827 protein-coding genes, 11 tRNA genes, 6 rRNA genes, 1 other RNA gene, 12 pseudogenes, 1 riboswitch and 2 other annotated features (1 of these 860 running past the window's edge) are annotated in these 922,746 nt (G+C 58.0%); of the genes and pseudogenes, 447 read left to right on the top strand and 410 right to left on the bottom strand.

From position 1 onward, the window contains the following. Positions 1-535 precede the first annotated feature (535 nt). The 13 genes from R0140_RS24200 to dpdD all read left to right on the top strand — a co-directional run bounded on the left by R0140_RS24200 (position 536) and on the right by dpdD (position 22,802). Positions 536-620, top strand: a tRNA-Leu gene (locus R0140_RS24200). Between the two features lie 197 nt (positions 621-817). Continuing rightward, the gene (locus tag R0140_RS24195; RefSeq protein WP_074195728.1) at positions 818-1,051 is read left to right on the top strand and encodes a hypothetical protein; all 234 of its coding nucleotides are present in this window, start codon (positions 818-820) and stop codon (positions 1,049-1,051) included. Between the two features lie 102 nt (positions 1,052-1,153). After that, positions 1,154-2,110 (top strand): hypothetical protein, encoded by a 957-nt coding sequence (locus R0140_RS24190; RefSeq protein ID WP_074195729.1) that lies wholly within the window; start codon positions 1,154-1,156, stop codon positions 2,108-2,110. A gap of 70 nt (positions 2,111-2,180) precedes the next feature. Further along, on the top strand, positions 2,181-3,425 hold the full coding sequence (dpdA, locus tag R0140_RS24185; protein ID WP_064176325.1) for a tRNA-guanine transglycosylase DpdA: 1,245 nt from the start codon (positions 2,181-2,183) through the stop codon (positions 3,423-3,425). A gap of 2 nt (positions 3,426-3,427) precedes the next feature. Continuing rightward, entirely contained in the window at positions 3,428-4,558 is a 1,131-nt protein-coding gene (gene dbpB, locus R0140_RS24180) for a DGQHR domain-containing protein DpdB (protein ID WP_064176326.1), read from the top strand. Positions 4,559-4,992: 434 nt separating this feature from the next. Then, positions 4,993-8,148, top strand: coding sequence for a protein DpdE (gene dpdE / locus R0140_RS24175; protein WP_064176327.1), 3,156 nt, complete (start codon positions 4,993-4,995; stop codon positions 8,146-8,148). 5 nt (positions 8,149-8,153) lie between these two features. After that, the gene (gene dpdF / locus R0140_RS24170; RefSeq protein WP_086512164.1) at positions 8,154-10,721 is read left to right on the top strand and encodes a protein DpdF; all 2,568 of its coding nucleotides are present in this window, start codon (positions 8,154-8,156) and stop codon (positions 10,719-10,721) included. Continuing rightward, positions 10,705-11,610, top strand: coding sequence for a protein DpdG (gene dpdG / locus R0140_RS24165; RefSeq protein ID WP_000022531.1), 906 nt, complete (start codon positions 10,705-10,707; stop codon positions 11,608-11,610). The genes dpdF and dpdG overlap by 17 nt, the downstream gene beginning before the upstream one ends. Beyond that, positions 11,610-14,666: a protein DpdH gene (dpdH, locus tag R0140_RS24160; protein WP_064176328.1), complete on the top strand. Its 3,057-nt coding sequence runs from the start codon at positions 11,610-11,612 to the stop codon at positions 14,664-14,666. Before dpdG ends, dpdH begins: the two co-directional genes overlap by 1 nt. Further along, positions 14,663-15,454 (top strand): hypothetical protein, encoded by a 792-nt coding sequence (locus tag R0140_RS24155; protein WP_064176329.1) that lies wholly within the window; start codon positions 14,663-14,665, stop codon positions 15,452-15,454. Before dpdH ends, R0140_RS24155 begins: the two co-directional genes overlap by 4 nt. A 15-nt stretch (positions 15,455-15,469) precedes the next feature. Then, positions 15,470-19,999, top strand: coding sequence for a protein DpdJ (gene dpdJ / locus R0140_RS24150; RefSeq protein ID WP_317703916.1), 4,530 nt, complete (start codon positions 15,470-15,472; stop codon positions 19,997-19,999). Further along, entirely contained in the window at positions 19,996-20,538 is a 543-nt protein-coding gene (gene dpdK, locus R0140_RS24145) for a phospholipase D-like domain-containing protein DpdK (RefSeq protein ID WP_064176331.1), read from the top strand. The genes dpdJ and dpdK overlap by 4 nt, the downstream gene beginning before the upstream one ends. After that, positions 20,535-22,802 (top strand): protein DpdD, encoded by a 2,268-nt coding sequence (gene dpdD / locus R0140_RS24140; RefSeq protein ID WP_172749414.1) that lies wholly within the window; start codon positions 20,535-20,537, stop codon positions 22,800-22,802. The genes dpdK and dpdD overlap by 4 nt, the downstream gene beginning before the upstream one ends. A 50-nt stretch (positions 22,803-22,852) precedes the next feature. Here the strand turns inward: dpdD and queD are convergent, their stop codons facing one another. Further along, a complete protein-coding gene (queD, locus tag R0140_RS24135) occupies positions 22,853-23,215 on the bottom strand; it encodes a 6-carboxytetrahydropterin synthase QueD (RefSeq protein WP_064176632.1) in 363 nt (120 codons plus the stop codon). Positions 23,216-23,419: 204 nt separating this feature from the next. Here queD and R0140_RS24130 point away from each other — a divergent pair. Next, positions 23,420-23,653: pseudogene (locus tag R0140_RS24130) on the top strand (FosA family fosfomycin resistance glutathione transferase); the annotation flags it as partial. 228 nt (positions 23,654-23,881) lie between these two features. Here the strand turns inward: R0140_RS24130 and R0140_RS24125 are convergent. Continuing rightward, positions 23,882-25,561: a glycoside hydrolase family 43 protein gene (locus tag R0140_RS24125; protein ID WP_101139769.1), complete on the bottom strand. Its 1,680-nt coding sequence runs from the start codon at positions 25,559-25,561 to the stop codon at positions 23,882-23,884. A gap of 58 nt (positions 25,562-25,619) precedes the next feature. After that, positions 25,620-27,059 carry an MFS transporter gene (locus R0140_RS24120; protein WP_074193553.1) on the bottom strand — a complete coding sequence of 480 codons (1,440 nt, stop codon included), beginning with the start codon at positions 27,057-27,059 and terminating at the stop codon, positions 25,620-25,622. Between the two features lie 426 nt (positions 27,060-27,485). Between R0140_RS24120 and xylA the strand changes: the two genes are divergently transcribed. Both xylA and R0140_RS24110 read left to right on the top strand, forming a co-directional pair. Then, the gene (gene xylA, locus R0140_RS24115; protein ID WP_050888119.1) at positions 27,486-28,805 is read left to right on the top strand and encodes a xylose isomerase; all 1,320 of its coding nucleotides are present in this window, start codon (positions 27,486-27,488) and stop codon (positions 28,803-28,805) included. A 270-nt stretch (positions 28,806-29,075) separates the two neighbouring features. Next, complete coding sequence (locus tag R0140_RS24110; protein ID WP_317703915.1) at positions 29,076-30,458, top strand: carbohydrate porin; 1,383 nt, start codon at positions 29,076-29,078, stop codon at positions 30,456-30,458. Positions 30,459-30,588: 130 nt separating this feature from the next. Here the strand turns inward: R0140_RS24110 and R0140_RS24105 are convergent, their stop codons facing one another. From R0140_RS24105 to R0140_RS24060, 10 genes are all read right to left on the bottom strand, one after another. Further along, entirely contained in the window at positions 30,589-31,548 is a 960-nt protein-coding gene (locus R0140_RS24105) for a YbgA family protein (protein ID WP_004178436.1), read from the bottom strand. Beyond that, the gene (locus tag R0140_RS24100) at positions 31,545-32,096 is read right to left on the bottom strand and encodes a DUF3833 domain-containing protein (protein WP_012969055.1); all 552 of its coding nucleotides are present in this window, start codon (positions 32,094-32,096) and stop codon (positions 31,545-31,547) included. The genes R0140_RS24105 and R0140_RS24100 overlap by 4 nt, the downstream gene beginning before the upstream one ends. After that, a complete protein-coding gene (locus R0140_RS24095; protein WP_049009387.1) occupies positions 32,093-32,617 on the bottom strand; it encodes a hypothetical protein in 525 nt (174 codons plus the stop codon). The genes R0140_RS24100 and R0140_RS24095 overlap by 4 nt, the downstream gene beginning before the upstream one ends. Beyond that, positions 32,614-33,099, bottom strand: coding sequence for a DUF2878 domain-containing protein (locus R0140_RS24090; RefSeq protein WP_025714115.1), 486 nt, complete (start codon positions 33,097-33,099; stop codon positions 32,614-32,616). The genes R0140_RS24095 and R0140_RS24090 overlap by 4 nt, the downstream gene beginning before the upstream one ends. Then, positions 33,096-34,316, bottom strand: a complete 1,221-nt coding sequence (locus R0140_RS24085; RefSeq protein WP_317703914.1) for a cyclopropane-fatty-acyl-phospholipid synthase family protein — start codon at positions 34,314-34,316, stop codon at positions 33,096-33,098. Before R0140_RS24085 ends, R0140_RS24090 begins: the two co-directional genes overlap by 4 nt. Further along, positions 34,313-35,035 (bottom strand): DUF1365 domain-containing protein, encoded by a 723-nt coding sequence (locus tag R0140_RS24080; protein WP_016160202.1) that lies wholly within the window; start codon positions 35,033-35,035, stop codon positions 34,313-34,315. The genes R0140_RS24085 and R0140_RS24080 overlap by 4 nt, the downstream gene beginning before the upstream one ends. Position 35,036: 1 nt before the next feature. Continuing rightward, complete coding sequence (locus R0140_RS24075) at positions 35,037-36,296, bottom strand: NAD(P)/FAD-dependent oxidoreductase (RefSeq protein ID WP_032740360.1); 1,260 nt, start codon at positions 36,294-36,296, stop codon at positions 35,037-35,039. Further along, positions 36,293-37,012 carry an SDR family NAD(P)-dependent oxidoreductase gene (locus tag R0140_RS24070; protein WP_022064524.1) on the bottom strand — a complete coding sequence of 240 codons (720 nt, stop codon included), beginning with the start codon at positions 37,010-37,012 and terminating at the stop codon, positions 36,293-36,295. Before R0140_RS24070 ends, R0140_RS24075 begins: the two co-directional genes overlap by 4 nt. Next, positions 37,009-37,443 carry a nuclear transport factor 2 family protein gene (locus R0140_RS24065; RefSeq protein ID WP_008807076.1) on the bottom strand — a complete coding sequence of 145 codons (435 nt, stop codon included), beginning with the start codon at positions 37,441-37,443 and terminating at the stop codon, positions 37,009-37,011. The genes R0140_RS24070 and R0140_RS24065 overlap by 4 nt, the downstream gene beginning before the upstream one ends. A gap of 227 nt (positions 37,444-37,670) precedes the next feature. Beyond that, entirely contained in the window at positions 37,671-38,399 is a 729-nt protein-coding gene (locus R0140_RS24060) for a MerR family transcriptional regulator (RefSeq protein WP_008807075.1), read from the bottom strand. A gap of 116 nt (positions 38,400-38,515) precedes the next feature. On the opposite strand from R0140_RS24060, the gene R0140_RS24055 reads away from it, so the two are divergent. Further along, complete coding sequence (locus tag R0140_RS24055; protein ID WP_008807074.1) at positions 38,516-39,049, top strand: lipocalin family protein; 534 nt, start codon at positions 38,516-38,518, stop codon at positions 39,047-39,049. A 9-nt stretch (positions 39,050-39,058) separates the two neighbouring features. Here R0140_RS24055 and R0140_RS24050 read toward each other — a convergent pair whose 3' ends face one another. The 5 genes from R0140_RS24050 to R0140_RS24030 all read right to left on the bottom strand — a co-directional run bounded on the left by R0140_RS24050 (position 39,059) and on the right by R0140_RS24030 (position 45,694). Next, complete coding sequence (locus tag R0140_RS24050) at positions 39,059-39,406, bottom strand: DUF1294 domain-containing protein (protein WP_023296985.1); 348 nt, start codon at positions 39,404-39,406, stop codon at positions 39,059-39,061. 72 nt (positions 39,407-39,478) lie between these two features. Beyond that, positions 39,479-42,628, bottom strand: a complete 3,150-nt coding sequence (locus tag R0140_RS24045) for a CusA/CzcA family heavy metal efflux RND transporter (RefSeq protein WP_110222489.1) — start codon at positions 42,626-42,628, stop codon at positions 39,479-39,481. Between the two features lie 11 nt (positions 42,629-42,639). Continuing rightward, a complete protein-coding gene (locus R0140_RS24040) occupies positions 42,640-43,902 on the bottom strand; it encodes an efflux RND transporter periplasmic adaptor subunit (RefSeq protein ID WP_032740363.1) in 1,263 nt (420 codons plus the stop codon). A gap of 44 nt (positions 43,903-43,946) precedes the next feature. After that, a complete protein-coding gene (gene cusF / locus R0140_RS24035) occupies positions 43,947-44,291 on the bottom strand; it encodes a cation efflux system protein CusF (protein ID WP_032740383.1) in 345 nt (114 codons plus the stop codon). 17 nt (positions 44,292-44,308) lie between these two features. Further along, the gene (locus R0140_RS24030; protein ID WP_317704064.1) at positions 44,309-45,694 is read right to left on the bottom strand and encodes an efflux transporter outer membrane subunit; all 1,386 of its coding nucleotides are present in this window, start codon (positions 45,692-45,694) and stop codon (positions 44,309-44,311) included. A gap of 172 nt (positions 45,695-45,866) precedes the next feature. On the opposite strand from R0140_RS24030, the gene cusR reads away from it, so the two are divergent. Together cusR and R0140_RS24020 are read left to right on the top strand one after the other, a co-directional pair. Then, the gene (cusR, locus tag R0140_RS24025; protein ID WP_008807068.1) at positions 45,867-46,550 is read left to right on the top strand and encodes a copper response regulator transcription factor CusR; all 684 of its coding nucleotides are present in this window, start codon (positions 45,867-45,869) and stop codon (positions 46,548-46,550) included. Beyond that, positions 46,540-47,973 carry a Cu(+)/Ag(+) sensor histidine kinase gene (locus R0140_RS24020; RefSeq protein WP_077139021.1) on the top strand — a complete coding sequence of 478 codons (1,434 nt, stop codon included), beginning with the start codon at positions 46,540-46,542 and terminating at the stop codon, positions 47,971-47,973. The genes cusR and R0140_RS24020 overlap by 11 nt, the downstream gene beginning before the upstream one ends. A 63-nt stretch (positions 47,974-48,036) precedes the next feature. Here R0140_RS24020 and R0140_RS24015 read toward each other — a convergent pair whose 3' ends face one another. Then, the gene (locus R0140_RS24015) at positions 48,037-49,158 is read right to left on the bottom strand and encodes a ribosomal protein uL16 3-hydroxylase (RefSeq protein ID WP_012542999.1); all 1,122 of its coding nucleotides are present in this window, start codon (positions 49,156-49,158) and stop codon (positions 48,037-48,039) included. 592 nt (positions 49,159-49,750) lie between these two features. On the opposite strand from R0140_RS24015, the gene R0140_RS24010 reads away from it, so the two are divergent. The 6 genes from R0140_RS24010 to R0140_RS23985 all read left to right on the top strand — a co-directional run bounded on the left by R0140_RS24010 (position 49,751) and on the right by R0140_RS23985 (position 56,036). Beyond that, positions 49,751-51,290: ribosomal RNA gene (locus R0140_RS24010) — 16S ribosomal RNA — on the top strand. Positions 51,291-51,375: 85 nt separating this feature from the next. Next, positions 51,376-51,451: transfer RNA gene (locus R0140_RS24005), tRNA-Glu, on the top strand. Positions 51,452-51,642: 191 nt separating this feature from the next. Next, positions 51,643-54,546, top strand: a 23S ribosomal RNA gene (locus R0140_RS24000). Positions 54,547-54,641: 95 nt separating this feature from the next. After that, positions 54,642-54,757, top strand: a 5S ribosomal RNA gene (gene rrf, locus R0140_RS23995). Together the 16S, 23S and 5S rRNA genes with 1 tRNA gene alongside form the textbook arrangement of a ribosomal RNA operon. A 362-nt stretch (positions 54,758-55,119) precedes the next feature. Then, complete coding sequence (locus R0140_RS23990; RefSeq protein ID WP_012542998.1) at positions 55,120-55,395, top strand: DUF2574 family protein; 276 nt, start codon at positions 55,120-55,122, stop codon at positions 55,393-55,395. A gap of 323 nt (positions 55,396-55,718) precedes the next feature. Continuing rightward, complete coding sequence (locus R0140_RS23985) at positions 55,719-56,036, top strand: hypothetical protein (protein WP_012542997.1); 318 nt, start codon at positions 55,719-55,721, stop codon at positions 56,034-56,036. 40 nt (positions 56,037-56,076) lie between these two features. Here R0140_RS23985 and R0140_RS23980 read toward each other — a convergent pair whose 3' ends face one another. The 3 genes from R0140_RS23980 to R0140_RS23970 are packed head-to-tail and all read right to left on the bottom strand — an operon-like array spanning position 56,077 to position 61,009. Continuing rightward, the gene (locus R0140_RS23980) at positions 56,077-57,201 is read right to left on the bottom strand and encodes an ABC transporter permease (RefSeq protein ID WP_012542996.1); all 1,125 of its coding nucleotides are present in this window, start codon (positions 57,199-57,201) and stop codon (positions 56,077-56,079) included. Further along, positions 57,201-59,945: a ribosome-associated ATPase/putative transporter RbbA gene (rbbA, locus tag R0140_RS23975; RefSeq protein ID WP_080923734.1), complete on the bottom strand. Its 2,745-nt coding sequence runs from the start codon at positions 59,943-59,945 to the stop codon at positions 57,201-57,203. The genes R0140_RS23980 and rbbA overlap by 1 nt, the downstream gene beginning before the upstream one ends. After that, a complete protein-coding gene (locus R0140_RS23970) occupies positions 59,942-61,009 on the bottom strand; it encodes an HlyD family secretion protein (protein ID WP_008807610.1) in 1,068 nt (355 codons plus the stop codon). Before R0140_RS23970 ends, rbbA begins: the two co-directional genes overlap by 4 nt. Positions 61,010-61,412: 403 nt before the next feature. On the opposite strand from R0140_RS23970, the gene R0140_RS23965 reads away from it, so the two are divergent. Beyond that, positions 61,413-62,807, top strand: a complete 1,395-nt coding sequence (locus R0140_RS23965; RefSeq protein WP_012542993.1) for a diguanylate cyclase — start codon at positions 61,413-61,415, stop codon at positions 62,805-62,807. Between the two features lie 48 nt (positions 62,808-62,855). On the opposite strand, the gene trpS is transcribed toward R0140_RS23965, so the two are convergent. The 18 genes from trpS to R0140_RS23875 form a co-directional block, all read right to left on the bottom strand. After that, complete coding sequence (trpS, locus tag R0140_RS23960; RefSeq protein WP_012969037.1) at positions 62,856-63,863, bottom strand: tryptophan--tRNA ligase; 1,008 nt, start codon at positions 63,861-63,863, stop codon at positions 62,856-62,858. 200 nt (positions 63,864-64,063) lie between these two features. Then, on the bottom strand, positions 64,064-64,393 hold the full coding sequence (locus R0140_RS23955; RefSeq protein ID WP_004204123.1) for a DMT family transporter: 330 nt from the start codon (positions 64,391-64,393) through the stop codon (positions 64,064-64,066). Between the two features lie 17 nt (positions 64,394-64,410). Further along, positions 64,411-64,824, bottom strand: a complete 414-nt coding sequence (locus tag R0140_RS23950; RefSeq protein WP_046882164.1) for a DMT family transporter — start codon at positions 64,822-64,824, stop codon at positions 64,411-64,413. Between the two features lie 31 nt (positions 64,825-64,855). Continuing rightward, positions 64,856-65,521 (bottom strand): hypothetical protein, encoded by a 666-nt coding sequence (locus R0140_RS23945; protein WP_022065982.1) that lies wholly within the window; start codon positions 65,519-65,521, stop codon positions 64,856-64,858. 12 nt (positions 65,522-65,533) lie between these two features. Beyond that, positions 65,534-66,154: a phosphate propanoyltransferase gene (locus R0140_RS23940; protein ID WP_064166360.1), complete on the bottom strand. Its 621-nt coding sequence runs from the start codon at positions 66,152-66,154 to the stop codon at positions 65,534-65,536. Continuing rightward, the gene (locus R0140_RS23935; protein ID WP_012542988.1) at positions 66,151-66,549 is read right to left on the bottom strand and encodes a BMC domain-containing protein; all 399 of its coding nucleotides are present in this window, start codon (positions 66,547-66,549) and stop codon (positions 66,151-66,153) included. The genes R0140_RS23940 and R0140_RS23935 overlap by 4 nt, the downstream gene beginning before the upstream one ends. Before the next feature lie 12 nt (positions 66,550-66,561). Next, on the bottom strand, positions 66,562-67,509 hold the full coding sequence (cutD, locus tag R0140_RS23930) for a choline TMA-lyase-activating enzyme (protein ID WP_022065980.1): 948 nt from the start codon (positions 67,507-67,509) through the stop codon (positions 66,562-66,564). A gap of 85 nt (positions 67,510-67,594) precedes the next feature. Further along, a complete protein-coding gene (gene cutC / locus R0140_RS23925) occupies positions 67,595-70,981 on the bottom strand; it encodes a choline trimethylamine-lyase (protein WP_072125015.1) in 3,387 nt (1,128 codons plus the stop codon). 131 nt (positions 70,982-71,112) lie between these two features. Continuing rightward, on the bottom strand, positions 71,113-72,294 hold the full coding sequence (locus R0140_RS23920; protein ID WP_117112532.1) for a 1-propanol dehydrogenase PduQ: 1,182 nt from the start codon (positions 72,292-72,294) through the stop codon (positions 71,113-71,115). Positions 72,295-72,311: 17 nt separating this feature from the next. After that, positions 72,312-72,569 carry a EutN/CcmL family microcompartment protein gene (locus tag R0140_RS23915; protein WP_040972713.1) on the bottom strand — a complete coding sequence of 86 codons (258 nt, stop codon included), beginning with the start codon at positions 72,567-72,569 and terminating at the stop codon, positions 72,312-72,314. Between the two features lie 24 nt (positions 72,570-72,593). Beyond that, positions 72,594-74,195 carry an acetaldehyde dehydrogenase (acetylating) gene (locus R0140_RS23910; protein ID WP_117122485.1) on the bottom strand — a complete coding sequence of 534 codons (1,602 nt, stop codon included), beginning with the start codon at positions 74,193-74,195 and terminating at the stop codon, positions 72,594-72,596. Between the two features lie 53 nt (positions 74,196-74,248). Next, entirely contained in the window at positions 74,249-74,527 is a 279-nt protein-coding gene (locus R0140_RS23905) for a BMC domain-containing protein (protein ID WP_004146125.1), read from the bottom strand. A gap of 12 nt (positions 74,528-74,539) precedes the next feature. Then, positions 74,540-74,824, bottom strand: coding sequence for a BMC domain-containing protein (locus R0140_RS23900; protein ID WP_002442227.1), 285 nt, complete (start codon positions 74,822-74,824; stop codon positions 74,540-74,542). A gap of 17 nt (positions 74,825-74,841) precedes the next feature. Then, positions 74,842-75,120 carry a BMC domain-containing protein gene (locus R0140_RS23895; protein ID WP_012542984.1) on the bottom strand — a complete coding sequence of 93 codons (279 nt, stop codon included), beginning with the start codon at positions 75,118-75,120 and terminating at the stop codon, positions 74,842-74,844. 446 nt (positions 75,121-75,566) lie between these two features. After that, positions 75,567-76,085 (bottom strand): FidL-like protein, encoded by a 519-nt coding sequence (locus R0140_RS23890; RefSeq protein WP_004182811.1) that lies wholly within the window; start codon positions 76,083-76,085, stop codon positions 75,567-75,569. Further along, complete coding sequence (locus R0140_RS23885) at positions 76,082-76,885, bottom strand: winged helix-turn-helix domain-containing protein (protein ID WP_012542983.1); 804 nt, start codon at positions 76,883-76,885, stop codon at positions 76,082-76,084. The genes R0140_RS23890 and R0140_RS23885 overlap by 4 nt, the downstream gene beginning before the upstream one ends. A 21-nt stretch (positions 76,886-76,906) precedes the next feature. Continuing rightward, positions 76,907-77,491 carry a TetR/AcrR family transcriptional regulator gene (locus R0140_RS23880; RefSeq protein WP_012542982.1) on the bottom strand — a complete coding sequence of 195 codons (585 nt, stop codon included), beginning with the start codon at positions 77,489-77,491 and terminating at the stop codon, positions 76,907-76,909. Between the two features lie 141 nt (positions 77,492-77,632). Beyond that, complete coding sequence (locus tag R0140_RS23875; protein ID WP_317703913.1) at positions 77,633-78,415, bottom strand: NAD(P)H-dependent oxidoreductase; 783 nt, start codon at positions 78,413-78,415, stop codon at positions 77,633-77,635. Positions 78,416-78,501: 86 nt separating this feature from the next. On the opposite strand from R0140_RS23875, the gene R0140_RS23870 reads away from it, so the two are divergent. Both R0140_RS23870 and fosA read left to right on the top strand, forming a co-directional pair. Next, complete coding sequence (locus R0140_RS23870) at positions 78,502-79,410, top strand: LysR family transcriptional regulator (protein ID WP_012542980.1); 909 nt, start codon at positions 78,502-78,504, stop codon at positions 79,408-79,410. After that, positions 79,404-79,823, top strand: coding sequence for a FosA5 family fosfomycin resistance glutathione transferase (gene fosA / locus R0140_RS23865; protein ID WP_032740393.1), 420 nt, complete (start codon positions 79,404-79,406; stop codon positions 79,821-79,823). Before R0140_RS23870 ends, fosA begins: the two co-directional genes overlap by 7 nt. 72 nt (positions 79,824-79,895) lie before the next feature. Here fosA and R0140_RS23860 read toward each other — a convergent pair whose 3' ends face one another. Beyond that, positions 79,896-81,308 carry an aminotransferase-like domain-containing protein gene (locus tag R0140_RS23860; RefSeq protein WP_012969021.1) on the bottom strand — a complete coding sequence of 471 codons (1,413 nt, stop codon included), beginning with the start codon at positions 81,306-81,308 and terminating at the stop codon, positions 79,896-79,898. Between the two features lie 177 nt (positions 81,309-81,485). Between R0140_RS23860 and R0140_RS23855 the strand changes: the two genes are divergently transcribed. From R0140_RS23855 to R0140_RS23840, 4 genes are all read left to right on the top strand, one after another. Next, positions 81,486-81,650, top strand: coding sequence for a DUF1127 domain-containing protein (locus R0140_RS23855; RefSeq protein ID WP_008807599.1), 165 nt, complete (start codon positions 81,486-81,488; stop codon positions 81,648-81,650). Between the two features lie 165 nt (positions 81,651-81,815). Next, entirely contained in the window at positions 81,816-82,280 is a 465-nt protein-coding gene (locus tag R0140_RS23850) for a MarR family winged helix-turn-helix transcriptional regulator (RefSeq protein WP_008807598.1), read from the top strand. A gap of 6 nt (positions 82,281-82,286) precedes the next feature. Then, positions 82,287-83,354, top strand: coding sequence for an HlyD family secretion protein (locus R0140_RS23845; RefSeq protein ID WP_008807597.1), 1,068 nt, complete (start codon positions 82,287-82,289; stop codon positions 83,352-83,354). Beyond that, positions 83,344-84,408: a DUF2955 domain-containing protein gene (locus R0140_RS23840; RefSeq protein ID WP_008807596.1), complete on the top strand. Its 1,065-nt coding sequence runs from the start codon at positions 83,344-83,346 to the stop codon at positions 84,406-84,408. The genes R0140_RS23845 and R0140_RS23840 overlap by 11 nt, the downstream gene beginning before the upstream one ends. Before the next feature lie 2 nt (positions 84,409-84,410). Here the strand turns inward: R0140_RS23840 and R0140_RS23835 are convergent, their stop codons facing one another. Beyond that, entirely contained in the window at positions 84,411-85,325 is a 915-nt protein-coding gene (locus tag R0140_RS23835; protein ID WP_008807595.1) for a LysR family transcriptional regulator, read from the bottom strand. A gap of 363 nt (positions 85,326-85,688) precedes the next feature. Between R0140_RS23835 and R0140_RS23830 the strand changes: the two genes are divergently transcribed. From R0140_RS23830 to R0140_RS23820, 3 genes are read left to right on the top strand one after another with little or no spacing between them, the layout of a single operon-like run. Next, on the top strand, positions 85,689-86,372 hold the full coding sequence (locus R0140_RS23830; RefSeq protein ID WP_008807594.1) for a nucleoside recognition domain-containing protein: 684 nt from the start codon (positions 85,689-85,691) through the stop codon (positions 86,370-86,372). After that, positions 86,365-86,832, top strand: a complete 468-nt coding sequence (locus tag R0140_RS23825) for a YjiG family protein (protein WP_008807593.1) — start codon at positions 86,365-86,367, stop codon at positions 86,830-86,832. The genes R0140_RS23830 and R0140_RS23825 overlap by 8 nt, the downstream gene beginning before the upstream one ends. 20 nt (positions 86,833-86,852) lie before the next feature. Continuing rightward, entirely contained in the window at positions 86,853-87,956 is a 1,104-nt protein-coding gene (locus tag R0140_RS23820; protein ID WP_023297005.1) for a M20 peptidase aminoacylase family protein, read from the top strand. Positions 87,957-88,090: 134 nt separating this feature from the next. Here the strand turns inward: R0140_RS23820 and R0140_RS23815 are convergent. From R0140_RS23815 to R0140_RS23780, 8 genes and pseudogenes are all read right to left on the bottom strand, one after another. Next, positions 88,091-88,342 (bottom strand): annotated as a pseudogene (locus R0140_RS23815) (DUF3343 domain-containing protein); the annotation flags it as partial. Next, positions 88,339-89,106: a putative 2-hydroxyacyl-CoA dehydratase activator YjiL gene (gene yjiL / locus R0140_RS23810; RefSeq protein ID WP_032756140.1), complete on the bottom strand. Its 768-nt coding sequence runs from the start codon at positions 89,104-89,106 to the stop codon at positions 88,339-88,341. The gene yjiL and the pseudogene R0140_RS23815, both read right to left, overlap by 4 nt. 9 nt (positions 89,107-89,115) lie before the next feature. Further along, positions 89,116-90,267 carry a double-cubane-cluster-containing anaerobic reductase gene (locus R0140_RS23805; RefSeq protein WP_032756143.1) on the bottom strand — a complete coding sequence of 384 codons (1,152 nt, stop codon included), beginning with the start codon at positions 90,265-90,267 and terminating at the stop codon, positions 89,116-89,118. 97 nt (positions 90,268-90,364) lie between these two features. Then, positions 90,365-90,604 carry a DUF2164 domain-containing protein gene (locus tag R0140_RS23800; RefSeq protein ID WP_008807589.1) on the bottom strand — a complete coding sequence of 80 codons (240 nt, stop codon included), beginning with the start codon at positions 90,602-90,604 and terminating at the stop codon, positions 90,365-90,367. A 25-nt stretch (positions 90,605-90,629) separates the two neighbouring features. After that, positions 90,630-91,877 (bottom strand): multidrug efflux MFS transporter MdtM, encoded by a 1,248-nt coding sequence (gene mdtM / locus R0140_RS23795; protein ID WP_012969015.1) that lies wholly within the window; start codon positions 91,875-91,877, stop codon positions 90,630-90,632. A gap of 53 nt (positions 91,878-91,930) precedes the next feature. Further along, the gene (locus R0140_RS23790) at positions 91,931-93,223 is read right to left on the bottom strand and encodes a DUF445 domain-containing protein (protein ID WP_077257851.1); all 1,293 of its coding nucleotides are present in this window, start codon (positions 93,221-93,223) and stop codon (positions 91,931-91,933) included. Beyond that, complete coding sequence (locus R0140_RS23785) at positions 93,216-93,878, bottom strand: LysE family translocator (RefSeq protein ID WP_008807586.1); 663 nt, start codon at positions 93,876-93,878, stop codon at positions 93,216-93,218. The genes R0140_RS23790 and R0140_RS23785 overlap by 8 nt, the downstream gene beginning before the upstream one ends. A 47-nt stretch (positions 93,879-93,925) precedes the next feature. After that, on the bottom strand, positions 93,926-94,741 hold the full coding sequence (locus R0140_RS23780) for an AraC family transcriptional regulator (protein WP_317703912.1): 816 nt from the start codon (positions 94,739-94,741) through the stop codon (positions 93,926-93,928). Between the two features lie 217 nt (positions 94,742-94,958). Here R0140_RS23780 and R0140_RS23775 point away from each other — a divergent pair, with 217 nt between their 5' ends. Beyond that, positions 94,959-95,873 (top strand): Rpn family recombination-promoting nuclease/putative transposase, encoded by a 915-nt coding sequence (locus R0140_RS23775; RefSeq protein ID WP_032740398.1) that lies wholly within the window; start codon positions 94,959-94,961, stop codon positions 95,871-95,873. Positions 95,874-96,031: 158 nt separating this feature from the next. Continuing rightward, positions 96,032-97,402 (top strand): NAD-dependent succinate-semialdehyde dehydrogenase, encoded by a 1,371-nt coding sequence (locus R0140_RS23770; RefSeq protein WP_016160231.1) that lies wholly within the window; start codon positions 96,032-96,034, stop codon positions 97,400-97,402. A 49-nt stretch (positions 97,403-97,451) separates the two neighbouring features. Here R0140_RS23770 and R0140_RS23765 read toward each other — a convergent pair whose 3' ends face one another. From R0140_RS23765 to R0140_RS23745, 5 genes are all read right to left on the bottom strand, one after another. Further along, positions 97,452-97,772, bottom strand: a complete 321-nt coding sequence (locus R0140_RS23765) for a hypothetical protein (RefSeq protein WP_016160232.1) — start codon at positions 97,770-97,772, stop codon at positions 97,452-97,454. Beyond that, a complete protein-coding gene (locus tag R0140_RS23760; protein ID WP_008807582.1) occupies positions 97,772-98,317 on the bottom strand; it encodes a YfaZ family outer membrane protein in 546 nt (181 codons plus the stop codon). The genes R0140_RS23765 and R0140_RS23760 overlap by 1 nt, the downstream gene beginning before the upstream one ends. A gap of 393 nt (positions 98,318-98,710) precedes the next feature. After that, complete coding sequence (gene yjiA / locus R0140_RS23755) at positions 98,711-99,667, bottom strand: GTPase (RefSeq protein WP_022065037.1); 957 nt, start codon at positions 99,665-99,667, stop codon at positions 98,711-98,713. Between the two features lie 11 nt (positions 99,668-99,678). Next, the gene (locus R0140_RS23750) at positions 99,679-99,882 is read right to left on the bottom strand and encodes a YbdD/YjiX family protein (RefSeq protein ID WP_002887451.1); all 204 of its coding nucleotides are present in this window, start codon (positions 99,880-99,882) and stop codon (positions 99,679-99,681) included. 109 nt (positions 99,883-99,991) lie between these two features. After that, positions 99,992-102,142, bottom strand: a complete 2,151-nt coding sequence (locus tag R0140_RS23745) for a carbon starvation CstA family protein (protein WP_317703911.1) — start codon at positions 102,140-102,142, stop codon at positions 99,992-99,994. Between the two features lie 540 nt (positions 102,143-102,682). Between R0140_RS23745 and R0140_RS23740 the strand changes: the two genes are divergently transcribed. The 5 genes from R0140_RS23740 to R0140_RS23720 all read left to right on the top strand — a co-directional run bounded on the left by R0140_RS23740 (position 102,683) and on the right by R0140_RS23720 (position 113,553). After that, entirely contained in the window at positions 102,683-104,365 is a 1,683-nt protein-coding gene (locus R0140_RS23740) for a ShlB/FhaC/HecB family hemolysin secretion/activation protein (protein ID WP_032740399.1), read from the top strand. A gap of 133 nt (positions 104,366-104,498) precedes the next feature. Continuing rightward, entirely contained in the window at positions 104,499-112,361 is a 7,863-nt protein-coding gene (locus R0140_RS23735) for a two-partner secretion domain-containing protein (RefSeq protein ID WP_411555543.1), read from the top strand. Further along, complete coding sequence (locus R0140_RS23730) at positions 112,354-112,572, top strand: hypothetical protein (protein WP_012969007.1); 219 nt, start codon at positions 112,354-112,356, stop codon at positions 112,570-112,572. Before R0140_RS23735 ends, R0140_RS23730 begins: the two co-directional genes overlap by 8 nt. Before the next feature lie 81 nt (positions 112,573-112,653). Continuing rightward, positions 112,654-112,899 carry a hypothetical protein gene (locus R0140_RS23725; protein WP_012969006.1) on the top strand — a complete coding sequence of 82 codons (246 nt, stop codon included), beginning with the start codon at positions 112,654-112,656 and terminating at the stop codon, positions 112,897-112,899. A gap of 21 nt (positions 112,900-112,920) precedes the next feature. Beyond that, a complete protein-coding gene (locus tag R0140_RS23720) occupies positions 112,921-113,553 on the top strand; it encodes a hypothetical protein (protein WP_046878858.1) in 633 nt (210 codons plus the stop codon). Positions 113,554-113,984: 431 nt separating this feature from the next. On the opposite strand, the gene R0140_RS23715 is transcribed toward R0140_RS23720, so the two are convergent. From R0140_RS23715 to R0140_RS23660, 12 genes and pseudogenes are all read right to left on the bottom strand, one after another. Continuing rightward, positions 113,985-114,497, bottom strand: coding sequence for a 4-hydroxyphenylacetate 3-monooxygenase reductase subunit (locus R0140_RS23715; protein WP_012542962.1), 513 nt, complete (start codon positions 114,495-114,497; stop codon positions 113,985-113,987). Between the two features lie 19 nt (positions 114,498-114,516). Further along, positions 114,517-116,079, bottom strand: coding sequence for a 4-hydroxyphenylacetate 3-monooxygenase, oxygenase component (hpaB, locus tag R0140_RS23710; RefSeq protein WP_002887473.1), 1,563 nt, complete (start codon positions 116,077-116,079; stop codon positions 114,517-114,519). 225 nt (positions 116,080-116,304) lie between these two features. Then, a complete protein-coding gene (gene hpaA / locus R0140_RS23705; RefSeq protein ID WP_012542961.1) occupies positions 116,305-117,195 on the bottom strand; it encodes a 4-hydroxyphenylacetate catabolism regulatory protein HpaA in 891 nt (296 codons plus the stop codon). A 9-nt stretch (positions 117,196-117,204) separates the two neighbouring features. Beyond that, the gene (gene hpaX, locus R0140_RS23700) at positions 117,205-118,581 is read right to left on the bottom strand and encodes a 4-hydroxyphenylacetate permease (protein WP_012542960.1); all 1,377 of its coding nucleotides are present in this window, start codon (positions 118,579-118,581) and stop codon (positions 117,205-117,207) included. Between the two features lie 118 nt (positions 118,582-118,699). Next, entirely contained in the window at positions 118,700-119,491 is a 792-nt protein-coding gene (gene hpaI, locus R0140_RS23695) for a 4-hydroxy-2-oxoheptanedioate aldolase (RefSeq protein WP_012969004.1), read from the bottom strand. 10 nt (positions 119,492-119,501) lie between these two features. After that, positions 119,502-120,305, bottom strand: a complete 804-nt coding sequence (gene hpaH / locus R0140_RS23690; protein WP_023339540.1) for a 2-oxo-hept-4-ene-1,7-dioate hydratase — start codon at positions 120,303-120,305, stop codon at positions 119,502-119,504. A gap of 108 nt (positions 120,306-120,413) precedes the next feature. Beyond that, positions 120,414-120,794, bottom strand: coding sequence for a 5-carboxymethyl-2-hydroxymuconate Delta-isomerase (locus R0140_RS23685; RefSeq protein ID WP_008807573.1), 381 nt, complete (start codon positions 120,792-120,794; stop codon positions 120,414-120,416). Between the two features lie 9 nt (positions 120,795-120,803). Then, the gene (hpaD, locus tag R0140_RS23680; protein ID WP_009485358.1) at positions 120,804-121,661 is read right to left on the bottom strand and encodes a 3,4-dihydroxyphenylacetate 2,3-dioxygenase; all 858 of its coding nucleotides are present in this window, start codon (positions 121,659-121,661) and stop codon (positions 120,804-120,806) included. Between the two features lies 1 nt (position 121,662). Then, positions 121,663-123,129 carry a 5-carboxymethyl-2-hydroxymuconate semialdehyde dehydrogenase gene (hpaE, locus tag R0140_RS23675; protein WP_049152942.1) on the bottom strand — a complete coding sequence of 489 codons (1,467 nt, stop codon included), beginning with the start codon at positions 123,127-123,129 and terminating at the stop codon, positions 121,663-121,665. After that, positions 123,126-123,890 (bottom strand): fumarylacetoacetate hydrolase family protein, encoded by a 765-nt coding sequence (locus tag R0140_RS23670; RefSeq protein ID WP_008807571.1) that lies wholly within the window; start codon positions 123,888-123,890, stop codon positions 123,126-123,128. Before R0140_RS23670 ends, hpaE begins: the two co-directional genes overlap by 4 nt. Next, positions 123,887-124,519, bottom strand: coding sequence for a fumarylacetoacetate hydrolase family protein (locus R0140_RS23665; RefSeq protein ID WP_012969003.1), 633 nt, complete (start codon positions 124,517-124,519; stop codon positions 123,887-123,889). The genes R0140_RS23670 and R0140_RS23665 overlap by 4 nt, the downstream gene beginning before the upstream one ends. Positions 124,520-124,577: 58 nt before the next feature. Then, positions 124,578-124,742 (bottom strand): annotated as a pseudogene (locus tag R0140_RS23660) (hypothetical protein). Between the two features lie 64 nt (positions 124,743-124,806). On the opposite strand from R0140_RS23660, the gene hpaR reads away from it, so the two are divergent. Next, entirely contained in the window at positions 124,807-125,247 is a 441-nt protein-coding gene (hpaR, locus tag R0140_RS23655; protein WP_002887503.1) for a homoprotocatechuate degradation operon regulator HpaR, read from the top strand. 3 nt (positions 125,248-125,250) lie between these two features. On the opposite strand, the gene R0140_RS23650 is transcribed toward hpaR, so the two are convergent. Genes R0140_RS23650 through R0140_RS23635 form a run of 4 tightly spaced genes read right to left on the bottom strand, consistent with a single transcriptional unit; the run spans position 125,251 to position 128,807 of the window. After that, complete coding sequence (locus R0140_RS23650) at positions 125,251-126,513, bottom strand: NAD(P)/FAD-dependent oxidoreductase (protein WP_032736633.1); 1,263 nt, start codon at positions 126,511-126,513, stop codon at positions 125,251-125,253. Beyond that, entirely contained in the window at positions 126,494-126,757 is a 264-nt protein-coding gene (locus tag R0140_RS23645) for a (2Fe-2S)-binding protein (protein ID WP_023322030.1), read from the bottom strand. The genes R0140_RS23650 and R0140_RS23645 overlap by 20 nt, the downstream gene beginning before the upstream one ends. Continuing rightward, positions 126,754-127,863, bottom strand: coding sequence for an NAD(P)/FAD-dependent oxidoreductase (locus tag R0140_RS23640; RefSeq protein WP_032736634.1), 1,110 nt, complete (start codon positions 127,861-127,863; stop codon positions 126,754-126,756). The genes R0140_RS23645 and R0140_RS23640 overlap by 4 nt, the downstream gene beginning before the upstream one ends. Further along, positions 127,860-128,807, bottom strand: a complete 948-nt coding sequence (locus tag R0140_RS23635) for a 4-hydroxyproline epimerase (protein WP_048271461.1) — start codon at positions 128,805-128,807, stop codon at positions 127,860-127,862. Before R0140_RS23635 ends, R0140_RS23640 begins: the two co-directional genes overlap by 4 nt. 310 nt (positions 128,808-129,117) lie before the next feature. Here R0140_RS23635 and R0140_RS23630 point away from each other — a divergent pair, with 310 nt between their 5' ends. The 5 genes from R0140_RS23630 to R0140_RS23610 all read left to right on the top strand — a co-directional run bounded on the left by R0140_RS23630 (position 129,118) and on the right by R0140_RS23610 (position 135,272). Beyond that, on the top strand, positions 129,118-129,942 hold the full coding sequence (locus R0140_RS23630) for a helix-turn-helix domain-containing protein (RefSeq protein WP_008807566.1): 825 nt from the start codon (positions 129,118-129,120) through the stop codon (positions 129,940-129,942). Between the two features lie 151 nt (positions 129,943-130,093). Beyond that, entirely contained in the window at positions 130,094-131,014 is a 921-nt protein-coding gene (locus R0140_RS23625) for a dihydrodipicolinate synthase family protein (protein ID WP_008807565.1), read from the top strand. A 14-nt stretch (positions 131,015-131,028) separates the two neighbouring features. Further along, entirely contained in the window at positions 131,029-132,633 is a 1,605-nt protein-coding gene (locus tag R0140_RS23620) for an aldehyde dehydrogenase (NADP(+)) (protein ID WP_064160791.1), read from the top strand. A gap of 15 nt (positions 132,634-132,648) precedes the next feature. Next, complete coding sequence (locus tag R0140_RS23615; RefSeq protein WP_012542949.1) at positions 132,649-134,250, top strand: APC family permease; 1,602 nt, start codon at positions 132,649-132,651, stop codon at positions 134,248-134,250. Positions 134,251-134,261: 11 nt separating this feature from the next. Beyond that, entirely contained in the window at positions 134,262-135,272 is a 1,011-nt protein-coding gene (locus R0140_RS23610) for an Ldh family oxidoreductase (RefSeq protein ID WP_023322033.1), read from the top strand. 28 nt (positions 135,273-135,300) lie between these two features. Here the strand turns inward: R0140_RS23610 and R0140_RS23605 are convergent, their stop codons facing one another. Next, complete coding sequence (locus R0140_RS23605; RefSeq protein WP_032736636.1) at positions 135,301-135,834, bottom strand: GNAT family N-acetyltransferase; 534 nt, start codon at positions 135,832-135,834, stop codon at positions 135,301-135,303. Between the two features lie 32 nt (positions 135,835-135,866). Between R0140_RS23605 and R0140_RS23600 the strand changes: the two genes are divergently transcribed. Further along, positions 135,867-136,703 (top strand): GNAT family N-acetyltransferase, encoded by an 837-nt coding sequence (locus R0140_RS23600; RefSeq protein ID WP_012542947.1) that lies wholly within the window; start codon positions 135,867-135,869, stop codon positions 136,701-136,703. A 3-nt stretch (positions 136,704-136,706) separates the two neighbouring features. Here the strand turns inward: R0140_RS23600 and R0140_RS23595 are convergent, their stop codons facing one another. Further along, the gene (locus R0140_RS23595; RefSeq protein WP_016160246.1) at positions 136,707-138,068 is read right to left on the bottom strand and encodes an MFS transporter; all 1,362 of its coding nucleotides are present in this window, start codon (positions 138,066-138,068) and stop codon (positions 136,707-136,709) included. A gap of 179 nt (positions 138,069-138,247) precedes the next feature. Next, positions 138,248-139,162, bottom strand: a complete 915-nt coding sequence (locus tag R0140_RS23590) for a GntR family transcriptional regulator (RefSeq protein WP_008807558.1) — start codon at positions 139,160-139,162, stop codon at positions 138,248-138,250. Between the two features lie 136 nt (positions 139,163-139,298). Between R0140_RS23590 and R0140_RS23585 the strand changes: the two genes are divergently transcribed. The 10 genes and pseudogenes from R0140_RS23585 to R0140_RS23540 form a co-directional block, all read left to right on the top strand. Continuing rightward, positions 139,299-140,321 (top strand): zinc-binding alcohol dehydrogenase family protein, encoded by a 1,023-nt coding sequence (locus R0140_RS23585; protein WP_032756154.1) that lies wholly within the window; start codon positions 139,299-139,301, stop codon positions 140,319-140,321. Positions 140,322-140,332: 11 nt separating this feature from the next. Then, on the top strand, positions 140,333-141,778 hold the full coding sequence (locus R0140_RS23580; RefSeq protein WP_032740408.1) for a tagaturonate reductase: 1,446 nt from the start codon (positions 140,333-140,335) through the stop codon (positions 141,776-141,778). 134 nt (positions 141,779-141,912) lie between these two features. Further along, the gene (locus R0140_RS23575) at positions 141,913-144,678 is read left to right on the top strand and encodes a sigma 54-interacting transcriptional regulator (protein ID WP_049152931.1); all 2,766 of its coding nucleotides are present in this window, start codon (positions 141,913-141,915) and stop codon (positions 144,676-144,678) included. Positions 144,679-144,777: 99 nt separating this feature from the next. Continuing rightward, positions 144,778-145,200 carry a PTS sugar transporter subunit IIA gene (locus tag R0140_RS23570; RefSeq protein ID WP_012542942.1) on the top strand — a complete coding sequence of 141 codons (423 nt, stop codon included), beginning with the start codon at positions 144,778-144,780 and terminating at the stop codon, positions 145,198-145,200. Positions 145,201-145,214: 14 nt separating this feature from the next. After that, complete coding sequence (locus R0140_RS23565; RefSeq protein WP_012542941.1) at positions 145,215-145,685, top strand: PTS sugar transporter subunit IIB; 471 nt, start codon at positions 145,215-145,217, stop codon at positions 145,683-145,685. A gap of 16 nt (positions 145,686-145,701) precedes the next feature. Further along, entirely contained in the window at positions 145,702-146,481 is a 780-nt protein-coding gene (locus tag R0140_RS23560) for a PTS mannose/fructose/sorbose/N-acetylgalactosamine transporter subunit IIC (RefSeq protein WP_008807552.1), read from the top strand. After that, positions 146,459-147,310 carry a PTS system mannose/fructose/sorbose family transporter subunit IID gene (locus R0140_RS23555; RefSeq protein WP_012542940.1) on the top strand — a complete coding sequence of 284 codons (852 nt, stop codon included), beginning with the start codon at positions 146,459-146,461 and terminating at the stop codon, positions 147,308-147,310. Before R0140_RS23560 ends, R0140_RS23555 begins: the two co-directional genes overlap by 23 nt. A 12-nt stretch (positions 147,311-147,322) precedes the next feature. After that, positions 147,323-148,384 (top strand): SIS domain-containing protein, encoded by a 1,062-nt coding sequence (locus R0140_RS23550; RefSeq protein WP_032740409.1) that lies wholly within the window; start codon positions 147,323-147,325, stop codon positions 148,382-148,384. A gap of 17 nt (positions 148,385-148,401) precedes the next feature. Next, positions 148,402-149,412 (top strand): SIS domain-containing protein, encoded by a 1,011-nt coding sequence (locus tag R0140_RS23545; protein ID WP_008807549.1) that lies wholly within the window; start codon positions 148,402-148,404, stop codon positions 149,410-149,412. Between the two features lie 199 nt (positions 149,413-149,611). Continuing rightward, positions 149,612-150,118: pseudogene (locus tag R0140_RS23540) on the top strand (Rpn family recombination-promoting nuclease/putative transposase); the annotation flags it as partial. Between the two features lie 60 nt (positions 150,119-150,178). On the opposite strand, the gene opgB reads toward R0140_RS23540, so the two are convergent. The 6 genes from opgB to R0140_RS23510 all read right to left on the bottom strand — a co-directional run bounded on the left by opgB (position 150,179) and on the right by R0140_RS23510 (position 155,911). Then, a complete protein-coding gene (gene opgB / locus R0140_RS23535; RefSeq protein WP_012542938.1) occupies positions 150,179-152,470 on the bottom strand; it encodes a phosphatidylglycerol--membrane-oligosaccharide glycerophosphotransferase in 2,292 nt (763 codons plus the stop codon). 257 nt (positions 152,471-152,727) lie between these two features. Further along, on the bottom strand, positions 152,728-153,222 hold the full coding sequence (locus R0140_RS23530; protein ID WP_023297029.1) for a YjjA family protein: 495 nt from the start codon (positions 153,220-153,222) through the stop codon (positions 152,728-152,730). 65 nt (positions 153,223-153,287) lie between these two features. Next, positions 153,288-154,025 (bottom strand): DNA replication protein DnaC, encoded by a 738-nt coding sequence (dnaC, locus tag R0140_RS23525; protein WP_008807545.1) that lies wholly within the window; start codon positions 154,023-154,025, stop codon positions 153,288-153,290. Positions 154,026-154,027: 2 nt separating this feature from the next. Then, positions 154,028-154,567, bottom strand: a complete 540-nt coding sequence (dnaT, locus tag R0140_RS23520; protein ID WP_008807544.1) for a primosomal protein DnaT — start codon at positions 154,565-154,567, stop codon at positions 154,028-154,030. Positions 154,568-154,670: 103 nt separating this feature from the next. Further along, positions 154,671-155,144 (bottom strand): threonine/serine exporter, encoded by a 474-nt coding sequence (locus tag R0140_RS23515; protein WP_012542936.1) that lies wholly within the window; start codon positions 155,142-155,144, stop codon positions 154,671-154,673. Beyond that, positions 155,135-155,911: a threonine/serine exporter family protein gene (locus R0140_RS23510; RefSeq protein ID WP_008807542.1), complete on the bottom strand. Its 777-nt coding sequence runs from the start codon at positions 155,909-155,911 to the stop codon at positions 155,135-155,137. The genes R0140_RS23515 and R0140_RS23510 overlap by 10 nt, the downstream gene beginning before the upstream one ends. Positions 155,912-156,192: 281 nt before the next feature. Here R0140_RS23510 and pobA point away from each other — a divergent pair, with 281 nt between their 5' ends. From pobA to bglJ, 4 genes are all read left to right on the top strand, one after another. Next, positions 156,193-157,377 (top strand): 4-hydroxybenzoate 3-monooxygenase, encoded by a 1,185-nt coding sequence (gene pobA / locus R0140_RS23505; RefSeq protein WP_008807541.1) that lies wholly within the window; start codon positions 156,193-156,195, stop codon positions 157,375-157,377. A 16-nt stretch (positions 157,378-157,393) separates the two neighbouring features. Next, complete coding sequence (locus R0140_RS23500; RefSeq protein ID WP_023297031.1) at positions 157,394-158,275, top strand: helix-turn-helix domain-containing protein; 882 nt, start codon at positions 157,394-157,396, stop codon at positions 158,273-158,275. Positions 158,276-158,539: 264 nt separating this feature from the next. Next, complete coding sequence (locus R0140_RS23495; protein WP_012542932.1) at positions 158,540-159,262, top strand: helix-turn-helix transcriptional regulator; 723 nt, start codon at positions 158,540-158,542, stop codon at positions 159,260-159,262. Further along, complete coding sequence (bglJ, locus tag R0140_RS23490) at positions 159,223-159,897, top strand: DNA-binding transcriptional activator BglJ (RefSeq protein WP_023339553.1); 675 nt, start codon at positions 159,223-159,225, stop codon at positions 159,895-159,897. The genes R0140_RS23495 and bglJ overlap by 40 nt, the downstream gene beginning before the upstream one ends. Positions 159,898-159,902: 5 nt before the next feature. Here the strand turns inward: bglJ and R0140_RS23485 are convergent, their stop codons facing one another. Next, a complete protein-coding gene (locus R0140_RS23485; protein ID WP_008807537.1) occupies positions 159,903-160,361 on the bottom strand; it encodes a YbaK/EbsC family protein in 459 nt (152 codons plus the stop codon). 333 nt (positions 160,362-160,694) lie between these two features. Between R0140_RS23485 and R0140_RS23480 the strand changes: the two genes are divergently transcribed. Beyond that, positions 160,695-162,038: a PTS cellobiose transporter subunit IIC gene (locus R0140_RS23480; protein WP_008807536.1), complete on the top strand. Its 1,344-nt coding sequence runs from the start codon at positions 160,695-160,697 to the stop codon at positions 162,036-162,038. A 48-nt stretch (positions 162,039-162,086) separates the two neighbouring features. On the opposite strand, the gene fhuF is transcribed toward R0140_RS23480, so the two are convergent. The 3 genes from fhuF to R0140_RS23465 form a co-directional block, all read right to left on the bottom strand. Further along, positions 162,087-162,875: a siderophore-iron reductase FhuF gene (gene fhuF, locus R0140_RS23475; protein ID WP_117122479.1), complete on the bottom strand. Its 789-nt coding sequence runs from the start codon at positions 162,873-162,875 to the stop codon at positions 162,087-162,089. Positions 162,876-162,986: 111 nt separating this feature from the next. Beyond that, entirely contained in the window at positions 162,987-164,033 is a 1,047-nt protein-coding gene (locus R0140_RS23470) for a GGDEF domain-containing protein (RefSeq protein ID WP_008807534.1), read from the bottom strand. Between the two features lie 23 nt (positions 164,034-164,056). Then, positions 164,057-164,227, bottom strand: a complete 171-nt coding sequence (locus tag R0140_RS23465) for a hypothetical protein (RefSeq protein WP_012542929.1) — start codon at positions 164,225-164,227, stop codon at positions 164,057-164,059. A 70-nt stretch (positions 164,228-164,297) separates the two neighbouring features. On the opposite strand from R0140_RS23465, the gene R0140_RS23460 reads away from it, so the two are divergent. Continuing rightward, positions 164,298-164,537 (top strand): DUF1435 domain-containing protein, encoded by a 240-nt coding sequence (locus R0140_RS23460; protein ID WP_012542928.1) that lies wholly within the window; start codon positions 164,298-164,300, stop codon positions 164,535-164,537. Positions 164,538-164,558: 21 nt separating this feature from the next. Here the strand turns inward: R0140_RS23460 and R0140_RS23455 are convergent. From R0140_RS23455 to rsmC, 4 genes are all read right to left on the bottom strand, one after another. Next, positions 164,559-164,645 (bottom strand) — tRNA-Leu (locus R0140_RS23455). Between the two features lie 31 nt (positions 164,646-164,676). After that, positions 164,677-164,763: transfer RNA gene (locus R0140_RS23450), tRNA-Leu, on the bottom strand. A gap of 28 nt (positions 164,764-164,791) precedes the next feature. Next, a tRNA-Leu gene (locus R0140_RS23445) sits at positions 164,792-164,878 on the bottom strand. A gap of 171 nt (positions 164,879-165,049) precedes the next feature. Beyond that, positions 165,050-166,078 (bottom strand): 16S rRNA (guanine(1207)-N(2))-methyltransferase RsmC, encoded by a 1,029-nt coding sequence (gene rsmC / locus R0140_RS23440; protein ID WP_012542927.1) that lies wholly within the window; start codon positions 166,076-166,078, stop codon positions 165,050-165,052. Positions 166,079-166,180: 102 nt separating this feature from the next. On the opposite strand from rsmC, the gene R0140_RS23435 reads away from it, so the two are divergent. The 12 genes from R0140_RS23435 to deoD all read left to right on the top strand — a co-directional run bounded on the left by R0140_RS23435 (position 166,181) and on the right by deoD (position 177,251). Continuing rightward, entirely contained in the window at positions 166,181-166,594 is a 414-nt protein-coding gene (locus tag R0140_RS23435; protein WP_004146046.1) for a DNA polymerase III subunit psi, read from the top strand. Further along, complete coding sequence (rimI, locus tag R0140_RS23430) at positions 166,563-167,009, top strand: ribosomal protein S18-alanine N-acetyltransferase (RefSeq protein ID WP_008807531.1); 447 nt, start codon at positions 166,563-166,565, stop codon at positions 167,007-167,009. Before R0140_RS23435 ends, rimI begins: the two co-directional genes overlap by 32 nt. Positions 167,010-167,023: 14 nt before the next feature. Next, positions 167,024-167,701: a pyrimidine 5'-nucleotidase gene (yjjG, locus tag R0140_RS23425; protein ID WP_008807530.1), complete on the top strand. Its 678-nt coding sequence runs from the start codon at positions 167,024-167,026 to the stop codon at positions 167,699-167,701. A 90-nt stretch (positions 167,702-167,791) separates the two neighbouring features. Further along, positions 167,792-169,381 carry a peptide chain release factor 3 gene (gene prfC / locus R0140_RS23420; protein ID WP_008807529.1) on the top strand — a complete coding sequence of 530 codons (1,590 nt, stop codon included), beginning with the start codon at positions 167,792-167,794 and terminating at the stop codon, positions 169,379-169,381. Positions 169,382-169,600: 219 nt separating this feature from the next. Beyond that, positions 169,601-170,221 carry a molecular chaperone OsmY gene (gene osmY, locus R0140_RS23415; protein ID WP_008807528.1) on the top strand — a complete coding sequence of 207 codons (621 nt, stop codon included), beginning with the start codon at positions 169,601-169,603 and terminating at the stop codon, positions 170,219-170,221. Positions 170,222-170,350: 129 nt separating this feature from the next. Then, positions 170,351-170,512, top strand: a complete 162-nt coding sequence (locus R0140_RS23410) for a DUF1328 domain-containing protein (RefSeq protein ID WP_002887716.1) — start codon at positions 170,351-170,353, stop codon at positions 170,510-170,512. Positions 170,513-170,665: 153 nt separating this feature from the next. After that, a complete protein-coding gene (locus R0140_RS23405; protein ID WP_317703909.1) occupies positions 170,666-171,739 on the top strand; it encodes a patatin-like phospholipase family protein in 1,074 nt (357 codons plus the stop codon). Continuing rightward, positions 171,736-172,521: a metal-dependent hydrolase gene (locus R0140_RS23400; protein WP_008807526.1), complete on the top strand. Its 786-nt coding sequence runs from the start codon at positions 171,736-171,738 to the stop codon at positions 172,519-172,521. Before R0140_RS23405 ends, R0140_RS23400 begins: the two co-directional genes overlap by 4 nt. Before the next feature lie 416 nt (positions 172,522-172,937). After that, positions 172,938-173,717 (top strand): deoxyribose-phosphate aldolase, encoded by a 780-nt coding sequence (gene deoC, locus R0140_RS23395; protein WP_002887784.1) that lies wholly within the window; start codon positions 172,938-172,940, stop codon positions 173,715-173,717. Between the two features lie 113 nt (positions 173,718-173,830). Next, on the top strand, positions 173,831-175,153 hold the full coding sequence (gene deoA, locus R0140_RS23390; protein ID WP_022065752.1) for a thymidine phosphorylase: 1,323 nt from the start codon (positions 173,831-173,833) through the stop codon (positions 175,151-175,153). Between the two features lie 52 nt (positions 175,154-175,205). After that, on the top strand, positions 175,206-176,429 hold the full coding sequence (gene deoB, locus R0140_RS23385; protein ID WP_016160264.1) for a phosphopentomutase: 1,224 nt from the start codon (positions 175,206-175,208) through the stop codon (positions 176,427-176,429). Positions 176,430-176,531: 102 nt separating this feature from the next. Next, positions 176,532-177,251 carry a purine-nucleoside phosphorylase gene (gene deoD, locus R0140_RS23380; RefSeq protein WP_004886539.1) on the top strand — a complete coding sequence of 240 codons (720 nt, stop codon included), beginning with the start codon at positions 176,532-176,534 and terminating at the stop codon, positions 177,249-177,251. An 89-nt stretch (positions 177,252-177,340) separates the two neighbouring features. Here the strand turns inward: deoD and lplA are convergent, their stop codons facing one another. Then, entirely contained in the window at positions 177,341-178,357 is a 1,017-nt protein-coding gene (gene lplA, locus R0140_RS23375) for a lipoate--protein ligase LplA (protein WP_117122478.1), read from the bottom strand. After that, positions 178,357-179,004, bottom strand: coding sequence for a YtjB family periplasmic protein (locus R0140_RS23370; protein ID WP_012542920.1), 648 nt, complete (start codon positions 179,002-179,004; stop codon positions 178,357-178,359). The genes lplA and R0140_RS23370 overlap by 1 nt, the downstream gene beginning before the upstream one ends. A 104-nt stretch (positions 179,005-179,108) precedes the next feature. Between R0140_RS23370 and serB the strand changes: the two genes are divergently transcribed. Genes serB through nadR form a run of 3 tightly spaced genes read left to right on the top strand, consistent with a single transcriptional unit; the run spans position 179,109 to position 182,726 of the window. Then, on the top strand, positions 179,109-180,080 hold the full coding sequence (gene serB / locus R0140_RS23365) for a phosphoserine phosphatase (RefSeq protein ID WP_016160266.1): 972 nt from the start codon (positions 179,109-179,111) through the stop codon (positions 180,078-180,080). A 9-nt stretch (positions 180,081-180,089) separates the two neighbouring features. Beyond that, on the top strand, positions 180,090-181,472 hold the full coding sequence (gene radA, locus R0140_RS23360; RefSeq protein WP_002887800.1) for a DNA repair protein RadA: 1,383 nt from the start codon (positions 180,090-180,092) through the stop codon (positions 181,470-181,472). A gap of 21 nt (positions 181,473-181,493) precedes the next feature. After that, complete coding sequence (nadR, locus tag R0140_RS23355) at positions 181,494-182,726, top strand: multifunctional transcriptional regulator/nicotinamide-nucleotide adenylyltransferase/ribosylnicotinamide kinase NadR (RefSeq protein ID WP_002887802.1); 1,233 nt, start codon at positions 181,494-181,496, stop codon at positions 182,724-182,726. Between the two features lie 175 nt (positions 182,727-182,901). Here the strand turns inward: nadR and ettA are convergent, their stop codons facing one another. After that, on the bottom strand, positions 182,902-184,569 hold the full coding sequence (ettA, locus tag R0140_RS23350; protein WP_099216782.1) for an energy-dependent translational throttle protein EttA: 1,668 nt from the start codon (positions 184,567-184,569) through the stop codon (positions 182,902-182,904). 228 nt (positions 184,570-184,797) lie between these two features. Between ettA and sltY the strand changes: the two genes are divergently transcribed. Continuing rightward, positions 184,798-186,735: a murein transglycosylase gene (gene sltY, locus R0140_RS23345; RefSeq protein ID WP_117122477.1), complete on the top strand. Its 1,938-nt coding sequence runs from the start codon at positions 184,798-184,800 to the stop codon at positions 186,733-186,735. Positions 186,736-186,823: 88 nt separating this feature from the next. Continuing rightward, positions 186,824-187,153 (top strand): trp operon repressor, encoded by a 330-nt coding sequence (gene trpR / locus R0140_RS23340; protein ID WP_012542918.1) that lies wholly within the window; start codon positions 186,824-186,826, stop codon positions 187,151-187,153. On the opposite strand, the gene yjjX is transcribed toward trpR, so the two are convergent. Then, positions 187,140-187,655: an inosine/xanthosine triphosphatase gene (yjjX, locus tag R0140_RS23335; protein WP_008807517.1), complete on the bottom strand. Its 516-nt coding sequence runs from the start codon at positions 187,653-187,655 to the stop codon at positions 187,140-187,142. The two genes, trpR and yjjX, sit on opposite strands and share 14 nt — an antisense overlap. A gap of 113 nt (positions 187,656-187,768) precedes the next feature. On the opposite strand from yjjX, the gene gpmB reads away from it, so the two are divergent. Beyond that, positions 187,769-188,416, top strand: coding sequence for a 2,3-diphosphoglycerate-dependent phosphoglycerate mutase GpmB (gene gpmB, locus R0140_RS23330; RefSeq protein WP_008807516.1), 648 nt, complete (start codon positions 187,769-187,771; stop codon positions 188,414-188,416). On the opposite strand, the gene robA is transcribed toward gpmB, so the two are convergent. Further along, positions 188,413-189,282, bottom strand: coding sequence for an MDR efflux pump AcrAB transcriptional activator RobA (robA, locus tag R0140_RS23325; protein ID WP_155007330.1), 870 nt, complete (start codon positions 189,280-189,282; stop codon positions 188,413-188,415). The genes gpmB and robA overlap by 4 nt on opposite strands. Before the next feature lie 209 nt (positions 189,283-189,491). Here robA and creA point away from each other — a divergent pair, with 209 nt between their 5' ends. From creA to creD, 4 genes are read left to right on the top strand one after another with little or no spacing between them, the layout of a single operon-like run. Further along, complete coding sequence (gene creA, locus R0140_RS23320; protein WP_012542917.1) at positions 189,492-189,965, top strand: protein CreA; 474 nt, start codon at positions 189,492-189,494, stop codon at positions 189,963-189,965. Between the two features lie 12 nt (positions 189,966-189,977). Beyond that, complete coding sequence (creB, locus tag R0140_RS23315) at positions 189,978-190,667, top strand: two-component system response regulator CreB (RefSeq protein WP_032731599.1); 690 nt, start codon at positions 189,978-189,980, stop codon at positions 190,665-190,667. Further along, entirely contained in the window at positions 190,667-192,091 is a 1,425-nt protein-coding gene (gene creC, locus R0140_RS23310; protein WP_049153333.1) for a two-component system sensor histidine kinase CreC, read from the top strand. Before creB ends, creC begins: the two co-directional genes overlap by 1 nt. Before the next feature lie 60 nt (positions 192,092-192,151). Further along, entirely contained in the window at positions 192,152-193,510 is a 1,359-nt protein-coding gene (gene creD, locus R0140_RS23305) for a cell envelope integrity protein CreD (protein ID WP_023322048.1), read from the top strand. Between the two features lie 62 nt (positions 193,511-193,572). Here creD and arcA read toward each other — a convergent pair whose 3' ends face one another. Then, positions 193,573-194,289, bottom strand: a complete 717-nt coding sequence (gene arcA / locus R0140_RS23300) for a two-component system response regulator ArcA (protein ID WP_002887843.1) — start codon at positions 194,287-194,289, stop codon at positions 193,573-193,575. Between the two features lie 95 nt (positions 194,290-194,384). Here arcA and yjjY point away from each other — a divergent pair, with 95 nt between their 5' ends. The 7 genes from yjjY (at position 194,385) to R0140_RS23265 (ending at position 201,339) form a co-directional block, all read left to right on the top strand. Continuing rightward, positions 194,385-194,525 (top strand): YjjY family protein, encoded by a 141-nt coding sequence (gene yjjY, locus R0140_RS23295; protein ID WP_001541509.1) that lies wholly within the window; start codon positions 194,385-194,387, stop codon positions 194,523-194,525. Between the two features lie 396 nt (positions 194,526-194,921). Then, entirely contained in the window at positions 194,922-195,608 is a 687-nt protein-coding gene (locus R0140_RS23290) for a tRNA/rRNA methyltransferase (RefSeq protein WP_049011151.1), read from the top strand. Between the two features lie 211 nt (positions 195,609-195,819). Further along, positions 195,820-195,888 (top strand): thr operon leader peptide, encoded by a 69-nt coding sequence (gene thrL, locus R0140_RS23285; protein WP_004222578.1) that lies wholly within the window; start codon positions 195,820-195,822, stop codon positions 195,886-195,888. Then, positions 195,827-195,944: a sequence feature (Thr leader region), on the top strand. It overlaps the preceding gene by 62 nt. A gap of 25 nt (positions 195,945-195,969) precedes the next feature. Further along, positions 195,970-198,432 carry a bifunctional aspartate kinase/homoserine dehydrogenase I gene (thrA, locus tag R0140_RS23280; protein ID WP_008807509.1) on the top strand — a complete coding sequence of 821 codons (2,463 nt, stop codon included), beginning with the start codon at positions 195,970-195,972 and terminating at the stop codon, positions 198,430-198,432. Between the two features lies 1 nt (position 198,433). After that, positions 198,434-199,363 carry a homoserine kinase gene (gene thrB, locus R0140_RS23275; RefSeq protein ID WP_008807508.1) on the top strand — a complete coding sequence of 310 codons (930 nt, stop codon included), beginning with the start codon at positions 198,434-198,436 and terminating at the stop codon, positions 199,361-199,363. Positions 199,364-199,366: 3 nt separating this feature from the next. Further along, positions 199,367-200,647 carry a threonine synthase gene (gene thrC / locus R0140_RS23270; protein ID WP_317703908.1) on the top strand — a complete coding sequence of 427 codons (1,281 nt, stop codon included), beginning with the start codon at positions 199,367-199,369 and terminating at the stop codon, positions 200,645-200,647. A 314-nt stretch (positions 200,648-200,961) separates the two neighbouring features. Next, on the top strand, positions 200,962-201,339 hold the full coding sequence (locus R0140_RS23265) for a hypothetical protein (RefSeq protein ID WP_008807506.1): 378 nt from the start codon (positions 200,962-200,964) through the stop codon (positions 201,337-201,339). Between the two features lie 68 nt (positions 201,340-201,407). Here R0140_RS23265 and yaaA read toward each other — a convergent pair whose 3' ends face one another. Next, entirely contained in the window at positions 201,408-202,181 is a 774-nt protein-coding gene (gene yaaA, locus R0140_RS23260) for a peroxide stress protein YaaA (protein ID WP_049157636.1), read from the bottom strand. Between the two features lie 77 nt (positions 202,182-202,258). Continuing rightward, on the bottom strand, positions 202,259-203,689 hold the full coding sequence (locus R0140_RS23255) for an alanine/glycine:cation symporter family protein (RefSeq protein WP_049157637.1): 1,431 nt from the start codon (positions 203,687-203,689) through the stop codon (positions 202,259-202,261). A gap of 202 nt (positions 203,690-203,891) precedes the next feature. Here R0140_RS23255 and tal point away from each other — a divergent pair, with 202 nt between their 5' ends. From tal to R0140_RS23240, 3 genes are all read left to right on the top strand, one after another. Then, positions 203,892-204,845 (top strand): transaldolase, encoded by a 954-nt coding sequence (gene tal / locus R0140_RS23250; protein WP_004204228.1) that lies wholly within the window; start codon positions 203,892-203,894, stop codon positions 204,843-204,845. Positions 204,846-204,944: 99 nt separating this feature from the next. Then, complete coding sequence (gene mog, locus R0140_RS23245; protein WP_008807503.1) at positions 204,945-205,532, top strand: molybdopterin adenylyltransferase; 588 nt, start codon at positions 204,945-204,947, stop codon at positions 205,530-205,532. A 119-nt stretch (positions 205,533-205,651) separates the two neighbouring features. Next, positions 205,652-206,956 carry an MFS transporter gene (locus tag R0140_RS23240; RefSeq protein ID WP_016160273.1) on the top strand — a complete coding sequence of 435 codons (1,305 nt, stop codon included), beginning with the start codon at positions 205,652-205,654 and terminating at the stop codon, positions 206,954-206,956. Between the two features lie 56 nt (positions 206,957-207,012). Here R0140_RS23240 and satP read toward each other — a convergent pair whose 3' ends face one another. From satP to R0140_RS23225, 3 genes are all read right to left on the bottom strand, one after another. Further along, positions 207,013-207,579: an acetate uptake transporter gene (gene satP / locus R0140_RS23235; protein ID WP_012542907.1), complete on the bottom strand. Its 567-nt coding sequence runs from the start codon at positions 207,577-207,579 to the stop codon at positions 207,013-207,015. Positions 207,580-207,667: 88 nt separating this feature from the next. Beyond that, positions 207,668-208,417 (bottom strand): acidic protein MsyB, encoded by a 750-nt coding sequence (msyB, locus tag R0140_RS23230; protein ID WP_008807500.1) that lies wholly within the window; start codon positions 208,415-208,417, stop codon positions 207,668-207,670. Between the two features lie 27 nt (positions 208,418-208,444). Beyond that, a complete protein-coding gene (locus R0140_RS23225) occupies positions 208,445-208,849 on the bottom strand; it encodes a DUF2541 family protein (RefSeq protein ID WP_008807499.1) in 405 nt (134 codons plus the stop codon). A gap of 386 nt (positions 208,850-209,235) precedes the next feature. On the opposite strand from R0140_RS23225, the gene dnaK reads away from it, so the two are divergent. From dnaK to nhaR, 4 genes are all read left to right on the top strand, one after another. Next, positions 209,236-211,152: a molecular chaperone DnaK gene (gene dnaK / locus R0140_RS23220; RefSeq protein WP_008807498.1), complete on the top strand. Its 1,917-nt coding sequence runs from the start codon at positions 209,236-209,238 to the stop codon at positions 211,150-211,152. 87 nt (positions 211,153-211,239) lie between these two features. Continuing rightward, the gene (dnaJ, locus tag R0140_RS23215) at positions 211,240-212,373 is read left to right on the top strand and encodes a molecular chaperone DnaJ (protein ID WP_008807497.1); all 1,134 of its coding nucleotides are present in this window, start codon (positions 211,240-211,242) and stop codon (positions 212,371-212,373) included. 175 nt (positions 212,374-212,548) lie between these two features. Beyond that, positions 212,549-213,724 (top strand): Na+/H+ antiporter NhaA, encoded by a 1,176-nt coding sequence (gene nhaA, locus R0140_RS23210; protein ID WP_008807496.1) that lies wholly within the window; start codon positions 212,549-212,551, stop codon positions 213,722-213,724. A 54-nt stretch (positions 213,725-213,778) separates the two neighbouring features. Further along, positions 213,779-214,675: a transcriptional activator NhaR gene (nhaR, locus tag R0140_RS23205; RefSeq protein ID WP_008807495.1), complete on the top strand. Its 897-nt coding sequence runs from the start codon at positions 213,779-213,781 to the stop codon at positions 214,673-214,675. 119 nt (positions 214,676-214,794) lie between these two features. Here the strand turns inward: nhaR and rpsT are convergent, their stop codons facing one another. Continuing rightward, a complete protein-coding gene (rpsT, locus tag R0140_RS23200; RefSeq protein ID WP_002887965.1) occupies positions 214,795-215,058 on the bottom strand; it encodes a 30S ribosomal protein S20 in 264 nt (87 codons plus the stop codon). Between the two features lie 116 nt (positions 215,059-215,174). Between rpsT and R0140_RS27840 the strand changes: the two are divergent. From R0140_RS27840 to R0140_RS23165, 8 genes and pseudogenes are all read left to right on the top strand, one after another. Then, positions 215,175-215,380 (top strand): annotated as a pseudogene (locus tag R0140_RS27840) (DUF2575 domain-containing protein); the annotation flags it as partial. Positions 215,381-215,387: 7 nt separating this feature from the next. Continuing rightward, positions 215,388-216,326: a bifunctional riboflavin kinase/FAD synthetase gene (ribF, locus tag R0140_RS23195; protein ID WP_008807494.1), complete on the top strand. Its 939-nt coding sequence runs from the start codon at positions 215,388-215,390 to the stop codon at positions 216,324-216,326. Between the two features lie 43 nt (positions 216,327-216,369). After that, positions 216,370-219,186 (top strand): isoleucine--tRNA ligase, encoded by a 2,817-nt coding sequence (ileS, locus tag R0140_RS23190; RefSeq protein ID WP_032691334.1) that lies wholly within the window; start codon positions 216,370-216,372, stop codon positions 219,184-219,186. Then, complete coding sequence (gene lspA, locus R0140_RS23185) at positions 219,186-219,686, top strand: signal peptidase II (protein WP_008807492.1); 501 nt, start codon at positions 219,186-219,188, stop codon at positions 219,684-219,686. The genes ileS and lspA overlap by 1 nt, the downstream gene beginning before the upstream one ends. A 117-nt stretch (positions 219,687-219,803) precedes the next feature. Beyond that, a complete protein-coding gene (fkpB, locus tag R0140_RS23180; protein ID WP_002887976.1) occupies positions 219,804-220,253 on the top strand; it encodes an FKBP-type peptidyl-prolyl cis-trans isomerase in 450 nt (149 codons plus the stop codon). 1 nt (position 220,254) lies between these two features. Beyond that, on the top strand, positions 220,255-221,205 hold the full coding sequence (ispH, locus tag R0140_RS23175; protein WP_002887979.1) for a 4-hydroxy-3-methylbut-2-enyl diphosphate reductase: 951 nt from the start codon (positions 220,255-220,257) through the stop codon (positions 221,203-221,205). A gap of 67 nt (positions 221,206-221,272) precedes the next feature. Beyond that, positions 221,273-222,187, top strand: coding sequence for a ribonucleoside hydrolase RihC (rihC, locus tag R0140_RS23170; RefSeq protein ID WP_100781480.1), 915 nt, complete (start codon positions 221,273-221,275; stop codon positions 222,185-222,187). A gap of 30 nt (positions 222,188-222,217) precedes the next feature. Continuing rightward, complete coding sequence (locus R0140_RS23165; protein WP_016160277.1) at positions 222,218-222,583, top strand: DUF805 domain-containing protein; 366 nt, start codon at positions 222,218-222,220, stop codon at positions 222,581-222,583. On the opposite strand, the gene R0140_RS23160 is transcribed toward R0140_RS23165, so the two are convergent. Next, positions 222,531-223,460, bottom strand: coding sequence for a LysR family transcriptional regulator (locus R0140_RS23160; protein ID WP_072121937.1), 930 nt, complete (start codon positions 223,458-223,460; stop codon positions 222,531-222,533). The two genes, R0140_RS23165 and R0140_RS23160, sit on opposite strands and share 53 nt — an antisense overlap. A gap of 92 nt (positions 223,461-223,552) precedes the next feature. On the opposite strand from R0140_RS23160, the gene R0140_RS23155 reads away from it, so the two are divergent. Next, complete coding sequence (locus tag R0140_RS23155; RefSeq protein ID WP_110197210.1) at positions 223,553-224,182, top strand: alanyl-tRNA editing protein; 630 nt, start codon at positions 223,553-223,555, stop codon at positions 224,180-224,182. Positions 224,183-224,187: 5 nt separating this feature from the next. On the opposite strand, the gene R0140_RS23150 is transcribed toward R0140_RS23155, so the two are convergent. From R0140_RS23150 to citS, 6 genes are all read right to left on the bottom strand, one after another. Continuing rightward, positions 224,188-224,892, bottom strand: a complete 705-nt coding sequence (locus R0140_RS23150; RefSeq protein ID WP_023339573.1) for a citrate response regulator transcription factor CitB — start codon at positions 224,890-224,892, stop codon at positions 224,188-224,190. Beyond that, positions 224,885-226,513 (bottom strand): citrate sensor histidine kinase CitA, encoded by a 1,629-nt coding sequence (locus R0140_RS23145; protein WP_110197213.1) that lies wholly within the window; start codon positions 226,511-226,513, stop codon positions 224,885-224,887. Before R0140_RS23145 ends, R0140_RS23150 begins: the two co-directional genes overlap by 8 nt. Positions 226,514-226,684: 171 nt before the next feature. Further along, positions 226,685-227,986 carry an oxalacetate decarboxylase subunit beta gene (locus R0140_RS23140; RefSeq protein ID WP_110185335.1) on the bottom strand — a complete coding sequence of 434 codons (1,302 nt, stop codon included), beginning with the start codon at positions 227,984-227,986 and terminating at the stop codon, positions 226,685-226,687. Positions 227,987-228,001: 15 nt separating this feature from the next. Further along, positions 228,002-229,771, bottom strand: a complete 1,770-nt coding sequence (gene oadA, locus R0140_RS23135; RefSeq protein WP_317703907.1) for a sodium-extruding oxaloacetate decarboxylase subunit alpha — start codon at positions 229,769-229,771, stop codon at positions 228,002-228,004. A 15-nt stretch (positions 229,772-229,786) separates the two neighbouring features. Further along, positions 229,787-230,038, bottom strand: a complete 252-nt coding sequence (locus R0140_RS23130; protein WP_012540458.1) for an oxaloacetate decarboxylase subunit gamma — start codon at positions 230,036-230,038, stop codon at positions 229,787-229,789. Between the two features lie 155 nt (positions 230,039-230,193). Beyond that, positions 230,194-231,534, bottom strand: a complete 1,341-nt coding sequence (citS, locus tag R0140_RS23125) for a citrate/sodium symporter CitS (RefSeq protein WP_048964838.1) — start codon at positions 231,532-231,534, stop codon at positions 230,194-230,196. A gap of 256 nt (positions 231,535-231,790) precedes the next feature. Between citS and citC the strand changes: the two genes are divergently transcribed. The 9 genes from citC to R0140_RS23080 all read left to right on the top strand — a co-directional run bounded on the left by citC (position 231,791) and on the right by R0140_RS23080 (position 242,772). Then, entirely contained in the window at positions 231,791-232,819 is a 1,029-nt protein-coding gene (gene citC, locus R0140_RS23120; RefSeq protein ID WP_040972889.1) for a [citrate (pro-3S)-lyase] ligase, read from the top strand. Positions 232,820-232,849: 30 nt separating this feature from the next. Continuing rightward, entirely contained in the window at positions 232,850-233,143 is a 294-nt protein-coding gene (gene citD, locus R0140_RS23115; protein ID WP_012542888.1) for a citrate lyase acyl carrier protein, read from the top strand. Next, complete coding sequence (citE, locus tag R0140_RS23110) at positions 233,140-234,009, top strand: citrate (pro-3S)-lyase subunit beta (protein WP_012968960.1); 870 nt, start codon at positions 233,140-233,142, stop codon at positions 234,007-234,009. Before citD ends, citE begins: the two co-directional genes overlap by 4 nt. Positions 234,010-234,019: 10 nt before the next feature. Further along, entirely contained in the window at positions 234,020-235,546 is a 1,527-nt protein-coding gene (gene citF, locus R0140_RS23105) for a citrate lyase subunit alpha (protein ID WP_023339578.1), read from the top strand. Between the two features lie 18 nt (positions 235,547-235,564). After that, entirely contained in the window at positions 235,565-236,473 is a 909-nt protein-coding gene (gene citG, locus R0140_RS23100) for a triphosphoribosyl-dephospho-CoA synthase CitG (protein WP_317703906.1), read from the top strand. A 228-nt stretch (positions 236,474-236,701) separates the two neighbouring features. After that, complete coding sequence (dapB, locus tag R0140_RS23095) at positions 236,702-237,523, top strand: 4-hydroxy-tetrahydrodipicolinate reductase (RefSeq protein ID WP_008807487.1); 822 nt, start codon at positions 236,702-236,704, stop codon at positions 237,521-237,523. 457 nt (positions 237,524-237,980) lie between these two features. Further along, the gene (gene carA / locus R0140_RS23090) at positions 237,981-239,129 is read left to right on the top strand and encodes a glutamine-hydrolyzing carbamoyl-phosphate synthase small subunit (RefSeq protein WP_012542883.1); all 1,149 of its coding nucleotides are present in this window, start codon (positions 237,981-237,983) and stop codon (positions 239,127-239,129) included. 17 nt (positions 239,130-239,146) lie between these two features. Beyond that, positions 239,147-242,371, top strand: coding sequence for a carbamoyl-phosphate synthase large subunit (gene carB, locus R0140_RS23085; RefSeq protein WP_008807485.1), 3,225 nt, complete (start codon positions 239,147-239,149; stop codon positions 242,369-242,371). Between the two features lie 167 nt (positions 242,372-242,538). Then, positions 242,539-242,772 carry a YgdI/YgdR family lipoprotein gene (locus tag R0140_RS23080; protein ID WP_002888059.1) on the top strand — a complete coding sequence of 78 codons (234 nt, stop codon included), beginning with the start codon at positions 242,539-242,541 and terminating at the stop codon, positions 242,770-242,772. 47 nt (positions 242,773-242,819) lie between these two features. Here R0140_RS23080 and R0140_RS23075 read toward each other — a convergent pair whose 3' ends face one another. Genes R0140_RS23075 through idnO form a run of 3 tightly spaced genes read right to left on the bottom strand, consistent with a single transcriptional unit; the run spans position 242,820 to position 244,594 of the window. Beyond that, positions 242,820-243,287 (bottom strand): NanQ anomerase/TabA/YiaL family protein, encoded by a 468-nt coding sequence (locus R0140_RS23075; protein WP_008807484.1) that lies wholly within the window; start codon positions 243,285-243,287, stop codon positions 242,820-242,822. Next, on the bottom strand, positions 243,284-243,814 hold the full coding sequence (locus tag R0140_RS23070; protein ID WP_016160279.1) for a gluconokinase: 531 nt from the start codon (positions 243,812-243,814) through the stop codon (positions 243,284-243,286). The genes R0140_RS23075 and R0140_RS23070 overlap by 4 nt, the downstream gene beginning before the upstream one ends. 15 nt (positions 243,815-243,829) lie before the next feature. Then, positions 243,830-244,594, bottom strand: coding sequence for a gluconate 5-dehydrogenase (gene idnO, locus R0140_RS23065; protein ID WP_008807482.1), 765 nt, complete (start codon positions 244,592-244,594; stop codon positions 243,830-243,832). A 236-nt stretch (positions 244,595-244,830) separates the two neighbouring features. Here idnO and R0140_RS23060 point away from each other — a divergent pair, with 236 nt between their 5' ends. From R0140_RS23060 to folA, 6 genes are all read left to right on the top strand, one after another. Then, positions 244,831-245,823, top strand: a complete 993-nt coding sequence (locus R0140_RS23060) for a LacI family DNA-binding transcriptional regulator (RefSeq protein ID WP_012542881.1) — start codon at positions 244,831-244,833, stop codon at positions 245,821-245,823. A 210-nt stretch (positions 245,824-246,033) separates the two neighbouring features. Continuing rightward, positions 246,034-246,984 carry a 2-hydroxyacid dehydrogenase gene (locus tag R0140_RS23055; protein WP_022066144.1) on the top strand — a complete coding sequence of 317 codons (951 nt, stop codon included), beginning with the start codon at positions 246,034-246,036 and terminating at the stop codon, positions 246,982-246,984. 70 nt (positions 246,985-247,054) lie between these two features. Continuing rightward, positions 247,055-248,359, top strand: a complete 1,305-nt coding sequence (locus tag R0140_RS23050) for an MFS transporter (RefSeq protein ID WP_032756190.1) — start codon at positions 247,055-247,057, stop codon at positions 248,357-248,359. A gap of 95 nt (positions 248,360-248,454) precedes the next feature. Further along, positions 248,455-248,988 carry a glutathione-regulated potassium-efflux system oxidoreductase KefF gene (gene kefF / locus R0140_RS23045; RefSeq protein WP_047667413.1) on the top strand — a complete coding sequence of 178 codons (534 nt, stop codon included), beginning with the start codon at positions 248,455-248,457 and terminating at the stop codon, positions 248,986-248,988. Continuing rightward, positions 248,981-250,846, top strand: a complete 1,866-nt coding sequence (kefC, locus tag R0140_RS23040) for a glutathione-regulated potassium-efflux system protein KefC (RefSeq protein WP_012542877.1) — start codon at positions 248,981-248,983, stop codon at positions 250,844-250,846. Before kefF ends, kefC begins: the two co-directional genes overlap by 8 nt. A gap of 174 nt (positions 250,847-251,020) precedes the next feature. After that, positions 251,021-251,500, top strand: a complete 480-nt coding sequence (gene folA / locus R0140_RS23035; RefSeq protein ID WP_008807476.1) for a type 3 dihydrofolate reductase — start codon at positions 251,021-251,023, stop codon at positions 251,498-251,500. Between the two features lie 292 nt (positions 251,501-251,792). Here the strand turns inward: folA and apaH are convergent, their stop codons facing one another. From apaH to lptD, 6 genes are read right to left on the bottom strand one after another with little or no spacing between them, the layout of a single operon-like run. Further along, the gene (gene apaH / locus R0140_RS23030) at positions 251,793-252,641 is read right to left on the bottom strand and encodes a bis(5'-nucleosyl)-tetraphosphatase (symmetrical) ApaH (protein WP_008807475.1); all 849 of its coding nucleotides are present in this window, start codon (positions 252,639-252,641) and stop codon (positions 251,793-251,795) included. Between the two features lie 4 nt (positions 252,642-252,645). Next, positions 252,646-253,023 carry a Co2+/Mg2+ efflux protein ApaG gene (apaG, locus tag R0140_RS23025; protein WP_004204274.1) on the bottom strand — a complete coding sequence of 126 codons (378 nt, stop codon included), beginning with the start codon at positions 253,021-253,023 and terminating at the stop codon, positions 252,646-252,648. Positions 253,024-253,025: 2 nt separating this feature from the next. Continuing rightward, positions 253,026-253,847: a 16S rRNA (adenine(1518)-N(6)/adenine(1519)-N(6))-dimethyltransferase RsmA gene (gene rsmA, locus R0140_RS23020; protein WP_008807474.1), complete on the bottom strand. Its 822-nt coding sequence runs from the start codon at positions 253,845-253,847 to the stop codon at positions 253,026-253,028. Continuing rightward, on the bottom strand, positions 253,844-254,833 hold the full coding sequence (gene pdxA / locus R0140_RS23015; RefSeq protein WP_012542876.1) for a 4-hydroxythreonine-4-phosphate dehydrogenase PdxA: 990 nt from the start codon (positions 254,831-254,833) through the stop codon (positions 253,844-253,846). Before pdxA ends, rsmA begins: the two co-directional genes overlap by 4 nt. A 5-nt stretch (positions 254,834-254,838) precedes the next feature. After that, positions 254,839-256,125 carry a peptidylprolyl isomerase SurA gene (surA, locus tag R0140_RS23010; protein WP_008807472.1) on the bottom strand — a complete coding sequence of 429 codons (1,287 nt, stop codon included), beginning with the start codon at positions 256,123-256,125 and terminating at the stop codon, positions 254,839-254,841. Positions 256,126-256,179: 54 nt separating this feature from the next. Further along, positions 256,180-258,528, bottom strand: coding sequence for an LPS assembly protein LptD (gene lptD, locus R0140_RS23005; protein ID WP_008807471.1), 2,349 nt, complete (start codon positions 258,526-258,528; stop codon positions 256,180-256,182). 243 nt (positions 258,529-258,771) lie between these two features. On the opposite strand from lptD, the gene djlA reads away from it, so the two are divergent. After that, the gene (gene djlA / locus R0140_RS23000; RefSeq protein ID WP_008807470.1) at positions 258,772-259,599 is read left to right on the top strand and encodes a co-chaperone DjlA; all 828 of its coding nucleotides are present in this window, start codon (positions 258,772-258,774) and stop codon (positions 259,597-259,599) included. A gap of 32 nt (positions 259,600-259,631) precedes the next feature. Here djlA and R0140_RS22995 read toward each other — a convergent pair whose 3' ends face one another. Together R0140_RS22995 and R0140_RS22990 are read right to left on the bottom strand one after the other, a co-directional pair. Continuing rightward, positions 259,632-260,330, bottom strand: a complete 699-nt coding sequence (locus tag R0140_RS22995) for a response regulator (RefSeq protein WP_008807469.1) — start codon at positions 260,328-260,330, stop codon at positions 259,632-259,634. Continuing rightward, the gene (locus R0140_RS22990) at positions 260,320-261,945 is read right to left on the bottom strand and encodes an ATP-binding protein (RefSeq protein WP_044612680.1); all 1,626 of its coding nucleotides are present in this window, start codon (positions 261,943-261,945) and stop codon (positions 260,320-260,322) included. Before R0140_RS22990 ends, R0140_RS22995 begins: the two co-directional genes overlap by 11 nt. 323 nt (positions 261,946-262,268) lie before the next feature. Between R0140_RS22990 and R0140_RS22985 the strand changes: the two genes are divergently transcribed. Together R0140_RS22985 and citX are read left to right on the top strand one after the other, a co-directional pair. Next, positions 262,269-263,633 carry a 2-hydroxycarboxylate transporter family protein gene (locus R0140_RS22985; protein WP_008807467.1) on the top strand — a complete coding sequence of 455 codons (1,365 nt, stop codon included), beginning with the start codon at positions 262,269-262,271 and terminating at the stop codon, positions 263,631-263,633. Positions 263,634-263,812: 179 nt separating this feature from the next. Then, a complete protein-coding gene (gene citX / locus R0140_RS22980; RefSeq protein ID WP_008807466.1) occupies positions 263,813-264,352 on the top strand; it encodes a citrate lyase holo-[acyl-carrier protein] synthase in 540 nt (179 codons plus the stop codon). 42 nt (positions 264,353-264,394) lie between these two features. On the opposite strand, the gene rluA is transcribed toward citX, so the two are convergent. The 6 genes from rluA to araB all read right to left on the bottom strand — a co-directional run bounded on the left by rluA (position 264,395) and on the right by araB (position 274,721). Continuing rightward, the gene (rluA, locus tag R0140_RS22975) at positions 264,395-265,054 is read right to left on the bottom strand and encodes a bifunctional tRNA pseudouridine(32) synthase/23S rRNA pseudouridine(746) synthase RluA (protein WP_008807465.1); all 660 of its coding nucleotides are present in this window, start codon (positions 265,052-265,054) and stop codon (positions 264,395-264,397) included. Between the two features lie 12 nt (positions 265,055-265,066). Further along, complete coding sequence (gene rapA / locus R0140_RS22970; protein ID WP_012542873.1) at positions 265,067-267,973, bottom strand: RNA polymerase-associated protein RapA; 2,907 nt, start codon at positions 267,971-267,973, stop codon at positions 265,067-265,069. Positions 267,974-268,159: 186 nt separating this feature from the next. Further along, on the bottom strand, positions 268,160-270,517 hold the full coding sequence (gene polB, locus R0140_RS22965; RefSeq protein ID WP_064171255.1) for a DNA polymerase II: 2,358 nt from the start codon (positions 270,515-270,517) through the stop codon (positions 268,160-268,162). A gap of 148 nt (positions 270,518-270,665) precedes the next feature. Next, positions 270,666-271,361: an L-ribulose-5-phosphate 4-epimerase gene (gene araD / locus R0140_RS22960; RefSeq protein ID WP_012968949.1), complete on the bottom strand. Its 696-nt coding sequence runs from the start codon at positions 271,359-271,361 to the stop codon at positions 270,666-270,668. A 137-nt stretch (positions 271,362-271,498) separates the two neighbouring features. Beyond that, the gene (gene araA, locus R0140_RS22955; RefSeq protein WP_008807461.1) at positions 271,499-273,001 is read right to left on the bottom strand and encodes an L-arabinose isomerase; all 1,503 of its coding nucleotides are present in this window, start codon (positions 272,999-273,001) and stop codon (positions 271,499-271,501) included. Between the two features lie 10 nt (positions 273,002-273,011). Continuing rightward, a complete protein-coding gene (gene araB, locus R0140_RS22950; protein ID WP_012542869.1) occupies positions 273,012-274,721 on the bottom strand; it encodes a ribulokinase in 1,710 nt (569 codons plus the stop codon). A 336-nt stretch (positions 274,722-275,057) separates the two neighbouring features. Between araB and araC the strand changes: the two genes are divergently transcribed. Beyond that, positions 275,058-275,903 carry an arabinose operon transcriptional regulator AraC gene (gene araC, locus R0140_RS22945; RefSeq protein ID WP_004204301.1) on the top strand — a complete coding sequence of 282 codons (846 nt, stop codon included), beginning with the start codon at positions 275,058-275,060 and terminating at the stop codon, positions 275,901-275,903. Between the two features lie 128 nt (positions 275,904-276,031). Further along, on the top strand, positions 276,032-276,799 hold the full coding sequence (locus R0140_RS22940; RefSeq protein ID WP_008807458.1) for a DedA family protein: 768 nt from the start codon (positions 276,032-276,034) through the stop codon (positions 276,797-276,799). On the opposite strand, the gene thiQ is transcribed toward R0140_RS22940, so the two are convergent. The 4 genes from thiQ to sgrR all read right to left on the bottom strand — a co-directional run bounded on the left by thiQ (position 276,786) and on the right by sgrR (position 281,985). Beyond that, the gene (gene thiQ / locus R0140_RS22935; RefSeq protein WP_012542868.1) at positions 276,786-277,487 is read right to left on the bottom strand and encodes a thiamine ABC transporter ATP-binding protein ThiQ; all 702 of its coding nucleotides are present in this window, start codon (positions 277,485-277,487) and stop codon (positions 276,786-276,788) included. The genes R0140_RS22940 and thiQ overlap by 14 nt on opposite strands. Further along, positions 277,471-279,081, bottom strand: a complete 1,611-nt coding sequence (gene thiP / locus R0140_RS22930; RefSeq protein WP_012968945.1) for a thiamine/thiamine pyrophosphate ABC transporter permease ThiP — start codon at positions 279,079-279,081, stop codon at positions 277,471-277,473. The genes thiQ and thiP overlap by 17 nt, the downstream gene beginning before the upstream one ends. Further along, positions 279,057-280,040: a thiamine ABC transporter substrate binding subunit gene (thiB, locus tag R0140_RS22925; RefSeq protein WP_032731612.1), complete on the bottom strand. Its 984-nt coding sequence runs from the start codon at positions 280,038-280,040 to the stop codon at positions 279,057-279,059. The genes thiP and thiB overlap by 25 nt, the downstream gene beginning before the upstream one ends. 32 nt (positions 280,041-280,072) lie before the next feature. Further along, positions 280,073-280,292: riboswitch (TPP riboswitch) on the bottom strand. A 37-nt stretch (positions 280,293-280,329) separates the two neighbouring features. Further along, positions 280,330-281,985, bottom strand: coding sequence for an HTH-type transcriptional regulator SgrR (gene sgrR / locus R0140_RS22920; protein ID WP_317703905.1), 1,656 nt, complete (start codon positions 281,983-281,985; stop codon positions 280,330-280,332). Positions 281,986-282,072: 87 nt separating this feature from the next. On the opposite strand from sgrR, the gene sgrT reads away from it, so the two are divergent. Continuing rightward, positions 282,073-282,225, top strand: a complete 153-nt coding sequence (sgrT, locus tag R0140_RS22915; protein ID WP_012542866.1) for a glucose uptake inhibitor SgrT — start codon at positions 282,073-282,075, stop codon at positions 282,223-282,225. Positions 282,226-282,496: 271 nt separating this feature from the next. Next, positions 282,497-283,681, top strand: coding sequence for a sugar efflux transporter (locus tag R0140_RS22910; protein ID WP_008807453.1), 1,185 nt, complete (start codon positions 282,497-282,499; stop codon positions 283,679-283,681). Positions 283,682-283,725: 44 nt separating this feature from the next. Here R0140_RS22910 and R0140_RS22905 read toward each other — a convergent pair whose 3' ends face one another. Continuing rightward, entirely contained in the window at positions 283,726-285,036 is a 1,311-nt protein-coding gene (locus tag R0140_RS22905; protein ID WP_012542864.1) for an MFS transporter, read from the bottom strand. A 231-nt stretch (positions 285,037-285,267) separates the two neighbouring features. On the opposite strand from R0140_RS22905, the gene R0140_RS22900 reads away from it, so the two are divergent. Continuing rightward, positions 285,268-286,164, top strand: a complete 897-nt coding sequence (locus R0140_RS22900) for a LysR family transcriptional regulator (RefSeq protein WP_012542863.1) — start codon at positions 285,268-285,270, stop codon at positions 286,162-286,164. A gap of 37 nt (positions 286,165-286,201) precedes the next feature. Here the strand turns inward: R0140_RS22900 and aroD are convergent, their stop codons facing one another. The 9 genes from aroD to leuL form a co-directional block, all read right to left on the bottom strand. Further along, positions 286,202-286,957, bottom strand: coding sequence for a type I 3-dehydroquinate dehydratase (aroD, locus tag R0140_RS22895; RefSeq protein WP_012968942.1), 756 nt, complete (start codon positions 286,955-286,957; stop codon positions 286,202-286,204). 30 nt (positions 286,958-286,987) lie between these two features. After that, entirely contained in the window at positions 286,988-288,202 is a 1,215-nt protein-coding gene (locus R0140_RS22890; protein ID WP_012542861.1) for an MFS transporter, read from the bottom strand. A 10-nt stretch (positions 288,203-288,212) separates the two neighbouring features. After that, entirely contained in the window at positions 288,213-289,076 is an 864-nt protein-coding gene (locus tag R0140_RS22885) for a shikimate dehydrogenase (RefSeq protein WP_008807448.1), read from the bottom strand. Positions 289,077-289,087: 11 nt separating this feature from the next. After that, positions 289,088-291,121, bottom strand: a complete 2,034-nt coding sequence (locus tag R0140_RS22880) for an oxidoreductase (RefSeq protein WP_016160290.1) — start codon at positions 291,119-291,121, stop codon at positions 289,088-289,090. 397 nt (positions 291,122-291,518) lie between these two features. Then, entirely contained in the window at positions 291,519-292,124 is a 606-nt protein-coding gene (leuD, locus tag R0140_RS22875; protein ID WP_008807446.1) for a 3-isopropylmalate dehydratase small subunit, read from the bottom strand. A gap of 10 nt (positions 292,125-292,134) precedes the next feature. Beyond that, positions 292,135-293,535 (bottom strand): 3-isopropylmalate dehydratase large subunit, encoded by a 1,401-nt coding sequence (gene leuC, locus R0140_RS22870; protein WP_008807445.1) that lies wholly within the window; start codon positions 293,533-293,535, stop codon positions 292,135-292,137. Between the two features lie 2 nt (positions 293,536-293,537). After that, a complete protein-coding gene (gene leuB, locus R0140_RS22865; protein WP_008807444.1) occupies positions 293,538-294,629 on the bottom strand; it encodes a 3-isopropylmalate dehydrogenase in 1,092 nt (363 codons plus the stop codon). Then, positions 294,629-296,200, bottom strand: coding sequence for a 2-isopropylmalate synthase (leuA, locus tag R0140_RS22860; RefSeq protein ID WP_032736661.1), 1,572 nt, complete (start codon positions 296,198-296,200; stop codon positions 294,629-294,631). Before leuA ends, leuB begins: the two co-directional genes overlap by 1 nt. 95 nt (positions 296,201-296,295) lie before the next feature. Next, positions 296,296-296,382: a leu operon leader peptide gene (leuL, locus tag R0140_RS22855; RefSeq protein ID WP_004222662.1), complete on the bottom strand. Its 87-nt coding sequence runs from the start codon at positions 296,380-296,382 to the stop codon at positions 296,296-296,298. A gap of 612 nt (positions 296,383-296,994) precedes the next feature. On the opposite strand from leuL, the gene leuO reads away from it, so the two are divergent. The 23 genes from leuO to mutT all read left to right on the top strand — a co-directional run bounded on the left by leuO (position 296,995) and on the right by mutT (position 324,312). Further along, positions 296,995-297,963: a transcriptional regulator LeuO gene (gene leuO / locus R0140_RS22850; RefSeq protein WP_072121929.1), complete on the top strand. Its 969-nt coding sequence runs from the start codon at positions 296,995-296,997 to the stop codon at positions 297,961-297,963. Positions 297,964-298,357: 394 nt separating this feature from the next. Beyond that, positions 298,358-300,082 carry an acetolactate synthase 3 large subunit gene (gene ilvI / locus R0140_RS22845; protein WP_008807441.1) on the top strand — a complete coding sequence of 575 codons (1,725 nt, stop codon included), beginning with the start codon at positions 298,358-298,360 and terminating at the stop codon, positions 300,080-300,082. A 2-nt stretch (positions 300,083-300,084) separates the two neighbouring features. Beyond that, positions 300,085-300,576, top strand: coding sequence for an acetolactate synthase small subunit (ilvN, locus tag R0140_RS22840; protein WP_002888536.1), 492 nt, complete (start codon positions 300,085-300,087; stop codon positions 300,574-300,576). Between the two features lie 180 nt (positions 300,577-300,756). Next, positions 300,757-301,761 carry a catabolite repressor/activator gene (gene cra / locus R0140_RS22835; RefSeq protein ID WP_004145952.1) on the top strand — a complete coding sequence of 335 codons (1,005 nt, stop codon included), beginning with the start codon at positions 300,757-300,759 and terminating at the stop codon, positions 301,759-301,761. A gap of 640 nt (positions 301,762-302,401) precedes the next feature. Then, positions 302,402-302,860 carry a division/cell wall cluster transcriptional repressor MraZ gene (gene mraZ, locus R0140_RS22830; protein ID WP_012542858.1) on the top strand — a complete coding sequence of 153 codons (459 nt, stop codon included), beginning with the start codon at positions 302,402-302,404 and terminating at the stop codon, positions 302,858-302,860. Positions 302,861-302,862: 2 nt separating this feature from the next. Next, positions 302,863-303,804 (top strand): 16S rRNA (cytosine(1402)-N(4))-methyltransferase RsmH, encoded by a 942-nt coding sequence (rsmH, locus tag R0140_RS22825; protein WP_023297066.1) that lies wholly within the window; start codon positions 302,863-302,865, stop codon positions 303,802-303,804. Next, positions 303,801-304,166 (top strand): cell division protein FtsL, encoded by a 366-nt coding sequence (ftsL, locus tag R0140_RS22820; RefSeq protein WP_002888550.1) that lies wholly within the window; start codon positions 303,801-303,803, stop codon positions 304,164-304,166. Before rsmH ends, ftsL begins: the two co-directional genes overlap by 4 nt. A gap of 15 nt (positions 304,167-304,181) precedes the next feature. Beyond that, the gene (locus R0140_RS22815; RefSeq protein WP_008807437.1) at positions 304,182-305,948 is read left to right on the top strand and encodes a peptidoglycan glycosyltransferase FtsI; all 1,767 of its coding nucleotides are present in this window, start codon (positions 304,182-304,184) and stop codon (positions 305,946-305,948) included. Next, entirely contained in the window at positions 305,935-307,422 is a 1,488-nt protein-coding gene (gene murE, locus R0140_RS22810; RefSeq protein ID WP_008807436.1) for a UDP-N-acetylmuramoyl-L-alanyl-D-glutamate--2,6-diaminopimelate ligase, read from the top strand. Before R0140_RS22815 ends, murE begins: the two co-directional genes overlap by 14 nt. Continuing rightward, positions 307,419-308,777 carry a UDP-N-acetylmuramoyl-tripeptide--D-alanyl-D-alanine ligase gene (gene murF, locus R0140_RS22805; protein ID WP_012968939.1) on the top strand — a complete coding sequence of 453 codons (1,359 nt, stop codon included), beginning with the start codon at positions 307,419-307,421 and terminating at the stop codon, positions 308,775-308,777. Before murE ends, murF begins: the two co-directional genes overlap by 4 nt. Then, positions 308,771-309,853 (top strand): phospho-N-acetylmuramoyl-pentapeptide-transferase, encoded by a 1,083-nt coding sequence (gene mraY / locus R0140_RS22800; RefSeq protein ID WP_008807434.1) that lies wholly within the window; start codon positions 308,771-308,773, stop codon positions 309,851-309,853. The genes murF and mraY overlap by 7 nt, the downstream gene beginning before the upstream one ends. 2 nt (positions 309,854-309,855) lie before the next feature. Then, positions 309,856-311,172: a UDP-N-acetylmuramoyl-L-alanine--D-glutamate ligase gene (murD, locus tag R0140_RS22795; RefSeq protein ID WP_032740424.1), complete on the top strand. Its 1,317-nt coding sequence runs from the start codon at positions 309,856-309,858 to the stop codon at positions 311,170-311,172. After that, entirely contained in the window at positions 311,172-312,446 is a 1,275-nt protein-coding gene (gene ftsW, locus R0140_RS22790) for a cell division protein FtsW (RefSeq protein ID WP_004204337.1), read from the top strand. Before murD ends, ftsW begins: the two co-directional genes overlap by 1 nt. Further along, entirely contained in the window at positions 312,443-313,513 is a 1,071-nt protein-coding gene (gene murG / locus R0140_RS22785; RefSeq protein ID WP_008807432.1) for an undecaprenyldiphospho-muramoylpentapeptide beta-N-acetylglucosaminyltransferase, read from the top strand. The genes ftsW and murG overlap by 4 nt, the downstream gene beginning before the upstream one ends. A gap of 48 nt (positions 313,514-313,561) precedes the next feature. Further along, entirely contained in the window at positions 313,562-315,037 is a 1,476-nt protein-coding gene (gene murC / locus R0140_RS22780) for a UDP-N-acetylmuramate--L-alanine ligase (RefSeq protein ID WP_008807431.1), read from the top strand. Continuing rightward, complete coding sequence (locus R0140_RS22775) at positions 315,030-315,950, top strand: D-alanine--D-alanine ligase (RefSeq protein WP_008807430.1); 921 nt, start codon at positions 315,030-315,032, stop codon at positions 315,948-315,950. Before murC ends, R0140_RS22775 begins: the two co-directional genes overlap by 8 nt. 1 nt (position 315,951) lies before the next feature. Then, positions 315,952-316,782 carry a cell division protein FtsQ gene (gene ftsQ, locus R0140_RS22770; RefSeq protein WP_008807429.1) on the top strand — a complete coding sequence of 277 codons (831 nt, stop codon included), beginning with the start codon at positions 315,952-315,954 and terminating at the stop codon, positions 316,780-316,782. Next, positions 316,779-318,041, top strand: coding sequence for a cell division protein FtsA (gene ftsA / locus R0140_RS22765; protein WP_004204343.1), 1,263 nt, complete (start codon positions 316,779-316,781; stop codon positions 318,039-318,041). Before ftsQ ends, ftsA begins: the two co-directional genes overlap by 4 nt. Before the next feature lie 62 nt (positions 318,042-318,103). Continuing rightward, on the top strand, positions 318,104-319,255 hold the full coding sequence (ftsZ, locus tag R0140_RS22760; RefSeq protein WP_002888628.1) for a cell division protein FtsZ: 1,152 nt from the start codon (positions 318,104-318,106) through the stop codon (positions 319,253-319,255). A 100-nt stretch (positions 319,256-319,355) separates the two neighbouring features. Beyond that, positions 319,356-320,273 (top strand): UDP-3-O-acyl-N-acetylglucosamine deacetylase, encoded by a 918-nt coding sequence (gene lpxC / locus R0140_RS22755; protein WP_002888632.1) that lies wholly within the window; start codon positions 319,356-319,358, stop codon positions 320,271-320,273. A gap of 323 nt (positions 320,274-320,596) precedes the next feature. After that, positions 320,597-321,094, top strand: coding sequence for a secA translation cis-regulator SecM (gene secM, locus R0140_RS22750; RefSeq protein WP_049245540.1), 498 nt, complete (start codon positions 320,597-320,599; stop codon positions 321,092-321,094). Positions 321,095-321,156: 62 nt separating this feature from the next. After that, positions 321,157-323,862: a preprotein translocase subunit SecA gene (secA, locus tag R0140_RS22745; protein WP_032740426.1), complete on the top strand. Its 2,706-nt coding sequence runs from the start codon at positions 321,157-321,159 to the stop codon at positions 323,860-323,862. Positions 323,863-323,919: 57 nt separating this feature from the next. Next, positions 323,920-324,312 (top strand): 8-oxo-dGTP diphosphatase MutT, encoded by a 393-nt coding sequence (gene mutT / locus R0140_RS22740; RefSeq protein WP_012968936.1) that lies wholly within the window; start codon positions 323,920-323,922, stop codon positions 324,310-324,312. A gap of 52 nt (positions 324,313-324,364) precedes the next feature. Here mutT and yacG read toward each other — a convergent pair whose 3' ends face one another. The 3 genes from yacG to coaE are packed head-to-tail and all read right to left on the bottom strand — an operon-like array spanning position 324,365 to position 325,932. Next, positions 324,365-324,559: a DNA gyrase inhibitor YacG gene (yacG, locus tag R0140_RS22735; protein WP_008807425.1), complete on the bottom strand. Its 195-nt coding sequence runs from the start codon at positions 324,557-324,559 to the stop codon at positions 324,365-324,367. Positions 324,560-324,568: 9 nt separating this feature from the next. Further along, complete coding sequence (gene zapD, locus R0140_RS22730) at positions 324,569-325,312, bottom strand: cell division protein ZapD (RefSeq protein ID WP_008807424.1); 744 nt, start codon at positions 325,310-325,312, stop codon at positions 324,569-324,571. After that, positions 325,312-325,932 (bottom strand): dephospho-CoA kinase, encoded by a 621-nt coding sequence (coaE, locus tag R0140_RS22725; protein ID WP_008807423.1) that lies wholly within the window; start codon positions 325,930-325,932, stop codon positions 325,312-325,314. The genes zapD and coaE overlap by 1 nt, the downstream gene beginning before the upstream one ends. 343 nt (positions 325,933-326,275) lie before the next feature. On the opposite strand from coaE, the gene R0140_RS22720 reads away from it, so the two are divergent. Continuing rightward, positions 326,276-327,319 (top strand): GMP reductase, encoded by a 1,044-nt coding sequence (locus R0140_RS22720; RefSeq protein ID WP_012542849.1) that lies wholly within the window; start codon positions 326,276-326,278, stop codon positions 327,317-327,319. 36 nt (positions 327,320-327,355) lie between these two features. Here R0140_RS22720 and hofC read toward each other — a convergent pair whose 3' ends face one another. The 4 genes from hofC to nadC all read right to left on the bottom strand — a co-directional run bounded on the left by hofC (position 327,356) and on the right by nadC (position 331,453). Continuing rightward, complete coding sequence (gene hofC / locus R0140_RS22715) at positions 327,356-328,561, bottom strand: protein transport protein HofC (protein WP_022066124.1); 1,206 nt, start codon at positions 328,559-328,561, stop codon at positions 327,356-327,358. After that, positions 328,551-329,936, bottom strand: a complete 1,386-nt coding sequence (gspE, locus tag R0140_RS22710; protein ID WP_016160298.1) for a type II secretion system protein GspE — start codon at positions 329,934-329,936, stop codon at positions 328,551-328,553. Before gspE (R0140_RS22710) ends, hofC begins: the two co-directional genes overlap by 11 nt. A 10-nt stretch (positions 329,937-329,946) precedes the next feature. Beyond that, positions 329,947-330,378 carry a prepilin peptidase-dependent pilin gene (ppdD, locus tag R0140_RS22705; RefSeq protein WP_002888683.1) on the bottom strand — a complete coding sequence of 144 codons (432 nt, stop codon included), beginning with the start codon at positions 330,376-330,378 and terminating at the stop codon, positions 329,947-329,949. Between the two features lie 181 nt (positions 330,379-330,559). After that, positions 330,560-331,453 carry a carboxylating nicotinate-nucleotide diphosphorylase gene (gene nadC / locus R0140_RS22700; protein WP_002888684.1) on the bottom strand — a complete coding sequence of 298 codons (894 nt, stop codon included), beginning with the start codon at positions 331,451-331,453 and terminating at the stop codon, positions 330,560-330,562. 133 nt (positions 331,454-331,586) lie between these two features. Between nadC and ampD the strand changes: the two genes are divergently transcribed. Then, entirely contained in the window at positions 331,587-332,150 is a 564-nt protein-coding gene (gene ampD, locus R0140_RS22695; protein WP_032732514.1) for a 1,6-anhydro-N-acetylmuramyl-L-alanine amidase AmpD, read from the top strand. After that, the gene (ampE, locus tag R0140_RS22690) at positions 332,147-333,001 is read left to right on the top strand and encodes a beta-lactamase regulator AmpE (protein ID WP_012542846.1); all 855 of its coding nucleotides are present in this window, start codon (positions 332,147-332,149) and stop codon (positions 332,999-333,001) included. Before ampD ends, ampE begins: the two co-directional genes overlap by 4 nt. 119 nt (positions 333,002-333,120) lie before the next feature. On the opposite strand, the gene R0140_RS22685 is transcribed toward ampE, so the two are convergent. From R0140_RS22685 to aroP, 3 genes are all read right to left on the bottom strand, one after another. Then, positions 333,121-334,071, bottom strand: a complete 951-nt coding sequence (locus R0140_RS22685; RefSeq protein ID WP_022066122.1) for a glycoside hydrolase family 43 protein — start codon at positions 334,069-334,071, stop codon at positions 333,121-333,123. Further along, positions 334,071-335,477, bottom strand: coding sequence for a glycoside-pentoside-hexuronide (GPH):cation symporter (locus tag R0140_RS22680; RefSeq protein ID WP_008807414.1), 1,407 nt, complete (start codon positions 335,475-335,477; stop codon positions 334,071-334,073). Before R0140_RS22680 ends, R0140_RS22685 begins: the two co-directional genes overlap by 1 nt. Before the next feature lie 184 nt (positions 335,478-335,661). Next, entirely contained in the window at positions 335,662-337,032 is a 1,371-nt protein-coding gene (aroP, locus tag R0140_RS22675; RefSeq protein ID WP_008807413.1) for an aromatic amino acid transporter AroP, read from the bottom strand. 644 nt (positions 337,033-337,676) lie between these two features. Here aroP and pdhR point away from each other — a divergent pair. From pdhR to R0140_RS22650, 5 genes are all read left to right on the top strand, one after another. Then, positions 337,677-338,456 (top strand): pyruvate dehydrogenase complex transcriptional repressor PdhR, encoded by a 780-nt coding sequence (pdhR, locus tag R0140_RS22670; protein ID WP_002888699.1) that lies wholly within the window; start codon positions 337,677-337,679, stop codon positions 338,454-338,456. Between the two features lie 137 nt (positions 338,457-338,593). Next, entirely contained in the window at positions 338,594-341,257 is a 2,664-nt protein-coding gene (aceE, locus tag R0140_RS22665; protein WP_008807412.1) for a pyruvate dehydrogenase (acetyl-transferring), homodimeric type, read from the top strand. A gap of 14 nt (positions 341,258-341,271) precedes the next feature. Next, entirely contained in the window at positions 341,272-343,164 is a 1,893-nt protein-coding gene (gene aceF, locus R0140_RS22660; RefSeq protein ID WP_012542843.1) for a pyruvate dehydrogenase complex dihydrolipoyllysine-residue acetyltransferase, read from the top strand. 206 nt (positions 343,165-343,370) lie between these two features. After that, positions 343,371-344,795 (top strand): dihydrolipoyl dehydrogenase, encoded by a 1,425-nt coding sequence (gene lpdA, locus R0140_RS22655; protein WP_002888731.1) that lies wholly within the window; start codon positions 343,371-343,373, stop codon positions 344,793-344,795. A gap of 164 nt (positions 344,796-344,959) precedes the next feature. After that, on the top strand, positions 344,960-345,244 hold the full coding sequence (locus R0140_RS22650) for a hypothetical protein (RefSeq protein WP_008807410.1): 285 nt from the start codon (positions 344,960-344,962) through the stop codon (positions 345,242-345,244). A gap of 44 nt (positions 345,245-345,288) precedes the next feature. Here the strand turns inward: R0140_RS22650 and R0140_RS22645 are convergent, their stop codons facing one another. Then, entirely contained in the window at positions 345,289-346,095 is an 807-nt protein-coding gene (locus R0140_RS22645; protein ID WP_016160300.1) for a DUF2950 family protein, read from the bottom strand. An 11-nt stretch (positions 346,096-346,106) separates the two neighbouring features. After that, entirely contained in the window at positions 346,107-347,732 is a 1,626-nt protein-coding gene (locus R0140_RS22640; protein ID WP_046882121.1) for a DUF3300 domain-containing protein, read from the bottom strand. A gap of 431 nt (positions 347,733-348,163) precedes the next feature. Between R0140_RS22640 and acnB the strand changes: the two genes are divergently transcribed. After that, complete coding sequence (acnB, locus tag R0140_RS22635; protein ID WP_008807407.1) at positions 348,164-350,761, top strand: bifunctional aconitate hydratase 2/2-methylisocitrate dehydratase; 2,598 nt, start codon at positions 348,164-348,166, stop codon at positions 350,759-350,761. A 187-nt stretch (positions 350,762-350,948) separates the two neighbouring features. Then, positions 350,949-351,311 carry a protein YacL gene (yacL, locus tag R0140_RS22630; protein ID WP_004204373.1) on the top strand — a complete coding sequence of 121 codons (363 nt, stop codon included), beginning with the start codon at positions 350,949-350,951 and terminating at the stop codon, positions 351,309-351,311. 157 nt (positions 351,312-351,468) lie between these two features. Here yacL and speD read toward each other — a convergent pair whose 3' ends face one another. The 5 genes from speD to R0140_RS22605 all read right to left on the bottom strand — a co-directional run bounded on the left by speD (position 351,469) and on the right by R0140_RS22605 (position 356,240). Continuing rightward, complete coding sequence (speD, locus tag R0140_RS22625) at positions 351,469-352,263, bottom strand: adenosylmethionine decarboxylase (RefSeq protein WP_008807406.1); 795 nt, start codon at positions 352,261-352,263, stop codon at positions 351,469-351,471. Between the two features lie 24 nt (positions 352,264-352,287). Further along, positions 352,288-353,148 carry a polyamine aminopropyltransferase gene (gene speE, locus R0140_RS22620; protein WP_008807405.1) on the bottom strand — a complete coding sequence of 287 codons (861 nt, stop codon included), beginning with the start codon at positions 353,146-353,148 and terminating at the stop codon, positions 352,288-352,290. 146 nt (positions 353,149-353,294) lie between these two features. After that, positions 353,295-354,557, bottom strand: coding sequence for an FKBP-type peptidyl-prolyl cis-trans isomerase (locus R0140_RS22615; protein ID WP_317704063.1), 1,263 nt, complete (start codon positions 354,555-354,557; stop codon positions 353,295-353,297). A 671-nt stretch (positions 354,558-355,228) separates the two neighbouring features. Beyond that, the gene (locus tag R0140_RS22610) at positions 355,229-355,639 is read right to left on the bottom strand and encodes a hypothetical protein (RefSeq protein WP_008807403.1); all 411 of its coding nucleotides are present in this window, start codon (positions 355,637-355,639) and stop codon (positions 355,229-355,231) included. A 253-nt stretch (positions 355,640-355,892) separates the two neighbouring features. Further along, positions 355,893-356,240 carry a YacC family pilotin-like protein gene (locus R0140_RS22605; RefSeq protein WP_002888808.1) on the bottom strand — a complete coding sequence of 116 codons (348 nt, stop codon included), beginning with the start codon at positions 356,238-356,240 and terminating at the stop codon, positions 355,893-355,895. A 146-nt stretch (positions 356,241-356,386) separates the two neighbouring features. On the opposite strand from R0140_RS22605, the gene cueO reads away from it, so the two are divergent. Then, the gene (gene cueO / locus R0140_RS22600; RefSeq protein WP_008807402.1) at positions 356,387-357,997 is read left to right on the top strand and encodes a multicopper oxidase CueO; all 1,611 of its coding nucleotides are present in this window, start codon (positions 356,387-356,389) and stop codon (positions 357,995-357,997) included. Between the two features lie 82 nt (positions 357,998-358,079). Here the strand turns inward: cueO and R0140_RS22595 are convergent, their stop codons facing one another. Further along, complete coding sequence (locus R0140_RS22595) at positions 358,080-360,470, bottom strand: glucose/quinate/shikimate family membrane-bound PQQ-dependent dehydrogenase (RefSeq protein ID WP_032732524.1); 2,391 nt, start codon at positions 360,468-360,470, stop codon at positions 358,080-358,082. 79 nt (positions 360,471-360,549) lie between these two features. Between R0140_RS22595 and R0140_RS22590 the strand changes: the two genes are divergently transcribed. Both R0140_RS22590 and hpt read left to right on the top strand, forming a co-directional pair. Then, on the top strand, positions 360,550-360,669 hold the full coding sequence (locus R0140_RS22590) for a hypothetical protein (RefSeq protein WP_012542835.1): 120 nt from the start codon (positions 360,550-360,552) through the stop codon (positions 360,667-360,669). A gap of 4 nt (positions 360,670-360,673) precedes the next feature. Further along, positions 360,674-361,210 carry a hypoxanthine phosphoribosyltransferase gene (gene hpt, locus R0140_RS22585; protein ID WP_004204384.1) on the top strand — a complete coding sequence of 179 codons (537 nt, stop codon included), beginning with the start codon at positions 360,674-360,676 and terminating at the stop codon, positions 361,208-361,210. A gap of 57 nt (positions 361,211-361,267) precedes the next feature. Here the strand turns inward: hpt and can are convergent, their stop codons facing one another. Then, entirely contained in the window at positions 361,268-361,930 is a 663-nt protein-coding gene (can, locus tag R0140_RS22580; RefSeq protein WP_004204385.1) for a carbonate dehydratase, read from the bottom strand. 184 nt (positions 361,931-362,114) lie between these two features. Here can and R0140_RS22575 point away from each other — a divergent pair, with 184 nt between their 5' ends. From R0140_RS22575 to R0140_RS22560, 4 genes are all read left to right on the top strand, one after another. After that, complete coding sequence (locus tag R0140_RS22575) at positions 362,115-363,041, top strand: ABC transporter ATP-binding protein (RefSeq protein ID WP_008807399.1); 927 nt, start codon at positions 362,115-362,117, stop codon at positions 363,039-363,041. Further along, entirely contained in the window at positions 363,038-363,808 is a 771-nt protein-coding gene (locus R0140_RS22570; RefSeq protein WP_008807398.1) for an ABC transporter permease, read from the top strand. The genes R0140_RS22575 and R0140_RS22570 overlap by 4 nt, the downstream gene beginning before the upstream one ends. Positions 363,809-363,930: 122 nt before the next feature. Further along, positions 363,931-364,371 (top strand): PTS sugar transporter subunit IIA, encoded by a 441-nt coding sequence (locus tag R0140_RS22565; RefSeq protein WP_008807397.1) that lies wholly within the window; start codon positions 363,931-363,933, stop codon positions 364,369-364,371. A gap of 58 nt (positions 364,372-364,429) precedes the next feature. After that, entirely contained in the window at positions 364,430-365,683 is a 1,254-nt protein-coding gene (locus R0140_RS22560; protein WP_008807396.1) for a polysaccharide deacetylase family protein, read from the top strand. A 35-nt stretch (positions 365,684-365,718) separates the two neighbouring features. Here the strand turns inward: R0140_RS22560 and panD are convergent, their stop codons facing one another. From panD to thpR, 9 genes are all read right to left on the bottom strand, one after another. Next, positions 365,719-366,099 carry an aspartate 1-decarboxylase gene (panD, locus tag R0140_RS22555; protein ID WP_008807395.1) on the bottom strand — a complete coding sequence of 127 codons (381 nt, stop codon included), beginning with the start codon at positions 366,097-366,099 and terminating at the stop codon, positions 365,719-365,721. A gap of 93 nt (positions 366,100-366,192) precedes the next feature. Further along, positions 366,193-367,047 carry a pantoate--beta-alanine ligase gene (gene panC, locus R0140_RS22550; protein ID WP_008807394.1) on the bottom strand — a complete coding sequence of 285 codons (855 nt, stop codon included), beginning with the start codon at positions 367,045-367,047 and terminating at the stop codon, positions 366,193-366,195. Between the two features lie 11 nt (positions 367,048-367,058). Then, on the bottom strand, positions 367,059-367,850 hold the full coding sequence (panB, locus tag R0140_RS22545; protein ID WP_012542832.1) for a 3-methyl-2-oxobutanoate hydroxymethyltransferase: 792 nt from the start codon (positions 367,848-367,850) through the stop codon (positions 367,059-367,061). 119 nt (positions 367,851-367,969) lie between these two features. Beyond that, a complete protein-coding gene (gene folK / locus R0140_RS22540) occupies positions 367,970-368,449 on the bottom strand; it encodes a 2-amino-4-hydroxy-6-hydroxymethyldihydropteridine diphosphokinase (RefSeq protein WP_012542831.1) in 480 nt (159 codons plus the stop codon). After that, complete coding sequence (pcnB, locus tag R0140_RS22535; RefSeq protein ID WP_071582539.1) at positions 368,446-369,840, bottom strand: polynucleotide adenylyltransferase PcnB; 1,395 nt, start codon at positions 369,838-369,840, stop codon at positions 368,446-368,448. The genes folK and pcnB overlap by 4 nt, the downstream gene beginning before the upstream one ends. 62 nt (positions 369,841-369,902) lie before the next feature. Then, positions 369,903-370,784 carry a tRNA glutamyl-Q(34) synthetase GluQRS gene (gene gluQRS / locus R0140_RS22530; protein ID WP_317703904.1) on the bottom strand — a complete coding sequence of 294 codons (882 nt, stop codon included), beginning with the start codon at positions 370,782-370,784 and terminating at the stop codon, positions 369,903-369,905. A 59-nt stretch (positions 370,785-370,843) separates the two neighbouring features. Continuing rightward, positions 370,844-371,299, bottom strand: coding sequence for an RNA polymerase-binding protein DksA (dksA, locus tag R0140_RS22525; protein ID WP_007749299.1), 456 nt, complete (start codon positions 371,297-371,299; stop codon positions 370,844-370,846). 162 nt (positions 371,300-371,461) lie between these two features. Then, positions 371,462-372,178 carry a DNA/RNA nuclease SfsA gene (sfsA, locus tag R0140_RS22520; RefSeq protein WP_008807388.1) on the bottom strand — a complete coding sequence of 239 codons (717 nt, stop codon included), beginning with the start codon at positions 372,176-372,178 and terminating at the stop codon, positions 371,462-371,464. Then, positions 372,178-372,714: an RNA 2',3'-cyclic phosphodiesterase gene (gene thpR / locus R0140_RS22515; protein ID WP_008807387.1), complete on the bottom strand. Its 537-nt coding sequence runs from the start codon at positions 372,712-372,714 to the stop codon at positions 372,178-372,180. Before thpR ends, sfsA begins: the two co-directional genes overlap by 1 nt. 72 nt (positions 372,715-372,786) lie before the next feature. Here thpR and hrpB point away from each other — a divergent pair, with 72 nt between their 5' ends. Beyond that, complete coding sequence (gene hrpB / locus R0140_RS22510; RefSeq protein ID WP_032740432.1) at positions 372,787-375,216, top strand: ATP-dependent helicase HrpB; 2,430 nt, start codon at positions 372,787-372,789, stop codon at positions 375,214-375,216. 46 nt (positions 375,217-375,262) lie between these two features. On the opposite strand, the gene R0140_RS22505 is transcribed toward hrpB, so the two are convergent. From R0140_RS22505 to R0140_RS22440, 14 genes are read right to left on the bottom strand one after another with little or no spacing between them, the layout of a single operon-like run. Then, entirely contained in the window at positions 375,263-376,063 is an 801-nt protein-coding gene (locus R0140_RS22505; RefSeq protein ID WP_008807384.1) for a prepilin peptidase, read from the bottom strand. Then, the gene (locus R0140_RS22500; protein WP_086070387.1) at positions 376,060-376,806 is read right to left on the bottom strand and encodes a type II secretion system protein N; all 747 of its coding nucleotides are present in this window, start codon (positions 376,804-376,806) and stop codon (positions 376,060-376,062) included. The genes R0140_RS22505 and R0140_RS22500 overlap by 4 nt, the downstream gene beginning before the upstream one ends. Continuing rightward, positions 376,796-377,281, bottom strand: coding sequence for a type II secretion system protein M (locus tag R0140_RS22495; RefSeq protein WP_317703903.1), 486 nt, complete (start codon positions 377,279-377,281; stop codon positions 376,796-376,798). The genes R0140_RS22500 and R0140_RS22495 overlap by 11 nt, the downstream gene beginning before the upstream one ends. Then, positions 377,274-378,470 carry a type II secretion system protein GspL gene (gspL, locus tag R0140_RS22490; RefSeq protein ID WP_032740434.1) on the bottom strand — a complete coding sequence of 399 codons (1,197 nt, stop codon included), beginning with the start codon at positions 378,468-378,470 and terminating at the stop codon, positions 377,274-377,276. The genes R0140_RS22495 and gspL overlap by 8 nt, the downstream gene beginning before the upstream one ends. Next, positions 378,463-379,443, bottom strand: a complete 981-nt coding sequence (gene gspK / locus R0140_RS22485; protein WP_317703902.1) for a type II secretion system minor pseudopilin GspK — start codon at positions 379,441-379,443, stop codon at positions 378,463-378,465. The genes gspL and gspK overlap by 8 nt, the downstream gene beginning before the upstream one ends. Beyond that, complete coding sequence (gene gspJ / locus R0140_RS22480; protein ID WP_008807379.1) at positions 379,440-380,036, bottom strand: type II secretion system minor pseudopilin GspJ; 597 nt, start codon at positions 380,034-380,036, stop codon at positions 379,440-379,442. The genes gspK and gspJ overlap by 4 nt, the downstream gene beginning before the upstream one ends. After that, positions 380,033-380,398, bottom strand: coding sequence for a type II secretion system minor pseudopilin GspI (gene gspI, locus R0140_RS22475; protein ID WP_004894160.1), 366 nt, complete (start codon positions 380,396-380,398; stop codon positions 380,033-380,035). The genes gspJ and gspI overlap by 4 nt, the downstream gene beginning before the upstream one ends. Then, on the bottom strand, positions 380,395-380,910 hold the full coding sequence (gene gspH, locus R0140_RS22470) for a type II secretion system minor pseudopilin GspH (RefSeq protein WP_008807378.1): 516 nt from the start codon (positions 380,908-380,910) through the stop codon (positions 380,395-380,397). The genes gspI and gspH overlap by 4 nt, the downstream gene beginning before the upstream one ends. Next, complete coding sequence (gene gspG / locus R0140_RS22465) at positions 380,910-381,332, bottom strand: type II secretion system major pseudopilin GspG (RefSeq protein ID WP_002889054.1); 423 nt, start codon at positions 381,330-381,332, stop codon at positions 380,910-380,912. The genes gspH and gspG overlap by 1 nt, the downstream gene beginning before the upstream one ends. 20 nt (positions 381,333-381,352) lie before the next feature. Further along, the gene (gene gspF / locus R0140_RS22460) at positions 381,353-382,567 is read right to left on the bottom strand and encodes a type II secretion system inner membrane protein GspF (RefSeq protein ID WP_317703901.1); all 1,215 of its coding nucleotides are present in this window, start codon (positions 382,565-382,567) and stop codon (positions 381,353-381,355) included. Position 382,568: 1 nt separating this feature from the next. Then, the gene (gene gspE, locus R0140_RS22455; protein ID WP_016160313.1) at positions 382,569-384,062 is read right to left on the bottom strand and encodes a type II secretion system ATPase GspE; all 1,494 of its coding nucleotides are present in this window, start codon (positions 384,060-384,062) and stop codon (positions 382,569-382,571) included. Next, entirely contained in the window at positions 384,059-386,032 is a 1,974-nt protein-coding gene (gene pulD / locus R0140_RS22450) for a GspD family T2SS secretin variant PulD (protein WP_162493344.1), read from the bottom strand. The genes gspE (R0140_RS22455) and pulD overlap by 4 nt, the downstream gene beginning before the upstream one ends. Before the next feature lie 9 nt (positions 386,033-386,041). Continuing rightward, positions 386,042-386,884, bottom strand: coding sequence for a type II secretion system protein GspC (gspC, locus tag R0140_RS22445; RefSeq protein WP_110203864.1), 843 nt, complete (start codon positions 386,882-386,884; stop codon positions 386,042-386,044). Beyond that, complete coding sequence (locus R0140_RS22440; protein WP_004219434.1) at positions 386,869-387,006, bottom strand: hypothetical protein; 138 nt, start codon at positions 387,004-387,006, stop codon at positions 386,869-386,871. The genes gspC and R0140_RS22440 overlap by 16 nt, the downstream gene beginning before the upstream one ends. Positions 387,007-387,190: 184 nt before the next feature. On the opposite strand from R0140_RS22440, the gene pulA reads away from it, so the two are divergent. Both pulA and gspB read left to right on the top strand, forming a co-directional pair. Then, on the top strand, positions 387,191-390,499 hold the full coding sequence (gene pulA, locus R0140_RS22435; protein WP_046882111.1) for a pullulanase-type alpha-1,6-glucosidase: 3,309 nt from the start codon (positions 387,191-387,193) through the stop codon (positions 390,497-390,499). A 256-nt stretch (positions 390,500-390,755) separates the two neighbouring features. Further along, positions 390,756-391,313: a type II secretion system assembly factor GspB gene (gene gspB / locus R0140_RS22430; RefSeq protein WP_317703900.1), complete on the top strand. Its 558-nt coding sequence runs from the start codon at positions 390,756-390,758 to the stop codon at positions 391,311-391,313. Between the two features lie 39 nt (positions 391,314-391,352). Here gspB and gspS read toward each other — a convergent pair whose 3' ends face one another. Next, positions 391,353-391,727: a type II secretion system pilot lipoprotein GspS gene (gene gspS / locus R0140_RS22425; RefSeq protein WP_012968915.1), complete on the bottom strand. Its 375-nt coding sequence runs from the start codon at positions 391,725-391,727 to the stop codon at positions 391,353-391,355. 587 nt (positions 391,728-392,314) lie between these two features. Between gspS and mrcB the strand changes: the two genes are divergently transcribed. The 5 genes from mrcB to fhuB all read left to right on the top strand — a co-directional run bounded on the left by mrcB (position 392,315) and on the right by fhuB (position 401,030). Further along, positions 392,315-394,873, top strand: coding sequence for a bifunctional glycosyl transferase/transpeptidase (gene mrcB, locus R0140_RS22415; protein WP_016160318.1), 2,559 nt, complete (start codon positions 392,315-392,317; stop codon positions 394,871-394,873). A 234-nt stretch (positions 394,874-395,107) separates the two neighbouring features. Next, positions 395,108-397,315 (top strand): ferrichrome porin FhuA, encoded by a 2,208-nt coding sequence (gene fhuA, locus R0140_RS22410; RefSeq protein ID WP_080923755.1) that lies wholly within the window; start codon positions 395,108-395,110, stop codon positions 397,313-397,315. A 45-nt stretch (positions 397,316-397,360) separates the two neighbouring features. Beyond that, entirely contained in the window at positions 397,361-398,158 is a 798-nt protein-coding gene (gene fhuC / locus R0140_RS22405; RefSeq protein ID WP_022065535.1) for a Fe3+-hydroxamate ABC transporter ATP-binding protein FhuC, read from the top strand. After that, positions 398,158-399,051: a Fe(3+)-hydroxamate ABC transporter substrate-binding protein FhuD gene (fhuD, locus tag R0140_RS22400; RefSeq protein WP_080923756.1), complete on the top strand. Its 894-nt coding sequence runs from the start codon at positions 398,158-398,160 to the stop codon at positions 399,049-399,051. The genes fhuC and fhuD overlap by 1 nt, the downstream gene beginning before the upstream one ends. Continuing rightward, positions 399,048-401,030, top strand: coding sequence for a Fe(3+)-hydroxamate ABC transporter permease FhuB (gene fhuB / locus R0140_RS22395; RefSeq protein WP_012542814.1), 1,983 nt, complete (start codon positions 399,048-399,050; stop codon positions 401,028-401,030). The genes fhuD and fhuB overlap by 4 nt, the downstream gene beginning before the upstream one ends. A 136-nt stretch (positions 401,031-401,166) precedes the next feature. Here fhuB and hemL read toward each other — a convergent pair whose 3' ends face one another. Continuing rightward, positions 401,167-402,447 carry a glutamate-1-semialdehyde 2,1-aminomutase gene (hemL, locus tag R0140_RS22390; protein WP_016160319.1) on the bottom strand — a complete coding sequence of 427 codons (1,281 nt, stop codon included), beginning with the start codon at positions 402,445-402,447 and terminating at the stop codon, positions 401,167-401,169. A gap of 180 nt (positions 402,448-402,627) precedes the next feature. Here hemL and clcA point away from each other — a divergent pair, with 180 nt between their 5' ends. Both clcA and erpA read left to right on the top strand, forming a co-directional pair. Beyond that, complete coding sequence (gene clcA / locus R0140_RS22385; protein WP_008807364.1) at positions 402,628-404,046, top strand: H(+)/Cl(-) exchange transporter ClcA; 1,419 nt, start codon at positions 402,628-402,630, stop codon at positions 404,044-404,046. Positions 404,047-404,127: 81 nt separating this feature from the next. Then, positions 404,128-404,472, top strand: coding sequence for an iron-sulfur cluster insertion protein ErpA (erpA, locus tag R0140_RS22380; RefSeq protein WP_008807363.1), 345 nt, complete (start codon positions 404,128-404,130; stop codon positions 404,470-404,472). 85 nt (positions 404,473-404,557) lie between these two features. On the opposite strand, the gene R0140_RS22375 is transcribed toward erpA, so the two are convergent. From R0140_RS22375 to mtnN, 3 genes are read right to left on the bottom strand one after another with little or no spacing between them, the layout of a single operon-like run. Beyond that, positions 404,558-405,181, bottom strand: a complete 624-nt coding sequence (locus tag R0140_RS22375; RefSeq protein WP_002889277.1) for a TRIC cation channel family protein — start codon at positions 405,179-405,181, stop codon at positions 404,558-404,560. Positions 405,182-405,217: 36 nt separating this feature from the next. Further along, positions 405,218-406,018 carry a vitamin B12 ABC transporter substrate-binding protein BtuF gene (gene btuF, locus R0140_RS22370; protein ID WP_012542811.1) on the bottom strand — a complete coding sequence of 267 codons (801 nt, stop codon included), beginning with the start codon at positions 406,016-406,018 and terminating at the stop codon, positions 405,218-405,220. Continuing rightward, positions 406,011-406,709, bottom strand: a complete 699-nt coding sequence (mtnN, locus tag R0140_RS22365) for a 5'-methylthioadenosine/S-adenosylhomocysteine nucleosidase (RefSeq protein WP_008807361.1) — start codon at positions 406,707-406,709, stop codon at positions 406,011-406,013. Before mtnN ends, btuF begins: the two co-directional genes overlap by 8 nt. An 83-nt stretch (positions 406,710-406,792) precedes the next feature. Between mtnN and dgt the strand changes: the two genes are divergently transcribed. The 3 genes from dgt to cdaR all read left to right on the top strand — a co-directional run bounded on the left by dgt (position 406,793) and on the right by cdaR (position 411,201). Beyond that, positions 406,793-408,307 carry a dGTPase gene (dgt, locus tag R0140_RS22360; RefSeq protein WP_008807360.1) on the top strand — a complete coding sequence of 505 codons (1,515 nt, stop codon included), beginning with the start codon at positions 406,793-406,795 and terminating at the stop codon, positions 408,305-408,307. 134 nt (positions 408,308-408,441) lie between these two features. Further along, entirely contained in the window at positions 408,442-409,875 is a 1,434-nt protein-coding gene (degP, locus tag R0140_RS22355) for a serine endoprotease DegP (RefSeq protein ID WP_008807359.1), read from the top strand. 168 nt (positions 409,876-410,043) lie between these two features. Continuing rightward, positions 410,044-411,201 carry a DNA-binding transcriptional regulator CdaR gene (gene cdaR, locus R0140_RS22350; RefSeq protein WP_002889289.1) on the top strand — a complete coding sequence of 386 codons (1,158 nt, stop codon included), beginning with the start codon at positions 410,044-410,046 and terminating at the stop codon, positions 411,199-411,201. 116 nt (positions 411,202-411,317) lie between these two features. Here cdaR and R0140_RS22345 read toward each other — a convergent pair whose 3' ends face one another. The 4 genes from R0140_RS22345 to map form a co-directional block, all read right to left on the bottom strand. Next, positions 411,318-411,704: a DUF3461 family protein gene (locus R0140_RS22345; protein WP_002889292.1), complete on the bottom strand. Its 387-nt coding sequence runs from the start codon at positions 411,702-411,704 to the stop codon at positions 411,318-411,320. Positions 411,705-411,811: 107 nt separating this feature from the next. Further along, positions 411,812-412,636 carry a 2,3,4,5-tetrahydropyridine-2,6-dicarboxylate N-succinyltransferase gene (gene dapD / locus R0140_RS22340; protein WP_002889295.1) on the bottom strand — a complete coding sequence of 275 codons (825 nt, stop codon included), beginning with the start codon at positions 412,634-412,636 and terminating at the stop codon, positions 411,812-411,814. Between the two features lie 30 nt (positions 412,637-412,666). Continuing rightward, a complete protein-coding gene (gene glnD, locus R0140_RS22335; RefSeq protein ID WP_228961067.1) occupies positions 412,667-415,270 on the bottom strand; it encodes a bifunctional uridylyltransferase/uridylyl-removing protein GlnD in 2,604 nt (867 codons plus the stop codon). Positions 415,271-415,387: 117 nt separating this feature from the next. Continuing rightward, a complete protein-coding gene (map, locus tag R0140_RS22330) occupies positions 415,388-416,182 on the bottom strand; it encodes a type I methionyl aminopeptidase (RefSeq protein WP_004204446.1) in 795 nt (264 codons plus the stop codon). Between the two features lie 323 nt (positions 416,183-416,505). Between map and rpsB the strand changes: the two genes are divergently transcribed. The 20 genes from rpsB to tilS all read left to right on the top strand — a co-directional run bounded on the left by rpsB (position 416,506) and on the right by tilS (position 440,182). Then, the gene (gene rpsB, locus R0140_RS22325) at positions 416,506-417,231 is read left to right on the top strand and encodes a 30S ribosomal protein S2 (RefSeq protein WP_008807356.1); all 726 of its coding nucleotides are present in this window, start codon (positions 416,506-416,508) and stop codon (positions 417,229-417,231) included. Positions 417,232-417,350: 119 nt separating this feature from the next. Further along, complete coding sequence (gene tsf, locus R0140_RS22320) at positions 417,351-418,202, top strand: translation elongation factor Ts (protein ID WP_004151930.1); 852 nt, start codon at positions 417,351-417,353, stop codon at positions 418,200-418,202. A gap of 147 nt (positions 418,203-418,349) precedes the next feature. Continuing rightward, the gene (gene pyrH, locus R0140_RS22315) at positions 418,350-419,075 is read left to right on the top strand and encodes a UMP kinase (RefSeq protein ID WP_004098747.1); all 726 of its coding nucleotides are present in this window, start codon (positions 418,350-418,352) and stop codon (positions 419,073-419,075) included. A 150-nt stretch (positions 419,076-419,225) separates the two neighbouring features. Next, positions 419,226-419,783, top strand: a complete 558-nt coding sequence (frr, locus tag R0140_RS22310) for a ribosome recycling factor (RefSeq protein WP_002889308.1) — start codon at positions 419,226-419,228, stop codon at positions 419,781-419,783. 227 nt (positions 419,784-420,010) lie between these two features. Beyond that, positions 420,011-421,213, top strand: a complete 1,203-nt coding sequence (ispC, locus tag R0140_RS22305; RefSeq protein WP_032736672.1) for a 1-deoxy-D-xylulose-5-phosphate reductoisomerase — start codon at positions 420,011-420,013, stop codon at positions 421,211-421,213. A gap of 237 nt (positions 421,214-421,450) precedes the next feature. Further along, complete coding sequence (ispU, locus tag R0140_RS22300) at positions 421,451-422,209, top strand: (2E,6E)-farnesyl-diphosphate-specific ditrans,polycis-undecaprenyl-diphosphate synthase (protein ID WP_012968905.1); 759 nt, start codon at positions 421,451-421,453, stop codon at positions 422,207-422,209. Between the two features lie 12 nt (positions 422,210-422,221). Next, positions 422,222-423,079: a phosphatidate cytidylyltransferase gene (gene cdsA, locus R0140_RS22295; RefSeq protein WP_008807353.1), complete on the top strand. Its 858-nt coding sequence runs from the start codon at positions 422,222-422,224 to the stop codon at positions 423,077-423,079. An 11-nt stretch (positions 423,080-423,090) separates the two neighbouring features. Further along, the gene (gene rseP, locus R0140_RS22290) at positions 423,091-424,443 is read left to right on the top strand and encodes a sigma E protease regulator RseP (protein ID WP_008807352.1); all 1,353 of its coding nucleotides are present in this window, start codon (positions 423,091-423,093) and stop codon (positions 424,441-424,443) included. Between the two features lie 31 nt (positions 424,444-424,474). Further along, positions 424,475-426,904 (top strand): outer membrane protein assembly factor BamA, encoded by a 2,430-nt coding sequence (gene bamA, locus R0140_RS22285; RefSeq protein WP_008807351.1) that lies wholly within the window; start codon positions 424,475-424,477, stop codon positions 426,902-426,904. A gap of 121 nt (positions 426,905-427,025) precedes the next feature. Continuing rightward, entirely contained in the window at positions 427,026-427,511 is a 486-nt protein-coding gene (gene skp, locus R0140_RS22280; RefSeq protein WP_002889325.1) for a molecular chaperone Skp, read from the top strand. Positions 427,512-427,514: 3 nt separating this feature from the next. Beyond that, positions 427,515-428,540, top strand: coding sequence for a UDP-3-O-(3-hydroxymyristoyl)glucosamine N-acyltransferase (lpxD, locus tag R0140_RS22275; RefSeq protein ID WP_008807350.1), 1,026 nt, complete (start codon positions 427,515-427,517; stop codon positions 428,538-428,540). Positions 428,541-428,645: 105 nt separating this feature from the next. Then, positions 428,646-429,101, top strand: coding sequence for a 3-hydroxyacyl-ACP dehydratase FabZ (gene fabZ, locus R0140_RS22270; RefSeq protein ID WP_004145858.1), 456 nt, complete (start codon positions 428,646-428,648; stop codon positions 429,099-429,101). 3 nt (positions 429,102-429,104) lie between these two features. Further along, a complete protein-coding gene (gene lpxA, locus R0140_RS22265) occupies positions 429,105-429,893 on the top strand; it encodes an acyl-ACP--UDP-N-acetylglucosamine O-acyltransferase (RefSeq protein ID WP_032731649.1) in 789 nt (262 codons plus the stop codon). Further along, positions 429,893-431,044 (top strand): lipid-A-disaccharide synthase, encoded by a 1,152-nt coding sequence (lpxB, locus tag R0140_RS22260; RefSeq protein WP_218799525.1) that lies wholly within the window; start codon positions 429,893-429,895, stop codon positions 431,042-431,044. The genes lpxA and lpxB overlap by 1 nt, the downstream gene beginning before the upstream one ends. Then, positions 431,041-431,640: a ribonuclease HII gene (gene rnhB, locus R0140_RS22255; protein WP_023297087.1), complete on the top strand. Its 600-nt coding sequence runs from the start codon at positions 431,041-431,043 to the stop codon at positions 431,638-431,640. Before lpxB ends, rnhB begins: the two co-directional genes overlap by 4 nt. Before the next feature lie 17 nt (positions 431,641-431,657). Continuing rightward, the gene (dnaE, locus tag R0140_RS22250) at positions 431,658-435,140 is read left to right on the top strand and encodes a DNA polymerase III subunit alpha (RefSeq protein ID WP_008807346.1); all 3,483 of its coding nucleotides are present in this window, start codon (positions 431,658-431,660) and stop codon (positions 435,138-435,140) included. 12 nt (positions 435,141-435,152) lie between these two features. Beyond that, positions 435,153-436,112, top strand: a complete 960-nt coding sequence (accA, locus tag R0140_RS22245; protein ID WP_008807345.1) for an acetyl-CoA carboxylase carboxyl transferase subunit alpha — start codon at positions 435,153-435,155, stop codon at positions 436,110-436,112. Positions 436,113-436,225: 113 nt separating this feature from the next. Then, the gene (locus R0140_RS22240) at positions 436,226-438,379 is read left to right on the top strand and encodes a lysine decarboxylase LdcC (protein ID WP_012968903.1); all 2,154 of its coding nucleotides are present in this window, start codon (positions 436,226-436,228) and stop codon (positions 438,377-438,379) included. 46 nt (positions 438,380-438,425) lie between these two features. Beyond that, positions 438,426-438,815 (top strand): VOC family protein, encoded by a 390-nt coding sequence (locus R0140_RS22235; protein WP_002889387.1) that lies wholly within the window; start codon positions 438,426-438,428, stop codon positions 438,813-438,815. A gap of 53 nt (positions 438,816-438,868) precedes the next feature. Further along, positions 438,869-440,182, top strand: coding sequence for a tRNA lysidine(34) synthetase TilS (gene tilS, locus R0140_RS22230; RefSeq protein ID WP_317703899.1), 1,314 nt, complete (start codon positions 438,869-438,871; stop codon positions 440,180-440,182). Between the two features lie 12 nt (positions 440,183-440,194). Here the strand turns inward: tilS and rof are convergent, their stop codons facing one another. Both rof and R0140_RS22220 read right to left on the bottom strand, forming a co-directional pair. Next, positions 440,195-440,455: a Rho-binding antiterminator gene (gene rof / locus R0140_RS22225; protein ID WP_002889424.1), complete on the bottom strand. Its 261-nt coding sequence runs from the start codon at positions 440,453-440,455 to the stop codon at positions 440,195-440,197. Beyond that, positions 440,442-440,642, bottom strand: a complete 201-nt coding sequence (locus R0140_RS22220) for a YaeP family protein (protein ID WP_002889429.1) — start codon at positions 440,640-440,642, stop codon at positions 440,442-440,444. The genes rof and R0140_RS22220 overlap by 14 nt, the downstream gene beginning before the upstream one ends. A 196-nt stretch (positions 440,643-440,838) precedes the next feature. On the opposite strand from R0140_RS22220, the gene R0140_RS22215 reads away from it, so the two are divergent. The 3 genes from R0140_RS22215 to nlpE are packed head-to-tail and all read left to right on the top strand — an operon-like array spanning position 440,839 to position 442,535. Further along, positions 440,839-441,384, top strand: a complete 546-nt coding sequence (locus R0140_RS22215) for a YaeQ family protein (protein WP_008807343.1) — start codon at positions 440,839-440,841, stop codon at positions 441,382-441,384. Further along, on the top strand, positions 441,381-441,794 hold the full coding sequence (gene arfB / locus R0140_RS22210; protein WP_008807342.1) for an alternative ribosome rescue aminoacyl-tRNA hydrolase ArfB: 414 nt from the start codon (positions 441,381-441,383) through the stop codon (positions 441,792-441,794). The genes R0140_RS22215 and arfB overlap by 4 nt, the downstream gene beginning before the upstream one ends. 42 nt (positions 441,795-441,836) lie before the next feature. After that, positions 441,837-442,535, top strand: a complete 699-nt coding sequence (gene nlpE, locus R0140_RS22205) for an envelope stress response activation lipoprotein NlpE (protein WP_317703898.1) — start codon at positions 441,837-441,839, stop codon at positions 442,533-442,535. 131 nt (positions 442,536-442,666) lie between these two features. On the opposite strand, the gene R0140_RS22200 is transcribed toward nlpE, so the two are convergent. The 7 genes from R0140_RS22200 to metN form a co-directional block, all read right to left on the bottom strand. After that, positions 442,667-443,509 carry a YaeF family permuted papain-like enzyme gene (locus tag R0140_RS22200; protein ID WP_032740446.1) on the bottom strand — a complete coding sequence of 281 codons (843 nt, stop codon included), beginning with the start codon at positions 443,507-443,509 and terminating at the stop codon, positions 442,667-442,669. Between the two features lie 59 nt (positions 443,510-443,568). After that, on the bottom strand, positions 443,569-445,287 hold the full coding sequence (gene proS / locus R0140_RS22195) for a proline--tRNA ligase (RefSeq protein WP_012968899.1): 1,719 nt from the start codon (positions 445,285-445,287) through the stop codon (positions 443,569-443,571). A gap of 113 nt (positions 445,288-445,400) precedes the next feature. Beyond that, a complete protein-coding gene (tsaA, locus tag R0140_RS22190) occupies positions 445,401-446,108 on the bottom strand; it encodes a tRNA (N6-threonylcarbamoyladenosine(37)-N6)-methyltransferase TrmO (protein ID WP_032740447.1) in 708 nt (235 codons plus the stop codon). Continuing rightward, positions 446,105-446,512 (bottom strand): Rcs stress response system protein RcsF, encoded by a 408-nt coding sequence (gene rcsF, locus R0140_RS22185; RefSeq protein ID WP_008807337.1) that lies wholly within the window; start codon positions 446,510-446,512, stop codon positions 446,105-446,107. The genes tsaA and rcsF overlap by 4 nt, the downstream gene beginning before the upstream one ends. Before the next feature lie 107 nt (positions 446,513-446,619). Beyond that, the gene (gene metQ, locus R0140_RS22180) at positions 446,620-447,435 is read right to left on the bottom strand and encodes a methionine ABC transporter substrate-binding lipoprotein MetQ (RefSeq protein WP_008807336.1); all 816 of its coding nucleotides are present in this window, start codon (positions 447,433-447,435) and stop codon (positions 446,620-446,622) included. Between the two features lie 43 nt (positions 447,436-447,478). Further along, entirely contained in the window at positions 447,479-448,132 is a 654-nt protein-coding gene (locus R0140_RS22175; RefSeq protein WP_032740448.1) for a methionine ABC transporter permease MetI, read from the bottom strand. Continuing rightward, entirely contained in the window at positions 448,125-449,156 is a 1,032-nt protein-coding gene (metN, locus tag R0140_RS22170) for a methionine ABC transporter ATP-binding protein MetN (protein WP_023297090.1), read from the bottom strand. Before metN ends, R0140_RS22175 begins: the two co-directional genes overlap by 8 nt. 188 nt (positions 449,157-449,344) lie before the next feature. Here metN and gmhB point away from each other — a divergent pair, with 188 nt between their 5' ends. From gmhB to dkgB, 8 genes are all read left to right on the top strand, one after another. Continuing rightward, entirely contained in the window at positions 449,345-449,905 is a 561-nt protein-coding gene (gmhB, locus tag R0140_RS22165) for a D-glycero-beta-D-manno-heptose 1,7-bisphosphate 7-phosphatase (RefSeq protein ID WP_043875778.1), read from the top strand. A 374-nt stretch (positions 449,906-450,279) separates the two neighbouring features. Then, positions 450,280-451,819 (top strand): 16S ribosomal RNA (locus R0140_RS22160). Positions 451,820-451,890: 71 nt separating this feature from the next. Continuing rightward, a tRNA-Ile gene (locus R0140_RS22155) sits at positions 451,891-451,967 on the top strand. Positions 451,968-452,073: 106 nt separating this feature from the next. Then, positions 452,074-452,149: transfer RNA gene (locus tag R0140_RS22150), tRNA-Ala, on the top strand. 177 nt (positions 452,150-452,326) lie between these two features. Next, positions 452,327-455,230: ribosomal RNA gene (locus R0140_RS22145) — 23S ribosomal RNA — on the top strand. Between the two features lie 95 nt (positions 455,231-455,325). After that, positions 455,326-455,441 (top strand): 5S ribosomal RNA (gene rrf / locus R0140_RS22140). Between the two features lie 57 nt (positions 455,442-455,498). Then, a tRNA-Asp gene (locus tag R0140_RS22135) sits at positions 455,499-455,575 on the top strand. 164 nt (positions 455,576-455,739) lie between these two features. Beyond that, positions 455,740-456,543 carry a 2,5-didehydrogluconate reductase DkgB gene (dkgB, locus tag R0140_RS22130; protein WP_023339613.1) on the top strand — a complete coding sequence of 268 codons (804 nt, stop codon included), beginning with the start codon at positions 455,740-455,742 and terminating at the stop codon, positions 456,541-456,543. A gap of 45 nt (positions 456,544-456,588) precedes the next feature. Here dkgB and yafC read toward each other — a convergent pair whose 3' ends face one another. Further along, entirely contained in the window at positions 456,589-457,494 is a 906-nt protein-coding gene (gene yafC, locus R0140_RS22125; protein WP_012968896.1) for a DNA-binding transcriptional regulator YafC, read from the bottom strand. A 104-nt stretch (positions 457,495-457,598) separates the two neighbouring features. Between yafC and R0140_RS22120 the strand changes: the two genes are divergently transcribed. The 3 genes from R0140_RS22120 to R0140_RS22110 all read left to right on the top strand — a co-directional run bounded on the left by R0140_RS22120 (position 457,599) and on the right by R0140_RS22110 (position 460,547). Beyond that, positions 457,599-458,789 carry an MFS transporter gene (locus tag R0140_RS22120; protein WP_012968895.1) on the top strand — a complete coding sequence of 397 codons (1,191 nt, stop codon included), beginning with the start codon at positions 457,599-457,601 and terminating at the stop codon, positions 458,787-458,789. A 102-nt stretch (positions 458,790-458,891) separates the two neighbouring features. Continuing rightward, the gene (locus R0140_RS22115; RefSeq protein WP_002889629.1) at positions 458,892-459,689 is read left to right on the top strand and encodes an endonuclease/exonuclease/phosphatase family protein; all 798 of its coding nucleotides are present in this window, start codon (positions 458,892-458,894) and stop codon (positions 459,687-459,689) included. Between the two features lie 87 nt (positions 459,690-459,776). Further along, positions 459,777-460,547, top strand: coding sequence for a class I SAM-dependent methyltransferase (locus R0140_RS22110; RefSeq protein WP_008805251.1), 771 nt, complete (start codon positions 459,777-459,779; stop codon positions 460,545-460,547). Positions 460,548-460,605: 58 nt separating this feature from the next. Here R0140_RS22110 and mltD read toward each other — a convergent pair whose 3' ends face one another. Beyond that, on the bottom strand, positions 460,606-461,973 hold the full coding sequence (mltD, locus tag R0140_RS22105; RefSeq protein WP_012542801.1) for a murein transglycosylase D: 1,368 nt from the start codon (positions 461,971-461,973) through the stop codon (positions 460,606-460,608). A gap of 71 nt (positions 461,974-462,044) precedes the next feature. Next, positions 462,045-462,800, bottom strand: coding sequence for a hydroxyacylglutathione hydrolase (gene gloB / locus R0140_RS22100; protein ID WP_004145833.1), 756 nt, complete (start codon positions 462,798-462,800; stop codon positions 462,045-462,047). A 32-nt stretch (positions 462,801-462,832) separates the two neighbouring features. On the opposite strand from gloB, the gene R0140_RS22095 reads away from it, so the two are divergent. Next, positions 462,833-463,555: a class I SAM-dependent methyltransferase gene (locus R0140_RS22095; RefSeq protein ID WP_023322094.1), complete on the top strand. Its 723-nt coding sequence runs from the start codon at positions 462,833-462,835 to the stop codon at positions 463,553-463,555. Here the strand turns inward: R0140_RS22095 and rnhA are convergent. After that, positions 463,552-464,019, bottom strand: a complete 468-nt coding sequence (gene rnhA, locus R0140_RS22090; RefSeq protein ID WP_004204620.1) for a ribonuclease HI — start codon at positions 464,017-464,019, stop codon at positions 463,552-463,554. The genes R0140_RS22095 and rnhA overlap by 4 nt on opposite strands. Positions 464,020-464,083: 64 nt before the next feature. Here rnhA and dnaQ point away from each other — a divergent pair, with 64 nt between their 5' ends. Further along, entirely contained in the window at positions 464,084-464,815 is a 732-nt protein-coding gene (gene dnaQ, locus R0140_RS22085) for a DNA polymerase III subunit epsilon (RefSeq protein ID WP_004204621.1), read from the top strand. A 133-nt stretch (positions 464,816-464,948) separates the two neighbouring features. After that, positions 464,949-465,025: transfer RNA gene (locus tag R0140_RS22080), tRNA-Asp, on the top strand. 59 nt (positions 465,026-465,084) lie between these two features. Here R0140_RS22080 and R0140_RS22075 read toward each other — a convergent pair. Further along, positions 465,085-465,966 (bottom strand): LysR family transcriptional regulator, encoded by an 882-nt coding sequence (locus tag R0140_RS22075; RefSeq protein ID WP_012968890.1) that lies wholly within the window; start codon positions 465,964-465,966, stop codon positions 465,085-465,087. 103 nt (positions 465,967-466,069) lie between these two features. On the opposite strand from R0140_RS22075, the gene eamB reads away from it, so the two are divergent. After that, positions 466,070-466,660, top strand: a complete 591-nt coding sequence (eamB, locus tag R0140_RS22070) for a cysteine/O-acetylserine transporter (protein WP_004204623.1) — start codon at positions 466,070-466,072, stop codon at positions 466,658-466,660. Between the two features lie 28 nt (positions 466,661-466,688). Here eamB and R0140_RS22065 read toward each other — a convergent pair whose 3' ends face one another. The 3 genes from R0140_RS22065 to fadE all read right to left on the bottom strand — a co-directional run bounded on the left by R0140_RS22065 (position 466,689) and on the right by fadE (position 471,430). Next, positions 466,689-467,789, bottom strand: a complete 1,101-nt coding sequence (locus tag R0140_RS22065; RefSeq protein WP_032734849.1) for an AI-2E family transporter — start codon at positions 467,787-467,789, stop codon at positions 466,689-466,691. A gap of 248 nt (positions 467,790-468,037) precedes the next feature. After that, complete coding sequence (locus R0140_RS22060; protein WP_016160335.1) at positions 468,038-468,808, bottom strand: amidohydrolase; 771 nt, start codon at positions 468,806-468,808, stop codon at positions 468,038-468,040. Positions 468,809-468,985: 177 nt separating this feature from the next. Further along, a complete protein-coding gene (gene fadE, locus R0140_RS22055; RefSeq protein WP_008805260.1) occupies positions 468,986-471,430 on the bottom strand; it encodes an acyl-CoA dehydrogenase FadE in 2,445 nt (814 codons plus the stop codon). Positions 471,431-471,669: 239 nt separating this feature from the next. Between fadE and lpcA the strand changes: the two genes are divergently transcribed. After that, positions 471,670-472,251, top strand: coding sequence for a D-sedoheptulose 7-phosphate isomerase (gene lpcA / locus R0140_RS22050; RefSeq protein ID WP_008805261.1), 582 nt, complete (start codon positions 471,670-471,672; stop codon positions 472,249-472,251). Positions 472,252-472,325: 74 nt separating this feature from the next. Continuing rightward, on the top strand, positions 472,326-473,093 hold the full coding sequence (locus R0140_RS22045; RefSeq protein WP_008805262.1) for a class II glutamine amidotransferase: 768 nt from the start codon (positions 472,326-472,328) through the stop codon (positions 473,091-473,093). Here R0140_RS22045 and dpaA read toward each other — a convergent pair. Next, positions 473,064-473,804 (bottom strand): peptidoglycan meso-diaminopimelic acid protein amidase, encoded by a 741-nt coding sequence (gene dpaA, locus R0140_RS22040; protein ID WP_008805263.1) that lies wholly within the window; start codon positions 473,802-473,804, stop codon positions 473,064-473,066. The two genes, R0140_RS22045 and dpaA, sit on opposite strands and share 30 nt — an antisense overlap. 411 nt (positions 473,805-474,215) lie before the next feature. Here dpaA and R0140_RS22035 point away from each other — a divergent pair, with 411 nt between their 5' ends. The 7 genes from R0140_RS22035 to nqrM are packed head-to-tail and all read left to right on the top strand — an operon-like array spanning position 474,216 to position 480,276. After that, entirely contained in the window at positions 474,216-475,559 is a 1,344-nt protein-coding gene (locus R0140_RS22035; RefSeq protein ID WP_012968886.1) for a Na(+)-translocating NADH-quinone reductase subunit A, read from the top strand. A 3-nt stretch (positions 475,560-475,562) separates the two neighbouring features. Next, positions 475,563-476,801: an NADH:ubiquinone reductase (Na(+)-transporting) subunit B gene (locus R0140_RS22030; RefSeq protein WP_317703897.1), complete on the top strand. Its 1,239-nt coding sequence runs from the start codon at positions 475,563-475,565 to the stop codon at positions 476,799-476,801. Beyond that, entirely contained in the window at positions 476,794-477,588 is a 795-nt protein-coding gene (locus tag R0140_RS22025) for a Na(+)-translocating NADH-quinone reductase subunit C (protein ID WP_032732553.1), read from the top strand. The genes R0140_RS22030 and R0140_RS22025 overlap by 8 nt, the downstream gene beginning before the upstream one ends. Continuing rightward, positions 477,581-478,219: an NADH:ubiquinone reductase (Na(+)-transporting) subunit D gene (locus R0140_RS22020; protein WP_002889716.1), complete on the top strand. Its 639-nt coding sequence runs from the start codon at positions 477,581-477,583 to the stop codon at positions 478,217-478,219. Before R0140_RS22025 ends, R0140_RS22020 begins: the two co-directional genes overlap by 8 nt. A gap of 6 nt (positions 478,220-478,225) precedes the next feature. Beyond that, a complete protein-coding gene (gene nqrE / locus R0140_RS22015) occupies positions 478,226-478,822 on the top strand; it encodes an NADH:ubiquinone reductase (Na(+)-transporting) subunit E (RefSeq protein ID WP_004177335.1) in 597 nt (198 codons plus the stop codon). Between the two features lie 12 nt (positions 478,823-478,834). Further along, complete coding sequence (nqrF, locus tag R0140_RS22010; protein ID WP_008805267.1) at positions 478,835-480,058, top strand: NADH:ubiquinone reductase (Na(+)-transporting) subunit F; 1,224 nt, start codon at positions 478,835-478,837, stop codon at positions 480,056-480,058. A 2-nt stretch (positions 480,059-480,060) separates the two neighbouring features. Then, positions 480,061-480,276: a (Na+)-NQR maturation NqrM gene (gene nqrM, locus R0140_RS22005; RefSeq protein ID WP_004204638.1), complete on the top strand. Its 216-nt coding sequence runs from the start codon at positions 480,061-480,063 to the stop codon at positions 480,274-480,276. 631 nt (positions 480,277-480,907) lie between these two features. Here the strand turns inward: nqrM and R0140_RS22000 are convergent. Further along, positions 480,908-481,768: a glycerophosphodiester phosphodiesterase family protein gene (locus tag R0140_RS22000; RefSeq protein ID WP_077139055.1), complete on the bottom strand. Its 861-nt coding sequence runs from the start codon at positions 481,766-481,768 to the stop codon at positions 480,908-480,910. 160 nt (positions 481,769-481,928) lie between these two features. Between R0140_RS22000 and dinB the strand changes: the two genes are divergently transcribed. After that, positions 481,929-482,984 (top strand): DNA polymerase IV, encoded by a 1,056-nt coding sequence (gene dinB, locus R0140_RS21995; protein WP_317703896.1) that lies wholly within the window; start codon positions 481,929-481,931, stop codon positions 482,982-482,984. A 2-nt stretch (positions 482,985-482,986) separates the two neighbouring features. Continuing rightward, positions 482,987-483,439 carry a GNAT family N-acetyltransferase gene (locus R0140_RS21990; RefSeq protein ID WP_016160339.1) on the top strand — a complete coding sequence of 151 codons (453 nt, stop codon included), beginning with the start codon at positions 482,987-482,989 and terminating at the stop codon, positions 483,437-483,439. A gap of 42 nt (positions 483,440-483,481) precedes the next feature. On the opposite strand, the gene pepD is transcribed toward R0140_RS21990, so the two are convergent. After that, positions 483,482-484,939: a cytosol nonspecific dipeptidase gene (gene pepD, locus R0140_RS21985; protein ID WP_012968882.1), complete on the bottom strand. Its 1,458-nt coding sequence runs from the start codon at positions 484,937-484,939 to the stop codon at positions 483,482-483,484. A 257-nt stretch (positions 484,940-485,196) separates the two neighbouring features. Here pepD and gpt point away from each other — a divergent pair, with 257 nt between their 5' ends. From gpt to crl, 3 genes are all read left to right on the top strand, one after another. After that, positions 485,197-485,655, top strand: coding sequence for a xanthine phosphoribosyltransferase (gpt, locus tag R0140_RS21980; RefSeq protein ID WP_002889733.1), 459 nt, complete (start codon positions 485,197-485,199; stop codon positions 485,653-485,655). 105 nt (positions 485,656-485,760) lie between these two features. Next, positions 485,761-487,005 (top strand): esterase FrsA, encoded by a 1,245-nt coding sequence (gene frsA / locus R0140_RS21975; protein WP_038422143.1) that lies wholly within the window; start codon positions 485,761-485,763, stop codon positions 487,003-487,005. A 57-nt stretch (positions 487,006-487,062) separates the two neighbouring features. Further along, on the top strand, positions 487,063-487,461 hold the full coding sequence (gene crl, locus R0140_RS21970) for a sigma factor-binding protein Crl (RefSeq protein ID WP_002889793.1): 399 nt from the start codon (positions 487,063-487,065) through the stop codon (positions 487,459-487,461). 85 nt (positions 487,462-487,546) lie between these two features. On the opposite strand, the gene csiR is transcribed toward crl, so the two are convergent. The 6 genes from csiR to glaH form a co-directional block, all read right to left on the bottom strand. Further along, positions 487,547-488,239, bottom strand: a complete 693-nt coding sequence (csiR, locus tag R0140_RS21965; RefSeq protein ID WP_008805273.1) for a DNA-binding transcriptional regulator CsiR — start codon at positions 488,237-488,239, stop codon at positions 487,547-487,549. A gap of 45 nt (positions 488,240-488,284) precedes the next feature. Continuing rightward, complete coding sequence (gene gabP / locus R0140_RS21960) at positions 488,285-489,685, bottom strand: GABA permease (RefSeq protein WP_144265369.1); 1,401 nt, start codon at positions 489,683-489,685, stop codon at positions 488,285-488,287. Between the two features lie 135 nt (positions 489,686-489,820). Further along, positions 489,821-491,104 (bottom strand): 4-aminobutyrate--2-oxoglutarate transaminase, encoded by a 1,284-nt coding sequence (gene gabT / locus R0140_RS21955; protein WP_117120437.1) that lies wholly within the window; start codon positions 491,102-491,104, stop codon positions 489,821-489,823. A 12-nt stretch (positions 491,105-491,116) separates the two neighbouring features. Next, positions 491,117-492,565 (bottom strand): NADP-dependent succinate-semialdehyde dehydrogenase, encoded by a 1,449-nt coding sequence (gene gabD, locus R0140_RS21950; protein WP_072045915.1) that lies wholly within the window; start codon positions 492,563-492,565, stop codon positions 491,117-491,119. Positions 492,566-492,588: 23 nt separating this feature from the next. Then, entirely contained in the window at positions 492,589-493,857 is a 1,269-nt protein-coding gene (lhgO, locus tag R0140_RS21945) for an L-2-hydroxyglutarate oxidase (protein WP_110220143.1), read from the bottom strand. Positions 493,858-493,884: 27 nt separating this feature from the next. Next, the gene (gene glaH, locus R0140_RS21940; RefSeq protein WP_012542782.1) at positions 493,885-494,862 is read right to left on the bottom strand and encodes a glutarate dioxygenase GlaH; all 978 of its coding nucleotides are present in this window, start codon (positions 494,860-494,862) and stop codon (positions 493,885-493,887) included. A gap of 461 nt (positions 494,863-495,323) precedes the next feature. On the opposite strand from glaH, the gene R0140_RS21935 reads away from it, so the two are divergent. Continuing rightward, entirely contained in the window at positions 495,324-495,581 is a 258-nt protein-coding gene (locus R0140_RS21935) for a YjhX family toxin (RefSeq protein WP_008805277.1), read from the top strand. A 57-nt stretch (positions 495,582-495,638) separates the two neighbouring features. Beyond that, positions 495,639-496,388, top strand: a complete 750-nt coding sequence (locus R0140_RS21930; RefSeq protein WP_022065067.1) for an SAM-dependent methyltransferase — start codon at positions 495,639-495,641, stop codon at positions 496,386-496,388. A 40-nt stretch (positions 496,389-496,428) separates the two neighbouring features. Here the strand turns inward: R0140_RS21930 and R0140_RS21925 are convergent, their stop codons facing one another. Then, positions 496,429-497,067, bottom strand: a complete 639-nt coding sequence (locus tag R0140_RS21925; RefSeq protein ID WP_023339626.1) for a glutathione S-transferase family protein — start codon at positions 497,065-497,067, stop codon at positions 496,429-496,431. A 218-nt stretch (positions 497,068-497,285) separates the two neighbouring features. On the opposite strand from R0140_RS21925, the gene R0140_RS21920 reads away from it, so the two are divergent. Next, complete coding sequence (locus R0140_RS21920; RefSeq protein ID WP_004191854.1) at positions 497,286-497,750, top strand: HNH endonuclease; 465 nt, start codon at positions 497,286-497,288, stop codon at positions 497,748-497,750. Positions 497,751-498,091: 341 nt separating this feature from the next. Here R0140_RS21920 and lpdA (R0140_RS21915) read toward each other — a convergent pair whose 3' ends face one another. From lpdA (R0140_RS21915) to R0140_RS21900, 4 genes are read right to left on the bottom strand one after another with little or no spacing between them, the layout of a single operon-like run. Continuing rightward, complete coding sequence (lpdA, locus tag R0140_RS21915; RefSeq protein WP_044613845.1) at positions 498,092-499,489, bottom strand: dihydrolipoyl dehydrogenase; 1,398 nt, start codon at positions 499,487-499,489, stop codon at positions 498,092-498,094. Continuing rightward, the gene (locus tag R0140_RS21910) at positions 499,479-501,014 is read right to left on the bottom strand and encodes a 2-oxo acid dehydrogenase subunit E2 (RefSeq protein ID WP_047665908.1); all 1,536 of its coding nucleotides are present in this window, start codon (positions 501,012-501,014) and stop codon (positions 499,479-499,481) included. The genes lpdA (R0140_RS21915) and R0140_RS21910 overlap by 11 nt, the downstream gene beginning before the upstream one ends. A gap of 3 nt (positions 501,015-501,017) precedes the next feature. Continuing rightward, positions 501,018-502,037 (bottom strand): alpha-ketoacid dehydrogenase subunit beta, encoded by a 1,020-nt coding sequence (locus R0140_RS21905; protein ID WP_002889881.1) that lies wholly within the window; start codon positions 502,035-502,037, stop codon positions 501,018-501,020. 11 nt (positions 502,038-502,048) lie between these two features. Beyond that, on the bottom strand, positions 502,049-503,008 hold the full coding sequence (locus tag R0140_RS21900; protein WP_002889884.1) for a thiamine pyrophosphate-dependent dehydrogenase E1 component subunit alpha: 960 nt from the start codon (positions 503,006-503,008) through the stop codon (positions 502,049-502,051). Between the two features lie 251 nt (positions 503,009-503,259). Between R0140_RS21900 and R0140_RS21895 the strand changes: the two genes are divergently transcribed. Together R0140_RS21895 and R0140_RS21890 are read left to right on the top strand one after the other, a co-directional pair. Continuing rightward, the gene (locus tag R0140_RS21895; RefSeq protein ID WP_317703895.1) at positions 503,260-506,025 is read left to right on the top strand and encodes a LuxR C-terminal-related transcriptional regulator; all 2,766 of its coding nucleotides are present in this window, start codon (positions 503,260-503,262) and stop codon (positions 506,023-506,025) included. Between the two features lie 273 nt (positions 506,026-506,298). Further along, positions 506,299-506,731, top strand: a pseudogene (locus R0140_RS21890) (phage polarity suppression protein); the annotation flags it as partial. A 213-nt stretch (positions 506,732-506,944) separates the two neighbouring features. Here the strand turns inward: R0140_RS21890 and R0140_RS21885 are convergent. The 6 genes and pseudogenes from R0140_RS21885 to proB form a co-directional block, all read right to left on the bottom strand. After that, the gene (locus R0140_RS21885; protein ID WP_023297102.1) at positions 506,945-507,595 is read right to left on the bottom strand and encodes an HNH endonuclease; all 651 of its coding nucleotides are present in this window, start codon (positions 507,593-507,595) and stop codon (positions 506,945-506,947) included. 1 nt (position 507,596) lies between these two features. Further along, the gene (locus R0140_RS21880; protein ID WP_071582556.1) at positions 507,597-508,910 is read right to left on the bottom strand and encodes an AAA family ATPase; all 1,314 of its coding nucleotides are present in this window, start codon (positions 508,908-508,910) and stop codon (positions 507,597-507,599) included. Next, positions 508,900-510,066: pseudogene (locus R0140_RS21875) on the bottom strand (tyrosine-type recombinase/integrase). The gene R0140_RS21880 and the pseudogene R0140_RS21875 overlap by 11 nt, the downstream one beginning before the upstream one ends. Positions 510,067-510,243: 177 nt before the next feature. Continuing rightward, positions 510,244-510,319, bottom strand: a tRNA-Thr gene (locus tag R0140_RS21870). Between the two features lie 113 nt (positions 510,320-510,432). Continuing rightward, entirely contained in the window at positions 510,433-511,686 is a 1,254-nt protein-coding gene (gene proA / locus R0140_RS21865) for a glutamate-5-semialdehyde dehydrogenase (protein ID WP_008805305.1), read from the bottom strand. A 10-nt stretch (positions 511,687-511,696) separates the two neighbouring features. Beyond that, positions 511,697-512,800: a glutamate 5-kinase gene (gene proB / locus R0140_RS21860; RefSeq protein WP_008805306.1), complete on the bottom strand. Its 1,104-nt coding sequence runs from the start codon at positions 512,798-512,800 to the stop codon at positions 511,697-511,699. A gap of 289 nt (positions 512,801-513,089) precedes the next feature. On the opposite strand from proB, the gene phoE reads away from it, so the two are divergent. After that, a complete protein-coding gene (gene phoE / locus R0140_RS21855) occupies positions 513,090-514,142 on the top strand; it encodes a phosphoporin PhoE (RefSeq protein WP_008805307.1) in 1,053 nt (350 codons plus the stop codon). A gap of 44 nt (positions 514,143-514,186) precedes the next feature. Here the strand turns inward: phoE and R0140_RS21850 are convergent, their stop codons facing one another. After that, positions 514,187-514,753 carry a C40 family peptidase gene (locus R0140_RS21850; protein WP_004191825.1) on the bottom strand — a complete coding sequence of 189 codons (567 nt, stop codon included), beginning with the start codon at positions 514,751-514,753 and terminating at the stop codon, positions 514,187-514,189. A 411-nt stretch (positions 514,754-515,164) separates the two neighbouring features. Between R0140_RS21850 and R0140_RS21845 the strand changes: the two genes are divergently transcribed. After that, a complete protein-coding gene (locus R0140_RS21845) occupies positions 515,165-516,034 on the top strand; it encodes a DMT family transporter (RefSeq protein WP_016160356.1) in 870 nt (289 codons plus the stop codon). A gap of 95 nt (positions 516,035-516,129) precedes the next feature. Further along, positions 516,130-516,795, top strand: coding sequence for an HAD family hydrolase (locus tag R0140_RS21840; protein WP_317703894.1), 666 nt, complete (start codon positions 516,130-516,132; stop codon positions 516,793-516,795). Between the two features lie 505 nt (positions 516,796-517,300). On the opposite strand, the gene phnE (R0140_RS21835) is transcribed toward R0140_RS21840, so the two are convergent. The 4 genes from phnE (R0140_RS21835) to phnC form a co-directional block, all read right to left on the bottom strand. Then, complete coding sequence (gene phnE / locus R0140_RS21835) at positions 517,301-518,185, bottom strand: phosphonate ABC transporter, permease protein PhnE (RefSeq protein WP_012968865.1); 885 nt, start codon at positions 518,183-518,185, stop codon at positions 517,301-517,303. After that, complete coding sequence (gene phnE, locus R0140_RS21830; RefSeq protein ID WP_064144228.1) at positions 518,182-519,054, bottom strand: phosphonate ABC transporter, permease protein PhnE; 873 nt, start codon at positions 519,052-519,054, stop codon at positions 518,182-518,184. The genes phnE (R0140_RS21835) and phnE (R0140_RS21830) overlap by 4 nt, the downstream gene beginning before the upstream one ends. Positions 519,055-519,121: 67 nt before the next feature. Further along, positions 519,122-520,060: a phosphonate ABC transporter substrate-binding protein gene (gene phnD, locus R0140_RS21825; protein WP_032691132.1), complete on the bottom strand. Its 939-nt coding sequence runs from the start codon at positions 520,058-520,060 to the stop codon at positions 519,122-519,124. Positions 520,061-520,082: 22 nt separating this feature from the next. Next, on the bottom strand, positions 520,083-520,925 hold the full coding sequence (gene phnC / locus R0140_RS21820) for a phosphonate ABC transporter ATP-binding protein (protein WP_012542738.1): 843 nt from the start codon (positions 520,923-520,925) through the stop codon (positions 520,083-520,085). 843 nt (positions 520,926-521,768) lie between these two features. Between phnC and ecpR the strand changes: the two genes are divergently transcribed. From ecpR to R0140_RS21790, 6 genes are all read left to right on the top strand, one after another. After that, a complete protein-coding gene (ecpR, locus tag R0140_RS21815) occupies positions 521,769-522,311 on the top strand; it encodes an ECP biosynthesis operon DNA-binding transcriptional regulator EcpR (protein ID WP_008805314.1) in 543 nt (180 codons plus the stop codon). Positions 522,312-522,385: 74 nt separating this feature from the next. Continuing rightward, on the top strand, positions 522,386-522,973 hold the full coding sequence (gene ecpA, locus R0140_RS21810) for a common pilus major fimbrillin subunit EcpA (RefSeq protein WP_023297107.1): 588 nt from the start codon (positions 522,386-522,388) through the stop codon (positions 522,971-522,973). Between the two features lie 57 nt (positions 522,974-523,030). Further along, on the top strand, positions 523,031-523,699 hold the full coding sequence (locus tag R0140_RS21805; protein WP_008805316.1) for a fimbrial chaperone EcpB: 669 nt from the start codon (positions 523,031-523,033) through the stop codon (positions 523,697-523,699). A 25-nt stretch (positions 523,700-523,724) separates the two neighbouring features. Continuing rightward, complete coding sequence (ecpC, locus tag R0140_RS21800) at positions 523,725-526,250, top strand: fimbrial usher EcpC (RefSeq protein WP_012542736.1); 2,526 nt, start codon at positions 523,725-523,727, stop codon at positions 526,248-526,250. Then, complete coding sequence (gene ecpD, locus R0140_RS21795) at positions 526,240-527,883, top strand: fimbrial adhesin EcpD (protein ID WP_012968862.1); 1,644 nt, start codon at positions 526,240-526,242, stop codon at positions 527,881-527,883. The genes ecpC and ecpD overlap by 11 nt, the downstream gene beginning before the upstream one ends. Continuing rightward, positions 527,852-528,562: a fimbria/pilus periplasmic chaperone gene (locus R0140_RS21790; RefSeq protein WP_032732575.1), complete on the top strand. Its 711-nt coding sequence runs from the start codon at positions 527,852-527,854 to the stop codon at positions 528,560-528,562. The genes ecpD and R0140_RS21790 overlap by 32 nt, the downstream gene beginning before the upstream one ends. Before the next feature lie 3 nt (positions 528,563-528,565). Here R0140_RS21790 and R0140_RS21785 read toward each other — a convergent pair whose 3' ends face one another. Genes R0140_RS21785 through R0140_RS21770 form a run of 4 tightly spaced genes read right to left on the bottom strand, consistent with a single transcriptional unit; the run spans position 528,566 to position 531,623 of the window. Next, complete coding sequence (locus tag R0140_RS21785) at positions 528,566-529,255, bottom strand: amino acid ABC transporter permease (RefSeq protein WP_008805320.1); 690 nt, start codon at positions 529,253-529,255, stop codon at positions 528,566-528,568. Then, a complete protein-coding gene (locus R0140_RS21780) occupies positions 529,245-529,997 on the bottom strand; it encodes an amino acid ABC transporter permease (RefSeq protein WP_049162151.1) in 753 nt (250 codons plus the stop codon). Before R0140_RS21780 ends, R0140_RS21785 begins: the two co-directional genes overlap by 11 nt. Further along, a complete protein-coding gene (locus tag R0140_RS21775; RefSeq protein ID WP_008805322.1) occupies positions 529,994-530,812 on the bottom strand; it encodes an amino acid ABC transporter ATP-binding protein in 819 nt (272 codons plus the stop codon). Before R0140_RS21775 ends, R0140_RS21780 begins: the two co-directional genes overlap by 4 nt. 1 nt (position 530,813) lies before the next feature. Continuing rightward, positions 530,814-531,623 (bottom strand): ABC transporter substrate-binding protein, encoded by an 810-nt coding sequence (locus R0140_RS21770; RefSeq protein WP_002890106.1) that lies wholly within the window; start codon positions 531,621-531,623, stop codon positions 530,814-530,816. Positions 531,624-531,950: 327 nt separating this feature from the next. Here R0140_RS21770 and R0140_RS21765 point away from each other — a divergent pair, with 327 nt between their 5' ends. After that, entirely contained in the window at positions 531,951-532,127 is a 177-nt protein-coding gene (locus R0140_RS21765; RefSeq protein WP_012542732.1) for a hypothetical protein, read from the top strand. A 116-nt stretch (positions 532,128-532,243) separates the two neighbouring features. Here R0140_RS21765 and R0140_RS21760 read toward each other — a convergent pair whose 3' ends face one another. The 5 genes from R0140_RS21760 to R0140_RS21740 are packed head-to-tail and all read right to left on the bottom strand — an operon-like array spanning position 532,244 to position 536,775. Continuing rightward, positions 532,244-532,939: an ABC transporter ATP-binding protein gene (locus tag R0140_RS21760; RefSeq protein ID WP_004204908.1), complete on the bottom strand. Its 696-nt coding sequence runs from the start codon at positions 532,937-532,939 to the stop codon at positions 532,244-532,246. Then, positions 532,932-533,714, bottom strand: coding sequence for an ABC transporter ATP-binding protein (locus R0140_RS21755; protein ID WP_317703893.1), 783 nt, complete (start codon positions 533,712-533,714; stop codon positions 532,932-532,934). The genes R0140_RS21760 and R0140_RS21755 overlap by 8 nt, the downstream gene beginning before the upstream one ends. Next, positions 533,701-534,750 (bottom strand): branched-chain amino acid ABC transporter permease, encoded by a 1,050-nt coding sequence (locus R0140_RS21750; protein WP_008805324.1) that lies wholly within the window; start codon positions 534,748-534,750, stop codon positions 533,701-533,703. Before R0140_RS21750 ends, R0140_RS21755 begins: the two co-directional genes overlap by 14 nt. Continuing rightward, positions 534,750-535,649, bottom strand: a complete 900-nt coding sequence (locus tag R0140_RS21745; protein ID WP_002890128.1) for a branched-chain amino acid ABC transporter permease — start codon at positions 535,647-535,649, stop codon at positions 534,750-534,752. The genes R0140_RS21750 and R0140_RS21745 overlap by 1 nt, the downstream gene beginning before the upstream one ends. Positions 535,650-535,668: 19 nt before the next feature. Continuing rightward, positions 535,669-536,775 (bottom strand): ABC transporter substrate-binding protein, encoded by a 1,107-nt coding sequence (locus R0140_RS21740; RefSeq protein WP_004147267.1) that lies wholly within the window; start codon positions 536,773-536,775, stop codon positions 535,669-535,671. Here R0140_RS21740 and R0140_RS21735 point away from each other — a divergent pair. Continuing rightward, on the top strand, positions 536,768-536,911 hold the full coding sequence (locus tag R0140_RS21735; RefSeq protein WP_046620417.1) for a hypothetical protein: 144 nt from the start codon (positions 536,768-536,770) through the stop codon (positions 536,909-536,911). The genes R0140_RS21740 and R0140_RS21735 overlap by 8 nt on opposite strands. A 439-nt stretch (positions 536,912-537,350) precedes the next feature. On the opposite strand, the gene eutC is transcribed toward R0140_RS21735, so the two are convergent. The 3 genes from eutC to eat are packed head-to-tail and all read right to left on the bottom strand — an operon-like array spanning position 537,351 to position 540,901. After that, complete coding sequence (gene eutC / locus R0140_RS21730) at positions 537,351-538,127, bottom strand: ethanolamine ammonia-lyase subunit EutC (protein WP_064166043.1); 777 nt, start codon at positions 538,125-538,127, stop codon at positions 537,351-537,353. After that, complete coding sequence (locus R0140_RS21725; RefSeq protein ID WP_044612961.1) at positions 538,124-539,512, bottom strand: ethanolamine ammonia-lyase subunit EutB; 1,389 nt, start codon at positions 539,510-539,512, stop codon at positions 538,124-538,126. The genes eutC and R0140_RS21725 overlap by 4 nt, the downstream gene beginning before the upstream one ends. Positions 539,513-539,521: 9 nt before the next feature. Beyond that, on the bottom strand, positions 539,522-540,901 hold the full coding sequence (eat, locus tag R0140_RS21720; protein WP_008805328.1) for an ethanolamine permease: 1,380 nt from the start codon (positions 540,899-540,901) through the stop codon (positions 539,522-539,524). Positions 540,902-540,963: 62 nt separating this feature from the next. Between eat and R0140_RS21715 the strand changes: the two genes are divergently transcribed. The 7 genes from R0140_RS21715 to tauD all read left to right on the top strand — a co-directional run bounded on the left by R0140_RS21715 (position 540,964) and on the right by tauD (position 547,141). Beyond that, positions 540,964-541,092, top strand: coding sequence for a hypothetical protein (locus R0140_RS21715; protein WP_162494421.1), 129 nt, complete (start codon positions 540,964-540,966; stop codon positions 541,090-541,092). A gap of 82 nt (positions 541,093-541,174) precedes the next feature. Further along, on the top strand, positions 541,175-542,584 hold the full coding sequence (gene mmuP / locus R0140_RS21710) for an S-methylmethionine permease (protein ID WP_008805329.1): 1,410 nt from the start codon (positions 541,175-541,177) through the stop codon (positions 542,582-542,584). Next, positions 542,571-543,503 (top strand): homocysteine S-methyltransferase, encoded by a 933-nt coding sequence (mmuM, locus tag R0140_RS21705; RefSeq protein ID WP_008805330.1) that lies wholly within the window; start codon positions 542,571-542,573, stop codon positions 543,501-543,503. The genes mmuP and mmuM overlap by 14 nt, the downstream gene beginning before the upstream one ends. A 224-nt stretch (positions 543,504-543,727) precedes the next feature. Further along, on the top strand, positions 543,728-544,690 hold the full coding sequence (gene tauA, locus R0140_RS21700) for a taurine ABC transporter substrate-binding protein (RefSeq protein WP_008805331.1): 963 nt from the start codon (positions 543,728-543,730) through the stop codon (positions 544,688-544,690). Between the two features lie 11 nt (positions 544,691-544,701). Continuing rightward, on the top strand, positions 544,702-545,469 hold the full coding sequence (tauB, locus tag R0140_RS21695; protein ID WP_004893960.1) for a taurine ABC transporter ATP-binding subunit: 768 nt from the start codon (positions 544,702-544,704) through the stop codon (positions 545,467-545,469). Beyond that, a complete protein-coding gene (gene tauC / locus R0140_RS21690; protein WP_131024406.1) occupies positions 545,466-546,293 on the top strand; it encodes a taurine ABC transporter permease TauC in 828 nt (275 codons plus the stop codon). The genes tauB and tauC overlap by 4 nt, the downstream gene beginning before the upstream one ends. Further along, a complete protein-coding gene (tauD, locus tag R0140_RS21685) occupies positions 546,290-547,141 on the top strand; it encodes a taurine dioxygenase (protein WP_004144604.1) in 852 nt (283 codons plus the stop codon). Before tauC ends, tauD begins: the two co-directional genes overlap by 4 nt. Before the next feature lie 161 nt (positions 547,142-547,302). Here the strand turns inward: tauD and R0140_RS21680 are convergent, their stop codons facing one another. The 4 genes from R0140_RS21680 to ampH all read right to left on the bottom strand — a co-directional run bounded on the left by R0140_RS21680 (position 547,303) and on the right by ampH (position 552,187). Continuing rightward, complete coding sequence (locus R0140_RS21680; protein ID WP_032734874.1) at positions 547,303-549,021, bottom strand: bifunctional ornithine lipid synthase OlsF; 1,719 nt, start codon at positions 549,019-549,021, stop codon at positions 547,303-547,305. Between the two features lie 178 nt (positions 549,022-549,199). After that, complete coding sequence (locus R0140_RS21675; RefSeq protein WP_072124949.1) at positions 549,200-549,691, bottom strand: REP-associated tyrosine transposase; 492 nt, start codon at positions 549,689-549,691, stop codon at positions 549,200-549,202. 255 nt (positions 549,692-549,946) lie between these two features. Then, complete coding sequence (hemB, locus tag R0140_RS21670) at positions 549,947-550,921, bottom strand: porphobilinogen synthase (RefSeq protein ID WP_002890201.1); 975 nt, start codon at positions 550,919-550,921, stop codon at positions 549,947-549,949. A gap of 105 nt (positions 550,922-551,026) precedes the next feature. After that, positions 551,027-552,187, bottom strand: a complete 1,161-nt coding sequence (gene ampH, locus R0140_RS21665) for a D-alanyl-D-alanine-carboxypeptidase/endopeptidase AmpH (protein WP_023339640.1) — start codon at positions 552,185-552,187, stop codon at positions 551,027-551,029. Between the two features lie 219 nt (positions 552,188-552,406). Between ampH and R0140_RS21660 the strand changes: the two genes are divergently transcribed. The 3 genes from R0140_RS21660 to R0140_RS21650 all read left to right on the top strand — a co-directional run bounded on the left by R0140_RS21660 (position 552,407) and on the right by R0140_RS21650 (position 555,382). Continuing rightward, the gene (locus R0140_RS21660; RefSeq protein ID WP_162493340.1) at positions 552,407-552,919 is read left to right on the top strand and encodes an isochorismatase family protein; all 513 of its coding nucleotides are present in this window, start codon (positions 552,407-552,409) and stop codon (positions 552,917-552,919) included. Positions 552,920-553,036: 117 nt separating this feature from the next. Further along, the gene (sbmA, locus tag R0140_RS21655) at positions 553,037-554,257 is read left to right on the top strand and encodes a peptide antibiotic transporter SbmA (RefSeq protein WP_008805336.1); all 1,221 of its coding nucleotides are present in this window, start codon (positions 553,037-553,039) and stop codon (positions 554,255-554,257) included. Positions 554,258-554,275: 18 nt separating this feature from the next. Beyond that, positions 554,276-555,382, top strand: coding sequence for a DUF1615 domain-containing protein (locus R0140_RS21650; protein ID WP_012968854.1), 1,107 nt, complete (start codon positions 554,276-554,278; stop codon positions 555,380-555,382). On the opposite strand, the gene R0140_RS21645 is transcribed toward R0140_RS21650, so the two are convergent. Next, positions 555,379-555,681 carry a YaiY family protein gene (locus R0140_RS21645; protein ID WP_012542723.1) on the bottom strand — a complete coding sequence of 101 codons (303 nt, stop codon included), beginning with the start codon at positions 555,679-555,681 and terminating at the stop codon, positions 555,379-555,381. The genes R0140_RS21650 and R0140_RS21645 overlap by 4 nt on opposite strands. Positions 555,682-555,934: 253 nt before the next feature. On the opposite strand from R0140_RS21645, the gene R0140_RS21640 reads away from it, so the two are divergent. Next, complete coding sequence (locus tag R0140_RS21640) at positions 555,935-556,138, top strand: DUF2754 family protein (RefSeq protein WP_012968852.1); 204 nt, start codon at positions 555,935-555,937, stop codon at positions 556,136-556,138. A gap of 31 nt (positions 556,139-556,169) precedes the next feature. Here the strand turns inward: R0140_RS21640 and ddlA are convergent, their stop codons facing one another. Continuing rightward, a complete protein-coding gene (gene ddlA / locus R0140_RS21635) occupies positions 556,170-557,267 on the bottom strand; it encodes a D-alanine--D-alanine ligase (RefSeq protein WP_023297114.1) in 1,098 nt (365 codons plus the stop codon). Positions 557,268-557,366: 99 nt separating this feature from the next. Here ddlA and R0140_RS21630 point away from each other — a divergent pair, with 99 nt between their 5' ends. The 5 genes from R0140_RS21630 to R0140_RS21610 all read left to right on the top strand — a co-directional run bounded on the left by R0140_RS21630 (position 557,367) and on the right by R0140_RS21610 (position 561,909). Continuing rightward, complete coding sequence (locus R0140_RS21630) at positions 557,367-558,050, top strand: extensin-like domain-containing protein (RefSeq protein WP_023297115.1); 684 nt, start codon at positions 557,367-557,369, stop codon at positions 558,048-558,050. A gap of 169 nt (positions 558,051-558,219) precedes the next feature. Next, positions 558,220-559,419 carry a multidrug efflux MFS transporter gene (locus tag R0140_RS21625; RefSeq protein ID WP_008805342.1) on the top strand — a complete coding sequence of 400 codons (1,200 nt, stop codon included), beginning with the start codon at positions 558,220-558,222 and terminating at the stop codon, positions 559,417-559,419. Between the two features lie 300 nt (positions 559,420-559,719). Beyond that, on the top strand, positions 559,720-559,980 hold the full coding sequence (gene iraP, locus R0140_RS21620) for an anti-adapter protein IraP (RefSeq protein ID WP_008805343.1): 261 nt from the start codon (positions 559,720-559,722) through the stop codon (positions 559,978-559,980). An 89-nt stretch (positions 559,981-560,069) separates the two neighbouring features. Next, the gene (gene phoA, locus R0140_RS21615; protein WP_012542718.1) at positions 560,070-561,500 is read left to right on the top strand and encodes an alkaline phosphatase; all 1,431 of its coding nucleotides are present in this window, start codon (positions 560,070-560,072) and stop codon (positions 561,498-561,500) included. 91 nt (positions 561,501-561,591) lie between these two features. Then, positions 561,592-561,909: a PsiF family protein gene (locus tag R0140_RS21610; protein ID WP_117106611.1), complete on the top strand. Its 318-nt coding sequence runs from the start codon at positions 561,592-561,594 to the stop codon at positions 561,907-561,909. A 71-nt stretch (positions 561,910-561,980) separates the two neighbouring features. On the opposite strand, the gene proC is transcribed toward R0140_RS21610, so the two are convergent. After that, the gene (proC, locus tag R0140_RS21605; protein WP_008805346.1) at positions 561,981-562,790 is read right to left on the bottom strand and encodes a pyrroline-5-carboxylate reductase; all 810 of its coding nucleotides are present in this window, start codon (positions 562,788-562,790) and stop codon (positions 561,981-561,983) included. 115 nt (positions 562,791-562,905) lie between these two features. Here proC and R0140_RS21600 point away from each other — a divergent pair, with 115 nt between their 5' ends. Further along, positions 562,906-563,364 carry a YaiI/YqxD family protein gene (locus tag R0140_RS21600; RefSeq protein ID WP_008805347.1) on the top strand — a complete coding sequence of 153 codons (459 nt, stop codon included), beginning with the start codon at positions 562,906-562,908 and terminating at the stop codon, positions 563,362-563,364. Here R0140_RS21600 and R0140_RS21595 read toward each other — a convergent pair. After that, positions 563,361-564,056 carry a DUF2076 domain-containing protein gene (locus R0140_RS21595; RefSeq protein WP_023297116.1) on the bottom strand — a complete coding sequence of 232 codons (696 nt, stop codon included), beginning with the start codon at positions 564,054-564,056 and terminating at the stop codon, positions 563,361-563,363. The genes R0140_RS21600 and R0140_RS21595 overlap by 4 nt on opposite strands. 327 nt (positions 564,057-564,383) lie before the next feature. Here R0140_RS21595 and aroL point away from each other — a divergent pair, with 327 nt between their 5' ends. From aroL to ppnP, 4 genes are all read left to right on the top strand, one after another. After that, positions 564,384-564,917: a shikimate kinase AroL gene (aroL, locus tag R0140_RS21590; protein WP_008805349.1), complete on the top strand. Its 534-nt coding sequence runs from the start codon at positions 564,384-564,386 to the stop codon at positions 564,915-564,917. Positions 564,918-564,988: 71 nt separating this feature from the next. Then, positions 564,989-565,180 carry a YaiA family protein gene (locus R0140_RS21585; protein WP_008805350.1) on the top strand — a complete coding sequence of 64 codons (192 nt, stop codon included), beginning with the start codon at positions 564,989-564,991 and terminating at the stop codon, positions 565,178-565,180. 249 nt (positions 565,181-565,429) lie between these two features. Continuing rightward, the gene (locus R0140_RS21580) at positions 565,430-566,110 is read left to right on the top strand and encodes an AroM family protein (protein WP_008805351.1); all 681 of its coding nucleotides are present in this window, start codon (positions 565,430-565,432) and stop codon (positions 566,108-566,110) included. 77 nt (positions 566,111-566,187) lie between these two features. After that, complete coding sequence (gene ppnP, locus R0140_RS21575) at positions 566,188-566,472, top strand: pyrimidine/purine nucleoside phosphorylase (protein ID WP_002890284.1); 285 nt, start codon at positions 566,188-566,190, stop codon at positions 566,470-566,472. A gap of 71 nt (positions 566,473-566,543) precedes the next feature. Here ppnP and rdgC read toward each other — a convergent pair whose 3' ends face one another. After that, positions 566,544-567,455 (bottom strand): recombination-associated protein RdgC, encoded by a 912-nt coding sequence (gene rdgC / locus R0140_RS21570; RefSeq protein WP_002890285.1) that lies wholly within the window; start codon positions 567,453-567,455, stop codon positions 566,544-566,546. Between the two features lie 91 nt (positions 567,456-567,546). On the opposite strand from rdgC, the gene mak reads away from it, so the two are divergent. Next, positions 567,547-568,461, top strand: coding sequence for a fructokinase (gene mak / locus R0140_RS21565; RefSeq protein WP_012542714.1), 915 nt, complete (start codon positions 567,547-567,549; stop codon positions 568,459-568,461). Positions 568,462-568,667: 206 nt separating this feature from the next. Here mak and sbcC read toward each other — a convergent pair whose 3' ends face one another. Both sbcC and sbcD read right to left on the bottom strand, forming a co-directional pair. Continuing rightward, entirely contained in the window at positions 568,668-571,805 is a 3,138-nt protein-coding gene (gene sbcC, locus R0140_RS21560) for an exonuclease subunit SbcC (protein WP_032739175.1), read from the bottom strand. After that, positions 571,802-573,007, bottom strand: coding sequence for an exonuclease subunit SbcD (sbcD, locus tag R0140_RS21555; RefSeq protein WP_117122337.1), 1,206 nt, complete (start codon positions 573,005-573,007; stop codon positions 571,802-571,804). Before sbcD ends, sbcC begins: the two co-directional genes overlap by 4 nt. A gap of 182 nt (positions 573,008-573,189) precedes the next feature. Between sbcD and phoB the strand changes: the two genes are divergently transcribed. Further along, the gene (gene phoB, locus R0140_RS21550; protein WP_002890343.1) at positions 573,190-573,879 is read left to right on the top strand and encodes a phosphate response regulator transcription factor PhoB; all 690 of its coding nucleotides are present in this window, start codon (positions 573,190-573,192) and stop codon (positions 573,877-573,879) included. Between the two features lie 21 nt (positions 573,880-573,900). Next, positions 573,901-575,196 carry a phosphate regulon sensor histidine kinase PhoR gene (gene phoR, locus R0140_RS21545; RefSeq protein WP_012968845.1) on the top strand — a complete coding sequence of 432 codons (1,296 nt, stop codon included), beginning with the start codon at positions 573,901-573,903 and terminating at the stop codon, positions 575,194-575,196. A gap of 80 nt (positions 575,197-575,276) precedes the next feature. On the opposite strand, the gene R0140_RS21540 is transcribed toward phoR, so the two are convergent. Beyond that, on the bottom strand, positions 575,277-575,618 hold the full coding sequence (locus tag R0140_RS21540; protein WP_153242733.1) for a hypothetical protein: 342 nt from the start codon (positions 575,616-575,618) through the stop codon (positions 575,277-575,279). Here R0140_RS21540 and brnQ point away from each other — a divergent pair. The 3 genes from brnQ (at position 575,610) to malZ (ending at position 580,357) form a co-directional block, all read left to right on the top strand. Beyond that, positions 575,610-576,929: a branched-chain amino acid transporter carrier protein BrnQ gene (gene brnQ / locus R0140_RS21535; RefSeq protein ID WP_008805357.1), complete on the top strand. Its 1,320-nt coding sequence runs from the start codon at positions 575,610-575,612 to the stop codon at positions 576,927-576,929. The two genes, R0140_RS21540 and brnQ, sit on opposite strands and share 9 nt — an antisense overlap. Before the next feature lie 86 nt (positions 576,930-577,015). Then, positions 577,016-578,389, top strand: a complete 1,374-nt coding sequence (gene proY, locus R0140_RS21530; protein ID WP_023297118.1) for a proline-specific permease ProY — start codon at positions 577,016-577,018, stop codon at positions 578,387-578,389. Between the two features lie 150 nt (positions 578,390-578,539). Further along, entirely contained in the window at positions 578,540-580,357 is a 1,818-nt protein-coding gene (malZ, locus tag R0140_RS21525; protein WP_008805359.1) for a maltodextrin glucosidase, read from the top strand. Here malZ and R0140_RS21520 read toward each other — a convergent pair. After that, a complete protein-coding gene (locus R0140_RS21520) occupies positions 580,354-581,256 on the bottom strand; it encodes a LysR substrate-binding domain-containing protein (protein WP_038422170.1) in 903 nt (300 codons plus the stop codon). The genes malZ and R0140_RS21520 overlap by 4 nt on opposite strands. A gap of 268 nt (positions 581,257-581,524) precedes the next feature. Between R0140_RS21520 and R0140_RS21515 the strand changes: the two genes are divergently transcribed. The 3 genes from R0140_RS21515 to R0140_RS21505 all read left to right on the top strand — a co-directional run bounded on the left by R0140_RS21515 (position 581,525) and on the right by R0140_RS21505 (position 584,790). Then, positions 581,525-582,166, top strand: a complete 642-nt coding sequence (locus tag R0140_RS21515) for a hydrolase (RefSeq protein WP_012542707.1) — start codon at positions 581,525-581,527, stop codon at positions 582,164-582,166. Between the two features lie 185 nt (positions 582,167-582,351). Further along, entirely contained in the window at positions 582,352-582,897 is a 546-nt protein-coding gene (locus tag R0140_RS21510; protein WP_008805362.1) for an antibiotic biosynthesis monooxygenase, read from the top strand. Positions 582,898-582,921: 24 nt separating this feature from the next. Continuing rightward, positions 582,922-584,790 (top strand): amidohydrolase, encoded by a 1,869-nt coding sequence (locus R0140_RS21505; protein ID WP_117122338.1) that lies wholly within the window; start codon positions 582,922-582,924, stop codon positions 584,788-584,790. Between the two features lie 59 nt (positions 584,791-584,849). Here the strand turns inward: R0140_RS21505 and fba are convergent, their stop codons facing one another. The 5 genes from fba to R0140_RS21480 all read right to left on the bottom strand — a co-directional run bounded on the left by fba (position 584,850) and on the right by R0140_RS21480 (position 588,916). Beyond that, positions 584,850-585,704, bottom strand: coding sequence for a class II fructose-1,6-bisphosphate aldolase (fba, locus tag R0140_RS21500; RefSeq protein WP_162493339.1), 855 nt, complete (start codon positions 585,702-585,704; stop codon positions 584,850-584,852). 35 nt (positions 585,705-585,739) lie between these two features. After that, the gene (locus R0140_RS21495; RefSeq protein WP_008805365.1) at positions 585,740-586,702 is read right to left on the bottom strand and encodes a carbohydrate kinase family protein; all 963 of its coding nucleotides are present in this window, start codon (positions 586,700-586,702) and stop codon (positions 585,740-585,742) included. 65 nt (positions 586,703-586,767) lie between these two features. Continuing rightward, complete coding sequence (locus R0140_RS21490; RefSeq protein ID WP_012968840.1) at positions 586,768-588,159, bottom strand: PTS ascorbate transporter subunit IIC; 1,392 nt, start codon at positions 588,157-588,159, stop codon at positions 586,768-586,770. Between the two features lie 20 nt (positions 588,160-588,179). Further along, complete coding sequence (locus R0140_RS21485; protein WP_317703892.1) at positions 588,180-588,467, bottom strand: PTS sugar transporter subunit IIB; 288 nt, start codon at positions 588,465-588,467, stop codon at positions 588,180-588,182. 5 nt (positions 588,468-588,472) lie between these two features. After that, entirely contained in the window at positions 588,473-588,916 is a 444-nt protein-coding gene (locus R0140_RS21480) for a PTS sugar transporter subunit IIA (RefSeq protein WP_117122339.1), read from the bottom strand. 55 nt (positions 588,917-588,971) lie between these two features. On the opposite strand from R0140_RS21480, the gene R0140_RS21475 reads away from it, so the two are divergent. After that, a complete protein-coding gene (locus R0140_RS21475; protein ID WP_012542702.1) occupies positions 588,972-589,118 on the top strand; it encodes a hypothetical protein in 147 nt (48 codons plus the stop codon). Between the two features lie 144 nt (positions 589,119-589,262). On the opposite strand, the gene R0140_RS21470 is transcribed toward R0140_RS21475, so the two are convergent. Both R0140_RS21470 and acpH read right to left on the bottom strand, forming a co-directional pair. After that, positions 589,263-589,865, bottom strand: coding sequence for a peroxiredoxin (locus R0140_RS21470; protein WP_004178733.1), 603 nt, complete (start codon positions 589,863-589,865; stop codon positions 589,263-589,265). Between the two features lie 127 nt (positions 589,866-589,992). Continuing rightward, complete coding sequence (gene acpH / locus R0140_RS21465; protein WP_008805369.1) at positions 589,993-590,574, bottom strand: ACP phosphodiesterase; 582 nt, start codon at positions 590,572-590,574, stop codon at positions 589,993-589,995. Positions 590,575-590,648: 74 nt separating this feature from the next. On the opposite strand from acpH, the gene R0140_RS21460 reads away from it, so the two are divergent. The 8 genes from R0140_RS21460 (at position 590,649) to R0140_RS21425 (ending at position 597,565) form a co-directional block, all read left to right on the top strand. After that, the gene (locus tag R0140_RS21460) at positions 590,649-590,765 is read left to right on the top strand and encodes a hypothetical protein (RefSeq protein ID WP_004218831.1); all 117 of its coding nucleotides are present in this window, start codon (positions 590,649-590,651) and stop codon (positions 590,763-590,765) included. Positions 590,766-590,829: 64 nt separating this feature from the next. Next, positions 590,830-591,894: a tRNA preQ1(34) S-adenosylmethionine ribosyltransferase-isomerase QueA gene (queA, locus tag R0140_RS21455; protein WP_002890390.1), complete on the top strand. Its 1,065-nt coding sequence runs from the start codon at positions 590,830-590,832 to the stop codon at positions 591,892-591,894. Positions 591,895-592,003: 109 nt separating this feature from the next. Next, on the top strand, positions 592,004-593,131 hold the full coding sequence (tgt, locus tag R0140_RS21450) for a tRNA guanosine(34) transglycosylase Tgt (RefSeq protein WP_060876171.1): 1,128 nt from the start codon (positions 592,004-592,006) through the stop codon (positions 593,129-593,131). A gap of 22 nt (positions 593,132-593,153) precedes the next feature. Further along, positions 593,154-593,486 (top strand): preprotein translocase subunit YajC, encoded by a 333-nt coding sequence (gene yajC / locus R0140_RS21445; protein ID WP_002890398.1) that lies wholly within the window; start codon positions 593,154-593,156, stop codon positions 593,484-593,486. 26 nt (positions 593,487-593,512) lie between these two features. Continuing rightward, complete coding sequence (gene secD, locus R0140_RS21440) at positions 593,513-595,360, top strand: protein translocase subunit SecD (protein ID WP_008805370.1); 1,848 nt, start codon at positions 593,513-593,515, stop codon at positions 595,358-595,360. A 10-nt stretch (positions 595,361-595,370) separates the two neighbouring features. Then, positions 595,371-596,342, top strand: a complete 972-nt coding sequence (secF, locus tag R0140_RS21435; protein WP_008805371.1) for a protein translocase subunit SecF — start codon at positions 595,371-595,373, stop codon at positions 596,340-596,342. A gap of 137 nt (positions 596,343-596,479) precedes the next feature. Continuing rightward, complete coding sequence (locus R0140_RS21430; RefSeq protein ID WP_008805372.1) at positions 596,480-596,845, top strand: VOC family protein; 366 nt, start codon at positions 596,480-596,482, stop codon at positions 596,843-596,845. Between the two features lie 24 nt (positions 596,846-596,869). Beyond that, positions 596,870-597,565 carry a helix-turn-helix transcriptional regulator gene (locus R0140_RS21425; protein WP_117122340.1) on the top strand — a complete coding sequence of 232 codons (696 nt, stop codon included), beginning with the start codon at positions 596,870-596,872 and terminating at the stop codon, positions 597,563-597,565. 42 nt (positions 597,566-597,607) lie between these two features. On the opposite strand, the gene R0140_RS21420 is transcribed toward R0140_RS21425, so the two are convergent. Continuing rightward, positions 597,608-598,492: a nucleoside-specific channel-forming protein Tsx gene (locus R0140_RS21420; protein ID WP_004204836.1), complete on the bottom strand. Its 885-nt coding sequence runs from the start codon at positions 598,490-598,492 to the stop codon at positions 597,608-597,610. A gap of 300 nt (positions 598,493-598,792) precedes the next feature. Next, positions 598,793-599,332 carry a SadB/YajI family lipoprotein gene (locus R0140_RS21415; protein ID WP_008805374.1) on the bottom strand — a complete coding sequence of 180 codons (540 nt, stop codon included), beginning with the start codon at positions 599,330-599,332 and terminating at the stop codon, positions 598,793-598,795. 147 nt (positions 599,333-599,479) lie between these two features. Here R0140_RS21415 and nrdR point away from each other — a divergent pair, with 147 nt between their 5' ends. From nrdR to pgpA, 6 genes are all read left to right on the top strand, one after another. Next, positions 599,480-599,929, top strand: a complete 450-nt coding sequence (nrdR, locus tag R0140_RS21410; RefSeq protein ID WP_002890417.1) for a transcriptional regulator NrdR — start codon at positions 599,480-599,482, stop codon at positions 599,927-599,929. 3 nt (positions 599,930-599,932) lie between these two features. Further along, positions 599,933-601,036 carry a bifunctional diaminohydroxyphosphoribosylaminopyrimidine deaminase/5-amino-6-(5-phosphoribosylamino)uracil reductase RibD gene (gene ribD, locus R0140_RS21405; RefSeq protein WP_008805375.1) on the top strand — a complete coding sequence of 368 codons (1,104 nt, stop codon included), beginning with the start codon at positions 599,933-599,935 and terminating at the stop codon, positions 601,034-601,036. 87 nt (positions 601,037-601,123) lie between these two features. Next, positions 601,124-601,594, top strand: a complete 471-nt coding sequence (ribE, locus tag R0140_RS21400; RefSeq protein WP_001021161.1) for a 6,7-dimethyl-8-ribityllumazine synthase — start codon at positions 601,124-601,126, stop codon at positions 601,592-601,594. Between the two features lie 19 nt (positions 601,595-601,613). Beyond that, positions 601,614-602,033, top strand: coding sequence for a transcription antitermination factor NusB (nusB, locus tag R0140_RS21395; RefSeq protein WP_008805376.1), 420 nt, complete (start codon positions 601,614-601,616; stop codon positions 602,031-602,033). Between the two features lie 73 nt (positions 602,034-602,106). Then, on the top strand, positions 602,107-603,078 hold the full coding sequence (gene thiL, locus R0140_RS21390) for a thiamine-phosphate kinase (protein ID WP_317703891.1): 972 nt from the start codon (positions 602,107-602,109) through the stop codon (positions 603,076-603,078). 28 nt (positions 603,079-603,106) lie between these two features. Next, positions 603,107-603,574 (top strand): phosphatidylglycerophosphatase A, encoded by a 468-nt coding sequence (gene pgpA, locus R0140_RS21385; RefSeq protein ID WP_004204830.1) that lies wholly within the window; start codon positions 603,107-603,109, stop codon positions 603,572-603,574. Between the two features lie 45 nt (positions 603,575-603,619). On the opposite strand, the gene R0140_RS21380 is transcribed toward pgpA, so the two are convergent. The 4 genes from R0140_RS21380 to xseB are packed head-to-tail and all read right to left on the bottom strand — an operon-like array spanning position 603,620 to position 607,679. After that, the gene (locus R0140_RS21380; RefSeq protein ID WP_016160373.1) at positions 603,620-604,594 is read right to left on the bottom strand and encodes an aldo/keto reductase; all 975 of its coding nucleotides are present in this window, start codon (positions 604,592-604,594) and stop codon (positions 603,620-603,622) included. A 60-nt stretch (positions 604,595-604,654) separates the two neighbouring features. Beyond that, a complete protein-coding gene (gene dxs / locus R0140_RS21375) occupies positions 604,655-606,517 on the bottom strand; it encodes a 1-deoxy-D-xylulose-5-phosphate synthase (RefSeq protein WP_008805380.1) in 1,863 nt (620 codons plus the stop codon). 18 nt (positions 606,518-606,535) lie between these two features. Beyond that, a complete protein-coding gene (ispA, locus tag R0140_RS21370) occupies positions 606,536-607,435 on the bottom strand; it encodes a (2E,6E)-farnesyl diphosphate synthase (protein WP_008805381.1) in 900 nt (299 codons plus the stop codon). 1 nt (position 607,436) lies between these two features. Then, on the bottom strand, positions 607,437-607,679 hold the full coding sequence (xseB, locus tag R0140_RS21365) for an exodeoxyribonuclease VII small subunit (protein WP_002891398.1): 243 nt from the start codon (positions 607,677-607,679) through the stop codon (positions 607,437-607,439). A 181-nt stretch (positions 607,680-607,860) separates the two neighbouring features. On the opposite strand from xseB, the gene thiI reads away from it, so the two are divergent. Beyond that, a complete protein-coding gene (thiI, locus tag R0140_RS21360) occupies positions 607,861-609,309 on the top strand; it encodes a tRNA uracil 4-sulfurtransferase ThiI (protein WP_008805382.1) in 1,449 nt (482 codons plus the stop codon). Between the two features lie 70 nt (positions 609,310-609,379). Here the strand turns inward: thiI and R0140_RS21355 are convergent, their stop codons facing one another. From R0140_RS21355 to panE, 3 genes are read right to left on the bottom strand one after another with little or no spacing between them, the layout of a single operon-like run. Beyond that, complete coding sequence (locus R0140_RS21355; protein ID WP_008805383.1) at positions 609,380-609,856, bottom strand: SRPBCC family protein; 477 nt, start codon at positions 609,854-609,856, stop codon at positions 609,380-609,382. A 50-nt stretch (positions 609,857-609,906) separates the two neighbouring features. Further along, entirely contained in the window at positions 609,907-610,500 is a 594-nt protein-coding gene (gene yajL, locus R0140_RS21350; protein ID WP_008805384.1) for a protein deglycase YajL, read from the bottom strand. Next, entirely contained in the window at positions 610,463-611,374 is a 912-nt protein-coding gene (gene panE, locus R0140_RS21345) for a 2-dehydropantoate 2-reductase (protein ID WP_008805385.1), read from the bottom strand. Before panE ends, yajL begins: the two co-directional genes overlap by 38 nt. 217 nt (positions 611,375-611,591) lie before the next feature. On the opposite strand from panE, the gene R0140_RS21340 reads away from it, so the two are divergent. Continuing rightward, positions 611,592-612,083 (top strand): YajQ family cyclic di-GMP-binding protein, encoded by a 492-nt coding sequence (locus R0140_RS21340; RefSeq protein ID WP_002891465.1) that lies wholly within the window; start codon positions 611,592-611,594, stop codon positions 612,081-612,083. 42 nt (positions 612,084-612,125) lie between these two features. On the opposite strand, the gene R0140_RS21335 is transcribed toward R0140_RS21340, so the two are convergent. From R0140_RS21335 to R0140_RS21300, 8 genes are all read right to left on the bottom strand, one after another. Next, positions 612,126-613,490 (bottom strand): MFS transporter, encoded by a 1,365-nt coding sequence (locus tag R0140_RS21335; protein ID WP_012542696.1) that lies wholly within the window; start codon positions 613,488-613,490, stop codon positions 612,126-612,128. Between the two features lie 159 nt (positions 613,491-613,649). Continuing rightward, positions 613,650-614,828, bottom strand: coding sequence for a Gfo/Idh/MocA family protein (locus R0140_RS21330; protein ID WP_008805388.1), 1,179 nt, complete (start codon positions 614,826-614,828; stop codon positions 613,650-613,652). Between the two features lie 329 nt (positions 614,829-615,157). Then, positions 615,158-616,522 (bottom strand): MFS transporter, encoded by a 1,365-nt coding sequence (locus R0140_RS21325; RefSeq protein WP_012968830.1) that lies wholly within the window; start codon positions 616,520-616,522, stop codon positions 615,158-615,160. Between the two features lie 10 nt (positions 616,523-616,532). Then, positions 616,533-617,351, bottom strand: a complete 819-nt coding sequence (locus tag R0140_RS21320; RefSeq protein ID WP_064160672.1) for a sugar phosphate isomerase/epimerase family protein — start codon at positions 617,349-617,351, stop codon at positions 616,533-616,535. Between the two features lie 59 nt (positions 617,352-617,410). Next, complete coding sequence (locus tag R0140_RS21315) at positions 617,411-619,102, bottom strand: FAD-dependent oxidoreductase (protein WP_177341839.1); 1,692 nt, start codon at positions 619,100-619,102, stop codon at positions 617,411-617,413. Positions 619,103-619,112: 10 nt separating this feature from the next. Next, on the bottom strand, positions 619,113-619,433 hold the full coding sequence (locus R0140_RS21310; protein ID WP_004204812.1) for an NIPSNAP family protein: 321 nt from the start codon (positions 619,431-619,433) through the stop codon (positions 619,113-619,115). 13 nt (positions 619,434-619,446) lie between these two features. Beyond that, positions 619,447-621,123 carry an FAD-dependent oxidoreductase gene (locus R0140_RS21305; RefSeq protein ID WP_317703890.1) on the bottom strand — a complete coding sequence of 559 codons (1,677 nt, stop codon included), beginning with the start codon at positions 621,121-621,123 and terminating at the stop codon, positions 619,447-619,449. Continuing rightward, on the bottom strand, positions 621,120-621,941 hold the full coding sequence (locus R0140_RS21300; RefSeq protein ID WP_077139066.1) for a shikimate dehydrogenase family protein: 822 nt from the start codon (positions 621,939-621,941) through the stop codon (positions 621,120-621,122). The genes R0140_RS21305 and R0140_RS21300 overlap by 4 nt, the downstream gene beginning before the upstream one ends. 152 nt (positions 621,942-622,093) lie before the next feature. Between R0140_RS21300 and R0140_RS21295 the strand changes: the two genes are divergently transcribed. Then, entirely contained in the window at positions 622,094-622,852 is a 759-nt protein-coding gene (locus tag R0140_RS21295; protein WP_004177256.1) for an IclR family transcriptional regulator domain-containing protein, read from the top strand. 36 nt (positions 622,853-622,888) lie between these two features. On the opposite strand, the gene R0140_RS21290 is transcribed toward R0140_RS21295, so the two are convergent. From R0140_RS21290 to R0140_RS21255, 8 genes are all read right to left on the bottom strand, one after another. After that, positions 622,889-623,221, bottom strand: coding sequence for a hypothetical protein (locus R0140_RS21290; RefSeq protein ID WP_004177255.1), 333 nt, complete (start codon positions 623,219-623,221; stop codon positions 622,889-622,891). Between the two features lie 250 nt (positions 623,222-623,471). Continuing rightward, positions 623,472-624,359, bottom strand: a complete 888-nt coding sequence (gene cyoE / locus R0140_RS21285; RefSeq protein ID WP_002891629.1) for a heme o synthase — start codon at positions 624,357-624,359, stop codon at positions 623,472-623,474. An 11-nt stretch (positions 624,360-624,370) separates the two neighbouring features. Further along, positions 624,371-624,700 carry a cytochrome o ubiquinol oxidase subunit IV gene (locus R0140_RS21280; protein ID WP_002891634.1) on the bottom strand — a complete coding sequence of 110 codons (330 nt, stop codon included), beginning with the start codon at positions 624,698-624,700 and terminating at the stop codon, positions 624,371-624,373. Further along, the gene (locus R0140_RS21275) at positions 624,700-625,311 is read right to left on the bottom strand and encodes a cytochrome o ubiquinol oxidase subunit III (protein WP_002891635.1); all 612 of its coding nucleotides are present in this window, start codon (positions 625,309-625,311) and stop codon (positions 624,700-624,702) included. Before R0140_RS21275 ends, R0140_RS21280 begins: the two co-directional genes overlap by 1 nt. Beyond that, a complete protein-coding gene (cyoB, locus tag R0140_RS21270) occupies positions 625,301-627,292 on the bottom strand; it encodes a cytochrome o ubiquinol oxidase subunit I (RefSeq protein ID WP_012542690.1) in 1,992 nt (663 codons plus the stop codon). Before cyoB ends, R0140_RS21275 begins: the two co-directional genes overlap by 11 nt. Positions 627,293-627,311: 19 nt before the next feature. Beyond that, positions 627,312-628,256: a cytochrome o ubiquinol oxidase subunit II gene (gene cyoA / locus R0140_RS21265; RefSeq protein WP_008805398.1), complete on the bottom strand. Its 945-nt coding sequence runs from the start codon at positions 628,254-628,256 to the stop codon at positions 627,312-627,314. A 479-nt stretch (positions 628,257-628,735) separates the two neighbouring features. After that, positions 628,736-630,211, bottom strand: a complete 1,476-nt coding sequence (gene ampG / locus R0140_RS21260; protein ID WP_012542689.1) for a muropeptide MFS transporter AmpG — start codon at positions 630,209-630,211, stop codon at positions 628,736-628,738. A gap of 43 nt (positions 630,212-630,254) precedes the next feature. Then, on the bottom strand, positions 630,255-630,833 hold the full coding sequence (locus tag R0140_RS21255; protein WP_004204800.1) for a lipoprotein: 579 nt from the start codon (positions 630,831-630,833) through the stop codon (positions 630,255-630,257). A gap of 302 nt (positions 630,834-631,135) precedes the next feature. Between R0140_RS21255 and bolA the strand changes: the two genes are divergently transcribed. The 9 genes from bolA (at position 631,136) to R0140_RS21210 (ending at position 641,694) form a co-directional block, all read left to right on the top strand. After that, on the top strand, positions 631,136-631,453 hold the full coding sequence (gene bolA, locus R0140_RS21250) for a transcriptional regulator BolA (RefSeq protein WP_002891649.1): 318 nt from the start codon (positions 631,136-631,138) through the stop codon (positions 631,451-631,453). Between the two features lie 345 nt (positions 631,454-631,798). Continuing rightward, positions 631,799-633,097, top strand: a complete 1,299-nt coding sequence (gene tig, locus R0140_RS21245; protein ID WP_008805401.1) for a trigger factor — start codon at positions 631,799-631,801, stop codon at positions 633,095-633,097. A gap of 309 nt (positions 633,098-633,406) precedes the next feature. Beyond that, positions 633,407-634,030 (top strand): ATP-dependent Clp endopeptidase proteolytic subunit ClpP, encoded by a 624-nt coding sequence (gene clpP / locus R0140_RS21240; RefSeq protein ID WP_002891804.1) that lies wholly within the window; start codon positions 633,407-633,409, stop codon positions 634,028-634,030. Between the two features lie 250 nt (positions 634,031-634,280). Continuing rightward, positions 634,281-635,555: an ATP-dependent protease ATP-binding subunit ClpX gene (clpX, locus tag R0140_RS21235; protein ID WP_008805402.1), complete on the top strand. Its 1,275-nt coding sequence runs from the start codon at positions 634,281-634,283 to the stop codon at positions 635,553-635,555. A 183-nt stretch (positions 635,556-635,738) separates the two neighbouring features. After that, positions 635,739-638,093: an endopeptidase La gene (gene lon / locus R0140_RS21230; protein WP_004151336.1), complete on the top strand. Its 2,355-nt coding sequence runs from the start codon at positions 635,739-635,741 to the stop codon at positions 638,091-638,093. Between the two features lie 209 nt (positions 638,094-638,302). After that, positions 638,303-638,575 carry a nucleoid-associated protein HU-beta gene (gene hupB, locus R0140_RS21225; RefSeq protein ID WP_002444653.1) on the top strand — a complete coding sequence of 91 codons (273 nt, stop codon included), beginning with the start codon at positions 638,303-638,305 and terminating at the stop codon, positions 638,573-638,575. A gap of 214 nt (positions 638,576-638,789) precedes the next feature. After that, a complete protein-coding gene (ppiD, locus tag R0140_RS21220; RefSeq protein WP_012968827.1) occupies positions 638,790-640,664 on the top strand; it encodes a peptidylprolyl isomerase in 1,875 nt (624 codons plus the stop codon). 148 nt (positions 640,665-640,812) lie between these two features. After that, complete coding sequence (locus R0140_RS21215) at positions 640,813-641,181, top strand: helix-hairpin-helix domain-containing protein (RefSeq protein WP_008805404.1); 369 nt, start codon at positions 640,813-640,815, stop codon at positions 641,179-641,181. A 111-nt stretch (positions 641,182-641,292) separates the two neighbouring features. Beyond that, positions 641,293-641,694 carry a YbgC/FadM family acyl-CoA thioesterase gene (locus R0140_RS21210; protein WP_008805405.1) on the top strand — a complete coding sequence of 134 codons (402 nt, stop codon included), beginning with the start codon at positions 641,293-641,295 and terminating at the stop codon, positions 641,692-641,694. A 111-nt stretch (positions 641,695-641,805) separates the two neighbouring features. Here R0140_RS21210 and queC read toward each other — a convergent pair whose 3' ends face one another. Both queC and R0140_RS21200 read right to left on the bottom strand, forming a co-directional pair. Continuing rightward, the gene (gene queC, locus R0140_RS21205; protein WP_008805406.1) at positions 641,806-642,507 is read right to left on the bottom strand and encodes a 7-cyano-7-deazaguanine synthase QueC; all 702 of its coding nucleotides are present in this window, start codon (positions 642,505-642,507) and stop codon (positions 641,806-641,808) included. 66 nt (positions 642,508-642,573) lie between these two features. After that, positions 642,574-644,274 (bottom strand): SgrR family transcriptional regulator, encoded by a 1,701-nt coding sequence (locus tag R0140_RS21200; RefSeq protein WP_032753757.1) that lies wholly within the window; start codon positions 644,272-644,274, stop codon positions 642,574-642,576. A 127-nt stretch (positions 644,275-644,401) separates the two neighbouring features. On the opposite strand from R0140_RS21200, the gene cof reads away from it, so the two are divergent. Next, positions 644,402-645,220: an HMP-PP phosphatase gene (gene cof, locus R0140_RS21195; RefSeq protein ID WP_317703889.1), complete on the top strand. Its 819-nt coding sequence runs from the start codon at positions 644,402-644,404 to the stop codon at positions 645,218-645,220. A 44-nt stretch (positions 645,221-645,264) separates the two neighbouring features. On the opposite strand, the gene R0140_RS21190 is transcribed toward cof, so the two are convergent. Beyond that, a complete protein-coding gene (locus R0140_RS21190; RefSeq protein WP_008805410.1) occupies positions 645,265-646,317 on the bottom strand; it encodes a PLP-dependent cysteine synthase family protein in 1,053 nt (350 codons plus the stop codon). 115 nt (positions 646,318-646,432) lie between these two features. On the opposite strand from R0140_RS21190, the gene R0140_RS21185 reads away from it, so the two are divergent. The 5 genes from R0140_RS21185 (at position 646,433) to amtB (ending at position 652,379) form a co-directional block, all read left to right on the top strand. Beyond that, complete coding sequence (locus R0140_RS21185) at positions 646,433-646,891, top strand: Lrp/AsnC family transcriptional regulator (RefSeq protein WP_008805409.1); 459 nt, start codon at positions 646,433-646,435, stop codon at positions 646,889-646,891. A gap of 42 nt (positions 646,892-646,933) precedes the next feature. After that, on the top strand, positions 646,934-648,706 hold the full coding sequence (locus R0140_RS21180; RefSeq protein ID WP_008805411.1) for a SmdA family multidrug ABC transporter permease/ATP-binding protein: 1,773 nt from the start codon (positions 646,934-646,936) through the stop codon (positions 648,704-648,706). After that, a complete protein-coding gene (locus tag R0140_RS21175) occupies positions 648,699-650,477 on the top strand; it encodes a SmdB family multidrug efflux ABC transporter permease/ATP-binding protein (RefSeq protein ID WP_008805412.1) in 1,779 nt (592 codons plus the stop codon). The genes R0140_RS21180 and R0140_RS21175 overlap by 8 nt, the downstream gene beginning before the upstream one ends. A 243-nt stretch (positions 650,478-650,720) precedes the next feature. Beyond that, positions 650,721-651,059 carry a P-II family nitrogen regulator gene (gene glnK, locus R0140_RS21170; protein WP_002891893.1) on the top strand — a complete coding sequence of 113 codons (339 nt, stop codon included), beginning with the start codon at positions 650,721-650,723 and terminating at the stop codon, positions 651,057-651,059. 33 nt (positions 651,060-651,092) lie between these two features. Next, complete coding sequence (gene amtB / locus R0140_RS21165; protein WP_012542680.1) at positions 651,093-652,379, top strand: ammonium transporter AmtB; 1,287 nt, start codon at positions 651,093-651,095, stop codon at positions 652,377-652,379. 51 nt (positions 652,380-652,430) lie between these two features. Here amtB and tesB read toward each other — a convergent pair whose 3' ends face one another. Next, positions 652,431-653,294: an acyl-CoA thioesterase II gene (gene tesB, locus R0140_RS21160; protein WP_008805414.1), complete on the bottom strand. Its 864-nt coding sequence runs from the start codon at positions 653,292-653,294 to the stop codon at positions 652,431-652,433. 221 nt (positions 653,295-653,515) lie between these two features. On the opposite strand from tesB, the gene R0140_RS21155 reads away from it, so the two are divergent. Next, on the top strand, positions 653,516-654,007 hold the full coding sequence (locus R0140_RS21155) for a YbaY family lipoprotein (RefSeq protein WP_032732617.1): 492 nt from the start codon (positions 653,516-653,518) through the stop codon (positions 654,005-654,007). A 37-nt stretch (positions 654,008-654,044) separates the two neighbouring features. On the opposite strand, the gene R0140_RS21150 is transcribed toward R0140_RS21155, so the two are convergent. Together R0140_RS21150 and R0140_RS21145 are read right to left on the bottom strand one after the other, a co-directional pair. Continuing rightward, entirely contained in the window at positions 654,045-654,356 is a 312-nt protein-coding gene (locus R0140_RS21150) for an MGMT family protein (protein WP_008805416.1), read from the bottom strand. Positions 654,357-654,424: 68 nt separating this feature from the next. Further along, entirely contained in the window at positions 654,425-654,832 is a 408-nt protein-coding gene (locus R0140_RS21145) for a dTDP-glucose pyrophosphorylase (RefSeq protein ID WP_317703888.1), read from the bottom strand. 241 nt (positions 654,833-655,073) lie between these two features. Here R0140_RS21145 and ffs point away from each other — a divergent pair. The 3 genes from ffs to R0140_RS21130 all read left to right on the top strand — a co-directional run bounded on the left by ffs (position 655,074) and on the right by R0140_RS21130 (position 655,949). Next, an RNA gene (ffs, locus tag R0140_RS21140) (signal recognition particle sRNA small type) lies at positions 655,074-655,170 on the top strand. Positions 655,171-655,479: 309 nt separating this feature from the next. Continuing rightward, entirely contained in the window at positions 655,480-655,737 is a 258-nt protein-coding gene (locus R0140_RS21135; RefSeq protein WP_002891977.1) for a hypothetical protein, read from the top strand. Further along, a complete protein-coding gene (locus R0140_RS21130; RefSeq protein ID WP_004142688.1) occupies positions 655,734-655,949 on the top strand; it encodes a hypothetical protein in 216 nt (71 codons plus the stop codon). Before R0140_RS21135 ends, R0140_RS21130 begins: the two co-directional genes overlap by 4 nt. A gap of 134 nt (positions 655,950-656,083) precedes the next feature. Here the strand turns inward: R0140_RS21130 and R0140_RS21125 are convergent, their stop codons facing one another. After that, positions 656,084-657,511, bottom strand: coding sequence for a MocR-like transcription factor YczR (locus R0140_RS21125; protein WP_064144240.1), 1,428 nt, complete (start codon positions 657,509-657,511; stop codon positions 656,084-656,086). Positions 657,512-657,599: 88 nt separating this feature from the next. On the opposite strand from R0140_RS21125, the gene R0140_RS21120 reads away from it, so the two are divergent. Continuing rightward, positions 657,600-658,214, top strand: a complete 615-nt coding sequence (locus R0140_RS21120; RefSeq protein ID WP_008805419.1) for a membrane protein YczE — start codon at positions 657,600-657,602, stop codon at positions 658,212-658,214. A 44-nt stretch (positions 658,215-658,258) separates the two neighbouring features. Here R0140_RS21120 and R0140_RS21115 read toward each other — a convergent pair whose 3' ends face one another. Continuing rightward, a complete protein-coding gene (locus R0140_RS21115) occupies positions 658,259-659,116 on the bottom strand; it encodes a nickel/cobalt efflux protein RcnA (RefSeq protein WP_032732619.1) in 858 nt (285 codons plus the stop codon). Between the two features lie 164 nt (positions 659,117-659,280). On the opposite strand from R0140_RS21115, the gene R0140_RS21110 reads away from it, so the two are divergent. Beyond that, complete coding sequence (locus tag R0140_RS21110) at positions 659,281-659,553, top strand: metal/formaldehyde-sensitive transcriptional repressor (protein ID WP_012542675.1); 273 nt, start codon at positions 659,281-659,283, stop codon at positions 659,551-659,553. Between the two features lie 62 nt (positions 659,554-659,615). Here R0140_RS21110 and R0140_RS21105 read toward each other — a convergent pair whose 3' ends face one another. Continuing rightward, complete coding sequence (locus tag R0140_RS21105) at positions 659,616-661,175, bottom strand: EAL domain-containing protein (protein WP_049151911.1); 1,560 nt, start codon at positions 661,173-661,175, stop codon at positions 659,616-659,618. Positions 661,176-661,408: 233 nt separating this feature from the next. Beyond that, a complete protein-coding gene (locus R0140_RS21100) occupies positions 661,409-662,518 on the bottom strand; it encodes an ABC transporter ATP-binding protein (protein ID WP_008805423.1) in 1,110 nt (369 codons plus the stop codon). A 356-nt stretch (positions 662,519-662,874) separates the two neighbouring features. On the opposite strand from R0140_RS21100, the gene R0140_RS21095 reads away from it, so the two are divergent. From R0140_RS21095 to R0140_RS21070, 6 genes are all read left to right on the top strand, one after another. Further along, complete coding sequence (locus R0140_RS21095) at positions 662,875-664,107, top strand: maltodextrin ABC transporter substrate-binding protein (RefSeq protein WP_032739203.1); 1,233 nt, start codon at positions 662,875-662,877, stop codon at positions 664,105-664,107. A 62-nt stretch (positions 664,108-664,169) separates the two neighbouring features. Continuing rightward, a complete protein-coding gene (locus R0140_RS21090; protein ID WP_008805425.1) occupies positions 664,170-665,477 on the top strand; it encodes a carbohydrate ABC transporter permease in 1,308 nt (435 codons plus the stop codon). A 10-nt stretch (positions 665,478-665,487) separates the two neighbouring features. After that, on the top strand, positions 665,488-666,339 hold the full coding sequence (locus R0140_RS21085) for a sugar ABC transporter permease (protein WP_004204761.1): 852 nt from the start codon (positions 665,488-665,490) through the stop codon (positions 666,337-666,339). A gap of 4 nt (positions 666,340-666,343) precedes the next feature. Continuing rightward, entirely contained in the window at positions 666,344-667,546 is a 1,203-nt protein-coding gene (locus tag R0140_RS21080; protein WP_032739205.1) for a glycoside hydrolase family 53 protein, read from the top strand. 30 nt (positions 667,547-667,576) lie between these two features. Beyond that, complete coding sequence (locus tag R0140_RS21075) at positions 667,577-669,634, top strand: beta-galactosidase (RefSeq protein WP_023322151.1); 2,058 nt, start codon at positions 667,577-667,579, stop codon at positions 669,632-669,634. Between the two features lie 64 nt (positions 669,635-669,698). Next, complete coding sequence (locus tag R0140_RS21070) at positions 669,699-670,013, top strand: glucose PTS transporter subunit EIIB (protein ID WP_012542670.1); 315 nt, start codon at positions 669,699-669,701, stop codon at positions 670,011-670,013. A 136-nt stretch (positions 670,014-670,149) separates the two neighbouring features. On the opposite strand, the gene R0140_RS21065 is transcribed toward R0140_RS21070, so the two are convergent. Then, complete coding sequence (locus R0140_RS21065; RefSeq protein WP_008805429.1) at positions 670,150-671,421, bottom strand: maltoporin; 1,272 nt, start codon at positions 671,419-671,421, stop codon at positions 670,150-670,152. Between the two features lie 270 nt (positions 671,422-671,691). On the opposite strand from R0140_RS21065, the gene R0140_RS21060 reads away from it, so the two are divergent. From R0140_RS21060 to ykgO, 3 genes are all read left to right on the top strand, one after another. After that, positions 671,692-672,762, top strand: a complete 1,071-nt coding sequence (locus R0140_RS21060; RefSeq protein WP_008805430.1) for a LacI family DNA-binding transcriptional regulator — start codon at positions 671,692-671,694, stop codon at positions 672,760-672,762. 116 nt (positions 672,763-672,878) lie between these two features. Continuing rightward, entirely contained in the window at positions 672,879-673,142 is a 264-nt protein-coding gene (locus tag R0140_RS21055; protein ID WP_008805431.1) for a type B 50S ribosomal protein L31, read from the top strand. After that, a complete protein-coding gene (ykgO, locus tag R0140_RS21050; RefSeq protein ID WP_002892018.1) occupies positions 673,142-673,282 on the top strand; it encodes a type B 50S ribosomal protein L36 in 141 nt (46 codons plus the stop codon). Before R0140_RS21055 ends, ykgO begins: the two co-directional genes overlap by 1 nt. On the opposite strand, the gene R0140_RS21045 is transcribed toward ykgO, so the two are convergent. Beyond that, positions 673,279-673,977 (bottom strand): GNAT family N-acetyltransferase, encoded by a 699-nt coding sequence (locus tag R0140_RS21045; RefSeq protein WP_016160391.1) that lies wholly within the window; start codon positions 673,975-673,977, stop codon positions 673,279-673,281. The genes ykgO and R0140_RS21045 overlap by 4 nt on opposite strands. 100 nt (positions 673,978-674,077) lie before the next feature. Here R0140_RS21045 and R0140_RS21040 point away from each other — a divergent pair, with 100 nt between their 5' ends. Further along, complete coding sequence (locus R0140_RS21040) at positions 674,078-675,535, top strand: MocR-like pyridoxine biosynthesis transcription factor PdxR (RefSeq protein ID WP_008805433.1); 1,458 nt, start codon at positions 674,078-674,080, stop codon at positions 675,533-675,535. Here R0140_RS21040 and R0140_RS21035 read toward each other — a convergent pair. After that, positions 675,504-675,974 carry a YlaC family protein gene (locus R0140_RS21035; protein WP_008805434.1) on the bottom strand — a complete coding sequence of 157 codons (471 nt, stop codon included), beginning with the start codon at positions 675,972-675,974 and terminating at the stop codon, positions 675,504-675,506. The genes R0140_RS21040 and R0140_RS21035 overlap by 32 nt on opposite strands. 54 nt (positions 675,975-676,028) lie before the next feature. On the opposite strand from R0140_RS21035, the pseudogene R0140_RS21030 reads away from it, so the two are divergent. Next, positions 676,029-676,139, top strand: a pseudogene (locus R0140_RS21030) (hypothetical protein). On the opposite strand, the gene maa reads toward R0140_RS21030, so the two are convergent. The 5 genes from maa to acrA all read right to left on the bottom strand — a co-directional run bounded on the left by maa (position 676,111) and on the right by acrA (position 682,300). Continuing rightward, the gene (maa, locus tag R0140_RS21025) at positions 676,111-676,677 is read right to left on the bottom strand and encodes a maltose O-acetyltransferase (RefSeq protein WP_008805435.1); all 567 of its coding nucleotides are present in this window, start codon (positions 676,675-676,677) and stop codon (positions 676,111-676,113) included. The pseudogene R0140_RS21030 and the gene maa overlap by 29 nt on opposite strands. A 158-nt stretch (positions 676,678-676,835) precedes the next feature. Continuing rightward, a complete protein-coding gene (locus tag R0140_RS21020; protein ID WP_002892050.1) occupies positions 676,836-677,054 on the bottom strand; it encodes an HHA domain-containing protein in 219 nt (72 codons plus the stop codon). Positions 677,055-677,080: 26 nt separating this feature from the next. Next, complete coding sequence (tomB, locus tag R0140_RS21015; protein WP_008805436.1) at positions 677,081-677,455, bottom strand: Hha toxicity modulator TomB; 375 nt, start codon at positions 677,453-677,455, stop codon at positions 677,081-677,083. Between the two features lie 482 nt (positions 677,456-677,937). Then, the gene (gene acrB, locus R0140_RS21010; RefSeq protein WP_008805437.1) at positions 677,938-681,084 is read right to left on the bottom strand and encodes a multidrug efflux RND transporter permease subunit AcrB; all 3,147 of its coding nucleotides are present in this window, start codon (positions 681,082-681,084) and stop codon (positions 677,938-677,940) included. A gap of 22 nt (positions 681,085-681,106) precedes the next feature. Beyond that, complete coding sequence (gene acrA / locus R0140_RS21005; protein WP_008805438.1) at positions 681,107-682,300, bottom strand: multidrug efflux RND transporter periplasmic adaptor subunit AcrA; 1,194 nt, start codon at positions 682,298-682,300, stop codon at positions 681,107-681,109. Positions 682,301-682,442: 142 nt separating this feature from the next. Here acrA and acrR point away from each other — a divergent pair, with 142 nt between their 5' ends. Next, a complete protein-coding gene (gene acrR / locus R0140_RS21000; RefSeq protein WP_008805439.1) occupies positions 682,443-683,093 on the top strand; it encodes a multidrug efflux transporter transcriptional repressor AcrR in 651 nt (216 codons plus the stop codon). Between the two features lie 129 nt (positions 683,094-683,222). Further along, positions 683,223-686,570: a mechanosensitive channel MscK gene (mscK, locus tag R0140_RS20995; protein ID WP_012968812.1), complete on the top strand. Its 3,348-nt coding sequence runs from the start codon at positions 683,223-683,225 to the stop codon at positions 686,568-686,570. A 35-nt stretch (positions 686,571-686,605) separates the two neighbouring features. On the opposite strand, the gene R0140_RS20990 is transcribed toward mscK, so the two are convergent. The 3 genes from R0140_RS20990 to priC form a co-directional block, all read right to left on the bottom strand. After that, positions 686,606-687,505, bottom strand: a complete 900-nt coding sequence (locus R0140_RS20990) for an Rpn family recombination-promoting nuclease/putative transposase (RefSeq protein ID WP_016160397.1) — start codon at positions 687,503-687,505, stop codon at positions 686,606-686,608. 67 nt (positions 687,506-687,572) lie between these two features. Then, the gene (gene rsmS / locus R0140_RS20985) at positions 687,573-687,746 is read right to left on the bottom strand and encodes a pleiotropic regulatory protein RsmS (protein ID WP_008805442.1); all 174 of its coding nucleotides are present in this window, start codon (positions 687,744-687,746) and stop codon (positions 687,573-687,575) included. Between the two features lie 12 nt (positions 687,747-687,758). Beyond that, a complete protein-coding gene (gene priC, locus R0140_RS20980; RefSeq protein WP_016160398.1) occupies positions 687,759-688,286 on the bottom strand; it encodes a primosomal replication protein N'' in 528 nt (175 codons plus the stop codon). Between the two features lie 69 nt (positions 688,287-688,355). Between priC and R0140_RS20975 the strand changes: the two genes are divergently transcribed. From R0140_RS20975 to R0140_RS20935, 9 genes are all read left to right on the top strand, one after another. Beyond that, positions 688,356-688,733: a DUF454 family protein gene (locus R0140_RS20975; protein ID WP_008805444.1), complete on the top strand. Its 378-nt coding sequence runs from the start codon at positions 688,356-688,358 to the stop codon at positions 688,731-688,733. A 150-nt stretch (positions 688,734-688,883) separates the two neighbouring features. After that, complete coding sequence (gene apt, locus R0140_RS20970) at positions 688,884-689,435, top strand: adenine phosphoribosyltransferase (RefSeq protein WP_012542663.1); 552 nt, start codon at positions 688,884-688,886, stop codon at positions 689,433-689,435. 92 nt (positions 689,436-689,527) lie between these two features. Further along, positions 689,528-691,435, top strand: a complete 1,908-nt coding sequence (gene dnaX, locus R0140_RS20965; protein WP_012968809.1) for a DNA polymerase III subunit gamma/tau — start codon at positions 689,528-689,530, stop codon at positions 691,433-691,435. Further along, positions 690,768-690,832: a sequence feature (DnaX frameshifting element), on the top strand. Its footprint overlaps the gene before it by 65 nt. Positions 691,436-691,488: 53 nt before the next feature. Next, positions 691,489-691,821 (top strand): YbaB/EbfC family nucleoid-associated protein, encoded by a 333-nt coding sequence (locus R0140_RS20960; protein ID WP_008805448.1) that lies wholly within the window; start codon positions 691,489-691,491, stop codon positions 691,819-691,821. After that, positions 691,821-692,426, top strand: coding sequence for a recombination mediator RecR (gene recR / locus R0140_RS20955; protein ID WP_008805449.1), 606 nt, complete (start codon positions 691,821-691,823; stop codon positions 692,424-692,426). The genes R0140_RS20960 and recR overlap by 1 nt, the downstream gene beginning before the upstream one ends. A 112-nt stretch (positions 692,427-692,538) precedes the next feature. Then, positions 692,539-694,413, top strand: coding sequence for a molecular chaperone HtpG (htpG, locus tag R0140_RS20950; RefSeq protein WP_012542661.1), 1,875 nt, complete (start codon positions 692,539-692,541; stop codon positions 694,411-694,413). A gap of 222 nt (positions 694,414-694,635) precedes the next feature. Further along, positions 694,636-695,280, top strand: a complete 645-nt coding sequence (gene adk / locus R0140_RS20945; RefSeq protein WP_002892184.1) for an adenylate kinase — start codon at positions 694,636-694,638, stop codon at positions 695,278-695,280. A 128-nt stretch (positions 695,281-695,408) separates the two neighbouring features. Continuing rightward, positions 695,409-696,371: a ferrochelatase gene (hemH, locus tag R0140_RS20940; protein WP_008805451.1), complete on the top strand. Its 963-nt coding sequence runs from the start codon at positions 695,409-695,411 to the stop codon at positions 696,369-696,371. Positions 696,372-696,434: 63 nt separating this feature from the next. Then, positions 696,435-697,739 carry an inosine/guanosine kinase gene (locus tag R0140_RS20935; RefSeq protein ID WP_032739207.1) on the top strand — a complete coding sequence of 435 codons (1,305 nt, stop codon included), beginning with the start codon at positions 696,435-696,437 and terminating at the stop codon, positions 697,737-697,739. 35 nt (positions 697,740-697,774) lie between these two features. Here the strand turns inward: R0140_RS20935 and ybaL are convergent, their stop codons facing one another. Further along, positions 697,775-699,451 (bottom strand): YbaL family putative K(+) efflux transporter, encoded by a 1,677-nt coding sequence (gene ybaL, locus R0140_RS20930; RefSeq protein ID WP_008805453.1) that lies wholly within the window; start codon positions 699,449-699,451, stop codon positions 697,775-697,777. Between the two features lie 225 nt (positions 699,452-699,676). Then, positions 699,677-700,897: an MFS transporter gene (locus tag R0140_RS20925; RefSeq protein WP_008805454.1), complete on the bottom strand. Its 1,221-nt coding sequence runs from the start codon at positions 700,895-700,897 to the stop codon at positions 699,677-699,679. A gap of 269 nt (positions 700,898-701,166) precedes the next feature. On the opposite strand from R0140_RS20925, the gene ushA reads away from it, so the two are divergent. Next, the gene (ushA, locus tag R0140_RS20920) at positions 701,167-702,819 is read left to right on the top strand and encodes a bifunctional UDP-sugar hydrolase/5'-nucleotidase UshA (protein ID WP_012542660.1); all 1,653 of its coding nucleotides are present in this window, start codon (positions 701,167-701,169) and stop codon (positions 702,817-702,819) included. A 105-nt stretch (positions 702,820-702,924) separates the two neighbouring features. Here ushA and ybaK read toward each other — a convergent pair whose 3' ends face one another. The 3 genes from ybaK to copA all read right to left on the bottom strand — a co-directional run bounded on the left by ybaK (position 702,925) and on the right by copA (position 707,032). After that, the gene (gene ybaK / locus R0140_RS20915) at positions 702,925-703,404 is read right to left on the bottom strand and encodes a Cys-tRNA(Pro)/Cys-tRNA(Cys) deacylase YbaK (RefSeq protein WP_004204728.1); all 480 of its coding nucleotides are present in this window, start codon (positions 703,402-703,404) and stop codon (positions 702,925-702,927) included. 201 nt (positions 703,405-703,605) lie between these two features. Next, the gene (locus R0140_RS20910; protein ID WP_012542659.1) at positions 703,606-704,400 is read right to left on the bottom strand and encodes a TraB/GumN family protein; all 795 of its coding nucleotides are present in this window, start codon (positions 704,398-704,400) and stop codon (positions 703,606-703,608) included. 130 nt (positions 704,401-704,530) lie between these two features. Beyond that, positions 704,531-707,032 (bottom strand): copper-exporting P-type ATPase CopA, encoded by a 2,502-nt coding sequence (gene copA, locus R0140_RS20905; protein ID WP_032753779.1) that lies wholly within the window; start codon positions 707,030-707,032, stop codon positions 704,531-704,533. Positions 707,033-707,139: 107 nt separating this feature from the next. On the opposite strand from copA, the gene cueR reads away from it, so the two are divergent. Next, a complete protein-coding gene (gene cueR, locus R0140_RS20900) occupies positions 707,140-707,550 on the top strand; it encodes a Cu(I)-responsive transcriptional regulator (protein WP_002892208.1) in 411 nt (136 codons plus the stop codon). On the opposite strand, the gene R0140_RS20895 is transcribed toward cueR, so the two are convergent. Beyond that, positions 707,547-708,005: an NfeD family protein gene (locus tag R0140_RS20895; RefSeq protein WP_032734897.1), complete on the bottom strand. Its 459-nt coding sequence runs from the start codon at positions 708,003-708,005 to the stop codon at positions 707,547-707,549. The genes cueR and R0140_RS20895 overlap by 4 nt on opposite strands. Next, positions 708,002-708,919: an SPFH domain-containing protein gene (locus R0140_RS20890; protein WP_002892258.1), complete on the bottom strand. Its 918-nt coding sequence runs from the start codon at positions 708,917-708,919 to the stop codon at positions 708,002-708,004. Before R0140_RS20890 ends, R0140_RS20895 begins: the two co-directional genes overlap by 4 nt. 140 nt (positions 708,920-709,059) lie before the next feature. Between R0140_RS20890 and fetA the strand changes: the two genes are divergently transcribed. After that, complete coding sequence (gene fetA, locus R0140_RS20885; protein WP_022065246.1) at positions 709,060-709,737, top strand: iron efflux ABC transporter ATP-binding subunit FetA; 678 nt, start codon at positions 709,060-709,062, stop codon at positions 709,735-709,737. Continuing rightward, entirely contained in the window at positions 709,724-710,506 is a 783-nt protein-coding gene (gene fetB, locus R0140_RS20880; protein WP_008805460.1) for an iron efflux ABC transporter permease subunit FetB, read from the top strand. The genes fetA and fetB overlap by 14 nt, the downstream gene beginning before the upstream one ends. Before the next feature lie 96 nt (positions 710,507-710,602). On the opposite strand, the gene R0140_RS20875 is transcribed toward fetB, so the two are convergent. The 3 genes from R0140_RS20875 to tesA are packed head-to-tail and all read right to left on the bottom strand — an operon-like array spanning position 710,603 to position 712,938. Then, the gene (locus R0140_RS20875) at positions 710,603-711,457 is read right to left on the bottom strand and encodes a co-chaperone YbbN (protein ID WP_008805461.1); all 855 of its coding nucleotides are present in this window, start codon (positions 711,455-711,457) and stop codon (positions 710,603-710,605) included. A 58-nt stretch (positions 711,458-711,515) separates the two neighbouring features. Then, complete coding sequence (locus R0140_RS20870; protein ID WP_162494423.1) at positions 711,516-712,325, bottom strand: SDR family oxidoreductase; 810 nt, start codon at positions 712,323-712,325, stop codon at positions 711,516-711,518. Next, entirely contained in the window at positions 712,315-712,938 is a 624-nt protein-coding gene (gene tesA / locus R0140_RS20865) for a multifunctional acyl-CoA thioesterase I/protease I/lysophospholipase L1 (protein ID WP_012542655.1), read from the bottom strand. Before tesA ends, R0140_RS20870 begins: the two co-directional genes overlap by 11 nt. Here tesA and ybbA point away from each other — a divergent pair. Both ybbA and ybbP read left to right on the top strand, forming a co-directional pair. Further along, positions 712,909-713,595 (top strand): putative ABC transporter ATP-binding protein YbbA, encoded by a 687-nt coding sequence (gene ybbA, locus R0140_RS20860; protein ID WP_008805463.1) that lies wholly within the window; start codon positions 712,909-712,911, stop codon positions 713,593-713,595. The genes tesA and ybbA overlap by 30 nt on opposite strands. Next, positions 713,592-716,006, top strand: coding sequence for a putative ABC transporter permease subunit YbbP (gene ybbP, locus R0140_RS20855; protein WP_022065250.1), 2,415 nt, complete (start codon positions 713,592-713,594; stop codon positions 716,004-716,006). Before ybbA ends, ybbP begins: the two co-directional genes overlap by 4 nt. On the opposite strand, the gene R0140_RS20850 is transcribed toward ybbP, so the two are convergent. Continuing rightward, entirely contained in the window at positions 715,968-716,096 is a 129-nt protein-coding gene (locus R0140_RS20850) for a hypothetical protein (RefSeq protein WP_046620513.1), read from the bottom strand. The genes ybbP and R0140_RS20850 overlap by 39 nt on opposite strands. Before the next feature lie 91 nt (positions 716,097-716,187). Here R0140_RS20850 and R0140_RS20845 point away from each other — a divergent pair, with 91 nt between their 5' ends. Then, positions 716,188-717,333 (top strand): porin, encoded by a 1,146-nt coding sequence (locus R0140_RS20845; protein ID WP_016160408.1) that lies wholly within the window; start codon positions 716,188-716,190, stop codon positions 717,331-717,333. A 107-nt stretch (positions 717,334-717,440) separates the two neighbouring features. Here the strand turns inward: R0140_RS20845 and mnmH are convergent, their stop codons facing one another. From mnmH to ppiB, 6 genes are all read right to left on the bottom strand, one after another. Beyond that, positions 717,441-718,517, bottom strand: a complete 1,077-nt coding sequence (mnmH, locus tag R0140_RS20840; RefSeq protein ID WP_032753781.1) for a tRNA 2-selenouridine(34) synthase MnmH — start codon at positions 718,515-718,517, stop codon at positions 717,441-717,443. Positions 718,518-718,628: 111 nt separating this feature from the next. Then, a complete protein-coding gene (purK, locus tag R0140_RS20835; protein ID WP_008805468.1) occupies positions 718,629-719,696 on the bottom strand; it encodes a 5-(carboxyamino)imidazole ribonucleotide synthase in 1,068 nt (355 codons plus the stop codon). After that, the gene (gene purE, locus R0140_RS20830) at positions 719,693-720,202 is read right to left on the bottom strand and encodes a 5-(carboxyamino)imidazole ribonucleotide mutase (protein ID WP_004151322.1); all 510 of its coding nucleotides are present in this window, start codon (positions 720,200-720,202) and stop codon (positions 719,693-719,695) included. The genes purK and purE overlap by 4 nt, the downstream gene beginning before the upstream one ends. A gap of 96 nt (positions 720,203-720,298) precedes the next feature. After that, a complete protein-coding gene (locus tag R0140_RS20825; protein WP_032753783.1) occupies positions 720,299-720,637 on the bottom strand; it encodes a hypothetical protein in 339 nt (112 codons plus the stop codon). Positions 720,638-720,744: 107 nt separating this feature from the next. Further along, a complete protein-coding gene (lpxH, locus tag R0140_RS20820) occupies positions 720,745-721,467 on the bottom strand; it encodes a UDP-2,3-diacylglucosamine diphosphatase (protein WP_032729472.1) in 723 nt (240 codons plus the stop codon). A 3-nt stretch (positions 721,468-721,470) separates the two neighbouring features. After that, positions 721,471-721,965: a peptidylprolyl isomerase B gene (gene ppiB, locus R0140_RS20815; protein WP_008805471.1), complete on the bottom strand. Its 495-nt coding sequence runs from the start codon at positions 721,963-721,965 to the stop codon at positions 721,471-721,473. Positions 721,966-722,140: 175 nt separating this feature from the next. Between ppiB and cysS the strand changes: the two genes are divergently transcribed. Further along, positions 722,141-723,526 carry a cysteine--tRNA ligase gene (gene cysS / locus R0140_RS20810; RefSeq protein ID WP_023297148.1) on the top strand — a complete coding sequence of 462 codons (1,386 nt, stop codon included), beginning with the start codon at positions 722,141-722,143 and terminating at the stop codon, positions 723,524-723,526. Positions 723,527-723,571: 45 nt separating this feature from the next. On the opposite strand, the gene R0140_RS20805 is transcribed toward cysS, so the two are convergent. From R0140_RS20805 to folD, 5 genes and pseudogenes are all read right to left on the bottom strand, one after another. Then, on the bottom strand, positions 723,572-724,402 hold the full coding sequence (locus R0140_RS20805; RefSeq protein ID WP_244346034.1) for a DUF2145 domain-containing protein: 831 nt from the start codon (positions 724,400-724,402) through the stop codon (positions 723,572-723,574). After that, positions 724,399-724,830 carry an STM0539 family protein gene (locus R0140_RS20800; RefSeq protein ID WP_048267530.1) on the bottom strand — a complete coding sequence of 144 codons (432 nt, stop codon included), beginning with the start codon at positions 724,828-724,830 and terminating at the stop codon, positions 724,399-724,401. The genes R0140_RS20805 and R0140_RS20800 overlap by 4 nt, the downstream gene beginning before the upstream one ends. 33 nt (positions 724,831-724,863) lie before the next feature. Next, positions 724,864-725,142: pseudogene (locus R0140_RS20795) on the bottom strand (metal-dependent hydrolase); the annotation flags it as partial. A 118-nt stretch (positions 725,143-725,260) separates the two neighbouring features. After that, positions 725,261-725,473 carry a ribosome-associated protein YbcJ gene (ybcJ, locus tag R0140_RS20790; protein WP_048267531.1) on the bottom strand — a complete coding sequence of 71 codons (213 nt, stop codon included), beginning with the start codon at positions 725,471-725,473 and terminating at the stop codon, positions 725,261-725,263. A 1-nt stretch (position 725,474) separates the two neighbouring features. Then, positions 725,475-726,341, bottom strand: coding sequence for a bifunctional methylenetetrahydrofolate dehydrogenase/methenyltetrahydrofolate cyclohydrolase FolD (folD, locus tag R0140_RS20785; RefSeq protein WP_244346033.1), 867 nt, complete (start codon positions 726,339-726,341; stop codon positions 725,475-725,477). A 339-nt stretch (positions 726,342-726,680) separates the two neighbouring features. Here folD and R0140_RS20780 point away from each other — a divergent pair. Beyond that, positions 726,681-726,757: transfer RNA gene (locus R0140_RS20780), tRNA-Arg, on the top strand. 15 nt (positions 726,758-726,772) lie between these two features. Here R0140_RS20780 and R0140_RS20775 read toward each other — a convergent pair. Together R0140_RS20775 and R0140_RS20770 are read right to left on the bottom strand one after the other, a co-directional pair. After that, positions 726,773-727,363: pseudogene (locus R0140_RS20775) on the bottom strand (site-specific integrase); the annotation flags it as partial. A gap of 226 nt (positions 727,364-727,589) precedes the next feature. Beyond that, on the bottom strand, positions 727,590-728,744 hold the full coding sequence (locus R0140_RS20770) for a hypothetical protein (protein WP_080923708.1): 1,155 nt from the start codon (positions 728,742-728,744) through the stop codon (positions 727,590-727,592). Positions 728,745-729,162: 418 nt separating this feature from the next. Here R0140_RS20770 and R0140_RS20765 point away from each other — a divergent pair, with 418 nt between their 5' ends. From R0140_RS20765 to uraH, 4 genes are all read left to right on the top strand, one after another. Next, on the top strand, positions 729,163-729,354 hold the full coding sequence (locus R0140_RS20765) for a hypothetical protein (RefSeq protein WP_162822884.1): 192 nt from the start codon (positions 729,163-729,165) through the stop codon (positions 729,352-729,354). Positions 729,355-729,710: 356 nt separating this feature from the next. Beyond that, the gene (locus R0140_RS20760; protein ID WP_071787335.1) at positions 729,711-730,175 is read left to right on the top strand and encodes an outer membrane lipoprotein; all 465 of its coding nucleotides are present in this window, start codon (positions 729,711-729,713) and stop codon (positions 730,173-730,175) included. Between the two features lie 90 nt (positions 730,176-730,265). Beyond that, positions 730,266-730,640: a hypothetical protein gene (locus tag R0140_RS20755; RefSeq protein WP_128205980.1), complete on the top strand. Its 375-nt coding sequence runs from the start codon at positions 730,266-730,268 to the stop codon at positions 730,638-730,640. Between the two features lie 373 nt (positions 730,641-731,013). Further along, a complete protein-coding gene (gene uraH, locus R0140_RS20750; RefSeq protein ID WP_100781071.1) occupies positions 731,014-731,415 on the top strand; it encodes a hydroxyisourate hydrolase in 402 nt (133 codons plus the stop codon). Between the two features lie 78 nt (positions 731,416-731,493). Here the strand turns inward: uraH and R0140_RS20745 are convergent, their stop codons facing one another. After that, entirely contained in the window at positions 731,494-731,664 is a 171-nt protein-coding gene (locus tag R0140_RS20745) for a hypothetical protein (RefSeq protein ID WP_002892370.1), read from the bottom strand. Between the two features lie 324 nt (positions 731,665-731,988). Here R0140_RS20745 and R0140_RS20740 point away from each other — a divergent pair. Both R0140_RS20740 and R0140_RS20735 read left to right on the top strand, forming a co-directional pair. Continuing rightward, positions 731,989-732,129 (top strand): annotated as a pseudogene (locus tag R0140_RS20740) (hypothetical protein). 45 nt (positions 732,130-732,174) lie between these two features. Continuing rightward, the gene (locus R0140_RS20735) at positions 732,175-733,479 is read left to right on the top strand and encodes a citrate synthase (RefSeq protein WP_032734906.1); all 1,305 of its coding nucleotides are present in this window, start codon (positions 732,175-732,177) and stop codon (positions 733,477-733,479) included. A 51-nt stretch (positions 733,480-733,530) separates the two neighbouring features. Here the strand turns inward: R0140_RS20735 and R0140_RS20730 are convergent, their stop codons facing one another. Together R0140_RS20730 and R0140_RS20725 are read right to left on the bottom strand one after the other, a co-directional pair. Continuing rightward, positions 733,531-733,836, bottom strand: coding sequence for a hypothetical protein (locus tag R0140_RS20730; RefSeq protein WP_022064705.1), 306 nt, complete (start codon positions 733,834-733,836; stop codon positions 733,531-733,533). Continuing rightward, positions 733,814-734,476: a LuxR C-terminal-related transcriptional regulator gene (locus R0140_RS20725; RefSeq protein WP_008805477.1), complete on the bottom strand. Its 663-nt coding sequence runs from the start codon at positions 734,474-734,476 to the stop codon at positions 733,814-733,816. The genes R0140_RS20730 and R0140_RS20725 overlap by 23 nt, the downstream gene beginning before the upstream one ends. Positions 734,477-734,947: 471 nt before the next feature. Between R0140_RS20725 and R0140_RS20720 the strand changes: the two genes are divergently transcribed. From R0140_RS20720 to R0140_RS20705, 4 genes are read left to right on the top strand one after another with little or no spacing between them, the layout of a single operon-like run. Beyond that, complete coding sequence (locus tag R0140_RS20720; RefSeq protein WP_012542568.1) at positions 734,948-735,508, top strand: fimbrial protein; 561 nt, start codon at positions 734,948-734,950, stop codon at positions 735,506-735,508. Between the two features lie 58 nt (positions 735,509-735,566). After that, positions 735,567-736,262: a fimbrial biogenesis chaperone gene (locus tag R0140_RS20715; protein WP_040973725.1), complete on the top strand. Its 696-nt coding sequence runs from the start codon at positions 735,567-735,569 to the stop codon at positions 736,260-736,262. Positions 736,263-736,272: 10 nt separating this feature from the next. Then, positions 736,273-738,708, top strand: coding sequence for a fimbria/pilus outer membrane usher protein (locus R0140_RS20710; RefSeq protein WP_317703887.1), 2,436 nt, complete (start codon positions 736,273-736,275; stop codon positions 738,706-738,708). A 1-nt stretch (position 738,709) separates the two neighbouring features. Then, the gene (locus R0140_RS20705) at positions 738,710-739,735 is read left to right on the top strand and encodes a fimbrial protein (protein ID WP_008805480.1); all 1,026 of its coding nucleotides are present in this window, start codon (positions 738,710-738,712) and stop codon (positions 739,733-739,735) included. Positions 739,736-739,757: 22 nt separating this feature from the next. Here R0140_RS20705 and R0140_RS20700 read toward each other — a convergent pair whose 3' ends face one another. Then, a complete protein-coding gene (locus R0140_RS20700) occupies positions 739,758-740,624 on the bottom strand; it encodes a GNAT family N-acetyltransferase (RefSeq protein ID WP_012542565.1) in 867 nt (288 codons plus the stop codon). 510 nt (positions 740,625-741,134) lie between these two features. Between R0140_RS20700 and R0140_RS20695 the strand changes: the two genes are divergently transcribed. The 8 genes from R0140_RS20695 (at position 741,135) to R0140_RS20660 (ending at position 752,206) form a co-directional block, all read left to right on the top strand. Further along, positions 741,135-742,055, top strand: a complete 921-nt coding sequence (locus tag R0140_RS20695) for a Kdo(2)-lipid IV(A) acyltransferase (protein WP_008805482.1) — start codon at positions 741,135-741,137, stop codon at positions 742,053-742,055. A 100-nt stretch (positions 742,056-742,155) separates the two neighbouring features. Next, entirely contained in the window at positions 742,156-742,428 is a 273-nt protein-coding gene (locus R0140_RS20690; protein ID WP_002892402.1) for a YdgH/BhsA/McbA family protein, read from the top strand. Positions 742,429-742,721: 293 nt separating this feature from the next. Further along, positions 742,722-744,302, top strand: coding sequence for a lysine decarboxylation/transport transcriptional activator CadC (gene cadC / locus R0140_RS20685; protein WP_008805483.1), 1,581 nt, complete (start codon positions 742,722-742,724; stop codon positions 744,300-744,302). Positions 744,303-744,667: 365 nt separating this feature from the next. Then, the gene (gene cadB / locus R0140_RS20680; protein ID WP_008805484.1) at positions 744,668-746,002 is read left to right on the top strand and encodes a cadaverine/lysine antiporter; all 1,335 of its coding nucleotides are present in this window, start codon (positions 744,668-744,670) and stop codon (positions 746,000-746,002) included. A gap of 82 nt (positions 746,003-746,084) precedes the next feature. Next, positions 746,085-748,232 carry a lysine decarboxylase CadA gene (gene cadA / locus R0140_RS20675; protein ID WP_012968785.1) on the top strand — a complete coding sequence of 716 codons (2,148 nt, stop codon included), beginning with the start codon at positions 746,085-746,087 and terminating at the stop codon, positions 748,230-748,232. A 60-nt stretch (positions 748,233-748,292) separates the two neighbouring features. Then, entirely contained in the window at positions 748,293-749,768 is a 1,476-nt protein-coding gene (gene dtpD, locus R0140_RS20670; protein ID WP_012542563.1) for a dipeptide permease DtpD, read from the top strand. A gap of 331 nt (positions 749,769-750,099) precedes the next feature. Next, positions 750,100-751,617 (top strand): lysine--tRNA ligase, encoded by a 1,518-nt coding sequence (lysS, locus tag R0140_RS20665; RefSeq protein ID WP_004202393.1) that lies wholly within the window; start codon positions 750,100-750,102, stop codon positions 751,615-751,617. A gap of 157 nt (positions 751,618-751,774) precedes the next feature. Next, positions 751,775-752,206 carry a cell envelope integrity TolA C-terminal domain-containing protein gene (locus R0140_RS20660; protein WP_012968783.1) on the top strand — a complete coding sequence of 144 codons (432 nt, stop codon included), beginning with the start codon at positions 751,775-751,777 and terminating at the stop codon, positions 752,204-752,206. A 44-nt stretch (positions 752,207-752,250) separates the two neighbouring features. On the opposite strand, the gene R0140_RS20655 is transcribed toward R0140_RS20660, so the two are convergent. Continuing rightward, positions 752,251-752,676 carry a hypothetical protein gene (locus R0140_RS20655; protein ID WP_032739933.1) on the bottom strand — a complete coding sequence of 142 codons (426 nt, stop codon included), beginning with the start codon at positions 752,674-752,676 and terminating at the stop codon, positions 752,251-752,253. 572 nt (positions 752,677-753,248) lie between these two features. Here R0140_RS20655 and iolE point away from each other — a divergent pair. The 3 genes from iolE to R0140_RS20640 are packed head-to-tail and all read left to right on the top strand — an operon-like array spanning position 753,249 to position 756,379. After that, the gene (gene iolE / locus R0140_RS20650) at positions 753,249-754,169 is read left to right on the top strand and encodes a myo-inosose-2 dehydratase (protein ID WP_008805488.1); all 921 of its coding nucleotides are present in this window, start codon (positions 753,249-753,251) and stop codon (positions 754,167-754,169) included. Beyond that, positions 754,166-755,338 carry a Gfo/Idh/MocA family protein gene (locus tag R0140_RS20645; RefSeq protein ID WP_008805489.1) on the top strand — a complete coding sequence of 391 codons (1,173 nt, stop codon included), beginning with the start codon at positions 754,166-754,168 and terminating at the stop codon, positions 755,336-755,338. The genes iolE and R0140_RS20645 overlap by 4 nt, the downstream gene beginning before the upstream one ends. Positions 755,339-755,347: 9 nt before the next feature. Further along, positions 755,348-756,379 (top strand): Gfo/Idh/MocA family protein, encoded by a 1,032-nt coding sequence (locus R0140_RS20640; protein WP_032734910.1) that lies wholly within the window; start codon positions 755,348-755,350, stop codon positions 756,377-756,379. Positions 756,380-756,622: 243 nt separating this feature from the next. Here R0140_RS20640 and R0140_RS20635 read toward each other — a convergent pair whose 3' ends face one another. Then, positions 756,623-757,630 carry a Gfo/Idh/MocA family oxidoreductase gene (locus R0140_RS20635; RefSeq protein ID WP_012542555.1) on the bottom strand — a complete coding sequence of 336 codons (1,008 nt, stop codon included), beginning with the start codon at positions 757,628-757,630 and terminating at the stop codon, positions 756,623-756,625. 101 nt (positions 757,631-757,731) lie between these two features. Between R0140_RS20635 and R0140_RS20630 the strand changes: the two genes are divergently transcribed. The 5 genes and pseudogenes from R0140_RS20630 to R0140_RS20610 all read left to right on the top strand — a co-directional run bounded on the left by R0140_RS20630 (position 757,732) and on the right by R0140_RS20610 (position 763,459). Further along, complete coding sequence (locus tag R0140_RS20630; protein WP_317703886.1) at positions 757,732-758,751, top strand: LacI family DNA-binding transcriptional regulator; 1,020 nt, start codon at positions 757,732-757,734, stop codon at positions 758,749-758,751. A 430-nt stretch (positions 758,752-759,181) separates the two neighbouring features. Next, entirely contained in the window at positions 759,182-760,105 is a 924-nt protein-coding gene (locus tag R0140_RS20625; protein ID WP_002892597.1) for a sugar ABC transporter substrate-binding protein, read from the top strand. A gap of 32 nt (positions 760,106-760,137) precedes the next feature. Beyond that, positions 760,138-761,622, top strand: a complete 1,485-nt coding sequence (locus R0140_RS20620; protein WP_004202401.1) for a sugar ABC transporter ATP-binding protein — start codon at positions 760,138-760,140, stop codon at positions 761,620-761,622. 19 nt (positions 761,623-761,641) lie between these two features. Continuing rightward, entirely contained in the window at positions 761,642-762,664 is a 1,023-nt protein-coding gene (locus R0140_RS20615) for an ABC transporter permease (protein WP_004152946.1), read from the top strand. A gap of 185 nt (positions 762,665-762,849) precedes the next feature. Further along, positions 762,850-763,459 (top strand): annotated as a pseudogene (locus R0140_RS20610) (hypothetical protein). 47 nt (positions 763,460-763,506) lie between these two features. Here the strand turns inward: R0140_RS20610 and R0140_RS20605 are convergent. From R0140_RS20605 to R0140_RS20585, 5 genes are all read right to left on the bottom strand, one after another. Further along, the gene (locus R0140_RS20605) at positions 763,507-764,517 is read right to left on the bottom strand and encodes a LacI family DNA-binding transcriptional regulator (RefSeq protein ID WP_162493284.1); all 1,011 of its coding nucleotides are present in this window, start codon (positions 764,515-764,517) and stop codon (positions 763,507-763,509) included. Positions 764,518-764,540: 23 nt separating this feature from the next. Further along, positions 764,541-765,941, bottom strand: coding sequence for a sucrose-6-phosphate hydrolase (locus R0140_RS20600; RefSeq protein ID WP_194391961.1), 1,401 nt, complete (start codon positions 765,939-765,941; stop codon positions 764,541-764,543). Next, positions 765,941-767,311, bottom strand: coding sequence for a sucrose-specific PTS transporter subunit IIBC (locus R0140_RS20595; RefSeq protein ID WP_008805497.1), 1,371 nt, complete (start codon positions 767,309-767,311; stop codon positions 765,941-765,943). Before R0140_RS20595 ends, R0140_RS20600 begins: the two co-directional genes overlap by 1 nt. A 104-nt stretch (positions 767,312-767,415) precedes the next feature. After that, positions 767,416-768,933 (bottom strand): carbohydrate porin, encoded by a 1,518-nt coding sequence (locus R0140_RS20590; RefSeq protein WP_012968775.1) that lies wholly within the window; start codon positions 768,931-768,933, stop codon positions 767,416-767,418. A 166-nt stretch (positions 768,934-769,099) separates the two neighbouring features. Then, positions 769,100-770,023 carry an aminoimidazole riboside kinase gene (locus tag R0140_RS20585; RefSeq protein WP_008805499.1) on the bottom strand — a complete coding sequence of 308 codons (924 nt, stop codon included), beginning with the start codon at positions 770,021-770,023 and terminating at the stop codon, positions 769,100-769,102. Between the two features lie 238 nt (positions 770,024-770,261). Here R0140_RS20585 and R0140_RS20580 point away from each other — a divergent pair, with 238 nt between their 5' ends. The 3 genes from R0140_RS20580 to R0140_RS20570 all read left to right on the top strand — a co-directional run bounded on the left by R0140_RS20580 (position 770,262) and on the right by R0140_RS20570 (position 772,524). After that, entirely contained in the window at positions 770,262-770,903 is a 642-nt protein-coding gene (locus R0140_RS20580) for a helix-turn-helix domain-containing protein (protein WP_072125424.1), read from the top strand. A 134-nt stretch (positions 770,904-771,037) separates the two neighbouring features. After that, entirely contained in the window at positions 771,038-771,382 is a 345-nt protein-coding gene (locus R0140_RS20575) for a DUF3302 domain-containing protein (protein ID WP_008805501.1), read from the top strand. Then, on the top strand, positions 771,382-772,524 hold the full coding sequence (locus tag R0140_RS20570; protein ID WP_012542548.1) for an HlyD family secretion protein: 1,143 nt from the start codon (positions 771,382-771,384) through the stop codon (positions 772,522-772,524). The genes R0140_RS20575 and R0140_RS20570 overlap by 1 nt, the downstream gene beginning before the upstream one ends. Positions 772,525-772,564: 40 nt before the next feature. Here R0140_RS20570 and R0140_RS20565 read toward each other — a convergent pair whose 3' ends face one another. The 3 genes from R0140_RS20565 to R0140_RS20555 are packed head-to-tail and all read right to left on the bottom strand — an operon-like array spanning position 772,565 to position 775,566. Continuing rightward, positions 772,565-773,362 carry an ABC transporter ATP-binding protein gene (locus R0140_RS20565; protein ID WP_032734912.1) on the bottom strand — a complete coding sequence of 266 codons (798 nt, stop codon included), beginning with the start codon at positions 773,360-773,362 and terminating at the stop codon, positions 772,565-772,567. Continuing rightward, a complete protein-coding gene (locus R0140_RS20560; RefSeq protein ID WP_074075518.1) occupies positions 773,359-774,387 on the bottom strand; it encodes a FecCD family ABC transporter permease in 1,029 nt (342 codons plus the stop codon). The genes R0140_RS20565 and R0140_RS20560 overlap by 4 nt, the downstream gene beginning before the upstream one ends. 60 nt (positions 774,388-774,447) lie before the next feature. Beyond that, positions 774,448-775,566, bottom strand: coding sequence for an ABC transporter substrate-binding protein (locus R0140_RS20555; RefSeq protein ID WP_032734913.1), 1,119 nt, complete (start codon positions 775,564-775,566; stop codon positions 774,448-774,450). A gap of 271 nt (positions 775,567-775,837) precedes the next feature. Between R0140_RS20555 and R0140_RS20550 the strand changes: the two genes are divergently transcribed. Together R0140_RS20550 and R0140_RS20545 are read left to right on the top strand one after the other, a co-directional pair. Further along, the gene (locus R0140_RS20550; protein WP_002892699.1) at positions 775,838-776,227 is read left to right on the top strand and encodes a hypothetical protein; all 390 of its coding nucleotides are present in this window, start codon (positions 775,838-775,840) and stop codon (positions 776,225-776,227) included. Positions 776,228-776,395: 168 nt separating this feature from the next. Next, complete coding sequence (locus R0140_RS20545) at positions 776,396-776,851, top strand: RcnB family protein (RefSeq protein WP_008805507.1); 456 nt, start codon at positions 776,396-776,398, stop codon at positions 776,849-776,851. Positions 776,852-776,915: 64 nt separating this feature from the next. Here R0140_RS20545 and R0140_RS20540 read toward each other — a convergent pair whose 3' ends face one another. After that, positions 776,916-777,197, bottom strand: a complete 282-nt coding sequence (locus R0140_RS20540; protein WP_228961033.1) for a lipid-binding SYLF domain-containing protein — start codon at positions 777,195-777,197, stop codon at positions 776,916-776,918. A gap of 540 nt (positions 777,198-777,737) precedes the next feature. Here R0140_RS20540 and R0140_RS20535 point away from each other — a divergent pair. The 3 genes from R0140_RS20535 to R0140_RS20525 all read left to right on the top strand — a co-directional run bounded on the left by R0140_RS20535 (position 777,738) and on the right by R0140_RS20525 (position 780,793). After that, positions 777,738-778,916 (top strand): M20 aminoacylase family protein, encoded by a 1,179-nt coding sequence (locus tag R0140_RS20535; RefSeq protein WP_012542544.1) that lies wholly within the window; start codon positions 777,738-777,740, stop codon positions 778,914-778,916. A gap of 19 nt (positions 778,917-778,935) precedes the next feature. Continuing rightward, positions 778,936-779,712 carry an ABC transporter substrate-binding protein gene (locus R0140_RS20530; RefSeq protein WP_002892707.1) on the top strand — a complete coding sequence of 259 codons (777 nt, stop codon included), beginning with the start codon at positions 778,936-778,938 and terminating at the stop codon, positions 779,710-779,712. A 127-nt stretch (positions 779,713-779,839) separates the two neighbouring features. After that, on the top strand, positions 779,840-780,793 hold the full coding sequence (locus R0140_RS20525) for an aldo/keto reductase (protein WP_032734915.1): 954 nt from the start codon (positions 779,840-779,842) through the stop codon (positions 780,791-780,793). A 669-nt stretch (positions 780,794-781,462) separates the two neighbouring features. Here R0140_RS20525 and R0140_RS20520 read toward each other — a convergent pair. Next, positions 781,463-782,254, bottom strand: a complete 792-nt coding sequence (locus tag R0140_RS20520) for a MoaF C-terminal domain-containing protein (protein ID WP_032734916.1) — start codon at positions 782,252-782,254, stop codon at positions 781,463-781,465. 25 nt (positions 782,255-782,279) lie between these two features. Then, positions 782,280-783,056, bottom strand: coding sequence for an SDR family NAD(P)-dependent oxidoreductase (locus R0140_RS20515; RefSeq protein ID WP_016160425.1), 777 nt, complete (start codon positions 783,054-783,056; stop codon positions 782,280-782,282). A 509-nt stretch (positions 783,057-783,565) separates the two neighbouring features. Here R0140_RS20515 and R0140_RS20510 point away from each other — a divergent pair. From R0140_RS20510 to R0140_RS20500, 3 genes are all read left to right on the top strand, one after another. Beyond that, entirely contained in the window at positions 783,566-784,249 is a 684-nt protein-coding gene (locus tag R0140_RS20510; RefSeq protein ID WP_012968769.1) for a response regulator transcription factor, read from the top strand. A gap of 116 nt (positions 784,250-784,365) precedes the next feature. Beyond that, positions 784,366-785,538 carry an MFS transporter gene (locus tag R0140_RS20505; RefSeq protein WP_317703885.1) on the top strand — a complete coding sequence of 391 codons (1,173 nt, stop codon included), beginning with the start codon at positions 784,366-784,368 and terminating at the stop codon, positions 785,536-785,538. A gap of 16 nt (positions 785,539-785,554) precedes the next feature. After that, positions 785,555-786,670 (top strand): class II histone deacetylase, encoded by a 1,116-nt coding sequence (locus R0140_RS20500; protein WP_032734918.1) that lies wholly within the window; start codon positions 785,555-785,557, stop codon positions 786,668-786,670. A 6-nt stretch (positions 786,671-786,676) separates the two neighbouring features. Here R0140_RS20500 and R0140_RS20495 read toward each other — a convergent pair whose 3' ends face one another. The 4 genes from R0140_RS20495 to R0140_RS20480 form a co-directional block, all read right to left on the bottom strand. Beyond that, positions 786,677-787,270, bottom strand: a complete 594-nt coding sequence (locus R0140_RS20495; protein ID WP_032734919.1) for a DUF3156 family protein — start codon at positions 787,268-787,270, stop codon at positions 786,677-786,679. Next, a complete protein-coding gene (locus R0140_RS20490) occupies positions 787,248-788,747 on the bottom strand; it encodes an APC family permease (RefSeq protein WP_019704885.1) in 1,500 nt (499 codons plus the stop codon). The genes R0140_RS20495 and R0140_RS20490 overlap by 23 nt, the downstream gene beginning before the upstream one ends. Positions 788,748-789,186: 439 nt before the next feature. Beyond that, on the bottom strand, positions 789,187-789,552 hold the full coding sequence (locus R0140_RS20485) for a cupin domain-containing protein (protein ID WP_002892824.1): 366 nt from the start codon (positions 789,550-789,552) through the stop codon (positions 789,187-789,189). 13 nt (positions 789,553-789,565) lie between these two features. Further along, entirely contained in the window at positions 789,566-790,867 is a 1,302-nt protein-coding gene (locus R0140_RS20480) for an NAD(P)/FAD-dependent oxidoreductase (protein ID WP_032734921.1), read from the bottom strand. Between the two features lie 159 nt (positions 790,868-791,026). Here R0140_RS20480 and R0140_RS20475 point away from each other — a divergent pair, with 159 nt between their 5' ends. From R0140_RS20475 to R0140_RS20445, 7 genes are all read left to right on the top strand, one after another. Beyond that, a complete protein-coding gene (locus tag R0140_RS20475) occupies positions 791,027-792,511 on the top strand; it encodes an aldehyde dehydrogenase family protein (protein WP_317703884.1) in 1,485 nt (494 codons plus the stop codon). Positions 792,512-792,908: 397 nt separating this feature from the next. Beyond that, a complete protein-coding gene (locus tag R0140_RS20470; protein WP_022065420.1) occupies positions 792,909-793,991 on the top strand; it encodes a YncE family protein in 1,083 nt (360 codons plus the stop codon). A gap of 59 nt (positions 793,992-794,050) precedes the next feature. Then, complete coding sequence (locus R0140_RS20465; RefSeq protein ID WP_317703883.1) at positions 794,051-796,249, top strand: TonB-dependent receptor; 2,199 nt, start codon at positions 794,051-794,053, stop codon at positions 796,247-796,249. Between the two features lie 106 nt (positions 796,250-796,355). Beyond that, entirely contained in the window at positions 796,356-797,732 is a 1,377-nt protein-coding gene (gene pheP, locus R0140_RS20460; RefSeq protein WP_012968762.1) for a phenylalanine transporter, read from the top strand. 187 nt (positions 797,733-797,919) lie between these two features. Then, entirely contained in the window at positions 797,920-799,125 is a 1,206-nt protein-coding gene (locus R0140_RS20455) for an MFS transporter (RefSeq protein ID WP_012542531.1), read from the top strand. 16 nt (positions 799,126-799,141) lie between these two features. Next, entirely contained in the window at positions 799,142-800,164 is a 1,023-nt protein-coding gene (locus tag R0140_RS20450; protein WP_032729529.1) for a sugar phosphate isomerase/epimerase family protein, read from the top strand. A 1-nt stretch (position 800,165) separates the two neighbouring features. Further along, a complete protein-coding gene (locus R0140_RS20445) occupies positions 800,166-801,317 on the top strand; it encodes a Gfo/Idh/MocA family protein (protein ID WP_012542529.1) in 1,152 nt (383 codons plus the stop codon). A gap of 19 nt (positions 801,318-801,336) precedes the next feature. Here the strand turns inward: R0140_RS20445 and R0140_RS20440 are convergent, their stop codons facing one another. Next, positions 801,337-801,753 carry an Exc2 family lipoprotein gene (locus tag R0140_RS20440; RefSeq protein WP_004183289.1) on the bottom strand — a complete coding sequence of 139 codons (417 nt, stop codon included), beginning with the start codon at positions 801,751-801,753 and terminating at the stop codon, positions 801,337-801,339. Positions 801,754-801,986: 233 nt separating this feature from the next. Between R0140_RS20440 and R0140_RS20435 the strand changes: the two genes are divergently transcribed. Further along, complete coding sequence (locus tag R0140_RS20435; protein ID WP_012968759.1) at positions 801,987-802,967, top strand: LacI family DNA-binding transcriptional regulator; 981 nt, start codon at positions 801,987-801,989, stop codon at positions 802,965-802,967. Between the two features lie 3 nt (positions 802,968-802,970). Here the strand turns inward: R0140_RS20435 and R0140_RS20430 are convergent, their stop codons facing one another. Further along, a complete protein-coding gene (locus R0140_RS20430; RefSeq protein ID WP_004202471.1) occupies positions 802,971-804,215 on the bottom strand; it encodes a mechanosensitive ion channel family protein in 1,245 nt (414 codons plus the stop codon). 70 nt (positions 804,216-804,285) lie between these two features. Further along, complete coding sequence (locus tag R0140_RS20425; RefSeq protein WP_023297179.1) at positions 804,286-805,713, bottom strand: MFS transporter; 1,428 nt, start codon at positions 805,711-805,713, stop codon at positions 804,286-804,288. A gap of 108 nt (positions 805,714-805,821) precedes the next feature. Between R0140_RS20425 and R0140_RS20420 the strand changes: the two genes are divergently transcribed. The 4 genes from R0140_RS20420 to R0140_RS20405 all read left to right on the top strand — a co-directional run bounded on the left by R0140_RS20420 (position 805,822) and on the right by R0140_RS20405 (position 809,043). Next, positions 805,822-806,688, top strand: coding sequence for a helix-turn-helix transcriptional regulator (locus R0140_RS20420; RefSeq protein ID WP_008805530.1), 867 nt, complete (start codon positions 805,822-805,824; stop codon positions 806,686-806,688). 529 nt (positions 806,689-807,217) lie between these two features. Next, positions 807,218-808,261 carry a DUF2157 domain-containing protein gene (locus R0140_RS20415; RefSeq protein WP_016160437.1) on the top strand — a complete coding sequence of 348 codons (1,044 nt, stop codon included), beginning with the start codon at positions 807,218-807,220 and terminating at the stop codon, positions 808,259-808,261. Between the two features lie 184 nt (positions 808,262-808,445). After that, entirely contained in the window at positions 808,446-808,763 is a 318-nt protein-coding gene (locus R0140_RS20410) for a type II toxin-antitoxin system RelE/ParE family toxin (RefSeq protein WP_012542526.1), read from the top strand. Beyond that, the gene (locus tag R0140_RS20405) at positions 808,756-809,043 is read left to right on the top strand and encodes a helix-turn-helix domain-containing protein (RefSeq protein WP_012542525.1); all 288 of its coding nucleotides are present in this window, start codon (positions 808,756-808,758) and stop codon (positions 809,041-809,043) included. The genes R0140_RS20410 and R0140_RS20405 overlap by 8 nt, the downstream gene beginning before the upstream one ends. A 435-nt stretch (positions 809,044-809,478) precedes the next feature. Here R0140_RS20405 and nfsB read toward each other — a convergent pair whose 3' ends face one another. The 3 genes from nfsB to R0140_RS20390 all read right to left on the bottom strand — a co-directional run bounded on the left by nfsB (position 809,479) and on the right by R0140_RS20390 (position 811,201). Beyond that, a complete protein-coding gene (gene nfsB, locus R0140_RS20400) occupies positions 809,479-810,132 on the bottom strand; it encodes an oxygen-insensitive NAD(P)H nitroreductase (RefSeq protein WP_012968755.1) in 654 nt (217 codons plus the stop codon). Positions 810,133-810,251: 119 nt separating this feature from the next. Then, the gene (locus R0140_RS20395; protein WP_008805536.1) at positions 810,252-810,620 is read right to left on the bottom strand and encodes an MmcQ/YjbR family DNA-binding protein; all 369 of its coding nucleotides are present in this window, start codon (positions 810,618-810,620) and stop codon (positions 810,252-810,254) included. Next, positions 810,620-811,201: a TetR/AcrR family transcriptional regulator gene (locus tag R0140_RS20390; protein ID WP_012968754.1), complete on the bottom strand. Its 582-nt coding sequence runs from the start codon at positions 811,199-811,201 to the stop codon at positions 810,620-810,622. Before R0140_RS20390 ends, R0140_RS20395 begins: the two co-directional genes overlap by 1 nt. 179 nt (positions 811,202-811,380) lie before the next feature. On the opposite strand from R0140_RS20390, the gene R0140_RS20385 reads away from it, so the two are divergent. Both R0140_RS20385 and R0140_RS20380 read left to right on the top strand, forming a co-directional pair. Then, the gene (locus R0140_RS20385) at positions 811,381-812,496 is read left to right on the top strand and encodes an MBL fold metallo-hydrolase (RefSeq protein ID WP_162493283.1); all 1,116 of its coding nucleotides are present in this window, start codon (positions 811,381-811,383) and stop codon (positions 812,494-812,496) included. A 30-nt stretch (positions 812,497-812,526) separates the two neighbouring features. After that, positions 812,527-812,868, top strand: a complete 342-nt coding sequence (locus tag R0140_RS20380; protein WP_002893035.1) for a RamA family antibiotic efflux transcriptional regulator — start codon at positions 812,527-812,529, stop codon at positions 812,866-812,868. A gap of 16 nt (positions 812,869-812,884) precedes the next feature. On the opposite strand, the gene R0140_RS20375 is transcribed toward R0140_RS20380, so the two are convergent. Beyond that, positions 812,885-813,133, bottom strand: a complete 249-nt coding sequence (locus tag R0140_RS20375; RefSeq protein ID WP_008805539.1) for a DUF1158 domain-containing protein — start codon at positions 813,131-813,133, stop codon at positions 812,885-812,887. 501 nt (positions 813,134-813,634) lie between these two features. Here R0140_RS20375 and R0140_RS20370 point away from each other — a divergent pair. Genes R0140_RS20370 through R0140_RS20360 form a run of 3 tightly spaced genes read left to right on the top strand, consistent with a single transcriptional unit; the run spans position 813,635 to position 820,597 of the window. Next, the gene (locus tag R0140_RS20370) at positions 813,635-816,358 is read left to right on the top strand and encodes a cation-transporting P-type ATPase (protein ID WP_032734923.1); all 2,724 of its coding nucleotides are present in this window, start codon (positions 813,635-813,637) and stop codon (positions 816,356-816,358) included. A gap of 53 nt (positions 816,359-816,411) precedes the next feature. Continuing rightward, entirely contained in the window at positions 816,412-817,491 is a 1,080-nt protein-coding gene (locus R0140_RS20365; protein ID WP_032734925.1) for an efflux RND transporter periplasmic adaptor subunit, read from the top strand. A 13-nt stretch (positions 817,492-817,504) separates the two neighbouring features. Further along, positions 817,505-820,597: an efflux RND transporter permease subunit gene (locus R0140_RS20360; protein WP_032734927.1), complete on the top strand. Its 3,093-nt coding sequence runs from the start codon at positions 817,505-817,507 to the stop codon at positions 820,595-820,597. A gap of 876 nt (positions 820,598-821,473) precedes the next feature. Here the strand turns inward: R0140_RS20360 and R0140_RS20355 are convergent. Both R0140_RS20355 and R0140_RS20350 read right to left on the bottom strand, forming a co-directional pair. Continuing rightward, entirely contained in the window at positions 821,474-822,193 is a 720-nt protein-coding gene (locus R0140_RS20355) for a phosphodiester glycosidase family protein (protein WP_049153134.1), read from the bottom strand. A 47-nt stretch (positions 822,194-822,240) separates the two neighbouring features. Then, positions 822,241-823,356, bottom strand: coding sequence for a YbdK family carboxylate-amine ligase (locus tag R0140_RS20350; protein ID WP_008805544.1), 1,116 nt, complete (start codon positions 823,354-823,356; stop codon positions 822,241-822,243). A gap of 334 nt (positions 823,357-823,690) precedes the next feature. On the opposite strand from R0140_RS20350, the gene R0140_RS20345 reads away from it, so the two are divergent. The 6 genes from R0140_RS20345 to R0140_RS20320 all read left to right on the top strand — a co-directional run bounded on the left by R0140_RS20345 (position 823,691) and on the right by R0140_RS20320 (position 830,633). Further along, positions 823,691-825,358 (top strand): ABC transporter substrate-binding protein, encoded by a 1,668-nt coding sequence (locus tag R0140_RS20345; protein WP_012542518.1) that lies wholly within the window; start codon positions 823,691-823,693, stop codon positions 825,356-825,358. Positions 825,359-825,376: 18 nt separating this feature from the next. Then, on the top strand, positions 825,377-826,330 hold the full coding sequence (locus R0140_RS20340; RefSeq protein WP_004178910.1) for an ABC transporter permease: 954 nt from the start codon (positions 825,377-825,379) through the stop codon (positions 826,328-826,330). Between the two features lie 2 nt (positions 826,331-826,332). Continuing rightward, positions 826,333-827,226: an ABC transporter permease gene (locus R0140_RS20335; protein ID WP_008805546.1), complete on the top strand. Its 894-nt coding sequence runs from the start codon at positions 826,333-826,335 to the stop codon at positions 827,224-827,226. 3 nt (positions 827,227-827,229) lie between these two features. Continuing rightward, on the top strand, positions 827,230-828,267 hold the full coding sequence (locus R0140_RS20330; protein WP_008805547.1) for an ABC transporter ATP-binding protein: 1,038 nt from the start codon (positions 827,230-827,232) through the stop codon (positions 828,265-828,267). Next, positions 828,257-829,267, top strand: coding sequence for an ABC transporter ATP-binding protein (locus R0140_RS20325; RefSeq protein ID WP_049153136.1), 1,011 nt, complete (start codon positions 828,257-828,259; stop codon positions 829,265-829,267). The genes R0140_RS20330 and R0140_RS20325 overlap by 11 nt, the downstream gene beginning before the upstream one ends. A 97-nt stretch (positions 829,268-829,364) precedes the next feature. Further along, a complete protein-coding gene (locus tag R0140_RS20320; RefSeq protein ID WP_012542516.1) occupies positions 829,365-830,633 on the top strand; it encodes a Zn-dependent hydrolase in 1,269 nt (422 codons plus the stop codon). 103 nt (positions 830,634-830,736) lie between these two features. On the opposite strand, the gene R0140_RS20315 is transcribed toward R0140_RS20320, so the two are convergent. Next, positions 830,737-831,645 (bottom strand): DMT family transporter, encoded by a 909-nt coding sequence (locus R0140_RS20315; RefSeq protein WP_032691344.1) that lies wholly within the window; start codon positions 831,643-831,645, stop codon positions 830,737-830,739. A gap of 123 nt (positions 831,646-831,768) precedes the next feature. Here R0140_RS20315 and R0140_RS20310 point away from each other — a divergent pair, with 123 nt between their 5' ends. Next, a complete protein-coding gene (locus R0140_RS20310; protein WP_049153137.1) occupies positions 831,769-833,103 on the top strand; it encodes an aminotransferase-like domain-containing protein in 1,335 nt (444 codons plus the stop codon). Here R0140_RS20310 and R0140_RS20305 read toward each other — a convergent pair. Beyond that, positions 833,100-834,563, bottom strand: coding sequence for a MocR-like pyridoxine biosynthesis transcription factor PdxR (locus R0140_RS20305; RefSeq protein WP_004176948.1), 1,464 nt, complete (start codon positions 834,561-834,563; stop codon positions 833,100-833,102). The two genes, R0140_RS20310 and R0140_RS20305, sit on opposite strands and share 4 nt — an antisense overlap. Before the next feature lie 241 nt (positions 834,564-834,804). Between R0140_RS20305 and R0140_RS20300 the strand changes: the two genes are divergently transcribed. The 4 genes from R0140_RS20300 to R0140_RS20285 are packed head-to-tail and all read left to right on the top strand — an operon-like array spanning position 834,805 to position 837,779. After that, positions 834,805-835,656 (top strand): transporter substrate-binding domain-containing protein, encoded by an 852-nt coding sequence (locus R0140_RS20300; RefSeq protein WP_002893184.1) that lies wholly within the window; start codon positions 834,805-834,807, stop codon positions 835,654-835,656. A 47-nt stretch (positions 835,657-835,703) separates the two neighbouring features. Beyond that, the gene (locus R0140_RS20295) at positions 835,704-836,345 is read left to right on the top strand and encodes an amino acid ABC transporter permease (RefSeq protein ID WP_004142522.1); all 642 of its coding nucleotides are present in this window, start codon (positions 835,704-835,706) and stop codon (positions 836,343-836,345) included. Positions 836,346-836,359: 14 nt separating this feature from the next. Further along, positions 836,360-837,025, top strand: coding sequence for an amino acid ABC transporter permease (locus tag R0140_RS20290; protein ID WP_012968744.1), 666 nt, complete (start codon positions 836,360-836,362; stop codon positions 837,023-837,025). Continuing rightward, a complete protein-coding gene (locus R0140_RS20285) occupies positions 837,018-837,779 on the top strand; it encodes an amino acid ABC transporter ATP-binding protein (RefSeq protein WP_008805553.1) in 762 nt (253 codons plus the stop codon). The genes R0140_RS20290 and R0140_RS20285 overlap by 8 nt, the downstream gene beginning before the upstream one ends. A 53-nt stretch (positions 837,780-837,832) precedes the next feature. On the opposite strand, the gene R0140_RS20280 is transcribed toward R0140_RS20285, so the two are convergent. Further along, positions 837,833-838,597 carry an SDR family NAD(P)-dependent oxidoreductase gene (locus R0140_RS20280; protein ID WP_008805554.1) on the bottom strand — a complete coding sequence of 255 codons (765 nt, stop codon included), beginning with the start codon at positions 838,595-838,597 and terminating at the stop codon, positions 837,833-837,835. Positions 838,598-838,777: 180 nt separating this feature from the next. Here R0140_RS20280 and R0140_RS20275 point away from each other — a divergent pair, with 180 nt between their 5' ends. Beyond that, positions 838,778-840,115 (top strand): aspartate aminotransferase family protein, encoded by a 1,338-nt coding sequence (locus R0140_RS20275; RefSeq protein ID WP_008805555.1) that lies wholly within the window; start codon positions 838,778-838,780, stop codon positions 840,113-840,115. 1,211 nt (positions 840,116-841,326) lie between these two features. Here R0140_RS20275 and R0140_RS20270 read toward each other — a convergent pair. The 5 genes from R0140_RS20270 to R0140_RS20250 form a co-directional block, all read right to left on the bottom strand. Then, a complete protein-coding gene (locus tag R0140_RS20270) occupies positions 841,327-842,031 on the bottom strand; it encodes an ABC transporter ATP-binding protein (RefSeq protein WP_008805556.1) in 705 nt (234 codons plus the stop codon). Further along, entirely contained in the window at positions 842,018-842,854 is an 837-nt protein-coding gene (locus R0140_RS20265) for an ABC transporter ATP-binding protein (RefSeq protein WP_023297191.1), read from the bottom strand. The genes R0140_RS20270 and R0140_RS20265 overlap by 14 nt, the downstream gene beginning before the upstream one ends. Next, complete coding sequence (locus tag R0140_RS20260) at positions 842,847-843,680, bottom strand: ABC transporter permease (protein WP_008805558.1); 834 nt, start codon at positions 843,678-843,680, stop codon at positions 842,847-842,849. The genes R0140_RS20265 and R0140_RS20260 overlap by 8 nt, the downstream gene beginning before the upstream one ends. Next, a complete protein-coding gene (locus R0140_RS20255) occupies positions 843,680-844,702 on the bottom strand; it encodes an ABC transporter permease (RefSeq protein ID WP_008805559.1) in 1,023 nt (340 codons plus the stop codon). The genes R0140_RS20260 and R0140_RS20255 overlap by 1 nt, the downstream gene beginning before the upstream one ends. Before the next feature lie 119 nt (positions 844,703-844,821). Further along, complete coding sequence (locus R0140_RS20250) at positions 844,822-846,390, bottom strand: ABC transporter substrate-binding protein (RefSeq protein ID WP_008805560.1); 1,569 nt, start codon at positions 846,388-846,390, stop codon at positions 844,822-844,824. A gap of 205 nt (positions 846,391-846,595) precedes the next feature. Here R0140_RS20250 and R0140_RS20245 point away from each other — a divergent pair, with 205 nt between their 5' ends. Next, positions 846,596-847,291, top strand: coding sequence for a GNAT family N-acetyltransferase (locus R0140_RS20245; RefSeq protein WP_012968739.1), 696 nt, complete (start codon positions 846,596-846,598; stop codon positions 847,289-847,291). A gap of 51 nt (positions 847,292-847,342) precedes the next feature. On the opposite strand, the gene R0140_RS20240 is transcribed toward R0140_RS20245, so the two are convergent. The 3 genes from R0140_RS20240 to R0140_RS20230 all read right to left on the bottom strand — a co-directional run bounded on the left by R0140_RS20240 (position 847,343) and on the right by R0140_RS20230 (position 849,631). Beyond that, positions 847,343-847,561, bottom strand: coding sequence for a YgdI/YgdR family lipoprotein (locus R0140_RS20240; protein WP_012542507.1), 219 nt, complete (start codon positions 847,559-847,561; stop codon positions 847,343-847,345). A gap of 611 nt (positions 847,562-848,172) precedes the next feature. Beyond that, positions 848,173-848,973: a PhzF family phenazine biosynthesis protein gene (locus tag R0140_RS20235; RefSeq protein ID WP_012542505.1), complete on the bottom strand. Its 801-nt coding sequence runs from the start codon at positions 848,971-848,973 to the stop codon at positions 848,173-848,175. After that, the gene (locus R0140_RS20230; protein WP_012542504.1) at positions 848,963-849,631 is read right to left on the bottom strand and encodes a helix-turn-helix transcriptional regulator; all 669 of its coding nucleotides are present in this window, start codon (positions 849,629-849,631) and stop codon (positions 848,963-848,965) included. The genes R0140_RS20235 and R0140_RS20230 overlap by 11 nt, the downstream gene beginning before the upstream one ends. A 201-nt stretch (positions 849,632-849,832) precedes the next feature. Here R0140_RS20230 and R0140_RS20225 point away from each other — a divergent pair, with 201 nt between their 5' ends. Continuing rightward, positions 849,833-850,189 carry a hypothetical protein gene (locus tag R0140_RS20225; protein WP_049153671.1) on the top strand — a complete coding sequence of 119 codons (357 nt, stop codon included), beginning with the start codon at positions 849,833-849,835 and terminating at the stop codon, positions 850,187-850,189. Between the two features lie 63 nt (positions 850,190-850,252). On the opposite strand, the gene betA is transcribed toward R0140_RS20225, so the two are convergent. Genes betA through betI form a run of 3 tightly spaced genes read right to left on the bottom strand, consistent with a single transcriptional unit; the run spans position 850,253 to position 854,004 of the window. Beyond that, on the bottom strand, positions 850,253-851,917 hold the full coding sequence (betA, locus tag R0140_RS20220; protein WP_023322202.1) for a choline dehydrogenase: 1,665 nt from the start codon (positions 851,915-851,917) through the stop codon (positions 850,253-850,255). Positions 851,918-851,930: 13 nt separating this feature from the next. Beyond that, the gene (gene betB / locus R0140_RS20215) at positions 851,931-853,403 is read right to left on the bottom strand and encodes a betaine-aldehyde dehydrogenase (RefSeq protein WP_032729569.1); all 1,473 of its coding nucleotides are present in this window, start codon (positions 853,401-853,403) and stop codon (positions 851,931-851,933) included. Between the two features lie 13 nt (positions 853,404-853,416). Further along, the gene (betI, locus tag R0140_RS20210) at positions 853,417-854,004 is read right to left on the bottom strand and encodes a transcriptional regulator BetI (RefSeq protein WP_004151671.1); all 588 of its coding nucleotides are present in this window, start codon (positions 854,002-854,004) and stop codon (positions 853,417-853,419) included. A gap of 128 nt (positions 854,005-854,132) precedes the next feature. Between betI and betT the strand changes: the two genes are divergently transcribed. Further along, positions 854,133-856,166 carry a choline BCCT transporter BetT gene (betT, locus tag R0140_RS20205; protein WP_032753851.1) on the top strand — a complete coding sequence of 678 codons (2,034 nt, stop codon included), beginning with the start codon at positions 854,133-854,135 and terminating at the stop codon, positions 856,164-856,166. A gap of 46 nt (positions 856,167-856,212) precedes the next feature. Here betT and ivy read toward each other — a convergent pair whose 3' ends face one another. Continuing rightward, positions 856,213-856,659, bottom strand: coding sequence for an Ivy family C-type lysozyme inhibitor (gene ivy / locus R0140_RS20200; RefSeq protein WP_023322205.1), 447 nt, complete (start codon positions 856,657-856,659; stop codon positions 856,213-856,215). Between the two features lie 224 nt (positions 856,660-856,883). On the opposite strand from ivy, the gene R0140_RS20190 reads away from it, so the two are divergent. Continuing rightward, the gene (locus R0140_RS20190; protein WP_046622444.1) at positions 856,884-858,140 is read left to right on the top strand and encodes a mechanosensitive ion channel family protein; all 1,257 of its coding nucleotides are present in this window, start codon (positions 856,884-856,886) and stop codon (positions 858,138-858,140) included. Here R0140_RS20190 and R0140_RS20185 read toward each other — a convergent pair. Continuing rightward, entirely contained in the window at positions 858,137-859,030 is an 894-nt protein-coding gene (locus R0140_RS20185) for a LysR substrate-binding domain-containing protein (RefSeq protein WP_023322206.1), read from the bottom strand. The two genes, R0140_RS20190 and R0140_RS20185, sit on opposite strands and share 4 nt — an antisense overlap. Positions 859,031-859,283: 253 nt before the next feature. Between R0140_RS20185 and R0140_RS20180 the strand changes: the two genes are divergently transcribed. Next, on the top strand, positions 859,284-859,889 hold the full coding sequence (locus R0140_RS20180) for a glutathione S-transferase (RefSeq protein WP_023287352.1): 606 nt from the start codon (positions 859,284-859,286) through the stop codon (positions 859,887-859,889). Positions 859,890-859,941: 52 nt separating this feature from the next. Here the strand turns inward: R0140_RS20180 and R0140_RS20175 are convergent, their stop codons facing one another. From R0140_RS20175 to R0140_RS20140, 8 genes are all read right to left on the bottom strand, one after another. Next, positions 859,942-860,727: an SDR family oxidoreductase gene (locus R0140_RS20175; protein WP_023297198.1), complete on the bottom strand. Its 786-nt coding sequence runs from the start codon at positions 860,725-860,727 to the stop codon at positions 859,942-859,944. A 201-nt stretch (positions 860,728-860,928) separates the two neighbouring features. Further along, the gene (locus tag R0140_RS20170; protein ID WP_004191416.1) at positions 860,929-861,726 is read right to left on the bottom strand and encodes an SDR family oxidoreductase; all 798 of its coding nucleotides are present in this window, start codon (positions 861,724-861,726) and stop codon (positions 860,929-860,931) included. 60 nt (positions 861,727-861,786) lie between these two features. Then, entirely contained in the window at positions 861,787-862,854 is a 1,068-nt protein-coding gene (locus R0140_RS20165; RefSeq protein ID WP_044649621.1) for an ABC transporter permease, read from the bottom strand. 17 nt (positions 862,855-862,871) lie between these two features. Further along, on the bottom strand, positions 862,872-864,416 hold the full coding sequence (locus R0140_RS20160) for a sugar ABC transporter ATP-binding protein (protein WP_032734935.1): 1,545 nt from the start codon (positions 864,414-864,416) through the stop codon (positions 862,872-862,874). A 1-nt stretch (position 864,417) separates the two neighbouring features. Continuing rightward, the gene (locus tag R0140_RS20155; RefSeq protein WP_004176927.1) at positions 864,418-865,038 is read right to left on the bottom strand and encodes a DUF2291 family protein; all 621 of its coding nucleotides are present in this window, start codon (positions 865,036-865,038) and stop codon (positions 864,418-864,420) included. A 43-nt stretch (positions 865,039-865,081) separates the two neighbouring features. Further along, positions 865,082-866,017, bottom strand: coding sequence for a D-ribose ABC transporter substrate-binding protein (locus tag R0140_RS20150; RefSeq protein WP_004176926.1), 936 nt, complete (start codon positions 866,015-866,017; stop codon positions 865,082-865,084). Positions 866,018-866,176: 159 nt separating this feature from the next. Further along, on the bottom strand, positions 866,177-867,697 hold the full coding sequence (locus R0140_RS20145) for an FGGY family carbohydrate kinase (RefSeq protein ID WP_008805573.1): 1,521 nt from the start codon (positions 867,695-867,697) through the stop codon (positions 866,177-866,179). Positions 867,698-868,046: 349 nt separating this feature from the next. Next, entirely contained in the window at positions 868,047-868,997 is a 951-nt protein-coding gene (locus tag R0140_RS20140) for a sugar-binding transcriptional regulator (protein ID WP_002893602.1), read from the bottom strand. Positions 868,998-869,371: 374 nt separating this feature from the next. Here R0140_RS20140 and R0140_RS20135 point away from each other — a divergent pair, with 374 nt between their 5' ends. Both R0140_RS20135 and R0140_RS20130 read left to right on the top strand, forming a co-directional pair. Further along, a complete protein-coding gene (locus R0140_RS20135; protein WP_008805574.1) occupies positions 869,372-870,202 on the top strand; it encodes a transketolase in 831 nt (276 codons plus the stop codon). Next, complete coding sequence (locus R0140_RS20130; protein WP_046622438.1) at positions 870,195-871,130, top strand: transketolase family protein; 936 nt, start codon at positions 870,195-870,197, stop codon at positions 871,128-871,130. Before R0140_RS20135 ends, R0140_RS20130 begins: the two co-directional genes overlap by 8 nt. Before the next feature lie 34 nt (positions 871,131-871,164). Here R0140_RS20130 and entD read toward each other — a convergent pair whose 3' ends face one another. Beyond that, positions 871,165-871,794: an enterobactin synthase subunit EntD gene (gene entD / locus R0140_RS20125; protein WP_046882448.1), complete on the bottom strand. Its 630-nt coding sequence runs from the start codon at positions 871,792-871,794 to the stop codon at positions 871,165-871,167. Between the two features lie 66 nt (positions 871,795-871,860). Further along, on the bottom strand, positions 871,861-874,089 hold the full coding sequence (fepA, locus tag R0140_RS20120; RefSeq protein ID WP_022065110.1) for a siderophore enterobactin receptor FepA: 2,229 nt from the start codon (positions 874,087-874,089) through the stop codon (positions 871,861-871,863). A 259-nt stretch (positions 874,090-874,348) separates the two neighbouring features. Here fepA and fes point away from each other — a divergent pair, with 259 nt between their 5' ends. Genes fes through entF form a run of 3 tightly spaced genes read left to right on the top strand, consistent with a single transcriptional unit; the run spans position 874,349 to position 879,680 of the window. After that, a complete protein-coding gene (fes, locus tag R0140_RS20115) occupies positions 874,349-875,557 on the top strand; it encodes an enterochelin esterase (protein ID WP_049153665.1) in 1,209 nt (402 codons plus the stop codon). Between the two features lie 27 nt (positions 875,558-875,584). Continuing rightward, positions 875,585-875,788, top strand: coding sequence for an MbtH family protein (locus R0140_RS20110; protein ID WP_004178967.1), 204 nt, complete (start codon positions 875,585-875,587; stop codon positions 875,786-875,788). Positions 875,789-875,798: 10 nt separating this feature from the next. Next, complete coding sequence (entF, locus tag R0140_RS20105) at positions 875,799-879,680, top strand: enterobactin non-ribosomal peptide synthetase EntF (protein ID WP_049153667.1); 3,882 nt, start codon at positions 875,799-875,801, stop codon at positions 879,678-879,680. Between the two features lie 64 nt (positions 879,681-879,744). Here entF and fepC read toward each other — a convergent pair whose 3' ends face one another. From fepC to fepD, 3 genes are read right to left on the bottom strand one after another with little or no spacing between them, the layout of a single operon-like run. Beyond that, a complete protein-coding gene (fepC, locus tag R0140_RS20100; protein ID WP_012542491.1) occupies positions 879,745-880,539 on the bottom strand; it encodes an iron-enterobactin ABC transporter ATP-binding protein in 795 nt (264 codons plus the stop codon). Next, on the bottom strand, positions 880,536-881,528 hold the full coding sequence (gene fepG, locus R0140_RS20095; protein WP_012968727.1) for an iron-enterobactin ABC transporter permease: 993 nt from the start codon (positions 881,526-881,528) through the stop codon (positions 880,536-880,538). The genes fepC and fepG overlap by 4 nt, the downstream gene beginning before the upstream one ends. Next, positions 881,525-882,532 (bottom strand): Fe(3+)-siderophore ABC transporter permease, encoded by a 1,008-nt coding sequence (fepD, locus tag R0140_RS20090; protein ID WP_023297205.1) that lies wholly within the window; start codon positions 882,530-882,532, stop codon positions 881,525-881,527. The genes fepG and fepD overlap by 4 nt, the downstream gene beginning before the upstream one ends. A gap of 112 nt (positions 882,533-882,644) precedes the next feature. On the opposite strand from fepD, the gene entS reads away from it, so the two are divergent. Continuing rightward, positions 882,645-883,886 (top strand): enterobactin transporter EntS, encoded by a 1,242-nt coding sequence (gene entS / locus R0140_RS20085; protein ID WP_008805583.1) that lies wholly within the window; start codon positions 882,645-882,647, stop codon positions 883,884-883,886. Positions 883,887-884,243: 357 nt separating this feature from the next. Here the strand turns inward: entS and fepB are convergent, their stop codons facing one another. Beyond that, positions 884,244-885,203, bottom strand: coding sequence for a Fe2+-enterobactin ABC transporter substrate-binding protein (fepB, locus tag R0140_RS20080; protein WP_317703882.1), 960 nt, complete (start codon positions 885,201-885,203; stop codon positions 884,244-884,246). 187 nt (positions 885,204-885,390) lie between these two features. Here fepB and entC point away from each other — a divergent pair, with 187 nt between their 5' ends. The 7 genes from entC to R0140_RS20045 all read left to right on the top strand — a co-directional run bounded on the left by entC (position 885,391) and on the right by R0140_RS20045 (position 893,457). After that, positions 885,391-886,566 (top strand): isochorismate synthase EntC, encoded by a 1,176-nt coding sequence (gene entC / locus R0140_RS20075; RefSeq protein WP_012542487.1) that lies wholly within the window; start codon positions 885,391-885,393, stop codon positions 886,564-886,566. 9 nt (positions 886,567-886,575) lie between these two features. Continuing rightward, positions 886,576-888,183: a (2,3-dihydroxybenzoyl)adenylate synthase EntE gene (entE, locus tag R0140_RS20070; RefSeq protein ID WP_012542486.1), complete on the top strand. Its 1,608-nt coding sequence runs from the start codon at positions 886,576-886,578 to the stop codon at positions 888,181-888,183. 13 nt (positions 888,184-888,196) lie between these two features. Next, positions 888,197-889,048 carry an enterobactin biosynthesis bifunctional isochorismatase/aryl carrier protein EntB gene (gene entB, locus R0140_RS20065; protein ID WP_012968725.1) on the top strand — a complete coding sequence of 284 codons (852 nt, stop codon included), beginning with the start codon at positions 888,197-888,199 and terminating at the stop codon, positions 889,046-889,048. Continuing rightward, positions 889,048-889,803, top strand: a complete 756-nt coding sequence (gene entA, locus R0140_RS20060) for a 2,3-dihydro-2,3-dihydroxybenzoate dehydrogenase EntA (protein ID WP_012068428.1) — start codon at positions 889,048-889,050, stop codon at positions 889,801-889,803. Before entB ends, entA begins: the two co-directional genes overlap by 1 nt. Beyond that, positions 889,804-890,217 carry a proofreading thioesterase EntH gene (gene entH / locus R0140_RS20055; RefSeq protein WP_008805589.1) on the top strand — a complete coding sequence of 138 codons (414 nt, stop codon included), beginning with the start codon at positions 889,804-889,806 and terminating at the stop codon, positions 890,215-890,217. 844 nt (positions 890,218-891,061) lie between these two features. Next, positions 891,062-893,167 carry a pyruvate/proton symporter CstA gene (gene cstA, locus R0140_RS20050; RefSeq protein ID WP_008805590.1) on the top strand — a complete coding sequence of 702 codons (2,106 nt, stop codon included), beginning with the start codon at positions 891,062-891,064 and terminating at the stop codon, positions 893,165-893,167. A 92-nt stretch (positions 893,168-893,259) separates the two neighbouring features. Further along, positions 893,260-893,457: a YbdD/YjiX family protein gene (locus R0140_RS20045; protein ID WP_002893903.1), complete on the top strand. Its 198-nt coding sequence runs from the start codon at positions 893,260-893,262 to the stop codon at positions 893,455-893,457. Here the strand turns inward: R0140_RS20045 and R0140_RS20040 are convergent. The 4 genes from R0140_RS20040 to R0140_RS20025 all read right to left on the bottom strand — a co-directional run bounded on the left by R0140_RS20040 (position 893,454) and on the right by R0140_RS20025 (position 896,208). Continuing rightward, positions 893,454-893,858: a helix-turn-helix domain-containing protein gene (locus R0140_RS20040; RefSeq protein WP_008805591.1), complete on the bottom strand. Its 405-nt coding sequence runs from the start codon at positions 893,856-893,858 to the stop codon at positions 893,454-893,456. The two genes, R0140_RS20045 and R0140_RS20040, sit on opposite strands and share 4 nt — an antisense overlap. Beyond that, the gene (locus tag R0140_RS20035; RefSeq protein WP_022065145.1) at positions 893,833-894,135 is read right to left on the bottom strand and encodes a type II toxin-antitoxin system RelE family toxin; all 303 of its coding nucleotides are present in this window, start codon (positions 894,133-894,135) and stop codon (positions 893,833-893,835) included. The genes R0140_RS20040 and R0140_RS20035 overlap by 26 nt, the downstream gene beginning before the upstream one ends. A 183-nt stretch (positions 894,136-894,318) precedes the next feature. Next, positions 894,319-895,062, bottom strand: coding sequence for an SDR family NAD(P)-dependent oxidoreductase (locus R0140_RS20030; RefSeq protein ID WP_012968723.1), 744 nt, complete (start codon positions 895,060-895,062; stop codon positions 894,319-894,321). A gap of 57 nt (positions 895,063-895,119) precedes the next feature. Further along, positions 895,120-896,208: an oxidoreductase gene (locus tag R0140_RS20025; RefSeq protein ID WP_063106225.1), complete on the bottom strand. Its 1,089-nt coding sequence runs from the start codon at positions 896,206-896,208 to the stop codon at positions 895,120-895,122. Positions 896,209-896,371: 163 nt separating this feature from the next. Between R0140_RS20025 and R0140_RS20020 the strand changes: the two genes are divergently transcribed. The 4 genes from R0140_RS20020 to R0140_RS20005 all read left to right on the top strand — a co-directional run bounded on the left by R0140_RS20020 (position 896,372) and on the right by R0140_RS20005 (position 901,299). Beyond that, entirely contained in the window at positions 896,372-897,874 is a 1,503-nt protein-coding gene (locus R0140_RS20020) for a sugar ABC transporter ATP-binding protein (protein WP_032734957.1), read from the top strand. Beyond that, positions 897,871-898,869, top strand: a complete 999-nt coding sequence (locus tag R0140_RS20015; protein WP_002894035.1) for an ABC transporter permease — start codon at positions 897,871-897,873, stop codon at positions 898,867-898,869. The genes R0140_RS20020 and R0140_RS20015 overlap by 4 nt, the downstream gene beginning before the upstream one ends. A gap of 20 nt (positions 898,870-898,889) precedes the next feature. Next, a complete protein-coding gene (locus R0140_RS20010) occupies positions 898,890-899,954 on the top strand; it encodes a sugar ABC transporter substrate-binding protein (RefSeq protein ID WP_008805596.1) in 1,065 nt (354 codons plus the stop codon). 103 nt (positions 899,955-900,057) lie between these two features. Further along, entirely contained in the window at positions 900,058-901,299 is a 1,242-nt protein-coding gene (locus tag R0140_RS20005; protein WP_022065143.1) for an LVIVD repeat-containing protein, read from the top strand. A gap of 298 nt (positions 901,300-901,597) precedes the next feature. Here the strand turns inward: R0140_RS20005 and mtnK are convergent, their stop codons facing one another. Continuing rightward, on the bottom strand, positions 901,598-902,797 hold the full coding sequence (gene mtnK / locus R0140_RS20000; protein WP_016160472.1) for an S-methyl-5-thioribose kinase: 1,200 nt from the start codon (positions 902,795-902,797) through the stop codon (positions 901,598-901,600). A 101-nt stretch (positions 902,798-902,898) separates the two neighbouring features. On the opposite strand from mtnK, the gene mtnA reads away from it, so the two are divergent. After that, the gene (gene mtnA / locus R0140_RS19995; protein ID WP_023322216.1) at positions 902,899-903,927 is read left to right on the top strand and encodes an S-methyl-5-thioribose-1-phosphate isomerase; all 1,029 of its coding nucleotides are present in this window, start codon (positions 902,899-902,901) and stop codon (positions 903,925-903,927) included. Between the two features lie 60 nt (positions 903,928-903,987). On the opposite strand, the gene R0140_RS19990 is transcribed toward mtnA, so the two are convergent. The 7 genes from R0140_RS19990 to codB form a co-directional block, all read right to left on the bottom strand. Next, positions 903,988-905,256 carry a histidine phosphatase family protein gene (locus tag R0140_RS19990; RefSeq protein WP_008805600.1) on the bottom strand — a complete coding sequence of 423 codons (1,269 nt, stop codon included), beginning with the start codon at positions 905,254-905,256 and terminating at the stop codon, positions 903,988-903,990. Positions 905,257-905,281: 25 nt separating this feature from the next. After that, positions 905,282-906,640, bottom strand: coding sequence for an MFS transporter (locus tag R0140_RS19985; protein ID WP_008805601.1), 1,359 nt, complete (start codon positions 906,638-906,640; stop codon positions 905,282-905,284). A gap of 110 nt (positions 906,641-906,750) precedes the next feature. Beyond that, positions 906,751-907,560, bottom strand: coding sequence for an inositol monophosphatase family protein (locus R0140_RS19980; protein ID WP_023287364.1), 810 nt, complete (start codon positions 907,558-907,560; stop codon positions 906,751-906,753). Between the two features lie 121 nt (positions 907,561-907,681). Then, complete coding sequence (locus tag R0140_RS19975; RefSeq protein ID WP_162494476.1) at positions 907,682-908,632, bottom strand: LacI family DNA-binding transcriptional regulator; 951 nt, start codon at positions 908,630-908,632, stop codon at positions 907,682-907,684. 145 nt (positions 908,633-908,777) lie between these two features. Beyond that, positions 908,778-910,016: a cytosine deaminase gene (gene codA / locus R0140_RS19970; RefSeq protein WP_317703881.1), complete on the bottom strand. Its 1,239-nt coding sequence runs from the start codon at positions 910,014-910,016 to the stop codon at positions 908,778-908,780. Next, complete coding sequence (locus R0140_RS19965) at positions 910,013-911,248, bottom strand: PucR family transcriptional regulator (RefSeq protein WP_012542475.1); 1,236 nt, start codon at positions 911,246-911,248, stop codon at positions 910,013-910,015. The genes codA and R0140_RS19965 overlap by 4 nt, the downstream gene beginning before the upstream one ends. Beyond that, complete coding sequence (gene codB, locus R0140_RS19960) at positions 911,245-912,507, bottom strand: cytosine permease (protein ID WP_023339778.1); 1,263 nt, start codon at positions 912,505-912,507, stop codon at positions 911,245-911,247. The genes R0140_RS19965 and codB overlap by 4 nt, the downstream gene beginning before the upstream one ends. Positions 912,508-912,958: 451 nt before the next feature. On the opposite strand from codB, the gene R0140_RS19955 reads away from it, so the two are divergent. From R0140_RS19955 to R0140_RS19945, 3 genes are read left to right on the top strand one after another with little or no spacing between them, the layout of a single operon-like run. Beyond that, the gene (locus R0140_RS19955; RefSeq protein WP_008805607.1) at positions 912,959-913,567 is read left to right on the top strand and encodes a methylthioribulose 1-phosphate dehydratase; all 609 of its coding nucleotides are present in this window, start codon (positions 912,959-912,961) and stop codon (positions 913,565-913,567) included. Positions 913,568-913,579: 12 nt separating this feature from the next. After that, a complete protein-coding gene (locus tag R0140_RS19950) occupies positions 913,580-915,076 on the top strand; it encodes an FGGY-family carbohydrate kinase (RefSeq protein ID WP_317703880.1) in 1,497 nt (498 codons plus the stop codon). Beyond that, positions 915,073-916,101 carry a 2-hydroxyacid dehydrogenase gene (locus R0140_RS19945; protein WP_012542472.1) on the top strand — a complete coding sequence of 343 codons (1,029 nt, stop codon included), beginning with the start codon at positions 915,073-915,075 and terminating at the stop codon, positions 916,099-916,101. Before R0140_RS19950 ends, R0140_RS19945 begins: the two co-directional genes overlap by 4 nt. A gap of 35 nt (positions 916,102-916,136) precedes the next feature. Here R0140_RS19945 and R0140_RS19940 read toward each other — a convergent pair whose 3' ends face one another. Genes R0140_RS19940 through R0140_RS19920 form a run of 5 tightly spaced genes read right to left on the bottom strand, consistent with a single transcriptional unit; the run spans position 916,137 to position 921,604 of the window. Next, positions 916,137-917,078 (bottom strand): carbohydrate kinase family protein, encoded by a 942-nt coding sequence (locus R0140_RS19940; RefSeq protein WP_008805609.1) that lies wholly within the window; start codon positions 917,076-917,078, stop codon positions 916,137-916,139. 11 nt (positions 917,079-917,089) lie between these two features. Continuing rightward, positions 917,090-918,094, bottom strand: a complete 1,005-nt coding sequence (locus tag R0140_RS19935) for an ABC transporter permease (RefSeq protein ID WP_008805610.1) — start codon at positions 918,092-918,094, stop codon at positions 917,090-917,092. Next, entirely contained in the window at positions 918,091-919,080 is a 990-nt protein-coding gene (locus R0140_RS19930) for an ABC transporter permease (RefSeq protein ID WP_008805611.1), read from the bottom strand. The genes R0140_RS19935 and R0140_RS19930 overlap by 4 nt, the downstream gene beginning before the upstream one ends. Next, entirely contained in the window at positions 919,077-920,579 is a 1,503-nt protein-coding gene (locus tag R0140_RS19925; RefSeq protein ID WP_317704062.1) for a sugar ABC transporter ATP-binding protein, read from the bottom strand. The genes R0140_RS19930 and R0140_RS19925 overlap by 4 nt, the downstream gene beginning before the upstream one ends. Before the next feature lie 44 nt (positions 920,580-920,623). Then, complete coding sequence (locus R0140_RS19920) at positions 920,624-921,604, bottom strand: sugar ABC transporter substrate-binding protein (protein ID WP_008805613.1); 981 nt, start codon at positions 921,602-921,604, stop codon at positions 920,624-920,626. Positions 921,605-922,015: 411 nt separating this feature from the next. Between R0140_RS19920 and R0140_RS19915 the strand changes: the two genes are divergently transcribed. Further along, positions 922,016-922,746, top strand: partial view of a molybdopterin-dependent oxidoreductase gene (locus R0140_RS19915; protein ID WP_032734964.1) — the start only. The gene runs 1,579 nt beyond the window's last position; 731 of the gene's 2,310 nt are visible here — the first part of the coding sequence; its start codon is at positions 922,016-922,018; its stop codon lies off the right edge, out of view.

Below are 922,746 nucleotides of genomic sequence, written 5' to 3'. Positions count from 1 at the left end.
TGTTTACCGGAACCCTTCACGCCTGAGGAAAATCCTGGAATAAACGGCAAAAAGAAAACTTTTCATTAATGTAAAGTTATAAAAATATTGATGAAATTAATATTTGGCTGCGGAGGGAGTGAATAACAAAAAGGCATTGGTTAAAACTTTCTGGAATATATGGGAATGGTGGTGGGTAGGGTTAGGGGAATAGTTGGGGGGAATATTGGGGGATTGGATATTGGGGATGCATGGGGAGCGTTGGGTTGTGTTGAGGTATGCGGGTGAGAGTGATGTGAGAACAATTTGAGATGATTTTGAGTGGGGTTTGGGGGATAAAGGGGGAAAGGGGAGTGGCTGGCAGGTGGAGTTGGGGTTGTGGGGGTTGTGAGAGGAGGGGGCGCTGGTGGCCGTCGCGCTATGGAACGGCGGTAAAAGGTGACGCCGCGCAGGATAGCGCTGTTTTTTTCAACACTTAGCGCAATGACGACACGCTGTCGCTTGCATGACCGCCGCCGACAGGTATAATCCAGAACGTTTCCGCATCCCCTTCAGTGCCGAAGTGGCGAAATCGGTAGACGCAGTTGATTCAAAATCAACCGTAGAAATACGTGCCGGTTCGAGTCCGGCCTTCGGCACCAAAGATACAATCAAGTCGCTCAGGGGCGGCTTTTTTTGTGTCTTTGATTTCTATGCGACTTCTGAGAACCTGATAGCCGTGTAGTTGGTATGGCATCGAAGCGAAAGTTGTATAAGTAGTATTTAGTGCCTTGTTCTTGCAAAACTATGATGACTTAATTATACCTTCATTAGATATAAAACCGAGGGAGAGTCATCGATGATGTCATTTGATACGCATGCTGCTATGGATATGATCACCCACTCAAAGGGAGGGTTTAGTTATGATACTCTGGCCAGGGCTTTGATTTCTAATAAAAAGACCAAAACAGGCGGATGTTTGTTAAAAGATTGTCAAGAATTTTGCGAATATTTAGAATCCCAGGGCGTTATCAAACGTAATGCCCCATGTGATAGGGATGAAGATGTTTATTATGAGTATTCTCCACATTAATTCAATTCGTGATAGGTTACGATAAAAGTTTTTTACCTAATTAGGCTTGCAACGAACCCCTACATACGGTAGCTTTGCGGGGGGATTCTTGAGGGTAATATTGTGAGCCGACTAAATCTGATTACAAGTTGCACTAATAGCAAGCATAATAACGGTCATTCAGTACTGAATCTTGCCCCTTTTTCTGAAAAATATAAAACGCCGAAAGGCTTGATTCATGCCTGGGGTGAGGCCGTAAATTCGGCTCTATCGACCAAGTTAGTTGTTCCTGTAGAAAAGTTATATAAGGGGGGGCACTGGTCAACGGCAATGTCAATATATGACGCTCAACCCCTTGAATTATGGGTTCTTTCAGCTGGTTTTGGACTGTTGAAACATGGTGATGCTATAGTTCCTTATCAAGCGACATTTGCTACAGGACATAAAGATTCCATACCTCTTTTTTCCGATAAATATGGAAAGAAATCCTTTCATCAAGAATGGTGGGGGAAATTAAATGAAGCATCCCCATTAAAAAAATCTCATTGTGTATCCTTATCTGACTTAATGATGGATAAGTCCGATGAGTATTTTATTATCTGTGCATCGCCTGATTATATAAACGCAATAAACATGGATTTAATGAAAGGCATCTCTTACTTAAAGGATGTCGATAGACAGTTAATCATTATATCTTCTTCGCAGGCTAAATTTTCTTTGAAAAAAAACCTATTGGTAAGTAATAAATCAATCGCTGAGTTTTTTAACAGTAATATGCTTATGTTAAATATTAAAATAGCTCAGTATGTAATTGAACAGTTTATGAGTATGGATGATGGCCATTTGGGGTTGCTTGCTGAGCATCTTCGTTCAACATTTTCAGTACTGCCTAAAAAGCATACTGTTCGCGGGGTGCGCAGGAGTCCAGAAGAGGTAACTATTTGGATTTCTTCGTATATACATGCAAATCCAGATGGAAGTGCTTCCCGGGCACTTCGGTCATTTCGTGATCAAGGCAATAGTTTTGAAGAGAAGCGATTTCGAACGCTGTACCAGGCAGTTTTGTTGACTAATCGATAATGTCGCAGCAATAAGTCTATGCTAAAATCTCACGTTTTTTGACAGTAAAAGGCGTCACAGGAGATCAGTGTTGTCGAAGCTAAAGTATTTTTTCCCGGATAGTCAGGATTTTATCGATCCTAGTTTCGACTTCCTTCGAGAAACGCGCAATGAACATCGTGTTCGCCAGCGTGACGACCTCTATCCGCATGAGGTTTTCCCCCATCCTTATGATGGAATGCTAGTATCGAAAGCGGTTGTAGATGGCTTAGGTCGCGGTGAAAGTAAATATACGCGAGCACAACGATTACGGTACTTCCGTAATGGAATGAAACATTTCTTTCGTTTGCCAGAGACGATGCAAACAATGGGAGACTGTGGTGCATTTACTTATGTAAATCAAGATGTTCCTCCATATCGCGTCGAAGATGTTATTGAATTCTATGAAACATCCCGCTTTAACTACGGGGTATCACTTGACCATATCATTTTTGGCTACGAAAAACCGGGAGAATCTTTCTCAGGTGAGGTGCTGGCAGAATGTCGTCGTCGCCAGGATATCACCTTGACTCTGGCGCAGGATTTTTTAGTTAAATCGCAGAAGAGTTGCTTCACGCCCTTTGGCGTTGCGCACGGTTGGAACAAGGCATCTTACAGACAATCAGTAGAAGCACTGCTGGCTATGGGGTATAAGAATATCACCATGGGGGGGATGGTGCCCCTGAAAACGGCGCAGATCCTTGAAACCTTGGAAGAGATTAAACCACTTCTCAAAAGTGATACCCGGGTTCATCTGCTTGGTATTGCACGTCCGGAGAGCTTTACGGATTTCATTCGTCTTGGTGTTACCAGTATCGACTCAACAACCCCCCTTCAGCAGGCGTTTAAAGATCGCAAAAATAACTACCATACGCCTGAGGGACGGGCTTATACAGCTGTGCGTGTGCCGCAGTTCGATGCCAACCCTAGTCTCAGTCGTAAGATAAAATCTGGCGTTATTGACCAGGATGTGGCGCGTCTTCTGGAAAAAGATGCCATGCATGCCTTGGTTGAATACGATAAAGACGCGTTGTCGCTAGAAAAAGTTCTGAAGGCTGTAATGGCCTATGAACGTCTACACTCGGGTGAAAAAGAAGCGGAGAAGATCCGTGCCGATTACGAACGTACGCTTGCCGACCAACCTTGGCGGAAGTGCCAGTGCAATATCTGCAAATCCATTGGGATTAACGTGATTATTTTCCGTGGCGCCGAGCGTAATCGCCGTCGCGGATTCCACAATATTCAGGTGCTGTACAGTCGCTTGCAGCACACATTGTCATTACGCTCAGAGGATTAATCATGAGTGAGTTTCGTGTCCCCGCCCTGCGTATTCGTCAGGGTGAGAAGAGACAGCTTTACAGCTTGGCCATTGAAGGCAAACAAATCAGCAAAATTGCTGCGATTTCACGCATTCGACGCGGAGATGAGAACCTGGTTGGTTATCAGCGTCCGGAAGTACGTAGCCATATTAAGGAAATCCAGCGCTATATTGAAAGCGCGAATCCGATGATCCCCAACCCCGTCATTATCGCTTTCGATCAGCGCGTACGCTTTGAACCGCTGCTGGAAAACAGTGATATGGGGCATCTCGTTATTCCGTATTCTGAAGAGGCAAACTTCGACAAACCGGGGTTTATCGTTGATGGACAGCAACGTACAGCTGCGTTACGAGAAGCGGACATCAACTCTTTTATGATGCCGGTATCGGCATTTATCGCCAATGATGCAGAAGAACAACGCGAACAGTTTATGCTGGTGAACTCCACCAAACCGTTGCCTAAAACGCTGTTGTACGAACTGGCTCCGCATACGCATGGCCGCTTGCCTTCCGATCTACAACTGCGCAAATTCCCTTCACTGCTGACACAGCGTCTTAACTTTGGTGAGGGGCCATTGGCTGGGCGAATTAAGACTGCGACCAACCCGGACGGAGTGATTGCTGACAACTCAATGATCAAAATGATCGACTCTAGCCTACGTGAGGGAGCATTGTATCGCTTTCGTGACCCGGCAACTGGACTTGGCGATGAAGCCAAAATGGTCAAGTTGCTGAATAACTTCTGGTCTGCTGTAGAAACTGTGTTTACTGACGATTGGGATAAAAAACCTCGTTACTCTCGCTTGTTACACGGTGTGGGGATTCTTGCTCTCGGTAGCCTGATGGATGAAATTGATCAAGTGCATCAGGAGTACAAAGGGGAACCAGGATGGACCGAGATCCCTTCCTATTCCCGCTTTGTGGAAGAGTTAAATCGTATCAAGCCGCTTTGTGCATGGAGTAGTGGAGTGTGGAACTTAGGCACGGATATTGATGGTCAGCCTATTGTTCGTAAATGGAACGAACTGCAAAATCTTTCAAAAGATATATCTTTGGTTACTGACTATTTGGTAGCTAACTATATGAAAACTGTCAATGCAGATATTAAATAAGGGTGACAACCCAATTGGCATTAGAAGTATCGAGTGCTGATTATCGACGTGGGGGCTGCAGATATGGTGCAGAAGTTCAAATTCTGTGCAAGCGCCAGACAGCCCCCATGCTTTCATTCTTATCATCAAACGCTGACCTTGTTACGATATATGTTCGTAACTGATGAAAAATCAAGATTTTTTTGTTGAGATTTAGTCGTTTCACGAGTTTTGAAAGCCGGTAAATAAGTCATAGGCCGCACCGGATTACCCACCAATCCCCCTAAAAGTCATAGTAGACTAGTAACCGTGATCCCCCTCCTTGACAATCATCTTTACGGGTTGCAATGTATGACATTGTCCTTGTATTCAGTGATATTATACGTATAAAAAATCACCATTAATCAAAGGCTTTTAAAATCACTGTTACGCACAGCAAATTTATGGATGGATATATGCCCCTTGAAGTTGGCGATCTCGTTGACTCGCCTTATGGAATCGGCAAACTTATTCGCATTAACAATAATGATGCTCTAATTAAGTATTTCGATTCTCCCGTAAATTATGAAGGCATAGAGCAAACTGTTGAAGTAAAACACCTAAAAAAAGCCGAACTCCACGCGGAAAGTCTGGTTTATCGCTACGACTACGAGGTTGCACACTGGCAGATTGCACGTGTTGTTGGTGCCGTGCCTGGAGGGGTGCGTTTGCATTTTCCTAACAAGCAGCAGGAAGACGTCAGCTTAAATGATATCTTTGTGCGCTGGGATCGCCCTATCAGCGATGCTGCGGCCCTTCTGGCCGAGCGCATTACCTATACCCCCTTCTGGCAAGATGCCCGTCTAGCTTATCAGCATCAGATGCTGAAACAACGCAACGCTTGTGCTGGGATTACCTCTTCGCTGTCGTCCAGTATTGAACTCGAACCTTACCAGTTGGCCGTCGCGCGTCGGGTGTTATCTGACCCTATTCAACGCTATCTGTTGGCTGATGAAGTCGGCCTCGGGAAAACCATCGAAGCTGGGCTGATCGTGCGTCAACACGTCACGGAAAATCCGCTCACCCACTGCGTGGTGATTGTGGCGCCTGGAGTTCTGCACCGGCAGTGGCAGCAGGAACTTTCTGCACGTTTTCACCTGGAGGAACTGCTTAATAAGTCGATCCATATCATTGATATGGCCGCCTTCAGCACAGCGGACCCCCTGTCGTTCCGCCCCGATATGCTGGTGATTGACGAAGCTCATCAGGTCGGTGCCTGGGCATGGGATGCAGAGTACGAGCAGCGCTACGCTAGTGTGAACTACTTGGCGCAACAAAGTGAAAAATTGCTATTACTATCAGCGACACCCGTAACTGGCAATGAAAAGAACTTCTTGGCCATGCTGCATCTGCTGGATGCTAAAAATTACCCACTGACTGACACTGGCTTACAGAAATTTCAGCAGCGTATCCAGCAGCGCGAAGAAATAGGTTCACTGTTCTACGCGTTTAACTGTGATAACGACAACATGACGCTGGAAGAGAACCTGGAAGCGTTGACTAGGATGTTTCCTGAGGATGAAGTACTAAACGGGATGGCTTCACAGTTGCTTCCCCATTTAGATATGATGCAACCGCTGCGGAGTGAGGCGCGTGATCTGCTGATCAATAAAATCCGCCACTACATTGGTAACCGTTACCGTCTGCACCACCGCCTGCTACGCAACCGCCGTAGCAACCCCGCCATTAGTGTCCTGATGCCTGGCTTGTCCGGCCTATCACTAAAAAAATATGCCACGACGAACGCCAGCAACGACATGATGATCGCCTGGCGCGAATCGGCAATAATGATGCACCCACAAGACCCCACGTTGGCGGCAATTTATCAGTTACTGTTTGAAGCCGCTATCGCTACGCCGGAACTACTGGCCCGGCTTGCAAACTATCGCTTACAGCAGGAGTCACTTGGTGCCGCGCAGGGCTTTCTCTATAGTGATTCACAGCTCGCGCTGTTGCAGCATCCGCTGTTTGATGGCGAGAAGGAGATCCTGCTTGAGCTGATAGACCGCTGCAAAATGGAGTGTGACAGCAAGCGCCAGCGCTTAATTGATGTATTGGAAAAACTTCTGGATAGTAACGTCAGAGAACTCCCTTATATTGTGGTGTTCTGTGACCAGCCATGGGTAGCCGACCAGGTATTTACCGACCTGATGATACCATTTATTGGCAAAATCCAGCGCCATAATCCCGACAAAGAAGTGCGCTTTGGCAAGGGAAGCAAATGCCAGATCTTAGTGTGCGATCGCCGGGCTGAAGAAGGTGTCAATCTGCACGGCGGGCGCAAGATTGCGCTGCATTACGACTTGTTGCTGTCGCCTAACCGTATGGAACAGCGTCTTGGCCGCTTGAATCGCTACTGCGCGACTGAGAGTGCAACTACTATCCTCAGCATGGCGCTGGTGAGTGAAGCAGAGGGTCTGCAAAATCAGTGGCTGACTATTCTCAATGAAGTGTTCAATGTCTTCGAAGAGTCGATTGCAAGCCTACAATACTTGATTGATGAGGAATTACAGCGGCTTATTTCCAATCTTTACCCGCTGGGTGAAGAGAGCATGATGCAACTCAGTGCGCGTCTGGCTGGTGAAGATGGCCGCCTTACGGTGGAAAAGCAGCGCATCGAAATGCAGGAAGTCCTGCTGCAAATTGATGGCGATATCATCGAAGCCAGAGAGTATGCCGATGCACTGGCGGATATAGATGAGAATGAAGAGGAATTCCGCCGCTGCGCTCGTAATCTGATAGGTAATGTACTGAAATTCGATTTTATTCCAGATGAGAAAGATCCATCGATATTCCGCTATCGCTTCAACCCTGGTGATAGAGGGACGGGCACCTTAGTCAGCCCACAGCGCCTACAAAAACACTGCCTGCTGGGCTTTGATCTCAACCAATCTAGCGGAAGTTCGCCCATGACTTGGCCACTTAGCTACTACCGGGCTGATACCTCTCAGGGTAAAATCCGCCCGGCTCGCTTGGGTGAACCTTTCCATGATGCCATCCTACAAATGCTGGATTTTGAAGAACGCGGTGTTGCTAGCGCGATTATCCGCATCACACCAGGCATAGGCGATGAAAATATTTTTTTCCGCTACGATTTTCTGATTGAAGCTGATGTCAATACACCAGCACTGCAACGACTGGCCGACCATCTGATGCCTCCTGAAACCATTACCTTGTGGCTGGACCAGGCCGGCGAGCAGGTCACCAACGCAGAGGTGTTGATGATACTTAATGAAGACTATAAACCGAAGGATAAGGGCGGACGCCACCTAAATCTCAATGAGGAACGCTGGGCGCAGATCTCCCATTGCATCAGCGCTAAAGATTGGCGCACTTGGTGTAACGATAGCTATAGCATAGCCCAGCGACTGGCGGTGGAACAGTTCGCCACACAACAGGCTCTCAGCCTGAGCCGACTGGAACATTATCTAAGCAGCGCCGCGCTGCATCATGCTAACCGGCAGGAGACAGGGCAGATGCTGCGCCAGGGTATTGCACAGCCGAAAATGACCTGCCTGGCGACGCGTGCCTTAATCATTGCATCAGAAGCTATATTGGATGAGGACTCATAAACCGGATGAATCTGGCGCAACTGATTGATAATGATGTTATTTCATCAAGGTTGAGTGAGTGCCTGCTGCCAGAGGCGACTGCCGGACACCTCGACCGCCGGGCGTTGATCCGTGACTGGCTGTACCGGGAAAAACATGCCCACCACAACAATAACGAACTGACCGTCCCTGATGACAGCCACCCTGGTTGGCCAAGACAGGAGGAGTGGGAAGCCAGCGGTATTAACTGTCAACGACTAGGTCAGACCTTTCTGCTCAGCGCTGGCCCTGCTTGGTGTCCGCAGTGGCTGGAGCAGGGAAACGGCATGCCTTTTCTCGCCAGCGATCAGCACCAATTCTGCCGCCAGGACACTCGAGTACCGATGGACTATGTCCTGCGCCGTTACTTCAAGAAGGACAACTATATCAGCTATCAGGCACCGGGCCAGCGCGATGCGGTACGCCGGGCTCTGTTCGCCCCACCGGGCAGTACGCTGTTGGTCAATTTGCCCACTGGCACCGGGAAAACACTGGTAGCGCAAGCATTAGCTCTGACAGCCTCAGCTCCCGGGGCACTTTGTGTACTGATCGCCCCGACCACGGCGCTGGTGTTGGAGTTGGCTAGCCGTTTCCGGAAGTTACTGATTGAAGCAGGGAACAAAGCAGAATCTGTCACCGGCTGGTATAGCGGCTTACCGGCGCAGGATAAATATGATACGTACATGCGTATCCGTGTGGGTGAGCAGCGGCTGATCGTCACCTCTCCTGAAGCGACCTGCAGTTCCCTGCAGTTCGCCTTATTTGAAGCAGCAAAACAGGGAGGGCTGCGCCATGTTATTGTTGATGAAGCGCATATTGTCGCCAGCTGGGGGAACGACTTTCGCCCGCATTTCCAGCAACTTGGTGGCTTAATTCGTGGGCTGAAGCGCATCAGCCGTGAAGCGAATCTTACACCGTGCTCAACACTGCTGATGAGTGCGACTATCACCGAAGCCAGCCGTAAAATCCTGCGCGATACCTTCGATCAGGAGATGAGCGAAGTCCATGCCTGCCATCTGCGCCCGGAACCTGCTTACTGGTGTTATCGGGCAAAAGACCACAGCGACAAACGGGATAAGGTGCTGCAATCGCTGGCTCATGCGCCACGCCCGCTGATCCTCTACGTGACGCGACCGAAAGAAGCTGAAGAGTGGGCGCAACAGTTGCGTTTGCAGGGGTATCAGCGTTTGGCAACATTTACCGGTGATACACCGAGTGAAGTACGCCGAAGCCTGCTGGAAAAATGGGATAAAAACCAACTGGATATCATGATTGCGACCTCAGCATTTGGCGTAGGTATGGATAAAAACGACGTGCGCACAGTGATCCATGCCACAGTGCCGGAAAACATGGACCGCTTCTACCAGGAAGTGGGACGTGGTGGACGCGATGGCTATGCCTGCACCTCACTGCTAATTTACAATCATCAGGATGTCAAACAGGCAGAACATCTGTCCTCACAAAAGTTGATTGGTCTTGAGTTGGGCCTGGAACGCTGGAAAAAGTTATGGGGTAGTGCCGAATCGGTGGGCGACAACCTGTATCGTATTGATATAGAGAGGATCCATAGCGGCCTTAATTTCCGCAGCAAACAAAATAAATTATGGAACTTGCGTACCGTACTGATGATGGTGCGTGCAGGAGTGCTGGAACTGGATGCCGATCTACAAAACCCGCCAGACAAAAAAGACTTTGCCGATGTTAATCGCTACGAAGCGGCAAAAGAGCAAATCATCCGACAGAACGGAAATTCACTGGTAGTACGCATCCTGCGTAGTCACCACACCGGAGAAGAATTGTGGAAAACACGTATTATCCCTTCCCGTGAAGAGACGCTGCAAGCTGCAAGGGCTAACCATAATGCATTAATCAACTGGCTGCATACGCCACTGAGCAGACCGCTGTGCGAGGCACTTGTGGATCTCTACTCCATGGCGGAATTTATTCCGGGTCACGCCTGTGGTGGTTGCCCTGCCTGTCGCGATAATCAGGCGCTTACTAGTAATTATCCGAGCCCACCGACGCTGTTGCTTAACCCGCCAGCGTCGGTGGCACAGCAGGCGTTAAGCCGCTGGCAGGCGCTCAGCGGCCTATCTTACTCCAGTTGCTTTATCACCTATCCGCCAGTTAACGACGATGAGTGGGAACGTGAGAACTGGTATCACCGCATCGCGACGCTACTGGTGCAACTGTATCATAGAGGCATTGTCCAGCGCGTCTGGGCAGATCCTGCCTTGTTGCATAGTATATTTAGCGCCATTCCGCGCGGTGAGCGCCTGATCTTGTTGAGTGACGAATTGCCTGCACGTGATGAGCCAGTGCCGGATAACGATGTAATGGCCGAGTTGGCAGAGTTGGTACTTCCCACTCAAGAGTCCTGCGCCAATGGTTACCTGCCGCCTTTCAACCCAGCACCATTACAACTGACGCTGATCCCGCATGATATGCCCGATCCTCACCATCCTGGCGGGGCGCATTACGTTCTTCTCGATAATCACAATTGGATCACCATCGAACAACTTCAAAGGAAACTAGACAGTGTCGATTATCAATAATGCCCATGGTGGCAGCCAGTATGCCGTGCTGGCCGCATTTTATCAGGTGCTGAAAGCCAGCCCGAAGAACCAACTACCGCGTGAAAAGCTGATGGCGCTCTGTGCACCGGAAACATTGCAAACCGGCGACTCACAAAATGCACGTGGTAAAGCGTCTCAGGAATTAAGAGCATGGCTGGACTTGGGGTTACTGACGGAAGAAAAAGTAGAAGAGACAACACAAATCAGTTTCAACGCGAACTATTTCAGCACAAAAAGTATGCCGCTGCGCCAGGCTGCGCGCCGCTGTTTACAGGCACAGGAAAATAACAGTGACCTGAGCTCACGCGATGAACGCGCCGTCGACCTTACCCTTTTGGCTGCATTGCTGCTGGCGCTGGATGTCTATCAGAACGCAGAAATCAAATCGGGCAACCTTGAAGTGCTGGTGAACACGTTTATACCTGATTTTCGTATCAACAGTAATGAAATTGCTGTCGTTCCGGGGTATCTCAGTTGGCTGGGCTTTGCTCAACAACTCACTCGCGACAGTTACGCCATTGACCCCACCGATTCTATTCGTGAAGAGTTACCGTTCCTTATGCGTGTTGGCGAACAACTTTCCATCGGCGAAGTGCTGCAACGTCTTAATCGGGCGCTCCCGGTGCTAGATGGTGGCAGTTATCGCCAGCAGGTCGAGGAGCGTATCAGTCTGTATGGCTGGCACTCTCTTAGCCCTAACCGCCTTTCCACCTCGCTGTCGCGTGCGCTGCTGCGGCTTCAGCTTTCTGGAGTAATCAACATGAAGGCTGAGTCTGACGCCAGCGGCGCAATGCAGTTAACCGGCCGGAACGGCAGCGTGCTGCGTACCGTAACCCATCTGACCTTAAATGATGTGGGAGTCCACTAATGCCACAACTACAGAGCTACTGGCCCAGCGAGCAGAACGTTACTGCCTGCATCCTAACCGAGGCTGAGTCACTGGCTGACAGCCAGTTGCTGGCGGTGCATGAACCGATGCGTCTCGACCGCATTGAGTTTCAAAGTGGTAAGGTCACGCAGGTGGGAGAGGGGGCGCTGCTGGACTTTCTGCTTGAACATAACCGCCCGCTGCCGCTAATTGGCGCTTCTGGTGTGGGGAAATCCCACTTGGTACGCTGGGTTCATGCTCAGCTCAAACGTCGTGAAGATCATGCGAAATACCACATTATCCGCATCCCCAAAAATGCTTCTCTGCCACGTGTACTTGCCGCCATTCTGGAAGGTCTTGACGGCGAGGAGTATCAGAGTATTCGAGAAAAGGTTAACGGAGTTGGAAAGCAATTAATCCCCGAAAACGTTGCCGAACATATTGCTCTTAAATTGCGTCAAGCGCTAAACGCAGCATATACAGATGCCATTGAAGAGCTTCGCCAAGAAAAAATGGGAAAAATTCAGCTGGAAGAAAGCAGAAAAAAGCAGCTGGAAGAAATTCAACAACACGCAGCATCATCCCGACTGCCCGCGCTGTTTTTTGACAGCGTGATGACGCAGTATTTCACTGCTCCTGGCGCCTGTCTTCACAATATAGCGCAGCGCTTCTGCCAGGGAGCTAACGACGACAGTATTGCCAACTTGCGGTATGAAATGTCTGCGGAAGACTTCACCTTCAAAGGACTGGACTTCAGGCAGGTTTCACCAACAGTGCTTCCCTACCTGCGCAACCAACAGTTGCTTACCAGTGATGAAAAAAAGCAAGCAGCGGCTCGCGTTGTCAACGTGGTGCGCAGCCAGGCGTTAGAAGACACCTTCGTCGAACTATTTAGCTTTAACCGGGCCAATTTCCAGGATCTGATGCGTATGATCCGCCGACAGTTGCTGGCAGAAGGTCGCGACCTGATCCTTCTTGTGGAAGATCTTACCGCCACCTCGGCGATTGAAGATGTCCTGATCGCCTGTCTGATAGAGGAAGATGAGTACGACGGCAAAAAGGTTTTATGTACTCTAAGATCGATTATTGCGGTTACTGAGGGTCACGATAGCTTTAAGCGCCTACGTAATACACTAGGCACCCGCGCCCGCTACGAATGGGTGATCCAGCAGCATGCCAGCGAAAACGATGTCGCGCTGAAAAAACGCGTTATTGACTTTTGCGGCCGCTATCTCAACGCTGCCCGTCACGGCGCTGCTGCTCTGGAAACTTATCACCTCCAGCAGGACGCGCAGTGTTATCAGGAGATTCCTGTATGGCAGGATCAGGAGGTGCTGGAGAACGAATCTGCTGCGCCAGCGCTGGCCAGTTTTGGCAGCAGTAGCATTGGTCATCCGCTGTTTCCCTTCAACCCAGCAGCCATTGGGCAGTTGGTAGAACGACACTGCAAAGTTAAAGAACAAGGCCTAGTGTTTATCCCGCGTAATATTTTGCATGAAATTTTGCGCGAGCCACTGAAAAAGTATCGCCAGAATTATCTGGACGGGCAGTTCCCGCCATCACAATTTGCTGAGATTGTATGTAACCCGGCATTACAGCAGAGGGTACGCCTGGAAGGCCTCAGCCAGCCTGAGCGGATTAATTCACTGCTGGCTGTTTGGGGGGGAAATAGTACAAACCTGGCAGGTCTTACGCCCGCCATCTGTAAAGAGTTTGGTCTGCCGGATGCGGCAGTACTGTTGGGGGGCGGTGGTACGCCACCGGAACCAGCACCGGAACCAGCACCGGAACCTGTACCAGTACCGGAATCAGTACCGGCACCACCATCACCACTTGATGAATGGAAACTCGTGCTGGATAAATGGCACCAGAGCAAGACGCTCGAGCAAACCAGAGCCCGCGACATTCGTAAGTGGCTCCTGGAAGCGCTGAATGCCCGTATCGACTGGTCAACTGAGCTTATCCAGACCTCTCTCATGGCCAGCTCAGCAAAAACTCAGGGTAGGATCCACTTGCCCGGCGTGCTTGTAGGGAATCAGTCACATCCGCTGGTGAAGCTTGAAGATACTCCTGAGTTGCGTAGCGCCTGTCTGGCGATGGCGCACTTCAACCATTATCAGAGTTGGGATTATGACGGCAGTGAGATCGACTACGCCGCCTTTCATAGTTTCATGGATTGCATTGAGCACGAAGTAAAACTCAAGGTGTTGCAGGAAGAACGCGAGGAGCTTTCTAGTATCATCAACGATCTGCAGTTAAGTGGTGCATTCCTTGGGTTGGATGGATTATCAGCATCCCATCCGGCCACGCTGGTGCAGGCACTGTTAACGGAACCGCAAGTCGCAAACAGCAACCATACACTGCTGGATGAGTTCTTAACCCAAGCGCGCGATACCGTGATTGATGAGCATCTGAAACGTCGCGAGCGTTTAATCGCGCTTACGGCGGCGAAAAAACCGGGTGCTCAGCCGTATGCTATTAACGGCTTAATGCTGGTGGAGGCGTCTAAGAAACAACCGCCAGACGCTGGCAAACAACCGGGCAAGATCCATGAAGTCAAAAGTAAGCTCGGTGGCTACCGCACCCTGCTATTGAAGACCCAAGAGAGCATCACTGAACGCCTGAGCGACGGCAACAGCGCCAGCCTGGCAGCGGTGAACCTCTGCGACACCATGAAGGAGATAGTCGAACTGGCGAATAGCGCGGACGTCGCCCGTCCAATGGGTGAAACTGTACCGGTACTGCTGAAGCTGCTGAAGAGCTGGAAAGATCCAGAGCTGAAAAAACTGATCAGACAACTGGAAAAACTGACGTTGCCAGCCGATAACTCGCACATGTTGATGAGAGAGATCCTTGCCATCAATGGCGAGCAGTTTGAGGCGTTTCGACAGTTATTAGAGACTTGGGGCAAGTTCGAAGACGCCACCGACAAGTATGTGCAACAGCGTATAAGCGATAAGGGCGGAGACCAAATTGAGGATGCCGAAAACCAAGTTACAGATACCCTGGCAAACCTGGCTGAACAGTTAACGCTGCTGGAGGCGGACTTATCATGAGTGAAGTAAACATCAATGACGTGGTAACTCCCGTAGCCAGCGTACCGGAAGAACGCGATATTTTTGCACGGCGCAGCGGTGATTTTAAAGCACGCCTTCAACGCTACCAACAAATGGAGAAAGCTCAGGATATCCGCGATAACCTGCTGCGGATAGCAAAAAAAATCGATACTCCGACCCAAACACTAGCACAGGCCCTCTGTAGCTATAGGGTGTTAAGGCAGGTCCGCGACAATGAAACGGGTAAGCCGATTGTTGGTCCGTTTGACAGTGCGACTTTCGGCAATCCACAAATCCTGCTGACGGCCTTTTGCCAGCAGTACGCGACGCATAAACATGATGTTGAGCAAGAGGGTGAACTTGCCCTGCTTACTCAAGAAATTAGGCGCTTAGCCAGCGAACTCAGCACGCACACCACCGCGGCGTGGGTTAACTATATTCGCGGATTAAAAGCGCAGTGGGAAGTGGATCAGAGACTGTTCAGTAACTTGGCGCATCAGGAAGGACAACGAAAAGTACAACAGCACTACAGTGATCTCGTGGAAAAGTTCACCAGCAGTAGCCGGGGGCTGCCGAAAACCATTGAAGAATTTGAGACGGTGGGAGACCTGCATGAGAAACTCTGCAAGCAACGCGGATCACTTAAGCTGGATGTGCCAGAAGAGGTCAATCTCTTCCTCAAAGCCGTAGCCGGGCAAGGTGCCACGCTCGATATGTTGACGCCTAATGTACTCAGTTGGCTGACTGAAGAAGACGACCCGACGCGCTATCGTATAAGACGCCTGTAAGGAGCCGTAGTTTCAATGGAACAGATTATTCGCGCAGTACTTGATGGGCTGGAGTCGCAGGAGGCGGTACTGCTAACTTGGGGTAACACACAAGGTTTTTTCACTGAGACCGAGCTCCGTAATACTATTTCTCAGGTCCTACAGAACCACCCGCTCGACGCCAACGGCCTAACTAGTTTTGGCATAGCGAAAGTTATGATCGATCGCGGATTGCTACTGCGCCACCATCAAAATGGCTTTTCGGTGTTTCGTACCCGCATGGCTGAGTCAGTGCGGCTTTATAGCCAGTTACGGCAGATGTTCCCCAAACATGGCCGAGGTAATAATTGGCGTACTGCGGCGACTCTGGTATCTGACTACCGCTTTCTACGCCGCCAGCGCAAATATCCCAAGCGCAACCTGCAGCCTATAGAGGTGTTTCACCAACTTGATGAAATTGATGGTTTTACTCCTATACACCACCAGTTACTATCGACGCTGATCAGCCATCCGGGGGGAATGTACAACCTTGCGCGTTTTCAGTTGGAATCCTGCAAAAACGTTCTACGTGGGATACAACAAAGCAAGCATCGTTCGACTGCGACCATTGTTTGTGCCGGGACTGGGACCGGTAAAACGCTGGCATTCTATCTTCCAGCCTTGACCTTTATCGGTAGCGAACTGGTCGCTAGGAAGAAAGACTCGGTGAAAGCACTGGCTATCTATCCGCGTAATGAACTGTTGAAGGACCAGTTTATAGAGACATTGCGCCAGACTCGTAAGTTGAACGATGAATTAGCTAAGAATGGAGTGCGCAAGATACGAATCGCCGCACTATTCGGCATGGTGCCAACGAAAAAAGAAACCATCCATCGTGAATATATGAAAAGTGCCTGGAGTCGTCATCGCAATGGCATGGCTTGTCTCTACATTCCCTGTCCAACTGAGAAATGCCGCGGCAAAATGGTTTGGCGCGCCGCCGACTACGATAAGGGCTACGAGCGACTGCATTGCGATAGTTGTAGCCAGACTATTGAGCCTGATGAGGTTATTTTAACTCGCACACGGATGAAGGTTGAACTACCTGATATTCTTTTTACCAGTACTGAAATGCTGAATAAACAGATGGGTAATCCCTTTCTTGCTTCGTTATTTGGTATTGGAAAAAATATTATCCCTCCATCATTGATGCTGCTTGATGAAGTACATACATATTCAGGTATCAGTGGTGCACAGAACGGTATGTTAATCCGCCGTTGGCGGCATCTGTCCGGAGCCACGCCACACTTTGTTGGGTTATCTGCGACGCTAGAACAGGCTACTCGCTTTATGGGGGCTCTGACCGGTCTGGCAGAACATCTTGTGGTGGAAGTTAGTCCGAATGAGGACGATATGGAAACAGAAGGTGCTGAGTATATGCTGGCGCTTAGGGGCGATCCGGCTTCTCGATCCAGTCTTCTGTCCACTACGATTCAGACCTCCATGCTTACCAAACGTATGCTCGATAATGCAACATCAGTTGCCAGCAAAGGTATTTATGGTACGCGCAGTTTCGTCTTTACAGATGATATGGATGTCATTAACCGACTCTACTTTCAACTCCTGGACGCGGAGGGCCGTTACTCAAATGGCAATATTAATGCCAGAAAAGAACCGCTAGCGATGCTGCGCGGTGATGCGCCTAATGAAGAGAAATTTACCTTTGGTCAGCAATGGCCACTATCCAAAGTTATTGGGCACACACTTGATTCTGCTGACCGTAGTAACGTCAAGCGAACCTCTTCGCAGGATGCTGGGGTCGATCTTGTTGCGGATCTTATTGTAGCTACAGCCTCGCTGGAGGTCGGTTTTAACGATCCTAACGTCGGAGCAGTGATTCAGCATAAAGCGCCGCGTGATAACGCTCAGTTTTTACAGCGGAAAGGACGTGCGGGACGTCAACGTGTTATGCGACCGTGGACTGTTGTGGTGCTTTCCGACTATGGACGCGATCGCATAGCATTTCAATGTTACGAAAACCTGTTCGAACCGGTATTGAAAGCAAAACAATTACCTATTGGTAATAGCTACGTACTGCGTATGCAGGCCGCTTATGCAACGATGGACTGGCTTTCAAGTCGTAATAAATATCTCAAAGAGTGGAATAGTGGTATTTGGGATGACCTGTCCATCCCGCAGGATAATGGCAAGATCTCTAACGCCCAGTTAAAACTAGCTGATATTATTGAAGAACTTTTGTGTAATCAAAAAACTCAGCAGGTTTTCAATGAATGGCTGGCTGAAGCGTTGGGCATTAAGGAAAACAACCAGTTGCAATCATTGCTATGGCAACCACCGCGCGCAATAATGACTGCGTTTTTGCCAACGGTATTAAGAAGGCTTCGCTCTAACTGGTCACGTCTTGGTGTTGAACAGGCCGATAATTGCCGTAAAGGCATACCCATGCCGGATTTTATTCCGTCTGCGCTGTTTAACGATCTTTGCTTGCCTGAGTTGCAAATTAACCTGCCAAATGAGGTTGGTAAAGAACCTGAGCCGCAAACTATGCCGATTTTACAGGGAATGAAAGATTTCGCCCCTGGTCGTATTAGCAAGCGTTTTGCCATTAAAAACATTCGAGAACGTCACTGGGTAGTGCCAAAAAATTTAGATCTGAAAGACGGAACGCATCTTTTCCCTATTGATGATTATTGCCCACCAGACAAACGTGAAAGCATGCCAGATGGCCATATTACCACTCGCAGTGGTATGAAGACTATTCCCTGCTTCCGCGCTTGGGATGTGTCGACCAGCATTCCACCGGATGAATTAAAACTTAGTGAAACCTCAAATGCGTTCCTGACTTGGCATAGTGAGATTCGTCCTCCTCAGCGTGGTATCCAGGCAGAAGTGCCATCCAATAATATTTGGGAGAGAATATTCCAGCAGGTGGAGTTTTACACTCATCAACAACACTGCCCTATTGAGGCAGTACGTTTTGCCACCGGTTCAAAAGCCAATATAAAATTCAGCGATCAGCGAGATGATTTGCAGATTAATTTTAAATTTGAACATGAGGGTAAACCTGCTGCCTTTGGCTTCTCATTATGGGTTGATGCGGTGAGATTCCAGTATCAGATACCTAATTTTGATCTTGCCAATATTAGCAATAACTTGGAATTGATGGCTGGGTTACGTACAGCGCGTTTCATGTATGAAGTCAGCAACGATGATGCTATTAGTACTAACTCTTTCTTGGGGGGATGGCTAGCAGAAACTGTACTGGCAGGCATTGGCTGTGAAGCAGTTTTGAAAGATTGTTCGCTAGAACAGGCGTTTTACGCACTGCAACAAAATGTTGCTCAAATTCCTTTATTTGACGTTCCCGCACGAATCTTCCAGACACTCCATGATGTGCAGACGGGAGAGGAAGTTGAGCAGGATCTACAGCATAGTCTGCGTGAATTACTTTCCCAGGCCCCCGTAATGGCAAAAATAGCCGATTGGGCTGAATTACTCTGGCAGCCCTTGGATGATAATTGGCTGGATTGGTTCACCTTTAACTTCACTAACACTTTGGGTGCGGCGTTGCTGCAAACTGCAATGCAACTGTGCCCGGATGCTGACGAGAACGATCTTATCCTTGATCTCAGTGGGGGGCCGATTCGTACTGAGTATTTGGGTCCAGGGATGCATGAAATCTGGTTATCAGAAACCACCGTCGGTGGCGGTGGAATCATTGAAAGAATTCAACATATTTATCGTGAGGATCCGCGCCGCTTTTTTGAACTGTTGGACTTCAATCTTCGCCCAGGCGATTATGAGACAATGGATAATAATGTCTGGCATCTATTGCAGAATTTGGCGATTCCGACATCACCACTGCCTGCTCGTATGGACGAGATGCGTCTTGCGAATAGCCACGTTAGCCAGATTCAGGCACAGCGCAATCTATTGGGAGAGTTGCAGCGCAGTGGGTTTATGACCAGCCATAGCTTCCTGTCAGCGATCAATACCCGCTTACTACGGCCAGGAACCGATGCCAGTAGTGACTTCTTTATGCTGCAATTGCAACAAGAATGGAGAAAGCATGAGAAGCGATTAGGCATTGAATTACCGCAACGCGTGTTTGCTTTTACCTGTAGTCAGTCCAGTTTACTTGATCAGCAATTAAGACAAGCTAGCCAAGGGCAGCACAATCTGGAGAGTTGGCGATTTAATACTTGTAATGGCCTATTGTGGCCACGTGGTTATACAATCCGCGACAACTGGCTTACTTGGTACAATCCCTACAGCTTTGCTGGACCAACTGAGCGCCTACTGTTGGCACATGTGGTGCAGCACAGCTGCGCCCAAGTGGCACTCAGCCAAACCGACTGGATTCAAAAGTGTCACCATCATCTGGAGAATGATGGTAAATGTGAGTTATTGGCTGAACTGGGAGATGCACTTAATGAGGCCATCGCTACTTTATTGGTCACCCCAGTAGAAATGTACGGGTTATTCTTCTATCCCCGCGTTAGTGCCCTGCGCCGACACAATAATGATACCTTCGTCATTATTGAAATCCCGGAGGCTATCCAATGAATACCCGGCGTATTTTTAAATCCAGATCCTCCCGCCAAAGTGAAGTGATGGATGTACTCAGTTCCTTGCTTGTTGCTGAGATCGTTCAGCCAAGCGCGGAGTTGTGGCTTGTCTCGCCTTGGATCACCGATCTTGATCTACTGGATAATCGTACTGGGTGTTTTGATTACCTCGAACCTGCTTGGGGACAGCGTATGGTACAGACTTCAGAACTGCTGGCGCGTGCAGTTGCCAATGGTTGTTCGCTGAAGGTGATGACCAACGAAACCCAGCATAACGCTCGTTTTATCAGACAGCTAACTGAACGCGTAGCTAACTACGGTATGTTGGATAGCCTATTCATTGGTCAGAAACAGGAGTTGCATACCAAAGGGGTTCTGGGTGACCATTTCTTCTTGAGCGGATCGATGAATCTGACGATTGGTGGGATTGTGATTAATGACGAACAGATCAATCTGACCACAGACAAAACCGCGATTGTACAGGCTTCACTGGTATTCAATGACTATTACCAACCTGTACAGGGAGGGGGGGTATGAATATCAAAGGCAGCGAGCAACTACTGCGTAACTTTTTCGATGGGGATGAAAATATCATCTCTTGGGAAAAAATTGAGAGTGAGCAGTTGGAAAAATCTACTTTACGGCGTTTGAAGCCGTGGATTGAGGATGTCAGGAGCGGATGTTTCCCTGTGATCCTGCCGCGCGTCATGAAGGGCTGCAATGATAAAGTTACTTGGTATGCTATAGCCGATGAAGAACGAAACTACGCAGAGCTAGGTGAATTGATAGATTCACATGTAGGTACATCATGGTCGGATTTTAACCGCCAGCGTATTATGCTGAATCCAAATAGTTCAGTAGAAAAAGCATTGATCGAGCACTATGGCGATAGTGTATATAAGTTTAGCTCGCTCTCGCGACCTATGATTCTGGAGGTTTTTAAAGGCATTGAGCGTCTGCGCCTCCAACTTGCTAACCGACCGAGCCATCATCACGCACTTTTACGCCCGCGTGGTCGTATCCTGCGAGACATTAGAGCTGCGCTGCGTCGCCATGATGTGCCGCAAACACGTATCTACTTGCAAGAGTTGCGTGATGCCGGTGGCATCGGCCATATCAACGAGTTATTTATTGAGCTGCGTTGTTTGGCAATGGAAAAGGACGCCAAAAGTTTACTTGAATCGCCTGAGCTACGCAGGGTGATGGATATACCACATCCTTTAGTGCTAGCTGAAGAAGTGATGGCGGTGCTTTATCAGCAGATGCTACTAAAGTATGAACTTGAAGAAGACTTGGCAGCCCAACGCAGGGTCTTTAATGATTATTTGGCAAATAGTGTGCCGCGCTTATTCCTGGTGATACAGGGGATTCGCACTCCAGCAGCGGTTAAAAATACTCTTCTGTGGCTTCTTTCCGATACTCATAGTGCGCCTTCAAGGTTGAAGGAGCAGGCACATCAATTAGTGGCCGGGATGGAGGGAGCATCGGACAATGACCGTTTCTGGATCAGCCAATTGCTGGCAGCCTTCCCTAATGAAATAAATTCTTTTCGGCCTATCAAAGACATTGATGAGTTGCTTGTTTTGGCTGATGAACATCCGGAAAGCACACTGGAAGAATTGGTATTACTGCCTGTTAGCGCACCTGGTGTAGCTATCGCGTTGCAATGCGCTTGGGTTGTGGGCAGTACAGGAGCAGCTGTAAAAGCTATTAGCTATTTGCAGCAGTTGGTGCAACAGGAACGAGATTTGTTGTTGGCAAAACCGACTTTTCAGCGTTACTACGCAGAGTTGCAGACATTTTTACCTGTCACGCTCGCAGTAGAGAATGCAGTTGGGTTCAATAACTGGCAGGACTGGTTACAGAAAGTGCTAGAGGATCCTCTGTGGGTGCGAGCAATTGAAGCCGTAGAACAGACTAGCCATAAATGGCCTACAAGTGCACTCGAGACAGAGGTATTCATTTCGCTACTTGATAAGAGCGATGATCGTACAGGCATGATCTTGCGTGATGCTATCCCTGTTCTACTTGAATGGCTGGATAACCATCAGGGTGAGGCTTCATGGCAACCTGTCAGGTTAGCGTTATTGCAGCAATTAGTATTAGATGACAACAGTTCCCGTGAAGATGTCATTATTGCTTGCGATCTGGCTCGCGGTTACTTAGAAGGGGACATAAATGCGAACGACTATCGTGAATTGATAGAAAACCTACAGGTTATGATTGAGAGTTCCGGCACGAATAGTGCTAGTGCGTGGCTGGATATACTTGAACTCTTTCTTATCTATCCAACCGTTGACAAGCTTGCCAGAGAGCAATTATTCAGCTTGGTATACAGCAAGTTCTATAGTAACCCATTCCGTTATAGCAAATTGCAATGGAATCTATTAGCTCAGTTTTCTGAAGAGTGCGGTCTTGTATTTGAAATTCCTCTTCAGGCCACAGATGAAAATAATGAAGGAATTTCGGGGGAAGTTCAGGCAGGGGCAACGCTGAATAATAAAGTTGTAGGCATTTATACTTTAACTGAGCCGGTAGCACAGCGAGTGAAAAAACAACTTCTAGCCGATTACCCTCATGCGGATATTCGTCTCAATAGTGATAAAGGCGGAACGACAATTCTACGCTCTTTGGCTAAGGAGGCGGATTTATTTGTTTTTGCTTGGCTTAGTTCGAAACATTCAGCTTATTACGCAATAAAAGAAGAACGTGGTGAAAAACCTTTTCTACAACCTTCGGGGAAAGGCAGCACCAGCATGCTAGACTGTATTCGCACCTATCTAAAGGGATTGTCAGCATAAATAATCTTGGGTGGCGTGTTCACGCCACCGTCTACACTTCACGTTCGAGGTTATTCGCCGCGGTAAATGCAACCTGCAGAGCATGTCTCTTTCACGATAACTGCGCTCAGGATCGGGAGTTGTGGTTTAACCTGATTCCAGATCCATTGAGCCAGAACTTCGCTTGTTGGGTTCTCAAGGCCAGGAATGTCGTTGAGATAGTAGTGGTCCAGCCTATCCAGCGTAGGTTTGAAGATCGCTTTTAATTCTGCGAAATCGATAATCCACCCCGTGTGCTTATCCACCTCTCCGGTGATCTCAAGGCGAACAACGAACGAGTGCCCGTGTAAACGTCCGCACTTATGCCCATCAGGTACATTGGGTAGTCGGTGTGCGGCTTCAAATGTGAAATCTTTATACAGCGTCGTTTTCATGAGTACCTCAATTTTTGTTATAATGTAACAAATCAAATCTGAGATAGGAAGTACGTAACTTGAGTATGTTAAATAAAAATCTGGATAGTTTGCCCCATGTGCATTAACTCATTAATTTATAAAACAATTAAGATTGATTAGTTAGATGTATTGTCCTTACCGGCACCTTTCGTACACGTATCACGCAACTACGTGACCCTGTAGGACAGTGACTATACCCACTACGCATTCAGTATCGCGTAAGAAGATTTTGAGCCGTTCTCATATAAGCTGAAACAGTCGGGAGTGACGGTCTGGAAAGACAATAAAAGCGAAGGGCAATCTTTCTATTTTCTTGACCCGGATGGCCACAAGCTGGAGCTGCATGTGGGAGATTTAGCATCCCGACTGACGCAGTGCCGGGAGAGGCCTTACTCTGGAATGCGTTTCGGACCTTGAAAATAATCACGCAACTTTGTGATCTTCCACGCAGTATTCAATTTTATGTCCCATTTTGGGGGCAAAACCCCAAACTAAAACCTAACAATCCATTAATTTTCAATAAATTAAACGAAAAGGCGAGTCCGGCCTTCGCCGCAGGCTGACATCCGACAGCGCTCGCTTTACGTTCATCAAACACACCACAAAACCCACGCTACCTCACCGGTAGCGTGGGCCCGTTCTCTCTTACTTATCCCGCGTCTCGCCAGCCTCCCAGCTGTAACTGCCATCGGCCGCTAACGCATCGCCCAGCTCCTGATACTCGAACTGATAAAACTCAGCCTGGGTGCCGTACCCGGCGTAGTCTACCGCCGCCAGGCCGACGAACGCCCCGGTAAAGAACCCGCCGTAGCTCTGCAATACATAGTCATCGGACAGTACCGCGGCATCCAGCTGAACCGGGATCTCGGTGAAGGTCACGCCATCGAAGCTGTATTCATAGCTGTAGGTCTGCTTGCGTACCTTGGTCCGGAACCAGACGTATTCGACGCCGTCCGGCACCTTGATGGCGTTATCTTTCAGGTACGACGTGTATTTCCCGCGGTTATTTTCGCCGACTTCGATGACCTTGCCGTTAATTTCATTCCAGGTCAGGAAGACAAAGCTCCAGTGGCGGTCGTTATAGTAATTCGTTAACCCGGCCATCTGCTGGTAGCTGAAGGGCTCGAATTTCACTTTCACTGCGGCGTCAAAATAGAAGGCCTGCCAGCGGCGGGCAATCAGCGACAGGTCATGCGTATTGGCTAACGAACCCTGGCCGATTAAGGTTAATTTGCCGTTGCCGGTGGTGCCCATTTTGGCCGTAAACGGCACCCGCAGGGTATTCCAGTTCGGGTCGAGCGCTGGCGACGTAAAGTCATCCTGCTGGCTATTATCGCTGGCGCTTTCGGTGAAGATGGCGTCTTTCGGCCCTTCGACGAAGGTTTTCCCGCCGTGACCGCCTTCAATACGCGGCCAGCCCTCGTCGTCCCAGTACACTTTCTGGATCGCGGTTTCCCGGCCGAGGGTTGACCAGCCGCGCGGGTCGTAGATGGATTCCCCCGGGCGATTCCACGGCCGGGCGCAGAGCGAGGCGTAATACCATTCGCCTTCCGGGGTGGAGACCAGCGCGCCATGGCCCTGTTTCTGGATGTAGCTGTCCGGGGTATCGACGTTGGTTAAGAACACGTCGCCCGGCTCGGTTTCGAAGCTGTCGGCCTCGAGGGTTTTCGACCGCGCCACCACCTCCTGGTGGGTAAACACGGTGCCGCCCTGGGCGGCAAACAGATAGTAGTAGCCGTTCAGTTTATAGAGGTGCGGCCCCTCGACCAGCGCCACAGCGGTGCCGCGGTAAATGGTGCGCGCGGTTTCCGGCATTAACTTCAGCGTGTTGGTATCCAGCTCCGTTAAGGTAATGCCATCGAAGGGGTGATGATACTCCCGGTGATCCCAGGTTTGCTGAACGATATATTTCCGGCCATCGTCGTCATGGAACAGCGAGGCGTCAAACCCGACGCCGTTCAGCTTGATCGGGTCGCTCCACGGGCCCCGAATATCCTTCGCGGTGGTCAGATAGTTGGTCATGTCTTTAAAGGCGCCTTCGGTGACCTTCACATCGGTATACACCAACCAGAATTGCCCATCGGCCCAGGAGAGCGCCGGCGCCCAAATGCCGCCGGAGGAGGGGTTGCCCTTCATGTCCAGCAGGGTGGTGGTGGAGAGCGGCGAAGGCAGCAGGTTCCAGTTTTTCAGGTCTTTCGACTCATGTAAACGCACGCCCGGGAACCACTCAAACGTCGAGTTGGCAATATAGTACGTATCCTCGACGCGAATAATACTGGGGTCGGCATTAAAGCCGCGTAATATCGGGTTTTGAATAAGTGACATTTCATTACACCTTTTAAAATGGAAAGTGACGAATCGGTCTGATTTATAATTTTTTTAACTACACGCGGATCTCATCCAGCTGACGGTTAATGTCGGTAACATGTTTATCGGAGATCGGATAAACCTGAATAATCACCATCGAAATAGCGGCCAGCGCGATCGGGATCCACACCGCGGTCATAATGATCCCGTCGATGGCGCTGGCGCTCTGCACGGCGCCGCTTTCATTAAATCCATACACCGCCAGCAGCCACAGCGGGATCGCGCCGCCGATGGTGAAGCCGATCTTGAAGAAGAGTCCCATAATGGCATTGATAATGGCGGCATTGCGTTTGCCTGATTTTAATTCGCCATACGCGATGACTTCCGGTACCAGCGCCCACATAAAGCCGGTGGCGGAGGTTAAGCCCCACTGTTTAATAAAGGTGGCGATGTAGGCCAGCCACAGGGCGTCGTGCATCCCTTCGCGGGACCAGACGTAGGTCAGCAGTTCGCCGACGATGAACATGGCGAGGAACAGATGGAAGAAGCCTTTTTTACCAAAGATTTTTTTCAGTTTCGGCCAGAACACCGGGAAGGCGATGCCGGGAATAGACGCGACGAGACCCACGGCGCCCATCCATTCGGAATGGCCGACGACGAACTGGTTGAAGAAGCCGTTAACGGTGTTCATGAAGAACATGAAGGTAAAGGCCAGCATAAAGAACATGCCGAGAATAACCAGCGGGCGGTTATGTCTGAGTTCGTGGAAAAGGTCGGTGGTTTTGACGTTGGCGGTCTGCTCGGCGGTCGCGACAACGCGTTCTTTGGTGAATTTATAACAAATAAACAGGGCCACCGCGCCGATGATCATATAGATGGCGTACACGCCAAACCAGGCGTAGTTCGCCGACGGATCGGTATAGTTGCCGAGATTCAGCTCAAGGCCAAAAAAGCCGGTGTCTTTCAGGCTGCGATCTTTCGGCGCCGCCATCTGCACAAACATCGGGAACAGGGTATAGACCAGCAGGTTGGCGCTGTTGGCCAGCATCATGCGGGTACTGGTCAGCTTATCGATCGATTCCGGGTCGCGGGTCAGTGACGCATTCAGCGAGCCATAAGGAATATTGACTAAGGAATAAACCAGGTCCAGCGCCAGATAAATAATAAAGGCGAAAGCCACCGAACCTTTCACCCCAGGGATGGGCGCGAACAGTAATGCCGACAGGATCACCAGCGGAACGCCGGCTCGTAACAGCCACGGACGATATTTCCCCGCTTTCGAGGTTCGTTTATCCACGTAGGTTCCGACCATCGGATCCCAAAACACATTAATGATACGGACAAAAAGAAAAATAAAGCCTGCCGTTGCCGTGCTGATGGTATTTACCGTCAGCATATGCAAAGCCAGAAAACCCCCAATTGTGCCGAAAACCAGGTTTTGCGCAAAGTCGCCCATGCCATAACCAATTCGTTCTCCGCGGGTTAATTTATGATATTCATCATGCCGACTGTGCATTATGTTTTTACTCATTCTAAGCAGACTCCGGTTTGTTTTGTGTAGGTGAAACACTTTCTGACACAGTTGACCTGGAAGAATCTATTACGTTTTTAAATTACGTAATTATGTTTTTTTACTTCTGTGATCCTCGAAGCAAAGGCCTGTATCGCCTGCGTTGAATCGTTATCCGCCGCTAATTTTTTGGCAGGCAGACATTGTGACAAAATCGGCATTTTAATTTGGTATGGATACCTGAAGTCCCCAGGAAGTGTACGCTATACGCGCGCGAAGCGAGATATTTAAAATAGTTTTATTTGCGAGATGGCTCACATTTGAGCATTTTCTCAATCGCTGAGTGAAATAACGTAATTGAGCAACCGACGATGAGAATACACGATGTGTCACAGTTGTTAATTTTCCTGTTTCTCAATTTCGGAGTTCATCATGCAGACCTATTTCGACCAGGTTGATCGCGTTCGCTTTGCCGGACCAAAAACCGATAATCCGCTGGCGTTTCGCCACTATAATCCGGATGAAATCGTGCTGGGAAAACGCATGGCAGATCATCTGCGTTTTGCCGCCTGTTATTGGCATAATTTCTGCTGGAATGGCGCGGATATGTTTGGCGCCGGTTCGTTTGAGCGTCCCTGGCAGGCCGCGGGCGATGCGCTGGAAATGGCCAAACGCAAAGCGGACGTGGCGTTTGAATTTTTCTACAAGCTCAATGTGCCGTATTACTGCTTCCACGATGTCGACGTCTCGCCAGAAGGCGCGTCGCTGAAAGAATATCTGCACAATTTCGCCGTGATGACCGAAGTGCTGGCGGAGAAACAGCAGCAAACCGGCGTGAAACTGCTGTGGGGCACCGCCAACTGCTTTACCCACCCACGCTACGGCGCCGGGGCGGCGACCAACCCCGATCCGGAGGTGTTTGCCTGGGCGGCCACGCAGGTAGTGACCGCCATGAACGCCACCCACCAGCTCGGCGGCGAAAACTATGTGCTGTGGGGCGGCCGCGAAGGTTACGAGTCCCTGCTGAATACCGACCTGCGCCAGGAGCGTGAGCAGATTGGCCGCTTCCTGCAGATGGTGGTGGAGCACAAGCATAAGATTGGCTTTGGCGGCACGCTGCTTATCGAGCCGAAACCGCAGGAGCCCACCAAGCATCAGTACGATTACGATGTCGCGACGGTGTATGGTTTCCTGAAGCAGTTTGGTCTGGAAAATGAGATCAAGGTGAACATTGAAGCCAACCACGCCACTCTGGCGGGGCACTCTTTCCACCATGAAATCGCCAGCGCCATCGCGCTGGGGATCTTTGGCTCTGTTGATGCCAACCGCGGCGATGCGCAGCTCGGCTGGGATACGGACCAGTTCCCGAACAGCGTGGAAGAAAATACCCTGGTGATGTACGAGATCCTCAAAGCCGGGGGATTCACCACCGGCGGCCTGAACTTTGACGCCAAAGTTCGTCGGCAGAGCACCGACAAATACGACATGTTCTATGGCCATATTGGCGCCATGGACGTGATGGCGCTGTCCCTCAAGCTGGCCGCGCGCATGATTGAGGATGGCAAGCTCGATCAGGGTCTGGCAAAACGCTATGCCGGCTGGCAGGGCGAGCTGGGGCAGAAAATTATGACCGGGCAGATGTCGCTGGATAATATTGCCCGGTACGCTGAGCAGCATAACCTGAATCCGCAGCATCAGAGCGGGCGTCAGGAATTACTCGAAAATCTCGTCAATACCTATATCTTTGGTTAAATTTTGCTGACATGCCCCTGCGGGGGCATGTATTACGCCGTCTGCCTGCAGCCGAAAAATAGCGTTTATTTGTTCGTGCTGTGTTTTTTTGTCAGTGGCGAAAGACCGTCTGTCTAATACCAACGAAGGAGGGAAAGTAGCGATAATTGTGTAATGCCTCTGTGACCGTACAAAATAAAAAATAACTTGTTCTGATGATAGCGACATATTCTGTCAGCTCAGAATAGGCTGGTTATTGTCTGAATAAAATTAACCTATATTGAGAAACTCATGACAATGATAAAAAAGCTTCCATTAACCATGGCGGTTATCGCCGCGTTTTTTCCGCTTACCTCTGTAATGGCGCAAGAATTTACTCAGGAACAGATCGACGCCATCGTCGCCAACGCCGTTGATAAAGCGCTGGCCGACCGCCAGGCGAAAATCGACGCCGCGGCCGACAAAAAGGTCGACGTGATCACCAACCCGCAGACCACCGCCGCCTCGCCGGATATGGCCATTCCGTTCGGCCTCAAGTTCAGCGGCTATGCCCGCTATGGCGCCCATTTCCAGACCGGCGACCAGAAATATGTCGGCGTCGACGGCTCCTATAACGGCGCCTCGGCGATCGGCCGTCTCGGCAACGAAAGCAACGGCGGCGAATTCCAGATCAGCAAGGCCTTCAAAAGCGCGCAGGGGGCTATCTGGGATCTCAACGTGATGTTCGACCACTGGAGCGACGAAGTTAACCTGAAGAAAGCCTACGTCGGCGTCACCAACGTCCTCGACTCCAACCCCAACGCCTATCTCTGGGCCGGCCGCGACTTCCACCAGCGTCCGCAACAGGGGATCAACGACTACTTCTGGATGAACCACGACGGCCAGGGCGCCGGGGTGAAGAACTTTGATATCGGCGGCGTGCAGTTTGACGTGGCGACGGTGTCGCAGGTGAAATCCTGTAGTCCGGAAGTGATGGCAGACGAGACCAACCCGTCGCGTATCACCTGTACCGGCAGCTCCGACACCGGCGACAACGGCCACTACGCGCTGACCACCAAAACCCACAACATCAAGGCCGGGCCGATCGACGTCGAGGTGTACGCCAACTACGGCTTTGACTCGAAGGCGGTGGACAGCGACGCGCGCCTCGAAGCCTGGCAGGGCGGCCTGGTGCTGAGCCACACCAACGACAGCGGGGTGAACAAGGTGATCCTGCGCTACTCCGACAACTCGGATAACAGCGTCTACAACAAAACCGACGACCTGACCACGGTCTACGCCAGCTTCGAGGGCAGCCATAAGTTCACCCAGCAGGCGCAGATCGAATACCTGCTGGCTTTCCATGACTACGACAACGGCAAGGACAACACCGACAACCGTAAAAACTACGGCGCCATCGTCCGGCCGATGTACTTCTGGAACGACGTGCACTCCACCTGGCTGGAAGCGGGCTACCAGCGCGTGGATTACGACCAGGGCGGGGATAACCACGGCTGGAAGCTGACGCTGTCGCAGAACATCGCCATCGGCATGGGGCCGGAGTTCCGCCCGATGCTGCGCTTCTATGTGACCGGCGGTCAGGTGGACAACGAGCATACCGCGAAGGTTAACGGCACCCAGGACCAGCAGCTGGATTCACTGAACGTCGGTGGAATGTTTGAGGCGTGGTTCTGATGCGATAGCGTTGTCGAAGGAGCGTTCCCGGCTGGCGCTACGCTTAGCCGGGCTACGACTGAGGAGGCCTGCGGGATCCCCCCGTAGGTCCGGCAAGCGCAGCGCCGCCGGGCAGCTGGCCCTGGTTCCCTCAGTTCACCGTCAGGCGCAGGGCCAGATCCTGCGGGTAGGGGTCAAAATAGTTCTGCGCCTGCAGGTAACGATCCGGATACTCGGCCAGATAGTGCTTAAGCAGCGTCAGCGGGGCGAGGATCGGCAGCAGCCCGGCGCGATAGTTGAGGATCACCTCCCGCAGCTCGCCGCGCTGGCGGCTGTTGAGCTGGTCGCGGAAATAACCCTGAATATGCATCAGCACGTTGGTGTGGTTTTTCCGCGAGGCGGGCTGCTTGAGGATCGCCATCAGCTTTTCGCGATAGACCTCGAAGAAAGCCTCCAGATCCTCCCATTCATGCAGCGAGGCGACGAACGGGCCGATCTCCCGATAGCCCGCCTGGTGGTGAGCCAGCAGCTGCAGCTTGTAGCGGCTGTGAAAGGCCAGCAGGCCGTGACGGGTCAGGCCGCGGGCGCGCAGGGCGTTGAGTTCATGCAGGGCGAAAACGCGCTCGACAAAATTCTCCCGCAGCAGCGGATCGTGCAGCCGGCCATCCTCTTCCACCGGTAGCCACGGGTAGCGCGCCATCAGGGCGCCGGTAAACAGCCCCACGCCTTCCTTACGCCCGCGATTGCCTTTTTCGTCATACAGCCGCACGCGCTCCATCCCGCAGCTCGGCGATTTGGCGCAGACGATAAAGCCCGACAGCTCGCCCAGGGTTGCCAGATGGGCGCTGGCGAAATCGGCCATCTTCTCCGTCACATCCTCGTGCGGGGCGTGGCTGAAGCGCATGCGGATCTCCCCGACCGGGGTCTGCACCAGGCGGAGCGCCGGACGGGGAACGGGCAGGCCGATCGCCATCTCCGGGCAGACGGGTTTAAACGCCACCCACTGCGCGAGCTCATCCATCACAAAGCCCATACGCTTATGCCCGCCGTCGAATCGCACGGCTGAGCCGGTTAAACATCCGCTGATCCCAATGACAGGTTGCGTGTTCATGGCGCTGTCCTCTCTTCTGCTGTGGTTCGGGTAAAGAAAAGGGTCACGGTGGCGACCGTAATGCCGAATTTCTTCATCTCGGTTTTGTTAAATAAATGGCTGCCGTCCTGCAGGAACATCCAGTCGTCAAAGTGCAGCAGCCACCGGCTGCCGCTGGCCTCGACGTTCATGCTGTAGCGCCAGTGAAAGGCATTGCCTGCCGCCTGGCCGCTGGCCACCCCTTCGATATCCCCGGCGGTGCCCTGATAACGGTTATCGCCGGTGCGGCGAATGCGCCACACCCGCTGCTGCTTCTCGCCATCGTCATAGACAAAGCGCTCATGAAGCGTCAGGGTGTCGCCGACGACGTCGCCATCGATCTCAACATGGAAGCGGCGCAGCTGCTTGCCGTTGCGATCCTGCACCATCCCCCACGCCTCGGTTCGCCCCTGAAAATAGTGAAAGATGTCGAGGGCGGGCTGCTGCTGCCGGTACTCCGTGACCTCGGTGCTGCAGCCAGCGAGGATCAGCATCAGCAGCGCCAGGCCAAGGGTCAGAATGCGTTTCATGGTGTACCTCCGATCAACTGCTGACGCAGTTCGGGATAAGTGGTGCGCGGATCGAGCCAGATGGCGAGAAAGCGGGTGCTGAACGCCGCCGACTGGCGCGGGCCGAGCGGGATAAAGGCGGTCTGCGCGGCGCTGGCGCGGTACCAGAACTGCCCCTCGCCGCCGCTGACCACGAACGCCAGCTGGCTGCCCGGCGCGACGTCCGGCCAGATCCCCTGCAGCATGCGCAGCCAGGCTTCGCTGCGCGGCTCCTGCTGCAGAATACCCTGCGCCTGCCACTGATCGCGGGTGGCCTCCACCAGCGCCTCGCGATCGATATCGCGCTGGTAGGTGATGATCAGCGCCCGATCCTGCTGCGGGCCGTCATACCGGCCATTGGGTGTGCGCAGCTGCGAGTGATAGACGGTGAACGGCCCCCAGGTGAGGGTCGCCTCGCCGACGCGGCGCCACGTCAGCCAGTCGGCGGCGTGGGCCGCCGGAGCGAGGGTGGTCAGCCACAGCAGTAACAGGGCGAATCTCATTTTCGCCTCCCCATCCCCAGATGGAATAACAGCATGAGCACCAGCCAGCCGCAGGCCATGGCGGCCACGGCAAGCGCCATCGGCACCAGCAGGGTCATGGCTCCAAGGCGAGCGCCGATCAGGTAGGCCACCGGGCCGCCGAGGGTCGCCACCGTGGCCAGCACCCAGCCGGGAAGCGTCGTGGTGCGGGTCAGTCGGGTCCAGACGACGGCGAACATCAGCCACAGGGCCACCATCCACAGGGGCAGCAGGCTATCGCCGCGAAAATCGATCAGCCCCGCCAGCGCCCAGCAGGCATCCAGGCCGCAGCCCGCCGTGGCCAACAGCAGGGCGGGCGGACGACTGGCCGCCGGCAACCGCAGCCAGGCGAAGATCGCCAGCGTCAGCCAGATCAGCAGGCCGCGCTCGCGCAACATCACCACCAGCGTCCAGTAAACATCGAACGCGAGGGCCATCAGCAGGTGCTGCGCCGGGCGTGTCATACCCGCTCCGCGGTGAGCTGCACCACGCTGATGGTGCGGGCGTTAAATCCGGCTTCGCAGTAGCCGAAGTAGTAGAGCCACATCCGGCGGAAGCGCTCATCAAAGCCGAGCTTCTCAATATCCTGCCAGGCGTGAGTAAAACGCTGCCGCCAGTGGGCCAGGGTGCGGGCGTAGTCCGGGCCCATGTCGAACAGGTTGCGCACCACAAAATCGGTATGGCGGGTCATCAGCTCGCTCATTGCCGTGATGCTGGGCAAAAAGCCGCCGGGGAAGATGTAGCGCTGGATAAAATCGACGCTTTTGCTGTAGTCGCGATAGCGCTGATCCTGGATGGTGATCGCCTGCAGGGCCATTCTGCCGCCCGGACGCAGGCGTGCCTGGCAGGCGCGGAAGAAGGCCGGCAGGTAGCGCTGGCCCACCGCCTCAATCATCTCCACTGACACCAGTTTGTCGTACTCGCCGCGCAGATCGCGGTAGTCGCAGAGCAGCACCTCGACGCGATCCTGCAGCCCGGCGCGGGCCATGCGCTCGGTAGCCCAGCGGTGCTGCTCCCGGGAAAGGGTGGTGGTGGTGACCCGGCAGCCGTAATGGCGGGCGGCGTACTCGGCCAGCGCCCCCCAGCCGGTGCCAATCTCCAGCAGATGATCGCCGGGAGTGAGCGCCAGCTGGTCGCACAGACGCGCCATCTTGGCCCGCTGGGCCTGGGTCAGATCCTGTTGGTCATCGGTAAACAACGCGCTGGAGTAGAGCAGGTCGTCATCCAGAAAGTGGGCATAAAACTCGTTGCCGAGGTCGTAATGGGCGGCGATGTTCTCCCGCGCCTGGGCGCGGGTGTTGCGGCGGGTCCAGTGGCGCAGGCGGGCGACGGGCTTGCCCACCAGACGAAAGCCGCGCTCCAGACGCCCCAGCACCTCGCCGTTGCGCGCGAGGATCTGCAGCAGCGCCGTCAGCTGGTGACTCTCCCAGTCGCCGTCCATCCAGGCCTCGGCCGCCGCCAGGCTGCCGCCGGTCAGCAGACGCCAGTACACCTCCGGCGTGCAGACCCGTGCCTCGGCGCGCAGCGCGGCGGCGGGGTCGCCAAAATGAAACGTCTGCGCCCCTTCGCGCACGGTGAGCGAGCCTTCGCGGAGGCCGCTCAACAGACGAAAGAGCAGCCAGCGCGCGAGCCGCACGTTGCGCGGCACATCGGGTTCAAGCGCAAAGACGGGATCGGTCATGAGCGTTCACTCCTGCTGACAGGATGGTTGTACAGCGGCACGCGCTTCAGCCACAGCCGCAGCGCCTGCCAGTAGATGGCGAGGACGGTTTTCAGGGTCATCAGCGGCAGACGCAGCAGCAGCCCGCGCAGGTTGGCGCGGGTCAATGGCACGCGGCTCAGGGCCAGCGTGGCGTCGAACACCTTGCTGGCCTGATGGTTTTCAATATGCATGTGCAGCGTTTTGCCGGGCGCGTTGAAGCGCCAGTGATAGACCATGTCCATCGGGTTAAACGGCGAAACGTGAAAGGCTTTCTCCAGCGGGCGCGCCTGCTGGCCGTCCACCGCGTAGTAATGACGCTCATTCCACGGCGTGTTACGCACTTCGGCCAGCACCCAGCGCAGGGTGTCGGCCTCGTCATAGCAGTAGTAAAAGTTGACCGGATTAAAATGGAAGCCGAAGTAGCGCAGCTGGGTCAGGAGCATCACGCGTCCCGCCGGGCGGCAGCCGGTCAGGCTCTCCAGCCGGTTCAGCACCTGGGCCTTCAGCGGCGCGCCCAGCGGATAATCGGCGTCGTACCAGGCAGCGGCGGCCAGGCGGTTGCGGCGGATGCCCGCCTCAGGCAGCCTGTCCAGTTCGTCGAGGTCGAGCCAGGCCATAAACAGGCGGTAGACGAAGTGGTGCGCCTTCGGCTGCAGGCGACGGTGGCGCAGGACGCCCTGATAGAGGCAGCTGTTCATCTCAGTTGCCCTCCGCCGCGGCGATGCCCTGCACCACGTCGAGCGCGCTGCGCACCCCGTCCTCATGAAAGCCGTTGTACCAGTAGGCCCCGCAGTACCAGCTCCGCTGCTGGCCGTTAATCTCTTCGCGCCGCAGCTGGGCCGACCAGCTTTGCGGGTTAAACAGCGGATGCTCATAGACGAAGCGCTGCCAGACGTAGCGGTCATCCACCGGCGCGTCCGGGTTCAGGGTGACGCAGAACAGCGGCGCGTCCGCGGGCAGCCCCTGGAGAATATTCATGTTGTAGGTGACGCAGGCCCGGGCCCGATCCCCGTCGCTCAGGCGATAGTTCCAGCTGGCCCAGGCGCGCTGGCGCTCCGGCAGCCAGCGCGGATCGCTGTGCAGCACCACCTCGTTGCGCTGCCAGCCGATATCCCCGAGGACTTCGCGTTCGGAATCGGTGGGCGCCGCCAGCATCGCCAGGGCCTGCGCGGAGTGGCAGGCGAAGATCACCTGGTCAAAATGCGCCTCCCCGGACGCCAGCCGCAGGGTGACCCCCGTCGGGTGACGGTCCACCTGCTGTATCGGCGCGTTGAGCCGCAGATTCAGACGATCGCCGAGCCTGGCGAGCAGGGCGCGAACGTACTCCCGGGAACCGCCGGGCACCACGTACCACTGCGGGCGATCGCGAATATCCAGCAGGCCGTGGTGTTCAAAGAAGCGTAAAAACAGCGGCAGCGGGAAGCGACGCATCTCCTGCAGCGACGACGACCAGATGGCCGCCCCCATCGGCAGAATATAGTGGCGGGCGAAGAAGGGGCTGAAGCGGTGGCGGGCGAGGAAGCTCTCCAGCGTCGCCCCCGGATCCAGCGCCTCGGTCAGCGCCAGTTTCGCCAGCCGGTTAAAGCGGACGATCTCGCTCAGCAGCCCCCAGAAGGCCGGCTTCAGCAGATTGCGCCGCTGGGCGAAAAGCGAGGTCAGGCTGTGACCGTTGTACTCCAGGCCGCTGGTCGGGTTGTGAACCGAGAAGCTCATCTGCGTTTTTTGCCCGTCGATCCCCAGCTCGCTGAGCAGGCCCATAAAGCGCGGATAGGTGCGATCGTTGTAGACGATAAATCCGGTATCGATGGCCCAGGTGCCCTGCGGCGTGGCGACATCCACGGTGGCGGTGTGGCCGCCCGGCGTGGCGCCCGCTTCGAACAGCGTCACCTGATGGTGTCCGGCCAGCCGCCAGGCGCAGGTCAGCCCGGCGATGCCGCTACCGATGATGGCGATGTTCATGAGCGCACCATCCTGCGCAACAGCAGGCGCTGGATACCCGATGGCAGGCTGGCCAGCAGCCGCAGGGCCAGGCTGAAACCGGTGGGGAAGGCAATGTGGTTTTGGCCTTTCGCCAGGCCATGGCGGATCGCCGTCACCGCCCGATCCACGCTCACCCGGCCGGGCATGGCGAAGTCGTTTTTGCGCGTCAGCGGCGTGTCGACGAAGCCCGGAGAGACCACCGTGACGGCGACCCCTTTCGGCTCCCAGTCCAGACGCAGGCTGTTGGCAAACCAGGTCAGCGCCGCCTTGGAGGCGCCATAGGCTTCCGCGCGCGGGAAGGGTAGCCAGTGCGCCATCGAGCTGACCAGCACCACCCGATCGCCTGCCTCCAGCTGCGTCTGCAGCGCCGCCAGGCAGTTCACCGGCCCGAGAAAGTTGGTGGCCATCACTCGCTCCACGAGGGCGGCATCCACCTGCCCGTGGTCGAGGTATTCGCAGGTCCCGGCGCAGAGAATGATCAGGTCGGCAAAACAGCCCGTCAGCGCCTGGCGACAGGCGTCCCTGTCAGTCATATCGAACAGGCGCACAGTGATGTTGGGGCTGAACTGCTGGAGCGTTGCCAGGCGCGAAGCATCGCGCCCGCAGGCGATAACCAGATGGCCATCCGCCGCGAAGGATTTCGCCAGACCGGCGCCGATCCCGGAGCTGGCGCCGGTGATGAGCACCGTCATCATGAGCGCACCCTCCGCTTCACGCCGCGTACCGCCCAGCCCAGCAGGGGAAGATGCTCGTAGATCATCTCCCCTGCGTCGTAGTAGTCGCGCTGATGGAGGATCTGCTCCCCGGCGATGTCCACCACCGAGCAACCCGGCAGGGCCAGGGTTTCTCCACCGGCAATGCGCGGATGCGACCAGTGCATGGTCCAGGTCACGGCGAACCGTTGGCCGTCGCAGAGCGGCGTGTCGATGGTGAACCGGCACTGCTCCACGTTGGCCAGCAGATGGGTAAAGTAGCGCTGAATGGCGAACAGCCCCTGATGCTGACCAAAAGGATCGCTCAGCGTCGCATCCGGATGGTACAGCGCGGCCAGCGCCGCGGGCGGCTGCGCATCCAGCCCGGCGTAGTACTCAACGAAACGACGAATCACAGACGGCGAGGTGCTCATGGATCACATCCTGGCTAGATACGGTAGCGTAATGGCATACTTAAAACTTACACAAATAAAATTATTTGTCCAAGTTTGTAGAAAAATATATTTTATTTGTGTTAAAAATCATGTTGTTATGATTGGTGTTTTAAGGGGGGATCGTGAGTGGTGCGAAGGGCAAGCGTGCGCCCGCCGCGCCACCGGGCGCTGGCGGAACAGAGAGTGGGGTAAGTTAAAACAGGGGGTTAGAGCGGAATCACCTCGAGGGAGACGACCTGCTGCTGCCAGAGTTCGACCTGCCTCTGGCGGGCGGCGGAAAGTTTGCCGCTGGTAACCAGCAGCCAGTTGCGCTGGGGGAAAATCTCCGGCGCCAGGGCGGCGGGAGGCACCGGCAGAACGTCGATGCGATGGCCCTGGCCGGTACGTTTGAGCGCCTCAAGCCAGATTTCGCAGGCGTCGGTCAAGTGCCAGCCGGTGATCAGAAAGTTGTCCCCGGGCGCCTTCTTGTCGCCTTCGAGGCAAAACGAGGTATAGGCGATGATGATGCCGTCGAGAATTTCGCGCAGCGTCATGATGGCCGGCACGTTGGCGGAGACCTGGCTGCGCAGCGGACGCAGCACCTCGGTGACCAGCTCCTGGCGCGGATATTCGCGTCCGGCGTCGTAGATCAGCTGGCGCAGGGACTCGATTTTTCCCTCTTTCAGCCTCTGCAGCATGGTCTCCTGCAACGTCAGCCAGTTGTTGGTGCGCCGTGCGCCGGGGCGCGACAACAGGGGCTTCACCTGGCTGACTGGTACCCCTTTTTTCACCCAGTCGAGGATCTTCAGCGCCTGCTGGACGTCGTCATCGCTGTACTGACGGTGACCACCATCGGTGCGCAGCGGCTTGAGCAGGCCATAGCGGCGCTGCCAGGCGCGAAGCGTGGTCGCATTTATCCCGCATAGTCGGGCAAATTCGCCGATGGAGTAAGGCATGGAGGCCACCTGTTAACAAAGAATATTCTCAATATACTACGAATCACGTCGGCTGGCGTGAAGTGTAGTGGCTTTGCACTACACTTTCCCCTACCGCGTAAATGAAAGGAGTTCTCATGAAGCTATGGCCTGTTGTCACTGGCGTTGCTATCGCGTTGACCCTGGTGGCCTGCAAATCGCCCACCCCGCCGAAGGGCGTTCAGCCGATTAGCGGGTTTGACGCCAGCCGTTACCTTGGAAAATGGTATGAAGTCGCCCGCCTGGAGAATCGCTTCGAGCGAGGCCTGGAGCAGGTGACCGCCACCTACGGCGCCCGCAGCGACGGGGGGATCAGCGTCGTCAATCGCGGTTATGACCCGGTCAAAAAACGCTGGAGTGAGAGCGACGGAAAAGCCTATTTCACCGGCGCCCCCACCACCGCGGCGCTGAAGGTGTCGTTCTTCGGGCCATTCTACGGCGGCTATAACGTGATCCGCCTGGACGACGACTACCAATACGCGCTGGTCAGCGGCCCCAACCGCGACTATCTGTGGATCCTGTCGCGCACCCCCACCATTCCGGCGGCGGTGAAGCAGGATTACCTGAATACCGCGCGCGAGCTGGGCTTTGACGTCGATCGCCTGGTGTGGATCCGCCAGACGCCGCGCTAGCCTCGCCCCTTAGTGGCTGAGCAGGTGGGTATAAACCACGTACAGCCCGGCCAGCGCCGCCACGTTCAGCGCCACGCTGACGAAAAACCACCGCCGGAAGGGCTGCTTTTGCGTTTTATGGCGAAAGCACTGCTGGCCGAGGATGGCCCCCGGCCAGCCTCCCGCCAGGCCCAGCACCAGCAGCGTGGTTTCCGGCACCCGTCGCCAGGCTTTGCGCGCCGCCAGCTTGTCGGCGCCATAGATAAGCCATGTCAGAAGGCTGCTCAGTAAAAACCACATCGCCAGCGGGTAGGGCAGCAGGGCGCTGCCCACGGCGGTGAGCAGCAGCAGGGAATAACACACCAGGTTCAGATTCATAGGGACGTTCACGCCGGCCAGAAGAATGGCGCCACTATAGCCAATTTCCCGGACCGGCGTAAACGCGGCGGGTTATTCGCTACGCTTGCTCCGATGCCGGGACAGCCACATCAGCTTATATGCCGCCGGAATGATAAATAGCGACAGCAGCGGGGCGGTGATCATACCGCCAATCATCGGTGCGGCGATACGGCTCATGACTTCCGACCCGGCGCCGGTACCCCATAAAATCGGCAACAGGCCGGCGATAATCACCGCCACGGTCATCGCCTTCGGCCGCACGCGCAGCACCGCCCCCTGGTACAGCGCCTCGTCGAGCTTATCGACGCTGAAAGTCTGCGGATTCTTCAGCGACGGTTCCGCCTCGATGGCGTGGCGCAGGTACATCAGCATCACCACGCCAAACTCCGCCGCCACCCCGGCCAGGGCGATAAAGCCGGTCCCGGTGGCTACCGATAAATGGAACCCCATCCAGTAGAGAAACCAGATCCCGCCGACGAGGGCGAACGGCACGCTGGTGATAATCAGCAGCGCCTCGCCGACGCGGCGGAACGCCAGATACAGCAGCACGAAGATAATCATCAGCGTCATCGGCACCATCAGCTTCAGCTTCTGATTGGCGCGCTCCAGCAGCTCAAACTGCCCGGAGTAGGACACACTGATGCCCGGCTTCAGCTTCACCTCCTTGCCGATGGCCTGCTGCAGATCGTGCACTACCGACACCATGTCGCGGTCGCGGGCGTCGATGTAGATCCAACTGGTCGGGCGGGCGTTCTCGGTCTTCAGCATGGATGGTCCGGTGACCACCTTCACCTCAGCCACGTCGCCGAGGACGATCTGCTGCTTCAGCGGCGTGAGGATCGGCAGCTGGCGGAGGGTCTCCGGGCTGTCGCGATAGCTCTGCGGGTAGCGGATGTTGATCGGGTAGCGCTCGACGCCCTCTACCGTTTCGCCAACCATCGCGCCGCCGATGGCGGACGAGACGAACAGCTGCACGTCGCCGACGGTCATCCCGTAGCGGGCCGCCTTCTCACGCTGAATATCAATATTGAGGTAGCGCCCGCCGACCAGCCGCTCGGCTAATGCCGACGTGACTCCCGGCACGGTGCGCGCCACCCCTTCAATTTGTTCGGCGATGGCGTCGATATCGGCCAGATTAGTGCCGGAAACTTTAATGCCAATCGGGCTCTTGATGCCGGTGGAGAGCATGTCGATGCGGTTGCGGATCGGCGGCACCCACAGGTTCGCCAGCCCCGGCAGGCGCACGGTCTTGTCCAGCTCCTCGACGATCTTCTCCATGGTCATTCCCGGTCGCCACTGATCCTGCGGCTTAAGCTGAATCGTGGTCTCTACCATCTCCAGCGGCGCCGAGTCGGTAGCGGTTTCGGCCTTGCCGGTTTTGCCGAACACCCGGGCCACTTCCGGCACCGTCATGATCAGCTTATCGGTTTTCTGCAGCATATCCGCCGCCTGCGCAGCGGAGATCCCCGGCAGCGTTGACGGCATATACAGCAGATCGCCCTCGTTGATCTGCGGCAGAAACTCGCCGCCGACCCGGTTAAGCGGCCAGACAACCGTCAGGATCGACAGAAGCGCGATCAGCAGGGTAGTCTTCGGCCAGTGCAGCACCTTCAGCAGCAGCGGGTGATAAATGCGGATCAAAAAGCGGTTCAACGGGTTGCTGCTCTCCGCCGGGATCCTGCCGCGGATCCAGAAGCCCATCAGGATCGGGATCACCACGATCGCCAGCAGCGCCGCCCCGGCCATCGACCAGGTTTTGGTGAAGGCCAGCGGGCCGAACAGTTTGCCCTCCTGGCCTTCGAGGGTGAAAATCGGGATAAACGACAGAGTAATGATCAGCAGGCTGATAAACAGCGCCGGGCCGACCTCCACCGAGGCATCGGTAATGATTTTCCAGCGTGTGTCGTTGCTGAGCTTCTCTCCCGGGTGCTGATGTTCCCACTCCTCCAGCCGCTTATGGGCGTTCTCAATCATCACGATGGCGGCATCGACCATCGCTCCCACCGCAATCGCGATCCCGCCCAGCGACATGATGTTGGCGTTGAGCCCCTGGAAATGCATCATGATAAAGGCGAAGCACAGGCCGAGCGGCAGCGAGATAATCGCTACCAGCGCCGAGCGCACGTGCCACAGGAACAGGGCACAGACCAGCGCGACGACGATAAACTCTTCCAGCAGTTTGTGGCTGAGGTTGTCGATGGCGCGGTCGATAAGCTGGCTGCGGTCGTAGGTGGTGACCACTTCAACCCCTTCCGGCAGGCTGCTTTGCAGCGACGCCAGCTTCTCTTTGACCGCGGAGATCACTTCGCGGGCGTTCTTGCCGGAGCGCAGGATCACCACCCCGCCGGCCACTTCGCCTTCGCCGTTAAGCTCGGCGATACCGCGGCGCATCTCCGGGCCAATCTGCACCCGCGCGACGTCGCCGAGATAGACCGGCACACCGTTGTCACCGGTTTTCAGCACGATATTTTTGAAGTCGTCGAGCGTCTGCAGGTAGCCGCTGGCGCGCACCATATATTCGGCTTCCGCCAGTTCGACGGAAGAACCGCCCGCCTCCTGGTTAGAGACGTCCAGCGCCGATTTCACCTCGCCGAGGCTGATGCCGTACTGGGTCAGCTTCATCGGGTCGACAACAATCTGGTACTCCTTGACCACGCCGCCCACCGACGCCACTTCCGAGACGTTAGGGATGGTTTTCAGCTCATATTTTAAGAACCAGTCCTGCAGGGAGCGCAGTTCGGCGAGGTCGTGCTTGCCGCTGCGGTCGACCAGCGCGTACTCGAAGACCCAGCCGACGCCGGTGGCGTCCGGGCCCATTTCGGCGCTGACCCCGGCGGGAAGTTTGCCCTGCACCTGGTTGAGATACTCCAGCACCCGCGAGCGCGCCCAGTAAGGATCGGTGCCGTCTTCAAAAATCACGTAGACGTAGGAGTCGCCAAACTGCGAGAAGCCGCGTACCGTTTTAGCGCCGGGCACCGACAGCATGGTGGTGGTCAGCGGCCAGGTGACCTGGTTTTCGACGATCTGCGGCGCCTGCCCCGGATAGCTGGTTTTGACGATCACCTGTACGTCGGAGAGGTCCGGCAGAGCGTCCACCGGGGTATGGACGATGGTCCAGGTCCCCCAGATGCTGAGAAACAGCGCCGCCATCATCACCAGGAAACGGTTGGCCACCGAGCGGCGGATAATCCATTCAATCATTGTTCCGTTCCTCAGTGCGCGTGGGCGGCAGGAGCCGTGACATCAGGAGCCTGCGCGCGCATGCGCTCCAGCGCGCCGGAGATATTGGCTTCCGAGTCGATCAGGAACAGGCCGCTGGCGACGACTTTCTCACCCTCCTGCAGCCCGCTGCGAATGGCCGTGACGCCAGCGGATTCATGGAATACCTGCACGCGTTTCGGCACGAAGCGGCCCTCATTATCCACGGTAATCACTCGCTGCTCGCTGCCGCTGTCGATCAGCGCTTTGGAGGGGATCAGCAGCATCGGTTCGCTTTCACTGGTCAGTTGCAGATAGGCATTCATCCCCGGCTTCAGCGCTTCATCCGGGTTGTTGACTTGCAGGCGCAGCTGCAGGGTACGGGTGGCGCTATCGACGCTGGGGAGAAGGGTCCATTTGCTGATGCTGAAGGTTTTTCCCGGCCAGGCGGGAACCTGAATGGCGAACTGCGAGGCGTCTTTAATTAGCCAGACGATGGATTCCGGCACCGCCACGCTGACCCACACCGGGTCCATGCCCTGAATTTTCGCCACCACATTATCTTTGGCGATATTCATTCCGGCACGCAGATCGAAGGCGGTAATCACGCCATCGATCGGCGCTTTGAGGGTAAAGCGGGTCTGGATTTTACGCGTGGTTTTCAGGCGGCGGATATCGTCATCCGGCATTCCGGCGAGGCGCAGGCGCTCGAGGATCCCCTCGACCTGGGTGGCGGTGCCCCCGGTCTCCTGCAACAACAGATATTCGCTCTGCGCTTCCACCCAGTCAGGGATGGTCAGCTCGAGGAGCGGCGTGCCTTGTTTCACCTTGTCGCCGACGGTCAACGGATAGACTTTATTGATAAAGCCCGCCGCCCGCGCCTGCATAATCACATACTGGTACTCGTTATAGCTAATGTTGGCCGGGAAGGTCTGAGCGTAGCGCAGCGGCCCGCGGGTGACCGCGGCGGTTTTTACGCCGAGATTCTGGGTCTGCGTCGGGTCGATACGCACCCCCGACGCACCAGCGGCGGCATGCTCCTCATCGGCGTATTTCGGCACCAGATCCATATCCATAAACGGCGATTTACCCGGTTTATCGAAGCGGGTGTTCGGGTACATCGGATCGTACCAGAACAGCACTTTACGCTGCTGCTCGGCCGCCGGAGCGGCAGCGTGGGGCGGGGAAAGCCGGGCGTACAGCGCCGCAGTAAGCGCGCCGCCAATCACCATGCTGCCGAGGATCAGCGCCGTATTTTTCAGTGTCAGGGATGCCATGTGTCGTCCATTTAGTCGTTGAGGGGCTTACCGTCGCCGGGCCATTAGTGGGCGCGAATATCCTGCAGCAGCGACAGGTTGCCCTGCTGAACGAAGGTGAAGTCCACGCTGTCGCCATCCTTCACATTGTTGAGCTGCGTCTGCGGGGTGATGGTGAAGCGCATGGTCATCGGCGGCCAGTTCACCGCCGGGATGGCCTCGTGGGCGATGGTGATTTTTTTGCTATCCATATCAATAGCTTTAATGACGCCTTTGCCGCTGATGCTTTGCGCCTGCGCGGCGGTGGGCTCCTCGTGCATCGCCATGCCGGCGTGCGGGTCGGCGGCCTGGGCGGCGAACACCGCGCCAGAGAGCAGGGTGAACAGGGCGATTTTAGAGAGTGAATTCATCATCAAGACTCCTTGGGTTATTCCATCCAGCCGCCGCCGAGGGCGGTGAACAGGGTGATTTCATTAGCCTGACGGGAATAGTTGAGTTCCAGCAGGGTTTGTCGGGTGGTAAAAATGTCGCGCTGGGCGCTCAGGACTTCGATGTAGCTGACCGCGCCGTGACGATAGAGCGCAGTAGCGCGCTGCAGGGTGATATTTAGTGAAGCGAGATAGCGCTCCTGGGCGGCAATCTGATCGGCCAGGCTTTGGCGCAGGGCCAGCGCGTCGGCCACCTCTTTAAAGGCGGACTGTATTTTTTGTTCATAGTTGACCACCTGCTGCTGCTGGCGGATCTCCGCCAGATCGAGGTTGGCCTGATTACGCCCGGCGTTGAAAATCGGCAGTTCAATTTTGGGGATGAAGTTCCACATCGCGCTGCCGGCGTTAAACAGGCTGGAGAGCTCGCTGCTGCTGCCGGAGAGCGAGCTGGTCAGGGTGATCGCCGGGAAGAAGGCCGCCCGCGCGGCGCCGATGTTGGCGTTGGCCGCCCGCAGGCTGTGTTCCGCTTCCAGAATATCCGGCCGCTGCAGCAGGATCGCTGAGGAGAGCGATGGCGGCAGAGTGACGCCTTGCAGATCGATGGCGCTGCTGGCGCTATCGTCCGGCAGATGCTGGTAGCTGCCGAGCAGCAGTTGCAGGGCGTTATTGGCCTGCGCCAGCTGGCCCTGACGTTTGGCGATATCGGCACGGGTGCTCTCGATCATCCCGCGCGCCTGCTCCAGCGCCAGCACGGTGGTGCTTCCGGTCAGCAGCTGTTTTTCAACGAAGGCGTAAGACTGCTGATAGTTCTGTAAGGTGTCGTTGGCCACCTGCAACTGCGCTGCCGCCAGCCGCTGGTTGAAGTAGCTTTGTGAAACGTTAGCAATCAACAGGATATGCACCGCACGCCGCGCCTCTTCGCTGGCGAAGAAGTTCTGCCGGTCGGCCTCGCTGAGGTTTTTCAACCGGCCAAAGAAGTCGAGGTCATAGCTGAGATTCAGGCCGGCGGCATAATCGCTGCTGGTGGTGGTGTCGCCTTTAAGCTTGCCGCCATAGGTGGTGCTGCCGTCACCGTTCAATTGCGGGTAGCGGTCGGCGTCGGTAACCCGGTACTGGGCGCGGGCTTCCTGCACTTTCAGCGTCGCCATCCGCAGATCGCGGTTATTTATCAGCGCGGTGCTAATCAGGCTTTTCACCTGCGGGTCGACGAAAAAGGTGCGCCAGCCGGTCTCCTGATAGCCCGCTGTCGCAGTAACCAGCTTGTTCTGGCTGAGAGAGAACTGCTGCGGCACCGGCGCGGCGGGGCGCTGGTAGTCCGGAGCGAGCGACAGACAGCCGGTTAAGGCAAATATCACGCTGAGGGTAAGTAGCTGTATAGAACGCATGGCGGCAGACGCTTTCGACGATTTATCCATGGCAGCTACTTTACGTAGCGGGCTCTGTTCAACGCGTGACAGGAAAATGACAAAGCTGTCATTTTCCTGATATTTCATTGCTATCCGGAGTCGCTTCTCTAAAATTGAATACCCGCACAGAACGCGCGTGAAGGAGCCTGCCGTGAAGATTTTGATTGTCGAAGATGAGAAGAAAACCGGAGAGTACCTGACCAAAGGGCTCACCGAGGCCGGCTTCGTCGTCGACCTGGCCGATAACGGCCTCAACGGCTATCACCTGGCGATGACCAGCGACTACGATCTGCTGATCCTCGATATCATGCTGCCGGACGTGAACGGCTGGGATATCGTCCGCATGCTGCGCGCCGCCAATAAAGGCATGCCGATCCTGCTGCTCACCGCGCTTGGCACTATTGAGCATCGGGTGAAGGGCCTGGAACTGGGCGCCGACGACTATCTGGTGAAGCCATTTGCTTTTGCGGAGCTGCTGGCGCGAGTGCGGACCCTGCTGCGCCGCGGGGCGGCGGTCATCGTCGAAAGCCAGTTTCAGGCGGCGGATCTCAGCGTCGATTTGGTCAGCCGCAAGGTGACGCGCGGCGCGACGCGTATCACCCTGACCAGTAAGGAATTCACTCTGCTGGAGTTCTTCCTGCGCCATCAGGGCGAGGTGCTGCCGCGTTCGTTAATTGCCTCGCAGGTCTGGGATATGAATTTCGACAGCGACACTAACGCCATCGACGTGGCGGTGAAGCGGCTGCGCGCCAAAATTGATAACGACTTCGAGCCGAAGCTAATCCAGACCGTGCGCGGCGTCGGCTATATGCTTGAGGTGCCGGATGGCCGCTAAGCGCCCCTTTTCCCTGGCAACCCGGCTGACCTTCTTTATTAGCCTCGCCACCATCATTGCCTTCTTTGCTTTCACCTGGATCATGATCCATTCGGTGAAGGCCCACTTTGAAGAGCGCGACGTGCACGATCTCAGGCAGCTCAGCACCACCCTGGAGACGGTGCTCAACCACGCCGACTACCCGCAGGCGCGGCGACTGGAGATCGTGAGGAATATCATTGCGGGTTACGCCAACGTCTTTATCTGTCTGGACGACGGCCAGGGCAATATTTTGTTTCAGTCGCCAGACGGGCCGGATCTCAGCCATATGCTGAGTACGCCGGGGCTGGCGATGCAGCTGCGCGACGGGAATGTGATTTCATGGACTGACCCGCAGCCGCGGAAGATGGTTCATGATAATCATCCAATGGAGACCCGCGCCTGGCGGCTGATCATGCTGCCGCTGGGCAAGCAGGCGGACGGCAAACCGGCGTACCACCTGCTGATGGCCTTATCCATCGATTTTCACCTGCACTATATTAATGAGCTGAAAGCGAAGCTGATTTCCGCGGCGACGATAATCAGTTTGCTGATCATCGCCATCGTGCTGTTTGTGGTCTATCAGGGGCATAAGCCCATCCGCCAGATCAGTCGCCAGATCCAGAATATTACCTCGCGGGATCTCGACGTGCGCCTTGACCCGCAGGCCGTGCCTATCGAGCTGGAGCGGCTGGCGCTGTCGTTTAACCATATGCTGGAGCGCATAGAGGATGTCTTTACCCGCCAGTCCAACTTCTCCGCCGATATCGCCCATGAAATCCGCACGCCGATTACCAACCTGGTGACGCAAACCGAAATCGCTTTAAGCCAGAGCCGCAGCCAGCAGGAGCTGGAAGAGGTGTTGTATTCCAATCTCGAAGAGTTCTCGCGGATGTCGCGGATGGTCAGCGATATGCTGTTCCTCGCCCAGGCGGATAATAACCAACTGATCCCTGAGCAACAGGCGCTGGATCTGGCTGATGAAGTGCATAAGGTGTTTGAGTTCTTTGAAGCGTGGGCGGAAGAGAAGGCGGTGGCGCTGCGCTTTGTCGGTAGCCACTGCCGGGTGACGGGCGATCCGCTGATGCTGCGGCGAGCGATCAGCAACCTGCTGTCGAATGCGATCCGCTACACGCCGGCCGGCCAGGCGGTGACCATCCAGTTGAGCGAAAGCGCCGAGACGATCCGTCTGGTGGTGGAGAATCCCGGTACGCCGATTGCCGTCGAGCATCTTCCGCGGCTGTTTGACCGTTTCTATCGCGTCGACCCCTCGCGTCAGCGCAAAGGCGAGGGCAGCGGTATCGGCCTGGCGATTGTGAAATCCATCGTCAGCGCCCACCACGGCAGCGTAGCGGTGCAGTCCGATCGGCGCTCTACGCGGTTTATTATCGTGCTGCCGAAATAGACGCAATAACGGCTGAAAGCCAGCGGGCAGCGCCAGGCGGCCGCCCGCAGTATTGCCGCTCTCTTACTCTTCGAAGTACCAGTAGCCCTGATTAATCAGCCGCGTCAGTTCGCTCACGAACGCCGGATTCTGCAGGCCGCTGCCGAGCTCTTCCTGACCTAATGAGGTATAGCGGCACAGCGCATCCAGCGCTTCGGCATCGGTGGTGTCCAGCTGTTCGCTATGCACGAAGAAGCTGTCGCCGATATGCAGAACGCGCAGGCCGCTCAGACGAGAAAGCTTTTCGCCGCCCAGCAGCGCATCGACCACTTCCTCTTCTTCATACGGTGGTTCCGCCGGCGCAATATCCAGCTCGTGACGCGGGGTGGTCACGAAACTGCCGAACCACTGCTTGAAGTCTTCCGGCTGGCGAATCATGTCGATCATCATGGTGCGCAGACGTTCGAGTTCATACTCCTCAACCCGGCCCGGATGCTCGCGGCAGGTGAGGTCCGGATCGCTGTAGTGCTCGCCGCCAAGATCGTTCTCCAGCACATAGTCGGCGAAGCTGCTGATCAGGTCGCGACCGTTTGGCCCGCGGAAGCCGACGGAGTAGTTCAGTGCGGTTTCGTGGGTCACGCCATCGTGCGGGAATCCTGGTGGAATATAGAGGATATCGCCCGGCTGCAGATCTTCATCAATGATCGGCGGGAACGGATCGACGTGCAGCAGTGCCGGATGCGGGCAGAACTGACGCATCGGCAGCTTATCGCCCACGCGCCAGCGGCGGCTGCCCATGCCCTGAATAATAAAGACGTCATACTGATCGATATGCGGGCCGACGCCGCCGCCGGGGACGGAGAAGGAGATCATCAGGTCGTCCAGACGCCAGTCCGGCAGTACGCGGAACGGGCGCACCAGCTCGGCGGCGGGCATATGCCAGTGGTTTACCGCCTGGGCCAGCAGCGACCAGCCGGTTTCGCCCAGCCCGTCAAAATGTTCAAAAGGACCATTGCTGGCCTGCCATTTGCCGTTGGTCAGGCTGACCAGTCGGCTGTCGACTTCCGGCTCCATGGCTAATCCGGCCAGCTCGTCCGGGGTAATCGGGTCGACGAAGTCCGGAAACGCGTTTTTTAATACCACCGGCTGTTTTTGCCAGTACTTCTCTAAAAACTCGGGCCAGTTAATGTTGAGTTGATAAGCCATCGATTATTACCAGTAAGAAGAAACGGGCCTGATTATAGAAACGGGGGCCAGGTGGGCGCTTTGTCGTGGGTCAAGAGTGGTGCTTAATTCACCATCGGCGCGATAATGGCGTTGGGTAAGAGAGAAAAATCACATTTTTGCCAAAAAACGATCTTAGCGTAAACGGCGCTGCAGGCCGCATGAACACTGGGATGGCGCCTTGAATGGTAAGAAGATGAATAAGCGAAAAGTTCAAATAATGAGCGGTCGATAAGATTTTTCTATTTTAACGCTTGCTACTTCCGGCGAACTCCCTATAATGCGCTCCCACTGACACGGCAGATGTGAATCACTTCACACAAACAGCCAGTTCGGTTGAAGAGAAAAATCCTGAAATTCAGGGTTGACTCTGAAAGAGGAAAGCGTAATATACGCCACCTCGCGACAGAGCGCTAAAGCGCGTCGCAACTGCTCTTTAACAATTTATCAGACAATCTGTGTGGGCACTCAAAGTGACATGGATTCTTAACGTCCTCGGACGAAAAATGAATACCAAGTCTCTGAGTGAACATACGTAATTCATTACGAAGTTTAATTCACGAGCATCAAACTTAAATTGAAGAGTTTGATCATGGCTCAGATTGAACGCTGGCGGCAGGCCTAACACATGCAAGTCGAGCGGTAGCACAGAGAGCTTGCTCTCGGGTGACGAGCGGCGGACGGGTGAGTAATGTCTGGGAAACTGCCTGATGGAGGGGGATAACTACTGGAAACGGTAGCTAATACCGCATAACGTCGCAAGACCAAAGTGGGGGACCTTCGGGCCTCATGCCATCAGATGTGCCCAGATGGGATTAGCTAGTAGGTGGGGTAACGGCTCACCTAGGCGACGATCCCTAGCTGGTCTGAGAGGATGACCAGCCACACTGGAACTGAGACACGGTCCAGACTCCTACGGGAGGCAGCAGTGGGGAATATTGCACAATGGGCGCAAGCCTGATGCAGCCATGCCGCGTGTGTGAAGAAGGCCTTCGGGTTGTAAAGCACTTTCAGCGGGGAGGAAGGCGGTGAGGTTAATAACCTCATCGATTGACGTTACCCGCAGAAGAAGCACCGGCTAACTCCGTGCCAGCAGCCGCGGTAATACGGAGGGTGCAAGCGTTAATCGGAATTACTGGGCGTAAAGCGCACGCAGGCGGTCTGTCAAGTCGGATGTGAAATCCCCGGGCTCAACCTGGGAACTGCATTCGAAACTGGCAGGCTAGAGTCTTGTAGAGGGGGGTAGAATTCCAGGTGTAGCGGTGAAATGCGTAGAGATCTGGAGGAATACCGGTGGCGAAGGCGGCCCCCTGGACAAAGACTGACGCTCAGGTGCGAAAGCGTGGGGAGCAAACAGGATTAGATACCCTGGTAGTCCACGCTGTAAACGATGTCGATTTGGAGGTTGTGCCCTTGAGGCGTGGCTTCCGGAGCTAACGCGTTAAATCGACCGCCTGGGGAGTACGGCCGCAAGGTTAAAACTCAAATGAATTGACGGGGGCCCGCACAAGCGGTGGAGCATGTGGTTTAATTCGATGCAACGCGAAGAACCTTACCTGGTCTTGACATCCACAGAACTTTCCAGAGATGGATTGGTGCCTTCGGGAACTGTGAGACAGGTGCTGCATGGCTGTCGTCAGCTCGTGTTGTGAAATGTTGGGTTAAGTCCCGCAACGAGCGCAACCCTTATCCTTTGTTGCCAGCGGTTAGGCCGGGAACTCAAAGGAGACTGCCAGTGATAAACTGGAGGAAGGTGGGGATGACGTCAAGTCATCATGGCCCTTACGACCAGGGCTACACACGTGCTACAATGGCATATACAAAGAGAAGCGACCTCGCGAGAGCAAGCGGACCTCATAAAGTATGTCGTAGTCCGGATTGGAGTCTGCAACTCGACTCCATGAAGTCGGAATCGCTAGTAATCGTAGATCAGAATGCTACGGTGAATACGTTCCCGGGCCTTGTACACACCGCCCGTCACACCATGGGAGTGGGTTGCAAAAGAAGTAGGTAGCTTAACCTTCGGGAGGGCGCTTACCACTTTGTGATTCATGACTGGGGTGAAGTCGTAACAAGGTAACCGTAGGGGAACCTGCGGTTGGATCACCTCCTTACCTTAAAGAACCTGCCTTTGTAGTGCTCACACAGATTGTCTGATGAAAGTAAAGAAGCAAGGCGTCTTGCGATTGAGACTTCAGTGTCCCCTTCGTCTAGAGGCCCAGGACACCGCCCTTTCACGGCGGTAACAGGGGTTCGAATCCCCTAGGGGACGCCACTTGCTGGTTCGTGAGTGAAAGACGCGTGCCGATGTATCTCAAAACTCATCTTCGGGTGATGTTTGAGATATTTGCTCTTTAAAAATCTGGATCAAGCTGAAAATTGAAACGACACATCTTTAATGGTGTGTTCGAGTCTCTCAAATTTTCGCGACACGATGGTGTTTTACGAAACATCTTCGGGTTGTGAGGTTAAGCGACTAAGCGTACACGGTGGATGCCCTGGCAGTCAGAGGCGATGAAGGACGTGCTAATCTGCGAAAAGCGTCGGTAAGGTGATATGAACCGTTACAGCCGGCGATGTCCGAATGGGGAAACCCAGTGTGATTCGTCACACTATCGTTAACTGAATACATAGGTTAACGAGGCGAACCGGGGGAACTGAAACATCTAAGTACCCCGAGGAAAAGAAATCAACCGAGATTCCCCCAGTAGCGGCGAGCGAACGGGGAGCAGCCCAGAGTCTGAATCAGCTTGTGTGTTAGTGGAACGGTCTGGAAAGTCCGACGGTACAGGGTGATAGTCCCGTACACCAAAATGCACAGGTTGTGAACTCGAAGAGTAGGGCGGGACACGTGGTATCCTGTCTGAATATGGGGGGACCATCCTCCAAGGCTAAATACTCCTGACTGACCGATAGTGAACCAGTACCGTGAGGGAAAGGCGAAAAGAACCCCGGCGAGGGGAGTGAAAAAGAACCTGAAACCGTGTACGTACAAGCAGTGGGAGCACCTTCGGGTGTGACTGCGTACCTTTTGTATAATGGGTCAGCGACTTATATTCTGTAGCAAGGTTAACCGTATAGGGGAGCCGCAGGGAAACCGAGTCTTAACTGGGCGTTAAGTTGCAGGGTATAGACCCGAAACCCGGTGATCTAGCCATGGGCAGGTTGAAGGTTGGGTAACACTAACTGGAGGACCGAACCGACTAATGTTGAAAAATTAGCGGATGACTTGTGGCTGGGGGTGAAAGGCCAATCAAACCGGGAGATAGCTGGTTCTCCCCGAAAGCTATTTAGGTAGCGCCTCGTGAACTCATCTTCGGGGGTAGAGCACTGTTTCGGCTAGGGGGTCATCCCGACTTACCAACCCGATGCAAACTACGAATACCGAAGAATGTTATCACGGGAGACACACGGCGGGTGCTAACGTCCGTCGTGAAGAGGGAAACAACCCAGACCGCCAGCTAAGGTCCCAAAGTCATGGTTAAGTGGGAAACGATGTGGGAAGGCACAGACAGCCAGGATGTTGGCTTAGAAGCAGCCATCATTTAAAGAAAGCGTAATAGCTCACTGGTCGAGTCGGCCTGCGCGGAAGATGTAACGGGGCTAAACCATGCACCGAAGCTGCGGCAGCGACACTATGTGTTGTTGGGTAGGGGAGCGTTCTGTAAGCCTGCGAAGGTGGCCTGTGAGGGTTGCTGGAGGTATCAGAAGTGCGAATGCTGACATAAGTAACGATAAAGCGGGTGAAAAGCCCGCTCGCCGGAAGACCAAGGGTTCCTGTCCAACGTTAATCGGGGCAGGGTGAGTCGACCCCTAAGGCGAGGCCGAAAGGCGTAGTCGATGGGAAACAGGTTAATATTCCTGTACTTGGTGTTACTGCGAAGGGGGGACGGAGAAGGCTATGTTAGCCGGGCGACGGTTGTCCCGGTTTAAGCATGTAGGCGGAGGTTCCAGGTAAATCCGGTACCTTTTAACGCTGAGGTGTGATGACGAGGCACTACGGTGCTGAAGTAACAAATGCCCTGCTTCCAGGAAAAGCCTCTAAGCATCAGGTAACATTAAATCGTACCCCAAACCGACACAGGTGGTCAGGTAGAGAATACCAAGGCGCTTGAGAGAACTCGGGTGAAGGAACTAGGCAAAATGGTGCCGTAACTTCGGGAGAAGGCACGCTGGTGTGTAGGTGAAGTCCCTGCGGACGGAGCTGAGACCAGTCGAAGATACCAGCTGGCTGCAACTGTTTATTAAAAACACAGCACTGTGCAAACACGAAAGTGGACGTATACGGTGTGACGCCTGCCCGGTGCCGGAAGGTTAATTGATGGGGTTATCCGTAAGGAGAAGCTCTTGATCGAAGCCCCGGTAAACGGCGGCCGTAACTATAACGGTCCTAAGGTAGCGAAATTCCTTGTCGGGTAAGTTCCGACCTGCACGAATGGCGTAATGATGGCCAGGCTGTCTCCACCCGAGACTCAGTGAAATTGAACTCGCTGTGAAGATGCAGTGTACCCGCGGCAAGACGGAAAGACCCCGTGAACCTTTACTATAGCTTGACACTGAACATTGAGCCTTGATGTGTAGGATAGGTGGGAGGCTTTGAAGCGTGGACGCCAGTCTGCGTGGAGCCAACCTTGAAATACCACCCTTTAATGTTTGATGTTCTAACGTTGGCCCCTTATCGGGGTTGCGGACAGTGTCTGGTGGGTAGTTTGACTGGGGCGGTCTCCTCCCAAAGAGTAACGGAGGAGCACGAAGGTTAGCTAATCCTGGTCGGACATCAGGAGGTTAGTGCAATGGCATAAGCTAGCTTGACTGCGAGCGTGACGGCGCGAGCAGGTGCGAAAGCAGGTCATAGTGATCCGGTGGTTCTGAATGGAAGGGCCATCGCTCAACGGATAAAAGGTACTCCGGGGATAACAGGCTGATACCGCCCAAGAGTTCATATCGACGGCGGTGTTTGGCACCTCGATGTCGGCTCATCACATCCTGGGGCTGAAGTAGGTCCCAAGGGTATGGCTGTTCGCCATTTAAAGTGGTACGCGAGCTGGGTTTAGAACGTCGTGAGACAGTTCGGTCCCTATCTGCCGTGGGCGCTGGAGAATTGAGGGGGGCTGCTCCTAGTACGAGAGGACCGGAGTGGACGCATCACTGGTGTTCGGGTTGTCATGCCAATGGCACTGCCCGGTAGCTAAATGCGGAAGAGATAAGTGCTGAAAGCATCTAAGCACGAAACTTGCCCCGAGATGAGTTCTCCCTGAGACTATAAGTCTCCTGAAGGAACGTTGAAGACGACGACGTTGATAGGCCGGGTGTGTAAGCGCAGCGATGCGTTGAGCTAACCGGTACTAATGAACCGTGAGGCTTAACCTTACAACGCCGAAGCTGTTTTGGCGGATTTGAGAGAATTTTCAGCTCTGATACAGATTACTCGATGCGTCCGTGAGACGTGTTGAAAACAGAATTTGCCTGGCGGCACTAGCGCGGTGGTCCCACCTGACCCCATGCCGAACTCAGAAGTGAAACGCCGTAGCGCCGATGGTAGTGTGGGGTCTCCCCATGTGAGAGTAGGGAACTGCCAGGCATCAAACAAGTGAAGAGCCCATCCTTACGGATGGGCTTTTTGCGTTTCTGTGGACCGGGCAGCGTGCCGGCATGTCTCCCCGGTGGCGCTGCGCTTACCGGGGCTACGGATTCGCACCCGCCCTGCACGACCTGTAGCCCGGACAAGGTGCGCAGCACCGCCTCCGGGGAAACATCCGGCCCGACCGCCTGGTTCGTTAACATCAGTAATACCTATCACATTAATAGGTTATCCTGCAATTGTCCTTACTAATAATATGGATTATCTTCCCTGCGTGATGAATCAACGCATCATCTCTCCCGAGGGAGAAAAATAGAAAGCAACTCGCTTATTTCTCATCCTGTTAACTGGTTATAAAGTCAATGAAAAAACCGCTAATTGGGATTCTGGCTTTCGCTTATGGACTAAGCTTACCTCTGTTTGCTGCTGATACCGCCACATTAACGCTCTCCGGGCGGGTGGTTTCAGAAACCTGCAGTACCGATATCGTCAATAAACAACCTCAGCAGCGTTGCGGAAAGAATACCTATCTTATTGCTTCGCAAAATAGCGTGACGAATGCTCGCGGCGTGATCACGCGGACGGTGAATTTACCGGATGATGCAAGTCGGAAAATAATTATTAGTAGTTACGATTAATATTATCTCTCTATTTCAGCGCCAGTTTATTGTGCCTCGGTAAAATAATGGCGCTGCCTCTTCCTCCCGCAAAATAACGCACTTACGATTCAGAAAAAATATTTCCGTGACTGAATACTTCGCTCCCGGATGTATTGTGGCAAACGGTATGCTTCTTCCCTGTTTTTGTCTTAATGAGCTACATCATTAACACTTTGTTAACTTGATCTGGTTTATATGGCGGAAAATTTGTTATACAAAGAGGGATGATTGCCTGTATGGATGCTGCCCGAAATACCTTGCGAGACATATGCAGGTTATCGGCTGGCAATATGAGAATAGAAATGAAAATCCTGCTTAACTGGTCGCCACTGCGCCAGCTCTTCACTTACATTCAGGAGCGCTTTACCTTTCTGGTGCTGCTCTGCTGGCCAGCGATTATCTGGCTGTTCTGCCGGGTCGGGGTGTGGCTCACCGATAACGTGTACGAGCTGTTGGGGAAATCACCCGCCCAGTCCTTCACCGTCTACCTGCAGCCGTTTATGACCCCCGGCACGCTGCTGCGTATCTCCATCAGCTGGATTGTCTTATTGTTTATCCTGTTTAGTATGGCGATGGCCTTCACCTGGGGTTTACGTCGCTTTATGAACCGCCACAAATAAATCCCTGGGCCGCCGTAAGTCGACGGCCCTTCTTAAGCCCTTACGCCATCTCGCCAATAGTCTTACGAAAACGCAGCAACGCGATAGTAAAGAACACCCCGCCGATAGCCAGCAAGGTTAAGAACTGCGGCCAGACGATGGCAAAGCTGGCGCCACGGTACAGTATCGCCTGCGCCAGACTGACGAAGTGGGTGGTCGGCATGGTCAACATAATATCCTGTACCAGCTGCGGCATACTTTCCCGCGGCGTGGATCCGCCGGAAAGCATCTGTAGCGGCAGCAGCACCAGAATCATCAGCAGCCCCAGCTGCGGCATCGAGCGGGCGAGGGTGCCCATAAAAATGCCGATTGAGGTCGTGGCGAACAGGCTGAGCGCCACCCCCAGCATAAACAGGGGAATCGACCCCTCAATGGGCACCTGCAAAATCCCCTGCACCATCAGTATCAGCGACAACCCGGAGACCACCAGCACCACCAGGCCCATCGACCAGATCTTGGCCATCATGATTTCAAACGGCGTTACTGGCATCACCAACAAGTGCTCTATGGTGCCATGTTCCCGCTCGCGGATCAGCGCCGAACCGGTGAGGACGATCGCCAGCATGGTGATGTTATTGATGATCGCCATCACCGCGCCAAAGCGCTCCTGCTCAAGGTTAGGGTTAAAACGCATCCTTACCGCCAGCTCTACCGGCAGTACGCTGTTATCCCGATAGCGGGCGACAAAACTGTTGACTTCGCCACTGATAATATTCTGGATATAGCCGTTGCCGGTAAAGGCCTGGCTCATGCGCGTGGCGTCGACATTGACCTGGATTTCCGGCTGCCGACCGGCCAGCACATCGCGCTGGAAGTTAGGCGGGATGTTGATGGCGAAAGTGTAGCGCCCGGCATCCAGCCCGGCGTCCATCTCATCAGCGGTGATCAGCTCCGGCTCAAGAAACCAGGGACGGTAGAAAGCGTTAATGATGCGTGAAGAGAGCTGGGATTTATCCATATCAGCAACCGCGATCGGCGCCAGGTGCAGCGAACCAGGCATCACCGTGGCCGAGGAGTACACCGACACGGTAAAAGCAAACACGATCAGCGCCAGCATGGCTTTATCGCCGAGCAGGCTGCGCAGCTCTTTGACGCCAAGATTATAAATATTGCGTAATCCGCGCATCATTCCTCCTGTTTCTTCAGCAGCAGCACGCTCAGCCCGAGCACCAGCGGCACCGCAATCAATAGCGGAATGAACGAGCCCCACAAATCGCTGAGATTCAGCGCTTTGGAGAAGGTGCCGCGAGCGATAGTCAGGAAGTGGCTGGTCGGATAAATTTGCCCGATCCAGCGCCCGGGCCCTTCCAGCGACGCCACCGGATCGATCATCCCGGAGAACTGGGTTGCCGGGATCAGCGTAATGATCGCGGTACCGAAGATGGCGGCGATTTGGCTCTTCATAAAGGTTGAGATCAGCAGCCCCAGACCGGTGGCGATGGTGACATACAGCAGCGCCGCCAGGGTCAGCGTCAGGAAGCTGCCCTTATGCGCGACGCCAAAGACAAAGACCGACAGCGCGCACAGCAGGAAGAAGTTAAACATCCCCAGTACGATGTAAGGCAGCTGCTTGCCGAGCAGGAATTCGCTGCGGGTGGTTGGCGTCACGTACAAGTTGATAATCGATCCGAGCTCTTTCTCACGGACTACGCTCAGGGCGCTGAGCATCGCCGGGATCATCATCAGCAGCAGCGGGATCACCGCCGGGACGATGGCCGGCAGGCTCTTCACGTCCGGATTATAGCGATAGCGGGTCTCGATGGAGATGAGCGAGGTATCGCGCTGTGGGCTGCTCTGCCGGGCGGCCATCTCCTGCAGCCAGGCGAGATGCATCGCCTGCACGTAGCCGCGCACGGTTTCCGCGCGGTTGGGCATCGCGCCGTCCACCCAGACGCCGATTTGCACCGGTGTGCCGCGGGCGATATCGCGACCAAAGTTCGGCGGGATCTCTATTGCCACCGCCAGTTCGCCGTCACGCATCCGGCGGTCCAGTTCGTCATAGCTGTGCAGCGGCGCCTGCTCGATAAAGTAGCGTGAACCGGCTATATTCTGCGACCAGCCCTGGCTGCTGAGGGTTTGATCGCGGTCGAGGACGGCAAAGCGCAGATCCTCAACGTCCATGCTGATCCCATAACCCATGATAAACATCAGGATCACCGTCCCCAGCAGCGCCAGCGTCGATCGCACCGGATCGCGGCGCAGCTCCAGCGCCTCGCGGCGGCTGTAGCTAAACAGGCGGCGTAGACTGAAGGCCTGCCGTGGGGCCGCGTGTTCCGAATGCAATGCGACAGCAGACGTGGGTTCATCTGGTACTGGAGAGGACGGTTGGGCCTCTTTAAGCCAGGCGATAAACGCCTCTTCGAGGCTGGCGGCTCCGCGCTGCTCGACCAGCGCCTGTGGCGTATCGCTGGCCAGCACCTTGCCAGCATGCATCAGGGAGATGCGATCGCAGCGTTCCGCCTCATTCATAAAGTGGGTGGAGATAAATATAGTAACGCGATCCTGGCGCGCGAGGTCAACCATTAGCTGCCAGAACATATCGCGCGCTACCGGGTCGGCGCCGGAGGTCGGCTCATCGAGGATCAGCATCTCCGGGCGGTGGATGACCGCCACCGCTAACGACAGGCGCTGACGGATCCCCAGCGGCAGATCGGCGGGAAGCGCGTCTTTAACCTCGGTCAGCATAAAGCGCTCGCTCATCTCAGCGACCCGGTGGGCTATTTCGTCGTCCGGGATATGAAACAGGCGGGCGTGCAGCTCGAGGTTTTGCCGAACGCTCAGTTCGCTATAGAGCGAAAAGGCCTGTGACATGTAACCGACCCGCTGGCGGGTGGCGATATCCTTCGGGTCGACCGGCTGGCCGAACAGCCAGGCTTCACCTTCGCTGGCGGGCAGCAGGCCGGTGAGCATCTTCATGGTGGTAGATTTGCCGCAGCCGTTAGATCCAAGGAAGCCAAAGATTTCGCCGCGGGCGATGCGAAAGTTAACGTGGTCGACGGCAACAAAGTTGCCGAAGCGCATGGTCAGGCCGCGCGCTTCGATGGCGATCTCTTCCTCGCGGCTGTCGCGCGGCGGGATAACTACCGTCTTATGCGCTTGACGTTGTGCTTCAGGTAGCAGGGCGATAAACGCCTGCTCCAGGGTCTGGCTGCCGGTCTGGGCTTTGAGCTCCGCGGCGCTGCCAGTCGCCAGCACCTCGCCGGCATTCATCGCCACCAGCCAGTCAAAGCGCTCGGCCTCTTCCATGTAGGCGGTAGCGACCAGAACGCTCATCTCCGGCTGGCGCTGGCGAATACTGTCGATAAGCTCCCAGAACTGCGCCCGGGAAAGCGGGTCGACGCCGGTGGTCGGTTCATCAAGGATCAGCAACTGCGGGTCGTGGATCAGCGCGCAGCACAGGCCGAGCTTTTGCTTCATCCCACCGGAGAGTTTACCGGCGGGGCGATCGCGAAACGGCGCCAGCCCGGTGCTCTGCAGCAGCTCGTTGATGCGCAGTTCGCGCTCGGCTTTATCGTGACCAAACAGGCGGGCGAAGAAGTCGACGTTTTCATACACCGAGAGGGTGTGATAGAGGTTTTTCCCCAGCCCCTGTGGCATCCACGCGATTTTCGGGCACACGTCGCGGCGGTGATGCACATCACGCATATCGCCGCCAAGCACCATCACGTTACCCTGTTCAATGGCCCGCGCCCCGGCGATCAGCGAGAGCAGGCTCGATTTGCCGACGCCGTCCGGGCCAATCAGACCAACCATACGCCGTGCCGGGATCGCCAGGCTGATATCCCGCAGCGCGATGGTGGCGCCATACTGCTGGCCAACGTTTTCCAGCAGGGCGATGGGGGGCGAGGTATCCTGCGGCGTCAGTTTCATTGCGGCAACCTCACCGTTAGCGCCTCAGGCCAGGGTTGTTGTTTATCCACCCGCACGTAAGCCATGCCGGGCAGGCCGGTTTTGACATATTCCAGATGCTGCGCCAGCAGCTCCGGCGGGATGCGCGCTTTGACGCGGAACATCAGCTTAAGGCGCTCGTCGCTGGTTTCTACCGTTTTCGGCGTGAACTGGGCGACGCTGGCGACAAAGCTGATGTTGGCCGGGATCACCAGATCCGGCGCGGCATCAAGGATCAAGCGCGCTTCGCTGCCGAGCGCCAGCAGGCCTGCCTGTTCGGTTGGCAGAAAGAAGGTCATATAGACATCAGCGAGATCGACCATGTTCAGCACCCGGCCACCGGCGGCCAGGACTTCGCCTGGCTCAGCGACGCGATACTGAATGCGACCATCACGGGGTGCTTTCAGCTCGCTATCGTCAATATCGGCAAGGATCCGCCGTTCGGTCGCCTGGGCGGCTTCGACGCGGGTTTGCGCCTGAATAATGCTGGTGCGGGCAGCTTCGATGGCGGCGCGGGCGGCAGAGACCTGGGCTTTTGCCGATTCCAGCGCCGCGCGGGCACTCTCTGCTGCCGCTCGGTCGTCATCCAGCTGCTGGGCGGAGACGGCGCCGCGCTGCGACAGGGCATTCGAGCGGACATGGCGTTTCGCCGAGGAATCCAGCTCCGCCTGGCGCTGCTTCACGACTGCTTCGCTGGCGCGCATTTCACTCTGCCGCTGATCGAGCAAGGCTCTGGCGGCGAGCACCGCGCTTTCCGCCTCCTTGATTTGTGCGGCGGCTTCAAGACGCTGCTCGTTCAGTACGCGGGTATCCATCCTCGCGAGGACTTCTCCCTGACGCACAAACTGGCCCTCTTTGACCAAAATCGTGTCGATACGCCCGGCGATTTTACTGGCAATATCGACTTCGGTGGCTTCGATTCGGCCGTTGCTACTGGCAAAACCGTCCGGGAGACCTGGCGGGCGCAGCAGCCACCATGCGGCGGCGGCGAGCACCACCAGTAAGCCGACAAGATACCCTGCCCAACGTTTCTTTATTTTGTCCATACGCGACTCGCTTGATTCCCTTTGCTGAGTGGTGCGCGTGTTTCCTCCGCCGAGCGGAGCGTCCTCCTTGCGAGGGACGAAAAGGTGGGGGTAAAGGCCGCTGACGCCGCGCTCTGCCGCGTCGATGCGCAGCCGATCGCTGTGCTACTTATGTGGTCATCATCAGCGATCCAGGCCTTAATGAAACACGCATAGTGAGAGCTACCGTCATCGCGATAGTAACATTCGTGGCGATGTTGTCCATACGAAGTGCATGGTCTTGTCGGTGCGTTAACAGAAATACCAACCGTCAGGATAAAACCGCGAAAACAGGGCGCCTGTTTTGTTATCTGGTTGCCCCCCGGTAACTACGATATGATTCCGCTCCTGGCATTGAGAAACATCCGACGAGTGCTTTAATTTCATGAATGAAGAAAGCCAAAAATATATCGCCGTGATTTTTAAGGAATGGCTACCGCTGTATGACAGCCTGACGCCGGACGTCCGTGCATTACTTAAAAAAATGGCCGATGAGCGATCGTCGATGTTAGCGACCCGCTTTTACGATTTTATTTTTCAGGATCCGGATATCGCCAGGCACCTCTCTTATGAGCTGGTTGAGGAACGTCTGAGCCGCTCTCTGGCGGGATGGGTACAGCAGATCCTGACCTGTGAAAAAGAGGATCTTCAGGCTCTTGCGGAGCGCCAGTATCAGATCGGCAGCATTCATTCGCGGATTGGCATCCCGGCAGAGGCGGTGCTGCGCGGCGCGCGGCAGATAAAATCCGGGCTGGTGGAGGCGATTCGTGACAGCCAGGTCGCGCGGGACACCGGGATAGCGGCTATCCATTACGCGATCATGGCGATGAATATGGCGGTGGAGATGATGTGTCACGCCTATACGCTGTCGCATTATCGGGCTACCAAAAATGAAGAAGCTTTTCGTCTGTACAGCCTGATGGATAACGTCCCGATGGAGTATGGCAAGCAGCAGGCATCGCTTTCGGGTTGGGAAAATAGTGCAATTTTTAATATCGTCAGCGAGAACAGGACGGACCTTAACGCAACGTTATTATCTGAATCCGAATTTGGTTTGTGGTTTCGCCATAAATGCGTTCGCTATTTTAACCACAATCCGCAGATGGGGGAGATTACTGAGTTGATCGGTCAGGTGGATGCGCTGATTACCGAATGGCGTACCGCGGAACAGGATGCTGGTTATAAAAATACTCAGAGCCTGCTGCAAAAGATCCATATCCATTGCCAGCACATCAGCAGCCAGCTGGGAGTGTTATTCAGTAGTCTGTCGCAGATGCAAAATGGCAAAGACGCGCTAACCAGCCTGCTTAACCGTCGCTATCTGCCTGTGGTGCTCAAGCATGAAGTCACCCTGGCGATTGAGTATGACCTGCCGCTGACGGTAGCGATTATCGATATTGATTTCTTTAAAGAGATCAATGACAAATGGGGCCATATGGTCGGCGACCGCGCCATTAAGCACGTAGCCGATCTGCTCAGCGATAATATTCGCTCCAGCGACTATCTCTTCCGCTACGGCGGCGAGGAGTTTCTGCTGGTGCTGGTGGAGACCCGCGCGGCAGAGGCTTTCCCTCTCCTTGAACGTCTGCGCAAAAAGATTGGCCAGCTGGCGTTTAACGTTGGCGGCGACACGCAGATCCCGATCACCGCCAGCATTGGCTTTGCCGCCCACACCGGTCACCCCGATTACAACCTGCTGCTGCGCGACGCCGATAACGCGCTGTATGCCGCCAAGCGCGAGGGGCGCAACTGCGTGAAGATGCACAAAGGCGGGGGATAAAACCGCAGCCCCGGTAAGCGTAGCGCGACCTGGGAAGGGCTCTGAAACTCAGAACAGCACCGGCAGCCCCAGCCCGCGCTTCACCTCATGCAGCGTCTGCTGCGTGAGCTGGTGGGCACGTTCGCTGCCCTGGCGCAGCAGCTCAAGCAGCATCCCTTTATCCTGAATATAGGTAGCCCGGCGTTCGCGGATCGGCGCCAGTAGTTCCTGCAAGCAGGTTTCCAGTTCATTCTTACACTGGCGATCGCCCAGCCCGCCGCGCTGATAGTGGGCTTTCATCTCTGCCACCAGCGCCTTATCGCTATGGAAAGCGTCGAGATAGGTGAACACCACGTTGCCGTCGACATGTCCCGGATCGCTGACTCTCAGGTGCGTCGGGTCGGTATACATCGCGCTGACCGCGCGGTGGATCTCCTCTTCACTGGCCGATAACGTCAGCGTATTGCCCAGCGATTTCGACATTTTGGCATTACCGTCGACGCCCGGCAGGCGGCTCACTTCGCTGAGTAGCGCCTTGCAGTGGCGCAGCACCGGCTCGCCGGTGAGGCTATTCATCTTGTGGACGATCTCGTTGGTCTGCTCAATCATCGGTAGCTGATCGTCACCCACCGGCACCAGCTCGGCCTTGAAGGCGGTGATATCGGCCGCCTGGCTAATCGGATAGGCAAGAAAGCCCACTGGCAGCGAACGGGCGAATCCCTTTTGGGCAATCTCATTTTTGACCGTCGGATTACGTTCCACGCGGGCGACGGTGACGATATTCATATACAGCGCGCTGAGCTCCGCCAGCGCGGGCAGAGCGGACTGCAGGCAAATAGTGGTGAGCCTGGGGTCGATGCCGACGGCCAGATAATCGGCCATCACTTCGAGGATATGGTGGCTGATTTTTTGCGGGTTGCTGCCGTTATCGGTGAGCCCTTGCAGGTCGGCGATCAGGATAAACTGCTGGTGGTCGTGCTGCAGCGCGACGCGCTGGCGTAGCGAGCCGACGTAGTGGCCAAGGTGCAGCTGGCCGGTCGGGCGGTCGCCGGTGAGGATGGTTTGTGGATGGTTCATCAGGGACTCCTTATCAGACTGTTCAGCCGAAAGACGTCCTGAAAACACCAAAGCCGCCTTCCGGCGGCTTTGAAAATGGAAACGTGTATCGTGCCGCCTGTTATGCAGGCAGCCACCAACGACGGGGATAGGTAACGATAACGTTTCTGTTCATCTTTTTATCCTGCCACGAAATCACGGCGGGGTAAACCCGCCTCGTATTACATGGTCGAGAAGACGTTCATGATCACGCCGCCGGAGATAATCAGCGCCATGGCGATAATGGCCGCCAGGTCCGGTTTCTGCTTATAGAGGATCATGGAGCAAATCGTCACGCCGACGATACCGAAGCCGCACCACAGCGAGTAGGCTACGCCCACCGGAATGGTGCTCATCGCGCGGGTGAGGGCGAAGTAACACAGGCCGTAGGCGCAGACCACCAGCACCGAAGGCGCCAGTTTGCTGAAGCCGTTGGTTTTTTTGATCATCGAGGTGCCGGTGATTTCGGAGCCGATAGACAGCGCCAGCCATAAAAATCCGAGATTAAACATAGGGTGTTCCTTTCCTGTTAGTTGGCGATTTTCTTATCCATAGAGGCGACTGGCGCGGCGGGTGCGGGCTCTTCGCTCTCTTCGGAACCCATTTTCGAGAACAGGTTCATGATAACGATGCCGCTGGCGATCACCGCCATGCCGATGATGGCGGCGGTATCCGGGTGCTGGCCGTAGAATGCCATTCCCAGCGTCGAGACCACCAGGATACCGGTTCCGGACCAGGTGGCGTACGCCAGGCCGACCGGGATATCTTTCACCGCCCTTGAGAGCGAGTAATAGCAGGTGCAATAGAGCGCAATCAGCAATACGAGCAGCAGCATTTTTGTGCTGCCTTCGCTGCTACCGAACATTTTTAACGTCGAGGTTGCCGAGGTTTCGGAGAGGATAACCAGCAGCATCCATAACCAGCATTTTGTTTTCGAAGACATCGTTAAGCTCCAGGTTCATAGTTGGGTAAGGTCATATCTTTCTGTTTTTTAAATAATCAATGGCCGCATCGGTCAGTTGCGCGTGCGGGGCCGCCGCCAGCGCCGGATTATTCACTATGTCTGTGACGGTGAGATAACGGCGCGGTTCGCTGCTGGCGGCAGGCGCGGTGGGCGCGTCCAGCGTCGTCAGCAGCTCATTCATGGTGCCGAGGAAGACGCCGCAGGCTTCCAGGCGAGTCAGCGTGGCCTGCAGATGTCCGGCGTAGGCGCTGTCGGCCTGCGCCCCGCGCAACTGGTTGAGTTCGCTGAGCGGATCGCAGTGGTAGCGCAGCGCCAGCACGGGAATACCCGTCAGCAGCGCCTCGTGCGCGCAGCGGGCGAGCGGACTGCGCAGCGTGCCGTTCAGCAGATCCGAGGCCAGCGTATAATCGAGAAACGGTAGCAGTACCGCCCGCCACGGCGCTGACGGCAGGGCATCCTGCCAGGCCGATGACGGGATAATCTCGCCCACCTCCCGCCACGCGGCGGCGTCGGCGAGGCCCTCCTCCAGCGCGAGGCGCAGCGGGTAGCCGCAGCTTGCCAGGCGCTGGCGGATTGCCGCGCGGTAGCCGTCAGCGGCGGTCACCATCACCAGTACCGGCGGGCGCAGGCGCTGCAAAACACGCGCAACTAAACCTTCAATCTGTTCGTCGGTCATGGCGGGCCTCCGTTAGCCGATGAGCGTCACCTGCGCGCCGTTTTTCAACCCGGCGGCATTGGCTTCTTCGGTGTCAATGTGAAACTCCAGCGTGAAGTCATCGCGCACCCGCACCACCACTTCATCGAAAGTCAGCTGGCGCTCGCCGTTGCTGCGCACGCTGACCTTCTGGCCATTGCTAACGTTGAGTCGGCGTGCGTCCTGCGGCGACATATGAATATGCCGCCAGGCGCAGATCACCTGCGAATGGAGTTCAACGTGGCCTGCGGGCCCAATCAGCAGCGCGCTACCGGCATTATCCAGCTGGCCGGACTCACGAACCGGCGCCTTAATCCCGAGCGTGAAACAGTCGGCGCGCGATACTTCCAGCTGCGATACCGGGCGGGTCGGCCCGAGGACGCGGACGTTGGTCAGCGAGCCTTTCGGCCCGACAACGGTCACGCACTCCTGGGCGGCGAACTGCCCCGGCTGGCGCAGCGGTTTGAACGGCGTCAGGCTGTAGCCTTTACCGAATAGCGCCTCGACGTCCTGTTGCGCGAGATGGACGTGGCGGTTGGAGATCCCCACCGGGATCGCCGGCGCCGTTGCGCTCAGGCGGGCGGCGATTTTTTCGCGAACCAGGGTGTCGATCATGACTTCTTCCCTTTCTTCAGCGCCGGATGTTTATCTTCCGTTTCGTTCGGGGCGGCAGGGGGGACGATGGGTTCCGGGGCGGCGATAACCACCGGTTCGGCCGCTTTTTTCGCAGGCGGCGGGTTGCCTTTGAGGTTGCTTAACGCTTCAACCACACAGCGCTCCGGGCGGGCAATCACCAGCGACTTCACGGTGTGCTCGGCGCCGGCCACCGCCACGCCGCGTTCAATGGCGGTGTGGATGGCGCTGATCTCCCCTTCAAAGCAGACGCTCACCAGCCCGGAGCCTGGTTTGCGATAGCCAATGCAGGTCACTCCCGCAGCTTTACAGGCGGCGTCGACGGCCTGAATGGCGGCGACCCATCCTCGCGTTTCAATTACGCCTAAACTTTTCATGGTCGGCTCCTGTTAATGGCGGACTAAGCGAATATCAAAATCAAATTGCCGGAAGAAGGTTTCCAGCCGGTCCAGTTCGTCCGGTGAATAAGACGGGTCCTGGGTAATCGGGTAGGGCATATCCAGGCGTTCGTACTTTTTGCGTCCCAACTGGTGGTACGGCAGCATGTCGATGCGGCGGATATTTCCACGCTTCGCCAGCTTCTGTACGTAATCAATGGCGCCGGTAATGGCGTCGAATGAGTCGTTGTAGCCGCGAATGAGCGGCATACGCACAATGACGTTGGCGCCGGAATCCACCAGCCATTCGAGATTGCGGCGGATCCCTTCGTTGCCGATGCCGAGCATCGCCCTGTGGTGATCGCTGTTAATCTGCTTTATGTCGAATAAGAAGGTGTCGGTGACCGGCGCCAGCTTCTGGTAGTTGGCAAGCGGGGTGGTGCCCTGGGTTTCGACGGCGGTGTTAATCATCATCTTTTTGCATTCGCTGAATAAGGCGACGGCAAAATCGGTCTGCAGGCTCATCTCGCCGCCGCCGATGGTCACGCCGCCGCCGGAGGAGATGTAGAAGTCGTAGTCCTGCATGATGATCTCCATCAGCTCGCTGACGGTGACGTCCTTGCCCATAATGTCCAGCGCGTTCTGGGTGCAAATCTCTTCGCATTTGCGGCAGCCGATACAGTCTTTATTGCGGTCGACGAAGTGCTTCATTTCGCCGTTTTCTTCCGCCCGATAATGAATACCCGCCGGACAGACGCTGACGCAGTCGCCGCAGTTAATGCATTTGTCGTGCGAGAACATCACCTGGAACTGGCTGTTCAGCCCTTCCGGGTTGGCGCACCACGGGCAGCGAATGTTGCAGCCCTTAAAAAACACCAGCGTGCGAATGCCATCGCCGTCATAGATCGAATATTTCTGGATATTGAAAATTCGGCCCGTTAATTCTTGTTTTGCGATCACGCTTGCCTCCCGCTCCGTCCCGTTACGGGACGGAGAACTTCCGGTTATTTCTCAAATACGGCTCAAATAATTCCCAATAAGAGATCTAGAACTTCTCAATCACCGTACGGCTGATGATCTCGTCCTGGACCTCTTTGCACAGCTCGACGAAATAAGCGCTGTAGCCGGCGACGCGGACGATCAGGTCGCGGTATTTCTCCGGCTCCTGCTGCGCCTTCTTCAGCACTTCGTTATCGACATAGCTGAACTGCATCTGGCCATTGCCGAGAATCGAGGCGGTACGCAGCAAGGTAATCAGTCCATGGCGCCCCTCCGGGGTATCCAGCAGCCCTTTGAGGAACTTGAAGTTGTGCACCATACCGATGTTCATGGTCTCCACGTTCATCTTGCTGACCGACTTGATAATCGCCGTCGGGCCTTGTTTATCCGCGCCCTGAGTCGGGCTGATGCCGTCGGAGAGCGGCATCCACGCCAGGCGGCCGTTCGGCGTGGCGTTGGTCAGCTCGCCGATTGGCGTATTGTTGGAGATAGACAGGGTGCCGTGGCTGAGGGTCGAGTAGAGCATTTTGTACTTACGGCACTCTTTCTCGGTCCATTCGGTAATATCCAGCGCGTACTGGTCGACGTAGTTATCGTCGTTACCGTATTTTGGCGCGTTCAGGCAGTCGCGGCGCAGCGCTTCGTAACCTTCAAAGTTTGCCAGCAGCGCATCGCGGATCTGCTCAAGGGTGTATTTCTTCTCTTCGAACACCAGCTTGCGGATCGCCGCCATCGAGTCGACGTAGGTCGCCAGACCGGAGAAAATCAGCCCCGGACCGTGGTTGACCATCGCGCCGCCGGCGGCGACATCTTTGCCGCTCTCCATGCAGCCTTCCACCAGCAGCGACATCAGCGGTTTCGGCGCCACATCGCGGTGGACGCGCTGGCTGATGACGGTGCCGATGGCCGACAGGCGCACGATATGGGCGATCTGCTGTTTCACCGCCGCGTCGAATTCGTCGAAGGTGCGCAGGTCGCGCAGGTCGCCGGTGTCCAGCCCCTGATAGCTATCGAACAGCACCATCCGTCCGCGGTTGAGCACGAACTCGATAGCAATAGGCCACTGGGTGTAGCCGGTGGAGGTCCACTGGTAGATGCGCCCGGATTTCTGCGGCTCAACGCAGCCCATCAGGCAGTAATCGCGGGCGTCTTCAAAATCGAAGCCTTTGCGCAGCATCATCTTGATGTGGGAGTCATCGAAGTGGCAGGCCGGGAAGCCCATTCCCGCTTTCACCACGTCGACGATTTTTTCCATGTATTTCTGCGGCGACTGGTTGTGGATACGGCAGGCCAGCGACGGCTGGTAAACCTTCACGAAGCGCACGGCGTCCATAATCAGATAGGTCAGATCGTTACAGGCATCGCCGCCGCTACGTTTCTGGCCGCCAACGGTGAGGTTGATAAACGGCTGATAACCCGCGAAATATTTCGCGCCCAGCTCGCTCGACATCCACATCAGTTCGGCACATTTGATGATGAACGCCTGCAGCAGCTCCAGCGCGCTGTCGTGGGTCAGGCGGCCTTCGCGGATATCGGCTTCGAACATCGGGTAGCAGTACTGGTCGACGCGCCCCAGCGACAGCCCGGTCTGGTTCTCTTCGATTTCAAACAGTGATTCGACGGTCCAGATACTCTGCAGCGCTTCCTGCAGGGTCTTCGGCGGATTGGCCGGCACGTTTTCGTTGACGTCGGCGATGGTCAGCAACTCGGCGCGGCGCTGGGCGTTTTGCTCTTTAGCCGCCAGTTCGCGGGCGTGGGCGGCGATGCGGCGGGCGTAGTTGACCACCCCTTCACAGGTTTCAATCGCCGCTTTGTAGTAGTAGATACGGTCGATATCTTCCGGGTTTTCCATGCTCAGGCTGGCCAGATGCGCTTCGGCATCGGCTTTAATGCCGTTCATCCCTTTGGTGAACAGCAGCACGTCGTAGCCCGGACAGGTATCGCCGCCGCCGTTAATCTGGTGATAGGAGAGGTCGCTGACGAAGGTCTCGCCGCTGAAGGCCCAGACGCCGGCTTCACGGTATTGCGCTTCGCAAATCTCGTCCAGCGAACGGCCTTCCCAGAACGGGACGATCTCTTCGCGAATGGTTTTTTTATCCGCTTCGCTGATCTCAAACGGATCCTGCGGACGGGTGCTCATGGTGTCGAGCTCGTCGCGCACCCAGCGCCAGGCGATATCCGGCGAGAAGGCGCCCGCGCGCGGCTTGCCGCACGGATGGCCGACGATCAGCTCATCATCCTGAATCAGAATCGGCGCGGTTTCGCAGGCGTGGCGGAAAGCTTTCGCCCGCAGCAGAATGGTCGGCATGCCCGGGTTGGCTTTGACCACTTCGGTAAAGGCCAGCGCGCGATAGATAGAGACGCTCGGACGTACCGTCAGGTAGTGGTTACGCAGGCGCTGCATACGCGGGGTTAAGCCTTCCATCGCCGGCGTGTCGGCGCAGGCGGCGAACGGCGCGTGGCTGACCGGCTGTACGCCGCTAAACAGACGTACCGGCAGATTCAGCGCGCTGAGGTTGCGCTGGGCGCTGATAAACATCGCCGAGAGTTCGTTTACTTCGGCGTTGTCAAAAGCGGCGCCGCGCAGCATGGCGTCGAGCATCGGATAGCCGTCAATGGCGCAGGCGGCGCGGACTTCGCTTAGTTCCGCCAGCTTGAACCACAGGCACTCCACGATTTCATAGGCCTGCTGGGTATTGAGCGCGCCGCTGTTGATATCGCGTTGGAAGTAAGGCAGTAGCGCGATATCCGCCCCTTGCGGGTTAACCGCATAGCTGCCGTTGTCCAGCTGTAGCGCCAGCTGGAACAGATAGAATGCCTGGCAGGCTTCTTTGAAATTACGCGCCGGATGGGCCGGAACGTGGTGCAGAATGGCCGCGCTATCGAGCAGCTCGGCTTTGCGATAAGCATTGGTTTCCGCGGCCGCCAGCTGTTCGGCGCTGTTGGCCAGATTTTGCGCCAGCGCCAGCAGGGCGTCGCAGGCGTAGATGGCGGCGCGACAGCCGTTGACTTCATCCATACCGCTGCGGCTAACGGCGCTACCGAGTGCGCGAGTTTTCTCTTCTAACTGGTGTTTAATCGCCAGCACGCCTTTTTCGACCACCAGTTTGTAGTCTGGTGAATCCAGATCGCTGTTGAGGTTGAGGAACTGGAACGCGGATGGGCGATGCGCGGCGCTTTCATCATGGAAAATCGCCCCGTGCGGTTTACGGGTCTGGTTACCGACGATCAGCTCGTCGGCGCTGATGGTCAGCGGCAGCTGGCGCATCAGTTCATAGAAGCGGCGCGCCGGTTTAACGGCGGCGGGAACGCCCGCGATGTCGCCATCAAGAGCGTTCAGTGTGGTGGCATGTTCGGTGCACAGCGTGCTTTTCTGGGCGAGTAAACGGTCTGCCAGCACTTTGACGCGCGGCGTTAAGTTGTAGTGTGCCATGAAGTATTCTCCAGATGTTCTTTTTCCGCGGCTGATGACAACCCGGTTGTGGATACAGTGTCCGTTTCTGCCGGGTGGCGGCTGACGCCTTACCCGGCCTGCAAATAACCCAGCGATCACCCGGTTATCTGTTACCCGTAGGCCCGCGCAAGCGGAGCGCCGCCGGGCGATGTCAGTTGTCCATGCCACGCCTGGCGATAAAGTTCGGTTAACGCGTTAGCGTCTGGCGCGCGTGGGTTGGTCGGAGTACAGCTGTCGCGCAGCGCCTGGCCGACCATCTCCGGCAGGCGGCGGTCGAATTCAGCCGCGGCGATGCCGGTGTCGCTAATGCCGGAGGGCATGCTTAGTTCGTCTTTTAACGCCTGAATGGCGACCAGCAGGCTGGCGACGCCCTGGCGTGGCGAGGCGGCAGGCAGATCCAGCAGATGCGCCAGACGGGCATATTTATGCGCCGCGAGGGTGTCGCACTGGCCGTCGACATCGGCGTTCCAGGCGACGACGTGCGCCATCAGCAGGGCGTTGGCGCGGCCATGGGGCACGCGGAAGACGCCGCCGAGGGCGTGTGCCAGGCTGTGGGTTATCCCAAGCGACGCGTTGGTGAAGGCCATGCCCGCCATGCAGGAGGCGTTGTGCATCTTTTCGCGCGCCAGCAGGTTGTCGCCGCTGCGCCAGCAGGTCGGCAGATAGCGAAATACCTGCTGCACCACTTTCTCCGCCAGCGCGTCGGAAAAGTCGCTGGCGGCGCGGGAGACGTAGGCCTCAAGGGCGTGACACAGCACGTCCATGCCGGTGTCGGCGGTAATTGCCGGCGGTACCGAAGCCACCAGCGCCGGGTCAAGAATGGCGATATCCGGCAGCAGCGATGCATCCACCAACACCAGCTTCTCCGCGTTGGCTTTCACCACCGAAAAGGCGGTGACTTCCGAACCAGTGCCGCTGGTGGTGGGGATGGCGACAAAGCATGGACGCGGCCGGTTAGCCTGCGGACGGGTTTGCGCCAGGGAGAAAATAACCGCTTTGGCGGCATCGATTACCGAACCGCCGCCGAGCGCGATAACCAGATCCGGATAGTGGTTATCCATCAGCTTCATGCCGCGCACCACGGTGGCGATATCCGGATCGGCCACCACGTCGTCCCACACCTGCCAGGCGATCCCGCGCTGGCGCAGCAGGGCGGTGACGCGCTCGGCGAGGCCAAACTTCACCATCGCTTGATCGGTCACCAGCAGCACGCTACGGGCGGAGAGTTCGTTCAGCACCGAGAGGGCGTCCTGACCGAAGCAAATCCGCGGTTTCAGTAAAAATTCACTCATTGGGCTATTCACTCCTGTTAGGCGTCCCGAAACACGTTCTCGACAATGGCGACCACCGACATCGCTTTGTAGCGGTCTTTATTGAGCGCGAAGTACTCTTCCGCCAGCACGATGTCGTGCATACCGGCGCCGACGTTATCGACGGCGACCCAGGTCTGGTCCTTCATCGGCTGCTGATTGTCATCCAGTCGGGTGACCAACAGCAGGTTGCTGCCGCGTAGCTCATCGCATTTCTGCGTGGCGACGACATGGCCGGTTACCTTTGCGAGAATCATCGTTTATCGCCTTATATCAGTGCGTTACTTAGCAAGGCGCTCCAGCACCTGGCGGATAACGCGTTCCACGTTTTGCTCGTTGATTTCGCCTTCCATGCTGGCGGCGCCTGTGCTGGCGAAACGGTCATCGCTGCCTGCGGATCGCGCTGGCGCGGCGTTAGCCGGGGCGTTGAAACGCAGGTCATCAAGAATGCTGCGCTGCGGATCGCTCGCCGGAGAGACGATGGTCGGCTGTGGTTCAGGGCGGCTGCCCGGGGCGCGAAGCTCGTCGATCGACCGCACGCCGTAGCCGACTTTGCGGATATTGAGCAGGTTCATCGGGCCGACGTTGTCGGAGCTGGAACCGCCGCCGACCGCGCCGCAGCCGAGGGTCAGCGCCGGGGAGATGTTGGTAGTCGCGCCGATACCGCCGAGCGCCGCCGGAGTATTAATCAGAATGCGATTGACCGGTTTTTCGAGGCTGAACTGGCGGATGACGTCCTGATTACGGGTGTGGATCACCAGCGTATGGCCGAGTCCTTCATTGGTCAGCAGCTCCACCACGCGGTGGCAGGCGGCTTTCCAGTCCTCTGCCACGTACAGGCCGAGCACCGGGCACAGTTTTTCACGCGAGTAGGGGTTTTTCGGCGACACGGTGGTCTGTTCGGCGATCAGTACTTTAGTGCTGGCCGGGACACAGAAGCCCGCCATCTGGCTGAGGTACAGCGCGGTTTTGCCGACCACTTTCGGGTTGATGGTGCCGTTCGGGCGCAGCAGCAGCGCCGCCATTTTCGCCGCTTCATCTTCATTCATAAAGTAGGTACCCTGCGCTTCCAGCTCGCGGTGAACCTCGTCGTAAATGCAGCCTTCGACGATGATCGACTGCTCGGAGGCGCAGATCACCCCATTATCGAAGGTTTTGCTGGTGATGATATCTTTCACCGCGTGGTGGATATCGGCGCTGCGTTCGATAAACGCCGGGCCGTTACCCGGGCCGCCGCTGATGGTCGGGGTGCCGGAGGCGTAGGCCGCGCGCACCATGCCTTCGCCGCCGGTGGCGAGGATCAGCGACACGTCTTTGCTGTGCATCAGTTCGGAGGTGGCTTCGAGCGTCAGCTGGGTGATGCCGTCGACGCTGCCTGCCGGCGCGCCGGCCGCTTCTGCCGCGCGTTTGACGATTTCAATCGCCTTCCAGCTGCACTGACGCGCGCCCGGATGCGGGGAGAAGATAATGGCGTTACCGGCCTTGAGGGCGATCAGCGCTTTGTAGATAACCGTAGAGGTTGGGTTCGTTGAGGGGACCAGCGCGCAAATCACGCCGAGCGGCACGCCCACGTCCATCACTTTTTTTACCGGGTCGTCATGAATGATGCCAACGGTCTTCATATCTTTGATGGCGTCGTAGACGCGCAGCGAGGCGAAGCGGTTTTTCAGCACTTTGTCCTGCCAGTTGCCAAAACCAGTCTCTTCCGCGGCCATTTTCGCCAGCGCTTCGGCGTGGTGCGCTGCTTCCTGGGCCACGTTTTTCACGATGGCGTCGATTTGCTGCTGCGAAAAGGTGGCCAGCATCGCCTGCGCCTTTTTGGCGTTGCGCACCAGTTCCCGGGCGTTCTGCCGGGACTGCAAATCGTTATCCAGTTCAATCATGAGTCTATCCTTCATCAGACGAAAAGAGTGGGGACGGGGCGCGCCCTGTCAGGTCATGCTTTGTGCTGCGCCGCGATTTTTTCGATGTCGTTATGTGGACGCGCAATGACGCGAGAGCTGACGACTTCGCCGATGCGTTTCGCCGCTTCCACGCCGGAGTCGACCGCTGCGTTGACCGCGCCGACGTCGCCTTTCACCATCGCGGTGACGAGGCCGGAGCCGACGTTTTCATAGCCAATCAATTCGACGTTGGCGGCTTTGCACATCGCATCCGCGGCTTCAATACAGGCCACCAGACCTTTGGTTTCGATAAGACCAAGCGCTTCTTTCATCAGGTTTCTCCGTTAGTCCGCAATTTTGTAATGCGAGACGATTTTGTTGATGTCGTTATGCGGACGGGCGATAACCAGCGAGGTCACCACTTCGCCGATGCGTTGTGCGGATTCAACGCCGGAATCGACTGCCGCTTTTACCGCGCCGACGTCGCCTTTCACCATGGCGGTGACCAGGCCGGAGCCGACGTTTTCATAGCCGATAAGCTCGACGTTGGCGGCTTTACACATCGCATCCGCCGCTTCAATGCAGGCCACCAGACCTTTGGTTTCAATCAGACCTAATGCATCACCCATTTGCGTTCTCCTGGCCTTCAGGCCTTGTGTTTAATGACGATTTTGTTGATGTCGTTATGCGGGCGAGCGATGACCAGCGAGGTCACCACTTCGCCGATGCGCTGCGCGGATTCCACACCGGAATCCACCGCCGCTTTTACCGCGCCGACGTCGCCTTTCACCATCACGGTGACCAGGCCGGAGCCGACGTTTTCATAGCCGATCAGTTCGACGTTGGCGGCTTTACACATCGCGTCCGCTGCTTCAATACAGGCCACCAGACCTTTGGTTTCGATAAGCCCCAATGCATCACCCATCGCGATCTCCTCCAGAACAGGTTTTGTTATTCGGGAAAACCGTCCGCGTAACGGCATCAACACGCGGAAGCGGCGTTCGGGGTTCACTATAGGGAATGGGGAGGTAAGTGAAATTTAAATCCGTGAAGATGAATATTTTAGGTTTTTACTCTGTGATTTAGCCTTATTTAAACTTCTTTTTATCTGTTCGTTCTGTTTTATGCGTATTGATTTTTATGATGATATGGCGCTTTTTTAGGCTATTTATCGGTGGGAGATGAATGTTAATAAGATGCTAATTACTTGCCAGCGGTTAGTAATATAGGCACGTGATAATTGTGGGTATGCTCATGTTTTGGCGACGAAGCTAAATGCAAAACGTGCGCTTTTAGCATCGTGGAAAGAGGGGGCAATAATGGAGCGTGAGCGAGGGCGCATTTTCCTCGCGGCGGTTCAGGGGGGACGGGTTAGTTAAGCGTGCTGCCGGACTTCAGCGTGCAGATGTAGAGCGGCGAGTTGATAGAGCTCAGCAGGATAGCTTTGTCGTTAAGCTTTTGTGCGTTGAGGAACAGGCCGTCATGGCTGTCGGACATTTCGCGCATGAAGTAGTCGAAGATGACATTCGGCGATTCGTCGATGGATGAGGCGCTGGATTCCCACTTTTTGATGCGGTAGTGGCGTTCGGTTGCCGAGATGCGTTGGCTGGTGTAGCTGAATTTGACGTAGCGCTGCAGGTAGAGCCAGCCGGCGGCAGAATCGGTATAGCCTTCCACCACCATCGAACCGTTGCCGTTAGCGGCAAAGTTAAAATGGATATTGCCGTTCACATTCTCTTTTTCCATGTTTTCAAAACGCATGATCGCTTTGGTGGAGCAGCTCATCACGCCATCGTTGGCATCTGGCAGCAGGCGCCAGACGCTAAAACCGGCGGCGGCGACAAACGTCAGAGCGGAAAGGGCGAAAAAGGTGCGGGGCGCGAGTTTCATTGCGGCTTCCAGGAGTAGTAAAAGTAGTTATCGCAATAGCTAAACGGGTTGTCCTCGTGCATCGCGCAGTGGGCGAGAAATACCCGGCCCAGGCCGTTAGTCTCCAGCCGGTCGCCGTAGAAGAAAACGAAACGCTCCCCCGGCTTGCAGCCGAGCTTCAGCCGCTGACGCACCTCATCGAAATTCTTAGCGTAGGCCGTGGCGGAAACCGAACGCAGCATTTCATCGCTGGCCAGCAGTTCGCACTGGCTGTGGTTCATCAGCGTCAGATTGATCGGTCGGGCGACGTGGGTACCGGCAAAAGTGAATGCCACCAGCAGCAGGGCGATGATCAGCAGACAGCCGCCGGCCAGATACCAGCACATTCCGCGCGCATGTGGCGAATCGGTGGGCGGCGTTGTCGCCGCCGGAGGGACGGTTTCAACAGCTCTCTGGGGTGGATTAGCACCCTCGGTAAGCGCCGGCCCGGCATCGAGCAGTTCAATGCTCAGATCCTGATTCAGCTGCAGCATGCCGCGCGATACAGTGACGATAATGTTATCGATATCGTAGTGGCGGAAGGTTTTACGCAGCATGCTCAGGTATTGATTGAGGTTGCTGTTGGAAGAGGTTAAACCATTATCATCCCAGACTTTTTTCAACACTTCATCGCGACTGACGACGCCAGTATGGCGGAGAAAAAAATAGAGTAGCGCGCTGGCGGTGATGGATAGCTGGCTATCCGGTTCATCGCTGCCGGGCAGGGTAAGCGTGCCGTCCGTTGCATCATAAATGAGACGGGCATTGATGTTGTAGCGCATCGCGGCCTCACTCTATTCGCTTCACGCGGGAAGCGTCATTTTGGTCAGATCGTTCACCAGCGACTGGCGGTGTTCACTGCTCATGGTGCGCCCTTCGGTCAGTTCCGATAACCAGATGCCGTCGGCCGCGTAGCGTACCAGCGTGCCGGTCGGGCCGTTATCCAGCGCATCGCCCTGCGCCAGGTGACCCAGCATCCAGTCGCGCCAGCATTTTCGCAGCACCGGCTCGTCCGGCATCGCCAGCGACAGCACCATCAACTGGCGGCTTTCGTGAGTGTCCGTCAGCTCCGGGTTGGACAGATAGCGCAAATAGGCGCGGGTAAAGCGCCCGTAAGCGATGTTATCGGCGGCCATCAGTTCGCTAATCGCCTTTTCCATGATCGCCAGCAGCCGGGCGAACAGGGCGAAAATCAGCGCCTGCTTATTGGGAAAGTGATGCAGGAGGCCACCTTTGCTCACGCCAGCCTCGCGGGCGACGGCGTTCAGCGACAGGGCGGCGATACCATCCCGGCCGGCAATCATCGCTGCCGATTCAAGCAACTGACGGTGGAGACGGACGGGATCTTTTTTACGATGCTGGGCTTCCATATTCATGGCCGGAATCATACCGACCAGACGGTATGATTATTCTTGATCGCTATCAATATGAGAGGTGGCTTCGTGCGACGGGATACCGTTAATGCGTGGAGGCTCACAAATTGTCATATTAATGAACGCGATAACCCGGATGGGCTATCGCGTTGAGGTTTATTTCGTTGCCAGATGCACTGCCAGGCCGCTTTGCCCCGGCGCCAGCTCCGGGCGCAGCGTCAGCGACGGGATCAGATAATCGCCATGATTTTGCCGGCGGAATGGAATGGGCTCGGTTTGCCACAGCGTGTCCAGCCGCTCGGCCAGCGTGGCGCACTGGTCGGCGAATTGCCCGGCATCGGTTTTATCCGTGCGGTAGAACACCAGCGGCGGAAGCACCTCAAAGCCGGGATAGAACAGCATACCGTGCTGAATGGGGAACAGGATGTCGTCGATGGGGCCATTGATCCCGCGCGGTGAATAGTGTTCCGCCCAGCCGCCGGCGGTGACGATCAGCATCGCCCGTTTGCCGACGAAGGTGCCTTCCCCATAGCGATCGCCCCAGTGGCGGTCGCTGTGCTCGCCGACGCCATAGGCAAAGCCCCAGGCGTACACCCGGTCGATCCAGCCCTTCATGATGGCGGGCATTGAGAACCACCACAGCGGGAACTGGAAAATCACCGTATCGGCCCACAGCAGCTTTTCCTGCTCGGCTGCGATATCCGCACTTTGGGTGCCCTGGGCAAAGGCCTGTTTGGAATCGAGGGGCGGCCGCCAGAACTCGCCGACCGGCGGGGCGCCGCTGTCATCGGCGTCATACCCGGCCTTCCAGCGCATGGCGTAGAGATCGGAGACTTGCACTTCATGCCCGGCCTGCTGCAGATGGCGGACGGCAAAATTTTTCAGCGCGCCATTAAGCGAGCGCGGTTCCGGATGGGCGTAAATCAGCAGTACTTTCATAACATCACCTCTGGCGTATGGAGAGCTGCAGAGTAGGAAAGCTGACGTTATAGTAGAAATTAATTACTTAAATTCCAGGTATAGCCGTGATTAATTTACATCGTCTGGATCTTAATCTGCTGCGCACGCTTGATGTGCTGCTCAGTGAAAATAATGTCACCCGGGCGGCGCAGCGGCTGAATCTGTCGCAGCCCTCGGTGAGCATTCAGCTCGCCAGGCTGCGGGAGATTTTCGCCGACCCGCTGCTGATGCCGGGTCCGCGCGGCATGCAGCCCACCGCCCGCGCCGATGAACTTCGCCAGCCGCTGCGCGCAGCGCTAGCCGCACTGGAGCAGGCGGTGGCGCCGGTGGCGCCTTTTGATCCGGCGACGGCGGCGGAGACCTGGCGGGTGGCAGCGACGGACTATATGGCCTCGGCGATCCTCCTGCCGATGCTGGGCAGGCTACGGCTGGCCTCTCCCGGCAGTCGGCTGGCGGTGTTCGAGCTACAGCCAGCGCGGCTGGAGCAACAGGCGGCCAGCGATACAGTAGATCTCTTCTTTCATACCCGCGAGGGCGCGCCGCCGGGGCTACATCAGCGCCTGCTGTTTCGCGAACGCTATGTGCTGGCAGGCCGGGCGGAGCATCCGGCGCTGCGGCCTGGGCTTAGCCTGGAAACGTTCTGTCAGCTGGAGCACGTGATCGTCTCCCCGGACGGGGGCGGCTTCAGCGCGGCGACCGATACCGCGCTGGCGAATCTTGGCCTGGCGCGGCGGGTTGTCCTTTCCGTGCCACATTTCCTGTTTATGCTGGAGACCCTGCGCAATAGCGATCTGGTGGCGGTGCTGCCGGAGCGGCTGGTGCGCGGGCAGAGCGGGCTGGAAGTCGTCGAGCCGCCGCTGGCGGTCGCCGGCTTTGAGATGCTGATGCTGTGGCACGAGCGCTGGCACCGCGACCCGGCGCATCAATGGCTGCGCCAGTTCATCGTGAATTCACTGGAGGAACAGACATGCTGAGTGGACTGAATCACCTGACCCTGGCAGTCAGCCAGCTGGCGCCGAGCGTGGCGTTTTATCAGCAGCTGCTGGGCATGACGCTGCACGCCCGCTGGGACAGTGGCGCCTATCTCTCCTGCGGCGATCTGTGGCTGTGCCTGTCGCTGGATCCGCAGCGGCGCATCACCCCGCCGGAAGAGAGCGACTACACCCATTATGCGTTTAGCATTAGCGAGGCGGATTTCGCCAGCTTCGCCGCCCGCCTGGAGGTTGCCGGCGTGGCGGTCTGGAAGCTAAACCGCAGCGAAGGCGCCTCGCACTATTTCCTCGATCCCGATGGCCACAAGCTGGAGCTGCACGTCGGCAGTCTCGACCAGCGGCTGGCCGCCTGCCGTGAGCAGCCGTATAAGGGAATGGTGTTTTTTGACCAGTGAAGCTGATTTGCGGACGCGGGGTAACCCGTAGCCCCGGTAAGCGCAGCGCCACCGGGGAGAACAGGTTAAACTTCACTCCATCGCCACCTTCACCGCTTCTCCCAGCTTCACCATCACCGCTTTATGTTTCTCGGTCGGCGGCAGGGCGCAGTTGATCCTGACGCAGTTGCGATACTTGCCCGCTGCCGAAAACAGCGAGCCCGGCGCGACCTGGATCTTCAACCGGCACAGCTGTTTGGCGACGCAGACCATATCCACCTGCTCCGGGAGCTCCACCCACAGCATAAAACCACCTTTTGGCCGGGTGACGCAGATCCCGCAGGGGAAAAATTCCCGCAGCCAGCAGGTGTAGATCTCCATATTACGCTGATAGATCTGCCGCATCCGCCGCACGTGACGGTGGTAGTGGCCTTCGCGAATAAAATTGCAGGCCGCCAGTTGGGTTGAAGGGACGTTAGTGCCGCTGGCGGCATACTTCATCTGTAGCAGCTTGTCGTAGTAGCGCCCGGGCGCTATCCAACCGATGCGCAGGCCGGGGGCGATGGTTTTGGTAAAAGAGCTGCAGAGCATCACCCGGCCGTCGATATCCCAGGAGTGAATGGTGCGCGGGCGCGGGTACTCGGTGGCCAGCTCGCCGTAAATATCATCCTCGAAAATCACGATATCGTGGCGCTGGGCCAGGTTCAGCACCGCGCGCTTGCGAGCGTCCGGCATGATAAAGCCCAGCGGGTTATTGCAGTTTGGCACGAGGATCACCCCTTTGATCGGCCACTGATCCAGCGCCAGCTCCAGGGCCTCAATGCTGATCCCGGTTTCCGGATCGGTAGGGATCTCAATGGTCTTTAATCCCAGTCCGCGCAGCATCTGCATTGTGCCGTAGTAGCAGGGAGATTCCACCGCCACGATATCGCCAGGCTGGCATACCGACAGCAAGGCCAGAGACAGCGCGCTATGGCAGCCGCTGGTGAGCACCAGATCGTCAGCCGTCACTATCGAGCCGCCGTCAAGCATCAGACGGGCGATCTGCTCCCTCAGCTCGCGGCGCCCGGCCAGCTCGTCATAGTTCAGCACTTCGCTGAGGTTATGCTGGATCGCCCGGCTCAGTTCGCGCCAGATAGGCTTCAGGCTTGGCTGTGTGACATCCGGCGAGCCGCCGCCGAAGGGGATAATCGATTTATCGTAGCGGGCGTCGAGCATGGTCAGCACCTGATCCCACTGGGTGATCTCCACAGGGCGCTGTACCGGACGCGACATCGGCGGCACCGGCGGCTGGGCCTTGCGCGGGGCAACGAAATAGCCCGATCGCGGCTGCGGCACAATCATCTGTTGCTGCTCAAGCAACTGATAGGCCTGCTGGACGGTGCTGATGCTGACGCCATGTTCCTGGCTCAGGCTGCGCACCGACGGCAGTTTTTCGCCGTGGCGATACAGGCCCTGTTCGATGCGTTCGGCCAGCAGCGTAGCGAGATGTTGGTAGCGGGTCATGCTGTATCCTTAATTTCCGCCATACAGATGGAATAACCAGTACAGATTGGCGTAAAAATTGGGCTCTGGTGTACGTTTTAGCTAATCTGTATGTTAAAGAAAAGCGTTTTGTGAATCTGTATTCCTTGGCCCCAAATCCGTGAAGATAAAGCCTCTGGCAAGGTGAGGAGGTAGAGGATGGAATTTCACGAGAACAGGGCAAGACAGCCATTTATCGGTTTCGTACTGCTGGTGCGGTTTATCAAAAAATGGTGGCTTCAGGAGCAAACGCGCAGAGCTTTGCAGCGAATGAGCGACGAACAGCTGAAAGACATCGGCCTGCGTCGGGATCAGATCAATTAAAAAGTGCGGTTTTTTTCAGGCATCATTCCTTCTTTGCCCCGGTAAGCGCTGGCGACGCCGGGGAATACATTCACGAAATTTATCAATTGATGCGGCGCGTTCGTCCGTTTCTTGATACTTACCCTGATAAGTATTATTTTCTTCTCAACAATGAGAGGAAAACCTGTGACCGAAGACGACCTGTTTGCCCGCCGCCCGTTGGGGATGAGAATGGCCATGGTGGTGCGCCAGTGGCGCGCTATTATTGACTCCGCTATCACCGATACCGGACTCACCCAGTCCAGCTGGACGGTGTTGATGCAACTGCATCAGCTGGGAGACAACGTCTCGGTCAGCGAACTGGCGGAGGTGCAGGGAATTGAACTGCCGCCGCTGATGCGCACCCTCTCGTTACTGGAAAAGCAGGGCTATCTGGTGCGTTCTACATCGCCATATGACAAACGCATTCGCCTGCTGACGCTGACCGCCGAGGGGCGGGCGATTCTGGAAAAACTGAGCTGCGTGATCGAGACCTATCAGGAACGCGTGACTCAGACCATCCCGGAGGCCGACCTCGCCACCTTCAGCGCCACATTAAATCAAATCGCCTGCCGTTTGCGGAATATCCGCGAAGAAGATAACAAGATCTAACACACTATGATGACGCCTGAACAAAAATTTGCCCGCTGGGTACGGGTGAGTATTGCCGCTTTTCTGGGAATATTCGCCTGGTTTATCGTTGCCGATATCTGGATCCCGCTGACGCCAGACTCCACCGTCATGCGCGTGGTGACCCCGGTTTCGTCGCGGGTCTCCGGCTATGTCTCGCACGTTTACGTGCACAACAACAGCCAGGTGAAAAAGGGCGACCTGCTGTATGAGCTCGACCCAACGCCATTCATTAATAAAGTTGAAGCGGCGCAGATCGCCCTCGAGCAGGCGAAACTGAGCAACCAGCAACTAGATGCACAAATCGCCGCCGCCCGCGCCAACCTGCGCACCGCACAGTACACCGCCCGTAACGATAAGGTCACGCTCGATCGCTACCAGCGCCTGAGTACGATGCAGAACGTCTCGCAGTCCGACCTCGATAAGGTGCGGACCACCTGGCAGACCAGCGAGCAGTCGGTCTCGGCGCTGAACGCGCAGATCCAGAACCTGCTGATCCAGCGCGGTGAGCGCGACGATAAGCGCAACGTCACTCTGCAGAAATACCGTAATGCGCTGGAGGAGGCGCAGCTGAACCTGGCCTGGACCCAGGTGCGTGCCGAAACTGACGGTATGGTCAGCAACCTGCAGCTTAACCCGGGGATCTACGCCACCGCGGCGACGGCCGTGCTGGCGCTGGTCAACAACAATACAGATATCGTCGCTGACTTCCGTGAGAAGAGCCTGCGCCACACCGCGGTAAACACCGATGCAGCGGTGGTCTTTGATGCCCTGCCGGGGCAAGTTTTCCCGGCGCACGTCACCAGCAGCGATGCCGGGATTCTGGCGGGGCAGGAGGCGGTGAACGGCCAGCTGTCGCAGCCGGAGCAGTCCACCCGCTGGGTGCGCGACGCACAGCGCATGCGCATTCACGTCGCGCTGGATCAGCCGCTGGCGAAACCGCTGCCGACCGGCGCCCGCGCCACGGTGCAGCTGTACAATAGCGAGGGACCTTTCGCCCGCACCTTCGCCGGCCTGCAGATCCACCTGGTGAGCTGGTTGCACTATGTCTATTAATACCCTGGCGCACGTCTTTACGCCGCACGGCAATATCGTCTACACGGCGAATGATTTTCGCCAGACGGTGCGTATCGCCGTGGCCGGGACGATTGCGCTCAGCATCTCCACCTTCTACGACGTGCAGTACGGCGTATTTTTTGTGGTGTATCCGCTGATGCTGATGTCGCTGGTGCCGGTGTTCAACCGCCATGTCGCCCGCCAGTTTGTGTTCAGCGCGGCGGTGAACTGCGTCGAAATGGTACTGATCGTCGGTTATCTGTCGCAGTGGCCGGTGATCATGACCCTGGTGGTGTTCGCCCTGTACGTGATGCGTTTTCGCTTTATGAGCCAGGGGCCGCTGTTTCTGCTGGGGTCGATGGGCGTGGTGTGCCAGAGCACGATGCTCAACTTTATGAGCTATCCCACCAGCAACTGGCACACCCTGATGTTCTCCAATATGGAAGCCTGCGTGCTGGCGGTGGCGCTGAGCGCGCTGCTGCATTACCTGATCCCGGACGTCGAACCGCGCAAGCCGCCGCCGCGCATTGAAAAAGACGCCGCCCGCATTCGCCACGAGTCGCTGCTCTCCGGTACGGTCGCGACGATCATCTTTGTGGTGTTCCAGATCTGCGATCTCAGTGACTCGCTGTCGGCGCTGATGGCCGGGATCCTGATCCTGTTCCCGATGCACTATCGCGGGGCGGTGATCAGCTCGATCTGGCGCGTCGTCGGGGTGGTGCTGGCCTGTCTCTATATTCTGGTGGTGCAACTGATCATCTATGATTTCAGCAACCACATGATCCTGATGATGCCGCTGATTGGTCTCGGGCTGGCCTTCAGCGCCCGCCTGCACGTGATGGAGAAAGTGGGCGCCGGGGTGGGCTTCGCCAGCATCACCACCATCGGCATTATGTTCGGCCAGAATCTGCATCCCTATCAGGATCTGGTATTCAGCGACCTGTACCGCATCACCTCGGTGACGGTCTCGCTGGTGGTGACGCTGACTCTGGTCTTTCTCATGCACCGTCTGCTGAACTGCTTTGCGGCGACGCGCTTTGTGGTGAGCGAATAGGGTCACACCGTCATCGCCCGCTGCGCATCGCGAAAGGCGTTATGGAGTAAGCGCCACATATGGTGCGCGGCGGGGGGAAAGCGGCGGTTTGAGTTGCGTAATAAGTGGCATTGGGCGCTGCTGGCGATCGGATGGTCGATGGGGACCGCCTTTAGTATGCCGTGAGCGATTGCTTCCCGGGCGGCGAATTCGGTCATGAAAGAGATCCCCAGACCGGCCTGGCTCAGGCTCATGGCGGTGGAAAAGAGGTTGCAGCGATAGGCCGGATGAAACTGCCGCCCGGCGGTTTTAAACATGGCGTTCATATGGCGCTGTAGGCCAAAGCTTTCTGTCAGGGCGATCAGGCGATATTGCGTCAGCTCATCGATGGTCACCATTGACTGTCGCGCGATGGGATGCTGCGGAGAGACCACCGCGCAGATGGGCCCCCACTGGAAGCTGTGGCGTTTAAGCTCCGGATTGCCGATGGGGCCGAAGGCGACCGCCATATCCGCTTCACCGCTGGCGATATCGTTGAGCATCTCCTGCATATTGCCGACGCTAATATCAACGAATACGTTCGGCCACGACTGCGAAAACGTGCTCATCACCGACTCGATAAAGGTCGTCACCAACCCCCCGCCAATTCTCACAGAGATGGTGCCGCCACGCATATGGCGTAAATCCTTTAGATGACTCTCCAGCTTTTCCCGCCGCTGGCGGCTTTCGTGGTAATCCTCGGCCAGCAAACGTCCGGCTTCAGTGAGCGCCACATTGCGCCCCTGTCGCTCCAGCAGAGGGAGTTCCAGCGTTCGCTCCAGCTGCGCTATCTGGCGGCTGATAACCGACGGATTAATCCCCAGAATATCAGCGGCCCGCCGAATGCCCCCCTGGATCCCGACTTCGTACAGATAGCTCATGGGACGTTCGTGTAACATCCTGTCTCCCTCCTTTGTTGACTTCAGGTCAACAATAACATCCTTTACCAGACATTTATCATCCCGGCTAGTTATAGATAATCGTGATTCAGGTACATAACAGACAAGGGGAGTCACGGAACGGATTAACTGCCATGGCAATAAACCAGTACCACCGGTGGTTGCCAATAATAAGATATCGATATGCCAGTAAAAAGATAAATAAGTGAGGTATATGCCTGTTGCCGGCTTTTCGGGAAAAGAGAGGCACCTTATTTATTGATGGGTTTTTTACGTCAAAATAATCAATGCCAAAACCAATACATTGAAAAGCGTCCAAATGGCAAAAGACCAATAAGATATTTCATAATGTGAGGACAGGGTATGAGTGAAAATAAAACGTTGGAACGTTCCTCCGACGACGCGACAAATGAGTGGCGGGTAGGACCTGGAGCATGGATCTCGCTGGTGGTGGTGTTATTAGTCTTCTCCGGGCTGCTGTTTAAAGTGGAAGGGATGGCCTGGCTGGGGGCTTTCGACTTTACCACCCTCGGCGGCGCATTTGGCACGATGAAGACCCCGGAAACTAACACTTTTATCGGCAGCGGCGGCATCAGCGCCAAGGCCGGTTTCTTGTTTGCGCTGTCGCTGGTCCCTACGGTGATGCTGGCGCTGGGGTTGCTGGAAATCTTTACCCATTATGGCGCGATACGTGCAGCGCATAAGCTGCTGACGCCGTTGTTACGCCCGTTACTGGGGATCCCGGGTTATACCGGTCTGGCGTTAATTACCGACCTCCAAAGCACCGATGCCGGGGCCGCGTTGACCAAAGAGCTGTATGACAGCAAAAAAATTAGTCGGAAAGATGTGGTGATTATGGGGGCATGGCAATATTCCGGCGCCGGTCTGATCAATAACTATTTCTCCATTGGCTCAGCGCTTTTCGCATCGTTAACCATCCCTATTATTATTCCGCTGCTGTTAATGTTTGTGTTGAAATTCGTTGGCGCGGCAATCACCCGTCTGGTTTTGAATACGGCCTATAAAGGGGATTTTGATAATGAGTAATTCGGCAAAAGTGGCCAGTAATCCGTTTGATATTTTTGTTATCGGTGCACGTAAAGGATTTAATATTGCCATCAACAACCTGATGCCGAATGTATTAATGGCATATGTGATCGCCGAAATGCTTAATTTGCTCGGGGTGATGCAGTTGATAGGCCAGGTCTGCGCGCCGCTGATGGGCCTGTTTGGCTTACCGGGCGAAGCGATTACCGTGCTGCTCACCTCCTGGCTTTCCGCCTCGGCGGGGACGGGAGTGGCGGTGAGCCTGTTGAGTAAAGGCACCCTCAACGTGGCGGACGTCACCATCCTGATCCCGGCCATCTTCCTGATGGGTTCGCAACTACAGTATATGGGGCGGCTGCTTGGGGTGGCGGATGTACCGAAAAAATACTGGCCGCTGCTGATGGCGGTGAGCATTATCAACGCCGTCATCGCCATGCTGGTCATGCGCGTGATGGCATAATGAAAGGCAAGGAGTCAGTCGTGTCGCGAACGTTAGAGCATTTCAATTACCTGCACCAAATACCTGAGCTGGGCTTTGAGGAGTACAAAACCTCGGCTTACATCGGCGACGCCCTGGCGGCGGCAGGGTTCCGGGTTCACCGCAACGTTGGCGGGACTACCGGGATTGTCGCCGAAATCGATAGCGGGGAACCGGGGCCAGTGGTGGCGCTGCGGGCAGATATGGATGCGCTGGGCCATATTATCGATGGCCGCTTAGAGGCCCGTCATACCTGCGGTCATGATGGCCACTCTTCGGTGGTATTAACCGCCGCCGAAGAGATCCTCGCCGAGGGGCTGGTAAAGCGTGGGAAGTTAAAAGTGCTTTTTCAGCCTGCTGAAGAGCTGGGGACGGGCGCGATCGCTTTAACGGAGGCCGGGGTACTGGATGACGTAGAGATGCTGTTCGGCTTCCATCTCCGGCCGCTGGAAGAGTGTCCGATGGGCCAGGCGGTACCGGCAATGTACTATTCCGCTTCGGCGACGGTGATGGTGGATTTTCACGGCAAAGCCGCTCACGCCGCTCGTCCGCATCTGGGCATTAACGCGCTGGATGCCGCCTCGCATGCAGTACAGGCGGTGAACGGTATCCATCTGGCGCCGTCGCTTACCTGGAGCGCGAAAGCGACGCGCTTTCTTTGCGATGCGGGCGTCACCAATTCGGTGCCGGCGAAAGCGCACGTTTGTTGGGATCTGCGCTGCGAGGAAAATGACGGCATGGCGACACTCAAAGAACGCGTGGTCAGGGCTATCGAGAGTAGCGCAGCAGCATATGGCGCCAGCGTCGACATCCGGGTAGTCAAAGAGATGCCGGCGGCGATTATCGACGCAGAAGCCACGGCTATCATAAGCCAGGCAATATGCGAAACCTTTGGCGAGGCGGGCTTAACGACCGCGAAGAGTACGCCGGGCAGCGAAGATTTTTTCCACTATTTGCGTCTGCGCCCGGCGGTGAAAGGTGGCTTCTGGGGACTGGGCTGCAACCTGCTGCCGGGCCTGCATCATCCGGAAATGCATTTCGATCGCACCGCGCTGGCGGATGGCGTGCGGGTATTCAAATCCTGCGTTCGCCAGCTGTTGGGCTGAAGCTAAGCTGCCAGCCCCCGGGTAGCGGCTTACGCCTTACCCGGGCTACGGTTGGGCATTTTGTCGGTAGCCCCGGTAAGCGTAAGCGCTACCGGGGAAGCGTCCCGGATGTCGGCTAACGCCTCATCCGGGCTACCGCGGTGCGCATAGGTCGCCAACAGGTGATAGTCATTTCCGGCGACGCGAAACAGGGCTGCCGTTTCGCCGGGTATAACCCATCGTTGCTCATCGCCAGGCATGCAGCTCAGGTAAATGCACAGCCCGCAGCCGCTGCGCAGCTGGCGCGGAATATCCTTCACCTCGAAGGTCATTCCCGCCGCCTGCAGGGCTTTGCGCATCCGCACCACCCCCACCGTGGAATGAAATAAAAACAGGAAGGTTGTCATCCGCGCCTCCGCTGGCGCTGGCCGATCAGCGCCGCGCCGATCGCCCCGGCAAACTGGGCGTCGGGATGGGTTGTCACCGTCATGCCGACATGGCTTTCCAGCATCCGGGCAAAGGTGGCGCAGTGGCTGACGCCGCCGGTAAACAGCAGCGGTCCCTGCGCCGATAAACGGCCAATAAAGTTCGCGCTGCGCCGGGCCATGGCGTTAATCACCCCCGCCAGAATCGCCTCCGGCGCGACGCCGGCCGACCGCAGGCTAATGACCTCCGATTCGGCAAACACCGTGCACATGCTGGTAATCGCATGCGGCTCGACGTCTGCAGTGATGCTGTCGAGTTGTTCGACGCTGGCGCCAAGCGTCCGCGAAATGACGTCCAGAAAGCGGCCGGTGCCGGCGGCGCATTTATCATTCATCAGGAAGTCGCTGAGATTGCCCTCGGCGTCCAGCTGGATGACTTTGCTGTCCTGGCCGCCGATGTCAATCACCGTGCGGGTGTCCGGCGCCAGCAGGCGAGCGCCGAGGCCGTGACAAGAGATCTCCGTCACCTGCTTATCGGCAAAATCCACCAGCTGGCGACCATAGCCGGTGAGGGTTAAAAAAGGCGTCTCCGTGAGGCCAGCGCGTAGCGTTTCCCAGGCCTTATGGATGGCGTCGGCGGGGCGAAAGGGAGTGGGGCAGAGGAAGCGGCGTACAATGACGCCGTCCGCCAGCAGGATGCCTTTTGTGGCGGTGGAGCCGGAATCAATGCCAACCGTATAGTTCACGCCAGCTCCTTACAGCATTTCGATAAAGGCGGCGACGCGGGTGCTGAGCTGGCCGAGGTCCGCCGTCGAATAGTCGGTTTCTATCGCCATATAAGGAAGGTCGTGCTGCTGGCGCAGATGGCGTTTAATCGCCAGCGATTCCACGGCATAGGTATGGCAGGCCTGCAGAATGACGTCGATCACCCCGTCGGCCTGATACTCCTCCACCATCTGGCTCAGCAACTGCAGACGCTGGTCGTTGGGGGAGATACAGGAGCAGCCGATGGCGAGATATTTATCGGTTAAGGCGTCGTAGACGTCGCCCTCTTCCGCCACGCAGCGCTCGGTGGCTTTCGCGCCGGTGCAGTTTTCATAGCCGACCACCCAGCCGCCGTTTTCCTCGATGGCGCGGACCACTTTTTCCGCCGCGCCGCCGATCGGACAGCCGGTGATCAGGATCCGCGGACGTGGCTCGAGCCGTTTACCCTGCAGCCACTCCTGATGGATGCGGTCCGCCATGACATGCAGTTCATCAATCAGGGCGGTTTTGTCGAAACGGAAGGTGGCGCCATATACCACTTTCAGGATGTCGCCGCCGCTGAGCGCCGGCGGATTGAGTTGCCCGAGACGATAAAAGTGGGCCAGCGCCCGGCGCTCGCGATTTTTCAACACGATGGCTTCGCGCAGCGCCGCTTCGCTAATCGGCGTGCCAAACCGGGCCTCAATCACCTGCTGCAGGCGCAGGATCTCCGTTTTCCACAGTGCGCGGGAAGCGGCATCGCTGGCGCTGTTCGGCAACTGCATGACGTGGACCGCCTTGAACTCGGCCATGTACTCGTACATCTTCTTTTTACCGTCGCAGGTGGTTTCCCCGACCACCAGGTCAGAGAAATAGAAGTACGGGCATTTATCGGTTTTGCCGAAGCCATAGCTGCTTTTGATCAGCGGGCAGAGGTTGCGAGGCAGATCTTTTTCCGCTTCCTCGATGGTTTCATCGGAGGTGGAGCACAGTGAAACGACAATGGCGCCCGCCGCCATGGCGATCTCCTGAGGCATAAAGGTGCAGTAGGTGCCCACCAGCGGCACGTTCTGCTCTTTAAGATCCATGACGGTGAGAAAGCCCTTCTGGCGAGCTTCTGAGAACTGGTCAAATATGGCGGGTAGATCGGTGATAAGCGACATGATTTTCCTTCCCCGTACACGGGAGATGCTGAAAGAGTCGCCATTATAGCCCTGTTGTTTGTGTGATTTTATTGATCTCCTGCGTCTGCGCGCGGCGTTAATAGACCTTCTTCAAATCCATCTCTTCCTGGATCCGCTCGCTCCACGCCAGATGGGTGCGGATAGCCTCTTCGATACCGGCGTTGTAAAACAGCGGCCCCAGCTCTTTGGCGATAAAGTCGACAAAAAACTCGGCGTCAAACTGCTCCAGCTCGAGGTTGAAGGTCTCTTCGCAGTACTTGCTGAGCTTGTCGCGCAGCAGGTCGCGCTGCGCCGGGCTGAGTTCAATGTCGTTCATGATGGAGCTTTCTCCGTAAAAGGGCTCACGACTGCCGGGCTTCGATCACCGCTTGCCCACACTGGCGCTGATGGCGTAACAGTCCGGCCAGGCAGCAGGCGGCGACGATCCCGGCGGCCACCGCCAACAGGTGGAAGGGGAGTCTGCCGCCATGGAACCACAGCCAGCGCGCGCCTTCAATCGATAACGCGCTGACGCTGAGGATCACGATATTCAGCGAGGCGGAGACCGTGCCTTTCGGCAGGTCGTTGGAAAAGAGGGTAAAGCGAAACAGCGTCGGGAAAATCAGCCCGATGCCGAAGGCGTAGAAGCAGGTGCCGAGCACTGACCACAGCCAGACGTGCGGCCATATCAGATTCCCAACGATCAGGATGGCCAGGCCGAGCATTTGTATCGGGACCGCGCTGAGCACAAAGCGCGGGCGGGTGGGATCTTTTACCCAGCGCGCCACCGACAGGTTAGCGATGATGACGGCGCTAAAGACTGGTACCTGGCTCCAGGCGAACTCGCTGGTGGTCAGCCCGCCGGCGTCCATTAAAATCACTGGCGATACCGCCACCCAGCTCATCAGCGGAATATAGCTCAGCGACAGCGTGGCGGCGCCGAGTAAAAAGATGCGGTTACGAAAGACGGCGCGGAAATCGCGCAGCACGCCGGGCAGGCTGAATGGCACATCGCCGCGGCGCACCGTCTCCGGCATGGTCAACAGCAGGCCGAGCCAGGCCACCAGCCCCATGGCGGCGATGATGCCGAACAGCGCTTTCCAGTGGATGAAATGCATCAGCGCCGCGCCGGAGAGCGGGCCGACGATCGGCGCCACCAGCACGACGGAGGTGATCACCGCCATCAGCCTGATCGATCTTTTTTCCTCAAAGGCCTCCTGTACGGTGACGTAGCCGACGGTGGCGATAAAGCAGATGCTGGTGCCCTGCACGAAGCGGGCAATCAGGAACTGGGTCATGGAGGTGGTGAACAACGTCGCCAGGCACGCGAGGGTGAAAATCAGCGCGCCGGTGAGCAGTACCGGACGCCGTCCGATCCGGTCAGAGAGCGGCCCCAACAGCCATTGCAGCGCCATGCCGCCGGCCATATACAGGCTCACCGAGGCAGGAGCCAGCGCCACATCGGCATTGAAATCCCGCACCACGTGGAGGATCCCCGGCTGGATCAGGTCGGTAGTAAGATAGGCTGAAAAATCATACAGAATGAGCGCCGCCGGGAAGAACAGCGCGGCGGCGTGGCGGGTCAGCCAGTGGGAAATCCGGTGCATCATTTCTCCCTCCCTGTGGAATATTTATCAGCGCTATTGTTCGGATAGTATCATTGCTAACCAATATGCAGATGCAGCAGCGAGGGGATCTGCGAGAACAGCCACAACATCAGGCCGATGGTCCCCCCCACCAGGGTGCCGTTGATGCGGATAAACTGCAGATCTTTACCGATATTGAGCTCGATCTGCCGCGACATATCGCGGGCGTCCCAGCTCTTCACCGTGTCGCTGATATGGCGGGTGAGGAAGGCGGCGAACTCCGGCGCCACCCGGTGCGCCGCCTGTTCCAGGTGTTCGTTAAGCGATTCGCGCAGGGCGTCGTCGCGGAGTAAGGTTTCACCGAACCACTGGCCAGCCTCGGCGATGCGCTGCTTAATACGTGAGTCATCGCTGCTGATATCGTTTTTTACCCAGCTGCGCAGGTCGCCCCACACTTCACCGAGATAGCGGTTAAAGGTCTCATCATTTTTCAGATATGCTTTGATGTTCTCGGCCTTTTGCGCCATGAGCGGGTCGGATTTCAGGTTGTCGATAAGCTTCTGCACCGCGTGGTCGAAGGCCTGGCGGATCTGGTGGGTACGGTCATGGCTCACCTCGTCCAGCAGGGTATTCACCGCATCGGTGACCATCTCGGCGCTGTGCTCGCCGAGCCACTCGGTGGGTAACAGTTTGGCCTTCAGCGGGTGCTCGGTCTCCAGCCAGCGCACGATGCCGCGGGCGATAAAGGTGCGGGAGTTGTCCCGCTGCAGCAGGGCGATAAGCTGGCTTATCAGCGAATCCAGCAGCTTCTGGTGGCGATTGTCGCGGGTCATTCCCTCCAGCATCATGGCGCTGGTCTGCGTCAGGTCGACTTTATCGATCGCCTTATGTACCGCGCGGCGCAGCAGGCGCTGAATGCGCGCGTCGTCGGTCAGTTCAAGAAAACCGCTCATCACCTGCAGCAGATGCTGGCCGACCCGCCGGGCATTCTCCGGCTGGCTGAACCAGTTGCCGAGCATCAGGGCTGGCTCATAGCGGCGGATCAACGCGACCAGCGACGGGGTATCGAGGAACTTCTCCTCGACAAAGCGGCCAAGATTATCGGCGATGCGGTCTTTGTTACGCGGGATAATCGCGGTATGGCGGGCGACAAAGGGCAGCGGAATACGACGAAACAACGCGACCACCGCAAACCAGTCGGCCAGCGCCCCGACCATCGCCGCTTCGGAAATGGCCTTTAGCGCGCTGACCCACGGCGTCGGCGGCAGCAGCAGGGTGGTGATAAATAGCGCGGCGGCGATCAGCAGCAGCGACAGCGCCAGCAGTTTGGCGCGTTTGAGTTCAGCGAGTTTTTCCATAAACTTAAGCATATAACCTGACGGCGAGGTCGTGCAAAAATCGCCAGATAATCCACAGACCGAAGATCATCAGGACCGCCCCTGCCGCCCGCTCGACTCGCCAGACGATGGCGCCCAGGCGGCGCTGTACCTGCGGCAGCGCAATCGCACTCACCAGCAGTAAATCCCAGAAGAACACCACGCTGACCATCCACAACCCGCTCACCGTTTGCTGCAGCAGGGTGACCGCCGGCCCGAGCAGGGAAGTCATCAGCGCCAGATAAAACAGAGCGTTTTTGGGGTTGAGCAGCGATGACCCCAGCCCGAGCAGCAGCTGCCTGCCGAACCCCGGACGCGATGCGCGAATGCTCTCCACCGCCAGCGTCGCGGGACGGCTGCGTATCAGCAGGCTGCCAACCCACAGTAAATAGCCCGCCCCCAACAGCTCAATGAGCAAAAACAGCAGCGGCGCCTGGCGCAGAAGCCCCCAGCCGACGATGGCGAGAACAATATACAGCGCATTGCCGGCGGCGATTCCGAGACACAATCCGATGCTGCCGCGGATCCGGTAGCGCACGGCGTAGCCGACCAGCAGAAAAAAATCAGGGCCCGGGCTGAGCAGAGCGACAAAGTGAGACAGGGCTAGCGCCGGGAAGGCGGCGGGAAAGAGCGTCGATAAGGTATGCATAGTGGCCTCGATAATGGTACTGAGGCCACCCTAAGCGAAGTGCCGTATTACTTATTGTCGGATATTGATCTGCTGTGCGCATATTGCCGCGGCGTGGCGGCGGTATAGCTGACAAAGGTTTTATGGAAATGGCTCTGATCGGCAAAGCCAGCCTGATAGCCGACATCGGCAATAGGGTCCCCGGCGCGTAAGCGCGTTTTCGCATATTCGATGCGCGCCATGTTGATCAAACTGGCGGGTGTCAGGCCGGTATCCTGTTTCACGGCGCGGATAACGGTCTCTTTACGAAGCGCGCTGTCGTGGGCCAGCTTATCCAGCGACGGCGGCGCTGGCAGATCTGTCGCCAGGCGCTGAAACAGCAGGGCGCTGGCGTGATGTGGCTCCTGCGGCGCGGCGGCGCACAGCGGCAGCGCGTGCAGGAGTTGCGCCAGCCGGGCGGGCAGTTGTTCAAGGCTCCCGCGGCTCATCAGGGCGACAACCTGCTGGAAACAGGCAAAGAGAGGGCTGTCGCGCAACAGTGGCTGCGGCGAGGCGATACTGGCGCCAGGGGGAATATCCGGGCGCTGCGCGTGGCACCATGCCGCCTCCAGGTACAGCATATGATAGCTGCGCGGCCTGTCATGCAGCGGATTACAGCTATGCGGCGCGTGCGGGGGGATCACGATCAGATCCCCGGGCTGCAGGAGATATTCCTCACCATTGCACAGGCAGCGCGTTTCCCCCTCGATAATCGCCCCCACCGAGAGCTGCGGGTGGCTGTGGCGTTTGTAGGCCTGGCGGCTGCGCCAGGTGCTGCGCAGCTCCAGCCACGGTAGACGATCGTCTCGCCAGAAGGTTTGGGGGATATCTCGGGTATGGTTCACCGCATCGACCTTTGCTGAGGAGGGAGAGGTCGTTTATAGCATGCTGCGCGGAGGCTGTCGCCCGCCTGGATTTGCGTACCGCCTCGAAAAAGGATGTCGCGCTTGCAGTCCGGGGAAATCTATTTTCGTGGCGGTGCGTAAAGGTTGTATTGCCCGGGTGTCAGAAACATTCCGAGCGCGTAGAGTCCCTGCAGGATAAGCAGGCAGGGATGAGCCGATGGCAAAGGGTACCACCTCGACGCCGCATGATGCGGTGTTTAAACAGTTTCTCACTCAGGCCGACACCGCGCGTGATTTCCTGGCGATCCATTTACCGCCTGCGCTGCGTCAGCGCTGCGACCTCGATACCTTACAGCTGGAATCGGCAAGCTTTATCGAGGAGAGCCTGCGGGCCTGGTACTCCGATGTGCTGTGGTCACTCAAAACCGCGTCTGGCGAGGGCTACATTTATGTGGTTATCGAACATCAGAGCTCGCCGGACGCGCAGATGGCTTTTCGCCTGATGCGCTATGCCATCGCCGCGATGCAGCGCCATCTTGATCGTGGTCATACCAGACTGCCGCTGGTGGTGCCGATGCTGTTCTACCACGGGGCGACCACGCCATACCCGTGGTCGCTCAACTGGCTGGACTGCTTTACCGATCCGCAACTGGCGAGGGAGCTTTATATCTCGCCCTTTCCGCTGGTGGATATCACGGTGATCCCCGACGATGAAATCGTTAGCCATCGGCGCGTGGCGCTACTTGAGCTGATACAGAAGCATATTCGCCAGCGCGATTTAATGAACATCGTTGGGCAACTGACGACGATTTTACTTAGCGGGGACGCTAATGACAGACAGCTAAAAACGCTGTTTAATTATCTGCTGCAGACTGGCAACGCGCGCCGCTTTGGCCGGTTTATCCACGAAGTGGCGCAACGGGTTCCTCAGCACAGGGAGAGCTTAATGACCATCGCCGAAAGATTACAGGAAGTGGGCCGCAGAAAAGGCAAACGGGAAGGCCGGCAAGAAGGACAGCATGCCGAGGCGCTGCGCATTGCACAGAGGATGCTGGACGACGGTATTGCCCGCGAGACGGTGGTGAAAATCACTGGCCTGGCCGCCGACGAGATCGCCACGCTGGCGCATTGATAACGCCGGGGCGGCCTGAAGGTAGCCCCGGTTAGCCTCTTTATGGAATATTCCTGATATACCTAACTTTACCCGCATCGCCAGCCATCTCGACTACCCTTAATATCCTTAACGGCATTTTTGACTGCCTTAATAGCGATAACAAGGAGACATGCGATATGGCCTATCAGACGGTGAATCCTGCGAACAATCAGCTTATTAAAACGTACCCGGCGCACAGCGACGCGGACGTGGAGGCGGCGCTGCAGCAGGCGGATGCGCTCTACCATTCAGCCTGGGCAAAAGGCGATATTGAACCGCGGCTGGCGGTACTGCATAAGCTGGCTGATCTGATCGACAGCCGGGCGGAGGAACTGGCAAAAATCGCCAGCCAGGAGATGGGGAAACTCATTAAGCAGAGCCGCGGCGAAGTGAAACTTTGCGCGCAGATCGCCCGCTATTATGCCGATAACGCCAAATCGTTGCTGGCGCCGGTGAAATATCCCTCCGAACTCGGCGACGCCTGGGTTGAGCATCATCCCATCGGCGTCTTAATGGCGGTGGAGCCGTGGAACTTCCCCTATTACCAGCTGATGCGCGTCCTGGCGCCAAACCTGGCGGCCGGCAACCCGGTTATCGCCAAACACGCCAGCATTGTGCCGCACTGCGCGGAGACCTTTGCCCATCTGGTGCGTGAGGCCGGCGCACCGGAAGGGGCGTGGACCAACCTGTTTATCTCCCAGGAGCAGGTGGCGAAGATTATCGCCGACGATCGCGTGCAGGGCGCGGCGCTCACCGGGTCGGAGAAAGCCGGCAGCGTGGTGGCGGCGCAGGCGGCGAAGCATATTAAGAAATCGACGCTGGAACTGGGCGGTAACGATGTATTTGTGGTACTGGACGATGCCGACCTGGAACGCGCGGTGAAAATCGGCGTCCAGGCGCGGCTGAATAACGCCGGCCAGGTGTGTACCGCTGCCAAGCGTTTTATCCTGCACGAAAATATCGCTGAGTCGTTTCTGGCGAAATTTAGCGAGGCGTTTCGCCAGGTGAAAATCGGCGATCCGCTGGATGAAAGCACCACGCTGGGGCCACTCTCTTCCAAAGATGCGCTGGACACCCTAAGCAAACAGGTGGACGAGGCGGTGAAAAATGGCGCTACGCTGCATCTGGGCGGCAAAGCGGTGGCACGAGAAGGCAATTTCTTTGAACCCACCATTTTGACCGGTATCACCCGTGACAACCCGGCGTACTTTGAAGAGTTCTTTGGCCCGGTGGCGCAGATCTACGTGGTGAAAAATGACGAGGAGGCAATCCAGCTGGCCAATGATTCCCACTATGGTCTGGGCGGCGCGGTCTTCAGTCAGGATATCGAACGCGCCAAACGGATGGCCTCCGCCATTGAAACCGGGATGGTTTATATCAACTGGCTTACCGATACCGCGCCGGAGCTGCCGTTTGGCGGCGTGAAGCGTTCCGGTTACGGACGGGAGCTCTCCGATCTCGGCATCAAAGAGTTTGTGAACCAGAAGCTGGTGGTGGTGCGCCACTAAGCCCGGCCATAAAAAAACCTGCCATTCGGCAGGTTTTTTTATAATAGATTCATTGCACTTCGACTTTATCCCAGCCGCTTTTGAACATACAGCTGTCGACTAAGGTCTCCCGCTGATATTCATTCGCGTCTTCTACCGTATAGCTTGTTTCAACATCCTGTTTCTTATGTTTTTTGTCCGTTTTTTCTGAACTGGACCCGGTCACCACGTTATCCGGAGGGAGATCGACCAGGGCCTGCGCTTCACATTCGGTGAGCTTTTTATGCATTTCGGCATCGCTTAAACCCGGCTTCACCCAGGTATACTGAGTGCAGCCGGTCAGCAGCAACGCCAGGCTCAGCGCAGAGAGCGCGGCGAGACGTGGTTTCATCAGAAGGTGACTCCGCCGCCCACGTAGGCGCCATCAATCAGGGTGTGGTTTGGGCGACCCTCTTTGCCGTCAACGCTCACGTGACGGTAACCCACTTTCAACGTCACTGGACCAATCGGGGACCAGCTTACGCCGCCGTTCGCTTCGACATAGTTTTTTACGCTGTTGTTCAGGCCGTCCGGCGCGACATACCCTTCGCCAAACACGTGGATGCTGTCGGTCAGGGCCACGTTCACCCCGCCGCCGACCGGAAACGCGACGCCGTTATCGCCTTTTTTCGGCCCGAGGTAGATAGCTTTCGCGCCAGCGTTGAGCATAACCGGACCTACTTCCAGATTGTAACCCGCGCCAACGCCGCCGGTCTGGCTACCATCATCGGTATTCTTCAGCCAGTGGCTTTCGGCGTACAGGCCAGAAGAGGATTTACCCATTTCCATATTCAGATTGGTGAAGTTTTTACCTTGTTCAACGGTAAATCCCATCGCCATGGCGGAACCAGAGACCGCGGTCAGGGCAGCAACAATCAGGATGTTAAGCTTTTTCATGGTTTGCTCCTCGTCATTAAATTTGTCTGAGCGCACCTTAACAATCGATGTTTATCTCTGCAAATGTGACTTACGTCAATTTTTTATGCTGGGTTTGTCAGGGAGGTGTTTTGAAAATGTTGTAATGACGTTGGGTTACGGCGAGGTCAATCATCAAATTTGGTCTGTTTAGCCGCGGTTTAATGGGTGGGCTAAACAGAAACTGAACAGGGCGGGCATTAATTATTAAGGATCCTATTCATTTAGTTTCTTATTATTTCCAAAAGTGTTTCTGCTGTTACTTATTAAAACGTTGCTTTACATTTTTCGACGCGCTGCCGACGTTTGGTCCCTGTTTTTGATGAGGTGTCAGAGAGAGGATGGTGCCTGCGCCTTGGGGCGCAGGCGGGCAGGTTAGCGTCGTAACCCGGCAAATGCGGCGCGAATTTCCTCTTCCGGCAGCTGAATGCCGATAAATACCAGCGTGCTGTGCGGCGTTTCATCGCCCCACGGGCGATCCCAGTCGGCGCTGTAGAGGCGCTGCACGCCCTGAAACAGCAGGCGATTTGGCTCGCCGTCGATCCACAGCATGCCTTTATAGCGCATCAGTTGCTCGGCGAAGGAGAGCAACAGGTTTTCCATTACCCGTGAAACTTCACTGATATCCACCGGATAGTCGAGCTCGACCACAATCGACGAGACGTCGTTCTGCTTTTCTGCAACAAAATGAAAACGCGGTGTGGCGCTGACAACCTTTTCTTCCAGCATAAAGCCGCTGGTGTTAAACAGCTGGTTTAGATCGATATCGCCGTGAATGACGGTATAAACCGGCGCCCGCGCATTGATGCGCGCCAGCCGTTCGCGCAGCTTCTCGGTGTCGCCGGCAACATCGGTTTTGGTTAGCAAAATGCGGTCCGCATAGCCGACCTGCGACTGGGCGATGGTGAACTGATCCATCTGCTGGTCGGCATGGACGGCATCCACCAGGGCGATCACGCCGTCCAGCAGATAGCGCTCGCAGAGCACCTCATGGGAGAAAAAGGTCTGGATAATCGGCCCCGGGTCGGCCATGCCGGTGCACTCAATCACCAGCCGGTCAAACTCGATTTCGCCGCGATCGCGACTGTCGAGGAGATCGAGCAGGGCGTCTTCCAGTTCGTTGGAGCGCGTACAGCAGATACAGCCGTTGGTCAGGGTTTTGATCTGCGTGGCGCGGTCGCCGATCAGCTGATCGTCAACGGAGACTTCGCCAAATTCATTTTCAATCACGGCGATTTTGAAACCGTGCTGCTCATTCAGGATATGGCGCAGGAGGGTGGTTTTTCCTGCGCCGAGAAAACCGGTGAGTAGGGTGACTGCAATCGGTGCCATTATTGCCTCCATTAACAGCAGCGTACGCCGCCTTTGCCGTCTCCGCCGTAGCGGGCCTGCTGGCGTTCGCGGAAGAATTCTTCATAAGTCATGTACGGCTGATCCGGATGGTTGGTTTGCATATGTGTGACGTAGTTGTCGTAATCCGGAATGCCAATTAGCATTTTTGCCGCCTGACCGAGATATTTTTTTGCCTGACCTAAGTTACCAAACATTGTAAGTTCCAGATAACGAATAAAGCCGGATGGCGGCTAGCGCCTTATCCGGCCTACGTTAATGCGCTTTTGGTAGGCCGGATAAACGTAGCGCTATCCGGCATCAGGGTTAATGATGTGACGAGGTCTTCACGCCGCCTTCCGGTACCGGCACGTACGGGGTCTCTTTGTCGGTACGCACCTTATTGTTGCGCACGTTGAGCCAGGTTTTGATGCCGTAGAAGATGATGCTGTACACCACCACCAGGAACAGGATACTCAGCCCGGCGTTGGTGTAGTTGTTGACCACGATATGATTCATGTTGGCAATTTGCTGCGCGGTCAGCTCGCCGCCGGCGGCAATCTTCTCTTTATACTGCTGAGCCATAAAGAAGAAGCCTTCCATCTGCGGATTGCTGCTGAACAGCTTCAGACCCAGCGCCCAGGTGGTGCACAGCAGCAGCCACGCTGCCGGGATAACGGTGACCCAGATATATTTGGTGCGCTGCATTTTGACCAGCACCACGGTGCCAAGCACCAGCGCCACGGCGGCCAGCATCTGGTTAGAGATACCGAACAGCGGCCACAGGCTCTTCACACCGCCCAGCGGGTCGACCACGCCCTGATACAGCAGGTAGCCCCACAGCCCGACGCAGCCCGCGGTACCGATAATCCCGGCGACCAGCGAGTCGGTTTTTTTCAGGAACGGCACGAAGTTACCCAACAGATCCTGCAGCATAAAGCGGCCTGCGCGGGTACCGGCATCCAGCGCGGTGAGGATAAACAGCGCTTCAAACAGGATACCAAAGTGGTACCAGAAGCCCATATCCGCCATCGGGATGATTTTATGGAACACATGGGCGATACCGACGGCCAGCGTCGGCGCGCCGCCGGCGCGGTTCAGTACCGAAGGTTCGCCGATATCTTTCGCCGTCTGCAGGATCTGCTCAGGGGAGATCACGAAGCCCCAGGAGCTGACGGTCGCCGCCGCATGGACGGTCACTTCTTTCAACTGCGCAGCGATCATCGCCGCGTTTTCACCGCCCATTTCATGCAGGTTTGGCATGACGATGCCAAGGCCCGCCGGCGGGGTGTTCATCGCGAAGTAGAGACCCGGTTCGATAATCGAGGCGGCGATCAGCGCCATGATGGCCACGAAAGACTCCATTAGCATCGCGCCGTAGCCGATAAAGCGGGCATCGGTTTCGTTGGCCAGCAGCTTCGGCGTGGTGCCGGAGGCGATCAGCGCGTGGAAGCCGGAGACCGCGCCGCAGGCGATGGTGATAAACAGGAACGGGAACAGCGCGCCTTTCCACAGCGGGCCGGTACCATCAATGTACTGGGTCACCGCCGGCATTTTCAGGTCCGGGTTGAGGATAACGATCCCCAGCGCCAGGCCGACGATCACGCCGATTTTCAGGAAGGTGGCCAGATAGTCACGCGGCGCCAGAATCAGCCATACCGGCAGCAGCGCGGAGATAAACGCGTAGCCAATCAGGGTAAAGGTGATGGTGGTGTCTTTAAAGGTCAGCGCCGGGCCCCAGTACGGGTCGTGGGCAATGATGCCGCCAAACCAGATGGACGCCACCAGCAGCACGATACCGATAACCGACACTTCACCCACGCGGCCTGGGCGCAGGAAGCGCATGTAGATCCCCATAAACAGGGCAATAGGTACCGTCGAGCAGACGGTAAAGACGCCCCACGGGCTTTCCGCCAGCGCTTTCACCACGATGAGCGCCAGCACCGCGAGGATGATGATCATAATCAGGAAGCAGCCGAACAGCGCGATAGAGCCCGGAACCGGCCCCATTTCCTGCTTGATCATCTCGCCCAGCGAGGCGCCGTTACGCCGTGAGGAGATAAACAGCACCATGAAGTCCTGTACCGCGCCCGCCAGCACTACGCCGGCCAGCAGCCACAGGGTGCCCGGCAGATAGCCCATCTGCGCGGCCAGCACCGGGCCAACCAGCGGGCCGGCGCCGGCAATGGCGGCAAAGTGGTGGCCAAACAGCACGTAGCGGTTGGTCGGCACATAGTTCAGGCCATCGTTATTAATGACCGCCGGCGTCGAGCGCGTTGGGTCAAGCTTCATCACCTTCTGCGCGATGTACAGGCTGTAATAACGGTAGGCGACGAGGTACACAGAAACCGAGGCGACGACGATCCACAGGGCACTGACGTGCTCACCGCGGCGCAACGCGACGACTGATAGGCAAAATGCCCCGATGATTCCGAGAATCACCCAGGGTATGTGCTTGAATAGTTTTTTGGTATCCATAGTAAAACCTGGCGTTAATTAGATGAATAATTGGCCGAAGCCGTCTGGTTTTAAGTAAGGGTTAATGGAGGTATTGATTAGCTAGGCTGCCTCCGATCTTGCCAGAACAGCGCGTGCGTAAAGTTGGGTAAATCGGTGAGTGGTTGTATGGAAGGTTAAGCGGTCGCTAGCTGAAATAAGCGGTTGGCCATCAAGTGAACAAGAGATAATTATGTGATTGAGATCACGGCATATTTCAGCCCAGTGCGATGGGGGAGCGGCAGAACGTAAAAAGAGGTCGCGCTAATGCTCTCAGTGTGAATCGATATTAATTCATAATCTCATATTCTTATTTCATGATGATTTCATATTGTCTTCGGCAGAACTTAACGGTGATTCATCCATATCATGAAACTGGGGTAATCAACGCGTTTATAATTTTAAGTAATATTTTTTGAAGTGGCTTGAATAATATATGTTGATATTAACATGGGTTTGGTTGTATTAAATGCCACGCTTTGCTTTTTATTACTCAACATGGAACGTTGTGACTTAATTATAATGAATAAATGGAATTTCATTCATAAAGTTTTAATTATCTGTATATTGCCTGCCTGGGCATGGGCTGCGCCTGAGGATACCGTACGTGAGCAGCAGTTCATCAACCAGCAGCAGCGCCAGCAGGCGCTGGAAAACCAGCTCGCGCCGCCGTCACCGGATATTCATTTATCAGCGGAAGAAATAAATACCGATGATGGTTTATTTCCCGTGGAAGAACCTTGCTTTGCTATTTCACAGATTATTTTACAGGGTGCCGATGCCTTACCGCATTGGCTTCCGCTCCAGCGTCAGGCAAATAAAGCGATTGGGCGTTGTCTGGGAGGGAAGGGCATTAACCTACTGATGGCCAAGTTGCAGAATATATTAATCGATCGCGGTTATATCACCAGCCGGATCCTTGCCCCGCAGCAGGATTTAAAAAGCGGTGTTTTGCGCCTGGTGGTGATGCCGGGTTATATCCGTGAAGCCAGGCTTACGGAGGACAGCGATAATTATCTATGGCTGGCGAGCGCGTTTCCGGCGACTGACGGGAAACTACTGGACCTGCGCGATATTGAGCAGGGGCTGGAAAACTTGCAGCGCCTGCCGACGGTACAGGCCAGCATGGAAATTATTCCGGGCGATACGCCGGGGCAAAGCGATATTGTCATTAACCGCCAACAGGAACGCTTCTGGCGCGTTGACGCCTCGCTCGATGATTCCGGCTCTAATGCCACCGGCCGCTATCAGGGTAACCTGACGCTATCCCTGGATAACCCGTTAGCCTTAAGCGACCTTTTTTACCTTTCCGGCTCACATAACCTCGATGGCAATGGCGGTAAATCCTCAAAGAACCTGACCGGCCACTATTCGATTCCGCTGGGTTACTGGCAGCTCGGATTAACCGCCAGCCAGTATGATTACATGCAAACCGTGGCGGGGGCCAACGGCGATTACCAGTACAGCGGTAAAAGCAAGAACGTTGATTTCCAGATGAGCCGCGTACTGCACCGGAGCGGTAGTCAGAAGACCACTCTTAGCGCCGATGTGTTAGCCCGCGAGCAGCGCAACTTCATTAACGACACCGAGATTGCCGTTCAGCGGCGGCAGACGGCGGCCTGGAAGCTTGGTCTGCAGCATCGCCATTACCTGGGCAACGCCACTCTCGATGCCGGAGTGAGCTATCAGCGCGGTACCCGCTGGTTTGGCGCTCAGCCCGCGCCGGAAGAGCAATGGGGGGAAGCAACCGCCCTCAGCAAAATCCTGCAATTCAATGCTCAGCTCAATTTGCCTTTTGCCCTGGGCGGGCAAAATTTTCGCTTTACCAGTCGCTATCAGCGGCAGATGAGCAGCACGCCGCTGACTTCGCCGGATATGTTTTCCATCGGCAACCGTTGGACGGTTCGCGGCTTTGACGGCGAGCGCACCCTGACCGCCAGTCACGGCTGGTACATACGTAACGATATCGCCTGGTCGACCCCGTTACCGGGGCAAGAGTTTTATCTGGGGGCGGATTACGGCGAAGTCGGCGGCGCGGGCAGTGAAACGCTGGTGGGCAAACACCTCGCCGGGGGCGTGGCAGGGCTGCGCGGCCAGTACCACCGCGCCAGCTACGACCTGTTCGCCGGTATCCCTTTAGCCAAACCCGATGGCTTTAAAACCGATCCGGCAACTTTTGGTTTCAGCGTTAGCTGGAGCTACTGATTTTCACTCATGCGCCGTTTGGCGGCGCGTGCTGCGCACAGGGATGATTTTCCGGGCCGCGGTGGACAATGGATGACGAGTAACGGCAATGAATAAACGCTTTTATCGAATCGTATTTAATAAGACTCGCGGGATGCTGATGGTGGTGGCGGAAACGACCCGCTCTCATTGGGCGGGCGTGTCGCCGCAATCCGGCGCCGACGCGCGAACCGGGTCGATGCTGACCTCCACCCTGGCGCCGCTGGCCTTTAGCTTTCTGCTCGCTTTTTCCTGTCTTACCCCGGCTCAGGCGGCGATTGTCGCCGATAACCATGCGCCAGGCGGCCAGCAACCGCAGATCGCCAATAGCGCCAATGGCACGCCGCAGGTCAATATTCAGACACCGAGCGGCGCAGGCGTTTCACGCAACGTCTACAGCCAGTTTGACGTCGATGGGCGCGGCGTGGTGCTGAATAACAGCCGTGCCAACACTTCAACCCAACTGGCCGGGATGGTCGCCGGTAATCCGAATCTGGCGAAAGGGGAAGCCAGAGTGATCCTCAATGAGGTGAATACCCGCGATCCGAGTCGGCTGAATGGCTATATCGAGGTTGCCGGACAAAAAGCGCAGGTGGTTATCGCTAACCCTGCCGGAATTAGCTGCGATGGCTGCGGGTTCATCAATGCTAACCGCGCGACGCTGACGACAGGCCAGGTGCAGTACGGTAACGGGCAGATTAGCGGTTATGATGTTAATCGCGGCGAAATTCTCGTACAGGGCGGCGGCCTTGATGCGAGCTCGGTAGACAGCACCGACCTGCTCGCCCGCGCGGTGAAAATCAACGCCGGGGTTTGGGCGCAGGAGCTAAAGGTCACCGCAGGGCGTAATCAGATCGATGCGGCGCACAGCCGGACGACGGCAAAATCAGCCGACGGCAGTGCGCTGCCTGCGGTGGCGATAGACGTCAGCGCGCTGGGCGGGATGTACGCCCATAAAATTCGTCTTGTCGGTACCGAGCGCGGCGTAGGCGTTCACAATGCCGGCAATATCGGCGCGGCGGCGGGGGACGTAGCAATCAGCGCTGATGGCGCGCTCAGCAACCGCGGCGTGATTCAGTCCGCGCAGAATCTGCAACTGTCCGTTAAGGGCGATCTTCACAACCAGGGCCAGCTGTACGCCGGAAAAGATAGCGTGGTGACGGCCAGCGCGACGCTAACCAATGACGGCATGATCGCCGCGCAAGGCGATACGCGGATTGCCGCCAACGCTTTGCGTAGCGCGCAAAACAGTACGCTCGCCGCCGGATTAAATAGCGATGGCTCTACCGCCAGCAGCGGCGCGCTGACGCTGAATAGCCAGAGCGCGCTGGCGCTGAATGGCCGCAATATGGCGGCAGGAACGCTGACGGCGCAGGGCAGGACGGTGGATCTTGATAACAGTAGAACCTCGGGGGCGCGGATCGTGGTCAGCGCCGCGTCCGGCGATATCACCACCCGAGATGCGGTGGTGGTGGCCAGCGAAAAACTGCAGTTGGCCGCCAGCGGCAAACTCAACAACCACAGTGGCCTGTTGACGGCCAGCCAGCTTGAGCTGAAAGCAATGGCGCTGGATAACCAACAGGGCGTAATCCAGCAGACGGGCGAGGACGATCTACGCCTTGATTTTCGCGCGGGGTTGGATAACCGCGGCGGTGAGATCGCCAGCAACAGCCATGCTTTGACGCTCAGAACCAGCCAGTTGTTCAATCAAAACGGAACGCTGCTGCATACCGGCAGCGGCGGCATGTCTATTACCAGCGAAGGCGCGCTGGACAACGGCGAAGGCACTATTGCCGCTAACGGCAATATCGTTTTGTACTCCGATAACATTAATAATCGCAGCGGTAAAATCAGCACGACGCAGGGCAATGCTCAGCTCACTACGCGGCATGAGCTGGAAAATTCGCAAGGGAATATCGTTGCTGGCGGCAGCCTTTCTCTACAAGTGGCCAGCCTTCGGAACCAGCAGGGGCAAGTGATTGCGGCGCAGGGCGACCTGGCCATGAGCGCTGAAGGAGGGCTGGATAACCGCGAAGGCGTTCTTGCCGCAAATGGCAATATCAAGCTTGACGCCGACAATCTGACCAACCATGGCGGAAAAATCAGCGCGGCGCAGGGCGACATTCAGCTCACTGCGCGCCATGGGGTGGATAACTCGCAGGGGAATATCATCGCCAGCGGCGACATCCAACTACAGGCTGAAAATCTTAATAATCGTCACGGGCAGATAGGCACGGCGCAGCGGGGCAGCGTCAACCTGACGACGAGCGGTTTACTGGATAACCAGCAGGGCACAATCACCGCTTTTGATGCCCTGGGTATTCAGAGCGCCACCGTTGATAACCGGCAGGGAGAACTGCAGTCCGGCGGTAATCTCAACATCACCATTCACAACCGGGGGCTGGATAACCGACAGGGGCAGATCGTCTCCGCCACCGCTCTGGAAATAGCAGGCGTCAACCTGGCGTTGGCTAATACGGGCGGAACGTTACTTGCCGCGAGCAAACTTAGCCTCGATGCCGATTCCCTCAGCGGCGATGGCGAGGTGCTCTCTCAGGGCGATATGTCGCTCACGTTGCGTCAGGCATTTCATAACGCCGGGAGGGTCATCGCCAACGGCAACCTGCAGTGGAATCTCTCCGGCCTGGGGCTGATTAACCAGGGGGTTATCAGCGCCGGCCAGGCGCTCAATCTCTATGCGGCAAAGCTGGATAACCGTCAGGAAGGTGAAATCAGCGCTGGCGAGAACCATTTGACGGTCAGCGGCGAGTTGGTCAATCGGGGGCTGATTGACGGTGGTTTAACCCATATTGTCGCCACGACGTTAACCAATATCGGCAGCGGGCGCCTGTACGGCGACGCCGTCGCGCTGCAGGCGGCAACGCTGACTAACGCCGCAGAGAACGGCGTGGCGGCGACGATTGCCGCACGGGCATCGCTGGCAATGGGCGTCGGCACGCTCAATAACCAGGATCACGCGCTGATCTACAGCGACGGTACGCTCGCCATTGGCGGCCAGCTTGCCGAAGACGGTTCGCTCAGCGGCCGGGCGGGAGTGTTTAATAACCACAGCGCAACGCTTGAGTCCGCCGGTGATATGGCGCTCGATATCCAACAAATCAATAACTACAACGACCATCTGGTGACGAAAGATGTGATGGTCGAGCAGTCATGGCGCCATGAAGCGGCGCTGAAAGGATCGGTACAGCGCTTCGACTGGTCGCTGGTCGATACCAGCTATAAAAACAAATACGGCGTTCACGACGCCATCATGCCGGACGGAAGCCGCGGCGATGAGTTCTATGAATACCAGTACCAGCGTACCGTTGTGGAAACGCAGGTGGTGGAAAGCGCTCCTGGCAAAATCCTCTCCGGCGGCCAGCTCATCATCAACAGCGATAAGCTGAATAACTACGATAGCCAGATTATCGCCGGAGGAGCGCTCGGTGGCGTGATTGGCGAACTAAACAACGTCGCCACGACCGGTAAACGGGTGACCACCGACGTCGGCACCCAGACCCGTTGGTATGAGAAAAAGACCAGCCGCCCGTTTGGCGGCACCAAAACCAGCCAGGGGAAAAAAAGCAGCGAATATGAACCGACGCCGACGGTTCAGACCATCGATTTGCAAACCATGAAGTGGCAGGGCAATACCCAAATTGATGGCCATAGCGGTGTGATTAATCCGCGCGATCGCGCCGATGAAACAGGCGAAATACCCGCCGGACGACTGGCGGAAGTGACGCCGGTTAACGCTGACGGAACGGTTATTCGCGTCGTCACGCCGGATACCCGGCTTCCTGTCAGCAGTCTGTATCAGATCGACCCGCAGGCTAAAGCAGGCTATCTGGTGGAAACCGATCCGCGTTTTACCAACGGTAAAGCGTGGCTCGCCAGCGACTACATGCAAAATCAGCTGGGCGTTGATCAGGCGATGAAGCGGCTTGGCGACGGCTATTACGAACAGCGGCTGGTGCGTGAGCAGATCGTTAAGCTGAGCGGCGGGCGCTACCTGCAGGGCTACAGTAACGATGAAGAGCAGTACCGGGCGCTGATGGACGCGGGCGTCGCCTTCGCCAAACAGTACAACCTGACGGTCGGGGTGGCGCTGACGCCAGCGCAGATGGCGCTGCTGACCAGCGATATGGTCTGGCTGGTCGCCAGAGAGGTCACGCTAACGGATGGCTCCGTGCAGCAGGTGCTGGTGCCGCAGGTTTACGCGCGGATTAAAGCGGGCGATCTCGATGGCAGCGGCGCGTTGCTCGGCGGTGAAAACGTGGCGTTCAGCGTGAGCCGTGATGTGACCAACAGCGGGCACATCCAAAGCCGCGGCGTGACGCAGCTAACCGCGGAAAACATTCATAACAGCGGCTATATCGGCGGCAACCAGCTCACGCTAAACGCGCGTACTGATATCAACAATATTGGCGGAACGCTGCAGGGCGGCGATAGCCTGATCGCGCAAGCCGGGCGTGATATCAACAGCGCCAGCACCCTCGGCGGCGGCCCGGGTAACATCAGCCTCGATCGGCCCGCGGGGATTTATGTCCAGAATGAAAACGGCCAGTTGGGGCTGCTGGCGTTACATAACATTAATCTGACGGCAAGCATGGTGAGTAACAGCGCGGCGGGCAGCCAGACGCAGATTATCGCCGGCAACGATCTCAACCTGCAGACGCTCGCCACCACCCATAGCGAAAGCGGAAACTGGGGGAAAGGCAACGATCGTTCCTTGACCCAGCGTAGCGATATCGGCACGCAAATTAACGGCGGCGCGGTGGCGCTGTCCGCCGGCCACGATATGAATGCCCGCGCCGCCAGCGTGACGGCGACCAGCAGCCTGACGGTTGCCGCCGGCAATGATATTAACCTCAGCAGCGGCGAGTCCTCATGGCACCTGACGGAAAACAGTCATCAAAGCAGCAGCGGCCTGCTGGCTCGCCGTTCGCTCACCACTCACGATGAAGTGTGGGCGCAGAACGCCATCGGCAGCAATTTTAGCGGTGACAGTATTGTGATGCAGGCCGGGCGCGACCTGCTGGTGTCCGGCAGCAGTGTTGCCGGCACCCAGGACGTCAACCTTGCGGCGGGGCGTAACCTGACCATCACCACCGCCGAGGAGCGTCGCCAGGAAAACCATCTACGTAAAGAGAAACATAGCGGCTTTTCCGGCACCGGCGGTGTCGGCTTCAGCGTCGGCAGTTCGTCGCTGAAAGCCACCGATGTAACGACGGCGCTGAGTAGCGCCGCCAGTACCGTCGGAAGCTCACAGGGCAACCTGAGCCTGAGCGCCGGTAATGTATTGACGGTTCAGGGATCTGACCTGGTGGCCGGCAACAATATGGCGTTGACCGGTAAAACCGTGAATATTCTGGCAGCGGAAAACCAGAGCACCCAGACCCATACCGTGGAGCAGAAAACCAGCGGCCTGACGCTGGCGTTATCCGGGATGGTGGGCAGCGCCATTAACACCGCGGTTTCCAGCGCCAACCAGGCCAGCACCGAGAGCAATGGCCGTCTCGCCGCGCTGAGCGGGCTGCAGTCGGCATTATCGGGCGTACAGGCGTATCAGGCATCGCAGATGCAGACTGCGGATTCCAGTCCGGAGAGCATGATAGGGGTCAACCTCTCCTGGGGTAGCCAGTCCTCGAAATCCACTCAGCGACAAACGCAGAACACCAGCCGCGGCAGCAGCCTGATGGCCGGCAACAATCTCAGCATTATCGCCACGGAGACGGATATCAACGTTGAGGGCAGCCAGCTGCAGGCCGGCGGCAGCGCGTTGCTCAATGCCGCGCGCGATGTGAATTTATTCTCTGCGGAGAACGCCAGCACCCTGAGCGGTAAAAACGAGAGCCATGGGAGTTCGTTTGGCGTCGGTATTAACTTCGGTCAGGGCGCGAACGGGCTGACGGTCAGCGCCAGCGCCAACGCCGGGAAGGGCCACGAGAAGGGTAACAGCCTGACGCATAACGAAACGACCCTCAGCGCCGGTGAGCGGGTGACTATCGTCAGCGGTCGCGATACGACGCTGACCGGGGCGCAGGTGAGCGGCCATCAGGTGACAATGGACGTCGGGCGTAACCTGACGCTGACCAGCGAGCAGGACAGCGATAACTACGATTCGAAGCAGCTTAGCGGCAGTGCGGGGGCGAGCGGCAGCATGGGCGGCGGTTCGGGTTCTCTTAACCTGAGCCAGAGCAAAATGCACAGCACCTGGGCGTCGGTGGAGGCGCAGACGGGGATTTTTGCCGGCGATGGCGGTTTTGATGTGAAGGTGGGCGGGCATACGCAGCTGAACGGCAGCGTGCTGGCGAGCACGGCGGCGGCGGAGCTGAACCGGCTGGATACCGGGACGCTGGGTTTCCGGGATATTAAAAACTATGCCGAGTACAGCGTGGAGCAGCAGAGCGAGGGAGTGAGCACGAGCGGTAGCGTGGCGGGGCAGTTCCTCGGGAATGCGGCCAGTGGACTGCTGATGGGGGCGAACGGCAGCGGCAGCGACAGTTCGCTGACGCGGGCGGCGGTGAGCGAGGGCAGTATCGTTATCCGCGACAGCGCGAATCAGCAGCAGGACGTGACGGGGTTAAGCCGGGATGCGGCGCATGCGAACCAGACGCTGAGCCCGATATTTGATAAGGAGAAAGAGCAGAACCGGCTGGCGACGGCGCAGAAGATAGGTGAAATCGGGCGCCAGGTGAGTGATGTGCTGGTGACGCAGGGCAAGCTGAACGCGCAGGCGGCGCAGAGCGACCCGGCGGCGCGGGCAGCGGCGCGGGCGAAGCTGGTAGCGGGAGGGAATGGCAGTCCGAGCGAGGAGCAAATCAACGCGCAGGTGAGCCGAACGGCGACGGCGGACTACGATACGGGCGGAAAGTACCAGAAGGTGGCGCAGGCGGTAACGGCGGCGATGCAGGGTCTGGCGGGGGGCGACCTGGCGCAGGCGGCGAGTGGCGCAGTGAGCCCGTATGTGGCGGAAATCATTCACAGCCAGACGACGGACAGCGCGACGGGCAAGGTGAATGTGGAAGCCAATGCGATGGCGCACGCGGTGTGGGGAGCGATAGCGGCGGCATCGGGAAATAACAGCGCGCTGGCGGGAGCGGCAGGCGCAGTGAGTGGCGAGCTGCTGGGGCGCTGGATAGCGGCGGAATATTATCCGGGTGTTAAGACAGAAGAGCTGTCGGATGAGCAGAAGTCGACGATAAGCGCGCTGAGTACGCTGGCGGCGGGACTGATGGGGGGGCTTAGCGGAGGCAGCAGCGCGGATGCGGTGACGGGTGCACAGGCCGGGAAGAATGCGGTGGAGAATAACTTACTGAGCGGCAGTGAAGATGCGCAGGCGGCATGGTTGCGCCAGCACGGCATCGATATGGCGAGTTGTTCCGATAACCCAGGCGGGTCGGCATGTCAGAAAGCGATAAATGAGCGTAATGCGGTAGGACTTGCGCTGGCATCGGGTAGTGTGGCCCTGTTACCAGGTGGTGCTCAGGCAATGTGGGGACTGGGAGCAAGTGCAAATGCCGGTATCAGTTATCTGGCAGATGGCACGATAGATCCGGCAAATGCGACTATTGCTGGCTGGGTAAACGTGCTCAGTATGGGGAATGGTCTGGCAGGTACGGTAGGCTGGAATGCCGCAGGTGGTGCGCTGGGCAACTGGATAGATGACAAAGATCCACTGTCTGGTGCGCTTATCAATGGTGCCGGTTCGGGTATTGGCTATGGCATTGGTAAAGGACTCTCATGGGGTGTTAATGCCGGGGCAAACTGGTGGAAAGGAGGCTGGGATCCGAAGTTTAACGCTGAATTGAGGCAGTTTACTGAAATTAAGGGGGATTTTGGTATTTCGAAGGAAATGACTCCGAGCCGCGTTCCTGGGGCTTTTGGTGATTTTGGTGGTTCATTCTTCTCGGAAATAACAGGTAAAGGTATAGAGAAGCGCGCGGATTCTATGGGGGAGAGAAAAAATGATTAATGTTCTCTTTTTTATCTTCTCTGTGGTGGCGGGGATTCTCATGGCCGAACTGGCTTATGTGTCCTTACTTATTGTTGATTATGTCATACAGGGTAGCTTCAGTTTTTCTTCCTCTGAAGCTCTGCATAATCTGAAAGTAGGTTTTGGTGGTGGCTGCATTATTGGTGCAGGGATCGTTTTATGTCGTCTTTTTAAGATTAAAGGATTTTAGTGGAGAATAATGCGCTGAGTCTGCAACCGTTTCTGGTCTTTCCAATTATGCTACGAGTGATAAAAATGGGGAGGAAGAGAAATGATGAAAGTACCAACATGGCAATTAGTATTGTTATTTTTTTATTCCTGTACAGCTGTTCCCGCCACTATGTTCATGCTGAGTCTGGTATTTCAGTGGATCCTTGTACCTGGATTTGATGTTGATTTCTTTGGCTATGAACAAGTGTATGTTGCTCTCAAAATGGCAGTTATAGGTTTTTTTGTCGGGATATGTCTATGGCTTTCCTATTACTTGTCTTATAGAAAGCGAATGTTAAATAAGTAAGCTGTTGTTGAGAATAACCTGATGGGTGGGAACGAATGGGGCCAGGGTGAGAAAGCCAGAGAGCATGGCGCAGATGTTCTCTCATGCGCAGATAACCCGTCTGGTGAAGCCTGCCAGCGAGGAATTGCTGAGAATAAAGCTTATGCAGGTGCGTTGGCTTCAGCGGGGCTAATCTATCTGCCGGGAGGAATGCAGATTACTGGCGCGATAGGCGGAACGGCAAATGCAGGTATTCAGTATGCGATTAATGGAACGGTTAATCCAACTGATGTATTAATCGCGACTTATGTTGGAGCATTTACTGCAAATACGGGAGTCTGGGGAACTGTGGGCTGGAATGCGGCAGGTGGTGCAATATCCAGCTATCTGAAAGGGGATAATCCTTTTACAGGTGGCTTAAGTAATGGTTTGGCCTCTGGAGTGGGTTATGGTGCAGGAAAACTCATTGAGCTGCCTATGGATAAAATTTACAACCCGATGAAGCCATGGAAAGACTGGATCTGGACAGATGTCGGGATGGGAATATCCAAACCGCTGCCGATTAATCCAGTACCTGGTATTGCTGGTAATGCCTCGGGTAGTGCGGTGACAGAGATCCTCAATGATCAAGCGGGTAAAACAGGTGTGAAATTCCAAAAAGGGAACCAAAAATGAATAGAAAATCTTGGTTCTTTATTTTTTTCTATCTATTTTTTGCTTGCAATGTAGCAATGATCGTATTGTTTTTAATTATATACGTGCTCATTAGAGGTTACCTCTTATTGGTTTACCACATCCCATTTGAGCTGATTTGGAGTGATACATGGAAGTATACAAAAGCTGCATGTTTCACAGGGGCGTTGATAGCTACTGGTTGTTGGTGGATTTATTACCAGGGCTACAAGAAAAATCGTAATAGGTAGCGGGAGGGAATCCCCATCCGAGCGAGGAGCAAATCAGCGCGCAGGTGAGCCGGACGGCGACGACGGACTACGATACGGGCGGAAAGTACCAGAAGGCGGCGCTGACACAGTTTGCCCAGCAGGAACGCTAACGCGAATCTATGTAGCCCCTCCCCGTTATCCGGGGAGAGGCAGGCGAGGCCATTACACCGCGACTTCCATTTCCATCATCACCGGGTGGAAACGGCGTTTAAAGTAAATCAGGCCGTGCCCTTGCGGGCTCAGGGTAATATTGCGGATCTCCACCAGATACACCAGGTGGGTACCAATGGTTTGCACCTGGCTAATCTCGCCTTCGAGACTGGCCAGCGAACCTTTCAGCACCGGCTGCCCGAGCGCGCCCTGCTGCCAGCCGCTGAGGGCAAACCGCTCTTCCATCGTCACCCCGGTCATCCCGGCGAAATGACGGGCCATGATTTCCTGTTCGTGGTTCAGCACGTTGATGCACAACTTGCCGTTACCCTGAAACACCGGGTTCATCGCGCTGTTGGCGTTGATACAAACCATCACCGATGGCGGCGTATCCGTCACCGAGCACACCGCCGTGGCGGTAATGCCGCAGCGACCGGCTTCGCCTTCGGTGGTGACAACGTTAACCGCCGCCGACAGGCTGGCCATGGCATCGCGAAAACGCAGGCGTTGTTCATCTAATTGCATTATGACCTCCCGCTGTGAATTACTTCAGCAGCTTATCCAACATGTTGATATCAGCGTTATTGTGCAGATGCGGCACCGTCCAGCCGTTCTGGTCGTACTCGGACAGGCAGCGGTCGACCATCGCCATCATTTTGTCCATATTGCCGGAGCTCTGCGCCTGGCGCAGACACTGCAGGCGAATTTCATCCTGGCTACCGGAGTAGTTGATCTCATACAGTTCATGGCGACCGCCGAATTCGCTGCCGATCGCGTCCCACATCAGTTTGAGGATCTTGATACGTTCAACGTGATCCATACCGTTGGAGCCGCGCACGTACTTCGCCAGATACTGGTCGATCTGCGGGTTGTTCAGATCGCGGGCGCTGGACGGCAGATAAATCAGGCCGCTGGTGACGTTGCGCTCGATGATGTTCTTGATCTTGGCGTAGGCCATCGGGGCCATCACGCGATAGGTCTGCAGCGCGGCGTGATCCGGCAGCCATGCGCCATTGACCCACGGCGTCGCTTCCGAGCACATGGAATCGCTAAGCGCCCAGAACATGTTGCGCCAAGCGACTACTTCGCCGAGGTCGGCCTGTACGCCGCGGAACTCGAGGGTGCCGGTACATTCCAGAGAGCGTTTCAGCAGGGCGGTGATAAAGTCCAGTTTTACCGCCAGGCGTACGCAGGCCTGCAGGGGATACATGCGGGCGAAACCACCTTCCATGGTCCAGCGGCGGCAGCGGTCAAAGTCGCGATAAATCAGTACGTTCTCCCATGGGATCAGCACCTTATCCATTACCAGAATCGCGTCGTTCTCGTCGAAACGGCTGGAAAGCGGATAGTCGTACGGCGATCCGGTCGCGCCGGCGACCATCTCATAGGAGGCGCGGGAGATAAGCTTGACGCCTTCGGCATCCATCGGCGCGACGAACATCAGCGCGAAGTCTGGGTTCTCGCCCATCACCTGTGCGGAGCCGAAGCCGATCATGTTGTAGTGGGTCAGCGCCGAGTTGGTGGCGACCACTTTCGCGCCGCTGACGATGATCCCGGCATCGGTCTCTTTTTCCAGCTTGATGTAGACATCCTTCACTTCATCAGCCGGCTTGTGGCGGTCGATCGGCGGGTTGACGATAGCGTGGTTAAAGTACAGGCCGGTTTCCTGAATGCGGGTGTACCAGTTGCGGGCGTTCTGCTCGAACTGGCCGTAAAACGCCGGGTTGGCGCCCAGCGCGCAGCCGAAAGCGGCTTTGTAGTCCGGGGTGCGGCCCATCCAGCCGTAACTTAAGCGCGACCACTCGGCGATGGCGTCGCGCTGCTGGCGCAGGTCGTCGGCGCTTTTCGCCACGCGGAAGAATTTATGGGTGTAGCCGCCGCTGCCGGTATCGGTGCCCCAGCACAGGGAATCCTGCATCTCCGGTTTGTGCAGCGCATCGTACAGCTGAGCGACAGAAGCCGCGGCGTTACGGAAGGCCGGGTGGGTGGTGACATCCTTCACGCGCTCGCCGTAGATATAAATTTCGCGGCCATCCTGCAGGCTTTTTAAATACTCTTCGCCAGTTAACGGGCGTTTCGCGTCGGCGCGGAAATCTTCAGGTTTCATAGGGGCCTCTTCAGTATTTATCGGAAAAATAATGTTAAATATATGTTTTGTTTTTGTTGTTTAATTGAAGCGGTTATTGCGCTTGCCGTGAAGGGACGTTTGCGACAACGGCGGGTACTTTTCAGGCGGGATTAAATTTTGTGATCTCGGCAGCTTTTGGCGGGTGGCGCGGCGCTGACCCGCCCTGTGGTCTGTAGCCCAGGCAAGCGCAGCGCCGCCGGGGTATTACGACACAGGTACTTTTTGCGCCCGGTAGCTGCTGGGCGAGCAGCCGACCTGGCGGCTAAAAAAGCGCGCAAAATAGGCAGGGTCTTTAAACCCCAGCTGCCAGGCAATCTCATTGACCGCGCTATCGGAAAACAGCAGCAGCCGCTTCGCCTCGCGCAGCTGGCGGTCGAATATCAGCCGCTTCGGCGAACGGTTGGCGAAGCGGCGGCAGATATCGGTCAGCCGCGATTCGGTCAGATGCAGCTCCCTGGCGTAATCCGGTACCGTCCAGTGCTGATGGTAGTGGCTGTCGATCATCTGGTTAAAGCGCTGGAATAGCTTCAGCTCGCCGCGCATCCCGCTGGCGGCATGATCGTCGAGCCTGGCGTTGCGCAGCAGCAGGGTAAATACCGCCTGCGCCAGCAGCGCCAGGGTGTGTTCCCGCCCGGGCAACTGGGCGGTAGATTCCCGACGAATCAGCTGCCAGTAGTGGGCCAGCGCCGCCAGCTCGTCGGGTTTATCTGCCAGCGACAGACAGATCCCCGGCAGGCCGAAGGTCTCCCGCGTGCCGGGATAAAGCACCTCCAGCAGCGGCCAGATGAGTTCTTCGTGCACTGTCAACACGTGACCATCGCTATCGGACTCGGTAATAAACGCGTGCGGCACCGAGGGCGGCGTTAACACAAACAGCGGCGCCTGCACCGAATAGCGATGGTCATCAAGCTGCAGCTCAATCTGCCCGGTATCAAGGTAGTGCATCTGGAAATAACGGTCGTGACGATGCGCCTGCATGTCGCGGCCAAAAAAGGCCGCCATGCGGGAAAACGACTGGTAGTGCACCTCTTCGGTGCCCAGGCTCTCGTCGTACTCTTTATTGATATCGATGTTGGCGATTGGGCTTTGGCACATAGCGGCTCCTTACGGTGTCGCGCGAGGGCGCGAGCCCTTCATCGGAATCGCCCAGATGATCACCGCGCCAATCACCAGCAGTGCGGCGACGAACCACAGCCCGCTGCTGAAGCTGCCGGTAATATCCTTCAGCCAGCCGATCATAAAGGGACTGAGCGCCGATCCGATATTGCCGGTGGCGTTGATCACCGCAATGCCGATTGCGCGGGCACGCAGACTGATGGACTGATCCGGCGTGGTCCAGAAGATGGCCATAGCGCTAAACGATCCGGTGGAGGCCATCACGATCCCGAGCAGCTGGATCAGGTTATGATCGGTGGCTGACGCCAGCAGCCAGCCCGCAGCGGCGAACAGGAACGGCAGGGCAGTGTGATGCTTCCGCTCCTGGTATTTATCGGAGTGGCGGCTCCAGTAGATCATCCCGAGAATGGTACAAATTTGCGGGATCGCCGCCAGCAGACCGATGGTGATATTGCTGCTGCTTTCGTTAAAGCTTTTGAGGATCTGCGGCGTCCAGATGCTGATCGCGCTGAGCGTATTGGTCAGGCAGAAGTAGGCGAGGGTATACATCAACACGATCGGGGTGAACACTTCCCGCCACAGGCTGCGCTGCTGCATGGCGTGATGGCTGATGGCCCCTTCCGGCTGCACCAGAGTCAGGCGATCGTTATCCATCATCTCCTGCAGACATTTTTTGTCCTCCGCCGTCAGCCACCTGGCCTTCGACGGAGAATCATCCAGCCAGAACCAGACCATAATGCCGAGCAGCACCGACGGGAAGCCTTCCAGCAGGAACAGCCACTGCCAGCCGTGCAGGTTCAGCAGACCGTCGAGGGACAAGATATAGCCGGAGACGATCGACCCCAGCGCGGTGGTCACCGGCATCGCAATCATAAACAACGCGTTAGCGCGGGCGCGGAAAAATGCCGGGAACCAGTAGGTCAGGTACAGCAGGATACCCGGCAGGAAACCGGCCTCGGTGATCCCCACCAGCATGCGCAGAACATAGAGACTTTTTGGTCCGGTGGCGAACATGGTGGCGGTAGAGGCGATGCCCCACAGCACCATGATGGTAGCGATCCAGCGTCGTGCGCCGACGATGCTGAGCATCACGTTGCTGGGAATGCCAAAAATGACGTAAGTGGCGTAAAACAGGGTGGTGGCCAGGCCAAACATGGTGGCGTTGAGGCCCAGATCCTGCCCCATGGTTAATCCAGCAAAGCCGATATTGATCCGGTCTAAAAACGAAAAGATAAACAGGACGAATAAAAACACGATCAGACGGCGGAAGAGCTTGTTGATAACCGACTGCTGCTGCGCCGTCAGCTGTTTGTGCTGATTCGCCGGATCGAACTTTTCCGGGATGGCAGGTGATGTATCGCTCATTATTATTTTCCTCTAATGGGAATTTTGTAGGGTACTGCGGGTTGCCCGGTAGTGCTGCGCTTACCGGACCTGCGATTCGCTGCTGCTCCGGGCCGGATGAGCGTAGCGCCACCCGGCGTTAGTAGACGCCTGACGAACCCAGGTCGGTTTTTTCCGCGCCAAACCGCGCCGCCAGCGCTTCTGCGCCGCGGGCCAGCAGGGTGGTATCGACGCCGACGGCGACGAACAGCGCGCCCAGTTCGAGATAGCGTTTCGCCAGCTGTTCATTGGCCATCAGGATCCCCGGCGCCTTTCCGGCCTGGCGGATTTGCTGGATGGCATCTTCAATGGCGGCCTGCACTTCCGGGTGTTGTGGGTTGCCGCCGTGGCCCATATCGGCGCTGAGATCCGCCGGGCCGATAAACACGCCGTCCACCCCGTCGACATCGAGGATCTGCGGCAAATTTTTCAGCGCTTCGCGGGTCTCAATCTGTACCAGTACGCACATGGCGTCATTGGCCCGGTGGATATAATCCGGAATGCGATTCCAGCGTGAGGCGCGGGCCAGCGCGCTGCCGACTCCGCGGATGCCGGCAGGCGGGTAGCGGGTGGCGCTTACCGCCAGCCGCGCTTCTTCGGCATTCTGCACCATCGGCACCAGCAGAGTTTGCGCGCCGACATCCAGCAGTTGTTTAATTTGTACCGGATCGTTCCACGACGGACGCACTACCGGCTGGCTGGGGTAGGGCGCAATGGCCTGCAACTGGGTCAGCACCGTTTGTACGTTGTTGGGCGCGTGTTCGCCGTCGATCAGCAGCCAGTCGAAGCCCGCGCCGGCCAGCAGTTCGGCGCTGTAGCTGCTGCACAGCCCAAGCCACAGGCCGATTTGCGGACGGCCGGCCTTGAGCGCCTCTTTAAATGCGTTGTTCATGTTGCTCTCCTCAAACAAAGCGGCAGCTGATGGCGCCCATGTTGCCGTAGTCGACGTGGAAGGTATCGCCCTTGCGCGCCGGGACCGGGCGGGTGAAGGAGCCGCCGAGGATAATTTGCCCGGCTTCGAGCTGGACATCGTACGGCGCCAGTTTGTTGGCCAGCCAGGCCACGCCGTTGGCCGGATGATTGAGTACGCCCGCGGCGACGCCGGTCTCTTCAATCACGCCGTTGCGATACAGCAGGGCGGAGATCCAGCGCAGGTCGAGCTCATCCGGTTTAATCGGCCGGCCGCCGAGGATCACCCCGGCGTTGGCGGCGTTATCGGAGATGGTGTCGAACACTTTGCGCGGACGCTGGGTTTCCGGGTCGATGTTGTGGCAGCGCGCATCGATGAGCTCCAGCGCCGGGATAACGTAGTCGGTGGCGTTGTAGACATCAAACAGCGTGCAGTTCGGGCCGCGCAGCGGTTTGGCCAGCACGAAGGCCAGCTCGACTTCAATACGCGGAACGATAAAGCGGTCGGTGGGAATATCGCTGCCGTCGTGGAAGAACATATCGTCGAGCAGCGCGCCGTAGTCCGGCTCGCTGATCTGCGAACTGGCCTGCATCGCTTTAGAGGTCAGGCCGATCTTGTGGCCTTTGAGCGCGCGGCCTTCGGCGATCTTCATTTCGACCCACTCGCGCTGGACGGCGTAGGCGTCCTCAATGGTGATCGACGGATAATCCAGCGAGATCGCGCGGATCTGTTCACGCTGTTTTTCGGCCTGGTTCAGCCGCTGGGCAATCAGGGTGCGGGTCTGTTTATCGAGCATAGTGATTCCTGTGGCATTGCATTGCCGGATGGCGCTTTGATTATCCGGCCTACAAATTCATGGCCCTTGTAGGCCCGGTAAGCGCAGCGCCACCGGGCAATTTGCACGTTATTTAAATAACGCGTGCACGTTGTTCTGTTTGTAGTTCAGCGTCGGGTCGAGTTCTTCCATGGCGAACGACAGCGCCAGATAGCGGCTCTCCATTAGCGCGGCAAAATGGGCTTTGATCAGTGCGAACAGCATATCTCCCACGTCCTGACGGCTCTCCAGACTGCGCCCGGCGCCGATCTTCAGGGTCATATGCACGAAGGCGTAATCCTGCTTGCCGTCGGCCATCTGCCAGGTATCGAGCCAGTGGGCGCGGCTGCGGATCCCGCCGATCGGAAAGATGCCGGTGGCGGCCAGCGCCTCGTTGACTTTGGCGAACAGGCCCGGTAAATCGGCCTGTTCACGGATATTGTCGGTACACTCGGCGATAAAATGCGGCATGGGGCCTCCTTACGCCTGCGCCGGCAGTGGGAACACGGCGTTGACCTGGCCGGTGCCGGAACTGGCGAATAGCTCGGTGATAAACTCCACCTTGCCGTCGTATTTATCCCAACCCAGCAGACCGAGCAGCATCACCGTGTCGTGCATATTGCCTTCGCCGTAGCAGTAGTCGGCGTACTCCGGCAGCATGGTGCAGAACTCTTTGAATTTGCCCTCCCGCCACAGCTTCACCACCCGCTCATCCATTTGATGGTCAAATTCGCGGGTATAGCTGTTCATCCCCTCTTCGGCGCGCTGGTCGTCGATAAAGCGATGCGACAGCGAACCGCTGGCCAGCACCGCCACGGTGCCGTCATATTTGTCGATGGCCTTGAGGATGGCCTCGCCCAGCTTGCGGCTGTCGGCAAAATCGTGAACGGTACAGAAGGCGGAAATGGACACCACTTTGAAATGCTTATCGCTATTCATGTAGCGCATCGGCACCAGGGTGCCGTACTCCAGCTTCAGGCTCGGAATATTGTGCGCTTTGGCGCGTACGCCAAGCTTGACGGCCTCGTCGGCAATCAGGTGGCCCAGCTCCGGGTTGCCGTCGTAGTCGTAGGTCATGTCGCGAATAAAATGCGGCAATTCGTTACTGGTGTAGACGCCCTGAAAATGGTCGGCACAGTTGATGTGGTAGGCGCTGTTGACCAGCCAGTGGGTATCAAACACGATAATGGTATCGACGCCCATTTCACGGCAGCGCTTGCCGATTTCTTTATGCCCGTCGATCGCGCCCTGGCGGCAGCCGTGGTTTTTCCCCGGCAGCTCAGACAGATACATCGACGGCACGTGAGTGATTTTTGCTGCTAACGCTAACTTACCCATATCAGACTCCCCATTTCGGGATCGGATGGTCGCCCATCGAGATGCAGACGTTTTTCATTTCGGCGAACACTTCAAAGCTGTATTCGCCGCCTTCGCGGCCGGTGCCGGAGGCCTTCACGCCGCCGAACGGCTGGCGCAGGTCGCGCACGTTCTGGGTGTTGACGAACACCATCCCGGCTTCAATACCGCGTGCCAGACGCAGCACTTTGCTGACGTCCTGGGTCCAGATGTACGACGCCAGGCCGTATTCCACATCGTTCGCCAGACGCAGCCCTTCCGCTTCGTCTTTGAACGGCAGCAGGCAGGCGACCGGGCCAAAAATCTCTTCCTGAGCGACGCGCATGCGGTTGTCGACATCCGCCAGTACCGTCGGGCGCAGGAAGTTGCCGGCTTTCAGATGCTCCGGCAGGTCGGACGGTTTATCCGCGCCGCCGGCCAGCAGGGTGGCGCCCTCTTCGATGCCGAGGCGAATGTAGCCGGACACTTTCTCCCAGTGCTGCTTGCTAATCAGCGCGCCGACCTGGGTATTCGGATCGGTCGGATCGCCCACGCGCAGGCGGTTGGCGCGCTCGGCGAAGCGCTTGACGAACTCCGGATAAATACTCTGCTGAATGAAAATGCGCGAACCGGCGGTGCAGCGTTCGCCGTTGATCGAGAAAATGGTGAACAGCGCGGCGTCGAGTGCGCGCTCAATATCGGCGTCTTCAAAAATCAGCACCGGCGATTTTCCGCCGAGCTCCATAGAGTACTTTTTCAGACCGGCGTTCTTCATGATGTTGCGGCCGGTGGCGGTGCCGCCGGTGAAGGAGACGGCGCGCACATCATGATGGCGCACCAGCGCGTCGCCGGCGGTGGCGCCATAGCCCTGCACCACGTTGAGCACGCCAGCCGGGATCCCGGCTTCCAGCGCCAGCTCGCCCAGACGATCGGCGGTCAGCGGCGACAGCTCGGACATTTTCAGCACCGCGGTATTCCCCAGCGCCAGGCACGGCGCCACCTTCCAGGTGGCGGTCATAAACGGCACGTTCCACGGCGACACCAGCGCGCAGACGCCAACCGGCTGCACGAGGGTATAGTTAAGCATCTTGTCATCGACCGGATAGGTCTTGCCGTTCATCTGCTGGCACACTTCGGCGAAAAATTCGAAGTTATGCGACGCCCGCGGGATCAGCACGTTTTTGGTCTGGTGGATAGGCAGGCCGGTATCGGCGGTTTCCATCGCCGCGATCTCCGGGACGTTCTGATCGATCAGATCCCCCAGGCGGCGCATCAGGCGCGCGCGCTCTTTCATCGGCAGGTTAGCCCACTTCGGAAAGGCCTCTTTCGCCGCCGCTACCGCCTGGTGAACCTCGGCTTCGCCGCCAGAGGCGACTTCAGCCAGTACCTCGCCGGTGGCCGGGTTGGTGGTATGAAAATAGTCTGCGCCGGCAACGTTTTTACCGTTGATCCAATGGTTAATCTTTTTCATGACAGTGTCTCCTCATACGCTTGCTGGCTGATGATATGGTTGACCAGGCGGCCCACGCCCTCGACTTCAACGATCACCTCGTCGCCCGGCACCACATCGGATAGCCCTTTCGGCGTGCCGGTGGCGATCATGTCGCCCGGTTGCAGGGTCATAAATTCGCTTAAATAAGCGATGAGGAACGGGATGCTGAAGATCAGATCGGCGGTGGTGCCCTGCTGGCGCAGTTCGCCGTTGACCCAGGTACGCAGGGCCAGATTATGCGGATCCGGGATCGCCTCTTTGGCGACGATCCACGGGCCGATCGGCGTCAGGGTGTCGCGGCTTTTCACCCGCAGGTTCGGGCGGTAGTAGTTTTCCAGATAGTCGCGGATCGCGTAGTCGTTGCACACGGTATAGCCAGCGACATAGTCCATGGCCTCGGCTTCGCTGACGCGGCGCGCGGTTTTCCCGATCACCACCACCAGTTCGGCTTCGTAGTGCATGTATTCGACGTTATCCGGGCGTACCGACTGCTGCTGGTGGCCAATAAAGGTGTTCGGCGCTTTGATGAACACCAAAGGCTCGGTTGGCGGCTTAAATTCCAGCTCGCTGGCGTGGTCGGCGTAGTTCAGCCCCAGCGCGAACAGCGTGCCGTCGGCGGGCGGCAACCAGCGGAATTCGCCTTCTTTCAATACCGTGCCATCGTTCAGGCGCACCTGGTCGCGTTCATCGACCAGCACGTCGCGTACCTGTCCCTGCCATTCAATGCGTGCCTGTTTCATGCCAGCTCTCCTTCTGCGACAACTGGGTTTTCCAGCGCCGGGAATCCGTCGGCGAGAATACGTACGCGGTCGCCGGGGCGCAGCGTGACGCGAGAGTGGGGCGTGCCGATAAGGATCGCGTCGCCGGGATTGAGGGTGGCGAACTCGCTTAAGGCGCTCAGCAGCTGCGCGGCGTTACGCTGCAGATCGCCGGTATGCCAGCTATCCGCCTCGCGGCCGTTGATTTCGGTGATGATGGTCAGGTTATCGACGTTACGCACCGCCGACAGCGCGCCGACGGGGCAGAAGCCATCGCGGCATTTCGCCTTGATCGCCGGGCGATAAAAACTCTCTTCCGGCAGACTCACATCGTTAGCCAGCGCGTAGCCGGCGATATAGTTCGCTGCCTCTGCCGCCGCCACTTTACGCGCGGTTTTGCCGACAATCAGCGCCACCGTCGCGCCGCTTTGTACGGTCTCGCCCTGCGGATAGGGGATCGCCTCGCCGTCGCCAATCACGGTATTGCGCGGCTTGATAAACCAGACCGCGGTTTTCGGCGGCGTCTTGTAGGGGGCCTGTTGAAACGCTTCGCGCCAGGCGTCGAGCTGGCTGCGATGATTGAGCGCAACGGCGAAGATGGTACCTTTCATTCACCACTCCTCTGGTACTGATTTCGGATTTAAATGCATTTCATTAATATGTTAATGATCATCTTTTATGCTTTGCGGCCAGGTTTAGCAACTGGAAGTGAATGTTTTGTGATCGGATTAACACAATATTTACACATCAATAACTTATTGGTTTTTAATCAATGAGTTGACTGTTTTTCAGGAAGAGGCTGGTACTTTTCAGGTGCAGAAACCGGTTGTACATGGCAGGATTAAAGCTAATTATTAAGTTGTTAATAAGTTTTGGATGAGGCTGTAGAGGGGATACTATGCATGATTCATTAACCATTGCCTTGTTGCAGGCGCGTGAGGCGGCGATGGCCTACTTTCGGCCGATCGTCAAACGGCACAATCTCACCGAACAGCAGTGGCGGATCGTGCGAATTCTCGCCGAACGTCCGTCGATGGATTTTCACGATCTGGCCTTTCGCGCCTGCATCCTGCGCCCCAGCCTGACCGGGATTTTGACGCGCATGGAGCGGGATGGGCTGGTGCTGCGCTTAAAGCCGGTTAACGATCAGCGCAAGCTGTACGTCTCGCTGACGCCTGCCGGAACCGCGCTGTATGAAAGCGCTCAGGCCGAGGTGGAAGAAACCTATCGTCTGCTGGAGGCCCAGTTCACCACGGAAAAGCTGCAGCAACTGACCTCGCTGCTGGAGGAGTTTATTGCGCTTGGCGTCCCTGCCGGGCGCGGTGATGAAGAAGAGTAGCGGTTACGGCTCGGCGCTCGGCCGGGCGAGGGTAATAAGCGTTTCCGCGCGGGCGGGGGCCAGCGGTTCTCTTGGCTGCGGCAGCGGCCAGCCGTACAACCAGCGGGCGCTGGCGGCGCAGGTACGCCCCTGACAGGCGCCCATTCCGCAGCGCTGGGTCAGTTTGGCCTGCAGCCAGCCTCCGGCGGCCGCCACATCGCCGCAGCGTACATCCTCGCAGCGGCACAGCAGGCTCTCCGGCGTTGCGGCGTCTTTCAAGGATTCCGTCAGCCGGAAGGTACGGTTGATTGCTTCGGCGAAACGCTGCCAGCGGGCGCGGCGGGTAAATAACGCCTGCGCTTGCTGGCTGGCCCCGGCGGCGGCATACCCGGCGATTTCGCCCTCCGCCAGCGCCAGCTCGCTACCGCCGAAACCGGTACACTCGCCGGCGGCATAGATATCCGTGACGCTGGTCTGCTGCCAGCGGTTAACCTGGATCGCCTCCTGTGCCGTGGCGCAGCCAAACAGCAGCCCCGTCTCGATATTGGGTATCAGCCCGTAGCCGATAGCCAGCCGATCGCAGGCGATAGTTCGCTCGACGCCGCGCTGGCGAAGCGTAACGGCTTCCAGCCGCGTTGCGCCGTGAGCGCGGATCGCCTGCGCGCCGCTCAGATAGCCTTTCGGGGCCAGCGTCGCTAACTGGCGCAGCTTCTGCGGCCAGCGCCACAGCCCGCTGGCGAAGCGCAGCAGCGCCGGGAGCGGCGCTTGTTCAATGATATTCGTCACGTCGCCTCCAGCCTTGTTCACCGTATCCGCCACCGCCAGCAGTAGCGGACCGCTGCCGGCAATCACCACCTTTTCTCCTTTCAGCGACAGGCCCTGTTTGATTTGCGCCTGCAGGCCGCCCGCGCCGGTCACGCCGGGTAAGGTCCAGCCGGGAAAGGGCAGCGACAGCTCGCGCGCGCCGCAGCAGAGGATCAGTTTCTGCCAGCAAACCACGCCGCCGCCGTCGGCGGTTTCAAACAGCACGCTGTGCGCGGAGGGGCGGGCAATCAGCCGCGCGCCGTTCACTACCCGGATGGCGGCAGACGCGGCGATGGCGTCGCGGTAGCGCCGGGCCAGGGCGGGCTGCGTCGCCTGCGGACCCGCGCGCCAGATTTGTCCGCCAGGGGCGGGGTTATCGTCGAGAATAATCACCTGTTTATCGCAGGCGGCGGCGGAGAGCGCGGCCGCCATGCCGGCGGGGCCGGCGCCGAGGATTAAAATGTCACAGCGCAGCGTGTTCATCGTGGCTCCTTTCTATTTGCATACCGGCCCGGCACAGGGTCTGGCAGGCCAGCACCCGAAGGCCATCGACGGTGACCCGGCACTCCTGGCAGACGCCCATGCCGCAAAACGGCGCGCGGAGCTCGCCGTTAACCGCCTGGCGGGTGGTGGGGTCGCCGGTCAACGCCAGCGCCGCCGCCACGCTAATGCCTTCCGGCACCGTCAGCGCTTCGCCATCAATGGTGATAGTGAGCGTGGCCTTCATGCAATCGCCTCCTGTTGACACAAACGGGCCGGGAGCCAGGCGTCGGGCGCCAATGGGCAGCGTTCATCGAGGATCTGCGCCGCCAGCAGTTCAGCTGTGGCCGGAGCGGTGGTGACGCCCAGCCCTTCATGGCCCAGCGCCAGCCATACGCCACGGCGCGTGGGATGCGGGCCGATCAGCGGGTTGCCATCCTGCGAGGCGGCGCGCAGGCCGCTCCAGCAGCGGATGATATTCAACGTCGCCAGCGCCGGCACGAAATGGCGGGCGCGATCGAGCATCTGCGCCAGCAAGGGCAGATCCAACTCGCGCTCACGGTTATCAAACTGACGCGAAGAGCCAATCAGCAGCTGGCCGGTTGGCCGCGGCTGAAGGTTAAACGCCACCGAGGTGCCGCCGCCATGGGCGCTGGCGCCGTAACCCAGCTCAACCAGCTGGTGATGCACCCGCGGCCGGTAGCGATCGGTAATCGCCAGTTGGCCTTTTTTCGGTCGCAGCCAGTTTTCCGCTAACAGCGCGTTGGCTTCAAGTCCGCAGGCCACCACGATGGCCCGCGCCTGTAGCCGTTTGCCGCTGGCGAGCAGCACCTGCGGTTCGGTAATCGCCTGCGCGCTGTCGTGCAGGCAGGTAAGATGGTCTCCGGCATCGGCCATCAGCCAGCGGGCGACGTTTGGCGCGTAAAGGATGCCATCGCCTGGCACCCACAGGCCGCCCGCCAGCCCGCCGCGCAGCAGCGGCTCGCGTCCGGCGATCTGCTGCGGGGTCTGGCGTTCGCTGGGCACCTGATAGCTGGCCAGCCGCCGCTGTTTGTCGCCAGCCACGGCCATCTCTTCTTCGCTTTCCGCCAGCCACAGCGTGCCGCAGCCGCGCCAGGCGCAATGGTCGGGCATCCGTGGCGTGATAGCGCGCCAGCGTTCCAGCGACCATGCCGACAAGGCAAGCTCGGCGGGGTCGTCATCCATGCACACCAGATGGCCCATACCGGCCGCCGTCGCGCCGGGCTGACCGTCATCGATAAGCGTCACGCTCTGCCCCCGCTTCGCCAGCTGCCACGCGCAGGCGGCGCCGATGATCCCGGCGCCGATCACGATGACGTCGCACTGCTTCACGGCGCGATCCCCCAGCAGAAGGGATCGTCAGGGTTGAGGATCAACTGGTTGTCTCCACACACCCAGGCTTCGCCGCGGATCGTTGGGATGATGCCTTCCGCGGTGCGCTGGTAGCTGGCGGTAAACTGGCTGCCGATGATGCTGGCCTGACGCCAGATTTCCCCCGGCTGCAGCTTGCCATCCTGCGCCAGGCAGGCCAGCTTGGCGCTGGTGCCGGTACCGCACGGCGAGCGATCCCAGGCCCTTCCCGGACAGAGTACGAAGTTGCGGCTGTCGGCGGTATCGTCATCGGCGAAGAGTTCGATATGGTCGATAACGCCGCCGTCGTCGCCGCGGATCCCCGCGGCTTCCAGCCCCTCGCGCACTGCCCAGGCGTAGGCGGTGAGCTGTGGAATATGTTCGGGGGTAATGGCGAACGGGTGGTCGTTAATCAGGAAAAACCAGTTGCCGCCCCAGGCAATATCGCCGATGACGGGACCATGCGCGGTCTCAACGCGGATCTGTTTTTTCCAGCGGCGGGCCGGGACGTTTTGCACCGATACGCTGCCATCGTCGTGCAACGTAGCGCTTACGTCGCCGACCGGTGTTTCAATCAGATGTACGCCGGGCTGGATACGCCCAAGCCAGGCCAGCGAGGCGATAAGCCCGATTGTGCCGTGGCCGCACATATTCAGAAAACCGGCATTGTTGAAGAAAATCACGCCAGCGGTAGCCGCCGCCGAGACCGGTTTGCACAGCAGCGCGCCGACCAGTACGTCATTACCGCGCGGTTCGAGAATGGCCGCCTGACGCCAATGGTCGAAGTCGCGGGCGAAGCGGTCGCGGCGCTTCGCCATGCTGCCATCGCCGAGGTCGGGGAATCCGTCAACGATCAGGCGGGTCGGTTCGCCGCCGGTGTGTGAATCAATAGCTCTCAGCGTAACAGGGGGGCGTGGCGCGGTCATCAGGCTCTCCGGAAGTTAACAACATGTTTCATCATGCTGGCGCAACCTTTCCCGGCCTGCTTGAGCGCTTTCGTCAGAGAAAATGACGAAATCTGCACAGTCATGAGCGCGGTATATTTCTATTTCACATAGTTATTTCTTATTAATCATTTGCTTAATGCTGTGGTAAACCGAAAGTGACCATTGCGCCAGTGGCTAAATCAGGGGAAGGCGTAAAGCGGATCCAGGATCGCAAAACCGAGGGATGCTGCTTGAGGTGTTAACGGAAAGTGAATAAATATCCTTCGGTCACTTACCATGAGGAGGCCTTATGATCGGTGTTTCTGATGCGGCGCCGCCGCGCGCGGTTAACCAACCTGAGCTGGCCGTCGATGAGCTGAGCCAGATCTGCGAAGGGCTGGCGCGCCAGCGGCCGGAAAATATGCCAGCGCTGCTGAATGCGCTGGCGCTGATTGCGCCCCTGCTCAATGCCATTCCTAATGTGGTCTTTTTTATCAAAGATCGTCAGGCGCGCTATCTGCTGGCGAACCTGACGCTGGCCCGCCGCTGTGGTTTCAAAAGCGTCTCCTCGCTGCTGGGCAAAACCTCCGCCGATGTCTTTCCTTCCGCGCTGGGTCAGGGTTATACCGAACAGGATCTGCGGGTGTTGCGCGAAGGTGTGACCCTGCGCGATCAGCTGGAAATGCATCTCTACAATGGCCGCGAGCGCGGCTGGTGCCTGACGCAGAAACTGGCGCTGCGCGATGTCCGCGGGCAGGTGATCGGCATGGCCGGGATCTCGCACGATCTGCAGGAGGCTCATGCCCGCCATCCGGCGTGGCAGCGGCTGGCGATCGTCGACGATCATATCCGCCGCCATTATCACCGGCCGATCGCCATGGAAGAGTTAACCGCCTTAAGCGGGATGTCGATTGCGCAGATCGAACGCTACTGCAAACGGATCTTTCATCTCACTCCGCGGCAGATGATCCACAAAGTGCGGCTGGAAAAAGCGACCGAACTGCTGGCTGGCGATACGCCGATTACCGATATCGCCCTGCAGTGCGGGTATACCGATCACAGCGCCTTTAGCCGCCAGTTCAAGGCGATGACCGGCTCGACGCCGCGCGATTTTCGCCTCACGCTGCTCGGATAAACGCTGGCTCACACTTTTGCCGACTGTGCTAATTTCGTCATCGTATTGAGGGAAAACCGACAAGCCGCCGGTTCCGCGACACGTCAATCTGTCAGTGAATATTCACCATTCATTCACTTCGACTTAACAAAATGACGACAAGGAACCGAGCATGAGCAAAAAAGCGATTCACTGGAGCGGCGTATTCCCGGCGGTCAGCACGCAGTTTCGTAGCGATTACTCCCTCGATTTAGACGCCACTCACGCGGTGATGAAAAACCTGGTGAAAGATGGCGTTTCCGGGCTGGTGGTGTGCGGCAGCGTAGGGGAGAACACCTCGCTGAGCACCGATGAAAAACTGCAGATTATCGAGGTGGCGAAGGATGCCGCCGGCGGCAAAATTCCGGTCATCGCCGGGGTGGCCGAGTTCACCACCGCCTTCGCCCAGAAAATGGCGAAAGAGGCGGAGCGCGTCGGCGTCGACGGGATCATGGTGATGCCGGCGCTGGTCTACTCCTCAAAACCGCATGAAACCGCGGCCCACTTCCGCAGCGTGGCGAGCGCTACCGACCTGCCGATTATGGTCTATAACAACCCGCCGATTTACAAAAACGACGTGACGCCGGACATTCTCGCCACCCTGACCGACTGCGACAACATCGTCTGCTTTAAAGACTCCTCCGGCGATACCCGCCGCTTTATCGACCTGCGTAACACCGTTGGCGACCGCTTCGTGCTGTTTGCCGGGCTGGATGACGTGGTGGTGGAAAGCATCGCCGTCGGCGCGGAAGGCTGGATCTCCGGAATGTCCAACGCCTTCCCGCGCGAAGGGGAAACGTTATTCCGTCTCGCCCGCCAGCAGCGTTACGAAGAGGCGATGGCGCTGTACCGCTGGTTCATGCCGCTGCTGCATCTCGATGCGCGTCCGGATCTGGTGCAGTGCATCAAGCTGTGTGAAGAGTTGCTGGGCCGCGGTAGCGCCATTACCCGTCCGCCGCGTCTGGCGCTGGAAGGCGAAACGCGCCAGCAGGTGGTGGCGATCGTTGAACAGGCGCTGGCCACTCGTCCGACGCTGCCGGATGTCGGCCTCTGAGCACAGGAGTCACTATGAATGCATCTCAGACCATGGCGGGACGGCAGTTTATCGCCGGACGCCGTATTGCCAGCGGTGAGGCGACGCTATTGAGCCTGCGGGCGGTGGACGGCGAAGCCACCGGCCACCGCTTTTATCCGGCTTCCCGTGAGGAAGCCGCACTGGCCGCAGAAGCCGCGCAGCAGGCCTTTGCCGTCTATTCACAAACCACGCCGCAGCAGCGGGCGCACTTTCTCTGCGCGATTGCCGATGAACTGGACGCGCTGGGCGAGCCGTTTTTTGCTATCGCCGGGCAGGAGACCGCGCTGCCGCTGGCGCGGCTACAGGGAGAGCGGGCGCGCACCAGCGGCCAGTTGCGGATGTTTGCTGGCGTGATCCTGCGCGGTGATACCTTCGCCGCCCGTATTGATACCGCCTTAGCCGACCGTCAGCCGCTGCCGCGCCCGGACCTGCGCCAGTATCAGCAGGCGTTAGGGCCGGTGGCGGTGTTTGGCGCCAGCAACTTTCCGTTGGCCTTTTCTACCGCTGGCGGCGATACCGCCTCGGCGCTGGCGGCTGGCTGCCCGGTGGTGGTGAAGGCCCATCCGGGCCATATGGCCACCGCCGAGCTGACCGCCGAGGCGATCGTCAGGGCGGTGGTACGGTGCGGTTTACCCGGCGGCGTATTCAATATGATTTTCGGGACCGATATCGGCGCCGAATTGGTCCGTCATCCGGCGATTCAGGCCGTTGGCTTTACCGGTTCGTTGGCCGGCGGTAAGGCGCTGTATCAGCTGGCGCAGCAGCGACCGCAGCCAATTCCGCTGTTTGCTGAAATGTCGGCGATTAACCCATTGATTATTCTGCCGCAGGCGCTGCAGACGCGGGCCGAGGCGCTGGCAAACGAGCTGGTGGCGTCATTCACCCTCGGCGGCGGCCAGTTCTGTACCCGTCCGGGGCTGATTCTGGCGCTGCGCGGCGCCGGGCTGGAACGCTTTAAGTCGGCGCTGTGCGCGGCGGTAGCGGACTCCACGCCGCAGGTGTTGCTCAATGCGCCGACCCTTCAGCACTACCGTCAGGGAGTGGCGGCACTGGCGGCGCACCCGCGTATTGAGAGGCTGGCGAGCGGCCTCGTCGCCGGCGTCGGGCAGGCGCAGACCCAGTTGTGGCAGGCTCAGGTCGAGGATCTGCTGGCGCAGGATACGCTGCTGCAGAGCGAAGTTTTCGGCCCGCTGTCGCTGCTGGTGGAAGTGGACGATGAGGCCCAGCTGCAGGCGGTGGTGAAAGCGCTGCAGGGGCAGCTCACCGCGACGGTGCATGCTGAGGCGGATGATGGCCCGCTGGCGGCGAGCCTGCTACCGCTGCTGTGTGAGAAGGCCGGACGGGTGCTGTTTAACGGGTATCCCACCGGCGTGGAAGTGTGCGATGCGATGGTCCACGGCGGCCCGTGGCCGGCGACCACCGACGCACGCGGGACCTCGGTCGGCAGCCGGGCGATTGAGCGTTTTCTGCGCCCGGTCTGTCTGCAGAACGCGCCGGCTGCCCTGTTACCGCCGGCGCTGCAGGATGCGAACCCTTTGAACCTGCTGCGCCTGGTCAACGGCCAGTGGACCCGGGAAGCGATTTCCTCCTCTCATTGACGCAAGGGCATCACCATGACCATTCACACTACGCATAACAGTCAAACCCGCGTTGCTGAGTCGGGTAAGTTTAAAAAACAGCTGACCCTGACCGATCTCACCTTTATCGGCCTGGGGGCGATATTCGGCTCCGGATGGTTATTCGCCGCCAGCCACGTGGCCTCCATCGCCGGTCCGGCCGGGATCGCCTCGTGGGTGATCGGCGGCTTTGCAGTATTGCTGCTGGGGATTGTCTACTGTGAACTGGGGGCGGCGCTGCCGCGCGCCGGCGGCATTATTCGCTACCCGGTCTTTTCCCACGGTGAGCTGATGGGCTATCTGCTGGGGTTCATCACCTTGATCGCTTTCTCCAGCCTGATCTCAATTGAAATCGTCGCCGCCCGGCAATATGCCGCGGCCTGGTTTCCGGCGCTGACCCAGCCGGGCTCCAGCTCGCCGACGCTGCTGGGGTGGGTGGTGCAGTTCCTGCTGCTCTGTTTCTTCTTCGCGCTTAACTACTACAGCGTTAAGACCTTCGCCCGATCGAACAACTTCATCAGCGTGCTCAAGTTTTTGGTGCCGTTGCTGGTGGTGGTGACGCTGTTCGCCTTCTTTAAACCGGAGAACCTGCACGCGCAGGGGATTGCGCCATTCGGCATGTCCGGGGTGGAAGCGGCGATCAGCGCGGGCGGAATTATCTTCGCTTATCTGGGACTGACGCCGATTATCTCGGTGGCCAGCGAAGTACAAAAGCCGCAGCGGACTATCCCTATTGCGTTGATTTTATCAGTGGTGCTGTCGACGATTATCTACGTGCTGCTGCAACTGGCGTTCCTTGGCAGTATCCCCACCGAAATGCTGAACGGCGGTTGGGCCGAGGTGAGCAAACAGTTCTCGCTGCCGTATCGCGATATTGCCATTACCCTCGGCATGGGCTGGCTGGCCTTTATGGTGATAAGCGATGCGATCATCTCCCCGAGCGGCACCGGCAATATCTATATGAACGCGACGCCGCGGGTGATCTACGGCTGGGCGAAGGCGGGTACTTTCTTTAAAGCCTTTACCCATATCGATAAAGCGTCCGGGATTCCGCGTCCGGCGCTGTGGCTGACCTTCGGGCTTTCAATCTTCTGGACGCTGCCGTTCCCCTCCTGGGAACAGCTGATTAGCGTGGTGTCGGCGGCCCTGGTGCTGAGCTACGCCATCGCTCCGGTGACCGCTGCCGGGCTGCGCCGCAACGCGCCGGATCTGCCGCGGCCGTTCCGCGTGCGCGCCTTCGGCATCATCGGCCCGGTATCGTTTATGATCTCGGCGCTGATTGTCTACTGGTCAGGCTGGAATACGCTCTCGTGGCTGCTGGGGCTGCAAATCGTGATGTTTGTCGTCTACGTGATGTGCAAAGGTAAGGTGCCGGAACATACCGTGAGCCTGGCGCAGCAGGTGAAGTCTTCGCTGTGGCTGATCGTGTTTTATGCGTTGATTATCCTCTTTTCCTGGCTGGGCAGCTTCGGCGGGCTTAATGTTATCGGTCACCCCTGGGATACGGTGCTGGTGGCGGCGATGTCGTTGGGGATTTACTACTGGGGCGCGCGCAGCTGCCTGCCGCAGGCTAACTTTAGCGGAGACGAAGAAGAGTAAAGGAGAACAGTATGGAGTCGGTAACTCTATCGTTACCTGAAGCTTATGACCTGGCGCTGGAGGTACTCAGCGCCAATGGATTTAGCGCCGACCACGCGGCGGCGATTGCCCGCAATGTGACCGCCGGGGAACGCGATGGCTGCGCTTCCCACGGCCTGTGGCGGCTGTTGGGCATTGTCGATACCCTGCGCAAAGGTAAGGTATCGCCCGATGCCGAGCCGCAGATCCATGACCAGGCGCCGGCGATTGCGCGGGCGGACGCCGGGGGCGCTTTTTCACTGCTGGCCTACGAGCGCGCGCTGCCGCTGCTGCTGGAGAAGGCGCGGCAAAACGGCATTGCGGCGCTGGCGATTAACCGCTGCGTCCATTTTTCCGCGCTGTTTGCCGATATTGAGCCGTTGACCGAGGCAGGGCTGGTGGGGCTGGCCTGCACGCCAAGCCACGCCTGGGTCGCCCCGGCGGGCGGCACGCGTCCGCTGTTCGGCACCAACCCTATCGCCTTTGGCTGGCCGCGGCGGGATAAGCCGCCGTTTATTGTTGATATGGCGACCAGCGCCGCGGCGCGCGGTGAGATCCAGCTGTATCAGCGTGCTGGCAAAGCGCTACCGGAAGGCTGGGGAATCGACAGTCAGGGACAGCCAACGACCGATGCCGCGGAGGTGCTGAACGGCGCGATGTTAACCTTTGGCGGGCATAAGGGCTCGGCGCTGGCGGCAATGGTTGAGCTGCTGGCCGGGCCACTTATCGGCGATATGACCAGCGCCGAATCGCTGGCGTGGGATAACGGCGCGGGTGGGCTCCCCTACGGCGGCGAGCTTATCCTGGCGCTGGATCCGCAGCGCTTTCTCGGCGCGCAGGCACAAGAGCAGCTGGCGCGCGCCGAAACGCTGTTCAATGCGATGCAGGATCAGGGCGCGCGGCTGCCGGGCGAGCGGCGTTTCGCCTGCCGTCAGCAGAGTGAGCAGCAGGGGGTTACCATCAGCCGTTCATTGCATGATGAGATTTGCGCCTTGCGGCCATAGTAAAGCGCGGAGCGCGGCGGGCCGACCATCAGAGCGACAGGCGCATGGCGCAGCGCGACTCGGGCGGTAGGCCGTGCCGGGTCTCCTGTTCCCTTTTTGCCGCCAGTCCGGCAGGCAGGGTCAGCTCATCGAGCATGGTGAATCCCAGACGGGTATAAAACGGCGCATTCCACGGCACCTCGCGGAAGGTGGTGAGGGTTACCGCCGGGTAGCCCATCTGCTGTGCGCCCTCAATAACCTGCTTCAGCAGCATCCGGCCGATGCCCTGATGCTGCCAGTCCTGATGGACGGCGACTTCGACGATAAATAACGCATCGTCGAGCGGTTCGGTCAGAATAAAGCCAATCGGCTGCCCGGCGGCTTCCGCCAGCAGGCTATGCTCTGTTTCCAGATAATCATGATGACGCGCAACGCTAATCACCTCGCTGTCCGCCAGCCAGGCGAGAGAGGGGATCTGGCGAAATGCCTGGGCGGCAGAACGTTCAATGGCGGGCAGAAGGGCGATATCGCTCTCCTGAGTCAGGCGTAATACGGCATCGGCAGTTATAGTGTTAGTTTTCATCACCTCAGCATAGCAGCCTTCGGGAGAAAAGTATGGAGCTGACCGCCGTTCCCGCCACGCAGTTCAGCAGCGTGCAGTTAACGGATATTCTCAACGCCTGTTTTGAAGCCTATCTGGTGCCTGTTACCCAGTCGGTGGCGGGATTTGTACAGCGTTTCAGCGCCGAGGGGATGAGCCTGATCGATTCCCGCGTCTGGCTGGCCGGAGATGAACCGGCGGCGATCGCGATTGTCGCCCGCCGGGGAAGTGCCGCTCGCCTGGCGGCCTTTGCCCTGCGCCCGGCCTGGCGCGGCAAAGGCCTGGGCCGGGAACTGATGCAAGATCTGCTAATGCTCCTGCAACAACAGGGGGTTGAGACGGTATCTCTGGAGGTGATCCGCGATAACCATGCGGCCGTCGCGCTATATCAGACGCTGGGCTTTACGCGGCGCTATGGGCTCTGCGGCTACCTGAGCACAGCGCCTCTGGCTGCGACATCGAAGGTGTTACAGCTTTATCCCACCCTGGCCCTGCTACGGCGCGTCATTGACGAGAGTAACAGTCAGCTCCCCTGGCTGCTGGATCCGCTCACCTTCGCCACCCTGCCATGTCAGGTCGTGACGCTGGAACAGCGCGCCTTCGCGGTTCTAACGACGGCGGGCTCACGGCCTGTACTGCAATTTTTGTGGGTGGAGCCCGCCGCCCGCCGTCAGGGGCTGGCGCGTGAGCTGCTGGTGACGCTGGCGCAGCAGTTCCCGGGTGTGGGGACTTCGGTGACGGTCCCGGAAACGTTTACACCGCTGTTTGCCGCGGCGGGATATGCGCCGCTATCGCTGCAGCAGTATGAAATGAGCGCAACGATGAATGCCCTGCGGTCAGCAGGGCGTTAAGATTCAGTCGTTACGCGGGTCACTAATCGGCTGGCGAACCAGGAAAATGTAGGCCAGTGCGCCGAGAGCGGTCACACAGCCGCATATAACCAGTGCCAGCTGGAAGGAATGGGTGGTATCGACAATAAATCCGGTCACCACCGGTGCGAATGAAGCGCAGATAAAGCTGGCGAAATTCTGAATACTGCCGACGGAAGCCGTCATTCTTGATGCTACGGCGACGTGGATCAATCCCCAGCAGGACGTTCCGGCAAAATGAATACAGAACAACGCCATACCGATTAATAGCACCGCCGCGATTGAGGTGGTGGCATGCGGCACGATCAGCGTAAACGCCGCGGAGCAGAACATCCCGGCAATAATGCAGATCTTGCGGCTTTTGATCGGGGCCATGCCGCCTTTGACCAGCCAGTCGGTGACGTAGCCATTGATCAGCATACCGGCGGCACCAAACAGGAAAGGAATGGCGGCCATAAACCCGGTACTTTTCAGATCGAGGTTATACGCCGTTTGCAGGTAACCCGGCAGCCATGCCAGATATAGCCACGCGGTATAGTTGATGCCGCTGAAGCCGAACATCATTCCCCACATGGTTTTGTTTTTAAACAGACTGCGCCATTCGGCAAAGCTCAGCGGGTCGCGGCGCACGTTGACGCTTCCGGCATTAAGGTAGGCCTGCTCATCGGCGGTGAGGGGGATATCCTCCCGGTTGCGATAAAGCATATACCAGCCGATAGCGACAAAGATCCCCAGTACGCCGATGGTAATAAACATCCAGCGCCAGCCCATCATCAGCATCATCGCGGCAAGGATCGGCGGGCTGATCGCCACGCCAATCGTCGAGGCGGCGTTAAAGAAGCCCATTGGGCGACCGCGCTCTTTAATATTAAACCAGTCGTTGATCACCTTGACGCCGCACGGGTTCATCGGCGCTTCGCCGATCCCCATGCCGATACGCACCAGGACAAACTGCGTAAAGCTGTGCACCATCCCGGAGACCGCCTGAAATAGCGACCAGAAAAACATCCCCAGCCCCAGCATGATGCGTGGACCTTTGCGATCCAGCAACGGCCCGCAGGGCAGTTGCGCAATGCCATAGGCCAGAGAGAAAACCGATAACAGCGCCCCGATTTCAGTGGCGGTAAGCCCTAACTCCTCGCGAATCGTTAAGTTCGCAACGGACAATGAACTTCGGTCGAGGTAGTTAATCACCGCCGCCAGAAATAACAGAATCATTGCCGTTGTTTGAATCTTTTTAATACGAGAACTACGTTGTAGTGTATTTTCTAAGGGAACTGAAAGGGTTTCCGCTTCCCCCTTTTTAAAGTCGGTCTGCGGGTCTATGGTTATATTTTGTGATTCCACGCCTGACTCCTGATTATTATGTTTGAATACCAAGTGACAACGAATGGGGTAAACATCATCCACCTGTTTCACAGTAAAGTAAGTCGACTTGTTTTCAGCATAAATAACCTTTTTGAGGGCGCCGGATTACGTTTTTGGATTTGTGCTGTTGCTAATCATTTTCTGTTTTTAATCGGTACTTAATGTGCCAGCGATTCACTTTGCTTGAGAGAGTTAATCATGGATTGCTTCGCGGAGTTCAGGTGGTTACGTAGCGCCAGGTTGGCATCCAGATCGCTGCGACAGATGAGTGCGCTCAGGATCGTCATATGTTCATCAATGGCGATGATATTGCGCTGTTTAAGGTCACTTTCATCCCACTGATAGTGGAAGTGAAAGATCACGGAAATAATTTCAAGTGATTGATTAAAAAATATATTATCAGCAGCGGAAAGCAGCAGCGAATGAAAATCACGATCGAGCTGGGAGAACATACGAAAGCTGTTGCCGATGCTGTCCCGCAGGGTGCGGTGGCGCTCGAGCAGGGTTTTGGCCTGCAGCCAGCGGGCATCGCTGTCCGGCAGATTAAGAAAATGTTGAAGTGCGTGGGTTTCCAGCATTTCCCGCAATTCGAACAGTTGCTCGGCCCAGGATTGCTCAAATTTTTTCATGTTCCACTGGCCGCGCTTTTCGCTTTCAATCAGGTTGTAGCGGCTGAATTTCAGTAAAAATTCTCTGACCACGACCGGGCTGACGCCCGCGGCACGCGCCAGTTGCAGTTCGGAGAACCGCTCCCCGGCGCGTAGCTGACGCTGGTTAATCATGGTAAAAAACGCTTGTTCAAAGAGACGGTTTTGTTCGGTCAGCGAGGCGCTGGAACCATCGAAGCCGTCCTGTACTTCCGGCTGACGAAGGATCTGGTAGTCGTGATTGACCTGGCTCAAGACGCCGCGCTCGCATAAGTGGCAAAGGATATGGCGCACCGTGGTGCGGCTGATGTTATACATCTCCGCCAGTGCGCTTTGCGAGGGTAGCGGCGAGGGGATAAAGCCACGCGCCATATCGTTGATGACCTGGTTAATAACATTGTGACGTAGGTTTTGTGAGCGACTCATAACGTTTTCCTTTTTTATCCATTAAAGCCGGATTTAAAACAGTTTTGTGCGCGACATTTCACAGATTTTGCAATGAGTTTCACTCTGTTTCTATTTTTCATCGATATCTAAGCCAACAAATACGGAGGCAATTATTATGACATCGATGAATACTTTAGTGTGTCAGGAACCTAAAAAACTACACTGGGAAAAACGCCAGATTCCCATTCCCGGCGATGATGAAGTGCTCATTAAAATAAAGGCAGTGGGGATTTGTGGGACAGACATTCATGCATGGGGCGGCAATCAGCCTTTTTTTAGTTATCCGCGTGTTCTTGGACATGAAATATGCGGTGAGATAATTGGGCTGGGTAAAAATATTCTTAATTTGAAGAGCGGCCAACAGGTTGCTGTGATTCCCTATGTCGCCTGCCGCCAGTGTCCGGCCTGTCTGAACGGCCGGACAAACTGCTGCGAGAAGATTTCGGTGATCGGCGTGCATCGGGACGGCGGGTTTAGCGAGTATCTCTGCGTGCCGGTAAACAATCTGCTGGTGGTGGATGACGTTGAGCCGGAAGCCGCAGCGCTAATTGAACCCTTCGCCATCAGCGCCCACGCGGTGCGCCGCGCCGCTATCCGGGCAGGGGAGCAGGTGCTGGTGGTTGGCGCGGGCCCCATCGGCCTTGGGGCGGCGGCGATCGCTAAGGCTGACGGCGCGCAGGTGGTGGTGGCGGATACTAGCCCGGCGCGGCGCGATCATGTGGCACAGCACCTTGGTCTGACAACGCTCGACCCTTCCGACCCGCAGTTTATCGAACAGCTGTGCGCAGCCTTCGGCGGTTCTCTGGCGCAGAAAGTGATTGACGCGACGGGAAATCAGCAGGCGATGAATAACACCGTTAATTTAATCCGTCACGGCGGCAGCATCATTTTTGTTGGTCTGTTTAAGGGAGAACTGCAGTTCTCCGACCCGGAATTTCATAAGAAAGAGACAACGATGATGGGCAGCCGTAACGCGACGGAAGAGGATTTTGCCAAAGTTGGGCGGCTGATGGCCGAGGGGAAAATCACCGCCAGGATGATGTTAACCCACCGTTACGACTTCAAATCGCTGGCGGACATTTACGAAAGCGACGTGATTAACAATCGTCAGCTGATCAAAGGCGTTATTCATTTTTAGCAGGTAAGCTTATGAAATCGTTAAACAGACAAGATTTTCCCGGGCCGCAGTACCCGACGCGCGCGATTCAGTTTGGCGAGGGCAACTTCCTGCGGGCATTTATTGACTGGCAGCTGGATCTGCTGAATGAGCAAACCGATCTGGCGGCGGGCGTGACCATTATTCGCCCGATCAACACCGCGTTTCCGCCGTCGTTAAATACCCAGGACGGACTCTATACCACGATCATTCGTGGGTTGAATGAACGCGGCGAGGCGGTGAGCGAATCGCGGATTATTCGCTCCGTTAATAACGAGCTCAATCCCTGGCAGGATTTTGCCAGCTATCTGGCGCTGGCTCGTAATCCGGCGATCGCGTTCGTATTTTCAAATACTACCGAAGCGGGTATTAGCTATCATGCCGGAGACCGGCCTGACGATAAGCCGCCGGTTAGCTTCCCGGCGAAGCTGACCCAACTGCTGCTTGAACGTTTCCGCCATTTCAATGGCGCTGCGGATAAGGGGTGGACGATTATCCCCTGCGAGCTGATCGACTACAACGGCGAAGCGCTGAAGGCGCTGGTGCTACGCTACGCCAAAGAGTGGCAATTGCCCGCGGCTTTTCGCGACTGGGTTGAGACCGCCAATACGTTTTGTTCAACGCTGGTTGACCGCATCGTCACCGGCTACCCGCGTGATGAAGCAGAAAAGCTGGAAGCGGAGCTGGGCTACCATGATGCTTTCCTTGATACCGCCGAATACTTTTGGTTATTCGTCATTCAGGGTCCGCAGGCGCTGGTGGAAACGCTGCGGCTGGATCGCTACCCGCTTAATATCCGCATCGTAGAGGATATCCGGCCCTATAAAGCGCGCAAGGTTGCCATTCTTAACGGTGCGCATACCGCGCTGGTGCCGGTAGCATGGCTGTGCGGGGTGGATACGGTTGGCGAAGCGATGCGGGACGAAGCCATTCGGCATTATGTGCAGCAAACCATCGGCGAAGAGATTATTCCGGCGCTCGATTTACCGGCCGAGGAGCTTCGTCAGTTTGCCGATGCGGTCACCGGGCGCTTTCTTAATCCCTATATTCGCCATCAATTGCTCGCCATCGCCCTGAACGGCATGACTAAGTTCCGCACCCGGATCCTGCCGCAGCTGCTGACGACAATCCGCCAGCACGGCGCGATCCCGCCGCGGCTAACGTTTGCCCTGGCGGCGCTTATCGCCTTCTATCGCGGCCAGCGCGACGGACAGGTGTATCCGCTGCAGGATGATGACGTCTGGTTAACCCGCTTCTCGCAAGGATGGAAGCAGGTGGCGAACGGGAGCCCGCTGCATGGACTGGTGCTGGAGGTTTTACAGGATAACGCGCACTGGGGTGAGGATCTGACGGCCATTCCCGGCCTTTCCGACCAGGTCACGCGCTATCTGGAAATGATTTTGCGCTCAGGAATGCGGGAGGCCCTGGCGCGGCTGTAACGGTTTTGTTATGCGGCGTCCGCGGATTTGGGCGCCGTTTTTTTTGTGCTCCGAACCGCAAAAAGTGAATTTAGCGCCAACGCCTGGTGGATTTCCCGCATCATAAGCCTCTGTAAGGTGAAGAGGGGGATGTCATGCGTAAAACGGAACTGTTGGCTTTTCTGCAAAATCAGACCGATTTTTTTGATCCGGATAACCTGAGCGAGGTCTTCACCGCTGGCTACCTGGCTCAGCGTTTCGCGATGCAAAGAAATACCGCCAGCCACTATCTGAATCAGTTGGTGGCCCAGGATGTGCTGGTGAAGATCAATACTCGACCAGTCTATTTCCTGCATAAGGCCGCCTTCTGCCAGCAGTTTTTCCCTCTTTCCCGCAGCGAGTACGCCAGCATGGCGGAGCTGCTCGCAGAGAGCGACCGGCAGCCGGAGCAGGCGGATCATTTCTCATTGCTGACCGGCCATGACGGTAGCCTGCGCAAGCCTATCGAACAGATGAAAACCGCGCTGTTTTATCCCAACGGTGGGCTTCCGCTGCTGATCGTTGGCGACAGCGGAACTGGCAAGAGCTATATGGCGGAGCTGATGCATGAGTTTGCTATCGCCCAGGGGCTGCTGCCGCCCGATGCGCCTTTTGTCAGCTTTAACTGCGCCCAGTATGCCAGCAACCCGGAGCTGTTGGCCGCCAACCTGTTTGGTTACGTCAAAGGCGCGTTTACCGGCGCGCAGAGCGATAAAGCCGGGGCGTTTGAAGCGGCAAACGGCGGCGTGCTGTTTCTCGACGAAGTCCACCGCCTGGATGCGCAGGGGCAGGAGAAGCTGTTCACATGGCTGGACCGTAAGGAGATCTATCGGGTGGGGGAAACGGCGCAGGGGATGCCGATTTCGCTGAGGCTGGTGTTTGCCACCACCGAAGATATTCACAGCACGTTTCTGACCACCTTTATTCGTCGTATCCCGATCCTCGTTAGCCTGCCTGATTTACAGACCCGCAGCCGCCACGAAAAAGACGCGCTCACGCTGCAGTTTTTCTGGCAGGAGGCGCGCACGTTGGCTACCCGGCTGCAGCTGACGCCCCGGCTGCTACAGGTGCTGACGCACTATGTTTATCGCGGTAACGTCGGTGAGCTGAAGAATGTGGTGAAATACACCGTGGCGTCGGCCTGGGCCAGGTGTCCGGGCAGCGAGATGCTTACCGTGACGCTGCACGATCTGCCGGAAAATATCATGGCTGCGACGCCAGCGCTCAGTGAAGCGATGGGCCAGCAGGAGCCGCTGCTTATCGAGCCGCAGACCAGCCTGGTCTGGCTGCTGCGCGCGCGCGACCCGATTCAGGGGCTGATTTATGATACTCAGTGCCGCGTTCTCGCGCTGTATGAGGCGGTGCAGAGTAAAAAAACGCTCTGGGATGAGGCGCAAAAAAGCATGGGCGAGGAGATTGAAACCCTCTTCGATCGGCTGATTTTCGATAATCACGATGCCAATAGTTCGCATATGCTGCTACTGATAACGCATCAGGTGCGGGAGGAGTTTTATCGCCTTGAAAAGCGCTTCAATATCCAGTTTAACGGCAACTGTATCTACGCTATAAGCCACTACCTGATACATCGTTCCCGGCAGGGGCCGTCCACGATGAGCAACGAGAAAAGCCGCCTGCTGGAGGATTTTCTGGCGCAGAAATATCCGCTGCTGTATCGCTTTTGCGAAGAGATCCTCGCTGCGCTGGCGCTGAAGCTGGACATTGAACCCCGGCGCATTGACCTGCTGCTGCTGGTGCTGTGGTTACATAAAAATGGCGCCATCAGCCAGCAGCAGGTGACCCGGGCAATTATCCTCGCCCACGGTTACGCCACCGCCAGCAGCATCGCCAACGTGGCGAACCGGTTGCTGAAAAGCCAGCTGTTTGAGTCATTCGATATGCCGCTCGACGTGACGCCGGAGGCTATTGCTAACCAGGTGATGGCCTATATTGAGAGCCACGCTCTGGCGTCAGGGTTGATCATTCTGGTCGATATGGGATCGCTGAACGCCATTCATCGCCATTTTAATCGTCGGCTGAGTACGCCGATGGCGATAATTAATAACGTCTCGACCGGGATGGCGATGTACGTTGGGGAGCGCATTTTGCAGGGCGTTATGCTGGAAGATATCGTCCGCGACATCGGCGATGACCTTGCGGTTGAGCACCAGCTCTATTACCCGCAAACCGATAAACCGCGGGCGATTCTTACGACCTGCGCGACCGGTCTGGGCGCGGCAGCGAATCTGTCGGCGCTGTTAAAAGCCAGCATTCCTGAAGCGCTGGGGATCGATATTGTGGCCTGTGATGTGGAAACGCTCGCCGATCCCGCGCGGCGGCAACCGATGCTCAGCCGCTATGAGGTGCTGGCGATCGTCGGTACCCTGGATCCGCAGCTTGCCGATCTGCCGTGGATCTCGCTGGATTCGCTGATTTCCGGCCAGGGCAGCCGCCCGCTGATGCGTATCTTCGGCGAGCTGACCTCCTCTGAACAAGTCAGCGAGATCAATAACCTGATCCTGAAAAATTTCTCGCTGCGCCGGGTGATCGAGTCGGTGACGATCCTCGATACCGCAAAGGTCATCAATCAGGTCGAGCAGTTTTTACTGCGCTATGAGCATCTGGCCGGCAGCGACGTGCCCAACGATCGCAAGGTGGCGCTGTATGTGCATATCAGCTGTCTGATAGAGCGCCTGATCCGCAACGCGTCGCCATCCCATTATTCCGGAAGGCAGTGTCCGCAGAGCGAGCTGGCGACGCTCCGCGAGGCTTTTAGTGTCATAGAGAGCGGGTATAGTGTCAAAATCCCCGTCGTCGAGCTCTGCTACATTCATGATATCCTGACGCGGGAAACGGAATTTATTCAGGAAGATCAAGAGTTTTAGTTCCCTCAGTCCGTTCGTCTTTGCGCTAACCAGCGCGCCACTGTTTCTGGCACGCCGGTTGCAATTAAGAAAGCAGTGGAATGCGCTTTCGAGGTAAGGATGAAACGACACTATATTTTTGCCAGCCATGGCACCTTTGCTAACGGTTTGCTGAACTCCGTGGAGCTAATCCTCGGTAAACAGCCGGATATTCATACCCTGTGCGCCTATGTAGAAGAGGAGTCCGATCTCACGCAGCAGGTGGAGGCGCTACTGGCGCGTTTCCCGGCGCAGGATGAGCTGATAGTGATTACGGATATTTTCGCCGGTAGTGTGAATAACGAGTTTGTGCGTTTTTTATCACGCCCACACTTCCATTTATTATCAGGTTTAAATCTGCCGTTAATTATTGACTTGCTGATTTCCGCAGCGGAAGAGAATACTGAAAAATTAATTACCGAAGCATTAACCAGCGCCAAAGAGAGCATTCAGTACTGCAATCAAACGATTGCCAGTGCGATGACTATGGATAAAGACTTCTGAAATGAGGAAGCATGATGATTACGTTATTAAGGGTAGACCATCGATTACTTCACGGCCAGGTGGCCTTTTCCTGGACCCAATATGTCGGCGCCGATTGCATTTTGATCGCCAACGACAGTGTCCCTGAAGATGAACTGCGGAAAACCACCATTAAGCTTGCCAAACCGCCCTCGGTAAAACTGGTGATTAAAAATATCAATGATGCTATTGAGGCGATAAAAAGTGGGGTGACCGATAAATATAATTTATTTATTGTCGTGGAATCGGTCAATGACGCCTGGCGTATTGCCTGCGCTATCGGGGAAATAAAAAGCATAAATCTCGGCGGAATTAAGGCTAAAGAGGGCAGTAAAAATATCTCTAAGGCGATTAATTTACTGCCGACAGAAATAGAGCAGCTACAACAACTGGTGGGGAAGGGCGTCGAGGTGGAGATTCGCCAGGTCCCGAACGATCGCAAACAGCTTTTTACGGAATGCGTGTAATTCCGGAGGACAGATTATGGTAGAGGCTCTCTTACTGGGTCTGGTGGCGTTTATCGCGCAATCGGAATATGCCTTAGGGACGTCGCTGATTTCCCGGCCTATCGTCACCGGGCTGCTGACCGGACTGGTGCTGGGGGATGTACAGACCGGCGTCATTATGGGCGCGACGCTGGAGCTGGCGTTTATCGGCTCTTTCTCCGTTGGTGCCTCGATCCCGCCCGACGTGGTGACGGGCGGTATTCTCGGCGTGGCGTTCGCCATCACCTCCGGCGCGGGCACGGAAACGGCGCTGTTGCTCGGCCTGCCTATCGCCACCCTGACCCTGATCCTGAAAAACGTTTATCTGGGGATGTTTATCCCGATGCTCAGCCAGAAGGCGGACGGGTATGCGGAACGGGCGGATACGCGGGGCATTGAGCGGATGCATCTGATTGCCGGCTTCGGGCTGTCGCTGATGCTGGCCACGGTGGTGACCGTTTCATTCCTGGTGGGCAGCAACGCGGTGAAATCCCTGCTCGATACCATCCCGGAATTTATCAAACACGGGCTCAGCGTCGCCACCGGCATGATCCCGGCGCTCGGCTTCGCGATGCTTGCCAGGTTGCTGATTAACAAGAAAGTTGCGCCGTACTTTTTCCTCGGCTTTGTGCTAATGGCTTATTTGAAAATCCCGGTGACCGGCATCGCCATTCTCGGCGCCATCGTGGCGGTGGTCATGGTTAACGTCACCGCGTTGAATTCACCTCGTACGACGACAGAACAAGGAGTCAGCGATGACGACGAAGACGATTTCTGAAGAGACCCTGCAACCGCAGGAGCAGGAAGAAACCCGGATTACGCCACGAGATTTACGCCGGGTGTTCTGGCGCTCCTTCCAGATGGAGTTCTCGTGGAACTATGAGCGGCAGATGAATCTCGCCTTTGTTTACGCGCTGATTCCGGTGCTGAAAAAGCTCTATCCGCGCAAAGAGGAGCTAGCCAGGGCGCTGAAACGTCATCTGGTGTTTTTCAATACCACGCCGCATATCGTCACCCTGCTGCTGGGGATCACCACGGCGATGGAGGAGAAAAACAGCCAGCAGAAAAACATGGATGCCACTGCGATTGATAACGTCAAAGCCTCGCTGATGGGGCCGCTGGCCGGGCTGGGGGACTCTTTCTTCTGGGGGACGCTGCGCCTGATCGCCACCGGGATCGGCACCAGCCTGGCGCTGAAGGGCAACATCCTCGGGCCGATCCTGTTTCTGCTGGTGTTTAACGTGCCGCACATTCTGGTGCGCTGGTGCTTTACCCGCTGGGGCTACGTGCTGGGAACCGGGGTCCTGCAGCGGATCCAGAAGAGCGGAATGATGGAGAGCCTGACCTACGGAGCGTCGATTATCGGCCTGATGGTGGTCGGGGCGATGACCGCCTCAATGATCGATATCACCATCCCTCTCTCCTTTGGTGCCGGAGAAGCCAAAACTCAGGTGCAGGACATTATCAATGACATTCTGCCCTGCATGCTGCCGCTGGTGAGTTTTGGCATCGTCTACTGGCTGCTGGGACGGAAAGTTAAACCGCTCTCAATTATTGGCGGCATGGCGCTGGTGGGCATTCTGGGTTCGTGGATCGGATTGTTTTAACGGGAGTGAGCTATGCGACCAACAATGATGACCTATATCCGTGAAGAGCCGGCCTGCCTGGCGCAGATCCTGCGTGGCTACCGGCAAAAGCTGGCGGCGATTGAGACCTTTGCCCGCCAGCACCCGGTACGCCGAATTTTGCTGCTGGCGACCGGATCGTCGCTGAATGCCGCGCTGTGCGCGCGCTATTTCTTTGAACAACGCTTCGGCGTGCTGGTTGACATTAAAGAGCCGTACAACTTTACCCATTACGAAGCGATCGACCCGCATACCGATCTGGTGGTGGCGATTTCACAGAGCGGGAAAAGCGCGTCAACGCTGGAGGCTATGCGTAAGGTACAGGCCTCAGGATTGCCGGTATTTGCCCTGACCTCCGACCCGCAAAGCCCGATAGCCCGCGCTTGCGATGGCGTTCTGGATATCAATACCGGGATCGAGAGCGTAGGGTTTGTGACCCGCGGTTTTAGCGCGACGGTGCTGAATCTGTTGCTGATAGCGCTGATCATTGCTCGTCAGCAGGGGAAAGTCAGCGAGGTGGAGGAGCAGCACTATCTCGCTGAATTCCAGCGGCTGCTTGCGGCGATCCCGGATGTTATCGCCCGCACCTCGCGCTTTATCGACCGGTATAGCGAAACGCTGCGGAGCGGGGAGCGCTTTGTCGCCACCGGCTACGGTGCGCTGGTTGGCGTGGCGAAGGAATTTGAAACCAAATTTACTGAAACGGTGCGCGTGCCTTCCAGCGGCTTTGAGCTGGAAGCCTATATGCACGGTCCCTATCTGGAAGCCAACGCCCGCCATGTGATGCTGTTTATTGAAGATGCGCCGGATGCGCGAACCCGGGCGCTGCGGGACTATATGGCGCCGTCCATTGCCCGGGCTTTTACGCTAACGCTGAGCGATGACGAGGATGCGCAGACGCTGGCGCTAAACTGTCCGTGCGAGCATCACCTGGCGCCGCTGTTGCTGATTGTTCCCGTCCAGATGCTGGCCTGGCATACCGCCGGACTGAAAGGCATCGATCTGGCTAAACGTATTTTTGACGATTTTGACCACGTATTAAAAAGTAAAGTCTGAATATTCAGGAGAAAACTATGTTGGGTTTTAATCAGGACGAGTACCTGACCAGTGCTCGCGAGATCATCGCTGCGCGTAAACAGGCTGAAACCGTGGCCGATGATATTTATGACAGCGGCTGCAGCGCATTATTTTTTGCCTCGGTAGGCGGTTCTCTGGCACCGATGATGGCCATTAATGAGTTTGCCAAAGAATTAACCAGTGTGCCGGTATATCTTGAGCAGGCGGCCGAATTAATTCATCGCGGACATAAAAAATTAAATAAAGATGCAGTTGTCGTTACGTTATCTAAATCCGGTGATACCAAAGAGTCGGTGGCTATTGCCGAGTGGTGCAAGGCGCAGGGGATCCGCGTGGTGGCTATTACCCGTCATGCCGACTCGCCATTGGCCGCCGCCGCCAGCTGGCATATTCCGATGTGCCACAAGAACGGTGTGGAATATGAATATATGCTGCTGTACTGGTTATTCTTCCGCGTTATTTATCGTCACGGCGAGTTTGAAAATTATGCGCGATTTGCCAGCCAGCTCGAATTACTGCCGGAAAATCTCCTGCAGGCCAAGCGCCAGTTCGATCTCCAGGCGGATAGCATTGCCGCACAATACCATGACTGCGACTATATGATGTGGATTGGCGGCGCGGAAATGTGGGGCGAGGTTTACCTGTTCTCAATGTGTATTCTCGAAGAGATGCAGTGGAAGCGGACGAAATCCGTGAGCTCGGCTGAATTTTTCCACGGCACCCTGGAGCTGCTGGAAAAAGAGGTCCCGCTGTTTCTGGTGAAAGGAGAGGGGAAATGCCGGGCGCTGGACGAGCGCGTCGAACGCTTTGCCGAAAAGATAACTGACCATCTGGTGGTGATCGACCCGCGCGACTATCCGCTGAACGGCATTGATGACGCGTTCCGCTGGATTATGGCGCCGTGCGTGGTGTCCACCCTGCTGGTGGATCGGCTGGCGGCCCACTTTGAACACCATACCGGCCACGACCTCAATATCCGCCGTTACTACCGTCAGTTTGATTACTAAGCTGTGTTGATGGCGGCCAGCCGGGCTGGCCGCCATGCTATTCTCCGAGGCGCTTCCCAGAAAATTATCGTCAAATCCATTCGGGTAAAAACCGGTGGTAGAGTCCGGCTTTCCTTCTCTTTCAGGCAAGCGGATGGCCATGAAAAAACGGATGACCTCGACGCCGCACGATGCGGTCTTTAAACGATTTCTTCGCCACCCGGAGACGGCGAAGACGCTGTATGGCTGTCCGTTTACGTTGATCGACGTTACGGTGATGCCAGATGATGACCTCGTGCAGCATCGGCGGGTCGCCCTGCTGGAGCTGATGCAAAAACATATTCGCCAGCGCGATCTCAGCGGCATAACGGAGTCGTTGGCGGCCGTTGTGATGCTGGGATACACTAACCGTCGGCAGTTGAGAATGCTGTTTCACTATATGCTGCAGTACGGTAATACGGCCGAGCCGGGCGTGTTTCTCCGTCGGCTGGCCCGCCGTCTGCCACAGTATGAGGAGACACTGATGTCTATCGCGCAAAAGCTTAAGCAGGAAGGTCGGCAAGAAGGTCGACTAGAAGGCCGGGAAGAAGGGCACCAGGAGGGCTTGCAGGAAGGAAGCCGGCGCGAGGCGCTGCGCATTGCCGGCAGTATGTTACAAAATGGCCTCGACAAAGAGATGGTACAGAAAATCACTGGACTGTCGGCTGATGAACTACAGCCGCTGTAGGGTTAACGCCCTGCCACGGCAACCGTTGCCCGGCGCGGAAACCCGCCGGGCAGGATGGTTTTAGCCTTCGCTTTTCACCACTTTGATCTCCACCATGCCGATCCCCAGCTGACGTGGGGAGTGACCGAGGATATTGCCCTCGTTGGTGGACTGCGGGTCCGGCGGAGTGATGGTCAGGGTGTTGCTGCGCGACGGGTTGTCGAAATGCAGCGTCGTAGTGGTCACATCATTGGCCAGCGTAAGCACTTGCTCACTTTCACCTACCCGCACCGGGATCGGCTTATTGGCGTTTGGGCCGTAAGCTTTGGCGGTGATCACCAGATCAAATTTTTCCGGTAGCGGCTCTTTATATTCAATCTTCACGTCGCTGCCCAGCTGGGCATTGGACCACCGACCCCAGGACTCGGGACGCGAAATGCCGCTGAACTGCTTGACCTCTTCCGGGGCGCCGGCGACGTTAAACACGAAGCTGTCGGCCTTGTAGCGAATATCGTTGTCGACGACTTTTAGCGTATCGACGTTCCCCTTATAGCGCTCCATATCGATAAGGGTATCCCTGAAAGCGGTTTTGCCTTGCCACTGCGGCTTATCGACGTGCTGAACCTTTTGCTCACCGCCCAGCTGCCCCTGCGAGACGCACCAGTCGGTAGAGAGCGCGAGTTCAGGCGCCCACAGCTGCCCCATTTTATAGCAGCGATCGACCCAGACGAAATTATCCCGCGGCGCGAAATCGGCCAGCTGGAAGCGCAGCGGCGCGGAGTATTCGCTCTCCGGCAGCGGTTCAACGCGCTGGTTTGATACCCTGAGCAGTAGCGGCAGACGGAAATGGCTGCCGGAGAAGGCGATCATGTTCTTCTGCGAATCGATGGTGAAGTTTTTCATCTCTTTCGGGAAGTTCCACAGGCGGATCACGTCCGGTTTCCAGGCCAGGACCTTCTCTTTCATATTCATGAAAATACCGGAGAGCGACTGGCCGGAGAGGCTGCTGCGCCCGAGGCCGATATAGTTATCGCCGCCGAGAATATCGAGCACCGTCGCGCCGTTATCCATGGTGTTGCGTTTCACCGCCAGGGTCTCCTGCTGCGGTTTATCGCCGCGCAGGACGAAGAACAGATTGCTGCGATCGTGCTTGTTGAGGTAATCCCAGGCGCTGTTCTTCATGGCCAGGTGATCGGAAGAGACCACGATGACCGTGTTTTTGAAATAGGGTGAGGCTTTAATCTTCTCTATCAGCGCGGCGATATGTTCCTGGCTGCAGCTAACGGCGCTGAAGGAGAGGTTTTTCTTACCGTCTACGTCATAGCGTTTACGCTCACAGGTGCGCGAGATAAAGCCGTCGGGGTGGTGGGTATCCACCGTCAGGGCGAACAGCGAGAAGCGTTTACCGGAGCGCGACAGCTCTTCGAATTTTTTCCACGTCTCATCGAGCACGGTGTCGTCATAGAAGCCCCAGTCGTTGCGATAGGCGGGATCCGCTACCGTAGTTTTGAGCTCTTCCGCCCCGTACAGGTGATCGAAGCCGTGGGATTTGAGAAACACGTCTTTGCCGGCAAAGCGCAGGTTGGCTCCCTGCACAAAATAGTTTTCATAGCCGGAGTTTTTCAGGATATCGCCAAGGCAGATATTCTGGGGAAAGAAGCTGGAGACCGAGGCCGAGGCGTTGCCTTCAAACGGCGCGAACAGCGGAATGCCGCACTGCGAGGCGACCATACCGGCGATGGTGTAATCCGTCCCCGGGAGCTGCATGGTATTGCTGAAATCGAGGCCCTGATCTTTTATTTTGCCGAGCTCAGGGGTGAGGTTAGGAAAGGCGTCGTTATCAAAATAGGTACGCTCGAGGCTTTCGCCATAGATATAGACCAGGTTCAGCTGTGGATTGTCGATACGCTTCGACGGCTCTTTGTAGTATGCGGCAAAGTCCGGGTCACCTTCCCGTGACTGCGATTTCACCAGCTCGCTGATCTGATGGAAGGCCGGGCTGGCATCCACGGAGGCCAGCGCCAGCAGCAGCGCCGCCAGGCTGTAACCGACGTGATGAGGATGATGCCGACGGCGGCGCAGCACCCAGCCCAGCGCGCCAAAGACGGCAACCAGCGCGACGCCCACCCCGACGCCCGGCAGAATGTATTTGCCGATCCCGGCGCCAGTCAGGCTGTTGGTCAGGGTATAGAGCACCGCGTCGTTGATGCCGTCGCCGGTAAAGTAGTCGCTGGCGTAGAGGGTGATGTTCAGCACCACGAACAGACCTAACACCGTGAGCGTGGCGGCAAACCACCAGGTGTTACGACCCGCTTTCCAGGCATACAGCACCACCGAAGCTAAAAATAAGGCGATGGATAACAACTCTGACACAGCTCATCCTCATTAGCGCCAGTTGTCGGCTGGCAGAATAGATTACTTTTCACGCCACACTGTAATTGCAGCGCCATCTTGCTGCAATTCTAGCGTCATGAAACTGTGCAGTTATTCAGAATTGGTTTAGATGTTGCCTTTTTTGATCGGTGTCGCATCGGGTGTGGCGGGGAAGCGGAGAGGGAAAAAGGGTAAAAAAAACGTTTCAGGCCGCGCTGCCGTCGCGAAGGCGACAAACGCGGCATGAGCAGTACGTATCAGGAGAGGAAGTTAACGCCCTGTTTTAAGACCAGATCGCAGGCTTTGGTTTTCACCTGTTTCGCCAGCGAGCTGTTGCCAAGCGTATTCAGGTCCAGCTGCTGGCCGTTATTACTGTTGAGCAAGCCCTGCAGGCCATCGAGATAGTTGGTGTCTTGTTTCTGTTTTTCCGGCGTGCTGAGTCCCAGTTTATCCAGCACCTGGTTTTTGACGTTATCGGCGCTGGTCACGGAGGCCAGTTTCTGTTGCGCGCAATATGACAGGATCCCGGCCGCATTATTCATGCTGCTGGCGGTCAGAGACTGGCTGCTGCCGCTGAGCAGGCTGGTTAGCGAGGAGACGGACATGCCGCCGCTGCCAGCCTGGGTGCTGCTGCCGCTAAGCTGGCTGGCGGCGCTGTTAAGAGAATCCTGCCAGGAGGCAGCGTGAGCGCCGGCGAGAGTAAATGCACTGGCGGCAAGAGCGGCAAGTAAGCCATTTTTAAACGATTTCATAGACGGACTCATAAGCGTGACTGAATAATCGCTTTAGTATAACGCCGTCATCGTCCGGAAATCTCTTAATACTCCTTGCCAGTGACGCGGTGCCGGTAACTTTCCCAGTTGAAGATAACCCACAGACTGTTCCCCAGCCGCATACGGTCCATTACCCGCTCGCCGAGCAGCTTGTTCATCTCTTCCATATTACTGTTGGTGAGCATCCCGGTAGGCCGTTTGGATGAAGAACGACGGTCAACTATCTGATTGATAATGACCTTCTCATAGCGAGACTCCGTCTGCATACCAATTTCATCAATCACTAACAGGTCGACTTTGCTGAGGTCGCTCAGCAACTGCTCTTCGCTCGTTTCCCGGTTGCCAAAGGTATCTTTCATCGCCGACATAATATCGGCCACGGTGATGATTAAGACCGACTTCCCGCGCAGCAGCAGCTCGTTGCAGATGGCTGCCGCCAGGTGATTTTTACCGGTCCCCGGTTTACCGGAGAAGATAAAGCTGGCGATATTGCCATCGAACTCTTCCACATACTGACGTGCGCGGGCGAGGGCGTTCATCTGTCCTTCGCACTCGACGCGGTAGTTATCAAAGGAACAGTTCTGATGCAGCGGGCGGATCCCTGAGCGGTTGAAGGTGCGCTGCATTTTCATCGCGCGATTCTCCCGCTCCAGCGCTTCGGAACGCAGCCGGCCTTGCTCTTTTTGCCAGGCCAGCAGTTCTTCGCCGGTTTTAAACGCCGGTTCGATATGGGCCGGCATCATTTTCTGCAGACGCTTCATCAGGTCGCCCACGTTTTTCATGCTCATCCTCGGAAACCTCGCGGAATATGACTGTCGGGTTCGCTCACGCTGTTCACATCGCGCTTCGGCTGTCCGCCGTTGCTGGCGCGGCTGATTTGCACGCTACGTGCCAGCTTCTGCTGCCACTGCACGTGGTGAAACACTTTACCTTCCGCCTGCCAGTAAGCGACGAAGGCAGCCAGCTCTTCCGGCGTGACTGGCTGGCTCAGGGCAATGCCCCATAGCGCGGCCAGGCGCTGAAAATCGGCGTCCGGCTGCCAGTCGGCGTACATGGCAAATTTGCCCATTGGCACCGCAACTGGCGCCGCGGATGGCTCCTCGAAAAACTGCGGGTCAAGGGCGATGTCGCTGCCGGGGCGCGCCAGCCTGGCTTCCAGCTCCAGCAACTGCGCCAGCCGCGCTGGCGTCAGCGCATAGAATGCCGGCGCGTTATTGGCAAAAACGGCAACGGTGCCGTCAGTTGATTTCGCCAGCAGCGCCGCGTGCTGCTGGAGGAACTCTTCCAGGCCGCTAAAATGGGAGGTTAAAATTCGCGAAGACATAACTCTATCTCAACTCTGAACTGCAAAGAGTGGGGTGATCTGCACATAGTAGCACAGAGCCCGTCGCGGAAGGAGCGTCGCGGCTGTACCGCGACGCCGGGGGTCAGACGCGAGGGCGCTTACGATACAGCCACAGACCGGGTATCGACAGGCCAATAGAAAGGGCGCCCACAATAGACGATGCCTTTAAAAAATTGCTCAGCAGCAAAATCATCATCTCTTCAGAATAGCCAAAATGGCTGATCTTTACCGCGGAGATCATCGCGGTGTAGGCCGAGATGCCGGGAAACATCGGGATCACGGCGGCGACGGTAAAAATCTTCGGATGCGCCAGATACCAGCGTGACCACTGAATGCCGATGCTGCCCACCAGCAGCGCGGCGAGAAAGGTGGCCCATTCAATGTTAAAACCGGCGCTCATCATGACCATTCGCGAGCCGTGACCGATCGCCCCCAGCAGCGCGCACCAGCGCAAGGCGCGCTGGGGGACATTAAAGACCATGGCAAAACCAACGGCGGGGATTGCCGCCAGCAGCATGTCTTCCGCCAGTGCGAAAATAAACGAGATTATGCCCATCCGCGCAGCCCCCATACGGTCATCGCCATCACCACGCCAATGCAGGTGGCAAGGGTTAACAGGCTCGCGATCGCCCAGCGGGCGAGCCCCGTATTAATATGCCCTTTAAACATATCGGCGACGGCGTTGATCAAAGGAAAACCCGGAACCAGCAGCAGGACGCTGGCGGCCATGGCAATGGTCGGCGTACTGGCAAAGGCCGGGAGGCGCAGCAGCAGCCCGGAGATGGTGGTGGCGACAAAGGCGGTGATGCAGAAGTTGATCTGCGGATGCATGGACCGGTGGGTCAGTACCTGGCGAATGTACATGGCTACCGTACTGGCGCAGAAGCTGACCAGCGCGCCGTCCCAGCCGCCGTTATTCAGTTTGCAGAAACAGGCGCAGGAGAGCCCCACCATGATGACCAGCAGCCAGCGCGGATAACGCAAGGGAACGATCTGCGCAAAGCGCTTCTCGACATCGCGATAGTCGAGCAGCTTATGTTCGGCGAGGATCACAATGTGCTGCACTTCCGTTACCACATGCATATTGATGCCGCGGTCGACATTTTTACGCGTTGAGGTGAGACATTCGCCATCTTTAATGGTGGTCAGCACGATGGCATTAGACGAGATGGCGCTTTCGACGCTATCCATTCCCAGCGCCCGTCCGAGGCGGGTGGATAGCTCTTCCACCAGCGCACTTTCGGCGCCGTGCTGTAACAAAAAAAGACCACACTGGATGCACAATCGTGTGATTGCCCGCTGCTGTGACCGATCAACCTGCATAATTCCTCTGCTGTCCGCGACGTCTGGTTATCTGTCGATACTTTAACCTGAAGCGCCGTAGCGGCTGAGGGGGGCGGGATCAAATAATATGCAAAAATGTCCCGGCTGGCGGGACGGCAGAATTTGAAGCATCCCACAATTTTGCCAGTTTGGTGAAAAGTGCAATTTTTGCCGCCATTCATCCCTTCTTTTTCCCGTCTGACTTATCAAAAATGCAGGAAAGCACTTTTATTAAACAAAAAATATACAAATAATTAACCCTGCAAGAGTGAGACAACCCTATGAAAACACAGGTCGCGATTATTGGCGCAGGCCCCTCCGGGCTGCTGCTGGGGCAGTTGTTGCACAACGCCGGGATCCATACCGTGATCCTCGAGCGTCAAACGCCACAGTATGTGCTGGGGCGCATCCGCGCGGGAATTCTGGAAAGCGGCACCGTCGATCTGCTACGCGAAGCGGGCGTGGCGCAGCGGATGGATGCCGAAGGCCTGGTGCATCATGGGGTGGAGTTTCTGTTTGACGGCCAGCGGGTACCCGTCGCACTGAGCGAGCTGACTGACGGCAAGAGTGTGATGGTTTATGGCCAGACGGAAGTGACCCGCGACCTGATGGCGGCCCGGACCGCCAGCGGCGCGCCAATCGTCTATGGCGTGAGCGAGGTGGCTATTCATGACGCGAAAAGCGACCGACCGACGGTCACCTACCTCAGCGAAGGTGAAACCTGCCGCCTGGAGTGCGACTTTATCGCCGGTTGCGACGGTTTTCACGGGGTGTCACGGCAAAGCATTCCCGCTGACATTCTCAAAACCTACGAGAGCGTGTGGCCGTTTGGTTGGTTAGGCCTGCTGGCGGATACGCCGCCGGTCAATCCGGAGCTGATTTATGCACACCATCAGCGGGGGTTTGTATTGTGTAGTCAGCGCTCACTTACGCGCAGCCGCTATTATCTACAGGTTCCGCTGAGCGATAAGGTTGAAGCCTGGTCGGACGAACGTTTCTGGCAGGAGCTGAAAAGCCGCTTGCCGGAGGACCTGGCATCCAGGTTAGTGACTGGTCACTCACTTGAGAAGAGCATTGCCCCGCTGCGCAGTTTCGTGGTGGAGCCGATGCAGTATGGGCGGCTGTTTCTGGTGGGAGATGCGGCGCATATCGTTCCGCCAACCGGCGCCAAAGGGTTAAACCTGGCGGCATCGGATGTTAACTACCTGTGGCGGATCCTGCGTGAATACTATCATCGTGGCCGCAGCGATCTGCTGGCGACCTACTCGCAACTGGCGCTGGATCGGGTGTGGAAAGGGGAACGCTTTAGCTGGTTTATGACTCGCCTGCTGCATGATTTCCCGGACCAGAATGCGTTTGACGCCAAAATGCAGGCCGCCGACCGCCGCTACTACCTTGGCTCCCGCGCCGGGCTGACCACCATCGCGGAAAACTACGTGGGCTTGCCCATGGAACGCGTTACCTGACTAAAGAGGAGTGATTATGCCGCCCATGCAAGTCGTCCCCGTATTTAAGCTGTATGGCGAAGAGCGCGGCTGGCCAACGCCGGACCTGCTGCACTGCGAGTCGATTTTGCAGCGTAGCAGTCTGTATGAGTGGCATATTCGCGTTCATCAGCATGCGGAAATGGTCCAGCTCCTCTACCTGCATCAGGGCCGGGCGGAGATCGAAATTGAAGGCGCCACCGCGGTGATGACGGCGTCCTGCATCCAGGTGGTTCCCGCCCTTTGTATTCATGGGTTTCATTTTTCACCCGGGACACAAGGGTATGTGCTCTCTCTGGCGCTGCCGCTGCTGAGCCGGTTTGAAAACCAGTTCGGCCGGCCGCTGGATGTGCTTAGCGTACCGCAGTGCGTGCCGGTAGGCCGTTCCCGGGGGCATATGCATACGCTATTTTCGGCGCTTCGCGAGGAATATTGCGAAGAGCATGATGCCCGGGAGATGATGTTGTACTCGTTGCTGGGGACGCTGCTGGTCTGGCTGAACCGGCAGTGCCGCCCCGCACCGCCCGCGGAAGATAAAGCGGAGCGGAAGCGCAGTATGATGCGCCACTTTTCCCGGCTTATTGAGAGCCACTACCGGCAGCATCTCCCGCTGGCGGAGTATGCGAAGCTAATTGGGTTGTCGGTCACGCACTTAAATTATTTATGCCGCGAGTTCTATGGCTGTAGCGCGCTGGGAGTATTGCATCAACGCCTGATGCTGGAAGCGCGACGCAATCTGCAGTACACCCGCATGACGGTAACACAACTCTCTGATTACTTAGGGTTTAGTGATGCTGCCTATTTTTCTCGCTTTTTCCGCCGCTATAGCGGGATGTCGCCTAAAGCATTTAGAGAAACAATCAAAGATAATGCTTTATAACTCACGTGCCTGAAATTACTTTTGCTAAATAATAGTTTTATCTTTTCTAATTTATTAGCGCAGGAGCGTCTGTGCTAATATTAATCGCAAGTATACACAGCAATAATATTTACACGGTATGACCACGGTTCGGTCGTTACGTATACCGTGTACGCAGGCCATGAATATACTTTTTATATTCATTCAGAGAATGATAAGGCGATGATGTTAAGCGCCGATTGTTTGCCGGCAGGCGAAGGAACTTCGACAGGAAGCGGAGGTGTTATGTTACCAGGACAAGGTAAGTTTGGTGTTGTTATTAGTAAAATTCCCGTCATGCAGTCAGGGTTAAAGGTTATCTTCAATGAAAATCTCCCTGATTACGAACTCAGTTTTTGTCGTTCTCATGATGAGCTCACCCTTTTGCAACTGCGGCGGGCAGTGCTGGTCGTCGCGGATATCTCCGGCGAGATTGCGCATCCCCGTGCCGTCTGCGAGCGGTATTACTCTCTGATGACGCAGTATCGTGATATTCACTGGGTTTTTATGGTCAGTGACAGCCTCTATCCATTGGCCGTTGAGCTTTTAATTCGCCCTGAAAGTTCGCTGATCTCGGAGAGTGAGCCGGTTAACCGGTTGATTGAGGTGATTTGCGCCGGCAGTCGTGCCGCTGAGCAAATTAGCCGGACGTTGTTCACCGGAGACGAGGATAGCGATTTCGCAAGCTACCACTCTGCGGCGATGCTGACCCTTTCGGAACGCAAGGTTTTGCGTCTTCTGGCAAAGGGATGGGGAATCAATCAGATCGCTGCGCTGTTGAAAAAGAGCAATAAAACCATCAGTGCGCAGAAAAATAGCGCAATGCGACGCTTATCACTGCGAAGCAATGCTGAAATGTATGCCTGGATCAACAGCGTGCAGGGAATGCAAGAGCTGAATATCAATTCAGCTTACGGGGAGCAAATGGAATGGAAAAAAATAGCACAACCCACCATGTCGCCATCGTAGAGAAATGTGTGATGACGGAAATGGCCTGGCGCTATATCTTTAGTCGTGAAGATAATAGCCGATATCATATTCATCTGTTTAAAAATGTCAGTATGCTCAGGGCGGCGGAAACATCGTTTTCCTGGTCGGCCATTATCTTTTCTCTTTCGGGAAGCCGTTCTTCACGAGCTGAGAGTCTGCTTTTTGTTCATGAAATGGCGCGGTGTCGGCCGGAAGTCCAGGCAATTATTCTGGCTAATAATGAAAGTGAAATGCATCTGATCGGCCATCTTATGCCGGCCTGTCTGCACGGCATACTGAATAAATCCGCGCCGCGACGCGGGTTACAGGAGCGTTTGTTACAGTTGCTGGACAATCATCACCTCAGCGGCAGCGAACAATTTTGCGACAGAGAGGCGTGCAACGATCCGCTAAGTCCAACGGAGCACGCCATCCTTCGGTATATGTCGTGGGGATATTCGCTTTCTGATATTGCGATACAGCTGAACCGGAACATTAAAACTATCCGCGCGCATAAATTTAACGCCATGACCAAGCTCGGGGTTCGCTCAGACATCGGTTTATTAAACGCGGCGGATATCTTGCTGCATTTACCGATGAGCGGCGCGAACAACGCCGTTAAACAGGTGGCGTAACGCGGCTATAAACACACGTCTACCCATGTCGCATCGGTGAGCTGCGCCAATCGTTCTGGTTCAATACGAACGGCGCTGTGAATGGCTCCCGCTGCGGGTAGCACCTCCTGATAGTGCCTGAGCGAGACGTCGCAATAGACGGCCAGCGGGTTTTCCAGACCAAAAGGGCACACGCCGCCTACCGGATGACCGGTCCAGGTCACCACCTCATCGCTGCTTAACATTCTGGCTTTCGCACCAAAGGTCTCTTTCAGCTTTTTGTTATCCAGCCGCGCATCGCCCCTGGCGACGATCAGTACAATCTTATCCTTGATCTTGAGCGACAGCGTTTTGGCGATTTGTCCAGGCTCAACGTTGTGTGCGGCAGCGGCGAGCGCGACGGTGGCGGTACTCTGATTTAACTCAATAATTTCGATATCGGGGGCGTGTTCGGCAAAAAACTGCCGTACAGACTGCAGACTCATTGGATTCTCCTGATTTAAGCCTGGTTAAATCTGTCACAAGCCTGGCGGAGTGTAAATAACAGCGCGGACAATCCAGATTCTTTCTATTTTGTCGATCTCCTTCACATTCACCGTAACCGGTTACTGTAACCGGTTGCGGTTGTGCGCGTAGAGATGAATACTGGAACAGTCACTTCTCACTTTATTTATAACATAAGAGCCGTGTATGAATCGTTGCGTCATGAGCAGTATAGCCGGTAATCCATCAGCGGCCTGCTGCATCAAAAAGCGGTCATCGTAACGGCAGGGTAATCGTTGTTGGGCCAGTATCAATAGCCTGTCAGGAGGGCTACTATGTCTGCTAACCATGCTGCGTTTAATTTGATATTTCGCTTTGTAGAAAATTACATAAGCCCCATAGCAGGGCGAATCTCATCGCAGCGCCACGTCATGGCTATCCGTGACGGTTTTATCTCAGCGATGCCATTTATGATCGTCGGATCGTTCCTGCTGGTGTTTGCTTATCCACCTTTCTCACCGGATACCACCTGGGGTTTTGCCCGCGCCTGGCTGGATCTGGCAAAAGAGTTTGAGGGGCGTATTCTGACCCCCTTTGATATGACGATGGGGATCATGTCGATCTACATCTGCGCGGCGATCTCCTATAACCTCGGTAAGCACTACGAGAAATCCAATCAGCTCGATCCCTTCATGTGCGCAATGCTGTCGATCATGGCCTTTTTGCTGATTGCCGCGCCGAAGACCAATGGCACGCTGCCGGTGGATAGCCTCGGGGGGACCGGGATCTTTACCGCGATTCTGGTGGCGATCTATTGCGTGGAAATGATGCGTTTTTTGAAAGCGCACAACATTGGGATCCGCTTGCCGGACCAGGTTCCGCCGATGATCAAAAACTCCTTTGATCTGTTGATCCCGGTGCTGGTGGTCGTGCTGACGCTGTATCCGCTGAGTCTGTTTATCCAGCACCATTTTGACATGCTGATCCCGCAGGCCATTATGGCCATCTTCAAACCGCTCGTTTCGGCAGCCGACTCTCTGCCGGCAATTCTGCTGGCGGTGCTTATTGGCCACCTGTTGTGGTTCGCCGGGATCCACGGTGCCGCGATTGTGTCCGGGATGCTGCAGATGTTCTGGCTGACCAACCTCGGTATGAACCAGCAAGCGCTGGCCCAGGGGGCGCCTCTGCCGCATATCTTCATGGAGGCGTTCTGGACATTCTTCATAGTGGTTGGTGGTTCCGGGGCGACCATGGGGCTGGTGTTCTGTTATCTGCGTAGCCGCTCAGCGCATTTGCGCTCCATTGGTCGTCTGAGCGTGGTGCCAAGCCTGTTTAACATTAACGAGCCGGTTATCTTTGGGACGCCTATCGTCATGAATCCGGTGTTCTTTATTCCGTTCCTGCTGGCGCCAATGGTGAACGCGGTGCTGGCCTGGGCAGCAATGAAGCTGGATCTGATTGGCCGCGTTATCTCGGTGGTACCGTGGACGGCGCCAGCACCGATTGGCGGCGCCTGGGCGCTGGGCTGGGATTTTCGGGCGGCGGTTCTGGTGATCGTTCTGGCCTGCGTGTCGGCGATTATCTACTTCCCGTTCTTTAAGGTGTATGAGAAACAGCTGCTTGCTCAGGAAGCGGAAGAGGCCGAACGGGCGGAGCAGGAGAGTCAACAGACCGCATAAATAGCAACGGGCGGCAAGGGCCGCCCGTTAATTTTGAGGTAGGGGGCGTTATTTCAGCGTGCAGTCGCCGCACTGTTGGACATCCGGCAGGCGATAGCGCTGGCAGCAGGTGCGTCGGACTAACAGCCCTTCACGCAGCACCACCGTTCGCCACAGCGGGTTATCCTGACCATCGGCGAGCTGTTTTTCAAAGAAGCAGTGCTGACGCAGAGCGGCGACCTGCTCATCGCCCAGCTGCGTGCGCATTTCACCTAAATACCAGTTGATCAGATAGCCGGTATTACTCCAGATAAGTTTGCCAGTGATCTCGCCCGTCGCTTCCAGCGCCTCAACAACCGGCTGCAGGGTACGAATCACCAGGGCATCTATCCGCGCCTGCGGTGAAAGCGCTGCTATCCTGGCATCGCTATGCACATCAATCCAGAAGCAGGCAGCCCGACCGCTCTCGTGAAATTCGACATGGAAATGTTCTGGCGCCAGGCTGAGTCCCTGCGGTTCATTAAGCAGCGCCAGCATCAGCGGCGGCACCAGCAGGCCGATATACCACTGGGCCCAGAGCGAGAGCAGGGGCTTCTGTTCACGCGGCTGCGTGGGCTGATGACGATAGATATGATCGGACCAGATGGCCAGCAGGGAGCGTAACGCGATGGGTTGCGACCACTCGGCGAGCGTTAACGCATGCGGCGGGGCAGGCTCATCCAGACGCAGGAAATCCAGCAGATGAGGGCGCAGGGCAGTGATTTTTGCCCGAAGACTCTCCGCCAGCGCGCGTTCAGCCGTCGGGAAGGGAGCCCGCCAGATGAGTTCGTCGCTAAGAGAAAGGGAGCGCCAGGCCATTTGATTTCCAGATACAAATCTAAATGATAATGATTCCTGATATTAGTTGTTTGCAGGCGGCATGGCAAGGAGTTTGTCGGCGCCGCGATACCGCGGCGCGCGAAGGAAAAGCTAACTGGCAAGAATAATATTGCGTCCTTTATTTTTGGCCTCATACAGTGCGCCATCGGCTCGTGCCAGCGCTTGCTCAATGTTGTCATCAATGAGCGGCGTCAGGCCAATGCTGATGGTCACGTTGGTGGCGACACTTTCATTAAACATATGCGGGATCTTCAGATCATAGACCCGCTGGCGAATGCGTTCGGCAGCCTGCCAGGCGGTTTCCTCGCTGCTGTTGGTCAGCAGGACCATAAACTCTTCCCCACCAAAACGAGCGACAATATCGCGTGAGCGCACGGCGTTGCGGATCGCGGCAGAGACGCGAATCAGCGCCTGGTCGCCCATCATATGGCCATAGTGGTCGTTATAGGCTTTAAAGTGATCGATATCGAGGAGCAGCACAAAGTGGTTGTCGCCGTCCAGCGCCAGCAGGGTGTCGAGGCGGTTCTGTAGCCCGCGGCGATTATACAAACCGGTCAGGGGATCCAGCATACTGAGATCGTTGAGAGTGTTGCGTTCCTGCATCAGTTTATCCATTAATCCTTGCGTGAAGGCATCGTTGCGCTTCTGGATAATATTTTGCAGGGTAATACCGGCAATAGGCAGCACAAAACAGTAGGTCATGCGCAACCATTGTTCCCCCTCTGACATTATCAGGCAGATAAGGAAAGTCGGTAAAGAGTGAAGGGTAAAGGCAGTGATATTATTGGAAAAAGCGATGGTGCCGATAAACAGAATGCTTAATAGGGCGATTACCAGATAGTTAAAATGCGGCGGTGTCAATAGCATCGCTTTTGCCACCACGTGCCATGCCCAGAGCATGCCAAATAACAACGAGATAGCCGGAATATTTATTTTCGCTTGCGGCCATTTCCAGTGCCAGAGCAGCAACAGCCCGCTGCAGGCCACGATCAGGGCGCAGGGCAGCGTAAAACGAACTACCGTAAATAGTGGGCTGACCAGCGACAGAGAGGAGGAAATGAAATTAAGCAGTAAAAAAAGCCGTAAGGAATATTGATATTTTTGTGCGTAGTGTGCTCGCCAGGTTTGTGCAGTCATATCGGAAGAATCATTATTAGTCGTTAAATTTCAAAATGATGAAAGCCAAAAATGAAGAGTCTGATAACAATGTGCAAAAAAAGGTTATTTGCAAAATAAGCAAAATATTTAATATATATCGATAATCCGCTTAATTTATCACCTTCATGAATGTATGTCATTACCGCGAACGTAAAGAAAAAGACGCAAAGCACATCGCAAATGACAAATGATAAATGTTATCATATGATATTGGTTATCATTATCGTTTTGAGAGGTGAAACCATGTTGCAGCGGGCATTAGGGAGTGGTTGGGGTGTGGTGGTTCCCGGCGTGCTGATTGCCGCTCTCGGGTATGCCGGAGTCTCGGCCGATGTGTGGCGGGCGCTGGTCACGGTGGGCATGCTGATGTCCGCAGCGATGATATGGCATCGTCAACTGCGCCATTTTATCCTGCTGCCATCTTGCGTTGCATTGATTGGTGGAATAATGCTGATGATTCTGGATTTTAAACTGGGGGGATAATGCCGGAAGAGAAAAGAATATTGGTGCGAGGGGGGGGACTTGAACCCCCACGTCCGTAAGGACACTAACACCTGAAGCTAGCGCGTCTACCAATTCCGCCACCTTCGCACAGTATTCTTTCTTTAGGATATTGCCTCGTTGGTGCGAGGGGGGGGACTTGAACCCCCACGTCCGTAAGGACACTAACACCTGAAGCTAGCGCGTCTACCAATTCCGCCACCTTCGCCCAGTGCGAGCAATATCTTTGTGGATTATGGTGCGAGGGGGGGGACTTGAACCCCCACGTCCGTAAGGACACTAACACCTGAAGCTAGCGCGTCTACCAATTCCGCCACCTTCGCATACCATCGACACTATGAAAGTATCGTTACCACGGAGGCGCATTCTAGTGGTTTTCGGCGGCACGTCAATAGTTAATTATGCAGGTTGTATCGATTGCTGCAAAAATGGTCGGGTTTGCCGCGAAGAAGAGCCAGCGGCACCGCAAGTGGGCCGCTGGCGCCAGAAGACGATTATTTTTTCGCCTGGCGGGTCATGATGGTGCGATAGACCTTAAAGCGTCCTGTTTGGGCGATCACTTCATGGAAGCCAAATGTCTCATCCAGTACCTGGGGATACGGCAGGAAGGCGTTGGCGACAATGCGCAGTTCGCCGCCGCTGTTCAGATGGCGAACCGCGCCGCGGATCAGCGCCTGGGCCGCTTCGAGGCTGGTCTGCAGCCCATCATGGAATGGTGGGTTGGAGATGATCATGTCGAAGCGACCATTGACCTCCGAAAAGACGTTGCTGGCAAACACATCGCCTGCAAAACCATTAGCGGCAAGCGTCGCGCGGCTGGCTTCGACCGCCGGGGCGCTGACGTCGCACAGGGTCAGACGCACCTTCGGCGAATGGCTGGCCAGCACTGCGGCCAGCACGCCCGCGCCGCAGCCGACATCCAGCACTTTCCCTTTGGTATGCGGCTCGAGAGTGGACAGCAGCAGCTGACTGCCGACGTCCAGACCGTCGCGACTAAACACGCCAGGCAGCGTTTTAATCGTCAGATTATCCAGCGCATACTCGCCCCAGAATGCTTCGGCGTCGAAGGTCGGCTGCTTTTCCAGACGACCATGGTAGAGGCCACAGCGACGGGCGCTGTCGATTTTATTCAGCGGGGCATATTCGGCCAGCATTTGCTCTGCGCTGCGAACGCCGCTACGGTTTTCCCCGACGACGAAAATATCGATTCCCACCGGCAGCAGAGAGAGCAGGTTCATCAGCTGGAACTGCGCCTCGGGTTTGTTCTTCGGCCAGTAGTAGATCAGGGTGTCGCAATCGGCGACGTCGGCGGCCTCGGCCACTAAGCTAAAACGGACGTTGTCACCCATCTGACGGTTCAGCACCTGCCAGTGGTGGAACTGTTGGGTATGAGCGCGGCTGGCCGCGGTATCCAGACGCGCAGGCAGGTCATCCTGCAGGTCACCGGCAAACAGAACGCGGGCGGACTCGAAATCATCACTGTGGCGCAGCAAGACTTCACTTGCCGGGGTAAAAGCGGACATGAAACACTCCTTCATTAAGACTGGCGCCGATTATAGTAGTTTGTTGGCGCAGATACGACGGATTTGCTATATTGCGCGCTTGTTTACCAGGAGTGTTTCGCTATGACATCCCGACGAGACTGGCAATTACAGCAGCTGGGCATTACCCAGTGGTCGCTGCGCCGACCGGGGGCGTTGCAGGGCGAAATCGCTATCTCGCTTCCTGAACATATTCGTCTGGTGATGGTGGCAGAAACCCCGCCGTCGCTGACAGAGCCGCTGATTGGCGACATATTACGCGCGCTGGCCGTGACGCCAGATCAGGTCCTGCAGCTTACCCCCGAGCGGGTGGCGATGCTGCCGCAGGACAGCCGTTGCAACAGCTGGCGGTTGGGCACAGAGGCGTCGCTGCCGCTGGCGGGCGCCCAGGTGTCCACCCCCGCTTTTGATGAACTTCAGACCAGCGCGCCTGCTCGCAGGGCGCTCTGGCAACAAATCTGCGCACATGAACACGATTTCTACCCTCAGCACGGCTGATTTATCCAACGCCTGGCAAATCGAAAAACGCGCCCACGCTTTCCCGTGGAGCGAACAGACCTTTGCCAGCAATCAGGGTGAACGTTATCTGAATTACCAACTGGCAGTGGATGGGGAAATGGCGGCATTTGCCATTACTCAGATTGTCCTTGATGAAGCGACGCTGTTTAACATCGCCGTCGACCCCGCATACCAGCGCCGTGGCCTGGGACGGGAACTGCTGGAACATGTTATTGATGAAGTTGAAAAACGCGGCGTCGTCACGCTGTGGCTGGAGGTGCGCGCTTCCAACGCTGCCGCCATTGCGCTCTATGAAAGCGTGGGTTTTAACGAAGCGACCATCCGCCGCAACTACTATCCGACGGTCGACGGGCGCGAAGACGCCATCATTATGGCTCTGCCAATCAGTATGTAAGACAAGGTGATACGATGAAATGGGACTGGATTTTCTTTGATGCCGATGAAACGTTGTTTTCGTTTGATTCTTTCAGCGGCTTACAGCGGATGTTTCTCGACTACAGCGTGACATTTACCGCCGAAGATTTTCAGGACTATCAGGCCGTGAATAAGCCGCTGTGGGTGGATTATCAAAACGGCGTCATCACCTCGCTGCAGCTGCAGCACCAGCGCTTTGACAGCTGGGCGGAACGTTTGAATGTTAAGCCGGGTGAGCTCAACGACGCGTTTATGAATGCGATGGCGGAAATCTGTGCCCCGCTGCCGGGGGCGGTCTCGCTGCTTAACGCGCTGCAGGGCAAGGTCAGGATGGGCATCATCACCAACGGTTTTACCTCGCTGCAGCAGACTCGTCTGGAACGCACAGGTTTACGCGATCACTTTGATTTACTGATTATTTCTGAAGAAGTCGGCGTCGCCAAGCCGGATGCGCGCATCTTCGATTACGCGCTGGCGCAGGCGGGTAATCCACCGCGCTCGCGAGTACTGATGGTCGGTGATACCGCTGAGTCGGATATCCGCGGCGGCGTGAATGCCGGCCTGGCGACCTGCTGGCTGAATGCGCACCAGCAAACGCTGCCGGTAGACCTGCAGCCCGACTGGACGGTGACCTCGTTAAGCGAACTGGAGCAGCTCCTGTGTAAACACTGATTGCCTCCCCCCCATTGATGGGTAAAATAGCCGCAATTTTTCGTATTCCACATGCGCAGCCCGTTGCTGCGTTTACTTAGAAGATTAATTATGACGTTGTCTCCTTATCTGCAAGAGGTGGCCAAACGCCGCACTTTTGCCATTATTTCTCACCCGGATGCCGGTAAGACCACCATCACCGAAAAGGTGCTGCTGTTCGGACAGGCGATTCAGACCGCCGGTACCGTAAAAGGCCGTGGCTCCAGCCAGCATGCAAAGTCCGACTGGATGGAGATGGAAAAGCAGCGTGGGATCTCAATCACCACCTCGGTGATGCAGTTCCCGTATCACGACTGCCTGGTGAACCTGCTGGATACGCCGGGGCACGAAGACTTCTCCGAAGATACCTACCGTACTCTGACGGCGGTTGACTGCTGTCTGATGGTGATCGACGCGGCGAAAGGCGTTGAAGACCGGACCCGTAAGCTGATGGAAGTTACCCGTCTGCGCGACACGCCGATCCTCACCTTTATGAACAAACTCGACCGTGATATCCGCGATCCGATGGAGTTGCTGGATGAAGTTGAGAATGAGCTGAAAATCGGCTGCGCGCCGATTACCTGGCCTATCGGCTGCGGCAAGCTGTTCAAAGGCGTTTATCATCTCTACAAAGATGAAACCTACCTGTATCAGACCGGTAAAGGCCACACCATTCAGGAAGTGCGCATCGTGAAGGGGCTCAACAACCCGGAACTCGACGCAGCGGTGGGGGAAGACCTGGCGCAGCAGTTGCGCGACGAGCTGGAGCTGGTGCAGGGCGCGTCAAACGAGTTCGATAAAGATCTGTTCCTGGCGGGCGAAATCACCCCGGTGTTCTTCGGGACCGCGTTAGGTAACTTCGGCGTTGACCATATGCTGGATGGCCTGGTGGAGTGGGCGCCGGCGCCGATGCCGCGTAACACCGACACGCGTGAAGTCACCGCCACGGAAGAGAAATTTACCGGCTTCGTGTTTAAAATTCAGGCCAACATGGACCCGAAACACCGCGACCGTGTGGCTTTCATGCGCGTGGTGTCCGGCAAATATGAAAAAGGCATGAAGCTGCGTCAGGTGCGTATCGGTAAAGACGTCGTGATTTCCGACGCGCTGACCTTTATGGCCGGCGACCGTTCTCACGTTGAAGAAGCGTATCCGGGCGATATTATCGGCCTGCATAACCACGGCACCATTCAGATTGGCGATACCTTCACCCAGGGCGAGATGATGAAGTTCACCGGTATTCCGAACTTCGCACCGGAACTGTTCCGTCGTATTCGCCTGAAGGATCCGCTGAAGCAGAAACAGCTGCTGAAAGGGCTGGTTCAGCTCTCTGAAGAGGGCGCGGTACAGGTCTTCCGTCCGATCGCCAATAACGACCTGATCGTCGGCGCCGTTGGTGTGCTGCAGTTTGACGTGGTGGTAGCGCGTCTGAAAAGCGAATACAACGTGGAAGCGATTTACGAATCGGTCAACGTGGCCACCGCGCGCTGGGTTGAATCCACGGATGTGAAGAAATTCGAAGAGTTCAAACGTAAAAACGAAGTTCAGCTGGCGCTGGATGGCGGCGATAATCTGACCTATATCGCCCCGACAATGGTCAACCTGAACCTGACGCAGGAGCGTTATCCTGACGTGGTGTTCCGCAAAACGCGCGAGCACTAATCCCTGATGAAGCGCGGCATAGCCCGCGCTTTTTTCTTTCCAAGCTCGCGTTTCCCTCCTTCTGGAAAGTTCTTAAAACACCGCTAATTCGTCTGTTTTTTGTCCATATCATCCGCAACCCCTTCGTCTGTCTACTATATTTAATTCGTGATTTTAAAAATGCTGGCGTAATTCACTGCTTTCAGACGCCAGCGCTGGTGAAAAAACGAGGACATCACGATGACCAGACTAAAGAATGCCAATATGTTGCTGGCGCTCTTCTTAGGCTTAGCCGCGTTGAACGCCTCGGCAGAGACGGAAAAAACAACGGTAGACAGTGCGAAGTCGGCTGCCAGCAATGCGGGAGAGGCGGTAGACAATTCGATTAATAAAGTCGGCGATTTTATGGATGACAGCACCATTACCGCGCGGGTAAAAGCGGCGTTGATCGACCATAAAGATATTAACTCCGGCGATATTTCGGTGAAAACAGAGAATAAAGTGGTCACCCTCAGCGGCGACGTCACCAGTACTGAACAGAAAAGTCAGGCACTGAGCGTAGCGAAAGGGGTCGAAGGCGTCTCGCACGTTAACGACAAGCTGACGGTCCATCATAAATCATCGAGCGAGACGGCGACGCTGAAAGGCTATGCCGGGGATACCGCCATTACCAGCGAAGTGAAAGCCAAGCTGCTGGCGGATGACATTGTCCCTTCGCGCAATGTGAAAGTCGAAACCAACGCCGGTGCGGTGCATCTGACCGGTACGGTGGCTTCCGCGGCGCAGGCGGAGCGTGCGGCAGAGATTGCGAAAGCGGTCTCCGGCGTGAAAAGCGTCCGCAACGATCTTAGCGTTAAGTAAATCGAGTTATTAACAAAAGTGTTGTCTGGCCAAGGTTGCCGAACGAATAGCAGCATCCTCTGAGCGATGAGCTATACAGAAAGGGTGCGCAAACCGCTGTTCACCGTCCATTATGGTAAGGAGAAAAGTATGTTTCGATGGGGAATTATTTTTCTGGTCATTGCATTAATTGCTGCGGCCCTGGGCTTTGGTGGTCTGGCGGGTACTGCCGCTGGCGCCGCGAAAATCGTCTTTGTCGTCGGGATTATCCTGTTCCTGGTGAGCCTGTTTACAGGACGCAGACGTCCTTAGGTGGCCCGCGATGCGGGCGATGCTGAAGCCTGAGCATTTTTACTGACACGTCATCTTACACAAAGCCAGTCCTGCGGACTGGCTTTCGCGGTTTAAGCGGTGGGCAAATTGCGTTACCTTGTCAGGAGAAGACCAATCGAACAGGAAAGCAGGGTGGGGCAACGCATTCCCGTCACGCTGGGCAATATCGCCCCGCTGGCGGTTAAACCCTTCCGACCAGGTAAGCTGGCGCTGGTATGCGAAGGCGGGGGACAGCGAGGGATTTTTACTGCCGGGGTGCTGGACGAATTTATGCGCGCCGGATTTAACCCCTTTGATCTGATGTTGGGGACCTCCGCCGGCGCGCAAAACCTCTCCGCCTACATGTGTAATCAGCAAGGCTATGCCCGCAAAGTTATCACCCGCTACACCACCTCACGCCAGTTTTTCGATCCGATGCGCTTTGTGCGCGGCGGCAACCTTATCGATCTCGACTGGCTGGTGGAGGCCACTTCGCAGCAGATGCCGCTGGCCATGAATTATGCTGAAGCGCAGTTCGCGTTGGGGAAAGAGCTGTGGCTGTGCGCCTGCCGCGGTGACGATTACTCTGCCAGCTATTTTTCGCCGACGCCGCAAACGTGGCTGGACCTGATCCGCGCCTCCAGCGCCATCCCCGGCTTTTATCGCAGCGGCGTGTTGCTCGACGGCGTCAGCTACCTTGACGGCGGCGTCAGCGATGCGATCCCGGTGCAGGAGGCGGCCCGCCGCGGCGCGCAGACCATCGTGGTGATCCGTACCGTCCCCTCGCAGATATTTTATACCCCGCAGTGGTTTAAGCGGATGGAGCGCTGGCTGGGGGAGAGCAGCCTGCAGCCGCTGGTCAATCTGGTGCACCACCACGAAAACACTTACCGCGCTATCCAGCAGTTCATCGAGAAGCCACCCGGCAAGCTGCGGATCTTCGAAATCTACCCGCAGCGGCCATTGCGCAGTATGGCGCTTGGCAGTCGATTGCCGGCGCTGCTGGAGGACTACAAAACCGGACGTCAGTGTGGCCGCTATTTCCTGGCGACGGTGGGTAAACTGCTGGCCGACCAGCCGCCGCTGCTGCGCCATGCGCCGCGTATTGCCCGGCCTGCGCCGGTGGTGGTGCCGCCCGTACCGGTGGCCAATGAAGCGCCTCAGGCGACTGTCATTCCTGCACCGCAGGCGAATGACGCCAGCTTTGATCATGAGGATCTGGCATGAGCCACCGTTTTATCGATACCCACTGCCACTTCGATTTTCCTCCCTTCGCCGAGGATGAAACCGCCAGCCTGGCGCGCGCGGCCCAGGTCGGTGTCGGGCAGATCATTGTCCCGGCCATCTCCGCTGCGCGTTTTAACCGGGTGCTGGCGCTGGCGGCGCAGCATGAGGCGCTGTACGCCGCGCTGGGCATGCATCCGATCGTCATTGAGCAGCATGCCGATGAGGGGCTGGCGCAGCTGGAGAGGTGTCTGTCCCTGCGTCCGCCAAAACTGGTGGCGGTGGGGGAGATTGGCCTCGATCTCTATCGCGACGATCCGCAGTTTGACCGCCAGCAAGCGCTGCTGGAGGAGCAACTGAGGCTGGCGAAGCGTTACGATCTGCCGGTGATCCTCCACTCCCGACGTACCCACGATAAGCTGGCGATGCTGCTGAAAAAACATGCCCTGCCGCGCACCGGCGTGGTACATGGCTTCGCCGGCAGCCTACAGCAGGCCGAGCGCTTCGTTCAGCTCGGCTATAAGATTGGCGTTGGCGGCACTATTACCTATCCGCGCGCCAGCAAAACCCGCGAAGTGATGGCGCGTCTGCCGCTTTCCGCGCTGCTGCTGGAGACCGATGCGCCGGATATGCCGCTGAATGGTTTTCAGGGGCAGCCCAACCGCCCTGAACAGGTGGCGCGCGTATTTGACGCGCTATGTGAACTGCGCGCGGAACCGGCACCGACGATTGAAGCCGCGGTGATGGCGAATACAAAAAGCCTCTTTTCCGCGCTCGCGGGCTAAGCCTCTCCTTTTCCGCCTGAGACGAAGCAGGCCTCGATTTTGGCCTGCTGTGATAATTCCATCATTTTTTTGTCCATCTAAAATTCTTTATATCTCAATAATAAACTGTTGTTTATGGCGACGATGTGCACAAATTGTGCGCCATGGCGTCGAGAAACCTTAGTAGGATATGTTAGAATAATAACATCATCACTCACTGCGCTTTGCCGGTTATGCTTAAACAGGACGTAAAGGTAAGCGTCGCGATGACGGATGATTAATTGTGACTTACATCACATCACAGTAATGCAAATTAGTAAGTAGTTTTCATTAACTGTGATGAATGTCGAAGTGTAACAGCGAGTGGATGTTACAATAGTAACAGACTCGCAAGGTGAACAAACTATTGATCCGGCATGACGCCGGCGGAGTATGAAATGACTGATTTAAAAGCAAGCAGCCTGCGCGCGTTAAAACTGATGGACCTGACCACCCTGAATGACGACGACACCAATGAGAAAGTCATTGCCCTGTGTCATCAGGCGAAAACCCCGGTGGGTAACACTGCGGCGGTGTGTATCTACCCGCGCTTCATCCCGATTGCCCGTAAAACGCTGAACGAGCAAGGAACGCCGGATATTCGCATCGCCACGGTCACCAACTTCCCGCACGGTAATGACGATATCGACATTGCGCTGGCGGAAACCCGCGCAGCGATCGCTTACGGTGCCGATGAAGTGGACGTGGTCTTCCCGTACCGCGCGCTGATCGCCGGCAACGAGCAGGTCGGTTTCGAGCTGGTGAAAGCCTGTAAAGAGGCCTGCGCGGCGGCCAACGTGCTGCTGAAAGTGATCATCGAAACCGGTGAGCTGAAAGAAGAAGCGCTGATCCGCAAAGCGTCTGAAATCTCTATCAAGGCAGGCGCTGACTTTATCAAGACTTCGACCGGTAAAGTGCCGGTGAATGCGACGCCGGAAAGCGCGCGCATCATGATGGAAGTGATCCGCGATATGGGCGTTGAGAAAACCGTTGGCTTCAAGCCTGCCGGCGGCGTACGCAGCGCGGAAGATGCGCAGCAGTTCCTGGCGATCGCTGATGAACTGTTCGGCGCCGACTGGGCCGATTCTCGTCACTATCGTTTTGGCGCATCCAGCCTGCTGGCTAGCCTGTTGAAAGCGCTGGGTCACGGCGACGGCAAGAGCGCCAGCAGCTACTAATCCCTTGATTTGCCGGATGGCGCTGCGCTTATCCGGCCTACGAATGGATGCCTGTAGGCCGGATAAGGCGCTCGCGCCGTCATCCGGCAATTTATTCTCTTTGGGAGGTTACCGTGTTTCTCGCACAAGAAATTATTCGTAAAAAACGTGATGGTCATGCATTAAGCGATGAAGAGATCCGCTTTTTCATCAACGGCATCCGCGACAATACTATCTCAGAAGGGCAGATCGCCGCGCTGGCGATGACCATTTTCTTCCACGATATGTCCATGCCGGAGCGTGTTTCGCTGACCATGGCGATGCGGGATTCCGGCACCGTTCTCAACTGGAAAAGCCTTAACCTCAACGGCCCGATCGTCGATAAACACTCCACCGGCGGCGTGGGTGACGTGACCTCGCTGATGTTGGGGCCAATGGTGGCCGCCTGCGGCGGTTATGTACCGATGATCTCCGGGCGTGGCCTCGGCCATACCGGCGGTACGCTGGATAAACTGGAAGCGATCCCGGGCTTCGATATCTTCCCGGACGACAACCGCTTTCGCGAGATTATTAAAGATGTCGGCGTGGCGATTATCGGGCAGACCAGCTCGCTTGCTCCGGCCGACAAACGTTTCTATGCCACCCGCGATATTACCGCGACGGTGGACTCCATCCCGCTGATTACCGCCTCGATTCTGGCCAAGAAACTGGCGGAAGGGCTGGACGCGCTGGTGATGGACGTCAAAGTCGGCAGCGGCGCCTTTATGCCGACTTATGAACTCTCTGCCGCGCTGGCCGAAGCGATCGTGGGTGTTGCCAACGGCGCCGGCGTGCGTACCACCGCGCTGCTGACCGATATGAATCAGGTGCTGGCATCCAGCGCCGGCAACGCCGTTGAAGTTCGCGAAGCGGTGCAGTTCCTGACCGGCGAATATCGCAACCCACGCCTGTTCGACGTGACGATGGCGCTGTGTGTGGAAATGCTGATCTCCGGCAAGCTGGCGGCGGATGACGCCGAGGCGCGCGCGAAGCTGCAGGCGGTGCTGGAGAACGGTAAAGCGGCGGAAGTCTTTGGCCGCATGGTCGCGGCGCAGAAAGGGCCGACCGACTTTGTCGAGAATTATGATCATTATCTGCCGACGGCGATGCTGAGCAAAGCGGTCTATGCTGATACCGAAGGTTTTATCAGCGCGATGGATACTCGCGCGCTGGGAATGGCAGTGGTTTCTATGGGCGGCGGCCGCCGCCAGGCATCAGATACCATTGACTATAGCGTTGGCTTTACCGATATGGCGCGTCTGGGTGACCACGTTGACGGACAGCGTCCGCTGGCGGTGATCCATGCCAAAGACGAGAACAGCTGGCAGGAGGCCGCGAAAGCGGTCAAAGCGGCCATTAAACTGGACGATAAAGCCCCGGAAATTACACCGACAGTCTATCGCCGCATCACTGAATAGCGATATACTGATCTGATCGCTTTTTTGCAGCGCAAGATGTATGGAGAACAAGATGAAACGTGCATTTATCATGGTGCTGGACTCCTTTGGGATTGGTGCAACGGAAGACGCAGACCGCTTTGGCGACGTCGGCGCCGATACGCTGGGCCACATTGCGGAAGCCTGCGCCAAAGGCGAGGCTGACAATGGCCGCAAAGGCCCGCTGAATTTACCGAACCTGACCCGTCTGGGTCTGGTGAAAGCGCATGAAGGTTCTACCGGTAAAATTGCCGCCGGAATGGATGGCAATGCCGAAGTGATTGGTGCCTATGCCTGGGCGCATGAACTCTCTTCTGGTAAAGATACGCCGTCCGGTCACTGGGAAATCGCCGGTGTGCCGGTGCTGTTTGACTGGGGCTACTTTAGCGACCATGAAAACAGCTTCCCGCAGGAGCTGCTGGATAAGCTGGTGAAACGCGCCAACCTGCCGGGCTACCTCGGCAACTGCCACTCCTCCGGGACGGTGATCCTCGATCAGCTCGGCGAAGAACATATGAAAACCGGGAAACCGATCTTCTATACCTCCGCTGACTCGGTGTTCCAGATCGCTTGTCACGAAGAGACCTTTGGCCTCGACAAGCTGTATGAGCTGTGCGAAATTGCGCGTGAAGAGCTGACCGAAGGCGGCTATAACATTGGCCGCGTCATCGCCCGTCCGTTTATCGGCGACAAAGCCGGTAACTTCCAGCGTACCGGCAACCGTCACGATCTGGCGGTCGAACCGCCGGCGCCGACCGTGCTGCAGAAGCTGGTTGACGAGAAGAACGGCCACGTGGTGTCCGTGGGTAAAATCGCCGACATCTACGCCAACTGCGGCATCACTAAGAAAGTGAAAGCCACCGGGCTGGACGCGCTGTTCGACGCGACCATCAAAGAGATGAAGGAAGCGGGCGACGAGACCATCGTCTTCACTAACTTCGTCGACTTTGACTCCTCCTGGGGCCACCGTCGCGATGTCGCCGGCTACGCGGCGGGTCTGGAGCTGTTCGACCGCCGTCTGCCGGAGCTGATGGAGCTGGTTGGCGAGGACGACATTCTGATCCTCACCGCCGACCATGGCTGTGACCCGACCTGGACCGGTACCGACCATACCCGCGAGCATATTCCGGTGCTGGTGTACGGCCCGAAAGTGAAACCGGGTTCGCTCGGTCACCGTGAAACCTTCGCGGACATCGGCCAGACTATTGCGAAATACTTTGGTACGTCTGACATGGAATATGGCAAAGCCATGTTCTGAGGTCATTGCCCGGTGGCGCACAGCGATCCGGGCCTACGATTTGTAGGCCGGGTAAGGCGTAGCCGCCACCCGGCAAAAACAACAATGTAAAAGGAACTGAAGATGGCAACTCCTCACATTAACGCAGAAATGGGCGATTTCGCTGACGTCGTTTTGATGCCGGGCGACCCGCTGCGCGCGAAGCACATTGCAGAAACCTTCCTTGAAGACGTGCGTGAAGTGAACAACGTGCGCGGCATGCTGGGCTTCACCGGTACTTATAAAGGCCGCAAAATCTCCGTGATGGGCCACGGTATGGGTATCCCATCCTGCTCTATCTACACTAAAGAGCTGATCACCGATTTCGGCGTGAAGAAAATCATCCGCGTGGGCTCCTGCGGCGCGGTGCGTGAAGATGTCAAACTGCGTGACGTGGTGATCGGCATGGGCGCGTGCACCGACTCTAAAGTGAACCGTCTGCGTTTCAAAGACCATGATTTCGCGGCGATTGCCGATTTCGGCATGGTGCGTAACGCGGTAGACGCGGCGAAAGCGCTGGGCGTTGACGCGCGCGTAGGCAACATCTTCTCCGCTGACCTGTTCTATACGCCAGACCCGTCCATGTTCGACGTGATGGAAAAATACGGCATCCTGGGCGTGGAAATGGAAGCGGCCGGGATCTACGGCGTGGCGGCAGAATTCGGCGCGAAAGCGCTGACCATCTGCACCGTCTCCGACCACATCCGTACTCACGAGCAGACCACTGCCGCTGAGCGTCAGACGACCTTCAACGATATGATCAAAATCGCGCTGGAATCGGTACTGCTGGGCGACCAGGAGTAAGCGTGGTATAGCCCGGTGGCGCTTTGTTTACCGGGCTTGCATCAAATCTGTAGGCCGGATAAGGCGTAGCCGCCATCCGGCTTTTTTTATCAGCGCACCGCGCCGGCTATCCACGCCGACAGTTCTTTGAGTTCCGCTTCCTGCTCCGGGAAATCGCCGACCAGCGCCTCACACTGCTGCTGCAAGACTTCCGCCCGATACTGACAGCCAACTAAGCGTGCCGCCAGGGCCTCCAGCGGCGCCGGGTTCAGGCTATCGGTAAAGGCTTGTGCGCGGGTGATATGGCCTTTCTCGACATCAAAATGCAGCTCAACGCCGCCCCAGCGAAAGCGCTCGTCCAGCAGATGAGAGAAGGCCGGCGCCTGGCCGAAGTTCCACTCCCAACTGCTCTGGCGGGCGAAGGTCTCGGCAAAATTCGGCAGGTCCGGCGTGTTGTCCGGGGAGATCACCTCGGCGTCCACCCGTTCGCCGTAATGGCTGAAGAACGCCTCCTGAATCGCCTCGCAAATGTGCTGATGAGTAATACCCGGCAGCAGCTCAACCAAGTTCGCCACGCGACCGCGCACCGAGGTAATGCCTTTGGCCTGTAGCTTTTTTTGGTCCGGGTTAAGGTAGTTAGCGAGGCGACTTAAATCGGCATTCAGCAGCAGGGTGCCGTGATGGAAACCGCGGTCGATGGTCTCGCGATAGGCGGATCCAGACACTTTGCGGTCGCCGCTGTCGGTTTTGACCACCAGATCGTTGCGCCCGGAGGCTTCGGCGGTTACGCCGAGTGAATTGAGCGCCGCCAGCACGATAGCGGTGGAGACGGTTTTGTCGTACTCCGGTTTGCCTGCCATAAAGGTAAAGCAGGTATTGCCGAGGTCGTGGAACACCGCGCCGCCGCCGCTGCTGCGACGGGCCAGCCGCACGTGATCTTCCTCCATGCGGCGAGTATTACACTCCTTCCACGGATTCTGCGCGCGGCCGATGACCACGGTATCGGCATTGCGCCACAGGAACAGCACCCGCTGGGTGGCGGGCATCTGGCGGAAAATACACTCCTCGACCGCCAGGTTGAACCACGGGTCGTAAGAGTCAGAGAGCAGGAGGCGCAATGTGGACATTATAGATTTCCTTTCTTTTCATCGTCTTCATCCTCAACCGGCTTGTTGGCGGTGAGCAGGAAGGGCGATTGCTGCCAGCGGGTGCGTTTACCCTGCAGCAGCGTGCGGGTTAGCACCACGCCGATAGCCAGGGACAGTAACAGCATCAGGCGTAATATATTGGTGGTATTATCCACCTGCTTCGCCTCGGTCGCCAGGGTATGAGTATCGAGGGTCAGACGCAGGTAGCCCAGCGGGCCGTTTTTTCCCGGAACCGGCTCGACAATCTGCTGGTTGAAGTAGCCGCCGGCTTTTTTGCCATCCAGCGCCAGCCGGTCGCGAACCTCGACGCTTTCGCCAGAGCGTGCCACCAGGTCGCCCTGTTCGTCATACACGCCGGCGTCCAGTACGCGGCTGTTATGGGTCAGCTGCGTCAACAGTTGATTAATGCGCTTCTCGTCCGGTGTTTCGCTGCGCATCAGCGGCACGAGATTCAGTACCACCTGCTGCGCCAGCGTGCGGGCCAGCTCTTCCAGCTGCGGATTGCGTTGTTTCTGACTGTTCTGACTGAACCACGAGGCGCCCTGCATCAGTGCGACGAGCAGCGCCAGACAGATAAGGACAATGACCGCACGATGCAGCCGGAATTTCAGTTTTGCGCGAACCATATTCCACCTTTGAAAATTTGCAGCTTAATGTTGCCAGAAGCGCTGGTTACAAGGTAGCCTCATGCGTTATTTTCCTCGCCTGAATGAAGAGATGTGGAGCCGTAATGCCTAACAGTTTGACCTGGTGCGACCTGCCTGAAGACGTTTCCCTGTGGCCTGGGTTGCCGCTTTCCCTGAGCGGCGATGAGGTCATGCCGCTGGATTATCACGCCGGGCGCAGCGGCTGGCTGCTGTACGGGCGTGGGCTGAATAAGCGCCGTCTGACGGACTGGCAGCGCGAGCTGGGCGCCGCGTTAGTGATCGTTGCCTCCTGGGTGGTCGAGGATTACCAGGTGATCCGCCTGGCCGGTTCGCTGACTCCCCGTGCGACGCGACTGGCGCATGAGGCGGGGCTGGACGTCGCGCCATTGGGTAAAATCCCCCATCTGCGCACCCCGGGCCTGCTGGTGATGGACATGGACTCCACGGCGATCCAGATCGAATGCATCGATGAGATTGCGAAACTGGCTGGCACCGGCGAGCTGGTCTCGGAAGTGACCGAGCGGGCGATGCGTGGGGAGCTGGACTTCACCGCCAGCCTGCGCCAGCGCGTGGCGACGCTGAAAGATGCGGATGCCAGTATTTTGCTGCAGGTGCGCGACGCGCTGCCGCTGATGCCGGGCCTGGCACAGCTGGTGCTCAAGCTGGAAACGTTAGGCTGGAAAGTGGCGATCGCCTCCGGCGGCTTCACCTTCTTTGCCGAGTACCTGCGCGACAAGCTACATCTCGACGCGGTGTTCGCCAATGAACTGGAGATCCGCGACGGCAAGCTCACCGGCAACGTGCTCGGCGATATCGTCGATGCGAAATATAAAGCCAATACGTTGCGCAAGCTGGCGGAAAAGTATGAGATCCCAACGGCGCAAACTGTGGCTATCGGTGATGGCGCCAACGACCTGCCGATGATTAAGGCGGCAGGCCTCGGCATCGCCTATCACGCGAAGCCTAAAGTGAATGAACAGGCGGAAGTGACTATCCGCCACGCTGACCTGATGGGGGTATTCTGTATTCTCTCGGGCAGCATGAACCAAAAGTAAGAGGTAAACGTGGCGAAAGCTCCAAAACGCGCATTTGTCTGTAATGAATGTGGTGCGGATTATCCGCGCTGGCAGGGGCAGTGCAGCGCCTGCCATGCCTGGAACACCATCACCGAGATGCGCATCGCCGCGTCGCCGCAGGTGGCGAGAAACGAGCGTCTTTCAGGCTATGCCGGTAACGCCGGCGTGTCGAAGGTGCAGAAGCTGTCAGACATCAGCCTGGAGGCGCTGCCGCGTTTCTCCACTGGCTTTAAAGAGTTTGACCGCGTGCTGGGCGGCGGCGTAGTGCCGGGCAGCGCGATCCTGATTGGCGGCAACCCCGGCGCCGGGAAATCGACGCTGCTGCTGCAAACCCTCTGCAAACTGGCGGAGGGGATGAAAACCCTGTACGTCACCGGGGAGGAGTCCCTGCAGCAGGTGGCGATGCGCGCCCATCGTCTCGGGTTGCCGACGGCCAACCTGAACATGCTCTCGGAAACCAGCATTGAGCAGATCTGTCAGATCGCCGATGAAGAAAAGCCGCAGCTGATGGTGATCGACTCCATCCAGGTGATGCATATGGCCGACGTGCAGTCGTCGCCGGGCAGTGTCGCCCAGGTACGTGAAACCGCAGCCTATTTGACGCGCTTTGCTAAAACTCGCGGCGTGGCGATTGTGATGGTCGGCCACGTCACCAAAGACGGCTCGCTGGCCGGTCCGAAGGTGCTGGAGCACTGTATCGACTGCTCGGTGCTGCTGGACGGGGATGCCGATTCCCGTTTCCGCACGTTACGTAGCCACAAAAACCGCTTTGGCGCGGTCAATGAACTCGGCGTTTTCGCCATGACCGAGCAGGGCCTGCGCGAAGTCAGCAACCCCTCCGCTATCTTCCTTAGCCGGGGAGATGAAATCACCTCCGGCAGTTCGGTGATGGTGGTCTGGGAAGGGACCCGCCCGCTGCTGGTGGAGATCCAGGCGCTGGTGGATCACTCGATGATGTCCAACCCGCGCCGCGTGGCGGTGGGGCTGGAACAGAACCGTCTGGCGATCCTGCTGGCGGTGCTGCATCGTCACGGCGGCCTGCAGATGGCCGATCAGGACGTCTTCGTCAACGTGGTTGGCGGGGTGAAGGTCACCGAAACCAGCGCTGACCTGGCGCTGCTGCTGGCGATGGTTTCCAGCCTGCGCGATCGCCCGCTGCCGCAGGATCTGGTGGTCTTTGGCGAAGTCGGGCTGGCCGGGGAAATTCGCCCGGTGCCGAGCGGTCAGGAGCGTATATCCGAAGCGGCGAAGCATGGTTTCCGCCGCGCCATCGTCCCGGCGGCCAATGTGCCGAAAAAAGTACCGGAAGGCATGCAAATCTTTGGTGTGAAAAAGCTTTCAGACGCGCTAAGCGTTTTTGACGACTTATAATAAGTTAAAAGGAGATTAGCGATGTCGTCATTTGACTATTTAAAAAGCGCCATTAAGCAGAAAGGCTGTACCCTGCAGCAGGTGGCGGAAGCCAGCGGAATGACCAAGGGGTATCTCAGCCAGCTGCTGAATGCCAAAATCAAAAGCCCGAGCGCGCAGAAGCTTGAAGCGCTGCATCGTTTCCTCGGGCTGGAGTTTCCCCGCCGGCAGAAAAGCGTCGGGGTGGTGTTTGGTAAGTTTTACCCGCTGCATACCGGGCATATCTACCTGATACAGCGCGCCTGTAGCCAGGTCGATGAGCTGCATATCATTATGGGCTATGACGATACCCGCGACCGCGAGCTGTTTGAAGAGAGCGCCATGTCGCAGCAGCCGACGGTGCCTGACCGCCTGCGCTGGCTGCTGCAGACCTTTAAATATCAGAAGAATATTCGCATCCACGCCTTCAATGAAGAGGGGATGGAGCCCTATCCGCATGGCTGGGACGTCTGGAGCCATGGGATCCGCGCTTTTATGAGTGAAAAAGGGATCGAGCCGAACCGGATCTATACCTCGGAAGAGGCCGATGCGCCGCAGTACCTTGAGCATCTGGGGATCGAGACGGTGCTTATCGATCCTAAGCGGACCTTTATGAATATTAGCGGCGGGCAGATCCGCGAGAACCCGTTCCGCTACTGGGAATATATTCCGACGGAAGTGAAACCGTTCTTTGTGCGGACGGTGGCGATCCTCGGCGGCGAGTCGAGCGGTAAATCGACGCTGGTCAATAAGCTCGCCAATATCTTCAATACCACCAGCGCCTGGGAGTATGGTCGGGATTATGTCTTTTCGCATCTTGGCGGCGATGAGATGGCGCTCCAGTATTCGGATTACGATAAAATTGCCCTCGGACATGCGCAGTATATTGATTTTGCAGTGAAATACGCCAACAAGGTGGCGTTTATCGATACCGACTTCGTCAGCACTCAGGCCTTCTGCCTGAAGTACGAGGGGCGTGAGCACCCGTTCGTGCAGGCGCTGATTGATGAATACCGTTTCGACCTGGTGATCCTGCTGGAGAACAATACCCCGTGGGTGGCCGATGGGTTACGCAGCCTTGGGAGTTCGGTGGATCGTAAAGAGTTTCAGTCGCTGCTGGTGTCGCTGCTGAAAGAGAACGAGATCGAGTTTGTCCATGTTAAGGAGTCGGACTACGATGCCCGGTTCCTGCGCTGCGTTGAGCTGGTGAAGCAGCTGATGGGCGAGCAGGGGTAGGTCCTCTGCGGGCTGTTGCCCTCACCCCAACCCTCTCCCGGTGGGAGAGGGAGCAAACCCTAAAAAAGGCAACTTGCGTTGCCTTTTTGCATTTACCTTGCCCTCACCCCAACCCTCTCCCAATGGGAGAGGGAGCAAACAATAAAAAAGGCAACCGAAGTTGCCTTTTTGCGTTTTATTTCGCGATACGCTTGTACTTGATTCGCTTCGGCTCCAGCGCGTCGGCGCCGAGGGTGCGTTTCTTATACTCTTCGTATTCGGTAAAGTTACCTTCGAAGAACTCAACCTTACCTTCATCCTGGTAATCCAGAATGTGGGTGGCAATACGGTCAAGGAACCAGCGGTCGTGCGAGATAACCATCGCGCAGCCCGGGAACTCCAGCAGGGCGTTTTCCAGCGCGCGCAGGGTTTCGATATCCAGATCGTTGGTTGGTTCATCGAGCAGCAGGACGTTACCGCCGACCTGCAGCAGTTTCGCCAGGTGCAGACGACCACGCTCACCGCCGGACAGCTCGCCAACGCGTTTACCCTGGTCGACGCCTTTGAAGTTAAAGCGGCCCACGTAGGCGCGGCTCGGCATCTCGGTGTTGCCGATCTTCATGATATCCAGGCCGCCGGATACTTCTTCCCACACGGTCTTGCTGTTGTCCATCGCGTCGCGGAACTGATCGACGGAGGCCAGCTTAACGGTTTCACCCAGGGTGATGGTGCCGGAATCTGGCTGCTCCTGGCCGGACATCATACGGAACAGGGTGGATTTACCCGCGCCGTTCGGACCGATGATGCCGACGATAGCGCCTTTCGGTACCGAGAAGCTCAGATCGTCAATCAGCACGCGGTCGCCGTAGGATTTGCGCAGATGGCTGACTTCCAGAACTTTATCGCCCAGACGCGCGCCTGGCGGAATGAACAGTTCGTTAGTCTCGTTGCGTTTCTGGTATTCGACGTTGTTAAGCTCTTCAAAGCGCGCCAGACGGGCTTTGCCCTTAGACTGACGGCCTTTCGCGCCCTGGCGAACCCACTCGAGCTCTTTCTCGATGGATTTACGACGCGCCGCTTCCTGAGAAGCTTCCTGCGCCAGACGCTGATCTTTCTGCTCCAGCCAGGAGGAGTAGTTGCCTTCCCACGGAATACCTTCGCCGCGGTCAAGTTCGAGGATCCAGCCGGCGACGTTATCGAGGAAGTAACGGTCGTGGGTAATCGCCACCACGGTGCCTTCGAAATCGTGCAGGAAGCGTTCCAGCCAGGCGACGGACTCGGCGTCCAGGTGGTTGGTCGGTTCGTCGAGCAGCAGCATATCTGGTTTTTCCAGTAGCAGGCGGCACAGCGCGACGCGGCGGCGTTCACCACCGGAAAGATTCGCGATTTTCGCATCCCAGTCCGGCAGGCGCAGGGCATCGGCCGCGCGCTCCAGCTGCACGTTCAGGTTGTGGCCGTCGTGCGCCTGGATAATCTCTTCGAACTTGCCTTGCTGGGCGGCAAGCTTATCGAAGTCCGCATCCGGCTCGGCGTATTTGGCATACACTTCGTCCAGACCCTTCAGCGCGTTAACCACTTCGGCGACCGCTTCTTCAACGGACTCGCGCACGGTGTGTTCCGGGTTGAGCTGCGGCTCCTGCGGCAGGTAGCCGATTTTGATGGCTGGCTGCGGACGCGCTTCACCTTCGATCTCGGTGTCGATACCGGCCATGATGCGCAGCAGGGTAGACTTACCGGCGCCGTTCAGACCGAGCACACCGATTTTCGCGCCAGGGAAGAAGCTGAGGGAGATATTTTTCAAAATATGACGTTTCGGCGGAACCACTTTGCCGACACGATGCATGGTATAAACGAATTGAGCCACGTTGGACTTCGCCTCTTTCTATTTTGATAGATAGTTCAAAGCCGAAGTGTAGCCTTTTTCGCGCGCTAATCCCAGCGAGGCGACAGGATTCACAGAAGCGTAAAAAAATGTCCAGGACATGGCGCGTTTAGCGTTGTCTGATTAGCATAAGTAAAGCTGCCTGCCGAACCGGCGGGGGCTTTTAAGCGGCACGATGCTGCGAAAATGCACCGGAAAGAGGAAGAGCTTGTGGAAAAAGCCAAAAAAATGGCGTGGCATCTTTTGGCTGCCAGCGTTGGTCTGTTGACGTTGAGTCAGCTGGCGCATGCGGATTCACTGGATGAACAGCGCAACCGCTACGCACAAATTAAGCAGGCGTGGGATAACCGGCAGATGGATGTGGTCGACCAGCTGATGCCCACGTTAAGCACCTATCCCCTGTACCCCTATTTGCAGTACCGGCAGATCACCGACGATCTGATGAACCAGCCGGCGCTGGTGGTGAAAAACTTTATTGACGCCAATCCGACGCTGCCCCCGGCGCGTTCATTACGTTCGCGCTTCGTGAATGAGCTGGCCCGGCGCAGCGACTGGCGCGGCCTACTGGCGTTTAGTCCCGATAAGCCGACCAGCACCGAGGCACAGTGCAACTATTACTACGCCAAGCTGAGCGTGGGGCAGTCGCAGGAAGCCTGGAGCGGGGCGAAAGACCTGTGGCTGACGGGCAAGAACCAGCCTGGCGCCTGTGAGCCGCTGTTCAACGCCTGGCGCGACTCCGGACAGCAGGATCCGCTGGCCTATCTCGAACGGATCCGCCTGGCGATGAAGGCCGGCAATATAGGGCTGGTCAAATCGCTGGCTCAGCAAATGCCCGGCAACTATCAGAGCATCGCTTCCGCCGTCGTCGCCCTGGCTAACGATCCAAATAGTGTTCTGACCTTCGCCCGCACCACCGGGGCGACGGACTTTACCCGCCAGATGGCCGCCGTCGCCTTCGCCAGCGTCGCCCGTCAGGATGTGGAAAATGCCCGCCTGATGATCCCTTCGCTGGTGCAGGCTCAGCAGCTCAACGAGGATCAAACTCAGGAGCTACGTGATATTGTCGCCTGGCGCCTGATGGGTACCGATGTAACCGAAGAGCAGGCTATCTGGCGCGATGACGCGATCATGCGCTCACAGTCCACGCCGCTGGTGGAGCGGCGCGTGCGGATGGCGCTGGGGACGGGCGATCGCCATGGTCTGAACACCTGGCTGGCGCGCCTGCCGATGGAGGCGAAAGAGAAAGACGAATGGCGCTACTGGCAAGCGGATCTGCTGCTTGAGCGCGGCAGGGACGAGGAGGCGCAGGCGATCCTTCGCTCGTTGATGCAACAGCGAGGCTTCTATCCGATGGTCGCTGCGCAGCGACTTGGCGAGGAGTATACCTTCCGCATCGATAAAGCCTCGGGAACGATCGATCCGGCGCTGGCTTCCGGTCCGGAGATGGCGCGGGTACGCGAGCTGATGTACTGGAATATGGATAACACCGCGCGCACCGAATGGGCGAACCTCGTCACCAGCCGAACCAAATCCCAGCAGGCGCAGCTGGCGCGTTACGCTTTTGATCAGCACTGGTGGGATCTGAGCGTGCAGGCAACGATCGCCGGCAAACTGTGGGATCAGCTGGAGGAGCGCTTCCCGCTGGCGTATAACGATCTGTTCGCGCGTTACATCAGTGGCAAAGATATCCCGCAGAGCTATGCGATGGCGATTGCCCGCCAGGAGAGTGCCTGGAACCCGAAAGTGCGCTCGCCGGTTGGCGCCAGCGGACTGATGCAGATTATGCCGGGCACCGCGACGCATACCGTCAGCATGTTCAGCATTCCCGGCTACAGCGGCCCGTCGCAGCTGTTGGATCCGGAAACCAACATCAACATCGGCACCAGCTATCTGCAGTATGTCTACCAGCAGTTCGGCAATAACCGTATCTATGCCTCGGCGGCCTATAACGCCGGGCCGGGCCGGGTTCGTACCTGGCAGGGGAACAGCGCCGGACGGATCGATGCGGTGGCGTTTATCGAGAGTATTCCGTTCTCTGAAACCCGCGGCTACGTGAAGAATGTCCTCTCCTATGACGCCTACTATCGCTACTTTATGGGGCAGCAGGATAAGCTCTTCAGCGATGCGGAGTGGCGGCAGCGTTACTGATCGCCGGGAAGTATGTTATGCTTTGTACTCGTTGAAGAGTACATTCGACGGGCAGCGTAAGCTGCCCGTCTCAATATGGTGGCGCGATATGACCCAACAATCTCCTTATTCCGCGGCCGTTGCCGAACAACGTCATCAGGAGTGGCTGCGCTTTGTGGCGCTGTTACAGCAGGCCTATGCTGAGGATCTGCATCTGCCATTGCTGCAGCTGATGCTGACCCCCGACGAGCGCGAAGCGCTGGGCACCCGGGTGCGCATTATTGAAGAGCTGCTGCGCGGCGAGATGAGCCAGCGCGAACTGAAAAATGAGCTCGGCGCCGGGATTGCGACCATTACCCGCGGGTCGAACAGCCTGAAATCAGCGCCGGCCGAACTGCGTCAGTGGCTGGAACAGACGCTGCTGACTAGCGATAAATAGCGTTATGAAACGGGCTTAACGCCAGCACGACCGCCTGATGGTAAACGCTGCTGCGGGTTAATTTTCCACCGGTGAAAACCCCAATCGCTCCCTCTTTACGACCGATCTGGTCGATGCCGGTATACTGCGACATGACCGGTCCCAGGGCTTCACCAGCGCGAACCTGCTCAAGAATTACCTCAGGTAACGGCAGTGTGGCTGAGCGCGCTTCTCCGCGCCGATCAGCGCTTTCAATGACCACCCAGCTAAAGGTGCTGCCATCGTCGATACCGGCCTCAATGGCCACCCAGAAATCGGCACTGGGTTGGACAAGACGCGCATTGGCGACGCGATTTCGTGCGCCAGCGCGCGTTTCCTCGCTGCCGAAGGGCTGTTCCGGCACGCCGCTCTCGACGGAGACGGACTCAATATGGCAGGATCCTTCGCCGAAAATCTCGTTAAAAGCCTGCAGAATTGCCTGAATTTTGGCGGGATTAGTGGTCGCTGAGACAACATGGTGCATAATCAAAACAACTCAGAATAAACTAACGTCATCGCAGTATACTCTAAATCACCCTCAGGGCAGGCGGTAATGCCCAAACCCGGTTGATAACGAGTCCAGAACGGAAAAAAAGCATGTTACAGGTATACCTTGTTCGCCACGGTGAAACGCAGTGGAACGCCGAGCGACGTATTCAGGGTCAGTCCGATAGCCCGCTGACCGCACACGGTGAGCGCCAGGCCTGGCAGGTTGGCGAGCGCGCCAGAACGCTGGGGATCACCCATATTATTACCAGCGATCTGGGACGAACCCGCCGCACAGCAGAGATTATCGCCGAAGCCTGCGGCTGCAGCGTGATCGCCGATGCGCGTCTGCGCGAGCTGGATATGGGGGTGCTGGAGAAGCGCCATATCGACTCGCTCAGCGACGAAGAAGAGGGCTGGCGTCGCCAGCTGGTCAACGGCACGCCGGATGGCCGTATTCCGCAGGGCGAATCGATGCAGGAGCTTAGCGAGCGGATGCATGCGGCGCTGGCATCCTGTCTGGAATTACCGGCCGGTAGCCGACCGCTGCTGGTGAGTCATGGGATTGCGCTGGGCTGCCTGGTGAGCACGATTTTAGGGCTGCCGGCATACGCTGAGCGTCGTTTGCGACTGCGCAACTGCTCTATCTCGCGCGTTGACTATCAGCAAAGCCCGTGGCTGGCTTCCGGCTGGGTGGTGGAAACGGCGGGCGACGTCTCGCATCTTGACGCCCCCGCGATGGACGAGCTGCAGCGTTAACGACGAATCGGGATCAGATACTCGCAGCGTAACTGAATCGGCGTAGCCTGATCCCGGTTTTCATCTTCAGGGTAGAAGCGTTCAATATCCAGCCCCTTGCGACGGGTCAGGTTTAGCATCGGCATGCAGGTACCGTAGACCGTCAGGATGAATTCCTGCAGGCCGGTGCCCAGTCCTTCATACGTGAACATGACATACTCGCCGCCCTCCAGAGTGACCGGGTGGGCGTTCTGCAGATGGCCATTAGCCATCTCCGGCGTCAACGCGGTGGTATAGAACACTTCCTGCTCATCGTCTTTCTCCAGGCTCGGACGCGGCTCATGCAGCCCGTAGAGCACCGGGGGGATAGACGGCGAATTGCCGAGGAAGTCCCGCCAGAACTGGACGCGCATCTGGTTGCGGAAATCGGAGATTTCCTCGAGCTTACAGGTATAGCTCTGGGTGACGCCGAGTAGTTGAGTGGTGGGCAGGGCGATAAATGCATGTTTTGGCAGCGTGAATTCGCCAAGACGCAGCGGCGGACGCATACCGAACGAGCTCCAGTCCGGGGAGCGGCGGTAGAGCGCCGGCGTCAGCGAGAACTGCTTTTTAAATGCCCGGGTGAAGGTCTGCTGGGAGTCGAAACGGTACTGAAGCGCAATATCAAGGATTGGACGGGCGGTTAGACGTAATGCGACAGCAGATTTCGATAACCGGCGCGCGCGAATATAGGCACCGATGGCATGGCCGGTGACATCCTTAAACATTCGCTGTAAATGCCACTTGGAATAACCTGCCTTCGCCGCCACATTGTCCAGAGAAAGCGGCTGATCCAGGTGACCTTCCAGCCAGCTAAGGAGATCGCGAATAATCCCTGCTTGATCCATAAAATGTCCCCATCCTTAAACACAGGTGCCTGATATTAAAGTAGCGGATAATAGCATTTTTTGATGTTTTAGCATTCAGTGTTTTTTTTGCTTTTAAATGCGGAAGGTCAGTGGAGCTGAACGATAATTTTGTAAAGCTGTGATCTATAAACCTTTTCTGCTAAGTGCGTGATAATCACTCAGCTATATTTTTTAATAATGGTAACAATATGAAATACAAGAAGTTTGCGATGGGCCTGCTGCTGCTGGCCGGCTGCCAGATGGCTCAGGCGGAGCAGATTGGTTCCGTGGATACGGTCTTCAAATGGTTAGGGCCGGATCACAAAATTGTCGTCGAAGCCTTTGACGATCCGGATGTGCAGAACGTGACCTGCTATATCAGCCGGGCGAAAACCGGCGGGATTAAAGGCGGGTTGGGGCTGGCGGAAGATACCTCTGACGCGGCCATCTCCTGCCAGCAGGTCGGGCCGATTGAGCTGACGGACAAAATCAAAAACGGCAAAAGCCAGGGTGACGTGGTGTTCCAGAAGCGCACCTCGCTGGTGTTTAAAAAACTGCAGGTCGTGCGTTTCTATGATGCCAAGCGCAATGCGCTGGTCTATCTGACCTACTCGGATAAAGTGGTTGATGGCTCGCCGAAGAACGCCATCAGCGCCGTGCCGATCATGCCATGGAATAAATAAACGGGAGCGCGCATGCAGCAGCCACGGATTTGGTTAGTCGAGGATGAACAGAGTATCGCTGATACCCTGGTTTACATGCTGCAGCAGGAGGGCTTCCAGGTCACCGTCTTTGGCCGCGGGTTGCCCGCGCTGGAGGCGGCGGCGCATCAGGCGCCCGATGTCGCCATCCTTGACGTCGGCTTGCCGGATATCAGCGGCTTTGAGCTCTGTCGGCGCATGCTGACGCGTTATCCGGCGCTGCCGGTGCTGTTTCTGACGGCGCGGAGCGACGAGGTCGATAAGCTGCTGGGGCTGGAAATCGGCGCTGACGATTATATCGCCAAGCCGTTTTCGCCGCGCGAAGTCTGCGCGCGGGTGCGAACCGTGCTGCGGCGACTGCAGAAGTTTGCCGCGCCTTCGCCGGTGGTGCGCGTCGGCGAGTTTGTGCTCGATGAGCAGGCGGCGTCGATAAGCTGGTTCGGCCAGCCGCTGAACCTGACGCGCTACGAATTCCTGCTGTTGAAAACCCTGCTTCACGCGCCTGGTCGCGTCTTCTCCCGTCAGCAATTGATGGAGCTGGTGTGGAGCGATGCCTGGGAAAGCCTCGACCGTACCGTCGATACCCATATCAAAACCCTGCGCGCCAAGCTGCGGGCCGTGAATCCCGAGGTTACGCCGATCAATACCCATCGCGGCATGGGCTACAGCCTGGGGCGTGGCTGATGCGTATCGGCATGCGCCTGCTGCTGGGCTATTTTCTTATCGTCGCTATCGCCGCGTGGTTTGTGCTGTCGATCTTTGTCCAGGAAGTGAAGCCAGGCGTGCGCGGGGCGACGGAGGGGACCCTCAACGATACCGCCACGCTGCTGGCGGCGCTGGCGCGTGAGGACCTGCTGGCGGCAAATCCGCAGCAGGGCAGGCTGGCTCAGGCCTTTCAACAGCTCAACCAGCAGCCGATCAACGCCCATATTGGCGGAATTAAAAAGGTGCGTAATGAGTACCGTGTCTATCTGACCGATGCCAGGGGCAAGGTAGTGTTTGACTCCAGCGGACAGGCGACAGGGCAGGACTATTCGCGCTGGAATGACGTCTGGCTCACCCTGCGCGGCCAGTACGGCGCGCGCAGTACGCGCAGCGATCCGCATGATGAAACCAGCTCAGTCATGTATATCGCCGCGCCAGTGATGGATAAGGGGCGGATTATCGGGGTGTTGAGCGTCGGTAAACCCAACCTGGCGATGACGCCGGTCATCAAGCGCAGCGAACGGCGGATCCTCTGGGCCGGCGGCGCCCTGCTGGGCATTGCGTTGTTGATTGGCGTCGGCGTCGTCTGGTGGATCAATTTCTCTATCGGCAAGCTGGTGCGCTATGCGGACTCGGTGACCGCTGAGCGCCCGCTGCCGCTGCCGGAGGTTGGCAGCAGCGAATTGCGCAAGCTGGCCCAGGCCCTGGAGAGCATGCGGGTAAAGCTCGAAGGTAAGAATGCCATCGAAAACTATGTCTATGACCTGACCCATGAACTGAAAAGCCCGCTGGCGGCCATCCGCGGCGCGGCGGAGATCCTGCGCGAAGGGCCGCCGCCTGAGGTAGCGGCGCGGTTTACTGATAATATCCTCGCGCAAAACACCCGGATGCAACTGCTGGTGGAGCGGCTGCTCCAGCAGGCGCGACTGGAAAGCCGGCTGGAGATAAAGCCGCAGCCGGTGTCGATAGATGCGCTATACCAACGGCTGACGGAGGAGCGTGACATCGCTCTGGCGGCGAAAGCTATCACCCTGCGCTGGCGGGAGAGTGGGATGCTGGTCAATGGCGATGGCGAGCTGCTGGCCCAGGCGCTGGGTAATCTGCTCGACAACGCGATTGACTTTACCCCCCAGGGCGGCGAGATCGCCCTGGCTGCGGAGAAGCGAAATGAAGAGGTGCAATTGAGCGTTATCGACAACGGGTGCGGTATTCCGGACTATGCCCTGGAACGAATCTTTGAGCGATTCTACTCGCTACCGCGCGAAGACGGCCATAAGAGCAGCGGCCTGGGACTGGCGTTCGTTCGTGAAGTCGCGCGCCTGCATCACGGCGATATCAATCTGCACAATCGGCCCGAAGGCGGCGTGGTCGCCACGCTGCGACTTCACCGTCCCTTCACATAGCTTCAAATTCCCCCCACATAGCCGTCCTACAGTGACGTCATCACGATAGGGAGAAAGGCTATGTTGAAATCACCGTTATTCTGGAAAATCACCACGTTAATCGGTTGTGTTGTGCTGTTATCTTTGCCGTTAATGATGGTCAGGGAGCTTATTAATGAGCGGGCGGATTATCGTAGCGAAGTGGTGGACGCCATTGAGCAAAGCACCAGTGGTTCGCAAAAACTTGCCGGGCCGCTGATCGCTATTCCGGTGACCGAGACCCTGACCCGCATGGAGAACCAAAAAGAGGTCAACTATCAGCGGAGCTGGGTGTATTACTGGCTGCCGGAGTCGCTGGCGGTCACCGGCAAACAGACCGTGGAGTCGAGGAGGGTGGGCATCTACAGCGGCCAGGTCTGGCATAACGCCTTGCAGATTAAGGCCTCGTTTGATCCGCTGCGTCTGGCGGCGCTGAGAAAAACGAATATCGTCTTAGGCCCGCCGCGGCTGGTGGTGAGCGTCGGCGATGCCCGCGGCATTGGCGCCATCCATGCCCCGGAGGTCAACGGTAACGTATTAAGCGTGGAGCCGGGGCTGGGGATAAGCGGCGATGGCGCAGGTATTCATATGCCAATGCCTGCGCTGGCGGAGGACAACAAGCCGCTTGAGATTGCCTTTTCACTCGATCTGAACGGGACGGGAGAGTTTTCACTGGTGCCGATCGGGCGTAACAGCGAGCTGCAGTTAACCAGTAACTGGCCGCATCCCGGCTTTCTCGGCAGCTTCCTGCCAACGCAACGGGAAGTGAGTGCTGCCGGCTATCGCGCCCACTGGCAAAGCAGCTGGTTCGCCAACGATATGGGGAGCTATTTTAAGGATGATATGGAGATCCCGTGGTCGCGACTGCCGGCGTTCAGTGCCGATGTGATGTCCCTTGCCGACCAGTACCAGCTAACCGATCGGGCGACAAAATATGCCATCCTGTTAATCGGGCTCACCTTTATGGCCTTTTTCGTGTTCGAGAGCCTGACCCGTCGTCCCCTGCATCCGATGCAATATCTGCTGGTGGGCCTGTCGCTGGTGCTGTTTTACCTGGTGCTGCTGGCGCTCTCGGAGCATGTTGGATTTACCGCCGCCTGGCTGGCGGCCAGCCTGTCCGGCGCGGTGATGAACGGGGTCTATTTACAGGCAGTGCTCAGGGGATGGCGTAACAGCCTGCTGTTTGTCGCCGCGCTGCTACTGCTGGATGGGGTGATGTGGTTTCTGCTGCATTCCGAGGACAGCGCGCTGCTGCTGGGTACCGGGGTACTGGTACTGGCGCTGAGCGTCCTGATGTTTTTGACCCGCCGGGTGGACTGGTATGCGTTATCGTTACCGAAAGGCAGTGCACCTCCGCCGCCGGCTGCCGATGATGACAAGCTGCGCCTCTGGAAAGAGTGACGGCATAAAAAACGGCGCCCTTGGGGCGCCGTTTTCATATCATGACTGCGGAATAAAACGCATTATTCCTGCAGATCGCCACAGAAACGGTAGCCTTCACCGTGAATGGTGGCGATGATTTCCGGGGTATCCGGAGTGGATTCGAAGTGTTTACGAATCCGACGAATGGTCACGTCAACGGTACGGTCATGCGGCTTCAGCTCACGACCGGTCATTTTCTTCAGCAGCTCGGCGCGAGACTGAATTTTGCCCGGGTTTTCGCAGAAGTGCAGCATCGCGCGGAATTCACTGCGCGGCAGCTTGTACTGCTCGCCGTTCGGGCTCACCAGTGAGCGGCTGTTGATATCGAGTTCCCAACCATTGAACTTGTAGCTCTCCACGCTGCGGCGCTCTTCGCTCACGGTACCGAGATTCATGGTACGGGAGAGCAGGTTGCGCGCGCGGATGGTCAGCTCACGCGGGTTAAACGGTTTAGTGATATAGTCGTCAGCGCCGATTTCGAGGCCAAGGATCTTATCCACTTCGTTGTCGCGGCCGGTTAAGAACATCAGCGCGACGTCAGCCTGCTCACGCAACTCGCGCGCCAGCAGAAGACCATTTTTACCCGGCAGGTTGATATCCATGATTACCAGGTTGATATCATTTTCAGACAGGATCTGATGCATTTCCGCGCCATCGGTCGCTTCGAATACATCGTAACCTTCTGCTTCGAAAATACTTTTTAACGTGTTGCGTGTTACCAACTCGTCTTCAACGATAAGAATGTGCGGGGTCTGCATGTTTGCTACCTAAATTGCCAACTAAATCGAAACAGGAAGTACCAAAGTCCCTGACCTGCCTGCTGCATGTCGCAAATTAACATGCGCGGCGTAACATGACTAAAGTACGTAATTGCGTTCTTGATGCACTTTCCATCAACGTCAACAACATCATTAGCTTGGTCGTGGGTACTTTCCCTCTGGACCCGACGGTGTCAAAAACGGCTGTCATCCTAACCATTTTAACAGCAACATAACAGGCTAAGAGAGGCCGAACACCCAATAAAACTACGCTTCGTTGACATATATCAAGTTCAATTGTAGCACGTTAACAGTCTTGTGAAATCATTGCATCGTCATGCTCTTTATAGTCACAATCCTTACACAGCTCAACTAGTTGCGTGGATAAATTAATAAATACAGTGAATCCAATGCATGGAACGATGGCTCAGATGAAATTTCATTGCCCATCATATGGATAAATGGGTTCTGTTAACATACTCCTCGTCATGGCCTCCTGAGAACAGTTTAGATTTTTTTATGGGTTAGCAAACGCAATTTTAGTGATTTTTGTTGCAAATTTGTAAATTTTCACCGCGTAAAATGGTGGGGCCAGCGCTTCGCCAACGCCTGAGAGAGAGAAAGAAACCGCAATGCGTTTAACGATTATTTTAGTCGCCCCAGCCCGGGCAGAAAACGTCGGTGCCGCTGCCAGAGCAATGAAAACGATGGGATTTCGCGATCTCAGGATCGTGGACAGTGAAGCCCACCTGGCGCCAGCGGCACGCTGGGTGGCGCATGGTTCAGGTGATATCCTCGATGGCGTCACTACCTATCCAACCCTTGCTGCGGCGCTGCACGACGTCGATTTTACCGTCGCCACCACCGCCCGCAGTCGCGCGCGGTTTCACTACTACGCCACGCCGCAGCAACTGTTGCCGCTGCTGGAGGAGAAGGCGCAGTGGATGACGCACGCGGCGCTGGTTTTTGGCCGTGAAGACTCCGGGTTGAGCAATGAGGAGCTGGCCCTGGCCGATGTGCTCACCGGCGTGCCGATGGTAGCGGATTATCCATCGCTCAATCTCGGCCAGTCGGTGATGGTCTACTGTTATCAATTAGCATCGCTTATACAACAAACGGCCCCCGCCGCCGCCGCGGCAGATCATCATCAGCTGCAGGCGTTACGCATCCGCACCGAGGCATTGCTTTCGCGTTTAGGCGTGGAAGAGGATGCCAAACTGGCCGACTGGCTGGCGCAACGAATGGGGCTGCTGCAGCAGCGCGACACGGCAATGTTGCATCGATTGCTGCATGATATTGAAAAAAACCTACCAGAATAAAGCTCTATCATATTTTTTAGTTATAGTTATCTGTGCTGTTTTTGTGGGCTGAATTCCGCCGAACTGGATGTTTTTTCTTGCCATGACGGCGCAATACGTAAGCTGGCTGAAATGGGGTTAATTGAGAAATTCATTGACTTAAGAAGGCAGATACTTTAACCAATATAGGCAGGACACACAGACAGATAAAAATACAGAGTACACAACATCCATGAATCGCATCGGCATGATTACCACCATTATCACCACCACCATTACCACAGGTAACGGTGCGGGCTGACGCGTACAGGAAACACAGAAAAAAGCCCGCACCTGAACAGTGCGGGCTTTTTTTTTGACAAGAGATCAAGGGGTAAGAACCATGCGAGTGTTGAAGTTCGGCGGTACATCAGTGGCAAATGCGGAACGTTTTCTGCGGGTTGCCGATATTCTGGAGAGTAATGCCAGGCAGGGGCAGGTAGCGACCGTACTGTCTGCCCCGGCGAAGATCACCAACCACCTAGTGGCGATGATTGAAAAAACGATCGGTGGCCAGGATGCCCTCCCGAATATTGCCGACGCTGAACGCATTTTTGCCGAACTTCTCCAGGGCCTTGCCGATGCCCAGCCCGCTTTCCCGCTTGCCCAACTGAAAGCCTTCGTTGAGCAGGAATTTGCTCAGATTAAGCATGTCCTGCACGGCATCAGCCTGCTGGGCCAATGCCCGGATGGGGTTAATGCCGCGCTGATCTGCCGTGGCGAAAAGCTCTCCATCGCCATCATGGCGGGTCTGCTGGAAGCCCGTGGACATAAAGTCAGTGTGATTAACCCGGTCGAAAAACTGCTCGCCGTGGGCCACTATCTGGAATCCACCGTCGATATCGCCGAATCCACCCGCCGCATTGCCGCCAGCCAGATCCCGGCAGACCATATGATCCTGATGGCCGGATTTACCGCCGGCAATGAGAAGGGCGAACTGGTGGTGCTGGGGCGTAACGGCTCCGACTATTCGGCGGCGGTACTGGCCGCCTGCCTGCGCGCGGACTGTTGCGAAATCTGGACCGATGTCGACGGGGTGTATACCTGCGATCCGCGCCAGGTGCCAGATGCGCGTCTGCTGAAATCAATGTCTTATCAGGAGGCGATGGAGCTCTCCTACTTTGGCGCGAAAGTGCTGCATCCGCGCACCATTGCCCCTATCGCTCAGTTTCAGATCCCATGCCTGATCAAAAATACCGGCAACCCGCAGGCGCCGGGAACGCTCATCGGCGCCAGTCGCGATGAAGACGACCTGCCGGTGAAAGGCATCTCTAACCTCAACAATATGGCGATGTTCAACGTCTCCGGTCCGGGGATGAAAGGTATGGTCGGCATGGCGGCACGCGTCTTCGCCACCATGTCCCGCGCTGGCATCTCGGTGGTATTGATCACCCAATCCTCTTCGGAGTACAGCATCAGTTTCTGCGTGCCGCAGAGCGATTGCGCGCGTGCCAAACGGGCGATGGAAGATGAGTTTTATCTCGAGCTGAAAGAGGGGCTGCTGGAGCCGCTGGCCATTATGGAGCGTCTGGCCATCATCTCCGTGGTGGGCGACGGGATGCGTACCCTGCGCGGTATCTCGGCGAAATTTTTTGCGGCGCTGGCCCGCGCCAATATCAATATCGTGGCGATTGCCCAGGGCTCTTCCGAGCGCTCTATTTCGGTGGTGGTCAGCAATGACGACGCCACCACCGGCGTGCGCGTGACCCATCAGATGCTGTTCAACACCGACCAGGTGATTGAAGTGTTTGTCATCGGCGTCGGCGGCGTCGGCGGCGCGCTGCTGGAGCAGATCAAGCGCCAGCAGGGATGGCTGAAGAACAAACATATCGATCTGCGCGTCTGCGGTGTAGCCAATTCTCAGGCGCTGCTGACCAGCGTTCATGGCCTGAATCTGGAGAACTGGAGTGAAGCGCTGGCTGAGGCGAAAGAGCCGTTTAATCTTGGCCGTCTGATCCGCCTGGTGAAAGAGTACCACCTGCTCAATCCGGTGATCGTCGACTGTACCTCCAGCCAGGCGGTCGCCGATCAGTACGCCGACTTCCTGCGCGAAGGTTTCCATGTGGTGACGCCGAACAAAAAGGCCAATACCTCTTCGCTGGATTACTATCACCAGCTGCGCCATGCGGCCAGCAGCTCGCGCCGTAAGTTCCTCTATGACACTAACGTTGGCGCTGGCCTGCCGGTGATTGAGAACCTGCAGAACCTGCTCAACGCCGGCGATGAGCTGCGCCACTTCTCCGGGATCCTTTCCGGCTCTCTGTCCTTTATCTTCGGCAAGCTGGACGAGGGGGTGAGTTTCTCAGCCGCGACGGCGCTGGCCCGTGAGATGGGGTATACCGAGCCGGATCCGCGCGACGATTTATCCGGGGTGGATGTCGCGCGTAAACTGTTGATTCTGGCCCGTGAGACCGGGCGTGAACTGGAGCTGTCAGACATTATCGTGGAGTCGGCGCTGCCGGCGGACTTCGACGCCAGCGGCGACGTCGAAACCTTTATGGCCCGTCTGCCCTCGCTGGACGATGGGTTTGCCTCGCGGGTTGCTAAGGCACGTGATGAAGGTAAAGTCTTGCGCTACGTCGGTAACATCGAAGAGGATGGTACCTGCCGCGTGAAAATTGCCGCCGTTGACGGCAACGATCCATTATTCAAAGTCAAAAATGGTGAGAACGCGCTGGCCTTTTACAGCCACTATTATCAGCCACTGCCGCTGGTGCTGCGCGGCTATGGCGCCGGGAACGACGTCACGGCGGCCGGCGTATTTGCCGACCTGCTGCGCACCTTGTCCTGGAAGTTAGGAGTTTAAGATGGTCAAAGTATATGCCCCGGCTTCCAGTGCCAATATGAGCGTCGGGTTTGATGTGTTGGGCGCGGCGGTCACGCCGGTGGATGGCACGCTGCTGGGCGATAACGTCACTGTTGAAGCGGCAGAGCAATTCAGTCTGCACAATCTGGGACGCTTCGCCAGCAAACTGCCGACGGCGCCGCAGGAAAACATTGTTTATCAGTGCTGGGAAAGCTTTTGCCGGGAGATCGGTAAGACGGTACCGGTGACGATGACCCTGGAAAAAAACATGCCGATCGGCTCCGGGCTCGGCTCCAGCGCCTGCTCGGTGGTCGCCGCGCTGGTGGCCATGAACGAGTTCTGCGGTAAGCCGCTCAACGAGACGCGGATGCTGGCGCTGATGGGGGAGATGGAAGGGCGTATCTCCGGCAGCATTCACTACGATAACGTGGCGCCGTGCTATCTTGGCGGCATGCAGTTGATGATCGAAGAGAACGGGATTATCAGCCAGCAGGTGCCGGGGTTTGATGAGTGGCTGTGGGTGTTAGCCTATCCGGGGATTAAAGTATCCACCGCCGAAGCGCGGGCGATTCTGCCGGCACAATACCGCCGCCAGGATTGTATCGCCCATGGTCGCCACCTCGCGGGCTTTATTCATGCCTGCTACACCCGCCAGCCGCAGCTGGCGGCAAAATTGATGAAAGATGTCATTGCCGAACCGTACCGTACCAAACTGTTGCCGGGCTTTAGCGAAGCGCGCCAGGCGACAATGGAGATCGGTGCGCAGGCTTGCGGCATCTCCGGCTCTGGCCCGACGCTGTTTGCGTTGTGTGATAAACCGGACACCGCACAGCGCGTCGCCGACTGGCTTGGCGCGCACTATCTGCAGAATCAGGAAGGCTTTGTTCATATTTGCCGGCTGGACACGGCGGGCGCACGCGTAGTGGGATAACCAATGAAACTGTATAACTTAAAAGATCATAACGAGCAGGTCAGCTTTGCGCAGGCCGTCACCCAGGGACTTGGCAAGCATCAGGGTCTGTTCTTTCCGCACGATCTGCCGGAATTCAGCCTGACTGAAATCGACGACATGCTGGCGCAGGATTTTGTCACCCGCAGCGCCAAAATTTTATCGGCCTTTATCGGCGATGAGATCCCGCAGGATGTCCTGCAGCAGCGGGTGCGCGCAGCGTTTGCGTTTCCGGCGCCAGTAAGCAAGGTTCAGGACGATGTCGGCTGCCTGGAGCTGTTCCACGGCCCGACGCTGGCGTTTAAAGATTTTGGCGGCCGCTTTATGGCGCAGATGCTGACCCATATCGCCGGCGATAAGCCGGTCACCATTCTCACCGCAACCTCTGGCGACACCGGGGCGGCGGTGGCGCATGCCTTCTACGGTCTGCCGAACGTCAAGGTCGTGATCCTCTATCCGCGCGGTAAGATCAGCCCGCTGCAGGAGAAGCTGTTCTGTACCCTCGGCGGCAACATTGAAACCGTGGCGATTGATGGCGACTTTGATGCCTGCCAGGCGCTGGTGAAGCAGGCGTTTGACGATGAAAAGCTGAAGGCCACGCTGGGGCTCAACTCGGCTAACTCCATCAACATCAGCCGCCTGCTGGCGCAGATCTGCTACTACTTCGAAGCGGCGGCGCAGCTGCCGCAGGAAGCTCGCAATCAGCTGGTGATTTCCGTGCCAAGCGGCAACTTCGGCGATCTGACCGCTGGTCTGCTGGCCAAGTCGCTGGGTCTGCCGATTAAGCGCTTTATTGCCGCCACCAACGCGAACGACACCGTTCCCCGTTATCTGCAGGGTGGCGAGTGGGCGCCAAAAGCCACCCAGGCGACGCTGTCTAACGCCATGGACGTCAGCCAGCCGAACAACTGGCCGCGCGTCGAGGAGCTGTTCCGCCGTAAAATCTGGCGCCTGAGCGAGCTGGGTTACGCCGCGGTTGATGATGAGACCACCAAAGCGGCGATGCGCGAGCTGAAGGCCATCGGCTACATCTCTGAGCCGCACGCGGCGATTGCCTGGCGCGCGCTGCGCGATCAGCTGCAGCCGGGAGAGTACGGCCTGTTCCTCGGTACCGCGCATCCGGCGAAATTCAAAGAGAGCGTGGAAGAGATCCTGCAGGAAACCCTGCCGCTGCCGAAGGAGCTGGCTGACCGCGCCGACCTGCCGCTGCTGTCCCACAATCTGCCGGCGGATTTCGCCGCGCTGCGTAAGCTGATGATGGGTTAAGCCAGGCAATAATATCGGCAACCTGATCGATCAAACCGGGCAGCTATTGCCCGGTTTTTATATTTAAAGCACCTTTTCCATATCAAAAAACTTCTCTCCATTAAATTCCCCACACTATTTTATTGTCAGCGCACTGCTTTTATTGCAAACTCGTTTCCGGATTGTCCTCTTTGCAGGGTATTTTCACTGGATTATCTTTTTTATTTATTATTTCATGTTGGTTATATTTATGCTGCTGATTTTATTATGATGCGGCTATAGATATAATTTGTTATAGATGCATTGTTAATGCACAAGGTTTTCAAGGAGGAAACATGCGTATTTTATCTCTTCTCTTCGTGGTGTTCGCTTTAATCGGGTGCTCCGGAACAACGATTGGCGGTAATGAAGATAAATTAACGCCAGCCTATCTGAAACAACATCTCATTGTCGGGAAAACCACCAAAGCCGAGGTTCGTCAGTATTTTGGTGCCCCGGATTCTGGTCATACGACGGTGACGGCGTCGGGTAAAGAGAGCTGGTATTATTCAGTAGATAAAGGGATCAACCTGGTCAGCCTCGCGGGTTCCATGATCCCGGTAACCGGGGCATCGCAAGCTGCCGATGCGGTCGATAAGTCCAGCCAAAAAGATTCGAACTCGTTGATGATTTTCTTCGATGAAAAAGGCGTAGTGGAAAACTGGGTGCGTTAAAATAAGTAATAATCTGTTTAATTATATTGAAAAGGGGAATGACTCCCCTTTTTTTTTACCGTAACGTGTTACTGCTCGTGGCGTTTAAACACCAGCTCACCTTTCTCCGAGGCGTCCGCATCAAAGAAATAGCCTTCGCTATTAAAGGCTTTGAGCTGCTCCGGCTGGGTTAAGCGGTTTTCGATAATGTAGCGACTCATCAGACCGCGCGCCTTTTTCGCATAGAAGCTGATCACTTTGAATTTACCGTTTTTCTCATCGAGGAAGACCGGCTTGATCAGCTGACCCTGCAATTTTTGCGTTTTCACCGACTTAAAATACTCATCGGAAGCCAGATTGATGACGATATCGTCGCCCTGAGCCTGCAGCGCCTGATTCAGCTTCTCGGTAATGGTCTCGCCCCAGAACTGGTACAGATCTTTGCCGCGCGGGTTTTCCAGACGGATCCCCATCTCCAGGCGGTAGGGCTGCATCAGGTCCAGCGGGCGCAGCACGCCATACAGGCCGGAGAGCATGCGCAGGTGTCGCTGGGCGAAGTCAAAGTCGTCCTCGGTGAGCGTCTCTGCCTGCAGGCCGGTGTAGACATCGCCCTTAAAGGCAAGGATCGCCTGGCGGGCATTTTGCGGCGTAAAGTCAGGATGCCAGTCGTGGAAACGGGTGGCGTTCAGATCCGCCAGCTTGTCGCTAATGCTCATTAGCTTGCCGATTTGCGGCGCGGTCAGCTTACGAGCGATGCCGATAAGCTGTTGAGAGTACTCGAGGAGTTCGGGCTGGGTATAGCGAGTCGTTGCCAGCGGGCTTTGATAATCGAGCGTTTTAGCAGGTGAAATCAGAATCAGCATATCCAGTCCTTGCAGGTAATTTCGACGAATTTTAACAAAAAAAGTGCATGGTGGGATCGATAGCTGCGATTGCCGCGCTATTCGCGCGGCAGTTCATTCCAGGCGCCCGGGGCCAGTTGCTGGTGAATATCCGGGTAGCGGGCGGCATCGAAAGTGGGCTGGATACCCAGCCGCCGCTGGCGCAGATAATCGCTGGCGATAATCCGCACCGTCGGGGAAAGCAGCAGAATGGCCGTCAGGTTGGTCATCGCCATCAGCGCCATGATGATATCCGCACTCTGCCAGACGACGGGCAGGCTAACCAGGGTTCCCAGCAGCACCATCAGGACGGTGAGTAATCGCAGCCCCCAGATGTAGCGAGGCTTATCCAGACGCAGAAAGACCAGATTATTTTCCGCATACACGTAGTTGGCCACAATAGAGCTAAAGGCGAACAGCAGCACGATGAAGGCGATAAAATCGGCTCCCCAGCCGCCGACCAGCACGCTCATCGCGTGTTGTAAGTCCTGAATGCCATTGAGCGTATATTCATTGTCGGGGCGCGGCGCCAGCATGACGATAATCGCGCTGGCAGTACAGATTACGATGGTATCGATAAACACGCCAATCATCTGCACGATCCCCTGCGCTGCCGGGTGCGGCGGCCAGGAGGCGGCGGCCGCGGCGGCGTTAGGCGAAGAACCCATCCCTGCTTCATTGGAGAACATGCCGCGCTGGAAGCCACTGGTCAGTGCCTGGCTGATGGAGTAGCCCACCGCGCCGGCGGCGGCTTCATGCCAGCCGAAGGCGCAGCGAAAGATGGTGGCAAAAATGGTCGGCAGGGCGGTGACATGCCACAGGCCGATGAGCAGGCTGGTGGCGATCCACAGCAGCGCCATGATGGGCACCAGCCACTGCATCAGGCGCGCCACGCCGCGCAGGCCACGGAGAATGGCCAGGAAAACGAAAATGGCCAGCACGCCGCCGCTGACTGCCGCTGGCAGATCGAACGCATAGTGCAGGGCATGGGCCACCGAGTTGGCCTGCACGGTGTTAAAGATAAATCCATAGGCCAGTAGCAGAAGGATCGAAAACAGGACACCCATCCAGCGCATGCCGAGACCGCGCGCCATATACCACGCCGGGCCGCCGCGAAACTGCCCCTGGCTGTCGCGCTCTTTGTATAGTTGCGCAAGAGAACACTCAGCGAAGCTGCTGGCCATGCCGAGCAGGGCGGAAACCCACATCCAGAATACGGCCCCAGGCCCGCCGGCAGCGATCGCCAGCGTCACCCCGGCAAGGTTGCCGCTGCCGACCCGGGCGGCAAGACTGGTACAGAGCGCCTGGAAGGACGTTAAACCGCCCGGCTGCGGGTGCAGGCTTTTTTTCAGACTGCGGCCGAATTTGCGCACGTAACGAAACTGAATACCCCGGGTTTGCCAGCTAAACCAGATCCCCGCCCCCAGTAACAGATAAATCATCACTGAGCCCCAGAGTATTTCATTGATAAATGAGAGAAAATCAGGCATTAAACATCCTCTTGTCCATGCCGGTACGCTTGTGTAAGCGTTACCAATTAAGTGACAATCCTTTCGCTTTCAGCAAATTAAGCGGCACAGTTTATCACACTCTGCGCTCTTCTCTCGTCGGCGGTTGCGCTGACCCGGCAGCGTGTTATCATCTGGGCAGACCGGTTACATCCCCTTAACTGCTGTTTAAGAGAAATATATCATGACGGATAAATTAACTTCTCTGCGTCAGTACACCACTGTCGTCGCTGACACCGGAGATATTGCGGCAATGAAGCTGTATCAGCCTCAGGATGCCACCACCAACCCTTCCCTGATTCTCGGCGCGGCTCAGATCCCTGAGTACCGTAAGCTGATTGATGACGCTGTGGCCTGGGCACGTAGCCAGAGCAGCGATCGCGCGCAGCAGATCCTCGATGCTTCCGACAAGCTGGCGGTGAACATCGGTCTCGAAATCCTGAAACTGATCCCGGGCCGTATTTCCACTGAAGTGGATGCACGCCTCTCCTATGATACTGAAGCGTCTATCGCGAAAGCCAAGCGCATCATCAAGCTGTATAACGACGCGGGCATCAGCAACGATCGTATTCTTATCAAGCTGGCTTCCACCTGGCAGGGCATTCGCGCCGCTGAACAGCTGGAAAAAGAAGGCATCAACTGTAACCTGACGCTGCTGTTCTCCTTCGCTCAGGCTCGCGCTTGCGCCGAAGCGGGCGTCTTCCTGATTTCGCCGTTTGTTGGCCGTATCCTCGACTGGTACAAAGCTAACACCGACAAGAAAGAGTACGCGCCGGCAGAAGATCCGGGCGTGGTTTCCGTCAGCGAAATCTACGAATACTACAAGCAGCACGGCTATGAAACCGTGGTGATGGGCGCCAGCTTCCGTAATGTTGGCGAAATCCTGGAACTGGCCGGCTGTGACCGCCTGACCATCGCCCCGGCGCTGCTGAAAGAGCTGTCTGAAAGCGAAGGCGCCGTTGAGCGTAAACTGGTTTATACCGGCGAAGTGAAAGCGCGTCCGGAACGTATTACCGAATCTGAGTTCCTGTGGCAGCATAACCAGGATCCGATGGCGGTAGACAAACTGGCGGAAGGTATCCGTAAGTTTGCGATCGACCAGGAAAAACTGGAAAAAATGATCGGCGAACTGCTGTAATCCCGCAGGTGGCCGACGCCCGTCGGCCACATTACACTGTCTGTCCCGCCTCCGGCAGTGTATCATTTCGTTTAACGCCACAGTTTGAACGGAATAACCATGAATACCTTACGAATCGGCTTAGTTTCCATCTCCGATCGCGCCTCCAGCGGCGTCTATCAGGATAAAGGCATCCCGGCACTGGAAGAGTGGCTGGCGCGTGCCCTCACCACCCCTTTCGAACTGCAAACCCGCCTGATTCCGGATGAGCAGGTGATCATTGAGCAAACGCTGTGCGAACTGGTTGACGAGATGGGGTGCCATCTGGTGCTGACCACCGGCGGAACCGGCCCTGCGCGTCGCGATGTGACGCCTGACGCAACGCTGGCGATTGCCGATCGCGAGATGCCGGGCTTCGGCGAGCAAATGCGCCAGGTTAGCCTACACTTTGTGCCGACGGCTATCCTTTCCCGGCAGGTCGGGGTGATCCGCAAGCAGGCGTTGATCCTCAACCTTCCCGGCCAACCGAAAGCGATTCAGGAGACCCTGGAAGGGGTAAAAGATGCTGACGGCAAGGTACTGGTGCACGGTATTTTTGCAAGTGTACCTTATTGTGTACAGTTGCTGGAGGGGCCTTATGTGGAAACCGATGGCCGTGTGGTAGAAGCATTTCGTCCTAAGAGCGCCAGGCGCGAAACTTTATCCTGAATTTAATGCATTTGTGACATAACCTGCATCGCTGATGGTGTGCCGTTTTATTTACGATATAGTGCTGTTTACTTTACACGCTATAAATCACGCTGCACACCTCAGGATGAAATCGCGTTATGTCATATGCAAACCGACCGCTAAACCGCCAGGATTATAAAACGCTGACGCTGGCCGCCCTGGGCGGCGCGCTGGAGTTTTATGACTTTATCATTTTCGTTTTCTTTGCCGCCGTCGTCGGTGAGCTCTTCTTTCCCGCAGATATTCCCGAATGGCTCCGTCAGGTACAAACCTTTGGCATTTTCGCCGCCGGTTATCTGGCGCGCCCGCTGGGGGGGATCATCATGGCCCACTTTGGCGATCTGGTGGGACGCAAGAAAATGTTCACCCTCAGCATCCTGCTGATGGCGCTGCCGACCCTGGCGATTGGCCTGCTGCCAACCTATAGCTCGGTGGGCATCGTCGCGCCGTTGCTGTTACTGCTGATGCGTATTCTGCAGGGGGCGGCGATCGGCGGGGAAGTTCCTGGCGCCTGGGTGTTTGTCGCCGAGCATGTCCCGGAAAAACGCATTGGTATCGCCTGCGGTACGCTGACGGCCGGCCTGACGGTTGGCATTCTGTTGGGGTCGGTGGTGGCGACGCTTATCAACACCAGCCTGACGCCGCAGGGGATCCACGACGGCGGCTGGCGGATCCCCTTCCTGTTGGGCGGTGTATTTGGTCTGATTGCGATGTATCTGCGTCGCTGGCTGCAGGAGACGCCGATTTTTCTTGAGATGCAGCAGCGTAAAGCGCTGGCGCAGGAGCTGCCGGTAAAAGCGGTAGCGCTGAAGCACCAGAAGGCGGTGGTGATCTCTATGCTGCTGACCTGGCTGCTGTCGGCAGGCGTGGTGGTGGTGATCCTGATGTCGCCGGTCTGGCTGCAGAAACACTATGGCTTCGCGCCGGCGATTACCCTGCAGGCCAATAGCATCGCCACGATTATGTTGTGCATCGGCTGTCTGCTCGCCGGGCTGGCGGCGGATCGCTTTGGCGCCAGCCGGACTTTCATCGTCGGCAGCCTGCTGCTGGCGGTTGCCAGCTGGGCATTTTACCACCTGTCCGGCGCCAGCCCGCAGCGGCTGTTTCTGCTCTACGGCACGGTGGGGCTCTGCGTCGGGGTGGTAGGGGCGGTGCCTTATGTCATGGTGCGGGCCTTCCCGGCTGAAGTGCGCTTCACCGGCATCTCATTTTCCTACAACCTGTCGTACGCGATCTTTGGCGGCCTGACGCCGATTGCGGTCACCATGCTGATGGGCGTGTCGCCGATGGCGCCAGCCTGGTATGTGCTGGCCCTCTCGCTGATGGGGCTAGGATTAGGTATCTGGCTGCGTCAGGGGATGACGGCGTCGGCGGGATTGCCGGAAGGGGAACTGCAGCGTTGAGTCTGGTTTACCGATGATGACCTGCCGCCGCCCTGTGACAGGACGGCGGCGGACGATTAACGTGGTTCGCCGATCGGCAGCACGGTGCGGCCGAACTGCTCGTTCAGCACTTCACCCATCGCCAGGTAAATAGCGCTGGCGCCACAAACCAGGCCGACCCAGCCAGCGACTTTCACAATGCCTTCGTTATCCACCAGATGACCAATCGCCAGCAGCGCGAACAACACGGTCAGGCTCAGGAAGACAAACTGCAGCATGCGTGCTGCTTTCAGGGTGCCAAAGAACATAAACAGGGTAAAGACGCCCCACAGGCCGAGGTACATGCCGAGGAAGTGCGCGTTAGGCGCTTCCGCCAGACCCATTTTCGGCATCAGGAGGATAGCCACCAGCGTCAGCCAGAAGCTGCCGTAGGAGGTAAAAGCGGTTAAGCCAAAGGTGTTGCCTTTCTTGTATTCAAGCAGGCCGGCAAAAATTTGCGCAATGCCGCCGTAAAAAATGCCCATCGCCAGGATAGCTACATCGAATGCGAACAGGCCGCTATTCGCCAGGTTAAGCAGAATAGTGGTCATGCCGAAGCCCATAAGGCCCAGCGGTGCCGGATTAGCCAACTTAGTGTTGCCCATAATTCCTCAAAATTATCATTAAAAGGGAAGCATTACCCCGCGACTTGGCGGCGGGGCGCGGCATAATAATGAGGCGCTGAAGGGCTGTCTATGATCTGGCGGGGTATTTTTCACCAATTTCTGTTGCGCCCGACGGCGGCTGGATCATTTGCCGTAAACAGGCAATATGCAGGACCGCAGGGATGGTGACCCGGTAAGCGCTGCCGCTCACCGCTTTGACGCTGTTCAGCGCGGCGCCGAGCGGCCCGCCCAGCCCGGCGCCGCGCACCAGACCATGACCAATAACGCTTACGGCGGCATGGGTGCGCAGAATGGCGGTTAAGCGCTCGTCCAGCAACAGGGCGACCCCTTCGCTTAGCTTGCGGTGCCTCAGCAGATGGGGCAACAGATTTTCCAGCTCATGGCTCCGGCAATCCACCGCGGCAAGAAATTGTGCCTTTTGCTCCGCATCCAGCTTATTCCAGCTGTGCTGCAGGAAATGTTCCAGTAACTGCTGTTCGATCTGCGGCGTCGTCATCTGTTTGTCGACCTTCGCCTTCAGCCGTTTACACACATCCAGCAGGATCGCGCGATAAAATTTGCCGTGGCGGCGTAGGGTGTTGGCGATGCTGTCGCCGCCAAAATGCTGTAGCTCTCCGGCAATCAGCTGCCAGTTGCGGCGATAGCGTTCAGGGTGGCCCTCCATTGCTAAAAAGGTCTCGTTGCGCAGCAGCGTGCTGGAGAGGCGGGGTTTGCCGTTTTCGCCGTGGGTCAGAATACGGGTAAAAGCTTCCAGATGCGCCTCGCTGCACTCAGGAAGAAAGGCCAGATCGTCATCTGCCAGATAGTTAATATGCATAAATCATCCCTCCTCAGGATAACGAGGTTAGTCGTCGCCGATAATTTTTAATGAGGCCATATCTGAGGAGTGGACCGTGTGGCCGGAGAAGGCGATTTTCTTCACACAGCGTTTGCTGTCGTTATCGCTATTGATGTTGATCCAGCCGGAGGTGCTGCCCTCTTTTATCCCGGCGGGGACGTTCAGCGTATGGCTGGCGCCGCGGCTGGCCTTAAAGTAGACCGTCGCCCCGGAGAGCTGTACATCGCCGCGCTCGGCGCTGAGCTGAATGCGTTTGACGACCCGACAGACCGGGAGTTTCAGCGTCAGGTCGTTGGTTTCATTGCGCGGCATGGCTACCACACCGAGGATTTTATGGTCGTTGGCGGCCGCCGAGGTGATAAACGATAAGCCGAGGATAAGCCCCGCGGAAATCCGGAATAGTGGTTTCATCAATCTGTCCCCTGAATAAGTAAAGTGCGACGGCGAGGGATATTATCACCAGGGGCGTGGGGCCATTAGCGCGCAAGTATTGCGGGTTATGTCAATGATATTATGAATATATTTTGTTTTTACATTCATCATTTATATATGCATTTCGCTGCCTCTTTTGGCGCCTGACAATGTCGCTCGGGACGCTTTTCACGACTCAGGTCGGGGCCCGGTGCAAAAAATTTTTAGGCTTGCCCCTTGATGCCGGGGTGGGCGACCCCATCTTGTAGTCAACCGCAGTGAAGAACCTGAAAAAAAATGATGTCTGGGCAGTTGAAACCGCACGTTTCGCCCTTATTACAGGTTCACAACCACATGTTGATCGAATTTTTAGTGGAGACGTTTAGATGGGTAAAATTATTGGTATCGACCTGGGTACTACCAACTCTTGTGTAGCGATTATGGATGGCACTACTGCACGCGTGCTGGAGAACGCCGAAGGCGATCGCACCACGCCTTCTATCATTGCCTATACCCAGGATGGTGAAACTCTGGTTGGTCAGCCGGCTAAACGTCAGGCAGTGACAAACCCGCAAAACACCCTGTTTGCGATTAAACGCCTGATTGGCCGCCGCTTCCAGGACGAAGAAGTTCAGCGTGACGTTTCTATCATGCCATACAAAATTGTTGCCGCAGACAATGGCGACGCATGGCTGGATGTGAAAGGCACCAAAACTGCACCGCCGCAGATCTCTGCTGAAGTGCTGAAAAAAATGAAGAAAACGGCTGAAGATTACCTGGGTGAACCGGTAACTGAAGCGGTTATCACCGTACCGGCTTACTTCAACGATGCGCAGCGTCAGGCAACCAAAGATGCCGGCCGTATCGCCGGTCTGGAAGTCAAACGTATCATCAACGAACCAACCGCAGCCGCGCTGGCTTACGGTCTGGATAAAGAAGTCGGTAACCGCACTATCGCGGTATACGACCTCGGTGGTGGTACTTTCGATATCTCTATTATCGAAATCGACGAAGTTGACGGCGAGAAAACCTTTGAAGTACTGGCGACCAACGGTGACACCCACCTGGGCGGTGAAGACTTCGATACGCGTCTGATCAACTACCTCGTTGATGAGTTCAAGAAAGATCAGGGCATTGACCTGCGTAACGACCCGCTGGCCATGCAGCGCCTGAAAGAAGCCGCTGAGAAAGCGAAGATTGAACTGTCTTCTGCTCAGCAGACCGACGTTAACCTGCCGTATATCACTGCAGATGCGACCGGTCCGAAACATATGAATATCAAAGTGACTCGCGCGAAACTGGAAAGCCTGGTAGAAGACCTGGTTAACCGTTCCATCGAGCCGCTGAAAGTGGCCCTGCAGGATGCCGGTCTGTCCGTTTCCGATATCAACGACGTGATCCTCGTTGGTGGTCAGACTCGTATGCCGATGGTGCAGAAAAAAGTCGCTGAGTTCTTCGGTAAAGAGCCGCGTAAAGACGTTAACCCGGATGAAGCTGTGGCGATCGGCGCAGCGGTTCAGGGTGGTGTACTGACGGGTGATGTGAAAGACGTTCTGCTGCTGGACGTAACCCCGCTGTCGCTGGGTATCGAAACCATGGGCGGCGTGATGACAGCGCTTATCAACAAAAACACCACTATCCCGACCAAGCACAGCCAGGTGTTCTCTACTGCAGAAGACAACCAGTCTGCGGTAACCATCCATGTGCTGCAGGGTGAGCGTAAACGCGCGTCTGATAACAAATCACTGGGTCAGTTCAACCTGGATGGTATTAACCCGGCGCCGCGCGGTATGCCGCAGATCGAAGTCACCTTCGACATCGATGCTGACGGTATCCTGCACGTTTCCGCGAAAGACAAAAACAGCGGTAAAGAGCAGAAGATCACCATCAAGGCGTCTTCCGGTCTGAATGAAGAAGAAATTCAGAAAATGGTTCGCGAAGCAGAAGCTAACGCCGAATCTGACCGTAAGTTCGAAGAGCTGGTACAGACCCGTAACCAGGGTGACCATCTGCTGCACAGCACTCGTAAGCAGGTTGAAGAAGCAGGCGATAAACTGCCGGCTGATGACAAAACCGCTATCGAGTCTGCGCTGACCGCTCTGGAAACTTCCCTGAAAGGCGAAGACAAAGCGGACATCGAAGCGAAAATGCAGGCGCTGGCGCAGGCTTCTCAGAAGCTGATGGAAATTGCTCAGCAGCAGCACGCTCAGCAGCAGGCGGGTTCCGCTGACGCTCAGGCGAGCAACGCGAAAGACGACGATGTTGTCGACGCTGAGTTCGAAGAAGTGAAAGATAAAAAATAATCGCCCTTTGAACGGGTAAAACACTGGCACGGGCGAAGAGGTTTCCTCTCCGCCCGTGCACGCATGTTAAGGGGCTGAAAAACACCGATGGCAAAGCAAGATTACTACGAGATTTTAGGCGTCTCCAAAACAGCGGAAGAGCGTGAAATCAAAAAGGCTTACAAGCGCCTGGCCATGAAGTATCACCCGGACCGCAACCAGGGTGATAAAGAGGCCGAAGCCAAATTTAAAGAAATCAAAGAAGCGTATGAAATCCTGACTGATGCCCAGAAGCGTGCGGCCTACGATCAGTACGGCCACGCGGCCTTCGAACAGGGCGGCATGGGCGGCGGCGGCGGTTTTGGCGGCGGTGCGGATTTCAGCGATATCTTTGGCGATGTTTTCGGCGATATCTTTGGCGGCGGACGTGGTCGTCAGCGCGCGGCGCGCGGCGCCGATCTCCGTTACAACATGGAGCTGACGCTGGAAGAAGCGGTGCGCGGCGTCACCAAAGAGATCCGTATTCCGACGCTGGAAGAGTGCGACGTCTGTCACGGCAGCGGCGCCAAGGCCGGCAGCAAGCCGCAGACCTGTCCGACCTGTCATGGCGCAGGCCAGGTGCAGATGCGTCAGGGCTTCTTTGCGGTACAGCAGACCTGTCCGCACTGTCAGGGACGCGGTACGCTGATTAAAGATCCATGCAACAAATGTCATGGTCATGGGCGTGTAGAGAAAACGAAAACCTTGTCGGTTAAAATTCCGGCAGGTGTGGACACCGGCGATCGGATCCGTCTGGCGGGCGAAGGCGAAGCTGGCGAGCATGGCGCACCGGCAGGCGATCTGTACGTACAGGTCCAGGTGAAGCAGCACGCTATCTTTGAGCGTGAAGGTAATAACCTGTACTGCGAAGTCCCGATCAACTTCACGATGGCGGCGCTGGGTGGTGAGATTGAAGTGCCGACGCTCGACGGTCGCGTCAGTCTGAAAGTGCCGGGTGAAACCCAGACCGGCAAGCTGTTCCGTATGCGCGGCAAAGGTGTGAAATCCGTTCGCGGCGGCGCCCAGGGCGATCTGCTGTGCCGCGTGGTGGTGGAGACGCCGGTAGGGCTGAATGAGAAGCAGAAGCAGCTGCTGAAAGAGCTGCAGGAGAGCTTCGGCGGCCCGACCGGGGAAAACAACAGCCCGCGTTCGAAAAGCTTCTTCGACGGTGTGAAGAAGTTCTTCGACGACCTGACCCGCTAATTCCGCTTTTCCTGATATCCGGCCCGGGCCTTGCTGCCCGGGCTTTTTTTGCCTTACGCCTCCTCTTTTATTCGTAAAAAACGAACTTTAAAGCAATTTAAATCTGATTTTTTCGAGTTATCAGTGTGTGTATTATGCTTTTATCGAGTTATTCACCAACAGGATGAAAGTAAAAGTGAAACATCTGCAACGATTCTTTAGTAGCGATGCTTCCGGCGGCATTGTCTTAATCATTGCCGCCGCGCTGGCGATGGTGATGGCCAATACCAGCGTGACCAGCGGTCTGTATCACTCCTTCCTGGAGACGCCAGTTCAGCTGCGAGTGGGGGCGCTGGAGATCAATAAGAACATGCTGTTATGGATCAATGATGCCCTGATGGCGGTGTTTTTTTTACTGATTGGCCTGGAGGTCAAACGTGAGCTGATTCAGGGGTCGCTGGCGAGCCGTCGTCAGGCGGTGTTTCCAGTGATTGCCGCGCTCGGCGGGATGATTGTGCCGGCCCTGGTCTATCTGGCTTTTAACGCCCAGGATCCTGTCGCCAGAGAGGGGTGGGCGATCCCCGCGGCGACGGATATTGCCTTTGCGCTCGGTGTGCTGGCGCTGTTAGGTAGCCGGGTACCGACGGCGCTGAAGATTTTCCTGATGGCGCTGGCGATTATTGATGACCTCGGGGCTATCGTGATTATCGCGCTGTTTTATACCCACGACCTGTCCATGCTTTCGCTGGGCGTGGCGGCGGCGGCAATTGCGGTGCTGGTGGCCCTGAACCTCAGCGGCGTGCGGCGTACCGGGATCTATATTCTGGTTGGCGCGGTGCTGTGGACGGCGGTGCTGAAGTCTGGCGTTCATGCGACCCTTGCCGGGGTGATCGTCGGCTTTATGATCCCGCTCGAGGAAAAGCATGGCAAGTCACCGGCCAAAGCGCTTGAGCATGTCCTGCACCCGTGGGTCGCGTTTATGATCCTGCCGCTGTTCGCCTTCGCCAACGCTGGCGTTTCTCTGCAGGGAGTCACCCTGGCCGGACTGACGTCGCTTCTGCCGCTGGGCATTATGGCCGGGCTGTTTATCGGCAAGCCGCTGGGGATCAGCCTGTTCTGCTGGCTGGCGCTGAAGCTGAAGTGGGCCTCGCTGCCGGAGGGGACCACCTGCAAGCAGATCATGGCGGTGGGTATTCTGTGTGGGATTGGCTTTACGATGTCGATTTTCATCGCCACTCTGGCCTTCGGCAGCGTCGACCCCGCGTTGATCAACTGGGCCAAGCTTGGCATCCTGATTGGCTCAGTGCTATCAGCAGTCATCGGATATCTCATACTGCGTCAGCGCGTGACGGAGACTCGCCTCGCGGTATAACCTTTCTGCAGGAGAGCCTGCGTGGCTCTCCTGGACATTATCAGGGAGAGAAGCATGTCACATATCAACTACAACCATCTGTACTACTTCTGGCACGTGTATAAAGAAGGGTCCGTCGTTGGCGCGGCGGAGGCGCTGTTTCTGACGCCGCAGACGATTACCGGGCAGATCAAAGCCCTGGAAGAACGCCTGCAGGGTAAGTTGTTTAAGCGAAAAGGAAGGGGACTGGAGCCGAGTGAGCTGGGCGAGCTGGTCTTCCGCTATGCCGACCGCATGTTTACCCTCAGCCAGGAGATGCTCGACATCGTCAACTACCGCAAAGAGTCGAATCTGCTGTTTGATGTCGGCGTCGCTGATGCGTTATCCAAGCGGCTGGTCAGCGGCGTGCTGGATGCCGCCGTCGTTGAGAGTGAGCAGATCCATCTGCGCTGTTTTGAATCCACCCATGAGCTGCTGCTGGAGCAACTGAGCCAGCATAAGCTCGATATGATTATCTCTGACTGTCCGATCGACTCGACACAGCAGGAAGGGCTATTTTCGGTGAAGATTGGCGAGTGCAGCGTCAGCTTCTGGTGCATGAATCCGGCGCCGACGAAGCCGTTTCCGGCCTGTCTGGAAGAGCGGCGGCTGCTGATCCCCGGTCGGCGTTCGATGCTGGGGCGTAAACTGCTGAACTGGATTAACGTGCAGGGCCTGAAGGTGGAGATCCTCGGCGAATTTGACGATGCGGCGCTCATGAAAGCCTTCGGCGCCGCGCATAATGCGATATTTGTCGCGCCGACGCTCTATGCGCATGATTTCTACTATGACGAATCGATTATCGAAATTGGCCGCATGGATAGCGTGATGGAGGAGTATCACGCTATTTTTGCCGAGCGAATGATTCAGCATCCCGCGGTTCAGCGCATCTGTAATCGCGATTACTCGTCACTGTTTACCGAACCCCGATAGCCTGCCGGCGTGGGCTGGCGTGGCGCTGGCCGCGCCAGCGCGCGTTAGCGGGGGAAGATGGCGGGCATAAAAAAACCCGCTTTCGCGGGTTTCTTTAACAAAGTTCAGCAAGCAGGCGATTAAGCCAGTTTGTTGATCTGTGCAGTCAGGTTTGCTTTATGACGCGCAGCTTTGTTTTTGTGGATCAGACCTTTAGCAGCCTGACGGTCCACGATTGGTTGCATTTCGTTAAATGCTTTCTGTGCAGCAGCTTTGTCGCCAGCTTCGATAGCTGCGTATACTTTCTTGATGAAAGTACGCATCATAGAGCGACGGCTTGCGTTGTGCTTGCGAGCCTTTTCAGACTGAACGGCGCGCTTCTTAGCTGATTTGATATTAGCCAAGGTCCAACTCCCAAATGTGTTCTATATGGACAATTCAAAGGCCGAGGAATATGCCCGTTTAGCCTTCTTTTGTCAATGGATTTGTGCAAATAAGCGCCGTTTAACACCACAGCGCTTCATTACGTAGTGATGGCGCAAGATTCTACCAGCTTGTTGCAGGCGAATACAGCTTTTCCACCATAAAAATCGCCGGGCGCGGCCAGTTTTCCCGCTTTCTCGCGCTGAGTGAATGAATTCCTGAGAACTTTCGTTGCCGAGGTGCAATCGCTGGTTAACGTTGACAGTTGTACAAGGTATACTCGGACGATTTTCACTGTTTTGAGCCAGACATGAAGCTGATACGCGGCATACATAATCTCAGTCAGGCCCCGCACGGGTGCGTGCTGACCATTGGTAATTTTGACGGCGTGCATCGTGGGCATCAGGCACTGCTGCAGCGCTTGCGCGAAGAGGGCCGCCAGCGCGGTTTACCGGTGGTGGTGATGATTTTCGAACCCCAGCCGCTGGAGCTCTTTGCCGCCGATAAAGCCCCGGCGCGGTTGACCCGCCTGCGTGAAAAGCTGGGCTATCTGGCTGAAAGCGGGGTCGACTATGTGCTGTGCGTTCGCTTTGACCGCCGTTTCGCCGCGCTGACGGCGCAGGATTTTATCAGCGAACTGCTGGTGCGCCGCCTGGGTGTGCAGTTCCTTGCCGTCGGTGATGATTTCCGCTTTGGCGCTGGTCGCCAGGGGGATTTCTTGTTATTACAAAAGGCCGGAGCGGAATACGGCTTCGACGTGACCAGCACCCAGACTTTCTGCGAAGGTGGGGTGCGTATCAGCAGTACGGCGGTGCGTCAGGCGCTGGCGGATGACGATCTCCTGCTGGCGGAGACGCTGCTGGGCCATCCGTTTAGCATCTCCGGACGCGTCGTTCATGGTGATGAACTGGGCCGTACCATAGGTTTTCCGACGGCGAACTTACCGCTGCGTCGTCAGGTTTCCCCGGTTAAAGGGGTCTATGCGGTAGAAGTGACAGGGCTGGGCGACAAACCCATAGCGGGCGTCGCCAATATTGGCACCCGTCCAACGGTCGCGGGCGTGCGTCAGCAGCTTGAAGTACATCTGTTGGACGTTGTAATGGACCTCTACGGTCGCCATATCAATGTAGTACTGCGTAAAAAGATACGTAACGAGCAGCGGTTTGCGTCGCTGGACGAGCTGAAGGCGCAAATCGCACGTGATGAGTTAACGGCCCGCGAATTATTTGGGCTGACCAGCCAGGCCTGAGCCGCTGGTGTTTATCAAACCGAAATACGGAACCGAGAATCTGATGAGTGACTATAAATCGACCCTGAATTTGCCGGAAACAGGGTTCCCTATGCGTGGCGACCTCGCCAAACGCGAACCGGGAATGCTGGCGCGTTGGACCGATGATGACCTGTACGGCATCATTCGTGCAGCCAAAAAAGGCAAAAAAACCTTCATTCTGCATGATGGCCCTCCTTATGCGAATGGCAGCATTCATATTGGTCACTCGGTTAACAAGATTCTGAAAGACATTATCGTTAAGTCCAAAGGACTGACGGGCTATGACTCGCCGTACGTTCCGGGCTGGGACTGCCACGGTCTGCCGATCGAACTGAAAGTCGAGCAACAATACGGCAAGCCGGGTGAGAAATTCACCGCCGCAGAATTCCGCGCCAAGTGCCGCGAATATGCCGCGGAGCAGATCGACGGTCAGCGTAAAGACTTTATCCGCCTGGGCGTGCTGGGCGACTGGTCGCGTCCGTACCTGACCATGGACTTCAAAACCGAAGCCAACATTATCCGTGCGCTGGGTAAAATCATCGGCAACGGTCATCTGCATAAAGGCGCTAAGCCGGTGCACTGGTGCGTTGACTGCCGTTCCGCGCTGGCGGAAGCGGAAGTGGAGTATTACGACAAAACCTCTCCGTCTATCGATGTGGCGTTCCACGCGGTAGACAAAGCCGCGGTACTGGCGAAATTCGGCGTAGCCGACGTCAACGGCCCGGTTTCCCTGGTTATCTGGACCACCACGCCATGGACCCTGCCGGCTAACCGTGCCATCTCTCTGTCGCCGGAATTCGACTACGCGCTGGTGCAGGTTGACGGTCAGGCGCTGATCCTGGCGAAAGACCTGGTTGAGAGCGTAATGAAGCGCGTTGGCGTTACGGATTACCGTATCCTGGCGGCGGTACAAGGTTCAGAACTTGAACTGATGCGCTTCCAGCATCCGTTCCTCGATTTCGACGTGCCGGCGATCCTTGGCGACCACGTGACGCTGGACGCGGGTACCGGCGCGGTGCATACCGCCGGCGGCCACGGTCCGGACGACTACACCATCAGCCAGAAATACGGTCTGGAAATCGCCAACCCGGTTGGCCCGGACGGTGCTTACCTGCCTGGTACCTATCCGTCTCTGGATGGCATCAACGTCTTCAAAGCCAACGACATCATCGTTGAGATGCTGCGTGACAGCGGCGCGCTGCTGCACGTGGAAAAAATGCAGCACAGCTATCCGTGCTGCTGGCGACACAAATCGCCGATCATCTTCCGCGCCACCCCGCAGTGGTTCGTCAGCATGGATCAGAAAGGCCTGCGCGCGCAATCGCTGAAAGAGATCAAAGGCGTGCAGTGGATCCCGGACTGGGGCCAGGCGCGTATCGAATCGATGGTCGCTAACCGCCCTGACTGGTGTATCTCCCGTCAGCGTACCTGGGGCGTGCCGATGTCGCTGTTCGTGCACAAAGAAACCCACGAACTGCACCCGCGTACCCTCGAACTGATGGAAGAAGTGGCGAAACGCGTTGAAGTTGACGGCATCCAGGCGTGGTGGGATCTCGATTCCCGCGACATCCTTGGCGATGACGCCGACAGCTACGAGAAAGTGCCGGATACCCTCGACGTGTGGTTTGACTCCGGGTCGACCCACTCTTCCGTGGTTGATGTGCGTCCGGAATTCGCCGGTCACGCCGCGGACATGTATCTGGAAGGCTCTGACCAGCATCGCGGCTGGTTCATGTCTTCACTGATGATCTCCACGGCGATGAAAGGCAAAGCGCCATATCGCCAGGTACTGACCCACGGCTTCACCGTCGATGGCCAGGGCCGCAAAATGTCCAAGTCTATCGGTAACACCGTTAGCCCGCAGGACGTGATGAACAAGCTGGGCGCCGATATCCTGCGTCTGTGGGTGGCTTCCACCGACTACACCGGCGAAATGGCGGTCTCCGATGAGATCCTCAAACGCGCCGCGGACAGCTATCGTCGTATCCGTAACACCGCGCGCTTCCTGCTGGCGAACCTGAACGGTTTCGATCCAGCGAAAGACATGGTTAAACCGGAAGAGATGGTGGTGCTGGACCGCTGGGCAGTCGGCTGCGCGCAGGCGGCACAGGAAGATATCCTGAAAGCCTACGAATCCTACGACTTCCATGAAGTGGTACAGCGCCTGATGCGCTTCTGCTCCATCGAAATGGGCTCGTTCTACCTCGACATCATCAAAGACCGCCAGTACACCGCGAAAGCGGACAGCGTGGCGCGTCGCAGCTGCCAGACCGCGCTGTTCCATATCGTGGAAGCGCTGGTGCGCTGGATGGCGCCGATCATGTCCTTCACCGCGGACGAAATCTGGGGCTACCTGCCGGGCGATCGTGAGAAATATGTCTTCACCGGCGAGTGGTATGAAGGTCTGTTCGGCCTGGCCGACGATGAAGCGATGAACGACGGTTTCTGGGATGAATTGCTCAAGGTGCGCGGCGAAGTCAACAAGGTGATCGAGCAAGCGCGTGCGGATAAGAAAGTCGGTGGCTCTCTGGAAGCAGCGGTCACGCTGTATGCCGATGCCGACCTGGCGGCCAAGCTCAACGCGCTGGGCGATGAATTACGATTTGTCCTGTTGACCTCCGGCGCCAACGTTGCCGATTATGCGCAGGCGCCGGCTGATGCCTGGCAGAGCGATCTGCTGAAAGGGCTGAAAGTGGTCCTGAGTAAAGCCGAGGGCGAGAAGTGCCCACGCTGCTGGCATTACACCAGTGACGTCGGCAAGGTAGCGGAACACGCAGAAATCTGCGGTCGCTGTGTGAGCAACGTCGCCGGTAACGGCGAGCAACGTAAATTCGCCTGATGAGTAAATCGATCTGTTCAACGGGGCTACGCTGGCTGTGGGTCGTCGTAGCCGTGCTGATTATCGATCTGGGTAGCAAATTCCTGATCCTCCAGAACTTCGCTCTGGGGGAGACGGTTCCGCTGTTCCCGTCGCTTAATCTGCATTATGCCCGCAACTATGGCGCGGCGTTTAGTTTCCTCGCCGACAGCGGCGGCTGGCAGCGCTGGTTCTTTTCCGGGATCGCGATCGGCATTTGTGTGGTGCTGACGGTACTGATGTACCGTTCGAAGGCGACGCAAAAGCTGAACAATATTGCCTACGCCCTGATTATCGGCGGTGCGCTGGGTAACTTGTTCGATCGCCTGTGGCACGGCTTCGTGGTCGATATGATCGACTTCTACGTCGGCGACTGGCATTTCGCCACCTTCAACCTCGCCGATAGTGCGATCTGCATCGGCGCAGCGCTGATTGTGCTGGAAGGTTTCTTGCCGAAACCGACCGCGAAAGAGCAGGCGTAAATGTCAATGCCGGGTGGCGCTACGCTTACCCGGCCTACAGAATTTGTGGCCGCCCGTCGGTCCGGTTAGCATAGCGCCACCGGGCAACCGGTGACCTAAAACAAGCGAGCAATTTGCATGTCTAAATCCGTACAGAGCAACAGCGCGGTACTGGTGCACTTCACACTGAAACTGGACGACGGCTCCACCGCCGAGTCCACCCGCAGCAACGGCAAACCGGCGCTGTTTCGCCTCGGCGACACCTCTCTGTCTGAAGGGCTGGAGCAACAGCTTCTCGGTCTGAAAGAGGGGGAGAAAAAGGCCTTTTCGCTGGAGCCTGACGCCGCCTTTGGCGTACCCAGCCCGGACCTGATTCAGTATTTCTCTCGCCGTGAGTTTATCGACGCTGGCGAACCGGAAATCGGCGCGATTATGCTCTTTACCGCAATGGATGGCAGCGAAATGCCTGGCGTGATCCGCGAAGTGAACGGCGATTCCATCACCGTCGACTTCAACCATCCGCTGGCCGGGCGCACCGTTCATTTTGATATTGAAGTGCTGGAGATCGATCCGGCGCTGGAGGAGTAACATGCAGATCCTGTTGGCTAACCCGCGCGGTTTTTGCGCTGGCGTTGACCGCGCTATCAGCATTGTAGAAAACGCGCTGACGCTGTATGGCGCACCGATTTATGTTCGCCATGAAGTGGTGCACAACCGCTATGTGGTGGATAGCCTGCGCAAGCGCGGCGCCATTTTTATCGAACAGATCAGCGAAGTGCCTGACGGCGCGATCCTGATTTTCTCCGCTCACGGCGTATCGCAGGCGGTACGGAATGAAGCGAAGAGCCGCGACCTGACGGTGTTCGACGCCACCTGTCCGCTGGTGACCAAAGTCCATATGGAAGTCGCCCGCGCCAGCCGCCGCGGCGAAGAGTCGATTCTGATTGGCCATGCCGGCCACCCGGAAGTCGAAGGCACTATGGGGCAGTACAATAACCCGCAAGGGGGCATGTACCTGGTCGAGTCGCCGGAAGACGTTCTCAAGCTGGAAGTCAAAAACGACGCCCGGCTGTCGTTTATGACCCAGACCACGCTCTCCGTCGACGATACGTCTGACGTTATTGACGCCCTGCGCGCGCGTTTCCCGAAAATCGTCGGCCCGCGCAAAGACGACATTTGCTATGCCACCACTAACCGTCAGGAAGCCGTGCGCGCGCTGGCGGAGCAGGCTGACGTGGTGCTGGTGGTCGGGTCGAAAAACTCCTCCAACTCTAACCGCCTCGCCGAGCTGGCGCAGCGGATGGGCAAAGCGGCTTACCTGATTGACGACGCCTCCGATATCCAGGAAGCGTGGGTCAAGGATGCGGCCTGTGTCGGCGTGACGGCGGGCGCATCGGCGCCGGATATTCTGGTGCAGAACGTCATTACCCGCCTGCAGGAGCTGGGCGGCGGCGAAGCCGTGCCACTGGAAGGCCGGGAAGAGAATATCGTCTTTGAAGTGCCGAAAGAGCTGCGTGTGGATGTCCGTGAAGTAGAGTAAGTTCTTTCCTCCAGCAGTATGAGAAGATGCCAGACTTAACGTCTGGCATTTTTTTTAGGGAGAAACCATGCGCTTACCGATCATTCTTGATACTGACCCGGGCATCGACGATGCTGCCGCCATTGCCGCGGCGCTGTTCGCGCCCGAGCTGGAGCTGCAACTGATGACCACCGTGGCGGGCAACGTTTCGGTGGAGAAGACGACCCGTAACGCGCTGCAGCTGCTGCACTTCTGGAATGCCGATGTGCCGCTGGCGCAAGGGGCGTCGATGCCGCTGGTGCGTCCGTTGCGCGACGCCGCCTCGGTGCATGGCGAATCCGGCATGGAGGGGTATGACTTTGTTGAGCATCAACGTCAGCCGCTGGCGAAGCCGGCCTTCCAGGCGATCCGCGATGCATTGATGCACGCTGCCGAGCCGATTACTCTGGTGGCGATTGGCCCGCTGACCAATATAGCGCTGCTGCTGACCCAGTACCCGGAATGCGTGTTCAATATTCGCCGGCTGGTGATCATGGGCGGCTCGGCGGGGCGCGGCAACTTCACGCCGAATGCGGAATTCAATATTGCTATCGACCCGGAAGCCGCCGCGAAAGTCTTCCACAGCGGGCTGGAGATTGTCATGTGCGGGCTGGACGTCACCAACCGGGCGCTGCTGACGGCAGATTACCTGGCGACGCTACCGACGCTGAACCAGACCGGTAAAATGCTTTATGCTCTGTTTAGCCACTATCGCAGCGGCAGCATGAGCAGTGGTTTGCGAATGCACGATCTCTGCGCTATTGCGTGGCTGGCGCGCCCGGAACTGTTCACTCTCCAGCCGTGTTTTGTGGCGGTGGAGACGCAGGGGACCTGGACCGCCGGCACCACGGTGGTGGATATCGAAGGGCGACTGGGTCAGCCGGCGAACGCCCAGGTGGCGCTGGATATCGACGTCGAAGGGTTTCAGCGCTGGGCGGCGGAGGTGATTGCCCTGGCGCCGTGATAAATCACTCGATTTTCAAGGAAAGAAGCAATGACCTATGGACAGGCGTATTTGAGCGGCTGGAAAGAGACCTTTAATTTTAGTGGCCGCGCCAGCCGGCAGCAGTTCTGGACGTTTTTTCTCATCAATGTATTGATCGCCACCATGCCGCTGGCGGCCTGGTGTCTGGCAACCAGCGTTAACCCTCAATACGGTATCCTCAGTTTTGTTGTCATTCCCTTTGCCGCGCTCTGGCTGCTGCTGATGGCGCTCCCCTTGCTGGCTGTTGGCTGCCGGCGAATGCATGATATCGGCCGCTCCGGGATCTGGTTTGTGTTGGGGGTTATCATTCCGTGGTTTGCAATTATTTCGCTGGCTCTGTGCTGCCTGCGTTCAACGCCGGCACCGTCTCGCTGAGATAATCAATCATCACCCGCATCCTGGCGGGCATATGCTTATCTCCCGCCCACAGCAGCCACAGGTCGCCGGAGTAGCTGCTGATGAATTCCCACTCGGGCAGCACCTGCACGATATCGCCCTTCGCCAGCGCCTCGCGAGCGGTAAACAGCGGCAGGCTGCCAATGCCCAGATGCTGCTTAACCGCGTCGAGGCGTACGGCGGTATGGTTGGCGGCGTACCGCCCGTAGGTTTGCACTGTTTCGCTTTTCCCTTCCCGGCGGAACTTCCAGCGCGCGTCGGCGGGCGTTTCGCCAAGACTAATGCAGCAATGCGCGCGCAGATCCTGCGGCATATACGGCGTACCGTGCTGCTGTAAATAGGGCTCAGTGGCGCAGATAACGTGCCTGATTGGCATCAGCGGTTTGCCATGCAGACCAGGGGAAGGGGTATCGGTGATGCGCAGCGCCAAATCAATACCGTCATCGATAAAATCCAGAGGGCGATCTTCCAGCCGCAGGCAGACGTCCACCTGCGGGTAGCGATGGAAAAACGCCATCATCAGCGGGTGGATCACAAAGCGGCCGACGGCTTTCGGTACGCTGAGCGTCAGCTTTCCCTGAGCGACCGTTTGGCGACTGCTGGCGGAATCTATCGCCTGCCGCGCCGCTTCCAGCATCTGCTGGGCATGCTGATACACTGTTTCCCCGGCATCGCTCAGTCGCAGCTTGCGGGTGGTACGATGCAGCAGCTTGCTGCCCATCTCCCGCTCCAGCCGCGACACGCTGCGGCTCACGGCGGAGGGCGTCAGTCCGCTCTGGCGGGCGACGGCGGAAAAGCTGCCCTGGTCGACTATCTGGATGAAGAGGGCGAGGTCCGGCAGGAGGTTCAGATTCATTTGTGCTCCCGAAGCAAAAGTGCATTGGCGGGTGATGGGATTATCGCTGTCGATATTATCAATATACTGGTCGGACAGAGAGGAGAATCACCATGACTGAACGAGTTTATTACACCAGCGATGCTACCGACGGGCGCGCCCAGATCACCGCCTGCACTACAGAAGCGGATGGCCGTTACGCCATCGAACTGGATCGGACGCTGTTTCACCCGCAAGGAGGCGGTCAACCGGCAGACCGCGGCTGGATAGCCGGGCAGGTGGTTGAGACGGTTATTGTGCGCGGCGACAGCGTGCTGCATATCCTGTCGCAACCGCTTCCCCTCGGTGACGTGGAGATGAAAATTGATGCCTCCGCGAGACAGCTGCATGCCCGTCTGCATTCTGCCGGCCACCTGCTTGGCCTGGCGGGCGAACAGCTTGGCTGGCAACCGGTGAAAGCGCACCACTGGCCCGGCGAAGGGCGGATAACCTTTACCAGCAGGAACAATGCCGCGCTGCCGGACGCCAGTGCGCTACTGGCGCCGGTGAAGGCCTGGCAGGCGCAGGACTTACCGCGTCAGGTGACGTTCGCTGATGGCTTGCGCCAGGTGGGCTTCGGCGAACTGCCCGCTTATCCCTGCGGTGGCACCCACGTCGCCCGTCTGGCGGAGCTGGGCGACGTCGTCGTCAGCCAGCTTAAAATGAAGAAGGGGCAGCTGGTGGTCAGCTACACCCTGGCGTAAGCGTTTTATCTCTGCTCAGGATAGGCCTGCTTGCCGTGATAAATGCGCTCCGGTCGGCCGACCTTGCCGTAGCTGATTTCCGCTTCCAGAAAGTCGTTCTTCACCCCTTGTTCCAGATAACGGCGGGCGGTGGTTTTGCTGCTGCCGAGGATACGGGCCAGCGAGTCGGCGGTATGTACCACCGACGGGTCGGCAAACAGCTGGAGCACGCGCTGAAAGGTGCTTTCATCGATCCCGCGCAGTGGTGCGCTGGCGGGTTCCGTTTGCTCCCGGGCCTGAATATTAAACAGCGCGTCGACATGGATCTGGCTGGCCTGTTCGCTGGATCGCAGCGAGCTACGATAGCGGGCAAAGCGCTCCAGTGTGTGCTGCAGGCGCTGATAGTGCACCGGCTTAATCAGGTAATCGAACACCCCAAGACGCAGCGCTTCGCTAATGGTATCCATATGATTATCTGCGGTAATAAAGATAATCCGTCCCTTGTAATGCGTACTGACAGCATGGCGGATCAGATCGATACCTTTGCCGTCGGGTAAAAAATTATCCAGCAGGATCAGCTGCGGTTGATACAGTCTGAGCTGTTTCCTGGCGCTCTCAAGCTTATCCGCAATACCAATGACGTCGAACTGGGGAAACTGTTTAATGTTATCCACCAGGATCTCCGCCAGCATAGGTTCGTCTTCAACGATAAGAGTAGTGATGCTATCCATGATGTTCTTCTCGGGTCAGGGGGATATAAAGCGTAAAGATGGTGCCAAAAGGAATATTATTTTCGACGACAATACTGCCGCCTGCCTGTTCCACATAGCTGCGTACCAGCCAGAGTCCGATACCATGATCTTTGCTGGCGCTGCTGGTGACGCCGCGCTCGAAGATCCGATCGCGCAGCGTCTCGTCAATGCCGCATCCCTGGTCGGCGATCTCAATGATCACTTCGTGACCGTCGCTGTTGAGCAGGCATTCTATCTGCCTTGACCCCTGCGGCTGACGCAGGCTGGCATTGTAGGCGTTATCAAGCAGATTCCCCACGATCGAGATCCATTCATTGTGAGAAAGGGCGGTGGGTAATCTGTCAACGAAGCAGGCCGGATCGAATACCAGCTCCAGACCGAGCTCTTTGGCCCGGTAATACTTGCCGATCAACAGTCCGGCCAGATGGTTATCCTGGAAATTCCGCGCGATAAAATCGATCACCTTCTGGTGACTTTCCGACTGCTGTTGGATCAGATCCAGCGCATGATCGTAGCGTTTAAGAAACAGCAGGCCAGCGATAGTAGAGATCAGATTGCGATGCTCATGCTGCACGGCGCGCAGGTTATCCGCATACTGTTGCACCTGGCTAAGCTGCAGGCTAAGGGTGTTGATATCGTCTTTGCTGCGAAAGCTGATCACCCAACCCTGTGGCTCATTGTTTAAGATCACCGCCATCCGGCTGGCGATCACTTTGATCTGATTGAAGGTGACGATTTCGTCTTTTTTATTGGCCTGTGGCGCATCGTAGAAAAAGGTCTCCTGCGAGATAACGTTGTTGATCCCTTTGCCGATAAGCGTGGTTTCCGGTTGGCTCAAATTGAGCAGGCGGCGGGCAGTCTGATTAATCGCAGTGATTTTATAACCGGAGTCGATGGCGATAAGCCCTTCGAACACCGATTCAAACAGCACGCTTTGCTGGATCAACAGCTGTGACAGCTGCTGGGGTTCCATATTGAGCATCTGCTTTTTGATATGCAGTGAGAAGCGGCGGGCGCAATAGAGCAGGAGCAGTAACATGATGGCCATCGGGATCAGCAGCGAGCTTATCTGCAGGCTGAGCCAGTTCTCCAGTTGCTCGATGGTATAGCCTACCGACACAATGCCGATCACTTTGCCGGTCGCGTCCTGAATCGGCGATTTACCACGCAACGAGGATCCCAGCGAGCCTTTGCGCACTGACACGTAGCTTTTGGCGTTTATCAATGCCTCATCACTATCGCCGCCCTCCATCGATTTGCCGATTTCATCAGGATTGACGTGATAGAGGCGCTGGCCGCTGGCATCACCGACGGTGATGTAGGTGGCGTCGGAGAACGAACGCATGGGGTCGATAAGGGCTTTGATTCTGGCGAGGTCGCGTTTCTGTACCGCCTCCACCAGCTCCGGCATCGCCGAAATCTGCATCGCCTGAATCAGCGCCCGTTGCCCGACCTGATAATGCAGACGCTCCTCGGTAATGTCTGTCAGATACCATGACATCGCCAGCATGACGGTAGTCGAGGTAAATAAGATCAGCAGGAAGATGCGATTCTGAAACGATCGCCGGGCAAACCAGTGGGTGATTTTTCGGGTATACATTGGGTAGATAGACATTAAATTGTTATTCTCCCCGTTTTGCGCCCCCGGCGCCGACAGGTGGAGCACAGAACAGAAAATTTCAGACATGTACCCGGCCCCGTCATGCCAGGAGTGGGTATCAAATCAGCCCGGAGGCGGGGCGACAGCCACACCTCCGGGAAGAACGCTGGCCTACATCGCCAGCACGTACTTGAGCATCACCCCGGCGGCGATCGCCGAGCCGATCACCCCGGCCACGTTCGGGCCCATGGCGTGCATCAGCAGGAAGTTCTGCCCGTCCGCTTCCAGACCCACTTTGTTCGACACCCGCGCCGCCATCGGCACCGCCGACACCCCCGCCGAGCCGATCAGCGGGTTGATTTTGTGCCGGCTGAACACGTTCATCAGCTTCGCCATCAGCACCCCGGCCGCGGTGCCCACGCAGAAGGCGATCACCCCCAGCACCAGGATCCCCAGCGTCTGCGGCTGCAGGAACTTGTCCGCCACCAGCTTGGCCCCCACCGACAGCCCGAGGAAGATGGTCACGATGTTGATCAGCGCGTTCTGCACCGTATCGCTCAGCCGCTCCACCACGCCGCTCTCGCGCATCAGGTTGCCGAAGCAGAACATCCCCAGCAGCGGCGCGGCGTCCGGCAGCAGGAGCGCCACCAGCAGCAACAGCTCCGCCGGGAAGAGGATCTTCTCCCGCTTACTTACCGTGCGCAGCTGCACCATGCGAATTTTCCGCTCCCTGTCGCTGGTCAGCGCCTTCATGATCGGCGGCTGGATCAGCGGCACCAGCGCCATATAGGAGTAGGCCGCCACCGCGATGGCCCCCAGCAGCTCCGGTGCCAGCTTGCCCGACAGGTAAATCGCCGTCGGGCCGTCGGCGCCGCCGATGATGCCGATGGCCGCCGCCTGCGGCAGGGTGAAGCTGATGATGCCGAAGTAGTTCAGCGTCAGCGCCCCGAGCACGGTGGCGAAGATCCCGAACTGCGCCGCCGCCCCCAGCAGCAGGGTGCGCGGGTTGGCCAGCAGCGGGCCGAAATCGGTCATTGCCCCAACGCCCATAAAGATGACCAGCGGCGCAATGCCTGAGCCAATCGCCACCTTATAGAAGATGGCCAGCACCCCGGCGGAGTAGCCCATGTCCACCGCGAGGCTCTCCATCTGCCCCTGCACCGACGGCAGGGCCAGCGCCAGCGCCTCCTTAATGGCGTGGACGTCCGGCGCGCAGTGGAGCTTCGCGGCAATCACCGCCAGCTGCGCCGGGTCGTGGTGGGCCAGCAGGCTCTCCAGGGCGGTGAGCGCCAGCCCGGCCTCCGGGATGTTCGACAGCAGGCCGCCGAAGCCAATCGGCAGCAGCAGTAACGGCTCGAACTTCTTCGCAATCGCCAGCCACAGCAGCAGCAGGCTGACCAGCAGCATGATGGCCTGGCCGGCGCCGAGGTGCATCAGCCCCATGCCCTGAATCAGGGCGTTCAGACTTTCCATTTCCGCTCCTCGTCCTTACGCCAGCTGCAGCAGAGTGTCGCCGACCGCCACCGCGTCGCCGGCTTTCACCGCGATACCGCGTACGGTCCCGGCCTGCGCGGCGCGGATTTCGGTTTCCATCTTCATGGCTTCCAGAATCAGCAGCACCTCGCCTTCGGACACCGTCTGGCCTTCCGCGGCCAGCACCTTCCAGATAGTGCCCGCCAGCGGGGCGGTCACCGGGATGCCGGCGCCGGCCGGAGCCGGGGCGGCAGCAGGCGCAGCGGCCACCGGCGCGGCGCTGAGCTGGCTGACGTCGCCGCCGTCGCTGACTTTGACCACAAAGGCTTTGCCTTCCACCTCCACGGTGTAGATACCGGAGGCGGCTGGTTTTTCTGCTTTTGCCAGCGGCTGCGCGGCTTCCGCCTGCGGTACCGGCTCAAAGGCTGCCGGGTTGTGGCGGTTTTCGAGGAACTTCAGGCCGGGCTGCGGGAACAGGGCCACGGTGAGCACGTCGTCGATGGCGTTTTCGGCAAGGGTGATGCCTTTCTCCTGCGCCTGGCGTCTGACGTCGGCTTCCAGCTGCGCCAGCTCCGGCTTCAGCAGGTCGGCCGGGCGGCAGGTGATGGCCTCTGCCCCCTCGAGCACCCGCGCCTGCAGGGCGGCGTTCACCGGCGCCGGGGTGCGGCCGTACTCACCCTTCAGGATACCGGCGGTCTCCTTCGCGATGGTTTTGTAGCGCTCGCCGGTCAGGACGTTGAGCACCGCCTGGGTGCCGACAATCTGCGAGGTCGGGGTGACCAGCGGGATGAAGCCGAGGTCCTCGCGCACGCGGGGGATTTCCGCCAGCACCAGGTCGAGTTTGTCCGCGGCATTCTGCTGCTTCAGCTGGCTTTCGAGGTTGGTGAGCATCCCGCCCGGGACCTGGGCGACGAGGATGCGGCTGTCGGTGCCCTTCAGCTGGCCTTCAAAGGCGTGGTACTTCTTACGCACCTCGCGGAAGTAGGTCGCGATGCTCTCCAGCTTGTGGATATCCAGCCCGGTGTCATATTGCGTGCCGGCGAGGGTGGCGACCAGCGCCTCGGTGGCCGGGTGGCCGTAGGTGGCGCTCATTGAGGAGATGGCGGTGTCGACGCCGTCGACCCCGGCTTCAATGGCCTTCAGCAGCGCCATCTCCGCCATCCCGGTGGTGGCATGACAGTGCAGGTGCAGGGTGACGTCGTAGCGTTTTTTGATTTCGCTGACCAGCGCAAAGGCGGCATGCGGGGTGAGGATACCGGACATGTCCTTGATGGCGACGGAGTCAACGCCGGTCTCCAGCAGCTGTTCGGTGAGGTCGAGCCAGGTCTGCAGGGTGTGGGCCGGGCTGGTGGTGTACGAAAGCGTGCCCTGGGCGTGGGCGCCGTGGCGGCGGACCGCCTGCAGGGCGGCCTGCATGTTGCGCGGGTCGTTCATGGCGTCGAAGACGCGGAAGACGTCCATGCCGTTTTTGACGGCGCGCTCCACGAAGCGCTCCACCACGTCGTCGGCGTAGTGGCGGTAGCCGAGCAGGTTCTGGCCGCGGAGCAGCATCTGCAGCGGGGTCTTCGGCATCGCCTTTTTCAGCTCGCGCAGGCGGACCCACGGGTCCTCGCCGAGGAAGCGGATGCAGGCGTCAAAGGTGGCGCCGCCCCAGCACTCCAGCGAGCGGTAGCCGACGTCATCCAGCTGAGCGGCGACGGGGAGCATATCGTCGAGACGCAGACGGGTGGCGAACAGGGACTGGTGGGCGTCGCGCAGGACGACATCGGTAATGGCAACGGTCATAAATTCCTCCGTGAATTAAGGGTGAAGACGGCGATGGTGGTGAATGGCGGCGACAATCGCCGGCTTTAAGCGGGCGAAGTCGTCGGCGGGCGCGACGGCGGCCGGGGCCGGTTTGGGGGCGGCAGGCGGCTCGGGAAACAGGCGGTTGACGGCGAGGGACATTCCCCGGATGGCGAAAATGAGCAGCAGCAGGAACACCAGCACAAAGCCCATGCCGAGAAACATCAGGGTGAAGCCTTCGCCTAACAGGACGGCATTGTCAGTCATTGGTACATCTCACATAGGGGCACGATGACGCGCTGTCTGACAAGGTTTCTGGCGTTTCCGGCTAAGGAGCAGGGTGGATTTCCCTCTGCCGCTCCCGGCATAGGACCCTGATACGTTCTTCACCTGTCAGTTCAACGTGCCATCGTGCAAATGGGTTAAACCATCATGCCGAACACGATGCTGGCGATGACCAACACAATACCCCCGCCCAAACGGGAGGAGATTTGCGCATAAGAGATAAGGTTCATACGGTTACAAGCAGAGAGAACTTCCAGGTCGCCGGAGCCGCCGCGGTTGGCCATACACAGGCCCGCCGTGATCGCCGATTCAATTGGGAAGAAGCCCATCAGCCAGCCGCCGATCGCCGCGCCGAGCACTGCGCCGATAACAATTACGGCGGCGATAACAACGTTATAGACAGTAATGGCATTGATGATTTCCTGCAGGTCGGTGTAGCAGACGCCGACGCCGACCATCAGTACCCACAGCAACTGTTTAGAGAAGAAATCAGACAGACGCTTGGCGCCGGCTTTGATTTCTGGTGAGCACAGGCCGGAGGCGTTTAGCGCCGCAACGATCAATACCATCCACGCGAAGTAGTGAATCGAAACGCCGCCAATGCTGGGCAGGATTTTCTTGGCGACGACGTAGGCCAGCAGGAAACAGGTAGTGGACAGCACCAGGCCGACGGCGGTTTCACGATGGGTGATTTGTCCCGCTTTTTCATCGTCTTCCACTTTGAATGAGGCTTTACGAACCAGTTCGCCTTCGCCGCTCAGCCAGGTGTGCTTTTTACCGATGATATCGAGTATCGCGGCAAAGACGATGGCGAAGATGTTGGCGATGGTCAGGATAGCGATGGCAGTAGAGTAATATTCTTCGCGAGAACGACCAGTGACGGAGTGGTAAATCTCCGACAGGGGGACTGCGCCCGCGCCGTTGCCGCCACCCATGATCGGCAGGACGTACAGCATCATGATGCGATCCACTGGAATCCCGAACACCAGACCGATAGCGATGCCGAAAATCGACGCGCCGACAATGCCCATCAGGATGGTTGGAATATAGCCGAGCAGTGATTTCAGCAGCAGGCGGCGGTTTACCGACAGGATTGCACCGGTGATTAATACCGCGATAAATAAGTTAAGGAAGTTACTTTTATCCATCACGTTGCTGATAGCATCTATCTCTTTCTGCGTGAAAATACCGGCATAGACGAAATAAGCCGCCACCAGGAAAATCATCACCGGAGCGCCACCGATATATTTATTGAATATTGGCAGGCGCTTACCAATTTCGCCGAACAAGGCGCCGATAATAAACATGATGGCGAAACCGCCGACAATGTCGGTGGGTAAAGCGTTATAGAAATGTGAAAGTAATAGTGTAATTAACGCAAACGCGTAAAGAGGTAGCGGCATGCCGAAGATTTTAAATCCCAGCAGGTCGCTAACGCCCTTCTTCTCCGTTGCCGGAGCCTGACTCATGTTAGTCATAAACGTTATCCTGTTTATCGATGAAGTATTAAGACCGGCGCATAGTAATAAATAGCCCCAGGGGTAAGGTGTGATTACCTTCACTGAATACTCGTGTTTTTTATTAATTTAATTGGTTTTATGATTCTGAATTAATTAACAACATAAAAACCATAAAGCCAATTAAGCCACGAGAAAAACTGTGACTTAAATACAAGAATCCATAGCCGAACGCTGGCGAAATACAGTTCGTTTTGAAATGACGAAGCGCTAAAAAATGACACTGATATTAAAACGCGTTCAGCTATTAAAAGATAAACCGCGGCGAGAGGCGATCGATCGGTTTCTCCGCCAGCATCAACTGTCGTTAGAGGCCGACTGCGAAATGGCGATTATCGCCGAGTATCAGCAGCGGCTGGTCGGCTGCGGTGCTATCGCCGGCAATGTGCTGAAATGCATCGCCATCGATCCCTCGCTGCAGGGGGAGGGGCTGAGCCTTAAATTACTGACCGAGCTCCTGACGCTGGCCTATGAGCTGGGGCGCAGCGAGCTGTTTTTATTCACTAAACCCAGTAACGCTGCGCTATTTTCCGGGGCAGGCTTCTGGCCAATTGCCCAGGCGGGCGATCGCGCCGTATTAATGGAAAACAGCCGCGAACGGCTGACGCGCTATTGCCGACAGCTGGCGATGTACCGTCAGCCGGGGCGCAAAATCGGCGCCATTGTGATGAATGCCAATCCGTTTACCCTCGGCCACCGTTGGCTGGTGGAGCAGGCGGCACGCCAGTGCGACTGGTTACATCTGTTTGTCGTGAAGGAAGATGCCTCCTGCTTTTCCTATCACGATCGCTTTACGCTTATCGAAAAAGGTATCGCCGGCATCGACAAAGTGACGCTGCATCCCGGTTCGGCATACCTCATCTCGCGGGCGACGTTTCCCGGCTACTTCCTCAAAGAACAGGGCGTGGTCGATGACTGCCACAGCCAGATTGACCTGCAGATATTCCGTGAACGCCTGGCCCCGGCGCTGCAGATAACCCATCGCTTTGTCGGCACCGAGCCGCTGTGTTCGCTGACCCGTAGCTACAACCAGCGCATGAAGGCGTTGCTGGAAGCGCCCGGTGACGCGCCGCCTGTTGAAGTTGTGGAGCTGGCGCGCATCGAAAAAAACGGCGGGCCGATATCCGCTTCCCGCGTGCGCGAGCTGTACCGACAGCGCAACTGGCAAGCCGTCGCGGCGCTGGTGCCGCCGGGCACCCTCTCTTTTCTGATGCAACTGGCGGAGAGCGAACATCAAACCGCCTGATTTATACGCCCTAACTAAGGATTTTCCCCTATGGAAATGAAGATTGACGCCCTGGCCGGCACGCTGGAGTCCAGCGATGTGATGGTCAGGATTGGACCGGCGGCGCAGCCGGGCATTCAGCTGGAAATCGACAGCATTGTGAAACAACAGTTTGGCGCTGCGATTGAGCAGGTGGTCAGAGAAACGCTGGCGCAGCTTGGCGTGAAGCAGGCCAACGTGGTGGTCGATGATAAAGGCGCCCTGGAGTGCGTACTGCGCGCCCGCGTACAGGCTGCGGCGCTGCGCGCGGCGCAACAGTCTCAATTGCAATGGAGCCAATTATGAAACCACGTCGCAGTATGCTGTTCATCCCTGGCGCCAATGCCGCCATGTTAAGCACGTCATTCGTCTACGGCGCTGATGCGGTGATGTTCGACCTGGAAGATGCCGTTTCGCTGCGCGAGAAAGATACCGCTCGTCTGCTGGTGTATCAGGCGCTGCAGCATCCTCTGTATCAGGATATCGAAACCGTGGTGCGCATTAACCCGCTGAATACGCCGTTTGGTCTGGCTGATCTTGAAGCGGTGGTACGCGCGGGCGTGGATATGGTGCGTCTGCCGAAAACCGACAGCAAAGAAGATATCCATGAACTGGAAGCGCACGTTGAGCGGATTGAACGCGAATGCGGCCGGGAAGTGGGCAGCACCAAGCTCATGGCGGCCATCGAGTCGGCGCTGGGCGTGGTGAACGCGGTGGAGATCGCCCGCGCCAGTCCGCGTCTGGCGGCGATCGCGCTGGCGGCTTTCGATTACGTTATGGATATGGGCACTTCTCGCGGCGACGGCACTGAACTGTTCTATGCCCGCTGTGCGGTACTGCATGCCGCGCGCGTTGCCGGCATCGCCGCCTATGACGTGGTGTGGTCGGATATCAACAACGAAGAGGGGTTCCTCGCGGAAGCGAATCTGGCGAAAAACCTCGGCTTCAACGGCAAATCGCTGGTCAACCCACGACAAATTGAACTCCTGCATCAGGTCTATGCCCCGACGCGCAAAGAGGTCGACCATGCGCTGGAGGTGATTGCCGCCGCGGAAGAGGCAGAGTCGCGCGGTCTGGGCGTGGTGTCGCTCAACGGCAAGATGATCGATGGACCGATTATCGACCACGCTCGCAAAGTGGTGGCGCTCTCGGCTTCCGGTATTCGTGATTAAGGGGAACAAGATGAAAGAGACAGTAGCAATGCTTAATCAGCAGTACGTGATGCCGGAAGGACTGACCCCTTATGCGGGCGTGACGGCGAAAAGTCCGTGGCTGGCCAGTGAAACAGAAAAGCGCCAGCGTAAAATCTGCGACTCGCTGGAAACGGCAATCCGTCGCTCCGGCCTGCAAAACGGCATGACCATTTCGTTCCACCACGCGTTTCGCGGCGGTGACAAAGTGGTCAACATGGTCATGGCAACGCTGGCGGAAATGGGCTTTCGCGATCTGACCCTGGCATCCAGTTCGCTGATCGACGCCCACTGGCCGCTGATCGAGCATATTAAAAATGGCGTGATCCGCCAGATCTACACCTCCGGTCTGCGCGGCAAGCTGGGCGAGGAGATCTCCGCCGGCCTGATGGAAAACCCGGTGCAGATCCACTCCCACGGCGGTCGCGTACAGCTGATCCAAAGCGGCGAACTGTCGATTGATGTGGCGTTTCTCGGCGTCCCTTGCTGCGATGAGTTTGGCAATGCCAACGGCTTTAGCGGTAAGTCGCGCTGCGGTTCGCTGGGCTATGCGCGCGTTGATGCGGAACATGCCAAATGCGTGGTGCTGTTGACCGAAGCGTGGGTGGATTACCCAAACTATCCGGCCAGCATTGCCCAGGATCAGGTGGATCTGATCGTCCAGGTGGACGAAGTCGGCGATCCGCAAAAAATCACCGCTGGCGCGATCCGTCTGACCAGCAACCCGCGCGAACTGCTGATTGCCCGCCAGGCGGCGAAGGTGGTCGAGCATTCCGGTTACTTTAAAGACGGTTTCTCGCTGCAGACCGGCACCGGCGGCGCCTCGCTGGCTGTCAGCCGCTTCCTCGAAGACAAAATGCGCCGTAACGGCATCACCGCCAGCTTCGGCCTCGGCGGCATCACCGGCACGATGGTCGATCTGCACGAAAAGGGGCTGATCAAAACGCTACTCGATACCCAGTCGTTCGATGGCGACGCCGCGCGTTCGCTGGCGCAGAACCCGAACCACGTCGAGATCTCCACCAATCAGTATGCCAGCCCAGGCTCTAAAGGCGCCTCCTGCGAGCGCTTAAACGTGGTAATGCTCAGCGCGCTGGAAATCGATACCGACTTTAACGTCAACGTGATGACCGGCTCTAACGGCGTGCTGCGCGGCGCATCCGGCGGACATAGCGATACCGCCGCCGGCGCGGATCTGACCATCATTACCGCGCCGTTAGTTCGCGGGCGAATTCCCTGCGTCGTGGAAAAAGTGCTGACCCGCGTGACGCCGGGAGCCAGCGTGGATGTGCTGGTCACTGACCACGGCATAGCGGTCAACCCGGCACGTCAGGACCTGATCGACAATTTGCGCAGCGCAGGCATTCCGCTGATGACCATTGAGGAGCTGCAGCAGCGTGCGGAACTGCTAACCGGCAAGCCGCAGCCGATCGAATTTACCGATCGGGTGGTGGCGGTGGTGCGCTATCGCGACGGTTCGGTCATCGATGTGATTCGTCAGGTGAAAAACAGCGACTAAACGCAGAGGGGAAAGGCCATGAGCGACGTGTTAATTAATCCGGCGCGTGTGCGGCGCGTGAAGCCACTGAGTGCCGAAGAGGTGGTCAGCGCGGTAGAGCGCGCGCTGTTGACCGAAGTTCGCCTGACCCCTAAGCCCGGGTTGGTGGATATTCGTAACGCTGGCGCGCACCGGGATATGGATCTGGCCTCGTTTGAGGCCAGCACCGCGGTGGTGGCGCCATGGATGGAGAAATTTTTCATCATGGGCCACGATACTGCGGCGGTCGCGCCGGAGCAGGTATTGATGATGCTGCGCCCGGTAGGGATGGCCTGTGAGAACGATATGCTGGAGGCCACCGGCGGGGTGAATACCCATCGCGGGGCGATCTTCGCTTTTGGCCTGCTCAGCGCGGCGGCGGGCAGGCTGGTGTCGAAAGGTGAGCCGATAGAGCAGCACCGGCTTTGCGATCAGGTGGCGCGCTTCTGTCGCGGCATGGTTATGCAGGAATTGTCTTCTGCTGGCGGGGAACGGCTTAGTAAAGGCGAGGCTCATTTTCTGCGTTATGGTCTCCCCGGGGCCCGCGGCGAGGCGGAGAGCGGTTTCCTGACGGTGCGTACCCAGGCCTTGCCAGTCTTTACCCGCATGATGGAAGAGACCGGCGACAGCAATCTGGCGCTGCTGCAAACCCTGCTGCATCTGATGGCGTGGAATGATGACACCAACCTGGTCTCGCGCGGCGGGCTTGCCGGGCTGAACTTTGTCCAGCAGGAGGCGCAGCGACTGCTGTGGCAGGGCGGCGTGCTGGCGGACGGCGGGCTGGAGGCGCTGCGCCAGTTTGACGATGAGCTGATTGCCCGCCATCTCAGCCCCGGCGGCAGCGCCGATCTGCTGGCGGTGGCCTGGTTTTTATCCACGTTTCTCGCCGGCGCGCTTTTCCCGCTGTAACCCACTGCAACACCGCCTTCGCCCGCACTGTACGGGCGAAGGCGCCATCATTAGCCTTCCCGGTTGTCACTACGTAAACATGGAATTGCGGCACAATCGTATAGTTTTTACTGATATCGTCCGCCGTTTGTCATAAATTTCTAATTATCGGCGTTTTTGAGTAGCGGCCCGCTGACGGGCTGGTTACTCTGAAAACAATTTACGTAATGTTAACAAAAGAGAATAGCTATGCATGATGCACAAATCCGCGTGGCCATCGCCGGCGCGGGCGGCCGGATGGGACGCCAGTTAATTCAGGCTGCATTGCAGATGGAAGGCGTGGCGCTGGGCGCGGCGCTGGAGCGCGAAGGGTCAAGCCTGGTGGGCAGCGACGCTGGGGAGCTGGCGGGCGCCGGCAAAGCGGGCGTCGCGGTGCAGAGCAGCCTGACGGCGGTAAAAGATGATTTCGACGTGTTGATCGATTTTACCCGCCCGGAAGGCACGCTGAACCATCTGGCGTTTTGCCGCGAGCATGGCAAAGGGATGGTCATCGGCACCACCGGTTTTGACGACGCTGGCAAGCAGGCGATTCGCGACGCCGCGCAGGAGATTGCCATTGTCTTCGCCGCTAACTTTAGCGTCGGCGTCAACGTCCTGTTAAAGCTGCTGGAGAAGGCGGCAAAGGTGATGGGCGACTACACCGACATCGAAATTATCGAAGCGCACCACCGGCATAAAGTGGATGCGCCGTCAGGCACCGCGCTGGCGATGGGCGAAGCGATCGCCGGAGCATTGAACAAAGATCTGAAGGAATGCGCCGTCTACAGTCGTGAAGGTCATACCGGCGAACGCGTTCCGGGCACCATTGGCTTCGCCACTGTCCGTGCGGGCGATATCGTCGGGGAGCATACGGCGATGTTTGCTGATATCGGTGAGCGTATTGAAATCACCCATAAAGCCTCCAGCCGGATGACCTTTGCTAATGGCGCGGTTCGCTCTGCATTATGGCTGAAAGACAAGAAAAATGGTCTGTTTGACATGCGTGATGTGCTGGATTTGAACAGTTTATAACGATTATTACCCATCGTGATGTGGTTATTGCAATCAATAAGTTATTGATGCAAGGGGCAATATATTGTTGCCCTTTTTTATTTTTATGGGTTTGGTGTGTGTTTTACGTTGTGATAGCTATAAATAATAATATTCATGTTGTTTTTGGTGAATGAAATGTAAATTTTGACCATTTGGTCCACTTTTTAGCGCTTCGTCGCCAGGTTTTACACTCTTTCCCGTCCGCAAGCGTTTTCTCAGCCAGGTTTGTTGATCTTTTTGGCGTAAAAATCACATGTTATGCGCCAGTGGCGTAAAATGACATTAAAAATCTCCGCTTTAAGTTGACTTTTATCCGACATCTCTCCAGAATGCCGCCGTTTGCCAAAAATCTGCGGGCAACAGATTTGCATTGATTCAGATCGTGTTTATGAATTAATATGCAAATAAAGTGAGTGGATATTCTCTGGAGGGTGTTTTGATTAAGTCAGCGCTATTGGTTCTGGAAGACGGAACCCAGTTTCACGGTCGGGCCATCGGGGCAACCGGCACGGCGGTTGGGGAAGTCGTTTTCAATACTTCAATGACCGGTTATCAAGAAATCCTCACTGATCCTTCCTATTCCCGCCAAATCGTCACTCTTACTTATCCTCATATTGGTAATGTCGGCACCAACGCCGCCGATGAAGAATCTTCTCAGGTACACGCGCAGGGTCTGGTGATCCGCGATCTGCCGCTGATTGCCAGCAACTTCCGCAATACTGAAGATCTTTCTTCTTATCTGAAGCGCCATAACATCGTGGCGATTGCCGATATCGATACCCGCAAGCTGACGCGTCTGCTGCGTGAGAAAGGGGCGCAGAACGGCTGCATCATCGCGGGCGACAGCCCGGATGCTCAGCTGGCGCTGGAGAAAGCGAAAGCGTTCCCGGGTCTGAACGGCATGGATCTGGCGAAGGAAGTGACCACCGCAGAAACCTACAGCTGGACGCAGGGCAGCTGGACTCTGGCGGGCGACCTGCCGGAAGCGAAAGCGGAAAGCGAGCTGCCGTTCCACGTTGTGGCGTATGACTTCGGCGCGAAACGCAACATCCTGCGCATGCTGGTGGACCGCGGCTGCCGCCTGACGGTGGTGCCGGCGCAGACCTCTGCCGAAGACGTGCTGAAAATGAATCCGGACGGTATTTTCCTCTCTAACGGCCCAGGCGACCCGGCGCCGTGCGATTACGCTATCGACGCGATTGAAAAATTCCTTGAGACCGATATTCCGGTATTCGGTATCTGCCTTGGCCATCAGCTGCTGGCGCTGGCGAGTGGTGCGAAGACCATTAAGATGAAGTTCGGCCACCACGGCGGCAACCATCCGGTGAAAGATATTGATAATAATGTGGTGATGATCACCGCGCAGAACCATGGTTTTGCGGTTGACGAAGCCACCTTGCCGGCCAACCTGCGCGTGACCCACAAGTCGCTGTTCGACGGCACCCTGCAGGGCATTCATCGTACCGACAAACCGGCGTTTAGCTTCCAGGGGCACCCTGAAGCGAGCCCGGGGCCGCATGATGCCGCGCCGCTGTTCGACCACTTTATCGAGTTAATTGAGCTCTACCGTCAGTCCGCGAAATAATCAGGAGTAAAAGAGCAATGCCAAAACGTACAGACATAAAAAGTATCCTGATTCTGGGCGCGGGCCCGATTGTTATCGGTCAGGCGTGTGAGTTTGACTACTCCGGCGCGCAGGCCTGTAAAGCCCTGCGTGAAGAGGGCTACCGCGTTATTCTGGTGAACTCCAACCCAGCGACCATCATGACCGACCCGGAAATGGCTGATGCGACCTACATCGAGCCGATTCACTGGGAAGTGGTACGTAAAATTATCGAAAAAGAGCGCCCGGATGCCGTGCTGCCGACCATGGGCGGCCAGACCGCGCTGAACTGTGCGCTGGAGCTGGAACGTCAGGGCGTGCTGGCAGAGTTCGGCGTGACCATGATCGGCGCCACTGCGGACGCGATTGATAAAGCGGAAGACCGTCGTCGCTTCGACGTGGCGATGAAGAAAATCGGCCTCGACACCGCGCGCTCCGGCATCGCCCACACCATGGAAGAAGCGCTGGCGGTTGCCGCCGACGTTGGCTTCCCGTGCATTATCCGTCCGTCCTTTACGATGGGCGGCACCGGCGGCGGTATAGCCTATAACCGCGAAGAGTTCGAAGAAATCTGCGAACGCGGCCTGGATCTCTCTCCGACCAACGAACTGCTGATCGATGAATCGCTGATCGGCTGGAAAGAGTACGAGATGGAAGTGGTGCGCGATAAGAACGACAACTGCATCATCGTCTGCTCGATTGAAAACTTCGATGCCATGGGGATCCATACCGGCGACTCCATCACCGTTGCCCCGGCGCAGACCCTGACCGACAAAGAATACCAAATCATGCGTAACGCCTCGATGGCGGTCCTGCGTGAAATCGGTGTGGAAACCGGCGGCTCAAACGTGCAGTTCTCGGTGAACCCGAAAGACGGTCGCCTGATCGTTATCGAAATGAACCCGCGCGTCTCCCGCTCTTCGGCGCTGGCCTCGAAAGCCACCGGCTTCCCGATTGCTAAAGTGGCGGCCAAGCTGGCAGTGGGCTACACCCTTGACGAGCTGATGAACGACATCACCGGCGGTCGCACTCCGGCTTCCTTCGAGCCGTCCATCGACTACGTGGTCACCAAAATTCCACGCTTCAACTTCGAAAAATTCGCTGGCGCGAACGACCGTCTGACCACGCAGATGAAATCCGTCGGCGAAGTGATGGCCATTGGCCGCACCCAGCAGGAATCGCTGCAGAAAGCGCTGCGCGGCCTGGAAGTGGGCGCCACCGGCTTCGACCCGAAAGTGAGCCTCGACGACCCGGAAGCGCTGACCAAAATTCGCCGCGAGCTGAAAGACGCTGGCGCCGAGCGTATCTGGTACATCGCGGATGCCTTCCGCGCCGGCCTCTCGGTAGACGGCGTCTTCAACCTGACCAATATCGACCGCTGGTTCCTGGTGCAGATTGAAGAGCTGGTGCGTCTGGAAGAGAAAGTGGTGGAAGTGGGCATCAACGGCCTCGACGCCGACTTCCTGCGTACCCTGAAGCGTAAAGGCTTTGCCGATGCGCGTCTGGCGAAACTGGCGGGCGTGCGGGAAGCGGAAATTCGCAAGCTGCGCGACCAGTATGACCTGCATCCGGTCTACAAGCGCGTGGACACCTGCGCCGCCGAATTCGCCACCGATACCGCCTACATGTACTCCACTTATGAAGAAGAGTGTGAGTCCAACCCGTCCGTTGACCGCGATAAAATCATGGTCCTCGGCGGCGGCCCGAACCGTATCGGCCAGGGTATCGAATTTGACTACTGCTGCGTACACGCCTCTCTGGCGCTGCGCGAAGACGGTTACGAGACCATCATGGTCAACTGTAACCCGGAAACCGTGTCTACCGACTATGACACCTCCGACCGTCTGTACTTCGAGCCGGTGACCCTGGAAGACGTGCTGGAAATCGTGCGCATCGAGAAGCCGAAGGGCGTTATCGTCCAGTACGGCGGCCAGACGCCGCTGAAGCTGGCGCGCGCCCTGGAAGCCGCAGGCGTACCGGTTATCGGCACCAGCCCGGACGCTATCGACCGCGCGGAAGACCGTGAGCGCTTCCAGCATGCGGTTGACCGTCTGAAGCTGAAGCAGCCGGCGAACGCCACCGTCACTGCCATTGAGCAGGCGGTAGAGAGAGCGAAAGAGATTGGCTACCCGCTGGTGGTTCGTCCGTCTTACGTGCTCGGCGGCCGGGCGATGGAAATTGTTTACGACGAACAGGATCTGCGCCGCTACTTCCAGACCGCGGTTAGCGTCTCCAACGATGCACCGGTACTGCTGGATCGCTTCCTCGACGACGCGATTGAAGTGGATGTCGATGCCATCTGCGACGGCGAAATGGTGCTGATTGGCGGCATCATGGAGCATATCGAGCAGGCGGGCGTACACTCCGGCGACTCAGCCTGTTCCCTGCCAGCGTATACGCTGAGCCAGGAAATTCAGGATGTGATGCGCGAGCAGGTGCAGAAGCTGGCTTTCGAGCTGCAGGTTCGTGGTCTGATGAACGTCCAGTTCGCGGTGAAAGATAACGAAGTTTATCTGATTGAAGTGAACCCGCGTGCGGCGCGTACCGTGCCGTTCGTCTCCAAAGCCACCGGTGTCCCGCTGGCGAAAGTCGCGGCGCGCGTAATGGCCGGTAAGACGCTGGCGCAGCAGGGCGTGACCAAAGAGATCATCCCGCCGTACTACTCTGTGAAAGAGGTGGTTCTGCCGTTCAACAAATTCCCGGGCGTTGACCCGCTGTTAGGGCCTGAAATGCGCTCTACCGGGGAAGTGATGGGCGTGGGTCGTACCTTCGCGGAAGCGTTCGCCAAAGCGCAGCTGGGCAGCAACTCAACCATGAAGAAACAGGGCCGCGCGCTGCTCTCCGTCCGCGAAGGCGATAAAGAGCGCGTGGTTGACCTGGCGGCGAAGCTGCTGAAGTTTGGCTTTGAGCTGGATGCGACCCACGGTACGGCGATTGTACTGGGCGAAGCCGGTATCAACCCGCGTCTGGTGAACAAGGTGCATGAAGGTCGTCCGCACATTCAGGACCGTATCAAGAATGGCGAATACACCTACATCATCAACACCACCGCAGGTCGCCAGGCGATTGAAGACTCCAAGCTGATTCGCCGCAGCGCGCTGCAGTACAAGGTGCATTACGACACCACCCTGAACGGCGGCTTTGCCACCGCGATGGCGCTGAACGCTGACGCCACCGAGAAGGTGATTTCGGTTCAGGAAATGCACGCGCAAATCACCAAATAAGCGCGCCGGCCTGGCCGGAGAGCAACAAACCAGGGCTGACGACATTGTCAGCCCTTTTTTTGGCTGCAGTCATCTTCGGAGAGTTCTGCTTTTAACCACCTGTCGGGTCAGGCTAACTATAGTGAGCACCATAACGATACCTATTGATGAAAAGACAGGAGGATACAATGCGGAACAATATTCTGGTGGCATCCGCACTGGCAGCGACGGCAATCATGTTCGTGGCCGGCTGCTCATCGAATCAGTCGATCAAAACCACCGATGGCAAGACCATTGTCACCAGCGGCAAACCGCAGGTGGATGATGACACCGGCCTCGTCTCATACAAAAATGCCGAAACCGGCCGCGTGGAGCAGATTAACCGCGACCAGGTGAAGTCCATGGATGAGCTGGATAACTAATGGTTATCCCAGGCCCCGCGGGGAGTGTGCGGGGCCGAACGATCGCGTTACAGTAGCGCGCGATCGATTTTAACCACGATTTTACGCAACGCTGCGCCTTGTTCGAGGCAGGCCATCGGGCGGTGTAATTCGCCAGGGAAGAGGATCGCCAGCTCTTCCGGGTAGAGATGAATCAGCGTTTCGCTGTCGATAGCCTGACAGAAACCGATATCCTGCGTCGTGTTGAAGTGACCATCTTCAACGACCGGCAGCCCTTTATTCCCGGCACCGATGATCTCTTCACCTTTCAGCACAATGTGAATGTCGAGATATTGACGATGATATTCCGGGCGTTGCTCGCTCAGCGGCCGGGTATGGCCTTCGACGACGGTAAAAAACACATTATCACTCTCGACGGTATATTTCCCCGGCGGCAGCGCGTGCGGTTGTTGCTGTAACACGGCCTGCAGCGCCTGGCGGATCACCGGCGGATAGAGCTCATTTTCGGCGGCGGCGGTTAAGGTATCGATAATCATGCCGGGATCCTCTGCGGTTGTTGCGAATGAAGTAACGTTAATGAGTGAGCGACAATACTGGCGATGTCGGGGGTAATATCGACGGCCAGAACATCGCTTTCACTGGCGTCTGGCGTCTCCAGGGCGGCAAACTGGCTACGCAGTAACGCTTCTGGCATAAAGTGGCCTTTACGCTGGCGCATTCGCTGCAAAATGCAGTCATAATCCCCGGTCAACCACAGGAAGCGTAGCTTCGCGTTCCCCTCACGCAGGCGGTCGCGATAGCGCTTTTTTAATGCGGAACAGACCAATACACCTGACTCGTTTTTCTGCTCAAGACTGAAAATGACGTCGGCGATACGCGTCAGCCACGGCTGACGATCCTCATCATTCAGCGGCTGGCTGGTGGCCATTTTGACGATATTGTTGCGTGGATGAAGGTCGTCGCCGTCGATAAATTTCGCTCCCAGCGCGTGGGCCAATGCCTGACCGACGGTGGATTTGCCGGTTCCGGAGACGCCCATCAAAATAATGCATTGTCCTGCCATCATGCGCTCCTTCTCTCAGACCGCGACCAGCATGCCGCCGTCAACGAACAGCAGATGGCCGTTGACGAAATTCGACGCGTTTGACGATAAAAAGACGGCAGCGCCGACCAGCTCCTGCGGATCGCCCCAGCGGGCGGCAGGGGTGCGTTTGCATAACCAGTCGGTAAACGCCTTATCCTCAACCAGCGTCCGGGTCATCGCCGTATTAAAGTAGCCCGGGGCAATGCCGTTGACCTGAATGTTGTGCCGCGCCAGCTCAACGCACATTCCGCGGGTTAGCATCTTCACCGCGCCTTTGGCGGCGGCGTAGGGGGTGATGGTGTCGCGCCCCAGCTCGCTCTGCATGGAGCAGATATTGATGATTTTTCCCTGCTGGCGGTCAACCATGCGCTTCGCGACGGCCTGAGAGACGAGAAATACCGCCGTCTGGTTAACTGAAATCACGTCATTCCATTCCTGCACCGGGAATTCGGTAAACGGGTGGCGGCGCTGGATCCCGGCGTTATTGAATAACACGTCAATCGGGCCAAGATGCGCTTCGATATTGGCAATGGCTTCTTCAACGGCCTCGGCATCGGTCACGTTAAATACCGCAGCATGGGCGGTGGCGCCTTCGTCGCGGAGCTTCATCACCGCATCGTCCGCTCGCGGGGCAGAAAGGTCATTAATAATGATTTCTGCGCCATATTGCGCCAGACCCTGAGCCATGACAAAACCGATCCCCTGTCCTGCGCCCGTAATTAAAATGCGTTTACCTTGTAAGCTGAAAAGATCGTTCATCTCGATATCCTGATTAGCGGCTGAAGAAAACCTGTGCCCTATCTCACGGATTTTTACCGGGGGAAACTGTGATGAAGATCACTCGGAACCGTGTTACAAAAAGGGGTTACTTTAAACGTGACGCTGCCGGTAAATCTCGCTGACTCAACGGGTTAACGGCTACGGACTGGCATTCTCTTTTGCCCCCCCGACAGGCATAATGGCCTGAAGCAGTCAGGTATTTGGCGGACACACAGATGAAAGCACAACGCATTACTCTCCATGATATTGCCGAGCTGGCTGGCGTAACCAAGATGACCGTTAGCCGCTATTTGCGCACCCCGGAAAAGGTGAAACCGGAGACGGCGGAGCGTATTGCCAGCGTGATAGCGGAGATCGGCTATCAGCCCGACCCGGATAATCCGGCGATGACCAGCGTCGCCGTGCCGCGGATTGGCGTACTCATTCCCTCCTTTCATAATCAAATTTTTGCCGATCTGCTGGCCGGCATCGAATCTGTTACCGCCGGGCATGGTTACCAGACGCTGGTGGTGAATTACGACTACGATCGCCAGCGTGAAGAGGAGCAGATTGCCGCCGTGCTGGCGTTTAACGTGAAAGGACTGCTGCTGACCGAGTCGGTGCACTCCCTGCGGGCGGACAAGTATCTGAATGCCGCGAAGATCCCGATCGCCGAAGTGATGGGGCTGGCGGAGAATCCAGGACGCATTAACGTCGGATTCGATAACTTCCAGGCCGGCTTCGATATGACCACCATGCTGCTGGCCAGCGGTAAACGACGGATCATCTACTTCGGCTCGATGTCTGACGTCCGCGACGAGCAGCGTTATCTGGGCTACTGTCGGGCGATGGAGAGTGCCGGGCTGGCGGTGGGGCGCATTGCGCCGAATAAAGTCTCGTCGGTTTCCATTGGCACCGGCATGATGACCCTGGCGCGGCAAATGTACGCCGATATGGACGGTATCCTGTGCACTAATGACGACCTGGCGGTGGGCGTGTTACAGGAGTGCCTGGCATCCGGTATCAGCGTGCCCCAGGAGCTGGCTATCGCGGGCTTTCATGGCCTGGAGATTGGCCAGATCGTCTCTCCCCGGCTGGCCAGCGTCCTGACGCCGCGCTTCGAGATGGGTAAGGTGGCGACAGAGATTTTAATAAAGAAAATCAAAGGACTGCCCACCATTGAAAAAGTGGACCTCCACTACCGCCTGTCGATGGGCGAAACGATTTAACGGCCACCAGCCAGCGCCTGTCGTGTGTTAGCGAAAGGTTAATGCGCGCGCGGTCCATCGCCTGTCTGGTCGCCGTTTTGTCTTCACGATCACGCGTCCGGTAACACGCATTTTTAACACGATTCAGCGTGATACAGATCGCAAAATCCCCCGATAAAAACCCGTTTGATAGTGGCTACCGTCGTAACCAAACGTCAAACAGGTGATCTGATGAAGAGTGTTATTCCCCGCGCCGTCCTTTTAGTGGCCCCCGTAATTGAAACCCTGCAGCGGCAGCTGGCGGAGCATTTCCCGCTGCTGCGTCTCTACGAGCAGGACGATCCGATCGCCTTTCTGCGTGAACAAGGAGAGAACATTGCCGTCGTGGTCACTCGCGGCGACGTCGGCGTAGCAAACAGCGTCCTTGAGTTGCTGCCTCAGGCTGGGCTGATTGCCATCTTCGGCGTCGGTACCGATGCGGTGGATCTGGCGTATGCCCGCTCGCGGCAAATTGCCGTCACCATCACCTCCGGGGTGTTGACGAATGATGTCGCTGACCTGGCGATGGGGCTGCTGCTGGCCGGTTCCCGTCAGCTCTGTCAGGGTGATCGCTTTGTCCGCGAGGGACGCTGGCTGAGCGGTGGTATGCCGTTGGCGACTCAGGTCAGCGGGAAGCGTATCGGCCTGCTGGGCATGGGGAATATTGGCCAGGCGATCGCCCGCCGGGCGCGGGGTTTTGATATGCAGGTGCTGTATACCGACCGTAAAAAGATAGCGGGCCTCGATTATCAGTGGTGTGCCGACCTGCATACCCTGGCGCATGAGAGCGATTTTCTGGTGATTGCCGCATCCGGCGGCGAGGCGAACCGCGGCATCATCGACGCCTCGGTGTTTAACGTGATGCCGGCTCATGCCTGGCTTATCAATATTGCCCGCGGTTCGCTGGTGGATGAAAAGGCGTTGATCCACGCGTTACAAAACGGCGTTATCGCCGGGGCCGGGCTCGATGTTTTCGAACAGGAACCCCAGGTCCCGGCGGCGCTGATCGCCCTCGATAACGTGGTGCTGCAGCCGCATGTCGCCAGCGCCACGCAGGAAACACGACAGAAAATGAGCGAAGTGGTTTTTGCTAACGTCGCCGCCTGGTTTGCCGGCGCAGCGCTGCCAAACGCTATCGATTAATTAGCTTTTTATTTCTGTACCCGCGCGATCTCAATCAAAACAATAACCTCTGCATAGAGAGTGCAAATATATGAACGAGAAAATTCCCAGCACCCGTTGGCTGCGTATCATTGTGCCGGTGTTAATTGCCTGCATTATGTCATTTATGGACCGGGTTAATATTAGCTTTGCCCTGCCAGGCGGCATGGAGGCCGATTTAGGCATTACCAGCCAAATGGCCGGCGTGGCCAGTGGTATCTTTTTTATTGGTTATTTATTTTTGCAAATTCCCGGTGGGCGAATTGCGGTTAACGGCAGCGGTAAAAAATTTATTGCCTGGTCGCTGGTAGCCTGGGCTATCGTTTCCGTGGCGACAGGGTTTGTGACTCATCAATATCAACTGCTGGTGCTGCGATTTATTCTCGGGGTTTCGGAAGGGGGAATGCTGCCGGTAGTGCTGACCATGGTCAGCAATTGGTTTCCGGAAAAAGAGCTGGGTCGCGCGAACGCGTTTGTGATGATGTTTGCCCCGCTCGGCGGCATGCTCACCGCGCCGGTCTCCGGCGCCATTATTGCGGCGCTTGACTGGCGCTGGCTGTTTATCATCGAAGGGCTGTTGTCGCTGGTGGTGCTGGTCGTGTGGTGGTTTATGATCAGCGACCGTCCGCAAGAGGCCCACTGGTTGCCCGCCCGCGAGCGTGACTATCTGGTGACCACCCTGGCCGCCGAGCGTGCGGCGAAGCAGGCCGAAGCCCCAGTCAGCAAGGCCCCGGTGAAGGATGTGTTTGGTAATGCCGGACTGATGAAGCTGGTGATCCTCAATTTTTTCTACCAGACCGGGGATTATGGCTACACGCTGTGGCTGCCGACCATTCTGAAGGGGTTAACCGGCGGCAACATGGCCAGCGTTGGCTTCCTGGCGGTGCTGCCGTTTGTCGCCACGCTGGCCGGGATCTATGTGATTTCGTTGTTCAGCGACCACAGCGGTAAGCGTCGTCTGTGGGTTCGCTTCTCGCTCTACAGTTTTGCGGCAGCGCTGGTGGCGTCGGTGGTGCTGCGCGACCACATGGTGGCGGCCTATATCGCGCTGGTGATCTGCGGCTTCTTTCTCAAATCGGCTACCAGTCCGTTCTGGTCGATGCCGGGGCGTATCGCTTCGCCGGAGGTGGCGGGCAGCGCACGCGGGGTGATCAATGGTCTGGGCAATCTCGGCGGATTCTGTGGCCCCTATCTGGTGGGCGTGATGATGTATCTCTACGGCCAGAATGTGGCGGTCTGCGCCCTGGCCGGTTCGTTGATTATCGCCGGCACAATGACCTTTCTGCTACCGAAGCAATGCGATCTGGTCGACAGCGATTCTGATGTGGCGATCAAGAATCAACCCCGAAATGCGTAACCCACTGCGACATAAATCACAGTTATCATTGTAAGCGGTTGGCTTAACTGTCTACACTCTTGCTGATTACGACAAGAGCAAACGCAGGCCAATCAATGATTCTGATAATTTATGCGCATCCTTATCCGCAGCATTCTCATGCGAATAAGCGAATGCTTGAACAGGCAGGGACGCTTGAAGGCGTAGAGATACGCTCCCTCTATCAACTCTATCCCGACTTTAATATCGATGTCGCCGCCGAGCAGGCGGCGCTGGTCCGTGCCGATCTGGTTATCTGGCAGCACCCTATGCAATGGTATAGCGTACCGCCGCTGCTCAAGCTGTGGATGGACAAAGTGTTGGCGCACGGCTGGGCCTATGGTCACAACGGTATTGCCCTGCGCGGTAAATCGCTGATGTGGGCGGTGACCACCGGCGGCGGTGAAAGCCACTTCGACATCGGCTCATTCCCCGGTTTTCCGGTGCTGGCGCAGCCGTTGCAGGCAACCGCGCTTTACTGCGGAATGAAATGGCTGCCGCCGTTCGCCATGCACTGCACTTTTATCTGCGATGACGAAACGCTGCAGGCGCAGGCCCGCCATTATCGTCAACGCTTAATCGACTGGCAGGAGGCACACCAGAATGGATAGCCATACGCTGATACAAGCGCTGATTTACCTGGGCGCCGCGGCGCTGATTGTGCCCATCGCCGTCCGCCTGGGGCTGGGGTCGGTGCTGGGCTATCTGATCGCTGGCTGTATTATCGGCCCGTGGGGGCTGCGGCTGGTGACTGACGCCGAGGCGATTCTGCACTTTGCCGAGATCGGCGTGGTGCTGATGCTGTTCGTGATTGGTCTGGAGCTGGATCCGCAGCGGCTGTGGAAGCTACGTGCCTCGGTGTTCGGCGGCGGCGCGCTGCAGATGGTGGCCTGCGGGGTATTGATCGGTCTGTTCTGCATGCTGCTGGGCCTGCGCTGGCAGGTGGCCGAGCTGATAGGCATGACCCTGGCGCTCTCTTCCACAGCCATTGCGATGCAGGCGATGAATGAGCGCAATCTGACGGTGTCGCAGATGGGGCGGAGCGCCTTCGCGGTGCTGCTGTTCCAGGATATCGCGGCGATCCCATTGGTGGCGATGATCCCCCTGCTGGCGGCCAGCGGCGGCGCCACCTCGCTGGTGGCGTTTGCCCTCTCCGCGCTGAAGGTGGCCGCGGCGCTGGCGCTGGTGGTGGCCCTGGGGCGCTATCTGACCCGTCCGCTGCTGCGCTTTGTCGCCCGTTCCGGCCTGCGCGAAGTGTTCAGCGCCGTGGCGCTGTTCCTGGTCTTCGGCTTTGGATTGCTGCTGGAGGAAGTCGGGCTGTCGATGGCGATGGGGGCGTTTCTCGCCGGGGTGCTGCTGGCCAGCTCCGAGTATCGTCATGCGCTGGAGAGCGATATCGAGCCGTTTAAAGGGCTGCTGCTGGGGCTGTTCTTTATCGGCGTCGGCATGTCGATTGACTTCGGCACTCTCGTGACCCATCCGCTGCGTATCGTTATTTTGCTGGTCGGTTTCCTGGCGATAAAAATGCTGATGCTGTGGCTTATCGCCAGGCCGCTGGGCGTGCCACGCGCCCAGCGCCGCTGGTTTGCGGTGCTGCTGGGGCAGGGAAGCGAGTTCGCGTTTGTGGTCTTTGGCGCCGCGCGGATGGCGGATGTGCTGGACGGCGAATGGGCTAAGGCGCTGACCCTGGCGGTGGCGCTGTCGATGGCGGCAACGCCGGTCTTGCTGGTCCTGCTGACCCGTCTGGAGAAATCGGCCAGCGGCCAGGCGCGGGATGCTGACGAGATTGATGAAGAGCAGCCGCGGGTGATTGTTGCCGGCTTTGGCCGCTTCGGGCAGATTGCCGGGCGACTGTTGCTCTCCAGCGGGGTGAAGATGGTTATCCTCGATCACGACCCGGATCATGTTGATACCTTGCGCAAATTTGATATGAAGGTTTTCTACGGCGATGCCACCCGGGTCGACCTGCTGGAATCGGCCGGCGCCGAAAAGGCGGAAGTACTGATCAATGCCATAGACGATCCGCACGTCAGCCTTGAGCTGGTGGAAAGGGTAAAAGAGCATTTTCCGCATCTGCAGATCATCTCCCGCGCCCGCGATGTCGATCATTACATCAAGCTGCGCCAGGCTGGCGTCGAGGCGCCGGAGCGTGAAACCTTCGAGGCGGCGCTGAAGTCCGGCCGAATGACGCTGGAGGCGCTGGGACTCGGCGCCTATGAAGCCCGCGAGCGGGCCGATCTGTTCCGTCGCTTCAACCTGCAGATGGTCGAAGAGATGGTGGCGATGGCGGAAAACGACGCGGCGTCGCGGGTGGCGGTCTTCAAGCGGACCAGCGATATGCTCACCGGCATCATCAACGAAGATCGTCATCATCTGTCGCTGGTGCAGCGTCACGGCTGGCAGGGGACGGAAGAGGGCAGGCACACCGGGGATATTGCCGATGAGCCGGAAAATAAGCCCTCAGCCTGACGCTCGTCAGTAACATTTTGTTTTCCGTTTAGAACCGGTTCTGGCGGCCCACGGTGTGAACGTGGGCTTGCCAGCAAATCAGAAAATTTTCTTATTCTTTACCTTCCGGCCAGTCGACGAAGTAGTACGCTTTCCGTATAGTGGCGACAATTTTTTGCACTCGGGAATGAATGAATGATCAGTCTGATTGCGGCGTTAGCGGTAGATCGCGTCATTGGTATGGAAAACGCCATGCCATGGAACCTGCCTGCCGATCTCGCCTGGTTCAAACGCAACACGTTAAATAAGCCGGTGGTGATGGGGCGTCTGACCTGGGAATCCATTGGGCGCCCGTTGCCGGGGCGTAAAAATATCGTGATCAGCAGCAAACCCGGCAGCGACGATCGCGTGCAGTGGGTCTCCTCAGTGGAGGAAGCGATTGCTGCCTGCGGCGATGTGGAAGAGATTATGGTGATTGGCGGCGGCCGCGTTTATGAGCAGTTCCTGCCGAAAGCGCATAAGCTCTATCTGACGCACATTGATGCGGAAGTGGAAGGCGATACCCATTTCCCGGATTACGACCCGGACGAGTGGGAGTCGGTGTTCAGCGAGTTTCATGACGCTGACGCGCAGAACTCCCACAGCTACTGCTTTGAGATCCTCGAACGCCGTTAAGCGGGAAGGATAGCAATGAAAAAACCCCGGTCGCGCCTGGCGTGACCGGGGTTTTCTTTTGCGTGAATTCCGCGACGAAGGCGCAATCAGTATCTCGTCATGTTCCCCGTCGCGGGCTTCGTCTTTCGGGAGCGCTGTCCGGGCGACAAATCGCAAGGAAATGTAGGTCGGGTAAGGCGTGAGCCGCCACCCGACACAAAAGTGGCTCCGCGCCCGCCGTTCTTGCCCGGGGCGACAAATCGCAAGGCAATGTAGCCCGGATAAGGCGCAACGCGCCGCCATCCGGGAAGACTCAGGACGCGACGGCTTCGCCTTCGTCGAGGCTTTTCTGGCGGTTCGACGGCTGGGTGAAGTACTGCTTATCTTCCCAGCGCAGGCAGGTGAGTTCCCCGCCCCAGCAGCAGCCCGTATCCAGGGCGTAAATCCCCTCCGGCGTACCGCGTCCCTCCAGTGAAGCCCAGTGGCCAAAGGCAATGCTGTAGGCATTGCTGACCGGGCCAGGAATGGCAAACCACGGCTTCAGCGGCGCTGGGGCGTCCTCGGGCGCCTCTTTCGAATACATATCCAGCTGGCCGTTGGGGAAGCAGTAGCGCATGCGGGTAAAAGCATTAGAGATAAAGCGCAGGCGCGCCAGACCGCTCAGCTCGTTGCTCCAGTGATTCGGCATATCGCCATACATGGCATCGAGGAAGAAAGGGTAGGAGTCGCTGGAGAGCACCGCTTCTACATCGCGCGCGCACTGCTGGGCGGTCTCCAGATCCCACTGCGGCGTGATGCCTGCGTGGGCCATCACCAGCTTTTTCTCTTCATCCACCTGCAGCAGCGGCTGGCGACGCAACCAGTTGAGCAGCTCGTCGGCATCCGGGGCTTCCAGCAGGGATTTCAGACGATCCTTCGGCTTGTTACGGCTGATACCGGCGAAGACGGCCAGCAGGTGGAGATCATGGTTGCCCAGCACCAGTCGCACACTGTCGCCCAGAGATTTGACATAGCGCAGGACCTCCAGCGACCCCGGGCCACGGGCCACCAGATCGCCGGTCAGCCATAGCGTATCGGTGCTCGGGTCGAATTCAACCTGCGCTAATAATGCGATCAGTTCATCGTAGCAACCGTGAACGTCGCCAATAAGGTATGTTGACATTGTTTTAATGAATGAGCGTTGGAACTGCGAGACGGAACACAGGGATCTCGATACGGAACGGCGCGCCGTCGATATCGATCATCTCATAATGACCCTGCATGGTTCCCAGCGGCGTTTCGATGACCGCGCCGCTGGTATATTGATATTCACCGCCAGCGGGAATATGTGGTTGCTCGCCGACCACCCCTTCACCCTGAACTTCAGTCTCACGACCGTGGCCGTTAGTGATGAGCCAGTAGCGGCCAAGCAGCTGAACCTGACTCCGCCCCAGATTGCGAATGGTGACGGTATAAGCGAAGACGTAACGCTCTTCTTCCGGAGAAGACTGCGATTCGATATAGACGCTTTGCACCTGAACGCAAACACGAGGCGAATTAATCATGGTTAGCTCTCCTTCGAAGGCAGATTGTTGGATAACCAGTTGGCCATCTTACAGTACTGCTCTACAGAAATATTTTCCGCACGCACTGCCGGGTCGACGCCCAGCTCGGTCAACACTTCAACGCTAAACAGATTGCCGAGACTATTGCGGATGGTCTTACGGCGCTGGTTGAAGGCTTCGGTGGTGATGCGGCTCAGTACCCGGACCTCTTTTACCGGATACGGCATGGTGCGGTGCGGCACCAGGCGAACCACCGCGGAGTCAACCTTAGGCGGCGGGGTAAACGCGCTCGGCGGCACTTCGAGTACCGGGATCACCTGGCAATAATATTGCGCCATCACGCTTAACCGACCATACGCCTTACTGTTCGGCCCGGCAACCAGACGATTGACCACTTCCTTCTGCAGCATAAAGTGCATATCGGCAATGGCATCAGTATAGCTGAACAGATGGAACATTAGCGGCGTCGAGATATTGTACGGCAGGTTGCCGAAGACGCGCAGCGGCTGGCCCATTTTCTCCGCCAGTTCGCCGAAGTTCATGGTCATCGCATCCTGCTGATAGATGGTCAGCTTCGGTCCGAGGAACGGGTGCGTCTGCAGGCGAGCCGCCAGATCGCGGTCCAGTTCGATAACGGTCAGCTGGTCAAGACGTTCGCCGACCGGTTCGGTCAGCGCGGCGAGACCCGGGCCGATTTCAACCATCGCCTGGCCTTTCTGCGGATTAATCGCCGAGACGATGCTGTCGATCACAAACTGATCGTTGAGGAAGTTCTGCCCGAAGCGTTTACGGGCTAAATGGCCCTGATGGACTCGATTATTCATTGGGTATTAACAATCATTTTGATGGCGAGATTAAGCGCCGTGATAAAACTGCCGACGTCCGCTTTTCCCTGACCCGCTAATTCCAGTGCGGTGCCGTGGTCGACGGAGGTACGAATAAAAGGTAAACCGAGCGTAATGTTCACGCCGCGGCCAAAGCCCTGGTATTTTAGCACGGGCAGGCCCTGATCGTGGTACATCGCGAGTACCGCATCGGCATGGTCAAGGTATTTGGGCTGAAAGAGGGTGTCTGCCGGCAGCGGACCGCTGAGGTTCATCCCCTTCGCGCGCATCTCTTCCAGCACCGGAATAATGGTGTCTATCTCTTCCGTTCCCATATGGCCGCCTTCGCCAGCGTGCGGGTTAAGCCCGCAAACCAGCACATGCGGCTGGGCAATGCCAAATTTCGTGCGCAGATCGTGATCGAGAATGGTGATGATCTCGCGCAGCAGCTCGGGCGTTATTGCTTCGCTGATGGCTTTCAACGGCAGATGGGTCGTCACCAGCGCCACCCGCAGCTCCTCGGTCGCCAGCATCATTACCACTTTGCTGGCCTTCGCGCGCTCTTCGAAGAACTCGGTATGACCGGTGAAGGCGATGCCGGCGTCGTTGATGTTGCCTTTGTGCACCGGGCCGGTCACTAACGCCGCAAATTCGCCGCTAAGGCAGCCGTCGCAAGCGCGCGCCAGCGTTTCCACGACATAGGCGCCGTTTTGCACGTTCAGCACGCCGGGTTCCGCCGGAACGTTCAGCGGTACGTTAAGCAGCGTCAGCGTACCAGCGCGTTGCGGAACGGGCGGTTGCGCAGGATCGTATGGGAGGAGAGATAAAGGAAGACCGAGCCGCTGGGCTCGGTCAGTTAACAGGGCGCCGTCGGCGCAGATCACCAGCTCAACTGGCCAGTCGCGCTGGGCAAGCTGCACGACCAGGTCAGGGCCAATCCCGGCGGGTTCGCCGGGAGTGATGACAACTTTACGGATTTCAGGCATCGATATTAGTTGCTCAGAATTTTAACATACGCACTGGCGCGCTGTTCCTGCATCCAGGTTGCCGCTTCTTCAGAGAATTTGCGGTTCATCAGCATGCGGTATGCACGATCTTTCTGCGCGGCGTCGGTTCTGTCGACCTGACGGCTATCCAGCAGTTCGATCAGATGCCAGCCGAAGGAGGAGTGCACCGGTCCGCTGGTCTGCCCTTTGTTCAAACGCATCAGCGCATCGCGGAATGCCGGATCGAAGATGTCCGGCGTCGCCCAACCTAAATCACCGCCCTGGTTTGCTGAACCCGGATCTTCAGAGAACGCTTTCGCCGCTTTGGCGAAGGTGGTTTTCCCGCTCTTAATGTCAGCCGCGATTTGTTCCAGTTTGGCCTGGGCCTGGGCATCATTCATGATCGGCGACGGCTTAAGCAGAATATGACGGGCATGCACTTCGGTGACGGAGATGTTCTGAGTCCCGCCGCGCAGGTCGTTGACTTTCAGAATGTGGAAGCCGACGCCAGAGCGGATCGGGCCGACGATATCCCCTTTTTTGGCGGTGCTTAACGCCTGGGCGAAAATACCTGGCAGCTCCTGGATACGACCCCAGCCCATCTGGCCTCCCTTCAGCGCCTGTTGGTCAGCGGAGTAGGTGATGGCCAGTTTACCGAAGTTAGCGCCGTTGCGCGCTTGTTCAACGATGGCATTCGCTTGCTCCTGAGCTGCGGCAACTTCATCCGCGGTCGGGTTTTCCGCCAGCGGGATCAGGATGTGGCTCAGGTTAAGCTCGGTGCTGGCATCGTTCTGGTCGCCAATCTGTTTTGCCAGCGCTTCGACTTCCTGCGGCAGCACGGTGATACGGCGACGCACTTCATTGTTACGCACTTCCGAAATCAGCATCTCTTTGCGGATCTGGCTACGGTAGGTGTTGTAGTTGATGCCTTCATAGGCCAGACGGCTGCGCATCTGATCCATGGTCATGTTGTTTTGTTTGGCGATGTTGGCGATGGCCTGATCGAGCTGGTCGTCAGAGACCTTCACGCCCATCTTCTGCCCCAACTGCAATACGATCTGGTCCATGATCAGTCTTTCGAGGATTTGATGGCGCAGTGTCGCGTCATCCGGCAGCTGTTGGCCAGCCTGACCCGCATTGAGCTTAACTGATTGCATCAAACCATCGACGTCGCTTTCCAGCACGACGCCATTATTGACGACGGCCGCTACTTTATCGACCACCTGAGGGGCAGCGAAACTGGTATTCGCGATCATGGCGATACCGAGAAGCAGCGTTTTCCAGTTCTTCATACTTTTTCCATTTCAATTAACCGCAAATGCGGACGATGTTGTAAACCAGCCGCATCACAGGGAGCTCTGGTACGGTAAAATGTTCGAACGCAGCATCTGCTGGGTGCCGAGGCCGTAGTTAGAGCTCAGACCGCGCAATTCAATATTGATTCCGAAGGTGTTGTCGTATTTGCTCTCGCCGCCGTTGTTGTTGCTATCCCAGCCGTTGACTTTACGTTCGTAGCCAAGACGGATGGCGTAGCAGCAGGAGTTATACTGAACACCCAACATCTGGTTTGCTGCTTTCCGGGTATTGGTATCGAAGTAGTATGCCCCGACCACGGACCAGCGATCGACGATCGGCCAACTGGCGGTCATCCCCACCTGCGAAATACCCTGTTTATATTGTGCCGCCGTGGAATATGAAGGCAGTGTAGCCTGAATATATTCCGGGCTGGCGTAACGATAGTTAAGCTGGACTAAGCGGTTTTCATCGCGACGGTATTCAATGGTGCCGTTACCGGTGGCGACGTTATCCAGACGGGTGTCGTACTGGATCCCTCCGCGTAAACCCCAGTCATCGGCGATGCGCCAGTAGGTATCGCCGGCCCATACCAGTGAACCCGTGGTGTCGTTGTTCTCCCAGTTGATGTTGTCATCACCGGTGCGTGACTCGGTGAAATAGTAGATTTGACCAACGGAAATATTAAAACGTTCCACGGCGGCGGCATCATACACGCGAGAGGTGATGCCGGTAGTGACCTGGTTGGCTGACGCGATGCGGTCCAGACCGCTATAGGTACGGTCGCGGAACAGGCCGGTGTAGTCCGACTGCAATAGCGTGGAGTCGTAGCTACCGATTTCACTCTGATCGCGGTACGGCACGTACAGATACTGCATGCGCGGTTCCAGCGTTTGGGTGAATCCCTCCTGCAGGTCGCGTTCAAAGACCATTTTACCGTCGATTTTAAACTGCGGCATTACGCGGCTGACAGACTCTTTGTAGTCAGTGCCGTTGGCGGCGTTGTACTTATCGAGGTTGCTCTGCTGGTAGTGGGTCGCCAGCAGCTTGGCTTCAGTATTCAGACTGCCCCAGGCGTTGGACAGCGGCAGGTTGATCGTCGGTTCGAGGTGAACGCGGGTCGCTTCCGGCATGTTGTTATTCGAGTTAACAAAATGGGCGACCTGACCGTACAGATGGGTATCGAACGGACCGACATCGTTCTGGTAGTAGTTGATGTCGAGCTGCGGCTCAGCCGAGTAGGAGTTGCTCGATTCCCGGTCAAAGACCTGGAACTGCTTGGTCGATACCGTCGCGTCAAAGTTCTGATTGACGTAACCGGCGCTGAATTTCTGCGTCGCATAGCCGTCGGTACTGGAACCATATTTCGAGCTGAAATCGTTGAAGTAGTCAGGATCGCTGACCTTGGTGTAGTCAGCGTTCAGACGCCATACCTGATCGATAACCCCGGAGTGGTTCCAGTAGAACAGCCAGCGGCGGCTGTTGCTGTCGCTCGAGTGATCGTCTTCGTAGACTTTATCCGACGGCAGGTAGTCGAATTCAGTTAAGCCGCTGCCGAGCTGGGTCAGGTAGCGGAATTCGTTTTCCCACATCACGCCGCCGCGTTTGTTCATATAGTGCGGGGTGATAGTGGCATCGAAGTTCGGCGCAATGTTCCAGTAGTACGGCAGGGAGAATTCCACACCGTTTTTGGTACTGTATTTGGCGTTCGGGATCAGGAAACCGGAACGACGTTTGTCGCCCACCGGCAACTGCAGGTAAGGGCTGTAGAAAATCGGTACTGAGCCCAGCTTAAAGCGGGCGTTCCAGATCTCGGCAACCTGCTCTTCACGGTCGTGGATGACTTCGCTGCCCACGACGCTCCAGGTGTCGGAGCCCGGCAGACAGGAGGTAAAGCTGCCGTTTTCCAGAATGGTATAGCGGTTTTCGCCGCGCTGTTTCATCAGGTCCGCCGTGCCGCGTCCCTGGCGTCCGACCATTTGATAATCGCCCTGCCAGACGTTGGTATCTTTGGTGTTCAGGTTTGACCAGGCTTTAGGCCCTTTGAGGATCACCTGGTTATCGTCGTAATGGACGTTGCCCAGCGCATCCACCGTTCGCACCGGTTGCGCCTGGCCCGCGGCCTGCTGCTGATGCAGCTGCACTTCGTCGGCACGCAGGCGGCTGTTCCCCTGGTTAATATCGACGTTGCCGGTGAAGACGGCATTATCCGGGTAGTTGCCCTTCGCATGATCGGCGTTAATCGTCACCGGCAGATCGCCAGGCCGCCCTTCCACGAGCGGACGATCAAAGCTTGGCACGCCAAGCATACATTGCGTTGCGAGATCGGCAGCGAGGCCTTGTTGGCTATACAAGGCGCTGGCAATCATCGTAGCCAGGAGGCTGGGAATACGTTTTTTCATACGTTGTATTTATTGTTCCATCATCTTGTGGCAGCGGCTTGCAAACGGTCAGAGCCTAACTTACTCAACATTATCACGCTAGTGTTAATCCTGCCCGTTTCGAGCCCGAGCGTTAGGCACCCTGTTGAATGACGAGTATGATAAAGCAAATTATAGGCTATGTCCCACAATTGACCGAGGCGCGAGTGCCGGGTAACGTGCGGTCATATTCGAGCTTAACGGCGATAAACAGTTGGGGAGTCTATGCAGTATTTGGGTAAAGTGATTGGCGTGGCAGTGGCTTTGCTGATGGGCGGTGGGTTTTGGGGTGTCGTGCTCGGCTTCCTGGTGGGCCATATGTTTGACCGGGCGCGCAGTCGCCGGTTGAATCTCTTCGCCAATCAACAGGAACGCCAGTCGCTCTTCTTTTCCACCACCTTTGAAGTGATGGGGCATCTGACCAAATCCAAGGGTCGCGTCACCGAAGCTGATATTCATGTCGCCAATGTGCTGATGGATCGCATGAACCTGCACGGCGCATCGCGTACGGCGGCGCAGCAGGCGTTTCGCGACGGCAAGGCCGACAACTATCCGCTGCGCGAGAAGATGCGTCAGCTGCGCAGCGTCTGCTTTGGGCGCTTCGATCTGATTCGGATGTTTCTGGAAATTCAGCTGCAGGCGGCGTTCGCTGACGGCGAATTGCACCCCAACGAACGTGAAGTGCTGTTCGTCATCGCTGACGAGCTTGGCATCTCCCGCGCCCAGTTCGATCAATTCCTGCGGATGATGCAGGGCGGCGCCCAGTTTGGCGGCGGTTCGCAGCAGCAATCGTATGGTCAGCACGGCGGCAATGCCGGCTGGCAGCAGGCGCAGCGCGGGCCAACCCTCGAAGATGCCTGCAATGTGCTGGGGGTGAAACCGACCGATGACGCGGCGACGGTGAAGCGCGCCTATCGTAAGCTGATGAACGAACATCATCCGGACAAGCTAGTGGCGAAAGGGCTGCCGCCGGAGATGATGGAGATGGCCAAACAGAAAGCTCAGGAGATCCAGAAGGCCTGGGAGCTGATCAAAGAGCAGCGCGGCTTCTGAGTTTTCCCGCCCCTCCCGTCCGGCGAGGGGTTTTAGTTTTTAGGCTGTGCGCGTCGGTACAGCCGCCGCGGATGGCCGATTTTTCCATACAGCATCTCCACTTCCAGAAAGCCGGTCTCGACACCGTGTTCCAGATAGCGCCGGGCGGTGGTTTTGCTGAGCCCGGCGGCGCTGACCACCTCATCGACGGAAAAACAGTGTGCTTCCCGGCCGCTAAACAATCCCTGCACCAGCGCCAGCGTCTTCTCTTCAATGCCCTTACTGCCGCTATCCACGCGGAAGTTCTTCGCCTGCAGTTGGTAGAGAGAATCGACGTTCTGCTGATCGACGATTTTCCATTCCCGCTGCTGATCGTAAAACTGGATAAAGCGCTCAAGCGACTGGCTCAGCCGCTTCCAGGAGACGGGCTTAAGGATATAGTCGAAGGCGCCGTTGCGGATGGCCAGGCTGCAGGTTTCCATATCGCTGGCGGCGGTGATAAAGATCACTGAGCAATGGGTGGTTGCCAGCACCGGGTCGGTCATCAGCGTGACGCCTTTGCCGTCCGGTAAATAGTTATCCAGCAGCACCAGCTGCGGCGGACTGGCGTGGAGCAACTGCCGCGCCTGAGCGAGGGAGGCCGCCATGCCTGCCAGCCGCAGTCGCGGGTGTTTTTGCACAAGCTCGGCGTGCAGGCGCGCCAGCTCGCTCTCATCTTCAATGATCAGCACATCGACCAGGTCATGATGCATTGTGGGCCTCCGTTTGCGGACAGGCGGGGGCGTCGGCCGGGATAAACAGGGTGAAGATGGTTCCCCGCGGCGCGTTGTCGGCGACTTCGATGGTGCCGCCCGCCTGAGTGACATAATGTTCAATAAGATACAGACCAATGCCGTGATCGCCACGGGTTTTGGTGGTCACGCCGCGTTCAAAAATGCGGTCGCGAATATCGGGACGAATGCCGACGCCGCGGTCAGCCACTTCGATGATCAGTTCCCGGGCGTTGAGCTGAATCAGCACTTCCACCGGCTCGTGCGGCAGCTCGGCGCGCTGCGTGGCTTCGATGGCGTTATCCAGCAGGTTGCCGATGATGGAGATCAGTTCGGATTCCTTTAGCGACGGCAGCGGACGATCGATACGACAGGCCGGGTCGAAGCTCAGGACCACGCCTTTTTCGCGGGCGCGGGTCGCTTTGCCCAACAGCAGGCCGCACAGCGTCGGCGAGTGGAAGTGCGAGGAGATGAAGTCCAGCAGCTCCTGGGCATGCTCCGACTGGGCCTGAATATAGCGGATCGCTTCGTCATAGTGACCCATATGCAGCAGACCGGAGAGGGTGGTCATCCGGTTGAGCTGCTCGTGACGCATGATGCGCAGGTTGTCGACATAGCGCTTCACCTGGCTGAGCTGGGCGGTGAGGGCATTGATTTCGTTGCGGTCGCGGAAGGTGATCACCCAGCCCTGCAGCGTATTCTCCAGCATAATGCGCACCCGGCTGGCGAGCACGGTCAGCTGGTTGAAGCGGCACAGCTCGTCATGAGTGTCACGCTCGAGCATGTCGCCGCTGGCGAAAAACGGCTGCGGCGAAATGACGCTGTCGATTGACTGGCCGCGCAGCTGACGGGCAGGCTGGCTGAGCCCCAGCAGGCTGCGGGCGGCATGGTTAATCACCTCAATGCGCCGCTGGTGATCGATGACGATCACCCCTTCAAAGATCGACTCCATCATTGCCTTTTGCTGACGTACCAGCAGGCCTATCTCCCGCGGCTCGAGCGAAAAAATCTGCTTCTTGATGCTGCGGGTAAAGTACCAGGAGAAGATAAACAGGGCGATGAGCAGCAGGATGGCGGCGATAAAAATATTGATCACTTTGGTCAGCGTGATGCTGTCGAGATAGCTGGTGAGGTAGCCAACGGAGACAATGCCGATCACCTGCCCCTCGTCATCGACGATGGGCGTTTTGCTGCGCAGTGAGACGCCGAGGCCGCCTTTGCGAATGGTGGTGATGGTGCGCCCCTCCAGCACCGCCTGATTGTCGCCGCCGACCAGCCGCGTGCCAACCCACTCCGGATGGACGGAGTGAAACAGATGCACGCCCTGCCGATCGCCGATGACGATAAAACTGGCGTCGCTATGGGCGGCGATTTGCTGCATAAACGCCCGGATCGCCTGCGGATCGTGCTGGCTGACCTGCTGACGCAAATTTGGCATCAGGGCTATCTCTTCAGCCTGAATTTTGGCCCGGCCACTCATCTCCTGATACAGCTGGCGGCTGGCGTCAAAATAATAATAAATGCCCAGCGCTATAAAGAGGACCGAGAAAAAGGCGACCAGCGAAATAAATAGCTTATATTGAAAAGAGAGCTTCATAGGTCCCGTACTGCGTATTCACCATATCGGCACTCTATCATTTTTCTGTCACGTGACGTAAATGTTAAGAAGAAGTTGTGATCGTCTGCGCAGGCGCTGGCTGTCGGCGGGGGACTCAGTGGAAATAACGCCTCAGAGAGAATAAAAACCATAAAAACCACAATAATAAATCAGAGATATATCACCCCTTAGCGGTTCCGTGAATAGAAACCATAAAAACCATAGTGACCATTAAAACTTCTTTTTTAATCTGGGGAGCTTCACATTAACGACGCCGCTGTCCCTTTACGCTGAAAATGAATAATAACGACAGGGCTGAATTTATGAGCACCACAGACAATGCATTCTCTGCAACCCTTGAACCGATCAATACGCCGAAAACCACGCTGAAGCAGCGCTGGTGGCACATCATGGATAACTGGAAGGTAGGGATCGTCCCGCTGCCGCTATTTTTGCTGGCCGGGGGGCTGATTGCCCTCGACTGCCTTGGCGGTAAACTGCCGAGCGATATCGTGGTGATGGTGGCCACCCTGGCTTTCTTTGGCTTCGCCTGCGGCGAGTTTGGTAAGCGCCTGCCGGTGCTGGGAAAACTCGGCGCGGCGGCGATCTGCGCCACTTTTATTCCTTCCGCGCTGGTCCACTACGGTCTGCTGCCGGATGTGGTCGTGGAATCCACCACCAAATTCTATAAATCCACCAATATCCTCTATCTCTACATCTGCTGCATCATCGTCGGCAGCATCATGAGTATGAACCGCACCACGCTGATTCAGGGCTTTCTGAAGATCTTCTTCCCGATGCTGTGTGGCGAAGTGGTTGGCATGCTGGTGGGCATCGGCGTCGGCACGCTGCTGGGCATGGAGCCGTTCCAGGTGTTCTTCTTTATCGTGCTGCCGATCATGGCCGGTGGCGTGGGGGAAGGGGCGATCCCGCTGTCAATGGGTTACGCCGCGCTGATGCATATGGAGCAGGGCGTGGCGCTGGGCCGGATATTGCCGATGGTGATGCTCGGCAGTCTGACGGCGATCGTTATCTCCGGCTGCCTCAACCAGCTCGGCAAGCGCTCCCCGCATCTCACCGGTGAAGGGCAACTGATGCCGAACCGCAGCAATGAAACCCGTAGCCTCGGCGAGAGCGAAGGCGTGAGCGGCAAAACCGACGTCGGGACCCTGGCCTCCGGCGCGCTGCTGGCGGTGCTGCTGTATATGATGGGGATGCTTGGCCACAAACTGATTGGCCTGCCGGCGCCGGTGGGCATGCTGTTCCTCGCGGTGCTGTTAAAGCTGGCTAACGTGGTTTCTCCACGCCTGCAGGAGGGATCGCAGATGGTGTATAAATTCTTCCGCACCGCGGTGACTTACCCGATCCTCTTTGCCGTCGGCGTGGCGATCACCCCGTGGCAGGAACTGGTAAACGCCTTCACGCTGACCAACCTGCTGGTGATTGTCAGTACCGTCTCGGCGCTGGTGGCGACCGGGTTCTTTGTGGGTAAAAAAATAGGGATGCACCCGATCGATGTGGCGATTGTCTCCTGCTGCCAGAGCGGGCAGGGCGGCACCGGCGATGTGGCGATCCTGACCGCCGGTAACCGCATGAGCCTGATGCCGTTCGCGCAGATCGCTACCCGCATCGGCGGGGCGATAAATGTCTCGCTGGGACTGCTGTTCCTCAGCCACTATCTGGCGTGATTAAACGCTGCGCTAAGCGATAAATCTGCCATTTTCCGCTACAGAACGCAGAAAATATCTGCGTTCTGTATCCTAAATGCTCCGCATTTAGCGTTACAATCAGCGCGCGATCGGCTATCGCATCCATCATCATGACAGCCCAGGCGCTGTCGCATTTATCATATGTAGGAGAGGAATTAATGTCAGTGGATACTCCCGCCCAGGCGGGCGTCAGCATCGATGCATTGCTGGCGGCGAAAGAGCAGCGTGCAGCCCGCCAGGCTGACTGGCTGGCCCATTATCAGCAGCCTGTTATTTCCCTGACCCTGGTGACCCCGGGGGCGGTGAAAGACAGCATTCGCTATCGCAACATGATGGGCGTTGCCCTCCAGGCCTGCGACCAGCTGCTGTGGAAGCACCGCTGGCAAGCGCTGGATCGTCAGGTGCTGTGGTTGCCGACCGGGCCCGAAGCGCTGTGGTGCGTGGCGCACCCGGCCAGCGAAATCAAAGCGATGTGCAGCACGCTGGAGCAGAGCCATCCGCTGGGACGCCTGTGGGATATCGATGTGATCTGTCCACAGAACGGGCAGGTGGGACGTCAGTCGCTGGGTGAGTCGCAGCGCCGCTGTCTGCTGTGTGATGAGCCGGCGCACGCCTGCGCGCGCAGCCGTCGCCACGACACCGATCTCGTCGTGGCGCGCGTTGAGCAGATGATTGATGCGTGGTTTGCCCGCGACTAACGGGTCAGTATTCCCCGGCGGCAAGGCGCTACCGGGGACATCCTAAAAGTCGACCGGCGCGCGAAAGGTCATCGCGTTGCCGTAGGCAGGGTGGGTGATGGTGAGCGTCTCGGCGTGCAGCAGCAGACGCGGGGCCATCGCCAGCGCCTCCGGCGTGGCGTAAAAGCGGTCGCCAAGGATCGGATGCCCCAGCGCCAGCATATGCACGCGCAGCTGATGCGAGCGCCCGGTAATCGGCTTCAGGCGCACGCGGGCGGTGTTGTCCTCCGCGTACTCCAGCACCTCATACTCGGTTTGCGCCGCTTTGCCGGTTTCGTAGCACACCTTCTGCTTTGGCCGGTTCGGCCAGTCGCAAATCAGCGGTAAATCCACCAGACCTTCCGCCGGCTGCGGATGGCCCCAGACGCGGGCAACGTACTGTTTTTTCGGCTCGCGCTCGCGGAACTGACGTTTCAGCTCACGCTCCGCGGCTTTATTCAGCGCCACCACAATCACGCCGCTGGTGGCCATATCCAGGCGATGCACCGATTCGGCCTGCGGGAAGTCGCGCTGAATGCGCGTCATCACGCTGTCTTTATGCTCCTCAAGACGACCGGGTACGGACAACAAGCCGCTCGGCTTGTTGACCACCATGATGTGCTCATCCTGATACAGGATCACCAGCCAGGGATCCTGCGGCGGATTGTAGTTTTCCATCGCCATGTTCGCGTTCCGTTACTGGTGGGTGACGACGATCAGACGCAGCGCGTCCAGACGCCATCCGGCCTGCGCCAGCGCATCCATCACCTGCTGACGGTTGCTTTCGATCGCCGCCAGTTCGTCGTCACGGATGTTCGGGTTCACCGCCTTCAGCGCTTCCAGACGCGACAGCTCCGCCGTCAGCTTTTCATCGGCTTCGTTACGCGCTGCGTCGATCAGCCCCAGCGCCGCTTTGGCGATCTGCGCTTCGCCCTGTTGCAGAATGGCGTGAACGTCCTGCTGCACCGCGTTGACCAGTTTGCTGCCGGTGTGGCGGTTAACCGCGCTCAGCTGGCGGTTGAAGCTTTCAAATTCCACCTGGCCGGCGAGGTTGTTGCCGTTTTTATCCAGCAGCAGGCGAACCGGGGTCGCCGGCAGGAAGCGGTTAAGCTGCAGCTGCTTCGGCGCCTGCGCTTCGACGACGTAGATCAGCTCCAGCAGCAGGGTGCCGACCGGCAGCGCCTTATTCTTCAGCAGGGAAATGGTGCTGCTGCCGGTATCGCCGGAGAGGATCAGATCCAGACCGTTGCGGATCAGCGGATGTTCCCAGGTGATGAACTGCGCATCTTCACGCGACAGCGCCACGTCACGCTCGAAGGTGATGGTGCAGCCGTCTTCCGGCAGGCCCGGGAAATCCGGGACCAGCATATGGTCGGACGGGGTGAGGACGATCAGGTTTTCACCGCGGTCGTCCTGGTTGATGCCGACGATATCGAACAGGTTCATCGAGAAGGCGATCAGACTGGTGTCGTCATCCTGCTCTTCGATGCTCTCCGCCAGCGCCTGCGCTTTCTCACCGCCGTTGGAGTGGATCTCCAGCAGACGGTCGCGGCCCTGCTCCAGCTGCGCCTTCAGGGCGTCATGCTGTTGGCGGCAGGATTTGATCAGATCGTCAAAGCCATCGGTGGATTCTGGCGCCGCAAGATAGTTGATCAGTTCATCATGGACGCTGTCGTAGACGGTGCGGCCGGTCGGGCAGGTATGTTCGAAGGCATCGAGCCCTTCGTGATACCAGCGCACCAGCACCGACTGCGCGGTCTTTTCCAGGTATGGAACGTGGATCTGGATATCGTGTGCCTGACCGATACGGTCGAGACGGCCGATACGCTGCTCCAGCAGATCCGGGTTAAATGGCAGGTCGAACATCACCAGGTTGCTGGCGAACTGGAAGTTACGTCCTTCGGAGCCGATTTCGGAGCACAGCAACACCTGCGCGCCGGTGTCTTCTTCGGCAAACCACGCCGCGGCGCGGTCGCGTTCGATAATCGACATCCCTTCATGGAACACCGCGGCGCGGATGCCTTCGCGCTCGCGCAGCACCTGCTCCAGCTGTAGCGCGGTGGCTGCTTTGGCGCAAATCACCAGGACCTTCTGCGAGCGATGGCTGGTCAGGTAGCCCATCAGCCACTCGACGCGCGGGTCGAAGTTCCACCAGGTGCCGGTATCGCCTTCAAATTCCTGATAGATCTGCTCCGGATAGAGCATGTCGCGCGCGCGCTCTTCCGCGGTTTTGCGCGCGCCCATGATGCCAGAGACCTTGATGGCCGTCTGGTACTGGGTCGGCAGCGGCAGACGAATGGTGTGCAGCTCGCGTTTCGGGAAGCCTTTCACGCCGTTACGGGTGTTCCGGAACAGCACGCGGCTGGTGCCGTGGCGGTCCATCAGCATCGAGACCAGCTCCTGGCGCGCGGCCTGAGCGTCTTCGCGATCGCTGTTGGCAGCCTGCAGCAGCGGCTCGATATCCTGCTCGCCGATCAGATCGCCAAGGGTATTGAGTTCGCTATCGCTCAGCGTGTTGCCCGCCAGCAGCAGGGCGACGGCATCGGCGACCGGGCGGTAGTTTTGTTGTTCTTCAACAAACTGGGCAAAATCGTGGAAGCGGTTTGGATCCAGCAGACGCAGGCGCGCAAAGTGGCTCTCCATCCCCAACTGTTCCGGCGTCGCGGTCAGCAGCAGGATGCCCGGCACGCGCTCGGCCAGCTGTTCAATGGCCTGATATTCACGGCTCGGCGCCTCTTCGCTCCACACCAGGTGGTGCGCTTCGTCGACCACCATCAGGTCCCATTCGGCGTCGCACAGATGCTCCAGGCGCTGTTTGCTGCGGCGCACGAAGTCTAAAGAGCAGATCACCAGCTGTTCGGTTTCGAACGGGTTGTAGGCATCGTGCTGCGCTTCGGCGTAACGTTCGTCGTCGAACAGCGAGAAACGCAGGTTGAAACGGCGTAGCATTTCCACCAGCCACTGGTGCTGGAGGGTTTCCGGGACCACAATCAGCACGCGCTCGGCGGCGCCGGAGAGCAGCTGCTGGTGCAGGATCATCCCGGCTTCAATGGTTTTGCCTAAGCCCACTTCATCGGCCAGCAGGACGCGCGGCGCGTGACGACGGCCCACGTCATGGGCGATGTTCAGCTGATGCGGGATCAGGCTGGTGCGCTGGCCGCGCAGGCCGCTCCACGGCATGCGGTACTGCTCGCTCTGGAACTTACGCGCACGGTAGCGCAGGGCAAAGCGGTCCATACGGTCAATTTGACCGGCAAACAGGCGGTCCTGCGGCTTGCTGAACACCAGTTTGCTGTCGAGCAGCACTTCACGCAGAGTCACGTTCGCTTCCTGGGTGTCCAGGCGAGTACCGGTGTAGGACAGCAGCCCGTTCTCTTCATTCACTTTGTCAACGTGGAGCTGCCAGCCTTCATGGCTGGTAATGGTGTCGCCCGGGTTAAACATCACGCGGGTGATCGGGGAATCGTTGCGAGAGTACAGACGGTTTTCGCCGATGGCGGGGAAAAGGAGAGTGACCATGCGCGCATCCAGCGCTACCACCGTCCCTAATCCTAGTTCGCTCTCTGTGTCGCTAATCCAGCGTTGACCAAGTGTAAAAGGCATATGTGTTCGGCTCTTTGTTCTTTAATTGCAGGCAATAGTTGATCATCTCCATGAATAATCGGAGATGCGTCAAAATTGGGGCCAGGAATGGAAAGGGCGCTATATTACTGGATGGAGGAACGTTCGTCACCTCCTCCGCACCCTTCATTTTTCGGCTTTTGTGCCTGCGGAATGAGTGAGAAAAAATTAAAATAGCCCCAGCTGTCCTGTCACTATTGTAGCAAAGTCATCGTTGACGAAGGGCAGGATCCCTTCCGCCACCGGCTGCAACTGCTTTGTTAAATAGTGATCGTAATCGAGCGGCGACTGCTGGTAATCCACCGGCTCCGGGCCGCTGGTGGTCCAGACGTATTTGATGGTGCCGCGCTGCTGATACTGCTGCGCCCGCCCAAGCTTCACGTTGTGTTCATCCGCCAGCCTCGCGGCGCGCACGTGCGGCGGCACGTTACGTTGATACTCGGCCAGCGGTCGGCGCAGGCGCTTGCGATAAACCAGCTGCTTGTCGAGTTCGCCATTCATCAGCCTGGCGATAGTCTCCCGCACATAATCCTGATACGGCTGGTTGCGGAAGATGCGCAGGTATAACTCCTGTTGAAACTGCTGGGCTAGCGGCGTCCAGTCGGTGCGTACCGTCTCCAGCCCCTTGAACACCATGCGCTGGGCATCGCCCTCCTGAATCATCCCGGCATAGCGCTTCTTGCTGCCGGTATCGGCGCCGCGGATCGTCGGCATTAAAAAGCGGCAGAAGTGGGTTTCATACTCCAGCTCCAGGGCGCTGGTCAGCTGGCTTTTACCAAGCTCCTGCGCCCACCAGGCATTGACGTCGCTGACCAGCTCGCGGCCGATCTCCGCTGCCTGTGCTTCGCTATGCGGGCGTTTCAGCCAGACGAAGGTGGAATCGGTATCGCCGTAGATAACGTCGTAGCCTTTGGCTTCAATTAGCGCTTTGGTCTGGCGCATGATCGCGTGACCGCGCATGGTAATCGACGAGGCGAGACGCGGGTCGAAGAAGCGGCAGGCGCTGGTGCCCAGCACGCCGTAGAAGGCGTTCATGATAATCTTCAGCGCCTGGGAGAGCGGCTTATTATGCTGGCGTTTGGCTTCATCGCGGCCGTGCCAGATCTGGCTAACAATGCCGGGCAGGCAGTGTTTGTCGCGCGAAAAGCGGGCGCCAAGGAAGCCCTCGATGCTGTGCTGATCATCGGGCTGCGCCAGGCCTTCCACCAGGCCGACCGGATCGATTAGAAAGGTACGAATAATCGACGGATACAGGCTTTTATAGTCCAGCACCAGCACCGAGTCATACAGACCGGGGCGGGAGTCCATCACGTAGCCGCCGGGGCTGGCCTGCGGGGGGACGTCGCCGAGGTTCGGCGCCACGTAGCCCAGGCGGTGCATGCGTGGGAAATAGAGATGGCTGAAGGCGGCCACCGATCCGCCGTGGCGATCGGCGGGCAGACCGTTAACCGTCGCCCGTTCGAGCAGAAACGGCATGATCTCCGTTTTGTGGAAGATCCGCGTGACCAGCTCGCAATCCTGCAGGTTATAGATCGCCAGCGCCGGTTTGTCTTCATGGAAGCGGCGATCGATCTCGTCCATCCGATCCCACGGGTTGTCAATGGCTTTACCTTCACCCAGCAGTTCGCGGGCCACGGCCTCCAGTGAAAAGGAGGAGAAGTTCCAGAACGCGGATTTTAGCGCGTCGATGCCGTCGATAATTAGCCGCCCGTTGGCCTGGGCGAAAAAGACGCCGTTCTTAAAACCGTGCTCACGCCACTCCAGCTCGCTGTTGCCGCGGCCGAGACGCAGCGGGATACGATAGCGCTCGGCGTGCTTTTGCAGGACCCGCAGATCGAACTGCACCACGTTCCAGCCGATCAGCACGTCAGGGTCGTGTTCGGCAAACCAGGCGTTGAGCTTTTCCAGCAGCAGGGGACGACTGGCGATGAAGACCAGCTCGAAGTCGACGTCTGGCGGCGTTTCCGGTTCGGGGCCCAGCATGTAGACCACCCGCTGGCCGCAGCCTTCCAGACCGATGCAGTACAGCTCGCCGTGGCGGCTGGTTTCGATATCCAGCGACACCCATTTCAGCGGCGGGCGATAGTCAGGGTTCGGTTTCATGCGCGCGTTGACCAGCTGTGAGCCGCGCGTTTCGCCTTCCACCCACACCGGGGCGGTAATAAAGCGCTCCATCAGGTAGCGCTCCGGCGGACGGATATCACCCTCGTAGACGGTGACGCCACTGTCGCGGAGCATCTTCTCCAGACGCATCAATTGACGATGGGCGCGACAGTAAATGCCGACAACCGGCTGCCGGTGGAAATCTCTCAGGGTCAGTGGAGCGAAGCGGAAGCCTTTCTCCCCCTGCAGCAGCTGTTCAGCCTGCGCCTGCTGCGCTTCGGGGATAAAGGCAACGGACTCCTGCGGCGGCAGCGTGACCTGCAGCGGGCCGTCGTCGGTGGCCAGCCAGAAGGAGAGCTCGCTGCCCTGCGGGGTGTCCCGCCAGTGACGGGTGAGTAAAAAACCTGCTCGTGGCTGGGTCACGGGTATTCTCGCCGATAAAAAACCAGGCCTGATTATAGCCTGGTTTCATGATGGATGCTGGGGTTTTATACAGGTATTCGGCGCTAAGGTGGCCCCGGATTGCGGCTTGCGCCTTATCCGGGCTACCAGACGGTGGCGAGCAGGGTGATTATTGGCCGTAGTAGGCTTTGGCCCCGTGCTTACGCAGATAATGCTTATCTAGCAGCGTCTGCTGCATATCCGGCAGCTGCGGCGCCAGCTGGCGACAGAAGATGCCCATATAGGCGATCTCTTCCAGCACGATGGCGTTATGCACCGCGTCTTCGGCATTCTTACCCCAGGCAAACGGGCCGTGGGAGTGCACCAGCACGCCGGGCATCTGCGCCGGGTCGATTCCCTGCTGACGGAAAGTTTCGACAATCACGTTGCCGGTTTCCCACTCATATTCGCCGTTGATCTCCGCATCGGTCATCAACCGGGTGCAGGGAACCGGGCCATAGAAATAGTCAGCGTGGGTGGTGCCGGTCGCTGGAATGGATTGCCCGGCCTGCGCCCAGATGGTGGCGTGGCGCGAATGGGTATGCACAATACCGCCCAGCGTCGGGAAGGCCTGATACAGCAGGCGATGAGTAGGGGTATCCGACGAGGGCTTCTTGTTGCCTTCCACCACCTCGCCAGTCTCCAGACTGACGACCACCATATCGTCGGCGGTCATCACGCGGTAATCCACGCCGGAGGGTTTGATAACCAGAACGCCCTGGTCGCGGTCGACGGCGCTGACGTTGCCCCAGGTTAAGGTCACCAGATTATGCTGCGGCAGCGCTAAGTTGGCTTCCAGAACCTGGCGTTTAAGATCTTCTAACATAGTGTGCTCCGAATAGCAGGCGAGTCGGGTATCCCTCACCCCGACCCTCTCCCGGCGGGAGAGGGAAAAAGGCGGCATGGCGCCCTGACGGTATCCTCTCCCCAACGGGGAGAGGGAAAGGGTGAGGGGACGGCCTCTTAGCGTTTTGAACCGTAATACACTTCATTCCAGCGCAGCGCGTCCTTGAAGGACGGCAGACGGGTATCGTTGTCGATGACCGTCAGCTCGATATTGTGCAGCTCGGCGAACTGGCGCATATCGTCGAGGTTCAGCGCATGGCTGAAGACGGTATGGTGCGCGCCACCGGCGATGATCCAGGCTTCCGAAGCGGTACGCAGATCCGGCTGCGCTTTCCACAGGGCGTTGGCCACCGGCAGCTTCGGCAGATCGTGCGGCGTCGGGACGGTTTCAATGGTGTTGACCAGCAGACGGAAGCGATCTCCCAGATCGATCAGGCTGGCGACAATCGCCGGGCCGGTCTGGGTATTGAAGATCAAACGCGCCGGATCCGCTTTGCCGCCGATACCCAGCGGCTGGACGTCGAGGATCGGTTTCTCAGCGGTAGCGATCGTCGGGCACACTTCCAGCATATGCGAACCGAGCACCAGGTCGTTGCCGTTGTCGAAGTGGTAGGTGTAATCCTCCATAAAGGAGGTGCCGCCCTGCAGACCGGTTGACATCACCTTCATGATGCGGAGCAGAGCGGCGGTTTTCCAGTCGCCTTCACCGGCAAAGCCGTAGCCCTGCTGCATCAGGCGCTGCACGGCGAGACCCGGAAGCTGTTTCAGGCCGTGGAGATCTTCAAAGGTGGTGGTAAAGGCGTGGAACCCGCCCTGCTCGAGAAAGCGTTTCATCCCCAGCTCAATGCGCGCGGCGTCCAGCACGTTCTGGCGCTTCTCGCCGTGAACCTGCGCTGCCGGGGTCAGACGGTAGCTGCTTTCATATTCATCGACCAGCGCGCTGATATCGCCGTCGCTGATGCTGTTGACCACCTGCACCAGATCGCCGACCGCCCAGGTGTTCACTGAGAAGCCAAACTTGATCTGCGCCGCGACTTTATCGCCGTCGGTCACCGCCACTTCGCGCATGTTATCGCCGAAACGGCACACTTTCAGATGGCGAGTATCCTGTTTGGAGACCGCCTGGCGCATCCAGCCGCCGATGCGCTGGTGGGCTTCTTTATCCTGCCAGTGGCCGGTGACCACGCTGTGTTGCTGGCGCATACGGGCGCCGATGAAACCGAACTCTCGGCCGCCGTGCGCGGTCTGATTCAGGTTCATAAAGTCCATATCGATGCTGTCCCACGGCAGCGCGGCATTGTATTGCGTATGGAACTGCAGCAGCGGCTTGTTGAGGATGGTCAGGCCGTTGATCCACATTTTTGCCGGCGAGAAGGTATGCAACCAGACCACTAACCCGGCGCATTTGTCATCGTAGTTGGCGTCGCGGCAGATATGGGTGATCTCGTCCGGGGTGGTGCCCAGCGGCTTAAGGACCAGTTTGCACGGCAGTTTGGCTTCCGCATTCAGGCTGTTCACCACATGTTCGGCATGCTTCGTCACCTGGCGCAGGGCTTCCGGGCCGTACAGATGTTGACTGCCAATAACGAACCATACTTCATAGTTATCAAAAATCGTCATTTTCGTATCCTTAATGGGTGAGCGCTGCCTGAGATTGCGGGGCTTTTTCCGCCTTTGCAGCCGAAGGGAGATAGTGTTGTTCAGCGCTGATCGACCACTGCTGGTAGCGCTGATAGAGTTGTTCGAAACGTTGCGCCTGCGCCGGGCGTGGCTGCAGGGTGGTTTCCACCTGGCTTGCCATCCGCTGCTGGGCGGCGGGAATATCGTCATAGACGCCGGCGGCGACGGCGGCGAAGATAGCCGCCCCCAGCGCACAGCACTGATCGGAGGCGACAATCTGCAGCGGGCGGTTCAGCACATCGCAGCAGGCCTGCATGATGACCTGGTTTTTCCGTGCGATACCGCCGAGGGCCATCACGTTGTTAACCGGGATCCCCTGCTCGGTGAAGCACTCCATAATGGCGCGGGCGCCAAAGGCGGTGGCGGCGATGAGGCCACCGAACAGCGCCGGCGCGTCGGTCGCCAGGTTAAGATCGGTGATCACCCCTTTCAGACGCTGGTTGGCATTCGGCGTGCGGCGGCCGTTGAACCAGTCGAGCACCACCGGCAGGTGATCGAGGGACGGATTATTGGCCCAGGCTTCGGTGAGCGCCGGCAGTAACTGTTTTTGGCTGGCTTTGATTTGCTCGCGCAACGCCGGCTGCTGCTGAGCCAGTTGTTCCAGCGGCCAGCCGAGAATGCGGCCAAACCAGGCGTAAATATCGCCGAAGGCGGACTGGCCTGCCTCCATGCCGATAAAGTGCGGAACCACGCTGCCGTCAACCTGCCCGCAGATGCCTTTTACCGTGCGCTCGCCGACGCTCTCTTTATCGGCAATCAGGATGTCGCAGGTGGAGGTGCCGATGACTTTCACCAGCGCGTTAGGTTGCGCCCCGGCGCCAACGGCGCCCATATGGCAGTCGAAGGCGCCGCCGGAGATGGCCACGGTCTGCGACAGACCCAGACGCTGGGCCCACTCTGCGCTCAGCGTGCCGACCGGCACATCGGCCGTCCAGGTATCGGTGAACAGCGGCCAGGCCAGATGCTGGTTAATGATGGGATCAAGCTCATCGAAGAAGCTGGCCGGCGGCAGACCGCCCCAGCTTTCGTGCCACAGCGATTTATGTCCGGCGCTGCAGCGGCCGCGGCGCAGATCCTGCGGACGGGTGGTGCCGGAGAGCAGGGCGGGTACCCAGTCGCAAAGCTCTACCCACGAGGCGGCAGCCTGGGCGACGGCGCTATCTTCGCGGGTGACGTGAAGGATTTTGGCCCAGAACCATTCGCTGGAGTAGATACCGCCGATATAGCGCGAGTAATCCTCTTTGCCCGGCTGGTGACACAGGCGGGTGATCGCCTCGGCTTCCTCGACCGCGGTGTGATCCTTCCACAGGACAAACATGGCGTTAGGGTTGTCAGCGAATTCTTCGCGCAGCGCCAGCACGTTGCCCTCGGCATCAACGGGAGCCGGGGTTGAGCCGGTGCTGTCGACGCCAATGCCCACGACGTCGGCGCGCTGTTCGGCGCTCAGCGAAGCGAGCACGCTTTTCAGCGCCGCTTCCATGGACTCGATGTAATCTCGCGGGTGGTGGCGGAACCGGTTGTTAGCCCCATCGCAATACTGTCCTTCCCGCCAGCGCGGATACCACTCTACGCTTGCCGCCAGCTCTGCGCCGGACGCGCATTCCACCGCCAGGGCGCGGACTGAGTCACTACCAAAGTCGAGGCCAATCGCAATTGCCATCTTGTTACTCCATGCAGAAATCATTCATGCAGCAACAGTAGATATCCCCGGCAAAATCCGTCAGGCCGGATTCGCTAATCTTATGGATTATTTTGCTGTCACCTCGCAAAGTGTGACGCCGTGCAAATATTCGATGTGGACTTTCCTGCCGTATTTATAGACACTTTTGTTACCCGGTATATCACGGTGGAATGCACGCTGCTGGCGCTTTTTCGCTTACCGTGCGGCTTTTTAGCGAAATTCCCACCGCCGTCGCAGTCGCGACAGGGCCGAGAGCGATAAAATGATGAATATGGACAATTGGTGTCACTAATACCTTCGGGGAGAACCACGCGTATGGCCGAAACGCAAAACGATCCGCTGCTGCCGGGCTACTCTTTTAACGCTCATCTGGTCACCGGCCTCACGCCGATTGAGGCGCAGGGATACCTGGATTTCTTTATCGACCGCCCGCTGGGCATGAAAGGCTATATTCTCAACCTGACGATCCGCGGCGAGGGTGTTATCAACAACCACGGCGAGCAGTTCGTCTGCCGGCCGGGTGATATGTTGCTGTTCCCGCCAGGGGAAATCCATCACTACGGCCGCCATCCCGACGCCAGCGAGTGGTATCACCAGTGGGTCTACTTCCGGCCACGCGCCTACTGGCACGAGTGGCTCAACTGGCCGACGATCTTCGCCCAGACCGGCTTTTTCCGTCCGGATGAACAGTGGCAGGCGCGCTTTGGCGAACTGTTCGGCCAGATCGTCGATGCCGGGCAGGGGGCGGGGCGCTATTCCGAACTGCTGGCGATAAATCTGCTGGAACAGCTGCTGCTGCGGCGCATGGAGGCGATCAACGAATCGCTGCATCCGCCGCTGGATAACCGGGTGCGCGACGCCTGCCAGTACATCAGCGACCATCTGGCGGACAGCCATTTTGATATTGCCAGCGTCGCCCAGCACGTCTGCCTGTCGCCCTCGCGTCTGTCGCACCTGTTCCGCCAGCAGTTGGGGATCAGCGTGCTCGGCTGGCGGGAAGATCAGCGCATCAGCCAGGCCAAACTGCTGCTGAGCACGACACGGATGCCGATCGCCACCGTCGGGCGCAACGTTGGCTTTGAAGATCAGCTCTATTTTTCGCGCGTATTTAAAAAATGCACCGGCGCCAGCCCGAGCGAATTCCGTGCAGGATGTGAATAAAAAGTAAAGAAAGTGAAATGATGACCCGCTTAAATATCACAGCCAGTAAACTATTAAGACAATTGGTGGCTTGACGAGGGCGCGATGGCTCCGGAGAATCCGGGCTTCGTTTTTTAACCGGGTACATTATGCAAGCATTGCTGGAACACTTTATCACCCAATCCACGGTCTACTCGTTGTTAGCCGTGATGCTGGTGGCCTTTCTCGAGTCGCTGGCGCTGGTGGGGCTTATCTTACCCGGAACGGTGATGATGGCCGGCCTTGGGGCGCTTATCGGCAGCGGTGAGGTTAACTTCTGGCAGGCGTGGCTGGCGGGGATTGTCGGCTGTCTGCTGGGCGACTGGATCTCATTCTGGCTCGGCTGGCGCTTTAAAAAGCCGCTGCACCGCTGGTCGTTTATGAAGAAAAACCGTGCCCTGTTGGAGAAGACCGAGCATGCGTTGCATCAGCACAGCATGATCACCATTCTGATCGGCCGCTTTGTTGGGCCGACGCGACCGCTGGTGCCGATGGTCGCCGGGATGCTCGATCTGCCGGTGGCGAAGTTTGTGCTACCGAATATTATCGGCTGCCTGCTCTGGCCGCCGCTCTATTTCCTGCCCGGCATTCTCGCCGGGGCGGCGATTGATATTCCGGCCGATGAAAACAGCGCCAGCTTTAAATGGCTGCTGTTGGGGGCGGCGCTGCTGGCCTGGCTGGCAGGGTGGCTGTGCTGGCGGCTGTGGCGGAGCGCGAAAACCTCAGGCGATCGCCTGACCCGCTGGCTGCCGCGCGGCCGACTACTGTGGCTGTCACCGCTGATGGTGGTGGTCGCCGCGACGGCGCTGACTCTGGTCTGCCGCCATCCGCTGATGCCGGTCTATCTGGCGATCCTGCACAAGGTTATTGCGCGCTGATGCCCATCAGATGTGAGGCGCTGCTGTTGCCGCTTAACAGCTCGGCGGTGGCGCCATCCCAGACAATCCGCCCTTCGGCGACCACTATCGAGCGCGGCGCGATGCGCGCGGCATCTTCCACGCTGTGGGAGACCATCAGCAGAGTGAGCTGCTGCTGCTCGCAGACATCGGCGACCAGGGACAGCATTTCCTGACGCAGCGCCGGGTCAAGCGCTGAGAAGGGTTCATCCAGTAACAGCACCGGCTGCTGGCGCACCAGACAGCGGGCCAGCGCCGCGCGCTGCCGCTGACCGCCGGAAAGCTCGCCCGGCAGGCGTTCCAGCAGCGCATCAATTCCCATCTGTCCGGCCATTGCCGCCACCTGCGCCTGCTGCTCGCGGCTCAGTTTCAGGCCCGGGTGGATCCCGAGGCTGATATTCTGCCGAACCGTGAGATGGTTAAACAGGTTATTCTCCTGGAACAGCATCGAGACCGGACGCTGCGCCGGCGGCGTCGCGTTATGCACCTCGCCATTGATCCGCAGGCTGCCGCTGGCGGGCGGTAGAAAACCGGCGATCAGATTCAGCAGGGTGCTCTTTCCGGCGCCGCTGGGGCCGAGCACCGCGATGCGCTCGCCGCGCGCGACGTCGAGGGTAAAGCGCATCGGCAGATGCTGGTACAGCCAGGTCACATCATTGAGTTTTAGCATCGCGCCCCGGAAGTTTTTCAATCAGCGTAAATAATAAGAAACAGAGCAGCAGCAGGAGCAGGGCGGTGACGGCCCCGTCCTGGCTGCGGTAGGCGCCTATCTGCTGGTACAGATAGAAAGGCAGGGTGCGGAACGCCTCGTTGCCGAACAGGGCCACCACGCCGAAGTCACCAATCGACAGCACGCAGGCGAAGGCTAACGCCTGGGCCAGCGGGCGCCGGAGGGCGCGAAGCTCAACCACCCGCAGCCGCGTGAAGCCTTCAATCCCCAACGACTGGCACAGCATACTGTAGCGAGCGGTCACGTCGCGCATCGGGTTTTCCAGCACTTTGAGCGCGTAGGGGATCGCCATCAGGGCATTGGTGAAGATGACGATGCCGTCGGCGGACTCCGGCAGTCCGACGCTGTTACTGAGCAGCAGAAAAAAGCCAGTGGCCAGCACAATCCCCGGCATGGCAAGGATTAACATGCCGCTCAGCTCCATCGCCTGCCCGGCCAGCGGCCGCTGGCGGGCGCGCAGCTCCCGGCTGCTCCACAGCAGCATCATCGTCAGGGTTACGCTCAACAGCCCGGCGGCGATGGCGATGCGCAGAGAGGTACTCAATGCCTGCCAGAGCGCTGGCTGCGCCAGCACGTTCAGCATGTTGCGGTTGATCCCGTCGACGATGACCGCCAGCAGCGGTGGGAGCAGCAGCAGCAGGGCGGCGCCGATCAAGAGTCCGTCGCTCAGGCGGCTGTGCAGACGATCGTCAGGGTCGCGCCAGCCGCGGACATGGCTGACGCCGATAGCCACCGCTTTACTGAGGCGCTGGCTGAGCAGCACCAGCGCGAGGCAGCAAAGCATCTGGATCAGCGCCAGCATTGCCGCGCGCGCCGGATCGTAGTCAAAGCTCAGCGCCTGGTAGATAGCCAGCTCAATCGTGGTGGCCTTCGGGCCGCCGCCCAGCGACAGCACGGTGGCGAAGCTGGCGAAGCAGAGCATAAAAATCAGCGCAGCGACGGCGGGAATGTGGCGGCGCATCCACGGCCATTCGACGAGGCGGAAGAAGGCATAGCCGCGCATGCCAAGCTGGGCGGCAATTTGCCGCTGTTCACCAGGGATACTCTCCAGCGCCTGCAGCAGCAGGCGGGTGGCCATCGGCATATTGAAAAAGACGTGCGCCAGCAGGATGCCCTGCAGACCGTAGGGCGAGAAATCCCACTGCCAGCCGAGCGCGTGAAACAGCGAGGCCAGCCAGCCCTGGCGGCCATAGACGCTGAGGATGCCGAACACCGCCACCAGCACCGGCAGGATCAGGGTCATCGCGCACAGGCGCAGCAGCAGTGTGCGGCCCGGGAAGCGACGCCGGTAAAGGGCGCGGGCGAGAAAGATGGCCGGCACCACCGAGAACAGCGCTGACAGCGACGCCTGCCAGAAGGAGAAGCGCACCACGTGCCACAGGTAGCTATCGCTGAAGACCGATTGCCAGCCCGCGCCGGGGGCGCTAAACCACAGCGCCAGAAACGCCGCCAGCGCGACGGCGCAGAGCAGGGTGGCGGCAAAAAGGCCCGGCAATAGCCCGCGAAGGTTTAGCGGCTGACGGCGCGTTGCCATGCGCTAATCCAGGTCTGACGCTCGCTGGCGACCTGCTGCGGGGTAAACGACAGGGTGGTCTGCGGCTTCACCAGGGTATCAAACCCGGCCGGCAGCGCGACCTGAGTCACCGGATACATCCAGTTCCCGGTGGGGATGGCGTTCTGGAAGCCAGGCGAGACCATAAATTTGAGGAACTTCTCCGCCAGTTCCGGCTGCTTGCTGGCGGCGGTACGCGCGGCAACTTCGACCTGCAGATAATGGCCTTCGGCGAAGCTCGCCGCCGCATAGTTGTCTTTCTTCTCTTCAATAATGTGGTAAGCCGGCGAGGTGGTGTAGCTTAAGACCAGGTCGCTTTCCCCTTTCAGGAACAGACCGTAGGCTTCACTCCAGCCCTTGGTGACGGTGACCGTTTTCGCCGCCAGCTTCTGCCAGGCCTCGGGTGCTTTATCGCCATAGACCTTTTGCATCCACAGCAGCAGGCCCAGCCCCGGGGTACTGGTGCGGGGATCTTCGTAGATGACGCGCCATTTCTGCGGGCTCTCAACCAGCTCTTTCAGGCTTTTCGGCGGGTTAGCCAGTTTGTTTTTGTCATAGACGAAGGCGAAATAGCCGTAATCGTAGGGGACAAAGGTGTCATTATCCCAGCCGCCCGGCACGCTGACCGCGCTGGCAGGAACGTGGCTTTTGGCGAACAGTTTACTCTGCGCCGCGGCTTCCAGCAGGTTGTTATCCAGGCCAAGCACGATGTCGGCCTTGCTGTTCTTGCCTTCCATGCGCAGGCGATTCAGTAGCGAAACGCCATCTTCCAGGGCGACGAACTTCAGTTCGCAGCCGCAGTCCGCTTCAAAGGCTTTTTTGACCGCCGGGCCGGGGCCCCAGTCGGCAGAGAAGGAGTCATAGGTATAGACGGTGAGGACAGGCTTAGCCAGAGCGGGCATGGCGACCAGCGCCAGCAGCGGGAGTAATTTTTTCAACACTTTGCACCTCAGAAAAAAGGGGTGGCAAAGGATTTTGAGTGAGCCTCAAATCCCTTCGCCGGCGTTATCCGGATCAGGTTCGACGGGTATTTTCTCAGCCCATACGCTTCATCCTTCAAGCCGCATCTGCGTTAGCTTCGCGCGTTCACCCCTGTCACATAGTTATCTATGCTCCAGGGGATTCACCCGCTTGCTGCCTTGATGCAACGTGAATGATATTGCGTATGTTTATTAGCACCCCGTTGAGAACGGCCTTAGTGTAATGATTTTGTCAGATGACGGAAAGCGCTTACGGCTCCGGCGGCGCAAACCACGCGGATTTAAAGTCGAACCAGCCGAGGGTGTTCATCCGTACGCCGCGCATACTGCGCTGCCCCTGAATCATCAGCCAGTGGTGGATCAGCGGCACGATATGTTGCCCGGCCAGCAGCCGCTGGCTCCAGGTGGCCGGATTAAACTCTCCCGCGCGCCAGCGGCAGGCGTCTGCCTGCCAGTCAATGGGGATGCAGCGCTGAATGAGCGGGACTTCGTACAGATAGGCGAAGAGTGAGAATTCGATCGGTAAGGTGAAGTTAACGCTGTTGAGCCAGATATCGCTGACCACCTCGCCGCGATGCCAGGCATCATACTCCAGCTCCTGGATCTCCAGTTTTACCTGATGCGCTGCCAGCAGGTCGCGCATAATCCCGCCGATCACCCGATGTTCGACGTGATCGCGGTAATAGGTGAGGGTGACGGTCTCCAGCCCCGCCGGCTTCTCGCAGGCGTGGTTGCTGGCGTGATGCCAGCGCGGCAGCAGGCCGTAGGCGGGAAACCAGTTGCCCTGGTAGTGTTCGCCCGCATGGTAGAGCAGGTTGGCGGGCTGAAACAGATAGCTTAACCAGCGACGCACCGCGTCGTTGGCCCCCAGCGGGCTTCGCGAGTCGAACAGCAGGTAATAGCAGCCCTCTTCCAGGCGACTCTCCACCGCTTTTTCGCTTTCGGTATTGCCCTGCAGCGTCAGGCCGCCATTGGGCTCTTCACTAATTTCCGGCAGCACCCAGACGTTCACCTCATCGATCAGCGCCCGGTAGCCAAAATAGTCTTCAAAGGCATGGATCTTGAGCTGGTTCTGATTGTTACGCACCACGGCATAAGGGCCGGTTCCGACCGGCATGGAGGAAAAGTGGTTCATGGTCTGCCACTCCTGCGGCAGCGCCATCGCCGGCACCTGACCCAGCAGCCAGGGCAGCCAGCGGTCGGGCTGGCGCAGATGAATATCCAGGGTCCAGGCGGTGGGCGATTCGATGCGTTCGATATGTGAATAGAGCGGCAGGGCATTGCTGCGCTGCAGAGAGGCGATCACATCCGCCATCTCCAGCTCACGGCCGTGGTGAAAATGGATGCCCGGGCGGAGGAAAAAGCGCCAGTGGGTGGGGGTCAGCTGCTGCCAGTGGTGGGCAATATCGGCTTCCAGTTCCCCATTTTCCTCATTTACCCGCGTCAGGGCGCTGAATATTTGCCGGGCAATATGCGTTTCCGAACGCCGCAGCGCACTGCCGGGCAGTAAATTCTTCATCGGACGGTAGTAGAGCACGCGCAGGATATGGCGTCCCTGGCGGAAGCTGCGGCCAAGATGAGAGATCAGCATCTGGCGGACAGCGGCCTTATCGCCGACCAGCTGCACCAGCTGATCGATGCGATCCTGCTCGAGGAGATCTTCGGCACGCTGCTGCTGCAGGGCGAGACCGGTATAGAGAAAGGTCAGCCGCGAACGCTTGCCGCGACCTGCCTCCGCCTCCCAGGCCAGCCAACCGCGGGACTCCATCATATTGAGCAGGGTGCGCATATGGCGACGCGAGCAGCTCAGCATTTCCGCCAGCTCGTTGAGGGTGGTCTCCTGCGACTTGCCGTCGCAGCACTGCCATAAGCGGATGAACTGTTGTTGCAGACGGCTGGAAGACATAAAAGGGGAACTCCTGCGCAAAACTCAGCAATTTATTACTCCCCATATTAAGCCAATAATGAATCCCGATGAAGCGAGGAGGTGAATATGATGAGGTCTACCGCAAAATCGTTCTACCAGCGCTATTTTTCTGCGACGCAGGATGCGTCCTGGCTGGCCCGCCTGATGGCAGGACGACAACAGGAAATCCTGGGAGAACTGATGCAGTGGGGAGTGACGTCAAAGGCCTCTGATCATTGACTTGCAGACATCATGTGTGACTGAGTATTGGTGTTATACTCGTCGTTTTTCACGCTGCAGGGGCGTTGGCCGCGACCGCTCGTTTCGCTGTCGATGCGCTCAGGGCCTGACGTTCTGGCCACGCTCACCCTTTCAGGGCCAGCACAAGCGCTGTGCAAAACGGTTAACCGTTTTGTCCTGCAACATGAAACCCATAGAGTATAGAATCACCCGCCAGCAGAAATCCTCTGCTGGCTTTTTTCGTTTACTTCGCGTGTGTTAAGGACATTCCATGCTGTGGTTGATGACGATGGGACGACGGCTAAACGGCGTGTATGCCGCCTTTATGCTGGTTGCTTTTATGATGGGCGTGGCGGGCGCGTTGCAGGCGCCGACCTTGAGTTTGTTTCTCAGCCGCGAAGTAGGGGCGCAGCCGTTCTGGGTGGGCCTGTTCTACACGGTAAATGCCATTGCCGGGATCCTGGTGAGTCTGGCGTTGGCTAAGCGCTCTGATAGCCGCGGCGATCGGCGGCGGTTAATTATGCTCTGCTGCCTGATGGCGGTGGGCAATGCGCTGCTGTTTGCCTTCAACCGTCACTACCTGACGTTAATTACCTGCGGGGTGATGCTGGCGTCCATCGCCAATGCCGCCATGCCGCAGCTCTTCGCCCTGGCCCGGGAGTATGCCGACAGCTCGGCGCGGGAAGTGGTGATGTTCAGCTCGATCATGCGCGCCCAGCTGTCGCTGGCGTGGGTGATTGGCCCGCCGCTGGCCTTTATGCTGGCCCTCAATTATGGCTTTACCACCATGTTTTCCATTGCGGCGGGCATCTTTGTGATTAGTCTGGCGCTGATTGCCATTAAACTGCCCTCGGTCCCGCGGGTGGAACAGCCTTCGGAAGAGGCGGCGGCGCTGGTGCAGGCCGGCGGCTGGCAGGATAAGAACGTGCGCATGCTGTTTATCGCCTCCACGCTGATGTGGACCTGCAACACGATGTATATCATTGATATGCCGCTGTGGATCAGTAACGATCTCGGTCTTCCCGACAGCCTTGCCGGGATCCTGATGGGCACCGCCGCCGGACTGGAAATACCGGCGATGATCCTCGCCGGTTACTACGTGAAGCGCTTTGGTAAACGTAAAATGATGGTGGCGGCGGTCGCGGCCGGTGTGCTGTTTTATGCCGGGTTGATTCTGTTTCATGGCCGTACGGCGCTGCTGGCCCTGCAGCTATTTAACGCGGTCTTTATCGGTATTATCGCCGGGATCGGTATGCTGTGGTTCCAGGACTTAATGCCGGGTCGGGCGGGGGCGGCGACCACCCTGTTCACCAACAGTATTTCCACCGGCGTGATCCTCGCCGGCGTGATGCAGGGGGCGCTGTCGCAAAGTTATGGCCACGCCAGCGTCTACTGGACAATCGCCGCGATTTCGCTGGTGACACTGTTTTTGACCAGCAGGGTGAAGGATATCTGACAATCTGCCTTGCCCCGGCGAGCCGCGTCGCCGGGGCAAGCTGACTACTCCAGGACGATACGCTTGATATCGCCGATGATAAAAATGTAGGCAATCACGCCGATCAGCGCCGTCAGGCCGACATAGATCAGCGCGTAAAAGAAATTACCCGTTGCGGAGATAATCACGCCAATTATCAGTGGCGCAATAATAGATGCCATATTGGCGCAAAAGTTAAATATGCCGCCGGTGAGGCCTGCCATATTTTCCGGGGCAATATCAGAAATTAAGGTCCAGCCCAGACCGACCATCCCCTGGCCAAAAAATGCCACCGACATAATAATGATAACGGTGCTGTTAGCGCTTACCCAGTTCGCCGCAATAATACAGCTGGACAGTAGTAAACCGGAAATTATTGGTAACTTTCGACTGATGTTGACGGAGCCGGTTCGCTTCAGCAACCGGTCCGAGATCCAGCCGCCGAAGAGGATGCCGATCGCGGCGGCGAGGAAGGGCCAGGTGGCGAAAAATCCGACGTGAAGCCAGGGAAGATGGCGCTCGTTGGCAAGATAGCTGGGAAACCACGTCAGGAAAAACACCAGCGTGGTGTTCCCGGCGAACTGGCCCAGACTGGCGCCTACGATCTGACGACAGCCCAGCAGACGCCTGGCGTCACGCCAGTTAAATGGAACGTTCTGGATTTTATTGTTAATGTTGTTTGCGCCGATGTAATCCAATTCTGCTTTATTAGCCGTGCGTGATTCATGCGGTTCGTGATAAAAACGCCACCACACCAACGTAAATAAAATACCTAATCCGCCGGTGAGAAAAAACAGCGTTCTCCAGCCATGGTGTTCGAGGATTAAAAATAACAGCGGCGAGAAAGCGGCCAGCCCTATATATTCGCCAACTGTATATGTTGCCGTCGCCCGCGCGCGCTCATGCTGGGGAAACCAGGTGCTGACGATGCGGCTGTTGGCCGGAAAGCAGGGCGCTTCGCTGACGCCAAGCCCCAGGCGCAGGAGGAGCAGGGTTTTCAGCCCGAGGGTAAAACTTTGCAGCAGAGTAAACAGCGACCAGAAGAAAATAGACAGGGCATAGGTGAGCTTGTTACCAAAACGGTCTAAAAATACCCCGCCAGGGATCTGCGCCAGCGCATAGGTCCAGGCAAAGGCGGAGAAAATGATGCCCATCATCGCTGGATCGATATGAATTTCCTGGGTTAATTGTGGGGCGACAATACCCAGGATGGTGCGATCGAGATAATTGATCATCGTTCCGACGGACAACAGCAGTAAAATAACTATCCGAACGCGGCTTCTTTTTTTCGTCCCCGATGAGGAAGTGAGGACTTCCTGAGAGTTTGACATACTCATAGCGAGTTCCTTTAAAGTTTAAAATATTTTTGCATATATTCGCACATGCAAAAACATCTCCAGGAACTATAGATAGTATCTATGAATGGCAACGCTTTGTTGCACATTCATACGCTTCACAAAAGAATATTTGATGTAACGCCGATATTTACCCGCTCCCGCACATTATTGGTGGCTTGCATGGTATATTAGCGTCAGTGCATTTATTCTTATATTATACGGGCAAAAATAATGAACCTAAAGCAACTTTATTATTTTAAACGTCTGTCTGAAACCGAACATTACACCGAAGCCGCCTCCAGTCTGTGCATCACCCAGCCCTCGCTAAGCCATGCGATATCGGAGCTGGAGAAGGAGTTAGGGGTCGCGCTGTTCGCCAGACAGGGACGGAACGTTAAAATTACGCAAAACGGCAAGCGTTTTTTGCCGTATGTCGAAGATGCGCTGGCCTCGCTGGAGAATGGCCGGATGACATTACAAAAAAATGGCGCCGAGAATAAAGAGAATATTCGCATCGCCTTTATTTACACGATGGGCGAATATGTTGTTCCGCAGTTAATTAATCAATATTCTCTTTCACCTGAATGTCACAACGTTACTTTTTCTTTTACTCAGGGGACATCGCTGACCCTATTGCAGGAGCTGAAAGCTGGCAAAGTCGATCTGGCGATTTGCTCTTATATTGCGGATGAGCCGGATATCGATTTTATTCCTGTTATTCAGCAGGAGCTGGTGGTGGTCACGGCGAAGGATCATCCGTTGGCCCGCCTGTATGAACATGAGGTCGATCTGGTAGAGACGATTCATTATCCCTATATCTATTTTTCAGAGAATAGCGGTTTACGTCCGTTTATCGATAATGTGTTTATGCAGCAAAAGCTGGTGCCGGAGATCGCCTGCTACGTGGATGAGGATACCGCGATGGCCGGGCTGGTCAGTATTGACTATGGGATCGCGATTATGCCGCGGATCTCCGCGCTCTCCTATTACAACGTTCACATCCTGAAGATTAAAAACACCATCCCCCCACGCTATATCTATCTGGCGACAATGAAAGATCGGTTACTTTCCCCGGCGCTACAGTCATTTAAAAATGTGGTTATCCACGACAGCCAGAATCTCTGTTAGTGGATGGCCCGGAGATCGCCTCCGGGCCATTCGGGCATCAGGAGAGAATATCCATCACTTCACGTAGTTTGGCGATGGCGATCTGTCCTGGCGCAGAAGCCTGTCCTACGGTACCGAAGGTCATCGCCGAGCCGAATAAGCGCCCGGTAACCCGGCTAACGCCACCGGATTTGCCCATCGACATGGTAATCAGCGGGCGAGTGGCATATTTTTCTTTCATGGTCAGCGTAGCGGCAAGCAAGGTCAGAACGTCCTGCGGCGACTGCGGCATCACCGCGATCTTCGGCAGGTCGGCGCCCAGATCCTGCATGCGGCGCAGGCGATAGATAATATCTTCCTGAGCGGGAGTCTTGTGGAAATCATGGTTACTCATGATCACCTTGACGCCCGCGGCATGCGCATCGTCAACCAGCGCGCGGATCTGCGCTTCATCATTGAATAGCTCGATATCGATAACATCAACCAGTCCGCTGCGCGCGGCTTCGCGATTGAGCGCGAAGTACGCTTCGTCGCTGATCTCGGTTTCGCCACCTTCTTTCTTGCTGCGGAAGGTGAACAGCAGCGGGAGCGCTTTCAGCGCGCCACGGATTTCCGCCAGCGCGGCCATCACCTGGGTCATGTCTCTGACCTGGGTAAAGTGGTCAACGCGCCATTCGATAATATCGGCGCCGGCATCGACCAGACCATGGGCGTTACCCAGTATCTCATCGAGGGTTTTGCCGATCAGCGGTACACAAATGAGGGTTTCCCCTTCCTGAAAGGTGATGTTCTTTACGGTTACTGCATTTGTCATGTAGGTATCCATTATTGTTCGCGTTGAACCTCAGGCGGTGACTGCGGTGCGGGACACTTTTTGCGCCGCCCGAGCCTGCAGTTGACGATAGCCGATGTACAGGGCGATCACAAAGCCGATCACGGCGATTGCAAAATCAAACCACATAATGCTGGCAATACTGATCTGCGAAAGCTTTGCGGTGATCAGCGGGATCGTGAAGCTGGCGATACTGCCGGCGGTGTAGAAGATCCCGGTTGCTTTACCTTTTCCGTTCGGGAAACTCATCGCCATGATTGTTGCTCCCAACTGCAGTACCCCGCCGGCGGCGGCAAAGCCGATGATAAAGGCGAAGCCGGTGACCATCATCGGCGTCGGGAACAGGCACACCAGCAGCAGCGAAATCATCGACAGGCCAGTATAGATGATCATGGCGATGGCCGAGCTGAACACCTCTTTGACGAAGGCGGCGGTCACGAAGACGCAGACCAGCGAACCGACGGTATAGATGCTAAGCAGTTTAATCGCCGAGGCGTAGGGCAGACCGACCACGAATTGACCGTACTGCGCCAGCCACTGGCTGACCAGATAGAAGGTTGCCATGCCAATGTAGCCGTACAGGGTGAAGATCACCATATCCAGCTTATTAGCCTGCGGCCGGGCAGTTGCTTCCGCCTGCGCCGTAGGGGCCTCCTCTTTTTTCGCCGACTGGCTATCCGGGAATGGCATTTTGAGCAGGTAGATGCCGCTCAGGACAAACAGTCCCGCCGCAATGACGAACGACCAGCCGAACCACAGATTCGCCCAGATCAGGAAGCTGATAATGAACGGCAGCAGGAACTGCCCGGCGGAAACGAAGGCTTTGATCAGCACGTTGGCCCGGCTGGCGGAGTGCGGGAAAGACTCCATTAGCGCCGGATAGGTTCCGGAGTCGAGGAAGCTATTCGCCAGGCCCGCCATAATGCCGAAGACGTAGGCCAGATAGATATTTTTAGTCAGCAGGATGCCGACGAAGAAGATCAGATAGCTGAGGATCCCCAGATAAATAAAAGGCTTACGGCCAAAGCGATCCGACAAAAAGCCGGTCACAATGGTCGCCAGCTTGCCGATACCTAACGAGGAGATAACGATGGATACGCCAGCAGCGTCTGTTCCCCACTGTTCCTGAAGATGGGCCATGTTGAGGGTGATTAAGAGCACCCCCATGCCGTGAATCAGGTAGTTGAGATACAGCCCTGCCGCAGTAGGGATGTATTTATTTTTCATCATTCGCCTCTTAGAACAGAATGCTCTTGATGTAATCAACCGGCATCTGTTTACCCGTCCAGATTTCGAACGCGCGCGCGCCTTGCCACAGCATCATCCCCAGACCGTTCAGGGTGCGGCAGCCTTTTTTCTCCGCCACTTCCAGCAGGTGGGTTTTACGCGGGTTGTAGACGACGTCAGAGACGATCAGATCCGGGCGCAGGAAGCTGTCGTTCGGCAGCAACATTTGGCCTTCGAACGGCTTCATGCCAACGCCGGTGGCATTGGTCAGGATCACGCTGCTGTCGATTTCGGCGCGCAGCTTGTCATGATCGTCGAGATCGAACAGATGGATCTCGCAGTTGGTGTTGTTGCGGATCTTAGCTACCGTTTCTTCGGCGTTGGCGAAGAATTTATCGCGGCGGTTAAAGATGGAGATCGCCTTCACGCCATCCAGAGCCGCCTGGACGCAGAGCGCGGTCGCCGCGCCGCCGGCGCCGAGGACGGTCATCTTCTTGCCGATGATATCGATACCCGCTTCGCTAAGGGCGCGCATATAGCCGGTGCCGTCGGTGATATGTCCGGTCAGTACGCCATCGTCGTTGACCACGGTGTTGACCGCCCCGACCAGCTGCGCCGCCGGCGACAGCTTATCGAGATACTGGCAAATTTCGGTTTTGTTCGGCATAGAGACATTAAAGCCGCGCAGCTTCATTGCCCGAAAGCCCTGCACAACGTCCTTCAGCTCCTGATTACCGACTTCAAAAGCCAGATAAACATAGTCCAGCCCGAGATGGGCGAAAGCCTCGTTATGCATGGTGGGTGACATGCTGTGGCGAATCGGGGTGGCGATCAGGCCAATCAGCTCAGTGTGTCCAGTAATACGTTCTGCCATGACAAAAATCCTCAATAAGTTAGAAAGGGAATTCGTTGTGCTTCGCGACTGCCCAGCGCACCCATGTCTTCCAGGGTATCCAGCACGTTGCGGCCTTCGCGGATGCCGTCGATAATGCGCCGCGCCATCAGGCTGTCGCCGATATTCATGATTTTGACGTTATTGGCATTGGCCCAGCGCTCGATCTCGTCGAGACCCGTCCGGTTGGCGCGCATCCCCAGGCAGACAAAGCCGTAGTCAAAGGGGATATCGAAGGTTTGCTGTGTATTTTTCACCCGGAAATGGTCGGCAGCGACTGCCATCAGTTGGGTATTCATGTGCTGTTCGACCTGGTGCTCGTCGAGCATGGTCAACATGGCATTTTTGGTAATGATGTCGAGGTCGCGACCGGCGGCGTCCTGCATTTCGATTAATACCGCCTGCGCGCCGCGCGCCGTAAAGTATTCGATAACGTCGAGGCCAACGGCGCCTGCGCCGACGACGGCGATACGTTTACCCTCGATATCGGTAAATTTCGCCAGGTTGTCGATCATGCCGGTAATGGAAAAGACTTTGCCGTCCGCGGTATCAATGTTTTCCCGCAAGCCCTCAATGGGCGGCAGCAGCGGCGTTGAGCCGGTGGCGTTGACAATCAGATGCGGATGTAGGGCGGAAACTGAGGCCACGTCGGCACATTTGCCGACCTGCAGCATCAGGTTGTCCAGCGAGGCGATGCGATTTTTCATAAACTGCGGGAAATCAGCGATGCGTTTTTTCTCCGGCAGGCGGGAGATTTCGCTGGCGAGGCCGCCGACGTGGTTTTTCGCCTCCAGCAGCCAGGTATGGCAACCGACTTCCGCCGCCGTGCAGGCGGCTTCCATCCCGGCGGTGCCAGCGCCGATGACCACCACGTTCGTTTCGCGACTGACGCGGCGCATTTTGTAGGCATCGCCGTGGATGATGTCCGGGTTAATCGAACAGCGCAGCGGGCGCGAGCGGGCGATACGATGGTCAGCGCAACCGATATTGCAGGAGATGCATTTGCGCATCAGGCGCTCTTTACCGCCTTGCACCTTCTGCACCCACTCCGGCTCGGCAATCAGGCCGCGGCCAATGGCAATAAGGTCGGCATCGCCGCTGGCGAGAATATCCTCGGCCACCTGTGGTGAGCGAATATTGCCGGCGATGACCGTGGGCTTATGGAATTTATCGCGCACCGCGCGGGAGAGGTAGCGCTTCCAGCCATCCTCCAGCGACATCTGGTCGATTTGCAGATTCAGGTTGTCATTCTGCGCCGCAGAGACGTTGATGATATCGACCTTATCCTGGCAGAGTTCAAGGATGCGCAGGGAATCTTCGAGGGTATTGCCCCCCTTGAGGAAGTCGTCGGCGCTGATGCGCAGGCTGACCGGAAAACGCGGCCCCACGCAGGCGCGCACTTTATCGATAATCAGACTTAATATCCGGGTGCGATTTTCGACGCTGCCGCCAAATTCATCGGTGCGTTTGTTAAATAACGGCGATAAAAACTGGCTAATTAAATAGGAATGACCGGCATGAATTTCGACGCTGTCAAAACCCGCACGACGAACGCGCTCCGCGGCATCACCAAACTTTTCAACGGCATGATAAATTTCCTCATGCGTCATTGGGCGTGGAATATTTCCGTGCTTTTTCGAGGGCGTCGTGGAGGAAGAGAGTGGCGTCTGACCGTCAAGGCGGTAGGCGTACGCCGAAGCGCCGGCATGATTTAACTGAATGGATACGCAGGCGCCATGTTTATGCAGGGTCTCGGTTAATTTAAACAGTCGCGGAATATATTGATCGTTATCGATGCGTAACTGCGTGGTGCCGTTGGAAGCAAAGGGAAAATCAATACAGATGTTTTCGATGGTGATAAGTCCGGTGCCGCCTTTGGCCCGCAGTTCATAGTATTCCAGCTGTTCCTGCGAGACCTCGCCGTTGAGCGTGGCCATATTGGTGCCCATAGGGGGCATGATAATGCGGTTTTTTAGCGTCATGCCGTTGATGGTCAACGGACTGAAAAGGTGCGGATAGTGGCTCATCTCTTCTCTCCACAGGAGGCCGGGAGGCCGATATGCGGGGGCCCGGGCGTGTCCTTAGTTAATATTTCTCTGTGGGCAAAGATAGCGAGGGGAAAAATCGAAAAATAATGTTTTTTTTTGTTCTGAGCTATAGGGGTTCTCTATGAGATTAACGCTTCTTTCACATTCTTATATTTTTATATTAAACACTCGTGCCTTATTTTTACTTGCAGTGAAGGGATAATACATAAACAACGAAGAGGAAGAGAAGGAAAGCGGAATGATTCTTCTTTATGGTGTGGGGCAGGGTGGGGTCAAGGCCTGACAATCAGCGAATCAATATTGGTTTTTGTGCGTGAGATCGCAATTTCCGCCGCGATAAAATTAAAAAGCCCGGTCAAATGACCGGGCCCGAAGGTTAATTCATAAACGCCGGCAGCTTGCGTTCATAGTCGGAAATCGCCTCTCCGTGCTGCAGCGTCAGGCCGATGCTATCCAGGCCGTTGAGCATACAGTGGCGGCGGAAGTCGTCGATCTTAAAGCTGTAGGTTTTATCCCCAGCTTTAACCACCTGCGCTTCCAGATCCACTTCAAACGTCATGCCCGGGTTGGCCTGCACCAGCTTGAACAGCTCGTCGACCTGCTCGTCGCTCAGGGTCACCGGCAGCAGCTGGTTATTGAAGCTGTTGCCGTAAAAGATATCGGCAAAGCTTGGCGCAATCACGACCTTAAAGCCGTAATCGGTCAACGCCCACGGCGCGTGCTCGCGCGAGGAGCCGCAGCCGAAGTTTTCACGTGCCAGCAGGATTGACGCCCCTTTGTATTGCGGGAAATTCAGCACAAAATCCGGGTTCGGCTGCTGGCCTTTATCGTCGAGAAAGCGCCAGTCGTTAAACAGGTGGGCGCCGAAGCCGGTGCGAGTCACTTTCTGCAAAAACTGCTTGGGAATAATCGCGTCGGTATCGACGTTTGCAGCATCCAGCGGAACCACCAGGCCGGTATGTTGGGTAAATTTCTCTGCCATGATGGTCTCCTTACTTCAGATTACGGATATCGGCGAAATGACCGGTAACAGCTGCCGCTGCGGCCATTGCCGGGCTCACCAGGTGCGTGCGTCCGCCGCGGCCCTGACGGCCTTCAAAATTACGGTTGCTGGTGGAGGCACAGCGCTCGCCCGGATTCAGGCGGTCATTGTTCATTGCCAGACACATCGAGCAACCCGGTAAGCGCCACTCAAAGCCGGCTTCGATGAAGATCTTATCCAGGCCTTCCGCTTCCGCCTGCGCTTTCACCGGACCGGAACCCGGCACCACCAGCGCCTGGACACCCGGCGCCACTTTACGCCCTTTAGCGATTTCCGCCGCGGCGCGTAAATCTTCGATTCGCGAGTTGGTGCAGGAGCCGATAAACACTTTATCGATAGCCACATCCGTCAGCGGGATCCCGGATTTCAGGCCCATGTAGGCCAGCGCTTTTTCGGCGCTGGCGCGTTCCACTGGATCGCTGAATGACGCCGGATCGGGGATATTATCCGTCACTGAGATCACCTGGCCCGGGTTGGTGCCCCAGGTCACCTGCGGGGCAATCTCCGCCGCCTGCAGCGTCACCACGGTATCAAACGTCGCGCCATCGTCGGTTTTCAGGGTTTTCCAGTACGCGACGGCATCGTCAAAATCTTTGCCTTTCGGCGCATGCAGACGGCCGCGTACGTAATTGAAGGTGGTTTCGTCCGGCGCGACCAGGCCCGCTTTGGCGCCCATCTCGATCGCCATGTTGCACAGGGTCATACGCCCTTCCATGCTCAGATCGCGGATCGCTTCGCCGCAGAACTCAACCACATGGCCGGTGCCGCCGGCGCTACCGGTTTTACCAATGATGGCCAGCACGATATCTTTGGCGGTAATGCCCGGCGCCGCTTTGCCTTGCACGTCGATTTTCATGGTCTTCGCGCGGCCCTGTTTCAGGGTCTGGGTCGCCAGCACATGCTCCACTTCGGAGGTGCCGATACCGAACGCCAGGGCCCCGAACGCGCCGTGGGTGGCGGTATGGGAGTCACCGCAAACAATGGTCATCCCCGGCAGGGTGACGCCCTGCTCCGGGCCCATGACGTGGACGATACCCTGGTATGGGTGATTTAAGTCATACAGCTCAACGCCAAACTCTTTACAGTTCTTAATCAGCTCCTGCATCTGGATACGGGCCATCTCGCCGGACGCGTTGATATCTTTGGTCTGCGTCGAGACGTTGTGATCCATGGTCGCGAAGGTTTTACCCGGCTGGCGCACCTGGCGGCCATGCGCGCGCAGGCCGTCAAACGCCTGCGGGGAGGTCACTTCGTGCACCAGATGGCGGTCGATGTACAGCAGCGGGGTTTCGTTCTGCGCCTCATACACTACGTGCGCATCAAATAATTTTTCGTATAACGTCTTCGCCATGATTACACCCCTTCTGCGACATAGCGGGCAATGATATCGCCCATTTCATCAGTACTGACCGCCGCCGTTCCGCGCGCCAGGTCGCCAGTACGAACCCCTTCCTCTAAGGCACGGTTGATGGCGCTTTCAATGGCGGTCGCCGCTTCGTCAGCGTCGAGGCTGTAGCGCAGCAGCAGGGCCAGAGAGAGGATCTGCGCGATCGGGTTAGCGATATTTTTGCCCGCGATGTCCGGCGCCGAGCCGCCCGCTGGTTCATACAGGCCAAAACCTTGCTCGTTGAGGCTGGCGGACGGCAACATGCCCATAGAGCCGGTGATCATCGCGCACTCGTCGGAGAGGATGTCGCCAAACAGGTTGGAGCACAGCAGCACGTCGAACTGGGACGGATCTTTAATCAGTTGCATGGTGGCGTTATCGATATACATATGCGCCAGCTCAACGTCCGGATACTCCTTGCCGATCTCGGTGACGATTTCGCGCCACAGAATGGACGACTGCAGGACGTTGGCCTTATCGATGGAGGTCACTTTGTGACGACGCTTACGAGCGGATTCAAAAGCGATGCGCGCGATACGTTCGATTTCAAAGCGGTGATACACCTCGGTATCAAAGGCTTTCTCATGCTGACCGCTGCCTTCGCGGCCTTTTGGCTGGCCGAAGTAGATGCCGCCGGTCAGTTCGCGAACGCAGAGAATGTCGAAGCCGTTGGCAGCGATGTCGGCGCGCAGCGGGCAGAACTCCTCCAGCCCCTGGTACAGTTTGGCCGGACGCAGGTTGCTGAACAGTTTGAAGTGCTTACGCAGCGGCAGCAGCGCACCGCGCTCTGGCTGCTCGGCGGGCGGCAGGTGTTCCCATTTCGGACCACCGACGGAGCCGAACAGGATCGCATCCGCCTGTTCGCATCCGGCGACGGTCGCCTGCGGCAGGGGAGTCCCCTGACGGTCAATAGCCGCCCCACCGACGTCATACTGGCTGGTGGTAATGTGCATGGCAAAACGTTGGCGCACGGCTTCCAGTACTTTCATCGCCTGGTTCATCACTTCCGGGCCAATGCCATCACCCGGCAAAACGGCAATATGGTAATTCTTCGACATTACACGGTTTCCTTATTGTTCTCTTTATTCTGAGCTTTGCGTTGCAATTCTTTTTCGACTTCGGCGGCGCGCCAGATGTTGTTCAGCACGTGAACCATGGCTTTTGCTGACGACTCAACGATATCTGTGGCCAGACCAACCCCGTGGAAACGGCGGCCGTTGTAGTCAACGACGATATCCACCTGGCCCAGGGCGTCTTTGCCGTGGCCTTTCGCACTTAAGCCATACTTCACTAAATCAATGTTGTAGTTTGTCACGCGGTTAATAGCCTGGTAGATGGCGTCGACCGGACCGTTGCCATTAGCGGCTTCGGTTTTGATTTCATCCCCGCAGACCAGCTTGATTGAAGCAGTGGCGATATCGCTGGAGCCAGACTGGACGCTGAAGTAGTCCAGGCGGAAATGCTCCGGCTCTTCCTGCTGCTTGTTGATAAACGCCAGCGCTTCCAGATCGTAATCGAAGACCTGGCCTTTTTTGTCCGCCAGCTTCAGGAACGCGTCGTACAGATGATCCAGGTTGTAATCGCTCTCCTGGTAACCCATCTCTTCCATCCGGTGTTTCACCGCCGCGCGACCGGAGCGGGAAGTCAGGTTCAGCTGTACCTGGTTCAGGCCGATGGATTCCGGGGTCATGATTTCGTAGTTTTCGCGGTTCTTCAGTACGCCGTCCTGGTGGATGCCGGAGGAGTGGGCGAAGGCGCCGGTGCCGACGATGGCTTTGTTGGCCGGGATCGGCATGTTGCAGATCTGGCTGACGGTCTGGCTGGTGCGCCAGATTTCATGATGATTAATGTTGGTGTGCACGTTCATGATGTCTTTGCGCACTTTGATCGCCATGATCACTTCTTCCAGCGCGCAGTTGCCAGCGCGTTCGCCGATACCGTTCATCGCGCCTTCTACCTGGCGCGCACCGGCGTGGACCGCGGCGAGGGCGTTACCGACGGCGATGCCCAGGTCATCATGGGTGTGGACGGAAATAATCGCTTTGTCGATATTCGGCACGCGATCATACAGGCCGCTGATAATGTTGGCGTATTCGAACGGCATGGTGTAGCCGACGGTGTCCGGGATATTAATGGTGGTGGCGCCAGCGTTGATCGCCGCTTCGACGACGCGAGCCAGATCGGCAATCGGCGTGCGGCCGGCGTCTTCACAGGAGAATTCGACATCGTCAGTGTAGTTGCGCGCCCGCTTCACCATATATACCGCGCGCTCAATCACTTCATCCAGCGTGCTGCGCAGTTTGGTGGCGATATGCATCGGCGAGGTCGCAATAAAGGTATGGATGCGGAAAGCTTCGGCTACCTTTAAGGATTCCGCTGCCACGTCAATATCTTTCTCAACGCAGCGCGCCAGAGCGCAAACACGACTGTTTTTGATGGTGCGCGCGATACTTTGCACCGATTCAAAATCGCCCGGGGAAGAGACCGGGAAACCGACTTCCATTACGTCGACCCCCATACGCTCAAGGGCCAGAGCGATCTGCAGCTTCTCTTTGACACTCAGGCTTGCCTGTAACGCTTGTTCGCCATCACGTAAGGTCGTATCGAAAATAATGACTTGCTGGCTCATGGTTTGGATCCTTAGTCTGTGTCCTGGCGCCTTGTTGACGAGCATAAAAAAACCCGCGCCAAGGCGCGGGTTTTATAGTCTTGCTGGAAGATGACTTAACGCTGAACGTCGCCCAACAGCCTACCGCGCAAATGGCATGCGTTTAGTAGTAGTAGGCTGGTGATACGAGCGGTGCGAATCATTGCGTCAAACTCCAGATGAAATCGTTATGCTTTTAGAGTTACTGGATAGCCGTTTTAAAGTCAACCCCTGGCACGGAAAAAGCGTTATTGGCTCACGATGTGAATTAGCAAATTGTGCTGATGTAAGCCCCGTTTTGCCGAAGATCCTATTTTGGACAAAGGGAGGCGCGTCCTGAATTGTTTCATTTGAAAAAGTGCTTTGCATTCAACGCATCGCTCACGATGTGCCATGAACGAGGCGGCAAAAAAAGCTATCTGAATGAAAATATTATATTTATTTTCCTTATGAATGTATTTGCCCATTAGCGGATTATTTTTCAATGATAAGCAGTTGTTAATTTTATGAGGTTAAAAATAAAATACTTTATTATTGCTTAAGTTACAGTTAACTAGTGGTGTTGTTTTTATTTTTACGGATTATGGTTACACTCACCATCATTAAGTAACCGGTATGGTTTGAGCGGTTCATTTTCCTGGTAGTCCCGCTTTTTCACTGCCACTCATAGCCTTGATATATTCCTAAAAATCTCCTTTGCTATTTTGCAAATGTCATTTGCATGATAAATGATATTTTCGACGCTAATTATAGTGGTTTAGTAAAGGGAATTCATCGTGACGGCGGAATTAGATATGTTAATTGACACTCCAGAATATAAATCAGCCCCCGGACAGGAAGTCGTTAAACCTCAACTACGGATGGTTGATCTCAATCTGCTCACCGTTTTTGATGCGGTTATGCAAGAGCAGAATATCACCCGTGCCGCCCATACGCTCGGCATGTCTCAACCCGCGGTGAGTAACGCGGTTTCACGTCTGAAAGTGATGTTTAATGATGAGCTGTTTGTGCGCTATGGCCGCGGTATTCAGCCGACGGCGCGGGCCTATCAGCTTTTTGGTTCTGTGCGCCAGGCGCTGCAGCTGGTCCAAAACGAATTGCCGGGCTCCGGTTTTGAACCGCTAAGCAGTGAGCGCGTTTTCCATCTGTGCGTCTGCAGCCCGCTGGATAACATCCTGACGTCGGTTATTTTTAATAAAGTTGCGGAGATCGCACCCAATATTCATTTGGTCTTTAAATCCGCGCTGAATCAAAATACGGAACATCAGTTACGTTATCAGGAAACGGAATTTGTGATCGGTTATGAAGAGTTCCGTCGCCCTGAGTTTGCCTGCGTCCCGTTATTCAAAGACGAAATGGTTTTGGTGGCCAGTCGCAACCACCCCCGTATTTCCGGGCCGGTGATGGAGGCGGATATTTATCGTGAGGAGCATGCTACGGTGGCTCTCGATCGGTATGCCTCATTCAGTTTACCGTGGTATGACACGGCCGATAAACAGGCGCGTATCGCCTATCAGGGTAATGCGATGGTCAGCGTATTAAACGTGGTATCGCAAACCCAGATGGTGGCGATTGCCCCGCGCTGGCTGGCCAATGAGTTTGCCGATAAATTAGCCCTGCAAATATTACCTTTGCCGTTGAAGGTTAACAGCCGGACCTGCTATCTCTCGTGGCATGAAGCGGCTGGCCGCGATAAAGGCCATCAGTGGATGGAAGAGCTGCTGGTGGATATTTGCAAGCGCTGAGCCGATGGCAACGAGGATAAAAGGAGCTTCGGCTCCTTTTTTTATATGATGTAAATTCGATAATGCAGAATTTTGTTCTGTTTGACCTGTTCGAGGCATTCGTTGGGTTCGTGAAAAATGGATCAATTCCTGCTATCACGCCTTTTCTCCGAGTATTTACCATTCCCTTTTCTTATCTCTGAAGCAATCCACCATATTTTCACTTCTCCGCTTTCTTTTCTTCTTATTAAGGGGATAACACATCCCCTGCGGCGAATTGCCTGCCTGCTGGCGAGCAGTTATGGTAGTGGCATGCAGTCCATTCACCTCAGTGCGGAGGGTCTCTCCTCCGCATCGTGCGAGCGCGCGGAAATTGAGTTCCGCTGTCGTAAAACAATAAGCCTGGAGGCAAACCATGGAGATGTTGTCAGGAGCCGAGATGGTCGTCCAATCGCTTGTCGATCAGGGCGTCAAGCAAGTATTCGGCTATCCCGGAGGCGCAGTCCTCGATATCTATGATGCGTTACATACCCTTGGCGGTATCGATCATGTGCTGGTTCGCCACGAGCAGGCGGCAGTGCATATGGCGGATGGCCTGGCGCGGGCGACCGGCGAGGTTGGCGTCGTGCTGGTCACCTCTGGACCAGGGGCGACGAACGCCATCACCGGTATCGCGACGGCCTATATGGATTCCATTCCGCTGGTGATCCTCTCCGGGCAGGTGGCGACATCGCTGATCGGCTACGATGCCTTCCAGGAGTGCGACATGGTGGGGATTTCCCGTCCGGTGGTGAAGCACAGTTTCCTGGTGAAGCAGACCGAAGATATTCCCGGTGTCCTGAAGAAAGCCTTCTGGCTGGCGGCCAGCGGTCGCCCCGGACCGGTGGTGGTCGATCTACCGAAAGATATTCTCAATCCGGCGAAAAAGCTGCCGTACGCCTGGCCGGAGGCGGTGAGTATGCGTTCGTATAACCCGACCACCAGCGGTCATAAGGGACAGATTAAACGCGCCCTGCAGACCCTGGTGGCGGCGAGTAAGCCGGTCGTTTACGTCGGCGGCGGGGCGATCAATGCGCATTGCGAACCCCAGCTGCGTGAGCTGGTGGAAAAGCTGAAGCTGCCGGTTGCTTCCTCCCTGATGGGGCTTGGCGCTTTCCCGGCGACGCACCCGCAGGCGCTGGGGATGCTGGGTATGCACGGCACCTATGAAGCCAACATGACCATGCACCATTCGGACGTCATTTTCGCCGTCGGCGTCCGCTTTGACGATCGGACCACCAACAATCTGGCCAAGTACTGTCCGAACGCGACGGTGCTGCATATTGATATCGATCCGACCTCGATCTCGAAAACCGTGCCGGCAGATGTGCCGATCGTCGGCGATGCCCGGCTGGTACTGGAGCAGATGCTGGAGCTACTGGACCAGGAAGAGACGCAGCAGCCGCTGGACGACATTCGCGACTGGTGGCAACAGATCGAGCAGTGGCGTGCCCGCCATTGTCTGCGCTACGACGACCAGAGCGATAAAATCAAACCGCAGGCGGTGATTGAAACTATCTGGCGGTTGACCCAGGGCGATGCCTACGTCACTTCCGATGTGGGCCAGCACCAGATGTTCGCCGCCCTTTATTACCCCTTCGACAAACCACGGCGCTGGATTAACTCCGGTGGTCTCGGCACCATGGGCTTTGGCCTACCGGCTGCGCTGGGGGTCAAAATGGCTCTGCCGGACGAAATGGTGGTCTGCGTGACCGGTGACGGCAGTATCCAGATGAACATTCAGGAACTCTCTACTGCGCTGCAGTATGAGTTACCGGTCCTGGTGCTTAACCTCAACAACCGCTATCTCGGGATGGTGAAGCAGTGGCAGGATATGCTCTATTCCGGGCGCCACTCCCAGTCCTATATGGAATCGCTGCCGGACTTTGTGCGTCTGGCGGAAGCCTATGGTCACGTCGGGATCCGCATCAGCGAGCCGCAGGAGCTGGAGTCAAAGCTTGCTGAAGCGCTGGAGCAGGTGCGTCAGCGCCGGCTGGTGTTTGTCGATGTCACCGTCGACGGCAGTGAGCATGTGTACCCCATGCAGATCCGCGGCGGCGGCATGGATGAGATGTGGTTGAGCAAAACGGAGAGGACCTGATTATGCGCCGGATATTATCGGTATTACTGGAAAACGAATCGGGCGCATTGTCCCGCGTTATCGGCCTCTTTTCCCAGCGTGGCTATAATATAGAAAGCCTGACTGTGGCACCGACGGACGACCCTACGCTCTCCAGAATGACCATCCAGACCGTGGGCGATGAAAAAGCGATCGAGCAGATTGAAAAGCAGCTGCACAAGCTGGTGGATGTGCTGCGGGTCAGCGAATTGGGGCAGGGGGCCCATGTCGAACGCGAAATCATGCTGGTGAAGGTTCAGGCCAGCGGCTATGGCCGTGAAGAAGTGAAACGCAACACCGAAATCTTTCGCGGACAGATTATCGATGTGACGCCTTCTATCTATACCGTTCAGCTCGCCGGAACCAGTGATAAGCTTGATGCTTTCCTGGCTTCGCTGCGCGATGTCGCTCGGATCGTGGAAGTGGCTCGCTCCGGTGTGGTCGGCCTGTCTCGCGGTGATAAAATCATGCGCTGAGGATCGGGAACTGATGCAAAAATAGCCCGGCAGCGACTGTCGGGCTTTTTTTTTGCGAAATCAGTAGGAACTGTAAGCGAAAGCGGTTGCTGCGCTAACTATTCTGCGCTTAGATGTTATAAAAAGGGTTCCATACCTGAATAATGGTTATGTTTGGCACTTCTTACCCAAGGGGCAATTGTGAAACTGGATGAAATCGCCCGGCTGGCCGGTGTTTCAAGAACCACCGCGAGCTATGTGATTAATGGCAAAGCGAAGCAGTACCGCGTAAGCGATAAAACGGTCGAAAAGGTGATGGCTGTGGTGCGGGAGCATAACTATCATCCGAATGCGGTCGCCGCTGGCCTGCGTGCAGGACGCACACGATCTATCGGTCTGGTGATCCCGGATCTCGAAAATACCAGCTATACCCGCATTGCAAATTATCTCGAACGTCAGGCGCGTCAGCGTGGCTATCAGCTGCTGATTGCCTGTTCTGAGGATCAACCCGATAACGAGATGCGCTGCATTGAGCATCTGCTGCAGCGCCAGGTGGACGCTATCATTGTCTCTACCTCGCTGCCGCCGGAGCACCCTTTCTATCAACGCTGGGCTAACGATCCATTTCCGATTGTCGCGCTTGACCGCGCCCTTGACCGCGAGCATTTCACCAGTGTGGTCGGCGCTGATCAGGATGACGCTGAAATGCTCGCTGCCGAGCTGCGGACCTTCCCTGGCGAAACGGTACTTTATCTCGGCGCGCTGCCGGAACTGTCGGTGAGCTTCCTGCGCGAGCAGGGCTTCCGCAAAGCCTGGCAGGACGATCCGCGCGAGGTGCATTATCTCTATGCCAACAGCTATGAGCGCGAAGCGGCGGCTCAGCTGTTTGAGAAATGGCTTGAAACCCATCCGATGCCTCAGGCGCTGTTTACTACCTCTTTCCCGTTGCTGCAGGGCGTGATGGATGTGACGCTGCGCCGTGAGGGCAAACTGCCCTCCGAGCTGGCGATCGCCACCTTCGGCGATAATGAGCTGCTCGATTTTCTGCAGTGCCCGGTGCTGGCGGTGGCTCAGCGCCATCGCGATGTCGCTGAGCGGGTGCTGGAGATCGTCCTCGCCAGCCTCGATGAACCGCGTAAGCCAAAGCCGGGCCTGAGCCGTATTCGCCGTAATCTCTATCGTCGCGGTAGCCTGAATCGCCGCTAAGCGCGCAATATCGCCAGAGCCCAGGAATATTCCTGGCGGGCCTGCCGGAAAGCAGGCCTTTGGCGATTAATCAGGCAATTGACGTCCAAAATGCAAAACTGAATATATTTCAGACAAATCCCTAAACTTCTTTACGTGTTATTTTGTTTAATTCGCTGGCAATCGTTTTGTTACTCAAAACGGGACACAAAAAATGATTGCGCAGGCTTTAATTGTATTATTTTGTTACATTCACCAGGTTAATTGCTGAATTAACACTCATTTTGTACGCCCCAGCCTTTCTCTTCTGCCCTATCCCGCGTCTGGTCCGCCCCTCAGCCAGCAACAGGTACTGTTAACGACCGGCATAATGGCCTAAAATGCCGCTCGCGTCGCAAACTGACACTTTATATTTTCCCGCCGAAGATATTTTGTTGTTTATAACTGTTACGAGTTTGTTGGTTATTTTCTTACACGTATTCATAACGTTAATTTGCCTCGCCTGTTGATGATTTTTTCATCAGGGCTAATGTCGGCTGTAAATAATGGGTTTTTGAGCTCTGTTGGCATCCGTGCTGGCTTGACAAGCTTTTCCTCCGCTCCGTAAACTCCTTCTGGTGGGAATTTGTGGGATAAAGTGGCGAAAAGGGGTGAGGCTGGCATGTTCCGTGGAGCAACGTTGGTCAATCTCGACAGCAAAGGCCGCCTGGCCGTGCCAACGCGCTATCGCGATGGGCTGATCGAGGACGCTGCCGGTCAATTGGTATGCACCATTGACATTCATCACCCGTGCCTGCTGCTTTATCCATTGCCTGAATGGGAAATCATCGAGCAGAAATTGTCGCGTTTATCGAGCATGAATCCCGTTGAGCGGCGCGTACAGCGTTTGCTTCTGGGTCATGCCAGCGAATGTCAGATGGATAATGCCGGACGATTGCTCATCGCGCCGGTGTTACGGCAGCATGCCGGGCTGACAAAAGAAGTGATGCTGGTCGGGCAGTTTAATAAGTTTGAACTGTGGGATGAAACGACCTGGTATCAACGGGTCAAGGAAGATATCGACGCTGAGCAGTCCGCGACCGGTGAACTGTCGGAGCGCCTGCAGGATTTGTCCTTATAAAAATGATGGAAAATTATAAACATACTACGGTACTTCTGGATGAAGCCGTCAACGGCCTCAATATTCGTCCAGACGGTATCTATATCGATGGTACTTTTGGCCGCGGTGGTCACTCGCGCCTGATCCTCTCCCGGCTGGGAGCGGAAGGACGCTTGCTGGCAATCGATCGCGATCCACAGGCGATTGCCGTCGCGAAAACCATCGATGATCCCCGCTTTTCCATCGTACATGGTCCTTTTTCACAGCTCGCTGACTACGTCGACGAGCGTGATCTTACCGGTAAGATCGACGGCATTCTGCTCGATCTCGGCGTCTCTTCCCCGCAGCTTGACGATGCGGAACGCGGCTTTTCCTTTATGCGCGACGGGCCGCTGGACATGCGCATGGATCCGACGCGCGGTCAGTCCGCGGCCGAGTGGCTGCAGACGGCAGAAGAAGCCGATATCGCCTGGGTGATTAAAACCTTCGGCGAAGAGCGTTTCGGTAAACGTATCGCCCGCGCGATCGTCGAACGTAACCGTATTGAACCGATGACCCGCACCAAAGAGCTGGCGGAGGTCATTGCTGCGGCGATGCCGGTAAAAGATAAGCATAAACATCCCGCGACCCGTACCTTCCAGGCGGTGCGCATATGGGTAAACAGTGAACTGGAGGAGATAGAGCAGGCGCTAAAAAGCTCGCTCAGCGTGCTGGCCCCGGGTGGGCGGCTATCGATCATTAGTTTTCATTCGCTGGAAGATCGCATTGTGAAGCGCTTTATGCGTGAACAAAGCCGCGGTCCGCAGGTTCCGGCGGGAATACCGATGACCGAAGCGCAGCTCAAAAAACTGGGCGGCCGTGAGTTACGAGCACTAGGCAAGTTGATGCCGGGCGAAGAAGAGGTGGCAGAGAATCCACGTGCCCGTAGTTCAGTGCTGCGTATTGCAGAGAGGACGAACGCATGATCGGCAGAGTGACAGAGGCCTTAAGCAAGGTTAAAGGGTCGATTGGAAGCAACGAGCGCCATGCTTTGCCTGGCGTGATCGGGGACGACCTTCTGCGGTTTGGGAAACTGCCACTCTGCCTGTTCATTTGCATCATTATTACGGCGATTACCGTGGTCACCACCGCGCACCATACGCGCCTGCTGACCGCGCAGCGTGAACAACTGGTTCTGGAACGCGACGCCCTGGATATCGAGTGGCGCAACCTGATCCTCGAAGAGAACGCGCTCGGCGATCACAGTCGGGTTGAGCGGATCGCGACCGAGAAGTTGCAGATGCAGCACGTCGATCCATCACAAGAAAATATCGTTGTACAGAAATAAGGATTATTGCGACGGATGAAAGCAGCGCCAAAAACGCCAAAAGCAAAGCGTCAGGAAGAACAGGCCAACTTTATCAGTTGGCGTTTTGCGTTGCTGTGCGGCTGTATTCTGCTGGCGCTGACTTTCCTGCTAGGTCGTGTCGCCTGGCTCCAGGTGGTCAGCCCCGACATGCTGGTGCGTCAGGGCGATATGCGCTCGCTGCGCGTCCAGGAAGTGTCTACCGCGCGCGGGATGATTACCGACCGCTCCGGGCGGCCGCTGGCGGTCAGCGTACCGGTGAAGGCTATCTGGGCCGATCCGAAGGAGCTGCATGATGCTGGCGGGGTCACCTTGGATACGCGCTGGAAGGCGCTGGCGGACGCCCTCAATATGCCGCTGGATCAGCTGGCAACGCGCATCAATACCAATCCGCGGATGCGTTTTATCTATCTGGCGCGTCAGGTAAACCCTGACATGGCCGACTACATCAAAAAGCTAAAGCTGCCGGGCATTCATCTGCGTGAAGAGTCCCGTCGTTATTACCCTTCCGGAGAAGTGACTGCTCACCTCATTGGCTTTACCAACGTCGACAGCCAGGGGATTGAAGGGGTCGAAAAAAGCTTTGATAAATGGCTTACCGGCCAGCCGGGCGAGCGTATCGTGCGTAAAGACCGCTATGGCCGGGTCATTGAAGATATCTCTTCTACCGACAGCCAGGCGGCGCACAACCTGGCGCTGAGCATCGACGAACGTCTGCAGGCGCTGGTCTATCGCGAGCTGAACAACGCCGTGGCCTTTAACAAAGCCGAGTCGGGCAGCGCCGTGTTAGTGGACGTTAACACCGGGGAAGTGCTGGCGATGGCCAACAGCCCCTCCTATAACCCGAACAACTTCGCCGGTACGGCGAAAGACACCATGCGTAACCGCGCTATCACCGACGTATTCGAACCGGGTTCGACGGTGAAACCGATGGTGGTGATGACGGCGCTGCAACGCGGTATCGTCAACGAAAATACCGTGCTGAATACCATTCCCTATCGAATTAACGGCCACGAAATCAAAGACGTGGCGCGTTATAGCGAATTGACCCTGACCGGGGTGCTACAGAAGTCGAGTAACGTCGGTGTTTCTAAGCTGGCGTTAGCGATGCCGTCCTCAGCGTTAGTAGATACTTACTCACGTTTTGGGCTTGGAAAGGCGACCAATTTGGGGTTGGTCGGAGAACGCAGTGGCTTATATCCTCAAAAACAACGGTGGTCTGACATAGAGAGGGCCACCTTTTCTTTCGGCTACGGGCTAATGGTAACCCCGTTACAGTTAGCGCGAGTCTACGCAACGATTGGCAGCTATGGCATCTATCGCCCGCTGTCAATTACCAAGGTTGATCCACCGGTTCCGGGCGAGCGCGTCTTCCCGGAATCACTCGTTCGTACCGTCGTTCATATGATGGAAAGCGTGGCGCTGCCCGGCGGCGGCGGCGTGAAAGCGGCGATCAAAGGCTATCGCATCGCGATTAAAACCGGTACGGCGAAAAAAGTGGGGCCGGATGGCCGCTATATCAACAAATATATTGCTTACACCGCAGGCGTTGCGCCCGCCAGCCATCCGCGCTTCGCGCTGGTGGTGGTGATCAACGACCCGCAGGCAGGTAAATACTACGGTGGCGCCGTTTCCGCGCCGGTCTTCGGTGCCATCATGGGCGGCGTATTGCGCACCATGAACATTGAGCCGGATGCGCTGGCAACGGGCGAAAAAAGTGAATTTGTAATTAATCAAGGCGAGGGAACAGGTGGCAGATCGTAATTTGCGCGACCTACTCGCTCCGTGGGTGCCAAACGCACCGGAGCGCATTCTGCGAGAGATGACGCTGGACAGCCGGGTGGCTGCTTCCGGCGATCTCTTTATCGCGGTACAGGGTCATCAGGCGGACGGGCGTCGTTATATCCCGCAGGCGATAGCGCAAGGTGTGGCTGCCATTATTGCTGAAGCGCAGGGCGAGGCTGAAGACGGTGAGATCCGTGAAATGCACGGCGTGCCGGTTATTTACCTGAGCCAGCTTAACGAACGCTTATCGGCGCTGGCCGGGCGTTTTTATCATCAGCCGTCGCAGCAGCTGCGTCTGGTGGGCGTCACCGGTACTAACGGTAAAACGACCACCACTCAACTGCTGGCGCAGTGGGCGAAGCTGCTCGGCGAAACCAGCGCAGTGATGGGGACCGTTGGCAACGGCCTGCTGGATAAAGTCGTGCCGACCGAAAATACCACCGGTTCTGCGGTAGACGTTCAGCATGTGCTCTCCAGTCTGGTCGGGCAGGGGGCAACCTTCGGCGCGATGGAAGTCTCTTCCCACGGTCTGGTGCAACACCGCGTGGCGGCGCTGCAGTTTGCCGCCTCGGTGTTTACCAATCTGAGCCGCGACCACCTCGACTACCATGGCGACATGGAGCACTACGAAGCGGCGAAATGGCTGCTGTACTCGACCCACCATTGCGGCCAGGCCATCGTCAACGCTGACGATGAAGTGGGGCGTCGCTGGCTGGCGAAGCTGCCGGATGCGGTGGCGGTGTCGATGGAAGATCATATCAATCCGAACTGCCACGGCCGCTGGCTGAAGGCCACCGCGGTCAACTATCACGACAGCGGCGCGACCATTCAGTTTGACTCCAGCTGGGGCAACGGTGAAATCGAAAGCCGCCTGATGGGCGCCTTTAACGTCAGCAACCTGCTGCTGGCGCTGGCGACGCTGCTGGCGCTGGGCTATCCGCTGGCCGATCTGCTGAAAACCGCAGCGCGTTTACAGCCGGTATGCGGCCGTATGGAAGTGTTCAGCGCGCCCGGTAAACCGGCCGTGGTGGTGGATTACGCCCATACGCCTGACGCGCTGGAAAAAGCGCTGCAGGCCGCGCGCCTGCACTGCAGCGGCAAGCTGTGGTGCGTTTTCGGCTGCGGCGGCGACCGTGACAAAGGCAAGCGTCCGCTGATGGGCGCTATCGCTGAAGAATTTGCCGACATCGTGGTGGTCACTGATGACAACCCGCGCACCGAAGAGCCGCGGGCGATTATCAACGATATTCTGGCCGGCATGCTCGATGCGGGTCATGCGAAGGTGATGGAAGGCCGCGCGGAAGCGGTCACCAACGCCGTGATGCAGGCGAAAGAGAACGACGTGGTGCTGGTGGCGGGTAAAGGCCATGAAGATTACCAGATCGTCGGCAATCGCCGTCTGGATTATTCCGACCGCGTCACCGTCGCGCGTCTGCTGGGAGCGGTAGCATGATTCGCTTTACGTTAAGCCAGCTCGCCGCGATCGCCCATGGCGAACGGCAGGGTAGCGACATCGCTATCGACGAGGTGACCTCCGATACCCGTAAAGTGACGGCGGGCTGCCTGTTTGTGGCGCTGAAAGGCGAGCGTTTCGACGCTCATGATTTTGCCGAACAGGCGAAAGCAGCTGGCGCCGGCGCGCTGCTGGTGAGCCGTCCGCTGGCCTGCGATCTCCCGCAGGTGATCGTGAAAGATACCCGCCAGGCTTTCGGCGAGTTAGCCGCCTGGGTGCGTCAGCAGGTACCGACCCGCGTCGTCGCCCTGACCGGCTCGTCCGGTAAAACCTCGGTCAAAGAGATGACCGCGGCGATCCTTAGCCAGTGCGGCAACACACTGTATACCGCTGGCAACCTGAACAACGATATCGGTGTACCGATGACGCTGCTGCGCCTGACTAAAGAGCATCAGTACGCGGTGATCGAACTCGGCGCCAACCACCAGGGCGAAATCGCCTGGACCGTCAGCCTGACGCGTCCGGAAGCCGCGCTGGTCAACAACCTTGCTGCGGCGCACCTCGAAGGTTTCGGCTCGCTGGCGGGCGTGGCGAAGGCGAAGGGCGAAATCTATACCGGTCTGCCGGAAAACGGCATCGCCATTCTCAATGCTGATAACAACGACTGGCTGAACTGGCAGGCGGTGATTGGCGATCGCAAAGTGTGGCGCTTCTCACCGAATGCGGCCAACAGCGACTTCACGGCGACCAACGTGCAGATCACCAGCCACGGTACCGAATTTACGCTGCAGACCCCAACCGGCAACGTTGACGTCCTGCTGCCGCTGCCGGGACGCCATAACATCGCTAACGCGCTGGCGGCGACCTCGCTGGCGATGGCGGTAGGCGCCGATCTGGCGGCGGTAAAAGCCGGTCTGGCGCAGCTGAAGGCCGTTCCGGGGCGTCTGTTCCCGATCCGGCTGACGGAGAGCCAGCTGCTGCTGGATGACTCCTACAACGCCAACGTTGGTTCGATGACCGCGGCGGTGCAGGTACTGTCAGAGATGCCCGGCTTCCGGGCGATGGTGGTCGGCGATATGGCGGAGCTTGGCGCGGAAAGCGCAGCCTGCCATCGCGAAGTCGGCGAGGCAGCGAAAGCGGCGGGGCTGGATTGCGTCCTCAGCGTCGGCACCTTGAGCGCGGATATCAGCCGCGCCAGCGGCGTGGGCGAACATTTTAATGATAAAGCCGCAGTAGTGGCTCGCCTGCGCGAGCTGCTGGCGGAGCACAAGATAATGACCATTTTAGTGAAGGGTTCACGTAGTGCCGCCATGGAAGAGGTAGTACGCGCATTACAGGAGACTGGGACATGTTAGTATGGCTGGCCGAACATTTGGTCAAATATTATTCCGGCTTTAACGTCTTTTCTTATCTGACGTTTCGCGCCATCGTCAGCCTGCTGACCGCGCTGTTCATCTCGTTGTGGATGGGCCCGCGCATGATCGCCCGTCTGCAAAAACTCTCCTTCGGCCAGGTCGTACGTAACGACGGTCCGGAGTCCCATTTCAGCAAACGCGGCACGCCGACCATGGGGGGGATCATGATCCTCACTGCGATCACCGTCTCCGTTCTGCTGTGGGCTTACCCCTCCAACCCGTACGTCTGGTGCGTACTGACGGTATTAATCGGCTACGGGATCATCGGCTTTGTTGATGATTACCGTAAAGTCGTGCGCAAAGATACCAAAGGCCTGATCGCCCGCTGGAAGTATTTCTGGATGTCGGTGATCGCGCTGGGCGTGGCGTTCGCGCTCTATCTGGCCGGGAAAGACACCCCGGCGACCGAGCTGGTGGTGCCATTCTTTAAAGACGTGATGCCGCAGCTGGGCCTGCTCTATATCCTGCTGGCTTACTTCGTTATCGTCGGTACCGGCAACGCCGTCAACCTGACCGATGGCCTCGACGGCCTGGCGATTATGCCGACCGTCTTCGTCGCTGCCGGCTTTGCGCTGGTGGCATGGGCTACCGGCAACATGAACTTCGCCAACTACCTGCACATTCCCTATCTGCGCCATGCTGGCGAGCTGGTGATCGTCTGTACGGCGATTGTCGGCGCGGGTCTGGGCTTCCTGTGGTTTAACACCTATCCGGCGCAGGTCTTTATGGGCGACGTCGGTTCGCTGGCGCTCGGCGGCGCGCTGGGCATTATCGCCGTGCTGCTGCGTCAGGAATTCCTGCTGGTGATTATGGGCGGCGTTTTCGTCGTGGAGACTCTGTCGGTGATCCTGCAGGTTGGCTCCTTTAAGCTGCGCGGTCAGCGCATCTTCCGTATGGCGCCGATTCACCATCACTATGAACTGAAGGGCTGGCCGGAGCCGCGCGTTATCGTGCGCTTCTGGATTATTTCGCTGATGCTGGTGCTGATTGGCCTGGCGACGCTGAAGGTACGTTAATCATGGCAGATTATCAGGGTAAAAAAGTCGTCATTATTGGGCTGGGTATGACCGGCCTGTCATGCGTGGACTTTTTCATGGCGCGCGGCGTGACGCCGCGCGTGATGGACACCCGCGTCGCGCCTCCGGGGCTGGATAAATTACCCGAATCGGTCGAATGCCATGTTGGCGGACTCAATGATACCTGGCTGCTGGCGGCGGATCTGATTGTCGCCAGTCCCGGCATCGCGCTGGCCCATCCTTCACTGAGCGCGGCGGCCGATGCAGGCGTAGAGATCGTTGGTGATATCGAACTGTTCTGCCGCGAGGCGCAGGCGCCGATTATCGCCATTACCGGCTCTAACGGCAAAAGCACTGTCACTACTCTGGTGGGCGAGATGGCGAAAGCGGCCGGGGTTAACGTCGGCGTGGGCGGTAATATCGGCCTGCCGGCGCTGATGCTGCTGGACACCGATCGTGAGCTATATGTGCTGGAGCTCTCCAGCTTCCAGCTGGAAACGACCTCCAGCCTGCAGGCGGTGGCGGCAACCATCCTCAACGTGACTGAGGACCATATGGACCGCTACCCGCTGGGGCTGCAGCAGTATCGCGCGGCGAAGCTGCGGATTTACGAGAATGCAAAAACCTGCGTGGTGAACGCGGACGATGCGCTCACGATGCCGGTACGCGGGGCGGACGATCGCTGCATCAGCTTTGGTGTCGATGTCGGTGACTACCACCTTAACCGTCAGCAGGGCGAAACCTGGCTGCGCGTTAAAGGTGAGAAAGTCCTCAATGTGAAAGAGATGCCTCTCACCGGTCAGCATAACTACAGCAACGCCCTGGCGGCACTGGCGCTGGCCGATGCCGCGGGCCTGCCGCGGGCCAGTAGCCTCAAGGCATTAACCACCTTCACTGGTCTGGCCCATCGCTTTCAGCTGGTGCTGGATCACAACGGCGTACGCTGGATTAACGACTCGAAGGCCACCAACGTCGGCAGCACCGAGGCGGCGCTGAACGGCCTGCAGCTGGACGGCACGCTGTACCTGCTGCTGGGCGGCGACGGCAAGTCCGCTGATTTTACCCCGCTGAAGCGCTACCTCGGCGGCGATCGTATTCGCTTGTACTGTTTTGGTCGCGATGGCGCCGAGCTCGCTGAGCTGCGTCCTGACGTGGCGGTACAAACTGAAACCATGGAACAGGCGATGCGTCAGATAGCGCCCCTGGTGAAAGCGGGCGACATGGTTCTCCTGTCGCCGGCGTGCGCCAGCCTGGATCAGTTTAAGAATTTTGAACAACGGGGCGATATTTTTGCCCGTCTGGCGAAGGAGTTAGGTTGATGCGTTTCTCTCTCCCACGCCTGAGAATGCCGCAGCTGAGCTTGCCTCGGTTGAGACTGCCGCGACTGCCGGGGATGTTTATCTTCGCCTGGCTGTTCGCCGCGCTAAAAGGCTGGGTGATGGGCTCGCGCCCGAAAGATAACGACAGTCTGGTGATGTATGACCGGATGCTGCTGTGGCTGACCTTCGGCCTGGCGGCGATCGGCTTTATTATGGTGACCTCGGCGTCGATGCCGGTGGGGCAGCGCCTGGCGAACGATCCTTTCCTCTTTGCCAAGCGCGACGGCCTGTATATTGTGCTGGCCTTTGTCCTCGCGCTGGTGACGCTGCGCCTGCCGATGGATTTCTGGCAGCGCCACAGTACCGCGATGCTGATTGCCTCAATTGTGATGCTGCTGATCGTACTGGTGGTGGGCAGCTCGGTAAACGGCGCATCGCGCTGGATCGCCCTTGGCCCGCTGCGTATTCAGCCGGCGGAGTTCACCAAGCTGTCGCTGTTCTGCTATATCGCCAACTATCTGGTGCGTAAAGCGGATGAAGTGCGTAACAACCTGCGCGGGTTCTTAAAACCGATGGGCGTGATTTTCGTGCTGGCGATACTGCTGCTGGCGCAGCCTGACCTCGGTACCGTGGTAGTGCTGTTCGTCACCACGCTGGCGATGCTCTTCCTTGCTGGCGCGAAGCTGTGGCAGTTCATCGCCATTATCGGCATGGGTATCTCGGCGGTGGTCCTGCTGATCCTCGCCGAACCGTACCGTATTCGCCGCGTGACCTCCTTCTGGAACCCATGGGAAGACCCGTTCGGCAGTGGTTACCAGCTGACCCAGTCGCTGATGGCCTTTGGCCGCGGCGAGATGTGGGGGCAGGGCCTCGGCAACTCAGTGCAAAAACTGGAGTATTTGCCGGAAGCGCACACTGACTTTATCTTCGCCATTATCGGCGAAGAACTCGGTTATATCGGTGTGGTACTGGCGCTTTTAATGGTATTCTTCGTCGCTTTCCGCGCCATGTCGATTGGCCGTAAAGCGCTGGAGATCGATCATCGCTTCTCCGGCTTCCTCGCCTGTGCGATTGGTATCTGGTTTAGCTTCCAGGCGTTAGTTAACGTCGGGGCGGCGGCGGGTATGCTGCCGACGAAAGGTCTGACGCTGCCGCTGATCAGTTATGGTGGTTCCAGTCTGCTGATTATGTCGACGGCCATCATGTTGTTGTTGCGAATAGATTATGAAACGCGTCTGGAAAAAGCCCAGGCGTTTACACGGGGTGTTCGATGAGCGGTCAGGAAAAGCGGTTGATGGTGATGGCGGGCGGCACCGGCGGGCATGTGTTCCCGGGGCTGGCGGTCGCGCACCATTTAATGGACCAGGGCTGGCAGGTTCGCTGGCTGGGTACCGCCGATCGTATGGAAGCGGATTTAGTGCCGAAAAACGGCATCGAGATTGATTTTATCCGTATCTCCGGCCTGCGTGGCAAAGGGATAAAAGCGCAACTGTTAGCGCCGGTGCGTATCTTCAACGCCTGGCGTCAGGCGCGAGCGATCATGAAGCGTTTCCAGCCGGATGTGGTGCTGGGCATGGGCGGCTATGTCTCCGGGCCTGGCGGTCTGGCGGCGTGGTCGTTGGGGATCCCGGTGGTCCTCCACGAACAAAACGGTATTGCCGGTCTGACCAACAAATGGCTGGCGAAGATTGCGAAGAAAGTGATGCAGGCGTTTCCCGGCGCGTTCCCGCATGCGGACGTGGTCGGAAACCCGGTGCGTACCGATGTACTGGCGCTGCCGCTGCCGGGTCAGCGACTGGTGGGGCGTCATGGACCGATTCGCGTGCTGGTGGTCGGTGGCTCTCAGGGCGCGCGCGTCCTGAACCAGACTATGCCGCAGGTGGCGGCGAAGCTCGGTGATGCGGTGACCATCTGGCATCAGAGCGGCAAAGGTGGCCAGCAAACCGTGCAACAGGCCTATGCCGCTGCGGGGCAGCCGCAGCATAAAGTGACGGAATTTATTGATGACATGGCCGCGGCCTATGCCTGGGCTGATGTCGTGGTTTGCCGTTCCGGCGCGCTGACGGTCAGCGAAATTGCCGCCGCAGGTTTACCGGCGCTGTTTGTACCCTTCCAGCACAAAGATCGTCAGCAGTACTGGAATGCGCTGCCGCTGGAGAAAGCCGGCGCGGCGAAAATTCTTGAACAGCCTGAGTTCACGGTAGAGGCGGTTGCCTCTACCCTGGCGAGCTGGGATCGGGAAACGTTGCTGGATATGGCGGAACGAGCGCGTGGCGCTTCGATTCCGGACGCTACCGAGCGAGTAGCAGAAGAGGTCAGCGCCGTAGCTTTGGCGCGCTAATTGCGGTGATTTTCACCGCCCGAATGACAGAAGTTGATGGCGTAAAGAATGAATACACAAGATTTGGCAAAACTGCGTTCCATAGTGCCCGAGATGCGTCGCGTCCGGCACATTCACTTTGTCGGCATCGGCGGTGCCGGTATGGGCGGTATTGCCGAAGTGTTGGCTAATGAAGGTTACCAGATCAGCGGCTCCGACCTGGCGCCGAATCCGGTGACCCAACAGCTGTCGCAGCTTGGCGCCACTATTTATTTCAACCATCGCCCGGAAAACGTTCGCGATGCCAGCGTTGTGGTCGTTTCCAGCGCGATTTCCGCAGATAACCCGGAAATCGTTGCCGCACACGAAGCGCGCATTCCGGTGATCCGCCGTGCGGAAATGCTGGCGGAGCTGATGCGCTTCCGCCACGGGATTGCGATTGCCGGAACTCACGGCAAAACCACTACCACCGCGATGGTGTCCAGTATTTACGCCGAAGCCGGGCTCGACCCGACCTTCGTCAACGGCGGGCTGGTGAAAGCGGCGGGCGTGCATGCCCGTCTCGGCCATAGCCGTTATCTGATTGCGGAAGCGGATGAGAGCGATGCGTCGTTCCTGCATCTGCAGCCGATGGTCGCGATTGTGACCAACATCGAAGCCGACCATATGGATACCTACCATGGCGACTTCGAAAATCTGAAGCAGACCTTTATTAACTTCCTGCACAACCTGCCGTTCTACGGACGCGCGGTGATGTGCGTGGACGATCCGGTTATTCGTGAACTGCTGCCGCGCGTAGGCCGGCAGATCACCACCTACGGTTTTAGCGACGACGCCGACGTTCGCGTCGAGGACTACCGTCAGCTTGGGGCTCAAGGCCATTTTCGCCTGGTGCGTCAGGATAAAGAGATCCTGCAGGTCACGCTCAATGCCCCGGGTCGCCATAACGCGCTGAACGCGGCGGCGGCGGTGGCCGTGGCGACGGAAGAGGGAATTGACGACCAGGCGATCCTGCGCGCGCTGGAAAGTTTCCAGGGAACCGGACGCCGCTTTGATTTTCTTGGCGAGTTTCCGCTGGCGGAAGTCAACGGCAAGCCGGGCAGCGCGATGCTGATCGATGACTACGGCCACCATCCGACGGAAGTGGACGCCACCATCAAAGCCGCGCGCGCTGGCTGGCCGGATAAAAATCTGGTGATGCTGTTCCAGCCGCACCGTTATACCCGTACCCGCGATCTGTATGACGATTTCGCCAACGTGCTGACCCAGGTCGATGCGCTGCTGATGCTGGATGTCTATCCGGCGGGCGAAGCGCCGATCCCGGGCGCCGATAGCCGCTCACTGTGCCGTACGATCCGCGGTCGCGGTAAAGTTGACCCAATCCTGGTCTCTGACCCGGCCCAGGCCGCGGAGATGCTGGCGTCGGTGCTGACCGGTAACGATTTAGTGCTGGTGCAGGGCGCGGGCAATATCGGAAAAATTGCCCGTCACCTGGCTGAAATCAAACTGGCTCCGCAAAAAACGGAGGAAGAGCGCCATGGCTGATAAAATCGCGGTGCTTTTCGGTGGAACCTCCGCTGAACGTGAAGTGTCGCTGAATTCAGGCGCCGCGGTGCTGGCCGGGCTGCGTGAAGGCGGGGTGGATGCCCATCCGGTCGACCCGCGCGACATCGATATTACCCAGTTAAAAAATCTGGGCTTTAAGAAAGCGTTTATTGCCCTCCATGGCCGCGGCGGGGAAGATGGCACATTGCAGGGGCTGCTGGATCTGATCCAGTTGCCTTATACCGGCAGCGGGGTGATGGCCTCTGCGCTGTCGATGGATAAACTGCGCAGCAAATGGCTGTGGCAGGGGGCGGGATTGCCGGTCGCGCCGTGGGTCGCGCTGACCCGCGCCCAGTTTACTGCAGGACTTTCTGCTGCCGTTGAACAACAGATTGCGGCGCTGGGCCTGCCGGTCATCATCAAGCCGAGCCGTGAAGGCTCCAGCGTCGGGATGTCGAAAGTCAGCGAAAGCTGTGATTTACCGAGTGCATTGGCGCTGGCTTTTCAGCATGATGATGAAGTTTTGGTCGAAAAATGGCTTAGTGGGCCGGAATTTACCGTCGCCATCGTCGGTGAAGAAATTTTACCGTCAATACGTATCCAGGCCGCGGGAACCTTCTATGATTATGAGGCGAAGTATCTGTCTGATGAGACGCAATATTTCTGCCCTGGATTTGAAGATCCCGCGCGTGAGTCAGACATCCAGAGCCTGGTGCTTAAAGCCTGGAATGTTCTGGGGTGTAAAGGCTGGGGCCGTATTGACGTGATGCTGGACAGCGATGGCCAGTTTTATCTGCTGGAAGCAAATACTTCCCCGGGCATGACCAGCCATAGCCTTGTACCGATGGCGGCGCGTCAGGCAGGAATGAGCTTCTCCCAGCTTGTTGTACGAATTCTGGACCTGGCGGGGTGATATGTCGCAGGCTGCGCTGAATACGCGGAACCATGAAGAGGACGTTTCTTCTTCGCGTCGGAGTAATGGAACGCGGCTGGCAGGGATCGTTTTCCTGCTGGCGGTGCTGTTTACCGTGCTGGTCAGCGGGTGGATGGTTCTTGGCTGGATGGAAGATGCGCAGCGCTTGCCGCTGTCGAAGATGGTGGTGACCGGCGAGCGTCACTATACGCGCAATGATGACATCCGCCAGGCGATTCTGGCGTTGGGTTCACCGGGTACTTTCATGACTCAGGATGTGAACATTATTCAGAGTCAAATTGAACGCTTGCCGTGGATTAAGCAGGCGAGCGTCCGTAAGCAGTGGCCCGATGAATTGAAGATTCATCTGGTTGAATATGTGCCGATTGCGCGCTGGAATGATCAACATATGGTGGATGCAGAAGGAAATGCCTTCAGCGTACCGGCGGATCGCACCAGCAAACAGAATTTACCGATGTTATACGGCCCGGAAGGCAGCGAGAACGAAGTGCTGCAAGGGTATCGTGACATGGGGCAGGTGCTGGCAAAGGATAAATTCACGTTGAAAGTGGCGGCGATGACCGCCCGTCGCTCCTGGCAGTTGACGCTTAATAATGACATTAAGCTCAACCTTGGCCGTGGCGATACCATGAAACGGCTTCAGCGCTTTATGGAACTCTACCCGGTTCTCCAGCAGCAGGCGCAGACCGACGGCAAACGGATTAGCTACGTTGATTTGCGTTATGACTCGGGGGCGGCAGTGGGCTGGGTACCTGCTCCCGTAGAGGAAACTAATCAACAACAGAATCAGGCACAGGCAGAACAACAATGATCAAGGCGACGGACAGAAAACTGGTAGTTGGACTGGAGATTGGCACCGCTAAGGTGGCCGCTTTAGTAGGGGAAGTTCTGCCCGACGGCATGATTAATATCATCGGCGTGGGCAGTTGCCCATCACGTGGTATGGATAAAGGCGGTGTGAACGACCTCGAGTCGGTGGTGAAATGCGTACAGCGCGCCATCGACCAGGCCGAACTGATGGCGGATTGCCAGATTTCATCAGTTTATTTGGCACTTTCGGGTAAACATATAAGCTGTCAGAATGAAATCGGGATGGTACCGATTTCGGAAGAAGAAGTGACGCTGGATGACGTTGAGAACGTGGTCCACACCGCGAAGTCGGTTCGCGTCCGCGATGAACATCGCGTCCTGCACGTGATTCCGCAGGAATATGCCATCGACTACCAGGAAGGGATTAAAAATCCGGTAGGGCTGTCTGGTGTGCGTATGCAGGCGAAGGTGCATCTGATTACCTGCCATAACGATATGGCGAAAAACATTGTTAAAGCGGTGGAACGTTGCGGTCTGAAAGTTGACCAACTTATTTTCGCCGGGTTAGCGGCCAGTTATTCGGTATTAACAGAAGACGAACGTGAGCTGGGCGTCTGCGTCGTGGACATCGGCGGTGGTACAATGGATATCGCCGTCTACACCGGCGGCGCATTGCGTCACACCAAAGTGATCCCGTACGCCGGGAACGTGGTGACCAGCGATATCGCCTATGCCTTTGGTACGCCGCCGAGCGATGCCGAAGCGATTAAGGTTCGTCACGGTTGCGCATTAGGTTCCATCGTCGGTAAAGACGAAAACGTCGAAGTCCCGAGCGTAGGCGGACGTCCGCCGCGCAGCCTGCAGCGTCAGACGCTGGCAGAGGTGATTGAACCGCGCTATACCGAGCTGCTTAATCTGGTCAACGAAGAGATCCTACAGCTGCAGGAACAGCTTCGCCAGCAGGGTGTCAAACATCATCTGGCGGCCGGGATTGTGTTAACCGGCGGCGCGGCGCAAATTGAAGGCCTGGCGGCCTGTGCGCAGCGGGTATTCCATACCCAGGTGCGTATTGGCGCGCCGCTGAACATTACTGGTTTAACGGATTACGCCCAGGAGCCGTATTATTCGACGGCGGTTGGGCTGCTGCACTACGGCAAAGAGTCACATTTGAGTGGTGAAGCGGAAGTCGAAAAACGCGTGACGGCGTCAGTGGGCTCGTGGATTAAACGACTCAACAGCTGGCTGCGAAAAGAGTTTTAATTTTTTAAGAGAACGCAGACAATTAGCGTTCTCAGGCGACAGGCACAAGACGGAGAGAAACTATGTTTGAACCTATGGAACTGACCAACGACGCGGTGATTAAAGTCATCGGCGTCGGTGGCGGCGGCGGTAACGCCGTTGAACACATGGTGCGCGAGCGCATTGAGGGTGTTGAATTCTTCGCGGTGAACACCGATGCGCAGGCGCTGCGTAAAACGGCTGTTGGCCAGACTATCCAGATCGGTAGCGGTATTACCAAAGGTCTGGGTGCGGGCGCGAACCCGGAAGTCGGCCGCAATGCGGCGGACGAAGACCGCGAAGCGCTGCGTGCGGCCCTTGATGGCGCAGACATGGTGTTCATCGCGGCAGGTATGGGCGGCGGTACCGGTACCGGTGCGGCGCCAGTGGTTGCGGAAGTGGCGAAGGATCTGGGTATCCTCACCGTTGCGGTGGTCACGAAGCCGTTTAATTTCGAAGGCAAGAAGCGCATGGCGTTTGCTGAGCAGGGGATCACCGAGCTGTCCAAGCACGTTGACTCACTGATCACCATCCCGAACGACAAGCTGCTGAAAGTACTCGGCCGTGGTATTTCTCTGCTCGACGCGTTCGGCGCGGCAAACGATGTACTGAAAGGCGCGGTGCAGGGTATCGCCGAACTGATTACGCGTCCGGGCCTGATGAACGTCGACTTCGCGGACGTCCGTACCGTGATGTCAGAAATGGGCTACGCGATGATGGGCTCCGGCGTGGCGAGTGGTGAAGACCGTGCGGAAGAAGCGGCTGAAATGGCTATCTCTTCTCCGCTGCTGGAAGATATCGACCTGTCCGGCGCGCGCGGCGTACTGGTTAACATTACTGCGGGCTTCGACCTGCGTCTGGATGAGTTCGAAACCGTGGGTAACACCATCCGTGCCTTTGCGTCGGATAACGCGACCGTGGTTATCGGTACTTCTCTGGACCCGGATATGAACGACGAGCTGCGCGTGACCGTGGTGGCGACTGGTATCGGCATGGACAAGCGTCCGGAAATTACCCTGGTGACCAACAAACAGGTTCAGCAGCCGGTGATGGATCGCTACCAGCAGCACGGTATGTCGCCGCTGACGCAAGAGCAGAAGCCGGCAGCAAAAGTGGTGAACGACAATACGCCGCAAACCGCGAAAGAGCCGGATTATCTGGATATCCCAGCCTTCCTGCGTAAGCAAGCCGATTAAGAATCGACTGGAAGTTGGGCATCTGCGCTCTTTGTGCTAAACTGGCCTCCCGATAGTGGTGTACACTTCGGTTGGATAGGTAAATTGGCGAGATTATACGATGATCAAACAAAGGACTCTTAAACGTATCGTTCAGGCGACTGGTGTCGGTTTGCATACCGGCAAGAAAGTCACACTGACGTTACGCCCTGCGCCGGCAAATACCGGGGTCATCTATCGTCGCACCGACTTGAATCCACCGGTAGATTTTCCGGCTGATGCCAAATCTGTGCGTGATACCATGCTCTGTACTTGCCTGGTTAATGAGCATGACGTGCGGATTTCTACGGTTGAACACCTGAACGCCGCATTGGCTGGCCTGGGTATCGACAACATTATTGTTGAAGTCGATGCGCCGGAAATCCCGATTATGGACGGCAGTGCGGCTCCGTTCGTTTATCTGTTGCTGGACGCCGGCATCGATGAACTGAACTGCGCCAAGAAATTTGTTCGTATCAAAGAGACGGTTCGCGTCGAAGATGGCGACAAATGGGCTGAATTCAAACCGTACAATGGTTTTTCGCTGGATTTCACCATCGATTTTAACCATCCGGCGATTGATGCCAGCACCCAGCGCTATACGCTGAACTTCTCGGCCGATGCGTTCATGCGTCAGATTAGCCGTGCGCGTACCTTCGGTTTTATGCGCGATATCGAATATCTGCAGTCCCGCGGCCTGTGCCTGGGCGGCAGCTTCGATTGTGCCATCGTTGTTGACGATTATCGCGTACTGAACGAAGACGGTCTGCGCTTTGAAGACGAATTTGTTCGCCACAAAATGCTGGATGCGATCGGTGACCTGTTTATGTGTGGTCACAACATTATCGGCGCATTCACGGCGTACAAATCGGGTCACGCGTTGAATAACAAACTGCTGCAGGCGGTCCTGGCAAAACAGGAAGCCTGGGAGTATGTGACCTTCGAAGACGACGCAAAACTGCCTATGGCGTTCCGCGCACCGTCGATGGTTCTGGCGTAAGCCTGACCATTCAGTAAATTCGACTGGTAACCTGGTACTCTCTCCGACCAGGGAACCAGTCGTTTTTCTTTTATAACCCCTTCCAGTTATTTTTCGCAGTGATTGTCGGGCAATAATTAGCGCGCGTTCGCTGTTTTATTAAGCGTTTTCCCCGGGCAATCGCCTTCATTCATGCTGCCTCAGCGCGGTAATAATGTTAGTATTTGAGCGCAAAATTATTTCTCCGGGTTGCTTTACCCCGTGGATGTCAGGGTGTCCTGCAAAAAACGCTAATTAAGAGGCGGCCTGAACGACGACGGGTATACCAACGAAAGGTAATGAAAGTGAGTGGATTGCTGACGCGCTGGCGACAGTTTGGCAGACGGTATTTTTGGCCGCATCTCCTGTTGGGGATGGTCGCGGCCAGCTTCGGCCTGCCCGCGCTTAGCAACAGCCACGAAACTGCGACGCCGGCGAAGGCAACGTCCAGCAACCATAATCCGAGCAAAGTTAACTTCTCTCAGCTGGCGCTGCTGGAGAGTAATCGTCGGCCGAACTTTACCGTCGACTACTGGCATCAGCACGCCATTCGCACCGTTATTCGTCATCTCTCCTTCGCGATGGCGCCACAGGCATTGCCGGTGGCGGAAGAAACTTCCCCGCTGCAGGCCCAACATCTGGCGCTGCTTGATACGCTCAGCGCGCTGCTGACCCAGGACAGCACGCCGCCGGTGGTGATCCGCCAGGTGGCTTACATCTCTTCCTCATATTCTGCCTTCCGCGTGAGCGCCTGGATTAGCCAGGTGGCGGGGATCCGCGCAGGACCTCAACGTCTCAGCTGAAAATAACCACGGACCATCCTATTTTTTGTGACTCCGCACCGCGGGGCGTTTGAGATTTTATTATGCTTATTAAAATGTTAACTAAGGTTTTCGGCAGCCGTAACGACCGTACGCTGCGTCGTATGCGCAAAGTTGTCAATATCATCAACGGCATGGAATCGGCGATGGAAAAACTCTCTGATGACGAGCTGAAAGCGAAAACTGCTGAATTCCGCGCGCGCCTGGAAAAAGGCGAAGTGCTGGAAAACCTGATCCCGGAAGCCTTTGCCGTCGTTCGCGAAGCCAGTAAGCGTGTGTTCGGCATGCGCCACTTCGACGTCCAGCTGCTGGGCGGTATGGTGCTTAACGATCGCTGCATCGCCGAGATGCGTACTGGTGAAGGTAAAACGCTGACCGCGACCCTGCCGGCGTACCTCAACGCGCTGACCGGTAAAGGCGTCCACGTGGTGACCGTCAACGACTATCTGGCGCAGCGTGACGCCGAAAACAACCGTCCGCTGTTCGAATTCCTTGGTATGAGCGTGGGCATCAATATGTCCGGTCTGCCGGCGCCGGCGAAGCGTGAAGCCTACGCTGCCGATATTACCTACGGCACCAACAACGAATACGGCTTCGACTATCTGCGCGACAACATGGCCTTCAGCCCGGAAGAGCGCGTTCAACGTAAACTGCACTATGCGCTGGTGGATGAGGTGGACTCCATCCTGATCGACGAAGCGCGTACCCCGCTGATCATTTCCGGTCCGGCGGAAGACAGCTCTGAAATGTACCGTAAGGTAAACAAAATCATCCCGCACCTGATCCGTCAGGAAAAAGAGGATTCGGATACCTTTACCGGTGAAGGCCACTTCTCTGTTGATGAGAAAGCCCGCCAGGTTAACCTGACCGAACGCGGTCTGGTGCTCATCGAAGAGCTGCTGGTGCAGGAAGGCATTATGGAAGAAGGTGAGTCGCTGTACTCCCCGACCAACATCATGCTGATGCACCATGTGACCGCCGCGCTGCGCGCCCATGCGTTGTTCACCCGCGACGTTGACTACATCGTTAAAGATGGCGAAGTTATCATCGTCGATGAGCACACTGGCCGTACGATGCAAGGCCGCCGTTGGTCCGATGGTCTGCACCAGGCGGTGGAAGCCAAAGAAGGCGTGGAGATCCAGAACGAAAACCAGACTCTGGCCTCTATCACCTTCCAGAACTACTTCCGCCTGTACGAGAAACTGGCGGGGATGACCGGTACAGCGGATACCGAAGCCTTCGAATTCAGCTCTATCTATAAGCTGGATACCGTTGTCGTGCCGACCAACCGTCCGATGATCCGTAAGGACATGGCGGATCTGGTCTATATGACCGAAGCGGAAAAAATTCAGGCGATTATCGAAGATATTAAAACCCGCACCGCTGCCGGCCAGCCGGTGCTGGTGGGGACTATCTCGATCGAAAAATCCGAAGTAGTTTCGCGCGAGCTGACCAAAGCCGGCATCAAACACAACGTACTGAACGCCAAGTTCCACGCCAGCGAAGCGGATATCGTCGCCCAGGCGGGTTATCCGGCAGCGGTGACCATTGCCACCAACATGGCGGGTCGTGGTACCGATATTATGCTCGGCGGTAGCTGGCAGGCGGAAGTCGCCGCGCTGGAAAATCCGACGCCGGAACAGATTGAAAAAATCAAAGCGGACTGGCAGGTGCGCCATGATGCGGTTCTGGCCGCAGGCGGTCTACACATTATCGGTACTGAGCGTCATGAATCACGCCGTATCGATAACCAGCTGCGTGGCCGTGCGGGTCGTCAGGGTGATGCCGGTTCGTCTCGCTTCTACCTGTCGATGGAAGATGCCCTGATGCGTATCTTCGCCTCCGATCGTGTGTCCGGCATGATGCGCAAACTGGGGATGAAGCCGGGTGAAGCCATCGAGCACCCGTGGGTAACTAAGGCTATCGCCAACGCTCAGCGTAAAGTGGAAAGCCGTAACTTCGATATTCGTAAGCAGCTGCTGGAATATGATGATGTGGCTAACGACCAGCGCCGCGCGATCTACACTCAGCGTAACGAACTGCTGGACGTGTCTGATGTCAGCGAAACCATCAACAGCATCCGCGAAGACGTCTTTAAAGCGACTATCGATGCGCATATTCCGCCGCAGTCGCTGGAAGAGATGTGGGATATTGAAGGCCTGCAGGAGCGTCTGAAAAACGACTTCGACCTCGATCTGCCGATCAAAGAGTGGCTGGATAAAGAGCCGGAGCTGCATGAAGAGACCCTGCGTGAACGTATTCTGCAGAGCGCGGTAGAAACTTACCAGCGTAAAGAAGAAGTGGTCGGTGCCGAGATGATGCGTCACTTTGAGAAAGGTGTGATGCTGCAGACCCTGGACTCCCTGTGGAAAGAGCACCTGGCAGCGATGGACTATCTGCGTCAGGGTATCCATCTGCGTGGCTATGCGCAGAAAGATCCGAAGCAGGAGTACAAGCGCGAATCGTTCTCTATGTTTGCTGCGATGCTGGAGTCACTGAAGTATGAAGTGATTAGCACCCTGAGCAAAGTCCAGGTGCGTATGCCGGAAGAAGTCGAAGCGATGGAGCAACAGCGTCGTGAAGAAGCCGAGCGCCTGGCGCAGATGCAGCAGCTCAGCCATCAGAGCGATGATGAGGCCGCTGCCGAGGATCTGGCGGCACAAACCGGCGAGCGTAAAGTGGGGCGTAACGATCCCTGTCCGTGCGGTTCCGGTAAAAAATATAAACAGTGCCACGGCCGTCTGAGCTAAGGCCTGATAAAAAAACAAAGGCGCAGAGTTCTGCGCCTTTTTTATGGAGCTGATTCAATGAAAAAACTGCAAATCGCCGTCGGGATAATTCGCAATCCGCAAGGCGAAATCTTTATTACCCAGCGCGCCGCTGATGCCCATATGGCGAATAAGCTGGAGTTCCCGGGCGGGAAGATTGAATCTGATGAGACGCCGGAGCAGGCGCTAATTCGCGAGCTGCAGGAAGAGGTTGGAATTACGGTAAGGTCTGCAACGCTATTCGATAAGCTGGAGTATCAGTTCCCTGACCGCCATATAACGCTGTGGTTTTTCCTTGTGGAAAGTTGGCAAGGCGAGCCATGGGGCAAAGAAGGGCAACCGGGACGGTGGATGGCGGGTCAGACACTGGATCCAGAGGCGTTCCCCCCGGCGAATGAACCGGTTATCAACAAACTTATCGGCCTGGGCTGAGCGTCAGGCTACAACGCTAACCCGATAATTATCGGGTTAGCGTGCCGGTAAATCAGGGCTGCTGCTCGCTCCAGTCATCGCTGTCGGAGAGATCGCCCGCACTGGGGATGCGTTTCTCTTCTGCGGCCCATTCTCCCAGATCGATCAGCTGACAGCGCTTGCTGCAGAATGGACGAAAGGGACTCTGCTCGCCCCACACCACGTTTTTGCCGCAGGTCGGGCAGTTGACGATGGTCTCTTCAGACATGTTATCTCCTTAGCAGCAGGCCAGTTCAAAATCAAAGCGCTCCGGCACGATCCCATACTCACTGTCCAGCGGCAGGAAACGGATAGCGAAACGGCTCTTATGGCCGGAGATCTGCGGATACAGCTGGTGAGCCAGATCGAGACGCAGACGTAGCAGATCGGCATCTTCGCCATTATCCTGGTAAAAGCCGTTGAGGCTGGTCTGTTTGCGAAACAGCGCAGAGTTACGGATCAGGTCGAGGATCAGGTTCAGGGACTGGATCAGCGGATCGAGGCTGGCGAGCCAGCTGGCCACCTGCTCGTCCCGATGCGCCTGTGGCATATGGAGCCAGATATGCAGGGTCGGTAAATCGAAGCTGCAGCAGCCGCCTGGAATACTCAGGCGCTGACGCACCAGCGCAATCAGGCGATCTTCACGCAGAAACTGGCCAATACGCGGCGCGGCCATCAGGGTGCTGGAGGATTGCTTCAGCTGCTGGCGCAGTTCGTTAATGCGCTCCTGATCGACGCCCGGTACTTCAGCCCAGGACTGGAGCTTGCGCTGCTGGCGCTCCAGTTCTTTAACCAGGTCGGTACGCACCTCGCCACGCTCCAGCACATCCAACAGATCGCCGGCGTTACGGAAAAAATGGAGCGCATCGGCATGAGTGGCAATCATCGGATGGAAAGCCATTTGCTGGATCAGAAATTCGATGCGCAGCCAGGTACGCATTTTCTCATTAAGAGGATGTTCAAACAGAACGGGGGTATGCATTACGAGTTTTCCTGTGAGGCGGCCTGCGATGCCAGCATTAAATACTTTTCGTGCAGGCGGGCAACATCCGATGCCACTGCATCCGGCGTGCCAGTGTTTTCAATAACATCGTCCGCGACGGCCAGGCGCTGCTCGCGCGTGGCCTGAGCGGCAAGAATATGTTCAGCATGTTCGCGGCTGACCTTGTCACGCAGCATGGTGCGTTCGATCTGCGTTTCTTTTGGCACATCGACGACCAGTACGCGATCGGCCTGACCGGACAGGCGGTTTTCGACCAGCAAAGGTACGACCCAGAGGAGATAAGGGGAGGTAGCAGCCTGCATCTGGCGGCGCGTTTCCTGCTGGATCAGCGGATGCAACAGCGCGTTAAGCCAGGCTTTATCCTCCACGTGAGCAAAAATTTTTTCCCGCAGCAGGCGGCGGTTCAGCGTGCCGTCGGGGGCAATCATCTGCGACCCAAAGTGGCCGGCGATGGCCTGGAGCGCTGGGGTGCCAGGTTCGACCACCTGGCGGGCGATAACATCGGCATCAACAACGTTAACCCCGAGCTGCGCGAAGGCGTCGGCGACCGTGCTTTTACCGCTGCCGATCCCACCTGTTAACGCGACTGTGTACCCCATATCTTCTGACCCTGAAACGGATTGCTCGTATTTTTTGCATTCAGACAGCGATGACTGGCCGCACGTCGGAGAGGTGATAGTGATCATGTCGTGATAGTCACGTGCCAACCGGGATCGCCGCCCGCTATTCTGTTTCTTTTAATCAAGAAAATCAAATGGTTAAAAATAATACGCTGGCGAGGAAAGGCATAAGCGCTTTTTTCTCCATTCACCAGGTAAATTTATACGATTGTAGCGTAAAAAAAGTGAAAATCGCAGTCTTGCGCAGGCCTGATTCGTGCGTATGATAACGTCACTGGAGTTGTGCTCTCACAATAATGCAATTAACCCCAGGAATTCGCACATGCGTATTGAAGAAGATCTGAAGCTTGGTTTCAAAGACGTTCTTATCCGCCCGAAACGCTCTACTCTCAAAAGCCGTTCTGATGTTGAGCTGGAACGTGAATTCACTTTCAAACATTCAGGCCAGACCTGGTCCGGTGTGCCAATTATTGCGGCCAACATGGATACCGTCGGCACCTTCAGTATGGCGAAAGCGCTGGCCACTTTTGGTATTCTGACTGCGGTACACAAGCACTACACCGTTGAGGAATGGCAGGCGTTTGTACAGGGCGCATCCGCAGATGTCCTCAAGCATGTGATGGTTTCCACCGGCACTTCCGATGCGGATTTCGAAAAGACGCAACAGATCCTCTCTCAGAATCCGCAACTGAAATTTGTGTGCATCGACGTGGCTAACGGCTACTCTGAGCACTTCGTGCAGTTTGTGGCGAAAGCCCGTGAAGCCTGGCCGCAGAAAACCATTATCGCCGGAAATGTGGTCACTGGTGAAATGTGCGAAGAGCTGATCCTCTCCGGCGCCGATATTGTGAAAGTCGGGATTGGCCCGGGTTCCGTCTGCACTACCCGCGTCAAAACTGGCGTCGGCTATCCGCAGCTCTCCGCCGTGATCGAGTGCGCTGATGCGGCGCACGGCCTGGGCGGCCAGATCATCAGCGACGGGGGATGCACCATGCCGGGTGATGTGGCGAAAGCTTTCGGCGGCGGCGCCGATTTCGTGATGCTCGGCGGCATGCTGGCGGGCCATGAAGAGAGCGGCGGAACCATCGTTGAAGAGAACGGGGAAAAATTCATGCTGTTCTATGGCATGAGCTCCGAGTCGGCGATGACGCGCCATGTGGGCGGTGTCGCGAAATACCGCGCGGCGGAAGGTAAAACCGTTAAGCTACCGCTGCGTGGCCCGGTGGATAATACTGCTCGCGATATCCTTGGCGGCCTGCGTTCAGCCTGCACCTATGTTGGCGCGTCGCGTCTGAAAGAGCTGACCAAACGGACGACCTTTATCCGCGTTCAGGAACAAGAGAACCGGATATTCAATAGCCTGTAAGCGGCTTCGCTGGCGCCTGTGCTGCGCCAGCGTATCTCACCCTCCCGCCCCGCCAATGGCATCGCCCAGATGAAAAACGGGCAAATACATCGCCACCACCAGAATGCCGACCAGTGAACCGGTTATCACCAGCATGATGGGTTCGAGATGCGCAGCCAGACTGTCGGCTCGCTGATGCGTTTGCTCTCGATGATGGTGCGCCAGATTTTCCAGCATTTGATCCAGCGCCCCCGCGCTTTCACCCGTACGGATGAGCTGCAGGCACAGCGGAGTAAAACCGCCGCACCGGCTTAACGCCTGCCAAATCGGTTCCCCCTGGGCTATCAGCGTACGGGCTTGCGCCAGGCGCTGGCGCCAGAGTGGGCACGACAGAGTTGCTTCAACACTTTGCAAACCCTGCAGAAAGCTAATACCGGCGCTTTGGGTTAACGCCAGGATGGTAAAGATCAGGCTCAGCTGTTGGCCGCCGATCAGGGGGCCGATGAGAGGGAGCGCGTTCAGCAATCGCTGGCGACGCAGCAACCAGTCGCTACGCCGCCGGACCAGCTGGTTGAGCAGCAGCGGGCTCAGGAAAAGGGCCAGCAGTAGCGGCCAGCCGCGACTTAGCATGTCGCCTGCCGCAACGACCATCCGCGTCAACAGCGGCAGCGGCGTACTGAACGTCTGGTAGATGGCGGTGAACTCGGGCAGGACAAAATAGAGCATCCCCAGCACCACCAGCAGCGCCAGGGCGAGTACGATCAGCGGGTAACGCAGCGCTTTTTTGACCTTGCCGGCGAGCCGCTGCTGCTCCTGCTGTTGGTTGGCCAGCTGCTGGCAGCAAATATCGAGCTTGCCTGTCAGTTCGCCGGTGCTAATCATCGCCAGATAAAGCGGCGGAAAGGCTTGCGGCCACTGCGCCAGCGCGGTAGTGAAAGCTACACCCTGAGCCAGTTCGCGGCCCAGGGACTCAAGCAGCGCTTGCCATTGCGGGTGTGGTTGCTGCTGCGCCAGCAGAGATAAACCGTCCGCCAGCGGCAGGCCGGCCTGCAGCAGGGTGGCGAGCTGACGGATCGTTTCGCTACTGTAGCGTGGGTGCCAGAGATTCAGCTTCACTGCACAGCGGCGCACGGCCAGCGGCATGACGCGCTGCTGCTGAAGGTCGTGCAGCACCTCCAGACGACTGGCTTGCCATAGCATCCCCTGGCAAGGGGCGCCGTGCGCATCGATACCGCGCCAGCGCCAGAGACGCTTAGTCGCCATGGGGGATCCCCAGCACCCGCACCACCTCTTCAAGGCTGGTCAGCCCCTGTTCGATAGCCTGACAACCGCTTTCAAAAAGCGTCATCATCCCCGCGGCTCGCGCCAGAGATTCAATCTCAATGGCATTCAGCCCCTGGACTATTCCCTGGCGTAACCCGGGGGTGACAGGCATGACCTCAAACAGCGCCAGCCTGCCGTGATAACCGTGATAACAGTGTTCGCAGCCAGCCGCCTGCCAGCGCGGCAGCGGGCGTGGCCACAGGCTGTGCGGCAGGTCGGCGGCGCTACCGACATTGCGCCGACAGTGGGGGCACAGCTTGCGGACCAGGCGCTGGGCGATAACCAGCGAGAGCGCTGAAGATATCATCCAGCGGGCGATGCCCATCTGCTGCAGGCGGGTGAGGGTTTCGCTGGTGGAGTTGGTGTGCAGGGTGGAAAGCACCAGATGGCCGGTCTGGGCGGCTTTCAGGGCTATTTCAGCGGTCTCGGCGTCACGAATCTCGCCTACCATGACAATATCCGGATCCTGGCGTAACAGGGCTCGGAGTACGCTGTGAAAGGTGAGCCCGGAACGCGGATTAATTTGCGTCTGATTCATCCCGGCGATGGGGATCTCCAGAGGATCCTCGACGCTACAGATGTTCACTTGCTCCCGGTTTCTGGCCTGCAGGGCGCTGTAGAGGGTCACCGTTTTACCGCTTCCGGTCGGGCCGGTGACCAGCAGTAGACCCTGCGGCTGATTAAGCGCCTGGCGAAAAGCCGCCAGCTGGGAAGAGGAGAGTCCGAGGGCCTCCAGATCCAGGGCCTGGTCAACCTGATGCAGAAGACGCAGGACAATTTTTTCGCCATAGCGGCAGGGTAGAGTGGCGATGCGAAAGGAGAGCGGTCGTCCGCCGAGGTTCAGCGCGAACTGACCATCCTGTGGTAAACGATGCTCGGCGATATCGAGACTGGCCATGACCTTGAGTCGCGCGATAATCGGTGCCGCCAGCTCGGGGGCCAGCAACGGCAGGGCATGGAGGACGCCATCGACCCGCAGGCGGATGCGTAAATGCGTTTCCGTGGGTTCGATATGAATATCGGACGCCCGCTGACGCAGAGCCTGTTCGAGGATCTGGTTGACCCGTTCGGCGATATTTTCCGGCCCCGCGTTTTGCGCCAGTTGCGCCTGCTTTTCCTGGGCCTGCAGACGCTTGTCCATCTGTTCCTGGCTCCAGCATTCAATATCGATTCGCTTTTGTGTCGCGAAGCGCAGCGCCTCCATCAGCTCCGCCGGTGGGGTATCGACCACCGCAATGGATATCGTCTGCTCGTCGCTATGCAGCAACATGGCGTGATAGCGGCGACAGAGAGGGATCAGCTGTTCTGTTTTCATGTGTTTGCCCTTACTTCACCCGGAAGACGTCTTCGCAGGCCTGCTGAAGGGCGCTGTTGCCGGTGATAGTGCAGACGCGCTGCCAGCCAGTGACGCCCTCGGCGTTATCCCAGGTCGGCGTCAGAGTGACGCCCAGTCCGTTCAGGCTTTCCTGGCCGGTGAGGGTGACGACCCCTTTGGCCACGCTCATAGCGGAGAGGTAGCGTGTGGTTGTCGGCGAGGGAATGCCGTTGCTGCCGCCGTCGCATGGCGTCAGGCCGCCATGATCGAGCGCGCAAAGTTCGATGGCCGTCCGATAGGGGACAAAGGTCTGCAGCAGGTCGGTGAGGGCGGCTTTACGCAGGTAGTTCTGGTAGGCCGGGATGCCAATTGCGCTGAGAATAGCGATGATCCCAATGACCACCATCAGTTCAATCAGGGTGAAACCACGTTGTTTATCCATAAGTCGCTCCTTGTTGTGACAGGAGCACTGTGACGGGATTCGGGATGTCAGGCGAGAAGGCGAAAACGATCCGGGAAACCAGATTCCAGGGTTTTTACTTTGCTTACATGGTGGGCATGAACGGCTGCGAGTCGGCTCGCAAATTCAGGCCCTCACGCCCGGCAGCGTGAAGGCCAATTGCTTAGCGAAAACGCATCGACAGGTCGAGCGCCTGCACATGTTTGGTCAGGGCGCCGACGGAGATATAGTCGACGCCGGTGTCGGCAAATTCGCGGATGGTGTCGAAGGTGACGTTACCGGAGACCTCCAGCGCCGCCTGGCCTGCGGTGATTTTCACCGCCTCGCGCATCAGGTCGGTGGTGAAGTTATCGAGCATAATGATGTCCGCCCCGGCTTTTAACGCCTGCTCCAGCTCATCCAGGGTTTCCACTTCCACTTCCACCGGCACATCAGGATGTAGCCAGAACGCCTTTTCCACCGCCTGACGGATCGAACCGGAGGCGATGATATGGTTTTCTTTAATCAGGAAAGCGTCGAACAGGCCCAGGCGGTGGTTGGCGCCGCCGCCGCAGAGTACCGCGTATTTCAGCGCGGTACGCAGCCCTGGCAGCGTTTTACGGGTATCCAGAAGTTGGGTTTTGGTGCCAGCCAGCAGGTCGACGTAGCGACGGACGACGCTGGCGACGCCGGAGAGAGTTTGCACAAAGTTCAGCGCCGTGCGTTCGCCGGTGAGCAGAATACGCGACGGGCCTTCCAGCTCGAACAGCGGCTGGTCGGCTTTGACCGCATCGCCGTCGGCCACGTGCCAGGTGATATTCACGTCGTCACCGGCGAGCTGAATAAAGACCTCTTCCACCCAGCGTTTGCCACAGAAGACGCCATCTTCGCGGGTAATGACCACCGCATGGGAGCGTGCATCCTGCGGCAATAATTGCGCGCTAATATCGTTGTTGGCGTCGACTTCGCCGCCCAAATCTTCCCGCAGGGAGTGTGCGACAGCATCGGTAATATCGAGGTTAATACGTTCCAGCAGCACGTCACGGCGGCGGTCGGGGTTGTAACGACGAGGCGACATGATAAAGCTCCAGATAGATAAGATTCAGAAGTGGGAAACATGCTAACCTGAACGACGTTTCAGTACCATACACACTTCATCCTTTGGGCCGGCGTGTGGCCCGGAAGCATGAGTTCGCGAAAGGAGATCCCGCATGCAGTTGAACGAGGGATGGCTGGTCGGCGCGCGTCGGGTTCCCTCGCCGCACCATGACTGCCGTCCGGATGAAGAAGCCCCTTCCTTACTGGTGGTGCATAACATTAGCCTGCCACCGGGTGAATTTGGTGGTCCGTGGATTGATGCGCTGTTCACTGGCACCCTGGATCCCCATGCGCATCCTTTCTTTTCCGAGATTGCTCATCTGCGCGTTTCGGCACATTGTCTGATTCGCCGTGATGGCGAAATCGTGCAGTATGTGCCTTTCGATAAGCGTGCGTGGCATGCGGGGGTCTCCTGCTATCAGGGGCGAGAACGCTGCAATGACTTTTCCATTGGCATTGAGCTGGAAGGCACGGATACCCTGGCGTATACCGATGCGCAGTACCAGCAGCTGGCGGCGGTGACGGAACTGCTGATCACGATTTACCCGGCTATCGCCGAAAACATCGCGGGCCACAGCGATATCGCGCCCGTGCGGAAAACCGATCCAGGACCGGCCTTTGACTGGATAAAATTCCGGGCGCTACTCAGTGCGCCGTCAGATAAGGAGACATCATGACGCTGTTTACGACGCTGCTGGTGCTTATCGCCGAACGGCTGTTTAAGCTGGGCGAACACTGGCAGCTTGATCATCGGCTGGAGGTGGTGTTCCGCCGGATAAAACATTTTTCGCTGCTGGGCACGCTGCTGATGACGGTGGTGGCTGTCGCGGTGGTGTATCTCATTCAGCGCCTGCTGCAGGGGCAGCTATTTAACGTACCTCTGCTGGTGTTCTGGATCTTGCTGGGCCTGTTGTGCATCGGGGCAGGCAAGGTTCGGCTGCATTATCATGCCTATCTGAAAGCGGCGTCGCGCAATGACAGTCGCGCCTGCGATGCCATGGCCAGCGAGCTGACGCTGATCCACGGCGTACCGCCGGGCTGCGATGAGCGTGAATACCTTAGCGAACTGCAAAATGCGCTGCTGTGGATTAACTATCGATATTACCTGGCGCCGCTTTTCTGGTTTGTGGTGGGGGGCGCGTGGGGGCCGCTGACGCTTATCGCTTACAGCGTCCTGCGCGCCTGGCAGACGTGGCTGGCGCGCTACCAGACGCCGCATCACCGTTTGCAGTCTGGGATCGATGGTCTCTTGCATATCGTGGACTGGCTGCCGGTGCGTCTGGTGGGGGTTGTCTATGCTCTGGTGGGGCATGGAGAGAAAGCGCTCCCGGCGTGGTTTGCATCGTTAGGCGACCGCCATTCATCGCAGTATCAGGTATTGACCCGCCTGGCGCAGTATTCCCTGGCTCGTGAACCGCACGTGGATAAAGTGGCGACCCCGAAGGCCGCGGTGTCGATGGCCAAGAAAACCTCGCTGGTGGTGGTGGTGATCATGGCGCTGCTGACGATTTACGGCACCCTGGTTTAACGGCCTGAGCCCGCGTTCAGCCTGCCACGATGCATGCACCTGCGGGACTCTTGCTGCCGGGTGGCGGCTTCGCCTGACCCGGCCTGCAGAACCGCGTCAGCGGGCTTCATTCCGAACCGCTACAGCGTATCCGCCGGCGGGATGCCGAAGTCGGGCATCCCGTCCTCCCTCCAGCTGACGAGTTTTAACCGCGTATGGCGATTGGGGTCATACAGTGGATCGCCTTCTATCTCGGTGTAATTCCGCGCGTGATACACCAGCACATCTTCCCCTTCCGGCGTTTGGGTAAAACTATTATGGCCCGGGCCATACTGGCGGTTTTCATAGCTGGTACGAAAGACCGGCTGCGGGGCTTTATGCCAGTTCGTCGGCTGCAGCGGATCGGCCTGCAGATCGATCCAGAGTAACCCCATGCAGTAGTTTTCATCGGTGGCGCTGGCGGAATAGCTGATGAACAGCTTATCGCCATGCACCAGCACCGCAGGACCTTCGTTGACCTTAAATCCCCGGCACTCCCAGTCGAACTCCGGCTTGCTCAGCATGACCGGCTCGCCTTTTAGCGTCCACGGGTTGGCCATTTCAGCAAGATATAAGTTTGAGTTGCCTTCGATATGCGGGGATTTTTGCGCCCACAGATACCAGCGTTTGCCCTGATGGATAAAAGTAGTGGCATCGAGGGCGAAGGTATCGAAAGGCGTGACCACCTGGCCTTTTTCCTGCCAGCGACCGGTCAGCGGATCGTTGTCGGCGCACTCGAGAACGAACATGCGATGCTGGAACATCCCCAGCGCATCCAGATCGTGAGTATGGGTGGCGGCAAAATAGATATACCACTTACCGTCTATTTCATGCAGCTCCGGCGCCCAAATCAGCTGGCTCATCGGCCCGCTTTGCGGCGCGCGCCAGACCACTACCGGCTCAGCATCGCGCAATCCTTCAAGGGTGGCCGCGCGCCGGATCTCCAGCCGGTCATATTCCGGTACCGAGGCAATAAAGTAGTAGTGATTAAGGTGGCGCAGAATAAAGGGGTCTGCGCGCTGTTCAATAAAGGGGTTTGGCCAGTTGTTCATCAGGCTTTCCTTACGTGTTCACTGGTTTTCAGTTCCTGGTATTCGTTCAGCTCGCTGTAGTTGCTGCGGCGCTTCTCTAAATCGCTTTGAATCTGGCGCATCAGGGTGCGGTCAACCTTCAGCAGGCGCACCACGCCGGCGGTGATCAGATAGCCGACGCCGGGGATGACCGAGAATAGGAGCACGATGCCGTTGAGGGCGGAGGCGCTTTGCGCTTTCGCGCCGGCGTCGTAGCCGTACCATGACAGCAGGAAACCTACCATTGCTCCGGCGACCGCCAGGCCGACCTTGAGGAAGAACAGATTGCCGGAGAAGCTAATGCCGGTGATGCGCTTACCGGTTTTCCACTCGCCATAGTCGTCAACGTCGGACATCAGCGACCAGTGCAGCGGAGAGGGGATCTGATGCAGGATGTTGAGCAGGAAGTAGAGCACCATAATCAGCGTGGTGGCGTGCGGATTAAAGAAATAGAAGGCGCAGGAGAAAATCGCCAGCACGATGTTGGTCCAGAAGAAAACCTGCAGTTTGCACCAGCGGTCGGTGAGGACTTTCGCCAGCATGCTGCCAATCATCATCCCGACCACGCCGAGGCTGATAAACAGGGTGGCAAAATGGGTGCTTTGTCCCATCACCCAGGTGACGTAATACATGGTGGCGGCCATGCGAATAAAGCCCGGGCAGACGTTGCACAGCGTGAGCAGCAGGATGCGCACCCACTGGTCATTTTTCCACACGTCTTTGAGGTCTTTTTTCAGTTCATCATTCGTCTGCACCGCCGGGTGTATGCGTTCACGCACGGTAGCGAAGCAGAACAGGAACATACACATGCCGATAAAGGCCAGCACGGTCATCGCCATCTGGTAGCCCTTCGCTTTATCGGCGCCGCCGAACCAGTCGGCCATTGGCAGCAGCGTCAATGACAGCAGCAGCGTGGCGATACCCACCATCACAAAACGATAGGACTGGCAGGCAACGCGTTCTTTCGGATCAGCAGTCATCACCGTTCCCAGCGAGCAGTAGGGGATGTTAATCGCGGTATAGGTCACCGACAGCAGAAAGTAGGTCACGAACGCATAGATAACTTTGCTGTTATAGGTCCACTCAGGAGTAGTGAACATCAGCACGCTGAACAGGGCGTAGGGGAAGGCAATCCACAGTAGCCATGGACGAAAGCGGCCATATTTACTTCGGGTACGGTCGGCAAGGGCGCCCATAATCGGATCGGTCACCGCATCGATGACGCGCACCGACAACAGCAGTACGCCGACCAGCGCCGGCGCCAGGCCGAAGATATCGGTATAAAAATAGTTAACAAACAGCATGATGGCGCCAAATATGATATTGCATCCGGCATCACCCATCCCGTAACCAATCTTTTCCTTTATTGATAGTCTATTGTCTGCCATGTGCGGTCTCTCCGTTGCAGTATGGAGAGAATTATTGGCTGCTATCGAGGGAAATACGTTGCAGGAACTCGTTAACGATATGGATATATCAGCTATGGAGGGGAAAGTGTGAAGCAGATAACAATGCTCTGCGCCCGTTATTCAGGGAGGGGCGCAGAGCAAAGAGAAATATTTATGAGATGTATTATTGTGCTTTTATGGTGGCGGCGGCTTTCTGTTTAAACAGATAGCCCACGCCCAGCACCGCAATCCATACCGGGATCAGCCAAACGGAAATCGCCATCCCCGGGGTCATCAGCATAATCACCAGCACTGCCGCCATAAACAGCAGGCACACCCAGTTACCCAGCGGGTAGAAGAGGGCAGGGAAGCGAGTGGTGACCCCCTGCTGCTGTTTGGCGCGACGGAATTTCATATGCGCCAGGCTGATCATCGCCCAGTTGATAACCAGGGCCGAGACCACCAGCGCCATCAACAGGCCGAAGGCGGATTCCGGCGCCAGGTAGTTGATCAGTACGCACAGCGCGGTCACCAGGGCCGAGACGAGGATGGTATTCACCGGCACGCCGCGTTTGTCGACGCTGAGTAGCGCTTTTGGCGCGTTACCCTGCTGGGCAAGGCCGAACAGCATACGGCTGTTGCAGTAGACGCAGCTGTTATAAACCGACAGAGCCGCCGTCAGCACCACGACGTTAAGGGCATTTGCCACCAGCGTATCGCCAAGCTCATGGAAAATCAGGACGAATGGGCTGGTGTCCGCGGTCACGCGGGTCCACGGCAGCAGGGAGAGCAGCACCGCCAGCGAGCCAACATAGAAGATCAGGATACGGTAGATAACCTGGTTGGTGGCTTTCGGAATGCTTTGCTCCGGATTATCCGCTTCCGCCGCGGTGATCCCCACCAGCTCCAGACCGCCGAAGGAGAACATGATGATCGCCATCATCATTACCAGTCCGGTAAAGCCGTGCGGCAGGAAGCCACCCTGATCCCACAGGTTACGTACCGTCGCCTGCGGGCCGCCGTTGCCGCTGAACAGCAGCCAGCCGCCGAACAGAATCATCGCCACCACGGCGACCACTTTGATAATCGCGAACCAGAACTCCATTTCCCCGAACACTTTCACGTTGGTCAGGTTAATGGCGTTGATAGCGATGAAGAAGACCGCCGCCGAGGCCCAGGTCGGGATTTCCGGCCACCAGAACTGGATATATTTGCCGACGGCGGTGAGTTCCGCCATGGCCACCAGGACATACAACACCCAGTAGTTCCAGCCGGAAGCGAAGCCGGCAAAGCCGCCCCAGTATTTATATGCGAAGTGGCTGAACGAACCTGCTACCGGCTCTTCCACCACCATCTCACCCAACTGACGCATGATCAGAAAGGCGATAAAGCCGGCAATCGCGTAACCAAGAATGATACCCGGGCCGGCGGACTGAATGACGGACGCGCTTCCCAGAAACAGGCCGGTGCCGATAGCCCCGCCCAGCGCGATAAGCTGAATGTGGCGGTTTTTCAGGCCGCGCTTCAGCCGATCGCCGTGCTGTTGACCTTCCATATGAAACCTCGTGTGTGGTTATTTTTTGTGTACGTCATCCGTCAGGTTGCTGCTTCTCTGCTGTCCCTGCCAGAAAGCATAGCCAGCGAAAATTTGGGCGAAGTGGCCCACTTTTTACCTGAGTGATGGCGCGCACATATTGTTGTGTTTGTGTATTTAGCGACTTCCGTTTCTGTATTGTTTTGTTTACGGAAGGCGGTGTGGTAATTCAAAAAAAGGCCTTTCGTCTGAGGGAGAATAGTGTTAAGCGCGACCGAATGCACCTGCTTTATGAAGGGATGATGACGATGTGTCTAAAAAGACATCAATAGACACATTCAGTATTATTCCATCGCATTACCCATGAGTGGTTATTTATTCTATTAATTTGATTTTTTATTCATCTATGGCGCAGTTGAATCGGTTCAGATAGCGTAATTTTTCGTTTCCATAAAGTTAACGCTACCCCTTTGTGAGTAAACGTAACATTTGTGCAAGGTTACATTTCTGAAATGTTATTTCTGTAAGGTTGTTAAAATGTCCGCGGTTTACTGATTTCAATCAAAACCTGTATGGACAGAAGGTGAATACTTTGTTACTTTAGCGCTACGAACTTTAAATTGGTAAGACCAATTGACTCCGGGCTAATGGCAGAGACAGGGAATATGGCCTACAGCAAAATCCGCCAACCAAAATTATCCGATGTGATAGAGCAGCAGCTGGAGTTTCTGATCCTTGAGGGGACCTTGCGCCCCGGTGAAAAACTTCCGCCCGAACGCGAACTGGCTAAGCAGTTCGACGTTTCCCGCCCCTCGCTGCGTGAGGCGATTCAACGCCTCGAAGCCAAGGGCTTGTTGCTTCGTCGTCAGGGAGGTGGAACGTTTGTTCAGAGCCGCCTGTGGCAGAGCTTCAGCGATCCGCTGGTCGAGCTGCTGTCCGATCACCCTGAATCCCAATTCGATCTGCTTGAGACCCGTCACGCGCTGGAAGGCATCGCGGCTTATTACGCGGCGCTGCGCAGCAATGATGAAGATCGCGATCGTATCCGCGAGCTGCATCAGGCCATTGAACGGGCGCAGCAGTCGGGCGATCTGGACGCTGAGTCCGGCGCCGTCGTCCAGTATCAAATCGCCGTCACCGAGGCGGCACACAATGTGGTTTTGCTCCATCTGCTAAGGTGTATGGAGCCGATGCTGGCACAAAACGTTCGTCAGAACTTTGAATTGCTGTATGCCCGCCGGGAAATGCTCCCGTTGGTCAGCAACCATCGTACTCGCATTTTCGAGGCGATAATGGCCGGGGAGCCGGAGCAGGCGCGTGAGGCGTCGCACCGTCACCTGGCGTTCATTGAGGAAATTTTGCTGGACCGTAGCCGTGAGCAGAGTCGTAGAGAGCGCTCACTGCGTCGTTTACAGCAACGAAAGGACGAGAACTCCGGTTCTTAAGCGCCATTTTTAGAGCGCGGCAACTAAACGCAGAACCTGTCTTATTGAATTTTTGGTTGTTCAAAGGTGAAGAACGAAGAGTTCAATGGGACAGGTTCCAGATTAATCAACGATTAGATAGATAAGGAATACCCCCCATGTCAGAACGTTTACCAAATGACGTGGATCCGATCGAAACTCGCGACTGGCTACAGGCGATCGAATCGGTCATCCGTGAAGAAGGTGTTGAGCGTGCTCAGTATCTTATTGACCAACTCCTTTCTGAAGCCCGCAAAGGCGGGGTGAAAGTGGCTGCTGGCGCATCGACCGGCGGTTACGTCAACACTATTGCCGTTGAAGATGAACCGGAATACCCGGGTAATCTGGATCTGGAACGTCGTATCCGTTCTGCGATCCGCTGGAACGCGATCATGACCGTTCTGCGCGCATCGAAAAAAGATCTCGAACTGGGCGGCCACATGGCTTCCTTCCAGTCTTCCGCAACCTTCTACGAAGTGTGCTTCAACCACTTCTTCCGCGCACGCAACGAGCAGGATGGCGGCGATCTGGTGTACTTCCAGGGCCACATCTCTCCGGGCGTGTATGCGCGTGCTTTCCTGGAAGGTCGTCTGACTGAAGAGCAGATGAACAATTTCCGTCAGGAAGTTCACGGTAAAGGTCTGTCCTCTTATCCGCACCCGAAACTGATGCCGGAATTCTGGCAGTTCCCGACCGTTTCTATGGGTCTGGGCCCAATCGGGGCAATTTATCAGGCTAAATTCCTGAAATATCTGGAACACCGTGGTCTGAAAGACACCTCCAAACAAACCGTTTATGCTTTCCTGGGCGACGGTGAGATGGACGAGCCGGAATCTAAAGGTGCGATCACCATCGCCACCCGCGAGAAGCTGGACAACCTGGTCTTCGTTATCAACTGTAACCTGCAGCGTCTTGATGGCCCGGTAACGGGTAACGGCAAAATCATCAACGAACTGGAAGGCATCTTCGCGGGCGCTGGCTGGAACGTTATCAAGGTTATCTGGGGCGGTCGTTGGGATGAGCTGCTGCGTAAAGACACCAGCGGTAAGCTGATCCAGCTGATGGAAGAAACCGTTGACGGCGATTACCAGACCTTCAAATCCAAAGACGGCGCATATGTGCGCGAGCACTTCTTCGGTAAATATCCGGAGACCGCGGCGCTGGTTGCCGACTGGACTGACGAGCAGATTTGGGCCCTGAATCGCGGCGGCCACGATCCGAAGAAAGTTTACGCTGCACTGAAAAAAGCGCAGGAAACCAAAGGCAAAGCGACCGTAATCCTCGCCCATACCATTAAAGGTTACGGCATGGGTGACACCGCTGAAGGTAAGAACATCGCCCACCAGGTTAAGAAAATGAACATGGACGGCGTTCGTTACGTCCGCGATCGTTTCAACGTGCCGGTTGCCGATGCCGATCTCGAAAAACTGCCGTACGTCACCTTCCCGGAAGGTTCCGAAGAGCACACCTATCTGCACGCTCAGCGCCAGAAACTGCACGGCTATCTGCCGAGCCGTCAGCCGAACTTCTCTGAGAAGCTGGAGCTGCCGACGCTGGAAGATTTCGCTCCGCTGCTGGAAGAGCAGAATAAAGAGATCTCTACCACTATCGCATTTGTTCGTGCCCTGAACGTGATGCTGAAGAACAAATCCATCAAAGACCGCCTCGTGCCGATTATCGCCGACGAAGCGCGTACTTTCGGTATGGAAGGTCTGTTCCGTCAGATCGGTATTTACAGCCCGAACGGCCAGCAGTACACCCCGCAGGACCGTGAGCAGGTTGCTTACTACAAAGAAGACGAGAAAGGCCAGATCCTGCAGGAAGGGATCAACGAGCTGGGCGCAGGCGCATCCTGGCTGGCTGCGGCGACTTCTTACAGCACCAACAACCTGCCGATGATCCCGTTCTACATCTACTACTCGATGTTCGGGTTCCAGCGTATCGGCGACCTGTGCTGGCAGGCAGGCGACCAGCAGGCTCGCGGCTTCCTGATCGGTGGTACTTCCGGTCGTACAACGCTGAACGGCGAAGGTCTGCAGCACGAAGATGGCCACAGCCATATTCAGTCGCTGACTATCCCGAACTGTATCTCTTACGATCCGTCCTATGCATACGAAGTGGCGGTCATCATGCATGATGGCCTGGAGCGTATGTACGGTGAGAAACAAGAGAACGTTTACTACTACATCACTACGCTGAACGAAAACTACCACATGCCGGCCATGCCGGAAGGCGCCGAGGAAGGTATCCGTAAAGGTATCTACAAACTCGAAACCATTGAAGGTAGCAAAGGTAAAGTTCAGCTGCTGGGCTCCGGTTCTATCCTGCGTCACGTTCGTGAAGCAGCGCAGATCCTGGCGAAAGACTACGGCGTGGGCTCTGACGTGTATAGCGTCACCTCCTTCACCGAACTGGCGCGTGATGGCCAGGATTGCGAACGCTGGAACATGCTGCACCCGCTGGAAACCCCGCGCGTGCCGTATATCGCTCAGGTAATGAACGACGCTCCGGCCGTGGCATCCACTGACTATATGAAACTGTTCGCTGAGCAGGTTCGTACTTATGTACCGGCTGATGATTACCGCGTACTGGGTACCGATGGCTTCGGTCGTTCCGACAGCCGTGAAAACCTGCGTCACCACTTCGAAGTCGATGCTTCCTATGTGGTCGTTGCAGCGCTGGGCGAACTGGCTAAACGTGGTGAAATCGATAAGAAAGTGGTGGCTGACGCTATCGCGAAATTCGACATCGATGCAGAAAAAGTTAACCCGCGTCTGGCGTAAGAGGTAAAAGAATAATGGCTATCGAAATCAAAGTACCGGACATCGGGGCTGATGAAGTTGAAATCACCGAGATCCTGGTCAAAGTGGGCGACAAAGTAGAAGCTGAACAGTCGCTGATCACCGTAGAAGGCGATAAAGCCTCTATGGAAGTCCCGTCTCCGCAGGCTGGCGTCGTGAAAGAGATTAAAGTCTCCGTCGGCGACAAAACCGAGACTGGCAAACTGATTATGATTTTCGATTCCGCCGAGGGTGCAGCAGCCGCTGCACCTGCGCAGGAAGAGAAGAAAGAAGCCGCTCCGGCTGCGCCAGCAGCTGCCGCGGCAGCGAAAGAAGTTCACGTCCCGGATATCGGCGGCGATGAAGTTGAAGTTACCGAGATCATGGTTAAAGTGGGCGACACCATCGCCGCTGAGCAATCCCTGATCACCGTAGAAGGCGATAAAGCCTCTATGGAAGTGCCGGCGCCGTTCGCGGGTACCGTGAAAGAGATCAAAATCAACACCGGTGACAAAGTGTCCACCGGCTCCCTGATCATGATCTTCGAAGTGGCGGGCGCTGCGCCTGCCGCCGCACCTGCTCAGGCTGCTGCTCCGGCGGCGGCTGCTCCAGCTGCGGCTGGCGGTGCGAAAGACGTTAACGTACCGGACATCGGCGGCGACGAAGTTGAAGTCACCGAAGTGATGGTCAAAGTCGGCGATAAAGTGGCTGCTGAGCAGTCCCTGATCACCGTCGAAGGCGACAAAGCGTCTATGGAAGTGCCGGCGCCATTCGCAGGTACCGTCAAAGAGATCAAAATCAGCACCGGCGATAAAGTCAAAACCGGTTCCCTGATCATGGTCTTCGAAGTGGAAGGCGCTGCGCCTGCCGCCGCGCCGGCTCAGGCTGCTGCTCCGGCACCGGCTGCTGCACCGGCTCAGGCCGCTAAGCCTGCCGCTGCACCGGCTGCGAAAGCAGAAGGCAAAACTGAATTCGCTGAAAACGATGCTTACGTTCACGCGACGCCGCTGATTCGCCGCCTGGCGCGCGAGTTCGGCGTTAACCTGGCAAAAGTGAAAGGCACCGGCCGTAAAGGTCGTATCCTGCGCGAAGACGTTCAGGCTTATGTGAAAGACGCGGTTAAACGCGCTGAATCCGCACCGGCGGCTGCCGCTGGCGGCGGTATCCCGGGCATGCTGCCATGGCCGAAGGTTGACTTCAGCAAGTTTGGTGAAATCGAAGAAGTGGAACTGGGTCGTATCCAGAAAATCTCTGGGGCTAACCTGAGCCGTAACTGGGTGATGATCCCGCACGTTACCCACTTCGACAAAACCGATATCACCGATCTGGAAGCGTTCCGTAAGCAGCAGAACGCCGAAGCTGAGAAGCGTAAACTGGACGTGAAATTCACCCCAGTGGTCTTCATCATGAAAGCCGTTGCCGCTGCGCTTGAGCAGATGCCGCGCTTCAACAGCTCGCTGTCCGAAGATGGTCAGCGCCTGACGCTGAAGAAATACATCAACATCGGTGTGGCGGTTGATACCCCGAACGGTCTGGTGGTTCCGGTCTTCAAAGACGTGAATAAGAAGAGCATCACCGAGCTGTCTCGTGAACTGACCACCATCTCGAAGAAAGCGCGCGATGGCAAGCTGACGGCTGGCGAAATGCAGGGCGGTTGCTTCACCATCTCCAGCATCGGCGGCCTGGGCACTACCCACTTCGCGCCGATTGTTAACGCGCCGGAAGTGGCCATCCTGGGCGTGTCTAAGTCCGCGATGGAGCCGGTATGGAATGGTAAAGAGTTCGTTCCGCGTCTGATGATGCCGATCTCTCTGTCCTTCGACCACCGCGTCATCGACGGTGCTGATGGTGCCCGCTTCATTACCATCATTAACAACACCTTGAGCGACATTCGCCGTCTGGTGATGTAATCGAAAAAGCCGGCCTGACGGCCGGCTTTTTTCTGATAACCTCAGGCTGTTGGGGATTATCAGCAACAAAGGACAAAATCGTTTGCCGTTTGTTGTTTAAAAATTGTTAACAATTTTGTAAAATACACGCGGATAGAACGTCCCGGTGGACTTGGGCGTAAGAATAATAGCGTCAGACCCGCCGGATATAAATTACAGAGGTCATGATGAGTACTGAAATCAAAACTCAGGTCGTGGTACTTGGGGCAGGCCCCGCAGGTTACTCTGCAGCCTTCCGTTGCGCTGATTTAGGTCTGGAAACCGTCATCGTAGAACGTTACAGCACCCTCGGTGGCGTTTGCCTGAACGTGGGTTGTATCCCGTCTAAAGCGCTGCTGCACGTGGCAAAAGTTATCGAAGAAGCGAAAGCGCTGGCCGAACACGGCATCGTTTTCGGCGAACCGAAAACCGACATTGACAAGATCCGCACCTGGAAAGAAAAAGTTATCACTCAGCTGACCGGCGGCCTGGCTGGCATGGCTAAAGGCCGTAAAGTGAAAGTGGTTAACGGTCTGGGTAAATTTACCGGCGCCAACACCCTGGAAGTGGAAGGCGAAAACGGTAAAACCGTGATCAACTTCGACAACGCCATCATCGCGGCGGGCTCCCGTCCGATTCAGCTGCCGTTTATCCCGCATGAAGATCCGCGCGTATGGGACTCCACCGACGCCCTGGAACTGAAATCCGTACCGAAACGTATGCTGGTCATGGGTGGCGGTATCATCGGTCTGGAAATGGGTACCGTATACCATGCGCTGGGTTCAGAGATTGACGTGGTTGAAATGTTCGACCAGGTTATCCCGGCGGCCGATAAAGACGTGGTGAAAGTCTTCACTAAACGCATCAGCAAGAAATTCAACCTGATGCTGGAAACCAAAGTGACTGCCGTTGAAGCGAAAGAAGACGGTATTTACGTTTCCATGGAAGGCAAAAAAGCGCCGGCTGAAGCGCAGCGTTACGACGCCGTGCTGGTCGCTATCGGTCGCGTACCGAACGGCAAAAACCTCGACGCAGGTAAAGCGGGCGTGGAAGTGGACGATCGCGGCTTTATCCGCGTTGACAAACAAATGCGCACCAACGTGCCGCACATCTTTGCTATCGGCGATATCGTCGGTCAGCCGATGCTGGCGCACAAAGGCGTACATGAAGGTCACGTTGCCGCAGAAGTTATCTCCGGCCTGAAACACTACTTCGATCCGAAAGTGATCCCGTCCATCGCCTACACTGAGCCAGAAGTGGCATGGGTTGGTCTGACTGAGAAAGAAGCGAAAGAGAAAGGCATCAGCTACGAAACCGCCACCTTCCCGTGGGCTGCTTCCGGCCGTGCTATCGCTTCCGACTGCGCAGACGGTATGACCAAACTGATCTTCGACAAAGAGACCCACCGTGTTATCGGCGGTGCGATTGTCGGCACCAACGGCGGCGAGCTGCTCGGTGAGATCGGCCTGGCTATCGAAATGGGCTGCGACGCTGAAGACATCGCGCTGACCATCCATGCTCACCCGACTCTGCACGAGTCTGTTGGCCTGGCGGCAGAAGTCTTCGAAGGCAGCATCACCGATCTGCCAAACGCCAAAGCGAAGAAAAAGTAACTTTTTCTTTCAGGCTAAAAGCATAAGCGGCTCCCGGAGCCGCTTTTTTTATGCCTGATGTTTAGAACTATGTCTCCGTTCATAAACCGCTACACCTCATACATACTTTGAAAATAATCACGCCATAAACTTATAGGTAGTTAACGATATAGTTGAGGTGTGAGATGAAACGCTTTTTAACCGCAGCGCTGGTCGCTGCAACGTGCCTATCCGGTGTGGCCTGCGCGGCTGACGCCACCATCCCCTGGGCAGACAACAGCGGTGGCACGGAAACGACCCATATCGCGGCGATGGGGCAGGATCTGAATGCCCAGCATCAGCAGGTGACGAAGACGAATGAAGGGGTATGGGCGGCGAACTCCGGAAGCATCAGCGCTGATGAAGCGGCATTATCCAGCACAAAGCCGACTTTTGCTGGCGATCCGTCTCTGATGCCCCATCAGGGCTAAGCGAATAGAAACGCCAGGTTGCTTGAGGGCAACCTGGCGTTTTTTTATGGTTTGACAACCTGCCAGCCGGCGTCAGCATCGGGGGCAAAGCGCGTGATGGCCTGCGCTTTTGCGGCGCTCTCTTCGCCGAGATTAGCCTGATAAACGGTATCGTGCAGATCGATCATAAAGCTCATCACTCCGGTTTCACCCCATTCCACAGGCCAGGCAAGCAAGGCCGCATCCTGGTCATCGCGGCCTGCGATAATGCGGAAACGATAGCCATGATAACCGGCGCCGGGCTCCGTCGGGCTGAATGCCGGCCCCAGCGGGCTGGGCGTCTCACCCGGCGACGTCGGCCAGTACAACCCATCTTTTTTGCCTTCACTGCTGATGATTTTCTGCGCCCAGCGGTGATTAAGCTGGTAGTAATCCTGCTGGGCGTCAACGTAAGCGTGCATGGCGGCTATCGCTGACAGTTCATTGCGACCGATGGCGCGGGTGAGGATCTCCTCTTCGCCTGCGGCCATATCAAAGCGCCAGCCCTGAGACGTTTTTACGATAGGCACCGGCAACCGCCATGCTTCGCTGCCGACGTCGAGCCAGGCGTTATCACCCTGCTGCACGATGACATGTTTTACCTGCCAGTCGCGCTGAAAACGGTCGACGGCGCTGGGGTCGATCCCATCGGTAGGTAAAAATTGCTGCCAGTTATCGCCGAGCACCTTGCTCAGCGCCGCTTCATTTTGCTGGCTGAGCGCCTCAGCCAGCGCGCTCGCGGCCTGCTCCGGGGTAGAAAACGGCTGCTGGGCGAAGGCGGCTAACGGTGACAGTATCAATGTGAACAGGGCAATAGGTAATAGGTTTCTCATTCTGCTCATCCTCAGCGGCGGCGCAGTTCATGGTGTTCGGAAAGACGTTCTCTGGCGCCGCCACGCTCCTCGCGGTTTACAGCGGAAAACTGCCGACTTTGCAGTCCCCGTTCCTGCTGCGCTTGCCAGGAGGGGGCGCGGCTTTCGTTGCCGCTAAGAGCGCTGGCGCGTAAATGACTAACCTGCTGCTGACGCTGCGCGGGCGTGGCGGACTGGATCTGCTGCCGATGCTGTTGCTGCTGAGGTGTCAGGTTCTGCTCGCGGCTCTTAACGGTTTCCCGACGCTGCTGTTGCTGCGGCGTGGGATTTTTCAACTGCGTTTTCGCCGCCTCGCGACGCTGCTGCTGGGTCGAGGTTGGTGTGCTGTCGTAACCGCGATAGTTGCTGCGCTGGGTGGCTTGTTTCAATTGCGCCGAAGCTGCCTGACGCTGGGCATCGCGTGAGGCGTTGTTTGCCGCCAGGTTGCCCGCTGTCGCCGCCGGTACGTTATGCTGCAGCTGGGTCATCGCTGCCTGGCGCTGCGCTTCGCGATCGACTGGCGCATGTTGGGTAGTGCTCAGCCCGCCAGCAACGTTGGTCTGATGGAAGCGTTGAGCAACCGTATTATCGGGATACGGTGTGTGACCGCGATAGGCAGGATTATGCTGCCAGTTAACGTGGTTGCCCGGCAGGTTTTCTCCCGTTATATGATTGAAATTATTTATATTAATATTGATGTTATCGCCATTATGCGAGTAATCGCCGTGGTGATAGTCGTCATCGTGATGGTGGTGGTCATCATCATCATCCCAGTCGATACTGCTAAACAGCGCCCAGGTAGTGGCCACGCCCAGGCTGTAACCGAAGCCTTTGACGAAGCTATCGGTAAACTGCTCCCCGGGAGGCGGCGGCAGGTAGACCGGCGGATAGGCGCTGTTTGGCCAGGTACCATAGACGGTAGAGGGGTTATAGCTGGGAACATAGACCACCTGCGGATTGGTCGGTTCTATTTTAATAACCTGCGTGGGCGCAGGCGCCGCCGAGTGGGTGGTGGACGTTGCTGCCGTGCTGCTGGGGGAAACCGGTGCGGCAGGGGTGACAATCACTTTCTGCTGTGGCGTGGATTTCAGTGTCCCGGTCTGCTGGGCAATAGTACGCAGGCGCTGCACCGAGTCCATCACATCATGCGGCTGGGCCAAAAACGCATTGCCGAGGTTCTCCACCCACGGCGGATTTTCGCCCATCATCGCCAGCAGGGCAGGGAAAGCGACAAGGGATTTGACGCTGGGATCCCACGGCTGACTGGCAACCGCCTGAACCGCCGCATCCCCTTTCATCGCGGGGTTATCCTGGGACCACTGTACCGCCTGCATGACGTTGTCGGGATAAGTGGAGGCCATCAACACCTGCGACAGCAGACTGTCCGGGTAGAGCGCGATGGGCGCGACCCACTGATCAATTTGCGCCTGGGTGTAGGTGGTGGTCACCGGCTGCGCTGCGGCAGGAGGTGAGGTTGGCGTTGGTGCCGGTGCAGGCTGCGCCGCCGCCTCAGTGACCTTCTCTGGAGTACGGCTTTGCACATAGAGTGTTCCCGCCGCCGCGAGTAAGCCAGCGCTACAGAGCAGGGCGATGATATGGGGTTTGAACGGCAGTGACATGGAAGCTCCTGACCCAAAAAGTAACCCATCTCGCTAAAGTATCGGCGAAAACGGCGCGTTTGCTGAGTATAAGTAAGCGGTATGGCTTTTTATTGATTATTGTTGGGATCGGCCCGGGGAGTTGTACGCGGAAAGGAATTTTTGTCGCGGTATTTGAACAGAAAGCCTGCAATATCCTGCCCTTAACGATTCAGCTAAATTTTAATGTTGCTTTTTTGTAAACAGATTAACACCTTTCAAAAATCCTGCTATGCTGCCGACGCGGTATCGGGCATTTACCCTACAAACTGCTGTCTCACAGGAGCGTGAAGAAAATCGCCCAGCCACTAAATCCTTCAAGATGCGTCAAGGCGGCAAACTGCCAATACCGAAGCAGATTGATTGAAGACGTGTAGGCCGCATTATGACAATGAGAAGCGAGGAGAACCGTCGTGCTAGAAGAATACCGTAAGCACGTAGCTGAGCGTGCCGCCATGGGGATTGTTGCCAAACCCTTAGATGCAACCCAAATGGCCGCGCTGGTAGAACTGCTGAAAAACCCGCCTGCGGGCGAAGAAGAATTCCTGTTAGACCTGCTGATTAACCGTGTACCGCCGGGCGTCGACGAAGCCGCCTATGTTAAAGCTGGATTCCTTGCCGCGATCGCCAAAGGCGAAGCGACCTCCCCTCTGGTAACCCCTGAAAAAGCCGTTGAACTGCTGGGCACCATGCAGGGTGGTTACAACATTCATCCGCTGATCGATGCGCTGGACGACGCGAAACTGGCGCCGATTGCCGCGAAAGCGCTGTCTCATACTCTGCTGATGTTCGATAACTTCTACGACGTAGAAGAGAAAGCGAAAGCAGGTAACGAGCACGCTAAACGGGTCATGCAATCCTGGGCTGATGCTGAGTGGTTCCTGAACCGCCCGCAGTTGGCAGAGAAAATCACCGTTACCGTCTTCAAGGTCACCGGCGAAACCAATACCGATGACCTGTCTCCGGCGCCGGATGCCTGGTCGCGCCCGGATATCCCACTGCATGCGCTGGCGATGCTGAAAAACGCCCGCGAAGGTATTGATCCGGACCAGCCGGGCGTCGTCGGCCCGATTAAACAAATCGAAGCCCTGCAGCAGAAAGGCTATCCGCTGGCCTACGTCGGCGACGTGGTCGGTACGGGTTCCTCGCGTAAATCCGCGACCAACTCGGTGCTGTGGTTTATGGGCGACGATATTCCGAACGTGCCGAACAAGCGCGGCGGCGGTCTGTGCCTGGGCGGCAAAATCGCGCCAATCTTCTTCAACACCATGGAAGATGCGGGTGCGCTGCCTATCGAAGTTGATGTGTCAAACCTGAACATGGGCGACGTGATTGACGTTTACCCGTTCAAAGGTGAAGTGCGTAACCACGAAACCAACGAACTGCTGGCCAGCTTCGAGCTGAAGACCGATGTGCTGATCGACGAAGTGCGCGCCGGTGGCCGTATTCCGCTGATCATCGGCCGCGGCTTGACCACCAAAGCGCGCGAAGCGCTGGGGCTGCCGCACAGCGACGTCTTCCGTCAGGCGAAAGACGTGGCGGAAAGCACCCGCGGCTTCTCTCTGGCGCAGAAAATGGTTGGCCGCGCCTGCGGCGTTGCCGGTATCCGTCCGGGCGCCTACTGCGAGCCGAAAATGACCTCCGTCGGTTCTCAGGACACCACCGGTCCAATGACCCGTGATGAACTGAAAGACCTGGCGTGCCTGGGCTTCTCCGCTGACCTGGTGATGCAGTCCTTCTGCCACACCGCAGCCTATCCGAAGCCGGTTGACGTGACCACGCACCATACCCTGCCGGACTTCATCATGAACCGCGGCGGTGTTTCTCTACGTCCGGGCGATGGCGTTATCCACTCCTGGCTGAACCGCATGCTGCTGCCGGATACCGTGGGTACCGGCGGCGACTCCCATACCCGTTTCCCAATCGGTATCTCCTTCCCGGCGGGCTCTGGTCTGGTGGCCTTCGCCGCTGCGACCGGCGTGATGCCGTTGGATATGCCGGAATCGGTGCTGGTGCGCTTCAAAGGGAAAATGCAGCCGGGTATCACCCTGCGCGACCTGGTTCATGCCATCCCACTGTATGCCATCAAGCAGGGCCTGCTGACCGTTGAGAAGAAAGGTAAGAAAAACATCTTCTCTGGTCGCATCCTCGAGATCGAAGGTCTGCCGGATCTGAAAGTCGAGCAGGCATTTGAACTGACCGATGCGTCCGCTGAGCGTTCTGCTGCCGGTTGCACCATCAAGCTGAACAAAGAGCCGATCGTTGAGTACCTGAACTCCAACATCGTCCTGCTGAAGTGGATGATCGCCGAAGGCTACGGCGACCGCCGTACGCTGGAACGCCGTATCCAGGGCATGGAAAAATGGCTGGCGGATCCGCAGCTGCTGGAAGCCGACGCTGACGCGGAATACGCGGCAGTGATCGACATCGATCTGGCGGATATCAAAGAGCCAATCCTGTGCGCGCCGAACGATCCGGACGATGCCCGTCTGCTGTCTGACGTGCAGGGCGAGAAGATCGACGAAGTGTTCATCGGTTCCTGCATGACCAACATCGGCCACTTCCGTGCCGCCGGTAAGCTGCTGGACAGCCACAAAGGCCAGCTGCCGACTCGCCTGTGGGTGGCGCCGCCAACCCGTATGGACGCCGCGCAGCTGACCGAAGAAGGCTACTACAGCGTGTTTGGTAAGAGCGGGGCGCGTATCGAAATCCCTGGCTGTTCCCTGTGTATGGGTAACCAGGCTCGCGTGGCCGACGGTGCGACGGTGGTCTCCACCTCCACCCGTAACTTCCCGAACCGTTTAGGTACCGGCGCTAACGTCTATCTGGCCTCTGCCGAGCTGGCAGCGGTGGCTTCTCTGCTCGGCAAATTGCCGACGCCGGAAGAGTACCAGACCTTCGTGGCGCAGGTGGATAAGACAGCGGAAGATACCTACCGTTATCTGAACTTCAACCAGCTGGATCAGTACACTGAAAAAGCTGACGGCGTGATCTTCCAGACCGCGGTGTAAAACCATTCGGTCAGCCCGGCTGACCGTTTGGCGATAAACTCCCCAATGCCCGGTGAACATTGCATCACCGGGCATTTTTATTTCCAAACCTCCTGCCCGTTACGCTTTTTTTCTTTCTGTCTGCTGCGATAATTACTGCATGGGTACAGTGCAGCGGTGACGCATTGCCCTTGCAGAGGAAAAGACTATGGACTACGAATTTCTGCGCGATATTACCGGAGTGGTAAAGGTGCGAATGTCGATGGATCACGAGGCGATCGGCCACTGGTTCAACGAAGAGGTGAAAGACAATCTTGCCCTGCTTGATGAAGTAGAGCAGGCTGCACGCACCGTGAAGGGCAGTGAACGTTCCTGGCAGCGGGCTGGCCATGAATATACGCTGTGGCTGGATGGCGAAGAGGTGATGATCCGCGCCAATCAGCTGGAGTTTTCCGGCGACGAAATCGAGGAGGGGATGAGCTACTACGACGAAGAAAGTCTCTCTCTCTGCGGCGTGGAGGATTTCCTGCAGGTCGTTGCCGCTTATCGTGAATTTATGCAGCAGCGTTAATGACGCCTTTTATGTCGGGTGGCGCAAGAGCGTAGCCCTGCTAAGCGTAGCGTGAGCAGGGGAAATCCCCGGGTAGCGGCTGGTGCCTTACCCGGGCGACCAGGCGGCGCAGAATCCCAGGCCCGGCAAGCGCAAGCGCCGCCGGGCATTTCCAATATTACACGGCAGGAATATTGCGGCCGTAGTAAATCTCGCGCATCTCTTTCCACAGCAGGTCGGTAATGACCTTGCGCTCTTCGGCGGTCAATTCTTCCGGTCGGGTATGGAACATGTAGTGCTTAAGGTCGAACTCCTTGAGCAACATTTTGGTATGGAAGATATTTTCCTGATAAACGTTCACATCGACCATGTCATACAACGACTTAATGTCATCGGACATAAAGTTCTGAATCGAATTGATTTCATGATCGATAAAATGCTTCATCCCATTGATATCGCGGGTAAAGCCGCGCACGCGGTAGTCAATGGTCACAATGTCCGATTCCAGCTGGTGGATCAGATAGTTCAGCGCTTTAAGCGGAGAAATGACCCCGCAGGTAGAGACTTCGATATCGGCGCGGAAGGTGCACAGTCCACCTTCCGGATGGCTCTCCGGGTAGGTATGCACGCAGATATGGCTCTTATCGAGATGGGCGACCACGGTTTCCGGTAACGGACCTGGATGTTCGGTCTGGTCGATAAGCTTGGGATCGACAGGCTCTTCGCTGACCAGAATGGTCACGCTGGCGCCCTGGGGTTCATAATCCTGGCGGGCGATATTCAGGATATTGGCGCCAATAATAGAACAGGTTTCTGTCAGGATCTCCGTCAGGCGATTGGCATTATAGAGTTCGTCGATATAAGCGATGTAGCCGTCACGCTCCTCTGCCGTTTTGGCGTAACAGATATCGTAGATACAAAAACTCAGGCTTTTGGTCAGGTTGTTAAAGCCATGCAGCTTCAATTTTTTCAATTTAGTTCACCCCCTTACTTCGCGTCACGGTGCGGACAAAGCATCATGCAGATATTGTGGTAAGGCGAAGGCCGCCGTATGGATTGCCGGATTGTAGTAACGGCAGGTCAGGTTGGCTTTGTGAAAGCGCGCCTGAATGATTTCGCTGGAGAGATGGCGCAACGCCTCGTTGTCGCTCGCCCAGGCAAAAGTCATGATCCCGCCGTAATAGGTTGGGATAGCCGCCTGGTAGAAGCTGACGTCGCGAAAATAGTGGCTCAGTTTGCGATGGCTACCGACCGCTTCGTCCTGCTGCAGGAAACAAACGCCGTTTTGGGCAACGAACACGCCCCCCGGGTTCAGGCAGCGTTTGCAGCCTTCATAAAAAGCCGAGGTGAACAGGCTTTCGCCCGGACCGATAGGGTCGGTACAGTCCGAAATGATCACGTCAAACGTTTGCGTCGTCTGGTTAACAAAATTGACGCCATCATCAATCACCAGCGTGAAGCGCGGATCGTCGTAGGCCCCGGCGCTATGGTTGGGCAGGTACTGACGGCAGAATGAGACCACCCCGGCATCGATTTCCACCATGGTGATGGTTTCGATGCTACGGTGACGAGAGACTTCGCGCAGCATCGCGCCGTCGCCGCCGCCGATGATCAGGACATGCTTCGCGTTGCCGTGGGCCAGCAGCGGCACGTGGGTCATCATTTCGTGATAGATAAACTCATCGCGTTCGGTGGTTTGCACGACGCCATCCAGCGCCATCACCCGGCCAAAGGCGCGGTTGTCGAAGATGATCAAATCCTGATGATCGGTTTTTTCGTGGTACAGCACGTTATCAACGCTAAAGTACTGACCAAAATGGTCATGCAGCGTTTCATGCCACAGTGGATTATCGGCCACGGTGAGGCTCCTCCTTCGTTAACATCTGTTACACCCGTAAAACGAGTGCAACATCATAGACAACTATAGATGAGGATGCACGGCGGTTATTGCAGCAATGCGGCAGGAATAACCGCCACCGCCCGGGGAGAGCGGTGGGGGGAGGGTTATTTCGCCGGTGCGGGTTGGCTATCTACTATCCGCACGGAATAAACCATGGTGGCGCCTGGCGGGATTTTCGGCGGTAATCCTTTACTGCCATAGGCTTTTTCGGGCGGGACGACCAGCGTCAAGGAGCCATGGTTCTGCAGGCGTTGCAGCGGGCCGCGAAACACCGGGGGATAGGCATCCAGCTTCTGGGTGAGCGCCTGATCTTTCGCTTCCATATCGTTGATCACTGTCCCGTCCGTCAGCATCTCTTTGATTACTACGGTGACCAGATCGTTACCGCTTATTTTTCCTTTGCCCGGATAATCGACGCGACTGTAGACGCCATCTTTGAAGACCACATCTTTTTTGCGCGCAAACGCCTGCTGATATTTCTTACCGGCACTGATGTTTTTCTGCTCGATTTTATTCAGGTTCTGGAAAACCTGCTGCGAGACGTCAAACAGCGCCTTGTTACGCTCCTGTTCTCCGAGACGAAGCTGGCCGCTAAAAGCATCTTCGATACCCCGCAGCACCAGCCCGGCGTTGACGGTAATTCCCTGAGTGCGACGGGTGGTGAGAACGTTAAGGGCTTCTGCTCCCATCGAGGCGCCGATCGCATAAGCCTGCTGTTCTCCCGATGCGCTGAGTTTGGCGGCGGCGCTCTCGCCGCTGCGCGTTTTAGACTGTACAGAAAGCTGTGTTCTCAGCAGTTGGATTTCATCTTCTTTCATCCGTAGCTGGGCGTTGTCTTTATCCGCCTGCAGGCGGTAGGCTGCAACAACCGCCGCCATTTCCGGCGGCTCATTTTTTGGCGCTGCAGCGGTGTCAGGGCGGGTTGTTGGCGCTTTTTCCGCGGCGGCCAACCGGGCGGTTAACGACTGCTTGTCGGCGTTTAGCGCCTTGACCTGGTCGAGAGCGGCCTGCTGTGTTTTCTCCGCGGCGTCGAGCCGGATAGTCAGCGACTGCTTATCGGTGGTCAGCGCTTTGACCTGGTCGAGGGCGGACAGCTTCTCTTTTTCCGCCGCGGCCAGTCGGCTGGCCAGCGGCTGTTTATCAGCGTTCAGTGTTTTGGCCTGGTCGAGGGCGGCCTGCTGTGCCTTCTCCGCAGCGGCGAGCCGGATAGTCAGCGACTGCTTATCGGTGGTCAGCGCTTTAACCTGCTCGAGGGCAGCCAGCTTCTCTTTTTCCACCACGGCCAGTCGGGTGGCCAGCGGCTGTTTGTCGGCGTTAAGGGCTTTGGCCTGGTCGAGGGCGGCCTGTTTCTCTTTTTCCGCAGCCATCAGCCGGGCGGTGAGTGTCTGCTTGTCTGTGTCGAGGGCGGTGAGCTGGCCGAGTGCGGTCTGCTGTGCTTTTTCCGCGGCGGCCAGCCGGGAGGTCAGCGTTTGTTTATCTGTATTCAGCGTGGTGAGGCTGGTGCTGAGCCGTTTATTTTCCGCTTCGACGCTCTGAAGCTGCGACGTTAATTGTTGGATCTGCTTAAGTGCGGCAGCCTGGCTCTGTTGCAGAGTATTATTCCGGGCAACGACTTCCTTTTTAATTAACGTCTCATTTTCCGCCGTGGCGGCGGTTAAGGCGAGCTGTAATTGCTTTATTTTATTATTTAACGCCGCTTGCTCATTCGCAATGGATGTATCCGTGGCTGGTGTGGCGGTAAGCTGTTTTTTTAATTGTTGGATAATTTTATCTTTTTGCGCAATCGTTGCCTGTTGGCTGGCGATTCTTTTTTGCAACTGTGCGTTATTGGCCGTCGTTTTTTTATTGTCCGCGTTCTGGCGAGCGTCTGACGCTTGCTTTGCTGTGGCCGCAGAGCTTTTCTCTTCTTGCGCTTGAGCTTGCTGCTGGGCGTAATCGAGAAAAGCCGGCGTAGCACCGGCGTAGAATGAGGTTGAAAGCGCCAGCGCCGCGACGAGCATCAGCAGTGGTGCTTTAGGGGTCAGCGTGGCGGGTTTGTTCATGGCAGTTTGTTTTCACCACGCTGTACCAGGGTATCGATCAGCGTTTTCTGGATATCGGAACACAGTTTGATGGATTTAAACTGGTACATGGAGTCAATGCCCAGTCGGGTGGGATCGGCCACTTTATCGCGCACATTGTTGTATTGCGATGCCGAACGCACCAGGGCATTGAACTCATTGCTGAGTTTAGTTGCCTGCTGTGGGTTCACCTCTTTAAGTGAATCCAGCGCCTTTCGGCAGGACTCAATACGCTCCTGTTCGCTGGCCGCTCGCTCCTGCTCAGCCTGCTGCTGTGATGTGAGCGGCGTGGTGATCGGTTTTACCTGCTGGCGAGAAGAGGTATTGCTACAGCCCACTAATAAAAGTGCGGCGAGCGGGATAATACGGAGAGTCGGCGAGATATTCACAATTTCAGTCCATGAAGTAGGGATATTTTCACCGGATTCTAGAAGGGTGCTTTTTATTTTGCAATATATGGCTAATGATATTTTATTAGTTTTTTAGTCATTCATCATTATTAGGAGTTTAATTTATTTGGCGAATTGATAGGTTTGCAATTAAATAATGTTTGTTTATATACAATAATAAATATAGATATAAATATTTAAATGTGACAAATGAAACGGCAAAGGCGCGGAGCGTGACCGTCCGCGCCGGTCATTATTTGACGTAAGCCAACAGGCTGAGCGAATCGCGGGCCAGCGCTTTGCATTTTTTCGCCGTCGGGATGTTAATACCGCTGAGATCGCGGTAGCTATCCTCGCCAAGCGCTTTCATGTTGTAGCTGTCGTAGTTGCTCAGGTCCCACTGGTTCTGTTGGGCAAAGAACACCAGCGCGCGTCGGATCTGTGTATTGGGCAGGTTCTGGTAGCCACAGTCGTTTTTCAGAAACACAAAAACCGCGGTTAAATCAGCCATATCTTCTGCTTCTGATTCGCTGAGCGCGTAGCTGTTGGCGGAGAGAGCAAGCAGGCTGCCGAGTACCATTGTTCTGAAAAGCGTCTTCATTTTTTCTACCATTAGATCACCGACGCTTCAAATTAGCATACTTCTTTACACAGCGCCGATCTTTATTCTTACTCTTCTGCTTGACCTTCCCGTTACGGTAGGGTTTAAGCTCAAATATTCGCCCGCAGAATAAAAAGGATGTGAATATGCAACGTCGAGACTTCCTCAAACTGACCGCCGCGGTTAGCGTGGCCAGCGCATTACCGCTATGGAGCCGTGCGGTTTTTGCGGCCAGTCGCCCGGCTCTGCCGATACCGACGCTGTTAACGGCCGATGCGCGCAACCGTATCGCCCTGACGATCCAGGCGGGCAAAACACAGTTTGGCGCTCTGCACGCCACCACCTGGGGCTATAACGGTTCACTGCTGGGTCCTGCGCTACAGTTGACGCAGGGGAAGACCATTACGGTTGACATTACCAACCAGCTGGCGGAAGAGACCACGCTGCACTGGCATGGCCTGGAGGTCCCGGGCGAGGTCGACGGCGGACCGCAGGGGGTTATCGCCCCGGGCGCCACCCGTACGGTGAGCTTCACGCCGACGCAGCGGGCGGCCACCTGCTGGTTTCATCCGCATCAACATGGGACCACCGGCCGGCAGGTGGCCATGGGGCTGGCCGGCCTGGTGCTGATCGAGGATGAAGAGAGCGGACGCCTGCTGCTGCCTAAGCAATGGGGAATCGATGATGTGCCGGTGATTGTCCAGGACAAGAAGTTCACCGCCGCCGGCGAGATCGACTACCAGCTGGATGTGATGAGCGCCGCTGTCGGCTGGTTTGGCGATACGCTGCTGACCAATGGCGCTCTCTATCCCGAACATGCCGCCCCGCGGGGCTGGCTACGTCTGCGCTTGCTAAACGGCTGTAATGCCCGTTCCCTCAATTTTGCCACCAGCGATAAGCGTCCGCTGTACGTGGTGGCCAGTGACGGCGGTCTGTTGGCCGAGCCGGTGAAGGTCGATGAATTGCCGGTGTTGATGGGGGAACGCTTTGAGGTGCTGGTGGACACCAGCGACGGTAAACCTTTCGATCTGGTGACCCTGCCGGTGAGCCAGATGGGCATGGCCATTGCGCCTTTTGATAAACCGCAGCCGGTGCTGCGCGTTCAGCCGCTGGTCATTCCCGCCTCCGGCAAACTGCTGGATACGCTGGCCACGCTGCCGGCGTTACCGTCCCTGACGGGGCTGACGCAGCGTCAGCTCCAGCTGTCGATGGATCCGATGCTCGACAGGATGGGCATGCAGGCGCTGATGGAGAAGTATGGCGACCAGGCGATGGCGGGAATGGACCACGGCATGATGGGGCATGGCGGCATGGGCGACATGAGCAATATGCACCATGGCGACATGAGCAATATGAGCAATATGAACCACGAGGCTGGTCGGGATCATGGCATGTCGTCAGGCAAGGGGTTTGATTTCCATAACGCCAACCGCATCAACGGCAAAGCCTTCGACATGAATGTGCCGATGTTTGCCGCGGCCAGAGGCCAGTATGAGCGCTGGGTGATATCGGGTAAGGGCGACATGATGCTGCATCCGTTCCATATCCACGGCACCCAGTTCCGTATCCTCAGCGAGAACGGCAAGCCGCCAGCCGCGCACCGCAGCGGCTGGAAAGATACTGTCCGCGTGGAAGGTGACGTCAGTGAAGTGTTGGTGAAGTTTGATCATCCGGCGCCGAAGGAGTTTGCCTATATGGCCCACTGCCACCTGCTGGAGCATGAAGACACCGGGATGATGTTGGGATTCACGGTTTAGGGCTCGGCGGCCTGCTGCCATCTTCCATGGGGAGAAGGGATAAACACAAAAAAAACGGCAACTTTCGTTGCCGTTTTGCGTTTTATTTGGCGTCATCCGGGAGCGCATAGGCGACGATGTAATCGCCCATTTTGGTACCGAACGAGCCGTGACCGCCGGCAGAGATGACAACATACTGTTTGCCATTCACTTCGTAGGTCATTGGGGTGGCCTGACCGCCGGCTGGCAGACGGGCTTCCCACAGCTTCTCGCCGTTGCTCATATTGTACGCGCGCAGGTAGTTATCTGCGGTCGCGCCGATGAACAGGACGTTACCGGCCGTAGAGATCGGGCCGCCAAGCATCGGCATCCCCATGGTGAACGGCAGCTTAACCGGCATCGGGAACGGCAGGCTGTCCTGCGGCGTACCGATACGTTTTTTCCATACCACTTCGTTGGTTTTCAGATCCAGCGCGGAGATATAGCCCCAGGCCGGTTGTTTGCACGGCAGACCGAACGGCGACAGGAACGGATTCAGGGTGACGCCGTACGGGACACCGTACTGTGGCTGCACGCCGGACTCGGTGCCAGAGCCTTTCGCATCTTTCGGCGGCTCCATCGGGTTGCCCGGGCCGCGTGGGATCAGTTTAGAGACGAACGGCAGCGCCATCGGGTTGGCAATAGCCACCTGACGGTTCGGATCGACGGAGATACCGCCCCATTCAAACATCCCCAGGTTACCCGGGAAGACGAGAGTGCCCTGCTCAGATGGCGGGGTGAAGATACCTTCATAGCGCATCTGGTGGAAGATCACGCGACACACCAGCTGGTCGAACATAGTGGCGCCCCACATGTCCGCCCCGGTCAGATCTTTCTTCGGACGGAAGCTCAGATCGGAGAACGGCTGGGTTTTGGCGACGTAATCCCCTTTGGCAGCGCCCTGCGGAACCGGTTTTTCCGGGGCCGGGACCACCAGCTCGCCATTACGGCGATCCAGTACGAAGATGTTGCCGGTTTTCGCCGGGGCATAGACGACCGGTACGGTTTTACCATTAACCTCAATGTCAGCCAGCGTCGGCTGGGAGGGCATATCCATATCCCACAGATCGTGGTGGACGGTCTGGTAGCTCCAGGCCAGCTTACCGGTGGTGGCGTTCAGCGCCACAATCGAGCTGGCGTAACGCTCTTGCTCCGGCGTGCGGTTGCCGCCCCAGATATCCGGGGTGGTCACGCCCATCGGCAGATAGACCAGATCCAGCTTAGCGTCGTAGGCGGCAGGCGCCCAGGAGTTCGGTGAGTTGAGCGTGAAGTGATGTTCATCGCTCGGGATGGCGTTCGGATCTTTCGCACCCGGATCGAAGGCCCACAAGAGTTTACCGGTATTCACATCAAAGCCGCGGATGACGCCAGACGGCTCGCGGGTTGAGAAGTTATCGGTGACCGCGCCGGCTATCACGATGGTTTTATCGGTGATAATCGGCGGAGAAGTGGGTTCATACATACCCGGCGTGGTGACCGGCATGTTGGTCTGCAGGTTGAGAATACCTTTATTGGCAAAGGTTTCGCACAGCTTACCGTTGTCGGCGTTCACCGCGAACAGGCGGCCATCGTTCACCGGCAGGATAATACGGCGCGGACAGTCGGCGACGACGTCGGCAGGAGCGTTATCCGCTTTGGCTTCGTGATAAGAGACGCCGCGGCAGGTGACGTGCTGGAACGACGGATCGGCGTTCAGCTGCGGGTCAAAATGCCACTTCTCTTTACCGGTGGCCGCGTCCAGCGCGAACAGACGCTGGTGGGCGGTACACAGGAAGAGCGTGTCGCCGACTTTAATCGGCGTCACTTCGTTGGTGATTTCACCCGGGTCGTTCGGTTGCTTCAGGTCGCCGGTGCGGAATACCCAGGCTTCCTTCAGGTTCTTCACGTTGTCGGCGTTAATCTGCTTCAGCGGAGAGAAGCGCTGGCCTTCCTGGTTGCGGCCATAGGCCGGCCAGTCGCCGTCGGCAACGTTGGAGATCGGCGCGGCCGGGGTGGCGTCGGCGCTCAGGGTGCCGTTGACTTCCTGCGGGTCGTTAAAACCAGCCCAGGTCAGCATGCCGCCGCTGATCAGCAGGGCCACGACCAGCGCGCCTACGGCGCCAGCGGAAGGCACGGACAGACGACGCCAGACAAAGGGCAGGATCAGCCAGATGCCAAAGAAGACGAGGATGTCGCTACGCGGCGTCAGCGCCCAGAAGTCGAAGCCGACTTCCCAGACGCCCCAGATCATCGTCGCCAGCAGCAGCGCAGCGTACAGCCACAGCGCAGCGCGTTTGCCGCGCAGCAGCATCACGGTCACGCCCAGCATCACCAGACCGGCGATAGGGTAGTACCAGGAGCCGCCAAGCACGACCAGCCATGCTCCGCCGATTAAAAGATAGAGGCCGCAGAACGCTGCAAATAGCGCAGTCAGCGTCACCAGGAGCCTTGATTGTTGAGACTTTGTTTCAGCCATAGAAAGTTACTCATGTGTTTGTTAATTTTTTAACTGCAATTAATTATAGGTTTTAACAAGTGTGATCGGAATCACAAATATGGCTTTATTAATCCCTGCACCGAAGATTTCTTTTTGCTGGTATACTGGATGGCTTGCCGGTCATCGTCGGGGCGAAAGCAGCGGCTTTGATGATTTATATTTAGAATCAAATGGTTAGTCTTATGAAACATACTGTAGAAGTGATGATCCCGGAATCCGAGATCAAAGCGCGCATCGCGGAACTGGGTCGTCAAATCAACGAACATTATCAGGACAGCGGCAGCGAAATGGTGCTGGTGGGGCTGCTTCGCGGCTCATTTATGTTCATGGCCGACCTGTGCCGTGAAGTGCAGGTGCCGCATGAAGTCGATTTTATGACCGCCTCCAGCTACGGCAGCGGCATGTCCACCACCCGTGATGTGAAAATCCTCAAAGATCTGGATGAAGACATCCGTGGTAAAGATGTACTGATCGTGGAAGACATCATCGATTCCGGCAATACCCTGTCTAAAGTGCGTGAGATCCTCAGCCTGCGCGAGCCGAAATCGCTGGCCATTTGTACGCTGCTGGATAAACCAAGCCGTCGTGAAGTGAATGTCCCGGTTGAGTTCGTCGGTTTCGCCATTCCGGACGAGTTCGTGGTGGGCTACGGTATCGACTACGCCCAGCGCTACCGTCATCTGCCGTATATTGGCAAAGTTACCCTGCTGGACGAGTAAGAGATATCCCCCCAGGACAGCGCGCGCTGCGCTCTCCAGGGGGGCTAAGCCTGAAGGCTATTTGTGGTTGATGTGCTTGATCTTGAGGTTGGAGATGCCGTGGCGATAGCGCTGTTCGAGGGTTTCCCGGCTCACGGCGGTGACATCCAGATCGCGCAGCAGCCCGTCGTGAATGCCATATGCCCAGCCGTGGATGGTGACCTTCTGTCCGCGCTTCCACGCCGATTGCATAATCGTCGAATGTCCCAGGTTGTACACCTGCTCCATCACGTTGAGTTCGCAAAGGGTATCCAGACGGCGCTCCTCAGGCATTTCACCCAGCAGTGAGCTGTGCTTGAACCAGATATCGCGGATATGCAGGAGCCAGTTGTCGATAAGCCCCAGCTCCGGGTTTTCCACCGCCGCCTGCACGCCGCCGCAGCCGTAGTGGCCACAAATAATAATGTGCTCGACTTCGAGGACATCGACGGCATACTGCACCACCGACAGGCAGTTCAGGTCGGTGTGGATCACCAGGTTAGCGACGTTACGATGGACAAACAGTTCGCCAGGTTCCAGGCCGGTAAGTCGCTCAGCGGGAACGCGGCTGTCAGAGCAGCCAATCCAAAGGAAGCGCGGTTTCTGCGTCTGCGACAGTTTCTCAAAAAAGCCGGGGTCCTCTTCCACCAGCATTTTTGACCATAGTGCATTATTGCTGATGAGTGTATCTATATCATTCATGGACGTTATCGGCCTGTAACCAAGTAAGTGCGTTGCGCTAATATAGGGTAAGCTCACCTTTTTTAAAACCATCTTAACCCGTGATACGTCAGGCTACCGATGCGTTGGCGGCGCCAGCGCCAGTAGAACGCAAACGTGAGTCAGGCGGGTTAATGACGTGTCACGACACGAGAAGAGATATTTAATGACCATTGCTCTGGAATTAAAACAGCTCAAAAAAACCTACCCCGGCGGGGTTCAGGCGCTGCGGGGAATCGACCTGCAGGTCGAGGCGGGGGATTTCTATGCCCTGCTGGGGCCGAACGGGGCCGGAAAATCCACGACTATCGGCATCATCAGTTCGCTGGTGAATAAAACCTCCGGTCAGGTCAATGTCTTTGGCTACGATCTGGAAAAAGACGTCGTCAATGCCAAGCGTCAGCTTGGCCTGGTGCCGCAGGAATTTAACTTCAACCCGTTCGAGACCGTGCAGCAGATTGTCGTTAACCAGGCGGGCTACTACGGCGTGGAACGCAAAGAAGCTGTCGCCCGCAGCGAAAAATACCTAAAACAGCTCGATCTGTGGGAAAAACGCAACGAACGCGCGCGGATGCTCTCCGGCGGGATGAAGCGTCGCCTGATGATCGCCCGCGCGCTAATGCATGAGCCGAAGCTGCTGATCCTCGACGAACCGACCGCTGGCGTCGATATTGAACTGCGTCGCTCAATGTGGGGCTTTCTTAAGGATCTGAACGATCGCGGAACCACCATTATCCTGACCACCCACTATCTCGAAGAGGCCGAAATGCTATGCCGCAACATCGGCATCATCCAGCACGGCGCGCTGGTGGAAAACACCTCGATGAAAGCGCTGCTTTCGAAGCTGAAGTCAGAGACCTTTATTCTTGACCTCGCGCCAAAAAGCCCGGTACCGAAGCTCGAAGGCTACCAGTATCAACTGGTCGATACCTCGACGCTGGAAGTCGAGGTTCTGCGCGAGCAGGGGATTAACAGCGTCTTTGCCCAACTGAGCGCCCAGGGGGTGCAGGTACTGAGTATGCGTAACAAAGCTAACCGTCTGGAAGAGCTGTTTGTCACGCTGGTGCATGAGCGAAAAGGAGAGTCAGCATGATGCAGCTTTATTGGGTCGCGCTGAAAAGCATCTGGACCAAAGAGATCCACCGTTTTATGCGCATCTGGATCCAGACGCTGGTGCCGCCGGTGATCACCATGACCCTGTACTTCGTGATTTTCGGCAACCTGATCGGGTCGCGCATCGGCGAGATGCACGGCTTTACCTATATGCAGTTTATCGTGCCGGGCCTGATCATGATGGCGGTGATCACCAACGCTTATGCCAATGTCGCCTCGTCGTTCTTCAGCGCCAAGTTTCAGCGCAATATTGAAGAGCTGCTGGTGGCGCCGGTGCCGACGCATGTGATCATCGCTGGCTACGTTGGCGGCGGCGTGGCGCGCGGACTGTGCGTGGGGATCCTGGTGACGGCGGTATCACTGTTCTTTGTGCCGTTCCAGGTTCACTCCTGGCTGTTTGTCGCCCTGACGCTGATCCTCACCGCGGTGCTGTTCTCGCTGGCGGGCCTGTTGAACGCGGTGTTTGCCAAGACCTTTGACGACATTAGCCTGATCCCGACCTTTGTGCTGACGCCGCTGACCTACCTCGGCGGGGTGTTCTACTCGCTGACCCTACTGCCGCCGTTCTGGCAGGGGCTGTCGCATCTGAATCCCATCGTCTACATGATCAGCGGTTTCCGCTTCGGCTTCCTGGGTATCAACGATGTGCCGCTGGTGACCACCTTTGCGGTGCTGGTGGTCTTCATCGTCGCCTTCTATCTGCTTTGCTGGTCGTTAATCCAGCGCGGCCGCGGCCTGCGCAGCTGATGTTCATCACGGTTAGCGCTTCCTGATGCCAATACGCGAAGCGCTAACCGCTTATCTTTGACCGCCATCACCGATACGTCATCCTCCCCTTGCTACATTGTTGGCTGGCTAAGGAGGGAAGCATGCTTGGTTGGGTCATTACCTGCCACGATGAGCTGGCGCAGGAGATGCTGGATCGTCTTGAACGAAAATTTGGTCCGCTGGCCCAGTGCCGGGCGGTCAATTACTGGCGCAATCTCAGCAGTAATATGTTGAGCCGGATGATGTGCGATGCGCTGCATGCCACCGACTCCGGGGACGGGGTCATTTTCCTGACCGACAGAACCGGCGCGGCGCCTTATCGGGCCGCGGCGCTGATGAGCCACAAACATACCCACTGCGAAGTGATCTCCGGCGTCAGCTATTCATTACTTGAGCGAATGTATCTGCTGCGGAACACGTTAAGCAGCGAGGCGTTTCGCCAGGCCATCGTCAGCGCGGGCGGGCCGATGGTGAGCAGCCTGTGGCATCAGCAGCAGAAGAATCCCCCGTTCCGCTTGCGCCATGATACCTTCGGAAATTAAACAGCGTGACAGATGCTGCTTTTGTTACAATAACTGCCGTTGATGGTTTACCGGTTCGATGCGCATGCTTGCCCGATTTTTTACGCTGCTTCTTTTACTGACCTCGCTCAGCGCTTCCGCCAGTCTGCTTAGCCAGCAGGGCAAGCCTGTACACTATATGCAGACCACCGAAGATGCGGTCATCTGGGCGCAGGTGGGGAATCATGTGGTCAGCGTCGGCAATGTGCGTGCCGGGCAGATCCTCGCGGTCGTCCCGACGGCGGCTGACTATTATGAATTTCGCTTCGGCTTCGGCACCGGGTTTATTGATAAAGGCCACCTCGAGCCGGTACAGGGTAAGCAGCGAGTGGAGGACCGACTGGGGGATCTCAATAAACCGTTGAGTAACCAGAATTTGCTCACCTGGAAAGATACGCCGCTCTACAACACACCCGCCGTGAGCAGCGTGCCGTTTGGTACGCTGGCCACTAACCTGCGCTATCCGATCCTCAGCAAGCTAAAAGACCGGCTCAATCAGACCTGGTTTCAGATCCGCATTGGCGACCGGCTGGCGTGGGTCAGCAGTCTGGATGCACAGGAAGATAATGGTATTCCCGTACTGACCTATCATCACATTCTGCGCGACGAAGAGAACACCCGTTTCCGCCATACCTCGACCACGACCTCGGTACGCGCCTTCAACAACCAGATGACCTGGCTGCGCGATCAGGGCTATACCACGCTGACCCTGTATCAGCTGGAAGGCTATGTGCGTAATAAAATCAACCTTCCGGCGCGGGCAGTGGTCATCACCTTCGATGACGGCCTGAAATCGGTAAACCGTTACGCCTATCCGGTACTAAAGCAGTACGGTTTTCATGCCACCGCGTTTATTATCTCCTCGCGTATTAAGCGCCATCCGCAGAAATGGGATCCGAAATCGCTGCAGTTCATGAGTATTTCTGAGCTCCGGCAGATCCAGGATGTTTTTGATATTCAGTCGCATACCCACTTCCTGCATCGGGTTGACGCCGGCCGCCGGCCGATTTTATTCAGCCGCAATTACCATAATATTCTGTTTGATTTCGCCCGCTCGCGCCGGGCGCTCAGCCAGTTTAATCCACATGTTCTCTACCTTTCCTATCCCTTCGGCGGCTATAACGCCACGGCGGTGCAGGCGGCGAATGACGCCGGGTTTCATATGGCGGTGACAACGGTGCGTGGGAAGGTGAAGCCGGGTGACAATCCGTTTCTGTTAAAGCGGTTATATATCTTACGCACGGATTCGCTGGAGACGATGTCGCGGCTGATCAGTAACCAGCCGCAGGGGTAATACCGGCGCTGCGCCTGAGCGCAGCGCCGCGGTCATCAGGCGACCTGCACCGGAATGGCTTTCGCCTGGCGCTTCATTTCATTGTCGCCTTCGAAGTAGGCGATGTTGGGCTGCCAGGTGCGCGCCTCTTCGTCCGACATGGTGACGAAGCTGGCGATGATCAGGATATCGCCGACGCTGGCGCAGTGCGCGGCGGCGCCGTTGACGGAGATGATTCTGGAACCCCGTTCGGCGGCAATCGCATAGGTGGAGAAACGATTGCCGTTGGTGACGTTCCAGAGGTGAATGGTTTCATTCTCCAGAATACCGGCCGCATCCAGGAAATCCTGGTCAATGGCGCATGAACCTTCATAGTGCAGGTCAGCCTGCGTGACTTTTACGCGGTGGAGCTTGCCCTGCAGCATATTACGCATCATAACTTCTACCCTTCAACCTTAATGTAGCAGAGCGGACAGGTCGTCCGCCCTGAGAAAAGCCCGGGCAAGTATTGCCCGATTTTTACCCGCTGTCTACTGACCGAGCGTGACGATCTGGTTGTCGATCAGGCGGGCCTGACCCAGCCAGGCGGCCATCAGGATCACCGCGCGCTGGCTGGCATCCGTCAGCTCAAGCAGGGTGTCGGCATCGCGGATCTGAATGTCGTCGGCGCGGAAGCCTTTTTCATTTAGCTCCTGTTCAGCGATAGCGATGATCTCATCGAGCTGGCGATCGCCGGCGGCCAGTTTTTCCGCCACCGCGCTCAGCACTTTGTAGAGGCCGGGAGCGATTTTGCGCTGGTCGGCGGTCAGGTAGCCGTTACGCGAGCTCAGCGCCAGGCCATCTTTCGCGCGGACGATCGGCACGCCGATAATCTCGATATCGTAGCCCATGTCGGCGACCATCTTGCGGATCAGCGCCAGCTGCTGAAAGTCTTTCTCGCCGAAGCAGGCGACGTCCGGCTGAACCAGATTGAACAGCTTACTGACGATGGTCGACACGCCGCGGAAGTGGCCCGGGCGGCTGGCGCCTTCCAGCATAGTGGACAGGCCGGGGACGTCGACGTAGGTCTGGCCTTCGGTGCCCTGGGGATAAACTTCCGCCGGCGTCGGCGCGAAGACAAAGTCGACATGGCGCTTGTTCAGCTTTTCGCAATCATCCTGCAGGGTACGCGGATAGCGCGCCAGGTCGTCGGCGCGGTCAAACTGCATCGGATTGACGAAAATACTGACCACCACCACGTCCGCGCTGGCTTTAGCCTCATCAACCAGCTTCATATGACCATCATGCAGGTTGCCCATCGTCGGAACCAGCGCGATACGCTTACCTTCCTGACGCAGACGGCGGATATGCTGACGCAGCAGCAGCACGGATTCAATAATCAGCACAACAAGACTCCTTAATGGAAACTGTGTTCTTCGCCCGGATAGACCCCGGATTCAACTTCGGCAATATACTGCCGTACCGCGGCGCGGATGTCGCCCGCTTCGGCAAGGAAATTCTTGGCGAATTTAGGGATGTGGCCGCCGGTGATCCCGAATGCGTCATGCATCACCAGGATCTGCCCGTCGGTGACGTTGCCCGCGCCGATGCCGATCACTGGAATGGTCAGGGCGTCGGTAATGCGTTTCGCCAGTTCTACCGGGACGCACTCCAGCACCAGCAGCTGCGCGCCAGCCGCTTCCAGCGCTAATGCGTCGTCAAACAGGGTCTGCGCTGCATCGCCGCGCCCCTGCACTTTATACCCGCCGAATACGTTTACCGACTGCGGCGTGAGGCCGAGGTGGCCGCAAACCGGCACCGCGCGTTCCGCCAGCATCTTCACGGTATCGGCCAGCCAGGCGCCGCCTTCGAGTTTGACCATATTGGCGCCAGCGCGCATCACGATGGCCGCATTTTCGAAGGTCTGTTCGGGGGTGGCGTAGGCCATGAACGGCAGGTCGGCAAGCAGCAGGCTGTTCGGCGCACCGCGGCGGACGGCGCGGGTGTGATAGGCGATATCTTCCACGGTGACCGGCAGGGTGGAGTCGTGACCCTGTACCGTCATTCCCAGGGAATCGCCCACCAGCAGCACATTAATGCCTTCATCGGCGAACAGCTTCGCGAAGCTATGGTCGTAGGCGGTAATGGTGGCAAAGCGCTTCTTTTCCTGTTTGCATTTCTGCAGCAGGGCAATGGTGGTCGGTTTCATAACATTTCCTGATGATGAAAGTCATATTAACCGGCATTCTAACAGCAGCATTCAGAGGGGCAATGATTTTGGGCAACCGATTACGACGATCGCCGCAAATGCTAAAAAAGGAGAGGGGATTACCAGCTCGCGGGTTTTTCCGCGCCCAGATCATCCAGCACGGCGCGCAGCGCAGGGCCGTCAGGAAAATGGAGATCCGGAGCGATCTCGAACAGCGGCCAGAGCATAAAGCCGCGGTTTTTCATATCATAGTGCGGAACGGTCAGGCGCGGGCTATTGATGACCTCATCGCCAAACAGCATGATGTCGAGGTCGAGCGTGCGCGGTCCCCAGCGTTCAGCTTTGCGCACCCGACCCTGCTGCAGCTCGATGCGCTGAGTGTGATCGAGCAGCGCATCGGGCGCCAGGGTGGTTTCCAGCGCGACGGCGGCGTTGAGATAGTCCGGCTGATCCTGCGGGCCCAGCGGCGGCGTGCGGTAGAACGAAGAGACGTTCACCACGCGGCTGTGCGGAATATCGCCCAGCGCGCGGATGGCTGCCTGCACCTGCTCCAGCGGAGAAGCAAGGTTACTGCCAAGCGCGATATAGACCAGGGTCATGCGTTACCCTGACGCGGCGCGCGTTTGCGCGGACGACGGTGGCGACGGCGTGGCGCCGGATCGTCCCCGAGGTCGTTGAGCATGTCTTTTTGTTCCGGCGGCGCGGCGACCTGGAATTCGCCCCACCATTTGGTCAGACGCTGCAGTTCGCTGTTGTTTTCCGCCCCGGCGCGCAGCTCCAGCAGATCGTAGGCGGCACGGAATTTCGGATGCTCCATCAGTTTCCAGGCGCGTTTGCCCTGGCGACGGGACATGCGCAGCTGCAGCTGCCAGATATCACGAATAAGGGTAGTGATGCGTTTAGGGATCGCCAGCGTACGGCAGGCTTCGTCCAGGACATCGTTCATCGCCAGAGCGAAGGCGTCGTAGTACGCCAGGCCGCTCTCCTGGGCGATTTTTTGCGCCGTCTCCAGCAGCGGATACCAGAACATCACCGCGAAGAGGAAGGCCGGATTGACGCGCATGTCGTTATGAATGCGGTTATCGGTGTTCTTCAGCACCTGGCTGATGATCCGCTCCATCGGGCTGTCGCCGCGCTCGGTAAAGTAGCGGGTGATGGTCGGGAACAGCGGCTGGAACAGGTTGTATTCGCGCAGCAGCATGTAGGTCTGGTAGCCATACCCGGCCTGCAGCAGCTTAAGCACCTCTTCGAACAGGCGTGCCGGCGGCACGTCGTGGAGCAGGGTGGCCAGGCGCGGCAGTGGTTCAGCCGTTTCCGGGCTGATACGCATATCCAGCTTGGCGGCAAAGCGCACCGCGCGCAGCATGCGTACCGGATCTTCGCGATAGCGGGTTTCCGGATTGCCGATCAGGCGGATCACGCCGTCCTGCAGATCCTTCATGCCGCCGACGTAGTCGCGAACGGTAAAGTCAGCCACGCTGTAATAAAGGCTATTGATGGTGAAGTCGCGACGCTGGGCATCCTCTTCGATCGAGCCGAAGATGTTATCCCGCAGCAGCATGCCATTCTGGCCCTGCTGGGAGGTCACGCGATCGGTGGTGTGCCCTTCGTGGTGGCCGCGGAAGGTGGCCACTTCAATGATTTCCGGCCCGAACATGACGTGCGCCAGGCGGAAACGTCGCCCGACCAGACGGCAGTTGCGGAACAGCTTGCGCACCTGATCCGGTGTGGCGTTGGTGGTGACGTCAAAATCTTTCGGCTTTTTGCCAAGCAGCAGGTCGCGGACACCGCCGCCGACCAGCCAGGATTCGTAGCCTGCCTTGTTGAGGCGGTACATGACCTTGAGGGCGTTTTCACTGATATCTTTGCGGGAAATAGCATGCTGCTCACGCGGGATCACCGTCATAGGCATGGGTTCGACGGCGGCTTCTGCCTCGCGCTCCTCACGGCTTAGCACCTTACGGCAAAAATTAGCGACTCGGGTAAAAATGGTGCACCTCGTAGTGTCAGACGGACTTCAGATCAACTGTACAGTATAAAAATAGCGGCTAATCATAGCTCAGCGGGAGCCATTTGAGAATGCTCGATTTTTGCGGGCTGCCAGTTGGCGACGGCCTGACTGAGTAAATCGTCCATGCTCAGGGCTTGCCAGTCCTGGGCGATGTCCTGATTAAGAAACCGGAGCGCCCGGACAATTTCGGGGCGCGGATCGCCTTCCGGCAGCGCCGGTGCGTGGTTTTGTTTAGAGAGTTTATTCCCGTCAGCATTGAGGGCCAGCGGCAGATGGAGGTAGTCCGGCGCCTGCCAGCCAAAATGCTGATACAGTGAAATCTGCCGGACCGTCGGCTCAATCAGGTCAGCGCCGCGGACGATCTCGGTGATCCCCTGAAAGTGGTCATCAACCACCACCGCCAGATTGTAGGCAAACAGGCCGTCGCGACGGTGGATAATAAAATCCTCGCGCGCCAGCGGCTCGTTGGCGACCAGCGTGCCGCGCAGGCGATCGGTGAACTGCAGCACCGGACGGGTCTGGCGCAGGCGCAGCGCGGCGTTTTCCGCCCCCAGCCCGAGGTCGCGGCAGTGACCATCGTAGATCCCGCCTACGGCATGGATCCGCGCGCGGGTGCAGGTGCAGTAATAGCTCAGCCCTTGTTCACCCAGCCAGGCCAGCGCCTCGCGGTAAGCTTCATGTCGTTGCGACTGCCAGAGCACGTCGCCGTCCCAGTGCAGACCGTAGTGGTCAAGCTGGCGCAGAATGGTGTCGGCGGCCCCGGGGACTTCGCGCGGCGGGTCGATATCTTCAATACGAACGCGCCAGATACCCTGGTTCGCGCGGGCTTGCAGGTAGCTGCCGAGCGCGGCAATCAAAGAGCCGAAGTGGAGTTCACCGGAGGGGGAGGGAGCAAAGCGCCCAATATAGCGTGAGTCAGCCATGTTACGGACAACAGAACCAGGCGGGAGAGACTCCCGCCAGAGAGTGAGGCAGCAGGGGATTAGCCCGCCATCTGTTTTTCGCGAATTTCCGCCAGGGTTTTGCAGTCAATGCACAGATCCGCAGTCGGACGCGCTTCCAGACGGCGAATGCCGATCTCCACGCCGCAGGATTCGCAGTAGCCGAAGTCTTCATCTTCAACTTTTTTCAGCGTTTTCTCGATCTTTTTGATCAGTTTACGTTCGCGGTCGCGGTTACGCAGTTCCAGGCTGAACTCTTCTTCCTGGGCGGCACGGTCTACCGGATCCGGGAAGTTGGCAGCTTCATCCTGCATGTGCGTTACGGTGCGATCCACTTCATCCCTGAGTTGATTACGCCATGCTTCAAGAATACGCTTGAAGTGCGCCAGCTGGGCTTCGTTCATATACTCTTCGCCCGGTTTCTCTTGGTACGGCTCCACCCCAGCGATGGCGAGAATACTCAGGGACGATGTTTTACGGTTTTGCCCTTCTTGCATGTTGCTTCTCCTTAACACGCACTATCGATCCCCATGTGGGGGAAAATCAGGCCGCTATAAATAGCAGATGCTTTTCCGGATAGCAATTATCTAAACGTTACACTTGACAACCCTGTGAAGAAAAGCGTATTCGCGCTTGCGACCCGAACACTATTTAGCCACTTATTTCCCGGGGTTTAACACCACGGCAATCGGCTTATTCAGAGTCATCTTCGTCGTAGAAAGTTCCGCCTTCCAGGCGAGAATTTCCACCCCCTTGTCGCGGGCTTCTGTTAACAGCTGTGCGTATCTGGCATCAATATGATGCGCGGGAGAGAAACGGTCAATTGCCGAATGCAAAACGGCAAATAAAATCACCGCACGGTCGCCATTTGCCGCGACGGCCATCAGCTCCCGCAGGTGCTTCTGACCGCGCGTGGTTACCGCATCGGGAAAATAACCGTATTCTTTCTCCGCCAACGTAACCGATTTCACTTCAATATAGCAGTTTTGTCGGTCATCTGCCTGTAACATAATATCGATACGGCTATTCTCTTCGCCATATTTCACTTCGCTTTTCAGCTGGTTATAGCCGGAAAGCTCAGGGATTATTCCGGCGGAAATCGCCTCTTTTGCCAGCGAATTCGCGCGCAGCGTATTGACGCAAATAACCGCGCCCTGTTGCGTTTCAGTTAATTCCCAGGTGTGGGCATATTTGCGCTTCGCATTGTCAGAAGTGGAATACCAGACGGTGTCGCCCGGGGCGGCGCAACCGGTCATTGCGCCGGTATTGGGGCAGTGAAGCGTCAGCTCACGGCCATCGGGGGTAACCACGTCAGCAAGAAATCGTTTGTAACGTTTAAGCAAAATAGCGGGCTGTAACGGCGGATCAAACTGCATCAACTTTCCTTATGAAACGGATAACGTTCCAGCGCCGTGTAGCGCGTGCGCCCCCGGCCGAAGCTGGACTCATAAAGCACGAACTCGTTCACCGGAAACGACCAGTGAAAGCCGGGAGCCGGGATCGGCACCGCCTGGCGGGCATCGCGCCACAGGGTAATATGCGGATGAAACGGCTGCGGGCTCTGATAGCAGCCGCTGCGCGCCGCCTGAGCGCGCAGCATACTGGCGAGCTGCAGCAGGCCGCGCGGCGGCTGACGGGTCCCGAGCCAGACCACCCGCGAGCGCAGCCACTGTCCGGCATCGTCCAGTGTCAGGGTAAAGCCCGGCTGGCGCAGCCGGCCAGCGAGGGCGGCCAGCGCCCGCTGTTTTTCCGCGCTCACCTCGCCGAGAAACGCCAGCGTCAGATGGAGGTTATCCGCCGCGACGGGCCTGCCGGCATCCTCGGGGAAGTGGCTTGCCCGCCACTGGACGATCTGTTTCTGGACGGCAGACGGCAGTTCAAGCGCAAAAAACAGCCTTTTCGGCTCAGACATGATAGAGACTCGGTAATGAATTAGGGGGATGCTACAATGCGAGCCCCTGAATGTTAACCCCCGGAGCCTTTTGTGTCCTCATTGCCGGTTGCCGCCGTCCTCCCAGAACTGTTATCCGCCCTGCAGCACGCGCCGCAGGTTTTGCTCAACGCGCCGACCGGCGCCGGGAAATCGACCTGGCTGCCGCTGCAGATCCTCGCCGAGGGCAACATCGCGGGACGCATTATCCTGCTGGAGCCGAGGCGCCTGGCGGCGCGTAATGTCGCGCAGCGGCTGGCTGAACTGCTTGGCGAAAAGCCGGGGGAGACCGTGGGTTACCGCATGCGCGCCGAAACCTGCGTCGGGCCGCAGACCCGCCTGGAGGTGGTTACGGAGGGGATCCTGACGCGCATGATCCAGCGCGATCCGGAGCTGGCGGGCGTGGGGCTGGTGATCCTCGATGAGTTTCACGAGCGTAGCCTGCAGGCGGATCTGGCGCTGGCCTTGCTGCTCGACGTCCAGCAGGGATTGCGTGACGATCTCAAGCTGCTGATCATGTCGGCGACCCTCGATAACGATCGCCTGCAGCGTCTGCTGCCTGAGGCGCCAGTGGTGGTCTCGGAGGGACGCGCTTATCCGGTGGAGCGCCGTTTCAACCCGCTTCCCACGCACCAGCGCTTTGATGAGGCGGTGGCGGTGGCGGCAGCGGAGCTGTTGCGACACGAGCAGGGATCGATGCTGCTGTTTCTGCCCGGCGTCGGTGAGATCCAGCGCGTTCAGGAACAGCTGACGGAGCGCGTGGCGGAGGATGTCATCCTCTGCCCGCTGTACGGCGCGCTGCCCCTAAGCGAGCAGCGCAAAGCGATCCTCCCGGCGCCGGCCGGGAAGCGCAAAGTGGTGCTGGCCACCAATATCGCCGAGACCAGTCTGACCATCGAGGGGATCCGCCTGGTGGTCGACAGCGCCCAGGAGCGGGTCGCCCGCTTTGACCCGCGCACCGGCCTGACCCGGCTGGTGACGCAGCGCATCAGCCAGGCATCGATGACGCAGCGTGCCGGACGCGCCGGTCGTCTCTCTCCGGGGATCTGCCTGCATTTGCTCGGCAAAGAACAGGCGGAACGGGCGGCGGCGCAGAGCGAACCGGAGATCCTGCACAGCGATCTGTCGGCGCTACTGCTGGAGCTGCTGCAGTGGGGCTGCCACGATCCGGCCGCGCTGGCCTGGCTGGATCAGCCGCCCGCGGTGAACCTGGCCGCCGCGCGCCGCCTGCTGGCGGCGCTCTCGGCGCTGGACGGCGAGCGGCTGTCGGCGTTTGGCCGCAAAATGGCGACCCTCGGCAACGAGCCCCGGCTGGCGGCGATGCTGGCCGCCGCGCAGACCGATGACGAGGCGGCGACGGCGGCCAGGCTGGCGGCGATCCTTGAGGAGCCTCCGCGCGGCGGGCTGGTGGATTTGGGCGCCGTCTTTTCCCGTCAGCAGACCAACTGGCAGCAGCGGGCGCAGCAGCTGATGAAGCGTCTGGCCCGCCGCGGCGGCCAGCCCGATGCCGAAGGAATGGCGGGGTTGCTGGCGTCGGCCTTCGCCGATCGCATCGCCCGACGCCGCGGTCAGGAGGGGCGCTACCAGCTGGCGAACGGCATGGGCGCGATGCTGGACGCCGACGACGCGCTGGGCCGCCATGAGTGGCTGATCGCTCCGCTGCTGCTGCAGGGCAGCGCCTCGCCGGATGCCCGCATGCTGTTGGCTCTGCCAGTGGATATCGGCGAGCTGATCGCCGCCCGTCCCGAGCTGGCGCAGCGTTCCGACACGGTGGAGTGGGATGAAGCGCAGGGGACGCTGAAAGCCTGGCGGCGGACGGTGATAGGCCAGCTGGTGATCAAGACCCAGCCGCTGGCGAAGCCCTCTGAGGCGGAGCTGCATCAGGCGATGCTCAACGGTATTCGTGAGAAAGGCCTCGGTGTGCTCAACTGGACGCCAGAGGCTGAGCAGCTGCGACTGCGGCTGCAGTGTGCGGCGCAGTGGTTGCCGGAAGAGGCGTGGCCCGCGGTGGATGACGCTTCGCTATTGGCCTCGCTGGAGGCATGGCTGCTGCCGCAGATGAACGGCGTTCACTCGCTGCGGGCGCTGAAGGCACTGGATCTGCGTCAGGCGCTACAGGACTGGCTGCCGTGGCCGCTGCGCCAGAAGCTGGATCGCGAGCTGCCGACGCACTATACCGTGCCGACCGGCAGCCGTCTGGCGATCCGTTACCATGCGGAGAACCCGCCAGCGCTGGCGGTACGTATGCAGGAGATGTTCGGCGAGGCCACGACGCCGGTTATCGCCGAGGGGCGGGTGCCGCTGGTGCTGGAGCTGCTGTCGCCCGCCCAGCGTCCGCTGCAGATCACCCGCGATCTGAGCGCCTTCTGGCAGGGAAGCTACCGCGAGGTGCAAAAAGAGATGAAGGGACGCTACCCGAAACACGTCTGGCCGGACGATCCGGCCAACACCGCCCCGACCCGGCGCAGCAAAAAATATTCGTAGTCGTCTGGCCGGGCGGTATCCTGCCCGGCCAGGCGGGCAGTAACCGCTAGACCATCTGCTGCCAGAGAAAAATGCCCCCTCCGGCCAGCGCCAGCCAGGGGCCGAAGGCCAGCGGCTGCTGCAGCGACTGCCGGGTCCACAGGCGCTGCAGCAGGGTCCACACCAGCCCGCAGGCCGAGGCGAGCAACAGCACCTGCGGCAGAACCTGCCAGCCGCACCAGGCGCCCAGCGCCGCCAGCAGCTTAAAATCGCCATAGCCCAGCGCCTCTTTCCCGGTCAGCAGGCGGAACAGCCAGTAGACCGACCACAGTGCCAGATAACCGGCCATCGCCCCGGCGACCGCGTCCGGCAGGGCAATGTACACCTCGTTAAGATTGAACAGCAGCCCGGCCCACAGCAGGGGCAGCGTCAGACGGTCGGGCAACAGCTGGGTCCGGGCGTCAATCCGCGCCAGCATCAGCAGGAACGAGAGCAGCAGCAGGCCGCCCGCCAGCGGCAGGCCCGGCGCGAGCAGCGCCCCGGCGAGGATAAACAGCAGGCCGGTGGCCAGCTCGGTCAGCGGATAGCTCCACGCGATGGGCGCCTGACAGCAGCGGGCGCGACGGCCCAGCCAGAGGAAACTGAGCAGCGGGATATTGTCCCGCCAGGCGATCGGCTGGCGGCACTGCGGGCAGGAGGAGCCCGGGGTGCTGAGGGTTATCCGCTCGTCGTCCGCGGTCTGGGTCAACATGCGCGGCAGACGATAGATCACCACGTTGTAAAAGCTGCCCAGCGCCAGGCCGAACAGCAGCAGGAAGCCATACCAGACAAGGGGAAAGTGCAGCGATAATGCCGTTAATGTCGTCATTTTTGCTCCTGGGGTAACCATTTTCCCTGAATCTGCCACGGTGTGCGACCCGGCTCGTTTTTAGAGGCGGGGCGCGTCACCAGCAGCGCCAGCAGGGGCGGCATCCCCTGCCGGGGCTGCAGCGTACCGCGAAACAGATAGCGGCCATCGGGCGACAGGGTCCCCTGGCCGCTGAGGCTCAGCTGATGAGAATCCTGGCGGAGGGTCAGCGCCACGGCGCCGTCCGCCGTACAGCGGAAGGTGCCATTAACCTGGGCCAGCTCCAGGCTGCCGACCGGGGAGTGCAGTCGGGCCTGACGCCACTGCGCGCCTCCGGCGGTGATTTGTCGGCAGCGCCCCTCGCTGAAGTGCGCTTCGGCCAGGCTGAAAGTGACCTCTCCCTCGGCGCTGACGGGCATGGTCGACATCAACCAGCGGCTGAGCAGGCTGGCGGGGGCGGTGAGCCGCCCGTCCTGCAGGCGCAGATCGCGCAGGCCCCACAGCCGGGCCTGCCCCTCCACGCCGCGTGGATCGCTGAGAGAGACCTGCCAGCCAGCCAGGGTCAGCGACCACGCCAGTCGTTCAAGCCGTTCGCCATGCCAGTAGACCGGCTGCGCTGTGCCGCGCCAGACGCTGCCGCTAAGGCTGCCCACCTGTACGCCGGGCGGCAGCATCGGGACCAGCAGGCGCGCCGGGGCGGTAGCAGCCAGCCACAGCAGATAGAGCGCCAGCAGCAGCGCCACCGCGATCCCTTTAGCTTTCATCGTCGCGCTCCAGCAGCAGATGGTTGACCGTAACCCAGCCGGGCCGCGACGGCTGCCCGGTCACGGACAAGGAGACTGCGTTGACGCCGCGCATCGCCGGGGCGTCGAGCCACGCCATCAGCGCCTGGAAGGTGCAGGTCTGGAGGGTGACCTGCAGACGTTTTCCCTGCGGCTGCAGGCGGGCGACGGCCAGCCCGTGGCTCGCCGCCTCGCGCATCACCAGGGCGGTGAGCGCTTCTTTTGCCGTCGGCGTGGGCTGCTGGCTGAGCTGCTGCAGGCGCGGGCTCTGCTGCGTCATCCAGCGCAGGTTGGCCTGCTCTTTCATCAGGGTTTGTCGCCACTGCGCCTCACGGGCTCGCCAGGGCTGCCACAGTCCGTACCAGAGGGCGCATACCACCAGCAGCCCCGCGAGTCCGAGCAGCAGGCGTTGCTCGGACGGCGTGCGCTGCCGCCACCAGATAAGCAGATTAGCCATTGTTTTCCTCCAGCGTCAGTTGTCCCTCAATGCCATCCGGTTTCGTGGTCATGTCGCCTGGCCGGACGCGAAACCGCGGCTGCGCCCGCTGGGTGAACTGCTCCAGCGCCCGGGAAGAGACCGCGGCGATATCCAGCTGCAGACGGTTGCCCGCGGCATCCCAGCTCAGCGTCCGCAGGCGGATCCCCGGCGTGTCGCTGAGGATGTTTTGCAGCGCGCTGAGGCGATCGACGAGGGGGGCATGCTGCGCCTGACGGGCGAGGGTTTGCAGGTGTTGCTGCATCTGCAGTCGCGGATTAATCACCTTTTTCTCCGTCGGAAACCAGCGGTGATAGAAAGCCCGGCTGGCCTGCTGCGCCGCCTCGGCCTGACGCGCCAGATCGAGATGGTCCAGCACGCTGTTTGTCCCCACCAGTAACGCCAGAGCCAGTGCGGCATATTGCGCCGAACGCCAGGTCGCCTGTGCAGGCCGCCGCCGACGGACGGCAAACTCCCCCTGCAGCAGACTGAGCTGCTGCGTTGCCGGATAGCGTGCGGCAAGGGTCAGCAATGTCTGCGCAGGTTGCGCCCGCCAGACGCCCGGCGCCGCGGGCGGCGGTGAATAGCTGTCGATGACTGGTTCTTCCGCCTCGCTCTGCAGCAGCTCCGTCAGCCAGACGTTTTCCGCCGCCATGCCGCCCCACGGCTGGTGGCGGATCAGCCACTGCTCGTCCACCTGCACCGCGCTCCACGCTGGCGGATGCCAGGGCAGGGCCAGCACGTCGGGCGTCAACGCCAGGGGCCGAAGGGAGAGCGACTCGCAGCGGGCCAGCCAGTCGCGCATTTTTTGCCGCTGTACGGCGACGATCTCGCACTGCGCCTGCTGGCGGTGGAGCAAGGCAAAATGGGTGGCTTCGACATCGTCGGCCAGCTGCTCTTCCAGCAGGAATGGGGCGACCTGCAGCGGCGGTTTACGCAAGCCCGCCGGCAGGGTGAGCGAGTGAAACGCGCAGTCGCTGGCCGGGATCAGCACCCAGGCGGGGTAGTGCGCCGCCAGCGCCGGGAAAGGGCTGGCGTCCTCAGCCGGCCACCGGCCGCTGGCCTCGTGGTGTGGCTCGCCGGGGGCGAAGAGTTGCCAGTGCAGCGGCGCCAGCCCGGGGGCGAAGCGCACGATCAGCATGGCCTGGGGAGAAGCGTTAAACTTATTCATCGACCACCATAGAAAGTCCATATCGCCGCTGGACGACGGTAAACGTGCGCCCCTCCTGTTGCAGGACGCTGTGCAGCTGAAAGCGAAGATTGCCGGTCACCACGCTAAAGGCGGCGATAAAGCACGTGCTGTGCACCGTCAGCCAGGGGCGGGCAAGCGTGGTATCGGTTTTCTGCAGCGTCGGCTGCGCGAGAAACGCAGCGACGCTGCTCCACCCGGTTCGCGGGCGGTTGTGCAGCAGTTGTTGCGCCTCCTGCAGCGTCAGCTCGCCGGGAAAGAGGGCCACCAGCAGAGCGGCCTGGGAGGGCCGCAGGGTGTTGACATTGACCTGCAGCGCGTCATCCGGCTGGACGCAGACGAAGGGGAGCAAGCGCTGATAGAGGGCGGCGTCCATACCCGCCAGCAGGCGCAGCTCGCTGACATCCTGCATCGGCTGGTTGGCGGCGAGATAGCCCGGGGTTTGCGCCATGTAGACCTCATCCTCTGCTCCGTTCAGCCGCGGCTGGCCGTCGCTGTCCGTCCAGTCGCCAAGGGCGGCGGCGATCTGGCTGGCGCGCAGCGGCGATTCGCCGAGCAGCGCCAACAGCCGGACGAAGACGTCGGTCGGGTAGGGCGTTTCGCCGCTGGTCTCATCCGCGCGATGGTTGATGGCATTGAGGTTAAAGCAGGCGTGCCCGTCGCGGATCGTCGCGAGGATTTCGCCATCGTCGAGGGTAAAGCGGCGCCCTTCCTGCGCCCAGCTTTGCGCCAGGTTCGTTTGACTGGGCGAGTCCAGCGCGTCGCGTTGCAGGAGCGCGGCGGCCATGTTTTCCGCCGCCAGGGCGTACCATCTGGCCTGCAGATTATCGAGGGTCACGGCGGTATGCTGATACATGACCGCGGTGCGTTCGGTCATGGCGCTGGCGAGGATCATCATCAGGGCAAGGATGAACAGCACCATCAGGAGCGCGACGCCGCGTTGCCGATTTTTCACTGGCTGCCTCCCGGGGTGAGTAAAAACAGGCGGGTTATCTCCCCGCTGTTCGCCAGCGTCAGGGTGATCTCCAGCCCTTGCGGCAGCGTCTGCGAGCGATCCCAGGTCTCCTGCCAGCGTCCGTCGGCGTAGAAGCGCAGACGAAACGCCGTCACCTCGCGCAATACCACCCGAACCGTCGGCTGGCTGCCGGTCAGCGGATCCTGCTGATCGAAGCTCAGTCGCTCAAGCTGTTGCTGGCGCAGACGGTAGCTGACGTTCTGGATCTCCGAACGCGGGAGGATCCCCAGTGGGTTCGGCCAGCCGCTGCGGCTGAAGGCCAGCCCCCAGTCGTCGCTCTGCAACTGGAAACGTCCGGCGAAGAAAAGCGTGTCGCTGTTTCTGGCGCGACGGGGAATGATGTGCGTGACATCGTCGGCGATCTGGCGAAAGGCGCGCTGGAGGGCGGCGATCTGCTGGCTCTTCTCGCGGGTCAGGCCATCGGCGCGGATGACGTTCTGCAGCACCATCACGGCGGCGGCGCTAAGGACGGCGAGGATAGCCAGCGCCAGCAGCGTTTCAATCAGGGTGAAACCGCGCATTTTCGTTATCATGGCGGCGTCACCCAGGTGCGCAGGGTCGCCAGCGGCGCGGGATCGCTTTTTTGCCGCCGGACCTCCACGTCCAGCGCCCGCAGCTGCGGCAGCGCGGTTTCCACTCCCTGCCAGCGGACAAACCAGCGCGTTCCGGCGGCTTCCACGGTGGTTTCGGACCAGCTGAGGGCGGGCCAGCGTTTCTCCAGCCGCAGCTGCACCAGCTGATTATCCGCCAGCCAGCTGGCGAGGATTTTCTCTTCCATACGCCCAAGCTGGCGCGTCTGCTGCAGGGTGGACTGCATCACCGCCAGACCGGCGAGGGCGAAAATCACCAGCGCGACCATCACTTCGATAAGCGTCATCCCGGCCTGGCGTTTCATGGCTGCTCCCGCGCCGCCAGCGGCTGGCTGTCACCCTGGGCGTCGATGGTGATGCCCGTCGCGGCGTCAATCCGCAGCTGAAACGGTGTGACTTCGCCGCCTGGGAAGATCAGCACGTCGGGCTGCTCGCCTGGCGTCCACGCCTGGCCGTCGGGAAAGCGCAGCGTCAGCCTGGTCCGGGGGAGGGTTTCCGCCGTGGTGACGCGTCCGGCCTGCAGTGGCAGCCACTGCGCGTTGCCCCAGCGGTCATCAGCCGCCGCCGGAGCGTCTTCGTCGGCAGGCTGCAGGCGCATAAACTGCCAGCGGTCAGGGTGGATGACGATCCCGAAGAGCTGACCGGTTTGCTGCCCGCGCTCGCGGACAAAATCCAGCTGCGCCTGAAAGCGCGCCAGGATCTGCGTAGCCTCCTGGGTGCGGGCGGAGGGAAACGCCAGCAGCACCATGCTGGCGCTGACGCCAATCAGCAGCAGGACCAGCATCATCTCAAGGAGCGTGAAACCGCGCTGAGACACTATTTCTTCCCGAGGGTCCAGTTGCCGATGTCGTCATTGGTGTCGGGCATCCCGTCCGGGCCGACGCTGAAGACGTCGATGGCGCCATGCTGACCCGGGCTTAACAGCTGATACTCATTTCCCCACGGGTCCTGCGGCAGGCGGCGGATATAGCCGCCTTCCGGGTAGTTGCGGGCGTGCGGCTCGGCGGCCGGGGCGGTCACCAGCGCCTGCAGTCCCTGCTCGGTGTTGGGGTAGCGGCTGTTGTCCAGTTTATACATATCCAGCGCCCCCTCGAGCGCCACCAGATCGCTGACAACTTTCTGGCGGTCCGCTTTCTCCTTGTTGCCCATCAGGTTGGGCACCACCAGGCTGGCGAGAATGCCGAGAATGACGATCACCACCATAATTTCCAGTAACGTGAAACCGCGTTGCCGTTGCATAGTTTTCTCCATTAATACAGTTACATACTCATAAGGGTGTTCAGTTGCAGGATCGGCTGCAGGATAGCCAGCACGATAAACAGCACCATGCCGGCCATGGTGACCACCAGCAGGGGTTCAAACAGACTGAGGGCCATCTGGATCTGCGCGCTCAGCTCCCGGTCCTGGTTCTCCGCCGCGCGCTCCAGCATCGCGGTCAACTCGCCGCTCTGCTCGCCGCTGGCGATCATGTAGCGCATCATCGGCGGGAACAGGGCGGTGGATTCCAGCGCCCGATGCAGACTGACGCCTTCGCGTACCGATTCGCTGGCCGCCGCCAGCTGGCTGCGCGCCCAGGCGTTGCTGAGGACGCCGGCGCTGATGCGCATCGACAGCAGCAGCGGCACCGCGCTGGCATTGAGAATGCTTAAGGTGCGGGCGTAGCGCGCGCTGTTCACGCTGCGGGCCACGCGGCCGATGACCGGCAGGCGCAGCAGCATCCGGTCCCAGGCGAGCCGCCGGGCGGGCTGGCGCAGCAGATAACGCAGCGTCAGCAGCGCCAGTAGCGACAGCAGCACCAGCCAGGGCCCCGCGCTGCGCACGATATCGCTCAGGCTCATCAGCAGCCGGGTGGAGAACGGCAGGGCCTGTTTCAGATGAACAAACTGCTCAACAACTTTTGGGACCACAGTGGAGAGCAGAATGGCGATCACGCTGATGGCGACCAGCGTCAGCACGATGGGATAGATCATCGCCTGCAGCAGGCGGGCGCGAAGCTGCTGGCGCTGCTCGGTATAGTCCGCCAGCCGGTTCAGCACGCCGTCGAGATGGCCGGAGGTTTCGCCGGCCGCCACCATGGCGCAGAACAGCCCGTCGAAGCAGGCGGGATAGCCGCGCATCGCCTCCGCCAGCGAATGGCCTTCGAGTACTTTGCTGCGCACCCCGGCCATTAACGTTCTTAGCGGCGCCTTTTCGCACTGCTGGGCGACGGCATCGAGCGCTTTTTCCAGCGGGATCCCGGCGGCAACCAGGGTGGCCAGCTGGCGGGTGAGCAGGGCTAAATCACCGGCGCTGGTGCGCCGGGTGAGGGATCCGCCGCGCCACAGCCGGCGCGCCGGGGCGGCGGCGGTCACTTCCAGCGCCAGCCAGCCGTTGTCCCGCAGCAGCTGGCGGGCGTGGCGGGCGGAGTCGGCCTGCTGAACGCCGCGGCGGGTTTTGCCCTGCGGGTCCAGTGCCTGATAGCGAAACAGGGCCATCTCAGACGCTTTCCGTCGTTTGCTGTTCGGTGACTCGCATCACCTCTTCCCAGCTGGTGATCCCCGCCAGCGCTTTGTCGCGTCCGGCATGGCGCAGGGTTTGCCAGGCTGGCCCCAGCTGCTGGATCAGGGTGATCTCATTCTCGCCGCGGTGGATGGCGGCGCGGATGCGGTCGTCAACCAGCAGCAGTTCATGAATACCGGTGCGTCCGCGATAGCCGATGAAATTACACTCCGGACAGCCTTTGGGCTGCCACAGCCGCGCGCCGACCGGGACCGCCATCTGCCGGGCGGTGTCGGCATCCGCCTGCGTGGGCTGACGGCAGTGCGGGCAAAGTTGGCGCACCAGCCGCTGCGACATCACCGCCAGCAGCGACGTGGAGAGTAAAAAAGGCTCCACGCCCATATCCTGCAGACGGGAAATGGCGCCCAGCGCGCTGTTGGTGTGCAGGGTCGACAGCACCAGGTGTCCGGTCAGCGAGGCCTGGACGGCGATCTGGGCGGTTTCGCCATCGCGGATTTCCCCCACCAGTACCACATCCGGATCCTGGCGCAGTATGGCGCGCAGGCCGCGGGCGAAAGTCATATCGACTTTGGCGTTGACCTGAGTCTGGCCGATGCCCTCCAGCTCATACTCCACCGGATCTTCAATGGTCATGATATTGCGTTCGTGGGCGTCGAGGCGGCTGAGGGCGGCATACAGGGTAGTGCTTTTCCCCGACCCGGTCGGCCCGGTGACCAGAATAATGCCGTGTGGCCGGGCGATCAGCGCGTCGACCCGATCGAGCAGAGCGGGGGGCATGCCCAGCGTCAGCAGATCCAGGTTGACGCTGTTTTTGTCCAGCAGGCGCAGGACGACGCGTTCGCCGTGGCTGGAGGGCAGGGTGGAGACGCGCACGTCGATCGCCCGCCCGCCGATGCGCAGCGCCATCCGCCCATCCTGAGGGATCCGTTTTTCAGCAATATCCAGGCTGGCCATCACCTTGATACGCGAAATTAACAGCGCGGCCAGCCGCCGCTGCGGGCGCAGAATTTCGCGCAGCACGCCGTCGACGCGAAAGCGAATCTGCAGATGGCGCTCATAGGTTTCGATATGAATATCCGAGGCTTTCTCTTTGATGGCCTCGGTGAGCATGGCGTTGATCAGGCGGATGATCGGCGCGTCGTCCTCGCTGTCGAGCAGATCGTCGCTGTCCGGTAGCTCTTCGGCGAGGGTATAGAGGTCGAGCTCATTGCCGATATCGGCCATCATGCGGTGCGCTTCCGCCGAGTCGCGCTGATAGCTGAGCACCAGCACTTTCTCGAACGCGTCCGGCGCCAGACGGCTGACGCTCATCGGTCCGTCCGCCAGGCGACGCGCTTCCAGCAGCGCCCGGGCGGCGGTATCGGAGCGGCACAGCGCTTCGCAGCGTTCGCCGTCGCTGAGCAGCACAAGATGATGCGCGCGGGCCCAGGCAAAGGGCAGCAGCGGACGGCGTTCGGCGGCTGGCGTCATGGGCGGCCTCCGAGGTTAAAGGCGTCAATGGCGGCGCTGACCTGGCGGAAGGCCTGGGTCTCCTGCTTTGGATAGATGTGCAGCAGGTCATTACTGAGTGTCGCTTCGCTGCTGTCTTTGCCCCGCTGTTTGGTTTGCGCATTGTCGAATGCGGTGTACTGGCCGGAAGAGGCCTGACGGTACTCATCACGATCGCGAATGATGGTCGGACGGATAAACAGCATCAGGTTGCGTTTCGACACTTTCTTGCTCTCGGAGCGGAACAGGGCGCCGATCACCGGGATGTCGCCGAGCAGCGGCACTTTGTCGGCGGTATCGGTGACGCTTTTATCCAGCAGCCCGCCAACCACCACCGTTTCACCGCTGCCGACCAGCACGGCGTTATTCACCGTCCTGGTATTGAAGGTCGCGCCGAGATCGCTACTGGTGCTGGAGGCCGAGTCGGCGACGCTCGATACCTCCTGCTCAATCTCCAGCAGCACGGCATCGCCTTCGTTAATCTGCGGTTTCACCTTCAGCTTAATGCCGACGGTTTTGCGCTCGACGGTATTAAAGATGTTGTCGCCGGAGGTGGTTTGCGAGCCGGTTAATACCGGAACTTCCTGGCCGACGTTAAAGGTGGCTTGCATGTTGTCGAGGGTGACGATGCTGGGGGTGGCCAGAATATCGTTCTTGGTACTGCTGGAGAGGGCGGTGAGCAGCATCGCCCAGTTCCCCTGATAGAAGCCGGCGGCGATACCGTTAAACGAGCCCAGAGCGCTGGCCAGCGAGCTGCTGACGGTACCGTCTTTGTTGTATTGGTTGGCGCCAGCGATAACCGTGGAGATCGGCAGCCCGCTGTTGGTGAACTGGGTCATGCCGGCATTTTTATTGGCCCACTGGATACCGAGGTTGAGGCCGTCGGCATCCTGCACTTCGGCGATAATCGCCTCCACCAGCACCTGCGGGCGGCGGATATCGAGCTGGGCGATCACTCGCTCAAGATCGTTCATCACGTCCGGCGCCGCGGTGACGATCAGGGCGTTGGTCTGGCCGTGGGCTTTGATAATGATATTTTTGTCGATCGCGGCCACCGGTTTGGCGCTTTGCTTATCGTTCTGCAGTGAGCTGCTGATCCCGGTGAGGACCTCCACCAGATCGGCGGCTTTGGCGTACTTCAGGTAGATCACTTTGGTGTTGCCCTGCACCGCCTGCTGGCGGTCGAGCTGTTTGATCATGGCGATAATGCGCTGGCGCGAGTTCGGCTCGCCGCTGACCAGTACCGCGTTGGTGCGCTCATCGGCCACCACGTTCGCCACCATCGAGCCCGGCAGTGCCGACTTGCTGCTGTCTTTATTGAGCTCGGTAACCAGTTTGACCACCTCCGCGGCGGAGGCCCAGGAGAGGGGAACGGTCACCACGCTGCGATCCCCGGCGTTGTCGACGCGCTCGACAATGGTCAGCAGGCGTTTGATGACCGCTGCGCGGCCGGTCATCAGCAATACGTTGGAGGGCTCATAATGGACCACGCTGCCGGCGCCGGCGTTATCGTTCAGCTGGCGAAGCAGCGGGGCGAGATCGCGGGCGGCGACGTTGGTCAGGGGCACCACCCGGGTGACCACTTCATCGCCTTCGCCCGGTGCTGCCTCGCTGGCGACCGGGACGGCCGAGGTTTTCGCATCTTTAGCCCGCACTACCTTCAGTACGCCGTTATTCATATTGATCACGGCGAAGCCATACACATCCAGCACGCTAAGGAAGAATTGATAATATTGCTCTTCATTGAGCATATCGTAACTGCGTACGGTAATGGTGCCGCGCACGCTGGGATCGATAATCACCGTTTTATTCAGGTTTTTGCTGACGGTATTGATAAATTCCTGGATATCGGTGCCTTTAAAGCTGGCGGAAAATTCTTCTGCGATGGCCGGACGAAATAGCAGCGGCGTTAATATCAGCAGCACAGTCAGCATTTTCCGCAGTCGTTTTATGGTTGGCAATTATTCATCCCCCAGCGCGAAAGCGATATCGTGTCGTTGACCTTCTCGCTCAACGGTCAGCGTTATTTCGGTCTGTTCATTCAGGTGTTGCAGCGCCTGCTGTGCTTGCGCCTGATCGCGTAAATCAATGCCATTTAGGGCAATGGCTAAATCATTTTCCTGCAGGCCGGACTGACGAAATAGCGAGGCGTCTTTGCCTGGATTAAGGCGATAGCCCTGCAGTTTGTCGCCACTGAGCACCGGCGAAATAGATAAATAAGTGAGGATATTTTGCGGCTGTTCGCGGAGTTGCTTCACAAGAGGCGGAGTGGCCGCTGTAGCGGGCGATGACGACGGCGCGCGGGTATCGTTAAATAACAAAATGGCCTCTTTGCGTCCCTGATAGTTAACGATGATCCGGTCGGGAAGAATGGCGACGATCCGCGCATCGTACCCCGGGATAGTATCGCCGGAACTAAGGCTAACCTGCTGATTTCCTTTTTCTATAATGGCGATGGATCGTGCCGGGTTACTGCTGGCGAGCAGACCCGTAAGGCGTAGTTTCAGGCTGGAAACCGGCACCTGATTGAGGTGGGTTGCATCCGTTGGCGCGGGGTTGTTTTTTGCCGCCAGACCAAACAGGGTAAATACAGGCCGTTCGGTTTTTAATTCCGACTCCGCCATTGGAGAAGCGGTTAATGGCAGGGCGGAAATATCCTCATGACTCACAGGGAATACCACGCGCCAGGTTAATTTCGCCAGCTGGGGGATAGAGGTTATTAATATGATGAGCGTCACAATTTGTGGTAATAATTTAATTATCCCTTTATTTATATTTGTTAACCCCATCACAGAAACTGGCATTTTAATTCCTTTGCTAATTTATTTTTCTGCACGTTGGCGTAATACCCTACCGAAACAGGTAGGTGATTATTGGCTTTTGAATTATTTATTGCCGGAGAGTGGCGATAAGCGTGGCGAATCATAATCAGTTTGCGGTTTCGGGTCGTCATTCCCTTTATTGATTTACTCCCCCGGCTTCCTACGCCCCCCTCTCATTTGTGGGGGATGATTGCGCCCCGGAAAGCAAAAATATCTAATTAGCGCGCTGTAAAGATATTCATCCTTTCTTACCTTTTATAATTTAATAAGCATATTAGGGACTATCGAATGCTCAGATATACCTGTCATGCCCTATTTCTTGGATCGTTAGTATTATTGAGTGGCTGTGATAACAGCTCTTCCTCTTCACCCTCTGGCTCACCGGGTTCACCAGGCAATCCTGGCAACCCAGGCACACCCGGTACGCCCGACCCGCAGGATGTGGTCGTCCGCTTACCGGACGTTGCCGTCCCTGGCGAAGCGGCGCAGGCTTCCGCCAACCAGGCTGTCATTCACCTTGTCGATATCGCCGGCATCACCAGCAGCACGCCGGCCGACTATGCGACTAAAAACCTCTATCTATGGAATAACGAAACCTGTGATGCGCTGAGCGCGCCGGTGGCGGACTGGAATGATGTCAGCACTACGCCGACCGGCAGCGACAAATATGGCCCTTACTGGGTGATCCCGCTGACTAAAGAGAGCGGATGTATCAACGTTATCGTCCGCGATGGCACCAATAAGCTTATCGACAGCGACCTGCGCGTCTCTTTTGGCGATTTCACCGATCGCACGGTATCGGTCATCGCTGGCAACAGCGCGGTCTATGACTCCCGCGCCGACGCCTTCCGCGCCGCCTTTGGCGTGGCGCTGGCCGATGCGCACTGGGTCGATAAAACCACCCTGCTGTGGCCGGGCGGCGAAAATAAACCCATTGTGCGCCTCTATTACAGCCACAGCAGTAAGGTGGCCGCCGATAGTAACGGCGAATTTACCGATAAATATGTCAAGCTGACCCCCACCACCGTCAGTCAGCAGGTGAGCATGCGCTTCCCGCATCTCGCCAGCTATCCTGCCTTTAAGCTGCCGGATGATGTCAACGTCGATGAATTGCTGCAGGGCGAGACGGTGGCGATATCCGCCGAAAGCGACGGGATCCTTAGCTCCGCCACCCAGGTGCAGACCGCCGGCGTGCTGGACGATACCTATGCCGCTGCCGCCGAGGCGCTGAGCTATGGCGCCCAGCTAACTGATAGCGGCGTGACCTTCCGCGTCTGGGCGCCCACGGCGCAGCAGGTTGAGCTGGTGGTCTACAGCGCCGACAAGAAGGTGGTGGCCAGCCATCCGATGACCCGCGACAGCGCCTCCGGCGCCTGGTCATGGCAGGGGGGAAGCGACCTGAAGGGCGCGTTCTACCGCTACGCGATGACCGTCTACCACCCGCAGTCGCGTAAAGTCGAGCAGTACGAAGTGACCGATCCCTACGCCCATAGTTTGTCGACCAACTCGGAGTACAGCCAGGTGGTCGATCTCAACGACAGCGCGCTGAAGCCGGAAGGCTGGGACGGGCTGACGATGCCGCACGCGCAGAAAACCAAAGCCGACCTGGCGAAAATGACGATCCACGAGTCGCATATTCGCGATCTCTCCGCCTGGGATCAAACCGTTCCCGCTGAACTGCGCGGTAAATATCTGGCGCTCACCGCCCAGGAGAGCAATATGGTCCAGCATCTGAAACAGCTGTCGGCCTCGGGCGTGACCCATATTGAGCTGCTGCCAGTCTTCGATCTGGCGACGGTCAATGAGTTCAGCGACAAAGTCGCCGATATTCAGCAGCCGTTCAGTCGCCTGTGCGAGATCAACAGCGCGGTGAAGAGCAGCGAGTTCGCGGGCTATTGCGACAGCGGTTCGACGGTCGAAGAGGTGCTGACCCAGCTGAAGCAGAACGACAGCAAGGATAACCCGCAGGTGCAGGCGTTGAATACGCTGGTGGCGCAGACCGACTCCTATAACTGGGGCTACGATCCGTTCCACTACACGGTGCCGGAAGGATCCTACGCCACCGATCCGGAAGGCACGGCGCGCATTAAAGAGTTCCGCACCATGATTCAGGCGATCAAGCAGGATCTGGGAATGAACGTCATCATGGACGTGGTGTATAACCACACCAACGCCGCCGGCCCGACCGACCGCACCTCGGTGCTGGATAAGATCGTCCCCTGGTACTATCAGCGCCTGAATGAAACCACCGGCAGCGTGGAATCGGCCACCTGTTGCTCCGACTCGGCGCCAGAGCACCGGATGTTCGCCAAGCTTATCGCCGATTCACTGGCGGTATGGACCACCGATTATAAGATCGATGGCTTCCGCTTCGACCTGATGGGCTATCATCCGAAAGCGCAGATCCTCTCGGCCTGGGAGCGCATTAAAGCGCTGAACCCGGACATTTATTTCTTTGGTGAAGGTTGGGATTCCAACCAGAGCGATCGCTTTGAAATTGCCTCGCAAATCAATCTGAAAGGTACCGGGATCGGCACGTTCTCCGATCGTCTGCGCGACGCCGTGCGCGGTGGCGGGCCGTTCGATTCCGGCGATGCATTGCGCCAGAATCAGGGGGTGGGCAGCGGCGCCGGCGTTCAGCCAAATGAGCTGACCAGCATGACCGACGATCAGGCGCGCCACCTCGCCGATCTGACCCGTCTGGGCATGGCCGGTAACCTCGCGGACTTCGTGCTGATCGACAAAGACGGCGCGGTGAAGAAAGGCAGCGAGATTGACTATAACGGCGCGCCTGGCGGCTATGCGGCTGACCCGACGGAAGTCGTGAATTATGTGTCAAAACACGACAACCAAACGCTGTGGGACATGATCAGCTATAAAGCTGCTCAGGAGGCGGATCTCGATACCCGCGTCCGGATGCAGGCGGTGTCGCTGGCGACGGTGATGCTCGGCCAGGGGATCGCCTTTGACCAGCAGGGCTCAGAGCTGCTGCGCTCTAAATCTTTTACCCGCGATTCGTATGATTCCGGTGACTGGTTTAACCGCGTGGATTACTCCCTGCAGGACAACAACTACAACGTGGGTATGCCGCGCAGCAGCGATGATGGCAGCAACTATGACATTATCGCCCGGGTGAAAGACGCGGTGGCTACTCCGGGTGAAACGGAGCTCAAGCAGATGACCGCGTTTTATCAGGAGCTGACCGCGCTGCGTAAATCGTCTCCGCTGTTTACTCTCGGTGACGGCGCGACGGTGATGAAGCGCGTGGACTTCCGCAATACCGGCGCCGATCAGCTGACGGGTCTGCTGGTGATGACCATCGATGACGGGATGCAGGCTGGCGCCAGTCTGGACAGCCGTGTCGACGGCATCGTGGTGGCGATCAACGCCGCACCGGAAAGCCGGACGCTGCAGGACTTCGCCGGCACATCGCTGCAGCTGAGCGCCATCCAGCAGGCGGCAGGCGACCGTTCGCTGGCGAGCGGCGTGCAGGTTGCCGCTGACGGCTCGGTCACGCTGCCGGCCTGGTCGGTAGCGGTCCTCGAGCTGCCACAGGGGGAATCGCAGGGCGCTGGCCTGCCGGTGAGCAGTAAATAACATAACGTGGGGCGCCCGTAAGGGCGCCTCTGGCTGATGACAAACCTGTTTCGTTATTATGCTCGCCTTTCTGCCGGGTGGCGGCTTACGCCTTACCCGGCCTACGAAAGACTGCAATATCAAACAGTTATGCAGTTATCTGTCGGCCCGCACTAGCGTAGCGCCGCCGGGCAATCTCTGAAGAATGCACTTTGTCAGCAGTCTGGGGCGCCCGTAAGGGCGCCTTCTCTGCACCGTGAGGGAACAGGAGACGGTTGTGATTGTTCGTGATGATAGTGAAAGAGGCATCCCGCCTCTGGTGGCGCATCAGCCGCCGTCCGCGCAGGCAGACGCGCCGGTGAGCCGCGGTCGGATGGTGCAGATCCCCGGCTGGATTATCCCGCTGTACGCCGGATTATTTATCGCGCTCGGCTGGTTTGGCGGCGAGCAGTGGCGCCATCCGTCACCGCCGCAAACGCTGCCTCTGCCGGTGGCTCATGCGGCGCTTTTGCCGTTAACCGCCGCCGGGGAGACTGCGCCAAAAAACCCGCCGTTGGCGGTAAAACCCAGCGCGCCTGCGGCGCCGGTAATGGACAGCGATACGCTGCCGCCCCTGCGCTATAGCGCCCATGTCTATGCCTCGCTACCGGAAAAGCGCAGCATTGTGTTAAACGGCAAAGCGTGGTCGGAGGGTGATTCCCCGCTGCCCAATCTGGTGGTGGAGCAGATCCAGCAGGATGTGACGATCTTTAGCTTCAACGGCACAACATTTACCCTGGCGGCGCTGGATGACTGGCCAGGCGGGAAAATTGACGAGGAGCCGAAAGGGGAATAAGGGCTACGCGCAATAAAATGCGCGTTGAGAATATTTTGTTTAGTCGCTGCGCAAGCTGGCAATAAAGGGAGCGAGCTGGCGATTAAATTGACTACACTGTGTGGCTTCCGGAGTGCTGTCCTGCAAAAGTTGTTGATAAAGCCGGTCGCTATTTTGGCTTAACGTCGCCACGTCAATATTTCCCCACCCGCGCGCTTTGCCGACATTCACCGCTGCCCGATATATCGTTTCATCGGCGGGCAGATCGCTACGATTACATTTATTCTTGAGATAGCGCGTCCCGGCTGCTACCGACGAGAGCTGCTCCAGCTGCGCCTGGCTGCTGATGGCCGGGCTGAGCGTTGAGGCGGGTTTCTGTTGGCAGCCAGAGAGCACGGCGACCACGCAAAGCGAAAATATAAGCGGAATGCGCATAGTAAAGTAATCAAAATAATGAATCACTGGCCGCTAGTTTAACAAAGATTTTCCTGGTGTCATCATAAAATATTATTCTGCATAAATGTTAACAGGCTCTCATTTTTATTGGCAGAAACTCGATTAATTCCCTTTACTTCTCTCAATAATAAATGTTGTCGTCCGGGAAATATATTTTCGGTGTGAGGCGATGCCGCCGCATTTGGCATCAGGGCGAGCGTCATTTTTTATGTTATTAAAAAACATACTCTTTCCCATCTTGTTACGTGCGCAGGAGGTAAAATGCTGGTTAAGAATGTCGCATTTTAGTGCTATCCTGTATGCCCTGAACATTACGTGCTATGTTCTGACCATTTCTGCTGATGATGCGTTTAACATAATGATTTTATGGTGAATTCTTATTGTTAATATCATGTAAAACGAAGCAAACCAACCTCATGAAAGGCTGGCGGCATGTCCTGCCTGCCAGCAGGTTGTCGTCCGAAGGATAAGCAGCCTGGACGTTAATTTGAGAGATTTCTTCTTCCTCTGTGCAGGGGAAGTATTGAGAATCAGGCCCTTGCGCCTGAACGTTGCGGAGAAAAAGCATGGCGGGAGATGACCGCGAGCCTATCGGACGTAAGGGGAGACCCTCACGTCCGACAAAACAAAAAGTTACCCGTCGCCGGGTCCGGGAAGAGGACTACGACGACGAGTATGATGACGATGATTATGAGGATGAGAAACCGGTGCCGAGAAAAGGAAAAGGTAACGGTGGCAAACCTCGTCGTAAGCGCCGCTGGCTGTGGCTGCTGGTCAAGCTGGGGATTGTCTTCGCGGTGCTGATTGCCGCCTATGGCGTCTACCTCGATCAGAAAATCCGCAGCCGCATTGACGGTAAAGTCTGGGAGCTGCCGGCCGCGGTTTATGGCCGGATGGTGAACCTTGAGCCGGACATGCAGATCAGCAAAAACGAGATGGTGCGTCTGCTGAACGCCACCCAGTATCGTCAGGTCAGCGCGATGACGCGCCCGGGCGAATACACCGTGCAGGCCAACAGCATCGAGATGATCCGTCGTCCGTTCGATTTCCCGGACAGTAAAGAAGGGCAGGTGCGCGCGCGTCTGACCTTCGATGGCGACCATCTGGAGACCATCGAGAATATGGATAATAACCGCCAGTTCGGTTTCTTCCGTCTCGATCCGCGTCTTATTACCATGCTGCAGTCGCCGAACGGTGAGCAGCGCCTGTTCGTGAAGCGCAGTGGCTTCCCGGATCTGCTGGTGGATACGCTGCTGGCGACCGAAGACCGCCACTTCTACGAGCACGATGGTATCAGCCTGTATTCCATCGGCCGCGCGGTGCTGGCGAACCTGACGGCAGGTCGTACGGTGCAGGGGGCGAGTACCCTGACCCAGCAGCTGGTGAAAAACCTGTTCCTCTCCAGCGAGCGCTCCTACTGGCGTAAAGCCAACGAAGCGTATATGGCGCTGATCGTCGATGCCCGTTACAGCAAGGATCGCATCCTTGAGCTGTATATGAACGAGGTGTACCTCGGCCAGAGCGGCGATAATGAAATTCGCGGCTTCCCGCTGGCCAGCCTGTACTACTTTGGCCGTCCGGTGGAAGAGCTGAGCCTCGATCAGCAGGCGCTGCTGGTGGGGATGGTGAAAGGGGCGTCGGTGTATAACCCGTGGCGCAACCCGAAACTGGCCCTTGAGCGACGCAATCTGGTGCTGCGTCTGCTGCAGCAGCAGCAGGTTATCGACCAGGAGCTGTACGATATGCTGAGCGCGCGTCCGCTGGGCGTGCAGCCGCGCGGCGGGGTGATTTCACCGCAGCCGGCCTTTATGCAGATGGTTCGTCAGGAGCTGCAGGCGAAGCTGGGCGATAAAGTGAAAGATCTCTCCGGCGTGAAGATCTTCACCACCTTCGACTCGGTGGCGCAGGATGCGGCGGAAAAAGCGGCTACTGAAGGGATCCCGGTACTGAAGAAACAGCGCAAGCTGGCAGATCTGGAAACCGCCATGGTGGTGGTGGACCGCTTTACCGGTGAAGTGCGGGCGATGGTCGGCGGCGCGGAGCCGCAGTTCGCCGGCTACAACCGCGCGATGCAGGCCCGCCGGTCGATTGGTTCTCTGGCCAAGCCGGCGACCTATCTGACCGCGCTGAGCCAGCCGAACCAGTATCGCCTGAACACCTGGATCGCCGATGCGCCGGTGACCATTCGCCTGTCCAACGGCCAGACGTGGTCCCCGCAGAACGACGATCGTCGCTTCAGCGGCCAGGTGATGCTGGTGGATGCCTTGACCCGCTCGATGAACGTCCCGACGGTTAACCTCGGGATGGCGCTGGGCTTGCCGGCGGTCGTCGATACCTGGACTAAACTGGGGGCGCCGAAGAATCAGCTCAACGCGGTGCCGGCGATGCTGCTGGGTGCGCTGAACCTGACGCCGATTGAAGTGGCGCAGGCCTTCCAGACGATTGCCAGCGGCGGCAACCGTGCGCCGCTGTCCGCCCTGCGGTCAGTGATTGCGGAAGATGGCACGGTGCTTTACCAGAGCTACCCGCAGGCGGAACGCGCCGTGCCTGCCCAGGCGGCCTACATGACGCTGTGGACCATGCAGCAGGTGGTGCAGCGCGGCACGGGGCGTCAGCTGGGCGCGAAGTATCCGGGCCTGCATCTGGCGGGGAAAACCGGGACCACCAACAATAACGTCGATACCTGGTTCGCCGGCATCGACGGTAGCCAGGTGACCATCACCTGGGTGGGCCGCGACAACAACCAGCCGACCAAACTGTACGGCGCCAGCGGCGCGATGTCGATTTACCAGCGCTATCTGGCGAACCAGACGCCAACGCCGCTGGCGTTGACTGCGCCGGAAGACGTGGTCGACATGGGCGTGGACAGCAACGGCAACCTCGTCTGCAGCGGTGGCGTCCGTTCGCTGCCGGTCTGGACGACGCAGCCGGATGCGCTGTGCCGCCAGGGCGAGATGATGCAGCAGCAGCAGTTGCAGCAGCAGGAAGCGAACAACCCGTTTAATCAGTCCGGGCAACAGCAGCCGCAGCAGCAACAGCAACAGCAACAGCAGCAACAGCCGAAGCAGCAGGAGAAGAGCGACGGCGTCGCGGGCTGGATCAAGGATATGTTCGGCAGTAACTGATTTTGGCCGCACAACCCGACCCCTTAATACGAAAGTATTAAGGGGTTTTTTTATACCTGTAAAAAAGTTAACGCCTCTTTAACTCCATAATAACTATCTGGTTATTAATTCGGCCTTCGGTCTCGCCAGGCTGGCATATCGCTTGCCTTGCCTTCGGCGTTTCGCCTATTATATCGCCCGTCATAATAATAATTATCGTTTACGTTATCATTCACTTTCATCAGAGATATACCCATGGCGCGTCCAAAAACTGCTCAGCCAAATCACTCGCTGCGTAAAATCGCAGTCGTAGTAGCCACGGCGGTTAGCGGCATGTCTGTCTATGCACAGGCTGCGGAACAACCGAAACAAGAAGAGACTATCACCGTCGTTGCGGCACCGGCCGCCCAGGAAAGTGCCTGGGGACCGGCGCCGACCATCGCGGCAAAACGCTCTGCCACGGCGACGAAAACCGATACCCCGATCGAAAAAACGCCGCAGTCTGTCTCGGTGGTCACGCGCCAGGAGATGGAGATGCGCCAGCCGACCACGGTAAAAGAGGCGCTCTCCTATACGCCGAGCGTCTTCTCCACCCGCGGTAGCTCGACCACCTATGATGTGGTCACCATCCGCGGTTTCACTACCTCGACGACCGTCAATACCAACCAGTATCTGGACGGCATGAAGCTGCAGGGAAATAACTACTCTGAAGTCTCCATGGACCCGTATTTCCTCGAGCGCGTGGAAGTGATGCGCGGGCCAACCTCGGTGCTGTACGGCAACAGCAACCCTGGCGGTATCGTCAGCATGGTCAGCAAACGCCCGACCACTGAGCCGCTGAAAGAAGTGCAGTTCAAGATGGGCACCGACAACCTGTGGCAGACCGGGTTTGACTTCAGCGACGCCATTGATGATGCCGGCGTCTGGTCCTATCGCCTGACCGGCCTGGGCCGCAGCCAGGATACCCAGCAGCAGATGGCGAAGTCTACACGCTATGCGGTGGCGCCGTCCTTTAGCTGGCGCCCGGACGATAAAACCGACTTCACCTTCCTGAGCAACTTCCAGAATGACCCGGATGCGGGCTACTACGGCTGGCTGCCGCGCGAAGGCACCGTGGTGCCGTATTACGATGCCAACGGGAAGGCGCACAAGCTGCCGACTGATTTCAACGAAGGCGAGGCGGATAATAAGATCTCGCGCCGCCAGAAGATGGTGGGTTATAGCTTCTCCCATCAGTTTGATGACACCTTTACTGTGCGGCAGAACCTGCGCTATGCCGAGGTTGATACCTTGTATCGCTCGGTGTACGGGAATGGCTATGTCGCCCCGGGCTACATGAATCGCGCCTATGTGCGTTCTGATGAGCACCTGAACACCTTTACCGTCGATACCCAGCTGCAGTCTGCTTTCGCCACCGGCGCGGTCAGCCATACGCTGCTGACCGGCGTGGATTACTCGCGGATGCGCAACGATGTGGATGCCGACTACGGGACGGCGGATCCTATCAGCATGAGCAACCCGCAATACGGCAACCCGAATATTCAGGTCACTTTCCCGTACGCGGTCCTCAACCGAATGGAGCAGACGGGCCTGTACGCGCAGGATCAGATGGAGTGGGATAAGTGGATCATGACCCTGGGCGGCCGTTACGATTACGCCACCACCTCAACGTTAACTCGCTCCAGCAACAGCCTGGCGGAGAATCACGACCAGCAGTTCACCTGGCGCGGCGGTATCAATTACCTGTTTGATAACGGCATCTCTCCGTACTTCAGCTACAGCGAATCCTTCGAGCCGGTATCGGGCTCCGGGCTTAACGGCCAGCCGTTCGATCCGTCGCGTGGCAAGCAGTATGAAGCTGGCGTGAAATATGTGCCGAAAGACATGCCGGTGGTGGTCACCGCGGCGGTCTATCAGCTGACCAAAGATAAGAACCTGACGGCGGATCCGGCTAACCAGGCGTTCAGCATCCAGACCGGCGAGATCCGCTCCCGCGGCCTTGAGCTGGAGGCGAAAGCGGCGGTGAACGCCAATATCAACGTCACCGCGGCCTACAGCTATACCGATGCGGAATACACTCACGATACGGTGTTCAACGGCAAGCGTCCGGCGGAAGTGCCGCGTAACATGGCGTCGCTGTGGGCGGATTACACCTTCCACGAAACCGCGCTCAGCGGTCTGACGGTCGGCGCCGGGGCGCGCTATATCGGTTCTACGGTCAGCTATTACAAAACTGACACCAGCACCGGTAACAAAAATGATGCCTTCAATGTGGCCGGTTATGCGCTGATGGATGCGACGGTCAAATACGATCTGGCGCGCTTTGGCCTGCCGGGCTCTTCGGTCGGCGTCAACGTCAACAACCTGTTTGACCGCGAATATGTCTCCAGCTGCTATAGCGAATACGCCTGCTACTGGGGTGCGGGACGTCAGGTTGTCGCGACCGCAACCTTCCGCTTCTAACTACTCACGGGCGCGGTTCGCCGCGCCCAACATCAGGTTGTTGCTATGCAGGAACAGACTCCGCACTCTGAGACCACCTTTGCGTTAAATGGCGTGACCTTTCGCGTACCGGGTCGCACGCTGCTTCACCCCCTTTCGTTAACCTTCCCGGCAGGAAAAGTGACTGGCCTGATAGGCCATAACGGTTCCGGCAAATCCACATTACTGAAAATGCTCGGCCGCCATCAGCCGCCTTCCGCGGGCGAGGTGCTGCTGGACGGCCAGCCGCTGGAGAGCTGGAGTAGCAAGGCGTTTGCCCGCAAAGTGGCCTATCTGCCGCAGCAGCTGCCGGCGGCGGAAGGGATGACAGTTCGCGAGCTGGTGGCGATAGGTCGCTACCCGTGGCACGGCGCGCTGGGGCGCTTCGGCGTGGCGGATCGCGAAAAGGTGGAAGAGGCGATCGCGCTGGTGGGGCTGAAGCCTTTGGCGCAGCGGCTGGTGGACAGTCTCTCCGGCGGCGAGCGTCAGCGGGCGTGGATCGCCATGCTGGTGGCGCAGGATAGCCGCTGTCTGCTGCTTGATGAACCGACCTCGGCGCTGGATATCGCCCATCAGGTCGATGTGCTCGCGCTGGTGCATCGTCTCAGCCAGCAGCGTGGCCTGACGGTGATCGCAGTCCTGCATGATATCAATATGGCTGCCCGCTACTGCGATTATCTGGTCGCGCTGCGCGGTGGGGAAATGATCGCCCAGGGGACGCCAGCAGAACTGATGCGCAGCGACACGCTGGAACAAATCTACGGCATCCCGATGGGGATCCTGCCGCACCCGGCGGGCGCGGCGCCGGTAAGTTTTGTCTATTGATGATGAACCCAACTCTGATAACCCGACGCCGCCTGCTGACCGCGATGGCGCTCTCGCCGCTGCTGTGGCAGATGCGCGGCGCGCAGGCGGCGAACATTGACCCGCAGCGCGTCGTCGCGCTGGAGTGGCTGCCGGCCGAACTGCTGCTGGCGCTTGGCGTCACGCCCTACGGCGTGGCCGACATTCCCAACTATCGCCTGTGGGTGAACGAACCCGCGCTGCCCGCGTCGGTAATCGATGTCGGCCTGCGCACCGAACCCAATCTTGAGCTGCTGACGCAGATGAAACCGTCGTTTATCGTCTGGTCGGCAGGCTATGGCCCGTCGCCGGAAAAGCTGGCGCGTATCGCGCCTGGCCGCGGATTCACCTTCAGCGACGGCAAACGGCCGCTGGCGATGGCCCAGCGTTCGCTACTGGAAATGGCCGACCTGCTGGGTAAACAACAGCAGGCGAAGCGCCATCTGGCGGAATTCGACGCGCTGATGGAGAACCTGCGTCCGCGATTTGCCGGGCGTGGCGATCGCCCACTGCTGATGATTTCGCTGCTCGATGCCCGCCACGTGCTGGTATTTGGTGAGAACTGCCTGTTCCAGGAGGTGCTTGACCGCTTTGGCATTCAAAACGCCTGGCGCGGCGAAGCGGCATTCTGGGGCAGCGTCACCGTCGGTATTGATCGGCTGGCGGCATTTAACGAGGCCGATGTGATCTGTTTCGATCATGGCAACGATCGGGAGATGGCCCAGCTGTTGGCGACCCCGCTGTGGCAGGCGATGCCGTTCGTGCGCGCGGGGCGTTTCCAGCGGGTTCCGGCGGTGTGGTTCTATGGCGCGACGCTGTCGGCGATGCATTTCGCCCGCGTGCTGGCCGATGCGCAGGGGAGGGCGTCGATATGAACGCGCGTCTCTCGCCGTTAGCCATTCTCCTGCTGACCGGGCTGCTGGTTGCCGCTTTCGCGCTGAGCATCGTCAACCTCAATGTCGCTTTACCTTACGCGCAATGGCGTCAGGCGCTGTGGCAGCCGGATATCGATAATATCGCCCAGATGCTGTTCCATTACAGCCTGCTGCCGAGGCTGGCGATATCGCTGCTGGTCGGCGCCGGGCTGGGGCTGGTCGGCGTGCTGTTCCAGCAGGTGCTGCGTAACCCGCTGGCGGAGCCAACCACGCTCGGCGTCGCCACCGGCGCACAGCTGGGAATGACGGTGACGACGCTATGGGCCATCCCTGGCGTGCTGGCCTCGCAGTTTGCCGCGCTGGCTGGGGCTTGTCTGGTGGGGGCGCTGGTGTTCGGCGTCTCGTGGGGCAAACGTCTGTCGCCGGTGACGCTGATCCTGGCCGGCCTGGTAGTGAGTCTCTATTGCGGCGCGGTCAATCAGCTGATGGTGATTTTCCATCACGATCAGCTGCAAAGCATGTTCCTGTGGAGTACCGGCACCCTGACGCAGACCGACTGGAGCGTGGTGCAACGCCTGTGGCCGCAGCTGCTCGGCGGCGCGATGTTGACGCTGTTATTGCTACGCCCGTTAACCCTGATGGGACTCGATGATGGCGTGGCGCGCAACCTTGGGCTGGCGCTGTCTCTGGCGCGGCTTGGCGTGCTGACGCTGGCGATTGTCATCAGCGCTCTGCTGGTTAACGCGGTCGGCATTATCGGCTTTATCGGTCTGTTCGCGCCGCTGCTGGCGAAAATGCTCGGCGCCCGCCGCCTGCTGCCGCGATTGCTGCTGGCGGCGCTAATTGGCGCGTTGATCCTGTGGCTTTCCGATCAAATTATTCTCTGGCTCAGCCGGGTCTGGCGGGAAGTCTCGACCGGGTCAGTCACCGCGCTGATTGGCGCGCCTTTATTGCTGTGGCTGCTGCCGCGGCTGCGCAGCATCAGCGCCCCGGTGATGAATGGCGGCGATAAAGCGTTGATCGAGCGCCGCCACGTGCCGTGGTTCGCGCTGGGCGGCTTAGCGCTGCTGCTGTTGGCGATAACCGCCGCGCTGACCTTTGGTCGCGATGCCCATGGCTGGCAGTGGGCCAGCGGCGATCTGCTGGCGCAACTGATGCCCTGGCGCTGGCCACGTGTGCTCTCGGCGCTGTTCGCCGGGGTGATGCTGGCGGTCGCGGGCTGCATCATTCAACGCCTGACCGGCAACCCGATGGCCAGCCCGGAAGTACTGGGCATCAGCTCTGGCGCGGCGTTCGGTGTGGTATTGATGCTGTTCTTCGTGCCGGGCAACGCCTTTGTCTGGCTGCTGCCTGCCGGCAGCCTTGGCGCGGCGGCAACGCTGCTGGTTATTCTGATCGCCGCCGGGCGCGGCGGTTTCTCGCCGCACCGGATGCTGCTGGCGGGGATGGCGCTGAGTACCGCCTTCACCATGCTGTTGATGATGCTGCAGGCCAGCGGCGATCCGCGCATGGCGCAGATCCTGACGTGGATGTCCGGTTCGACCTATAGCGCGACGCCGGAGATGGCGCTGCGTAGTGGCGTGGTGATGCTGGCGCTGCTGGCGCTGGCGCCGCTCTGCCGCCGCTGGCTGACCATTTTGCCGCTGGGCGGCGAGGCGGCGCGGGCGGTGGGGATGGCGCTGACGCCATCGCGTATCGGGTTGCTGCTGCTGGCGGCGAGCCTGACGGCGACGGCGACGCTCACCATTGGGCCGTTAAGTTTCGTTGGCCTGATGGCGCCGCATATTGCGAGGATGCTGGGATTCCGCCGGACGATGCCGCATATGGTGATTTCCGGGTTGACGGGCGGGATGCTGCTGGTCTTTGCCGACTGGTGCGGGCGGATGATTATGTTCCCCTACCAGATCCCGGCGGGGCTGTTGTCGACGTTTATCGGCGCGCCGTACTTTATCTATTTGCTGAGAAAGCAGAGCCGCTAACGATCCTGGATGGCCTCAATATCCCCGGTGGCGCTAGCGCTTACCGGGGCTACAGCGCTGTGCGATTTGGTAGCCCGGACAAGGCGCAGCGCGCCGCCTCCGGGAAAATCCCTGCGCCACCAGGCCTTCAAGTACCTTACAGTTTGGCAAACACCCGACGGGCGGCGTCGATGGTGTTGTTAATGTCCTCTTCACTGTGAGCGATGGACATAAAGCCGGCTTCAAATGCCGACGGCGCCAGGTACACGCCTTCCTCCAGCATCAGGTGGAAGAAGCGCTTGAAGCGTTCGACATCGCACTTCACCACGTCCTGATAGCAGGTGACGGTTTCGGCATCGGTAAAGAAGATGCCGAACATGCCGCCGACGTTATTGACCACCAGCGGGATCCCGGTTTCGCGCGCCGCGTTCAGCAGGCCATCCGCCAGCTGGTTGGTCAGGTCGGTCAGGGTTTCATGCACACCCGGCTGCGCCACTTCGCTTAAGCAGGCGAAGCCAGCGGCCATGGCGATCGGGTTACCGGAGAGCGTACCAGCCTGGTACACCGGGCCGGTCGGCGCCAGCGCGTCCATCACTTCGCGGCGGCCGCCGAAGGCGCCCACCGGCATCCCGCCGCCGATGATTTTCCCGAGACAGGTCAGATCCGGCTCCACGCCGTAATAAGCCTGGGCGCCCGCCAGCGCCACGCGGAAGCCGGTCATCACTTCGTCGATGATCAGCAGGGCGCCAAATTCGTCGCACAACGCGCGCAGGCCCGGCAGGAACTCCGGCTGCGGCGGAATGCAGTTCATATTCCCGGCGACCGGCTCGACGATGATGCAGGCGATATCCTGCGGATATTGCTCGAACGCCGCGCGTACCGAGGCGAGGTCGTTATAGGTGCAGGTCAGGGTATGTTTCGCGAAATCGGCTGGCACGCCCGGCGAGTTTGGCTGGCCGAGGGTCAGCGCGCCGGAACCGGCTTTCACCAGCAGACAGTCGGCATGGCCGTGATAGCAGCCTTCGAACTTAATGATCTTATCGCGGCCGGTGAAGCCGCGGGCCAGGCGAATGGCGCTCATGGTCGCTTCGGTGCCGGAGTTCACCATCCGCACCATATCCATGGTCGGGACCAGCTCGGTCACCAGCGCCGCCATTTTCACTTCCATTTCGGTCGGCGCGCCAAAGCTCAGGCCGCGGGACGCCGCTTCGATCACCGCATTGCGGATAGCCGGGTGGTTGTGGCCCAGCACCATCGGACCCCAGGAGCCCACATAATCGATATAGGCCTTCCCGTCCACGTCATAAAGATAGGCGCCATCCGCGCGTTCGATAAACAGCGGCGTGCCGCCGACGCCGGTGAAGGCGCGCACCGGCGAGTTAACGCCGCCGGGGATCAGTTCGCGCGCAGCATGGTATAGATTTTCAGATTTGCTCATGGCCAGGGTCCTGGTTCGTGAAAAATGTTTTATCGGCTATTCTAAGTTATTCCAGGATGGTTATGAAAGTTTTGCCCAATTGAAACAATGTGCCGCAAGGGCATTTTTTTGACGACGCAGCGCGCCGGGACGGCTAAAATGCCTCTCTCTTCATTTGTATTACCAATAATTGATAATGGCATGAAAGCAGAAACTCCCTCTTTTGAAGCACATCAGTTCGTGCGGGTACGTCGCGGCGATGCGGTACGCCGTTTGATTCAGCGCGATAAAACGCCGCTGGCGGTCCTGTTGATGGCGGCGGTGGTTGGCACGCTGGCCGGTCTGGTGGGCGTGGCGTTTGAAAAGAGCGTGAACTGGGTGCAGAACCAGCGGATCGGCGCGCTGGCGCAGGTGGCCGATCATTGGTATCTGGTCTGGCCGCTGGCGTTTATCTTGTCGGCGCTGCTGGCAATGGTCGGTTATTTTCTCGTGCGCCGCTTTGCGCCGGAGGCGGGCGGCTCCGGGATCCCGGAAATCGAAGGGGCGCTGGAGGAGCTGCGGCCGGTGCGCTGGTGGCGCGTGCTGCCGGTGAAATTCATCGGCGGCATGGGGACCCTGGGCGCCGGAATGGTGCTGGGACGCGAAGGGCCGATGGTGCAGCTTGGCGGCAACATTGGACGCATGGTGCTGGATATCTTCCGCATGCGCAGTCCGGAGGCGCGGCACACGCTGCTGGCGACCGGTGCGGCGTCGGGGCTCTCGGCGGCCTTTAATGCGCCGCTGGCCGGTATTCTGTTTATCATCGAAGAGATGCGCCCGCAGTTTCGCTACAACCTGATCTCCATTAAAGCGGTATTTACCGGCGTGATCATGTCGAGCATTGTGTTTCGTATTTTCAATGGCGAAGCGGCGATCATTGAGGTAGGCAAGCTGAGCAACGCCCCAGTGAATACCCTGTGGCTGTATCTGGTGCTGGGCATGCTCTTTGGTTGCTTTGGTCCGCTGTTTAACTTCCTGGTGCTGCGCACCCAGGATATCTTCCAGCGCATCCACGGTGGCAATATCAAAAAATGGGTATTGATGGGCGGGGTCATCGGCGGGATCTGCGGCCTGCTGGGGCTGATGCAGCCCTCCGCGGTGGGCGGTGGCTTTAACCTGATCCCCATCGCCGCCGCCGGTAATTTCTCCGTCGGTTTGCTGCTGTTTATCTTTATTGCCCGCGTGGTGACCACGCTGATCTGCTTCTCTTCCGGCGCGCCGGGGGGGATCTTCGCGCCGATGCTGGCGCTGGGCACCTTGCTGGGCACGGCGTTCGGCATGGCGGCTATTCCGCTGTTTCCGGCCTACCATCTCGATGCCGGCACCTTCGCCATCGCCGGGATGGGGGCGCTGCTGGCCGCCTCGGTGCGCGCGCCGCTCACCGGGATTGTGCTGGTGCTGGAGATGACGGATAACTATCAGCTCATTTTGCCAATGATTATTACCTGCCTTGGCGCAACACTACTGGCGCAATTCCTCGGCGGTAAGCCTTTGTATTCGACCATTCTGCAACGTACTCTGGCGAAGCAGGAGGCCGAGCAGGCGGCAAAAGCGCAGCAGGCACCGCGGGAGAATACTTGAACGATTTACCAGGGTATTAGATAATGGCTCAAAAGGTCCGGTTATTCTTTAACCGGCCGGAAGTATCAATGGGAGCAAAAAATGAGTGATGACGTAGCGTTGCCGCTGGAGTTTACCGAAGCCGCAGCCAACAAAGTAAAACACCTGATTGCGGATGAAGATAATCCGAACCTGAAACTGCGCGTGTATATCACCGGCGGCGGTTGCAGCGGTTTCCAGTATGGCTTCACCTTTGACGATCAGGTGAACGAAGGCGATATGACCATCGAGAAACAGGGCGTCGGCCTGGTGGTTGACCCAATGAGTCTGCAGTATCTGGTCGGCGGCGCCGTCGACTATACCGAGGGTCTGGAAGGTTCGCGTTTCATCGTGACCAACCCGAACGCGAAAAGCACCTGCGGCTGCGGTTCCTCATTCAGCGTTTAAAGCGAGTGCGACCGGGCGCCTTCTCCTCCAGCGAGCGGGAGCCAACGCGAAAAACGGTAACCTTAAGGTTACCGTTTTGCTTTTACTACCGCCCGTTATCGTCCAGGGCAAACGTCGGCAGCTTCAGGTGCCAGCGGATCGCCGCCAGACGGATCACCAGTGTCACCACCATGCCCATCATCGCCGAATTCTCCAGCGGGAGATGAAAGGTGTCGTGCGCTGTAGCGTGGACAATGCCGCCGACAATACAGGCGGTGGCGTAGATCTCGGTGCGCAGAATCATGGGAATTTCGCGCGCCAGCACGTCACGGATAATCCCGCCGCCGACGCCGGTGACCACCCCCATGCAGACCGCCACCAGCGGACCACTGCCGGCGAGAAAGGCTTTATTGACGCCGATGCCGACAAACACCGCCAGACCGACGGCATCAAGAACGGGCAGTATCCATTTCGGCAGCCGACGCGGCTGGCGGACCAGCAGGATGGTCAGCATGCTGGTGACCATCGCCACCACCAGATCGGTGGGATCTTTGACCCAGAATACCGGGCCATTCGCCAGCGCCATGTCGCGGATGGTTCCGCCGCCCACCGCCGTCACCACGCCTAACACCAGCACGCCGAATGGGTCCATGCGTAATTTTCCCGCCAGCAGAACGCCGGAGATCGCGAAGACAGCCGTGCCAATAATATCCAGCCAATAGACAAGCATCGTTGATTCCCACTGAACATCCGGTGTGCCGGATGATTATTTTACCTGGTCAAGCGCCGCACAAAGTTGTTTGGCGGCGAGGATAATACGTGGGCTTGCCCGTTCAAACCAGTCGCTGTGTAACGCAATCAACGAAATGGTGAGCTGATGTTGCCAAAAGCGCTGCGCTTCGGCAATGCGGCTGGCGTCGCCGGTCACCACGATCGCCTGCGGCTGGCGGGCCAGCACCTGTTCGCGGCTCACCTGCGGCCAGGGAACACGGCTGGTGGCAAAGATATTCTCGCCGCCGCACAGCCCCAGCACCTGATCCTGAATCGAACCGGGACCACTGGTGAATAGCGGCGCGGATCCGAACTGCAGGAAGACGCGTTTCTTCGGCGCATTGGCATAGCGCGCTTTCAGCGTATCGTATTCCTGCTGCATCGCCTGCGCCGCCTGCTGCGCTTTTTCCGGCTGCGGGCTCCACTGCGCCAGCTGACGCAGGGTGGCGATGATCTCTTCTATCGTCGAGGTCTGCACCCAGAGGACATGAATACCCAGCGACTGCAGCTGGTTAACCTGGCGTTCGGCATTGCCCCCGCGCCAGGCCAGCACCACGTCTGGCTTTAGCGCCACGATGCGCTCCAGGTTCATCCCCTGCCAGCTGGCAACCTGTTCTATGGTTTTGGCCTGCGGAGGATAATCGGAATAGCTGCTGACGCCGACCGGCGTGATCCCGGCGGCAAAGGCCAGTTCGGTATTGGCGGGGGAGAGGGTGACCACCCGCGGCGCGGCCAGTAGCCACGCCGGGGCGAGTAACAGCAGCGCGGCAAGCGCGAAGGATAGCGACTTAGCCACGTGCCAGGTTCTGTACCAGATTCTCCACCATCAGGGTGGACTGTCTGGCGGCGACCGCAAGGAACTCCTCAAAACTGAGGTGGGACTGCTGATCGGCCACGTCGGAGATGGCGCGAACCACCACGAAGGGAACCTTGAAGTTATGGCAGACGTGAGCGATGGCGGTCGCTTCCATTTCCACGGCGATTGCCTGCGGGAAATTATGGCGGATCTTCGCCAGCGCGACGGAGCCGTTAATGAAGGCATCGCCGCTGACGATCAGGCCGCGAACGGCATTGAGATCTAACGCTTTAATGCAGTCTTCGGCGGCGGCCACCAGCTTATCGTCCGCTTTAAAGCCCGCCGGGCAGCCAGGCAACTGGCCATACTCATAACCGAAGGCGGTGACGTCGGCATCGTGGTAGCGCGCTTCATCGGAGACGACGATATCGCCGACCTTCAGCGTCGGCGCGAGGCCGCCGGCAGAACCGGTATTAATGATCACGTCAGGCTGGCAGCGCTCCAGCAGCAGGGTCGCGCCCGTCGCCGCCGCCACTTTCCCGATACCAGACTTCAGCAGAGCGACGTCAACGCCGTGAAGTTGGCCGGTATAGATTTCGCTCCCGCCAATAGTGATAGTCTGGCGGTTTTCGATTTTGTCGCGCAGGAGGGTAACTTCCTCTTCCATAGCGCCAATAATGCCAATTTTCATAGATTTACTCGCGATGTGTCAGGTTTAGTTGCATAGTCTATCATGCGCTTAAGGGGAAGCGTATTGCTCGCGCGGGAGAGGCTATGGCAAAGATTGATTTTCGCAACAAGATAAACTGGCGTCGACGCTTCCGTTCGCCGCCGCGGGTGGAGACGGAGCGCGACATCCTGCGGATCTTCGAAAGCGATCGGGGGCGGATCGTCAACTCGCCGGCCATCCGCCGCCTACAGCAAAAAACCCAGGTCTTCCCGCTGGAGCGCAACGCGGCGGTCCGTACTCGCCTGACCCACTCGCTGGAGGTGCAGCAGGTGGGGCGCTATATCGCCAAAGAAGTGCTTAGCAGGCTGAAAGAGCAGAAGCTACTGGAAGAGTATGGCCTGGAAGAGCTGACCGGGCCATTCGAGAGCGTGGTTGAAATGGCCTGCCTGATGCACGACATTGGCAACCCGCCGTTTGGCCACTTTGGCGAGGCGGCGATTAACGACTGGTTTCGCCAGCGCCTGGCCCCCGGCGATGCGCTCGGCCAGCCGTTGACCGACGATCGCTGCGAGGTGCAGGCGTTACGCCTGCACGAAGGGGAAACGGCGCTGAATGCGCTGCGGCGTAAAGTGCGCCAGGATCTCTGCAGCTTTGAGGGCAACGCGCAGGGGATTCGTCTGGTCCACACGCTGATGCGGATGAATCTGACCTGGGCGCAGGTGGGCTGCATCCTGAAATATACCCGACCGGCGTGGTGGTTCGAGGCGACGCCAGCCAGTCACAGTTATTTAATGAAGAAGCCTGGCTATTATTTAGCCGAAGAAGAGTATGTCGCGCGCCTGCGTAAAGAACTGGATCTGGCACCTTACAATCGATTCCCATTAACCTGGATTATGGAGGCCGCGGATGACATCTCATATTGCGTCGCGGATCTCGAGGACGCGGTTGAAAAACGTATTTTCAGCGCCGAGCAGCTTTATCAGCATCTTTACGACGCCTGGGGCAACCATGAAAAAGGATCGTTATTCTCTCAGGTAGTGGAAAATGCCTGGGAAAAATCGCGAGCTAATTACCTGCGACAGAGCGCGGAAGATCAGTTTTTTATGTATTTGCGGGTAAACACGCTGAATAAGCTGGTGCCCTACGCGGCGCGCCGATTTATTGATAACCTGCCGGCCATCTTCACTGGCGACTTTAATCATGCGCTGCTTGAGGACGATAGCGATTGCAGCCAGCTGCTGGAACTCTATAAAAATGTAGCGATGAAACAGGTCTTTAGCCATCCGGATGTCGAGCAGCTGGAATTGCAGGGCTACCGGGTGATTAGCGGCCTGCTGGATATCTATCAGCCGCTGCTGAAATTATCTCTGGAGGATTTCAGCGAATTAGTGGCGCAGGAGCGGGTACGGCGGTTACCCATTGCCTCCCGGCTGTATCAGAAACTTTCAACCCGTCACCGGCTGGCCTATGTTGAAGCAGTAAATAAGCTGGTGCGCACGGCGCCCGAATTTGCGCTGATGGAATACTATTATCGCTGCCGTCTGATCCAGGATTATATCAGCGGAATGACGGATTTGTATGCGTGGGATGAATATCGGCGACTGATGGCGGTGGAATAGGCTGGAGTTTTGTAAAGATGGACAATAAATTTTTACTTTTTCCAGAAACTTAATTCCGGAACTTAGCGCTATAAAATGACTCTGATAGTCACGTACACAGCAACTTTCGTTATCTGATATTGAGATTGAAACTGATGAAAAAAACCACGTTAGCAATGAGTGCACTGGCTCTGAGTTTAGGTCTGGCGTTGTCCCCGCTCTCTGCGAGCGCGGCAGAAACGGCATCTTCGGCCACTAATGCACAGCAGATGCCAAGCCTGGCCCCGATGCTGGAGAAGGTGATGCCATCGGTGGTGAGCATTAACGTTGAAGGTAGCACTACTGTTAATACCCCACGGATGCCGCGTAACTTCCAGCAGTTCTTTGGCGATAATTCGCCGTTCTGCCAGGATGGTTCTCCTTTCCAGAGTTCACCGTTTTGCCAGGGCGGTGGACAGGGCGGTCAGCCTGACGGCGGCCAGCAGCAGAAATTCATGGCGCTGGGCTCCGGCGTCATCATTGATGCGGCCAAAGGGTATGTGGTGACCAACAACCACGTTGTGGACAACGCCACCACGATTAAGGTTCAACTGAGCGATGGCCGTAAGTTTGATGCCAAAGTCGTGGGCAAAGATCCGCGCTCCGATATCGCGCTGATTCAGATTCAGGATCCGAAAAACCTGACGGCGATTAAGCTGGCTGATTCTGATGCGCTGCGCGTCGGCGACTACACCGTGGCTATCGGTAACCCGTTTGGTCTGGGCGAAACCGTGACCTCCGGGATTGTCTCCGCGCTGGGCCGTAGCGGCCTGAACGTGGAAAACTACGAAAACTTTATCCAGACCGATGCGGCGATTAACCGCGGGAACTCCGGCGGCGCGCTGGTGAACCTCAACGGCGAGCTGATCGGCATTAACACCGCCATCCTGGCGCCGGACGGCGGCAACATCGGTATCGGTTTTGCTATCCCGAGCAACATGGTGAAAAACCTGACCGAGCAGATGGTGAAATATGGCCAGGTGAAACGCGGTGAGCTGGGCATCATGGGCACCGAACTGAACTCTGAACTGGCGAAAGCGATGAAAGTCGACGCCCAGCGCGGCGCCTTTGTCAGCCAGGTGATGCCAGGTTCGGCAGCCGCCAAAGCGGGCATTAAAGCCGGCGACGTGATCACTACCCTCAACGGCAAGGCGATCAGCAGCTTCGCCGCGCTGCGTGCTCAGGTCGGCACTATGCCTATCGGCAGCAAAGTTGAGCTTGGCCTGCTCCGCGACGGCAAACCGGTCACCGTTACCGTCGAACTGCAGCAGAGCAACCAGACCCAGGTGGATTCCAGCACCATCTTCAACGGGATTGAAGGTGCGGAAATGAGTAACAAGGGTCAGGATAAGGGCGTGGTGGTCAACAATGTGAAAGCCGGCACCCCGGCGGCGCAGATTGGCCTCAAGAAAGGCGATATCATTGTCGGGGCGAATCAGCAGCCGGTGAAAAACATCGCCGATCTGCGGAAAATCTTCGACGCCAAACCGTCCGTGCTGGCGCTGAACATTCAGCGCGGCGACGCCTCTATCTACCTGCTGTTGCAGTAATCGTCAGCGCAAGCGCCACAGCCCCTTCCCTCGCCGAGGGCAGGGGCTTTTTTTTCGTTCTGTGACCACTTCCACAACTCCACATATCTCGCCCCGCCTTCGGGCATATGCACAATGCAGCAGGACGGAGACTCTTTTATGCTGGTGCCCTGCATAGGGGAGGATTACATGGCTGGCTGGCATCTTGATACCAAAATGGCGCAGGATATTGTGGCGCGCACGATGCGCATCATCGATACCAACATCAACGTGATGGATGCCCGCGGGCGGATTATCGGCAGCGGCGATCGGGAAAGAATTGGTGAATTGCACGAAGGCGCGCTGCTGGTGCTTTCTCAGGGGCGGGTGGTGGATATCGACGATGCGGTCGCTCGCCATCTGCACGGAGTGCGTCAGGGGATCAACCTGCCGCTACGCCTCGAAGGTGAAATCGTCGGGGTGATCGGCCTGACCGGCGAGCCGGAGTCGCTGCGGAAATATGGCGAGCTGGTGTGCATGACGGCAGAGATGATGCTGGAGCAGTCGCGGCTGATGCATCTCCTGGCGCAGGACAGCCGCCTGCGCGAAGAGCTGGTGATGAACCTGATTCAGGCGGAAGAGCATACCCCGGCGCTGAACGAATGGGCTCAGCGGTTAGGTATCGATCTCAATCAGCCGCGGGTGGTGGCGATGATTGAGGTGGACAGCGGCCAGCTCGGCGTGGATAGCGCGATGGCGGAACTGCAGCAGTTGCAGAACGCGCTGACCACCCCTGATCGCAATAATCTGGTGGCCATTGTGTCACTCACGGAAATGGTGGTGCTGAAACCAGCGCTGAACAGCTTTGGCCGCTGGGACGCCGACGATCACGTCCGCCGCGTCGAGCAGCTTATCGCCAGGATGAAAGAGAATGGTCAGCTCCGCTTTCGCGTGGCGCTGGGCAACTTCTTCACCGGCCCCGGGAGTATCGCCCGCTCTTACCGTACCGCACGGACGACCATGATGGTGGGTAAGCAACGAATGCCGGAGAGCCGCAGCTATTTCTATCAGGATCTGATGCTGCCGGTGCTGCTAGACAGCCTGCGCGGCGGCTGGCAGGCCAATGAACTGGCCCGTCCGCTGGCGCGTCTGAAGGCTATGGATAACAACGGTTTGCTGCGGCGTACGCTGCAGGCGTGGTTTCGCCATAACGTGCAGCCGCTGGCGACATCAAAGGCGCTGTTTATTCATCGCAATACCCTGGAGTATCGGTTGAACCGTATCTCGGAGCTGACCGGTCTGGATCTCGGCAGCTTTGACGATCGGCTGCTGCTCTATATAGCCCTGCAGCTGGATGAGCAACGATAGGGAGTCGAGATAAAAATGCCGGGAGGCGGTTCGCCTTACCCGGCCTGGAGGATGCATGGCGTAAGCGGCAGATTATATTGGTTGCCCGGTCAAGCGGTGCGCCGCCGGGAACGCTGTCACTTACGGGTAAGTTTTTCCAGATCGGCTTCGATTTCGCTGATCTTATTGGTGACCACGCTTTCCAGATGGCGTAAATCGTCGAGGATTTTACGCTTGAGATCGATTTCAGTGCGATCGCGCTGGCAGATCTGATCCAGTTCGTCGATGACGTAGCGCAGATTGGGGCTGATCTCCTGGACTTCTTTGTAGCCCTGGCCGACGCCGTCGGCGACAACGGTTTTGCGCTGACGCGGGTATTTAAACTTCACGCTCTTGGCGAAGAATTCGCCTTTGTCTTTCTGAAAATAGATTTTCAGGATGTCGTTGTTAGCTTCCTGCCGCAGGCTATAGCGATCGATCTCATCAGGGTTGGTAATGCCAAGACTTTTCAGATTATCGTACATAACGGTACCTTTGATAGCATCATAACCATTGAATAATTAACGAAAAAATCCATTTTCGCCAGCATCAAATATAAAAAAAGCGGGATATCTCCCGCTTTTTATTTGCTTTAGTCGATGGTGCGCAGCAGTTCGTTAATGCCGACTTTGCCGCGGGTTTTGGCATCGACTTTCTTAACGATCACCGCGCAGTACAGGCTGTATTTACCATCCTTCGACGGCAGGTTGCCTGACACGACTACCGAGCCAGCCGGTACGCGGCCGTAGAAGACTTCACCGGTTTCGCGATCGTAGATTTTGGTGCTCTGACCCAGGTAAACGCCCATGGAGATGACGGAGCCTTCTTCGACAATCACCCCTTCAACCACTTCAGAGCGCGCGCCGATGAAGCAGTTGTCTTCGATGATGGTCGGGTTCGCCTGCAGCGGCTCCAGTACGCCACCGATGCCCACGCCGCCGGACAGGTGAACGTTTTTACCGATCTGCGCGCAGGAGCCGACGGTAGCCCAGGTATCAACCATGGTGCCTTCGTCAACGTAGGCGCCGATGTTAACGTAGGACGGCATCAGCACGGTGTTGCGGGCGATGAATGCGCCCTGACGTACCGCTGCCGGCGGCACCACGCGGAAACCTTCTTTCTGGAAACGCGCTTCGTCATAGTCAGCGAATTTCATCGGTACTTTATCGAAGTAGCGGCTTTCCGCACCATCGATAACCTGGTTATCGTTAATACGGAAAGAGAGCAGTACCGCTTTCTTCAGCCATTGATGCGTCACCCACTGACCATCGATCTTCTCAGCGACGCGCAGCGCGCCGGAATCCAGAAGGGCGATAACCTGGTTTACCGCTTCGCGGGTCACGGTATCCACATTGGCCGGCGTGATGTCGGCGCGACGCTCGAAGGCGGACTCAATAACGTTCTGTAACTGCTGCATTGTTTCTTTCCATTCACTAAAAAAAATACGTCACCCTTTATCGTTTGGATTGAGGGCCTCTGTCAACCGTTGTTGCACTTCTTGTTGTAGCTCATTATTAAGGCCACGCCGGTCGGCGGTGGCGATTATAAATAAATCTTCTACTCGCTCACCAATTGTCGTAATTCGCGCCCCGTGAAGCGAAATACCGAGGTCGGCGAACACCTGGCCGACGCGGGCGAGCAGCCCTGGCTGATCGAGCGCAATCAGCTCGAGAAACGATTTTCGATCGGTATGGGTCGGCAGGAAATTCACCTCTGTCGGCACAGAGAAGTGACGCAGTTTTGCCGCCTGACGACGCGGGGCCGGGGGTTCCCAGCTGCGCTGAGTTATCGTCTGTTCAAGACCGTGGCGAATCGCGTCGTGGCGGTCAGCGGAAAGCGGGCTGCCGTCGGGTTCGAGGACAATAAAGGTATCCATCGCCATGCCGTCGCGGGTGGTGAAGATCTGCGCGTCGTGGACGCTGAGGTTGCGGCGGTCCAGTTCGCCGCACACCGCGGCAAACAGATAAGGGCGATCCGGGCTCCAGATAAAAATCTCCGTACCGCCGCGGGTGGCCTGCGAACTCAGCAGAATCATCGGCTTATTCAGATCGTGACGCAGCAGGTTGCGGGCGTGCCAGGCGAGCTGCGTCGGCGTATGCCGCACGAAATAGTTGGCGCGGCAGCGGTTCCAGATCTGATGCAGCGCCTCTTCATTAATATTGTCCATCCGCAGCAGGGCCAGCGCCTGCAGCTGATGATGACGCACCCGTTCGCGCATATCCGGGGTGCTTTGCATGCCCCGACGCAGCTGTTTCTCGGTGGCGAAATAGAGTTCGCGCAGCAGACTCTGCTTCCAGCTGTTCCACAGCGTTTCGTTGGTGGCGCAGATGTCGGCGACGGTCAGGCACACCAGATAGCGCAGGCGATTTTCCGTTTGCACTTCCTCGGCGAACTGCTTAATCACCTCCGGATCCTGAATGTCGCGCCGCTGGGCGGTGACCGACATCAGCAGATGGTGACGCACCAGCCAGGCGACCAACTGCGTTTCGCGAGAGTTCAGTCCGTGCAGCTCGGCAAACTTCAGCACATCCTGCGCGCCGAGGATCGAGTGGTCGCCGCCACGCCCTTTCGCAATGTCGTGGAACAGGGCGGCGATTAAAATCAGCTCCGGGTGCGTTAAGCGCGGCCATAGCTCCACGCACAGCGGGTGGCGGCTGCGGGTTTCTTCTTTGGCAAAGCTCTCCAGCTTCAGCATCACGCGGATGGTGTGTTCATCGACGGTGTAGGCGTGAAACAGATCGAACTGCATCTGGCCGACGATATGTGACCACTGCGGCATATAGGCCCACAGCACGCTATGGCGATGCATCGGCAGCAGTCCGCGGCTGACCGCCCCCTGATGGCGCAGCATGCTGAGAAAGAGCGTGCGCGCCTCCGGGATATAGCACAGCGGCTGGGTCAGATGGCGCCGGGCATGGCGCAGATGGCGCAACGTCGTGGAGTAGATGCCGGTGATAGTGCTGTTGCGCACCATCATATAAAACATGCGCAGAATGGCCTGCGGTTCGCGAATAAACAGCGTGTCGTCACGCAGATCGATAAGGGTGCCGCGCAGCTGGAAGTCATCGTCTATCGGGCGCGGTTTTTCATCCTCGGTCAGGGCGAGAATAGCCTCTTCAAACAGCTGAAGCAGCATCTGGTTCAGCTCGCTCACCCGGCGGGTGACGCGGAAGAAGTCCTTCATCATATGCTCAATCGGCTGGTTGCCGTCGCCTTCATAGCCGAGCCGGCGGGCGACGCTGAGCTGGCGGTCGAAAAGCAGACGGTTGTCATAGCGAGTGAGCTCGAGATGCAGCGCGAAACGGATGCGCCACAGCTGATGCAGACACTCGTTGAGCTCATTGCGCTCGGCTTCGGTCAGAAAGCCGAAGCCGACCATCTCATCCATCGAGGTGGCGCCAAAATGACGGCGAGCCACCCACTGTAGCGTATGGATATCCCGCAGGCCGCCGGGGCTGCTTTTCACGTCCGGCTCCAGGTTATAGCTGGTGCCGTGATAGCGTTGATGACGGACGTTCTGCTCTTCCACCTTGGCGGCGAAGAACTTTTCCGATGGCCAGAAGCCGTCGCTAAAAATATGTTTTTGCAGTTCAAGGAACAGCGCGACGTCGCCGATCAGCAGGCGCGATTCAATCAAGTTAGTGGCGACGGTGAGATCCGAAAGTCCTTCGAGCAGACACTCTTCGAGGGTGCGCACGCTGTGGCCCACCTCCAGCTTGACGTCCCACAGTAGCGTCAGCAGTTCGCCGACCTTTTGCGCCTGGTCGTCAGGCAGTTTTTTGCGGCTGAGGATCAGCAGGTCGACGTCAGAGAGCGGGTGCAGCTCGCCGCGGCCATAGCCGCCGACGGCCACCAGCGCCAGATCGCAGACGGATTCAAAACCGTAGGCGATCCACAACCGCTGCAGCAGCTGGTCGATAAATTCGGTGCGCGCCGCAATGAGCTGCTCCGCGGCGATGCCGGAGTCAAACGCCTCGCCCAGCCAGTGCTGGAAGGTATCGATGTGCGCCTTAATTGCAGCACAGTTCAGATCGCCCTGCGGCCAGCTCACCGGATGTTCCGGCGGGACGGGCAGAAGAGGGGAGGCTGTGTCAGGTAATGAGTTGCTCATCGCGTCACCATAAGAAAAAACTATCTAATAAAAAAGCCGGCGGGCGCCGGCTTTTCATCATTCATCGTGCGAGATTATCGCCGGGATGGTGTCATCCTTGCGTAGCGTCAGAATTTCGCAGCCGTTGTCTGTCACCACAATAGTATGCTCGTACTGCGCAGACAAGCTCCGGTCTTTAGTTTTCACCGTCCAGCCGTCTTTCATGCTGCGGATCTCTTTTTTACCCGCGTTGACCATCGGCTCGATGGTGAAGGTCATGCCGGGTTTGAGCACAACGTTGGTTTCCGGTGAGTCGTAGTGCAGCACCTGCGGCTCTTCATGGAAGCCGCGGCCGATACCGTGGCCACAGTATTCGCGCACCACGGAAAAACCTTCGGCTTCAACGTATTTCTGGATCGCCGCGCCGATAGTGCGCAGGTTGATCCCCGGCTTCACCATTTTCAGCGCCAGATACAGGCTTTCCTGAGTGATGCGGCACAGGCGCTCACCGAGAATCGTCGGTTTACCGACGATAAACATTTTGGAGGTGTCGCCATGGAAATCATCTTTAATGACCGTCACGTCGATGTTAACGATATCGCCATCTTTCAGCAGTTTGCCGTCGTCAGGGATACCGTGGCAAACTACTTCGTTGACCGAAATGCAGACGGACTTCGGATAGCCGTGATAGCCGAGGCAGGCGGAAATGGCCTTCTGCTCGTTAACGATATAGTCGTTACAGATGCGGTCCAGTTCACCGGTGCTGACGCCAGGTTTAACCCAGGGTTCGATCATTTCCAGCACTTCAGCGGCCAGGCGGCCGGCAACGCGCATTTTTTCAATGTCTTCAGATGTCTTGATAGAGATAGCCATGGAGTATGTCCAGCAGTGTCGATATTTTCGACAATAATAGAGTAAGTCCTGCCAATGGTAACAGTCCGGGCAGGCTGGTGCCAAATTGAGAATCATTAACAGCACGTGGCGTCAACAAGAGTTGGTGTCTGGGCGGATTTTGTGGTATAAAGCGCGCCGGACTTCCGTTCCATCTCAGATACACAAGGATGGGACGTAAGCGACATACTCATATTGTGTAAATAACACACACGTATCGACACATATTCCGGGGTGCCCTTTGGGGTCGGTAATATGGGATACGTGGAGGCATAACCCCAATTTAATCTATAGAGGTTTTAAACATGGCAACTGTTTCCATGCGCGACATGCTCAAGGCTGGTGTTCACTTTGGTCACCAGACCCGTTACTGGAACCCGAAAATGAAGCCTTTCATCTTCGGCGCGCGTAACAAAGTTCACATCATCAACCTTGAGAAAACGGTACCGATGTTCAACGAAGCTCTGGCTGAGCTGAACAAAATCTCTGCCCGTAAAGGCAAGATCCTGTTCGTGGGTACTAAGCGCGCTGCAAGCGAAGCGGTAAAAGAAGCTGCTAACAGCTGCGACCAGTTCTTCGTGAACCATCGCTGGCTGGGCGGTATGCTGACTAACTGGAAAACCGTTCGTCAGTCCATCAAACGTCTGAAAGACCTGGAAACTCAGTCCCAGGACGGTACTTTCGACAAGCTGACCAAGAAAGAAGCGCTGATGCGCACTCGTGAGCTGGACAAGCTGGAAAACAGCCTGGGCGGTATCAAAGACATGGGCGGCCTGCCGGACGCACTGTTCGTTATCGACGCTGACCACGAGCACATCGCTATCAAAGAAGCAAACAACCTGGGTATCCCGGTATTTGCTATCGTTGATACCAACTCTGATCCGGACGGCGTAGACTTCGTTATCCCGGGTAACGACGATGCAATCCGCGCAGTAAGCCTGTACCTGGGCGCTGTTGCTGCTACCGTTCGTGAAGGTCGCTCTCAGGACCTGGCTTCTCAGGCGGAAGAAAGCTTCGTAGAAGCTGAATAATAAGGTTTAAGCCCTTATTAGTACCGTGTATGAATAGGGGCCCATTACAGGCCCCTTTTTTCAATTTACGCTGTTTGGCCGTTGGCCGGGCAGTATCCACATCTCCCGAGGATTTTAGAATGGCTGAAATTACCGCTTCCCTGGTAAAAGAACTGCGCGAACGTACTGGCGCAGGCATGATGGATTGCAAAAAAGCGCTGACTGAAGCGAATGGCGACATCGAGCTGGCAATCGAAAACATGCGTAAATCCGGCGCGATCAAAGCGGCGAAGAAAGCAGGCAACGTGGCTGCTGACGGCGTGATCAAAACCAAAATCGAAGGCAACTACGGTTACATTCTGGAAGTTAACTGCCAGACTGACTTCGTTGCTAAAGATGGTGGTTTCCAGGCATTTGCTGACAAAGTACTGGACGCTGCTGTTGCGGGTAAAATCTCCGACGTTGAAGTTCTGAAAGCGCAGTTCGAAGAAGAACGCGTTGCGCTGGTTGCTAAAATCGGTGAGAACATCAACATCCGTCGTATCGCTGTTCTGGAAGGCGACGTTCTGGGTAGCTACCAGCACGGTGCGCGCATCGGTGTTCTGGTTGCCGCTAAAGGCGCTGACGAAGAGCTGGTTAAGCAGCTGGCAATGCACGTTGCTGCAAGCAAGCCGGAATTCGTTAAGCCGGAAGACGTGTCTGCTGAAGTGGTAGAGAAAGAGTACCAGGTTCAGCTGGACATCGCGATGCAGTCCGGTAAGCCGAAAGAAATCGCAGAGAAAATGGTTGAAGGCCGCATGAAGAAATTCACCGGCGAAGTTTCTCTGACGGGTCAGCCTTTCGTTATGGAGCCGAGCAAATCTGTTGGTCAGCTGCTGAAAGAGCACAACGCTGACGTGACTGGCTTCATCCGCTTTGAAGTGGGCGAAGGCATCGAGAAAGTTGAGACTGACTTTGCAGCAGAAGTTGCTGCGATGTCCAAGCAGTCTTAATTTTTACAAGGAGCCGCCTGAGGGCGGCTTCTTTTTGCGCCCATTTTGTAAATTCAGCCAACTGCGTATAGTGACCGCGCTGAAATGCGACATACAATGTCGCCAGAATTCTCATATCTCATTCGTTGACAGTCTCAGGAAAGAAACATGGCTACCAATGCAAAACCCGTCTACAAACGTATTCTGCTGAAATTAAGTGGCGAAGCGCTGCAGGGCTCAGAAGGCTTCGGTATTGATGCAAGCATACTTGACCGCATGGCTCAGGAGATCAAAGAGCTGGTCGAGCTGGGTATTCAGGTTGGCGTAGTAATTGGTGGTGGTAACCTGTTCCGTGGTGCTGGTCTGGCGAAAGCGGGTATGAACCGCGTTGTGGGCGACCACATGGGCATGCTGGCAACGGTCATGAACGGCCTGGCAATGCGTGATGCGCTCCACCGCGCCTATGTGAACGCTCGTCTGATGTCCGCCATCCCGCTGAACGGCGTGTGCGACAACTACAGCTGGGCAGAGGCGATCAGCCTGCTGCGCAACAACCGCGTGGTGATCCTCTCCGCAGGCACCGGCAACCCGTTCTTTACCACCGATTCCGCAGCCTGCCTGCGTGGTATTGAAATTGAAGCCGACGTGGTGCTGAAAGCGACCAAGGTTGACGGTGTGTTTACCGCGGATCCGGCCAAAGATCCTTCTGCCACCATGTACGATCAGCTGACCTACAGCGAAGTGCTGGATAAAGAGCTGAAAGTGATGGATCTGGCGGCCTTCACCCTGGCGCGTGACCACAAATTGCCGATTCGCGTCTTCAACATGAACAAACCCGGCGCCCTGCGTCGCGTGGTCATGGGCGAAAAAGAAGGCACATTGATCACGGAATAATTCCCGTCAGCGCCAAATCCGGGTAATATTCCGCTTTACTTTCGCGGGGATATTGCCCGGTGATTTTCATTAAATCTGACTATACTTAGCTCATTTTCCGACGGGTGTCCCGTCTGGTCTGACTGAGACAAGCTTTCAAGGATTCGTAACGTGATTAGCGATATCAGAAAAGATGCTGAAATCCGCATGGAAAAATGCGTCGAAGCATTCAAAAACCAAATCAGCAAAATTCGCACGGGTCGTGCTTCTCCGAGCCTGCTGGACGGGATTGTTGTTGAATATTACGGTACGCCGACTCCGCTGCGCCAGCTGGCCAGCGTCACCGTCGAAGACTCCCGTACTCTGAAAATCAACGTCTTTGACCGTTCTATGTCTGCGGCCGTTGAAAAAGCGATCATGGCGTCTGACCTCGGTCTGAACCCAAGCTCCGCCGGCAGCGATATTCGTGTTCCGCTGCCGCCGCTGACCGAAGAGCGTCGTAAAGATCTGACCAAGATCGTCCGTGGCGAAGCTGAGCAGGCGCGTGTCGCCGTGCGTAACGTTCGCCGTGACGCGAACGACAAAGTTAAAGCGCTGCTGAAAGAGAAAGAGATCAGCGAAGATGACGATCGCCGTTCTCAGGACGACGTGCAGAAAATGACTGACGCCGCCATCAAGAAAGTTGACGCGGCGCTGGCAGATAAAGAAGCGGAACTGATGCAGTTCTGATGCTCTGCTGTTGCTCGGGCCGATACTTCCTGGCCTGAGTAAAATCTGAAACGCCGTACAGAAGACTGTACGCTCAATTCTCGGGATTGCGTTGAGCCGGCTGGCCTTGTAGCCTTTAGCGCTAAGTTGAAGGCCTGATGCCGCCGCCTTACCCCCGATAGTTGTTGCGTAGGGGCTTGCTGGCGGCGTTTTGCTTTTTATTCTGTTTCCTTTCTTCTGGACGTCTCATGAAGCAATTAACCGTTCTCGGTTCGACCGGCTCCATTGGCTGTAGCACGCTGGACGTGGTACGCCATAACCCTGGTTGCTTTTCCGTCGCCGCGCTGGTCGCGGGGAAAAACGTTGACCGCATGGTTGAACAATGCCTGGAATTTACCCCGCGTTACGCCGTGATGGATGATGCGCAAAGCGCTGAGCGGTTGCGCACCCGTCTGCATGAGCATGGCCGCCGTACCGAAGTGCTGAGCGGCCAGCAGGCGGCGGCTGAGGTCGCGGCGCTGGATGAGGTCGATCAGGTGATGGCGGCAATCGTCGGCGCGGCGGGGCTGGTACCGACGCTGGCGGCGATCCGCGCCGGGAAAACCGTGTTGTTGGCGAATAAAGAATCGCTGGTGACCTGCGGTCGCTTGTTCATGGAGGCCGTTCAGCGGTCGGGGGCGCGATTGCTGCCGGTCGATAGCGAACATAACGCGATTTTTCAGAGTATGCCGGAGACAATTCAACAGCATCTGGGATACGCTGACCTCACCCGGAATGGCGTCTCGTCCATCCTGTTAACCGGTTCCGGGGGGCCTTTCCGCGAGACGGACGTGGCTGAACTATCGGCGATGACCCCCGATCAGGCCTGCCGCCATCCCAACTGGTCGATGGGACGTAAGATCTCCGTCGATTCAGCCACGATGATGAACAAAGGTCTGGAATATATTGAAGCTCGCTGGCTGTTCAATGCTTCGGCGCAGCAGATGGAAGTGCTGATCCACCCGCAGTCGGTGATCCACTCGATGGTTCGCTATCAGGACGGCAGCGTGCTGGCCCAGCTTGGGGAGCCGGATATGCGCACGCCGATTGCCCATACCATGGGCTGGCCACAGCGCCTGAGCTCCGGGGTCAAACCACTGGACTTCTGCCAGCTGAGCAACCTGAGCTTCTCCGCGCCGGACTACGCCCGCTATCCCTGCCTGAAGCTGGCGATGGACGCGTTTGAGGTCGGCCAGGCGGCCACCACGGCGCTGAATGCGGCCAATGAAGAGTCGGTTGCCGCGTTTCTGCATGGCGATATCCGCTTTACCGATATTGCGGCGGTGAATCTGGCGGTGCTGGATAAGATGAACCTGCAGGAGCCGCAAAGCATTGATGATGTTCTGGTTATCGACGCTGACGCTCGTGCGGTAGCTCACCAGCAGCTTAATCGTTTGGGCGCGCAGGCGTAACGCGGTGGTATTTGTGGGCGAAAGGCTTCGGTGATATAGTCTGCGCCACCCGATCGTTGCATTTTGTTGTTAAAGATTACGGTGGCCGTGGCAAAACACGGCTTTTTTGCGTAAAGCTTTTGGTTGTTCTCTGCGATTGGCTGCAGCCCCGGCATCGGATAAAAATGCGTATCCAGCGCGGCCCGGTGGCCTCTGTTTGGTGGCTAGTTAATCCTTATTATGGACTTAAAACGCGTGATGTTGTCTGCTAATCAAACTGTCAGCGAAATATCGCCAACACATGGCTGCCGTCATGTCGCCATTATTATGGATGGCAACGGCCGTTGGGCGAAACGGCAAGGTAAAATTCGCGCTTTCGGGCACAAGGCCGGTGCGAAATCCGTGCGTCGCGCGGTCTCCTTCGCGGCGAATAATGGAATTGAGGCGTTAACGTTATACGCGTTCAGCAGCGAAAACTGGAACCGTCCAGCCCAGGAAGTCAGCGCGCTGATGGAACTGTTCGTCTGGGCGCTGGATAGCGAAGTCAAAAGTCTGCACCGACACAATGTGCGTTTGCGGGTCATTGGCGACACCACGCGCTTCAATGCACGCCTGCAGGAACGCATCCGCAAAGCGGAAGCGTTGACCGCAAACAATACCGGCTTAACGCTGAACATTGCGGCAAATTACGGCGGTCGCTGGGATATTACCCAGGGCGTTCGTCTGCTGGCGAAACAAGTACAGGACGGGACGCTGCTGCCTGAAGAGATCACGGAAGAAATGCTGAGTCAGCAGGTCTGCATGCATGAACTGGCTCCCGTTGATTTAGTTATTAGGACCGGGGGAGAGCACCGAATAAGTAACTTTTTGATTTGGCAAATTGCCTATGCCGAACTTTACTTTACGGATGTTCTTTGGCCCGATTTTGCTGAACAGGACTTTGAAGGTGCACTCCATGCCTTTGTTAATCGAGAGCGTCGTTTCGGCGGCACTGAGCCGGGTGGCAGTCATGCCTGATGGGGGTCACTTTTGCTGAAGTATCGCCTGATATCTGCTTTCGTCTTAATTCCCGTCGTCATTGCGGCGCTGTTCTTATTGCCGCCGATGGGATTTGCTATCGTGACCCTCGTGGTCTGCATGCTCGCCGCGTGGGAGTGGGGGCAACTGAGCGGTTTCACCTCAACGTCGCAGCGGGTCTGGCTGGCGGTGCTGTGCGGCCTTCTGCTGGCTGCCATGCTTTTTCTGCTGCCTGAATACCATTATGACGTTCATCAACCGATGGTGGAAGGTTCACTATGGGCCTCATTCGCCTGGTGGATCGTCGCGCTGTTGCTGGTGTTATCGTACCCGGCGTCGGCGGCATTCTGGCGCCATTCTAAAGTGCTGCGCCTTATCTTCGGCATATTGACCATTGTTCCGTTTTTCTGGGGCATGCTGGCGCTGCGCGCCTGGCACTATACCGATAATCACTACAGCGGTGCGGTGTGGCTGCTGTACGTCATGATCCTGGTCTGGGGAGCCGACTCTGGCGCCTACATGTTTGGCAAAATGTTCGGCAAGCATAAGCTGGCGCCGAAGGTTTCACCGGGAAAAACCTGGCAGGGTTTTTTTGGCGGTTTGCTGACGGCGGCCGTGATCTCCTGGGCTTATGGAGTGTGGGCACATCTTGACGTCACGCCGACGGTGCTGCTGGTCTGTTCCGTGGTGGCGGCCCTGGCTTCCGTGCTGGGCGATCTGACGGAAAGTATGTTTAAGCGCGAGGCCGGCATTAAGGATAGCGGGCACTTGATTCCCGGACACGGCGGTATTCTCGATCGTATCGACAGCCTGACGGCGGCGGTACCGGTCTTCGCCTGTCTGCTACTGTTGGTCTTCAGGACGATTTGACGGAAGGTTATATGCTGAGCGTGCTCTGGAATCTGGCAGCTTTTATCATTGCGCTTGGCGTACTGATTACGGTGCATGAGTTTGGCCATTTTTGGGTGGCGCGCCGCTGCGGCATCCGGGTTGAGCGTTTTTCTATCGGCTTTGGCAAAGCGCTGTGGCGGCGGATGGATAAGCAGGGCACGGAGTTCGTGATTGCCCTGATCCCGCTGGGCGGCTACGTCAAGATGCTGGACGAGCGCGTCGAGGCGGTGGCGCCGGAGATGCGCCACTACGCCTTCAACAATAAAACCGTCGGCCAGCGTGCGGCGGTGATTGCCGCCGGCCCCATCGCTAACTTCATTTTCGCTATCTTTGCTTACTGGCTGGTCTTTATTATCGGCGTTCCTGGCGTGCGACCGGTGGTGGGTGAAATAACGCCCAATTCGGTTGCCGCGCAAGCACAAATTGCAAAAGGAACGGAACTTAAAGCGATAGATGGTATCGAAACGCCTGATTGGGATGCGGTGCGTATGCAGCTGGTCGCCAAAATCGGCAACCCGCAAACAATACTTACCGTCGCCCCTTTCGGGACCAATCAGCGCCAGGATAAAATCGTCGATCTGCGGCACTGGGCGTTTGAGCCAGACAAGCAAGATCCCGTGACCTCGCTGGGGATCCAGCCGCGCAGCGCGCAGATTGATACGGTGCTGGCGGAGGTCCAGACGGGCTCGGCAGCTCAGAAAGCGGGTTTGCAAGCGGGCGACCGGATCGTTAAAGTCGATGGTCAACCGTTAACGCAGTGGATGACGTTTGTTAATCTGGTGCGCGATAATCCGGGCAAAGCGCTGGCGCTGGAGATTGAACGGCAGGGGAGTGCGCTGCCGTTAACCCTGACGCCGGATGCGAAAACGGTAAAAGGTAAGGCAGAAGGGTTCGCAGGGGTGGTGCCAAAGGTCATCCCGCTACCTGAGGAATACAAGACAGTACGTCAGTACGGACCGTTTGCCGCCATCGCTGAAGCCACGGATAAAACCTGGCAGCTGATGTCACTGACGGTCAGGATGCTGGGTAAATTGATAACCGGTGATGTCAAACTGAACAACCTCAGTGGGCCGATCTCTATCGCTCAGGGGGCTGGAATGTCAGCGGAGTTTGGGTTGATTTATTATCTGATGTTCCTTGCGCTGATTAGCGTGAACCTCGGAATCATCAACCTGTTCCCACTGCCCGTACTGGATGGGGGACATCTGCTGTTTTTAGCGATCGAAAAGCTGAAGGGCGGGCCGGTATCCGAGCGAGTTCAAGACTTTAGTTATCGCATTGGCTCAATACTGCTGGTGCTGTTAATGGGGCTTGCACTTTTCAATGATTTCTCTCGGTTATAAGAGAGTTTGTTAGGAAGAACGCATAATAACGATGGCGATGAAAAAGTTGCTCATAGCGTCGCTGCTGTTTAGCAGCGCGACTGTATACGGTGCTGAAGGGTTCGTGGTGAAGGACATTCATTTCGAAGGCTTGCAGCGTGTCGCTGTTGGTGCGGCCCTCCTCAGTATGCCAGTGCGTCCTGGCGATACGGTGACCGACGATGATATCAGTAACACTATTCGCGCGCTGTTTGCCACTGGCAACTTTGAGGACGTCCGCGTCCTGCGCGATGGTGATACCCTGCTGGTGCAGGTGAAAGAGCGTCCGACGATCGCCAGCATCACCTTCTCCGGCAATAAGTCGGTGAAAGATGACATGCTCAAGCAGAACCTTGAGGCCTCTGGCGTTCGGGTGGGCGAGTCGCTTGACCGCACGACCATCGCGGATATCGAGAAGGGTCTGGAGGACTTCTACTACAGCGTTGGTAAATACAGCGCCAGCGTCAAAGCGGTTGTGACGCCGCTGCCGCGTAACCGTGTCGATCTGAAGCTGGTCTTCCAGGAAGGCGTCTCCGCAAAAATTCAGCAGATCAATATCGTCGGCAACCATGCGTTTTCGACCGATGAACTGATCTCCCACTTCCAGCTGCGCGATGAGGTACCGTGGTGGAACGTGGTCGGCGACCGTAAATACCAGAAGCAGAAGCTGGCGGGCGACCTTGAAACCCTGCGCAGCTACTATCTGGATCGCGGTTATGCCCGTTTCAACATCGATTCTACTCAGGTTAGCCTGACGCCGGACAAGAAAGGGATCTACATTACCGTCAACATCACCGAAGGCGATCAGTACAAGCTTTCCGGGGTGCAGGTAACGGGCGATCTCGCGGGCCATTCGGCCGAAATCGAAGCGCTGACCAAAGTCGAGCCGGGCGAACTGTACAACGGCGCGAAAGTAACCAAGATGGAAAACGACATCAAGAAACTGTTGGGTCGTTATGGTTACGCTTACCCGCGCGTTCAGTCGCAGCCGGAAATCAACGACAGCGATAAGACCGTCAAACTGCACGTCAACGTCGATGCGGGTAACCGCTATTATGTGCGTAAAATTCGCTTCGAAGGTAACGACACCTCCAAAGATGCCGTCCTGCGCCGCGAAATGCGCCAGATGGAAGGCGCATGGCTGGGGAGCGATCTCGTCGATCAGGGTAAAGACCGCCTCAACCGTTTAGGCTTCTTCGAAACGGTGGATACCGATACCCAACGCGTGCCGGGCAGCCCGGACCAGGTCGACGTTGTCTACAAGGTGAAAGAGCGTAACACCGGTAGCTTCAACTTCGGTATCGGCTACGGTACCGAAAGCGGCGTCAGCTTCCAGGCGGGCGTCCAGCAGGATAACTGGTTAGGTACCGGTTATGCGGTCGGGATCAACGGCACCAAAAACGATTACCAGACCTATACCGAACTGTCGGTGACCAACCCGTACTTCACCGTTGACGGTGTGAGCCTCGGCGGCCGTATCTTCTATAATGACTTCGATGCGAACGATGCGGATCTGTCTGACTATACCAACAAAAGCTATGGTACAGACGTCACGCTGGGCTTCCCGGTCAACGAATACAACACGCTGCGCGCCGGGGTCGGTTATGTTCATAACTCCCTGTCCAATATGCAGCCGCAGGTGGCGATGTGGCGTTACCTGAACTCGATGGGCCAGTATCCGGACAACACCAACGACCGGAACTCGTTCAGTGCGAATGACTTCACCTTCAACTACGGTTGGACCTACAACAAGCTTGACCGCGGCTTCTTCCCAACGGAAGGTTCGCGCGTCAACCTGAACGGTAAGGTGACCATTCCGGGCTCAGACAACGAATACTACAAAGCGACGCTGGATACCGCCACCTATGTGCCGATCGACAACGATCACCAGTGGGTAGTGTTGGGTCGTACCCGCTTTGGCTATGGCGATGGTATCGGCGGCAAAGAGATGCCGTTCTATGAGAACTTCTATGCCGGTGGTTCCAGCACCGTGCGTGGCTTCCAGTCGAACACCATTGGTCCGAAGGCGGTGTACTTCCCGTCGAGCAGCCGTCATGATGGCGATAGCGGTTATACCAATGACTGTAAGAGCACCGAATCCGCGCCGTGTAAATCCGATGATGCGGTGGGCGGTAACGCGATGGCGGTGGCCAGCCTGGAGCTGATTACCCCGACGCCGTTTATTAGTGACAAATATGCGAACTCGGTCCGTACTTCCGTCTTCTGGGATATGGGTACCGTATGGGATACTCACTGGGATTCGAACGCCTATGGCGGTTACCCGGATTACAGTGATCCGAGCAACATCCGTATGTCTGCGGGTATTGCCGTGCAGTGGATGTCGCCGTTGGGGCCGTTGGTCTTCTCCTACGCCCAACCGTTCAAAAAGTACGATGGAGACAAAGCCGAACAGTTCCAGTTTAACATTGGTAAAACCTGGTAATTGTTGGCGGCAACGGAATGCAAGTGCAGTATAGCGCTGACTGTAGGCGATAACGCGGTTATCGCCTCGCCACGCAAATAACGGTACCCCTGGGTACTCATGGGATGGTAAGGAGTTTATTGTGAAAAAGTGGTTATTAGCTGCAGGTCTGGGTTTGGCAATGGTAACTTCCGCTCAGGCGGCAGATAAAATTGCCCTGGTGAACATGAACAGCCTGTTCCAACAGGTTGCCCAGAAAACTGGCGTTTCCAACACGCTGGAAAACGAGTTCAAAGGCCGCGCTAGCGAACTGCAGCGTATGGAAGGCGACCTGCAGTCTAAAATGCAGCGTCTGCAGTCCATGAAGCCGGGCGCCGATCGTACCAAACTGGAAAAAGACGTGATGGCTCAGCGCCAGACCTTCTCCCAGAAAGCGCAGGCGTTTGAACAGGATCGCGCACGTCGTTCCAACGAAGAGCGTGGCAAACTGGTTACCCGCATCCAGACTGCTGTACAGAGCGTAGCGAAAGATCAGAGCATCGATCTGGTTGTTGACGCAAATGCCGTTGCATACAACAGCAGCGATGTAAAAGACATCACCGCTGATGTGCTGAAACAGGTTAAATAAGTAATGCCTTCAATTCGACTGGCTGATCTCGCGCAGCAGTTGGATGCAGAATTACACGGTGATGGCGATATCGTCATCACCGGCGTTGCGTCCATGCAGAGCGCGAAAACGGGCCAAATCACTTTCATGGTCAACCCTAAGTACCGTGAACACCTGGCCGCTTGTCAGGCTTCTGCCGTTGTCATGACGCAGGATGATTTGCCTTTTGCCCATAGCGCCGCGCTGGTAGTGCGTAATCCCTACCTGACCTACGCGCGCATGGCTCAAATTCTTGATACCACGCCACAGCCGGCACAGGATATCGCGCCGAGCGCGGTCATCGATCCGTCGGCGAAGCTGGGTAACAACGTGGCGATCGGCGCTAACGCGGTTATCGAATCCGGTGTTGTACTGGGCGATAACGTGGTGATCGGCGCAGGCTGCTTCGTTGGGAAAAATACGAAAATCGGTGCCGGCTCGCGTTTGTGGGCCAATGTGACCATTTACCATGAGATTGAGATCGGCGAGAATTGCCTGATCCAGTCCAGCACGGTGATCGGCGCGGATGGCTTCGGTTATGCTAACGATCGCGGTAACTGGGTCAAGATCCCGCAACTGGGTCGCGTCATTATTGGCGATCGCGTGGAGATTGGCGCCTGCACCACCATCGATCGCGGCGCGCTGGACGATACCCTTATCGGTAACGGCGTTATCATTGATAACCAGTGTCAGATTGCGCATAACGTGGTGATTGGCGACAATACCGCGGTTGCCGGCGGCGTTATCATGGCGGGCAGCCTGAAAATTGGCCGCTACTGCATGATTGGCGGCGCCAGCGTGATTAACGGCCATATGGAAATCTGCGATAAAGTCACCGTCACGGGGATGGGGATGGTGATGCGTCCTATCTCTGAACCTGGCGTATACTCCTCCGGTATTCCGCTGCAGCCGAACAAGGCGTGGCGTAAAACTGCGGCGCTGGTGATGAATATTGACGAGATGAGCAAGCGCCTGAAAGCGATTGAGCGCAAGGTTAATCAACAAGACTAATTCATCATTTGGTCACATGACATTTCCGGCCTGTTGCATTCGCTAAAAGATTGCCGCAGGCCGTGTTATTATTGCCTTTTAGTACATTTAGACAGGAAGAGTATTTTGACTACTGACACTCATACTCTGCACATTGAAGAGATTCTGGAACTTCTGCCTCACCGTTACCCGTTCCTGCTGGTAGACCGCGTGCTGGATTTTGAAGAAGGTCGTTTTCTGCGCGCAGTAAAAAATGTTTCTGTAAACGAGCCGTTTTTCCAGGGGCACTTCCCTGGTAAGCCGATTTTGCCTGGCGTGCTGATTCTGGAAGCGATGGCGCAGGCCACCGGGATTCTGGCATTTAAAAGCGTCGGAAAACTGGAGCCAGGCGAGCTGTATTATTTCGCAGGCATCGACGAAGCGCGCTTCAAACGTCCGGTAGTACCAGGCGATCAGATGATTATGGAAGTCACTTTCGAGAAAACCCGCCGCGGCCTGACCCGTTTCAAAGGCGTCGCGCTGGTTGACGGTAAAGTGGTTTGCGAAGCGACGATGATGTGTGCGCGTAGCCGGGAGGCCTGATACGTGATTGATAAAACCGCTTTTGTTCATCCTACCGCCATTGTAGAAGAAGGCGCCGTCATTGGTGCTAACGTTCACATTGGTCCGTTTTGTATTGTTGGCGCTAACGTCGAAATTGGCGAAGGCACCATACTGAAGTCTCATGTCGTCGTTAACGGCCATACCAAAATCGGCCGTGACAATGAGATCTATCAGTTCGCTTCCATCGGCGAAGTTAACCAGGATCTGAAATATGCTGGCGAACCGACCCGGGTGGAAATTGGCGATCGCAACCGCATCCGCGAAAGCGTCACCATTCATCGCGGCACAGTACAGGGCGGTGGATTAACAAAGGTGGGCAACGATAACCTGCTGATGATCAACGCCCATGTGGCGCACGATTGTACGCTTGGCGATCGCTGCATTCTGGCCAATAACGCAACCTTGGCCGGTCACGTATCTCTGGATGATTTCGTCATCATCGGCGGCATGACCGCAGTACACCAATTCTGCATCATCGGCGCACACGTCATGGTTGGCGGATGCTCCGGCGTGGCGCAGGACGTTCCGCCGTTCGTGATTGCCCAGGGTAACCACGCGACGCCGTTTGGCGTCAACATCGAGGGGCTGAAACGCCGCGGCTTTAGCCGTGAGGCGATTACCGCGATTCGTAACGCGTATAAACTGCTGTACCGCAGCGGCAAAACGCTGGACGAAGCCAAACCGGAAATCGCCGAACTGGCGACTCAGCATCCTGAAGTTCAGCCGTTTGTTGATTTCTTTGCCCGTTCCACTCGCGGCTTGATTCGTTAATGGCTGAACCGCGTCCCCTGACGATTGCCCTGGTCGCCGGAGAAACCTCCGGCGATATTCTTGGTGCAGGCCTCATCCGGGCTCTCAAAGCGCGCATCCCTGACGCGCGCTTTGTCGGCGTGGCGGGGCCGCTGATGCAGGCGGAAGGGTGCGAAGCATGGTACGAAATGGAAGAGCTGGCGGTGATGGGCATTGTTGAGGTGCTCGGTCGCTTACGCCGCCTCCTGCATATTCGCGCCGATCTTACCCGCCGCTTTGGCGAGCTGCACCCCGATGTCTTCGTCGGCATCGACGCCCCTGACTTCAATATTACCCTCGAAGGGAATCTGAAAAAGCAGGGCATCAAAACGATTCACTACGTCAGCCCGTCGGTCTGGGCCTGGCGACAAAAACGCGTTTTCAAAATCGGCAGAGCGACCGACCTGGTGCTGGCTTTTCTGCCTTTCGAAAAAGCGTTTTATGACAAATTTAACGTCCCTTGCCGCTTTATCGGCCATACCATGGCGGATGCGATGCCGCTGGATCCTGACAAAGGCGCTGCGCGCGACCGGTTAGGGATCCCGCACAATGTGCGCTGTCTGGCGCTGCTGCCCGGCAGCCGCGGCGCGGAAGTCGAAATGCTCAGCGCGGACTTTCTGAAAACCGCGCAGTTGTTACGCGTCACCTATCCCGATTTGCAGGTGGTAGTGCCGCTGGTCAATGCCAAACGGCGGGAGCAGTTTGAGCGAATCAAAGCTGAGACGGCGCCGGATATGATCGTGCATATGCTGGACGGTCAGGCGCGCGATGCGATGATCGCCAGCGACGCCGCGCTGCTGGCCTCCGGGACGGCGGCGCTGGAGTGCATGCTGGCGAAGTGCCCGATGGTGGTTGGCTACCGCATGAAGCCGTTCACCTTCTGGCTGGCAAAGCGTCTGGTGAAAACCGACTACGTCTCCTTGCCGAATCTGCTGGCCGGTCGCGAGCTGGTCAAAGAGCTACTGCAGGATGAGTGCGAGCCGCAGGCGCTGGCCGCCGCCCTGCAGCCGCTGCTGGCCGATGGCAAAACCAGCCACGAGATGCATGAGACGTTCCGCGCGCTGCATCAGCAGATCCGCTGCAACGCCGATGAGCAGGCCGCGGACGCCGTACTGGAGTTAGCAAAACAATGATGGAGTTCGTCTATCCGCATACCCATCTGGTTGCCGGCGTTGATGAGGTTGGCCGCGGGCCGCTGGTTGGCGCGGTCGTGACCGCGGCGGTGATCCTCGATCCGGCGAAGCCGATTGTGGGTCTGAATGATTCCAAAAAACTCAGCGAAAAGCGTCGCCTGGCGCTGTGCGATGAGATTAAAGAGAAAGCGCTGTGCTGGAGCCTGGGGCGTGCCGAGCCGCACGAAATCGACGAGCTGAATATTCTGCATGCCACTATGCTGGCGATGCAGCGCGCCGTCGCCGGCCTGAGCATTGTTCCTGAGTTTGTCTTGATCGATGGCAACCGCTGTCCGTCGCTGCCGATGCCCTCTCTGGCGGTGGTGAAAGGCGACAGCCGGGTGGCAGAAATCAGCGCAGCGTCTATTCTGGCAAAAGTCACTCGTGACGCCGAAATGGCCACGCTGGACCTCGCATTTCCCCACTACGGATTTGCCCAGCATAAAGGCTATCCCACCGCTGTTCACCTGCAGAAGCTGCGGGAACACGGCGCAACAGAGCATCACCGGCGCAGTTTTGGTCCGGTGAAGCGTGCCCTGGGCCTGGCGTCCAACTAAGTCACCGGGATCTAAAGATGGCTGAACCACGTTTCGTACACCTGCGGGTGCACAGCGACTATTCCATGATCGATGGGCTGGCAAAGACCGGGCCACTGGTCAAGAAGGCGGCCTCGCTTGGCATGCCGGCGCTGGCGATCACCGATTTCACCAACCTGTGCGGGCTGGTGAAGTTCTACGGGACGGGACACGGCGCGGGTATTAAGCCGATTGTCGGCGCCGATTTTCACGTGCAGTGCGACCTGCTCGGCGATGAGTTTACCGAGCTGACCGTGCTGGCGGCGAACAACACCGGTTACCAGAACCTGACGCTGCTCATTTCCCGCGCCTATCAGCGCGGCTACGGCGCGCTGGGGCCGTGGATTGACCGCGACTGGCTGGTAGAACACCAGGAAGGGCTGATTCTGCTTTCCGGCGGCCGTAAAGGCGACGTCGGCGTTAGCCTGATCCGCGGCAATATGCCGTTAGTGGAACAGTGCGTCGCGTTCTATGAAGAGCATTTCCCGGACCGTTATTTTCTTGAGCTGATCCGCACCGGTCGTCAGGATGAAGAGGCCTATCTCCACGCCGCCGTGGCGCTGGCGGAAGCGCGCGGCCTGCCGGTGGTGGCGACCAACGATGTCCGCTTTCTCGACACCAGCGATTTCGACGCCCATGAAATCCGCGTCGCGATCCACGACGGCTTTACGCTCGACGACCCGAAACGGCCGCGCAACTACTCGCCGCAGCAATATATGCGCAGTGAGGAGGAGATGTGCGAGCTGTTCGCCGATATCCCGGAAGCGCTGGAGAACAGCGTCGAGATCGCCAAACGCTGCAACGTCACCGTGCGGCTTGGCGAATATTTCCTGCCGCAGTTCCCGACCGGCGATATGACCACGGAAGATTTCCTGGTCATGAAATCGAAAGAGGGTCTGGAAGAGCGGCTGGAATTTCTCTTCCCGGATCCTGCCGTCCGTGCTGAAAAGCGCCCGGAGTATGACCAGCGTCTGGATATTGAACTGCAGGTTATCAACCAGATGGGGTTCCCGGGCTACTTCCTGATCGTCATGGAGTTTATCCAGTGGTCGAAGGATAACGGCGTGCCGGTTGGCCCGGGCCGCGGTTCCGGCGCCGGCTCGCTGGTGGCCTACGCGCTGAAGATCACCGATCTTGATCCGCTGGAATTCGACCTGCTGTTCGAACGTTTCCTTAACCCGGAACGTGTCTCGATGCCCGACTTCGACGTCGATTTCTGCATGGAGAAACGCGACCAGGTTATTGAGCACGTGGCGGACATGTATGGCCGCGATGCGGTATCGCAGATCATCACCTTCGGTACCATGGCGGCGAAAGCGGTCATCCGCGATGTGGGCCGCGTGCTGGGTCACCCGTACGGCTTTGTCGACCGTATCTCCAAGCTGGTGCCGCCCGATCCGGGTATGACGCTGGCGAAAGCGTTTGAAGCCGAACCGCAGCTGCCGGAAATCTATGAGGCGGACGAAGAAGTTAAAGCGCTGATCGACATGGCGCGTAAGCTGGAAGGGGTGACGCGAAACGCCGGTAAACACGCCGGTGGGGTGGTTATCGCTCCCACTAAAATTACCGACTTTGCGCCGCTGTATTGCGATGAGCAGGGGCTGCATCCGGTTACCCAGTTTGACAAAAACGACGTGGAATACGCCGGGCTGGTAAAATTCGACTTCCTCGGTCTGCGTACGCTCACTATCATTAACTGGGCGCTGGAGATGATCAACAAGCGGCGGGCGAAAAACGGCGAAGGGCCGTTGGATATCGCCGCTATCCCGTTGGATGACAAGAAAAGCTTCGACATGCTGCAGCGCTCGGAAACCACCGCGGTCTTCCAGCTTGAATCGCGCGGCATGAAAGATCTGATTAAGCGTCTGCAGCCTGACTGCTTCGAAGATATGATCGCGCTGGTGGCCCTGTTCCGCCCGGGTCCGCTGCAGTCGGGGATGGTAGATAACTTTATCGACCGTAAGCACGGCCGCGAAGAGATTTCCTACCCGGACGTGCAGTGGCAGCATGAGAGCCTGAAACCGGTGCTGGAGCCGACCTACGGCATTATCCTGTATCAGGAACAGGTCATGCAGATTGCCCAGGTGCTCTCCGGTTATACCCTCGGCGGCGCGGATATGCTGCGCCGTGCGATGGGTAAGAAAAAACCGGAGGAGATGGCCAAGCAGCGTTCTATCTTTGAAGATGGGGCGAAGAAAAACGGCGTTGACGGCGAACTGGCGATGAAAATCTTCGACCTGGTGGAGAAATTCGCCGGTTACGGATTTAACAAGTCGCACTCCGCCGCCTACGCGCTGGTCTCCTACCAGACGCTGTGGCTTAAGGCGCACTATCCGGCTGAGTTTATGGCGGCGGTAATGACCGCCGATATGGACAACACCGAGAAGGTCGTTGGCCTGGTGGACGAGTGCTGGCGCATGGGGCTGAAAATTTTGCCCCCGGATATTAACTCCGGCCTGTACCATTTCCACGTTAACGACGACGGCGAGATTGTCTACGGCATCGGCGCCATCAAAGGCGTTGGCGAAGGGCCGATCGAAGCGATCATTGAGGCGCGCAACAATGGCGGTTATTTCCGCGAGCTGTTCGACCTCTGCGCGCGGACCGATATTAAAAAGCTCAACCGCCGGGTGCTGGAAAAACTGATTATGTCCGGGGCGTTCGATCGTCTCGGTCCGCATCGCGCGGCGCTGATGAACTCGCTGGGCGATGCGTTGAAAGCCGCCGACCAGCACGCGAAAGCGGAGGCTATTGGCCAGGCCGATATGTTCGGCGTACTGGCGGAAGAGCCTGAACAAATAGAACAGTCCTACGCCAGCTGCCAGCCATGGCCTGAGCAGGTGGTGCTGGATGGTGAAAGGGAAACCCTGGGGCTATACCTGACCGGGCACCCGATTAACCAGTACCTGAAAGAGATTGAGCGCTACGTCGGCGGCGTGCGGCTCAAAGACATGCATCCGACCGATCGTGGTAAAGTGACCACGGCGGCGGGGCTGGTGATTGCGGCGCGGGTAATGGTCACCAAGCGCGGCAATCGTATCGGCATCTGTACCCTGGATGACCGTTCCGGGCGTCTGGAGGTGATGTTGTTCACCGACGCGCTGGATAAATATCAGCAGTTGCTGGAAAAAGACCGCATACTTATCGTCAGCGGACAGGTCAGCTTTGATGACTTTAGCGGGGGGCTTAAAATGACCGCCCGCGAAGTCATGGACATTGACGAAGCCCGGGAAAAATATGCTCGCGGGCTTGCTATCTCGCTGACGGACAGGCAAATTGATGACCAGCTTTTAAACCGACTCCGTCAGTCTCTGGAACCCCACCGTTCGGGAACCATTCCAGTGCACCTCTACTATCAGAGGGCGGATGCACGCGCGCGGTTGCGTTTCGGCGCAACATGGCGCGTCTCTCCGAGCGATCGTTTACTTAACGATCTGCGTGGCCTTATCGGCTCGGAGCAGGTGGAACTGGAGTTTGACTAATACAGGAATACTATGAGTCTGAATTTCCTAGATTTTGAACAGCCGATTGCAGAGCTGGAAGCGAAAATCGATTCCCTGACTGCGGTAAGCCGTCAGGATGAGAAACTGGATATTAACATCGACGAAGAAGTGCATCGTCTGCGCGAGAAAAGCGTAGAGCTGACGCGCAAAATCTTCGCCGATCTCGGTGCATGGCAGGTTGCGCAACTGGCGCGCCACCCGCGCCGTCCTTATACCCTGGATTATGTCCGCCTGGCGTTCGACGAATTTGACGAACTGGCCGGTGACCGCGCCTACGCTGACGATAAAGCGATTGTCGGCGGTATCGCGCGTCTTGATGGTCGTCCGGTGATGATTATCGGCCACCAGAAAGGTCGCGAAACCAAAGAGAAGATCCGTCGCAACTTTGGTATGCCGGCCCCGGAAGGCTACCGCAAAGCGCTGCGCCTGATGGAAATGGCCGAGCGGTTTAAAATGCCGATCATCACCTTCATCGACACCCCTGGCGCCTACCCGGGCGTCGGCGCGGAAGAGCGTGGCCAGTCGGAAGCGATTGCCCGCAACCTGCGTGAGATGTCGCGTCTGAGCGTGCCGGTTATCTGCACCGTGATCGGCGAAGGCGGCTCCGGCGGCGCGCTGGCGATTGGCGTGGGCGACAAGGTCAATATGCTGCAGTACAGCACCTATTCGGTGATTTCGCCGGAAGGCTGCGCGTCCATTCTGTGGAAAAGCGCGGATAAAGCACCGCTGGCCGCGGAAGCGATGGGTATCGTCGCACCGCGTCTGAAAGAGCTGAAGCTGATTGATTCTATCGTTCAGGAACCGTTGGGCGGCGCGCACCGCAACCCGGAAGCGATGGCAGCGAGCCTGAAAGCGCAGCTGCTGGCAGACCTGGCCGATCTCGATCTGCTCAGCGAAGAAGAGCTGCTGAACCGCCGCTATCAGCGTCTGATGAGCTACGGTTACGCCTAAGTTTTCCGCTAGCGAAAAACACTAAGGGCCGGATTTTCCGGCCTTTTTTTTGTGTGCGATGCGCCCAGGGGATTGCTATGATGCTTGACTTAGGTGAATACCAGGAGGAAAGCGTGAATATTATCGCCATCATGGGGCCTCACGGCGTCTACCACAAAGACGAGCCGATCAAAGAACTGGAAGCGGCGCTGCAGCGCCAGGGCTTCCAGACCATCTGGCCGCAAAACAGCGCCGACCTGCTGCAGTTTATTGAGCACAACCCGCGCATCTGCGGGGTGATCTTCGACTGGGATGAATACAGCGTCGATCTGTGCAGCGATATCAATCAGCTCAATGAATATCTGCCCCTGTACGCCTTTATTAATGCCCACTCGACGATGGACGTCAGCAGTCAGGATCTGCGTATGACGCTGTGGTTCTTCGAATATGCGCTGGGACTCTCCGAAGAGATCGCCACCCGCATTGGGCAGTATACCCGCGAGTACCTGGACAATATCACCCCGCCGTTTACCCGCGCGCTGTTTAACTATGTGCAGGAGGGGAAGTATACCTTTTGTACACCGGGCCATATGGGCGGTAGCGCCTATCAGAAAAGCCCGGTGGGCTGCCTGTTCTATGATTTCTTTGGCGGAAATACGCTGAAGGCGGATGTCTCGATTTCGGTCACCGAGCTGGGCTCCCTGCTGGATCATACCGGCCCGCATCTGGAGGCGGAGGAGTATATTGCCCGCGCCTTTGGCGCTGAACAGAGCTACATGGTGACCAATGGCACCTCGACGTCCAACAAAATTGTTGGTATGTACTCGGCGCCCGCCGGCAGCACGCTGCTGATTGACCGTAACTGTCACAAATCACTGGCCCACCTGCTGATGATGAGCGATGTGGTTCCCTTGTGGCTGAAGCCGACCCGCAACGCGTTGGGGATCCTCGGCGGTATCCCCCGGCGCGAATTTACCCGCGACAGCATTCAGCAGAAAGTGCGCGACACGGGCGGGGCGCAGTGGCCCGTGCATGCGGTGATCACCAACTCCACCTACGATGGTCTGCTCTATAACACCACCTGGCTTAAGGAGACGCTCGACGTCCCGTCGATCCATTTCGATTCCGCCTGGGTGCCCTATACCCATTTCCATCCGATATATCAGGGGAAAAGCGGCATGAGCGGTGAGCGGATCCCCGGAAAAGTCATCTTCGAGACGCAGTCCACGCATAAGATGCTGGCCGCGCTGTCGCAGGCCTCGCTGATCCACATTAAGGGCAACTATGATGAAGAGACCTTTAATGAAGCCTTTATGATGCATACCTCGACGTCGCCGAGCTATCCCATCGTCGCGTCAATTGAGACCGCGGCGGCGATGTTGCGCGGTAACTCCGGTAAGCGCCTGATCCAGCGCTCCATTGAGCGGGCGCTGGACTTCCGCAAAGAGGTGCAGCGACTGCGCGAGGAGTCGGACGGCTGGTTCTTTGATATCTGGCAGCCGGAAGCGGTGGATAAAGCCGAGTGCTGGCCGGTGGCGCCTGGCGAAGACTGGCACGGTTTCAAAGATGCCGATGCGGATCATATGTATCTCGATCCGGTGAAGGTCACCATTCTGACGCCGGGCATGGACGAGCAGGGGAATATGGCTGAAGAGGGGATCCCGGCGGCGCTGGTGGCGAAGTTCCTCGACGAGCGGGGCGTGGTGGTGGAAAAAACGGGCCCCTACAACCTGCTGTTCCTGTTCAGCATCGGTATTGATAAAACCCGGGCGATGGGGCTGCTGCGCGGCCTGACCGAGTTCAAACGCGCCTACGATCTCAATCTGCGGGTGAAAAATATGTTGCCGGATCTGTACGCGGAAGATCCCGACTTCTACCGCAACATGCGGATCCAGGATCTGGCGCAGGGGATCCACCGCTTGATCCGTCAGCACCAGCTGCCGCAGCTGATGCTCAGCGCCTTTGACGTCCTGCCGGAAATGAAAATGACGCCGCATCACGCCTGGCAGCGCCAGATTAAGGGTGAGGTGGAAACCATTGAACTGGAGAACCTGGTCGGCCGGATTTCGGCCAACATGATCCTCCCTTATCCGCCGGGCGTACCGCTGCTGATGCCGGGAGAGATGATCACGGAGGAGAGCCGGGCAGTGCTCGATTTCCTGCTGATGCTCTGCTCTATCGGCCGTCATTATCCGGGGTTTGAGACCGATATTCACGGGGCGAAGCGCGATGAGGACGGCGTGTATCGGGTACGAGTCTTAAAAAATGACGAAAGGCTTGCGCGTTAACGGCGCGCACGAGTAACGTGGCTGGCTTAACAGAAGGAGTTTGACCATGCTGGGTTTGAAACGGGTTCACCATATTGCCATCATTGCGACTGACTACGCCCGCAGTAAAGCGTTCTATTGCGATATTCTGGGGTTTACGCTGCAAAGTGAGTTCTATCGCGCCGAGCGCGACTCCTGGAAGGGCGATCTGGCGCTCAATGGCGAGTACGTGATTGAGCTGTTCTCGTTCCCGTTTCCCCCGGCCCGCCCCAGTCGCCCCGAAGCCTGCGGGCTGCGTCATCTGGCCTTTAGCGTGGATGATATCGACGCCGCGGTAGCGCATCTGACGGCGCATGGCGTCGAGTGCGAAGCGATTCGCGTCGATCCCTTTACCGGCAAACGCTTTACCTTCTTTAGCGATCCGGACGACCTGCCGCTGGAAATATATCAGCAGTAAACCTTGCCAGCGCGACCCTGGCCCGGTAACTTGCCGGGCCATCACTTCTCGGTATGTTCGTGGATATGACGGCTGATATTGCGCATACGCTTCATCCCCATCGCCAGCTGCTGGTGGCCTTCAGCGGCGGTCTGGATTCGACGGTTCTCCTGCACCAGCTGGTGCTACTGCGGGAACAGGATCCCTCGCTGACGCTGCGGGCGGTGCATGTTCACCACGGCCTGAGCGCCCATGCAGACGACTGGGTGGCGCATTGTCGGCAGATTTGCCAGCAGTGGCAGGTGCCGCTGGTGGTGCATCATGTGACGTTAGCCAGGGGCGGTCTCGGCGTGGAGGCCCATGCCCGTGCGGCGCGCTATCAGGCCTTTCAGGATACGCTCAATGCCGGCGAGGTGTTAGTGACCGCCCAGCACCAGGATGACCAGTGCGAAACGCTGCTGCTGGCGTTAAAACGCGGCAGCGGTCCTACTGGTCTGTCGGCGATGGCGCCATCCTCTGCCTTTGCCGACAGTCGACTACTGCGTCCTCTCCTCAATGAAACCCGCGAATCGCTACGCCAGTGGGCGCTCGCCCATCAGCTGTCGTGGATTGAAGATGAGAGTAATCAGGACGATACCTATGACCGCAACTTTCTGCGCCTGCGGGTGATCCCGGTCCTGCGCGAGCGCTGGCCGCATTTTAGCGAGGCCGTTGCCCGCAGCGCCAGCCTGTGCGCCGAGCTGGAACAACTGCTGGACGAAATGCTGGCGGCGGAGCTGGCGTCGCTGGTGGCCGAAGATGGCTCGCTGGCTATCACGCCGTTGACGTCGATGAGCCCACCCCGTCGCGCGGCGCTGCTGCGTCGCTGGCTCGCCGGGCAGCAGGCGCCGATGCCGGCCCGGGAGGTGCCAGAGCGCCTCTGGCATGAGGTGGCGCTGGCGCGGGAAGATGCCAGCCCTTGTCTGCGGCTCGGGGATTTTACCGTCCGCCGTTTTCAACAGCGTTTGTACTGGGTGAAGTATCTTCCCGGCCAGACGGAAAGTGTCCAGCACTGGCCCGACTGGCGCCAGCCGCTGCGGCTGGCAGACGGTCTCGGCGAGCTGATGCTGCAGCCCGGCGGCAGGCTGCGCCCGCCGTCTGCGGATGAGCCGGTCACTGTCCGCTTTCGCGCCAGCGGCCACCTGCATATCGTCGGACGCCACGGCGGACGTAAGCTGAAGAAGATCTGGCAGGAGCTGGGCGTTCCTCCCTGGCGACGAGACACTACGCCGCTGCTGTTTTACGGCGAAACGCCGATCGCTGCAGCGGACGATCTGTTTGTGACCACCGAAGGTGAAGTGAAGGACGGGGAAGGGGTCAGGCTGTCATGGAGGAAAACGGGCGGTTAAGCCCGTTTTGATTCAGGATTCGCTCACCACCACGGTGCCGATTTCCGGGTGACTGAAGCTGGCGATTTTATCCAGGCGCAGCTCGCGGACGTTGCCGGCGAGTTCGACCACCAGATACTCGATATTTTTACGCGAGATTAGATCGCTGGCCTTTGCCTGCAGCTGTTCGCCATCCTTCAGCGCCAGCGTCAGCACCAGGTGATGCTGGCAAGCCAGTTCCAGGTTGTCGTAATCATCGCAGTTAATGGGTTGATAAGTATCATTCATTGACATAATCGCTCACCAGTAAGTTTGCTGCCGCATAAGCGGCCTTTTCCCTGACTGACTCCGAAAGGGCCTCATCCGCCGCAATCTCATTCAATACTTTCAACACGCAACCCAGCGCATCCGGGATATACCCTAAGTCTCCGCTGGCTATTTCCGCATACCGCTTGCGTATTAACTCACAATAGTGGTCCACATGCCCTCCTGTCAGCGTTCTGACTCAACCGTGGGATGCAAGTTTAAGCCTACGAAGATAAACTCTGTTTAGCAAGGGAACTATATCATAGTCATTTAAGCAATTTCAGCAGGATGAAACAGGTTGCTGCGATTGACGACAGCCTTTTGCCGCCAGTTTCGCTACAATGTCCGCCATTCTTTTCAGGAGTTTATTCATGGCGCTGAAAGCGACAATATATAAAGCTGCGGTAAATGTAGCCGATCTGGATCGCAACCAGTTTCTGGATGCTAACCTGACGCTGGCGCAGCACCCCTCGGAAACCCAGGAGCGCATGATGCTGCGCCTGCTGGCGTGGATCAAATATGCCGATGAACGGCTGCAGTTTACCCGCGGCCTGTCGTCGGACGACGAGCCGGAGCTGTGGCTGCTTAACGATCATCTCGGGGTCGATCTGTGGATCGAACTGGGTCTGCCGGATGAGCGGCGGATTAAGAAAGCCTGCTCACGGGCGCAGGCGGTGGCGCTGTTTGCCTATAATAGCCGGGCCGCTGAAATCTGGTGGCAGCAGAATCAGAACAAGCTTGCGGCGTACCCGAAGTTGACCATCTGGTATCTTGATGACGCGCAACTGGCGCAGCTTAGCGCCTTTGCCGACCGTACCATGACACTGCAGGCCACTCTGCAGGACGGTAGTATCTGGTTATCCGATGCTCGGAATAATCTGGAAATTCATTTGACGGCCTGGCAAGCACCGGCATGATTACCATTAGCCGCAGCGTGACCCTTGCCGATAACGAGGTCACGCTGGAAGGTATTCGTGCCCAGGGGGCCGGGGGCCAGCATGTGAACAAAGCGTCGACGGCAATCCATCTGCGCTTTGATATTAAAGCTTCAAGCCTGCCGGAGTTTTACAAAGAGCGCCTGCTCGCCGCCAGGCACCACTTAATTTCTGCTGACGGTGTGGTTATCATTAAGGCTCAGGAATACCGCAGCCAGGAGATGAACCGCGAAGCGGCGATTGCCCGGCTGGTGGCCCTCATAAAAGAATTAACCGCAGTGCAAAAAAGTCGCCGGGAGACGCGACCGACTCGGGCATCCAAAGAGCGACGCCTTGCTTCCAAGGCACAGAAGTCCTCAGTCAAGGCGCTGCGTGGGAAAGTTCGCCAGTGAAGACGTCGGCGAACGGGTGAAATGGATGATAAGGAAAGCAAAGTGAAGAAAATCGTATTCTCCGTGATAGCGGCCTGCTCGCTGTTCGCGCTGTTTGGTTGTAACCATCGCGCCGAGACTGACACCGTACAGCCAGCGGCGATGGAAGAGCTCAAACCGATGCAGCAAAGCTGGCGTGGGGTGCTGCCTTGCGCGGATTGTGAAGGTATCGACACCTCGCTGTTCCTGGAAAAAGACGGTACCTGGGTGATGAACGAGCACTACCAGGGCGCTCGTCGTGAACCGTCATCTTTTGCCTCTTATGGCACCTGGGCTCGCACAGCGGATAAACTGGTGCTGACCGACAGCAAAGGCGAGAAATCATATTTTCGCGCGAAGGGCGACAAGCTGGAGATGCTTGACCGCAACGGGAGCCCCGTTCAGTCTCCCCTCAATTATACCCTGGAGCCGGTGAAGGCCAGCCTGCCGACCACCCCGATGGCGATGCGCGGCATGTATTTCTATATGGCCGATGCGGCAACCTTTACCGATTGCGTGACCGGTAAACGCGTCGCGGTGGCGAACAATGCCCAGCTTGAGCGGGATTATGCCGCTGCCCGCGGCAATGATTCACGACCGGTGCTGCTGGTGGTGGAGGGGCACTTTACCCTCGAGGCGAACCCGGACACCGGCGAAATGATGAAGACGCTGATGACGGACCAGGCCGGCAAATTTATTCCCGGTAAAGACTGCAGCCATTGATTGTCAGGCCCCTGCCCGGGAAACGGGCAGGGGATGATCCCACACAGTACCCCCTACTTGCTCCTGCTATTCGCCCTGTCATATAAAGAGTGTGCGTGGGTCTGGCTGGCGGAAAAGCGCAAATCTTTTCTTTACTCCGCATCGTCCTTCGGTTTATTCAGCCCCACCAGCTTCCCGGCCTGAAGATAAACGCCTGGTTTCAGATGCCCGACATACTGTAGCTGCGTTTCGGGTTTAAACGTGGCGACGTCTCCTTCCCGCATGTGCAGCAGATCGGAAGGACTGATCCACGCCGCCTGCGCCAGGGTCAGCGGATGCCCGGCTCTGACGAAGGCCTCGCTAACAAACTCCGAGCAAAACCACGCTTTCTTGTCGGCGCTTGCCGCATCGCCCAGTTGCGCTTTGGCCAGGCCGCTCACGCACTGCTGACGAAAGTTACGCGAGAAAGGGTTGAGCGAGCAGAGTGGTTTGGTGACCATATAAGGGATAAACTGAATAATGCCGCGATAGTTATACCCGCTGTCTTTGACCTGCCAGGCAAAATTTTTCATCGCCGTTGCCTGGTCCGGCGTCAGGTCGGGCACCCTGAGGGCAAAGAGTTTATCGCTGTGCGCCAGCGCCTGCTGAACAGAAATCACCTGTACGCCAGCGCCGGTGGCTTCCGCGATCTGACCCTCGCCAAGATACAGTGCGACGTGGCTAACGGAAGAGGCGCTGAAGGCGCGGATCCCAAGCGAAGTGATACCCAGGCTGGACGAGAAGAGCAGGTCGCCGGAACGGAGATCGCTTTCGTCAATTTCGTGGAGCCCGCTGCCGGCAATCGAGCTTTGACGCTGGAGGGTGACAGCCCATGGCGGGGAGCGGCCCTCGGTAGCGGATGCGGAAGCGGCGCTGCGGCCGACGTCTACGGTGCAGGCGGTAAGCAGCAGCAGGGCGGAAGTAAGCAATCCGCTGCTGAGGATAGGTGCAGTCATAGGTACTTTCCTTGTAAAAAAAAGGCCCTGACATCCGTTCAGGGCCCTGAGGTGGTTGCTTAGCCTTTTATCGCTTTAACCAGATATTCCACGATATCACCGGTTTTAATCAGCTGCTTCTCACCATTGCGACGATACTTGTATTCGATATCATCGTTATCGAGGTTCCGATCGCCCAGCACGATGGTGTGCGGGATGCCGATCAGCTCCATATCGGCGAACATCACGCCAGGACGCTCTTTACGGTCGTCCATCAGCACGTCGATGCCATGTGCGCGCAGCTCGGCGTACAGCTTCTCGGCCAGCTCCTGCACGCGATAGGACTTGTGCATATTCATCGGCAGAATTGCCACCTGGAACGGCGCGATGGCGTCTGGCCAGATAATCCCGCGATCGTCAAAGTTTTGCTCAATGGCGGCGGCCACCACGCGGGTCACCCCAATACCGTAGCAGCCCATGGTCAGGATCTGGTTACGGCCATCTTCGCCCTGAACTGCGGCATTCATCGCCTGAGAGTACTTTGTACCCAGCTGGAAGATATGACCCACTTCGATACCGCGCTTGATAAGCAGAGTACCTTTGCCGTCCGGGCTCGGATCGCCGGCAACGACGTTACGAATATCGGCGACTTCCGGCGTGGCAACGTCGCGATCCCAGTTGATGCCGAAGTAGTGTTTGCCATCGATGTTAGCGCCAGCGGCGAAATCGCTCATTACCGCGACGGTACGGTCGATAACCACCGGGATCGGCAGGTTCACCGGACCCAGGGAGCCCGGACCCGCTTTCACCAGAGCGCGGATCTCTTCTTCGGTGGCGAAGGTCAGCGGGCTGGCGACCTGCGGCAGTTTTTCCGCTTTCACTTCGTTCAGCTCGTGATCGCCGCGCACCAGCAGGGCAACCAGCGGGGAGGCGCTACCTTCAACCGCTTTCACCAGCAGGGTCTTCACGGTTTTTTCGATCGGCAGGTCGAACTGCTCAACCAGCTCGGCGATGGTTTTGGCGTTCGGCGTATCAACCAGGGTCATCTCCTGGGTGGCGGCTGCGCGCGGCTCTTTTGGCGCAACGGCTTCCGCAAACTCGATGTTTGCCGCGTAGTCGGAGCTGTCGGAGAAGATCACATCGTCTTCGCCGCTCTGCGCCAGCACCTGGAATTCATGAGAGGCGCTGCCGCCGATAGAACCGGTGTCAGCCTGTACCGCACGGAAATCCAGCCCCATACGACTGAAGATTTTGCTGTAAGCGGTATACATCGCGTCGTAGGTTTCCTGCAGCGATTCCTGAGAGGTATGGAAAGAGTAAGCATCTTTCATCAGGAATTCACGGGAGCGCATCACGCCGAAACGCGGGCGCACTTCGTCGCGGAATTTGGTCTGGATCTGATAGAAGTTCAGCGGCAACTGCTTATAGGAGTTCAGCTCGTTGCGGATCAGATCGGTAATGACCTCTTCGTGGGTTGGACCGAGGACGAACGGGCGATCGCCGCGATCGGCAATGCGCAGCAGTTCCGGGCCATACTGCTCCCAGCGACCGCTCTCCTGCCACAGTTCAGAGGGCTGAACGACCGGCATTAACACCTCGATCGCACCGGCGTTGTTCATCTCTTCACGCACGATGTTTTCGACTTTTTTCAGGACGCGCACGCCGGTCGGCAGCCAGGTGTATAACCCGGAGGCCAGCTTGCGGATCATCCCGGCGCGCAGCATCAGCTGGTGGCTGATTACCTCGGCGTCGGCAGGTGTCTCCTTCAGAGTGGAGAGCAGATATTGGCTAGTACGCATGTTGTAACGGTTCCAGTTAAACGAGCGGAACAGGCTGGTTGCCCAGCCTGAAACAAAAAAAGTGGTTTAGTTTACCAGTGTGGCAAAGATGCCAAAAGAGAGGAAAAATAAAATTAGCGCGCTTCGAGGGCAAAGACTTCAAAACCAGAGGCAATCACCCGCCAGCGGACGTTGAAATCCAGCAACCAGACGGCATAATTTTTTCCTGCTTCTTCCTCTTTACGGTAGGCCGGGCGCGGATCCTGCGCCAATACTTCGCGGATAAACGCTTTGATATGCGGGTAGCGTTTTTCCAGGGTCAGTAACTGTGCTTCTGTTTCCGGTGTAAAACTGACGTTCATACCCGCCAGCGGCGCCTGTTGCGCATAGCTGGCGCTGGCATCCGGCAGGGCTTCGGCGAAAGGAAGATACGGTTTGATATCAACCACCGGCGTCCCGTCGACGAGATCGAGGCTACCGAGTTCCAGGATCACCTGATCCTTCTGGCAGCGAACGCCTTTCAGCTCAACCAGCGACATGCCGATGGGGTTGGGGCGAAACGTCGAACGGGTGGCGAAGACGCCCATCCGCGCATTGCCTCCCAGTCGGGGAGGGCGCACCGTCGGACGCCAACCGCCTTCCATGGTCTGATGAAACACAAACAGGATCCACAGATGGCTGAAGTTTTCCAGGCCTCGCACGGCGTCGGCCTGGTTGTAGGGCGCAACCAGATGCAGTTCTCCGCCGCCGTGTTTCACCAGACCAGGCTGGCGAGGAACGGCAAATTTCTCTTTATACGGCGAGCGGATAACGCCTATCTGCGCGAACTGGAATGCACTCATTGTGCCGAAACGTTAAGCGCCGAGCCCAGACAAACCGCCTGACGGTAGCAGCCTGGCGTGCCGCTGGTCACTTCGCAGCGGTGAAGCAGGACGGCATTGGCTTTCATGCGTGCCGCATTCACCTGCAGACGCTTGCGGGCGGTTGGGATGTTCGGCGGAGAATCCTGATTTGAGGCCTGGCATGACTCACCAGTCACTTCACCCAGATCGCGGAACGGTTTTCCCACCAGCTCTGACGCATCGGTATAAATACGTACCGGCGCCGGACGGGTTGCGCGTGGTTTGCTCGGCTCAGATTTAACCGGGGGGGTTGCAGTGCTTTGAACAGGTTCAACGGGGGATCTGCTTAGCATGGAACAACCGCTTAACATGAGTGCTAACAAACAGACCGGTAAAGCACGCATAGTATTTCCTCAATGAATAAAAAACAGGGCGTTATTGAATCAGGTGCTTGCATAAATGACAAGACGGGCGTGAAGCCCGTCCTGAATGATATTACGGTGAGAAAAGATTACCAGCCTTTCACTGCGCCGCCGTTAAAGATCTTGTTCGCCGCTTCGTAAACTTCATCGCTCTGGTAAGCCTGAACGAATTTCTTCACATTCTCAGCATCTTTATTGTCTTCACGCGCCACAATCAGGTTCACGTAAGGAGACTCTTTGCCTTCAACAAAGATACCGTCTTTCGCCGGGGTCAGGCCAATCTGGCTGGCGTAAGTGGTGTTGATGACGGCCAGCGCAATCTGTGCGTCGTCCAGCGAACGCGGCAGCTGTGGCGCTTCCAGTTCAACAATTTTCAGGTTTTTCGGGTTCTCGACGATATCCAGCGAGGTCGGCAGCAGGCCCACGCCGTCTTTCAGTTTGATCAGACCCACCTGCTGCAGCAGCAGCAGGGAACGGCCGAGGTTAGTCGGATCGTTCGGGACGGCGATCTGCGAGCCCGGCTGCAGTTCGTCCAGCGATTTGATTTTCTTCGAGTAACCCGCGATCGGATAGACGAAGGTGTTGCCAACGGAGACCAGCTTATAGCCACGGTCTTTAATCTGCTGGTCGAGATACGGTTTATGCTGGAAGGCGTTCACGTCGATATCGCCTTTGCTTAGCGCTTCGTTTGGCAGCACGTAATCGTTGAAGGTCACCAGCTCAACATCGAGACCATACTTCTCTTTTGCCACTTTCTGCGCAACTTCAGCGACCTGCTGTTCCGCCCCGACGATAACGCCGACTTTAATATGATTCGGATCTTTTTCATCCTGACCGCAACCCACCAGTGCCAGAGAACCGATTAACGCGCCAACTGCCGCAAAGGTTTTGAAATTAAAGGCCATGTTATTTCCTTCCTGTAAGAATGAGTGTTGTCTGCCAATAACGTTATTTATGAGTCACAGCCCGGACGATACGATCGCCAGAGAATTGAATTAAATAAACCAGAATAACCAGTAACACCAGTACGGTATTCATCACCGTTGCGTTGTAGCCGATATAACCGTACTGATAACCAATCTGCCCCAGACCACCGGCGCCCACCGCGCCGCCCATGGCGGAGTAGCCTACCAGGGTAATAAGAGTGATGGTGGCGGCGTTGACCAGCCCCGGCAGCGCTTCAGGCAGCAGAACCTTGCGGACGATCTGCAGCGGTGTGGCGCCCATCGCGCGGGAAGCTTCGATGAGCCCGGTCGGGATCTCCAGCAGGGCGTTCTCCACCATGCGGGCGATAAACGGCGCGGCGCCCACCGTCAGCGGAACGATTGCCGCCTGCAGGCCGATCGAGGTGCCGACGATTACGCGGGTAAACGGGATCATCCAGACCAGCAGGATAATGAACGGGATGGAACGGAAAATATTCACCACCGCCGACAGAGTACGGTACAGTTTGGCATTGGCGACGATTTGCCCCGGCCGGGTCACATACAGCAGCACGCCCACCGGCAGACCAAGGACAAAACCGAAGAAGCCGGAGACAAAGGTCATTGCCAGCGTTTCCCAAACGCCGCGCAACAGCAGCCACATCATTGCCTCAGACATAACCCAATACCTCTACTTTTACATGATGTTCCTGCAGCCAGGCGATGGCCGCCTGAGTGTCTTCCTGTGTACCGTGCATTTCGGTGAGCATGATGCCGAACTTCACCCCGCCGGCATAATCCATCTGCGCGCTGATAATGTTGTTATTCACATTGAAGCGACGCGCGGTTTCAGAGAGCAGCGGCGCATCGACGGAGTGGCCGGTAAATTCCATACGCAGCATCGGCACGCTATCCGCTGTGGCAGTAGATTTCAGGCGCGCCTGGTAGTCATCCGGAATATCGAGGTGCAGCGTGGACTGAATAAACTGCTGGGCCAGCGGCGTCTTCGGATGGGAGAAGACTTCGCTCACCGTATCCTGCTCGATCAGTTGACCGTTGCTAATGACCGCCACGCAGTCGCAGATGCGTTTCACCACATCCATTTCGTGGGTGATCAGCAGAATGGTTAGTCCCAGACGCCGGTTAATGTCTTTCAGCAGTTCGAGAATGGAACGGGTGGTGGCCGGGTCGAGGGCGCTGGTGGCTTCATCGCACAGCAATACCTTCGGGTTGCTGGCCAGCGCGCGGGCAATAGCGACGCGCTGTTTCTGGCCACCGGAGAGATTAGCCGGGTAGCTGTCGTGCTTATCACCCAGGCCGACGAGATCCAGCAGCTCCGTCACACGGCGTTTGATTTCTGCCTGCGGGGTGTTATCCAGTTCCAGGGGCAACGCGACGTTGCCGAAAACGGTCCGGGAGGCCAGCAGGTTAAAATGCTGGAAAATCATGCCAATCTGACGGCGCGCACGGGTTAGCTCTTTTTCCGACAGTGCAGTCAATTCCTGACCGTCAACCTGTACGCTGCCCTCGGTCGGGCGCTCCAGCAGGTTGACGCAGCGAATCAGCGTACTTTTACCGGCGCCGGAGGCTCCGATGACGCCATAAATTTGTCCGGCAGGGACATGCAGGCTGACGTTATTCAGCGCCTGAATGCTGCGATTCCCCTGCTGGAACACTTTGGTGATATTGGAAAGTTTAATCATCAGTTATTTATTATCGTTTAGCCGTTTGCCGTGGCATTTTCTTCTGCCGTATCCAGGCGATGCCTGGCAATGAAATGGATGTTAAGGCATCCAGACGTCTAAATCAATCTGACTCTTTATAATGAGCACTTTCTTGCATGCTGAAACATGCGATACTAACGGCACTAGCCTTTTTCAGGAGCAAACCGGTGGCAAAGTCAGTACCCGCAATTTTTCTCGACCGTGACGGCACTATTAATGTCGATCATGGCTACGTCCACGAAATCGACAATTTTGAATTTATCGATGGCGTCATTGACGCGATGCGCGAACTAAAAGAGATGGGCTATGCGCTGGTGCTGGTCACTAACCAGTCCGGTATTGCACGCGGTAAATTTACCGAAGCCCAGTTTGAAACGCTGACCGAATGGATGGACTGGTCTCTGGCCGATCGTGGCGTCGACCTGGACGGTATCTACTATTGCCCGCATCACCCGCAGGGTGCGGTGGAGGAGTACCGTCAGACTTGTGATTGTCGTAAACCGCATCCGGGGATGCTGATCTCCGCCCGCGATTATCTGCATATCGATATGGCTTCTTCCTATATGGTAGGGGACAAACTGGAAGATATGCAGGCTGCTGCGGCGGCAGATGTCGGTACTAAAGTGCTGGTGCGTACCGGTAAGCCCCTGACTGAAGAAGCGGAAAAAGCGGCTGACTGGGTGCTAAATAGCCTGACAGAGCTGCCTGCGGCGATTAAAAAGCAGTAAAAATAAGCGTTGCGTTTAAAAGATGAGCGGTTGAAATAAAATTGTATTTTTCCGCTTGTCATTCCCGGAGAGCTCCCTATAATGCGCCTCCATCGACACGGCGGATGTGAATCACTTCACACAAACAGCCGGTTCGGTTGAAGAGAAAAATCCTGAAAAACGGGTTGACTCTGAAAGAGGAAAGCGTAATATACGCCACCTCGCGACAGAGCGCTAAAGCGCGTCGCAACTGCTCTTTAACAATTTATCAGACAATCTGTGTGGGCACTCAAAGTGACATGGATTCTTAACGTCCTCGGACGAAAAATGAATACCAAGTCTCTGAGTGAACATACGTAATTCATTACGAAGTTTAATTCACGAGCATCAAACTTAAATTGAAGAGTTTGATCATGGCTCAGATTGAACGCTGGCGGCAGGCCTAACACATGCAAGTCGAGCGGTAGCACAGAGAGCTTGCTCTCGGGTGACGAGCGGCGGACGGGTGAGTAATGTCTGGGAAACTGCCTGATGGAGGGGGATAACTACTGGAAACGGTAGCTAATACCGCATAACGTCGCAAGACCAAAGTGGGGGACCTTCGGGCCTCATGCCATCAGATGTGCCCAGATGGGATTAGCTAGTAGGTGGGGTAACGGCTCACCTAGGCGACGATCCCTAGCTGGTCTGAGAGGATGACCAGCCACACTGGAACTGAGACACGGTCCAGACTCCTACGGGAGGCAGCAGTGGGGAATATTGCACAATGGGCGCAAGCCTGATGCAGCCATGCCGCGTGTGTGAAGAAGGCCTTCGGGTTGTAAAGCACTTTCAGCGGGGAGGAAGGCGGTGAGGTTAATAACCTCATCGATTGACGTTACCCGCAGAAGAAGCACCGGCTAACTCCGTGCCAGCAGCCGCGGTAATACGGAGGGTGCAAGCGTTAATCGGAATTACTGGGCGTAAAGCGCACGCAGGCGGTCTGTCAAGTCGGATGTGAAATCCCCGGGCTCAACCTGGGAACTGCATTCGAAACTGGCAGGCTAGAGTCTTGTAGAGGGGGGTAGAATTCCAGGTGTAGCGGTGAAATGCGTAGAGATCTGGAGGAATACCGGTGGCGAAGGCGGCCCCCTGGACAAAGACTGACGCTCAGGTGCGAAAGCGTGGGGAGCAAACAGGATTAGATACCCTGGTAGTCCACGCTGTAAACGATGTCGATTTGGAGGTTGTGCCCTTGAGGCGTGGCTTCCGGAGCTAACGCGTTAAATCGACCGCCTGGGGAGTACGGCCGCAAGGTTAAAACTCAAATGAATTGACGGGGGCCCGCACAAGCGGTGGAGCATGTGGTTTAATTCGATGCAACGCGAAGAACCTTACCTGGTCTTGACATCCACAGAACTTTCCAGAGATGGATTGGTGCCTTCGGGAACTGTGAGACAGGTGCTGCATGGCTGTCGTCAGCTCGTGTTGTGAAATGTTGGGTTAAGTCCCGCAACGAGCGCAACCCTTATCCTTTGTTGCCAGCGGTTAGGCCGGGAACTCAAAGGAGACTGCCAGTGATAAACTGGAGGAAGGTGGGGATGACGTCAAGTCATCATGGCCCTTACGACCAGGGCTACACACGTGCTACAATGGCATATACAAAGAGAAGCGACCTCGCGAGAGCAAGCGGACCTCATAAAGTATGTCGTAGTCCGGATTGGAGTCTGCAACTCGACTCCATGAAGTCGGAATCGCTAGTAATCGTAGATCAGAATGCTACGGTGAATACGTTCCCGGGCCTTGTACACACCGCCCGTCACACCATGGGAGTGGGTTGCAAAAGAAGTAGGTAGCTTAACCTTCGGGAGGGCGCTTACCACTTTGTGATTCATGACTGGGGTGAAGTCGTAACAAGGTAACCGTAGGGGAACCTGCGGTTGGATCACCTCCTTACCTTAAAGAACCTGCCTTTGTAGTGCTCACACAGATTGTCTGATGAAAATAGAGCAGTAAGTAATCTCTGCAGGCTTGTAGCTCAGGTGGTTAGAGCGCACCCCTGATAAGGGTGAGGTCGGTGGTTCAAGTCCACTCAGGCCTACCAAATTCGCTCTCGTGCTTTGTTGTGGCAAAGCTCGCATACTTCAGTATGCTTCGCTTCACCACGCCGCGCCCGAAAACGAATTAAGGTTAAAAGAGATTCATTCGATGGGGCTATAGCTCAGCTGGGAGAGCGCCTGCTTTGCACGCAGGAGGTCTGCGGTTCGATCCCGCATAGCTCCACCATCTTTACTGCAAACACAAGAAAACTTCAGAGTGAACCTGAAAAGGTGCACTGCGAAGTTTTGCTCTTTAAAAATCTGGATCAAGCTGAAAATTGAAACGACACACAGTTAATGTGTGTTCGAGTCTCTCAAATTTTCGCGACACGATGATGTTTTACGAAACATCTTCGGGTTGTGAGGTTAAGCGACTAAGCGTACACGGTGGATGCCCTGGCAGTCAGAGGCGATGAAGGACGTGCTAATCTGCGAAAAGCGTCGGTAAGGTGATATGAACCGTTATAACCGGCGATGTCCGAATGGGGAAACCCAGTGCAATTCGTTGCACTATCGTTAACTGAATACATAGGTTAACGAGGCGAACCGGGGGAACTGAAACATCTAAGTACCCCGAGGAAAAGAAATCAACCGAGATTCCCCCAGTAGCGGCGAGCGAACGGGGAGCAGCCCAGAGTCTGAATCAGCTTGTGTGTTAGTGGAACGGTCTGGAAAGTCCGACGGTACAGGGTGATAGTCCCGTACACCAAAATGCACAGGTTGTGAACTCGAAGAGTAGGGCGGGACACGTGGTATCCTGTCTGAATATGGGGGGACCATCCTCCAAGGCTAAATACTCCTGACTGACCGATAGTGAACCAGTACCGTGAGGGAAAGGCGAAAAGAACCCCGGCGAGGGGAGTGAAAAAGAACCTGAAACCGTGTACGTACAAGCAGTGGGAGCACCTTCGGGTGTGACTGCGTACCTTTTGTATAATGGGTCAGCGACTTATATTCTGTAGCAAGGTTAACCGTATAGGGGAGCCGCAGGGAAACCGAGTCTTAACTGGGCGTTAAGTTGCAGGGTATAGACCCGAAACCCGGTGATCTAGCCATGGGCAGGTTGAAGGTTGGGTAACACTAACTGGAGGACCGAACCGACTAATGTTGAAAAATTAGCGGATGACTTGTGGCTGGGGGTGAAAGGCCAATCAAACCGGGAGATAGCTGGTTCTCCCCGAAAGCTATTTAGGTAGCGCCTCGTGAACTCATCTTCGGGGGTAGAGCACTGTTTCGGCTAGGGGGTCATCCCGACTTACCAACCCGATGCAAACTACGAATACCGAAGAATGTTATCACGGGAGACACACGGCGGGTGCTAACGTCCGTCGTGAAGAGGGAAACAACCCAGACCGCCAGCTAAGGTCCCAAAGTCATGGTTAAGTGGGAAACGATGTGGGAAGGCACAGACAGCCAGGATGTTGGCTTAGAAGCAGCCATCATTTAAAGAAAGCGTAATAGCTCACTGGTCGAGTCGGCCTGCGCGGAAGATGTAACGGGGCTAAACCATGCACCGAAGCTGCGGCAGCGACACTATGTGTTGTTGGGTAGGGGAGCGTTCTGTAAGCCTGCGAAGGTGGCCTGTGAGGGTTGCTGGAGGTATCAGAAGTGCGAATGCTGACATAAGTAACGATAAAGCGGGTGAAAAGCCCGCTCGCCGGAAGACCAAGGGTTCCTGTCCAACGTTAATCGGGGCAGGGTGAGTCGACCCCTAAGGCGAGGCCGAAAGGCGTAGTCGATGGGAAACAGGTTAATATTCCTGTACTTGGTGTTACTGCGAAGGGGGGACGGAGAAGGCTATGTTAGCCGGGCGACGGTTGTCCCGGTTTAAGCATGTAGGCGGAGGTTCCAGGTAAATCCGGTACCTTTTAACGCTGAGGTGTGATGACGAGGCACTACGGTGCTGAAGTAACAAATGCCCTGCTTCCAGGAAAAGCCTCTAAGCATCAGGTAACATTAAATCGTACCCCAAACCGACACAGGTGGTCAGGTAGAGAATACCAAGGCGCTTGAGAGAACTCGGGTGAAGGAACTAGGCAAAATGGTGCCGTAACTTCGGGAGAAGGCACGCTGGTGTGTAGGTGAAGTCCCTGCGGACGGAGCTGAGACCAGTCGAAGATACCAGCTGGCTGCAACTGTTTATTAAAAACACAGCACTGTGCAAACACGAAAGTGGACGTATACGGTGTGACGCCTGCCCGGTGCCGGAAGGTTAATTGATGGGGTTATCCGTAAGGAGAAGCTCTTGATCGAAGCCCCGGTAAACGGCGGCCGTAACTATAACGGTCCTAAGGTAGCGAAATTCCTTGTCGGGTAAGTTCCGACCTGCACGAATGGCGTAATGATGGCCAGGCTGTCTCCACCCGAGACTCAGTGAAATTGAACTCGCTGTGAAGATGCAGTGTACCCGCGGCAAGACGGAAAGACCCCGTGAACCTTTACTATAGCTTGACACTGAACATTGAGCCTTGATGTGTAGGATAGGTGGGAGGCTTTGAAGCGTGGACGCCAGTCTGCGTGGAGCCAACCTTGAAATACCACCCTTTAATGTTTGATGTTCTAACGTTGGCCCCTTATCGGGGTTGCGGACAGTGTCTGGTGGGTAGTTTGACTGGGGCGGTCTCCTCCCAAAGAGTAACGGAGGAGCACGAAGGTTAGCTAATCCTGGTCGGACATCAGGAGGTTAGTGCAATGGCATAAGCTAGCTTGACTGCGAGCGTGACGGCGCGAGCAGGTGCGAAAGCAGGTCATAGTGATCCGGTGGTTCTGAATGGAAGGGCCATCGCTCAACGGATAAAAGGTACTCCGGGGATAACAGGCTGATACCGCCCAAGAGTTCATATCGACGGCGGTGTTTGGCACCTCGATGTCGGCTCATCACATCCTGGGGCTGAAGTAGGTCCCAAGGGTATGGCTGTTCGCCATTTAAAGTGGTACGCGAGCTGGGTTTAGAACGTCGTGAGACAGTTCGGTCCCTATCTGCCGTGGGCGCTGGAGAATTGAGGGGGGCTGCTCCTAGTACGAGAGGACCGGAGTGGACGCATCACTGGTGTTCGGGTTGTCATGCCAATGGCACTGCCCGGTAGCTAAATGCGGAAGAGATAAGTGCTGAAAGCATCTAAGCACGAAACTTGCCCCGAGATGAGTTCTCCCTGAGACTATAAGTCTCCTGAAGGAACGTTGAAGACGACGACGTTGATAGGCCGGGTGTGTAAGCGCAGCGATGCGTTGAGCTAACCGGTACTAATGAACCGTGAGGCTTAACCTTACAACGCCGAAGCTGTTTTGGCGGATTTGAGAGAATTTTCAGCTCTGATACAGATTACTCGATGCGTCCGTGAGACGTGTTGAAAACAGAATTTGCCTGGCGGCACTAGCGCGGTGGTCCCACCTGACCCCATGCCGAACTCAGAAGTGAAACGCCGTAGCGCCGATGGTAGTGTGGGGTCTCCCCATGTGAGAGTAGGGAACTGCCAGGCATCAAATTGCAGTAAGCCGGGGTGACAACCGGTGGCAATAAAGCGAAGAAATTCGGTGGAGCGGTAGTTCAGTCGGTTAGAATACCTGCCTGTCACGCAGGGGGTCGCGGGTTCGAGTCCCGTCCGTTCCGCCACTTATTAAGAGCCCTGAGCATTTGCTCAGGGCTTTTTTGTTTGATCTGTTCTCTATTATTGCTAATTCAGCAAAAATCCTCTGCATTAATCGCTCTTTTTCTCCTCCACACCATCAGCCATAATTTCATCCGTTAACCGAAATGAAGAAATAACGAGGAAAATCATGGCAATCCCTGCATTTGGTCTTGGCACCTTCCGTCTGAAAGATGATGTTGTTATCGCATCCGTAAAAACCGCGCTGGAGCTGGGCTATCGTGCTATCGACACCGCGCAAATCTATGACAACGAAGCAGCGGTGGGTCAGGCCATCGCCGAAAGCGGCGTGCCGCGTGATGAGCTGTTCATCACGACCAAAATCTGGATCGAAAACCTGAGCAAAGACAAACTCATCGCCAGCCTGAAAGAGAGCCTGCATAAGCTGCGCACTGACTATGTTGATCTCACGCTGATCCACTGGCCGTCACCGAACGATGCGGTAGCTGTTGAAGAGTTTATGGCAGCCCTGATGGAAGCGAAGAAGCTGGGTCTGACCCGTCAGATCGGTATCTCCAACTTCACTATTCCACTGATGGAGCGCGCGATTGCCGCCGTTGGCGCTGAGAATATCGCGACTAACCAGATTGAGCTCTCGCCGTATCTGCAAAACCGTAAAGTGGTCGATTGGGCGCGTGAGCACGGCATCCATATCACCTCTTACATGACGCTGGCCTACGGTAAGGCACTGAAAGATGAAGTGATTGCCCGCATCGCGGCGAAACATGGTGCGACCCCAGCGCAGGTTATCCTGGCATGGGCGATGGGCGAAGGCTATGCGGTTATCCCATCGTCCACCAAACGTGACAATCTGGCCAGCAACCTGAAAGCGCAGGATCTGCAGCTGGATGATGAAGATCGTAAAGCGATCGCCGCACTCGACTGCAACGATCGTCTGGTGAGTCCGGAAGGTCTGGCTCCACAGTGGGATTAATCTCCCGCTTTCGGCATGCCGTTCGCACTGCCGTCTGAGACGATATTACGACAGCTCCTTCGGGAGCTGTTTGACGTGCTCACTTAGAAAGTCAATAAATGCCCTGATGCGCGTGCTGACCGCCCGGTCGCTGTAGTACACCGCACTGAATGGCATCTCCACCGGCAAGCGTTTGTCGGCAAGTAACTCCACAAACTCCCCACGGCCAATCTCTTTATCCACCATATAATCCGACAAACAGGCTATGCCGTTACCGGTCAGGCACAGCTGCTTGAGCGTTTCGCCGCTATTGGAGGACACCGCCGATTCGATCTCTAACAGCTGACCATCGCAACAGGAGACAGGCCAGGTATTCAGCGATACCGGCTCGGTGAACCCGAGGCAGTGATGCTGTTTCAGATCTGACGGATGCTGCGGCATACCGTAGCGCGCGACATAGTCTGGCGAGGCGACGATCTTACGATAGCTGGTAAATAGCGGTCGGGCGCGCAGGCTGGAATCCGTTAAGGTCCCGGCCCGAATGGCCACATCCACTTTTCGTTCAATCAGGTTAATAAACGTCTCTGAAGAGACGAGCGACAGCGTCATTTCCGGGTAGCGCTCGCGAAATGGCTTCACCAGCGGCATGAGAAAATGCAGCATCACCGGCGTCGCGGCATCCACCCGCAGCAGGCCCCGCGGCGTTGTGCGCGTTTCCAGCAGGTCATTCTCTGCTGCCGCCATTTCCTGCAAGACCACCTGCATCCGGCGAAAATAGCGCTCGCCTTCCTCCGTCAGACTGAGCTGGCGGGTGGTCCGATTGAGCAGGCTTACGCCTAGCTTTGATTCCAGCTTCTTGACCGCCCGGCTGACGGCAGAGTTGGCCTGTCCGAGCTGCTCGGCCGCCCGGCTGAAACTTCCGCTTTCCACCACCGCCACAAAGATGGCGATCTCCTCTGATGTGGCTCTCATTATTGCACCTGTAGCAAAATTCTATTGATACTTTGATAGTTTTTGTTATTTATACAACCCTTCATACTACGTGTCATCTTAATCCTGATGCTACGGAGTAAATTATGCCACTGGCGCTATTTGCCTTAACTATCGGTGCCTTCGCGATTGGCACCACTGAATTTGTGATTGTCGGCCTGGTCCCGACTATCGCGCAACAACTCTCTATCTCTCTGCCTTCGGCGGGACTGCTGGTCTCTATCTACGCGCTGGGCGTGGCGATTGGCGCTCCGGTGCTGACGGCGTTAACGGGGCGTATGCCGCGTAAACAGCTGCTGCTGGCGTTGATGGTCCTGTTTACGGCGGGTAATGTGCTGGCCTGGCAGGCCCCGGGCTATGAAACGCTGATCCTGGCGCGATTGCTGACCGGTCTGGCACACGGCGTGTTCTTCTCTATTGGCTCGACAATCGCCACCAGCCTGGTGGCAAAAGAGAAAGCCGCCTCAGCTATCGCTATTATGTTCGGCGGCCTGACGGTCGCGCTGGTCACCGGGGTGCCGTTCGGGACTTTCATCGGTCAGCATTTTGGCTGGCGGGAAACGTTCCTCGCGGTATCGATTCTGGGCGTGATTGCGCTTATCAGCAGTCTGCTTCTGGTACCGAATAATATTCCGGGCCGCGCCAGCGCCAGCCTGCGCGATCAGATGAAAGTCTTAACTCATCCTCGCCTGCTGATGATCTACGCCATTACTGCGCTGGGCTATGGCGGCGTATTTACCGCCTTTACTTTTCTTGCTCCGATGATGCAGGAGCTGGCCGGTTTCAGTCCGTCTGCGGTTAGCTGGATCCTGTTGGGCTACGGTGTCTCGGTCGCTATTGGCAATGTGTGGGGAGGCAAACTGGCCGATAAGCATGGCGCCGTCTCCGCGCTGAAGTTTATCTTCGCCGCGCTGGTTGTGCTGCTGCTGGTCTTCCAGTTGACCGCCAGCATCCACTATGCTGCGCTGGCAACGGTGCTGGTAATGGGTATTTTCGCCTTCGGCAACGTGCCAGGTCTGCAGGTATACGTGGTGCAAAAAGCCGAACAGTATACGCCTGGCGCCGTCGACGTCGCTTCCGGCCTGAATATTGCCGCCTTCAATATTGGTATTGCGCTGGGGTCCATCGTCGGCGGGCAGACGGTTGAACGGTATGGTCTGGCGCAGACGCCGTGGATTGGTGCGGTGATTGTGCTGGTCGCCCTGCTGTTGGTGGTGCTGAGCGGTCGTTTAGATAAATCGCCGCGCCGTTCGGCAGCGGTTTCTCTCGAAGGCTAAGGGTTTATCGCAAATTGCATTGAAAGTGGATGGGAAAATCCCTATAACAGAAGAACCAGTCGTTGTTGGGCTGGTTTCTGTTATTGAGGATTGATGCCCAAATTGCGAAAGAATACCTATGCCATGCGCTACGTCGCCGGACAACCTGCGGAGAGGATATTGCCTCCGGGGGCGTTTGCGGGCGTGAGTCCGGTTTATCCTGCCGGCACGCCGTTAAGCAGCGATGAAAAGATCCGCGTGCTGGTATGGAATATCTTCAAGCAGCAGCGTGCAGAGTGGCAGTCGGTCCTCAAAAATTTCGGCAAAGATGCGCATTTGGTCCTGTTGCAGGAGGCGCAAACCACCCCAGAACTGGTCAGGTTCGCGACTTCAAACTATCTGGCCGCCGATCAGGTGCCGGCGCTGGTATTGCCGCAGCATCCTTCCGGCGTGATGACGCTGGCCTCCGCTCACCCCATCTATTGCTGTCCGCTGCGCGAGCGCGAGCCTATTTTGCGATTGCCGAAATCGGCCTTAGTGACCGTTTATCCGCTGCCCGATGCGCGGCTGCTGATGGTGGTCAACATCCATGCGGTCAACTTTAGCCTTGGCGTCGATGTCTACAGCAAGCAGTTGCTGCCGATCGGCGATCAGATTGCCCATCACAGCGGGCCGGTGATTATGGCCGGGGACTTCAATGCCTGGAGCCGGCCGCGAATGAACGCGCTGTACCGCTTTGCGCGTGAGATGTCGTTACGCGAAGTTCGTTTCTCTGACGATCAGCGCCGCCGTGCGTTTGGTCGTCCGCTCGATTTTGTGTTCTATCGTGGGTTAAGCGTGCACGATGCTTCCGTGCTGGTGACCCGCGCCTCCGATCACAACCCGCTACTAGTCGAATTCAGTCCCGGCAAGCCTGATTAATTTAAGGTATGTCAGGCCTGCCATCGGGCAGGTCTGCGTTCAGCACGATGCTGCCCTAAATTACTCACACAACCGAAGGACAACACAATGACAACACGCTCTCACCATGACAACGTCGAAAAGCAGTTCGGCTCCCAGGCCAGCGCCTATTTGACCAGCGCCGTGCACGCCTCCGGGCGCGATCTGCAGCGGCTGGCGGAACGGCTTGCCGATTTCCCTCAGGCGAAAGTGCTGGATATGGGCTGCGGGGCAGGGCACGCCAGCTTTACCGCGGCGGGACAGGTTGCGGAGGTGACCGCCTATGATTTATCAAGCCAGATGCTGGAAGTGGTTACCGCGGCGGCAAAAGAGAAAGGCTTTAGCAATATCGTGACCCAGCAGGGGTACGCTGAAACGCTGCCGTTCGCTGATGCCAGCTTTGATGTGGTGATTAGCCGCTACTCCGCGCACCACTGGCATGATGTCGGCCAGGCGCTGCGTGAGGTGAAACGTGTTCTCAAGCCGGGCGGGGTGATGATCATAATGGACGTGATGTCACCGGGTCATCCGGTACGTGATGTCTGGTTGCAGACCGTGGAAGCGCTGCGCGATACCTCGCACGTGCGTAATTATTCCAGCGGCGAGTGGTTGGCGCTGGCCAATGACGCAGGCCTGGTGATTAATCATTTATCGACCGATCGCCTGCCGCTGGAGTTCAGCTCATGGGTGGCGCGGATGCGCACCCCAGAGGCGCTGGTAGAAGCGATTCGCTTATATCAGCAGAGCGCTTCGGCGGAGGTCAAAGCCTACTTCGAATTACAGCAGGACGGGTCGTTTACCAGCGATACCATCCTGTTCGAAGCGCATAAAGCGGTTTAATACGGGCAACAAAAAAGGCACCGGGGAAGTCGGTGCCTTTTTATCGAATCCTGACGTATCAGGACTCTGGTCGATCGCTGTTTTTCACAAATAGCGTTAGCTGATCGCCAGGCCGCAGATTGTCGGTATCGCTGTTCCAGCGCATCACGTCGCGAATATTAACACCGTGACGCTTGGCGATGCTCGACAGCGAATCACCTTTGCGAACACGATAGGTGATGCTATCGCTGTTGTTCGCCAGGCGCTGTGCGCTGCTACCTGCGCCGACAACCAGACTCTGCCCGACTTTTAACCCTGAACCGCGCAGATTGTTCCACTGCTGCAAATCCCGGGTCGTGACGCCGAGACGCGAAGCAATCCCGGAAATCGTGTCGCCAGAGCGTACCTTATAGCTACGGCTGGTCAGCGGCGTATTGTCCGCGAGCTGCGTTGGCTGCACGGCAGCAATGTCGCCAGAGGCCAGCGATTCACGCAGCTGAGCGGCGTGCTTCTGTGGCACCATGACGTACTTTGGCCCGCTAGCGCCCAGCGTTGACCCCTTTACGCCAGCGTTGAAGGTTTTCAGTTTGCTGACCGGCATTCCTGCCATGTCCGCGAGCTGAGAAATATCAACCGGGTTGTCGAGGCGAACGCGCGCCAGCGCACGGCTTTCATCGGCCGTGGGCAGCTTTACGCCGTAACGCTTGCTGTTTTTGAGAATGTCGCTCAATGCCAGCATTTTCGGTACGTAGATTTTCGTTTCATGCGGCAGAGACAGCGACCAGAAATCGGTGGGTTTACCACGCGAACGGTTCGCTTTTACTGCTTTCATGACCCGACCTTCGCCGCTGTTATAGGCTGCGACCGTTAATAACCAGTCGCCGTCGAACATTTTGTTCAGACGTTGCATCATGTCCAGCGCCGCGGTAGTAGATGCGACGACGTCACGACGCGCATCGTAACTGCGGGTCTGTTTTAAACCATAATTGCGCCCTGTGCTCGGAATGATCTGCCAAATGCCTGCGGCATTGGCGCCAGACGTCGCGTGTGGGTCAAAAGCGCTCTCCACTATGGGTAGTAATACCAGTTCCATTGGCATGTTACGTTTCTTAACCTGCCCGGCTATCCAGTACATATACGGCTCTGCCCGTAAAGTTACATCGTGGAGATAGCTCTTATTTCTTAAGTACTTCTGTTTCTGTTCGCGAATCCGGGGATTATCCGGTATTCCCATCTTTAGCTCGTCGCCTATGGAAGTCCACAGATCCTGGTCTTGCGCGTAGAAGGTTCCATCATCTAACCAGCGCGCTTGACTTGTGAACTTACCTGCTTCCCCTTGACCAGCCGCAGAAAGGCTCTGTGCTCGCTGTTCGACGGTGCCATCGTGCTTAGACGCCTGGCACCCCACCAGCAGGACAGAGGCGAGTAATATCGCTCGTGCCTTCATGTGTGTGTCAATAGTTGCTTAAAAGACGACCAAGGATAACGGCGAAGTTGGCCGATGACAAGAATTAAATATCAGAAGTCGTCTTTCTTTGACCTTAACCATGCAAATCGCGCCACAGAGTGTTGCAAATTTGTTTCTTTGTTAATTTTATCAATTAAATCAATATCATTTACGCGTAAAAATAAATTTATACGACGCTCATTTTTCAGAGTTACGGGTAGTGTTTTTTGTTTTTTTGCACGTAACTCATTAACTTTATGATAGTAATCGTTTATGTCCCTATCATCTGGCAGGATACTCAATGCAAACTTCATATTCGCTAACGTATATTCATGTGCGCAACATATGAGGGTTTCTTCAGGAAGGGCGTTAATTTTCATAAATGATTGATACATCTGCTCTGCAGTACCTTCGAAGAGCCTTCCGCAGCCGCCGGAGAACATTGTGTCGCCACAGAACAGATAAGGTTCGCTGTAGTAACAGATATGTCCTAATGTGTGACCTGGCGTAGAGAAAATGGAAAAATCGTGCCCGAGAATTGACAGCCGATCGCCATCGCCTACCACCTGAGTGACTCCCTTATCCTGGGTTTCCGCCGGCCCGTAAACCACTATAGAAGGGAATTTTTCACGTAATTGTTTTACGCCACCGACGTGATCCTGATGGTGATGGGTTAGTAAAATGGCTTCGGGCTGCCATTGGTTTTCCTCAATGGCCGCCAGAACCGGCGCGGCTTCGCCTGGGTCAACGATGATGCAGCGGCCGTTATTCTCACTGAGAACCCAGATGTAGTTGTCCTGAAACGCGGGAATACTGATAAGATTCATAAATTACCTCTAAAGCGTAGCGGAAGGTGGCAATGAAGCCGGCAAGGATACCTCACACAGTGACAGCGCCTGAGCATTGGTCCAGTATGCCGTGGGGCGAATACTATCGCGAAACGCTGGAGCAGCAGATGAAACCGTGGCTGGCTAAATTATATGGCTTTCATCTGCTTAAGATTGGCAATCTGAGCGCGGAAATCAATACTGAAGCTTGCGCCATCTCGCACCAGGTCAATGTCTCGCTGGCAGGAAATCCGATGCAGGTTCGGGCCGATCCGCTGCATTTACCCTTTGCCGAAAAGTCCGTCGACGCCTGCCTGCTGGCGCACACCCTGCCGTGGTGTAGCGATCCGCATCGTCTGCTGCGGGAAGCCGATCGTGTACTGATCGATGATGGCTGGATGATCCTGACCGGGTTTAATCCGGTCAGCCTGATGGGGTTGCGTAAGCTGGTGCCGCTCCTGCGCAACGGTACGCCTTATAATAGCCGTATGTTTACGCTGATGCGCCAGCTGGACTGGCTGTCGCTACTCAACTTTGAAGTGCTGCACTATGGGCGTTATCAGGTTTTACCCTGGTCGCGCCACGGCGGCAAACTGCTGAGCACCCATCTGCCAGCGCTGGGCTGTTTGCAATTGATTATCGCCCGCAAACGGACCATTCCGCTGACGCTCAATCCGATGAAATCCGGTAAAGCGAAAACCCAGCTGCGGCCGGCAGTCGGCGCCACCCGGCAGTGGCGCAAGGGGCAGAATTAGCTCTCCGGCTGGTAGCCGATGTCGTCCTGAGTGGGATGGGAGGCCGCCGCGCGGGCCAGCTCGTCGCAGCGTTCGTTTTCTGGATGGCCGGCGTGGCCCTTCACCCACTCCCATTTGATCTTATGCTGGCCAAGCGCAGCATCCAGCCGCTGCCAGAGGTCGACATTCTTTACCGGTTTTTTCTCTGCCGTTTTCCAGCCGCGCTTTTTCCAGTTGTGGATCCACTGGGTGATCCCCTGGCGGACATACTGGCTGTCGGTGCTGAGCACCACCTCACAATGCTCTTTTAACGCCTCGAGAGCGACGATTGCCGCCATCAGTTCCATGCGGTTATTGGTGGTCAGACGGTAGCCGGCGCTAAAGGTTTTTTCGTGCTGGCGGTAGCGCATGATGGCGCCGTAACCGCCGGGTCCTGGATTTCCCAGGCAAGAGCCGTCGGTGAAAATTTCTACCTGTTTGAGCATCTCTGGTAGACTTCCTGTAATTGAAATCGATTTGTAAACGATAAGTCTGACATAAATGACCGCTATGAGCACTGCAATTACGCGCCAGATTGTTCTCGATACCGAAACCACCGGTATGAACCAGATCGGGGCGCACTACGAAGGACACAAGATCATTGAGATTGGCGCGGTGGAGGTGATCAACCGCCGCCTGACCGGTAACAATTTCCATGTCTATCTGAAGCCCGATCGGCTGGTGGATCCTGAAGCATTCGGCGTGCACGGGATCGCCGATGAGTTCCTGCTGGACAAACCCACCTTTGCCGATGTGGCTGATGAGTTTATGGATTACATCCGCGGCGCGGAGCTGGTGATCCATAACGCCTCGTTCGATATCGGCTTTATGGACTATGAGTTCGGGAAGCTGAACCGCGGCATCGGGAAAACCGAGACCTTTTGTAAAATCACCGACAGCCTGGCGCTGGCGCGGAAAATGTTCCCCGGCAAGCGCAACAGCCTGGATGCGTTATGTTCGCGCTACGAAATAGATAACAGCAAGCGTACGCTGCACGGGGCATTACTCGATGCCCAGATCCTTGCCGATGTCTATTTGATGATGACCGGCGGCCAGACTTCGATGGCGTTCTCTATGGAAGGCGAAAGCCAGCAGCAGGCGGGAGAGATGGGCATTCAGCGCGTCGTCCGCGCCGCCAGCCAGTTACGGGTAGTTTATGCCTCTGATGAAGAACTGGTGAACCATGAATCCCGCCTCGATCTGGTACAAAAGAAAGGCGGAAGCTGCCTGTGGCGTGCCTGATAACCACTAAAATGGATTAAAAGTAGGCGGTTGGGCGATTTTTGCAGCAAACGATTCAAAACGGTAGAAAAAGCGTTGACGGGGTAGAGGGGAATCCGTAATATTCGCCTCGTTCCCAACGGAACAACAACGCGGAGCGGTAGTTCAGTCGGTTAGAATACCTGCCTGTCACGCAGGGGGTCGCGGGTTCGAGTCCCGTCCGTTCCGCCACTATTCAGAAAGCCTGAATCAGCAATGATTCAGGCTTTCGTCGTTTTCGTCGCCGAATTTCAGCGCGCCTCTTGTTCCTCCTGCATACACTGCATGAATACCCGCATCGCCGGACTGATTGCTTTCCCGGCGTGATGGGCGCAGAGCGCATGGATCGTCAGCGGCGTCTCGCTGAACGGCAGCTCGACCAGCGTCCCGCGTTTGAGTTCCTCCTCTACCGCAAAGCGCGGCAGGAAGCTCACCCCAAGATTGCCCGCCACGCACTGTTTGATGCTTTCAATACTCCACAGTTCGATGGTGTTCTCCATGGTAATGCCGCGCTGGCGCAGGGTACTTTCAAAAATCTGCCGGAACACGCACTGGGGTTCGTTGATGATAAAGCTCAATGGGATATGCTGCCGCGGGCGCAGGAAGTCGACCGGCGCCTGATCGACTGACGCGACCAGCGCCAGCGGCTGCGGGCCAAGTTCCATCATGGTGAGCGCATCATCGTTGCCAACCCGGTAAAACACCCCCAGGTCGACTTCGTCAGCGAGCAGCGCATCACGGATGCTGTAGCAATTGAGTGACTGCAGTGACAGGCGGACCTTCGGGGCGCGTTGCTTAAAACGCTGCAGCACCGGCGGCATTTTGTACGCCAGCAGGGTTTCACCAGTGGCGACGCGAAGTTCGCCGCCGGGTTCATCGTCCTGGCGCGCCGCCTGGCGAATCGACGCCATTACTTTGGTCAAGTCGTAGACATGCGGCAGGACATTCTTACCCGCGGCGGTGAGACACATCCGCCGGCCAATTTTCTCAAACAGCGGGATGGCAAGCTCCTGCTCAAGCTGCTGGATATGAAAGGTTACGGTGGACTGGGTGCAGCACAGTTTCTGCGAGGCGCGCAGAAAGGATCCTTCTTCGACAACCGTTTTGAAGGTGATAAAGCGTCGCAGATCCATATTTCCTCTTTATATCGACATTCTCGAATTCAGAATGAAAAAACATTCATTTTTTTAAATTATCAGCTTCGGGTACTGTCTGCCAGTCAAGAGGAGAAAACACGTGACACCTACCCTGATTAGCGCCTTTTTAACTTACACCCTGATCACCGCCCTGACGCCCGGGCCGAATAATATTCTGGCGCTGAGCAGCGTCACCGCGCACGGCTTTCGACGGAGCATGCGGGTTCTGGCCGGCATGAGCCTGGGGTTTGTGATCATCATGCTGATTTGTGCCGGGCTGACGTTCACTCTCGTTACCCTGGATGAGGGGATAACCTCCCTGCTACGCTGGGTCGGCGCAGGGTATATCCTGTGGCTGGCCTGGCACATTGCCCGCAGCGACCCGGCCAGCGGTGGGCAGGAGGAGCGGCCTGTCAGCTTCTGGGCCAGCCTGGGGCTGCAGTTTGTGAATGTAAAAATTATCCTGTACGGCATCACGGCCCTGTCGACCTTTGTTCTGCCAGTGACTCGCGAGCCATTCTGGCTGGTGATGATAAGCCTGTTGCTATCAGTAATAGGCGTTGCCGGCAATCTTTGCTGGGCGCTGGCCGGTCATCTGTTTCAGCCGGTGTTCGAACGCCATGGAAGAGGGTTAAATCTGCTGCTGGCGCTGCTGCTGGTCTGGTGCGCGGTACGAATGTTTATGGAATGAATTAAGGGAGCGTAACGCTCCCTTGAGGTTATTTATCCTGCGGCAGGGCGGGTTGCCCTTCATTTACCCAGGTCATGAAGATCCGATAACCGATGGCCAGCAGGGTGGCGCCGAGAAACATACCGAGAATGCCGTTAGAGGCCATTCCGCCGAGGGCGCCCAGCAGCACTACCGGCATTGGTGCGTCGACTCCGCGCCCCAGCAGCAGAGGTTTGAGGACGTTATCGGCCATGCCGGCGACGATCAGCAGGATGGTGTAGAAGATATCCATGCCGGTACTGTGGGTGCCGAGACTCCACATTAGCGCAATGGCCGGGGCCGTCACCAGGATCACCGGCACCTGGGCAATGCCGAGGAGCAGGGCCAGAATAAAGAAGATCCCGACGGCGGGAATGCTGGCCATCAGCATGATCACGCCGACCAGCAGCGCCTGGATCAATGCCACCCCGATGACGCCCTGGGCGACCGCGCGGATGGTGCTGGTGCACAGGCGGGTGAGGGTCACGCCTTTATTTTCATCGGTAATACGGATGGCAATACGCTGGGCGCTGATGGCGCCCGCTGCGCCCCAGGCCATCATAATTCCCGAGACGATAAACGAAATAATAAAGCCAATCAGCCCGCCGCCCATGCTGGCCAAAATACTGAGAAACTGTTTGGCAATGTCGCCGATTTGCGAGCGGTAATTACTGAGCAGTCCCGGGAGATCGACGGAAGCTCTCATCCACAGGGCGCTAAGCCGTTCGCCAATGATCGGTAACGCGGCAATGCGCGAGGAGGGCGGGGGAATGGTAAAGCTCTGGCTGCCCATCTTGTCTATCATGGCGCTGGCGCTTTCCGCCAGCGAGGTGATCATCAGCACCGTGGGGATGACGATCAGTAAAATACCTAACAACACCAGCACCACTGACGCCAGTCCCTGTTTGCCCGCTAACAATCCGGCAAAATATTGATGTAAGGGATAGAGCGCCACGGCGAGGATCAGCGCCCAGAGCATCATATTGATAAAGGGAGAAAAGACGGTAAAACAGAATGAGGCCAGCGCCAGAATAAGCCCAAACCGAATAAACATATCGAGAAAGCGGGTGACCAGCCGTTTTTCAATCAACAGCAGATTATTATTATCCATTTTCTTTTACGCTCACATAATATTCTTACGCCAACGCTCAGCGTTGTTTAACAAAACACGCCAGCAACAGAAAATTCATGATTTACAACGCAGAAGTGAGTTGAAGGTGATCTCCGCCCATTTGGTTGTGGGGGCTTTTAATGAGTGTAGAACAGAAATGAATGGCGCCCGGCAAATATTCTGCGGTGCGCTGGCGGGCGAAATCCCGCTTTCTTTACCTGCTGAATGAGGAAGAAAGCGGAGGGAGATTAACCGAGGGTAAAAGGATCGGCATCGCGCCAGGCGGGAAATTTTTCGCGATATTCCTGGAGGGCAGCCAGCGACAATTCGGCATCAAGACGGGTGGCCTGATGCGGATCGGCAGTGGCGACAATCTCCCCCTGGGGACTGATAATCCGGCTATCGCCGCGGTAATGATGGCCGTTGCCGTCAGTACCGACCCGGTTACAGCCGGCGACATAGGCCTGGTTCTCGATAGCGCGGGCGACCAGCAGCGACTGCCAGTGCAGGGAGCGCGGCGCCGGCCAGTTGGCAACATACAGCGCCAAATCATAGTCGTTCAGATTACGCGACCATACCGGAAAGCGCAGGTCGTAACAGACCAGCGGCAGGATACGCCATCCGCGCCATTCAAAGACCACGCGTCGGTCACCAGCCTCATAATGATGGTGTTCATCTGCCATACGGAACAGGTGCCGTTTATCATAATGGTGCACCGTACCGTCGGGCTCGACCAGCAGGAAGCGGTTAACAGCGCCGTGTTCGGTTTGCAGCGCTGCGCTGCCGGCAATCAGCGCCTGGGTTTGCGCGGCCCGGGCATGCATCCACTCCACCACATCGGCTTCGGGTAAAGACTGTTTTGCCGCTTCCATGGCAAAGCCGGTGGTGAACATCTCCGGTAAAACAATGACATCGCGCCCAATAATCCCTTCCAGTTGGCGATCAAAATGGCGCAGGTTGGCAGGGCCGTCCATCCAGACCAGCGGTTGTTGCAACAGCGTAATTTTCAGGCCAGGCACAATGGTCAACTCCATTCTCATGAGGGGGTTAGGTTAACTGTAACACCATATCAGCCTCGCGGCGGTCAGCGGAATATTTTGTTAAAAAAATGCTACTGACAGAAGCCACGGAGGAGGGGGGACGAAAAAAAGGCGGGGAAAATTCCCCGCCCGGCGTGTGATGTGGTGATTGTTTTATTATGCGGCTTCAACTTTGCGAACTTTTTCCGGCAGCTTTACCGGCTTTGTCGCCAGCTCCTCTGGCGCAAAGTCGTCGACGTTGATGCTGCGCAGGCGACTGTGCTCTGCGCGGGTCAGAATAGCGGCTTCTTCCTGATTTATTAATCCTTTGGCCAGCGCGTTGTGTGCCAGCTCATCCAGACGGGTGAACGGCAGGTTTTTACCCAACTCTTTGCAGATCCGCTGGTGGATAGGATCGGCCGCCATCACTTCCAGCAGCGCCTCTTCCAGCAGACCAACCGGGTTATGCTCGCTCGGCGTCAGGTACTGACCGCGACCGATGCGGGAGCGAGTGGCGCTGGGCACCTGCAGAATTTTAGCGACTTTATGGTCCAGCTTATCCGACGGCGCATGATGATGACGCCCGGTCGGGAAGATGGCCACACGCATCGCACCTGCCACCAGACGGTTGGGGAAGTTTTTCAGCAGATCGTCGATGGCCTGTTCAGCCTGGTGCAGCGCATCCTGCACTCCCCAGTGAACCAGCGGCAGATCGGCTTCATTGCGTCCTTCATCGTCATAGCGTTTCAGCACCGCGGAGGCCAGATACAGCTGGCTTAACACATCCCCCAGACGCGCGGAGATACGTTCGCGACGCTTGAGGCTGCCGCCCAGTACCGCCATCGACACGTCTGACAGCAGCGCGAGGTTGGCACTCAGACGGTTCATTTGCTGATAGTAGCGACGGGTGGCGTCACGGGTCGGCGCGCTGCTGGTGCGTCCGCCGGTCAGGCCCAGCCAGAAACTCCGGACTTTGTTACTGCCGACATGGCCGATGTGTTTGAACAGCAGCTTATCGTAGGCGTTCAGGTCGTTATTCTGCGCGGCGGCCATCTCTTCCAGCACGTAAGGGTGGCAGCGAATAGCCCCCTGACCGAAGATCATCATGCTGCGGGTCAGGATGTTTGCGCCTTCAACGGTGATGGCGATCGGCGCGCCCTGGTAAGCCCGGGCGAGGAAGTTACCTTCGCCCAGCATAATGCCTTTCCCGCCGGTAATATCCATCGCGTCGATAATGGAGCGCTGGCCGCGGTGGGTACAGTGATATTTCACAATCGCGGACAGCACTGCCGGTTTCTCGCCGAGCATAATGCCGTAGGTGATCAGCGACGCCGCGGCGTCCATCACATAGGCGTTACCCGCGATGCGCGCCAGCGCCTCTTCAATCCCTTCCATTTTGCCGATCGAGATTTTGAACTGACGGCGAATGTGGGCGTAGGCGCCGGTCGCCATGGCGACGGATTTCAGGCCGCCGGTGGCGTTGGAAGGCAGGGTAATGCCGCGGCCCACGGACAGACATTCAACCAGCATGCGCCAGCCCTGACCGGCCATGCTCGGGCCGCCGATGATGTAATCGATCGGCACGAAGATATCCTTGCCGCGGGTTGGGCCGTTCTGGAACGGGACGTTCAGCGGGAAGTGGCGACGGCCAATTTCCACGCCCGGCGTTGAGGTGGGGATCAGCGCGCAGGTGATGCCCAGCTCTTCCTCGCCGCCCAGCAAACGGTCCGGGTCAGAGAGTTTGAAGGCCAGCCCCAGCACGGTGGCGATTGGCGCCAGCGTGATATAGCGTTTGTTCCAGGTCAGGCGCATCCCCAGCACCTGTTGACCCTGCCAGTCGCCCATGCACACCACGCCGGTATCCGGAATAGCGCCGGCGTCAGAGCCCGCTTCCGGACTGGTCAGTGCGAAGCAGGGGATTTCCAGGCCGCGCGCCAGACGCGGCAGATAATGATTCTTCTGTTCTTCGGTACCGTAATGCTGCAGCAGTTCGCCCGGGCCCAGCGAGTTTGGGACGCCGACGGTGATCGCCAGGATGCCGGAGACGCCAGAAAGTTTCTGTAGCACTCGTGCCTGAGCGTAAGCGGAGAACTCAAGCCCGCCATACTCTTTCTTGATAATCATCGCGAAGAAGCGGTGCTCTTTCAGATAGGCCCACAGCTCGGGCGGCAGATCGGCCATTTCGTGGGTGATGGCGAAGTCGTTAGCCATCCGGCAGGCCTCTTCCACCGGGCCGTCGAGGAAAGCTTGCTCTTCGGCGGTCAGGCGCGGCTGCGGATAGTTATGCAGCTTGTGCCAGTCCGGGTTGCCGCGGAACAGATCGCCTTCCCACCAGGTGGTGCCGGCGTCGATGGCTTCTTTTTCCGTACGCGACATCGGCGGCATCACCTTGCGGAAAGCGCGAAATGCCGGTGCGGAAATCATCGATTTACGCATGGGGGCAAAGTTGAACGGCAACAGAATAATGGCCAGCGGCAGCAGCAGCCAGATATTCCACACTCCGGCCGCGCCGAGCGCCGCGGTCCAGGCGAGCAAAATCACACTGCTGAGCAGCAGGCTGACCCGGTGATAGAAGAGCGCACCGAGTAAAACGACGGTTGCAACAATACTCAAAATCATCATAGAGAAATGCTCCCTGAGCTTGTAGGAGGTCTGACCACTTGTGATGTATTGGTTGTAGTGCATGCGTTTTTATTTAGCAATGTGTTTACAAAATAATTACAACCTCGCTCACATTGTTGTATGCAAAAGCGGCACATAAAATCAAAAGGACGGGGGATAACGCTGCCTGCTGCTTCTCGCTTCGGCGGCTATCCGGTACACTGCCAGGGTTATTCCACTCATACTGAAGGATTATCCTCATGTACCAGGATCTTATTCGTAACGAACTGAACGAAGCCGCGGAAACGCTGGCTAACTTTCTGCAGGACGAAGCCAATATCCATGCTATCCAGCGTGCCGCTGTTCTGTTGGCGGATAGCTTTAAGGCGGGTGGGAAAGTGCTGTCCTGTGGTAACGGCGGTTCCCATTGCGATGCGATGCATTTTGCGGAAGAGCTGACCGGTCGTTATCGCGAAAACCGCCCGGGTTACCCGGCCATCGCGATCTCCGACGTCAGCCATCTCTCCTGCGTGAGCAATGATTTTGGCTATGAGTATGTGTTCTCCCGCTATGTTGAATCCGTCGGCCGTGCGGGCGATGTGCTGCTCGGCATCTCCACGTCAGGTAACTCCGGCAACGTGATCAAGGCCATTGAAGCCGCGCGGGCGCAGGGGATGAAAGTGATCACCCTGACCGGTAAAGACGGCGGCAAAATGGCGGGTTCCGCCGATGTTGAAATACGCGTGCCGCACTTTGGCTATGCCGACCGCATCCAGGAGATCCACATCAAAGTGATCCATATCCTGATTATGCTGATCGAAAAAGAGATGGTGAAAGGCTAACAGGCAGGCGAGTGTGTACTGTTGACGGCGGCCTCGCTTTGGCGCCGTCGTGATTTGTGAGGGTGAGGTGATCTATGTGCGAACTGCTCGGGATGAGCGCCAATGTGCCAACAGATATCTGTTTTAGCTTTACCGGGCTGGTGCAGCGCGGGGGCGGGACGGGGCCGCATAAAGACGGCTGGGGCATTACCTTCTATGAAGGCAAAGGCTGTCGCACATTCAAAGATCCGCAGCCGAGCTTTCAGTCGCCGATCGCGAAACTGGTCCAGGATTACCCGATTAAGTCCTGTTCCGTCGTCGCCCATATCCGTCAGGCCAATCGCGGGATGGTGGCCCTGGAGAACACCCATCCCTTCACCCGCGAACTGTGGGGGCGCAACTGGACCTATGCGCACAACGGGCAGCTCAAAGGCTATAAATCGCTGAAAACCGGTAATTTCCATCCGGTAGGTGAAACCGACAGTGAAAAAGCGTTTTGCTGGCTGCTGCACCGTTTAACCGAGCGCTATCCGCGCACGCCGGGCAATATGCTGGGCGTTTTCAAGTATATCGCCACCCTGGCGGGTGAACTGCGTGAGAAAGGGGTGTTCAACATGCTGCTGTCGGACGGGCGCTACGTGATGGCGTTCTGCTCGACCAATCTGCACTGGATCACCCGGCGGGCGCCGTTTGGCGTGGCAAAACTGCTGGACCAGGATGTGGAGATCGACTTTCAACGCGAGACCACACCCAACGATGTGGTCACGGTTATCGCCACGCAGCCGCTGACGGCCAATGAAACCTGGCACAAGATCATGCCAGGCGAGTGGGCGTTATTTTGTCTCGGGGAGCGTGTAGTTTGAGGCCAGCTGCGGCTGAACAACCTCGTGGCTGAGCGGCTTGCTTACCACATAGCGGCCGTCGGTCACTGACACAATCGGCGGTTTGTGGGTCTGCTGGAAATAGTCATAGCCAGGCTTAAGCTGTTTCCAGAAATCCGCATAGTAGGAGTATTTGTGGCGTTCCATATTGGCGTTGGTCATGCGGAACGGATAGATACTCACCTGCACGCTTGGCTGGCCGAAGACTAAGGCGCCGGTCACAAACTGGAAGATCTCATCGATCCCGCTGTCGGTCATGGCGTAGCAGCCGACTGAGACGCAGTCGCCATGGATCATCAGGTATTTCCCTTCATAACCATGGGCGCGATCGTAGGCGTTCGGGAAGCCGATGTTAATGGCTTTATAGAAGCGGCTGTCGGGTTTGAGCTGGCTGCGGGTGACGCTATAGAACCCTTCCGGACTCTTGAAATCACCCTGACGCTGTTTCGGACCCAGGCCACCGGAATAGTTGCAGATCCGATAGCTGTCGAGGAGCTGGTAGGTTTCACCCATTTTGACGTAAAGGTCGAGCATGCGCTCTTCTTTAAAGATCTCAATGTAAACCGGTGAACCCATTAATTGCTGCTTGTATTCTTTGCTAACCGGCGTCGTCGGGCTATTGCTGCTGAGCAGCCCGGCAAATGACACGCACGGCAACAGAAGCATCGCAATAAATAATGCGATTTTGCGCATACTGCTTGTTCCTTGATAAAACAAAATAGCCACATTGCCAGGACGGCAAGAGAGACCCGAAATCAGAGTTTTCTGGATTTAGAGCGCTCACATTAGCATCACGGCATTTTTTCGCAAGGGCGACGTGGCGGCGTTTACAATTCAGCCTCACTTTATAACCCGCTTACGGCGAAAACACAGTCAGAACTTTGCGCAATAGCTCGCATTTTAGAAGCACTTATTGCCCCTCGTGCTACAGCCGCCGCTCACGAAATGTTACACTTGCGCCGGTTCATCACCAGAGTAAGAAAGGAGGCTTCTCTTCCGTCATGAGCGCCACTGGCGCCGTTTCGCCCTTTCTTCTCTGCCATTCTGTCAATAAGCTGGCCCCGGCCTGCGTCGGGGTTGAGGTTACGGATACCTGCTAACGATATGATTAAAATCACGAAAGGGCTGGATTTGCCCATAGCTGGCATGCCATTACAGCAGATCTCTCCTGCGCCAGCGGTGAAGCGCGTCGCGCTACTCGGCGAAGAGTACGTCGGGATGCGTCCCGCTATGGCGGTCAAAGAGGGCGATCGGGTCAAAAAAGGTCAGATCCTGTTCGAAGATAAAAAGACCCCCGGCGTCTACTTTACCGCCCCGGCGAGCGGGGTTGTCAGCGCCATCCACCGCGGTGAACGGCGCGTTTTACAGTCAGTGGTGATTGATATCGAGGGCAATGACGCGGTGGCCTTTACCCGTTACGCCGCGGACGCACTGGCTGAGCTGCCGCGCGACACCGTACAGCAGCAGCTGCTGGCCTCGGGCCTGTGGACCGCGCTACGCACCCGGCCATTCAGTAAAACGCCGCGCCCGGGCAGCGTGCCCGCCGCTATTTTTGTCAACGCCATGGATACCAATCCGCTGGCGGCGGAGCCGCAGCCGATTATTCTGGCCGAGCGTGCCGCCTTCGATGCCGGTCTTACCGTGCTCACGCGTCTGACCGACGGGAAAGTGCACGTCTGCCAGCCCAGCGGCGGCAAGCTGGGCGGCCATCCTGCCGGCCAGGTCTGTTTTAATCAGTTCTCCGGGCCGCACCCGGCGGGGCTGCCGGGAACCCATATTCACTTTCTGGAGCCGGTGAGCCTGAATAAACAGGTCTGGCACCTCAATTATCAGGATGCGATCGCTATCGGTCAGCTTTTCCTTGAAGGTGAGCTGAACTGCGAACGGGTAATTGCGCTCGGCGGCCCGCAGGTGAAGTCGCCGCGGCTGGTCAAAACGACGCTGGGCGCCAGCCTGGACGATCTGCTGGCGGGCGAGCTGGAGGAGGGGGAAAACCGCGTCATTTCCGGCTCGGTACTTAGCGGTACCCGCGCCCACGGCCCCCACGCTTTCCTCGGGCGTTTCCATCTGCAGGTGAGCGTGGTTCGCGAAGGTCGGGAAAAAGAGCTGTTTGGCTGGGTGATGCCGGGCAAAGAGAAGTTCTCGATTACCCGCACTACGCTAGGCCACTTCTTCAAGCGCAAGCGCTTTCATTTCTCCACGGATACTAACGGCGGCGAGCGGGCGATGGTGCCGATCGGCAACTATGAGCGGGTGATGCCGCTGGATATTCTGCCAACCATATTGCTGCGCGATCTGCTGGCCGGCGATAGCGATAGCGCCCAGGCGCTGGGCTGTCTGGAGCTGGATGAAGAAGATCTGGCGCTCTGCACCTACGTTTGTCCGGGCAAATATGAATACGGTCCGGCGCTGCGCAGCGTGTTAACCCAGATTGAGCAGGAAGGATAAGAGATGGGCTTAAAGCACCTGATTGAGAAACTTGAGCCGCATTTCACGCATGGCGGCAAGCTGGAAAAATATTACCCGCTGTATGAAGCGGCGGCGACCATCTTCTACACGCCGGGGCAGGTCACCCGCGGCGCGGCGCACGTGCGCGACGCCATCGACCTCAAGCGGATGATGATCCTCGTGTGGTTTGCCGTATTCCCGGCGATGTTCTGGGGCATGTACAACGTTGGGCTGCAGACCATTCCGGCGCTGCACAAACTGTACGGCGCCGAACAGCTGCAGCAGGTGATCGCCAACAACTGGCATTACAGCGTCGCCCAGTGGTTAGGGGTCAGCTTCAGCGCTGACGCCGGCTGGCTGAGCATGATGGCCCTGGGCGCGGTCTTCTTCCTGCCGATCTATATCACCGTTTTTATCGTCGGCGGCTTCTGGGAAGTGCTGTTCGCGATTGTGCGCAAACATGAGATCAACGAAGGCTTTTTCGTTACCTCAATTCTCTTCGCGCTGATTGTGCCGCCTACGCTGCCGCTATGGCAGGCGGCGCTGGGGATCTCCTTTGGGGTGGTGATCGCCAAAGAGATTTTCGGCGGTACCGGGCGCAACTTCCTCAACCCGGCGCTGGCGGGGCGCGCGTTCCTGTTCTTCGCCTACCCGGCGCAGATTTCCGGCGATCTCGTGTGGACGGCGGCGGACGGTTTCTCCGGCACCACGCCGCTCTCCCAGTGGGCCAGCGGCGGCGGTGAAGCGCTGGTTAACGTCGCGACCGGCATCCCGGTGAGCTGGATGGACGCCTTCCTCGGCAACATTCCCGGCTCAATTGGCGAAGTCTCCACGCTGATGATCCTGATCGGCGGCGCGATCATTCTCTTTGGCCGCGTCGCGTCCTGGCGCATCGTCGCCGGGGTGATGATCGGCATGATCGCCACCGCCACCCTGTTTAACGTTATCGGCTCCGATACCAACCCGATGTTCTCGATGCCGTGGTACTGGCATCTGGTGCTCGGCGGCTTTGCCTTCGGCATGATGTTTATGGCGACGGACCCGGTATCCGCCTCGTTTACCGATAAAGGGAAATGGAGTTACGGCGTGCTGATCGGCGTGATGTGCGTGCTGATCCGCGTGGTGAACCCGGCTTATCCGGAAGGGATGATGCTGGCGATCCTCTTCGCCAACCTCTTCGCACCGCTGTTCGATTACCTGGTGGTGCAGGCCAATATTAAGCGGAGGAAGTCGCGTGGCTGAGAAGAAAAGTAACGATAGCATCGGCAAAACGCTGCTGGTGGTGCTGGTGCTTTGTCTGGTCTGCTCCATCGTGGTAGCGGGCTCGGCCGTGGGGCTGAAATCCCGCCAGCAGGCGCAGCGGGCGCTGGATAAACAGCGCAATATCCTGGCCGTCGCCGGCCTGATACAGCCCGGGATGGATGCCGATGCGGTAGCGGAAACCTTCGCGGCGCGCATTTCGCCGCGACTGGTGAATCTGGCGACCGGCGAGCTGCTGGAGAAAGACCCGGCAAAATTTAATCAGGCCCAGGCGCTGAAGGATCCACAGCAGAGCATCGCGCTGGACGCCAGCCAGGATCCGGCCGGCATTAAGCGGCGTAGCAACCTGGCGGAAATTTATCTGGTGCGCGACGCGCAGCAACAGATTGAGCAGATGGTGCTGCCGATCTACGGCAATGGCCTGTGGTCGATGATGTACGCCTTTGTGGCGCTGGACGTTGATGGCCGCACGGTGAAAGGCATTACTTATTACGATCAGGGGGAAACCCCGGGGCTGGGCGGCGAAGTGGAGAACCCGAACTGGCGCCAGCAGTTTATTGGCAAGCAGGTGCTGGATGACAACGGCATTCCGGCACTCCGGGTGGTGAAAGGCGGCGCGCGCGCCGGTGACCTGCATGCAGTAGACGGTTTATCCGGCGCCACGCTAACGTCTAACGGCGTGCAGCATAGCTTTGATTTCTGGATGGGCGAACTGGGCTTTGGTCCGTTCCTGAAAAAGGTGCGTGAGGGAGGGCTGAATAATGGCTGAACAGAGCGATATGAAAGAGGTGAAGCGCGTGCTGGTGGGGCCGCTTATCGCCAATAACCCCATCGCCCTGCAGGTGCTCGGCGTCTGCTCCGCGCTGGCGGTGACCACCAAACTGGAAACCGCCTTCGTGATGACCATTGCGGTGACGCTGGTAACGGCGTTCTCCAGCATGTTTATCTCTATGATTCGCCACCATATTCCCAATAGCGTGCGCATCATCGTGCAGATGGCGATCATCGCCTCGTTGGTTATCGTGGTGGATCAGCTGCTGCGGGCTTTCGCCTATGAGACCTCTAAGCAGCTGTCGGTGTTCGTCGGGCTTATCATCACCAACTGTATCGTGATGGGGCGTGCCGAAGCTTATGCCATGAAATCGCCGCCGCTGGCCAGCTTTATGGACGGTATTGGCAACGGTCTCGGCTATGGCGCGATCCTGATAATCGTCGGCTTCCTGCGCGAGCTTATCGGCAGCGGCAAGCTGTTCGGTATCACGGTGCTGGAGACGGTGCAGAACGGCGGCTGGTATCAGCCGAACGGCCTGTTCCTGCTGGCGCCGAGCGCCTTCTTCATTATCGGTTTGCTGATCTGGGCCCTGCGTAGCTGGAAGCCTGAGCAGCAGGAAAAGGAGTAATCGATGATGGCTCATTACATTAGCCTGTTTGTCCGCGCGGTGTTCGTTGAGAACATGGCGCTGGCCTTCTTCCTCGGGATGTGTACCTTCCTCGCGGTGTCGAAAAAGGTCTCCACCGCCTTTGGCCTCGGCGTTGCGGTCACGGTGGTGCTGGGTCTTGCTGTACCAATCAACAACCTGGTCTATAACCTGGTGCTGCGCGACGGCGCGCTGGTGGAAGGCGTAGATCTCAGCTTCCTGAACTTCATCACCTTTATCGGGGTGATCGCCGCGCTGGTGCAGATCCTCGAGATGATCCTCGATAAGTACTTCCCGGCACTCTATAACGCGTTAGGGATCTTCCTGCCGCTTATCGCCGTTAACTGCGCCATTTTCGGCGGCGTGTCGTTCATGGTGCAGCGTGATTACAACTTCCCGGAATCCATCGTCTACGGCTTCGGCTCCGGCATCGGCTGGATGCTGGCGATCGTGGCGATGGCGGGGATCCGCGAAAAAATGAAGTACGCCAACGTGCCCGCCGGCTTGCGCGGGTTAGGGATCACCTTTATCACCACCGGGTTGATGGCGCTGGGCTTTATGTCCTTCTCCGGCGTGCAGCTATAAGGGCGAATAAGTATGGAAATTATTCTTGGCGTCGTGATGTTCACGCTGATTGTGCTGGTGCTGTCGGGGCTTATCCTGGCTGCGCGCTCAAAGCTGGTGAACGCGGGCGACGTGGTTATTGAGATCAATAACGAAGCGGATAAACAGATCCGCACCCCGGCGGGTGACAAACTGCTGAACACTCTGTCCAGCAACGGTATCTTCGTCTCTTCCGCCTGCGGCGGCGGCGGCTCCTGCGGCCAGTGTCGGGTGACCATCAAAGAAGGCGGCGGCGATATTCTGCCGACCGAGCTTTCGCATATCACCAAACGCGAAGCCAAAGAAGGGTGCCGCCTGGCCTGCCAGGTGGCGGTGAAGCAGAATATGAAAATTGAGCTGCCGGAAGAGATTTTCGGCGTGAAAAAATGGGAGTGCGAGGTTATCTCTAACGATAACAAAGCCACCTTCATTAAAGAGCTCAAATTACGGGTGCCTGATGGTGAAGCGGTGCCGTTCCGCGCCGGCGGCTATATTCAGATCGAATGCCCGTCGCATAAAGTGGCCTATGCCGACTTTGATATTCCTGATGAATATCGTTCAGACTGGGACAAATTCAATCTGTTCCGCTATGTCTCTGAGGTGAAAGAACCGACCCTGCGCGCCTACTCGATGGCTAACTATCCGGAAGAGAAGGGCATCATTATGCTCAACGTGCGCATCGCCACGCCGCCGCCGAAGGTCCCGGATGCGCCGCCGGGGATCATGTCGTCCTATATCTGGTCGCTGAAGCCTGGCGATAAGGTGACGATTTCCGGGCCGTTCGGCGAGTTCTTTGCTAAAGAGACCGACGCTGAGATGGTGTTTATCGGCGGCGGCGCCGGCATGGCGCCGATGCGCTCGCATATCTTTGATCAGCTTAAGCGGCTGCACAGCACGCGCAAAATCAGCTTCTGGTACGGCGCCCGTTCGCTGCGCGAGATGTTCTACGATGATGAGTTCGAGCAGCTGGCGCGCGACAACCCTAACTTTACCTTCCACGTCGCGCTCTCCGATCCGCTGCCGGAAGATAACTGGACCGGGCATACGGGCTTTATCCATAATGTTCTGTATGAAAACTATCTGCGCGACCACCCGGCGCCGGAAGACTGCGAATTCTATATGTGCGGGCCGCCGGTGATGAACGCCGCGGTGATAAAAATGCTCAAAGACCTGGGCGTCGAAGATGAGAACATCATGCTCGACGACTTTGGAGGCTGACGATGCTGACGGTATTTGTCGCGACCTTTGTGATTTTTGCGCTGGTGATCCTCGGTATGTCGCTGGGCTACCTGGTGAAGCGCAAGAGCATTCAGGGCAGCTGCGGCGGGATCTCGTCGCTGGGGCTGGAGAAAGTCTGCGACTGTCCGGAACCGTGTGACGCGCGTAAGAAACGTCTCGCTCGCGAGGCGCAGCGTCAGCAGCGGCGTATTTTGTAATGCCCGGCGGCGCTGCGCATGCCGGACCTGCTGCTTCAGTTTTGTAGGCCGGGTCAGGCGCAGCCGCCACCCGGCATAAAGCGGCTCCGTGCCCGGTGGCGCTGCGCTTGCCGGGTCTGCTGCTTCGGTTTTGTAGGCCGGGTCAGGCGCAGCCGCCACCCGGCGAAATAACAGCGCAACCGGAGATGTCCCTGCTCGCGCTGCGCTTAGCAGGACTACCACTTCTGTGTTATTTCCGGGCAGATTGCGCTCCCAATATTTCTTCTGCGTTATGTCACTCATGGCGCAGGGAGCGCACAGGGGGCGGCCAGTCGCCGCCGCCCCCTGTACCCCCGGGCTCCGGCCAGCAACATCGCCACTGCGTGGTGCCTTCGACTTATCCCTTCAGGCTTCGGGTCGGGCCGAGGCAGCATCCGTGCAAAACACGGCCCTCAGCCCGCATCCATGCGGGCTGCCCCGGCCTTCCGGGAACGTCTCAGCGATGTTGAGGCCGCCAGCACCGGCAGTTTCAGTTGCCCCAGGCCCGGCGGTGATTTGGGACCGTAGGCCGGGTCAGGCGCTAGCCGCCACCCGGCAATAGCATGCCAGCAATGTGAGGCCGCTTTCGCGGCCTTTTTAGCCGTTGACTCCCTTACTGCCAGCTTTTCGCCTGTGCCGGAGAATCCACCATCACCCCGTCGGCACCCAGCTCCTTCGCCGTGCGGTAGTCTTCCGCACTGTTGATGCCGAAGAAAATAATGTGCGCTTTGCCCTGTGAGCGGAAGCAATCCATCGCCTCTTTATCCCAGGTGAGCGTTGCCGGGGAGATCCCTTCGCCAAGGGTAAACTTCTCCACTACCTCCACCTTGCGCTTCAGCTCCAGCCCATACCACTGCTCGCCCTCGTGCTGGCTGCTCAGTTGACACTGGTGGCTGAGTGAAATAGTCGCAAGTTTAGTGCGAGTCTCGCTGCGGGTGACGAAGCGGGGAATAGCCGATGGCAGGGCGGCGATATAGCGGTCATCGGTGGAATAGACCCGCACGCGATCGAGGCTGTCGGTGGCTTTTAACACCGCCAGCAGGCGTTCGCCCATCACCGCCGGATCGGCATCTGGAGATTTGATATCGATATAGAAAAAAGTGTGCGGCCACTGTTGCAGCACGCTTTGCAGGGTCGGGATCGTGGCCTGCTTACCGCGCCACGGGGGGCTGTCATCCCCCCATTTCCAGCCGGCGTCGACTTTCGCCAGCTCGGCGGCGGTTAAGCTGGAGACCTTACCCTCGGCGTTGGTCAGGGCGGAGAGATCGCTTGAACGGTAGAGTACCGGTACGCCGTCGCGGCTTAACTGCACCGTGACCCAGATGGCCTCAGCGTGGTTCTCCAGCGCCAGTTTAATGGCCGGCAGGGTATTTTCCGGGGCATCGCCGGTACCGCCGCGGTGGGCAATCAGCTGTGGGTTAGCTAAAGCGCTGCTGGTGGCCAGCAGGCAAAGGGCGGTGAGTCGTTTCTTCATGATTGTATCTTTCAGATTAGTTGATTAACGTTATGAAAATAAACATGATTTATTGCACTTTTATGTTGTCAGCGTTTTTTTGACCACCGCAGTAAAAAAAGCATCAAACTGGCACGCAGTTTTTGCTATGCTGTATGGGTATACAGTGTTGAGTCTGACGATGCGTAAAATTATCCATGTCGATATGGACTGTTTCTTTGCAGCGGTGGAGATGCGCGACAACCCGGCGTTGCTTGATATCCCCCTCGCGATAGGCGGCAGTCGGGTACAGCGTGGCGTGATTAGTACCGCGAACTATCCTGCGCGTAAGTTTGGTGTGCGCAGCGCCATGCCGACGGCGACAGCGCTCAAGCTGTGCCCGCATCTCACGCTGCTTCCCGGCCGCTTCGATGCCTACAAAGAAGCCTCGAATCATATCCGCGAAATTTTCTCCCGCTATACCTCGCGCATTGAGCCGCTGTCGCTGGATGAAGCCTACCTTGACGTCAGCGACAGCGTGCATTGTCACGGGTCGGCCACTCTGATAGCTCAGGAGATCCGCCAGACCATCGAACGGGAGCTGCACCTCACCGCCTCGGCGGGTGTGGCGCCGGTGAAGTTTCTCGCTAAAATCGCTTCCGATATGAATAAACCCAACGGCCAGTTCGTTATCGCTCCCCATCAGGTGGCAGAGTTTGTGCGGGCGCTGCCGCTGGCGAAAATACCCGGTGTCGGAAAGGTGTCGGCGGCGAAGCTGGAAAATATGGGCCTGCGTACCTGTGGCGATGTGCAGAACAGCGATCTGGCCATGCTGCTCAAGCGCTTCGGTAAATTCGGCCGTATTCTGTGGGAGCGCAGCCACGGGATTGATGAGCGGGAAATCCATAACGATCGGCAACGTAAATCGGTGGGTGTGGAGCGGACGTTAGCGGAAGATATCCACGAATGGTCAGCGTGCGAAGCGATTATCGAAAATCTCTATCCCGAACTGGAGCGGCGGCTGGCGAAGGTCAAACCGGACCTGCTGATCGCCCGCCAGGGGATTAAACTGAAATTTAATGACTTCCAGCTGACCACTCAGGAGCACGTCTGGCCGCGGCTGAACAAAGAGGATCTGATTGCCACCGCCCACAAAGCCTGGGATGAGCGCCGCGGTGGACGGGGCGTGCGTCTGGTTGGACTCCATGTGACGCTGCTCGATCCGCAACTGGAAAGGCAGCTTTTATTAGGGATTTAACCATGCATATTCGTGCTTACCGCGACAGCGATTTGCCATTGCTCTGCCAGATCTTTCTGCGCGCGGTGCAGGAAACGGCGAGCCGCGACTATACCCCGGCGCAGATTGCGGCCTGGGCGCAGGTGGATGAGATGCGCTGGCGACAAAAACTGGCCGACTCAATCGGCTTGGTGGCGGAGGTAGAGAGTCAACCGGTTGGCTTTATCACCGCCATCGGGACGCATATCGATTTGCTCTTTGTCTCGCCGGATCACGCCCGGCAGGGTATCGGCGGCGCGCTTATCGAGGCGCTCTGCGCTCAGTATCCTGAGCAAATCCTGACGGTGGACGCCAGCATTACCGCAAAGCCCTGTTTTACGGCCCATGGATTTAAAGTGGTGGCGGAGCAGCGGGTGGCGGCCCGTGGGGAGTGGTTTATTAACTACCGGATGGAAAAACGCGTGGCGCTAAGGTGATGCGGGGGAAAACCGGCGGCAGACTGCCGCCGGTGGTGGGGCTTATTTAGCCGGAATGGCTTTCAGCAGCTCGGTCAGCAGCGTCCAGTACTGGCCGACGCTCTCGATATGTACCTGCTCATCCGGGGAGTGCGGACCGGTAATGGTTGGCCCGATGGAGACCATGTCCATCTCTGGATACGGTTTTTTGAACAGACCGCATTCCAGACCGGCGTGGATGATCTGGATGTTCGGCGTCTTGTTGAACAGACGTTGGTAAGTCTCGCGCACCAGGTGCATTACCGGCGAGTTGGCGTCCGGCTGCCAGCCAGGGTAAGCGCCTTTGGCTTCGGTTTTCGCCCCCGCCAGTTTACCCAGAGAATCCAGCATGCTGACCACGTAGTCTTTGCCGCTGTCGATCAGCGAGCGGATCAGGCAGTGGATCTGCACGTTGTCATCGGTCATGGTGACGACGCCGACGTTCAGCGAAGTTTCCACTACGCCTTTCGCCACGTCAGAGTTGCGGATAACCCCGTTCGGCGTGGCGTTCAGCAGGCGGATGAAACCGTCGCGGGAAGCCTGCGTCAGCGCTGCTTTGTCGTTATCAACCGCTTCCAGGAGCACTACCAGGTTCTTCTCTTTGGCCTCCAGCTCGTTTTTCAGCAGCGCCTGGTAAGTATTCACCAGCGCTTTCAGCGCATCGGCTTTATCCGCGGCGACGGCGACGGTCGCGTATGCTTCGCGCGGGATGGCGTTGCGCAACGTACCGCCGTTGAAATCGACCAGACGCAAATCCAGCTCATCGGCGTGGCCGGCGAGGAAGCGCGACAGCAGCTTGTTGGCGTTACCCAGACCCAGGTGAATGTCACCGCCGGAGTGGCCGCCTTTCAGCCCTTTTAAGGTTACTTTAAAGCTTTGGAACCCGGCCGGAATCGCTTCGCGAGTCAGCGCCAGGTTAGAGGTGAAATCGATCCCGCCGGCGCAACCCATGTAGATTTCGCCTTCTTCTTCGGAGTCGGTATTGATCAGGATATCCGCCTGCAGCCAGTTGGCCTGCAGACCGAACGCGCCGTCCATGCCGGCTTCTTCGGTCATGGTCAGTAGCACTTCCAGCGGGCCGTGGGCGACGCTGTCGTCGGCCAGCACCGCCAGTGCGGACGCCATCCCGATGCCGTTATCCGCGCCCAGCGTGGTGCCGCGCGCTTTCACCCATTCGCCGTCAATGTACGGCTGGATCGGATCTTTGGCGAAGTCGTGGACGGTATCGTTGTTTTTCTGCGGCACCATATCGAGGTGCGCCTGCAGCGCTACCGGCTTGCGGTTTTCCATACCGGCAGTCGCGCCTTTACGAATCAGAATGTTGCCAACCTGGTCACGTTCCGCGTGTAAGCCTTTTTCTTTTGCCCAACCCATAATGTGCTCGGCGAGCTGTTCTTCGTGATAGGACGGGTGCGGGATGGAGCAAATCTTGGCAAAAATATCCCAAAGCGGCTGCGGGGATAGTTGAGACAGTTCAGACACGGTAAGTCTCCTTACAGACTCCTGCATACAGCGGTTGCAGGACGAGGGTTAGCGTTAAAATACACAACAAGCCCGGGCTTGCGCGATGGGGTTGAGAATACCACTTTCCACCGCCGCAGGTAGTGTAAACAACGCAAAAAGCGTTGCGCAAACCGCTTAACACTGGTTTTTAGTGCGTCAGATCTCTATAATCTCGCGCAACCATTTTCCCCCTCGAACATTATTTAAGCCGTATTACACAGGCTGGGACACTTCACATGAGCGAAAAATACGTCGTCACCTGGGACATGTTGCAGATTCACGCCCGCAAACTGGCCAGCCGTCTGCTGCCGGTTGAGCAATGGAAAGGCATTATTGCCGTCAGCCGCGGTGGACTGGTACCGGGAGCCTTACTGGCGCGTGAACTGGGCATTCGTCATGTTGATACCGTATGCATCTCCAGCTACGACCATGATAACCAGCGCGAGCTGAAAGTGCTGAAACGCGCGGAAGGCGATGGCGAAGGCTTTATCGTTATCGACGATCTGGTGGATACCGGCGGTACCGCCGTGGCGATCCGCGAAATGTATCCAAAAGCACACTTTGTCACCATTTTCGCCAAGCCGGCAGGCCGCCCGCTGGTGGACGATTACGTTGTGGATATTCCGCAGGACACCTGGATTGAACAGCCGTGGGATATGGGCGTGGTGTTTGTACCGCCTATCGCAGGTCGTTAATTCTTCAGGACAGTGCTATTTACCACGCCCGGCTTGCCGGGCGTGGTTTTTTTTATCCTTTAGCAGGTTACAATAACAGGAGTGGCACTACGACGGAGGCTGCACATGTCACAGGCTAACCTCAGCGAAACGCTGTTTAAACCCCGCTTCAAACATCCCGAAACCTCTACGCTGGTGCGTCGGTTTTCCGCCGGAAAACCGCAGGCGATGCAGTCGGCGCTGAGCGGCAATCACGTCGATCACTGGTACCGTCTGATCAACCGTTTGATGTGGATCTGGCGCGGCGTGACCCCGCAGGAGATCCTCGATGTGCAAGCGCGCATTGTGATGAGCGAGGCCGAACGAACGGAGCCAGAACTGTTCGATACCGTTATCGGCTATCGCGGCGGCAACTGGATCTTTGAGTGGGCGAAAGAGGCCATGCAGTGGCAACAAAAGGCCGGGCAGGAAGCCGATCCTTTGCTGAGCGGCCGCCACTGGTTGCATGCATCGAACCTGTATAGCATTGCCGCTTATCCGCATATTAAAGGCGATGAGCTGGCCGAACAGGCGCAGGCTTTAGCCAACCGGGCGTATGAAGAGGCCGCCCAGCGGCTGCCGGGCTCGCTGCGCGAACTGGAGTTCACCATCCCTGGCGGTTCGCCAATAACCGGCTTTTTGCATATGCCAAAAGGCGATGGGCCGTTTCCGACGGTGCTGATGTGCGGGGGCCTGGACTCACTGCAGACGGATTATTACAACCTGTATGAGAACTACTTCTCACCGCTCGGTATTGCCATGCTGACGATCGATATGCCTTCCATCGGCTTCTCGTCAAAATGGACGCTGAATCAGGACACCAGCCTGCTGCACCAGCACGCGCTGCGCCATCTGGAAAATGTACCGTGGGTCGATCATACCCGGGTCGCGGCCTTTGGCTTCCGCTTTGGCGCCAATATCGCGGTCCGTCTGGGTTACCTGGAGCCGCAGCGGCTGAAGGCTGTGGCGTGTCTGGGCCCGGTCGTTCATGGTCTGCTGGTGGATCCCCTGCATCAGGGGCGCGTGCCGGAGATGTATCTTGACGTGCTGGCCTCGCGGCTGGGCATGCATGACGCGTCCGATGAAGCGCTGCGCGTGGAGCTCAACCGCTACTCGTTAAAAACCCAGGGACTGCTGGGGCGCCGTTGCCCGACGCCGATGCTTTCCGGCTTCTGGAAGGACGATCCGTTCAGCCCCGAAGAGGAGTCGCGGTTAATCACTTCGTCATCTGCCGATGGCAAACTGCTGGAGATCCCGTTTAACCCGGTGTATCGCAATTTTGATCATGCATTGCGACAGATCGCCCGCTGGATCAATCATAGATTTGGTTAATTTATTGCTAAATTCTATTGGTTTGGTAAAACAGTTGCATCACTAAAGGAGATCGCAATGACGTTACCGAGTGGACACCTGAAAAGTAAGTTGATCAAGAAATTCACGGCGCTAGGGCCTTACATTCGCGAAGAGCAGTGCCATGACAACCGTTTCTTTTTCGATTGCCTGGCAGTTTGCGTCAATGTTAAGCCCGCGCCGGAGAAGCGTGAATTCTGGGGCTGGTGGATGGAAATGGAAGCACAAGAGTCACGTTTCACCTACAGCTACCAGTTTGGCCTGTTCAATAAAGAAGGTTCATGGCAGGCGGTCGACATTGACGACCCGGAAGTGAGCGACAGACTGGAAAAAACGCTACGCGAGTTCCACGAGCGCGCGGCAGCGCTGCTGACCACCTTTAATCTGAAGCTGGAACCGGCCGACGATTTCAGCGAGCCGGTTCGCCTGCGGGCCTGATTGATCTACGGATACGATTTCTCCACGCCCGTGCGGCGTGGAGGAGCGTGCCGCCATACCCGTAATTTCAACCCCACCATCTGACTCACCCTGCCTGCGGCGACAGCTTGCCAGCCATCGCCTGTTGAATAATCGGGATAGGGGTCAGTAAGTGCTCGCGCATCAGCGCGCTGGCTCGTTCGGCATCGCGCGCCAGAATGGCGTCCAGCAGGGTCTGGTGTTGAACATGCTTGTCTTCCAGCATCTCCACCGACAGCACGGTGGTGCGCAGCCAGATGAAACGGTAGCGCGCCGCCAGATCGAACAGCCTTTCGCGCATCTGCAGCAGATACTGGGAGCCGCAGCCGGCGACGATGGCGGTGTGAAACGCCTGATGGCGCTGGTCCCATTCATCGAGTAAGCGCTCACTGGCGTCACAGGACTCCAGCTTGTTGAGCAGATGGGCGCGGGCCAGCAGCTCGGCTTCCCACTCGTCGCCGCCGCGTTCGATGGCGAGGCGCACCAGCATGGCTTCCATATTGGCGCGCGCGTCGAAGATATCGAGAAGCTCCTGCTCCGACATGGGCGCCACCCGATAGCCTTTCTGATTAACCACCGTCACCAGCCTTTCCGCCACCAGCTGCGAGAGCGCCTCCCGCAGCGGCCCGACGCCGAGCTCATAGCGCGACGTCAGCAGGCTCATCCGCAGCTTCTCATCGGGTTGGTAGACCCCGCGGATGATGTCGTTTTTCAGCCAACGGTACCCGTCAATGGCCGTCGCCTGGGGAATGGCGGTCATGTTCTTACTCCTGAATGCTCTTCCCGGCGGGCGCCGGGAACAGGGTTAACGCGTATTTTGCAGCGGCAGTTTTTGCCACAATACCAGCTTTTTCCAGCGCGACATAATCGGGACTGTACAAATAATTCCCAATGCTAACAGGCCGGTAGAGATCACCTCCAGCTGCTGCGCCGGACGGAACAGCATCACCACCAGCACGAAGGTGATAAAGGCGATCACCAGCCAGGTCAGGTACGGATAGAGCCACATTCTCAGACGGATCTCGCCGCCTTGTGCCTGAAGGATTTTGCGCATCCGCAGTTGTGAAACGGCGATCACCAGATAGACCAGCAGGGCGATGGCGCCAGAGCTGTCGATGAGGAATTTAAACACCTTCGCGGGGGCATAGTAGTTCACCACCACGGTGAGGAACGCCGCGCCGGTGGAGAGCAGCACCGCCACGTACGGGGTTTTGCTGCGGTTGGTCCGGCCCATGATGGCCGGCGCATCGCCGCGACGGCTCAGGGAGTAGAGCATCCGCGAGGCGGTATACAGCGCCGAGTTCAGACAGCTGGTGACCGACAGGAGGATCACACCGTCCATAATCAGCTTCGCGTAGGGAATATGCAGCAGCTCGAGCACCGAGCGGTAGGAACCGATGCTCTTCAGCCCCGGCATATTCCATGGGATGAGGGCGACGACGATAAAGATCGAACACAGATAAAAAATAGAGATACGCCAGATCACCGAGTTGGTGGCGCGGACGATGTGTTTATCCGGCGTGTCCGATTCGGCGGCGGCAATGGTGACGATCTCCGCGCCCATAAAAGAGAACATGGTGATCAGCATCGCGCTCAGCACTGCGCCGAAGCCGTTCGGCATAAAGCCGCCGTGGTCCCACAGCCGCGAAATGCCGCTGACCTCGGCATAGGGATAAAAACCGGTAATGGCGACCGCGCCCAGTACGATAAACGCCAGAATAGCGATCACTTTGCACAGCGCCAGCCAGAACTCGAATTCACCGTAGTTCTTAACGCTCAGCAGGTTACTGCCGGTGAGGGCGAGAGTGATGACCAGGGAGAACAACCACACCGGGACGCCCGGCGCCCACGAATGCAGAATAATCGCCGCGATATTGGCTTCCAGCGGAATAACCAGTACCCAGAACCACCAGTACAGCCAGCCGATGGTATACCCCGCCCAGCGGCCGATGGCTTTGTCGGCGTAGGTGGAAAAGGAGCCAGTATCCGGCGTGGCGACGGCCATTTCGGCCAGCATACGCATAATCATCACCACCAGCAGCCCGGCAAACAGATAGGCCAGCAGCACCGCCGGGCCCGCTTCGGCAATGGCGACGCTGGAACCGACAAATAAACTCGCGCCGATCACCCCGGCGATAGATAACATCGTGACGTGGCGCGACTTTAGTCCCGCCCCTAAATCCTGTGATTGCGACAGTTGCCCCATCATTTACCCTCTCGAAGTGTGTCACCTGGGAGAGCGCCCCGACATTCCCGCGCCGGGGCACGCGTATTATTGTTGTTTTGCAGGTCTCGTCTTCATTCCCTTACGAACGTACTTCGCTTCCGCATGTGTTCTGTTCTATGCCTGTTTCGCCTCGGTAAAGCAGTCGGCGATGATCTTGAGACCCTGCTCGATCTGCGCCTCTTCAATGGTCAGCGGTACCAGGATGCGCAGCACGTTGTAGTTCGGCCCGCAGGAGAGCAGGATCAGGCCTTTGTCGCGGGCGCGGGCGACGATATCCGCCGTCAGTCTGGCGTTAGGCTTGCTGCGGTCGCCCTCTTCAAACAGCTCAATGGCGATCATCGCCCCCAGGCCGCGAACGTCACCGATCTCCGGATGCTCTTCTGCAATCGCCAGCAGGCCCTGGCGCAGGGTGTCGCCGAGCTGGTTGGCTTTTTCCAGCAGGTTCTCCTGCTCGAAAATCTGTAATACCGCCAGGGCGGCGGCGCAGGCGATGGGGTTGCCAGCGTAGGTGCCGCCGAGTCCGCCGGGGGCGATGGCATCCATCACCTCCGCCCGCCCGGTGACGCCCGCCAGCGGGAAACCGCCGGCGATGGATTTGGCGAAGGTGGTGATATCCGCCGCCACGCCCATCTGCTCCATGGCGAACAGCGTGCCGGTACGGCCCGCGCCGCTTTGGACCTCATCGGCGATGAGCATAATGCCGTGCTCGTCGCACAGGGCGCGCAGGCGCTGCATAAAGGCCGGGGAGGCGGCATAGAATCCGCCTTCACCCTGCACCGGCTCGATAATGATGGCGGCGATATCTTCCGGCGCGGCGTCATTTTTGAAGATGCGATGGATGCTGGCGATCGCCTCGTCATCACTGACGCCGTGCAGCGCGCACGGGTAGAGGGCGCGATAGACGTGGCCCGGCATTAACCCCATACCGGCGGAGTACGGGTTCACTTTTCCGGTCAGCGACAGGGTGTAATGGGTACGGCCGTGATAAGCGCCGGTGAAGGCGATGGCGCCGCTGCGCCCGGTTGCCGCGCGGGCGATTTTCACCGCGTTCTCCACCGCTTCCGACCCGGTGGTGACCAGCAGGGTTTTCTTGGCGAAATCACCGGGCACCTTCTGGTTCATCTTTTCGCACAGCGCCAGATAGGGCTCGTAGGCCAGTACCTGGAAGCAGGTATGAGATAGCTTTTTCAGCTGGTCTTCGACGGCGGCGACAACCTGCGGATGCAGATGGCCGGTATTGAGCACCGCGATACCGCCGGCAAAATCGAGATATTCCCGGCCTTCGACGTCCCACACCCGGCAGTTCTCCGCGCGTTCGGCGAAGATAGGGTGGATCTGGCCGACGCCGCGCGGGACCGCATCGCTGCGACGCGCCATCATTGCTTTATTGCTGTTCATCCATCGCTCCTGTTAAAGGCCAATACACATATATTTGATTTCTAAGTAATCTTCGATGCCGTACTTCGACCCTTCGCGGCCGAGGCCGGAGGCCTTGACGCCGCCGAACGGGGCGACTTCGGTGGAGATAATGCCGGTGTTAATCCCGATAATGCCGTATTCCAGCGCTTCGCCGACTCGGAAGACGCGGCTCAGATCGCGGGCGTAGAAATAGGCGGCGAGGCCGAATTCGGTATCGTTGGCCTGGGCAATGACGTCGGCTTCATCCTTAAAGCGGAACAGCGGCGCCAGCGGGCCGAAGGTCTCCTCTTTCGCCACTTTGGCGCTGTCGGGAACGTTGACCAGGATGGTCGGCTGGAAGAAGTTGCCGCCCAGGGCGTGCGGTTTGCCGCCGGTGACGACTTTCGCGCCTTTGGCGATGGCGTCGGCAATATGTTCTTCAACTTTGGCGACGGCTTTCTCGTCGATCAGCGGGCCGGTGGTGACGCCATCCTGCAGGCCGTCGCCGATGCGCAGTTTTTCCACCGCCTGCTGCAGTTTTTCAGCGAAACGGTCATACACCCCGTCCTGGACGTACAGTCGGTTGGCGCAGACGCAGGTCTGCCCGGCGTTGCGGAACTTCGACGCCAGCGCCCCCTCGACGGCTTTATCGAGGTCGGCATCGTCAAAGACGATAAACGGCGCGTTGCCACCCAGTTCCAGGGAGACTTTTTTGATGTCTTTCGCACACTGCTCCATCAGCTGGCGGCCAATCTCGGTCGAGCCGGTGAAGGAGAGCTTGCGCACCAGCGGATTGCTGGTCAGTTCGCCGCCGACCGCGCCGGCGGAGCCGGTAACCACGTTAAACACCCCGGCGGGGATCCCGGCGCGATTCGCCAGTTCGGCCAGCGCCAGCGCGGAAAACGGCGTCTGGCTGGCCGGTTTCAGGACCATGGTGCAGCCGGCGGCCAGCGCCGGGCCCGCTTTGCGGGTGATCATCGCCGCCGGGAAGTTCCACGGGGTGATGGCGGCGGTAACGCCGATGGGCTGCTTAATCACCAGCAGGCGCTTGTCGGCCTGATGGCCGGGAATGGTATCGCCGTAAATGCGCTTACCTTCTTCGGCGAACCACTCAATAAAGGAGGCGGCGTAGCTGATTTCGCCTTTGGCTTCCGCCAGCGGTTTTCCCTGCTCAAGGGTCATCAGGCGGGCGAGATCGCCCTGATTCTCCATCATAAGATCGAACCAGCGGCGCAGAATATTCGCCCGCTCTTTGGCGGTCAGGGCACGCCAGGCGGGAAGGGCGCGATTGGCGGCTTCAATTGCTTCGCGGGTTTCGTCGGCGCCCATTTTCGGCACATTGCCGAGCTGCTCGCCGTTGGCCGGGTTGGTCACCGCAATCACATCGCCGTTGGGCGCATCGCGCCACTGACCATCGATCAGCGCCTGCTGGCGAAACAGTGTCATATCGTTGAGTTGCATAATCGCTTCCTGTCTTAAGGGGGTTAACGGGTAAAAGCGGCGTGTAGTGTCTCCACGCTACGTGCCGCACGCAGCGTGCGTCCGGGATTGCTCTGGCTTTCCAGCAGGGTCTGCACCTTGCTGACGATGTGCGCGCCGATCGGGATAGCGGAGGTGGCCGCCGGCGATGGCGCATTGCAGGTATGTATCGAACGCGCGGTGGTGACGAAGAGAAAATCGTCGATCAGTTTGCCCTGCGGCGATACCGCCTGCGCCCGCACGCCGGCGTGCCACGGGCGTAAATCGCTCAGCGTCAGGCTCGGGCAGTATTTCTGCACCAGCCGCAGATAGCCGCTTCTGCACAGCGAATTCTTCATTTCGCCCAGTCCGGCGCGCAGGTTGTTTTGCAGTACCCGGCGGATGCCGGGCGAGGTGAGGATCTCCAGGGTATCGGCCAGCGAGATATCGCGCTTGCGGTAGCCTTCGCGCTTCAGAGCCAGCACGGCGTTGGGGCCGACGGTGACGCTGCCGTCGATCATGCGGGTCAGGTGGACGCCGAGGAACGGCATCGCCGGATCGGGGATCGGATAGATCAGATGGTTGACGATCTGGTTGTGCTGCGGCGCCAATTGAAAATATTCGCCGCGGAACGGGCAGATGATAAACCCGGGATCGACGCCGAGCATTTTCACCAGCCGATCGGCCATCAAGCCCGAACAGGCGATCAGCGTCGAGGCCTCATATTCTCCGCCCTGGCGGGTGCGGATCACCACGCCGCTGGCATGTTCTTTCAGGGCACTGACTTCGGCGTCGTAGACGATCGTTCCGCCTTTTGATTCGAAGATCTTCGCCATTGCCGCCGCCACGTCGCGGTAGCTGACGATGCCGCTGGAAGGGACGAAGATCCCGCCGAGCCCGGTAATGTTCGGTTCGCGCTCGCGTAGCTCCCCGGCGCTTAGCCACTCGCGCTGCAGGCCGTTGGCGGCGGTGCGATCCCACAGGGCGCGCATCCGCTCCATCTCCAGCGGCGAGGTGGCGACCAGCATTTTGCCGCAGACGTCATAGCGGATGCCGTTCTGCTCGCAAAACGCTTTGGTGGCGCGGTTGCCGGCGAGGCAAAACTGCGCCTTGAGGCTGCCGGGGGTGTAATACACCCCGGCGTGGATCACGCCGCTGTTGTGGCCAGTCTGATGGCAGGCCGGACCGGTCTCTTTTTCCAGCAGCGCAATGCGGGCGTCCGGGTAAATCTCAATTAACTGCATGGCGGTCGACATGCCGATGATGCCGCCGCCGATAATCACGAAATCATACATCCGCTCAATTCCTTCGCCTGAGAACCCTTATTGATGAGTCTGGTAATGATTCGTGGAATACGCAAAGTAGCCGCGCTGGCGCATCAGTTCGCGGCGCAGGTCCGGGTGCGGCGTAAACCGGTCGCGGCCGTGCAGCCAGAACAGGTTGTTAATCAGCAGGAATTTGCCCACCGGCACCGGTATTGAAAGGATGTTTTTGCTGGTTTCCAGCGCGTCGGAAAGGCGGCTCAGCCAGGTGCCTTCTTCAAAATCTTTCGGCTGGACGAACTGGTCGATATAGCGCATTACCGGACGGCCCAGCGAATCGACGTCGAACACTGGGTGGAAAACATCCTTGCTGACGTTTTTGCTCGGCGGCGCGGCCCAGCGCATTGGGCGGCGAGCCAGCGGGTCGCGGAAAAATTCGTCGAGATGCTCCCAGTCGTCGAGATGCAGCAGCAGGGAATTACCGCCCTGCATGTTCTGCTCGTCGATCTTCATCATTAACACGTAGTCGGTTTGCTCTTCGACGTAGGTGCCGTCGTTGTGCAGCTCCATCACCCGGTGCGGCTGGCGCAGGTAGCTGTCGGAGTTATCGACATTTTTCACCACAAAGCGAGCGTAATACTGACCGCTCATGGCGTCGAAGTTGGAACGGCCAATCAGATGGGCGACGGCGGTGGCCAGCTTGACCATCTCCTCGGCCTGGCTGACGTTATCGATCCCTTCGCCGTTGATCAGCAGCGCGCCTTCCGCACGATCGAGCAATGTTTTGATCAGCAACGGCTGCAGCTGATTGCCGCACAGATCGTCGAGGATCTTGCCGACCTGGAAGCGTAAGAAAGATTTGTACTCCAGCGCCTGCACCGGCCACTGCGCGACCTGCTGCAGGAACTGCGTGGTTGTTTCGGCAGAAAAGGTGAGCTCCAGCAGGCGCGGCGACTGTGCGGAAGGGGCAATGGAAAAGCCCGGATATGGCTGGGCTAACGGCGCGGGTGTCGGTTTTACTGCGGTCAGGGCGTTCATCAGGATCGTTCCTCGCTGTAAGGTCAGGGTGATGTTCATTTCGTAGCCATAAATTAAAAATATCTACATTTTTATAAAATGCGTACGAAATGGCCTTTTTGTTTCTATTTTGTGATCTGACAACAATTATTTAACAATGCGGGAGGGAGATAAGGTGGTGGTTAATCTTGAGGAACAGAGCGGGTGGCGGAAAGCGCAAAATGTGGGGAAGGCTGAGGGGAAATCGTAATACCGGTCACAGTTTTTAATCTGCGCCATACCCTTATGAACTGAGGGTGTTAGTATTCAGCGCGTTAATACCTTTCAATGCTTACCGAGGCTTCGATGCTGGAGAATGTCATTATCAGATAATCAGTTCCCCGACCTGCCCAGGCCGGACTGATTATCGCTGCGCTTAAACCTTACGCACACACCTGCGGGTGTAGGCATGTTTTCGCACATGATAATGAACAGGTTTCAGTATGAATTTATCCCGTCAGGAACAACGGACCTTACACGTTCTCGCCAAAGGTGGCCGTATTGCGCACGTCCGCGATACCTCCGGCCGCATTACCGCCGTCGAATGCTACACCCGTGAAGGGCTGTTGCTGAACGACTGCACCCTCGCGGTCTTCAAAAAGCTCAAAACCAAAAAGCTGATTAAGTCGGTGAACGGCCAGCCGTACCGGATCAACACCACTGGTTTGAATAACGTTCGCGCGCAGGCGGACAACCGCTGATACAGCGACCCGGGCAGGGTCGCTGCCCGGGCGTATGGCTCTCAAGGAGAAACACCCATGATCGATATCCCTCGCATTTTTACTATCAGTGAAAGCGAACACCGTATTCATAACCCTTTTACCCCGGAAAAGTACGCCACCCTGGGACGGGCGCTGCGGATGGCGCCGGGCACCGCTATTCTTGACCTTGGCAGCGGCTCCGGCGAGATGCTCTGTAGCTGGGCGCGCGATCATCAGATCGTCGGCACCGGCGTGGACATGAGCCTGCTGTTCAGCCAGCAGGCGACCGCCCGTGCAGAAGCGCTCGGGGTAAGCGACCGGGTAACCTTTGTGCATCAGGATGCCAGCGGATACGTCGCCAGCCAGCCGTGCGATATTGCCGCCTGCGTGGGGGCCACGTGGATCGGCGGCGGGGTGGCCGGCACGATTGCGCTGCTGAAGCAGAGCCTGCGGCCCGGCGGCATGCTGCTGATCGGCGAGCCATGGTGGCGTAAACGTCCGGCCACGGCGGAAGAGGCGGTTGCCTGCGGCGCGCAGACTCCCGATGACTTCCTGACGCTGCCGGCGCTGGTCGCCCACTTTGGTGAACTGGGCTATGACGTGGTGGAGATGGTGCTGGCCGACCAGGAGGGCTGGGATCGTTATGAAGCGGCGAAATGGCTGACGATGCGCCGCTGGCTGGAGGCCAATCCGCACGATGACTTCGCGCCGGAGGTTCGCCAGCAGTTGACCACCGCGCCGCTGCACCATGTCACCTGGACCCGGGAATATCTCGGCTGGGGCGTGTTTGTCCTGATGGCGCGTTAACCGGTATGTCGGTAGCGTCAGGAGGCGCTACCGACCATCTTCAGACCTTCAGCTCGTTGTAGCTGACCATGACGTGCTGGCGAAAGGCGGGCCGTGCGGTTAGCCGTGCATAATACGCCGCAAGATGGGGGAGGGGACGACGGGTGATATCGATGGCAAAGTAGCGGTACAGCACATGACCAAACTGGATGTCGGCCAGGGTGAGCGTATCGCCCACCAGATAGCGACTGCCGGCGAGACGTGCCTCGGCAATCGCCAGCTTTTGCTCCAGGGCCATCACCGCCGCGGCGATGGCCTGCGGATCCCGCTCGGCGGCAGGCGTGCGCACCACGCGCCAGAACACCGGCGCCGTAAAGCCGAGGGCGATATTCTGCTTTGACCACTCGGCCCAGCGATCAACCTCAGTGCGAGCCAGCAGGTCGCCCGGCCAGAAGGCGTCATCGGCGTAGCGACTGGCTAAATAGCGAAGGATCGCGCCCGTTTCCCACAGCGGCGGATTATCGCCATCCTGCAGCACTGGCACCGTGCGATTGGGATTGAGCTGATAAAACGCCTCGCTGTCGGTACCACCATAGCGATGCCCCACGTCGAACCGGAGATAGTCCAGCCCAAGCTCGCCAACACACCACATCAGCGCCTGCACGTTAGAGGAGGTTTTTCGGCCCCAGATGGTCAGCATTGAGTTCTCCAGAGAACAGGGAAAGAAGGAGCATAGCAGGTTGGATTGAAAACGTGAGGGGGAAAAGATGGGTGGTATAGCGGTGTATATGGTGTGGGGACGCATGTTATCCCCTTGCGATAACGCGAATTCATCCCTACAAAGGTATAATGACCATCAATATGGCGCTTGTATAAAATAATGCAGCAATCATCTTTGAACGAGAATAAGGCGAGGGAGTGGAAACGTTAGTTATTCTGGCCGTAGTCGTATGGATACTTTTCAAGCTGGTACAAAAGGTTACGAGCAAACTCTATCCTCAAGACTCGGTGAAGGTACAGGAGAAGCCCGACACGACACCAGCGACGGATGCCTGGGGAAATTACCCTAAAGCCGAAGGGCATGTCGTTTTATTCGAACAGTTCCGACGTGAGCAGGCGCAGCGGCAGCAAGCTGCTAAAGAGGCTGAGACATTCTACCGCTCAAGGGAGTGGCGGCGTTTACGTTACCAGGCGTTCCAGCGCTACGGCAATAAATGTTGCGTATGCGGGCGCGGCGCCAGTGACGGGATGGTGATGCACGTTGATCATATAAAACCGCGTTCTCTTTACCCGCATTTAGCCCTCGATATTGCCAATCTGCAAATCATGTGCAACGAGTGCAACGTCAGTAAGGGCAACAGAGATGAGGTTGCGTGGCAATAATAAGGACAGGTTAGCGGCTATGTGCAATTCCCCTGGTATTAAAATGTTCGTAACGAACAAATAAGCAAGTCTTGACGGAATGAATCCGCAATGACGCTTTTATTTCGTTACAGCAGCTCATTGGTGAATTCCTTCATCACCGCATTTGTCGGTAGCGCCATTTGCCTTGCGTTAGTCCTGCTCATTTTCAATAAAGTGAGATGACTGCCAGTGGCTGGAGATCAATGATGCGGGATACTTACCTAACGACGGGCTGTTACCTTATCGAACGTTTAAGGAAAATACAGGAGGGATAACGGGCAACTTACTCCGTATCACGACGCTATCGCCTCCCTTATTTCTTATTGATGCAACGGTTGATCGCAGGCCGCGAGTATGGATTCATGCATCGCTTCGGAAAGTGTCGGATGTGCAAAGATCATCGACAGGAGACTTTCATCTGTGGCCTCCAGGTGACGGGCGATGCCAAACCCCTGGATCTGTTCCGTGACCTGTGCGCCAACCATATGCGCGCCCAGCAATTCACCCGTTTCAGCATCGAAAATGGTCTTCACAAAACCCTCCGTCTCACCGCTGGCCAGCGCCTTACCATTGCTCTGATAAGAGAACTTACCGATCCTGACGGGCCGTCCCCTGGCCAGGGCCGTCGATTCCGTCAGGCCCAGACTGGCAACCTGAGGCCGGGAATAAGTGCAACCGGGCACATAGTCGCGATCAAGCGGATGGGTGCCTTCGACACCAGCCAGTGTCTCAATGCAGATCACGCCTTCGTGGCTGGCCTTGTGCGCCAGACAAGGCGGGCCGGCTACATCGCCGATGGCATAAAGCCCAAATACGTTAGTGCGACAAGCCGTGTCCGTCTTGATAAAACCGCGGTCTAACTCGACGCCCAGTGCTTCCAGCCCCAGATCTTCTATATTCGGCTGTACGCCAACCGCCAGCAGCACGCGTTCGACTTCCAGGAAAGATTCGGCGCTCGTATTTTTCATTGTACAGCGTACCCCGGTATCGGTGAGCTGTACTTGCGTTACCTGGGTCTGGGTATGGACCTGAATCCCGCGCTTTTCGAATGACTTACGCACCGCCGCTGACACTTCGGCATCCTCCACTGGCAAAATCTGCGACGCTAGCTCGACCAGCGTCACTTTACAGCCCAGATCGTTATAAAGGCTGGCGAACTCGACGCCAATCGCGCCTGAACCGATGATTAATAGCGACCTGGGCAATCGCTTAGGCTGTAGTGCCTCGAAATAGGTCCAGATATGTTCGCCATCTGGCTCTATGCCTGGTAATGCGCGTGGTCGGGCGCCCGTGGCCAGGATCACGTGATCGGCCCGGTAATCGTGCGCTTCCCCCCGGGCATCCGCTACCGTTATTTGTCCCTTACCGCGCAGCCGCGCGGTACCATCAATCACCCTCACGCCATTTTTCTTCAACAGATACTCAACCCCGCCGGTGAGCTGTTGCGAAACGGCACGGCTAAACTGCACCAGTTTCTGCAGATCGACATTCACCTCACCCACGCTGATGCCCAGCTGACTGGCATGGGTGATACTGTGCGCGACCTCAGCGCCATGCAACAGCGCCTTGGTTGGAATGCACCCCCAGTTCAGGCAGATGCCGCCCAGATGTTGTTTTTCCACTAAGGCAGTACGAAGACCTAGCTGACCGGCACGGATGGCGGCCACATACCCCCCAGGACCCCCGCCGATGATCAGCACATCGTAATTATCGTGCATAGCTCGTCTCCTGGATAAACATCAGGGTAGGGGTTTCAGTCAGTCGCTTGAGTTCCTGGAGAAAAGCTGCACCTGCCGCCCCATCGATGACCCGGTGATCGCAGGATAGCGATACCGTCAGTTGGTGGCGCGCGACGATTTGCCCGTCGCGTACTACCGCCCGCATCTCGCCGGTGCCAATGGCGAGGATTGCGCTTTGCGGTGGATTGATGATGGCGTCAAACTGCCGTACGCCGAGCATCCCCAGATTTGACACGCTAAAGGTCCCCCCCTGGAACTCTTCCGGCTTCAGCGTGCCCGCTTTGGCCCTGGTCACCAGGGCGTGAATTTCGGCCGATATGTCGCTGATCGATTTCCGGTTCGCCGAGCGAACAATGGGGGTAATTAGCCCGTCAGGCAGCGCAACAGCCACCGAAATATCGGCATCCGCAAAGCGGCGGATACTTTGTGTCGCTTCATCAAACTGGATGTTGACGTCTGGCACGGCCACCAGCGCCAGGGCACAGGCTTTCACCAGCAGGTCGTTAACCGAAATCTTGACACCGGGTACTTCGCGGTTAATTTCCTGACGAAACGCTAACAGTCGTTCCAGATCGAGATCGACACTCAAACGGAAATGGGGAGACTGTTGCTTAGAGGTTTGCAGGCGAGAAGCGATAGCCCGCCGCATACCGGACATGGGGATGCTCTCAAAGGGTGCCGGGGCACTCTCCTGCACAGGGCTGGTCTGCGGGTGCCCGTCGAGCAACAACGCCGCAGCCAGCACATCATCACGACTCACCCGACCACGTGAACCACTGCTTCGGCAGTCATGTAAGTTGATACCCAGTTTGCCGGCCAGACGGCGCGCCAGCGGGGTGGCCGATACCTGGCTATCATCGGCATGCGAGCGGGGCGCTTTACTGCGACGAACGGGGGGCGTCGGAGAGGCCAGACGACCGCCGGCGGCAACGATCGCGCTTTCCAGATCAGAAACAGAGATACGTTCCCCGCGCCCGCTGCCGCGGACCTTTTTCAGGTCGACACCCCAGCGGGCAGACAGTCGTAACGCATGGGGCGTGGCATTAACCTGAGTCACATCAGTCACGCCTTGCAGACTGACGGGAATGACGGTCTGCCCAATAGGGGGCTCCGGACTGTTGGATGGCGGCGAAACAACGGAAGGTGGCTTAGCGCCTGCCTGTGCCGCTACGTCCGGCGCGGCAGCCTCCGGGCCAGGTGCTGCGGGTTTCACTGTAGCCAGACTGGCAGCGAATTCGTCCAGTTCAGCATCGCTGACCGAAGCGTCAGCCACCAGAGCCAGCACGGCGCCAACCTGAAGCGTCTCACCCTCCCGGGCGATTATCCGGCGTAATGTACCGGCAAAAGGTGCCTCCAGCACATTGACGATTTTACTGGTTTCAATCTCACAGATTTCCTGCCCTCTGGTGAAATCGTCACCCTCCTGGATTGCCCATCGAGCGAGCAAGCCTTCCTCCATGGAAAGCCCCCACTTTGGCATTTCAAGCGTCTTGATTTCGCTCATAGGTTAATCCTCCAGCACTTGACGGACGGCGGCTTCGATACGTTCAACGCCAGGGATCCAGAGTTTTTCGAGAGCAGGGGAGAACGGGACCGGCGTGTGTGGCGGCGTCACCAGCAGAACAGGCGCTTTGAGGAAATGGAATGCCTGGGACGCAATTAGCGCCGCGACATCATGAGCAAAACCGAAGCGTGCAGCGGATTCGTCGACAATCACTACCCGCCCCGTGGAAGCCACCGATTCCAGAATACCTTCCTCATCCAGCGGTGAAATGGTTCGCGGGTCGACCACCTCGACCGAGATCCCCTCTCTGGCCAGTTTGTCCGCCACCTGGTTTGCTTTATGTACCATTGCCGACAACGCAATGATGGTGACGTCCTCTCCTTCGCGAGTGTAGTTGGCTACACCTAGCGGGATGGTATAGATCTCGTCCGGTACCTCGCCCTTGAGGTCGTACAGCATTTTATGCTCGCAGAATACCACCGGGTCGTCGTCGCGAATGGACTGGATTAACAGACCCTTGACGTCATAAGGCGTCGAGGGCACCACCACTTTCAGTCCAGGCGTGGTGGCAAAGATATTATAGGGTGACTGTGAATGCTGGGCCGCGGCGGAAAACCCTGCGCCGATCATCCCTCGCATTACCAGCGGAGCTCTGGCTTTGCCACCAAACATGTAGCGGAACTTAGCCGCCTGGTTATAAAGTGCATCGTGACTCACACCAAAAAAATCCATGAACATCAATTCCGCGACTGGCCGCAGCCCCGTTGCTGCGGCGCCGGCCGCCATACCGATAATGGCCGACTCGGTAATGGGCGTGTCGATCACCCGATCGGAGCCGAACTGCGTCCACAGCCCTTTAGTGACACCCAGCACACCGCCAAAGGCTTCAATCTTCGCCTCTTCGGGCGCATTTCCGCCATGACCGCCACGCAAGTCTTCACCGATGAGCACTACGCGTTCATCGCGTTCCATTTCCTGAGCCAGGGCTTCCTTGACCGCTTCACGATAGGTTTTTATTGTCATGGTTATCACCCTCAGTATGAGACGTACACGTCTGTCAGCAGGTCTTCCGGAGCCGGGTAGGCAGCGGCGCGGGCCTTCAATACGGCATCGTTGACCAGGGCTTCTACTTCCTCGTCAATCGCCGCCAGTTCTTCCTGGGTGATATGTTGCTTGACCTTAGCGGTGAAAATCTTCAGCGGATCATGTTGTTCACGCAGGCGTTGCACTTCACCTTCCGCGCGGTATAGCGCGGGATCGCCCTCAAAATGACCATGCCAGCGGAAGGCTTTGGCCTCAATGACGCTTGGGCCACCGCCTTCTCGCGCACGCTTGACCGCCTCTGAGGTTGCCTCATAAACGGCAAAGAAATCGGTGCCATCGACGGTCACTGCCGGCAGGCCGAAGCCAGCGGCGCGCCGGGCGATATCACGCCCACCCACGGCGTAGTCATGGCCGGTCCCTTCGCCGTAACCGTTGTTCTCGAAAATAAAGACGGCTGGAAGCTGGAGCACGACGGCCATATTGATGGCTTCAAAGACCAGGCCCTGATTAGAACCCCCATCGCCCGTAAAAGAGACCCCGACGTTGCCGGTTTTTAGCGTTTTTGCCGTTAGCGCGGCGCCGATGGCCAGTGGAGGGGCCCCCCCAACGATAGCGTTCGCCCCCAGCATTCCTTTCGACAGATCGGCAATGTGCATCGAGCCACCCTTACCGCGACATAACCCGCTGTCCTTACCGAATATTTCGGCCATCATGCCGTGAATGTCACAACCTTTAGCAATACAGTGGCCATGTCCACGGTGTGTTGAACCAATGAAATCTGCGCTCGTTAAATTTTCGCAGACCCCCACCGCGATGGCCTCCTCACCGGTATAAAGGTGAATGAAGCCCGGAATATCACCGCTGGTATTTTCCTGATGCAACCGCTCTTCAAAGGTCCTGATCTCCCGCATCTTGCGGTAAGCCTGCAATAACGCCTGTTTGCTGAGCATCGTTTAATTCTCCTCAATAAAGGTCACCAGGCGGGGCCAACAGACAGGGCGAATAACCCTGGCCACACCCATGCAATGAATCTACGAGCGGTTAGAGAGAGTGCGAAGCCACCTTCATGGGGGGGTAGGTGGGGGTTTTCATGCTTGAGGTCAAACTTTCTAAATTTTGTGTGGCCATAAAGTTTGCCTGCCCCATGTCATCCCGGTGGCTGGCGTACAATTGAAAAAAACAAAACGAGTAGACACCACGGATGAAGCCATTGGATTTAGAAGGTCGCCAATCACCCTCACTGGTCTCCGGGCCATTGCGGCTGACGCGAGGCTTGCCGTTAATCCTGACCAAATTCGTCCCGCCTCGCTCCTCGATACAATTGCTGGAGCGCCCCCGGCTTCTTCAGCTTCTCAATCCCGTTCAGCAGTGCCGGCTGGGCGTCGTCTGCGCCGGCGCTGGATTTGGCAAAACCACGCTGTTGGCGCAATGGCATCAGCAGATGGTCGCCCAGGGGGAACGTATCGCCTGGCTGAGCCTCGATGAGGATGATGATGACGTATGGCAGTTTATTCCTTATCTGCTGCAAGCATTGCGTCCACTCTATGCTGACTGGGACGCCGATTTCTGGCGTGACATGGAAGAACAGAAGCTCTCCAGCTCCGAGCAACTGCTGGCCGGGCTCATTAACCAGCTACACTATTGCCCGCATGACGTATACCTGATCATCGACGACTTCCACGTGATTAACGATCGTGGGGTCTATGAAGCCGTGGGGTATTTAATCAAGCATGCGCCTGCCGCCTTGCATCTGATCATTGGCAGCCGTTTCCACCCGAATCTTGCGCTGAGCCAGCTGCAGGCCCAGGACCAACTGGTGGAAATCTATGATCGAGACCTGCAATTCACGCTCGAAGAAACAAAACACTATTTTAGCCGCACGGTTGCGCTACCCCTCAGCAACCACCATGCACAGCGGCTACAGTCCGTGACTGAGGGCTGGATTGCAGGGATGAAGATCGCTTCATTGTCCGCAGAATTACAGCATGATCCCGAGCATCTGTTGCGCAATATGCATGGAGGAACACGGTCCATTGCCCGCTATCTGAAAGAGGTGGTACTGGATCCGCTGCCGGAAGAGGTTCTCGATTTCCTGGTAAAAACGTCCTTCCTCAGTCGGTTAAATGCCGAATTATGCAACGCAGTGACAGGACGTGATGATAGTAAAGCGATGCTGACATGGATTGAGCGACACAACCTTTTTTTGTCAGCCCTTGACGAACAAGGCTACTGGTTCCGCTACCATCCTCTGTTGCAGGAAAATCTTCGGACCATGCTGCAGCAGAACAACGATATTGATCGCAAACAGCTACATGAATTAGCCAGTCATTGGTTCGTCGAACAGAAATTGTGGTCTGAAGCGGTACGCCATGCGCTCAGCGCAGGCAAGCCGGTGCATAGCCCCGTACAGGACGGCGCAAGCGCTCAGTCACTGGCGGAAGAAGGGGATATCGATACCCTGATCTCATGGATGCATCATTTACCGCCCAGCACCGATCCTTCGCGCATTGACCTGCAAATTAATCTGGCCTGGGCACTGGCGCATTATTTCCACTTTGATGAGTCGAGGCAGCTGCTTGATAACCTCGATCAGATGGTACTTCATCATCGTGAGGATTTAACTCGCAGCACCTGGTGTAAATTGCGCGTTGTGCGGGCAATTTGCGAAGCCTTTGCGGAAAACATCCCGGAGAGTCTGGCTATTGTTCAGCCGTTGCTGGCCGAAGTGCCCTGCGGCGACACCTGGGTTGATGGTCTGATATGCAATATTCTCAGCTATTGCCATGTTGTTAACCAGCGCTATCACGATGCGCTGGAGGTTCAACAGCATATGCCCTCTCCGGAAAGTCCTATAGATAATCTGTTTGTCTCGGTTTATCGCGCTTTTATCATTGCCCAGTGCCATCTTTGTCAGGGCGATCTGGGGAAAGCCGGGTGGTACGCAGAGAAAACGTTGCGCCAGGCTGAATGTTATACCGGTACCCAGTCGACCAGTGGCGCGACGCTGGCGCCGCTGCTGGCGGAGATAGCCTATGAATGTCAGAGTGGCGACTCGCCCGAGCATCTGTTAGCCGACCGGCTCGAATTCATCGACCGATTCAGTCCACCCGATGCGCTGAGTCGTTGCTATACCTATCTCGCGCGTCAGGCCCTGGATGGCGATATGCCGTATGAGGCCGAGCGATTGCTGGAGCATGCGCAGCGTCTTGCCGTGTCTCGCGGCTGGCAACGGCTCCAGGCCATGATGTTAGCCGAGCAGGTGAGGGTGCGGCTGCAGCGCGGCAATGTCACAGGCGCAGAGCAACTGCAGCGACAACTTGAACAAATGGCCGCCAGCTTCAGAATGGATGCCGAACATCCCTGTCAACGCGCTATCGCTCTGTCTGCATCCCTTAGCCACTGTCGCCTTCTTCTCGCCAGAGGCCAGGCGCCGCAAGCCTGTATTCTCCTGGCTGATATGGTCCCTGATCAGGAAAACCGGGGGGACAGGTTAACCGCAGCGCGTCTGCGTACGCTCTGGTCATTGGCCTTGTGGAACAGTGGCAAAACTGCCGCTGCGCGCACGACATTTCAGCCAGTCGTGCAGCTGGCTGAACAACAGCATCTCAAAGGCCTCTTTCTTGAAGCTGGCGATACCTTGCAACCTTTGCTTGCCGGTATGAATGAAACCTCTTCGGCTTGTACTGAGGAAGGGATAGTCCATGAACCCTGGGCCGGCAAGCGCGCGCCTGCAGATGGAACACCGTTTAATAGTGGAAGCCCCGATATTCATGGGGAACTCAGCGAGCGAGAGTTGCAGATATTACAACTGATCGCTGAAGGTCAGATGAATAAAGAAATTGCTCGCACCCTCGTTATTTCTGCTGAAACGGTCAAATGGCACATCAAAAACATCTACGCGAAGCTTAAAGTGAATAGCCGCACTCAAGCGATGAGCCGGGCGCTGGAGATGAAATTACTAGATTAACGGTTTGAACAGGGAGGGCCTGGGCGCAAAATATTATTAAGACGGCATTGCTCATCGCCGCTTACGTTACGGGGCTATGAGCCATGGATAATCGAGATACTTATGAGCCCGCGGGAGCTTTTATCACTGACCGTGATGGTAGTTTTGATGCCTTGGCTCAGCGATAAGAGCATGGAATTTAAGTGCATCGGTCTCCGGGGAAAGCGACCCTGGTGTAAACCCAGAGAGGCTTTTATCTTGATGTAGAGTGGTACTGCTTTCCGGGAGGACATCACCCGCCGCTTACAGACGCTGCATGAGCTCATCGATATAAAAAAATGGGAGATTAATCAGGCCGCCGGTGGCTATATCCGCTCACATGAGGAAGTACAGTGCATCAGCATCCGTAACCGACTGCATGATTTTATGCAGCAGAACGGCGCAGAGCTGGCCGCCGCACTGGCACCGGAGCTGATGGGGATTAAAAACCAGCCCGCGATGATAAAAAACCGCGCGCTTGACCGTTCAATGGCATATCTCCGCGAAGCTCTTTCCGTCTGGCTGAGCGCAGGAAATGACATTAATTATTCTGCACAGGACAGCGATATTTTAACGACCATCGGATACAGGCCTGACGCGCCGTCGCGGGGTGATAATCGTGAAAAATTTCACCCCTGCACAGAACATGATTTACGCCCGCCGACGCGCCGGATTGGCCGCGCAGTAGCCTGTCAAAAAATCCCCGTAAATCCCGTCATTTTTCCCGAATTAAGCCATGCATCCATAAGGTGCATGGTTTTGCATGCGTTTTCCCGCCCCTGCACTCCCTGCCTGCGCCAGTTGCGACGCGGGCAGAAGCCACCTTTGCACCTGCATTAAAAGTAGTCCCTTAAGCGGGCAGGCGTGGCGGGGAGAGCATTGCGCGCAGATAATGCAGCAACTAAAAATCAAGATTTTTCAGGTTAAACTTTATATGTCCAAGCATACGTTTAATTTCATCAGGTGTTGCATCGGTTGGACAGTTATCTAAGAATTCACTAAAACTTAATATTGCCGCTTTATCAAAAGATTCCCACTCAGCAAACTTATATGAAAATCTGAATAAATCACATGATATAAATGTATACTTACCTTTATCTTGATTTAAAGGGAAATAAATTCTCTTACCCTCTAAGATTGCCACTTCCATGTTGTCAGAATACTTATCAAAATGAGGGTGGATAATTTTGAAGCATTCCTTATCATTAGGATAATCTTTTGTACGAAATTTTGGATGAGATAACATTTCGTGATTATCTTTAGGATTATTACACTCTCGACAAGCAATCGCTAGATTTTCTGGCTCTAGGAGATATTCTGGATACGATGCTTTTGGCAAAACATGCTCGATATCCCAAGTGTAACCATGAGACTCTTTTTTTTCCATTCTACAATAAGCACATTTGTACCCTTGCTCTTTCAAATAGAATTCCCTTATGGTTTTTCGAACCTCAACTATATCACCTTTAGTAGCATTCCATATGCTATGATCCTTTCGATCATAATCCTCGAACATTTTTTTATATTTACCCTGCGGAATGATTTTTTTCATATCAACCAACCAACGCATTCGCTTGTTTAATGAGATACATTACAGGGTCTCTCTCATCAAGATGCTCTTTGAGGCTGTTTGCCAATGCTAAGTTCTTTAAATCCGTAGAGTTTAACTCATCGTTTTTCGACACTTTTGAGATAATTACTAACAAAGTCCTAATAAGATATTCATTTTTAAAGCCAGGTGACTGAAAAACTTCCGCCAATTGAAAATCAGCTGATTTCATAAAAGAATCATGTTGAAATAACTGCTTATCTTCTAGAGAAAGTATATAACCATTTTTGTCCCTTAATCCAGACACTATCTGTGGGGAGTGAGTTGCTATTAAAAAATGACACCCACTAAATGATGAAAATACATCTTGGAGAAGTTTAATAAATTCTAACTGCCACTCTGGATGTAAACTAATCTCAGGTTCATCTATACAAATAAGGGAGTTATTTTGAATGCTACTCAGGATACCTAAGATGATAAGCAACATACATTGCTGGCCAGAACTAAAAGTTGACAACCCTAGCCTTTTTTTCTCTGTTAAGCCATTGAAGGAAATTTCACTTACCTGAAGTATATCCCAGTCCAATAAGAAGTGAATGCTATCTAACTTAGAGAAACTCTCAAATTTAAGTTCGTTGTAATTGAGTTGTATGGTTATTTTCTTAGCGTCATAGCCAAGATCAAGGTCATTTAATCTCCCCCTTACTTCATGAGCAAAAGATACCCACATGTTATTATTGAATAACTTTTGATATTTTTCTGATACGGATATGTTTTTCCTCAAAGTCCTTTTTAGCATGTCCTTAGCAAAATCTTCATACCTACGCTCTTTTATCAACCCCGTATTAATATTTAAGGATAATGACACCTTTATATCTGATCCAAAACCTAAGTATTTGAGGAGGTAATCTAAACTCCTTACTCTATTTGTTTCCTCATTATTCTTATCTAATGTTGTTAATAAAAAATTCTTAACAATTTCATTGAACGGATTTTCTGAGTTTTTGACTCCATGATAAGAATAATTCCCAATGAAATTTTTATTTTTATCTGCATGAGTAATAGTTGGAAATCTATCAAATTTCCCGGTCGATATTGCAATTGCTCTTTCTGGTCTATCAGAATACCAACCTGAAAATTTAACATGCAAATTTTCCTCTTTGAAAATAGCGGCATTTATAGCCTTACTTAGCAAACGACTTTTACCGCTCGAATTCCTTCCAGTAATGACAGTGAAAACATTCTCCAAGTCATTAATGTAATTAATCATAGGAAGCCACTTGCCATCTTGTAAAATATTTAAAATCCTAAACGTCATGTTTTTCACCTAAAATAAAATCTGAGTACCATTGGAGCATAACATTTCTATTTTCTAAGTAATTCGCATTATTATATATGCCATGTATAGAGTTTTTATCAACATGGGCAAGTTGAATTTCTATCCATACCGAATTAAAACCTTGCTCATGTAAAATAGTTGATAAAGTATGTCTAAATCCATGCCCAGTGACTTTTCCGCCATAACCAACACGCTTGATAACCTGATTAATACTTGCCTCACTCATAGGCTTGTTCGGATCGTTCCGCCCCGGAAAAACATAACGATAGTCCCCAGTCATGATCTTCAGTTCATTGAGTAAATCTAACGCCTGAGTCGACAATGGCACAAGATGTGACTTGCGCATTTTCATCCTTTCAGTAGGAATTTCCCAAATTACGTAATCCAGATCAAATTCTTGCCATAATGCTGCACGTAATTCAATGGTTATTAAACCCGTGATCATCAGTAATTTTGTAGCAATCTGGACAAGCCGACTACCTGTGTAGCTATCTAAAGCACGCAGAAAATCAGGTAGCTCATCAGCGTTTAGGAACGGAAAATGATTGGATTGATGTACTTCGAGGGCGCTAGAGAGAACTGCTGCAGGATTAAATTCAGCTCTCCCAGTAGCTATGGCATAACGAAACATTTCTGAACAACGCTATCGCACTTTGCACATCTTCTCTGACGCCCCTCGTTTTTTAATTTTACGCAGCACATTAAGCAGTTCTAGCGGTTTTATTTCACCGATGGGTCTTGTCCCCACATACGGGAAAATGTCGTTCTGAAACGCTTCCATGATATCTGACGCATATCCTGCCGACCATTTGGCGGACTTCATATGATGCCACTCTCAAGCTATCTTTTCGAACGCACTTTCGGATTCCGTTTGCAAAGCGACCTTCTGCTCTTTTCGTACTTCACTCGGGTTCTTTCCTTCGGCGACCAGTTTTCGGGCATCATCGCGACGAGAGCGAGCATCGGCAAGGTTGATTGTCGGATACACACCAGGCGAGATCATTTTGGGCTTACCGACATAGCGATAGCGGAACCGCCAGCTTTTGCTTCTATTAGGTTCTATAAGCAATGACAGCCCTTGCCCATATCCAAGCGTATAGGCTTTAGCTACAAGCTTAGTGCAGCGAATCTGCATATCATTGAAAGGCGTGTGTATAGGAATCCAGGACCGAACAAAGACATATACACAATCCTAAATACATTAAGTATATGATTTACTAGAAAATTACGGGCGGCGATGGACTGAAGAGCAGTAAAATCTTTATAAATCAGGGTAGTTATGGATAAATTCGGACGTTGGGGGAAGTTGAAATGGTGCCGATAATAGGAGTCGAACCTACGACCTTCGCATTACGAATGCGCTGCTCTACCAACTGAGCTATATCGGCCCTGCAAGAGGTGTTCACGAGCGTGAATCACGAGGCAAAAGGTTAGAACTTAGCGGGCGATGCGTCAATAGCGAGTGGAATCAACTGCCTATTTTTGCATCGCCCGTTCTCATTTACGCACGAATGGTATCGTCGCCGAAACCAATCCACTTATAGGTGGTTAACGCTTCCAGCCCCATCGGGCCGCGGGCGTGCAGCTTCTGGGTACTGACCGCCACCTCCGCGCCGAGGCCGAACTGGCCGCCGTCGGTGAAGCGCGTGGAGGCGTTCACGTAGACGGCGGAAGAGTCCACTTCATTGATAAAGCGGTTGGCGTTACGCAGGGTGCGGGTCAGGATGGCGTCGGAGTGCTGGGTGCCATGTTCCCGAATATGGGCGATAGCCTCATCCATATCGGCCACCACTTTGACGTTCAGATCCAGCGACAGATACTCGTCGTCGTACTGCTCCGCTTTCACCGGCTCGACCTTCGCCGGGCCGTTCTGCAGCGCGGGGAGGGCGGAAGGGGCGGCATGCAGGGTGACGCCGCTCTCGGCCATCTGCTTGCTCAACGCCGGCAGGAAGGTGTCGGCGATGTTACGGTGCACCAGCAGCGTTTCCACGGTATTGCAGGTGCTCGGCCGCTGGGTCTTGGCATTGACGATGATCTTCAGCGCAGGGGCGATCTCGGCGGTTTCATCAACGAAGATATGGCATACGCCAATCCCGCCGGTGATCACCGGGATCGTTGACTGCTCACGGCACAGCTTGTGCAGGCCCGCGCCGCCGCGGGGGATCAGCATATCGATGTATTTATCCATCTTCAGCATTTCGCCCACCAGCGCGCGATCCGGGCTCTCAATAGCCTGTACCGCGGCGGCCGGCAGACCGCACTCCTGCAGCGCTTGCTGGATCACCTTCACCGTGGCGGCGTTGGTGCGCCAGGTCTCTTTCCCGCCGCGCAGGATCGCTGCGTTGCCGGTTTTCAGACACAGGGAGGCGACGTCGACCGTCACGTTGGGTCGCGCTTCATAAATCACGCCAATCACCCCCAGCGGGACGCGGCGACGTTCAATACGCAGACCGCTGTCCAGCAGCCCACCGTCGATCACCTGGCCGACCGGATCGGCCAGATTGCACACCTGGCGCACATCGTTGGCGATGCCGCTCAGACGCGCCGGGGTCAGCGCGAGGCGATCAAGCATCGCTTCACTCAGGCCATTGGCGCGAGCTTCGGCTAAATCTTCCGCGTTGGCGCGCAGAATATCGTCGGTCTGCGCTTCCAGATAATCGGCGATCTTTTCCAGTACCTGGTTCTTTTCCCGGCTGGAGAGTAACGCCAGCTGCCAGGAGGCCGCTTTGGCGGCAATGCCCATTTGTTCCAGCATTTTCAGCTCCTTAACGGATGATCATATCATCGCGGTGGACGGCCACCGGGCCGTATTCGTAGCCCAGAATGGCATCGATTTGCTGCGAGTGCTGGCCGGCGATAAGGCGCAGCGCATCGCTGTTGTAGCGGCTAACGCCGTGAGCGATATCGCGTCCTTCGCTATTGCGGATGCGGATCACTTCGCCGCGGGAGAAGTTGCCGCTGACGATTTTGATGCCTTTTGGCAACAGCGAGCTGCCTCTTTCGAGGATCGCCTGAGTCGCGCCCGCATCGACGGTCAGTTCACCGGCCGGCGGGGCGCCGAAGATCCAGCGCTTACGGTTCTCTAGCGGAGACTCCTGAGCGTGGAAGCAGGTGCCTACTGGCAGGCCTTCCATCGCATGGCCGATGACGTCCGGGCGGTTGCCAGCGGCGATAATGGTATCAATCCCCGCGCGGCAGGCGACGTCCGCGGCCTGCAGCTTGGTGCCCATGCCGCCGGTGCCGAGTCCGGAGACGCTGTCGCCGGCGATGGCGCGCAGCGCGTCGTCGATGCCGTAGACGTCTTTAATCAGCTCCGCCTGCGGGTTGCTACGCGGGTCGGCGGTGAACAGGCCTGGCTGGTCGGTTAACAGCAGCAGCTTATCCGCCCCGGCGAGGATCGCGGCCAGCGCGGAGAGATTGTCGTTATCGCCCACTTTGATTTCCGCGGTGGCGACGGCGTCGTTTTCGTTAATGACCGGGACGATGCTGTTATCCAGCAGCGCGCGCAGAGTGTCGCGGGCGTTGAGGAACCGTTCTCTGTCTTCCATGTCGGCGCGGGTCAGCAGCATCTGGCCAACGTGAATGCCATAGATAGAAAACAGCTGTTCCCACAGCTGGATCAGACGGCTTTGTCCCACCGCCGCCAGCAGCTGCTTGGAGGCGATGGTGGCGGGCAGTTCCGGGTAACCAAGGTGCTCGCGCCCGGCGGCAATGGCCCCGGAGGTCACGATGACAATACGGTGTCCCATGGCGTGCAGCTGTGCGCACTGGCGCACGAGCTCAACGATATGGGCGCGGTTCAGGCGGCGGGACCCGCCTGTTAAAACACTGGTGCCCAGTTTTACCACCAGCGTCTGGCTTTCACTCATGATTCTCTGCCGTTCAAAAGGAATATCGATATCGAGCTGATGTTGTAGCAGGAGTCGGCCCGCTTGCCAACACCCGGGGCGGCGGGCGCGCCATTTTATTGCGCGGGATCGGGCATTCTGGAGAGGGGATGTGACAAAAATATGTCAGATACATTTAAATACTCTTTTTTATAAAAAGTTCCACCTTGTCATAAATATTTAATCTTCCGGCGTTAAAAAACCTCCTGTTTTTGATGGGCGAGCGCCCGCAATTGAATAGCGCGTATAAATAAATCACCAGGACTGAATAATGAAAAAGAGTACTCTGGCATTAATGATGATGGGCTTTGTGGCTTCAACAGCGACGCAGGCAGCGGAAGTTTATAACAAGAACGCGAACAAACTGGATGTGTACGGCAAGATCAAAGCCATGCACTACTTCAGCGATTATGACAGCAAAGATGGCGATCAGACTTACGTGCGTTTCGGTATTAAAGGCGAAACGCAGATTAACGACGACCTGACCGGCTATGGCCGTTGGGAATCTGAATTCTCGGGCAACAAAACCGAGAGCGACTCGAGCCAGAAAACCCGTCTGGCATTCGCCGGGGTGAAGCTGAAGAACTACGGCTCCTTCGATTACGGTCGTAACCTTGGCGCCCTGTACGACGTGGAAGCCTGGACCGATATGTTCCCGGAATTCGGCGGCGATTCCTCTGCCCAGACCGATAACTTTATGACCAAACGCGCCAGCGGCCTGGCGACCTACCGCAATACCGATTTCTTCGGTCTGGTGGATGGCCTGGATATGACCCTGCAGTACCAGGGTAAAAACGAAGGCCGTGAAGCGAAGAAACAGAACGGCGACGGCGTTGGTACCTCATTAAGCTATGATTTCGGCGGCAGCGACTTCGCCGTCAGCGCGGCCTACACCAGCTCCGACCGTACCAACGATCAGAATCTGCTGGCCCGCGGCCAGGGTTCGAAAGCGGAAGCCTGGGCGACCGGCCTGAAATATGACGCCAACAATATCTACCTGGCGACCATGTACTCTGAAACCCGCAAGATGACCCCGATCAGCGGCGGTTTTGCCAACAAAGCGCAGAACTTTGAAGCGGTGGCGCAGTATCAGTTCGACTTCGGTCTGCGTCCGTCCCTCGGCTATGTGCTGTCGAAAGGGAAGGATATCGAAGGGGTGGGGAGTGAAGATCTGGTTAACTACATTGACGTGGGCCTGACCTACTACTTCAACAAAAACATGAACGCCTTCGTGGATTACAAAATCAACCAGTTGAAAAGCGATAACAAACTCGGTATCAACGATGACGACATCGTCGCGCTGGGTATGACTTACCAGTTCTGATTAACCGCAGAACCACCCGCCGCAGCCCTGGCTGCGGCTTTTTTTTAGCGGCGATTCTTCGCCAGATGCAGGGTGTCGCTGTTCATGGTGATCTGCGCGTTATACTCCTTCGGCAAACGGCGCGCCTGGTAGAACGCCGATTCCCAGTAAGGGTTGTCCAGCGAAGAGCGCATCACGCCCTGGCTGCTCGAGGCGTGAAGGAAATTATGATCGGTATCGTAAAAGCCAACGTGCATCCCGGCCCGGGTGCGGAAGAAAACCAGATCGCCGGGACGTAAATCGCGCTTATTGACCCGCACGCCCATGTGCAGCAGCTCGCGGGTGGTGATCCGCTCCATCGGCAGGTTAAAGCGATCCTTCAACGTGCGCCAGACGAAACCCGAGCAGTCGACGCCGCTTTGTTCAGTACCGCCCCATTCATAGGGGGTTCCCTGCCAGGTGTGCATCTGATCATGCAGGGCCGCCACCACCGGGATCAGATCGTCCGATCCGCTATCAATGGTCATATCCGCATGAGATTTTGTGTTCTTTGCCTGTTTCGGTGAGGAGGAGCATCCTGCCAACAACAAAAAAGGAATTAAAAAGAGAGCATGCGTCAGTTTTGGCTTCATATCGTTATTTTCGAAGTAGCAAGCAGACTGCTTTGTTTTATAGCCGATTAAAAAGAACGGCTGAATAAGCCGAGGCCGCCTTTACGTTTATTTACGATTAAAAATAAACAATCAGGCGAGAGATCACCCATAAAAGGCAGTTGTCACTTCCGAACGGCCTGTGCCAGGATTCTGATTAAACATTTCACGAGGCATTCCATGACGCATTACGCCATCTCTGGTGAGACTTTGCCCGGCGCCGCTTTCGACGCGGGGTGGATGACGTCTGCGCTTCATCATTGCTTCACCACGCTCTGCCCACCGCCTCCCCCTCCAGACCGGGTTGTTTGCGACGCTTAACGCCGTCTTTAGCAGGCGCTTACCTGCCGGTATGACGCTTGATACCTTGTGTTTGACGTTCTGGAGCATGCTATGCACGTTCGCTATTCTCTGCTCGCCTCGCAGGCGACAACGGCCATTTTTGTGCTGCTGTGGGGCAGCGCGGCCATCTTCACCCGCTGGGGACTGGACAACGCTTCGCCGATGGCGCTGCTGGTCTTTCGTTTTCTGATTGCCCTGGTCGCGCTGGCGCCGCTGGCCATCGTCCGTCGGCGCTGGCTACCCGCGCCGGGCACCCGCCTGCAGACAGCGGCCACCGGCCTGATGCTGATTGGCGGCTATTCGGTCTGTTACTTCGAGGCGATGGCTAACGGTGTGACGCCGGGACTTATCGCCACCATCATGGGGATCCAGCCCATCCTTACGCTTTGCGTGGTGGAGCGTCGCCTGCAGGGGCGGCGGCTGTCAGGGCTGCTGATTGCCCTGGCGGGGCTGGTACTGCTGGTGTGGCGCAGCCTGGCGGCCTCGCCGATGGCGATGGTGGGGATCCTGTTTGCGCTGGCGGCTCTGCTGCTGATGACCTTTGGCGCGCTGTGGCAAAAGCGCAGCCGTCAGGCGCCGGCGGATGTCCTGCCGCTGCAGTACGCTGTCAGTCTGGGGCTGTGCCTGCTGATTGCCCCGGTCAGCGGCTTCCAGTTTACCGTTAACGCCGGGTTGATTATTCCGGTGCTGTTTCTCGGGCTGCTGATTTCGGTGGTCGCCCAGCTGCTGCTGTATCGTCTGCTGAGCGCGGGAAATATTGTTAATGTCACCAGCCTCTTTTATCTGGTGCCAGTGATCACGGCGCTGCTGGATTATCTGCTGCTGGGCAACCGGCTGCCGGCGGCGGCGATGGTCGGTATGGTGGCGATCATCGGTGGGATCGTGCTGGTGTTCCGCACCGCGAAGATCCGCGCCGGCTGATGGCGAGCCGGGCGCTGCGGCGTCCGGTTCATTTTCCTGTCATCTTTTTTACGCATGCTCCCGGCAGCTTATTTTGACCAGTAAGGGAAAGTACCATGGGCAACACGCTGACGATTTTTGATCTCGATAACACCCTGATACAGGGCGATAGCAGTACGGTCTGGAGCCAGTTTATGGTTCGCGAAGGGCTGGCGACGCAGAAGGGGTATCTTGCCCGCGAGGCGCGGCTAATGGCGGATTATGACCGGGGAGAGATGAATATCGCCGATTATGTGGCCCTGATCCAGGCGCCGCTGGCCGGAATACCGAAGTCGGACGTTGATGCGCTGGTGGCCCGCTGCGTGCGCGAGGCGATCCTGCCCCGGGTCTATCCGCAGGCGTGGGAGCTCATTCGTCGTCTGCGGGCCGAGGGGGAGCAGATGCTGATTATCTCCGCCTCGGTTAGCCTGCTGGTGCAGGCGGTGGCCGCCGCGCTGGAGATTGATCAGGCGCTGGGCATTGACGTGGAGATGGTCGGCGGCGGCTACAGCGGGGTCATTGCCGGGATCCCTAGCTATCAGCAGGGGAAGGTGGCGCGTCTGGCGCAGTGGCGCGAGGCGCATCCGCAGTATGACGGCGAGGTGACTTTCTATACCGATTCCATTAACGATCTGCCGCTGTGCCTGCATGCGGATCGCGTGCGGCTGGTCAATCCCTGTCCGCAGCTGCAGGCGGCGGGTGCCGGATATGGCTGGCCGGTGCTGAGCTGGCGGCTGGAATAGCAACAACGGTGAATAAATTAACGGCAGGGCGCACGAACCCCTGGCCGGGTAAGGCGCAGCCGCCACCCGGCGGAATAACGGTACAAGCGTAAATTTCCCTGTGCATACTGCGCCTGGCAGGGCTACAACTTCTATGTTATTTCCGGACAGATTGCGCTCCCAGTATTTTTTCTGCGCTATGTCACTCATGGCGCAGGGAGCGCACAGGGGGCGGCCAGTCGCCGCCGCCCCCTGTACCCCCGGGCTCCGGCCAGCAACATCGCCACTGCGTGGTGCCTTCGACTTATCCCTGCAGGCTTCGGGTCGGGCCGAGGCAGCATCCCTGCAAAACACGGCCCTCAGCCCGCATCCATGCGGGCTGCCCCGGCCTTCCGGGAACGTCTCAGCGATGTTGAGGCCGCCAGCACCGGCAGTTTCAGCTGCCCCAGGCCCGGCGGTGAGTCAACAGCCAGTCCTGGACGAGTAGGCCGGATAAGGCGAAGCCGCCATCCGGCGCAAAGGTGTGCTAGCGTCCGCCCTGATACAGCGGCACCGCGGCGCCGCCGATATAACGACGGCGCAGCCAGGCGGAAAGGGTGTCCATGATCATCACCACCGCCACCAGCAGCAGGGTGATAAACATCACCACATCCCAGTTCCACAGGCGCATGTTCTCGGCATAGATAAGCCCGATACCCCCGGCGCCGACGAAGCCCAGCACCGCCGCGGAGCGGGTGTTGGATTCAATCTGATACAGGCTCAGGGCGAGGAAGGTTGGGAACGACTGGGTAAAAATGCCAAAGCGATGCTTTTGCAGGCCGTTCGCGCCCACGGCGGTCAGCCCGCGCCCGGGCGAGCGGTCCACGGCTTCGTGTCCTTCCGCGTACAGCCGTCCCAGCAGACCGGTGTCCTGCATGATGATCGCCAGCACCCCAGCCAGCGGCCCGAGGCCGACCGCGCGCACGAAAATCAACCCCCAGATAGCCATGTCGATCCCGCGCAGCACATCAAACAGGCGGCGCATCAGCAGGGCAAGGGTCCCCAGCACCACGCCGCGCATGATGTTGCGGGCGGCAAAGAAGGAGAGCAGCAGCGCCAGCACCGTGGCGGTCAGCGTCCCGGCGAAGACGATAGCCAGGGTGATGCCGATTTGCGTGAAGTAATAGCCGAACGGCCAGTTCCAGAAGTCGTGCCAGACGAACATCCGCGCCAGGTAGCGGCCAATCTGCTGCAGACCGGTGGTCAGCTGCTCGCCGCTGATGCCAAACTGCAGAAAAAACCAGACGTAATAGAGCACGCAGGCCAGCGCCACCAGCCCGACGTAGCGCAGGTAGCGCCCCTGAACCTGATAGAGCTGTTTATGCTGCCGCCGGCTGGCGGCGATATCCGGTTGCATGTGCCAGACGCTCATTTCTTACCCTCCAGTACCCACAGGCGCAGACGACCGGACAGCATGTCCAGCGCCGACACCACCAGAATGATCAGCAGCAGGGTGATGCTCACCTGATCGTAGCGGTCGAGCTTGATATTGGTCATCAGCTCCTGACCGATGCCGCCCGCGCCCACCAGCCCGAGAATCGTCGACGAACGGAAGTTGATTTCAAGCCGCATAAAGCCGTAGGAGAGAAACAGCGGTTTCACTTGCGGCCACAGGGCGAAGCGGATTTTCTGCAGCGGCGACGCGCCGCAGGCCGCCAGGCCGCGTACCGGTTTGTTTTGCGCGCTCTCCACCGCCTCGTAGAACAGTTTGGTCAGGCTGCCGACGGTGTGCAGCATCAGCGCCAGAAAGCCCGGGATCGCGCCGATACCGAACGCCATGACAAAGATCACCGCCCACGCCAGCTCGGGCATGGTGCGCAAAAACGCCACCAGTACCCGAATGGCAAAGCGTACCGGCGCCGGGGTCCAGGCGTTGTTGGCGGCGAGGAACGCGAAGATGGTGGCAATGGCGACCGCCACCAGCGTCGAGGCCAGCGCCAGCTGCAGGGTTTCCCAGATGAGCGGCAGCTGGATCGGCAGGCGATAGCCCCACCAGGCCAGCGAGCCTTTGGTCTGCACATCGGCGAACAGGTTACCGGCACTCAGAGGCGGAATGGTCTCTGCCATATAGTCAAAGAAGTGGGGCAGCGAGTGCCAGATGGTCAGCAGATTAAATTCTGCGGCGCTGCCGGCGGCAAAATAGAGCGCCAGCAGGAGTAACGACCAGTAGACGGTATCGCGCTTTTGCCGCGAGCGTACCTGCTGGTAATAGCGTTCAAATTCGGTGTGGGTCGTCTTCATGCGTCGGGGATCTTCAACGTAGCGCCGCCGCTCACCCTGGGGGCAAGCAGGCGGCGTTGAGGCAGGATTAACGCGCGCTCACCAGCTCGCGTTTCATGTCGATAATCTGCTGGAAGTCAGCCACGCTGCCCGGACCGATGTGCTGGGTACCGCCCATCGCTTTGATAAAGCAGGCGTGATCCTCGGTGTCCAGTTTTTTCACCGCCGCCACGACCTTCGCCTTAAAGTCCGCCGGCAGCGCATTGCTCACCAGGATCGGGCCGTTCGGGATCAGCGGCGATTGCCAGATAATGCGGATCTGCTTCATCAGATCCGGATGATCCATGCGAATCAGACGGTTGAACGCGCCGGTGGTGTAGCCGGTGTTGTAATCGCCGACCATCGAGGTCCAGGTGACCGCGCCCGCGAACTGGCCGTTCAGCACGCCGAGAATGTCCTGCTCGTGGCCGCCGGAGAAGGTGACGCTGGAGAAGGTATTGTTGTATTTGTTGTCGGCGTTACCGCCAAATTTTTCTTTAAACGCATGGTTAGGGATCAGATACCCGGAAGTGGAATCCGGATCGGCGAAGCCGAACGCTTTACCTTTTAAATCGTCCAGCGTTTTGTACGGGGAGTCGGCTTTGACGATCACCACGGAGTGATAGCCGCGAGACTGATCTTTATCGTCCACGGCGATGCCGACGATATCCACCGCTTTCGGGTTATTGATATAAACCGAAGCGTAAGAGGAGGGGGACATGCTCAGCACCACGTCGACTTTGCCCCCCAGCAGACCCTGGATCACCCCGGAATAGTCGGAAGAGTTACGCAGTTTGGTATCCACGTTCAGCTCTTTATCGAGGAAGGTCTTCACACACTGGTTATCACCGATTTGCTGGGTGGCGTTCTGCCCGCCGAGAATGCCCAGATTCAGCTCTTTCGGCTGCGCTGCCGCTGCCTGCCATGCCATCATCATGCCCGCGACCACTGCGGATAAACGAACTGCGCCAGTCATATATTTTTTCATTATGTTGCCCGTGTGAGTGAAATTAATGCAATTGGCTAACTTCATCGCCGTACAGCTGCTGCAGCACATCCTGCGTCAGCCGGGAGGGGTGATCGTCAAAAATAAGCTGGCCGCTGGCGACGCCGATAACCCGGGTGCAGTAGGCCTTCACCAGCTCTACCGAATGCAGGTTCACCATCACGCTGATGCCCTGCTCGCTGATCTCGCGCAGCACATCCATGATGCGCTGGGTGTTCTTCGGATCCAGCGAGGCGACAGGTTCGTCGGCCAGCAAAATGCCGGGGTTTTGCATCAGCGCCCGGCAGATTGCCACCCGCTGCATCTGTCCCCCGGAGAGATTCTCCGCCCGCTGCAGCGCGTGCGGCAGCATGTTCATCCATTCGAGCAGCGCAATGGCGCGCGCCCGGTCGGCGGCGGGGAAAATTTTAAACAGCGACTTCAGGGTTGAAGTCTGGCTGAGGCGGCCAAGCAGGACGTTGGTGAGCACGTCGAGGCGCGGTACCAGGCAGAAGTCCTGAAAGATCATCCCGCACTGACTGCGCCAGGCGTTGAGTGAGCGGCCTTTCAGCTTTGAGACATCGTGTGGCATACCGACTTCCGGATAGCTAAGAATTTCACCGCCGCTGGCGCTGTGCGTACCATTAAGGACATGCAGGAGCGTCGATTTACCGGCGCCGGAGCGGCCAATGACCCCGACCATTTCACCGGCGTGCAGGTCAAAGCTGATGCCGTCCAGCACCTTGTGCTGAGCATGATAGGCTTTCGTCAGGTTACGCACGCTTAAGACCTTCCGCTGCAGGCCGGCATCGAGATCGGTGAACGGCTGGAAATCAGTTTCGGCCACCGCGGCAAGAGAGCTGTTCATAAGAGTGTCCAGGTTCGTCATTAACTGGGCACTATTAATAGGTCTTTATATGAAATTTCGATGACGGTATTGCGAACAAAGCGTGAACAGGCGGGAAAAGGCGGGGATGACAGGCCGACCGCGCGGCTTGCTGACCGCTGGCGAAGCCTTGAAAAGCGGCTATGCTTTCGGGGGGCGCGAAGGCTGGCGCACCCGTGACGGCAGGCACCTATCGGCAAAACTCGTTTTATCTTGCTAATGAGGTCTGTTTAATCGAATAGATAATGCTTCTACCTTTGTTTAGCATTCATCATTCCGCAGAATTAACATATGCATAACTATTTTGTGCGGCAGGTTAATCTATTCATGTGACTTATGAATTGGTAAATCATCCTGGTTATTGCTTATATTCAGATTTATATTCTTTATTTTGTTGTTAATTTGGTTTATTTGACAACTCCATCCTGCCCCTCATTAAGAATATTCCTAACATAATAGGGCGAAGATCCTGGGTAATATAAAGCACAAGTAAGAATTGAGGGTAATATTGCCAATAACCTCATGAAAATAAATGTCTTTTTCCACTCCTCAAAAATCCGATATTTTCAGTTTTTGTAAATATTGACCCAGGCACGAAATTGATTGCCTGTCCGCGTGTTGACACTCCATAGGAAAAAACTTAAATTCAACGCCATGCAGAAATAATTAAAATTAAACCCGGCTTATCAAATATTGATAAGTAATGCGTGTCTTATTTAATGGCGATTTATTAAAGGAAGCGAATACGCCAGTTAACTTTGTAGGCCTGGCAAACAGTGAAGTTGTAAAAATGATTACTTCAAGGACTATGAGGTTAAAAACTATATGGAATATAAATGCTGTTCCGATAAGTACATTTGGTCTGCCCATGACTCCTACTTCTATAAAGGACTATCCGAACTCATTCTGGATATCGATGAATTAATTTATCTGTCGCAGGAGAAGATTAGAAAGGATTTTGTGTTTATCAATCTCAACACGGCTTCTTTAAATGAATTTATCAGGCGCGATAGCGAATGGCTATCCGCGGTAAAGGGGAAACAGGTCGTATTGATTGCGGCCAGGAAATCAGAAGCCTTAGCAAATTACTGGTATTACAATAGCAATATTCGCGGCGTGGTATATGTTGGCCTGAGTCGCGATATTCGAAAAGAACTGGCCTACGTAATTAATGGCAGATTTCTCCGCAAAGATATTAAGAAAGATAAAATTACTGACCGGGAAATGAAAATAATCCGCATGACCGCTCAGGGCATGCAGCCGAAATCGATCGCCAGAATTGAAAATTGTAGCGTGAAGACAGTATATACCCATCGGCGCAATGCTGAGGCCAAACTGTATTCCAAAATATATAAGTTAGTTCAGTAACACCCAGGCAATATTGTTTTTTAAATGGTTCACCGGGACATCATGTCCTTAATTCAACTCAGGATGAAAAAGCGATGAAAAAAAAGGTTCTGGCAATAGCTCTGGTAACAGCGTTTACCGGTATGGGTGTGGCGCAGGCTGCTGACGTAACGGCTCAGGCTGTTGCGACCTGGTCGGCGACCGCTAAAAAAGACACCACCAGCAAGCTGGTTGTGACCCCGCTCGGCAGCCTGGCATTCCAGTACGCCGAAGGCATTAAAGGCTTTAACTCGCAGAAAGGTCTGTTTGACGTGGCGATTGAGGGTGACGCAACGGCGACCGCCTTTAAGCTGACCTCGCGCCTTATCACCAACACCTTAACCCAGCTGGACACTTCCGGCTCCACGCTGAGCGTGGGTGTGGATTATAACGGCGCCGCGGTGGAAAAAACTGGAGATACCGTGATGATCGATACCGCTAACGGCGTGCTGGGCGGCAACCTCAGCGCGCTGGCTAATGGCTACAACGCCAGCGGCCGTACCACCGCGCAGGATGGTTTCACTTTCTCCATCATCAGCGGCACCACCAACGGCACCACCGCAGTGACCGATTACAGCACCCTGCCGGAAGGGATCTGGAGCGGCGACGTCAGCGTCCAGTTCGACGCCACCTGGACCAGCTGATCCTTCTGATGCACCAGCAGGGGGGCTCCCCCTGCTTTTTTCACGGACGGAATTGTTATGAAAAAGCACCTTCTGGCTCTCGGGCTGCTGCTTGTCGGGGTGTCGCCGGCGCAGGCGCTGGATGTCGGCGATATCTCATCTTTTATGAACAGCGGCAGCAGCACGCTGAGCAAAACAATCAAGAACAGCACAGACAGCGGTCGACTGATCAATATCCATCTCGAACGGCTCTCTTCCCCGCTGGATGGTGGGCAGGTTATCCCGATGGATAAACCGGATGAGGTGCTGCTTACCCCCGCCAGCCTGCTGCTACCCGCTCAGGCCAGCGATGTCATCCGTTTCTTCTACAAAGGCCCGGCGGATGACAAAGAGCGCTACTACCGTATTGTCTGGTTCGATCAGGCACTCAGCGATGCCCAGCGCGATAACGCCAACCGCAGCGCGGTAGCGACGGCGTCCGCTCGCATCGGCACCATCCTGGTGGTGGCGCCGCGTCAGGTGAATTACCGCTTTCAGTACGCCAACGGCTCTCTGACCAACACCGGGAATGCGACGCTGCGGATCCTCGCCTACGGCCCTTGCCTGAAGGCCGCCGACGGTAAGGAGTGTAAAGAGAATTACTACCTGATGCCGGGTAAATCGCGCCGTTTTACGCAGGTGGACACGGCGAATAAAAAAGGACGGGTTGCGCTTTGGCAGGGTGAGCAGTTTGTTCCCGTGAAATAGACAGTTGTGCAGATGGATAACGACGATGCCTCTACGACGGATTTCCCCAGGACTGAAAACGCAGCTTGCCTTCGGCATGATCTTTTTGTTCGTTCAGCCCGACGCCAGCGCTGCTGCCGTACGTGCCCAGCAGATTGGCGGGGTGATTATTCCGCAGGCCTTCAGCCGGGCGCTGCAGGACGGTATGAGCGTCCCGCTCTATATTCATCTTGCCGGCAGCCAGGACACCCGTGACGATCAGCGGATCGGCAGCGCCTTTATCTGGCTGGACGACGGCCAGCTGCGTGTCCGGCAGATCCAACTGGAGGAGAGCGAGGGGAACGCCAGCGTCAGCCAACAGACCCGACAGCAGCTGATCGGCCTGGCCAACGCCCCGTTCAGCGAGGCACTCACCATTCCCCTGACCGACAGCGCGCAGCTGGATCTCAGCCTGCGTCAGCTGCTGCTGCAGCTGGTGGTCAAACGCGAGGCGCTGGGCACCGTGCTGCGCTCGCGCAGCGAAGATATCGGTCAGTCCAGCGTGAACACCCTCAGCAGCAACCTGAGCTATAACCTCGGCGTCTATAACAACCAGATGCGCAATGGCGGGAGCAACACCTCCAGCTACCTGTCGCTGAACAACGTCACCGCGCTGCGAGAGCATCACGTGGTGCTCGACGGCTCGCTGTACGGGATCGGCAGCGGTCAGCAGGACAGTGAATTATATAAGGCCATGTATGAGCGCGATTTCGCCGGCCACCGCTTTGCCGGCGGGATGCTCGACACCTGGAACCTGCAGTCCCTGGGACCGATGACCGCTATTTCGGCCGGCAAGATTTACGGCCTTTCCTGGGGGAATCAGGCCAGCTCCACCGTCTTCGACAACAGTCAGTCGGCCACGCCGGTGATTGCCTTTTTACCGGCGGCGGGCGAGGTGCATCTCACCCGTGACGGCCGGTTGCTGAGCGTCCAGAACTTCGCCATGGGCAACCATGAAGTGGATACCCGCGGCCTGCCGTACGGTATTTACGACGTGGAAGTGGAGGTGATCGTTAATGGTCGGGTGGTCAGCAAACGCACCCAGCGGGTCAATAAGCTGTTCAGCCGGGGACGCGGCATCGGCGCGCCGCTGGCGTGGCAGGTATGGGGCGGCAGTTTCCATATGGATCGCTGGTCGGAAAGCGGCAAAAAGACCCGGCCGGCAAAAGAGAGCTGGCTGGCAGGCCTCTCGACCTCCGGGTCGCTCAGCACCCTGAGCTGGGCGGCAACGGGCTATGGCTACGACAACCAGGCGGTGGGGGAAACCCGCCTGACGCTGCCGCTGGGCGAGTCGATCAACGTTAACCTGCAGAATATGCTGGCCAGCGACAGTTCCTGGAGCAGCGTCGGCAGCATCAGCGCTACGCTGCCGGGAGGCTTCAGTTCAGTGTGGGTCAACCAGGAGAGAACCCGCATTGGCGATCAATTGCGGCGCAGCGATGCCGACAACCGGGCGATCGGCGGCACCCTCAACCTGAACGCGCTGTGGTCGAAGCTGGGGACGTTCAGCGTCAGCTACAACGATGACCGCCGCTACAACAGTCATTACTACACAGCGGATTACTATCAGACGGTCTACAGCGGCGCGTTTGGATCGCTCGGCCTGCGGGCGGGGATCCAGCGCTATAACAATGGCGACAGCAGCGCCAACACCGGGAAATATATCGCTCTCGATCTCTCGCTGCCGCTGGGCAACTGGTTCAGCGCCGGGATGACCCATCAGAACGGCTACACCATGGCTAACCTCTCAGCGCGCAAGCAGTTTGATGAAGGCACTATTCGCACCATCGGCGCCAATCTGTCGCGGGCCATCTCCGGCGATACCGGGGATGACAAAACCCTCAGCGGCGGAGCGTATGCCCAGTTCGACGCCCGCTACGCCAGCGGCACGCTGAACGTCAACAGTGCGGCGGACGGCTACGTCAACACTAACCTCACCGCCAGCGGCAGCGTCGGCTGGCAGGGCAAAAACATCGCCGCCAGCGGACGAACTGACGGTAACGCCGGAGTGATCTTCAACACCGGGCTGGAGGACGATGGTCAGATTAGCGCCAGGGTTAACGGGCGGATTTTCCCGCTCAGCGGCAAGCGTAACTACCTGCCGCTCTCTCCCTATGGCCGCTATGAGGTGGAGCTGCAGAACAGCAAAAACTCGCTCGATAGCTACGACATCGTCAGCGGGCGTAAGAGTCATCTGACCCTTTATCCGGGCAACGTCGCAGTGATTGAGCCAGAGGTGAAGCAGATGGTCACCGTCTCCGGTCGTATTCGTGCAGAAGACGGCACGCTGCTGGCGAATGCGCGGATTAACAACCATATCGGCCGTACCCGGACCGATGAAAACGGCGAGTTTGTCATGGACGTGGATAAGAAATACCCCACTATCGATTTCAGCTACGGCGGCAATAAAACCTGCGAAGTGGCGCTGGAGCTCAGCCAGGCACGCGGCGCCGTCTGGGTCGGGGATGTGGTCTGCAGCGGCCTCTCGTCGTGGGCGGCGGTGCAGCAGACAGGAGAAGAGAATGAAAGTTAATGCACTGATGGCGCTGGCGATCCTCGCGCTGCTTTGGCCGGCAGCCGCACTCAGGGCGGCGGTGACCAAGACCACCTGGTCGGATGCGCCGGCGCGCGAGTTTGTGTTTGTTGAAAACAACTCCGACGACAACTTTTTCGTCACCCCCGGCGGGGCGCTGGATCCGCGTATGACCGGCGCTAACCGCTGGACCGGCTTAAAATACACCGGCTCCGGCACCATTTATCAGCAGAGTCTCGGCTATATCGATAACGGCTACAACACCGGGCTCAATGCCAACTGGAAGTTTGATATGTGGCTGGAAAACTCGCCGGTTTCGCACCCCTTAACCGGCCTGCGCTGCATCAACTGGTACGCCGGGTGCGATATGGCCACCAGCCTGATCCTGCCGCAAACCACCGACGCCAGCGGGTTTTATGGCGCGACGGTGACCAGCGGCGGCGCGAAGTGGATGCACGGCATGATGTCGGACGCGTTTTATCAATATCTGCAGCAGATGCCGGTCGGCGGCAGCTTTACGATGACCATCAATGCCTGTCAGACCTCGGTGAACTACGATGCCAGCAGCGGTGCGCGCTGTAAGGATCAGGCCTCCGGTAACTGGTATGTGCGCAACGTCACCCACACCAAAGCCGCGAACCTGCGGTTGATTAATACCCACTCGCTGGCGGAGGTGTTTATCAACAGCGACGGCGTGCCGACCCTGGGAGAAGGGAACGCCGACTGCCAGACGCAGACCATCGGCAGCCGCGCAGGATTAAGCTGTAAGATGGTCAACTATACCTTGCAGACCAACGGCTTAAGCAACACCTCGATCCATATTTTCCCGGCGATCGCCAACTCGTCGCTGGCCTCGGCCGTCGGGGCGTACGATATGCAGTTCAGCCTCAACGGCAGCTCCTGGAAGCCGGTGAGCAATACCGCTTATTACTACACTTTCAACGAAATGAAGAGCTCAGACTCGATCTATGTTTTCTTCTCCAGCAACTTCTTTAAGCAGATGGTGAACCTCGGGATCAGCGATATCAACACCAAGGATCTGTTCAACTTTCGCTTTCAGAACACCACCTCGCCGGAGTCAGGCTGGTATGAGTTTTCCACCTCCAACACGCTGATTATCAAGCCCCGTGATTTCAGCATCAGCATTATCTCGGACGAATATACCTCGGCGCCGTCGCGCGAGGGATATGTCGGCAGCGGCGAACCAGCGCTCGATTTCGGCTACATCGTCACCACCAGCGGTAAAACGGCCGCCGATGAAGTGCTGATCAAGGTGACCGGACCGGCGCAGGTGATTGGCGGGCGTTCCTACTGTCTCTTCAGCTCTGATGACGGTACGGCGAAAGTGCCGTTCCCGGCGACGCTCTCTTTTATCACCCGCAGCGGCACGACGCAGACCTACGATGCCGGGTGCGATGACAGCTGGCGGGATATGACCGATGCGCTGTGGCTGACCACGCCATGGACCGATATCTCCGGCGAAGTGGGGCAGATGGATAAGACCACGGTGAAATTTTCGATTCCGATGGATAACGCCATTTCGCTGCGGACGGTAGACGATAACGGCTGGTTTGGCGAAGTCAGCGCTTCAGGAGAGATTCATGTCCAGGCGACGTGGCGCAACATTAACTAAGGCCCTGCTGACGGTGGGCTGCCTGCTGGCAGCGCCGCTGGCGCAGGCGATCTCGGTCGGCAACCTGACCTTTTCCCTGCCGGCCGAAGCGGATTTCGCCAGTAAACGGGTGGTCAACAACAATAAAAGCGCGCGGCTGTACCGCATCGCCGTCAGCGCCATCGATCGTCCGGGCGGCAGCGAAGTCCGCTCCCGGCCGGTGGATGGCGAACTGCTGTTCGCCCCTCGCCAGCTGGTGCTGCAGGCAGGTGAGAGCGAGTATTTTAAATTTTACTATCATGGCCCGCGGGATAACCGCGAGCGCTACTATCGGGTCTCGTTTCGCGAAATCCCCACCCGCAACCTGACGAGGCGCAGCCCGACCGGCGGCGAGGTCAGCATGGAGCCGGTGGTGGTGATGGATACCATTCTGGTGGTGCGCCCACGCGAGGTGCAGTTTAAATGGTCTTTCGATAAGGTGGCCGGGACGGTGAGCAACACCGGCAATACCTGGTTCAAGCTGCTGATTAAACCCGGATGCGATTCGACCGAAGAGGAGGGGGACGCGTGGTATCTGCGTCCTGGCGACGTGGTTCGCCAGCCGGCATTGCGCCAGCCGGGGAACCACTATCTGGTTTATAACGACAAATTTATTAAGATCAGCGATACCTGCCCGGTGAAGCCCCGTCCCGCGGAGTGAGCCTTATCCGGCGGTCGCGCGGCGGGTAAAACGCCGGCTGGCCAGCAGGCTCAGACCGCAGCACAGCAGGTAGTACACCGCGCCGGTGAAAACGAAGATCGCCAGGGGATAGATTTGCACCCGGTTGTTGACCTGACCGGCCACGGTGGTCAGCTCCGGGACGTTGACGATAAACGCCAGCGACGTGTCTTTCAGCAGGCCGATAAAGATCCCCACCAGCGAGGGCTGAACATTGCGCAGCGCCTGCGGGAGCAGCACCAGGCGCAGCGTTTGCCCGGGGGCGAACCCCTGGGTCAGCGCCGCCTCATACTGTCCTTTCGGCAGCGACTGCAGCCCGGCCAGCACCGAGTGCATCACCGATGCGGCGGTAAACCACGCCAGCGCCAGGGTCACGGTCACCGCGCCGGGCAGATCGCCGCCGGTCAGCATCGGCAACAGATACCACAGCCAGAAGATGACAAATATCAGCGGGATGCCGCGAATAATTTCCGCCCACAGAAACAGCAGACGCCGCACCAGCCCCCCGTAGCGCCAGGCCAGGCCCGCCAGCGCAATGCCTCCCGGCAGCGCCAGCAGGGTGGCGCCGATGGCCATCAGCAGGGTCAGCGCCACGCCGCCGGGCTGGCCCTCCGCCAGTCGGCCCCACAGCAGGTAATCGAGGTTATCGGCGATCACCGCCAGATTAGCGTTCATGTTGGGCGCTCCGTTGCAGTTTTCTTCCCGGGCCGAGACGCGTTAGCGCCACGCCCATCGCCACCCCCAGCGCCAGGTACAGCGCGGTACCGACGGCAAACGCCTCCAGGGCGTGCGCGTTATAGCTCTCAATCTGTCGTACCTGATAGGTCAGTTCCGCAAAGCCGATGCCGCTGGCCAGCGATGAGAGTTTCATCAGGTTAAGATACTGGCCGACAATCGGCTGCCAGGCGTTGGCCAGCCCCTGCGGCATGAGGATAAAGCGCAGCTCCTGCCACGGCGTAAAGCCCTGCGACAGCGCGGCTTCCCGCTGCCCGTGGCTGACGGCGCGCAGTCCGGAGGCGATCTCTTCCACCAGAAAGGCGGAGGTAAAGACCCCCAGCCCCCACATTGAGCAGAGGAACTCCGGCGTCAGCCACCAGACGTTACCCGGCAAAATGGACCAGGCGTGTTCGTCGTTCACCACCTCCTTCACCGCCAGCGGCAGCAGGTTCCAGGCGGCAAAGTACCAGAACAGCAGCTGGACCAGCAGCGGAGTGTTGCGAAACAACGAGACCCACGCGGCCACCAGTCCGCGCCCCGCGCGGCCGCCGCCGAGGCGCAGGGCCAGCAGCAGGACCGCCAGCAGGGTGGCGAGCAGGATCCCGGCGACGCTGACCCAGACGGTGGTGAGAAAACCAGAGATAATCCATTGCAACGGCTGCCCGCTCAGGACGCCGTGCCAGTCAAGCATCGGCGTCACTCGAGGCTCTCCTGGTGCAGTGGATCCAGCACCTTCTGCAGAAAACGCCGTGCGCGGGCATGCTGCGGATGGGCGAAAAACTCAGCCGGCGGGGCGACCTCGAGAATGTCGCCGCCGTCGATAAACACCACCCGGTCGGCAATTTCGCGGGCAAACTGCATCTCATGGGTCACCACCAGCATGGTGATCCCGCTGTGGGCGAGGGTTTTCATCACCTGCAGCACTTCGCCGATCATCTCCGGGTCGAGCGCCGAGGTGGGCTCATCGAACAGGATAATCTGCGGCGAGGAGGCCAGGGCGCGGGCGATCGCCACTCGCTGCTGCTGGCCGCCGGAGAGCTGCGCCGGCATCTGCTGCGCTTTTTCTTCCAGTCCGACCTGGCGCAGCAGCGCCAGCGCCCGCTCCTGAGCCGCGCTTTTCCCCCAGCCGTGAACGCGCTCCAGCGCCAGCGTGATGTTCTCCTGCGCCGTCAGGTGGGCGTAAAGGTTGAACTGCTGGAAAACAAAGCCGACGCGGCTGCGCAGCTGGCGCAAGGCGCTGCCGCTCAGCCGGCTGGTCGGTTTATCGTCGATCAGGATCTCGCCGCCGCTTAAGGATTCGAGCTGGTTGATCAAGCGGATCAGCGTCGATTTTCCCGAACCGGAAGGGCCGAGGATCGCCACCACTTCGCCGGGCTCGACCTGCAGGTTGATGGCGTTTAGCACCTGATGATCGCCGTAGCGCTTGGCCACATCACGGAACGTAATGCTGGCGCGCTGCAGACGTGAAAAATCCGCGGCCGGGGCCGCGGAGTGGGAGAGTAAACCCGAGAACATATTATTTCGCTTCTATGGTAAAGGCGCGCGGCTGCGGCGTTTTAGTGGCAGGGCCAAACCAGACATCATAGATTTTCGCGGCTTCGCCGGTTTTCTCCAGCTTCACCAGCTCATCGTTAACGGCTTTCAACAGGGCCGGTTCGCCTTTCTTCACGCCCACGCCAATCTCTTCTTTGCTGAGCAGGTCGGGCAGAATTTTAAACTTGGCTTTATCCGGCGCTTCCGCCAGCAGACCGGCGAGGATGGTGCTGTCCTGGGTGATGGCCTGGACGTTGCCGTTGCGCAGGGCGGTCAGGGCCAGCGGAATATCGTCATAGGAGAGGACGCGAGCCTGCGGGAAACGCTGGTGCAGGGCCTGTTCGCCGGTGGTGCCTTTCACCGCGCCGATGCGCGCTTTGCTGTACTCATCAAGCTTATCCGGAGAACCGGCCGGCACGAGGAACTGCTGGCCGGTGACGAAATACGGCGTTGAGAAATCAATAACCTGGGCCCGCTCCGGGGTGATGGTAATGTCGGCGACGATCAGGTCGGCTTTGCCGGACTGCAGCAGCGGAATACGGTTGGCCGGGTTGGTGGCCACCAGCTCGAGTTTGACGCCGAGCGCTTTCGCCAGCGCCTGGGCAAAGTCGACATCATAGCCGACGATATGGTGGGTTTTGGCATCCACGGAGCCGAACGGCGGGTTGGCGTCGAAGGTGGCGACTTTCACGACGCCGGCGGCTTTGATGTCAGCCAGCTGGTCTGCCTGTGCCTGAGACGCGAGCAGCAGCATACCCAGCGCCAGTGCAATTTTTGTGGTTTTATTGCGCATGTTTTTTCCCCTGAATCCCTGTTTTGTTTTGTGGACATCACGCTCCCACAAATTCCCCGTCGGCGGCAAAGAAGAAAAAATTCTTATCTATAACGAAAAAGAACTTAACAAACCTGTGGGTATTCTTTATGCGCCGCTGGCGTTTTACCGGCGCGGCAACGATTGCCGGGTGGTTCCCTCTCCCTCAGGGAGAGGGTTAGGGTGAGGGGATAGGAGCGGGCGTAATATGCGCCAGCCAGGATTGCAAATTCGGAATTAATATTTCCCGCGCCCGGCCAACTGTGGTTGAAATAGACCCAGGCGATTCGCTTCCCGACAGAGGAGAAAATGAAAGTGGCATTGTGGCAACGATTAACGGGCTGGCTGGCTTTTTTGTCCAACGGTGAAGCCGGACAGCAGGATACCCAGCGCGTCATGGAGGCGATACTGCCGGTGGCCAGCCTCTACGGCGTGGACATTGGCAACGTGGAAACCCGGTGGTTCCGTCATGATAAGACATACTGAGCGACGCAGGACGCGAGAAGCCTACTGGAACGAGGTGTGCTTTGTGTAGCAAGAGACTGCCTGAGGTTGCGGCAACACAGGATGCGCCGCCGCAGCCCAGGCAGTTTTGACCACGCTTATCCCCCCAGATACATCCGCTTAATTTCCGGGTTAGTCAGCATCTCCCGCGCCGCGCCTGACAAGGTGATCCGGCCATTCTCCAGGACATACGCCCGATCGGCGATAGCCAGCGCGGCCGTCGCATTCTGCTCCACCAGCAGCACCGTCATATTCTCTTCGCGCAGTTGCTTAATGATGCCGAACAGCTCGCCGACAATTTTCGGCGCCAGCCCGAGGCTCGGTTCATCCAGCATCAATAACACCGGCTCGCTCATCAGCGCCCGGGCGATGGCCAGCATCTGCTGCTCGCCGCCGCTCATGGTGCCCGCCATCTGATGGCGCCGCTCCTTGAGCCGAGGAAAGAGGGCGTACATGCGATCGCGCAGGCGGGTGTAGCCGGCGAGATTATTGTAAGCGCCCATGCGCAGGTTCTCTTCGATGGTCAGGTTGGTAAAGACCCGACGTCCCTCCGGCACCAGCGCCAGCCCGCGGCGTACAATCTGGTGGGTCTGGCTGCGTGAGATATCGTCGTTGAGGAAGCTGACGCGCCCGCTGGAGCGCACCAGGTTGACGATCCCGTTGAGGGTGGAGGTTTTACCGGCGCCATTGCTGCCGATCAGGGTGACGATCTCCCGGTCATAGACGTCGATATCAACACCTTTCAACCCCTGGATCACGCCGTAAAAGACCTTCAGTTCCCGGGCGTTAAGCATAATTGGCTTCTCCCAGATAAGCGGAAATGACGTCAGGATGCTGGATCGCCTCGGCCATCAGGCCGCTGAACAGTGGCTTACCATACTCCAGCACCATCACCCGCTCGCACAGGCGATTGACGAAGGGCATATCGTGCTCAATCAGCAGGACGCTGAGCTGATAGTCAAGTCGCATGCGGAAGATAAGCTCCGCCAGGTCCTCGGTTTCCTTCGGGTTCATCCCGGCGGCCGGCTCATCGAGCAGCAGCAGCTTCGGCGCGGTGGCCAGCGCGCGGGCGATCTCCACTTTGCGCTGGTTGCCATAGCTTAGGTTTGTGGCTTGCATATGGGCGAAGTGGGCGATGCCGATGTCCTCCAGGATGGCCATGGCTTTGGCCTTCGCCGCCCGCTCGGCCGGAAAGTAGCGGCCAATATGCAGAGCTGCCTCCAGCAGCGAGTAGTGGCTGGCGCGGTCGAGCCCGACCATCACGTTCTCCAGCACCGTCATGGAGTTAAACAGACGGATATTCTGGAAGGTACGGGCGATCCCGGCGTTCACCACCTGGTTGGGCTTCAGCCCCTTCAGCGACGTACCCGCCAGGGTGACGTTGCCGCTGGTGGGTTTATAGTTGGCGGTGATGACGTTAAACAGGGTGGTCTTGCCCGCACCGTTAGGGCCGATAAGGCCAAAGATCTCCGCTTCATCAACATGGAAGCTGACGTTGTCGATGGCCCGCAGGCCGCCAAACTGCATGGTGACGTCCTGCACCTGCAGGATAACGTTATTTTCCGCCATAGCTGCTGTTCCTTCTTCCCATCTGCCAAATCTCTTTTTTCCCCAGCAGCCCTTCGCGGGCGAAGAGCATGATGATCAGCAACAGCAGGGAGAAAACCACCATTCGCAGGCCCGGATAGGCGCCGAGATCGTGACCGAAGAACTGTAGCGGCTGGTCGAGGAAGCGCAGCCATTCGCCGCTGCCGACCACCAGTACGGTGCCGAGCAGGGCGCCGGTGGTGCTGCCGAGCCCGCCGAGGACGATAATAATCAGCAGCTGGAAGGTGAGCATAAAGTCGAACAGCCCCGGGGAAATAGTGGTCAGCAGCGAAGCCAGCAGACCGCCGCCGATCCCTTCGAAGAAGGCGCTGGTGGCGAAGGCGCAGGTTTTGATGCGGAAGGTGTTGACCCCCATGGCGATCGCCGCATCTTCATCGTCGCGAATGGCCTTCATCATCCGGCCATACTTCGACCACACCAGCTGAAGGATCATGCCGGTGGCCAGCAGGGCGAACAGCCCGCACCAGAACAGGAGATGCGGCTGCTGCGGAATATCGTTCAGCCCGATGGCGCCGTTGGTGATTTGCGGATTGTTAATAGCGAGGATCTTGATGATAAACCCAAAGCCGAGGGTGACAATGGCCAGGTAGTCGCCACGCACCCGGAAGACCGGCACGGCGAGGCACACCGCCAGCGCCGCCGCGCACAGGCCGCTTATCAGCAGGGCAGGGAGGAAGCCTGCGTGCAGGCTGAGGATCCACGGGCTGGGGGCGGCCATTTCAAACATGTCTACCTTGCTGTCGCTGGAGAGGATCAGCAGGGCGGTGACGTAGGCGCCCACCGCCACGAAGCCGTTCGGCTCCAGCGACAGCTGGCCGGTCACGCCGTTGATCAGGTTGTAGCTGACCGCAAGGATCATAAAGATAAAAATGGTGCTGATGACACGAACAATGTAGTCATTGAAAACCACGTTGATTCCGGCCAGCAGCGCGATACAGATGACAATAATGGCCAGGTTGCGCAGCTGCGCCCCGGCGGTCGTCGTCGCGTTGAGCATCAGAAACGGCTCCTTTCCAGACGTTCGTCGCCCATAATGCCGACCGGGCGGAACAAGAGGACCAGAATCAAGAACAGGAAGGCGAAAGCATCTTTATAGCCGCCCAGTTCGGGGAAGATCGCCACGGCGACCACTTCGGTAAAACCGAGGATAAAGCCGCCCAGCACCGCGCCGGTGACGCTGCCGATCCCGCCCAGCACGGCGGCGGCGAAGGCCTTCAGGCCGATAAGCACGCCCATCAGGGGATCGATAGTGGGGTAGCTGATGGAGTAGAACACGCCGCCGAGGGCCGCGAGACTACTGCCGAGGGCGAAGACCAGGGAGATGATCCGGTTGGCGTCAATGCCCATCAGGCGCACGGTGTTGACGTCAAAGGCCACCGCGCGGATCGCCATCCCATAACGGGTGCGGTACAGCAGCCAGAGGATCGCCAGCAGCAGCAGGACGGTGATCAGCGGCACAATCCACGCCACGTTGGTAATGATGACGCTGCCGAAGGCGCGGGTCTGGTTGAAAAAGTCAGGGGCGGAGAAGAAGCGTGAGCTGCCGCCGAACAGCACGTTAAACAGGTTTTCGAGGAAGAAGCTGACGCCGATGGCGGTGATCAGCATGGAGATTTTCGAGGCCTGACGCAGCGGACGATAGGCGACCCGGTCAATCAGCATACCAAACAGGCCGCACAGCCCGAGGGTCAGGAAAACGGCTACCCCGAAGGGTAGCCCAACTGAAGAAAATAAAAACAGCGTACTAAACGCGCCGACCATCATCACGTCCGCATGGGCGAAGTTGATCAGCCGTAGCACGCCATAAACCATCGTATAACCGATGGCAATCAGGGCGTACATGCCCCCAAGACTCATTCCATTGACCACTTGCTGGAGAAAAATGGCGCCGTCCATTTTGTAGCCTCGTCACAACTTAAGGGTTAACCACGGTACGAAACGCCAGCTTGCCATCTTTCACTTCGTTGATGACCGCGCTGCGAATGGCATCGCCGTTCTGTAACGTCAGCGTGCCGGTCACGCCCTGGAAATCTTTGGTGGCGCGGATTTTTTCATTCACGCAGACCCGATCGTGGGGATCGCTGCACTGGTTCATGGCGTTGACGATGACGTTATAGGCGTCCGCCGCCATTGCGCCCCAGGTATGGGTCGGCTGCTGGTATTTGGCTTCCCAGGCTTTGATGAAGGTTTCCCCGGCCGGGGTCTGCTCTTTGGCGTTCGGCGAGTAATAATCGGTGGTCATATAGCCGTTGACCGCGTCTTTACCGACATCGAAGAAGACCTGATCCGCGGCCAGACCGTCGCCGCCCACCACCGGTTTGTTGAGCCCCAGTTGTTTAGACTGCACGGCAATCAGCGCCCCTTCGGTGTAGTAGATCGGCATGTAAATCATGTCGACATTCTTCGCCTTGACGCTCGCCAGCTGGGCTTTAAAGTCCTTGCTGCCGCCCGGGGCCTGTACCTCGATGGGAATGGTGCCGCCGTTTTTCAGGAACTGGGTGCGGAACGCTTTCGCCAGGCCGACGGAGTAGTCGTTGCTGCTGTCAAACACGATGGCGGCGGTTTTGGCTTTCAGATCGCGGGAGGCCAGATTGGCCCCGACCACCCCCTGGAAGCTGTCCGAGAAACAGACCCGGCTGACGTACGGATGGTTACGGGTGACGCGGTCGTTGGTGGCGGTGGAGGAGACCAGCGGCGTTTTGCTGTCGTCGGCGATCTTGGTCATCGCCAGGGTGTTGGAGGAGGTGACTTCCCCGATCACGGCATCCACTTTATCACTGGAGACCAGGCGCTGCATGGCGTTAGCCGCTTCGACTTTGTCGCTTTTATCATCGATAACGATAAGCTTGATGGTATCGCCATTTTTTAACGTCGGGGTGATGGCCTGAATAATGTCCAGCCCTTTCTGCGACGGCTGGCCATAGCCGCTGAGGGCGCCGCTCAGGGGTAATACCACCCCGATTTTAATTTCCGCTGCCTGCGCGCTGCTGGCGCCGACCAGCGCGGCAACCAGCGTGGCCATTAAAGACGCTTTCCCGGAAAACGATTTCATTGGTATTTCTCCGTCGGTCGATTATTTATCTTTAACCATCAATGACTGCATAACATTGAGGAATAATTCGCCAGCGTGTCCGGCGAATTATTGGCTGTTATGTTGAATAGATAACGAGATATATACCCTAAATAATTCGAGTCGCATGAAGGCGGCAAGTGAGCGAGTCCCCAGGCGCTTACAGAAGTCAGTGACTGGGGGGAGAGAACGCAGCCAACGCACATGCAACTTGAAGTATGACGGGTATTTTTAATGCGCTGATTTACCTTACAACGTCCGTTTCGTTTTTACTCATGCAATATTCTTATTACCTGCTGGGAGAGGCATAAGGCTGATGACAACACGGTTTTTGGTACGGTGAACGCATTTTGCCGGGTGGCGACTGGCGCCTTACCCGGCCTGAAAAATCCACCATATAAACCGGTTGAACGGTTTGCGCAGGCCCGCGCAAGCGAAGCGCCGTCGGGCAATTTCAGCGCGCACCCGAATATAATATTCAGGTGCGCCGGTAGTATTAAAATTTATTCTGCTGCTGGTGTTACTTATTATTTTAAAGGGGTCAACGGTTTTATTTTTCCATGCAGCGCCGGATTATCACTTTCATCTTTTAACTGCACGCCGGTGACGCGGCGTAAAAAAGCCTGCTCCAGCAGCCAGGCCAGTTTAAAGGCGGCGGCGTCATGGCTTAATCCCTCCGGACGAATATTGGAGATACAGTTGCGCTCAGATTCCAGACGCTGACGATGGGGCTGCCAGGTAAGGTAAACGCCGAGGCTGTCCGGCGAAGAGAGACCCGGTCGTTCGCCAATCAGGATCGCCACCGCGCGGGCTTTCAGGGTTTCGCCAATATCATCCCCCAGCGCCACCCGCGACTGATGCGCCAGCACTACCGGCGCCAGGCCGATACCCAGCGTTTGCAGATAGGGCAGCAGGGCGCGGATCAATGGCACCGCCTGGCGCTCTACCGCCCAGGAAGAGAGGCCATCGCCGATCACCAGCAGCAGATCGGCGGGGCGGACGCCGCTGGCGGCGAGGTCGGCGCGGCTTTCGTCGGCGAGCTGCCGCCCGAGATCCGGACGCCGAAGATAGGTGTGACGGTCCGGCGCGGCGCTGTGCACCGTCAGAGCGTCGAGGCCGAGCGCCGCCAGCGGCGCCACCAGCTGCTGGCTGGCGAACGGCTGATGAATGGCGTCCCGCGCTCTGGCATGGGCCAGACCAAAGTTAAGGACTTCGCGGGTCGGCAGGCTGGCGCCGCTGCGGCCCAGGGCGATCCGCGCATCGGTAAATTCACGCAGCGGGTTCCAGGCATCGGGACGGTTCATACGGAGGCTCCTTGCGGCAGGACGGACAGCAGCGGATGGCGGGCGTCGGTGAGCCGCAGCGCGCCGTGCGGATCGATAATCTGCATCTTCGCCAGCCAGTCGGCGAACTCCGGGGCATGCTTTAAGCCCAGCAGGCGACGGGCGTACAGCGCGTCATGGAACGAGGTGCTCTGGTAATTGAGCATGATATCGTCCGCTCCGGGCACACCGATCAGGAAGGTGAGCCCGGCGGTGCACAGCAAGGTCAGCAGGGTGTCCATATCATCCTGATCCGCTTCCGCGTGGTTGGTATAGCAGACGTCGCAGCCGATCGGCAGGCCCATCAGCTTGCCGCAGAAGTGATCTTCCAGCCCGGCGCGAATAATCTGCTTGCCGTCGTAGAGATACTCCGGACCGATAAAGCCGACCACGGTATTGACCAGTAGCGGTTCAAAGTGACGGGCGACGGCGTAGGCCCGCGCCTCACAGGTCTGTTGATCGACGCCGTGGTGGGCGTTGGCCGACAGGCAGCTTCCCTGGCCGGTCTCAAAATACATCACATTGTTGCCGAGGGTACCGCGCCTGAGGCTGAGGGCCGCCTCGCGGGCCTCCTGCAGCATGGCAAGATTGATGCCGAAGCCGCTGTTGGCCGCTTCGGTTCCCGCCACCGACTGAAACACCAGATCCACCGGCGCGCCGCGCTCAATCAGCTGCAGCGTATTGGTGACATGGGTCAGAATGCAGGATTGGGTGGGAATGGCGAAGCGCTGAATAATATCATCCAGCATGACGTTCAGCTGCGCCAGCACCGGTAAGCTGTCGCTGGCCGGGTTGATGCCGATCACCGCGTCCCCGGCGCCGTACAGCAGCCCGTCGAGCATACTGGCGGCGATGCCTTTCAGGTCGTCGGTAGGATGGTTGGGCTGCAGGCGTACGCTGAGGTGGCCGGGCAGGCCGATGGTGTTGCGAAAGCGCGTCACCACCTGGCATTTGCTGGCGGCAAGGATCAGATCCTGATTGCGCATCAGCTTACTGACCGCCGCCGCCATCTCTGGGGTGATGGCGCGGGCGACCCGCTGCAGCGTGGCGGTATCGGTAGCATCATCCAGCAGCCAGTCGCGAAAATCGCCGACCGTCAGGTGACGCAGGGCAGCAAAGCCCTGCGCATCATGGGTGTCGAGGATCAGGCGAGTCACTTCGTCCTGCTCGTAAGGGATAAGCGGGTTGTCGAGAATGTCGGTCAGCGGCACCTCGGCGAGGGCCATTTTCGCCGCCATCCGCTCTTCGGCTGAGGTGGCGATAACCCCTGCGAGGGCGTCGCCGGAGCGGGCTGGCGACGCTTTCGCCATCAACGTTTTCAGACTATCAAAGCGCCATACCTGGCCCGATAGCGTGGTTTTATACATGCCGCCTCCTCAGGAGACCGTGCGCAGTTGAGGATCCACTGGCGCCCGTTCACGGGCCGCTGCGGTTTTGCGGAACCACAGGTAGCCGCCGAGCATCATCGCCGCGAAAATCAGCGCCAGCAGCAGGTTATACCAGACCATCGCCACCAGGCAGAGCACCGCCATGCCGAGGGCAAAGGCCGGCGCCAGCGGGTAGAGCGGGGCGCGGAATGGGCGGATCAGCTTCGGCTCGCTACGGCGCAGTTTGAACAGCGCCGCCATGGAAGTGATATACATAACAATAGCCCCAAATACCGACATAGTGACGATACAGGCGGTCAGCGGCATGCCGCTGATGGTGATCAGCGAGTCGGAGAAGATCGCGGCGATACCGACCACGCCGCCGGCGAGGATCGCCAGATGCGGGGTGCGGGTGCGGCGGTTGAGGGTCGCCAGCCCGGCGGGCAGATAGCCGGCGCGGGCGAGGGAGTAGATCTGCCGCGAATAGCCCATAATGATGCCGTGGAAGGAGGCGACGAGGCCAAACAGCCCCAGCCACACCAGCATATGCAGCCAGCCGCTGCCATTGCCCACCACCGTCTTCATCGCCTGGGGCAGCGGATCGTTAATATTGGACAGCGCGCGCCAGTCGCCGACGCCGCCGGCGAAGACCATCACGCCGATCGCCAGCACCGTCAGCGTCAGAATGCCGCCGCCCAGGGCGCGCGGAATGGTGCGCTGCGGATCTTTGGCCTCTTCGGCCGCCATGGAGGCCCCCTCAATGGCGAGGAAGAACCAGATGGCGAACGGAATGGCGGCGAACATCCCCGGCAGCGCCAGGCCGCTGAAGCTTTCCGCGCCCGCCCAGCCGTTAGTGGTGAAGTGGCTCCAGGAGAAGCCGGGCGCGACCACGCCCATAAACACCAGCAGCTCGAAGATGGCCAGCAGGGTGACGATCAGCTCGAAGGTGGCGGCAATGCCGACGCCGAGAATATTGAGCGTCATAAAGATCACGTAAGCGCCGCAGGCGACCCATTTCGGATCCAGCGCCGGAAACTGCACGTTGAGGTAGGCGCCGATGGCCATGGCGATGGCCGGCGGGGCGAAGACGAATTCAATCAGGGTGGCAAAACCGGCGATAAAACCGCCGGTGGGCCCGAAGGCGCGGTAGGCATAGGCGAAAGGGCCGCCAGCGTGCGGGATGGCGGTGGTCAGCTCGGTAAAGCTGAAAATAAAGGCGCAGTACATCGCGGCGACCGCCAGGGCGACGACCATAAATCCCATCGTGCCCGCCTGTGACCAGCCGTAGCTCCAGCCGAAGTACTCCCCGGATATCACCAGTCCGACGGCGATCCCCCATAAACGAAAACTGCCGAGCGTTCTTTTTAAGGTGGTGGTTTGCTCTGTCATACGTGTTGCCTCGCCAGATAGAAAGGTTCTGAACGACAGGCTGCAAAGAGAGTGCCAGAACGTTGTCTGTCGCGATGAGGCGTCAGCGCGTGGCGCGCCCGCTGGCGCTGCGCAAAAATGGGGCAGGCTGCACGCTGTCGGCGCGTGCCCTGGTGCAGCGGCTTTGCTTTTTCCGCGGCGGCACGGTATAACACTTCTTCTTTTGGATGTTTAGATGTCTATACGTTTATACGCATCATGACCCGGGCAAGCGGGCTGGCGTGAGAAAATAAAATGCAAAGCACAACACAACAACAAGGTGGGCAACTGAAGCGCACCATGAAAACGCGCCATTTGATCATGCTGTCGCTCGGCGGCGTGATTGGCACCGGCTTATTTTTTAATACCGGCTATATCATCTCCACCACCGGCGCGGCCGGGACGCTGCTGGCGTATCTGATTGGCGCCCTGGTGGTCTGGCTGGTGATGCAGTGCCTCGGTGAATTGTCGGTGGCGATGCCGGAGACCGGCGCCTTCCACGTTTACGCGGCGCGCTATCTTGGCCCGGCGACGGGCTATACCGTGGCGTGGCTCTACTGGCTAACGTGGACGGTGGCGCTGGGTTCGAGCTTCACCGCGGCGGGTTTCTGCATGCAGTACTGGTTCCCGCAGGTGCCGGTCTGGATCTGGTGCGTGGTGTTCTGCGCGGTGATCTTCGGCCTTAATATCATTTCGACGCGCTTCTTCGCGGAAGGCGAGTTCTGGTTCTCGCTGGTGAAAGTGATCACCATCATCGCGTTTATTATTCTCGGCGGCGCGGCCATTTTCGGCATCATTCCGATGCAGGATGGCTCGCCGGCGCCGGGCCTGCACAATATCACCGCCGAAGGCTGGTTCCCGCACGGCGGCCTGCCGATCCTGATGACCATGGTGGCGGTGAACTTCGCCTTCTCCGGGACGGAGCTTATCGGCATTGCCGCCGGAGAGACGGAAAACCCGCATAAGGTTATTCCGGTCGCCATCCGCACCACCATTGCCCGGCTGATTATTTTCTTTATCGGCACCGTGTTCGTGCTGGCGGCGCTGATCCCAATGCAGCAGGCGGGGGTGGAGAAAAGCCCCTTCGTGCTGGTGTTTGAAAAGGTGGGCATCCCTTACGCGGCGGATATTTTCAACTTTGTGATCCTGACGGCGATCCTGTCGGCGGCTAACTCCGGCCTGTACGCTTCCGGGCGGATGCTGTGGTCGCTGTCGAACGAGAAGACGCTGCCGGCCTGCTTTGCCAAAGTCAATAAACGGGGCGTGCCGGTGACCGCGCTGTCGGTGAGTATGCTGGGCGGCGTGCTGGCGCTGTTCTCCAGCGTGGTGGCGCCCGATACGGTGTTTGTGGCGCTGTCGGCGATCTCCGGTTTTGCGGTAGTGGCGGTGTGGTTGAGCATCTGCGCCTCGCACTTTATGTTCCGCCGCCGCCATCTGCAGCAGGGTAAGGCGCTGAGCGATCTGCAGTATCGCGCTCCCTGGTATCCGGTGGTGCCCGTTCTGGGGTTTGTGCTGTGCCTGGTGGCCTGCGTGGGCCTCGCCTTTGACCCGAGCCAGAGAATTGCGCTGTGGTGCGGGATCCCCTTTGTGGCCCTGTGCTATGGTGCCTGGTATCTCACTCGTTCACGGAATATGACTCAGGAGTCCCAACATGTCGCAGACTAACCCGTTCACTGCTCTGCTTGCCGCCCAGCCTTATGTCCTGCTGGACGGCGCCATGGCCACCGAGCTGGAGGCCCGCGGCTGCGATCTGGCCGACAGCCTGTGGTCGGCGAAAGTGCTGCTGGAGAACCCGCAGCTGATCCGCGATGTGCATCTCGACTACTTTCGCGCCGGGGCGCAGGTGGCGATCACCGCCAGCTATCAGGCCACCCCGGCGGGCTTTGCCGCGCGCGGGCTGGATGATGCGCAGTCCCGGGCGCTGATCGGCAAAAGCGTCGAACTGGCGCGCAAAGCGCGCGAGGCGTACCTCGCCGAGAACCCGCAGGCCGGCACGCTGCTGGTGGCCGGTTCGGTAGGGCCGTATGGCGCGTTTCTCGCCGACGGCTCGGAGTATCGCGGCGATTATCAGCGCAGCGCGGCAGAGTTCCAGGATTTCCACCGCCCGCGCGTCGAAGCCCTTCTGGATGCGGGCGCCGACCTGCTGGCCTGTGAAACCCTGCCGTCATTTGCTGAGATCCAGGCGCTGACGGCCCTGCTGCAGGACTATCCCCGTGCCCGCGCCTGGTACTCTTTCACGCTGCGCGACGCCGAACATCTCAGCGATGGGACGCCGTTACGCGAGGTGATGGCTGCCCTGGCGGATAACCCGCAGGTGGTGGCGGTGGGCATCAACTGTATCGCCCTGGAAAATACGCCCGCGGCGCTGGCGCATCTGCACAGCCTGACGGCCCTGCCGCTGGTGGTCTATCCTAACTCTGGCGAACATTATGATGCGGTGAGCAAGACCTGGCACCATCATGGCGAAGCCTGCGCCACCCTGGCGGATTATCTGCCGCAGTGGCTGGCGGCCGGGGCGAAGCTGATTGGCGGCTGCTGCCGCACCACGCCGAAGGACATCGCCGCGCTTAACGCGAAGCGCTGAGTTTTGTACCGGGTGGCGCTGCGCTTACCCGGCCTACATATTGCGCGATCCGTCGCCGCCACCCGGCGGCAACCCTCTGCCACTCACCAACCGCTCAAAAACAACTATCCTTTCCCGCTTTTGTTCTAAAAACGATTCGCTATTAGCCAGAATTTTTAATTACTTCATCTCCCTCCTGATGCCGGAAATACTGCACCTATAACAACTCAGGGGAAGCAGACATTATGGCATTCACATCGCGAATTACTCTTCTGGCGGCGCTGGCTGTCGCCGCCTTCCAGGCGCAGGCGGTCAACGTGACCGTGGCGTATCAAACCTCCGCTGAGCCGGCGAAAGTCGCCCAGGCGGACAACACCTTCGCCAAAACCAGCGGCGCGACCGTCGACTGGCGGAAATTCGACAGCGGCGCCAGCGTGGTGCGTGCCCTGGCCTCCGGCGATGTGCAGATCGGCAATATCGGCTCCAGCCCGCTGGCGGTGGCCGCCAGTCAGCAGGTGCCGATTGAAGTGTTCCTGCTCGCTTCAAAGCTCGGCAACTCCGAAGCGCTGGTGGTGAAAAAAAGCATTACCAAACCGGAAGATCTGATCGGCAAGCGCATCGCCGTGCCGTTTATCTCCACCACCCACTACAGCCTGTTGTCGGCGCTCAAACACTGGGGCATCAAGCCGGGCCAGGTGCAGATTATTAACCTGCAGCCGCCGGCGATTATCGCCGCCTGGCAGCGCGGGGATATCGATGGCGCTTACGTCTGGGCGCCAGCGGTTAACGAACTGGAAAAAGAGGGCAAGGTGCTGACCGATTCCGCGCAGGTTGGGGAGTGGGGCGCGCCGACCCTCGACGTTTGGGTGGTCCGTAAGGACTTCGCCGAGCAGCATCCGGAGATCGTCAAAGCCTTTGCTAAAAGCGCCATCGACGCCCAGCAGCCCTACATCGCCAACCCGGAAACATGGCTGAAACAGCCGGACAACATCAGCAAGCTGGCGCGCCTGAGCGGCGTGCCGGAAGCCGATGTCCCCGGGCTGGTGAAGGGGAACACCTACCTGACCGCCGCTGAGCAGGCGCAGGCGCTGAATGGTCCGGTCAATCAGGCCATCGTCGATACCGCGCGCTTCCTGAAAGAGCAGGGCAAAGTGCCCGCGGCGGGAACCGATTATCGTCAGTACGTCACTGACCGTTTCGTGAAGTAAAGGAGGCGGCGATGCTGCAAATCTCGCATCTTTCCGCCGACTACGGCGGTAAACCGGCGCTGGCGGATATCAACCTGACGCTGGAGAGTGGGGAGCTGTTGGTGGTGCTGGGGCCTTCGGGCTGCGGTAAAACTACCCTGCTGAACCTGATTGCCGGATTCGTGCCCTATCAGCACGGCAGCATCACCCTCGAAGGTCAGCGGGTGACCGGGCCGGGCGCAGAGCGCGGCGTGGTCTTCCAGAACGAAGGCCTGCTGCCGTGGCGCAATGTGCAGGATAACGTGGCGCTGGGCCTCCAGCTGGCGGGCGTGGATAAAGCGCAGCGCCGGCAAGCGGCGGCGCAGATGCTGAAGAAGGTGGGTCTCGAAGGGGCGGAAAAACGCTTTATCTGGCAGCTGTCCGGCGGTCAACGCCAGCGGGTGGGCATCGCCCGGGCGCTGGCGGCGAATCCGCAGCTGTTGCTGCTGGATGAGCCCTTCGGCGCGCTTGACGCCTTTACCCGCGAGCAGATGCAGACATTGCTGCTGAAACTGTGGCATGAGACCGGCAAACAGGTGCTGCTGATCACTCATGACATTGAAGAGGCCATCTTTATGGCCACCGAGCTGGTGCTGCTGTCGCCGGGGCCGGGACGGGTGGTGGAGCGGCTGCGGCTTGATTTTAGCCGTCGCTTTGTCGCGGGCGAATCCTGCCGCAGCATCAAATCTGACCCGCGGTTTATTGAACAGCGGGAATACATTCTGAGCCGGGTGTTTGACCAACGGGAGGCTTTCTCATGAGCGTGGTACTGAACGACAAACCGCGTCAGACGACGCTGAAGTGGCGCTGGCCGCTCTCCCGTCAGCTCACCCTCAGCGTGGCGACTCTGGCGGTATTGCTGGCCGTCTGGTGGGCGGTCGCGGCGCTGCAGCTGATTAGCCCGCTGTTTCTGCCGCCGCCGGGTCAGGTACTGCAAAAGCTTATCACCATCGCCGGGCCGCAGGGTTTTATGGATGCGACGCTCTGGCAGCATCTGGCGGCGAGCCTGACGCGGATCGTCATCGCCTTGCTGGCGGCAGTGCTTATTGGCGTACCGGTGGGGATCGCCATGGGGCTCAACTCGACGGTGCGTGGGATCCTCGATCCGCTGATCGAACTCTATCGTCCGGTGCCGCCGCTGGCCTACCTACCGCTGATGGTGATCTGGTTTGGCATCGGTGAAACCTCGAAGATCCTGCTGATCTACCTGGCGATTTTCGCGCCGGTAGCCATGTCGGCGCTGGCAGGGGTAAAAAGCGCGCAGCAGGTGCGCATTCGCGCCGCCTGTTCGCTGGGCGCCAGCCGGGCGCAGGTGCTGTGGCTGGTGATCCTCCCCGGCGCGCTGCCGGAGATCCTCACCGGGCTGCGCATTGGTCTCGGGGTGGGCTGGTCAACGCTGGTGGCCGCTGAGCTGATCGCTGCCACCCGCGGATTAGGATTTATGGTGCAGTCTGCCGGCGAGTTTCTCGCCACCGATGTGGTGCTGGCGGGGATCGCGGTGATTGCCATTATCGCCTTTTTACTGGAACTGGGTCTGCGCGCGCTGCAGCGTCGCCTGACGCCCTGGCATGGAGAAGTACAATGAGTGAACGTCTGAGCATTACCCCGCTGGGGCCCTATATTGGCGCGCAGGTGACCGGGGCGGATTTAACCCGTCCGCTGAGCGACAACCAGTTTGAACAGCTGTATCACGCGGTGCTGCGTCATCAGGTAGTATTCCTGCGCGAGCAAAATATCACCCCGGCGCAACAGCGCGACCTGGCTCTGCGGTTTGGCGACCTGCATATCCATCCGGTCTACCCTCACGCCCCTGGCGTGGAAGAGATTATCGTCCTCGATACCCACAACGATAATCCGCCGGATAATGACAACTGGCATACCGATGTCACCTTTATCGACACGCCGCCCGCCGGCGCCATTCTGGCGGCGAAAGAGCTGCCGACGACCGGCGGTGACACCCTGTGGACCAGCGGCATTGCCGCCTGGGAAGCGCTGTCAGAACCTTTCCGGCAGCTGCTGAGCGGCCTGCATGCCGAACATGATTTCCGCAAATCGTTCCAGGAGTATAAGTACAACAAGACCGAAGCCGAGCATCGGCGCTGGCAGGAAGCGGTGGCGAAGCATCCGCCGCTGCTGCATCCGGTAGTGCGTACCCACCCGGTGACCGGCAAGCAGGCGCTGTTCGTTAATGAAGGCTTTACCACGCGAATTGTCGAGGTGAGTGAGAAAGAGAGCGCAGCGCTGCTGAACTTCCTGTTTGCTCATGTCACTAAACCGGAGTTTCAGGTGCGCTGGCGCTGGCAGCCGAACGATGTCGCTATCTGGGATAACCGGGTGACCCAGCATTACGCCAACGCCGACTATCTGCCGCAGCGGCGGATCATGCACCGGGCGACGATCCTCGGCGATAAGCCGTATTACCGGGCGGGGTAATGCTTGTATCAGCCGCGAGTCGCGGAGAAAAGCGGATGCTGCATTGCCCGCTGCTTCCCGGAGGCGGCGCCTGACGCGGCTTTTCCGGGCGACCGATCCGTCGGAAACGGTGAACCGTAGCCCGGCTAAGGCGCAACGCGCCGCAAGCCGGGAAAAAGCGTTTATGCCGATTTTTGCGCACCCAGATGCGCGCCAATATAGCGCTGATAGCGATTGGCCTTCAGGTAGGTGAGATCCACCAGCACCAGACCATCCACGCAGTTATTGAAATCCGGATCGCTGCCGAAATCGATAAACTGCACGCCGCCCGGTTCGCACACTTCCGAGTACTGCTTATACAGCGGCGGGATCGCGCAGCCGAGATTGCCGAGCAGGGACTTCAGCCGGGCCAGGTCGTCGTTGTAATCCTCCCCGCCAAACTGCGCCAGCACGTCGGGCAGCGACGCCGGATAAGGTCGACGCGACTCCGCCAGCGGATGCGTCGCCGGGAACCACAGCCGGTAGAACGCCACCAGCAGATCGCGGGCGGCGGGCGGCAACCCGCCAGAAATCGACACCGGACCAAACAGATAGCGATAGTGCGGATAGCGCGCCAGATAAGCGCCGATGCCTGACCACAGGTAGTCCAGCCCGCGACGCCCCCAGTAGCGCGGCTGGATAAAGCTGCGCCCCAGCTCAATGCCGTGCTGCAGGACATCGTCCATCCGCCCGTCGTAATGGAACAGGCTGTAACTGTAGATCCCTTCCAGGCCGCGCTTTGCCAGCTGGATGGCCGTCGGCATAAAGCGGTAAGCGCCGACGATTTCCAGATCGTCTTCATCCCACAGGATCAGATGCAGATAGTCGTCGTCATACCCGTCGATATCCCGCCGTTTGCCGCTGCCTTCCCCGACCGCGCGGAAGGCGATTTCCCGCAGACGTCCCAGCTCGCGCAGCAGCGGCGCGTCCTCCTGGCCGTTGCGCTGCCAGAGGTAAATCACTTTGCCGTCGGTGGTGCGGCCCAGACACTCGGCCTTATGCAGTTCGCGTTTGAGCAATGCCCGGTCTTCCGGACGGGCGATGGCGCTTTCGGTTTTGAACTGCCCCGGCAGCCCTTTGCGCAGTTGTTCAAGGTGCTGATAGCAGCGGCCGGTAAGCTCGCGAGCGCTGGACTTGGCATCGAACCAGCTCGACCAGGGGATCTGCTGGCCGATGCGCACCGGCAGGCTGCTGTTGCGCCGGCGAAACATCTGCTGCATCAGCAGGAGCAGCGGCAGGTTGTCGGAGACCAGCGTGCTGGCGTAAAACAGGGCGCTGTTGCGGGCGTTAATCCACGCCGGCAGCAGCGGGGCGCGATATTTTGCCGCCAGCTTAATAAAGCCGGAGTGCCATTTTTTATCGCGGATACCGCGACGGGTGAGGCGGGAGACTTCTCCCGCCGGGAAGAAGATCAGCACCCCGCCGGCCTGCAGCTGGTGGTCCATCTGCTGCAGCGCCGCTTTAGCGGTGCGGCCATGAATATTATCTACCGGGATAAACAGCGAGCTCAGGGGCTCAAGGTGGGTGAGCATGCGGTTGGTGACCACTTTGACATCGCGGCGCACGCGGGATACCGCATACAGGAGCGCCAGGCCGTCGAGGGTGCCGGTGGGGTGGTTGGCGATAATGACCAGCGGGCCATATTCGGGGATTTGTTCGAGATCGTGCGCCGGGATGGCACAGCGGATATTGAGGTATTCCAGTACCTGTTCGACCGTATCAAGCCCCTTCAGGTGGCGATGACGATCGGCAAATTGTTGAAACTCTTCCTCATAAAACAGCTTTTTTAACAGTTTCTTTTGCCAGGGGGCGGGCCTCGCCTGAGGCCACAGGTCATCGAGTACGTTATCGAGACTAAACATAGTGGCTCCTCCTCCGTCCTGTCCAGACAGTAGAAGGTGGAGATGTCGTTCAGATTACAGTTGGGTGAAGTTTCGGTCGCAGCGGGGGAGGTTTCCCGGATAGCGGCTAACGCCTCATCCGGGCTACGGTTGGCGCCGATTTGTAGCCCCGGTAAGCGTCAGCGCCACCGGGGAGAGGCTATCGGCGTTCAGCGCAGCTAAGATCAAAGCTATCGCCAGCCCAATTTGGGGGATATAGCCCGCGCTGGAAATCGCGATGAAAGGTTGAAAATGGCCAATCGATCACCCGGGTGACCCAGCCATGCTTAAGTGGATTGATATGGATGTAATCAACGTGTCGGCGGTAATCATCTTCATCGCGTATGGCATGCTCCCAGAAGCGCGGTTGCCAGAGGGGTTGTCGTTTTAACGTTCTGCTAAAACAGCCTTTGATATCTCTCCAGCGTGAAGAAAAATCGTCATCATTATGAGGTAGTGTCCAGATGCAATGCAGATGTTCAGGCAACACCACCCAGGCATCAATAATAAAGGGGCGATGTTGTTTAACAACGGCGACAGAGTAGCGCAATAATTCTATGTTTTCAGTTAGGTGCATGCTTCTACGGTCTTTAAGGTTAACAGTGAAGAACCAGGTTCCCCCCTTAATGTAATAACGTCGATAAGCCACCACAGGATCTCCTGGAATTCGGTATTTATGATGTGGTTTAACACGTTAGAAGGCGAAATCCGGTACGCCAAGGAGAAGGCGCAGAAGGTGGAAAGCGGCGCGCAAAGTTTTAGCTACAGATATTGGTTAGCGCCTGTCCCCGGATAGCGGCGCAAGCGCCTTATCCGGGCTACGGTGTGGTGGTCGCGATAAATACAGCGCACCGGGGATGAGGTTTGGTAGCCCCGGTAAGCGAAGCGCCACCGGGGAGGGGCGGGTTTAACGGAGGATTTTTTTCTCGGCCAGATCGAGGGCGAAATAGCTGAAGATCAGGTCGGCGCCTGCGCGTTTGATAGCGCCGAGGCTTTCCAGAACCACTTTCTCTTCATCGATAGCGCCCGCCTGGGCAGCGAATTTGATCATCGCGTACTCCCCGCTGACCTGATAGGCGCCGAGCGGCAGATCGCTGCGTTCGCGGATATCGCGCAGAATATCCAGGTAGGCGCCAGCCGGTTTCACCATCAGGCAGTCGGCGCCCTGGGCTTCATCGAGCAGCGACTCGCGAATGGCCTCCCGGCGGTTCATCGGGCTCATCTGATAGGTTTTCCGATCGCCCTTCAGCGCGGTACCGGCCGCTTCGCGGAACGGGCCGTAGAAGGAGGAAGCGAACTTGGTGGAGTAGGACATAATCGCCGTATTAGTGAAACCGGCGGCATCCAGCGAGCGGCGAATCGCCTGTACCTGACCGTCCATCGCGGCGGAAGGAGCGATGAAATCCGCCCCGGCGGCGGCGGCGACAACGGCCTGCTTGCCGAGGTTTTCCAGGGTCGCGTCGTTATCCACCCCGTGGTCGCACAGCACGCCACAGTGACCGTGGGAAGTGTATTCGCAGAAGCAGGTATCGGACATGACGATCATCTCCGGCACCGTGGACTTGCAGATCCGCGACATACGCGCCACCAGGCCATTTTCATTCCAGGTATCGCTGCCGGTAGCATCGGTGTGATGAGAAATGCCAAAGGTCATCACCGAGCGAATGCCGGCGTTAGCGATGCGTTCGATTTCACGTGCCAGATATTTTTCCGGAATGCGCATCACGCCGGGCATGGCCTCGATCGCTTTGTAATCATCAATTTCTTCTTCAACAAAGATCGGCAACACCAGGTCGTTCAAACTCAGTGTTGTCTCTTCAAACAGGGCGCGCAGCGCAGCGGATTGACGCAGGCGGCGGGGGCGAGTGATTAAATCTGTCATGGTTTGCCTGATTTTGTGAAATGAAAGACGTTAGTGTAACTGAAATGGCATGGGGATGTTTCGCCAAAACGATCGTTATGTCGTGTTGGCGAAACCCCCGCGAGCTTACTGGCTGGCCGTCTGCATGTTGGGCTGCGCGCCGCTCAGCTCGCTGACCAGGTCGTTGATGCCATCGCTCATATTGTTGAAGCGGGTTAACGGCGAGCGGGTTACCACCACAAAGGCGCCGACGTTAGCCTGCGGATTCATCGCCATATAGGTGATAAACCCGCCGCCGCCGCCGGTTTTCTGAATAATCCCCGGATGGCCATTCTTCGGCTTCATATACACCCAGCCAAGTCCCAGCGCGTCGGCGCGGCCCGGCACGTCCATACCAATCACCCGGGTCAGTTGGTTACGCTGATAAATCAGTGTCTGCATCCGGTCGGCCTGCTGGCTGCGGGTATAGAAATCGGATGACAGGAACTGCTGCATCCAGCGCATCATATCCCCCGGCGTCGAGTAGACTCCGCCGCTGCCGATCGCCGCCAGGGTGTTGTTGCATGGGCTGGCGCCTTTTTCCGGGATCATCAGCCGCTGGCACTGATCCGGTGACGGGGTAAAGGTGGTGTCCTTCATCCCCAGCGGCCGGGTGATCTGTTCTTCAAACAGCTGCGGATAAGGTTTGCCGGCAGCGGTGGAGAGCGCGTCCGCCAGTAAATCAAAGGCCAGGTTGGAGTAGGCTGCCTGTGAGCCCGGCGCGGTCTTCAGGGTCGCGGTAGAGAGCCAGTTCCAGCGCTGCTGGTGGGTCGGCCAGACAAACACCGGACGATGAGCGGCGCCGCCAGGCTGCTCGCGCGGCAGGGCGCTGGTATGGGTTGCGAGGTTAACCAGGGTGATTGGTTTTCCCTGCCAGTCAGGCACCCGGGTACCCGGCGGGGCGTATTTGCTCAGCGGATCGTTGAGTTTCACCACCCCCTGGTCGAGCAGCTTCACCAGCATCTCGCTGGTCATCAGTTTGCTGAGGGAGGCGATACGGATCACCGAGTCGAGCTGCGGGTGCTGATTATTCCCCGGGCGGGTTTCGCCAAAGCTGCGAAAAACACGCTGATTGCCATCGATAACCACCAGCGCCATGCCGGTGGCGCCGCTGCCGTAGTAGATATGATTGGCGTAACGATCGACCACATCCGAGGCGAAAACCGGGTCAACGGTAGGCTGTGCGGCCTGCACCGAGGTCCACGACGCCGCGCACAGCGCAGCAAAAATGAGCAAACTACGTTTCAACGGAGATCATCCATTAAATAAATAAAAAAGAAGAGGGTATTTATACTACGAAGTGGCGCAGAACAAAGTGGGATTCACGACATTCCTGCAGGAAAAAGGTAACGGTGCGTAAAAAAGACTTTTTTACGCTTTCAGATATCGGCTTTTTCCGCTGCCGCGTATGATGACCGTTTGGCTGAAAGTTCGTGGGAGAGAACAATGACGGCTCAACGGGTAGTGATGGTCGTGGATATGCAAAACGGCGTGTTCGCCACGCCGCGTCTGGCGCGCGAGCGCTGCGTCGCGCAAATTAATCGTCTGGTGCGCGCGGCGGACAAGGTTATTTTCATTCAGCATGATGAGGCCGGCGGCCTCGAAGCCGGCAGCGAAGGCTTCGCCCTGCTTCCCGAGCTGGAACAGCCAGCTGGCGCGCTGTATGTCACCAAAACCGCCTGCGACGCCTTCTACCACACCTCGCTGGCGCAGGTGCTGGACGAACACGACATTCAGCAGTTCGTCATCTGCGGCTGCGCCACCGACTACTGCCTCGACACCACCATTAAAAACGGCGCCAGCCGCGGGTACGGTATTGTGATCGCGGAAGATGCCCATACCACCGCCGACCGCCCCGCCGCGCAGGCCGCGACGCTTATCGCCCACTACAATGAGGTGTGGCGTACGCTGACCGTTCCTGGCAATCCTTTACAGGTGAAACCCACAGAAACAATTCTGCACGCCTGGCAGCAGAACTAAGCTGTTGATATCCGGTCTTATCATTCGTCTGCCCCGCGAGAGCGCATCCACGCGGCGGCCGACGTATGCGTCGTACACAGCAATAGCAGAACGATAAGAAGTTAGCAGGAGACAATGATGTTTAAATCTTTTTTCCCCAAACCGGGGCCGTTTTTTATTTCTGCCTTTATCTGGTCGCTGCTGGCCGTGATCTTTTGGCAGGCGGGCGGCGGCGACTGGCTGCTGCGGGTCACCGGAGCATCGCAAAATGTGGCGATCAGCGCGGCGCGCTTCTGGTCGCTCAACTATCTGGTGTTCTACGCTTACTATCTGTTTTGCGTCGGCGTGTTTGCACTCTTCTGGTTTGTCTACTGCCCGCATCGCTGGCAGTACTGGTCGATTCTCGGCACGTCGCTCATCATCTTCGTCACCTGGTTTCTGGTGGAAGTCGGGGTGGCGATCAACGCCTGGTATGCGCCGTTCTACGACCTGATCCAGAGCGCGCTGGCCACCCCGCATAAGGTCAGCATCAACCAGTTTTATCATGAGATCGGCATCTTTCTCGGCATCGCGCTCATCGCGGTGATCATTGGCGTGATGAACAACTTCTTCGTCAGCCACTACGTCTTCCGCTGGCGCACGGCGATGAACGAACACTATATGGCCCACTGGCAGCATCTGCGCCATATCGAAGGCGCCGCGCAGCGTGTGCAGGAAGATACCATGCGCTTTGCCTCCACCCTGGAAGATATGGGGGTAAGCTTTATCAACGCGGTGATGACCTTGATCGCCTTCCTGCCGGTGCTGGTGACGCTCTCCGAACACGTTCCCGACCTGCCTATCGTCGGCCATTTGCCGTATGGTCTGGTGATTGCCGCTATCGTCTGGTCGCTGATGGGGACCGGCCTGCTGGCGGTGGTGGGGATTAAGCTGCCGGGCCTGGAGTTTAAAAACCAGCGCGTGGAAGCCGCCTATCGTAAAGAGCTGGTCTACGGTGAGGACGATGAAACCCGCGCCACGCCGCCGACGGTGCGCGAGCTGTTCAGCGCGGTGCGTCGCAACTATTTCCGTCTCTATTTCCACTATATGTATTTCAATATCGCCCGCATTCTCTACCTGCAGGTGGATAACGTTTTCGGCCTTTTCCTGCTGTTTCCGTCGATCGTTGCCGGTACGATTACCCTCGGGCTGATGACGCAAATTACCAACGTCTTCGGCCAGGTGCGCGGCTCGTTCCAGTACCTGATTAGCTCGTGGACGACGCTGGTGGAACTGATGTCCATCTACAAACGTCTGCGCAGTTTTGAACGCGAGCTGGACGGCAAGCCGCTGCAGGAAGCGATCCCGACATTACGTTAATTAAGACAAGGAAGCATGATGGCCGCACGTTTATCGCGCATTATTCCCGGTTCATTGACGCTGTTGGCGGCCATGGTGCTGAGCGCCTGTACCAGCCAGCAGGCCCCGACGCTGAAAAAGGGCGAGAAGCCCGTTGACGTGGCGTCGGTGGTGCGGCAGAAAATGCCGGCCAGCGTCAAGGATCGGGAGGCCTGGGCGCAAGCCATCGCCACCGCGTTTGACAGCCAGAAGCTGGCGCCGACGGAAGAGAATGTCTGCTCGGTGCTGGCGGTCGCGCAGCAGGAGTCTAACTATCAGTCCGATCCGGTGGTGCCGGGGTTGAATAAAATCGCCTGGCAGGAAATTGACCGCCGGGCGGAAAAAATGCACATTCCGCCGTTTCTGGTCCATACCGCGCTGAAGATCACCTCGCCAAACGGTAAAAGCTATAGCGACCGTCTGGACAATGTGAAGACGGAAAAGCAGCTGAGCGCCATTTTTGATGACTTTATCGGGATGGTGCCGATGGGGCAGAAGCTGTTCGGTTCACTTAACCCGGTGCACACCGGGGGGCCGATGCAGGTCAGCATTGCCTTTGCCGAGCAGCACACCTCCGGCTACCCGTGGAAAATGAACGGGACGGTGCGCCAGGAGGTCTTCAGCCTGCGCGGTGGCCTGTGGTTTGGCACCTATCATCTGTTGAACTACCCGGCCAGCTACAGCGTGCCGCTGTACCGCTTTGCCGACTTCAACGCCGGCTGGTATGCCAGCCGTAACGCCGCCTTCCAGAACGCGGTGGTGAAAGCCAGCGGGGTGAAACTGGCGCTCGACGGCGACCTTATCCGCTACGACAGCGAGGAACCGGGCAGCACCGAGCTGGCGGTGCGTCGTCTGGCGGGCCAGTTGGGAATGAGCGACAGCGAGATCCACAGCCAGTTGAAAAAGGGCGACAGCCTGGCGTTTGAGAAGACCGACCTTTATCAGCAGGTTTTCCGCCTCGCCGAGAAAAGGGCGGGCAAGACTCTGCCGCGGGAGATGTTGCCAGGGATCCAGCTTGAGAGTCCGAAAATTACCCGTAATCTGACGACGGCGTGGTTTGCAAAACGGGTTGATGAGCGGCGGGCAAATTGTATGGCGCGGCGTTAACGGCGCTGACGCCAGCGCACAATGAGCGCCAGCAGCCCGATGAACGAGCAGCCGATCAGGAAAGGGATCAGGCCAAAGAGGGTGCCAACGGCGAGACTGATGTCGACTTGCGGACGGCTGGCGTCCTGCGTTTGCATCAAGCGTTCAAATACCCCCGGAGCGTGGATCAGCATGCTGAGCATCTGCGCGCCGGCCCAGCAGCAGACCAGCACGAACAGGCCGTAGGCGACATGGCTGCCGGTCAACGCCCCTCTTTTTTTATTTCCCAAAAGCGATTTTGAAAAACTGAATTCAGCCATAGGCCCTCCCACCTCTGTACTGCTGGTTTTTTCTCCAGCTCTATGGCAGGTATTCTGGCAGTGAGGGGCCATTGTCAGTATCAGATTGCTGGTAATTGCCGTCCAGGAATAATCCTGTTTTCGCCGGTGTGTTAACCGCGCCACAGGAATGGAAAAGGGAGAGCGGCGTCGCAATCCAGCAACATTCTCTCCCGCGCTACAGACCGCCGCGGGCGGCTATGCGAAGATGCGTTTTTTTGCTGTTGGAGGTCGCATGAAGCTCACAGATAAAATTCGCCGCGACTGGCACTACTACGCGGTGGCGCTGGGGCTAATTTTTATTCTCAATGGGGTGGTGGGGCTGCTGGGGTTTGAAACACAGGGCTGGCAATCCTACGCCGTCGGTCTGGTCACCTGGGTCATTAGCTTCTGGGCCGCGGGCCTGGTGATCCGCCGCCGCCCGGCAGAAGAGGCCTGAGACCCCTGCTGCCAGGCGCGATAAACGCGTTTTAGTTCATGGAGGTTTTCAGCGCCCGGTCCGCGGCATGGCGCTCCAGCGCCAGCTCAATCAGCCGGGTGATCAGGCTGGTGTAGTCGAGGCCGCTGGCCTGCCACAGCTTCGGATACATGCTGATGTTGGTAAAGCCCGGCAGGGTGTTGATCTCGTTGATCACCACCTCGTTCTCGGCGGTGAGGAAGACGTCGACGCGGGCCATGCCGCTGCAGCCCAGGGTCTGGTAGGCCTGCACTGCAATCGCGCGGATCTTGTCGTTGATCTCAGGGGCGATGGCGGCCGGGACCACCACCTGCGCGCCCTGGTCATCGATATATTTGGTGTCGTAGGCGTAAAACTCGCTGTTGAGGACAATTTCACCGCAGGTGCTGGCCTGCGGGTGGTCGTTACCCAGCACCGCACACTCAATTTCCCGCCCTTTAATGCCTTGTTCCACCACGACTTTATGATCAAATTCAAAGGCCAGGGCCACCGCCTGATGGTACTGCTCTTCGTTTTTAACTTTGCTGACGCCAACCGATGATCCCTGGTTGGCCGGCTTCACGAACAGCGGCAGCCCCAGCTTCGCTTCGACATCGGCAAAGCTGAACTGCGCGCGGTTGGCGCGGGTCAGGGTGATAAACGGGGCGACGGCGAGCCCGGCATCGCGCAGCAGACGTTTGGTCACGTCTTTGTCCATACAGGCCGCGGAGCCCAGCACATCGGAACCCACGAAAGGCAGATTCGCCATGCGCAGCATCCCCTGCAGGGAGCCATCCTCGCCCAGCGTGCCGTGGACGATGGGGAAAATCACATCGATAGCCGCCAGCGGCTGGCCGCTGTCGGCGTTAATCAGCTGCTGTGCTTCTCGGCCCGGGATCTGCGCCAGGGTCACCGTGGAAGGACGCAGGGCAATGCGGGCAGGATCCTGAGCATTGAGCAGGTAGTTGCCGGCGTCGTTGATGTGCCATAGCCCCTGTTTATCAATACCCAACAGAACCACATCGAAGCGCGATTTATCAATCGCTTCCACGATATTCTTCGCTGACTGCAGCGACACTTCATGCTCCGCCGACTTGCCGCCAAAAACGATCCCAACCCTCATCTTTGCCATTTCAACTTCCATCCAGATAACATCAAAGGGCATAACATACCATGTGAAACCGCTGCCTGCCTGCCATAATATTTACCTGATCAATTGACGGGAGTGGGCGTGAGAGGAAAGACGCTGCTGGTGCTGGCCGGGCTGCTCGGCGCGGGCCTGTTAGGATACCGCTATCTGCCGCCGCACCTGAATCCGCTGGCGCCGCTGGCGCTTGACGATCCCCCGGGCTGGTTGACGTCATTCAAGCTGCGCAGGCTGACGGCAGACCAGTGCGCCTCCCTGCTGGCGGAAGCCAATCGCCGCCGGCTTATCGCCAGCCAGCCGGTGGCGGACAGCGAGGGAAGCTGCCCGCTGCATAACGTGGTGCGGGTAGCGAATTTTGGCAGCGTGACGCTGAGCAGCAGTTTCCTCGCCAGCTGCCCGCTGGCGCTGAGCAGTGCGCTGTATGTCGAGCAGCAGGCGAAACCGCTGACCCGTCAACTGATGGCGAGCGATCTGCGCCAGATCGATCATCTCGGCAGCTTCGCCTGCCGCAATATCTACCATCGGCAACAGGCGCGGCGCAGTGAACACGCCACGGCGGACGCGCTGGACGTCAGCGGTTTCCGCCTGGCGGACGGCCGACGCGTCAGCGTCCTGCAGGGCTGGCGGAGCGAGACCTCGCATCCCTGGCTGGCGGCGCTGTTGAACAACAGCTGCCACTACTTCGGCAACGCGCTGGGGCCAGAGTACAATGCGGCTCACGCCAATCATTTTCATCTGGGGATGCGCGGACAGGGCTTCTGCTTTTGAGCATAAAGCGCTGTGAGTAGCCTAAATGACCAGAAAATGCTTCGTCAGGTTCTCATCCACACTCATAAAACACCAAACTCACCGCCAGCGCATCTATGGTAGTACACCAGTGGAATGAAATTGCTAAGCTAGGTAATAATTGGCAAATCATTAATGAATACGCGTAGTTATGGAATCCTGGAAGGTTAATCTCATCTCCGTCTGGTTTGGTTGCTTTTTTACCGGCCTGGCGATCAGTCAAATTCTCCCTTTTTTGCCCCTCTACGTCTCCCAGCTGGGCGTTACCTCGCATGAAGCGCTGTCGATGTGGTCGGGGCTGACCTTCAGCGTGACTTTTCTTGTCTCGGCGATCGTCTCGCCGATGTGGGGGAGCCTGGCAGACCGCAAAGGCCGCAAGCTGATGCTGCTGCGTGCCTCGCTGGGGATGGCGATTGCTATTTTACTGCAGGCCTTCGCCACTAACGTCTGGCAGCTGTTTATCCTGCGGGCGATCATGGGCTTAACCTCCGGTTATATCCCCAACGCCATGGCGCTGGTGGCCTCCCAGGTGCCGCGCGAGCGCAGCGGCTGGGCGCTGAGCACGCTATCAACCGCGCAAATCAGCGGCGTGATCGGCGGCCCGCTGCTGGGCGGCTTCCTGGCGGACCACGTCGGGCTGCGGATGGTCTTTTTTATTACGGCGATCCTGCTGACCATCAGTTTTCTGGTGACCCTGTTTCTGATCAAAGAGGGAGGGCGCCCTCAAGTCAGTAAAAGCGAGCGCCTCACCGGAAAACAAGTCCTTGCCTCTTTACCCTATCCGGGGCTGGTGATCAGCCTGTTCTTCACCACCCTGGTGATCCAGTTGTGCAACGGCTCAATTGGCCCGATCCTGGCGCTGTTTATCAAGTCGATGGCGCCGGACAGCAACAATATCGCCTTTCTGGCCGGGATGATCGCCGCGGTGCCTGGCGTGTCGGCGCTGATTTCTGCGCCACGGCTGGGTAAGTTAGGCGATCGCATCGGTACCTCGCGGATCCTGCTCGCGACGCTCTGCTGCGCAGTGGTGATGTTTTTCGCCATGTCTTTTGTCACCACCCCGCTGCAATTGGGTACGCTGCGTTTCCTGCTCGGCTTTGCTGATGGCGCGATGCTCCCGGCGGTGCAGACTTTATTGCTGAAATACAGCAGCGACAGCGTCACCGGACGCATCTTTGGCTATAACCAGTCGTTTATGTATCTGGGCAATGTCGCCGGGCCGCTGATTGGCGCCTCTGTATCGGCCATGGCCGGCTTCCGCTGGGTGTTTATTGCTACCGCCATTATCGTTTTCATTAACCTCTGGCAGCTGGCATGGATGCTGCGCCGCACCCGCCGGGCTAACGCCTGAACCTCTGCTGACGGTATTTATCGCGATACCGTCAGCGTTATTCACCGTCGGTACATTAACCATTACTTTTTGTTATCGCCATTTCGTGAGCGATATTCCATTTTATTATTTGCCGCTAAATCTGGTTATAGCCCGCTCCGGTTGTGATTAAACAATACTATTTATAGTGGTATTTTATTGTGGTAAAACGTTTCGCAGTATATTGGGTGTTGCGACGATTCTTATTTTAAGTAATTCTGATGTTCGTCATCGGGCATGACATCCCAACCAAAAACAGGCCTCGCATAAGGAACTGGTGCTATGAAGAATCTCATTGCTGAGTTACTGGTTAAACTGGCGCAAAAGGAAGAAGAAGCAAAGGAACTGACGGTGCAGGTTGAAGCGCTGGAGATCGTGGTCACCGCATTATTGCGCCATATGGAGCATGATGCCCAGCAGGCATTGATTCAGGATATAGAACAGGCGATTGACCAGGTGACGCCCTGTCCGCCGGTCAACGACCAGGATGCGATGCTGCTGCAGCAATATCTAAAGAAGCTGTTGCGGCATCCTCGTAGCTAGTCTTTGTGACACGACAAGGATGCCGTCATTTTTCTGTCATCTCCCTTTTATAAAGTCTCCCCCGTTTTGTTTTTTTAAGTATTTTTTACATGGAGATGACAAAAGTGAAATTAAGCGCCCTGTTTATTGCCCTGGTTCCTCTGCTGGGCTCGCCGGTTATTCATGCAGAAACCACTGCTGCGCCGGTTCTGGAAAATCGCGCTGCGCAGGGAGATATCACCACTCCCGGCGGCGCGCGTCGTTTAACCGGCGATCAAACCGAAGCGCTGCGCGCCTCGTTAATCAATAAGCCAGCTAAAAACGTTATTTTGCTGATTGGCGATGGCATGGGTGATTCGGAAATCACCGCTGCGCGAAATTATGCGCAAGGGGCGGGCGGTTTCTTTAAAGGCATTGACGCCTTGCCGTTAACCGGGCAGTACACGCACTATTCGCTGGATAAAAAAACCGGGAAACCGGACTACGTGACCGACTCGGCGGCGTCCGCCACCGCCTGGACCACCGGCGTTAAGACCTATAACGGCGCGCTGGGCGTCGATATTCATGAGAACGCGCATCAGACCATCCTCGAGCTGGCGAAAGCGGCGGGGCTGGCCACCGGCAACGTTTCCACCGCCGAGCTGCAGGACGCCACCCCCGCAGCGCTGGTGGCGCATGTGACATCGCGTAAATGTTACGGCCCCACGGTCACCAGTGAAAAATGCCCCAGCAATGCGCTGGAGAAAGGGGGCAAAGGCTCCATTACCGAACAGCTGCTGAACGCCCGGCCGGATGTCACCTTAGGCGGCGGGGCGAAGACCTTTGCCGAAACGGCGACGGCGGGCGAGTGGCAGGGCAAAACCCTGCGCGAGCAGGCGGAAGCGCGCGGCTACCAGATTGTGACCGACGCGGCTTCCCTTGCCGCCGCGACTGACGCCAGTCAGGCTAAGCCGCTGCTGGGTCTCTTCGCCGATGGCAATATGCCGGTTCGCTGGGAAGGGCCGAAGGCGTCTTATCACGGCAATATCGATAAGGCGCCGGTGACCTGTACGCCAAACCCGAAACGCGACGCCTCGGTGCCGACGCTGGCGCAGATGACGGAGAAAGCGATTGACCTGCTGAGCCGCAACGAGAAAGGTTTCTTCCTGCAGGTGGAAGGCGCTTCCATCGATAAACAGGATCATGCGGCGAATCCGTGTGGCCAGATCGGCGAAACCGTAGACCTCGACGAAGCGGTGCAGAAGGCGCTGGAGTTTGCGCGAAAAGACGGCAATACCCTGGTGATCGTCACCGCCGACCATGCGCACGCCAGCCAGATCATTCCGGCGGACAGCAAAGCCCCGGGACTGACCCAGGCTCTGAATACCCACGATGGCGCAGTGATGGTCATGAGCTACGGCAACTCTGAGGAAGAGTCGATGGAGCATACCGGCACCCAGCTGCGCATTGCGGCCTACGGTCCACACGCGGCTAACGTCGTCGGCCTGACCGACCAGACCGACCTGTTCTCGACCATGAAAGCCGCCCTGAGTCTGAAATAAGTCGCTGCCGGTGGCGAAATCGCGTCACCGGCTGGTTTTTTTTCTATCTGCGTCCAGACTTACAACGATCCACTCACAGAAGGATGGTGCGATGAAAATAACCTTACTAATGACTCTACTGTTTGGCTTGATCTTTATCAGCGCGGTTGGCGCGGCAGAAAAAACGCCCACTCCACAGCAGCAAAAGATGACGGACTGCAATCAGCAAGCGTCAGCCAAAGCGCTGAAAGGAGATGAGCGCAAAACGTTTATGAGCCAGTGCCTGAAAAAAGAGACCACTACGTCGCAAGGAAAATCGCTCACCCCTCAGCAGCAGAAGATGAGCGACTGCAACAAAGCGGCCTCGGCAAAATCGTTGAAGGGTGATGAACGCAGTACCTTCATGAGTACCTGCCTGAAGAAAGCCTGAAAAAAAAGGGAGCGCCTGCGCGCTCCCTTCTTCTTTGAACACTCAGGGCATTGCTGCCTACCCTCTCAGGCTCAGGAGCGGCTCAGTTTCTCTGATTTCTCCATACACTGGGTGATGGCTTCGATCACCGCGGAGCGGAACCCTTTCTCTTCCAGTACGCGGACGGCTTCGATGGTGGTCCCGCCAGGCGAGCAGACCATATCTTTCAGCGCCCCCGGATGCTCTCCGCTCTCCAGCACCATTTTGGCGGAGCCCATTACCGCCTGGGCGGCGAATTTATAGGCCTGGGCGCGCGGCATGCCGCCGAGGACGGCGGCATCGGCCATCGCTTCGATAAACATAAAGACATAGGCCGGCGCGGAGCCGCTCACGCCCACCACCGGATGGATCATCGGCTCGGCAATTTGTTCCGCCTGGCCAAAGCAGCGGAAAATGGTCAGCACTTCGGCCACATCTTCGCTGCTCACCAGCGCGTTAGGCGTGACGGAGGTCATACCGGCGTTGACCAGCGACGGCGTATTGGGCATCGCGCGAATAATTTTGCGATCGTGACCGAGGGCGCGCGCCAGTTGCTCAAGCGTGACCCCGGCGGCGATGGAGACCACCAGCGACTCTTTATTCAGGCTTGAGGCGACGTCGCCCAGCACTTTGGTCATGATCCCCGGCTTAACCGCGCCGAAGACGATATCGGCAATCTGCGCCACTTCCTGAGCGCTCCCGGCGGCGTTGATGCCATACTGGTCGCGCAGAGCCGCAACCTTATCCGGCGACGGAGTGTAGACCCAGATTTGTCCCGGCTGTACCTGGCCGCTGGCGATCAGTCCACCCAGAATGGCCTTACCCATATTGCCGCAGCCGATAAAGCCAATTTTCTTATCCATCACCATTCCCCTCTGCTTTTTTCGTTACGATCTGATTAGCTTACCATCCTGCGCTTTCATGGGGGAGAAAAGCAGGTAACATTGGCGTCACTTATTGCAGGTAACAGGAGCTGGCATGGCTATTTGGGTAGATGCGGACGCGTGTCCGAACGTGATTAAAGAGATTTTGTTCCGCGCGGCAGAGCGTACCCAGACCCCGGTGACGCTGGTGGCGAATCAGCCGCTGCGCGTGCCGCCGTCGCGTTTCATCCGCACTCTGCGGGTTGAGCAAGGTTTTGACGTGGCGGATAACGAAATCGTTCGCCAGTGCGCGGCGGGAGATTTAGTCATCACCGCCGACATCCCGCTGGCGGCAGAGGTGCTGGCGAAGGGCGGGGCGGCGCTGAATCCGCGCGGGGAACGTTACAGCGAGGCGACGATCCGCGAGCGCCTGACGATGCGGGATTTTATGGAGACATTACGGGCCAGCGGCGTGCAGACCGGCGGCCCGGATAGTTTATCGCAGCGCGACCGGCAACAGTTTGCCGCCGAGCTGGAGAAGTGGTTGCTGGCGGTTAAGCGTCAGCAGGGTTAAACCCAGCTATCGTCGTCGCTGCCAATATCATCGTCGCCAAAGCCGGCGTCGAAGTCGTCGTTCCAGGTGTTGTCGGCAAGGAACTGATCGTCTCCCTGGCGGAACGGATCGTCACCCGCGGTGGCGTCCTGCGCGGCGGCAGCAGGCTGCGGCTGCTCTTCGATGATATTGACGATCTCCTGCGGGTGCGAGCCGCTGAACATGTTGGTCAGCATATTGCCCAGCACCACGCCGCCCGCTACGCCTGCGGCCGTTTGCAGCGCGCCCGCCATAAAGCCGCCGCCGCGTGCCGCTGCCTGCGGGGCATAGTTCTGTTGCTGTTGCGGCGGGGCATACTGCGACTGGGTGCTGGCCTGCGGGCGACCGTATTGCTCCGCGCCCGGGATGGGGTCAGAGCCGCGTGACGAGCCGCCACCGCCAAACAGGCCGGAGAGGAATCCGCCGCTGCTGGGCTTCGCCGCCTGCAGCTGGCTGACCTGGCTCTCCAGCGCCTGGATGCGATCGTTAAGCTGTTTAATCGCGGCTTCCTGGATAAGAATGGTTTGCGCCATATAGTAGGGGGCCGCCGGCTGCGCGCTTACATGTTGGGCAATCCGCTCCTCGGCGCTGGTATCGCGCGATGCACTGTGCGCCTCAGCCTCTTTTAGCCGGGAAAACAGTCCATCAATAAGGCGTTGTTCTTCAGATTGCATGTTACATTCCTCTGTCACACTGTCGAATAGGCATCAGGGTGCGTCTGAAACACGATGTTGTAAATATGTTGCTTCGTAAAGCTATGCATAAATGTGTTACCGTTTACGCCAGCGTTGGATAAAAAATAACGCCCAGCCGAAAGTAAAGCTGGTTAAACACTTAATGCAATGATAAGTTTACATCAAGAGCCCCTTTTGTCACTGTGGTGATGGGGTGCAAAGAAGTTGTGTAACGTTTTGTTTACTACTACGTTACGGAACAAACAGCGATAATACGTTCTTTCGTTTTCATATTTTACGACAGGCGGAACCAGGGGGTCTTCGGTCATGACACAGCCAATCTTTCTCATCGGGCCACGCGGCTGCGGTAAAACCACCGTCGGTCATGCGCTGGCGCGAGCGCGGCATTTTCAGTTCTCCGATACCGATCATCGGCTGCAGGCCCATGAGCAGCGGACGGTGGCCGAGATCGTGCAGGCAGAAGGGTGGGCGCGTTTTCGCGAACTGGAGACCCTGTCGCTGAAGGCCGTGACTCTGCCGAATACGGTGATCGCCACCGGCGGCGGTATTGTGCTGGCGGAAGGTAATCGCCAGTTTATGCGGGAGAACGGCGTGGTGATCTATCTGCAGGCCTCGGTGTCGGCGCTCATTGATCGTCTGGAGGCCTACCCAAAAGCCGAACAGCGGCCGACGCTTACCGGTAAGCCGGTACGTGAGGAAGTGGGCGAGGTGTTGGCGCAGCGCGAAGCCTTATACCGTGATGCCGCCCATCATATTGTCGATGCCACGGCCTCCCCGGATCGGGTGGTGGAGCAGATTATGACCATGCTGTGCGGCGCGACGGCAACCCCGGTAAGTTAAGAATTTACTTACATTAAGGCGGCGAGGGGCGCCTATACTTGATAGTTCTGATACCAGAAGAAGGAAGAACTATGCCAAACAGGCCCCCATATCCGAGAGAAGCGCGCGTGGTTGCGGTAGAGAAAGGCCCGCAGGGTCAGACCGTCACCTGGTATCAACTCCGCGCGGATTATCCTGAACCCAATTCGCTGATCAGCGAACATCCTACCGAGCAGGAAGCCGTGGATGCCAAGCGGCGCTATGAAGATCCTGATAAGTCGTAACCCCTGAGCCCGGATTGCCGGCCATACTGGCAATATCGGGCGTATCTCACATTTTTTATTTATCAGTCGTACTAATGAATATCTAACACACGGATTTTTCAGGCACGCCGCTGTCGCCCGGCAATCTTTACATTCAACCGCGGCGCGGAACTGCTACGCTTCTCGACGGTTGATTTTTACTCACCAGGGGGGCGGATGCCGTGTGTGGTAAGTCTGTCTTGAAGCAGTGGTAGTGAAAAGGTACATGATATGAGTAGTGCAACGATGGCAATTTTGACCATCGGCGTTGTGCCGCTGGCGGGAGTGTTGCCGCTCCTGACCGAACATATCAGGGAAGAACAGATCACCCACATTAGTTTGCTGGGCGATATGACACATGCTGAGGTAACCAAAGAGTACGCGGTGGGTGACGGCGAGCAGGGCCTGCTGACCTTGCTTAATGATAACCAGCTGGTGATGGTATCGCGGCAGAAAATTGAACGCGATATCCGCAGCGTGATCGCGATGCTGGATCGGCAGAACTATGATGTGATCCTGTTGCTTAGCTCCGAACAGTTAAGCGGTTTTACCACCCACCATGCGATCCTTCTTGAGCCGCAGCGGATCATCCCGCCGCTGGTGGCGTCGATCGTCGATGGGCATCAGGTGGGGGTGATCGTGCCGGTGGAAGAGATCATGCCCATGCAGCGGCAAAAGTGGCTCTCGCTGGAAAAGTCGCCGTACTACGCGCTGGCCAACCCTTTTACCGGCAGCGACAGTGAGTTATTAAGCGCCGGCAAAACGCTGCTGGAGCAGGGCGCCGACGTGCTGGTGCTCGACTGTCTCGGTTACTATCAGCATCACCGCGATGTGTTACAAAAAGCCCTGGACGTCCCGGTTTTGCTGTCGAATGTGCTGGTTTCCCGACTGGCGGCAGAACTATTGGTCTAATGTGTTAATTTCACGTGACAGGGGCAAGGAGCGCCCCCTATATTGAGCCTTTAACCGACGATCAGAAGGGCTTGTTTATGCTTCAAAGCAATGAATACTTTGACGGAAAAGTGAAATCCATTGGCTTCACCAGCAGCAGTACCGGTCGCGCCAGCGTTGGCGTGATGGCGGAAGGGGAATACACCTTTGGTACGGCGCAGCCGGAAGAGATGACGGTGGTCAGCGGGGCGCTGAATGTCCTGCTGCCGGGTGAGACTGAGTGGAAAGTTTACGCCGCCGGCGAAGTTTTCAATGTGCCAGGCAACAGCGAATTTCATCTGCAGGTGGCTGAGCCAACCTCTTATCTGTGCCGCTATCTGTAAGCCAGAGTGACGCCCGGCGCCTGCCGCCGGGTTGTTTTTTCCTTCCTGCCTGGCAGGAAGGAAAGCGGCGCTTAGCGCTGCGCTTCGCCGCCGAGCCCTTCTACCAGGCTTTGGATCAGGGCAGCCAGCTCGCCGGTCATTAAGATAAAGTCGGCGTCAAAGCGCTGGGCGAAATCCTCCCGATCGATATCTTCGTTTTGGTCACGTAATTCATCGCAGAACTTGAGGCGCTTAATTGACGCATCGTCGCAGATCACAAACTGAATACGCTGCTGCCAGTCCAGCGCCAGCTTGGTGACGACCTTCCCGGCCTCAATGTGCACGGCGATTTCGTCACTTACCAGATCCTGTTTCTTGGCGCGGATCACGCCGCCATCTTCCAGCATCGCTTTCAGCTCGGCTTCATCCAGCAGCTGGAAGCCCTGCGCCACGGTGCCGGAGCGGACCCACTCGGTCAGCGTCAGCTCAATCGGATTCTCCAGGGTCAGCGGCACCACCGGCAGTGAACCGAGGGTTTTACGCAGCAGGGCCAGCGTGTCTTCCGCTTTCTTCGCGCTGGCGCAGTCCACCATGATCAGGCCGTTAACGGTATCGATCCACATCATCGTCTGGCTGAAGCGGCTGAAGGCGCGCGGCAGCAGCGAGTGCAACACTTCATCTTTCAGGGAATCTTTCTCGGTCTTCTTCAGCTTGCGGCCCTGATCGGCTTCCAGCTTCTGGATCTTCGCCTCCAGCGCCTGCTTGATCACCGGCGACGGCAGGATCTTTTCTTCTTTACGCGCGCAGATAATGATCTGGCCGTTTGCCGTATGCGTCAGCGCGTCGCTGTGCGATCCCATCGGCGACACCCAACCGGTTTTCGCCATATCCTGGCTGCCACACGGGGTAAATGTCAGCTCGGCCAGCTGTTTTTCCATCTCCTCGGCGCGCAATTCGATATCGCGGCTGAGACGGTAAACCATTAAATTTTTGAACCACAGCATGATAATTTCCACGGCTTTGTCGTTAAATCAGGCGGGCATGATAGCGAATTGTCGCTATGCTTGCATTGTTAATCGGGGTGAGGAGCTGAGCGTGCGTATTGGTATTGATTTAGGTGGAACAAAAACCGAAGTGATAGCCCTGAGCGACCAGGGAGAGCAGCTGTTTCGCCACCGGTTACCCACGCCGCGTGAGGACTACCGGCAAACCATCGAGACTATCGCCACCCTGGTGGCGATGGCCGAGCAGGCGACCGGGCAGCAGGGTACCGTGGGGATGGGCATTCCTGGCGCAATTTCGCCCTATACCGGGGTGGTGAAAAACGCCAACTCGACCTGGCTCAACGGCCAGCCCTTTGATAAGGATCTCAGCCTGCGCCTTGAGCGTGAAGTCCGGCTGGCCAACGACGCCAACTGTCTGGCGGTGTCGGAGGCGGTGGACGGCGCGGCGGCGGGGGCGCAAACGGTGTTTGCGGTGATTATCGGCACCGGCTGCGGCGCCGGGGTGGCGCTCAACGGGCGGGCGCATATCGGCGGCAACGGTAACGCCGGCGAGTGGGGGCATAACCCGCTGCCGTGGATGAACGACGATGAGCTGCGCTATCGCGCCGAAGTGCCCTGCTACTGCGGTAAACAGGGATGTATCGAAACCTTTATCTCCGGCACCGGCTTTGCCACCGACTACCAGCGGCTGAGCGGCAAGGGGTTAACCGGCAGCGAGATTATGCGTCTGGTGGGCGAAGGTGACGAAAAGGCCGAACTGGCGCTGAGCCGCTATGAACAGCGGCTGGCGAAATCGCTGGCCCACGTGGTGAATATCCTCGACCCGGACGTTATCGTGCTGGGCGGCGGGATGAGCAACGTCGAGCGTCTGTATCAAACGGTACCGGACCTGGTGAAGCAGTGGGTCTTCGGCGGCGAGTGTGAAACGCCGATCCGCAAAGCGTTGCACGGTGACTCCAGCGGAGTACGCGGCGCGGCCTGGCTGTGGCCGCTCCAGGGGACCTGAACCGCTCCCCCTCACCCCGGCCCTCTCCCTGCAGGGAGAGGGAGAAAAGCGGTACGGTGCGGGTGGTAGAGGCAGTGGCCGGGAACCCCTCATCCTGCAGGGAGAGGGGAATCGCAATAGCGTGCGAAATTACAGACCGGCGCCGGACGGTTCCCTCTCCCTCCGGGAAAGGGTTAGGGTAAGGGGACATCGCCATAATTCAGACCTCACTCCACCGCAAACACTCTGTCCAGCCGACTGTAGCCCAGGCCATTTATCTTCTTCACTTTGATCTGCACCGGAATACGTTCCTTCATTGCCTCCACGTGGCTGATCACCCCGATAATTTTGCCGCTGGCGTTAAGGGCATCCAGGGCGTCCAGCGCCGTATCCAGCGTTTCGCTGTCGAGGGTGCCAAAGCCTTCATCGAGAAACAGGGAGTCAATCCGTGTCTTATGGCTCACCAGGTCTGACAGCGCCAGGGCCAGCGCCAGGCTGACGAGGAAACTTTCGCCGCCGGAGAGAGTGCGGGTGTCGCGCACGGCGTCGGCCTGCCAGGTATCGACCACCTCCAGCTCCAGCGCCTCGCTGGCCTTGCGTTGCAGCAGATAGCGGCCGTGCAGGCGGTTGAGCTGCTGGTTTGCCAGCCAGACCAGATTATCCAGCGTCAGCCCCTGGGCGAATTTGCGGAACCGGTCGCCGGTGCTGGAGCCGATCAGCGAATTCAGATAGCCCCAGTCGTCCGCCAGCTGCGCCGCCTCTGCAATCTGCTGCCCCAGCGCCTGCTGCTGCTGGCGGCTTTCATTATCCTGCCTGAGCTGCTGGCGGATCTCACCCTGACGGGTCGTGTTGTCCCGCAGCCGCTGGGCCAGGGCGTGCAGCTGCGTTTGCAGGGTGGGGCCGTCCGCGTCTGATCCTTGCGGCCGCAGCGCCAGATGCGCCTGTTGCTGCTGAGTCGCCTGCTCGCAGAGCACCGTCGCTTGCTGAAGCTGCTGCTCAAGCGACTGTTTTAACTGCGTCAGCCGCTGGGCGGTCTCGTCATCCAGCAGTGCGGCGAGGAACGCCTCCCGATCGTTGAAGCGGCTGGCGGCCAGGGCAGTCGTGAATTGCGTCTGTGACTGATGTACGCGCGCCGTTTCTTCGGTCTCCAGTTGCTGCTGGGCGACAAGCTGGCTGTGCAGCGACAGGCATTCCTCGTGGATTTCGCGCCAGTTGTCCGGGATCACCGGCTCAGCCTCCGCGTCATCCTCATCGCCGGGCGGCAGCGTATCGAGCAGCGGTTTCAGGGCGGCGATCTGCTCCTGGAGCGCGCCATGCCGCGTCTGTTGCGCCTGCCACCGGGCAAATTCGCTTTCGCGAGCGTGCAGCCAGGCGGCTTCTGCGCCTTCTTCCGGCAGGCTGAGCGACAGCGTCTGCAGGGCGTTCTCCAGCCCCTGGCGCGTGGTCTCCAGCTGCTGGTGAGCCTGGCGCTCCAGCGCTTGCTGGTCGTTGAGCTGGCTCTGTAACATCAGACGCTGGCTGAGCTGATAGAGCTGCTGCTCGTAGCGCTCCTGCTCCTGCATCCAGTCGTTTATCTCTTGCGCAATATCCCGCGTGACCTGCAGAGCGGCGCAGGTTTCCTGCCACGCTTTAGTGAGCGCTTGCTCTTCCTCTGTGAGCCGCCGGGCCGCTTCGGTCTCACGCTGGAGCTGCTGCGTCAGGGCGTTGACCTGCCCGAGGACCAGCAGACCTTCTTCTTTCAGCGCGGCGACCTCTTTTTCCAGCGCGTCGCGGCGGCGCTGATTATCCGTGACCGTTAGGGAGGCGTATTGCTCAATCGCCGGATGTTCACAGGATCCGCACAGCGGGCAGGGCTTCCCCGCCTCAAGCCGGGCGCGGTAACCTTCCAGATCTTTAATCGTTTCTTCCCGCTGGCAGAGCGCCTTCAGGTCGAGATAGTGCTGGTTTTTGTCTTTATATTGCTCCCGACGTTGCGTCAGGGTGGCATTGAGTTTTGCCTGCTCCGTTTGCGCCTGCTGGATGTTCTCGGCGCTCTGCCGCAGGCGTTTGTGCAACTGCTGATGCTGTTCATGCAGGGAGAGCAGCCGCTGGCGCAGCGGCCGCGATTGCGTTTGCTGCGCCATCGCCGCCGCGACTTCCTCTGCGGACAATGACAGGGAGCTGGCCGGCAGAGCGCTTAGTTTCTGGCGCAGCGCGGCCAGGCGGGTGGTCTGAGCCGTTAGCTGCTGTTTATCGCGCGTCAGTTGCGAGAATTGCGCCCGCCAGCCGGCAATCTCCTGGCCCCATAAGCGGAATCGGTCATGGGCCGCCAGCCACTGCGCCAGGTCCGTCAGTTCAGCCTGACGCTGCTGCTGAGCGTGCAGGGCGCTGCGGCGGATGCGCGCGCGCTGCGCGGTGCAGGCAAGTAAGCGAGCATTTACTTCGTTGATCCGTTGCCGGGTTTGCGCCAGACCTGCCACCTGTTCCTGCTGACGCTCCCACAGGGGGCGAAGTTGGGCGGCCGGCTGGGCCAGCTCAAGCTTCGCCAGCGCCGGGGCGGCGTCGGTCAGCGCCTGGCGGGCCTGCTGCTGCCGGCTAACCGCCTGCTGGTGCTGCTGCGCCAGCTCGTCGCAGCGCGTCAGCCACTGAAGCTGCTGTTGCTGGTTTTGCTGCTGCGTTAGCAGGGTTTTTTCTTCGTCAGTGAGTACCTGCAAACTTTCCTGCAGCGCCTGCTGCTGCGCTTCCGTCAGCAGAACGATGCCCGCCGCCTGGGCTTCGAACTTCTCCAGCGCGTGGCGAGCAGCTTTGTGCTGTTCGTAGACCATGGCCGAAATCTGGCCGTAGATTTCCGTGCCGGTCAGCTCCTCCAGCAGCTCCGCGCGATCGCTCGGCTTCGCGTTCAGGAAGGCGGCAAATTGTCCCTGGGAAAGCAGCATCGAGCGGGTGAAACGGCCATAGTCTAGCCCGGTGAGCGTCGCGGTTTGCTCCAGTTTGTCCGAGACCTTATCGGCGAGGATTTTGCCGTCGGCGCAGCGTGCCAGCTCGACGCGGGGCGCCTGCAGATTGCCATCCGGTTGGTTGCGTGCCCGGTTCTGGCTCCAGAAAGCGCGGTAGGCGGTGCCTTTGACTTCAAACTCGACCTCCGCCAGACATTCGGCGGTATCGCGGGTCATCAGGTCATTTTGCGACTGGGAAACTTTATTCAGGCGCGGCGTCTCGTGATAAAGCGCCAGGCAAATGGCATCGAGCAGGGTGGTTTTGCCGGCGCCGGTGGCGCCGGTAATGGCGAACAGGCCGTTGCTGACGAACGGCTCGGCGGTAAAGTCTATCTTCCATTCACCCTTCAGGGAGTTGAGGTTTTTCAGACGCAGACTGAGGATTTTCATGCGTTTTCGTCCTCCGCGGTGAGCGTATGCAGCGTATGGGTGAACAGCTCGTGCAGCCGGGCGCGCTTGTCATCGTCAATCTCGGTCAGCGCCAGCCGGCGCTCGAACACCTCTTCCACCTTCAGTTCGCTGAGGGTCTCCCGCTGGGCGTTGAGCAATATTTTCTCGCGCTGCTCGCGGCTGCGGCGTACCAGCAACACTTCCACCGGCAGATCCTCCGTCAGCGCCTGAATATGACGCTGAATATCGTGCAGGTAGTCCTCCGTGGTAATTTCGATATCCAGCCACACCGGCGGGTCCTGCTCGACGCCGTGCCACTGCTCCAGCTGGGCGGTGATGGCGGCCAGATCGCCTTTGATCACTGCCAGCGGCTGGGTCACGGGCACCTCCAGGGTTTCCACGGCGCTGAGGCGCCCGTCGTTAAAACTCACCAGGTGCACCGATTTGGCTTTGCCGGTTTCATCGAAGCTCAGCGGCAGCGGCGAGCCGCTGTAGCGGATGTGCTCGCAGCCACCGACCACCTGCGCCCGATGAATATGGCCCAGCGCAATGTAGTCGGCAGGCGGGAAGTGTTGCGCCGGAAAGGCATCCAGCGTGCCGATGTAAATGTCGCGGACGGCATCGCTTTTGCTGGCGCCGACGGTGGTCAGGTGGCCGCTGGCAATGATGGGCAGCGGCCGATCGCCGCGCAGCGCGCAGGCCTGCTGATACTGCTCCTGATAATAGTCGCTGATGGCGTGCAGTAGCTGTTGCTGTTTTTCCCGACCGGAGTGGCCGGCCTGACTGGTAACCAGCTCGCGGGGGCGTAAAAACGGCACCGGGCAAAAGATGGCGCCAGGGGTGCCGTCGCGCAACGGCAGCTCAATGGGCGCGTAGCCGGCGTTCGCCACCACGGTGGTGTGCAAAAAGGCGAGAATATCGCGGGACTCATTGAGCATCGCCACTGAATCGTGATTGCCCGCCAGCACCACCAGGCGACAGCCGGTCTGCTGCAACTGGACGACAAAACGGTTATACAGCTCGCGGGCATAGCTCGGCGGCGAGCCGGTATCAAAAATATCGCCAGCCACGATAATGGCGTCGACTTCATGCTCCTGCGCGCGGGCCAGCAGCCAGGTAAGAAAAGCGTCGTGTTCTGCCGCGCGGCTTTTGCTGTAAAAATTCTGGCCCAAATGCCAGTCGGAGGTGTGAAGGAGGCGCATAAATCTTCCCTAGCGAAAAAAGCATGGGCGGCAGTATATCATTTGTCGGCGCGGGGTAAGTCCGCGTCATGCTTCAAATTACCCGATCATCAGACCGTCATTTTTTTCATAAATCTGTCACAAAAGTGACGCATAATGACGCCGCACTTCTATACTGATGGCTAAAAAACACAGGGTAAATAATGGCGAGAAGAATTCTGGTCGTTGAAGATGAAGCTCCAATCCGCGAAATGGTCTGCTTTGTTCTGGAGCAAAATGGCTTTCAGCCCGTCGAGGCGGAAGATTATGACAGCGCGGTGAATCAACTCAATGAACCCTGGCCTGATTTGATTCTCCTTGACTGGATGCTGCCGGGTGGTTCGGGGCTGCAGTTTATTAAGTTGCTCAAGCGCGAGGCGATGACGCGGGATATCCCGGTTGTGATGCTGACCGCGCGTGGAGAAGAAGAGGATCGTGTTCGCGGCCTGGAGACCGGCGCGGACGACTATATTACCAAGCCTTTCTCACCGAAAGAGCTGGTGGCGCGGATCAAAGCGGTGATGCGCCGTATTTCGCCGATGGCGGTGGAAGAGGTGATCGAAATGCAGGGTCTGAGCCTCGACCCTTCGTCGCATCGGGTGATGACCGGCGACAGTCCGCTGGACATGGGGCCGACGGAATTTAAATTATTGCACTTCTTTATGACCCATCCTGAGCGAGTGTACAGCCGCGAGCAGTTGCTGAACCACGTCTGGGGAACCAACGTCTATGTGGAAGACCGCACGGTGGACGTCCATATTCGCCGCCTGCGCAAAGCGCTGGAACACAGTGGCCATGATCGTATGGTGCAAACGGTTCGCGGCACGGGGTATCGTTTCTCCGCCCGTTTCTGAATTTTGACAGGAGTGTGACCCGTGCTGGAACGGCTGTCATGGAAAAGGCTGGCGCTGGAGCTCTTTTTAGCGTGTATTCCGGCCCTGATTCTGGGGGCGTTTGTGGGTCATCTGCCGTGGTTTTTACTGGCGGCAGTGACCGGTTTGCTGATCTGGCATTTCTGGAATTTGATGCGCCTGTCGTGGTGGTTGTGGGTGGATCGGAGCATGACTCCTCCGCCTGGACGCGGCAGCTGGGAGCCGCTGCTGTATGGTCTGCATCAGATGCAGATGCGTAATAAAAAGCGTCGACGCGAGCTGGGAAGCCTGATTAAACGCTTTCGCAGCGGGGCGGAATCGCTGCCGGATGCGGTTGTACTGACCACGGAAGAGGGGGCCATTTTCTGGTGTAATGGCCTGGCGCAGCAGATTTTAAACCTGCGCTGGCCGGACGACAGTGGCCAAAATATTCTCAACCTCCTGCGTTATCCCGAGTTCGCCAACTATCTGAAACAGCGTGATTTTTCTAAGCCACTCAACCTGGTGCTGAATAACGCTCGCCATCTGGAAATTCGCGTGATGCCTTACACCGACAAGCAGTGGCTGATGGTGGCGCGCGACGTGACGCAGATGCATCAGCTGGAAGGGGCGCGGCGGAACTTTTTCGCCAACGTCAGCCATGAACTGCGCACCCCGCTGACGGTGCTGCAGGGCTATCTGGAGATGATGCAGGAGCAGGTACTGGAGGGGGCGACGCGGGAAAAAGCCCTGCACACCATGCGAGAGCAAACTCAGCGTATGGAAGGGCTGGTGAAGCAGTTGCTGACGCTGTCGCGCATTGAAGCCGCGCCGGCGCTGGCGATGAATGACCGCATCGACGTGCCGATGATGCTGCGGGTGGTGGAGCGCGAGGCGCAAACTCTCAGCCAGGAGAAACAGACGCTGATCTTCACCGTTGACGAGCAGCTCAAGGTGCTGGGTAATGAGGAGCAACTGCGCAGCGCCATTTCCAATCTGGTCTATAACGCGGTGAACCACACCCCGCCGGGGACCGAAATTCGCGTCAGCTGGCAGCGGACCCCGCAGGGGGCGCTGTTCAGCGTCGAGGATAATGGGCCAGGCATTGCGCCAGAGCATATTCCCCGTTTGACCGAGCGTTTTTATCGGGTGGATAAAGCTCGCTCCCGGCAAACGGGGGGCAGCGGCCTGGGACTGGCGATCGTCAAACACGCGGTCAACCATCATGACAGCCGGCTGGAGATCGACAGCACGGTGGGCAAGGGAACCCGTTTTAGCTTCCTGCTCCCGGAACGATTAATTGCCAGAAACGACGCCTGATCGGCGTGCTGTCAGCTTATCTTGCCAATGACCAGCCCCGGCTGGTCATTTTCGTTGGCATCCCTTTTTTCCTCGCCTATTTAATGAACGCGTGCTGCTTTTTTGTTCGCATGATAAGCCACGGGTTTTCCATCAATATGGTAAATGATTCTGGTGTGAAACTGATAACCAGCATAATCATCTGCTTTTGCGATCGTGCCTTGCTTTAAAACGTTATAAGCGTTTAAATTGCGCCTGCGCAGTCGATGACAGACTGCTTTTGCGTGGTAATACCAAAAACAATTCTTTCCCACGCCGCTTCGGGAGCATATCTCGCTGAGTTTACCGGCAATGGCCGCTGTATCGTCCCTGAGAGGGGAGCGCGGTATTTTTCCATTTTTTACAACACCACATCCACAGGCAGTAATGAATTTATGACCCATCAGTTAAAATCTCGCGACATCATAGCGTTGGGCTTTATGACCTTCGCGTTGTTTGTTGGCGCAGGCAACATAATTTTCCCTCCGATGGTTGGCTTACAGGCGGGCGAGCACGTCTGGACAGCGGCGATCGGCTTCCTGATCACTGCGGTGGGTCTGCCGGTGCTGACGGTGGTGGCGCTGGCGAAAGTCGGCGGCGGCGTTGAAAGCCTGAGCACCCCGATTGGTAAAGTGGCGGGTATCCTGCTGGCGGTGGTGTGTTATCTCGCGGTGGGACCGCTGTTCGCGACCCCGCGCACCGCGACCGTCTCCTTTGAGGTCGGTATTGCGCCGCTGACCGGCGACGGCCCGCTGCCGCTGCTGATCTACAGCGTTATCTATTTCGCGCTGGTGATTCTGGTCTCCCTCTATCCGGGCAAACTGCTGGACACCGTGGGTAACTTCCTTGCGCCGCTGAAAATTATCGCCCTGATTGTGCTGGCGGTCGCGGCCATCATCTGGCCAGCGGGCCCGATCAGCGACGCGCTGGAAGCGTATCGTACGGCGCCATTCTCCAATGGCTTCGTCAACGGCTACCTGACCATGGATACCCTCGGCGCGATGGTGTTCGGGATCGTGATTGTCAATGCGGCACGCTCCCGCGGCGTCAGCGAAGCGCGTCTGTTGACCCGCTACACCGTCTGGGCTGGCCTGATGGCAGGCGTTGGCCTGACGCTGCTGTACCTGGCGTTGTTCCGTCTGGGTTCTGACAGCGCCACTCTCGTGGACCAGTCCGCCAACGGCGCGGCCATTCTGCACTCCTACGTGCAGCACACCTTCGGCGGGGCGGGCAGCTTCCTGCTGGCGGCGCTGATCTTCATCGCTTGTCTGGTGACGGCGGTGGGCCTGACCTGCGCCTGCGCCGAGTTCTTTGCCCAGTATCTGCCGTTCTCCTATCGCACGCTGGTCTTTATCCTTGGCCTGTTCTCGATGGCGGTCTCCAATCTGGGGCTGAGCCATCTGATTCAGGTGTCAATTCCGGTGCTGACCGCTATCTATCCGCCGTGTATCGCACTGGTTGTATTAAGCTTTACCCGCAGTTGGTGGCATAATTCGTCCCGCGTTATCGCGCCGGCCATGTTTATCAGTCTGATGTTTGGTATCATTGACGGGATTAAGTCATCGGCGTTTGCCGCGATTCTGCCGGCCTGGACCGCGCGTCTGCCGCTGGCGGAGCAGGGCCTGGCCTGGCTGATGCCCACCGCCGTGATGGTGTTCCTCGCGGTGATCTGGGATCGCGCAGCCGGACGTCAGGTGACTTCCAGCGCCCATTAACAGGCGTTAAGGAAAAGCGTTTAACCACGGGACTTCGGGTTCCGTGGTTTTTTATTTTTTGTGTTAAACGGCATTGAAAAACCACGATGGAAAGTAGTAACAAGCTTAAGCGCGGGCTAAGCACCCGGCATATCCGCTTTATGGCCCTGGGTTCCGCCATCGGCACCGGGCTTTTTTACGGCTCAGCCGACGCCATTAAGATGGCCGGACCCAGCGTGCTGTTGGCCTACATTATCGGTGGCGTCGCGGCATATATCATTATGCGGGCGCTCGGTGAGATGTCGGTGCATAACCCTGCCGCCAGCTCATTTTCCCGCTATGCCCAGGAAAACCTCGGCGGACTGGCGGGCTATATCACCGGCTGGACCTACTGCTTCGAAATCCTGATCGTCGCCATCGCCGACGTCACCGCCTTCGGTATCTACATGGGCGTCTGGTTCCCGACGGTACCGCACTGGATCTGGGTGCTCAGCGTGGTACTGATCATCTGCGCCGTCAACCTGATGAGCGTCAAGGTGTTTGGTGAGCTGGAGTTCTGGTTCTCGTTCTTCAAAGTGGCCACCATTATCATCATGATCCTCGCCGGGTTCGGCATTATTATCTGGGGGATCGGCAACGGCGGCCAGCCGACCGGCATTCATAACCTGTGGAGCAACGGCGGCTTCTTCAGCAACGGCTGGCTGGGGATGGTGATGTCGCTGCAGATGGTGATGTTCGCCTACGGCGGCATCGAAATCATCGGTATTACCGCCGGTGAGGCGAAAGACCCGGAGAAATCCATTCCGCGCGCGATCAACTCGGTGCCGATGCGTATTCTGGTGTTCTACGTCGGCACACTGTTCGTCATTATGTCCATCTATCCGTGGAATCAGGTGGGAACCGACGGCAGCCCCTTTGTCCTGACCTTCCAGCATCTGGGCATTACCTTCGCGGCCAGTATTCTTAACTTCGTGGTCCTGACAGCCTCCCTGTCGGCGATTAACTCCGACGTTTTCGGCGTGGGCCGTATGCTGCACGGTATGGCTGAGCAGGGCAGCGCGCCGAAGGTGTTCGCTAAAACGTCGCGCCGCGGTATTCCGTGGGTGACGGTGATAGTGATGACTATTGCGCTGTTGTTTGCGGTGTATCTCAATTACATCATGCCGGAAAACGTCTTCCTGGTGATCGCCTCCCTGGCCACCTTCGCCACGGTGTGGGTGTGGATTATGATCCTGTTGTCACAGATTGCCTTCCGCCGCCGTCTGTCGCCCGAAGAGGTCAAGGCGCTGAAATTCAAAGTGCCCGGCGGAGTGGTGACCACGGTAGTCGGCCTGGTGTTCCTGGCCTTTATTATCGCCCTGATCGGCTATCATCCGGATACCCGTATCTCGCTGTATGTCGGTATGGCGTGGATCGGCCTGCTGCTGCTGGGCTGGGTCTTTAAGACCCGTCGCGATCGCCGCCTGGCGCAGGCACAGTAAATGCACCGCCCCGGTCAGCATCACGCGACCGGGGCGGCTTGCAGTCCCGCGTCCTCCCCCGTTATCCTCCCCCAAAAAATCCTGTGATGATGAGTTCTGCGCCTGACGGCTATGGCAAGGTGTGCCCATTCTGCACAATGAGGATTCACGATGTTGAAGGCATGGCACCTTCCGGTTGCACCCTTTATCAAGGTGCAACAGGACCGACTGTTTATTACCCTGTGGTTAAGCGGTGAGTCGCTGCCGCAGCGGATCACGCTGCGCGCGGAAGAGGATAACGAAGAGCTGTCGCTGCCGATGCAGCGGCTCCGTCAGGCGCCGCAGCCAGGCGTGGTGGCATGGCGCGGTGAAATCTCTCTCGCCAGCGGCCAGCCGCGCCGCCGCTACAGCTTTAAGCTGCTGTGGGCCGACCATCAGCGCTGGTTTACGCCACAAGGTTTCACCCGTTTCCCGCCGGCCAGGCTGGAACAGTTTGCCATTGACCTGCCGGACGCCGGCCCGCAGTGGGTGGCCGATCAGGTGTTCTATCAGATTTTCCCCGATCGCTTTGCCCGCAGCGCCGCGCGTGACGCCGACCAGGATGCGGTCTATTACCATCACGCGGCGGGACGGGAGATTGTGCGCAAGGCGTGGGACGAACCGCTAACCGGTGAAGCGGGCGGGTCGACGTTCTACGGCGGCGATCTCGACGGCATCAGCGAAAAACTTCCCTACCTGAAGCAGCTCGGCGTCACCGCCCTCTATCTGAACCCGGTTTTCGCCGCCCCCAGCGTGCATAAATACGATACCGAGGATTATCGGCGCGTCGATCCGCAGTTTGGCGGCGACGCGGCGCTGCTCCGGCTGCGCCACAACACCCAGCGGGCGGGGATGCGCATGATCCTCGACGGGGTGTTCAACCATACCGGCGATTCCCATCCCTGGTTCGACCGACACCAGCAGGGCAGCGGCGGCGCCGGCCATTACCCGGATTCTCCGTGGCGCGACTGGTTTACCTTCTCAGAGGAGGGGCAGGCGCACAACTGGCTGGGCTATGCCAGTCTGCCGAAGCTCGACTATCGGTCGACCAGCCTGGTCAACGAGATCTATGCCGGCGAGGACAGTATCGTACGCCACTGGCTGAAAGCGCCGTGGAGCATGGACGGCTGGCGTCTGGACGTGGTGCATATGCTGGGCGAAGGCGGCGGGGCGCGGAATAACCTGCAGCATATCGCCGGCATCACTCAGGCGGCAAAACAAACGCAGCCGGAAGCCTTTGTCTTTGGCGAACATTTTGGCGATGCGCGACAATGGCTGCAGGCGGATGCCGAAGATGCGGCGATGAACTATCGCGGCTTTACCTTCCCGATCTGGGGATTCCTCGCCAATACCGATATCTCTTACGATCCGCAGAAGATAGACGCCCAGACCTGTATGGCGTGGATGGATAATTATCGCGCCGGGCTGTCGCATCAGCAGCAGCTGCGGATGTTCAACCAGCTCGACAGCCATGATACGGCGCGCTTTAAATCTCTCCTTGGTAAAGACGTAGCGCGCCTGCCGCTGGCGGTGGTGTGGCTGTTTAGCTGGCCGGGCGTACCGTGTATCTACTACGGCGACGAGGTGGGCGTGGATGGCAACAACGATCCGTTCTGCCGCAAACCGTTCCCGTGGGATCCGGCGCTGCAGGATACCCAACTGCTGGCGCTGTATCAGCGGATGGCGAAACTGCGTAAGGCCCAGCAGGCGCTGCGCTACGGCGGCTGTCAGGTGATTTACGCCGAGGATAACGTGGTGGTGTTTGTCCGGGTCTATAAACAGCAGCGCGTGCTGGTGGCGATTAACCGCGGGGAAGCCTGCGAGGTGGTTATCGAGGATTCGCCGCTGCTGAACGTGGCCGGGTGGACGCTGCTGGAAGGCGCCGGCGCCTTTCAGGACGGGGTGCTGACCCTTCCGGCCATCTCCGCCAGCGTCTGGTCCGGCCGTTAACGGTAGAGCTGGCTCAGCAGGTCGCCGCGGAGGAGCGCCTCCCGCCACCAGCGCTGAGCCAGCCCGTCATTCCCGCTGCGCCAGGCCATGTAGGTGATATCTTTTTCCCGCCAGCAGGCGACGCTTTTCTCCACCAGACTGCCGTTTTCCAGCCACGGGCGAGCGATATGGCGCGGTAGAAAGCCGCAGCCCAACCCGGCGCACAGCAGTTCGACTTTACTGGCGAAATCATCGACGCCGATTTGCGGCTGCTCGTCGAGGAGATTGCTGTTTAGCGGATGGCAATAACGGGCGCTGTCGCGGATCACGATGGCCCGATGTTGGCTGAGCTGTTTATTGGTCAGTGGCTCCTTCGCCTGAGCCAGCGGGTGGGCGGGGGCAACCACGAAAATGTTATCCAGCGCGCCGAGGGTTTGCCATGACCACTCTGCAGAGGTCGGGGGTTCATTGATGGCGCCGAGGATAATATCCGCGCCATGGTGGGTCAGCTCTTCCCACGAACCGGCGAGGGTGTGATGACTGAAGTTCAGGCGCGTCTGCGGATTTTGCGCATAAAATTCGGCGATCAGCGGTAGCAGGGCAGAAAAGGGAAACGAAGCATCGAGAGCGATCGCCAGCTCTCGCTCCCAGCCCGCGCTCAGCTGCTGCGCCTGCTTTTCCAGATCTCTGGCGGCGCTCAACAGCTGCCGTCCCTTCTCCAGCATCAGCCTACCGGTATCGGTAAACTTCGCCCGGTGGCCAGAGCGATCCAACAGCACAATATCCAGATCGCTCTCCAGCTTCTGGATCATATAGCTCAGGGCGGCGGGGGTTTTATACAGCGACTCCGCGGCGGTGGCGAAGGACCCGTGTCTGTCCAGGGCATCAAGGATCATAAGTACATCAAAATTCACACGCATGGGGGAGCTATCCATTAATTTATTTTCCCTTGTTGTACCTAAGCACAATAATCAATGCCAGTGAATAAATCAGAACAGTTTGGCGTAAAAATTTGATTAATGCGGATGCGAGCAAATCCTTGCTACGGGCAAAAAAATAAACCACAAAAAAACTTTAATAACTTGTTAGAAATAACTGGCTATACTCACCATGCTTTATCAGTCAGGATCCACACGACGCATTAACCATCATGTCATCTTTTTAACTAATTGATTAAGAAGGTATTTAATGTCTATTCGTGAACTGCTCGATCCCACTAATTCCGCACTTATCTTTATTGACCACCAGCCGCAGATGTCATTTGGCGTGGCGAATATCGATCGCCAGACCCTGAAAAATAACACCGTGGCGCTGGCGAAAGCGGGCAAAATTTTTAATGTGCCGGTGATTTATACCTCCGTAGAGACCACAAGCTTCAGCGGTTATATCTGGCCGGAATTATTGGCTGTGCATCCTGACGTCAAGCCGATTGAACGTACCTCAATGAACTCCTGGGAAGACGACGCGTTTGTGGCGGCGGTGAAAGCGACCGGCCGTAAAAAGCTGGTGATTTCCGCCCTGTGGACCGAAGTCTGCCTGACCTTCCCGGCGTTGATGGCGCTGGAGGCGGGCTACGAGGTCTATGTGGTGACGGATACCTCCGGCGGCACCTCTGTCGACGCCCATGAGCGGTCTATTGATCGGATGGTGCAGGCGGGGGCGGTGCCGGTGACCTGGCAACAGGTGCTGCTGGAGTACCAGCGCGACTGGTCGCGCAAAGCGACCTACGATGCGGTGATGGACCTCGTACGCGAACACAGCGGCGCCTACGGGATGGGCGTGGATTACGCTTATACCATGGTGCATGGCGCACCGGAGCGTAAAGCGTAAATCACTTCATCCTTCAGGCTGCCTGATCTTCGGCTGCGTTTACCCGTCCCCGGTCGCTGACTTATCTCCGCTCAGGGGGACGTGCCGGCTTGCCGCCTCGACGTAGCATGAATGATGTTGTGTATGGTCATCTGTGGCTAATGGCGGGAACAATCCCGCCATTCCCCTGAAGCAAGGAACTCTCTATGGCGCAGCAAAAATCGGTGACCCTGGTCATCAGCCATCTGCTCGATCCGCAACACGGCCAGCGCTACGAGGAGTGGCTCGGTAAAATTATGCCCATTGCGGCCGAGTTTCCCGGCCATCTCGGCGCGAATGTGATCCGGCCCGCCGCAGGGCAGAATCTGTGGAGCGTCATAATCCGCTTCGATACCCTGGAGCACCTCTACGCCTGGACGCAGTCGGAAACCCGTCGGCAGCTGGTGGCAGAGATTGCGCCGCTGCTGACGGAAGGCGATCGGACGGAGGTGCGGACCGAGCCGGCCTTCTGGTTTACCCCGCCGACGGCGAACGTGCGCCAGCCGCGGCGCTGGAAACAGTTTCTGATCACCCTGCTGGTGATTTTTCCCAGCACCAACCTGGTGCCTGCGGTCACCGGTATGCTGTTGCCGTCGCTCAAAGGGAGCCTGCTGCTGCACCTGATCAATGATGCCTGCGTGGTTGCGCTGGTGGTCTGGTTCTGGATGCCCATCGTGACCCGCCTGTTTGCTGGCTGGTTAAAGAAAAACTGAGTCAGCCTCCTCAAGGAGTGCGTTATGTCGCAAACTGCCACACTGATTCTGACCCACGGTCAGATTCATACCCTCGATCGCGCGAATCCCCTGGCGGAAGCCGTGGCCATCGCCGACGGAAAAATTGTTGCTACCGGAAGCCACGATCGGATCATGAGCTTTGCCGCCGAGGGGACGCAAATCGTCGATCTCAAAGGACATACGGTGATCCCGGGCCTCAACGATTCTCACCTGCACCTGATCCGTGGCGGGTTGAACTACAACCTTGAGCTCCGCTGGGAGGGCGTTCCCTCGCTGGCCGATGCCCTGCGAATGCTTAAGGATCAGGCGGATCGCACACCCTCTCCGCAGTGGGTGCGGGTGGTCGGCGGCTGGAGCGAATTTCAGTTCGCTGAGCGGCGGATGCCGACCCTGGAAGAGCTGAACGACGCGGCGCCCGATACGCCGGTGTTTGTGCTGCATCTCTACGATCGCGCGCTGCTGAACCGCGCGGCGCTGAAAGCCGTGGGGTATACCAAAGAGACGCCGGATCCGGTGGGCGGAGAGATCGTCCGCGATAGCCGCGGCAACCCGACCGGGATGCTGATCGCCAAACCGAACGCCATGATCCTTTACGCCACGCTGGCCAAAGGGCCGAAGCTGCCGCTGGATCTGCAGGTGAACTCTACCCGTCAGTTTATGCGCGAGCTGAACCGACTGGGGCTGACCAGCGCCATCGACGCCGGGGGCGGCTTCCAGAACTATCCGGAAGATTACGAAATTATCGAACAGCTGCACGCGAAAGATCAGATGACCGTGCGCATCGCCTACAACCTGTTTACCCAGCGGCCGAAGCAGGAGCTGGAGGATTTCGAACGCTGGACCGATATGCTGAAGCCGGGGCAGGGGACCGACTTCTATCGCGCCAACGGCGCCGGCGAGATGCTGGTGTTCTCGGCGGCGGATTTTGAAGATTTCCTGCAGCCGCGGCCGGATCTGCCGCAAGGCATGGAGGATGAGCTGGAGCGGGTAGTGCGCCATCTGGTGGAACATCGCTGGCCGTTCCGCCTGCATGCCACCTACGACGAGTCCATCAGCCGGATGCTGGACGTGTTTGAGAAGGTGAACCGCGATATCCCGTTTAATGGTCTGCACTGGTTCTTCGATCATGCCGAGACCATTACCGAGCGTAACATTGAGCGGGTGAAGGCGCTGGGGGGCGGTATTGCGGTGCAGCACCGGATGGCCTTCCAGGGCGAATATTTTGTCGATCGCTACGGTAAAGAGGCGGTGAAACATACCCCGCCGGTAGCGAAAATGCTGGAACTGGACGTGCCGGTGGGGCTGGGCACCGATGCCACCCGCGTCGCCAGCTATAACCCGTGGACTGCGCTGTACTGGCTGGTCTCCGGGCGCACCGTTGGCGGGATGGCGATGTATGACGACGACAACCGCCTGCCGCGCGATGTCGCGCTGGAGCTGTGGACGGCGGGCAGCGCCTGGTTCTCCAGCGAGCAGGGCAAGAAAGGCCGTCTGGCCGCCGGTCAGCTTGCCGATCTGGTGGTGCTGTCGAAAGACTACTTCGGCGTCGCGGAGGAGGAGATCAAAGGCATTGAGTCCGTGCTAACGGTGGTTGATGGTAAAGTGGTGTACGCTGCCGGTCACTTTTCGCCGCTGGCGCCGCCGCCCATTCCGGTGCTACCGGAGTGGTCACCGGTGGTGAAGGTCCCGGGCCATTACCGTTCCGCTCCGCCGGCGGCGGCTAAAATCGGCGCCATGGTGCAGATGCACCAGTGCTGCGGCAGCTGCGGCGTTCACGGCCACCAACATGATATTGCGCGCAAGTCGTCGATTCCGGTCTCCGATGAGCAAGCTTTCTGGGGCGTGCTGGGCTGCTCCTGCTTTGCCTTCTGATACCTTGACGCCTCCGCCCCGGCAGCTTCGGGGCGGAGGTTTCAGCCGCAGGCCCGGCGTCAATAGCGCTGCTGTGAGCCAAAAAGCGCCATGCGGCGGGCAATCATCTCGCGTACCGGCTGCAGCCCCTGGGTGATGACTTTCCGCGGATCGTTCACATCGTGCCCGGTATCGGCGGCAAAGATCGCTTTCACCTGCTGGCACCAGGCGTACATGTTTTCGGTATTGACGTTAATCTTGGCGGTGCCGCAGGCAATCGCCCGGCGCATATCCTCATCGGCAATACCGGTGCCGCCATGCAGCACCAGCGGGACCTTCACGCGCTCGGCTATGGCTTTCATCTCAGTAAATCCCAGTCGGGCTTTACCTTTATACAGACCATGGGTGGAACCCAGCGCGGCGGCGAGGCAATCCACCTGCGTTTCTGTCACCAGGGTGTAGCACTCTTCAGGATCGGCGTAAATGACCTCGGAGTTAACGATACCATCTTCACTGCCGGCGATGGTCCCCAGTTCGGCTTCCACGGAGATGCCCTTGCTGTGCGCCAGCGCCACCAGGTGGCGGGTGATGGTCAGGTTTTCCCTGAACGGCAGATGTGAACCATCAAACATAATGGAACTGAAGCCGGCAGCGATCGCGGCTTCGCAGGCCTCCTGGGTAGTGCCGTGATCCAGATGCAGAGCCACCGGAATATCAATATGTAAATAATCTATGGCATTAACCACAATATCATGAATACATTTTAGCCCGAGCATATGCTTAACCGTGCCGCCGGACACGCCCAAAATAACCGGTGAGCGGCACTGCTGGGCGGTGCTTAATACGGCGCCGACCCATTCCAGATTATTAATGTTGAACTGACCGACGGCGTAACCGTTCTTTAGGGCATGCTGAAGCATGTCCTTCATCGACACTAACATATTCACCTCTTGATATGTATTAAACGCAGTTATTCTTCAAAATATTGCTTTAAGTTTCTCTCGTAGCTATTTAGCGAGTGGTGGACGACCGCCAGATCCGGCATCGATTCCCGTACCCCTTTTTTCTCAATAGAAATAGCGGCGGTCAGGCTGGCAAATAAAATAATATTATCTATATGCCACGAATAATGGACGCCATAGGTAAAGGCACCGTGAAAAACATCCCCGGCGCCGGTGGTATCAACGGCATTGCACAGCCAGGACGGGACGATCTGCAGCATACCGCTCTTTAAGAAGGCGCAGCCTTTTTCGCCAAGGGTGATAAACGCCTCGCCGCGGCAAATTTTATTCAGTTCAATCAGGGCCGCTTTAATGTCTGCTTCGGTGCTCAGTGAACGATAGCTCATATAATCGCGGGCAAAATGTTCGCTTACGACAAAATAGTCAGTCCAGGCCGCCAGTTTAATATTGCTGGCACGCAGTGAACCCCCGTCCATCACGACTTTGGCGTGGGGCAGTTTCTTGATTAAATATTCACTGATTTCTGCCTCATGGCCGTCAATTAAAATGGTGACCGGCTCCTCGCTGGCAATCAGCCGCTCGGCGAGGTCGTCCAGTTTGAGCTTTTGATCGTAGGTCAGGGAAGGTGGCGTTTGCATCTTGCGGGTAATAATCGTCCGCGAACCCGTTAAGCGATTGACCAGCACCGAGGCCAGCGGAGTGATCATGTCATCGGAAAAAACCACCTGGCTGGTATCCACGCCCGCTTCGGCAAACTCATCGATAATGCGCTGACCGTAAAGGTCCTGATGCAGATGACCAATGTAATAGACTTCCTCACCCCATAATCCCAGCAGCCATGCCGCATTGGCCGCTGGGCCGCCGCCGCTTTCTATAAAATCATGACAAAAGTTTTTGGTATTCTCCTGAGGCCATTCATTGAGAAAGAAAAACTGATCGAAACAAGCAAATCCAATGGACAAAATAGCCATAACCACTCCTGATTATTGGTCAGCGGCGGGAAGCCTGACCTCCCCGCCGGGAAAAATGACGTCGCTTATTCATTTTTCTGCTTCGCCGTGAGCTCCTCATAGCTGAGCGTATCGCCAACCACCCGTACGTGACGGAAACAGAAAGGCGCCAGCAGCGCGACGAGCAGCACCAGACAAATCAGGTAGATAGTGACCTGGCCAAACTGGGTGAAGGCGTTACCGATAATGATGCCCCATACCGCGAAGTCGAAATCGGCGAAGGTGCTGTTTTCAAACCCGAGGTTGCCGAGCGCCGGCAGCAGCATCGCCGGCAGGAAGGCGAGGAAGATCCCCCCGATAAAGGAGGCGATGATACATCCGCGCTTGCCGCCCAGCTTGTCGGCGAAGACGCCGGACGTGCCGCCGCAGAAGAAGTGCGGCACCATGCCGGGAATAATCAGCGCCATGCCCAGCCCGCCGAGCAAGAGCATCCCGACCAGCCCGCCCACGAAGGAACTGATGAATCCCACCACCACGGCGGTGGGGCTAAAGGTGAAGAATACCGCGCAGTCAACGGCCGGGATGGAGTCCGGGATCAGCTTCTGGCTGATGCCCTGGAATGCCGGCACCAGATCGCCGAGGATCAGCCGCACACCGTTGTACACAATGGCCACGCCAACGGCGAACTGCAGGCCGGTCAGCACCGAGAAGATCAGCATGTTTTGGTCGGTGATGGTGCTCAGGTATGCCGACCCGGCGACAGCGCTGCAGATAAAGTAGATAACAAACATCACGATACCGGTGGTGACGGTGGTATCGCGCAGAAAGCCCCACTTTTCTGAAATTTCGGTATCCGCGAAGGAATTTGCCGGATTGCCGGTCCGGCTGGCGATCCATGCCGAGAGGTAGTAGCCGAGGGAGCCGAAATGACCCATGGCGATCCCACCGTCTTCCGTGACCTGCTTGGTGTAACGCTGACCAATCGCGGGGGAGATGGCCGACCATGACCCCAGCAGGAATCCGCCGATCAGGATCAACATCCAGCCATGGAACTCCGCCGCCTGCAGGACAGCGGAAAACAGGCAGGCGAGGAAGAACGAGTGATGGCCGGTCAGAAAGATATATTTATACTTGGTACAGCGGGCGATAATCAGGTTGAAAATAAAGCCTAACAGCAAAATACTCATGGTTTCCACGCCCAGCATCTTCTGGGCGACGGAGACAATGGCTTCATTGTTTGGAATAACGCCGCGGATATTAAACCCGGCCTCGATAATACCGCCCAGCGGGTTGAGATTGGCAACGATAACGCCTGCGCCAGCGCTCAACATTAAATAGCCTAGAATCGGTTTTAATGTGCCGGTAAGGAGTTTGTTACCGGGGGAGCGCAGCGCCACTAAACCGACAAAAGCAATCAGCCCCATTAAAAAAGCAGGTTGACTGAATATTTCCGCTAAGAAACTAAGAATAGCCTGCATGGTCGTTCCCTCTATGTTAATTAAGAGTGATTCGCCGCAATTTTGGTCAGCGCGTCGGTAATATCCTCGGCGATTTTCGCTTTATGGACATAGCTGCGAATGATGGCGACATGACAGAGGGCTGGAAATTGATTTGCCAGTTCTTTGATCGTGATGTAAAGATCGGCTTTTTCGCCGATGGCGTTAGCAAAATCGACCGAGGCGACGTCTGCTTTGATACCTAATTCTTCACAGATCTTTTTGACATTATTCGCAGCCATCAATGAACTGCCAATACCGTTACCACAAACCGTTCTGATAACTAACATAATGACTACTCCATTTGTTTTTGGATGAAATGTAAGACTGAATTCACGTCATTTTCCTGCTGAAGGAAGGTCACAATATCTGACTCGATCAGCGAGGCTATCAGTTGGATCATTTTGATATGACTGTCAGCGTCCGCGCCGGCGATAGCGATGATCACGGTAACCGGATCGAACTCATCGTGGCCGAAGGAGATTGGGGTGGCGGTGGTGACAAGCGAAAATCCGGTCTGCAATGCCCCTTTTTCCGGCCGGGCGTGCGGCATGGCAAACCCGTCGTCTAAGACGATAGCGGCGCCGAAATCTTCATATACCGTCAGCATCTCGTTGACATATTCGGCGCTGCAAATCTGACGCCTGGCGAGTAATAAACCCGCCAGTTCGATGGCCTCTTCCGCACGGGAAATATTCTGCTTAAGGGCGATTAACGACGGGTCAAAAATAATTTCCATCCTCAGCTCCTGAACGTATTCCTGTTCCTGAGTAAAATCATGACTAAATACATTGATGAAAATGATGGATGAGATCACATCCGGGGTTTTAAATATTGATGGGGATCACATCGACGGCAAAGTACCGGCAGAAAACGATATAAATAATTTATGTATTTTTCAGTGGGTTATGAAGGCTTTGTATTTTGACGCTGAAATTTGACAGAGAAAAAGTGAGAGGTAGGGCGAATTTTTTCGGCAGAAGTGTATCTCTGGTCACAAATATCGGCGGGGCATTTTCTTAAATTTTGACACCGCTAACAAAAAAGGCCCGCCTGAGCGAGCCTTTTATTAAAACGCCTGCCGATTACAGGCTGGAGACGTTTTCGGTCAGGTATTTTGCTACGCCTTCCGGAGAAGCAGCCATACCTTCTTTTCCTTTTTCCCACTGCGCCGGGCAGACTTCGCCGTGCTCTTCGTGGAACTGCAGCGCGTCAACCATACGCAGCATTTCGTCGATGTTACGGCCCAGCGGCAGGTCGTTAACCACCTGGTGGCGTACCACGCCGTTAGCGTCGATCAGGAAAGAGCCGCGCAGCGCTACGCCTTCGTCCGGATGCTCGATACCGTAAGCTTTCTGGATTTCACGTTTGATGTCAGCAACCATCGCGTATTTAACCGGGCCGATACCGCCCTGGTCTACCGGGGTGTTACGCCATGCGTTGTGAACGAACTCGGAGTCGAAGGAAACGCCAACCACTTCCACGCCGCGTTTCTGGAATTCTTCGTAACGTTTGTCGAACGCGATCAGCTCAGACGGGCACACGAAGGTGAAGTCCATCGGCCAGAAGAACAGAACGGTAGGTTTACCGTTGGTGTGCTGTTTGAAATTGAATTTCTCAACGATCTCACCATTACCCAGCACAGCGGCTGCAGTAAAATCCGGCGCTTGACGAGTGACCAGAACCATTTGATTCTCCTGTAATTACTAAGGTTATTTGGAACGCAACGCGGGCAAGTATAGAGCCTGCCCGGCAATAACACAAAGAGGCGCTAACAATCGTTCAGCCAGCTTTTACCTATCAATGATGCAACGATTACAGCTGTTTGTTTTCTGCCAGGCGCATCATCTGCGGATAAAAGCGCCAGAACTGCCCCTCCAGCTGGTCGTAGTGGGTATCCAGATCCTGCCAGGAATCGCGTAGGGCGTCGAGACGCGGACGGCGGCTGGCCATGCCGTTAAGCACGCGCTGAATAAAATCCATCTCCTGATAGCGCTCCAGCCAGCGCTCCGACCACAGGTACTGATTCAGATTGACGAAGCGTGGCGGCGAGTCGGGCAGGATGGGGACGATCTGCTGCTCGGCGTAGCGCACGAACTCGTCCAGCGGCAGGTCAGGGGAGAGCTGCGCCCAGTGCTGCGACAGGAAATGATCCCACATGACATCGAGGGTGATGGGGGCGACGCGACGGGTCTGCGGGCGAAACCACTCCCGCGCCTCTTTGACTTCCGCCAGGTTGTCAGTCATCACGTCAATCCGGCGATGCATATAGATGCCGTCGATGATCTCCGCCGGATAGTCGCCCTGCGGGTTGCCGCGCACAAAATCGGCCATCAGGTTGCCGGGCAGCGAGCTGTCGGCGAGATGGGCGAGGTGCAGGTGGGCGAGAAAATTCATAAAACGACATCCTTTAAATACGAGCGGGCAGGTGGAATCACCGATGTTGCGCTGAACGGCGCCTCGGTGTCCGCATGGCATGCTGCCTGGCTGCGCGCGGCACCTTTGCCACCGGTAAGGCATTCGGTTGCCGCATGGCGGCATTCGGAATGATTTGGAATATAGATTATGTCATTCATCCGGAGGGGTAAAGGTTGCAGGCGGAACGCCCCGGCACTAGACTACCCGCCTCTTTATTCAGTCTGAGTTACCGTCATGCGCGTTACCGATTTTGCTTTTGAACTACCCGAATCTCTGATCGCCCACTATCCGATGCCTGAGCGCAGCAGCTGTCGCCTGCTCTCCCTGGACGGGCCGACGGGCGCGCTGACGCATGGCACCTTCACCGACATCCTCGATAAGCTCAATCCCGGCGATCTGCTGGTGTTTAACAACACCCGGGTGATCCCGGCGCGTCTGTTCGGCCGTAAGGCCAGCGGCGGCAAGATTGAAGTGCTGGTGGAGCGGATGCTGGATGATAAGCGCATCCTGGCCCATATTCGCGCCTCAAAAGCGCCGAAGCCGGGCGCCGAGCTGCTGCTGGGCGATGACGAGAGCATTAAGGCCACGATGCTGGCGCGTCATGGCGCGCTGTTTGAAGTGGAATTTAACGACGAGCGTCCGGTGCTGGAGATCCTCAACGGGATCGGCCATATGCCGCTGCCGCCCTACATTGACCGCCCGGACGAAGACGCTGATCGCGAACTCTATCAAACCGTCTACGGCACCAGGCCGGGCGCGGTAGCCGCACCGACCGCCGGTCTGCACTTCGACGAACCGCTGCTGGACAAACTGCGCGCTAAAGGCGTTGAGATGGCGTTTGTCACCCTGCACGTGGGGGCGGGGACTTTCCAGCCGGTGCGCGTCGACAGCATTGAAGAGCACACCATGCACTCTGAATATGCGGAAGTGCCGCAGGAGGTGGTCGATGCGGTGCTGGCGGCGAAAGCGCGCGGCAACCGCGTGATTGCGGTAGGCACCACCTCGGTACGCTCGCTGGAGAGCGCGGCGCAGGCGGCGAAAGACGCCCTGATCGCGCCGTTCTTCGACGATACGCAGATTTTCATCTACCCGGGTTATCAGTACCAGGTGATCGATGCGCTGGTAACCAACTTCCATCTCCCTGAATCCACACTGATTATGCTGGTGTCGGCGTTTGCGGGTTATCAGCACACCATGAACGCCTATAAGGTGGCGGTGGAGCAGAAATATCGCTTTTTTAGCTACGGGGATGCGATGTTTATCACGTACAATCCGCAGGCTATTTCTGAGCGTCCCTGACAAGGCCGGCCCGCCGGCGTTTTGGACGCCATGACGCATTTTTTAGCCACGGAATCATTCCGTGGCGAGTATGAAAACGTCGGACTGTTTTTCTGACGCAGGAGCAAGCATGAAATTTGAACTGGATACCACCGACGGTCGCGCCCGCCGCGGTCGCCTGGTGTTTGAGCGCGGCGTGGTGGAAACACCGGCCTTTATGCCCGTTGGCACCTACGGCACCGTCAAAGGGATGACGCCGGAAGAAGTGGAAGCCACCGGCGCGCAGATTATTCTCGGCAACACCTTCCACCTGTGGCTGCGCCCGGGTCAGGAGATCATGAAGCTGCATGGCGATCTGCACGATTTTATGCAGTGGAAAGGACCGATCCTTACCGACTCCGGCGGCTTCCAGGTGTTCAGCCTTGGCGATATCCGTAAGATCACCGAGCAGGGCGTCCATTTCCGCAACCCGATCAACGGCGATCCTATTTTCCTCGATCCGGAAAAATCGATGGAGATTCAATACGATCTCGGTTCCGACATCGTGATGATCTTCGACGAATGTACGCCGTACCCGGCAGACTGGGATTACGCCAAGCGCTCGATGGAAATGTCTCTGCGCTGGGCCAGGCGCAGCCGTGACCGTTTCGATAGCCTTGGCAATAAAAATGCGCTGTTCGGCATCATTCAGGGCAGCGTTTACGAAGATTTACGTGATATCTCGGTGAAAGGTCTGGTAGAGATTGGCTTTGATGGCTACGCTGTCGGCGGTTTGGCGGTCGGTGAGCCGAAGGAAGACATGCACCGTATTCTGGAGCACGTCTGCCCGCAGATCCCGGCCGATAAACCACGATACCTGATGGGCGTCGGGAAGCCGGAAGATCTGGTGGAAGGGGTACGTCGCGGTATCGATATGTTCGACTGCGTCATGCCGACGCGCAACGCGCGTAACGGCCACCTGTTCGTCACCGACGGCGTGGTGAAAATCCGCAACGCGAAGCACAAAAGCGATACCGCACCGCTGGACGCCGAGTGTGATTGCTATACATGTCGCAATTATTCACGCGCTTACTTGCATCACCTCGACCGTTGCAACGAAATATTGGGCGCGCGTCTCAATACTATTCATAACCTGCGCTACTATCAGCGTTTAATGGCTGGTTTACGCAAGGCTATCGAAGAGGGTAAATTAGAGAGCTTCGTGACCGATTTTTACCAACGTCAGGGGCGCACCGTGCCTCCTTTGAACGTTGATTAATTTTAATAATGAGGGAATTTCAATGAGCTTTTTTATTTCTGATGCGGTAGCGGCAACGGGTGCACCGGCGCAGGGCAGCCCGATGTCTCTGATTCTGATGCTGGTGGTGTTCGGTCTGATTTTTTACTTCATGATCCTGCGCCCACAGCAGAAGCGCACCAAGGAACACAAGAACCTGATGAACTCCATCGCCAAAGGTGATGAAGTGCTGACCAACGGCGGTCTGGTCGGTCGCGTGACCAAAGTAGCGGAAACTGGCTACATTGCTATCGCGCTGAACGATACCACTGAAGTGGTTATCAAACGTGACTTCGTTGCTGCCGTTCTGCCGAAAGGCACCATGAAGGCGCTGTAATCTAACTTTTCCCAAAGGGAACTGCCGTGTTAAACCGTTATCCTTTGTGGAAGTACGTCATGCTGGTCGTCGTCATTGTCGTCGGCCTGATCTATGCGCTTCCCAACCTGTATGGTGAGGATCCGGCTGTTCAAATCACTGGCGCGCGCGGCGTCGCCGCCAGTGAGCAAACGCTGATCCAGGTCCAGAAAACTTTACAAGAAGAAAAAATAACCGCGAAGTCTGTGGCACTGGAAGAGGGCGCTATTCTTGCGCGCTTCGACACCACTGATACCCAGCTGCGTGCGCGTGAAGCGCTGCTTACCGTGCTGGGTGACAAATACGTCGTGGCGCTAAACCTTGCTCCGGCAACCCCACGCTGGCTGGCGGCACTCTATGCCGAGCCAATGAAGCTGGGTCTTGATCTGCGCGGCGGCGTGCACTTCCTGATGGAAGTCGACATGGACACCGCGTTAGGCAAACTGCAGGAACAGAACATCGACAGCCTGCGCAGCGAACTGCGTGACAAAGGCATTCCTTACGCGACCGTGCGCAAGGAAGACAACTATGGTCTGAGCATCGTCTTCCGCGACAGCGCGGCGCGCGACCAGGCTATCTCTTATCTCAGCCCTCGCCATCGCGATCTGGTTATTTCCTCTCAGGGTGACAACAGCCTGAAAGCGGTGATGACCGATGAGCGCCTGAAAGAAGCCCGTGAGTACGCGGTTCAGCAGAACATTAACATTCTGCGTAACCGTGTGAACCAGCTGGGCGTCGCCGAACCGCTGGTTCAGCGTCAGGGTGCTGACCGCATCGTGGTTGAGCTGCCGGGTATCCAGGATACCGCGCGGGCGAAAGAGATCCTTGGCGCAACCGCGACCCTCGAGTTCCGTCTGGTCAATACCAACGTGGACCAGTCCGCCGCTGCCTCTGGCCGCGTGCCGGGCGACTCGGAAGTGAAAGAGACGCGTGAAGGCCAGCCGGTGGTGCTGTACAAGCGAGTGATCCTGACCGGTGACCATATCACCGACTCGACCTCCAGCATGGATGAGTACAACCAGCCGCAGGTCAACATCTCGCTGGACAGCGCGGGCGGTAATATCATGTCTAACTTCACCAAGGACAATATCGGTAAGCCGATGGCGACCCTGTTCGTGGAGTATAAAGACAGCGGTAAGAAAGACGCTAACGGTCGCGCTATCCTGGCGAAAGAGGAAGAGGTGATTAACATCGCCAACATCCAGTCGCGTCTGGGTAACAGCTTCCGTATCACCGGTATCAGCAACCCGAACGAAGCACGCCAGCTGTCGCTGCTGCTGCGTGCCGGTGCGCTGATTGCCCCGATTCAGATCGTCGAAGAGCGGACTATCGGCCCAACCCTTGGTATGCAGAACATCAAGCAGGGTCTGGAAGCCTGTCTGGCCGGCCTGGTGGTCTCTATCCTGTTCATGATCCTCTTCTATAAGAAGTTCGGTCTGATTGCGACCTCGGCGCTGATTGCCAACCTGGTGCTGATTGTCGGCATTATGTCCCTGATCCCGGGGGCGACGCTGACCATGCCGGGCATCGCGGGTATCGTGTTAACCCTTGCGGTGGCGGTCGATGCTAACGTTCTGATCAACGAGCGTATCAAAGAAGAGCTGAGCAACGGGCGTACCGTTCAGCAGGCGATTGACGAAGGTTATCGCGGCGCGTTCAGCTCGATCTTCGACGCCAACGTGACGACGCTTATCAAAGTGATCATCCTGTACGCGGTCGGTACCGGTGCCATTAAAGGGTTTGCGATTACCACCGGTATCGGTATCGCGACCTCAATGTTTACCGCTATCGTCGGCACCCGTGCCATCGTGAACCTGCTGTACGGCGGCAAGCGCGTTAAAAAGCTGTCTATCTGAGGAGTGCGTTGTGGCACAGGAATATACTGTTGAACAATTGAACCACGGCCGTAAAGTCTGGGACTTTATGCGCTGGGACTACTGGGCCTTCGGCATTTCAGGTTTTCTGCTGATTGTGTCGATCGCCATCATCGGCGTCCGCGGCTTTAACTGGGGGCTCGATTTCACCGGCGGTACGGTGATCGAGATTACCCTTGAGAAGCCGGTCGATCTGGACCAGATGCGCGACTCCCTGCAGAAAGCGGGCTTTGAAGAGCCGCAGGTGCAGAACTTTGGCAGCAGCCGCGACATCATGGTACGTATGCCGCCGGTGCATGACGCCAACGTCAGCCAGGAACTGGGCAGCAAGGTCGTGACGGTGATTAACGAATCGACCAGCCAGAATGCGGCGGTGAAGCGAATTGAGTTTGTCGGCCCGAGCGTCGGCGCGGACCTCGCGCAAACTGGCGCCCTGGCGCTGATTGCCGCGCTGGTCTGTATCCTGATCTACGTCGGCTTCCGCTTCGAATGGCGTCTGGCTGCCGGGGTGGTTATCGCCCTGGCGCACGATGTGGTGATCACCATGGGCGTACTGTCGCTGTTCCATATCGAGATCGACCTGACCATTGTGGCCTCGTTGATGTCGGTTATCGGCTACTCGCTGAACGACAGTATTGTGGTATCGGACCGTATCCGTGAAAACTTCCGTAAGATCCGCCGCGGTACGCCGTACGAGATCTTCAACGTGTCGTTGACCCAGACGCTGCACCGTACCTTGATCACCTCCGGGACCACCCTGATGGTGATCCTGATGCTGTTCCTGTTCGGCGGCCCGATTCTGGAAGGCTTCTCGCTGACCATGCTGATCGGTGTCTCCATCGGTACGGCTTCCTCTATCTACGTCGCCTCTGCGCTGGCGTTGAAACTGGGTATGAAGCGCGAGCATCTGCTGCAGCAGAAGGTCGAAAAAGAAGGGGCGGACCAGCCGTCTATTCTGCCGTAATCCGGTTCAGTTGAGATAAAGCCATCCCGGCCCAGGCGGCCGGGATTTTTTTTGTCCGCGATAAAACCTGCTGACAGTATGCTGTCAGGAGCCCTCCCATACACTCCTTCTGAACTCACTAACGAGCAGGAGGAAGTATGAATAACGTGATTAACTGGTTTGAAATTCCGGTCGTCGATATGGATCGCGCCGTCGCGTTTTATGAGCCGGTGATGCAGGTGACGCTGCGTCGCGAAACCATGGACTGCGCCGAGCTGGCGGTGTTCCCGCATCAGGATCCGGCCCCTGGCGGCGCGTTGGCCAAATTTGAGGGTATCGCCCCTTCAGCGCAGGGCGCTATTATTTACCTGCATACAGACCATCTTGCCGCCACCCTGGACCGCATTGCCTCGGCGGGTGGGGCGTGTGTTTTCGGGCCGCTGACGCTGCCGAATGATATTGGCACCATCGCGCTGTTTACTGACAGCGAGGGCAACCGCGTCGGCCTGCACCAGCCGGCTTAACCTAAACGTTTTGTGAAGTGAGACATGACCCGACGCGCCGACCGTTTATTTCAGATTGTGCAGATCCTGCGCGGCAGGCGGCTCACTACCGCCGCGCTGCTGGCGGAGCGGTTGGGCGTGTCGGAGCGCACCGTGTATCGCGATATTCGCGATCTCTCCCTCTCCGGCGTGCCGGTGGAGGGCGAGGCGGGGAGTGGTTATCGCCTGCTGGCGGGCTACGATCTGCCGCCGCTGATGCTGACCACCAAAGAATCCGAAGCGCTGATCGCCGCGATTCGGTTGCTGAAAACCTGGGGCGGTGAGGCGCTGTCGCAATCGCTGGAATCCGCCCAGGAGAAGATGCTGGCGATCCTGCCGGAGGCGCGCCGGCGCCAGGCGGAGCAGACCCGCCTGTTTGCCCCCGATCTCGGCGCCCATCGTTATGCCAAAACCTATTTTGACGTCATTCATCAGGCGGTCTCCGGCCAGCAGGTGCTGCAGTTGCGCTATCAGGATGAGTCTGGCCGGGTAACCGAGCGCGACGTGCTGCCGCTGGGGCTGTTTTTCTGGGGGGGGCGCTGGCTGCTGGTGGCCTGGTGCGAGCTGCGTAATGATTATCGTAACTTTCGCCTCGACCGTTGTCTGGCGGTCAGGGCGACCGAGCGTCGATTCAGCGAGTGTGCCGATCGCTCGTTAAGCGATTTTCTGCGCAAAGTGCGGTGCGACGTGTGGGAGAAATAAAAACGCCCGGCTGGCCCGGGCGCTGTCTTGCTGTATCCGCAATTAGAAGTTGTAACCTACCACGAAGTAACCACCCCAGCCGGTCGAGCGGACGCTGAAATCGCCATCGCCGAAGTTCAGCTTGGCATCGTCAGCCCACTGGCCGCCGTTATGGAAGTAACGGGCCACCACCGAGTAGTGCCAGTGCGCGTAGTTCAACGCCAGGATGTGGCTGGAGGCGATGGAGTTGCTGGTGCGCGCGTGCTTCCCGTTTAGATCGTAGAAGTTGTCATCGCCGAGATCAGAACCCCAGTCGAAGTTGGTGAAACCGATGTAGCTCAGCGAGCCGCCCCACAGGTCGGTCAGCGGCACGAAGTATTTCACTTTGAAGCGGTAGCCGTCCCACTCGTTTTCGTTGGACGCGCCGTAGTTCTGCCACTGGTATTTGGCGTAGACGTTCAGTGACAGGCTCATCGGCAGGCCGGTATCGATATCGGTACCCAGACCCATATACCAGGTGCTCTGCTCCTGAGAGTCGTTACGGCCCATATCGTAGATATAGTTGTTCGCGAAGTACCACTCTTTGAACGGCCCGAAGCTCAGATCGGTATTGGTCAGCTTATCGATAGAGAAACGCGGTTCGATCTCCATAAACAGCGGCGAGCCGTTGTTCCAGATACCTTTTGCCGTGCTGTTGCCGCCGAAGAATACCGGGGCATCGATATAGCCGTAGAAATCAAACCAGTCTTTTTTGGCGAACGCTTCATATTCAAGGTAGGTATCGTTACGGATCTGCGGTCCAAAACGGGTGTGGTAGCTGCCCACCACGTTAACACTCTGGTGCCACCAGTCAGACAGGTACTGCGGTTTATCGTTTTCTGCCGCGCCCGCAGTAAAAGAAGTGGAGAGCGCCACAACCGCACCCGCTGCCAGTAATGTTTTTTTCATAGTAATGCCACTGTTTAAATTGAGCCTGAAGGCGTTAAAAGAAGTGCCGAAGCGTTTCTAAATATTTCGTCTTTCTGTGGGGGTCTATTATAGGAATCATTGCTCACAAAAATACGTGTTGTTTCACATAACCAGAACATGCGTAATCGATTGCGTTCACGATTCTATGCATTTCTTGACAAAATGCTACTGAAAATCGCCATACAGAACGATTTCTAATGAACCCTTGTGAAAAGTTGTAAGTGGATAAGAAAGACGGAGCTGGAGGTAGCCGGGCGGGGCAGGGCCCGGCGTGAAGATTTACTGTGCGGCGGCGGGCTGGATATCGTGGACGCGAATAAAACCGACTTTGTCGGGCGTCACGTTCAGACGCAACGGGATATCCACATCGCTGGGGGCGAGGATGCTGGCCGGGGCGCTAATCAGCTGATCCTGAACATTGACTTCCTGATAGCTGTGGGTGGTGCCGGTGATCTGCCCGGAGGCGACGGTGGCGGTAAAGGCCGGCAGCGGATCGTTGGATTCACCCTGAATGCGTAAAGTCAGGCGTGACCCGTCGCCGTCCGGCGTAATGCTGCCCACCGACATGCGCAGGGTGCCGATCTGGCTCTCCAGCCGCGCCGGGGTTTTGGCCTCCGGCAGCAGATAGACGCCGCGGGTGGATTTGGCGTTCAGCGCGTTTTGTTGGGTGATTTTGATCGTTTGCTGATTGAGCTGGGTCATCTCCTGGCTCAGGGTACTCACGCTCTGGTGCATCTGGCGGATTTCGCTTTGCTGGGCGCAGGCGGTCAGGGTAAACAGGCTGCCCGCGATGGCGAGTTTCAGGTAACGTCTTGTCATGGTCAGGATTCCGTTTGCAGAGGATGCTTAATGGTAGCCAAACCGCCTGCCTCTCTCATAGATCCTTTGTCTCAAAAGCTCTTTCTTTGTAGTCAGGTCACTTCGCGGTAAACTACCCTTCAGTTTAACTACCTGTCAGGACGCGCTATGCATTGCCCTTTCTGTTTCGCCGTGGATACCAAAGTGATCGACTCTCGTCTGGTGGGGGAAGGCTCTTCCGTGCGTCGCCGTCGGCAGTGCCTGGTCTGTAATGAACGCTTTACCACCTTCGAAGTGGCGGAGCTGGTGATGCCCCGGGTGGTGAAGAGTAACGATGTGCGTGAACCCTTCAACGAAGACAAGCTGCGCAGCGGGATGCTGAAAGCGCTGGAGAAACGTCCGGTTAGCGCCGATGACGTGGAAATGGCGGTCAACCATATCAAAACCCATCTGCGCGGCACCGGCGAGCGCGAAGTGGCCAGCAAAATGATTGGCAATCTGGTGATGGAGCAGCTGAAAAAGCTGGATAAAGTCGCCTATATTCGCTTTGCGTCGGTCTATCGCAGCTTTGAAGACATCAAAGAATTCGGCGAAGAGATCGCCCGCTTACAGGACTAAGCCATGCAGGACGAAATGTACATGGCGCGAGCGCTGAAGCTTGCCGCGCGCGGACGCTTTACCACCCATCCTAACCCTAATGTCGGCTGCGTCATTGTGAAAGACGGCGAAATCGTCGGCGAGGGCTTTCACTATCGCGCCGGCGAGCCGCATGCTGAAGTGCACGCGCTCCGCATGGCCGGCGAAAAGGCGCAGGGCGCCACCGCCTACGTCACCCTTGAGCCCTGCAGCCACCATGGCCGTACGCCGCCGTGCTGCGATGCGTTGATCGCCGCCGGCGTTAGCCGCGTGGTCGCTGCGATGCAAGACCCAAACCCGCAGGTGGCGGGGCGCGGTCTGTATCGTCTGCAGCAGGCCGGTATTGACGTCAGCCACGGGCTGATGATGAACGAAGCGGAAGCGCTGAATAAGGGCTTCCTGAAGCGGATGCGCACCGGTTTTCCCTGGGTGCAGCTGAAGCTGGGCGCCTCGCTGGACGGCCGCACGGCGATGGCCAGCGGTGAAAGCCAGTGGATCACCTCCCCGCAGGCGCGACGCGACGTGCAGCGTCTGCGCGCCCAAAGTCATGCCATCCTCACCAGCAGCGCCACCGTGCTGGCGGACGATCCTGCGCTGACCGTGCGCTGGCAGGAGCTGAGCGCGGATACTCAGGCGCTGTATCCCGAAGAGAATTTGCGCCAACCGCTGCGCGTCGTCATCGACAGTCAGAACCGCGTCACGCCTGAGCACCGTATTGTGCAGCAGGCAGGAGAAACGCTGTTTGCCCGCCTGCGTGCGGATGAGCGCCAGTGGCCGGAAAGCGTTCGTACGCTGCTGGTGCCGGAATATAACGGCCATCTCGATCTGGTGTTGCTGATGATGCTGCTTGGCAAACAGCAGGTGAACAGCGTCTGGGTGGAGGCGGGAGCGACGCTTGCCGGGGCGCTGCTGCAGGCTGGCCTTGTCGACGAGCTTATCGTCTATATTGCGCCTAAACTGTTAGGCAATGCGGCGCGTGGATTATGCGCGCTGCCGGGGCTTGAAGAACTGAGCCAGGCACCCCATTTCAAATTCAATGAGATACGTCAGGTTGGCCCGGATGTCTGCCTGCATTTAACCACTGCGTGAGGCTTTCCTGATTATTAGGAAGCAGCGCTCAGAATAATATGATAAAATCCGCCCCCCTTGCGGGGCACATGAACCCGAAGGAAGAGTATGAACATTATTGAAGCTAACGTTGCTACCCCGGACGCTCGCGTCGCCATCACCATTGCGCGTTTCAACAACTTTATCAATGACAGCCTGCTGGAAGGTGCGATTGACGCCCTGAAACGCATTGGTCAGGTAAAAGATGAAAACATCACCGTTGTTTGGGTTCCAGGCGCGTATGAGCTGCCGCTGGCGGCTGGCGCACTGGCGAAAACCGGTAAATATGACGCGGTGATCGCGCTGGGTACGGTGATCCGCGGCGGTACTGCCCACTTTGAATATGTGGCTGGCGGTGCCAGCAATGGCCTGGCGCATGTCGCTCAGGACAGCGAAATCCCGGTAGCCTTTGGTGTTCTGACCACTGAAAGTATTGAACAAGCCATCGAGCGCGCTGGCACCAAAGCCGGTAACAAAGGCGCAGAAGCTGCGCTGACCGCGCTGGAAATGATTAACGTATTGAAAGCCATCAAGGCCTGATTTTTGTAAGGGGAATTCCGTGAAACCTGCTGCTCGTCGCCGCGCCCGTGAGTGTGCCGTCCAGGCGCTCTACTCCTGGCAGTTGTCCCACAACGACATCGCTGATGTCGAATACCAGTTCCTGGCGGAACAGGACGTAAAAGATGTAGATGTTCTGTATTTCCGTGAACTGCTGTCCGGAGTGGCGACTAACAGCGCGTACCTCGACGGCCTGATGAAGCCCTACCTGTCCCGTCAGCTGGAAGAGCTGGGCCAGGTGGAAAAAGCGGTGCTGCGTATCGCGCTGTTTGAGCTGTCCAAACGTGACGACGTACCGTATAAAGTGGCCATCAATGAAGCTATCGAACTGGCGAAAACCTTCGGCGCTGAAGATAGCCATAAGTTCGTCAACGGCGTGCTGGACAAAGCGGCTCCGGTAATTCGTCCCCGCAAAAAGTAAACGCCAGGCCGGGCTTTGCAGGATCTGATCCCGCGAACCCGGCCTTATTTTTTTCTTTGCTGAGGCATAACGTATGGCATGCGGCGAATTTTCCCTGATTGCCCGTTATTTTGATCGCGTTAAAAGCGCCCGCCTTGATGTTGAAACCGGCATCGGCGATGACTGCGCGCTCCTGAATATCCCCGAGAAAAAAACGCTGGCAATCAGCACCGACACCCTGGTGGCGGACAATCACTTCTTACCCGATATCGACCCTGCCGACCTCGCTTATAAAGCGCTGGCGGTGAACCTGAGCGACCTCGCGGCGATGGGCGCGGAACCGGCGTGGCTCACGCTGGCGCTGACTTTGCCAGAGGTGGATGAAACCTGGCTGGAAGCCTTTAGCGACAGCCTGTTTGTCCAGCTGGACTATTACGATATGCAGCTGATTGGCGGTGATACCACCCGTGGCCCGCTCGCCATGACGCTGGGTATTCACGGCTTTGTGCCGCCAGGGCGCGCCATGAAACGCGCTGGCGCGAAGCCAGGAGACTGGATCTATGTCACCGGCACCCCGGGAGACAGCGCCGCCGGCCTGGCGGTGCTGCAGAACCGGCTGACGGTGGATGAACCGTCTGACGCCGACTACCTGCTGGCTCGTCATCTGCGCCCGATGCCGCGCGTGCTGCAGGGTCAGGCGCTGCGTGACCTGGCGACATCGGCTATCGATCTTTCCGACGGCCTGATCTCCGATCTGGGCCATATTCTTAAAGCCAGCGGCTGCGGCGCGCGCATCGATCTCGATGCCATGCCGTATTCCGACGCGATACTGCGCCAGGTGGAGCCCGAGCAGGCGCTGCGCTGGGCGCTCGCCGGCGGGGAAGATTACGAACTGTGCTTTACCGTACCGGAGCTGAACCGCGGGGCGCTGGACGTGGCCCTTGGCCATCTTGGCGCGCGTTTTACCTGTATCGGACAGATTGCGCCGGAGAGCGAAGGGCTGCAATTTATCCGCGATGGTAAGCCGGTCGCGCTTGATTTAAAGGGATACGATCACTTTGCGTAGTCGAGACGAGGCGTTACGCCGCCTGAGCATGCGTAACCCGTGGCATCTGCTGGCGACTGGCTTTGGCAGCGGCTTAAGCCCGGTGGTGCCGGGGACGATGGGGTCGCTGGCGGCGATCCCGTTCTGGTATCTGATGACCTTTCTCCCCTGGCAGCTCTACTCGCTGGTGGTGATGATGAGCATCTGTATTGGCGTCTATCTGTGCCATCGCACGGCCAAAGATATGGGCACCCATGACCACGGCAGTATAGTCTGGGATGAGTTTGTCGGGATGTGGATCACCCTGATGGCGTTGCCGACCCTGGACTGGCAGTGGGTGGCCGCTGGCTTCGTGATTTTCCGTATCTTCGATATGTGGAAGCCGTGGCCGATTCGCTGGTTTGACCGCAATATCCACGGCGGAATGGGGATTATGGTCGACGATATCGTCGCCGGCGTGATCTCGGCCGGCGTGCTGTATGTCATTGGCCATCACTGGCCCATCGGTCTGCTTTAATCGTCTCTCCCCGGTAGCATCATGCTGCCGGGGAAACCACACTTGTTACTTAAATCCCACCACCGGATGCGGCTGATACGGCGCCTCCAGCTTGTCGATCTGTTCCGGAGAAAGCGTCAAATCCACCGCCTGCAGCAGGTCGTCGAGCTGTTCCTGACGCGAGGGACCGATAATCGGCGCGGCAACGCCAGGTTTACTTAACAGCCAGGCGAGGGCGACCTGGGCGCGGCTGGCGTCGAGTTCTTCCGCCACGTCCGCGAGATTCCCGGCGATCTGCGCGTCGTTTTCTTCGCTGGTGCTGTAAAGCGTTTTGCCGAACTCATCCGAAACCAGCCGGGCGGTGGTCTCTCCCCAGGGGCGGGTCAGTCTGCCGCGCGCCAGCGGGCTCCACGGGATCACCGCCACGCCGTTGTGCTGACACAGTGGCAGCATCTCATTCTCTTCTTCCCGGTATATCAGATTGTAGTGATCCTGCATGGTGACAAAGCGCGCCCAGCCGTTCTGCTGCTGGAGCGCCAGCGCCTGGGCAAATTGTCGGGCATGCATGGACGAGGCGCCGATATAGCGCGCTTTGCCGGCTTTCACCACCTCGTCCAGCGCTTCGAGGGTCTCTTCAATCGGGGTGGTATAGTCCCAGCGGTGGATCTGCAGCAGGTCGACATAGTCCATCCCAAGACGGCGCAGGCTGTCGTCGATGGAGCGCAGGATCTGCGCCCGGGAAAGCCCTTCCGCCAGATCGCCGACCTGGTGATACACTTTGGTGGCGACAACCACCTCATCACGGCGGGCAAAGTCGCGCAGGGCGCGGCCAACGATCTCTTCACTGCTGCCGTCGGAGTAGCTGTTTGCGGTATCGAAGAAGTTGATGCCGCCTTCAATGGCGTGCTGGATAAGCGGGCGGCTGCTCTCTTCCGGAAGCGTCCAGGCGTGTCTGCCGCGGTCCGGCTCGCCGAAGGTCATGCAGCCGAGGCAGAGTCGGGAAACCCGTAAGGCAGTATCACCGAGGGGGATATAGTGCATAGTGCGCTCCTGCTATTCATCAAGGGTATCCCTTAAGCATAGCAGGAGCGGAAGGGGCAATTATGCCAGCCAGTCGCGGATTTTGGCTTCAATACCGGCGGCATCAAGGCCGAGGTCGGCGCGGATCTCTTCCTGAGTGCCCTGAGGAATAAAATAATCCGGCAGGCCAATATTGAGCACCGGTACCGCCCGGCGATGGGCCATCAGCACTTCGTTCACGCCGCTGCCGGCGCCGCCCATGATGGCGTTCTCTTCCAGCGTCACCAGCGCGTCGTGTTCGCCGGCCAGCTGCAGGATCAGCGCCGTATCCAGCGGCTTCACAAAGCGCATATCCACGAGGGTCGCGTTGAGTTTATCCGCTACCGCCGCGGCTTCCGGCAGCAGGGTGCCAAAGTTGAGGATCGCTATTTTCTCGCCCTGACGTTTCACCATCCCTTTGCCGATCGGCAGCGATGCCAGCGGCTCGAGCGTCGCGCCGGTGCCGCTACCGCGCGGATAGCGCACGGCGCAGGGGCCGTCGCTGTAATGGTAGCCGGTATGCAGCATCTGGCGACATTCATTTTCATCGCTCGGGGTCATCACCACCATATCCGGAATACAGCGCAGGAAGGAGAGATCGAACGCTCCCTGATGCGTCTGGCCGTCTGCGCCGACAATCCCGGCACGGTCGATAGCAAACAGCACCGGCAGCTTCTGGATAGCCACATCGTGGATCACCTGATCGTAGGCTCGCTGCAGGAAGGTGGAGTAGATCGCCACCACCGGCTTGTAGTCGCCAATCGCCAGCCCGGCGGCGAAGGTGACCGCATGCTGCTCGGCAATGGCGACGTCAAAGTACTGATCGGGGAATTTCTTCGAAAACTCCACCATCCCTGAACCTTCGCGCATCGCCGGCGTGATCGCCATCAGCTTGCTGTCTTTGGCCGCCGTTTCGCACAGCCAGTCGCCGAAGATTTTCGAGTAGGAAGGGAGACCGCCGCTGCTTTTGGGCAGTACGCCGCTGGTATGGTCGAATTTTGGCACCGCATGGAAGGTGATCGGGTCTTTCTCGGCAGGCTCATAGCCGCGGCCCTTTTTGGTCATAATATGCAGGAACTGCGGGCCTTTCAGGTCGCGCATGTTCTTCAGCGTGCTGACCAGACCGAGCACATCGTGGCCATCGACCGGCCCGATGTAGTTAAAGCCCAGCTCTTCAAACAGCGTGCCCGGCACCACCATCCCTTTGATATGTTCTTCGGTTCGTTTAAGCAGTTCTTTAATCGGCGGCACCCCGGAGAAGACCTTTTTACCCCCTTCGCGCAGGGTGGAGTAGAGCTTGCCGGAGAGCAGCTGCGCCAGATGATTGTTCAGCGCGCCAACGTTCTCGGAAATCGACATTTCATTGTCATTCAGCACCACCAGCAGGTCGGGTTTGATATCCCCGGCGTGGTTCATCGCTTCAAACGCCATGCCGGCGGTGATCGCCCCGTCGCCAATCACGCACACTGCGCGCCGCTGCTTATCCTCTTTCGCGGCGGCGATAGCCACCCCGATACCGGCGGAAATGGAGGTCGAGGAGTGGCCGACGCTCAGCACGTCATACTCGCTTTCACCGCGCCACGGGAAGGGGTGCAGGCCGCCTTTCTGGCGAATGGTGCCGATTTTGTCCCGGCGGCCGGTCAGAATTTTATGCGGGTAGGCCTGATGGCCGACGTCCCAGATCAGGCGATCGAACGGCGTGTTATACACGTAGTGCAGCGCCACGGTCAGTTCCACCGTGCCGAGGCCAGAGGCAAAGTGACCGCTGGAGCGGCTGACGCTGTCCAGCAGATAGCGCCGCAGCTCATCACACAGCTTCGGCAGGCTCTCTTTTGGCAACAGGCGCAACTCCTGGGTGGAATCTACCAGCGCCAGGGTCGGGTATTTGGCAATATCAAAACTCATCAGAGACTCATTTATTGTTTATTTATCGCGCTGAATAATGTAATTCGCGAGCGCTTCCAGTGCCGAAGTATCCAGAGATTGTGCGGCCAGCTCATCTAACGACCGGCGGGCATCAGCGATCAGGTCGTGCGCTTTCTTCCGGGCTTGCTCAAGACCCAGGAGGGCGGGATAGGTGCTTTTACCCAATTGCTGGTCGGCACCCTGACGTTTGCCAAGGGTCGCAGTATCCCCTACCACGTCGAGAATGTCATCCTGGACCTGGAAGGCAAGACCGATATTTTCCGCATAGCGATCCAGCGCGGGCAGGGCAGCGCGGCCGCGTTCGCCGGCGCTCAGCGCCCCCATCCGGACGGCGGCGCGGATCAACGCCCCCGTTTTGTGGCGATGGATACGCTCCAGCGCCTGCAGATCCACCTGCTGTCCTTCCGCCTCCAGATCCAGCGCCTGGCCGCCGCACATACCCGCCACGCCGCTGGCCTGCGCCAGTTCGGAGACCATCGCCAGCCGGTCCCGATCAGAGACGTCGGCCATCGGCGCATCACTCAGTATAGAGAACGCCAGCGTTTGCAGGGCATCTCCCGCAAGAATTGCGTTGGCTTCGCCAAATTTAATATGACAGGTCGGCAGTCCGCGACGCAGATCGTCATCATCCATCGCCGGCAAATCATCATGCATCAGGGAATAAGCATGAATACATTCGACCGCCGCGGCGGGGGCATCGAGCGTGGTGCGGCTGACGCCGAACATCGCGCCGGTGGCATAGACAAGGAAGGGGCGCAGGCGTTTACCGCCTAAGAGTGCGCCATAATGCATCGCTTCCACCAGCGGAGTGTTCTGAAAGGGCTGCGGCGCGATAAAACGGCGCAATGCCCCATTAGCCTGTTCCACACAGGCCTGCAATTGTTGCGGGAAATCCATTTTATTCAGCGTCCGGCGTAAAAGGCGTGGTCGGGGAATCTTCACTATCCGCCAGCAGGATCTGCACGCGCTGTTCGGCCTTCTGCAGCTGACTTTGCCCCTGGCGCGCCAGCTGTACGCCGCGCTCAAATTCGCTTAGCGCTTCCTCTAACGGCAAATCGCCGCTTTCCAGACGGTTAACGATCTGCTCCAGTTCGCCCAGAGCAGTTTCAAAGCTGGCCGGGGCCTCATTTTTCTTTGGCATAGTGAATGTAGACTCTTGTTATGTCGCGACGGCAATACCGGGTATGGTAACGAAGTCACGCGTGTAAGCAAATAACGCGCAATGGTGATATACTCCGCGCCCAGGATGCAGGCACCGGTGTGCGCTGCTTTACAACTTTTGCTTATAGCCCCGTCGGGCTTGCCAACGAACTATTGTCGCCATGAAGTTTATCATTAAATTGTTCCCGGAAATCACCATCAAAAGCCAATCTGTGCGGTTGCGCTTCATTAAAATCTTAACCGGGAACATTCGTAACGTTCTCAAAAACTATGACGAGACGCTGGCCGTCGTCCGTCATTGGGATCATATCGAAGTTCGCGCGAAAGATGAAAATCAGCGCCCGGCTATTCGCGATGCGCTGACCCGTATCCCCGGCATCCACCATATTCTGGAAGTCGAAGACGTACCGTTCACCTCGCTGCACGATATTTTTGAAAAGACGCTGCCGCTGTGGCGCGAGGCGCTGGAAGGCAAAACCTTCTGCGTGCGTGTGAAGCGTCGCGGCAAACATGAATTCACCTCCATTGAGGTGGAACGCTACGTCGGCGGCGGTCTGAATCAGCATATTGAAACGGCGCGCGTGAAGCTGACCGACCCGGACGTCACCGTCAATCTCGAGATTGAAAACGATCGCCTGCTGCTGGTGAAAGGCCGCTATGAAGGCATCGGCGGCTTCCCGATCGGCACCCAGGAAGATGTGCTGTCGCTGATCTCCGGCGGCTTTGACTCCGGCGTATCCAGCTATATGCTGATGCGCCGCGGCTGCCGCGTGCACTACTGCTTCTTTAACCTTGGCGGCGCCGCCCATGAGATTGGCGTTCGCCAGGTCGCGCATTACCTGTGGAACCGCTTCGGCAGCTCGCACCGTGTTCGCTTTGTGGCGATTAACTTTGAGCCCGTGGTCGGCGAAATCCTCGAAAAAGTGGACGACGGTCAGATGGGCGTCGTGCTCAAGCGCATGATGGTCCGCGCCGCGTCAAAAGTCGCGGAACGCTACGGCGTGCAGGCGCTGGTCACCGGCGAAGCGCTGGGCCAGGTTTCCAGTCAGACCCTCACTAACCTGCGTCTGATCGACAATGTCTCCGATACTCTGATCCTGCGCCCGCTGATTTCGCACGATAAAGAGCACATCATCGACCTGGCGCGTGAGATCGGCACGGAAGATTTCGCCCGCACCATGCCGGAATACTGCGGCGTGATCTCGAAGAGCCCGACCGTGAAGGCGGTGAAGGCGAAGATTGAAGCGGAGGAAGAACACTTCGATTTCAGCATCCTCGATAAAGTGGTGGAAGAGGCGAGCAATATCGACATTCGCGATATTGCCCAGCAGACGGAAGCCGCCGTGGTTGAAGTGGAAACCGTGACCGGCTTTGGCGCTAACGACGCGATCCTCGACATCCGCTCCATTGACGAGCAGGAAGACAAGCCGCTGAAGGTCGAGGGCGTTGAGGTCGTTTCGCTGCCGTTCTACAAGCTGAGCACCAAATTTGGCGATCTCGATCAGAGCAAAACCTGGCTGCTGTGGTGCGAGCGCGGGGTGATGAGCCGTCTGCAGGCGCTCTATCTGCGCGAGCAGGGCTTCAGCAACGTGAAAGTTTATCGCCCGTAACGGGTTGCCATCCATATTGAAAAAGGCCTTCCCCGATGGAAGGCCTTTTTGTCATCCCCGGGCCAGCGCATTAGCGCAGGGTCATCGCCAGGTCATTCAGCTGATCGATGACAATATTCCAGCCCTCAAAAAATCCCATCTGCTCATGCTGCTCGCGAGTTTCATCATCCGCATGCAGCACCGTGGCCGTATAGCGACATCCGTCTTTTTCGTCGGCAAAGGTGATGATGGCCGTCATGGCAAAAGGGGACACGGCAGGACGATAATCCGCCGTCAGCATCGAGGTCATGACGATTTTTTGTTGCGGGATGACCGCAAGAAAACAGCCGGGATTATCGCTGCGTTCACCGTCAGGGCCGTGCATCACGGTATGAAAAGCCCCGCCAGAGCGAAAATCAAAGGCCAGCACCTCAGTAGACCAGGGCTTCGGGCACCACCAGGTTTTGAGTAATGCCGGGTCGGCCCACGCGCGCCACAGGGCAGAGGCTGGCGCGCTGAGCAGGCGGCTGATGACAAGATCGCGAGAATCGGTTGCGCTACGGGACATGCTACGACTCCTCAGGAAAAGGGGAGCCAGTCCGCGGCGCGGACCGGCTATCAGGCTTCGTAGTAATTATAGATGCCGGCGGCCATTACCAGCTGCGAGGCGACCTCATACGCTTTCTCGCGACCCACCAACAGGTCAATCATTTTCAGGGCGAAATCAATCGATGTCCCCGGTCCCTGGCTGGTTAACAGATTCACCCGTGGATCCCAGACCACCCGTTTATCCTGCCACTGATCGGCGGGGATATGTTCCTTCAGCGCCGGAAAACCGGTCATGTTACCGATTGGGAACAGCTGATGGGGCACCAGCACGGTCGCCGGGGCGGCGCAGATGGCGGCCACAATGCGGCCTGAGAGGTGGAACTGTCGGACGGTTTCCACCAACAGCGGGCTGTCGCGGAAGCACTCTGCGCCCTTGATGCCGCCCGGGAGGACGATGATATCGAAATCGCCATCGGCCACCTCGACCAGCGGCGCATCCGCCAGCAGTTTGACGCCGCGCGAGCAGACGATGGTCAGGCCGCCGTCGCTGGCGACGCTGGCGGTGGTTACCTTCACTCCGCCGCGGACCAGCAGATCAATAGTGGTGACCGCTTCGGTCTCTTCGCTACCAGGGGCGAGGCAAATCAGTGCCGACGCGCTCATATTCATTCTCCTTACGCTTGATCAATTCAAATAAGCGGGCGTTTTCCGGTACGGCAACGCCGTGGGCGCGGGCGCGGTTGAGCAGAAAACCGGTGATATAGTCGATCTCCGTGTGCCGCTGGGCGCGGATGTCCTGCAGCATGGATGAGATATTTTCTGCCGTACTTTCAATCACCTGTTCGACATAAAATAGCAGGTTTTCCGCCGAGGTATGAATACCTTCGCGCTCCATCACCGCCGCCACTTCCTGGCAAATGGCGGCAACCTCCTGCGGATAGTGGCGCAGATCGCCGTTTTTACATCCTTTGAGGGCGGTCAGAGGATTAATGACGCAGTTTACCGCCAGCTTGCGCCAGGTGGCCGAGTAGATATGGTTGTGCCAGGCGACATCCGGCAGTACGCTTTGCAGGACTTCCGCGAGATAGCTGTAGTCCTCCTCGTAGCTTTTCGCCGGACCGATATGGGTGGTGCCCTGGGCGACGTGGATGATCACATTCCCGTCGCGACGCGCTGCCTGGGTGGTGGAGGCCAGCAGCAAAGGCTGTTTCACGCCGCGCAGCTCCTCGACGGTGCCCATGCCGTTATGCACCAGCACAATTGGCGTAGTGACCGGCAGGATCCCGGCCAGGTGCTTCACCGCATTCGACACCTGCCAGGCCTTTAAGGTGACGATCAGCAGCTCGCTGCTGGCGAGAAAATCGGGGTCGTTGGCCGTCAGTGACTCGTTGAACACCGAGCCGTCGGTTTCAATGACATTGACGCTACAGAATGGCTGCGGTACGCGTAGCCAGCCCTGGACTTCATGTCCCTGTTTGCACAACGCGGTCAGCCATAGTTGTCCCAGTGCACCGCATCCCAGTACGGTTACTTTCATTGTTCCTCCTCATCTGCCGCTACCCCAGGCGCTGATGGCTAAAGTCTATCTCGTCGCTTTTCGCATTGTCGGACGGAAAGGGGGATTCGGCGTCGTCGGGCAGCACGGGGAAATAGCGCGAGCGTTGCGTAATCAGCTAAGCTTCCGGGATAACAAGTTGAGTTATGCCGCGTTGCAGGTATTATGCAACGCAAAAGAAACGGAAGGAGAGGAAAAGATGCCATCTTTCGATATTGTCTCTGAAGTTGATCTTCAGGAAGCCCGTAACGCGGTGGACAACGCGAGCCGCGAAGTCGAGTCGCGTTTTGATTTTCGTGGCGTTGAAGCCACTTTTGAATTAAACGACGCCAACAAAACCATTAAGGTGCTGAGTGAGTCTGACTTCCAGGTGAACCAGCTGCTGGATATCCTGCGCGCTAAGCTGCTTAAGCGCGGCATTGAAGGTACCTCCCTCGACGTGCCGGAAGATATCGTGCACAGCGGTAAAACCTGGTTTGTTGAAGCGAAGCTGAAGCAGGGCATTGAAAGCGCGGTGCAGAAGAAGATCGTCAAACTGATCAAAGACAGCAAGCTGAAAGTGCAGGCGCAGATTCAGGGCGAAGAGATCCGCGTGACCGGTAAGTCCCGCGACGATCTGCAGTCGGTGATGGCGCTGGTGCGCGGCGGCGATCTGGGGCAGCCGTTCCAGTTCAAAAACTTCCGCGACTAACGCGGCGGCAGACAGCAAAAAGCGGGGAATTCCCCGCTTTTTTTATACCCCTTTGATGAGCTGCTCGATCTCGAAGCGGTTGGTGACCTTGCTGTCGATTTTGATATACACCGAGCGCTCCTCAGGCACCACCAGCGCCTGATGAACCCCGTTGGCGTTCAGCAGACGCGTCTGTAGCGCGCTGTCGACCACCACGCCATCCGGCACCTCCACCCGCAGGCTGCTGACGTACGGCGGCTCGCTCATGGTACTGGCCACCAGCAGCCACAGCATTGCCAGCAGGGCGCCCAGCAAGAACACGGTTTGCGAATCAAAGAAACCATCGACCCAGCCGCCAAGCGCGCCGCCAATCGCCACGCCGAGGAACTGGCTGGTGGAGTAGACGCCCATTGCGGTGCCTTTATAGCCCGCCGGCGACTCCTTGCTAATTAACGATGGCAGCAGCGCTTCCAGCAGGTTAAACGCCAGGAAGAAGAGCTGGACGCCCGCCACCAGTTCCCAGAAGTAGCCTCCAGCGCCCCAGAGGACAATTTCCGCAATCAGCAGGATGGCGACGCAGAGCAGGAAGACGCGCTTCATTTTGCGCTTCACTTCGGCATAGATGATAAACGGCACCACCGAGATGAACGAGATAACCATGGTGACCAGGTAAATCTTCCAGTGCTCGGCGGCCGGAAAGCCAGCAGCCTCCAGTTGGCCGGGCAGCGCGACAAAGGTCGACATCAGCATGATGTGCAGGCACATGATGCCAAAGTTGAGCTTCAGCAGGCGTGGTTCCACCAGTACTTTGCTAAAGCAGCCCTTCACCATCCCGGATTCGCGGTTGAGCACGTGGTTATGGCTGTTGGGCACCACCCACAGGGTGAGCAGGATGCCGATGGTCGCCAGAATGGCGATCATCCAGAACAGCGCGTGCAGACCCAGCTGGTGGGTGACAATCGGCCCCAGCACCATGGCGATGGCGAAGGTGACGCCGAAGCTGACGCCGATAAAGGCCATCGCTTTGGTGCGGTTCTGTTCGCGAGTGAGATCGGATAGCAAAGCCATGACCGCGGCGGCGATAGCGCCGGAGCCCTGCAGGGCGCGGCCAAGAATGATGCCCCAGATAGAGTCGGTGAGCGCGGCGATGACGCTGCCGAGTACAAAGATGAGCAGGCCGCCGACGATCAGCGGCTTACGGCCAATACGGTCAGATAACAGTCCGAAGGGGATTTGGAAAATCGCCTGCGCCAGGCCGTAGATACCGATCGCCAGGCCAATCAGCGCTTCACTGGCGCCCTGCAACGCCATGCCATACGTGGTCAGAACCGGCAGGACCATAAACATGCCAAGCATGCGCAGGGAGAATACCGTCCCCAAACCCCAGGTCGCGCGCAGTTCCCCTGGCGTCATTTTGTTATCGTTCATTACCACCTCAATATAAAAACTGCGCCTAGTGTAGCGGCGGGGGGTAAGAAGCGTAAATAAATGTTTGTTTAACAGATATTACGGGGCTGTTGCGCGATGAGACAAGTTGGTAAAAATCAATAAACCAGTGGAGGGGGACTCCACTGGCGAGGGGAAAAATTAAGGTAAAGTAAAGTCAACCCACTGACTGCCAGCGTCAGCCGATTTGACGCACTGTTCGACCCAATAGACGCCGTGCAGCCCGGCTTCAACGTCCGGATACCAGAAGTCTTGCAGGAAAGCGCGATCGTCACGGTCCGTGGCGTCAATCGCCTGCGCATAGCGGCGATAGAGGTTGGCCCAGGCTTCGAATAGCCCTTCCGGATGGCCGCCGCCGATGCGGTCATCCGCCAGCGCGTTCGGCGACAGGTAGGGCATCCCGCGCTCAAGAATCCGCGCCGGCTCGCCCTGCACCTCATAGCTGAGCTGGTTAGGATGCTCATCCCACCATTCGATACTCGCTTTTTCACCGACGATACGCACTTTTTGCGAGTGCATGGCGCCGCTGTTGACCGCGCTGGTCCACATCGAGCCAACCGCGCCGTTGTCATATTCCATCAGGACAAAGGCGTTATCTTCCAGCGGCGCGCGGGAGGGGACAAAGCTCTGGCGGGAGCACATCAGCCGTTTGATATTGAGCTGCGGCGCCATGGTTTCGGCGACAAACAGCGGATGGGTGGCCAGATCGCCCAACACATAGCTGGGCCCGGCAAACTTCGGCGTCACGCGCCAGCGGGTGGATTCAGCCTGCAGCTCGACGGCCTGGTTATGAAAGCCGTGGGCGAACTGCATATTGACGATGCGGATCTCGCCGAGCAGTCCATCGGCAATCATCTGCCGCGCCTGCTGGATCATCTGATAGCCGGCATAGCCGTAGGTGACGCCGACGATTTTGTTCTGTTTTTTGCTCAGGTCCACCAGCTCGCGTGCTTCTTCGGCGCTAAAGCAGAGGGGCTTTTCACAGATGACGTGGAGGCCCGCTTCCAGCGCCGCTTTGGTGATGGCGAAATGGGTATTGTTCGGGGTGGTGACCGAGACGACCTCGATGCCGTCAGGGCGCTGCGCCTCTTCACGAAACAGGGTCTGATAGTCGGCGTAGCAGCGCTCCGGCGCGATGCCCAGTTGCTCGCCGAACGCGCGCCCGCGCTCGGCATCGACGTCAAGCGCGCCGGCCAGCAGGGTATAAACATTGTCACGCAGCGCCGCACAGCGGTGGCTGTAGCCGATCTGACTGGTTCCCCCGCCGCCGACCATGCCCCAACGCAGGGAGCGGGATAAGGGTTTCAGGCCGTTTAACATGGTGCTCTCCTTTTTGAAATCATTCGCACTCTGAGGCGCTCAATGCCGACGCCTGCGGCAACGCGCATCCGGATAGACTCACCTTAACTTAAGGAAATGTTTGTTCTGTTTCAATTGTGTTGTGGAATTTATTTTCCATATATGCGAGGGGGATCGAATTAGCGAAAGTTTCTTTTGGGCTGCGTTGAAAAGATGAGCGAGGGCTTATCGCCTCCCGGAGCAGAGCAGATTCTTGCGGGTGTTTTTCGTTCCGACTAAATATGAAATAAATTTTCTTTTTAGCCGCTGAGCCGGTGCAATCCGCAGATTGCACCGGGGAGCCGATGCCGCTATGACGCTCCGCGCACAGACGCGGGGGAAGGTGAAGCGGCGGGAGGATTACCGGCCGCAAAGATGCCTTTCGCCGCCAGACCTGCGACGGTGAGGGCTGCCGGGATACCGAGGATCAAAAAGACGCTTTCAAAGGGCAGGTTGAGCGCCATCATCTCGGCACCGGCAAAGGCGCTGAGAATGGCGCCGATGCGCCCGACGCCATGCATCCAGCTGGATCCCGTCGCCCGCGCCTGCGTAGGATAGTAGCGGGCGGAGAGGGCGTTCATACCGGTATTAGCGCCGTTCAGACAGGCGCCGCTGATAAACGCCAGCATACAGAGCAAGGCAAAGCTGCCCGCGGCGTAGCCCATCGCCATGGTGAACAGGCCGCCAACGGCGTAGATCATCCCCAGCGCGCGATGAGGGTTGATCCTGTCCATCAGCCAGCCGGCAAACAGCGAGCCGAGGGTGCCGCCCGCCTGGTAGATCGCTGTCATGATGGCCGCCTGGCTAACGGTCATTCCCACCGCTTTAACCAGCGTTGGCAGCCAGCTACCGAGGATATAGACCAGGAACAGCCCCATAAAGTAGACCAGCCATAGCATCAGTGAGCCGAAGCCGTACTGGCGGGAGAGCACAATGCGCATCGCGTTGCCGGCCGCCGGCTGCGCCGGCAGGGTAAATGTCACGTTGTCGCTGATTTGTCCGGGATAGAGACGGTTAAGAATGGCGCGAATGCGTGCGGCGGGCGCTTGTTTGATCACCAGAAAACGAACCGACTCCGGCAGCAGCCAGATAAGCAGGGGGGCAAACAGCAGCGGCAGAATGCCGCCGAGCGCCATCAGCGAGTGCCAGCCAAACTGCGGGATCAGCCACGATGCTGAGAATCCTCCTGCCGCCGCGCCGAAGGTGAAGCCGCAAAAGATGACGGTAATAATAAATGAACGCTGGCGTTCCGGAGCGTACTCCGACACCAGCGTCCCGATGTTTGGCATCGCGGCGCCCAACCCCAGGCCGGTCATAAAGCGGAAAAACATCATCTGTTCAATGTTGTGCGAGAAGGCGGTGGCGATGGTCCAGAAGCCGAAGAAAAAGACGCTATTGATAATGATTTTCTTGCGCCCCAGCCAGTCGGCGAGCGGGCCAGAGAAAATCGCCCCCAGCGCGAGGCCGATCAGCGCGGCGCTGATCACCAGGCCTAGCTGGTGGTTGCTTACCCCCCATTCCAGCTTTAGCGTCGGGGCGATAAACCCCATGATCGCGATATCAAAACCATCGAGAGCGATAACGCAAAAACCGAGAAAAATGATCTGCTTTTGAAAGCGGCTCAGCGGGTTACGGTTTATTAACTCTCTGACATCCAGGCGTTGAGTCTGTGTCATAGCGTATTCCTTATGCGCAGGAGCGCAGGTAGGGCTGCGCGGCATTGAACAGTAATTGCGCCCGCTGGAGCGGCGGCAAGGCGCCCTGCTCGCCGTCGAGCGGCACTTCGAGGGAGACCGGCAGCGTTGCCGGCAGGGCCGACATTAGACCGTGCAGATCCAGACCGCCTTCCCCTGGCACGTTGCGCGCCGAGCGGGCCTGACGGATGAGTTCCTGTTCGCTCTCCGGCCTCTGCGCCGCGCCATCGCAGAGCTGCATATAGTTGAGATGATGCGCGGGCAGGCTGGAGAGGGCGGCGAGCGATTCTCCCGCGCGCCAGAAATGAAGGGCGTCCACCAGGATGCCGATATCCTCCCGCCCGCTGGCGGCGATCATCGCCTGCGCATCGGCGATAGTGCGCAGTTGGGTCCAGGGCATCGGCTCAAGGTTCATGGTCAGCCCATAGGGGCGACCGGCCGCGGCGAGGATAGCCAGGTTGTCGGCGCTGCGCTGAAGGTTGTCATCATTGCCGGCGACTAACACCTGTCCGGCGCCAAGACGCGCCGCAGTCTCCATAAACCGCTGCAGCCGATCGTCGAGAGTAAACCCGGGGGTCAGGCGGACGATCTCCACGTCTGAGACGCGGATGCCGGTTTCCATCAGCGCAGACAGCGTCGCGCGGACGGCGAGGGTATCGCCCAGCATGTCGTAGTCCGGGTCGGCCGGTGTGGCGGGAAGCAGCCGCAGACCAACGTGGGTAAAACCGGTTCTGGCCGCTATCCGCACCTGTTCGGGAGGAGGGACATCGAGCAGGGTCAGCGCGGCGAGCGATAGGGTACGCATGTTCATAAAGGGCTCCGGTACAGTTGCAGGTGAAGATAGTTATGGGTATTGCCGTCCCTGGTCGTTTATTGCTTTGTTTTTATTGTGTTTTCCGCCAGATTTTTACCCACCAGATAGCCGAAGGTCATGGCGGGTCCGAGGGTTATCCCTCCGCTGGGGTAATAGCCTCGCATCACGCTCGACATGTCGTTGCCGATGGCGAACAGGCCCGGTATCGGCTGCTGCTGTCCATCCAGCACCCGGGCGTGTTCGTCGGTTTGCAGTCCGCTGAAGGTGCCCAGCGAGCCGGGCAGAATGCGCACCGCGTAAAACGGCCCTTCGCGCAGCGGTCCGAGCGTCACCTGATGGTCACCCTGAGCGCGGTTATAGGCTGATGCCCCGCGGTGAAAATCGACGTCTTCGCCAGTGCTGGCGAAGTGGTTAAAGCGTTCAACGGTTTCCGCCAGCGCATTGGCGTCGATGGCGCACTGCTTCGCCAGCTCCCCCAGCGTGTTTCCCCGCTGCAGATAACCGGTACGCAGCCAGGCGGTGGGGGTGAAGGGGAGCGGTCTGGCATGGCCCAGGCCGTAGCGACGCAGCGCGCGACGATCGGCCAGCAGCCAGGCCTGCGGCGTGTCGCCCGCGGGTGTGGCCGCCAGCAGGGCGGCGATAAAGTCATGATAAGAGTCGGCCTCGTTAACAAAGCGTTTGCCGTTGGGCAGGACAGCGATCACCCCGGGCTTGGCGCGTTCCACCAGGTGGGGAAACATCAGCTGCTGACCGCTGGCCAGGGTGATGCGGGACACCGGCGCCCAGGCCAGCGGGTGGCGCAGGCGGGTGTCGAACTGGCCGCCGACGGATTCGCCAAGCCTGATCCCCTCGCCCTGATTGTCCGGCGGTGCGGCGGAAAAATGGCCGTAACCCTCCGCCGCGTGGGGCACCACCTGCGCCAGCCGCTGCCGATCGTGGGGAAAACCGCCGCAGGCCAGCACCACGGCCCCTGCTTCGACGTGAATTTCCCCGCTGTCGCTGCGCAGCACCGCGCCGGACACACCCTGCGGACCCTGCAGCAGCCGGACCACCGGGGCATTGAGCTGAAAGCGCACTCCGGCGTCGAGGGCGGATCGCAGCAGACGGGCGACCAGCGCATTGCCATTGACCAGATGCTGCCCTCGTCCGGCGCGCAGCCGCTGCCAGCCGTGGCGCAGCAGGCGGCGGACGGCATACAGCGCGGAGCGCGGCGAGCGGGTGGCATTGAAAAAATGCGCCATATCCGCGCCGCCGGCGATGCCCATCCCGGCAAGGCTGATGGTCTCCAGCGGCGGACGCAGTCGGTGGAGCCAGTCGCCGAGCTGACGGCCATCGTAGGGCTGAGCGGTGACCGACCGCCCACCGCTCGCCGCGCCCGGCGACGCGTGAAAGTCCGGCATGGCACTGCCTGAGAGAAACTGCACTGCCGTCCTGTGATGAAAAAAATCCACCATCTCCGGCCCGTGGCGCAGGAAGGTCTGCAGGCGAACGTCGGCGGCTTCGCCCCCCATCTCATGCTGCAGATAGGTCAGCGGGGCGTCAGCCGCTTCGTCGATGCCCTCCGCCCGCGCCAGCGGGTTGCGGGGGATCCACAGCCAGCCGCCGGACCAGGCGCTGGTCCCGCCGAGTACTGACGTTTTCTCCGCCACCATGACGCTGGCGCCGTGCATGGCCGCGGTGACCGCGGCAGAGAGTCCCGCCGCGCCGGAGCCGACCACCAGCACATCCACCTTCACAGGCCTGCTCATGATGGACTCCTTACTGCAATGGTGAAAAAGCGGTGGGGCGCATCAGCACCGACTCCAGGCGTTCAACGGCGGCCAGTTCGCGATTTTTCCGCGAAAAGGTCTGCCAGCGTTCGTCCTGCGCCATTCGCGCGCGGCGCACCAGGCGATCGTCCAGGCTTTCATAAGCCCAGATGTGCACCACCTGATTGACCACGCCGATCTCGGTAAAAAAGAAACCGATCAGTTTGCCGAGATGGTCGGTCTGCACCGCCAGGGCATCGCTTTGGTACAGCGCCAGCCAGTCGGCCATTTTCAACGGATTGATGGTGTACGTGCGTTTTTCGTAGATCATGATGTTTTCCTGATTAGTGGGGGGAGTGTTGTGCCAGATGGCAGGCGGCGAGGTAGCCAAACGTCAGCCCCGGGCCGAGGGTGATGCCGGGACCCGGGTAGGTGCCGGCCATCAGCGAATCCATGTCATTTCCCACCGCGTACAGCCCCGCGATGGGTTTTCCTTCCACGTTGACGACCTGTGCATCGGCGGTGGTGACCAGGCCCCGCGACGTTCCCAGATCGCCGGTATAGAGTTTGATGGCATAGAACGGCGCGCTGAGCAGGGGGGCGTTACAGGCGTGAGGCTGTTGACCCGGATCGCCCATCGCCCGGTTATAGCTGTTGCCGCCTTTAGCAAATTCCCGATCCACGCCCTGCGCGGCGTCGCGGTTGTAGCGGGCAACCGTCTCGCTCAGCGTTTGGGCATCCAGACCAAGCTGTTGCGCCAGCGTCTCCAGGGTGTCGGCTTTGTACAGATAGCCGGCGGCGATCAGGGCGTCATTATTGACCGGCGCCGGGCGTGCCAGCCCGAGGCCGTAACGCTTCATCGCCTGGGCGTCGCAGAGTAAAAAGCAGGGGGCATTTTCCGTAGCGCGCTGCATCGCGCTGGCGAAATGGTGATAGGAGTTAGACTCGTTGACGAAGCGTACCGCCCGCTGATTGACGGCAATCACGCCCGGTTTGGCCCGGTCGGTTACCAGATGGGGGAAGCGCTCCTCGCTGCCGTCGGCCCGGGTCAGCACCGATACTGGCGCCCAGAAAAAGTTGGAGGCCCGATCGGCTCCCTCGCGAGCGTTAAGCGCCGCCGCGAGATGCAGCGCGGCGCCATCGTTGGCCGGCGGCGACATGGTGAAGTGTTCGCGGGTATGTGGCCGATAGCGCGCCGCCAGCGCGCCCGCGGCAAAGCCGCCTGCGGCCAGCACCACCCCGCGGCGGGCGCGCAGCGTCTCTCTTTGCCCGTGATACTCAATCTCCACCCCGCGGACCGCGCCTTGCGCTTCGCACAGCGCCAGAACATTGACATTCAGCCGCAGGTTCATGCCTTTACGCAGCGCCGTTGTCGCCATGCGGGCTATCAGCGCATTGCCCATCGCCAGGCGGGTGCCGCGAGGGTACTTCACCCGGTCGCGGGCGTAGCGCAGCAGTAGCCGGGTGCAATGGGCCAGGGAGCGTAGCGAGCGCCGCATGTCGAGAAAATGTTGAATGTCGACGCGGTTGACCATCATCCCGCCAAACAGCAACATCCCCGGCGGCGGTGAACGCAGGTCGCGAAACGCGTCCCCCAGTTCACGACCGTCATACTCCACCACCTCCAGCGCACGACCGACGTCGACCGCGCCGGGTTCATCCGGATAGTAATCAGGGGAGAGCGGGCGCAGGCTATATTTCACCGCCCCCTCGCGATCGAGAAAGGCCAGCGCCTCACGCCCGGCGCTAACAAACGCTTCGGCGAGATCTTCACGGTACTGGCTCTCGCCGATAATGGTCCGCAGGTAGGTTTTCATCGCCTCGGCGCTGCCGCTTTTACCCGCCGCACGCGCCTGATCGGTATCGTGCAGCCACACGGCGCCACCGGAGATAGCCGAGGTGCCGCCGAACTGGCCGGCTTTCTCCAGCATCAGCACCGACAGCCCTTTGCAGCTGGCGGTGACCGCGGCGGCAAAGCCAGCGGCGCCGCTGCCGATGACGATCACATCCCAGCTCTTCATGCTGCCGCTCCCTGCGCCGGCGGGATGGCGCCGATAAACTGGCCCATCAGCGTCATCTGCGCCAGCGCCATTTCCGGCCCGGTCTGCACCCGGCAGCCGCGGGCGGCGGCGAAAGTGAGCAACGGCGTCATCACCGGGGCGGTGACAACATCAGCCACGTGGGTGGCGCTGTCGAGCGTATCCAGCAGCGCCTGCGGCAGGGGCAGCTCATCAAATCCGGCCATGCCGGCCGGCGAGCCATTAACCAATAGATCGACGCCGTGAAGGGTGTCCGGCAGCGCGCTCAGTTGTACCGCCGGGAAGGCCTCAGCCAGAAGGTCATGCAGGCGTTGCCGGGTGGTCGGGTTTTGATCGTGCAGGGCCAGCTGACGGATCCCCGCCTCGCACAGTCCCCAGGCGATGGCGCTGCCGACGCCGCCGCAGCCAGAGAGCAGCGCCTGCTTACCTGCCGGTTGAAAACCCTGCGCCTCGGCGGCGAGCTGAAAGCCGACGCCGTCCAGCATATCGCCCTGCAAACGGCCATCCGCCAATTTGCGGATCACATTGATGGCGTTGAGTCGGCGGGCGCGGGGGGTGAGCTCGTCGACCAGCGCGGCGGCGCGCTGCTTATGCGGCACCGTCACCAGCACGCCGGTCATGTTCTGCCAGCCACGCAGAGCGTTGAGGTAGCCGACTACCGCGTCCGGGGCGATATCCACCGGGATCATGACGCTGTCCATGTGCTGTTCAGCAAAGTAGCGGTTGAAGTTATCCGGTGATTTGACCTGGGCGATCGGATGACCAATCACGGCAACAACCTGGGTAGTTCCACTGACCATTTCAAACCTCATTTGTTAAATGAATGTTGTGAAAGTATTTCAGTGGAAGCTGGGAGCGACAACGCAGAATTCGGACATGTCGGTTGTTAATCGCACGATCGCTGCGATAATCGCAGGAAATCGATAATGATGTTGCAAAAATGTGAGCGAATATGCAAAACACCATTCATCCACGCGATCTGATCGTCGGTTTACAAAAAGGGCTGGCGTTAATCCAGCTTTTTTCCAAAACCTGCCCAAAACTCACCGTCGCCCAGGCGGCGAAAATGAGCGGCCTGACGCAAAGCGCCGCGCGGCGTTTTCTGTTGACGTTGCTGCATGAGCGCTATCTGCAAACCGATGGGCGTTATTACTGGCTTACCCCGAAGACGCTGCGGCTTGGTCAGGCCTACGTCGATTCGGCGCAGTTTCCCCGCATGGTGCGGCCAATTGTCGAATACATCGCCAGCCGGACCGAGGAGCACGCCTCGGTAGGGGTGGTGGATGAAGATGAGCTGGTCTATATCGCCCGCAGCCGGCATACGCCATTTAACTCCACGTCGGTTCGGCTTGGGGAGCGGGTGCCCATCTTCTGTACCGCCGGGGGACGGTTATGGCTGGCTTCGCTGCCGGAAGCTGAGTGCGAGGCAGTTCTGCAGCGTATTACCCGGGAACAACGCACGCCCTATACGGTGACCGACGTCGCGTTGCTGATGGAGAAAATCGCCCAGGTGCGGCGCCAGGGTTATGCCACCATTGAACAGGAGTTTGAGATTGGCATGCTGGTGCTGGCGGTGCCGTTAACTGACAGGGAAGGAACCTGGTGGGGCGCGCTGAGTCTGACCAGCCATCAATCGCGCACATCGCTGGAAGCGTTATGTCACGACCATCTCGATCTGCTCTACAGCGCGCAGGCGATGCTGGTGAGCTAAACAGGGCAGCAGATGCGCTGCCCTCAAAGATGTTGCTTACGCCGACGCGTTGTTCAGGAAGCTGTTCCAGTTGCTGGCGGCGTTATCTACGAAGATGTTCCAGTTTTTGCCAGCGGTGAGGACAAAGTTTCCCCAGTTTTCGCTACCAGTGGTCACAAAGGTTTCCCAGTTTGACTGCCCGGTCAGGAAGGAACCAAACGCCATCGCGCTGTCGCCGACGAAGGAGGCAAACGCGCTGCCGGAGGTGAGAACAAAAGAGGTGAAGCCGACGCCCGAGTTGGCAACAAAGCTGGCGAAGCCGCTGGCCGCGCCGAACAGGTTAAAGCCACCGGAGATGTACTCCATTTCGTTTAGTGTTAACTCTTTCATTGCAATTCCTTGTAGTAATGATTTTCCAAATGGGTGGGTAAACCCGGTGCAAAAGGTAGCACTGCTGTCGTGCACAGCGCGAGTCAGGTCCGCTGTGTATTAGCTCATTTTTTCCTCATTTTTTGGCAGGAGAGCAGCGTAAACGGCCGGAAGCGGGGAGGGGAGTATGAAATGAGAAAGAAAGCGGTGAGGAAGCAGAAAAGAAAAAGCCCCGTAAAAACGGGGCTTTATATCGCACTGGAGTGGGAGATTATCTCACGTAAGCCAGCAGGCTATGTGAATCCGGCACCATAAAGTCAACGGACATCATCACGGACAGCGCGGTGATGGCGACGATGGAAAAGACGAACAGCTTACGCGCCCAGACTTTATCATCGGCCACTTTATAGCCACGCAGCGCCATGCCCAGCCACCAGACGCTGACCGCTGCCGCCACGACCAGGTATTTATACCCGGCGTAGCCGCCCAGCGAGAGCATCAGGGTCGCCACGGCAAAGGCAACGATGTACAGCGTAATATGGTTTTTGGCGACCGAAATGCCTTTCACCACCGGCAGCACCGGAATGTTCGCCGCCTGATAATCCTTAAAGCGGAAAATCGCGATGGCGTAGGAGTGAGGCATCTGCCACAGGCTAAAGATAGCCAGCAGGATCGCCGCACCGCTGTCGAAATCACCGGTGACCGCGCAGTAGCCAATCACCGGCGGCGCGGCGCCGGAGAGTGAGCCAATCAGCGTGCCATAGACGGAGTGGCGTTTCATGTACAGGCTGTAGACGCCGACATAAACCACGAACCCCATCACCCCCAGCCAGCAGGCCAGCGGATTTGCGCCGAACCACAGCAGCATGAAGCCAGCAATACCCAGCAAGGTGGCGTACACCAGCGAAGCTTCTGGCGAGATCAGCCCTTTGACCAGCACCCGGTTTTTCGTCCGTTCCATCTTACGATCGATGTCCCGGTCGATGTAGTTGTTGAATACACAACCCGAGGCGACCACCAGGGATACTCCAAGGAGCGTCCAGACGAACAGCGGATAGTCGATGTGGCCTTTGGAGGCCAACAGGAAACCGCCGATCACGGAGATCAGGTTGCCAAAAATAATGCCTGGTTTCGTTACTTGCAGGTATTGCTTAAACATACTCGCCGCTCTTAGTGCATCATCATGTTGTAGTTCAGGTTCCACATAATCCAGATGGAGCCGACAACCACGATCGCAATGATGATTACGGTGAAGATAAATGCGGTCAGGTTCCAGCCTTCATCGGACTTGCTGTTCATATGCAGGAAGTACACGAGGTGTACCACGATCTGCACCACAGCGGTCACCAGAATGGTGCCAAGGATAACCGCATGCGAGGCGGAGCCACTCATCACCATGGCGAACGGAATGACCGTCAGGATGATGGACAGGATAAATCCTGTCATGTAGCTCTTCACGCTGCCGTGAGAAGCGCCGCTATGATCGGTAGAATGACTCATTACATCGCCCCCATCAGATAGACAACCGAGAACACGCAGATCCACACGACGTCCAGGAAGTGCCAGAACAGGCTCAGGCACAGGATACGCGTGCGGTTAGTGCTGGTCAGGCCACGACGTGAAACCTGGAACATCAGCACCGCCATCCAGATAAGGCCAGAGGTCACGTGCAGACCGTGGGTGCCGACCAGCGCGAAGAACGCCGACAGGAAACCGCTACGATCCGGACCGAAGCCTTCCATGATCAGGTGATGGAATTCATAGATTTCCATCCCGATAAAGCCAGCGCCAAACAACCAGGTCAACGCCAGCCAGGAAACCACCTGGCTCTTGTTGTTTTTGTACATGGCGATAGCCGCCATGCCGTAGGTGATGGAGCTGAACAGCAGCAGTGCGGTTTCAACCAGAACGAACGGCAGTTCGAAAATATCTTTGCCCGTCGGTCCGCCGGCCGTGCCGTTCACCAGAACGGCATAGGTAGCAAACAGCGTAGCGAAGATGATGCAGTCGCTCATCAGGTAGATCCAGAAACCGAATACCTTCATCGGTCCTGTATCATGGTGCCCGTGTTCATGCGCGTGGGCAGTATGCGCAAGAGTATCAGTTGCCATTTTTCAGCCCTGCTTTGTTAATCTCATCGAAATGCTGTTTTTCCAGTTTTTCGACTTCTGCAACCGGTACGTAGTAATCCACGTCCTCGTCAAAGCTCTTAATAATCCAGGTCGCTACGATGCCGATGAAGCTGGCAATCGCCATCCACCAGATATGCCAGATCATGGCGAAACCAAATACCGTAGCGAAGGCGGCAATGACGATGCCGGCGCCGCTGTTTTTCGGCATATGAATTTCTTCATAGTGAGCAGGCTGTTTGTACGCTTCACCTTTCTCTTTCATTTCCCAGAAGGCATCACGCTCGTGAACCTGAGGAACGATAGCGAAGTTATAGAACGGCGGTGGAGAAGAGGTTGCCCACTCCAGCGTACGACCACCCCATGGGTCACCGGTCAGGTCACGGTTCTGATCGCGGTCGCGAATAGACACGTAGAACTGAATCAGCTGGCACAGGATACCGCAGGCGATCAGCGCTGCACCGCAAGCTGCAACAACCAGCATCGGGTGGAACTGCGGATCGATCTGCTGGCTCAGACGACGGGTCATACCCATGAAGCCCAGCACGTACAGCGGCATAAACGCCACGAAGAAGCCGATGATCCAGAACCAGAAAGCGCGTTTGCCCCAGGTTTCGTTCAGGGTGAAGCCAAAGGCTTTCGGCCACCAGTAGGTCAGACCTGCGAAGCAACCGAATACTACGCCGCCGATGATAACGTTATGGAAGTGCGCGATCAGGAACAGGCTGTTATGCAGAACGAAGTCCGCGCCCGGTACCGCCAGCAGCACGCCAGTCATCCCACCGACGGAGAAGGTCACGATAAAGCCGATAGTCCACATCATCGCTGAGTTGAAGACGATGCGACCCTGATACATGGTGAACAGCCAGTTGAAGATCTTAACCCCGGTCGGGATCGCGATAATCATGGTAGTAATACCGAAGAAGGCGTTTACGTTCGCGCCAGCACCCATGGTGAAGAAGTGGTGCAGCCAAACGATGAACGACAGAACGGTAATACAGACGGTTGCCCACACCAGAGATGTGTAACCGAACAGACGCTTACGCGAGAAGGTCGCGGCGATTTCGGAGAAGACCCCGAACACCGGCAGAACCAGGATGTACACTTCCGGATGACCCCAGGCCCAAATCAGGTTGATGTACATCATCATGTTGCCACCCATATCGTTGGTAAAGAAATGGGTGCCCAGGTAACGATCCAGGGTCAGCAGCGCGATGGTGACGGTCAGAATTGGGAAAGAGGCGATAATCAGGATGTTAGCGCACAGAGATGCCCAGGAGAATACCGGCATCTTGAACATGGTCATGCCCGGGGCGCGCATCTTGATAATGGTCACGAAGAAGTTAATACCGGTCAGGGTAGTACCGATACCGGAGAGCTGCAGCGCCCAAATCCAGTAATCGACCCCTACGCCAGGACTGTATTCAATTCCCGACAGCGGCGGATAGGCCAGCCAACCGGTCTGCGCGAACTCACCGACGCCCAGAGACAGGTTAACCAGAATCACGCCCACAACGGTGAACCAGAAGCTCAGGTTGTTGAGGAACGGGAAGGCCACGTCGCGCGCGCCGAGCTGAAGCGGAACCACCAGGTTCATCAGACCGATAACGAACGGCATCGCCACGAAGAAGATCATGATAACGCCGTGGGCGGTAAAGATCTGATCGTAGTGATGAGGCGGCAGGAAGCCTGCTTCCCCGGCCGAGGCCAGCACCTGCTGGCTACGCATCATAACGGCATCAGCAAAGCCACGCAGCAGCATGACGATTGCCACGATAACGTACATGATACCGAGACGTTTGTGGTCGACAGAAGTCAGCCACTCGTTCCACAGGTAGGACCACTTACCGAAGTAAGTGATGGCAGCCAGAAGCGCCAGTCCCCCAATGATAATCGCAGCCACCGTAACCACGATAATGGGTTCGTGGTAGGGCACTGCATCCAGTGTAAGTTTTCCGAACATCGTTTTCTTCCTCGGCCCCTTAGTGAGCGGTTTCCGCGTGGCTCATGTCCATGCCTTCCATCCCGTCGTGAGCAGCGTGCTCGCCTTCAGGTTTGGACATGTTCATGCTCTCGTGAGACATGAATTTGTTCACAACATCTTTGAACAGATCCGGCTTCACGTTAGAGAAGTATTCCACTTTGTTGTATTCGCTAGGCACAGCCACTTTATCGAACGCGGCCATGGAGTCCATGGAGTTCGGCGACTGTTTGGCTTTTTCAACCCACTGATCGAAGGTTGCACGATCCGGAGTAGCAATCGCTTTGAACTTCATACCTGAGAAGCCCGGGCCACTGTAGCTAGCGGAGATACCGTCATAAGTACCAGCTTCGTCAGCAATGAGGTGCAGTTGAGTCTGCATCCCGGCCATTGCGTAAATCTGGCTACCTAAGCGCGGAATGAAGAACGAGTTCATCACCGAGTTAGAGGTCACTTTGAAGTGTACCGGTACGTTCGCCGGGAAGGCGATTTCGTTAACGGTAGCAATACCCTGTTCCGGATAGATAAAGAACCATTTCCAGTCCATCGAAACGACTTCGATGGTGATTGGTTTCTCGTCGTGGGCAAGCGGTTTGCTTGGCTCCAGTGCGTGAGTGGTTTTCCAGGTCAGAACGGCCAGGAACAGGATGATCAGAATAGGTACCGTCCAGACCACAGCTTCCACTTTATTGGAGTGTGACCAGTTCGGGCTATACTTCGCATCTTTATTGCTCGCGCGATACTTCCAGGCAAATCCTACTGCCATCAAGACGGCGGGAATAACGACAATCATCATCAGGCCGAAGGCCGTCAGAATCAAAGAGCGTTGCTCCAGTCCAATCTGTCCTTTTGGGTCAAGGAGTGCAGAATCACAACCACTGAGTAATACAGTACTTGCGATTAATGACATCCATCCCAAACTTTTATTGTATTTCCTGAGTCTCATTGAACGACCTCAATTCCACGGGATCTGGTGGCGTTTAAAGTGTACGGGCATTTTACGGTAAGGTTGCATTACTGTAAACATGATTGGATCTCTGTCAGTTCTGTGTTAGCGGCTTCTGCTTGGTTTGTCACATATGTTACGTAGTGTTACGTAATCGCTTGCAAAGCCTGATTTTCGTGGGATTGATAACGAAAGGGATAAGAAAAGGAGTGCTTAGCGGCGAATGGGCATAACCACCCAAAAATTAGAACAATTGTTTAACATTTAATTATCAAATAAAAGACATTGTGAAAACCTAAAATAAAATCGCCGTAGCTGAATCGGTTAAATTATTTAAAGAATCGAATGAAAACTGTCAATAATTTCCAGAAATCAAAAACGCACAAAACAACAAATAGCGCGGCGGGCAATATAAAAGCGTTAATAAGCCGTTATAATTACGTTTCGTAATTACAACGGCTAATAATGATGCAGCTTCCTTAAATCAGGCGAGTTTTACGCAGCGCCAGGTAGTCGAGCAGACCGCCGAACAAAATACCGCCCACCGCAGTCAGCGCCGCAACCTCCAGCAGACCGGACAGGAAAGAGAAGGCGGTGTAATCCAGGGCGTTCATGATCAGCAGTACCAGCCATACCGCCAGCAGCAGGCAGCCCAGCGCCAGGATCCTTAACGCCAGCGCATAGGCTTGCGGGTATTCGCTTCGCGGCATAAAGCTTGCTGTGCGTTGGGTATGCTCAAGCGTTTGCCGGCACAATAGCAGCAGCGCGATCCCCGGTACCGCCGCAACGACCGAGAAGAGATAGAACGTCGACCAGCCGTGGGCCTCGACAAACCAGCCGGCGATCGGCCCAACGTACACGCGGCCGACCGCGGACAGCGCAGAGAGCAGCGCGAACTGGGTAGCGGAAAAGGATTTATTGCACAGCGTCATCAGCAGCGCGACAAACGCCGCCGTCCCCATTCCCCCGCACAGGTTTTCAAAGAACACGGCGGTTGCCATGGAATAGAGGTGCTTATCGGTAATCGACAGCAGCCAGTAGCCAGCGTTGGAGACCCCCTGCAGCACACCGAAGATCAGCAGCGCCCGAAACAGCGTCAGCCGCTGCATCAGGACCCCGCCGTACAGGGCGCCGAGAATGGTGGCAAACAGGCCTAAGGTTTTGTTCACCATCCCCACTTCGCCGGCGTCAAAACCGACGCCGCGGATGAGGAAGGTGGTGGTCAGGCTCATGGCAAACGCATCGCCCAGCTTATAAAGGACGATGAGCAGCAGAATCAGCCAGGCGTTATTGCGACCGAAAAAATCGCGCAGCGGTTCGGCGACCGCCTGCTCCAGCGATCTGGGAACCGGGATAACGTCGCTCGGCTCGGGCGCCAGCAGTGTGGCGATGATGCACGGCACCAGCAGCGCCGCCATCAGCCAGTACATCCCCTGCCAGCCGAGATAGCGGTCGGCAAGCCACAGTGCCAGCCCCCCGGATACCAGCATCCCGAGGCGATAACCCAGCACGCTGATCGCGGCGCCAGCGCCGCGCTCTTCCGCTGGCAGAACGTCGGTTTTCCAGGCGTCGAACACAATATCCTGTGACGCCGAGCAGAAGGCGATCACCACCGCCAGCGCCGCCATCCAGCGGAGCTGGGAGACAGGCTCAAGAAAGCCCATCGCCGCGATAGCCAGCAGGAGCAGGACCTGGGTAGTCAGCAGCCAACCGCGACGACGTCCAAGAAACGGCGGCGTATAGCGGTCCATTAGCGGGGACCAGAGAAATTTAAAGACATAGGCCTGGCCGACGAGTGAGAAAAAACCGATCGTTTTCAGATCGATATTTTCCACTGTCATCCAGGCCTGCAGGGTACCGGAGGTGAGGGCCAGCGGCAGGCCTGAGGCGAAACCGAGGATCAGCAAAATCGCTGATTTCGGCTGTTGAAAAATGCGTAAGTAGTGACTGGACATAGCATAAAGCACGAACCCGGCCGCGGCCGGGTTCGTGGTGGCATTAACGCGCGTTTTGCTTGATGAAATCGTGGATGCTGGTGTCCTGCGCCATATCGGCGATGGTATCGGTCAGGACGCTGTTGACGGCATCAGCGATGTTCTTGTTCGAGGCCTGGAAGGCGCCTTCAACGGAATAGCTGGCGCGGTAGTTTTTGGTCATCTTCGTGCCGTTTGCCGCGGTGGCGATGATGGCGATATCGGCTTTCGTGGCGATGTTGTAGCGCACGTTGCCCTGGGAGACGTCAGCGTAGAGTTTATTGACAATAATCTGCAGATCGACCGCACCGTTCGGGCCAATCATGTAGCCGCGAGCGGTCATCTGTTTCTCCAGCACTTCCTGCAGCAGGAAGCGCAGATCGCGCGAGGCGGTGAGGGTGACCTGCTGATTGTCGCGCGTGACTTTCGCCAGCGCCTGGTCCGGACGCTGATCGGCGCCGTTGATGCTGACGGTCACGCCCATCAGGCTCGGATCCTGCTGCGGCAGCGTGATTTTCGGCGATACTTCAATGGTGGTCGGCGGCGTGGCGCATCCTGCCAGCATAAACATGGCGACCAACGGGAAAAGGATCTTCTTAAGCATGTTCAGGTCTCAACGCATGGTGTTGTTATAAGGAAAATTACCGCCATCATAGCATTGCCAACGGCAAGGGGAAGTGGCAACGCGTGTAAATCCATCGCCCTGGCGGTTTTCTGAGCGTCCCGCCACGGTTAATCGCTCTTTCCCCGGCGGATCTGGCGACCAGAGCCAGTAAACGTGATACTTTTGAATGAAAATATCAGAACAATGCTAATTTTTTGTTGTTTTCTCCTAATGGAAGCGGTAAAAGCGGCTAACATTTAAATGGAGTGGCGGCATCTCAGCGTTGTCGGAGGAGAAAATTCATGATGATACGTGAACAGATCGAAGCAAAACTTAGAGCAGCGTTCGACCCGATGTATCTCGAAGTCGTGGATGAAAGTTATCGTCACAACGTCCCAGCGGGCTCTGAAAGTCATTTTAAAGTGGTGTTAGTGAGCGATCGCTTCACTGGCGAGCGTTTCCTCAATCGCCACCGTATGATCTACGGCACGCTAACCGAGGAGCTGTCGAATACGGTGCATGCCCTGGCGCTGCACACCTATACGATAAAAGAGTGGGAAGCATTACAGGATACGGTTTTCGCCTCGCCGCCTTGCCGCGGTGCGGGGAGTATCGCCTAGAAATCCCATTTGCAACCGCTGGCGCTTTTCCAGTATGTTGCTTGCAGATTTAGCAAAAACGGCCTACGGGCCGTTTTGTTTTGCCTGGAAAATGCGCAAAGTGAGCGCTTTTGCGGACAAATTTGAGCGGGAAATGTGAAAAATGCCGCAGCAGTGGGCGACAACCGTTCTCGACTCACAAAAGTGATGCCGCTATAATGCCGCGTCTTATATATGAATGTCTTCGGGATGATTCTGACGACAGGGAATGTGTTTCTGATTTGAAGAGGGCATCCCGGTTCTGCGAAGCCACCTACACGCGCTTCCAGAGTTGACCGAGCACTGTGATTTTTTTGAGGTAACAAGATGCAAGTTTCAGTTGAAACCACTCAGGGCCTTGGGCGCCGTGTAACGATTACTATCGCCGCTGACAGCATCGAGAATGCTGTCAAAAGCGAGCTGGTCAACGTAGCGAAAAAAGTTCGCATTGACGGCTTCCGTAAAGGCAAAGTGCCGATGAATGTTGTTGCTCAGCGTTATGGCGCATCCGTTCGCCAGGACGTGCTGGGCGACCTGATGAGCCGTCATTTCGTTGACGCGATCATCAAAGAGAAAATCAATCCGGCCGGTGCGCCGAACTACGTTCCGGGCGAATACAAACTGGGCGAAGACTTCACCTACGCGGTAGAGTTCGAAGTGTATCCGGAAGTTGAACTGCAGGGTCTGGACGCGATCGAAGTTGAAAAACCGGTTGTTGAAGTGACCGACGCTGACGTTGACACCATGCTGGAAACCCTGCGCAAACAGCAGGCGACCTGGAAAGACAAAGACGGCGCCGTTGACGCTGAAGATCGCGTCACTATCGACTTCACCGGTTCCGTAGACGGCGAAGAGTTCGAAGGCGGCAAAGCCTCTGACTTCGTACTGGCGATGGGCCAGGGTCGCATGATCCCGGGCTTCGAAGATGGTATCAAAGGCCACAAAGCGGGCGAAGAGTTCACCATCGACGTGACCTTCCCGGAAGAATACCACGCAGAAAACCTGAAAGGTAAAGCGGCTAAGTTCGTTATCAACCTGAAAAAAGTTGAAGAGCGTGAACTGCCGGAGCTGACTGAAGAATTCATCAAACGTTTCGGCGTTGAAGATGGTTCCGTCGCTGGCCTGCGCGCTGAAGTGCGTAAAAACATGGAGCGCGAGCTGAAAGGCGCTGTGCGTAACCGCGTGAAGTCTCAGGCTATCGAAGGTCTGGTTAAAGCCAACGAGATCGACGTTCCGGCTGCCCTGATTGACAGCGAAATCGACGTGCTGCGTCGTCAGGCTGCTCAGCGTTTCGGTGGCAACGAGAAACAGGCTCTGGAACTGCCGCGCGAGCTGTTCGAAGAGCAGGCTAAACGCCGCGTTGTTGTCGGTCTGCTGCTGGGCGAAGTGATTCGCACCAATGAGCTGAAAGCTGACGAAGAGCGCGTGAAAGGCCTGATCGAAGAGATGGCTTCTGCGTACGAAGATCCGTCAGAAGTGGTTGAGTTCTACAGCAAGAACAAAGAGCTGATGGACAACATGCGCAACGTGGCGCTGGAAGAGCAGGCTGTTGAAGCTGTGCTGGCGAAAGCCAAAGTGTCTGAAAAAGCCACTTCCTTCAACGAACTGATGAACCAGCAGGCGTAATTTCGCCGCGATTGTTTAAGGTTCGAGCAAAAACCCGTTGCCGAAAGGCGGCGGGTTTTTTTTTAAGATAATGATAGCCTCAGGCACGGTGCTAAAACGCATTTACCATGATAGCGTTACAGCAAAAGCTTGTTATGCTTGAAATATGGCAACACCATCCCCATTACCGGGGGAGGCAACTGCATCCGCTATCGCACGCGTGTTGAAGAGGCGGTGACGCGTTCAGCGGATAGAAACTGTGGCTGATAATCCGTCCGTAAGGTTACAATCAGTGCAGCAGGTATTTTAAAATTACTCCAGGAGACGGAAATGTCATACAGTGGCGAACGAGACAACTTTGCACCCCATATGGCCCTGGTGCCGATGGTCATTGAACAGACCTCACGCGGTGAACGTTCTTTTGATATCTACTCCCGTCTGCTTAAGGAACGCGTCATTTTTCTGACCGGCCAGGTCGAAGACCACATGGCAAACCTGATCGTGGCGCAGATGCTGTTTCTGGAAGCAGAAAACCCGGAAAAAGACATTTACCTGTACATTAACTCTCCGGGCGGGGTGATCACCGCCGGGATGTCGATTTATGACACCATGCAGTTCATCAAGCCGGATGTCAGCACCATTTGTATGGGGCAGGCCGCTTCTATGGGCGCGTTTCTGCTGACCGCCGGGGCGAAAGGCAAGCGCTTCTGCCTGCCGAACTCCCGCGTGATGATCCACCAGCCGCTGGGCGGCTATCAGGGACAGGCGACGGATATTGAGATCCACGCCCGTGAAATCCTGAAGGTGAAAGGACGCATGAATGAGCTGATGGCGCATCATACCGGCCAGTCTCTTGAGCAGATTGAGCGTGACACCGAGCGTGACCGCTTCCTCTCTGCTGCGGAAGCCGTGGAGTACGGGCTGGTCGACTCTATTTTGACCCATCGTAATTGATGCCCGAGGCGCAAGGGTGCCGCTTTACGCTTCATCCTTCTCGCCGCGATTTTTCGGGTGGTTGGCATTTTTTCGGACGCTTGCCGGTCAGGCTTGCGGCCGGAGGCTTTGCCACCGCCTCGATGTAGCGCGAAGGATTTTGTGTATATACTAATGAAGGGCGGCACAACGCTATATGGCAGCTTGCGCCTGAGAATGGCATTTGCGTCGTCGTGTGCGGCACAAAGAACTTAAAAAGAGGTTTGGACTCATGACAGATAAACGCAAAGATGGATCGGGCAAATTGTTGTATTGCTCTTTTTGCGGCAAAAGCCAGCATGAAGTGCGTAAGCTGATCGCCGGGCCATCCGTGTATATCTGCGACGAATGCGTTGATTTATGTAACGACATCATTCGCGAAGAGATTAAAGAAGTTGCGCCGCACCGCGAGCGCAGCGCGTTGCCGACGCCGCACGAGATTCGCCACCACCTTGATGACTATGTCATCGGTCAGGAACAGGCGAAGAAAGTGTTGGCGGTCGCGGTATACAACCACTACAAACGTCTGCGCAATGGCGATACCAGCAATGGCGTAGAGCTGGGTAAAAGTAACATTCTGCTGATCGGGCCGACCGGTTCCGGTAAAACGCTGTTGGCGGAAACGCTGGCGCGCCTGCTGGATGTGCCGTTTACCATGGCAGACGCCACCACCCTGACCGAAGCGGGTTATGTGGGTGAGGACGTCGAAAATATCATTCAGAAACTGCTGCAGAAGTGCGACTACGACGTGCAGAAAGCGCAGCGCGGCATCGTTTATATCGACGAAATCGACAAAATTTCGCGTAAATCCGATAACCCGTCGATTACCCGCGACGTCTCCGGCGAAGGCGTACAGCAGGCGTTGCTGAAGCTTATCGAAGGCACCGTCGCCGCCGTTCCACCGCAGGGCGGGCGTAAACATCCGCAGCAAGAGTTCCTGCAGGTTGATACCTCCAAGATCCTGTTTATCTGCGGCGGCGCGTTCGCCGGCCTGGACAAAGTGATTTCCCACCGTGTTGAAACCGGCTCCGGCATTGGTTTTGGCGCGACGGTAAAAGCGAAGTCCGACAAAGCGAGCGAAGGCGAGCTGCTGGCCCAGGTCGAGCCGGAAGATCTGATCAAGTTTGGTCTGATCCCGGAATTCATTGGTCGTCTGCCGGTGGTGGCGACCCTGAATGAGCTGAGCGAAGAAGCCCTGATCCAGATCCTGAAAGAGCCGAAAAATGCCCTGACCAAGCAGTATCAGGCGCTGTTTAGCCTTGAGGGCGCAGAGCTTGAATTCCGCGACGAAGCGCTGGACGCCATCGCCAAGAAAGCGATGGCGCGTAAAACCGGCGCCCGCGGTCTGCGCTCGATTGTGGAAGCGGCACTGCTGGATACCATGTATGACCTGCCTTCGATGGATGATGTCGAAAAAGTGGTCATTGATGAGTCGGTTATCGAGGGTCAGAGCAAACCGCTGCTGATCTACGGCAAACCGGAAGCCCAGCAGGCATCTGGTGAATAATTAACCATTTCACTCAAGCAGTTAACAAAAAGGGGGGATTTTATCTCCCCTTTTATTTTTCCTGCATTCCCGCCGTTGAATGTGTGGAATACATCCCCATATACTGGATTACATATTAACGACGATGCAGTGGAGTATGGCGTCGTCGGCTACCTGGCGGACTTTAAACTAAGAGAGAGCTCTATGAATCCTGAGCGTTCTGAACGCATTGAAATCCCCGTATTGCCATTGCGCGATGTGGTGGTTTATCCGCACATGGTCATACCCCTGTTCGTAGGGCGGGAAAAATCTATTCGTTGCCTCGAAGCGGCCATGGACCATGATAAAAAAATCATGCTGGTTGCGCAGAAAGAAGCGTCGACGGATGAGCCGGGTGTAAACGATCTTTTCACCGTTGGAACCGTGGCGTCTATTTTGCAGATGCTGAAGCTGCCGGACGGCACCGTGAAGGTGCTGGTCGAAGGGCTGCAGCGTGCACGTATTTCTGCGCTGTCTGATAATGGCGAACATTTCTCGGCGAAAGCGGAGTATCTCGACTCGCCGGCGATTGACGAACGCGAGCAGGAAGTGCTGGTTCGCACCGCTATCAGCCAGTTTGAAGGCTATATCAAGCTGAACAAAAAGATCCCACCGGAAGTGCTGACGTCGCTGAACAGCATCGACGATCCGGCACGCCTGGCGGATACCATCGCGGCGCACATGCCGCTGAAGCTGGCTGACAAGCAGTCTGTGCTTGAGATGTCCGACGTCAACGAACGTCTGGAATATCTGATGGCGATGATGGAATCGGAAATCGATCTGCTGCAGGTTGAGAAGCGTATTCGCAACCGCGTCAAAAAGCAGATGGAGAAATCCCAGCGCGAGTACTATCTGAACGAGCAAATGAAAGCGATTCAGAAAGAACTCGGCGAGATGGACGACGCCCCGGACGAAAACGAAGCGCTGAAGCGTAAGATCGACGCGGCGAAAATGCCGAAAGAGGCGAAAGAAAAAACCGAAGCGGAACTGCAGAAACTGAAGATGATGTCGCCGATGTCGGCGGAAGCGACCGTCGTGCGTGGCTACATCGACTGGATGGTGCAGGTGCCGTGGAACGCGCGCAGTAAGGTCAAAAAAGACCTGCGCCAGGCCCAGGAGATCCTTGATACCGATCACTATGGCCTGGAGCGCGTGAAGGATCGCATCCTTGAATATCTCGCGGTGCAGAGCCGGGTGAACAAAATCAAGGGGCCAATCCTCTGTCTGGTGGGACCGCCGGGGGTAGGTAAAACCTCGTTAGGTCAATCCATCGCCAAAGCGACCGGACGTAAATACGTACGTATGGCGTTAGGTGGCGTGCGCGATGAAGCGGAAATTCGCGGTCATCGTCGGACCTATATTGGCTCGATGCCGGGCAAACTGATCCAGAAAATGGCGAAAGTGGGGGTGAAAAACCCGCTGTTCCTGCTGGATGAGATCGACAAAATGTCTTCCGACATGCGCGGCGACCCGGCTTCTGCGTTGCTTGAGGTGCTGGATCCGGAACAGAACGTGGCCTTTAACGACCACTATCTGGAAGTGGATTACGATCTCAGCGATGTGATGTTCGTGGCGACGTCTAACTCCATGAACATTCCGGCGCCGCTGCTGGACCGTATGGAAGTGATTCGCCTCTCCGGTTACACCGAAGATGAAAAGCTTAACATCGCCAAGCGTCACCTGCTGCCGAAGCAGATCGAACGTAACGCGCTGAAGAAAGGCGAGCTGACCGTCGACGATAGCGCCATTATCGGCATTATTCGTTACTACACGCGTGAAGCGGGGGTTCGTAGCCTGGAGCGTGAAATCTCCAAGCTGTGCCGTAAAGCCGTTAAACAGCTGCTGCTGGATAAGTCGCTGAAACACATCGAGATTAACGGTGAGAATCTGCATGATTATCTCGGCGTACAGCGCTTTGACTATGGCCGTGCCGATAGCGAGAACCGTGTCGGTCAGGTGACCGGTCTGGCGTGGACGGAGGTGGGGGGCGATCTGCTGACCATCGAAACCGCCTGCGTACCAGGCAAAGGCAAGCTGACCTACACCGGTTCGCTGGGTGAGGTCATGCAGGAATCGATTCAGGCTGCGCTGACCGTGGTGCGTTCGCGGGCGGACAAACTGGGCATTAACGCCGACTTCTACGAGAAGCGTGATATTCACGTCCACGTTCCGGAAGGGGCGACGCCGAAGGATGGTCCTAGCGCGGGTATTGCCATGTGTACGGCGCTGGTCTCCTGCCTGACCGGTAACCCGGTACGCGCTGATGTGGCGATGACCGGTGAAATCACTCTGCGTGGTCAGGTGCTGCCGATCGGCGGTCTGAAGGAAAAACTGCTGGCGGCGCATCGCGGCGGCATTAAGACTGTTCTGATTCCTGATGAGAACAAACGCGACCTTGAAGAAATTCCAGATAACGTTATCGCCGATTTGGATATCCATCCGGTGAAACGAATCGAGGAAGTTCTGACACTTGCGCTGCAGAACGAACCGTTCGGCATGCAGGTTGTGACCGCGAAATAGTGATTCTGCGCAAATTGCGCTAATAAAAATAGGGCTGGTAAGTCATTTCGGACTTGCCAGCCTTTTTTTGTGTAGCTAACTTAGATCGCTGGCAGGGGGGTCATCGACAACTGCTGTTGTAAGGGCATGACAGTCCTGATATAACTGCTGCGCGGTCGCACTATGAAGGACTCAGGTGCGATATAAATTATAAAGAGAGGAAGAGAACAGTGAATAAATCTCAACTGATTGACAAAATTGCTGCGGGTGCGGACATTTCTAAAGCTGCAGCTGGACGTGCGTTAGATGCTTTAATCGCTTCTGTTACTGAATCTCTGCAGGCTGGGGATGACGTTGCGCTGGTAGGTTTTGGTACCTTTGCTGTTAAAGAACGTGCCGCCCGTACTGGTCGCAACCCACAAACAGGTAAAGAAATTACTATCGCTGCCGCAAAAGTGCCGGGCTTCCGTGCTGGTAAAGCGCTGAAAGACGCGGTGAACTGATCGGCTTTCCCGTCAGGGAATGTGACGAAGTACAAGGGCGCATCGTGAGATGTGCCTTTTTTATTGCCTTTTCAGACCACTTTATGTGTGTTTATCGCCACTTGTGGGCTGACAATCACCCTGTTTTCTTGTCAAAATACGTCCTCACGCGCGGCGGCTATCACGTGCTATGCTGCGCGAGCTAAAGTCATCTACAGCGGAGCGTTGTTACACCATGATGGACAACCTACGCACGGCCGCCAACAGCGTCGTGCTCAAGATTATTTTCGGTATCATTATCGTCTCGTTCATTTTGACCGGGGTGAGTGGTTACCTGATTGGCGGTGGCAAAAACTATGCCGCAAAAGTGAATGGCCAGGAGATTGGTCGTGGGCAGTTTGAAAATGCCGTCGCCAGCGAACGTAACCGTATGCAGCAGCAGCTTGGCGACCAGTTCTCCGAGCTGGCGGCGAACGAAAACTACATGAAAACCATGCGCCAGCAGGTGCTGAACCGCCTGATCGATGAATCGCTTCTGGATCAGTATGCCCGCGAGCTGGGCCTCAGCATCAGCGATGAGCAGGTGAAGCAGGCGATCTTCCAGACCCAGGCTTTCCAGACGAACGGTAAGTTCGACAACCAGCGTTTCAGCGGTATTGTCGCCCAGATGGGGATGACCACCGATCAGTACGCTCAGGCGCTGCGTAACCAGCTGACCACCCAACAGCTGATTAACGCCATTGCGGGTACCGACTTCATGCTCCCGGGTGAGTCCGATCAGCTGGCGGCGCTGGTGTCTCAGCAGCGTGTCGTCCGCGAAGCGACCATCAACGTGAATGCCCTGGCGGCAAAACAGACGGCCAGCGATGAGGAAATCAACGCTTTCTGGCAGCAGAATCAGGCCCGTTTTATGGCGCCGGAGCAGTTCCGCGTCAGCTATATCAAAATGGATGCCGCCAGCATGCAGGAGAGCGCCTCTGACGAAGAGATTCAGTCATGGTACGACCAGCATAAGGATCAGTTCACTCAGCCGCAGCGCAACCGCTACAGCGTGATTCAGACCAAAACGGAAGCCGATGCGAAAGCGGTGCTGGCCGAGCTGCAAAAAGGGGCAGATTTCGCCACGCTGGCGAAAGAAAAATCGACCGATATTATCTCTGCCCGCAACGGCGGCGATATGGGGTGGATGGAAGAGGCCTCTACGGTGCCAGAGCTGAAAGATGCCGGGCTGAAAGAGAAAGGCCAGCTGTCTGGCGTGATCAAATCCTCGGTTGGCTTCCTGGTGGCCCGTCTGGACGACGTCCAGCCGGCGCAGGTGAAGCCGCTGGCTGACGTGCGTAATGACATTGCGGCGAAAGTGAAGCAGGAAAAAGCGCTGGATGCTTACTACGCGCTGCAGCAGAAGGTGAGCGATGCGGCCAGCAACGATAATGAATCGCTGGCGGGCGCGGCGCAGGTCGCCGGACTGAAGGTGGTGGAAACCGGCTGGTTTGGCCGCGATAACCTGCCGGAAGAGCTGAACTTTAAACCGGTCGCTGACGCTATCTTCAACGGCGGTCTGGTGGGTGAGAACGGCGCGCCGGGCAGCAACTCCGACATCATTACCGTTGACGGCGATCGCGCATTTGTTCTGCGCATCAGCGAGCACAAAGCCGAGGCGGTGAAGCCGCTGGCTGAAGTGAAGGCGCAGGTTAGCGATATCGTTAAGCACAATAAAGCGGAACAGCAGGCGAAACTGGACGCCGACAAGCTGCTGGCGGCGCTGAAAGACGGCAAAGGCGATGAAGCGATGAAGGCGGCTGGCCTGAGCTTTGGCGCGCCGCAGACGCTTTCCCGTACCGGCCAGGATCCGCTGAGCCAGCTGGCATTCACTCTGCCGCTGCCGCAGCAGGGCAAACCGGTCTACGGCGTTGGCAGCAATATGCAAGGCGATGTGGTGCTGGTGGCGCTGGATGAAGTGAAAGCAGGCAACATGCCGGAAGAGCAGAAGAAGGCCATGGTTCAGGGGATTACCCAGAACAACGCCCAAATCGCTTTCGAAGCGCTGATGAGCAACCTGCGCAAGGCGGCGAAAATTAAGCTGGGCGACAGCATCGACCAGCAGCAGTAATTTCGCGTCGTCTCGCAAAAATGAGCAACATGATGTAATCCTCAAGGGCCGCTTTCGCGGCCCTTTCCATTTCTGTGATTTGCCTTTTGTCGGCCATCCGCACTGACGCTATCGTAACCTTGCTGTCTACACACAAGGAGATATCAGCATGAAATATGGAATAAAAACACTGATGGCCGCGGGCGTTCTGGTTTTCGCGGTAGGCGTACAGGGCGCGCTGGCGGCACCCGCCAGCGGTAAAGCGGCGGTGAATAAAGAAAATGTGCAGGCGACCGCTTCGGCGAAGGCGGAAGCGGTGCCCGGCGACACCGACAACGGGGCGACAAAAGTCAGCATTAACCACGCCAGCGCCGAACAGCTGGCGCAGGCGTTGAATGGCGTAGGGTTGAAAAAAGCCCAGGCCATTGTCAGCTACCGCGAAGAGTACGGGCCGTTCAAAACCCTCGATGATCTGAAGCAGGTCCCGGGAATGGGGAGCGCGCTGGTGGAGCGCAATTTAGCCCATCTGACGCTGTAAATTTTATGCCAGACCTTGCACAGCGGTGATTTTTTGCCAGGATAAAGAGGTTGCATCAAGTGGTGTGACCTCTTACCTCATAAACAACAATAACAGAAAGGCATTAGTGCTATGCAGACACAAATTAAAGTTCGCGGCTATCATCTGGACGTCTACCAGCATGTGAACAACGCACGTTACCTGGAGTTCCTTGAGGAAGCCCGCTGGGACGGCCTGGAAAACAGCCCCGCGTTTCAGTGGATGATGGAGAAAAACATCGCCTTCGTGGTGGTGAATATCAATATTAACTACCGTCGTCCGGCGGTGCTGGGCGATGTGCTGACAGTGAGCAGCAAACTGGAGCAACTCAACGGCAAAAGCGGCACCCTTAGTCAGGTGGTCACCCTCAACCCCAATGGCGAAGTGGTGGCCGATGCGCTGATTACCTTCGTCTGTATCGATTTGAAAACCCAGAAGGCGCTGCCGCTGGAAGGGGAGTTGCGTGAGAAACTTGACCAGATGAACTTGCGCTGACAACCGACGTGCGAGTGACGGGCCCACGGCAGGTGATGAACCCGTAGCCCCGGTAAGCGTCGCGCTACCGGGGAATTTGAGTCAAAGCTCCGGTAAATCGCGCCCCGGAGGCTATGCCTGTGCCAGCCCGGTTTTTTGCTTCATCACCGCCATTACGCCGACCTTGTCCCCCAGATACTGGTTGAGTCCGTTTGCGCGCAGGTTACAGGCGGCGCACTGGCCGCAGCCATCGCCCTTAATGCCATTGTAGCAGGTGAGGGTTTCCTGGCGCACCAGATCCAGCTGACCCCAGAAGTCGGCAAGCGCCCAGGTCTCGGCTTTATTCAGCCACATCAGCGGCGTCTCAAAGCGAATGTCTTTCGCCATCCCAAGGCTGACGGCGTGGTGCAGCGCTTTGACAAACTCATCGCGACAGTCCGGGTAGCCGGAGAAGTCGGTCTCGCACACGCCGGTGATGATGGCTTCGGCTTTCACCTGATAGGCGTAGATTGCTGTCAGGGTTAAAAACAGAATATTGCGCCCGGGGACAAAGGTGTTGGGAATGCCTTCGGCATCAGGCTGATAGTCGGGTACCGGAATGTTATCGCGGGTCAGGCTGCTGACTGCCAGTTCGTTGAGCAGAGTGACGTCCAGCACTTTATGCGCGACGGCGCCCAGTTTCAGGGCGAGTTCGCGCGCAACGTCGATTTCCGCGCGGTGGCGTTGGCCATAATCAAAAGTGACGCAATGCACTTCATCATACTGTTGCAGAGCCTGCACCAGACAGGTGGTTGAATCTTGTCCTCCGCTGAAGACAACTACGGCGCGTTTCATGGCAATTCCTGACTAAATGAGTAAAGGCGCTATGGTAGCGCCAGACGCGCGCGGCGACCAGCTCTCTCACGTCAACGAGGCCGGCAGCCAGGCGCTGGCGAAGTCAAACCAGCCCCGGGCGTTGAGGCGCAGGCCATTAACCCCCGGCGGCGCGCTGATCCGATAGTTATACTTGAACAGCGGCGTCATGATGGCGTCTTCCATCAGACTGTTGAACACGTTGCGCAGCGCATCGTTGCGGCTGCGGGCGTCGGGCTGAGACTGCACGGCGTCTAATGTCGCCTGCAGATGGGCATATTGCGCCCCGGTCAGCAAATTAGGCCACAGCATATCGCAGCGCAGCCACTGCTCCAGGGCGTACTCCGGTGCTTCGCCGATCAGTCGGTCGCCCATCATCAGGTCGGCCTGCCCCAGATGCTGACAGCCTTCCCAGTTTTTGGCGTCATGAAAAATGATCGTCAGTTCGCAGCCCAGCAGAGCCAGCCGTTGCCTCAGTTGCTCGGCCATCGCATGAAGCTCGACCGGCAGATGATAGAGCAGAGTGAGCCTGGCCGGCAGCGGCACCGCGTTGTTTTCCGGTCCCTGCGGGATGGACCATCCCGGCAGCACCTCATGGCTTGGCGTAATCAGATCCTCCTCCAGCGGCAGCGTTTCCAGCAGCGACGAGTGATGGATTATCGACACCAGCCGCTGGGCCTGCGTTTTACTAAGACGCGGGCTGTGGCGCAGGGTCAGATAGCAGAAGCCAAGGCTGATACGGTTGCTGACCTGGCGCAGATTGTGGAGCTCTTCGCGATCGCCGATGGTGATCTGCACCGGGTGGCGGCAGCTGGTGCCGAGATCGCGGTCAAAGAGCTGAGGAGTGATCCAGTATTCCACCGCCTGGATCAGCGGATGCTGCAGGTGGTACCGGGGATGGTTCTCCAGGCGGACGAGTTCCGGACTAAACCGCTTCAGGCGGAATGGCCCGCAGCCGATGGCCGGATCGTCGGGATGCGCCAGCACGCTGCAGTAGCTGGCGAGACGGAACGGTAGCCAGTAGTCAGGACGATGCAGCGTGATGGTGAGACACTGGGCGTGAGTGACATCGATACGGCTGATGCTGGCGAAGAGGGTCCGTAAGGCGGGCAGCTCAAGCAGCAACTGTAACCGCTGCCGTAGCTGTGCGGTTTGCACCGCATCGCCATTGTGCCAGTACAGCGTGGAGCGAATGTAAAAATGCCAGCGCAGGCCGTCCGGCGAGACCTGCCAGTGATGCGCCAGATCGCCGATCGGCATATTGTCGCCTTCATCGAAGCGCGTCAGCCCGGCATAGATCTGCCCGGCCAGATGCTGCTCGGCGCGTCCGGGGAGAAAGCCAGGACGCAGCGGCTCCAGTGGGCGATAGTAAGGAATACGCAGCGTCGGAGTATTGTTTTGCCACTGACCGCCGAGGAAGGGATGGAGCAGGGCTTTCAGCTCCACCGGGGCCAGCTGCGCCAGCTCCAGCGCGTTTTGCTGCTGACCGTTGCTCAGCGCCTGCTCCATCATCTCGTTGCGCAGACTTTCCGGGGTTTTGTGAAATGAGAGCTGTCCGCGTTTGCCGCGCCCGGAGCTGGCCTGCCAGCTTAGCCACCCCGCCTCCTGCGCCTGACGCAGCAGAGTGCGGACGTGGCGTTCGCTACAAAAACAGCGCTCCGCCAGTTCGCCGACGGTCACCTGCTGCGGCGCCCCGGCTGAGGGTTGCCACAATCGCTGGTATTGATTTAAACGGTGTAAGAGTCGCATGGGGGCCGTCATCCACCGGGCCGCTGTAAACCCGGAACAATTAATAATATCTATTCACTATTACTTCCGTATATCCCAGGTGATACTGCAACACAAGCGAAGCCCATCACACATCGGGGAATACACCATGGCAAAACTGGCCGCATTTGATATGGACGGCACCCTGCTGATGCCGGACCATCGTCTCGGCGAGCAAACGCTCACCGCGCTGAAACGGCTGCGGGAACGTAATATCACCCTGACGTTCGCTACCGGTCGCCATGTGCTGGAGATGCACCATGTGATTGGCGAATTTTCCCTGGACGCATTTCTGATCACCGGCAACGGGACGCGCATCCATTCGCTGGAAGGGGAGGAGCTTTATCGCCAGGATCTCGCTCCCGAGGCGGCGGAAACGGTGCTGCACAGCAAATGGGATACTCAGGCCAGCATGCATGTGTTTAACGATGGCGGCTGGTTCACCGGTCAGGCAAGGCCTGAATTGTTGCAAGCGCATGTCTTCAGCGGCTTTCACTATCAACTGTGCGATCCGAAACGCATGTCGGCGCAGCATGTCACCAAGATCTGTTTTTGCGGCGATCATGACGATCTCCGCCGCCTGCTGATCCAACTGAATGAGACGCTGGGCGATCGCGCGTTTCTCTGCTTCTCGGCGATGGACTGTCTGGAAGTGCTGCCGGTCGGGTGTAATAAAGGTGCGGCGCTGGCGGTGCTCAGCCAGCACTTAGGCTTCACCCTGCAGGAGTGCATGGCGTTTGGCGATGCTATGAATGACCGCGAGATGCTGGGCAGCGTTGGGCGGGGTTTTATCATGGGCAACGCGATGCCGCAGCTGAAAGCCGAGCTGCCGCATCTTCCGGTTATCGGAGACTGCCGGCATCAGGCGGTCTCCCACTTTTTAACGCATTGGCTGGATAATCCTGATCTTCCTTATTCCCCCGAATAGAGAGACCCTTCCGGCAAGCCAGATAGTTTTCTATCTGGCTTTTTTTATCGCCTGCCGACCAGCGCGGCGATCTCCGCCTGCCAGGGCGCGATATCGCCGATATTGGCGGCCACCCACTGCGGGTTGTAATAGGTTTCCAGGTAGCGCTCACCGCTGTCGCACAACAGCGTGACGATGGAACCCGTTCGCCCTTCCTCGCGCATCCGCGCGGCCAGCTGCAATACGCCCCACATATTGGTGCCGGTAGAAGCGCCGACCTTGCGCCCAAGCTGTGTTTCCAGCCACAGGGCGGTGGCCACGCTCGCCGCATCCGGTACGCGCAGCATCTCGTCGACGACGTCGGGAATAAATGACGGTTCGACGCGTGGGCGGCCGATGCCTTCAATTTTGCTGCCGACCGGGCTGCGCAGGGTGGCGTCGCGGGTCTGCCAGTATTCGAGGAAGACCGAATTCTGCGGATCAACGACCATCAGCTGCGTCTCATGGCCCTGGCTGCGAATATAGCGGCCAATGGTTGCCGAGGTGCCGCCGGTGCCGGCGCTCATGACGATCCATGACGGCTGCGGGTGCGGTTCATGGCTCATCTGACGGAAAATACTGTCGGCGATATTGTTATTGCCGCGCCAGTCGGTGGCCCGCTCGGCAAAGGTGAATTGATCCATATAATGGCCGTTCAGCTCGCGGGCCAGCGTTTCGGAAGCATCGTAGATTTCGCAGGCGCTCTGCACAAAATGGCAGCGTCCGCCGTAAAACTCGATCTGTTCGATCTTACGTTTGGCGGTGCAGGAAGGCATCACGGCGATAAACGGCAGCCCCAGCAGGCGGGCGAAGTAGGCCTCCGAAACGGCGGTTGAACCCGAGGAGGATTCAATAATCGGCGTACCTTCTTTGATCCAGCCGTTGCACAGGCCATAGAGAAACAGCGACCGCGCCAGGCGATGTTTAAGGCTGCCGGTGGGGTGGGTGCTTTCATCTTTCAGATACAGGTGGATGCCCGGAAAAGCGGGCAGCGCCAGACGGATCAGGTGCGTGTCGGCGGAGCGCTGATAGTCGGCGTTGATTTCGCTAATGGCATGTTTAACCCAGGCGCTATTCATCGTGATTTCCTGTTTGTCATTTTGTGCCTAGCTTAGCGGAAAGCGCAGGAAAAATTGTTGCCATTTAGCCTTTGGATTACCATTATGAGAGCAAAATTTTCTCTTCGGATGCCCTATGCTAGATAAAATTGACCGTAAGCTGCTGGCGCTGCTGCAGGAAGATTGCACCCTCTCTTTGCAGGCGCTGGCCGATGCCGTTAATCTGACCACCACGCCCTGCTGGAAGCGCCTGAAACGGCTCGAAGATGAAGGTATTTTGCGCGGGCGCGTCGCCTTACTGGATGCCGAAAAGGTGGGGCTGGGCCTGACGGCGTTTGTCCTGATCAAGACTCAGCATCACAGCAGCGACTGGTATGGCCATTTTGTGAGCGAAGTGACGCAGATGGCGGAGGTGCTCGGCTTCTGGCGGATGGCAGGAGAGTATGATTACCTGCTGCGGGTGCAGGTGGCCGATATGAAACGCTATGACGATTTTTATAAACGTTTAGTGAACAGCGTGCCGGGGCTGTCGGATGTCACTTCGAGTTTTGCCATGGAACAGATAAAATATACCACCGCCTTGCCTGTCGAATAACGGTATTGCGCCGTAACCCATTACAAATCAGGATTTTACTGCTTGCGATTATTTGCTCAACTCAGCTGGTACTTCCGCCGGGAGTGGCGCCGCTATCTTGGCGCGATTGCCCTGCTGGCCATTATTGCCGTCCTGCAGCTTATTCCGCCGAAGGTGGTGGGCATTGTGGTGGACGGCGTGACGCAACAACATTACACCGCAGAGAAGGTGTGGATGTGGATCGGCGCGCTGGTGCTGGTCGCGGTAATGGTCTACCTGCTGCGCTATGTCTGGCGCGTGCTGCTGTTTGGCGCCTCTTACCAGCTGGCGGTCGAACTGCGGGAAGATTTTTACCGGCAACTGAGCCGCCAGCATCCGGCATTCTATTTGCGCCATCGCACTGGCGATCTGATCGCCCGCGCCACCAACGATGTTGACCGGGTGGTATTTGCCGCCGGTGAAGGGGTGTTAACCCTGGTGGATTCGATGGTGATGGGCTGTGCGGTATTGATTGTGATGTCGACGCAGATTAGCTGGCAGCTCACCCTGCTGGCGCTGTTGCCGATGCCGCTGATGGCGCTGGCGATCAAACGCAACGGCGATGCGCTTCACGAACGTTTTCGCGTGGCCCAGGCGGCCTTTTCCAGCCTTAACGATCGCACACAGGAGAGCCTGACCAGCATCCGCATGATTAAGGCTTTTGGGCTGGAGGATCGCCAGTCGGCGCAGTTTGCCGCCGATGCCGCCGATACCGGCGCGAAAAATATGCGCGTGGCACGCATTGACGCGCGTTTCGACCCCACCATCTATATCGCCATCGGGGCCGCTAACCTGCTGGCTATCGGCGGCGGCAGCTGGATGGTGATCCACGGCAGCCTGACGCTGGGCCAGCTGACCAGCTTTGTGATGTATCTTGGCCTGATGATCTGGCCGATGCTGGCGCTGGCGTGGATGTTTAACATTGTTGAGCGCGGTAGCGCGGCCTATGGCCGTATCCGCACGATGCTCGAAGAGGCGCCAGCGGTAGACGACGGTACTGAAGCAGTGCCGGCAGGCCGCGGTGTCCTGCAGGTTGCCATCCGCAACTTCATCTATCCGCAGGCGAGTAAACCTTCGCTGGAGCAGGTTAATTTTACCCTCCAGCCGGGGCAAATGCTGGGTATCTGCGGGCCGACGGGCGCCGGTAAAAGTACCATTCTGGCGCTGCTGCAACGTCATTTTGACGTCACCAGCGGCGAGATCCGCTTTCACGATCTGCCGCTGCCGCGTCTGCAGCTCGACAGCTGGCGCGCCCGGCTGGCGGTGGTCAATCAGACGCCATTTTTATTCTCCGACACCGTCGCCAATAATATCGCGCTGGGCAAACCGGATGCGACACCGGCGCAGATTGAACGCGTGGCACGGCTGGCCAGCGTGCATGACGACATTCTGCGCCTGCCCCAGGGGTACGATACCGAGGTGGGCGAGCGCGGCGTGATGCTCTCCGGCGGCCAGAAACAGCGCATCTCGATTGCCCGCGCTCTGCTGCTGGAGGCTGAAATTTTGATCCTTGATGATGCTTTGTCGGCGGTAGATGGCCGTACGGAGCACCAGATCCTGCACAACCTGCGCCAGTGGGGGGAGGGGCGGACGGTGATTATCAGCGCCCACCGGCTGTCGGCGCTGACCGAGGCCAGTGAAATTCTGGTGTTACAGCATGGGCATATTGCCCAGCGTGGCCGCCATGAGGCGCTGGCCGTGCAGCCAGGCTGGTACCGCGACATGTATCGTTACCAGCAGCTGGAAGCCGCGCTTGACGAGGTTCCGCAGGCGCAAGAGGAGGCCCTGGATGCGTAGCTTTACCGAACTCTGGCCGACGCTTAAACGCCTGCTGGCCTATGGTTCTCCCTGGCGTAAGCCGCTGGCCATTGCGGTGGGGATGATGTGGATCGCGGCGGCGGCGGAAGTGAGCGGCCCGCTGCTCATCAGCTATTTCATCGATAATATGGTGGCGAAGCATACGCTCCCGCTGAAGCTGGTGGCAGGCCTGGCGGTAGCCTATATCGGCCTGCAGCTGCTGGCGGCATTACTGCACTATAACCAGTCGCTGCTGTTTAACCGCGCCGCGGTCGGCGTCGTCCAGCAGTTGCGTAGCGATGTAATGGATGCCGCCCTGCATCAGCCGCTCAGCGAGTTTGATACCCAGCCGGTTGGGCAGCTTATCTCGCGGGTGACCAACGATACGGAAGTCATTCGCGATCTGTACGTGACGGTGGTGGCGACGGTGCTGCGCAGCGCGGCGCTGATCGGCGCGATGCTGGTGGCGATGTTTAGCCTCGACTGGCGGATGGCGCTGGTGGCGATCGCGATCTTCCCGGCGGTGCTGATCGTGATGATCATCTATCAGCGCTATAGCACGCCGATCGTGCGCCGGGTGCGCGCCTGGCTTGCTGATATCAACGATGGTTTCAACGAAGTGATCAACGGCATGGGGGTGATCCAGCAGTTCCGCCAGCAGGCGCGCTTTGGCGAACGGATGCGCGAGGCCAGCTATGCCCACTATCTGGCGCGGATGCAGACGTTGCGCCTCGACGGTTTTCTGCTGCGCCCGCTGCTGAGCCTTTTTTCCTCGCTGGTGCTGTGCGGGCTGCTGATGCTGTTTGGCTTTAGCGCGGTGGGCACGATCGAGGTCGGGGTCCTGTACGCGTTTATCAGCTATCTCGGACGCCTTAACGAGCCGCTTATTGAGCTGACCACCCAGCAGTCGATGCTGCAGCAGGCGGTGGTCGCCGGCGAACGCGTTTTTGAGCTGATGGATCGCCCGCGCCAGGCGTGGGGCTCGGATGACGCGCCGCTGAGCAGCGGCCGGGTGGAAATTGACCATCTCTCCTTTGCCTACCGGGGGGATCGACTGGTCCTGCAGGATATCAGTCTGGATATTCCCTCCCGCAGCTTCGTGGCGCTGGTCGGGCATACCGGCAGCGGGAAGAGTACTCTCGCGAGTCTGATGATGGGCTATTACCCGTTAACCCACGGGGAGATCCGCATCGATGGCCGGCCGCTTGCTTCCCTCAGCCACAGCGCGTTGCGTCGGGGCATCGCGATGGTGCAACAGGATCCGGTGGTGCTGGCGGATACCTTCTACGCCAACGTCGCGCTGGGTCGGGATATCAGTGAGACGCAGGTCTGGGAAGCGCTGGAGGCGGTGCAACTGGCGGAGGTGGCGCGCAGCATGAGCGATGGCCTGTACACTCAGCTGGGCGAGCAGGGCAATAACCTCTCCGTTGGGCAGAAACAGCTGTTGGCGCTGGCGCGCGTGCTGGTGGAGACCCCGCAGGTATTGATTCTGGATGAGGCGACGGCAAACATCGACTCCGGCACCGAGCAGGCGATCCAGCAGGCGCTGGCGAAAGTCCGCCAGCATACCACCCTCGTGGTTATCGCCCATCGACTGTCAACCATCGTTGAGGCCGATACCATCCTGGTGCTGCATCGCGGTCAGGCTGTCGAGCGGGGCACCCATCAGCAGCTGCTGGCGGCGAAGGGGCGTTACTGGCAGATGTATCAGCTGCAGCTGGCTGGCGAAGAGCTGGCGGCCAGCGCCCGGGAAGAGTCGCTCAGCGCCTGATGCACCACCAGCAGGCAGCGAAGAAAGCGTGGCCTGCCGTGGTGCAAAAACGTTACATTAAATGCACTGTTGTGGTGCATTTTTGCGCTGCAAACGCGTTTCAGCAGGCAATTGTCTGACCTGCCCCCTGTTTTTTACCATCAAAGGGCCGCTCTGCGGCCTTTTTTCATTTCTGGCATAGCCCTTGCTTTATATCCATCGTGTTAGCTGCGGCCATTACCGAATACTGCCTGGAGGGGACTTATGAAGCTGGTTACCGTGGTAATCAAACCATTCAAACTGGAAGACGTGCGTGAAGCCTTGTCTTCCATCGGCATTCAGGGCCTGACGGTCACTGAAGTCAAGGGCTTTGGCCGTCAGAAAGGTCATGCGGAGCTCTACCGCGGCGCCGAATATAGCGTCAACTTTCTGCCAAAAGTGAAGATTGATGTGGCGATTGCCGACGATCAGCTGGATGAAGTCATCGATGTGATCAGCAAAGCGGCTTACACCGGAAAAATTGGCGACGGCAAAATTTTTGTCGCTGAATTGCAGCGCGTCATTCGCATCCGTACCGGCGAAGCTGACGAAGCGGCACTGTAATTTCCAGACCACACAGTGATGGGGAACGAAACAATGAAAATGGCAACAATGAAATCGGGTCTGGGGGCATTAGCCCTTCTTCCGGGACTGGCAATGGCCGCGCCCGCAGTGGCGGACAAAGCCGATAACGCGTTTATGATGATTTGCACCGCGCTGGTTCTGTTTATGACCATCCCGGGGATCGCGCTGTTTTACGGCGGCCTGATCCGCGGCAAAAACGTCCTTTCCATGCTGACTCAGGTAATTGTGACCTTTGGCCTGGTCTGCGTATTGTGGGTGATTTATGGCTATACCCTGGCCTTCGGCACCGGCGGCAGTTTCTTCGGTAGCTTTGACTGGGTGATGCTGAAAAATATTGAACTGAAAGCGCTAATGGGCACCTTCTATCAGTACATCCACGTGGCCTTCCAGGGATCGTTCGCCTGTATCACCGTCGGGCTGATCGTGGGGGCGCTGGCTGAGCGTATTCGCTTCTCCGCCGTGCTGATTTTCGTGGTGGTGTGGATGACGCTCTCTTATGTTCCGATTGCGCACATGGTCTGGGGCGGCGGTCTGCTGGCGACCCACGGCGCGCTGGACTTTGCGGGCGGCACCGTTGTACACATCAACGCCGCGGTTGCCGGGCTGGTGGGGGCGTACATGATGGGCAAACGTGTGGGCTTCGGCAAAGAAGCGTTCAAACCGCACAATCTGCCGATGGTGTTCACCGGAACCGCCATCCTCTACGTGGGCTGGTTCGGCTTCAACGCCGGCTCCGCCAGCGCAGCGAACGAAATTGCCGCACTGGCTTTCGTCAACACCGTCGTCGCCACAGCGGCTGCCATCCTGGCGTGGACCTTTGGCGAATGGGCCCTGCGCGGTAAACCTTCACTGCTGGGCGCCTGCTCTGGGGCGATTGCCGGTCTGGTTGGCGTCACACCAGCCTGTGGGTATATCGGTGTCGGTGGGGCGTTGATTGTGGGTATCGCATCTGGTCTGGCGGGCATCTGGGGCGTAACGGCGCTGAAACGCTGGCTGCGGGTTGATGACCCTTGCGACGTCTTCGGCGTCCACGGCGTCTGCGGCATCGTCGGCTGTATCCTGACCGGTATCTTCGCGGCCACCTCTCTGGGCGGCGTGGGTTATGCAGAAGGCGTCACCATGGGCCATCAGCTGCTGGTGCAACTCGAGAGTATCGCGATTACCATCGTCTGGTCGGGCGTTGTCGCTTTCATTGGCTACAAAGTGGCGGACATGACCGTGGGGCTGCGCGTACCAGAAGAGCAGGAGCGCGAAGGACTGGACGTCAACAGCCATGGCGAAAACGCCTACAACGCCTGATAGAAAACCCTTCTCCCTGTAGCAAAAAGCCTCCCGTCAGGGAGGCTTTTTTTATGCGTTGCGGTTACGCATCACCCCTTCCTGGACCGTTGAAGCCACCAGCGTTCCATCCTGAGTGTAGAACTCGCCGCGGACGAAGCCACGGGCGCTGGAGGCCGAGGTGCTTTCAACGCTGTATAACAGCCATTCATTGATATTAAACGGCCGGTGGAACCACATTGAGTGGTCGATAGTGGCGACCTGCATGCCAGGCTCAAGGAAGCCGACGCCGTGCGGCTGCAGCGCCACCGGCAGGAAATTAAAGTCCGAGGCATAGCCCAGCAGATATTGATGAATGCGCAGATCGTCGGGAACAGCGCCATTGGCGCGCAGCCACACCTGGCGCACCGGTTCAGCAATATGGCCTTTCATCGGGTTATGAAATTCGACCGGGCGGATCTCCAGCGGTTTATCACAGAGGAATTTGTCTTTTACCTGCGGCGGCAGAAGGTGTGCCAGCTTGCGGGCGATATCGGTTTCCGAGTGCAGGCCGTCAGGAGAGGGGGCCGGCGGCATCGCTTTCTGATGCTCATAGCCGTGCTCTGGCGCCTGGAAGGAGGCGGTCATATAGAAGATCGGCTTCCCGTTCTGAATGGCGGCCACTCGCCGGGCGCTAAAGCTGTTGCCGTCGCGCAGTACTTCCACATCGTAGACGATCGGTTTCTGGCTGTCGCCGGGGCGCAGAAAGTAGCTGTGAAACGAATGTACCAGACGTTCAACGGGCACGGTCTCTTTTGCCGCATACAGCGCCTGGCCCACCACCTGGCCGCCAAAAACCTGGCGCAATCCCAGGTCTTCGCTCTGTCCGCGGAATAACCCTTCCTCAATTTTTTCCAGATCTAATAATGCCAGCAGGTTAGAGAGTGCCTGACTCATACTTATCCTCAATTAATGATAGCGGCGCAGCGCGGTGCGCGTGATGTGGCAAAGTATAACCTGGAATCGCAAGTGGTCCGATGGGTGTAATAATCTGAATAACGAGGGGGCAACAGGAACAAATCTGAGATCTGTGCCACACTTATTGACGACACGAAAGTTCCTGCCGGCGAAGCGGCGGAACATCCTCCTGGGTATTAAGGGATGATAAGGAGAACATCATGAAATTTGCCTATATGTTTAGTGCCTTAGCCGTCGCCGTGACGCTAACCGCCTGTGCTAATCACCACTCTACCAGTTCTTCGACTCAGGCAGCCGCGCCCGACCCTTATGGCATCGCGACGCTGAGCGTGGCACAGCAGCAGCCGAGCGTTACGGGGACGATTAATATCCGCCAGAGAATCGCTTTACCGCCGGATGCGGTACTGACGGTGACCCTGTCGGATGCTTCTCTGGCAGATGCGCCAGCCCGCGTGTTGTCGCAAAAAGCGGTGCGTACCGAAGGCAAACAGGCGCCATTTAACTTTGCCCTGCCTTACAATCCGGCAGACATTCAGCCGAACGCCCGTATTCTGCTGAGTGCCGCGATCGCGGTGAACGGCCAGCTAATGTTCATTACCGATACCGTGCAGACGGTGATAAACCAGGGTGGGACGCATGCCGACCTGACGCTGGTTCCGGTCACGCAGACCGCCGTCCCCGTTGCGCAATAAGCTCGCCGAGCCCCCTGACGGGGGCTTTTTTTTGTCTTCAGTAAACCCAGCGATAATGCTGGAGATCGATATGGCCGCTGCCGGAGACCTGAACCCCTTCGGCCAGCAACGCCTGGCGCTGTCGCTGAAGATCGGGCCCGGTGAGGGAGATATCGCCATGGCGATTGACCACCCGATGCCAGGGCAGGGTTGACCCTTCCGGCAGGCGCTTCAGTACGCCACCTACCTGGCGCGCGGCGCGCGGTGAACCGGCCAGGCGGGCGACATCGCCGTAGGTGGCGACATAGCCTTCCGGTATCGACGCCACGATATGCCAGACGCGTTGGGGGAATGTGTCGTGCGGATCCATGTTCAGCCCTGTTAACCGGAAAACGCCAGCATAAGCGCTGAGGCGCAGGCTGTACAGCCTGCCTCGGTTCAGGCGGGTTGTTCGACAGTGAAGGTTAGGGCCAGGCCGAGGATCTGCATGCCATGGACATTGTCAGACGGTGAACTGGCGATGAGGCTCTCGAGAAATTTCAACTGCTGCGAAGTGGCGTTAATGATCAGTTTCGCGCGCAGGCCTGGCATGGTCAGCGACGAAATGGGGTACACCACCCGGCCGCTGATGTAGACGGGCAGTTTGCGCAGTTCCACCTGGCGCAGCACGCCGACGGTGGAATAGAGCAGCGCCAGCGGCGTGACCGCCCGCACGGGGGTCTGGCTGATGGTCGCGAAGTCGAGCATTTTTTCCGGGCGCAGATAGTTCACGCCATGAAAGGCGATGGTCATCCCTTCAATAGCGGGTAAAGGCAGAGTGATGGTCTGTGGTGATGAGTCAGTCATTCGATTACCGTCGAGACAAGGTGCTGATGATTAAAGGTGACGCAAGAGGGCTAAGTATGGTGGATAACCCGGCAATGTGCTGAGCGCGTGCTCCCAATCTCACAGCCTGGCCGTGAGTTGTTGGTTTTATTGGCGTATTGTGCAATAAACCAGCAGGCGATCGGGGTGAGCTTGCAATTCACCAGGTCAGCAGGGATAATGCGCCAGCGCGTTGGGTAACTAACGCTCTCAATGGGGGCTCTGTTGGTTCTCCCGCAACGCTACTCTGTTTACCAGGTCAGGTCCGGAAGGAAGCAGCCAGAGCAGACGACGTGTGTGCCGGGATGTAGCTGGCAGGGCCCCCACCCATTTCGCCCTCCTGATATCTCCCTTGTATTTGTCCGGTCTTTATCCCTGCTATAATTAATATCTGATACGGATCACATATTATTTTTTGTTGCTAAAACAACCCGTTTTTATTCCATAATATTTACTTGTCATAAATCTGAAATGCTACTGAAATATTAATGTCATTTGCATGTCATAAATAAAAGGCATCTTATTGATGGGAATTTGTTGCCAGAGCCATGCTATAAAATATATCTCTGGATCAGCATGTTAACTTCGTGTATTAATTATGATGATTTTATTGCACGGGAAGCGTAGCTATGACCACAGTGGTTTTGAATGTAAAAATTGACGCCGAGTTAAAAGAGAAGCTGCGTCATTATGCGGAAGTGAATAACGAGAACCTGGGAACGGCAACGGAAAAGCTGCTGCAGCTGGCTTTTCAGCTGGAGGAATCAGCAGGTGAGGCGGGGGTGACGGAAGAGGACATTGACAGCCAGCATACCGAAGAGGAAGCGACCCCATTAACCCCTAAAGAAATCAAAGCATTAAGAAAACTTCTGAAGAAGAAAAAATGAAACAACAATTCTCTACAGCCAGCAACTATAGCGAAGCCTGCGATATGTTGCGCTCAGGATACGTAAAACACGTGCGCCTGAACTGGAATATCGGTAGTGATGAGTTCTTTCGCATTGCCTCCGACTGGTGTGACACCGGCGCTAAAATTAAAAAAGATGAAGATGGCTTTATTATTTCCCTGAAAGGGTTTCCTATTCCGCGTCAGCATTAATGAAATTGCCTTATTTCTGTCACCGGGATGCCATAACCAGAGGGCAGGATACTCAGGCAATTTTATAAAAACATCTCATATACCTCATGGATGATGGTCATTTGACGGGCTGATGCCAGCCCGTCGATATTTTCTTATATTATTTTCCGCAAACGCGTATTTTCCTTCTGTTCTGCAAGGCTTTGCCACAGCGGTTGTAGCGTGGAGAAGGCCTGGCGCAATGCTTCGTCTGGCAGTGTAAATGGCAGACGCAAATAGCGATCAAAGGCTCCCTCAAGACCAAAGCGCGTGCCGGTGCCGATATGGATCCCCTGACTTTCCGCGCGCGCAGAGAACAGCGTGGCCAGCATGTCAGGGAGTTCCACCCAAAAAGAGAGCCCACCTTCCGGCGGTGAAAATCGCCAGCGGGGAAAATACTCCGCCATTAACGTTTCGCACATGTCCCGGCGCGCCTTCAGCATTTCCCGCCGCGGCGGTAGCAGCGTGGCGGCATTGGCCAGCAGCCAGCTGCAGGCCAGTTGCTCCAGCAGCGGCGTACCCAAATCCAGGGAATCGCGGGCCTGAATAAGGGAGGCGATGGTTCGCGCACTGGCGCGGATCCAGCCGATGCGCAGTCCCCCCCAGAAACTTTTCCCGGCTGAGCCAATGGTGATCACCGCAGCATCGGGATTAAAGCAGGCCAGCGGCGGGGGCGGTGGCGCGTTATACCAGAGATCAACCATGGTCTCGTCGATCACCAGCGTCGTCCGCGTCCTGGCGGCGATATCCGCGACCCGCTGGCGGGTGGGAGCATCCATACAGCGCCCGGTGGGATTGTGAAAATCCGGCATCAGCCACGCCAGACGCGGCGCGGTCTGCGCAATAGTCGCCGCGAGTCCATCACAGTCCCATCCTTGCTGTGGAAGCGCGACGCCGACCGGGCGGCAGGAGGCGCCCTGAATGGCGCTAATCGCCATCGGATAGGTGGGGGCGTCGATGACCACCCGGTCACCCGGGCCGGTAAACAGGCGGAGGATCAATGCGAAGGCGCTGAGGGCGCCGTTGACCACCATCACTTCATCGGGCCGCGTCGGCAGACCGCGTTCGCTGTAGCGACGGGCAATCGCCTCCCGCAGTACCGGCAGCCCTTGTTGATCGTAGCCGGTCTGGCCCAGGTAGGGCGGCAGCAGCGTCATGGCATGCTGGAAGGCCTGATGGACTTCCGGTCCGGCGCTGAGGGCGGCGGTAGAGAGATTCAGCGAGGAGGGGATGCCTGAGGGGGGCGGCAGGTCGGCGGGGCGTTCTGGTAAAACAATGCGCGAACCGCTTCCCTGGCGGCTGTAGAGAAAGCCCTCCTCCCGCAACTGGCCGAGCGCGCTGGCGATGGTCGTCCGGCTGACGTTCAGCGCCGCCGCCAGCTCACGCTCGCCGGGCAGGCGCGTTTGCAGCGTCAGGCGACCGTCGAGGATCAGCAGGCGGAGCGCTTCCGCTAGCTGACGCCATAGCGGCGTGCGTGAAGTGGACTCCTGCCAGTTGCCGAGCAGGCGTACCAGCGATTGTGTTCCAAAGCGTCGGGTTGACATAGCGATCCACTTTTCCAAAACTGGCCATTAATTATCAGTCCATTTTTGCTGATGATAAGGGCATTCGCAATGATGTAGAGGAAAAAATATGCTTCGTCGCCTGCTGCAGTTATATATCGGCCTGGTACTTTATGGCGTGTCCACGGCGCTCTTCGTGCATGCCAATCTTGGCGCCGATCCGTGGGATGTTTTCCATCTCGGGGTGGCTAAACAACTGGGTATCAGTTTCGGTACGGTGATTATCCTGACCGGCGCGGCGGTGCTGCTGCTGTGGATCCCGATCCGGCAAATGCCGGGACTCGGCACGGTGAGCAACGTCATCGTGCTGGGGCTGGCGGCGGATGCCACGCTGGCCGTCCTGCCGCCGCTAGAGTCGCTGGTGGCTCGCAGTGTGCTGCTGGTGGGGGCGATTGTGCTGAATGCTATCGCCACCGGGATGTACATCGGCGCGGGCTTTGGCCCCGGGCCGCGCGATGGCCTGATGACTGGCCTGCACGCTCGTACCGGCTGGTCTTTGCGTGGCATCCGGACGGCTATCGAGTTGACTGTGCTGGTGATTGGCTGGCTGCTGGGCGGTAAGTTTGGCGTCGGCACCGTGATTTACGCGCTGTCGATTGGGCCGCTGATCCAGCTGTGTCTGCCGTGGTTTCGCCAGCCCGTCAGCCGCAAAGCGGTCAGCACTCCGCAGGAGATAGTCTCCTGAATTAACGACTCGCCCTCTCTATCCGCAAGAGGGCGAGCCGACGCTTACAGGCCGCTCAGACCGTGAACCATCATGTAGATCCCCACCACGATAATCAGTAAACCTGAGAACCAGGGCGCCTTGCGCGAGACATCGTTAAGCCAGGGCCAGCGGCGGGTGGCCTGTTTAAGACTCAGCGCGGCGATAGCCCCGGAAGCCACCAGCGTCAGCGCCAGACCAACGCTAAAGCCCAGTACCAGCGTGGCGCCAAGCGAAAATTTCTTCAGCTGTAAACAGATAAGCAGCACAGTAATGGACGCCGGACAGGGGATCAGCCCGCCGGTCAGGCCAAACAGTACGATCTGCCCGGTCGTCACCTGACGGCCATCAAAGCGCCGGTTGATCTCCTGAGCATGAGCCCGCTGATGCGCGTCCTGCCACTCCTCCGCCACCAGCGGCGCGGCGGATGAGGACGCATGTTCATGGTGGTGATCATGTTCGTGGTGATGATCATGTTCGTGGTGGTGCTCATGTTCATGGTGGTGATCATGTTCATGGTGGTGATCATGGTGCGTATGGGGCTGCGATTCGCGCCAGGTGCGCCAGAGCATCCAGCAGGCAATCAGTACAATCGCTATCCCCGAGATCAATTGAAACCAGGGTTCGGAGGTCTGCGCGTTCCAGCCGCGGCCAAACCACAGGCCGGCCATGGCGATCAGCCAGACGACTGCCGTATGGGAAACCGTCGCCGCCAGCCCCAGCAGCACCGCCTGTTTTAACGTTCCCCGTACCGCCACGATAAAGGCGGCCATCATGGTTTTTGAATGGCCCGGTTCAAGGCCGTGCAGGGCACCGAGCAGTATCGCGCTGGGAATAAACAGCCAGGCATTACCTTGCTGCAGAAGGGAAGTGAAATCGTTCATATCGGGATCCTTGCCAAAAGTGCGTTTATCCTACTCCCCCCCAGTAGTAAAATACTACCCCCCAGTAGAAAAAGCGGCTGACAAAAGGGATCATGCTATGCTGGCAGGCGTTACTGATGATGAAGGTCGGTAATCACGGACAGAATGAAACGGTGGATCGTGCAATGTCACATACAGTTCGACACAAAAAAATGTTACTGACCCGACTGAAAAAAATTCAGGGGCAGAGTTCCGCGTTAGAGAAAATGCTCAATCGCGAGCATGAGTGCGCTGAGGTGCTACAGCAGCTGGCGGCGATTCGCGGCGCGGTCAACGGTATGATGCTGCAGGTTATTCAGGGGCATCTGACCGACCATGTGGTGAAAGAGCCTGAAGAGACACAGCGTGAAGCGGATCTGGAGACGGTGATGCAGGTGATCAAATCTTATCTGAAGTAGCGCCCAGGCGCGGGCGGCGAAGTGGCCCCACCCGCTGGCATTCTGCTTATTGCTCCTGTTGCTTAATGCACATGGAGGTTATTTTCCGCCCACAGAATAAACTGCTCTTTTGGCAGCGCTTTGCTGTACAGCCATCCCTGGGCGTACTGGACGCCATGCTGTCGTAGCCAGTCGCGCTGGCTTTCGGTTTCCACCCCTTCGGCGACGGTGGCCAGATTGAGCGCCTTGGCCATTTCAATAATGTGCGGCGTCAGCGGCCGGTACTCGAGGGTATCGACAAAAGATTTATCGATTTTCAGCGTATCGACGTCCAGTTTCTGCAGATAGCTCAGGCTGGAGTAGCCGGTGCCAAAGTCATCAATCGAGATACGATGCCCGGCCTGACGGTAGTGAGCGATCACCGGCATGGTGGTCTCCGGATCGACAAATCCGCGCTCGGTGATTTCAAGGATGATCTGTTCGGCGGCGATCCCCCAGTGCTGCAGCTGATCGTGTAACAACGTCGGTAGGGTGGGCGAGCGTAAATCATCTACCGACAGGTTGATGGAGATGTGCACTTCCGGCCGCTGCCGCAGCCAGGGACCGAGATCGGTAAAAATTTTCCTGACGATATCTTCCGTCAACTGCGTAATCAGCCCGGTCTGCTCGGCCAGAGGAATAAAAATATCCGGCGATAAAAAGGTGCCGTCGGGTTGCTGCCAGCGGGCCAGGGCCTCGGCCCCGGCGATTTTCCCATCCTGCAACGAGATTATCGGCTGATAGTAAACCTGAATCGCTTCGGAGTTGAGGGCGTCCAGCATACTGTTGCGTGGTGATCGCAGGTGTCTCAGCAGGCGCAGCAGCAGCCAGGTAGCAAGCAGGCTGGTGAAGATGCCGACAGGGAGCCAGAAGATTAGCTGCTGGCGAATACGCTGCTGCAGCGGCAGCGTCGACGACCAGGTCACGATGCCGGAGCCCAGCTCGGGAATGCGCTGGATCCGATAGACCGTGTTATCCAGCGTCAGCATATTAACATGTGGATCTTTAATACGCTGCCAGACCGTATCCGGCAGCGGTTGGCTGCTGATCACCATTTTCAGGTGATCCAAACCAAACAGCATGGTATGGATCTTCTCCTCGCTGGCAGGAACCACATCGATAAAAGAGATGGGATCGATCATCACCATATGCTGTTGACTGCCCATGGCCGTCATCTGGTGATTAAGGCCGAGATCGTTTATTGAGGTCAGCCAGGTGCGATAGCCGTCAGGGGCAATGTGATCCGGCGGGGGAAAGATGACCGCGACGCTATGGTCTTCCAGGGAGGAACATTGCGGCACGGAATCACGCAGCCAGAGCACTTCCTGAATGTAGCGATGGGTGTAGGCGATGCGGCGGAGCGTGAGCAGGTGCTCAGGGCTACAGGAGGCGGCGGTGTGTGAGTCGGCCTCACGTAGCGCTTCCCTGGCCTGATCGGCAACCTGCAGCGTGCGGACGACGATACGGTTGGAATAGTCATCCAGTTCACGATAGAACTGCAGCTTGGCCTGCCGCGCTGCCTGCCAGATGCTGAGTGAGATGGGCAGGATGATGGCCAGTATCAGCACCCCTGTAAACAGCGCCACCAGATGCCGGGTCCTCATACCTGTGTCCTTATCGTTCGCCGGGTGTCATCAGTATATGCGAAAGATAAATCAGGCGCAGCGAGAGAAGTGAGCTGAGGTCGCGAAAAAACCGGCATCGCGAGAGGCTGCGATGCCGGGAGAGAAGGATGATTCCGATGCAGCAGAATAAAAATGAGGGTGTGAATGCCGGGCAGGGTGTGTTCCGGCATTCAGTCGCAGCATACGCGGCGCAGATGACAGCAATATGTTAGCTAGTGCGCATCCGGCGCCGGGATATCAGCGCTGATACGCAGGTCATTCTCATCAAATACCATGCAGAAGCGCTCATCGAAGGCCAGATTTATTTTCTGCCACGGGCGGAAATGGACGTCGCCGGGCAGCAGGACCTTGACGTTATCGTGGCCGTAGCACTGGCCGAACAGATAGGTATTGTTACCCAGACGCTCCACCACTTCACATTGAAACTCCACCACGGTACCGGTAGTGACGTCGGGCGTGAGATGCTCTGGCCGGATCCCCAGCGTCACCGCGGCGCCGGGCTTCAGCGGCTGGGTAGCGATATTGAGGACCAACTGATGGTCCTGCGCGAGGGTGACCGTTAAGCGTTCCGGCTGCCAGTCGCTGACGATGGCCGGCAAAAAGTTCATCTTCGGCGAGCCGATAAAGCCGGCGACGAATTTGTTGACCGGATTGTAATACAGCGCCATCGGCGAACCCATTTGTTCGACCTTCCCGTAGTTCATGACCACGATTTTATCGGCCAGCGTCATCGCCTCTACCTGATCGTGGGTGACATACACCATGGTGGTCTTCAGCTCCTGGTGCAGACGGGCAATATGCAGGCGCATATCGACGCGCAGCTCCGCATCGAGGTTAGAGAGCGGCTCATCGAACATAAACACCCGGGGATTACGCACGATCGCCCGGCCAATGGCCACGCGCTGCCGCTGGCCGCCAGAGAGCTGCTTCGGTTTACGATCCAGCAGGTGCGAGAGCTGCAGCGTTTTAGCCACCATTTCCACCTGGCGACGGATCTCCGTTTTCGGCACTTTATTCACCTTCAACCCGTAGCCCATGTTCTCTGCCACCGTCATGTGCGGGTAGAGCGCATAGGACTGGAAGACCATCGCCACGCCGCGGCGGGCGGGCACGACATCATTCATCACCTCATCGCCGATCAGCACTTCACCCTCGCTGACCTCTTCCAGACCGGCAATCATGCGCAGCAGCGTCGATTTTCCACAGCCGGAAGGACCGACGAAAACGGCAAACTCGCCATCTTCAATATCGAGATTGACCTGGTGCAGCGTCACCGTGCTGCCGAACCTTTTGGTGACATTCCTCAGTCGTATATTGGACATCCACATTCCCCGAAGTGAGTAGCTGTTGTTTGCCGTTGCTTTGTCGCTGTGTGTAGCATGAATTGTATTACGTGTAACAAATCAGCGTGGCGATGTTCAACAGCAGTAAAATCATGCCCTGACTATAACTTCCGCAGTTTTAGCGCCATACAGCGGCGTTTCATTTCTGTAATGATGATCACACAACTGGCAGCTTATGGTAGTTTTGTCAGCGATCTACGGGTAGCGTATAACAAAAGAGAGCTGGAGCCTTTTTCTCATATAACTCGCCAGGTTGAAGTGATTTATTTTTCTGACTGGCAGAGATAAGCCCAATAAAAACCATTAAATTGTTATACCTTCACATGAGGTTGATAATGAAAAAGAACACGCTTGCTGCACTGATCCTTACCACCCTGGCGGCGGGGCAACTCACCAGCCTGCAGGCGCACGCCGCCGGGCAGCTCAACGTCTGGGAAGACATTAAAAAATCCGCCAGCATCAAAACCGCGGTTAGCGATTTTGAAAAGCAGTACAACGTGAAGGTTAATCTCCAGGAGATGCCTTATGCCCAGCAGCTGGAAAAACTGCGCCTCGACGGCCCGGCGGGCATTGGGCCGGACGTGCTGGTGATCCCGAATGACCAGCTCGGCGGCGCCGTGGTTCAGGGACTTCTCTCGCCTCTCAGCGTCGATCAGGCGAAACAGGATGCCTTTACGCCAGCCTCCATCAATGCCTTCCGCATGGATAACGCGTTGTACGGGATCCCGAAGGCGGTGGAAACCCTGGTGCTTATCTACAACAAGGACCTGATCGACAAGCCGCTGGACAGCCTGCAGGCCTGGCTGGACTACTCGAAAACCCAGCGCGAGCAGAACAAATACGGCCTGCTCGCCAAGTTTGACCAGATCTATTACAGCTGGGGGGCGATTGGCCCGATGGGCGGCTATATCTTTGCTAAAAACGACAGCGGTGGCTTTAACCCGCAGCAAGTGGGCCTCAATACCCCCGGCGCCGTCGAAGCCGTCACCTTCCTGAAAAAATTCTATGCCGAGAAGGTCTTTCCAGCGGGGATCCTCGGCGATAACGGGCTGAATGCCATCGATTCCCTGTTTACCGAGAAAAAAGCGGCGGCGGTGATCAACGGCCCCTGGGCCTTCCAGCCGTATGAAGCCGCTGGCATTAACTATGGCGTGGCGCCCCTGCCGACCCTGCCGGACGGCAAGCCGATGAGCTCCTTCCTGGGCGTCAAAGGCTATGTGGTATCGACCTGGAGTAAAGACAAAGCGCTGGCGCAACAGTTTATCGAGTTCATCAACCAGCCGCAGTATGTGAAAGCCCGCTATGTCGCCACCGGCGAAATTCCGCCGCTGAAGGCGATGATTGACGATCCGGTGATTAAAAACGGCCAAAAGGCCAGTGCCGTCGCCATCCAGTCGGCGCGAGCGGTGGCGATGCCGGGCATTCCGGAGATGGGGGAAGTGTGGGGGCCGGCCAACGCCGCGCTTGAACTGAGCCTCACCGGTAAGCAGGCGCCGCAGGCCGCGCTCGATAACGCGGTGAAACAGATCACGATGCAGATCGAAGCAATGCAGGCCAGCAATCAGTAATTCACCGTCACGTGAAGTCACCGAGCGGGAGGGGGACCTCCCGTTTGTAGAAGGAGTCGAGTGTGAGCATCCATTCCAGCGAAAATTTTAGCGACGCACGCGGGCCCGGGCGCCATGCATGGTGCGGCCTGCTGCTGGCAATCGTGCCGGGTTTCGGTCAGTTTTATCATCGCCAGTGGCTGAAAGGGCTGGTCTTCCTGGTGCTGCTGAGCAGCTTTCTGGGGATTTTTTATGATTTCCTGCGTGAGGGGTTGTGGGGGTTATATACCCTGGGTGAAGAGGTACCGCGGGATAACTCTATCTTCCTGTTAGCGGAGGGGATTATCAGTGTGCTGATCGTCGCCTTTGGCGTGCTGATCTATTTTCTCTCGCTGCGGGATGCGTGGCTGAACGGCAAAAAACGCGATGAGGGGATCGCCCTGAACAGCGTGCGTAAGCAGTACCAGATGCTGCTGAGCGACGGCTTCCCGTACCTGATGATCACCCCGGGCTTTATTCTGCTGGTGTTTGTGGTGATCTTTCCCATTCTGTTCGGTTTCGCCATCGCCTTCACCAACTACAACCTGTACCACACGCCGCCGGCGAAGCTGGTGGACTGGGTGGGGCTGAAAAACTTCGTCAATATTTTCACCCTCTCTATCTGGCGCTCCACCTTCCTGGATGTGCTGCAGTGGACCGTGGTGTGGACACTGCTGGCGACCACCCTGCAGTGTACGGTGGGCGTGCTGCTGGCGATTCTGGTGAATCAAAAAGATCTGCGCTTTAAGCCGCTGATCCGCACCATCTTTATTTTGCCGTGGGCGGTGCCGGGGTTTGTCACCATCCTCGTCTTTGCCGGTATGTTCAACGATTCATTCGGGGTCATCAACAACGCGATCCTGTCGTTCTTCGGTATCAGCCCGAAGGCATGGCTGACCGACCCGTTCTGGACTAAAACGGCGCTGATCATGATGCAGACCTGGCTTGGCTTCCCGTTTGTCTTTGCCATGACCACCGGCGTGCTGCAGGCGATCCCGGACGATCTGTATGAAGCGGCGACGATGGACGGCGCCAGCGCCTTTACCCGTCTGCGCACCATCACTCTGCCGCTGGTGCTGTACGCGATCGCGCCGATCATCATCACTCAGTACACCTTCAACTTTAATAACTTCAACATCATTTATCTGTTTAACAACGGCGGTCCTGCGGTGGCAGGCTCCAACGCCGGTGGGACGGATATTCTGGTGTCGTGGATCTATAAGCTGACGATGTCCTCGTCGCAGTACGCCATCGCGGCGACCATCACGATCCTGCTGTCGATCTTTGTCGTCGGCCTGGCGCTGTGGCAGTTCCGCGCCACCAAATCCTTCAAAAATGACGACATGGCGTAAGGGAAGCAACATGGCTCAATCACCCAGTATTAAACGCGAAAAGTGGATCCGACTCTCTCTCACCTGGCTGGTGGTTATTCTGGTCTCGGTGGTGATCATCTATCCGCTGGTCTGGACGGTCGGGGCGTCGCTGAACGCCGGCAATAGCCTGCTCAGTACCTCGATCATTCCGGAAAACCTGTCGTTCCAGCACTATGCCGATCTGTTCAATGGCAATGTGAATTACCTCACCTGGTACTGGAACTCGATGAAAATCAGCTTTCTGACCATGGTGCTGACCCTGATTAGCGTCAGCTTTACCGCTTACGCCTTCTCCCGCTTCCGCTTTAAAGGGCGGCAGAACGGGCTGATGCTGTTCCTGCTGCTGCAGATGATCCCGCAGTTTTCCGCGCTGATTGCGATCTTTGTGCTATCGCAACTGCTTGGCCTGATTAACAGCCATCTGGCGCTGGTGCTGATCTACGTCGGGGGGATGATCCCGATGAATACCTGGCTGATGAAGGGGTATCTCGACGCGATCCCCAAAGATCTGGATGAGTCCGCCCGCATGGACGGCGCCAGCAGCTTTCGCATCTTTATCGAGATCATCATGCCGTTGTCGAGGCCGATCCTCGCGGTGGTGGCGCTGTTCTCCTTCACCGGTCCGCTGGGGGATTTCATCCTCTCCAGCACCATCCTGCGTACCCCGGATAAATACACGCTGCCTATCGGTCTGTATAACCTGGTGGCGCAAAAAATGGGTGCCAGTTACACCACCTACGCGGCGGGGGCGGTGCTGATTGCCGTACCGGTGGCGATCCTCTACCTGGCGTTACAAAAATACTTTGTCTCCGGCCTGACCTCGGGCAGTACTAAAGGATAAGCACATGAAAAGATTCACCCCCGCATGGCTTGCGGTTTGTCTGGCATGCAGTTTCTCCACCCCTACTCTGGCCGCGGACGCGCTTGAAACCCGCGCGTTTCAGGGCATGCCGGCGGACTTTATCAAAGGCGCGGATATCTCCACGCTGCTGGATGCCGAAAAGCACGGGGCGACGTTCTACGACCAGAATAATCAGCGCAAGGATCCGATCGCGATTCTGAAAGAGAACGGCGTCAACTATGTTCGCCTCCGTCTGTGGGTGGATCCGCAATCGGCGAGCGGTGAGGGCTATGGCGGCGGAAATAACGACCTGGCCACCACCCTGACCCTCGCGAAACGGGCGAAAGCCCAGGGGATGAAGCTGCTGCTCGATTTTCATTACAGCGATTTCTGGACCGATCCCGGCAAGCAGTTCAAGCCGAAAGCCTGGGAAAAGATGGATTATCCGCAGCTGAAAACGGCGATTCATGACTATACCCGCGATACCATCGCCCGCTTTAAGCAGGCAGGCGTCCTGCCGGATATGGTGCAGATCGGCAATGAGATCAACGGCGGCATCCTGTGGCCGGAAGGGAAAAGTTGGGGGCAGGGGGGCGGCGAGTTCGACCGGCTGGCCGGGCTGCTGAACGCGGCCATTGATGGCCTGAAGGAGAATCTACGTAACGGCGAGCAAGTGAAAATCATGCTGCATCTGGCCGAAGGGACCAAGAACGATACCTTCCGCTGGTGGTTTGATGAGATTGACAAGCGCCATGTACCGTATGACGTGATCGGTCTGTCGATGTACACCTACTGGAATGGCCCGATCAGCGCCCTGAAGGCCAATATGGATGACATCAGCAAACGCTATAACAAAGACGTTATCGTCGTCGAGGCGGCCTATGCCTATACCCTGGCCAACTGTGATAACGCGGAAAATAGTTTCCAGGCGAAAGAGGAAAAGGACGGGGGTTATCCCGCCACCGTGCAGGGGCAATATCACTATATTCACGATCTGATGCAGGCCGTCATAGATGTTCCCGACCAGCGCGGCAAAGGTATTTTTTACTGGGAGCCCACGTGGATTGCCGTGCCGGGAAATACCTGGGCCACCCCGGCGGGGATGAAATATATCCACGACGAGTGGAAAGAAGGGAATGCACGTGAAAATCAGGCGCTATTTGATTGCCAGGGAAAAGTATTGCCGTCGGTAAAAGTTTTTAATTAATTTTTTGTCGTTTTTTTCAGGAAGTTTATTATGAATAAATTTGCACCTTTACATCCGAAGGTTAGTACGCTGCTGCATGGCGCGGATTATAATCCGGAGCAATGGGAGAATGACCCCGATATTATTGATAAAGACATTGCCATGATGCAGCAGGCAAAATGCAATGTGATGTCGGTGGGAATATTTAGCTGGGCGAAACTGGAGCCACGCGAAGGGGTATTTAATTTCGCCTGGCTGGATACTATCCTCGATAAACTGTATGCCGCCGGCATTCATGTTTTTCTGGCCACGCCGAGCGGCGCGCGTCCGGCGTGGATGTCTCAGCGCTATCCGCAGGTTCTGCGGGTGGGACGCGATCGGGTGCCGGCCCTGCACGGCGGCCGTCACAACCACTGTATGTCGTCACCGGTCTATCGCGAGAAAACCCTGAAAATCAATACCCTGCTTGCAGAGCGTTATTCTTCACACCCGGCGGTACTGGGCTGGCATATTTCCAATGAATATGGCGGTGAATGCCATTGCGATCTCTGCCAGAACCGTTTTCGTGACTGGCTGAAGGCGCGTTACCAGACCCTGGAGAACCTCAACCAGGCCTGGTGGAGCACCTTCTGGAGTCATACCTATACCGACTGGTCGCAAATTGAATCACCTGCGCCACAGGGCGAGGTGTCAATTCACGGTCTCAATCTTGACTGGCATCGCTTTAACACCGCTCAGGTGACCGATTTCTGCCGCCATGAAATTGCCCCGCTGAAGGCGGCGAATGCCTCCCTGCCGGTGACCACTAACTTTATGGAGTATTTCTACGATTACGACTACTGGCAACTGGCAGAGGCGCTGGACTTTATCTCGTGGGACAGCTATCCGATGTGGCACCGCGATAAAGACGAAACCGCACTGGCCTGCTACACCGCGATGTATCACGACATGATGCGCAGCCTGAAGGGCGGCAAACCGTTTGTGCTGATGGAGTCCACACCAGGCGCCACCAACTGGCAGCCGACCAGCAAACTGAAGAAGCCGGGAATGCATATTCTCTCCTCGCTGCAGGCGGTGGCGCATGGCGCCGACTCGGTGCAGTATTTCCAGTGGCGGAAAAGCCGCGGTTCGGTTGAGAAATTTCACGGCGCGGTGGTTGACCACGTCGGGCACATTGATACCCGTATTGGTCGTGAAGTCAGCCAGCTCGGCGAGATACTGAGCAAGCTACCAGAGGTCCGGGGTTGTCGCACCGAGGCGAAAGTAGCGATTATCTTCGACCAACAAAACCGCTGGGCGCTTGATGACGCCCAGGGGCCGCGCAATCTGGGTATGGAGTATGAGAAGACGGTCAACGAACACTACCGTCCGTTCTGGGAACAGGGTATTGCCGTCGATGTGATTGACGCTGATGTCGATTTAACGCCATACCGGTTAGTGATTGCCCCGATGTTATATATGGTGCGCGACGGCTTTGCCGCGCGGGCAGAGGCGTTTGTCGCCAGCGGCGGCCACCTGGTGACCACCTACTGGACCGGCATCGTCAATGAGTCCGATCTCTGCTATCTCGGCGGCTTCCCGGGCCCGCTGCGCAATCTGCTGGGGATCTGGGCGGAAGAGATCGACTGTCTGAATGACGGCGAGTTTAATCTTGTGCAGGGGCTTGCCGGGAATCAGTGCGGTCTGCAGGGTCCCTATCAGGTGCGCCATCTCTGTGAACTAATCCATACCGAGAGCGCTCAGACGCTGGCCACCTACCGGGATGATTTCTATGCCGGACGGCCGGCGGTGACGGTGAACGGTTTCGGGAAAGGTAAAGCCTGGCATGTCGCCTCCCGCAACGATTTAGCCTTCCAGCGCGATTTCTTTGCTGCCCTGAGCAGGGAGCTGGATCTGCCACGAGCGATAGCGGCGGATTTACCGCCCGGCGTAGTGGCTACCGCGCGCACCGACGGTGAGAGTACGTTTGTCTTCCTGCAGAACTACAGCGCGCAAAGTCATACTCTGACTCTGCCGCCGGGGTATCGGGATTGCCTGACCGACGCGGCGGCGCCGGACCCGCTGATCCTCTCGGCATGGGATTGCCGTATTCTTCGTCGCCACGCGTAATTTCTTCTTCTCCATGCCTGCTCTGACGAGCAGGCTTTTTTTTATCTTAAACCTGGAGTTTATGATGGTGAGTTTAAAATCCTTTCTGCACTATTTCTCTCCTGCACGTCCGGCACAGCCGTTAAGCGAGGCGGAAAAACAGCAAATCGAGGCGCTGATTCAGGCCTTTGGTGGCGAAGCGAATATTACGCAAGTGGATGCCTGTATTACTCGTCTGCGGGTGACGGTTCGTCATCTTGCTGCCGTGGATACTGACGCATTACAGCAGCAGGGCGCGCTGGGCGTCATTATTCTCGGTCAGCAGGTGCATGCTATTTTCGGTAAGCAGTCCGATGCGCTGCGTCAATTGCTGGATGAGCATTTTGCTACCCGGAAATAAATAAAACGGGATAACCTGAAAACAGGTTATCCCGAAAATAAGACAAAGACAGCAGTGGCAATAATGATTACCGGAGGGTAATTAATGACCTTACAGTTGGAGATATAAATAACGTATTTGTCTTACCAGCGCGATATTACCACCAGGCCTCAACCTGCACGCCGAAATTCCAGGTATTATTCGCCGTCTGGTCTTCAAACGGTTTACCATCTTCGGAATCATTCAGGTATGAAGCAAAAATGCGTAATTCCGGGCGTGACATAAAGTCTGGCCCGTCCGCCAGGCCCAGCGCAATGGTATATTTCTCACCGGCCTGTTTGTAGCTGGTGCCATTGTTATAGCTGTCTTTCTGATAGAAACCGCCGACTTCGCCAATCAGGCGGACGTAGTCGGTGAACTGATACTGCCCGCGGGCAACCAGCGACAGCATCCGCGTTTTGTCGGTGTAGTCGGTAATGTCATCCGCCGAGCCCCAGGTCAGGACGTGGTTGATGGAGAACTTTTCGGTAATCGGGATCAGGCCGGTGTTAATCACGCGATAGCCGGTGGCGTCGTTCACGTAGTTCCACATATCGTACCAGCCGCCGCCCTGGGAGACCATGTTCTGCGCCAGCCCTTTGTTAGCATACTGCAGCACGGTTTTGTTATAGCCGCCCAGCATATCCTGACTGATTTCACCGGTCAGCATCACGCCATTATCGGCATCGTACAGCCCGCCGTAGCTGTCCTGTTTTTTGGTGGTGTTCGGCATGGCGTAGTCGATGCCGAATTCGGTCCACGAACCCGACCACGGCTTCCAGCCTGCATAGCGTAAATCGATATAGTTAATATTGACGTTGCTGTCGCCATCGACGCGATAGTCAACGTCGTTGGCATCGCCGCGGATCCAGGCTAGCGAGACGGCGCCAGGGCCGAGGGTGTAGTTTTCCACCCCGGCCCCGGAGCCGGATATGTTCCAGTATTTGGTATCGATGATGTGCAGATCGTGGCGCTGGTAGTAACGTTTCCCCCCCCAAATCACCGCATTCGGATCGCCGGGGATCAGTCCTTTGATCTGCAGGTTCAGCTGACGTAAACCGAACTGTGCATCATCATTCAGCGTGGTTTCATTATCGTTAGAGCCGTCGGAGACCATGCTGACCATGCTGTCGAGATAGAAGCTGACGTCATCTTTCTTGTAGACCTCGGAGCCCAGCTCTAACTCACCATAGGTATCCGATTCATTACCCAAACGGCCCAGCTTGTTCTTTTGCCATTCCGCTTCACTACCATCGCCGGAGACCCCAACCCCGGCGCGCATATAGCCATGGAAATCGATACTCGGGATTGCGGCGGTCGCCGCAAATGCGGAAGGGGCGATTAGCGCAGCGGCTAACGCGGCGGAAAGGGCGCGCAGTGTCGTATTCATCTCTATCCTCTTATTGTTTTGTATTACGTTCACATAACTGATGTCATAAAATGCCTAAATGTAACTTCAGGCAAACGAGATATGATTATTGTGTGACTAAGTGCAAATAATCATGCTGGTTTTTGTTGTGATGGGTGAGGTGATTCACAATTAACTGTGTTGTGAACGTAATACTTTTTGTGGTGTAATTTTGCGATGAAAGGTGGCGGTGAGCGTTTTTTCAAATGGCCCCTGTTACAATCATGGGATAACAACATAAGGAACCGGACCATGAAGTCTAAAAGCGCTACTCTGGAAGACGTCGCTCGTCATGCGGGCGTCTCTTACCAGACCGTGTCCAGGGTACTCAACAAATCTGCCAATGTATCCGAAGCGACGCGCCGCAAGGTGGAGAAATCGATAGAGGCCTTACGCTATGTGCCAAACCGGCTGGCGCAGCAGCTGGTGGGGAAGGAGAGCCAGACGGTCGGGCTGGTGACGATTTCGCTGGCCTGGCATGCGCCTTCCCAGGTGGCGGCGGCGGTAAAACGCTATGCCAATCTGGAAGGTTACCAGGTCCTGATTTCGATGATCGATGAGAGCGTCAACCAAAGTATCCAGGATTCCATCAATGAGCTGAAATCTCAGCGGGTGGATAAAGTCATTATCAACGTGCCGCTGGAGACCGAGCAGGCACAGAAAATCGCCGCTGACAACGATGATATCGTCTGCCTTTTTCTCGATGTCGACCCCTACAGTTCCGTGTTTAACGTTTCGTTTAATCCGGCAGATGGCACCCGGGCCAGCGTCAAATATCTTTATGAGATGGGGCATCGGGAGATCGCGCTGCTGGCGGGGCCGGACAGCTCCGTCTCGGCCAAACTCCGGCTGAAAAGCTGGCTGGAGACTCTCGAGGGCTACGGCCTGAAGCCGGTGACCGTTCTGCACGGCAACTGGGATGCGCAAAGCGGCTATGCCGGCGCGCTGCAGATGCTGCGCGAAACGCCCAATTTCAGCGCCGTGCTGGTGGGTAATGACCAGATGGCGCTGGGGGTGCTCAGCGCCTTCCATCAGCACCAGGTGGCGGTGCCGGGGGAGAAATCCGTCATTGGCTATGACGATACCTACGAAAGCTCCTTTTTCTATCCGGCGCTGAGTACGGTGTCGCTGGACCTCGATCTGCAGGGGAAAGAAGCGGTGCGGCGGATCCTCGCCAGCACCAGCGGTGCGCCACATACTTCATCCATCCTGCCGGCGCGCCTGGTGATACGTCATTCCAGCGGCGCCAGAACTGAGCAAGGCAAAGATCTGCAGGCCATCGCGGAACAGCTACGCGCCATCGCCCACCGTCTGGCGCCCTGAAACCTAAGGCGGGGAAACTCGCCTTAGGTCCATTACCCTTAATTTGAACATGGTTGATCTTTGTCGTGGAAAGGCGTAACTTAAATGTTATGTTATAACATAATGTCGAGGTCATCATGAAAGCCCACATCCATCCCCCCTATCGCACGGTGGTGTTTCACGACACCAGCGTTAATGAGTATTTTAAAGTCGGTTCCACCATCCGCACCGATCGCGTGATTGAACTCGACGGCGAAACTTTTCCGTATGTAACGATCGACGTCTCCTCGAAATCGCATCCGTACTACACCGGCAAACAAAAAACCTTCGCCAGCGAGGGCAGCGCGGCCCGGTTCCGTCAGCGCTTCGGCGGCTTTATTGATGCGAAAAGGAAGGCATGATGCAGGTCGTTAACTCATTACGCAGCGCCAAACAGCGCCACCCGGATTGTCAGCTGGTCAAGCGCAAAGGGCGGCTGTACGTTATCTGTAAGAGCAACCCCCGCTTTAAAGCGGTGCAGGGGCGCAAAAAACGTCGTTAACGGAAACTCTCCAGAGTGCGGCGCTGCTGGCCGTCGGCGGTAAAATTGTCGGCGGCCAGCCATTGCCGCATGGCGTTATCCAGCTGCGGCCATTCGCCGTCTATCACCGAAAACCAGTCCGTATCCCGGTTATGTCCTTTGCTCACCAGTGCCTGACGAAAACGTCCTTCGTACTGAAAACCCAGCCGTCTTGCCGCCCGGCCCGACGGCATATTGAGACTATTACATTTCCATTCATAGCGACGATAACCGAGCGTATCAAACACATACTGCATCAACAGCCAGTGCGCTTCGGTGGCCATAGCCGTTCGGCTCAGCAACGGTGAAAAATGCACATGTCCCACCTCTACCACGCCGTGGGTGGCGTCGATGCGCATTAATGCCAGCGAGCCAACCGCCTTCCCTTGCCGCTGGTCAACGACGGCAAAATGGATCGGGTCTGCCAGCGTGGCGACCTGCTCCACCCAGGCACTGAATTCTGCAAGGTTGCTCTCAGGTTCACGCAGCAGCCACGTCCAGCTGCGGGCGTCTGGCGCCAGCTGGTGAGCAGCAAACAGGTCGCTGGCATGCGCGAGAGTCAGTGGTTCGAGCCGACAGCGGCTGCCCTGTAATACCTGCCGTGCTGGCCATGGACGCGGTTGCCAGTCAGGCAGCGCGGCGCCGAGTTCCTGTCCAAACTGATTGTATTCACGCATTGCGGTTTCCTTAGCGGGGTTTTTCAGGCAGCGTACGCGCTCACTGGTTCCATAAAAAGTGCCACAGGCGTATCTTTTTATAGGGCCACGAGGAGATGAGATGAACATACCGGACGATGGTTTTTTTACGCTGGTGACGCAGGGGATACAGCACCGATCGGATGAAACCCTGCAGCGGGCCCTTTACCACACATTGCGCCATGCCATCCTGCAGGGAACTCTGGCGGCCAACTGCCGTTTGCCCGGATCGCGGGTGATGGCCGGACGGCTGCAGCTGTCGCGAAATACGGTCAATGCTGCCCTGGAGCAGCTGGCGCTGGAGGGATACCTGATGCGGAGCCGTCAGGGAACGCAGGTGGTACCGCTCGCCGCCTGCCGCGAAGAGCCCGTGAAGGTGCCGCCCGTCGTACTGCCTGAACGGCTGCAAGGGCTGCCAGCCGCGATGCGCCGCGACTCTCCGGCGCTGCTGTTTACCCCTGGCATGCCGGCGGTGAACTATTTCCCGTTGCCGCTGTGGCGGCGGCTGATGGATAACGTCTTACGCGACGAGGGCAGCGCACTGCTGGGCTATGGCGAGGCGGCAGGCGACCCCTTGCTGCGGGAGGCTATCGCTCGTCATCTGGCGCTCTCCCGGGGGATCCGTTGCGATATTCGGCAGATTGTCATTACCGAAGGGGCCCTGGAAGGGGTGAACTTATGCGCTTCGCTGTTGACGGATCCTGGCGACAGCGTGTGGGTGGAAGAGCCGGGTTACCTGGGGGCCAGGAGCAGCTTCCAGCGGGCAGGGCTGCGGGTCAGCGGGATGGCGGTCGATGACGAAGGGATGGGGATTGCCAACGGCGTCGCGGAGCCGCCCCGGCTGATCTTCACCTCTCCCTCTCATCAGTATCCCCTCGGGAGCGTCATGAGCGCCGCGCGACGTCTGGCGCTGGTGGAGTACGCCCGCCTGCACGGGGCGTGGATTGTGGAGGATGACTACGACAGCGAGTTTCGCCATAGCGGAGAGCCGATCCCGGCGATGCTGGGGATGGTGCCGGATGCCCCGGTGGTGTATCTCGGTACCTTCAGCAAAACACTCTTTCCGGCGCTGCGTATTGGCTTCATGGTGATGCCGCCTGCGCTGGCGGATGCCGTTCAGGATGTGATTGGCACGTTGCTGCGTGGAGGACACCGCACGGAACAGCGGGCGCTGGCCAGGTTTATTGAGAAGGGGCACTATGCTCGCCATCTGGCGGCCATGCGTCGCCTGTACCGCAAGCGCCAACAACAGCTGCGTGAGGCACTGGCGCAAGAGATTACCGTGCCATGCGAGGTCCTTGGCGGGGAAGGGGGGCTCCATTTGACAGTCGCAATGGAAGGGTTCGATGACCAGGCGATTGCGCAGCAGGCGCGTCAGTTTCAACTGGCGCCTGCCGCGTTAAGTCATTTCTATCTCGACCCGCAGCGGGGGCGGAGCGGGCTGGTGCTGGGATATGGTAATACTTCTGCTTCCCGCTATCCGCTGGCGCTGCGGACGCTAAATCGTCTTATTGTGCAGCACCGGCGCGGGTCAGCGTAAAAACGTCGTAGAAGGAGAGCTCGCCTTTGGTGGCGACCATCTTTTTGAGCTGCGCCTTCTGCTCGCTATCGACATCCGGCGACTGAAGAATACGCTCGATCAGCTGCCGGGGAACAAAGCGGGTGTTATACCATTCCCCGTTGTAGCACACGCGAAAGTCGAGGACATCGATATCTTCATAACGATAGCGCGGATAGACGTCAAAGAAGAAAAAGGCGTTGAACAGGATGAACAGCACCACCAGCAACCAGACCGAGTCTACCAGCGTTTCAGAGCGCAGCATGACCACCAGCGTCGCCAGAAACGCGGCATACATGGCAACAAACAGCCCCGGATGGTTGCGGATAAAACTGATGCTAAAACGCGGGCGATTATCGCGTTTTTCCTGAACGTTGAGTTCGTCAATGGTATGAGTTAGCAGGCGTTGTATTTCTGTCATCTTGGTCCCCGAATTCTGCAATGAGCCAGCCGTGCGCGCCCGGCGGACCAGGCGTTGCAGGCTTAGCCTGAAGGCTATTTTATGTTGCAATATTCCACGGCGAAAGTAACAGATCAGTTACAGAAAACCATAACAGTTACGGATTTGGTAGCGGAAGGCGCTTAATGATCTGCGCCGGGTTGCCGCCGACAACGGCCCCGGCCGGTACATCTTTGGTGACGACTGCACCGGACGCAATGACCGCATTATCACCAATGGTCACCCCGGGATTGATTACCGCCCGCCCACCAATCCACACATTGTGGCCGATGGTCACTGGTTTGCCATATTCCTGGCCGCTGTTACGCGCTTCGGCATCCAGCGGATGGGTGGCGGTATAAATATGGACGCCCGGCGCCAGCATGCAGTTATCGCCAATATGAATAGGGCAGACGTCCAGCATCACGCAGTCAAAATTGGCGTAAAACGCGTTGCCGAGAAAGATATTGTAGCCGTAGTCGCAGCGAAAGCTTGGCTCGATATACGCATCGCCGGCGCGACCGAACAGCTCGGCCAGAATATGCTGACGTTCTTCCTGCGCATCCGGGGAGGAATGATTATAACGGTGTAACAACTGTCTGGCGCGCAGGCGATCGGCGCGAAGCGTTGGGTCGCCAGATAAATAGAGCTCACCGGCGATCATTTTACGTTTTTCTTCACTCATGGGTCTTCCTTATACCTGACTTTAGATGGCCGTAGCAGTATAAAAAAGAAACCGGTTACAGGGTTGCTGTTAGCTGAATGATGTGATGACTATCACAAAGATACCCTGCGGCGGCTGACGCGTATCGTCCGGTCAGCAGACCACGTTGTGCGCGTCGATTAGCGGATAAACTTCCAGACTGAGGTCGGGATCTTATCGTACAGCTTATTCATGGTCAGTTCAGCCAGACGATGATCGGCGGCTGAGTAAAATACCGCCAGTTCATTATCAGACAGTTCATATTTATTTTTTTCAATGACGCGCTCCAGCGTGTCAATTGTCTGGCAACGACGTAAGCGCATCAAATAGTCTGTTTTAGTTAATGGCTTATCAGACATAATTCCACCTTTTGATTGTAATAATTCTAACACGAGAGACTGGCCGGGTTTTCCCGGCTGGCGTTGACAAAGCAACGAAATAGTCGATTACCGGATTTTTTCCACTTTTGCAAATCCGTTGAGTTAATGCCGTAGTTACTGAACAAGGTAAAAGTATCGTCCAGATATTCGTCAACCTGAGCGACCAGTTTATTATCCTCAGTGTACTTAATTTTATAATTAAGCGCGAATGTGGCAATGTGCTCGATCAATTCATTTAACTGAAGATTGACAGCCGAAGTCGGGTCGTTGACCCAGCCATGGTTGCTCTCTTCCAGGTTTGCAAGGCAGTCATGATACAGCGTTTCGCAGAGAAAGCGTAGCTGTGCAATATCATGTCTTTTTGGCGAGTATTCGTCCATAACGCATCCCCTTTTGAGTGGTTTAAACGACGACTAACAAACACCGTTGTGGGATGAACACGACTAACCGACCTGACACTAACTGAGTAATCCTGCTGATTTAACTATAATCCACTCTCCAACAGATTTCATCGTGCTATTACGAAAAATTACAATTATCAGAGAGAAATTATCTTAAAAATAGACGAATTAATTTCGCAGGCCCTGGCACACAGCCCGAGAAATAGAGAAGTCTTATCAATCATCGGCTTAAGGCAGGCAGCTGTCGCGTTCAGAAACCGCCGGCCGCGGGCGTTGGTATTAGGATTATTCCTGGTAAATGAGTGTGTAAAGATCATAAGTACCAGGCAATGTGAAAAAATAGCCAGGACCATATCAATATATATTAAATGCAGTGTGAAAAATAAACAATGGCAATATGTGCCCTGTTGCGACGGACAAAAAAAGGGCCGCGAAGGCGGCCCTTTGTTCAAGTGTGACGATTAATGATGCTCAACCTGATGGCTGTGCTCAATATCTTCCGATTTCTTGCTAAAGCGGCGACGAACCACCACGAAGAACACTGGCACGAAGAAGATGGCCAGAATCGTCGCGGTCACCATCCCGCCCATTACGCCAGTACCGACGGCGTTCTGCGCGCCGGAGCCGGCACCCGAGCTGATCACCAGCGGCATAACGCCGAGGATAAACGCCAGGGAGGTCATCAGGATCGGACGCAGACGCATACGCACTGCTTCAAGCGTTGCCTCAATTAGCCCTTTACCCTCTTTCTCCATCAGGTCTTTGGCGAATTCAACGATCAATATCGCGTTCTTCGCCGACAGGCCGATGGTGGTCAACAGGCCCACCTGGAAGTAAACGTCGTTGGTTAAACCGCGGAAGGTAGCGGCTAACAGCGCACCGACCACACCCAGCGGAACGACCAGCATGACCGAGAACGGAATTGACCAGCTCTCATACAGCGCTGCCAGACACAGGAAGACGACAATCAGCGAAATGGCATACAGGGCAGGGGCCTGGTTGCCGGACAGTCGTTCCTGATAAGACATCCCGGTCCAGTCGTAGCCGATACCGGAAGGCAGTTTACCCGCCAGCTCTTCCATCAGGCTCATCGCCTCACCGGTACTCTTGCCTGGCGCTGCCTGGCCGAGAATTTCCAGCGACGGCAGGCCGTTGTAGCGTTCCAGACGCGGCGAACCGTATTCCCAACGCGAAGTAGAGAAGGCGGAGAACGGCACCATCTGACCATCGCTGCCACGAACATACCACTTGCCGATGTCTTCCGGCAGCATACGGTATTTCGCTTCAGACATGATGTACACTTTCTTCACGCGGCCGCGGTCGATAAAGTCGTTGACATAGCTCCCGCCCCAGGCCGCGCCCAGCGTGGTGTTAATGTCGCTGATGGAGACGCCCAGCGCCTGGGCTTTTTCCTGATCGATATCGATTTTAAACTGCGGTGTATCTTCCAGGCCGTTAGGGCGCACGCCGGTCAGCACGTCAGGGTGCTGCGCCACCATGCCAAACAGCTGATTTCGCGCCTGGGTCAGTTTTTCGTGTCCCAGACCGCCCTGGTCAATCAGCTGGAAGTCAAAGCCGGTCGCGGTACCCAGTTCGACGATAGCTGGCAGGTTAAAGGCGAACACCATCGCATCTTTAATCTGCGAGAAGTAGCCCATCGCCCGGCCGGTGATCGCTTCAACTTTGTTTTCCTCACCCGGACGCTGGCTCCAGTCTTTCAGCGAGACGAACGCGATGCCGGTGTTCTGGCCGCGGCCGGCGAAGCCGAAGCCGTTAACCGCAAACACGGATTCCACGTTGTCCTTCTCTTTGGTGAGATAGTAATTCGTCATCTCATCCAGCACTTTCTGCGTACGCTCCTGGGTGGCGCCGGCAGGCAGCTGCGCCATGCTCAGGAATACCCCCTGGTCCTCGTCCGGCAGGAACGAGCTCGGCAGACGGACGAACAGCCACGCCATGCCCACCACGATGATCAGATACAGGACCAGATAACGACCGGTGCTGCGCAGAATGTTGCCTACGCTGTCGGTGTAGTGGTGCGTGCTCTTATCGAACATGCGGTTAAACCAACCGAAGAAACCGGTGGTCGCGCCATGGCTGCCTTTCTGAATAGGCTTCAGCATCGTGGCGCACAGCGCTGGCGTCAGGATCAACGCCACCAGTACCGACAGCGCCATCGCAGAAACGATGGTGATGGAGAACTGGCGATAGATGGCCCCGGTTGAACCGCCGAAGAACGCCATCGGGATAAATACCGCCGACAGCACCATGGCGATACCAACCAGCGCGCCCTGGATCTGTCCCATCGATTTACGCGTCGCTTCTTTCGGCGGCAGACCCTCTTCCGCCATTACGCGCTCGACGTTCTCGACCACCACGATGGCGTCATCCACCAACAGGCCGATGGCGAGCACCATCCCGAACATCGTCAGGGTGTTTATCGAGAAGCCAAACGCCGCCAACACCGCGAAGGTGCCTAACAGGACTACGGGTACGGCGATGGTCGGGATCAGCGTGGCGCGGAAGTTCTGCAGGAACAGATACATGACCAGGAACACCAGGATGATCGCTTCCACCAGCGTTTTAACCACTTCGTGAATAGAGATTTTCACGAACGGGGTGGTGTCATACGGGTAAACGATCTTCATCCCCGACGGGAAAAACGGCTCCATCTTCGCCAGTTCTGCACGGATAGCGTTGGCGGTATCCAGCGCGTTCGCGCCGGTAGCCAGTTTAATACCCAGACCCGATGCTGGCTGGCCGTTAAACTTCGCCACTACGTCATAGCTTTCGCCGCCCAGCTCAATTTTGGCGACATCGCGCAGACGAACCTGGGAACCGTCCTGGTTCACCTTCAGCAGAATGTTGCCAAACTCTTCGGTATTGGTCAGACGGGTTTGCGCGATGATCGAGGCGTTAAGCTGCTGGCCTTTCACCGGCGGCGTACCGCCTAACTGACCCGCGGCCACCTGGGCGTTCTGCGCTTTCAGGGCGCTGATCACGTCCACCGGCGTCAGCTGGAAGTTGTTCAGTTTGTTCGGATCCATCCAGATACGCATCGCGTACTGGGAACCGAACAGCTGAACGTCGCCGACACCGCTGGTACGGCTGATCGGGTCCTTCATGTTGGCCGCCACATAGTCCGAAATATCGTCCTGGTTCATGGTGCCGTTGGTGTTAATAACGCCGACAACCATCAGGAAGCTGCTGGACGCTTTCTCAACGCTAATCCCTTGCTGCTGTACTTCTTGCGGCAGCAGAGGTGTCGCCAGCGCCAGCTTGTTCTGAACCTGAACCTGGGCAATATCCGGATCGGTACCGGATTCGAAGGTCAGGGTGATGGTCGCCGTACCGGTGGAGTCGCCATTGGAGGACATGTACATCAGGTGGTCGATACCGTTCATATTCTGTTCGATAACCTGAGTCACGGTGTTCTGCACAGTTTCGGCGTCAGCACCGGGGTACATGGCGGTAATGGAAATTGCTGGCGGCGCAATCGTCGGATATTGCGCTACCGGCAATTTGAGGATCGATAATCCCCCAGCCAGCATGATGATGATGGCGATCACCCATGCAAATATGGGGCGATCGATAAAGAAATTAGGCATGTCTTAACGGCTCCTGTTTAAGTTAAGACTTGGTTTGTTCTGATGGCGCGTTGCCTGCGGCTTGCTGTTTATCATCAGAAGCTACTTCCTGCGCTTTTACCTGCACGCCTGGTTTGATTTTTTGCAGGCCGGTGACGATAACGCGATCGCCAGTTTTCAGACCGTCAGTGACCAGCCATTTATCGCCGATCGCCTGAGAAGCAGTGACCTGGCGGACTTCGACTTTATCGCCTTCCCCGACCACCATGACGCTGGCGTCGCCGCGCGGCGTACGGGTAACACCCTGTTGCGGTACCAGCAGGGCGTCAGGGTTAACCCCTTCTTCCAGACGGGCACGCACAAACATCCCCGGTAGCAGGGTATGGTCCGGGTTCGGGAAAATCGCGCGCAGCGTGATAGAGCCGGTGGTCTGATCGACGGTGACATCCGAAAATTCCAGCGTGCCGGCCTGCGGATACTTAAGACCGTCATTCGTCACCAGCTCCACTTTCGCTTTGCCGTTTTCCTGTTTCAGGCGGCCATCGGCCAGCTCCTGTTTCAGGCGCAGGAAATCATTGCTCGACTGGGTGACGTCAACATAGATCGGATCCAGCTGCTGAACAGTTGCCAGGGCAGTCGTTTGACCATTCTGCACCAGCGCCCCTTCGGTCACCGCGGATTTACCAATCCGGCCGCTGATCGGCGAGGTGACTTTGGTGTAGGCCAGATTGATGCGCGCAGTTTCCACGGCCGCTTTCGCTGCGACCACGGCCGCATTGCTCTGCTGTGCCGTCGCGACGGCGGTATCGTAGTCTTGTTGACTAATATATTTAGTGCCTAACAGTTTCTGATAACGCTTGACCGTCAGTTGATCCATGTTCGCCGCCGCCTGGGCTTTTGCCAGGTCGCCTTTGGCGCTGTCATAGCTGGCCTGATAGGTGGCGGGATCGATCTGATACAGGGAAACGCCGGCCTGGATGTCGCTACCTTCCACGAAGTTACGTTTTAAAATAATGCCACTGACCTGAGGACGGACTTCCGCAATGCGATAGGCGCTGGTGCGGCCTGGCAGTTCGGTGGTTATTTGTAGAGGTGCGGATTTGAGCGTCACAATACCGACTTCCGGCATGTGCTGGGCTCCTTGTTGAGCCGGTTTATCGTCACATCCTGTTAGCGCTAAGCTGCCTGAGAGCATCAGAACGACCGCCAGAGGCGTTAACCCTCTGTTTTTGTTCATATGTAAACCTCGAGTGTCCAATTTCAAAATGTTCAGTGGCTCAAACAACCACAAACCCACTACAGTCTTTCTATTATGGTCATGCTATGGTACATACATTCACAAATGTATGTAAACGTAACCTCTGTAAAGTCATTAACCTATGGCACGAAAAACCAAACAACAGGCACGTGAAACCCGGCAACTGATTCTGGATGTTGCTCTGCGTCTGTTTTCGCAGCAAGGCGTATCATCTACCTCGTTGGCAACAATTGCAAAAGCTGCGGGTGTAACGAGGGGGGCTATCTACTGGCATTTCAAGAATAAATCAGATTTATTCAACGAAATTTGGGAGCTGTCAGACGCCAGTATTAGCGATCTCGAAATTGAGTATCGGGCAAAATTCCCCAACGATCCACTCTCAGTTATCAGGGAGATATTAGTCTATGTTCTTGAAGCGACAGTGACAGAGGAACGTCGACGATTAATGATGGAGATTATCTATCATAAGTGTGAGTTTGTCGGTGAGATGACCGTGGTGCAGCAGGCCCAGCGGCAGCTCTCCCTGGCGAGCTACGAGCGTATCGAGCAGACCTTAAAAGAGTGCATCGCCGCGAAGCTGTTGCCCGCCAATTTACTCACCCGGCGGGCGGCCGTGTTAATGCGCAGCTACCTTTCCGGCCTGATGGAAAACTGGCTGTTTGCCCCTGACTCGTTCGACCTGCATGCGGAAGCGCGCGACTACGTCGCCATCCTGCTGGAGATGTATCAGTTCTGTCCTACGCTACGCGGCCCGGAGAGCCTGACAGCTTAACGTTAGCGCGCGGATGTACGTGAATTTTTAGCGCCGTCCGCCGCTATTCGCCAGCGAAGAGAAGTGCTATTCTGCGCGCTTGCGACGACCCCCGGTATTCTCCGGCATTTGCATTCATTCATATTAACTATGCTGCACACGATCTCCAGGCAACGCGCCACGTTTATCTTTTTCATTACGCTGCTCTGCTTTATTGGCCTTTTCAGCCCAGTTCAGGGCCGCGCCGCGGACCTCCCTGACCGGGCAGAGGTGCAGAGCCAGCTCAATACGTTAAACAAGCAAAAAGAACTGACTCCGCAGGACAAACTGGTCCAGCAGGATTTGACCCAGACGCTGGAAACGCTGGATAAAATCGAGCGCATCAAAAGCGAGACGGCACAGCTGCGTCAGCAGGTCGAGCAAGCCCCGGCGAAGCTGCGCCAGGCGGTGGATAGTCTCAACAACCTGAGCGAGGTCCCTGACGACGCCGCCACGCGCAAAACGCTCAGTACGCTCTCTCTGCGTCAACTGGAGTCACGCGTCACCCAGACGCTGGACGATCTGCAGAATGCGCAAAACGATCTGGCGACCTATAACAGCCAGCTGGTTTCCCTGCAAACGCAGCCGGAACGTGTGCAGAACGCGATGTATAACGCCTCCCAACAGTTGCAGCAGATCCGCAATCGGCTGAATGGCACCTCGGTGGGCGACGAGACGCTGCGCCCGACCCAGCAGGTGCTGTTGCAGGCTCAACAGGCGCTGCTCAACGCGCAGATTGAGCAGCAGCGCAAGAGCCTCGAAGGCAACACCGTCCTGCAGGATACCCTGCAGAAGCAGCGTGACTACGTCACCGCCTGGAGCAACCGGCTGGAGCATCAGCTGCAGCTGCTGCAGGAGGCGGTGAACAGCAAGCGGCTTACGCTGACGGAGAAAACCGCCCAGGAGGCGGTCACCCCGGACGAAACCACGCGAATTCAGGCCAATCCGCTGGTTAAGCAGGAGCTGGATATTAACCATCAGCTCAGCGAGAAGCTGATCCAGGCGACGGAGAACGGTAACCAGCTGGTGCAGCGCAATATCCAGGTGAAGAACTGGCTCGACCGCGCGCTGCAGTCTGAACGGGATATTAAAGAGCAAATTTCAGTTCTGCGGGGGAGCCTGCTGCTGTCGCGCATTCTTTATCAGCAACAGCAGACGCTGCCGTCGGCGGACGAACTGCAGGATATGACCAACCGCATCGCCGACCTGCGGCTCGAGCAGTTTGAGGTGAACCAGCAGCGCGACGCGCTGTTCCAGAGCGATGCCTTTGTCGCCAAACTGGAGGAGGGGCACAGCAGCGAAGTGAACGATGAAGTCCACGCCGCGCTACTGGAAGTGATCGACATGCGCCGCGAACTGCTTGACCAGTTCAACAAACAGCTGGGGAACCAGCTGATGATGGCCATCAACCTGCAGATCAACCAGCAGCAGTTGATGAGCGTCTCGAGCAGTCTGAAGGAAATTCTGACCCAACAAATTTTCTGGGTGAACAGCAATAAACCGATGGACTGGGAGTGGATTAAGGCCTTCCCGGAAGCGCTGAAAGGTCAGTTTAAGGCGATGAAAATCACCGTGAACTGGGAAAAAGCGTGGCCCGCGGTGTTTATCGCTTTCCTGGCCGGTTTACCATTGCTGCTGATTGCCGGCCTGATCCGCTGGCGTCTGCAGTGGCTGAAGGATTATCAGGCTAAGCTTGCTTCCCAGGTGGGGCAGCTGCGCAACGATACCCAGCTGCATACGCCAAAGGCGATCCTGATCGACCTGATTCGGGCCTTGCCGGTGGTGCTGGTAATTTTGGCGATTGGCCTGATCTTACTCACCATGCAGCTTAATATCAGCGGACTGCTGTGGGCGTACAGTAAAAAGCTGGCCATGTTCTGGCTGGTCTTTGGTCTGTGCTGGAAAGTGCTGGAAAAGAACGGCGTGGCGGTCAGCCACTTCAATATGCCTGCGCAGTTGACCAGCCACTGGCGGCGACAAATTGTTCGCGTCAGCCTCGCGTTGCTGCCGCTGAATTTCTGGTCGGTGATTTCCGAGCTGTCGCCACTGAACCTGATGGACGACGTGCTGGGGCAGTTTGTGATTTTCTTCAATCTGCTGCTGATTGCCGTGCTGGTCTGGCCGATGTGTCGGGAAAGCTGGCGTGATAAAGAATCACACAGCCTGCGCCTGCTGACGATCACCGTGCTGTCTATTGTCCCGGTAGCCCTGATGGTGCTGACGGCGACCGGTTACTTCTACACCACGCTGCGCCTGGCGGGACGCTGGATCGAGACCGTGTATCTGGTGATGATCTGGAACCTGCTGTACCAGACCGTGCTGCGCGGTCTGAGCGTGGCGGCGCGACGTATCGCCTGGCGCCGGGCGCTGGCGCGCCGTCAGCATCTGGTGAAGGAGGGCGCGGAAGGCGCCGAGCCGCAGGAGGAGCCGACTATCGCTCTCGAGCAGGTCAACCAGCAGACGCTGCGCATCACCATGCTGGTGATGATCGCGCTGTTCGCGGTCATGTTCTGGGCGATTTGGTCTGATCTGATCACCGTTTTCGCCTATCTCGACAGCATTACCCTCTGGCACTACAACGGTACCGAAGCGGGGGCCAGCGTGGTGCGCAGCGTCACGATGGGCAGTCTGCTGTTTGCCATTGTGGCGTCGATGGTCGCCTGGGCGCTAATACGCAACCTGCCGGGTCTGCTGGAGGTGCTGGTTCTCTCGCGTCTCAATATGCGTCAGGGCACCTCCTACGCCATCACCACCATTCTTAACTATGCGATTATCGCCATCGGGGCGATGACGGTGTTCGGGTCGCTGGGCGTCTCCTGGGATAAACTACAATGGCTGGCGGCCGCGCTGTCGGTTGGTTTAGGTTTTGGCCTGCAGGAGATCTTCGGTAACTTCGTCTCCGGTCTGATTATTCTGTTCGAGCGTCCAGTGCGCATTGGGGATACGGTAACCATCGGCACCTTCTCCGGTACGGTAAGCAAAATCCGTATCCGCGCGACCACCATCACCGACTTCGATCGCAAAGAGGTAATTATCCCGAACAAGGCGTTCGTTACCGAGCGCTTGATCAACTGGTCGCTCTCCGACACCGTGACCCGGGTGGTGATCCGCCTCGGCGTCGCCTATGGCTCCGATCTGGATAAAGTGAAAGAGGTGCTGCTGAAGGCCGCGCACGATCATCCGAAAGTGATGCAGGAGCCGGCGCCAGCGGTTTTCTTCACCACCTTCGGGGCCAGTACGCTGGATCATGAACTGCGTCTGTATGTTCGTGAACTGCGCGATCGCAGCTACACGGTGGATGAGCTCAACCGCGCCATCGACCGCCTGTGCCGGGAGAATGACATTAACATTGCCTTTAACCAGCTGGAAGTTCATCTGCGCAATGAAAAAGGCGATGAAGTCACCGAAGTGAAGCGGGACGGGAAGGGGGACGATCTGGCGCCCACCACCGCGTCCTGATCGAAGAGGGGCGGCGCAAAGCCGCCCCTGCTGCTTCAGGGTGCCAGCGCGGCGAGTTCTTCATCGCTGAGCCCGGTGAGCTCCTGCACGGTTTGACGTTCGAGGCCGCGCGCCAACATTCTGGCGGCGATGCTGCGGGTGGCTTCCTGCTCACCCTCTTGCTGTCCCTGTTTACGGCCTTTTTCTTCCAGCCATTCGGCAATGGTCATCATCAGCTCCTTATGCCTGGGCGACTGCGCCGCCAGCGTGCGGATCAGCGCCCCCGGATGTTCCGTAGTTCCCGCCTGCAACATATAGCGCAGCAGCGTATTCAGCTGCGCTTCGGTCAGATAGCCTTGCGTCATCAGCGCAATCAGCGGCACCTGCAGCTCGGCCAGATCGCGATGGCGGATATGCTTTTGCAGCAGCTCCAGCATGGCCATCCGCCGATGACGGGCGATCTGATTATCTGGCATTACGGTGAGGTCCACCAGCGGAAAATCATTGCTATAGAGCGTCTTCGCCAGCGCCGGATCGGCGAATAGCTGTTGCCAGTTGCGGGCCCAGGGCCAGGGGCTCACTTTGCCGTGATAAAACAGAATGGGCACCACCAGCGGCAGCGTGTCGTGGCCAGCGTCCAGATGACGCTGCATGGCGGCCAGCGCATAGCGCAGCAGGCGAAATGCCATCAGCTTGTCCGGGGTACTCTGGTGCTCAATCAGCGCGTACACATAGCCCGGTCCATGACGCGTGCGCAGTGAGTAAAGGATATCGGAATAGCTGGCGCGCAGGTCCTCTTCAACAAAGCTACCGGAGACCAGCTGCAGCGAATCCAGTTCGCAGATCGCCAGAAACGGCGCGGGGAGATACAACTGCAAAAAATCCTTCGCGACCGCCTGATGCATGAGCATCTGGCGAAACACCGCGTCGTGTGGGGTTTGACTGACTTTTTCCATCAATATTGTCTCCAGTGGCGTCATGCGCAGAGGACCAGACTGCCAGCACACTGCCGGAGACAACATCCTACTTCTCTGGGTTTTGCGACCCGCTTTCCGCGTTTTTTAACTTGTTTGCATAATCCCGCCTGACAATTTCCAGCGCGCCCAGCACGGTTTGCGCCGGGATCTGATGCGATTCCAGCAACATGATTAAATCGACGGCCAGTTTGACCTCATCGGATGCATTTTCCAGCGACATCGGGCTCTCCTGTTAGCGCGTCAGCCGCGCCAGTACGTTTTCAATCTTGTCCAGTGCCTGTCGGCAGCGCGCCAACCGGCCGCTGTAGGCTTCAACTTCTTTCCCCAGCCGCTGCTGCTCGTCAAGGCTGGTCGCCTGCGCCAGCTGACGCTGACGTTGGTCGCGCATCGCCAGCAGGCGGCGCTCATACTCCTGATGCTGCAGGCGACGGCGCTGCCAGCGGCTCAGCGTTGGCGACGCGTGGTCCCAACTGCGCAAGGACCAGGTGGCGGTTTCACGACGCAGCGCGGCGATTTGCGCCGCCAGACGCTCGGCAATCCAGACCACCTGCGGCAGTTGCTGGCGCTCGACGGCCTGGCTCAGTTGGGAAAAGTTTTGCCGGGCTTCCGCCAGATAGTCCTGCATCAGCGTGCTGCGGGTATGAAAGAGCTGACGGTCAAAGCGTGGGCTCAGGGTCGCGTGCTCCGCCAGCGGCGCCACCAGCGCGGCCAGCTCGCTGAGCTGATCGTTGAGCGTTTGTAAAAGTTGAGCTGTTTTCACCACACCTCTCCATTCCCTTCCAGCCAACTGTGCTACAGTAGCCTCATCTGTTTGATAACGATTCGCATTATGCCACCTGTTATTCTAACCATTATCGGCTGGCTGGCGGTAGCGCTGGGTACGCTGGGCATCTTCTTACCGTTGCTGCCGACGACGCCGTTTATTCTGCTCGCCGCCTGGTGCTTTGCCCGCTCATCGCCGCGCTTTCACCAGTGGCTGCTGTATCGCTCCTGGTTTGGCGGCTATCTTCGCCACTGGCAGCAGTACCGCGCGATGCCTCGCGGCGCCAAACCGCGCGCCATTGCGATGATCGTGGTGACTTTTGCTATTTCGCTGTGGCTGGTTAAGCTTACGTGGGTGCGCATCATGCTGTTGGTCATTCTGGCCTGCCTGCTGATCTTTATGTGGCGCATTCCGGTGGTTGACGCAAAGCAACAAAAGCACTGATGCGCAATAATGCCTGTTGCAATTGTTGCTGACAGCCAGTAAATTCTGGCGTTTTCGAGCGCGGGTAAGCCTGGTCAAAGGTTAAACAAATGTTTCTTTGGCCCCTTTTGCACGCCCGTGGGTAACACCGTTTCAATCAGGCATACACTTATGACCGCAACTGCACAGCAGCTTGAATATCTGAAGAACAGCATCCAGAGTATCGAGGATTATCCAAAACCTGGCATTCTTTTCCGCGATGTCACCAGCTTACTGGAAGACCCGAAGGCCTACGCGCTTAGCATTGAACTGCTGACCGAGCGCTACAAAGACGCGGGTATTACCAAAGTGGTAGGGACTGAGGCGCGTGGCTTCCTGTTCGGCGCCCCGGTTGCGCTGGCGCTGGGCGTGGGCTTTGTTCCGGTTCGCAAGCCGCGTAAGTTGCCGCGTGAAACCATTGCCGAGAGCTATGAGCTGGAGTATGGCACCGATCAGCTGGAGATCCACGTTGATGCGATCAAACCGGGCGACAAGGTGCTGGTGGTGGATGATCTGCTGGCGACCGGCGGCACCATCGACGCGACGGTCAAACTGATCCGCCGTCTCGGCGGCGAAGTGCACGATGCCGCTTTCATTATCAACCTGTTCGATCTGGGCGGCGAACAGCGCCTGGAGAAGCTGGGGATCCACTGCTACAGCCTGGTGCCGTTCCCGGGCCACTAAGCAAATCCCTCCACATAGCCTCGCCGATCGGGCGGGGCTGTGATAGCATGACCCCTTCGTGATTTCACCTTCCAGCGTTTCAGAGCCAGCCCATGAGTTATCAGGTCTTAGCCCGTAAATGGCGCCCACAAACCTTTGCTGACGTCGTCGGCCAGGAACATGTGCTGACCGCACTGGCGAACGGCTTGTCGTTAGGGCGCATTCATCACGCTTATCTCTTTTCCGGTACCCGCGGGGTCGGTAAGACCTCCATCGCCCGTCTGCTGGCGAAAGGGTTAAACTGTGAAACCGGCATCACCGCCACCCCCTGCGGCGTGTGCGATAACTGCCGGGAAATTGAACAGGGGCGTTTTGTCGATCTGATTGAGATTGACGCCGCCTCGCGCACCAAAGTCGAAGATACCCGCGATCTGCTGGATAACGTCCAGTACGCGCCGGCCCGCGGCCGCTTTAAGGTCTATCTCATCGACGAAGTCCATATGCTGTCGCGCCACAGCTTCAACGCGTTATTAAAAACGCTGGAGGAGCCGCCGGCGCACGTCAAATTCCTGCTGGCGACGACGGATCCGCAGAAGCTGCCGGTGACGATCTTATCCCGCTGCCTGCAGTTCCATCTCAAAGCCCTGGATGTTGAACAGATCCGCCATCAGCTGGAGCATATTCTTGGCGAAGAGCAGATTGCCTTTGAGCCCCGTGCGCTGCAGCTCTTGTCGCGGGCAGCCGACGGCAGCCTGCGCGATGCCTTAAGCCTGACCGATCAGGCGATTGCCAGTGGAGAAGGACAGCTGACGGCCGCATCGGTGAGCACTATGCTCGGCACCCTTGATGACGATCAGGCGCTGTCGCTGATTGAAGCGCTGGTCGCTGCCGACGGCGAGCGGGTGATGGCGGGCGTCAATGACGCCGCCGCACGCGGCGTCGAGTGGGAGGCGCTGTTGGTGGAGATGCAGAGCCTGCTGCACCGCATCGCCATGGTACAGCTGTCGCCTTCGGCGCTGGGCGCCGATATGGCCACGGTCGAAGTGCGGATGCGCGAGCTGGCGCGAACTGTACCGCCGGGTGACGTTCAGCTTTACTACCAAACGCTGCTGATGGGCCGCAAAGAGCTGCCTTATGCGCCGGACCGGCGAATGGGCGTCGAAATGACGCTGCTCCGCGCGCTGGCGTTTCATCCGCGTAAGCCGCTGCCAGAGCCGGAAGTGCAGCCAGCACAGACCGCCGCGCCCGCGCCGCGTCAGCCGGTTGCCCCCGCTGCGCCGCCGCAGCAGCCGTCGCAGAGTTTGCCGCCGACCACCAGCCAGGTGCTGGCGGCCCGCAGCCACCTGCAGCGCAGCCAGGGAGCAACCACTCCAAAAAAGAGTGAACCGGCAGCCGCTTCCCGCGCGCGGCCGGTGAATAACGCTGCGCTGGAGCGACTGAGTTCGATTACCGAGCGCGTCCAGGCTCGTCCGGCGGCGGCTGCCCTTGAGCAGGCCCCGGCGAAGAAAGAGGCCTATCGCTGGAAGGCGACGACAGTGGTTGAAGAGGCCAAAGTCGAAGTCGCGACGCCAAAAGCGCTGAAAAAAGCGCTGGAGCATGAGAAGACGCCGGAGCTGGCGGCCAAGCTCGCCGAAGAAGCGGTCGAGCGCGACAGCTGGGCGGCGGAAGTGAGCCGGCTGGCGGTACCTAAGCTGGTCGAGCAGGTGGCGCTCAACGCGTGGAAAGAGCAGGAGGGCAGCCGCGTCTGTCTGCATCTGCGCCCCAGCCAGCGTCACCTCAATTCCACCGGCGCGCAGCAAAAGCTGGCTGAAGCGCTGGGGGTGTTGTACGGTACGCCGGTTGAATTGACCATCGTGGAAGATGATAATCCCGCGATGCGTACGCCGCTGGAGTGGCGGCAGGCTATTTATGAAGAAAAGCTCGCGCAGGCGCGCGAAGCCATTATCGCGGATAATAACATTCAGACCCTGCGTCGTTTCTTCGACGCCGATCTGGATGAAGAGAGTATCCGCCCCATTTGAACGCCAGTCTGACTGGCATTCAGTACCTTTAACGATGACTGAGAGAGAAGCCTATGTTTGGTGGAAAAGGCGGCCTGGGTAACCTGATGAAGCAGGCCCAGCAGATGCAAGACAAAATGCAGAAGATGCAGGAAGAGATCGCTCAGCTGGAAGTGACTGGCGAATCCGGCGCGGGTCTGGTGAAAGTGACCATTAACGGCGCGCACAACTGCCGCCGTGTGGAAATCGACCCAAGCCTGCTGGAAGACGACAAAGAGATGCTGGAAGATCTGGTGGCTGCCGCGTTTAACGACGCCGCGCGCCGCATTGAAGAGACCCAGAAAGAGAAGATGGCTTCCGTTTCTGCCGGTATGCAGCTGCCGCCAGGCTTCAAGATGCCGTTCTGATGCAAACCAGCCCGCTGTTAACTCAGCTTATGGAAGCGCTGCGCTGTCTGCCGGGCGTTGGCCCGAAGTCGGCGCAGCGCATGGCGTTTACCCTGCTGCAGCGCGATCGCAGCGGCGGTATGCGCCTGGCGCAGGCGCTGACGCGCGCGATGTCGGAGATCGGCCACTGCGCCGATTGCCGCACCTTCACCGAGCAGGAGGTGTGCAATATCTGCAGCAACCCGCGTCGCCAGGAAAACGGCCAGATCTGCGTGGTGGAGAGTCCGGCGGACATCCACGCCATCGAGCAGACCGGGCAGTATTCCGGCCGCTACTTCGTGCTGATGGGGCACCTGTCGCCGCTCGACGGCATCGGGCCAGATGACATCGGGCTCGATCGCCTTGAACAACGGCTGGAAGCGGAGTCGATCACCGAGGTGATCCTTGCCACTAACCCGACCGTTGAGGGTGAGGCGACGGCCAACTACATCGCGGAGCTGTGCGCGCAGTATGGCGTTGATGCCAGCCGCATCGCCCACGGCGTGCCGGTGGGCGGCGAGCTGGAAATGGTCGACGGCACCACGCTGTCCCACTCGCTGGCCGGTCGTCACAAGATTACTTTCTGAACAAATGGAGGCGGCCAGCGCCGCCTCCGCTTGAAAAATTTCCCCGCAGTCCCCATCTCCCACTCAACGGTTTTTTACCCCATTTAAAATGGCATTGTTGAGGTTGAATCAGATGAAAGGACAAGAAACTCGTGGTTTTCAGTCAGAGGTAAAGCAACTTCTGCACCTGATGATCCATTCCCTCTATTCCAACAAAGAAATCTTTCTGCGTGAGCTGATTTCCAACGCCTCTGATGCGGCCGATAAGCTGCGTTTCCGCGCGCTGTCGCAGCCGGATTTGTATGAGGGCGATGGCGAGTTGCGCGTACGGGTTTCGTTTGATAAAGACAACCGCACCCTGACCATCGCCGATAACGGTATCGGCATGAACCGGGAAGAGGTTATCGATCATCTCGGCACTATCGCCAAATCCGGCACCAAAGCGTTTCTGGAATCGATGGGTTCCGACCAGGCGAAAGACAGCCAGCTGATCGGCCAGTTCGGCGTCGGCTTCTACTCTGCCTTCATCGTGGCGGATAAAGTGACCGTGCGTACCCGTGCGGCGGGCGATAAACCTGAGAACGGCGTGTTCTGGGAATCCGCCGGCGAAGGGGAATATACCGTTGCCGACATCACCAAGGCCGATCGCGGCACCGAAATCACCCTGCATCTGCGTGAAGGCGAAGACGATTTCCTCAACGACTGGCGCGTGCGCTCCATCATCAGCAAGTATTCCGACCATATCGCGCTGCCGGTTGAGATTGAAAAGCAGGAAGAGAAAGACGGCGAAACCGTGATTTCGTGGGAAAAAATCAACAAGGCGCAGGCCCTGTGGACCCGCAGCAAGTCCGAAGTGAACGACGACGAATACAAAGAGTTCTACAAGCATATCGCTCACGACTATAGCGACCCGCTGACCTGGAGCCACAACCGCGTGGAAGGTAAGCAGGAGTACACCAGCCTGCTATATATCCCGTCGCAGGCGCCGTGGGATATGTGGAACCGCGATCATAAACACGGCCTGAAGCTGTACGTGCAGCGTGTGTTCATTATGGACGACGCCGAGCAGTTTATGCCGAACTACCTGCGCTTCGTGCGCGGCCTGATCGACTCCAACGATCTGCCGCTGAACGTCTCCCGTGAAATCCTGCAGGACAGCAGCGTGACCCGCAACCTGCGTACCGCGCTGACCAAACGCGCGCTGCAGATGCTGGATAAGCTGGCGAAAGACGACGCTGAAAAATATCAAACCTTCTGGAAACAGTTCGGCCTGGTGCTGAAAGAGGGCCCGGCGGAAGATCCGAGCAACCAGGAAGCGATCGCCAAACTGCTGCGTTTCGCGACGACGCATACCGACTCCTCCGCGCAGACCGTGTCGCTGGAAGAGTATGTCTCGCGGATGAAAGAAGGCCAGGAGAAGATCTACTACATCACTGCCGACAGCTATGCGGCGGCGAAGAGCAGCCCGCACCTCGAACTGCTGCGTAAGAAAGGGATTGAAGTTCTGCTGCTCTCCGATCGCATCGACGAGTGGATGATGAGCTACCTGACCGAGTTCGACGGCAAAGCGTTCCAGTCGGTGGCGAAAGCCGACGAGTCGCTGGACAAGCTGGCGGATGAAGTGGACGAGTCCACCAAAGAAGCTGAAAAAGCGCTGGAGCCGTTCGTTGAGCGTGTGAAAAACCTGCTTGGCGACCGGGTGAAAGAGGTGCGTCTGACCCATCGTCTGACCGACACCCCGGCGATTGTCACTACCGATGCCGATGAGATGAGCACGCAGATGGCGAAGCTGTTCGCGGCAGCGGGCCAGGCGGCACCGGAAGTGAAATACATCTTCGAACTGAACCCGGCGCATCAGCTGGTGAAACGCGCCGCCGATACCCAGGATGACGCCCAGTTCGGCGAATGGGTGGAACTGCTGCTGGATCAGGCGCTGCTGGCCGAGCGCGGCACGCTGGAAGATCCGAACCAGTTTATCCGTCGTATGAACCAGCTGCTGGCTTCCTGACGCGAAGCTGAACGAGTAGCCCGGCCGAGCGACGCGACGCCGGAAACGGAATAAATGCCCCGTCTGAGCAATTTGCTCCGGCGGGGCATTTCACATTGGATTGCATAAAATATCTCACCATTAACCGTTTCAGCCGCACCGCCTTCCTTGAGCCATCGCCGTTCTGGTGGTATGGTTTAGCGTTTTTGAAAAATTGAATCGACTTTTGAGGGGATTTTCGTAATGCGTATTATTCTGCTTGGCGCTCCGGGCGCGGGTAAAGGAACTCAGGCTCAGTTCATCATGGAGAAATACGGTATTCCGCAAATCTCCACCGGCGATATGCTGCGCGCGGCGGTAAAATCCGGCTCTGAGCTCGGTAAGCAAGCGAAAGACATTATGGACGCCGGCAAGCTGGTGACCGATGAGCTGGTCATCGCGCTGGTGAAAGAGCGTATCGCCCAGGAAGATTGCCGTAACGGTTTCCTGCTGGACGGCTTCCCGCGCACCATTCCGCAGGCTGACGCCATGAAAGAAGCGGGTATTACCGTTGATTACGTGCTGGAATTCGACGTGCCGGACGAACTGATCGTCGACCGCATCGTTGGCCGTCGCGTTCACGCGGCATCCGGTCGCGTATACCACATCAAATTCAATCCGCCGAAGGTGGAAGGCAAAGACGACGTGACCGGCGAAGAGCTGACCACCCGTAAAGACGACCAGGAAGAGACCGTGCGTAAGCGCCTGGTGGAATACCATCAGATGACAGCACCGCTGATCGGCTACTACACCAAAGAAGCGCAGGCGGGCAACACCAAATATGCCAAAGTCGACGGCACCAAAGCGGTAGCTGACGTGCGCGCTGAACTGGAAAAAATCCTCGGCTGATAAAGCCTTTTCTCATCCTGCTGCCGCAGGATGAGAACTCCTCTCATTTCTACCTTTTGCTATGATTGGTTCCGTTTAGCGCCATTTCAGCTACAATTGGCTGCGATTCAAATGGTTAAGAGGCGGTAATGCATCAGACGAAAACAGGTATCTTGCTGGCCAATTTAGGCACTCCCGATGCGCCCACCCCCGGTGCGGTGAAGCGCTATCTGCGACAATTCCTCAGCGACAAACGGGTGGTGGATACATCTCGTCTGCTATGGTGGCCGCTGCTGCGTGGCGTCATACTGCCGATTCGCTCCCCGCGCGTGGCGAAGCTCTATCAGTCCGTGTGGATGGAGGAGGGATCGCCGCTGATGGTATACAGCCGTCGCCAGCAGCAGGCGCTGGCCGCCAGGCTGCCGGATACGCCGGTGGCGCTGGGCATGAGCTATGGTTCGCCGTCGCTGGCCAGCGCGGTGGATGATTTACTGGCGCAGGGGGTGGGACACATCGTGGTGCTGCCGCTGTACCCACAATATTCCTGTTCGACGGTGGCCGCCGTCTGGGATGAGCTGGCGCGGATCCTTGCGAAAAAGCGCGCTATTCCGGGTATCTCGTTTATTCGCGACTATGCCGATCACCCGGACTATATCCATGCGCTGGCGGCCAGCGTGCGCGCCTCCTTCGCGGTGCACGGGGAACCCGATCTGCTGCTGCTCTCCTACCATGGGATCCCGCAGCGCTATGCCAACCAGGGCGATGATTATCCCCAGCGCTGTCGCGATACCACGCGGGAACTGGTTTCCGCGCTGGGGCTGCCGCCGGAGCGGGTGATGATGACCTTCCAGTCGCGCTTTGGCCGGGAACCCTGGCTGACGCCTTACACCGATGAGACGCTGAAGATGCTTGGCGAGCAGGGGACGAAGCATATTCAGGTGCTGTGCCCGGGGTTTGCCGCTGACTGTCTCGAAACGCTGGAAGAGATTGCCGTTCAGAACCGGGAAGTTTTCCTCGAAGCGGGTGGCGAGCAGTATGAATATATTCCGGCGCTAAATGCGGATGTGGCGCATATTGAGATGATGGTCAACCTGACGGCGCCTTATCGCTGATCGCGCGCAGGGCGGGGAATATGCTACTATTTCCCGCTTGTTCCCTGTTATTTAAGCGCCACTATGAAATTTCCCGGTAAACGCAAATCCAAACACTATTTTCCCGTCAACGCCCGCGACCCGCTGCTGCAGCAAATTCAGCCGGAGAATGAATCCAGCGTCTCCTGGGTGGTCGGTATCGACCAGACGCTGGTGGATATCGAAGCGAAAGTGGATGAAGCGTTTATCGTACGCTATGGTCTGAGCGCGGGCCACTCGCTGGTGATTGAAGATGACGTCGCCGAGGCGCTGTACCAGGAGCTGGTACGCAATAATCTCATTACCCATCAGTTTGCCGGCGGCACCATCGGCAATACCATGCATAACTACTCGGTGCTGGCGGACGATCGCTCGGTGCTGCTTGGCGTGATGTGCAGCAATATCGACATCGGCGGCTATGCCTATCGCTACCTGTGCAATACCTCCAGCCGCACCGATCTGAACTATCTGCAGGGCGTCGACGGCGCCATTGGCCGCTGTTTTACCCTGATCAGCGACAGCGGCGAGCGCACCTTCGCCATCAGCCCGGGTCACATGAACAAGCTGCGCCCGGAAAGCATTCCGGAAGCGGTGATCGCCGGCGCCTCGGCGCTGGTGCTCACCTCCTACCTGGTACGCTGCAAGCCGGGCGAGCCGATGCCAGACGCCACGATGAAAGCCATCGAGTACGCCAAAAAGCATGATGTTCCGGTGGTGTTAACTCTCGGAACTAAATACGTGATTGCCGATAACCCGGCGTGGTGGCAGCAGTTCCTGCAGGAGCATGTCTCGATTCTGGCGATGAATGAAGAAGAAGGGGAAGCCCTGACCGGTTTTGCCGATCCGCTGTCGGCGGCGGATAAAGCGCTGGACTGGGTCGACCTGGTGCTGTGCACTGCCGGTCCGGCGGGCCTGTATATGGCGGGCTTTACCGAAGAAGAGGCGAAGCGGAAAACCCAGCATCGGCTGCTGCCGGGGGCGATCCCGGAGTTTAACCAGTTTGAATTCAGCCGTGCGATGCGCCACCAGGATTGCGTTAATCCGCTGCGTATCTATTCACATATCGCCCCGTATATGGGCGGGCCTGAAAAAATCATGAATACCAACGGCGCTGGCGATGGCGCCCTGGCGGCGCTGCTGCATGACATCACCGCCAATAACTACCACCGCAATAACGTGCCCAACTCCAGCAAGCACAAATGCAAATGGCTGACCTACTCCTCACTGGCGCAGGTGTGTAAATATGCCAACCGCGTGAGCTATCAGGTACTGAACCAGCACTCGCCGCGTTTAACCCGCGGCCTGCCGGAGCGTGAGGACAGCCTGGAAGAGGCGTACTGGGATCGGTAAGCGCGGCCCTCTCCCGACGGGGAGAGGGCAGTACATCAGCCGGTGACCACTTCACCGGCCGGTGGCGTTTCCAAAAGCTGCAGCATGGCGCGGGCAATTTCCCGCTCGCCCATCACCACCTGATTAGCCCCGCGATCGATAATGTAGTCCACTTCATCATCGTAATGGGCGCGGGCGATGATCTCGATATTCGGGCATTTTTCCCGTGCGGAAGCGACAATCTCTCCGGCCTCGTAGCCGTTGGGGATAGTCAGCAGCAGCCAGCGGGCGCAGTCGAGATGCGCCAGTTCCATGATCTCTTCATTGGCGGCATTACCCAGCACCGCGCTGATCCCGCGCTCGCGTAACTCATCCACGCGGGTACGCGAGGTTTCAACCACCACCAGCGGGATCCCCTGGGCCATCAGCTTCTCGCCCAGCAGACTGCCGACGCGGCCGAAGCCAACCAGCAGCGCGTGGTTACAGATATCGACTGGCACCTGTTTCTCATCTTCCAGCACCTCTTCCAGCGTCTGCTCGTCGAGGGTTTCGGTTTTATCGAGATATTTTTCCAGCAGGGTAAACAGCACCGGGTTGAGCATAATCGAGATGATCGCCCCGGCCAGCACCAGGTTTTGTCCAGCCTGCGGCAGCAGGTTAAGCGCCATCCCCAGGCCGGCGAGAATAAAGGCAAACTCACCAATCTGCGCCAGGCTGGCGGCAATGGTCAATGCGGTACGCGGCGAATGACCAAACATACGCACGAGGAAAAAGGCGGCGGCGGATTTACCAAAGATAATAATCGCCAGTGTCGCCAGCACCGCCAGCGGCTGCTGCACCAGCACCATCGGGTCAAACAGCATGCCGACGGAGACAAAGAACAGCACCGCGAAGGCGTCGCGCAGCGGCAGGGTGTCATGGGCGGCGCGGTGGCTCAGCTCAGATTCGTTAAGCACCATGCCGGCGAAGAAGGCGCCAAGGGCGAAGGAGACATCAAACAGCTCCACGGCGCCGAAGGCGATGCCCAGCGCCAGGGCCAGCACCGACAGGGTGAACAGCTCGCGTGATCCGGTGGCGGCGCTGCGCGACATGATCCACGGCACCAACCGGCGACCGACCAGCATCATGATGGCGATAAAGGCCACCACTTTACCAATGGTGATCCCGAGGTCGAGGGCGAGAGAGGCGAAGCCAACGTCACCTTTCTCCGTCATCCCGGCAATCGCTGGCAGCAGGACCAGCGTCAGGACCATCACCAGGTCTTCTACAATCAGCCAGCCAATGGCAATCTGCCCGCGCTGACTGTCAATAAGCTGTCGCTCCTCGAGGGCACGCAGTAGCACCACGGTACTGGCGGTGGAGAGACACAGGCCAAAGACGATGCCGGTCATCAGCGACCAGCCAAGGGCGGCGGAAAGTGCCATACCCAGCAGCGTCGCCACGGCTATCTGGGCGATGGCCCCGGGAATGGCGATCGACTTTACCGCCATCAGATCTTTCAGGGAAAAATGCAGCCCGACGCCGAACATCAGCAGGATCACGCCGAGTTCTGCCAGTTCAGGAGCCAGTTTGGTATCAGCAACAAAGCCTGGGGTGAAAGGTCCGGCCAGCACGCCCGCTAAGAGATATCCCACCAGAGGAGAAATACGTAGCTTATTGGCAATCATGCCGAGAATAAAGGCGAGCACGAGGCCGCCGACAATGGTGGTGATAAGCGGTGTTGCGTGGTGCATTCCGTCTCCTTTCCAGTGGTGTATCGGTCCATTTTGCTACCCTATCCGGGTAATAGTTTATGACAAAAACGTTCACTTTGTTTATGAATAATTCTTGAATTGTGCAAAAAAATGGAATTAACCGGCCAAAAGGCACAGAAGGGAAAATCGCGGAGGGAATGCGCGCATCAGGCTGATGGCGCAAGGGATAACGGCGGCCAGCGTTGCACTTTGGCCGCCGGATAATCAGGCTTTTTGCCGGTTATCAGGAAGAAATATCGTCAGGAAACCCAGCAGCGGCAGGAAGGCACAGATTTTATACACCAGATCGATACTGGTATGGTCCGCCAGCAGGCCCAGCACCGCGGCGCCAAGGCCACCCATGCCAAAGGCGAAGCCGAAGAACAGGCCAGAAACCATGCCGATTCGACCCGGCAGCAGCTCCTGCGCATAGACCAGGATAGCGGAAAAGGCCGAGGCGAGGATAAAACCAATAATCACCGTTAAAATCCCCGTCCATTCAAGGCTGGCGTAGGGTAAAACGAGGGTAAACGGCGCCACACCGAGGATAGAGCCCCAAATCACATATTTACGTCCAATTTTATCGCCAACTGGCCCGCCGATTACCGTCCCGGCGGCAACCGCGAACAGGAAGGCAAACAGATGAAGCTGGGCATTTTGCACCGATAATCCGAACTTATGCATCAGATAAAAGGTGTAATAGCTGCTAATGCTCGCCATATAGAAATATTTCGAGAAAATCAGCATCAGCAGAATACCTACCGCCAGAATCACCTTATTGCGCGGCAGCGGATTAACGATCAGCGGCTTCGGTTTGCCTTTATTCATCCGGTGCTGCGCGGCATACCAGCGGCTGATTTGCGACAGCACCACAATAGCCAGCAGGGCGGCCAGCACGAACCAGGCGACGTTGCCTTTGCCATAGGGAGCGATAATCACCGCCGCCAGCAATGGACCAAGCGAGCTGCCGAAGTTGCCGCCGACCTGGAACAGCGACTGGGCCAGGCCGTGACGGCCGCCAGAGGCCATCCGCGCCACGCGGGATGATTCCGGATGGAAAACCGAGGAGCCGGTACCCACCAGCGCGGCAGCCAGCAGCACCATGCCGAAACTCCCGGCCAGCGCCAGCAGAATCAAACCGCAGAGGGTGAAGCACATGCCCACCGGCAGGGACCACGGCATTGAGCGCTTATCGGTGATGTAACCAATCACCGGCTGGAATAGCGATGAGGTCAGCTGGAAGGTGAGGGTGATCATCCCGATCTGCACGAAGGTAAGGGAGAACTCCGCCTGCAGCAGCGGGTAAATCGCCAGGATGAGCGACTGGATCATATCGTTAAGCAAATGGGACAGGCTGATCGCGCCTAAGATGCCAAACGAGGTGCGTGCTTTTTGCGGCGGCGCAGCGGGGCCGGACAGGGGTTGAGCGGTCTGATTGATTGCCATAGGTTCACGTCACTTTTTTATATAGCTTTCGTCATTTTTACGCCATGGCGACGACCCTGATTTTCCCGGCTACTACATGGGAAATATAACCAACGGGCTGACGCAATGCCATACAACGCGAAGGCGTATAGAGGATGCAGGTGGAATTATTATCCGACTAACATACCTGTCCTTAGGGGTTGAAGGAAGTCGCAATTCTGAAAACATATTTGTCAACGCGACTAACTCGCTATACTTTCGGCACTTGGGATTAAGTCAGGGAGTGAAGCATGCAGTATTTTAAACATCGCGTAGCGCTGGCGTTATTTGCCGCCTTATCGCTGGGCAGCCTGTCCGCACAGGCCTATGAGCAGGATAAAACCTATAAAATTACCATCCTGCACACCAACGATCATCACGGCCATTTCTGGCGCAATGACTACGGCGAATATGGTCTGGCGGCGCAGAAAACGTTGGTCGATGGCATCCGGAAAGAAGTGGCGGCGGAAGGGGGGAGCGTCCTGCTGTTATCCGGCGGCGATATTAATACCGGCGTGCCGGAGTCTGATTTACAGGATGCAGAGCCCGATTTTCGCGGCATGAACCTGATCGGCTACGACGCAATGGCGGTGGGTAACCATGAATTTGATAATCCGCTGAGCGTGCTGCGCCAGCAGGAAAAGTGGGCTAAGTTCCCGTTCCTGTCGGCCAATATTTATCAGAAAAGCACCGGCGAACGGCTGTTCAAACCCTGGGCGCTGTTTAAGCGCGGCGGGCTGAAAATCGCGGTGATTGGCTTAACCACCGACGATACGGCCAAGATTGGCAATCCGGAATATTTCACCGATATCGAATTCCGCAAACCGGCGGAAGAGGCGAAGCTGGTGATCCAGGAGCTGCAGCAGAATGAAAAGCCGGACGTGATCCTGGCCACCACCCATATGGGCCATTACGACAATGGCAACCACGGCTCTAACGCGCCGGGCGACGTTGAAATGGCGCGGAGTTTACCTGCGGGATCGCTGGCGATGATCGTCGGCGGTCACTCGCAGGATCCGGTATGCATGGCGTCGGAAAATAAAAAGCAGGTCGATTATGTGCCAGGCACCCCGTGCGCGCCGGATCGTCAGAACGGCATCTGGATCGTCCAGGCGCATGAGTGGGGCAAATACGTCGGCCGCGCCGATTTTGAGTTCCGCAACGGCGAGATGAAGCTGGTGCATTATCAGTTGATCCCGGTGAACCTGAAGAAAAAAGTGACTTACGATAACGGCCAAAGCGAGCGGGTGCTGTATACGCCGCAGATCGCAGAGAACCCGCAGATGATGTCGCTGCTGACGCCGTTCCAGAACAAAGGCAAAGCGCAACTGCAGGTCAAAATCGGTAGCGTGAATGGTCATCTGGAGGGCGACCGCAGTAAAGTGCGCTTTGTGCAGACCAATATGGGTCACCTGCTGCTGGCGGCGCAAATGGCGCGCAGCAACGCGGATTTCGCGGTGATGAGCGGCGGTGGGATCCGCGACTCCATCGAGGCGGGCGATATCACCTACAAGGATGTGATGAAGGTCCAGCCGTTCGGCAATGTGCTGACCTATGTCGATATGAGCGGCAAGGAAGTGGTGGATTACCTGACCGCCGTCGCGCAGATGAAGCCGGATTCCGGCGCCTATCCGCAGTTTGCTAACGTCAGCTTCGTGGCCAAAGATGGCAAACTGAACGATCTGAAAATCAAAGGCGAACCGGTGGATCCGGCGAAGACCTACCGAATGGCGACGCTGAGCTTTAACGCCACCGGCGGCGATGGCTATCCGAACATCGCCGATAAACCCGGGTATGTGAATACCGGCTTTATCGATGCCGAAGTGCTGAAAGAGTATATCGAGAAGAACTCGCCGCTGGATGCCGCCGCCTATGAGCCGAAAGGCGAGGTGAGCTGGCAGTAAGCCTGGGCTTCAGGTTGGCTATTTCCCCGGTGGCGCTGCGCTTACCGGGGCTACGAGTTGGGTATCCTGGATAAGGCGCGTGCGCCGCTATCCGGGATAGTGCCATCAATCGCGGCGGGCGATATCGGCGAACTTCGCGTCCAGAAGCTGCGCCAGATCGCTGGCCGCCAGCTCAATATCCAGACCGCGTTTGCCGCCGGAAATATAGATGGTGGCAAATTCCTGCGCCGGAGCGTCAATCACCGTCGGCAGGCGCTTCTTCTGCCCCAGCGGACTGATACCGCCCACCAGATAGCCGGTGATACGCTGCGCCACCATCGGGTCGGCCATGTCGACTTTCTTGGCGCCCAGCGCTTTCGCCACTTTCTTCAAATCCAGCTGCCCGGCGACCGGGGTGACGGCGACCGCCAGATGCTTCATATCGCCGTTAACGGCGACCAGCAGGGTCTTGTAAACCTGGTCGGCATTGAGGCCGAGCTTGCGCACCACTTCATCTCCGAAGTTGGTCTCATTGGGATCGTGATCGTAACTGTGGATCTGAAAGGGGATTTTGTTTTTTTCGAGTAATTTAACGGCGGGAGTCATAGCTATCCTTCTTACCAACCGGTTTTGCGTGACGTCAGAATACGCCCGCAGGTTGTCTAAAAAATAGTACCATCTTGCGCAATAGTGTTGGCAGTGATGGTCACTTTGAGCGACAATCAGACGATCCGGGATGCAAATCCCGGGATAATAATAATGATGAAATTCCTCTTTGACGGGCCAATAGCAATATTGGCCATTTTTTTAGGTCAGCATATCCGGCAGATTCCCTTCGCCATACAGGTGCAGCGCGCCGACGGCAACCACGTAGCGCCCCGGCGGCAAGGCCAGCAGCGTCTCGCGCCAGGCGAGATTGCGCTGGTGCATCAGCACATCATACAAAGACTGACTAAAGGTCGTCGGCAGCGATACCGCGCCGCGCGATGGCGGTTGCTCCAGCCACCAGCCGATCATCACCTGTAGCAGGCGGGCATTGGTCCGCCAGTGGCTCAGCGTATCCTCCAGCAGCGCCATCCCCCCGTCGGGCAGATCGCGCAGCAGCGCGATTTGGCTGTCGGCGCCTTCCAGCTCCATCACCGTTATGTTGCTCTCGCGGGCGGCCATCAGCAACTGATAATCGATGCCGTAATCCGGTCGCAGTCCCAGCTTCTGCGCCTGGGTGGCTTGTAGCACCATCGCCACCTGCCACAGCGGCTGGCTGTCGAACAGCCCGACCGACAGGCCCAGCTCGCCGGCTCGCGCCTCTAGCTCACTCAACTGCGCATCGCTCAGACGTTCTGCCAGCGGCGGGTAAGAGGGAAGGTTGCTAAACGGGGTTTCATTGCCGCTGATATCGGCCTCGACGATTAACGCATCGGCCTGGCGTATTTTTTTCAGAAGCTTCGCCGGCGGCGGCGCCATGTCGCGGGTGCCCATATGGATGCTGCCGACGAGGTGCAAATAGCGTTCGCCGGGCAGAACGATATCCATCGCAGGCCAGGAATAAGACGAGCCGACGGCGGCTCGCCACAGCATTTTTATCCGGTTTAACAGGCCCATACGCGCTCCGAAGTGTGAGGACTTCATGCTAGCGCATATGGTGATACACGTCACCCTTCCGGCGGGCTTTTCTTGTGTCAGCAAAAAACGGGCGCCGAACAACGTCGGCGCCCGTTTCATCTGACGGCGTTTACTCTTTTGGTTTAAAGCGCAGCAGGCGGTTGGCGTTACTCACCACGGTGATCGACGACAGCGCCATCGCCGCGCCAGCGACCACCGGGTTGAGCAGGGTGCCGGTCAGCGGCCAGAGGATCCCGGCGGCAATCGGGATGCCCAGCGAGTTGTAGACAAACGCGCCCAGCAGGTTCTGTTTCATATTGCGTAAGGTCGCTTTCGAAATCGCCAGCGCATCGGCCACGCCGTGAAGACTATGGCGCATCAGGGTGATCGCCGCGGTTTCAATAGCGACATCGCTGCCGCCGCCCATGGCGATCCCGACATCCGCCTGGGCCAGCGCCGGAGCGTCGTTAATGCCGTCGCCAACCATCGCCACTTTGTGCCCCTGGCTCTGCAGTCGTTTAATGGCATCGGCTTTACCGTCCGGCAGCACGCCGGCGATCACTTCATCAATGCCGGCTTCTTTGGCGATGGCCTTCGCGGTGGTGGGATTATCCCCGGTAAGCATCACCAGCCGGTAGCCCTGCCGATGCAGGCGGGCCAGGGCGTCGACGCTGTCTTCGCGCAGCGGGTCACGGATGGCGAACAGCGCGGCCGCCTGACCATCCACCGCCAGCAGCACCGGCGTGGCGCCGCGCGAGGCCTGCGCCGTCATCTCGCTTTCTATGTCGGCGGTATTGATATGCTGCTCGTTGAGCAGCGCCTGGTTGCCGAGCAGCAGGCGATGACCTTCCGCTTCGCCGCTGACGCCAAGGCCGCGCAGGGTGCGGAAGCCGCTCACTTCCGGCAATGAGCTGTCGGCGGCTTTATCAAGGATCGCTCGCGCCAGCGGGTGGCTCGAACCCTGCTCCAGCGCGGCGGCAAGACGCAGCGCGGTATGCTCATCAACGCCAGCGAAAGTTTTCACCGCCACCACCTGCGGCTTGCCTTCAGTCAGGGTGCCGGTTTTATCGAACACCAGGGTGTCGAGCTCGCTGGCGCGCTGCAGGGCATCGGCGTCGCGTACCAGCACACCATACTCTGCCGCCCGGCCAACACCGGAAATAATCGACATCGGCGTCGCCAGGCCTAACGCGCATGGACAGGCGATAATCAGTACCGTGGTGGCAATGACCAGGGTATAGACGATCTGCGGCGCCGGGCCGAAGAAGTACCAGATCGCGGCGCTGATCAGCGCAATGGCGACTACCGCCGGAACAAATACGGCGGAGATTTTATCCGCCAGCTGGCCGATCTCCGGCTTGCTGCTCTGCGCCTGGCGCACCATACGGATAATTCTTGCCAGCGTGGTCTGGCTGCCGACGGCGCTGGCGGTGAACAGCACGCTGCCGTCCTGCACCACGGTGCCGGCGTGAATGGCATCGCCATCGCCTTTTTGCTGCGGCACCGGTTCGCCGGTGAGCATCGCTTCATCAAACCAGGCTTCGCCCTGGCTTATCACGCCGTCAACCGGAACGCGGTCGCCGGTGGTCAGGCGCAGCGTCATACCCGCCTGAACTTCCGCGAGCGGCAGATCCTTTTCCCCCTCAGGGGTCACCACGTGGGCTGAAGGCGGCGTCAGATCGAGCAGTTTCTCCAGCGCTTTCGAGGAGCGCTGGCGGGCGCGGGCCTCCAGCATATGGCCGAGGTTAATCAGGCCGATAATCATCGCGCTGGCTTCGTAATACAGATGCCGGGCTTCCATCGGAAACCACTGCGGCCACAGGTTGACGCTCATCGAGTACAGCCAGGCGACGCCGGTGCCGAGCGCCACGAGCGTATCCATGGTGGCGGTGCCATTTTTCAGGCTTTTCCACGCGCTGCGGTAGAAGTGGCCGCCGGCAAAGACCATGACGGCGAGGGTGATAAGACCGATGACCAGCCACAGCGAACGGTTGTCGTCGCTGACCATCATGTTATCGCCGATCATCCCCCAGACCATCACCGGCACGCCGACCAGCAGGGCGACAATCGCCTGCCAGCGAAAACGCTTCATCGTAGCAATAGCGGTTTCCTGCTGGCGTTCGCGGCGTTGCAGATCGTCTTCGATCGCCTCCGCGCCATAGCCGGCTTTCTCCACCGCCTGCACTAATTCTGCGGCGGACGCACTGCCCATCACCAGCGCCGTGCGTTCCGCCAGGTTAACCCGCGCCTGTGAGACGCCCGGCACCGCGGCAAGCGCGTTTTGTACCCGGGAGACGCAGCTGGCGCAGCTCATGCCGTTGATCAGCAGCTGTTGACTGTCATCTTCGTCATGGGCTGCCGGAAGCTCAGGAGTGGCCGCTGTCAGTGCTTCCGACGGGATTGATGATTCTGCCAGCGGTTTAGCCTTTGGGTGGCTGAGCTCCGCGCCGTATCCGGCTTGTTTCACAGTTTCAATCAGCGCTTGCGCGCTGGCGCTGCCCGTGACATGGGCTTCAGTGAGGGTCACCTCTGCTTGCTCAACGTCAGGACGCTGTTCCAGACTCTCTTTCACGCGTTTGACGCAGTGGCCGCAGGAGAGGCCATCCAGCGTCAGGTCGATAGTGTTAGACATACAAAAACTCCTGAATAATTTTCCGGTCAACGATTGACCAGACCCACTCTTTCATCGAGTATTAAGAAGGTTAAACCTTCCAGCAAGGGGAAGGTCAAGGAGAAAAAATGAATATCAGCGATGTGGCGAAAAAAACCGGTTTAACCAGCAAAGCGATTCGTTTTTACGAAGAGAAGGGGCTGGTGACGCCGCCGTTGCGGAGCGAAAACGGCTACCGCACTTACAGTCAGCAGCATCTCGATGAGCTGACGCTGCTGCGCCAGGCGCGGCAGGTGGGGTTTAACCTGGAAGAGTGCCGCGAGCTGGTGGCCTTGTTCAACGACCCGTCGCGGCACAGCGCCGATGTGAAAAAACGCACGCTGGAGAAAGTGGCGGATATCGAGAACCATATCCGCGAGCTGCAAAATATGCGCGCGCACCTGCTGGCGCTGGCCGAATCCTGCCCCGGCGACGACAGCGCGGAGTGCCCGATTATCGATAATCTTTCCGGCTGCTGCCATCGCAAGGCGCAGGCTTAACGGACGACGGGTCTGATTCGTAGCGTAATTCCTTCTACGGCAATTACTTCAACCTTGCTGCCCGCCGCGAGGTCTTCATCGGCAATCACCGGCCAGGAGCTGTCGCCCACGCGTACATGGCCACGGCCGTTTACCAGCGGGGCATCCAGCGTCAGGCGGCGGCCCACCAGTTGCTGCCCGCGTTGGTTGAGCTGAGCATCGGCCGGACGCTGCGTTTTGACCCGCTTGCGCAGCCATTTCGACCACAGCCACGCCGCCAGCAGGGTGAGAACGGCAAACAGCGTCCCTTGCCATTCCCAGTTCAGCGGCAGGAGCCAGGTCAGGGCGCCGGTCACCACGCCAGCGACGCCGCTCCACAGCAGATAGCCGCTGCCGCCAAGCATCTCGGCCGCCAGCAGCAGCCCGCCCAGGCTTAACCAGAACAGATGCGGATGGGCGAAGATCATGTCGATCATGATTTTTTCCGATCGCCAGCGCCTTCTTTGATCAGCTCGCTGATCCCGGCAATCGATCCCATCAGGCTACTGGCATCCAGCGGCATCAGCACCACTTTGCTGTTGTTAGCGGCGCCAATCTGCTGCAGCGCATCGGTGTACTTCTGCGCCACGAAGTAGTTGATCGCCTGAATATCGCCCGAGGCGATTGCCGAGGAGACCATCTGAGTGGCGCGGGCTTCCGCTTCGGCGGAACGTTCGCGAGCTTCGGCCTGCAGGAAAGCGGACTGCCGTTCCCCCTCGGCTTTGAGGATCTGCGACTGCTTTTCCCCTTCCGCTTTCAGAATTTCCGCCTGTCGCACCCCTTCGGCCTCAAGGATATAGGCGCGTTTGGTACGTTCGGCTTTCATCTGGGCGTTCATTGAGGCAATAAGCTCCGCCGGCGGGCGAACGTCGCGAATTTCGACGCGGGTGATTTTTACTCCCCACGGATTAGTGGCGTCGTCAACGATATGCAGCAGACGGGTGTTAATGCTGTCGCGTTGGGAGAGCATTTCGTCCAGCTCCATCGAGCCGAGCACGGTACGGATATTGGTCATCGTCAGGTTGACGATCGCCTGCTCAAGATTGCTGACCTCGTAGGCGGCCTTTGGCGCGTCAATCACCTGAATAAAGCAGACAGCGTCGATGGTGACGTTGGCGTTATCCCGGGAGATAACCTCCTGCGAGGGGATGTCGAGCACCTGCTCCATCATGTTCACTTTGCGGCCGATTCGGTCCATAAACGGCACGACTAAGCTTAATCCCGGCTGCAGCGTCTGGGTAAAGCGCCCAAAACGTTCTACCGTCCACTGATAGCCTTGCGGGACAATTTTCACCGCCGCGGCCACAATGACCAGCGCGACGAAAATAAGGATAGGAATAAAAATCAGCATCAAAAACCTCCTGTCTTGTTGCCTGGTGGGGCGCTACAAGGAAATAGCGCATGTTTAAACTGAGTATATCTTTCTCCTCATCCTGGAGAAAGGAAAGTGGGGTAAACTAGCGGTGTTTCAGAAAATAATCAGGAAGACTCATGAAGGAAAATAACGCGCTTTTGCGTCTCGAGGGTGTGGGGTTTAAGACCGACGACGCAGTTATTTTACACAATATCACTCTTCAGCTCAGACCCGGAGAATTTAAGCTGATTACCGGGCCTTCCGGCTGCGGGAAAAGCACCTTGCTGAAGATTATCGCCTCGCTGCTCAGCCCAACCTCCGGACGCCTGTTTTTTGACGATGTGGATATCGCGACGCTGTCGCCGGAAACCTATCGTCAGCAGGTGTCTTACTGCGCGCAGACGCCGGCGCTGTTCGGTGATTCAGTCTACGATAACCTGGTTTTTCCGTGGCAGATCCGCAACAAACAACCCGATCCGCAGGCGCTGGTGGCTGACCTGCAGCGCTTTGGCCTTGGCGAAAATATGCTGGAAAAGTCTATTAACGAACTGTCCGGCGGGGAAAAGCAGCGCGTATCGCTGATCCGCAATTTACAATTTCTACCGCGCGTGCTGCTGCTGGACGAAATTACCAGCGCGCTGGATGAAAGTAATAAACAGAATGTGAATGACATTATTCATGGCTACGCGACGGAAAAACAGGTCGCTGTTCTGTGGGTCACCCACGATCGCAACGAAATTTCGCATGCCGATGAAGTGATTACGCTGCAACCTGCCGGCGGAAACATGCAGGAGGTACAGCATGAACGGGCATAACATTACGAACGAATCGCTGGCGCTGTCGATGGTGCTGGTGCTGATCGCTATTCTGGTCAGCTATCGGGAAAAACTGGCACTGGAAAAAGATATTATCTGGAGTATTTGCCGGGCGATCGTGCAGCTGATTATCGTCGGCTATGTGCTGAAATATATCTTTAACGTCAATCATGCGGTTCTGACGCTGTTGATGGTGCTGTTTATCTGCTTTAACGCGGCGTGGAATGCGAAGAAGCGCAGTAAATATATCGATAAAGCTTTTGTCTCGTCGTTTATCGCCATCACCACCGGCGCCGGACTAACGTTGGCGGTACTGGTCTTTTCGGGGTCGATCGCCTTCGTGCCGATGCAGGTGATCCCGATTGCCGGGATGGTGGCCGGGAACGCCATGGTGGCGGTGGGGCTGTGCTACAACAATATGGGCCAGCGCTTCAGCAGCGAGCAGCAGCAGATTCAGGAGAAGCTGAGCCTCGGCGCGACGCCGAAGATGGCTGCGGCGCGGCTGATTCGCGAGAGCATTCGCGCGTCATTGATTCCCACCGTCGATTCAGCGAAAACGGTCGGGCTGGTGAGCTTGCCTGGGATGATGTCGGGGCTAATTTTTGCCGGTATTGACCCGGTGAAGGCGATTAAGTACCAGATCATGGTGACCTTTATGCTGCTGTCGACCGCCAGCCTGTCGACGATTATCGCCGGCTATCTGACCTACCGGAAGTTCTTCAATGCCCGTCATCAGCTGGTGGTAACGCAGCTGAAAAAGCACCCATGAACGATCCCGGGTTGCGGCGTTCACGCCTTACCCGGGCTACCACGGCGTAATCTGTAGCCCGGATAAGCGTAGCGCTATCCGGGTCAGCGCCTCTGATTAGTACAGCAGCGAATACAGCTGGCGGCGGTATTTGGCGGCCAGCGCATCGCCGGTACCGAGGGCGGCGAGGATCTCCTGCAGCATCTTGCGCGCCTGGCCATCGCCGGCGCCTAAATCCTTCTGCAGATGGCTGAACAGCAGCGCCAGCGCTTCTTCATTACGCCCGACCTGATGCAGCTGCAGCGCCAGCTGGGAGGCCAGCTGCGCATCGTCCGGATTCTGTTCCACCTGCTGCTGCAGTTGCTGGATTTCCGGGGTGTCGGCGGCCTGTTTGAGCAGCTCAATCTGCGCCACCAGACCCTGATAGTGGGTGTCCTGATCCTGCAGCGGGATGGTTTTCAGCACGCTTTCCGCTTCATCGGAACGGTGCAGGGCAATCAGCGTTTCCGCCAGCAGCAGACCAATCTGGCTGTCCTGATTCGACAGCTGCCAGGCTTCCTTCAGCAGCGGTAATGCCTCGGCGTATTTTTCTTCCTGCATCAGGGCCAGCGCCTGCTGGGCTTTCAGCTCCTCTTCACGCGGCAGGACTTTATCCAGCAGGGCGCGAATCGCTTCCTCCGGCTGCGGGCCTTCAAAACCGTCCACCGGCTGGCCGTTCTGGAACAGATAAACTGTAGGGATGGCGCGCAGACCAAACTGTGAAGCGAGCATTTGCTCGGCGTCGCAATCAACCTTCGCCAGCGTGAACTGGCCGTTATACTGGGCGGCCAGGCGCTCGAGGACTGGGGTCAGTTGTTCGCAGTGCTGGCTGCGGGCAGACCAGAAATAAAACAGCACCGGGACGTTCATGGACTGCTGTAGCGTCTGCTGCAGGTTCGCTTCGCTAATATTGACAATATTCTGTTCGGACATGGGCATTTCTCGTTAGTCGATTTCTGTTTTACATGGGGGCGGCATGCCGCGCTTCAACTCAGCCGTGGATAATTTTGTCCATCGCGCGGGCGGGCAGCAGGCGTTTGAGCAGCGCCACCGCATGGGTGACCAGGGTGACCGGATAGCGCAGCTTTGGCTTATCGCTGGTAAAAGCGTGGCGCACTTTTTCCACCACCGCCTCCGGTCCGAGGGTAAAGCGGGCGGCAATGCCCGGATTTTCTACGGGTTTATCGCTTTGCGTCTGGTTGACGTTATCGGTAAAGCGGGTGCGGATCGGGCCCGGTTCAATCAGGCTGACCTGAATACCACTGTGGCGCAGTTCCATGCGTAGCGCATCGGACCACGCCTCGAGGGCGTATTTACTGGCGGCATAGGCCCCGCGACCGGGACTGGCAATAAGCCCCATCACCGAGGAGGTCATCACGATGCGCCCTTCGCCGTGCAGCGTCATCGCCGGCAGCAGCAGCATGGTCAACTGATGCGCGCCGAAAAAGTTGGCGGAAAACTGCTGTTCCATCTGCTGGCGGCTGATGGTGTTCAGCGGGCCATAGACGCCATAACCGGCGTTATTGAACAGGCCATAGAGACGATTATCGGTCAGCGCAATCACCTCCGCCGCCGCGCGCTCCACGCTCTGTGGGTCATCCAGATCGAGCAAAATACCGGTTAGCCCCAGCTCCTGCATCCGCGCGACGTCCTCCGCTTTGCGGCAGGCCGCCAGCACGCGAAAGCCCTGGCGGGTTAAATCCAGCGCGCTTTCCAGACCAATTCCGCTGGAACAGCCTGTCACTAAAACCGTTTTTTGCATAACTTTACCTGTCAGCGACCCCTGGCGTTCAGGAGTCATGATTAACTAAGGGAGCCAGCCGGTTCGCCATCCAGTCGGCGATAAACGGCTGCGCGTCGCGATTTGGGTGAATGCCGTCGTCCTGCATCCATTGCGGTTTGAGATAGACCTCCTCCATAAAAAAAGGCAGGAGAGGAATATCGAACTCTTTGGCCAGGGCCGGGTAAATCGCGCCGAAGGCTTCATTATAGCGGCGGCCATAGTTCGCCGGCAGGTGAATTTGCATCAGCAGCGGCTCGGCGTTGGCCGCTTTGATATCTTTAATAATGGTGCGCAGTGTTTGCTCGGTCTGCTGTGGCGGAAAACCGCGCAGCCCGTCATTGCCGCCGAGCTCAACCAGCACCCAGCGCGGCTGATGCTGCTTAAGCAGCGCTGGCAGGCGGGCCAGCCCCTGCTGCGAGGTATCGCCGCTGATGCTGGCGTTCACCACCGGTGTTTTCGCCTGCCACTTCTCATTGAGCAGCGCAGGCCAGGCGGCGTTGGCCGCCATTCGATAGCCAGCGCTCAGGCTGTCGCCGAGGATCAGCAGCGTGTCCGCCGCCATTGCGCGGCAGGTAAACAGGAACAAAAACAGGAAAGGCACATGCCAGCGGAAAACATACTTGAAGTTCATCATCTTAAGAAGTCCGTCGGTCAGGGAGAGCATCAGCTCTCCATCCTTACCGGAGTTGAGCTGGTTGTCAAACCGCGGCAGACCATCGCCCTGATCGGCGAGTCAGGTTCCGGTAAATCGACCCTGCTGGCGATCCTCGCTGGCCTGGACGATGGCAGCAGCGGGGAAGTCTCGATGCTGGGCAAACCGCTGCATCGGATGGATGAGGAGGCGCGGGCGGCGCTGCGGGCGCAGCACGTTGGCTTTGTTTTTCAGTCGTTTATGCTGATCCCGACGCTCAACGCCCTGGAGAACGTCGAGCTGCCGGCGCTGCTGCGCGGCGCCAGCGACAGTGAGAGCCAGGGCGATGCCCGCGCGCTGCTTGAGCAGTTGGGGCTTGGCAAACGCCTGCACCACCTGCCGGCGCAGCTCTCCGGCGGCGAACAGCAGCGGGTGGCGCTGGCCCGGGCCTTCAACGGGCGCCCGGCCCTCCTGTTCGCCGATGAGCCCACCGGCAACCTCGATCGCCAGACCGGGGACAAAATTGCCGATCTGCTGTTCTCGCTTAATCGCGAACACGGCACCACCCTGATCCTCGTCACTCACGATCCGCTGCTGGCGGCGCGCTGCGACCGCCGTCTGCGCCTGGTGGATGGCCAACTGCGGGAGGAAGCATGATCGCCCGCTGGTTCTGGCGCGAATGGCGCTCGCCGTCGCTGCTGATCGTCTGGCTGGCGTTAAGCCTCGCCGTGGCCTGCGTGCTGGCCCTGGGGTCGATAAGCGATCGGATGGAGAAAGGCCTTAGCCAGCAAAGCCGTGAGTTTATGGCCGGCGACCGTACGCTGCGCAGTTCGCGCGAGGTACCCGCCGAGTGGATCGCGCAAGCGCGGAAGTCAGGGCTGACCGTCGGCGAGCAGCTGAGCTTCGCCACCATGACGTTCGCCGGTGATACGCCGCAGCTGGCGGACGTTAAGGCGGTGGACGACCGCTATCCGCTGTATGGCACCCTCGAGACGCAGCCGCCGGGGCTGAAGCCGCAGGCGGGGAGCGTGCTGCTGGCGCCAAGGCTGATGGCGCTCCTGAACCTGAAAACCGGCGATACGATTGACGTTGGCGATGCCACGCTGCGCATTGCCGGGGAAGTGATTCAGGAGCCGGATGCAGGGTTTAACCCCTTCCAGATGGCGCCGCGACTGATGATGAATATGGCTGACGTGGCAAAAACCGGGGCCGTGCAGCCCGGCAGTCGCGTCGCATGGCGCTATAAGTTCGCCGGTAACGCGCAACAGCTGGCGGATTATGAACAATGGCTGCTGCCGAAGCTCGGCGCGGAACATCGCTGGACTGGCCTTGAACAGGACGACAGCGCGCTGGGCAAATCCCTTGAGCGCTCGCAGCAATTCCTGCTGTTATCCGCGCTGTTGACGCTGCTGCTGGCCGTTGCCGCGATCGCCGTGGCGATGAGCCACTACTGCCGCAGTCGCTACGATCTGGTCGCAATTTTGAAGACGCTGGGCGCCGGGCGGGCGCAGCTGCGCAAGCTCATCGTCGGCCAGTGGCTGCTGCTGCTGACGCTGTCGGTAATAAGCGGCGGGGTCGTGGGCCTGGCGCTGGAGCGCCTGCTGCTGTTGATGCTCAAACCGGTGCTACCCGCCGCGCTACCCGCTGCCAGCGGTTGGCCGTGGCTGTGGGCTATCGGGGCGACAGGCGTCATTTCCCTGCTGGTGGGCCTGCGGCCGTATCGACTGCTGCTGGCGACCCTGCCGCTGCGAGTGCTGCGTCAGGATGTGGTGGCTAACGTCTGGCCGCTGAAACACTATATTCCTGTGGTCTGCGCGGTGGTGGTCGGCGGGCTGGCCTGGCTGATGGGCGGCAGCCCGCTGCTGTGGTCGGTGCTGGCCGGGGCGGTGGTGCTGGCGCTGCTGTGCGGCCTGGTGGGCTGGGGATTGCTGTGGCTGCTCAAACGCCTGACGCTCAAAGCCTTGCCGCTGCGTCTGGCGGTGAACCGCCTGCTGCGCCAGCCGTGGTCGACCCTCAGCCAGCTGGCGGCGTTTTCCCTGTCGTTTATGCTACTGGCGCTGCTGTTGGTGCTGCGCGGCGATCTGCTTGACCGCTGGCAGCAGCAGTTGCCCCCGGAAAGCCCGAACTACTTTCTGATCAATATCGCCCCTGAGCAGATAATGCCGGTGAAGACTTTCCTCGCCGAACACCAGACCCGGGCGGCGGAATTTTATCCGATCGTCCGGGCTCGTCTGACGCAGATCAACGGTCACTCCACGGACGGGAACAAAGACGAAGCGCTGAATCGCGAGCTTAATCTCACCTGGAGCGAACAGCGTCCGGATCATAATCCGCTGGTGGCCGGTAGCTGGCCGCCGAAGCCGGGCGAGGTATCGATTGAAGAGGGACTGGCGCAGCGGCTGGGGGTGAAGATCGGCGATACGGTGACCTTTACCGGCGATACTCAGGACTTCAGCGCGAAGGTCAGCAGCGTGCGCAAAGTTGACTGGGAGAGCCTGCGGCCCAACTTCTTCTTTATTTTCCCCTCCGGGGCGCTGGACGGGCAGCCGCAGAGCTGGCTCACCAGCTTCCGCTGGGATAACGGTCCCGCGATGTTGACCCAGTTGAACCGCGAGTTTCCCACCGTTAGCCTGTTGGATATCGGCGCCATCCTGCGTCAGGTCGGCCAGGTGCTCTCCCAGGTCAGCCGGGCGCTGGAGGTGATGGTGGGCCTGGTCACGGCCTGCGGCGTGCTGCTGTTGCTGGCGCAGGTCCAGGTCGGTATGCGCCAGCGGCATCAGGAGCTGGTGGTCTGGCGCACGCTGGGGGCCGGGAAATCGCTGCTGCGCGCCACGCTGTGGGCGGAGTTTGCCCTGCTGGGGCTGGTTTCCGGACTGGTGGCGGCGATAGGCGCGGAAGTGGCGCTGGCGATGCTGCAGACGAAAGTGTTTGATTTCCCCTGGACGCCGGACTGGCGCTTGTGGGTGATGCTGCCGCTGACGGGAGCGGTGTTGTTATCTCTGTGCGGCGGCGGGCTGGGGCTGCGTTTGTTAAAGGGGAAAGCGTTGTTCCGTCAGTTTAGCCAGTAAGATTATTGCATTTTGATGATGCGCCGCCGTTTTTGGCGGCGCTTTTATTTTAAGCGCACAAATTGATAACTCGTTGATTTTTAAGCGCACAAAACATTAAAAAACCGACAACACGCTGTATTGATTCGCGGTTAATATTCAGCTGGTAAATATAAGGTTGCTTATTAATCAAGGAAAAACTATGGCACATAAAATAAAAGCGCTGGCGGTCTCGATCGGCGCAACACTGGTGTTCGCTTCATTTGCTTCCCACGCGGAGATCACGCTGCTGAAACAAGATCCGCAGGCGGGCGATCCGTTAAGCCGGCTTAACTTTACCGTCGGCGGGAGTATTCGTCCGCAGTTCAACATGATGAGCGGCGATGGTGATAAAGGATCCTATAAGCGTAACGGTTTCGACGGTGGCACCCGTTTCCGCTTCGCGGCGGATTACTACCTGTTCGATGATATTAGCTGGATCAGCTACTACGAACTGGGGGTGAACATTCCGGCACTGTTTGACTGGGATAACCACTACGCGGAAGGCGCAAACAATACCACCCGCCGCATGCTGTATACCGGCCTGAAAAGCGATACCTGGGGTACGTTAACCTACGGGCAGCAGAACAGCATTTACTATGATGTGGTGGGGGTGAAAACCGATATCTGGGACTACGACATGATCGGCCAGGCCCCGGGAAACGGTATTAACGGCGATTACGATGGCTCCTATCGTTCACGTAATATGCTGAAATATAAGAAAACCGTGGGTGATGTCGATCTTTACGGCTCTTATCTGTTCGAAGATAGTGAGTATCTGCCGGGCAACGGCCTGCGCTACAAGCGTAAAGGCGGCGGTTCTGTTGGTGCGGACTACCACATCATGAAGGACCTGACCTGGGGTACCGCGTGGAACTATACCCGCGCCGAAATGCGCGACCCGTCAAGCGCCGACAGCAAAACCTATGACCAGAACATCGTCGGTACCGCGCTGAGCTGGACCCCGGATAACTGGACCTTCTCCTTCGGCGGCGGCTGGTATCAGAACTTCCTCACCACCAAAAAAACCGATGTGCATAACTACTTCGCCGGCGACGCCTGGGGGATTGAATATTTTGCGGGCTATAAATTCCCGATCAATCAATACGCTGTTAAATCTATTCAGCCGTACTTTATGGGCGACCGCCTGCAGTACGTGAATGGCCGCAACTACCAGCGTATCGATAACGGTCTGGGGATCAGCTTCCAGCTGGATTACGGTTTCCGCGTTGACTACGAACACGTGTTTACCTCCAGCACCGACAACCTGGGGGATATGAACCTGGTGCGTCTGCGTTACGACTTCTAAGCGGTCACAACTCCCCGGTCGCGCTGCGCTACCGGGGCTATAAATTGCGCCGACCAGTAGCCCGGCTAAGGCGTTTACGCCGCAAGCCGGGACAATAGCGCATGCGATTACTTCGCCAGCCAGGCGGCGACCTCCTGCCAGCTGCCGCGAAACAGGATCTTCCCGGCTTTTTTCCCCAACTGATAGCGATACATCGGGTCGTAGTATTCTTCCAGCAGCGGCACCAGCCAGGCGAAGTGCGCCTCGGTGCTGGCGGTGCGCTGCTGCTGCACCAGCGCCGCGTCGAGCCGTTCAGTCAGCTGAGCAAAACGCTGCAGCCCCAGGCGACGGCGGATGGCAAACAGACCATGATGGAGGTACTCGCCGTATGCCAGCCAGCCTTTCTCTTCGCCATACGCGGCGATGAAGTCGCGATACATGCGATCGAAGTACTCTTCGCGCAGCCGTTCGAGGCGAACGTCAAATGGATCTTCCACCACCGCCAGCGGCGATTGCGCCATGCGGAGGCGCAGGCACTCCGGCAGATGGTTGGCACCGATCATATGGCCTTCATCTTCCAGCACCCAGCGGGTCTGCTGTTCGGCTTTTTTAAGCAGGCTGACCGCCAGGTGGTTTTCAAAGGTGGCCTGCGGGTGCTGATCCTGCAGGGTTCGACCGAATGAAGAACCGCGGTGATGGGCAAGCCCTTCCAGATCGATACCGTCCGGTCGCGAGCAGACCAGCTGAGTTTTGCCATTGCCGGTGCAGCCGCCAATCAGCACAATCGGGCGCTGTACCAGTTCGTCGGTGGCCTGGATCGCCGCCTGGCGTAGCGCTTTATAGCCGCCGACGATCAGGGGGTACTCCACGCCAGCGTCTTTCAGCCACTGCTGGACGATATGCGATCGCTGGCCGCCGCGGGCGCAGCACAGGTAACCGTACGGGTAACGGGCGCACGCTTCCAGCCACGCCTGGATCCGGCTGGCGCGCAGGTCGCCATCAACCAGCTTATGGCCGAGCGCCAGCGCCGCCTCTGGCCCCTGACGCTTGTAGCAGGTGCCGACCGCGGCGCGTTCTTCATCATTCATCAGCGGCAGGTTGATCGCCGCCGGCATCGCGCTTTGGCTAAACTCCACCGGGGCGCGTACGTCAATCAGTGGCGTATCGCTGGCGAGAATGGCGCGATAATCCGTCCCATTGGTCATGGGGTATCCTCTGAAGTCAAAACAGAAATGGGCTTTACAGCAAGGGGGGGATTGTACGCGCCTCAAGGTGTGCCGGGGAAGGGGATAGATCAAATCCCCGGCACGCAGGGCTTAGCTGAGCTGCGATTGCGCCCAGAACAGGCCGCTGGTGTACTCCGGCGGCAGCAGCGGCTTGATCGCTTCCAGCGTCGCGCTCAGGCGATCGGTATCACTGTCGGTGAGGTTCAGGTGCCCGACTTTGCGACCCGGACGCACCTCTTTATCGTACCAGTGCAGGTGCACCAGCGGCAGCTTCAGCCAGTCGTAGTTGAGATCGGTGCCGATCAGGTTGATCATCACCGACGGGCTGTTGACCACTGGCGGCGGCAGCGGCAGGTCGGTAATCGCTCGCAGATGCAGTTCAAACTGGCTGATGGAGGCGCCATTTTGCGTCCAGTGGCCACTGTTGTGCACGCGCGGCGCCAGCTCGTTGATCAGCAGCCCCTCGGCGGTGACGAAGCATTCCATCGCCATCACGCCGACGTAGTTCAGCTCGTTCATGATCGCCGTCAGCATGCTTTCCGCTTGTTCCTGCTGGCGGGCATTGGCCTGCGGGAAGGCCACGCTGGCGCGCAGAATACCGTCCTGATGCAGGTTGCGGGTCAGCGGGTAGAAGACGGTGCTACCGTCATGAGCGCGGGCGCCCACCAGAGACACTTCGCCGGAGAAGTTAATCCCCTGCTCGACGATGCACTCGCCGTAGTTATCCTCCGGGAGTTGCGCGGTTTCGTCAGCGCGCAGGCGCCACTGGCCGCGGCCGTCGTAGCCGCCGACGCGACGCTTAACGATCGCCAGCTCGCCAAGGCGGGCAAACACCGCCGGCCATTCGCTTTTATCCGCCAGCAGCTGCCACGGGGCAGTGGCCAGGCCAAGCTTGTCGAATAGCTGCTTTTGCGTCAGGCGGTCGGCGATAATCGGGAAGACATCGCGGTTGACGAACGCCGGATGGCGGGCCAGCTCGCGGGTGAGGGCGGTTTCCGGCCAGCGTTCAATTTCTGCCGTGATGACGCTCTGCTGGAACGGCACCGCTTCCGGGTCGGCTTCCAGCCCCACCGGCCAGACGGCGATGCCCAGCGGCTCACCGGCCTGGCGCAGCATGCGGCCTAACTGACCGTTACCGAGCACGCATACCTGTTTCATGCCGCACCCCGCGGATCCGGGTTATCCAGCACTTCATCGGTTTGTGCCTGACGCCAGGCGCTCAGGCGCTGGTGCAGTTCGGCATCATGTTGGGCAAGGATCTGTGCGGCGAGCAGGCCAGCGTTCGCTGCGCCAGCTTTGCCGATAGCCAGCGTACCGACCGGAATGCCGCGCGGCATTTGCACAATGGAGTAGAGGCTGTCGACACCGCTTAAGGCCGCGCTCTGAACCGGCACGCCAAGCACCGGCACCAGGGTTTTCGCCGCAATCATGCCCGGCAGATGCGCCGCGCCGCCTGCCCCTGCAATAATCACCTGATAACCGTGGCTCTCGGCGCTTTCAGCAAAGCTGAACAGCTTATCAGGCGTACGGTGGGCGGAGACCACTTCGACATGGTACGGAACGTTCAGGGCATCAAGGATTTCTGCGGTAAATTGCATGGTAGCCCAGTCGCTTTTGGACCCCATCACGATGGCGATACGCGCCGAATTATTGCGGGAAGACATGCGTCTTAAAACTCCTGTGGGTGTGTTTCACACTGCTTTAGAGGCCACAGAGAATAGCATGAACTGCCAGCAAGGAAAACGGTTGCGTGCGCATGGTTAGCCGTCTTTTGTCTCGTTCAGTGATGACGTCGATCGCGGCTTATTGGCCTTTATCTCATTCATGATGCAGGTGATGAGCAGCACTACCCCCCACGGGAGCATCAGGGTGCCCATCACCAGTAAATAGATTTGTACCAGCCGGCTATCGTGAGGGCGGGTACAGAGCAAATAAATGGCATAGAAATAGATGGTCCACGCCAGCATTGCACACCAGACAAACGTCAGCGTGTTGCCAATAGCGACGCCGACTAAGGCGATATAACTTACCCCTAACGGATTGAGGATCGCGATGATCGTTCCCCACATCAGCGGCTGACTCCACTTTTTTCTGTTCATGCTCGTTCCTTGAGAGTGATGTCGTGGGAGACTAGCATGCAGGACGCGGGGAAGCGCGCACCTTCGCCCAGGCAAAAGACGGTTTCGGAATTGTGCTCGCGCAGGAACTAGAACGGAAAGTGGATGAGTTCGACGTCGTCCGGTGTCACCTTGACCATCGAACCTTCGCTGTGCCAGGCGCCAAGTACCACGCGCCATGCAGGTTGGCCGTTGGCCTGCAGTTCATGGACCGCCGGGCGATGGGTATGGCCGTGGATCAGCCACTGCACATGATGTCTTTCCATGACGTCAACTACCGCCTGTGGATTCACATCCATAATGTCCATTGATTTACTGCTGTTGGCGGCTTTGCTGTCGGCGCGCATGCGGGCGGCGATGCGGCGGCGGATAAACAGCGGCAGGGCCAGGAACAGACGCTGGATCCACGGGGTGTGGACTTTGGCGCGAAACGCCAGATAGCCTGGGTCATCGGTGCACAGCGTGTCGCCATGCATAATCAACACTTCACGGCCATAGAGGTCCAGTCGCTCTTCTTCGGCGAGCAGGAGCATCCCGCTCTGGCGGGCAAAGCGCTGGCCGACGAGAAAATCGCGGTTGCCGTGGATGAAGTAGCACGGCACGCCGGCGTCGACGACGGCTTTGATTGCCGAGGCAATTTGTTGGTGCAGCGGGTTCGGATCGTCATCGCCGATCCACGCCTCAAACAGATCGCCAAGGATATACAGGGCGTCCGCCTGGCGGGCTTCGCCCTGTAAAAAACGCAGAAAACCGGCGGTGATCGCCGGTTCTTCTGTTTGCAGGTGCAAATCTGCAATAAAAAGTGTCGCCACGAATTACTCGCTGACGGTGACGCTTTTGATGATCACATCATCTTTCGGCACATCCTGGTGCATGCCGCTGCGGCCGGTGGCAACCGCTTTGATTTTGTCTACCACGTCCATGCCTTCAACCACTTCGGCGAAAACGCAGTAGCCCCAACCCTGCAGGCTTTCGCCAGAGAAGTTCAGGAAGTCGTTATCGGCCACGTTGATGAAGAACTGGGCGGTGGCAGAGTGCGGCGCCTGAGTACGGGCCATTGCCAGCGTACCACGGGTGTTTTTCAGGCCGTTGTTCGCTTCGTTCTGAATCGGAGATTTGGTCTCTTTTTGTTTCATGCCCGGTTCGAAACCGCCGCCCTGAATCATAAAGCCGTTGATAACACGGTGGAAAATGGTGTTGTCGTAGAAACCTTCGCGGCAGTAGTCCAGGAAGTTTTTAACTGTTTCCGGCGCTTTGTCGTCAAACGTTTTGATTACGATATCGCCATGATTGGTGTGGAAAGTAACCATTTTTGCATCCTGTTCCGATGAGTGTGGTGCCAGCACCCGATGTCGGGTGAGATATAGGGGGGTGTTATAGCATAACCGCGGGGGTCGATGCACCTTGCAATGTGTGCTGCGTCCGGTCTGAATTATGGGTATTATAGAGACTTCATTACCCACACACGTCTACACGGAATCTTCGATGTTAAAAATTTTTAATACACTGACGCGCCAGAAAGAGGAATTTAAACCTATCCATGCCGGGGAAGTCGGCATGTACGTGTGTGGTATTACCGTTTACGATCTCTGTCATATCGGCCATGGCCGTACCTTCGTCTCCTTTGACGTCGTGGCGCGCTATCTGCGTTTTCTTGGCTATAAGCTCAAGTACGTGCGCAATATCACCGATATCGATGACAAAATCATTAAGCGCGCTAATGAAAACGGCGAAAGCTTTGTCGCGCTGGTCGATCGCATGATTGCCGAAATGCACAAAGATTTTGACGCGCTGAATATTCTGCGTCCCGACAGCGAACCGCGCGCAACGCACCATATCGCGGAGATCATTGAGATCACCGAGCAGCTGATCGCTAAAGGCCATGCTTACGTCGCAGATAACGGCGACGTGATGTTTGACGTGCCGACGGACCCGAACTACGGTCTGCTGTCGCGTCAGGATCTCGATCAGCTGCAGGCGGGGGCGCGCGTCGACGTGGTTGACGTCAAGCGGAATCCGATGGACTTCGTCCTGTGGAAGATGTCGAAAGAGGGCGAGCCAAGCTGGCCGTCGCCGTGGGGCGCGGGTCGTCCGGGCTGGCATATCGAGTGCTCGGCGATGAACTGCAAGCAGCTCGGCAACCACTTCGATATTCATGGCGGCGGTTCGGATCTGATGTTCCCGCATCATGAAAACGAAATCGCCCAGTCCACCTGCGCCCATGACGGCGAGTACGTTAACTACTGGATGCACTCCGGCATGGTGATGGTTGACCGCGAGAAGATGTCGAAATCGCTGGGTAACTTCTTTACCGTCCGCGACGTGCTGAAGTATTACGATGCGGAGACGATTCGCTACTTCCTGATGTCCGGCCACTATCGCAGCCAGCTGAACTACAGCGAAGAGAACCTCAAGCAGGCGCGTTCGGCGCTGGAGCGTCTGTACACCGCGCTGCGCGGGACGGACAAATCCGTCGACGCGGCGGGTGGCGAAGCCTTCGAAGCACGCTTTATCGAGGCGATGGACGACGACTTCAACACCCCGGAAGCCTACTCGGTGCTGTTCGATATGGCGCGTGAAGTGAACCGTCTGAAAACCGAGGACGCGGCCGCGGCGAACGCCATGGCGGCCCACCTGCGTAAGCTTGCCTCGGTGCTGGGTCTGCTGGAGCAGGAGCCGGAGGCGTTCCTGCAGAGCGGCGCGCAGGTTGACGACGCGGAAGTGGCGGAGATCGAATCGCTCATCCAGCAGCGTCTGGACGCGCGTAAAGCGAAAGACTGGGCGGCGGCGGATGCGGCGCGCGACCGTCTCAACGAGATGGGCATTGTGCTGGAAGATGGCCCGCAGGGCACCACCTGGCGCCGGAAGTAAGCGCCATTGCTAATGAAAAGGCCACGCTTGCGTGGCCTTTTTGCGTTAGGGACTGACCTCGAGCGACTTAGGCTGAAAAACGCATACGGATTCTGGCAGATTCAGATGCAGGCAGGAGGATATGTTGCGGCTGTAACGGGCAATAAACTGAATGACGCTATCGCCGCTGTTTAAACCTACTTTTCCTTTTGCCAACACGTCGTCCGGCTGATCGTCAGTATAGATATTGCTGGCGATCATCCTGGCACCGAGCCGTTCGACAAGCGTGACATTGACCAGCGAGGGCTGGTAGTGCTGTTGAGTTAGCCAGTTTCTGGCCTGTTGGCGTGACCAGATTTGGCTATCGTTAGCGCGAGCAAAGACTTCCAGCAGCCAGCCGTTAGAGTTTTGATACGGCCCGGAGAAGGGCCAGGCGATCAGGTTATAACGCGGGCTATGGAACAGATTCAGTTTGACGGGACTGTGCAGAAGCGCTTGTAACGCGGCGTTAAGTTCGCCGCGCGGGCGTAAGATCGCTATCTGCTGGTTAACCAAATCGTCGGCGAGAAATTCATATAGCCCCTGCACATACAGCGCTGACCGCGCGGTACCGCAGGTATTCAGATTATGATACACCCTCCAGCTGTTGTCGGCCTGCCGCAGAGCGTAGCCGGCATGCGACCAGGTCAGCCCACGGCTGGACATATCCTGACCCTGGCGCACTAAAATAACCACCGCTTCCGGCTCGCTGTTTAATTGTTGTTTGAGCAATTGCGCTTGATGCATGGTCGCCGCAATGGTTTCCGCCGATGGCGACCCCGAGCCGCAATCAGTGCTGACAGCCATTGCGCTCAATGAAGTTGCGCAAAGGCACAAGGCGAGCGCCAGGCGCTTCATTTCGCAGATAGTGGTTGGTTAGCTGAGAGCGAGGCGTCCTCCTGATTCACCATATGGGCCAGGATCTTATCTTCTTTTTTTAGCAATGCGCCGGTGCCTTCCGGGGCTTTTTCCAGCGTCAGCTTGTCCCCGGTTTTGAGAGCCGCCTCTTCGACCACTTGCAGCGGCAACACCATTTTGACGGTGTTCTGTTTAGGGTCTTTGGTGGTCAGCAGCGCGGTGTTCTGCTTTTTATTTTTGTCGACTGAAGTGGTGATCAACGCGGCGGGAAGCAGGACCGGGGAGAGCAGGATGCCGCTGACTAGCGCCGAACTACCGACGCTGGCAATTCCTGAAGAGAGAGCATAGACGACGGTATGCTCCTCGGCATGAATCGCTGGTGAAACCGCTAGCGAGACGACAGCGGTGAGGAGTATTATTTTACGCATATTATTAATCCCTTAACATTGAATAAGTTGCCGATATAGCCAGAGTAGTAGCGCCAGTCCGCAGTAAAATTTCCTGCAACCCATAACCAGGCACAGCAGTGGAACCACCAGGGCGAATAGTAACGAGTGAGTAAATCCGCGGTGGCCGAAAATGTTGTCATAAACGACGCCGAATTTGAACGCCAGTACGTCGGCGTCCGGCAGCATTGCCAGCGCCACGCCGGCCAGCCGCAGAAGAGGGGCGATGATTATGCGTCCTGGTCCTAAACCCAGGCTGAGTGGAATAGCGGCATGAGTGATGAGCATCGGCATTGGCTGATATTCTTCGAATAAAAGCCCATTATTAGTAAGGGTGTTAAAGAATGCACCCCCGCACTATTCTGATTTTCCTGCGGGAGAAAAGTGGCGCCGGAACCGGCGCCACAGAAGATTAGGCCGTGACGGTGACGCTCTGGCCTTCAAAGCTCACCGTCTGACCGGCGACGATTTTGCAGCGTTTGCGGGTTTCCACCGCGCCGTCAACCTTCACCAGCCCGTCAGCGATAGCGAGCTTCGCCTGGGCGCCGCTTTCGCTCCAGCCTTCCAGCTTCAGCAGATCGCACAGCTCAACGTGCGGGTGTTTACCTAAGGAAAATGTCGCCATCTCAGGCCTCCTCAACGTCGTGATACTCTTCGCACGCCTGCAGCGTGTTCTGAATCAGGGTGGCGACGGTCATCGGGCCAACGCCGCCGGGAACTGGGGTGATGTAGGATGCGCGTTCGGCGGCATCTTCATACACCACGTCGCCGACCACTTTGCCGCTTTCCAGACGGTTAATGCCGACATCGACCACAATCGCCCCTTCTTTAATCCACTCGCCAGGAATAAAGCCCGGTTTGCCCACCGCGACGATCAGCAGGTCGGCGTTTTCGACGTGATGGCGCAGGTTTTTGGTAAAGCGATGGGTGACGGTGGTGGTGCAGCCGGCCAGCAGCAGCTCCATGCTCATCGGGCGACCGACGATATTGGACGCGCCAATGACCACCGCATTGAGGCCGTAGGTGTCGATATTGTAGCGTTCCAGCAAGGTCACGATACCGCGCGGGGTACACGGACGCAGGCGCGGCGCGCGCTGGCACAGGCGGCCAACGTTGTAGGGATGGAAGCCGTCGACGTCTTTATCCGGCGCGATGCGCTCGAGCACTTTGACGTTGTCGATCCCTGCCGGGAGGGGCAGCTGAACCAGAATACCGTCGATGGCCTTATCGGCATTCAGGGTGTCGATAAGCTCCAGCAGCTCGGCTTCGCTGGTGGTTTCCGGGAGATCGTAAGAGCGGGAGACGAAGCCCACTTCTTCACATGCTTTGCGCTTGCTGCCGACATAAATCTGCGAGGCCGGGTTGCTGCCGACCAGCACGACGGCCAGCCCAGGGGCGCGTTTTCCGGCCGCAACGCGAGCCTTCACTTTTTCCGCAACCTCAGAGCGTACCTGCTGCGCAATCGTTTTACCGTCAATAATTTTTGCTGCCATCAGAGAGAGGATTCCATCTGTATCTTTACGAAAGGGGGATGAGGATATTTTGTCAGAAGCGGGCCTCGCTGTCAGTCCTCGTTTGCGGTTTTATCCTGTCTGGGGCGAATTTAGCCTGTTTTGACCCTGCTCAGCTCAGGGGTATTGGTGTGTTGCGCCTGGCCACTAAGTGAATTTTCGCGCGCATGAGCCCCGGTGGTATGCTTCTTGTACAGTTGCTGAGGGATATTTCGCCAGCATCGTATAAGCCCCGCAGTTTCCTGGCAAAATGGATTGACTCAACGGACGTGGACCGTATAATTCCAGGCGTTTCACTCCGCGAAGCACTCGCTTCTCAGGGCGCCCTTAGCTCAGCTGGATAGAGCAACGGCCTTCTAAGCCGTAGGTCACAGGTTCGAATCCTGTAGGGCGTGCCATTAATAAACAATAACTTACGCCAGTTTTAAACCAGCCTGATTTCCTCCTTGTGTCGTATTTGTGTCGCTAGCGCCAAAAATGGCGTCAATTTTCCGTGCGTGTTCGGTCAGGTGGTTCGGTGCCTGGTGAGCATAGCGACGTACCATCTCGATGCTCTCCCATCCTCCCATTTCCTGTAAAACAGAAAGCGGGACGCCGGACTGGATCAGCCAGCTCGCCCAGGTGTGCCGGAGGTCGTGAAAACGGAAATCCTCGATCCCCGCTTTTTTCAACCCGGCGCGCCAGGCGTTATTGTCATCCAATCGCATTTTTCGAACCGCGGGCGTCAGCGTTCTATCCGGGCGATGTTTTGCCGCGGTGTGAACGAAAACCCACCGGGAGTGCTTCCCTATCTGATCCCTTAATACCCTGCATGCGGTATCATTCAGAGCTCCGCCAATCGCTTTGCCCGCTTTTGCCTTCTCCTGATTTACCCATGCAACCTTTCTCTGCATATCGACCTGCTGCCACTCAAGGCCTAGGACGTTTGAGCGGCGCATGCCGGTTGCTAGTGCAAATATTACCACTGGCTTAATGCTCTCCGGCATGCATTCGCTCAACCGCTCAACCGCTCAACCGCTCAACCGCTCAACCGCTCAACCGCTCAACCGCTTCTCTGGTTCCATTGCTAATCGGCTTGCGGGTTTTGATAAAGAACACTGACGGTTATATGCAGGACGGTAGCGCAGTGGTTGACCTGCTGCTTAGTGATATCGATCGTGGTGGTTCAGTATCGTCTCAGTTGCAGCAGGCATTTGGGTTTAGTCGGAAGGTAATGAGGAGTTATTAGTCTTAAATGCATTTCTCTTCAGAGGGTAGTTGGCTAGTTTCCAAGATATTCGTGAAGGCCGTATTGGCTTTGTCAATATCAGACGAGTTAAAAATAAAGCAGTTTTGGAATTGATTTCTGACTAGCCGTCTAAAAATCTTTTGATCCTCTTTGTTTTCATTAAAATTTATAAACATGATAGATCTATAATTTATATTTATATATTCAGGGCACAATAGTATTTTATCTCCGAGATTGTACGGGGCTGTTGCGCTGATATAAAAATGGCTGTTGTCTTTAATTTTTCTTGTATTCCAATGCTCAGCCGGAAAGGTTTCACTTGAGTACTTTACTCCATTTATCCTATAGGTGTTTACACACCAGTCCGCAATGCCAATTGACACCATCGTTTTTTCAATCGTATATGCATTAATTTCTCTAATGAGAGATATAGGTAATATTAGAAACATCAATGCAAAAGCTAAAAGCTTTATATTTATATAGTCATTTTTAATGCTAGAGTAAATGTAAGCAATGGCAGGGGCAAAGATGCATAATATATAAATTATAAATAGCCCTGTAATTGGTATGAATGTCTTTGCGTTGGCGCCAACGATTTGCTCTAAAAGAGATTGTATAGCTCGAAATGAGATTTTCATTGATGACCATATGAGTATAAGTAACATTACGCTTTTTATCTTTTTTCTAAACCCTAGAATAATGTAAATAACAAGTGCTGTTAGCGCCATGTTAATTGTTAGTATCGTCATCATATAATGGCTTGGGTTGACTTTTTGTAGAGAAAAAACAAAAGCAATGGATGGAATTGATATGGCAAAAACTGTAAATGATAAGATTAATGTGATCGCTAATTTAGTAGGTAATTTAAGGTCGTTATCTTCAGTGTCTTTTTTGAACAAAAAAGGCACAAACAAAAATGGTATCGATGGGATCAATAGTTTGATGATGTATAGGAAAAAGGATAATATTACAGGGACTACATTGGAAATGTTTGTCATGCTTGGCATGAATAAATCTACACGGTAAATTGCCTTTAAGTGAAGCCAAAGTAAGATGCAGGAAAGAAATATAAAAACAGGAAGGAGTTGGATAACGTTTTTTATAATGGTACCTGAAGAATCAAATAGCTTGCTTAACATCTTATTGATTTCATTCATTTTTTTATCCATATAATTATTTATATTTGTTGGGGCTGTGTGTATGATCTTTTAGGTAGGTCAATTTCATCTTAGTTGATGTGTGATTGTTTGCTATTAATGAATGAAAAATATTCCATAACATATAGAAATCAATGATTTCTAATGGAGTAGATTAATTTCATTTGGGAAGGGGCTATCAATGACAACCGTTTTATATCCGGATTTTCTGCCGCTTCCCCAGCGTGCTGATCAGAACATGACGCAGGATACAGCCTAGCAGACGACGCAGACTGCAATCGGTCCCTTGATAATCACTCTGATCACCACGGACCTGAAAGCAACCTGAATGCTGCAGTGGATATTCACGCTGGCCTAGGCCGAGCGATTTAAGTCGTGGCTTCGTTCAGGAGACAACGGTGGCTACTGGCGTAATGAACTGAACTACGCGCTTTTTACGTTCCTCGCTATTGGGCAGGTCAGTGCTCTGGCTCCACTGGAGGGTGGCTGGTTGCATGCGGACCGACTCGATCCCAGAGCCACCGGAACTTTGTGGGGCGCAGCGGTAGGGTTCACCACGGCGAATTGCTGGTTATTCACCTCTTTTACCGTGGCCATTCCGCTGGCGTAGCCGGAATAACATGATCATTATCACCGCCCATTGATCTGGCCCGCGACAGAAATATCAAAACAAATACGCGGTTATGAAACGACGGGATTGAGGTCATTGAAATAGTTGGTTGTGACCTGGGACCCGGCAGCGGTGGGGGAGACGTTGCATGATATGCCCAATTATCAGAGCTTAGTAGATTATTGCTGGCGTCAAATGGGGTTGGTGAGCCCTTGCCCTTCATCTTCAAATTTTTTCAGGATGACGTAATGATTAAAGCCTATAATACATATTATACCAGTAAACTTTTATCATTATTGTCCAGCTGATTATTTATGAAATGATGACGTTAATATGCAGCAAATGGAGAGGTTAACATGCTTAAAAAAATGTGCTTAATTGCTTTTACATTAGTTATTGCTGGATGTACCAATACCAGTCATCTTTCAGGTGATGTCCATTCCTCAGCCACGGCTGGACGCGTACAACAAGTTTTTTATGGCCAGCTGGTGTCAGTCAGAGCGGTGCAAATTCAGGCGGGTGATAACAGTAATGCGCTTGGCGCTGTCGCCGGAGGTGTCATTGGTGGTGTAGCGGGAAGTGCCGTCGGTGGCGGTTCAGGCCAAAGACTGGCGACGGCGACTGGCGCTGTTGCGGGAGGTTTAGCTGGTCAGGCGGTTCAGGCAAGAATGAATCTTGTTCAAGGGGTCGAGCTTGAAATACGCTTAGATGATGGAAGAACGTTCATGGTCGTACAACGTCAGGGGCCAACGCGATTCTCGGTAGGGCAACGAGTTGCCATTTCATCCGTAGGTGGGCAAACGACAGTATCCCCGCGCTAATTTTAATAGTTAATAACATAAATACCTAATGCCAGCTACGCTTTAAGGCTGGCATGGTAAAAATGGAATATCTCAAATTTAGGGTGTTTTATGAAAAAACCATCTTATTTTTTAAAGGTAATTTGCCTCTTTTTTTCAGGAACACTTATCGCTGGTTGCTCTGTGTTTATGACGAATATTGGAAACTCGCAAACGATGAATGTCAGTTTTGTTTCAAACCCGCAGACAACCGTTCGATGCCTTAAAACCGGTGCGAAAATTAACGGTTTTATTCTTGATGATAGCCAGTTAACTGATGAGGGTAAGCTTTTCTTAACGAAACAAAATATGAACTCAGCCATTTCGATTATGGTCACGGAAAGTTTAAACGGTACAGGCTTACGGGTTCGTTTTGATAACAGAGATAACATCTTGATCGATGGCTGGAATAAAGCAATCCGATACTGCAGAAGCACGATACCCTAAAAACAAGGATGTCTTTTAAAAGCCGGAATATATCAGGCGTCAAGTCGCTCACCATTCTTATCAGTTTCAGGAAGAGAGGTGAGCTTGAGCGTAACACGCTAATCATGCTGCATGAAAATAAGTAGGCAACGTAGTCAGAAACACGACCAGGAGCTGTGAGGCGTGCGAGAGTGCCAGGCTCTGGCCGCAAATCTTTTGCTTGCGGATAGCCTTCTCAGCAGACATATCCTCTCTCTATGATGAGGCCAGCTCGTCGGCCTACGGGAAGGGGACAGACCAAATAACCGCAATCTGATAACAAAAAGTTTAATTTTTTTCCCCGCCGCGCTGACTATAGTTAGGGCACTTTCACTTGCCCAATAAGGTCACGATTATGAAATTAGTTATCGCCTCCGTAATTTCCCTGCTCAGCTTCAGTGCGCTGGCGGCGCCAGAGGGGACGCTCAGCGTACACATTCTTAATCAGCAAACCGGGCTCCCTTCACCGGGGGTGCAGATTGAGCTGGATAAACAGCAGGGGGAGAGCTGGCAGCATATCGCCACCGGTAAAACGGATGCCGATGGGCGGATTAAATCGCTCTATCCGCAGGCGGAGAATATGGAGCCGGGGGTTTATAAAGTGACGTTTAAAACCGGTAACTATTTTAAAAGCCAAAACATGAATACGTTCTTCCCGGTGGTCCCGGTTATTTTCAATGTCACAAAGCAAAATCAAAAACTGCATATCCCGCTGCTGCTCAGTCAGTACGGATACTCTACCTACCGCGGCAGCTGATGACGCAAGCCGCTATCCAGCCAACGCCTGCGCGTCTCCCGCAGGCGTCACGTTTTCCTCGCACCACGATGTCCACGCCTAACGCTCGGTCTCTTTCTCTTTAAAGTGTTTAACAGCTTCGTCGTACATCGCCAGCAGGCCGGAAATTTCGCCTTCATATTGCGGCACGCGCTGGGCGCGAACGAGCTCAATCAGCAGCGCATAGGCTGCTTCTTCCGGGGCCGCATGTGGATTGATCAGTCCAGACATATCACCTCCTTAACAGTGGGCTTTTAGCCTACCCCTCGGCGGGAAAACGCAACAGCCTGATATGCAACCAGTACTTCTTATATGGCTCTTGTGAAACCTCAGAGGCGAAGACCTCGGCGGAAATCAATTGAAGGAGGGGTTATCCAGACCACTGGCGTGGCGGTTAGCGGTGCATCTACACCGGCAGCAGGCTCATCATCAGCCAGGCGATGGTAATGCAGATGAGGGTCATCGACAGCACAAAATTCATGGTAGCTCTTCTTCATCCTTTCTTTACTCAGCGTAAATTTTGACAGCGATGATCGCCTTTATCCTTGGCGATTTGTGCCGCTATCCGGCGGTGGGCTGGGGAAAGACGGCCTGTTTCCCCGTGAAGGCCAGTAAAATATCCTCTTTGTCAGGGTTATAGTGATGACATCAATGAATATGCTGCATCACATTGGTTATGTTGGTCTTTCCGCCTGAAGAATGACTTCAGGTCGCTGATAAGCTTGCTGGGGGACTAACAGGATGAGCACTACACCGTTAACGCTTTCTTTTGCCGGGCAACAACCGACCATCGACCTGCCGCAGGTGCCGGGAACGCGGGGGCCGGTGGGAGTCGACATGCGCGGGCTAAATCAGTCCGGATTCTGCAGCTATGACCCCGGCTTCGCCAATACCGCCGGATGCCAGTCGGCGATCTCGTGGATCGATACGGAAAACAGCGTGCTGCTGCACCGCGGCTATCCGGTAGATCAGCTGGCTCGCCAGTGCGATTTTCTCGAAGTGGCCTACATCATGCTGAACGGTGACGCGCCGGATGAGGCCAGCTATCAAACCTTTCGCGAGACCATCACCCGCCATACTCTGGTCCACGAGCAGATAGCCCGCATGTGCAGCGGCTTTCGTCGCGATTCGCACCCGATGGCGCTGATGTGCGCCCTGGTGGGGGCGCTGGCGGCGTTCTATCATGATGTCCTGGATGTGGAAAATCCGCAGCACCGGGCGCTGGCCGCCACCCGGCTGCTGTCGAAAATGCCCACTATCGCCGCCATGAGCTACAAGTACACCATTGAACAACCCGCCGCGTATCCGCGCAACGATCTCTCCTATGCCGGAAATTTCCTGCAGATGCTGTTTGCTATCCCGGCGGAGAAATATGTTCTGAATCCGGTCATCGAGCAGGCGATGAACCAGATCCTGGTGCTCCATGCCGATCACGGGCAGTGCGCCTCGACCACCACGGTGCGTGCGGCGGGCTCCTCCGGGGCGAATTTATTCGCCTGCGTCGCCGCCGGGCTGGCGTCGCTGTGGGGGCCAATGCACGGTGGCGCCAATGAATCGAGCATGCGAATGCTGGAGGAGATTGAAAGCGTCGATCAGGTTCCGGCGTTTCTGCGCCAGGCGAAGCGCGATCCGCAGGCATTTCGCCGGCTGGGTTTTGGCAACTCGCGCTACCGTCACCGCGATCCGCGCGCCGGGATCCTGCGTGAAACCAGCCATCGGGTACTGGCGGAGGTAGGCATGTCCGACCGTTTGCTGCAGGTGGCGATGGCCCTTGAGGACGTGGCGCTGACCGACCCCTATTTTGTGGACAATGGCCTGTCGCCGAGCGTGGATTTCTATACCGCGGTGATCCTCAAGGCGATGAATCTGCCTTCGTCGATGTTTGCGGTGGTCACCGCGGTCGGTCGGACGGTCGGTTGGGTGGCGCACTGGAACGAGATGCACCAGGCGCCGCTGACCATCTACCGGCCACGGCAGATTTACGTTGGCGAGGGCTATCGGGATTACGTCTCCCGACGCGGCGAGCAGTCTGCTGGCCCAAGGTAATGCGTACGGGCAGGAGGCGCGCGGCGTCTTCCTGCCCAGGCGGGGTGCTACTTAGAGATGCCGGGAGAGCAGATAGTGCTCGACGGCGGTATATTCGGTTAACCGGGTATACAGCGCCAACAGGGCGCTGAGAAAAGCGCCTACCTCACAGGCTTGCGGCCCGGGTGTGGCGAGTAATGGCTGTAGCGTAGCTCTCAGTTGATCAAGGTCAGACTTCAGCACATACGGTATATGCAGGGTGCTGAGGATGGCTTCAGTCTGCTGGAAATCGTGACGAGATGGCAACGCCTCGTCTGCGCTTAGCCAGCTCAGGATAATCAACATAAGGCGATTTTTAGCGTAGAGATACGATTTCATGGCCTGTCTCCTGTCGGTAGTGGCGCAACACCATCCCCTGAACTTTGTTCATCAGTTCCACGTTATTTTTCACCGCCAGCTTGCTAAGGACGCGTGAACGGTAGTAGTAGACCCGTTTGATCGTGAGCTGCATGGTGCTGGCCACGTGACACAACGGCATTCCCCCCATCAACAGGCTGATTAAAAAAGTTTCCTTACGGGTCAGGTTATAGCTGTCAGGTATGGCGATATAGAGCTTGTCGGCGGGGGGCGACGTCCAGCGCGGAGCGCGGGCAAGCGCCGTACTGAGCCCGGCAAAACTGGTGATGAACTCTGCGCCGAGCACAATGGCGAGGCTGCTTTCGAGCTCGCTCAACGGGTAGCCTGATTTGGCAAAAATAAAGATCCGGATCAGGGGATTAAACGATTTTAAACTGAGCGCGACCTGCAGTACTTCGATGCTGACGCTGCTGTAATCAATAAGGATGGTGCTTAACCGGGCTCCGGCATCGGTCGCAAAAAAAGTATAGAACATCTCACTCTGTCCGCTAAATGGGTAACAGAGCATTTCTTTAATATCCAGAGGCTTGCTGTTTGGTTCATTAATATACGCCTTCAGCGCAATATTAAAATATTCTGAATCCGCAATGCAGATCAACATAATGACCTCCTGGCATAAATACGCTGTGCATGCTGTCCTGCCTGATTCGACAATTTACTGTAGCGAATACCCGTCTGAAATAACATACTCCCTGTGCTTTCAATCGAGGGGGGAGAACGTGGGAGGAGGTGGTTAATAATGAGGGTGAGATATTTAGATCGCATTTTGCGAATATTTTATGGAAAACATATAATAAAAATTATCATTTATTTACAATAGGTTATGCTTTTATTGTGCATTTGTTTTATTTCTTTTTCAGAGTGGTGTTAAGACTTTTCTATAAAAAGTAGAAATGGTCCTGGTGGCGAATTTGAATAATAAACAATGAAGTGAGTAGGATGTCAGTGCAGGGAAGGGGTTAAAAGATAACTGGTTAATCCAATGGAATGAGCATTAATAAATTGTACGTATAAAGTACGCCAGGGGTATTTCCTGAACGATTCTCCATAAGCGTGGTGATGAGGAGTGAATATGAAAAAATACAGCAGAGGAATGGCATCTTTCGTGGTGATGATGATGCTTTCTCCGGTAGCGGCACAGGCTGCTGATGGCAAAGTCACCTTTAATGGTGAAGTCATCGAAAATACTTGTACGGTAGTGAATAAAGACAAGACGGTGACCCTGCCGACGGTCCAGCGTTCAGCGCTCAGCAGCGCGGGTGAGACGGCGGGCGTGGTTCCCTTCACCATCGATCTGACGAGCTGCACCCCAGGGGCTGATGTCTCGGTGTACTTCGAGAAAGATCAATACGTTTCCACGGAGGGCCGACTAAAAAATACCCTGTCTGACGGCACGGAAGCAGAAAACGTCGATGTGGAACTGCTGAACACCCGGTTTACGCCGATTAACCTCGCGGAGAGCCCGGCGGTCGCTGCAGACGGCACCATTGCTCGCCCGGATGTGATCCCGGTGGCGGTGGCTGAGCAGGATGGTTCCGCCTCGCTGCCTTTCTATGCCCGCTACTATGCGACCGACGCCGCTACGGCTGGAAAAGTCGCTACCTACGTCAACTTTACGGTGGTCTATCCGTAAACCCTGTCCACGGCCCCGCTCAGGGGCCGTTTATCCACCCGGCAAGGAGGAGGTGAATATGCGGCGTATGGTTCTGGCATGGCTGCTGTCCTGCATTTTACCCTCGGCGGACGCCAGCATGGTTATTGACGGCACACGGATTATTTTTCCCGGCGACAAAAAAGAGATCGCCGTCCGGGCCACCAATATGGGGGAGACCCCCTCTCTGACGCAGGTCTGGGTCGACGATGGCCGCGTGCAAAATCAACCGGAAAAAGATTCGGCGCCGTTTATTGTGCTGCCGCCGATTGTGCGTATCGAGCCGGGAAAGGGCCAGAGTTGGCGCCTGGTGTTCAACGGCAGCCGTCTGCCGCAGGATCGGGAGTCGCTGTTCTGGTTTAATCTGCTGGACATCCCGCCTGAGCCGAAAAACGGCACGGCAATCAATTACCTCCAGCTCGCGATACGGTCGCGTATCAAGCTGTTTTACCGTCCGGCAGGCGTGGCGGCGGAAAAAATGGCGCCGGTGAATGCCCTGCGCTGGGCGCTGGCTCCCACGGGCAATGGGCTGCGGGTGAGCAATGCCTCATCGCGCTATATCACCATCGACAGCATCACCCTTAACGGACAAAAACAGTCCGCTGGCATGGTCGCCCCTTTTTCCTCGCTGGAGATCGCGCTTAAAGGGGTCGCGCTGCGTACGCTGCCGGAGAAATTCAGCTTCACCACCATCAATGATTACGGCGCGGTAGTGAATCATAATTATCCTCAGTAAGGACATTATTATGAAACTCAGGGAGATCAAGTTTGGGTTGATGCTGCTCCTTCCCTGGCAGGAGGCATGGGCGGCAGAGGCGTTTAGTTTTAACCGCGCCCATTTGCACGGCGCCGCGCAGGTTGATCTCCAGAAATATCAATACGGTAATCCGCTGCACGCCGGACAGTATCGCAGCACGCTCTCGGTGAATGGCCGGGACCTGGCGGAAGAAACGTTTGTTATCCAGGAACACGATGGCCAGCTTGAGCCCTGCATCTCGCCCTCGCTGTTCGACGCCCTGCAGCTGAAGGATGCCCAGTGGCCGGCGGCGGCCACCTGCCTGCGCTTTTCGCAGATCAATAAGGCGATCGGCTGGGAGTATGACAGCGGGGAAAACGTCCTGCGGGTGAATATGCCCCAGGCGCTACTGCAACCCCATTATCGGGGGGCGGTGAACCTGAAGAAGGTGGATAGCGGCGTGCCCGCCGCAGTGCTGCGCTATCAGGCCAACAGCTATCAGAGCATCGTCGACGGGGATAGCAGCAGCCATCATTATCTCGGGCTGGATGCCAGCCTGCGCGCCTTTGGCTGGCGTTTACATCACCAGTCCAGCTACCAGGCGCAGGAGGGGAATACACACTGGGATAGCATTGCCACCTGGGCTGAGAGAAGTGTAGTGAACTGGGCGTCCACGTTACGGCTGGGTCAGGGATGGACCGACGGAACCTTCTTTGACAGCGTCAGTTTTATCGGCGGCAGGCTGGCTACCGATGTGCGCATGCTGCCGGGCTCCCGCCGCGGCTTTGCGCCGTCGGTTAGCGGCGTGGCGCGCACCAATGCCCGCGTGACGGTCACCCAGAACGGCGCCCTGTTGTACGAGGCCACGGTTCCGCCGGGCAAATTCACCTTTGACGATCTCTATCCCACCAACGCCGGCGGCGATTTACAGGTAACGATCCATGAGGCGGACGGCAGTCAGGAGACCTTTACCGTGCCGTACGCCGCGCTGCCTGGCCTGGTGCGGGCAGGCGCGGTCTACTATGACCTGTCGCTGGGCTATCTGGATGAGGACGGGATCGCCGGGCGGCCGGGATTTGGCGAAGCCACAGTGCAGTACGGCTTCAATGACTATGTCAGCGGCTATACCGGCGCCAACGCGACGACGGATTATTACTCGACGCTGGTCGGCAGCGCCTTCAATACCTACTGGGGGGCGCTGGCGGTCGATCTTTCCCGTTCTGCGGCGAAGGGCAGGGAACGCGGCTGGCAGGAGGGGTATCGCTGGCGGGTATCCGCATCAAAATCCTTCGCGTCCGATACGCGGATGCTGGTCTCGATGAGCCACAGCAACGACGGCAACTATCGTTCCATTCGCGACGCCGTCCGGGAGCACGACCGTCACCCCAACGACTGGCGGGAGATGACCCGCTACAGCGCGACGTTGTCTCAGCAGGCCGGCAGCGGCAGCCTGTCGTTTAACGGAATCTGGAGTGAGGATGTCCGCCACCACCGCTGGCGCTCCTATCAGCTGGGGTACGCCAACCGCTATGGTCAGCTCAATTACTACCTGTACGCCCAGCAGAGTCAGGATATTCATCACCGCAATAATCAGGTGGTGGGCGTCTCCTTTTCGCTGCCGTTCGGGCAGGCGGGCAGCCTGACTACCCGCTTTAACCATGATAAGAACTACGGCAGCCAGCTGCAGTCCAGCTATACCGGCAGCGCTGGCGAGAAAAATGCCTTTAGCTATGGCCTGACCGCCAGCTACGACATGCCGCGGGAGAACCCGCTCGAGGCCAGCGTTGGGGGCAACGGTAGCCTGCGTACGGATTATGCGTACCTGAATGCCAGCGCCAGCGCCGGTCGCCACCAGCAGCAGTACTCGCTGGGGGCATCGGGCGCCCTGGTGGCGCATCAGGGCGGAATGACCGCCACCCCCGAACTGGGGGAAACCTTCGCCATTGTGGAAGCGCCCGGCGCGGCGGGCGCTCGGGTGGCAAACCGCCTCGGACAGCCGATAAACCGCCAGGGTTTTACGATCATCCCTTACCTCGATCCCTTTACCGATAACTGGCTGGATCTCGATCCGCAGGGTCTGAACGACCATGTGGAGATTGTCTCCAGCAGCACGACGGTGGTGCCCGATTCGGGCGCGGCGGTGAAGGTCAAATTTGTCACGCGTACCGGCTATCCCTGGTTTGCCCATGTCACGCTGCCGGATGGCGCGGCGCCCCCGCTGGGCGCGGAGGTGTTTGACGACAGCGGTCGGGCGGTTGGCGCCGTCGGTCAGGGCGGGCTGCTGTATGCCCGGGTGCCGCAGGCCGACGGCAGCGTCTCGGTAGTATGGGGCGAACGCAGCGGGCAACGCTGCCGGTTGGCCTATGCCATCCGCGGCGACGCGGCGCAACAGGTTAGCCGCGGTACGCCGCATCAGGTCTGCCGGCCGGGAATAAAGGAGAAGTAATATGAAAAAAATCATCGCATCAGGGGTACCGCTTCTGCTGGCCGGCGGATACTGCGCCTCGCTGTCGGCAGCGTGCCAGATGGTCAGTGGCAAAACTATCGAGTATTCAGTGAACGTCAGCCAGGCCAGTATCAACCTTGACGTCAGCAATCGCCCCATCGGCTCCCTGCTATACAGCTACGGAGGGATGATTATCACTAATAACGAACGCTGGGAGATCGCCTGCAGCGGCAGCGAGCCCGGCGGGTTTCAGAGCATCGGCGGCTCACGGGTCGGCCCGGCGGGAGACGGCAAGCCCGGGGATATCTACAGCATCGACCGCCTGCCGGGCATTGGCTACAGCTTCCAGATGGGGGAACAGGATGGCATTAATTTCGATCCCCTGTTCACGGCCTGGCCCTCAGCGCCGGTATTTTCCGGCCAGCGCGCATTTCAGGCGGAAAATAAAAAACCGACCATCTATTTCTGGCGGATTGCCGATAACGGCGGTCTACCGCCGCCGGGCGAGTATTGCCTTAACGATTACCTTGGCGATATTTATCTTGGCGGAGTACAGGCGATGCGCTTTAGCGTCAGTGGGCTCTGTATTCAGGTCAAATCACCCACCTGCAAGATTACTGACGACAGTAAAAACATTAACGTCTTCCTCGGGCGGCATAACAAAACCGCGTTTACCGGGCTCAACAGCACCACCGCCCCGGTTCCTTTTAACATCAACCTGACGAACTGTGAAAATGTCGGCAGCGTGTTTATGCAGTTTAACGCGACGGTGGACAGCGCTGTCGCCGCCAACGAGGTGATTAAAATCGATGACCAACCTGAAGGCGCATCCGGACTTGGCGTGCAAATCCTCAGCGCCGGCGGCGCGCTGGTGCCGCTAAACCAGGTGAGCCAGGTCTGGTCCGGGAATAAAGGCAGTCAGACGAACTATCGTTTATCCTATCAGGCCCGCTATATCCAGACGCAGCCCGCAGTGACTGCGGGCGAGGCGAACGCCAGCGCGACCTTCGTGGTGACTTATAACTGATCGGCCTGACGGCGTGGCGTCGTCAGGCATGCGCCAGTAAAGGAAACATCAACTTCCTGTCTTTAAACAGGTTTTCCTTCTGGTCATAGACGAAGAGGATATCTTCTCCCTCTATTTTCTCATACTCGCCGAGCCGGTCTTCATTAGGGGTAAAACCGAGGATGGCCTGGTAAACATGGTCATCGGCCAGTTCGTTGACCAGCGTCGACAGGCTCTTACCCTCCTCGCAGAAGAGGTCAAAGCAGATCAGCACCGGACCGTTTTGCATGGCGATGACCACTGCCTCATTTTTTGCCGAGTAATAAACAAAATGCTTCATAAAGGCTGAGCAGTAAAACATCAGCAGGCCAAAGTTATGCTCCACCCGCAGCGGTGAGAACGGGTTGGATTTTTCATAGTAATGGCGGAGCAGGGCGACATCGTCAGCGCTGTCCATATCCAGTTTACGAAAATCACCGGCTCGCGGGGAAACCGGCATAATATATTGATGCTCTTCGCTGCGGGTGAAGCCAAATTTGGGGTAAAAATCCACCGTGGTGGGATTGGCGAATAAAAAGAAGGCGTCCGCCTCCTGCTGCCAGTCCTGCAGGATGTGATGGATAAGCTGGCCGGCTAATCCCTTATTACGGTGGTCCGGTTCGGTCATCACGGTGCCAATCTGAATATAACGCCGGGGCTCGCCCTGCCAGCGCAGGTCGATGATATTGGCCGAGGCGTTAGCGATAACTTTATTGCGTTCGACAAAGGCGTAGGGGATATAGGCGTCGGTCCAGTAACCTTGCTGATACCACTCTTCAAAAGACAGATCAAAAGTCTTAACGGCAAGGTCAATGAAGCTTTTTCTTAATGGGCTATTTTCTCTGACTTGCTTCACTAATTGATAATTCATTGTCATAGTTCCTTCTCACTATGGCTTCTGAAAGCGGCGACGTCGGCAAAGGCACTTGCGTCGAATGAGCGCTGTAAACGTAGCATATCTGGGAAAAGGATCCGCAATGTCGATGCTTAACCTTTGCCCCAGTCACAAATAACCGCATGCTGGCCATATCAGACCGGGCTGAACGGCCTGTTTGCGTTTGCTATCGCCATAATAGAGCGTGAGTAAACGAGGCACTGGTCGAGAGGCTGAGGCAAATGTACTGGCGATTTTATCGACAATCGGCCGCGCCGTAGAGGTTAGGTTTATTTATTTATGCATTAAACAGGAAATTTTACGCGATCTGCCTAATAATAGAGTAGCCGTCATCGCAAGGGCTGAAATTACTCAAGGAGCGACGTATAATAACGCCCTTTGTGTCTGAGTATTACCGCACGAATTGGAAAAATATAACATGCAGGATCCGCTACTTTATTTCGCGGTTTTTGCTCAGCTATTATTGAGTGAATTAACAGGATTACTATGTCAAATTTACCCAAATTTTCCCGCGCGCTTTTGCACCCGCGTTACTGGCTGTTGTGGCTGGGAATTGGCTTTTTGTGGCTGCTGGTGCAATTACCGTATCCGGTGATCTACCGTCTGGGAACGGCGCTTGGGCGGCTGGCAATGCGGGTGATGAAAAGCCGCGCGCGGATTGCCAGACGTAATCTCGAACTCTGCTTTCCCGAGATGAGCGCCGCCGACCGCGAGGCGCTGCTGGTGAAAAACTTTGAATCGCTGGGCATGGGGCTGATGGAGACCGGCATGGCCTGGTTCTGGCCGACGCACCGGGTGGCGCGCTGGACCGAGACCAGCGGCGTTAACGAGGTGGTGGAGCTTCTGGAACAAAAGCAGGGCATCTTACTGATCGGTATTCATTTTCTGACCCTCGAAATGGGGGCGCGAATGTATGGCATGTTTACCCCGGGCATTGGCGTCTACCGGCCCAATGATAACCCGCTGATTGACTGGCTGCAGACCTGGGGACGCTTGCGTTCGAACAAGACCATGCTGGATCGAAAAAATCTGAAAGGGATGGTCAGGGCGCTGAAAGAGGGGGAGATCCTCTGGTACGCGCCAGATCACGATTACGGCCCGGCCAGCAGCGTTTTTGCCCCGCTGTTTGCCGTCGAGCAGGCGGCGACCACCACCGGCACCTGGATGCTGGCGAAAATGTCCGGGGCGACGATTGTGCCGTTTGTTCCGCGGCGCAAGCCCAACGGCATGGGGTATGAATTGATCTCTCTGACGCCAGAGCGCACGCCGCCGCTGGCGAGCGCCGAGGTCACGGCGGCCTGGATGAATCAGATTATCGAACAGTGCATCCTGATGGCGCCCGAGCAATATATGTGGCTGCACCGGCGTTTTAAGACTCGCCCGGAAGGGGTACCGCCGCGTTACTGAACGCTTCGGCCGAAAAATAAGCGCATCGGTAGCACGCTCAGTAAATCGCCGTCTATACTGAAAGAGCCTGACTGAAGGCTAATTCCAAGGAGATTGCAGGATGAAAAAAGTGATAGTCGCGTTAGCCCTTTCCGCCGTTGCATTTGGCGCGTCCGCCGCACAGTTGATCACCAAAGAAGAAGTGAAACACTTCAAACTGACCAAGGTCGGACCGATCTCGGTAGGGCCGTCCGGTGGCGAGTTCTCTTCACCTTCCGATCTGCACGATCAGCTCTCTAAGCTGGCCGATGAGAAAGGCGGAAAATATTACGTGATTACCGCCGCGCGCGAGCATGGTCCAAACTTCGAAGCCACAGCGGAAGTGTATAAATAACCTTTTTAAAAGCGTGCCGTAGCGGCGCGCGACGCATTGAGCCTGGAGCGCGTTAAGCCTCCGGGCTCATTTTTTTTCTGCCATCGGAATTGCCTTAGGCAATTGCGGCAGCGGAAATGCGTTTTTATCGCTATATATAAATTTCATGATCACGATGTTAATGAATTATTGCTTTTTATTGTTGATAAAAAGCCAATTCTGACCTAATGCCTGAGGGAGTGACCCCTGGCAAAAATAGGTAGGACAAATGTGTTATCATCGCGCCTTTCCCTTTTTGTCTGGGGCTTTCTTGTATGCTACAACCTGTTGTTCGCGTCGGTGAATGGCTGGTAACCCCCTCTGTAAACCAAATCAGCAGGAAGGGGCGCCAGCTTACCCTTGAACCGCGTTTAATCGATCTTCTGGTCTTTTTTGCCCGCCATCCGGGGGAAGTGCTTAGCCGGGACGAGCTTATCGAAAACGTCTGGACCCGGAACGTTGTGACCAGCCACGTCGTCACGCAGAGTATTTCCGAACTGCGCAAGTCGCTCAAAGACGGCGACGACGTTAGCCTTGAGTACATCGCGACGGTACCCAAACGGGGGTATAAGCTCACGGTGCCGGTGATCTGGTGCACCGAGGAGGGGGAGGAACTCGCCCCGCAGGTGGAGGCGCTGACGCCTTCGTCGTCGACCGCTATTCCCGTGCCACCGGCTGCCGGTGGGCCGCCAGAAGCCCCCGACTCCTCCGCCGATCTTACCGCGCCGGTGACAGCGCCGGCGGCGGCTCCCGCTGTCGCCAGCGCGCCATCGGCCCGCAAACGCCTCACCACCGCCCTGGTGTGGGGGCTGTTCCTGTTGGCGCTGGGCACCTGTGTGGCGCTGGTGGCGCTGTCGAGCATGGAGTCGCGGCCGCCGGTCAACAAGGCGCGCCTGCTGCTCAATCCGCGCGATATCGATATCCACCTGGTCAATGGTAACTCCTGCGCCAACTGGTCGTCGCAGCACTCTTACGCGGTCGGCCTGGCCAGCCTGATCACCACCTCGCTGAACACCTTCTCGACCTTTATGGTGCATGACAAAACGGACTACAACATCAATGAGCCGAGCAGCTCCGGGAAAACGCTGACCATTGAGTTCGTCAATCAGCGCCACTATCGGGCGCAGCAGTGCTTTATGTCGGTCCAGCTGGTGGATAACGCCGACAGCTCGACGATGCTGGATAAACGCTACTTTGTGACCAACGACAACCAGCTGACCATTCAGAACGATCTGATGAACAGCCTGTCGGATGCCCTGACGCAACCGTGGCCGGCGCGGATGCAGGCGATGCTCAGGCAATATCAGCCCTCGCAGAGCGTGGCGTTAACCTATTTCTACCAGTCGCATCAGCTGTTAATGAAGGGCGATGTTGATTCATTAAGTAAAGCCAGTAGCCTGCTGGATGATGTGATTAAGCGGGCGCCGGATTTTATTTACGCCTATGCCGAAAAAACGCTGGTGGATGTATTACGCCATTCGCAGCAGCCGCTGGACGATAAACAGCTAGCTGCCCTCTACAGTGAGGTTGAGCGGGTAGGGGAGATGCCGGGTATTAAAGACATGGCGATTTATTATCAAATAAAAGCGGTAGATTCGTTGGGTAAGGGTAAAGTCGACGAAGCGAATACCGCGATTAACAGTGCGATTGATTTAGAGATGTCGTGGCTGAATTATGTGCTGTTAGGCAAAGTCTATGAGATGAAAGGAGAGAACCGACTGGCTGCCGATTCTTACATCACCGCGTTTAATTTACGGCCCGGCGGGGATACCCTGTACTGGATTGAAAACGGTGTTTTCCAGACATCAGTTAATCGGGTGGTACCGTATCTCGACAATTTCCTCTCTTCAGAATAAGTAAACCCTCATCATGCGCAAGGTTTTGGGCATGATGAGGTTAAATTTATGTTTCTCATGAAGCCTCTGGTTGTTATTTGTATTTAGCATTCAGGAGGCTTTGAATAACACTTCAGTAACACTCATATCCCACTCTAACTCCATGTAACTAAACGATGTTTATCTTTTTCTGACACCCTGTTGTCATGTTTATATGTTAAGCGAAAAAGGTCAAAATATCATTTGTCTGATGTTTGTTGTTATTTCACTTTATCTTTAGGACTTATCTCGTACAAATCAGTAATCTTGTTGGCAGTTGGTCGGGTCAATTAATGGTTCTGTATCATGATCTGTACCTCCCAAATAAACTTAGGAGAAAAACAACCATGAGTTCTGCCAAGAAGATCGGGCTATTTGCCTGTACCGGTGTCGTCGCCGGTAATATGATGGGGAGCGGTATTGCATTATTACCTGCGAACCTGGCCAGCATCGGTGGTATTGCCATTTGGGGCTGGGTAATTTCAATTATTGGTGCGATGTCTCTGGCTTATGTTTATGCCCGACTGGCCACTAAGAACCCGCAACAGGGTGGTCCAATTGCCTACGCCGGGGAAATATCTCCCGCATTCGGTTTCCAGACCGGTGTGCTTTATTATCATGCAAACTGGATTGGTAACCTGGCCATCGGGATTACCGCAGTTTCTTATCTCTCTACGTTCTTCCCAATTTTAAATAACCCGGTGCCAGCAGGTATTGCCTGTATTGCCATCGTGTGGATCTTTACTTTCGTTAATATGCTCGGCGGGACCTGGGTCAGCCGTCTGACCACTATTGGTCTGGTACTGGTGCTTATTCCAGTGGTCATGACCGCGGTTGTCGGCTGGCACTGGTTTGATGTCGCCACCTATCAGGCGAACTGGAACACCTCCAGCACCACCGATAGCCACGCGGTCATTAAAAGTATCCTGCTCTGCCTGTGGGCCTTTGTTGGCGTCGAATCCGCCGCCGTGAGTACCGGGATGGTGAAAAACCCGAAACGTACCGTACCGCTGGCAACCATGCTGGGTACTGCGATGGCCGGTATCGTCTATATCGCCGCGACTCAGGTTATCGCCGGTATGTATCCTGCTTCTCAGATGGCCGCGTCCGGTGCGCCGTTCGCGATTAGCGCCTCTACCATTCTCGGCGGCTGGGCTGCTCCGATGGTTTCCGCTTTCACTGCCTTCGCTTGCCTGACTTCTCTGGGCTCGTGGATGATGCTGGTTGGCCAGGCCGGTGTACGTGCCGCCAACGACGGTAACTTCCCGAAAGTGTATGGCGAAGTCGATAGCAACGGTATCCCGAAAAAAGGCCTGCTGCTGGCGGCGGTGAAAATGACCGCGCTGATGGTGCTGATTACCCTGATGAACTCCGCCGGTGGTAAAGCTTCTGACCTGTTCGGCGAACTGACCGGTATCGCGGTACTGCTGACCATGCTGCCTTACTTCTACTCCTGTGTTGACCTGATTCGTTTCGAAGGCATCAACATTCGTAACTTCGTTAGCCTGATTTGTTCGGTACTGGGTTGCGTGTTCTGCTTCATCGCGCTGATGGGCGCAAGCTCCTTCGAACTGGCCGGCACCTTTATCGTTAGCCTGATTATCCTGATGTTCTACGGTCGCAAAATGCACCAGCGCCAGAACAACGCAACGGATAACAACAGCCCCGCTAACGCGCACTAATCAGTAACCCTTTTTCCTGAGGCTCCTTCCATCACCTGTCATCACGCGACGGGAGGGGCTTTCTACATCTGGAGATTTGACTATGAACGTTATTGCAATCATGAATCACATGGGTGTTTACTTCAAAGAAGAACCCATCCGTGAACTGCATCGTGCTCTCGAACGCCTGGACTTCCGTATTGTCTACCCGAACGACCGTGACGACTTATTAAAACTTATCGAAAACAACTCTCGTCTGTGCGGCGTGATCTTCGACTGGGATAAATACAATCTCGAACTGTGCGAAGAAATCAGCAAAATGAACGAGTACATGCCGCTGTACGCGTTCGCTAACACCTACTCGACTCTGGACGTTAGCCTGAACGATCTGCGCATGCAGGTTCGCTTCTTCGAATATGCGCTGGGCGCTGCGGAAGATATCGCGAACAAAATCAAACAGAACACTGACGAATACATCGACACCATTCTGCCGCCGCTGACCAAAGCGCTGTTCAAATATGTACGTGAAGGCAAATACACCTTCTGTACCCCTGGCCACATGGGCGGTACCGCGTTCCAGAAAAGCCCGGTAGGCAGCATCTTCTATGATTTCTTTGGCCCGAATACCATGAAATCCGATATCTCCATTTCGGTTTCTGAACTGGGTTCCCTGCTGGACCACAGCGGCCCGCACAAAGAAGCGGAAGAGTATATCGCTCGCGTCTTTAACGCAGAACGCAGCTACATGGTGACCAACGGTACCTCTACTGCTAACAAAATCGTCGGCATGTACTCCGCGCCGGCCGGCAGCACCGTGCTGATTGACCGTAACTGCCACAAATCGCTGACTCACCTGATGATGATGAGCGACATTACGCCGATCTACTTCCGTCCGACCCGTAACGCCTACGGTATCCTCGGCGGTATTCCGCAGAGCGAATTTCAGCACGCGACTATCGCCAAGCGTGTGAAAGAGACGCCGAATGCGACCTGGCCGGTACACGCGGTGATCACCAACTCAACCTATGATGGTCTGCTGTATAACACCGACTTCATCAAGAAAACCCTGGATGTGAAATCCATCCACTTTGACTCCGCATGGGTCCCTTACACCAACTTCTCGCCGATCTATGAAGGCAAATGCGGGATGAGCGGCGGCCGCGTCGAAGGGAAAGTGATCTACGAAACCCAGTCCACGCACAAACTGCTGGCGGCATTCTCCCAGGCGTCGATGATCCACGTGAAAGGCGACGTAAACGAAGAGACCTTCAACGAAGCCTACATGATGCACACCACCACTTCCCCGCACTACGGGATCGTGGCGTCCACCGAAACCGCGGCGGCGATGATGAAGGGTAACGCCGGTAAGCGTCTGATCGACGGCTCTATTGAACGTTCCATCAAGTTCCGTAAAGAGATCAAACGTCTGAAAGGCGAGTCTGACGGCTGGTTCTTCGACGTCTGGCAGCCGGAGCATATCGATGGTCCTGAATGCTGGCCGCTGCGTTCCGACAGCGCATGGCACGGTTTCAAAAACATCGATAACGAGCACATGTACCTCGACCCGATCAAAGTCACGCTGCTGACGCCGGGGATGAAGAAAGACGGCACCATGGATGACTTCGGTATTCCGGCGAGCATCGTGGCGAAATATCTCGACGAACACGGCATCGTGGTTGAGAAAACCGGTCCGTACAACCTGCTGTTCCTGTTCAGCATCGGTATCGACAAAACCAAAGCGCTGAGCCTGCTGCGTGCGCTGACCGACTTCAAACGCGCGTTCGACCTGAACCTGCGGGTGAAAAACATGCTGCCGTCGCTGTACCGTGAAGATCCTGAATTCTATGAAAACATGCGTATTCAGGACTTGGCGCAGAACATTCACAAACTGATTGAGCATCACAACCTGCCGGACCTGATGTTCCGCGCGTTTGAAGTGCTGCCATCGATGGTGATGACCCCGTATGCCGCGTTCCAGAAAGAGCTGCACGGTCAGACTGAAGAGGTTTATCTCGAAGAGATGGTCGGCCGCGTCAACGCCAACATGATCCTGCCGTATCCTCCGGGAGTGCCGCTGGTGATGCCGGGTGAAATGATCACCGAAGAAAGCCGCCCGGTGCTGGAGTTCCTGCAGATGCTGTGCGAAATCGGCGCCCACTACCCGGGCTTCGAAACCGATATCCACGGCGCCTATCGTCAGGCGGATGGTCGTTACACCGTTAAAGTGCTGAAAGAAGAAAACAACAAGTAATAGACGCACACCAGGGAAGTGGCTTGCCACTTCCCTTTTTTCACGCTGCAAGGAGAACCTATGAAAACACCCTCACAGCCGCGCGCGATTTACTACATCGTTGCGATCCAGATCTGGGAGTACTTCAGCTTTTACGGCATGCGTGCCTTACTCATCCTTTATCTCACCCACCAGCTTGGCTTTGACGACAGCCATGCCATCAGTCTGTTCAGCGCCTACGCATCTTTAGTTTACGTTACCCCTATTCTCGGCGGCTGGCTTGCCGACCGCCTGCTCGGCAACCGCACGGCGGTGATTGCCGGGGCGCTGTTAATGACCCTCGGCCACGTGGTGCTGGGCGTCGAGTCGACCTCCGCATGGAGTCTGTACGTCGCGCTGGCGATCATCATCTGCGGCTACGGCCTGTTCAAATCCAATATCAGCTGCCTGCTCGGCGAACTGTACGCTCACGACGACCCGCGTCGCGACGGCGGTTTCTCGCTGCTGTACGCCGCCGGCAACGTCGGGTCGATCGCCGCGCCCATCGCCTGCGGACTGGCGGCGCAGTGGTACGGCTGGCATATCGGCTTTGCGCTGGCGGGGATCGGCATGTTTATCGGCCTGATGATTTTCTTAAGCGGCAGCCGCCATTTCCGGCATACCCGCGGCGTCGATAAACCGGCGCTGCGGGCAGTGAAATTTGTGCTGCCGACCTGGGGCTGGCTGCTGGTGATGCTGTGCCTGGCGCCGGTGTTCTTCACGCTGCTGCTGCAAAACAACTGGTCCGGCTATCTGCTGGCGATCGTCTGCCTGTTCGCCGCCCAGATGGTGGCGCGGATCATGATCAAAGCCCCGGAGCATCGTCGCGCGCTGTGGCAGATCGTCCTGCTGATGCTCGCAGGAACGCTGTTCTGGGTGCTGGCGCAGCAGGGCGGGAGCTCGATTAGCCTGTTTATCGACCACTTCGTCAATCGTCGCCTGCTGAACTGGGACGTGCCAACCGCGCTGTTCCAGTCGGTCAACGCGGTGGCGGTGATGGCGGCCGGCGTGGTGCTGGCGTGGCTGATGCGCCCGGAAGGCAGCGTGCGTTCGGTGCTGCGCGTCTGGCTGAAATTCGCTTTCGGCCTGCTGCTGATGGGCGGCGGCTTTATGCTGCTGGCGCTCAATGCCCGCCACGGCGCGGCTGACGGCCAGGCCTCGATGGGCATGATGGTCGCCGGGCTGGCGATGATGGGCTTTGCCGAACTGTTTATCGACCCGGTGGCGATGGCGCAAATCACCCGTCTGAACATGCCCGGCGTCACCGGGGTGTTGACCGGGATCTATATGCTGGCCACTGGCGCGGTGGCCAACTGGCTGGCGGGCGTGGTGGCGCAGCAAACCACCGAATCGCAAATTAGCGACACGGCGATTGCTGCCTATCAACATTTCTTCTCGCAGATGGGCGAATGGACCCTCGGCTGCGTGGCGGTGATGGTCGTTATCGCCTTTGCCGCGGCCTGTAGTGTGGGCAAACGCCGTGCGGCTGCCGGTGAAGTTACCGGCGGCGGCGCCTGACGCTCGTCCCGGCTGGTGGCGTAAACGCCTTATCCGGGCCGCTATTCGTAGCCCCGATAAGCGCAGCGCGACCGGGGGCATGACATCAACAGCGGAGCGCGAAGTCGCTCCTTGCACAGCTTAGTGAACAGGAGGAGGATATTCTGGCATGCGCGGAGGCCAACGATAAAAAATACCGTTACTGAAGCCATAGCTGAGTGAGATCAGCTTGGAGTGAATCCAGGATCGTTAAGATTGTGCTCTGGTGTCTTCCCAGAGACAGGCCGCGCGGAAGGGTGACCTGGTTCAATTTATCGAAGCTAGTTTGAAAGCAAGGTTATGAGGAATCCATATGTCTGAACAACAAGCACAAGGTGCCGATGAGGCCATTGACCTTAATAATGAACTGAAAACTCGTCGCGAAAAACTGGCTGCACTGCGTGAGCAGGGCGTAGCCTTCCCCAACGACTTCCGTCGCGATCATACCTCTGACCAATTGCATGCTGAATTCGATGCGAAGGATAACGATGAACTCGCTTCCCTGAACGTTGAAGTTGCGGTGGCTGGCCGGATGATGACCCGCCGCGTGATGGGCAAAGCCTCTTTCGTCACTCTTCAGGACGTCGGCGGCCGCATTCAGCTGTACGTGGCGCGCGATGACCTGCCGGAAGGCGTCTACAACGAACAGTTTAAAAAATGGGACCTCGGCGATATCATCGCCGCCCGCGGCAAGCTGTTCAAAACGCAAACCGGCGAACTCTCTATTCACTGCACCGAGCTGCGTCTGCTGACCAAAGCCCTGCGCCCGCTGCCGGATAAATTCCACGGCCTGCAGGATCAGGAAGTCCGCTATCGCCAGCGCTATCTGGATCTGATCGCCAACGAAGAGTCACGTCATACGTTCCGTATCCGTTCGCAGATCCTCGCGACCATGCGCCAGTTCATGGTGGCTCGTGGCTTTATGGAAGTCGAAACCCCGATGATGCAGGTGATCCCTGGCGGGGCGTCCGCCCGTCCGTTCATCACCCATCACAACGCGCTGGATCTGGATATGTACCTGCGCATCGCGCCGGAACTGTATCTGAAACGTCTGGTGGTCGGCGGTTTTGAACGCGTGTTTGAAATCAACCGCAACTTCCGTAATGAAGGGATCTCGGTACGCCATAACCCAGAGTTCACCATGATGGAACTGTATATGGCGTATGCGGACTACAAAGACCTGATCGAACTGACCGAGTCGTTGTTCCGCACCCTAGCGCAGACGGTGCTGGGCAAAACCGAAGTGCCATATGGCGACCAGGTGTTTGATTTCGGTAAGCCGTTTGAAAAACTGACCATGCGCGAAGCAATCAAGAAACACCGTCCGGAAACCAACATGGCGGATCTGGATAACTTCGACGCGGCGAAAGCGCTGGCGGAATCTCTCGGTATTCAGGTAGAGAAAAGCTGGGGTCTGGGACGTATCGTCACCGAAATCTTTGACGAAGTGGCGGAAGCGCATCTGATTCAGCCAACCTTCATCACCGAATACCCGGCGGAAGTTTCCCCGCTGGCGCGCCGTAACGACGTCAACCCGGAAATCACTGACCGCTTTGAATTCTTCATTGGCGGCCGCGAAATCGGTAACGGTTTCAGTGAGCTGAACGATGCCGAAGATCAGGCGCAGCGCTTCCAGGATCAGGTGAACGCCAAAGCGGCGGGCGATGACGAAGCGATGTTCTATGACGAAGACTACGTCACCGCCCTGGAGTATGGTTTACCGCCGACCGCGGGTCTGGGTATCGGTATCGACCGCATGGTGATGCTGTTTACCAACAGCCATACCATCCGCGACGTGATCCTCTTCCCGGCCATGCGTCCGCAGAAGTAATCCGTTGCACTCCCTCCCGGCCTGCGCCGGGAGGTCCTCCCTGCATTATCCCCATCCTGTCTTTTGCCCTGCTTTATGAACCGCTAACCGCTATTTATCGGGATGTTTTGCCGTGGCCAGACGCGCGACAATAGTGACCATTTCGCAAGGAGACGCTATGAGCAAATTTGGTATTGCCCTCATGACCGCGGCGGCTATTAGCCTGCTGAGCGGCTGCCAGGCGGCGAAGGAGAAGCATCCGACGCAGGAGGAACTGATCCGCCAGATGCAGCAGCGGGCCGCGGCCCCGGATACGCACACACTGCCGCCGGGCAAAGCCACGCAGGACCAACTGATGCGCTACGCCTTCACGCTCAGAGAGGCGGTTATGGTTCAATTGCCCAACAGCGCGCGCTACCAGGGGAAAATATGCTCCGTGCGGCTGTCGCTTAACCGCAGTGCAAAACTGACCGGACTGCAGCAGGAGGGGGGCGATCCGGCGTTCTGCGCGGTAGTGACCGATGCGGTACTGCGCACGACCTTCCCGCCCTTTGCCAGCGAAGGGGTCTACCAGATCTTTAACCATCCGCTACTGGATTTTAAGCCTTAGCGCACCCGGCTTTCCGCCCCCGCCGGATGGCAGGGGCGGGGAGATTACTGCACTTTTTGCAGGGAGCCGTGCTGGCTGCCGTTTGTCCAGCTGCCGTTAAAGGCGTTGTTGAGGGTAAAGGCTGAGCTTTTCACCCGGAAAGTCAGTTTGCCCTGGCTGGCTTTCGCCGCCTCGACCAGATGACCATGGGTTTTCACCGTTTTAGCGGTGACGGTAATCTCATCAATTTTATCGCCATACTCCGTATAAACATACCAGGTGCCCACCCAGGGGCCGAAGCCGCTGCTGGCCTGCTGCGCGGCGGCGGCATTCTCGGCTTTGGTTTTATGAATATCGCAGGTGGTCCCGTCGGTCATCTGCGTGCAGCCGGAACGTTCAAGCTGTTCCCGGTATTTCGCGCTAATGGCGTGGGCCGGCGCGGCGGCGACCAGCGCCAGGGTGAGGGTGGTGAAAAGCCAGGTCTTATTCATCTTATTGTTTCTCATCGCGATAGCGGCGTGCATGGTCATAAAGGTTGATACACATTGGTGCATTCTCCCGGTGGCGTCAGAATAAATATAACCGCAGCCATTCCTGATAAATAACTAGCAGGAAGGAGATGGGTTATTTATTGGTAAAACATCATTACCCTGATTTTATTTATCACTGTACCTTCCCGCTGCATGTCATATTATTGCAGAGAGAATGTTAAGTAATTGATGTTTTAAAAGTGACTATTTGTCACTTAAGCAAATAACAGCAGGCCCGGCCTGGGCGCGCGGCTAAAGCCCGCGCCGGTGCGGTGTTGAGTTTTTTTCATATTGCTATCATCATATTTCGAATGAAAGGGATAACCTCTGAAGCGGGTTATTAAGCCAGTAATTTTTAGCCGCAAAATAAGCCGGCGGCAAGCATTATTTCCATTTATTTTTCAGGGTTACCTGAAATAGCGGATATATCGCCAGCGCAATGATGGATTTCCATCATTTCTCCGTTTTCATCGTCGGTCGTCGCCTGCTTATAGTGACGCCAGACAAGACCACAGGGTGAAAAGGAGAACAAGATGGCGACAGAGCATCTGCAGTGGGGCGTGAGCCCCCTGTGCTGGACCAACGATGTGCTGGAGGATTTAGGCGGCGATATCCCCCTGGATACCTGCCTGCGCGAGGCGCGGGAGGCGGGCTATCAGGGCATTGAGTTAGGACGGAAATTTCCCCGCCAGGCAGAGACGCTGGGCCCGCTGCTGGCGGCGGCTGACCTGCGCCTGGCGTCCGGCTGGTACAGCGGCTTGCTGGCCGAGCGCAGCGTGGAAGCGGAGCTGGAGGCGGTGCGGGAGCACGCGCAACTCCTCCGGCAGCTCGGCGCGAGGGTGATGGTTTACGGCGAGTGCGGGCAACTGCCGGGTGAAACCCCGCTTGATGAGCCTATTTCACTCTCGCCGCCGTTAAGCCGTGTCAGCCTGGCGGCGTATTGCCACAAGCTAAATACCTTTGCCGACCTGCTGCTGCGCGACTATGGCCTCCAGCTGGCCTATCACCATCATCTGATGATGCTGGTGGAGCACGATGACGAGCTGGAGCGGTTTCTGTCCCATACCCATGACAACGTCGGGCTGGCGTTTGATACCGGACACGCCTTTGTCGCCGGGGTCGAGATCCCGCGCGTGCTGCAAAAATATGGCCACCGTATCCGCCATCTGCATCTGAAAGACGTCCGTCCGCAGGTGCTGGGGCGTCTGTATCGTGAAAATCTGAGCTTTAACGAGGCGGTGCGCGCCGGGCTGTTTACCATCCCCGGCGACGGCTGCATCGACTATGCGCCGATCCTCGACTTCGTCCGGCGCAGTGACTACCGCGGCTGGCTGATTATCGAAGCCGAGCAGGACCCGGCGATGGCGCCGCCGCTGGCCACCGCCCGCCGCGCCTATGCCTGGCTGGCGCACCATTTATCTTCCCCTTCACCGTCAGAGGAGCACGCAGCATGAGCGCGCGGTTAAATATCGGTCTTATCGGCTCGGGTTTTATGGGTCAGGCACACGCTGACGCGTACCGTCGCGCGGCCATGTTCTATCCCGATCTGCCGAAGCGCCCGCATCTCTACGCGCTGGCGGATCAGGATCAGTCGCTGGCTGAACGCCATGCGGCGAAACTGGGGGCGGAAAAGGCCTACGGCGACTGGCGCGAGCTGGTAAACGATCCGCAGGTTGATGTGGTGGATATCACCTCGCCGAACCATCTGCACTACACAATGGCGATGGCGGCGATCGCGGCGGGTAAACATGTCTATTGCGAGAAGCCGCTGGCGGTCAACGAGCAGCAGGCGCAGGAGATGGCGCAGGCGGCACGGCGCGCGGGGGTGAAGACCATGGTGGCCTTTAACAACATCAAAACGCCGGCGGCACTGCTGGCAAAGCAGATTATCGCCCGGGGCGATATTGGCGAACCGGTGCGCTTTCGCGGCACCTTTGATCAGGGGTTTTATAACGACCCTAACCTGCCCTGGTCCTGGCGCTGCTCGAAAACCCTCGGCGGCAGCGGGGCGCTTGGCGACCTTGGCGCCCATACCCTGTCGGTCGCCCAGTTTTTGCTGGGCGGGATCCGCGAAGTGACCGCCAGCGCGCAAACCTGCCTGCGCCAGCGTCCGGTGCCGCAGCGCGATGCCGGGTATGCCAGCCGGGTCGCGGCCGATGCCGAGTGGCGGGAAGTAGAAAATGACGATCAGGTTCAGTGCCTGGTCAATTTCGACAGCGGCGCGGCGGGAGTGATTGAGGCCTCGCGCATCGCCGCCGGGCGGATCTTCGGCGTGTTCTGGGAGGTTTCCGGCACCGAAGGCACGCTGTATATGGACGGGGAGCGCTTTAACGAACTGCAGGTATATCGCTTCAACGATGATAAACACGACCGCGGCTTTAAGACGCTGTATGCCGGGAGCCAGATCCCGGCCTATGCCGGCTTCTTCGGCTTCGATTTTGGCGGCGGTGGGCTGGGCTATTTTGACGTCAAGGTGATCGAAGTGCATGACCTGGTGCAGGGGATTTGCGGGGAGGGCGACTGCTATCCCAACTTCGAATTTGGTTTGCAGAATCAGCGCGTGCTGTCGGCGATTGAAGCCTCGATGGTCAGCCGCCGCTGGGTGAACGTGGTTAAAGACTAAGGAGCCGCTATGTTTCCCTCACACTTACCGATCCCGCGCCGCCCGGCGGCGCAGAGCATTCCCTCCCTGCGCTGGGGCATTATCGGTCCTGGCTGGATCGCCGAGCGCTTTGTTCATGCATTGAAAACCTACAGCCGACAGCAGGTGGTGGCGGTGGCCTCCCGCAGCCAGGCGAAGGCCGAGCGGGTGGCCGCGGAATGGGGGATCCCCCAGGCTTACGGCCAGGTGGAGGAGATGCTGGCGCGCCCGGATATTGATGCGGTGTACATTGCGACGCCGCACAACCATCACTTTCCTGACGGCATGCAGGCGCTGAAGGCGGGTAAACACGTGCTGATTGAGAAGCCCTTCGCGCTCAACCTCGGCGAAGGGCGTGAGCTGCAGGCCGAAGCCGCCCGCCAGGGGAAGCTGGCGCTGGAGGCAATGTGGTGCGATTACGCGCCGAAATATGATGTGATCCGCCAGCTGCTGGAGGATGGGGCGCTCGGCGACCTGCATACCCTGCTGGCCGATCACGGCGAGTATTTCACCTCCGACCACCGCATCTTCAATGCCGACCTTGCCGGCGGGCCGATGATGGACCTCGGCAGCTATTTGACCTCGTTTGCGCTGATGGTGGGCGGCATGCCGCAGGAGATTGTCGCCCGCGGCAGCGCCACGGCGGAGGGGCTTAACGGTCAGACGTCGATGCTGTTTAGCTGGCAGAACGGGATGCAGGGGTTGTTAAACACGACGTTGTTCAGCAACACGCCGGGCGGGGCGGTGGTGGCCGGACGCCAGGCGACCCTGACGATCGACGGTCAGTTTTACGCCCCCGGCGGCTTTACGCTCGCCGCCAGCCAGGGCGGGCAGGTGCTGCGCTGGGAAGAGCCGCGCAATCGCTACGACCAGCTGTTCTGGCAGGCGGAGCATTTTGCCTGGTGCATCGGGCAGGGGCTGCAGGACTCGCCGCTGCGGCCGCTCAGTCGGGTGCTGCAGAATCTGCAGGTGATGGATGAAGTGCGGCGCCAGGTGGGCGCGGTGTTTAACGAAGAACGCTAAGGAGCCGGCCGGGCTTTGGTTTGCAGATAGCGCGAGCGTGTCTGCCATTGCCCGGCACCAGGACGCGTACGATGCCGGATGTCTGTTGCCCGGCGGCGCTGCGCTTGCGCGGGCCTACGATTTTACTGCAACCGTTTGATATTAAATCGGATTAATGCCTGTGTTATGTAGGCCGGGCAAGGCGTCGCCGCCGCCCGGCATAAAGGCTGGTACAGCGCCTGATGGCGGTTGCCACGCAACCACTCAGCGACAGTCGTCGACGGCGACAAACTGGCCATGCTGCAGGGACTGAACCGCCGCTTCGGCAATGGCCTGCGCCTGCAGGCCGTCCAGCAGGCCGGGCAGATCGGCCACGGTTTCACCATTCAGGGCGCGAATAAAGGCGTCAAGATGCTGGTAATAAGATCCCTGTACCCGGCTGAACCAGTCCGGCCACAGGCCCGGCTCAATGCGCTGATTGCCGCGCCACAGGGTAGGGCCCGCCGGCGACTGGCTACCGGACTCCAGCGCGCCTTCGGCGCCCAGCAGCGTGATCCGTTCATCATACCCGTGGCCGGTGCGGCGGGTGTTGTCCAGCTGCGCCAGCGCGCCGCCGCGCATCTGCATCATCAGGATGGAGGTGTCGACATCGCCAAATTCGGCAATGTCCGGCAGGGCCAGCGCCGCGCCCATCGCCGCCACGGTACGCACTTCATCGCCAGTGAGAAAGCGCAGGAGATCGAAGAAGTGGATCGCCTGATCGCGCATCTGGCCGCCGGAGCTGCGCAGATAGTCGAGCGGCGGCATGGTGGAGGCGCGGCAGACCATCTGCACCAGCTCGACCCGGCCGATCAGCCCTTGCTCCAGCTGGCGGCGGAGCTGCTGATGGCTGCTGTCGAAGCGCCGGTTAAAGCCGACAGTCACCGGCACGTTCAGGGGGAGCACCCGCTCCACCACCTCACGGGCGCGCGCCAGGGAGAGGTCGATCGGTTTTTCGCAATAGACCGCCTTGCCCGCCCGGGCGGCGGCTTCCAGCAGTTCGGCATGCGACGGGGTTGAACTGGCGATCAGCACCGCGTCGATGGCGTCGCTATGGATCGCCTCGCTCACTGTCACCGCCCGGGCGCCATAGCGGGCGGCCAGCGCCTGGGCGCGCTCCGGGGCGGCATCGGCCACCATCGTCAGCGCACTTCCTTCATGACGGGCAAGACTGGCGGCATGAACCTGACCGATAAAACCACTGCCTACCAGGGCAAAACGTTTGCAGATCATTTTTTTCTCCAGAATGGCGAGGGGACGTTGCCACCATAATCGGTTTGCTAAACTCACTGACACTGCCGTTTTGATGGATTTCCATCATGAAGAGAGGGGCGATGAAAAACATTTCACTGGCGGTGCTGGCCAGACAGATTGGCGTCGGCGTGGCCACCGTTGACCGGGTGCTGAACGAACGCGGCGGCGTATCGCCGCAGACCACCCGCAAAGTGCTGCAGGCGGCGCGCGAGGCGGGGCTGAAGCGGATCCTGCCGGAGGAGCACCGCTTTCCCTGGCAGGTTGAGGTCTTTCTCAGCAGCAATGACTCGTTCTTCTTTCCCCAGCTGGCGCAGGATTTTGCCGCCGTGGCGGATAGCCTCGGCTATCGCCGTCTGACCCTGCACCGCACCTTTGTCCCGGAGTCGCAGCCGACGACCCTGGCCCGGCGCATTGTGCGCAGCTGCCAGCAGCGTCAGGGGATCATCGTCTTCGGCAATGAACATCCCGCAGTGCACGACGCGCTGCGCCGCTGCCGGGAGGCGGGCGTCCCGGCGATCACCCTGGCGACGGACCTGCCCGGCGCCGACCGACTCTGCCACGTGGGGATCAATCAGCTGCAGGCTGGCCGCACGGCGGGGTTAATGCTGGGGAGGATGACGCCGCGGCCCGGCGAGGTGCTGATGGTCAGCGGCCGGCAAGATTACAGCGCGCATCGCCTGCGCATTCAGGGGTTTCGCGAGGTGCTGAGCCAGCGCTTTCCCCACCTGCAGCTCAGCGACGTGCTGGCGGGTGAGGAGCGGCGGGAGCAGATCACCCGCCTGCTGGAACAAGCCCTGTGCCGCAGCCGGAATATTGTTGGGATCTATAACACCGGGCTTGGCAATACCCAGATTGCCGAGGCGCTGGCCCGCCACCGCCGCGAAGGCGACGTCTGCTGGATCACCCATGAGCGTTACAACACCACCCGGCAGCAGCTGGCGAAGGGGAGTCTGGCGTTAACGCTCGATCAGAACACCCGCCAACACGCCCAGCTGGCGATCGACCTGATGCTGCGCCATCTGGAGTCCGGCTACCAGCCGCAAACCTATGCCGACGGTAAAGTCGACTTTATCCTCTACAGCGCCGAAAACGTCGACTGAGTCGGTCGGCGTATCCCCTCCTGACCGCATGACTATCCCTGGCGGGTAAATACCCGCCTGGCGGGGAAGCGATCGCGTCAAAGCGTTGTCTGCCTCTCATTTTTCGCTCATTTATGCGGCAATGTTAGATGTCTGTCAAAATTCTGTTACTGCATAGTTTTAAAATTTTCATTTCAGTTATTTACTTATAAAAGTTTCAAATGTCTTGTTAATGAAATAAATGGTCTGAAATCCAGGTTGCGGCGTAAATGGACTAACGTTTCAAAAAAGTGATGAAAAAACAGCCGTAATTTGTGATTTAGATCACGATGGAGTGCGAGAGGTGCCGCAGCGTCGTCGATATCACAGCAGACATTTGCCGCAACGTAACTGAAATTAATTTTTCATTTTGTTTCATTCACCGGCGTACCTACAAAATCAAGGATCAACTATGAATATTAAGAAAACGATTGTTGCCTCTTTGTTAGCCTGCATGCTGCCTGCGGTGGTTATGGCAAAAGACGTCTCTATTGGCGTCTCCATGGCGCTGTTTGACGATAACTTCCTGACGATCCTGCGGACCTCGATGCAAAAAGAGATGAAAAAAGACGGCGTTAAATCGCAGATCGAGGACGCAAAAGGGGATGTCTCCCAGCAGCTGCAGCAGGTGCAAAACTTTATCGGTCAGGGGGTGGACGCCATTATCGTCAACCCGGTGGATACCAATGCGGTGAAACCGATTATGGATCAGGCCACCAAAGCCGGGATCCCGCTGGTGTTTGTGAACCGCCGTCCGCAGGCGGAGCTGACCGACAAGATGGCCTATGTGGGGTCGGATTCCATTCTCGCCGGCCGTCTGCAGATGGAAGCGCTGGCGAAAGCGATGAACGGTAAGGGCAATGTGGCGATCCTGCTCGGCGACCTGGCGAATGAGTCCACCCGCGATCGTACCAAAGGGGTGGAAGAGGTGGTGGCGAAATACCCGAACATCAAAATCGTCCAGAAGCAGACCGCGAAATTTACCCGCAATGACGCCGTGGACGTGGTCAGCAACTGGATGACCAGCGGTGAGGATATCCAGGCCATCGCCTCCAACAACGATGAAATGGCGATCGGCGCCCTGCAGGCACTGGGCAAAAACCCGAACCATATTCTCATCGCTGGCGTGGATGGCACTCCGGATGCCCTGCAGATGCTGAAGAGCGGCAAAATGATCGCCACCATCTTCCAGGATGCGAAAGGCCAGGGTGAAGGCGCAGTCGACGCGGCCATCAAGCTGGCGAATGGCGAGAAAGTGGAAAAAATCATCGACGTGCCGTATCAGCTGATCACCAAAGAGAACATGGCTGAATTTACTAACCGTAATCAGAAATAGTCCTGGCCAACCTGTGGTACGGAGGTGGATGTATGAACGCTTTTGCACTTGAAGCCGAAGGTATCAGTAAGTTCTTCCCCGGCGTGAAGGCGCTCGATAATGTCTCATTGCGCGTGCGTCCGGGAACGGTGCATGCCCTGATGGGCGAGAACGGCGCCGGTAAATCCACGCTGATGAAGTGCCTGATCGGTATCTATCGCCCCGATAAAGGGTCGATTCGCGTGAAAGGGGAGCCGGTGGAGTTTACCGACACCATGGATGCGCTGCGCTCGGGGATCTCGATGATCCACCAGGAGCTCAATCTGGTGCCGCATATGACGGTGGCGGAGAATATCTGGCTGGGGCGCGAGCCGATGAAGTACGGCTTTGTCGACCACGGCCAGCTGACCCGCCAGACCCAGGCGCTGCTGGACAAGCTTAATATCCGCTTAACCGCCGACCGGCTGGTGGGCGACCTGAGCATCGCCGCCCAGCAGATGGTGGAGATTGCCAAAGCGGTCTCGTGGAACGCGGATATCGTGATCATGGATGAGCCCACCTCGGCGCTGACCGAAGGCGAGGTGGCTCACCTGTTCACCATCATCCGCGACCTGCGCGCCCAGGGTAAAGCGATCATCTATATTAGCCACAAAATGGATGAGATCTTTGCCATCACCGATGAGATCAGCGTGTTTCGCGATGGCACCTGGGTGGGGAGCAAAAACACCACCGAATTTACCCGGCAGTCGCTGATCACCCAGATGGTGGGCCGCGAATTAACCCAGCTGTTTCCGAAATTTAATAACACCATCGGCGAAGAGGTGCTGACGGTGCGCAACCTGACGCGCCAGGGCGTGTTCCATGACGTCAGCTTTACTGTACGCCGCGGTGAAATCCTTGGCGTGGCCGGGCTGGTGGGCGCCGGGCGCAGCGAGGTGATGGAAAGCCTGTTCGGTATGGAGCGCTTCGACAGCGGCGAAGTGCTGATCGACGGGGCGCCGGTGACCATTGATTCCCCCTCCGTGGCGATTGAAAAGGGGATGGCGTTATTAACCGAAGATCGCAAAAAGTCGGGCCTGTTTCTGGTGCTGTCGGTGCTGGAAAATATGAGTATCGTCAAAATGCCGGAATATATCGGCAAGAGCGGTTTTGTCCAGCACGTGAAAATGGCCGAAGACTGCATGGAGCAAATTCGCCGGCTCAATATTAAAACGCCGACGATGGATCAAATTATTAATAACCTCAGCGGGGGGAATCAGCAAAAAGTCCTGATTGCGCGCTGGCTGTTAGCGCAACCGAAAATCTTAATTCTCGATGAGCCGACCCGCGGTATCGACGTCGGGGCGAAGGCGGAGATTTATCATCTGATCAGTGAACTGGCGAATCGGGGGGTGGCGGTCATTATGGTCTCCTCTGAGCTGCCGGAAATCCTTGGCATGAGTGATCGGGTTATGGTGATGCATGAAGGCCGTATCACCGGCATCCTGGAAAAAGACGAAGCCGACCAGGAAACCATTTTGTCGTTGGCATCCCATTGAGGCACAGAGAATGAGTAATATGAAATTAACGGCGGCTCCGGCCAGCGAGGGTTCCTCCTTCTTCGCTAATTTGCGGCATAAAATGCCGAAAGATACCGGCATCTTTGTGGTGATGCTGGTCATTGCCCTGACTTTTGAAATTGCCGGCTGGTATGTTCGCGACCAGTCGTTCCTGCTCAATACCAACCGCCTGGTGCTGATTGTGCTGCAGGTGGCGATCATCGGCATCATCGCCGTCGGCGTCACCCAGGTGATCATCACCACCGGGATTGACCTCTCCTCCGGCTCGGTTATCGCCCTTGCGGCGGTGGTGGCGGCGAGCCTGGCGCAAACTTCCGACAGCCTGTCGCCGATGTTCCCGGCGCTGGTCAACCTGCCGGCGGTGATCCCCATTTGCGCGGGGATCGGCGTCGGCCTGCTGTGCGGGCTGACCAACGGTTTTCTGGTGACGCGGACCGGTATTCCGCCGTTTATCGCCACCCTCGGGATGATGGTTTCGGCGCGCGGTCTGGCGCAGTATTACACCCAGGGCAACCCGATCAGCTTCCTCTCCGACAGCTTTACGGCGATAGGTCAGGGGGCGATGCCGGTGATTATCTTCTTCGTGATCGCCGCCGTGTTTCACATTGCGCTGAAGCATACCCGTTATGGCAAATATGTGTATGCCATCGGCGGCAACATGACCTCGGCCAAAGTGTCCGGCATCAACGTGAATAAGTACCTGGTGATTGTCTACACCATCGCCGGGGCGCTCTCCGGGCTGGCGGGGGTGGTGCTGGCAGCGCGCGTCAGCAGCGGCCAGTCGAGCATGGGGATGTCCTACGAGCTGGACGCGATTGCCGCCGCGGTGATCGGCGGCAGCAGCTTAATGGGCGGGGTGGGGCGCATTACCGGCACCCTGATTGGCGCGATGATCCTTGGTCTGATCAAAAGCGGTTTTACCTTTGTCGGCGTCGATGCCTACGTGCAGGATATTATTAAGGGCATCATTATCGTCGCCGCGGTGACCATCGACATGCGTCGCAACCGGAAAAAACACTAATCTTATCAACGGGCGGCTGCGGCGAAGGATGTCGTTGCCGCCCGTCCTGTCCAGAAATAAACAAAATACGCCCCGCCAGGCGCGGCCTGTCTGTTTTGCCCACGCGGCTCATCCTGTACAGTTTTGCCACTTCCGTTGTCTATTCGTCAGGGGGCCCACGCGTGGCCTCTGGTTTCTGGAGTCGTATGAATACACCATCCGTCGTCAAATCCTCGCCGCTCTGGCGACCGGCAAGCAGGGGCATTATCGTCACGCTGATCGCCGGACTGGCGATCCTGGCGCTCGGTCGGGGCGTGAATTTGCCGGCCAGAGAGGTTTACCGTGAGATGCAGACCCGCCAGCTGGAGGAAGATGCGCAGTGGGTGGCGCAACGCCTTGAGCGGCGAATGAACACGCCGGCGCCGCAGCGGGAAGCCGCCTGGCCGTTGGCGGCGATGCGCGCCGAACTCCATACCCTCGCCCGGCAGCGGCATTATCGGCTGCTGCTGGTGAATGGCGACGGGCATCTGCTGGCGGCGTCGCATGCGCTGCCGGCCAGCGTACTGGCCCAGGTGCAGGCGCAGTTCCCCAGGGAGATGCAGCCGCCGCTGTTCGGCAGCCACTACCAGACTATCCAGCCTTTCGCCCCGCACCAGCGGATGTTAACCCGCGCGCTGAACGGCGAGGCGGGGCTAACGGGCTGGAATCTGGTGGTGCTGGCGCCGGACGGCGGATTGCCCTCGTTACTGATGGCTTACCGCTGGCCGGTGACGATCGGCCTGGGCATGCTGTTTGCCGGTGCGCTGCTGGCGGTGAGGCAGGCAGCGCACGCCCGGCGAAAACGCTAATTGCCGACGGCGCCGTCAGGGATGGCGAAACTGCAGGGTGGCGGGGAGGTAGCGCTGGAGCGGCTCCGGCGCCTGGCCGTCGATCAGCTGGCTGAGCAGATCGTAGCAGTGCCAGGCCAGCTGGCGATTATCCTGCTGCACGGTATCAATGCGCAGGGAAAGCGAATCATACAGGTAGTGATCGTCGAAGCTGGCGAGATGAATATTGGAGTCCAGCAGATGATGCTGGCTCATGTAGCGCAGTACCCCTTCGAGCAGGCCGCAGGCCGCGGTAAACAAGGCCCTCGGCGGACGTCCCAGCCGCGCGCAGAGCGCCGCGAACATCTCATACCCGGAGCTGGGGTGGTAGTTGCCGTTGATCACCCACTCAGGTCGCAGCGTGACCCCCGCCTGAGCCAGGCCTTGCGTGAATCCCGCCAGCCGGTCGCGCGACGGCGACAGCCGCGGCTGGCCGCCGAGAAACCAGAACTCGTCCGCATGCTGAGGCGCAATGCGGGAGATCAGCTCGGCGGTTGGCGTCACCGAGTCGGTCATCACCAGCGGCAGGGCGCTGTCGCTGGGGGAGCGGTCAAAAAGCACCACCGGCAGCTGTTCGCTGAGCTTCAGGTAGTCGGCATCGCTGTGCATGCACGAGGCGACGATCAGCCCGTCGACCTGGCGGGCAATCATATTATTGACCACCACGCTCTCCTGGCCGGGGTTTTCGTCGGTGCAGGAGATAAGCAGCTGCACGCCAGCTTCCCGGCAGAGCGTCTCAAGCTCATGGGAGAAAACGGCAAACCCGTAGTTGGTGATCTCCGGTACCACCAGGCCAATGGTATGGCTGCGGTTATCGCGCAGCGAGCGCGCATGAATGCTGGGCTGATAGTGCTGCTCGCGGGCGATCGCCAGCACGCGCTCGCGCGTCTCTTGCGCCACGCGCAGCTCTTTGCCACGGCCGTTGAGCACCAGACTGGCGGTCGCTTTGGAGACGCCCGCCAGTTCGGCGATATCTTTGATAGTTACGCGTTTGGTTTTCATCACCACTCAGGAGCCTGAAAGCAAAACGCTTATACTACCATGCATGGCCGCAGCAGCCAGCGGCAGAATGCCACCGGCGTCGCACCGCTGAAGATTAACTGCCCCGGATAGCCCGGGAAGAAGCGGCTGCTCATCACCCCTTCGCCATCGTTGATGAAAATTTCCACGCTGGAGCGGTCGATAAAGATCCGCAGGCGCCGCGCTTCGCCGCGCCAGTAGCGGTGATGCATCTCGGCGGTCTGCAGCCCGCGGCGCGACAGACGCAGGCCGTCACGGTTGACGGTAAGCTGCAGGGCGCCGGCAAAGTCCAGCCCCAGCGTGCTGTTGGGGGCGATGTCAAAGGCCAGCTCCATCGGGGCGAGGGGCAGGGTCTGCCCGCGCCAGCCCTGGGCTTCCTCGCGCAGAGCGGCCAGCTCGCGCAGCGGGCGCTGATACAGGGTGCCCGCCTGCCACTCCAGCTCGCGCACGCAGGTCATCTGGTGGATCCATCCCTGTGCGCGGGTGGGTTGATGCATCTCTTCCCCGTCCGGGACGCCCATCCAGCCGACCAGCAGACGGCGGCCATCCTCGGCCAGCATGGTCTGCGGCGCGTAGAACTCAAACCCGCTGTCCAGCTCGTGCAGCGGGCCGTGGTCGAAGGTGCCGCGCTCGGCGTCGAAGCGGCCTGCCATCCACACCGCAGGATAGGTATTGAGAAAGCGCTGCGCTTCACGGGCCAGCCCCTGCGGGCAGCAGATCAGCAGGTGGGTATCCGCCAGCGGAAAGAGATCCGGGCACTCCCACATATAGCCGCCGTTCGCCAGACCGTTAACGCCATGTCCGGCGATCTCGCCCACCAGGCACCACTCCCGCAGATCGCTGGCGGTGAACAGCAGCACTTTACCGTGCTGTTGCAAATCCTGCGCGCCGAGGACCATGTACCAGCGCCCGTCCTGCTGCCACACCTTGGGGTCGCGTACATGGCCGGTGTAACCGTCAGGGAGCGGCAGCACCGGCCCCAGCTTGCGGAAGGTGCCATCGGCATTCTCTGTCGCCAGGCACTGCCAGGCGGTACGCCCGCCGTCGGGGAATTTCACGTTGCCGGTGTAGCACAGGGTCAGGGCGCCCTCGAACTCGACCGCGCTGCCGGAGTAGCAGCCGTTGCGGTCATACTCTTCGTCCGGCATCAGGGCGATAGGTTCATGCCGCCAGTGCAGCAGATCGGCTGAACTCCAGTGTCCCCAGCACTTATAGGTATGGTCACAGGCGAGCGGGTTCCACTGATAAAACAGGTGGTAACGCCCGGCGACCTGGCAAAAGCCGTTGGGATCGTTCAGCAGTCCGCTGACCGGCGCCAGATGCCATTGCGGATAATGGCTGTCGGCCAGCGCCTGCGGCTGGCCCTGCATAACGGCCTGCAGGATCGCAGGCAGGCGTGACGGTAATGACATTATTCAGCGTCCGTTTTGTATTTCAGCGTCAGAGAGAGCATGAAGGCCACGGCGAAGGCGATCGCCATTCCGATAATGTAGTTCAGCAGCGAGCTGGCCTGCACGATGGCCATCCCCGGGATCGCCGTCAGGCCCACCGCGGTCATATAGACGTGCATTGACACCACCCAGGCGCCGCCGGCGGCACCACCGACCAGCGCGGCGATGAACGGCTTCACAAAGCGCAGGTTAATCCCGAAGATTGCCGCTTCCGTGATCCCCAGCATCGCCGAAAACGCCGACGGCAGGGTGATGGCTTTGATTTTGGCATCTTTGGTTTTAAACCACACCGCAAAGCAGGCGCCGCCCTGAGCGACGTTGGCCATCGCCCAGATCGGCAACAGGAAGTTGACGCCAATCGATGGGTTGCCCAGCAGACCCGCCTCGATGGCATGGAAGCTGTGATGGATACCGGTAATGACGATCACCGAGTAGAGGCCGCCGAACAGCAGGCCCGCCAGCCAGCCGGCGTGGCTGATAAGCGTGCTGAGGATAAACGAAATACCGTCGCCGAGCGCGCGACCGGCCGGGCCGATCAGCAGCAGGGCGATAAAGCCGGAGATAATCACCGTCAGGAACGGGGTGAGGATCAGGTCCAGCGCGTCAGGGATAACGCGGCGCAGCCGTTTCTCGACCATGCTCATAAACCACACCGCCAGCAGCACCGGGAAGACGGTACCCTGGTAGCCGATCATCGCCACTTCGATGCCGAAGAAATTCATGGTGTGGAAGCCGGCGGCGACGCCCCAGGCGTTGGTCAGCGCCGGGTGGGTGAGGATCCCGCCAAGGGTCGCGCCCAGATAAGGGTTACCGCCAAATTCGCGGGCGGCGGTAAAGCCGATCAGGATCGGCAGAATGATAAACGCTGCCGAGCTGCACATATCCAGCATGATATAGATAGCATTGCTCGGGTCGACCCAGCCGTAGGTTTTCACCATCCCCAGCAGGCCCATCAGCAGGCCGGAGGCGACGATGGCGGGAATGATCGGTACGAAAATGTTGGACAGCAGGCGGGCGATGCGCTGGAACGGGTTCAGCTTTTTCGCGGCCAGGTCGGCGGCTTCGGATTTGCTTGATTCGCTGATGCCTGCGGCCTGGATAAAGGCGGCATAGACTTTATTGACCACCCCGGTGCCGAAGATGATCTGCATCTGTCCGGCATTGCGAAAGCAGCCTTTCACCCCGTCGATTTTGCCAATGGCCTGTTGGTCGGCGAGCGCGTCGTCGACCAGCACCAGCCGCAGGCGGGTGGCGCAGTGCGCGGCGCTGGCGATATTTTCCTTGCCGCCCAACAGGGGAAGCAGTGAGCGGGAAATCTGATCAAAATCCATAGTACCCTCTGAATGCATGATGATATGGCGTGGGCGGTGCCGGCCGTGGCAGGCACCGCGAACCTTATATTTATGTGTTACTTACCCTGTCGTCCGGGTTACCGTCAGAACCAGGTCTCCATTTGCATACCGAACGACCATTCGCCGCCCGATTTGAACCCGTTGCTGCCTAATGCATCATCGTTGGCGTAGTTATCCAGTTTTTTGCTCCAGTCCATCCACGATGTATAGAAGCGGATCTCCGGACGCGAGAAGAAGTCGCCGATGCTGCCCACCTTGAAGGTTGGGGCGAAGGTCAGCTTGTAGAAGCTGCCGTTCACCGCGTGGCGATCGTTGTAGCCTTCAGGCTGCAGATCCATGTACTGATAGCTGCCCTCCCAGGCTAGGGCGAAATTCTGCGTCACTTCCTGAATCAGACGCAGGTTGAGAGTGGCCCACTGATAGCTGTCGCCATCGACATAACGATCTTTACTGCTCTGCGCCAGCACGGCCGGGGCAATAAACCAGCGATCGCTCAGCGGCGTCGTGCCGTAGCTGGCGAAGCGCCAGGTATTGGCCCCCGGGCGCAGCGCACCGTCGGAGCCGATGCCTTTAACCTCGGCGCCCAGCCCGTGGCCGTACAGCAGGGCCGTTTTGCTGGTCCCGTCGCGCAGGCCATAGAAGCTCTCATTGTGCAGGCCCAGCAGAGCATGGACCCCGGTGTTAGCGGCATCGCCTTTCACCAGATTGCCGTTCGTGTCCTGGCGTTCGTCATTATCTTTCGCCCGCATCCCGCTGACCATCATCTGCACCGGGCCGGCAAAGTTATTCATGCTGACGATATAGTTCTGCACGCTGTTACTGCTGTCAGCGATATCGCCAAAGTTGCGGCCGTATAACGAGAAGTTGCTGCGCAGGCTGTCGTTCCATTTCACGTCGTAGATCCCGCCGCCGGTCCCGGCGAGGAACACCACATCCGAGTCAATCCAGTGGATGTCGAAGTTGTCACGGTCAAAGCGTTTCCCGGCCCACAGGGTTGCGCCTTTGAACGGGCCTTCGAAGGTGGGCAGGTTGCCCAGCTCGACAAACGCCTGGCGCACGTTCAGGTCGCTGCTGCTTGCCGTCCAGTCGTTATAGGTGGTTTGCCCGTCGGCCACCATCACTTTGAAACGGGTGGTCGCCCCGTTGTCCAGCGTCTGTTTATGTTCGAGGTTCATTTCCACATAGGTGTCGGCCTGGTTGCCCAGACGACCAATGGCGCCACCGGTCTCCCCGGCGGGGGTCATATAAGCGCCGGATTTGGTGCTGGCGGCCGAGTCGTTCATGATCACGCCGGAACGGGCATAGCCGTGGAACTCAAAGCCGCCAGGCCGTTCGGCTTTTTCTTCCAGCTGAGTGGTGCGCTTGGCCACCTGCTGGGTGGTGACCTGGGTTTGCTGCTGCTGCTGGGTTAACTGCTGAACTTTCTGCTCCGCCGAGGCGGCACGGCTTTCGGCAGTGCTGGCGCGGGTTTCGGCGTCCTGCAGGCGTTTTTCCAGGGCGGCGAGACGCGCTTCAATGCTGTTCAGGTCTGTCTGCCCATGGGCGGCGGCGGTGCCGGTTAGCAAAGCAATAAGAATGGCTAACTTCCGTTTTTTATACATGCTGTTGACATCCAAAGGTGAAAATCAGTGAGTGTGCTAACTTTTGCTAAACCGGTTTAGTTAATATGGTAAACATGTCAGTAACGCGGTGAAAATAAAAATTGCTAAACCGGTTTAAGAATTGTGATGTCGCCAGCAAAGTGGGCCGTTAGCCGGCCCAACGGGATCACAGCGAGCGCTGAAGATCGTCCCTGTAGGGCAGGGCGGTCATGGCGCCTTTGGCGGTGGTGGCCAGCGCGCCGCAGGTTTGCGCCAGCGTAAGGTCGGGAGCCAGCGCGGCGAGGTTGTCAGGGATACCGTGAGCGGCGAGGCCGGCGAGCAGCCCGGCGACAAAGGCATCGCCGGCGCCGGTGGTATCAACGGCCACCACCGGGCGAGCGGGGAAGTGGCTAACCTGCCCGCGCAGGGCGGCCTGGACCCCCGCTTTGCCCTGGGTCACCAGCAGCAGCGTCGGCTGGAAGCGGGCGTTCAGCCGGGCGATGCCGCTGACGATGTCGTCGCTGCCGCTGACAAAGGCCAGCTCCTCTTCCGAGAGTTTTATGGCGTCGGCGAGGGCCAGCGCCCGGTCGAGACAGTCACGCAGGTCCTGCGGATCCTGCCACAGGTCGCTGCGGATATTGGGGTCGAAGCTGACATAGCCCCCGGCGCGTTTTATCGCCTCCATTGCCGCGAATGCCGTGCTGCGGCTCGGCTCGGCGCTGAGAGCGATGGAGCAGACGTGCAGCCACTGGCCGGCGGCAAACGGCGGGAGATCCTCGGGCTGAAGGAACAGGTCGGCGCTCGGACGGACCATAAAGGTAAAGGTGCGCTCCCCGTGCTGATCGAGATCGACCACCACCGTGGAGGTGCGCTGCGCGGCGTCGAGGCGCATATAATTCACATCGACCTGCTCCTGCGCCAGGGTGTGACGCATAAAGCGGCCGAAGGGATCGTCGCCGACGCGGCCAATAAACCCGCTGTCGCCGCCGAGCCGCGCCACGCCGACCGCGACGTTGGCCGGTGCGCCGCCGGGGCATTGCAGCAGGCGGCCCTCGCCATCGGGCAGGAGATCAACGACCGCATCGCCGAGTACCCAGATTTTTCCATTCATTCGACAAATTCCTCTTAGCTAAACTATGTTAAACCGGTTTAGCTAATTAAAGCATAGCCCACCGGTAAGCGGAACGATCGGGTCACGAAACAGGGAGGCGAGGGTAAAAAATGTGAGCCAGGCGGAATATTTCGCCACTCCAGATCTGGACTTTTCCTTCCCCACCCGCTTAGGTATAGTTCAACAGGTCGCGGTTAGCCCCGCCGCGGTGGCCAAAGGTAAAGGAGTGCGCAGCGCGATGAACCTCAGTTTTGGCGATATTTACGATCGGTACCAGAAGCTGACGCTGACCACGCATCTGCCGGCGGTGATCGCCTGCAGTGAAACGCTGAGTTTGGGCAAAGACCAGGGCTTTATTCCGCAGCCGGGCTATCTCTACTTTCTGCTGCAGGGGCAAATGACGTTGGCCTTTGGTGATGAGCAGAACCTGGTCGGGATTGTTATCGCGCATATGCCGTTAGGATTACTGGAACATTATTGTCCGTCGGTCGCGCTCTATTATCGGTGTCTGGGCGAATGCCAGCTGGCGAAAATAACCGCCAGCGATTTTGAGCGAATATTCTTTCATTCGTCGCCGGGCTATATGCAAGAGCTGACCACGATCCTGGCCTATATGGGCATATTTGCCCTTGATGCCCACTATGAACGCGGCAGCCAGACCAGTTTTCAGACCATTAAATCGATGCTGTCGCGCTATCTATATCGCAGCGAAATCGATGGTGGTCAGCATGAGAGCCTGTCGGCATTTATTATTAAACGAACCAATCTCTCGCGCAGCTATGTGTACCAGGTGCTGGCCGCGCTGCGCGAGGGGGGATATATCACGGTGAAAAAAGGCAAGCTGATCTCCATCGACCGTCATATTCCTGAGAAATTCTGAACCCGATTCGGCAGATTCACGCCATCACGTTGCTATCACCGCCAGGGAAAGCGCTAAGCGCGCTTTTTCCCCGGCCCCGTTACGTCTGAATCTGGCTGTTTTATTTAGTTAACCTTTCACTCTGGAGTTATTTTATGACCCTGGATTATGTTGCGCTGGCCATTCTGATCGCCGTGGCCTTAATACTGTTTTATGGCGTGATTGTTATTCACGATATTCCTTATGAAATTGCCAAAGAGCGGCGCCATCCTCATCAGGATGCGATTCATTATGCCGGCTGGGTTAGCTTATTTACCCTGCACGCGCTGTGGCCTTTGTTATGGATCTGGGCAACACTGTGGCGCGAAGATCGCGGGTGGGGAATGCGCCACATTGCCGACGATCAGCAGGCGCTGCATCAGCGTCTGGAAACGGTGGTCCAGCAACTGGAACAGGTCCAGCGCGAGGTGGCTGCGCTGAAAGCGGAGGAGGCAAACTAATGGAAACATTAATGTTACTGACCTACGCCGCGTTGTGCATTGTGGTGTTTAAGGTCTTCCGCATCCCGCTCAATAAGTGGACCGTACCGACGGCGGTGCTCGGCGGTATCGCCCTGATTGGCGCGGTGATCTTCGGGATGAACTACAACTTCCCGTATACCGACGTTGGTAACCAGGTGTTTCGCACCGTGCCGATTGTGTCGCAGGTGCGCGGCCGGGTGCAGAGCGTACCGGTGAAGCCTAACCAGATGCTGCATAAGGGCGATGTGCTGTTTACCCTCGACCCGACGCCGTTCCAGGCAAAAGTAGACGATCTGCAGGCGCAGATAAAAGCGGCCAGTCAGGATGCGCTCTCCTTAAACGCGGCGTTAAGCCAGGCGCAGGCCGAGCTGAGCAGAGCGGTGGCCCAGCGCGACCAGTCGCGGCGGGAATATGCCCGCTATCGGGAGGGTCATGCCCAGGGCGCCTTCTCCGATCAAATGGTTGATACCCGTCTGCAGACGTGGAAGGCCGATGAAGCCAGCGTCAGCGCGGCTCAGGCAAAGGTGGTGCAGGCGCGCAACGCGCTGGACTCGGTGGTGAAGGGCAAAAATACCACCGTGGCCTCCCTGCTGGCGCAGCTGCAAAAGGCGCAGTTTCAGCTGGAGAACACCGTCGTCCGTGCCCCGGAGGATGGCTATGTCAGTACCGTCGGCTTACGGCCGGGCACCATGTCCACTGCCCTGGGGATGATCCCGCTGATGACCTTTGTGCCGGTGGAGGGCGCCGCCTCGCGGGAGTACGTCGCGGCATTTCGCCAGAACGCCCTGCAGCGTCTGCACAAAGGCGAGCCCGCGGAGCTGATGTTTCCGGCCATCCCAGGCACCGTCTTTCGCGGAGAAGTGGCCGACGTGCTGCCGGCGATTGGCGAGAGTCAGTTTCAGGGGCAGGGCAAATTGCTGACCACAGACGCGCTCAATACCCATGGCCGGGCGCTGGTGGTGCTGAAGGTGACCGATCCGCGATTTGCCGAATACGCTCTGCCGCAGGGGGCCACCCTTGAGGCGGCGGTCTACTCGGATCACCTGAAAGAGCTGTCGCTGATCAGGAAGATCCTGATCCGCATGAAAAGCTGGGAAAACTACCTCTATCTCGATCACTAAGCCGGCGGGCGCAGGGCGGACGTGCCGCCCCGCGCCGCAGTCAGGCCTCGCTGTCCACCAGGCCGTCAATAATGACCTGCCGCACCCCCTGCGAACAGGGTTCAATACGCCCGCGCACCCCATAGACGGCCGCCAGGGTCTCGGGGGTGATGACCGCGGCCGGGGTGCCGTCGCCGAGCAACTGGCCCGCCTTGAGCATCAGCACGTGGTCGGCATGACGCAGGGCAATATTGATATCGTGCACCACCACCAGGGTTACGATGTTGCGCCGTTGGGTCTCCCGGCGTACCAGATCCATCACGTGAAACTGGTAGTTGAGGTCAAGGGCGCTGAGCGGTTCGTCGAGCAGCAGCAGGCGCGGCTGGCGGATCAGCGACTGAGCGAGACCCACCAGCTGCTTTTGCCCGCCGGAGAGCTGATCGAGGTAGCTCATCGCCAGATGGGCAATCCCCAGCTGCCGCAGCAGCGCCATCACCTCCTCCTGGTGCTGCGGACTGTGGCGTCCTCCGGCGGCGCGCTGGGCGACGATAATCGACTCCAGCACATGCAGATGCACGCCGGCGGGCAGCGTCTGCGGAAGATAGACCACCTGCTCTGCGCGACGTGAGAACGGCTGCGTCAGCAGATTTTCCCCCTCCAGCAGCAGCTCGCCGCGGCAGGGTCCCAGACCCGCCATCGCCCGCATTAACGTTGATTTACCGCTGCCGTTTGGCCCCAGCAGCGCGGTGATTTTCCCTCGCGGCAGATGGGGAACCGTCAGGTTCTCGATCACCTTGCGTCTGGGGTAGCCGGCGCTGAAGTAAGACAGCGACAGCCCGGATAACGTCTGGTCGCTCATACCTGCCCCCGATGACGTAAAATAATGCTCAAAAAGAACGGGACCCCGACCAGGGAAGTGACGATCCCCACCGGAATAATGGCCCCCGGGATCAGGTTCTTCGAGGCGATGGAGGCCAGGGAGAGCACCAGAGCGCCGATCAGCGCGCTGGCGGGCAGATAAAAGCGATGGTCTTCGCCGAAGAGCATCCGCGCAATATGCGGCGCCACCAGGCCGATAAAGCCGATTGGCCCGACAAAGGCCACCGAAAGCGCCGACAGTATGCTGATCCGCAGCAGCGTGGTCAGGCGCAGGCGGCGAACGTTAATACCAAAACTGATGGCCCGGTCCTCGCCCAGCCGCAGGGCGGTCAGCTTCCACGCGCTGCGCAGCGACAGGGGCATCACCAGCGCCAGGGCGACCAGCAGGATGGCGACTTTGCTCCAGGAGGCGCGGTCGATGCTGCCCATGGTCCAGAACACCAGCCCCTGCAGCGTGTCTTCGTTGGCGATGAACTGCAGCATCGAGACCAGGGCGTTAAAGGTAAAGACCAGCGCGATGCCGAACAGGATGACCCCGGAGGTGGCCACCTGGGTCCAGCGGGTGATGCCGTCCAGCAGCAGGGCCGCCAGCAGGGCGAAGATAAAGGCGTTGGCCGAGATAAACCACTGGCCGGGAATACCGGGCAGGCCAATACCCAGCACAATCGCCAGCGCGGCGCCAAACGCCGCAGCCGAGGAGACGCCAAGGGTAAACGGACTGGCCAGCGGGTTATTGAGGATGGTCTGCATTTCGGCGCCGGCCAGTCCCAGCGCCAGGCCGACGATAATCGCCATCACCGCATAGGGCAGACGGATATCCCAGACGATGGCGCGCGTGCCCGGATCGGCGCTGGCCGGATCGGTTAACGTCTGCCACAGGCTCTGCAGCGGCAGACCGGAGGGGCCGAGCATAAAATCGAGCAGCAGCGACGCGACAATCAACAGCGCCAGCAGGAGCATCAGCAGCAGACGGCGACGCACGATACGGCGATAGTCATCTATCACGCCAGAGGTCCCGGCGGGCAGCCCGTCGAGCACGGAGTCGGAGGTTAAACGCATGCCGGATTACTCGCTCTGCTGCCAGGAGAAGACGAACGGCTGGTCCGGCAGGTCGGTGAAATGGCGCACGATATAATGGTAAGTCTCATCCGGGTTGAGATCGCCGAAGGCCTGCGGGTAGATATCTTTCGCCAGGTATTCCATGCCGACAATATTCCACGGGTGGTTATAGAAGTGGTGATAGACGCCATAGGCCCGCTTTGCCTGTACCGCCGGGATCTGGCTGACCCCAGGTCGCGCCAGCAGGATCTGCGCCTGGGCCTTCACCGCCTCCGGCTTAACCTCATAACCCAGGGGCAGCACCTGGCTGTTGCCGCGCTTCGAGCCGGTCATGATCCAGGCGTCGGGCTTCATGCTGATGATTTTCTCCAGCGAGACGAACCCGGAGGCGCCCGGCAGCAGCTGCGAACCGATATTGTTCGCCCCGACCGCCTCCACCAGCCCGCCCCAGCCGCTGTGGCCGTGGGTAAAGCAGCAGGCGTCGCTGTTGCCGGCCAGCGCTTCCACGAAGACGTTGGCCTTCGGCGTGATGGCCGCGGTTTTCTGGCGAATCGTCTGCAGCTGCTGACGATAGTAATCGGTAAAGGCTTTGGCCTGGCTCTCGCGGTTAAGGACTTTGCCCAGCAGGTCGATGCTGGGGGCGGTATCTTTCGCCGGGTCGATCTCATAGTCGACAAACAGCACCGGAACGTGCAGGGCGCTGAGCTTGTCGATGACGCCGCTCTCCATCAGCGCTGGCCTGGCGCGCAGCTGGGCGATCATCAGATCCGGCTGACGGGCGATGACGCTTTCAAGATCGACGTTCCCTTTGTCGCTGAAGCCCATGTCAAGGATCGTGGCCGACTGCGGCCACGTCGCTTTCAGCATCTGCCAGGTGGCAACATCCTGCTTTTTCGCCAGATTATTCCATGCCACCAGCCGTTTAAACGGATTGTCCCGGTCCAGCAGGGCGAGGGTCATAATGTCGCGGCCATCCTGCAAAATAATACGCTGCGGCTCTTTGGCCAGGGTGACCTGCCGGCCGTCGAGGTCAGTGACCGTCAGGGGATATTGGGTTGCATAGCTGAAGAGGGGCGTCGCGATCAGCGCAGTAAGTAACAGCGATCTTACTGATTTTCTTGCCATAAAAGGAGTTCCGTTTGCCAATTTATAAATATAATGATTCTGATAATTATTCTCGAACAAACATCAACGGCAAGTATATCAAGGACAAATTTCATAAAATGTAACAAACATGTTGGAAATTATGCCAACGCCGACAGGGCGCGCACGGCGGCAGCATTTTCTGCCATGGCTGGAGGTCGAAGACGTTTTTCAGGCTAATTCCTAATGTCATCCCCGGTTCGTTGTGCCATCCTGAATGCGACTCATAACACGACACGTGAGAGAGGATATTATGAAAAAAGCAATGATTGCGTTATCGGCTATTCTGGTTGCAGCTCCGGTTTTTGCTGCGACAACACATGCAACAGATGATACCGTCGCGGCGGCGAATGCCAATGCCAACACCGCCAAAGAGAAGCTGCACCAGGCCCAGCATGAGGGCGAAGAGCAGCAGCTGAAGGCGAAACATGCTGCCGAAGGCAAGCAGGACAGCGTTGGCAGCCAGGTGAGCGAAGGCGCGCAGAAAACCTGGAACAAGACCAAAGAAGGCACCGAGAAGGGGTGGGATAAGACCAAAGAGGTCAGTGAAAAAGGCTGGAATGCCACCAAATCCGGTGCGGAAAAGGGCTGGGATAAAACCAAAACCGGCGCCGAAGAGTTAAAAAATAAAGTGACTGAATAAGTCCTTTTACCTGTCTGAATCAAGGTCGCGAAAGCGGCCTTTTTTATTGCCCCGCCATCAGCACAACCTCTTCCCGACAGCCGATGCCAGGAATCGTCCTGGTTAACCAGTTACTCACTCTTTCTTCACATTTGCCCGGTACAAAGGAGCTGAATCAGGAGGTGTACCATGAAAAAGATGATTTCTCTGGCAGTAATTTTATCGTGTGTGCTGAGCGTCCCGGCCTTTGCCGATGGCCCGAACGACGGCCATCGCCCGGGGCAGCCAACGGTGTGGCAGAACGGTCCGGACCATGATGGGCATGCGCCGCAGGGCGGACCTGACGCGCATCATCAGGGCGACCATGACCAGCGTGGCCCGGATCGCGACGGTCATGGCAAACGCGATCAGGCACGTCATGAGCAGGACCATTTCGCCTGGCGCGGGAACGATTTCCGCAAAGGACACCCGGCTCCGGCGCCGTTCCGTGGCGATGAATATCGCGTCCGCGACTGGAGCGACCGCGGCCTGCCGCCCCCGCCGGAAGGCCATCACTGGTCCTATATCGACGGTAACTATGTGCTGATCGCTGCGGCGACCGGGATCATCACCTCGATTCTGGTGAGCGGCGCCCTCGGCCACTAAATGCGCTGCTCCGCGACGCCGGGTCAGGGAAAGCCTGAACCGGCGATGGCGCACTCGCGGAAAGCTACGGGTTCAGCGCAGCATCCGGCCAGTATTTATAACCATTGATCATTGCCTGGGCGGCCAGCCCTTTTTCGGTCAGGTCGTAGACGTTGACCTTCGAGGGCAGGGAGGCGGTATCTGACGCCACGCCGCTGGTGGAGGCGGCGATCGGCGCGATGCCTTTGTCATCATATTTTGCGGCGGCATTCGCATCGGCGCCAACCATGTATCCCTGGCGAATAAAGGTCTCCAGGGCCGCTTTATCATGGAAAACCAGCACCGTGCGCTGCTGCTTAATCCCCATCCCCAGGCCGGCGCCGCCCTGGGCCATTTTCATATAGGTATCCTTCCCGGTGGCCTTATTCCGCACCACGCCGTAACCGCTGCCAAACCCGAACAGCAGGATCTTGCTGCTGTTATTGGCAAACACCGCATACCCCTTCGCATGCTGAATATCACTGCGGGCCTCAGGCTGCAGGGCGTAAAGCTTGTTGAGGGTTTCGCTGCGCATCTTCTGGATGCTGGCCCGCTGCTGGCTGGCGGTATCGCCCTGCGCGCTGCAGCCCGCTAGCATGACGATGGCGGCGAGGGAAAGCGTCTGTAATTTCATACACGTTTATTTTATTTAAATCTGAATATGGTCGGGAATGGTAGGTTAAATAACGGTAAATCCTCCATAAAATAAACGTTTATTTTTAAATTTCACTATTTTTATTATTTATTACTCTGTAATGTGCGGATTATTAAATAAGATGAGTTCATTCCAGGTATTAGAAATGCTGCTTGCATAAAGTTTCCACCACGTTACCGTGTTAAGTCCTTAATTTATTTCCCGGAGAACGGCATGAGTGATTATGTAATCCCCGAAATTAAAGCGACGGAAGATGAAATGATTTCTATCCGTCATTATTTACATGCCAATCCGGAATTAAGTCTGGAAGAGTTTAATACCAGTGAGCTGGTGGCTGGCAAACTGGCGGAGTGGGGCTATCAGGTCACCCGCGGCCTCGGTAAAACCGGCGTCGTCGGCAGCCTGAGCAAGGGCGACTCGCCGCGTACTATTGGCCTGCGCGCCGATATGGACGCGCTGCCGATCCATGAAACTACTGATTTGCCCTGGGCCAGTACGGTACCCGGAAAAATGCACGCCTGCGGCCATGACGGCCATACCACCATTCTGCTGGCGGCGGCGAAATACATCGCCTCGCCGGCCTGCCAGTTTAACGGCACGGTGCATCTGATTTTTCAGCCGGCGGAAGAGGCTATCGGCGGCGCCGATTTAATGATTAAAGACGGGCTGTTCGAGCAGTTCCCCTGCGAACGCATCTTTGGCTTGCACAACATGCCAGGGCTGCCAGTGGGCAAGCTGGGCTTCTATGCCGGCAACTTTATGGCCTCGGCGGACACCGTCAAAATTACGATTACCGGCTACGGCGGCCACGGCGCCCATCCGGAGCGAACCGTCGACCCGATCGTCGCCGGTGCGGCGCTGGTGATGGCCCTGCAGAGCATCGTGGCGCGCAACGTGCCGCCGGGGGAAACGGCAGTGGTCAGCGTCGGCACCTTCCAGGCCGGTATCGCCTCCAACGTCATTCCGGAGAGCGTGGTGATGGAGCTGAGCGTGCGGGCGATGAAGCCGGACATTCGCGATCTGCTGATCAAGCGTATTCACGAGCTCGCTGACTTTACCGCCAAAAGCTATGGCGCCAGCAGCGTAGTGGAGGTGTACGACTCCTACCCGGTATTAACCAACAGCCCTGAAGAGACCGATTTCGCCCGGGCGCTGGCGCTGGAAGTGTTTGGCCGCGAAGGGGTACTGGAGTCGGTCTCGCCGATGAACGCCAGCGAGGATTTCGCTTTTATGCTGCGCGAACGCCCAGGGAGCTACTTCCTGCTCGGCAACGGTGAGAAAGGGGAGAAGGGCGGTTGCATGGTGCACAACCCCGGCTACGACTTTAACGATGACATTATCACCACCGGCGCGACGCTGTTCGCCCGCCTGGTGGAAAAGCACTGTCGCTAATCTCTGGAGAAGAACGCGAATGAAAAAATCACTGTTGCTATGGCTGGCATTAATGGCGTCGACGTCGGCGCTGGCCGAAGGGGGAAAGGAGATCCGCTTCGGCGTCGACCCGACTTTCGCGCCGTTTGAATGGAAAGATCCGCAGGGCAAGCTGGCGGGGTTTGATATCGATTTAGGCAACGCCATTTGCCAGCAGCTGCAGGCGAAATGCGTGTGGGTGGAAAGCAATTTCGACGGCATTATCCCGGCGCTGAAGGCGCGTAAATTCGACGCGATCCTTTCCGGGATGTACATGACCGAGAAGCGCAAAGCGCAGATTGCCTTTAGCGACAAGCTATATAACGGGCCGGTGTTCCTCGTGGCGCGTAAAAATACCCTGCAGGGCAATACGCCGGAACAGCTGAAGGGCAAAACCATCGGCGTGGAGCAGGGCTCGGCGCAGGAGACTTATGTTAACCAGCACTGGCGGCCGCAGGGGATTAACATTGTGGCCTACCAGGGGGCCGATAGCGTGGTGCGTGACCTGGAGTCCGGGCGCATCGACGGCGCAGTGCTCTCCGGGATGATGGCCGACTACAGCTTCCTGCAGCAGCCGCAGGGTAAGGAATTCGCCTTTGTCGGCGGCCATCTGCAGGACGATACGCTGTTTGGCGCCGGGGCGGCGATCGGCTTGCGTAAAGACGATGAGGCACTGCGTCAGGAAATTAACGGTGCCATTGCGAAGATTCTTGCCGACGGCACCTATAAAAAATTAGCCGGCAAATATTTTAGCTTTGATGTTTATTCCGGGACATAATGTCTGAGTGTACCTGCGGGCGTGGAGCGCCCGCCGTAAGATTCCTTTTCTGATTATCCAATCACCTCCTCTCCTGACCCCTGCGGTTACCTGAGGGAAGCAGAATATAAGCTAAGGAGTACTCGGCATGATGACACGTCCATTGGGTAAAACCGGATTTTCCATCGCCCCATTAGTCTTTGGCGGCAACGTCTTTGGCTGGACCATCGATGAAAAAACCAGTTTTGCTCTTCTTGATGCTTTTGTTGACCACGGTTTTGACGCTATCGATACGGCGGATGTTTATTCCCGCTGGGCGGAAGGCAACCAGGGCGGCGAATCCGAAACCATCATCGGTCGTTGGCTGCAGGCGCGCCCCAGCATGCGCGATAAGGTCAAAATCTTCACCAAAGTCGGCTCCGATTTAGGCCTACCCGGCCATAAAGGGCTCAGCAAAGCCTGGATCCAACAGGCGGTAGATGACTCCTTACGCCGCCTGAATACCGACTACATTGATCTCTACTTCTCCCACTGGCCGGATCCGCAAACCCCGGTGGAGGAAACGCTGGAGGCTTTCCACAGCCTGCAGCAGGCTGGAAAAATCCGCGCCATGGGGGCCTCTAACCTGGATGCGATGCAGCTGGCGGGGGCGCTGGAGGTAGCGCGTAAAGGCGGCTTGCCTGCCTGGCAGGTGCTGCAGCCGGAATATAACCTCTACCACCGCTCCGCGTTTGAAGGCGCGCTGTGCGATCTCTGCGTCAGCCGCGATATCGGGGTGGTGACCTACTACAGCCTTGCCTCCGGGTTCTTAACCGGTAAGTACCGCCAGCCGTCGGATCTGGCCCAGAGCCAGCGCGGAGGGGGGATTGGTAAGTACCTGAATCCGCGCGGGATGCGGATTATCGATACCCTGGTGGCGGTCGCGGACGAGCAGGGGGCGAAGCCGGCTGAGGTGGCCCTGGCGTGGCTGATCGGCCGCGAAGGCGTGACCGCGCCGATCGCCAGCGCCACCAGCGTGGCTCAGGTGGAGAGTTTTGCCCGCGCGGCGGCGCTGAGCCTGAGCGCGGAGCAAGTGGCGCGACTGGACAGCGCCAGCGCCTGAGTCACTCCCTCTCTCCGGCGGGGAGAGGGAGAAGGGCTATACATGACGCGGACCGTAGGCCGGGTTAGGCGCCAGCCGCCACCCGGCACTAAAGCGGGTCCGTAGCTGATGCCATCGCCCGGTGGCGCTGCGCTTACCGGGCCTACGATGTACCAGTCTGTGAGAGGGACCCGTAGGCCGGTTAAGGCGCCAGCCGCCACCCGGCGAAATGACGGCGCAACCGGAAATGCCCCTGCTCGCGCTGCGCTTAGCAGGGCTACCACTCCAGTGCTATTTCCGAGCTGATTGCGCTCCCGATATTTCTTCTGCGTTATGTCACTCATGGCACAGGGAGCGCACAGGGGGCGGCCAGTCGCCGCCGCCCCCTGTACCCCCGGGCTCCGGCCAGCAACATCGCCACTGCGTGGTACCTTCGACTTTTCCCTGCAGGCTTCGGGTCGGGCCGAGGCAGCGTCCGTGCAAAACACGGCCCTCAGCCCGCATCCATGCGGGCTGCCCCGGCCTTCCGGGAACGTCTCAGCGATTTTGAGGCCGTCAGCACCGGCAGTTTCAGTCGCACAAGTGGGTAAATTAATGACTGGCTGCTCGGACCGTAGGCTGGGTCAGGCGCAGCCGCCACCCGGCGAAATGACGGGTGTGGTGCCTGAAAGCGTGCCCGGCGGCGCCCCTTTATTCCTGATGGCGGGTGACGTTGAGGATCTTCGCGCTGGCGCCGACCGGGAAATTGCTGAGGGCACCGAAATCGCTGCCCTGATAGCCCATGATCTTGCCGTCGGTGCGCATCTGCTGCAGATCGATCAGGATCACCCCCAGCGTGGGAATGATTTTCTCCCGCCAGACGAACAGATAGAGATCCTCAGCCACCTGCACATAGTGGCAGCGATCGACATCCGCCAGCCCCTTTTCCACACCGTCCAGACACTGCCAGGTGTAAAAATTGTCGTTGAGATAGATGTGCTCATAGCGCTCGGTCGGGCTGTAGGTGTACTGATTGCGCATGCCAATAAGCGCATCGGTAAAGTCCGGCAGCGGCTCCGACTGCTCATCCAGGCGGGCAAAAACAAACCGTGCCTCTACCGCGGTCAGCGGCAGGCCTTGCTCCACCCGGCTGAAGGCGTCCAGCCGCGCGGCGGCTTCGTCCGGCAGCTGGCCGTAGACCAGGGTGGCGTTGCGCTGTGTCAGGTTGCATACCGCGCTAATGCTGGCGTTATCCCGCTCCGGGTCAAGGAAGTCGATAAACAGAATGTCCGGGCGCAGGGCGGTTGCCCGCCAGGGCGCGCGCTTGCCGTTCCAGCTGAGCGTCTGGTCATCTTCGATAACCAACTGCTGCGGCTTACTGCCCGCGACATAAAAAGTAAAGGTTTCGCCGGCGGGCAGGCTGGTGGTGGCGAGTAAATTACCGTGTGGCGCAAAACCATCGGCCAGCGCGCCGACCTGGATAAATACGGCTTCTGAAGTCATAGGGGCTCCTGAACAGAGTAGGGCGTTAGGCAAACGCCAGAGTGGGAACATCGACGATACTGGCGCCGCCGTCGGCGACCAGCGTGGCGCCGCTGATGATGGCGGCCTGCGGCGAACAGAGAAACTGACAGGCCTCGGCTATCTCCTCGGGGCTGGCGGGGCGGCGCAGCGGAACATCGCGACAGACCCGCTGATAAGCCTCCGTCAGCGATAGCCCTTCTGCCTGCATCAGCGGGCGCATCTCTTCATCCGCCATCGGCGTCGTGACCCAGCCGGGACAGATGGCGTTGGCGCGTACCCCCTGTGGGCCGTAATCGCGGGCGACGGAACGCATCAGGCCAATTAAGGCGTGTTTGGCGGTGACGTAGCCGCAGGCCTGCGGCCCGGCGGCGAGTGAGGCGATGGAGGCGACAAACAGGACATTGCCTCGGCGGGCAATGAGCGAGGGCAGACAGGCGCGAACGCTGGCGAACGCGCTGGTGAGATTGCCGTCCAGCGCCTCGCGCCACTGGCTGTCGCTGGTCTCGGCGGCGGGGCTGTTGCCCATCCCGCCGGCGCTGCAGATGAGGACATCAATACCGCCAGCCTGGTCGAGGATCGCCGGCAGCAGCCGCTGACCCCAGACCTCGCCGTCGGCGGCATCGCCCACCAGCGCTGTCGCGCCGGTCTCATCGGCGACAGCCTGCAATGGCGCTTCGCGCCGTCCGGTAATAAACACCCGGTCGCCCGCGGCGCACATCAGCCGCGCGCAGGCGGCGCCAATTCCGGTTCCACCGCCGGTGATCACCACGACTCTCGCCATTCGCTCTCTCCTGTTATAGGGTCTTCGATTACCTTAAAAAGCGCGTCAGGTCCCGGCTATCGTCCGGAAGAACGATAGCCGTGGCGGTTAATGGATCTCTCTCACAGGGCGCCGTTCTCATTATTTCGGCAACAGCGGGTCAGGCGTCATCACATGATTACGCCGCGGCGAAAATTAATTGCATCCTGTTAAGGGTATAAGTGAAAAAAAACAGAAATCCATCGTTCTTTAGGATGAGAATGACGCGTCGGGGATAGGTTTTTTTTATCACCAGGGGCAGGTACGCCGGGTGTTAATCTTTTTTGTTTATATTTTAACGCGGCTATCGTAAAGCATGGCGGGTGTATTTTTTAAATGCTTTATATAACAATGGTTTGTTGAAAATTATGTAACGGCTATCACATTGTTAATATGTTAATGATTGTGTTACTTAAATGTGAAATGTATGCTTCAATTATCAGTAGTCATCCATGTGTCATGTACCATCATCTCGACGGGGAGGCCCTATCATGTCTGCTTTGTTAAAAGCCAGCCGTAATGATGCGATAATAGCCCGTTGTTTACAGACTATTTCCCAGCTAATTCCACTGACTTCAGCGGTCTTTTATCGAGTAAATAATCGTTTAAAACCCGAAAGCTATATATTGCATAATATTTCCGATAATACGCACCAACAATATCTGGAAAACTTCCAGCCGCTGGATCCGCTTCTGCCCTCGCATTTTAGCCACCAGAACACCACCGTGGCGGCGATGACGCCGCGGCTCTGCGACCGCAACCGCCATTACTATCATGAATTCATGTTGCCGAATAACGTACGCGACATGACCGAGATCTTTATTCGCCGCGAGCGGCGGATCATCGCCGGTATCTCGCTGATGCGCGACGTGCCTTTCTCCAGCGAAGAGCGCCAGCGGGCTCAGGCGGTGCTGCCGCTGGTGGAGCTGGCCATTCGCGACTGTCTGCAGGAAGACGATGACCTGCCCGCCATCCTGACGGCGAAAGAGCGGGAAATCGTCGGCATGGTGCGCGAAGGCGCCAGCAATAAGCTGATTGCCCGCCAGCTGGATATCTCGCTCTCGACGGTAAAAACGCACCTGCGCAACATTTTCGCCAAGACCGAAGTGGTCAATCGTACCGAACTGGTTTCCCGAACCTGGATGCCGGCCGCTCAGCGTACGCTGCATCTGTGATCTGACTTTCGCATCCCGCGCGCGCCGTGGCAGCACGGCGTTTTCCTGATGCCTGTGGGTATCACTCCCTGGAGGATCCTCCGGGGGGAGGCTTTTTTGACCGGAGCACGCCTACGATGTCGAGTACCCCTCTCACTGATAATGCGCTTTCCCGGCCCGCCGGGCTGGTGGTCTCCCTGCGTTTGCTGGCGGCGATCGTGATTTTTGCCGCTATTGCACCGGGTATTCTGATGACCGCGCCGGCGGTGGCGGCGCAGCTGGCCAGCGAATGGCAGCTTAAACCTGGGCAGATCGGCTGGCTGTTCTCGGCGGAGCTGGGGGCGATGAGTCTGGCGACGCTCCCGGCGTGGTGGTGGATGAGCCGCCTCGACTGGCGGCGGGTCGCCCTGATGGCCGGGGTGGTGTTTCTGACCGCCAACCTCGCCTCGGCGGTGGTCACCCAGTACGAGACGCTGCTGGCGGCGCACTTTCTCGCCTCGCTGGCGGGCGGCACGCTGATGATTTTGTGTATCAGCTGCGCGGCGGGGACGCCGAACCCGTCGCGGGTCTACGCCTTTTGGGTGCTCGGGCAACTGCTGTTAGGCATGCTTGGCCTGCTGGTGCTGCCCGGCCTGTTCGCGACCTTTGGCCTGAAGGTGGTTTATCTGATCCTCGCCGCCATTATGCTCTGCTGTTTGCCGCTGGTGTCCGCTTTCCCTCCGCGCTTTCAACCGCTCTCTGCCTCCCACCAGAAGCCGTCGACGGCGCTGTGGCGTCAGGCGCTGGCGGTGCTGGCGGTACTCACTTTCTATATCAGCCTCAGCGCAGTGTGGACCTTTATCGGCACCATCGGCAGCGCGGCGGGGCTAACCCCGACGCAGGTCGGTCTGGTGCTGGCGGCGGCGACGGTTTGCGGCATTATCGGCGCCGGCGGCGCGGCGCTGCGGGGTACCCAGCGGGCCGATCGTTTACCGGTGTGGCTGGGCTACGGCCTGCTGATCGTCAGCGTTGGGCTGCTGATCGGCCAGCCGCTGCTGGTGCGCTACGCCATCGCGGCGCTGCTGTTTAAGTTCACCTGGACCTTCGTGCTGCCCTTTATTCTTGCCCGTGTGGCCGGGCTCGATAGCAACGGCCGGCTGATGAACAGCATCAATCTGGTGATCGGCGGCGGCATGGCGGCCGGTCCGGCCTTAGCCGGGGCCTTACTGCAGCGTTTTGCCAGCGCCGACCCGCTGCTGGCGGCGGCAGGCGTCTGCGCGCTGCTGTCATTGATTTTGATTGCGGCGGCGTCCGCCGCCGGGAAGAGTTAGCCCACGGGAGGATAGAGTGAAAAGAAAAACCGGTTTCTTCTTTGATGAACGTTGTTTCTGGCACAGTACCGGCCTGCACGCGGTGACGCTGCCGGTGGGCGGGTGGGTGCAGCCGCCCGCCGGTGGCGGCCATGCTGAATCGCCGGAGACCAAACGGCGGATGAAAAACCTGATGGACGTCTCCGGGCTGACGCCGCAGCTGGCGCTGCGCAGCGCGGCGCCGGCGAGCCTTGAGGACCTGCGGCGGATCCACCCCGACAGCTATCTGGAGCGCTTCAAGGCGATCAGCGATAACGGCGGCGGCATGCTCGGCAAAGAGGCGCCGCTGGGGCCGGGCAGTTATGAAATCGCCTGTCTTTCCGCCGGGCTGGCCTGTGCGGCGGTGGAAGCGGTGCTGGAGGGGGAGCTGGATAATGCCTATTCGCTGTCGCGCCCGCCCGGACACCACTGTCTGCCGGACCAGTCGATGGGATTTTGTTTCCTCGCCAATATTCCCATTGCCGTCGAGCGGGCGAAAGCGCAGCTGGGGCTGGGCAAGGTGGCGATCATTGACTGGGATGTTCACCACGGCAACGGCACCCAGCATATCTACCTGCAGCGCGACGACGTACTGACTATCTCCTTGCATCAGGACGGCTGCTTCCCGCCGGGCTACGCCGGCGAGGACGATCGCGGCGTGGGCGCGGGCGAAGGTTACAACATTAATATTCCGCTGCTGGCCGGGGCGGGGGATGACAGCTGGCGCTATGCGCTGGAAACTATCGTCATTCCTGCGCTGGCGCGTTTTGAGCCGGAGCTGATTATTATCGCCTGCGGCTATGACGCCAACGCCATGGATCCATTAGCGCGGATGCAGCTACATAGCGACAGCTTCCGGGCGATGACCGAACAGGTCCAGCAGGCGGCGGATCGCCTGTGCGGCGGGAAACTGGTGATGGTGCACGAGGGCGGCTACGCCGAATCCTACGTGCCGTTCTGCGGCCTGGCGGTGATGGAAACGCTGAGCGGTATCCGTACCGAGGTCCAGGATCCGCTGCGGGAATTTATTCAGCAGCAGCAGCCGCGGGCGGAGTTCGCGCAGTTCCAGAGGCAGGCTATCGATCGGCTGGCGCAACGGTTTGGTCTGCTATAAAACGCCTCAGCTTCCCCGCTGTGATGGCGGGGAAGTCAATGCTTTCCCTTCTGCGATTCCACCGCGCATCCACTGACTTACCGCCTGATTAATCATCGCCAGCACGCTGAGCAGCAGCATCCGCTGCTGCGCTTCCAGCCGCAGATAACGGCGCAGCGGGGGCATTTTACAGACCACTTCGCTGGCGGCCCAGGGTTCAATGCTGCAGCGCCAGCCGCTACTATCAAAGGTCAGCGAAAAGCGGCGGTAATCCAGCTCGCTTAAGGTCTGCTGGAGATTAGGAAAACCGTTGAGATAGCTGGCGAGTTCCTCGCTGCCTTTGCCGCCGATAAAGCGGATCGGCTGGCGTTTCCACCAGCCGGATTGATGGGCGCGAATGTTACCGCGAGCGGGCCGGGTCACCGGCCCCTCGACGACAAACTCGCAGCTGTGAATGCTGGCCATAAACAGCCGCTTCTGACGCACGCTGAAGGTCACGGCGGTGGCGTCGTTCAATCGCAGCAATGCGCTGCGTTCGCTCAGCTTTTCGCACGGCCAGCCCGCCAGATCGCGCTGCACCGCGTTCATTAACGGCGTCTCAAACCAGGGGACGGAGGACATCTGGCGTCATCTCCCCGCGGATCTGTTTTTCATAATTGTTGATGGCGCGCTCCACCACCTCTTCCACTACCAGCGGCTTGAACGGATTGACGCGCTGCACACACACCGTCCAGAACAGGGCGTAAGCGGCGGTCAGGCCGAGCATTATGCCGAACGGTACCAGCACCTGGCGGCTGTCCATCCCGGGCGGCGTGATATTGACGATAGCGATGATGATCCCGACGCTGGAGATAATCTGCGGCAGCGGGAACCACGGCGAGCGGTAGGCGCGCGGCAGGTCCGGGCGGCGAATGCGCAGCATCACCACCGACAGCGTCACCAGCAGATAGGCGACGCCCCAGGCGCAGACCGCGGCGAGGATCAGCGGCACGATGCGGTCCAGATCGCCGTTCAGATACCAGGCGTGCAGGCAGGGGATCGCCACCCCGATGGCAATGGCGATCACCGGCGTCTTAAAGCGCGGGTGCAGCCAGGTCAGGAAGCGGGGCAGCGCGCCGTCCAGTGCCATGCCGTAGATAATACGCGGCACGGCGGCCATCAGCGTATTGATGGTGGCGCAGCCGGCCAGCAGCAGCCCGACCCCCAACCAGTACTGGCCGGCGTGGCCCATCACCCGTTCGGCGAAGGCCGGGATCGCCATCGGTGTATCCAGCAGATGGACGTTGTTGGCCGCGTCGAGCACGGTATTCTCCACCTGGCGGTTGATCGCCGCGCCGTAGATAAACATGCAGCTGGCGACTCCCAGCAGGCCCAGCGCCATCGCCCGCGGAATAGTGCGGTGGGCCTGTTTAATCTCCGGCGCCATCGGCGTCACCAGTTCGCAGCCGACGAACATAAACATCGCCATGCCGATATAGCCGAACAGACCGTTGATATCGCTGATGTTCAGCGGCGTGCCGAACCAGCCGGAAAGATGAGTCACCGGCGCCATAAAAATGCCACACAGGCCGAAAATAGTCAGTGTGGTCCACATGCCGAAGGTCAGCACCACTTCGACCTTGCCGAAGATTTCCACGCCGATGGCGTTGAGCAAGCCGAAAATCACCACCATGCCGACACCCACCATCCAGGTGTTCTGGTGGGCGGCCATCTGAGCGTTGATCGATTCGAAGTTCACCAGCGCCATAATGCCCGCCAGGATCGTCTCCGCCGTCCCGGCGAAAATATGGACGATCAGATAGGCGCACAGCGCGCCGGTGATGGCGAAGAAGCGGCCCATGCCGCAGGAGATATAGTCGTACACCGAACCGGTGGTAGGAATGAGCGTCGCCGCCTCGGCAAAGGTGGTGACCTGCGCCTGCATCATAATAAAGGCCAGCAGCACCGCCAGCGCGAAGGTATCGCCGCCCATGCCGAAGCCGCTGGTGACCGTCAGGATCACCGGGCTGGCCATGATCAGCCCGACGGAGCTGGCGAGGGTGGTCGGGAAGCCGACGACGCCGCGCTCAAGATGGCTGGCGAGTCTGTTACTAAACATAGTCAACCTCTGCACAATAATGGGGTAGGGCAGGGAATAGCCAGCGCCACTCCCGGATAGTCATAATTTAGGCGGGCATCCTGCTCAATGAATATCGTCCGGAAGGTGGAGGGCGGCGCATGATTCTGTGACGCAGTCGATGAATGTCGCGGTGGATAAACAACATGACCCCGAAAACCGGGGCCATCCGTCTTGCCACGTTGCGCGTATTTCTGCCGGATGGCGGCTGCGCCTTATCCGGCCTACGGTCCGTGCGGCCTGCCTTTAATTTATTCACCATGCTGACTGAAACGCCGGTGTTGGCGGCCTCAAAACCCCCGGTGGCGCTGCTGCTTACCGGGGCTACAGCGCTGTGCGATTTGGTAGCCCGGAGAAGGCGCAATGCGCCGCCTCCGGGTCCCCCTGTGCGCTCCCTGCGCCGCCGGGCATTATCAGCGTGTTAGCGCGTCTCGACGTTCGCCAGGTAGTGCTTCACAAAGCGCGGCGTCAGGATTTTCCACTCCACTTCGGTGCCCTGTTTAACAAACCAGCTGTCGCCCGGCGCAAAGCGCTGCGGCTCGCCACCGGCGACGGTCAGCTCCACTTCGCCTTCCAGCACGGTGGCATGCTCGGTAAACGGATAGGTCATGGTAAAGCTCCCCTCAGTGGACGAAAACAGTCCGCAGGTAAAGGCGTCCTGCGGCTCGCCGTAGATCATCGCCCCGGCCACCTGCGGGTCTCCCGCGGTCGGCGTCGCGCCGAGCAGGCTGACGCTGCCTATCGGCTGCAGGTCAGGTACCGGGTGTTTAAGTTTAAAAGCGTGCATAGCGTTCTCCTGGTTAACTCCGGCCTTTCCAGAAACCGGTGGTTTGATGCATCAATTTTCCGGCTGTGACTAATAGCAAGCGCAGGCTGTCACGGCCGTGGATGGTCGCGTGGGGGATGCTGCTCAGCAGGCGATAGCGGTCGGAACCGCCGTTGATCCCTTCGGCGAGGATTTTGCACACGATGTGCGACGGGGTGACGCCGAAGCCGGAGTACCCCTGGACGTAAAAGACGTTGTTGTGATCGCGTAGGGTGCCGATCTGCGGGAACAGGTTGGCGCTACAGGCCATCGGCCCGCCCCAGGCGAAATCGATCTTCACATCCTTCAGATAGGGGAAGACCTCCGCCAGCAGGGTGCGATTCCAGGCGGCGAAATCGTTCGGCGTATATTCCACAAAGCGAGTCGCGCTGCCGAACAACAGGCGATTTTCCCGGGTGACGCGGTAGTAGTTAATCACCGGGCGAATATCGCTGAAGGCGCCGCGCAGTGGGCTGATGCGCTCGATCAGTTCATCGGAAAGGGGCTCGGTTGACACCTGATAGGAGTAGGTCACCAGCGTCTTGTTGTAGATCTCCGGCTCCATATTGTTGAGGAAGCTGTCGCAGGCCCACAGTAGTTTGGCGGCTTTGACGCTGCCCATCGCGGTGCGTACCCGCACCTGTTTGCCGTAATTCACCTCCACCACTGGCGAGGATTCGAAGATCTTTACCCCCAGCGAATGGGCGGCCTGCGCCGAACCGAGCAGCATATTGAGCGAATGGATCTGCCCGCCGCCCATATGTTTCAGCGCGCCGCAGTAGACCTCGGAGCCAACCACCTGCTGCACCTCTTTGCCGGTATACAGTTCGATTTCTTCATCCGGGGTAGCGGCTTTAAACTCCTTCTCCCACTGGCGCAGCGTTTTGAGCTGCCGCTGGTTATAGGCGAGATAGCCGTAGCCGGGGACGAAATCGGCGTCGATATGGTATTTGCGGATGCGTTCGCGAATGATGCCCGCGCCGAGGTTGGCGATTTTAAACAGCGTCTCCAGCCCCTCTTTGCCGACGTGCTTTTTCACCGCTTCGATGTCGTGACCGATACCGGCCATCACCTGGCCGCCGTTGCGCCCGGTACCGCCGTAGCCAAGATGGCGCGCCTCCAGCACCACCACGTTGGTGATACCCTGTTCCGCCAGCTCAAGGGCGGTGTTAATCCCCGAGAAGCCGCCGCCGATAATCACCACGTCGGCTTCAATATCTTCCCGCAGCGCCGGGAAATGGAGGTGGTATTTCTTCGTCGCGCCGTAGTAGTTCAGCGCATCGATTTTAATGTTCATCGCGTTACCCTGTGGTCTTGCCTGGCTCAAGGTCCTCATCACAGCACGCCATGCGGGCGTTGAATATCGTCCGGAAGAATGACGTTCTTTAGAACGATGGGCGGCGCAGAGCAACCGTGCTGTGATAGGCCAACTTTGCTAAAAAAACGGGTGCTGACGATGAGCGAGATAACCTTACTGGCGGAAGTGACCGCCTTTTTACGCCAGCCACACGGGCAGTTTATTGCCGGTCAACGTGAGGCGGGCCACGGCGCGCCGTTCGCGGTGGTTAACCCGGCCACCGGTCAGGCAATTGCTGAGGTGACGGCAGCGGATGAGGATCAGGCGGATCGCGTCATGGAGAGCGCCCGCCAGGCGTTCAGTCAGTGGCGTGAGATGCCGACGCTGGCGCGCGGTACGCTGCTGTTGAAGCTGGCGGATGCCCTGGCTGAGCATCGCGAAGCGCTGGCGCAGCTGGAAAGTCTCTGCTCCGGCAAGACCATCATGCTGGCGCGGATGTTGGAGCTGGATCAATCGGTGGCGTTTTTGCGCTACTTCGCCGGCTGGGCGGGGAAAGTCACCGGCGAAACGCTGGATGTCTCGCTCCCCTCCATGAACGGTGAGAAATATACCGCCTTCACCCGCCGCCAGCCGCTGGGGGTGGTGGTCGGCATCGTGCCGTGGAACTTCTCCATCATGATTGCCATCTGGAAGCTGGCGGCGGCCCTGGTCTGCGGCTGCACCATCGTCCTCAAACCGAGCGAGTATACGCCGCTGACGCTGCTGCGCGTGGCGGAGCTGGCGAAAGCGGTGGGTATCCCGGATGGGGTGATTAACGTGGTCAACGGCACCGGCGGCGAGATTGCCCAGCGGCTGATGACGCATCCGGCCTGCGCCAAGGTGAGCTTCACCGGCTCGGTGGCCACCGGTGAAAAAGTCCAGCAGTCGGCCTGCGCGTCAGGTAAACGGGTGACCCTTGAACTGGGGGGCAAAAACGCCGCGCTGTTCCTCGATGACCTGACGCCGGAGGCGATGGTCAACGGCATTATTGAAGCCGGCTACCTGAACCAGGGGCAGATTTGCGCCGCTGCGGAGCGTTTTTATCTGCCGCAGGGCAAACTGGATGCAGTGCTGGCGCTGCTGAAAGACAAGCTCAGCGCCTTCGCGCCGGGATCGCCGCTGGATGAACAGACGCTGATGGGGCCGCTGGCCAACCGCCAGCAGTACGAGAAAGTGCTCAAACTGATCCAGACCGCGCGCGACGAGGGGGATACCATCGTCTGCGGCGGCGAAGCGCTGCCGGGAGAGGGGTATTTCCTGCAGCCGACTGCGGTCAAAGTCCGCAGCGAAGAGAGCACCCTGATGCGCGAGGAGACCTTCGGTCCGGTATGCAGCTTTATCGGCTATCGCAGTGAAGAAGAGGCGCTGGCGCGGATCAATGCGTCGCCATATGGCCTGGCGGCCAGCGTCTGGTCCGATAATATTCGCCAGGCGCTGCGCTACTCGGAGGCGATTGACGCCGGCATCGTGTGGGTCAATATGCATACCTTCCTCGACCCGGCGGTACCGTTCGGCGGCATGAAGGGCTCGGGCATCGGACGCGAATTCGGCAGCGCGTTTATCGATGATTATACGGAGCTGAAGTCGGTGATGGTGCGCTATTAACCGCCGCTCAGCGACATAGCGCTGTCATGTGTCGTTTTGCGCCAGATGGGCGACACATCCTGCGCCTTCTGGCCCTGAAACCGGGAGGGGGCACTGCCTCGCTTCCGGGACTCTTTTTCCCTTCGCGGATCCTTTCTTCCCCTCGTTATCCGCCATTGCCGTAAAAAAAATCAGCAGATTATCTTTTTTGCCCGCCAGGACTTGTTTGACATTAGATAATGAGTATAGTTCTCATTCTCTTTTTCATTCGTAATTTTGGCAAGGTTCGAGCTGCGCCAGTGAGTCGTTCACTAAGAGTCGCGAAGGCGTAGGGTGACGTAAAGACAGCAGGCTGGAAACAGACAATATCGGTCGCTGCGCGTCCATCGGGTCATTGATTTTTTATAGGGTTGATCCAATGAAATACACACTTCCGACGTTGACGCTGGCCATCAGCGCGGCGTTAAGCGGCTGCGCGACGCCTCATTCCTCTGCCGTTTCCCAACCGGTTGTCGACTCGCCAGCCCCTAACGTGGCGCAACCGCTGCAGCGCCAGCTAGCGGAAGGGCTGTACGAGATGGCGTTAAGCCCGCAGGGTGATGCGCTGTACGTCGCCAGCGCCGAAGGCTTTAAAAATGTGCAGGGCGGGGCGGTCTACACACTGGATCCGCACACCCTCAATACCATCGGCCTGACGCACACCGATCTGAAAAACTTCGCTTTACAGCTCTCTGCGGAGGGTAAAACGCTGTATGTCAGCAATTCGCTGGACGGCGGCATCAGCGCTATCGACACCGCCACCGGCAAGGTAAAAAACCGCCTGCTGTTCAGCGAGCGCAATGAAAAAGGTCGCCCTTATGGGGCCCGTCAGCTGCTGTTGCTGAACAATACTCTCTACGTTGGTGCGGTCGCCGACCCGGCGCAAATCTGGGTGGTTGACGCCACCACTCTGAAGCTGAAAACACGGATTAAAAATACCGGTAAATGGATGACCGGCCTGCACTACTCCGCACAAACCGGTCGCGTGTACGCCGCTAACGGCAGCGGTGAAATTCTGGTGATCAACCCACATAACCAGCGCATTGAACAGCGCTGGAAGCCGCTGGGCGACAAGCCAGCGCTGCTGCTTAATATGGCCGAAGATAGCGACACCGGCCGCCTGTTTGTGACTGATAACTCGAAAGCGAAAACCACTCTGGTGCTGGATATCCACAGCGGCAAGCTGCTTAAACAGCTCGACGTCGGCGATTCGCTGGCAGTGCAGTTCAATAAGAAACGCCACGAAATTTATATTTCGCAGCGTGAATCCGGCAAGGTTATCAGCCTTGACGCCAGCCGCTACACGCTGAAGAAAAGCTGGGCGCTGCCGGCCAATCCCAACAGCCTGCTGCTTTCCGCCGATGGTCAGACGCTATTTGTCACCGTCAAACAGCCCTTCAATAAAGACCACTCCACAAAAGGCCCGGACAGCGTCGTACGCATTGACCTGAACGCGCAATAAAAATAACGGGTCCGGCGACGGGCCCTTTGATTCATTTATCCTCATCCATGGGGCAAATTATGCACACCACGCACTATTCATCCTTCCCGCTGCGTAAAACGCTGCTGGCCTTAGCCATCGGCGCTGCCAGTCAAACGGCGATGGCCGCGGACGCTGCCGCCGCGAAGCAACCTGGCGAAGAGACCCTCATCGTCGAGGCTAACGAAACCAGCGATTTTAAATCCGGCGGCGACCTGGTGGTTCCGGCATTCCTCGACGGGCAGATCGCTCACGGCGGCCGTCTGGGGATGCTTGGCGAACAAAAGGCGATGGACGTTCCTTTTAACGTTATCGGCTATACCTCGAAGCTGATTCAGGATCAGCAGGCGAAAACCATCGCCGATGTCGTCAGTAACGACGCTGGCGTGCAGGCCGTACAGGGCTACGGCAACTTCGCCGAGACCTATCGAATCCGCGGGTTTAAGCTCGATGGCGATGACATGACCATGGGCGGCCTGGCGGGCGTGGTGCCGCGTCAGGTGATGGACACCCAGATGCTGGAGCGCGTTGAAATTTTCAAAGGAGCTAACAGCCTGCTTAACGGTGCGGCCAGCAGCGGCGTCGGCGGGATGATTAACCTTGAGCCGAAACGGGCGGAAGATCTGCCGACCGCGCGCGTTGGCGTCGACTATACCTCTGATTCTCAGGTGGGCGGCACCCTCGACCTGGGACGCCGTTTCGGCGACAACAACCAGTTCGGCGCCCGGGTCAACCTGGTGCATCGCGAGGGTGAAGGCGCTATCGATAATGATAAACGTCGTACTACGCTGGCTTCGCTGGGGCTTGATTACCGCGGCGACCGTTTCCGCTCCTCGCTCGATTTCGACTACCAGAAGAAAACGTTCCACGGCGGTACGATGGGCGTCAATATCAGCGGCGTGGATTTCGTTCCGGCGCTGCCGGACAACAGCAAAAACTACAGCCAGAAGTGGGGCTATAGCGATATCGAAAGCGAATTCGGCATGGCGAAGGCAGAATATGACCTGACCGATAGCTGGACGGTATACAGCGCCCTCGGCGGCCAGCATTCGCATGAAATTGGCACCTACAGCGCGCCGAAGCTTCTGAATAAAAACGGCGATGCGACGGTGGGCCGCCTGGATACTAACCGCATTATTGACGCGATCAGCGGCATGGGCGGGGTACGCGGCGATTTCAATACCGGCGCGATTTCGCATAAGGTGAACCTCGGCTATGCGGCGCAGGTGCATACCGATGCTACCGCCTGGCGGATGTCGGCGAAGAATCCGACCACCAATATCTATGACAACCGTGATGTGGCGATGCCGGATAACGCCTATTTTGGCGGCAACTACCACGATCCGCTGGTCACCTCGCGCAGCCGTACGCAGGGCTGGCTGCTGAGTGATACCCTCGGCTTCTTTAACGATAAAGTGCTGTTTACCGCCGCCGCTCGTCATCAGAAAGTGGTTGTGCGCAACTACAGCAACGCCACCGGGCTGGAAGATACTTCTTCGCGTTATACCCAAAGCCGCTGGATGCCGACGTTTGGCCTGGTGTACAAGCCGTGGGAGCAGCTGTCGCTGTATGCTAACCATACCGAAGCGCTGCAGCCGGGCTCTGTGGCGCCGACGACGGCGGCCAATGCCGGGCAGAGTACCGGGATCGCGCACTCGAAGCAGGACGAAGTGGGCGTCAAGATCGACTACGGAACGATCGGCGGATCGCTGGCGCTGTTTGAAATCAAAAAACCGAACGCTATTTCCGATACCGCTGGCAATTACGGCCTCGACGGCGAGCAGCGTAACCGCGGCGTAGAGATGAACGTCTTCGGCGAGCCGATGCTGGGGCTGCGTCTTAACGCCAGTACGGTGTGGCTGGATGCCAAACAGACTAAAACCGCTAAAGGCGCAACCGACGGTAAAGATGCCATCGGGGTGGCTAACTTCTACTCGGTGCTCGGCGCCGAGTATGATATCAAGCCGGTGGAAGGCCTGACCGCCACTGCGCGCGTCAATCATAGCGGGTCGCAGTATGCTGATGCGGCCAATACCAAGAAGCTGGATAGCTACACCACCCTGGATTTAGGCCTGCGCTATCGTATGCGCCTGAACGCCGACCAGAACGAAATGACCTGGCGCGTCGGGGTGACCAACGTGACCAACGAGAAGTACTGGTCTGGCATTGACGATACCGGTACCTATCTGTTCGAAGGCGATCCGCGTACCGTGCGCGTCTCAATGAGCTACGACTTCTGACGCTAAAAAAGCGGGGCGGGCGGCTGACGCTCGCCCCGCGCAACTTGCGACAATTCCCCCTAAGTGATAAAAGGTGCCCCTTCACAAAAACACACAGGGGAACGACGTGAAAGACGCGTCAACGTCGTCGGATGCCGTAGAAGAGAGCGGCCCGACGCTTCATCGCGGTTTACAGAACCGACACATTCAACTTATCGCCCTTGGCGGCGCGATTGGTACCGGCCTGTTTCTTGGCATTGGTCCTGCGATTCAAATGGCTGGCCCGGCGGTCTTATTGGGCTACGCCGTGGCCGGGATTGTCGCTTTTCTGATCATGCGCCAGCTGGGCGAGATGGTGGTGGAAGAGCCAGTATCCGGCTCCTTTGCCCACTTTGCCTACAAATACTGGGGCCCGTTCGCTGGTTTCCTGTCCGGCTGGAACTACTGGGTGATGTTCGTGCTGGTAGGGATGGCGGAACTGACCGCCGCCGGGATCTACATGCAGTACTGGCTCCCCGACGTGCCCACCTGGGTTTGGGCGGCGGCCTTCTTCCTCATTATTAACGCCGTCAACCTGGTCAACGTCCGTCTGTATGGCGAAGCGGAGTTCTGGTTCGCACTGATTAAGGTGCTGGCGATTATCGGCATGATTGCCTTTGGCCTGTGGATGCTGTTTGGCGGCCACGGCGGCAGCAAAGCCGGGTTCGACAACCTGTGGAAACACGGCGGCTTCCTCGCCACCGGCTGGCACGGTCTTATTCTGTCGCTGGCGGTGATTATGTTCTCCTTCGGCGGGCTGGAACTTATCGGCATCACCGCCGCCGAAGCGCAAAACCCGGAAAAGAGCATCCCGAAAGCGGTGAACCAGGTGGTTTATCGTATCCTGCTGTTCTATATCGGTTCGCTGGTGGTGCTGCTGGCGCTCTACCCGTGGGTGGAGATCAAATCCGACAGCAGTCCGTTTGTGATGATTTTCCATCATCTCGACAGCAACATGGTGGCCTCCGCGCTGAACTTCGTCATTCTGGTGGCCTCGCTGTCGGTCTATAACAGCGGTGTGTACTCCAACAGCCGGATGCTGTTCGGCCTGTCGGTGCAGGGCAATGCGCCGACGTTCCTCGCCCGCGTCAGCAAACGCGGCGTGCCGGTGAATTCGCTGCTGCTGTCAGGCGTCATTACCTCGCTGGTGGTGGTGCTGAACTACCTGCTGCCGCATGAAGCGCTGGGGCTGCTGATGGCCCTGGTGGTGGCGACGCTGCTCCTGAACTGGATCATGATCTGTATGGCGCACCTGAAGTTCCGTGCCGCCCAGCGCCGCAAAGGGCGTGAATCGAAGTTCAAAGCGCTGCTGGCGCCCGCCAGCAACTACTTCTGCATTGCTTTCCTTGGGTTGATTCTGGTGCTGATGTGCACTATCGACGGCATGCGCCTGTCGGCAATCCTGCTGCCGGTGTGGATCCTGTTCCTGTTTATCGCCTTCAAACTGCTGCGCCGCCCGGCGTAAGCGAGACGTCCCGCCGTCCGGCGGGGCTGCCTGCCTTTTTATTGTGATCCTCTTCGCAGGTGGGGAATTTGCCTGACGATCTTCTTTTTGTAATCGATTACTTTTGTGTTGAGCTATTTTGTAATCGATTACTTTTCTGAGGGCGAGCAACATGGTCACAACAACAGAAGGTCGGGAAAGTGTCCGCGTGAGCCACCGTTTTCTGGTGCCGCGGTTGTCGTTAATGATGTTTATGCAGTTCTTTATCTGGGGCAGCTGGTCGGTGACCCTGGGGCTGGTGATGACCCGCTATGAGATGTCACTGCTGATCGGCGATGCGTTCTCCGCCGGGCCGATCGCCTCCATTCTGTCCCCCTTTGTGCTGGGGATGCTGGTGGACCGCTTTTTCGCCTCGCAGAAGGTGATGGCGGTGATGCACCTGGCCGGGGCGGCGATCCTGTGGTTTGTCCCCCAGGCGCTGGTGGCGCAGAACGGCGCCCTGCTGATTGGCCTGCTGTTCGGCTATACGCTGTGCTATATGCCGACCCTGGCGCTGACCAACAATATTGCGTTCCACAGCCTGGCCAATATCGATAAAACCTTCCCGGTGGTCCGCGTGTTCGGCACCATCGGCTGGATTATCGCCGGGATCTGCATCGGGGTGACCGGCATCTCTGATACCACCGGCATCTTCACCGTGGCGGCGCTCTGTTCGGTGGCGCTGGCGATCTACAGCCTGACGCTGCCGCATACCCCGGCGCCGGCCAAAGGCATGCCGGTGCAGTTTCGCGATCTGCTGTGCGCGGACGCCTTCGCGCTGCTGAAAACCCGTCACTTCCTGATTTTCTCCCTCTGCGCCACCTTAATTTCCGTGCCGTTAGGCACCTATTACGCCTATACCGCGTCGTATCTGGCGGATGCCGGCGTCAAGGATGTCAGCACCGCGATGTCGTTCGGCCAGATGTCAGAGATCGTCTTTATGCTGGTGATCCCGCTGCTGTTCCGTCGCCTCGGGGTGAAATATATGCTGCTCATCGGCATGGTGGCGTGGTTTGTCCGCTACGCCTTTTTTGCCCTCGGGGTCAGCGAAGAGGGGCGCTTCCTGCTCTATCTGGGCATTTTGCTGCACGGCGTGTGCTATGACTTTTTCTTTGTCGTCGGTTTTATCTACACCGACCGCGTGGCGGGCGAGAAGGTCAAAGGCCAGGCGCAGAGCATGATTGTGATGTTCACCTACGGGATCGGCATGCTGCTGGGCTCGCAGATCTCCGGCGCGCTGTATAACCATCTGGTGGCCGGCCAGAGCGTGCCGCAGGCCTGGGTGACCTTCTGGTGGATCCCGGCGGTGGCCGCCGCGGTTATCGCGCTGATTTTCCTTTTCTCTTTCCAGTACAACGAGAAAGAGCCGCACTAATTTTTCAGGAGGGGGTATGAAAACGATTAAGGGACCGGGCATTTTTCTGGCGCAGTTTATCGGCCCGCAGGCGCCGTTCAACACCCTGGCGGGGATGGCGCAGTGGGCCGCCGGCCTGAGGTACAAGGCATTGCAGATCCCCTGCAACCACCCGGCGATTTTCGATGTCGAGCGGGCGGCGGCGAGCCAGACCTACTGCGACGAGGTCCGCGGCACCCTGGCGGAGCATGGGCTGGTCATCAGCGAGCTGTCCACTCATCTTGAAGGGCAACTGGTGGCGGTGCATCCGGCGTATGACGCGGCGTTTGACGCCTTTGCCCCAGCCGCGTTACATGGCGATCCGCAGGCGCGCCAGCGCTGGGCGGTGGAGAAAGTGCGCCAGGCGGCAGTGGCCTCCGGCCGTCTGGGGCTGAAGGCCCATGCGACCTTTTCCGGGGCGCTGGCATGGCCCTTTTTTTATCCGTGGCCGCCGCACAATCAGCCGCTTCTGGATGAGGCCTTTGCCGAGCTGGCCCGGCGCTGGCGGCCGCTGCTGGACCACTTCGACGAACAGGGCGTCGATGTCTGCTATGAGATCCACCCCGGCGAAGATCTGCACGATGGCGTGACCTTTGAGCGTTTTCTCGCGCTGGTGGATAACCATCCGCGCTGCAATATGCTCTATGACCCGAGCCACCTGCATCTGCAGCAGATGGACTATCTGACCTATATCGATATCTATCACTCGCGTATTAAAGCGTTTCACGTCAAGGACGCCGAATTTCGCCGCAACGGGCGCAATGGCGTCTATGGCGGATACCAGCCCTGGCAGCAGCGGGCCGGGCGTTTCCGCTCTCCTGGCGACGGGCAGATCGACTTCAAAGGGGTGTTCAGTAAGCTGACCGAATATGATTTTGACGGCTGGGCGGTGCTGGAGTGGGAGTGCTGCCTGAAGGACGCCGAGACCGGCGCGCGCGAGGGCAGCGAGTTTATCCGCCGCCATATCATTCCCGTTGCCGGACGGGCCTTCGATGACTTTGCCGCCGGCGGGAGGGAATAACATGATTCAGGTTGCGATAATCGGGGCAGGGTTTATTGGCCCGGCGCATCTGGAGGCGCTGCGGCGGCTGGGAGATGTCGAGGTCGTGGCGCTGTGCGACAGCCGCCTTGAGGCGGCGCAGCGCAAGGCGCAGGCGCTGAACATTGCCCATGCCTACGACAGCGTGGAGGCGCTGCTGGCCCATCCGGGGCTGCAGGTGGTGCATAACTGTACGCCGAACCATCTGCATGCCCAGATTAACCGGCAGATCCTCGCCGCCGGGCTGCACGTCTTCTCGGAAAAGCCGCTGTGTATGACGGCGGAGGAGGCGCGGGAGCTGGTGGCGCTTGCCGCCCGGGCCGGCGTGGTGCATGGCGTCAGCTTCGTCTATCGCCAGTTCGCCATGGTCCAGCAGGCGGCGGCGATGATCCGCCATGGCGAGGTCGGCAGGATCTTCGCGGCGCACGGCAGCTATTTACAGGACTGGATGCTGCTGGAGACCGACTACAACTGGCGGGTCGATTCGGCGCAGGGGGGCGCGTCGCGGACGGTGGCCGACATCGGCTCCCACTGGTGCGATACCGTACAGTTTATGACCGGTCGGCGGATTGTCGAGGTGATGGCGGATCTGTCGATTGTCTGGCCAACGCGTAAAGCGCCGGTCAATGGTAAAGCGACCTTCAGCGCCGTTCACGAGGCGCAGGCATATGAAACCCGGCCTGTCGATACTGAGGACTTTGGCTCGGTGCTGTTGCGTTTTGACGATGGCAGCAAAGGCAGCTTGATGGTCTCCCAGGTGAGCGCCGGGCGGAAAAACCGTCTGGCGGTGGAGATTAACGGCAGCCTCTGTTCTCTGGCCTGGGATCAGGAAGTGCCCCAGCGACTGTGGATCGGCCACCGCGAGCAGCCGGATCGCCTGCTCAGCGACGACCCGAGCCTGCTGCGGCCGGAGGCCGCCGCCAGCGCCCATTATCCCGGCGGCCATATTGAGGGCTGGCCGGATGCCTTCAAGAATATGATGGGGCATTTTTATCAGGCGGTGCGCGCCGGGAAGATGCCGGAGGCCGGGGCCCGGCGCTTCGCCGCTTTCGACGACGGCGCCGATGTGATGTACATCATCGAGGCGATCGTCAAAAGCCATCAGCAGCAGCGCTGGGTCAGCGTCGAACGCTGAGCGCAGGCGGGGCGCAGGATTATTTCACCCCAAGATAGCCGTCGAGATAGGCACCGGAGAGCTCGTTGCCGAACAGGACGGCATCTTTATTTTCCATCGCATTATCCCATTTGTCGCTGGCGTTGCCGGTAAAGGCGTGCTCGGTGCGGGTGCCCTGCGCCGCCTGTTGTTTGATGGCCTCAGCGGTGCGGCGGGCGTCGCTTTCACTCATGCCAGCGGCTTTATCCTGCTGGCCGCGGGCGTACATTGCCGTGAAGGTCGGCAGGTTTAAACGGTAATTTTCCTGGCGGTTGACGGTGAAATTGCCGCCGACAAAATCGGAGCGGTGGGCGACAAACGCGTAAGCGTGGCGTTCCGGTGACGATTTTGACGAGGTGCAGCCGGTGATCGTTGCCAGGGCACAGCTGAGGGCGAGAACCGCGGTGGAGAGCCTCATGGAGATATCATCCTTAATCATAAACGAAGAAATAGGGCGCCAGGGGGGCTGTCGCCAGAGCGCGAACCGGGTGGAACGGCAAAAGGATGCGCGTTAACGGCGTGGGAGAGAAGCCCTGATTTTTAATAGTTTTCTCGTGCGTTCCCGCGCTTTCGCGCCAGGCTGGCAGGCTGACCAGAGGTCATTTATGATAGCCTGCAGGATCCACCTCTATCGCAGGAAGTGCAGGGTTTATGTCTATTCAGAAAATTGCTCGTCTGGCCGGCGTCTCGGTGGCCACGGTGTCGCGGGTGCTGAACAACAGCGATACGGTAAAAGCCAAAAACCGTGAGCGCGTGCTGCAGGCGATCAAAGAGAGCAACTATCAGCCGAACCTGCTGGCGCGTCAGCTGCGAACCGCTCGCAGCAATATGATCCTGGTGATGGTCTCCAATATCGCTAACCCCTTTTGCGCCGAGGTGGTGAAAGGGATAGAAGAAGAGGCGGAGAAGAATGGCTACCGCATTCTGCTGTGTAACTCCGGGTCGGATCTGGCCCGCTCGACCTCGGGCCTGCAGCTGCTCTCCGGCAAAATGGTCGACGGCATTATTACCATGAACGCGCTCTCCAGCCTGCCGGAACTGACCACCATGATTGGCGATGCGCCCTGGGTGCAGTGCGCGGAGTATGCCGACACCGGCAGCATCTCCTGCGTCGGGATTAACGACGTCGAGGCGGCTCAGGGGGCGGTGTCCCGACTGGCCGATAGCGGCCGCCGCCGCATTGCGCTCATTAATCACGACCTGAGCTATCGCTATGCCCGTCTGCGCGAGCGCGGCTATAAAAGCGTGCTGCACGTGCACGGTCTGGTGTATCAGCAGGTGACTTACGCGCAGGATCTTAGCGCGGCGGCCGGTAAACGGGCGATGGAGCAGCTGCTGTCGCAAGACGAGCAGCCCGACGCGGTGTTTGCCGTTTCGGACTCACTTGCTGCCGGGGCGCTGCGGGCGATTGACCAGGCCGGACTGCGGGTGCCGGAGGATATCGCGGTGATCGGCTTCGACGGCACCGAGCTGGCGGAAGTGGTCTCCCCGCAGCTGACCACCGTCGAACAGCCCTCCCGGGCGATCGGCCGCACGGCGGTGGATCTGTTAATGAAACGCATCGACGATCCCGACGCCGCCGTCGAGCGGGTGATGATGGACTGGCGCGTGATAGCCCGCGCCAGCGCCTGAGGATCAGCGGGAGAAGGCGCCCGCCAGCGCGCGAATGTCGTTGCCGGTGGGCGTTTGATGAATGCGTAAGCCAAACTCCTCCACCACGGCGAAGACATGGTCGAAAATATCCGCCTGGATCCCCTCATATTCCGCCCACACCACGGTGTTGGTGAAGCAGTAGATCTCGATGGGCAACCCGTTGGCATCCGGCGCCAGCTGGCGCACCATCAGGGTCATATCCTGGCGGATGCGTGGATGATGGCGTAAATACTCCTGCAGATAGGCGCGGAAGGTGCCGACATTGGTCATTCGCCGCTCATTGAGAACCGACTGTTCCCCGGCGTACTGCTGGTTCCAGGCGCTAATCTCCTCGTGGCGCGAATCCATATAGGGCTTAAGCAACTTCGCCCGGATCAGGCGCTGCTGCTCCTGTTCATCAAGAAAATGAATGCTGGTGGTGTCGATGTTGAGGCTGCGTTTGATGCGGCGGCCGCCGGAGGCCGACATGCCGCTCCAGTTTTTAAACGAGTCGGAGACCAGCGACCAGGTTGGAATGGTGGTGATGGTGTTGTCCCAGTTGCGTACCTTGACCGTGGTGAGGCCGATATCGATCACCGCGCCGTCGGCGCCGTACTTCGGCATCTCCAGCCAGTCGCCAAGCTTGAGCATATCGTTGGCAGAGAGCTGGATACCGGCCACCAGACCGAGGATCGGATCTTTAAACACCAGCATCAGCACCGCGGCCATCGCGCCGAGCCCGCTAATCAGGATTGCCGGTGACTGGCCTATCAGCAGCGAAATAATCAGGATGCCGATAATAATCGCCGTCACCAGCTTAATCCCCTGGAATATCCCCTTCAGCGGCAGCTGAGAGGCGGCAGGAAATTTCTGCGCCAGCTTTAAGATCACATCCAGCAGCGAGAAGAAGGACAGCATGGCATATATCATCACCCATAGCTGAGCCACGGTGGTTAATATTTCCGCGGCCTCGCTGCCTTTTTGCAGCCACAGCACCGCCTGCACGTTGACGATGATCCCCTGCAGGGTAAAGGCCAGTCGGTGAAAGAGTTTATTCTGCGTGATGATTTGCAGCCACAGATGGCTGCTGGCCAACGCCCGTTTTTCAAAAGCGCGCAGGACCACTTTGTGCAATATCAGATGCACGACCACGGCGGTGAATAAGATAATGCCGAAGATAATCATCAGCGAGCGGGTGGGGGTTATTTCGATTCCTAAGGCGGCAATTTGCGATATTAATTCCTGCATAACGTCTCCTGAATATCCAGCGGGTATGATGACCGCTGGATAGCTATTATGCAAATCACCGCCGCCGGTATTACGACGCTACCGTCGCCGGCTGTCGGTTGAGATGATGGCGCAGCCACAGCGCGATCGCCCCCAGCAACAGCATCATGGCCACCTCGACCAGCAGAAAATCAATCAGCGCCTGCGGATAGTTTCCGCCGCCGCGACGGGCCAGCGCCAGGAACAGCGAACCAAGGATAGCCGGTCCGAGACCGAGGGTCGCCTGCTGCAGGGTGCTGAGGATGGCGCTCCCGGCCCCGGCGTCGCTGGCGCTGATATCGCGCATGCCAATCCGGTAAAAGCTGTTGACGATCAGCGCCTGACCGTAGCCGATCAGCGCCGTGGCGGGGACCAGCGTCAGGGCGGTGGTGGCGATGCCGAAGCGGGAGAAGGTGGCGCACAGCAGCAGTAGCCCGGCGATCTGCACCGCCAGACCAGTCAACAGGATCCGCCCCATGCTGTGGCGGGCGATAAGCCGCGGGGCATACAGCGCCGAAATAAAATAGGCCACGCCGAGGGCGATAAAGCTATTGCCGGACTGCCACGGCGCCATCCCCAGCCCCTCCTGCATGGTCAGCGCCATGCAGAACATAAAGCCGGACCAGGCGCTGAAAAATAGCAGGGCGATGGCCATCCCGAAGCGGATGCTGGTCAACTGCAGCAGACGCGGCGGCAGCAGGGGATGGTCGCCGCGCTGCTGCTGGCGCAGGGCGCTCTGACGCATGGCGAACAGCAGCGGCAGGACCGCCACCAGCATCAGCTGCAGCCACAGCGGCCAGTGCAGCTCCGGACCGAGGGCCATCGGGAACAGCAAGCAGCAGAGGATCAGCGCGAGGTACAGCGTGCCCTGCCAGTCAATACGCGACGGCGTCTCGCGACGGGTTTCCGGCACATAGCGGCGGCTCAGAGCCAACACCAGCAGGCAGATCGGCACATTGATAAAAAAGGCGTTGCGCCAGCCCAGCCCGGCGATGTCCGCCGATACCAGCCAGCCGCCGCCCATCTGTCCGACAATAAAGGCGATCCCGCCGATGCCGCCATACAGGCTGATGGCCCGGGCGTGGGCGGGGCCTTTGAGGGTCACGTGCAGGGTGGCGAGGATCTGCGGCACAATCAGCGCCGCCCCGGCGCCCTGCAGGGTGCGGGCCGCCAGCAGGGCGCTGATGCTGTTCGCCATCCCGCACAGCAGGGAAGCGATGCCAAAGAGGGCGACGCCCCACATAAACAGGCGCCGGCGGCCATAGTTATCGCCAAGCTTACTGCCCATCGCCAGGCAGACGGCAAAGGCGACGCCGTAGAGCGCGACGATAAGCTCCAGCTGCGTGGCGCTGGCCGCCAGGGTGTGGGTGATGGCGTCCAGCGCCACATTGGTGATCGAGGTATCAATAAGCGGCAGCATCTGGCCGCCCAGCAGCAGCAACAGACCGGCGCGGCCGGGTGAAACAGCAGACGTATTCATGGGATTCTCCATTGCGTCATTCAGCAGACCGACGTAGCATTACCGATAAATTAAACGGGTACCAGTTCCTGTCTATACTGGTACTGGCACTACTATGCTGGAGGGGTGATGACCACGATGCCGCAACGGGAGTTGACGATCGCCGTGCCGGACGATCGACGCAAACAGCTGGGGGCATTTTTGCGCGCCCGCCGCGAAAGCCTCGATCCGCAGCGCCTGGGGTTGCCCCGCGTGGGCCGCCGGCGCACGCCGGGCCTGCGTCGGGAAGAGGTGGCGATGCTCGCCGACGTCGGCGTCACCTGGTACACCTGGCTGGAGCAGGGGCGGGAGGTGAATCCGTCGGAGGCGGTGCTGGTGGGGGTCGCGAATGCCCTGCAGTGCAGTCCGCTGGAGACCCGGCACCTGTTCGTACTGGCCGGGCTGACCCCGCCGGAAGCCACCCAGGTGACGGTGTGCGAAGGCATCAGCCCCGGCACCCGCCGGATGCTGGACAGCCTGATGCCGCAGCCGGCCAGCATTCAGAAACCGAACTTTGATATTGTGGCCTGGAACGACAGCTTCTGCCGCCTGATGGGCATCGATTTCGCCACCCTCCCGGAAGAAGATCGCAACTGTATTTATCTCTATCTGACCCATGAGACCTGGCGCAGCCGGATCGAAAATCGCGATGTGCTGCCGACCTTCGTCTCCTATTTCCGCGCCGCGATGGCCGAGCACCGTGGCGATCCGGCGTGGGAAAACAAGCTGGCGCGCTTTTTCGCCGCCTCGTCGGAGTTTGAAGCGCTGTGGCATCAGCGTTACGAGGTGCGCGGTGTGGAAAACCAGATTAAACATTTTAACCACCCGCAGCTCGGGCGATTCAGTCTGCAGCAGATGTACTGGTATTCGGCGCCGCGCAACGGTTCGCGCCTGCTGGTCTATCTGCCGATGGACGAGGCGGGCGAGCAGGCGCTGGCGTGGCTGGACCAACATTAATCACAGGGAATCAGATGGCTGGCAATGTGCCATCTTCGGGTATTCCCGGCCGGCGCTGCTGGACGGTTCCCTTACCCTCCGGGAGAGGGGTAGGGAAAGCACTGTCGGGAAGTCCTGTATGTGATCTACGACTTCAGCACACATTGCGCTCCCGATACGCCTTCTGCGTTATGTCACTCATGGCGCAGGGAGCGCACAGGGGGCGGCCAGTCGCCGCCGCCCCCTGTACCCCCGGGCTCCGGCCAGCAACATCGCCACTGCGTGGTGCCTTCGACTTATCCCTGCAGGCTTCGGGTCGGGCCGAGGCAGCGTCCGTGCAAAACACGGCCCTCAGCCCGCATCCATGCGGGCTGCCCCGGCCTTCCGGGAACGTCTCAGCGATGTTGAGGCCGCCAGCATCGGCAGTTTCAGCAGCCCCAGGACCCGCGGTGATTTGGGTTTGTAGGCCGGGTAAGGCGTACGCCGCCACCCGGCAGAAAGGCGAGCACATTAGCGAAAACAGGTTTGTCATCAGTCTCAAGGAATGCCTATGAACGTAACCCGAAAAGAGCAGCGCATTATTCAGCGCGCGCTGAACGCCTGGCAGGCCAGCGGGGAGTTAACCCCGTCGGACAGTCAGCGGCTGGCGCACACGCTGCGCGTCTCCCCCTTCGACTGGCGGCGCCTGAGCCGCTACGCCTTCTGGACCGCGCTGGCCTGCGTGCTGATTGCTCTGGGCAGCCTGTTTGCCGACAGCGAGCTGGTGGCGTGGCTGCTGAGCCTGTTCAGCCACTCGGCGCTGACGCGGATCCTGCTGCCTGCGCTGCTGGCGGTCGCCTGCTACGGCTGGGGTTTTCGCCGCCAGCGGCGGGAGAGGCAGTGGCACTACAGCACCGAGGCGATTTTGTTTCTGGGCGTCGTCTTTACCGCCGTGTCGCTATGGCAGCTTGGCGAACGGCTGGATAACGGCAGCGGCCATATCGCACCGCTGTTTCTGGCCGGATGCGTGATTTACGGCGCCATCGGCTATATTGCCCGCTCCGGGCTGGTGTGGCTCTTTTTTCTGCTGGCGCTGGGCAACTGGTTCGGCGCGGAAACCGGCTACGTCTCGGGGTGGGGCGCCTACTGGCTGGGCATGAACTACCCGATTCGCTTCGTCCTGTTCGGCGGCGCGCTGCTGGCGCTCTGCTACGGCGCGCAATCCCTGCTTCGCCAGCGGCAGCTGTTTACCGTCAGCAAGGCGATGGGCCTCACGTACCTGTTTATTGCGCTGTGGATCCTGTCGATTTTCGGCAATTACGACGCAGACAGCTGGTACCAGGTGAGCCAGGCGCGACTCTTGCCGTGGGGGCTGCTGTTTGCCGTAGCGGCCGGCGTCTGCATTTTTATCAGCCTGAAAACCGATGACGGAATGCTGCGCGGCTTCGGACTAACCTTCCTGGCGATCAATCTCTATACCCGTTTCTTTGAGTTTTTCTGGAACGGGATGCACAAAGTGCTGTTTTTCCTGATCCTTGCCGTCTCGCTGGCGGTGATTGGCCGCTATGCCGAGCGCATCTGGCACGCCGGCGAAGGGCAGGTGGAGAAAAAATAAGCTCGCGTTGAGAACGCTAACCCCTCAGGCCGCGCTCAGTCGCGGCCTTTTTTCGTCCCTGATTCCAGTTTCAGCACATTTTTCTGCGATTGGCTGCAAATGAGCATAGGCTTGCCGGGCATCTCAAAAATTAGCCTTTAAGGCAATTTGTCTTCTATGCTAACCTCCAGAAGAAGGGAGTCTGATGTTCAGATTGGTTGTGCATGTGGACGTTAAAAAGGAATTGCAGGCGCTTCCGCCCATTGTCCAGGCGAAGATGATCCGGCAAATAGACAAGTTACGCCAAAATCCCACCGCGCTGAGAGAACCTGACAGTAAACCGCTGGGGCAGGGGCTATTTGAAATTCGTGCGTTAGGTTCGGTACAGGGGCGAGGGATCTACGTTTTTCAGCAAGGCAAGACGCTCTTTCTGCTACGGGTTTTTGTCAAGAAAACGCAAAAAACCCCGTCATCGGAAATTCGCCTGGCGCTGAAGCGATTAGAGGAGATGCGCAATGAGTAAAAAGATCATTGACTGGGATACGTTAAAAACAGAACTGCTTAGCCAGCCTGAGGTTCAGGCTGCATTCGATGCGCAAGAACGTCAACAGCGATTACGTACTATGCTGGCGCAATGGCGCGAGCAGGCGGGGCTGACCCGAGCCCAGGTGGCGCAGAGGATGGGGGTGAGTGCGCCGACGGTCTCCAGAATGGAAGCCAATATCACCCGCGCCAGTCTGGATACCTTAACGCGATACGCGTTAGCCTGTGGAATAAAGCACCCACAAATTTTACTTTACTAACGCCCTCGGTGGCGATTCACTTACCGGCTCAAATTAACGACAGGCCGCACGGACCGTAGGTCGGGTAAGCGAAGCGCCACCCGACAAAACAACGGCGCATCGGGCTACGGTTCCGGGGAACAGTGAATGGGTGCGCTCTGCTGCCCTCACCCCGGCCCTCTCCCACAGGGAGAGGGAGAAACCGGCAGTTTCAGTCGCGCAAATGGGTAAATCACCAACAGGTCGCACGAACCCCAGGCCGGGCAAGGCGTGAGCCGCCGCCCGGCATAAAAGCCGCTCCGCACCCGCTGCCCGGCGGCGCTGCGCTTGCGCGGGCCTACGGTGAGAGGTAACTATATGATATACATTGTTATGTAGGCCGGGTCAGGCGTAGCCGCCACCCGGCAATAACAAGCAGCACCAGAGGCGCCCGGTGAAAGGCGCCTGGTGGAGAGATTAAATCTCGGTAATGGTCGTCGACTGCGGCAGACGCGACTTCGGCAGGGTGGCGTTGAAATCTTCCACGCTATGGTGGCCAACCGGGACCACCACCAGGCTGGTGTAGCCCTGGGCTTTCAGGTCAAATTCCTCATCGAGGATCGCAAAATCAATCCCTTCGATCGGCACGGCGTCGAGGCCCATCGCCGCCACGCCCAGCAGGAAATTGCCGACGTTGAGATACACCTGCTTCGCCATCCACTGATCGTCATCTTTCAGCTCTTTGCGGTGCATATCGGCAAAGAAGGTACGACCCTTGTGGTTAGCGGCTTTTGCGTCCGGGGTGGCGAAACGGCCATCGGCCTCTTCCTGATCCACCACACGCTGCAGCCAGGCGTCGTCCATCGCGGTTTTCGCGCAGAACACCACCACGTGCGAGGCGTCGAGAATTTTGCGTTCGTTGAACACGTAGGTGCCGCTGGCGGCTTTGGCTACGCGAGCTTTCCCTTCATCGGTGCTGGCGACGATAAAGTGCCACGGCTGGGAGTTGGTGCTAGACGGGCTGTACTGCAGCAGCGTTTTCAGCTGTTCGGCTTCGCTGGCAGTCAGCTTTTTCGTGGCGTCAAAGGCCTTGGTGGAATAGCGCTTTAAAGCGACCGATACGATATCCATAACTCTTCCTCACAGTTTACAGCACCTTACCGGTGCGTTAAGGAGAGGAAGAGTACAGCGAAGATCGCCAAATGATAAGGGTGAAAAATGCGATAACACTTATCGCATTTGGCTGAAAATCAGCGCGGACGCAGGCGCTGCTGGGCCTTTTTACTCAGCTTGTTCACCACCTGATGCCACGAATCGTCAATCAGCTCGGCCAGCAGATCCTCGCTGATATCCTCTCCCGGCACCACCGTGATCCAGTGTTTCTTGTTCATATGGTAGCCCGGTTCGATACTGCGATAAATTTCCTGATTGAGCAGCGACTTCTGCGGCTCAGCCTTCAGGTTGACCAGCGCCCGGCCGCGAATGGTCATGGTGATCATAAAGATACGGCCATCGACCTTAAACACGTCGTACTCTGGCCCAAAAGGCCAGCAGTGCTCGGTAAACGGGTAGGTCAGGGCGATACGATGAGCGCAGGGATGCAGCATCTCGGGGGTCATTAGGCGTCCGCCTCATGCAGGGCGTTCCACATGGCTTCAAAGCCGAGGGCGATAATCTCCCGGGCGCGCTGCGGATCGTGGCTGGCGAATTCGATGGTGGTCTCCGCCAGCGACAGAAACAGGGCATCGCCAAAGGCGCGGTACGCCTCGCTGAGAAAAATCTCTTTCACCGACAGCTGGCACATTTCGTTGAGCTCCGGGAAGCTCTCTTTTACCTGGCGACGGGTTTCGTCGGTGATGCGCTCGCTAAGCGCCATCCGGCGGATCGCCTTGTGCTCCATCGGGTTGCGCACCCCCCAGTCGATATAGCTGTTCCAGATATTGCGCGCGTTCTCTTTCGGGCGCTTTTCGTGCGGATCCAGCCCGGCGATCATTGTGCGCACCAGGCGCAGCTTAATCGCGAGGTACAGCTCGTTGAGCAACTCATCCTTGGTGGCGAAATAGCGAAACAGCGTCCCCTCGGCCACCCCAGCGCTGCGGGCGATGGCCGACGTCGAGGCGGCGATGCCGGACTGGGCGAAAGCCGCGGTGGCAGCTTCCAGTAACGCTTGCTTTTTATCTTCACTCTTTGGACGAGCCACTACTTTTTTCCTCACGCAGGTTTAAACAAACCGCCGATCTTTGCACGTCTGACCAGGTCGCTGCAACGGCGGAACGCAAAAATTGAAAATCGTCTTGACGACTTTCATCACTTTCCTAATAATGAGTGCGTACTCACTCATAATCAAGTTATATCACAAAGCCTCCGGGATGGGGGCTTTTGTCTGGTCAGGATATGAACCGTGTCACTTTTAGCGTGGTCGCCATCATGTTACTCGCAGCAGCAACGACATTGCCGTTTGTCCTCAATGCCGGTTTTGGTAAGGCGCCGCAGGGGGCACAGCTTAGCCAGGTGGAAGCGTCTCCCCACTACCGGGACGGCCAGTTCCATAACCAATTGCCCACGCCAGGGTTCACCGGGCAGAAAAATATGCTGGCGGCGTGGTGGGATTTCCTGATGACCAAACGGGAAAACGCCCGTCCCGCTCAGCCGCTGCCGCTGGTGAAGACCGACCTGGCGACGCTGCCCCTGGGGCAGGATGTGATGGTCTGGCTCGGCCACTCCTCCTGGTACCTGCAGCTGGCAGGAAAACGTATCCTGATCGATCCGGTGTTCAGCGATTACGCGGCGCCGTTCTCCTTTATCAATAAAGCCTTTCCCGGCGACTATCCGTGGCGGGCGGAAGGGATGCCAGACATCGATCTGCTGATCATCTCCCACGATCACTACGACCATCTGGATTACGCCACCATCCGCGCCTTGCTGCCGAAAATTAAGCGGGTCATTACGCCGCTGGGCGTCGGGTCGCATCTGCGCTACTGGGGGATGGACGGGGCGCTGATTACCGAAGCGGACTGGCAGCAGGCGATCCCGGTCAGCGATGAATTCACCGTTCACGTTCTGCCGGCGCGGCACTTTTCCGGCCGCGGACTGAAGCGTAACCAGACGCTGTGGGCCAGTTTTCTGTTCGTCACCCCGCAGCAAAAAATTTATTACAGCGGCGACAGCGGCTATGGGCCGCACTTCAAAGCGATTGGTGATGAATTTGGTCCGGTTGATCTGGCGATCATGGAGAACGGGCAGTATGACCAGGACTGGAAATATATTCACATGATGCCGGATGAAACGGCTCAGGCTGCCGACGACCTGCGCGCCCGCGCGGTGCTGCCTGGGCATGCAGGACGGTTTGTTCTGGCGAAACACAGCTGGGATGAACCGTATCAACGGCTGGCGGCTGCCAGCGAAGGAAGGGCCTGGCGTCTGCTGACGCCTATGCAGGGCGAGCCGCTGTGGGTCGCCGATAAGACGCAATCATTTAACGCCTGGTGGCGCTAAGCGCCAGTGCAGTTTCAGAGGAGAGAGCATATGACGATTTCCGCTCAGGTGATTGACACTATCGTCGAGTGGATTGATGACAACCTGCATCAACCGCTGCGTATTGATGATATCGCTCGCCATGCCGGGTATTCGAAATGGCATCTGCAACGGCTGTTTTTACAGTACAAGGGAGAGAGCCTTGGGCGCTATATTCGTGAAAGGAAGCTGCTGCTGGCCGCCCGCGATCTGCGCGACACCGATCAGCGGGTCTACGATATCTGCCTGAAGTATGGCTTCGATTCGCAACAGACCTTTACCCGCGTCTTCACCCGGACCTTCAACCAGCCGCCGGGCGCCTACCGCAAAGAAAACCACAGCCGCGCCCACTGAGGCGCGCTCTCCTGGTTTACCGTTCGAGGGAAAACCAGCGACGCCACACCCAGCGCAGCACCAGAAATTCAAGGGTGCCCAGCGCTAAGAACCACAGACAAAACAACACCGTATAGAGCTGGTTGAGATCCATCATATGGAATGTCTCAACCAGCTTTTGCGCCAGCGTCAGGCCCAGCGAAGGCGCGGGCAACAGCAGACAGGAGAGCAGGGCCAGCAGTAAGATCCCGGCGGCGGAGAGCAGCGTTTCCAGCGGATGTTTCATGTCATGTTAATCATCAGTTAAAAAACATATTGTCCGGTAAAATAATGCTTAACGCAATATGCTTTGTTTTTTTACTCTCTATAATACGGCTATTTTAAATATTATTGCCTGCCTTTCGCTCTCATGTTAATTAATCTGAAATAATTTGTAATTAAGTTAATTGCAGCTGGGTGTAAATTAACGTCATTATTATGCCAGCGCTTTTACAAAACTATAAGTGCTATATCCCACCAGCGTGGCAACAATGATGGCCAGCAGGATGTACAGCACCAGACGGCGTCCGCGGTAGATTCCAAACATATTTAACCTCGTTTAGTTTTGGTTTATTAATATTCTGTAATATTTATCTTGTGAATTAACTTATCACACATTTTGTATTTTGCGAAAAATTTAGGCGGATATTGGATCACATTTTTACCGGCTTTTTAGCCACGTTTTACTTCATTGGCCAGGAATGATTTCAGGCTTTCCGATTCACGGAATTTATAAGGAAAATGTAATTTGACCAAGATGAATAACCCAAAGTTTACGACGCCCTCGGGCGACACCGCGCCACGGCAGGTCTGGCAGCAGACCGTTGACGCAGTGCTGGCGCAGACAAAAAGCCAGGCCGCTGGGTTAAATTCCGCAGACGCCGCCGAGCGCCTGAATACCTTTGGTCCGAATGCCCTGCCGGAAAAGAAGGGTAAACCGGGCTGGCTGCGCTTTCTCGCCCACTTTAACGACGTACTGATTTACGTGCTGCTGGCGGCTGCGGCGCTGACCGCCATTATGGGGCACTGGGTCGATACCCTGGTGATCCTCGGCGTGACGGTGATTAACGCCCTGATCGGTCATATCCAGGAGAGCAACGCCGAAAAATCCCTGCAGGGGATCCGCAACATGCTCTCCAGCGATGCCCGCGTCCAGCGTAACGGCAAACATGAGACTATCCCGACGCGCGACCTGGTTCCAGGGGACATCGTTATCCTGCGCGCCGGCGACCGCGTACCAGCGGATATGCGCCTGATTGAAACCCACAACCTGCGGGTGGAAGAGGCGATCCTCACCGGCGAGTCGACGGTGGTGGATAAAATCACCGACGCGCTGGAGGGCGACCTGCCGCTGGGCGACCGGGTGAACATGGTCTTCTCCGGCACCACCGTCAGCGCTGGCGGCGGCATCGGCGTGGTGACCGCCACCGGCGCGGAGACCGAACTCGGCCATATCAACCAGATGATGGCGGGCATTGAGAAGCACCGTACCCCGCTGCTGGTGCAGATGGATAAGCTCGGCAAAGCGATTTTTGTCATTATCCTCGCCATGATGGTGGCGCTGTTTATCTTTAGCCTCGCGCTGCGGGATATCCCGATGGGCGAGCTGCTGCTGTCGCTGATTAGCCTGGCGGTGGCCGCGGTACCGGAGGGGCTGCCGGCGATCATCTCGATTATTCTGTCGCTGGGCGTGCAGACGATGGCGCGCAAGCGGGCGATTATTCGTAAGCTGCCGACCGTGGAAACTCTCGGCGCCATGACCGTGGTCTGTTCGGATAAAACCGGTACTCTGACGATGAACGAAATGACCGTCAAAGCGATCATCACGGCAGACTGCTGCTACCGGGTGGAAGGCGACAGCTATGAGCCGCAGGGACGGATCTTCCTTGAGGGGAGCGACGAGCCCGTGCAGGTTCAGCCCGGCACCGTGCTGGAGACCTGGCTGCGCACCATCGACCTGTGTAACGACAGCCAGCTTACCCAGGATGAGCGCGGTCTGTGGGGGATCACCGGCGGGCCGACCGAAGGGGCGCTGAAGGTGCTGGCGGCGAAAGCGCAGCTCCCGGCGGTGGAGGCCCGTCTGGTGGCCAAGATCCCCTTTGACTCACAGTACAAATATATGTCGACCCTGCAGCACATCGATGGCGAGGCCCGGGTGCTGATCACCGGTGCGCCGGACGTTATCTTCGCCATGTGCCGCGAGCAGATGAGCCGCCACGGCGCGGTGCCGTTCGAGGCGCAGTACTGGGAAGAGGAGATGGCGCGCTTCGCCCGTCAGGGACTGCGCATGGTGGCGGCGGCCTGTAAGCCTGTCAGCCTTGATGCCACCACCCTCAACCATGAGGACCTGCAGGAGGGGCTGATTTTCCTCGGCATCGCCGGGATGATGGATCCCCCGCGTCCGGAAGCCATTGACGCCATCCATGCCTGCCAGACCGCCGGGATCCGCGTGAAGATGATCACTGGCGACCACCCGCAGACGGCGATGAGCATCGGCCAGATGCTGGGGATCACCAACAGCAGCCAGGCCATGACCGGCTACCAGCTGGAGCACATGGACGATGCGGCGCTGGCGAAGGCGGCGGTGGAGTACGACATCTTTGCCCGTACCAGCCCGGAGCATAAGCTGCGCCTGGTGAAAGCCCTGCAGGATAACGGCGAAGTGGTCGGCATGACCGGAGACGGCGTCAACGACGCGCCGGCGCTGCGCCAGGCCGACGTGGGTATCGCCATGGGTATCAAAGGTACCGAAGTCACCAAAGAGGCGGCTGACATGGTGTTGACCGATGATAACTTCGCCACCATCGCCAGCTCGGTAAAAGAGGGCCGTCGGGTCTATGACAACCTGAAGAAGACCATCCTCTTCATCATGCCGACCAACCTGGCGCAGGGGCTGCTGATCATCATCGCCCTGCTGGCGGGGAACATTATTCCGCTGACCCCGGTGCTGATCCTGTGGATGAACATGGCGACGTCGGCGACGCTCTCCTTCGGCCTGGCCTTTGAAGCCGCAGAGCGCAACGTGATGAACCGCCCGCCGCGTAAAACCGGCCAGCACGTTATGGATGGCTTCGCCGTGTGGCGAGTGGCTTTTGTCGGGTCTATGATTGCTATTGCCGCCTTTATCCTTGAGGCCTGGCTGGCGCCGCGCGGCCACAGTCCGGAGTTTATCCGCACCGTGCTGCTGCAGATGCTGGTGACGGCGCAGTGGGTCTACATGATCAACTGCCGCAGCAGCGACAGCTTCTCCCTGAGCATGGGTCTGCTGCGCAACAAAGGCATCTGGCTGGTGACCGGTGTCCTGCTGCTGATGCAGCTGGTCATTATCTATGTCCCGCTGATGCAGAGCATGTTTGGTACGGAAGCGCTGCCGCTGCGCTACTGGTTTATCACCCTGGTCATCGGCGTCGCCATGTTCCTGGTGGTGGAAGTTGAGAAGCGCCTGACGCGCCGGTTCCGCAAAACGGCTTGATTGATCTCGCGCGCCTCGCTGCAGGCGCGCGTTACTTTCGCAAGGATCCCCCTATGATTAAAACCTTCCGCTTTGCTCTGCTGGCCTGCGGTCTGGCCAGCGGCGCCCTGACGGCGACCGCCGCGCCGGCGGTGCCGGTCCGCGTCGCCACGGTTGAACTGGCGCCTCATGCTGAAGAACGCGCCATCCCCGGGCGGGTCGAGGCGATCCGCGCCGTCGACATTCGCGCGCGCACCGAAGGGGTGATAGTTAAGCGCCATTTCCAGGATGGCCAGTATGTTACCGAGGGCGACCTGCTGTTTACCCTCGACGACGCGCAGCCCCGCGCGGCCCTGGCCCTGGCGCAGGCCGAGCTGAAAAGCGCCGAAGCCTCATTACGTCAGTCGCAGCAACTGCTCACTCGCTACGAGCGGCTCATTAACAACCACTCCATCAGTCGCAACGACGTCGACACGGCCCGGATGCAGCGCGACGTCGCCGCCGCCGCCGTGCAGCAGGCGAAAGCCCGCGTCGAGGCCCAGCAGATTGTGCTCAGCTACACCCGGATTGCGGCGCCGGTGACCGGTCGCGTGGGCCACAGCGCCTTTCACGTCGGGACGCTGATTAACCCATCCAGCGGCGTGCTGGTGGACATCGTGCAGCTGGATCCGGTGCGGGTGTCGTTCGCTCTCGACGAAGCCGCATTTTTCAGCAAATCCGGCCAGCATGCCGACATCCACGCCCTGAAGCAGGCGTGGCTGGCGCAGATTGAGGTGGATGGCAAACGGCGCGATGGGGTGTTGACCTCCATCGATAACCGGATTGACGCCCGCACCGGCAGCGTGGCGGTGCGGGCGGAGTTCGCCAATCCGCAGCACCGTCTGCTGCCGGGCGGCAGCGTAACAATCCTGTTCCGTCCGCAGGAGCTGCAGTCACGGGTGATGATCCCGGCCGCCGCCGTGCAGCAGGATCCGCAGGGCTTTTTCAGCTGGGTGCTGAAGCCGGACCACACCGCCGGGCAGCGTCGTCTGACCCTCGCGGGGCAGCAGGGGCAGCAGTTTGCGGTTGAGAAAGGGCTGCAGGCGGGCGAGCAGGTGATCACCGACGGCGCGCAGCGTTTACGCGAAGGCGCCGCGGTACAGGTGCTGAACTAAGTAAGGAGAAGGGATGCTGACCTTTTTTATCCGTCGTCCGCGATTTGCCATGGTGATCGCGCTGCTGCTGACCTTTGTCGGCGCGGTGTCGCTGAAGCTGATCCCGGTGGAGCAGTACCCGGCGATCACCCCGCCGGTGGTGAACGTCAGCGCCAGCTGGCCGGGCGCCAGCGCGTCAGATGTGGCGGAAGCCATCGCCGCCCCGCTGGAGACCCAGCTCAACGGCGTCGATCATATGCTGTATATGGAGTCCACCAGTTCGGATGAGGGAACGTACCGCCTGAGCATTACCTTCGCGGCGGGCACCGATGCCGACCTGGCGGCGATCGACGTGCAAAACCGGGTGGCGCAGGCGCTGGCGCAGCTCCCGGCGGAGGTGCAGCAGAATGGCGTCCAGGTCCGCAAGCGCGCCAGCAACCTGCTGATGGGGGTGAGCCTCTACTCGCCGCTGGGCACGCTGTCACCGCTGTTTGTCAGTAACTACGCCAGCACCCAGGTGCGCGAGGCGCTGGCCCGCCTGCCCGGCGTCGGCGAGGTGCAGATGTTTGGCGCCCGGGATTACAGTATGCGCATCTGGCTGCGTCCGGACCGCATGAATGCGCTCAACATCACCACGGATGACGTTGCCCAGGCGCTGCGCGAGCAGAATGTGCAGGGCGCGGCGGGGCAGGTGGGCACCCCGCCAGTATTCAACGGCCAGCAGCAGACGCTGACCATCAACGGGCTGGGGCGTCTGAACGAGGCGGCCAGCTTTGGCGAGATTATCCTCCGCCGCGGCGCGCAGGGGCAGCTGGTTCGCCTCGCCGACGTGGCGACCATTGAGCTGGGCGCCCGCAGCTACAGCTCCGGCGCGCAGCTGAACGGTAAAGCGTCGGCCTATCTGGGGATCTACCCGACGCCCACCGCCAATGCCCTGCAGGTCGCCAGCGCAGTGCGTGCGGAGCTTAACCGCCTGCACACTCGCTTTCCGGCGGATCTCACCTGGGAGGTGAAGTTCGATACCACCCGCTTTGTGGCGGCGACGATCAAAGAGATCGGCGTCTCGCTGGCGCTGACCCTGCTGGCAGTGGTCGTGGTGGTGTCGCTGTTCCTGCAGAGCTGGCGAGCGACGCTGATCGTAGTGCTGGCGATCCCGGTGTCACTGATCGGCACCTTTGCGGTGCTCTATCTGCTGGGCTACAGCGCCAACACCCTCAGCCTGTTCGCGATCATTCTCGCCCTGACGATGGTGGTGGATGACGCCATTGTGGTGGTAGAGAATGTCGAAACCAAAATGGCGGAAGGGCTGGATCGCCTGCAGGCCACCGCCCAGGCGCTGCAGCAGATCGCCGGGCCGGTGATCGCCACGACCCTGGTGCTGCTGGCGGTATTTGTGCCGGTGGCGCTGCTCCCGGGGATCGTCGGCGAGCTGTACCGGCAGTTTGCCGTGACGCTCTCCACCGCGGTGGCCCTGTCGAGCCTGGTGGCGCTAACCCTGACGCCGGCCCTCTGCGCACTGCTGCTGCGCCCGCGTCCTGCCCGGCCAGCGGCGGTGTGGCGGGTGTTTAACCGTCTTCTCGACGGCACCCGCGACGGCTATGGCCGGCTGGTGGGCTGGATGAACCGCCGTCCCTGGCTGGCGCTGGCGGCGACGGTGGCGGCAGGCGCGCTGGTGGCGTTCAGCTTCACCTCGATGCCGAAAGGCTTCCTGCCGCAGGAAGATCAGGGTTACCTGTTTGCCAGCGTGCAACTGCCGGAGGCGGCGTCGCTGGAGCGTACCGAAGCGGTGATGGCCCAGGCGCGCAATCTGCTGATGGCTAACCCGGCGGTGGAGGATGTGATTCAGGTGTCCGGCTTCAACATTCTCAACGGCACCAGCGCCTCTAACGGCGGGTTTATCTCGGTAATGCTCAAGGACTGGCACCAGCGGCCGCCGCTGGATGCGGTGATGGCAGATATTCAGCGCCAGCTGCTGTCGCTACCGGAGGCGACGATCATGACCTTCGCGCCGCCGACCCTGCCGGGCCTTGGCAATGCCTCGGGGTTTGATCTGCGCATCCTGGCGCAGGCCGGTCAGTCGTCGGCGGAGCTGGAGCAGGTGACGCGGCAGATCCTCCAGCTGGCGAACCAGCATCCTCAACTGAGCCGGGTGTTTACCACCTGGAGCAGCAACGTGCCGCAGCTGACCCTGACGGTCGACCGCGATCGGGCGGCGCTGCTGGATGTGCCGGTGGCGCAGATTTTCAGCAGCCTGCAGACGGCGTTCGGCGGCACGCGCGCCGGCGATTTCAGCCGTAACAATCGTGTCTATCATGTGGTGATGCAAAATGAGATGCAGTGGCGCGAGCGGGCAGAGCAGATTAGCGAGCTGTACGTCCGCAGCCGCGACGGCGAGCGGGTGCGGCTGAGCAATCTGGTCACCATTACGCCGACGGTGGGGGCGCCGTTTATTCAGCAGTACAATCAGTTCCCGTCCGTTTCAGTGAGCGGTTCAGCGGCTGAGGGGGTCAGCAGCCGCACGGCGATGGCTGCCATGGAGCAGATTTTGCAGGCCCATCTGCCGCCGGGATATGACTATGCCTGGAGCGGGATCTCCTGGCAGGAGCAGCAGACCGGCAATCAGGCGGTGTGGATCGTGCTGGCGGCGGTGGCGATGGCGTGGCTGTTCCTGGTGGCGCAGTATGAGAGCTGGACGCTGCCGGCGAGCGTCATGCTCTCGGTGCTGTTCGCCATCGGCGGAGCGCTGCTCTGGCTGTGGACCGCGGGCTATGCCAACGATGTGTATGTTCAGATAGGGCTGGTGCTGCTGATTGCCCTGGCAGCGAAGAATGCGATTCTGATTGTTGAATTCGCCCGCAGCCGGCGCGAGGAGGGGCTGTCGATAGTTGACGCCGCGCGCGAGGGGGCCACCCGCCGCTTCCGCGCGGTGATGATGACCGCGGTGTCGTTTATTATCGGCATCATGCCGATGATGCTCGCCACCGGCGCCGGGGCGCAGAGCCGGCGGATCATTGGCACCACGGTATTCAGCGGGATGCTGGTGGCGACGATGATTGGCATCCTGTTTATCCCGTCGCTGTATGTGCTGTTTCAGCGTATGCGTGAGTGGGCGCATCGGCGGGGGTAAGCGTTGCGCCACAGCGTCTGCCTGTCGATCCCCTCTCCCTGTGGGAGAGGGTTAGGGTGAGGGGGATTTTCCGTTCACGTCGCGTTTGGCCTTATCTGCCGGAGCAACAGCGTCTGCCTGTCGATCCCCTCTCCCTGTGGGAGAGGATTAGGGTGAGGGGGAATTTTCCGTTCACGTTGCGTTTGGCCTTATCTGCCGGAGCAACAGCGTCTGCCGGGCGGTCCCCTCTCCCTGTGGGAGAGGGTTAGGGTGAGGGTGGGTTTTGCGTTCACGTTGCGTTTGGCCTTATCTGCCGTAGCAACAGCGTCTGCCGGGCGGTCCCCTCTCCCTGTGGGAGAGGGTTAGGGTGAGGGGGAATTTTCCGTTCACGTTGCGTTTGGCAGAAAAGGGTAGTCCTTCGCTGGTGAACGGGTAAAGGGGGAGAAAACCGTCTCCCCCTTTACAATCCCCCCGGTCCCGCAGAGAAATCGGTGCTGCGCACTACGCTCACCTCCCGGTCGTCCGCCTGCGGTCGGCTCAACTCGACGTCGTGTCTCGAATCGCCTCTGGCCGCCCTCCGTGGCGGCCAGCCCTTGTCTGCCGACCTCCGGTTCGCCGATTTCAGCGGGAATCGGCCCCGCTGCACGCCCGTAGTTTTCAGAGGCCAAACCATAGCGATCAGAATATATCCGTTAAAAATTGTATGTGCCTTTCTCCGTGGCCCCGCTGTGTATACCGGGGCTGCAACGACTGCCGGGCGGTCCCCTCTCCCTGTGGGAGAGGGTTAGGGTGAGGGGGAATTTTCCGTTCACGTTGCGTTTGGCAGAAAAGGGTAGTCCTTCGCTGGTGAACGGGTAAGGACGGCGGGCACGGCGCCGCTTTTGTGCCGGGCGCCCGCTACTTCCTCTCCACCGTTATCATGGTCACGAACGGATGATACTGCCACGGCACGCTGGCGCCTTTGCGGTACATCTTCGACAGGGTGCCATCGAGATAGAGCATCTGCCGCACCCCGAGCTTTGACTGCGCATAGCAGGCAAAATCATAGAAGTTGGTCTCGCGATCGCTGAGCATAAACACCACCCGGCCCTGCTTATCGATACCCACCCCGTTACGCAGCTTGCGCGAACTGGCGGAGGGCTTCAGCCGCCAGTTGATGACGCCATTCTCAATCAGCATCGGGCCGGACTGCACCGCATAGCGGATGGCGGGAGAGGGCTTGTATGCCGGCAGCGGCACGATTTTCGCCCGGCCGTTCGCCACCAGGAACACGCCGCCGGGGCGGATAAAGAAGTTCCCGCCGCCGGCGGAACGGTTTACCGGCGTCAGCCGTTTGCCGTCTTCGATATACAGCCCCAGCGGCGCGTAGGCTTTATCGTAAATGCCGCCGTTCATCGCCATCTGCACCCGGCCATCGCCATCAATACCCGCCAGCAGCGAACGCAGGGAACCCCAGGCTTTGCCGTGCCGATCCTGCCAGTACATCGCAATGCGCTCTTTCTGCGCATCCACCCGATAGCTCTGCAGGGTCAGCGTCGGGTCGGTGAGGGTACAGGCGGCGCTGGCGACGGCGGCCAGGGGCAGCAGCGCCAGGGGGAGCAGGCAACGTAATAACATGGGCAGTCCTTTCTATGGTCTGCGCCGAGTATACCCGCCTCGCTGCCTTATGCCGCCCAAATCTCACAGTGTTTTTGCACCAGGCCGGAAAGCGAACCGCCGTTGGCGATAAAGTCGCGCATCTGCTGCGCTTCGCTGTGCGGCGATTTCGCCTGGCGGACCACCGCTTCCAGCGCCGCCGTCGCCTTCAACTGATGGGCGAAGGGAGCCAGCCGGTCGGCGAGCTGCAGGATCTCCTGGCGGATGCTGCGCTGCTCTCCGCTGCGCACGTCGGTGAGGGTCCCGTCCAGCCCATAGCGGCACGCCTGATAGCGGTTAAAGGGGTACAGCAGATAATCATCAGGCTGGTGCTTAAAAGGGCGCTCCGTCAACAGCCAGCAGGCCAGGGTCTGTATAAAGCCGGCGATATGGATCGCCTGGGCGAGGGTCAGGGGAGTGTCCATCACCCGCACCTCGACGGTACCAAACTGCGGGCTGGGGCGAATATCCCAGTGCAGATCCTTCATGCTGTCGATCATGCTGGTGTAGCTCAGCTGGCGGAACAGGCGACGAAACCCCTGCCAGTCTGCCACCCACGGCATCGGACCGTTGTCGGGATAGGAGGAGAAGCGGTTCAGGCGTGAACAGGCGAAACGGCTGTCGGTACTGTCAAACCACGGCGAGGCGGCATTAAGGGCGATGAAGTGCGGCACAAAGCGCGACAGGCCGTGCAGCAGATAGAGGGCGTCGTCGCCGCTCTGGCAGCCGACGTGCACATGCTGGCCAAAGACCGTGGCCTGCTGCGCCAGATAGCCAAAATGCTCGACGGTTTTGACATAGCGCGGATTGTCGCTGATTTGCTGGCGCTGCCAGGCATGAAAGGGGTGCGAACCGCCGCCGCAGATCTGCAGATGATGGCGCAGCGCCGCGCGCTGAACCGCCTGCTGGATGGCGCTGAGCTGGGTTTGGGCATGGCTGATGTCGCGGCACACCCCGGTGGCGATCTCCAGCATGCTCTCGGTGATGTCATGTTTGGCTTCTCCCACGGTCAACTGATGCTGGACGTCGGCAATCAGCGTCGAGGCATCCTGGCTGAGGTCGTAACCCGGCGGGTTCACCACCTGCAGCTCCAGTTCGATACCGAGGGTAAAAGGATCGGAGCGGTGAAAATCGGCTAAAGGCATAGTCTCTCCCGGTCGATGTGTTCCCTGAAGTATAGAAGGGATTGATCCCGACGGAGAATACGCGAATACGCGGCGGCGGCGGACGGGGGATGAATAAAAAGTGACGCAGAGTGATTATTTGAAATTTGCCATATAGCGGCTGGTGCAATTCTGCAACATATTTCCCGCTGGCGGTGCGGCGGAATAAGGCGCAATTATTTTCCCATAATTATCATGGTGATAATATAAGCCCTTCTTATTTTACCGGTCGGTTTTGGCCTATTATCGTCCGCGTAAGAGCTGGTACGCATTTTGCCTGTTAATTCGTGACACTTTATTTAACAGGGATCATGTGATGCACAAAAAGACGTTATTTTCGCGTGCCGGTCGTCTCGCCGTGGCGGTGAGCGGCGCACTGGCCCTGGCGGGCGCCGCCTTACCTGCCAACGCCTCCACGCTGCGGATCGCCATGACCGCCGCGGATATTCCGTTAACCCTTGGCCAGCCGGATCAAGGCTATGAGGGCAACCGCTTTACCGGCATCCCGCTGTACGACGCGCTGGTGGAGTGGGATCTGTCGCAAGGTGAAAAGCCCAGCGGTCTGGTGCCGGGGCTGGCGACCGAGTGGCACATCGATCCGCAGAACACCAGCCGCTGGATTTTCACCTTGCGTCCGGGCGTCAGGTTCCATGACGGGACGGAGGTGAACGCCGACGCCATCGTCTGGAACGTGGATAAGGTGCTGAATAAAGCAGCGCCGCAGTACGCCCCGGGGCAGATCGGCAACACCCTGTCGCGCATGCCGACCCTCACCGGCGCAGAGAAAATTGACGACCACACTGTGGCGCTGACCACCTCGGAACCAGACGCGCTGCTGCCGTACAACATCACCAACCTGTTTATCGTCTCGCCGACGGCGTGGCAGAAACAGTATGACGCGGTGCCGGCCAGCGCGGGAGATAGCGCCGCGCGCAGCAAACAGGCGTGGACCGCCTTCGCCGCCCACGCGGTGGGTAGCGGCCCGTTCAAACTGGAGAAGCTGGTGCCGCGTCAGCAGCTGATCCTCGATAAAAACCCCGACTACTGGAACAAAGATCGCATTCCCCGGGTGGATAAAGTGGTGCTGATCCCCTTGCCGGAGGCCAACGCCCGTACCGCGGCGCTGCTGTCGAAGCAGGTGGACTGGATTGAAGCCCCGGCGCCGGACGCCATCGATCAGATCAAGTCTCAGGGTTTTCACCTCTACGCCAATACCCAGCCGCACCTGTGGCCCTGGCAGTTCTCCTTTGAAAAAGGATCGCCGTGGCAGGACATCCGCGTGCGCAAAGCGGCCAACCTGTGTCTGAACCGTGCCGAGCTGAAGAGCTACCTCGGCGGCTACATGACCGAGGCCACCGGGGTCTACGAGGCTGACAGCCCGTGGCATGGCAAACCCACCTTCCAGATCAAATATGACCCGGACACCGCCCGCCAGCTAATGACCGAGGCCGGATACAGCGCCAGCAAACCGCTGCACGTCACGGTGGCCACCTCGGCCTCCGGCTCCGGGCAGATGCAGCCCTTGCCGATGAACGAGTATATCCAGCAGAGCCTGAAGAGCTGCTTCTTCAATGTGGATATCAAAGTGGTGGAATGGAACACCCTGTTTACCAACTGGCGCCTGGGCGCCCGGGACCCGTCGGCGAAAGGGATCGATGCGATCAACGTCAGCGCCGCGGTTAACGATCCGTACTTTGGCCTGATCCGCTTCTCGACCGCCAAAGCGTTTCCGCCGGTGGCGACCAACTGGGGTTACTTCTCCACTCCGGAGACGGAGAAGCTGGCCGCCGCCGTCAAGCACGCCTTTACCCCGGCGGAGATGAACAAAGCGGCCGGTGAGCTGCACGCCGCGCTGGTGGATCAGGTGCCATTCCTGTTTGTCGCCCACGACGTCGGGCCGCGTGCGATTTCCCCTGCGGTGACCGGGGTGGTGCAACCGCAGAGCTGGTTTATCGACCTCAGCCTGGTGAGCAAAAAAGAGTAATCGTGAAAGGGGCGACCGATGATCAATACGCTGCTATACCGCATTCTGCTGGCTATCCCCACCATGCTTGGGGTGGCGGTGATCTGTTTCATGCTGGTGCAGATCGCTCCGGGCGACCCGTTGGTGTCGGTGATGCCGCCGGACGCCTCGGAGGCGCTGCGTCAGACATTAATGCAGGCTTACGGCTTTGATAAGCCGCTGCCCCTGCAGTTTATCCACTGGCTGTGGCGGGCGCTGCATGGCGACCTTGGTATGTCGGTCGCCACCGGCCGCCCGGTGATAGACGAAGTGATGACCGCGGTGGCGTACTCCCTGCGCCTGGCGCTGCTGGCGACGGCGATCGGCTTCGTCCTCGGCAGCCTGTTCGGCTTTGTCGCCGGCTATTTTCGCAACAGCGTCATTGACCGTCTGGCCTCGGTGTTGTCGGTATTTGGCGTTAGCGTGCCGCACTACTGGCTGGGGATGCTGCTGGTGATCCTCTGCAGCGTTAAGTTCGCGCTGCTGCCGGCCACCGGCGGCGGGCCGATAGGCGAGGTGGGCTGGCAATGGGACTGGGCGCACCTGCAGTTCATGCTGCTGCCAGCCCTCACCTTGTCGGTGATCCCCACCGGGATTATCGCCCGCACCGTGCGCTCGCAGGTGGCCGATATCCTCAGCCAGGAGTTTATCGTTGGCCTGCGCGCTCGCGGGCTCAACGAGTCGCGCATCTTTGTCCACGTCATGAAAAATGCCGCGCCCACCGCGCTGGCGGTGATGGGGCTGCAGGTGGGCTATCTGATGGGCGGCTCGATCCTTGTGGAGACCGTTTTCTCCTGGCCGGGAACCGGATTGCTGCTCAATACCGCCATTTTTCAGCGCGACCTGCCCCTGCTGCAGGGCACCATCTGGGTGCTGGCGCTGTTTTTCGTGCTGCTCAACCTGCTGGTGGATATTCTGCAGACCACCCTCGACCCGCGTATTAAGAGGAGCTGACCATGGTGGATACAGCAACGACGAAAGCGGTCCCGGCCGCAGCGGCCCACGCTTCCCGGCAAGGTTACTGGCGCGGCGTGCTGCGCCGCTTACTGCGCGACCCCGGCGGGGTGGTGGTGGGCGTGGTGATCCTCCTGCTGCTGGCCCTGGCGCTGTTCGGTCCGTGGCTTATCGTCAAAGATCCTTATCAAACGTCGATGTTCCTGCGCCTGAAACCCATTGGCAGCGACGGCTTCCCGCTGGGCTCGGATGAGCTGGGACGCGACATGCTGTCGCGGCTGATCCTTGGCACCCGACTGTCGCTGTTTATGGGAATTGTCCCGGTGGTGTTCGCCTTTTTTATCGGCGGGGCCATCGGGATTATCGCCGGCTATACGGGCGGCAAAACCAATACCGTGATTATGCGCACCGTGGATGTGTTCTATGCCTTTCCCTCCGTCCTGCTGGCGATTGCGCTGTCGGGAGCGTTGGGGGCGGGCATCGGCAATGCGCTGCTGTCGCTGACCCTCGTGTTTGTCCCGCAGGTGGCGCGGATTGCCGAGAGCGTGACCGCCCAGGTGCGACATATGGACTATATCGACGCCGCCCGGGCCACTGGCGCCAGCGCGTTGACCATTATCCGCGTCCAGGTGTTGGGCAACGTGCTCGGGCCGATCTTCGTCTTCTCCACCGGGCTGATTTCGGTGTGCATGATCCTCGCCTCCGGCCTGTCGTTTCTCGGCCTCGGCGTGCGGCCGCCGGAGCCCGAGTGGGGGCTGATGCTCAATACGCTGCGCACGGCAATCTATACCCAGCCGTGGGTGGCCGCCCTGCCGGGCCTGATGATTTTTATCACCTCCATTTCGTTCAATATCCTCGCGGACCGCCTGCGTGCGGCAATGGCGATTAAGGAGTAAGCGATGCAACCCTTTATCAATATCGACCTTGGCGGGCCGGCGCAGCCTCTGCTGAAGGTTAATCACCTGCTGAAGTACTTTCGCGGCGGCAAAGGCCGGGAGGTGGTGCAGGCGGTGGACGATATCAGCTTCACGGTGATGAAAGGCGAAACCCTGGGGGTAGTCGGCGAGTCGGGCTGCGGCAAATCGACCACCGCCCGGCTGCTGATGCAGTTGCTCACCCAGGACAGCGGCGAACTGATCTTCGACGGACAGGGGGTCGGCTCGTCGCGTCTGCCGCTGAAAGCCTACCGTCGCCAGGTGCAGATGGTCTTTCAGGATAGCTATGCTTCGCTCAATCCGCGCATGACCATGGAGGAGAGCATCGCCTTCGGCCAGCGTGTCCACGGCGTCAGCGCCAGAGAGGCCAGCGAATATGCCCGCTATCTGCTGGCGCACGTTGGCCTTGAGCCGGCGCGCTTTGCCGACCGCTACCCGCATGCGCTCTCCGGCGGCCAGCGGCAGCGGGTGAATATCGCCCGCGCGCTGGCGATGAAGCCGCGGCTGGTGATCCTCGATGAGGCAGTGTCGGCGCTGGATAAATCGGTGGAAGCCCAGGTGCTGCAGCTGCTGCAGGAGCTGAAACGGACTCTTGAGCTGACCTACGTGTTCATCAGCCACGATCTGCACGTGGTTCGCTGGCTGTCGGATCGGATCCTCGTCATGTACCTTGGCGAAGTGGTGGAGATTGGCCCGGCGGAGCAGCTGTTTACCGCCTCCGCCCACCCCTATACCCGGGCGCTGTTAAGCTCGATGCCCTCCATGGACCCGGAAAACCGCACCCTGACCTCGCCGCTGAGCGGCGATCCCCCCAGCCCCATCGCGCCGCCGAGCGGCTGCCGTTTTCACACCCGCTGCCCGCATGCGAAGGCGGTCTGCGCCGAGGTGAAACCGCGGCTGGAGGCGGTCGGGGAGGGGCACCAGAGCGCCTGCCTGATGGCGCAGCCGGCCTCGCCCTGGCATCAAAGCATCCCCCTTAAGGAGGTCAGCCATGTCGGATAACGCCTTTGTCCATGTGCGCGACCTGCGGGTCGTCTTTCGCCGCGACGGACAGACCATCAACGCGGTCAATGGAGTCTCCTTTGACGTACAAAAGGGGGAGGTGATGGCGCTGATTGGCGAGTCGGGTTCCGGCAAGAGCGTGACCCTGCGGGCGCTGATGCGCCTGCACCCGCCAGGGAGCAGTGAGCTCTCCGGCACCCTGCAGGTGGGGGACGACGAGGTGCTGACGATGAGCACCAGTCAGCTGCGGCGCTATCGCGGCGGACGCTGCGCGATGATTTTTCAGGAGCCGCTGCTGGCCTTCGATCCTGTCTACACCGTCGGGCAGCAGATTATTGAAGGGCTGCGCCGCCACGAAGGGCTGTCGCGCCAGGCGGCCCGGGACAGGGCGCTGGAGGCCCTGCGCCAGGTGCGCATTCCCAGCCCCGAGCGGCGGCTGGATGCTTACCCGCACGAGATGTCCGGCGGGATGCGCCAGCGGGCGATGATCGCCCTTGCGCTCTCCTGCAACCCGCAGCTGCTGCTGGCGGATGAGCCGACCACCGCCCTCGACGCCACGGTGCAAATCCAGATCCTGATCCTGCTGCGCGAGCAGCAAAAGCAGCGCGGGCTGTCGATCGTGTTTGTGACCCACGATATCGGCGCCGCGGTGGAGATCGCCGACCGGGTGGCGGTGATGTACGCCGGGCGGATCGTCGAGGAAGCGTCGATGAGCGAGATCCTGCGCCACCCGCGTCATCCTTATACTCAGGTGCTGCTAGGCAGTCGGCCGAAAGAGGGGCTCAAGAAAGGTGATGCCCTGCACTGCATTCCCGGCGCGCCGCCGGATCTGGCGCGCTTGCCGTCCGGCTGCGCATTTGCCGAGCGCTGCCCGTACCGTCGTCCGGTCTGTGAGCAGAGTCTGCCGCCGACGGAATCTGTCGCGGAGCGCCACGCGGTGAGTTGCCACCGCTGGCGCGAGCTGGCGATTGACGCTAACGCCCAGGCCCTGGCCGTCTGATCGGCGGCAAAAAACCATACAGGATGAAGACCAGGCGTTGATAGCGCATTCCCACCGCCGGTTACGCTGGCGGCGACCTTGATGTCAGGAGACTACCATGAGCAGTGATGTACTTTTTACCCCCGCGACCGACACCACCGGCTGGCGCATCAATGGCGACCGCCTGTGGGCGTCGTTAATGGATCTCGCGCAGATCGGCGCCACGCCGAAGGGCGGCTGCCGCCGTCTGACCCTCACCGACCTCGACCGCCAGGGGCGGGACAAGGTAATAGGCTGGGCGCGGGAGGCCGGGATGAGCGTCACCATCGATAAAATCGGCAATGTGTTTATGCGCCGGGAAGGCCGCAACCCCGGCCTGCCGCCCATCGTCTCCGGCAGCCATATTGACACCCAGCCCACCGGCGGCAAATTTGACGGCAACTACGGCGTGCTGGCGGCGCTGGAGGTGGTGCGCACGCTCAACGATCTGCAGATTGATACCGACGCGCCGATTGAGGTGGTGTTCTGGACCAACGAAGAGGGGTCGCGCTTTGTACCGGTGATGATGGGCTCCGGGGTCTTTGCCGGCGTCTTCCCGCTGGAAGAGACCTGGGCCGTCACGGATAAAGAGGGTGTCAGCGTCGGCGAGGCGCTGGCGCAGATCGGCTATATCGGCGAGCAGACCCCGGGGGAGCATCCCATCGGCGCCTATTTTGAGGCGCACATTGAGCAGGGGCCGATTCTCGAAGATGAAGCGAAAACCATCGGTATCGTGCAGGGCGTGCTGGGGATCCGCTGGTACGACTGCGTGGTCACCGGCCAGGCCTCGCACGCCGGACCCACGCCGATGCGCCTGCGTCAGGATGCCCTGCAGGTGGCGACTCGCATTATGCAGGAAGTGGTGGCCATTGCCGGGCGCAGCGAAGAGGGACGCGGCACCGTCGGCAGCGTGCAGGTGTGGCCCAACAGCCGCAACGTGGTGCCCGGGGAGGTCACCTTCTCCATTGATATGCGCAATCTCAGCGATGCGCTGGTGGACGAGATGGATCGCCAGCTGCGGGCGTTTATCGCGGAGGTTGAGCGGGAGAGCGGTCTGCAGGTGGCCCTGAAGCAGGTAAGCCACTATCCGGCGGCGCCGTTCGATGCTGAATGCCAGCAGGCCATTGCCGATGCCGCGCAGCGGCTGGGCTATCCGGCGCGGCCGATCGTCTCCGGCGCCGGGCATGACGCAGTGTATATGAGCTACCTGGCGCCCACCGGGATGATTTTTATCCCCTGCAAGGACGGGATCAGCCATAACGAAATTGAGTATGCCTCGCCGGAGCACGTCGCCGCCGGGGCCAACGTGCTGCTGCAGGTGATGCTTCAGTACGCGCGGCCGGTGTAGACGGTCGTCCTCCCCGGCGGCGCGTCCTCCAGCCGTTTATCATGCTGTCACCCGGGTAAGGCGGTTACACCGCCGCGACCCGGGACGGCGGATGACGGGGCGGTCAATCACGGCTCCCGCTCCCTGCGCTAACCCGCTGGCGGCCAAATTTGCGCGAGCCCACCACGCACAGCACCACGCCCAGCGTAACCGCCAGCATCAAGGGGCTGACGGTTTCGTGCAACAGCGCCGCCGACAGGCCAAGCCCGAAGAACGGCTGCAATAGCTGGAGCTGGCCGACGGCGGCGATCCCGCCCGCGGCCAGCCCTTTGTACCAGAAGATGAAACCGATCAGCATGCTGAACAGCGACACATAGCCGAGCGCCGCCCAGGAGGAGGCTGATATGGCATGCCAGGACGCGGGCTGAACCATCAGCGAGGCGGGGAGCATCAACGGCAGGGCTATCACCAGCGCCCAGCAGATCACCTGCCAGCCGCCGAGCTCCCGCGTCAGCTTTGCCCCTTCCGCATAGCCGAGGCCGCAGGCGATAACCGCCGCCAGCATCAGCAGATCGCCGCTGAGTGAGGCCGCCGCACTTTGCGTCAGGGCGAATCCCACCACCAGCAGGCTGCCCAGCAGCGAAAAGATCCAGAAAGCCCGCCGCGGGCGTTCGCCGCCGCGCAGTACGCCGAAGAGGGCGGTCATCAGCGGCAGCAGGCCAATAAACACAATCGAATGCGCCGAGGTGATGTGCTGCAGGGCCAGCGCCGTGAGCAGGGGAAAGCCGATCACCACCCCTGATGAGACGATGATCAAGGGCACAAGCTGCGCCAGGCGCGGGCGTTTCTGGCGAAAGCCGACCAGCAGCGCGACGGCAAGCAGCCCGGCGATGGAGGCGCGCAGAAAGGTCAATAAGAACGGATCCATATCCTGCACCGCCAGTCGCGTCGCGGGCAGCGACCCGCTAAAAATAATCACCCCCAGTAAACCATGAAGCCATCCGGACCAGGGACCGGGCACCGATTTATCCAGTGTTGAATCTACCACGTTAACCTCGCGTTATCAGATGTGCTGTGCCCGCTTGAGCATCGTCTGCGGCGATGGTAATGTGCCCAATCTAATACAATCAAATTATTGTCATAGATACATTTCACGATGAAAGCCCGATATAAAGCCGTTGTCGACCGATATGCCCAGGCGATCCGCAGCGGGCAGCTGCCCGCAGGCAGCCGTCTGCCGACGCACCGTACCCTTGCCGCCGGGGAGCGCATCTCGCTGGCCACCGCCACGCGCGTCTACCGTGAACTGGAAGAGATGGGGTTGGTCAGCGGCGAAACCGGCCGCGGCACCTTCGTGCGCGACCTCTCGCTGCCGCCGGGGCACGGGGTCGATCAGCAGGTGGTGGCCGCCGATGTCGTGGATCTCAATTTCAACTACCCTTCGCTGCCGGAGCAGGGCGATGCGCTGCGCGAGGCGCTCAGGCAGCTGGCGATGGCGGGCGATATTGACTCGCATCTGCGCTATCAGCCTCATGCCGGGCGGCTCGCCGAGCGCGAAATTATCGCCCGCCATTTGACCTGCCAGCACTTTACGCCGGATGCGGAAAATGTCCTGATCGTCAACGGCGCACAGCACGGGCTGGCAGTGACCGTCATGGGGCTGTTACGTCCGGGGGATGTGGTGGCGGTGGATGCGCTGACCTATTCGGGCTTCAAGGTTCTGGCGGCGCTGTATCATCTGGAGCTGGCGGCGATCCCCTGTCGACCGGAGGGGCCGGACCTGCAGGCGCTTCATACGCTGTGCCAGCAGCGGCGGGTGCGGGCGGTGTATACCATGCCGACGCTGCACAATCCGCTGGGCTGGGTGCTCAACACCGGGCAGCGGCAGGCGCTGGCCGATCTTGCGCGCCAGCACGATCTGCTGATTATTGAAGATGCCGCCTACGCCCGGCTGGTGAGCCGTCCGCCGCCGCCGGTGATCAGCTATGCGCCGGAAAGAACGGTGTATGTCACCGGTTTTTCAAAAAATATCGCCACCGGACTGCGCGTGGGGGTGGTGATCTCTCCGCCGCGCTATCGCCCGGAGATTGAGCGCGCCATCCGCGCCACGACGTGGAATACGCCGACGCTGATAAGTTCGCTGATCTGCGCCTGGATTGAAGATGGCACGGTGGCCCGCTTTGAAATGCAGAAACGACAGGATGCGCGACAGCGGCAGCAGGTGGCCCGCGAGGTGCTTTGTGGGCTTCCCGTCGTCAGTCATCCCGATTCGTACTTTGTCTGGCTGCCTCTGGGTGAAGAGAGCCGGGCCGATCGACTGGCGAATGCGCTGATGGAACGCCGTATTTCGGTGTCGACCGCCGAGCCGTTCTGCGTCTCCGCCACGATCCCGCAGGCGCTGCGCATTGCGCTCGGATCGGTGCCTTTCGACAGTCTGCGCCAGGCGCTGCTCAGCGTGCGCGACGCCGTTGAGTATGAACAATACCGCTAACCCATCTGCTCCAGCTGGCCGCGCAGGACCTCCACCCCCTGGGCGATGGCGTCAGGGTTAATGGCGTGGAATCCCATGCGAAAGTAGTTATCCGGCGGCGCGGCGCTGAGAAAATGGCGCGCCCCGGGCTCAATCAGCACGCCGGCGTGGGCGGCGCGCCAGGTGAGCTGCTGGGTGTTGATCTGCGCCGGGGTCTGCAGCCAGAAGGCGTTAGCATGTTCGCTCCCCGCCAGCGCGCGACACGACGGCAGATAGCGCTGCAGGGCGGCGTGCAGGCGCTCCCAGCGCTGGGCGGAGTCGTAGTGGTAGCGCCGCAGATGGGTTTCATAATGGCCCTGGGCAAGGAAGTGGGCCATCTGGTACTGAATGTTGGTCGGCGGATGGCGATAGACCAGCCGGCGCAGGGCGCGCGCCTCGTCGATCAGGTCCGGGTCGGCGACCATAAACCCCAACCGCAGCCCCGGTGACAGCGCTTTTGACAGGCTGCTGACATACACCACCCGGCCGCTGCGATCGCTGGCCTTCAGCGCCGGCAGTGGGTTGAGGGTAAAGTTACTCTCCGAGTCATAATCATCTTCAATAATGACTGCGTCATGGCGGGCGGCATGCTCCAGCAGCTGGCGACGCCGCGCACTGCTCATGGTCACCCCGGTGGGCACCTGATGGCCGGGGGTGACATAGTAGTAATCGCAGGGACGCTCATTAAGCACGATCCCCTCTTCATCCACCGGGTGCGGCACCACCTCGGCGTCGGCGAGCAGAAAGGTGTTGATGGCTTCGCGAAAGCAGGGGTTTTCGACGCCAATGCGGGTGGTGGAAGAGAGCAGCAGTCGGGTCAGCAGGTAGAGCGCATTTTGCGAGCCAAGGGTGATGAGAATTTCATCCGGCGCGGCGACAATGCCGCGCTTGGGCAGCACCCGGGTGCGGATCTGCTCGATCAGCATCGGCACATCCTGGTCAATATGGTCGATGACCCACGCCGGGTCGCGCACCCCGCCGTGCAGCCAGTTCGCCGCCGAGCGCCAGGTGGCCAGCGGGAACTGCCGGGTATCGGGCTGGCCGTAGATAAACGGGTAGCGGTAGTGCATCCAGCCCGCCGGTTTGAGGATCGACTCCTGCTGGCTGGGGGTCATCTGCAGCCGGTCGCCCCAGCGTGGTGCAGCGGCTTCGCGCTGCGGTGCACTCTCGACGGCGGCAGGCGAAGCTTCATGATAGTCGGGATGCAGGTAGTAACCGCTTCGTGGGCGGCTAATCAGGTAGCCCTCGTTGACCAGACTTTCAAACACCAGCGCGGTGGTGTTGCGCGAGACGCGAAGCTGGCTGGCCAACTGGCGACAGGAGGGCAGCGGGGTGTCGGCGGCGAAGATCCCGCTGAGAATGGCATTCACCAGCGTCTCTCGCACCTGTTCCTGCAAACCGCGGCCAGGCTGAAAATCAACGTGTAACAGGTGACGGATCATACGGGGCTCCTCTGGCAATAACGCATTGCGACCACCCGTTACACTCAGCAAATTCCATACCACCCTGCCGCCATCTGACACAGCGATGCGGCCCATCTGGCTCTATACGGAATTGAAAAACGCTCCCACATTAAAAACGTATTCAGCCGCCGTGGACCGGAACGTCCCCGGCCACTATTTTGCAGAAACCTTTTCGCGTTCTGGAATGAACCCGTCTGGCCAATCCATCAGGGGTGAAATAATGAAAAAATCATTGGCATCAATGTGTCTGAGCGCTGTATTAACGGTCGCTTTTTCTTATCACGCCGTCGCGGCCGATCTTCCGGAAATAGAAAAATCCGGCACCTTGAAAGTGGCGACGGAAGATGATTATGCGCCGTTTAACTTTATGAATAATGGCCAGGCCGATGGCTTTAACAAAGATATGCTTGAGGAATTACGTAAATATGCCAAATTCCATGTCGACCAGAGCATATTACCGTGGACCGGATTATTAGCGGCCGTCTCCACCGGGCAATACGATATGGCCTTAACCGGGGCGGTTATTACCGATGAGCGGCTGAAGGTTTTTGATTTCACCCCACCGTGGGCCTCCGCGCAGCACTATTTCGTCAAACGCGCTGGCGATACTTCGTTAAATACGATTGCCGATCTCAGCGGCAAAAAAGTGGGGTTACAGGCCGGGAGCGCGCTGCTGGCGCGTTTGCCGGAGCTGAAGGCGATGCTGGAGAAGACCGGCGGCAAGCTGGGACCGGTGGTGGAGTATCCCTCCTATCCGGAAGCCTACGCCGACCTGGCGAATAAGCGACTGGATTACGTGATTAACGTGGTGATCTCGGTAAACGACCTGGCGAAAGCCAAACCGAAGGTCTTCGCCAAAGGGCTGGCTGTCTCCGGACCGGGGTATATGGCGTGGCCGATCCCGAAAAACTCGCCGCAGCTGCTGGCCTATATGACCAAGTTTATGAACCACATGAAGGAGACCGGCAAGCTCGCCGAGCTGCAGAAAAAATGGTTTGGCGAAACCTATGACAACCTGCCGACCGAGGCGATCACCAGCCCGGAACAGTTTCACAAACTCGCCGGACTGTAATATTCCGCGGCGGGCGACCGCCGCCTGTTGCTGAGAAGGAGGGCCTCATGGATGCAATTTCCTGGCAGTTATTAATCGAAGGCGCATGGACGACCCTCTGGATTTCGGCCATCGCTATCGCCTTCGGGGTGGTGGCGGGCCTGCTGATCGCCCTGGTACGGATGCTGCGCCTGCCGGTGATCGACCAACTGCTGGTGGTCTATATCAGTCTGGCCCGCGCAACGCCGCTGGTGACGCTGGTGCTATTTCTGTTCCTTTCCCTGCCGACGATGGGCATTAACCTCGACAAGAACGTGGCCGCCATTGTGGCGCTGACGCTTAACACCTCGGCGTTTAACGCTGAGATCTGGCGCAACGCCTTCCGCACCTTTCCGCGCGAACAGCGGGAGGCGGCGGAGTCGGTGGGAATGCGCCGCTGGACCTACTTCCGCTACATCATGCTGCCGCAGATGTGGATCGAGAGCCTGCCGGCGCTGGTCAATGAGATGTCCTTTTTGATCAAAGGTAGCCCGGCCATCGCCGTGATTGGCGTGGTGGATCTCACCCGGGTCACCAACCGTATCTCCTCGGTCACCTACGAGCCGCTGTCGCCGATCCTCGCCGCCGGCCTGCTGTATGTGGTGATCATCGGCTGTTTGTTGAAGCTGCAGGGTATCGCGGAACGTAAAGCCAGGCGTCTGGCGCGCTAGGAACGGGAGGCATTATGAATCAGTGGGGCGTTATCTGGTCGGTTCGCGATAGCTTTATTGCCGGGTTATTCGCGACCCTCGAACTGTTTATTACCGCCGCCCTGGCGGCGCTGATTATCGGTATTGCGCTGTGTTATTTTAGCGAATATCAAAAGAAAGTGATTAACCGGATTATTATTGGTTTCGTCAGCCTGATGCGTGCGATCCCTTTTTTGATCCTTGCTTATCTTCTGTATTACGGGCTGCCGCAGCTCGGTATTAGCATGGAGCCGTGGACCGCCGGTTTACTGGCCCTAATTATTTATCATGGCGCCTATTTTTTTGAAATATTGCGCAGCCAGCGGCGGGTATTTTCCGGCGGATATATTGAAGCGGCGATTGCTCAGGGCTTTTCGCGCTATGCCATTTTTCGGCGGATTATTTTACCCAATATCATCTCTTCCGCCTTACCGCTGATCGGCAATCAGCTGATTATTTGCCTGAAGGACACCGCTTTCCTGAGCATTATTACCGTTCAGGAGATCACCGCCGCCGCCAACAGCGTCCAGGCGACCTATTTTATTCCGTTTAACGCCTTTATCGTCGCCATTGGGCTTTACTGGGCGATCAGCATTCTGCTGGAGCTGCTGATTAAGCGCCTGACCGCCTGGGGAGCCAAAAGAGGAATGAGCCATGCCTGAGTCTATTGCCGTAAGCGTCAAAAACGTCTCCAAACAGTTCGATAATGTGGAAGTCCTGCGGGATATTAACCTGACGGTGGAGAAGGGGACCGTGGTGAGTATTCTCGGCTCGTCCGGGTCGGGAAAATCCACACTGCTGCGCTGTATGAACTGGCTGGAACAGCCGGACCGCGGTGAAATTCATATCGGCGGTCAGCGACTGGGGATTGATGAACAGCGCGGCCGGGCGATGTCGCACCGCCAGCTGGCCAAAATTCGCGAGCGGGTGGGGATGGTCTTTCAGAGTTTTAACCTGTGGCCGCATCTGACCGTTCAGCAAAACGTCAGCGAGGCGCTGCTGCACGTTAAGGGCATGAAACGAGACGAGGCGAAGGCCATTGCCATGCAGCAACTGGAGAAAGTGGGCATGGCGCACAAAGCCGATGTTTACCCGATCACCCTCTCCGGCGGGCAGAAGCAGCGGGTGGCGATCGCCCGTTCGCTGGCGATGTCGCCCGAAGTTATTCTCTTCGATGAACCGACGTCGGCGCTGGATCCGGAGCTGGTTAATGAGGTGTTGGGGGTAATGAAAGCCCTCGCCGCCGAGGGTTACACCATGGTGGTGGTGACGCACGAGATGGATTTTGCCCGCCAGGTGTCCAACGAGGTGGTGTTTCTGGAGAAGGGGCTGCTGATTGAGAAGGCGCCGCCGGAGAAGTTCTTCACTCAGCCTGACTCTGAACGCGTCAGGCAGTTTCTGCAAAGCAGCCGTTAGTCCGGCTTGCATCCCTTGCCGACAGCGCCGGCAAGGGATGCGTCGGGTTTCGCTTAATCCCGATCGATGGCGAACGGCTGCCACGCCTGGCGCACCGGCATCACCTCCACCCGGTTAATGTTCATATGCGCCGGCAACGTGGCGATATAAAACATCTGCTCGGCGATATCGCGCGCGCTCAGTGGCGTGGTGCCGCGATAGAGCTTATCCGATGCCGCCTGGTCGCCTTTGGTACGCACCAGGGTAAATTCGGTCTCGGCAATCCCCGGCGCCAGATCGGTGACCCGCACGCCGGTGCCAAGCAGATCGCAGCGCAGGTTATAGCTGAACTGCTTCACAAACGCCTTGCTGGCGCCATACACATGGCTGCCGGGATAGGGCCACTGCCCGGCGATCGAGCCGATATTGATAATACTCGCCCCGGCGCCATGGCGTATCAGCGTCGGCAGCAGGGCGTGGGTCATCGTCACCAGACCGGTGACGTTGGTGTCGATCATCGTTTTCCAGTCCTCCAGCGCCACCTCCTGCGCCGGCAGCGGCGACAGCGCCAGCCCGGCGTTGTTGATCAGGGTGGTGACATCGGCGAAGGGGGCGGGGAGCGACGCCACGGCGGCAGCCACCGCCTCGCTGTCACGAACGTCAAGCTCAATAATATGCACCGGCACCTGGGCGGCGAGTCTGTCCTGCAAGGCCTTCAGTCGCGGATAGCGGCGCCCGCTCAGCACCAGCGACCAGCCCGCGTCGGCAAACACCTGCGCTGCCGCTTCGCCAAAACCCGAGGTCGCCCCGGTGATAAACACTACGTTGCTCGTTGCCATGTCATTCTCCTGTGCGGTTGTCCCTCCACTATAAAAACGCCGGACGGCAAGGCACAGGGCCAGACGGCGGACGCGGATGTGACACCGTGTCACATCGTTTTTCGCGCACTGGCTCTATCCGTTTTGCGTTGCCGCGGCCAATGATGAAGCCAACCACAACGACATGAGAGAGGGCAGGGTATGAAGCTGGCACTACAGAACGAGGTCGCGGTAAGCAATGATGAAGTTCGGCAGCTGGATCGCGCTTATGTGTTTCATTCATGGTCGATGCAGGGCAATCTCCATCCGCTGGTGATTGCCGGGGCGCAAGGCTGCGAGCTATGGGATTACGAGGGGAATACCTGGCTCGATTTCAGCAGCCAGCTGGTGAACGTCAACATTGGCTATCAGCACCCCCGGGTACTGGCGGCCATGAAGGCGCAGCTGGAGACCCTGGTCACCATCGCGCCCGCCACCGCCAACCTTGCCCGCGGCGAAGCGGCGAAGCGCATCGTCGACCTGGCGCCGGCGGGCTTCAGCAAGGTGTTCTTCACCAACGCTGGGGCAGATGCCAATGAGAACGCGATTCGCATGGCGCGGCTCTATACCGGGCGCGACAAGGTGCTGTCGGCCTATCGTTCCTATCATGGCAACACCGGCAGCGCGATTGCCGCCACCGGCGACTGGCGCCGGGTGCCGAATGAGTTCTCCCGCGGCCATGTGCACTTCTTCAACCCCTACCTTTACCGCAGCGAGTTCAACGCCGCGACCGAGGAAGAGGAGTGCCAGCGCGCGCTGGCGCATCTGCGGCGGATCATTGAATGCGAGGGGCCGACGGCCATCGCGGCGATCCTGCTGGAGTCCATCCCCGGCACCGCCGGGATCCTCGTGCCGCCGGCAGGCTATATGCAGGGTGTGCGCGCCCTGGCCGACGAGTTTGGCATCGTGCTGATCCTCGATGAGGTGATGGCCGGCTTTGGCCGTACCGGCAGCTGGTTCGCCTTCGAGCAGGATGGCGTGGTGCCGGATCTGGTGACCTTTGCCAAAGGGGTTAACGCGGGCTACGTGCCGGCGGGCGGGGTGCTGATTAGCGAGCCGATTGCCCGCTATTTTGACGACCACTTTTTTGCCGGCGGGCTGACCTACTCCGGCCATCCGCTGGCGATGGCGGCGATTGTCGCCACCATCGACGCGATGAAAGAGGAGAAGGTGGTTGAGAACGCGGCCTATATCGGCAACGAGGTGCTGCGCCCCGGTCTCGAGGCGCTGGCGGAGAAGCACGCCATTATCGGCGAGGTGCGTGGTCGCGGCCTGTTCCAGGCGCTGGAGCTGGTGAGCAGCCGTGAACAAAAAACGCCGCTGACTGCCGCCGACATGGCCGCGATCAAAGGGGCCTTAACCGAGGCCGGGCTGTTGGCCTTTGTGGTGGAGAACCGCATTCACGTGGTTCCGCCGTGCACCATTACTGCTGAGCAGGTGGCGCAAGGACTGGCGATTTTTGATGCGGTCTTTGCTCGCTTTGCCAGCCTGGCGAAGTAGGGGAGTGGCATCGGATAACGTTACCCGGCAGTACGCTTGCCGGGCCTAAACGCCAGCCGGACGGTTCCCTCTCCCTCCGGGAGAGGGCCAGGGTGAGGGGAAGCACTGCAGTGTGGTTGTTTATGTTATCGGTGGCTTCAGCGTAGTTTGCGCTCCCGGTTAATTGTCTGCGTTATGTCACTCATGGCGCAGGGAGCGCACAGGGGGCGGCCAGTCGCCGCCGCCCCCTGTATCCCCGGGCTCCGGCCAGCAACATCGCCGCTGCGCGGTGCCTTCGACTTATCCCTGCAGGCTTCGGGTCGGGCCGAGGCAGCGTCCCTGCAAAACACGGCCCTCAGCCCGCATCCATGCGGCCTGCCGGGAACGTCTCAGCGATGTTGAGGCCGCCAGCACCGGCAGTTTCAGCAGCCCCAGGACCCGCGGTGATTTGGGTTTGTAGGCCGGGTAAGGCGTACGCCGCCACCCGGCGAAATCAAGGATACCGTGCCTGATATCTTGCCCGGCGGCGCTGCGCTTGCATGGGCCTAAGCGCCAGCCGGACGGTTCCCTCTCCCTTCGGGAGAGGGCCAGGGTGAGGGGAAGCACTGCAGTGTGGTTGTTTATGTTATCGGTGGCTTCAGCGTAGTTTGCGCTCCCGGTTAATTGTCTGCGTTATGTCACTCATGGCGCAGGGAGCGCACAGGGGGCGGCCAGTCGCCGCCGCCCCCTGTACCCCCGGGCTCCGGCCAGCAACATCGCCGCTGCGCGGTGCCTTCGACTTATCCCTGCAGGCTTCGGGTCGGGCCGAGGCAGCGTCCCTGCAAAACACGGCCCTCAGCCCGCATCCATGCGGGCTGCCCCGGCCTTCCGGGAACGTCTCAGCGATGTTGAGGCCGCCAGCACCGGCAGTTTCAGCAACAATGGTGAATAAATTAACGACAGGTCGCACGAATCCCAGGTCGGGTAAGCGGAGCGCCACCCGACAAAACAACGGCGCATCGGGCTAAGGCGCCGGGCAGCGGGGACAGGGTGCGCTCTGTTGCCCTCACCCCGGCCCTCTCCCACAGGGAGAGGGGGAAAACCGAGCCTCACTCCGGCTCTTCATACACAGGGAGAGGGGGGAAACCGGCAGTTTCAGTCGCCGCAAGTGGGTAAATTAACGACAGGTCGCACGGACCCCAGGTCGGGTAAGCGAAGCGCCACCCGACAAAACAGCGGCGCATCCGCTGACCTCACCTCATCCGGTGTTCTCCGTTGACCAGCGCTTCGCGATCGAAAAAGCGCTGGATCACACCCTCCGCCATAAACGCCGCCCGATCGGACATATGGGCGATGACGTCGGCATCGTGGCTCACCAGCAGATAGGTCATGCCGTGCTCCTGTTTCAGGCGGTTAAGCAGATTGAGAATTTCCGCCTGCACTGACATATCCAGCGCCGAGGTCGGCTCATCCAGCAGCAGGATCTGCGGGCGCAGCAGCAGGGCGCGGGCAATGGCTACGCGCTGCCGTTGCCCGCCGGAGAGCTGGTGTGGATAGCGGCGGACGGCGTCGGCGGCCAGACCCACCTGCTCAAGGGCGGTGGTCACTCGGGGGGCAACGTCGCGGATGCCGTGGATCTGCAGCGGCTCCGCCAGGGTGCGCCACAGAGTATGGTTGGGATGCAGCGAGGCGTACGGATCCTGAAACACCATCTGCACGTTGCGCCGCAGCGCGCCCTGAAAGCGGGCGCCCGGCGCGATGCCCTGGCCCAGCAGTTCTACGCTGCCGCGCCATTCGCGCTGTAATCCGGCGAGCACGCGCAAAATCGTCGATTTACCGCAGCCGGAGGCGCCGATCAGACTGAAGGTTTCCCCGGCGTCGACACAGAAACTGGCGGCAGAGACCGCCGTCTTCGCGCCGAATGTTACCTGCAAATCCTGAAGATTAACGATCGCCATGGGCCGTCTCCGTAAAGTCCTGGGTTCTGTCGAGGGTCGGCAGCATCTGGCCGTAGGTGTGCGCATTTGGCCGGCAGGTCCACAGGGTGCGGGTATAAGGGTGCGTCGCGCTCGGTAGCGCCCGCGCCGGCATCTCATCGACCTGTCTCCCCCGGTACATCACCAGCACGCGATCGCAATGCGCGGCCACCAGCGGCAGATCGTGGCTGATCAGTAGCATGGCCATCTGCCGCTGCGCGCACTGCTCCACCAGCAGCTCGAGGATCTGGTTGCGCAGGCGGGCGTCGAGGGCCGAAGTTGGCTCGTCGGCTATCAGCACCTTCGGGTTATTAAGCAGCGCGAGGGCGATCATCACCCGCTGCCCCATCCCGCCGGAGAGCTCGCCGGGATAGCGGCTGAGGACCGGCAGATCCAGACCGACGGCGGCGATGGCGTCTTTAACCGCCTCGGCGCGCCCACGGCGGCTGAGACGCTGATGCAGGGTTAACGCCTCTTCCAGTTGCGTCTGAATGGACTGCACAGGATTTAGCGCATAGCGCGGATCCTGCAGCACCATAGCGATATCGTTGCCGCGCAGCGCGCGCCAGCCGCGGGCGCTGAGGGTTAGCACATCGCGCCCCAGCACCTCCAGCCGTTCGGCGCTCACCACCCCGGGCTTGCGCACCAGGCCCATCAGCGCCCGGGCGGTCATCGATTTGCCGGAGCCGGATTCGCCCACCAGCGCCAGCCGCTCGTTGCCGAGGGTGAAGCTGACGTTGTCCACCACCCGGGCGGTGGGGTAGTCGACGGCGAGTCCCTGGACGGTCAGTCGGATGTCAGTCATGTTGCGGCTCCAGAATATCGCGCAGGCCATCGCCCAGCAGGTTAAACGCCAGGCTGGCGAGCAGGATCGCCGCGCCGGGGATGGCAGCGATCCACCACTGGTCGAAAATCACCTGCATCCCGTCGGCAATCATCGCTCCCCACTCCGCCATCGGCGGGCGGGCGCCCAGGCCGAGAAAGCCGAGCCCGGCGGCGGCGAGGATAATGCCCGCCAGATCGAGCGCCAGCCGGACAATCGCCGACGGCAGACACAGCGGCAGAATATGGCCGATCAGCAGCCGCCAGCCGCGAATGCCCAGCATCTCCGCCGCGGCGAGGTAATCGCTATGGCGCAGGCGCTGAATTTCGCTGCGCGCCTGACGGGCGTAGGCCGGCCAGGTGGTCAGGGCTAACGCCAGCGCGCCGTTGACCAGCCCCGGGCCGAGCATCGCCACGAACGCGAAGGCGAGGATCAGCCGCGGCATCGACATCACCACGTCGGTAAACCGCATCAGTATCCGCTCCAGCCACCCGCCATAGTAACCGGAGAGGATACCTACCAGCAGCCCGACGGGCAGGGTAATGGCGGTCACCAGCGCCACCAGACCCAGCGCCGGGCGGGTGCCGTAGAGCAGGCGCGACAGCAGGTCGCGGCCGTAGCTGTCGGTGCCGAGCCAGTGTCCCGCCCCCGGCCCCTGCAGGCGGGCGGCGGCATCCTGCCAGTTGGGATCGTGCGGCGCCAGCCACGGGGCGAACAGCGCCGTCAGTACCAGCAGGATCACCAGGGTCAGGCCACTGAAGGCGGCGGGTGAGCGGCGCAGACGGCGTAAAAACAGATAAGTCGGCATCAGCGCACCCTCGGATCGGTTAACCGCACCAGCAGGTCGGTCAGGTTATTGATCAGCACAAAACTCACGCCAATCAGCAGCGTGCCGCCCATGATCGCCGTGGTATCCCCGGCGAACAGCGCGGTGGTGAGGTAGCGGCCGATCCCCGGCCACGAGAAGACGGTTTCGGTGAGCACCGCCCCTTCGAGCATGGAGGTCCAGGCGAGAGCGGTCACCGTCAGCAGAGTGCCGCGGATATTGGGCAGGACGTGGCGCAGCAAAATCGTCATCTCTCCGGCCCCTTTGGCCCGCGCCAGCAGAATGTACTCTTTGTTCATCTCGCTCAGGCAGGCGGAGCGGGTCAGGCGGGTGATGCTCGCCAGCGAGTAATAGGCCAGCACCAGCACCGGCAGCGCCAGATGGCCGATGGCATTTTTAAACGCCGCGGTATCGCCGGAGAGCCAGGTGTCGATCAGCGCAAAACCGCTGCGCGGCTCGACGGTATACTGATAAATATCGTCGAGTCGACCCGGGCCCGGCGCCCACTGCAGCCGGGCGTAGAACAGGGCCAGCATCAGCAGGCCGAGCCAGAATATCGGCACCGAGTTGCCCAACAGGGTAAAGGTGCGCACCGCAAGATCCCACGGCGAACCGGCGTAACGCGCGCACAGCACCCCGGCGACGATGCCCAGTACCGCGCCGACGATCAGCGCCAGGGTCGCCAGCTCAAGGGTCGCCGGGAAGACCGCCAGCAGATCGTGGAGCACCGGCTGGCCGGTGGCGCTGGCGATGCCAAGATCGCCATGAGCCAGGTTGACCAGGTAGTGCCAGAACTGCACCGGCAGCGGCTGGTCGAGACCCAGCTGATGGCGAACCTGGTCATAGGTCGACTGGCTGGCATGGTCGCCGACGATCTGCAGTACGCGGTCGACGGGCGACAGCGCGGAGAGCGAGAAGGTGACCAGCAACAGCCCGAACAGCGTGAGCAGCAGCGTCAACAGCCCCTGCAGCAGGCGGGTAAGGTGAGTGGAAAACGATGGCATGGAAAATGGAAATTCCTGGTATATCAACATGATTCCCGGCGGCGCGACGCCCGCCGGGCCCGGGTGGCGAAACGGTCATCCGGGCAGGCGAGGACGCTGTGCCCGGTGACATAACCCGCTTACTTGGTGACGTTATCGTACCAGACCATATCGGCGTTTAGCCCCTGCTGATAGCCCTTCACGTTGTCGCGCACCACGATCTGGGTTTTCCCCTGGTCAATAAAGACGTATGGCGAATGCTGCAGCAGGGATTCCTGCATCGTTTTGTACAGGTCGAGGCGCTTCGCCGGGTCCGGCTCCGCCACCGCGGCGAGGGTGGCTTTATTCAGCTCAGGGATCTGCCAGCCGTTGAGCCCGGCCACGGTGCTGGATTTACCATCGTTCCAGGCAAAAGCGCTGGCGTTGGAATGCGCATCAAAGTAGTCCGGGATCCACAGGCGGATCGCCGCCTGATGCTGTTTCGCGCGTACCCGGGCATAGACCTGGCTGCCGGCGGCCGGCAGCAGATCCACTTTCACCCCGCCCTGGGCAAAGCTGGCCTGCAGCGACTGGGCGATGGTGATAAACGGCGGTTTGTTCTCCACGTCTAGGGTGAAGTGGGCATCCTTAATGCCCGCTTTATCGAGGATAGCCTTAGCTTTTTGCGGGTCGAAGGTGAACGGATTGGTCTCCAGCGCCCCCGGCAGGCCGGCCGGCAGGAAGCTTTGGTGAATAAAGTACTGGCCTTTCAGCAGGTTTTTGGTGATGCCCTCATAATCGACCAGCCAGCGCGCCGCCTCCCAGAAGGCCGGATTATTCAGCAGCGGGTTGGCGCTGTTGGCGGTATTAAACACCAGATAGTTCTGCTCGGCGGACGGGATGCTCAGCACCTTCACGCCGGGTTTATCCTGCAGGGCGGCAATCTGGTCAGCGCCGAGATCGCGGGCCACGTCGGCATCCCCCTGCTGGATCAGCAGGCGGCGGGAAGCCGGGTCGGGGACGTTTTTAATAATGATGCTCTTGATCTTCGGCGCGCCGGTGGGGGAGCTGGCGTTGGCTTCCAGCACGATGGCCTGATGCGGCTGGTAGACGCGCATTTTATAGGCCCCGCTGCCCGCCGAGTGCATCTTCAGCCAGTCGTTGCCGAAGTCATTATTTTTCGCGTTCGGCGCCACCTGTTTTTCATCAACGATGGAGGCGATAGGGGTGGAGAGAATATTCAGCGCCACCGCCGGGCTGACGTCGGCGGTCCAGTGCAGCGTCAGGGTATGGTCATCAATCTTTTTCAGCTGGCTGGCGATGTTGTCCGGCTGCCAGCCGAGCACGTTGAGAATAAACGCCGGCGATTTATTCAGCGTCACCGCACGGGTGTAAGAGAAAATCACATCTTCCGGGCGCAGCGGATTACCGGAGGCGAATTTAGCATCCGGCTTCAGTTTGATGGTCAGGGTTTTCGCCGCCGGATCGGCCTGCCAGCTTTCGGCGAGGATCGGTACGATTTTTTCAGGGTTGTTGCGGTCCGGCTGCACCAGACGCTGATAGAGGCTGGGGACCGTCTGAATGCTGGAGAGTTCGTTCGCTTCCGCCGGGTCGAGGCTGACGATATCGTCGAGACCCTGGGCGACCACCAGCGTGTTGGGCGGTGTAGCGGCATGCGCGGCGGCGGTGAGCGCCGTCAATACCAGTAAAGGCAACAGTTTTTTGGTCATGTGCAATCCCTGAAAAATGGTTGTTTTAATTTTTTATGCCTCGCTACGTTAGGCCGCTTGCCAAAAGGCGTAAAGTCAAAATAAGGATATCCTTATGCTAAAAATGCATATTCAAGAACGACAGGTTATTGCCGGCCGCGCAGAAGCGTCTTTCTCCGCTTCTGGCTTCTTGCTATAACAAATTGTCTATTGCAAGGAGGTGGGTGTGCCGGAAATCAATGAGTTTGGCCAGCAGGTGAACGACCTTGTTCCTGGCTGGCAGGGGGCGCAAGTCCTGCGGCGGACGGCGTTAAATGGCCGTTTTTGTCGACTGGAGCCGCTGGACGTTGACCGTCATGCGGCGGATCTGTTTGCCGCCTATGCGCTCGGCGACAACAGCGACTGGACGTGGCTGGCGTCTACGCGGCCGGAGAGCGTGGCGGCGACCGCCCACTGGATCGCGGGCAAGGTGAATGATGATGCTCTGGTGCCGTATGCGGTGGTTGACCTGCGTAGTGAGCAGGCGGTGGGCATCGTCAGCTATATGGCGATCGAGCGGGAAATGGGCACGGTTGAGATCGGCCATGTCACCTGGTCGCGACGGATGAAAAACACCCCGCTGGGTACCGAAGCGGTCTGGTTGTTGCTGAAGAACGGCTTTGACCACGGCTATCGTCGGCTGGAGTGGAAATGCGATTCGATGAATGTCGCCTCGCGCCGGGCCGCCGAGCGGCTGGGCTTTAGCTGGGAAGGACGTCTGCGGCAGAGGCTGGTGCGCAAAGGGCGGACGCGCGACAGCGATATGCTGTCCATCATAGACGGCGAGTGGCCTGCGCGCGATGCGGCGCTGCGGGCGTGGCTGGCGGCGGAGAACTTTACTGCCGACGGGCAGCAGATCAAACGCCTTGAGTCATTTCGTTAGGCCTGTATGGTGAATGGGCAGAGTGCATCATGCCAACTGCCCATACAAAGGCTATTTCTCGATCATCTGAATAATTTGATCCCGGTTAATAGCATGTTCATTTCCCGCGATGTCCTCATAGGTGATTAACCCATTATCGTTATCGACCTCCGGTTTACCGTGGGTGATAATCATCTCACCATTTTTTTTCTCTAATACATAATTGCTGGAACACCCCGCAACGGTGAACGTTAATAATGCCAAACCGAATACTGCAACGAACTTTTTCATTGTGCTACCTGTTGTAAGAAAGCCACGGTGGGCCGCAGAATATGACAGACTAACCAGTTATCGAAAGTGGGTCATAATTAACACCGAATAAAGTATTAACATGGCGACTAACGTAATAACCACAATACGACGTTCAAGGGGCGTGGCCTTTTTCTTAGATTCATCATCTGGTTTTGTTAACATGATATTCTCTCTGTTAGCCCTGTCAGTGCTCCCGATTCCGACACCGGCAGAGGTGAGTTCTCGGCAATATTGTCGGGATGAACGACTTGCTAGTTGTTATTTAATACCCAGAGTTAAAGTAACGATTCCAGTGATAACCATTAAAAGACCCGTTCAGGCATTTTGGCTAACACAACATTAAAAATCTCATTTTATGGCTGAAGCTGGCTATGCCTGCCGCAGACTCTGTTGCGCAGGCAGCACGCTTATTATTTTTTTCGCCTGTAACGGATAAAAATACCTGATATTATCAATGCTCCGGGGCTGGAAACGGCAAACCCCGGATGACGTTATTGCATGATCCTCACCAAAATATTAAACAGACGTATTTAATATGATGAGAACAGGCGTTCGCCGCTAAGTTAATATGATGCTATAGGTTCGTCGATTTACAGAATAAAGGTACCTTCAATAACCAGACAGGCTTCGCCTGATAGTTCAACACGTCCGTTATCTTTTATGTGGCAGAAGAGTTCTCCCTTACGGTTGCCACCTTGCTGGGCATGAAGGGTTTTTTTCGCCAGTTTTTCACTCCACAGCGGCGCCAGAAAAGTATGTGCCGAACCGGTGACCGGATCTTCGTTGACTCCCACCTGCGGACCGAACCAGCGAGAACGAAAATCGAAGGTCCGGGATGCGGCCGTGACCACCACGCCACGAGTGTTGAAGGCATTCAAGGCGTTAAAGTCGGGTTTAAGCGCGTCCAGCAGCGCTTCATCATCAATGACGACAATAATATCGGAGGCTTGCCAGGTTTCACCTGCGTCTTCAGCCAGCCCCAGGGCCTTGAACAACCCTTGCGGCGCGGCGATGGGGGACGGAACAACCAGCGGAAAATCCAGGGTATATTTTCCGTCATGCAGCGTGACGTCCAGCGCGCCGCTGCGAGTGAAAAAACGCACCCGCTCGCGCGCTTGTTGATTGAGCAGCACGCTGGCCGCAGCCAGCGTGGCATGACCGCAGAGATCCACCTCGACGGCCGGGGTAAACCAGCGTAACCCGAAACCGTCAGGCTGCCTGACAACAAAGGCCGTTTCCGACAGGTTGTTTTCCGTCGCAATGTGCTGCAGCACGCTATCTTCAGGCCACGTCTCCAGCAAACAAACCGCGGCGGGATTGCCGGTAAAGGGGCCTTTCGAAAAAGCATCGACCTGATAAAAGCGAATGCGCTGCTGTGAATTATTTTTCATTCATCACCTCAAGGTCATTATAAACCGTATATCGTGTTACCCCCAGGGCCTGAGCCGCCTGCTGCACGCCCCCGCGCATCTTGAAAATACCTTTCGTATGCATTTCAGCGACAATTTTTAAACGCTGCGCTTTTTGTATTTTTTTACCCGGCACTGAATATTTATCAATGATTTCCTGAATTGACTGATCGATCAGCCCACCCAAATTAAGATCGACCGCCTCAGCGGCCTCTGACGGCGATGGCAGCAGCGCGTCAAGGCTTTTGCGTATTTGCTCATAAGGCGAGGGGTCGACATTAATACAGAAGGCGATAAGCGGATATCCCTCTTCGCTGTAATAAATTGTCGATGCGCTATTGAGCGTTTTCCCCGAAGCGGTGACGGTTTTATAATCGCTTATGGTTCTCGGCTTGTTGTTATTCGTCTTCTGCAGCAGCAGCGCAAAACCGGTATCTTTTTCCGGACCGGCTAACAAATGATCGCCATTACCCCTACCGCTAACATGTCCGTTAATGATTTTGATAATGGAATGTTCAGGGGTAGTGAGATTATGCAACACCACCTCCTGATTCGCTGATAATGTCCCCGCCATAGCGTCCATGGCTGCTTCAAGCGGCCCGGCAATCTGTGCAACCTGCTGTGTGTACTCTGATGTCATGGATGATCCTTTGCTTGCATCGTGATCAGGAAGCGATCCCGGAGCGCCATTTTACCATGGGAGATACGCTGACAGGATTAAATTATACGCATAATGTTTAATTATCAACAAAAAGTTGAATTTATAGTTTAGACAGCGTACCTTTTGCTGCAGAAAGCGTCAGCGCTCATGTCGGGTGCGTCTTTATGTTATGGAAATATAATGAGAATTTACGGCGTGATGGCCATTGCCGTTCTGCTGGTGGCCTGCGGAGTCATTCACCCCTTCGGCGACAAAACCGTCTATCAGTCCTATTCAGTATCCGATCGGCCGGGGCTGCAGTGGCGCTATGACTGCATACGCAGCGCCCTGAAGCCGCAAGGCTATGAGGTTGAGCGCATCTTCCCTGAGCAGAATGCGCCAAACTTCTTTGATATTTCGCAGTACGGCACACGAGTCGCCCAGATCGATATGTACCAGGTGGCTGGGGCGAGGACGATAAGTATCACCCTGATATCCGGTGCAAAACAGGTGAATGCTGCTGTTGATAGCGTTATTCAGCCGTGCCTTGAGCGCTAAGGGATGCTGGAAAGGTGAGGAGTGTCCTTTCCGCACGGGAAAGGACAAGTGCGGCATAGACGATTAGCGGCGAACCGGCGCGTCGCCAGCGACATAATACGCCGCGGTGCTGCGCGGCAGCGGCTGGCGGCCGCGAATGGCGTCAGCCATCTTCTCGCCGATCATAATGGTGGTGGCGTTGAGGTTGCCGGTGATGATCTGCGGCATAATCGAGGCATCGACCACCCGCACGCCTTCCAGACCGTGGACGCGGCCCTCGCCATCGACCACCGCCATCTCGTCGTAACCCATCTTACAGGTCCCGCACGGGTGGAACGCGGTCTCGGCGTGGTTGCGCACAAACTCATCCAGCTCGGCATCGCTCTGGCATTCTGTTCCCGGACTGATTTCGCGGCCGCGATACTTATCCAGCGCCGGCTGGTTCATGATTTCGCGGGTAATGCGGATGGCGTCGCGGAACTCCTGCCAGTCCTGCTCATGGGACATATAGTTAAACAGGATCGCCGGATGGGCGTGCGGGTCGCGCGACTTCAGGCGCACGTGGCCGCGGCTGGGCGAACGCATTGAACCGACGTGGCACTGGAAGCCGTGCTCTTTCACCGCGTTGGAGCCATTGTAGTTAATCGCCACCGGCAGGAAGTGGTACTGAATGTTCGGCCAGGCGAACTCTGCGCGGCTGCGGATAAAACCGCCCGCTTCGAACTGGTTGCTGGCGCCGATGCCGGTGCCGCCGAACAGCCACTCGGCGCCGATCTTCGGCTGGTTCCACCACTGTAGCGCCGGGTAGAGCGACACCGGCTCTTTGCATTCATATTGCAGATACATCTCCAGATGGTCCTGCAGGTTCTCACCCACGCCGGGGAGATCGTGCACCACCGGGATATCGAACTGCCTGAGCAGCTCCGGGTTACCCACGCCGGAGCGCTGCAGGATCTGCGGCGAGGCAATCGCCCCGGCGCACAGCAGCACCTCTTTGTTGGCCGTCGCTTTTGACGGGATCGTGCTTTCTCCCTCCAGCCACTCGACGCCCACCGCGCGCTTGCCGGCAAAAATAATGTGATCGGTCAGCGCATGGGTGCGGATGGTCAGGTTCGGGCGACCGCGCGCCTGGTCGAGATAGCCGCGGGCGGTGCTGGCGCGACGGCCCTGCGGCGTCACGGTGCGGTCCATCGGGCCAAAGCCTTCCTGCTGGTAGCCGTTGAGATCGTCGGTACGCGGATAACCCGCCTGCACCCCGGCGGTGACCATCGCCTCGAAGAGGGGATTATTACCCGGCTTCGGCGTCGTCACGCTCACCGGGCCATCGCCGCCGTGATAGTCGTTAGGCCCGATATCGCGGGTTTCCGCTTTCCGGTAGTAGGGCAGGCAGTTGAGATAGCTCCAGTGCTCCAGACCCGGCTCTTTGGCCCAGTTGTCCAGATCCATCGCGTTGCCGCGGATGTAGCACATGCCGTTGATCAGCGACGAGCCGCCCAGTCCTTTGCCGCGTCCGCACTCCATGCGGCGATGGTTCATGTACGGCTCAGGTTCGGTTTCGTAGGCCCAGTTGTAGCGTTTGCCCTGCAGCGGGTAAGCCAGCGCGGCGGGCATCTGGGTGCGGAAGTCGAACCGGTAGTCCGGGCCGCCGGCTTCCAGCAGCAGGACGGTGGTGTTTGGATCTTCAGTCAGTCGTGTTGCCAGAACGTTGCCGGCGGAGCCGGCGCCAATAATGATGTAGTCAAATTGCAAAAAAACCTCCCGGTTAAAATATGGACTGGAATTTACCCATCTCAACCTGGATGGACTTCACCTGGGTGTAACTCTGCAGCGTCATGACGCCATTCTCGCGGCCAATGCCGGAGTGCTTATAGCCGCCAACCGGCATCTCCGCCGGGGATTCACCCCAGCTGTTGATCCAGCAGATGCCGGCTTCCAGCTGGTGGATAAGACGGTGTGCACGGTTGAGGTTGGGCGTCACCACGCCGGCGGCGAGGCCGTATTCGGTGGCGTTGGCGCGGCGAATGACCTCTGCTTCGTCGGTATAGCTGAGGATCGACATCACCGGGCCGAAGATCTCTTCGCGCACGATGGTCATCTCGTCGTTACAGTCGGTAAACACCGTCGGGGCGACCCACGCGCCGTTATCGAAACCGTCGCCTTTCAGCGCCTCGCCGCCGCACAGCAGGCGCGCGCCTTCGCGTTTGCCGCTCTCGATATAGCGCAGAACGTTGTCGCGATGGGGGAAGCTGACCAGCGGGCCGAAGTTGGTGTCATCGGCAAACAGATCGCCGGGGCGGATGCGGCCCACGCGTTCGAGGATCTTGTGCTCGAATTCCGCCTTCTGTTTCGCCGGGACAAACACCCGGGTGCCGTTGGTGCACACCTGACCGGAGCTGTAGAAGTTGGCCATCATGGCGATATCGGCGGCGAGGTCGAGGTCGGCATCGTCTGCGATAATCAGCGGCGATTTACCGCCCAGCTCCATGGTGACCTCTTTCAGCGACGAGGCCGCGGAGTTGGCCATCACTTTTTTGCCGCTGGCGACGCCGCCGGTGAAGGAGATTTTGGCGATACCCGGATGTTCAGTCAGATACTGGCCGGTCTCCGCGCCGATCCCTGGCAGGACGTTAAACACCCCGTCCGGCAGGCCCGCTTCGCTGTAAATTTCCGCCAGCTTGAGGGCGGTGAGCGGGGTGACCTCGCTCGGTTTGAAAATCATCGCATTGCCAGCGGCCAGCGCTGGCGCCGATTTCCACAGGGCGATCTGGATCGGGTAGTTCCACGCGCCGATCCCGGCTACCACCCCCAGCGGTTCGCGACGGGTATAGACGAAGGAACTGTCGCGCAGCGGGATCTGGCTGCCTTCCAGCGCCGGGATCAAGCCAGCGTAATACTCCAGCACGTCGGCGCCGGTGACGATATCGACGGCGGCGGTTTCGCTGAGGGGTTTACCGGTATCCAGCGTCTCCAGCCGCGCCAGCTCATCGTTGCGCTGGCGCAGAAGGTCGACGGCGCGACGCAGGATGCGCGAGCGTTCCATGGCGGTCATCGCCGCCCAGATTTTTTGCCCACGCTGCGCGCTTTCAACGGCGCGGTCGACATCCTCGCGTCCGGCAGCCTGAACGGTCGCCAGCACCTCGCCAGTGGCAGGGTTGATGGTCTCGAAGGTGCGACCGCTGGTGGCCGATGTATAACCACCATTAATATAAAGCTGCTGTTCTGCCATTCGGGACATAACGCCTCCTCGGTTATGGGTTCGGTAAATGCTGACGAATAAAGTGGCTGGTCAGCGACTGCGCCAGCGTCTTATCCAGCGGTTTGCCGCTGAGCGCCGCCCGCAGCCACAGGCCGTCTATCAGCGCCGCCAGCCCGTAGCCGGCCTCCTGCGCCTGCTCGCGCGGCAGCTCGCGGCGGAATTCGTACACCAGGTTCGACAGCAGCCGACGGCTGCTGACCTGCTGTAACCGATAAAGCATCGGCTGGTGCATGCTGCTGGCCCAGAAGGCCAGCCAGGCCTTCATCGCCGCGCTGCTGATCTGCGTCTCATCAAAGTTGCCGCCGACAATCGCCTGCAGGCGCTGGCTGGCGCTGCCGTCCGGCAGGGCGTGCAGACGGTTGAGCACCGCGTCGCGCAGCTGGCTGGTGATGTCGCGCATGGTCGCCTCCAGCAGACCATTTTTATCTTTGAAATAGTGACTGATGATCCCCGTCGATACGCCCGCCCGTCGGGCGATCTGCGCGATGGTCGCATCATGCATTCCGACTTCATTTATAGCGTCCAGCGTGGCGTCGATCAGTTGCCTGCGCCGGATTGGCTGCATCCCCAGTTTGGGCATTTTTGCCACTCCATTCATCAGCGTTGGTTAACTATTAAAGCGGTTTTTGATTGGACGTTCAATATAAAATGTGTCTTAATTGTTACGTTATTGAATTTTAATAGTTACAAAAACAGTGGGGATACTGGATGACAGATCTTTCGCAAAACAGAGAAAAGGACAAAATCAATCCGGTGGTTTTTTATACCTCGGCCGGACTGATTTTGTTGTTTTCCCTGATGACGATCTTTTTTCGCGATTTTTCTGCCGAGTGGATTGGGCGCACCCTCGACTGGGTGTCGAAAACCTTCGGCTGGTACTATCTGCTGGCGGCGACGCTGTATATCGTCTTCGTCGTCTGCATTGCCTGCTCGCGCTTCGGCTCGGTGAAGCTCGGCCCGGAGCAGTCAAAGCCCGAGTTCAGCCTGCTGAGCTGGGCGGCGATGCTGTTTGCCGCCGGGATCGGTATCGACCTGATGTTCTTCTCGGTCGCCGAGCCGGTGACGCAATATATGCAGCCGCCGGAAGGGGCGGGGCAGACCATCGAGGCGGCGCGCCAGGCGATGGTCTGGACGCTGTTTCACTATGGCTTAACCGGTTGGTCAATGTATGCCCTGATGGGCATGGCGCTGGGATACTTTAGCTATCGTTATAATTTGCCGCTCACCATCCGCTCGGCGCTGTACCCGATTTTTGGCAAGCGGATCAATGGGCCCATCGGCCACAGCGTCGATATTGCGGCGGTGATCGGCACCATCTTCGGCATCGCCACCACCCTCGGTATCGGCGTCGTGCAGCTCAACTACGGTCTGAGCGTGCTGTTCGATATTCCGGACTCGCTGGCGGCGAAAGCGGCGCTGATTGCGCTGTCGGTGATCATCGCCACCATCTCCGTCACCTCCGGGGTGGACAAGGGCATCCGCGTGCTCTCCGAGCTGAACGTCGCCCTCGCGCTGGGGCTGATCCTGTTCGTGCTGTTCATGGGCGATACCTCCTTCCTGCTCAATGCGTTAGTGCTGAACGTCGGCGACTACGTCAATCGCTTTATGGGGATGACGCTGAACAGCTTCGCCTTCGACCGCCCTGTGGAGTGGATGAATAACTGGACGCTCTTTTTCTGGGCGTGGTGGGTGGCCTGGTCGCCGTTTGTGGGCCTGTTCCTGGCGCGCATTTCGCGCGGACGCACCATCCGCCAGTTTGTGATGGGCACCCTGATTATTCCGTTCACCTTTACCCTGCTGTGGCTATCGGTGTTCGGCAACAGCGCGCTGTATGAGATTATTCACGGCGACGCGGCCTTTGCCGAGGAGGCGATGCTCCACCCGGAACGCGGATTCTACAGCCTGCTGGCGCAGTACCCGGCGTTTACCTTTAGCGCGTCGGTGGCGACCATTACCGGTCTGCTATTCTACGTCACCTCCGCCGACTCCGGCGCGCTGGTGCTGGGGAACTTCACCTCGAAGCTGAAGGACATCAACAGCGACGCCCCGAACTGGCTGCGCATCTTCTGGTCGGTGGCCATCGGTCTGTTGACCCTCGGGATGCTGATGACCAACGGCATCTCGGCGCTGCAGAACACCACGGTGATCATGGGTCTGCCGTTCAGCTTTGTGATTTTCTTCGTGATGGCCGGACTGTATAAATCCCTGAAAGTGGAAGATTACCGCCGGGTCAGCGCCAGTCGCGACACCGCCCCGCGTCCGATGGGCCTCCAGGATCGTCTGAGCTGGAAGAAGCGCCTGTCGCGGCTGATGAATTACCCGGGCACGCGCTATACCAAACAGATGATGGAGACGGTGTGCTACCCGGCGATGGAAGAGGTAGCCCAGGAGCTGCGGCTGCGCGGCGCCGCAGTGGAACTGAAGAGCCTGCCGCCGGAAGAGGGCGAGAACCTGGGCCACCTCGATCTGCTGGTGCACATGGGCGACGAGCAGAACTTTATCTACAAGATCTGGCCGCAGCAGTACTCGGTGCCGGGCTTTACCTATCGGGCGCGCAGCGGGAAATCCACCTATTACCGGCTGGAGACCTTCCTGCTGGAGGGCAGTCAGGGTAACGACCTGATGGACTACAGCAAAGAGCAGGTGATCACCGATATTCTCGACCAGTACGAACGGCACCTGAACTTTATCCATCTGCATCGGGAAGCGCCGGGGAACAGCGTGATGTTCCCGGATGGCTAATCAGGGAAGCCCCCGTCGGGAAAAGGCTGACGGGGGCGACGGGCGGTTACGGGTAGTTAAAGGCGTCCGGATGGTTGTCGAGGCTACCGCTGAGGGCGGCAAACAGCACGGTTTTGCCATCGATGGACAGGGCATCGCTGACGTTAAGCCAGGTCAGCTTCTCCTGGTCGGTTTTTTCATCGACCACCGAGTAAACGCCGGACATCTGTTTGCTTTTCTCCGACCAGATCACCGCGATACGTTCATGGCCGCAGTCGTGGGGTTTGCAGGCGCTTAACACCTGCCAGGATTCGCTACCCAGTTTCACCGTCTGCGCCGGTGAACCGGTGCCGCCGGTGGTTACCCAGGCGGGCAGCTGATGGCCTTTGACCATCTGGTTAAACGACGCCCGGGTGGCGGCATCGTGGGCCAGACTGTTCAACGTGACATCGCCTTGCGCCATGACGCTGGCGGAGGCGGCTAAGGTGATGATAGCGGTAAGCGCTTTAAACATGTTTCCTCCTGGACTTATTCCGTCCTCATAACAAGCCTCTTTATAGTGAGCGTAGGGAATGATTAATGCAAACTCTGACATATTTTCTGTGAATGATTAGAAGCGGTGCGCGCATGGACGTTACGCTAAGCGATATGCCATGATGCGGATTGATTTATTTTCCAAATATATGCCCTTGTGATAAAGCAGTCAGCGAAATGGCATAGTTATTCAGGCGATATAGCATGGCGTATGTGAATCATCTACTGACGTTTATTGAGAGTAATCCGGCGCTGGCGGTGGGGTTTAATCTTATTCTGCTGCTGGTCTCCGGCATATTTGCCCATTTTTTATGCAAGTTCTTGCTGATTAAAGTGGTGCGTAAGGTCTTCTTTAGTAGCCACAAACAGGATGTGCCGCTGGAGAAGGATCGACGCATCGCCGAAAAACTGTCCAATTTCATTCCGGTTATTATCGTCTATTACGTCCTGCAGTTTATGCCGGCGATGCCGGCATCGCTGGTGACGGCGATTAATACCATCTGCGGGATCTTGTTTTTTATTTTTATGTCGGTGTTTTTCAACGAGATGCTGGATATTGTCAACAGCTCTTATCTGCGAAAGACCAAACGTAAAAATCATTCCATTAAGGGCTATATCCAGATAGGCAAAATCTTAGTTCACATCCTGGCGGCGATTATGATCCTCGCCGTGATGTCGAACAAATCGCCGATCATTATTATCTCCAGTCTGGGGGCCGTGGCGGCGGTGCTGATGATCGTGTTCCAGCATACCCTGCTGTCGCTGGTGGCGAACGTTCAGCTGTCGTCTAACGACGTGCTCCAGTTGGGGGACTGGATTGAAATGCCTGACAAGAACCTCAGCGGTGAAGTGACGGATATCGCGCTGCACACCATTACCATCCGCAACTGGGACAATACCATCTCCCGCATCCCGACGAAGAATTTCCTCACCGAGACCTATACCAACTGGCAGGCGATGTTCTCCTCCGGGGCGCGGCGGATCATGCGCAGTATCGCCATCGATCAGCACTCGGTGCGTTTTCTCGACCAGGAGATGCTCTCCTCGATGCTGACCATCCGCGGGGTGAGTGAGCCTTTGGGCACGCTACTTGATGGCCGGGATCCCGGCGGCGTGGCCGACCGCTGGTTTGTCGATAACGGGCTGACCAACCTGACCCTGTTTCGCCACTATCTGATGCACTATCTCGCCGAGCGACCGGATATTATTAAGGAGATGTACATTGTGGCGAGAACGCTGAAACCGTCGCCGTCGGGCATCCCGCTGGAGATTTACTGCTTCACCTCCTCGACGCTGTGGAAAGACTACGAAAACACCCAGTCGGCGATATTTGAGTACATTACCGCGGTGGCCGGACAGTTTTCCCTGCGACTTTATCAGTATCCCGCCGGGCACGATTTCTGGCGTCTCTCCCAGGAGCACGCCGCCCGGACGGGCCTGCCGCCTTCGGCCGAAGGCTAAGCGCTGATTTGCTGGCGCCAGAGGGCGATCTCCTCCCCCAGCCAGGCGATGAACCGGGCGACTTCCGGCCGGTTCTCCGCCTGCGGGGAGACGGTTAGCCAGTAGTGCCAGGGGTAGGGGACGGTGACGGCGGTGAGCTGCACCAGCTCGCCGCGGGCTATCGCCCCCGCCACCAGCGAGCGCCGCTCCAGCGCTACGCCGGCCCCCAGGCGGACCGCCTCCAGCACCAGATTGGAGTCGTTCAGACGCAGGCCCGCGGGGACGATCGGCTTTTCCAGTCCCGCCTGGCTGCACCAGGCATGCCAGGACTCCATGGAAAAAATAATATCGCTGGCGGCGATCGCCTGCGGGGTGGTCGGCAGGTCGCCGCTGCGATAGTGCGGCGCGGCCACCACCAGTTGTTCATCGGCAAACAGATGCCGGCTTTCCATCCCCTCCCAGTCGCCTTGCCCCATGCGAATGGCCAGATCGATACCCTCCTGTTGCAGGTTAACCACCGCCAGGCTGGTCAGCAGGCGCACCGCGATCTGCGGATGCCGCGCCTGAAAGCGCGCCAGCCGCGGCAGCAGCCAGTGGCAGCCAAAGGAGGGGAGCGTCGCCAGGGTCACTTCCAGGGTGCGGGGTTTGATCTGCACCATGCGCGTGGCGTCGGCGATGTGCTGTAACGCCTCGCGGATTTGCAGGGCATAGAGCCGGCCTTCTTCTGTGATGCGCACCCCGCGGCCGTGGCGGATAAAGAGCGTGACGCCGACCAGCGCTTCCAGCTGTTTGATGTGCTGGCTGACCGCCGAATGGGTCACGCTCAACTCGTGGGCGGCCTGCGTCACGCTGCCGAGGCGCGCCACCGCCTCAAAGCTGCGCAGGCTGGCGACAGGGGGAAAATCTGCCATGGTGGTTTCTCTGTCAGTGAGTCGATACGTTAACGTTACTACCGGGTTAGCGGCTTTTAAAGCCGCTGCAAACAGGCTGAAAAGGAGCCAAATGCTGCCTCAGTCGGTATAGCACAAGGGGAACTGGAGGGCTACCGCGAATCGCCAATCTGTTAGTTTGACTAACCATTGCGGTAAGTATCCCGTGATATTCGCGGCCTCGGTTTTCCAGTAAGGTAAAGCCGCAACCCCTTTATCGCAGGCAGGAGTGACGATGAAACTCATTGGTATGATGGATTCACCTTATGTAAGACGCGTGGCGGTTTCTCTGGCGCTCTATGGCGTGGAATTCGAGAGCCTGCCGCTCTCGGTCTTTAGCGGCTTTGACGAATTTTCCCGTATTAATCCGGTGGTCAAGGCGCCGACGGTGGTGCTCGATAACGGGACGCAACTGATGGACTCCACCCTGATCCTCCACTATTTCGAAACGACCAATCCCACCGGGCGCCGGCTGCTTCCCGCGCATCCCGAGGCGCTGGCCCGCGATCTGCACCTGCTGGGGGTGATCCTCGCCGCCAGTGAAAAAGCGGTCCAGCATGTTTATGAGCACCGTCTGCGGCCGGAAGAGAAGCAGCATCAGCCGTGGATAGCCCGGGTGACCGGCCAACTGCTCGCCGCCTGTCGGGAATGGGACGCCCGGCTGGCAGACCGCGCCGCCGCCGCGCAGCCGGATCAGGTGCTGGTCACCAGCACGGTGGTCTGGTCCTTTATCCAGTTGATGATCCCGGCGGTGGTGTCGGCAGCGGCGTTTCCTCATATCCGCGCGCTGGCGGAGAAGGGGGAGGCGCTGCCGGTATTTCAACAGTATCCGCTGGTTTAACGGCAGGGATGGAGAGGGGCGCCGCAGCGTGGCGCCCTGAAGCAGGAGAGGATCACCAGCAGACAAACCCGCCGTCGACCACCAGGTCTACGCCGGTGCAGAACGAGGCGGCGTCGCTGGCGAGGAACAGCGCCGGGCCGGCCATCTCTTCCACCTTCGCCATTCGCTGCATCGGCGTCTGGCTTTCAAACTCGCGGGTCTGGTGCACCATCTCCGGACGGGTATTCATCGGCGTGGCGGTATATCCCGGGCTGATGGAATTGACGCGGATCCCTTTGCCCACCCACTCCATCGCCAGGCTTTTCGACAGATGGATCACGCCGGCTTTAGAGCAGTTGTAATGTGCCTGGTCGAGGCCGCGGTTAACGATAATCCCCGACATCGAGGCGATATTGATAATCGACCCGCCGCCGGACTCCAGCATCAGTTCCGCTTCCGCTTTGCAGGAGTTCCATACGCCGGTGAGATTGATATCGATCACCCGCTGCCATTGCTCGCTCTCCATCTCCAGCGCCGGATTGGCGTTGGCGATCCCGGCGGCGTTGACGGCGATGTCGAGGCGGCCAAAGCGGTTTTTGGCCAGCGCGACGGCGGCGCGCAGGTCGGCAATCTGGCGGACATCGCCGGTATAAGAACAAGCCTGACCGCCGATGGATTCAATATGGCTGACCGTTTCTGCCAGCCCGCCGTCGTCGCGAAGATCAAAACAGACTACCCGCGCACCCGCGCTGGCGAGGCTGCAGGCGATGGTCTGGCCGATACCGCTGCCGGCGCCGGTGACGAAGGCGACGCGCCCCTGCAGGTTAAACAGCTGCTGTGCAAAATCTTTACCGATCATAATGTTTACTCTCTTCAATATAGTGTCGAACGTCGGGAGCCCTGTTTCCCGAATGGCGGGGCGTAGCGCCTTATCCGGGCAACCTTTCGGCGGTGTTACGTAGCCCCGGTAAGCGAAGCGCCACCGGGGGGCCGTCCCGGCGTGGTGGCGCCAATGCGGGACGCCTTATTCGGGCGATGGGGCCCGCTAACCCGCGGGGGATTACGACATAATCAAACCGCCATCGATATTGATGGTCTGCCCGGTGAGATAGCGCGCGTCGTCGGAGGCGAGGAAGGCCACCAGCCCGGCCACGTCTTCCGGTTTACCGGCGCGTTTCATCGGAATGCCCTCGACCCACTCGGCCATCAGTTCGCCCTTGCCGTAGCGCTTCTGCTCGGTGCTGAGAATTTCGCCCCACACGCGATCGTTGTAATCCCACATTTCGCTTTCAATAATGCCCGGGCAGAAGGCGTTGACGGTGATATTCCACGGCGCCAGCTCGTGAGCCAGGCTTTGGGTAATGCCGATCACGCCCATTTTGCTGGCGGCATAATGCGGCGTGTAGATAAAGCCCTGTCGCCCCTGGCCGGAAGAGGTATTGATCAGGCTGCCGTGATTCTGTTTCACCATATATTTGGCCGCCTCGCGGCAGCACAGCCACACGCCGGTGGTGTTGACCGCCAGCACTTTTTCGAAATCGGCTTTTGGCATCCGGTCGTAGTAATCGATGGTGATCACCCCGGCGTTCTGAATGGAGACGTCAATTGTGCCGAAGCGCGCGGCGGCCTGCTCATACAGCGACTGCACCTGCGCTTCATCGGTGACATCGACCTGCAGCGATAAAATATCCGCCTGATAGCGCTGACGCAGGGTTTCGGCGGTCTCGTGAACGCGCTCGGCGTTGGAGACCATCACCAGATTCGCGCCGTCGCGGGCAAAGCGCTCCGCAATACCTGCGCCGATGCCGCGGCAGGCGCCGGTGATCACCACCGTTTTGTTCTGGAAATCTCGTTGCATATTTTTTCCCTTTCGCTGAGCCGGGCACCAGGCCCGGCGGAAGATGTGAATCGTTGCCGGTTAGCTGGAGGTGGCGCCGTTGGGGGGGATGGCGGCCAGTTTCTCCTCGTGGCGGCGCATCAGGATGACCTTGCTCTGCAGCTTCTGCTGGAACTGGTCGACGACCACAGCGGTGACGATCACCACGCCTTTAATCACCATCTGCCAGAAGTCGCTAACGCCCATCATCACCATGCCGTCGGCAAGGAAGACGATGACGAAGGCGCCGATAATTGACCCGGTTACCCGGCCGCGGCCGCCGGCCAGCGCAGTGCCGCCGAGCACGGTGGCGCCGATGGCGTCCATCTCAAACATGTTGCCGGTCATCGGGTGTGCGGTTTGCAGCTGTGATGCGACGATCAGGCCGACAAACGCCGCGCACAGGCCGGAGAAGGCATAGACGAATATTTTCGCTTTCACGATCGGCACGCCGGCGAGGCGGGCGGCGGATTCGTTGCCGCCGATGGCGTAGATGTAGCGGCCAAGCGGCGTTTTGGTGGTCAGCCAGTAGCCCAGCACGAGGAAGCCGATCATCAGCCAGATCGGCAGATAGACGCCGAGCAGGGTGCCGGAGCCGAGGGTGGCGAAACCGGTGTTGCCCAGCGCTTCCATGCCGTTGAGATTCGGGTAGGTGCTCCCGTCGTTAAACAGCAGCGCGGAGCCGCGGGCGACGTACATCATGCCTAAGGTGCAGATAAACGGCGCCACGCCGAAGCGGGTGATCACCGCGCCGTTGACCAGACCGACCAGCACGCCGAAGATCGCCACGCAGAGGATCACCTCCGGGACGTTAAAGAAAATAACATCGCCGTTCCACAGCGGCAGGCCGTTGGTCAGCAGCGCGCCCGCCACCATGCCGCAGATCCCCGCCACCGCGCCGACGGACAGGTCAATGCCGCCGGTGAGAATGACCAGCGTCATGCCGATGGCCAGCAGGCCGGTGATCGCCACGTGCTGGGTCATGATCAGCAGGTTAGAGGCGGTCAGGAAGTTGGGTACCATCACGCTGAAGAACGCGATCACCAGCAGGAGGGCGATAAAGGTGCGGGCCTTCAGCAGGTACATATAAATCATATATTTCTGGTTCATGATGGATTCCAGCCTGATTAATCTTGAGGTGTTGAAGCCGCGATTAACTGTTCGCGGGTCACCGCGTGACGCGGTAGATCGGCGGTAATGCGGCCATCGGCCATCACCAGGATGCGGTCGGCAAGGGCCATCACCTCATCCAGCTCCGAAGATGAGAACATCACCGCCAGCCCCTGCTGAGCCATTTTGCCGATCAGGTGATAGACGTCGGTTTTCGCGCCGACGTCGATGCCGCGCGTCGGTTCGTCGAGGAACACCACCTGCGGCTGGGTCATCAGCGCTTTACCCAGCACCACTTTTTGTTGATTGCCGCCGCTCAGCGAGGTGATGGGCAATGTGGCGTCGCTGACCTTGATCGCCAGCTGCTGGATCATCTCTTTCACGCAGGACTCTTCTTTCTGCGGGTTCAACCAGCGCCAGGCGCGGCGGAACCCCTGCAGGCTGAAATCAGAGAGCGTCATGTTGGCCTGAATCGACATCATCTGCACCACGCCTTCGCCCTGACGGTCCTCCGGCACCAGCGCCAGCCCCTTTTTCAGGCGCTGTTGAAAGCGAGATTTGCCGATGCTTTCGCCGTTAAGATGCACCTCGCCGCGCTGGCAGGGCATCAAGCCCACCAGACCTTTAAACAGCTCGGTGCGCCCGGCGCCCAGCAGGCCGTAAATACCGATCACTTCGCCTTTGCTGAGGGTGAAGGTGACGTCATTAAGTTTGTAGCCGCCGCTCGGATGCAGCGCGGTCAGCCCTTTGACGTCAAGCACTGCGTCGCCTTTCGGCGCCGGTTGATAATCAAAGTGTTTTTTCTTATCACCGACCATCTGCTCGATGATCCACGGAACGCTGGCGTCGCTGACGTGACGCTCGCTGATAAAACGACCGTCGCGGAAAATGGTGATGTTGTCGCCAATCTCCATCAGCTCTTCGAGGCGATGCGAGATATAGATGATGGTCACGCCGCGGCGTTTAAGCTGCGCGATCACTTTGAACAGCACTTTGACCTCAGACTGGCTCAGCGCCGAGGTGGGTTCGTCCATGATCAGCACGCGGGTGTCTTTCGACAGGGCGCGGGCAATCTCGACTAACTGCTGGTGGCCGATACCGAGTTCACCCAGCGGAGCATAAGGATCGACATCCAGCTCCAGCCGTTCCAGCAGCGATTTGGCCAGCGCGTACTGGTATTTTTCGTTAATGCGTCCTTTCTGAAAGAATTCATTCGCCATGAAGATGTTGTCCATCACATTCATATTGGGGAATAAATTCAGTTCCTGAAAAATAATACTGATGCCCAGTTTTTCTGCCTGATGCGTCGAATGTAATGAAACCGCTTCGCCATCGAGAATAATTTGCCCGGAAGAGGGCGTTTCCACACCGGCAAGCATTTTCATCATGGTGGATTTACCCGCACCATTTTCTCCGATCAGCACGTTGACCTTATTTCGATAGACCCGGTAATTAACATTATCCAGGGCGGTTACGCCGGGATAGACGCGCGACAGGCCGCGGGTTTCGATAATCACTTCGGACTCAACGGGCTGGGGAGCGACGAGATCGTGCGGCGCCATATTATTGTCCCCCCGCATGAATGATTTTCGCCGGGGTAATTTCCGGGAGAGTTTGCGGAATATCCCAGGCAGAGAAGACGCCGTACACCTCCACGCTATCGCCGGTTTTGACGTTGGCTGTCTGAATCATTTTGACCGCCTGACTGTTGATATTCTTGCTGTACTCGCCGAACAGCACCTGGTCATTAAAGTCCTGATAGCTGGCGCCGCTGTAGCCGTCGCGCAGCTGGGTGCCGCGCAGGGTAGGGCCAATCTGCACCGTCACCTTCCCGACGCTGGCGTCGGACAGGGTCATTTTGCCGCTGCGCGAGGCGGTATCGAGTTTGCTGACGGTGCCTGAAACCTTGACGTAGAAGATGCAGGGGTTTTCATCCTGCGCACGGTAGCCGAGGGTTTTACAGGCGCTATCAATGTCTTTTGCCGCCTTGAGCGCGCTCATCAGTTCCGCCGCCGGACGCGCTTTCGTCACCACCTGCGGTACGATGCTCTGCTGCCAGGTTTTATCCATATTCGCCATATGCGGGTTGGGCGGGGATTTCAGGTCTGCCAGCTCCTGCTGCGAGACGATGCGACAGCCCCCTAGCGCCAGTACGGCCAGCGTCAGACAGGTTTTCTTAAACATAATGCTCTCCTCTGCGCCCCCGCGGGGGCGCAACCACCCGAACTCAGGACTTAATGTTGAAATCCTGGACTTTATCGGCGTTATCCTGGGTAATCAGAATGCCGCGGAACATCACGCGCTGCTTCGCCGGCTTCTCGCCTTTTTGCAGGTAGTTATCCAGATCGGTGACGCCCTGAGCGGCGATGGCCTGCGCCTGCAGCATCACGGTTGCCTGCAGGGTGCCGGCTTTCACGGCGTCGCGCTCATCGTTGCTGCCGTCGATGCCGACGACGATCACATCGCTACGGTTGGCTGCTTTCAGCGCCGCAATCGCGCCGAGGGCTACCGGCCCGTTGCCACAGATGACGCCTTTCACGTCGGGGTGAGCCTGCAGGATGCTGTCCATGATGCGTTTGCCGTCGATCAGGGTGCCTTTGGCATCCTGTTTCGCCACGCTGACCATATCCGGATACTGGTCAATGACCTGATGGAAAGATTTAGAACGGGTGACGCAGTTATTATCGGCGAGGTTGCAGGTCAGCTCGGCGTATTTGCCTTTCTCCGCCATTTTTTCCACGAAGACGTTGGCGACCTCAGAGCCGGCCTGGAAGTTATTGTGGGTAATTTGTTCCAGCGCCACATCATCAACCGGAATTTCACGGTTAATTAAGACCACCGGAATGCCGGCTTTTTTGGCTTTTTCAATGGCGGCGACGCTGGCGGTGGAATCAGCGTTATCGAGAATAATGCCCTGCACTTTTTTACCAATCGCGGTGTCGATAAGCTCATTCTGCTTTTTGACATCTTCGCCATGGGACAGCACGGTGGTTTTATAGCCGAGCGCCTGGGCTTTTTCGCTGGCGCCTTTGGCTTCCGAGGCGTAATACGGGTTATCCAGCGAGTTGACCATGATCATAATGGTGCCTTTCTCCGCGGCGTGCGCGGCAAAGGAGAAGGCGGTCAGGGTAGCAGCGGTTAAAAGGGTTATACGTAATTTCATGACTCTGTTCCTGTATTTTTATATTCGAACAAATGAGCCCCTGAGTGGGCAGGCTTTTACGGTCTGAAATTTCCCCTGATGTATTCGGGGATAGCGATATCGTTATGGGCCGGGTTTCTCCTGTGATAAGTGAATGCGTGTCGTCGCGCAGTCTGGCGGTCAGGCTGGCGAGTCCGGTTTCCATAATGTTCGGTCGACCGCATGGCGCCACTCCTGCCAGCGCGTTTGTAAACGCTGGTGGCGGGCCATGTCGGGCTGAAAGGTGCTGTGTTCGGTTAAGAAGGCCTGCAGATCCGCGGTCGACCCCGGATGGAGCGCTTTGCGTGCCAGCAACGCCGCGCCGATGGCGGACAGCTCCGGCACGTCGCTGCGCATCACCGGGCAGCCGAGCAGATCGGCCTGGTATTGCATCAGCCAGTCATTGTTGGTCGGCCCGCCGTCCACCATCAACGCCGTCAGGGTGAACTCCTCATGCTGACGCATCGCTACCACCACGTCGGCTATCTGATAGGTGATGGACTCCAGCGCCGCACGGATCAGATGCGCGCGCTTCACCCCGCGACTCAGGCCGCAAATCACGCCGCGGGCGCTGTCGTCCCACCAGGGGGCGCCAAGACCGGTCAGCGCCGGCACGAAGTAGACCCCGAGGGTTGAGTCGACGGAGGCGGGGAGGGTATTCAGCTCATGGGCCAGCTCGGCGGCAGAGAGTTCGCTCAGTCCGGTGCTGTCCGCCATCCAGGCGACGGCATCGCCGGTGTGGGGAATATTCCCTTCCAGGCCCCACACCAGCTGGTCGCCATCGTGCCAGGCGACAGTGGTCGCCAGCGCGTCGATATCGCACTGGGCCGATTTGACCGGGGCCATGACCGAAGAGCCGGTGCCGTAGGTGGCTTTGACGCAGCCTGCCTCGCCGAGCGCGTGGCCGAACAGTGCCGCGTGGGAGTCGCCGATCATCGCCATGATCGGAATACCGTCCGGAATGGCGGCCAGTCCTTTGGTATGGCCGAAGAGGCCGCTCGACGGTTTAATGTCCGGCAACGCCGCGCGCGGAATGCCGAACAGCGTCAGCATCTCGTCGTCCCACTCGCCGCGGTGCAGGTTCAGCAGCTGGGTGCGGGCGGCATTGGAGTAGTCGCAGCAGAAGGCTTCTCCAGCGGTCAGATTCCACAGCAGCCAGCTGTCGATGGTGCCGAGGCAAATCTCACCGCGTTCGGCGCGCAGGTGGCCATCGACAGTCGCATCCAGCAGCCAGCGCATTTTGGAGGCCGAGAACAGCGGGGCGATTGGCAGGCCGGTGGCACGCTTAATGTGCTGTTCCTGACGATCGTGACGCAGCTTATCGCAGAACGCGGCGCTGCGGGTGCATTGCCAGGTGATCGCCGCGTTAATCGGTTCACCGCTGTCGCGATACCAGCCGATGGCGGTTTCCCGCTGGTTGCTGATGGCCAGCGCGGCGACGTTTTCCGCGCCAACGTGGGCCACCGCGCTGGCGATCACCGCCAGCGAGGCGGTAACCAGCGCTTCGCCCGATTGCTCCACCCAGCCGTCGCGCGGCGTTTGGATCGCCAGCGGCTGCGAGAATTTGACGATAACTTTGCCCCGGCTATCCAGCACCACCGCTTTGGCGTTGGTGGTGCCTTCATCCAGGGCAATGATGAACTCTTTTGCTGTCGCCTGCATCGTGCTCTCCTCGGTCACTCGGTGTCCTGGAACCGCGAAGACGAGGAATATCTCCCACCGTCTCCTGCGTCTGTGCAGGCCATGTTGTGACATTTCGTTATCATCTTTTTAATCACTGAATATATATTCGATAGTGATTATTTATTTGATACCTTAAGCCACAAACCCGGTGACGGGCTACCGGAAAAATCATCAATTGTGCTGGCAATCACATTTCGCCGATCGGCGAAAGCGGCAGTTGGCGGCTGGAGTGGTTGATTAACTGATTGAATTTAAATGTATTAACAGAGCCAGCCCTGAAGCTAAAAAAGCACGTCAGGGCGGCAGAGAGGAAAAGCAGCGCGGCAGGTTAGTCGCTAACCAGCATGCGAGCGGTAGGATAATCGGTGATTAAAACATCAATGTAGCCGCCGGTGAGGGCGCCTTTGATGGCCGCGACTTTATCGGTACCGCCGGCCAGCGCGACCACGTTCGGGCATTTTTTGACCTTCTCCAGCGCCATACCGATCACCGGATCTTCATCATCGCGTAACACCGGATGGCCGTTTTTGTCGTAGTAGTGCAGGCAGATATCACCCACCGCGCCGCGCGCCGCCAGCACCTGCAGCATATCTTCGTGATAGTAGTTACCGGAGGTTTTCAGCAGTTGAGAGGGTTCGAGAATGCCGATGCCGACGATGGCGATATCCACTTCATCAAAGCGCGACACCACGTCAGCGACGTCTTTGCTGGCCAGCAGCCGGTTGCGCTCCTCCATGGATCCCTCGATGCTCTGTGACGGCAGCAGCCAGGCGTCGCAATTCAGGCGCTGGGCGAGGGTCTGGGTAAGAATCGTCGCCTGCACGTTACCGTTTGGCCCGACGCCGCCGAGCAGCTGGATCACGCCGCTGGCTTTCAGGTTTTGCGCATGAACTTCATCGACCATCGCGCGAATGGTTGAGCTCCACGAGGAGACGCCAATCAGATCTTTTGGCCGCAGCCGGGTTTCCAGATAGTGGGCGGCAGCGGAGCCAATCGCCCGCTTGATGGTATGATCGCTGGCCTCTTCCTCGGTATCCACCACCACCGCCTGCTTAAGGCCGTAGCGATCCTCAAGCCCTTTTTCGAGCTTCAGAAAGATGTTGGACGGCTGAACGACGCTGATCTTGACGACGCCTTCTTTCTGGCAGCGGGTAATGGCGCGGGAGACAAATGACTGAGACAGCGAGAGAAGTTGGGCGATATCAGACTGCTTTCGTCCTTCCAGATAGTAAAGCGTGGCAATCTTAACCAATAGCCGTTGTTCATCCTGCTTAGCCATATTAATCCTCGAAAATCATTTATCGCCTTTCTTCAGGCGGTTAGCTGCAGCCATTATCGTAGTGACTTTTATCATACGCGAAAAAAAATCAGACTTAAGTGTGACAGGCGTCTAACTTTTGCCAATCCTCAAAATCGACTATGGACAAAAACAAAACAGCCAGGCCATAATCGAATAAAGAATCATTATTGAATATATATTCAAGGCGATTTCGAGTCAATGTGTTTATCCGGGCTTCGCCTGGAGCGGGAGGCAGAATGTTCCTGAGTAGGGCGCTGTGGCAGAAGGCTTACCACCCGGCATGGGGATATCTGGTTTTTTTAGTCCTTGCTGGAATAAATATTCCATGCTGAAAATAAATTCAGAGGTGTGAAATGAATCCCTACAGATATGATATTCAGACGCTGGAGCGTAAAGCCCGCGCGGTGCGGCGCCATATTGTGCGCTTAAACGCCAATAGTCCGGCCGGCGGCCACACCGGGGCTGACCTTTCGCAGGTCGAACTGTTAACCGCGCTCTATTTCCGCGTTCTTAACGTCGCGCCGGACCGGCTCGACGACCCGCAGCGCGATATCTACATCCAGTCGAAAGGCCACGCCGTGGGGTGCTACTACTGCGTCCTGGCGGAAGCCGGTTTCTTCCCGGTTGAGTGGCTGGAGACCTACCAGCATGCCAATTCCCATCTCCCTGGCCACCCGGTGCGGCAGAAAACGCCGGGCATCGAGCTCAACACCGGCGCGCTGGGTCACGGTTTGCCTGTTGCGGTGGGGCTGGCGCTGGCCGCGAAGAAAAGCAACAGCACCCGCCGCATTTTTTTGATCACCGGCGACGGCGAACTGGCGGAAGGCAGTAACTGGGAAGCCGCCCTGGCGGCGGCGCACTACGGTCTGGATAACCTGGTCATTATTAATGATAAGAACAACCTCCAGCTGGCCGGGCCGACGCGCGAAATCATGAATACCGATCCGCTGGCCGATAAATGGCGCGCCTTCGGTATGGAAGTCAGCGAATGCCAGGGTAACGACATGGCCTCGGTGGTCGCGGCCATCGAGGGGCTACAGCAGAACGGTAAACCGAACGTTATTATTGCCAACACCACGAAAGGCGCGGGGATCTCCTTTATCCAGGGGCGCCCGGAGTGGCACCACCGGGTGCCGAAAGGCGAAGAGATCGCTCTGGCGCTGGAGGAACTGAAAGATGAGTAATACAGAACACCTGGCTAACGTCATGGTCGAGGCCTTTATCGCCGCCGTGGAAAACGGCGTCGATCTGGTGCCGGTGGTGGCCGACTCCACGTCGACGGCTAAAATCGCCCCCTTTATTAAGCAGTTTCCCGGTCGGCTGGTGAACGTCGGCATCGCTGAGCAGAGCATGGTCGGCACCGCCGCCGGTCTGGCGCTGGGCGGCAAAGTGGCGGTGACCTGTAACGCCGCGCCGTTTCTTATCTCGCGGGCCAATGAGCAAATCAAAGTGGATGTCTGCTACAACAACACCAACGTCAAGCTGTTCGGCCTTAACGCTGGAGCCAGCTACGGCCCGCTGGCCAGCACCCACCATGCCATTGACGATCTGGCGGTGATGCGCGGCTTTGGCAATATCCAGATCTTCGCCCCCTCCACGCCGCGCGAATGTCGGCAGATCATCGACTATGCTCTTGCTTATCAGGGCCCGGTCTATATTCGCCTCGATGGCAAGGCGCTGCCGGAGCTGCTTGACGAGTCGTATCGCTTTGTTCCCGGCGCTGTGTTGACCCTGCGCGAAGGCGAGGACGTCGCGCTGGTGGCCACCGGTTCGACGGTGCATGAAGTGGTGGAGGCGGCGCAGCAGCTTGCCGACCTCGGTATCCAGGCGAAAGTGGTCAGCGTGCCGTCGATCCGCCCCTGCGATACCGCGGCGCTGCTGGCGGCGCTCCGGCCGTGCGGCTCGGTGATCACCGTCGAGGAGCATAACGTCAACGGCGGGCTGGGCAGCCTGGTGGCGGAGGTGCTGGCGGAAGCGGGGGTGGGCATTGCCCTGCAGCGGTTGGGGATCCCGGACGGGGAGTACGCCGCCGCCGCCGATCGCGGCTGGATGCGCCAGTACCACGGGTTTGATGCCGCCGCCATCGTTGCCCTGGTGCAAAAAAGAGACTGATGGCCTGAACGCCCGTTGCGTGAAGCGCGGGCGTTTACTGCTGCAATGCACAAAGCGTGATGACCTGATCCTCCGACGCTATCCAGTGCAAGGGATAGCGTTGCTCCGCAAACTTAAGCGCTAAGGTGCTTGCCGTTATGTCCACGATCTGAAAATCGGCGAACCCCAGCGCGCGCTGATTTGCCGCAGGCGTCGCCTTAAACCCACTCTCTTTTGCCGAAAACGCCAGCGTCAGCGCCAGCGGGTAGGGCAATTCGCTGCGCAGCAGCGCTGTTTTTTCCGTCGGACTGATAATGCTGTCCTCCAGCTCCGCCGCCATCTGGGGGGTAAACCGGCGCTCAATATCGACGCCCACCGGCCGATCGGCGATCACCGCCAGCGCGCGCTGGGCGCAGTGGCTGATGCTACCGAACCAGGGCGTGGGCCACAGCGGCTGGCGCTGGTCGCCGATGGCGGGAGGCTGTTTCTCCCCCACCTCGCGCAGGGCGTACACCGCGGCGATGCGTCCGGCCAGGTGCTCCGCCTGCCGCTTGCGGCCCCAGCCGCTCAGGCTGGCGTGATAGGGCAGCCAGAACAGATCTTCAGGCTGGAAAGTCGCCGGGTCGAATTCGACCTGCTGGATGGTATAGCCGGCCAGCGGCAAAGCGGTGTGATGGTGGCGCATAGGGTAAGGTTACCGCGGTTGGCCCCGCCCTTTGTCCAGCAAGGGCGGGGGAGGGAGAAGCCGCTATCAGAAGTGGGTGTTGACGCTCATATACCAGGTGCGGCCCGATTCGTTATAGGTCTCGGCGCCGGCACCGTACATTGTGCCGGTGGCGCCCCCGGTGGTCTGGGCGTTGCCCGCGCGCCAGTGGCGCTTGTCGAAGACGTTATCCACGCCGCCGGTCAGACTGACATATTTGGTAACGTCCCAGGTCGCGCTCAGGCCGAGGATGCTGTAAGGGCTGACCTCGTTCTTCTCGCTGCCGGTAACCGGTTGACCCTTGTAGTTGTACTTCTTCGGCTCCTGCTTGCCGTACCAGGTGAAGGTCGACTGCAGCGAAACGTCATCGCGAACCTGCCAGCTCAGGGTGGAGTTCAGCGTGTATTCCGGGATAATCGACAGACGATCGCCGGTCTCTTTGTTCTTACTCTGCAGCATATAGGTGATGTTGTTGGTCCAGTTCACGGTCTCGCTCACCGGCACGTTCAACGTCCCCTCCAGGCCTTCCACCACCGCTTTCGGCACGTTTTCCCACTGGTAGAGATCGGTACCTTTATTGTTTTGATAGACCGGGGCATAGCCCGCTTCAATTTTGTTGCGGTAGTCGTTGCGGAACCAGGTGACGCCCGCCAGCCAGCCGTCGCGTTTAAACTCGAGGCCAATCTCTTTGTTGATGCTGGTCTCGGCTTTTAAATCTTCATTCCCCTGCAGATAGCAGCCGTCTTTACTGGCGTAGCAGCCCTGGCCTTTACTGTAGAGAATGTAGTTCGGGTTGGTCTGATACAGGCTCGGCGCTTTATAGGCGCGGGCGATGCCCATCTTCAGCGTAAAGTCGTCCCACAGGCCCTGCGACAGGTTGAGGGATGGGCTCCAGTTATTGCCGACGATGCTGTGGTGATCGAAACGCAGCGCCGGGGTCAGCATGGTGGTGTCGGTCAGCTCCATGTTGTTCTCAGCGAACAGCGAGAAGATTTCCGCCTGCGAGTACGGGCTGCGGCCAGTGCTGTCGTAGCCCGGGATGGTGCCGCCCGACAGCGCCTGGGTATTGGAGGCGTTATCCTTCATCCGCTGCTGGTTCCACTCGCTGCCCAGCGTCAGGTTCTGATTAACCAGATAGTCGAACGGGATGCTGACTTCGCTGTGCAGCATCACATCCGCCAGATCGATATCCGTGAACTGGTTGCTGTTAAAGATCCCCTCGGTGCCCCCGGCCAGGCCTTCGCCTTTGCGCGAGTTGCGGGTGCGTTCGTACTGCGCCCAGTTGCTGGTGGTCACCCCGTTGTCCCAGGCGCCGTTCCAGGTGACCGAGTAGGTGTTGCGGTACAGACGGTTGGTCTCTTTACCGTAGTTCTCTTTCACCAGGTCGTTGGAGTTGGTGTTCTGGGTGTCGCCGGCGTAGAGGTTGCCCTGGCGGCTGTAGCCGGCTTCAAACTCCAGCGACTGCATCGGGGCGAATTCCCAGCGCACCAGACCATCGATGTTTTTATTTTGTACCCCTTCGCGCCCTGCAGGCAGGGTATCGGCATAGATCCCGGTACGTTCGGACTGATGACCCTGGTTGATATCCCAGGCGTCGGCCTGCGTTTTGTCGAGGTTACCGAACAGACGGAAGCTGAAATCGCCGCCCAGCGGGCCGCTGAGGCTGAAGTTAGTGCGTTTGGTGGAGCCTTCATCCTTGTGCTCCGGGGCGTTCATATAGGTGTTCCATGAGCCGTGCCACTCATCGCCGGTTTTTTTGGTGATGATATTCACCACCCCGCCGGCGGCGCCGTTGCCGTAGCGGGCGGCGGCCGGGCCGCGAATTACTTCGATGCGTTCGATCATCTCCGGCGGCACCCAGCTGGTGTCGCCGCGGGTGTCGCGCTCGCCGCGCCAGCCAAGGCGCACGGAATTGCGGCTGGTGACCGGCTTGCCATCGATCAGGATCAGGGTGTTTTCCGGACCCATGCCGCGGATATCAATCTGGCGGTTATTGCCGCGCTGGCCGCTGGTGGAGTTGCCGGTCAGGTTGACCCCCGGCATGGTGCGAATGATCTCCGAGACGTCGCGCGCCGGCGGGCGTTTGCGGATCTCATCGGCGGTGATGGTGGAGACGCCCGGCGCCTGCAGATTCTGCTCGGCGGCGGTGACCACCATGGTCTCTTCAGCAGCGCTGTTTTTATCGTCGGTGGCGGTTTCCGCTGCGCTTAACGGAAAAGCAACCCCGTAAATTCCCAGATTGACCAGCAAGGCCAGGGATTTGATCCTGTTATTCATTGTTATTCCTGCTCTTTAGTCGCCACGTTCCCCAAACGCCCCTTCCCACCGGGAGGGGAGGCGGCATAAATGTTGCCGGAAGAGGGCAAAGGCACTCCGTCGCTAACTGAATAAGCTCTCTTCGACATGTTTTGTGAAAGACGCGCTTCCCACGGCGCGCTAATACGCTATTGCAAATGCAAATAGTTATCAATAATATTATCAATAAAGAATTACAATTAATTAAAAAAGTCACGCTATACATAGGGTTAATGACAGAATGTTAAGGACAGGAAGCGAGGAGTGGTGGCAAACCCTGCAGGGGCCGCAGTGCCGCGCAGTGGATGACGCCATCGAGGTGACGTTCTGGTGGCGGGATCCGGCGGGGGATGAAACGCACTCTCCGCGCCGTCGGGTATGGCTCTATATCACCGGGGTGACCGACCACCATCAGAATGCGCGGCCGCAATCGCTGACGCGTCTGCCCGGGACCGACGCCTGGTCCTGGCGAACCACCCTGTCGCCGACCTGGCGCGGTAGCTACTGTTTTATTCCCTCCGACCGTGACGATGATTTTTCCCCTGAGGTGTTCAGCGCTGACGCGCCCGACCGCGCGCTGCTGCGCGAAGGCTGGCGCAAACTGCTGCCGCGGGCGATAGCCGATCCGCTGAACCCGCACAGCTGGCAGGGCGGACGCGGCCATGGCGTGTCGGCCCTGGAGATGCCGCAGGCGCCCGTGCAGCCCGGCTGGGACCAGTTTAATGAGGCGCATCCTCCCGCCCGATGCCTTGAGTGGCGCAGCGCGCGTCTGGGCAACCATCGCCGGGTCTGGATCTACACCACCGGCGAGGCCGTCGACCCGCAAACGCGGCCCCTGGCGATCCTGCTCGACGGCCAGTTCTGGGCCGAGAGCATGCCGGTGTGGTCGCCGCTGGCCGCGCTGACCAACGAGGGGAGTCTGCCGCCGGCGGTCTACCTGCTGATCGATGCGATCGACAACCAGCGCCGCGGGGTTGAGCTGCCCTGTCACCGCGATTTCTGGCTGGCGGTGCAGGAGGAGCTCCTGCCGCTGATCCGCGGCCATGCCCCGTTCAGCGACCGCCCGGAGCGGACAGTGGTGGCCGGGCAAAGCTTCGGCGGCCTGGCGGCGATGTTCGCCGCCCTCAACTGGCCGCAGCGCTTTGGCTGCGTACTCAGCCAGTCAGGCTCGTACTGGTGGCCGCATCGCGATGGCTGCGGGACGGGCTTTATCGGCGAACAGCTTCGCCAGGGTGAGGTGTCCGCGGCCGGGCTGCGCATCTGGCTGGAAGCGGGCCAGCGTGAACCGATTATTTTTCGCGCCAACCAGGCGCTGTTGGCGCAACTCACTACGACACAGCAGACGATTTTCTGGCGTCAGGTTGACGGCGGGCATGATGCGCTTTGCTGGCGCGGCGGGCTGACGGCAGGGCTTATCCAGCTCTGGCAGCCTCTGCTGTCGCACCCTTAGCACCGCGCTTTACGACAGGAGTTTGATATGCAATTCAGTAACCCCTTCGACAATCCGCAAGGGCAGTTTTACATTCTGCGCAATGATCAGCAGCAGTACAGCCTGTGGCCGGCGCACTGCGACCTGCCTGCCGGCTGGGCGGTGGTGTGCCCCCCGCAGTCGGCCGAGGCCTGCAACGCCTGGCTGGCGGCCAACTGGTCAACCCTGACCCCCGCCCATCATGCGTCATAAGGAGCTGACAATGACCACTCGTTTACCGCTGGTTGCCGCGCAGCCGGGGATCTGGATGGCCGAGCGCCTCTCCACTCTGCCAGGCGCCTGGAGCGTGGCCCACTATGTTGAACTGCGGGGCGCGCTCGACCCGGCGCTGCTGGGTAAGGCGATTGTCGCCGGTCTGCAGCAGGCGGACACCCTCAGCCTGCGCTTTGAGGAAGAGGAGGGGGAAGTCTGGCAGTGGGTGGCGGCCGACCGCACCTTTGGCGAACCGTCGATCATTGACCTGCGTACGGCGCCGGATCCGCATCGCGCCGCCACGGAGCGGATGCAGGCGGACCTGGCGCAGGATCTGCGTGTCGACGGCGGCAACCCGCTGGTGTGCCATCAGCTGCTGCGCGTCGGCGACGACCGCTGGTACTGGTATCAGCGATATCACCACTTGCTGGTGGATGGCTTCAGCTTCCCGGCGATAACCCGGCAGATCGCCGCCATTTACCGCGCCTGGCAGCGTGGGGAAGCCACTCCTGAGTCGCCTTTCACCCCCTTCGCCGAGGTGGTGGACGAGTACCAGCGCTACGCCGGCAGCGAGGCCTGGCAGCGGGATAAAGCCTTCTGGCAGGCTCAGCGCCAGGCGTTACCGGCGCCAGCCTCACTCTCTGCCGCGCCGCTGGGCGGACGCGCCGCCGGGAGCGATATCTGGCGGATGAAGCTGGAGATGAACGCCGACGCCTTCCGCCGTCTGGCTGGCCATGCGCCGCAGTGTCAGCCCGCTGACCTGGCGCTGGCGCTCACCACGCTGTGGCTGGGCCGCCTGTGCAACCGGATGGACTACGCGGCGGGCTTTATCTTTATGCGCCGGATGGGTTCAGCCGCGCTGACCTCGACGGGGCCGGTGCTCAATGTCCTGCCTCTGGCGGTGCATATTGACGCCCAGGAGACGCTGGCAGACCTGGCGATGCGCCTCGCCGCTCAGTTGAAAAAGATGCGCCGCCATCAGCGCTATGACGCCGAACAGATCGTTCGCGACAGCGGTAAAGCGGCAGGGGACGAACCGCTGTTCGGCCCGGTGCTGAACGTCAAAGTCTTTGATTACCAGCTGGATATCGATGGTGTGCAGGCAGTGACCCACACCCTCGCCACCGGCCCGGTCAACGATCTCGAGCTGGCGCTGTTCCCGGATGAGACCGGCGGGCTGTCGCTGGAGATCCTCGCCAACAAGGCCCGGTACGACGAAGCCGAGCTCCGTCGCCATGTGGCGAGACTGACCGCGCTGCTGGCGCAGTTCGCCGCCGATCCGGCGCTGCGCTGCGGCGAAGCAGAGATGCTCTCCGCCGATGAGCTGGCCCGGCTGGCGGCGGTCAACGATACCGTTGTGCCGCTGCCTGCCACCACCCTCAGCGCGCTGGTGGCCGACCAGGCGCGGAAGACCCCGGATGCCCCGGCGCTGGCGGACGCCCGCTGGCAGTTCAGCTATCGCGAGATGCGTCAGCAGGTGGTGGCGCTCGCGCAACTGCTGCGTCAGCGCGGCGTGAAGCCGGGCGACAGCGTGGCGGTGGCCCTGCCGCGCTCGGTGTTCCTGACCCTGGCGCTGCATGGCATTGTCGAAGCGGGGGCCGCCTGGCTGCCGCTGGACACCGGCTACCCGGACGACCGCCTGCGGATGATGCTGGAAGACGCCCGGCCGTCGCTGCTGATCACCTCGGAGGATCAACTGGCCCGCTTCAGCGATATTCCGGGGCTGGAAAGCCTCTGCTATCAGCAGCCGCTGGCCGCCGGGGATGACGCGCCGCTGGCGCTGTCAAAACCGGACCATACCGCCTACATCATCTTTACCTCTGGCTCCACCGGGCGGCCTAAAGGGGTGATGGTCGGCCAGACCGCCATCGTCAACCGCCTGCTGTGGATGCAGGATCGCTATCCGTTATCTGCCCAGGACGTGGTGGCGCAGAAAACGCCGTGCAGTTTCGACGTGTCGGTGTGGGAGTTCTGGTGGCCGTTTATCGCCGGCGCGCAGCTGGTGATGGCCGAGCCGGAGGCGCACCGCGACCCGCAGGCGATGCAGCAGTTCTTCGCCCGCTACGGCGTGACCACCACCCACTTTGTGCCGTCGATGCTGGCGGCGTTTGTCGCCTCGCTGGATGCCGACAGCGTCGCTGCCTGCCGCACGCTGCGGCGGGTATTCTGCAGCGGCGAAGCGCTGCCGACGGAATTGTGCCGCGAGTGGGAGCGCTTAACCGGCGCGCCGCTGCATAACCTGTACGGCCCGACGGAGGCGGCGGTGGACGTCAGCTGGTATCCGGCCTGCGGGCCTGAGCTGGCGGCGGTGACCGGCAGCAGCGTGCCGATTGGCTGGCCGGTGTGGAACACCGGGCTGCGCATTCTCGATGCCGCGATGCGCCCGGTGCCGCCGGGGGTGGCGGGGGATCTTTATCTCACCGGCATCCAGCTGGCGCAGGGCTATCTGGGACGTCCGGACCTCACCGCCAGCCGCTTTATCGCCGACCCGTTTGCCCCCGGTGAGCGGATGTATCGCACCGGCGACGTGGCGCGCTGGCTGACGAACGGCGCGGTGGAGTATCTTGGCCGCAGCGACGACCAGCTGAAGATCCGCGGGCAGCGCATCGAGCTTGGCGAGATTGACCGGGTGATGTCGGGCCTGCCGGACGTGGCGCAGGCGGTGAGTCACGCCTGCGTCTTCAACCAGGCGGCGGCGACCGGCGGCGATGCCCGACAGCTGGTGGGCTATCTGGTCTCTGACTCCGGCCTGCCGCTGGATACCGCGGCGCTGAAAGCGCGGCTGGCGGAACAGCTGCCGCCGCATATGGTGCCGGTGGTGCTGATGCAGCTCGCTGAGCTGCCGCTTAGCGCCAACGGCAAACTGGACCGCAAAGCGCTGCCGCTGCCGACCCTCGGCGGGGAGCGCAGCGGCCGGCCGCCGGAGCCCGGGATGGAAACCCTTGTCGCCACGGCCTTCAGCCAGCTGCTGGGCTGCGAGGTGAACGATATCGACGCCGATTTCTTCGCCCTCGGCGGTCATTCTCTGCTGGCGATGCGTCTGGCGGCACAGCTCAGCCGCCAGCTGGCGCGGCAGGTGACCCCGGGGCAGGTGATGGTGGCCTCGACGGTGGGCAAACTGAGCGCGCTGCTGGCTGCCGATCTCAGCGATGAGCAGGCCCGGCGCCTGGGGCTGGATACGCTTCTGCCGCTGCGCGAGAGCGACGGCCCGACGCTGTTCTGCTTCCATCCGGCCTCCGGCTTCGCCTGGCAGTTCAGCGTGCTGGCGCGCTATCTCAGCCCGCGCTGGTCAATAACCGGTATTCAGTCGCCGCGCCCGCAGGGGCCGATGGCCAGCGCCGCCAGCCTCGACGAGGTGTGCGAGCACCATCTGCGCACGCTGCTGGCGCAGCAGCCGCACGGCCCTTATTACCTGTTTGGGTATTCGCTGGGCGGCACCTTAGCCCAGGGGATTGCCGCCCGCTTGCGCCAGCGCGGCGAAGCGGTGGCCTTCCTCGGCCTGCTGGATACCTGGCCGCCGGAGACGCAAAACTGGGCAGAGAAAGAGGCCAACGGGCTGGATCCCGAGGTACTGGCGGAGATCGACCGCGAGCGCGAAGCGTTCCTCGCCGCCCAGCAAGGGCAAGCCTCCGGCGAGCTGTTCAGCGCTATCGAAGGTAACTATGCCGATGCGGTGCGGCTGTTAACCACCGCCCACAGCGCGAAGTTTGACGGCAAGGCGACGCTTTTCGTGGCGGAGAAGACGCGGCAGGCGGGGATGGATCCGCAGGTCGTATGGGGCCCGTGGGTGGCGGAACTGGAGGTGTTCAGCCAGAACTGCGCCCACGTCGACATTATCTCCCCGCAGGCCTTTGAAGCCATCGGCCCGGTGGTCAGGGAGATTCTGGGGTAACGGTTGAGTTCGGGCTACAGCAGGTAGCCCGGCTCAGCGTAGCGCAAGCCGGCGAAAGAGGAGATTACCGGCGGCCCAGCGGGACCACCAGCGGCGTATGCGCCACCGGATCCTCAATGATCGTGCAGCGCAGACCGTAAATCCGTTCAATCAGATCGGCGGTGACGATCTCCTTCGGCGCCCCCTCGGCGACGATCTTGCCGTCGCGCAGGGCGATCAGGTGGGTGGCGTAGCGGCAGGCCTGGTTAAGATCGTGCAGCACCGCCGCCAGGGTATAGCCCTTCTCGCGATTCAGCTCACTCAATAGCTCCAGCAGGTCGATCTGATGGCTGATGTCCAGCCAGGTGGTTGGCTCATCCAGCAGCATAATCGCCGTTTCCTGGGCCAGCACCATCGCAATCCACGCCCGCTGCCGCTGGCCGCCGGAAAGCGTGTCGACGCTCTGCAGCGCCAGATCGCTGATCCCGGTCGCCCGCATCGCCTTGTTCACCGCTTCTTCATCTTCTTTGCGCCAGCGGGTAAACAGCGGCTGGTGCGGATAGCGCCCGCGGGCCACCAGCTCCTGCACCGTGATATCGCCAGGAGTGGTGGCATTCTGCGCCAGCAGCCCGATACGGCGGGCAACCTCTTTACTGGCGTACTGCTGGATCTGCGCGCCGTCGAGCCAGACGTGGCCGCTGGCCGGCGTCATCAGGCGACTGAGGGTGCGCAACAGCGTCGACTTGCCGCAGCCGTTGGGGCCGATAATGGCGGTGAAGTGGCCGTCAGGGATGGTCACGTTCAGCGACTCGGCGATGGTCTTGTTACCGTAGGCCAGGGTTAACTGCTCGCCGCGCAAACGGGAGGGGACAGCACTCATTTTTTGCGGGACTCCTGAATCAACAATGCAATAAGGTAAATACCGCCGAGGCTGACGGTTAACACGCCAACCGGCAGCTGCCACGGCATAAACAGCCGCTGGGCGCCGTAATCGGCCAGCGCCAGCAGCAGCGCGCCGCACAGGGCCGACTGGGTCAGTCCCCAGCGGGCCGTGCCGCTCAGGCGGCGGGCGATATGCGGCGCCACCAGCGCAATAAATGAGATCGGCCCGGCCAGCGCCGTCGAGGCGGCGGTGAGCACCACCGCCACCAGCATCAGCAGCAGGCGCGAACGCTCGACCTGCACACCCAGCGCGCAGGCGGTATCGTCGCCCATCTCCAGCAGTCGCATCCGGCGAACCAGCAGGGCGCTGCCCACCAGCATCAACAGGATCAGCGGCGCCGACGGCCAGGTTTTACCCCAGGTCAGGCCGTTAAGCGATCCGGCGTTCCACAGGCCCGCAGAAAGGGCGGTCTCCAGCGAGGCGCGCAGCAGCAGCCAGGTGTTGAATGCCACCAGCATGGCGCGCACGCCGATGCCGATAATGATCAGGCGGAAGGTCTCGATCCCGTTGCGCCAGGCCAGCAGCCAGACCACCAGCGAGGTCAACACCCCGCCGGCCATCGCCGCCAGGGCAATCGCCGTCAGGTTCTGGCCGAAGAGGACCATCGCCACCAGCACGCCGCTCCAGGCGCCGGTGTTAAAGCCCATCACGTCCGGGCTGCCGAGCGGGTTGCGGGTCAGCGACTGGAAAATGGCGCCGCTGACGCCGAGCGCGGCGCCGATGAGCAGCGCCATTAACACCCGCGGCAGCCGCCATTCGTTCACCACCATCGCGACGTTGCGCGGCGCATCGCCGAACAGCGCCGAGAACACCTGGTCAATCGTCAGGGGCACCGGGCCTTGCGCCAGCCCGAGCAGGGAAATCAGCAGGCTGGCGGCCATCAGCACCAGGCAACTGGCTATCAGGCGGCGGGACGGGGCAATCACAGGCCACCTCCCCGCGGCTGGCGGCGCACCAGCCAGATCAGCACCGGCGCGCCGAGAAAGGCGCTCACCACCGATACCCGCAGTTCGCCGGGCACCAGCAGGCGGCCAATCACGTCGGCAAACAGCAGCAGGGCCGGGGTGGCGAGCAGGGTGACCGGCAGCGACCAGCGATGATCGGCCCCCACCAGCCAGCGCGCCATATGCGGCATCATCAGGCCGATAAAGGCGATGGGGCCGACGACGGCGGTGGCGCTGCCGCACAGGACGGTGATGACGATCAGGCCGATCAGCTGGGTGCGGGCGACGCGGCTGCCGAGGGCGGTGGCGGTATCGTTGCCGAGGCTCAGGCTGTTAAGCGCCCGGCTCAGCAGCAGGGCGGCGATCCCCGCTATCACCACCGGCAGCAGGACAATTTTCAGCGTCTGCAGGGTGCGGATATCCAGCGAACCGGCCTGCCAGAAGCGCAGCTGATCGTAGACGTCCGGGTTGAGCAGGGCGATGCCGTTGGACAGCCCCTCCAGCACCGCCGCAAGGGCGACCCCGGCGAGGGTGAGGCGCACCGGGCTCAGCTGGCCGCCGCCCTGACTGCCGGTAAAGGCCACCAGCAGCGAGGCGCAGAGCGCGCCGCAAAACGCCAGCAGCAGTTGCTCCTGCGGGGAGGTGATCCCGAACAGCGCCGCGCCGAGGACGATGGCGAAGCTGGCGCCGGAGTTGACCCCCAGCAGGCCGGGGTCGGCCAGCGGGTTGCGGGTGAGCGTCTGCATCAGCGCGCCGGCGAGACCGAGGGCGACGCCGGCCAGCAGACCGGCCAGGGTACGCGGCAGGCGCGCGTCCAGCACGATGGTGCAGTCGGCGCTTTGACAGGTTCCGCTGAAGGCGGTGAATACCGTGCCGATCGGCAACGATTTGGCGCCGATGGTCAGGCTAAGCGCGGCGGCTAAGGCGAGTAACAGCAACAATCCGGGCACGGCGACAGAGCGTACCGCGGTCGTAGAAAACGACATAACTGACATCCCTGATATGATAATGATAGTAATTATCGTTATCGATTTTATTCAGCTATGGTAGCATGACCCACAGTAAAAAGGGTATTAAAAATAACGACAAGGCGCTGTAATGAACCGACAATCCTGGCTGCTCAATCTCAGCCTGCTGAAAACTCACCCGGCGTTTCGCGCCGTTTTTATCGCTCGCTTTATCTCTATTCTGTCGCTTGGCCTGCTGGGCGTGGCCATTCCGGTCCAGATCCAGATGATGACCCATTCGACCTGGCAGGTCGGGCTGTCGGTGACGCTGACCGGCGCGTCGATGTTTGTTGGCTTGATGGTGGGGGGCGTGCTGGCTGACCGCTATGAACGTAAACGCCTGATCCTGCTGGCGCGCGGCACCTGCGGCGTGGGCTTTGTCGGTCTGTGTCTGAACGCCCTGCTGCCGGAGCCGTCGCTGGCGGCGATCTACCTGCTGGGGATCTGGGACGGGTTCTTCGCCTCGTTGGGGGTGACCGCGCTGCTGGCGGCGACCCCGGCGCTGGTGGGGCGGGAAAACCTGATGCAGGCCGGGGCCATCACCATGTTGACGGTGCGCCTTGGCTCGGTGATTTCGCCGATGATCGGCGGCCTGCTGCTGGCCACCGGCGGCGTGGCCTGGAACTTCGGCCTGGCGGCGGCGGGGACCTTTATCACCACCTTAACCCTGCTGCGTCTGCCGCAGCTGCCGCCGCCTCCGCAGCCGCGCGAGCATCCGCTGCGATCTCTGCTGGCGGGGCTGACCTTCCTCTGTCAGAGCCCGCTTATCGGCGGGATTGCGCTGCTTGGCGGTCTGCTGACCATGGCCAGCGCGGTGCGGGTGCTCTATCCGGCGCTGGCCGGGAGCTGGCAGATGTCGGCCGGACAGATTGGCCTGCTGTATGCCGCTATTCCGCTCGGTGCGGCGCTGGGGGCGTTGACCAGCGGCCAACTGGCCCAGACGGTGCGGCCGGGTGCGCTGATGCTGGCGACCACGGTGGGATCGTTTGTCGCCATTGCGCTGTTCAGCCTGATGCCGCACTGGGCGTTGGGCGCGCTGTGCCTGGCGCTGTTTGGCTGGCTGAGCGCTATTAGCTCGCTGCTGCAGTACACCCTGATCCAGACCCAGACGCCGGAAAATATGCTTGGGCGGATTAATGGTCTGTGGACCGCGCAAAACGTCACCGGCGACGCCATCGGCGCGGCGCTGCTCGGCGGATTAGGGGCGGTGATGACCCCGGCGGCATCCGCCAGCGCCAGCGGCTGGGCGCTGGCGCTCGTCGGCGTGCTGTTGGTGGGGCTGCTACGCGAGCTGCGCCGTTTCCAGCGCCCGGAAATCGTCAACGAAAGTTAAGTAGGGTGTGATTGCCCGGTGGCGGCTACGCCTTACCGGGCCTACAGTCTCGGGCATTGTAGGCCGGTGCAAGCGCCGCGCCGCCCGGCAAAGAGTTCAGGTTGCGTACCCGTCCTGATGCCCGGTGGCGGCTGCGCCTTACCGGGCCTACGGTCTGGCCTGGGGGACTCTGGCATTGTAGGCCGGGCAAGCGCAGCGCCGCCCGGCAAAAGAGTTCAGGTTACGTTCCCGTCCTGATGCCCGGTGGCGGCTACGCCTTACCGGGCCTACGGTCTCGGGCATTGTAGGCCGGGCAAGCGCAGCGCCGCCCGGCAAAAGAGTTCAGGCCGCGTACTCGTCCTGATGGCACGGCCCGCCTTAGCCGAACAGGCTGGAGAGACGCTGGAGCACCAGCAGGGCGCTGTAGTAGTCAAGACGGAAGGTCTCGGTGCCCAGCGGGTAGACGCGTTTGCCTGCGACCGCCGGGAGATGCGCCAGCAGCGGGTTGGCGTAGATGGCATCCGCATCTTTCTGGTCGCCGGCGAACAGGAACAGGCTCTGGCCGTTCAGACCGGCCGCGAGGTTCTCCCCGCCCAGCTGCACGATATCGTGGCGTTTACCCTGGCTATGGCTGGCGGGCAGGCCGCCCGGCAGAGTCGCCAGGCTAAAGCCCAGCTGTTCGAGCATCTGCCCCTGGGCCGATGCCGGCGTCCAGATATTGGCGCTGTGCGCGGCGGCGGTATAGACCAGGGCGGTCACCGGCTGCGGCGGCAGTTTCATTTTTTCTTTTAACGAAACGAGCTGTTTATTGAAGTCGGCTATGCGCGCGCTGGCCTGCTGCTCATGGCCGGTGATCTGCCCCAGTTGGGTGAGCAAGATTTGCCAGCTTTTATCGTCATAGTTGATGACCAGCGTCGGAGCGATCGTTTTGAGCTGATCGTACAGCGGCAGGGCAGAGTCGCCGCCGGTGGCGCTCACCAGGATCAGATCCGGCATCTGGGCGGCCACCGCTTCCGCGCTTGGTTCGCCGATGTACAGCCGCGCCAGCTTGCGGGCTTTGGCGACCTCGCTCCACTGGCGCAGAAAGCCCTGACTATCGGCGACGCGGTTGTTCGGCGTGGTGGCGCCGCTGGCGACCACCGGAGCGTCAATCGCCAACAGCGAGCCGGTGAGGGTCACGCTGGTGGAGACAATGCGCAGCGGCTGGCTTGGCAGGGTGTGTGTCCCGTAGCTGTCGGTGACCTGGCGCGGCCAGTCCGCCGCCTGGGCTGAGGTAATTCCTAAAAGCAACAGCATGCCGGTCAGCGCACCGCGGCGGCAGAAAGAAAAGAAGTTCACGTCATCGCATCCTGATTCGAAAGGTAATAAATGCGTCTCATTTTCAACTTTGCGTCAGCAGGATGCAAGCCAAAGTGGCGCGCAATGACGTAACGCGGTTGACATGGCGGGCAATACCTTTTAGGTTAGCCAACCAAAATACAAATGATAATTATTCGTAATATATTTATCGTTTTTGGAGGATGATATGGAAACGTCACTGGCTGAGGATGTACAGAAACACACCCAGACCCTGTCTCCGGACAGCTTCTTCTTTATGTCGCCGTACCGCAGTTTTAGCACCTCCGGCTGCTTCCGCCGCTTCTCACAGCCCGCTGTCGGCGGCGATGCGCTGAACGGCGAGTTCCAGCAGCAGATGGCCGCCGCTTTTGCCGAGGCCCGCGCGGCGGGGATCCGCAAGCCGGTGATGGTGGGGGCTATCCCGTTCGACACCTGTCAGCCTTCCGAGCTCTATATCCCCGAGCGCTGGGAAGCGTTCTCTCGCCCGGAAAAACAGCGTTCCGCCCGCTACGCCGCGCCGCTGGAGACAATGGAAGTGGTGGAGCGCCGGGAGATCCCGGAGCAGGACGCGTTTTTAGCCATGGTGGAACGCGCTGCCGCGCTGACCGCCACCCCGGAAGTGGACAAGGTGGTGCTCTCAAGGCTTATCGATATTACCACCCGCGACCGCGTCGATAGCGGCGCGCTGATGGAGCGACTGATCGCCCAGAACCCGGCGAGCTTTAACTTCCACGTGCCGCTCTCCGACGGCGGCGTGCTGCTGGGCGCCAGCCCGGAGCTGCTGCTGCGTAAAGACGGGCCGCGCTTCAGCTCATTGCCGCTGGCTGGCTCCGCCCGTCGTCAACCGGACGATGTGCTGGACCGGGAAGCGGGCAACAGGCTGCTGGCATCCGGCAAAGATCGCCACGAGCACGAGCTGGTGACCCAGGCGATGAAGAGCGTGCTGGGCCCGCGCAGCAGCCAGCTGTCGCTGCCGGCATCGCCGCAGTTGATTACCACCCCAACGCTCTGGCACCTGGCAACACCAATCGAAGGCACCGCGCTGGCGCAAGAAAACGCCATGTCGCTGGCCTGTCTGCTGCACCCGACCCCGGCGCTGAGCGGCTTCCCACACCAGGTGGCGAAGCGCCTGATTGCCGAACTGGAACCCTTCGACCGTCAGCTGTTCGGCGGCATCGTCGGCTGGTGTGACGATGAAGGCAACGGCGAATGGGTGGTGACCATCCGCTGCGCGCGTCTGCAGCAGCGTACGCTGCGCCTGTTTGCCGGCGCGGGAATCGTTCCGGCCTCCTCGCCGCTGGGCGAATGGCGCGAAACCGGCGTCAAACTGACCACCATGCTTAACGTATTTGGCTTGAATTAAGAGGCAAGGATGATTGCATTTACCCGTTGGCCGGATGCGTTCGCGGCCCGCTATCGTCAAAAAGGCTACTGGCAGGATCTGCCGTTAACCAATCTGATCACCCGTCACGCGGAAAACGACGCCGTGGCGATTATCGATGGCGAACGGCAGATTAGCTACCGCCAGTTTAATCAGCTGGTGGACAACCTTGCCTGCTCGCTGCAGCGCCAGGGACTGAAGCGCGGGGAAACCGCGCTGGTGCAGTTGGGCAACGTCGCCGAGTTTTACATCACCTTCTTTGCGCTGCTGCGCATCGGCGTCGCGCCAGTGAACGCGCTGTTCAGCCATCAGCGCAGCGAGCTTAACGCCTACGCCGCGCAGATTAAACCGGCGCTGCTGATTGCCGATCGCGAGCACGCGCTGTTTGCTGACGATAGCTTCCTCCATGCGTTTATCGCTGAGCATCCTTCCCTGCGCGTCGCACTGTTGCGTAACGACGGCGGCGAGCGCGATCTGGCGACGGAGATTAACCGCCCGGCGGATAACTTTGTCGCCAATCCAACCCCTGCCGACGAAGTGGCCTTTTTCCAGCTCTCCGGCGGCAGCACCGGGACGCCGAAGCTGATCCCGCGCACCCATAACGATTACGACTACAGCATCCGCCGCAGCAACGAGATCTGCGGGATCAACGCTGAGACGCGCTACCTCAACGCGCTGCCGGCGGCGCATAACTATGCGATGAGTTCCCCGGGTTCGCTCGGCGTCTTCCTCGCCGGTGGGCGGGTGATCCTCGCCGCCGACCCGAGCGCCACCCTCTGTTTCCCGCTGATTGAACAACATCAGATCAACGTTGCCTCGCTGGTGCCGCCGGCGGTCAGCCTGTGGCTGCAGGCGATCCATGAATGGGGCAGCAATGCGCAACTGCAATCGCTGGAGCTGCTGCAGGTCGGCGGCGCGCGCCTGTCGGCGACCCTCGCCGCGCGCATTCCGGCGGAAATCGGCTGCCAGCTGCAGCAGGTGTTCGGCATGGCGGAGGGGCTGGTGAATTACACCCGCCTTAACGACAGCCCGGAGCGGATCATCCATACCCAGGGCTGCCCGATGTGCCCGGACGATGAAGTGTGGGTAGCGGATGCCGATGGCAACCCGCTGCCGCGCGGCGAAGTGGGCCGCCTGATGACCCGCGGGCCGTATACCTTCCGCGGCTACTACAACAGCCCGCAGCATAACGCGGAAGCCTTTGACGCCGAGGGGTTTTACTGCTCCGGCGATCTGATTTCGATCGATGAAGACGGGTATATCACCGTCCAGGGCCGGGAAAAAGATCAGATCAACCGCGGCGGCGAGAAGATCGCCGCTGAAGAGATCGAAAACCTGCTGCTGCGCCATGAGGCGGTGATCCACGCCGCGCTGGTCAGCATCGAAGACAACCTGCTGGGCGAGAAAAGCTGCGCTTATCTGGTGGTGACCTCGCCGCTGCGCGCCGTCGCGGTGCGCCGCTTCCTGCGCGAGCAGGGGGTGGCTGAATTTAAACTGCCGGATCGCGTGGAGTGCGTTGCCGCGCTGCCGCTGACGCCGGTGGGCAAAGTCGATAAAAAACAATTACGTCAGTGGCTGGCCGAAGGCAAGCTGGGCTGAAGGAGAACAGAGAATGGCAATCCCTAAATTACAGGCATATGCGCTGCCGGAAGCCAGCGATATCCCGGCGAACAAAGTCAACTGGGCCTTTGAGCCGTCGCGCGCCGCGCTGCTGATCCACGATATGCAGGAGTATTTCCTCAACTTCTGGGGCGAAAACAGCGCGATGATGGAGAAAGTGGTGGCCAATATCGCCGCCCTGCGCGACTTCTGCAAACAGAACGGCATTCCGGTGTACTACACCGCCCAGCCGAAAGAGCAGAGTGATGAAGATCGGGCGTTGCTGAATGATATGTGGGGGCCGGGCCTGACCCGCTCGCCGGAGCAGCAGCAGGTGATTGCCGCGCTGGCGCCGGATGAAGACGATACCGTGCTGGTGAAATGGCGTTACAGCGCATTTCATCGCTCGCCGCTGGAGGAGATGTTGAAAGAGGCCGGCCGCGACCAGCTGATCATCACCGGCGTTTATGCTCATATCGGCTGCATGACCACCGCCACCGATGCTTTCATGCGCGATATCAAACCGTTCTTTGTCGCCGACGCCCTGGCGGACTTCAGCCGTGAAGAGCACCTGATGGCGCTGAAATACGTCGCCGGCCGCTCCGGCCGCGTGGTGATGACCGAAGAGCTGCTGCCGCTGCCGGCCTCCAAAGCGGCGCTGCGCGCGCTGATCCTGCCGCTGCTCGACGAATCCGACGAACCGCTGGATGATGAAAATCTGATCGACTACGGTCTGGATTCGGTGCGGATGATGGCCCTGGCCGCCCGCTGGCGCAAAGTGCACGGCGATATCGACTTCGTGATGCTGGCGAAGAACCCGACCATCGACGCCTGGTGGGCGCTGCTCTCCCGTGAGGTGAAATAATGGCGGCGCTGGATTTCCACGGCCAGACCGTGTGGGTGACCGGCGCAGGTAAAGGGATTGGCTATGCCACCGCGCTGGCTTTCGTCGAGGCCGGGGCTAACGTCACCGGTTTCGACCTTGCCTTTGACGGCGAAGGTTATCCGTTTGCCACCGAAACGCTCGACGTCGCCGATGCCGGTCAGGTACGCGACGTGTGCGCGCGGCTGCTCAACAACATCGAACGACTGGACGTGCTGGTGAACGCCGCCGGGATCCTGCGCATGGGCGCCACCGACCAGCTGAGCGCGGAAGACTGGCAGCAAACCTTCGCGGTCAACGTTGGCGGCGCGTTTAATCTGTTTCAGCAGACGATGGCCCAGTTCCGCCGTCAGCGGGGCGGGGCGATCGTCACCGTCGCCTCCGATGCCGCGCATACGCCGCGTATCGGCATGAGCGCCTATGGCGCCTCGAAAGCGGCGCTGAAAAGCCTGGCGTTAACCGTTGGCCTTGAGCTGGCAGGCAGCGGCGTGCGCTGCAACCTCGTGTCGCCGGGCTCCACCGACACCGATATGCAGCGCACCCTGTGGGTCAGCGACGATGCCGAGCAGCAGCGGATCCGCGGCTTCGGCGAGCAGTTTAAGCTCGGCATCCCGCTGGGCAAAATCGCCCGCCCGCAGGAGATCGCCAATACCATTCTGTTCCTCGCCTCTTCTCACGCCAGCCATATTACGCTGCAGGATATTGTGGTCGATGGCGGCTCGACGCTGGGGGCGTAAATGGCCTGGAAGCGAGAGCTCACGCTGGCGGCGCTGAACGCCAGCAGCGAAAACACCATGGTGGCGCATCTTGGCATCATCTACACCCGACTGGAAGCGGGGCTGCTGGAGGCGGAGATGCCGGTGGATGCGCGCACCCATCAGCCGTTTGGTCTGCTGCACGGCGGCGCCTCCGCGGCGCTGGCGGAGACGCTGGGCTCGATGGCCGGTTGGCTGATGACCGAAGAAGGGCAGTGCGTGGTGGGCACCGAGCTTAACGCTACCCACCATCGTCCGGTCTCCAGCGGGAAAGTGCGCGGCGAATGCCGACCGCTGCATCTTGGCCGCCAGAGCCAGAGCTGGGAGATAGTGGTGTATGACGAGAAGGGGCGGCGCTGCTGCACCTGTCGTCTGGGCACCGCGGTGCTGGGCTAAGAAGCCGCTATTTCCCCGGCTTGCGCTACGCTTAGCCGGGCTACGTATCGGCGCAATGAGTAGCCCGGATAAGGCGCAGCGCGCCGCCATCCGGGAATTTCCCTGCTCGCGCTGCGCTTAGCAGGGCTACGGTTTATGGACCAGGAAGCTGCTATTTCCCCGGCTTGCGCTACGCTTAGCCGGGCTACGTATCGGCGCAATGGGTAGCCGGGATAAGGCGCAGCGCGCCGCCATCCGGGAATTTCCCTGCTCGCGCTGCGCTTAGCAGGGCTACGGTTTCTGGACCAGGAAGCCGCTGTTTCCCCGGCTTGCGCTACGCTTAGCCGGGCTACGTATCGGCGCAATGGGTAGCCCGGATAAGGCGCAGCGCGCCGCCATCCGGGAATTTCCCTGCTCGCGCTGCGCTTAGCAGGGCTACGGTTTCTGGACCAGGAAGCCGCTGTTTCCCCGGCTTGCGCGACGCTTAGCCGGGCTACGTATCGGCGCAATGGGTAGCCCGGATAAGGCGCAGCGCGCCGCCATCCGGGAATTTCCCTGCTCGCGCTGTACTTAGCAGGGCTACGGTTTCTGGACCAGGAAGCCGCTGTTTCCCCGGCTTGCGCTACGCTTAGCCGGGCTACGGATCTGTAGGTCGGGTAAGGCGTTAGCCGCCACCCGACAAACAAACGGCACCGTTCACGGTAATCCTTTCATTCATTTTCCTGCCTTAAGTGATCTCGCTAGCAATGTGAGACAAATCTCTGTGGGTGTACGGCATCTGCGCTGTTTCGATGTTGTTAAATTCTGCGTTGTGATCTAGAAACAAAATGTAACATCCTGATTACCCTACCGGTGGACCACAACAATGAATAATTCAGGGAAATACCTTATCTGGACACTGCTCTCCGTGATCGGAGCCTTTGCCCTCGGCTATATCGCCTTAAACCGGGGTGAGCAGATAAATGCGCTGTGGATTGTCGTCGCGGCGGTCTGCGTTTATCTGATCGCATATCGTTTCTACGGTCTGTATATCGCCAAAACCGTTCTCGGCGTTGACCCGACGCGGATGACGCCGGCGGTACGACATAATGACGGCCTCGATTATGTTCCGACCGACAAAAAAGTGCTGTTCGGTCACCATTTTGCCGCCATTGCCGGCGCGGGGCCGCTGGTGGGCCCGGTGCTTGCCGCGCAGATGGGCTACCTGCCGGGGATGATCTGGATCCTCGCCGGCGTGGTGCTGGCGGGGGCGGTACAGGACTTTATGGTGCTGTTTGTTTCGACCCGTCGCGATGGCCGCTCGCTTGGCGAACTGGTTAAAGAGGAGATGGGGCCAACCGCTGGCGTCCTGGCGCTGGTGGCCTGCTTTATGATCATGGTCATCATCCTCGCGGTCCTGGCGATGATCGTGGTGAAAGCGTTGACCCACAGTCCGTGGGGGACATACACCGTCGCCTTTACCATCCCGCTGGCGATCTTTATGGGTATCTATATTCGCTACCTGCGCCCGGGGCGCATCGGCGAGGTGTCGGTGATCGGCCTGGTGATGCTGGTGTTCGCCATCATCTCCGGCGGTTGGGTGGCGGAAAGCCCGACCTGGGCGCCGTGGTTTGATTACACCGGCGTACAGCTGACCTGGATCCTGGTGGGCTACGGCTTTGTCGCCGCGGTACTGCCGGTCTGGCTGCTGCTGGCCCCGCGCGACTACCTCTCCACCTTCCTGAAAATCGGCACCATCGTGGGGCTGGCGATTGGCATTCTGATTATGCGCCCGACCCTGACCATGCCGGCGCTGACCAAGTTCGTCGACGGTACCGGCCCGGTGTGGAGCGGCAACCTGTTCCCGTTCCTGTTTATCACCATCGCCTGCGGCGCGGTCTCCGGCTTCCACGCGCTGATCTCCTCCGGCACCACGCCGAAAATGTTGGCCAACGAAGGCCAGGCCTGCTTTATCGGCTACGGCGGCATGTTGATGGAATCCTTCGTCGCCATTATGGCGCTGGTGGCGGCCTGTATTATCGATCCGGGCGTCTACTTCGCGATGAACAGCCCGATGGCGGTGCTGGCGCCGGCGGGAACCACCGATGTGGTCGCCTCGGCGGCGCAGGTGGTCAGCGGCTGGGGCTTTAGCATTACGCCTGATACGCTGCATCAAATCGCCAGCGAGGTCGGCGAACAGTCGATTATCTCCCGCGCCGGCGGCGCGCCAACCCTGGCGGTGGGGATGGCCTACATCCTGCACGGCTCGCTGGGCGGGCTGATGGATGTCTCGTTCTGGTACCACTTCGCCATTCTGTTTGAGGCGCTGTTTATCCTGACGGCGGTTGATGCCGGCACCCGTGCGGCGCGCTTTATGCTGCAGGATCTGCTGGGCGTGATTAGCCCGGGGCTGAAAAAAACCAGTTCGCTGCCGGCCAACCTGCTGGCGACCGCGCTGTGCGTCCTGGCGTGGGGCTACTTCCTGCATCAGGGGGTAGTGGATCCGCTGGGCGGGATTAACACCCTGTGGCCGCTGTTCGGTATCGCCAACCAGATGCTGGCGGGGATGGCGCTGATGCTCTGCGCGGTGGTCCTGTTCAAGATGAAACGCCAGCGCTACGCGTGGGTGGCGCTGCTGCCGACAAGCTGGCTGCTGATCTGTACCCTGACCGCCGGCTGGCAGAAGTCGTTCAGCCCGGACACCAAAGTGGGTTTCCTGGCCATCGCTAATAAATTCCAGGCGATGATCGACAGCGGCAACATTCCGCCGCAATATACCGAATCACAGCTGGCGCAGCTGGTGTTTAACAACCGTCTCGATGCCGGGCTGACCATCTTCTTTATGATTGTGGTGGTGGTGCTGGCGCTGTTCTCGATTAAAACCGCGCTGGCGGCGCTGAAAGAGGATAAACCGACGGCGAAAGAGACGCCGTACCAGGCGATGCCCGCCGATGCGCAAACTATAACCGCGCAGGCGAAGCGCGCGCATTAACCGGTGTGCCGGGTGGCGGCTTCGCCTTACCCGGCCTACATTTCTGATCCTCCTTCTCCCTTTGGGAGAGGGAAACAAAAGAGAAATGACTTATGTTCGACACCCTCTCCAAAGCGGGAAAATATTTAGGCCAGGCGGCGAAGATGATGATCGGCGTGCCGGATTACGATAACTACGTCGAGCACATGCGAATAACCCACCCGGATCAGACGCCGATGACCTATGAAGAATTCTTTCGCGAGCGCCAGGACGCGCGCTACGGCGGCAAGGGCGGGGCGAAGTGCTGTTAACCCTCTTTCGGCAGATAGAGGCTGATCTGCTCCTGGGTACAGCCGTAAATCGCCGCCAGCTTCTCGCGGGTGCGCTTCTGCGGACGGGAGTCCAGCGCTTCCAGCTGTGATACGGCGGACTGGCTGATGCCGAGTTTAGCCGCGACCTCCTGCTGGGATAGCCCGCGCAGGATGCGCCACGCGGCCTGCAGACTGACGTTTTCTTTATGCATCACGTCGCATACTTCGCCTGGTAGCATGACATTATCATAGATGTCTGATTCATAAGGAATATCTTCCCAGTCGCTTTCATCCTCGTCGTCGTACTCCAGCAGAGCCAGGCGCATACGAAAGTAATCGCTGTAAGGAATGACGACATACTGGTCTTTTCCTTCTTCATCCTTGATGTACTGAATAGTCATATTCGGTATCTTCCTCATGAAGGTAGGTGGTGGTGGTTCGGCGTTTAACCGCCACGACGTAGCAGGTATCGCCCGGCGGATCCCCAAAGGTGTAGATGACTCTGTAATCACCTAATCGCAGCCGGTAGTGGTTTTCGGGAGAGGACAATTTTTTGATATCCGAGATAGGTGAAGCTTTATCATCCATCTTCTCCAGCCTGGATTTAATGCGGCTCTTATACCGATTATCGATTTTAGAAAATGGCTTATCTGCCGTTTTTGACCAGACAATCTTCATCCGTACCTCCACTGTACGCCCACACAAAATATAAGGAAATAATAAGACTATTAGATAAATTCCGAATTTCTTATGGGGTACTGTAGAGCGGAGAAAAAACGCAGGTAAGAGGCAAAACGCAACCCGTCGAGGCGGCGCGGGAAGGCCTCTGTCGGGCGACAGAGGCTTGCAGAAAATGTGCGATCAGGCGTTCAATCCGCCATCCACGTCCAGCCCCGTACCGGAGATCTGCCCGGCGGCCGGGCTGGCGAGGAAGGTGACCGCCGCGGCGATGTCTTCCGGCTGGCCGTAGTGACCGACCGCAATCATCTGGCGCTGGGCTTCCGCCTGTTCTCCGTCTTCCGGGTTCATATCGCTGTTGGTCGGCCCTGGATGGACAAGGTTAACGGTGATCCCGCGAGGGCCTAAATCACGCGCCAGGCCACGGGTCAGGGCGTTGAGGGCGGACTTGGTCATGGCATAAACCGCGATGCCCGGCATGGCCACGCGATTAGCCAGACAGCTGCCGATGTTGATGATCCGTCCGCCATCGGCCATATGCACCAGCGCTTCCTGGGTGGCGATGACCACCCCACGAATATTGACGTTGATAAGCGCGTCAATGTCCGCCAGCGTCATGGATTCCAGTGGACCGCCGCGGGCGATCCCGGCGTTGTTGACCAGAATGTCCAGCCCGCCGAGGGACCGGGCCGCATGGGTGACGGCATCCTGAATAGCCTGCGCGCTGGCGCTGTCGGCCTGCACCGCCTCGCCGTGCCGACCCAGGGCCTTTATTTCATCGGCGACCGCCTGGGCTTTATCGGCCGATTTTTCATACGTAATAACCACATCGGCACCGGCGCGTGCCAGCGACAGCGCGATTGCGCGACCCAACCCACGGCTGGCGCCGGTAACCAGCGCCTTTTTACCTGTTAAATCGATCTGCATGATGACCTCGTTGCGAGAGTGGTGAGCATCATCATTAGGTATAGACGGTCGGGGTGATTAACGGCTGAAGTATTCCACCTTCTCAAACGCCGCGCGCAGAACCTCAGGGGTTAACGTCACTGGTAAATAGTGAATCGACTCGCCCGGGCGCAGGGTATGGGCAATGACCCGGTCCAGTTCTGTGCGGTTATTGATATCGACCTCCAGTGCCGCCAGGGTGGTCGGCAGGTTAAAGCGCTGATACGCCTGCACTAACTGCGCCAGTACATCGTCCTGAGCAAGCAGGGCGCTCTGTACCAGAATGCCGTAGGCGACTTTGGTACCGTGGAGGAATTTATCCGTCTGCGGCAGCACCGTCAGTCCGTTGTGCACCGCATGGGCGGCGGCGACCCGGGTGTAACGTTCCCCCAGCCCGCCAACCATCCCGCCGCCGGCGATAATCGCCTCTACCACATCGCGAAACGCCTGGGTCAGATCGCCGCGGCGCTGGTCCGCCAGCGCCGTTTCGCTGCTGGCCAGCAGCACGTCGCGGATCGCCAGCGCGCCGTTAATCCCCAGCCGCACGGTGAGCGGCAGCGCCTCCGGTTGCGGCGCCAGCACCACGGCCTCATACCATTTGGCTAAGGTGTCGCCAATGCCCGCCAGCAGGTACTCCGCCGGGGCGTTGAGAATGATGCGCGGCTCGACCAGCACCAGGAAGTTGGCGTCATCGAAGATCTCAAAATTCAGGGCCTGTCCGGCGTCGCTGTACCACACCGACAGCGGCGTCCACGCCGCGCAGGTAGCGGCGATAGTCGGGATGGCCACCAGCGGTACCCCCAGGCGGCGGGCCAGCACTTTCGCGCTGTCGAGCAGCGCGCCGCCGCCGACGCCAATCACTACCGCCCGATCATCACCGGAGCCCTGCACCAGCTCCGCCACGTCGCGTTCGCTGCAGTGGCCGGTAAAGCGGATCTTTTTTGCCTCCGGCAGGTGGAAGGCCGCCGGCAGAAAAGGTTCGGCGCCGGCCAGGGCGCGCTCGCCATAGACCCACACCGCCCGCGAGAGCTGGTCGGCGCTGAAAAAATCGCTCAGCCGCTCAAGGCTGCCAGGGTGGGAGAAATAGTTGGCCGGGCCGGGTACGACGCGGATATCGCTGTTGCTCATGGAAGCTGTCCTTATAGGTGTTAGGCTAAACTGATGTTATGTCTGGACATCCAGATGGCTAATATTATTTCGTTGTATCTTATGCTTTTTACGCAGTTGTCAGCCAGCGGCGGCTATGAAAAATTCGTTAAATCAGAAGATTAATTACCGCACGGGAACAGTGATGAGCGCGAACCGCCTTGAGATGCATAACATTAGCCTGGCCTTCTCCGGCTTTCAGGCACTGAACAAGGTGGACTTTACCCTTCATGGCGGGTCGGTGCATGCCCTGACCGGGGCCAACGGCGCGGGTAAGTCGACGCTGATGGCGGTGCTGTGCGGCACCCACGCTCATTATGAAGGCGAGGTGACGATCAACAACCAGCCGGTCACCATTCGTTCGCCGCGGGATGCTAAACAGTTGGGGATCCACCTGGTGCAGCAGGAGGTAGATGTGGCGCTGGTACCTGGCCTGAGCATTGCGGAAAACATCATGCTGGACAGGCTGGCGGAGCCGGGCATGGCGTTTCGCTGGTCGCGGGTTCGGCAGCTGGCGCGCGAGGCGCTGGCGCAGCTGGACGTGGCGCTGGACGTCAGGCGCTCCATTGACAGCTGCACGCTCGCCGAAAAACAGCAAATCCTGCTGGCTCGCGCTCTGTCGCACCATTGCCGCTTTTTGATCCTCGATGAGCCCACCGCGCCGCTGGATCAGCATGAAAGTGAGCGACTGTTTGCGGTAGTACGCCGTCTGCAGCAGCAGGGGATCGGGGTGGTGTTTATTTCGCATCGTATCCATGAACTGAAGGCAATCTGCGACACCCTGACGGTGCTGCGCGACGGGCGGCTAATTGAGAGCGGCCCGATGGCGCCGCTGAGCGGCGAACAGATCGTCGAAAAGATGCTGGGCCACGAGCTGAGCGATATCTTCCCACCGCCGCGCCCGCCGCACGGCGAAGAGGTGCTGCTGCAGGTTGACGGTTTGCATGATGAGGCGCTGCTGCAGGATATTTCGCTGCGTCTGCGGAAGGGGGAAATTCTGGGTATCGCCGGGCTGGCCGGCGCGGGCAAAACCGAGCTGTGCAAAGCGCTGTTCGGCGCCAGCAAAAGCCGGGTGCAGCGTGGCGAGCTGAACGGCCAGCCGTGGCGACCGCGCGATCCTGCCGACTCGGTGGGGCGCGGCCTGGCGCTGGTCCCGGAGGAGCGGCGCAAAGAGGGCATTTTCATCGAAGAGCCGATCGCGATGAACCTGGCGGTCAGCGCCGATAACAGCTTTTCGCGCTGGAGCCTGTTTGGCCATCGGCAGGCCTGGCGCTGGGCGGAGGAGGTGATTGCCCGCCTCGGCGTGCGCGCCACTGGCCCGGGGCAGATGCTGCGCCGTCTTTCCGGCGGCAACCAGCAGAAGGTGGCCATTGGCAAATGGCTGCGCAGTCATGCCAATGTTTTGATTTTTGACGAACCGACCAAAGGGGTCGATGTGAAAGCTAAAACCGATCTGTTCATGCTGATCGATGGTCTGGCGCGGGAAGGCAAAGGGGTGATTTATGCCTCGGGTGAATTCGCCGAGCTGGTCGGTTTATGCGACCGCATCTGCGTGCTATGGGACGGACGGATTGTGGCGGAGATCCCCGGCGCGGAAGCCCGGGAAGAGACGTTGCTTTATTATTCAACCGGAGGAGCGGCAGCGTGAGCAAGGCCCTGGCAGTAAACGCGACGGTATCGGGCCGTCAGCGATTTTTTGATTTTCTCTATAAGTGGGGCATGTTGCTGACCGTGGTGCTGCTGGTGGCGGTCTTTGGCCTCGCCTCGGACAACTTCCTTGATCCGTTCAACATCATCAACATTCTGCGCTCGATCGCGATTGTCACGGTGATTGCCATCGGGGTGTCGATTTCTCTCACCATTGGCGGCTTTGATCTGTCAGTGGGATCGACGGCATCGCTGGCTAACGCGCTGGTGATTTCCCTGTTTGTCTGGCATGGCCTGGGGACCACCGAAGCGATTCTGATCACCCTCGCGCTCTGCACCCTGGTGGGGCTGTTTAACGCCTTTCTGATCGTGGTGCTGCGCATTCCTGACATGCTCGCCACCCTGGCCAGCCTGTTTGTGATTCAGGGCGTGGCGATGACCTACAGCTACGGCGGTTCGATTACTGAAAACATGGTGCTGCCGAGCGGCGAGATGGCGGAAGGCACTATCCCGGCGGCCTTTGGCGCGCTGGGGCAGGTGCCGACCATCGTCATCATCATGCTGGTGGTGACGCTGGTCGCCCAGCTGGCACTGTCGTTCACCACCCACGGACGGCGGATGTACGCCATCGGTGGCAACCCGGAGGCCGCGCGGCTCTCCGGCCTGCGGATCACTCGTTACAAAGTCGCAGCATACGTGATTGCCTCGCTGCTGGCCGGGCTGGGCGGCATTCTGCTGGCCTCGCGTATCGGATCCTCGCAGGTCAACGCCGGCGGCGGCTATCTGATGGACGCGGTGGCGGCGGCCTGGATCGGCTTTTCGCTGGCGGGCTCCGGTAAACCGAACGCCCTGGGGACGCTGGTGGGGGCGGTGATCCTCGGCGTGCTCTCCAACGGGCTGGTGATGCTCTCGGTGCCGTATTACGCGATGGACATTATTAAAGGGTTGGTCCTGGCTGGCGCGCTGGCACTGACCTATTTTCAGCGCCGTACTTAACATTTTACAGGGTAAACAGCATGAAAAAGATCGCACTCTCTCTGATGACGCTGGGTCTGCTGCAGTCGACGGCGGCGCTGGCCACTGCCCCGACGCCGGTGCCGGCGGCGATTGCCGAGCACAGCGGCCCGATCCGTATTGCGGTGATCCGCAACCTGGGGTCTGACGATAACACCACCCAGTTTGTCTCCGGGGCGCTGCAGGAAGGCAAAAAGCTCGGTTTCAAAATCAGCACCTTCCTGAGCAACGGCGATGACGCCAAATTCCAGGACTTCGTCAACCAGGCCATCAGCCAGAAATACGATGGCATTATTCTCTCCCAGGGGCGTGACCCGTATTCCACCGCCCTGGTGAAGAAGGCGGTGGATGCCGGGATCAAAGTGGCGGTGTTCGATACCGCGGTGAGCGGTGAGATCCCCGGGGTGACGGTCAGTCAGCAGGATGACGCGTCGCTGACCGAGCTCTCTTTTGGCCAGTTGGTGAAAGACTTCAACGGCAAGGCCAACATCGTCAAGTTGTGGGTGGCGGGCTTCCCGCCGATGGAGCGCCGTCAGGCGGCTTACCAGACGCTGCTGAAGCAAAATCCGGGGATTAAAGAGCTGGAGTCGATCGGCGCCGTGTCATCCGATGTGCAGGGCGACACTGCCAACAAGGTGGGGGCGATCCTCGCCAAGTATCCGAAAGGGAAAATCGACGCGATCTGGGGCACCTGGGATGCCTTTAGCCAGGGGGCCTATAAAGCGCTGAAAGAGAATGGCCGCACCGAGATCAAACTCTACAGCATTGATATTTCCAACCAGGATCTGCAGCTGATGCGCGAAGCCGGCAGCCCATGGAAGGTGAGCGTGGCGGTGGATCCGAAGCTTATCGGCGCGACCAACGTGCGGCTGATCGCCAATAAGATCGCCGGCGAGCCGACGCCAGCCACCTACGACTTCAAGGCGGCGGCGATCCCGCAGGCGCTGCTGGCGGCCCAGCCGGGGGCGGTGAACGTGGCGTCGCTGGGGAAAATTATCCCTGGCTGGGGCCAGACCGAAGACTTTATCGCGCCGTGGTTCGCGACGCTGGAAGCGAAAAACAAATAAAATCAAGCCGGGTGGCGGTGGGCGGCGGCCTGGTGCCCTCACCCCGGCCCTCTTCCGCAGGGAGAGGGGGAAAAACCATGCCACCGGGCGAGAGGGATCCCCTATGTCAGCATTACCTTCCCCCGAATACAGCCGCAATATGCGGCTGATTGGCCATAGCGATCAGGGCGGTCGTCCGGACGGCGTGCAGCTGATGGTGCACCGCGGATTCGCCTATATCGGCCATATGGTGTCGCAGGGCTTTTCCGTGGTCGATGTTCGCGATCCGACCCGGCCCACCACCGTCAACTATATTGCCGCGCCGCCGGGCACCTGGAACGTGCATCTGCAGGCGCATGACGATCTGCTGCTGGTGATCAACGCCCGGGATCTGTTTGCCGACGCCCGTTTTGCTGATGAGAAGGTCTACTACACCCGCTCGGTGGGCGACACGGTCAGCGATGTGCAGGACAAGGGCTGGAGCGCCGGGCTGCGTATCTTTGATATTTCCACTCCCGCGCAGCCGCGGGAAATCAGTTTCCTGTCGCTTAACGGCATCGGTATTCACCGCATCTGGTACGTCGGCGGCCGCTGGGCGTATGTGTCCGCGCTGATCGACGGTTTTACTGACTACATCTTCCTGACCATCGATCTGGCCGATCCGCGTAAGCCCGAAGTGGCCGGGCGCTGGTGGCTGCCGGGGATGCACCAGGCGGGCGGTGAAACACCGGACTGGCCGCAGGGCAAACGCTATGCGCTGCATCACGCCATTATTGCCGGGGATACCGCCTACGGCAGCTGGCGCGACGGCGGCCTGACGCTGCTGGATGTCAAAGACCGTACCCAGCCGACGCTGATTAGCCATCGCAACTGGAGCCCGCCGTTCGGCGGCGGGACGCATACCGCGCTGCCGCTGCCGGATCGTGACCTGCTGGTGGTGCTTGACGAAGCGGTGCTCGACAATCAGGAGGACGGTGAGAAGCTGATCTGGCTGTTTGATATCCGCGAGCCGGCGAACCCGGTGAGCATCTCGACTTTCCCACAGCCGGATGAAATCGACTATGTGGCGAAAGGGGCGCATTTCGGTCCGCACAACCTGCATGAGAATCGTCCCGGCAGCTTTGTCAGCTCAACGCTGATTTTTGCCACTTATCAGAATGCCGGCGTGCGGGCTTACGATATATCTAACCCGTATCGTCCGCTGGAGACCGGGGCGCTGGTGCCGGCGGCGCCGAAGACGATGATGGATACCCGTCCCGGCCGCCCGCAGGTGATCCAGTCCTGCGATGTGTTTGTCGATGCGCAGGGCATTATCTACAGCACCGATTACAACGGCGGGCTGTCGGTGATTGAGTATCTGGGATGAGGACAAGGTAAACGCAAAATTGTGCTCGCATGTCTGCCGGGTGGCTGCTTTCGCCTTACCCGGCCTACAAAAGACTGCAAGATCAAACCGTCATGCGGTTATCTGTAGGCCCGCGCAAGCGCAGCGCCGCCGGGCAATCCCTGATGATTGCACTTTTTTAGGGTTTGCTCCCTCTCCCTGTGGGAGAGGGTTGGGGTGAGGGCAAGGTAAACGCAAAAAGGCAATGACAATGGCCTTTTTTAGGGTGTGCTCCCTCTCCCTATGGGAGAGGGCCGGGGTGAGGGAAAACAGGCCGCACTCAGCTGTACTGGCGTACCCGCGCCAGCAGCTCGTCGACGCTGTCGATACGCTCGGCCAGCACAATCAGCGCTTTGCCGAGGGTAATGGCGTGGCGCAGGCATTCATGGCGCATGGCGTCGTCCTGGATAGTGTCGATATCCGCGACGTGCGACAGTCCGACGCTGCGGCGGATCAGTTCGCTGCCGCAGAAGCCAACCGCGTCGGCCCAGACTTTCTTCAGAAAGGCGGAAGCGTAGCCGGGGTAAGCCAGCGCCGCGTCGCGGGTTTTCTCCGCCGCCAGCGCCTGGAAGCGTTCGGCGAAGGTGGTCCACAGCTGGTGGATATCGTTCAGTCGCTGCTCGCGTGCGGCGGCGGCGTCGCGAATGCCGAGCTGGCCCGGCAGGCCGCAGTAGTTAAGCAGCAAGTTGCCGATGGCGGTGCCGATATCGAAGCCAATGGGGCCGAAATAGCCGAACTCGGCGTCGATGGCCTTCAGGCTGCCTTCGGCAACGAAGATCGACCCGCTGTGGATATCGCCGTGCAGCAGCGCTTCCGCATGGGCAAAGAAACGATGCTTCAGCGCCGCCACCGCCAGCTTTAGCTGGGCGTCGTCGCGCAGGACGGCAACATCGGCCTCCAGCTCCGCCGGGTAGTTATTACGCTCGTGGATCTGATACGGGTCGTTAAAGAACAGATCCTCGGTGATCTCGCACATCGCCGGGTTACTAAACTGCGCCACCTGCGCTTTTTTCTCGTGGGGATGGAGATAGAAATCGCTGGTGTGGAACAGCACCTGCGCCAGATAGTCGCCAAGCTGGCGGGCCGCCTGCGGGTAGTAGACGTTAGCGATAAGCTCCCCGCGCCAGATGCGGTGGTCGGAAAGATCTTCCATCACCATCACCGCCAGCTCGGGATCAAAGTGATGGATTTTTACCGTGTGCTGCGGACTGTGCTGATAGTGGGCGACCAGGGTCTGCGCTTCCAGACGGGCGCGGTCGAGGGTCAGGGGCCAGGATTCGCCGACACAGCGCACGTAGGGCAGGGCCTGTTTGACGATCGCCCGGCTGACGCCCTGGCGATCGAACACTTTAAACACCAGATTGAGGTTGCCATCGCCCACTTCCTGCGCGCTGACCAGCTCCGATGGGTTGTCGATGCCGGCGAACTGCTGCGCGTAAGCCACGGCATCGTGGGCGGTGAAGGTATGGTATTGCGACATTGCCTCGATCCTCGAATTCTGATTAAGCCGTTCAGACGTCTATACTTCTGGATTCCATCCTGACACAATGTGATACAACAACGCAACAGGGATTTAACGACATGCAGACATTACAGACCACCAGCCTGCGGGTGAGTGAAAATCAGCTTTTTATTCTCGACCAGCAGGCCTTGCCGCAGGAAAAACGCTGGCTGGCGGCGGATAACGTTGCGCTGCTGGTGGACCATATTCATGCCCTGCGGGTGCGCGGCGCGCCGCTGATTGGCCTGTCCGCCAGCCTGCTGCTGGCTCTGCTGGCCCAGCGCGGCCTGAACCGGGATGCACTCCAGCAGGCGCTGGAGACGCTGCGCGCGGCGCGGCCGACGGCGGTCAACCTGATGAATAATCTGGATCGCATGAAGCAGGCGCTGGCCCGGGAGGATTACCCGCAGGCGCTGGAAGCGGAAGCTTTGCGTCTGGTCGAAGAAGATAAACAGTTGTGCGACCGCATCGCTGAGGCGGGCAGTGCGCTGGTGAAGCCCGGCAGTCGACTGCTGACCCATTGCAACACCGGTGGCCTGGCGACCGCCGGGGTAGGGACCGCCCTGGGGGTTATCGCGCTGGCGCACCGGCAGGGAAAGGTGGCCAGCGTGTGGGTCGATGAAACCCGGCCACTGCTGCAGGGCGGACGTTTAACCGCCTGGGAGCTGGGCGAACTGGGCGTGCCGTATCAGTTGATCACCGATTCAATGGCCGCCAGCCTGATGGCGCAGGGGCAGGTGGATGCGGTGTGGGTCGGCGCCGACCGTATCGCTGCCAACGGCGACGTGGCGAATAAAATCGGCACCTATTCCCTGGCGGTTTTGGCCCATTATCACCAGATCCCGTTTTACGTCGCTGCCCCGCAGACCACCCTCGACCGCCATTGCCCGAACGGCGCGGCGATCCCCATTGAGCAGCGCGCGGCGGCGGAAGTGACCGGGGTGGCGGGCAGCTTCGGCGCGGTACAGTGGGCGCCGACGGGGGCTGCCGTTTACAATCCGGCGTTCGACGTCACGCCTGCTGGGCTGGTGAGCGGCTGGGTGCTGGACAGCGGGGTGGTCACCCCGGCGCAGGTCGCCGCCGGGGCGTTTGCGCCGGACAATGGATAGCCGACACCGTGCCGGGCCTGGAAAAAATGGCTTTCCCGGGCCCGGGCAAGCGCTGCATTGCTACGGCAGGACCATGGCTACCGCCGGGGCGGATGACCGGTCGATACGCTGACCGAGGGCGGTAATAGCCGCCTGGAAGGGACACAGCGTACCGACGTCGGTCTGACGGCAGCCCGGCTGACGCCACTCCTGACGCAGCATCGGGTGCTGCGCGTCCGGCGTCTGCAGACGACGCAGGTCGTCGAGGCCTTGCGCCTGGAAATAGACCCGCAGATAGCGTTCCCCGCTCTTCGCGTTGCGCCAGCGCTCCAGCACCAGGCTACTGCCCGGCGGGATATTTCCCCGGCTGTAGCCCGGCAGCTGCCAGCTAAAGTTCATCAGCGTGCGCACCATGGCGATATTGGTGTCATGGGCCACCAGCAGCAGCCAGCGTACGTTCGGATTCGCCTCCGGTTTGACGCCGTCGAGCATGGCGTTGAGCAGCACCGACCCGCGTTTTTGCGCGGTATACAGCACGTCGTTACTGAGATCGTAGTTTTCCGTTAACAGCGGCAGCAGGGCGGTGATCTGCCTGGCCTGGGTGATCTTGCCCCACGCCAGCTGGCTGAGAGGCAGGTTTTCACTCCAGCCGAGACGCAGCGTCTCCACCATATTGGCCATCACGCTCAGTCCGCTAATAGTGGTTTTCCCGCTTTTGCTCTGCTCCACCTGCCAGGGGGTGTCGAAGATCGGGCAGGGTTTATCGGCCTGACAAACCGCCTGTTGCAATAGCTGGATGGCCGGCGCCAGCGCCTGCCGACGCTGCGCCAGATCCCCGGCCTTCTCTTTCACCGCCGCCAGCTGGCGGGCGGGGTCGGTTTGCGTGGCGGCGAACTTATCGGTCTGAAACAGGGGATCGGCATCCCCGCTGACATAATGGATAGCGACGCCGCAGCCGGGGAAGGCGCCATCCACCAGCGCCTGGGCGGTCGCCCGCGTCCGCTGCAGCGGGCTGGCGCGCACGTAAATCGACTCCGCCGTCGGGCATCCCGCCTGCAGCAGGCCGAGCTGGCGATAGTGCTGGCCTTCCTCACGTCCTTTGTTAACCACGGCGGCATAGCCATGGCCGGTGAGCTCGCCGTCATGGGTGGTCCACTCGGTCCACGGTCGGCCGGTGGCGGCCTCGATGGCTTCCCGGTTGCCGGCCGTCGGCGGACGAATACCGTGGCGGCTGAGCTCGACCACTTTCTCCAGCTGCCAGTCCGCGGCGGCGGCAGATTGCAGCGCCAGCAGCGGCAGCGCGCAGGCGATAAACAGGCGTAACAGCCCCTGATGTCTTGCAGGCATCATATCTTCTTCCTTATGCGTTAATCGGTTATGAGGAGAACGAGGTCTGCCGTTCGACGGCATGGCGCCGGGCGACGATGGCGGCAGTGGTAAAACAGAGTAGCGCGGAACCCAGACCGGTACCCACCCAGAACAGCGCCAATGTGCTGAAATCATACAGCGTTTTGCCGTTCTCAAGGATAGCCGTTTTATCAATAATGATCCCGGTGAGAAACTCGCCCAGGCCGGCGCCGGCGTAGCTGGCGATGCCGATGGTGCCGAGCGCGGCCCCGGCGGCTTTGCGCGAGGAGATATCGACGGCGATCAGCCCGCCGAGGAAGCAGGTCAGGGCGCCAATGGTGGCCCCGAAGATAATCATCGCCAGAATATCAGTGTAATAATTGTGCGGCGACCAGAGCATCAGGGCGAAGCCGGCGGTGTTCAACAGGCTGATAAACCCGGCCATCACGCTGCGGTTGCGTGGGAAAAAGCGGTCGGAGAGCATGCCGGCGATGATGGTCCCGGCGATGCCGGCGATGGCGTTGACGCCGATAATCCCGGACGCCTCCAGCGTGGAATAGGCTTTATCCTGCTCGAGAAAGAAGATCCCCCACGAGTTGACGGCGTAGCGGTCGATGTACATAAAGGCGGAGGCGAGGGCGAGGGTCCACAGCGCCGGGTTGCGCAGCGCCAGCAGCTGGTTTTTAAACACTGAGCCGCGGGCTTCGGCCTCCTCCTGCGGTTCATCGCGGATGACGTTGATGGACGGGAAGCCACTGCTCTGCGGCGAATCGTGCATGAACAGCACCAGCAGCACCACCCCGGCGGCGCCGAGCGCGGCGGTGGACAGGTAGCCCATCTGCCAGCCAAATCCGGCGATCACTGCGGCGATCACCATATAGGTCACCGCCTCGCCGATATTATGCGCCGTCGACCAGATACCATAGAAGGTGCCGCGCTCCTTAACGCCGTACCAGCGCGCCAGCGAGACCGCGCAGGGGCCGACGCCCATCGACTGGGCCCAGCCGTTGATCCCCCAGAAGATGGCCAGCAGCAGGGCGTTGGTGGTCATCCCCATCATCAGGTTCATCCCGGCGCTGAGCAATAAACCGAGGCTCATATAGCGCACCACGTTGGCGTGATCGGCGATAAAGCCGTTGACCAGCTTGCCGATGGCGTAGCTGAAGAACAGGGTTGAGCCGATCATGCCCAGCTCCGTCGGGGTGATCCCCAGATCCACCAGCGCGCTTTTGGCGACGGTGAAGGATAACCGGCAGACGTAAAAGGTGACGTAGGCCAGGGTCATGGCGATAAAGGTTTGCCAGCGCACCCGGCGAAAACGCTGTTCATCAAACGCGGCGCCCGCTTTCGGCGGCGACGCCCGGAAAAAAGCGATAATTCCAGACATAGGTGGTTCTCCGCAGGTCGGAGGCCTGACTGATTGATGTGGTTCGTCCGTGAATGAAGTTATCGTTACTGTGTAGAGTACATAATCAGAGATAGCCTGACCCGTAAGGGTTAATGTAAGGGTTGTGGGATCATCTTTTTCAGCTGCGGGTAGAGCGTCTGGCTGGCCAGCAGTAGCGGGTTGCCGCGCTGGATCCCCTCCTGCGCCAGAAAATCGTTGCTGGCGCCGCCCGCTTCGCGCATCAGCACCAGCCCCGGCAGAGCGTCCCACGGGTTCATGTGCGGCTCGTAGTAGCCAATCAACCGGCCCGCCGCCGCCCAGGCGCTCATCAACGCCCCGGAACCGTTGCGGATAAACATGCCGCCGTCGCTGAGCAGCGCCTGCAGAAACGGCAGAAAGTCCGCCGGGGTGACGCGATGCGAGGTGCCGACGCCCATCACGCCCTCTTTGACCGTCGTCGCGGGGTGTGGACGGATCGGGGCGTCGTTGAGCCAGGCGCCATGGCCCCGCAGGGCGTGAAACAGCTCGCGATGGTTGGGGTCGTAGACCACGCCGATGACCGGTTCGCCGTCGGCGACGATCGCCAGCGACAGGCACCAGGTGTGCAGGCCGTTGAGGAAACAGCTGGTGCCATCGATGGGGTCGACCACCCACAGGATCCGGGCGTCGGGCAGGCGGGTACCGCTCTCTTCGCCGAGAAAGCCATCTTGCGGAAACGCGCTCTGAATGCGCTGTTTGACAAAGGCCTCCACCCGTTTGTCGGCCACGCTGACCACATCCTGCAGGTCATCGCCTTTATGGTCGACGGTCAGCGCCTCGCGCTGTTGATAATATTCAAACGCCAGCTCAGCCCCCGCTTTCGCCAGCTCGCAGGCCAGACGGTAGCGGGCCTGTAGCGCTTCTGATTCCTGAGATTGCATAGTGACTCCCTATTTTGCACACGTGTGCATTTTGCGTGAAAAAAACAGCCCCGAAGGGCCGAATGAGTGTGGCCGGGTTTCGCAGAAGATTCTGTGATCGCTCCAGCATAAAATGATTTTTTCATTTCGCACTATGACGAATAATTAGTTTCACCGGCACTTCGCGATGGCGTGAGGGCAGGCTGAAGCGGGCGATCCGCGTCATCAACAGATCCACCGCGTGGTGCGCCAGCAGGGCGGTATTCTGCTGGACGGTGGTGAGCTGATAGGGCTGCCAGTCCGCCTGCGGGATATCGTCAAAACCGACGATGGCCGGCAGCGGGGCGGGGGCGTCCCGCAGGCCATCCAGGGCGCCCAGCGCCAGCATATCGGTGGCGCAGAACAGCGCCTGCACTCCTGGGTTTTCAGCAACCAATTCTCTGGCGGCCTGGTAGCCGGCCTGATAGCCGCCGCCGTCGCAGAAGCGGCTGCTCACCGCCATACCCGACGTCCGGGCGATGAAAGCCTCATAGCGCTGGCGGGTGCTGAAGTTCTCGCGATTTTCGCCAATAAAGCCAACCTGCTGCCAGCCTCGACGACTGAACAGATCCGCCACCAGCTTCGCCCCCTGGGCATTATCGCTGCACACCCGGTCGCAGCCGGCGAGGTCCGCATGGCGGTTGATCAGGGTGACGGGGATCTTGCGCGCCAGATACTCTTCCGCCAGCGACAGCGGCGGCGCGCCGGAGGTGATGATCACCCCGGCGACGTGATAGCTCAGCAGTTGTTTAAGCGAGGGGGCGAGCTGCTGCGGATCGTCAGCGTTCATCAGCAGCGGCATAAAGCCATTGAGCGCCAGCTGATGGACCAGCGGCGCCAGCAGTTTGCTGCGAAACGGGTTGTCGAAACCGGCGGTGACGATGCCGATAAAATTACTGCTGCCAGTGATCATCGTCCGGGCGATGATATTCACCTGATAGCCCAGGGCTTCCGCGGCGCTCAGCACCTTCTGCCGGGTCTTCTCCGACACCGAGGCGCCGGGGGTGAAGGTGCGGGAGACCGCCGAGCGCGAGACGCCGGCCAGTCTGGCCACGTCCTCGGCCTTAATCCATTTTTTATCGCTCATCGTCGTTTCGCGCCGTCTGTTTTCCAGGAAGCCGACGCCCGGGCGGGCGTCGGTCACGCACACTGCCTGAAAAGGTATCACAGAAAGGCGCCGACGCGCAGCGCCTTGCGCCTTATGCCGGGTAGCGGATGTGCTCCACCTCACGCTGCAAAATCACCTTGCCGTGGCGAATGGAGGTCAGCACCCGTGCCTGACGACGGACGGCCTCGTAGTCGTTTTCCGCATCGAGGATCAGCAGGTTCGCCGGGCGGCCTTCGGCGAGGCCGTAGTTATCGCCCAGACACAGCGCCCGGGCGCTGTTGTCGGTGACGAAGTCGAGGCAGCGCTGCAGATCGTCATAGCCGAGCATATGGCAGATGTGCAGCCCGGCATCCAGAATGCGCAGGATATTGCCGTTCCCCAGCGGGTACCACGGATCCTGAATCGAGTCCTGGGCAAAGCAGACGTTGATGCCGGCGCGATCCAGCTCCGCCACCCGGGTGACGCCGCGCCGTTTCGGCCAGTTGTCAAACCGGCCCTGCAGATGAATGCTTTCGGTCGGGCAGGAGATGAAGTTGATGCCCGAGGCTTTCAGCAGGCGAAACAGCTTTGAGCAGTAGGCGTTATCATAAGAGCCCATCGCGCAGGTGTGGCTGGCGGTGACCTGCGCCCCCATGCCGCGCACCCGCGCCTCCTCCGCCAGTACTTCAAGGAAACGCGATTGCGGATCGTCGATTTCATCGCAGTGGACATCCACCAGGCGGCCGTAACGCTGGGCGAGGTCCATCAAAAACATCACCGAGCTGACCCCTTTGTCGCGGGTGTTCTCATAGTGCGGAATGCCGCCCACCACGTCGGCGCCCATCTCGATGGCGCGGGTCATGAGTCCGCGGCCGTCGGGGTACGATTCGATTCCCTCCTGCGGGAAGGCGACAATCTGCAGATCGATAAGATCGGCGGCCTCTTGTTTCACCGCCAGCAGCGCCTTCAGGGCCGCCAGCGACGGATCGGTGACATCCACATGGGTCCGGACGTGCTGGACGCCGAAGTCGCGCAGCATGCCGATGGTTTTCAGCGCCCGCTGGCGGGTGTCCTCCGGGGTAATACTCGCTTTGCGCTGGCTCCAGCGGGTGATGCCTTCAAACAGGGTGCCGCTGCGGTTCCACTCCGGCTCGCCCGCGGTGAGGGTGGCGTCAAGATGGATATGCGGCTCGACGAAGGGCGGGATCGCCAGCCGGCCCTGGGCGTCGATATCCCCGGCGTCGGCACTCTGCATCGCGGCCTGGGCGGAGATGCGGTGAATCATCCCGTCCTGCAGGTCAAGAGTAAACAGCGCCTCCTGGCGGCGCAGGCGAGCGTTAATAATTTTCATGGTGGGTCCTGTAAATGGTTTTGCGATAAACGCCAGATCACCAGCGCGACCGAGGCGTTGAGATGAAACTGGGGGTGGCTGACCGGGTAGCCGGTCAGTTTTTCAATACGCTGGATGCGCTGATGCAATGTGTTGCGATGCAGGCCCAGCCGGTCGGCGGCCCGCACCACGTTGCCGTTCTCCTGCAGCAGCGTCTCGAGGGTCTCCAGCAGCAGCCATGGCGCTTTGCGGCCCGGCTCGATCAGGCAGCCCAGGGTGTCGTGCATAAAATCGTTGAGCAGCGCCGGGTCGCTGACCGCGGACAGCAATTTGATAAACCCCAACTGCTGATAGTCGCTGATACGCTGGGTCGGCCGCAGGGTATCGCACAGATCCAGCGCCTGGCGCGCCTGCGACAGCGCCCGCGGGTAACCCTGCAGCTGCCTGACCGGTGCGGAGAGGCCGCAGAGCAGCGACAAACCCTCCTCTCCGTCCGCCAGCGCCTGCAGCCACTGCTGCAGCCATTTTTTCTGCTGAAAGCCTTCCCCCTCCTCATCCGGCAGCAGGAAAAGAAACATATTGCTGCGCTCCAGCAGCGGGAAGGGGTTGCCCTGCTGGTTGAGCTGCTGCTGCAGCTGCTGACGCACGCTGCGGTGGGCCTGCAGCAGCCAGGCTTCGGCCTGCTCGGGCGGGAACTGGCGAAACAGGCGGGACAGCCCCTCCAGACGCAGCGCCGCCAGCCGCAGCGGACGGGTAAAATCGAGCTGCTGATGGAGGGCGCGCTGATGGAGCATCTGCAGATCCGGATAGTCGCCGGTGACCAGCTGCATCAGAATGTCGCGCTGTGACTGCAGGGCGTTTTCACTGCGGACCAGCGCGGTGCCGATGCGCTCGGTGACAATTACCATCTTCAGCAGGTAGGGCTGCTCAATCAGCGGAATGCCCAGCTCGTCGGCAAGGGCGATCAGCGTGGCGGGAATGGCGTGGATATAGGCCTCGCCGGTGAGGATCACCATCCCGGCGATGCCGCGCTGTTTTCCCTCCATCAGCAACTGGATCAGGTTGGCTTCATCACGGGGATGGTTGATGCCGGTAATAAAGACCAGCTCGCCGCCCATGATCCACTCGGCGATATGTTCATTTTCCGCCACGTAGTACCAGCGTACGGCCCGCTGCAGCCCTTGCTTTCCCGCCCGCAGACGCAGGGCGGAGAGTCCCTCAAGGGCCAGCAGTTCGCTGACCGTCAGGCTCATGGCTCCTGCTCCGCGACGGCGGCAGGCTGGCGTTTGCTTAGCAGGCTCAGGACGATATAGACCAGCGCGGAGACGGTGATCCCCACCAGCGGCGCGATCCACGGTGACAGATAGGCCACCACCGCGCCGGCGGCGTAGGCGCCGAGTCCCAGCCAGTTAAAACGCGGCAGGCGGGCGTTCTGCAGCAGGGGATAGCGCCCGCCGCGGGCGAACCAGTAGTCGGCGAGGATCACCCCGCCAATGGGCGGAATAATACTGCCCAGCAGCACAAGGAAGGGGATCAGCATTTCATACATACCGCCAATAGCGAGCACAATGCCCACCCCGGCGGCGGCGATGGTTAGCGTCCGGCGACGTTCGCTGCGCAGCAGATGGCAGGCGGCGGCGGAGACGTTATAGATGGTGGGTCCCTGAATGGTCAGCAGGTTGAGACACAGCATGATCACCGCGGCGACCGACAGCCCCTGCAGGATCAGGACTTCCACAATATCGGCCTGTTGATAAACGATGGCGCACCAGGCGCCGGCGACGATCATCAGCCCGTTGCCGATGAGGAAGCTGCCCATGCTGGCGAGAATGGCGGTCCGGCTGGAGTTAGCCAGCCGGGTCCAGTTCGTCGCCTGGGTGGCGCCGCTGGCGAAGGTCCCGAAGACCATGGTGATGGCCGCCGACCAGGTCATGGTGTCGCTCGGGGCAATATGGGTCATCGCCTGCCAACCGCCGGCGTGGTGCAGCGCCAGATACATGGAGACCATCAGCAGCACAAACATCAATGGCACCGACAGGCGCGACAGCGCGTCCAGTCCCTTGTAGCCAACCAGCGCGGTGACGCAGAACAAAATACCAAACAGCACCATCAACGGCTGGGTCAGCGCCTCGGGCAGGGCGAGGATCTTCACCAGCGAGATAGCGACCGTGGCGGTGCCCCAGGCGTACCAGCCCAGTTCGGCAAAGCCAAGAATAAAGTCGGCCAGCTTGCTGCCGATCTCCCCGAAGCAGAACCGGCCCATCAGCACCGTATTCAGGCCGCTGCGCGCGGCGATCCAGCCCAGCGACGCGGCATAGAGGGCCAGCAAGGCGTTGCCGATGACGGCTATCCACAGCAGATTGACGATGGAAAAGGAGACGCCGAGTTTGCCGCCGGCAAACATCGTGCCGGTGAAAAAGGTAAAGCTGAACAACACCATGGCGATGGAAAATACGCCTTTGCGTCCGGCGGCGGGCGCTTCGACGAGGGGAAAATCATTGCTGTTTGACATCCTGGAACCTCTGGCTGGTAGATGGGCGGTGATAGCCGGAAGTAGCAAAAGATGTGCCAGGAAAAACCGGGCACGGGGAATATCACAGGATGTGCACAGTGCACAGTAATGAGGAGGTAAAGAGGAGGAGATGCCATTTTAGTGGGCATCCTGCCATGTTTTGCACCAGTCCAGGGCAGAAGAGGGCGGCGAGCGCATCCCTGGCGCAGGAGGAGAATTTCAGCCAGGGCGATCCGCCAGTTTTTGGCCAGCGAGTAGTGGAGAATAGCGGTGTACTGAAAACGGTTGGTTAAATCACTGTGAATAAAGGTTATTTAATATGCATTTATGGTATAACCATTTGTCTTGTGTGTGTTTCCTGAAATATTGTCCCCTCCGGTTAGCGGTGTTAGTATCGGATAAATAGCCATTTAGACGGCTAAATAAATCATCGCTAACCTAAGGAACTGCTATGTGGCAAGAAAGACTCGCGCAACTGGTCACCACCTGTCATTGGATCGGCGCGAAAGGCTGGGCGCCGGCGACCGGCGGCAATATGTCGGTGCGTCAGGATGACACCTGGTGCTGGCTAAGCGAGTCGGGCCGCGACAAAGGCAGCCTGACGACCGAGGATTTTCTGCAGGTTGAGATCGCCACCAACCAGGCGCCTTCCGGACGGAAGCCGTCGGCCGAGACCGGCCTGCACACCCTGGTGTATCGCCTGTTCCCGGAAGCCAATGTGGTGCTGCATGTGCATACCGTCAACGCCACCGTGCTGTCGCGCATCGAAAAAAGCGACACGCTGGCGCTGCAGGGGTATGAAATGCAGAAAACCCTTAGCGGGCAGCACAGCCATCTCGATACTGTTCCGGTCGCCATCTTTGATAATGACCAGGATATTGACGCCCTGGCGGCGCGGATTGCCGATTATGCGCAAACGCGCCCGCTGCGCTACGGCTTTCTGCTGCGCGGCCACGGCCTGACCTGCTGGGGGAAAGATATTCAGGAGGCCCGCCGTCAACTGGAGGGGCTGGAGTTCCTGTTCGAGTGCGAGCTGATGCGCCGCCGCTACGAGCCCTGAGCCGGAGCAGGTATGGATTTTTATCTTGGGATCGATATCGGCACCTCGCGGGTGAAAGCGGTGCTGTTTGATCAGCATTTCACCGCCTGCGCCAGCGCCGCGGAAAACACCTCACCCCGTCTGTCGGCCAATGGCTACGCGGAACAGGATATGACCCAGCTGTGGCATTCGGTGCTGGCTATTCTGCGCCAGATTGCCCGCCACCCGGCGCTGCAGGCGGGGCGGCTGCGGGCCATCGGCCTCGCCGGGCAAGGGGAGGGGGTCTGGCTCAGCGATGAGCAGGGTGAACCGGTGGGCCCGGGGATCCTGTGGAGCGATACCCGCAGCCACGAGCTGATGAGCGACCTGCTGCGCCGACCCGGCTTCGACCGCCGCTATTTCGCCGATACCGGCACCCACCTGCAGCCCTGCAATACCAGCCTGCAGCTGTACTGGCTGAAACACTATCAGCCGGCGCAGCTGGCGGCCGCGCGCTATCTGTTTTTCGCCAAGGACTGGATCCGCTTTCGCCTGACCGGCGTGGCGGCGCTGGAGTTGACGGACGCCAGCAGCTCGTTACTCAATCAGCAGACCGGCAGCTGGTCCTCGGTGGTGATGAACGAGATGGGGCTGAACGAACTGCTGCCGCTGTTTCCCCCGCTGCTGGCCCCGGATGCTCCGGCCGGCACGCTGAGCGATGCGGTGGCGGCGCTGACCGGGCTGCCCGCCGCGACGCCGGTGGCCGCCGGGGCGCTGGATGTCTGTAGCGCCGCGCTGGGCTGCGGCGCGGTCAACGAAGGGGATATCTACACGATCCTCGGCACTACCTGCTGCACCGGGATCGTCTGCCGCGGCCCGCAGACGGTGAACGAGGCGACGCGCTTTGTCACCCATACCGAAGCCGGGCAGGTGATCTCGCTGTTTCCGATGCAGGCCGGTACGCCAAACATTGACTGGCTGCAGCAGCATATTTCGCTGGACGCCGATCTGGATCGGCTGGAGCAGGCGATCGCGGAGGTGGAGCCAGGCAGCGGCGGCGTCTTCTGGCAGCCGTACCTCAATGGCGAACGTGCGCCGTTTTACAGCCCGGACGCGCGGGCCGGCTTTTTCGGCATTAGCCCGCACACCACCCGCGCCGAACTGCAGCGCGCGGTGTTTGAAGGCCTGGCCTTCGCCATTGTCGATGCGCTACAGGGTTATCCGCAGGGCGGCGAGCTGTATCTGACCGGCGGCGGCGCAGCCTCGGCGACCTGGCTGCAGATTATCGCCGACTGTACCGGGCGTACGGTGGTCTCCAGCGCCTTTAACGAACTGAGCGCGCGCGGCGCGGCGATTCTGGCGGCCCGCAGCGTCGCGGCGCTGGCCGAGACGCCTCCGCTGGCGCAGACCCGCTATCAGCCGCGCCCTCAGGCGCATGCCCGCTACGCGGCGCTGTATCCCGTTTACCGCCTGCTGCGTGAGCAGATGCTGCCGGTATGGCAGGCCAGACAGGCCGCCCTTCAATCTTTTTCTCAGGACCGACAACCATGAAAATCGTTTTTACCGCCGAGCATGCTGGCGACCTTAGCGCCTTCCACCAGCTGGGCGAGCTGCTGGTGGAGGGATGGGCGCTGGGCAAACCGAAACTTAGCGCCGGTCAGCTGATTGAGCTAGCCCATGACGCCGAGGTGCTGGTGACCAGCTATGATGAGGTGACAGACGCGGTAATGGCCGCCTGTCCGCGCCTGCAGGTGATCGCCTGTACTCGCGCGAATCCGGTGAATATTGATACCCAGGCCGCCCAGGCGCGCGGCATCCGGGTGCTCTACACCCCGGGGCGCAATGCCGATGCCGCTGCGGAGCTGACGCTTGGCCTGATGCTCAGCCTGGCGCGCCATATTCCGCAATCCCATGCGGCGCTGAAGCGGGGGGAATTCACGCAGGCTGACAATGCCGCCGCCGCCACCCAGCAGGGTCTGCGGCGGGATGTGGTCTGGGACGTGAGCCCGGAAAGCCCCTATGAAGTGTTTAAAGGCAGTGAACTGCGCAATAAAACGCTGGGGCTGGTGGGGTATGGCAACATTGGCCGCCGGGTGGCGCGTATCGCCCGGGCGTTCGGCATGGCGGTGTTGGTGGTGGATCCGTTCGTCGCCGCAGAGGATATCAATGAGCCAGGGCTACAGAAAACGACCCTGGAGGCGCTGTTCCGCGAGGCGGATATCGTCAGCCTGCATCTGAGCAGCGGGCCGCACAGTGACGGGCTGGTGAATGCGGCGCTGTTAAACAGCATGAAGCCCGGCGCGCTGCTGATCAATACCTCTCGCGCGGCGGTGGTCGACGAGGCGGCGCTGATTGATGCCCTGCGTCACGGCCCGCTGGGCGGCGCGGCGCTGGATGTCTATCACCGCGAACCGCTGTGGCGCGATCATCCTTTTGTCACCGAGTTCGATAACGTGATTATCACGCCGCATATCGCCGGAGCCACCCGGGAGAGTATCGCCAAACACACGGCGATGATTGCCGCCGATCTTCAGCGCTATGTCGCCGGGGAGCCGCTGCTGTACCAGTGGCGTTAAGCCGCTTGCGCCGCTGCGGCGGCGCGGGCCCGGCGTCAGGGGCGATGGGCCGCCATAAAAGCCTGGGTCTGTTCCCAGTCCACTACCCCGGCATCCGATCCCATCCCGGTCGCCACCAGCGCGGCCACCGCCGAGGCGACGTCACACGCTGCTTTCACGCTGAGTCCGCGCGCCAGCGCGGCAATAAACCCGCCGCAGTAGCTGTCGCCGCAGCCGGTGGTATCCACTGCCTCGACCGGCCACGGCGCAATATGCTCCAGCGCGCCATCGCGACGGATAAGCCAGGAGCCGTTCTCGCCGTCTTTCAGAATGCAGGTGCCCACGCCGAGCGCCAGGAAGAAGCGGCCGATGGCCTCCGGCTGCGTCTCGCCGGAGAGAAAGGCGGCTTCCTCCAGCGAAGGCATGAAATAATCCACCGACGGCAACAGGGGCCGCAGTAGTTCGAGGGTGTCTTCATTCGGGGCGATAAGGTCAAAGCTGGTGGTGACTCCGCGTGCTTTAGCCGCCTGCAACAGCCGCGCGCTCTGTCCCTGGTCCATTGCCGCCAGCAGTCCGGTCCCGCCGTGATGCAGGAAACGACAGTCGAGGACGGCGTCAAATTCCGTTTCACTGACGAACAGGGCATCGGATGCGCCCCGGCAATGCAGGGCCGGACGCTCGCCGTTGGGGCGAATCGGCAGGATCGTCGCCGAGGTCTCTTTCAGCGCGGTGCGCTGGATAAGCGAGCAGTCGATGCCCAGCCGGGCATAGCTGGCGAGGATAAAGTCGGCCTTTTCATCTTCACCCAGGCAGGCCACCGCTGCGGTGCGGATCCCCAGCTTCGCGGCGTTAATATTGGCCCCGGCGGCGGTGCCGGCGGGGTTGAGGCGAATTTGCTCAATAAAGGCGACGCCGCCGCGCGGCGGTATCGCCACCACCGGGCGCCCGGCGATATCCAGAATAGTCAGGCCGACAAACACGGCGTCAAAGGTTGCCATCGTTCTCCCGTTTAGCGATGCGTTTGGCGCAGGCGCGCCTGCCAGAAGGAAAGGGCGAGGGCCACCACCAGAATCACGCCGACCAGCGCGTCCTTCACCAGATAATTGAGCCCCATCAGGTTCAGGCCATTATCAATAATGGCAAGGAACAGCACGCCGCCGAGGGTGCCAAGGATGCTGACCCGGCCCAGACGATTAAAGGCGGTGCCGATAAATACTGCCGCAATGGCGTCCATCAGGTAAGACTGCCCGGCCAGCGGGGTAAACTGCCGCAGGTTGGCGGAGAGGATCACCCCGCCGACGGCACAGAGCGCCGAGGCGGCCACCAGCACGCCGAGCATGGTCAGGCGATCGCGGATCCCGGCGATGCGCGCTGCTTCGCTGTTCTGACCGATGGCGCGGACATATTTGCCCCACAGCGTGCGCTCGGTGACCAGCCAGGCCACCAGCCACAGCGCCAGCACAATCACCACCGGCGTGGGGATCCCACCAAGGCTGCCCACTGCCAGATCGTGATATTCCGGCGCCATCCGCCGATAAGCTATCGCGCCGCCGCCGTCGGTATAGATGCGCTCGGCGCTGCTGGCGATAAACCAGGTGCCGAGCGTGGCGAGGAAGGGGCGGATCCGGCAGATGAGGATCAGAAAGGCATTGAGCAGGCCAATCAGGACGCCGCCAAGCAGGGCGCAGCCCACCGCGGCCTGCCACGGCAGATGCCAGGTTTTCAGGGCGACGAGGGCGAAGGCGGCGCCGAAATCGAGCGCAACGCCCACCGACAGATCAATCGCCCCGGCGCTGACGATCAGGGTCATCGCCATCGCCACAATCAGCAGGATCGCGCTGCCCTGCAGCAGGTTGGCCCAGTTATCCACGGTTAAAAATACCGGATTCGCCCAGCCAAACAGGGCGATGGCCAGCAGGGTGATGACGCCAAATCCGGCCCGCGATAGCCAGGCCAGCGGGCTGCTGGCCGTCTGTTCTGTCGGGGCAGGGGTTTTCAGGGTGATTTGGCTCATGCCTCGCCTCCTTTGTGTCTGACCGCCGATGCCGCCAGCACCACCAGGATCAGGCCGCCTTTAATGGCGCCCATCCAGAAGATATTGACTCCCAGCAGGCCGAGCCCGTTAGAGAGGGCGTTGACCAGAATTGCCCCCAGCAGCGCCCCCCAGATGGTGACCACCCGACGGCGCGAGAAGGCGGCGCCGATAAAGGTCGCCAGCACGGTTTCCAGCAGCAGCGGCGTGGCCGTCCCGCTGGAACTGCCGGAGCCCTGGCTGAGCAGCGGCAGAATAGCCAGCCCGGCGGCAATGCCCGCTAACAGCCAGACCAGCAGGGTCAAGCGGCGCACGTTCAGGCCGCTCATCTGCGCCATATCGCGATTGCCGCCCACCGCCTGCACATGCTGGCCGAAGCGGGAGTGGTGGAGCAGGAACTGGAACAGGATAAACACCCCCAGCAGATAGATCAGCGGCCAGGGCAGGCCCAGCACGCTGTTATCGCGAAAGGCGACCATCAGCGGATCGCTGACCGCGATGCGCCGCTGGCCGGTCAACAGATCTGTCAGGCCGGTAAACGCCACGGAGGTCGAGAGGGTGGCTAGCAGCGGCGGCAGGCCGGCCGCCAGCACCAGGAAGCCGTTGATCGCCCCGCAGAGCAGGCAAACCGCCGCCAGCAGCGCCAGCAGCAGGAGGTACGGCGTGTGCCATTCGGCCAGACCGAGGCTGAGCAGCGCGACGCCGAGCACCGCCGTCGCCGGCAGGGAGAGGTCGATGCCGCCGGAGACCACGTCATCCCCGCCCACGGCGATAACGCAGACCAGGCCGAAACAGAGGATCGCCAGCGGAACGCTCTGGACCAGCATCAGGCTGATATTTTGCCAGCTGAGAAAGTAGGGAGACTGTACGCTCAGCCATACCAGCAGCGCCAGAAACAGGATCAGGGGAAATTTTTCAATCAGCGTCGCCAGGCCCGGACGGCCGCGACGCTGGATAGCGGTACTCATAGTGAAGGCTCCTGTCCGCCGTTGATCGCCACCAGCAGGGCGTCCAGCGTTAGCCCGCGGGTGGGCAGATTGGCCGCCAGCGTGCCGCGCCAGAGGACCAGGATCCGGTCGCATAGTCCGAGCAGTTCGGGGGCGTCGCTGGAGGAGACCAGCACCGCCCGTCCTTTATCGGCCAGCTGGCGCGTCCGTTGATAAATATCGCGACGGGCGCCGATATCGACCCCAAGGGTGGGTTCATCGAGAATAAACAGCCGGGCATCGGTGCCGAGCCAGCGGGCGAGGATCGCTTTTTGCTGGTTGCCGCCGCTCATGTAGCGTACTGGCAGCGCCGGGCGTCCCGGGCGGATCGCCAGCTGTTCTATCCAGTCGCGCGCTTTCTGCTCGGCGATACCCCGCCGCTCCCAGCCAAAGGTAGCGGTCTCCGGCAGTGAGGCGAGATTAATATTGTCGGCGGTGGTGAAGGGCAGGATCAGCCCCTGATGGCGGCGGTCGCGTGGCACCAGCGCCATGCCGGCGCGGATCGCCTGCTTCGGCGTACGAATGCGCCGCGGCTGGCCGTCGAGGTGGATCGTACCGCGTTCTGCCGGGCGTAAGCCGTAGAGTAAGTCGACCAGCACATCGCGTCCGGCGCCCAGCAGGCCGGCGACGCCGACGATTTCGCCCGGCTGAATATCAAAAGAGAGATCCTGCAGCTGCCGCCCGTCGCTCAGCTGGCGCACCGAGAGCAGCGGGGCCGCCCCGGTGTCTGCCGCCGGGTGCTGGCGCGGGGTATACAGCTGGTCGATTTCCCGGCCGACCATCATGGCGATCAGCGCCTCGGTATTCTGCAGCAGGTCGCGGTCCGGGTAACCGACCACTTCCCCGTTACGCAGCACGGTGCCGCGGTCGCAGAGGGTAGCTATCTCATTGAGGTCGTGGGAAATATACAGAATGGCAATGCCCTGGTCGCGCAGGCGAAGGATGGCGGAGGAGACCAGACTGGCCTCCTGCGCCTCCAGGGGGGCGGTGGGCTCGTCGAACACCACCAGCCGCGCCGCGCCGTCGATCAGCGCGCGGGCAATCTGCACCAGCTTGCGCTCGGCCAGGCTCAGGTCGCGCACCAGCCGTTCGGGGTCGATCGCCAACTGCCAGTTTTGCTGGAAAAATTGCGCCGTGGCGGCCTTCATCCGTCGGCGATCCAGCGCCCCCCAGCGGGTGCGATACTCCTGGCCGAGAAACACCGATTCCGCGACGGTAAAGTGCGGGATCAGGTTAAGCTCCTGGTGAATGACGCGAATGCCGGCGGCTTCAATGGCTGCCGGATTGCCGAGGGGCAGCGGGTGACCGTCGAGGGTCGCGCTGCCGCTGTCAGCCTGATAGACGCCGGCGAGGATTTTAATCAGCGTCGATTTACCGGCGCCGTTCTCGCCAATCAGGCCATGAATTTCCCCCGGATTGAGGCGCAGGGTGACTGAATTAAGCGCCGTAACGCTGGCAAAACGTTTGCCGATCTGGTCCATGACCAGACCCGCGGCGGGGCGCTCCCCGCCAGGGTGTTGATTTATCACTGCAGTTCGCCGTATCCCAACTGTTTATACACCGCTTTCGCCTCCTGCGGACCTTTCACCGGTATCACCGGGATAAAGGTTTGCACCGGCAGTTTCTGACCGGCAAAGTAGCGGGCCACGTTGTCGGCGGAGGTCTGGCCAATCAGATGCGGCTGCTGCGCGACGTTAGCCACAAACGGACTGCCGGGCTCTGCCATGATCTCCAGCGTCTCCGGACCGGCGTCGATGGCCGTCACTTTCACGTCCTTATCACGGCCGGTCTCTTCCAGTGCCTGGACGATACCGATGGCCGGTTGATCCCAGCAGGCGACATGGATGGCGTCCAGTTTGCCTTTCGGATACTGGCTGAGTAATTCGAGGGTTTTCTTCCGCGCGTCTTCCGGCGAGTTGGCGAACTGTTCCGCGAGCTCAGGCTGGATAATATGAATATCCGGATAATCCTTAAGGACATATTTCCACTGATCGTAGCGAATTCCGCAAATACGCAGCGCGCTGGAGAACGCGTTAAATACGGCGACGTTGCCTTTGCCGCCTAATTCATCCGCCATGTAGCGGCCGATGGTCGAGCCTAAGGTGTAGTTATCGGAGGTGGTATTGTTGACCGAATATTGAGAAACATGATCCACGGTAAATACCGGGATACCAGCATCACGCAATGCTTTAAATTTTGGTTCGACGGCGCTGTCGCCGAGAATACTAATTACCGCGTCCACCTTGCGTGACAGTAAAATATCGTGATTATTGGCATGAACCTGATTATCGCGACCGCCATCGACGCCAATGACTTTGCCCCCCAGTTTCTCCACTTCCTCTGTCGCACCTTTAAAGGCCTCGCGATCCCAGAAATGCTGAGTGCCGACAACGGCAACGCCAATGGTTTTTCCCTGTAAGGAGAGGGCGTCTGCGGCAGTGACGCTCAGCGAGGCAAGGGAAAGCAGTCCCAGCGCGGCAGGCAATAATTTTCTCTTCTGCGACATTGTTATTATGATCCTGTGATGAAGGTGGTTGCGGACCGGTAGCATGACAAGAAGCACCTCGCCACCTCAAATACAAAATAAGTCTAAGTTATGCCGGGAATGTTATATCGCAGAAACGCCAGAGAAAAATGTTATTTTGCCATCGGGAACCTGAAAATATTTCATGATGCAAAATATACCTTTTTATTTTGTGGTTTTATTTTTGACTTTTTCCGTGTTTATTTAACGGATAAAGACGGCTTTCTGTTTATTGTGATGGCGTGGAGAAATACGGCCCTTGCAGGGAAATGCAGGTGATTGCGCGGGCTAATACTTTTTTTAGCAGAGTAATGTCTGGCTGGGACGGGGATATTTCCGTCATTTCCTCGATTTATTTTAACGAGTTTTTTGGCTGAGAAGAACGCGAGTGCTATGAAGAAACAGCATAATTATACGGTGATGCACTGGGGAACGTGGCAGGTGGAGAGCCGCGAGGGCGATATCGTGGCGGTTAATCCGGTGCCCTGGGATAAAAATCCGTCACGCATTGGTCAGTCGCTCCCCGACGCGGTGACCAGCCAAACGCGCATTCGCCGTCCGGCGGTGCGCGCCGGCTATCTTCAGCAGGGCCCAGCGTCACGAGAAGGGCGAGGCAAGGAGCCCTTTGTCGAAGTCAGTTGGGAGGTGGCGCTCGACCTGCTGGCTCGCGAGCTGCGCTCGGTCAAGGCGCGCTGCGGCAATGAGGCGATTTACGGCGGCTCCTACGGCTGGGCCAGCGCTGGACGCTTTCACCATGCGCAGAGCCAGCTGCACCGGTTTCTCAAGGGATTTGGCGGGTACACCGCCAGCACCAATACCTATAGCAGCGCCGCGGGCGAGCGCATTCTGCCGCATATTCTCGGGCCGTTGAGCCCGCTGCACCGTCAGCATACCCATTTTTCCGAGCTGGCGCGGGAGTGTCAGCTGTTTGTCGCCATCGGCGGTCTGCCGCTGCGCAATGCCCAGGTCAACGGCGGCGGCGCCAATGACCATATGCTGCCGTACTGGCTGGATAAGATGCAGGCCAACGGCACCCGATTTATCAATATCAGTCCGGTGCGCAATGACCTCAGCGCGGTGCCCGACGCCGAGTGGCTGGCCATTCGGCCGGGCACCGATACCGC

It is taken from the genome of Klebsiella sp. w6, assembly GCF_033100215.1.
Classification (GTDB): domain Bacteria; phylum Pseudomonadota; class Gammaproteobacteria; order Enterobacterales; family Enterobacteriaceae; genus Klebsiella; species Klebsiella variicola.
This window is presented reverse-complemented; position numbering and strand designations above follow the sequence as displayed.

Excerpts from the sequence above, each read along its gene's own strand:
- R0140_RS24195 (WP_074195728.1), top strand. The coding sequence starts at position 818 with ATGATGTCATTTGATACGCATGCTGCTATGGATATGATCACCCACTCA.
- dbpB (WP_064176326.1), top strand. The coding sequence starts at position 3,428 with ATGAGTGAGTTTCGTGTCCCCGCCCTGCGTATTCGTCAGGGTGAGAAG.
- dpdE (WP_064176327.1), top strand. The coding sequence starts at position 4,993 with ATGCCCCTTGAAGTTGGCGATCTCGTTGACTCGCCTTATGGAATCGGC.
- dpdF (WP_086512164.1), top strand. The coding sequence starts at position 8,154 with ATGAATCTGGCGCAACTGATTGATAATGATGTTATTTCATCAAGGTTG.
- dpdH (WP_064176328.1), top strand. The coding sequence starts at position 11,610 with ATGCCACAACTACAGAGCTACTGGCCCAGCGAGCAGAACGTTACTGCC.
- R0140_RS24155 (WP_064176329.1), top strand. The coding sequence starts at position 14,663 with ATGAGTGAAGTAAACATCAATGACGTGGTAACTCCCGTAGCCAGCGTA.
- dpdJ (WP_317703916.1), top strand. The coding sequence starts at position 15,470 with ATGGAACAGATTATTCGCGCAGTACTTGATGGGCTGGAGTCGCAGGAG.
- dpdK (WP_064176331.1), top strand. The coding sequence starts at position 19,996 with ATGAATACCCGGCGTATTTTTAAATCCAGATCCTCCCGCCAAAGTGAA.
- dpdD (WP_172749414.1), top strand. The coding sequence starts at position 20,535 with ATGAATATCAAAGGCAGCGAGCAACTACTGCGTAACTTTTTCGATGGG.
- queD (WP_064176632.1), bottom strand. The coding sequence starts at position 23,215 with ATGAAAACGACGCTGTATAAAGATTTCACATTTGAAGCCGCACACCGA.
- R0140_RS24125 (WP_101139769.1), bottom strand. The coding sequence starts at position 25,561 with ATGTCACTTATTCAAAACCCGATATTACGCGGCTTTAATGCCGACCCC.
- R0140_RS24120 (WP_074193553.1), bottom strand. The coding sequence starts at position 27,059 with ATGCACAGTCGGCATGATGAATATCATAAATTAACCCGCGGAGAACGA.
- xylA (WP_050888119.1), top strand. The coding sequence starts at position 27,486 with ATGCAGACCTATTTCGACCAGGTTGATCGCGTTCGCTTTGCCGGACCA.
- R0140_RS24110 (WP_317703915.1), top strand. The coding sequence starts at position 29,076 with ATGACAATGATAAAAAAGCTTCCATTAACCATGGCGGTTATCGCCGCG.
- R0140_RS24105 (WP_004178436.1), bottom strand. The coding sequence starts at position 31,548 with ATGAACACGCAACCTGTCATTGGGATCAGCGGATGTTTAACCGGCTCA.
- R0140_RS24100 (WP_012969055.1), bottom strand. The coding sequence starts at position 32,096 with ATGAAACGCATTCTGACCCTTGGCCTGGCGCTGCTGATGCTGATCCTC.
- R0140_RS24095 (WP_049009387.1), bottom strand. The coding sequence starts at position 32,617 with ATGAGATTCGCCCTGTTACTGCTGTGGCTGACCACCCTCGCTCCGGCG.
- R0140_RS24090 (WP_025714115.1), bottom strand. The coding sequence starts at position 33,099 with ATGACACGCCCGGCGCAGCACCTGCTGATGGCCCTCGCGTTCGATGTT.
- R0140_RS24085 (WP_317703914.1), bottom strand. The coding sequence starts at position 34,316 with ATGACCGATCCCGTCTTTGCGCTTGAACCCGATGTGCCGCGCAACGTG.
- R0140_RS24080 (WP_016160202.1), bottom strand. The coding sequence starts at position 35,035 with ATGAACAGCTGCCTCTATCAGGGCGTCCTGCGCCACCGTCGCCTGCAG.
- R0140_RS24075 (WP_032740360.1), bottom strand. The coding sequence starts at position 36,296 with ATGAACATCGCCATCATCGGTAGCGGCATCGCCGGGCTGACCTGCGCC.
- R0140_RS24070 (WP_022064524.1), bottom strand. The coding sequence starts at position 37,012 with ATGATGACGGTGCTCATCACCGGCGCCAGCTCCGGGATCGGCGCCGGT.
- R0140_RS24065 (WP_008807076.1), bottom strand. The coding sequence starts at position 37,443 with ATGAGCACCTCGCCGTCTGTGATTCGTCGTTTCGTTGAGTACTACGCC.
- R0140_RS24060 (WP_008807075.1), bottom strand. The coding sequence starts at position 38,399 with ATGCCTTACTCCATCGGCGAATTTGCCCGACTATGCGGGATAAATGCG.
- R0140_RS24055 (WP_008807074.1), top strand. The coding sequence starts at position 38,516 with ATGAAGCTATGGCCTGTTGTCACTGGCGTTGCTATCGCGTTGACCCTG.
- R0140_RS24050 (WP_023296985.1), bottom strand. The coding sequence starts at position 39,406 with ATGAATCTGAACCTGGTGTGTTATTCCCTGCTGCTGCTCACCGCCGTG.
- R0140_RS24045 (WP_110222489.1), bottom strand. The coding sequence starts at position 42,628 with ATGATTGAATGGATTATCCGCCGCTCGGTGGCCAACCGTTTCCTGGTG.
- R0140_RS24040 (WP_032740363.1), bottom strand. The coding sequence starts at position 43,902 with ATGGCATCCCTGACACTGAAAAATACGGCGCTGATCCTCGGCAGCATG.
- cusF (WP_032740383.1), bottom strand. The coding sequence starts at position 44,291 with ATGAATTCACTCTCTAAAATCGCCCTGTTCACCCTGCTCTCTGGCGCG.
- R0140_RS24030 (WP_317704064.1), bottom strand. The coding sequence starts at position 45,694 with ATGCGTTCTATACAGCTACTTACCCTCAGCGTGATATTTGCCTTAACC.
- R0140_RS24020 (WP_077139021.1), top strand. The coding sequence starts at position 46,540 with ATGGCCGCTAAGCGCCCCTTTTCCCTGGCAACCCGGCTGACCTTCTTT.
- R0140_RS24015 (WP_012542999.1), bottom strand. The coding sequence starts at position 49,158 with ATGGCTTATCAACTCAACATTAACTGGCCCGAGTTTTTAGAGAAGTAC.
- R0140_RS23990 (WP_012542998.1), top strand. The coding sequence starts at position 55,120 with ATGAAAAAACCGCTAATTGGGATTCTGGCTTTCGCTTATGGACTAAGC.
- R0140_RS23985 (WP_012542997.1), top strand. The coding sequence starts at position 55,719 with ATGAAAATCCTGCTTAACTGGTCGCCACTGCGCCAGCTCTTCACTTAC.
- R0140_RS23980 (WP_012542996.1), bottom strand. The coding sequence starts at position 57,201 with ATGCGCGGATTACGCAATATTTATAATCTTGGCGTCAAAGAGCTGCGC.
- rbbA (WP_080923734.1), bottom strand. The coding sequence starts at position 59,945 with ATGAAACTGACGCCGCAGGATACCTCGCCCCCCATCGCCCTGCTGGAA.
- R0140_RS23970 (WP_008807610.1), bottom strand. The coding sequence starts at position 61,009 with ATGGACAAAATAAAGAAACGTTGGGCAGGGTATCTTGTCGGCTTACTG.
- R0140_RS23965 (WP_012542993.1), top strand. The coding sequence starts at position 61,413 with ATGAATGAAGAAAGCCAAAAATATATCGCCGTGATTTTTAAGGAATGG.
- trpS (WP_012969037.1), bottom strand. The coding sequence starts at position 63,863 with ATGAACCATCCACAAACCATCCTCACCGGCGACCGCCCGACCGGCCAG.
- R0140_RS23955 (WP_004204123.1), bottom strand. The coding sequence starts at position 64,393 with ATGTTTAATCTCGGATTTTTATGGCTGGCGCTGTCTATCGGCTCCGAA.
- R0140_RS23950 (WP_046882164.1), bottom strand. The coding sequence starts at position 64,824 with ATGTCTTCGAAAACAAAATGCTGGTTATGGATGCTGCTGGTTATCCTC.
- R0140_RS23945 (WP_022065982.1), bottom strand. The coding sequence starts at position 65,521 with ATGACCGACGAACAGATTGAAGGTTTAGTTGCGCGTGTTTTGCAGCGC.
- R0140_RS23940 (WP_064166360.1), bottom strand. The coding sequence starts at position 66,154 with ATGATCGACACCCTGGTTCGCGAAAAAATCGCCGCCCGCCTGAGCGCA.
- R0140_RS23935 (WP_012542988.1), bottom strand. The coding sequence starts at position 66,549 with ATGAAAAGTTTAGGCGTAATTGAAACGCGAGGATGGGTCGCCGCCATT.
- cutC (WP_072125015.1), bottom strand. The coding sequence starts at position 70,981 with ATGGCACACTACAACTTAACGCCGCGCGTCAAAGTGCTGGCAGACCGT.
- R0140_RS23920 (WP_117112532.1), bottom strand. The coding sequence starts at position 72,294 with ATGAGTGAATTTTTACTGAAACCGCGGATTTGCTTCGGTCAGGACGCC.
- R0140_RS23915 (WP_040972713.1), bottom strand. The coding sequence starts at position 72,569 with ATGATTCTCGCAAAGGTAACCGGCCATGTCGTCGCCACGCAGAAATGC.
- R0140_RS23910 (WP_117122485.1), bottom strand. The coding sequence starts at position 74,195 with ATGATTGAACTGGATAACGATTTGCAGTCCCGGCAGAACGCCCGGGAA.
- R0140_RS23905 (WP_004146125.1), bottom strand. The coding sequence starts at position 74,527 with ATGAAAGAAGCGCTTGGTCTTATCGAAACCAAAGGTCTGGTGGCCTGT.
- R0140_RS23900 (WP_002442227.1), bottom strand. The coding sequence starts at position 74,824 with ATGGGTGATGCATTAGGTCTGATTGAAACCAAAGGTCTGGTGGCCTGC.
- R0140_RS23895 (WP_012542984.1), bottom strand. The coding sequence starts at position 75,120 with ATGGGTGATGCATTGGGGCTTATCGAAACCAAAGGTCTGGTGGCCTGT.
- R0140_RS23890 (WP_004182811.1), bottom strand. The coding sequence starts at position 76,085 with ATGAAACTCGCGCCCCGCACCTTTTTCGCCCTTTCCGCTCTGACGTTT.
- R0140_RS23885 (WP_012542983.1), bottom strand. The coding sequence starts at position 76,885 with ATGCGCTACAACATCAATGCCCGTCTCATTTATGATGCAACGGACGGC.
- R0140_RS23880 (WP_012542982.1), bottom strand. The coding sequence starts at position 77,491 with ATGATTCCGGCCATGAATATGGAAGCCCAGCATCGTAAAAAAGATCCC.
- R0140_RS23875 (WP_317703913.1), bottom strand. The coding sequence starts at position 78,415 with ATGAAAGTACTGCTGATTTACGCCCATCCGGAACCGCGCTCGCTTAAT.
- fosA (WP_032740393.1), top strand. The coding sequence starts at position 79,404 with ATGCTGAGTGGACTGAATCACCTGACCCTGGCAGTCAGCCAGCTGGCG.
- R0140_RS23860 (WP_012969021.1), bottom strand. The coding sequence starts at position 81,308 with ATGACCCGCTACCAACATCTCGCTACGCTGCTGGCCGAACGCATCGAA.
- R0140_RS23855 (WP_008807599.1), top strand. The coding sequence starts at position 81,486 with ATGGAATTTCACGAGAACAGGGCAAGACAGCCATTTATCGGTTTCGTA.
- R0140_RS23845 (WP_008807597.1), top strand. The coding sequence starts at position 82,287 with ATGATGACGCCTGAACAAAAATTTGCCCGCTGGGTACGGGTGAGTATT.
- R0140_RS23840 (WP_008807596.1), top strand. The coding sequence starts at position 83,344 with ATGTCTATTAATACCCTGGCGCACGTCTTTACGCCGCACGGCAATATC.
- R0140_RS23835 (WP_008807595.1), bottom strand. The coding sequence starts at position 85,325 with ATGTTACACGAACGTCCCATGAGCTATCTGTACGAAGTCGGGATCCAG.
- R0140_RS23830 (WP_008807594.1), top strand. The coding sequence starts at position 85,689 with ATGAGTGAAAATAAAACGTTGGAACGTTCCTCCGACGACGCGACAAAT.
- R0140_RS23825 (WP_008807593.1), top strand. The coding sequence starts at position 86,365 with ATGAGTAATTCGGCAAAAGTGGCCAGTAATCCGTTTGATATTTTTGTT.
- R0140_RS23805 (WP_032756143.1), bottom strand. The coding sequence starts at position 90,267 with ATGTCGCTTATCACCGATCTACCCGCCATATTTGACCAGTTCTCAGAA.
- R0140_RS23800 (WP_008807589.1), bottom strand. The coding sequence starts at position 90,604 with ATGAACGACATTGAACTCAGCCCGGCGCAGCGCGACCTGCTGCGCGAC.
- mdtM (WP_012969015.1), bottom strand. The coding sequence starts at position 91,877 with ATGATGCACCGGATTTCCCACTGGCTGACCCGCCACGCCGCCGCGCTG.
- R0140_RS23790 (WP_077257851.1), bottom strand. The coding sequence starts at position 93,223 with ATGCTTAAGTTTATGGAAAAACTCGCTGAACTCAAACGCGCCAAACTG.
- R0140_RS23785 (WP_008807586.1), bottom strand. The coding sequence starts at position 93,878 with ATGCATACCTTATCGACGCTCTTTCCCGCCGCCTTCCCGGCGCTAGCC.
- R0140_RS23775 (WP_032740398.1), top strand. The coding sequence starts at position 94,959 with ATGGCAAAGGGTACCACCTCGACGCCGCATGATGCGGTGTTTAAACAG.
- R0140_RS23770 (WP_016160231.1), top strand. The coding sequence starts at position 96,032 with ATGGCCTATCAGACGGTGAATCCTGCGAACAATCAGCTTATTAAAACG.
- R0140_RS23765 (WP_016160232.1), bottom strand. The coding sequence starts at position 97,772 with ATGAAACCACGTCTCGCCGCGCTCTCTGCGCTGAGCCTGGCGTTGCTG.
- R0140_RS23760 (WP_008807582.1), bottom strand. The coding sequence starts at position 98,317 with ATGAAAAAGCTTAACATCCTGATTGTTGCTGCCCTGACCGCGGTCTCT.
- yjiA (WP_022065037.1), bottom strand. The coding sequence starts at position 99,667 with ATGGCACCGATTGCAGTCACCCTACTCACCGGTTTTCTCGGCGCAGGA.
- R0140_RS23750 (WP_002887451.1), bottom strand. The coding sequence starts at position 99,882 with ATGTTTGGTAACTTAGGTCAGGCAAAAAAATATCTCGGTCAGGCGGCA.
- R0140_RS23745 (WP_317703911.1), bottom strand. The coding sequence starts at position 102,142 with ATGGATACCAAAAAACTATTCAAGCACATACCCTGGGTGATTCTCGGA.
- R0140_RS23740 (WP_032740399.1), top strand. The coding sequence starts at position 102,683 with ATGAATAAATGGAATTTCATTCATAAAGTTTTAATTATCTGTATATTG.
- R0140_RS23735 (WP_411555543.1), top strand. The coding sequence starts at position 104,499 with ATGCTGATGGTGGTGGCGGAAACGACCCGCTCTCATTGGGCGGGCGTG.
- R0140_RS23730 (WP_012969007.1), top strand. The coding sequence starts at position 112,354 with ATGATTAATGTTCTCTTTTTTATCTTCTCTGTGGTGGCGGGGATTCTC.
- R0140_RS23725 (WP_012969006.1), top strand. The coding sequence starts at position 112,654 with ATGATGAAAGTACCAACATGGCAATTAGTATTGTTATTTTTTTATTCC.
- R0140_RS23720 (WP_046878858.1), top strand. The coding sequence starts at position 112,921 with ATGGGTGGGAACGAATGGGGCCAGGGTGAGAAAGCCAGAGAGCATGGC.
- R0140_RS23715 (WP_012542962.1), bottom strand. The coding sequence starts at position 114,497 with ATGCAATTAGATGAACAACGCCTGCGTTTTCGCGATGCCATGGCCAGC.
- hpaB (WP_002887473.1), bottom strand. The coding sequence starts at position 116,079 with ATGAAACCTGAAGATTTCCGCGCCGACGCGAAACGCCCGTTAACTGGC.
- hpaA (WP_012542961.1), bottom strand. The coding sequence starts at position 117,195 with ATGTGCCAAAGCCCAATCGCCAACATCGATATCAATAAAGAGTACGAC.
- hpaX (WP_012542960.1), bottom strand. The coding sequence starts at position 118,581 with ATGAGCGATACATCACCTGCCATCCCGGAAAAGTTCGATCCGGCGAAT.
- hpaI (WP_012969004.1), bottom strand. The coding sequence starts at position 119,491 with ATGAACAACGCATTTAAAGAGGCGCTCAAGGCCGGCCGTCCGCAAATC.
- hpaH (WP_023339540.1), bottom strand. The coding sequence starts at position 120,305 with ATGCTCGATAAACAGACCCGCACCCTGATTGCCCAGCGGCTGAACCAG.
- R0140_RS23685 (WP_008807573.1), bottom strand. The coding sequence starts at position 120,794 with ATGCCGCATTTTATCGCCGAGTGTACCGACAATATCCGTGAACAGGCC.
- hpaD (WP_009485358.1), bottom strand. The coding sequence starts at position 121,661 with ATGGGTAAGTTAGCGTTAGCAGCAAAAATCACTCACGTGCCGTCGATG.
- hpaE (WP_049152942.1), bottom strand. The coding sequence starts at position 123,129 with ATGAAAAAGATTAACCATTGGATCAACGGTAAAAACGTTGCCGGCGCA.
- R0140_RS23670 (WP_008807571.1), bottom strand. The coding sequence starts at position 123,890 with ATGAAACAGGCACGCATTGAATGGCAGGGACAGGTACGCGACGTGCTG.
- R0140_RS23665 (WP_012969003.1), bottom strand. The coding sequence starts at position 124,519 with ATGAAAGGTACCATCTTCGCCGTTGCGCTCAATCATCGCAGCCAGCTC.
- hpaR (WP_002887503.1), top strand. The coding sequence starts at position 124,807 with ATGCATGATTCATTAACCATTGCCTTGTTGCAGGCGCGTGAGGCGGCG.
- R0140_RS23650 (WP_032736633.1), bottom strand. The coding sequence starts at position 126,513 with ATGAACACGCTGCGCTGTGACATTTTAATCCTCGGCGCCGGCCCCGCC.
- R0140_RS23645 (WP_023322030.1), bottom strand. The coding sequence starts at position 126,757 with ATGAAGGCCACGCTCACTATCACCATTGATGGCGAAGCGCTGACGGTG.
- R0140_RS23635 (WP_048271461.1), bottom strand. The coding sequence starts at position 128,807 with ATGACCGCGCCACGCCCCCCTGTTACGCTGAGAGCTATTGATTCACAC.
- R0140_RS23630 (WP_008807566.1), top strand. The coding sequence starts at position 129,118 with ATGATCGGTGTTTCTGATGCGGCGCCGCCGCGCGCGGTTAACCAACCT.
- R0140_RS23625 (WP_008807565.1), top strand. The coding sequence starts at position 130,094 with ATGAGCAAAAAAGCGATTCACTGGAGCGGCGTATTCCCGGCGGTCAGC.
- R0140_RS23620 (WP_064160791.1), top strand. The coding sequence starts at position 131,029 with ATGAATGCATCTCAGACCATGGCGGGACGGCAGTTTATCGCCGGACGC.
- R0140_RS23615 (WP_012542949.1), top strand. The coding sequence starts at position 132,649 with ATGACCATTCACACTACGCATAACAGTCAAACCCGCGTTGCTGAGTCG.
- R0140_RS23610 (WP_023322033.1), top strand. The coding sequence starts at position 134,262 with ATGGAGTCGGTAACTCTATCGTTACCTGAAGCTTATGACCTGGCGCTG.
- R0140_RS23605 (WP_032736636.1), bottom strand. The coding sequence starts at position 135,834 with ATGAAAACTAACACTATAACTGCCGATGCCGTATTACGCCTGACTCAG.
- R0140_RS23600 (WP_012542947.1), top strand. The coding sequence starts at position 135,867 with ATGGAGCTGACCGCCGTTCCCGCCACGCAGTTCAGCAGCGTGCAGTTA.
- R0140_RS23590 (WP_008807558.1), bottom strand. The coding sequence starts at position 139,162 with ATGAGTCGCTCACAAAACCTACGTCACAATGTTATTAACCAGGTCATC.
- R0140_RS23585 (WP_032756154.1), top strand. The coding sequence starts at position 139,299 with ATGACATCGATGAATACTTTAGTGTGTCAGGAACCTAAAAAACTACAC.
- R0140_RS23580 (WP_032740408.1), top strand. The coding sequence starts at position 140,333 with ATGAAATCGTTAAACAGACAAGATTTTCCCGGGCCGCAGTACCCGACG.
- R0140_RS23575 (WP_049152931.1), top strand. The coding sequence starts at position 141,913 with ATGCGTAAAACGGAACTGTTGGCTTTTCTGCAAAATCAGACCGATTTT.
- R0140_RS23570 (WP_012542942.1), top strand. The coding sequence starts at position 144,778 with ATGAAACGACACTATATTTTTGCCAGCCATGGCACCTTTGCTAACGGT.
- R0140_RS23565 (WP_012542941.1), top strand. The coding sequence starts at position 145,215 with ATGATTACGTTATTAAGGGTAGACCATCGATTACTTCACGGCCAGGTG.
- R0140_RS23560 (WP_008807552.1), top strand. The coding sequence starts at position 145,702 with ATGGTAGAGGCTCTCTTACTGGGTCTGGTGGCGTTTATCGCGCAATCG.
- R0140_RS23555 (WP_012542940.1), top strand. The coding sequence starts at position 146,459 with ATGACGACGAAGACGATTTCTGAAGAGACCCTGCAACCGCAGGAGCAG.
- R0140_RS23550 (WP_032740409.1), top strand. The coding sequence starts at position 147,323 with ATGCGACCAACAATGATGACCTATATCCGTGAAGAGCCGGCCTGCCTG.
- R0140_RS23545 (WP_008807549.1), top strand. The coding sequence starts at position 148,402 with ATGTTGGGTTTTAATCAGGACGAGTACCTGACCAGTGCTCGCGAGATC.
- R0140_RS23530 (WP_023297029.1), bottom strand. The coding sequence starts at position 153,222 with ATGAAATCGTTTAAAAATGGCTTACTTGCCGCTCTTGCCGCCAGTGCA.
- dnaC (WP_008807545.1), bottom strand. The coding sequence starts at position 154,025 with ATGAAAAACGTGGGCGACCTGATGAAGCGTCTGCAGAAAATGATGCCG.
- dnaT (WP_008807544.1), bottom strand. The coding sequence starts at position 154,567 with ATGTCTTCGCGAATTTTAACCTCCCATTTTAGCGGCCTGGAAGAGTTC.
- R0140_RS23515 (WP_012542936.1), bottom strand. The coding sequence starts at position 155,144 with ATGGGCATAATCTCGTTTATTTTCGCACTGGCGGAAGACATGCTGCTG.
- R0140_RS23510 (WP_008807542.1), bottom strand. The coding sequence starts at position 155,911 with ATGCAGGTTGATCGGTCACAGCAGCGGGCAATCACACGATTGTGCATC.
- pobA (WP_008807541.1), top strand. The coding sequence starts at position 156,193 with ATGAAAACACAGGTCGCGATTATTGGCGCAGGCCCCTCCGGGCTGCTG.
- R0140_RS23500 (WP_023297031.1), top strand. The coding sequence starts at position 157,394 with ATGCCGCCCATGCAAGTCGTCCCCGTATTTAAGCTGTATGGCGAAGAG.
- R0140_RS23495 (WP_012542932.1), top strand. The coding sequence starts at position 158,540 with ATGTTACCAGGACAAGGTAAGTTTGGTGTTGTTATTAGTAAAATTCCC.
- bglJ (WP_023339553.1), top strand. The coding sequence starts at position 159,223 with ATGGAAAAAAATAGCACAACCCACCATGTCGCCATCGTAGAGAAATGT.
- R0140_RS23485 (WP_008807537.1), bottom strand. The coding sequence starts at position 160,361 with ATGAGTCTGCAGTCTGTACGGCAGTTTTTTGCCGAACACGCCCCCGAT.
- R0140_RS23480 (WP_008807536.1), top strand. The coding sequence starts at position 160,695 with ATGTCTGCTAACCATGCTGCGTTTAATTTGATATTTCGCTTTGTAGAA.
- fhuF (WP_117122479.1), bottom strand. The coding sequence starts at position 162,875 with ATGGCCTGGCGCTCCCTTTCTCTTAGCGACGAACTCATCTGGCGGGCT.
- R0140_RS23470 (WP_008807534.1), bottom strand. The coding sequence starts at position 164,033 with ATGACTGCACAAACCTGGCGAGCACACTACGCACAAAAATATCAATAT.
- R0140_RS23460 (WP_012542928.1), top strand. The coding sequence starts at position 164,298 with ATGTTGCAGCGGGCATTAGGGAGTGGTTGGGGTGTGGTGGTTCCCGGC.
- rsmC (WP_012542927.1), bottom strand. The coding sequence starts at position 166,078 with ATGTCCGCTTTTACCCCGGCAAGTGAAGTCTTGCTGCGCCACAGTGAT.
- R0140_RS23435 (WP_004146046.1), top strand. The coding sequence starts at position 166,181 with ATGACATCCCGACGAGACTGGCAATTACAGCAGCTGGGCATTACCCAG.
- rimI (WP_008807531.1), top strand. The coding sequence starts at position 166,563 with ATGAACACGATTTCTACCCTCAGCACGGCTGATTTATCCAACGCCTGG.
- yjjG (WP_008807530.1), top strand. The coding sequence starts at position 167,024 with ATGAAATGGGACTGGATTTTCTTTGATGCCGATGAAACGTTGTTTTCG.
- prfC (WP_008807529.1), top strand. The coding sequence starts at position 167,792 with ATGACGTTGTCTCCTTATCTGCAAGAGGTGGCCAAACGCCGCACTTTT.
- osmY (WP_008807528.1), top strand. The coding sequence starts at position 169,601 with ATGACCAGACTAAAGAATGCCAATATGTTGCTGGCGCTCTTCTTAGGC.
- R0140_RS23410 (WP_002887716.1), top strand. The coding sequence starts at position 170,351 with ATGTTTCGATGGGGAATTATTTTTCTGGTCATTGCATTAATTGCTGCG.
- R0140_RS23400 (WP_008807526.1), top strand. The coding sequence starts at position 171,736 with ATGAGCCACCGTTTTATCGATACCCACTGCCACTTCGATTTTCCTCCC.
- deoC (WP_002887784.1), top strand. The coding sequence starts at position 172,938 with ATGACTGATTTAAAAGCAAGCAGCCTGCGCGCGTTAAAACTGATGGAC.
- deoB (WP_016160264.1), top strand. The coding sequence starts at position 175,206 with ATGAAACGTGCATTTATCATGGTGCTGGACTCCTTTGGGATTGGTGCA.
- deoD (WP_004886539.1), top strand. The coding sequence starts at position 176,532 with ATGGCAACTCCTCACATTAACGCAGAAATGGGCGATTTCGCTGACGTC.
- lplA (WP_117122478.1), bottom strand. The coding sequence starts at position 178,357 with ATGTCCACATTGCGCCTCCTGCTCTCTGACTCTTACGACCCGTGGTTC.
- R0140_RS23370 (WP_012542920.1), bottom strand. The coding sequence starts at position 179,004 with ATGGTTCGCGCAAAACTGAAATTCCGGCTGCATCGTGCGGTCATTGTC.
- serB (WP_016160266.1), top strand. The coding sequence starts at position 179,109 with ATGCCTAACAGTTTGACCTGGTGCGACCTGCCTGAAGACGTTTCCCTG.
- nadR (WP_002887802.1), top strand. The coding sequence starts at position 181,494 with ATGTCGTCATTTGACTATTTAAAAAGCGCCATTAAGCAGAAAGGCTGT.
- trpR (WP_012542918.1), top strand. The coding sequence starts at position 186,824 with ATGACCCAACAATCTCCTTATTCCGCGGCCGTTGCCGAACAACGTCAT.
- yjjX (WP_008807517.1), bottom strand. The coding sequence starts at position 187,655 with ATGCACCATGTTGTCTCAGCGACCACTAATCCCGCCAAAATTCAGGCA.
- gpmB (WP_008807516.1), top strand. The coding sequence starts at position 187,769 with ATGTTACAGGTATACCTTGTTCGCCACGGTGAAACGCAGTGGAACGCC.
- robA (WP_155007330.1), bottom strand. The coding sequence starts at position 189,282 with ATGGATCAAGCAGGGATTATTCGCGATCTCCTTAGCTGGCTGGAAGGT.
- creA (WP_012542917.1), top strand. The coding sequence starts at position 189,492 with ATGAAATACAAGAAGTTTGCGATGGGCCTGCTGCTGCTGGCCGGCTGC.
- creB (WP_032731599.1), top strand. The coding sequence starts at position 189,978 with ATGCAGCAGCCACGGATTTGGTTAGTCGAGGATGAACAGAGTATCGCT.
- creC (WP_049153333.1), top strand. The coding sequence starts at position 190,667 with ATGCGTATCGGCATGCGCCTGCTGCTGGGCTATTTTCTTATCGTCGCT.
- creD (WP_023322048.1), top strand. The coding sequence starts at position 192,152 with ATGTTGAAATCACCGTTATTCTGGAAAATCACCACGTTAATCGGTTGT.
- arcA (WP_002887843.1), bottom strand. The coding sequence starts at position 194,289 with ATGCAGACCCCGCACATTCTTATCGTTGAAGACGAGTTGGTAACACGC.
- yjjY (WP_001541509.1), top strand. The coding sequence starts at position 194,385 with ATGACTAAAGTACGTAATTGCGTTCTTGATGCACTTTCCATCAACGTC.
- R0140_RS23290 (WP_049011151.1), top strand. The coding sequence starts at position 194,922 with ATGCGTTTAACGATTATTTTAGTCGCCCCAGCCCGGGCAGAAAACGTC.
- thrA (WP_008807509.1), top strand. The coding sequence starts at position 195,970 with ATGCGAGTGTTGAAGTTCGGCGGTACATCAGTGGCAAATGCGGAACGT.
- thrB (WP_008807508.1), top strand. The coding sequence starts at position 198,434 with ATGGTCAAAGTATATGCCCCGGCTTCCAGTGCCAATATGAGCGTCGGG.
- thrC (WP_317703908.1), top strand. The coding sequence starts at position 199,367 with ATGAAACTGTATAACTTAAAAGATCATAACGAGCAGGTCAGCTTTGCG.
- R0140_RS23265 (WP_008807506.1), top strand. The coding sequence starts at position 200,962 with ATGCGTATTTTATCTCTTCTCTTCGTGGTGTTCGCTTTAATCGGGTGC.
- yaaA (WP_049157636.1), bottom strand. The coding sequence starts at position 202,181 with ATGCTGATTCTGATTTCACCTGCTAAAACGCTCGATTATCAAAGCCCG.
- R0140_RS23255 (WP_049157637.1), bottom strand. The coding sequence starts at position 203,689 with ATGCCTGATTTTCTCTCATTTATCAATGAAATACTCTGGGGCTCAGTG.
- tal (WP_004204228.1), top strand. The coding sequence starts at position 203,892 with ATGACGGATAAATTAACTTCTCTGCGTCAGTACACCACTGTCGTCGCT.
- mog (WP_008807503.1), top strand. The coding sequence starts at position 204,945 with ATGAATACCTTACGAATCGGCTTAGTTTCCATCTCCGATCGCGCCTCC.
- R0140_RS23240 (WP_016160273.1), top strand. The coding sequence starts at position 205,652 with ATGTCATATGCAAACCGACCGCTAAACCGCCAGGATTATAAAACGCTG.
- satP (WP_012542907.1), bottom strand. The coding sequence starts at position 207,579 with ATGGGCAACACTAAGTTGGCTAATCCGGCACCGCTGGGCCTTATGGGC.
- msyB (WP_008807500.1), bottom strand. The coding sequence starts at position 208,417 with ATGCATATTAACTATCTGGCAGATGACGATCTGGCCTTTCTTCCTGAG.
- R0140_RS23225 (WP_008807499.1), bottom strand. The coding sequence starts at position 208,849 with ATGAAACCACTATTCCGGATTTCCGCGGGGCTTATCCTCGGCTTATCG.
- dnaK (WP_008807498.1), top strand. The coding sequence starts at position 209,236 with ATGGGTAAAATTATTGGTATCGACCTGGGTACTACCAACTCTTGTGTA.
- dnaJ (WP_008807497.1), top strand. The coding sequence starts at position 211,240 with ATGGCAAAGCAAGATTACTACGAGATTTTAGGCGTCTCCAAAACAGCG.
- nhaR (WP_008807495.1), top strand. The coding sequence starts at position 213,779 with ATGTCACATATCAACTACAACCATCTGTACTACTTCTGGCACGTGTAT.
- ribF (WP_008807494.1), top strand. The coding sequence starts at position 215,388 with ATGAAGCTGATACGCGGCATACATAATCTCAGTCAGGCCCCGCACGGG.
- ileS (WP_032691334.1), top strand. The coding sequence starts at position 216,370 with ATGAGTGACTATAAATCGACCCTGAATTTGCCGGAAACAGGGTTCCCT.
- lspA (WP_008807492.1), top strand. The coding sequence starts at position 219,186 with ATGAGTAAATCGATCTGTTCAACGGGGCTACGCTGGCTGTGGGTCGTC.
- fkpB (WP_002887976.1), top strand. The coding sequence starts at position 219,804 with ATGTCTAAATCCGTACAGAGCAACAGCGCGGTACTGGTGCACTTCACA.
- ispH (WP_002887979.1), top strand. The coding sequence starts at position 220,255 with ATGCAGATCCTGTTGGCTAACCCGCGCGGTTTTTGCGCTGGCGTTGAC.
- rihC (WP_100781480.1), top strand. The coding sequence starts at position 221,273 with ATGCGCTTACCGATCATTCTTGATACTGACCCGGGCATCGACGATGCT.
- R0140_RS23165 (WP_016160277.1), top strand. The coding sequence starts at position 222,218 with ATGACCTATGGACAGGCGTATTTGAGCGGCTGGAAAGAGACCTTTAAT.
- R0140_RS23160 (WP_072121937.1), bottom strand. The coding sequence starts at position 223,460 with ATGAATCTGAACCTCCTGCCGGACCTCGCCCTCTTCATCCAGATAGTC.
- R0140_RS23155 (WP_110197210.1), top strand. The coding sequence starts at position 223,553 with ATGACTGAACGAGTTTATTACACCAGCGATGCTACCGACGGGCGCGCC.
- R0140_RS23150 (WP_023339573.1), bottom strand. The coding sequence starts at position 224,892 with ATGGATAGCATCACTACTCTTATCGTTGAAGACGAACCTATGCTGGCG.
- R0140_RS23145 (WP_110197213.1), bottom strand. The coding sequence starts at position 226,513 with ATGTATACCCGAAAAATCACCCACTGGTTTGCCCGGCGATCGTTTCAG.
- R0140_RS23140 (WP_110185335.1), bottom strand. The coding sequence starts at position 227,986 with ATGGAAAGTCTGAACGCCCTGATTCAGGGCATGGGGCTGATGCACCTC.
- oadA (WP_317703907.1), bottom strand. The coding sequence starts at position 229,771 with ATGACCGTTGCCATTACCGATGTCGTCCTGCGCGACGCCCACCAGTCC.
- R0140_RS23130 (WP_012540458.1), bottom strand. The coding sequence starts at position 230,038 with ATGACTGACAATGCCGTCCTGTTAGGCGAAGGCTTCACCCTGATGTTT.
- citS (WP_048964838.1), bottom strand. The coding sequence starts at position 231,534 with ATGACTAACATGAGTCAGGCTCCGGCAACGGAGAAGAAGGGCGTTAGC.
- citC (WP_040972889.1), top strand. The coding sequence starts at position 231,791 with ATGACACTGATATTAAAACGCGTTCAGCTATTAAAAGATAAACCGCGG.
- citD (WP_012542888.1), top strand. The coding sequence starts at position 232,850 with ATGGAAATGAAGATTGACGCCCTGGCCGGCACGCTGGAGTCCAGCGAT.
- citE (WP_012968960.1), top strand. The coding sequence starts at position 233,140 with ATGAAACCACGTCGCAGTATGCTGTTCATCCCTGGCGCCAATGCCGCC.
- citF (WP_023339578.1), top strand. The coding sequence starts at position 234,020 with ATGAAAGAGACAGTAGCAATGCTTAATCAGCAGTACGTGATGCCGGAA.
- citG (WP_317703906.1), top strand. The coding sequence starts at position 235,565 with ATGAGCGACGTGTTAATTAATCCGGCGCGTGTGCGGCGCGTGAAGCCA.
- dapB (WP_008807487.1), top strand. The coding sequence starts at position 236,702 with ATGCATGATGCACAAATCCGCGTGGCCATCGCCGGCGCGGGCGGCCGG.
- carB (WP_008807485.1), top strand. The coding sequence starts at position 239,147 with ATGCCAAAACGTACAGACATAAAAAGTATCCTGATTCTGGGCGCGGGC.
- R0140_RS23080 (WP_002888059.1), top strand. The coding sequence starts at position 242,539 with ATGCGGAACAATATTCTGGTGGCATCCGCACTGGCAGCGACGGCAATC.
- R0140_RS23075 (WP_008807484.1), bottom strand. The coding sequence starts at position 243,287 with ATGATTATCGATACCTTAACCGCCGCCGCCGAAAATGAGCTCTATCCG.
- R0140_RS23070 (WP_016160279.1), bottom strand. The coding sequence starts at position 243,814 with ATGGCAGGACAATGCATTATTTTGATGGGCGTCTCCGGAACCGGCAAA.
- idnO (WP_008807482.1), bottom strand. The coding sequence starts at position 244,594 with ATGAACGATCTTTTCAGCTTACAAGGTAAACGCATTTTAATTACGGGC.
- R0140_RS23060 (WP_012542881.1), top strand. The coding sequence starts at position 244,831 with ATGAAAGCACAACGCATTACTCTCCATGATATTGCCGAGCTGGCTGGC.
- R0140_RS23055 (WP_022066144.1), top strand. The coding sequence starts at position 246,034 with ATGAAGAGTGTTATTCCCCGCGCCGTCCTTTTAGTGGCCCCCGTAATT.
- R0140_RS23050 (WP_032756190.1), top strand. The coding sequence starts at position 247,055 with ATGAACGAGAAAATTCCCAGCACCCGTTGGCTGCGTATCATTGTGCCG.
- kefF (WP_047667413.1), top strand. The coding sequence starts at position 248,455 with ATGATTCTGATAATTTATGCGCATCCTTATCCGCAGCATTCTCATGCG.
- kefC (WP_012542877.1), top strand. The coding sequence starts at position 248,981 with ATGGATAGCCATACGCTGATACAAGCGCTGATTTACCTGGGCGCCGCG.
- folA (WP_008807476.1), top strand. The coding sequence starts at position 251,021 with ATGATCAGTCTGATTGCGGCGTTAGCGGTAGATCGCGTCATTGGTATG.
- apaH (WP_008807475.1), bottom strand. The coding sequence starts at position 252,641 with ATGTCAACATACCTTATTGGCGACGTTCACGGTTGCTACGATGAACTG.
- apaG (WP_004204274.1), bottom strand. The coding sequence starts at position 253,023 with ATGATTAATTCGCCTCGTGTTTGCGTTCAGGTGCAAAGCGTCTATATC.
- rsmA (WP_008807474.1), bottom strand. The coding sequence starts at position 253,847 with ATGAATAATCGAGTCCATCAGGGCCATTTAGCCCGTAAACGCTTCGGG.
- pdxA (WP_012542876.1), bottom strand. The coding sequence starts at position 254,833 with ATGCCTGAAATCCGTAAAGTTGTCATCACTCCCGGCGAACCCGCCGGG.
- surA (WP_008807472.1), bottom strand. The coding sequence starts at position 256,125 with ATGAAGAACTGGAAAACGCTGCTTCTCGGTATCGCCATGATCGCGAAT.
- lptD (WP_008807471.1), bottom strand. The coding sequence starts at position 258,528 with ATGAAAAAACGTATTCCCAGCCTCCTGGCTACGATGATTGCCAGCGCC.
- djlA (WP_008807470.1), top strand. The coding sequence starts at position 258,772 with ATGCAGTATTTGGGTAAAGTGATTGGCGTGGCAGTGGCTTTGCTGATG.
- R0140_RS22995 (WP_008807469.1), bottom strand. The coding sequence starts at position 260,330 with ATGCATCATGACCTGGTCGATGTGCTGATCATTGAAGATGAGAGCGAG.
- R0140_RS22990 (WP_044612680.1), bottom strand. The coding sequence starts at position 261,945 with ATGAAGCTCTCTTTTCAATATAAGCTATTTATTTCGCTGGTCGCCTTT.
- R0140_RS22985 (WP_008807467.1), top strand. The coding sequence starts at position 262,269 with ATGAGCACCACAGACAATGCATTCTCTGCAACCCTTGAACCGATCAAT.
- citX (WP_008807466.1), top strand. The coding sequence starts at position 263,813 with ATGTCAGTGGATACTCCCGCCCAGGCGGGCGTCAGCATCGATGCATTG.
- rluA (WP_008807465.1), bottom strand. The coding sequence starts at position 265,054 with ATGGCGATGGAAAACTACAATCCGCCGCAGGATCCCTGGCTGGTGATC.
- rapA (WP_012542873.1), bottom strand. The coding sequence starts at position 267,973 with ATGCCTTTTACACTTGGTCAACGCTGGATTAGCGACACAGAGAGCGAA.
- araD (WP_012968949.1), bottom strand. The coding sequence starts at position 271,361 with ATGTTAGAAGATCTTAAACGCCAGGTTCTGGAAGCCAACTTAGCGCTG.
- araA (WP_008807461.1), bottom strand. The coding sequence starts at position 273,001 with ATGACGATTTTTGATAACTATGAAGTATGGTTCGTTATTGGCAGTCAA.
- araB (WP_012542869.1), bottom strand. The coding sequence starts at position 274,721 with ATGGCAATTGCGATTGGCCTCGACTTTGGTAGTGACTCAGTCCGCGCC.
- araC (WP_004204301.1), top strand. The coding sequence starts at position 275,058 with ATGGCCGAAACGCAAAACGATCCGCTGCTGCCGGGCTACTCTTTTAAC.
- R0140_RS22940 (WP_008807458.1), top strand. The coding sequence starts at position 276,032 with ATGCAAGCATTGCTGGAACACTTTATCACCCAATCCACGGTCTACTCG.
- thiQ (WP_012542868.1), bottom strand. The coding sequence starts at position 277,487 with ATGCTAAAACTCAATGATGTGACCTGGCTGTACCAGCATCTGCCGATG.
- thiP (WP_012968945.1), bottom strand. The coding sequence starts at position 279,081 with ATGGCAACGCGCCGTCAGCCGCTAAACCTTCGCGGGCTATTGCCGGGC.
- sgrR (WP_317703905.1), bottom strand. The coding sequence starts at position 281,985 with ATGTCTTCCAGCCGTCTGCAACAACAGTTCATCCGCTTATGGCAGTGC.
- sgrT (WP_012542866.1), top strand. The coding sequence starts at position 282,073 with ATGATGAGGTCTACCGCAAAATCGTTCTACCAGCGCTATTTTTCTGCG.
- R0140_RS22910 (WP_008807453.1), top strand. The coding sequence starts at position 282,497 with ATGCTGTGGTTGATGACGATGGGACGACGGCTAAACGGCGTGTATGCC.
- R0140_RS22905 (WP_012542864.1), bottom strand. The coding sequence starts at position 285,036 with ATGAGTATGTCAAACTCTCAGGAAGTCCTCACTTCCTCATCGGGGACG.
- R0140_RS22900 (WP_012542863.1), top strand. The coding sequence starts at position 285,268 with ATGAACCTAAAGCAACTTTATTATTTTAAACGTCTGTCTGAAACCGAA.
- aroD (WP_012968942.1), bottom strand. The coding sequence starts at position 286,957 with ATGACAAATGCAGTAACCGTAAAGAACATCACCTTTCAGGAAGGGGAA.
- R0140_RS22890 (WP_012542861.1), bottom strand. The coding sequence starts at position 288,202 with ATGAAAAATAAATACATCCCTACTGCGGCAGGGCTGTATCTCAACTAC.
- R0140_RS22885 (WP_008807448.1), bottom strand. The coding sequence starts at position 289,076 with ATGGCAGAACGTATTACTGGACACACTGAGCTGATTGGCCTGATCGCC.
- R0140_RS22880 (WP_016160290.1), bottom strand. The coding sequence starts at position 291,121 with ATGAGCCACTATCCGCACCTTTTCAGTCCGTTGACCATCAACGGCATG.
- leuD (WP_008807446.1), bottom strand. The coding sequence starts at position 292,124 with ATGGCAGAGAAATTTACCCAACATACCGGCCTGGTGGTTCCGCTGGAT.
- leuC (WP_008807445.1), bottom strand. The coding sequence starts at position 293,535 with ATGGCGAAGACGTTATACGAAAAATTATTTGATGCGCACGTAGTGTAT.
- leuB (WP_008807444.1), bottom strand. The coding sequence starts at position 294,629 with ATGTCGAAGAATTACCATATTGCCGTTTTGCCGGGTGATGGCATTGGC.
- leuA (WP_032736661.1), bottom strand. The coding sequence starts at position 296,200 with ATGAGCCAGCAAGTCATTATTTTCGATACGACCTTACGTGATGGCGAA.
- leuL (WP_004222662.1), bottom strand. The coding sequence starts at position 296,382 with ATGATTCGCACCGCTCGTATCACCAGCCTACTACTACTAAACGCATGC.
- ilvI (WP_008807441.1), top strand. The coding sequence starts at position 298,358 with ATGGAGATGTTGTCAGGAGCCGAGATGGTCGTCCAATCGCTTGTCGAT.
- ilvN (WP_002888536.1), top strand. The coding sequence starts at position 300,085 with ATGCGCCGGATATTATCGGTATTACTGGAAAACGAATCGGGCGCATTG.
- mraZ (WP_012542858.1), top strand. The coding sequence starts at position 302,402 with ATGTTCCGTGGAGCAACGTTGGTCAATCTCGACAGCAAAGGCCGCCTG.
- rsmH (WP_023297066.1), top strand. The coding sequence starts at position 302,863 with ATGATGGAAAATTATAAACATACTACGGTACTTCTGGATGAAGCCGTC.
- ftsL (WP_002888550.1), top strand. The coding sequence starts at position 303,801 with ATGATCGGCAGAGTGACAGAGGCCTTAAGCAAGGTTAAAGGGTCGATT.
- R0140_RS22815 (WP_008807437.1), top strand. The coding sequence starts at position 304,182 with ATGAAAGCAGCGCCAAAAACGCCAAAAGCAAAGCGTCAGGAAGAACAG.
- murF (WP_012968939.1), top strand. The coding sequence starts at position 307,419 with ATGATTCGCTTTACGTTAAGCCAGCTCGCCGCGATCGCCCATGGCGAA.
- mraY (WP_008807434.1), top strand. The coding sequence starts at position 308,771 with ATGTTAGTATGGCTGGCCGAACATTTGGTCAAATATTATTCCGGCTTT.
- murD (WP_032740424.1), top strand. The coding sequence starts at position 309,856 with ATGGCAGATTATCAGGGTAAAAAAGTCGTCATTATTGGGCTGGGTATG.
- ftsW (WP_004204337.1), top strand. The coding sequence starts at position 311,172 with ATGCGTTTCTCTCTCCCACGCCTGAGAATGCCGCAGCTGAGCTTGCCT.
- murG (WP_008807432.1), top strand. The coding sequence starts at position 312,443 with ATGAGCGGTCAGGAAAAGCGGTTGATGGTGATGGCGGGCGGCACCGGC.
- murC (WP_008807431.1), top strand. The coding sequence starts at position 313,562 with ATGAATACACAAGATTTGGCAAAACTGCGTTCCATAGTGCCCGAGATG.
- R0140_RS22775 (WP_008807430.1), top strand. The coding sequence starts at position 315,030 with ATGGCTGATAAAATCGCGGTGCTTTTCGGTGGAACCTCCGCTGAACGT.
- ftsQ (WP_008807429.1), top strand. The coding sequence starts at position 315,952 with ATGTCGCAGGCTGCGCTGAATACGCGGAACCATGAAGAGGACGTTTCT.
- ftsA (WP_004204343.1), top strand. The coding sequence starts at position 316,779 with ATGATCAAGGCGACGGACAGAAAACTGGTAGTTGGACTGGAGATTGGC.
- ftsZ (WP_002888628.1), top strand. The coding sequence starts at position 318,104 with ATGTTTGAACCTATGGAACTGACCAACGACGCGGTGATTAAAGTCATC.
- lpxC (WP_002888632.1), top strand. The coding sequence starts at position 319,356 with ATGATCAAACAAAGGACTCTTAAACGTATCGTTCAGGCGACTGGTGTC.
- secA (WP_032740426.1), top strand. The coding sequence starts at position 321,157 with ATGCTTATTAAAATGTTAACTAAGGTTTTCGGCAGCCGTAACGACCGT.
- mutT (WP_012968936.1), top strand. The coding sequence starts at position 323,920 with ATGAAAAAACTGCAAATCGCCGTCGGGATAATTCGCAATCCGCAAGGC.
- yacG (WP_008807425.1), bottom strand. The coding sequence starts at position 324,559 with ATGTCTGAAGAGACCATCGTCAACTGCCCGACCTGCGGCAAAAACGTG.
- zapD (WP_008807424.1), bottom strand. The coding sequence starts at position 325,312 with ATGCATACCCCCGTTCTGTTTGAACATCCTCTTAATGAGAAAATGCGT.
- coaE (WP_008807423.1), bottom strand. The coding sequence starts at position 325,932 with ATGGGGTACACAGTCGCGTTAACAGGTGGGATCGGCAGCGGTAAAAGC.
- R0140_RS22720 (WP_012542849.1), top strand. The coding sequence starts at position 326,276 with ATGCGTATTGAAGAAGATCTGAAGCTTGGTTTCAAAGACGTTCTTATC.
- hofC (WP_022066124.1), bottom strand. The coding sequence starts at position 328,561 with ATGGCGACTAAGCGTCTCTGGCGCTGGCGCGGTATCGATGCGCACGGC.
- gspE (WP_016160298.1), bottom strand. The coding sequence starts at position 329,936 with ATGAAAACAGAACAGCTGATCCCTCTCTGTCGCCGCTATCACGCCATG.
- ppdD (WP_002888683.1), bottom strand. The coding sequence starts at position 330,378 with ATGGATAAACAACGTGGTTTCACCCTGATTGAACTGATGGTGGTCATT.
- nadC (WP_002888684.1), bottom strand. The coding sequence starts at position 331,453 with ATGTCGCCTCGTCGTTACAACCCCGACCGCCGCCGTGACGTGCTGCTG.
- ampD (WP_032732514.1), top strand. The coding sequence starts at position 331,587 with ATGCAGTTGAACGAGGGATGGCTGGTCGGCGCGCGTCGGGTTCCCTCG.
- ampE (WP_012542846.1), top strand. The coding sequence starts at position 332,147 with ATGACGCTGTTTACGACGCTGCTGGTGCTTATCGCCGAACGGCTGTTT.
- R0140_RS22685 (WP_022066122.1), bottom strand. The coding sequence starts at position 334,071 with ATGAACAACTGGCCAAACCCCTTTATTGAACAGCGCGCAGACCCCTTT.
- R0140_RS22680 (WP_008807414.1), bottom strand. The coding sequence starts at position 335,477 with ATGGCAGACAATAGACTATCAATAAAGGAAAAGATTGGTTACGGGATG.
- aroP (WP_008807413.1), bottom strand. The coding sequence starts at position 337,032 with ATGGAAGGTCAACAGCACGGCGATCGGCTGAAGCGCGGCCTGAAAAAC.
- pdhR (WP_002888699.1), top strand. The coding sequence starts at position 337,677 with ATGGCCTACAGCAAAATCCGCCAACCAAAATTATCCGATGTGATAGAG.
- aceE (WP_008807412.1), top strand. The coding sequence starts at position 338,594 with ATGTCAGAACGTTTACCAAATGACGTGGATCCGATCGAAACTCGCGAC.
- aceF (WP_012542843.1), top strand. The coding sequence starts at position 341,272 with ATGGCTATCGAAATCAAAGTACCGGACATCGGGGCTGATGAAGTTGAA.
- lpdA (WP_002888731.1), top strand. The coding sequence starts at position 343,371 with ATGAGTACTGAAATCAAAACTCAGGTCGTGGTACTTGGGGCAGGCCCC.
- R0140_RS22650 (WP_008807410.1), top strand. The coding sequence starts at position 344,960 with ATGAAACGCTTTTTAACCGCAGCGCTGGTCGCTGCAACGTGCCTATCC.
- R0140_RS22645 (WP_016160300.1), bottom strand. The coding sequence starts at position 346,095 with ATGAGAAACCTATTACCTATTGCCCTGTTCACATTGATACTGTCACCG.
- R0140_RS22640 (WP_046882121.1), bottom strand. The coding sequence starts at position 347,732 with ATGTCACTGCCGTTCAAACCCCATATCATCGCCCTGCTCTGTAGCGCT.
- yacL (WP_004204373.1), top strand. The coding sequence starts at position 350,949 with ATGGACTACGAATTTCTGCGCGATATTACCGGAGTGGTAAAGGTGCGA.
- R0140_RS22615 (WP_317704063.1), bottom strand. The coding sequence starts at position 354,557 with ATGGCTGCGGAAAAAGAGAAACAGGCCGCCCTCGACCAGGCCAAAGCC.
- R0140_RS22605 (WP_002888808.1), bottom strand. The coding sequence starts at position 356,240 with ATGAAGACGCTTTTCAGAACAATGGTACTCGGCAGCCTGCTTGCTCTC.
- cueO (WP_008807402.1), top strand. The coding sequence starts at position 356,387 with ATGCAACGTCGAGACTTCCTCAAACTGACCGCCGCGGTTAGCGTGGCC.
- R0140_RS22595 (WP_032732524.1), bottom strand. The coding sequence starts at position 360,470 with ATGGCTGAAACAAAGTCTCAACAATCAAGGCTCCTGGTGACGCTGACT.
- R0140_RS22590 (WP_012542835.1), top strand. The coding sequence starts at position 360,550 with ATGGCTTTATTAATCCCTGCACCGAAGATTTCTTTTTGCTGGTATACT.
- hpt (WP_004204384.1), top strand. The coding sequence starts at position 360,674 with ATGAAACATACTGTAGAAGTGATGATCCCGGAATCCGAGATCAAAGCG.
- can (WP_004204385.1), bottom strand. The coding sequence starts at position 361,930 with ATGAATGATATAGATACACTCATCAGCAATAATGCACTATGGTCAAAA.
- R0140_RS22575 (WP_008807399.1), top strand. The coding sequence starts at position 362,115 with ATGACCATTGCTCTGGAATTAAAACAGCTCAAAAAAACCTACCCCGGC.
- R0140_RS22570 (WP_008807398.1), top strand. The coding sequence starts at position 363,038 with ATGATGCAGCTTTATTGGGTCGCGCTGAAAAGCATCTGGACCAAAGAG.
- R0140_RS22565 (WP_008807397.1), top strand. The coding sequence starts at position 363,931 with ATGCTTGGTTGGGTCATTACCTGCCACGATGAGCTGGCGCAGGAGATG.
- R0140_RS22560 (WP_008807396.1), top strand. The coding sequence starts at position 364,430 with ATGCGCATGCTTGCCCGATTTTTTACGCTGCTTCTTTTACTGACCTCG.
- panD (WP_008807395.1), bottom strand. The coding sequence starts at position 366,099 with ATGATGCGTAATATGCTGCAGGGCAAGCTCCACCGCGTAAAAGTCACG.
- panB (WP_012542832.1), bottom strand. The coding sequence starts at position 367,850 with ATGAAACCGACCACCATTGCCCTGCTGCAGAAATGCAAACAGGAAAAG.
- folK (WP_012542831.1), bottom strand. The coding sequence starts at position 368,449 with ATGACCCTGGTCTATATCGCGCTTGGCAGTAACCTTGCTTCTCCGCTG.
- gluQRS (WP_317703904.1), bottom strand. The coding sequence starts at position 370,784 with ATGGCTGACTCACGCTATATTGGGCGCTTTGCTCCCTCCCCCTCCGGT.
- dksA (WP_007749299.1), bottom strand. The coding sequence starts at position 371,299 with ATGCAAGAAGGGCAAAACCGTAAAACATCGTCCCTGAGTATTCTCGCC.
- sfsA (WP_008807388.1), bottom strand. The coding sequence starts at position 372,178 with ATGCAGTTTGATCCGCCGTTACAGCCCGCTATTTTGCTTAAACGTTAC.
- thpR (WP_008807387.1), bottom strand. The coding sequence starts at position 372,714 with ATGTCTGAGCCGAAAAGGCTGTTTTTTGCGCTTGAACTGCCGTCTGCC.
- R0140_RS22505 (WP_008807384.1), bottom strand. The coding sequence starts at position 376,063 with ATGACGACATTAACGGCATTATCGCTGCACTTTCCCCTTGTCTGGTAT.
- R0140_RS22500 (WP_086070387.1), bottom strand. The coding sequence starts at position 376,806 with ATGAAAGCTAAAGGGATCGCGGTGGCGCTGCTGCTGGCGCTCTATCTG.
- R0140_RS22495 (WP_317703903.1), bottom strand. The coding sequence starts at position 377,281 with ATGGCTAATCTGCTTATCTGGTGGCGGCAGCGCACGCCGTCCGAGCAA.
- gspL (WP_032740434.1), bottom strand. The coding sequence starts at position 378,470 with ATGAATAAGTTTAACGCTTCTCCCCAGGCCATGCTGATCGTGCGCTTC.
- gspJ (WP_008807379.1), bottom strand. The coding sequence starts at position 380,036 with ATGATAACGAAAATGCGCGGTTTCACCCTGATTGAAACGCTGCTGGCG.
- gspI (WP_004894160.1), bottom strand. The coding sequence starts at position 380,398 with ATGAAACGCCAGGCCGGGATGACGCTTATCGAAGTGATGGTCGCGCTG.
- gspG (WP_002889054.1), bottom strand. The coding sequence starts at position 381,332 with ATGCAACGGCAACGCGGTTTCACGTTACTGGAAATTATGGTGGTGATC.
- gspF (WP_317703901.1), bottom strand. The coding sequence starts at position 382,567 with ATGGCCCTGTTTCGCTATCAGGCACTGGACCCGCAGGGCAAAACCCGC.
- gspE (WP_016160313.1), bottom strand. The coding sequence starts at position 384,062 with ATGACGCCAGCCGCCGAACGCCGTCCGCTGCTGCCCTTTGCCTGGGCC.
- gspC (WP_110203864.1), bottom strand. The coding sequence starts at position 386,884 with ATGCCAGTTTCTGTGATGGGGTTAACAAATATAAATAAAGGGATAATT.
- R0140_RS22440 (WP_004219434.1), bottom strand. The coding sequence starts at position 387,006 with ATGATTCGCCACGCTTATCGCCACTCTCCGGCAATAAATAATTCAAAA.
- pulA (WP_046882111.1), top strand. The coding sequence starts at position 387,191 with ATGCTCAGATATACCTGTCATGCCCTATTTCTTGGATCGTTAGTATTA.
- gspS (WP_012968915.1), bottom strand. The coding sequence starts at position 391,727 with ATGCGCATTCCGCTTATATTTTCGCTTTGCGTGGTCGCCGTGCTCTCT.
- mrcB (WP_016160318.1), top strand. The coding sequence starts at position 392,315 with ATGGCGGGAGATGACCGCGAGCCTATCGGACGTAAGGGGAGACCCTCA.
- fhuA (WP_080923755.1), top strand. The coding sequence starts at position 395,108 with ATGGCGCGTCCAAAAACTGCTCAGCCAAATCACTCGCTGCGTAAAATC.
- fhuC (WP_022065535.1), top strand. The coding sequence starts at position 397,361 with ATGCAGGAACAGACTCCGCACTCTGAGACCACCTTTGCGTTAAATGGC.
- fhuD (WP_080923756.1), top strand. The coding sequence starts at position 398,158 with ATGATGAACCCAACTCTGATAACCCGACGCCGCCTGCTGACCGCGATG.
- fhuB (WP_012542814.1), top strand. The coding sequence starts at position 399,048 with ATGAACGCGCGTCTCTCGCCGTTAGCCATTCTCCTGCTGACCGGGCTG.
- hemL (WP_016160319.1), bottom strand. The coding sequence starts at position 402,447 with ATGAGCAAATCTGAAAATCTATACCATGCTGCGCGCGAACTGATCCCC.
- clcA (WP_008807364.1), top strand. The coding sequence starts at position 402,628 with ATGAAAGCAGAAACTCCCTCTTTTGAAGCACATCAGTTCGTGCGGGTA.
- erpA (WP_008807363.1), top strand. The coding sequence starts at position 404,128 with ATGAGTGATGACGTAGCGTTGCCGCTGGAGTTTACCGAAGCCGCAGCC.
- R0140_RS22375 (WP_002889277.1), bottom strand. The coding sequence starts at position 405,181 with ATGCTTGTCTATTGGCTGGATATTATTGGCACGGCTGTCTTCGCGATC.
- mtnN (WP_008807361.1), bottom strand. The coding sequence starts at position 406,709 with ATGAAAATTGGCATTATTGGCGCTATGGAAGAGGAAGTTACCCTCCTG.
- dgt (WP_008807360.1), top strand. The coding sequence starts at position 406,793 with ATGGCAAAGATTGATTTTCGCAACAAGATAAACTGGCGTCGACGCTTC.
- degP (WP_008807359.1), top strand. The coding sequence starts at position 408,442 with ATGAAAAAAACCACGTTAGCAATGAGTGCACTGGCTCTGAGTTTAGGT.
- cdaR (WP_002889289.1), top strand. The coding sequence starts at position 410,044 with ATGGCTGGCTGGCATCTTGATACCAAAATGGCGCAGGATATTGTGGCG.
- R0140_RS22345 (WP_002889292.1), bottom strand. The coding sequence starts at position 411,704 with ATGTACGATAATCTGAAAAGTCTTGGCATTACCAACCCTGATGAGATC.
- dapD (WP_002889295.1), bottom strand. The coding sequence starts at position 412,636 with ATGCAGCAGTTACAGAACGTTATTGAGTCCGCCTTCGAGCGTCGCGCC.
- map (WP_004204446.1), bottom strand. The coding sequence starts at position 416,182 with ATGGCTATCTCTATCAAGACATCTGAAGACATTGAAAAAATGCGCGTT.
- rpsB (WP_008807356.1), top strand. The coding sequence starts at position 416,506 with ATGGCAACTGTTTCCATGCGCGACATGCTCAAGGCTGGTGTTCACTTT.
- tsf (WP_004151930.1), top strand. The coding sequence starts at position 417,351 with ATGGCTGAAATTACCGCTTCCCTGGTAAAAGAACTGCGCGAACGTACT.
- pyrH (WP_004098747.1), top strand. The coding sequence starts at position 418,350 with ATGGCTACCAATGCAAAACCCGTCTACAAACGTATTCTGCTGAAATTA.
- ispC (WP_032736672.1), top strand. The coding sequence starts at position 420,011 with ATGAAGCAATTAACCGTTCTCGGTTCGACCGGCTCCATTGGCTGTAGC.
- ispU (WP_012968905.1), top strand. The coding sequence starts at position 421,451 with ATGTTGTCTGCTAATCAAACTGTCAGCGAAATATCGCCAACACATGGC.
- rseP (WP_008807352.1), top strand. The coding sequence starts at position 423,091 with ATGCTGAGCGTGCTCTGGAATCTGGCAGCTTTTATCATTGCGCTTGGC.
- bamA (WP_008807351.1), top strand. The coding sequence starts at position 424,475 with ATGGCGATGAAAAAGTTGCTCATAGCGTCGCTGCTGTTTAGCAGCGCG.
- lpxD (WP_008807350.1), top strand. The coding sequence starts at position 427,515 with ATGCCTTCAATTCGACTGGCTGATCTCGCGCAGCAGTTGGATGCAGAA.
- lpxB (WP_218799525.1), top strand. The coding sequence starts at position 429,893 with ATGGCTGAACCGCGTCCCCTGACGATTGCCCTGGTCGCCGGAGAAACC.
- rnhB (WP_023297087.1), top strand. The coding sequence starts at position 431,041 with ATGATGGAGTTCGTCTATCCGCATACCCATCTGGTTGCCGGCGTTGAT.
- dnaE (WP_008807346.1), top strand. The coding sequence starts at position 431,658 with ATGGCTGAACCACGTTTCGTACACCTGCGGGTGCACAGCGACTATTCC.
- accA (WP_008807345.1), top strand. The coding sequence starts at position 435,153 with ATGAGTCTGAATTTCCTAGATTTTGAACAGCCGATTGCAGAGCTGGAA.
- R0140_RS22235 (WP_002889387.1), top strand. The coding sequence starts at position 438,426 with ATGCTGGGTTTGAAACGGGTTCACCATATTGCCATCATTGCGACTGAC.
- tilS (WP_317703899.1), top strand. The coding sequence starts at position 438,869 with ATGTTCGTGGATATGACGGCTGATATTGCGCATACGCTTCATCCCCAT.
- rof (WP_002889424.1), bottom strand. The coding sequence starts at position 440,455 with ATGTCAATGAATGATACTTATCAACCCATTAACTGCGATGATTACGAC.
- R0140_RS22215 (WP_008807343.1), top strand. The coding sequence starts at position 440,839 with ATGGCGCTGAAAGCGACAATATATAAAGCTGCGGTAAATGTAGCCGAT.
- arfB (WP_008807342.1), top strand. The coding sequence starts at position 441,381 with ATGATTACCATTAGCCGCAGCGTGACCCTTGCCGATAACGAGGTCACG.
- R0140_RS22200 (WP_032740446.1), bottom strand. The coding sequence starts at position 443,509 with ATGACTGCACCTATCCTCAGCAGCGGATTGCTTACTTCCGCCCTGCTG.
- proS (WP_012968899.1), bottom strand. The coding sequence starts at position 445,287 with ATGCGTACTAGCCAATATCTGCTCTCCACTCTGAAGGAGACACCTGCC.
- tsaA (WP_032740447.1), bottom strand. The coding sequence starts at position 446,108 with ATGAGTGCATTCCAGTTCGCGCAGATAGGCGTTATCCGCTCGCCGTAT.
- rcsF (WP_008807337.1), bottom strand. The coding sequence starts at position 446,512 with ATGCGTGCTTTACCGGTCTGTTTGTTAGCACTCATGTTAAGCGGTTGT.
- metQ (WP_008807336.1), bottom strand. The coding sequence starts at position 447,435 with ATGGCCTTTAATTTCAAAACCTTTGCGGCAGTTGGCGCGTTAATCGGT.
- R0140_RS22175 (WP_032740448.1), bottom strand. The coding sequence starts at position 448,132 with ATGTCTGAGGCAATGATGTGGCTGCTGTTGCGCGGCGTTTGGGAAACG.
- metN (WP_023297090.1), bottom strand. The coding sequence starts at position 449,156 with ATGATTAAACTTTCCAATATCACCAAAGTGTTCCAGCAGGGGAATCGC.
- dkgB (WP_023339613.1), top strand. The coding sequence starts at position 455,740 with ATGGCAATCCCTGCATTTGGTCTTGGCACCTTCCGTCTGAAAGATGAT.
- yafC (WP_012968896.1), bottom strand. The coding sequence starts at position 457,494 with ATGAGAGCCACATCAGAGGAGATCGCCATCTTTGTGGCGGTGGTGGAA.
- R0140_RS22120 (WP_012968895.1), top strand. The coding sequence starts at position 457,599 with ATGCCACTGGCGCTATTTGCCTTAACTATCGGTGCCTTCGCGATTGGC.
- R0140_RS22110 (WP_008805251.1), top strand. The coding sequence starts at position 459,777 with ATGACAACACGCTCTCACCATGACAACGTCGAAAAGCAGTTCGGCTCC.
- mltD (WP_012542801.1), bottom strand. The coding sequence starts at position 461,973 with ATGAAGGCACGAGCGATATTACTCGCCTCTGTCCTGCTGGTGGGGTGC.
- gloB (WP_004145833.1), bottom strand. The coding sequence starts at position 462,800 with ATGAATCTTATCAGTATTCCCGCGTTTCAGGACAACTACATCTGGGTT.
- R0140_RS22095 (WP_023322094.1), top strand. The coding sequence starts at position 462,833 with ATGAAGCCGGCAAGGATACCTCACACAGTGACAGCGCCTGAGCATTGG.
- rnhA (WP_004204620.1), bottom strand. The coding sequence starts at position 464,019 with ATGCTCAAACAGGTAGAAATTTTCACCGACGGCTCTTGCCTGGGAAAT.
- dnaQ (WP_004204621.1), top strand. The coding sequence starts at position 464,084 with ATGAGCACTGCAATTACGCGCCAGATTGTTCTCGATACCGAAACCACC.
- R0140_RS22075 (WP_012968890.1), bottom strand. The coding sequence starts at position 465,966 with ATGGATCTGCGACGCTTTATCACCTTCAAAACGGTTGTCGAAGAAGGA.
- R0140_RS22065 (WP_032734849.1), bottom strand. The coding sequence starts at position 467,789 with ATGGATAATAATAATCTGCTGTTGATTGAAAAACGGCTGGTCACCCGC.
- fadE (WP_008805260.1), bottom strand. The coding sequence starts at position 471,430 with ATGATGATTTTGAGTATTGTTGCAACCGTCGTTTTACTCGGTGCGCTC.
- lpcA (WP_008805261.1), top strand. The coding sequence starts at position 471,670 with ATGTACCAGGATCTTATTCGTAACGAACTGAACGAAGCCGCGGAAACG.
- R0140_RS22045 (WP_008805262.1), top strand. The coding sequence starts at position 472,326 with ATGTGCGAACTGCTCGGGATGAGCGCCAATGTGCCAACAGATATCTGT.
- dpaA (WP_008805263.1), bottom strand. The coding sequence starts at position 473,804 with ATGCGCAAAATCGCATTATTTATTGCGATGCTTCTGTTGCCGTGCGTG.
- R0140_RS22035 (WP_012968886.1), top strand. The coding sequence starts at position 474,216 with ATGATTAAAATCACGAAAGGGCTGGATTTGCCCATAGCTGGCATGCCA.
- R0140_RS22030 (WP_317703897.1), top strand. The coding sequence starts at position 475,563 with ATGGGCTTAAAGCACCTGATTGAGAAACTTGAGCCGCATTTCACGCAT.
- R0140_RS22020 (WP_002889716.1), top strand. The coding sequence starts at position 477,581 with ATGGCTGAACAGAGCGATATGAAAGAGGTGAAGCGCGTGCTGGTGGGG.
- nqrE (WP_004177335.1), top strand. The coding sequence starts at position 478,226 with ATGGCTCATTACATTAGCCTGTTTGTCCGCGCGGTGTTCGTTGAGAAC.
- nqrF (WP_008805267.1), top strand. The coding sequence starts at position 478,835 with ATGGAAATTATTCTTGGCGTCGTGATGTTCACGCTGATTGTGCTGGTG.
- nqrM (WP_004204638.1), top strand. The coding sequence starts at position 480,061 with ATGCTGACGGTATTTGTCGCGACCTTTGTGATTTTTGCGCTGGTGATC.
- R0140_RS22000 (WP_077139055.1), bottom strand. The coding sequence starts at position 481,768 with ATGAAGAAACGACTCACCGCCCTTTGCCTGCTGGCCACCAGCAGCGCT.
- dinB (WP_317703896.1), top strand. The coding sequence starts at position 481,929 with ATGCGTAAAATTATCCATGTCGATATGGACTGTTTCTTTGCAGCGGTG.
- R0140_RS21990 (WP_016160339.1), top strand. The coding sequence starts at position 482,987 with ATGCATATTCGTGCTTACCGCGACAGCGATTTGCCATTGCTCTGCCAG.
- gpt (WP_002889733.1), top strand. The coding sequence starts at position 485,197 with ATGAGCGAAAAATACGTCGTCACCTGGGACATGTTGCAGATTCACGCC.
- frsA (WP_038422143.1), top strand. The coding sequence starts at position 485,761 with ATGTCACAGGCTAACCTCAGCGAAACGCTGTTTAAACCCCGCTTCAAA.
- crl (WP_002889793.1), top strand. The coding sequence starts at position 487,063 with ATGACGTTACCGAGTGGACACCTGAAAAGTAAGTTGATCAAGAAATTC.
- csiR (WP_008805273.1), bottom strand. The coding sequence starts at position 488,239 with ATGACCGCCATTCCCCAGGCGACGGCCATTGACGGGTACCGTTGGCTG.
- gabP (WP_144265369.1), bottom strand. The coding sequence starts at position 489,685 with ATGGGGCAACTGTCGCAATCACAGGATTTAGGGGCGGGACTAAAGTCG.
- gabT (WP_117120437.1), bottom strand. The coding sequence starts at position 491,104 with ATGAACAGCAATAAAGCAATGATGGCGCGTCGCAGCGATGCGGTCCCG.
- gabD (WP_072045915.1), bottom strand. The coding sequence starts at position 492,565 with ATGCAACTCAACGATATGACACTGTTTCGCCAGCAGGCGCTGATCGAT.
- lhgO (WP_110220143.1), bottom strand. The coding sequence starts at position 493,857 with ATGTATGATTTCGTGATTATCGGCGGCGGCATCATCGGCATGTCGACC.
- glaH (WP_012542782.1), bottom strand. The coding sequence starts at position 494,862 with ATGAACGCCCTGACCGCAGTAAAACCGACACCCGCGCCGTTAGCCCAG.
- R0140_RS21935 (WP_008805277.1), top strand. The coding sequence starts at position 495,324 with ATGAATTTATCCCGTCAGGAACAACGGACCTTACACGTTCTCGCCAAA.
- R0140_RS21930 (WP_022065067.1), top strand. The coding sequence starts at position 495,639 with ATGATCGATATCCCTCGCATTTTTACTATCAGTGAAAGCGAACACCGT.
- R0140_RS21925 (WP_023339626.1), bottom strand. The coding sequence starts at position 497,067 with ATGCTGACCATCTGGGGCCGAAAAACCTCCTCTAACGTGCAGGCGCTG.
- lpdA (WP_044613845.1), bottom strand. The coding sequence starts at position 499,489 with ATGCACGATAATTACGATGTGCTGATCATCGGCGGGGGTCCTGGGGGG.
- R0140_RS21910 (WP_047665908.1), bottom strand. The coding sequence starts at position 501,014 with ATGAGCGAAATCAAGACGCTTGAAATGCCAAAGTGGGGGCTTTCCATG.
- R0140_RS21905 (WP_002889881.1), bottom strand. The coding sequence starts at position 502,037 with ATGACAATAAAAACCTATCGTGAAGCGGTCAAGGAAGCCCTGGCTCAG.
- R0140_RS21900 (WP_002889884.1), bottom strand. The coding sequence starts at position 503,008 with ATGCTCAGCAAACAGGCGTTATTGCAGGCTTACCGCAAGATGCGGGAG.
- R0140_RS21895 (WP_317703895.1), top strand. The coding sequence starts at position 503,260 with ATGAAGCCATTGGATTTAGAAGGTCGCCAATCACCCTCACTGGTCTCC.
- R0140_RS21885 (WP_023297102.1), bottom strand. The coding sequence starts at position 507,595 with ATGAAAAAAATCATTCCGCAGGGTAAATATAAAAAAATGTTCGAGGAT.
- R0140_RS21880 (WP_071582556.1), bottom strand. The coding sequence starts at position 508,910 with ATGACGTTTAGGATTTTAAATATTTTACAAGATGGCAAGTGGCTTCCT.
- proA (WP_008805305.1), bottom strand. The coding sequence starts at position 511,686 with ATGCTGGAACAAATGGGCATTGCCGCCAAAGCGGCCTCCTGGCAGCTG.
- proB (WP_008805306.1), bottom strand. The coding sequence starts at position 512,800 with ATGAGTGAAAGCCAGACGCTGGTGGTAAAACTGGGCACCAGTGTTTTA.
- phoE (WP_008805307.1), top strand. The coding sequence starts at position 513,090 with ATGAAAAAGAGTACTCTGGCATTAATGATGATGGGCTTTGTGGCTTCA.
- R0140_RS21850 (WP_004191825.1), bottom strand. The coding sequence starts at position 514,753 with ATGAAGCCAAAACTGACGCATGCTCTCTTTTTAATTCCTTTTTTGTTG.
- R0140_RS21845 (WP_016160356.1), top strand. The coding sequence starts at position 515,165 with ATGCACGTTCGCTATTCTCTGCTCGCCTCGCAGGCGACAACGGCCATT.
- R0140_RS21840 (WP_317703894.1), top strand. The coding sequence starts at position 516,130 with ATGGGCAACACGCTGACGATTTTTGATCTCGATAACACCCTGATACAG.
- phnE (WP_012968865.1), bottom strand. The coding sequence starts at position 518,185 with ATGAGCGTCTGGCACATGCAACCGGATATCGCCGCCAGCCGGCGGCAG.
- phnE (WP_064144228.1), bottom strand. The coding sequence starts at position 519,054 with ATGAAGACGACCCACACCGAATTTGAACGCTATTACCAGCAGGTACGC.
- phnD (WP_032691132.1), bottom strand. The coding sequence starts at position 520,060 with ATGAAAAAATATATGACTGGCGCAGTTCGTTTATCCGCAGTGGTCGCG.
- phnC (WP_012542738.1), bottom strand. The coding sequence starts at position 520,925 with ATGAACAGCTCTCTTGCCGCGGTGGCCGAAACTGATTTCCAGCCGTTC.
- ecpR (WP_008805314.1), top strand. The coding sequence starts at position 521,769 with ATGGAATATAAATGCTGTTCCGATAAGTACATTTGGTCTGCCCATGAC.
- ecpA (WP_023297107.1), top strand. The coding sequence starts at position 522,386 with ATGAAAAAAAAGGTTCTGGCAATAGCTCTGGTAACAGCGTTTACCGGT.
- R0140_RS21805 (WP_008805316.1), top strand. The coding sequence starts at position 523,031 with ATGAAAAAGCACCTTCTGGCTCTCGGGCTGCTGCTTGTCGGGGTGTCG.
- ecpC (WP_012542736.1), top strand. The coding sequence starts at position 523,725 with ATGCCTCTACGACGGATTTCCCCAGGACTGAAAACGCAGCTTGCCTTC.
- ecpD (WP_012968862.1), top strand. The coding sequence starts at position 526,240 with ATGAAAGTTAATGCACTGATGGCGCTGGCGATCCTCGCGCTGCTTTGG.
- R0140_RS21790 (WP_032732575.1), top strand. The coding sequence starts at position 527,852 with ATGTCCAGGCGACGTGGCGCAACATTAACTAAGGCCCTGCTGACGGTG.
- R0140_RS21785 (WP_008805320.1), bottom strand. The coding sequence starts at position 529,255 with ATGAACGCTAATCTGGCGGTGATCGCCGATAACCTCGATTACCTGCTG.
- R0140_RS21775 (WP_008805322.1), bottom strand. The coding sequence starts at position 530,812 with ATGTTCTCGGGTTTACTCTCCCACTCCGCGGCCCCGGCCGCGGATTTT.
- R0140_RS21770 (WP_002890106.1), bottom strand. The coding sequence starts at position 531,623 with ATGCGCAATAAAACCACAAAAATTGCACTGGCGCTGGGTATGCTGCTG.
- R0140_RS21765 (WP_012542732.1), top strand. The coding sequence starts at position 531,951 with ATGAAAGTGGCATTGTGGCAACGATTAACGGGCTGGCTGGCTTTTTTG.
- R0140_RS21760 (WP_004204908.1), bottom strand. The coding sequence starts at position 532,939 with ATGCTTAACGCCCGGGAACTGAAGGTCTTTTACGGCGTGATCCAGGGG.
- R0140_RS21755 (WP_317703893.1), bottom strand. The coding sequence starts at position 533,714 with ATGGCGGAAAATAACGTTATCCTGCAGGTGCAGGACGTCACCATGCAG.
- R0140_RS21750 (WP_008805324.1), bottom strand. The coding sequence starts at position 534,750 with ATGCTCAACGCGACGACGACCGCCGGGGCGCAGCTGCGCAACCTGGCC.
- R0140_RS21745 (WP_002890128.1), bottom strand. The coding sequence starts at position 535,649 with ATGGACGGCGCCATTTTTCTCCAGCAAGTGGTCAATGGAATGAGTCTT.
- R0140_RS21740 (WP_004147267.1), bottom strand. The coding sequence starts at position 536,775 with ATGGCCACGCTGGTTGCCGCGCTGGTCGGCGCCAGCAGCGCGCAGGCA.
- eutC (WP_064166043.1), bottom strand. The coding sequence starts at position 538,127 with ATGAACCGTCCCGATGCCTGGAACCCGCTGCGTGAATTTACCGATGCG.
- R0140_RS21725 (WP_044612961.1), bottom strand. The coding sequence starts at position 539,512 with ATGTATAAAACCACGCTATCGGGCCAGGTATGGCGCTTTGATAGTCTG.
- eat (WP_008805328.1), bottom strand. The coding sequence starts at position 540,901 with ATGACAGAGCAAACCACCACCTTAAAAAGAACGCTCGGCAGTTTTCGT.
- mmuP (WP_008805329.1), top strand. The coding sequence starts at position 541,175 with ATGCAAAGCACAACACAACAACAAGGTGGGCAACTGAAGCGCACCATG.
- mmuM (WP_008805330.1), top strand. The coding sequence starts at position 542,571 with ATGTCGCAGACTAACCCGTTCACTGCTCTGCTTGCCGCCCAGCCTTAT.
- tauA (WP_008805331.1), top strand. The coding sequence starts at position 543,728 with ATGGCATTCACATCGCGAATTACTCTTCTGGCGGCGCTGGCTGTCGCC.
- tauB (WP_004893960.1), top strand. The coding sequence starts at position 544,702 with ATGCTGCAAATCTCGCATCTTTCCGCCGACTACGGCGGTAAACCGGCG.
- tauC (WP_131024406.1), top strand. The coding sequence starts at position 545,466 with ATGAGCGTGGTACTGAACGACAAACCGCGTCAGACGACGCTGAAGTGG.
- tauD (WP_004144604.1), top strand. The coding sequence starts at position 546,290 with ATGAGTGAACGTCTGAGCATTACCCCGCTGGGGCCCTATATTGGCGCG.
- R0140_RS21680 (WP_032734874.1), bottom strand. The coding sequence starts at position 549,021 with ATGTTTAGTCTCGATAACGTACTCGATGACCTGTGGCCTCAGGCGAGG.
- hemB (WP_002890201.1), bottom strand. The coding sequence starts at position 550,921 with ATGACAGATTTAATCACTCGCCCCCGCCGCCTGCGTCAATCCGCTGCG.
- R0140_RS21660 (WP_162493340.1), top strand. The coding sequence starts at position 552,407 with ATGGTCGTGGATATGCAAAACGGCGTGTTCGCCACGCCGCGTCTGGCG.
- sbmA (WP_008805336.1), top strand. The coding sequence starts at position 553,037 with ATGTTTAAATCTTTTTTCCCCAAACCGGGGCCGTTTTTTATTTCTGCC.
- R0140_RS21650 (WP_012968854.1), top strand. The coding sequence starts at position 554,276 with ATGGCCGCACGTTTATCGCGCATTATTCCCGGTTCATTGACGCTGTTG.
- R0140_RS21645 (WP_012542723.1), bottom strand. The coding sequence starts at position 555,681 with ATGGCTGAATTCAGTTTTTCAAAATCGCTTTTGGGAAATAAAAAAAGA.
- R0140_RS21640 (WP_012968852.1), top strand. The coding sequence starts at position 555,935 with ATGAAGCTCACAGATAAAATTCGCCGCGACTGGCACTACTACGCGGTG.
- ddlA (WP_023297114.1), bottom strand. The coding sequence starts at position 557,267 with ATGGCAAAGATGAGGGTTGGGATCGTTTTTGGCGGCAAGTCGGCGGAG.
- R0140_RS21625 (WP_008805342.1), top strand. The coding sequence starts at position 558,220 with ATGGAATCCTGGAAGGTTAATCTCATCTCCGTCTGGTTTGGTTGCTTT.
- iraP (WP_008805343.1), top strand. The coding sequence starts at position 559,720 with ATGAAGAATCTCATTGCTGAGTTACTGGTTAAACTGGCGCAAAAGGAA.
- phoA (WP_012542718.1), top strand. The coding sequence starts at position 560,070 with ATGGAGATGACAAAAGTGAAATTAAGCGCCCTGTTTATTGCCCTGGTT.
- R0140_RS21610 (WP_117106611.1), top strand. The coding sequence starts at position 561,592 with ATGAAAATAACCTTACTAATGACTCTACTGTTTGGCTTGATCTTTATC.
- proC (WP_008805346.1), bottom strand. The coding sequence starts at position 562,790 with ATGGATAAGAAAATTGGCTTTATCGGCTGCGGCAATATGGGTAAGGCC.
- R0140_RS21600 (WP_008805347.1), top strand. The coding sequence starts at position 562,906 with ATGGCTATTTGGGTAGATGCGGACGCGTGTCCGAACGTGATTAAAGAG.
- R0140_RS21595 (WP_023297116.1), bottom strand. The coding sequence starts at position 564,056 with ATGCAATCTGAAGAACAACGCCTTATTGATGGACTGTTTTCCCGGCTA.
- aroL (WP_008805349.1), top strand. The coding sequence starts at position 564,384 with ATGACACAGCCAATCTTTCTCATCGGGCCACGCGGCTGCGGTAAAACC.
- R0140_RS21585 (WP_008805350.1), top strand. The coding sequence starts at position 564,989 with ATGCCAAACAGGCCCCCATATCCGAGAGAAGCGCGCGTGGTTGCGGTA.
- R0140_RS21580 (WP_008805351.1), top strand. The coding sequence starts at position 565,430 with ATGAGTAGTGCAACGATGGCAATTTTGACCATCGGCGTTGTGCCGCTG.
- ppnP (WP_002890284.1), top strand. The coding sequence starts at position 566,188 with ATGCTTCAAAGCAATGAATACTTTGACGGAAAAGTGAAATCCATTGGC.
- rdgC (WP_002890285.1), bottom strand. The coding sequence starts at position 567,455 with ATGCTGTGGTTCAAAAATTTAATGGTTTACCGTCTCAGCCGCGATATC.
- sbcC (WP_032739175.1), bottom strand. The coding sequence starts at position 571,805 with ATGAAAATCCTCAGTCTGCGTCTGAAAAACCTCAACTCCCTGAAGGGT.
- sbcD (WP_117122337.1), bottom strand. The coding sequence starts at position 573,007 with ATGCGCCTCCTTCACACCTCCGACTGGCATTTGGGCCAGAATTTTTAC.
- phoB (WP_002890343.1), top strand. The coding sequence starts at position 573,190 with ATGGCGAGAAGAATTCTGGTCGTTGAAGATGAAGCTCCAATCCGCGAA.
- brnQ (WP_008805357.1), top strand. The coding sequence starts at position 575,610 with ATGACCCATCAGTTAAAATCTCGCGACATCATAGCGTTGGGCTTTATG.
- R0140_RS21540 (WP_153242733.1), bottom strand. The coding sequence starts at position 575,618 with ATGGGTCATAAATTCATTACTGCCTGTGGATGTGGTGTTGTAAAAAAT.
- proY (WP_023297118.1), top strand. The coding sequence starts at position 577,016 with ATGGAAAGTAGTAACAAGCTTAAGCGCGGGCTAAGCACCCGGCATATC.
- malZ (WP_008805359.1), top strand. The coding sequence starts at position 578,540 with ATGTTGAAGGCATGGCACCTTCCGGTTGCACCCTTTATCAAGGTGCAA.
- R0140_RS21520 (WP_038422170.1), bottom strand. The coding sequence starts at position 581,256 with ATGCGTGTGAATTTTGATGTACTTATGATCCTTGATGCCCTGGACAGA.
- R0140_RS21515 (WP_012542707.1), top strand. The coding sequence starts at position 581,525 with ATGTCTATTCGTGAACTGCTCGATCCCACTAATTCCGCACTTATCTTT.
- R0140_RS21510 (WP_008805362.1), top strand. The coding sequence starts at position 582,352 with ATGGCGCAGCAAAAATCGGTGACCCTGGTCATCAGCCATCTGCTCGAT.
- R0140_RS21505 (WP_117122338.1), top strand. The coding sequence starts at position 582,922 with ATGTCGCAAACTGCCACACTGATTCTGACCCACGGTCAGATTCATACC.
- R0140_RS21495 (WP_008805365.1), bottom strand. The coding sequence starts at position 586,702 with ATGGCTATTTTGTCCATTGGATTTGCTTGTTTCGATCAGTTTTTCTTT.
- R0140_RS21490 (WP_012968840.1), bottom strand. The coding sequence starts at position 588,159 with ATGCAGGCTATTCTTAGTTTCTTAGCGGAAATATTCAGTCAACCTGCT.
- R0140_RS21485 (WP_317703892.1), bottom strand. The coding sequence starts at position 588,467 with ATGTTAGTTATCAGAACGGTTTGTGGTAACGGTATTGGCAGTTCATTG.
- R0140_RS21480 (WP_117122339.1), bottom strand. The coding sequence starts at position 588,916 with ATGGAAATTATTTTTGACCCGTCGTTAATCGCCCTTAAGCAGAATATT.
- R0140_RS21475 (WP_012542702.1), top strand. The coding sequence starts at position 588,972 with ATGAAAATGATGGATGAGATCACATCCGGGGTTTTAAATATTGATGGG.
- R0140_RS21470 (WP_004178733.1), bottom strand. The coding sequence starts at position 589,865 with ATGGTTCTGGTCACTCGTCAAGCGCCGGATTTTACTGCAGCCGCTGTG.
- acpH (WP_008805369.1), bottom strand. The coding sequence starts at position 590,574 with ATGAATTTTCTCGCCCACCTGCACCTCGCCCATCTCGCCGACAGCTCG.
- R0140_RS21460 (WP_004218831.1), top strand. The coding sequence starts at position 590,649 with ATGGCATGCTGCCTGGCTGCGCGCGGCACCTTTGCCACCGGTAAGGCA.
- queA (WP_002890390.1), top strand. The coding sequence starts at position 590,830 with ATGCGCGTTACCGATTTTGCTTTTGAACTACCCGAATCTCTGATCGCC.
- tgt (WP_060876171.1), top strand. The coding sequence starts at position 592,004 with ATGAAATTTGAACTGGATACCACCGACGGTCGCGCCCGCCGCGGTCGC.
- yajC (WP_002890398.1), top strand. The coding sequence starts at position 593,154 with ATGAGCTTTTTTATTTCTGATGCGGTAGCGGCAACGGGTGCACCGGCG.
- R0140_RS21430 (WP_008805372.1), top strand. The coding sequence starts at position 596,480 with ATGAATAACGTGATTAACTGGTTTGAAATTCCGGTCGTCGATATGGAT.
- R0140_RS21425 (WP_117122340.1), top strand. The coding sequence starts at position 596,870 with ATGACCCGACGCGCCGACCGTTTATTTCAGATTGTGCAGATCCTGCGC.
- R0140_RS21420 (WP_004204836.1), bottom strand. The coding sequence starts at position 598,492 with ATGAAAAAAACATTACTGGCAGCGGGTGCGGTTGTGGCGCTCTCCACT.
- R0140_RS21415 (WP_008805374.1), bottom strand. The coding sequence starts at position 599,332 with ATGACAAGACGTTACCTGAAACTCGCCATCGCGGGCAGCCTGTTTACC.
- nrdR (WP_002890417.1), top strand. The coding sequence starts at position 599,480 with ATGCATTGCCCTTTCTGTTTCGCCGTGGATACCAAAGTGATCGACTCT.
- ribD (WP_008805375.1), top strand. The coding sequence starts at position 599,933 with ATGCAGGACGAAATGTACATGGCGCGAGCGCTGAAGCTTGCCGCGCGC.
- ribE (WP_001021161.1), top strand. The coding sequence starts at position 601,124 with ATGAACATTATTGAAGCTAACGTTGCTACCCCGGACGCTCGCGTCGCC.
- thiL (WP_317703891.1), top strand. The coding sequence starts at position 602,107 with ATGGCATGCGGCGAATTTTCCCTGATTGCCCGTTATTTTGATCGCGTT.
- pgpA (WP_004204830.1), top strand. The coding sequence starts at position 603,107 with ATGCGTAACCCGTGGCATCTGCTGGCGACTGGCTTTGGCAGCGGCTTA.
- R0140_RS21380 (WP_016160373.1), bottom strand. The coding sequence starts at position 604,594 with ATGCACTATATCCCCCTCGGTGATACTGCCTTACGGGTTTCCCGACTC.
- dxs (WP_008805380.1), bottom strand. The coding sequence starts at position 606,517 with ATGAGTTTTGATATTGCCAAATACCCGACCCTGGCGCTGGTAGATTCC.
- ispA (WP_008805381.1), bottom strand. The coding sequence starts at position 607,435 with ATGGATTTCCCGCAACAATTGCAGGCCTGTGTGGAACAGGCTAATGGG.
- xseB (WP_002891398.1), bottom strand. The coding sequence starts at position 607,679 with ATGCCAAAGAAAAATGAGGCCCCGGCCAGCTTTGAAACTGCTCTGGGC.
- thiI (WP_008805382.1), top strand. The coding sequence starts at position 607,861 with ATGAAGTTTATCATTAAATTGTTCCCGGAAATCACCATCAAAAGCCAA.
- R0140_RS21355 (WP_008805383.1), bottom strand. The coding sequence starts at position 609,856 with ATGTCCCGTAGCGCAACCGATTCTCGCGATCTTGTCATCAGCCGCCTG.
- yajL (WP_008805384.1), bottom strand. The coding sequence starts at position 610,500 with ATGAGCGCGTCGGCACTGATTTGCCTCGCCCCTGGTAGCGAAGAGACC.
- panE (WP_008805385.1), bottom strand. The coding sequence starts at position 611,374 with ATGAAAGTAACCGTACTGGGATGCGGTGCACTGGGACAACTATGGCTG.
- R0140_RS21340 (WP_002891465.1), top strand. The coding sequence starts at position 611,592 with ATGCCATCTTTCGATATTGTCTCTGAAGTTGATCTTCAGGAAGCCCGT.
- R0140_RS21335 (WP_012542696.1), bottom strand. The coding sequence starts at position 613,490 with ATGAACGATAACAAAATGACGCCAGGGGAACTGCGCGCGACCTGGGGT.
- R0140_RS21330 (WP_008805388.1), bottom strand. The coding sequence starts at position 614,828 with ATGTTAAACGGCCTGAAACCCTTATCCCGCTCCCTGCGTTGGGGCATG.
- R0140_RS21325 (WP_012968830.1), bottom strand. The coding sequence starts at position 616,522 with ATGACACAGACTCAACGCCTGGATGTCAGAGAGTTAATAAACCGTAAC.
- R0140_RS21320 (WP_064160672.1), bottom strand. The coding sequence starts at position 617,351 with ATGAACATGCGTACCCTATCGCTCGCCGCGCTGACCCTGCTCGATGTC.
- R0140_RS21315 (WP_177341839.1), bottom strand. The coding sequence starts at position 619,102 with ATGAGCAGGCCTGTGAAGGTGGATGTGCTGGTGGTCGGCTCCGGCGCG.
- R0140_RS21310 (WP_004204812.1), bottom strand. The coding sequence starts at position 619,433 with ATGATCTACGAAAAACGCACGTACACCATCAATCCGTTGAAAATGGCC.
- R0140_RS21305 (WP_317703890.1), bottom strand. The coding sequence starts at position 621,123 with ATGAAGAGCTGGGATGTGATCGTCATCGGCAGCGGCGCCGCTGGCTTT.
- R0140_RS21300 (WP_077139066.1), bottom strand. The coding sequence starts at position 621,941 with ATGGTCAGTGGAACTACCCAGGTTGTTGCCGTGATTGGTCATCCGATC.
- R0140_RS21295 (WP_004177256.1), top strand. The coding sequence starts at position 622,094 with ATGCAAAACACCATTCATCCACGCGATCTGATCGTCGGTTTACAAAAA.
- R0140_RS21290 (WP_004177255.1), bottom strand. The coding sequence starts at position 623,221 with ATGAAAGAGTTAACACTAAACGAAATGGAGTACATCTCCGGTGGCTTT.
- cyoE (WP_002891629.1), bottom strand. The coding sequence starts at position 624,359 with ATGTTTAAGCAATACCTGCAAGTAACGAAACCAGGCATTATTTTTGGC.
- R0140_RS21280 (WP_002891634.1), bottom strand. The coding sequence starts at position 624,700 with ATGAGTCATTCTACCGATCATAGCGGCGCTTCTCACGGCAGCGTGAAG.
- R0140_RS21275 (WP_002891635.1), bottom strand. The coding sequence starts at position 625,311 with ATGGCAACTGATACTCTTGCGCATACTGCCCACGCGCATGAACACGGG.
- cyoB (WP_012542690.1), bottom strand. The coding sequence starts at position 627,292 with ATGTTCGGAAAACTTACACTGGATGCAGTGCCCTACCACGAACCCATT.
- cyoA (WP_008805398.1), bottom strand. The coding sequence starts at position 628,256 with ATGAGACTCAGGAAATACAATAAAAGTTTGGGATGGATGTCATTAATC.
- ampG (WP_012542689.1), bottom strand. The coding sequence starts at position 630,211 with ATGTCCAGTCACTACTTACGCATTTTTCAACAGCCGAAATCAGCGATT.
- R0140_RS21255 (WP_004204800.1), bottom strand. The coding sequence starts at position 630,833 with ATGCTTAAGAAGATCCTTTTCCCGTTGGTCGCCATGTTTATGCTGGCA.
- bolA (WP_002891649.1), top strand. The coding sequence starts at position 631,136 with ATGATGATACGTGAACAGATCGAAGCAAAACTTAGAGCAGCGTTCGAC.
- tig (WP_008805401.1), top strand. The coding sequence starts at position 631,799 with ATGCAAGTTTCAGTTGAAACCACTCAGGGCCTTGGGCGCCGTGTAACG.
- clpP (WP_002891804.1), top strand. The coding sequence starts at position 633,407 with ATGTCATACAGTGGCGAACGAGACAACTTTGCACCCCATATGGCCCTG.
- clpX (WP_008805402.1), top strand. The coding sequence starts at position 634,281 with ATGACAGATAAACGCAAAGATGGATCGGGCAAATTGTTGTATTGCTCT.
- lon (WP_004151336.1), top strand. The coding sequence starts at position 635,739 with ATGAATCCTGAGCGTTCTGAACGCATTGAAATCCCCGTATTGCCATTG.
- ppiD (WP_012968827.1), top strand. The coding sequence starts at position 638,790 with ATGATGGACAACCTACGCACGGCCGCCAACAGCGTCGTGCTCAAGATT.
- R0140_RS21215 (WP_008805404.1), top strand. The coding sequence starts at position 640,813 with ATGAAATATGGAATAAAAACACTGATGGCCGCGGGCGTTCTGGTTTTC.
- R0140_RS21210 (WP_008805405.1), top strand. The coding sequence starts at position 641,293 with ATGCAGACACAAATTAAAGTTCGCGGCTATCATCTGGACGTCTACCAG.
- queC (WP_008805406.1), bottom strand. The coding sequence starts at position 642,507 with ATGAAACGCGCCGTAGTTGTCTTCAGCGGAGGACAAGATTCAACCACC.
- R0140_RS21200 (WP_032753757.1), bottom strand. The coding sequence starts at position 644,274 with ATGCGACTCTTACACCGTTTAAATCAATACCAGCGATTGTGGCAACCC.
- cof (WP_317703889.1), top strand. The coding sequence starts at position 644,402 with ATGGCAAAACTGGCCGCATTTGATATGGACGGCACCCTGCTGATGCCG.
- R0140_RS21190 (WP_008805410.1), bottom strand. The coding sequence starts at position 646,317 with ATGAATAGCGCCTGGGTTAAACATGCCATTAGCGAAATCAACGCCGAC.
- R0140_RS21185 (WP_008805409.1), top strand. The coding sequence starts at position 646,433 with ATGCTAGATAAAATTGACCGTAAGCTGCTGGCGCTGCTGCAGGAAGAT.
- R0140_RS21175 (WP_008805412.1), top strand. The coding sequence starts at position 648,699 with ATGCGTAGCTTTACCGAACTCTGGCCGACGCTTAAACGCCTGCTGGCC.
- glnK (WP_002891893.1), top strand. The coding sequence starts at position 650,721 with ATGAAGCTGGTTACCGTGGTAATCAAACCATTCAAACTGGAAGACGTG.
- amtB (WP_012542680.1), top strand. The coding sequence starts at position 651,093 with ATGAAAATGGCAACAATGAAATCGGGTCTGGGGGCATTAGCCCTTCTT.
- tesB (WP_008805414.1), bottom strand. The coding sequence starts at position 653,294 with ATGAGTCAGGCACTCTCTAACCTGCTGGCATTATTAGATCTGGAAAAA.
- R0140_RS21155 (WP_032732617.1), top strand. The coding sequence starts at position 653,516 with ATGAAATTTGCCTATATGTTTAGTGCCTTAGCCGTCGCCGTGACGCTA.
- R0140_RS21150 (WP_008805416.1), bottom strand. The coding sequence starts at position 654,356 with ATGGATCCGCACGACACATTCCCCCAACGCGTCTGGCATATCGTGGCG.
- R0140_RS21145 (WP_317703888.1), bottom strand. The coding sequence starts at position 654,832 with ATGACTGACTCATCACCACAGACCATCACTCTGCCTTTACCCGCTATT.
- R0140_RS21135 (WP_002891977.1), top strand. The coding sequence starts at position 655,480 with ATGACCACAGTGGTTTTGAATGTAAAAATTGACGCCGAGTTAAAAGAG.
- R0140_RS21130 (WP_004142688.1), top strand. The coding sequence starts at position 655,734 with ATGAAACAACAATTCTCTACAGCCAGCAACTATAGCGAAGCCTGCGAT.
- R0140_RS21125 (WP_064144240.1), bottom strand. The coding sequence starts at position 657,511 with ATGTCAACCCGACGCTTTGGAACACAATCGCTGGTACGCCTGCTCGGC.
- R0140_RS21120 (WP_008805419.1), top strand. The coding sequence starts at position 657,600 with ATGCTTCGTCGCCTGCTGCAGTTATATATCGGCCTGGTACTTTATGGC.
- R0140_RS21115 (WP_032732619.1), bottom strand. The coding sequence starts at position 659,116 with ATGAACGATTTCACTTCCCTTCTGCAGCAAGGTAATGCCTGGCTGTTT.
- R0140_RS21110 (WP_012542675.1), top strand. The coding sequence starts at position 659,281 with ATGTCACATACAGTTCGACACAAAAAAATGTTACTGACCCGACTGAAA.
- R0140_RS21105 (WP_049151911.1), bottom strand. The coding sequence starts at position 661,175 with ATGAGGACCCGGCATCTGGTGGCGCTGTTTACAGGGGTGCTGATACTG.
- R0140_RS21100 (WP_008805423.1), bottom strand. The coding sequence starts at position 662,518 with ATGTCCAATATACGACTGAGGAATGTCACCAAAAGGTTCGGCAGCACG.
- R0140_RS21095 (WP_032739203.1), top strand. The coding sequence starts at position 662,875 with ATGAAAAAGAACACGCTTGCTGCACTGATCCTTACCACCCTGGCGGCG.
- R0140_RS21085 (WP_004204761.1), top strand. The coding sequence starts at position 665,488 with ATGGCTCAATCACCCAGTATTAAACGCGAAAAGTGGATCCGACTCTCT.
- R0140_RS21080 (WP_032739205.1), top strand. The coding sequence starts at position 666,344 with ATGAAAAGATTCACCCCCGCATGGCTTGCGGTTTGTCTGGCATGCAGT.
- R0140_RS21075 (WP_023322151.1), top strand. The coding sequence starts at position 667,577 with ATGAATAAATTTGCACCTTTACATCCGAAGGTTAGTACGCTGCTGCAT.
- R0140_RS21070 (WP_012542670.1), top strand. The coding sequence starts at position 669,699 with ATGGTGAGTTTAAAATCCTTTCTGCACTATTTCTCTCCTGCACGTCCG.
- R0140_RS21065 (WP_008805429.1), bottom strand. The coding sequence starts at position 671,421 with ATGAATACGACACTGCGCGCCCTTTCCGCCGCGTTAGCCGCTGCGCTA.
- R0140_RS21060 (WP_008805430.1), top strand. The coding sequence starts at position 671,692 with ATGAAGTCTAAAAGCGCTACTCTGGAAGACGTCGCTCGTCATGCGGGC.
- R0140_RS21055 (WP_008805431.1), top strand. The coding sequence starts at position 672,879 with ATGAAAGCCCACATCCATCCCCCCTATCGCACGGTGGTGTTTCACGAC.
- ykgO (WP_002892018.1), top strand. The coding sequence starts at position 673,142 with ATGCAGGTCGTTAACTCATTACGCAGCGCCAAACAGCGCCACCCGGAT.
- R0140_RS21045 (WP_016160391.1), bottom strand. The coding sequence starts at position 673,977 with ATGCGTGAATACAATCAGTTTGGACAGGAACTCGGCGCCGCGCTGCCT.
- R0140_RS21040 (WP_008805433.1), top strand. The coding sequence starts at position 674,078 with ATGAACATACCGGACGATGGTTTTTTTACGCTGGTGACGCAGGGGATA.
- R0140_RS21035 (WP_008805434.1), bottom strand. The coding sequence starts at position 675,974 with ATGACAGAAATACAACGCCTGCTAACTCATACCATTGACGAACTCAAC.
- maa (WP_008805435.1), bottom strand. The coding sequence starts at position 676,677 with ATGAGTGAAGAAAAACGTAAAATGATCGCCGGTGAGCTCTATTTATCT.
- R0140_RS21020 (WP_002892050.1), bottom strand. The coding sequence starts at position 677,054 with ATGTCTGATAAGCCATTAACTAAAACAGACTATTTGATGCGCTTACGT.
- tomB (WP_008805436.1), bottom strand. The coding sequence starts at position 677,455 with ATGGACGAATACTCGCCAAAAAGACATGATATTGCACAGCTACGCTTT.
- acrB (WP_008805437.1), bottom strand. The coding sequence starts at position 681,084 with ATGCCTAATTTCTTTATCGATCGCCCCATATTTGCATGGGTGATCGCC.
- acrA (WP_008805438.1), bottom strand. The coding sequence starts at position 682,300 with ATGAACAAAAACAGAGGGTTAACGCCTCTGGCGGTCGTTCTGATGCTC.
- acrR (WP_008805439.1), top strand. The coding sequence starts at position 682,443 with ATGGCACGAAAAACCAAACAACAGGCACGTGAAACCCGGCAACTGATT.
- mscK (WP_012968812.1), top strand. The coding sequence starts at position 683,223 with ATGCTGCACACGATCTCCAGGCAACGCGCCACGTTTATCTTTTTCATT.
- R0140_RS20990 (WP_016160397.1), bottom strand. The coding sequence starts at position 687,505 with ATGGAAAAAGTCAGTCAAACCCCACACGACGCGGTGTTTCGCCAGATG.
- rsmS (WP_008805442.1), bottom strand. The coding sequence starts at position 687,746 with ATGTCGCTGGAAAATGCATCCGATGAGGTCAAACTGGCCGTCGATTTA.
- R0140_RS20975 (WP_008805444.1), top strand. The coding sequence starts at position 688,356 with ATGCCACCTGTTATTCTAACCATTATCGGCTGGCTGGCGGTAGCGCTG.
- apt (WP_012542663.1), top strand. The coding sequence starts at position 688,884 with ATGACCGCAACTGCACAGCAGCTTGAATATCTGAAGAACAGCATCCAG.
- dnaX (WP_012968809.1), top strand. The coding sequence starts at position 689,528 with ATGAGTTATCAGGTCTTAGCCCGTAAATGGCGCCCACAAACCTTTGCT.
- R0140_RS20960 (WP_008805448.1), top strand. The coding sequence starts at position 691,489 with ATGTTTGGTGGAAAAGGCGGCCTGGGTAACCTGATGAAGCAGGCCCAG.
- recR (WP_008805449.1), top strand. The coding sequence starts at position 691,821 with ATGCAAACCAGCCCGCTGTTAACTCAGCTTATGGAAGCGCTGCGCTGT.
- htpG (WP_012542661.1), top strand. The coding sequence starts at position 692,539 with ATGAAAGGACAAGAAACTCGTGGTTTTCAGTCAGAGGTAAAGCAACTT.
- adk (WP_002892184.1), top strand. The coding sequence starts at position 694,636 with ATGCGTATTATTCTGCTTGGCGCTCCGGGCGCGGGTAAAGGAACTCAG.
- hemH (WP_008805451.1), top strand. The coding sequence starts at position 695,409 with ATGCATCAGACGAAAACAGGTATCTTGCTGGCCAATTTAGGCACTCCC.
- R0140_RS20935 (WP_032739207.1), top strand. The coding sequence starts at position 696,435 with ATGAAATTTCCCGGTAAACGCAAATCCAAACACTATTTTCCCGTCAAC.
- ybaL (WP_008805453.1), bottom strand. The coding sequence starts at position 699,451 with ATGCACCACGCAACACCGCTTATCACCACCATTGTCGGCGGCCTCGTG.
- R0140_RS20925 (WP_008805454.1), bottom strand. The coding sequence starts at position 700,897 with ATGGCAATCAATCAGACCGCTCAACCCCTGTCCGGCCCCGCTGCGCCG.
- ushA (WP_012542660.1), top strand. The coding sequence starts at position 701,167 with ATGCAGTATTTTAAACATCGCGTAGCGCTGGCGTTATTTGCCGCCTTA.
- ybaK (WP_004204728.1), bottom strand. The coding sequence starts at position 703,404 with ATGACTCCCGCCGTTAAATTACTCGAAAAAAACAAAATCCCCTTTCAG.
- R0140_RS20910 (WP_012542659.1), bottom strand. The coding sequence starts at position 704,400 with ATGGGCCTGTTAAACCGGATAAAAATGCTGTGGCGAGCCGCCGTCGGC.
- copA (WP_032753779.1), bottom strand. The coding sequence starts at position 707,032 with ATGTCTAACACTATCGACCTGACGCTGGATGGCCTCTCCTGCGGCCAC.
- cueR (WP_002892208.1), top strand. The coding sequence starts at position 707,140 with ATGAATATCAGCGATGTGGCGAAAAAAACCGGTTTAACCAGCAAAGCG.
- R0140_RS20895 (WP_032734897.1), bottom strand. The coding sequence starts at position 708,005 with ATGATCGACATGATCTTCGCCCATCCGCATCTGTTCTGGTTAAGCCTG.
- R0140_RS20890 (WP_002892258.1), bottom strand. The coding sequence starts at position 708,919 with ATGCTGATTTTTATTCCTATCCTTATTTTCGTCGCGCTGGTCATTGTG.
- fetA (WP_022065246.1), top strand. The coding sequence starts at position 709,060 with ATGAAGGAAAATAACGCGCTTTTGCGTCTCGAGGGTGTGGGGTTTAAG.
- fetB (WP_008805460.1), top strand. The coding sequence starts at position 709,724 with ATGAACGGGCATAACATTACGAACGAATCGCTGGCGCTGTCGATGGTG.
- R0140_RS20875 (WP_008805461.1), bottom strand. The coding sequence starts at position 711,457 with ATGTCCGAACAGAATATTGTCAATATTAGCGAAGCGAACCTGCAGCAG.
- R0140_RS20870 (WP_162494423.1), bottom strand. The coding sequence starts at position 712,325 with ATGACTCCTGAACGCCAGGGGTCGCTGACAGGTAAAGTTATGCAAAAA.
- ybbA (WP_008805463.1), top strand. The coding sequence starts at position 712,909 with ATGCCAGCGGAAAACATACTTGAAGTTCATCATCTTAAGAAGTCCGTC.
- tesA (WP_012542655.1), bottom strand. The coding sequence starts at position 712,938 with ATGAACTTCAAGTATGTTTTCCGCTGGCATGTGCCTTTCCTGTTTTTG.
- ybbP (WP_022065250.1), top strand. The coding sequence starts at position 713,592 with ATGATCGCCCGCTGGTTCTGGCGCGAATGGCGCTCGCCGTCGCTGCTG.
- R0140_RS20845 (WP_016160408.1), top strand. The coding sequence starts at position 716,188 with ATGGCACATAAAATAAAAGCGCTGGCGGTCTCGATCGGCGCAACACTG.
- mnmH (WP_032753781.1), bottom strand. The coding sequence starts at position 718,517 with ATGACCAATGGGACGGATTATCGCGCCATTCTCGCCAGCGATACGCCA.
- purK (WP_008805468.1), bottom strand. The coding sequence starts at position 719,696 with ATGAAACAGGTATGCGTGCTCGGTAACGGTCAGTTAGGCCGCATGCTG.
- purE (WP_004151322.1), bottom strand. The coding sequence starts at position 720,202 with ATGTCTTCCCGCAATAATTCGGCGCGTATCGCCATCGTGATGGGGTCC.
- R0140_RS20825 (WP_032753783.1), bottom strand. The coding sequence starts at position 720,637 with ATGAACAGAAAAAAGTGGAGTCAGCCGCTGATGTGGGGAACGATCATC.
- ppiB (WP_008805471.1), bottom strand. The coding sequence starts at position 721,965 with ATGGTTACTTTCCACACCAATCATGGCGATATCGTAATCAAAACGTTT.
- cysS (WP_023297148.1), top strand. The coding sequence starts at position 722,141 with ATGTTAAAAATTTTTAATACACTGACGCGCCAGAAAGAGGAATTTAAA.
- R0140_RS20805 (WP_244346034.1), bottom strand. The coding sequence starts at position 724,402 with ATGAAGCGCCTGGCGCTCGCCTTGTGCCTTTGCGCAACTTCATTGAGC.
- R0140_RS20800 (WP_048267530.1), bottom strand. The coding sequence starts at position 724,830 with ATGCGTAAAATAATACTCCTCACCGCTGTCGTCTCGCTAGCGGTTTCA.
- ybcJ (WP_048267531.1), bottom strand. The coding sequence starts at position 725,473 with ATGGCGACATTTTCCTTAGGTAAACACCCGCACGTTGAGCTGTGCGAT.
- folD (WP_244346033.1), bottom strand. The coding sequence starts at position 726,341 with ATGGCAGCAAAAATTATTGACGGTAAAACGATTGCGCAGCAGGTACGC.
- R0140_RS20770 (WP_080923708.1), bottom strand. The coding sequence starts at position 728,744 with ATGAATGAAATCAATAAGATGTTAAGCAAGCTATTTGATTCTTCAGGT.
- R0140_RS20760 (WP_071787335.1), top strand. The coding sequence starts at position 729,711 with ATGCTTAAAAAAATGTGCTTAATTGCTTTTACATTAGTTATTGCTGGA.
- R0140_RS20755 (WP_128205980.1), top strand. The coding sequence starts at position 730,266 with ATGAAAAAACCATCTTATTTTTTAAAGGTAATTTGCCTCTTTTTTTCA.
- uraH (WP_100781071.1), top strand. The coding sequence starts at position 731,014 with ATGAAATTAGTTATCGCCTCCGTAATTTCCCTGCTCAGCTTCAGTGCG.
- R0140_RS20745 (WP_002892370.1), bottom strand. The coding sequence starts at position 731,664 with ATGTCTGGACTGATCAATCCACATGCGGCCCCGGAAGAAGCAGCCTAT.
- R0140_RS20735 (WP_032734906.1), top strand. The coding sequence starts at position 732,175 with ATGAGCACTACACCGTTAACGCTTTCTTTTGCCGGGCAACAACCGACC.
- R0140_RS20730 (WP_022064705.1), bottom strand. The coding sequence starts at position 733,836 with ATGAAATCGTATCTCTACGCTAAAAATCGCCTTATGTTGATTATCCTG.
- R0140_RS20725 (WP_008805477.1), bottom strand. The coding sequence starts at position 734,476 with ATGTTGATCTGCATTGCGGATTCAGAATATTTTAATATTGCGCTGAAG.
- R0140_RS20720 (WP_012542568.1), top strand. The coding sequence starts at position 734,948 with ATGAAAAAATACAGCAGAGGAATGGCATCTTTCGTGGTGATGATGATG.
- R0140_RS20715 (WP_040973725.1), top strand. The coding sequence starts at position 735,567 with ATGCGGCGTATGGTTCTGGCATGGCTGCTGTCCTGCATTTTACCCTCG.
- R0140_RS20710 (WP_317703887.1), top strand. The coding sequence starts at position 736,273 with ATGAAACTCAGGGAGATCAAGTTTGGGTTGATGCTGCTCCTTCCCTGG.
- R0140_RS20705 (WP_008805480.1), top strand. The coding sequence starts at position 738,710 with ATGAAAAAAATCATCGCATCAGGGGTACCGCTTCTGCTGGCCGGCGGA.
- R0140_RS20700 (WP_012542565.1), bottom strand. The coding sequence starts at position 740,624 with ATGAATTATCAATTAGTGAAGCAAGTCAGAGAAAATAGCCCATTAAGA.
- R0140_RS20695 (WP_008805482.1), top strand. The coding sequence starts at position 741,135 with ATGTCAAATTTACCCAAATTTTCCCGCGCGCTTTTGCACCCGCGTTAC.
- R0140_RS20690 (WP_002892402.1), top strand. The coding sequence starts at position 742,156 with ATGAAAAAAGTGATAGTCGCGTTAGCCCTTTCCGCCGTTGCATTTGGC.
- cadC (WP_008805483.1), top strand. The coding sequence starts at position 742,722 with ATGCTACAACCTGTTGTTCGCGTCGGTGAATGGCTGGTAACCCCCTCT.
- cadB (WP_008805484.1), top strand. The coding sequence starts at position 744,668 with ATGAGTTCTGCCAAGAAGATCGGGCTATTTGCCTGTACCGGTGTCGTC.
- cadA (WP_012968785.1), top strand. The coding sequence starts at position 746,085 with ATGAACGTTATTGCAATCATGAATCACATGGGTGTTTACTTCAAAGAA.
- dtpD (WP_012542563.1), top strand. The coding sequence starts at position 748,293 with ATGAAAACACCCTCACAGCCGCGCGCGATTTACTACATCGTTGCGATC.
- lysS (WP_004202393.1), top strand. The coding sequence starts at position 750,100 with ATGTCTGAACAACAAGCACAAGGTGCCGATGAGGCCATTGACCTTAAT.
- R0140_RS20660 (WP_012968783.1), top strand. The coding sequence starts at position 751,775 with ATGAGCAAATTTGGTATTGCCCTCATGACCGCGGCGGCTATTAGCCTG.
- R0140_RS20655 (WP_032739933.1), bottom strand. The coding sequence starts at position 752,676 with ATGAATAAGACCTGGCTTTTCACCACCCTCACCCTGGCGCTGGTCGCC.
- iolE (WP_008805488.1), top strand. The coding sequence starts at position 753,249 with ATGGCGACAGAGCATCTGCAGTGGGGCGTGAGCCCCCTGTGCTGGACC.
- R0140_RS20645 (WP_008805489.1), top strand. The coding sequence starts at position 754,166 with ATGAGCGCGCGGTTAAATATCGGTCTTATCGGCTCGGGTTTTATGGGT.
- R0140_RS20640 (WP_032734910.1), top strand. The coding sequence starts at position 755,348 with ATGTTTCCCTCACACTTACCGATCCCGCGCCGCCCGGCGGCGCAGAGC.
- R0140_RS20635 (WP_012542555.1), bottom strand. The coding sequence starts at position 757,630 with ATGATCTGCAAACGTTTTGCCCTGGTAGGCAGTGGTTTTATCGGTCAG.
- R0140_RS20630 (WP_317703886.1), top strand. The coding sequence starts at position 757,732 with ATGAAAAACATTTCACTGGCGGTGCTGGCCAGACAGATTGGCGTCGGC.
- R0140_RS20625 (WP_002892597.1), top strand. The coding sequence starts at position 759,182 with ATGAATATTAAGAAAACGATTGTTGCCTCTTTGTTAGCCTGCATGCTG.
- R0140_RS20620 (WP_004202401.1), top strand. The coding sequence starts at position 760,138 with ATGAACGCTTTTGCACTTGAAGCCGAAGGTATCAGTAAGTTCTTCCCC.
- R0140_RS20615 (WP_004152946.1), top strand. The coding sequence starts at position 761,642 with ATGAAATTAACGGCGGCTCCGGCCAGCGAGGGTTCCTCCTTCTTCGCT.
- R0140_RS20600 (WP_194391961.1), bottom strand. The coding sequence starts at position 765,941 with ATGTCATTACCGTCACGCCTGCCTGCGATCCTGCAGGCCGTTATGCAG.
- R0140_RS20595 (WP_008805497.1), bottom strand. The coding sequence starts at position 767,311 with ATGGATTTTGATCAGATTTCCCGCTCACTGCTTCCCCTGTTGGGCGGC.
- R0140_RS20590 (WP_012968775.1), bottom strand. The coding sequence starts at position 768,933 with ATGTATAAAAAACGGAAGTTAGCCATTCTTATTGCTTTGCTAACCGGC.
- R0140_RS20585 (WP_008805499.1), bottom strand. The coding sequence starts at position 770,023 with ATGAATGGAAAAATCTGGGTACTCGGCGATGCGGTCGTTGATCTCCTG.
- R0140_RS20580 (WP_072125424.1), top strand. The coding sequence starts at position 770,262 with ATGAACCTCAGTTTTGGCGATATTTACGATCGGTACCAGAAGCTGACG.
- R0140_RS20575 (WP_008805501.1), top strand. The coding sequence starts at position 771,038 with ATGACCCTGGATTATGTTGCGCTGGCCATTCTGATCGCCGTGGCCTTA.
- R0140_RS20570 (WP_012542548.1), top strand. The coding sequence starts at position 771,382 with ATGGAAACATTAATGTTACTGACCTACGCCGCGTTGTGCATTGTGGTG.
- R0140_RS20565 (WP_032734912.1), bottom strand. The coding sequence starts at position 773,362 with ATGAGCGACCAGACGTTATCCGGGCTGTCGCTGTCTTACTTCAGCGCC.
- R0140_RS20555 (WP_032734913.1), bottom strand. The coding sequence starts at position 775,566 with ATGGCAAGAAAATCAGTAAGATCGCTGTTACTTACTGCGCTGATCGCG.
- R0140_RS20550 (WP_002892699.1), top strand. The coding sequence starts at position 775,838 with ATGAAAAAAGCAATGATTGCGTTATCGGCTATTCTGGTTGCAGCTCCG.
- R0140_RS20545 (WP_008805507.1), top strand. The coding sequence starts at position 776,396 with ATGAAAAAGATGATTTCTCTGGCAGTAATTTTATCGTGTGTGCTGAGC.
- R0140_RS20540 (WP_228961033.1), bottom strand. The coding sequence starts at position 777,197 with ATGGGGATTAAGCAGCAGCGCACGGTGCTGGTTTTCCATGATAAAGCG.
- R0140_RS20535 (WP_012542544.1), top strand. The coding sequence starts at position 777,738 with ATGAGTGATTATGTAATCCCCGAAATTAAAGCGACGGAAGATGAAATG.
- R0140_RS20530 (WP_002892707.1), top strand. The coding sequence starts at position 778,936 with ATGAAAAAATCACTGTTGCTATGGCTGGCATTAATGGCGTCGACGTCG.
- R0140_RS20525 (WP_032734915.1), top strand. The coding sequence starts at position 779,840 with ATGATGACACGTCCATTGGGTAAAACCGGATTTTCCATCGCCCCATTA.
- R0140_RS20520 (WP_032734916.1), bottom strand. The coding sequence starts at position 782,254 with ATGACTTCAGAAGCCGTATTTATCCAGGTCGGCGCGCTGGCCGATGGT.
- R0140_RS20515 (WP_016160425.1), bottom strand. The coding sequence starts at position 783,056 with ATGGCGAGAGTCGTGGTGATCACCGGCGGTGGAACCGGAATTGGCGCC.
- R0140_RS20510 (WP_012968769.1), top strand. The coding sequence starts at position 783,566 with ATGTCTGCTTTGTTAAAAGCCAGCCGTAATGATGCGATAATAGCCCGT.
- R0140_RS20505 (WP_317703885.1), top strand. The coding sequence starts at position 784,366 with ATGTCGAGTACCCCTCTCACTGATAATGCGCTTTCCCGGCCCGCCGGG.
- R0140_RS20495 (WP_032734919.1), bottom strand. The coding sequence starts at position 787,270 with ATGTCCTCCGTCCCCTGGTTTGAGACGCCGTTAATGAACGCGGTGCAG.
- R0140_RS20490 (WP_019704885.1), bottom strand. The coding sequence starts at position 788,747 with ATGTTTAGTAACAGACTCGCCAGCCATCTTGAGCGCGGCGTCGTCGGC.
- R0140_RS20485 (WP_002892824.1), bottom strand. The coding sequence starts at position 789,552 with ATGCACGCTTTTAAACTTAAACACCCGGTACCTGACCTGCAGCCGATA.
- R0140_RS20480 (WP_032734921.1), bottom strand. The coding sequence starts at position 790,867 with ATGAACATTAAAATCGATGCGCTGAACTACTACGGCGCGACGAAGAAA.
- R0140_RS20475 (WP_317703884.1), top strand. The coding sequence starts at position 791,027 with ATGAGCGAGATAACCTTACTGGCGGAAGTGACCGCCTTTTTACGCCAG.
- R0140_RS20470 (WP_022065420.1), top strand. The coding sequence starts at position 792,909 with ATGAAATACACACTTCCGACGTTGACGCTGGCCATCAGCGCGGCGTTA.
- R0140_RS20465 (WP_317703883.1), top strand. The coding sequence starts at position 794,051 with ATGCACACCACGCACTATTCATCCTTCCCGCTGCGTAAAACGCTGCTG.
- R0140_RS20450 (WP_032729529.1), top strand. The coding sequence starts at position 799,142 with ATGAAAACGATTAAGGGACCGGGCATTTTTCTGGCGCAGTTTATCGGC.
- R0140_RS20445 (WP_012542529.1), top strand. The coding sequence starts at position 800,166 with ATGATTCAGGTTGCGATAATCGGGGCAGGGTTTATTGGCCCGGCGCAT.
- R0140_RS20440 (WP_004183289.1), bottom strand. The coding sequence starts at position 801,753 with ATGAGGCTCTCCACCGCGGTTCTCGCCCTCAGCTGTGCCCTGGCAACG.
- R0140_RS20435 (WP_012968759.1), top strand. The coding sequence starts at position 801,987 with ATGTCTATTCAGAAAATTGCTCGTCTGGCCGGCGTCTCGGTGGCCACG.
- R0140_RS20430 (WP_004202471.1), bottom strand. The coding sequence starts at position 804,215 with ATGCAGGAATTAATATCGCAAATTGCCGCCTTAGGAATCGAAATAACC.
- R0140_RS20425 (WP_023297179.1), bottom strand. The coding sequence starts at position 805,713 with ATGAATACGTCTGCTGTTTCACCCGGCCGCGCCGGTCTGTTGCTGCTG.
- R0140_RS20420 (WP_008805530.1), top strand. The coding sequence starts at position 805,822 with ATGACCACGATGCCGCAACGGGAGTTGACGATCGCCGTGCCGGACGAT.
- R0140_RS20415 (WP_016160437.1), top strand. The coding sequence starts at position 807,218 with ATGAACGTAACCCGAAAAGAGCAGCGCATTATTCAGCGCGCGCTGAAC.
- R0140_RS20410 (WP_012542526.1), top strand. The coding sequence starts at position 808,446 with ATGTTCAGATTGGTTGTGCATGTGGACGTTAAAAAGGAATTGCAGGCG.
- R0140_RS20405 (WP_012542525.1), top strand. The coding sequence starts at position 808,756 with ATGAGTAAAAAGATCATTGACTGGGATACGTTAAAAACAGAACTGCTT.
- nfsB (WP_012968755.1), bottom strand. The coding sequence starts at position 810,132 with ATGGATATCGTATCGGTCGCTTTAAAGCGCTATTCCACCAAGGCCTTT.
- R0140_RS20395 (WP_008805536.1), bottom strand. The coding sequence starts at position 810,620 with ATGACCCCCGAGATGCTGCATCCCTGCGCTCATCGTATCGCCCTGACC.
- R0140_RS20380 (WP_002893035.1), top strand. The coding sequence starts at position 812,527 with ATGACGATTTCCGCTCAGGTGATTGACACTATCGTCGAGTGGATTGAT.
- R0140_RS20375 (WP_008805539.1), bottom strand. The coding sequence starts at position 813,133 with ATGAAACATCCGCTGGAAACGCTGCTCTCCGCCGCCGGGATCTTACTG.
- R0140_RS20365 (WP_032734925.1), top strand. The coding sequence starts at position 816,412 with ATGATTAAAACCTTCCGCTTTGCTCTGCTGGCCTGCGGTCTGGCCAGC.
- R0140_RS20360 (WP_032734927.1), top strand. The coding sequence starts at position 817,505 with ATGCTGACCTTTTTTATCCGTCGTCCGCGATTTGCCATGGTGATCGCG.
- R0140_RS20355 (WP_049153134.1), bottom strand. The coding sequence starts at position 822,193 with ATGTTATTACGTTGCCTGCTCCCCCTGGCGCTGCTGCCCCTGGCCGCC.
- R0140_RS20350 (WP_008805544.1), bottom strand. The coding sequence starts at position 823,356 with ATGCCTTTAGCCGATTTTCACCGCTCCGATCCTTTTACCCTCGGTATC.
- R0140_RS20345 (WP_012542518.1), top strand. The coding sequence starts at position 823,691 with ATGCACAAAAAGACGTTATTTTCGCGTGCCGGTCGTCTCGCCGTGGCG.
- R0140_RS20340 (WP_004178910.1), top strand. The coding sequence starts at position 825,377 with ATGATCAATACGCTGCTATACCGCATTCTGCTGGCTATCCCCACCATG.
- R0140_RS20335 (WP_008805546.1), top strand. The coding sequence starts at position 826,333 with ATGGTGGATACAGCAACGACGAAAGCGGTCCCGGCCGCAGCGGCCCAC.
- R0140_RS20330 (WP_008805547.1), top strand. The coding sequence starts at position 827,230 with ATGCAACCCTTTATCAATATCGACCTTGGCGGGCCGGCGCAGCCTCTG.
- R0140_RS20325 (WP_049153136.1), top strand. The coding sequence starts at position 828,257 with ATGTCGGATAACGCCTTTGTCCATGTGCGCGACCTGCGGGTCGTCTTT.
- R0140_RS20320 (WP_012542516.1), top strand. The coding sequence starts at position 829,365 with ATGAGCAGTGATGTACTTTTTACCCCCGCGACCGACACCACCGGCTGG.
- R0140_RS20310 (WP_049153137.1), top strand. The coding sequence starts at position 831,769 with ATGAAAGCCCGATATAAAGCCGTTGTCGACCGATATGCCCAGGCGATC.
- R0140_RS20305 (WP_004176948.1), bottom strand. The coding sequence starts at position 834,563 with ATGATCCGTCACCTGTTACACGTTGATTTTCAGCCTGGCCGCGGTTTG.
- R0140_RS20300 (WP_002893184.1), top strand. The coding sequence starts at position 834,805 with ATGAAAAAATCATTGGCATCAATGTGTCTGAGCGCTGTATTAACGGTC.
- R0140_RS20295 (WP_004142522.1), top strand. The coding sequence starts at position 835,704 with ATGGATGCAATTTCCTGGCAGTTATTAATCGAAGGCGCATGGACGACC.
- R0140_RS20290 (WP_012968744.1), top strand. The coding sequence starts at position 836,360 with ATGAATCAGTGGGGCGTTATCTGGTCGGTTCGCGATAGCTTTATTGCC.
- R0140_RS20285 (WP_008805553.1), top strand. The coding sequence starts at position 837,018 with ATGCCTGAGTCTATTGCCGTAAGCGTCAAAAACGTCTCCAAACAGTTC.
- R0140_RS20280 (WP_008805554.1), bottom strand. The coding sequence starts at position 838,597 with ATGGCAACGAGCAACGTAGTGTTTATCACCGGGGCGACCTCGGGTTTT.
- R0140_RS20275 (WP_008805555.1), top strand. The coding sequence starts at position 838,778 with ATGAAGCTGGCACTACAGAACGAGGTCGCGGTAAGCAATGATGAAGTT.
- R0140_RS20270 (WP_008805556.1), bottom strand. The coding sequence starts at position 842,031 with ATGGCGATCGTTAATCTTCAGGATTTGCAGGTAACATTCGGCGCGAAG.
- R0140_RS20265 (WP_023297191.1), bottom strand. The coding sequence starts at position 842,854 with ATGACTGACATCCGACTGACCGTCCAGGGACTCGCCGTCGACTACCCC.
- R0140_RS20260 (WP_008805558.1), bottom strand. The coding sequence starts at position 843,680 with ATGCCGACTTATCTGTTTTTACGCCGTCTGCGCCGCTCACCCGCCGCC.
- R0140_RS20255 (WP_008805559.1), bottom strand. The coding sequence starts at position 844,702 with ATGCCATCGTTTTCCACTCACCTTACCCGCCTGCTGCAGGGGCTGTTG.
- R0140_RS20250 (WP_008805560.1), bottom strand. The coding sequence starts at position 846,390 with ATGACCAAAAAACTGTTGCCTTTACTGGTATTGACGGCGCTCACCGCC.
- R0140_RS20240 (WP_012542507.1), bottom strand. The coding sequence starts at position 847,561 with ATGAAAAAGTTCGTTGCAGTATTCGGTTTGGCATTATTAACGTTCACC.
- R0140_RS20235 (WP_012542505.1), bottom strand. The coding sequence starts at position 848,973 with ATGAAAAATAATTCACAGCAGCGCATTCGCTTTTATCAGGTCGATGCT.
- R0140_RS20230 (WP_012542504.1), bottom strand. The coding sequence starts at position 849,631 with ATGACATCAGAGTACACACAGCAGGTTGCACAGATTGCCGGGCCGCTT.
- R0140_RS20225 (WP_049153671.1), top strand. The coding sequence starts at position 849,833 with ATGAGAATTTACGGCGTGATGGCCATTGCCGTTCTGCTGGTGGCCTGC.
- betB (WP_032729569.1), bottom strand. The coding sequence starts at position 853,403 with ATGTCCCGAATGGCAGAACAGCAGCTTTATATTAATGGTGGTTATACA.
- betI (WP_004151671.1), bottom strand. The coding sequence starts at position 854,004 with ATGCCCAAACTGGGGATGCAGCCAATCCGGCGCAGGCAACTGATCGAC.
- betT (WP_032753851.1), top strand. The coding sequence starts at position 854,133 with ATGACAGATCTTTCGCAAAACAGAGAAAAGGACAAAATCAATCCGGTG.
- ivy (WP_023322205.1), bottom strand. The coding sequence starts at position 856,659 with ATGTTTAAAGCGCTTACCGCTATCATCACCTTAGCCGCCTCCGCCAGC.
- R0140_RS20190 (WP_046622444.1), top strand. The coding sequence starts at position 856,884 with ATGGCGTATGTGAATCATCTACTGACGTTTATTGAGAGTAATCCGGCG.
- R0140_RS20185 (WP_023322206.1), bottom strand. The coding sequence starts at position 859,030 with ATGGCAGATTTTCCCCCTGTCGCCAGCCTGCGCAGCTTTGAGGCGGTG.
- R0140_RS20180 (WP_023287352.1), top strand. The coding sequence starts at position 859,284 with ATGAAACTCATTGGTATGATGGATTCACCTTATGTAAGACGCGTGGCG.
- R0140_RS20175 (WP_023297198.1), bottom strand. The coding sequence starts at position 860,727 with ATGATCGGTAAAGATTTTGCACAGCAGCTGTTTAACCTGCAGGGGCGC.
- R0140_RS20170 (WP_004191416.1), bottom strand. The coding sequence starts at position 861,726 with ATGCAACGAGATTTCCAGAACAAAACGGTGGTGATCACCGGCGCCTGC.
- R0140_RS20165 (WP_044649621.1), bottom strand. The coding sequence starts at position 862,854 with ATGAACCAGAAATATATGATTTATATGTACCTGCTGAAGGCCCGCACC.
- R0140_RS20160 (WP_032734935.1), bottom strand. The coding sequence starts at position 864,416 with ATGGCGCCGCACGATCTCGTCGCTCCCCAGCCCGTTGAGTCCGAAGTG.
- R0140_RS20155 (WP_004176927.1), bottom strand. The coding sequence starts at position 865,038 with ATGTTTAAGAAAACCTGTCTGACGCTGGCCGTACTGGCGCTAGGGGGC.
- R0140_RS20150 (WP_004176926.1), bottom strand. The coding sequence starts at position 866,017 with ATGAAATTACGTATAACCCTTTTAACCGCTGCTACCCTGACCGCCTTC.
- R0140_RS20145 (WP_008805573.1), bottom strand. The coding sequence starts at position 867,697 with ATGCAGGCGACAGCAAAAGAGTTCATCATTGCCCTGGATGAAGGCACC.
- R0140_RS20140 (WP_002893602.1), bottom strand. The coding sequence starts at position 868,997 with ATGGCTAAGCAGGATGAACAACGGCTATTGGTTAAGATTGCCACGCTT.
- R0140_RS20135 (WP_008805574.1), top strand. The coding sequence starts at position 869,372 with ATGAATCCCTACAGATATGATATTCAGACGCTGGAGCGTAAAGCCCGC.
- R0140_RS20130 (WP_046622438.1), top strand. The coding sequence starts at position 870,195 with ATGAGTAATACAGAACACCTGGCTAACGTCATGGTCGAGGCCTTTATC.
- entD (WP_046882448.1), bottom strand. The coding sequence starts at position 871,794 with ATGCGCCACCATCACACCGCTTTGCCGCTGGCCGGCTATACCATCCAG.
- fepA (WP_022065110.1), bottom strand. The coding sequence starts at position 874,089 with ATGAATAACAGGATCAAATCCCTGGCCTTGCTGGTCAATCTGGGAATT.
- fes (WP_049153665.1), top strand. The coding sequence starts at position 874,349 with ATGTTAAGGACAGGAAGCGAGGAGTGGTGGCAAACCCTGCAGGGGCCG.
- R0140_RS20110 (WP_004178967.1), top strand. The coding sequence starts at position 875,585 with ATGCAATTCAGTAACCCCTTCGACAATCCGCAAGGGCAGTTTTACATT.
- entF (WP_049153667.1), top strand. The coding sequence starts at position 875,799 with ATGACCACTCGTTTACCGCTGGTTGCCGCGCAGCCGGGGATCTGGATG.
- fepC (WP_012542491.1), bottom strand. The coding sequence starts at position 880,539 with ATGAGTGCTGTCCCCTCCCGTTTGCGCGGCGAGCAGTTAACCCTGGCC.
- fepD (WP_023297205.1), bottom strand. The coding sequence starts at position 882,532 with ATGTCGTTTTCTACGACCGCGGTACGCTCTGTCGCCGTGCCCGGATTG.
- entS (WP_008805583.1), top strand. The coding sequence starts at position 882,645 with ATGAACCGACAATCCTGGCTGCTCAATCTCAGCCTGCTGAAAACTCAC.
- entC (WP_012542487.1), top strand. The coding sequence starts at position 885,391 with ATGGAAACGTCACTGGCTGAGGATGTACAGAAACACACCCAGACCCTG.
- entE (WP_012542486.1), top strand. The coding sequence starts at position 886,576 with ATGATTGCATTTACCCGTTGGCCGGATGCGTTCGCGGCCCGCTATCGT.
- entB (WP_012968725.1), top strand. The coding sequence starts at position 888,197 with ATGGCAATCCCTAAATTACAGGCATATGCGCTGCCGGAAGCCAGCGAT.
- entA (WP_012068428.1), top strand. The coding sequence starts at position 889,048 with ATGGCGGCGCTGGATTTCCACGGCCAGACCGTGTGGGTGACCGGCGCA.
- entH (WP_008805589.1), top strand. The coding sequence starts at position 889,804 with ATGGCCTGGAAGCGAGAGCTCACGCTGGCGGCGCTGAACGCCAGCAGC.
- cstA (WP_008805590.1), top strand. The coding sequence starts at position 891,062 with ATGAATAATTCAGGGAAATACCTTATCTGGACACTGCTCTCCGTGATC.
- R0140_RS20045 (WP_002893903.1), top strand. The coding sequence starts at position 893,260 with ATGTTCGACACCCTCTCCAAAGCGGGAAAATATTTAGGCCAGGCGGCG.
- R0140_RS20040 (WP_008805591.1), bottom strand. The coding sequence starts at position 893,858 with ATGACTATTCAGTACATCAAGGATGAAGAAGGAAAAGACCAGTATGTC.
- R0140_RS20035 (WP_022065145.1), bottom strand. The coding sequence starts at position 894,135 with ATGAAGATTGTCTGGTCAAAAACGGCAGATAAGCCATTTTCTAAAATC.
- R0140_RS20030 (WP_012968723.1), bottom strand. The coding sequence starts at position 895,062 with ATGCAGATCGATTTAACAGGTAAAAAGGCGCTGGTTACCGGCGCCAGC.
- R0140_RS20025 (WP_063106225.1), bottom strand. The coding sequence starts at position 896,208 with ATGAGCAACAGCGATATCCGCGTCGTACCCGGCCCGGCCAACTATTTC.
- R0140_RS20020 (WP_032734957.1), top strand. The coding sequence starts at position 896,372 with ATGAGCGCGAACCGCCTTGAGATGCATAACATTAGCCTGGCCTTCTCC.
- R0140_RS20010 (WP_008805596.1), top strand. The coding sequence starts at position 898,890 with ATGAAAAAGATCGCACTCTCTCTGATGACGCTGGGTCTGCTGCAGTCG.
- R0140_RS20005 (WP_022065143.1), top strand. The coding sequence starts at position 900,058 with ATGTCAGCATTACCTTCCCCCGAATACAGCCGCAATATGCGGCTGATT.
- mtnK (WP_016160472.1), bottom strand. The coding sequence starts at position 902,797 with ATGTCGCAATACCATACCTTCACCGCCCACGATGCCGTGGCTTACGCG.
- mtnA (WP_023322216.1), top strand. The coding sequence starts at position 902,899 with ATGCAGACATTACAGACCACCAGCCTGCGGGTGAGTGAAAATCAGCTT.
- R0140_RS19990 (WP_008805600.1), bottom strand. The coding sequence starts at position 905,256 with ATGATGCCTGCAAGACATCAGGGGCTGTTACGCCTGTTTATCGCCTGC.
- R0140_RS19985 (WP_008805601.1), bottom strand. The coding sequence starts at position 906,640 with ATGTCTGGAATTATCGCTTTTTTCCGGGCGTCGCCGCCGAAAGCGGGC.
- R0140_RS19980 (WP_023287364.1), bottom strand. The coding sequence starts at position 907,560 with ATGCAATCTCAGGAATCAGAAGCGCTACAGGCCCGCTACCGTCTGGCC.
- codA (WP_317703881.1), bottom strand. The coding sequence starts at position 910,016 with ATGAAAATTATTAACGCTCGCCTGCGCCGCCAGGAGGCGCTGTTTACT.
- R0140_RS19965 (WP_012542475.1), bottom strand. The coding sequence starts at position 911,248 with ATGAGCCTGACGGTCAGCGAACTGCTGGCCCTTGAGGGACTCTCCGCC.
- codB (WP_023339778.1), bottom strand. The coding sequence starts at position 912,507 with ATGTCAAACAGCAATGATTTTCCCCTCGTCGAAGCGCCCGCCGCCGGA.
- R0140_RS19955 (WP_008805607.1), top strand. The coding sequence starts at position 912,959 with ATGTGGCAAGAAAGACTCGCGCAACTGGTCACCACCTGTCATTGGATC.
- R0140_RS19950 (WP_317703880.1), top strand. The coding sequence starts at position 913,580 with ATGGATTTTTATCTTGGGATCGATATCGGCACCTCGCGGGTGAAAGCG.
- R0140_RS19945 (WP_012542472.1), top strand. The coding sequence starts at position 915,073 with ATGAAAATCGTTTTTACCGCCGAGCATGCTGGCGACCTTAGCGCCTTC.
- R0140_RS19940 (WP_008805609.1), bottom strand. The coding sequence starts at position 917,078 with ATGGCAACCTTTGACGCCGTGTTTGTCGGCCTGACTATTCTGGATATC.
- R0140_RS19935 (WP_008805610.1), bottom strand. The coding sequence starts at position 918,094 with ATGAGCCAAATCACCCTGAAAACCCCTGCCCCGACAGAACAGACGGCC.
- R0140_RS19930 (WP_008805611.1), bottom strand. The coding sequence starts at position 919,080 with ATGAGTACCGCTATCCAGCGTCGCGGCCGTCCGGGCCTGGCGACGCTG.
- R0140_RS19925 (WP_317704062.1), bottom strand. The coding sequence starts at position 920,579 with ATGGACCAGATCGGCAAACGTTTTGCCAGCGTTACGGCGCTTAATTCA.
- R0140_RS19920 (WP_008805613.1), bottom strand. The coding sequence starts at position 921,604 with ATGTCGCAGAAGAGAAAATTATTGCCTGCCGCGCTGGGACTGCTTTCC.